The organism is Janthinobacterium tructae (assembly GCF_006517255.1).
Taxonomy (GTDB): domain Bacteria; phylum Pseudomonadota; class Gammaproteobacteria; order Burkholderiales; family Burkholderiaceae_D; genus Janthinobacterium; species Janthinobacterium tructae.
Map to the genome: position 1 here is coordinate 3,313,706 of NZ_CP041185.1, position 922,746 is coordinate 4,236,451.

The window sequence follows — 922,746 nt, forward strand, 5'->3', positions numbered from 1 at the left end:
ACCTGATCCTGCTTGAAGCGGGCGGCGATCCGGAGCAGCCGTCGCCGCTCATCGCGCGCCTGGTCGAACTGCTGTTCTTTTACCTGATCCGCCACGTGGCGCAGGGCGAGCAGGTGGCGGCGGGCCTGCTGTCGCTGCTGCACCAGCCCGCATTTTCGCCGCTGCTCGAACGCATGCTCGACGCCCCCGCCGACGACTGGTCGATCGAGAACATGGCCAAGGCGGCGTGCATGTCGCGCGCCAGCTTCTGCAAGCATTTCGCCAGCGCCAGCGGCCATTCGCCGGCCCAATTCCTGCTCCTGCTGCGCATGAAGATCGCGGCACGCCGGCTGCACGACGGCGTCTCCGTCGAACGCGCGGCCGAACTGGTGGGTTACCGCTCGCACGCCGCCTTTACACGCGCCTTCAAGCGGGTCACGGGCGAGCAACCGGGCGCCTACCGGCGCGACCAGAAATTGCGCCAGCTGGCCAGCTAAGAGCCTGCCGGAATCAAGGATCGCACAATCACAGACGAACGAGCACAAAAGGACGACGCTGACGTCTGTTGCGTGCGCGATATGGCCGATATAATGGCCGGGTGACTTACCAACTTAGCAAGGTACCCCATGTCCCGTCTGACGCTGCACACTCTCGATACCGCCCCGGCCGATAGCCGCCCCTTCGTGGAAAAGGCCATCGCCAACAATGGCTTCCTGCCCAACCTGATCGGCGTGCTGGCCAATGCCCCGCTGGCACTGGAAACCTACCTGACCGTCTCCGGCATCAATGCGCGCGCCAGCCTGACGTTAATGGAACGCGAAGTGGTGCAAATCACGGCCGCGCGCATCCACGGCTGCGATTTCTGCATCGCCGGCCATAGCGCCATCTCGCTGAAAAAAGCGGGCCAGACGCCCGACATCGTGCGCGCCCTGCAGCATGGCCAGCCGACCGGCGATACGAAGCTGGACGCCGTCGCCGCCTTCGCCACGGCCGTCATCGCCACGCGCGGCGCCGTCAGCGACGCCGAATATCAAGCCTTCCTGGCCGCCGGCTACAACGAACAGCAGGCGCTGGAAGTCGTGCTGGGGATCAGCCTGGCCACCCTGTGCAATTTTTCCAACAGCCTGGCCGGCACGCCCGTCAATCCGCAATTGACACCCTACCTGCCTGGCGCCGTCTGACATGGGCCACCTCAATCACTGGCTGCACATGCATGCCGACGAGCTCGACCAATCGTCGACACTGGCTGAAACTGTACTTCCCGCGCTGGCCGGCGACCAGCTGCTGGCCATCGGCGTGCCGCAGGAGCACGGCGGCGCGGGCGGCGACGTGCGCGACGCCATCGACGCCATCGCCTACGTCGCCGAGCAATCGGTAACGGCGGCCTTTGTTTTCTGGGGCCAGCGCTGCTTCATCGAATTCCTGCTGCAAAGCGAGAACCGCGCGCTGGCCGAGCGCCGTTTGCCCGGCCTGCTGGCTGGCACACAGGCCGGTGCCAGCGGCCTGTCGAACGCCATGAAATTCTTGTCCGGTATCGAGCAGCTGCAAATCACGGGCGTGCGCCAGGATGACGGCTTGCTGGTCGACGGCGGCCTGGCCTGGGTGACGAACTTGCGCAAGGCGGGCTTTGTCGCGGCCGCCGCCGTGGCGCCGAACGACGGCGCGCCACCCGCCATCGTCGCCTTCGACAGCGGCACGCCAGGCGTGCAGCGCAGCGACGACCTGGACCTGATCGCCCTGCGCGGCAGCAATACGGCCTCCGTCAAGCTGACGCAGGTGCACATCCCCGCTGCGGACATCATCAGCGACAATGCGCCAGCCTGGCTGCCGCAGGTACGCCCCTCGTTCCTCGGCATGCAGTGCGGCCTGTCGATCGGCCTGGCGCGCGCCAGCCTGGCAAAGGCGGCGCAGATCTCGGCCGGCTCGCGCAACGCGCTCACGCCGCGCATCGAAGCGCTGCAAGTCACCCTGGAGGCGGCTGTTGCCACCTTGCTGGCCGGCGTGCACGATGGCCGCTTCAAGACGCAGGCGCCGGCCATGTTCCGCCTGCGCATACAGCTGGCCGATGTGCTGCAGCAGGCGCTGATGCTGGAACTGCAGGCGATGGGCGGGCGCGCCTACCTGAACGCGGAGCAGCAGGGCTTTGCCCGCCGCTGGCGCGAATCGTCGTTCATCCCCATCGTCACCCCCAGCCTGACGCAATTGCAGGCAGCCTTGCAGCTGTTCGACAGCCAGCAGGCGGCCAAGGCGGGAGCGTCGGCATGATCGTTGCTGATTGGGCCTTGCAGGCACAGGACCTGAGCTACGCCTATCCGGGCACGGCACCCGTGTTCCAGCATGTCTCGCTGGGGGTGCGCAAGCGCGAAATCGTCTGCCTGCTGGGCGGCAGCGGCTGCGGCAAATCGAGCCTGCTGCGCGTGCTGGCCGGCTTGCAGCCGCCATCCACGGGAGCAATTCAATTCCTCGACGCCCCCATGCGCGAACCGGACCCGCGCAGCGCCCTCGTCTTTCAGCAGGCCAGCCTTTTGCCCTGGCTGAACGTCACGGGCAATGCCGGCTTCGGCCTGGACTTCAAGCACCAGCCGCAACTCACGCGCGAAGCGCACCAGGCGCGCGTGGCGCAAGCCATCGAAGCGGTGGGCTTGAAGGGCCGCGAAAAGCTGTATCCATCCGCGCTGTCGGGCGGCATGGCACAGCGCGTGGCGCTGGCCCGTGCGCTGGCGCGCGAACCGGAACTGCTGTTCGCCGATGAGCCGTTTTCCGCGCTCGACGCCATCACGCGCGCCGAGATGCAGTCACTGCTGGTCGACGTGGTGCACCGCTGGCATACGGCCGTGCTGCTCGTCACGCACGATATCGATGAAGCGATCCTGGTGGCCGACCGCATCTTGCTGATGGGCGGCAAGCCCGGCAACATCGTGCGCGAATGGCCCGTTGCCATCGCCCAGCCGCGCATCGGCCACAGCGCCGAGGTGATCGCCCTCAAGATGGACATCCTCGACGCCCTGCAGGCGCTGCAAAAGCAGGATCAAACGCCCGCCTTCGCCCCCAATTAATCGACCGGAACTTTCCCATGACATTCGAAGATCAAAACAAACCCCTGCATATCTGCGCCTCGTCCGATTGCGACTGCGGCCTGACGCGGCGCGACTTCCTGCGCATGTCGGCCCTGGCCACCGCCAGCGTCGCCTCGCCGCTGCTGTTCGCCGGTGACGCCTTGGCCCAGCAAGGTCCGAAAGGCGACGACCAGCCCGTGAAAATCGGCTACCTGCCGATCACCGACGCCACCCCGCTGCTCGTCGCCCACGCCCGCAAGCTGTTTGAAGCGGAAGGCTTGCAGGCGGAAACGCCGCGCCTGTTCCGCAGCTGGGCGCAGATCATCGAAGCCTTCGTCGCCGGCCAGGTCAACGTCATCCACCTGCTGTCGCCGGCCACGCTGTGGGTGCGCTACGGCGCCAAGTTCCCGGCCAAGGTCGTCGCCTGGAACCACGTCAACGGCTCCGCGCTGACGGTGGCCAACGAGATCAACAAGGTCTCCGATCTGGGCGGGCGCACGGTCGCCATCCCCTTCTGGTACTCGATCCACAACATCCTGCTGCAGCAAATCCTGTCCTCGAATGGCCTGACCCCGGTCACGCGCGCGCGCAACGCCACCATCAAATCGAATGAAGTCAACCTGATCGTGCTGGCGCCGGCTGAAATGGTCTCGGCCCTGGCCAGCAAGTCGATTGCCGGCTACATCGTGGCCGAGCCGTTCAATGCGGCGGCGGAAAACGCCGGCATCGGCAAGATCCTGCGCTTCTCGGGCGACGTGTGGAAAAACCATGCCTGCTGCGTCACCTTCCTGTCCGAGCGCGACATCAACACGCGTCCCGAATGGGCGCAGAAGGTGACCAACGCCATCGTCAAGGCGCAGCTGTGGACGCGCTCGAACCAGGTCGACACGGCCAAGCTGCTGTCGAACGTGGGCGAGCACCGCTACACGCCGCATCCGCTGCAGGTGCTGACCAAGGTGCTGGCCACCACCGATTACGCGAGCTACGAAAAGCAGGGCCTGATCGTGCACAAGAACTGGCAGCAGCGCCGCATCGACTTCCAGCCGTATCCGTTCGCCTCGTACACGGAAGAACTGGTGCGCGCGATCGGCCGCACCAAGGTCGAAGGCGATACGCGCTTCCTGGCCAATCTCGATCCAAAATTCGCCGCGCGCGACCTGGTCGATGACCGCTTCGTGCGCAAGGCCATCACGGCAGTCGGTGGCCCGGCCGCCTTCGGCTTGCCGGCCAACCTGCTGCGCAGCGAAACCGTGGCGGTCTGACGATGGCAAGCAAGTTGTTGACGAAGTTCGGCCTGCCCCTGGTGGGGCTGGCCTGTGCCTTGCTGTTGTGGTCCGTGGGTGTGACGGCGCTAGAGAAATCCACGCCGATCGCCACCGCCTTCGCGCCCTTGCCCACGGCGCTGGCGTTCCGGGAAATGCTGGGCGGTGCGGATATCTGGCTGCACGTGGTACTGAGCCTGCAAAGGGTGGCTGTCGGCCTGGGGCTGGCGATCATCATCGGCGTGCCGCTGGGCGTGCTGGTGGCCATGTCGAAAAGTTTTTCCGGCGCGGCCATGCCGCTGTTCCAGCTGCTGCGCATGATTTCGCCGCTGTCGTGGATGCCGATTGCCGTGATGGTGCTGGGCGTCGGTGACGCGCCCGTGTACTTCCTGCTGGCGTTTGCGGCCGTCTGGCCGATTTTGCTCAATACGGCGGCCGGCGTGGCGCGCCTCGATCCGAACTGGCTGCTGCTGGCGCGCAGCCTGTCGGCCACGCGCAGCGAGATCGTCTTCAAGGTGATTTTGCCGGGCATCACGGCCGATATTCTGACGGGCGTGCGCCTGGCCATCGGCATCATCTGGATCGTGCTGGTGCCGGCGGAAATGCTGGGCGTGTCGGCCGGCCTCGGCTACTTCATCCTCGACACGCGCGACCGCCTCGCGTATTCGGAGCTGATGGCCGCCATCGTGCTGATCGGGATTTTAGGGTTTATGCTCGACTACCTGGCCCGCGCCGCCCACGCGCGCTGGCTGCACGTCAAGAATTAAGCTGTTCCAGCGGCAGCGCAGCGGCCACCGCCGCCTGCGTTGCCGCCGCCAGCTCACGCCGGTGCGCGTCGGCCGTAGCAACGGAAGCCAGACAGGTCAGGCGCGCCGTAATCGGTGGGCCACTCAGAATCGCCACCATGCTTTGCGCAAAGCTCATCTCGCCGATGAAATCGACGGCGTGATGCAAGTCCCCCTTGTCATCCACATACACGAGCGCGAACGGCTGCACCGGCACTCGCGCATCGATGGCCGCCTCGAACAGGTTCGCGTGAAACGGCAGGATCTGTCCTTGCGCGGCGGTGGTGCCTTCGGGGAAAAACGCAATGCGCTCGCCCGCCGTCAATTTATCCACCAGGCCCTGGAAAATCAGGCGCAGGTCACGCTTGCTGCCGCGCGAAATGAAGATGGTGCCGGCGCGCCCCGCCAGCCAGCCGAGGATAGGCCAGGCGCGGATTTCCGCCTTGGCGACGAAACGGCAGGGATGGACGGCATTGATGACGAAGATGTCGAGCCACGAAACGTGGTTCGCCACCACCATCGCATGGTCGAGTGCCGGCACGCCGTCGGCCGGCAGCGCCACGTGCACGCCGCAGATGTCGAGCAGCTGCGTCGACCAGCGGCGGATGCGCCGGTTGCGCCCCTCCAGGTCCAGCCAGGGGAACAGCACGGCGCTCTTGGCCATGCCGCAGCCCAGGTGAATGGCGATGCGCGCGAGGCGGTAGGTAAGCAGAAGTTTCAAATGACACCAAGGTTGGAAGCAAATCCATACAGCCGCGTAGGTCGGCTTAGCTGCGCCGGTGAGGCGCTGCGTAAGCCGACAGGAGCCGCCATGGACTTGTCGGATTACGCGTACCGCTAATCCGACCTACGGCTCCGATACAAATAATTAGCGCTGAAACGCCACCTGTCCGGCCACGATGGTCGCCTTGACGATGCCGCTCAGCTCATAGCCGAGGAAAGGCGTGTGCTTGCCCTGGCTGGCCAGCGACGCCGACGACACGGTCCAGCGCGCGGCGGGATCGAAGACACAGATGTCGGCCGCTTCGCCCACGGCCAGGCTGCCGGCCGGAATACCGGCGACCCTGGCCGCATCCGACGTGACCTTGGCCACCGCGCGCGCCAGTGGACGCGCGCCCGCTTGCGGCTGCGCCAGCGCATAGTCGTCAGCCCATTTCAGGGCCAGCGACAGCAGCAGTTCCAGGCCCGTGGCGCCGGGCGAGGCTTCGCCGAAAGGCAGCAGTTTTTCATCGTCGTCGACGGGTGTGTGATCCGAGCACATGGCGTCGACCGTGCCGTCGAGCAGGCCGGCGCGGATCGCATCGCGGTCGCGCTGGCTGCGGAATGGCGGTGTGACGCGCGCGTTCGAATCGAAAAAGCCGATATCGGCATCCGTCAGGTGCACGTGGTGCACGCCCACGTCGCAGGTGACGGGCAAGCCTTCTGCCTTGGCCGCGCGGATCAGCTCCAGGCCCGCCGCCGACGAGATGCGGCACAGGTGCACGCGCGCGCGGCTGGCGCGCATCAATTCAAAGATCGTGTGCAGGGCGATGGTTTCGGACATCACGGGTACGCCCGACAGGCCCAGGCGCGAGGCCAGCGGGCCGCTGTGGGCGATGCCGCCGCGGCCGATATGCGGATCCTGCGGGCGCAGCCAGACGGTGTAGCCGAAGGTGTTCGCGTACTGCATCGCGCGCAGCAGCACGGTGGTGTCTTCGATCGGTTCCTCCGCCTGTGCGAAGCCGATGCAGCCCGCTTCCGTCAGTTCCGCCATTTCCGTCAGCGACTTGCCTTTCAAGCCCATGGTCAGCGCGCCCAGCGGGTGCACGTGGGCCTTGTTCTGCGTCTTGGCGCGGTATTTCAGCATCTCCACCAGGCCCGGCTCATCTAACACCGGGTCGGTGTCGGGCGGGCACACCAGGCTCGTGACGCCGCCTTGCAGGGCCGCCTGCAGTTCCGACTCCAGCGTCGCCTTGTATTCGTAGCCCGGCTCGCGCAGGCGCGCGGACAGGTCGACCAGGCCGGGGGCCACCACCAGGCCGGCCGCATCAAAGGTGGTATCGGCCTTGAAACCGGCCGGGGCGCTGCCCACGGCCAGCACTTTGCCATCGGCGATAAACAGGTCTTGCAAGCCATCGATGCCGTTGGCAGGGTCGATCAGGTGGCCGTTCTTGATATGTAGTGTCGTCATGCTCGCTTACTCGTCCTTGGGCTATCAGCCCTGATTACCAGCCAAAATACTCATCACCGCCATGCGCACGGCGATACCGAACGTCACCTGCGGCAGGATCACCGCCTGCGGACCGTCGGCCACGGCCGAATCGATTTCCACGCCGCGGTTCATCGGACCCGGATGCATGACGATGGCGTCCGGTTTCGCCAGCGCCAGGCGCTCGGGCGTCAGGCCATAGCTCTTGAAATACTCCTGCGCCGAGGGCAGCAACGCGCCGCTCATGCGTTCATTCTGCAGGCGCAGCATGATGATCACGTCCACGCCCTTGAGGCCTTCATCCATGTTGGTGAAGGTGCGCACGCCCATTTGCTCCAGGCCGCCCGGCAGCAACGTGTGCGGGCCGATGGCGCGCACTTCCGGCACGCCCAGGGTGGTCAGCGCGTGGATGTCGGAACGCGCCACGCGGCTGTGCAGGATGTCGCCCACGATGGCCACCGTCAGGTTGGTGAAATCCTTCTTGTAGTGGCGGATCGTGTACATGTCGAGCAAGCCCTGGGTCGGGTGCGCGTGGCGTCCGTCGCCCGCGTTGACGACGTGTACGTGCGGCTGCTTGGTGTCGATCAGGTGCTTGGCGATCAGGTAGGGCGCGCCCGACTGCGCGTGGCGCACGACGAACATGTCGGCATGCATGGCCGACAGGTTGTCGATGGTGTCGAGCAGGGACTCGCCCTTGCTGGCCGACGAGGCCTGGATATTGAGGTTGATGACATCGGCCGACAGGCGCTTCGAGGCGATCTCGAAGGTGGTGCGGGTGCGCGTGGAGTTTTCAAAGAACAGATTGAAAACGCTCTTGCCGCGCATCAGCGGCACCTTTTTCACATCGCGGTCGGAAATGCCGACGAACGAGGAAGCGGTATCGAGGATGTGGTTGACGATAGACTTCGGCAGGCCTTCAATCGTCAGCAGATGTTGCAGTTCGCCGTGTTTATTCAGTTGCGGATTAAGCATGGTGGGTATCTAGGGTGAGCGTGAATTTTCCATCGTCGGCTTGCTTCAGGACCAGGGCCTGGCCCGCCGGCACGGCAGTGAAGGCAGCCACGAAATCGGCGGCCACCGGCAGCTGGCGCTCGCCGCGGTCGACCAGGGCGGCCAGCATGATCTTGGCCGGACGGCCATAGTCGAACAATTCATTGATGGCCGCGCGCGTGGTGCGACCCGTGTACAGCACGTCGTCGACCAGCAGGATGGTGGCGCCAGCCACGTCGAAGGCGATCTGCGTCGGCTTGACGTCGGCATGCAGGCCTTTCTGGGCGAAGTCGTCACGGTAGAACGACACGTCGAGCACGCCCAGGCGATCGAGCAGGTTCAGGTCGCGCGCCAGGCGTTCGGCCAGCCAGGCGCCGCCCGAATGGATGCCGACGATGGCCACGTTGGGAATGCCCGCCAGGCCGCTCTGCACCTGCTGCAGCAAGACCGCGTACAGGGCCTCGGCGTCGAGTTGGGAAGGATTCGTAGGATGCGGCATAGAGTTCTTAATCATTCAGGGAGGGAGTCTAAGGTCAGATTAATAATTCGCGTCGAAATACTGTTGCAGGATGATGGCGGCGGCGCGGTCATCGATGACTTCGCCGCGTTTGGCGGCGATGACGGCCGAGGAATAACGTTCGTCGACCAGTTCCACCGGCAGGTTGAAGCGGCCATGCACCTGGTTGGCGAAACGGCGGCAACGCGCGCTCATCTCGTGTTCGGTGCCATCCGGATGGCTGGGCAAGCCCACCACGATGCGGCTCGCGCCCCACTCCTTGATCAGGCTATCGATGGCGGCAAACTTCGGCTCATTCGCCGTGGCCGTGATCACGCTGAGCGGCTTGGCCTGGCAAATCATGCTATTGCCGATGGCCACGCCGATGCGTTTCAAGCCGAAATCGAAGGCGAGGATGGTGTCGATGGCGTCACCGCTCATGCGTGTCCGGCTTCCGATGCCAGCATGAGAGGGTCGATACCGAGCAATTTGATGGCGGCCACGTAACGCTGCTCGATGGGGAAGTCGAACAGGATGTCGGCCGAGGCACCCACCGTCAGCCAGCCGTTGCGGCCGATCTCGTCTTCCAGCTGGCCAGGGCTCCAGCCCGAATAGCCGATCGACACCAGCATGCGCTCGGGACCATCGCCCTTGGCGACGGCTTCGAGCACGTCGATCGAGGTGGTAAACGCGATTTCATCGGTCACCGTCAGCGACGAGGAATAGTGCGCGCCCGGCGTATGCAGCACGAAGCCGCGGTCGTCCTGCACGGGGCCGCCGAACATGATCGGTTCATTGATGATGGGCGTGTCGCTGCCGGCCGCCAGTTTCAGATCGATGCGATCGAACAGCACTTCCATGGTCATGTCGGTGGGTTTGTTGATGACGACGCCCAGCACACCGTTTTCATTATGTTCACAAACGTACACGACCGTGCCGCCGAAGACCGGATCTTGCATGGCCGGCATCGCGATCAGGAAATGGTTAGCCAGATTCAAGGTGGAGGAACCGGTCGCGGCCGGCTCTCCCACACCCTGCATCAAACGATGTCCTGGTAGAGTCTGGTCGATTTTACTCTTTTTCATACGCGATGCTCTCTCTGTGGGCTTGCTGGCAAGTCTCGCTTACCCCGCTATCGTACGCCTGGCGCAAGCTGCCGCGAATGCTGGGCGGCGCGCACCATGATGCCAGGCGTTATTCTTGTTATGTTGTGAATTTATTATAATTTAGTCATCAATTCGCCTGGCCTTGCGACTACGCCACGCACGCTTTGCAACTTGCGTCATTTAAACATCACCCTGCATGCGGGCGCATGGCCATGCCAATTGTAAAATTGATTACACAATCGCTGTCGCACATAAGCCACCACGAACATACCCTGTAGTTTACACTGAATTGCCGCCGCAGCGACGCCAAAGGCACGACGTGAGCGGCCATAAAGCCCTGTTGGCGGCAAAAAATGGCCTATCTTTGACCCTGAACACGTAAAAATAATGACAATCAAGACTTCCCTGGTGTGGTTCCGGCGCGATCTGCGCGCATTTGACCATGCTGCATTGCATCACGCCCTGCGCCAGAGCCAGGCCGTGCATTGTGTCTTCGTCTACGACACCGCCATCCTGGCAACGCTGCCGCGCCGCGACCGGCGGGTCGATTTCATCCATGCCAGCGTGGCCGAACTGGCTGACGAGCTACGCCAGCTGGGCGGCGACCTGATCGTGCTGCACGCGGACGCCGCCGAAGCCATCCCGCGCCTGGCCGCCGAGCTGAACGCCGACGCCGTGTTTGCCAACCACGACTACGAAGCGCAAGCGATCGCCCGCGACCGCAGGGTAGCGGCCGCGCTCACGCACGAGACGCGCCTGTGGTTCAGTTTCAAGGACCAGGTGATCTTTGAAAAAGACGAGGTGCTGACGCTTTCGGCCAGGCCGTACACCGTCTACACGCCGTACAAGAATGCCTGGCTGAAGAAAATGCGCGCCGAACCGGGCTGCCTGGCGCCGCTCGATATCGAACCGCATGCGGCCAGCCTGGCGCCGCCGCGCAGCGGCACGCCGGCCCCGCTGCCCACCTTGGGCGAGCTGGGTTTCGAGGCCAGCAACCTGGCCGAACTGGCCATTCCCACCGGCATGTCGGGCGCCAGCACGCTGTTCGAGGATTTCCTGCCGCGCCTGGCCCGCTATGACGTGGCGCGCGATTTCCCTGCCCTGAAGGGGCCGTCCTACCTGTCCATGCATCTGCGCTTCGGCACCGTGTCGCTGCGCTACCTGGTGCGCAGCGTGGTCGACCTGATGGACCGGGGCGGTGGCGGCGACGGCGCGCCCGTGTGGCTGGCCGAACTGATCTGGCGCGATTTCTACGCCATGATTTTGTACCAGAACCCGCATGTGGAAGGCGGCGCCTTCAAGCCGGCCTACGACGCGATCGCCTGGGAAACAGGACCCGAGGCCGATGCCGCGTTTGCCGCCTGGTGCGAGGGGCGCACCGGCTATCCGCTGGTGGACGCGGCCATGGCACAGCTGAACCAGACGGGCTATATGCACAACCGCCTGCGCATGGTCACGGCCTGCTTTTTGATCAAGGATCTGGGCATCGACTGGCGCCGCGGCGAAGCGTATTTCGCGCTGCACCTGAATGACTTCGACCTGGCGTCGAACAACGGCGGCTGGCAATGGGCTTCGTCGTCCGGCTGCGACGCCCAGCCCTACTTCCGCATTTTCAACCCCATCACGCAGTCGGAAAAATTCGATGCGAACGGACGCTTCATCCGCCGCTACCTGCCGCAGCTGAAGGCGCTGGGCGACAAGGAAATCCACGCGCCCTGGCTGGTGCCGCGCATGCTGCTCGAGCAAAAAAACATCGTGCTGGGACGCGACTATCCTGAACCCATCGTGCAGCACGATGAGGCGCGCAAGGAGACCCTGGAGCGCTATGCGGTGGTGAAGGTGGTGGCGTAATCCGGCCGGTGGCGGCGCCAGTGGTGGTGTCGGGTTACGCGCTGCGCGCTAACCCGACCTACGCCACGCCACCGCCCAGCAAGCGCCCCACTTCCGCCAGCAATTCCTCTTCCTGGAACGGTTTGCCGAAATACGCATTCACGCCCAGCTCGAACGCGTGCGCGCGATGCTTGTCGGCGCTGCGCGAGGTGACCATGATGACGGGGATGGCACGTGTCTTGTCATCGCTGCGCACATTGCGCGTCAGGTCGAAACCATCCATGCGCGGCATTTCCACGTCGACCAGCAGCAGGGCCGGCATGGCCGCCGGTTCCAGCGCATGCAGCTGCTCCAGCGCATCGAGGCCATCCTTGGCCAGCAGCACCTGATAGCCTTCGCGCTCGAACAAACGCTGCATCACGCGGCGCACCGTCAGCGAATCGTCAACCACCATCACGCGCACGGCTGGCACGGCCAGTGCGCTGGAGGCGGCATGCTGTTCGCTGCTGGCCAGCGCGTATTGCGACAGCAGTTCCGGATGGTGTTCCAGGTGCTGCGCCAGCGCCACCGGATTGAGGATCAGCACGATGTCGCCCGTGCCCAGCACCGTGGCGCCAGCGATGCCCGGCATGCGCGCCAGTTGCGGGCCCACATGCTTGACCACGACTTCGCGGTTACCCACCACGTCATCGACCTGCAGCGCCAGCCTGTCATTGCCATTCCTCAGCAGCAGCACGGGCGCATGGCGCTGCGTGGCCTGCGCGGCCGGCGTCTCGCCCAGCATGGCCGACAGGTGGTGCAGCGCCAGCGACTGCCCGTGCGACTCGATGCGCCCGGCCGCCCGCACCTGCTGCAGCTGCTCGCCTTTCAGGTGCAGCACCTGCTCCACCAGCACCGATGGCAAGGCATACGTCTTGCCGTTCGCCGCCAGCAGCACCACTTGCGTGACGGCCAGGGTCAGCGGCAAGTGGATGGTGAAGCGCATGCCCAGTCCCGCCTGCGTCAGCGTTTCCACGCGTCCGCCGAGGGCCAGCGCTTCGGAGCGCACGATGTCCATGCCAAAACCGCGCCCTGCCAGTTCCGTCAGGCTGTCGGCGGTGGAAAAACCGGGCGTGAAAATCAGTTCGGCGGCCTGCGCGTCGGTCAAAGGCGCATCCGTCGCCACCAGGCCGGCGCCGTGCGCCTTGGCGCGGATGCGTTCCAGGTCCAGCCCCGCGCCGTCGTCGGAAAAAGCGATCGCCACTTCATTGCCTTGCTGGCTGACCTGCACCAGCAGCTCGCCCGTCTCGCTCTTGCCCGCAGCCAGGCGCGCCTCGCGCGGCTCGACGCCGTGCACGATGGCGTTGCGCAGCAGGTGTTCAAACGGTGCCGCCATGCGTTCGAGCACGCTGCGGTCGATTTCCACACCGCCACCGCGGATATCGAGGTTGACGCGCTTGTCGACTTCCTTGGCGCTTTGCCGCGCCACGCGGAACAGCCGTTCGGCGATGCTGGCAAACGGCACCATGCGGATCTGCATCAGGTCGCGCTGCAGCTCGCGCGTCAGGCGCGCCTGCAGCACCAGGTCGTCCGTCACCGCGTCGACACTGAGGCTGAGGTTTTCATGGAACGAGGCCACGTCGTTGACGCTTTCGGCCATCATGCGCGTGAGTTCCTGCAGGCGCGTAAAGCGATCGAATTCGAGCGGGTCGAATTCGCGCTCGCTGCCGACGGCCATGCGCGAGGCGATCTGCGATTCAGCCTGCATTTCCACTTCGCGCAGCTGGCGCCGCAGGCGCGCCAGGTTGTCGGAAAACTCGGATAGCGAAGCGCCCAGCACGCCGACTTCATTTTCCATTTTGGAGCGCGTGATCGACACTTCGCCGGCCTGGTTCACCAGGCGGTCGAGGATGTCGGCGCGCACGCGCACCAGCGCCGCCTTCGGTTCGGCGGCCGGCGTGTCTTCCATGCCCGGCAAGGGCAGCAAGGGCTGCTGCAGCTGTTCGAACAGGTGCAGCGCATGGTCGTAATGGGCCAGCAATTCCTCGAAGGCCTGCGGCGTGGCGGTGCCAGCGTGCAGCATGTTTTCGATATGCGTCTCGATTTCATGCGCATGCTGGCCCAGGCGCATGGCGCCGGCCATGCGCGCGCTGCCCTTGACCGTATGCAGGGTGCGCAGCAGCATCTGCGCCTGGCCGCTGTCATGCGGCTGCTGCTGCCAGCTGCGCAGCGCCTCGCCGATCTGCGGCAGCAGGTCGGCGCCCTCCTCCAGGAAGACGGACAATAAATCGAGGTCGAGTTCATCGCTGATGCCGGCGCTGGCCGCCAGCAGCGCAGCCGCATCGGCCGGCATGATGGCGGGCGCCGGCGCTTCCGGCGCCGCGTGTTCCGGCGGCGGTGCGTGCTCGAAACCGGCGTCGAACAGGTCGTCGCGGGCACCGCTGTCCTGCATGGGCGCCGGCACTTCAGCCGCAGCGGGCTGCAGCGCGTCGGCGACGATGCTCGCATACGCCGCCTCGAACAAGGTCTCGAGCTGCGGCAGAGGGACTTCGGCGAGTGGCTCGTCAGCTTGCGCCGGCGCGCCGACGATGCTGGCGTAGGCGGCCGCAAACAGGGCGTCGAGCCGCTCTTCCTGACTCTCGCCGGGCGGCGCCGTCAGGGCGCGCCACAGGGTGTTGAGCGCTTCGATCATGTCCGGCTGCGTTGGCGCCAGGTCGCCCAGCGCAAACGCCTGCAGCATTTGCCCGATGCGCTGCGTGGCTTGCTCCAGCACGTCGTGCTGTTCGGCGCGCAGGCCGGTCAGCGGCGGCACTACCGTTTCGATCACCGTTTCCAGCGCGTGCGCCAGGTCGCGCAGGGACTGGAAACCCACCGTGCCCGACGTTCCCGCCAGGGTATGCACGGCTTGCAGCGCCTCCGCGCTGACGGCACGCTGTTCATGGCGCCATTCGCCGAAGTCGCGCGTCAGCACGCGCAACAATTCATCCGTCTCGGCCAGGTAGATGTTGTACAAGGGGAGGCTGACGCGCAGGTCGCCGACGTGCTTGAGGTTATCGTCGGGCGCTTCATGGGCGGCGGGCGCCGTGGCGGACGGAAAGCCGATCACATTGCCGTTGCTGGCCAGCGGTGCGGCCGATGCCGGGCGAGGCTTGCGCAGTTCGAACGGACCGCCTTCGCGCACGCGCTCGGCCGCCGCCAGCAGCATGCCGGCCTCGCGCTCGCGCCCTGCGCCGCCTTCGAGTTCGGCCACCCATTCACTGAGCTGGTACCAGCCGTAATTCAGTAGGGTAAACAGATCATCGCTGACAGGGCGCGCTTCGGCCAGCCAGGTATTCATGACACGTTCGATGGCGTCGGCCGCCTCGGCAAACTGCGCCAGGCCGATCATGCGGCTGCTGCCTTTCAAGGTATGGAACCAGCGGCGCAGCATGGCCAGGTGGTCGCCGCTGGCGGCCTGCTCGCGCGGCAGGGCCAGCGTGGCATCGATAAAGGCCAGCACTTCGCGCGCTTCGGCAATGAAGATATCGAGCATCTCCGCGTCGACATCGGTCACTGCCGGTGCGGCATTCATGCCGGCAGGCGCTACGGGCGCCAGGGCCTGGTCGAGCAAGGGCACCGGTACGGCGCCGGCGGCGGCGACTTTTTCAAATGGCAGCGCGCGGAAGGTGCCGGCAGCGGCATCGAAATGGAAACGTCCGCTGGCCGCTTGCGCGTTGCGGCCCAGCATATCGACAAAAAATCCCAGCGCGCTGACATTTTGCGCGATTTCATCGAGCGCCCCGGCGTGCGCGTCCGCCTTGGCGTCCGCGTTGGCGTCGCCAGCGGCCAGCTGCCGCACCGCCGCATCGACCTGCAGCACGGCGGCGCGCGCGTCTTCCTGTCCCAGTCCGGCCAGCTGCTGCTGCAACTGTTCCAGCACGGGGGCAACGCCATCGAGGGCCCCCGCCACGCCACGCGAGGCATCCGCGTAATAAGCGTTGAGCACCTTTTCCACCTGGCGCAAGCCCGTCTTCATGTCTTCGGCCAGCGCGGCGACGGTCTGGCCCTGCTCGATCTGGCGCGACAGCTCGCCCGCCGTGACGGGCGGCGGCGCTTCGCCAGCGAGCAGCGCCTGCAGGCGCGCGGCGATGGTTTCCGCATTGCCGGCGAAATCGTCGGGCAGGCGGCGCACCTGCTCCAGTCCCGTGTCGGCAAACAGCAGCGCCATGCCGATTTCATTTTCCAGCGCCGCACTGCGCCCGCTGGCCACGGCTAGCCGCGCCACGGCCGCGCATTCGCGCAGCAGGCTGGCCAGGGCAGGCTGCCGCAGAATGTCGGTCTGCGCCGCCACCTGCTGCAAGGACTGTTGGAATGCGTCGCCCAGGGCGGGATCAAGGTCGGCTTGCGCCAGACGGCCCCAGCTGGCGCGCGCCTGCGCCAGGGCCGCGCGTGCACCTTGCAAGGCTTCCTGGTCGACCTGGCCGTAACGCCGCGCTTCCACGTCGGCGGGAACCATGCCTTCCAGGGCGAAGGCGGTACGCAGCTGGCGTGCCTCAGATGTGGGCTCGGCGGCGGCGGCAATGAAGTACAGGGCGTCGCGCAGCATCGCTTCGGGCAGGCTGGCCGTGCCCTGCGCCAGGCGGCGCAATTGCAGATTGATCAGGCCGAACAACTGTTTGACGTTGAGCGTGCCCATGCCCTCGCCGCTGGCCGCCAGTCCCGCAAACGCCTGCATGGCGAACCAGAAGGTTCGCGCCGGCGCTGCCTGCTGCGCGTCGGCCACCAGGGTCAAGGTGGCATGCAAGTCGCTGGCGTGCTGACGCCGCGCCGCATCATCCTGCGCTTTCAGAAAGGGCAGCAAAGACTTTTCAAAGCGCCCGCGCCAGGCCGGATAATCGGCTGCCGGCGGCGATTCCGCCAGCGCGATGGCATGCCCTTCCAGCATCGATGCAGGCGGAAAAAACAGGTCGGCCGGGTGGATGCGCTCGGCGCCCAGCATGGTTTGCAGGTCGCGGTAGTAGGGAAACAAACGCGTCGGCTGCGGCGGCGTGCCGGCCACCAGGTCTTCCAGGTATTCGGTCAGGGCCTGATACAGCCCGGCGACGATCTGCGCATGGTCGAGCGTATATTCCAGGCTGCCATCGCGAAAGCGCGCCAGCGCCTGTTCCGCGCCATCCGTCAGCAGGCTGGCGCCGGCCACGTCGACCATCACCAGCGCGCCATGCGCCTGATGCAGGTGCGAGCGTGCATGCTGCAGTGCCGTGGCGCGTTCCTCGCGCTGGCGGCCACCGGCTTCAAACAGCGCCGTTTTCGAGCGGCCCAGCGCTTCGCGGATTTCCACCATCACCCACGACAACGGCTCGCTGTCGAACGGCTTGGACTGCTGCGGACTATCAGGTGTGCTCATGCATGCCTCGGTAAAGAAATCGCCTGGACTGGCGCGGCGTTCAGGCGGCGACGCGGAAGCGCGACACCGAATTTTTCAGTTCCTGCGCCAGCATCGACAGCTTGTGGATCGACTGCGCTGTTTGCTGCGTGCCATCCTGGGTCTGCTCCGTCACGCTCAGGATATGCTGGATATTCAAAGCCACGCCGCTGGCCGAACCGGCCTGCGTGCCGGTGGCGAACGAGATGCCCTGGATCAGTTCAGCCAGGTGTTTCGACACCTGGCTGATGTCGTTCAAGGCAGCGCCGGCCGCGTCGGACAGGTGTGCGCCCTCGACCACGCCGTGCGTGGATTTTTCCATCGCGCGGGTAGCATCCTGGGTGTCGGCCTGGATGGTGCGCACCAGCGCGCCGATCTGCTTGGCGGCGGCAGCCGAGCGTTCGGCCAGGCGCTGCACTTCCTCGGCGACGACGGAAAAGCCGCGCCCCGCTTCGCCGGCCGATGCGGCCTGAATGGCGGCGTTCAGCGCCAGCACATTGGTTTGCTCGGTGATGTCGGAAATGAGCTCGGTGATTTCGCCGATTTCCTGCGACGATTCGCCCAGGCGCTTGATGCGCTTGGAGGTATCCTGGATCTGCTCGCGGATTTCATGCATGCCCTTGATGGCGTTTTCCACTGCCGTCGCCCCCTGCTGCGCCGCCGCCACCGACTGGCGTGCCACGTCGGCCGAGACACTGGCCGACTTCGACACGTCGGTAATCGCATTGGCCATCTTGACCACGGTGGCGCTGACGCCCTGGATTTCACGCGACTGCTGCTGCGAAGCGATCAGCAGCTTGCTGGAGATGCTTTGTGCCTGCGTCGAGGCGCGGTTGACCTGTTCGGCCGTCGCCGTCACCCTCCCCACCAGGCCGCGCAATTCCTCGACCGTGTAGTTGACGGAATCGGCGATGGCGCCCGTGATGTCTTCCGACACGGTGGCCTGCACCGTCAGGTCGCCGTCGGCGACCTTCTGCAATTCGTTCATCAGGCGCAGGATGGCCGCCTGGTTCTGCTCATTCCGGGCCTTCGCCTCTTCCTCTTTTTCCTGCGACTGCAGGCGCAGGATTTCCGCTTCCTGGCGCCGCCGCTCGGCGTCGCGCGTGCGGTTGACGGAGTCCTGCAGCAGCACGCGGCCGATACCGGCCGCCGCGATCAGGGTCAGCAACACGCCGCCGACCATCATCCAGAAGGCCATGCCCAGCGTTTCCTGGTTCACGTGGTACATCTGCTGCAGCAGCGTCAGACGCTGGCGCAGGTCTTCGTTTTCGTTGAAGATCAGCTGTTCGGCGCTTTTCGCCGAACTGAATTTATCCAGCCGGTCGAGTATCGACGAGACCAGCTTCTGGTAATTATCAAAACTGCCCTTCAGCGCGACGAGCCGGTCGCGCAGTTCGGCGTCGCGCGTGGGCGCCAATTGCAGCGCCACGCTGCCATTGAGCAGACCTTCGACGGCGGTGCGGAAATACGTCGTGTCGCGCCCCAGCGAAAATGCCGTTTCCGAGCTGATGCTGCCCGACGACAGGAACTCGCTGGCACTGCGGCTCATGCGCTGGCTCAGCATCATCAGACGGCCGACGACGGCCAGGTCGCGCGCATTGCCGCCGCGCTGCACCTTGAGCGCCGCGATTTCCTCGGTCTGCGCCAGCAGCGCCGGCGACAGCGCGTTCAATTGCTGCAAGGTCTTGTCGAATTCACCGAGCTCCGTTTTCAGGCGCAGGATGGTGCTGGCCGCGCGGTCGCTGCTGGCCCACTTCTTGCGCGCGTCGGCCACCGCCGCCAGCAGGGCGGAACGCGACTCGCCGATATCGCGGCCATGATACGTCCCGCCGCGCAGCATCAGGCGGAAATCCTGATTCAGTTCATTGCGGCTTTCCTCGAGCTGGCGGAAGGCTTCCGGATTGCCTTGCACGGCGTTCGGCGCGGCCTTGCCGATGCGCTGCGAATGCATCAGCGCATCGCTGGCCAGCTGCGTCTGCGCCGAGGCGATATTGCCGCTGCGCGTGTTGAGGCCGACGAACAGCAGGCTGGCGGCCAGGCTCATGGCCATCACCGTCGACAGGATGCTCAGCTGTTTTTGCAGCGGAAAGTGGCCGATCAGCGGCAGCTTCAAGTCGCTGACGGGTGCCTGGGCCAGCGACTTGCGCCGTCCCAGCGCGTCGCGCAGGCGCAGCGGCAGGTCGGCCGCCGCTGCCGGCTCGCCAGCAGCATGCTCCGCCTCGGGCATGCCGGCCGCCAGGATAGGGGAATGGGCGCCCATCAGCAAATGTCCTTGTGCTCGGCGAAGCCGCCAAAACCGGCATCGAGGAAGCGCTCCGCTTGCGCCAGCTGCGCCAGGTCCAGGCGCAGCCACTGCTGCCCTTCGCTGTCGCGCAGCGTTTGCGCCGCCCACGATGGGAGCACACCCTGCGCCGCATCCTGAACGCGCACCGATTGCAGCGTGCGCAACTGGCGCAAGCCCAGTACCCGCTCGACCAGCAAAGCGCAATTGAGGCCCAGCCGCGGAGAAAAGGTGATGATGCGGCAGTGACTGCCTGCCGCGCAAGCCGGTTCGCCCATGTAGCGGGCCAGGTCGACGACCCCCGTCAGGCGTCCGCGCATGGCCGCCAGGCCCAGGTACCAGTCCTGCGCCAGCGGCACGCCCTGGATCTGCACCCCGGCAGCGATGACGATTTCACCGAGCTGCGTCAGGTCAAGCAGGCACGGCCGGCCACCGAGCATCACGCCCAGTTCCCTGCGTGCCGCCAGCGCGCCGCTGCGCGCGGCCTGTATCCGCTCGATCAATTGCAGCTGATACTGGCGCAAGCGCCCGTGCCGCGCGCCCGTCTCGAAGGATGGCATGGCGGCAGCGGCAGGCGAAAAGACCGCGGTGGACACGCCGTTACCTGGCATCGTGCGCATTCTCAGGAAATCGCAGCGATCTTGGCCAGCAGCTCGGCTTCGACTACCGGCTTGACCAGATAATCGCGCGCGCCCTGGCGCAAGCCCCAGATGCGGTCCGTTTCCTGGCTCTTGCTGGAGCAGATAATCACCGGCACGTCCTGCAGTTCGGGATCGCGCGCAATCGCGCGCGTGATCTGGAAGCCATTCGCACCGGGCATCACCACGTCCATCAGGATCAGGTCGGGCCTGGCCTGCTTCAGTTGCGCCAGCGCGTCGGCGCCGTCCTGCGCCGTAAAGACGGCATAACCGGCACGCACCAGCATCTCGCTCAGGTAGTAGCGTTCTGTCGCCGAGTCATCGACGATCAGAATTGTGTGTATGGCCATCTGCTTCCTTGCTGCGTTGTCAATCAATAAATCACTACTCAAAATGCCTGGCCAGGTGCAGCCGCACGGCCTCCAGCAGCACCTCGCGCGCCAGCGGCTTGGCCAGGCAGGCGCTGGCGCCTGCCATGGCGCCGCGCGCGCGGTCGAACAAGCCCTCCCTTGACGACAGCATCAGCACCGGCGTGGCGTGATGCGCCGCACTGGCCTTGATCAGCGCGCAGGTGCGGTAGCCGTCCAGGCGCGGCATCACGATATCGCACACGATCAGCGCCGGCTGGCAATCGGCGATCTTGGCCAGGGCCTCAAAGCCGTTTTCCGCCACCACCACGCGATACCCTGCCTCGCGCAAGACCTTTTCGGCCGCGCTGCGGCTGGTGGCGCTGTCATCGATGACCAGTATCGTGGCGCTGGCGCACACGGCATCGGACGCTGCCTCGGGCAGGATGGGATACGACATGTAATTATTCGACAATCTTTCATACCATAGCACAGGCTGCCGCGATAGCTGCGTGCGGCGGCACCATCCCGGGGATCGGAATGAATTAAAGCGCCACCATCTCGAAATCATCCTTGCGCGCACCGCATTCAGGACAGGTCCAGTTCATCGGAACATCGGCCCAACGCGTGCCGGGAGCGATGTCTTCGTCGGGAAGGCCGGCCGCTTCATCATAAACCCAGCCGCAAATTAGACACATCCACGTTTGGAATTGCTGCGTTGTTTCGTTGCTACTCACGTTCTGCCACCCTTCAATCAAGTAAAATGCTGAATTAGGTATCTTAATCTACCCGCCGTGCAAAACCAAACTTCTCCCCTCATATTAAGCTTCGGCGTGTCCGATCCGGTCGGCGCGATCGGCATCCAGGCCGACCTGGCCACATTTTCAGCCTTCGGCTGCCATGGCCTGTCGGTCACCACGGGCCTCTTGATCAGCGATACGGCGCGCGTGGAAGACGTGCAGGCGGTCGACCCGGACTGGGTTTCCGACCAGGCGCGCGTGCTGCTGGAAGACATGTCCGTCTCGGCCATCAAGATCGGCGCCCTGGGCAGCGTGGAAAACGTCACTGCCATCGCCGAAATCGTCTCCGACTATCCGAACGTGCCACTGATCCTCGATCCCTTCATTTCGGCGCTGCCGGAACAGGGCATGGACGACGAAGACATCCTCACCGCCGTGCGCCAGTTGCTGATCCCGCAAACGACCCTGCTGGTGCTCTCGCCGGTGGAACTGGAGCGCCTGGCCGAGACCTGGCGCGACGCCGACCCGGACGACACGCTGCAAAACGATGTCGACTATCTGGTGGCGCTGGGCTGCGAATACGTGCTCGTCACGGGCATGCCGGCCGACGCCAGCAAGTCCGGCACGGGCGAAGGCAAGTTGCGCGCCAATACCCTGTTCGGCGAGGACGGCGTGGTGCGCCACGACGTATGGCAACACCTGCCGGGCATCTTCAACGGCGCCGGCAGCACCCTGTCGGCCGCGGCCACCGCCCTGCTGGCTCTGGCGCAAAACGAAGACGATGTGCCGCAGGTGGTCGTGGCGGCGCAGGAATTTACCACCGGCGCGCTGGCCCACGCGCAGCGCCACGGCATGGGCAAGCTGGTGCCGAACCGGCTGTTCCGGCAGCAGCCCCAGCGCGACGCCCAATAATTCTGTAGCAGACCAGACAGACGACACAGACAACGATCCACTTTCAAGGCACGATTATCATGACGACGACTTCACAGAACGACATCCTGTTTGCCCGCGCACAAAAAACCACGCCAGGCGGCGTCAATTCGCCCGTGCGCGCCTTCCGCTCCGTCGGCGGCACGCCGCGCTTCATCACGCGCGCCGAAGGCCCGTATTTCTGGGACGCGGACGGCAAGCGCTACATCGACTACATCGGCTCGTGGGGCCCAGCCATCGTCGGCCACGCCCATCCGGAAGTGGTCAAGGCGGTGCAGGATGCGGCCGCGCTGGGCCTGTCGTTCGGCGCGCCGACCGAAGGCGAAGTGCTGATGGCCGAGGAAATCACGCGCCTGGTGCCGTCGATCGAGCAGGTACGCCTGGTCTCGTCGGGCACGGAAGCGACCATGAGCGCCCTGCGCCTGGCGCGCGGCGCCACGGGACGCGACAAGATCGTCAAGTTCGAAGGCTGCTATCACGGCCACGCCGATTCGCTGCTGGTGAAAGCGGGCAGCGGCCTGCTCACCTTCGGCAACCCGACCTCGGCCGGCGTGCCGGAGGATTTCGTGAAACACACCCTGGTGCTCGACTATAACAACGTGGAGCAGCTGAAGGATGCCTTCGACAGCTTCGGCGCCGAGATCGCCTGCGTGATCGTCGAACCGGTGGCCGGCAACATGAACCTGGTCAAAGCCACGCCAGAATTCCTGCAGGCGATGCGCGAGCTGTGCACGCAGCACGGCGCCCTGCTCATTTTCGATGAAGTCATGTGCGGCTTGCGCGTGGCCCTGGGCGGCGCGCAGGCGCTGTACGGCATCAAGCCCGACCTCACGGCGCTGGGCAAGGTGATCGGCGGCGGCATGCCGGTAGCGGCCTTCGGCGGCAGCGCGGCGCTGATGCACCACATGGCGCCGCTGGGCGCCGTCTACCAGGCCGGTACGTTGTCCGGCAACCCGGTCGCCGTGGCGGCCGGCATGGCCACCTTGAAACTGATCCAGCAGCCGGGCTTCTACGAGCAGCTGGGCGCCACCGCCAAGCGCCTGGCCGAAGGCCTGACCGCCGCCGCCAAAGAAGCGGGCGTGGTCTTCTGCGCCGACTACATCGGCGGCATGTTCGGCATCTATTTCAGCGCCACGCCGCCAACCAGCTACGCGGAAATGATGGCGGGCGACCGCAGCAAGTTCAACGCCTTCTTCCACGCCATGCTGGACGAAGGCGTGTACTTCGCGCCCGCCGCCTTCGAGGCGGGCTTCGTCTCGGCGCAGCACGATGATGCCGTCATCGACGCCACCATCGCCGCTGCGCGCAAGGTGTTCACAAAACTCGCGTAAGCCTGCTATACGGTCGCGGTGTCCATCACCGCGGCCACCAGCGCCGGCAGCTTGGCCATGTCCTTGAACACGACATGCGCGCCGGCCGCCTTCAGGCGCGCTTCCTGGCCGGCGGCGATATGCCCGCCGCCGATGAATCCCAATACCGTCATGCCCGCCGCCACGGCGGCTGTCACACCCGTGACGCTGTCTTCCAGCACCAGGCACTGGCTTGGCGGCACGCCAAAGGCGGCCGCCGCCGCCAGATAGACGCCCGGATGCGGCTTGGCGTGACCGACCAGGTCCGGCGTAAACACGCGTTGATCAAACAACGGCGCCATGCCAGTGCGCTCAAGCGCCGACAGCACGCGCGCGCTGACGCTGTTCGAGGCCACGGCCTTGGGCAGCGCAATGGCGGCCAGCGCCTGGGCCACGCCCGGCACGGCGCGCAATTGCGCATCGCAGGCCGCATCGACGGCGTTGCCGATGGCCATGATCTCGTCGGCCGGCAATTGCGGCAGTCCCAGTTCCTTGTAGATATCCTGCATCAGCGGCACCAGGCGCTGGCCCAGACGCGGCTCGATCAAGCCTTGCAGGGTGATGCCCTGGGGCAGGTTCGGCAGGCGCGGCGCCAGCAATTCCAGCAGCGCTTGCAGGGCCACGGCTTCGCTGTCGATCAACACGCCATCGCAGTCGCTGATCAGATGGGTAAAGCGCAGTGGGGTGGTGACGGTATCAGGCATGGACTCTCCAGAAGACAACGGTGACGGGGAATGCGGCGGCCAGCCGGCCAAGGCAGGCATCGCAACGATCATAGGTGGAACAGGCGGACGCTACCACGCAGAAAACGTCTGAATGACGATACTTTTCTGCAAAAAGCAGACTACGGGGGAAAGAATGGGGCGCCAGGCAAGCGGCTACGCGCAAATACCAATTCAATACCACGCAATACCAATGATTATCGCTGATTTTTGAAATTGCTGCGCTCGCCTTGAAATCCGGGACGCGGGAGCGTCCCGGCGAGACGGTTATTTCAGCCAGCCACGGTGGCGGAAGTACAGGAACGGTGCGATGGCGCTGGTGATCATCAAGCCCCAGGCCCAAGGATAGCCGAACGACCATTCCAGTTCCGGCATCAGCTTGAAGTTCATGCCGTACACGCTGGCGATCAGCGTCGGCGGCAGGAAGGCCACGCTGGCCACCGAGAAGATCTTGATGATCTTGTTCTGGTTGATGTTGATGAAACCGACGGTGGCATCCATCAGGAAGTTGATCTTATCGAACAGGAAAGAGGTATGGCCGTCGAGCGATTCGATGTCGCGCAAAATCTGCCGTGCTTCCTCGAACTGCTCGGAATTGAGCAAGCGGCCGCGCATCAAAAAGCTCACGGCGCGGCGCGTATCCATCATGTTGCGGCGGATACGGCCATTCAAATCTTCCTCGTGGGCAATCGCGTTCAGCGCTTCGGCCGCGTGCGCATCGGTAAATTCCTTTTGCAGCACGCGCGTGCTGACTTCTTCCAGGTTCTGGTAGATGCCTTCGAGCACGTCGGCCGAATATTCGGCATCGGTGGCGTACAGGTCGAGCAGCACGTCCATGTAGTCGGCAATCGAGCCTGGCCGCGAGCGGGCGCGCATGCGCACCAGGCGGAACACGGGCAGGTCGTCCGTATGCATGGAAAACAGAATCTTGCGCGCCAGAATGAACGCCACGGTGATGACGCGCGAGGGACCGTCGTCTTCTTCACGCAGGAAGTCGGTGCGCAGATGCAAGTCGCCGTTTTCCGCTTCGTAATAGCGGGCCGACGCTTCAATATCCTTGACTTCGTCTTCGCCCGGCAGGGTGACGTTGTAGATGGCCTTGACCCAGGCCCGTTCATCATCGGTGGGGTCAGTCAGGTCGACCCACACAGGTTCGGCATTTTCGAGGTCTGCGCGGCTGTCGATCGGCACCTGGTTGAGCCGGCCATTCTGTAATACAAAGACATTGATCATGCGCGCTCTCAGCCGGATGTTGGGTTATCGTGATGTGCTGGCGCTGGCGCCAAAAATGAAAACAGCGCAAGTGTACCCGCAAAGGCCTTTTCACGACCACCCCCGGCACCGCTTTTTCACGGAAAAAGTGCGGCGTTGCACCAAGGGAGACGATTAAGATGCTGCGTCGCAATAGTGCTAATCAGGCAGCTTTGATTTTATGCAAATAAAGCCGGCTGCCATCAAGGCAATTCCGCCGCTCCCATGCGGCGCAGGATGACACTGGTACGCCGGTTCAGATAGCCCGTGTCGCGGTGACGGTCGTAAAAGCGGGGATTCGGCAGCATCACGGCCAGTTTCGCCGCCTGCGCCGCACTCAGGCCCGCCGCGCTGACGTGGTAATAGTGGCGCGCGGCCGCTTCGGCGCCGAAGATGCCCGTGCCAAATTCCACCACGTTCAAATAAATTTCAAAGATGCGCTGCTTCTCCATCAGGCTTTCCAGCATGTACGTGATGATCAGCTCCTGGCCCTTGCGCACATAGCTGCGCGAACCGGACAGGAACAGATTCTTCGCCAGCTGCTGCGTGATGGTCGAACCGCCCGCCACGACTTTCTGCTTCTTGCTGTTTTTTTCATAGGCCTTTTGCAAGGCTTCCCAGTCCACGCCTTCGTGCTCGGAGAAATTCGCATCTTCCGAAGCGATGATGGCCCGTTTCAGATTGTTCGAGATGCGGTTGTACGGCACCCACGTCTGCTTGATCGTGGCATTCGGATTCTTGTCCTGCAAGACAGACAACTGTTCGCGCATGAAGGCCGTGCTGGACGGGTTGTGGTCGACCCACCACCAGATTTGCAGGAAGAAATACAGTTGCACGACGATAAAGGCCAGGACAGGCACGATGAACAGCCACTTGATCCAGCCGTAGCGGCTGCCGCTACCACCGTTGCGCGCGCCCTTCTTGCCGCCGCTCACAGGCTGCCCCGCAATTGCGCCAGCAAAGCCTGCGTCTGCGGCCGCACGCCGCGCCACACATCAAACGCTTCGGCCGCCTGCTCCACCAGCATGCCCAGGCCGTCGCGCACCTGCGCGCCATGCTGGGCGGCAAAGTCCATGAAGACGGTGGGCTGGGCGCCGTACATCATGTCCAGCGCCAGCGTGCCACTGCCAAAAACACCGGGCGGCACGGGCGGCAAGTCGCCCGCCAGGCTGGCCGAAGTGGCATTGATAACGATATCGAAGACGCCGTCGGGCTGCGCGAAGCTGCCCGCGCGCAGCGGGGCAGCGTGACTCGCCGCATCGGCAAACTGCGCCACGAGCGCCTCGGCCGTGGCCACGGTGCGGTTGGCAATGAAGATTTCCTGCGGCCCCTGTTCCAGCAAGGGCAGCACCACGCCGCGCGCCGCGCCGCCCGCGCCCAGCAGCAGGACGCGCTTGCCGGCGATGGCCACGCCCGCGTTGCGCACGATGTCGGCCACCAGGCCCGCGCCATCGGTATTGTCACCAAGAATGGTGTCGCCATCGAAACGCAGGGTATTGACGGCGCCGGCGGCCCTGGCCCGCGGCGTCAGGACGGTGGCCAGCGCACACGCATCGAGTTTAAATGGCACCGTCACGTTCGCGCCCTTGCCGCCCTCGGCGGCAAACGTGCGGGCCGCCAGGGCAAAGCCATCGAGCGGCGCCAAGCGGCGTTCGTAGACGATGGGCTCACCCGTCTGCAGGGCAAACGCGGCGTGGATCAGGGGGGACTTGCTGTGGGCGATGGGATTGCCAAAGACGCAATATTGATCGGGATTCATTTCTTGCTTGTTCAATTGCTGCCGCCAGTCAGGTTAGCTTCCATTTTTTCTTCGCGCGTAAATTTGAAGCGGGTGATCACCACCCACAGGTCGTCCTTGTCACTCGACAACATATTCGGTGGAAAACGGCCGAACGGCGCCGCGCGGCGCACGATGGCCAGGGCCGCCGCATCGAGCACGGGGTTGCCCGAGCTTTTTTCCACGCGGGCGCCGCCTTCCTTCTGGTAAATCGTACCGTCCTGGAAGATAGGGATGTAGACGACCAGTTCGCCATATAGCTTGCGGCCATTCTTTTGCGGGAAATTCAGGGTGCCGATTTCCTCGATGCGCTTTTGCAGGGTCTTGTAATACATGGCATAGCCGACCTCCTGCGTGCTGGGCGTAATGAAAGTCTTGCGCGGACGTTTATTCTGGTCTTCCACGGTCTGGCTGATCTCGGCCGCCATGCGCGCGATGGCCTTGCTGCTTTCCATCAAGTCCGAACCGGACGCCAGCGGATTGGGCTTGTCCTTTTCCGTGACGGGCGCGGCGCTGTAGGGCGTCGGCCTGGCCGCCTGCGTCAGCAATTCCTGCTGTTTTTGTTCCAGTTCGGCAATGCGCCGGGCGCTGGCCTTGACGCTGTCGCCCTCTTCCACCTTGCGCATGTCGGGCAAGGGCGACTTGGCGCGGCCCTTGTCGGCCTGGCCACCGCCATCGAGGTTGGCTTGCGCCAGGGCATCGGCCTTCAGCGGTTTGTTCGCATGCTTGGCGTTGACCAGGATCACTTCCAGGCCGGGGTCGGTGGCGACGGCCCGCTGCGGCGCCGGGGCGACAAAATGCATCGCCAGCAAGGCGCCGTGCGCCAGCAGCGATACCGCCACGGCGATCATCAGGAAACGATACTCTCGGAAAGACTTCACGCGCAACCCAGTTCCTTACAACACAAGATACAAGATGGCTGAATTCTACGTCAAAGGGCGATGCCGGCAACAGTTTTCAGCATGATGGCTGGACGGGCGCCTTATTTGACCTCGGGTTCGCTGACCACGTCTTCGCTGGCCAGTTCCGCCACTTCCGCATCGGCGTCGCTGACCTGGTTCGCCGCTTCCGGCGAAGCTTCTTGCGCCACGTCGCCCGCGTCGGCACCGTCGTCGCCCGCTTCTTCCTCGTAGTCGAGCTCGGCATCGGCCGCCGCATCGGGCACGGCGGCGATTTCCAGCAGGCGCGCTTCAATGCTCAGGTCGACTTCATCCCAGCGCAGCAAGTCCAGTTTCACCTGGGCGCCGCGCGCCACCGATGGCATGCCCGGCAGCTTGATGACCAGCGGAATGTCGACCAGGCGCAAAATCTCGTCTTTCAAGACGACGGCATCGACCTGGCGCGCGTTTTCCTGGTGCAGCCAGCGCAAGCACCAGTAGCGTTCCATGTTCGACTGGAAATCACCATACGCGGCATACGCGGCGTCGAACGCCGAAACGATGGCGAACAGGTTCGCATCGCGCGGCTTGAATGGCGCCACCAAGGGCGCCGTCACGCCATGCTCGGCGCAGGCGATGATTTGCCACTGGTTCACCAGATCCGTGTAGCGGCGCAAAGGCGAGGTGCTCCACGCGTATTGATCCACGCCCAGGCCCTGGTGCGGCGCTGCATGGGTGACCATGCGCACCTGCATCTTTGCCGCCCAGCTATTGCCGCTGCCGCCGCCCTGGCTGCGGTAGATGCCCGGCACGCCATGGTCATGCAGCATCTTGCCCCAGGTACTGTTGGCAAAGATCATCAGTTCAGCGACAATCTTGTCCAGCGGCGCGCCACGCTTGCGGCGCGCCACGGTGACGATATCGTTTTCCACATAAAAGTTGAAATCGACGCGGTTATTCTGTTCCGGCTTCAGGCCGAACGCTTCGCGCTTCTTCATGCGGCCCTGCTCCAGCTGCTGCGCCCACTGCCACAGCACGGCAAAATCGGCCTTGTGCGGGTACTCGCCTTCGCCACTGGCCAGGGTTTCCTCGTTGACCAGATCGTCTAACTGGTTATGCCGCAAATTGCTGGCAATCGGCACCAGCTCGGCACGCGTCTGCGTGCTGATGACCGCCCAGTCGGCTTTCGGGTCCAGCGTGGCGTACAGCGACAGGGCCGGGCACGTCGTGCCTTCCGCCAGGGTAAACGCGTTGACGATTTCGTCCGGCAGCATGGTGATCTTGTCGCCTGGCATGTAGACGGTCGACATGCGCTGGCGCGCCATCTTGTCGATCACGTCTTCCGGGCGGATGCCCAGGCCCGGCGCGGCGATGTGTATACCCACTTTCACGGTGCCATCGGGCAGCGGCTGCACCGAGAAAGCATCGTCGATCTCGGTGGTGGTCACGTCGTCGATCGAGAAGGCGGCCACCTCGGCCAGCGGCAGCTTGGCCGTCACGGCGGGTACAGGCACGCTGGGGAAGCCGGCGCCCTTGGGGAAATTTTCAAAGAGGAATTTCGACAGGTGCAAGTCTTTCGGCGAAGCAATACCGCCGACGGCCAGCATCAGGCGCGGCGGCGTCGTGTGCAATTCCGTGCACGCCGCTTCGAGCGCCTTGTATTCGATGGTGTTCTTGTCCGGCTTGAACAGCAGTTGCAGCACCATCGTCTGCATCGAGGCGGGCAAGCGGTTCTGTTTCAGCTCTTCCACATAGCTTGCCTGCACCAGCGCCTGCTGCTTTTTCTTTTCGATGCCGGCCAGGGCCGCCTTCAGCGACGCTTCCGGTGCCGCCTTGTAGCGGCCACGGCCTTTCTTGTAGAAATACACGGGCGCCGAATGCAGGGCCAGGATCAGGCCGGCCGCTTCCGGCGGCAGCGGTGCGTGGCCGAAATACTCGGCGCCCAGCTCGGCAAAGCCGAACTCGTCTTCGCCCGCCACTTCCCACAGGAAATCGAGGTCGATCTCGGCGGCAATGCTCTTGGCCTGCTCCAGCAACTCGGCCGGGGCCGGCTTTTCATACTGCAGCAGCACATCCTTGACCTTGACCTTGGTGCGCTTGCCGCTGGCCATTTCCACTTGATACGCTTCACCCGCTTGCGACAGGACCGTGCCGACCTTGAAATCGCCGGATTCTTCAAAAAATAGATTCATTGTTATGCTTTGTTTATTAATGTGTCGGTTGTAACGGTGCGAGTGAGGGACGTCAACTCCAGCACCGCCGGCAAAAATACTTCGGTTACCAGCAGCAAGCCCTGGTGACGCTGATACAGGCAGCGGCGGGCAAAAAACAGCGCCGTATCGTCGACGCGCCGCCCTTCCCGTGCCAGCGCCGCCTGCACCCGCTGCACCAGCGGGTGGCCGGCACGCAAACGGGCAAATTCCAGTGCACCGCGCCGTACCATGCGGTCGCCAAACAGCGTCGTGCCCAGCGAACGCTCGCCCAGCGCGGAAAACAAGGGCCAGTCCGTGGCCGTCGCCTGCATGGGCACGACGGTATGGCCAAACACGGCCGGTTTGTCATCACAGCGCAACAGCACTTCGCGTTCCCATACCCGGCCCGCGCGGTGCAAACCAATGATGGCCGCCTCGTCGTTCAGGCAACGCGCCGTTTCCTGATGCAAACATTGCACGCGAAATGTCTGGCTATGCGCTTTCAGCTTGGCCGTCAGCGACCCACCGCCCGTGAGCCAGTGGCGCAGGGTGGGTGGCGCATTGACGGCGTTCACGTGCGCATGCCATTGCGCCTGGCGCAGCGAACCCGGCCTCACCGGGCGGCGTCCGCATCGATGCCGCAAAAGGCCAGCACGGGCGCCAGGTAGTCGGCAAATTCGCTGATGCCATGGTCGCTGCCGTCGATGACGCACTGCTGCGCCCCCTGATAATGCGCCAGCATGTCGCGGTAGTCGAGTACTTCATCACCGGTGGCGGCAATCAGGAAGTAACGTTGCGGCTCAGTAATTGTCGCTACGGCAAACGCACGCAGTTCGTCGATATACTCGCGCTTGAACTCGAATGGCTGGTCCGAATGGAACTCGGTCGTCACGCCCACATGCTGTTCCAGGTCGATCAGGGGAACAATCGCGGGATTGAGCAGCACGGCGCGGCAACCGAGCTGCTCGGCCAGCCAGGTGGCGTAATAGCCGCCCAAGGACGAGCCGATGATCGTCAGGTCGCCCGGCGCCACGTCCTTGACCAGCGACAAGGCCAATGCGATGGCCAGCTTGGGCGAAGCCGGCAATTGCGGGCACAGCCACTCTGCCTCGCGGCCCAGCGCCTGCATCTGCGCGGCCAGCAGGCGCGACTTCATCGACAGGGGCGACGAGCGGAATCCATGCAGGTACAGAATCATCGGCCCAGCGCCTCCAGCAACTTCTGGTGCACGCCGCCAAAGCCGCCGTTGCTCATGACCACGATCTGGTCGCCGGGACGGGCGGCGGCGGCCACGGCCGCCACCAGGGTATCGATGTCTTCATAGGCGCTGGCAATCTTGCCCAGCGGCGCCAGTGCGTCGCCCAGGCTCCAGCCCAGCGCGGCATGGCTGCCGTAACCGAAGACCAGGTCGGCATCCTTCAGGCTGCCCGGCAGCGCATCTTTCATGGCGCCCAGCTTCATGGTGTTCGAACGCGGTTCCAGCACGGCCAGGATGCGGCCGGCGTTACCAATCTTCTGGCGCAAGCCGCCCACGGTGGTCGCAATGGCCGTCGGGTGATGCGCGAAATCGTCGTACACGGTGATGGCGTTGACCACGCCGCGCACTTCCATGCGCCGCTTGACGCTCTCGAACGTGGCCAGCGAGGCGCAGGCCTGGGCCATCGGCACGCCCACATGGCGCGCGGCGGCGATGGCCGCCAGCGCATTGCTGCGGTTGTGCTTGCCCGTCAGGGCCCACGCCACATGGCCTTCCTGCTGGCCATTGAAATACACGTCGAAGCTGCCATCGGCCTGCTCTTGCAGTTGCCAATTGGCATCTTGGCCAAAACTTTCCTTTTCACTCCAGCAACCACGCGCCAGCACGCGCTGCAGCGACGCTTCGTCGCCGTTGAACACGAGGCGGCCGATGCCGGGCACCGTGCGCACCAGATGGTGGAATTGCGTCTCGATCGCGTGCAGATCGGGGAAGATGTCGGCGTGATCATATTCCAGGTTATTCATGATGGCCGTCTTCGCGTGGTAATGCACGAACTTGCTGCGCTTGTCGAAGAAGGCCGTATCGTATTCATCGGCTTCGATGACGAAGAAATCCGAATCGGCGCTCTTGCCGTCGATCTTGCCGCTGAGACGGGCGGAAATGCCAAAGTTCATCGGCACGCCACCGATCAGGAAGCCCGGCGCATAGCCCGCGTCTTCGAGTATCCAGGCCAGCATGGCCGAGGTGGTCGTCTTGCCATGCGTGCCGGCCACGGCCAGTACCCACTTGTTGCGCAAGATGTGTTCGCCGATCCACTGCGGGCCGGACACATACGGCAGGCTGCGGTTGAGGATTTCTTCCACCAGCGGGTTGCCGCGCGAGACGACATTGCCAATCACATACAAATCCGGGTTCAGCTTGGTTTGTTCGGGATCAAAGCCCTGGATCAGTTCGATTCCCTGCGATTCCAGCTGGGTGCTCATCGGCGGATACACGTTGGCATCGCAACCGGTGACTTTATGGCCGGCTTCCTTGGCCAGCACGGCCAGGCCGCCCATGAAGGTACCGCAAATGCCGAGAATATGAATATGCATGTGATCAGTGCGAAAGGTGCACGCTTAAGTAAGTAAAACGGTGAGGAAAAAAAGAGCAAGTGTGGGATTTTACCTGACGCCATGATTTTTTCCGCTTCGGAGTATCATCTCGCTCATGACGAACGATGCATTTGACGATAGCGCGCAGCTGCGCCAGGAAATCGCCGCCGCTGCCGCGCGCCTGGTGGCACAGGATGGCGCCGACTATGGCAGTGCCAAGCGCAAGGCGGCGCGGCAGGTTTTGGGCGACGCGCCCAGCCCGCCCAATGTACTGCCTGACAACGACATGATCGAGGAACAGGTGCGGCAATACAATGCCCTGTTCCTGGCCGACAGCCAGCCGGCACGCCTGTTCCAGCTGCGCACGATCGCGCTGCAAGTGATGGAAGCGTTGCAACAGTTTCACCCCCTGCTCAGCGGCCCCGTGCTCAACGGCACGGCCGGCCCCCACGACGAGATCTATTTGCAGCTGTTTGCCGAGAGCGCCAAGGAAATCCACATCTTCCTGCTGAATAAAAATGTCGTGCTCGACATGTCGGAAAGCCCGCATTTCAAGGGGGCGCGTTATGATGCGGTCGAGACAGCCAGTTTCTTGTGGAAAAACGAAGGCGTGCACGCAGCCATGTATGAGCTCGACGATATGCGCGGCGCACTGAAAGCCAAGGCGGACGGCAAGGTGCTGCGCACCGATATCGCAGGACTGCGCAGCCTGCTGGCAGCCAGCCTCGCCGATGGCGTGCCGGCTGCCGACTAACATTGATATAGATAAAGTTATGACAAAAAAGAATTGGATCGGCTGCGCCATCGTGGCGCTGATGTTTGGCGGCATGGGCGCCTACGTGGGCTTGAGCAAGGAAAAAGCGAAAGCAGCGGGACCGCTGACGACCACCATCGCGCCCGGCGCGACCGGTCCCGTCAACGAACTGTATGCACTGTCCCTGCCGGACGCGGCGGGCGCCACGCAAGCCTTGTCGCAATGGAAAGGCAAGAATTTGCTGGTGAATTTCTGGGCGCCGTGGTGTCCGCCTTGCGTGGAGGAAATGCCGGAGTTATCCGAAGTGCAAGGTCACTATGCGGCAAAAAACCTGCAAGTGATCGGTATCGGTATCGATTCGGCCAGCAATATTGCCACTTTTGCCAGCAAGGTCAAGATCGCCTATCCTGTGTATGTATCCGGTCTGAGCGGCACCGACCTGTCGCGTCATTTTGGCAATGCCACCGGCGGTTTGCCCTTTACGGTGCTGATCGGCGCCGATGGCGAAGTCAAAAAGACCTATCTGGGCCGCTTGAAATTTGATCAGTTGCGCGCCGATCTGGATAAATTGTAAATTCGGAGCGTGCTTTTTTCTCTTGCCAATGCGTATCTTTGGCGGCAAAATGCGGAACTTTCGCTAAAACGGTCTTCCATACATGGCAAAAAACCTCCTTCTGCTCAACGGTCCCAACCTGAATTTGCTGGGAACGCGCGAGCCAGAGGTCTACGGCGCCAGCACCTTGGCCGATATCGAGCAGGCAGCAATGGCGCAAGCCATGGCGGCGGGTGCCGACCTGATCTGCTTTCAAAGCAACCATGAAGGCGCACTGATCGACCGCATCCATGCCGCGCAAGCGGAAGGGATCGATGCCATCGTCATCAATCCGGGCGGCCTGACCCATACCAGCGTTGCCTTGCGCGATGCGCTGGCCGGGGTCGCCATCCCGTTCGTGGAAGTCCATATCTCGAATATTTATCAACGCGAAACGTTTCGACATCACTCATTTCTCAGCGCGATCGCGCAGGGGACGATCTGCGGGCTAGGTATCGATGGATATCGGCTTGCCATCGACTTTGCGCTTAAAAAACGTTAATCTACGCGATCTGCACGTATTTAGCGCGGCGATAGGTTCTGGACATCACCGCATCACTCATAAAACAAACTACATTCCTAGGGGTTTTACATGGATCTACGAAAACTCAAGACCTTGATCGACCTGGTCGCCGAATCGGACATCGCAGAGCTGGAAGTGACCGAAGGCGAAAGCAAGGTTCGCATCGTCAAATCGTCGGCCATGCCGCAAAACCAGATGGTCATGATGCAGCCGCAAGGCATGCAAGCCCACTACCAGCCAGCCGCGCCTGCACCAGCGGCCGCAGTCGTCGCCGCCGAGCCTACGGGCTATGTGGTCAAGTCGCCGATGGTTGGCACCTTCTACCGCTCCTCCGCTCCTGGCAGCGCCGCCTATGTTGAAGTGGGCGCTACCGTCAAGGAAGGTGATACCCTGTGCATCATCGAAGCGATGAAGCTGCTCAATGAAATCGACTCCGATAAAGCCGGTGTCGTGACCCAGATCCTGGTCGAAAACGGCCAGCCGGTCGAATTCGGTCAACCCTTGTTTGTGATCGGCTAAAACCCAGTCCACACGGCCGGCAACGGCCGTTTGCAGTTTTAGCCCCTCACACTTGTTGTTTCGCCGGCTCGCCGGCTCTCACAGACATACGCGAACCTACCATGTTTGAAAAAATCCTGATTGCCAACCGTGGTGAAATTGCCCTCCGTATTCAGCGCGCCTGCCGCGAAATGGGCATTAAGACGGTTGTAGTCCACTCCGAAGCCGACAAGGACGCAAAATACGTCAAGCTGGCCGACGAATCCGTTTGTATCGGCCCGGCACAGTCGGCCCTGAGCTACCTGAACATGCCCGCCATTATCAGCGCCGCTGAAGTGACGGATGCACAAGCGATTCACCCAGGCTATGGCTTCCTGTCGGAAAACGCCGACTTTGCCGAACGCGTCGAGAAATCGGGCTTCGTCTTCATCGGCCCGCGCTCCGAATCGATCCGTTTGATGGGCGACAAAGTGTCGGCCAAACAAACCATGATCAAGGCCGGCGTGCCTTGCGTGCCCGGCTCGGAAGGTGCATTGCCGGACGATCCGAAAGCGATCGTGCAAATTGCCCGCAAGGTCGGCTATCCGGTCATCATCAAGGCCGCCGGCGGCGGTGGCGGACGCGGCATGCGCGTGGTGCACACGGAAGCTGCCCTGATCAACGCCGTGTCGATGACCAAGACGGAAGCCGGCACGGCTTTCGGCAACCCTGAAGTGTATATGGAGAAGTACCTGGAAAATCCGCGCCACGTGGAAATCCAAATCCTTGCCGACGAACACAAGAACGCCGTCTGGCTGGGCGAGCGCGACTGCTCCATGCAGCGCCGCCACCAGAAAGTCATCGAAGAAGCACCAGCGCCGGGCATCCCGCGCAAACTCATCGAGAAAATCGGCGACCGTTGCGCCGAAGCCTGCCGCAAGATCGGCTACCGCGGCGCCGGCACGTTTGAATTCCTGTACGAAAACGGCGAGTTCTATTTCATTGAAATGAATACCCGCGTGCAAGTGGAACATCCGGTCACCGAGATGATCACCGGCATCGACATCGTGCAAGAGCAGATCCGCATCGCCGCTGGCGAAAAACTGCGTTTCCGCCAGCGCGACGTCCTGCTGTCGGGCCACGCCATCGAGTGCCGCATCAATGCCGAAGATCCGTTCAAGTTCACGCCATCACCAGGCAAGATCGTGTCGTGGCATGCGCCGGGCGGCCCGGGTATCCGCGTCGACTCGCACGCCTACGCCGGTTACTACGTGCCGCCGCATTACGACTCGATGATCGGCAAAGTGATCGCTTACGGCGCCACGCGCGAGCAAGCGATCCGCCGCATGCAGATCGCCCTGTCCGAAATGGTGGTCGAAGGCATCAACACGAATATCGCCCTGCACCGCGAACTGATGATCGACGCGCGCTTCATCGAAGGCGGCACCAACATTCACTATCTGGAACAGAAACTGGCCGACATGCCGGACCTGGGCAAGAACCTGAATGGCGGCAGCCCCAGCATCGCCAAGAAATCCGAAATCAAGGCGGACGCATGAGCTGGACAGAAATCGTCATCGAAATCGCCCGTGACAACGCCGAGGCCATGTCCGACGCATTGATGGAAGCGGGTGCCCTGTCGGTCTCGGTGGAAGACGCCGATGAAGGCACGGATGCCGAGCAGCCCCTGTTTGGCGAGCCCGGCATGGAACCGAAGGAAGCGGCGTGGGAACGCAGCCGCGTGGTGGCGCTGACCGACGTCGACGCCGACCAGGCCGCCATCGTGGCTACCGCCGCCGCCGCTGTGGGCATGGCAACGGTACCGGCGTTTACCATGCGCCCCGTGGAAGAGCAAGATTGGGTGCGCCTGACCCAGTCGCAATTCGCCCCGATTCACATCGGCAAGAATATCTGGGTCGTGCCCAGCTGGCACGAGGCACCGGATCCTGACGGCCTGATCCTGGAACTGGATCCGGGCCTGGCCTTCGGCACGGGCAGCCATCCAACCACGCGTTTGTGCATGGAGTGGCTGGAAGCCAATCCCGCCCCTGGCAAGAGCGTGCTCGACTACGGTTGCGGTTCCGGCATCCTGGCCATGGTGGCCAAGAAACTCGGTGCGCAAACAGTGGTCGGCGTCGATATCGACCCGCAAGCGATCGAATCGGCTGGCTTGAATGCCGAACGCAACCAGTGCGAGATCGAATATTTCTTGCCAGACACGTTTGCCACGTCGGCACACGCCACGGCCAAGTTTGACATCGTCGTCGCCAACATCCTGTCGAGCCCATTGAAACTGATGGCGCCGATGCTCTCTAGCAGAGTCGCCGAAGGCGGCGCGCTGATCCTGTCCGGCGTGCTGGCACGCCAGGCCGAAGAAGTGGCTGCCGCCTACGCGCCGTTCATCGAACTGGGTGTCTGGGCCGAGCAAGATGGCTGGGTGGCCCTGCATGGCCGCCTGGGCAGCACGCAAGCGCCTGCGCCCCGCGCGGAAGGTGCATAAGCACAGCAATGGCCCTCGCCACCAAATGCCCCCATTGCAACACGATATTTCGGGTCGCTGCTGACCAGTTGAAGTTACGTGGGGGCATCGTACGCTGTGGCACGTGCAGGGAAGTGTTTGACGGCAATGCCGCGCTGGTCGACCCAGCCGCGGCATCGCCGTTTTTAACGTCCGGCCCCGGCGCTGCCGTCCCGCTGTCGGCCACTGATCCGGCCGACCACAGCCTGCCGTCCGCCACGGACGATGAACCCATCTATTCTCTCGACTTCGACACCTCGTTCGACCCGTTCGGCATCTTGCCGCCAACGGCGCAGCTCAAGGAAGAAGACGGCGATGGCGAGCACATCGAGCTGGACCTCGACGTCAGCCTGCCCGACGAGGCGCTGGCTGACGCGCCTGTCGCCGCCCCTGTCATGGCACCGGCCGAAGCACCGGAAGCGCCGCTGCCCCAGCCGATGGCGCCGTTCAAGCGCCGCCAGGTCGATGACGTCCCCGCCTTCGCCACATATTTGCGCGACAGCCGCCGCGAACCGCGCCTGGAAGCCGAGGCCGCCCCGGCGCTGCCCGCCATCGACAAAGTCAGCCTGGACAAGCCCGCGTCCGCGCGCCGGGAACCGACGCTGGCCGACCACTCTTTCGAAGCGCTGCCTGCCACCCCTGTTGCGCTGGAGCCAGCCGAAGAGCAGGACGAAGCCGTCCTGCCGCCGGCCGACGACGAACCGGCCTTTGTGACCTTGGGCCGGCGGCGCGAACAGAGCGGCAAGGCCTTGCGCGCGGCCATGGCAGCCGGCTCGGTAGTGCTGTTGCTTTTGTTATTCCTGCAAGTGATGACCACCTTCCGCAATCCGCTGGCGGCGCAGTTTCCGCAGTGGAAGCCGACCCTGGTCGCGCTGTGCAAGCTCAGTGGTTGCCAGGTCGACTTGCCGGCGCAAATCGAGGCGCTGTCCATCGAACAGGGTGAATTGCAAACCCTCAAGGATCAAACCTTTTCCTACGTCTCGCTGCTGCGCAACCAGAGCCGCAGCGTGCAAGCCTGGCCCAGCATCGAACTGATACTCAACGATGCCAACGACAAGCCGCTCTTGCGCCGCGTGATCGCGCCGCGCGACTACCTGCCGGCCACTATCGATGTGAGCCAGGGCTTTGCGCCGCGCTCGGAACAAACCATCAAACTCTACTTTGCATTAGACCAGCTCAAGGCGTCTGGTTACCATATCGCCATCTTTTACCCTTAACCGACACTATCATGACTAAAACATCGCTGATCTGCGGCTCGCTCGCCACCGACACCATCATGCAATTCCCCGGCCGCTTCGGCGAATCGCTGCTGGCCGACCAGTTGCACAAGGTGAACGTGTCCTTCCTCGTGCCCACCATGCGCACGGAGTTCGGCGGTTGCTCGGGCAACATCGCCTACAGCCTGAAGATGCTGGGCGGCGACCCGCGCATCGTCGGCGTCATGGGCCAGGACAGCGCCGCCTACCTGGAACGCCTGCAAAAGCTGGGCATTTCCACCGCCAACATCCTGATCAAGGCCGACAGCTACAACGCGCAGTGCTTCGTCACGGCCGATGCGGACAATAACCAGATCAATGCCTTCCACCCGGGTGCCATGTCGTTTGCGCATGAAAACCCGATCGCCAATGCGGGTCCGGCCAAGGTTGCCATCATTTCGCCCGACGGCGACCAGGGCATGCTCAAGCACGCCGCCGACCTGGCCGAGCTGGGCATCCCCTTCATGTTCGATCCGGGTCAACAGTTGCCACGCTTCAATGGCGAACAATTGATCGACTTCATCAACAAAGCCACGTATGTGTCGGCCAACGACTATGAAATGGAAATGTTGATGGAACGTACGGGCTTGACCCTGCCGGACATCGCCAGCCGCCTGGACGCGCTGATCGTCACGCGTGGCGAAAAAGGGTCGGAAATCTATACGGACGGCAAGCGCATCGACATTCCCGTCGTGGCCGCCAAGGAAGTGCTGGACCCGACCGGTTGCGGCGACGCCTACCGTGCTGGCTTGCTGTTCGGCATCACCAACGACCTGGGCTGGGAAACCAGCGGCCGCCTGGCCAGCCTGCTGGGCGCGATTAAAATCGCCACGCAGGGCGCGCAAAACCATGTGTTTACGCCAGAAAGCATTGCCGAGCAGTTCGAAGCGGCGTTCGGCTACCGCTATTAATATGTAACCCGGTCGGCTTGCGCCCAAGCGCAAAGCCGACCTCCCCGCTTTACCTCAGCACAATAATCATCCCCACCAGCACTTGCGCGATCTGCAACAGGATCAGCGCCACCAGCAGCGACAAGTCCAGGCTGCCGACCAGCGGCACGACCTTGCGGATCGGACGCAGCAGCGGCTCGTTCAGGGCCCGTACAAACGGCGCCAGCGGCGCATGCGGGTTGACCCAGCTGAAGATGGCTTCGATGATCAGCAGGGCCATGAAACCGTAGAGTATCCATTGCAGGAAGCGTTGCAGCGACTTGAGCAGCACCACTTCGACGGGAGCGCCGGAAATAAACAGGACCGAACTGGCCAGCAGCACGATCAGGAAGGCGCCGATCAGGCTGGCCCAGTCATACCCGCCCACGCCCGGCACCACGCGGCGCAGGGGGCGCACCAGCCAGTCGGACAATTGAAACGTGAATTGCGCCACCGATGAAGGGGGCCGCACGCGCACCGCCTGCATCCAGAAGCGCAGCAGCAATACGCCGCCCAGCAAGGTGGCAATGGTATCAACGATCAATGTAAGGATAACGATCAGCACGACTAATTCTCCAAAAAAAAACCGCTGTGTGATTGAGTCACACAGCGGCGTGTTGCCTCATCCAGGCACCCGTATCGTCGGAATTACGATGGGCGGGTGCTGGTTGGGAATGGCCAGGCTGCAGCCGGTGCCAACACGGTTTTTGCTACAGGTGCGATAGGTGCCGATGGCTTGGCGACAGGCGCTGCCTTCTTCGGTGCGGCCTTTTTAGGCGCGGCCTTCTTGGCGGCTGGCTTGGCGACCACGGCGGCTGGTGCCGCTGGAGCTGCTGCTGCCACGACTGGCGCTGCGACTGGCTTGGAGGCAGGTTTCGCTGCGGCTTTCGCTGCTGGCTTGGCTGCTGGCTTCGCTGCTACCTTGGCCGCTGGCTTGGCTGCAGGTTTCGCTGCGACCTTGGCGGCAGGTTTCGCTGCTGCTTTGGCGACCGGTTTGGCGGCTACTTTGGCGGCTACTTTGGCTGCTGGCTTGGCGGCAACTTTCGCTACCGGCTTGGCTGCTACCTTGGCCGCTGGCTTGGCTGCCGCTTTGGCTGCCGGCTTCGCTGCTGCTTTGGCGGCTGGCTTGGCGACGACTTTTTTCGCTGCTGGCTTGGCTGCTGCTTTGGCGGCAGGTTTCGCTGCGGCTTTCGCTGCTGGCTTAGCTGCTGGCTTGGCTGCTGCTTTGGCTACCGGCTTGGCAACGGCTTTTTTCGCTACTGCCTTGACGGCTGGCTTGGCTGCCGCTTTTGCTGCGGGCTTGGCTGCTACCTTGGCCGCTGGCTTGGCTGCCGCTTTTGCTGCTGGCTTGGCTGCTGCTTTGGCGGCCGGCTTGGCTGCTGCCTTGGCGACGACTTTTTTCGCTGCAGGCTTGGCTGCTGCCTTGGCGACCGGTTTGGCGGCAGGTTTCGCTGCGGCTTTTTTCACTGCTGGCTTGGCTGCTGGTTTTGCTGCAGTTTTGGCTGCTGGCTTGGCAACGGCTTTTTTCGCCACTGGCTTGGCTGCTGCCTTGGCGGCAGGTTTCGCTGCCACTTTCGCGGCTGGCTTGGCTGCCGGCTTGGTTGCCGGCTTTGCTGCTGCCTTGGCCGCTGGTTTCGCTGCGGCTTTTGCTACTGGCTTGGCAGCCACTTTTGCTGCAGGCTTGGCTGCGGCTTTGGCGACTGGTTTCGCTGCGGCTTTGGCAGCTGGTTTAGCGGCAACCGTCTTGGCTGCGGCTGCCGGCTTCTTCGCGGCAGGAGCAGCCTTGACGGCTGGTTTCTTTACTTCTGATTTCTTAGCGGCTGTTGCCATTTGTCTCTCCTTCATCTGAGATGAGAAATTTAAGCTACAAGATTTAAACCCGTCCGACCCACCACAGGGATAGGCCAGGCGAATTATTCATCGGCACAAACGGTCGTTTGCGCTAATGAATTCGGCACCAGCTGAACTGCTGCAACTCCTCACGTTTGCAGCACTTCAGCCATCGTCGGTGCCACCCTGCTTTATCTCGCAGCTGGTGGCAAAGTCTGAATTCGGTCATTCGTTTTCGATGCCGTGCGTTTTTTCGCTCCTCGCATCGCGCTCGCCACAACACCCATGCGTCAAATAAAAAACCGCCATGCCTGAAAAAATTCGGGCACGGCGGCAGACGAAAACGGTGTGGTTTTGTGCATATCCGTGTAAATCTGTATCCCTGTTTTGCGAGCTTTTTTTGCTACCGCGCTGGTTAAAAAACCCCGCATTCTAACGCTCGCATTTGCAATCTCATAAAGTACACGAAAACCTTGTCAATGCGCAACCGGCACGACACGTTTTCGCCCGCTTTTTTGCACGTTACGCGTGCTATCGCACAATCGCGCGGCAAATGCCGCCGCCAGCGTCTCCTGAAATGATTTTTGGGGTCCGCCATGCGCCCCTTCGCGGCAGGCGAAAATCCCCGCGCAAGCCTCGTCGCATCGCGGAATAAAGCATGCATTTTTCCACCGCCATGCACGCGAAAAAAAAAGCGCCGTCACGAGGACGGCGCTTCCTGGCGTAGCCTGAAAAAGGACTATTCCCAGTTCAGCGCACCACCCGTTTGGTACTCGGTCACGCGCGTCTCGAAGAAGTTGCGTTCCTTCTTCATGTCGATCATTTCGCTCATCCACGGGAATGGATTTTCTTCCTGGGCGAACAGCGGCTCGAGGCCGATCTGCTGCGCGCGGCGGTTGGCGATGAAGCGCAGATAGCCCTTGAACATCGGTGCGTTCAGACCCAGCACGCCGCGTGGCATGGTGTCTTCCGCGTACGCGTATTCCAGCTCCACGGCTTGCATGAACAGCACTTTGATCTCTTCGCGGAATTCGGCCGTCCACAGCAGCGGATTTTCCATCTTGATCGTGTTGATCAAGTCGATGCCGAAGTTGCAGTGCATCGATTCATCGCGCAGGATGTACTGGTACTGCTCGGCGGCGCCCATCATCTTGTTCTGGCGGCCCAGCGCCAGGATCTGCGTGAAGCCGACGTAGAAGAACAGGCCTTCCATCAGGCAGGCAAACACGATCAGGGATTTCAGCAGCTTCTGGTCGTTTTCCACCGTGCCGGTAGTAAATGCCGGGTCGGTCAGCGTATTAATGAACGGGATCAGGAATTCATCCTTGTCGCGGATCGACTTGACTTCGTTGTAGGCGTTGAAGATCTCGCCTTCGTCCAGGCCCAGGGATTCCACGATGTACTGATAAGCGTGCGTGTGGATCGCTTCCTCGAACGCCTGGCGCAGCAGGTACTGGCGGCACTCGGGTGCCGTGATGTGGCGGTAGGTGCCCAGCACGATGTTGTTGGCGGCCAGCGAGTCGGCCGTCACGAAGAAGCCCAGGTTGCGCTTGACCAGGCGGCGCTCGTCGTCCGTCAGGCCGTTCGGATTTTTCCACAGCTCGATATCGCGCTGCATGTTCACTTCCTGCGGCATCCAGTGGTTGGCGCAGCCGGCCAGGTATTTGTCCCACGCCCACTTGTACTTGAACGGCACCAGCTGGTTGACGTCCGTCTTGCCGTTGATGATGCGCTTGTCGTCGGCATTCACGCGGCGCGCCACTTGCTCGGCGTTCGCTTCGGACGGCTCGGCACCGGCCGGCAGGTTCAATTCGGTATTTCCCAATGGCGCTTGCTGCGCCGGACGCGGCACAGCTGCCGACGTGGTTTCATCATCCCAGGACAACGACATAATCTTCTTCCTTTCCATGCCGGCGAGCCGGCGATCCGCAACAGGCCCGTTGTATCGGACAATGCGGACATTGATAACATTGAATCAGCCCGACCGTGCCGGGCTGACAACTAAAATCTTACTGGCAGGCTTCGCATTCTTCAAAGCCGTCATCCCCCGGACGCAGGTAGCAGGCTTCGCCATCGGCGTCGTCCGCTGCAGCTGCCACCACGGGTGCCACCACGGCGGCGGCAGCTGCCGCCACGATCGCTGCCTGTGCGCTCTGGGCGCTGGCAGACATGCCGCCATCGACTGCCACGGCGTTCAGGGCACCCGTCTTGGAGGTCGATTTCTCCATGTGGGTAGCGGCGATGGTACGCAGGTAGTAGGTGGTTTTCAGGCCACGCAGCCATGCCAGCTTGTAGGTCTCGTCGAGCTTCTTGCCCGATGCGCCAGCCATGTAGATGTTCAGCGACTGGGCCTGGTCGATCCACTTCTGGCGACGCGAAGCCGCTTCCACCAGCCAGCTTGGCGACACTTCAAAGGCGGTGGCGTAGATGTCGCGCAAGTCTTGCGGGATGCGGTCGATCTTCACCAGCGAACCGTCGAAGTACTTCAGGTCGGAGATCATGACTTCATCCCACAGGTCGCGCGCCTTCAGGTCGCGCACCAGGTAGCCGTTGATCTCGGTGAATTCTCCCGACAGGTTCGATTTCACATACAGGTTCTGGAACGTCGGCTCGATACAGGCCGATACGCCGATGATGTTCGAAATCGTCGCCGTCGGGGCGATCGCCACGCAGTTCGAGTTGCGCATGCCGAACTTGGCGATGCGTTCGCGCACCGGGGTCCAGTCCATGGCCGACGAGGAATCGACTTCCAGGTAGCCGCCGCGCTCTTCGGCCAACAGTTTGACCGAGTCCTGCGGCAAGATGCCACGATCCCACAGCGAACCGGCATACGATTCATAGCGGCCGCGTTCTTCGGCCAGTTCCGTCGACGCCAGGTAGGCGTAGTAGCACACCGCTTCCATCGAGGTGTCGGCGAAGCTGACGGCGGCGTCCGAAGCGAACGGGATGCGCATCATGTGCAGGCAGTCCTGGAAGCCCATCACGCCCATGCCGACCGGACGGTGGCGCATGTTCGAATTGCGCGCCTTCTCGACCGCGTAGTAATTGATGTCGATGACGTTGTCGAGCATGCGCATGGCGGTGCGCACGGTCTTGGCCAGCTTGACGTGATCGAGCTTGCCTTCCTTCATGTGCGCCGGCATGTTCACGGAACCGAGGTTGCAGACGGCGATTTCGTCAGGGCCCGTGTTCAGCGTGATTTCCGTGCACAGGTTCGAGCTGTGGACGACGCCGACGTGCGACTGCGGGCTGCGGATGTTGCAAGGATCCTTGAACGTGATCCATGGGTGGCCCGTTTCAAACAGCATCGACAGCATCTTGCGCCACAGGTCCAGCGCCGCGATCTTCTTGAACGAACGCATTTCGCCGGCGGCTGCCTTGGCTTCGTAGCCCAGGTAAGCCTTTTCAAAGGCCTTGCCGACCAGGTCGTGCAAGTCCGGCGTTTCGGATGGCGAGAACAGGGTCCACTCGCCTTTTTCCATGACGCGCTTCATGAACATGTCGGGAATCCAGTTCGCCGTGTTCATGTCGTGCGTGCGGCGGCGGTCGTCGCCCGTGTTCTTGCGCAGGTCGAGGAATTCCTCGATGTCCATGTGCCAGGTTTCCAGGTAGGCGCAGACGGCGCCCTTGCGCTTGCCGCCCTGGTTGACTGCCACGGCCGTGTCGTTGACCACTTTCAGGAACGGCACCACGCCTTGCGACTTGCCGTTGGTGCCCTTGATGTGGGCGCCCAGGGCGCGCACTGGCGTCCAGTCGTTACCCAGGCCGCCGGCGTACTTGGCCAGCAGCGCATTGTCCTTGATGGCGTCGTAGATGCCTTCAAGGTCGTCCGAGACGGTGCTCAGGTAGCACGACGACAGCTGCGAACGCAGGGTGCCGGAGTTGAACAGGGTCGGCGTCGAGCTCATGAAGTCGAACGAGGACAGCAGATTGTAGAACTCGATGGTGCGCGCTTCGCGGTCCGCTTCGTTCAGCGACAGGCCCATGGCCACGCGCATGTAGAACGCCTGCGGCATTTCGATGCGCACGTCATGGATGTGCAGGAAGTAGCGGTCATACAGCGTTTGCAGGCCGATGTAGCCGAATTGCAAGTCGCGGTCGGCAACGATGGCCTTGGCCAGGCGTTCCAGGTCGAAACTGGCAAGCACCGGGTTCAGCAGGTCGTTGGCGATGCCCTTGGCGATATATTGCGGGAAATACGTCAGGTATTCGGCAGCAGCGGCCGCTTGCGGCACTTCCTTGCCGAACACTTCCTTGCGCACCGTGTGCAGCAGGATGCGGGCCGTGACCTGGCTGTAGGCCGGATCTTTTTCCATCAGCGCGCGCGCCGCCAGGATGGCCGACTTGTGCAGCTCTTCGACGGGCACGCCGTCGTACAGGTTCTTCACCGTTTCAGCCAGGATGGCGTCGGCATCGACGTGCTTTTCCAGGCCGGCGCAGGCGGCGTTGATCAGGTCGCGCACTTCCTGCATGTCCAGCAGGCGGCGCACGCCGTTGTCAGTGACGTTCAGTTGCGGTGCGGTCACTTGCGCGGAAGCGCCCAGCGCCTCCTTCTGCAAACGGCGCTCTTCCATGTGCTTGGCACGGTACAGCACGTAGGCACGCGCCACATCGTGCTCGCCCGAACGCATCAGCGACAGTTCCACCTGGTCTTGCACGTCTTCGATATGGAAGGTGCCGCCACCCGGGTGACGGCGCACCAGCGCGGCGACGACGCCGTCGGTCAGTTGCTCCACCAGTTCGCGGACGCGTGCCGAAGCGGCGCCCTGGCCGCCGTTAACGGCCAAAAACGCCTTGGTCATGGCGATGGCGATCTTCGAAGGCTCAAATGCCACCACCGCGCCGTTGCGGCGGATGATGCGATAGTCGCCCAATGCCGCGCCGGTGCTCGCCACGCTATTGGCCGCGCCTGGCGCTGGCGATACTGGCGTTGGATGGATGGAAATATCTTGTGGTGATTGCATTGAAGCTCCCGTTGTCAGCTAAAGTCAGCCTGCAGTTTTGCTGCCGCGTGTGTTGTTGAATAGAACGCCCGATGGTCAGGGTTTCTTCAGGTATTTGTTGCTAGATAGTAAATGATATACAGCCGAAAATCAGACGGCCAACCTGTACAGCCCGGTTGGCGCGAAACACGATCAAGGGTGATGAAACGCCAGTTCCCGTTGCCATATCAACAAACAGGGTAGCTTTGGTAATAATTCTGAAAATGTCTGTGATGGCACTACATATAGTCTTTAAATCCAAATTATGTACTAATTGTAGTGCCCATCGAAAGGCGATGCAATAGTTTTCCGGCATCCGCCAGCGTAATTTTTTGTATTTTCATATACGATTTCGGTTGACTTTTCAGGGCACGGATGGAAAGCCCAATCCCCGCGTAGTAAGCGCTAACGCAGGCTGCCCACGCATAGTTTCCAGCCAGCATTTTTGATAAAAATGCCAGTCAAAAAACGGCCCCGGATCCGTCTTCCTTCCCGGCGCAATGTGCTCGTGGCCGCGCACCTGGGACAGCCCGTAGCGCACCACCAGTGCCGCCGTCAGCGCCGCCAGCACATGGTATTGCCGCTGCTGGAAGGGCACATCGTCCGCGCCTTCCATTTCGACACCGATAGAATAGCCATTGCACTGCGGGCGTCCTTCGAACATGGACGCGCCGGCATGCCAGGCACGTTGATCAGTAGAAACATATTGCAACAGCGCACCATCGCGCCGCACAAAAAAGTGCGCCGACACCTGCAAGCCACGCAGGTCGGCGAAAGAAGGATCGGCATTATAGTCTACCCGGCCGGTAAACAAGTCCGACACATGCGGTCCGCCAAAGTGGCCGCCCGGCAAGCTGATGTTATGGATCACCAGCAAATCGACTTGCGCACCGTCCGGGCGCGCATCGTGGTATGGCGAGTCATAGCGCAGCGCGCCGTCGCACCAGCCGTCTTCGTCTATCGTCCATGCTGTCATCAAGGTAGCGCTTCCTGTATCGTCAATTTCTGCATGCGGTAACGCAGCTGGCGCACGCTCAGGCCCAGCTGGCGCGCCGCCCGTGCGCGGTGATAGCGCGCCTGCACCAGCGCCTGCATGATCATGTCGCGCTCGGCCTGGCGTAAATACATGTCCAGCGGCAAGGCGGGCGGCACGCCATATGCCGCCATGCCGGGCAGGCACAGTTGCCGCTCAGGCAAGTCCGGCAATGCCGGCGGCGCCCGCAGCGGCATGGCGCCCGCCACTGACGGCAAGGCCAGCGCGTCGAGTGCAATCACGCCGCCGTCGGCAAAGGCCAGCGCCCGCTCCAGTATATTTTCCAGTTCGCGCACATTGCCGGGAAACGCATACGCGGCCAAAGCCGCCAGCACCGGCGGCGCCAGGCTCACGGCCTGGCGTGGCGCCAGACGCGCCAGGATCACCTCACATAATACCTGCAGATCGCCGCGCCGCTCGCGCAACGGCGGCAGCGCCAGCTCGATCACATGGAGGCGGTAAAACAGATCCTGGCGAAACGTGCCGGCGGCCACGCCGCGCGCCAGGCCATGCTGGCTGGCGCAGAGGATGCGCACGTCGACGGCCTCGTCAGTACTACCGCCCAGCTTGCGCACGCGCCGCTCCTGCAGCACGCGCAACAGCTTGACCTGCATGGCCAGCGGCAGATCGTCGACTTCATCGAGCAGCAAACTGCCGCCATGGGCCGCCTGGAACAATCCCTGGCGCTCATGCAGCGCGCCCGTATAGGCGCCCTGGCGGCAGCCGAAGAATTCGGCCTCCATCAACGCTTCGGGAATCGCGCCGCAGTTGACGGCAATAAAAGGGAAGCTGGCGCGCGCACCCTGCGCATGGATGGCGCGCGCCGCCAATTCCTTGCCCGTGCCCGATTCGCCGCGGATGGCCACCGGCGCACCACAGCGGGCGATGCGGCCGATCTGCGCACGCAGCGCCTGCATGGGCAGGGAGTTGCCGCTCAGTTGAGGCGCCGGTGGCATGCCGGCGGCGGTCACGGTATGCGGGCTGAGGCTGGGACTGGACATGGGACGCGCCTTTCTGCAATGGCGGCAACGAAGCGCCTGCTGCAGATGCTACGCCGGACGCAGGCCGGAGGACGTTACGATACGGATGAGCAACGCGAGCGAACTGCCGGCCTGCCCTTACAACGTGGCGTGCGCGTGGCTGCAGTAATCGTGGCCCTTGGCTTGCACGTTTTCCGAGGCCGGGTAGTACACGCCGCAATGGGCGCAGCACAGCATCAGCTCTGCATCCGGCAATTCCTGTGGCCGGCCCGGCGGCGCATACGGGTTCGGCTGCTGTTGCTGCTGCGCGCGGGCGCGTTGCTGCATGCCCCGGATCTTGCTGCGGATAGCAAACAGCACCAGGAACACCAGCGCCAGCCAGAATAAAACACGTGTCATGCGTATCCTCGGTGTAAAACCACTTCCAGTACAAAACGGCTGCCGACATAGGCCAGCAGCAAGGTGGCGAAACCGGCCAGGGTAAAGCTCAGAGCCGTCTTGCCGCGCCAGCCGCGAAAGCGGCGGCCTGCCAGCAGCGAGGCAAACAACAGCCACGACAACATGGTAAACACCGACTTGTGATCCCAGGTCAAGGCCTTGCCAAATAATTGTTCGGAAAACACGATGCCTGACAGCACGGTCAGGCTCAGCAGGATGAAGCCCAGACCGATCATGCGAAACAGCAACTTTTCCATCGTCAACAGGGCCGGCAACTGGTCCAGCGCACTGCCGATGAAGCCGCGGCTTTCGCTGCGCGTATGCAAACGCGATTCCTGCAGCGCCATGAGCACGGCGTGAAAGGCGGCAATCGTCAGGGTGCTGTAGGCGAGCACGGCCACGGCAATATGCCAGCCGAAGACGGCCGACTTGCCTTCCATGCTGACCTGGCTGCCAGGAAAGGCCCAGGCCAGGCCGATGGCGATGACGGCGCTGGGCATGACCATGCGGCGCAGTCCATCCAGACTGAAATTGCGGTTCTCTATCCAGTAAGCGCCCACCGATACCCACAGCGCGGCCGACAGCATGGCGGAAAAGCCGAAGCGCAAGGTGCCCGGCGCCATCAGGTCGAACCACAGGGTAGCGGCGTGCGCCAGCCAGGCGACGCCGGTCAGGCCGGCAATGAGCCGGGCACGGGACGAGGGAAGCACCGCGCACGCCGCGTACAACAGGGCGGCGATAAGAAAGAAATAGATCTGCATAGTTTAAGTTTACACCATAGCCGACAAGCGCGATTCAAGCGACAGCCCGGGTGACAGGCATTCCGCCGCCAGCCAATGCTGCAAGCCTGCCATGATATCGCGCCTGAGGCGTAACGGGGTAGCGCACCCTCAAGATTTCGGTATTCTTTCTACCGACACACTTTTTCCACGGCACAACCACGTTGCCATCCTGATTAGCCAGTCCTATAATTATGTCCACATAGCAATATTCATCCACCCTAAGGCCACCGCCCCCTCCATGCTTTCCTTCAGAAAAATTACCTGGACCTGTCTCCTGCTGGCCGCCTGCACTGTATTAAGCGGTTGTATGAAAGATGCGCCTTCCCAATCCACGTACGAGGAATATTTCCGTACCTCGATTCAAAGCTATGACCTGTACAAGGACTACTTCGAGATCGCGAAACTGGAAAAACTCAATGGCTGGAAAGAGAACGAACAGTACGAAATCAAGGGCTCGGCCATCCTGCGCGCCAAGGTGGGCTACCTGGAACTGCTGGCCGACGTGGCCGACAAGCTCGAGACGCAGGCGAAGACGGATGGTTCCGTGGGCATGACCATGGGTCTGGGCCTGATGGCGCGCGGCATGAGCGGCGAAAACAAGGTTTTCCGCGACTTCTGGGCGCAGCAGCAGGAAAAGAAAGCGATTCCCGCGCCGCTGCTGACCCGCCAGGCGGCGATGACGGCCGAGCGCTTCGAAAACCTGCTGCAATGGTCGGACCAGCTGGTGCAAGACAATTACGGCGCGATCATCAACCGCCAGCTCAAGAAAGGCGATGAACTGACGCGCATCTATACACTGAGCTTCCGGCAGACGGAAAAAGGCTGGATGGGCTTTAACGCCCGCTAAGGGCGCCGCACATAAAAAACCTCCGGACCATTGCTGGCACGGAGGTTTTTTGATGGTTTTACTGATTTACTTCACATTCAAGCTCTTTTTCGCCTGTTCCAGCAGGTCCGTCTTGACCCAGTCCTTGGCCACGGGCGGCTTCGTCATGCGGCCCACGCCCGTTTTCACCATCACATCGGTGGTCACCTGGATATGCTCGGGCGAGATGTCGTACGAATACGGCGAATTGCTGATTGCGTCGTCGAAGTCATCCTTCGTGATCTGGCCGCGGAACACGACTTCGCGCACATATTTTTCCGCCGTCGCCTTGTTGTCGATAAAGGTCTTGGTCGCTTCGACGAAGCAGCGCATGAATTTTTCCGCCACCGGGCGGCGTTCTTTGTAGAACTTTTCCGTCATCACCATGGTACGCACGGGTTCGCCAATCGGCGTGTCGTACGGTTTCAGGATTTCTGTACCAAAACCTTTGTTGATCGCCTGCGACGATTGCGGTTCCGACTGCATCATGGCGTCGATATTCTTGCCCATCAGCGCCTGGTTCAAGTCGGCGTAGGCCAGGAACACCAGTTGCACATCCTTGCCCTTGGTGTCGGAATACGTCAGGCCCGCTTGCGCCAGCTCGGCCAGCAGCAGCACTTCCTGGATGCCGCCGCGCGTCACGCCCACGCGCTTGCCCTTCAGATCCTTGACGCTGGCAATCTTTTGCCCGGCGCCCCCCACCAGGCGCGCGCCGCCCTTGGCAAAGCCGGCCACCACATAGATGGGCGCGCCGCCGGCGCGGCCGGAAATGGCCGCTTCGGACGCCGTCGCACCCACGTCCAGCTCGCCGGCGATAATCGCCTGCATCACGTCGAGGCCCTTGGCGAAGATATGCTCTTCGACCTTGATGCCGCACTTGGGCGCGATTTCCTTGATGTACGACACGGCGCCGTAGTGGGCGAATTTTAAATTACCCAGGCGCACGACCTCCTGTGCCTGGGCCTGGACGGCGCCCATGCCGAACGCCAGCATGAGGGCGGCGGCGATACCGGTCTTCAAGGTTGATTTCTTCTGCATCGGGTTCTCCTGTGGTGGTTGGTGTGTGCCCGCAAGGGCATAAAACACAGCTTTTTTAATTATGGGAAGATAGTACCGCGTGTTGGGGACAGGGCAACACTTTTTTGCCCCGGCAGGCCCGTGCTATTTAAAACGTGGCGCGCAGGGTTACGCTCGCATTGCGTGGCGCGCCGTACCAGTTGCCGCCGCCTGAGTAGCCCGTCTTTTCATAGTAGTGCTTGTCAAAGAGATTATTGACGTTCAGGGCCAGCGACCAGCGGGGATCGATGCGGTATTGCGCCAGCGCGCTCCAGACGGCATAGCCACCCTGCGTAAACTGGAAGTCCTGCACGGCGCCGGCGCGCGTGAGCACCGTGCCACTCGTGTAGCTGGCGCTCTGGATGGCGACGTTGCCACCCACCTTCCAGGCTGACCAGGCGCCAGGCAAGGTATACGCCGTCGACAGCTTGAACAGATGCTTGGGCGTGATGCTGCTGAAAGGCAAGCCCGTGCTGTCATTCTTGCTGTGGTTGAAAGTATAGCCGGCGGCGGCCTGCAAGCCGGGCAAGAGTTCGCCGCCCACTTCCATATCCGCGCCGCGGCTGGTCACCTTGCCTTGCGGCAGATAGCAGCAATTGCCCGCATACAGATCGGTTTCTTCCGGATAGCCGGGGTCCAGCACCGCCTCGCCATTGCGTTCGACATGGAACAGGCTGAAGGTGGCATTCAGGCGCCCGTCGAGCAGTTCACCCTTGAAGCCGCCTTCATAGCTCTTGCCCGTGATGGGCTTGAGCGAGGTGCCCGGCATCGGCCCCGCCTTGTACAGCGCCTGCGGCTTGAAGATGGCGGAATAGCTGGCATATGCCGACCACTGTGCATTGAGGTCGTAAATGATGCCGCCATACGGCGTGAGCTTGGTCGGCTCGCTGAAGCGGCTGTCCGAGTCGGGTGCCCACACGCCCGTGTCGCCATCGAGAGATGCCACGTATTGCTTGAATTTGTAACGGGCCAGGCGCGCGCCCAGCACCACGTGCAGCTGGTCGCTGGGATGCAGGCGCACGGTGCCATACGCGCCATACTGTTCCTGCTCCCATGGATGAAAACGGTACCAGACAGGGCCATTGTCGCCGCCGGACCATGGCGTGGCATCGGGATTGAAAGGATTGGCCGGCGTACTGCCGGCCCCCGTCTGCCGGGCCGAATCCCAGTAGCTCGTGACCTTCTGCCGGTCGGCTCCCAACAGCAACTCATGCGTGCGTCCCAGCAGCTTGAAATTGCCCGTCAGATTCAGGTCCAGCACATTCTGGTGATTCCAGGCATTGTTGCGCGTACCGGCCCACACCACGCCATCGCTGCCGCCAGGCTGCACGGCTCCGGTGGTAAACGTGCCGCGTCCCTTGGCGCTCTGCTCGACGTGGCTGGCATTCAGTTTCAGCTTCCAGCCAGTGGCAAAGCGGTGTTCAAGCTGGGCAAACAGCTCCGTGACCGCATTGTCGACATACCCCCAGGGCTGGCTCAGATTGGTCGAGCGCGGCAGCTGCAAATCCGTGCCATCGGCATAACGGGGCAGACCGGAACCACTGCCATTCGTATCGCGCTTGGCATGCGACCAGCCCACGGTCAACAGCGACCCCGTGGGCAGGTCCGCTTCCAGCACAGCGTACACGAGTGCCTTTTCCGTACGGAAGTGGCGCATGAAGGAGCCATCATTTTCATACATGGCCACCACCCGCCCGCGCAGCCGTCCATCGTCAGTGAGCGGGCCCGTGGCGTCGATATCGGCGCGATAATTGCTCCAGCTAGCCGCCGACAGCGCGGCCGCCAGTTGCCGCTGCTCCAGCGGTTTCTTGCGCGCCAGATTGATGATGCCGCCCGGATCACCGGCGCCGGACAGCAGGCCGGACGCGCCGCGCATCACCTCGACCCGGTCGTACATCGCCATATCCTGGATCGCCGTCGCGGTGTAGCTGCCGATATTGAAGGGCGCGCCGCCATCGATCTGCATGCTGTCGATCTGGAAGCCCCGCGAATAGAAATTGTAGGCGTGGCCGTTTACGCGCTGCAAGGTGATGCCCGGCGTCAGCGCCATGGCGCCACCGATATCCTTGACGTCCTGGTCATCGAGCTGCTGGCGCGTCACCACCGATACCGACTGGGGAATTTCGCGAAACGACTGGTCCGTCTTCGACGCGATGCTGGTGACGCGGCTCGTGTACGAACCCGTGCCTTCCGTGCTGCCATCGGCGGCGCGGCGCGCGCGCACGCGGATCGCGGCCAGGGTTTGCTCATCAGCGGCGCTGGCAGCGGCACCCGCCGATGTCGCGGCTGCGGGCGCCGCTTTTTGCAAGGTATAACTGCCGTCGCTGCGGCCGACGAGTTCCAGGCCGCTGCCGGCCAGCAGGCGCGCCAGCGCCTCGCGCGGCGTATAGCTGCCGCTCAGGGCCGGACTGCTCAGCCCCGCCGTCAGTGCCGGATCGAACGACAGGGCGATGCCCGTCTCGACGGCCAGGGTGGACAGGTTGCGCCCCAGGGGGCCAGCCGGCAGCGCGATACTGCGCGCGGCGGGCGCGTCCGGCGATGCGGCATGGGCGGGCGCCGCCATGGCCAGCACGGCCAGGTGGACGGCGAGAAAAACGATGGAACGGAGGGGAGCTGCAGGCATGACATTTCCTTTACATGGCAATGGGATCTTCTTCCCCTTGCCAGCCCGGCGCGAAAAAAGTGTCAGGTTCTTTCAACTATTTATTCAGGTGCATCCAGGGTGACCCAATAGCCGCCAAGGCGCGTGCGCGCCGCCACAGGATAGGTCGATACCAGCATCACCAGCGCCGCATCCGTGTCCGTGATGGGAAAGGCGCCCGAGACGCGCACGTCGGCCACGCGGGGATCGCAGCGCACGATGCCGGGCCGGTAGCGGCCCAGTTCCAGCGCAAAATCGTGCAAACGCATGGCGTCGGCCAGCAGCATGCCGCGCTGCCACGCCAGCGCGCCGCCGTCCAGCGCAGCGGGTTCGCCGATGGCCGCCGCCGTGAAGACCACCTGCCGTCCCGCTGGAATGATGTGCTGCGCACCGCTGCGCGCCTGCACGCGCACGCGGCTTTCCCGCACCGCCAGCAGGGTCCGGCCATCATCCTGGCGCACGGAAAACTGCGTGCCCAGCGCTTCGAGCCAGCCTTCGGCCGTGGCGACAAGGAAGGGACGGCGCTGCGCATCGGCGGCAGTGTGCACGGCGATTTCGCCGCGCCGCAGGGTCAGCAGGCGCTGCGCGCCATCGAATTGCACGTCCAGGGTAGTGGCCGTATTGAGGCTGATGCGGCTGCCGTCCGGCAGGGTGATATCGCGCCGCTCGCCAGTAGCCGTGCGGTAGTCGTGGCGCCAACCCTGCTGCTCCATCAGCAGCCAGGCGCCGGGCACCACCGCCAGCAAGGCGGCCAGTTTCAGCAGCGCGGCGCGGCGCGCCGAAGTGCGGTCCAATTCGCGCGAGCGGTCCAGCGCCGGCATGGCCAGCTCCGGCGGCAGGCCGCCCAGTTTTCCCAGCAGCGCTTCGGCACGCTGCCAGGCACGCGCATGTTCCGGGTCGCTGGCGCGCCAGCGTTCGCACGCGCGCCGCTGCTGCGCGCTGGCCGCGCCCGAGTGCAGCTGCATCAGCCAGTCGGCAGCCTGTTCGAGTACACGCGGGTCAATCGGACCACTGGCGCCCATGCTAGTTGTCATCGAGCTGCAGGCACGCCAGGAACGCCTGCTTCATATAGCGCTTCACGCTGGCCAGCGACACCTCCAGCCGCACGGCGATGGCGTCATAGGTCAGCCCTTCCAGCTGCGACAGCAAAAAGGCGCGCCGCACGCTGGCCGGCAGGGCATCGAGCATGGCGTCGACCTGGTGCAGGGTTTCCAGGATCAGCAATTGCTCTTCACACGATGGCGCTTGCGCTTCGGGCAGCAGGGCGATGGCGTCGAGATAGGCGCGTTCGAGCGCCTGGCGCTGGTACCAGTTGATCAGGATGCCGCGCGCCACCGTCGTCAGGTAGGCGCGCGGCTGGCTGATGGCGACGATGTCGCGCCCGGCCAGGATGCGCACGAAGGTATCGTGTGCCAGATCGGCCGCGTCAAAAGCATTGCCCAGCTTGTAGCGCAACCAGCCATGCAGCCAGCCGTGGTGCTGCTGGTAAAGCACCTGAGCGGCATGCGTGGGAGAAGAGTGGTCTTGCTGTAGGGCGAAGTCGGCGGCCGACATGGGCATCCTTTCCTGTCAGGCGCCTGGCACCAATGCAAATAAGAATTATTCTCATTTTAGCCGAAAGAACAACGCCGGCGCAATGCCTGGCCGCGATGGCAGGCATGGCGCCGGCGTTTTTACAACACCTACTGTCCCGCCAGCGCCACCACCGGATCGAGTCCCGACGCCTTGCGCGCCGGCATGAAGCCAAACACCAGCCCCGTCACCACGGCGCAGGCAAACGCGCCGGCGATGGCGCTCAGCGAAAAGATCACCGGCACGTCCCATACCAGCAGCAGGCCGGCCACCGTCACGCCGACCACGATGCCGGCCACGCCGCCCACCACCGACACCAGCACGGCTTCGGTGAGGAACTGGCGCAGGATGTCGCGCCGGCGCGCGCCCGTCGCCATGCGGATGCCGATTTCGCGCGTGCGCTCGCGCACCGTCATCAGCATCACGTTCATGACGCCGATGCCGCCCACCACCAGCGACACGGCAGCGATCAGGCTAAGCATCATGGTCATGTTGTCCTGCGTCCTGGCTTCGGCGGCGATCGACGCGGCCGCGTTGCTAATGCCATAGTCGCGGATGCGGTGGCGTTCGAACATGGTGGCGTCGACCGCCGCCTCCACCTCGGTCACGCGCTTGACGTCGTCCACCGCCATGACGGTGTAGGTCGGCTCGCGCTGGCCGAAGACGCGGATGCCGGCCGTGGAAAACGGCAGCAGCAGCACGTCGTCTTCATCCTTCTCGCCCGTCAGCGCGCCCTTCGCGCTCATCAAGCCGATCACCTGGAACGGCACATTGCCGATCAGGATGCTCTGCCCCACGGGATTGGCCACGTCGGGCATCAGTTTTTCCGCCAGGTGCGCGCCCAGCACGGCCACGGTGGCCATCTCGCGCTCGTCTTCTTCGGTAAAGAAGCCGCCCTTGGCCACCGGCCAGGTCTGGATCTGCGGCAGGGCCGGCCCCGTGCCGCGCACATACGTCTGCACGTCGAGGTTACCGTGGCGTATCACCTTGTTACCCGTGACATTCGGCAGCACGTGGGTGATGCCCGGCACATCCTTGAGCGCATCGAGATCGGCCAGGGTGATGCTGCGCCCGGGGATGCGCGAGCTTTCGCCGCGCGACGCCATGTACAGCAGGTTCGAGCCGAACGCGCCTAATTGGGCCATCACTTGCTGGCGCGTGCCCAGGCCGATGGCCAGCATGACGATCACGGAAGCGACGCCGATGACGATGCCGAGCAGGGTCAATCCCGTGCGGAAGCGGTTGATCCACAGCACGCGCCAGGCGGCGCGCGCCGCATCGAGCAATTCCGTGCCCAGCGACGCCCCCGTGTCATGGGCGGCACGCGACATGTCCAGCGGCGGCAGGGCCGTCGACGTGGAGGGAATGGCAATGGCGCCCGAGTCTGCGATGATTTCGCCATCGCTGATCTCGATCACGCGGCGCGCCTGGGCCGCCACCTTGCGGTCATGCGTAATGAGGATGATGGTGTGGCCCGCGTCGGCCAGTTCACCCAGCAGGGCCATGACTTCGGCGCCGCTGCTGCTATCTAAGGCCCCCGTCGGTTCATCGGCAAGGATGATGCGCCCGCCATTCATCAGGGCGCGCGCGATCGACACGCGCTGCTGCTGCCCGCCCGATAATTGATTCGGCCGGTGGTCGAGCCGCTCGCCGAGGCCCAGGCGCTTGAGCAGCGCTTCGGAGCGGGCGTGGCGGGCGGCCGCCGGCATGCCCGCGTACAGGGCCGGCACTTCCACGTTCTCGCGCGCCGATTCGGTGGCGATCAGGTGATAACCCTGGAAGACGAAGCCGAACGCCTCGCGCCGCAGCCACGCCAGTTCATCGGGATTCAGGCTGGCCACGTCCTGGCCGGCGAAGCGGTAGGTACCGTCGCTGGGACGGTCAAGGCATCCCAACAGATGCATCAGCGTCGATTTGCCGGAACCGGATGCGCCCACGATGGCGACGAATTCACCGGCGCCGATGGACAAGGTCAGGCCGCGCAGCACTTCCACGGCAGGCGCGCCATCATGGCCGCCATAGCGCTTGCGGATGCCGGCAAGTTCAATCAGTGGTGCCGGCTGGCCAGGTTCTCCGGCTTGCCCCAGCGACGCGGCCTCGCTCATGGCGCTCACAGCTGGAACCTGCTGGCGCCGCTGCTGGCCGGCTGCTCGCCCGTGACCAGCAATTCACCTTCGCGCAAGCCTTGCAGCACTTCCGCGCTGAGGCGGTTGCGCACGCCCACGGTGACGGCGCGCGTATCGACCTTGCCGTCGGCATCCATCACGCGGGCCGTGAACTGCCCCGGCCTGGCGCCTTCTTCCGTCGACGGTTTCAGGGCCGGCAAGGGCACGGCCAGCACATTGTTTGCCGCGGCCGTGACAAACACCACCTGCGCCGTCATCTGCGGCATCAGTTCGCCATCGGCGTTATCCACGTCGAACAGCACCGTATATAAAATCACCTTGCTGGTCGACGGCGCCAGGGCCGTGCCGGCGGCAGAACCACCGGGCACCGGCGGCGCCGGCAGCACTTGCCGCACCTTGCCGCTCCAGCGCCGCTGGTCGCCGCCCAGGGTGGTGAAGTACACGGGCATGTCCGGGCGTACGCGGCGCACGTCCGCTTCCGACACTTCCGTCCATACCGTCATGGCCGACAGATCGGCGATGCGCAGGATGTTTGGCGTCTGGTACGTAGCGTTCAGGGTCTGCCCTTCCTTGGCGTCCAGGCCCACCACCTTGCCGGCCATGGGCGCGTAGATGCGCGTATAGCCGAGGCGCGCTTCGTCCGCCTTCAGGCTGGCCTGGGTCTGGGCTATCTGCGCCTTCAGGTGGTCGATCTTGGCGCCGGCCGAGGCCAGCGTGGCTTCGGCCGTTTCCAGGTCGGCCAAAGGCGTCGAGTCGAACTTGGCCATCTGCTTCTGGCGCACGTGCTGCTGGCCCGCCAGGCGATGCTGCGCCTGCTGGTCTGCCAGCTGCGCGCGCAAGCCCGCCAGGGCGGCGCGGCCCGCGTCGACCGTGGCTTGCTGCACGCTGGGGTCGATCTCGGCCAGCAACTGGCCTTTTTCCACGGCGCTGCCCGGCTGCACGTGCAGGCGCGTGATCTGGCCCGACACCTGCGCGCCCACGTCGACATAGGTCTGCGGCTGCAGGGTGCCGATGGCCGTGACGCTGGCCTCGATATTGCCGCGCTTGACGGGCGCCGTGTCGAACACGGTGGCCGGGCCGCGCGTGGCCCACAGTGCACCGGCGCCCAACAGCGCCAGCAAGACCGCGCCGCCCAGGATGCGGGCGCGGCGGGAAGGCAGACGGGCCGCCATCAGGAAGCCGCCTTCCATACATTCAAAACATCAATCGGTGTCGCCGGGCGTGAAAAATGCATCAGTCTATCCTTGAAAATGGCGGTGCTCATCACCGCAGGAACGTCACAAGACCTGCCAGCGCGGCGACGGCTGCCAGCAGGGAACTACGAAACAGCAAGCGGGGGGCATACGGCAGCAGCAGGGCCACCAGCAGCGCTCCCGCACCGATGAATCCCAGCCAGGCGACCACGCCGACGGTAGCGCTCCAGCCGGCCACGCAAGGCCAGATGGCCAGCGCCAGCAGGATGGCGCCCGCCAGTTGCAGCGCGCGCCGCACGTTCGGCGCCGCGTCCCTGCCCCAGACCTGGCCATGGTGGCGGTCCATCGCCAGCGAGAGGCTGGCCATGCCCGCATACGACAGGCCCAGCGCGCACAGGATGGTGTTGATCATGACTGTCCTTCCGTATTGACTTGCAGGCTGGCCGCAGGCGCAGCGTTTTCTCTGGCGGCGGCTTTTTTAAGCGGCTTTTCCTTGCGCTTGCGGACTTTCCACGCGCCCCAGGCGGCCAGCAGGCCGAAGGCCATGCTGCCCAGCTCCACGCCGGCGCTTTCCCAGTCGCCGCGCGCGACTTGCGCCACCAGGTTGTCACCCGTGCTCAGGACATTGAGCACCGGCAGCAGCAGGCACAGCGCCGCCAGCAAGCCCAGTTGCTCGATCCACGCGCGCTTTTCCGCGCGCAGGCAGGCATGCACCAGCATCAAAAACCACACGCCGAAGAAGGCGCGCACTTCCCAGCCGGCGCGGTGCTCGAGGCCGACGGGGATCAGACGGTTGGCCCACAGGAAGCCCACGCAGGCGATCGACAGGCCGGCAATCGCCGCCACATTCAGGCAGGCGATGACGCGGTACACGCGCTGCGTATAGGCGCCGAACTCGCCGCCGGACTTCTGGCGGCGCTTGACCATGAACATGATCGCGCCCGTGCCCATCATGGCAGTGCCGGCCAGGCCGCAGAAGAAATACAGCCAGCGCATCGGCGTGCCGCCGAAACCCACCATGTGCAGGTTCGACATGACGGAGCGCGTCAGGCCCGCACCGCCCGTGTCCGACTCGCCCGGCAGGCGCACGGCCACCTGCTCGCCCGTGGCCAGCGCATAACAGGCCCTGCCCGTATTGGCGCTAATGCGCGTGAGCAGTTCCGTATCCTCGTTCCAGCCATACATGCACACGCGCATGGAAGCGTCATTCGGGTTGTCCAGCACCACGGCGCGGATTTCCTGGCCGATGGCCTGTTCGGCGCGCAGCGCGAACGATTCCAGCGCGGGAATAGCCAGCGGCTGGCCGATGCGCGCAGGTTTGCCCGCATCGTTCCAGTCGGCCAGGAAGGCCCGCTTGGGGTTGTCCATGCCGTATTGCGCCACCACGGGGGCCGGCACATAGTCATCGCTGAAAAATGCCAGGCCCGTGTAGGCGATCATGAACTGGAACGGTAACGTCAGCACGGCCACCGCGTTATGCGCGTCGAGCCACGAACGCTGGCCCTTGGCCGGGCGGAAGGTAAAGAAATCCTTGAAGATACGCTTGTGCGTGATGACGCCACTCACCAGCGCCACCAGCATGATCATGGTGGTGATGCCGACAATCCAGACGCCGATGCGTCCCGCGTGCAGCTCGTAGTGGAAATCGACAAAGTGGTGGCCGCCGATCGTGTCGCGCTGCGTTGCCTCGCGCGCATGGTTGACGATGGCGCCCGTCAGCGGATCGAGGTCCGCCGAGCCATAGCCGCCGCTGGGCTGGAACCAGTAGGCGGACAAGCCGTGGCCGGGACGCTGCACCGGCCAGATTTCCCACATGTCCGCCTTCGGGTGTTCTTTCGCCATGAAGTCGAGCGCCAGTTCCAGGCGGTGCGCGCGGTCCGTGACCTTCGGCAGCGGCGGATCGTTCGCATGCGCCGCCTCTTCCAGAGCGTGTTCGGGCGTCATCCAGTGGCCGATCGGGTCGTCGAAGACGGCCAGGGTGCCGGTCAGGAAAATGGCGAACAGCAGCCAGGAAATCCACAGGCCGCTCCACGTATGCAGCCAGGCCATGGCCTGGCGCAAGCCGCCCTGTTGCGGCGTTTTCACCACTTTGTCTACCTTGACGGCGTTCATGCGGCACCTCGCGACAGCAGCAGGCCAAGGCCGCCGCATAGAATCGCCGGCAGCAGCATGCCGAGCCAGGCGCGGCGCAGGTCTTGCACGGCAAAGACCCAAACCACGGCGCAGGTGTAGACGACAAAGGCGCTCAAGGTGGCCGTCAGCACGGCTTCGGCGCGCGACAGCGGCAGCACGGCCGACAGCAGCACGGCCACGCCGGACGTGAGGGCATAGCCGCCAAAGACGGCGGCGAGCACGCGCGAGAACAACAGCATATTGGCAGATTTCATCGTTGCGGCACCCCAGACAACGGCTGTTGCGCCGGGTGGCAGACCATATACATCAGATGCATCACACTGCGTCCTTCCATCAAAGTTGATTATGGCGGCGGCACGCAGCGGCATGAAACCGCGCAACGTGGCGCCTTGAATGGGTACTTGAAATTACGTCTCTCAACTACAGGTGCCGCGAGAATCGAAAACGGGCAGTCCGATTGAAAAATATTCTTATCGAGGCGGGCTACGCAGCCGGCTCCACCGTCACCCAGTAACGCGTGCGGCTGCGCACCTGCACCGGCAGCGAGTTGGGCAGCATGTTCAGGATGCGCTGCGTGTCGGCCAGCGGGAACACACCCGACAGGCGCAGCTGGGCCACTGCCGGCGCGCAGTCGATCACGCCCGGGCGGTAGCGGGCCAGGTCGGCCAGGAAGTCACCCAGGGTCACATCGTCGACGATCAGCTGCCCGCGCGACCAGGCATCGGCATACGCGTCGATGGCGTGCGGCGCGTCCGGCGCATGGCGGGAAAACGCCACGCCGCGCCCGGCCGCCAGCAGCAAGGGCGCGTCAGCGCTGTCGCGGGGGCGGATTTCAACGGCGCTTTCAAACACCTCCACGGTGCTGACGCCATCCTGCTGGCGCACGACGAAGCGCGTGCCCAGCGCGCGCACCAGGCCTTCGCGCGTAGCCACCACCAACGGCGCGGCGCTGCCGGCACCGTGGCCGCTGCTGACGAGGATTTCGCCGGCCAGCAGTTCGATCAGGCGGCGCTTGTCATCGAAACGCACGTTCACGGCCGATCCCGTATTCAGGCTGAGCACACTGCCATCGTCCAGCACCACCTCGCGCCGCTCGCCCGTGGCCGTGCGGTAGTCGGCACGCAGGGCACGCACGCCATCCCAGGTGCCCGTCTGCGCGGCCAGCATGCCGCCGCCAGCGGCCACGCCCAGCCATGCCAGCAACTGGCGCCGCTTGCCATTGACGGCTTGCTGTTGCGTGCCGGCCAGCGCCTGCGCGGCCGCACTGCGGTGCAAGCCGTTGAAGCGCCGCGACACCGCGTCGATATGCTGCCAGGCCCGTTCATGTTCCGGGTCGGCCCCGCGCCAGCGCTGCCAGGCGGCGTGCTCCGCTTCGCTGGCCTCGTCCGACATCAGCACGGTCAGCCACTCGGCGGCCTGCTGCTGCACTTCCTCGGCTATGGCCCCCAAGCCCGCGGGTTCTGCCAGCGTGCTCATGCCGGCAGGGAGAAAAACACCTGGCGGTTGGCACGCGTCAGGTATTGCTTGACCGAACTGGCCGACACGTTCAGGCGCACGGCGATCTCGGCATAACTGAGGCCTTCGAGCTGCGCCAGCAAAAACGCCGTGCGTACGGGACCCGGCAAGCCATCGAGGGCGGCATCGATTTCCTGCAAGGCTTCCAGCGCCAGCAGCCGTTCTTCCGGCGCGGGCGCCACCTCGGGCGGCAGGCAGGCCAGCGCCTGCAGATACGCGTCTTCCAGCACTTGCCGGCGGTAGCGGTGCGCCACCAGGCGCCGCGCGATGGTGGCGAGAAAAGGCCGCGCTTCGCGGATCTGCGGCGCCGTGCCATTGGTCAGCACGCTGACAAAGGTGTCTTGCGCCAGATCCGCCGCTTCGCCCGCATTGCCCAGCTTATGCCGCAGCCAGCCCTGCAGCCAGCCGTGATGACTGCTGTAGAGCGCGTGCAGGTCTTGTTGCTGGGCAAAATCGGCGGCCGACATGGCATCCCTTTCGGCTCAGGCGTGCGTCACCCGAGAATGTAAATAAGAATTATTCTCATTCTAACCGCGCAATGCCTTGGATGCAATCGCGGCGTTGGCAGAAATACCAACTAATTCAAAAGCCGGCCAACCGCCAGGCGCTGCAGCGCAGGACCGCCAGCCAACCGCGATAAGGTAAAATGACGGCCATCGTCCGGCTTTCGCCGCCCACTCCCAAGCTTTTCATTGCAGGTTCATCATGCTAGATAATCTCACCCAACGGCTTGCCAAAGTCGTCAAGACCATGCGCGGCGAGGCGCGCCTGACCGAAGCGAACACCGCCGACATGCTGCGCGAAGTGCGCCTGGCGCTGCTCGAAGCCGACGTCGCCCTGCCCGCCGTGCGCGAATTCATCGCCAAAGTCAAAGAAAAAGCCATGGGCGAGGATGTCATTTCCTCGCTCACGCCAGGCCAGGCCCTGGTCGGTGTGGTGCAGCGCGAGCTGGCCGCCCTGATGGGCGCCGACCTGGGACCGGAAGCGTCGCAGATCAGCTTTGCGCAGCAACCGCCCGCCATCATCCTGATGGCCGGTCTGCAGGGTGTGGGCAAGACCACCACCGTCGGCAAGCTGGCGAAGTACCTGAAAGAAGAAAAGAAGAAGAAAGTACTGACCGTTTCGGCCGACGTGTACCGCCCTGCCGCGATCGCCCAGCTGCAATCGGTCACCTCCCAGGTGGGTGCCGACTTCTTCCCGTCCGCCAGCACGGACAAGCCGGTCGATATCGCCCTGGCCGCGCTGGACTGGGCGAAAAAGCATTACCACGACGTGCTGATCATCGATACGGCAGGTCGCCTCGGTATCGACGAAGAGATGATGCGCGAAATCGCTGCCATCCACGGCGCCGTGAAACCGATCGAAACCCTGTTTGTCGTCGACGCCATGCTGGGCCAGGACGCCATCAATACGGCGAAAGCCTTCAACGATGCGCTGCCGCTGACCGGTATCGTGCTGACCAAGCTCGATGGCGATGCGCGCGGCGGTGCGGCCCTGTCGGTGCGCCACATCACGGGCAAGCCGATCAAGTTTGCCGGTGTCTCTGAAAAACTCGACGGCCTGGAAGCGTTCGACCCGACCCGCATGGCCAACCGCATCCTGGGCATGGGCGACATCCTCGCGCTGGTGGAAGAGGCGCGCAAGGGCGTCGACAGCAAGGCGGCAGCCGACCTGGCGCAAAAAATCAAGGTCGGCGGCAAGTTCGACATGAACGACTTCAAGGCGCAACTGGGCCAGATGAAGAAAATGGGCGGCATGGCCAACCTGATGGACAAGCTGCCAGCCCAGTTCCAGCAGGCGGCAGGCGGCAAGAACATGGATCAAGCCGATAAACAGGTGCGCCGCATGTGCGGCATCATCGACTCGATGACGCCGCAGGAACGCGCCAAGCCTGAACTGATCAAGGCCACGCGCAAGCGCCGCATCGCCGCCGGCGCCGGCGTGCAAGTGCAGGAAGTAAACCGCATGCTGACGCAATTCGAGCAAATGCAGACGATGATGAAGAAATTGTCGGGCGGCGGCATGATGAAGATGATGCGTTCCATGAAAGGCATGATGCCCGGCATGAGGTAAGGCTTCAAAATCCGCGATGAGGAAAGGCTTCAAAATCCGCTGCGCGGTGGTCCTTGCGGCCGGCGATGCTCACCGTACTAAAGTACGGTTGCGCTTCTCGGCCACACACCATCCGCTCGCTGTGATTTTGAAGGCCTTCGAGATGCCGCAGGATCATCGCTTTAAAACCCGAAAAACATCGTTCTAAATAATGCCGGATTGCATTTTCATGTGTCCGGCATCACTCTTCCCCTCCCCCCGCAGTGCCCCTCCCCGCATAGCCAGTAACCATGCCATTTACGGGCAAAAACGCCGTTCTGCGCCCCCAAGCGGTGCGCCCGGGCGACAGCATCGCCATTTCCCTGCCTTTTCCTCGTGAAAACGTGAAAAACACTTGCATACAAGGTAAATCCACACCAATATTAGCCGTGCGATTAATTGCGCAATTTCCCATGTGTTTGTTAAGGAGGCTCGAAGATGGCAACAGCCAAAAAAACCCCAGTAGCAGCGCCAGCCAAAGCAGCAGCAGCAGCCAAGCCTGCAGCCGCCAAAAAAGCAGCACCCGCAGCCAAAGCAGCAGCTAAACCAGCAGCGGTGAAGAAAGCGGCAGCACCGGCAACACCACGCAAGCCAAACGCAGCATTCATGAAAGCAATGACGCCATCGAAAGATCTGGCCGCCGTTGTTGGCGCAGCACCACTGCCGCGCACGGAAGTGACCAAAAAGGTATGGGATTACATCAAGAAACTCGATCTGCAAGATCCGGCCAACCGCCGCATGATCAATGCGGACGACAAGCTGAAAGCTGTTTTCGGCGGCAAAGCCCAAGTCTCCATGTTTGAAATGACGAAACTGATCTCCGATCATTTGAAATAATCAGATACGCGCCGGCCCAACACCGAGCGAGTGCCCCGCAGCTGATTCAGCGAGCGGGGCATTTTTTTTGGCTGCAAACGCCAACAATGTTGTCGGATTACGGTCTTGCAGACCTACGTCCGACCTATGTCCGACCTACCCTGCCGGCTTGAATTCCCACTGGCTCCACGCGGCCCGCACCGCATTCGGATACTCGGCCCGCCCCCGGCTGCCGTTATACCGCCCCAGCGCCAGGTACAAATCCCCGCGTTCCATATCCAGGTACATGCGCAGGATCGCGCAGCCATAGCGCAAATTCGTTTGCATGTGGAATAGCTTGCTGCGGTCATGGTCGCCGATGACGCCCGTCCAGAACGGCATCACCTGCATGTAGCCGCGTGCGCCAGCCAGCGAGACGGCATATTTGCGGTAGGCCGACTCCACCTGGATCAGGCCCAGCACCAGGGCCGGCTCCAGGCCAGCGCGGCGCGCTTCATACCAGACGGTTTCCAAAAATTCCGTGCGCAGCTGCGCGTCCGGCAGCTTGCGTTGCAGGCGTTGCGACATCTGCGCCAGCCATTGCTGGTAGCGCTGCAGTTCGATGGGGGTGGCAAATTTTGGTTGCGGCGGGCGTTCGTCGCGGATCGCGTGCGACAGGGCCAGGCGGACGGAGTCGGCCAGCGCCTCCTCTTTCTGGTTGCCGGCCTGCGCCGGGAAAGCGCAGGCCAGGCCGGCGGCCAGCGCGAGCGCGCCAGCCACCTTGCTTACGGATGGACGCTTCACTGCGCCATTTTGCCCTGGATGAAGGCGACGATCTCGTCCGGCGCCACACCAGTGGCTTCCGCGTCGCGGCGGCCCTGGTATTCCAGCTTGCCTTCTTTCAGGCCCCGTTCGCCGATGACGATGCGGTGCGGCACGCCAATCAGTTCCCAGTCAGCAAACATGGCGCCAGGGCGCAAGCCACGGTCGTCGACGATGACATCCACGCCAGCGCCTTGCAGGGCCGCGTACAGCTTCTCCGTCTCTTCCTTGACCAGTTCGCTGCGGTCCATGCCCATCGGGCACAGCACGACTTCAAACGGCGCGATCGAGGCGGGCCAGATGATGCCCTTGTCATCGAAGTTCTGTTCGATGGCGGCGCCCAGGATGCGCGTCACGCCGATACCGTAGCACCCCATCTGCAGCGGCGCAGGCTTGCCGTTCTCGTCGAGGAAGGTGGCTTTCATGCTTTCCGAGTACGCCGTACCCAGCTGGAACACGTGGCCCACTTCGATGCCGCGCTCGATGGCGAGTGCACCCTGGCCGTCCGGCGAAGCGTCGCCGGCGACGACATTGCGCAAGTCGGCCACGATGGCTGGCTCGGCCACGTCGCGCCCCCAGTTGGCGCCCGTGTAATGGAAACCGGCCTCATTCGCGCCGCAGACGAAGTCGCTCATGTGGGCGACCGTGCGGTCCGCCACCACGGTGACGGGTGCTTTCGTGCCGATCGGGCCCAGGTAGCCGGGAATCGTGCCGTAGACTTCCAGGATTTCCGCTTCCGTCGAGAAACGGTGACCGGCCAGGCCGGCAACCTTGCCCACCTTGATTTCGTTCAATTCATGGTCGCCGCGCAGCAGCAGCATGAAATGCTGTTGCGTGACTTTGTCATCCTTGCCCGTCGTATCCACCGTCAGGGCGATGGTTTTCACGGTCTGCGACAAAGCTATGCCCAGCAGGGCCGCCACGGTTTCGCACTTGACGGTGTCCGGCGTGGCCGTTTTCGTCAGCGCCTGAGCGGCGGCCGGGCGCTCGCCCGCTGGCGGCAGCGCTTCGGCCGCTTCCATGTTGGCGGCGTAGTCGGACGTCGGGCAGTACACGAGTGCGTCTTCACCCGTGTGGGCGATGACGTGGAATTCATGCGAACCGGAACCGCCGATGGCGCCGTTGTCGGCGGCCACGGCGCGGAATTTCAGGCCGAAACGGGTGAAGATGCGCGTGTAGGCGTCAAACATGACCTTGTACGACGCTTGCATGCCGGCCAGGTCGCGGTCGAACGAGTACGCGTCCTTCATGGTGAATTCGCGGCCGCGCATCAGGCCGAAGCGGGGACGGCGCTCGTCGCGGAACTTGGTCTGGATATGATAGAAGTTCAGCGGCAGCTGGCGATAGGACTTGATTTCCGTGCGCACGACGTCAGTGATGACTTCTTCCGATGTCGGCTGGATCGCGTATTCGCGGCCGTGACGGTCTTTCACGCGCATCAGTTCGTCGCCCATCTTGGTCCAGCGGCCCGTCTCCTGCCACAGTTCGGCCGGCTGCACGAGCGGCATCAGCAGTTCAATACCGGCGGCTTTGTTCATCTCGTCACGGATGATGGCTTCCACCTTGCGGATCACGCGCAAGCCCATCGGCATGTAGGTATAGATGCCGGAACCGAGGCGTTTGATCATGCCTGCACGCATCATCAATTGGTGGCTGACGATTTCCGCGTCAGAAGGTGCATCTTTAAGTGTGGAAATAAAAAAACGGGAGGCGCGCATAACGGTGAATTCTTTTTAAAAAGAGAGGGTTATAATCAACCTAATTTTAAAGGATTAGCTGGCTGATGCGTCCATACTTTACACAAATGCGCTCAATTGGTGCGATTCCGGCGCTTTTCGCACCCCGAAAAGGTCACCGGCTTGCGAAGTTGTGGGTAATTATGTAAAAAAAGGACGCTCGGTCGCAGAAAGTTTGAGGTGCATTATGCTCGACCGTGAAGGGTTTCGGCCCAACGTCGGCATCATCCTGCTAAACGCCCAGAACGAGGTGTGGTGGGGCAAGCGGGTGCGCGAGCACTCATGGCAGTTTCCACAAGGCGGTATCAAATATGGCGAAACACCGGAACAAGCCATGTTTCGCGAACTTGAAGAGGAAATCGGACTCAGACAGGAACACGTCAAAATTGTCGGCCGCACCCGCGACTGGCTGCGCTATGAAGTGCCAGACCACTTCATCAAGCGCGAGATTCGCGGCCATTACCGTGGCCAGAAGCAGATTTGGTTTCTGCTGAGAATGTGCGCGCGCGATAACGACGTCAATCTGCGCCTGACCGACCATCCCGAGTTCGACGCCTGGCGCTGGCATGAATATTGGGTCCCGCTCGATGTCGTCATTGAATTTAAACGCGATGTGTACCAGCGCGCCTTGCAGGAGCTGTCCCGCTTCCTGACCTGGCCCGTGCATGGCAACGCACAGCAAGCGCAGCGCCACACCTCGCGCTACCTGCGCCAACCCCATGCGCCGCGCCCGCAGGACGGTGCGGTACTGGCCAAGCCTTGCGACGGCATTGCCGCCGAAGGGTGTACACCGGAGCTGATCTTGCCGGGCAAGGGGTAGTCCGCCGCAATGAACGCACTTCCCACGCAAAAGGGGCAGCCTGACCAGGCTGCCCCTTTTTACATACCGGTAAGAAACTTTCTTTTAAAAATGCAGACAGTTTCGACACCTAACAAAACCGTAGCGAGCGGCAGTGATTTGTGGCTAAGAAGCGCAACCGTACTCTAGTACGGTGAGCATCGCAGGCCGCAAAGCGCGACGCGCAGTAGGTTTGGTTAGGTGTTAATCAGCGGCGGGAACGTCCAGGGTAATGGCTTTCAAGCCCAGGATATTGCTGCTGTAGTGGCGGATCTTGTTGGCCAGAGCCGGGTCATTGTTCAGCTTTTGACCGTACGACGGCACCATTTCCACCATCTTCGCTTGCCATTCCGGCGTCGCAAGGCGGCTCTTGAATGCCGTTTGCAGCACCTTGATCATGATCGGCGGCGCGGTCGAGGCGCCAGGCGAGGCGCCCAGCAGGGCAACGATGCTGCCATCGGCGGCGCCGACGACTTCCGTGCCGAACTGCAGCAAGCCGCCTTTGACCGGGTCATCCTTGACGATCTGCACGCGCTGGCCAGCGTTTTGCAAGGTCCAGTCTTCCATCTTGGCGTTCGGCAAGTATTCGCGCAGGGTCTTCAAGCGGTCTTCCGGCGTGTTCATGACTTGCTCGACCAGGTATTTGGTCAGCGGAATATTGTCGTAGCCGGCCTGCAGCATCGGTTTCACATTGCCCGTGCCGATCGAGGCAGGCAAGTCGATCCACGAACCGTTTTTCAGGAACTTGGTCGAGAAGGTGGCAAACGGGCCAAACAGCAGCGCTTTCTTGCCATCGATGATGCGCGTATCGAGATGCGGCACGGACATCGGCGGCGAACCGACGGATGCCTTGCCGTAGACCTTGGCCGCATGCGCCGCCACCAGTTCCGGATTGGTGGTGACCAGCCATTGGCCGCCCACCGGCACGCCGCCATAGCCCTTGGCTTCAGGAATGCCCGATTTCTCCAGCAGCGGCAGCGAACCGCCGCCGGCGCCGATGAAGACGAACTTGGCGCGCATGGTTTTTTCCTTGCCGGCGACCAGGTCTTTCACCGTCACGTTCCACACGCCATCGGCGCCGCGCTGGATGTCTTCCACCTGATGGCGCAGGTGCAGGACCATGCCATGGCTGTCCGTCAGGTAGCTCACCAGACCGCGCGTGAGGTTGCCGAAATTGACGTCGGTACCGATTTCCATACGCGTCGCGGCCACTTTCTGGCCCTGGTCGCGCCCTTGCATGACCAGCGGCGCCCATTGCGCGATCTGCGCCGGGTCTTCCGAGAACAGCATGCCCTTAAACAGGTTTTCCTTTTGCAGCGCGGCGTAGCGCTTCTTCAAAAAGGCAATATTGTCGTCACCCCACACAAAGGCCATGTGCGGCACATTGTTGATGAAGGTTTGCGGCGCGCCCAGGTGCTTGTTGGCCACCTGATAAGCCCAGAATTGCTTGGAAATTTCGAATTGCTCGTTGATGGCAACGGCTTTCTTGGTCTCGATGCTGCCATCGGCCGCTTCCGGCGTGTAGTTCAGTTCGGCAAACGCCGAGTGGCCCGTGCCTGCGTTGTTCATCGCGTCCGAGCTTTCGGCGGCGACAGAATCGAGACGCTCGACCATTTCCATCGTCAGCGAAGGATCGAGTTCCTTGAGCATGCTGCCCAGGGTGGCGCTCATGGTGCCGGCGCCGATCAGCAGCACATCGACCGGTTTTTCGGACGAAGCCGGAGGGGTCTTGTCACATGCCGCCAGGATCAGGCACGACATCAAAAGTAATAGCGATTTACGCATACGTAACTCCATTTTTGGATACTGAAGGATGATTCTTGCGCACCACCGTGGCGGCACCATCGCTGTATGAAATGAAAACAGTTGGCCAACCGGAACGCCAGGGCGGCCGGACAGCGCAATGTCGATGGTGATAGGCATGCTGCCGCGCTCCGGGATATCCCGAGAGCAGGATCTGGTGGCAAAGGTGCGGGCAATGGACAGCGCGGACTACGTTGTCGGCTGAAAAACCGGCAATGAAATCGCCGTCATGTCCAGAGCAAATATCAAGAGCGGCGATTTTATCACCGTTATTTGGCACCGCCAGCCTGCGGCGGTAGTGGATAATACTTACTGCAGGGTATTAAATTGCGGTGACTATCGGGTCACGCAAGCGGGCGCCAGACGGCAAAAAGGGCATCCCCGATGCCCTTTGCGTATCTACGCGGTACAATGCCGGCTGCCCTTTAGCCATAGTCCTTCAGCCATGTTCAACCCCTCTTCCGACGATGTGCGCCGCTTCTTTTGCGACACTTTGCGCAAGCACCGCGCCCATGAGATCCTCACGCCGATGGAAGCCATCGCGCTCGACTGGATCCTCGAACATCCCGAGTATGAAAACGAGCTCTCCGATGTGGAAGCGGCACTGGCGCGCGACTATTCCGTCGAAGGGGGACAAGCCAATCCTTTCCTGCACCTGTCCATGCATCTGTCGATCACGGAGCAGGTGCAGGTGGACCAGCCGCGCGGCATTCGCCCGGCCGTGCAGCAACTCACGCAGCGCCTCGATTCGGCCCATGCAGCCCAGCACGAAGTGATGGAATGCCTGGGCCAGATGATCTGGGCTTCGCAGCGCTCGGGCTTGCCGCCGGACACGGACGCGTATATCGACTGCGTGCGCAGACGTTAACCGGGCTACACCGCCTGTGGCTGCAGTACAGCTGCCTTCGGCGCCTTGCCCATCAACCCCAGCACCACCTGCAGCGCCATGGCGACGGCGCCGACGATGAACACCACGTCGCCGAAGGTGCGTACCCAGCGCAGGTTCTGCAACAGCGGCTGCTGCATGAATGCCTCGCTGCGCGCATACCACAGACCTTCCGTCACGCTGGCATGGAACTGGATGATGCCAATCGGCAGCAAGCTGGTAAAGAGCATCAGCACCAGGCCCGCGTTCAAGCCCCAGAACGCCGTCTTCATCAACGCCGGGCTGAAGCGGTAATCGGGCCGCAAATAGCGCAGCACCAGCAAGGTAAAGCCCAGCGCCAGGAAGCCGTACACGCCGAACAGCGCCGCATGCGCATGCGTCGCGGTGGTGTTGAGTCCCTGGATGTAATACAGCGCCACGGGCGGGTTGATCATGAAGCCGAAGACACCGGCGCCCAGCATGTTCCAGAAGGCGACGGCGACAAAGCACATCATCGGCCAGCGCAACTGCTCCATCCACGGCGCGCGCGCTTTCAGGCGCCAGTTCTCCCAGGCCTCGTGGCCCAGCACGATCAGCGGCACCACTTCGAGCGCGCTGAAGCTCGCGCCGATGGCCATCACGGGCGTGGTGGTGCCGGAAAAGTACAGATGGTGGAAGGTGCCGGGTATGCCGCCCAGCATGAACAGCGAGGCCGACGCCAGGCTGGCCGTCGTGGCCATGCGCACCGACACCAGGCCCAGGGTCGAGAAGATGAAGGCCAGCGCCGTGGTGGCGAACACTTCAAAGAAGCCTTCCACCCACAGGTGCACCACCCACCAGCGCCAGTACTCCATCACCGACAGGTGCGTGCGTTCGCCGTAGAACAGGCCGGCGCCATAGAACAGGCCGATGGCGCCCACGGATGCGGTCAGCAGCGCCAGCAGGTTCCTGTCGCCGCCCGGCTGGCGCAGGGCTGGCACGACGCCGCGCAGCATCAGCACGAGCCACAGCAAGATACCGACAAACTTGCCGATCTGCCACAAACGTCCCAGGTCCACATATTCATAGCCCTGGTGGCCCAGCCAGAAATTCCACTCGGGCGGCATCACTTGCGCAATGGCCAGGTAGTTGCCGATAAACGAGCCGACGACGACAGCGACCAGGGCCCAGAACAGCACGTCGACGCCCAGGCGCTGCCACTTGGGATCCTTGCCGCCATTGATCAGGGGTGCCAGGAACAGACCGGCGGCCAGGAAGCCCGTGGCGATCCAGAACAGCGCGGCCTGGATATGCCAGGTGCGCGTGAGCGCATACGGGAACCAGCGCGACACGTCGATGCCGTAGAACTGCTGCCCTTCCACCGTGTAGTGCGCCGTGAAGCCGCCGATGAAGACCTGGAAGATGAACAGCGCCACCACCAGGAACAGATATTTTCCCAGTCCCCGCTGCGAGGGCGTGAGCGCAAACGTCGTCAAAGGATCGCGCGCGCCGGGCGTCGGCAGCGCTTCGTCATGGTCGCGCAAAAAGGCCCAGCCCCAGACGAGGAAGCCCACGCCGGCCAACAGCACCACCACGCTGGCGACCGACCAGACGAGGTTTTCGCCGCTGGGCTGGTTGCCGATCAGCGGTTCATGCGGCCAGTTGTTCGTATAGGTCACTTTCTGGCCCGGACGTTCGGTAGCGGCGGCCCACGCCGTCCAGAAGAAGAACTGCGTCATCTGCGCGCGCCGCTCGGCGCTGGGCAGGGTGTTTTCCTTCATGGCGAAATGCTCGCGGCTGGCGTGCAGCGCAGGCGCGTCGGAGAACAGCTGGTCGTAATAGTGCGCCGTGTTGGCGATGGCTTGCACGCGGCGCGCCGACAGGCGCAGCACTTGCGCATCATCGGTACGGTTGCCGCGGTACTCCATCTTGAGCGCTTCGCGCAGCGCCGCCTGCGCGGGGCCGTCGAGCGCCGCGTAAGCCTTGCCATGCTGCTCGTGCGCGGCCAGTTCCAGCCAGGCCGTCAGTTCACGGTGCAGCCAGTCGGCCGTCCAGTCGGGCGCCTGGTAGGCGCCGTGGCCCCAGATGGAGCCCAGCTGCATGCCGCCCACCGATTGCCAGGCCGTCTGGCCGTCGAGGATGCCCTCGCGGTCGAACAGTTGCCGGCCATCTTGCGCCAGCACTTGCGCGGGAATGGGCGGCGCCTGCCGGTAGACTTCCGTGCCGTAGTAGCCGAGCAGCGAAAACGTCACGATCAGCACACCGATCAGGGTGAACCAGAGTTTTTTATAGGGACCCATGGGTCTTTCCTTTTGTCAGTGCACCACGGCCGGCGCAAAGCGCTCGAACAGGATATTGTTTTCAGTATGGATGTGCGCCATCAGGTCGGCACGGAAGGTGCGCAAGCCCGTGTACAGCGCGCGCCAGGTGGTGCAGGCGCCAGCCGGCGCGGTGATATCGTTCGTCATCGCCTCCATCGCGCGCAGAGCCACGCCATGGTCATCGTGCTCCATGCGCATCACGTTGATGGGCGCGCCGGCCCGCGGGCCCTGGCCGCGCACGATCATCGGGAACAGCACATCTTCTTCCTTGCGCATATGGCTTTCCAGCTCCTGCGCCATGGCCGACAGGTGTTCCGCCAGCCCGTGCGGACAGTCGGCGCGGTCGCCATGTACCTGCTCGACCTTGCGCGCCAGGCGTATCAGCTCGGGCAACTGCTCGCGGTGCACGGAGTGATAGCGCGCCAGGATGTGTTCCACCAGTTCGGTGGCCGGGGCGTCCTGCCAGTCACGCTCGCCGCTGGTATCTGCGCGCTCTGCCAGCAGCCGCAGTTCCTCGACGATGGGCGCCGTGTCCACGCCGGCCGCAGCGGCCGCCGCGCGCAGGGTCTTGTTGCCGCCGCAGCAGAAATCCAGGCGGTGCGCATCGAACAGGCGCGTGGCGCCAGGGATGCGGCGGGCCAGCTGGCCCAGGGATAACTCGATCATTTCCATAACAGTTCCTTGAGGATGAATAGGTAGATTTAATGTACGGCGCCCGCGTGGTAGACGCCGGGCACGGGTTCGCCAGTCACTTCCAGCACGCCCACGGCGCCCTTGCCGGCGCGCGACAAGGCATGGTCGACCAGCAGATAGCTGCCCGGGTGCTGCACCTTGAGTTCGACGATGGTCGCGCCGCCCGGTGCCACCAGGGTGGTTTGCACGTCGTGTTTCGGGCTGCTGATCGAGCCTTCGCTATACACCTTGTCGAAGATCTCGCCGATGATGTGGAAGGACGAAATCTTGTTCGGGCCGCCCACGCCGAAATAGATGCGCACCGTCTCGCCGACTTTCGCCTGCAATTTATGCGTCTTGCTCAGGGCGCCCACTTCGCCATTGAAGACGTAGTAGTCGGGCAGCTCATTGGCCATTTTTTCCAGGTTCGCTTCCTGATGCACGGGAGCGCCATGCGGACGTCCCGTATACATCTCGCCCTGCATCACGTAATACTCGCGGTCCACCTTCGACAAGCCGCCTTCCGGTTCGACCAGGATCATGCCGTACATGCCGGCCGCGATATGCTGCGGCACCAGCGGCGTGGCGCAGTGGTAGACGAACAGCCCCGGATTGAGCGCCTTGAAGGTGACGGTTTTTTCCTGCCCCGGCGCGACCTGCGTGTGCTGTCCGCCGCCATGGCCGCCCGTCACGGCGTGCAAATCGATCGAGTGGATCATCTTGCTGTCCTTGGCGTTGAACAGGGTCAGTTCCACCGTGTCGCCCACCTTCGCGCGCAGCATCGGGCCAGGCACTTGCCGGTTGAAGGTCCAGTACGTAAAAGTGGTGCCGTCATCGAGCTTGCCCGGCAATTCCACCGTCTCCATGCGGTACTTGAGCAACTGCGGCGCGCGCGCGCCGACGGCGACGGGAACCTGCGCCGGGTTGGCCGCCACGCTGACGGCCGACGGATCGGGGCCGCGCATCGGCGACGGCGCGGGTGTGTACAGGGCCAGCGCGGCGGCCTGGCTGGACTCGCTGCCAGTGCTGCCGGCGGCGGCAGCCTTCGGTGCCCCGGCTTCGGCCAGCGACGTGCCGGCGACTTCCAGCTTGCCTTCCATGCCGATCTGGCGGTGGCCGGGAATCGAGCAGTAATAGGTGAACGTGCCGGCGCGCGTGACCTTGAAGCGCACGCTGGTGCTGCCGCTATTGGCGCTGAATTTGGCGGATGCCACGTTGAGCTCCGGGATCAGCAGGTCGTGCTCGGCGCCTTCGCCGCTTTTCAGCACCAGTTCGACCGTATCGCCCACCTTGGCCGCCAGCACCGGGTTGACCTGGCCCTTGGCGTCGATGAAGACCATCTTGCCGTCGACGATATTGGTTTGCAGTTCATAGCGCTTGAGCGTCGCAGCGGCGGAGGATTGGCTGGCAGCGGCAGCGCTGGCCGGCAGGCTCGCCTGGGCTTGCACGGACAGGGGCATGGCCAGGACACAGACGGCGGCGGCAATGGCGCGGAGGGAGGGAGTCGTTTTCATCAAGCTTTCCTTGGTCTTGTATGCCGGTTCGGCACACTTATCTAGGCAATCCGTGTGCCAGGAAAAACTTGTTTTAAATCAACGATTTGAAAAATGCAGGGTCGGTATGACCCTGTTTAAGCAGGGTTCGTTGTACCCTGCATGGTACTTATGACCACCACTGCCATCCACCTGCTGTTACTCACCGACCTAGTCGCCGACCTGCCCGTGGCCGTGCGCCTGCAGCGCCTGGTGGGCAGCCTGCGCGCCCACTTCGGCTGCGAGGCCGTGGCCTTGCTCAAGCTCGATGGCGAACACCTGCGCCCCGTGGCGATGGCCGGCCTGGCCAGCGACGCGCTAGGGCGCCGCTTCGCCGTCGCCGACCACCCGCGCCTGGCCGCCATCCTGCAGCGGCGCGGCGTGCTGTGCTTCCATCACGACAGCTCCCTGCCCGATCCCTACGATGGCCTGATCGCCGAACGGGCCGGCGAGCCGCTGCCCGTGCACGACTGCATGGGCATGGCGCTGGACCTGGAAGGCGAACGCTGGGGCGTGATCACGCTCGATGCGCTGCAGGTGGGTACCTTCGACGCGCGCGCGCAGCGCGACCTGGGCGAGCTGGCCTGCGCCATCGAGGCGGCCGTGCGCGTGACCCGCCTGGAAACGGAAATCCGCGCCCTGCGCCTGTCGGGCGGCGCCATGCAGGCCGACGCGCAAGCGCCGCGCGAGGAACACGACTTCGTCGGCCAGAGCGGCGCCATCATGCAGCTGCTGCACGAATTGCAGGTGGTGGCCGAATCGGATCTTCCCGTGCTGCTGCTGGGAGAGACGGGCGTGGGCAAGGAACTGTGCGCGCACCGCCTGCACCGGCTGTCGCGCCGCGCCGGCAAGCCGCTGATCCACGTCAATTGCGCGGCCTTGCCCGAGTCCCTGGCCGAAAGCGAATTATTCGGCCATGTGCGCGGTGCGTTTTCCGGCGCCGTCAGCGACCGGCCTGGCCGTTTCGAAGCGGCCGAGGGGGGCACGCTGTTTCTCGATGAAGTGGGAGAATTGCCGCTGTCGATACAGGCCAAGCTGCTGCGCACCCTGCAAAATGGCGAAATCCAGCGCCTGGGCGCGGACCGGCCTCGCCGGGTCAACGTGCGTGTGATCGCCGCCACCAACCGCAGCTTGCGCGAGCATGTGCGAGACGGCACGTTCCGCGCCGACCTGTATCACCGTTTATCCGTGTATCCCGTGCCGATTCCGCCGCTGCGCGAGCGGGGCAACGACGTGCTGCTGCTGGCCGGCGGTTTCCTGGAACTGAACCGCGCGCGCCTGGGCCTGCGCAGCCTGCGCCTGTCCGCCGCGGCGGAAAACGCGCTGTGCCACTACCGCTGGCCGGGCAACGTGCGCGAACTCGAACATGTGATCAGCCGGGCCGCGCTGAAAGCGGTGATCCGCGGCGCGAACCGCAAGGACATCGTGACCCTGGAAACGGATATGCTCGACCTCGATGCGCTGGAAGCGCCGGCCGGCACGGATGCGCAGCCGCCAGTGCCAGTCGCGTGCGGCACGCCGGCGGCGCCGCAGCTGTCGATGCATCAGATCGTGGAAGCGAGCCAGCGCCAGGCCATCCGCCAAGCGCTGGCCCTGCATCAGGATAACTGGGCCGCTGCCGCGCGTCAGTTAGGGCTGGACGCCAGCAATTTGCATAAGCTGGCGCGCCGGGTGGGACTGAAAGCCTGAGCCGGGCTAAAGCTCAGCGGTGAATCACCAGGGTGGTCGGCAGGCTGTGCAGGTAGGCGGCCAGGTCCTTGATATCCTGGTTGCTCAGCGGTTTCACCTGGCCCGTCATGATGGCGTTGCTGCGGCCATTGGCCTTGTCGCCCCGTTTATACGCCGTCAAGGCGTGTTCCAGGTAATCCTTGTGCTGGCCCGCCAGTTTCGGGTACGAGGGGTCGATGGGCGAACCGTAATCCTTGCCGTGGCAGGTGGCGCAGCTGTATTTTTCGGCCAGGGCCTTGCCCGTATTGATATTGCCGGCGGCGCTGGCGCCGAACGAGACGGTGGCGCAAACGAGGGCGGCGAGTAGTGTTTTCATCTGGCTGATCCTCAGTTCGGCTTGGCTTGTTGCGCATAATACGCGGCGACATCGGCGATATCCTGGTCCGACAGGCTGCTGGCGATGCCCTTCATGCTGGGGTGCTTGCGATCGCCCTTCTTGTAGGCTTGCAGCGCATTTTCGATATATTTTGCCGGCTGGCCGCCGATCATCGGCACCTGGAACACTTCGGGGAAGGTCGCCTTGTAACCGGGAATGCCGTGGCAACCGATACACATTTCCACCTTGGCAGTCGCTGCCTTGGCGTTTCCTACAATGTCAGCCGCTGTGACGGCATTTGCTATGCCGGCAAGCACGAGAAGTGCAAATATTTTTTTCATAGTGGCAATGTGAACAAAGGTAATCGGAGAAACGCCAGAGCTGGTTTTTTTTGATCTTATGTGTTGACAATTAAGGTTGACAATTAATCTGCTGCTTGCCGATTCTAGCCAAGATATTCTTGCAAGTCCACCTATAAAACCCGCATTGTAGGCAGGCGGGCACAGCCCGTCCGCGTGGCGGTGCGCCACAGTTCTGTTTATACTCTCCATTTCCCCACTTTGGCAGACCGCTCATGCAAGCACAGCACTCCCAGCAAGGCCAACGCTTCGAAGGTTCCGACAGCTATGTCGCCACCGCCGACCTGAAACTGGCCGTGAACGCGGCGCTGACCCTGCAGCGCCCGCTGCTGATCAAGGGCGAACCGGGCACGGGCAAGACCATGCTGGCCGAGGAAGTGGCGGCCGCGCTGAACATGCCGCTGATGCAATGGCATATCAAATCGACCACCAAAGCGCAGCAGGGCTTGTACGAGTACGACGCCGTGTCGCGCCTGCGCGATTCGCAGCTGGGCGACGAGCGCGTGCGCGACATCCAGAACTACATCGTCAAGGGCGTGCTGTGGCAGGCGTTCACGGCGCCCGAACCGGTGGTGCTGCTGATCGATGAAATCGACAAGGCTGACATCGAATTCCCGAACGACCTGCTGCGCGAACTCGACCGCATGGAATTCTATGTGTATGAAACGCGCGAAATGGTCACGGCGCGCCATCGTCCGCTGGTCATCATCACCTCGAACAACGAGAAGGAATTGCCGGATGCCTTCTTGCGCCGCTGCTTCTTCCATTACATCAAATTCCCGGACAAGGACACGATGGAGCAGATCGTCGCGGTCCACTACCCGCACCTGAAACAGGAATTGCTGGCCCAGGCGCTGCAAACCTTCTATGAAGTGCGCGACGTGCCGGGCCTGAAGAAAAAACCGTCGACCTCGGAATTTCTCGACTGGCTCAAGCTCCTGCTGGCCGAAGACATCCCGGCCGAGGCGCTGCGCAGCAAGGACAATAAAGCCGTGGTGCCGCCGCTGCACGGCGCGCTGCTGAAAAACGAGCAGGACGTGCACCTGTTCGAGCGCCTGATGTTCATGTCGCGTACCAACCGCTAGGGAGCGCCGGTGAACGACATCAGCCCGGACATGGTCTTCGTGCCCCTGGAACTGCACGGCATCCGCCTCGAAGCGCTGGCGCCGCACCACGCGCAAGGCCTGCGCGCGGCGGCCACGGATGGCGAGCTGTGGAATCTGCGCGTCACCTCCGTGCCCGAGCCGGAGCAGGTCGACCAGTATATTTTCAAGGGCATCGAAATGCGCCCTTCACGCTTCGCCTTTGCCGTCATCGACGTGGCCAGCGGCGAGGTGCTCGGCACCACCAGCTACCACGACGTGCTGCCAGCCATTGGCCGCCTGGAAATCGGCTACACCTGGTATGCGCAGCGCTGCCAGCGCAGCCACGTCAACACCACCTGCAAATTGCTGCTGCTGGCGCACGCCTTCGACACCCTCGGCTGCGCGCTGGTGGGTCTGCGCACCGATAATTTCAACTACGCCTCGCAGGCGGCCATCGAGCGCCTGGGCGCGAAAAAGGATGGCGTGCTGCGCCACCATGCGCTGCGCCGCGATGGCACCGTGCGCGACACCGTCATGTACAGCATCACGCGCGGCGAATGGCCCGAAATTGCCGCCCATCTGCGCTACAAGCTGGCGCAGCGCCCCATCGCCGCACTGCCTCCCGCAGGAGGTGAAGGGACCGAGGCAGGGACAAAGGAAGCGCCATGCTGATCGATTTCTTCTTCACGCTCAAGGATGCGAAAATTCCCGTCTCGATCAAGGAATTTCTGACGCTGCTTGAAGCGCTGCAAAAGAACGTCATCGGCGCCTCGATGGACGATTTCTATTATCTGTCGCGCCTGACCCTGGTCAAGGATGAAGCCCATTTCGACAAGTTCGACCGCGCGTTTGCGCAGTACTTCAAGGGCGTCAATGCGGCCTTCGAGACGAACGCGGCGATTCCGCTCGACTGGCTGCTGAAACGCATGCAGCGCGAACTGTCCGAAGAGCAGAAGGCGCAGCTGGAAAAATTCGGCTACGACAAGCTGATGGACCGCCTCAATGAACTGCTGAAGGAGCAGAAGGAGCGCCACGAGGGCGGCAGCAAGTGGATCGGCACGGGCGGCACCTCACCGTTCGGCAATGGCGGCACGAATCCGGAAGGCATCCGCATCGGCGGCAAGGGCGGCAACCGCACGGCCGTCAAGGTCTGGGAAGCGCGCAGCTACAAGGATTACGACACCGAGCGCGAACTGGGCACGCGCAATATCAAGGTGGCCTTGCGTCGCCTGCGCAAGTTCGCGCGCGAAGGCGCGGAAGACGAACTGGCGCTCGACGCCACCATCGCCGCCACGGCGAATAACGCGGGCTACCTCGACATCCGTATGCGGCCCGAGCGCAAGAACCGCATCAAGGTGCTGATGCTGTTCGATGTGGGCGGCAGCATGGACGACCATATCGAGCGCACCGAGGAGTTGTTTTCGGCGGCGAAGACGGAATTCAAGAACATGGAATTCTTTTACTTCCATAACTGCGTCTACGACACCTTGTGGAAGAACAACCGGCGCCGCAACGCCGAGCGCTTCTCCACCTGGGACGTGCTGCGCAAATACCCGCCCGACACCAAGCTGATTTTCGTCGGCGACGCCACCATGAGCCCCTATGAAATCCTGCAGCCGGGCGGCAGCGTCGAATACAACAACGAGGAAGCGGGATCGACGTGGCTGGCGCGCTTTACCCAGGCGTTCCCGAAATTCATCTGGCTCAATCCCGAGGCGGAGGGATTGTGGCAGTACCGCCAGTCGATCGGCGTGATGCGGCAATTGATGAACAACCGCATGTTCCCCCTGTCGATCGACGGGCTGGAACGGGGCATGCGTCTGCTCAGTAAATAAAAGCACGCAACAAAAAGTCCATGGCGGCATGCCGCCGCCATGTCGTACACTGCGGTATAAAACTACCGTGCGGAGCATCTCCGCTGCGGGCGGGTACCATACGCTGACACCAGCCCTGCCCCATCCTGCTGCATCCTGTGCGCGGCCGCCATGGCCGCGACACTGTTCGATTGCGCACATCGTGCGCGCCTTCTGCTCCGGTAGAATCGGCGTATCGCTCTGCGCAAACCATGCACCATCGCTGCACCACGACCTCGCCGCGCCAGCCTCCGTGCTGCCGGCCGGTGCCAGCGCCATTTTCAAAGGAATGAGCATGCAAAGTCTGATCTCGATCGCCGCCGACCTGTCCTGGCCGTTCGCCATTACCCTGGCCTGGGTGGTGGGCGAATTCGGTCACCGCTGGACGGGCCTGCCGCGCATCAGTTTTTACGGCGTGATCGGTTTCGTCCTGGCGCAGACGCAGGTAGGCGTGCTGCCGCAGACGGACGCCGGCCCCATGCTGGTGCTGGCCGACGTGGCCTTCGGCCTGATCCTGTTCGAGGTGGGCTACCGCATCAACCTGCGCTGGCTGAAGAACAACCCGTGGATCGCCGTCACGGGCCTGGTCGAATCGCTACTGACCTTTGCCGTCGTCTACTTCATCGGCATCGAATTCGGCAGCACCTCGATGACGGCGCTGCTGCTGGCGTCCTTGGCCATGTCAACTTCGCCGGCCACCATCATGCGCGTCATCAACGAGGAACGCAGCTCGGGCCAGGTGACGGAACGCATCGTCCACCTCACCGCCCTCAATTGCGTGCTGGCCGTCTTCACGTTCAACATCATCGTCGGCTTCTGGATGTTCCAGAGCTCCACCGACCTGATCGAGGCGAGCAGCAGCAGCGCCGCCGTGCTGGCCGCCTCCGTGGCCGCCGGCACCGTCTTTGGCATCGTCGTGCCGGCCATGCTGCGCCGCCTGGGCAATATGGCGCAGGACGCCACCGTGGCGTTTGCGCTGTCGGTGATGCTGCTCGTCGCCCTGACCTACACCACCAGCCTGTCGCCGCTCCTGGCCACCCTGACGTTCGGCCTGGTGGCACGCCACCGCCGTGTGGCCTTCAGCCAGGCGCAGCGCAATTTCGGCGCATTGGGCGAGCTGCTGACGGTGCTGCTGTTCGTGTATGCCGCCTCGACCCTGGAATGGGCCAGCGTGACGGCCGGCGCGGGCCTGGCCCTGGCCGTCGTCGGCGGGCGATTGCTGACGAAAGTCGCCGGCGTCGCTGCGTTCTCGCATGTCAGCGGCATTTCCTGGCGCAAGGGCGTGCTGACGGGCGTGGCGCTGACGCCCGTCTCCGTCTTCATCATCCTGCTGCTCGAGCACGCGCGCCAGCACGGCGTGAACTTCGGCGACGAATTGAACGCCCTGGCCGCCATCACCCTGGGCCTGGAACTGATCGGCCCCGTGCTGGTGCAGCGCGTGCTGATGCTGGCCAAAGAAACCCACGAAATCAAGGAGCGCTAAATGCCGCTGGAACCCTTTGGCCAATCGGCCGCGCTGACCTTCGGCGTCGAACTCGAACTGCAACTGGTGAACCTGTCGGACTACGACTTGACGGCCGCCAGTCCCGACCTGCTGCATCTGCTGAATAAAAAACCGTTCCCCGGCAACGTCACGCCGGAAATCACCGAGAGCATGATCGAGATTAACTCCAGCGTGCACACGCATCACGGCCCCCTGCTGGAACAGTTGCAGGAAATCCGCGACACCTTGATCACGGCCGGCGACAAGCTCAATATCGGCATCGCCGGCGGCGGCACGCATCCGTTCCAGCAATGGTCGTCGCAAAAGATCTTTTCCAAGCCACGCTTCCAGGAGATTTCGGAACTGTACGGCTACCTGGCCAAGCAATTCACCATCTTCGGCCAGCACGTGCACATCGGCTGCGCTTCGGGCGACGACGCCATGTTTCTGCTGCATTCGCTGAACCGCTACATCCCCCACTTCATCGCCCTGTCGGCTTCTTCGCCCTACGTGCAGGGACGCGACACCCTGTTCGATTCGGCCCGCCTGAACTCCGTGTTCGCGTTTCCCATGAGCGGGCGCGCGCCGTTTACGCTGAGCTGGGAGCAGTTCTCCAACGAGTATTTTGCCAAGATGGAGAACACCGGCATCATCAAGAGCATGAAGGACTTTTACTGGGATATCCGTCCCAAGCCGGAATTCGGCACCATCGAACTGCGCGTGTGCGACACGCCGCTGACGGTGGAGCGGGCCGCCGCGCTGGCCGCCTACCTGCAGGCGCTGTGCCGCTACCTGCTCGAACGCAAGGAGGTGCCGCCGGTGGAAGACGATTACCTCGTGTATAACTACAACCGCTTCCAGGCTTGCCGCTTCGGCCTCGATGGCGCCATCACGCATCCGAAAACCTACGAAACGATGTCGCTGCGTGAAGACATCATGACCACCCTGCGCAAGATGGAGCCGCACGCCGAGGCGCTGGGCAGCACGCCGGCCCTGAAACACCTGTCGGACGTGGCCAAGCAATGGAGCGATGCGCAATACCTGCGCAAGCAGCACAGCCTGCAGGGCAGCGCCGAGGGCATGGTCGATTCGGCGATCCGCTGTTTTCGCGGCGAGCCGATGAACTATTGACGCTGCTCTGCCTGGTAACGTAGGTCGGATTAGCGGCGGCACGCCGCGTAATCCGACAGCACCACCGGCCGGGCCAACAATGTTGCCGGATTACGGTCCTTCGGACCTCGGCGGCCCCACCTAATCCGACCTACCGCCCCTCAACCCAAAAAACCACACCCCGCCTCTCCCGTCATTTACAGCCCCCACCCCCGCTTGTTACAATAAGTGAGAATGATTCTTATTATTGTTTAAAAATACCAGCCCATCCGGGCCGGCCATGCAAGGGGAACGCGATGCCGCTGGCAGAGCCGCTACAACGCCAGGACATCGCGACACTGTATGCCGACCACCACGGGTGGCTGCAAGGCTGGCTGCGTAAAAAACTCGGCAGCACGGCCTGCGCGGCCGATGTGGCGCAGGACACCTTCATGCGCCTGCTCGACCGCGAGGAAGCCGTCGCCGCGCGCGAACCGCGCGCCTTTCTGGCTACCGTGGCGCAGCGCGTGCTGTTCAACCATTACCGTCGCCAGAAGCTGGAACAGGCTTACCTCGATGCGCTGGCGCAGCTGCCGCCCCTGCATGCGCCATCACCGGAAGAACGCGCGCTGCTGCTGGCCACCGTGTTTGAACTGGACCGCATGCTCGACGGCTTGCCGCCCCCAGTGAAGCGGGCTTTCCTGCTGCGCCAGCTCGACGAGCTGCCGCAGGAAGACATCGCGCGCCGGCTCGGCATCTCGCTGGCGACAGTAAAACGCCATCTGCAGCGGGCCGGCAGCGCCACGCAGGCGTGGCAGCAGCTGCAAACGCAGCACGAGCATCTGCCGCCCGCGGCGCACGCGAGCCTGCTGCGCGCCTGCGTGCAAGCCAACGCGCCGCGCCGCCATGCCGTCAAGACCCTGGCCCTGCTGATGGGCTGCGGCGCCTCGCTGTATGCGTTCGAACGCCGCAGCCCATGGCGCGGCTGGATGGCAGATTACCGCACGGCTGTCAACCAGCGCCGCGTCGTAACCCTCGCTGACGGCACCCGGCTCACGCTCAACACCAGCAGCGCCGTGAATGTCGTTTACGACGGCGCACAACGCCGCATTCAACTGCTGGCCGGTGAAATCTTCATCGCCACCGGCAAAGATGCGGCGCAACGACCGTTCTTCGTCGATACGCCACATGGCAGCCTGCAGGCGCTGGGCACGCGTTTCACGGTGCGCCTGCACGAGCAATACGCCAGCGCCGGCGTGCTCGAAGGCGCCGTCGCCGTGCTGGCCGGCGATGGCGCACAGCGCCTGGTGCTGCATCCAGGCGAGGGCGCGCATTTCGACGGCACGGGCTTGCACCGCCAGGCGCTGGCACCGTATGGCGGCGCCTGGCTCGACGGCATGTTGGTGGCGCGCGACATGCGCCTGGCCGATTTCCTCGCCGAGCTGTCGCGCTACAGCGACCATCCGCTGGGCTGCGCGCCGGCCATCGCCGGCTTGCGCGTGTCCGGTTCCTACCCGCTGGCCGATGTGGGCGCCATCCTCGACGCCGTCAGCGCCAGCCTGCAACTGCGGCGTAATACCGTCACGCGCTTCTGGGGCCATCAGGTGGTGCGCATCGAACTGGCGGCGCGCTGAAAAATATTTTCCGCAAAGTGAGCTGTTTCGCCGTGCTCGCGTGACTTGGTAGACAGGCAGTCTCCATCTTGCGCATCCACGAAAGGTTACATTCCATGCATCACGCTTCGCGTTCCCTCCTTACCCGCACCGTCCTGGCCTGCGCCCTGTCGCAGATCGGCATGGCCCTGGCCCTGGCCCTGCCGGCATCAGCCCTGGCACAAAGCCAGCAAGTACGCGTCTATGGCATTCCGGCCGGCGCGCTCGGTGACGTGCTGACGCGCTTCGGCAGCGACAGCGCCATTTTATTGTCGTTCTCCAGCGAGTCCACGCAAGGCTTGCGCAGCGCCGGCCTGCAAGGCAGCTATGGCGTACAAGACGGTTTCCGCGTGCTGCTGGCCGGCAGCGGCCTGCAAGCCGTGCCGCAATCGAATGGCGGCTACCTGCTGCAAAAGATCCCCGCCAGCGCCAGCGCACCCACGACGGACAGCCGTGGCGTGGCCGTCATGAGCGGCGTCACCGTGGTGGCGGCGGCCGAGCGCAACGCCGCCACCAGCGGCACGGGCAGCTATACGGGCGGCCCTGCCAGCGGCGCCACGGGACTGGCCCTGACGCAGCGCGAAACGCCGCAGTCGCTGACCATCGTCACGCGCCAGCAGATGGATGACCAGAACAGCAACGCCGTTTCCGACGTCATGAAAAACGTCAATGGCGTGAGCGTGCAAAACTATGACAGCGACCGCTGGAGCTTCCAGGCGCGCGGCTTTGCCGTCACCAATTTCCAGTACGACGGCGTGTCGGCCATCTATGACGGCGTCTACGACTGGGGCACGACCAACAGCGACATGGCCATCTATGACCGCATCGAAGTGCTGAAGGGCGCGACGGGGCTGATGAGCGGCTCGGGCGACCCGTCGGCCACCGTCAACATGGTGCGCAAGCGCCCCACCGCCCACTTCGAGGGCTCGGCCACCGTGGGCGCGGGATCGTGGGACAACTACAGAGGCGAAGCCGATATCTCCGGCCCCCTGAACGACAGCCGCACGCTGCGCGGCCGCCTGGTGGGCGCCTACCAGGACAAACACTCCTACCTGGACCGCTACACGCAGCAAAAATCCGTCGCCTACGGCATCATCGAGGCGGACCTGACACAAGTCACCCTGCTGACGGCCGGCTTCACGCACCAGGATTACAAGCCACGCGGCTCGACCTGGACGGGCTTCCCTGTGCTGCTTTCCGACGGCACCCGCACGGATTTCCCCACCGCGTGGAATCCGGCCACGGACTGGAGCCGGCGCGACATGCAGAACACCACGCTGTTCTCGTCGCTCGAACACAGCTTCGCCAACGCGTGGAAATTGACATTGAGCGCCAACCAGCTGCGCAGCAAGCATGACAGCGTGCTCGGTTCGGCCAGCGGCGGCAATCCCAACCCTGTCACAGGCGCAGGCGCGTTTTTCTTCATGGGCAAATACAAGGGCGACCGCCGCCAGACCACCGTCAACGTGGACGCCAGCGGGCCATTCACGGCCTTCGGCCGCCGGCATGAAGCGATGCTCGGCTACTCCACCTCAACGGCCAAGCAGGACGGCCCCGTCTACGAATCGATCTATCCAACCCTCGATGGCAGCTATTTCGACTGGCGCGGCCAGTATGCGGAACCGGCCTTCAAGCGCCTGGGGAACGACAACGACAGCACGCGCCAGAGCGGCCTGTATGGCGCCGTGCGCCTGCATCCCATCGATGCGCTGTCCGTCATCGTCGGCGCGCGCGTCAGCAACTACAAGCAGGAGCAGGACCGCAGCTTCTTCGACCCCAAGAGCGCGCGCATCACCTCGCGCATCAAGGAAAATAACGTCATCACGCCGTATGCGGGCGTCGTGTATGACCTCGACAAAACGTACTCCGTGTTCGGCAGCTACACCAGCATCTTCGCGCCGCAGAGCAACCGCGACGTGAACCGCAACTTTCTGTCGCCCGTGCGCGGCAAGGGTGTTGAAGCAGGCGTGAAGGCAGAATATTTGGAGGGCAAGGTCAATGCCAGCGCGTCCCTGTTCCAGATCCGTCAAAGCAACGTGGCCAGCTCTGTGGGCGAAGTCAACGGCGAAGAAGCGTATACAGCCATCGACGGCGTCACCAGCCGCGGCGTGGAAATGGAAGTGACGGGCGAAGTGATGAAGGATGTGAAGCTGAGCGCCGGCTACACCTACACCCACGTGCGCGACGCGGATGGCAAGGATGTCTTTTCCACCATGCTGCAAACCACGCAGCCTGCCCACCTGCTGCGCGTGCAAGGCACGTGGCGCCTGCCGGCCAGCCTGGACAAGCTGACCGTCGGTGGCGGCATCAACTGGCAAAGCAGCTACTACGGCAATATCTGGAACCCCTCCATCGTGGACAATTCCCGCATCAAGCAGGGTAGCTACGCGCTGCTCAACCTGATGGCCCGCTACGAGATCAGCAAGAACGTCACGGCCAGTCTCAACGTGAACAACCTGCTGGACAAGAAATACTTCACGGGACTGGGCCTGTTCCAGACGGGCTTTTACGGCGAACCGCGCAATGTGATGTTCACCGTACGTACGAAGTTTTAACGCGAAGTTCTAACTAAGCGCCGTACAGCGCCAGCGCCCAGGCTGGCGGGCGCAATTCCAGCGCCAGCGGCAGGTAAGCGGGATCGAAGCGCGCCGCCAGCAGATACACATTGGCGGCGCCCTTGGTCTCCCAATTCCCCGTAAAGCCCTTTTCACCGGCCGCCACGCGTTTGCGGTCGAAGGGCACGGCGCTTTTCGCGAACTCCTCGTGCGTCTTTCGGCCCTGCGCATACGGCGCCAGCCAGGCCAGTGCCTCGGCCAGGCGCCGCGCTTCCGGCGCACCATACCAGTCGTCGCCATGCGCCTGCGCCATCAGGGCTGTCGTCAGCAGCGGCTCCAGGCTGTAGGTGGTGTAATGCAGGGCGTCGCGCTGCTCGAAGTCGAAGGGCACGCCGCCGGCGCCGATATTGCGCGGCACGTGCGCCAGGAAGCGCTCCTTCGCGCGCGCGATCAGCAAGGCGTCGCCCGTGACATACGCGGCGGCCGTGCCGATCTTGATGCGATGGCTATGCCAGTTGTTGCGCGCCGTGGAAGGGCCGCCCACCTTGATGGGATCGCTCAGATACCCCTGCGCCAGGGTGCGGCAAAACGCCTGCACCTGTTCGCGCTCGACGCCGTTCAAGCGCTCCTGTATCAGGTCAAAGCCGATCAGCAGGCTGGCCAACTCCGTCTCGTCGACGGGACTGAACGATGGCTGATAAGTACCGCTCCAGGCCAGCAGCAACTGGCGCGCTGCCTCGAAATGCGCCATCTCGCCCGATAATCTCCAGGCCAGCGCCTGCAGGCGCACCTGGCGCCAGTCCTCCTGCGCCTGCTGGCTGGTCTCGCGTCCGCCTTCTCCCTTCAGCAAACCGCCCGTGCGCACTTCGGCCATCAGGTGCACGGGCCGCGCCGCATCCTTGCGCGCCGCCTTGAGCACCTGCTCGGCAATGGCCTGCGCCACCCGCGCCTTGAGCGCGCGCGCGCGCGCGGCGGACGTCAGCGCAAACGGCAGCGCCCCCTCATGCGGGCGCGGCGCGGCGCGCAAGCCTGTCAGGGGCAGCGCCAGCAGGCTGGCCAGCACAATGCGCCGGCGGATCAGATGCGTACTCAAAACCGCGTCTCCCGCGCCGCGCGCAAAAAGTTATCGAGGATGGGCGTGCAATCGAGCAGTTCGACGCCGCCCGCCGAATGGAATTCCGGGTGCCACTGCAAGCCCATGACGAAGCGCGCACGCTGGTAGCGGATGGCTTCGACAATATTGTCGCCCTGCGAATACGCTTCCACGGTGATATCGCGCCCCAGCTCCTTGACCGACTGGTGGTGGATGGAATTGACGAGCGCCTCGCCTGCCTTCGGGAACATGCCCGCCAGCGACGAGCCTTTCGGGAAGACGATGGTGTGGCGGTGGCGGTCATACAGGTCGTTGACGTGGGAAGTCGCGCCCTCCACGTCCGAAGCGATGTCCTGGTACAGGGTGCCGCCAAAGCCCACGTTGATCAGTTGGCAGCCGCGGCATATGCCCAGCACGGGTTTGCCCGCGTCGACGAATTCGTGCAGCAGTTCCAGTTCGTACAGGTCGCGCGCGCGGTCGCCGCTCCATTCCGGCCGCGTGGCCGCCTCGGAATACGTCTGCGGCGAGACGTCGGCGCCGCCCTGCAGCACCAGGCCGTCCAGGTGGCGCGCATAGTGGCGCAAGGTAATATTGCTCGGATGCAGCTGGCCACTGGTATTGACGGTCGGGATCATGAACACCAGCACATCGCGCGACATGACCCACTGCGCGATCGACTCTTCCAAGTATTGCAGGTTCTTGCTGCGCAGGCCAGTGGCACCCGGCTCCGGATGGAAAATACGCGCCGAGATGCCGATGCGCAGGGTGCGCCGCATGAAATCGCGGCTGGCCTTGTCGCGCATGGAGCGGTAGCGCGACGAGATCACGCGCCAGGCCAGCGCCAGCGGCGTATCGTTGTCCTTCAGGTAGCGGGGGGCCGCATCGCGCGCACGGTGCTCATCATCTGGCGCCCGGCGGCCCACGCGGTCAGGCCTTGACGGCGCTGGCGCTGCGGGATCGGTGGAAGGGGGATGCTGGGGATCTTTTTCGTCTGACATGGCAAGGCTGACTGAAAGCGGGGACGCTTTCAATATAAACCCCTGCCTCCCAAAGCACGATTCAATTTTGTAACAAAAGCACAGGCGCGGCGCATCCACGCAACACGCCGGCAATAAAACTGCATACAGTCCGTTTACGCCGACGGCCCCGCTTTTTAGAGAATCTTTACGCTCCCGCTGCTAATCTTGAACGTACCTCAACCACCGCTGCAAAGCCACCATGGAACCCCATTCACGCCTGCAAACGCATCAAGCACATCAAGCACTGCCCCACCGCCATCCCCGCCTGCCCACTTTCCTCATGCATATCACGGTCGACAAGTCCTGCCTGGCCGAGCTGCGCCAGTTGGTCGTCAGGACGTGCGGCGGCATGCTGTCGTTCATGCGCGTCGAGGCGGTCGACCACGCCGAACGCATGAAGGTCTGGCTGTGCGTGACGGAGCCGGCGCTGCGCCTGACCATGGATGCCGTCATGCGCCTGCTGCCGGCGGCGGAATTTGGCCGTATCAGCCAGGGGAAATCGCTATGAACCAGTATGCCTGTGAGCAGGCGATGTCCTCATCGCGCATCACCGCGCACTTCCAGGGTATCTGGGTGCCGATGGTCACGCCATTCCGTGACGGCGAGATCGACTTCGACGCCGCCCAGCAGCTGGCCAGCGAGCTGGCCACCAGCGGCGTCGATGGCCTGGTGGTGTGCGGCACCACGGGCGAAGCGGCCATGCTGAGCGCCGCGGAACACACCATGCTGCTCGATAGCGTGCTCGAAGCCATCGGTCCCCGCTTCCCCGTCGTGATGGGGATCGGCGGCAGCGATACGCGCAGCGTCGTCGCCACGGTACAGCGCTATCACGACCATCCGCTGGCCGGCCTGCTGATCTCGGCACCGTCCTATGTACGCCCTTCGCAGGACGGCATCGTGCGCCACTTCGAGGCCATCGCCGCCGCCACCGACCAGTCCATCGTGCTGTACAACGTGCCGGCACGTACGGGCGTCAATCTCGAACCGCAGACAGCGGCGCTGCTGGCGCGCGACTCGCACTTCGTCGCCATCAAGGAAGCGGGCGGCAAGCTGCAACAACTGGGCGAACTGCTGCTCGACACGCGCCTCGATGTGCTGTGCGGCGACGATGCGCTGCTGCTGGCCAGCCTTTCCATGGGCGGCCACGGCGCCATGTCGGCCGCCGCCCAGGTACGCCCCGACCTGTATGCGCAGCTGTACCACCTGGTCAGGCAGGGCCGCCACGGCGCCGCCGGCGCCCTGTTCAAGGTCATGCTGCCCGTCATCCGCCTGCTGTTTGCCGAACCCAATCCTGGCCCGGTGAAGGCGGCACTGGCCATGCAGGGCAAGGTGCGCGACGAGCTGCGCCTGCCGATGACGCCGATGTCGTCCGCCGGCCAGCACAAGCTGGCCGAAGCACTCGAGCCCCTGATGGAACTGCCCGTATGGACCGCCAGCGACAGGGACGCGCCGCGTGAAGGCTGTCTGCTGCAGCTGGTCTCCGCTTCCAACATCATGCCAGCCGTGCGCCAAGATGATCATCGCCATCACGGATGAACGCGGGGGGATGGAGAAATCCATCCTGGCCGGGCGCCTGGCCGCCTCGCGTGCACTGGCCGGACGCAAAGTATTGCTGCTCGATGCCGATCCACGCCAGGGCGCCATGGAGCAGGCCAGGAATATGCACGATGAGGCCAGGCATGGCAGCCTGACGCAGCCGCGCCTGATGGCGCGCGCCATCAGCGCCAAGGGCTTGCAGCCGGAGCTGGAACACCTGGTGAACTGCTACCACGACATCGTCATCGACAGCGAAGGCCGCGACTCCATGGGCAGCCGTTCGGCCCTGATCGCCGCGCGCGTACTGGTGGTGCCGCTCGACGGCGTCGTGGACGGCGACGCGCAGGCTGGCCTGGCGCGCCGCATCGCGCACGCGCGCAGCGTCAATCCGGACCTGCGCGTCCTGCTGGCAACGGACACACAAGCGGCCCCCGCCCATGCCCTGGCCGCACAGATTCCGGCCGCCCGCGTGGTCAGCCTGGGACAGCTGTATTGCGCCGTTTTTAACCTGCAAGCATAAAACTCGGCACGCAAAAAAAGGCGGCGCATGCGCCGCCTCTTCTCTCATCTCCGTTAATTAAAACGTTTTGCTGACCGTCAGCAGCAGCGCCGTCTTGCCCATGAATTTGCCATTCACTGGCGACGCATAGGCCGACTTGCCCGCGTTCGTGCCGATCACGGCAAGCGCGCCCGTCACCACGCCGAAATCGCGCGTGACGCCCACTTTCCAGTCCGTGTAGCTAGCCGCATCATTGTTGTTGACCTTCTGGTGGCCCGCGTGCAGGTTGCCGGTCCAGCCGTTCGTCAGGTCGATATTCGCGCCGATGTCCAGGTAAGCGCTGTTCTTGCTGTTGACGATACCGAACAGGTTGGAGACGGCGTGCGAATACTTGATATAGGCGGGGCCATACGACAGCTGGCCGTAGACTTCCTGCGTGTCCGCATTGGCCAGGCCGTCGATATGCTTCAAGCCGTTGTCCGCATACACATACGCCAGTACGCCCACGTCGTAGCCGATATCGCTGGTCAGCTGGCCGCGCTTGCCCGCATACAGGTCCACTTCCACATCGCCGCTGCCGCCCGCATCCTTGGTCCACTTGATGGTGGAAGCCCAGGCGCCCGCATACAGACCGGTCGGATTGTTGACGTAGTCGACGCCGCCCTGCAGCGCAGGTTTCAAGCGCGTCTGCGAAATGCCGCGATAACGGTAGTCGGACACGCCGGCCACGTTGAAGCTGACTTCGTTGTCGGGCTTGGCCTCTTCCGCGTGGGCCAGGCTGCCCGTAAAGGCGGTCGCGACGGCAAGTGCAAGTAGCATTTTATTCATGGTTTTTTCTTCTTCATGGGTGGTATGGGCCTTTGCCAACATGGCGCAGCTGGCCCGCCGCTGCAAAAATTTTCGGTAAAGCGTCCCCCCGGCGCGCGCGGCGCCCGTTTTCCAACAGGGGATTCAAAGGTGTTAGAGCGGCAGCAGCAGCCGGTAGCCGACGGCCGTTTCCGTCAGCAGATACTGCGGCTGGGCCGGATCGGCTTCCAGCTTCTGGCGCAGATGCCCCATGTAGATGCGCAGGTAATGGCCGTTTTCGCTATTCGACGGCCCCCACACTTCGCGCAGCAGCTGCGGATTGGTGACCACCCTGCCCGCGTTCTTCACCAGCACCGAGAGCAAGCGAAATTCCGTCGGCGTCATGTGCACCAGTTGCTTGTTGCGCGTCACCAGGCGGTCCTTCAGGTCAACCCGCACGTCGCCGAACTGCACCACGCCATCGTCGCTGGCGGCGGGCTGGCGCTGGCGGCGCAAGGTGGCGCGCACGCGGGCCAGCAGTTCGCCCACGCCGAACGGCTTGGTCAGATAATCGTCGGCTCCCGCGTCCAGCGCGCGTATCTTGTCCTCTTCGTCGACCCGCGCCGACAGCACGATGATGGGCACGGCCGACCATTTGCGGATGTCGGCGATGAAGTCGATGCCGTCGCCGTCGGGCAGGCCCAGGTCCAGCACGATCAGGTCGGGCCGGCGCGTGCCCGCATCGATCAGGCCGCGCTGCATGGTGGCGGACTCGAAAATCTGCCAGCCCTCGTCTTCCAGCGCGGCGCGCACGAAGCGGCGGATTTGCGGTTCATCCTCGACCAGCAAGGCGGTGGCGGAAGGTTCGTTCATGATGGTTTTCCTGTTTCATAGTCGTTGGCGTCATCGAGCTCGATCTCTGGCGGCGCAGGCGGCGTGCCCAGCGGCAGGCTGAAGACGATGGCAGCGCCCTGTCCCGGCGTGTGCGGCTGCGCGTGGATGGTGCCGCCGTGGGCTTCGACGATGGCGCGGCAAATGGCCAGCCCCAGTCCGACGCCCGGTTTGTTCGATTCGCGTTCGCCGCGCGTGAATTTTTCAAAGATGGCTTCTTCGCGGCCGGGCGGCAGGCCCGGGCCATCGTCAAACACCCTCACCTGCAGGAACTGGCCGTGCACCCCGGCCGCGACCGTGATGGTGCTGCCGGGCGGCGTGTACTTGGCCGCGTTTTCCAGCAGGTTGCACAGCACGCGCTCGATCAGCACGGCGTCGTAGCGCACCAGCGGCAAATCCGGCGCCAGCTGCGTCTGCACGGCATGCTGCTGCAATTGCGGGCCGCTGGCGCGCAGCGCGCTGCCCACCACTTCTTCCAGCGCCTGCCATTGCAGGTTCAGGCGCACCTGCCCGCTTTCGATGCGCGCCATGTCCAGCAAGTTCGCCACCAGGGCGCTCATGCGCACGGTTTCGGACTGCAGCGAGCGCGCCATGTCCAGCTGCGCGGGCGACAAGGCTGGCCGCGACAGGGCCAGTGACTCGGCCAGTCCCACCAGCGACGTCAATGGCGTGCGCAAGTCGTGCGACAGGGCCGCCAGCAGCGAATTGCGCAGCCGCTCGGACTCCATCTGCAGCAGCGCGCCCTGGGCCACGTCGATATAGTGCACGCGTTCGAGGGCGATGGCCGCCAGGGCGGCAAAGGTATCGAGGTGCTGGCGCTGTTCCGGCACCAGCAGCCAGCGCCCGTGCGTTGGTGCCTCCAGCGGCAACAGCGCCAGCACGCCCCGCGTGCGCATCGGCGCGATCAGCGGCAGGTAGAAAATAGGCGAAGCCGGCAAGGTATCTGTGCCCGTCCCCGCCGCCTGCGCATGGTCGAAGGCCCACTGCGCGATGCCCATGTCCAGCGGCTCGCCGCCGTTCGGCGTCTGCAAGCTGCCTTCATCATCAGGTAAAAGCAAGGTGGCGCGCGCGCGGAAAGCCCGCTCGATAGCGCTTTTCGTGATGTCGAAAATCTGCTCCGTCTGCAGCACCCCGGACAATTCACGCGAAAACTCGTACAGGGCGCGGGCACGCGCTTCACGGTGCGATGCCACGCGCGCCTGGAAGCGCAGGCCGGCCGTCAGGTGGCCCGTGATCAGGCCTACGGCCAGCATCACGCCAAAGGTGATCACGTACTGAAAATCGCCCACGGCAAACGAAAAACGCGGCGGCACAAAGATGAAATCGAAGCAGGCCACGCCCACCAGGCTGGCCAGCGCCGCCGGTCCGCGCCCCAGGCGCACGGCCACCAGCACCACCGTCAACAACGACAGCATGGCGATATTGGCCAGATCCAGGTAGGGTTGCAGGGGCACCGAGGCGAGGGCCGTGCCAAGGCTGGCACCGGCGGCCAGCAGGTAACGCCAATGGCGCGATGGCCTGCGCGGCGCCGGCGCATCGTCGCCCGCCGCGCGCCGCAGCGCCGCATCGGCTGCTGGCAAGCCAACCTCGATCAAATCGATATCGGGCGCCAGACTGGCCATGCGCACGGACGGCGGCGCCTGCCACAGGCGCGCCAGTACATTGGCTCGGCCACGGCCACGGCCCACGATGACTTTCGAGATATTCGCATTGCGCGCATATTCGACGACGGCGCCGGCGATGTCGGCCGACGGCACAATGGCCGTGCGCGCGCCCAGGTCCTGCGCCAGTTTCAGCGTTTTCAGGATGCGTTCACGCTCGCGCGCCGGCAGGTGCTGCAGGCGCGGCGTTTCCACGTACAGCGCGTGCCATTCGGCATTCAGCTGGCTGGCCAGGCGCGCCGTGCTGCGGATCACGTGTTCGCCCCCCGCGTGCGGCCCCACGCAGGCCAGCAGCGCGGCGCCCGTCTTCCACACGGGATTGATGGATTTCTCGACGCGGTAAGCCTGCACGTCGTCCTGCACCCGGTCCGCCGTGCGGCGTAAGGCCAGTTCGCGCAAGGCGATCAGGTTACCCTTGCGGAAAAAATGCTGGGACGCACGCTCGGCCTGCTGCGGCTGGTATACCTTGCCCTGCTTCAGGCGGCGCAGCAGTTCGTCGGCCGGGATATCGACCAGCACCACTTCATCGGCGCGGTCGAACACCGTGTCGGGCAGAGTTTCGGCCACGCGCACGCCGGTAATCCCCCCCACCACATCATTGAGGCTTTCCAGGTGCTGCACATTCACGGTCGACAGCACATCGATGCCGGCCGCCAGCAATTCCTCGACGTCCTGCCAGCGCTTCGGATGGCGCGAACCGGCCACGTTCGAATGGGCCAGTTCATCCATCAGTATCAGCGACGGCGCGCGGCGCAGGGCTTCGTCCAGGTCAAACTCGAACAAGGTCTTGCCCCGGTACTCGATGGCCTTCAGGGGAAGCACAGGCAAGCCGTCAAGCTGGGCCGCCGTATCCTGGCGCCCATGCGTCTCCACCACGCCCACCAGCAAGTCCTGGCCATCGGCCAGCAGTTTGCGGGCGGCGGCCAGCATCGCATAGGTCTTGCCGACACCGGCCGAGGCGCCGAAATAAATGCGCAGCCGGCCGCGCGCGGCTTTCTTTTCCTGCGCCTGCACTTGCGCCAGCAGGGCATCAGGGTCGGGGCGTTGGCTGTCGTTGGGGAGCATGTTGTATTTTAATCTACTTGCGTAATGCTATCTTGTTATTTTGCCGTGGCGTCAAGCGGCGACGTCACCACGTAGGTCGGATTAGCGGGGCCGCCGAGGCGCGCAAGCGCGTAATCCGACAACATCGTTGGCCTGGCTGGTGGTGGTGTCGGCTTACGCTGCGCTAAGCCGACCTACGCCGATCCAGGCCAACGTTTGCTGGCCTGCGTACCGTTGCCAGCTTACTTTGCCATGGCATCAAGCGCCAGATTCAGTTCCAGCACATTCACGCGTGGTTCGCCGAAAAAGCCGATATATGCGGTTTTCTGCACCTTGGCGATGGCGTTTTCCACCTGCGCCAGCGGCACTGCGCGCACGCGGGCCACGCGCGGCGCCTGGTACAGGGCGGCCGCCAGGCTGATTTCCGGGTCCAGGCCGCTGCTCGACGCCGTCACCAGGTCGACGGGAATGGCGCGCGTATTGCCGGGATCAGCTTCCTTCAGGGCGGCGATGCGCGCCTTGACGGCGTCCACCAGGGCGGGATTGGTCGGCCCCTGGTTCGAGCCGCCCGAGCCGGCGCCGTTATTGGCCATCGGCGCGGTGGCCGATGGCCGGCCCCAGAAATACTTGGGCGAGGTGAAGGACTGGCCGATCAGCATCGAGCCGACGGGCTTGCCACCACGCTCGACGATGCTGCCGTTGACTTCATCGTTGAAAGCCAGCTGTCCGATACCGGCCGTGGCAAACGGATAAACGACGCCGCAGATCACGGTCAGCGCGGCAAACAGGACCAGGGCGGGACGTACGATAGTGCTCATGATGGTTCCTTTAGACTAAATTGAGTGCGGACAGCAGCATGTCGATCAGCTTGATCCCGATGAAGGGCAAAATGATGCCGCCCAGGCCGTAGATCAGCAGATTGCGGCGCAACAGGCTGGCCGCGCCGATGGCCCGGTATTGCACGCCTTTTAACGCCAGCGGGATCAGCACGACGATGATCAAGGCATTGAAGATCACGGCCGACATGATGGCCGACGCGGGGCTGGCCAGGTGCATGATGTCGAGCGCCTTCAACTGCGGATAGGTACCCACGAACGCCGCCGGGATGATGGCGAAGTACTTGGCGATATCGTTCGAAATCGAGAACGTCGTCAGCGAACCGCGCGTCATCAGCATCTGCTTGCCGATTTCAACGATTTCCAGCAGCTTGGTCGGATTCGAATCCAGGTCGACCATATTGCCCGCCTCTTTCGCCGCCTGCGTGCCCGAGTTCATGGCCACGGCCACGTCGGCCTGCGCCAGCGCAGGGGCATCGTTGGTGCCGTCGCCCGTCATCGCCACCAGGCGGCCTTCGGACTGGTAGCTGCGAATCAGCTTGAGCTTGTCCTCCGGCGTCGCTTCGGCAAGAAAATCGTCCACGCCCGCCTCGGCGGCAATCGCCGCAGCCGTCAGCTTGTTGTCGCCCGTGATCATCACGGTCTTGATGCCCATGCGGCGCAGTTCCGCAAAACGCTCCTTGATGCCGCCCTTGACGATATCCTTCAGTTCCACGACACCCATGACGCGGCCGTCGTCGACCACCACCAGCGGCGTGCTGCCACGGCGCGCGATATCGTCGACGGCGCGCGACACCTCGAGCGGATACGGCTGGCCCAGCGCTTCCACGTACTTTTTCATGGAATCGGCCGCGCCCTTGCGCAACTGGCGCACTTGCTGCTCGCCCGGGATATCCACGCCACTCATGCGCGTTTGCGCCGTGAAGGGCACGAAGGTGGCGTGCAGGCTGGCCATCTCGCGTTCGCGGATGTTGAACTTCTGCTTGGCCAGCACGACGATGCTGCGCCCTTCCGGCGTTTCATCGGCCAGCGAGGCCAGTTGCGCCGCGTCGGCCAGCTGCTGCTCCGTCACGCCGGGGGCCGGCACAAAGGTCGAGGCCTGGCGGTTGCCCAGGGTGATGGTGCCCGTTTTATCGAGCAGCAGCACGTCCACGTCGCCGGCCGCTTCCACGGCGCGGCCCGAGGTGGCGATTACATTGGCCTGCATCATGCGGCTCATGCCGGCCACGCCGATGGCGGACAACAAACCGCCGATGGTGGTCGGAATCAAACACACGAGCAGTGCGATCAGCACGGTGATGGTGACCGGCGTGCCGCTGCCGGCCGCCGCCACGGAAAACAGCGAGTACGGCAGCAAGGTCACGGTGACGATCAGGAAGACGATCGACAGCGCCACGAGCAGGATCGTCAGGGCGATCTCGTTCGGCGTCTTTTGGCGCTTGGCGCCCTCGACCATGGCGATCATGCGGTCGATGAAGGCTTCGCCGGGGTTGACGGACACGCGCACCAGCAACCAGTCCGACAGCACGCGGGTACCGCCCGTCACGGCCGAAAAGTCGCCGCCCGATTCGCGGATGACGGGCGCCGATTCGCCCGTGATGGCGCTTTCATCGACGGAGGCCACGCCGGCCGTCACTTCGCCGTCGGCGGGAATCACGTCACCCGCCTCGACCAGCACCGTCATGCCCTTGCGCAGGTCGGTCGCTGGCGTAGGCAGCCAGGAGGTGCCGTACTTCGGCGTTTGCATTTTCTTTGCCATCACCGTCTGCTTGAGGGCGCGCAGCGAGGCCGCCTGGGCCTTGCTGCGGCCTTCGGCCAGCGCTTCGGCGAAGTTCGCAAACAGCACGGTAAACCACAGCCACACGGCGACGGCGATGATGAAGCCGAACGGCGCTTCACCCTGGCCGTTCAGGGCCTGGATGGCCAGCAGGGTCGTGATGATGCTGCCGACATAGACGACGAACATCACGGGGCTGCGCCACTGCGTGCGGGGGTCAAGTTTTTTGAACGCATCGACGATGGCAGGGCCAATCAATGCGGAATCGAACAAGGTCAGGCTTGTGCGTGACATGGTAGCCTCTTATTTTGTAAAAAGTTGCAGGTGTTCGACGATCGGGCCCAGGGCCAGCGCGGGAACGTAATTGAGCACGCCGACCAGCACCACCACGCCGATCAGCAAGCCGATGAACATGGGGCCGTGCGTAGGCATGGTGCCGGCGTTGGCCGACAGGCGCTGCTTGGCCGCCAGCGAACCGGCCACTGCCAGCACGGGCACGATCACGCCGAAACGGCCGAACCACATGGCGATCGCCAGCATCACGTTGTAGAACGGCGTGTTGGCGGACAGGCCGGCAAACGCGCTGCCGTTGTTGTTGGCCGCCGAGGTGAAGGCATACAGGATCTCCGAGAAGCCGTGCGCGCCCGGATTGGCCACGCCGATCTTGCCCGGTTCGACCATCACGGCGATCGCCGTACCCGTCAATACCAGGGCTGGCGTGACCAGGATGGCCAGCGACACCATCTTCATTTCATAGGCCTGGATTTTCTTGCCCAGGTATTCAGGCGTGCGGCCTATCATCAGGCCGGCGATGAAGACGGCCAGGATGGCGAACATCAGCATGCCGTACAGGCCAGTGCCCACGCCGCCGAAAATCACTTCGCCGAATTGCATCAGCAGCAGCGGCACCATGCCGCCCAGGGGCATGTAGGAGTCGTGCATGGAATTGACTGCACCGCACGATGCCCCCGTCGTCACTGCCGCGAACAAGGTCGAGGAGCTGATGCCGAAGCGCGTTTCCTTGCCTTCCATATTGCCGCCCGATTGCAGGCTGCTGGCCTGCTGGTCCACGCCCAAGGCTTGCAAGGCGGGATAGGCTTGCTGCTCGGCGCTCATCACGCCAACCGTCATGACGACGAAGATCAGGGTCATCGCGGCCAGCACGGCCCAGCCCTGGCGCAGGTCGCCCACCATGCGGCCAAAGGTGAAGCACAGACCGGCGGGAATGATGAAAATAGCCAGCATCTGCAGGAAGTTCGACAGCACGGTCGGATTCTCGTACGGATGCGAGGAATTGGCATTGAAGAAACCGCCGCCATTCGTGCCCAGCAGCTTGATCGATTCCTGCGAAGCGACGGGGCCCATGGCGATCGTCTGCGTGGTTGCCACTTGCGCTTCCATCACAGGTTTGCCGGCCGTATCGAGCACGGGCTGACCATCGGCCGTCATTTTCGACGTTTCATACGCCACGTGGTCGAGCAGGGTCACTTCCTTGTAGGCGGAAAAATTCTGGATCATGCCTTCGCCCATGAAGACGACGGACAGGGCCAGCGACAGCGGCAACAGGATGTACAGCGTGGAGCGCACCAGGTCGACCCAGAAGTTGCCGATCGATTTGCCCGAGCGCGAGGCGAAGCCGCGCACCAGCGCGAAGATCACGGCGATGCCGGTGGCCGCCGAAAAGAAGTTCTGGCATGCCAGACCCAGCATCTGGGTCAGGTAGCTCATGGTCTGCTCGCCGCCGTAGCCCTGCCAGTTGGTATTGGCGACGAAGCTGACGGTGGTATTGAACGATGAATCGGGGCTGACGGCGCCCAGGCCCTGTGGATTGAGGGGCAAGAAACCCTGCAGGCGCTGCAGGCCGTACACGAAGACGGCGCCCACGGTATTGAAGACGATCAGGGCGATGGCGTAGCTTTTCCAGCCCATGGCCTTGTCGGCAGGCAGACCGGACCAGCGGTACAGCAGGTTTTCAAATTTTTGCAGCCAGCCCAGGCCGCGCACGGGGCCGTCGCCGGCCACCCTGGCCATGTACAGACCCAGCGGATAGCCGGCGGCCAGCAGTACGGCCAGGAAGGCCACCAGCAGCAATATCGATTGCGTCGTCATCACAGTTCCTCCGCTTTCAGCAGCGCCACCAGCAGGTACACGAGCAGGCCAGCCGAGACCACGGCGCCCAGCACATAAAACGCGTTCATTTGACGCTCCCTAATTTGTCGCAGGCGACGGCAAAGCCGGCCGCCACGACGAAAAAAACGGCAATCAAGCCGAGATACACGATATCCATTCCCACCCTCATTCAGGTTTGTTTTGATAGTGAGCAGATTAGCCAAAAGGGTCTAAAAAATTTGTAAAGACTGGAGAGGTGCTTGTAAACAAGATGTAAAAACGGCGGCTTTGCCGCATAAAATCCTTCACAATGGGCGCCAAACCACGCGCACGGCGCACTGTTGTTGCCCTGGAGTAGCGCTATTGCTCGCTGGACAAGATAGAATGCGCGAGCGTCCGCACAAGGACGCCAAGCCTGCCGCACTGCCCTCTGCCAGTGACGCTGGACGGAATATACTGTATATTCATACAGTTATCGCCGCCGTTGTCACTGCGCCCCGCAGTGCCCCGGCCTGGCGTTCCAACCACTGTCTTTACTTAGCTTGAACACGTATGGCCACTAAAAAACCAGCATCCGACTACAGCGAATCATCCATCCGTGTCCTGAAAGGACTGGAACCCGTCAAGCAGCGCCCGGGGATGTACACCCGCACTGAAAATCCGCTGCACATCATTCAGGAAGTGATCGACAATGCCTCCGACGAGGCGCTGGGCGGTCATTGCACGCATATCGCCGTCACGCAAAATACGGATGGCAGCATCACCGTCGAAGACAATGGCCGCGGCATTCCCGTCGGCATCCACCCTGAAGAAGGCGTGCCGACGGTGGAAATCGTGTTTACACGGCTGCACGCGGGCGGCAAGTTCGACAAGGGTTCGGGCGGCGCCTACGCGTTCTCGGGCGGCTTGCACGGCGTCGGCGTGTCCGTCACCAATGCGCTGTCGACGCGCCTGGAAATCACCGTCTGGCGCAAGGAAAGCGATGGCAACGGCCTGCATCACATGGTGTTTGCGAATGGCGACGTGATCGAGCCCCTGAGTTCCCGCCCCGCCCCGCGCGACGGCAAGAAGTCGGGCACGCGCGTCACCGCCTGGCCCGACGCGAAGTATTTTGATTCGCCGAATATCTCGCAAACCGAGCTGCAGCGCCTGCTGCGCTCGAAAGCCGTGCTGCTGCCCGGCGTCACCGTCACCTTGACCAACGCGAAAACGGGCGACACGCAAACCTGGCAGTACGCGGAAGGCTTGCGCGGCTACCTGACCGAATCGCTGGCGCAGGTATCGAATGGCGAAACCCTGATTCCCCTGTTCGAAGGCGCGCAGTACGCAGGCCCGGACTCGGAAGGTTTTGCCGAAGGCGAAGGCGCGGCCTGGGTGGTGGCGTGGACGGAAGAAGGCGCCATCGTGCGCGAATCGTATGTCAACCTGATTCCCACCTCGAATGGCGGCACGCACGAATCGGGCTTGCGCGACGGCCTGTTTGGCGCCGTGAAAAACTTCGTCGAAATGCACTCGCTGCTGCCGAAAGGCGTCAAATTGCTGCCGGAAGACGTGTTTGCGCGCGCCTCGTTCGTGCTGTCGGCCAAGGTGCTGGACCCGCAATTCCAGGGCCAGATCAAGGAACGCCTGAACTCGCGCGACGCCGTGCGCCTGGTCTCGACCTTCACCAAGCCACCGCTGGAACTGTGGCTGAACCAGCACGTCGACTACGGCAAGAAGCTGGCCGATCTGGTGATCAAGCAGGCGCAGTCGCGTCAGCGCTCGCTGCAAAAAGTGGAAAAGAAAAAATCCTCGGGCGTGGCCGTCCTGCCGGGCAAGCTGACCGACTGCGAATCGTCGGACATCACGCGCAATGAACTGTTCCTCGTCGAGGGCGACTCGGCGGGTGGTTCGGCCAAGATGGGCCGCGACAAGGAATTCCAGGCGATTTTGCCCCTGCGCGGCAAGGTTCTGAACTCGTGGGAAACAGACCGCGACCGCCTGTTTGCGAATAACGAGATCCACGACATCGCGGTCGCCATCGGCGTCGATCCGCACGGCGTGAACGACTCGCCCGACCTGTCCGGCCTGCGCTACGGCAAGATCTGCATCCTCTCGGATGCGGACGTGGACGGCTCGCACATCCAGGTACTGCTGCTGACGCTGTTCTTCAAGCATTTCCCGGCCCTGATCAACAAAGGCCACATCTGCATCGCCCGCCCGCCCCTGTACCGCGTGGACGCGCCGGCGCGCGGCAAGAAGCCGATGCAGAAAATCTATGCGCTCGACGACGGCGAACTGGTCGCCATCGAGGACAAGCTGCGCAAGGAAGGCGTGAAACAGGGCGCCTGGTCGATCTCGCGCTTCAAGGGCCTGGGCGAGATGAACGCCGAGCAGCTGTGGGAAACGACGATGAACCCGGACACGCGCCGTTTGCTGCCCGTGACCCTGGGCGAAATCGACCACATGACTTCCGCCGCGCGCTTCAACATGTTGATGGGCAAAGGCGAAGCGGCCGGACGCCGCGCCTGGATCGAGGAACACGGCAATGAGGCGGAGGCGGATATCTGATGATCATCGGCATCGACCTGGGCACCACCAACAGCCTGGTCGCCATCTGGCGCGACGGCAAGGCTGCCATCATCCCGAATGCACTGGGCGAGCACCTGACGCCGTCGTGCGTCAGCATCGATGACGACGGCACCGTGCTGGTGGGCCGCGCCGCGCGCGAGCGCCTGCAGACGCACCCGCAGCTGACGGCCGCCGTCTTCAAGCGCTACATGGGTAGCGAAAAGAAAATCACCCTCGGCACGCAGCAATTCCGTCCGGAAGAGCTGTCGTCGATGGTGCTGCGCGCGCTGAAGGAAGATGCCGAAGCCTTTTTGGGCCACAAGGTCGAGGAAGCCATCATCACCGTGCCCGCGTATTTCAGCGATGCGCAGCGCAAGGCCACGCGCATCGCCGGCCAGCTGGCCGGCTTGCGCGTGGAGCGCCTGCTGAACGAGCCGACGGCCGCCGCGCTGGCCTACGGCATCCGCGACAAGGAACAGGAAAGCAAATTCCTCGTCTTCGACCTGGGTGGCGGCACGTTTGACGTGTCAATCCTGGAACTGTTCGAAGGCGTGATGGAAGTACGCGCCTCGGCCGGCGACAATTTTCTGGGCGGCGAAGACTTCGTCACGGTGCTGGTCGACGCCTTTTTGGACGGCAGCGGCTTGCGCGACGCGGCCGGCAGCCGTTTGTTCGACCCGCGCCAGCAGCAGCTGCTGCGCGATGAAGCCGAACGCGTCAAGCGCCTGCTGTCGGAGCAGCCATCCGTGCGCATGGCCACGCGCTACCAGGACAAGGAATACAGCTGGGAGATCAGCGAAGACAGACTGGCGCAGTTGTGCGAACCGCTGCTGGCACGCCTGCGCCTGCCCGTGGAACGGGCGCTGCGCGACGCCACCATCCGCGCCGCGGAACTCGATGAAGTGGTGCTGGCCGGCGGCGCCACGCGCATGCCGCTGGTACGCAAACTTGTCTCGCGCATGTTCGGCCGCTTCCCCGCCATTCACCTGGACCCGGACGAAGCCGTGGCGCTGGGCGCCGCCGTGCAGGCGGGCCTGAAGATGCGCGATGCGGCCCTCGACGAAGTGGTCATGACGGACGTGGCACCGTATTCGTTGGGTATTTCGATTTCGCGCCAGGTCGGCGCAAACCAGTATGAAGGCGGGCATTACCTGCCCATCATCGAGCGCAACTCCGTGGTGCCCGTCTCGCGCACGGAAAACATCACCACCATCTACGACAACCAGAAGGAAATCAACGTGGCGATCTTCCAGGGCGAGTCGCGCCTGGTAGCCGACAACGTCTTCCTCGGCAAGATCAGCTTCCCGATCCCCGCAAAAAAAGCGGGCGAGATCGGCATCGACGTGCGCTTCACCTACGACGTCAGCGGCGTGCTGGAAGCGGAAGTGACGGTGCTGGCCACGCAGGAACGCCACAAGATGATCATCAGCGACAACGCGGGCGTGATGACGCCGGAACAGATCGAGCAGCGCTTTGCGGAATTGGCCGACCTGAAGATCCACCCGCGCGAGCAGATGGAAAACCGCACCCTGGTCACGCGCGCCGACCGCCTGTACGAACAGTCGCTGGGCGACGTGCGCCAGTACCTGGCGGCGCACACGGCGAACTTCCAGGCCGCGCTGGAAACGCAGGACCCGAACACCATCCGCAAGGCGCGCCAGGCGCTCGACGAGGTGTTGCGCCAGGTCGAGAGCGAGAGCTTCCTGTAAATGGACGGCGGCATGCACAACGGACAGCGCAGCCTGTGGGATATCCTGGGTACGGAGCCTTCCGGCGACGAGCGCGCCCTCAAGCGCGCGTACGCGAAGCGCCTGAAGGTGACGCGTCCCGAAGACGATCCGGCCGCCTTCCAGGAGCTGCGCGAAGCGTATGAGTACGCGCTGCGCCATGCACACCAATTTTCCGCGGAGTTGCAGGAGCAGGGACAGGCTGAGGAAACGGCTGAAGCGCAGCCTGCCTCGCTAACGGCAGATATGGCAAAGGCCGAAACGCCGTCCGCAGAAGCCGCCGAATTATGGGGCGTCATCGACGACGCCGCGCAGGACGCGCCTGCGGAACTGTGGGGCGTCATTGCTCAGGAACAGATGCCGCCACCCGAATTGTGGGGCGTGGTTGCCATTGACCCGGTGCAGGAAGCGGCCAACCTTTGGCAAGGCTGCCTGGCGCTGACGCGGCACGCGAATGCCAGCGACGTGCTGGCCGGCATTCTGCAGGACGACGCCATGCTGAACCTCGACGTGCGCGAGGAATTCGAGCTGTGCGCGCTGCGCTATTGCGCCAGCGCCGGCTATGACCTGGCGCTGCGCCAGGCCCTGTTCGAGCAGCTGGGCTGGGACCACGACTTTTCCTACCTGGCGCGCAGCCATGCGGACCTGGTGCGCGGCGCCGTGCAGCGCTACCGGGCGGACCGTTCGTTCGCCCATTTCAGCGACAACCGCGACAGCTATCCGGGCCTGGACTGCATCATGTCGCAGCAGGCACCAAGCGCCTACGCGCGCCAGCTGTTCGACCAAAAATTCACGCTGCAATTGCGCGAACTGCTGCAGGCGATACGCTGGCAGCACGGCGAGATGCTGGCCTATAAACTCGATGCCGACCTGTTCGAGCAATGGGAACAGGCGGTCTTTTCCAAGCGCTACTTCAAGCAGACGGCGCTGGCTTCGTGCGGCTTGGGTTTCGTGCTGCATTTCATGCTCTCGGGCGTGATCAGCGTAGCAGGCTTGGAACTGAGCAACGCGGGCGGCTATGCCAGCCTGATCGGTTTTCAGGTGCTGGCATTCCTGCTGTTGGCCATGAACGCATGGCAAAAGCCGGCGCCGGCATATGCGTGGATGGCCTCCTTGCGAGAGGAACTGCACGCCTGCCTGCCAGCGCTGCGCAGGCACCCCGGTCTCGGGCAATTGGGCTGGATCATGCCGTTCCTGTGCCTGGCGCTGCTGCTATTCATACCTGCGCCTGCTGCTCCACTGCGCATCACCACCTCGTTAGGACTGTGCATCACGGCGCTGCTGGCCGCGAAAGCCAACTACGCACTGCTGCGCGGACGCCTGCTGGCTTGCATCCTGATCGCCTTTACGGCAACCATGGTTTTCACGCTGGACAGGACCGATACCGGCCTGGCACTGAGCGATGGCATCATGCTGCTTTTCTGCATGCAGGTACTGGCACTGCGCTCGATGACGGGACTGTATGTCGATAGCGGCGGACCAGCGCATCTCCTGCCGCGCCTGCGCGCTGTCTGGATGATCGGTTGCACCATCGCGTTCCTGGCCATACATCTGCATGCAGCGCCAGCGCATGTGCTAGGTGCCGTGCTGTTTGTCTGGTCCTGCATCGGCATGCTGTTTGCTCCTTTCGAGCTGAACTGGCGCGCAGCCTGGCCAATTGCCATCGCGCCCGCAGCCGCCACCTTCTTGCTCGCCAGTCAGCTCGGTGGCCCGCCAGGCCAGGCCATCGTCAAGCTGAGTGCCGTACTGGCGCTGTCTGTCCTGTATTTCACCGTGCGTCATCTTTATCTGCAGCAGCGCAGATCCGCACAAGCAACCGGGCTGTCATAATCGGCCCCATGAATTCAAACGCAACTACTTCATACTGAAACAAGCGCCATGTCCACACAAACCAATTTATTTGACGATGCCCAGCCTGATCCGACCCTGCCGGATGAACCGGTATTCGACGGCGAAGCGCTGACCCTGTCCACCTTTGCCGAGCGCGCCTATCTCGATTACGCCATCTCCGTCGTCAAGGGCCGCGCCCTGCCCGACGTGTGCGACGGCCAGAAACCCGTGCAGCGCCGCATCCTGTATGCGATGAATGAGCTGGGTCTCAACTCCACAGCGAAGCCGCGCAAATCGGCGGCCGTGGTCGGCGACGTGCTCGGTAAATTGCATCCGCACGGCGACCAGTCCGTGTACGACGCGCTGGTGCGCATGGCGCAGGATTTTTCCTTGCGCTACCCGCTGATCGATGGCCAGGGCAACTTCGGCTCGCGCGATGGCGATGGCGCGGCGGCCATGCGTTACACGGAAGCGCGTCTGACGCCGATCGCCAAGCTGCTGATGGATGAAATCGGCATGGGCACGGTGGATTTCCAGCCCAACTACGACGGTTCGACGGAAGAACCGAAGCTGCTGCCAGCGCGCCTGCCGATGGTGCTGCTGAACGGCGCCTCCGGCATCGCCGTGGGCCTGGCGACGGAAATCCCGTCGCACAACCTGGCGGAGGTGGCGAAAGCGGCCGTCGCCATGATCCGCGATCCGAAGATGACGCACGCCGAGCTGATGGCCATCATTCCCGGCCCGGACTTCCCCGGTGGCGGCCAGATCATCACGCCGCCCTCGCAGATCGCCGACATGTATGCGAGCGGGCGTGGCAGCATGAAGGTGCGCGCGCGCTGGAAGATCGAAGAGCTGGCGCGCGGCCAATGGCAAGCCGTGGTAACGGAACTGCCGCCGGGTACCTCGTCGCAAAAGGTGCTGGAAGAAATCGAGGAACTGACGAATCCGAAGATCAAGCTGGGCAAGAAGGCGCTGTCGCCGGACCAGGTGGCCCTGAAGGCGCTGATCCTCAATTCGCTCGACACCATCCGCGACGAATCGGGCCGCGCCGCGCCCGTGCGCCTGGTGTTCGAGCCGAAGTCGAAGAACCAGGACCAGACGGAATTCATGCTGATGCTGCTGGCGCACACCTCGCTGGAATCGTCGACCTCGATCAATCTGGTGATGATAGGCGGCGATGGCCGTCCGCGCCAGAAAGGGCTGGGCGACATCCTGCGCGAGTGGATCGATTTCCGCTTCGAGACCGTCACGCGCCGCACCGGCTACAAACTGGGCAAGGTCAAGGACCGCATCCATATCCTGGAAGGACGCGAAGCGATCCTGCTCAATATCGACAAGGTGATCCAGATCATCCGTAATTCGGATGAACCGAAAACGGCCCTGATCGAGGCATTCAAGCTGTCCGAACGCCAGGCCGACGACATCCTGGAAATCCGCTTGCGTCAGCTGGCGCGCCTGGAAACGATCAAGATTCAGCAGGAGCTGGCCGAGCTGCGCAAGGAAGAAAAGTCGCTGCAAGACCTGCTCGATAACCCGGGCTCGATGAAGCGCGCCATCATCCGCGAAATCGAAGCGGACGCCAAGCAGTTCGGCGACGCGCGCCGCACCCTGATCGAGGAAGCGCAAAAAGCCGTGGCAGAACAGAAGGTGGTCGATGAACCGGTCACCGTCATCATTTCGGAAAAAGGCTGGGTGCGCGCGCGCACCGGCATCGGCCACGATGCGGCGCAATTCACGTTCAAGGCGGGCGACACCCTGCATGGCGCCTTCGAATGCCGCACGGTCGATACCTTGCTGGGCTTTGGCAACAACGGCAAGATTTACTCGGTTCCCGTCTCGGCGCTGCCCAACGCGCGCGGCGACGGCGTACCGATCACGACCTTGTGCGACCTGAGCGGCGGCACACCGGGCAACGCCGTGCGCATCCTGCACTACTTTGCGGGCAATGGCGCCACCAGCTTGCTGCTGGCGACGAGCGCCGGCTACGGCTTCATCGCCAAGGCGGGCGACATGAGCAGCCGCCTGAAAGGCGGCAAGGCCTTCATCACTCTGGACGATGGCGACGTACCGCTGGCACCGAAAGTCATCCCGGAGGCGGCCAGCGCCCTGGCCTGCCTGACGGAAGGCGCGCGCCTGCTGGTGTTCGGCCTCGATGAAATGAAAACCCTGACCAAGGGCGGCACCGGTGTCAAGCTGATCGACCTCGATGCCAAGGACAAACTGCTGGCCGTGCAGCCGATCACGCAGCGCGGCGTGGTGGTCTCGGGCATCGGCCGGGCCGCGAAACCGCAAGATGCGTCGCTCGGCGCCACCGCCCTGGCCGAGCATTTCGGCAAGCGCGCGAAGAAGGGCAAGGCACTGGCTGCCAAGCTGAAACCGGTCTCGATGGCGGCCATCGGCTAAGCACCATCGATTCATACGAAAAGACAGGTTCGCCTGTCTTTTTTTTCGCCTGGCGCATCTAAGTAACCCCCCATAAATTATTGTGTTTTCTGACTTCCATAACCGGCGCTGTGCGGTGTTGCCCGCAGCTAGCAGTGCTCGCACTGCGTCGCTGCAGGCGCCTTGCACAGCATCCGGTTCTGTTCGTCATAAATTCACAATAATTTCCCGAGCATTACTTAACGGCAGCAGAGAAAAATAATTTTACAAATACGTCACCCGCTCCCGTTATCCCTGCAGGCACGCCACCGGCATGCCGCCCACGGACAGGAGAAACAGGATGACAAACAACGTTGCAGACAGGCTCCCATGCAGCGCCTGACCCCGGCCGAGCGGCTGGTAGCGGCCAGGGCGGCCGAAGGCTTGCCGTATAAAAGCATCGCCAGGGAACTGGGCAAGTCGCCGGCCACCGTGCGCAACCAGCTGCATGCGATTTACCAGAAACTCGATGTAGGCAACCGCACGGCGCTCGCGTACAAACTGCGCGGCAAGCCTTAACGCCGCGCCAGGCGCAGCACGTCGGGCGTCGCCTCGACGATATCGATCACGTCCTGTGCCCCGCTGACATCACCGAGCGCATAGCGGCCCATGCCCAGGGGCACCAGCCGGGTAACAGGAGTGGCGCGGGGACGGTCATCGGGGCCGGGCGCCATGGATGTCAACGTCGCCTCTCCGCCTTCCAGGCTCCCTGTTCCAGCGCCAAACTCCAGCACCTTGCGCCCCTTGCGGCTGGGAGGAAAGGCGAATGTAGCCGTGGGCCGGTACACCTCGATACCGTCTGCATCCTCTTCGAAGGAATGCGTCCAGCTACCGCTGGGCAGTGCCGTTGTCATGCCGTGCATGCCGCCTCCCGTTGATCACTTTGACGTCAGAAGCACGATACCACGCCATCCAGGCTTTCATAGCCACTCACGGAGGGCGACCAGGCCGTACCGTTCCACGCCTTGTGGAACAGGGCGCCATTTGTGCCCGTGACAAACACGTCGAGGCGGTTGGCCGCCCAGGCCGTGGCGCGTGGACGCGAGGTACACGCGCCGCCCAGCTTGTCAAAGCCCGTCAAGGAAGGCGACCAGGCAGATCCGTTCCAGGCCTTGTGGTACAGGACACTATCGGTGCCGATGACGAACAGGTCAAGCCGGTTGGCCGCCCACGACACGGCTTCCACCTCGCCCTCGCAGATGCCGCCCAGGCGTTCGAAGCCATCGATGGACGGCCCCCATTTCTCGCCATCCCACCACTTGTGGTTCAGCGCGCCATCGGTGCCCGTGACAAACACATCGAGCCGGTTCGGTCCCCACGCCACGGCCTTCGGCGACGAAGTGCAGATGCCGCCCAGGCGCTCATAGCCCGTCAGCGATGGCCCCCAGGCCGTGCCGTTCCACCACTTGTGGTACAACGCATGGTCGGAACCGATGACGAACACGTCCAGGCGGTTCGGTCCCCACGCCACCGCTTCCGGCTGGCCCAGGCAGATGCCGCCCATGGCTTCATAGCCCGTCAAGGATGGTCCCCAGGCAGACCCGTTCCACCACTTGTGATACAGGCCGCGGTCCGTGCCGACGACAAACACGTCGAGACGGTTCGGCCCCCAGGCCACGGCGCGCGGGTCGCCCACGCACAAGCCGCCCATCGCCTCATAACCGGTCAGGGACGGCCACCACGCCGTGCCATTCCACCATTTGTGGAACAAGCCGCTGTCGGTGCCCGTGACGAACACATCGAGCCGGTTCGGCGCCCACGAGACCACCTGCGGCGCACTGGTACAAATGCCGCCCTGACCTTCGTAGCCGGTGACCGATGGCGCCCAGGCCGAGCCATTCCAGGCCTTGTGATACAGCGCGCGGTCCGTGCCCAGCACGAAGACGTCGAGGCGATTCGCGCCCCAGGCCACGACGGGCGAGGAACTCTGGCGCGGCGTGGCGCCCGTGCCGCCCGTCCCCGTACCGATGCTGGCACGCGGACCATCGAGGCAGGCCTGCATGCGCGCCACCTGGCCCGCCGTGAACATGAACATGGCGGGATCGTCGACATAATCCATGTAGTTCATGAACATGTCGCCATTCGGTCCGTTGCTGCAGGAGACATGCGGGAACGAAGGCTGGCCCGTGTTCGGCCCGCCCTGGTTCGGCGTATCGGCGACATTGTCCGTGCCCGAGCAGCCCGTGCCGTCATCACCCCATATATGGTTCAGGTTCAGCCAGTGGCCGATTTCATGCGTGGCCGTACGTCCCAGGTGGAACGGTGGCGCCGCCGTGCCGCTCGTGCCGAAGGCCGATTGCAGGATCACCACGCCGTCGGTGGCGGCCGGGCCGCCGGGGAACTGCGCGTAGCCCAGCAAGCCGCCACCGAGCTGGCACACCCAGATATTGAGGTAGGTATCGGCAGGCCAGGCATTCATGCCGCCCGTCGCCTGCGATTTGACGGCATCATCGGCGCCAAACGAGGCCACCGCCGTCTGGCGCCGCTCGATGCCGCTGCTCGCCGCACCGTTCGGATCGATCGTGGCCAGCGCGAACTCCACGCGCGCATCGGACGTCAGCGGCAGGAACGGCGCCGGCGTGCTGTTCACATCCGGGTTGACGCGCCGGAAATCGCGGTTCAGCACGTCGATCTGGCTGGCGATCTGCGCATCCGAAATATTCTGCGCGGCCGTATTCCACACCACGTGCACCACCACCGGTATCTGCGTCACGCCGGAACGGCCGGCAATGCCGCTGTCACCCTCATAGAGTCCGGCCAGGTTTTCGATATCGGCGCGCACGTTCGCATAGGAGGGATCTTCGCTCAGCAGGCGGCGATGCACGTCCATCGTGGCGCAGGTGCGCGTCTGTGGCGTACCGCCGCCCTGCCCCCCATCACCACCGCCGCCACCACTACCGCCGCCCATGCCGCCGCCACCGGCAGCGCCGCCACGTCCCATGCCGCCGCCATCGCCCACGTGCATGCAACTGGCGCCCGCCATGCCCTGCGATGCCTGCTGCATGCCGCCACCCGGCATGGCGCTGGCATCCGCTGCGGCGGCGCCCTGGGTGAGCGCCGCCTGGTCGGCATACGACATGCCCAGGCGGGTCCCGGACATGGCATCGTCGCTGCCTGCCGCGCCAGCGTCGGCCCGTACGTCGCCCTCGACCGGCATCGCCTGCATGGAAGACATGGCAGGCATGCCTTCCGCCGAACCGGTGGCCGGTGATTTTTTCGTTTTAGCGGTGCTCATGATGTCTCCCTTCGTCTGTTTGCCAGTTCACTATGGCACGGCGAAAGGAGGAGCATTTGCGCCAGATCAAGACTGGCAAGCGGTGGCTAAGAAAAGTGGCAGACGAAAAAAAGACAGCCGAAGCTGTCTTTGGGGCTTGCAGGCCGTGGCCCGCAAACGGGGAATTACTTGGCAGCGGCGGCCTTGACTTCAGCGTCGGCCTTGGCCTTGGCTTCTGCCGTCTTGGTGGCGGCGATGGCTTTATCGGCGTTCGCTTCCACTTTTTCCTTGGCGACCTTGGCGTTGGCTTTCACGGCCGTCTTGGTGGCTTTCGCATCGGCTTTGGCATCGGTTTTATCGGCCTTGGCTTCCGCTTTCAGCTTGTCTTCCGCATCGGCGCTGACGACTTTGTCGTGGGCCTTGGCCTTGGTTTTATTGGCCTTGTGATGGGCGTCGGCTTTCTTGTCGTCAGCCTTCATTTCAGCCTTGGCGACGTTGGCGTCAGCCTTGGCATCGACTTTGGCTTCCGAAGCGGCAGCCTTGTTGACGTCTTTTTGCGCGGAAGCCTGGGCTTTCACGACAGCTTCGGTAGCCGGCGCGGTTTGAGCGAAGGCGGCGGTAGCAAACAGGGTGGCGATCAGTGCGGCGAGTAATTTGTTCATGATGAGACCTTTCAATATGGTTTAATTTTATTCTTACTAAAGGTGGGCAAAATGTTCAAAATTTGCCAGGCATCGCGCTGTTTCTGCATGTAGCGCAATGGCATGACTTCATAGTAAAGATAACTGGCAAACCACACAGTGCGGTAGCGCACTCAAGGGAAAATATGTGCAATTCGGCAAATTTCCCCTTGAGCGCGGTCTGACGCTTCAGATCCTCATGCGCCCACGGCCAGCGCCGCATGACGGGCAGCGACCCATTCCTCATTGGCTGGCTCCACGCCCACCACGATGCGGCTGGCATCGCTGGAAATGCGGCTGGTGTTGCGCGCATTGGCCTGCGCATCGAGCACGGGGCCGATGAAACCGAGCTCGGCGCAGATGCGCTGGCGCAGTTCGGCGCTATGCTCGCCGATACCGGCCGTAAATACCAGCATGTCCAGCCCACCCAGCACGGCCGTCAGGGCGCCGATTTCGCGCACGATGCGGCGGATATACAGGGCCAGCGCGGCGCGGATGCGCTCGCCCGTGGCATCTTGCCGGTCCTGCTGCGCCAGCAGCACCGGCGGATCGGCCGACACGCCCGACACGCCCAGCAAGCCCGACTCGTGGTACAGCACATGCGCCACTTTTTCCAGCGACAGTTTTTCAATCTCCATCAGATAGATCACGGCGCCCGGATCGAGCGAACCGCATCGCGTGCCCATCATCAGGCCATCGAGCGCGGAAAAGCCCATGGTCGTGGCCACGCTGTGCAAATTCTCCATGGCGCACAGGCTGGCGCCGCTGCCCAGGTGGGCGACGATGACCTTGCCGCGCGCGACAGGGCCAAAGCGCTGCTCCAGCACCAGCGACTGGTATTCGTACGACAGGCCATGGAAGCCGTAGCGGCGCAAGCCCCGCTCCCAGGCATCGTAAGGCAGGGCCAGCATCTGCTCGACCTGCGGCACCGTGTGGTGGAAGGCCGTGTCGAAGCACGCCACCTGGGCGATGTCGGGCCGCGATTCGAGCAGCACCTCGATCGCCTCCAGCGCGAACGGCTGGTGCAGCGGCGCCAGCGGCACAAAACTTTTCAGGTCCGCCAGCACCTTGGCATCGATGCGCACGGGGGCGAAATACTTGCTGCCGCCATGCACCACGCGATGCGCCACGGCGCGCAGCGGGCGCCCGGCCAGCTGCGCCACGACTTGCGCCCGGATGTATTCAAGGGCCGCGTGATGCGGCAGCTCCGCATCGAGCTGCAAGGCGACTGCCGGCAGGCCGCCGGCGCGGTAAGTGGCGTTTTCACGGCCGATGCCTTCGACCTTGCCGCCCCATTGCGCCTGCTGCGGCAGCACGCCGCCGGCTTGCTCGAACAGGGCGAACTTGATGCTCGACGAGCCGCAATTGAGCACCAGGATCAGGGCGCCGTCGGCGTATTCGTCAGCATGTTGGACGGATGCGTTCATGGAGGCGTGCTCCGGTAATGATTGGCCAGCATCACGGCGATGGCGCACGAGGCGATCCGGCTGGCGCGCGAATCGGCGCGGCTGGTCAGAATGACGGGGATCTTCGCGCCCAGCACGATGCCGGCGCTGTCCGCGTCGCCCATGTATTCAAGCTGCTTGGCCAGCATGTTGCCGCTTTCCAGGTCGGGCACCAGCAAAATATCGGCGCGGCCCGCCACTTCCGAGACGATGCCCTTGACGGTGGCGGCGGCAATCGACACGGCGTTGTCGAAGGCCAGCGGGCCATCGAGAATCGCCCCGGTGATCTGCCCGCGGTCAGCCATCTTGCACAGCGCGGCCGCGTCCAAGGTGGCCGGCATGTCCGCATTCACCGTTTCCACGGCGGCCAGGATGGCCACGCGCGGGCAGGCCACGCCGATCACATGCGCCAGGTCGATGGCGTTGCGCACGATGTCGGCCTTCATGGCCAGGTTCGGCGCGATATTGATGGCCGCATCCGTGATGATGAAAGGACGCGGATAGGCAGGCGTCTGCATCAGGAAGCAGTGGCTGATGCGGCGCTTGGTGCGCAGGCCGGCGCTGGCGGCCAGCACGGCCGACATCAGTTCATCCGTGTGCAGGCTGCCCTTCATCAGCGCCTCGACTTCGCCCTTGCCTGCCAGCTCGGCGCCGCGCGCGGCGGCCGCATGGCTATGCTCGACGTCCTCGATGGCGATGCCGGCCAGACTCAGGCCAGCTTCCAGGGCCACAGCTTCCAGACGCGCGCGCGGCGCCACCAGCACGGGCGTGATCAGGCCGGCCGCATGGGCGTCGAGCGCACCCGACAGACTCAGTTCATCGCACGGGTGGATCACGGCCACCTTGATCGGACCCAGCGTGCGCGCATGCTCCAGCAGGCGCCGCGTGCCGTCGCCGTTATGCAGGCGAACTTCAGGCAAGGTAGCGCGCACTCTTTCGATCTGTTCGGCGGGCGCGATCACCTGCGCTTCGCCGTCGAGCACCACGGCGCCATGCTGGTTGACGCAGCGGCAGGCCAGGGTCACGTGTCGGTTGCGCGGCTCGCGCGCGGTGACGGTAACGCTGATGGCCAGCGTATCGCCGACGCGCACGGGCTGCAGGAAACGCAGGGTCTGGCCCGTGTAGACGGTGCCGGCGCCGGGCAGGCGCGTGCCCAGCACGGCCGAAATGAGGGCCGCGCCCCACATGCCGTGCGCGATGACGCCCTGGTAGCGGCTGGAAGCGGCAAATTCGGCATCCAGGTGCTGCGGATTGTCATCGCCCGACATCACCGCGAACAGGGCGATATCGTCCATGCTCAGGGTGCGCGTGATGCTGGCGGTGTCGCCGATGGCGATCTGGTCGAAGGTGCGGTTACGCACGATATGCAAATCATCGTCTTGGGTGGTAGTCATCATGGCCTTCTAGGCAGAGGTAGTGTTCTTGGCAGGTTTGGCCTGGACAGCAGGCTGGGACGCAGTTTGAGATGCATGCGCGGCCGGTGGCAGCGCCTTCGCGTGCGCCTTGATCGCTCGTTCGAATACCTCCAGCATTTGCTGCAGGCTCGCTTCCTCGTCCGGCGTCGGCGCTTCGGGCACTTGCAGCACTTGCTGCAGCCATTCGCCCAGCGCGCCGATGGCATCCGGTTCGGCACGCGACAGCAAGGTCGGCAAGGCGGCGATGGCGGCATCGAAATCATGCAGCATCAAACGCGCCTGCTGGCGCACGATGCCGCGGAATTCTTCCATGCTGAAGCCCTGCGTGTACTGCGGCTTGACCAATTTGAGGGCCAGGTTGACCCTGCGCTCGTCGGCGATCATGCGGAAGCGGTAGATGTAGAACAGTGCGCGCACGGCTGCTTCCACCAGGCCCCCATGCTGCATGTCCTCGTCCATCTTGCGCGTTTCGCAACGCACGTATTCGCAATGCTCGGGCGAGATGCCGGGATGCGGGCGCGGCGGCGAGGTGTCGCCGATGGCTTGTCCCGTCAGCGCCTGCACCAGGGGTGAACCGTACACCAGGTCGAAGGTCGTTTCCTGCACCGTATCGCGCCAGTCGCGCCAGCTGTTCAAGCCGGCCGTGATGGCGTCGGAGAAGGCCTCCTGCATGGCCAGCAACGGGTTGTCCGGCGCCACCGGCTGACGGTGAGCGCGCACTTTTTCCGCCTCCTTGGCCACCAGCTTGGCCAGCGGATTGTGGTCCGTCCAGCGCTCGTACGAGACGCGCAGCGGATGCGTGAGCTGCAGGAAGCGCGCCGACTGCGGCGTGACCATGGCGCGCACCCACGGCTGCGCAAACGTGCGGTACAACGCCAGGTTCACTTCGGACACGCGCGCGGCGGCGGCGAACTTGCGGTCATTTTCCACGCTTGGCTGCACGATGGCGCGCACATCCTCGATGCCGCGGTGTTCGACCTGCAGCACGTAGTCGCCGCTGGCCAGGTCCGCGTTCGGCGTATCGGGCGTCTTGTCGACGATCCGCGCTTCGTAAATGCCGGCCGGCAGCAGATTGATCAGGTCGATATTGCTGGCGAATTTCTGGTGTTCCTTGTGGCCTACCTTGGCCGAGACGAAAATGCCCAGGTGGCCGATGCTGTCATGTACGGCATACACGATGGTCTGGTCGTGCAGCAGCACATCGTTGTCGTCGCGGTACAGGTCCGTGATCCAGCCCAGCGCCTGTGGCGGCGGCGTGATGTTGTCGCCGTTCGAGCAGAACACGACGATGGGCGAACGGATATTGCGCAAGTCCAGGCGCACGCCGTCGGAGGTGATCAACTCCGCCGTGGCCAGGCGGTTGCCGATAAACAGATTGTCGACGATGTACTGCATCTCGACGTCGTTGAGGAACACGTGGCCGCCCCAGTATTTTTCAAATTCCAGGTAACGGGGCGCTTCCGTATCGATGTTCGCGTACAGGTTGTACTGCTTGCTCCACAGGGTGTTGGCCGGGTTCAGCTTTTCGAAATTCTGCACCAGGCTGGCGCCGTCGAAACGGCCCTTGCCCAGGTCGCCGGCCAGCGCCGTGGCCCAGCTGCCGCCCATCAGGCCGCCCGCGTAGCGCATGGGGTTCCGGCCATGCCAGCCGGCCCAGTACGACACGGGCGCGCCGGCCACGATGATGGGGCCGAACAATTCCGGGCGCATGGCCGCCGTCATGAGGATTTGCCAGCCCGCCTGGCAATTGCCGATGACGACGGGCTTGCCCTCGCTGAGCGGATGCAGGGCGATGACTTTTTCCAGGAAGGACGCCTCGGCGTGCATCACGTCTTCCACCGTCTGTCCCGGCACGGGATCGGGCAGGAAGCCGATGAAGTAGCAAGGATGGCCGGCGCGCAGGGCCACGCCGATTTCGCTCTCGGCCTTGAAGCCGCCGATGCCGGGACCGTGGCCGGCGCGCGGATCGACGACGACGAACGGCCGCTTCGATGGGTCAGGCTCGGGCGCATCGGGCGTCAAAATGCGCGCCAGGCCATAGTTGACGGGGCGCGCCAGCTCCAGGCCGGACATCACCAGTTCGGCGGGGAAGTCCAGCACGTTCGGCACTTCCTCGGCCAGGTGCTCCTGGTACTGGTTGCCGCGCCGGCGCATCACGTCCGCGTACAGCACGATGCGCTGCCAAGAGTCGCGCGCATAGTCGCCCAGCATGCCCAGCGACGGCACGCCGCCGGTGGAGAAAAATGGAGCAGTTTCGATCTTCATGGCTATCCTTTTCATGCAAACAAACGCCGGACCATTCCGGCGCGGGGGCTAAGCCATCTGGCTGATGGTCTTGCGAAAGCGCGCCAGCGCGAAGGTAAACAAGGCCGTACCGATGGCCAGCAGGGCCAGGAACGGTTTCCACACCACGTCGATGCCGGCGCCCCGGTACAGAATCGCCTGGCTCAATTCGACGAAATGCGTGGTCGGGGCGATCAGCATGATGTTCTGCACCAGCTCGGGCATGCTCTCGCGTGGCGTGCTGCCGCCCGACAGCATCTGCAGCGGCAGCAGCACGAGGATCAACAGCATGCCGAACTGCGGCATGCTGCGCGCCACGGTGGCCAGGAAAATGCCCATCGAGGTGGTGGCAAACAGGTGCAAGGCTGCGCCGCACAAAAACAGCGCGATCGAGCCTTCGATGGGCACATGCAGCATGCCGCGCACCACCAGGTTCAGCGACAGGGCGGCGGCCAGCAGCACCACCAGGCCCATCGACCAGACCTTGCCCAGCATGATCTCGGCCGGCGTCACGGGCATCACCAGCAAGTGCTCGATGGTGCCGTGTTCGCGCTCGCGGATCAGCGCCGCCCCCGTCAAAATGATCGACAGCATCGTCACCTGGTTGATGAGTTCCATCAGCGAGCCAAACCACGCCTGGCTCAGCGAGGGATTGAAGCGCGCACGCATCACCAGCTCCACCGGCGAGACCGTCGTGCCGCGATAGCGCTTGGCGAATTCCGATATTTCGCCGGCGACGATCTGCTGGATGTAGCCGCTGCCGCTGAAGGCCTGGCTCATGCGCGTGGCGTCCACGTTCAGCTGCAGCTCCGCCTGGCGCCCGCCGAGCACGTCCGCCTGCAGCTTGGGCGGGATCGTCAGCACGAAGGTGTACTGGCCCGCGTCCAGGCCCGCATCGACCTGGCTCTGGTTGATCATGGCCGGCGGCGTGAACTGCGGCGGGAAGAAGGCCGAGGCGATGCGCCCGGACAGCGGCGAACCATCCTCGTCGACGATGGCGATCGACGCCATGTGCAGGGTTTCCGGCTTGGCCGTGGCGGCCACGTAGATGGCCAAAGTGAAGGTGTAGAGGATCAGGATCAGCATCATCGGATCGCGGATCAGGCTCCAGATTTCCTTCACGCCCAGGCGGTAGATATTTTCAAGATGCCGCATATCAGCTCTCCTGTTTCTTCAGCAGCGCCACCGTCACGCCGAGGATCACGGGGATCGCCACGATCAGGGGCCAGAACGAGGCGTGCAGGTCGCCAAAGCCCAGCGCCTTGTTGAACACGCCGCGGCTGATATTGAGCATGTGCGTGGCCGGGTACATCAGGCCGATCGCCTTGCCCACGCCTTCCATCGACGAGACGGGATTGAGCAGGCCGGAAAACTGGATGGCCGGGATCATGGTGCCGATCATGGTCACGAACAGGGCCGCGATCTGGCTGCGCGTAAACGTCGAAGCGAACAGGCCGATGCCGGTGGCGCAGATATTGAAGATGAACGTGGCGCCGATCAAGGTCAGCAGACTGCCCTTGATCGGCACGCCAAAGGCGGTGACCGCCAGCAGCGCCATGAGAGCGAAGTTGAACATGGCCAGCACGACGTACGGCACCTGCTTGCCGAGCAAGAATTCCAGGCGCGTGACGGGCGTCACGTACAGGTTGATGATGGAGCCCAGTTCCTTTTCACGCACCACGGACAGCGCCGCCAGCATGGCCGGCAGCATCAGCAGCAGCAGGGGAATCACGGCCGGCACCATGGCCGGCAGGCTTTTCACGTCGGGGTTGTAGCGGTAGCGCGTCTGAATGGCGACGGGATTGCTCATCGTGATGCCATAGCGGTGCAGGGCCTGGTCGGCCAGCCACAGTTGATGCATGCCCTGCACGTAGCCCTGCACGGTTTCGGCGCGCATCGGCATGGCGCCGTCGATCCAGGCGCCCACCTGGGCTGGCGCGCCGCGCTGCACGTCGCGCGCAAAGCCGGGCGGAATCTCGATGGCCAGCGACAGTTCGCCGCTGCGCATGCGCTTGTCGATATCGGCATAGTCGCGCAACGGCGCGCGCTCGACGAAGTAGCGCGAACCGGCCAGGTTGTTCGTGTAATTCTGGCTCAGGGTAGTCTGGTCGTGGTCGAGCACCGCGTAGCTCAAGTCTTCGACGTCGAGGCTGATGCCGAAGCCGATGACGAACAACAGCAGCACCGAGCCGCCCAGCGCCAGCGTCAGGCGCACGGGATCGCGGCGCAATTCCAGCGTTTCGCGCCACATGTAGCTGAGCATGCGCCCCAGACTGAAGCGGCTGCGCTGCTGCTTCTGCGGTGGTGCCGGTGCCGCTTCCTGCTGCGCGGACGCCAGCGTTTCCGCCACTGTCGCCGCTGCCGTGCCGCCGCCCGCCTCTTCCAGGTAGGCGATGAAGGCCGCCTCCAGCGATGGCGCGCCCTTCTTGCGTACCAGTTCGGCCGGCGCATCGCTGACCAGGACTTTACCGGCATGCATCAGCGAGATGCGGTCGCAGCGCTCGGCCTCGTTCATGAAGTGGGTGGAAATGAAAATGGTAACGCGGTCGCGCCGCGCCAGTTCGATCATCAGGCGCCAGAAATTGTCGCGCGCGATCGGGTCGACGCCGGACGTGGGCTCGTCGAGGATCAGCATTTCCGGCTTGTGCACCATGGCCACGGCCAGCGACAAACGCTGGCGTATGCCCAGCGGCAGGCTGTCGGGCAGGTCATCCATCACCTCGCGCAAGTCGAAGCGCTGCGCCATTTCGTCGATGCGGGCAGCGATTTGCGCTTCCGGCACGTGGAACAGGCGCGCATGCAGCACCAGGTTCTGGCGCACCGTCAGTTCGCTGTACAGCGAGAATGCCTGCGACATGTAGCCGACCCTGCGGCGCGTGTCGATATCGTTGGAATCGACTTCCTTGCCGAACAGCCAGGCCTTGCCTTGCGTCGCCGGCAGCAGGCCCGTGAGCATCTTCATGGTGGTCGACTTGCCGCAGCCGTTCGAGCCGAGAAAACCGAAAATTTCGCCGCGACCGATGCGGAAATTCACATGGTCGACGGCCGTGAAATCGCCGAAGCGCATGGTCAGGTCTTGCGCCTCGATGGCGACGTCCTGCGCACTGGCAGCGTCCAGCGGCGTAATCACCACAGGCTGATGGCCCGCGCGCTTGGCTTCCGGCAGCAGCTTGATGAAGGCCGCCTCCAGGTTGTCGCTTTGCGTGCGCGCCAGCAGTTCGGCCGGCGTGCCCGTATCGAGCACCTTGCCGTCATCCATGGCCACCAGCCAGTCGAAGCGCTGCGCCTCGTCCATGTAGGCGGTGGCGACCATCACGCTCATTTGCGGGCGCTGCACGCGAATGCCGGCGATCAGGTCCCAGAACTGGGCCCGCGCCAGCGGATCGACGCCGGTGGTCGGTTCATCGAGAATGAGCAGGTCGGGATCGTGGATCAGCGCGCAGCACAGACCCAGTTTCTGCTTCATGCCGCCCGACAGCTTGCCCGCCGGGCGTGCCAGGAAGGGATGCAAGCCCGTGCTGCGGGTCAGCTGGTCGATGCGGCGCCGGCGTTCGGCGGCATCGTGGCCGAACAGGCGCGCGAAAAACTGCAGGTTTTCCTCGACCGACAGGGTCGGATACAGATTCTTGCCCAGGCCTTGCGGCATGTAAGCGATGCGCGGACAGACATCGTCGCGATGGCGCGCGTCGCGCATGTCGCCGCCCAGCGCCATCACGCTGCCCTGTTGCACGACACGCGCGCCGGCCACCAGCGACAGCAGGCTCGATTTGCCCACGCCATCGGGCCCGATCAAGCCGACCATGCGGCCGGCCGGCACATCGAGGTCGATGGCGTCGAGCGCCACCGTCTTGCCGTAATGCTGGCTGACGCCCTTGATGCTGACGACAAATGGGGTCACGTCCATGGTCACTGCGGAACCTTGCTCGTCAGTTCAGCCGGCCATGCCTGCTTTGCATCGAGACGCACCCAGGCCACGCCGGGCAAGCCCACCTTGACCAGCGCCAGGTGCTTTTGCAGCAGCTCGCGGCTGATCTGCGCTTTCACGCGGAACATCAGCTTCTGGCGCTCGCTGGCCGTTTCCACCGTCTTCGGCGTGAACTGCGCGCTGGCAGCGACAAACGAGATCGTCGCCGGAATCACGTAATTGGGCGCCGCATCGAGGATGATGCGCACTTCGCCGCCCATCGCCACCTTGCCGGCCGCCGTCTCGGGCAGGAAGAAGGTCATGTAGACGTCCGACAGGTCGACCAGATTGAGCACCTTGCCGCCACCGGCCAGCACTTCGCCCTGCTGCGCCACCAGGTATTGCACGCGGCCGTCGCGCGGCGCCGCCAGCTGGCCATCGGCCAGGTCGGCGTCGATGCGCGCGGTAGTCGCTTCGGCGGCCGTCACGGCCGAACGCGAACCGACCACTTGCGCTTTTGCCGCGTCGATGGCCGCCTGCGCCGCCGTGACCTGCGCCTTGGCCGCATTCAGGGCTGCGGCAACGCTGCGCACGCGGGCGCGGTCATCGTCGAGTTCCTGCACCGAGGAAGCGCCCTCTTTCGACAGGGTTTCCGAGCGGGCCAGGCGGCGCTTGGCCGCATCGAGTTCGCTTTCACGCTGCGCCACCAGGGCCAGCGCGGCCGCCTTGTCGCTCTCGCGCACGGCCACCTGCGCCTGCGCACCGACCACCGCGTCGGAGGCCTGCTGCTGGCGCGCGCGCGCCTCGTCGCGCTGCGCCGTCAGCGAATCGACCTGCATGGTGGCCAGCGGCTGGCCCGCCTTGACGAAGTCGCCCTCGCGCACGAGGATCTCCTTGACCCGCCCCGCCAGCTTGGTGGCGACGTCGATTTCGGTCGCTTCGATGCGGCCATTGCCGCTGACAAAACCCTCGCCGGGGCCGGTAGGACGCATTTTTTGCCAGGCCACATAGCCCAGCACGAGAACGGCCACGACCAGCGCGGCGGGAATGAGTTTTTTCTTCAGTTGAGCATTCATGGTATCGGGGCGATCAAATTAGTGGGTGGAAGCGGCGGCGGCGACAGGTGCGCCGCCGCCCAGGGCCGCATACAGGCTGACCTGGCTGGAGAGCAGCGCGCGGCGCGTCTGCACCAGTTGCTGCTCGACCGTCAGCAGGTCGCGCTGCGCATCGAGCACTTCCAGGTAGGGCGCGGCGCCATTGTCATAGCGCAGCTTGGCCAGGCGCGCGCGTTCGCTCTGCGCGGCCAGGGTGGTCTTGCCTATGTCGACCTGCAGCGCCAGCCAGCGCCGGTTCGACAACGCGTCGGCCACTTCGCGAAACGCGCCCTGCACGCTCTTTTCATAATTGGCCACGGCCACGTCGCGGCGTACCTCGGCCAGGTCCATGTTGGCGCGGATGCGGCCCGCGTCAAAGATCGGCAGCACCAGGCGCGGCGCGAAATTCCAGGCGCCGCTGCCAGAATCGAACAGGCCGCTCAATTCCGCGCTGGCCGTGCCGTAGGCGGCCGTCAGCGAAATGGTCGGGAAGAAGGCGGCGCGCGCGGCGCCGATATTGGCTTGCGCGGCGCGCAGCTGATGCTCGGCCGCCATCAGGTCGGGACGCTGCGTGAGTAAAGCCGAGGGCAGGCCCGCATGCAGCTGCTGCAGCACGCTGGCGTCGTCGAAGCGGCGCGTGTCCGGCGTCAGGTCGACCGGGCCGCCCACCAGCTGGGCCAGCGCATGCGCCTGCACGGCGCGCGCCTGCTCCAGCTGCGCCGACAGCGAGAGGGCCTGGCTGAGCAGGGTTTCCACCTGCGTCAGGTCCAGCTTGGAAATCGACCCGACCTCGAAGCGACGCGTAAAGATGCGCAGCGACTCGGCGCGGCTGTCGACCGTGGCGCGCGCCAGCGCCACGCGTTCATCGAGTTCGCGCAAGCCCAGGTAGCCATTGGCAACCTGCGCCACCAGAGCCACGCCGACGGCGCGGCGCGCCTCGTCGCTGGCCAGCAGGGTTTGCAGCGCGCTGTCCTTCAGGCTGCGCACGCGGCCCCAGAAATCGAGCTCCCAGGCGCTCACGTTCAAGCCCGTTTGATACTGCGCGCTCGTCATGGGACGGCCCGTCACGCTCAGGTCACCGGGCACGCGCGCACGGCTGCCGGAGGCGCCCAGCGCAATGGTGGGGAATTGTTCCGCGCGCTGGATGCCATACGCGGCGCGCGCCTCTTCCACGCGCAGGGCGGCGATGCGAATATCGCGGTTGCTGGCCAGCGCCTGCGCAATCAGCGCCTGCAGGCGCGCGTCCGCAAAGTAGGCTTGCCAGCCGATGTCCGCCGCGTGCGCGCCGGCGGGATCGGTTTCCGGATACTGCGCCCCCACGGGCAGCGGCGGTGGCGCATACGGCGGCGCCATCGAGGCGCAGCCGGCCAGGGCCAGCGTGGCGGCCAGTCCAGTGGCCAGCGCGGCCCTCCTGGCGCACGCAGATAAAGCGGGAACAGGCATGATCATCTTCTTCCAGTCAATTCAGAATGTTGTAGCCGCCGTCGACATACAAGGTGCCGCCGGTGATGGCGCGCGCGCCGTCGCCGGCGAGGAAGGCGCACAGCGCGCCCACGTCCTCGATGGTGGCCAGGCAGCGCATGGGCGAGCGTTCGATGGCGTCGGCCATCAGGCGGTCGAAATGGGCAATGCCGGAAGCGGCCCGCGTCTCCAGGGGCCCCGGCGAGATGGCATTGACGCGGATGCCTTGCGGACCCAGTTCGGCCGCCAGGTAGCGCACCGATGCTTCCAGCGCCGCCTTCACGGGACCCATCAGGCCATAGTCGGCGATGACTTCCTCGGCGCCCAGGTAACTCATGGTCATCAGGCTGCCGCCGTCCGGCATCAGCGGTTCGGCCAGCTTCGCCATGCGCATGAAGGAGTGGCAGGAGATATCCATCGCCTGCGCGAAGCCGTCAGCCGAACTGTCCGTGACGCGGCCATGCAAGTCCTGCTTGGGCGCGTAAGCGATGGAATGGACGACGAAATCGAGCCGCCCCCACTGCTGCTCGATCTGCGCAAACAGCGCTTCGAGCTGGCCCGGCACGGCCACGTCGAGCGGCGCCATGATGGCCGCCTGCACTTGCTGCGCCAGCGGTTCCACATGCGGACGCGCCTTGTCATTGAGCCAGGTCACGGCCAGTTCGGCGCCGGCCGCGCGCAATGCGCTGGCGCAGCCCCAGGCGATGCTTTGCGCGTTGGCGATGCCGACCACCAGCCCGCGTTTTCCCTGCAATGGCAGGAATGGCGGCACAGACGCCGTCATGGTTTATTCGGACGCAAGGCGGGCCAGGGCGTGGCCGCGTTCACGCATCGCACCGCGCCAGCGCGCATGGCGGCGGCGCAAGTGGCCAGGGTGACGCCGCCGGCGCGCGCATACGGCAAGGCAATGGGAGTGTGGGGGTGTAAGGTACTGCACGCGTCAGGCGCGGGGATCTGCATCTTCATGAATCGGGCTTCCGTCACTGAAATTCGAGGCCAGCACCAGTGCATTCTCGGGGAACTGGTACGGGGCGAAAATTACTCTACAGCATTTAGATACGTGATTCGCGATGAGTCCGGTCCGCATGCATAATGCTTTTGAGCTAGGTCAACTATAAGTGCGATTGCGGCAATGCAGCATTGATGTAAATCAAATTTTACCTCAATATTATCTAAATGAAATATTTTTCAAGCAAGCGTGCGGACATGTTTATTTGATAATTATGCTGGGCTGGCAGGAAGGAAAGGGACTTTGCCGGCGCAGATGGGCATTATTTGAAAAACAAGCAGCGTTGGGCGGCGGCGGATGGCAGGCGCTGGGGGAGAGATGGAATGGGGGCCATGCTATTGCATTGCAACATGGCCCGCCATGCCTTGCGGAACTGCGCTGAACGGCCTTATTGGCGCGGCGCCGCGGGACGCGAATACAGGTCGATGATGGTGCTGATGCCATCCTGGCATACGGAGCAGAAAGTCTCGCTGCGGTCGAACATGATGCACTGCATCTCGGGCCGGTAGTAGCCGGACGACTCGTAGTTCGCGCCTTCGAAGGCGCCCACCGCATGGCGCTGCGGCGCCTTCGAGAACAGCTGCTGCGTGTACGCCAGGTCGGCCTTGAACAAGTCGCTCATCTCGCTTTCCGGGCGGTTGGCCGCGCGCAGGGCGGCGCGCTGCTTCTGGTATTCGCGCGCATGGCTGTCGTACGCTTCCTTCGGCCATGGCGTGGGCAGCGGCGTGCCGGCCTTGACGTGGTTCTGCCATTTCAGCCTGGCCGGATCGCGCAGGGCGGTGGCGTTCGGCTCCCACGGTTCCTGCCGTTCGCCATTCGACTGATAGGCCACGGGCGAAGTGTAGTACTCGTCGGCCAGGCCGGCGAAATGGTGGCCGAATTCATGCACGAACAGGTAATTGGCCCAGTCATTATTCGCCGCCGCCGTGCTGAACTGGCCGAAGATGCCGCCGCCGCCGTAGGTATCGTTATTCACGAGGATTTCGATGAACTCATACGGCGCATACTGCGCCAGGTCGCGCAGGGCGCGGTTGTCCGTCGTCAGCACATAGCGCTCGCTGCCGAAAATATCGTAGCGCGTACCCAGCGGCGACGCATGGTGCACGCCCGTCGATGGACGCGACACGCCCGATTCCTGCGTCGGCGCGGCCATGGCCCACACATTGAAGTCATTGGCCCGTTCGCGGAACGGCGACACCGTAAACAGGTGTTCGGCCAATTTGCGCGCCGTCGCTTCGAACTTGCCCATTTCGGCGGCCGTATAGCCGTCGCCCATGATCAGCAGGTCGACCTTTTCGGACGACGGACCGCTGATGCGGATCGGTATCGGCTTGACGGGTGCCGGCGGCTGCTTGCGGATCACGTCCTGCGCTGCCGGGTCGACATCGGTACTCCACACAACGGAAAACAGGCCGCGCTCGTCGCGCTTGAGGATGCGCACGCGCACGGGGTGCTCGGGCTGCGGGAAACGCACGGATTCCTGGAACGCGCGCGTGGTGGTTTTCGCTTCGTCGGTACTGGCCCATTCACCGAAAATGGTGGAGAAGCCGCGCGAATACAGCACCTTGCCCGACTGGATATCGACCACTTCCAGCAGGTTGTTGCCACGGTTGCTGTCATCGATGGGGCGCGCCAGGTTGCCCGGCCATGGCAAGGGCTCGACCAGCACGCGCTCGACCGCATAATGTTCGCCCAGCGCATTGCCGCTGTGCTGGTAATCGAGGCGCATGGTGGCCGGCTGGGTGGCACTGGCAGCCTGCGCGGCTGGGACGATGCCAGCGGCCAGCGCCAGCGCACAGAGGAAGGATCGAATCGGAGTCTGCTGCATCTCATTCCTGACACGGTAGAAAAACGGGTAAAAGAAGCGGTTTTCCAAACAAACAGCGGCGCCAGCGGCGGGCATGGAAAAATCCGGTGCGGCACATTGTAGCGACAGGAATACGCACTGCAAAGCACCCATTTCACGCACCAGCTTGACCGCGCCACGCAATCGCTCTATATTAGATTGACTAGTCAATTAATTAAAAGGATAGCCAACCGCCATGCGCACCATCGATCCCGGCAAACACGCGGCCCGTCGCGACGCCATTCTCGCCGCCGCGCGCAGCTGCTTCGCGCGCAAGGGCTTTCACCAGACCAGCACCGCCGCCATCTGCGCGCAAGCAGGCATGAGTCCCGGCAACCTGTTTCACTACTTCCCCACCAAGCAAGCCATCATCGCCGCCATCGTCGACCAGGAAGGCAGCGAGACGGCCACCTATTTCGCCGGCGTGCAAGGCAGCGCTGATGCGTACGGGGCCCTGCTCGATTTCATGGACCTGGTGCTGGCGCTGGCGGCCGACGGGGATTTTGCGGGGCTGGCGCTGGACATTTCCGCCGAAGCGATGCGCGATCCAGATATCGCGGCCAGGGTGGCGCGCAACGATGCCATGCTGCGCGCCGGCGTGCAGGCGCTGCTGGAAAGCGCTGCGGCGCGAGGCCAGGTCGACGCCGCGCTCGACCCCGCGCAAACGGCCGGCTGGATCGCTGCGCTGATCGACGGCATCTTCAACCGGGTCGCCGTCGATCCCGCTTACGCACCGCCGGCGCAGCGCGCCAGCCTGCACCTGTTATTGGCGCGCTTCCTGCGCCCTGCCCTGGCATGAGCGCCGTCATGCAAACCCCACCCACGCGCATCGCCGACGTCGACGCCCTGCGCGGCTGCGCGCTGTTCGGCATTTTGGTCGTCAATATCGGCGCCTTCGCCACGCCGTGGTTCGGCCTGGGCTTGACCGATCCCGCCTTTCACGGCGGCGTGGACCGCGCCACGCATTTTCTCGTCGCCCTGCTGTTCGAGACCAAGTTCTATCTGCTGTTTTCCTTCCTGTTCGGCTACAGCTTCACCTTGCAGATGCAGGCGGCGGCGCGCGCCGGTGCGCCGTTCGTGCCGCGCATGCTGCGCCGGCAAGCTGGCCTGTGGCTGATCGGAGCCCTGCATGCCGTGTTGCTGTTTCATGGCGACATACTCACCACCTACGCCGTGCTGGGCATCGTGCTGCTGGCGCTGCACCGTTGCGGCGAACGCCAGGCACTGTCCCTGGCCTTGATGCTCGTCACCGTCTGCGTGGGGTTCTGGGGATGGATGGCCTGGCTGCAAAGCCTGCAGCCGGCGGGCGACGCGGCGGACAACGCCGTGGCGATGGCGCAGAAGGCGGCAAGCGCGCTGGCCGCCTACCGCGCCACCCCGGCCACCGTCATCAGTCAGCATTTGCGCGAACTGAGTGACATCTGGATCGTCCTGCTGCTGGTGCAGGCACCGTGCGCACTGGCCATGTTCCTGTGCGGCCTGGCCGCCGGCAAGCGCGAGATGCTGCTGCACGCCAGCGCATACCTGCCGCTGCGCCGCCGCCTGCTGTGGGCCGGGGCGCTGGTGGGCCTGCCCGGCGCTGCCTTCTACGCGTGGACGTCCGTGTACGCGCAAAGCCAGGCATGGCAGGTGGCGGGACTGGCCGTGGGACTGGCGAGTGCGCCGCTGCTGGCGGGGGCTTACCTGGCGCTGGCGCTGGCCCTGTTCGAGCGCCTGCGCGACGGCACGCTGTTTGCGCTGCTGGCCGATACGGGCCGCATGGCCCTGTCGAACTACCTGCTGCAGTCGGCCATCTGTGCCTGGCTGTTCCTCGCGTATGGCGCGCGGCTGATGGGCAGCGTCTCGCCGCTCGGTGCGCTGGCGCTGGCTGTCATCATCTTTTGCGTGCAGCTGCCACTGAGTCGCTGGTGGCTGCGCGGCCACGCGTATGGCCCCGTCGAATGGCTGCTCAGGGCATTGACGATCGCCGCGTGGCCCCGCTGGCGGCGATCGCGCGCCGCCTATTTGTAGCGGTACAGGGGCTGGCGCAGCTGGATCGGACGGATATCGAGACGCAGCTTCAGCACCGAATACGCTTCCGCCTCGGTCGAACTGTAGCCGACGCTGTTGACCGTTTTACTGAAGCGGAACTCGAAGCCCAGGTCCGGGTACGGGTCGCGCGGGTTGCCGAAGGCGATGCCGATGGCTTCCTGCTGGGCGTTGTCGATCAGGTTGCCCATCAGGTCGAGCACGGCGTTATTGCCGAGGATATCGTTGGTAAACACGGGTTCGCGCATGTCGGGCTGGTTCGGATCGAGCTTGTTGTCGGCCTTGTCCGGCGAAGGCGTAAACACGCGCGTGACGAGGTTGAATTTGTCGCCCCGGTCCAGATAGCTGATGGCGGCGTTGCTGATATTGAAATTTTTCACGCCACGGTCGCTGATGGCGCCCGACAGGTCGATCAGCAAGGCGCCGCTGTAACCAATGACTTCCACGTCGCGCATGGCGTCGACCACCATGGCGCTGTTTTCATCGATACCCAGTCCCAGGTGATAGCCTTTTTTCAGCATCACGGGAATCATGCGCGCAAAACGCCCGCGTACCAGCAGATGCTGGTCCACGAAGACATCGCTGCCGATGAAGCCCAGCCCCGGCGCAATCTCGCGCCCGTCCGTAACGCCCATCTTGAGCATGTCGAGCACGGGCTTGGCATCGTAGAACATGGTGGTGCTCATGATGGCGGCGCCGGCGCTGGATCCGGCGATCACGCCGCCGTTGCGGTAGACCGACCAGATGGCTTCCAGCGCGGCCGTGCGGCTGCCGTCCGGGCGCAGCAAGGCTTGCGTGATGCGGCCCTGGTCGCCGCCGGCAAAATAGATGCCGCTGGCCGACTTGATCTGCGTGACGATGGCCGGATCTTCGGCCGCCTTGCGGTAATCGCGATTGGGCAGCTTGACGGCCAGCGGCACGAAAAAGGCATCGGCGCCATATTGATTGAGTTTTTGGATGATGCTTTCACCCGATTTTTCCGGATTCATCGCGGCCGAGGCCAGCACGGCGATCCGCGCGCCAGGCCCGCCCGACAACTTGACGATGCGCTGCCAGACTTCGGCATTGTCGGCGCGCAGGCCGCCGCCGATGATGACGAGGGTGCCCTGCGGGGCGCTGCCGATGGCACTGCCGCCGGGCGCCGCCACGGCATGGAAGCTGCACAATGCCAGCGCGAGCAACAGCGCGGCGCGGAAGATGTGATACAGGCTTGAAGATGATTTCATGGTGCCTCTCGAATACATGAAAAGGGGCACGCGCCCGGCGCGCGCCCTTACTGCCAAAACTGCTGCTTGCAACCCAACGCCATCGGACTACGATACTACCCGCTGCGTGTGACAGCCGTATTGCGGTATCTCCTGCTTTGCCGCCTTATTTGAAGCTGTAATTGGCGCTGGCATAGAAGCGCCGGCCGCGCGGGTCCGAATAAGTAGGATCATAGCCGGACAGGAAGTAGTACGCCTGGTTCGAGTACGGCGGGCTGGTATTGAACAGATTCTGTATGCCTGCGCGCAGCTTGAACTGCTTGCTGACCGCATACGCGCCCGACATGTCCCACAGCGTGTAGGCCTTCACCCGGTTCGGTTTGACGACGCTGCCGTCGTCCGTGTTGATGGCCGAGTTCTGGTCAGCATAGCCGCTCGAATAGGTGTTCGACAGGCTGGCCGAATACGGGCCGTTATCCCAGTCCAGCGTGATCGTATGGCGCCAGCGCTGCACCACGCCGTCCGTGACAAATTTATTCAAGTTACTGATAAAAACGTCTCCAGGGCTGGTCTGGATTTTCGAGTCGAGCACATACGTGCCGCTCAGGTGTCCGCCAAAACGCCCCCACGCCGTTTTCACGCCATGCAGGTCGGCCGTGATATCGATGCCCGCAGCTTTTTGCGCGCCGCGGTTTTCCTTGCGCAGCTCGATGTAGCGGATTTCATTGTCTTCGTCGCGGTGCACCAGGTTGCCGTACTTGCCCAGGTTGGACAGGATGATGTCGTCGCCGATTTCGCTGATCAGGTCCGTGCGCTTGATGTTCCAGTAGTCGGCACTGAAGGTCCAGTGCTGGCTCGGTTCGAGCACCAGGCCGGCCGTGAACTGGCGGCTGCGTTCGGGTTTCAGCTTGTCGTTGCTGTAGCGGCGCGTACGCCAGTTGTCGGCGCAAATCGAGTAGTCGTTGTCCTCGGCTTCGCAGTACACGGGATCGGGCAGGGTCGCCGTCTGGCTGTAGACGGTGGGACGGTGCAGGTCCGACATCGACGGCGCACGGAAGCCCTTGCCGGCCGAGGCGCGCAGCAGCACCTGCTTGCTGGGCATGTAGGTCAGGCCGATTTTAGGACTCAAGGCGCCGCCCACCTGCTGGTAATGGTCATAGCGGCCCGAGAGCTGCGCCTGCCACTGCTTGGTAAATGGCAGCAGCAGTTCGCTGTAGATGGCTTGCACATTGCGGCTGTCGCTGGTGGCCACACCCCCTTCGGGCGCTTCGTCATTGGTGATGTTACCACTCATCAACAATGCGGATGGCCGGAAGTCCGTGCGCTCGCGCCGCACTTCGCCGCCCACGGCCAGCGCCAGGTCGCCGCCGCCCAGTGCCATCAGCGCACGCGACACCTTGAAATCGAGCGAGTCCATGACACCGCGCGCATGCCGCACTTCGTCGTTGACCTGGATGCTCTCGAGCAGCGCCTTGCCCGCCGCGCTGGACGGGCCGAATGGATTGATGGTGCCATCCGTGATGCCCTTTTGTAGCTGGTCGGCCAGGAGGTAGCCGTGCGTGTCCTTGTCCCTGACCACATTGACGCTGTGATTCAAGCCCACGTCGTAATCCCAGCCGCCCACGGTGCCTGTAGCGCCCACCACGTAACGCTGGCTTTCGCTGGTCAATTCGCTGGTGCGCATGCCCGCTTCGTTCAGGCGGATGCGCAGGGCCAGCGTGTCAGTCAGCCCGGCGGCGTTCAGCTGCGGCACCATGCTGGCGTCGATTTCGCCATCGGGCCGCGCTGTCGATCCCACGTAATAGCTGCGCGAACGGCTCAACGCCACCTCGGCATACAATTGGTGATCATTGTTCAATTTGAGGACGCCGCGCGTCAGCAGGTTCTGCTTGTCCGTCTTCGGATACAGCTCGGTGTCGCCCATGTAATTATAGGTACACGCATCGACGCCGCCCGTGCCGGCCGGCAGGTACACATTGGCCGGGCCGCTGCAGCCTGGAATCGACAGGTTAATCAGGCGATTCGTGATCGGTTTCCCATTGAGCAGGAAGCCCTGTTCCTGCAGGTAGTCGCGCTGGTCGCTGGAGAGGCGGATATTCGCCGGACTGGTATAGCTGGACAACAAATGACCAAGGCGTTCCGCCACGTGCAGGTTCGGAATGAACTTGCGCTGCGAAGTGCTCAGGCGGTCGGTTTTTTGCAGGTCGACCACGGCAAAGATATTGTAGCCATCCTCCCCCAAGTCGCCCGTGCCGGCCGTGATGCTGGCCGTGCGCTTGCCGGCACCGCCTTCCTGCGTGCCGCTGCCGTAGACATTCAGCTCCACGCCCTGGTAATCCTTGCGCGTAATAAAATTGATCACGCCGCCGATGGCGTCCGTGCCGTACAGGGCCGAAGCACCGTCGAGCAATACTTCCACGCGCTGCAGGGCGGCGGCGGGAATGTTATTCAGGTCCACGCCCGCATCGTCGCCGGGCGAGGCAAAGTTCGCCATGCGCCGGCCATTGAGCAGCACCAGGGTCGATGAGGTGCCCACGCCGCGCAGGTTGGCGCTGTTGAAGCCGCGCTGGTCGCCGCCCACATTGATGCTGACGCCATCGGTCAGGCCGCCCACGTTGGCCGACACGCGCGCCATCAGCTCGGCCGCCGTCGTCACGCCCGCCTTTTCGATCTCGGCGCGCGTGATGACCTGCACCGGCAGCGCCGTCTCCGATTCCAGGCGCTTGATGGCCGAACCCGTGATTTCCACGCGCTGCATTTTTTTCGGCGCCGGCTCGCCATCCCGCGCCTGCTCCTGTTCCTGCGCCAGCGCGCCGCTGGCCAGCATGCCCAGCGCCGCCGACACGCTCAAGGCGCCCAGCGCCAGGCGCACGCCTTGCGCCAGCAGCGACTCGCGTGGCAATACGGAACGGCCGTTCTGTCTTTTCATGTGCATTGCATCTCTCCCCAATGGTGTATGTCTGATTTTTATCATGATTTTTGTACTGCCTTGCGCTGCCTGGATACTGCTTTCCGGGGCCCTGGCACGCCATGCTCGCCGCCGTACAGATAGGCGGCGATGACTTCGCTCAGACGGGCCGCTTTTTCAACGTTCTTCTTGTTCGACACCATCAGCGCCACGGCCAGCGCCTCGATCATGGCCAGCGCCGTGCTGGCGCTGCTGGGCAGGACGGGATGCGTGCTTTGCGCATACAGCGCGTGATCGGCCAGTTCGGCCAGGGGGGACGCGGGAGAGTCGGTGAGCGCCACGATACAGGCGCCGCGATCGCGCGCAAAGCTGGCCAGGCCGATGCAGTCGAGCGTATAGCGGGGAAACGAGATCACCACCAGCACATCGTGCGCCGCCAGGTTGACCAGATGCCCGGCCGCCACTTCCGAACCGCCGATGCCCACCACTTCCACCACATGCGGGCAAAACGGCTGCAGATGCTGCACCAGCATGCCCGCCAGATTGGCCGACAGGCCAAAACCCATCACATACACGACCTTGGCGCGCGTCAGGCGCCGCACCACGGTCTGCATGGCGGGCGGCGACAAGGCATCGGACGTGGCGGCGATATTCGCGGCCGCATACTCCAGGCTTTCCGTGATCGGTGACGTGGCGCGCGCACGCCGTTGTATCGTACGGCGCAATTTGTCGACTGGCTGCAACAGCGATTGCAGGGTTTCGGCCATGGCGCTGCGCATGGCCGAATAATTCTTTTGCCCTATGTCGCGTGCGAAGCGGCTGATGGTCGCCGTCGAGACCTGGCAACTGTCAGCCAGCTCCTCGATGCCCAGCGCAGTCACGCGCATCTGGTTGCGCAGCAGGTAATCGGCGATCTGCCGCTGCGAGGCCGAGCCGCTGGCCAGCACGTGCATCAGCGTTTGCCCCAGCGTCGATTGCGCAAAGGCTGCATCGGGCGACGACAGGGTGGCGGCCACTGGCGGGCGCAAGCTGTTACGGGCAGGGCTGGCGGATGATTTCATATCACTGGCGGCCTGTGTTCTTGTGGATGACGGATGACGGATAAAAAGACGAAAACGGGTCGCTGGAACCTACTTTACTCATATCAAAAAGAAAACTCAACAAATATTTGTAAAAGAATTTTCATTGATTTACTTAGTGAAAATAATGCTACATAATCGACCGAAATCCATCAACCGCGCCCCGTTTTGGGGCGAATTTACCATGCAAGTACAACAGCATCCCATCTCCAGTGCGCACGCCAGCGTAGCGTGCCAGTTGAGCAGCTTTCACTTTGGCACGGCAGCGGCAGGCAGCCGCAGCGGCAAGAAAGTGTATATCCAGGCGGCGCTGCATGCGGACGAGGTGCCGGGCATGCTGGTGTCGCAGTTCCTGCGCCGCGAACTGCTGGCGCTGGAAGCGGCGGGCAAGGTGCACGGTGAAATCATCCTGGTGCCTGCCGCCAACCCGATCGGCCTGGCGCAAGCCATCCATGGCGCGCCGTTTGGCCGCTTCGACCTGACCACTGGCATCAACTTCAACCGCGCCTACCGCCACGTAGCCGATGAACTGAAAACCACGCTCGATGGCAAGCTGGGGCAGGATGCGCAAGCCAACGTGGCGCTGATACGCCAGCATGCGTGCGACGCCGTCGCCGCCTGGCGGCCGTCCACGGATGCGGAGACGCTGAAAAAAACCTTGCTGGGCATGGCCATCGATGCCGACATCGTGCTCGACCTGCATTGCGATAACGAGGCGGCCCTGCATATCTATACGGGCACGCCGCTGGCGGCGCAGATCGCCCCCCTGTCCGCGCTCCTGGGTGCGCGCGCCGTGCTGCTGGAACTGGCGGCCGGCGAAGAGCCGTTCGACGAAGCCTGCAGCCGCCTGTGGTGGGACCTGGACGCACACTTCCAGGGCCGCTATCCGATTCCCGCCGCCTGCCTGTCGACCACCGTCGAATTGCGCGGCGAAGTGGAAGTGAGCTACGCCCTGGCAGAGCGCGACGCCACCGCCCTGCTGCGCTTTCTTGCCATCGAGGGCGTGCTGGAGATCGCCGGCGCCGGCGACGACCTGCCCGCTCAGCAATGCCAGCCCACGCCGCTGGCCGGCGTGGAGCCTATCCTCGCGCCGCATCACGGCGTACTGGTGTATCTGCGCGAAATGGGCGAGGTGCTGGCCGCCGGCGATGCGCTGGCCGACCTGATCGATCCGGTCAGCGGCGAGACGACGACCTTGCGCTGCAGCGTCGCCGGTGTCTTCTTTGCACGCAGCGCCCACCGCCATGTCTTGCGCGGCATGAACGTCGGCAAGGTCGCCGGCGCCATCGCCTTCCGCGGCGGCAGCCTGCTGAGCCAATAAATGTCACCCATGAAAAAATTCAAGCTCCCCAATACCTTCGTCCTGCTGTGCGGCATCCTGGCCATGATCGCGCTGGCGACCTGGCTGGTACCGGGCGGAAAATTCGATACGCAACTGGTGAACGGCAAACAGCTGATCATTCCCGGCACGTTTCACTACGTCGACAACAAGCCGCAGGGACTGGCCGCGCTGATGATGGCGCCCATCAAGGGCTTCGTCGACGCCAGCCTGATCATCGGCTTCATCCTGATCGTCGGCGGCGCCTTCGCCGTGCTGCAAAAAACCGAAGCCTTCGATTCGCTGATCAAGGCCATCGCCAAAGCGCACACCAGTTCGCGCTTCGTGCGCGCCGCCATCATCCCCGTCTTCTTCACCATGTTCTCGCTGGGCGGCGCCACCTTCGGCATGAACGAGGAAGCCATTCCCTTCATCCTGATCTTCGTGCCGCTGGCGCTGGCGCTGGGCTACGACACCATCACGGGCGTGTCGATTCCCTTCATCGGCTCGCAGGTGGGCTTTTCCGCCGCCTTTTTAAATCCATTCAACGTCGGCATCGCGCAGGGCATCGCCGGCGTGCCGATCTTTTCCGGCATCGGCTACCGCCTGATCGTGTGGGCCATCGCCACGGCCGTCAGCATCGTATTTTTGATGTGGTATGCGGCGCGCATCAAGCGCCATCCGGAAAAAAGCCCGACCTACCTGCTCGACATCGAAAAACGCAGCGAGCATTCGATGGACCTCGACAGCTTTGCCGGCATGACCCGCACGCACCGCGCGGTGCTGTGGATTTTCATGGCAACCTTGCTGACGATGGTCGTCGGCGTCGTCAAGTACGACTGGTTCATCGATGAAATCGCCGCCCTGTTCCTGGTCATGGCCATCGTCGTCGGCCTGGTCGGCCGGCTCGACATGGACAGCCTGGTGGCATCCTTCGTGCAAGGCGCGCGCGACATGGTCAGCGTGGCACTCGTCATCGCGCTGGCACGCGGCACCATGATCCTGGCGCGCGATGCGCAGATCATCGACACCATGCTGCATGCGCTCACGCCCCTGGTGGCGTCGTCAAGCCCCGTCTTTGCCGCGCAAAAGATGTTCTTCATGCAGTCGGTAATCAACTTCTTCATCCATTCCGGCAGTGGCCAGGCCGCGCTGACCATGCCCATCATGGCGCCGTTGGCCGACCTGGTGGGCGTGACGCGCCAGACGGCCATCCTGGCCTTCCAGTTCGGCGAATTCACCACGCCGATGATTCCCACCTCCGGCATCACCGTCGGCGTGCTGGCACTGGCGCGCGTGCCGTGGATTACCTGGGCCAAGTGGATGATCCCGCTGCAGCTGATCTATCTGGTGCTCGCGCTGCTGCTGCTGATTCCACCCTGCCTGATGCACTGGCAGTAAGCCAGTCAGCGCTGGTAGATGTCCGGCACATAACGCTCCATCAGCGTTTCCGGGCGCAGCGGCGCCGTGAAACCGTAGCGCGCGTACAGCGTATGCGCCGTGCCGGTGGCGAGCATGAAGCGGCGCAAGCCCTGCAAGTCGGGATGTGCCATCACGGCGTCCATCAGGCGCTTGCCGTAGCCACGGCCGCGGTACTCTTGCAGCACATACACGTCGACCAGATAGGCAAACGTGGCGTAGTCGCTGACCACGCGGGCGAACGCCACCTGACGGCCGTCAAGCCTGCCGCCAAAGCATAGAGAATGGTCGATGGCGCGCCGTACGGTAGCCAGCGGGATGCCGATGGCCCATGTCGATTGCGTGCTGAGAAAATGGTGGATGGCTGGAACGTCGAGTTCCGCCTTGTCGGTGCTGATCATCAAATGTGACATCGCGCAGGCCCTGCTAGCGTTGAAAAACACGATCATCGGCCTTTTTGCTGCGGCTGTCACCAGGGCTGGATAGAACCGGGGGCGCCACCCGTTCTGCCTGTCCGTGATGCGGTGTTGCTGTTTGCTGCGGATGCTGCTTGTACTGCCGGCAATGCCATCACTGCGCTTACAGGGCGGCTTTTTCTTCCGCGCTCAGACGCTTGGCGCTGACATACACGGTGTGCATGGTGGCTTGATCGGCGCTGGCGGCGATGGGGGCGGGCGCGGCGCGCAATTTCGGCACGGCGGCGGTGGCCAGGCTGGTGGCGGCGGCGATGGCGATGATGGCAACGAAGATGGCTTCCATGTTTTTAGCGATGTTCATGATGGTGTCCTTTGAGTGGCTGGTTGTGTGTTGCGATGATTGAACTGTAGGCCGATCCCCCCTGAACTGCCATCGGATTGCGACCAAACGCACGATTCGCGGGACAGAATACAAAAAGCCCGGATGGAACGCACAACAGCGTCCGCCGCGTGGCATTTGACGCGTGCCAGCCCCATTCCCGGCCATTTCAGCGCCCTGCAAGCCCCTAAAAGCCCTACCGCAGGCCAACCTTGTTTATAATCGCCCTACACTAAAGGACTTCTTTCATGACTGATCAATTCTCCAAAAAGGGCGAAGCCTGGTCGGCCCGGTTTTCCGAACCGGTCTCGGACCTCGTCAAGCGCTACACAGCTTCTGTATTTTTTGACAAGCGCCTGGCGCTGTTCGACATCGAAGGTTCGCTGGCCCATGCGGAAATGCTGCATGCGCAAGCCATCATCAGCCCGGCCGACTACGCGGAAATCGTGCGCGGCATGGCGCAAATCTCGCAGGAAATCACCGCCGGCCAGTTCGAATGGCTGCTGGACCTGGAAGATGTCCACCTGAATATCGAAAAACGCCTGACCGAACTGGTAGGCGATGCGGGCAAGCGATTGCACACCGGCCGTTCGCGCAACGACCAGGTGGCCACCGACATCCGCCTGTACGTGCGTTCCGCCATCGACGACATCACCGCCCTGCTGGCGACGTTCCGCAGCGCGCTGACGGACCTGGCCGAGCAGCATGCCGACACCATCATGCCGGGCTTTACCCACATGCAGGTGGCCCAGCCGATCACCTTCGGCCATCACATGCTGGCGTATGTCGAAATGTTCGGCCGCGATGCCGAGCGCATGGCCGACTGCCGCAAGCGCGTCAATCGCCTGCCGCTGGGCGCCGCCGCCCTGGCCGGCACCACCTTCCCCATCGACCGCCTGCGCGTGGCAAAAACGCTGGGCTTCGACGACGTGTGCCACAACTCGCTCGACGCCGTGTCGGACCGTGATTTCGCCATCGAATTTTGCGCCGCTGCCGCCGTGCTGATGATGCACGTATCGCGCATGGCCGAGGAACTGGTGATCTGGATGAGCCCTCGCATCGGCTTCATCGACATCGCCGACCGCTTCTGCACCGGCTCGTCGATCATGCCGCAAAAGAAAAACCCGGACGTGCCCGAGCTCGCCCGTGGCAAGACGGGCCGCGTGTATGGCCACCTGATCGGCCTCTTGACCCTGATGAAAGGCCAGCCGCTGGCCTACAACAAGGATAACCAGGAAGACAAGGAACCGCTGTTCGACACCGTCGACACCGTCATCGACACCTTGCGCATCTTCGCCGACATGGCCGGCGGCATCACGGTGAAACCGGAAGCGATGCGCGCGGCTGCCCTGCAGGGTTATGCCACGGCGACCGACCTGGCCGACTACCTGGTCAAGAAGGGCCTGCCGTTCCGCGACGCCCATGAAGCGGTGGCCCTGGCCGTGCGCGCCTGCGTCGATGCCGGTTGCGACCTGGCGGACCTGACGCTGGAGCAGTTGCGCGCGTTTTCCCCGCTGACGGGTGAAGACGTGTTTGAAGTGCTGACCCTGGAAGGCTCCGTCGCCGCGCGCGACCACGTGGGCGGCACCGCGCCGCGCCAGGTGCGCGCCGCGATCGCCCGCGTGCGCACGCAACTGGAAAAATAAACCGCGCTTGCGCACCCAAGCGCCCCGCTGCATCGCTGCAGCGGGGCGTTTTTCATTGCGCGACGATTGTCGACAATCCGGAAAAGGCAGCGCCCGGGCTCAAGCCGAAAGGCGCGAACTGATATCATGCCCGCATTCCATATTCAGCATCGAGCAAAGGAGCAGGCATGAGCATAGGTGGCACTTCCATCGAACAGGCATTGGCATCGCTGTCGGACATGACGGGCGGCATGGTTGCCATCGGCAAGGACGAACATGCGCAACGCATCGCCAGGGCGCAGGACTGCATGCGCGAGCAGGGCATCGCCGCGATCTACCTGAACGCGGGCGCCAACCTCACCTATTTCACGGGTACCAAATGGTATGCCAGCGAACGCATGGTGGGCGCCATCCTGCCGGCCTGCGGCGAGATCGAATATATCGCCCCCGCCTTCGAGGAAAGCACCTTGACGGGCTTCATGCTCATCGAGGGCAAGGTCAATTGCTGGGAAGAGCATGAAAGCCCGTACCAGCTGTTCGTCGACGTGCTGGCGCGCATGGGGATTGCCCAGGATGCGGCTGCGCCGCCGCGCGTGGGTATCTGCGAAAGCGCCGCCTTCTTCATCTATGACGGCATCCGGCCGCTGGCTCCCGGCTACGCGCTGGAAAACGCACGCGCCGTCACGGCGTACTGCCGCAGCCGCAAGTCACTGGCGGAAATCGCCCTGATCCAGCGCGTGATGGACATGACCCTGGCCGTGCACGTGGCCACGGCCAGCATGCTGGTCGAAGGCATCACGACGGTGGAAGTGGAAGAATTCATCCAGCGCGCGCACCGCAAGGTGGGGGCGCCCCGCTCGTATTTTTGCATCGTGCTGTTCGGCGAAGCAACCGCCTATCCGCATGGCGTGAACTACGTGCAGACCCTGAAGGCGGGCGACACGGTGCTGATCGACACGGGTTGCCAGGTGATGAACTACATCTCCGACATCACGCGCACTTATGTGTTTGGTACGATCAGCGCGCGCCAGCGCAGCGTGTGGAACAGCGAAAAGGCGGCGCAGGCTGCGGCTTTCGCGGCCGCCCAGTTGGGCGTACCCTGCGGCGACGTGGACCGCGCCGCGCGCGTATCCCTGGAGGCAGACGGCTTTGGCCCCGGCTACAAGCTGCCGGGCCTGCCGCACCGCACCGGCCACGGCATCGGCCTCGATATCCACGAATGGCCTTACCTGGTGGGAAACGACACGACGCCGCTCGACGTGGGCATGTGCTTCTCGAACGAGCCGATGATCTGCATTCCCGGCGAATTCGGCATCCGCCACGAAGACCATTTCTACATGACGCAAGACGGTCCGCGCTGGTTCACGCAACCGGCGCACAGCATTGACGATCCGTTCGGGCTGCACGCCTAGGCAGCTTACCTCAACGCCAGCCGCCGTGGCGCCGGCATGGGGCTGATTGCCGGCGCGCCGTCCTGCGCCAGTTTGAACACGGCCAGCGCCACGCCCAGTTGCACGGCCTGCTCCTGCAGCGATTCGGCGGCCGCCGAGGCCTCTTCCACCAGCGCGGAGTTTTGCTGCGTCATCTGGTCCATGCTGCCGATGGCCACGCCGATATCGCCGATGCCGGCGCTCTGCGCCTGGCTGGCGGCGCTGATTTCGGCCATGATGTCGGCCACCTTTTTCACCGAGTCGACGATCTGGCCCATGGTCAGCCCCGCCTCGTCGACCAGCTTCGAGCCGACATTCACCCTGTCCACCGAATCGCCGATCAATTGCTTGATCTCGCGCGCCGCAGCCGCGCTGCGCTGCGCCAGGTTGCGCACTTCGGATGCCACCACGGCAAAGCCGCGTCCCTGCTCGCCCGCGCGCGCCGCTTCCACGGCCGCATTCAAGGCCAGGATATTCGTCTGGAAGGCGATGCCGTCGATCACGCCGATGATGTCGACAATGCGTTTCGATGAGTCGTTGATCTCGCCCATGGTGGTGACCACCTGGCTGACCACTTGCCCGCCTTTCACGGCGACAGAAGACGCCGACACCACCAGTGCATGCGCCTGGCCCGCATTGGCTGCGTTGTCGCGCACGGTGCTTGTAAGGCTATCCATGCTGCGCGCCGTCTGATCCAGGCTGCCCGCCTGCGATTCCGTGCGCGCGGCCAGGTCCGCATTGCCTTGCGCGATTTCCGCGCTGGCCACCTGGATGGTTTCGGCCGATGCCTTGATGCCGGACACCATGCCGGCCAGCCGGCCGCGCATCTCCTTCAGCGCCGCCAGCAAACTGGCCTGGTCGCCCGCTTCGGTGGCGATCTCCATCGAGAGGTCGCCATCGGCCACGGCGCGCGCGATCTGGCGCGCATATTCCGGTTCGCCGCCCAGCTGCTGCCAGATGGCGCGCACGACAAAGTGCGACACGGCCGCCAGGCAAACAATGACGGCCAGCGCCACGGCGATGCTGGTATTGAGGGCATGACGCACATTCGCCGCGCTGCGCTCGATGCCCTGCTTGAATTGCGCTTGCGCCTGTTCGTTGGTCTTGGCCAGGTCCGTATTGAGCACCGCCAGCGCGCCCTGCATGCGCGACACGGTCGCTTGCGGGTCGCCCTCTTCCATTTCCAGCATGATGCGCGCCGCACTCATGGCCGGCGCATAGTAGGCGTCAAACTCCTTTGCCAGTTGCATGCCGTGCTCGCGCTGGCCGGGAATGGCGGCAAAGGCGGCCAGCTTGGCGCGCAGCTTGACGGCCTGGCCATCGACTTGCCCGATGCGCTCCTTGTCGCCTTCGCTGACGGCGTCGCGCAAGCCATCGCCGACGGCGGCCAGGTCCAGCGTCAGCGACTTGGCCATGTCGAGCACGGGATAGTCGGCGCTTTCGGTGGCGTGAATGGAATTGAGCGCGGCCGTAGACAGGTAGGCACTGACGGCCAGTCCCAGGCCGAAGATCACGGCCGAGACGACGGGCAGCGCCCATATCTTGCGTTTGATGCTCATTGCTGTCTCCTGATTCTGATGAATTATCGGGCCGCCGCATGGCGCGCGGCCCGAGCCGGCCTTAAGGCGCCGTCAGCACTACTTTGACGCTGGCGTCGACGGCACTCTTTTCGATGTAGCCGATGGCTTTCGGATCGGCGGCCACGGCCTTTTTCACGTCGGCGCTATTGGCCACCTCTTTCGGCAAGGTCGCCTTGCCCGTGAAGACCAGCTTGGACCACAGGGCCTTCGCCTGCGACGGTTCCTTGTCCGTCACCTTCTTGTAGAACTCGGCGCGCACGGTGGAGCCTTCAGGCTGGTCGATCGGCGTCATGGCCGTCGATTTACCGAGGAAGAACTGCGCCACCTGTTCATTCGTCATCGCGCCAGCGGCGCTTTTGGGATTGACCACCACGACCACTTCGGCCATGGCGGGAACGCTCATCGACAAGGCCAGCAAGGCAGCCATATGCAAAATAAATGGTTTCATGCGGCGCTCCTTAGAAAACGAAATCGATGGCGGCAGCCACCACCGTGACGGGGCCGCTGAAACCCGGCTTGGCTTGCACGAACAGGCCCTGGCCATTCTTCGGCTTGATGCGGTCGATCTGCACCTTCAAGGCGGCCGAACGGTGGAAGTCCCAGCGCACGCCGATGCTGTCCGTCGATTGCTCCAGCTGGTTGCGCGTGTTGGCCATGGTATTGACGCCGGCCGACAGTGCGCGCAGGGTCGGCGTGCAGGCGGCTGGATAACCGGCCGGGCAGGCAGCCGGCACGGTGTTATTCACGCGATCATCGGCCTTCAGGCTGGCATGGCTGTAGTACGGCAAAAAGGCGCCGATGCGGTAGCCGCCCATCACGTACCACGAGGTGCTGTCGCTGATATAGCTGTCCGTCTTGCGCTTGGCATACTCGGACTGCACCAGGACATTGTTCCAGTCCAGGCCCAGGCCCACGGACGTGAAGGACGCCTTCTTGTCCTTGACTTCCAGCGCATCAGCCAGGGCGCCCAGCTGGGCGATCCGGTAGCCGCTGCCGGCTGCGCGCAAGCTGCCCATCAAGGTATTCAAGCTGGGCGAATCATTGATCGTCAGCTTGGTCTCGGCACGGCCGAAACGCACGGTGACGGGACCATGTTCGGCCACCATGTTCAGCGCAACGATGGACTTGCCTTCCACATGCACGGTCGAATCGGGTCCCGTTGCCAGGGTGGCCTTGGTGCGGCCCAGCGCCAGCTGCGTGGTGATGCTGGTGTCGCCCAAGCTGAACTGGTAAGTGCCATCGATGCCATCGATGCTGTTGAGGGGCACCTGCGAATACATTTCGCCCGGTGGGCGCAGCATGGTGTTGGCATAGCCCACGTTACGGTAATCGGAAATCATGAAGACGGGCAGACCCATGCGGCCAACGCGCACGCTGAAGCTGTCCGACACCTTGGCCTTGGCGAAGGCCCATGCCAGCTCGGCGCCGAAATCATCTTCGCCGTCCTTGCGCGCCAGGCCTTGCACGGTGGCCGACAACCAGGGATTGACGGTGACATTGGCCTGCAATCCCAGGTTCGAATCGACGCCCGTACGGGCTGTCCGAGCGGCGCCGGCAGCCTGGTTCGGACGCGCGAACTGCGCCTTGTCGGTATCGGCCACAGTCAGCGCGGCCGTGCCGAAACCGCTGATCTTGACGGTCGGGCCGCTGGCGGCATCTTCAGCGTAGGCATGGCTGATGGCCAGGGGCATGGCCAGCAGGAAAATCAGGACGTGTTTATTCATAGTAATTAAATACCCGTAGCGGTGAACGTTAATCGTGGAGTTGGGCTCGAGGTCGATGGTTCACCGGCCATAACAGGCCGGGTCCTTTTTTGCGCCGCCGTCGCCTTGCATGGCGTGAATGACGGTGTGACCAGTGAGTAGAACCATGCTACAGAGAAAAAGTCTGCTTTGAAAAGTTTTCCTAAGGCAATTACCGATTTTGCCATTTTTCATGGAAAAAACATGGTTTCTAGAGGATTTTATCTAATGAGCAGACGGGAAAAACCACACTTTCGGTATACTTTTCATACACTTATGGATAATTCAAGACAAAAATAACTCGGATAAAAAAAGCGCCACCCGCGCAAAGATCGCGGATGGCGCCGGTCGATGCCGTGCTGCGAAAACGCTTACTCGCGCTTCGACACCAGGGTCAGAATGTCGTAGCTGGCTACCAGTTCCTCGTTCTGGTTGGTCACCTGCACGTCCCACGCCACCACGCCCTGGCCCACGCCAAAGACGTCCTTGCGGTTACGGTCGACCTTGCGCTTGCAGGTCAGGCGCGCGCGGATGGTGTCGCCGATGGCGACGGGGGCGACGAAACGCAGGTTGTCCAGGCCATAGTTGGCCAGCACTGGACCGACGCCAGGCGAGACGAACAGGCCGGCGGCGGCCGACAGCACGAAGTAGCCGTGGGCGATGCGCTTGCCGAACTGCGACTCTTTCGCCGCGATTTCATCGAAGTGCATGTAGAAGAAATCGCCCGAGATGCCGCCAAAGGCGACGATGTCCGCTTCGCTGACAGTGCGGCGGTGCGTGAGCAGCGAATCGCCCGTCTTCAGGTCCTCGAAGTGCTTGCGGAACGGATGGATCGGGCTTTCGTTGACATCCGCGCCGCGCACGTATTCGCCCGTGATCGCCGCCAGCATGGTCGGCGAACCTTGCACAGCCGCCCGTTGCAGGTAGTGGCGCACGGCGCGCACGCCGCCCAGCTCCTCGCCGCCGCCCGCGCGGCCAGGGCCGCCGTGCTTCAGTTGCGGCAGGGGCGAGCCATGGCCCGTCGAATCGACGGAGGCCACGCGCTCGAGCACATGCACGCGGCCATGCGTGGCCGCCACTTGCGGCACCACGCGCGCGGCGATCTTCGGATCGCGCGTCACCAGAGTGCTCACCAGGCTGCCCTTGCCGCGCGCGGCCAGGGCCAGCGCTTCATCGATATCCTTGTAGCCCATCATGGTGCTGACGGGGCCGAACGCTTCCACGTCATGCACGGCGTCGTTGCCGAAGGCGTCGCGGCACAGCAGCAGGGTCGGCGAGAAGAAGCTGCCATCCTGTGCCCCATCACCCAGGGGACTGAAACCGTCGGCCGCGCCGAACACCACCTCGTTACCCTGCGACAGGGTGGCAACCCGCTCCGCCACATCGCTTTGCTGTTCCTTCGATGCCAGCGCGCCCATGCGCACGCCTTCGATGGACGGGTCGCCCACCACCACCTTGGCCAGGCGCTCGCGCAAGCGCGTGCCGACGGCATCCATCAGGTGCTCGGGTACGATGATGCGGCGAATCGCCGTGCACTTCTGGCCCGACTTGCCCGTCATTTCGCGCACCACTTCCTTGACGAACAGATCGAACTCCACATCGTCGGGCGTGACGTCCGGCGCCAGGATGGCGCAGTTGAGCGAATCGGCTTCGCCGTTGAAGGGTACGGACTGGGCGATCAGGTTCGGATTGGTGCGCAGCTTGGCGGCCGTGGCGGCCGAGCCTGTAAACGTGACGAAATCCTGGCCATTCAAACGGTCCAGCAAGTCGCCCGTGGAACCGATCACCAGTTGCAAACTGCCAGCCGGCAGCAAGCCCGATTCATGCATCATGCGCACGACCGCCTGCGTCAGGTAGCTCGTCGCCGTGGCCGGCTTGGCGATGCATGGCATGGCCGCCAGGAAGCTTGGCGCAAATTTTTCCAGCAGACCCCAGATGGGGAAATTGAATGCGTTGATGTGCACGGCCAGGCCGCCGCGCGGCACCAGGATGTGCGTGCCGGCGAAGCCGCCTTTTTTACCCAGCGCGATGGCCGGGCCTTCGTGCAGCACGTTCGACGACGGCAGCTCGTTGCTGCCCATGCTGGCGTAGGCGAACAGGGTGCCGGTGCCGCCTTCGATATCGACCCAGCTATCGGCGCGCGTGGCACCCGACAGGTGCGAGATCGCATACAGCTCTTCCTTGCGCTCGACCAGGTACAGGGCCAACGCCTTGAGGCGCGCGGCGCGCTGCTGGAAGTCCAGCGCCATCAGGCCCGGCACGCCCGTCTTGCGCGCATACGTGACGGCCTCGTCGAAGTCGATCTTCTCGGCATGCGTGTGATAGATGACGCGGTTGTTCAAGGCGCTATGCAGGGGCACGGCGGCGCTTTCGCCCAGCCAGCGGCCGGCGATCAGGCTTTGCAGGGTAGATATGTGAGCCATGTGGTTTCTCCGTAAAACGAGGGTGTTGGTGACGTTGGTGTGGTGTCGGATTACGCGGGGTGCTGCCCCGCTAATCCGACCTACGCCCATATTGTTTATTGCGCTGCGGCGTTCTTGTGCAAGTGCAGCGGCAAGGCGGATTCAAAATTGAGACGCTGGCGGTTCGCCTCGACTTGCGTCAGGGCGTCCACTTCGCGCATCGTCTGCATCGAGCGCACGGCCAGTTCGTGGTACTGGCCCGTGCCCGAGCTTTTCCATTTGATTTCATCGTCGGTGAGCGACCGTATCACCTTGGCGGGCGTGCCCACCACCATGCTGCGCGGCGCGACGATCATGCCCGCCTTGACGAAACTCATGGCCGCGACGATGGATTCCTCGCCGATGATGGCGTTGTCCATCACCACAGCGTTCATGCCAACCAGCGCATTGCGGCCGATGCGGCAGCCATGCAGCACGGCGCCATGGCCGATATGGCCGTCGACTTCGACCACCGTGTCGCAGCCGGGGAAACCGTGCATGACGCAGGTATCCTGCAGATTGGCGCCCTCTTCCAGGATCAATCGGCCGAAGTCGCCGCGGATCGAGGCCAGCGGACCGATATAGCAGCGCGGGCCGACGATCACGTCGCCGATCAAGACTGCGCTCGGATGCACATAGGCGCTGGGGTGGACGACGGGGGTGACGCCGTTGATTTCGTAGACTTTGACCATACAGACTCCTTACATGCCCAGATAGGCGCTTTGTACCTGCTCGTTATGCAGCAATTCGGGACCGGGGCCGGACAGCGTAATGGCGCCCGTCTCGATCACATAGCCCACGTCCGCGATCGACAGGGCGGCGTGCGCGTTCTGCTCGACGAGGAAGATGGTGATGCCCTGGTCGCGCAGCTCGGCGACGATGCGGAAGATTTCCGCGATCAGGAGCGGCGCCAGGCCCATGCTGGGCTCATCGAGCAGCAGCAGTTGCGGACGGCCCATCAGCGCGCGCGCCATGGCCAGCATCTGCTGCTGTCCACCGGACAAGGTCCCGGCCAGCAGCAGGCGCTTTTCCTTCAGGATGGGGAACAGCCCATACATGCGCTCCATGTCGCCGGCCACGTCCTGCGCGGGGCGCGTAAAGGCGCCCAGGCGCAGATTGTCTTCCACCGTCATGGGGCCGAACACCTGGCGCCCTTCCGGCACCTGGCAAATACCGGCGCGCACGCGCCTGTCGGCGCTCATGCGGCTGACGTCCTGGCCGGCGAAGGCGATGCTGCCCGCGCTGATCGGCTGCACGCCGGAGATCGCCCGCAGCAGGGTCGTCTTGCCGGCGCCATTCGCGCCCACCAGTGCCACCAGTTGCCCCTGCCGTACCTGCAGGTCGATGCCGTGCAGGGCCTGGATGCGGCCGTAATGGCTGGTCAGGCCAGCGATATCGAGCACCAGCGGAGTTTGAGGTTTTTCCATCTTCATCATGCCGCCACTCCCAGATACGCGGCCACTACGTCGGGGTTGGCGCGCACTTCGGCGGCGGTTCCCTCGGCCAGCTTCTTGCCATAGTCGAGCACCAGGATATGGTCCGACAGATTCATCACCAGTTTCATGTCATGCTCGACCAGCACCACCGTCACGCCCGATTGCGCCACCTTGCGTATCAAGGCTTCGATTTCGCCCGTCTCGGTATGGTTCAGACCCGCCGCCGGCTCATCGAGCAGCAGCACCTTCGGTTTGGCCGCCAGCGCACGCGCGATTTCCAGGCGTTTCAAGGCGCCATACGACATCTGCCCCGCCTCGTCGTCGATATGCCGACCCACGCCGACAAACTCCATCAGGCCCGCCGCCTCGTCGCGGCAGGCCGCGTCGGCACGGCGCACGGACGGCAAACGCAGCATGGAGGCGAACAGGTTCTGGTTCAGGCGCAGGTGCGCACCCACCATCACGTTATCGATGGCCGTCATGTTCATGCACACCTGCAGGTTCTGGAAGGTGCGGCTCATGCCACGCCGCGCCAGCGCATCGGGCGGCATGGCGGCCACGTTTTCGCCATTGAGCAAAATCTCGCCCCGGGTCGGCGTGTACACACCGGTGATCAGATTGAACAGAGTCGTCTTGCCGGCACCGTTCGGCCCGATCACGGAGTGGATATTGCCTTCCTTGACGGTGAAGCTCACGTCCTGCACCGCATGCACGCCGCCGAAGCTCTTGCTCAGATTGTTAATCGTCAGCATCTCACACCTCCTGTGCCGGTGGTTTATTTGATGCGGCGGGCGCCTTGGGCACCCCTGCCCGCTTGCGCGAACGGCTGGCCAGGCTCGGTACGAGACCCTTGGGCATGAAGATCATGGTCGCCATCAGGATCACGCCGAACACCACCGTTTCCCAGCCTTCAAAACTGGACAACAGTTGCGGCAGGATCGTCAGCAGGGCCGCACCGATGATGGAGCCGAAGATCGATGCCATGCCGCCCACCACCACCATCGTTACCAGCTCGATCGAGTGGAAGAAGCCGGCCAGGTTGGGGGTGATAAAACCGATGTAATGGGCGCTGATGCTGCCCGCGATACTGGCAATGACGGCCGACAGCACGAACACGCGCACCTTGAAGCGGGTCGTATCGACGCCGACCACGCGGGCCGCCACTTCCGAACCGTGGATCGCCTGCAGCGCGCGGCCGACGGGCGAATCGATCAGGTTCAGCGCCAGCCAGGTGACGAGCAACAGCAGCACGGCGCACACCAGGTACCACGATTTTTCACCGGCGATTTCCAGTCCGGCGACACTGAAGGTAGACACGCCGATGCCATCGGGGCCGCCCGTCCATTGCGTCTCGTTGTTGATGACGATGGAAATGATGATGCCCAGGCCCAGGGTGGCCATGGCCAGGGTATGGCCCTTGAGCTTCAACACGGGGCGGGCCAGCAGCAGCGCCAGCAAACCCGTGGCGACGGCGCCGGCGGCCAGGGCAGCGAGCGGCGGCCAGTTGTAGTGCGTGGTCAGCACGGCCGACGCATAGGCGCCCAGGCCATAGAAACCCGCGTGGCCCAGGCTGATCTGGCCCGTGTAGCCCATCAACAGGTTCAGGCCGATGACGACGATGGCGTTCAGGGCGATGCGGATCGCCACGTCATAGTAGAACGCATTGCTGAGGAACAGCGGCAGGATGGCCAGCACCAGGGCCAGCACCAGCAAGCCGCCGTGGCGCGAGCGTGTGAAAAAGTTGGTCATACACGCTCCGAATTTTTAGCGCCAAACAAGCCTTGCGGCAGGAAGAACAGGATCAACAAGATCAGCACGAAAGGCACGGCGTCCTTGTAGGCCGAGGAGATGTAGCCGGCCGTCATGGCTTCGGCGATGCCCAGGATCAGGCCACCGGCAATCGCACCGGCGCCGCCACCGAGGCCACCGAGTACGGCGGCGACAAAACCTTTCAGCCCCAGCATGATGCCCGCGTCATACGAGGTATACGTGATCGGCGCGACGAGAATGCCGCCCGCCGCGCCCAGCAGGGCCGACAGGCCGAACGAAAACAGCAGCACCTTGCGCGTGTTGATGCCCACCAGTTGCGCGGCCAGCTTGTTGTGCGAGGTGGCCAGCATGGCCTTGCCCATCAGGGTGCGGCCGAAGAACCAGCCCAGCACCAGCACGATGACGACCGTCACGCCCAGCACCCACAGGCTTTGCGGCAGCAGGCTGGCGCCCAAAAACTCGATCGGCGCGTCGCCGGAAAACGCTGGCAGTGTATGCGTATCCTTGCCCAGCCAGATTTGCACCAGGCCGCGCAGCACCAGCGAGGCGCCGATGGTGATGATCAACAGGGTAATGACCTGCGCATTTTGCGCCGGTTCGATCACGGTTTTTTCCATCAGCAGGCCAACCAGACCCGTGGCGATAACGGCCAGGATGATGGCCAGCGGCAGCGGCACGCCGGCGGCCGACATCACGGCGGCCAGCATCCCGCCCAGCATGATGAATTCGCCCTGGGCGAAGTTGATCACGCCGCTGGTGTTGTAGATGATGGTAAAGCCCAGCGCCGCCAGTGCGTAGGCGGAACCGACCGTCATCCCGGAATACAGAAATTGTAGAAATTGAGCGACTTCCATGGTGTCTCCATTATGTTCGGCTGCGCGCGGACCGCCTTCGAGGGCAGCCCGCGCAGATACTTCTGGCTTACATTATTTCGACAATTGCCATTCGCCGTTCTTCACTTCCACCATGCGGAACGCCGACAGATCCAGGCCCATGTGGTCTTTGGCCGACATGTTGAAGACACCGGTGGTGCCGACAAAACCCTTGGTCTGCTCCAGTGCCGTGCGCACTTTTTCGCGGTCCGTTCCCCCGGCGCGCTTGATGGCGTCGACCGACAGGTTCAGGGCATCGAGTGCATAGCCGCCAAAAGTCGACGGATCGATCTTGTAGCGCTCCTTATACGTCTTGTCATAGCCGACGACGATGGCCTTCTGCGCGTCGCTGTCCGGCAGCATGGCGCCGATCAGGAGGGCTGGCGTCGGCAAGCGCACGCCTTCGGCGGCCTTGCCCGACAGCTTCAGATACTCGTCCGACGCCACGCCGTGCGACTGGTACAGCGGCAGCGCGGCCATGCCCAGCTGGCCGTAGTTCTTGGTCACCACGGCCGGACCCTGGCCCAGGCCGAAGACGAATACGGCTTGCACGCCGGCCGTGTTCTTGATGCGGGTCAGCTGCGCCGTGATGTCCGTGTCTTTCGGGCCGTAGGTTTCATCAGCCACCAGGGTGATGCCATATTTCGAGGCGACGATCTGCGATTCCTTGCGGCCCGAGGCGCCGAAGCCGCTCGTTTCCGACAGCAGGCCCACCTTGCTGATGCCACGCTTCTTCATGTCCTCGAACACCTTCTCGGCCGCCATGCGATCCGTATGCGGCGTCTTGAACACCCATTTCTTCACGGGATCGATGATCACCACGGCGCCTGCCAGCGAAATGAACGGCATGCTGGCACGCTCCACCAGCGGCGCCATCGCCATCGTCGCGCCGGTGGTGGTGCCGCCGATCAGAACGTCGACCTTGTCCGACTCGATCAGGCGCTTGGTAAAACCGTTGGCCTTGGCCGCATCGCTGCCGTCATCGTAGTGCACCAGTTCCAGCTTGCGCCCCAGCACGCCGCCGGCCGCATTGATTTTCTCGATATACAGCTGCAGGGTTTTCAGTTCAGGGTCGCCCAGGAAGGCGGCAGGTCCCGTGACGGACAGCACGGAACCGATCTTGATGTTATCGGCCGCATACGCGCCCGCGGCGGACATGGCCAGCACGCCGGCGATCAGGGTTTTCTTGAAGATATTGGCAATCATTGTGGTCTCCACCAGGTTGGCACTACGGTCAATGTATGGTTGGCGCTTTTTTACCAGCCTGCGCCTTTTTTTACTTTTTTATACGCGTTCAATTACTACAGCAATACCCTGCCCCACGCCGATGCACATGGTGCACAGCGCATAGCGCCCGCCCGTGCGTTCCAGCTGGTTCAGGGCCGCCATCACCAGGCGCGCACCCGATGCGCCCAGCGGATGGCCGATGGCAATCGCGCCGCCATTCGGGTTCACGTGGGCCGCATCGTCCGCCAGGCCAAGGTCGCGCGTGACGGCCAGCGCCTGCGCCGCAAACGCTTCATTGAGCTCGATGACATCCATCTGCTCGATGGTGAGTCCTGTCTGCGCCAGCACCTTGCGCGAGGCGGGCGACGGGCCAAAACCCATGATGCGCGGCGCCAGACCGGCCGTGGCCATGCCCAGCACTTTTGCGCGCGGCGTCAATTTGTATTTATCCACGGCGGCGGCGGACGCCAGCAGGATGGCGCAGGCGCCGTCGTTCAAACCCGAGGCATTGCCAGCCGTGACCGTGCCATCCGGCTTGACCACGCCCTTGAGCTTTGCCAGCATGTCCAGCGAGGTATCGGGACGCGGATGCTCATCCATCGTCACCATCTTCGGCTCGCCTTTTTTCTGCGGCACGGCGACGGGCACGATTTCGCGATCGAAGACGCCAGCGGCGTTAGCGGCCGCCCAGCGCTGCTGGCTGCGCAAGGCCAGACCATCCTGGTCGGCGCGGCTGATGCCAAATTCCACGGCCACGTTTTCCGCCGTTTCCGGCATGGTGTCGATGCCGTACTGCGTTTTCATCTTGCCATTGACGAAGCGCCAGCCCAGGGTCGTGTCTTCGATTTTCGCCGCGCGCGAGAATGCGCCGTCAGCCTTGCCCATCACGAAAGGCGCGCGCGTCATGCTTTCCACGCCACCGGCAATGATCAGCTCCGCCTCACCCGCCTTGATGGAACGGGCCGCCATGCCGACGGCGTCCAGACTGGAGCCGCACAGACGGTTGATGGTATTGGCCGGTACTGCTGCCGGCAAACCGGCCAGCAGCGCAGCCATGCGGCCCACGTTGCGGTTGTCTTCGCCCGCCTGGTTGGCGCAGCCGTAGAACACGTCGTCGATGGCGGACCAGTCGACGGTAGGATTGCGGGCGATCAGCGCGGCAATCGGCAGCGCGCCCAGGTCGTCGGCGCGCACGCTGGAGAGTGCCCCGCCATAGCGGCCAAATGGCGTGCGCACGGCATCACAGATAAAAGCGTCGTTCATGTTTGGTTCCTTGTTCTGGCTATCAGGGGAAAAGCTTCGGGCGCTGGTCGACCACGCGGCGGGCCTTGCCCGTCAGGGTGCGTTCGATGCCGGCGGCGGCCACCAGGCGCACGCGCGTGCTCACGCCCACATGCGTCTTGATGCGGTGTTCCAGCTCGCGCGCCAGGCCATCGGTCTCGCTGGCCGAGATGGTGGCGGTGAGATCGATACGCAGCTCGGCGATCACTTCGAGCTTGTCGAGGTGGCCGTCGCGCGTGACCACCAGCTGGTATTGCGGCGCCAGCTTCGGCATCTTCAAAATCAGCTCTTCGATCTGGGTGGGGAAGACGTTCACGCCGCGGATGATCAGCATGTCGTCCGAGCGGCCCGTGATCTTGCCGATGCGGCGCATCGAGCGCGAGGTGGGCGGCAGCAAGCGGGTCAGGTCGCGCGTGCGGTAGCGGATGACGGGCAGCGCCTCCTTCGACAGCGAGGTGAAGACCAGTTCACCCTCCTCGCCATCCGGCAGCACTTCGCCCGTTTCCGGATCGATGATCTCGGGGTAGAAATGATCTTCCCAGATGACGGGTCCGTCCTTGCTTTCGATGCATTCCGACGCCACGCCAGGCCCCATTACTTCGGACAGGCCATAGATGTCGACGGCGTCGATGCCGGCGCGCGCTTCGATTTCCGCACGCATGGCGTCCGTCCACGGCTCGGCGCCGAAGATGCCCACCTTCAGCGACGATTCAGCCGGATCGAGACCCTGGCGCGTGAACTCCTCGATGATGTTGAGCATGTACGACGGCGTGACCATGATGATCGATGGCTTGAAATCCTGGATCAATTGCACCTGCTTTTCCGTCTGGCCGCCCGACATCGGGATGACGGTGCAGCCCAGGCGTTCGGCACCGTAATGCGCGCCCAGGCCGCCCGTGAACAGGCCGTAGCCGTAGGAGATATGCACCATGTCGCCCGCGCGGCCGCCGCCGGCACGGATCGAGCGCGCCACCACGTTGGCCCAGGTATCGATGTCGTTCTGCGTGTAGCCAACCACCGTTGCCTTGCCCGTGGTGCCGCTCGACGCGTGGATGCGCACCACTTGCTCGCGCGGCACGGCAAACAGGCCAAACGGATAATTGTCGCGCAAGACTTTTTTATCGGTGAACGGGAATTTCGACAGATCGGACAGCGACTTCAGGTCGTCCGGATGCACGCCCGCTTCGTCAAAAGCGGCGCGGTAATGGGGCACGTTGTCATACGCGTGCTTGAGCGTCCATTTCATGCGTTCGAGCTGCAGCGCCTGCAGTTCATCCTTGCTGGCGCGCTCGATCGGTTCGAGGTCATTGGGGGAAGGCGTACGTTGGACCATCATTGTCTCCTGTTTAATTCCTTAACTATTCAATCGGTATTGGCAGTTCAAGCCTGCTCTTATCACTTCAATTGCTGATGACTTCGCCCGCCACGCGGATCGACTTGCCGCGAAAGAGCGCGACGGCGCGGCCATCCTGGTTGCTGACCTTGACGTCGTAGACGCCGCTCTTGCCGGCCAGCGCCTGTTCGACGGCATGCGCCGTGAGCACGTCGCCTTCGCGGCCCGGCGCCAGATAATCGATGGTGCAGCCGGCGCCCACGGTATTCATGTTGTAGCTGTTGCAGGCAAACGCGAAGGCGCTGTCGGCCAGGGCAAAGATAAAGCCGCCGTGGCAGGTCTGGTGGCCGTTGAGCATATCTGGGCGCACCGTCATCGTCATGCGCGCATGGCCGGGTCCCACCTCGGCCAGGGCGATGCCCATGGCAGCGGTGGCGTTATCGCGCGACAGCATGGAAGCGGCGGCCGCTTCGGCCAATGCCTGTGCCGTCATGTTGTGGTCCTTATTTGACATATCATTCGGCATGAAACGTCGCTCCAGTGGCAAGTTTGCGGCGCAGCAGCGGCGAGACACGGTAGCGGTCTTCGCCATAGCCTTGCGCCAGGTGGTGCAGCACGGTCACGATGTGCTGCACGCCCACCGCATCGGCCCAGGCCAGCGGTCCGCGCGGATAATTGACGCCCTTCTGCATGGCGATATCGACGGCAGCCACCGTGCACACACCCTGGTTGACGGCGTCGGCTGCCTCGTTGGCCAGCATGGCGACCGTGCGCATGACGGCCAGGCCAGGCACGTCGTCCAGGCGCGTGACGATGAAACCGGCCGCCTGGAACAGGCCCACGACGGCCGCGTAGGCGGCATCGCTGCACTGATCGGCACGGGCCACGGCAATGCGTTTGGCTCCGGCGTAATCGAGCGCCAGGTCGAACAGCACCGTGTCCGGATGCTGGTTGTCGTGCGCGCGCTGGGTGGCGCTGCGTCCGTCCGTGAGATAAATCGCGGCGCCGTTGCAATGCAGGGCCGGCGCTTCGTCCATCGCCTGGCCTTCGTGCGTGACGCGGCGGCTGACGGTGATGCTGGCCTGCTCCAGGCGCTGCACCAGGCTGCGAATGACGCCGCTGTGGCCACGGCCATCGCCGCCGATGGCAGCCGACAGGGCAACGAATTCCGGGGTCGCTTGCGCGCTTTCCGCCTGCGCCACGGGGGCCGGTGCACCTTCGCCGTACAGGTAAAAGCCACGGCCCGATTTGCGGCCGAGGAAACCGGCGTTGACCATTTCCTGCTGCAGCACGGACGGCGTGAAACGGGGGTCATTGAAATAAGCGCCGAACACGGATTGGGTGACGGAGAAATTCACGTCGTGGCCGATCAGGTCCATCAACTCGAATGGGCCCATGCGGAAACCGCCCGCTTCGCGCAGCACGCAATCGATGGTGGCGGCATCACCCGCCTGTTCGTTCAACAGACGCCAGCCTTCCGCGTAAAACGGACGGGCGACACGGTTGACGATGAAGCCGGGCGTCGATTTCGCATGCACGGGGCTCTTGCCCCAGGCGATAGACGTGTCATACACGGTGGCGGCGACTTGCTCGCTGGTGGCCAGACCACTGATCACTTCGACCAGCGCCATCAGGGGCACGGGATTAAAGAAGTGCATGCCGACCAGGCGTTCCGGGCGGCGCAACTTGGCGGCGATGGCCGTCACGGAAATCGACGACGTGTTCGTCGCCAGGATACAGTCGTCGCTGACCAGCGCTTCGAGTTCGGCGAACAGGCCGCGCTTGACGTCGAGATTTTCCACGATGGCTTCCACCACCAGGGCGCAATCGCTCACGTCGGCCAGGCTGCCGGCCGCCTGCAGGCGCGCCGTGGCGGCCGCCGCTTCGTCAGCCGTCATGCGGCCCTTTTCAGCCAGCTTCGCATACATCTTGCCGATATCGAGCAAGGCCTTGCTGACGGCTTCCGCGCGCGTGTCGTACAGTTTGACTGTGTAGCCGGCAGCCGCGGCCACCTGTGCGATGCCGGCGCCCATGGCGCCGCTGCCGATGACGGCGACGATACTGTTGTTTGCCAATGCGCTCATATCAGTGTCCCTTGAATTGCGGTGCGCGCTTTTCCATGAAGGCGGCCACGCCTTCGCGGTAATCGTCGCTGTGACCGAGTTCGCTCATCATGCGCGCTTCCAGCGCCAGCTGCTGCGGCAGGGTATTGGCGCCACTTAGAGCCAGCGCCTGCTTGGTGTACGCCAGTCCCTTGGTCGGCGCGCTGGCAAAATGCACGGCCAGCTTGCGCGTTTCTTCCGCCAGTTGGGCATCCTCCACGCACTTCCAGATCAGGCCCCAGTCTTCGGCTTTTTCGGCCGTCAGTTTTTCACCGAGCATGGCCAGGCCCATGGCGCGCGCCGATCCGATCAGGCGTGGCAGGAAGAAGGTACCGCCCGTGTCCGGGATCAGGCCCAGCTTGCAGAACACTTCGACGAAGCTGGCCGACTTGCCGGCGATGACGATGTCGCAGGCCAGCGCCAGATTGGCGCCCGCGCCGGCGGCCACGCCATTGACGGCACAAATCACGGGCATCGGCAGTGCTTTCAAGGCCAGCACCAGCGGTGCATAGTTCTTTTCCACCGACTCGCCCAGGTCCACGCCCTGCGAGCCTGGTTCGACGGCGCGGTCGGACAGATCCTGTCCAGCGCAAAAGCCGCGCCCCGCGCCCGTCAGCACGAACACGCGCACGGCGCTGTCGGCGTTCACTTTCGCAAGCGCATCGCGCACTTCCTCGTGCATGGCTTGCGTAAAACTATTGAGCTTGTCGGGACGGTTCAGGGTGAGCGTCGCGATACCCTGCTCGATGGTAAAGAGGATGTTTTGGTAGGTCATGGCGTCTCGTTTTTTTAATGGATACGGCAGGGCACTTGCCCTGCGCCGGCTTTATTCAGCCTGGTCGAAATCGACCACGACCTTGTCGGTCAGCGGAAAACTCTGGCAGCTGAGGACGAAGCCGCGCGCCACTTCGTAGTCTTCCAGCGCATAGTTGACGTCCATTTCGACCTTGCCGTCGAGGATCTTGCAGCGGCAGGTCGAGCACACGCCACCCTTGCACGAGTAGCGCATGTCCAGCCCGGCGCGCAGGCCCGCGTCGAGAATCGATTCCTTGTCCTTGTCCATCGTGAAGGTGGTGTGGTTGCCATCCAGGATGACGGTCACTTCCGTTTCCTGCACGGCGCCCGCGTCGAATTGCGCGCGCGGCTTATGAAGGTTTTTCGGGATGCTGGCGGCGAACAGTTCGATCTTGATATTCTGCTTGGGCATGCCGGCCGCCTGCAGGGCGGCGGAGACGCCCAGCATCATGTCTTCCGGGCCGCAGATGAAGGCGTTGTCATAATCTTCTACCTTGATCCAGTGCTGCAGGAACTGCTCGCATTTTTCCTGCGTGATGCGGCCGTTGAACAGTTCGATATCCTGCTGCTCGCGGCTCATCACGTACACCAGGTTCAAACGCTCCAGGTACACGTCCTTCAAGTCCGTCAATTCTTCCTTGAAGATGACGGACGACGAGGCGCGGTTGCCGTAAAACAGAGTGAAGCGGCTCAATGGTTCCGTCAGCAAGGTCGTCTTGATGATGGAGAGGATGGGCGTGATGCCGCTGCCGGCCGCAAACGCCAGGTAGTGCTTGCGGTTGACGCAGTCGAGCGGCACGTTGAAGTGGCCCATGGGCGGCATCACCTCGATGGTGGCGCCGGCCTTGAGCGTATCGTTCGCCCAGGTAGAGAAAGCGCCGCCCGGCGTGCGCTTGATGGCCACGCGCAGGGTGCCGTCCTGCACCGCCGAACAGATGGAATACGAGCGGCGCACGTCTTCCGCATTGATATTGGCGCGCAGGGTCAGGTGCTGGCCCTGCTGGAAGCGGAACTGCTGCTGCAGTTCCGCTGGCACGTCGAACGTGACGGCGATGGTGTCGCGCGTTTCATTGCGTACGTTCGATACGCACAGCGGATAAAATTTACTCATGCTTCATCTCCAGTTTCTTCGGAACGTGTGCCTGATTTTTTTAGTGGCACTTGAAGTAATCAAACGGTTCGCGGCAAGCCAGGCATTTGTACAGGGCCTTGCACGGCGTGGAGCCGAACTGGCTGGTCAGCTGCGTATGCGTGGAACCGCAGTTCGGGCAGATCACCTCCAGCGTCGGCATGGGCTGGCGCTTGACGCCACCGGCTGTTGCGCTACGAAGGCCGCTGATGTCGATCACCTGCTGCTGCGGTGGGGCGATGCCATAGCCTTTCAGCTTGGCCTTGCCCGCTTCGCTCATCCAGTCCGTGGTCCAGGCGGGTGCCAGCTGGTTCACCAGCGTCACCTTGGCCACGCCATGGCTGCGCAAGGCATCCGTGACGGCATCGGCGATCACCTGCATGGCCGGGCAGCCCGAATACGTGGGCGTGATCGTCACGATGCACTCTTCGCTGCTGACCACATCGACGGCGCGCACGATACCCAGGTCCACCACCGAAATGACGGGAATTTCCGGGTCCGGCACGTCGCCCAGCCAGGCCCAGACCTGGGCCGCGTCCAGCGCTGCCGTGGGCGTGTTCATTACCACTCCGCCCCGGGATAGGCGCGCTGCAGGAACTGCATCTCGGCCAGGATGAATCCCAGGTGTTCCGTGTGCGTGCCCTGCTTGCCGCCCTTTTGCATCCAGGCGTCGGGCGCCGGCATGCTCAAGGTGGCTTCGGCAAAGATCTCGGCCACGTGTTCGAGGAAGGCCTGGCGCAACACGTCCGATGGCGGCGCGATGCCGGCGGCAAGCATGGTCTGGTCGACGGCGTCGTACGTGAACATCTCGCCCGTGTACATCCACAGCTTGTCGGCGGCCGCCTGCGTCTTGGCATGGCTGTCCGCCGTGCCGTCGCCGAGACGCACGATCAGGTCGCCGCTGCGGCGCAAGTGATACGTCACTTCCTTGACCGACTTCTGCGCCACTTCGACGATGCGTGGATCGCTGCATTTCGCCAGTTCCAGCAGCTGGAAGTAGTGCCAGGTGTCGAAGAAGAACTGGCGCATCATGGTGTCGGCGTAATTGCCGTTCGGCTGCTCCAGCAGCAAGCAATTCTTGAAGTCGTGGGCGTCGCGCAAAAAGGCGATGTCGTCCTCGTCGCGGCCAGCGTTTTCCAGTTCGGCCGCATAGCTGAACCACAAACGCGTCTGGCCCAGGAGGTCGAGCGCCACGTTGGTCAGCGCCATGTCTTCTTCCAGCGCGGGACCCTTGCCGCACAGCTGTGACAGCTGCTGGCTGAGGATCAGGGCGTTGTCGCCCAGGCGCAAAAGGTAATCGAACTTTTGTTGAGTGAGCTTGTCATCCATTGCAGGCGCTCCCATCACAGGTTCTTGACTTCTTCCGGCATCGGGAAGAAGGTGGGATGGCGGTACACTTTGCTGTTCGACGGTTCGAACAGGGCGCCCTTGTCGCCAGGGCTGCTGGCGACGATATCGGCCGCGCGCACCACCCAGATACTCACGCCTTCATTGCGGCGCGTGTAGACGTCGCGCGCATGGTTGACCGCCATGGTGGCGTCGGAGGCGTGCAGGCTGCCCACATGCTTGTGCGCCAGGCCGTGCTGGCTGCGGATGAAAACTTCCCACAATGGCCATTCTTTGCTCATGTTGCTCTCCCCTATCTGTCTTGTGTATTTACGCTGCCGCTTTGACTGCGGCTTGTTTATCTGCATACGCGAGCAAGGCATCGCGGAACCATACGCCGTCTTCATACGCCTTGACCCGCGTTTGCAGGCGCTCGCGGTTGCACGGACCATTGCCCTTCAACACATTGTTGAACTCGGACCAGTCGATCTCGCCGAATTCATAGTGGCCCGTTTCCGCATTGAACTTCAAGTCGGGATCGGGCACGGTCAAGCCCAGGTACTCGATTTGCGGCACGGTCTGGTCAACCATGCGCTGGCGCAATTCGTCATTCGAGAACAGCTTGATGCGCCATTGTGCCGACTGGGCGCTGTTGACGGAGGCGGCGTCGGACGGGCCGAACATCATCAGGGACGGCCACCACCAGCGGTTCAGCGCATCCTGCGCCATGGCTTTCTGCTCTGGCGTACCCTTGCACAGCGACATCATGATGTCGTAGCCCTGGCGTGCATGGAATGATTCTTCCTTGCAGACGCGGATCATGGCGCGTGCATACGGGCCATACGAGCAGCGGCACAGGGGAATCTGGTTGATGATGGCGGAGCCGTCAACCAGCCAGCCGATGGCGCCCATGTCGGCCCACGACAGGGTGGGATAGTTAAAGATGCTGGAATACTTGGCTTTACCCGAGTGCAAGGCAGCGAGCAGATCGTCGCGCGACACGCCCAGGGTCTCGGCAGCGCTGTACAGGTACAAGCCGTGACCGGCTTCGTCCTGGATCTTCGCCAGCAGGATGGACTTGCGTTTCAAGGTCGGTGCGCGCGTGACCCAGTTGCCTTCGGGCAATTGACCGACGATTTCCGAATGCGCATGCTGCGAAATCTGGCGGATCAGGGTCTTGCGGTAAGCGTCCGGCATCCAGTCCTTGGCCTCGATCTTGATGCCTTCGTCGATGCGCGCCTGAAAAGCGCGCTCTTCCTGGCCCATGTCGTCGATGGAACGGACGTTCTTGAGGCCGGTTTCAACCATTTGTGCGTACATGATCTGTCTCCCATGTCTTTGATTTTGCGCAGCAACGCGGTGCGATCTACAGATAATACGATACAAAAAACTATTTGCATACACTTGATGTGAGTCATTTTAAAAATTCGTATCTTGTGCGGCTTTTTTGTGCGTATGATATTGCTGATGAGAAAACATTGCGAAGTGCCACCAGCGCTTCCGGCAAATTATTGACGCGCTACCCGCGCAGCCAAGTAAACTGCTGCTTTTATTGAATCGACCGCAACACGGCCAGACCGGAACCACATGAAGAACACCCGCTGCACGGCATGGATAGCCGATTTCCTGGAAAGCGACCCACCGCGCTCAAAGTCCCTGGTGATGACGATTTTCGGCGACGCCATCGTGCCGCGCGGCGGTGCCATCTGGCTGGGCAGCCTGATCGAACTGCTGGCACCGTTTGGCGTGAATGACCGCTTGCTGCGCACCAGCGTGTTCCGCCTGGCCCAGGAGGGCTGGCTCAGCTCGCAACGCGACGGCCGCCGCAGTGCCTATACGATACGCCCGGAGGCGCTGGCCCGCTTCGAGCGCGCGTATCGCCGCATCTATGCGCCACTGGTCGTGCACTGGGATGGCAGCTGGACCCTGGTGATCGGGCCGGCCGGCAGCATCGGCGCCGCCGAGCGGGGGGCGCTGCGCAAGGAATTATTGTGGGCTGGCTATGGCTTGATCTCTCCCGGCATCTTTGGCCATCCGGCCAGCAATGCGGAGGCGCTGGAAGACATCCTGGTGCGCAACGAGGTACAGGGCAAGTTGTATGTCTGCCACACTACAGAGTTGCCGGATGTCAGCACACGCCCGCTGCGCGACATGGTGGGCGAATGCTGGGACTTGTCGGAAGTGATGGCCGGCTACGAAAAATTCATCGCCAGCTTCCAGCCCCTGCTGACCTTGCTACAAGAAGCGCCCGTGTTCGATGCCGAGCAAGCCTTCGTCATCCGCTCGCTGCTGACGCACGCCTACCGCCGCGTGCAGTTGCACGACCCGCAGTTACCCGTCGAACTGCTGCCCGAACCGTGGCCCGGCACGCAGGCGTATGCGCTGGCGCGCGACCTGTACCGCATCACCCATGCGGCGGCCGAGGACCATATCCTGGCCACCCTGCGGCGCGAGGATGAGCAGGCGCCCGACGTCGAGCCATGGTTTTTTGAACGTTTTGGCGGCCTGAACACCTGACAAAACGTCCATGGCGGCGTTGCAGGGCCTGGGCGTACGTTCGTACTGCCTGCGGCCCCGCGCCTTGCCCTGAACATTTTTCAGGCGTTCAGCAATCAGTTACTGTCTGCTCACTGTTTTGCCGCCACCTGCTTCGCCCCAGCCAGCAAATCCTGCCCCAGCTTTTCCAGCGCATTGGCCTGCACCAGCATGGTATCGAGAATGGCGGCATTGAAGGTAAATTCGGCCGGCGTCGTATAGCCGGGAAAACGCAGAATGCGCAGCAATTCCTGCAAGGTGGTGCCCTTGCCCAGGTGCGCCAGGGCGTCGCTGAGGGCGCTGACTTTCTTTTCCAGTTCGCGTATGTGCTTGCCGTTGTCGTCCATGATGCTCTCCCGTGTCGGAGCTTCCACGTTAGCAAAGCATCTCCCGCGTCGTTTGCGCCAGCACAAAGGCGCGGCTAAAACGGGTATCATCGCGCCATTGCACACGATGCAAAACCCATATGTTTTTATCAGGAACACTCATGACCATTAAAATCAGCCAGCAATTCGACGCCGGCGCGATCGAGGTGCTGCGCGCCGACGATGCCCAATCCATCGAGCTGAACATCCGCAAGGATTCCCACGCCGACATCACGCAGTGGTTTTATTTCCGCCTGCAAGGCGCGCAAGGCGAGGCGTGCACGATCCGCTTCATGAATGCAGGCAAGTCGGCCTACCCGGACGGCTGGAAAGACTACCAGGCTGTCGCCAGCTATGACCGCGAAACCTGGTTCCGCGTGCCAACCAGCTTCGACGGCACGGTGATGACGATCAACCATACGCCGGAAGAAGAAAGCGTGTACTACGCCTACTTCGAACCGTACCCATGGGATCGCCATCTGGCCCTGATCGACAGCGCGCAAGCGTCGCCGCTGGTGCGCCTGATCGACTTGGGCAGCACGGTGGAAGGACGCGACATGAATCTGCTGGTGGTCGGTGACGCCGATGCCGAGAAAAAAGTCTGGGTCATCGCGCGCCAGCATCCCGGTGAAACGATGGCGGAATGGTTTGTCGAGGGCATGCTCGAAGCCTTGCTGGACCAGGCCAACCCGTTTGCCCGCCAGTGCCTGCAAGACGCTGTCTTCTACGTGGTGCCAAACATGAACCCGGACGGTTCCGTGCATGGCAACCTGCGCACCAACGCGGCCGGCGCCAACCTGAACCGTGAATGGATGACGCCGACCATGGAACGCAGCCCGGAAGTATTCCTGGTGAAACAGAAAATGCATGAAATCGGCTGCGACCTGTTCCTCGACGTCCATGGCGACGAAGGTCTGCCTTATGTGTTCGTGGCCGGCAGCGATGCGCTGGAAAATTTCACGCCGGCACAAAAGGCCGAGCAAGACCGCTTCATCGCCGACTTCAAGGTGGCCAGCCCCGATTTCCAGGATGAGCACGGCTATGAAGACGGCCCGTTCACGCCGGAGGTACTGACCATGGGTTCGCCTCATATCACGCATGCCTTCGGCTGCCTGGCACTGACCTTGGAACTGCCGTTCAAGGACAATGCCAACGATCCCGACCCACAAACGGGCTGGAGCGGCGCCCGCAGCGCTGCCCTGGGCGCGGCCGTACTGCAGCCTATCCTGTCCACCTTGCGCGCCTGAGCATCAGGGCCGGACCGGCCCGCGTGAGCCCCATGCCCCGCACGCCGGGGCATTTTTTATGCCCGCACGGCAAGCGTTGCTGGACGAGCGATTTTTTTTCAGAATATCTTGCTTAGCAGAAATTAACGTCCTACACTAAACAACAGAATCGGGCCGTGCCACGCTGCGCGGCCCAGCAAGAATACCGCCGGCCAGGCCCGCACGACCTCGCCGGCGATCCGGAATGCGAATGCGAATGCACGACATTGCCCTTGGTATCACGGCCCCATACCTGCCGAGCTAGCTCTCAGTAAGAAAAACGACCGCATCGGCATCGTGCCGCAGCGCATCTGGCTCTCTGCCTGGTGCGTGTACACATGCTGCCGGGCGCTTCCCGCATGTCGCCGAGGATGGATTACCTATGTCCAAGCTTAAAATCAGTACCCGCCTGGCCTTGAGTTTCGGCCTGATCATTGTCCTGCTTGCCATGGTGGCATTTGTTTCCGTGAGCCGCATCCGCAACATCAATGCATCGACGGATAAAATCCTCAATGACCGCTATGTCAAGGTCATGCTGTCGAATACCATCCAGTCCGAGATCAATATCCAGGCCCGCCTGCTGGGCAATGCCATCATCGGCGCCAACGATCCAGACGAGGTCAGTAGTGCCGTGACCAAGATTCAGGCATCGGTAAAAAAGAATACGGAACTGCTGGCGCGCCTGAAAACCATGATCAACACGCCCAAGGGCCAGGAACTGTTCCAGGCCGTGACGACCAGCCGCGAAAGCTTTACCAGGACGCGCGATGCGAATATCAAACTGTTGCAAGAGGGGAAAGCTGAAACGGCCGGCATCTTCCTGCTGACGCAGCTGCGTTATCCTCAAGAAAAAGTCTTGACGGCGCTGGCGGCCATGGCCGGCTTCCAGGAATCGCTGATGGCAGCCGAAGGCAAGCAAGCCCTCGCCGACGGGCGTCTGGCCATCATCCTGACCCTGTCCCTGTCTATCGCCGCGACGCTCATTGCCATCGTCCTGGCCGTTCTGATCAGCCGCTCCATCAGCCGGCCCATAGGCGAAGCTGTCAAAGTGGCGCAACGCGTGGCATCCGGCGACCTGTCGGGCAGCATCGACGCGCGCGGCACCGATGAAACGGGCCTGCTGCTGCGTGCCCTGAAAGAAATGAACGACAATCTGCAAGGCATCGTGGCCCGCGTGCGTCATGGCACGGATGCCATCGCCCATGGTTCGCGTGAAATCGCCTCCGGCAATATGGACTTGTCCTCGCGGACGGAACAACAAGCCAGCTCGCTGGAAGAAACGGCATCGTCGATGGAAGAACTGACGTCGACCGTCAAGCAAAATGGCGAAAACGCACGCCAGGCCAATCAGATGGCGCAATCGGCCTCCAGCGTGGCCAGCAAGGGCGGCCAGGTGGTGGCGGAAGTCATCACGACCATGGATACGATCAATGCCTCGTCGAAGAAAATCGTCGACATCATCGGCGTCATCGACGGCATTGCCTTCCAGACCAATATCCTGGCTCTGAATGCGGCCGTGGAAGCGGCCAGGGCGGGCGAACAGGGCCGCGGCTTTGCCGTGGTGGCCACGGAGGTGCGCAACCTGGCTCACCGCTCCGCCGCCGCCGCCAAGGAAATCAAGATCCTCATCGACGACTCCGTGCAGCAGGTCAATCTCGGCAGCAACCTGGTGAACCAGGCCGGTAGCACCATGCAAGAGATCGTCAGCAGCGTGCGGCGCGTCACGGACATCATGGCCGAGATCACGTCCGCCAGCAACGAGCAGGAAGCGGGGATTGAACAGATCAACCAGGCCATCACGGAAATGGATGCCGTGACACAGCAAAATGCCGCCCTCGTGGAAGAAGCGGCAGCCGCGTCCGAAGCGTTGCAGGATCAGGCCGGCATCCTGGCCGAAGCCGTCAGCGTGTTCAAGCTCGACGGCACGCAAGCGCTGCCACCGGTTACGGTTCCAGCCATCCGCGCGCCTGCGAAACCTGCCGCCGCACCACGCGTCACGGCCAAGGCCGCTGCCACACCCGCCAGGAAAGCAGACAAGGTGGTCGCACAGGCCGCAGTCGCCGAGACCGAGTGGGAAGAGTACTGAGGCACCCCCTGCCGCAAGGCATCGAGCAGCTTGCAGCGGGCGCACGCCACAGGCCTGCGCCTCAGCCGCCCGCCACCACCATGCTCTCGATGAGGATGGAACCGGTCTCTTTGGTACCGCGGCGCAGCACGTCGGCGCCCACGGCGACGATGTTGCGCAGCATGTCTTTCATGTTGCCGGCGATGGTGATTTCTTCCACCGGGTACTGGATCACGCCGTTTTCTACCCAGAAACCGGAGGCGCCGCGCGAATAGTCGCCCGTCACGTAATTGGTTCCTTGCCCCATCAGTTCCGTCACCAGCAAGCCCGTGCCCAGCTTTTTCAGCATGGCAACGAAATCATCGGTGGCGGCCGTCTGGCTGGACGTCAGGTACAGATTGTGCGAGCCGCCCGCGTTGCCCGTCGTCTGCATGCCCAGCTTGCGGGCCGTGTAAGTCGACAGGAAATAGCCTTGCACCACGCCATCCTTGACGACGTCGCGGCTGACGGTTTTCACGCCTTCTTCGTCGAACGGCGCGGAACCGACGCCGCCGATCACGTGCGGATCTTCAAAGATCTGCACGTGCGACGGCAGCACTTGCGTACCCAGGGAATCGTTCAGGAACGTGGACTTGCGGTACAGGGCGCCACCCGAGGTCGCTTGCACATAGGTACCCAGCAAACCGGCCGCCAGCGGCGCCTCGAACAGCACCGGACAGGTGCGCGTGCCCAGCTTGCGCGCGTTCAGGCGCGACAGGGCGCGTTCGGCGGCGTAGCGGCCGATGACTTCCGGACTCGACATTTTGGCGGCGTCGCGCACGGACGAATACCAGTCGTCGCGCTGCATCTTCGCGCCCTTGCCGGCGATGGGCGCCACGGACAGGGTGTGGCGAGAGAATGGGTAGCCGCCGATGAAGCCGCGCGAATTGGCGGAAACAAAGTGCGATTGCTGCACGTGCACGCCCGCGCCTTCGCTGTTCGTGATGCGCGGGTCGACGGCAAACGCGGCCGCTTCGGCCCGCTGGGCCAGCACGACGGCTTCCTCGGCGGAAATCAGCCAGGGATAGAACAGTTGCAAGTCGCGGGGGGACATTTCCAGCATGTCCGCGTCGGCCAGGCCCGCGCAATCGTCCTCGGCCGTGAAACGGGCGATGTTGTAGGCGGCGTCCACCGTGGCGCGCAGGGCCGATGGCGAGAAATCGGAAGTGCTGGCATTGCCGCGCTTCTTGCCGACAAACACGGTCACCCCCATGCCCTTGTCCTTGTTTTGCTCGATCGTCTCGATCTTGCCTTTTCGTACAGAAACGGACAGGCCACCGCCCTCGCTGACTTCAACGGCTGCGTCGGTGCCGCCCGCTTCCCGCGCAAAAGACAACACATCACGGGCCAGTTGCTGCAATTGCTCTTGACTATGGGTAAATACGGAGTCGTTCATGCGCTGTTTTCTTCGGAAAGCCGCTAAAAAGGGTATCATAGCAGTCGTTTACAGTTTACAGGTGCGGCCTACGCGGCCAATCCCGCCTTATCATGCCAAATCCAAACCGGGGAGCTTGCGGCTTCCAATCCACCGAATTCGAACAGGAATATGAACGTCCGTCGAAGTCGGAACTCAAGCGCCAGATGACCGTCCTGCAAAAGCTGGGCGAAGAACTCGTCAATGAAGCACGCGACCGCGTCAAGCGCGTCCCGATGCCGGAAGACGTGCGCGACGCCATTCTCGAATGCCAGCAAATCAAGGATCACGAAGGCCGCCGCCGCCAGCTGCAGTACGTGGGCAAGAAAATGCGCACCCTGGATGAAGAAGAAGTTGCCGCCATCCAACGCACCATCGATAGCTGGAAAGGCTTGTCGAAAGCCGACACGGCCAATATGCACGCGATGGAACGCCGCCGCGACAAACTCTTGACGGACGACAAGGCGCTGACCGTCTTGCTGTCGGAAAACCCGGAACTGGACGTGCAGCATCTGCGCACCCTGATCCGCAATGCCCGCAAGGAGCAGGCCGAGAACAAGCCGCCAAAAGCCTACCGTGAAATCTTCCAGATCTTGAAAGAGATCGCCAAGAAGAAAAACGGCGGCAAGAAAGATGCCGACGAAGATGACGTTGAAGGCGAAGACGACGAGTAAAAAACTGGGGTCAGACCCGGCGGGTCTGCCCCCGAAAGTAGCTAAAAACCGGGATCAGCCCGGTTTTTTTACGACATAGACAGGTGCCGCATGACCACGATAGAAGACGAATTGATTATCGGCCTCGTGTCGATCTCGGACCGCGCCAGCGGCGGCGTGTATGAAGACCTGGGCATCCCTGCGCTGGAAAGCTGGCTGTCCGCCGCCATCCGCACGCCGTTTCGCCTGGAAAAACGCCTGATCCCGGACGAGCGCTCGCAGATTGAAAACACCCTGATCGACATGGTCGATCTGAGCCACTGCCATTTGATCCTGACGACGGGCGGCACGGGCCCGGCGCGGCGCGATGTGACGCCGGACGCCACGCTCAGCGTCGGGACCAAGGAAATGCCCGGTTTCGGCGAACAGATGCGCCAGATCAGCCTGCAATTCGTGCCGACGGCGATTTTGTCGCGCCAGGTCGCCGTGATCCGCGAGACGCCCGAGCGCGCTTGCCTGATCATGAACTTGCCGGGCCAGCCGAAAGCCATCAAGGAAACACTGGAAGGCTTGAAAGATGCCGATGGCGTGCAACTGGTCAACGGCATCTTTGCCGCCGTACCATATTGCATCGATCTCATCGGCGGTCCCTACATGGAAACCGACCCGGCCATCTGCAAGGCATTCCGTCCCAAATCGGCGCTGCGTCCGGCACAACCCCTACCTGAGGAAAATACATGAGCACCTTGCTGGAAACCATACAACTCGACAGCGCACCGAACCCCACCGTTTCCATCATCTGGATGCACGGCCTGGGCGCCGACGGCAACGACTTCGTGCCCCTGGTGAAGGAACTCGACCTGCGCGGCTGCCCCGCCATCCGCTTCATTTTCCCCAGCGCCGGCACCATGCCCGTCACCATCAACAACGGCTACGTGATGCGCGCCTGGTACGACATCCGCGAAAATGACCTGGTGCGCCGCGAAGATGAAAGCGGCTTGCGCGCCTCGCAAGCCCAAATTGAGGCGCTGATCGCGCGCGAAAAGGCGCGCGGCATTCCCGCCAGCCGCATCATCCTGGCTGGCTTCTCGCAAGGCTGCGCCATGACCCTGCAAACGGGCTTGCGCCATGCGGAACCGCTGGCCGGCCTGATGTGCCTGTCCGGCTACCTGCCGCTGGCCGACAAGACGGCAGCCGAGCGCACGCCGGCCAGCCTGGACACACCGATCTTCATGGCGCACGGCACGGCCGACCCCGTGGTGCCGATCGCTCGCGCCCAGCAGTCGCGCGACTTGCTCACCGGCATGGGTTACAAGGTGGAATGGCACGAGTACATGATGCAGCACTCGCTGTGCCAGGAAGAGATCGACGCCATCGGCGCGTGGCTGAAAAAAGTACTGGCTTGAAATAAAACAGGCGCGGTGTGCGCCGCGCCTGCTGTCATACGGAACGCCGGGAACGATCAGTTCGCCGGCGTTTTTGCATTCCATATTTTCAACATATCGGGCGACGCTTCCGAGCGGATGCCGTTGTCCGTCAGCACCGATTCCGTCGCTGCCAGCATGTCCTTGCGCGGCACGACCACCATTTCCGCATCGCGCTGCTGGAAGCGGAACGTCAGCAGCTCATCGGTCTGGTCGCGCAGCAAGGCCACCAGGTGCGCCAGGCTGCGCACGCGCACGCCATTGACGGAATCGACGACCGAGAAGAACCGGGTACTGTAGCCATTCATCAGCTTGTGCGGGAAGAACGGGGCGGCGATCACCACCAGTTCTTCGCGCTCGCTATCGGGCGCATCGCCGCGCCGCGTGGCCAGCGGGTTGCCGGCAAAACTCATGCCGCCCAACATTGCCGGGTTGCTATTTGGCGCGGCCATGAATTCCGTGCTGGCGCGCGAAAACACCATCGGGCCGAAAATGAAATAGGATGGGTAATTGCCCTGCAGGCCGGCAATGAGCATCGGATGCGCCGCCGAGACGGGCACCTTGATTTTCAGGGGCGCGCCCTGGCGCACCACCGTCAACGGCAATTCGCCATCTTTCGCCAGCTGCTGCACCCGGTACTGGAAGCGCACGCGGCTGTTGGCATTCAGCTTGACCATGCCCTGGTTGTCGATAGGAAAATCGCCGATATGCGTGATGACGTCCCACTCCTTGAGCGGATAGGCGGCATCCTTGCTGGCTGGCGTCATCACGACGGCGCCCTCGACGCCCTTGGCCAGCTTCAGGTAGGTGCGCAGCGCGGGATTTTCCAGCGTTTGCGTCACGTCGCGCATGGCCGGCTTGCCCTGGGGCGCGCCACTTTCCTGGTCGCGCAGGAATAGCTCGATTTCCTCGTTGGGGATGATGTAGCCGATGTTTTGCGCATTGAGCATGCCGGCAAAGGCCAGGCCGATCATCTTCTCGCCCGCAATCACGGGGCCGCCGCTATTGCCCGGGTTGATGGCCGCATCGGTCTGGATGCGCAAGCCGGACACGGGGAAGTTGTAGCGCACGAATTCGATGCGCGAGACGATGCCCTTGGTGATCGATAGCGAGGTGCCGCCCGTCGGATAGCCATACGCCAGCACGGCATCGCGCACGTCTGGCAAGACATTGGCGCGCGGCACCGCTTTATGGCTGGCGAAAAAACTGTCATCGTCGATCTTCAGCAAGGCCAGGTCCATGCCGCGCGAGATGGCCAGCACGGTCGCCGGTATCTTGTCGCCCGCGCCATTGGCCTGGATCTGCACCTGGCTGGCATAGCCGACCACGTGCGCATTGGTGAGGATGCGGCGGCCTTCGATGACGACGCCGGAACCCGTCACCTCTTGCGGCGCGGCCTTGCTCCATGGTTTATAGGGGTCCGGTCCGCGCAGGGTGGAAAACACCTTGACGACGGAATTTTCCAGGGCGGAAGCGCTGGGGCTAGCGCTAGCGGCGGTCTCGGCGGCCAGCGCGCGCACCATCATCAAGGGGGAAAAAGAAAGGGCCAGCACCAGGAAGGCGCGGCCCATCAGGGTGAAGCACGGACGAGTTTTCATTGAGCTTGTTGGCAATGGAAGGGAAGCAAAATTATATATTGAATAATTTCAACTTCATTACACTTTGTCCATCTTTGCCGAAGAACTCCTCTAAACTCCTCTCATCAGGCGGGCAAGGGCGCCACGCCCAAGGCCGGCACGGCCGTCTGCGCCCCGTTCATGACCATGGCCAGGAAAGTGTAGTAGCCATTGATGCCCATCAAGTCGACCACGCCGTGCTCGCCGAACAGCGCCAGCGCGCGCGCATACGTGGCATCGTTGACGCGCTTGTTCTGCTGCAACTCGATGCAAAAGTCATGCACGGCTTGCTCATCGTCCTTCAGGACAAGCGGTGCGCGCCGCGCCGCGATGGCGTCCACGGCCGCCTGCGCGATGCCGTTCTGCACGGCCAGCGGTGCGTGGATGGCCCACTCGACCTGCTGGTCCCACTGGCGCGCCGTCACCAGGATCGCCAGTTCCGACAGGCGCGTGCCGATGGCGCTGCGGTAGCGCAAGTATTCTCCCATGCGCTGCGCCGTTTCCATCAGCTCCGGGCTGCGGATCAGCGGAACGAAGGGGCCGTACAGGGCGCCGCGCGGACCATCGATGATGGCTTGCGCGGCAGCACGCTGCTGGGCGTCGAGCCGCTCCAGCGGCAGCGCGGGCAAACGGTCGATATCGCCCCCTGCCATCAGGCAGTCCAGGCGACCACGTCCTGCTGCTGTTCACCGAGGCCGGGGATGCCCAGGCGCATGCTGTCGCCTTTTTTGAGGAAACGCTGCGGCTTGCGGCCCTGGCCCACGCCCGGTGGCGTGCCCGTGGCGATGACGTCGCCCGGTTCCAGGGTCATGAATTGCGACAGGTAGCTGACGATCTGCGCCACCGTGAAGATCATGGTTTGCGTGTTGCCGGTCTGCATGCGCTTGCCATTGACTTCCAGGTACAGGTCCAGGTCTTGCTCGTCGATGACTTCATCGCGCGTCACCAGCCACGGGCCGATGGGGCCGAAGGTGTCGCAGCCCTTGCCTTTATCCCATTGACCGCCCCGTTCCAGCTGGAACGAGCGCTCGGAAATATCGTTGACGACGCAATAGCCGGCCACGTATTTCAGCGCGTCCTCTTCGCTCACGTACTGTGCGCGCGTGCCGATGACGACGCCCAGCTCCACTTCCCAGTCCGTCTTTTTCGAGCCTTTCGGCAACACGACATTGTCGTCCGGGCCATTCAGGCAAGTGATCGCCTTCATGAAGACGATGGGTTCGGCGGGAATCGGCATGCCCGATTCGGCCGCGTGGTCCGCGTAATTGAGGCCGATGCCGATGAATTTGCCGACTTTCGCCAGCGGCACGCCGAAGCGGGGATTGCCGCGCACCAGGGGCAGCGTCTTTTCGTCGAGCTTGGCCAGCTTGCGCAGGGCCTTGTCGGACAGTTGTGCGCCGTCAATATCGGCAATCACGCCGGACAGGTCGCGCAGTTTGCCTTCTTCATCGATCAGGCCCGGTTTTTCCTTGCCTGGACGTCCATAACGAACGAGTTTCATAGTCTTCCTTGGAGTTGATCATTGCCGCTGTGCAGGCCGCCATTTTACCGGATGGCCCGGCGCGCCTGTAGCGGTGAACGAAAAACATCGCAAGTCCCGGCAGTTGCAAGGCCGCCAGCACGCCAAACGCCACCTGGTACGCTTGCGGCGGGTACTGCTGCAAGCTGTTCAGGGGCCAGCAGCCGAGGATCAGGCCAAAGCCCGCCTGCACCAGAAAGGCGCCCGTGAAAATGAGCAGATTCAAACAGGTGGCCGCCCTGCCCGTCAGGCTGGCTGGCATGCTTTGCGCGACGATCGCATACTCGAGGCCCGTCACCGTGCCCAGCATGGCAAACAGCACGGACAGCATGGGCAGGCTGGGCACGACGTTACACGCCATTGCCACTTGCACGGCAACAAACAGGATGATGCCGGCGGCCGCCACTTGCATGGGGGCAATGCCGCGCCGCCCCGCCCACTCCGTCAGCATGCCCATGCCGATGGCGCCGAAGATGACGGCCGCCATGCCCAGGTACAGCAGATACGCGACATTGTCATCGGACAAGCCACCCACGTCGGCCAGCCAGCGCCCCACCCACAAGCCCTGCACGCCAAAGAACACCGTGTGCGGCAGCAAGATCAGCGCGATGGTGCGGCGAAAGCCGGGATCGCGATACACGCGCCAGACACTGACCTTGCTCACCGGGTGCGCCGTGGCGGGTGCGGGCATGGCCGGCGACAGCAGGCGGATCAGCACGCCGATGGCCAGCGCCGCCAGCGCCAGGCCCAGGAACACGCCGCGCCAGTCCGTGTAGTGCAGGGCCAGCTTGACGGGCATGGTGGCCGTGGCCGCGCCCAGGCCGCCCACGGCGATCAGGTAGCCATGCACGGAAGGCAGGCGCGCGGGCACAATGGCGCACGAGATCGCTTTCACGGCGGCCATGAAACAGCCGCCCAGGCCTGCCCCCATCAGCGCGCGCGCCCACATCAGCTCGGCAAAGCTGTGGCCCCGGCTGAACAGCCACACACCCAGGGCCGCCAGCGCCAGCAGCCACAGTTGCACCGTGCGGGGGCCGTAACGGTCGAGCGCCATGCCGATCGGCAGTTGCACCAGCGCAAAGGCGAGAAAAAAGGCGCTGGTCAGCAGGCCCAGCTGCGCTGGCGTCAGGACGATGGCGCCCAGCAATTCCGCCGTCAGCACGGCATTCACGCCGCGCAGCAGGCACGACAGGTAATGCCCGAGCGCGAACGGCAGGAACACCAGGCAAAACACGGCTACGCCGGAACGCGAAGAGGCGCCGGCGCCGTGCATGCTCAGGCGGCCTGTGCCAGGCGGATGATTTTATGCGGCACCTGCGGCACAGGTTCATCCGTTTCAAAGAAAAATTTATCGTGGCCGAATGCGGGCTTTAAATCGTCCATCCACGTCGCTTCCGCATCGAACTGCGCATAAAACGGCCGGCGCACCCAGTCCGGGTTGCGCGCCTGCAAAAATTGCAGGGCAAACAGTTTTTCGCCATTGATGGTGACGATGCCATCGATGACGATCTTGCCGGGGAACGCGCTCATGGAGGGCCCGCGCACCGTGCGCGACAGGCCGGACACCCTCTGGTAGGCGGCCTGGAAGATTTCATGTGCCTTCGCCAAGGGCAACTCGAAATAGCCGCGCGGCCCCGTGTCCCGTTCGACAAACATGTAATACGGAATCGCTCCCAGGCGCGTGCCCGTCTGCCACAGCTCGGCCCAGCTAGCCGGGTCTTCATTGATGTGGCGGATCAGCGGCCCCTGCATGCGCAAGGTGGCGCCCGTGGAGACGATGCGTTTCACCGCTTGCTGCGCGATATCCTGGCGCAACTCGACGGCATGGCTGTAATGGCCCATCACGGCCAGGTTCTTGCCCGCCTTGACGATGCGCTCGAACAGGCGCAACAAATCGTCCGCATCGCGGTCCGAGACAAAACGCTGCGGCCAATACGCCACCGCCTTGGTGCCGATGCGGATATTCTGGATGTGTTCCAGGCCCGGCGCCAGCAGCGGCTCCAGGTGGGCGGCCAGTTGCCGCGTGTTCATGATCATCGGGTCGCCGCCCGTGATCAGTACATCCGTCACTTCCGGATGCAATTTCAGGTAGGAGGCCAGCTCATGCGACTCGCGCGCATCGAACTTCATGTCATCCATGCCGACGAACTGGGGCCAGCGGAAGCAGAAGGTGCAATACGCGTGGCACGTCTGGCCCGCGCTGGGGAAAAACAGCACCGTCTGCACATATTTATGCTGCAAGCCGCGCACGGGTGCATCGTTGACTTTCGGCACGTTATGCGTCATCTGCCCGGCCGGATGGGGATTCATGCCCAAGCGCAAGCCATGCACATAGGCATCGATGGCCGCCTTGTCACGCTGCACCAGCACCAGGTCGCGCAAGTGCGCGTACTGCTCGGGCGGCAACATGTCGCGATGGGGAAAGACGAGGCGGTAGATGGGGTCGTCAGGAATATTGTTCCAGTCGATCAGCTGGTCAAGCACATAGGCATTGGTGCGAAACGGCAAGACGTGCGACACCACTTGCACGGCTACACGTTGCTCTTCCGGCAGCCATTCCCACTGCCGCGCCTGATGAATGGTTTGCCGCGTATACGGCTTGAACTTGGGTGAAAACGGCTCGGTAATGAGTGCGGACACGATAGTCTCCTTGCCAATAAATAGCGATAACTTTCATGAAATTGACCCTATATCGGCCAATTCCAGCCTCTTTCCCCCACGGGCCATGCCAGCTCGGCACGCTGTGAAAGTCATCATAATTCTTGCCATCTGGAACCAAATTGCTACACATCAACAAGCATTCCGATACGTTGTTCGCTGCCTACAAGCAACACCTTAGTTTGTTCCATCGCAATTTGATGGGACCGTCGACGACGTAAATTACGGCTTGGCAATACATCCCTCGATTCTCACAAGGAGCTGTCATGAAACGCTTATTCACGGGTAGCCTGCTGTGCCTGGCATTTGCCGGCGGCAGCGTCAATGCCGCCGTCGAACCAACGGAAAAAGACGCCATCGCCATGGCCGAACGGGGCGCCGCTTTCATGAAGGCGCATGGCAAGGAAGAAATGATGAAGAAAATCACGGCGAAAGACCCCGACTTCGTGCAGGGCTCGCTGTATGTGGATATGCGTGACATCAAGACGGGCATCGTACTGGCCCACCCCATCAATCCTTCCATCGTGGGCAAGGATTTGACGGACGTGCCTGATGCGAATGGCAAGAAATATCGCCGTGAAATCATTGAGCTGGCGCAAAAGCAGGGCAAGGGCTGGGTCGACTACCAGTACAAGAATCCCAGCAGCGGCAAGATCGAGCCGAAGACCACGTACATCCTGCGCGTCAACGACGTGGTGCTGGAAGCGGGGATCTACAAAAAATAAGGCAGCGGCGGCGTACACGCACGCTGTGCGCCGCCTACGGTTGGAACAGCCATAGCCAGGAGTCAAGCATGCTCAATCAATTACGCATCGGACCAAAATTATTGCTGGCGCCCGCCCTGGTCTTGCTGCTGCTGATACTCAGCTCGAGCGGCGCCTGGTATGGCATGGTGCGGCAAAATGCCTCGCTGGAAAACATGGTACGCGTGCGCATCACGCATCTGAAAGCGGCCGCCGACATACTCGGCGAGGCCAAGCACGTACACGGCAATATGTACCAGTTGCTGTCGTGGACGAATGGCAGCTTCGCCAAGGCTCGCCTCGATACACTGGAGCAACAGATCAAGGCGCGTCACGCGGCCATCGGCACCCAGCTGGCCACGCTGCGCGCCACGGCCACGGGCGCCGAACGCAACCTGGTCGATGCCGCCATCACGGCCCTGGCCGGCTATCGCAAGGCCGTGCTGGAAACCATGGAAATGGCGCAGATGGACCAGTCGATCGCCACCAATTCCATGCTCAAGGCAGAAACGCAATTCGGCCAGTTCAATACGCAGCTGGCGCAGTTGTCGGCCCTGGAAACGACGCTCAGCAGCCAGGCCCATGCGACGGCCAGCGCCGAGTTTCGCAGCCTGGGCTGGAGCCTGCTGCTGACCGTCATGCTCTCCATCCTGGCCTCCATCGTGGTGACCATGCTGGTGCGGCGCGCCATGCTGGTGGAAATCCGCGGCATCGCCGACGCCGTGCAAGACCTGGCGGCGGGCAAGCTGATCGCCGGTGCGCCCAAGCAAGGCAATGACGAGATCGCCGCCACCTCGCGCGTGCTGGACCAGACCATCGCCCACCTGAACCAGACCTTGCGCACCATCATGGACGCCGTGCAATCGATCGACACGGCGTCGCGCGAAATTGCCACCGGCAATCTGGATCTGTCGGCGCGCACGGAAATGCAAGCCAGTTCGCTGGAAGAAACGTCGAGCGCCATGGAAGCGCTGACGCAAGCCGTCAATGACAACGCCGACAACGCCCAGCTGGCCTGCGAGCTGGCCGGGCAAGCGTCCACCCTGGCCGTGCAAGGCGGTGCATCGATGCAGCAGGCGGTGGCGACGATGGCGACGATACGCGCCAATTCGCGCCAGATCGTGGATATTATCGGCGTGATCGATGGTATTTCCTTTCAGACCAATATCCTCGCGCTGAACGCCGCAGTGGAAGCGGCGCGTGCGGGCGAGCAAGGCCGCGGCTTTGCCGTGGTGGCGTCCGAAGTGCGCACCCTGGCGCAACGCTCGGCGCAGGCGGCCAGGGAAATCAAGACCCTGATCGCCACCTCGGTCACTACCATCGATGGCGGCAGCGTGGCCGTGCAGCAAGCGGGCGACAGCATGGGTGCCATCGTGGCCTCGGTGCAGCAAGTCAATGCCATCATCCAGCGCGTCAAAGAGGCCAGCGCCGAGCAGGCCTCGGGCATCACGGAAGTGAACCAGGCCGTCACGCAAATGGATGACGTCACCCAGCAAAATGCGGCCCTGGTGGAACAGGCAGCGGCAGCGGCGGCCAGTTTGCAGGACCAGGCCGTCAAATTGTCGGCGGCCGTAGCCGTGTTCACGCTGGACGAGCGCCCGGCAGCGCCAGCCAGCCACACCGATGAGGAGGCATTCCAGCATCCGGCCAGTGCTCAGCAGGACCGGCGCGCACTGCACAGCCCGCTGCGCGGCAAGTCTGCCCAGCGCGGCGCAAGCACGACGCCACAGCGCCGGCGCAGCTAAGCGGCTGGCGCGCGCATGGGCTTGCTTAAATATGGCGAACCGGCCAGCACGAAGCGCCACGGCGTGTCCATCGCCCTGGAAATGCCGATGCGCGGCCCCGCCTGCACCATCACCTCTTCCTCACGGGCCAACAGCGTGAACGGTGGCGCATCGAGCGCCAGGCGATTCTGAAGGTGGCTCACGCCTAGCGCCTGGCATACCTTGCCAGGCCCCGAACACAGCTGCCGCAGTTCCTCGACGCCGCGCCGCTCGCGCATGGCATCGATGCCCGCCAGCGGCTCGATGGCGCGAATCAGCACGCCCGCCCCATGGCCCGCTTCGCGGCAGACAAAATTCAAACACCAGTGGATGCCATAGGAACGGTAGACATAGGCGTGCGCGGGCGGGCCGAACATGGCCGCATTGCGCGGCGTCATGCCGCCATACGTGTGCGAAGCGGGGTCCAGCCGGTCATACGCTTCCGTTTCCACGATGCGCCCGCCCACGCCGTCGACCAGCACGGTCACGCCGATCAGCTGGCGCGCCACGCTGCTGGAATCGTCCGCAAAATCGATACCGGCCAGGAGTTTTTTCATGCGGCAATTGTACTGCCGCGCTTCCCAGCGCACGTCTTGCCCCATCTTAAAAACAAGTAAAGCTTAATTTTTTGGTCACGGCGACCGGGATGGACAGCGTCGTAAAATGCGGAAAATAGCGTCGGAACAAGGTCAAAATGGGGATTTTTTCCAGAATATATTGTCGAGATGAACTATTGCCACGCATAAACAGCGATAATCGTCGGACACTGCGCCAGACGCTCATGAAGCGGGCAGCGGGCAGCGTGCGACAGAATAAGCACCGGACACAAAAATGATGATGAAGGCGTGATGATGAGAGCGGCAACGCAAAAGCAGGTAGTGCAGGAAGATCCGGTTGACGCCTTGATGCGTTCCATCCGTATCCCGCCGCGCCCCAGCCTGCTGGTCGACTTGCAGCGCGAACTGGCAGAACAGGACCCGTCGCCGCGGCGCATCGCGCGCATCATCGCCGACGATGTCGGCATGTCCGGCGCCCTGCTGAAACTGGCCAACTCGCCCTTCTATGGCGCCGCGCGCAAGGCCAAATCGGTCGAACAAGGCATCAACTTTCTCGGCATCAACCAGTGCAGCGCCATGATGACGGGCTTGCTGGCGCGCCAGGCGCTGGAAGCGGAAGGCGTGGAACTGACCAACTTCTGGGATGTATCGGCCAAGCGTGCGCGCGCCCTGGTATTTACCTCGCGCAAGCTGCGCATCGCCCCGCCCGACATCGCCCACACCTTCGGCCTGTTCTGCGATATCGGCGTGCCCTTGCTGATGAACCGCTTCCCCGACTACGTCAAGACGTACGCAGCGGCGGCCAACGATGCCCACAATTGCTTTACCCGCCTGGAAGACGCGCGCCACCAGACCAACCACGCGGCCATCGGCTGCTTGCTGGCGCGCAACTGGGGCCTGTCCTCCGATGTCTCCTGGGCGATTTTGCACCACCACGACTACACGGTGCTGGCCGACCCGTCCACGGACGACGCCATCCGCTCGCTCGTCGCCCTGTCGCTGCTGGCCGAAAAGGGCATTCAGCGCTACCATGGCAACAGTACCTCGCTGGAGTGGGACAAGGGCGGCGACCTTGCCTGTCAACATCTCGGCCTGTCGCAGGAAGAAGCCGCCGACCTGCTCGACGAGCTGCACGAGATGTTCGATACCGACCATTGAGGTATCAGGCGGCCGCGTCCGCCTGTATGATCTGTCCCGGCGCCTGGCCAAGCCCTGGCGCCCGTTTCCGTTTGCCTGACCCGTATTTCTTAACCTGTTGATCGCCATGCCCAAAAATAAGCGCCCTGTTCCCCGTAAATCCGCCAACACGCCTGAAGACAAGGATGAGTCCGTCACCCGCATGCTGTGCACGATGGCCCTGAACCTGGCGGAGCAGGAAGACAGCGAATCGCAGGGCACGGTGCTGGCCGAGCAAGCCGTCGAGTTCGGCCGCCTGATCCGCAAGGCCTTGAATCAAAAGAAGGATGAAATCCTGTACGACGCCGTCGAGCGCGCCAAGTACGAAGACGTGGGTGCCTACCAGTATTTGCGCAGCCATATCGAGGAAGCGGCCTCGATTTCCGTGATCCGCCGCGAAAATGCCCCGGCCATGGAAATCAACGCCTTTGTCGTACCGCTGCTGGTGCAAAGCACGGGCGGCCTGAAGGAGGCGGACAGCTTCCAGGACCAGGACGCTTTCGAAGCGTTGGTGAAGAGTTTCCAACAGGCAGAACTGGAAAGCGCCAAGGCCAAGGTGGTCTTGATGAGCCATGCCTACGACCTCGATGAAATCGACCGCATCACCTATAGCCACCTGCATGAGATGGTGCGCGATGCGTACTCGTCGATGACGGACAAGAAAATCGTCGCCACGCCGGGCCTGGAAAGCAGCATCGTCGGCTGGAGCGAAACGGCGTTCGGCCCGCAAGACACGGCCATCGAACTGCGCTTCCTGCTGGGCTTTGCCCTCAAGCGCGTGGACGACCCGTTCTATGCGGAACCGAAGGATGAAGCGGCACTCGACGCCTGGTTCGACGCGCGCCTGACCCGCTACCAGCAGTGGACGACGGAAGTGGGCGACCTGGTGAAACGCTGCCTGGCGCCGGTCGGCAGTTCGCTGGAAGTGAGCTTCCTCTACCAGGATCTGTTCCACGGTGGCAAGGAACAAGGCATGAGCGAGTATGCGATGCTGCAGATGATGTCCGGCATCAACCATGCATTGGCGGAAAACAACGTGGATGCCGCGGAGGTTTCGGTGGTCGTCGGCCCGGCCGATGAGCACGGCGAAATGCTGTTGCGCGTCAATGTCAGCACGGCGGGCGGCGAGCTGCTGCACAGCGCCGACAAGCCGCTCGACCTGGCTGCCGACCTGCAGGACGAAGTCGACGACATCTGCGATGCACTGGCCACCATCGGCGTGACGCAATTGTCCGTGGCGCTGAAATTCGATGCCAAGGGACAACCGCTGGAAGCGCAGCCGTACGCACCGGCGTAACACCGGCGACGTAATCAGCGCGCGGCCAGCTCCTGTTGGCCACGCAGCGACAGCCACGCCTGCAATTTCTGCGCATATGCCAAGGTGTAGGCCGGGCTGCTCGACGGCAAGCTGACGATGCGGTAGCGCTGCGCATGCTCGCCCAGCACCTTGATGCCCAGCTTCGCCGCCGTGCCGCCATTGAAGGCGATCGTCTGCAACTGCGGCAGGCTGGCGGCCAGGGCCACAAGGTCATTGTCGTCGCGGGCGCGGATATTGCTGTCCAGGCTGCCTGTGCGCTGCGCCTGCGCCACCACGTCCCACAAGCCCACGCCGTGCGCCAGCAAGGTTGCCAGACGCTCTACATAGGGCAGGCTCTTCAGCTCCACGCCCAGCACCTCGCCCAGCAGCATCCAGAATTTGTTTTGCGGATGCGCATAGTACTGGCTGTGCGCCAGCGATTTTTCGCCGGGCAGGCTGCCCAGTATCAGCAAGCGCGTATTGGCGTCGACGACGGGATCGAAACAGCGCTTGCGCGCATCTGCGGCATGGTCTGGCAAGAAGGCTGGGCTATTCAACTGAGATATCCGGAAGGGAAGGCGAAAGGCCATTTTACCCGGCCACGCGACGGTGTAGAATTCCCGGATAACCTTCGCTCTACAAGAGACTGCCCATGCGCACCATCGACACCCTGCTGGCCCAGTATGGCGAAAGCCATCGCAACCACGTCAATGAATGGGTGCACATCGTGTGCGTGCCCTTGATCGTTTTCAGTCTGCTGGGGCTGCTGTGGAGCGCGCATCCCAGCGTGGCGCTGCTCGCCAGTATTCTCGCCTTATACTATTATTACAAGCTGTCGCGTCCGTTTGCGGCGGGCATGCTGGCGATGCTGGCCAGCATGCTGGGCCTGCTGCTGCTCATGCCGGCGCTGACCATCCTGCCCGTCTCGCTGGCGCTGTTCGTGCTGGCCTGGATAGGCCAGTTCATCGGCCACCAGATCGAAGGCAAGAAACCGTCGTTTCTCGACGATGTGCGCTTTTTGCTCGTGGGTCCGCTGTTCGTGCTGGGATTTTTATACCGGCGCCTGCGGCTGGCGTATTGAGCAGCAGGTGGCCCCTTGGTCACGCGGAACCGGTAACAGATTTTTACTATTCGCAACTAGTTATCTGAGGCGAGTGTCCTTATGATAAGTCAGCATCTTTACTGCCGGTCGACGCAATCGGCAACTAACTTTTGTCCAAGGGAGTCCTACATGAAAGCACCAATTATTGCCGTGGCATTGCTCGCCACCCTGGCCGGCTGCGCCGTACAACCGAACTCGGCGAATGTGTACAACGCGCGCCAGGCGCAGAATGAACAATCGGTTCGCCTGGGTACGGTTGAATCCGTGCGCCAGGTAACCATCGACAAGGGCGAAACGGGCACGGGCGTGCTGGCTGGTGCGGCACTGGGCGGCGTGGCCGGTTCCGCAGTCGGCGGCGGCAAGGGCGCCATCGCGGCCAGCATCCTCGGCGCGGTTGCCGGCGGCATGGCCGGCAAGAGCATCGAAGCGAATGCCTCGAACAAGCCCGGCCTGGAAATCACCGTGCGCCTGGACAATGGCGACATGCGCGCCATCGTGCAGGACGCGGACGAACTGTTCCGCCCGGGCGAGCGCGTGCGCCTGCTGTCCGATGGCCGCAAGACCCGCGTCACGCACTGATCTGCTTGCCGGCACATGCGCTCAGCCGAATGCGCCGGCAGCGAGCAAGGCAGAAGGGTGCAGCCAGATGGCAATCACAGCGGTCACGACGACATACACAAGCACGCTCCAGACTTTGATCTGCAGTGAGGCTGGCATGGCGGTCCTCCTTCCAAGATGTAATTCAGAAAATATTTACTTAATAATAAAGTAAATATTTTCATAAATTCAACATTTTCCAGAAGCACTGCGCTGGCTCAATGCCCGGGTGTCTCCTGACCGCTCTGTGAGCAAGCTCGGCCAAGACTCGCCATCCCCGCGCGATGCCCGTATACTTGCGCGATGTCCTCTCCTCTCCTGTTCATCATTGCCTGCCTGATCTGGGGCTCCACCTTCTGGGCCATCACCTTGCAGCTGGGCGATGTCGCCCCCGCCGTTTCCGTGGTCTACCGCTTCGGCCTCGCGTCCGCTACCCTGTTTGCCTGGTGCGCCTTGCGCGGCGACCGCTTGCGCCTGCCCTGGCGCGCGCAAAAATGGATGCTGCTGCAAGGCCTGGCCTCGTTTGCCCTCAGCTATGTGTGCACCTACAGCTCGGAGCAATACCTGGTCTCGGCCCTCGTCAGCGTGCTGTTTGCGCTGATGGTGTTCTGGACGCCATTGCTCAACCGCATCGCCTTCGGCACGCCGATTACCTGGAGCACCTGCTGCGCGGCGTTTGTCGCCATCTGCGGCATCGTGCTGCTGTTTTACCAGTCCATCGGCGCGGCGCTGCACGATATTCTCGGCGGCGGCAAGGGGCACTTCCTGCTCGGTTTCATGCTGGCCCTGGTGGCCACCATTTCCAGCACGGCCGGCAATGCCCTCGTCATGAAAGTGCGCGAACATTCGGGCAACGTGATGCTGACCATGGCCTGGACCATGCTGTGGGGCACCTTGATGGTGGCCGCCTGGGCCATCGCCACGGGCCAGTCATGGCAGTTGCCCGCGCGCCCCAGTTACTGGATGGGATTGGTGTACCTGGCCATTTTCGGCTCGGTGATCGCCTTCAGTGCGTATTTCACTTTAATCGCCCGCATCGGCACGCAAAAGACCGTGTACATCGGCGTCGTCACGCCCGTCATTTCCGTGCTGCTGTCGGTGCAATTCGAACATTACCGGCCCGCCCCCATCGAATGGGTGGGGATGCTGCTATGCCTGTCCAGCGTAGCCTGGGCCCTGACCTCGGGCGCACGCAAGACAGCTGCCGTCGCCTCCCTTTCCACCACTCCATCAGCAAAGGCAACATGAGCACCTCTTCCTCCCTCGCCATCCGTCCCGCCCAGGAAACCGACGTGGCCGCCATCTTCGGCATGATCCATGAACTGGCCGTGTTTGAAAAACTTGAACACATGATGATCGCCAAAGAATCCATGCTGCACGACAGCCTGTTCGGCAAGCACCCCGCGTGCGAAGCGCTGGTCGGCGAGGAGGATGGCGAGGTGGTGACGTTCGCCCTGTTCTTCCATAATTTTTCCACCTTCCTGTGCCGCAAGGGACTGTACCTGGAAGACCTGTATGTGAAGCAATCGGTGCGCGGCAAGGGCTATGGCAAGCAGATGCTGGTGGCCCTGGCGCAACTGGCCGTCGAACGCGATTGCGGCCGCTTCGAATGGTCGGTACTGGACTGGAATGAAAACGCGATCAACTTCTACAAGGGCATGGGCGCGGACGTGATGCCGGACTGGCGCATCTGCCGCGTGGCTGGTGATGCCTTGACGCAATTGTCGGCGGGCACTCCGAAAGCGGCCTGATTGGGGGGGAACTGTAGCGAGCGGATGCGATTTGTGGCCGAGAAGCGGAACTGTACGCAAGTACGGGGCCGCCGAGGCAGTGAGCCTCGCAGAGCGCAAGGCGCGCCGCGCAGTAAGTTCCAAAAAAATCCCCGCGGGCTAGCGGCACCGCGGGGCAGAACCCATTGTCAAGTGGGAGGGGGAGAATGCAATCAACGGTTATCAATATAAACGCTACGACTTGCCACCGCGTCGACCTTTACATTTGCTTACCGGGCCTTACATTTGACTTAAATCCACTAAGCAAGTGTCGCTTGGATGACACTGATTATTTCCGTGGTTCAATCAACGTGCCATGCAAGCCGATATGTTGTTGCGCAACCCCATTGCCACCCTGCGCATTTGTATAGATTTGGTACACTGTCAGGCAGGCGATGCAGCCAGCAACCACGGCAAAAATGACCATGCGACGCTCCTTGAGTTTTTTGTAGGTATCAGGGAAAACAGAGCCTGCGGCCGATGATGGCCAGGCAGGGAAGATTCAGTGTGGCATCTTCTGCTGGTGGGGCATTGCGCAATATCAAACGCGTCAACGTGACGGCGCGCTGGCGTTTGATGCGACGCAAAATGGCGGCAATGCGCTCACACACAATGAACGAATCAATGAACGAATCGCATACGGGAGCCACATCATGAATGTCTCTGCCAAACCGCTCGTCATGAAAATCTACCGCGCCTACCTGCGTTCCCGCCTGGAACGCTACACGCGCGACTTGCAAGCCATCGCCGAACAGCGAGAGAACGACTTCCAGGCCGAACGCATCCTGCACCAGGCCGTCGTCTCGGTGCGCTCGAAACTGCACTCGCTGTAAGCGTGATGCCGTCAGCGCTGCCGGCCGGCCACGGCCCAGCGCTCCACCAGCTCGAACAAGCCTTGCGTCAGCAGGGCCAGCACGGCGGCGGGAATCGCGCCGGCCAGCAGCATGTCGTTGTCGTTCAGCGCCAGGCCGATGGTGATGCGTTCACCATAGCCGCCCGCGCCGATGAAGGCGGCGATGGTGGCCGTGCCCACGCTCATCACGGCCGCCGTTTTCACGCCAGCCAGCATGACGGGCAAGGCCAGCGGCAAGTCCACGTGCAGCAGGCGGTCGCGCCGGTTCAAGCCCAGCGCCAGCGCCGCCATACGCAAGCCTTGCGGCACCTGCAAGATGCCCGTGCAGGTGTTGCGCACGATGGGCAGCAAGGCATACACGAATAGCGCCACCAGGGCCGGCACGGTGCCGATCATGCCCAGCACCGGGATCAAGATCGCCAGCAGGGCCAGCGAGGGCACCGTCTGCAGCACGCCGACGAAGGCCAGCACCGTTTGTCGCAGCGGCGCCGAAAACGCCGCCAGCACGCCCAGCGGAATGCCGATCAGGCACGCCAGCGCCACCGACAGCAGCACCAGGGTCAGGTGCTGGCGCGTCAGGGTCCACAAATCGTCGCCGATGATTTTATCGAGCAGCTTGCTGCGCGCGGCGGCCGGTTTGGCTGACTGCGTGCCGGAGGCCAGCCACTGGCGCGCCACGTCGGAAAAAGTCTTGCCATCGATTTCCACGGCCGCATTCATGGCGATCATGTCACTTTCGCTGATGCGCCCCTGCAGCCCTTCCAGCGCCAGCCAGGCGGCGGGAAAACGCGGCGGCACGTCGAGCCGGTACAGGAGCATGGCGTCGTAGCGGGGAAAATACTGCTGCGTGTCGGCCAGCACGCGCAAGCCGTACTGGCGGATCTTCGCATCCGTCGAATAGATGTCGATCACGTCCACCTGGCGCTGCGCCAGCGCTTCATAGGCGATGCCGTGATCGAGTCCGCGCGGGCGCTGCGGCAAGCCATAGCGCGCGGCCAGCCCCGGCCAGCCATCGACGCGGCCGATGAATTCATGCGACAGGCCGAATGTCAGGGCCGGGTGCTGCGCCAGCTGTCCCAGGCTCGTGATGGATTTTTCATCCCCGCGCATGGCCAGCGCATACGTATTGTTAAAGCCCAGCGGCACGGCCACGCCCAGCCCCAGCGCCGCCAGTTCGCGCCGCATCTGTTCCAGATCAATGGCTTTGTCGTGCTTGAGGATTTCGCTGGCGATGGTGCCCATGTATTCGGCATACACGTCGATGCTGCCCGCCTGCAGCGCGGCGAGCACGATGGCCGTATTGCCCAGTCCCTGGCGGTGCTCCGTCCTGACGTACGGCGCGGCGCTCTGCTTGACGATTTCACCGAGAATATACGATTCCGTAAAACGCTTCGAGCCCACCTTCAGGGTGCCGCCATCCATGGCAAGGGAGGACATGGGCGCGGCGGCGAAGACTAACAAGAACAGCAAGTAAAACGGCAAATAAGCAGCACGCACGCGGCGCTCCGGGACGAGTGATCAGTCCGGCAAGCTTACCACCGGCGCGCGCCAGACACCGCCGTGCACCACGCCCGCGCAAGGGTTCAGGCCCAGCGCATACGCCAGGTCGGCCGGGCGCGCGATGCGCCACAGGGCGAAATCGGCGCGCTTGCCCACTACCAGGCTGCCCGTTTCATGCTGCAGGCCCAGCGCACGCGCCGCATGGCAGGTAGCACCGGCCAGCGCTTCCTGCGGCGTCAGGCGCCACAGCGTGCACGCCATATTCATCGCCAGCAGCAAGGACGTCATGGGCGAGGTGCCCGGATTGCAATCGGTGGAAACGGCCATCGGCACGCCGGCCGCGCGCAAAGCGATGACAGGAGGTTGCCGTACTTCGCGCAAAAAATAATACGCGCCCGGCAGCAGCACGGCCACCGTGCCATGCTGCGCCATGGCGGCGATGCCCTCTTCCGACAAGAACTCCAGATGGTCGGCCGAAAGGCCGCCGTAACTGGCCACCAGGGCCGCGCCACCCAGGTCCGACAGCTGCTCCGCATGCAGTTTCACGGGCAGGTTCAAGGCATGCGCCGCCGCGAACACCAATTCGGTTTGCGCCGGCGTAAAGCCGATGCGCTCGCAGAACGCGTCGACGGCGTCGACCAGGCCATCGCTGGCGAGCCGGGGCAGCATCTGTGCGCACAGCAGCTCGATATACGCATCGGCACGCCCCGCATACTCGGGCGGCAGCGCATGCGCGCCGAGGAAGGTGGTGCGCACGGATACGGGCAGCTGTTCGCCTATCCTGCGCGCCACGCGCAGCATCTTCGCTTCGCTGTCCGTATCCAGGCCATAGCCGGACTTGATCTCCAGGGTGGTCACACCCTCGGCCAGCAGCGCCAGCACGCGGGGCAGGCTTTGCCGCAGCAACTCGTCGTCGCTGGCCGCGCGCGTGGCGCGCACGGTAGACATGATGCCGCCGCCGGCGCGGCTGATGTCTTCATAGCTGGCGCCATTCAGGCGCGCCTCGAATTCGTCGCTGCGGTTGCCCGCGTGGACGATATGCGTATGGCAGTCGATCAGGCCGGGCGTCAGCCAGCAGCCCTGGCCATCCTGCAGCACCGCGCTGCTGGCCGGCAGCTCGTCGCCGGGGCCGAACCAGGCGATGCGGCCATCCTTGACGGCGATGGCCGCGTCCAGCAGCTCGCCATAACCGTGCTCCATGGTGGCCAGGTGGACGTTGTGGATGACCATATCCCAGTCTTGCATCGTTTTCACTCCCTAGGTAAACAGGTCGACGCATAACACGGCCGTGCGTTGCAAGGCGTCGAGCCGCCATTCCTGCGCATCGTCAGCGTCCAGCAGCAAGGCGTCGTAGCGGGCCAGCACGAACTGCTGCTCGCCACCGCGCGCCAGCACGGCACCCTCGCCGGCGACGAACAGCAAGGTCGCCGCGCTGCGCCGCGCCAGCCTGCCCGGCGCCGTGATTTTTTCCAGCTGGTGGCGGCAGCGGTCGCGCCGCGTCATCACATTGAAATCCGTCGTCGCCCCCTTGACTTGCGCGGACACGACCGCCTCGCCGGGAAACCACAGCATCGGTTGCGCCGCGCTCAAGGTCACCTTGCGCGTGCCATCGAGCGTCAATTGCACGCTGTCGCCATCGAGCAGCATCAGGCTGCGGTCGATGCCGGGAAAGCTGGAAAACGGCCCGCTGGCCGTGATCGTCGCCAGGCTGATACGCCAGTCGAATTCCATCAGGCTGGCACCCGCTGGCGAAATGGCGATTTCCATCGTGCTGCCGCCGCCGTTTTTCCATGGCGCGGCACGCAGGCATTCCTGCGGGATGAAGGTCGCCATCAGAGCGCCCTCAGTTGCGCCAGGGTGCGCTTGTAGGCGGTGGCGATGGCGTCCTGCGCCACATGGCGCCCATCGCGCACCTGCCACTGGCCACCGCACAGCACATCGCGCACCAAGTTGTCGTTGCCGCAGAAAAGTACGCTGCCCAGCATATTCTCGATGGCCACGCCGCACAGGTTCACGTGCACCTCGTCGAGCACCAGCAAGTCGGCGCGGCAGCCCGGCGCCAGGGCACCGAGCTTGCGTCCGGACGCCTGCGCGCCGCCGCGCAAGGCCGCCTGCCACAGGTAGTCGCCCACATGGCGCTGGTCAGGCGTGGCGGCCACATTGCGCTGCTGGCGCTGCAAACGCTGGCCATATTCAAGCCAGCGCAATTCCTCGACAGGCGACTGCGATACGTGGCTGTCGCTGCCGACGCCGAAACGCCCGCCGGCGGCGATGAATTCGGCCAGCGGGAACAGGCCATCGCCCAGGTTCGCCTCCGTCGTCGGGCACAAGCCCGCCACGGCGCCGCTGGCGGCCATCAGCGCCACCTCGTCGGGCTGCACATGCGTGGCATGCACCAGGCACCAGCGCGCATCGACATCGACCTGGTCGTACAAGTACTGCACCGGGCGCCGGCCGCTGTAGTCAACACATTGGCGCACTTCGCCCTGCTGCTCGGCGACGTGGATGTGGATGGGGCGCCCTGCCGGCAGCGCATGCGCCACTGCGCGGATCTGCACCACACTGGCCGCGCGCAGCGAGTGCGGCGCGAATCCCACCTCCACCTGCCCGCCGCGCTGCGGCGCCAGCGCCTCGACGATGCGCAGTACATCATCCGCATCGGTGCGGAAGCGCCCCTGCTCGGGTTTGAGGGGTTGTTCGCCGAAGCCCGCATGGCTGTACAGCACGGGCAGCATGGTCATGCCGATGCCGCTGATGCTCGCCGCGGCCAGCACCCGTTCCGCCGTTTCCGCGGGACGCGCATACAGCGCGCCGGCCGCATCGCGCTGCAGATAATGGAATTCGCACACGGCCGTGTAGCCATGACGCAGGCATTCGGCAAACAGCTGTGCGGCGATTGCCTCAATCTGCTCCGGCGTGATGTGGCGCGCGAAGCGGTACATCAGGTCGCGCCAGGTCCAGAAACTGTCCGGCCCGTCCCCGGCGACTTCCGTCATGCCGCCCAGCGCCCGCTGGAACGCATGCGAATGCAGGTTGACCATGCCGGGCAAGACATATTCGGCCACTTCCACGCCGGCAGGCGCTACGGCATTGTCCGTCACCGCCATCAAATCGCCGGCCGCGTCCCATTCCAGCAGCACGTCGCGGCGCCAGCCCTGCGGCAGCAGCGCATGGCGCGCGAACAGACAGCCGCTCAACGCGCCACCCATGCCACGGCCGCTTCCATCATCTGGCGCAGCAGCGGCTGCACCCGCGCCGCCAGATCGGGACGATAGCCAAACGGCATCGCTTCATCCATGTACAGGCACTGGCACATCTCCAGCTGGATCGCATGCACGCGGCTGGCCGGCTGGCCGTAATGGCGCGTGATATGGCCGCCCTTGAAGCGGCCGTTCAGCGCCACGGTAAATGCATCCTGAGCGCGCGCGATATCGACCACGGCGGACGTCAGGCCGCTCTCGCAACTGGCGCCATCGGCCGTGCCGAAGTTCAGGTCGGGCAGCTTGCCCTCAAAAAAACGCGGCACGTGGGAAGCGATGGAGTGGGCATCCCACAGCACCACGGCGCCATGCACGCGCAGCAGGCGGTCCAGTTCCCCGCGCAGCTGCGCATGATACGGCGCCCAGTAGCGCTGCAACCGGCGCTGTACGTCGGCCGCATCGGGTTCGCGGCCGGCCAGGTACAGCGGCTCGCGATGAAAGGTATCGTTGGGCAGCAAGCCCGTCGTATCCTGGCCCGGATACAGATTCGTGTCTTCCTGCGGGCGGTTCAAGTCGATGGTGTAGCGCGACCAGCGCGCCGACAGCACGGATGCGTCCATCTCCTGCAAAAAGCCATACAGCTCGCGCAAATGCCAGTCCGTGTCGGCCTTGATCAAAGCCTGCGGCGTCATGCGCGCGGCGATATCATCGGGTATGTCGGTGCCCACGTGGGGCATCGACACCAGCAGCGGGATGCTGCCTTCGTTGAAGCGGAAATCCATGCTTGTCTCCTTGCGCCCGCTCAGGCGTACAGCGGGGCGAACAAATTCTTGCACGTGCTGCTCAACTCACCGTGCAGCACCATCTGCTTGGCCGCTTCGATATCGGGCGCGAAGAAGCGGTCGGCGTCGAAGAACGGCACCTTCTGGCGCAGCTGGTGATGCACGTGTTCCAGGTGCGGCGAGGTTTTCAGCGGACGGTGGAAATCGATGCCCTGCGCGGCGGCCAGCAGCTCGATGCCGACGATGACGGCCGTGTTGTGCGCCATGTCGTCCAGGCGGCGCCCGGCGAACGTGGCCATGCTCACATGGTCTTCCTGGTTGGCCGACGTCGGCAGGCTGTCGACGCTGGCCGGATGCGCGAGCGACTTGTTTTCCGACGCCAGCGCGGCGGCCGTCACGTGGGCGATCATGAAGCCGGAATTGACGCCCGGATCGCGCACGAGGAACGGTGGCAAGCCGGAAAGCGTGGCGTCGATCAGCAGCGCGATGCGGCGCTCGGCCAGCGCGCCGATTTCGGCGATCGCCAGCGCCAGGGTGTCGGCCGCAAAGGCGACAGGTTCGGCGTGGAAGTTCCCGCCGGAGACGATTTCCGCCTGTCCGCCGGGACCGTCCTGGAAGATCAGCGGATTGTCCGTGACGGCATTGGCTTCGATCAGCAGGGTGCGGCCCACATTGCCGATCAGGTCCAGGCAGGCACCCATGACTTGCGGCTGGCAGCGCAGGCTGTACGGATCCTGCACGCGCTCGTCGCCTTCCAGGTGCGAGGCACGAATCGCGCTGTTGGCCACCAGTTGGCGGTACATCTGCGCCGCCAGGATTTGTCCCGGCTGTCCGCGCACGGCGTGCACGCGCGCGTCGAATGGCGCATCGCTGCCCTTGGCCGCGTCGAGCGACAGCGCGCCCGTGACCATGGCCGCTTCCAGCAGGCGCTCGGCCATGAACAGGCCATGCAGCGTCAGCGCGTTCGACACCTGCGTGCCGTTGATCAGCGCCAGGCCCTCTTTTGCCGCCAGCACGACGGGCGCGATGCCCGCCTGCGCCAGCGCCTCGGGAGCCGGCATCAATACGCCGTTGACGCGCACGTCGCCCACGCCCAGCATGGCCAGGGTCATGTGCGACAGCGGCGCCAGGTCGCCCGAGGCGCCGACGGAACCCTTGGCGGGAATGGCCGGCATGATGCCAGCGTTGTACAGGGCGATCAGGGTATCGACGATCAACGGGCGCACGCCGGAATAGCCGCGCGCCAGGCTGCCGATCTTCATTAGCATGATCAGGCGCACGACGGCGTCCGACAGCAGTTCACCCGTGCCGACGGAATGCGACAGGATCAGGTTGCGCTGCAATTGCTCCAGCTTTTCATCGGGAATGCGCGTCTTGGCGAGCAGGCCGAAGCCCGTGTTGATGCCGTAGGCCGCATCGCCCTTGGCGACGATGGCCTGCACGGCCGCAGCCGCCGCCTCGATGACGGGATAGGCCTCGGCGGCGAGAATCAGTTTCGCGGGTGCGGCCCAGACGGCGCGCAGGTCGGCCAGGGTCATCGCGCCCGGTTTCAGGGTCCAACTTTTGGCATGCTGTGTCATAGTCATTCGCATCAAGGTCTCAAGGAAGCATGGGAAGAATCAGGCCGTTGCGCTTGGCGCAGGCGGCCGCTGTTTCGTAGCCGGCATCGGCATGGCGCATCACGCCCGAGCCGCTGTCGTTGACCAGCACGCGCGCCAGGCGTTTCGCCGCCGCTTCGCTGCCATCGGCCACGATGACCATGCCCGCATGCTGAGAATACCCCATTCCCACGCCGCCGCCATGGTGCAGCGAGACCCAGGTGGCGCCGCCGGCCGTGTTCAGCATGGCGTTCAGCAGCGGCCAGTCGGAAACGGCGTCGGTGCCGTCCTTCATGCTTTCCGTCTCGCGGTTCGGGCTGGCGACGGACCCCGTATCGAGGTGGTCGCGGCCGATGACGATGGGCGCCTTCAGTTCGCCCGTGCGCACCATCTCGTTGAAGGCCAGGCCCGCGATGTGGCGCTCGCCCAGTCCCAGCCAGCAGATGCGCGCCGGCAGGCCCTGGAAGGCGATGCGCTCGCGCGCCATGTCCAGCCAGTGGTGCACCTGCGTGTGGTGCGGGAACAGCTGCTTGATCTTTGCATCCGTTTTATAGATGTCTTCCGGGTCGCCCGACAGGGCCACCCAGCGGAACGGCCCCCGTCCTTCGCAAAATTGCGGGCGGATGTAAGCGGGTACGAAACCGGGGAAGTCGAAGGCGTTCTGCACGCCCTGGTCGAACGCCACCTGGCGGATGTTGTTGCCGTAATCGACAGTATGCACGCCCATGGCGTGGAAATCGAGCATGGCTTGCACGTGGGCGGCGCAGGAATCGGCGGCCGCCACCGTCAGGCGCGCGTGGCGCTGCGGGTCCTGCTGCGCCGCCTTCCAGTCCGACACGCTCCAGCCGCGTGGCAGATAGCCGTTGACCAGGTCATGCGCGGAGGTCTGGTCCGTCACCAGGTCCGGCAGCATGCCGCCCGCCTTGGCGCGGCGCACCAGTTCCGGCAGCACTTCGGCCGCGTTGCCCAGCAGGCCGATGGAAATGGCTTCCTTGCGTTCGGTGTGGTATTTGACTAGTTCAAGGGCTTCGTCCAGGCTGGCCGCCTGCTTGTCCAGGTAGCGCGTGCGCAAGCGGAAGTCGATGCTGCTTTGCTGGCATTCGATATTGAGCGACACGGCGCCCGCCATGGTGGCGGCCAGCGGCTGCGCGCCGCCCATGCCGCCCAGGCCCGCCGTCAAAATCCAGCGCCCGCCCCAGTCGCCGCCAAAGTGCTGGCGGCCCGCTTCGGCGAAGGTTTCATACGTGCCCTGCACGATGCCCTGCGTGCCGATGTAGATCCAGCTGCCGGCCGTCATCTGGCCGTACATGAACAGGCCTTGCCGATCGAGTTCATTGAAGTGTTCCCAGTTGGCCCATTTCGGCACCAGGTTGGAGTTGGCGATCAGTACGCGCGGCGCATCCGCGTGGGTCTGGAACACGCCCACCGGCTTGCCGGACTGGATCAGCAAGGTCTGGTCGTCTTCCAGTTCGCGCAGCGAGGCGAGGATCTGGTCGAAACAGGCCCAGTTGCGGGCGGCGCGGCCGATGCCGCCGTAGACGACTAGGTGCTGCGGATTTTCCGCCACTTCCGGGTCCAGGTTGTTTTGCAACATGCGGTAGGCCGCCTCGGCCTGCCAACTCTTGCAAGCCATGACCGTGCCGCGCGGGGCGCGGATGGTACGGCTGGCATCAAAGCGTGGATCGGTGTCCATTGTGCTGTTCATGCTGTCTCCTCGTAGGGTGCGAGCGGGCGTATCTAGCCCGATACGTGGCCCGCTCTGGTACTCCCAGCATAGGTTGTCTATACAACCAAGTCAACAGGTTTTCTTTGGGGTCAGACCCGACGGGTCTGACCCCAACCCTCATTTTTTCTCGAACACGCGCTTGCCCGCCACCCACGTCTGCAGCACCTGCGTCTTGCCAATCGCCGTCGGCGCCACCTTGAACAGGTCCTGGTCGACGACGATGAAGTCTGCCCATTTTCCCGCTTCCAGGGTGCCGATCACCTTGTCCTGGTGCGCCGCCCAGGCCGCGTCGAGCGTAAAGCAGCGCAGCGCCTCGGTCACCGTCATCGCTTGCTGCGGATACCAGCCGCCGGCCGGGAATCCTTCGCTGTTTTGCCGCGTGACGGCCGCGTGGATGCCCTCGAACGGATTCGGCGACTCGATGGGAAAATCCGAACCGCAGGCGATGCGCGAACCTTGTGCAAGGAAGGTGCGCCACGCATACGCGCCCTTGATGCGCTCGTGCCCCACGCGCTGCTCCGCCATGTTCTGGTCGGACGTGGCGTGCGTCGGCTGCATCGACGGCACGATGCCGAGCCTCTTGAAGCGGGGGATGTCGCTCAACTGCACCACTTGCGCATGCTCCATGCGGTGGCGCAAGCCCACGCTGCGGTATTGCGCGGTCAAGGCCTGGTAACCGTCGAGGATCTGATGATTGCCTGCGTCGCCGATGGCGTGCACGTTCACCTGATAGCCGGCGCGCATGGCTTTTTCCATCTTCGCGCGCATGGCGTCATCTTTGAAAAACAGCAGGCCGCGGGTAGAAGGATCGTCGCTGTACGGCGCCAGCAGGGCCGCGCCGCGGCTGCCCAGGGCGCCGTCGGACAGCAGTTTCACAGCGCGCAAGGCGTACATGTCACGCGCATAGCTATTCAAGGGTCCATTTCTTGACAGCGCGTCGAAGTCTTCCGTGGTGTCGGCAATCATGCCGTACACGCGCACCGTCAGCTTGCCGTGGTCCGCGTAATCGCGGAACAATCGGTCCTGCATCTGGCCGATGCCCGCATCGTGCACGCTGGTCAGGCCCACTTGCGACAGCTGCGCCAGCGCGCCATCGAGGGCGGCGCGGTTTTCCACGTCGCCGGGCTTGGGCAACACGGCGTCCATCAAGTCCATGGCGTTATCGACCAGTACACCGGTGGCATTGCCGTCCGCATCGCGTTCGATCTTGCCGCCCGCCGGATCTGGCGTGGCGCGCGTGATGCCGGCAAGCGCCAGCGCCCGGCTGTTGGCCCAGCCCGCGTGGCCATCGACCCGGCGCAGCCACACGGGCCGCGCGCTTTCCGCCGCATCGAGTTCTGCGGCCGTGGGAAAGCGGCCCAGTTTCCAGATTTCCTGGTTCCAGCCATTGCCGACGACCCAGCTGCGTTCCGGATGCGCACGGGCGAAGTCGCCCACGGCCTGCACGGCGGCCGGCAGCGACGACGAACCATACAGCATCACGCCGCTGGCGATCGTCCCCAGGCCGAACACGTGGCCATGCGCGTCGATCAGGCCCGGCAACACGGTCTTGCCCTGCACGTCGACATAGGTGGCGCCCTTGGCCGCCTTGCGTTTCACCTGCGCGGCGCTGCCGACGGCGAGCAGCTTGCCAGCGTCGTCAAACGCCAGCGCCGTGAAGCGGACTACCTTGCCGTGCGCGTCGAGCGTGTAGCCGTTGGCGTTGTCGATGACGGTATCGGCGTGGGCGTGGGCCAAGGTGCCCATACAGGCGAGAACAAGCAGGGTGCGGCGCATTGGCAGGGTCGGCATTTCCATCTCCAGGTCTGTTAAGTCAATGAACGAAAAGACGAGTGTATAGAAATTGGCAAAATGGTCAATCAGCTAGCAGATGGTTGCCGCAGCATCAGCCAGTAATCGCAGCCCGTGACGCCTTCCGCGTAACGCCCCACCACCACGAAGCCCAGGCGGCCATAGAACGGCAGGCTGCGCTCGTTGTACGTCTCCAGGAAGCATGCGGCACGTGCAGCATCGACGGCCGCCAGGCCAGGCCCCAGCACGGACGCGCCCAGCCCCTGCCCTTGTGCGTCGGGGGCGATGCCGGCGATCGACAGATACCACGCATCCTGCAGACCATGCGGCGCCAGTGCGTGCTCCATGTTCTCGACGATGGCCGTAAAGTGTGCAAAGCCGCGCTCCCCCAGCAGCATGCGCAAGGCGTCTTCGCGCTGCGCGTACGCGGCCTGGCGCAGGGCCGCCGGCGTATCCGTGGTCCAGATCGCGGCGCCATTGCCGGCCTCATCGGCCAGGTCGACGCGGCCTGCCTGCCGGCCTTCGGCCAGCGCCAGCGCAAAATACGCTTCCAGCATGGCCAGCCGCGCCGCCTCGTTCTCGCCGCACGCCACCGTGACAGTGCGGTAAAACGGGTCGCCGATCAGGGCGGCGGCCAGGCTGCGGGCGGTGCGGGAGGCTTCGGTGTGGGATGGGCGGGACATGGTTCTCTTTCTGTTCATTGTATCTTTTCATTGCGACGCCCGGCATCTTAGCGCAAGCGCGCAGACCTTGCGCCCAGTCAATACCTGCATGACGGCGCTGGCCTACGCTGGCGTTTTATCGCGGAGCCCCTATGGCCAGGCACCATGTCATCAGCACCACCGCATGCGACGTGTTCTTCAAGCTCGTGGCCCACCAGAAGAAAAGCCTGGGCGCGCACTTCGACAGCATGATCGTCACCTTCAGCGCCGACGGCCGGCCCGTGCTGGGCGCCACCCTGCGCAACGCGACAAGCGGCTGCGAGCTGCACCGCCTGGCCGGCCAGCCCGACGAATGCTGGTGCTGCGGCTACGACGAGCAGCTGGAATTCGTCTCGCCCGCCAATGTACCGCTAGCGCACGCCGACTACCGGCTCACCTTGAGCAATGGGGAAACGTGGACGGGGACGACGGATGCGAAGGGACGCACGGGGCGCGTGGCCAGCAAGCAAGAAGAACAAATAACGATGGTGGAGTTTTTCCCACAAGAAGACAGCCTTCCCTGCTGCTCCGCTGCACCTGCCCCTGTGGCGCCAACGGCGATCATACTTGAGCTACAAGACGTAAAAACAACCGACAAGGATATCGATACATCAGTAAAACAGGTAAAAATCGATAGCATGGCTCGCCCACTTACCCAGGGTGAAATAGACATGGCATGGATGATCTTTGAAGATGCCGTCGACTATAGCAAAGTCAAAATTCACAAGAGGCCTTATCTATGGCTGTTCCAACCAAAAAACACTGCCATGACACCCAATGGGGAAATGTATTTTCATGAGTCGAGATTTCTGGACGATTTTTCCAGTGCAGATAACACCGAGCGTCATTGGTTCATTCATGAAATGGTCCATGTTTGGCAATATCAACTCAAATATCCGGTCGCAATGCGTGGAGCATTCAGAATAGGACTGGACTACAAGTACGTATTGTCATCCAAAAGAAAGTTGGCCGACTACAACATGGAGGCACAAGGAGACTTGGTAGCCGATTACTACGCGTTGAAATACTTAAAGGATTCCTCCGCAATGCGCCAGGAAAAATATGCCAATGACCAAGCACTTTATGAACAGGTACTCATTGATTTTTTCACCGACAGAAAAAGTGAAAAGAATTTACCTGGCGGCAACATCGAGCGCACTCCTCTCGTCGATATACCTTGATGCGGGTGCAACATCACGCATCGCCGATGCTGAAATCAGTTCAGTGAATGGCACCCCCTGCTTCACAATCTCGCAGACGGAAGAAAAACGTAACGGTCAGCCACTTCTGGGAGCACTCAGTATTTCAGACTTGTCAGTAAAACCGGCTACAAAAGTGTGGAGCTTTGTGATGAGCGGAGGAAGAAAAGTTCCGCTTTCATCAAAAATCTGTCTTCTCTATGGCGACATTCCACAGGGCGCAAATGGCATGCCAGCCCCTGAACTGCAAACAGGACGGGTTTACAGCATCTTCTTGAATGGGCGTCCAGATGATCCTTCCGACCCGACTTATGGCTATAGAGGGAAATTCTGTATCGTTGCCACGTCCACTGGTGAACGAAAAATCATCGCCATTGGCAGCGACACGCCAGCATGGAAACAGGATAGTTGCACGGAACATTCGCTCATCAGATAGTGCAAGGATCGCCATGCCATATCGCCACACACTGCTATTCCTGCTTGCGACGCTGACGAGTGTCGATGCCTCGGCGTGGTCGCGCATCGCTGAAGCCCACGTTAGCTCTGTCAACGGCATACCCTGCTTTTCAATTACAAAAAAGGAAGAGTCGCGCAATGGCCTGCCATTTCTTGGCGCACTCATGGTTTCAGACATGTCCGTGCAACCGGTAAAAGTAGTATGGGGATTCTCCCTGCCGCCAGACATGGCGTTAGCCATCCGTGCCAGCACATGCATCCGCTATGGAAGCATGCCTACCGGCGCGACGGGCATACGCGTTGAAAAACTGATACCCGGGCATTTCTATAGCGTATTACTGAATGGCAGCCCCAAAGATCCGTCCGATCCAACCTATGGTTACCAAGGAAAATTCTGCGTGGTGGCGACGGAGGACGGAGCTCAGAAAGTCATTCCTATTGACAGCGACATGCAGGAGTGGCGAACTGAAATCTGCCCAGCCCATCCCTCCCTCCCATAGTCCGACGCTATTTATCTTCCTCCCCCCGCTGCGCCGGCGCCCTGAACCATTCCTCCGGCGGCACCACATGCGACTCTTTCGGGTCATCGATGTAGTGTGGCGAAGTGATCTGCACATCGAATTCGTTGAAGACGTCGATGATGTTCTGGTGCAAGCGGTTCAGCACTTCGGCGCGCTGGCGGGGGACTTCGGCGCTGGCGTAGGCGACCAGGCGGTATTGCACATAATAGTCTTGCAGGGCCAGCTGCATCACGTAGGGTTTTGGCGTGGTCGACAGTTCCGTCGTGCGCGACGCGGCCAGTTCCAGCATGGCGTGTACCTGCCGCCACGGCGTGGCGTAGCCGATGGTGACGGTGGAGTCGAGCACGAAGCCGCCGCCCGGCTGGGCGCGTGAATAGTTTTTCGTCGTTTGCGACATGACCCAGGCGTTCGGCAAGGCCACTTCCTCGCCCAGGCCCGTGCGCAGGCGCGTCTCGAACATGCCCACGTCGACCACCGTGCCTTCGCTGTCGCCCACGCGCACATATTCGCCCTTGCGCAGGGCGCGCGTGTACATCAGGATCAAGCCGCTGGCGCCCTGGCCGACGATGCTCGACGCGCCGATCGACACCATCAGGCCCACCAGCACGGAGAGTCCCTGGAAGGCGGCCGTGTGCGAACCGGGCAGATACGGATAGGCCATGGCCAGCGCGAACAGCCAGATCACCACGCTGGCGATGCGGCGCGTCGGCAGGGCCGTGTCCTTGTCGAGCCAGCCGATCTGCAATTCGCCGCTTTCCACGCGCTTGAACAGCGAGGCGGCGGTGGCGGCGATCAGGCGCGCGATGGCGAAGATCACGCACACCAGCACCAGCCCCGGCAAGGCGCCGATGATGGCGTGCAAGACGTCGGCCGCCACGTCGAACAGATAGCCGCTCAGGCTTTCGCCCCAGGAGCGCGTGTAGGGCAGGCGGCCCAGCACGAAGGCGGCCCACAGATAGGTGGCCATCAGGCGCAAGCCCCACAGCACGGCGCTGAGCAGCTGATACGCGAAGGCGATGTAGTGCTCGGCATCGAGCACGCGCACGTTTTTCAGGCGTACGTCGCGCAGGCGCGAGGCCAGCAGGATACCGCTGCGGCGCTTGGCCCAGCGGTAAAAGCGCGTCAATCCGATCCACACCAGCCAGAACACCAGGGTGGCGGCCGCGCACACGGCGGCGGCGATCGCCAGGTAGCGCCAGCTGCTCTGCTCGCGATAGTCAAACACGGCCTTGCGCAATTCCTCGGCTGCCGTTTTCGCCACGCTTTCCGTCGTGTCGCCGGCCAGCTGGTTGACGTCGCCTGGCACGACGACGAACAGCTGCACGCCGTCGAGCAGCACCTGCGTGCCTTCTGGAATCATGCGCGTGCTCGCCAGCAAGGGACCGTTTTTCGCCAGCACGCCTTCCAGGCGGCGCTGCGCGCCGATGGCGCGTTCATCGGGCGGATAACCGGCCAGCGCGGCGCGGAAGACAAACACGTTGCGGTTGGCAAACATCAGCGGCGCCGTCCTGGCCGCAGCAAGCTGCGACGGCGTCACGGCGGATGCGGCCTCCGCAACGAACGCGGGCACGCCATCGTCCGCATGGGCTGCGGGCAACAGGAACATGGTCAACAGGCACAACAGGCGGAGCAGCGCGGACATGGCAGAAATGAAAGAGTGGCAAGAATAGCCATCATGCCATGTAATCCCGGAAACTCAAGCGCCGCAGCTACCGTTCAGCTCGCATCGTGAAAAATGATGCCCAGGGTGTGGCGCACGCCCGCCCGCAGACGCGACACGCCATGGCGCATGTTGACGCGGTAACTGCCGCGCGTGCCGTTGACGGGGCGCTGCGCCACGGGAAAGAGCACGGCGTCGCCCTGCGCCAGCGGCACGACCTCGGCGCGCGACTGCATGCGCGGGCGCTGCTCCGTCAGCACGAACTCGCCGCCCGTGAAATCGTCCTGCGGGCGCGACAGCAGCACGGCGAGTTGCAGCGGAAACACGTGCTCGCCATACAGGTCCTGGTGCAGGCAGTTGTAATCGCCTTCGCGGTAGCGCAAGAGCAAGGGCGTGGGCCGCGTCTGCCCGGCCGCATGGCAGCGCGCCAGGAAATCGGCGTGACTGGGCGGAAAGCGCGTCTCCAGGCCCATGCTGGCATGCCAGCGGTTGGCGATCTCCGCCAGGGGCCCGTACAACTGGTCGCGCAAGGCGGCCACCACATCCGGCAGCGGATACGCCCAATACTGATACTCGCCCTGGCCAAAGCCGTGGCGCTGCATCACCACACGGCTGCGAAAATGCGACGCCTCGTCGTACTGCGCCGCCAGCGCGGCGCAGGCGGTCGCATCGAGCAAGCCGGGCACGACGGCGCAGCCATGGGCATTGAGCGCATCCTCGATCTGACGCCAGTCCAGCGCCCTCACCGCTCGCCCTCGCGCTCGAGCAGCGCCTGCTTGCGTTCCACGCCCCAGCGGTAGCCGGACAAGGCGCCATCGTTGCGCACCACCCGGTGGCAGGGGATGGCGACGGCCAGCGCATTCGCCGCGCAGGCGCCCGCCACGGCCCGCGCGCCGTGCGGGGCGCCGATGCGCCGCGCCAGCTCGGCATAGCTGACGGTGCTGCCGGCGGGAATGTCGCGCAAGGCTTGCCACACGCGCTGCTGGAACACGGTGCCGCGCACGTCGAGCGGCAAGTCCAGACCGATAGCGGGCGCTTCGACCAGGCCGACCACCTGCGCCACCGTCTGTTCATAGTCCGCTTCCGCGCCGCGCAGCTCGGCCTGCGGAAAGCGGTCCTGCAAGTCGCGCAGCAGCACTTCCGGGTCGTCATCGATCAAAATGGCGCAAATGCCCTTGTCCGTGCTGGCCACCAGGATGGCGCCCAGCGAACAGGCGCCGATGGCGAAGCGGATCACGGCGCCGCTGCCGCCAGCGCGAAACGCGCCCGGCGTCATGCCCAGCAAGCCCGGCGTGGCGGCGTACAGGCGGCCGCTGGAATTGAAGCCGGCCGCATATAACGTTTCCGTGACGTTCGCCGCGCCCTGCAAGCCGGCCTTCAGGCGCTCGCCGCGCCGCGCCGCCGCGTACGCTTTCGGCGTGATGCCCGTGTGCGCCTTGAAGACGCGGTGAAAGTGAAAGCGGCTCATGCCGGCGGCACTGGCAAGGCTGTCCAGGTCAGGCAGCTCGTCGCTGGCGTCGATCAAACGGCAGATGTCGGCCACCATGGCCGCCTGGCGCTGGGCCAGCGGCGGCAAGTTCGGTTTGCAGCGCAGGCAGGGGCGAAAGCCGGCCGCCTCCGCCTGCTCGCAGCTGGCGTGGAAAGCCACGTTGCGGCGCAAGGCGGGGCGCGCGGCGCAGGAAGGACGGCAATACACGCCCGTCGTGCGCACCGAGTAATAAAAGACGCCGTCGGCGTCGGGCGCGCGCCGTTGCAGGGCATCCCAGCGCTCATCATCGGTGGTGTAAGAGTGATCCATGTCGGACTCCGTGCTTGTCATTGGCAAGTAGCCAGCATAGCCAGCGCTGGCCGGCGCCACACTCCGGCGCTTGCTTTTGAATTCAAAAAAGGCTGGCGGCGGGCAGCGTGCTCGGTGCTAAAATCGGCCATCGCGCCTCCAGCCGGCGGCGCGCCCTGCCCGCGCCCCGGAGAAACCGCATTGGACGATCATACTACCCAGGAAAATACGCCCATTTTCCAGCGCATCAAGGATTTTCTGCTGGCGGGCATCGCCGCCGGACGCTGGAAGGAAGGCGACGTGATTCCCTCCGAACAAGCCCTGGTAAAACAATTCGGCGTCTCGCGCATGACGGTCAACCGCGCCGTGCGCGAACTGACCAGCGAACAAATCCTGACGCGGCGCCAGGGTTCCGGCACCTATGTGGCGCAGCAAAAATACCAGGCGACCTTGTTGGAAATCAAAAATATCGCCGATGAAGTGCGCGCGCGCGGGCATATCCACCGCAGCAGCTTGCAATTACTCGAGCGCACCAAGGCCTCGGATTTGCTGGCCAAGCACTTCGGCTTGCCGCCGGAACACCCGCTGTTTCATTCGCTGATCGTGCATTTTGAAAACGGCGTGCCGATCCAGGTGGAAGACCGCTGGGTCAACCCCGAGTGCGCGCCCGACTACATGACGCAGGATTTTTCCAGCATCACGCCGAACGAATACCTGATGGCCGCCGCGCCCCTGCAAGGCGCCACCTACAGCATCGAAGCGCTGTCGGCGCCGCGCGACATCGCCGAAATGCTGGCCATCGACACCAAACAGCCATGCCTGGTGCTGCGCCGCCAGACGCGCTCGGGCGGCAAGATCGCCTCGATCGCCACCATGTGGCATCCGGGACACCGCTATCAGTTCGCCGGAAGCTTCGCCTAAGGCTATCGCCGCAATTGAATAGCACGATTTCGCGCCAACTTTCTCACGAATTCTCACCAAATCGCAAAAAAAACAGCCATTCCGGGGCAAAAAAAATCCCGTTTTGGCCGTTTCTGAACTTAACTACTGCGACTAAATATTCGATGCTATAGTTGCCGCCAGAAAGCGCCGCAGGCGTTTATTTGGGCGCGCATCATGCCCTGTCAGCCCAGTTCAATCATGCCCCAGAAAGGGATGCACTTGTCGTATTGCAGCCACACGAGTTTCAGCGCACCGCGCCGACGGCGCCCTGCGCTGCGTCGGCTCGCTCGCATGATACTGGCTGCAGGCATGGCATTCTCGCTGCCGGTGCAGGCGGCGGTACACGGCATGGCGCCGACACTGCTGTGGCCGTACGCTACCGCCAGCGCCACCGCCCTGGCGGGACTGGCTTGCTGGCATGCCTGGCGGCTGCGGCAACAACTGCGCCACCGGCTCCTGCCCGCACATGCCCTGAGCGAACAGGATGCGGGGCAAGCCTTGCGCGGCGCGGCCCTGACTGGCTGGACCTGGCGGCGCCAGTCCGACCGCTTGCAGTTTGCGCCCCAGTACCAGGACGTGCTGGGCGACAAGAGTGCCAGGCTCGACCATACACTGGCCGACTGGCTGGCCGAAGTGCACCGCGACGACCGCGCGCGCCTGAGTCTTGCATTTCGACAACATCTGGATGGCCAGGCGCACGGCACCTTCAATTGCGAATTCCGTTTGCGCCACAGCGACGGCCACTGGCGCTGGCTGCTGGCGCGCGGCGCCGTGCTGGCACGTGCCTCGGACGGGGCCGCCACCCACGCCAGCGGCATCGTCTGCGATATCAGCGAACGCAAGCAGGACGAGCAATCACGCATGCGTTCGATGCTGGAAGCGGCGCCCGAAGCCATGCTGGTAGCCGACGTCGAGGGCAAGGTGCATTACGCGAATCAGATCGGCGCGCGCTGTTTCGGCTATCCGCTGGCCGAATTGACGGGCATGTCACTGGAACAACTGGTGCCAGAAAGCACGGCCAACCACTCCGTGAGCGACCCGCAAGCGCGGCACAGCCTGCCGGGCCGGGTGATGATGGCGCGCCGCCGCGACGGCACGCACTTCCCCGCCAAGGTCAGCCTGTCGCCGCTGAGCATGGCCGGGCAAGTGTTTTCCATCGTTTCGCTGCGCGACATGACGCAGCGCCAGCGCGCCGAAGAAGCCTTGCACGCCAGTTCGGAACGCTACCGCCTGATCGTGCAAACGGCGGCCGAAGGCATCTGGATGACGGATGCGGACGGCAAAACCACCTTCGTCAACCCGAAGATGGCGCACATGCTGGGCTATACGGTGCAGGAAATGCTGGGTCGTCCCATGCTCGACTTCATGGATCGCGACAGCCAGTTGCTGATGCAGCGGCGCCTGGCCAGCCACGGCAGCTTCGCCAGCCAGCCGGACCAGGTCGACTTCCGCTTCTTCCGCAAGGACTTGTCCAGCCTGTGGGGCTTGCTGTCGAGCACCAGTATTCAATCGGACAATGGCGAGCCGGGCGGCACGCTGGCGATGATTACCGACATCACGGAACGGCGCCAGGCGTCGATCGCGCTGTCCAATTCCAGCCAGCGCATGGCCTCCGTGTTCGGCGCCGTGACGAATGGCCTGGTGGTGCAGGACAGCCACGGCCACATTTTGGAAAGCAACGCCGCCGCCGAGCGCATGCTGGCGGCCAGTCCGGCCGGCAATAGCCTGTGGCAAGCCATCCACGAAGACGGTTCCGCCTTCGACCAGCGCAGCCATCCCGTGCACATCACGCTGTCGACGGGTGTCGCCATGCGCGACGTGCTGATGGGCGTGCAGCAGCCTGACGGCAGCCTGTCGTGGCTGTCCGTAAATACCGAGGCCATCCGCGATGAATACGGCAAGGTGGGCATGGTGGTGGCCAGCCTGACGGACATCACGTATCACAAGCGCAGCGAGAGCGCCTTGCGCGAACTCAATGAACACTTGGAAGAGCGCGTGGCGCAGCGCACGGAGCAGCTGGACCAGGCCAAGCAGGTGGCCGAAGAGGCCAGCCTGGCGAAGGGCCAATTTCTGGCCAACATGAGCCATGAAATCCGCACGCCGATGAATGGCGTGATCGGCATGGCGTATCTGGCCCTCAAAACAGACCTGGAACCGCGCCAGCGCGATTACCTGGAAAAAATCCGCTTCGCCGGCGAGCATTTGCTGGGCATCATCGACGATATCCTCGACATCTCGAAAATCGAGGCGGGCAAGCTGGAAATCGAGCGCGTCAACTTCAGTTTCGACCACGTGGTGCAAACCCTGATGACGGTGGTGGCACCGCGCGCCGCCAGCAAGAACCTGGAACTGCTGTTCGAGATCGACCCGCAATTGCCGGCCGTGCTGGTGGGCGACCCGCTGCGCCTGGGGCAAGTACTGATCAACTACGCCAATAACGCCATCAAGTTCAGCGAACAGGGCAGCATTACCGTGAAAGTGCGCAAGGTGGTGGCGGACGCCAGGCACTGCCTGGTACGCTTCGAAGTATGCGACCACGGCATCGGCCTGTCGCAGGATGAAATGAGCAAGCTGTTCCAGTCCTTCCAGCAAGCCGACACCTCCACCACGCGCGAATATGGCGGCACGGGCCTGGGCCTGGCCATCTGCAAGCAGCTGGCCCAGCTGATGGGTGGCGACGTGGGCGTCGACAGCCGCCCCGGCGCCGGCAGCACGTTCTGGTTCACGGCCAATCTGGGCATTTCCGACCAGGCGGCGCCAGCCATGCTCGACAGCATGGCGCAGACGGCAGCGGCCATGCGCGCCAGCGCCGACGCCGCCCTGGTCTTGCGCACGCTCAAGCATGCGCGCATCCTGCTGGTGGAAGACAACACCTTCAACCAGCAAGTGGCGCTGGAATTGCTGGAAGAAGCGGGCGCCTCCGTCTGCCTGGCCAACAATGGCGAAGAGGCGCTTGACCTGCTGCGCCAGACGCAGTTCGACTGCGTGCTGATGGACGTGCAGATGCCGTTGATGGATGGCTTGCAAGCGACGCGCCACATCCGCGCCGACCCGCAGCTGGCGCATCTGCGCGTGCTGGCCATGACGGCCACGGCCACCAGTGAAGACCGCGTGCGCTGCCTGGAGGCGGGCATGGACGATTTCATTTCCAAACCGATCCAGCCGGCCATGATGTACCAGACCATCGCCAGCTGGCTGCCGGCGCGCGAGACACCGCCGCCGCCGCCCGCGCGCAGCCGCGCCGCGCCCGCCTTCAAGACCACCCTGGCCGGCGACCCGCAAGTGATCGACCTGTCCATCCTGGCCAAGTTGCTGGGTTACAACCCGGAAAAAGTGCGCAAATTTGCCTTCAAGTTCCTGCAGACGACGCAGGATGGCTTTGGCGACATCGATGCGGCCCTGGCGCGCGGTGACGTGCGCCAGGTACGCGAACTGGGGCACCGCATCAAGTCGTCGGCGCGCACCGTGGGGGCCCTGGGGCTGGCAGAACTGTGCCACAACCTGGAAACCCTGGCGCCGGGCGAACCGGCCGACGAGGCTGAGCGGGCACAACGCATCGTGGCGCGCCTGTGGCCCCTGCTGGAACTGATTACCGAACAAATCATGAATAACACCAGCTTTGCCAATGACGATTAGCTACCGCCAAATCACCTTACGGCAAGGTATCGGCATCGACAACGATGCAGCATATCAATAGAAAGACAGGACGATGAATACTGTATCAAACCAAGCAAGCCGGGAACACAATGAAGCAGGTCTGGCGCCGTTGCGCGTGCTGCTGCTGGACGATGATGTCTTCATGCTCGACGTGCTCAGCGACATGCTCGAACAAATGGGCCCATTCGACATCCGCTGCGAGTCGCACAGCGAACAGGCGCTGTCGGCCCTGAAGCAGCACCAGCCCGACCTGCTGATCTGCGACCTGTCCATGCCCGACATCGACGGCATCGAATTTCTGCGCATGGCGGCTGACAATGGCTTCCGCGGCGGCGTAGTGTTGCTGTCGGGCCTGCATTCGGCCGTGCGCCTGGCAGCCGAACGCCTGGCCGTGGCCAATGGCCTGCATATATTAGGCACCTTCCGCAAGCCGATGGAAAGCGCGGAATTGCAGCTCATGGTGAACTTGCAACTGCAGCATACGGCCCGCCTGGCCAGCGTACAGGCCTGAGCGCGGAGGAGAACCGGAGGGCGGGCATGGCGCTGCGGGCCAGCAGGCATGCGGCTTTGCCGCCCTGCCGGCACGCGCGGTGGCGATATGCCTCAAGTTTTTCTGCAATAATCGCCACGCTTTGAAAAAATGGGTTATTATTTCAGCCATCCCCGCCTGCATACCTCTGGTCGCACCATCCAAGAATATTGAATTTGTGCCCATTGCCCCCATCTGCTAGCTGCATTCCAGGAAGCATGGATGGCGAACCAGCGTATGGTTAATCCCAGGCATTATTGATCCCACCCTCATTTGAGGAAAATATGAGCGAAAATATCAAACACATTAGCGATGCATCTTTTGAAGCAGACGTCCTGAAATCCGACTTGCCCGTCCTGGTGGACTTCTGGGCTGAGTGGTGCGGTCCCTGCAAGGCCATCGCCCCGATCCTGGAAGAAGTGGCCAAGGAATACGCCGGCCGCATCGTGATCGCCAAGATGGACGTGGACGCCAACCAGGCGGTGCCTGCCAAGTTCGGCATCCGCGGCATCCCGACCCTGATCCTGTTCAAGGATGGTGTCGCTGCTGCGCAAAAAGTGGGCGCCATGGCCAAGGGCCAGTTGACCGCTTTCGTCGACAGCAACATTTAATGTATGATAGGCAGCGCTGCGCCCGCAGCGCCGCCTGACTGGAACCACCGGGAAGCGGCTTTGCCATCATTCGTGCACAGCCTCCCCCAATAATTAATCAACGCCACGCAGTCCCCTCCCCTACCTTTACATCCCGTCTCGGGACACTCAACACATATGCATTTATCCGAACTAAAGGCCCTACACGTATCCGCCCTGCTTGAGATGGCGATCGGTCTTGACATTGACAACGCAGCCCGCTTGCGCAAACAGGAGCTGATGTTCGCTATCCTGAAAAAACGCGCCAAGTCCGGCGAACAGATTTTTGGCGACGGCGCCCTGGAAGTGCTGCCAGACGGCTTCGGCTTCCTGCGCTCGCCTGACGCCAGCTACATGGCGTCCACCGACGACATTTACATCTCCCCCTCGCAAATCCGCCGCTTCAATCTGCACACCGGCGATTCGATCGAGGGCGAGGTACGGACCCCGAAAGATGGCGAACGCTATTTCGCATTGGTCAAAGTCGACAAGGTCAACGGCGAATCGCCGGAGATGTCGAAACACCGCATCCTGTTTGAAAACCTGACGCCGCTGCACCCGAACGAGCCGCTGCGCCTGGAACGTGAAATGAATGGCCAGGAAAACATCACCGGCCGTATCATCGACCTGATCGCCCCGATCGGCAAAGGCCAGCGCGGCTTGCTGGTGGCATCGCCGAAGTCCGGCAAATCGGTGATCCTGCAGCACATCGCGCATGCGATCACGGCCAATCACCCGGATATCACGCTGATCGTGCTGCTGATCGACGAACGTCCGGAAGAAGTGACCGAAATGCAACGCTCCGTGCGCGGCGAAGTCGTCGCCTCGACCTTCGACGAGCCGGCCACGCGCCACGTGCAAGTAGCCGAGATGGTGCTGGAAAAAGCCAAGCGTCTGGTCGAAATGAAAAAAGACGTGGTCATCCTGCTCGACTCGATCACCCGTCTGGCCCGTGCCTACAACACCGTCATCCCTGCCTCGGGCAAGGTCCTGACCGGTGGTGTCGACGCCAACGCGCTGCAACGTCCAAAACGCTTCTTTGGCGCCGCGCGCAATATCGAAGAAGGCGGCTCGCTGACCATCATCGCCACGGCGCTGATCGAAACGGGTTCGCGCATGGATGACGTGATCTTTGAAGAATTCAAGGGTACCGGCAATATGGAAGTGCATCTGGAACGCCGTCTGGCTGAAAAACGCGTCTATCCGGCAATTAACCTGAACAAATCGGGTACCCGCCGCGAAGAACTGCTGATCAAGCCGAACGAACTGCAAAAAATCTGGATCCTGCGCAAGTTGCTGTACTCGATGGACGAGATCGAGGCGATGGAGTTCATTCTGGACAAGATGAAGGCGACCAAAAACAACGCCGAGTTCTTCGACATGATGCGCCGAGGGGGGTAAACCTACTGCGCGTCCCGCTCTACGGCCTGTGTTGCTCGCTGTACCTTCGTACAGCTGCGCTACTCGGCCGTATATCGGGCCTGCTCGCTACGGTTTCCCTCCCCTCGGTGGCACATATCAATGTACTACCGGCCCAAGCCGCTCAATGAGCGGCTTTTTTATTGCCTGCGCCCAGAAAGCGCTATATAATCGACGGTTGCATTATTTTAAACCCTGGCAAGTGATCGGCAATCGGGTCAAGAAGCAAGACGACCGACGAAGTGCTGTTTGGCTACCTACTTAGAGAGAATCCCATGAAAGTCGATACCCATCCAGAATACCGCGAAGTTGTTTTCCACGATCTGTCGTGCGATTTCAAATTCGTTACCCGCTCGACCATCCAAACCCGCGAAAAAATCACCCACGACGGTAAAGAATACCCACTGGTGAAGATCGAGGTTTCGGCTGAATCGCACCCATTCTTCACGGGCAAGCACAAAATCGTCGATACCGCTGGTCGCGTCGAGAAGTTCCGTCAGAAGTTCGGTACCGTTGGTTCGAAAACCGCAGTCGCAGCAGGCTGATTTTTGCCGCTTGGCGGCAAAAAAGGGCAGCTTCGGCTCCCAGAGAAAAGGCAGCCACGGCTGCCTTTTTTGTCTTTGGCCGCTTTACTTTATACTCGCGCATACCCGACGCCATTCGTCGCCTCTTGCCACTATTCTAATACCGATTATCGATGAAGCCAGTCCGCCTTCCCGCCGCTGCCACACTCGCGCTGCCACGATGGGCCTTGTTTGCGCTTGGCCTGCTGTACATCCTGCCTGGCCTGATCGGCCGCGAACCGTGGAAGAACGATGATGCCGCCAGTTTCGGCATCATGTGGACCATGGCACATGGCGGCCTGAACGACTGGCTGTGGCCCAACGTGGCCGGCTTGTCCTGGCCCGAGGAAGGCCCGCTGGCCTTCTGGCTGGGCGCCATTTTCATCAAACTGTTCGGCTGGATCGACGGCGACGTCTTCGGCGCACGCATGTCGACCATCGGCATCTTCGTCGTCAGCACCCTGTCCGTCTGGTACACCGCCTTCAACCTGGGCCGCCGCAATGACGCCCAGCCCCTGCGCCTGGCCTTCGGCGGCCAGCCGGAGCCGGACGATTTCGGCCGCACCCTGGCCGATGCCGCCGTACTGATCTACCTGGGCTGCCTGGGCTTGTTGCAGCACAGCCACGACATCACGGCCGAAGCGCTGCATGTGTCGCTGATGGCCTATATGCTGTACCGCGCCGTGCGCTATGTGGAAGGTGCGTCCATGCGCAATGCCGCCCTGCTGGGCCTGGCGCTGGGCGGCCTGACCCTCACGCGCGGCTGGATCACGCCGGCGGCGCTGAGCATCGCCCTGCTGCTGTGCACCGTCTTCCTGCGCCTGCCGCTGCTGCGCAGCGTGCGCCACCTGGCGCTGGCCGTGCTCGTGGCCATCGCACTGACCCTGGTCTGGCTGTTGCCGGGCGAACTGCTGCAACCATACGGCCATTCGCCGCTGCAGGCATGGATAGAGTGGAATGGCCGCCAGTTAAGCGCCCCGAGCCTGAAAAGCCTGCAATATTTCTTGCGTGTCGGCATCTGGTTCTTCTGGCCCGCCTGGCCATTCGCCGCCTGGGCCGTGTATGCCTGGCGCCGCCAGCACCACGTGCTGCACATCGTCGTGCCGCTGACCTTTGTCGCCATGCTGGCCCTCCTGGGCCTGTGCCACCCCGATCCCGAACCGAGCCAGCTGTTGCCCCTGCTGCCGCCGCTGGCCGTGATGGCCGCGTTTGGCCTGCTGACCATGAAACGGGGTGCCATCAACGCCATCGACTGGTTCTCCGTGATGGTGCTGACCATCTGCGCCCTCGTACTGTGGCTGTTCTGGTTCGCCATCCTGACGGGCTGGCCGCCGCAACAGGCCCACAATGCACTGAAACTCGTGCCGGGATTCAAGCCCGAGCTGGAACTGCTGGCCTTCTTCGTGGCCGCCGGCGTCACGGCCGGCTGGATCGCGCTGGTACACTGGCGCATCTCGCGCCAGCCTGCCGTGCTGTGGCGCGCCGTGGTGCTGTCGTCCGGCGGCCTGATCCTGATCTGGGTCCTGATCATGACCTTGTTCCTGCCGCCGCTGAACTACAGCAAGAGCTACGCCAGCGTGGCGCACCAGATTTCCGTCCACCTGCCGCCAGGCAGCAAGTGCATCAACAGCAACGTTGGCGCCGCCCAGCGCGCCTCGTTCGCCTACTACGGCCACCTGCCGTTTGCCAGCGTGGAGCAGCAGCAATGCGATGTGTTCTTGTTACAAGACAGCATCAAGGTCCCTGACAGCAAGGAACAGCTGCCCGAGCATCACGGCGCGGACTGGATCAAGCTATGGGAGGGCCGCCGCCCCACCGACAATGTGGAGCGCTTCCGCCTGTACCAGCGCGTCAGGTAAGACACGAAAAAAACCGGGCATGTCCCGGTTTTTTCTTGCCCGCCAGGCCAGCCTCGAGCATAGATAAAATGTTGCCTTTAAGTATAGTCAATTAGCTAAAATGAACGACAATTGCTTTTTACATTATAATGTTGGCCAGCGCGATGGCGGTGTACTTGCTTTCCCGCCCTTCCGTCCCTATTACTAGAGAATATTTATGACATTTTTTGCCTCACGCACCTTGTCGCTCATCAGCGCCGCCGTGTTCGCTTTTTCCTGCAGCGCCTCGGCCCAGGCGACCGTGATTGACCTCGGCGTCGCCAACGGCTACTCGGCCTTCATCTTCGGCAACATCGGCAGCAGCAACGCCAGCGGCTTTACCAGCGTCGGCGGCAGCCTGGCCGCTGGCGGCAGTATCTACCTGGACGGCTACAGCGTCGGCACGAACAAGAAGCCGGGCAGCGCCGCCAACACGCTGGTTGCCGGTAGCAACCTGAACATCGGCGGCGGCAGCATCAACGGCAAAGCCGTCTACGGCGTGAGCAATGCCAACGGCAGCGTGACAGCGCCATCGTGGTACCCAACGGGTACCTTCAGCAAGGGCAATGCCTCCACCCTGGACTTTGCAGCTGCCCAGCAGCAACTGACCACCCTGTCGGGCGATGTGGCCAAGCTGCAATCGAACGGTACCGTGATCTCGCAAGACGGCAACATGACCCTGGTAGGCAATGTCAACGCCGACGTGAATATTTTCAATATCGATGCGTCGAACCTGCATAACCTGACGTTGAACCTGTCCTCGCTGAAAAGCACGGCCAGCATCATCATCAACGGCACGGCCGCCGAGATCATCATGAGCGGCGGCTTCGACAATTTCGCCAGTTTCGCCGATCGTACGCTGTTCAACTTCGCCAACGCCACCACCACCAGCCTGCAGAGCGCCGGTATCAACGGCAGCATCCTGGCGCCGAACAGCGCGTTCTCGGGTTCGGGCGACATGAATGGCACCCTGATCGCCAAATCGGTCAGCTCGATCAATTATGGCCACGTCTCGATGAACGGCTCCGGCTTTAACACGGTCAACGTCTCGGCCGTGCCGGAACCAGGCACCTGGGCCATGCTGCTGGCCGGCCTGGGCTTGCTGGCCTTCATGCGCCGCCGCACGCCAGCGCGCGCACCGCAAGCGCAACTGGCCTGAGCTTCACGCTGCAGCCATCAAAAAAAACACCGGGCCGCGCGAGCGCCCCGGTGTTTTTTTATGTGCTGGCGAACGGATTACTCCGCACTCAGCCCCAGATCCGTGGCAACTTGCTGGCGCAACAAATATTTCTGGATCTTGCCCGTCACCGTCATGGGAAATTCCTCGACGAAGCGCACATAGCGGGGAATCTTGTAATAAGCGATCTGCCCGTCGCAAAAGGCGCGGATATCCTCGCTGGTGGCCTGCGTGCCAGGCCGCAGAATGATGCAGGCGCATAACTCTTCGCCATACTTGGCGTCCGGCACGCCCACGCATTGCACGTCGAGCACGCTCGGGTGGCGGTACAGGAATTCCTCCACCTCGCGCGGATAGATGTTTTCACCGCCACGGATGACCATGTCTTTCGAGCGGCCGACGATGCTGCAAAAACCGTTCTCATCGATGACGGCCAGGTCGCCCGTATGCATCCAGCGCGCCGTGTCGATGGCCTCATTTGTTTTTTCAGGGTCGCCCCAGTAGCCCTGCATCACGGAATAACCGCGCGTGAGCAATTCGCCCTTCTCGCCGCGCGGCACGATCCGCCCTTCCGCATCGACTATTTTCACTTCCAGGTGCGGATGGACGCGGCCGATGGACGACACGCGCATTTCGCGCGGGTCTTCGATCGCCGTCTGGAAGCTCACGGGCGACGTTTCCGTCATGCCATACGCGATGGTAATTTCCGCCATGTGCATCAGTTCGATAACCCTCGCCATGACTTCCATCGGGCACGGCGAGCCGGCCATGATGCCGGTGCGTAAATTCGACAGATCGTATTGCTTGAAGTCAGGATGATCGAGGATGGCGATGAACATGGTCGGCACGCCATGCAGTCCCGTGCAGCGCTCGGCTTGCACCGTTTCCAGCACCGCCTTCGGATCGAAACCTTCGCCCGGGAACACCATGGCCGCGCCATGCGTGACGCAAGCCAGGTTACCCAGCACCATGCCGAAACAGTGGTACAGGGGCACGGGAATGCACAAGCGGTCGCGTTCCGTCAGGCGCATGGCCTCGCCGATGAAAAAACCGTTGTTCAGGATATTGTGGTGCGTCAGCGTGGCGCCCTTCGGCGCGCCCGTGGTGCCGGACGTGAACTGAATGTTCACGGCGTCGTCGAACTGCAAGGTAGCGCTCACTTCGGCCAGGCGCGCCATGTCGGCGTCCGTGATGCCGTCCATCACCGCATCGAAGTTATGCATGCCTGGCGTGGCGGCAGCGCCCAGGCGGATGACGTGGCGCAATTGCGGCAGGCGGGGCGATTGCAGGACGCCCGCGCGCGAACGGGCGATCTCCGGCACCACGTCCTGCACGATGGCCAGGTAATCGCTGGACTTGAAGCTGGGCGACAGGATCAGCGCGCTGCATTGCACCTTGTCGAGCACGTATTCGAGTTCCGAACGCCGGTAGGCGGGGTTGATGTTGACCATGATCAAACCGGCTTTCGCCGTGGCAAACTGGGTCAGCACCCATTCGGCACAGTTTTGCGACCAGATGCCGATCCGGTCGCCCGGCTGCAAGCCCAGCTTCAGCAAGCCGGCGGCCAGCCGGTGCACGCGCTGCTGGAATTCGGCATACGTCCAGCGCACGTTCTGGTGCGCCACGATCAGGGCATCGTGCTGGCCGTAGCGGGCGGCGACGCCGTCCAGGTAAGCGCCTATCGTTTCGCCGATCAACGGCGTCTCGTGGGCGCCATGTACATAACTCATTGCTTGCATGCTGTCTCCAGGGTGTGTGGCGCGACGCGCTCTTGTTATCGTCTTCGATGCTGAAAATTATAGCCGCAACCGCCCCCGCCCGGCACCGGCTTGCTGTAATGTGCAGGCCAGCACACCAGACACTCACTGCACCATGACAGGCAACGCGCAGCAACCGCCCGAACAGGGCTTTATTTTGACCCGCCACTGGCGCGACACGCCCGCCGGCACGGAAGTCGATTTCTGGCTGGCAACAGACGCCGGGCCACGCCACGTGCGCCTGCCCGTGCAGACGGCTGTCGCCTTCCTTCCCATGGAGCAGCGCGAGCAGGCGGAAGTGTTCCTGCGCGGCGAGCGCCATGCCGAGTTGCGGCCCCTGTCGCTGTGCGATTTTCACCAGCGCCCCGTGCTGGGCTTATATTGCAAGCAATACCGGCATTTGCTGAAGCTGGAAAAGCAGTTGCGCGCCCACGGCGTCGACGTGTACGAAGCCGACATCCGCCCGCCCGAGCGCTACCTGATGGAGCGTTTCATTACGGCGCCGGTAAGCGTCAAAGGAGAAACAGGGCAGGAAGTGCAGCTGAGGCCGTCGCCTGGCTACCGCCCCACATTAAAACTGGCATCGCTCGATATCGAGACGACGGCCCATGGCGAGCTGTATTCGCTGGCCCTGGAAGGCTGCGGCCAGCGCCAGGTCTACATGCTGGGGCCGCCAAACGGTGGCGATGAAGTCCTCGACTTCGACCTCGAATACTGTGACACGCGCGCACAAATCCTCGAACGCCTGAACACCTGGATGGAAGAGCACGATCCCGACGCCATCATCGGCTGGAACCTGGTGCAGTTCGACTTGCGCGTGCTCAAGGAACATGCCGAGCGCTATCAAATTCCCTTGCGGCTGGGACGCGGCGGCGCCGTGATGGAGTGGCGCGAACATGGCGGCAAGCAGGAACACTATTTTGCTGCGGCGGCGGGACGCCTGATCATCGACGGCATCGAAGCATTAAAATCGGCGACGTGGAATTTCTCCTCGTTCAGCCTGGAAAACGTGGCGCAAACGCTGTTGGGCGAAGGCAAGTCCATCGACAATCCCTACCAGCGCATGGCCGAGATCGACCGGCGTTTCCGTGAGGATAAACCGGCGCTGGCGCGCTACAACCTCAAGGATTGCGAACTGGTCACGCGCATCTTCGCGAAAACCGAGTTGCTGACGTTTTTGCTGGAACGGGCCAGCGTGACGGGCCTGGCGGCCGACCGCAGCGGCGGCTCCGTGGCCGCCTTCGAACATTTGTACTTGCCGCTGATGCACCGCCAGGGGTATGTGGCGCCCAACCTGGGCGATATCTCGGGCGACAACAGCCCGGGCGGCTTCGTCATGGATTCCCAGTCGGGCCTGTACGACTCCGTGCTGGTGCTCGACTACAAAAGCCTGTACCCGTCCATCATCCGCACCTTCCTGATCGATCCCGTGGGACTGGTGGTGGGCACCAGCGGCGACGAAGCCGATACCGTGCCCGGCTACCGGGGTGCGCAATTTTCGCGTATGAAACATTGCCTGCCCACCATCGTGGAACAAGTGTGGCAAGGGCGCGAGACGGCCAAGCGCGAGCGCAACGCCCCGCTGTCGCAAGCGTTAAAAATCATCATGAATGCGTTTTATGGCGTGCTGGGGTCGAGTGGCTGCCGTTTTTTCGATCCGCGCCTGGCCTCGTCGATCACCCTGCGCGGCCACGACATCATGCACCGCACGCGTGAGCTGATTACCGAACAGGGGTATCAAGTGATCTATGGCGACACGGATTCCACGTTTGTGTGGCTGAAAACGGCGCATACGGATGAAGAGGCGGGCAAGATCGGCCGCGCCCTGGTGAAGCACGTCAACGCCTGGTGGGAGCGGCATCTGCGCGAGGAATTCGGCCTGGAGAATGCGCTGGAGCTGGAATTCGAGACGCATTACCGGCGTTTCCTGATGCCCACCATCCGCGGCTCGGAAGAAGGCAGCAAGAAGCGCTATGCGGGCCTGGTGGGCAAGCCGGACGGCAGCGAACAGATGGTCTACAAGGGCCTGGAAACGGTGCGCAGCGACTGGACACCGCTGGCACAGCAATTTCAGCAAGAGTTATACCGGCGCATCTTCCAGCGCGCCGCCTACCAGGACTATGTGCGCGACTACGTGGCGCGCACCGTGCGCGGCGAATGCGATGCTTTATTGGTCTACCGCAAGCGATTGCGCCGCCCCCTCGGCGATTACCAGCGCAATGTGCCGCCCCATGTGCGCGCGGCGCGCACGGCCGACGCCTACAATCTGGCGCAGGGCCGGCCGCTGCAATACCAGAACGGCGGCTGGATCAGTTATGTCATCACGGTGGCAGGGCCGGAACCGCTGGAAACGCAGCGCTCGCCCATCGACTACCATCACTACCTGACGCGCCAGCTGCAGCCGGTGGCCGATGCGATCCTGCCTTTCCTGGGCGACGACTTTTCGCGCCTCGTGTCGGGGCAGCAGGATTTGTTTTAGGTCAATTTTACTGACCGGCATGGCCAAGCTGAGGTAATATCGGCGCCTGCCAGGCCAGTCCGCAGGCGCTGTGCGCCGGGGCAGCGTAAAATACGCCATGGCGAAAGAATAAGAGCTGCATGAAGAAGATGCCATTCCAGACGAGAATCGTTCGCAACATGATTTTCCCATCTGAAATGGCGCATCATTTAACACTATGTTGAACCAGCGGGCAGTAGCACCAGTCATCTGCCCTGCTAATTTTTGAATGAATTGACACCATGACCGAGATCACGTCCTTAAGAGACATCCCGCAAAAAAATATCTTCCGCAAGGGCGACACCTTTGTGCTGTTCGGCGAGCTGTTCGGCCGCGGCTATGTGAATGGCTTGCTGGACGAAGCACGCAAGGCGGGCATGAATATCGTCGGCATGACGGTCGGCCGCCGCGATGAAAACATGGCGCTGCGCCCATTGAACGCGGAAGAGCTGGCCGAAGCCGAAGCCAACCTGGGCGGCCGCATCATCAATGTGCCGCTGATGGCCGGTTTCGACCTCGACGCGCCAGCCGGCGAACCGACGCCGACGGCCCTGCTGGCCGACATGACCCTGAAAAGCTGGCAAGAAGACAAGCTGGACTGGGCGCAGATCGAACGCTGCCGCGAAGCCGGCATCGCCCGCTTCAGCGCTTCCGTGGCGAAAGCCATGGCTGAACTCGATAGCCTGATTCCGGACGGCAGCAATGTGTATTTCGCCCACACCATGGCGGGCGGCATTCCGAAAGTCAAAGTCTTCCTGGCCATCGCCAACCGCATCTACAAAGGCCGCGGCGAACGATTCATGTCCTCGCGTGCCCTGCTCGACAGCGATCTGGGCAAGCTGATCCTGATGAACTTCGACGAAGTCACGGCCAACACCCTGCAGCACCTGATCGACGGCAGCGCCGCCATCCGCGCGCGCATCGAGCAAACAGGCGGCCAGGTGCGCTACAGCGCCTACGGCTACCACGGCACCGAGATCTTGATCGACGGCAAATACCAGTGGCAAACATATAGCAACTACACGCAAGGCCTGGCCAAGATGCGCCTGGAAAACGTGGCCAAGGCCGCGTGGGAAAAAGGCATCAAGGCCACCGTCTTCAACTGCCCGGAAATCCGCACGAATTCGTCCGACATTTTTGTCGGCGTGGAACTGTCGCTGTTCCCCCTGCTTGACGCGCTGAAAAAAGAAGGCGGCGGCGCCTGGGCCGAAGAGCAATGGAAAATCTGCCAGGGCTTGCTGGAAGACGGCGTCTCGCTGCAAGATTTGCTCGACCGTATCGCCACCTACAACGGCGACGCCACCAGCGTGCAGTTCCGCAACTTCGCCGCCTGGCCGATGGACAACACGCCAGAACTGGCCGACGTCATGATCGGTACCTCGGACGACATCACCAAGCTGCACAAGGACCGCAAGGAACTGATCACAGACCACCTGAGCTCGCTGGTTCTGGAAGGCACGGGCCCGCTGATGTTCCACGCCATGTCGGAGCCGCTGGCACCTGTCGTCTGGCTCAACCACGACATCATCGCGCGCCAGCTGAACTCGGTTCACAACTGAGCTTGATGTAGCGTAAGGCAAGCTGCACCACACCGACGGCCCGGCTCATCCCCGGGCCGTCGGCGTTTCTGCGCATGCTTTATGCGCGCACGATCGACACGCCGCCATCGGCCAGCAGCGCCGTGCCGGTGGTGAAGCTCGACGCATCGGACGCCAGGTACAGCGCCGAGCTGGCGATCTCGTCCGGCGTAGCCAGGCGTTTCAAGGCATGCAAGCCCGCCACGAAGGCCTGCGCCTCGGGCGTATTCGCCACTGCCCGTCCCAAGGGCGTATCGGTGCCGCCCGGCAGCAGGGCATTCACGCGGATGCCCGCCGCGCCATACTCGGCCGCCAGGGCCTTCGTCAAGCCGATCACGCCCGCCTTGCTGGCGGCATACGCCGCCATGCCGGCCATGCCCAGCGTATGGCCAACAAACGTGGAGGTGAAGATCAGCGAGCCGCCGCCGCGCGCCACCATCGCAGGCAGCTGGTACTTGGCCGCCAGGAAGGCACTGGTGAGATTGGTATCGACCGCCGCTTGCCAGTCTTCCAGTGCAATCTCCGGCGTGGGCCCCATGGGACCCAGGGTGCCCGCATTATTAAAAGCGATATCGAGGCCGCCAAAGCGTTGCAGCGCCAGCGCCACGGCCCCTTGCGCGCACGCCTCGTCGCCCACATCGCCGGCGCAGGCCACGACCTGCGCGCCGCCGTCCGCCAGCTGCGCCACCAGCGCATCGAGTTCCTTCCGCCGCCGCGCCACCAGCACCAGTTGCGCGCCATGGCGAGCGAACAGGCGCGCCGCCGCACGGCCGATGCCCGAGCTGGCGCCCGTGATGATGGCGACCTTGTTTTCCAGTTGTTGCATGGGGTATCCCTCCAGGTAGTGAAGGGACACGATAGGACGGCTGGCCAGCCGCGGCACTCCGCTTCTTGCGCTGGAATCGGTGTCTTCAACGATTATTAATGCTGGTGTAAAACACACGCCAAGCATAAAACTTGCCAGATTGTGACAAATCAGTGATAATGCGTCTCGCGTTGCCGGGATGGCGGAATAGGTAGACGCACGGGACTCAAAATCCCGCGCTGGAAACAGCGTGCCGGTTCGATTCCGGCTCCCGGCACCACCAGACACATCGAAAAAGTACCGATAAAGCCATTAAATCCAATAAAATCAAGGATTTAGTGGCTTTTTTCTTGTCCGTTCATTCCGAACACCCGCGATTATTCCCGATAGCGCTGCAGCGATGCCGCCATGAACCGCCTGCCGCTGCTGCCCTAGCCGCAGCGGGGAATTGCGGCCGCATCACTGAACAGCGGCCGACGATTCCTTGCCATCATCAGTAGCTCATTTCCAGTCCGGCCACCCTGACAACGAAGAAGGTGACGATCCCCAAGGCCAGGAGCGATAGCATGAAGACTGCGACCACCTTGCCGCTGGCGCGCAGCACCGCGCGGTTCTGCTTCGCCTTATCCTGATCCTTCTTCCCTTGATCGTAATGCCACTTGATGGCGAAGAACATGCCCGTGCCGAGCACGAGAGCCTTGAAGGTAACTAAGACTATGGGGGTCCAATCGATCATTTTGAGTCTTTCCAGTCTATTACTTGACACTATCTATCGTGAGGAGCACTACCTCAAAATGCTGCTTCAGCAGCTTCTGTTCAAACCATCGCCCAGACATCCTGTTTGACTCTTTCATTATATCCACCTATGAAATAACAATGGCATCGGGCGCAGTGATTGGCCGAATGCGGATGAGAGAGGAGAAAACCTCAGCGACTGCCATGCAAGGATGCTGCTGTACGTTCTGAAGCATACTACTTCAAAACAATTTCCATACATTGAGACAAAATGTCCCAGTTGAAAACCATGCAAGATGATCATTTTTGCTATCTGCTTGCCGTGATTGGCCGGGAACAAAGGGCCACGTTTTGTGCAGATTGCGGATGCGTTGCAGGCGGCGCGGAAGACGGCCTGCATGTATGGCTCGATTTGCCGGCGTACTGGCACTCCTCACCGCTTGCGAGTGCAGCCGCTAGCTCCGGCATCGCAGTCACACCATGGCTTCGCGATAGAGCAGGCTTTCAAGCCGGTCGTGAGCGCAGTTTGCCTGCCAGCTTGAGACCTTCATGGAAATTCCGGCTCATTAGGAAAAGTTGTACCAGGCCGGCCGACAGTTCGAGTACCTGAACCACATAAAACAGCGTATCAAACTCGGCAACGGCAGACTTGCTGTAAAGATATAGTGCTGACGGTAGCATCACCAACAGCCCGTTGATCCCGATGAAGCGCATACGCTTCTTCTTTTGTTCCACTAACCGGCCCTTGCGTGTCTTGCCCAGCGCGAAGCCTGAGCTGCCCGTTAGCCCCATCGCGCAAACAAGTATGGCCAAACCATAGACCGCAATGGCATGTTTGACCGCAACGACCGCAGTTTGATCTAGAAACAGCTCAGATACCAAGGTGGATGTCCAGAAAGTGGCGATGGTCAGCATGGCCGTCGTACCAGCGATTGCATGGATAACAGGTTTCACGGTTAGGCTCCTTGTTTGGGAAGTGGTTCATTCAGGCGGGTATAAAGAGTGTTCAGCAGCCGTACCGCACTCTCAAGCTCGGGAAGTTCCAGCCCCTCAGCCAATGCGTTGACCCACGTGGCCTGAAGCGCCATCGCCTTATCAAAAGCTTGCCTTCCTTCCTCTGTCAAAGCATGGAGTGGCGAGCGTGCATGACGTGGATTTTGGTGAATATCGAACAAGCCTTCGTCGAGCATCCGGTTGAGTTGTTTCTGAACACCTTGTCGTGTGATGCCCATCGCCTCAGCAATCTGCGGGGTGGTCAACGGCTTACCGGCGAGCGCGACCGCGCCCAGTATCTGCCAGCGCGCACTAGTGAGTTGGAGTGGGGCAACCAGATGGTCCCCATTTTCCAGGAGACGGGCGTTGACGCGAAATATGGTGATCATGATGTCGCTGAGGACGGCTGCTTCGATTCCGTGATGAGAAGACAAGGCAATTGCTCCTTGGTGGCATTGGTTAGCGGATAAGATGGTAACCAGTTTCCAATATTGACAACTAGCTGTCAATATATTTCTCAGCACGCTCTTCTGGCGTGGACGCCTGCAGGCGGGTCTTCAATGGCTGTCTCATCTGCTTGCGCGGCGCACCGAGTCGTTCAGCGCTGCTGCGGTTTACCTGTCCAGGCAACACGGTGCTTCATCCGGGAGTTCTGGCAATGCGATCGCACACTGATTTGCTGCCGCAGTGTTTATTTATCATGAGATCAGGCGCGAAAGTGAAGAGACGGGAAGAAAGCTACGTCAGCCGTGCAGCACAACGTCCGCTCTGGCGGCGCAAGCGGGCACAGCAGCAGGGAAGCTACCGCCTTCAACTAGCCAAACGGCCGCACGCCAAACAGCACGCCGTGCAGCCAGAACGCCAGCAGCAGCCACAGCGCGCCCCCGGCGCCGATGGCGATCACGGTGCCGGGCATGGTGCCACCCTGGTAGCGGGTGCCGGCCGCGCGGTCGCGCCGCACGGCGGCATACAGATCCACTGACGACCAGGCGAGGAAGCCGCCGAACAGCAGCACGTCGGCCACGCTGCCGTTGGCCAGCAGATGCGCCACGGCCCAGAGTTGCGTGCCCAGCAGCATGGGGTGGTGCACCCAGGTCTTGATGCGGTTGCGCGGTACATTGGCCGCCGCCAATAAAATCAGCGAGAACAGCATCAGCAGGCCGCTGGCGTGGCGCAAGCCCATGGGCGGCGCCCACAGCACCTGTGGCTGCTGGCGCGCCAGGGCGTAGCCCCAGATGATCAGACCCAGCCCGACAAACGCCACGAGCGAATACAGCCCCTTCCAGCGCTTTTCGCCGAGGCGCGCCAGTTGGGCGCTGCGCCAGCCGTCGGCGACGATACGCACCGAGTGCAAGCCCAGGAATAACAGCAAACCGAGTATCAGCACCGTCATCGTCTTCCCTCCCAGTCAATACTAAGTAACCCCCAATAAATTATTGTGATTTCTGACTTCCATAACTGGCGCTCTGCAAGGTGGCCGACGAGGCTTGCCCGCTGCTAGCAGTGCTCGCACTGCTAGCAGCGGGCGCCTTGCATAGCATCCGGTTCTGTTCGTCATAATTTCACAATAATTTCCTGAGGATTACTTAGCTAGCGAGCATAGACGACGCCATGGCCGGCGTCGTCCGCGCAGATCAACGTTCCTCGCGATAGTAGTCGCAGCCCTCGAACGTGGTGCGCAGCGCCTGCTGCAGCTGGGCGTAGCGCTCCGGCGTCAAATTGAAACGCACGTCGATCTGGCCGTCGTCATCCATCTGCATGGCTGCCTCGGCATCCATCTGCACGGACAGGCGGTTCGGATGCAAAATCACGGCGTGCATGTGACCATACCAGGCAAATTCCTGGCCGCAATATTCAATATAGGGTTCGTCCATGCCCATGGCGACGTCCTGCTCGTCATACTCGTCTGCGCGCTGCAGCATCAGGTAGACGGGCGCGCCTTTGCCGGCCGGTGCTGCCAGGGTGGTGATCAGGGCGTCGTCTTCATTCATAACGGACAACTCGGTGGCGGTAAATCCTGCGGACATGGCGTGCTTTCAACAAATAGGGGGATGACGCCACCATAGCGCAAAAGCGGTGCAAACAACATGGCGCGCGGCGAATAAAGCGTGCCGCCTATAATGGTCATTCCATCCATATTGCACAGGAGAGCGCCTTGACCGCAGCATCGCCCTACACCATTCGCCTGGCCATCCCCGCCATCGCCACCTACCAGTTGCTGCGCGTTGCCGCCGGCCTGAGCGCGAAAAGCACGGAGGCGGCGGCCAAGGGCTTGCCCAACTCCCTGTTTGCCGTGCAAGTGCTGCTGGGCGACGAAGTGGTGGGCATGGGCCGCATCATCGGCGATGGCGGCTGCTTCTTCCAGGTGGTCGATATCGCCGTGCTGCCGGCCCACCAGGGCAAAGGCCTGGGCAAGCTGATCATGCGCGAAATCCGCCAGTTCATCGACAGCGACGTGCCGGAAAGCGCATATGTCAGCCTGATCGCCGATGGCCAGGCGCAAGACCTGTACGCGCAATTCGGCTTCAGGCACACGGCGCCCGCCTCCGTCGGCATGGCGCTGAAACGCTAGGCGCCCGATGCCTGCCTGGCTGCTGAGTAGCATGGCGCTGGCGCTGCTGTTGAGCGCCGCCGCCTGGCGCGCCGAGCGCACGCTGCAGCGGCGCGGGCACGCGACGCGCTGGCTGTGGCTGGCGGCCATCGCCGCGTCCGCCATCGTGCCGCTGGCGTGGCTGCCAGGCGTGCTGGCAGCCATGCCGGCGGAACAGGCGCAGCTGAAGCTGGGCTGGTTTGTCTTATCCAGCGGCATGCTGCTGCTATTGGCGCTACGCAGCGTCTGGCTGCTGTCGCACCAGCGCCGCTGGCAGAAAACATCGTTACTGGGCACGCCCGTGTACTTGAGCGGCGGCATCGGCCCTTGCGTGGCGGGGCTGCTGCGACCGCGCATCGTGATGCCCGTCTGGCTGCAACTGATTCCTCCCCGGCAACAGGCGCTGCTGCTGGCGCACGCACAATGCCGGCTGGCCGCACGCGACCCGCAGCTGCTGGCCCTGGCCTACGCCTTGATCGTGCTCATGCCGTGGAACCTGCCCCTGTGGTGGCAGCTGCACCGGCTGCGCTTTGCCATCGAAGTCGATAGCGACGCGCGCATGCTGGCGCAAGGCCACGCGTTGCGCGACTATGCCACGGTGCTGCGTCGGCACGGCCAGTATTACTCGGGCTTGACGGGCGCCGCACCCATCGTGCTGGGCGACCCGCGCGCACTGCGCCGGCGCCGCCATCTGATGGCCAGATTTACCGGGAAGCCGGCGGCGAACTTGCTATAGTAGCGGCAACGCCGCGCGGCGCGCCCGCGTTCCCGGCTCCCCCCTTAGAAATCAGAGAGATACCATGCTTTACCTGCTTGCCATCGTGATCGTCATCGCCCTGCTGTACTACGTCTTCAGCGGCCGCACGCCCGTCAAACCGCTGCACAAGCCGCTCGTTTCGGTACGCCAGTACGTGCCGGCGATTCCCGCAGGCGCACCGGCGCACCACTGGAACGACGAGGGGCGCTTTGCGTCGGAAGTGGAAAACGAAGCGATGTACCAGAGCGCCATCGCCAAACTGGCCGGCGAACACGGTCCCGGCAACGCGGAAGAAAAATGCCTGGCCCTGCTCGTCTGCGACGATGCCAATCCGTTCCAGGACAAGGCCATCGCCGTCTTCATCGATGGCCAGCTGGTCGGCTACCTGTCGCACAACGACGCCCTGCGCCTGCGCCGCAACCTGGGCCGCATGGACCTGGTCGGACAGCTGACCTCGTGCGACGCCGTCATCCGTGGCGGCGGCCTGTGGAACGGCAAGCGCCTGTCGTATGCCGTCTGGCTGGACTTGCAGCCCTACAATTAAGTGAACTCCCGCCACGGCCAGCGTTGTTGCGTCACACAAAGAAGTGCCGACACGATGCTGCCGACGCCGATGCAGACCACTGGGAGGGCAAGGAGTTCAAGACCATTATCGCTGGCTGCACGGCGAGCATATTGATGCATATCAAGCAGATTGGCACTTTCTGGCGATAACCTTGCAGAAGGCCATCGCCTGTCTCTTTTTGACCCATATCAAGTCCAGCAAAAAAAAACCGCCGTCCGGCACGGCAATGCTGGACTTGCCCGTGTTGTCGTTCTAGCCTTGTTGTCATCCTGACTAGCGAATGACACCATGGCTTACAAATCCATCCTCGTCCACGCCGACCTGTCGCGCCATGCGCCGCAGCGCATCGCCATCGCGGCGCGGCTGGCGCACGCGCACCAGGCGCACCTGATCGGCGCGGCGATGACGGGCCTGTCGCGCTTTACCCTGGAAAACAACCGCGGCATGCGCGGCGGCGCCGTCGCGGCGCAGATCAACGCCCTGCACGGGCAGGCGGAACAGGCGCTCGACCAGTTCGAAACGCTGGCGCGCCAGGCCGGCGCCGTCTCGCTCGAACGGCGCCTGATCGAAGACGATGAAGATGGCGGCATGGCCATCAGCGCCCGCTACAGCGACTTGACGGTGCTCAGCCAGCACGACGCCAGCGAAGCGCTGCCCGGCGCCATGAGCGACCTGGTGCCGTACGTGATGCTGAACGCGGCCCGCCCCGTGCTGATCGTGCCGCGCGGCGGCCAGTTTGCGGAAGTCAACAACACCGTGGTGGTGGCCTGGGATGGCAGCATGGAAGCGACGCGCGCCATCGGCCACGCCCTGCCGCTCTTGCGCGCGGCGCGCCTGGTGGTGCTGGCCCTGCTGCACCCGCCGGCCGGCCATGCGCAGCCGGCCCGCCATCCGGGCGCCGACATCGCCGCCTACCTGAGCCGCCATGGCGTGCCCGTGGAAGTGCGTCCCGCCATCGCCACGGGCGACATCGGCGCGGCGCTGCTGGCCATGGCCGCCGAAGTGCGTGCAAACCTGCTGGTAATGGGCGGCTACGGCCACGCCCGCTTCCGCGAAATCCTGCTGGGCGGCGTCACGGAAACCGTGCTGCGCCAGATGACCTTACCGGTGCTGATGGCGCACTGACGTAAAAAAGCCGCGCCACCCTGGCGGATGGCGCGGCTTTTACCGAAGAACAGCTAGCGCTTAGACTTTACGCTGCGCCACCGCGTCTACCACGCACAAGGCCGTCATGTTGACGATGCGGCGCACGGTGGCCGATGGCGTCAGGATGTGCACGGGCTTGGCGCAGCCGAGCAGGATCGGGCCCACGGCGATGCCGTTGCCGGCGGCCGTTTTCACCAGGTTGTAGGCGATGTTGGCCGATTCGATATTCGGCATGACCAGCAGGTTGGCATCGTGCTTCAGAGCCGAGTTTGGCATGATTTTTTGACGCAGCTTGCTGTCGAGGGCCGTATCGCCGTGCATTTCGCCGTCGATTTCCAGGTCCGGCGCGCGTTCCTTGATGATGGCCAGCGCGGCGCGCATCTTTTGCGCCGAGGCGCTGTCGCTGGAACCGAAGTTCGAATGCGACAGCAGGGCCGCGCGCGGCGACAGGCCGAAGCGGGTCATCTCTTCGGCGGCCATGATGGTGATCTCGGCCAACTGCCCGGCATCCGGGTTTTCGTTGACGTGCGTGTCGACCATCACCAGTTGGCGCTCCGGCATGATCAAGACGTTCATGGCCGCGTAGACATTGCTGCCGGCGCGCTTGCCCAGCACCTGGTCGATGTATTTCAGGTGCAGCTGGGTGGTGCCGAAGGTACCGCAGATCATGCCGTCGGCGTCGCCCTTGTGGATCATCATCGAACCGATCAGGGTATGGCGGCGGCGCATTTCCAGCTTCGCGTATTCCTCGGTGACGCCCTTGCGGCTGGTCATCGCGTAATACGTGTTCCAGTAATCGCGATAGCGCTCGTCGAAGTCCGGGTTGATGACGTCGAAATCGACGCCTTGCTTGAGACGCAGGCCAAACTTCTGGATGCGCGCTTCGAGCACGGGTGGACGGCCCACCAGGATAGGACGCGCCAGTTTTTCATCGACGACCACTTGCACGGCACGCAGCACGCGCTCTTCTTCGCCTTCGGCGTAGACGATGCGTTTAAGTTCGACCGGCGTGGATTTGGCCATCAGGAACAGCGGCTTCATGAAAGTGCCGCTGCGGTAGACGAATTGCTGCAGACTGTCCGCGTACGCTTGCAAGTCCTTGATCGGACGCGTGGCGACGCCCGATTCCTCGGCCGCCTTGGCGACGGCCGGGGCGATCTTGATCAGGAGGCGCGGGTCGAACGGCATCGGGATCAGGTATTCAGGACCGAACGACAGGTTGCTGATGCCGTAGGTGGTGGCGACGATGTCCGACTGCTCGGCATGCGCCAGGTCGGCGATCGCGTGCACCACGGCGATCTCCATTTCGCGCGTGATCGTCGTCGCGCCGCAATCGAGGGCGCCACGGAAGATGTACGGAAAGCACAGCACGTTGTTGACCTGGTTCGGATAGTCCGAACGGCCCGTGGCGATGATGGCGTCGCTGCGCACGGCCTTGACTTCTTCCGGCAGGATTTCCGGATTCGGATTGGCCAGCGCCAGGATCAGCGGGTTCGGCGCCATCTTGCGCACCATGTCCTGTTTCAGCACGCCGCCGGCGGACACGCCAAGGAAAATGTCGGCATCGGGGATGACTTCGCCCAGGGTGCGCAGCGGCGTGTCTTGCGCGAAGCGTTCCTTGTCCGGGTCCATCAGTTCCGTGCGGCCCTTGTAGACGACGCCGGCCAGGTCGGTGACGTAGATGTTTTTCAGCGGGAAGCCCAGGTCGACGATCAGGTCCAGGCAGGCCAGCGCTGCGGCGCCCGCACCCGACACGACCAGCTTGCAGTCCTCGATTTTCTTGCCGACGGCTTTCAGGCCGTTCAGGATAGCCGCGCCGACGATGATGGCGGTGCCATGCTGGTCGTCATGGAAGACGGGAATCTTCATGCGGTCGCGCAGCTGGCGCTCGATGTAAAAGCACTCGGGCGCCTTGATGTCTTCCAGGTTCACGCCGCCGAAGGTCGGTTCCAGCGAGGCGATGATGTCGACCAGCTTGTCCGGGTCCATCTCGTTGATTTCGATGTCGAAGACGTCGATGCCGGCGAATTTCTTGAACAGCACGCCCTTGCCTTCCATCACCGGCTTGGCGGCCAGCGGGCCGATATTGCCCAGTCCCAGCACGGCCGTGCCGTTGGTGATGACGGCCACCAGATTGCCGCGCGCCGTATATTTATAGGCATTCGCCGGATCGATGACGATTTCTTCGCACGGTGCCGCCACGCCTGGCGAGTAGGCCAGCGCCAGGTCGCGCTGGTTGGTCAGTTGTTTGGTGGGCGTCACGCTGATTTTGCCGGGGCGCGGGCACTCGTGATATTCGAGTGCGGCCAAGCGCAATTGTTGACGCAATTCTTCTTTTTTATCAGATGACGAATCCATGCTGTGCAGCCTTCCTGTTTGGTCGATCGGGTGTTCCGGATTTTATCAGACCGATTCTTTCAATTAGCTAGGTATTTTCCGCTAGCCACAGTCTGATATCACGAAAACGCATAACCTAGCATTGTAAGGCCGTGCGGCGGCACAAACGTGCTGAGCAGGAAAAACTATCGAATTTTAGATTTCAATTAGTTTTCATGATAGACCGCCGGGGGCGCGCCACAGCGGCAAGGCCTCGACGGCGCGCTCGAGATCGTCCATCTCATCCGCGCCCAAGGTGGTGTCGAACGGTGCGGACAGGATGCTGCGCATCAGCGCCAGGCGCGTCGTGGCTTGCTCCTCGTCGATGAAGCGCGTGGTCTCCGCGCAATACTGCGCGCGGCGCAAGGCGTCGGCGCCGTCATCGTCGCCGTCGGGATAATAATGGCGGCCGATGTGATGCAGCGACTGCAGCAGGAATTCGATCTCGCGCAGGATGCGCAGCGCATCCTCGCCGGACAGCACGATGCGGCGGTTGGCGGGCAACAGGGACGACGGCATGGCCCGCTTATTCGAAATTGTCATCGCTGAGGAATGCATAGCCGTCATCGATCAGCATGTGCAGATAGGCGTCGAAGCTGTCGGCAATGACCTGGTAGTTGTCGGGATCGTGCAGGAAGCGCACCACCTGCCCGACCGTGCCCGACGCCGCGGGCGTGAAATCGACATACAGCCGCGAGGAGCCGCCATTGTTCATGCAATGCGAAAAACACAGGCGCTGGCCCTGCTTGATACCCGCGTCGATGCGGGCGTCGACGATGCCGGGATCTTCTTCCAGGTAATGACCATAGATCTCGGCGATGCTGCGCTGGTTCGCCTGTCCATCCTTGAGGATGCGTTCGACCGAACTCAGGTAATACGGATATTCGAACACGTCCGAACCCAGCATGTACACCAGCACCCTGCCGCCCGCATAGTCCTGATAATAGGTGCCGTTATACTGGCCCAGCAGGCGCAGCAGGCTGTCCGGGCACAGCGGATAAGCCTGGCGCAAGCTGTCCAGTTGCGCCGCGCTGGCGCCGCTGGCCAGCGCCAGCTCCGCCAGCGGCTCCGGCGGCATTGCCTGGCGCAATCCTTCTAAATAGTGGTCGACGAGGTTCATCGCCGAAATATATCAGCTGGCCGGATACGCCATGCGCACGCTAGCGCGACTGGGCCAGCCGCGCCCCCGGCGCGAAGCGCACGGCGATCAGCAACAGCAGCACCACGCCGCCCGCCATCACCATCCATGCCTGGGCCAGGCTGGACGAGTGCTGGCGGATCAGGCCGGCAATGAAGGGCATGCTGCTGGCGATGATGTAGCCGCCGCCCTGCACAAAGCCCAGCAGGGCGCCGGCGCCGGCCGGGTCCGCCACATGGTCCATGCTGACGATCAGCGACAACGGGAAAAGGGAACCGATGCCGCAGCCCAGCAGGATCACGGCGGGCAGCGCCAGGTGCGCCGGCGCCACGATCAGGCAGGCCAGGCCACCCAGCACGGACAACAAAACGGCCAGCAGCAGGATGCGGCGGTCGGGGAAGCGGTGGATGATGCTGGAAATCAGCAGTCCCGCCAGCACTTCCACCAGAGTCAGGGCACCGAGCAGCAAGCCGCTGTCGGCCGCGCTCCAGCCCAGTTCCGTGTAAAACGGCGGCAGCCAGGCCAGCACCAGCGTGTAGGCGCCCGTGCCGATACCGAAAAACACCATCAGCAGCCAGGCACGGCCACTGCCCACGGGCAGACTGGCGCCCGCCCCGCTGGCCATGTCCACGCGCGTAGCGGCAGCGCGGCGCCACAGCAGGGCGGCGGCCACGGCAGGCAGCGCCCACAAGGCCAGCAGCGCGTTCCAGCCCCAGCTTTGCGCCAGCGGCGAAGCGGACGCGGCGGCAATGGCCGCGCCGCCCATGATGCCGGTCGTATAAAACCCCATCAACTGGCCCGCCCGCGCGGGGAAATGGCGCTTGATGAAGGCTGGCAGCAAGGCTTGCACCAGTGCGATGCCCAGGCCGCCCAGGGCTGCCGTGGCGATCAGGCCGCCGCTGCCATGCAAGGGCCAGCGCAGCGCGCAGGCGGCAGCGATGATGGCGATGCCCAGCGAGATGCCACGCGCCACGCCCAGGCGGCGCTGCAGCTGCGCGCCCGCCAGCGCGCACACGCCCATGGCGAACACGGGCACGGTGGTCAGCAAGCCCGCGTCGGCATTGCTGATGCCCGTGCTGGCCTGGATGCTGTCGAGCAAGGGGCCGATGGCGGCCAGGATGGGCCGCAAGTTCAAGCCCAGCAGGATGATGGCGGCCACCAGCAGGGCCGAGGAAGCGGAAGAAGAAGGGGAAGCGGCAGGTCGTGCGGAAGGCATGGGATAGTCCTTGCCTCGCTGGGAGGCACATGGTTTAATGCGTCATCAACTATGACTCGATGAAAAGTATCTTAACATAAAGATAGAAATCTATCTTGAGGTCGAGATAAATGCATACCCCATGACAACTACCCCGCAAGAACACACGCGCGCGCAATTTGCCGCAGCACAATGGCAGCGCGAATTGCCGCAGATGGATACGCATGCCATGCAACTGGTGGGCCAGCTGGGCACGGTGGCGCAGCTGATGGCGCGCGACTGGCTTAACCCGCTGTTTGCCGAACATGGCTTGCAACCGGGCGAATTCGACGTGCTGGCGACCTTGCGCCGCTCGGGCGCGCCCTATGCGCTGACGCCGACGGCCTTGTACGAGGCGGCCATGCTGTCCTCGGGCGGCATGACCAACCGCATCGACCGGCTGGAAGCGGCAGGCCTGATCGAACGCCAGAAGCACCCGACAGACCGGCGCGGCGTGCTGGTGGCCCTGACGCCGAAGGGATTGGCACTGATTGACAAGCTGGTGCTGCTGCACGTGGAGAACGAACGCGCCATGCTGTCGGCGCTGAGCGCGGACGAGCAGCGCCAGCTCGACGAATTGCTGGCCAAGCTGCTGCAGGGCATGGCGCAGGCGAAGAAGGGCTAAGTAACCCCCAATAAATTATTGTGATTTCTGACTTCCATAACCAGCGCTCTGCGGCGTTGCCCGCTGCTAGCAGTGCTCGCACTGCGTCGCAGTGGGCGCCTTGCATAGCATCCGGTTCTGTTCGTCATAAATTCACAATAATTTCCTGAGGATTACTTAGGCGAGCAGCTGCGCCAGCTCGCGCAGCGCCGCATTGCCGCGCCGTGCCAGGCGCTGCAGTTCGGCAGGGTCGCGGCTGTCGTACAGGGCCTGGACATGGCCCACGCTGGCCGCGTGCAAGTCGATATCGCTGTCGCGGTCCGCCAGCTGGGCGTCGGCCACGTGCCCCTCGACCAGGGTCAGATAGTAATGGCGCGGCTTGCCGCGCAAGTTGGCGGCAAACTGCAGCACCAGGCCGCTGTCGAACAGCAGGGCGCCGCTGCGTCCTCCCTGTTCCAGCAGCACGCGAAACGCCGGCAAGGGCTGCCGCGCCGCGCGCAGGAAACCGGCAAGGTGCACCTGATAACCGAGGTCCAGACCATTCGCGCCCAGCTGACCGCGCTGCAGATACGCCTTGAACGACGCCTGCACCTGCCGCTTGCCCCTGCGGAACAGGCGCTCGTCCTCGTACAGGCACAGCTGGCCGCCGTCGCTGATGGCATCGAAACCCCACGCCACCAGTTCCTGCGCCTCGAAGGAGGCCAGGCCGACGGCTTGCGGGTCGCGCAGCCAGCCATGGTCGAGCCAGGATTGCAGCAGGTCGTGAATATCGGGAATGGGCATGGCAGATTGCTCGGCAGTGGAAAAGACCCGTATTGTAGGCCAGCCTATAATAGCCGGGCCACACCATCACTCAACGCACAGACTACGCCATGGCCCCACACGACGCGCTTTCCGAATTCGACCTGATCAAACACTATTTCGTGCGCCAGCGCCCCGGCCGCGCCACCCTGGGCATCGGCGACGATTGCGCGCTGATGACGCCAAGTGCCGGCAAGCAGATCGCCATCTCCTCGGACATGCTGGTCGAGGACCGGCATTTCTTTGCCGGCGCCGACGCCCGCATGCTCGGTCATAAAAGCCTGGCCGTAAACCTGTCCGACCTGGCCGCCATGGGCGCGCGCCCCGTGGCATTTACTTTGGCGCTGGCGCTGCCGCAAGCCGAGCGCAGTTGGCTGGCCGGCTTTGCCGAAGGCCTGTTTGCGCTGGCCGACGCGTTTCATTGCGAACTGATCGGCGGCGACACTACCAAGGGGCCTTTGAATATCTGCATCACCGTATTCGGCGAACTGGCGCCGGGCCAGGCCCTGCGCCGCAGCGCTGCCGTGGCGGGCGACGATATCTGGGTCAGCGGCACGCTGGGCGACGCGCGCCTGGCGCTGGCCGGCTACCGCGGGGAACAGGAACTGGCGCCAGCCGAACTGCTGACGGCCGCCGCGCGCATGCACACGCCCACGCCACGCGTGTCGCTCGGTTGCGCCCTGGCCGAGCAAGGCCTGGCGCATGCGGCCATCGACATTTCGGATGGCCTGGTGGGAGACCTCGGTCACATCCTGAAAGCGTCGCGAATGGGCGCCACCCTCGACGTCGACGCCCTGCCGGCCGGCCCCGTGCTGGCGCAGCAGGAAACCAGCCTGCGCCGCCGCTACACGGCCGCCGGCGGCGACGATTATGAGCTGTGCTTCACGGCGCCCACCTCGGCGCGCGAGGCCATCGCCGCGCTGGCGGCCAGCTGCGGCACACCCGTCACGCGCGTGGGTCGCATCGAGGCCCAATCAGGCTTGCGGCTGGTCGATGCGGCCGGCTTGCCGCTGGATCTGGCCTTGAGTTCTTTCGACCACTTCAGCGAATAAACAAGCGCTAGCGCGCCGCCGCCCGCGCCAGCCCCGGCTGGTTCACCATCCAGTAGTGCTGGAAGGCCAGGCGGATGTTGTCGCGCAGCTGGGTGTCGTCCCACGGCTTCGTATAAAAACGGTAGATGGCGCCCCGGTTGATCGAGTCGAGCACCGCTTCGAGGCCCGTGTAGCCGGACAGGATGATGCGGATGGTTTCCGGGTACAGCTCTTTGACTTTGCTGAGGAATTCCGTGCCGCTCATGCTGGGCATGCGCTGGTCGCAGACGATCACGTGCACGCGGTGCAGGGCCAGCATTTCAAACCCTTCGGCCGGCGTGCTGGCCGTGAGGATCTGGTAGCCCTCGGGGCGGAACAGGCGGTGCAGCGAGGACAGCACGTTGACGTCGTCGTCGACGATGAGCAGGGTTTGCGCCGGCTGGGCAGCGGGATCGTGACCGGGCGGCAGGCCGGCGCCGGCGGCGATCATCTGCCCCAGTTCCAGCGCCGGCAGGGCGCGGCTGAAATAAAAGCCCTGGATCTCGTCGCAGCGGTTACGCCGCAGGTATTCGAGCTGCGGGCGCGACTCCACGCCCTCGGCCACCACGCTCAGTTTCAGACTGTGCGCCATGCTGACGATGGCCAGCGCGATGGCCGCGTCGTTCGGGTTGCTGGTAATGTTGCGCACGAAGGCGATGTCGATTTTCAGCTTGTCGATGGGGAAACGCTGCAAATACGCGAGGCTCGAGTAACCGGTGCCGAAATCGTCGATGGCCACCTTGACGCCGATTTTCTTCAATTTGCCCAGCACGACGATGGTGCGCTCGGCGTTCGACATCAGCGCCGTTTCCGTCAGCTCCAGTTCCAGCAGTTCCGGCGCCACGCCGTACTGCGCCAGCGCGCGCGTCACTTCGCCTTCCAGGTCGCCTTCGGCAAACTGGCGGCTCGACACATTCACGGCCACGTGCACGGGCCCCACCTCGCTGTCGCGCCACTCGGCGATCTGGCGGCAGGCGGCCTGGATCACCCAGGTGCCCACGCGCACGATCAGGCCCGTGTCTTCCAGCACCGGCACGAATTCGGCCGGCGCCACCAGGCCGTAGCCGGGACGGCGCCAGCGCAGCAGCGCTTCCACGCCGCTGATGCGGCCCGTGCGCAAGTCCACCTTCGGCTGGTAGTAGAGGATGAACTGCTCGTGTTCGAGCGCATGGCGCAACGCCAGTTCCAGGTCCAGGCGCGCCAGCACCTGCACATTCATGCCGGCCGTGAAAAAGCGGTAGCCGTCGCGCCCCGCCTGCTTGGCGCCGCCCATGGCCGTATTCGCGTATTTGATCAGCGTTTCCGGGTCGGTGGCGTCGTCCGGATACATGGCGATGCCGATGCTGGCCGTCAGGGTGGCCGCGTGGCCGCGCAAGTCGAACGGCGCGCGCAAGGCTTCGCGCACCTGGTTCGCTACCGCCACGGCTTCCTGCTGGTTGCGGCTCATGGTCAATATGAGCGCGAATTCGTCGTTGCCCAGGCGCCCCACCGTGTCGCGCAGGCGCACGCATTCGACCAGGCGGTTGCTGAACTGGCGCAGCAGCTCGTCGCCCAGCGCCGCGCCCAGGGTATCGTTGATGCTTTTGAAGCGGTCGAGCGCGATGAACAGCACCACGATGCGCCAGCTTTTCTCTTGCGCCAGTTCGACGGCCTGGGCCAGCGTCTGGTAGAACAGGCTGCGGTTCGGCAGCCCCGTCAAGCCATCGTAATGGGCCAGGTGCTTCAGGCGCTCCTGCGCCTGGCGCCGCTCGCTGATGTCGCGCGCCACGGCGATCAGCAGCAGGCCACCCGTGACCGCAGCGCCCGGATAGCCGCCCGCCACGGGCGCCTGCGCATACCAGTGCCAGCCCAGTTCCACAGGCACCGGGCTCAGGTCGCGCCGCAGCAGTTCGCATTCCGTCACTTCCGTGGCCAGGTGGGCCGCGCCGCCCGGCAGCGCGGCCAGAGGCGGGGCCGGCGGCGACGGCAGCAGGGTGCCGGGCGCCAGCGCCAGCAGTTCGGCGCGCGCATAGCCGAGCAGGCGGCATGCGCCGTCGTTGACGTCGACCAGGGTCATGCCCAGCACGTCGACGAGGAAGATGGCGTCGGTGGCGGCGTCCATGGCGCCGCGAAAGCGCTGCAGTTCGGCCGTGCGCTGGCCCACCGTGCGTTCGAGCAAGGTGTTGTAGTGACGCGCGGCGCGGTGCAGCAACCGCACTTCGAGCATGTTGCGGATGCGCGTGAGCACTTCGAGCGCGTCGAAGGGCTTGCTGATGAAATCGCGCGCGCCCGCTTCCAGCGCCGCCATCTTGGCGTCCGGGTCGGCGGCGATCACCAGCACGGGCAGGTAGCCTTCCAGTTCCAGCGGACGCAAGGCATCCATAACCTCGTAGCCGCTCATGCCGGGCATCACCAGGTCGAGGATGATCAGGTCAAACTGGTGGCGCTGGTGCAGGCCGGCCACGGCGCGCGCGTCGAGGGTGCTGCTGATGGCCGAGTAGCCGCCGCTGCCCAGCAAGTGCTCGAGCAGGCGCAAATTGACGTCCTGGTCGTCGACGATGAGAATTTTCGCTGCATAGATATCGGCCTGGCTGATCATGGCGCGCCTGCTCCCTTTTGCCGGCGCTGCTGCGCCACATAGGCCAGCGTGCTGTTGATCGCCTCGGTAAATTCATCGAGGTTGATCGGCTTGGTCAGATAGCGATAAAAGCCCAGCGCCATGCTGCGCTCGACGTCGCCCGGCATGGCGTTGGCCGTCAGGGCGATGACGGGGATGTGCGCCGTGCGCGGATCGGCGCGCAGCAGTTTCAGCGCGTCCGTGCCGTTCACATGCGGCAGGTTGATATCCATCAAGATCAGCTGCGGCAAATGCGTGCGCGCCATCTCCACGCCCAGGCGGCCATCCGTGGCCGTCAGCAGCTGCAATTGCGGGCAGTAGCGCACGATTTCCTCGACCAGGGTCAGGTTGGCGGGATTGTCTTCCACATATAGCAAGGTCACGGGGGCGCTGTTATCGAGCAGCGCGCCGGCCAGGTCCGGCCGCGGCAAGGACGGAGCGGCGGGAATGGGCACGGCGTCGACCACGCGCAGCTCGATCCAGAAAATGCTGCCCTCGCCGGGCGCGCTGGAGACGCCGATGTTGCCATCCATCAATTCCACCAGGCGCTTGGTGACCACCAGGCCGATGCCGCTGCCTTCTTCCGTGCCGCCCTCCTGCCCCAGCCGGTTGAAGGGCTGAAACAGCAGCGCCAGCTGTTCGGCATCGAGCCCCACGCCCGTGTCGCGCACGCTGATGCGCACGCGTCCGCCCGCGTGCGGCGCGCACTCGATGGCCACCTGCCCCTGCTCGCGGTTGTACTTGAGCGCATTCGACAGCAGGTTCAACAGAATTTGCTTGAGGCGCGTGCGGTCGGCCAGCACATTGAGGGGGCAGGCATCGGGGAAGGCCATGCCGATGCCGCGCTGGCTGGCGAGCGGCGCGATCATGTCGCGGCATTCCTGCAAGATGGCGTCCAGGCCCACCGGTTCCAGTGACAGGCTGACCGTGCCCGACTCCACCTTTGCCAGGTCGAGGATTTCATTGATCAAGGTCAACAAATGGCGCCCCGATTTGAGGATATGGCCGGCGAATTCCTTCTTTTGCTCCAGGGTCGACGGCAGGCGGTCGGAACTGAGGATTTGCGCGAAGCCCAGGATGGCGTTCAGCGGCGTGCGCAATTCATGGCTCATCGACGACAGGAAGGCCGACTTGGCATAGTTGGCGCTGCGCGCCTCTTCCATCGCCATGGCCAGTTCGCCATTCGTCATTTCCAGCTGCATCGTGCGCTCGTGCACGCGCACTTCCAGTTCCTGGTTCAGGCGCATGACTTCCTGCTGCGCCTCGGTGCGCTGCTCGCCTTCGCGCGCCAGTTCGCCGTTCGAGCGTTCCAGCGCGTGCGTGCGCAGCTCGATCTCGGCCAGCATCTTGTTGAAGGAATCGACCAGCTGCGCCACTTCGTCGTCGCTGAGCTTGCGCGCGCGGCGCGAGTAGTCGCCCGTCTCGATCACTTCGCGCGCCACATCGGCGATATCGAGGATGGGCTGCGTGATGACGAAATCGAGGCGGCGCAGCAGCAGCAAGGCCACCAGCAGCGCCAGCACCGTCACGCCCAGCGCGATGGCCAGATAATCGGCCGTGCGGCCGGCCAGCTCATAATCGGCGCGCAGATACACGGTGCCCAGCAGCTCGCCATTGTCGACGATGGGCTTGAACAATTCCACCGAGCTGCCGGCGATGCTGACACCTTCCTTGCCCACCTTCGCCGGCAGCGCGCCCACGCGCTCATTTGCGCGGTAGCTGGCAAACAGGCTGCCATCGGCCTTGTACAGGGCGCCGGCCGTCACGCGCGGGCGGATGCGCATCAGGTTGAGGTTTTCCAGCGCCAGGCGTTCGTCGTCGAAGGCCAGCGCGGCCGAACTCATGTGCCCCAGCAGCTCGGCCTGGGTACTGATATCGGCCACCAGGTTGCGGTGATAGGCGCGCAAGTCGTAGACGACGATGGTGCCCAGCGAAATGACGAGCGCCACCAGGGTGGTCAGCAAGACCACCGACATCAGCTTGTGGCGGATGGAACGCAGTCGCAGCATGGTCAGGCGCCCCCCGTCTGCACGCGATAGGCGGCCAGCAGCATGCGCGCGCTGATGCGGATATGCGCCTGCGCCACGGGTTTCAGGGCCACGTCGAAGCGCACCTTGTCTTCGGCCATCACAAAATTGATCATGCTGCCCATCGCGTAGACCTCATCCGAATCGGACACCGTCAACAACGCCAGGCCACGGCTGGCGGCCAGCATTTCCTGCAGCGCCGTTTTTTCCAGTGCGCCCAGGTACAGCACGTGCAGCCCGGCCAGCGCTTCGCCGCGGCGCACTTTTTTTACTTGCACGGCGCGGCCGTTGACGCTGTGCCCTGCCACGCTCTGTTCGAGCTGCTCGGCCAGCGCATCGGCGCCCGCCACGCCGATCACCAGCGGGGAGTCGGGCCGGACAAAACTGCCGTCGGGCCACTCGACATAACCGGCAAACTTGTACAGATACCCTGCCTTGACCTGGCGTTCCAGCTCGCCCGGCACCTGCGCCCGCGCCTCGGCACACAGCACGCCCAGGAGCAGCAATAGCCAGCCCAAGCGCAGGGAGCGGCGGCCGGCGCCGCGCACGGGGCGGCGCAGGGGGCCAGGATGACGCCACCAGGACCAGTTCAGAATTGCCATGACTACCGAGTAAAGAGAATGCATACGAAGGCGCGGCACCATGCCGCTTGCCGGTTCGGGCGATGCGCACCAGGGTGGCGCAGCGACAGAGCGCCTGCCGGCCCAAAGTGGTAGCAAATGTATAAAAGAGTGTACGCATTTTCGCTGTTACCGGGGAAAGTTTCTTTTACCGTTGAGCATGCTACAGTCTCGCCACCCTTACCACCGCATGCAGGAGTCCTCCATGAGCAACGCACTCGCCCCCCTCTCCACCGCCGTCGGCCTGGCCTTGCAGGCGAAGGGCCTGCTGCTGGCCACGGCCGAATCATGCACGGGCGGCGGCGTGGCCCAGGCCGTCACCGACATCAGCGGGTCGAGCGCCTGGTTCGAACGGGGCTTCGTCACCTATTCCAACGGGGCCAAAAGCAGCATGCTGGGCGTGCCCGCCGAGCTGATCGCCGCACACGGCGCCGTCAGCGAGGAAGTGGCCGCCGCCATGGCGCAGGGAACGCTGGCGCACAGCGAGGCCCAGGTGGCCGTCTCGACCACCGGCATCGCCGGCCCCACGGGCGGCGTGCCCGGCAAGCCCGTCGGCACCGTCTGCTTCGGCTGGGCCATGGACGGTCGCGTGCAGACGCAGCGGCTGGTGTTTGCGGGCGACCGGCAAGCCGTGCGCGAGCAGGCCGTGGCGCACGCCCTGCGGGAACTGCTGCGCTTTATCCAGTAGCGTCGGCGATGCAGGCGCGGTCGCGGCCCGCCTGCTTGGCCGCATACAGGGCGCTGTCGGCGCGCAGCAGCAAGTCGTGGCGGCCGGCGCCGTGGCGCGGGTATTCGGCGATGCCGGCCGAAAAGGTGCAGCCGGTCAAGCTGTGTGGCGCCTGCCGGATCAGCAACTGGCGATAGCGCGCGGCGATATCGTCGATCTTGTGCGCGGCGATGACACTGTCGGCTTCGCGCAACAGCAAGCAGAATTCCTCGCCGCCATAGCGGCACACCATGTCGCTGCCGCGCAGCTGGCTCTCCACCAGGCGCGCGAACTGGATCAGCACTTCATCGCCAAAGTTGTGCCCGTAGGTGTCGTTGACGCGCTTGAAGAAATCCAGGTCGATGATGGCAATGGCCACGGGCGCATCCGCATCGGCCGCGTGCAGGATGGCATTGAGGCAGGTTTCAAAATGGCGGCGGTTGTACAGGCCCGTCAGGTGGTCGCGCATGGCCTGTTCCTTCAGGCTGTCCTGCAGCGAATTGACGTGCAGGATCTGGTGCGCCAGTTCGCGGTTCAGGTGCTCGAGCTTGACGTTTTCCGTCTCGCGCGCCGCCTGCAGCTCCAGCGCCTTGTCGCGCTCGGCTTTCAGGCTGTGCATTTCTTTTTCCAGGTTGCGCATCAGGCTGCGCGAGGCGCGCGCCGACTTGCTGCTGGCCTCGTAGGCGGCCTGGTATTGCTGCAGGAAGCCGTACGCCGCCTGCCATTCGCCCAGCTGGGCATTGATCTCGGCCAATCCCCGCAAAATCTGCTGCTGGTGAAACGGATTGCGCGTCCAGCTCAGCAGGCTGTGCGCCTGTGCCAGCGAGGCCAGCGCCTGCGCCGTCTGGCCCGCGTGCAGGTCCAGCTTGCCGCGCACCAGCCACGCATGCATCTGCTCTTCCAGGTCCTGGCCGCGGCGCGCATACTCTTCGGCGCGCAGCAGCAGTTGCAGCGCGCTGGCAGGCTGCCGCAGCAAGATGGCGGCGTGCGCGGCAACGCAGAATAAAAAGGCGCGGACGGCCAGGTCTTCTTCCGGCCACTCGTAAAACGGTTCCACCAGCGCCAGCGCCTCGGCCGGCTTGCCCGTAGCCAATAAACACATGGCCAGGTTGGCCGAGACGATGGTTTGCTGGTATTTGAGCTTTTGCGTGCCGATGATCTCGAGCGCCTCGACCAGCAGGGGGATGGCGTCTTCATCGTTGCCCAGGTCATGCTGCGACGACGCCAGGTTCGACAGGCTGTTGACCCGGTGCGCGGGGCTGCCGAAACGTTCGGCGATGTCCAGCGCCAGCAAAAAATTGCGCGGGCCGTCTTGCGTATCGCCACGGTTCAGGGCATCGACGCCCAGGCGCGCATACAGCATGAACTTGTGCAGCGAGTCGGGTATCTGCGCGGCCTGGCTGCGCGCTTGCAGGAAATGCTGCTCGGCATCGGCAAAGTCGCCGCGCCGGCTCGCATACGCGCCCTGCAGGGCAGCCACTTCCATGCCCCCTTCCAGGTCGCCGCTGTGCTGGAAATACACGCGCAGGCGCTCGCACGACGGTTCGGCCTCGCCAGCGTAATACGCCAGCCAGCAATGATTCAGTTCCGCATACGCGCCGCCGCGCGCATACTGTTGTCGTTGCGCCGCCGCCAGCGCCATCTGCGTCAGCCGGCGCGCCTGGCGGCGGTTGCCGACCAGGCAAGACAGGGCTTGCTGATTCAAACGGTCAATGTCGGCTTTATCGAGACTGGAGATCGGCACTGCGTCCTCGTTCACACTCTGGGGGTGGATTTTTCACACAAAACTTGCTCTATATCAATGGTATCCTGATTAACATCATAACCAGATTCGCTGTCCCGCATGGCATATTCGCAAACGATTGTGGTAAAAATGCCAGTCGTGGCCTGGCCAGGCGCCCGCGCCGCTGTCACGAATCTTTGATTGTCACTGACGCAACAACTTGGAGTAGTCGCAATGCAAAACACGGTACATTTCATCCTGCAGGGCAAGGGCGGCATCGGCAAGACCCTGGTATCGACCCTGCTGGCCCAATGGATAGGCGGCAAGGACGACACGCCCTTGCGCTGCTATGACACCGATCAGGAAAACGCCACGTTCTCGCGCTACAAGGCGATGCAGGTCAAGCACGTGCCCGTGATGACGGATGCGCGCAACATCGACCCGAAACGCTTTGACGCGCTGATGATCGACATCCTCGAAACAGACGGCAACTGCGTGATCGACAATGGCGCGAATACCTTTTCGCCGCTGATGGGCTATCTGCTGGAAAACGATTGTTTCTCGCTGCTGGAAGAATCGGGCCGCAAGGTGTACATCCACACCATCGTCGGCGGCGGCGACACCTTGCACGATACGGCCACGGGTTTTGTCGCCACGGCGCAAGCGACGAAAGTGCCGCTGGTACTGTGGCAAAACGAACACTTCGGCCTGCTGCAATCGGCGTCCGGCAAGCAGTTTATCGAATCGCAGTCGTATGCCGACAACCGCGCGCGCGTCAAGGGCAGCATCACCTTGAGCCAGCGCAATCCCGACACCTTTGGCGCGGATGTCAAGAAAATGAATACGGCACGCCTGACGATGCAGGAAGTGATGCAGAACGACAAGTTCAACATCATGGAAAAACAGCGCATCAAGGTTGTCTACCGCGACATCTTCGAACAACTCGACAAGGTGCAATGGTAGATGGACCAGCACAAACTGCGCAGCCATGTGTTCGACAAGACGGGCATCAAGATCGACGTCGATGACCCGATATTCGCCCTGGTGGCGCTGAACGAAGCGGTGCTGGCGGAAACCGTCGAGCGCCAGCTGGCCCTGCTGGACGCCGCCACGCAGGCGCTGGCGGCGCAAGCGCGCGCGGCGGGCGGCTTGCCTGAGCTGCCGCCCGCGTCCTTGGCCAGCCTGGCCAGCCCTGCCGATAATGCGGCGGCGCCAGCCGCCGGCTTTACGCCGCGCGAATGGCGTTTGCTGGGCGCGGCCGCCATCGTCTCCGTCGCCTGCGCGCTGCTGGTGCTGGGCGGCGCGGCCCTGCTTTATAAACTGTAGCACCGAGCGTAGCACTGTCGCGCTGCGCCAGCCACGAGCGAAGCGCAGCGTCTTCCCCCCACCCTAGCCTGGAAGCATGCATGAAACCGATCAAATTGCTGGCCATACCCGCCCTGTTGCTGTCGCTGTACGGCGTCCCCCTGAGCCTCGCCCACGCCGCCGCTGCGGCAGTCGCGACTGCAGCCACGAGCGTGCCAAATGTTGCGTACGAAAAATACACGCTGCCGAATGGCCTCGACGTGATCCTCGTGGAAGACCATAAATTGCCCGTCACGGCTGTCAATGTCTGGTATCACGTGGGTCCGGCCAATGAAGCGCCCGGCCTGACGGGCTTTGCGCACTTGTTCGAGCACATGATGTTTGCCGCCACCAAGCACGTGCCGCGCGGCATGGCCGACCAGTTGCTGGAAGGGGCGGGCGCCACCGATTCGAACGGCAGCACGGATTTCGACCGCACCAATTATTTCGACACGGTGCCGTCGAACCAGCTGGAACTGGCCCTGTGGGCCCATTCCGACCGCATGGGCTACCTGCTCGACGTGCTCGACCAGACGGCGCTGACGAACCAGCAGGACGTGGTGCGCAACGAACGCCGCCAGAGCGTGGAAAACGCACCGTATGGCATCGTGCAGGAAGCCCTGTACCACCAGCTGTTCCCGAAGACCCACCCGTATTACGCCAGCGTCATCGGTTCGCATGCGGACATCCAGAACGCCAAACTGGCCGACATCAAGGAATTCTTTACCAAATACTATGGTCCCAGCAATGCCAGCCTGGTGATCGCCGGCGACATCGACAAGGCGAAAACCAAGCAACTGGTCAACAAATACTTCGGCAGCTTCAAGAGCGGCCCCGCCGTACCGAAACCCGATGTGGTGACGCCGCCCATCACGCAGGAACGCCGCATCGTGGTGCAGGACCGGGTCGAGTTGCCGCGCGTCTTCATGGCCTGGCTGACGCCGTCCGCCTACGCCAAGGATGACGCGGAACTGTCGATGGCCGCGCACATCCTGGCCGGCGGCAAGTCCAGCCGCCTGTATAAATCGCTGGTGTACGACAAGCAGATCGCGCAGGACGTGGGCGCGAACCAGAGCTCGAACGCCCTCACCTCGGTGTTCAGCGTGGACGTGACGGCCCGCCCCGGCCACCAGCCCGAGGAAATCGAGCAAGCCATGCAGGCGGAGCTGGAGCAATTGCGCGCCAAGGGGCCCAGCGAGAAGGAAATCGAGCGAGCCCGCAACAGCATCGAGACGAGCATGCTGAGCCAGGTGGAAAAAGTGGGCGGCAACGCCAACCTGATGAACCAGTACAACCAGTACCTGGGCGACCCCGGCTACCTGGGCAAGGATATCGAACGCTACCGCCAGGTGACGGCGGCCGGCGTGCAGCGCGCCGTCGACACCTACCTGACAAACCAGGCGCGCGTGGTCGTGTACGGCGTGCCGGGCACGCCGGACCTGGGAGCGGAAGTGCCGACGCCGGCGCCGGGCAAGGTCAAGGCGGCACCGGGCACGGCCATCAATGCGGACGAGCCGTGGCGTAACAAGGTGCCGGCCGCCGGTCCCGCGCCGAAGATCGTGCTGCCGCAAGCGACGTCCTTCACGCTGAGCAATGGCTTGACCGTGATCCACAATTACAACCCGGCCGTGCCGCTGATTTCCAGCCAGCTGGTGGTGAAAAGCGGTTCGGGCGCCAATCCGCTGGCGCAGCCGGGCTTATCCAGCTTTACGGCACAACTGCTGCAGGAAGGCACGGCCACGCGCAGCGCGCCGCAGATCGCCGACGACGTGGCGCAGCTCGGTGCTTTCCTGGGCACGGGTTCCGGCGCGGATGCCTCGTTCGCCCAGCTGACGTCGCTGAAAACCACCTTCCCGCAAGCGCTCGACGTACTGGCCGACGTGGTGCAGCACCCGCAATTCCCTGCGGCGGAAGTGGAGCGCCAGCGCGCCAGCCGCATCGGCGAACTGGCGCAGCAGCGCGAAAACGCGGGGGCCGTGGCGGCCCGCGTGGAAGCGGCCGCCCTGTATGGCCCGCAACATCCGTACGGCACTATCCAGCTGGGCACGGAAGCGGCCCTGAAAGCCACCAGCCGCGCCGACCTGCAGGCGTTCTGGCAGCAGCATTACGTGCCCAACAATGCGGCCCTGATCGTCTCGGGCGACATCGGCGCTGCGCAATTGAAGGCGCTGGCCGAAGCCAAGTTCGGCAGCTGGAAGGCCGGTACGGTGGCGCCTTCCGTGACGGCGGCGCCGGCCACGACGAAAGCCAGGCTGATCCTCGTCGACAAGCCGGGCGCGCCGCAGACGGCCGTACGCCTGTCGACCATCGCCGTGGCCCGCACGACGCCCGATTATGCGCCGCTGCAAGTAATGAATGCGGCGCTGGGCGGCTTGTTTACGAGCCGGCTGAGCAATAATCTGCGCGAAGAAAAGGGGTACACGTATGGCGTGCGCTCGCAATTCCAGTACCGCAGCCAGCCAGGCCCATTCTCGATTGCCGCCGGCGTGCGCACCGATGTGACGGGGCCGGCCGTGTCGGAAACCTTCAAGGAAATCCGTGCCATGATCGCCAAGCCGTTAACGGCCAAGGAATTGTCGAATGCGCGCAATTCGCAGGTGCTGTCGCTGCCGGGCCAGTTCGAGACGAATGCCAGCATCAGCGCCAGCATGGCCAACGTGTATATCTACGGCCTGGGCCTCGACTACTACGCCACCCTGCCGCAGCGCTTTGCGGGCGTGACGGACAAGCAGGTGCAACAGGTGGCGAAGAAATACCTGCAGCCGGAAAAGCTGATCGTCATCGGCGTGGGTGACAAGGCGAAGATCGCCCCGCAATTGTCCAAGCTGAAACTGGCGCCCGTGGAATTGCGCGATGCCGAAGGTAACCTCAAGGAGGGTAACGCCAAGTAAGACTAGCGGCGCTTGAACAGCGCCAGCTTGTCGATGAACGCCGCCACGGCCACACCGGCCGTGTAGGCGATCAAGTCGGCCCAGCCGAAGGTGGAACCGAGCACCAGGTGCCCCAGCGGATGCGCGCGCAGCGCGACGAGCCAGGGCGCCTGGACCAGCTGGCCGAATTCCACGGCAAAGCAGATCAGCAAGGACCACAAAGCCAGCTGCCACGTGCGCATGCGCGTGGCGATGGCGCCCAGTGCAAAGACGATCATCATGGCCCACAGGGCGTCGCCCGGATATTTGCCAAGCGCGGCGGGAAGAAATTGGGGATAAGCGCGCGAGGCTAGGCCCAGCGCGATGACAGCCACGGTTGCGCCCACCTGCAGCAGGCGGCGGCGTTCAGGTTTTACCAGGAACATATTTCCATTCAAAGACACAATTCGGGCCGAACCATTGCGGCCCGTCCGATATTGTACTGCGCCTGCCCTGCCTGCCTGGCGCCTATTTCGCTATGACAAGTTCAAGCGGGGCCACCTGCGCAGCCCCGCCGGACGGATAGGTTCTCAGTCGCCCAAGCCCGCATACAGCGCCGTGCTCAGGTAGCGCTCGCCAAACGACGGGATGATGGTGACGATGGTCTTGCCTGCGTTTTCCGGGCGGCGCGCCACTTGCAGGGCGGCCCACAGGGCGGCACCCGACGAGATGCCGACCAATAAACCTTCATCGCTGGCGGCCATGCGCGCCGTGGCGAACGCATCGTCGTTCTTCACGCAGATGATTTCGTCGTAGATGGCCGTGTTCAAAATCTGCGGCACGAAACCGGCGCCGATGCCCTGGATCGGGTGCGGACCCTTGGTGCCTTTCGACAGCATCGGCGACGCTTCCGGTTCCACGGCAATCACTTGCAGACCGGGCTTGCGTTCCTTCAACACTTCGCCGATGCCGGTGATCGTGCCGCCCGTTCCCACGCCGGCGACGACGATATCGACTTGTCCATCCGTATCGCGCCAGATTTCCTCGGCTGTCGTGGCGCGGTGGATGGCGGGATTGGCCGGATTGTTAAATTGCTGCAGCATCAGGTAGTGCGGCTCGGCCGCCACCATTTCCTCGGCCTTGCGGATGGCGCCCAGCATGCCTTCGCTGCCCGGCGTGAGCACCAGCTCGGCGCCGTAGGCGCGCAGCAGGATGCGCCGTTCGCGGCTCATGGTGTCGGGCATGACCAGGGTGCAACGGTAGCCGCGCGCGGCGCAGACCATGGCCAGCGCGATGCCCGTGTTGCCACTGGTAGGCTCGACGATGATGGTATCGGCATGGATCTTGCCAGCGGCTTCGGCCGCAACGATCATGGACAGGCCGATGCGGTCCTTGACGCTGTGCGCGGGATTGTAGAATTCGAGTTTGGCCAGGATGGTGGCCACACTGCCGGCGGCGATGCGGTTGATGCGCACCAGGGGAGTGTTGCCGATCAGTTCAGTGACGTCGTTGGCGATGTTCATGGGAGTCTCCACAGCAATTACAGAAGAATCCAGTCTACCGCTTTTTCACGGCAGCGCACGTGGTGCGCTGCCGAAACTGAACAATTACTTCACGTCCAGCAATTCCACGTCGAAGATCAGTGCCGAGTTCGGCGGAATGTCGCCATTGCCGGCGCCGCGCGGGCCGTAGGCCAGTTCGCCTGGAATGATCAGGGTGCGCTTGCCGCCCACTTTCATGCCGGCTACGCCCTGGTCCCAGCCCTTGATGACCATGCCCTTGCCGAGCGGGAAGTCAAACGGGCCACGGCCCACGGAGCTGTCGAACTTCTTGCCGCGCGAATCTTTCGCCAGGGGACGGTACAGCCAGCCCGTGTAGTGCACGGTGACGTTATTGCCGGCGGACGCTTCCTTGCCGGTGCCAACCTTGTTGTCGATCACGATCAGTTTATCGGCGACAGGGCCGGGACTCAGCGAGACGGCGGAGGCGGGAACAGGCGCTGGCGCCTGTGCCTGCGCCAGCGACGCGGCGACGGAGCAGATCAGGGCAAACAAAACGGAGCTACGCGTCATGATGTATTCTTTCAGTGAGTTTCGGTGAGATCTCTGCCAATGCGAGTGGGCAGGGAAGGCCAATGATAGCAAACCGCTGCAACGATAGGAAAAACTTGTCGCTCGATACATACGCTCCCCGCCTGTTTTACGCGCTATGGCCCGATGCGGCCACGCGCACGGCCCTGCTCGCCTGGCAGGCGCGCTTGCAAGGCAAGCCCGTGCGCGCCGAGAAACTGCACCTGACCCTGGCCTTCCTGGGCCAGCGCCCGGCCAGCGAGCTGCCGGCCCTGCAAGATATCCTGGCGCACACACCGGCGCATCCCATCCCCTTGCTGTTCGATCACGCCAGCCACTTTGCGCAACTGGCGCTGACCTGGGCCGCGCTGGCGCAGCCCTCGCCCGCCCTGCTGGACTTGCGCACGGCCTGCATGCACGGCCTGGCGCAACAGGGACTCGCGCCCCGCTTCGAGCACGACCGCTTTACGCCGCACGTGACCCTGGCGCGCCAGGCGCCGCCGCCGGCCAGCCAGGACTTTGCACCCATCGCCTGGCAGGCGGACGAACTGGTGCTGGTGGAATCGCTGAAAAGCAGCGGCGAGTACCGCATCCTGGCCAGCCGCAAGCGGATTCAAACAGCGTGACTCAGGCGGCGTCCGGCACTGGCACTGGCACTGGCACTGCGGCAACTTTATCCTGGCGCAAGCTTTTCAGCGCATGGGCGGCCGCCACCATGCCGAAGCTGGCCGTCACCACCACGCTGGAACCGAAACCGGCACAGTTCAGGCCCGTGACACCGGCGGGCGCGCTGCCATCAATGGCGCATGCTTCGGCGCTCTCGGGCGTGCTCAGCGGCTCCATGGAAAACACGGCGTCAACATTGAATTTGTTTTTCACGCCACGGGGAAACCCATATTCGGTGCGCAACAGTTTGCGTACGCGCTTGAGCAGCGGTTCCTGCTCCGTTTTCGACAAATCGCGCACGGCGATCAGGGTCGGGTCCGTCTGCCCGCCAGCGCTGCCGATGGTCAGCATGGGAATGTTGCGCGCACGGCAATACGCGATCACGGCCGCCTTGGCCTTGGCATTGTCGATGGCGTCGACCAGGTAGTCGAAATCGCGCCCGCCCAGCAATTGCTCCAGATTATCGGGGGCAATAAAATCCTCGATCTGCGTGACCTGGCACAAGGGGTTGATCAGCTCGATACGTTCAGCCAGGGCCGTGATCTTGGCCTTGCCGATGGTGTCGCTCATGGCCTGGATCTGGCGATTGATATTCGATTCGGCAACATTGTCGAGGTCGATCAGGGTCAGGCGGCCGATGGCGCTGCGCGCCAGCGCTTCGACGATCCAGGAACCGACGCCGCCCACGCCGATGACACACACATGGGCGGCGCGGAAACGTTGCAACGCGGGGGCGCCGTACAGGCGGGCAATGCCGCCGAAACGCCGGTCAAAATCGATCTCGGTCAAGTCCATGGAAATTAGTTCATTGGTGGAGGTATGCATGGCGCCATTTTAACGGACACTGCGCTGGCAGATATTCTAAAATAGCCGAATTGACACAGCGACAAGCTGCACTGTCGCCATGCCCCCACACCGCCCACCACGAGAACTCGCCATGACCTCTCCCCTGTTCGACTCCGTTCCCGGCTTTGACCAGCCCATCGCCGTGCTCAAGCATTGCCACGACAAGATCCGCAAGCAGCTGACGACCTTGCAAAACCTGCTGGGCCACCTGGGACAGAACGGCAACACGCCGGAAGCGCAGCAGGCGGCAAAGGCGGTGTTGCAATATTTCAATAAAGCCGCCCATCTGCACCATGATGATGAAGAGCAAGACCTGATGCCCATGCTGCAGGCGACGGCCACGGGCGAGGACGCGGCCCTGCTGGCCACCCTGGTGCCGGAAATCCTGGCCGACCACCAGCGCATGGACCAGGCCTGGCTGACACTGCGCCCGGAACTGGACGCCATCGCCGCCGGTACGGACTCGCAGCTGTCGCATGATGGCGTGCGCGACTATATCGCCGCCTACCAGGCCCACATGGCCAAGGAAGAAGGACAACTGGCACCGATGGCCAAGCGCCTGTTCAGCGCGCAGCAGATGGAGCAGCTGGGCACGGCCATGCAGCGCCGCCGCGGCATCGCGCCCGATGCGCCGGAAGCGCCCGCAGTGCCGGACGCGGCCGCCGTGCTGGCAGCCATGCGCACCGATTACGTGCAATCGAGTCTGAGCGAGACGGATGTGCTGGCAGATCCCATCGCCATGTTCCAGAAATGGTTTGCCGAAGCCGTCAAGGCCCAGGTGATGGAGCCGAACGCGATGGACTTGTCCACCGTCACTCCTGATGGCAAGCCCAGCTCGCGCATCGTGCTGATCAAGCAGTTCGACGAGCGTGGCTTTACCTGGTACACGAATTACCACAGCGACAAGGGCCAGCAGCTCGATCACAATCCCAACGCCGCCCTGCTGTTCTTCTGGCGCGAGCTGGAGCGGCAAGTGCGCATCGAAGGCACGGTGGTGAAAACCACGGCGGCCGAGAGCGACGAGTATTTCAATGTGCGCCCCCTGCAAAGCCGCTTGTCGGCGATTGCCTCGCAGCAAAGCGCGCCCATCGATAGCCGGGCCACGCTGGAAAGCCATTACGAAGCGGTGGCCGCCGCCCTCGGCGACGCCCAGCCGCCGCGCCCGGCCCACTGGGGTGGCTACCGTCTGCAGCCGGAGCGCATCGAATTCTGGCAGGGACGCCGTTCGCGCTTCCACGACCGCATCGTGTTTACGCGCGGTGCCGACGGGCAATGGAGCATGCAACGCTTGCAACCCTGAGCAAGCTGGTCAAGGCGGCGCAAAGCAAGCTGGTCAATATAGGTGTAGGCTATGAGGATAGAAGTTACTAAATGACATTGTTTCTCAATTTGCGGCCCCAGCAGGGGGCGCTGCATTGGAGGCCATTTTGTTTGTACAAAACCAACTCAAGTCCTGGATCGCCAGTATCCGCAGCAAGACCGCCTTGCCGCTGCGCATAGAATTGTGGAACGGCCAGCATGTCGACCTGTCCAGCGAGGCGCCCAGAGTCACGATCCGCCTGCCGACCGTCGCCTCGGCCCGCTATCTGCTGAACCCCTCGCTGGCCAATCTGGGCTCGGCCTACGTGGAAGGCAATATCGAGGTCAAGGGCACGGCGATGGACATGATTGCCATCTGCAATGCCCTGGCCCGCAATACCTTGAAGCCGGAAGGCAAGCTGGCCCGCATCGTGCGCAGCTTTACGCACGACAAGAGCAAAGATGCCGAAGCCATCCGCTACCACTACGACGTGTCGAACGCGTTCTATGAACAGTTTCTCGACCCCGCTCTCGTGTATTCCTGTGCCTATTTCGAACATGGCGATGAAACGCTGGCGCAGGCGCAAGTCAAGAAGATCGACCATATCCTGAAGAAAATCCAGCTGCAGCCGGGCCAGACCCTGCTCGACATCGGCTGCGGCTGGGGCGCGCTCGTCATCCGTGCCGCGCAGCAGTATGGCGCCCGCTGCGTGGGCGTGACCCTGTCGGAAAACCAGTACGCGCTGGCGCGCGAGCGCGTGGCGGCGGCCGGACTGTCACACCTGATCGAGATCCGCCTGCAAGACTACCGCGACGTGACGGGGCAGTTCGACCGCATCACCAGCGTGGGCATGTTCGAGCACGTGGGGTTGAAACATTTACCCGACTACTTTTCCATCATCCACAAGCTGCTGGCGCCGGACGGCATGGCGATGAACCACGGCATCACCTCGACCGACCCGGAGAATGGCGAAACGCCGTATGGCGGCGGCGAATTCATCGAAAAATATGTGTTTCCGCACGGCGAGCTGGCGCACATCGGCAATGTACTGAAAACCATGCAGCAAGGGGGACTGGAAGTGCTGGACGTGGAAAACCTGCGACGCCACTATGCGCGCACCTGCGCCCTGTGGACGGAGAACTTCGAAGCCAACGCCGAGCAAATTCGTCCGCTGGCGGGCGAGCGGCGCTTCCGCATCTGGCACGTCTACCTGGCCGGCTGCGCCTATGCCTTCGAGCAAGATTTGATCAGCCTGTACCAGATCGTCTGCGTGAAGGCAGGCCGGCGCTCTTCCACGCTACCCTGGTCGCGCAACTACATGTATGCGCACGATGCCAGACCCGCACCGGCGCTCACGCCCTGACAGGCGCGCGCAGCGCCGAGGGCTGCCTCACTTCAGACGCCCCGCATACATGGCGCGGAATTTCTCCACCTTGGGCGCGACGACCAGCGCGCAATAGCCCTGCAAGGGGTGCCGTGCGACATAATTCTGGTGGTAATCCTCGGCCAGGTAAAAGGTGGCTGCCGGCGCCAGCTGCGTGACGATGGGCGCATCCCACACGCCGGCCATCTCGGCCAGCACCTTGCACGCCACGCTTTCCTGTTCGGCCGACTGGTAATAGATGACGGAGCGAAATTGCGTGCCGACATCGTTGCCCTGCCGGTTCAGTGTGGTGGGGTCGTGCAGCGTGAAAAAGATTTCCAGCAAGTCGTGGTAGGCGATGACAGCGGGATCGAATTCCAGGCGCACCACTTCCGCGTGGCCCGTGTCGCCCGTGCACACCTGTTCATACGTGGGATCGGGCACGCTGCCGCCCGTGTAGCCGGATGTGACGCGCGTTACGCCGCGCACCTCTTCATACACGGCAGCAAGGCACCAGAAACAGCCGCCGCCGAATACCGCCACTTCCATCTGTTGATTCATGATGTCCTCCCGCAATGCTGCTACGACTTATCATTTCACTACTGTAACGCAAAGTGCTGTGGCCTGCAGTGCCGCTTGAAAAGGCGCGTGGCGCATCGCACATCAGCGTACGCCGGCCACGATTGCGCTGGCGCGGCCGATTTTTGGCATAATGTCAGCAAATAGACAGGTCAACCATGAACACACGCTCCCCCCGCGCGCCAGCGCAAGAATTCGATACGACACATTTCCGTCAGGCATTGTCGCAATTTGCCACCGGCGTGACGGTCATCACCACGCGCCTGGCCGACGGCAGTTTCCGCGGGTTGACGGCCAGTTCCTTCAATTCCGTCTCGCTGTCGCCGCCCTTGGTGCTGTGGAGCCTCGGTTCCGTGGCGAACAGCATGCCCATTTTCAGCGGCAACTCGCATTACGTCATCAATGTGCTGGGCGCCGAGCAGGCGGAACTGGCGCAGCGCTTCGCGCGACGCACGCCGAATCCCTTCGACGACGTCGAATACGAATTGTCGCGCACGGGCCAGCCCATCCTGAAAGGCGCGTCGGCCTGGTTCGAATGCCATAACCGCAGCCGCTATCCGGAAGGCGACCACGTCATTTTCGTGGGCGAAGTGGAGCAATGCGCATTTGCCGCGCAGCCGCCCTTGATCTTCCACAATGGAAAGTTCAATACACCGCCAGCCTGAGCGGGACAAAAAAAAATCCGCCGAGGCGGATTTTTTATTTTACAGCGTAAAGTTGTACCCGATGCTGATACTCACGGCAACCGGGTCGAGCTTGATGTCCTGCGTCTGCCCCGTCGAGAATTTCGCCTTGGTTTTCAGGTAAGTCTTGACCACGGCCACGTCAGCAAACCAGCGCTCGTTGATGGCCACGGTGCTGCCGACCACCAGGCTGCCCGTCAGCTTGTTGTCCATGCGGTAGGTGACTGGTTTTCCACCCGGATCCAGCAAGGCCGTCATCTGGCCCGAGCCTTTTTCTTTCTGGAAGTAGGCATACGTCAAGCCTGCGCCCACGTAAGGGCGGATCATCGCATTGGGCTGGAAGAAACGATACTGGACGAAGGCCGTTGGCGGCAAGGCTTCGGCCGTCCCCAGCTTGCCCGTGCCCTTGATCGAACCGTCGCCCATCAGGTCGTGCTTGTAGGGCACGCCCAGGATCATTTCAGCGGAAATATTGTCCGTAATCATGTAGGCAAAGGTCAGGATGGGCTTGGTATCGGCCTTGACGTCGGCTTTCGTACCCGGCAGTGCAGGTGCGGAAATGTCGCCACTGTCCACGTGCGGCGTGATCTTGTTGAGGCCAACCTTGGCCATCCAGGTACCGGCACTTTGCGCCGAGGCGCCCGTCGCCACGGTCATCGCGGCAACTGCGGCCAGTACGCGCACGGCGGTATTCAAATGATTCTTCATCTTGTCTCCTGATTCAGTATGTGCGGAGTGTTCCGCTATCGAGTCTTGTCGCTGCCGGCACCGGCCGCGCCTCCCAGGCACAGCCGGTGCGGCCATCCCTTACAGCCAGCCCCGCACGACCATGTCCTTGGCCACATAACGGGCCAGCAGCAGGTTGTTGAACGGCGTAGGATGCACATCGTCGGCATACGAGTAGTGGCTGACATCGCCCGCTTTCAGGTTCGTGCCGTTGCACACCAGCGAGCTGCCCAGGATATTGCCTGGCGCGGTCAGGTCGCATGCCGTCTCGCTGACATTGGTCAAGCCATACGGGCCGGGATTGACACCCTGGTCATGGCTGACGGCAAACACGTCGACCAGCAAGACTTTCGCATTGCTGCTCAGGCCGCCGCTCAGTTCACCATTGAAGGCGCTGACCATGGCGTTGATGAGCGCCTTGGTATTGGCATCCTTGCTCAGGCCCGATGGCGTACCGGCCACGTCCGGCAGGTTGTTGACCACCACATAATTGGCGCCTTTGGCAATGATCTGGTCCTTGACCAGCGCTACCAGTTCGGTACCCGCTTGTTTCATGGAGGCAACCAGCAACGGACCCTGGGCCGCAGCGTAATCGGCACCGGCCTTGGCGCCGGCAGCATTGCCCGTCACCGTCGCATCGGCTTGTGCTTTGGTGACCAGCGGACCATACACGGCAGGCGAAGCGGCCGCTGTATTGCCGGCAATCACGGCAGCTTGCACGGCGGCGCCGACGATGGTCGTCGAGGTGGCGCCTGGCGCCGCGCTGGCCGTCTTGACGGCGGCGCCGATGGCAGCCGCTGCCGTGGCAGGGTTGGTGGCGCCGGCCGCCAGAGCCATGGTCAGATTGGTGGCGAAAGCCTGGGCGCCTGCGGTCGCACCCGCCGCCTTGCCAGCGGCGGTCGCACCCGCCTGCAATGCACCCAGCTGGTACAGCACGTCGTTACCGCCAGCCATCACGAACACGGCTTCCGTGCCGCTGAACTTGCCACCGGACACGGCCAGGTGGTTCGCGATCTGCGTCACCACGGGCACGGTCAGGGCACCGAGTTCGCTGCCGGTCGCCTGGTTGTTCGGGCCAACCGGATTGGTCACGCGCGAGCCGCCCATGGCGTAGCCGTAGCAACCGGCATGCTTGACGCGCGGCACGGCCAAGCCCTTCAAGGCATTGCCTTCCAGGCCAGTCTCGGCGGCGCATGGTGCGGCCAGGCCGAATTGCGCGGCCAGGTGCTCGGTCCAGTTCTTGCCCGTCAGTTCAGGATTGATCTTGGTATTGTCGCCATTGATGGTGAACTTGCCGCCACCTTTCGCCAGCACCGTGCCGACGGCATACGAACCGACATCGGACAGGCTGTCGCCGAACGACACCTGCGCCGTGTATTTGACTTTCAAGGTTTGATCACCGCCACTGGCGCCGCCGCAACCTGCCAGGACAGCCGCAGCCAGCACGGCCAGCGCGAATTTTGTTTGATGCATTTTGTCTCCTCGGTCTTTTTTCTGGTTTCTAAACGAACGGGCGTGCTATTCGCTACCCAACTAATATGCCATCGTTCCTCGGGCTTGTATAGAAAATATGCTTTAAAAATCAACGAAATAACAACACCGCCGGCGCCCTGTCACGAGCGGGTGATCGCATGAATTATGGAGGATATAAGATGTTTCGGGGCAAGCATCGCTATTGCGCTGCATCAAGAAAAAGCCCCTTGCGGGGCTTTTCATTATGCGGATAGAAACTGCTGCAAGATACCACTTGAGCCGAACGCGGCGCGCCGCAAACGGTCATTCACGCCCAGCCACTCGGGGCCGGTAGGCGGTGCTTCGACGAGTATCAGCTCGGCGCCGACCTGGTCCATCGTGCGCAGCGAGGCATACAGCGCGTGTGCGTAATTTTCCGGGCTGGCCGCCAGGCGCACGCTGGCGCTGGCCGGCGGCAAGTCCGAGTAATGGATCAGGGCCACGCGACGCCCGTCGTTGAGCAGGCGGTTCAAGGTGGCGCACACGTCGTCGCTGTGCTGCATCGCAACAGGCGTGTGCGGTGCGTAGTGCGATTCCAGCGTGCCCGAGGCGCGCGGCGCGGCCGCGTCCGCCACGGCCGGTGCGCGGCCAATCACGGCGGCGATCTGTTCGCTGCTGATATGGCCGGGACGCAACAGCACGGGACCGTGCGTGGCCAGGCGCGACAGGTCGACGATGGTCGACTCGATACCGACCTCGCTCTGGCCGCCATCGAGGATCTGGCCCAGCAGGCCGCTGTCCAGTTCCGCCGCGAATTCATCGCGCACATGCTGCGCCGTGGTGGGGCTGACGTTGCCAAATTTGTTCGCCGACGGCGCCGCCAGGCCGCCCTTGCCACCCTTGAAGGTGCGCAGCAATGCGATAGCCACCGGATGCGATGGGCAGCGTAAGCCCACCGTATCCTGGCCGCCGGAAACGGCGTCAGGAATATGCGCGGCGCGCTTGACGATCAGGGTCAGCGGACCGGGCCAGAAAGCGGCCACCAGTTGCTGCGCCTCGGGCGGAAGATCATCGGACCAGTGTGCCAGGTCGGCATCGGGCGCCACGTGCACGATCACGGGGTGGTCCGAGGGCCGCCCCTTGGCTTCATAGATGCGCGCCACGGCGGCCGGGTTTTCCGCATCGGCGCCCAGTCCGTACACGGTTTCCGTCGGAAAAGCGACGAGGCCGCCCGCTTCCAGCACGGCGGCGGCCGCTGCCAGGTCTTGTGCGGGCACGCTCACGGCGCGATTCCCAGGATCAGGCAAGCGTCGCGCAGGCGCTGCTGCGCCTCTGGCAAGGTGGCCGCGATGAAGGTCAGGTGGCCCATCTTGCGGCCACGGCGCGGATCGTCCTTGCCGTACAGATGCAGGCAGGCGCCCGGCAGCGCCAGCACCTGATCCCAGGCCGGTTCGATGGCGGCATCACTGCCGTCGGCAAACCAGGCGTCGCCCAAGATATTGAGCATCACGGCCGGCGAATGCTGGCGCACGTCGCCCAGCGGCAGGCGCGCCATGGCGCGCACCTGCTGCGCGAACTGGCTGGTGACGCAGGCATCCATCGTGTAATGGCCGCTGTTGTGCGGACGCGGCGCCATTTCATTGACCACCAGGCTGCCATCTTCCAGCACGAAAAATTCGATGCACAGCACGCCGACATAACCGAGTTCGGCAACCATGGCTTGCGCCGCGCGCTGCGCCCTGGCGGCGCAGTCGTCCGACACGTTCGGGCCCGGCACGGTGGTGGTAAACAGCACGCCGTCGCGGTGCACGTTTTCGGCGATCGGATACACGACCGATTCGCCGTCCACGCCGCGCGCCGTCAGCACGGACACTTCATACGCCAGCGGCAGCATTTTTTCCAGCAAGCAAGTTACTTCGCCCATTTCCGCGAACGCGACGCGCACTTCGTCGCGCGTGCGCACGCGGAACTGGCCCTTGCCGTCATAGCCCATGCGCACGGTTTTCAAAATGCCCGGCAGCAAGTCGTCGGCGATGGCATCGATGTCAAGCTGCGTGGCGATGACCGTATGCGGCGCCGGCAGCACGCCGGATTTGGCCGCACAGTCGACAAAGAAACGCTTTTCCGCGATGCGGTCCTGCGCCACCGACACGCCGTGGGCGTTGGGGGCGACAAACACGCGTTCGGCCAGGCGCGACAGGCTGTCGGCCGGCACGTTTTCAAATTCCGTGGTGACGGCCAGGCATTGCGCCGCCAGGGCGTCAAGCCCGGCTGCATCGCTGTAGCCGGCATTGACCAGCCGCTGTGCCACCTGCCCCGCAGGGCAGGCGTCCGATGGCTCCAGTACGGCCACCTGATAGCCCATGCTCTGGGCGGCCTGGGCAAACATGCGGCCGAGCTGGCCGCCGCCCATCACGCCCAGCCACGCCGGTGGGTTGGCGGCGGGCAGCAAGGGGGAAGTCGATTTACTATTCATTATTTTTCAAACACATTAGTCAGGCAAGACCATGGCCTTGGCGGCGGCCGTTTGCGTGGTACGGAAGGCTTCGAGCTGGTCGGCCAGGGCGTCGTCATTGGCGGCAAGCATCGCCACCGCCGTCAGCGCCGCATTCGCCGCGCCCGCTTCGCCGATGGCGAAGGTGGCGACCGGTACGCCCTTGGGCATTTGCAGGATGGACAGCATGGAATCTTCGCCGCGCAAGTATTTCGACGGCACGGGCACGCCCAGCACGGGCACGATGGTCATCGCCGCCACCATGCCAGGCAGGTGGGCCGCGCCGCCGGCGCCGGCGATGATGGCGCGCAAGCCGCGCGCGCGCGCGCTTTTCGCGTACGCATACATCTCGTCGGGCATGCGGTGCGCGGAAATGACTTGCGCTTCGTACGGCACGCCAAACTGTTTCAGGATGGCAACCGCGTTCTGCATCACTTCCCAGTCCGAGGACGAGCCCATGATGACGCCGACCAGCGGCTTATTCTGCTCGCTCATCTCAGGCCTTCAGCTTCTCGCCCGTCAGGCGTTCGATGGCTTCGAAGTACTTGGCCTGGGTTTTTTCGATGACGTCGGCCGGCAGCGCTGGCGCCGGTGCGGTCTTGCCCCAGGTCAGTGTTTCCAGGTAGTCGCGCACGAATTGCTTGTCGAACGACGGTGGCGAGATGCCGGGCTGGTAGGAATCAGCGGGCCAGAAGCGCGACGAATCGGCCGTCAGCACTTCATCCATCAGATGCATCACGCCATTGTCGTCGAGGCCGAATTCGAACTTGGTGTCGGCGATGATGATGCCGCGCGTGGCGGCGTATTCGGCGGCCGTCTTGTACAGGGCAATGGCCACGTCGCGCATCTTGGCAGCCAGATCCGCGCCGATGCGCTCTTCCATTTCCGCAAAGCTGATGTTTTCGTCATGCTCGCCCAGCTCGGCCTTGGCCGCCGGGGTGAAGATCGGTTCCGGCAGTTTTTCCGCCTGTTGCAGGCCGGCTGGCAACTTGATGCCGCAGATGCTGCCTGTATCTTGATAGTCTTTCCAGCCCGAACCGATGATGTAGCCGCGCACGACCGCCTCGACCATGATGGGTTTCAAGCGCTTGGCCACCACGGCGCGGCCCTTGACCTGCTCCACTTCATCGGGCGCCACCACCGATTCCGGCGCCACGCCAGTCAGGTGATTCGGCACGATATGGCCCAGTTTCTCGAACCAGAAGTCACTCATCTGGTTGAGGACCTTGCCCTTGCCGGGGATAGGCTCGTTCATGACGACATCGAAGGCCGACAGGCGGTCCGTAGTGACGATCAGGATCTTGTCGTCGCCGACGGCGTAGTTGTCGCGGACCTTGCCGTGGCCCAGCAATGGCAGGGAGTGGATGGAAGTCTGATAGAGGCTGTTCATAGCGGGGGGAATAGTTGGATGAAACGAAACCGGCAGGCAGGGAAGGCGCCCGCCGGTCGAGAAAATCGGGCACGGAGATGCAGCTTCCGGCCCGTTCCAGACAGAATTTTACTTCACAATTTGCGACAGCTCGCCGGCCTTGTAGCGTTCGGCCATTTTTTCCATCGTGATGACCTTGATTTTCGACGCCTGGCCTTCGCAGCCGAATGCCTGCATGCGGGCGCGCACGATTTGCTCTGCAGCAAGACGGGCTGGCTTGAGGTAGTCGCGCGGGTCGAATTTCGACGGGTTTTCAAACAGGTACTTGCGGATCGCGGCCGTCATGGCCAGGCGGATATCGGTGTCGATGTTGATCTTGCGCACGCCGTGACGGATGCCTTCCTGGATTTCTTCCACTGGCACGCCGTAGGTTTCCTTCATGTCGCCGCCGAATTCGCGGATGATGGCCAGCAATTCCTGCGGTACCGACGAGGAACCGTGCATCACCAGATGGGTGTTCGGGATGCGCGCGTGGATTTCCTTGATGCGGTCGATGGCCAGGATGTCGCCCGTCGGCTTGCGCGTGAATTTATACGCGCCGTGCGAGGTGCCGATGGCAATCGCCAGGGCGTCGCACTGGGTGCGCTGCACGAAGTCGGCCGCTTGCGCCACGTCCGTCAGCAGTTGCTCGCGGGTCATGGTGCCGTCGGCGCCGTGTCCGTCTTCCTTGTCGCCCTTCATGGTTTCCAGCGAACCGAGCACGCCCAGTTCCGCTTCCACCGTCACGCCGATGGCGTGCGAGAATTTCACCACTTCGCGCGATACTTCCACGTTGTATTCGTAGGAAGCAACCGACTTGCCGTCCGCTTCCAGCGAACCGTCCATCATCACGGATGTGAAACCCGAGCGGATGGCGGCCATGCAGACGGCCGGCGACTGGCCGTGATCCTGGTGCATGACGACGGGAATGTGCGGATACGCTTCGACGGCGGCGTCGATCAGGTGACGCAGGAAGGCTTCACCGGCGTACTTGCGCGCGCCAGCGGACGCTTGCATGATCACCGGGCTGTTGAGCGCATCGGCGGCAGCCATGATGGCTTGCACTTGCTCCAGGTTGTTGACGTTGAAAGCAGGAATGCCATAACCGTTTTCGGCGGCATGGTCCAGCAGTTGACGCATGGATACGAGAGACATGGTAATACTCCAGATAACAATAGAAACCGTTGCGGCGCTTCGCGGTGGTCAATAACCGCGCCAGCGCCTGAATTCTTGGACCTTAGTCGAATTCGCCTACCTTCACAATCTTCAAGGCATTCGTGCCACCCACCTGCCCCATCGGCTCGCCCCAGGTGACGACGATCATGTCGCCCTTCCTGACGATGCCCTGCGCCACCAGCAGCTCTTCCGCCTGCTTCAGCACTTGCGCGCTGGGGGCGTTCTGCATCAGATGATACGCCCGAACATTGCGGTACAGCGCGGCTTTGCGCAAAGTGGTGACACTGGGCGTGAGCGCGTAGATCGGCGTGTCGATGCTGTGGCGGCTCATCCACAAGGCGGTGGAACCGGATTCCGTCAGCGCCACGATGGCTTTCACGCGCAAATGGTGGGCCGTAAACAGCGCGCCATACGCGATCGACTGGTCGATGCGGGTAAATGTGACGTTGAGGAAATCGGCATCAAGCTTGTTGTATTCGGACTGTTCCGCTTCGACGCAGATGGCGGCCATCATTTCCACCGTCTCGATCGGGTATTTGCCCGAGGCCGTTTCGGCCGACGTCATGACGGCATCCGTGCCATCGAGCACGGCATTGGCCACGTCGGACACTTCCGCGCGCGTGGGCACGGCGTTGACGATCATCGATTCCATCATCTGCGTGGCAGTAATGGCCAGCTTGTTCGACGCGCGCGCCATCTTGATCATGCGCTTCTGCAAGGCCGGCACGGCCGCATTGCCCACTTCCACGGCCAGATCGCCGCGCGCCACCATGATGCCGTCGGAGGCGTCGAGGATTTCCTGCAAGGCAGGAATGGCTTCCGCCCGTTCGATCTTGGCGATCATCATCGGCTTGTGGTGGTACGCTTCGCCCGCGATATTGGCCAGCTGGCGCGCCATTTCCATGTCGGTCGCGCATTTCGGGAAGGAAATGGCCAGATAGTCGGCCTGGAAACTCATGGCCGTCTTGATATCTTCCATATCCTTGGCCGTCAGCGCGGGCGCGGACAGGCCGCCACCCTGGCGATTGATGCCCTTGTTGTTCGACAACTCGCCGCCAATCTTGACGGTGGTGTGGATTTCGCTGCCGTGGATGCGCTCGACGATCAGCACGATGAGGCCGTCGTTCAGCAGCAGCACGTCGCCCTTGTGCAAGTCGCGCGGCAGGGCCTTGTAGTCGAGGCCGACCCGCTCCTGGTTGCCCAGTTCACCGTTTTCGCCCCACTTGGCGTCGAGAATGAAGCGCTCGCCCGCTTCCAGCTGAATGCGCGTGTTTTCAAACTTGCCAACACGAATCTTCGGCCCTTGCATGTCGGCCATGATGGCCACTTCGCGACCGCACTCCGCTGCCGCCAGGCGCACCAGCGCGGCGCGGTCGATATGGTCTTGCGCCTTGCCGTGGGAAAAATTCAAGCGCACCACGTCGACGCCCGCGCGTATCATTTTGACCAGGATATCGAAGTCAGTGGAGGCGGGGCCGATTGTTGCTACGATTTTTGTACCACGTGGCATAGGAGTCCTTGTGCGCGAGCGAAGGTGAGCAAGACCTGGCGGCTGAACCGCCCGGCAAGGTAAAAGCGCAGCGATCAGGCTGCGCTTGGTACTGAACTGCTGACTGCTGCTGAATTAAGCAGCACGCTGCATCAGGATTTCAACGGCGGGTAGAGTCTTGCCTTCCAGGAATTCCAGGAAAGCGCCGCCGCCCGTCGAGATATAGCTGATTTTATCGGTAATGTCGTATTTGGCAATCGCCGCCAGGGTGTCGCCACCACCGGCAATCGAGAAAGCTTTCGACTCGGCAATGGCCAGCGCCAGGGTCTTGGTGCCGTGACCGAACTGGTCGAATTCGAACACGCCGACCGGGCCGTTCCACACGATGGTGCCGGCAGCGGCGATCTGCTGCGCCAGCAGGGCCGCCGTTTTCGGGCCGATATCGAGGATCATGTCGTCGTCCGCCACGTCGGCCACGTCCTTGACGGTAGCGGCGGCCGTAGGCGAAAACTCCTTGGCACACACGACATCGACGGGAATCGGTACTTGCGCGCCGCGCTTGGCCATGATCTCGATGATGGCCTTGGCTTCTTCGACGAGTTCCGCTTCCACCAGCGACTTGCCGACGTTCAAGCCAACGGCTTTCATGAAGGTGTTGGCAATGCCGCCGCCAACGATCAGATTATCGACCTTGTCGGACAGGGCTTTCAGGATGGTCAGCTTGCTCGATACTTTCGAACCGGCAACGATGGCCAGCAATGGACGGGCTGGCGCGTGCAAGGCTTTGCCCAGCGCATCGAGTTCGGCGGCCAGCAGCGGGCCGGCACAGGCGACAGGGGCGAACTTGGCGATGCCGTGCGTGGACGCCTCGGCGCGATGGGCCGTGCCGAACGCATCATTGACGTAGATATCGCACAGCTTGGCCATTTTTTGCGCCAGTTCATCGCTGTTTTTCTTTTCGCCCTTGTTGACGCGCACGTTTTCCAGCAGGACGACCTGGCCGGCAGCCAGGTTTTCCAGCCCGGCGCCGTCGATCCAGTTTTGTTTCAGTGCCACTTCCTGGCCCAGCAGTTCGGACAAGCGTGCCGCCACGGGTGCCAGGCTGTCGGCCGGCTTGAACTCGCCTTCCGTCGGACGACCCAGGTGCGACGTCACCATGACGGCAGCGCCAGCGTCCAGGGCGGCGCGGATGGCCGGGACCGAAGCGCGGATGCGGGTATCTTCGGTGATCTTGCCACTGTCATCTTGCGGGACGTTCAGGTCGGCGCGGATAAACACGCGCTTGCCTTGCAGTGCATTTTGGGCGATCAAATCTTGCAGACGGATGAAGTTGAGAACAGCTGACATGGCGATCCAGATGACGAGTGGAAGGAAGTGCGCTATTTTACCGCAATGACCAGAGCAAATCCCCGATTTGTCCTGCTTTACTGAAAAACATGCAACAGTCGCAAGCCCGTGAAAACCAGCATGCCAAACACGATGGTTTGCAACATATTGCGGCGGATCACGAAAAAGAGCGTGGCGGCAATACCTGACAAGAGTTTCAAATTCGACAATTCGAAGTACACTTGCTGCCCCTCCATCAGCATGTCGGGCGCGATGATGGCCGCCAGCGCGCAGGCCGGCGCAAAGCGCAGCATCTCGTTGATCCTGCGCGGAATACTGATGTGATGGCCGACCAGCCAGAAGGTGCTGCGCGTGGCGGCCGTGGCCACCACCAGCACGGCGATGGCGATCCACACATCGGCCCTGCCCCAATCGATGCCGTCAAACATGGCGTTTGTTCCATTTCTCGGTCAATTCTTCCACGGCCATGGCACTGACCATGCCCACCACGACGGCCACCAGCAAACCCAGCTTGTATGGCAAGCCAAACGCCAGCACGGCCACCGTGCCCGCCACCAGCACGCCGCACAGGGCGGCGCGGCTGAGGATCAGCGGCACCGTCACGCACAGGATCGCCAGGGTACCGGCAAAACCCAGCCCCCATTCGGCCGGCACGACGGCGCCCAGCACGATGCCGATGAAGGAACCGATCTGCCAGGCCAGCCAGTTGGGGTAAATCAGCCCCTTGAGGAAGGGCAGCTTGGCCGGGTCCGGCGTTTCATGGGGATAGCGCTGCAGGAACAGGCCCACGGTGATATCGCCCGCCACATAGCCGAGCGCAAAGCGCTGGCGCCACGGCAGATGGGAAAAATGCGGGGCCAGCAACACGGAAAAGATGACAAAACGCAAATTAACGACGAGCGCCGTGGCGAAGATCACCCACACAGGCGCCTGCGCGGCCAGCAGCGGCAGCGAGGCCAGCTGGGCCGAACCGGCAAAGACAAACAGGGTCATCGCCCCCGCCTGCACTACCGTCAGACCGCTTTTCACCATGGCCACGCCCACCACCATACCCCAGGCGGCAATGCCCAGCAGGGTGGGCGCGCCCAGGTTCAGGCCAGCGCGCCAGGCGTCTTTCAGCAGGGCGTCTTCCTTGGCGGCCGGGACGGCGTTCACGCGGGTGTGCATGCGCGCCCCCGGCAGGCTGAGTGTGGTAACTGCACAACAATGGTGCATGGCGACAAGGGCGGCAACGGTGATACCGGCAAGGCAAATCCAGTCAGTGTGGCGCTGCAGCTGCCATCTTTCCGCAAAAAAAACGCGTCGCAGCCGCAGATGATCGAGCCGCCATTTTAGCCATGATTTTTGCTGTCTGCCTGAATCCGTTAAAATCGTGCTTTTGGCAGCAGCCGACTTCCTTCCATACAGCCTCACGGAGCATGACAAGATGACAAAAACCACCCAGCCAGCGGTCGAACTCGACGGTAAAGACTTGCCAGCCCACTGCCCTAACCCGGCCATGCCGCTGTGGTCGTCGCATCCGCGCGTGTTTCTGGAATTCAACAAAGACGGTATCGCCAAGTGCCCCTACTGCGGCACGGCGTATACCCTGAAGGAAGGCGCCAGCGCCGGCCATCATTAAACTGCCCAGCGGCGCGCCCCCAGCGCGCCGTTTTTATTTGCACCAGCCAGGAGTCGTCATGAAACGTCTGAAAGAACTCAATGGCAGCGCCGCCGAAGTCGAGGCGGCTTTCTACGATGCCTTGCACCGCGCCGACCTCGAAGCGCTGATGGCGCTGTGGGCCGACGATGAAGAAATCGTCTGCATCCACCCGGGCGGCGCCCGCCTGATCGGCCATGCCGCCATCCGCGCCTCGTGGGAAACCATTCTGGCGGCCGGCGGCCTGCACATCGTACCGGCGCAGCTGCACGAAACGCACAATTTGATGAGTTCGGTGCACACGGTGATCGAAGGCATCACCGCCGAAGAAGGCGGCCCGGCGCATCTGCTGGCGACAAATGTATATGTCAAGACGCCGCGCGGCTGGCGCATCGTGCTGCACCACGCCTCCGTCGCCCCCGGCGGCGCGCCGGCCGACGCCACGGGAACGCAGATCCTGCACTGATGTCCTTGCTTCTTTCCTATACCGCCCCGCTGTGGCTGCCCGGCGGCCACGCGCAGACGATTTATCCTGCCGTGTGCCTCGCCAAGCCGGCCGTGGCCTTCCGCCGCGAACGCTGGCAAGCGCCCGATGGCGACTTCGTCGATGTCGACCTGGTCGACGGCCAGCCGGGCCAGCCTTTCGTGGTGCTGTTCCACGGCCTGGAAGGCTCGTCGAACAGCCATTACGCGCGCGCCCTGATGAGCGAAGTGGCGGCGCGCGGCTGGTCGGGCGCCGTGCCGCATTTTCGCGGCTGCTCGGGCGAAGCCAACCTGGCGCCGCGTTTCTACCATTCAGGCGATGCGCAGGAAGTGGACTGGATCGTGCAGCGCCTGCGCCCGCGCGCCACGGGCAAGTTTTACGCGGCCGGCGTGTCGCTGGGCGGCAACGCCCTGCTGTGCTGGCTGGGCCAGTCGCAGCACCAGGCCGATTTCATCGATGCGGCTGCGGCCGTGTCCGCACCGCTGGACCTGGCGCAAGGGGGCAAGGCACTGTCGTCCGGCGCCAACCGGCTCTACACGCGCATGTTTTTGAACACGCTCAAACCCAAGTGCCTGGCCAAGCTGGAACAGTTTCCCGGCCTGTTTGCGCGCGACGCCATGCTGGCCGCGCGCGACTTGCACGCCTTCGACAATGTCGTCACGGCGCCGCTGCACGGCTACCGCGACGCCGACGATTACTGGCACCGCGCCAGCGCCAAGCACGTCTTGCAGGACATCACCGTGCCGACTCTGGTGCTCAATGCGCAGAACGACCCTTTCCTGCCCGGGCGCTTCCTGCCGCGCAGCGCCGCGCCGCAAGTCACACTCGAGTATCCGCGCCACGGCGGCCATGTCGGCTTTGCCGCTGGCAAGTTGCCGGGAAGCACACGCTGGCTGCCGCAGCGCCTGATCCATTTTTTTGAAGGCGGCAACACGGCGCCCTCTTCCCCGCGAAGCTGTCAGGCTGGCGGTGCACGCACTCACACGGAAAACGCTACACATGGATGAACTCGTCAAACAGGCGCTGGCCAAATGGCCGAACGTGCCGCACTGCTACGGCTGGCTGGGCCTGGACGCGCGCGGCCACTGGCGCATGCGCGACCAGCAGGCGCAACAGCAACAACTGCCCGGAGACAAGATCGCCCATGCAGCGCTGTTGGGATTTATCAACCGCAATTACGACCATGACGACCGGGGCTGCTGGTTTTTCCAGAATGGCCCGCAGCGCGTCTACCTGAACCTGGAAGCGACGCCGTACATCGCCCGCAGCGATCCGCAGCACGGTTTTATCTTGCAGACAGGCGTGCCGCTGGCGGCCATCGAGGCGGCGTATCTGTGCGACAACGGCGCGCTGATCTTGCGCAACGATCATATTGTCGCGCAGGTCGACGACCGCGACATGGCGCACGTGCTGCCAGCGCTGCGCGTCGACGGACAGGCGGCCGGCGACGAGGCCCTGCTGGCCTGGCTGGAGAATGGGCAGGGCAACTTGATGCTATTGCATGACGGCAAGGAGATTGCCGTGCAGCCGCTGGCCTATGCCAGCGTACCGCAGACCTTCGGCTTCCAGCGCGCGCCGCAAGCCGAGTAAGGCTTAACCCTTCTGATCTTTCAGCTGTTCGCGGCGCTTTTCCTGCAGTTCGCGCTCGCGCGCATCGATCACGGCCTGGTCATAAAAGGTCGCGTCCGTCGACTTGCGGGCGATGGTCAGCTGGTCCAGCGCGGCCATGGTGGCGCCCTGCAGCACGTAGGATTCGGCCAGCGCCATGTGCTGCAAGGTCATCTTGCCCTGGTCCGCATAGGATTTCGCCAATAAATCATACAGTTCCGGCTCCTCCTTGTAGAGCTGCACCTGGTCGCGCAGATACAAGGTGGCCTGCTCCAGCTTGCCGGCAGCCATCAGCGCTTCCGCATACTGATGCGCAATGCCGCGCGACAGGGGAAACTGCTGACGCGCCGCATCGGCCGCCGTCAAAGCTTGCTGCGCCACTTCCTTCTTCTGCGCCGGCATCAGCAGCACTTCCAGCCCCATCGCCGCCAGCAGCGAGTTCGGCGCCTGCGTGCCGCCCGAGGTAAACACATTCGGCCCGGCCGGCTTGTGCAGGGCGGCATTGGCGGCATCGAGTTCCTTCTGCGCCTCGGCTGGCTTGCCCTGCTTGACGGCGACAAAGGACAAGCCGTAATGGGCTGCCACCACCTGGAAGCGGCTTTGCTGTTCCAGCTGCGTCTTGAAGACGGCCTTGGCATTCAACAGGCCTTGCACGCTTGCATCCTGCAGCACGCGGGCGCGCGCGCGGGCCAGGTGGAAACTCAGGCTGTCCGGACGCTGCTTGTAGGGCTGCTCGCGGATGCGCGCCTGGATGTCGGCGATGCGTTCCGTCGTCAGCGGGTGGGTCTGCAGATAGGCCGGCATCAGGTCGCTGTACGAGCGGCTGGCCGCCTGCATGCGGCCGAAGAAGGCCACCATGCCGGTGGTGTCGAAACCGGCTTCCCCCATGATCTGGAAACCGATGCGGTCGGCCTCGCGTTCGGCGTCGCGGCCGAAGTTGAGCTGGCGCTGGATGGCCAGGCCCTGGCCGGCGGCAAACACGCCCAGCGCCACATCGCCGCCCGCGCGCGACGCGAGCGCCGCCAACAACATGGCCGCCAGCGGCATCAGGGCATCCTGGCGCTGCTGGCCCAGCATGCGCGCGATGTGGCGCTGCGCCACGTGGCCGATCTCGTGCGACAGCACGGATGCCAGTTCCGCCTCCGTTTGCGCCGCCAGCACCAGCGCCGAATGCACGCCGATGAAGCCGCCGGGCAAGGCAAACGCGTTCAACTGGGGATCGCGCACGGCAAAGAAGAAATAGTCGTAATTCGTTTCACCGCGCACGCTGGGGCGCGCCGCCACGAGGGCGTTGCCGAAAGTCTTCAGGTATTCCAGCAGCGGGGCATCGTCGAGGTAATCGCGGTCGCCGCGGATGCCGCGCATGATCTCCTCGCCGATCTTGCGCTCCATCGCCGGCGACAGGTCTTCGCGCGAGGTATCGCCCAGATTCGGCAGGTTCGGCGCTGGCGGCACGGCCAGCGGCGTCCAGCTGCCGGCCGGCTTGGCCACCGTGCTGGCGGCCGGCGCCGCAGACGTATAGGTTTGCGCCAGCGCAAACGGCGCCGCCAGCCACAATGCAGCCAGCATGGATGCGCGCCGGGAGCGGCGCGACCATGCCGCAGCGGTGTTTTCACGGACGATCGGAAGGGGAGTTTTTGAATTCACGGGTGCTATCATACCTTGTTAGCGGCGCCCATTCCCACGCGTGCCGCGCCCCACTCCTCACCTATTCTGACGCCATGACAACAGCAGACAAGCAAGCCCCCGCCGGGGAACTGACCCATTTCGACGCCACGGGCCAGGCCCATATGGTCGATGTGGGCAGCAAGGAAGACACGCGCCGCAGCGCCGTGGCCGCCGGCACCATCCGCATGCAGCCCGCCACCCTGGCATTGATCATTTCCGGCAATGCGAAAAAGGGCGACGTGCTGGGCATCGCCCGCATCGCCGCCATCATGGGCGCCAAGCGCACCAGCGACCTGATTCCCCTGTGCCACCCGCTGGCCCTCACCCGCGTCACCGTCGACTTCGAAGTGGATGAAGCAGCCAACAGCGTGCACTGCCGCGCCCAGGTCGACACCACAGGCAAGACGGGCGTGGAAATGGAGGCGCTCACTTCCGTGCAGATCGGCTTGCTGACGATTTATGACATGTGCAAGGCCGTCGACCGGGGCATGGTCATGACCAACGTGCGCGTGCTGGAAAAACATGGCGGCAAGTCGGGCGACTGGCACGCCGAGGTGTAACTATGCTGCCTGGCGCGCCAGCCGGCCCAGGACGCGGCGCACGTCGCACAGCAGCCAGACGGCACTGGCCAGGCACAGCACGATGATGACCACGGACAGGGGCAAGTGGAATTGTTCCATCCCTGCCAGCGCAAAGCCGGCATGGATCAGACACGTTCCCACGCCCAGCGCGGCACACACACAAGCGTACAGGACCGCCCGCGGGGTGGCCAGCAGCACGTGCCGGTAACCGACGAGCACCAGGGTAATCGCCGCCAGGTTAAACACCAGGAAACCCTGCACGCCGCCCGGCACATGAAACATCTCCCACTCTTTCCAGTAGGCAGCGTCGATTTGATGCAGGATCAGGAACAACATGGTCCAGAAGTAGCTGCGTGGCATAAGATTTACATTCGTCAATATTGACGCAATTGTAAAGCCAGAGCCGTGCGCCGGCACGCGCACAGGGCATTTTTCTATGCGAATATGAATTTCATTGATATAAGTGCTTTTTCAGCAAGAAATCATGCATACTGCGATTCGACAATTTCAAGATGAGCATCGCATGACTAGCAACAAGCCCGCCGCGGAAAACAAGCTCCAGGACTTCGAATTCGAGGCGATGAATCTGCAGGTGGGGGGACGCATCCAGTTCATCACGCATCGCACCATCAAACCCATCCAGCATTTCTCGACCCTGATCGGCTACGTGAAGGACGAGTACCTGATCGTCAAGATCCCCATGGAAAACGGTGCGTCCATCGTGCTCAACGAGGGCGACAAGCTGACCATCCGCGTGTTTTCCGGCGTCACCGTGTGTTCGTTTGCGTGCAGCGTGCTGCGCATCTTCGGCCGCCCCCTCAATTATGTGCACCTGAGCTTTCCCGACGCCATCCAGGGCACCAGCCTGCGCACGGCGATGCGTGTGAAGGTGGACATTCCGGCGCAGCTGAGCTACCGCGACGTGGCGGCCGTGCCCGTGTTCATCGTCAACCTCAGCGTCTCGGGGGCGCTGATCGAGGCGCCCAGCATGCTCACGCCGGACGACGAGGGCGTCGCGCTCAGCTTTACCCTGCTGGTGCAGCCGAACAAGCATCAGATGCGCGTCAATACGCGCGCGCGCATCCAGAACGTCAGCGTGGGCAAGCCGTCGAATGGCAATGCGGCCGAGGTCGCCGAAATCTATACATATGGCGTGCAATTCATCGACCTCGAACCGACCCACTACACCCTGCTGCAAAACCTCACCTATGAAGCGCTGATTGCGGACCGGCAAAAAATCGTCTGACATGGGCGCGACAGGCGCCGCTCACTGCGTCGCCACCACCTTGGGAATATTGCTGCGGGTAATCACCTCCTTGGCCACAGGATTCGTCACGCTGGTGCTGTTAAACCAGGTCAGGCTGCTGGTGCCGAGCTGCAACTCCATGTTCACCGTCTGGCCGCCCAAGCCGCTGCCCAGGTCGCCCGCCAGGGTCAGCTCGATATCGCCCTTGTCGACCTTGGCACTGGCCACTTCGCGCGTGGCACTGAACACGGGGATGGCGCTGGGCACGGCCTCGGTGGGCGTGCTGCAGGCGGTAGCCGCTCCGCCATTTTCCTGCACGCACAGGGCCACGGCTGTCTTCAGCGGTGCGGCCGCCGCCAGCACGTTGCCGACCTTGGCCCGCATCGTATAGTCGCCGTACTGGGGAATGGCCACGGCCGCCAGGATGCCGGCGATGGCCACCACGATCATCAGTTCTATCAGGGTAAATCCGCTCTGCGCGCGCATCGTCTCCTCCCATGGTGCATTGCTCACGGCTGGTACGGTGCAAGCGCCATGCCAGCGGCGCGCCCGGGCAGAGGCGGCAACCGTGGAAAGAAAAGCGACACTTTTGGGCAGGTTCGGACCAGTTGCGTCGGCCCGGGCCGGAAAGCGGCCTGTCTTGCGGACAAAAAAAAAGGAGCCGAAGCTCCTTTTTTGTACTGCGTGAACCAGGCTGAAATTACAGCATGGCTTTCAGCAGACGCGCCATTTCCGACGGGTTTTTGGTTACGGTGATGCCGCAAGCTTCCATGATTTCCAGCTTGGCTTGTGCCGTATCGGCACCGCCCGAGATCAGCGCGCCGGCGTGGCCCATGCGCTTGCCTGGAGGAGCGGTCACGCCAGCGATGAAGCCGACGACCGGTTTTTTCATGTTGTCTTTGATCCAATACGCCGCGTTGGCTTCGTCCGGACCGCCGATTTCGCCGATCATGATGACCGCGTCGGTATCTGGATCGTCATTGAACATCTTCATGATGTCGATGTGCTTCAGACCGTTGATCGGGTCGCCGCCGATGCCGACTGCCGACGATTGGCCCAGGCCCAGTGCGGTCAATTGACCGACTGCTTCATAGGTCAGGGTACCCGAACGCGATACCACGCCGATGCGGCCCTTTTTATGGATGTGACCTGGCATGATGCCGATCTTGATTTCGTCTGGCGTGATCAGGCCTGGGCAGTTAGGGCCCAGCAGCAGCGTTTTGCTGCCCGACTTGGCCATGCGGTCTTTCAAGGCCATCATGTCACGGACAGGAATGCCTTCGGTGATGCAAATAGCCAGATCCATTTCAGCTTCGACAGCTTCCCAGATCGCCGCTGCCGCGCCTGCTGGCGGCACGTAGATCACGGAAACGTTGGCGCCGGTTTCTTGTTTCGCTTCGGTGACGCTAGCGAAAATAGGAATGCCTTCGAAGTCTTCGCCGGCTTTCTTCGGGTTCACGCCTGCCACGAAGGCAGCTTTGCCGTTCGCGTAGTCGCGGCAACCGCGGGTGTGGAACTGACCGGTCTTGCCGGTGATCCCTTGGGTTACGACTTTGGTATCTTTATTGATCAGAATGGACATGTTGATTCCTTAATTAAGCTTGACCGGCAGCAGCGGCAACGACGCTCTTGGCTGCATCTTCCATGGTGTCGGCTGCGATGATAGGCAGACCGGAATCGGCCAGCATCTTTTTGCCCAGATCTTCGTTGGTGCCCTTCATGCGCACCACCAGCGGAACGTTCAGCGAAACGGCTTTCACCGCGGCGATGACGCCTTCGGCGATCACGTCGCAACGCATGATGCCGCCGAAAATGTTCACCAGGATGGCTTTCAGGCCTGGGTTTTTCAGCATGATCTTGAACGCTTCGGTCACTTTTTCTGCCGTGGCGCCGCCGCCGACGTCGAGGAAGTTGGCTGGCTCGCCGCCGAACAGTTTGATCGTGTCCATGGTGGCCATGGCCAGGCCGGCGCCGTTCACCAGGCAACCGATGTTGCCGTCGAGCGAGATGTAGGCCAGGTCGAATTTCGACGCTTCGATTTCAGCTGGATCTTCTTCGTCCAGATCGCGCAGGGCGACGATTTCCGGATGACGGAACAGGGCGTTCGGATCAAAGTTGAACTTGGCGTCCAGGGCGATGACTTTGCCGCTGCCGGTGACGATCAGCGGATTGATTTCGGCCAGCGAGCAGTCGGTTTCCCAGTAGGCTTTGTACAGGCCTTGCAGGTTGACGCGGGCGTCGACGATGGAACCGGCAGGCACGCCGATTTTGGCGGCGATGTCGTCTGCCTGGGCATCGGTCAGGCCGACGCTAGGCTCGATGGTGACGTGGTGGATCTTCTCAGGGTGGCTCTCGGCCACTTCTTCGATGTCCATGCCGCCTTCGGACGAAGCCATCAGGACGATTTTCTGGGTCACGCGGTCGGTGACCAGCGAAACGTACAGTTCTTGTTTGATGTCGGCGCCTTCTTCCACCAGCAGGCGGTTGACTTTCTGGCCTTCGGCGCTGGTCTGGTGCGTGATCAGCTGCATGCCCATGATCTGGTCAGCGTATTCTTTGACCTGTTCGATCGATTTTGCCACTTTCACGCCGCCGCCCTTGCCGCGGCCACCTGCGTGGATCTGCGCCTTGACGACCCATACCGGGCCGCCCAGGGTTTCCGCGGCCTTGACTGCCTCGTCGACGGACATGCACGGAATACCGCGTGGTACCGTCACTCCGAATTGCCGGAGGATTTCTTTGGCTTGATACTCATGGATTTTCATGCTGGCTTCCCTTCTGATACTGATTTGTAAAAATACGGTTAGTGGTGCAAAAAAACAGGAAATACAGCGCCGGGGTCACGCTTTGGCTACCCAGCGCGGGTAGTACTGTGCAACTGCCCCGCCATCGGTGCGCAAGGCGTGACACTTGTCGAGTTGAAACGGCTTTTCATGCGACAAATCAGCATTCTCACCGTCACGGGTCGACCAGACATCGCCGGCAAATGCCTGAACCGTCGCAGTCGGCAAGACTTGCGCCAGTTCGGTCAAATGGGTACAGCCAGCGATTCCCGCCAGGCGCTGTTTCAAGTCGCGGCGGAAATTCTTCAATAAATTCAAACCGATCAGCGCACTGTAAGCGGGGCCGATGGTATCGCAAAAACCGGGATAGGGCACGGCATCGGAGGCGGCTTCGGCCTCGACGATGGTCAGTTCGCGATCGACGGTAATACGTAAATGGAGGTCATGCAGGGGAGTGCCGGCGGGACGGGGGCCGGAGGCCAGGGTCGCGTCATAGCTTTTGATATCAGTGATACGGGCGTCAATATCCCACAGGCCGTCGTCGCGCACATACGCTTGGACGTCGATAACGCGGGAGTGCCGTAGGGCGCGCCGGGATACGGGAGTTGACAGGGGCATAAGACCGATGCCGCTTGCGCGGCCAAAATTTAGTAAGCAGCCATGTGCCTAAAGCACGCCGTTCGCAGCTTCTACGAACAGCAACCGCACCTGCGGCGCCGCAAAAACCCTAAAAGTGTAGCACATTGCGCGCAGGTTGCGCCGCAACATAATTTTTCATTGCATCGTTAAAAACATTTCAAATTATAAATAGAAAACAGTGATTTTCATGAAGCCATTCACGAAACAAATGATTGATATCATAAAAATCACTACCATCGTCATGCCGCGAGGTGTTTCGGCCTCAGCATCAATCGGCCACGCCCAGCGCCTGCAGGATGGGCAGCACGGTGACGCGGAAGCTTTCCGCCTGCACGGCCAGTTCGGCCAGGTTGTCTTCTTCCGTCGTCAGCACCGTGCCATTGCGCACCATGGTTTGCTGCAGTGCGCGCAAAGCCTGCCAGGCAAATGCCGCCCAGGCGTCGGCCTCCTGATGCCCTTCCAGCCTGGCCAGCAGGAACAACTGTTGCAGATGCAACACACCGACGCCACCGCCCGTCACCGGGCTGGCCAGCGCGGCCAGGTCGGTGCGGCCCAGGGCCTTTCCCAGCAGATGCCGGTTCAGCCTGGCCGTGGCCGGCCGTGCCAGCGCGATCGCGGCGTCATCCTGCACCGGCGAGATGCAAGCTTTATGCGCCAGCACCAGCAGCATCTGCAGCAGGCTGCCCAGGTCAGCCAGACCGGCGGGCAAACGCTGTTGCAGTTCGGCTATGGTATGCGGCTTGCCGTCACCGAGCAGCTCCAGCAGGGGGCCATACACGACCGGGTCCAGGTCGGCCTCGCCCAAGGCGCCCGTCACCTTCATGGTGATCTGCTCGACCGGCGCCACCAGCAGGATGCGTACGGCGCGCAGTGCGGCCGCCTGTTCATGGGCGCTCAGATTGCGGCGGCCCTTGACCCAGTAATCCTGGCGAAACTGCCGGTTCAGCAGAAAATCGGCGGTGTTTTCGCGGAAAGTGGCATCCGGAATCTGCGCCAGGAAAGCCAGGTGTTCGGGCGAGAAATTGAGGGGAGCAACATGATCGGAGTAGGCGGCCGAACCGGCAAACTCGAGCTTGACCCCGGCCAGCACCGGCTTGATGGCCGAAAACGATACCGGTTGCCAGTAATGATTGAAGTATTCGTGGGACAGGTAATTCGGATCCTGCTCGCTGAGCTGTTGCAGCCGCAGGGCGATGCTGGGATTGGCCAGCAGGTAGCGCGGCTTGATCTCCATCATGCGGTTGACGAACAATAGCGCGCTGCCCACGCGCGTCAGGGAATCCTGCCCCGGCGCGCTCAGCACGCGGCTGTGCTGCTCCATCAGGTCGCGGATCGGCGCCATCGCCGCCCAGCCCGCTTGCGTGTTGTAGCTGATATACAGCACGCCGCCCGGCTTGAGCTTGCGCGCCAGGAAGTCGCTGATATGCGCCTGGTTTTCCGGCGAGATCCAGCTCCAGATACCGTGCAGGGCGATGAAATCGAAGTCCGGCAGGTCGCTGCGGGCGCAAAAATCCTGGAACGATTGCTCCGACAGCACGGCGCCATTGCCGGATACCTCGGCCAGTTCCTGCGCAAAGGCGGTCTGGGCCGGATTGAAATCGGTGCCATACCAGCGTGTGCCGGACGCTGCGGCATGGATATTGACGGTCATGCCCTGGCCAAAGCCGAGTTCGCATGCGGTGCTGACCTTCGGCGGCTGTATGCCCCAGCTCAGCAGCAACAACTGTATGCGCAAGGGGTTCAATTCCGTGTAATAGCCGTAGGTGTATGCGGTTTCGGCCGTGTAGCCGGCATGCCAATTGCTCATCAGGTGTCCCGTATATCAAGTAAATAAGCTGGGACGCAACATGCGCAGCAGCAATTGGGCAGAATAACTGATCCTTGCTGTCAAGTTAACCAATATTACTCGTCGTCGGGCTCCAGGCCTTTCAAGGCCACCTGCACGGCGCGCTGCGAAAAGCCGCGCTGCATCAGGAAGCGCACCTGCTTGTTGCGTTGCTCCGCATCCTGCGCCACTACACCGAATTTGCGGCGCCACACTTCGCAGGCGCGCGCGGTCTCGCCTTCGGCCAGGCCCGCCTTGAGTTCCTGCAGCGCTTCACCGCCTATGCCATGGCTTTGCAATTCCGCCATGATGCGGCTATTGCCGAAACGGGCCGAGCGGCGGTGGATCAGCGATTCGGAAAAGCGCTCCTGCGACAGCCAGTTGGCTTGCTCCAGGCTGTCGAGCAAGGCTTCCACATCATCGCCTTCCTGCGCATGCCGCTGCAGCTTGCGCCGCAATTCCATGCGGCTATGCTCACGCATCGACAGAAAGCGGAGCGCCCTGCCCTTCAGGCTTAGTTGTACTGCAGCCATACACCCACCTTGTCTCTCATTCCACGATCACAGCACCCAAACACAATCGCCGCCCGGCGCAACAGCGCGGGACGGCGATCAGGGTCCAACCTTGCGGCAAGCCACGCGTAGGTCGGATTAGGCCCCTTGGGCCGTAATCCGACAACATTGTTGGCGTCTGATCCGACAACATTGCTGGCGTCTGATCCGACAACATTGTTGACGTCTGTGGTGTTGTCGGATTACGCGCGGCTTTGCCGCGCTAATACGACCTACTCTGGCTTGGCTTCCGCCTTGGCAGCCTTGTCGGCGGCTTTATCCGCTTTTTCCGGCTTTTCAGCAGCCAGCGGGGGCAGTTCACGCACGCCCAGCGAAGCGCGGACCTTGTTTTCGATCTCGCGGGCCAGCGCCGGACGCTCTTGCAGGAAGGCGCGGGCGTTGTCCTTGCCCTGGCCGATGCGTTCGCCGTTGTAGCTGTACCACGAACCGGATTTTTCCACGATCTTGGCATCCGAGCCCAGGTCCAGGATTTCGCCTTCGCGCGAGGTGCCGGCGCCGTACAGGATGTCGAAGTGCGCTTCCTTGAACGGTGGCGCGATCTTGTTCTTGACGACCTTGACCTTGGTTTCGTTGCCGATCACTTCATCGCCGGACTTGATCGAGCCGGTGCGGCGGATATCGAGGCGCACGGAGGCGTAGAATTTCAGCGCATTGCCGCCGGTGGTGGTTTCAGGACTGCCGAACATCACGCCGATCTTCATGCGGATCTGGTTGATGAAGATGACCAGGGTATTCGTGCGGTTGATGGAACCGGTCAATTTACGCAGGGCTTGCGACATCAGGCGCGCTTGCAAGCCTGGCAGCGAGTCGCCCATGTCGCCTTCGATCTCGGCGCGTGGCGTCAGTGCGGCCACGGAGTCGATGACGACCAGGTCGACGCTGCCCGAACGCACGAGGGCGTCGCAGATTTCCAGTGCCTGCTCGCCCGTGTCCGGTTGCGAGATCAGCAATTCGTGCAGGTTCACGCCCAGCTTTTGCGCGTAACCGACGTCGAGCGCGTGCTCGGCATCGATAAAGGCGCAGGTGCCGCCGAGTTTTTGCATTTCAGCAATGGTTTGCAGGGTCAGCGTGGTTTTACCCGACGATTCAGGACCGTAGATTTCCACCACGCGGCCGCGCGGCAAGCCGCCTACGCCCAGCGCGATATCGAGGCCGAGCGAACCGGTCGACACGACTTGCACTTCTTCGATCACCGCGCTGGCATCCATGCGCATGACCGAACCTTTGCCAAACTGCTTCTCGATCTGCGCCAGTGCGGCGGCGAGCGCCTTGGCTTTTTCCGATGCGGGTACTACAGCTTTTTTATCGTCCATATGTTCTTTCAGCCGTTCTACAGTTGCGGACTCAGTGGAATCCGGCAGCCTGCGATAGCGCCAGTGGGTTAAATTCTTTACACAGACAGTACTGTATAAAAAAACAGTGATCAATGCAAGCGGAACGTGGATTTGTTTTGAAACAGATCAATACAAGCCTGTTTTTCACAAAAACTATCCACCTTGCGGGAAATGAAACACAATACAGACTTCAGATGTCCTGATGTTGCAAGCATAGGAAGTGCACCATGCGTATTTTACTTGCCGAAGATGACAGCGTGCTGGCCGATGGCCTGACCCGCTCGCTGCGCCAGTCCGGTTATGCCATCGACTACGTCAAGACCGGCCAGGAAGCCGATACGGCCCTGTCCACCCAGGAATTCGACCTGCTGATCCTCGACCTGGGCCTGCCGAAGATGTCCGGCCTGGAGGTGCTGCGTCGCCTGCGCGCGCGCGCTTCGCTGCTGCCGGTGCTGATCCTGACGGCCGCCGACTCCATCGAACAACGCGTGAATGGCCTCGACCTGGGTGCCGATGATTATATGGCCAAGCCGTTCGCCCTGTCGGAACTGGAGGCAAGAGTGCGCGCCCTGACGCGCCGCGGCGCCGGCGGCGGCGCCACCGTCATCAAGCACGGCCCCCTCAGCTACGACCAGGTGGGGCGCAGCGCCTACATCAACGACCAGATGCTCGACCTGTCGGCGCGCGAACTGGGCTTGCTGGAAATCCTGCTGGGTCGCACCGGCCGCCTCGTCTCGAAAGAGCAGCTGGTCGACCACCTGTGCGAATGGGGCGAAGAAGTGTCGAACAACGCCATCGAGGTGTATGTGCACCGCCTGCGCAAAAAAATCGAGGTGGGCGGCGTGCGCATCGCCACCGTGCGCGGCCTCGGCTATTGCCTGGAAAAATACTCGGAAGCGGCGCGCCTGAACGCCGAAGCGGGCGAAGCGGCAGGCCCGGCCAGCGGCCCCGCCACCAAGTGAAGGCGCGCGAAGCGCCAGCGGACGAGGTGGACGACGACGACTGGTTCGAGCCGCCCACCACGGAGCAGGATGACACCATCGAGCATTCGCTGTTTGGCGAAATCCTCGACTGGATGCTGGCGCCCTTGCTGCTGCTGTGGCCGATGAGCATCGCCATCACCTACCTGGTGGCCAAGGGCATCGCCAATCAACCGTTCGACCATGCGCTGGAAGACAGCGTGACGGTGCTGACGCAGCAGGTCAAGCAGGCCGACGGCGCACTGCTGCGCCGCGTGCCGGACAAGAACCGCAGCGGCCGCGACTTCCTGCGCGCCGACGATGTCGACACCCTGTATTACCTGGTGGTGGGCGGGCGCGGCGAATACCTCGACGGCGACCGCGACTTGCCGCCGCCGCAAGACCCCGACAAATACCGCAGCGGCATGGTGCTGTTTCGCAATGACACCATCCACGGCACGCCCGTGCGCGTGGCGTTTACCTATCTCGACATGCCGTCCGGCAGCGACGACGAACCGCGCCGCACGCTGGTGCAAGTGGCGGAGACGCTGGAAAAGCGCGCCCAGCTGGCCAATGAAATCATCAAGGGCGTGATCTTGCCGCAGTTCATCATCCTGCCCGTGATCCTGGCCCTGGTCTGGTTTGCCCTGGCGCGCGGCCTGTCGCCGCTGGCACAATTGCAGGAGCGCATACGCGCCCGGCCGCCCGACGACCTCTCCCCCATCGAATCGGGCCAGGTGCCCGAGGAAATCACGCCACTGGTCGGTTCGCTCAACGAGATGCTGGCGCGGCTATCGCTGTCGATCGACATGCAGAAACGCTTCATCGCCGATGCCGCACACCAGATGAAAACGCCGCTGGCCGGCATGCGCATGCAATCCGAGCTGGCCCTGCGCCAGACCGACCACGACGAAATTCACCGCTCGCTGCTGCAGCTGGCGAAAAGTTCGGAAGCGGCCACGCGCCTGGTGAACCAACTGCTGGCCCTGGCGCGCGCGGAAAACCAGCCGCAGGCGGGCACGGCGTTCGAGCCGATCGAGCTGAGCGAACTGGCGCGCGGCGTGGTGCAGGACTGGGTGCAAGCGTCGTTTGCCCAGCATATCGACCTGGGCTTCGAGCAGCCCGCGTATTCGATCATGATTTCCGGCAATGCCATGATGCTGCGTGAACTGCTGAGTAATCTGATCGACAATGCCCTGCGCTACACGCCGGCTGGCGGCAGCGTCACGGTACGCGTGCGCAGCACCCTGGAACTGGCCATCCTGGAAGTGGAGGATACGGGCCCCGGCATACCGCAGGCCGAGCGGGCGCACGTGTTCGAACGCTTTTACCGCATTCTCGGCAGCAATGTCGATGGCAGCGGCCTGGGCCTGGCCATCGTGCGCGAGATTGCCCAGCAGCATGGCGCCGAAGTCGATATTTTTAACAATCCGCGCGCGCAGTCGCCGAAGCTGCCGGGCACCCTGCTGCGCCTGAGCATCGCCCTGCTGTTGCCGGACGCGCCAGAAGAGGATGACATCACGTATGGATAAGCCCAGCCTTCCCACGGCGCCGCTGCGGCCGGCGCGCACGCCCAGCCCCGAGCTGCAGGCGCGCCTCGACGTGCACTGGCACAAGACACGGCGCCTGACGGCCATCTTGCTGCTGATCTGGCTGCTGACGGGCTTCCTGACCGTGTTTTATGCGCGTGAACTGTTGCACCTGAACCTGTTCGGCTGGCCGCTGCCCTTTTATATGGCGGCCCAGGGCGCCTCGCTGGTGTATCTGGCCATCATCGCCTTCTATGCCTGGCGCATGCGACGCCTGGACCGGGATTTTCATGCCGAGGAGCAAACATGAGCGGCCAGCGCAGCTTCTTTGCGCGGCTGTGCCGCTACTACCTGCTGTTTACCGCCGGTTTCGCCGCCTTCCTGCTGGCCCTGTCGGTGCTGGAACAGGAAGGCATGCCGCGCGCCTGGATCGGCTACCTGTTCATGCTGGTCACCATTACCCTGTACGCCACCATCGGCGTCATCAGCCGCACCTCGAACGTCACCGAATACTATGTGGCGGGGCGCCGGGTGCCGGCCATGTTCAACGGCATGGCCACGGCCGCCGACTGGATTTCGGCCGCCAGCTTCATCAGCCTGGCCGGCGGCCTGTACCTGAACGGCTTCGACGGCCTGGCCTTCATCATGGGCTGGACCGGTGGTTACTGCCTGGTGGCGCTATTGATCGCGCCCTATCTGCGCAAGTTCAGCCAGTACACGATTCCCGACTTCCTCGCCGCCCGCTACGGCAGCGGCACCGACAAACGCGGCGCCAGCGTGCGCGTGGTGGCCGTGGCCGCCACCATCATCGTCTCGTTTACGTATGTGGTGGCGCAGATCTACGCCGTCGGCCTGATCGCCTCGCGCTTCACGGGCGTGGATTTTTCCGTCGGTATCTTCCTGGGCCTGGCCAGCATCCTCGTTTGCTCCTTTCTGGGCGGCATGCGCGCCATCACCTGGACGCAGGTAGCGCAGTACATCATCATCCTGGTCGCCTTTCTGATTCCCGCCATGTGGCTGTCGGTCAAGCATGCGGACAATCCCGTGCCGCAGATCGCCTACGGCAAGGTGCTGCCGCAACTGAGCGCGCGCGAACACGTGCTGGAAACGGACCCGAAGGAAAACGAAGTGCGGGCCATCTTCCGCCAGCGCGCGCAAAGCTACCAGGCGCGCATCGCCGGCTTGCCCGGTTCCTGGGAGCAAGGCCGGCTGGCGGCCCAGCGCCAGCTCGATCATTTACGCCAGCGCAATACCTCGCTGTTCGATATCCGCAACGCGGAGCGCTACCTGATCGCCTATCCGAAAAGCCCGGACGAGGCACGCGTGCTGTGGCAGGCGGCGCAGGCGCAAAACCAGAAACGCGCCGAACCCATCATTCCGCACGCGCAGCCGTTTCCCGCCGCCGATCGCGAGCAATCCGACATCAAGCGCAACAATTTCCTGGCCCTCGTGTTTTGCATGATGCTGGGCACGGCCGCCCTGCCGCATATCCTGATGCGATCCTACACCACGCCCTCCGTGCACGAAACGCGCGTCTCCGTCTTCTGGGCCCTGTTTTTCATCCTGTTGATCTATCTCACGATTCCTGCGCTGGCCGTGCTGGTCAAGTACGATATTTACTCGGCACTGGTCGGCACGCAATACACGAACCTGCCCACCTGGGTGTCGTACTGGGCCAATGTGGACAAGCTCAGTCCCCTGATCAGCATCGTCGACGTCAACCGCGACGGCATCGTGCAACTGGCGGAAATTTCCATCGATGCCGACGTGCTGGTGCTGGCCACGCCCGAGATCGCCGGCCTGCCCTACGTGATTTCCGGCCTGGTGGCGGCAGGCGGCCTGGCCGCCGCCCTGTCGACGGCCGACGGCCTGCTGCTGGCCATTTCAAATGCCCTGTCACACGATATCTATTACAAGGTGGTCGATCCCAGCGCCTCGACGCAAAAGCGCGTGACGATTTCCAAATTGCTGCTGCTGGCCGTGGCTTTCATCGCCGCCTATGCGGCTTCGCAAAAGCCGGCGGACATTTTGTCGCTGGTGGGCGTGGCGTTTTCCCTGGCCGCCTCGACCCTGTTCCCGCCGCTGGTGCTGGGCGTCTTCTGGCAGCGCGCCAATTACCAGGGGGCGCTGGCCGGCATGCTGGCCGGCTTTGGCGTGTGCCTGTATTACATGCTGCACACCAGCACCATGCTCGGCGGCACCCCGGACGGCCAATGGCTGCATATCGCGCCCATCTCGGCCGGCATCTTCGGCGTGCCCGCCGGCCTGGCCGCCGCCGTGCTGGTCAGCTGGCTGACACCGGCGCCGGGGCGCCGCAGCACGGGGCTGGTGGAACATATCCGGGCGCCGGAATGACGGCACCATGCAGCGCACGCGTCACAACAATGCTCGTTGACTCATATTAATTTAATGATAATATGTTGCCTTAAGATAATTCTCAAAAGGGAAACATGTTTACCAGGTATTTTTATGTGGTGCTATGCATTTCCTTGAACGCGCTGCTCACTGCGCCATCCGCCTCGGCGTTCGATGCGGCGCCCGCGCCAGCTGCGATGCAGACGGCAGCGAGCGCATTGATTCCCATTGAGAATTTTTTTGAAAGCAGCGCCTTCAGCGGTGCCATCATCTCGCCCGACGGCCACCGCCTGGCCGTGCGCGTTGCCCTCCCCGGGCAGCGCGTGCGCCTGGCCGTGCTGGAACTGGCAAGCATGCAAGTGAAGGTGGTGGCCTTTTTCAGTGATGCCGACGTGAATACGTTTCGTTGGGTGAATGATCAACGCCTCGTCTTCGACCTGGCGGACCGGCAACTGGCGCAGGGCGCGCTGCGTTACGGTCCCGGCCTGTACGCCGTCAACGCCGATGGCAGCAACTACCGGCAACTGGTCACGCGCACCGACTCCCGGCAAAACAAGCGCGCCATATTGATGCTTCCCTGGAATACATTCCTGGTTGAAAGTATCGGCGACCAGCAATCGGACGACGTGTTTGTCTCACAACGCGAATTTACGCGCCCAGGCGACATCAATGACTTGGCGTTGCTGCGCCTCAATACCAGAACTGGCATCGCCACAACCATCGCGCAGCCGCCCGGCACGCGCAACTGGCTGTTCGACAAGCAAGGCCAGCTGCGCATCGCACAGGTGCGCAATGGCGCGCAGGAAGAGATCCATTATCGCGACGGCAACGATGCGCCATGGCGTACGCTGACCCGCTTCGATGCCTATGGTGAAAGCAGGGACGCCTTCATACCCGCCTTCTTCGCCCCGGATGGCACCTTGTACGTGCATGCCCGGCAAGGCCGCGACAAGCTGGCCTTGTACCGCTACGACCTGGACCAGAACCGCATCGACGACGCGCCCCTGGCCGCATCGCCCGACTTCGACGTGCAGGCCGAAATGCTGGGTGGCACTGGCCGCCTGCTAGGCCTGCGCTATGAAACCGATGCGCAAACCACGCTTTGGTTCGACGAGAAAATGCAAGCCATGCAAAAGCAGGTGAATGCCCTGCTGCCCATGAGCATCAACAGCCTGTCCACCGGCTGGCGTTCAGCCACGCCTTACATCCTCGTGCGCAGCGTTTCCGACACCATGCCGATCCAGTATCACCTGTTCAATAGCGAGACGGGCAGCTTGAGCGTGCTGGGCAGCGCCCGTCCCGCCATCGTGCCGTCACAGATGGCCAACAAGGAATTGCGCCACTACAAGGCCCGCGATGGTCTCGACATTCCCGCCTGGCTGACCCTTCCCAGGGGCGCAGCAAAAATGCGCCCCATGGTGGTGCTCGTGCATGGCGGCCCGTGGGTGCGCGGCAGCTGGAACTGGACTGCCGAGAGCCAGTTCCTGGCCTCGCGCGGCTATGTGGTGCTGGAACCCGAGTACCGGGGCAGCATGGGCTATGGCCAGCATCACTTCAAGGCCGGCTGGAAACAATGGGGCTTGAAAATGCAGGACGATATCGCCGATGGCGCGCGCTGGGCGATTGCCGAAGGCATCGCCGACCCGCGCCGCATCTGCATCGCTGGCGCCAGCTATGGCGGCTATGCCACCCTGATGGGCCTGGTCAACGATCCGGAGCTGTACCGCTGCGGCATCGACTGGCTCGGCGTCACCGATATCGAACTGCTGCAAAACGGCAGCTGGGGCGGCCATTCGGACGTCTCCGAGCACTACCGCCAGTACGGCATGCCCGTGCTGATCGGCGACGCCGTCAAGGATGCCGCCCAGTTCATGGCCACCTCCCCTCTGCAGCAAGCGGCGCGCATCACCCAGCCGCTGCTGCTGGCCTATGGCAGCGCCGACCAGCGCGTGCCGCTGCCCCACGGGCGCAAGTTCTACGATGCCGTGCGCAAGAGCAATGCGCAGGTGGAATGGGTGGAATACGCCACGGAAGGCCACGGCTGGGCCTTGCCGGCCACCCGCTACGACTTCTGGAGCCGGGTAGAGAAGTTTTTACTCAAGCATATCGCCCCCCCCTGATCCCCAACTTCCCAGATGACCTGCACACAATTCCTGCGCGCCGCCCTCGCGGCCATCCTCCTCGTCGCCATGAACGCGGGCGCGCAAACCGCGCCCCCGCCGCTGGCCGCCTTCTTTGCCAACCCCGAATTCAGCGGCGCCATACTCTCGCCCGAGGCACGCTACCTGGCCGTGACAGTCAATGGCGCCAACCAGCGCGACCGCCTGGCCATCATCAACCTGCTCGATAACAGCATCAAGGTCGTGGCGCAGTTCAGCGACGTCGACGTGGGCGACGTCGAATGGGTCAACGAAGAGCGCTTGATACTCAATACGCGCGACCGCCAGACGGCGCCCGGCGAGCAGCGTTTCGGGCCGGGCCTGTTTGCCGTCAACCGGGACGGCAGCAACTTTCGCCAGCTGGCCGCCCGCAGCGCCATGCCCGATGCCTCCACCTCGACCTATAAACTGTTGCCCTGGCATACCTACCTGACGGGGCAGCGCGGTGCGCAGGATTCCCAGGCCGTGTATGTGCGCAGCACCGTGTACGCCTCGACGGGCGAAGTCGACTATGAAGGCTTGCGGCAACTCGATACGCTCACGGGCCGCAGCACGAGCGTCAGGCCGCCGGGCAAGGTGCACCGCTGGCTGCTCGACCAGCATGGCGAACCACGCCTGGCCGTGACGCGGGAGCGCAATATTGAAAGCGTCATGTACCGGGAACCGGACGGCGGCGCCTGGCGCACGCTGGCGCAGTTCGACGCCTACCTCAGCGGCCCCGATGCCTTCACCCCGCTCGCCTTCGGCCCGGACGGCGCCCTGTACGTGAGCGCCCGCAGGGGTAGCGATACGCTATCCGTGCATGCCTACGACCTGGCCAGCAGCCGCATCACACCCACGCCCATCATCTCGCTCGACGGCTATGACTTCAGCGGCGATCTGATCGTCCGGCAAGGCAAGTTGCTGGGCGTGCGCCACCTGAGCGATGCGCGCGCCACGCGCTGGTTCGACCCGGCCATGGCAGCGACCCAGGCGCGCATCGACGCCCTGCTGCCAGCGACCATCAACCTGGTCTCGCTGGCGGCCCGCCCCGCCACGCCCTTCATGCTGGTGACCTCGTATTCCGACCGGCAGCCGGGCAAATTCTCGGTGTTCAATAGCGACACTGGCACGCTGAGCATCATCGGCGAGACGCAGCCGCTCATTCAGCCGGTGCAGATGAGCGAGCAGCAACTGGTACGCTACAAGGCGCGCGATGGCCTGTCCATTCCAGCCTGGCTCACCGTGCCCGCCACGACTTCCGGCAAGCAGCTGCCGCTGGTCGTGCTCGTGCATGGCGGCCCGTATATCCGCGGCAGCTCCTGGCAATGGAATGCCGAAGTGCAATTTCTTGCCTCGCGTGGCTATGCCGTGCTGCAACCGGAATTTCGCGGCAGCACAGGCTTTGGCGCCAAGCATTTTCGGGCCGGCTGGAAACAATGGGGCTTGAAGATGCAGGACGATCTTGCCGATGGCGCGCGCTGGGCCATCGCCGAAGGGATCGCCGATCCGCGCCGCATCTGCATCGCCGGCGCCAGCTATGGCGGCTATGCTGCTTTGATGGGCCTGGTCAACGATCCCGACCTGTTCCGCTGTGCCGTCGACTGGGTGGGCGTGACCGACATTAACCTGCTGTATAGCGGCCACTGGAGCTTCAAGTCCGACCTCGGCGATGACTGGAAACAGTACGGCATGCCCGAGCTGATTGGCGACCGGACGGCCAACGCGGCCCAGTTCCTGGCCACCTCGCCCATCGCCCAGGCGGCGCGCATCACCCAGCCCCTGCTGCTGGCATACGGCACCGCCGACCGGCGGGTGCCGCTGTACCACGGCAAGCAATTTTATGCGGCCGTCAAACAGCACAACCGCGATGTCGAATGGGTGGTCTACGACGAGGAAGGCCATGGCTGGACGCTGCCGCAGAACCGCATCGACTTCTGGGGCCGGGTGGAACAATTCCTCGACAGAACTATCGGAAAAGACAGCGCCCCGGCAAAAAAGGAGTAGGCTGGAGGGCCGCGCCATTTACGAGGAAATCCCATGCCGTCTGGAAAAATTCTTGTTGCCCAGGGAGGCGGCCCCACCGCCGTCATCAACCAGTCGCTGGTGGGCGTGGTGCTCGAATCGCGGCGCTTTCAACATGTCACGCGCGTGTATGGCGCGCTGCACGGCGTGCGCGGCATCATCAATGAAGACTTCGTCGATCTGACGCAGGAAACCAGCCACAACCTGGAACTGGTGGCCGCCACGCCGTCTTCTGCCCTCGGCTCCACGCGCGACAAGCCCGATATTGCCTACTGCCAGCAAATCTTCGAAGTGCTGCGCGCGCACGAAATCGAACATTTCTTTTACATCGGCGGCAACGACTCGTCCGACACCGTACGCATCGTCAGCGAGGAAGCGCACAAGGCCGGCTATCCGCTGCGCTGCATCCACATCCCGAAAACCATCGACAACGACCTGGTCGGCAGCGACCACACGCCCGGCTTTCCCTCGGCCGCGCGCTTCGTCGCGCAGGCGTTCGCTGGCGCCAACCTCGATAACGCCGCCTTGCCCGGCGTCTACGTGGGCGTGGTGATGGGCCGCCACGCGGGCTTTTTGACGGCCGCCTCGGCGCTGGGCAAGAAGTTCCCCGACGATGGCCCGCACCTGATCTATCTGCCGGAAAGAGTCTTCGTGCTGGAGAATTTTCTTGCCGACGTGAAAGCCACGTATGAAAAATACGGCCGCTGCGTGATCGCCGTCTCGGAAGGCATCCACGATGCCGCGGGCGAACCGATCGCCAGCCTGCTGGCGCAACAGGTGGGCAATGAAGTGGAACGCGATGCGCATGGCAATGTGCAATTGTCGGGCACGGGCGCGCTGGCCGACCTGCTGTGCGACGAAATCAAGGCCAAACTGGGCATCAAGCGCGTGCGCGGCGATACCTTCGGCTATCTGCAACGCTCCTTCATCGGCTGCGTCTCCGACATCGATCAACGCGAAGCGCGCGAAGTGGGAGAAAAGGCGGTGCAGTTCGCCATGTGGGGCGACCGTGACGGTTCCGTCGCCATCAAGCGCACGGGCTTTTATTCCGTCGACTACGAGCTGCTGCCACTGACCGAGGTGGCAGGCAAGACGCGCACCATGGAAGACGAATTCATCAGCGCCAGCGGCACCGACGTGACCGATGCTTTCCGGCTGTATCTGCGCCCGCTGCTGGGTTCAAGCATGCCCGATGCGTTCCGCCTGCGCGCGGCGAAAGTAGCGAAGGTGCTGAAACCCTAGCTGGACTCGGCCAGCAGCAGCGGCCGCAGTTTCACGGCCGCTTCCTTGAGCTGTGGCACGTGCTGCAGCAGTTGCTCCACGGATTTGCGCGCCACGGGCGCGTGGCAGGCGACGGCCGCCACGATGCGCCCGTCGGCGGCGCAGATGGGCACGGCCACGGCCACCATGCCGTGCACGAATTCCTCGTCGTCGATACCGATGCCCAGGCGGGCGATGCGCACGATCTCGCGTTCCAGCAGCGCGGGGTCGGTGATGCTTTTCGGCGTGCGCGCCTGCAAGGTCAGCATGGCCAGCAGCTCGCGCCGCTCCAGCAAGGTCATGTGCGCCAGGAATAATTTTCCACTCGCCGTGCAATGCATGGGCGCGCGCGTGCCCAGCACCAGGTGCAGGCGCAGCGGCTCCTGCGTTTCCACCCGGTCCACATACACGATCGCGTTGCCCTCGGGAATGGCCAGGTTGCAGGTCTCGCCCGTGGCCGCCACCAGGCTGCCCAGGATGCTGCGGCTCACGCGGATCAGGGCATTGTTGCGCAAGGTCGCCAGCGCCAGGTTGGTGGACGCCGCACCGGGTACATAGCCGCGTCCCACGGGCGTGCGCAACACATAGCCGTGCTGTTCCAGCGTATCGAGCAGGCGCATCATGCTGGCTTTCGGCACCTGCATGCGCGCCGCCAGCTGCGACAGGGTCAATGGCTGGCTGGCGCTGGCCAGGTGCTCGATCAGGCGCAGCACGCGCAGGCCGCGCGCCTCGTCGCCATGGCTGGCCGCCGCGCTCGCAGCCACCACGCCGCCCGCCGAACTGTCTTCTTCGGCCTCGGCTGGCCGTTTTTGAAACGCATCCTGCATGTTCTGTTTCACCTCTCGCGTATGCGGTGGTTTCCGCTTGTCCCGGCGCTGCTCGTCTTTTATAAATGGAACCAGATGTTCCAAAACATCAAATAAAAGACCAGTGTATCGCAAAAATCGTCCGCAAAGGCAAGCGATACCGCAAACGCAGGAGACCAGGGCAATGTCACAAACACACTACGATTACATCGTCGTCGGCGCCGGTTCGGCCGGCTGCGTGCTGGCCAACCGCCTGTCGCACGACAACAACAACCAGGTATTGCTGCTGGAAGCGGGCGGCAAGGACAACAATCCCTGGATACACGTGCCGGTCGGCTATTTCAAGACCATGCACGACCCCAAGCTGGACTGGTGCTACCGCACGGAAGCGGACGCCGGCATCGCCGGGCGCCAGCTGCAATGGCCGCGCGGCAAGGTGCTGGGCGGCTCCAGCTCGCTCAACGGTTTGCTGTATGTGCGCGGCCAGAAAGAAGATTACGACCGTTGGGCCGAACTGGGCAATGCAGGCTGGAGCTACGCCGAGGTGCTGCCCTACTTTAAAAAATCGGAAGACCAGGAACGCGGTGCCAGCGACTACCACGGCGTGGGCGGTCCATTAAAGGTGTCGGACCTGCGCCTGCGCCGCCCCATCGCCGAACATTTTATTGCCGGCGCCACGGAAAGCGGCATCCCCTTCAATGCCGATTACAACGGCGCCACACAGGAGGGCGTGGGCTACTTCCAGCAGACGGCCAGCAAGGGCTTGCGCTGGAGCACGGCGAAAGCCTTTTTGCGCCCGGCCCGCAAGCGCAGCAACCTGCGCGTGGAAGTGCGCGCGCAGATCACGCGCGTACTGTTCGAGGGCAAGCGCGCCGTCGGCATCGAGTACCGGCAAGATGGCCAGCTGCGCCAGGCGCGCGCCAGCGGCGAAGTGATTCTCTGCGCGGGTGCCATCGGCTCGCCGCACATCCTGCAATGCTCGGGCGTGGGGCCGCGTGCCCTGTTGGAAGAGGTGGGCGTGCCTCTCGTGCACGACTTGCCCGGCGTGGGGCAGAACCTGCAAGACCATTTGCAAATCCGCCTGGTCTTCAAGACACGGCTGAAAACCCTGAACGATGAAGTCAACAGCCTGTGGGGCAAGCTGTGGGTGGGCATGCAATATGTGTTTTCCCGCTCCGGACCGTTGACCTTGGCGGCCAGCCAGGTGACGGTGTTTACCAAATCCTCGCCCGAGGTGGAGCGGCCCGACATCCAGTTCCACATGCAGCCGCTGAGCGCCGACAAGCCGGGCGAAGGCGCGCATCCGTTTTCCGCGTTTACCTCGTCCGTGTGCCAGCTGCGTCCGCACAGCCGTGGCCACGTCTCGATCAAGTCCGCCGATCCCCTCGCCTACCCGGGCATTTATCCGAATTACCTGTCCGACCCGCGCGACCAGCAGACGGCGATTGCCGCCCTGCGCGTGGCCCGAAAAATCGCCGCCGCCCCGTCGCTGGCGCCGCACATCATTTCCGAGTTCGTGCCCGGCCCGCAATTCGAGACGGACGCGCAGCTGCTGGACGCGGCGCGCCGTTTCAGCCAGTCGATCTACCACCCCAGTGGTACCTGCAAGATGGGCCACGACGCCATGGCCGTCGTCGATGAGCGCCTGCGCGTGCACGGCATGCAGAACCTGCGCGTGGTCGACGCGTCGATCATGCCGGAAATCGTCTCGGGCAACACGAATGCGCCCACCATCATGATCGCCGAAAAAGCCGCCGACATGATCCTGGCGGATGCCGTGCGCCTGCCCAAGGCCGCGTAGCCAGCGCCCCGTCCACTTCCACCGACAAGGAGGATGCCAGCGGCGGGCAGACGGCCCCGCCCCCAATGACTCGGCAAGCAGCCTAGCATCAAAAAAATACATAATCGATATCGATTGGAGACTAGATATTATGGATAACAATCCGAACCATCCGAAAAAGGCCAAAGAGCTACGGAAAGTCGTGATGGCCAGCGTGATCGGCGCCACCATCGAGTGGTACGACTTCTTTTTATACGGCGTCGTCGCCGGCATCGTGTTCAGCAAGCTGTATTTCCCGGGCGGCGATCCGCTCGTCTCGACCATGCTGGCCTACGGCACCTTCGCCGTGGGCTTCTTGTCGCGCCCCATCGGCGGCGTGATCTTCGGCCATTTCGGCGACAAGATCGGCCGCAAGAGCATGCTGGTGATGACCCTGATGATCATGGGTGTCTCCACCTTCCTGATCGGCGTGCTGCCGACCTACGACCACATCGGCTACTGGGCGCCCGGCCTGCTGCTGTTCCTGCGCGTGCTGCAGGGCATCGGCCTCGGTGGCGAATGGGGCGGCGCCGTGCTGATGGCGTATGAATATGCGCCGCCGAAAGAGCGCGGCTTCTATGCCAGCCTGCCGCAGATCGGCCTGGCCATCGGCCTGTGCCTCGCTTCCGGCGTGGTGGCGATCCTGTCGTACAGCCTGACGGACGCGCAATTCTTGTCGTGGGGCTGGCGCGTTGCCTTCATTTTATCTGCGGCCCTGGTCTTCATCGGCATGTGGATACGCCTGAACGTGATGGAAACGCCGGAATTTCAGGCGGTGAAAGAGAAGAACGCGGAGACGCAGATTCCGTTTTTCGACCTGCTGAAGCGCTATCCGGGCAATGTATTGAAAGGCATGGGCGCGCGCTATATCGACGGTGTGTTCTTCAATATCTTCGGCGTGTTTTCCATCACCTATCTGACCAACACCATCAAGATCGCCCGCACGGAAGCGCTGATGGGCGTGATGGCGTCGGCCGTCGTGATGTGCTTCTGCATCCCCTTCTTCGGCCGCCTGTCGGACCGCATCGGCCGCAGCAAGGTGTTCTTCTGGGGTTCGCTGATCACGGGCGTGTCGTCGATTCCCGCCTTCTGGATCATGCTGCGTCACGCCGACAATCCGCTGCTGCTGTGGTGTTCCGTGATCATCCCGCTGGGCGTGCTGTATTCGGCCGTGTACGGCCCGGAAGCGGCCCTGTTCTGCGACCTGTTCGACGCCAAGGTGCGCTACACGGGCATCTCCTTCGTGTACCAGTTCTCCGGCATCTTCGCCAGCGGCCTGACTCCCATCATCGCCACCTACCTGCTGAAAACGGGCAATGGCGAGCCGTGGCACATCGTCGGCTACATCCTGTTCGCCTCCCTCGTCTCGGCCGTCAGCGTGGCCATGATCGGCAAGGGCGGCTCGCAGCCCGATGGCCGCATGAAGACGGCGCACGCAAGGTAAGACATCGCGGCGTAAAAAAAGGCAGGCCTCTTGCGAGCGCCTGCCTTGTTTGTTCAAGCTAAAGCTTAGATGACAATGGTCTGGTGCTCATCACCCACGCGCGCGCGGATGGTGCCGATGCGCGAGACGGTTTCGCCGGCCGCTTGCAATTGCGCGATGGCGGCGTCCGCGTTTTCCTGCGAAACGATGACGGTCATGCCGATGCCGCAGTTGAAGACGCGGTGCATTTCAGCGTCAGCCACGCCGCCATGCTGTTGCAGCCACGTGAACAGCGGCGGCATGGTCCATGCCTTCGAGTCCAGTTCAGCCACCAGGCCAGGCTGCAGCACGCGCGGGATGTTTTCCACCAGGCCGCCACCGGTGATGTGCACCATGCCTTTGACTTCCATGGCGTCCATCAGTGCCAGCAGCGGCTTGACGTAGATGCGCGTCGGCTGCATCAGCACGTCGGCGAGTTTACGGCCGTGGAAGTCGCCTTCCAGGTCCGGTTTTGCCACTTCGATGATCTTGCGCACCAGCGAGTAACCGTTCGAGTGCACGCCCGACGAGGCCAGGCCCAGCACCACGTCGCCCGGGGCGATCTTGGTGCCGTCGATGATTTTCGATTTTTCCACGGCGCCGACGGCAAAACCTGCCAGGTCGTATTCGCCGGCCGGGTACATGCTCGGCATTTCCGCCGTTTCGCCGCCGATCAGCGCGCAACCCGCTTGTTCGCAACCCTGGGCGATGCCCTTGATGACGTCGGTGGCAATCGCCACGTCCAGCTTGCCGCAAGCGAAATAGTCGAGGAAGAACAGCGGTTCGGCGCCTTGCACCAGGATATCGTTGACGCTCATGGCGACCAGGTCGATGCCGACCGTGTCATGGCGGTTCAGTTCGAACGCCAGGCGCAATTTGGTGCCGACGCCGTCGGTGCCCGAGACCAGCACCGGTTCCTTGTACTTCTTGCTGATTTCGAACATGGCGCCAAAACCGCCCAGGCCGCCCATCACGCCTTCGCGCAGGGTGCGCTTGGCAAACGGCTTGATTGCTTCGACTAAAGCGTCGCCTGCGTCGATATCGACGCCAGCGTCACGGTAGGAAAGGGAAACATTAGAAGTCTGGTTCATGGTGTGGTGGCAGCGGAGGCGGTAAAATAGAAGGCGGATACCCGCCGGCACGCGCGCGCAAGCATGTTTTTCAACATCGTGCGGCAGGACGCCAGCGGGTGAATTCGGTCGATCAAGTCGCTATTTTATCAAACTGCCCCGCCATTTCGTAATTAACTGCCTTTTTTTAACGCAACAGCACAAACTACATGCCATTCGCCATCACCGCCGAGCAGAAGCAAACAGCATTTTGGATCGCGGTCTGGCTGGCATTCTTGCTGCTGCTCGTCAGCCTGGGCCCCATCCTGACGCCCTTCCTGGCCGCCGCCATCCTCGCCTACGTGCTCAATCCGGGCGTGGACCGCTTGCAACGCCTGCATTACAAGCGCTTTTACGTGCCCCGTCCGCTGGCCGTGCTGGTCGTCGTGGTGTTGTTTTTCCTCGCCATCACGGCGCTGGTGCTGATCGTCGTGCCGGTATTGCAAAAGGAAATTCCCCTGCTGCAAGCGCAGATCCCGCAGTTTCTCAGCAAGGCCAACGAGCTGCTGGCGCCGAAACTGCGCGACCTGGGCATCCGCGTACGCCTCGACGGCACGGGCATCAAACGCATGCTGAGCCAGCAGATGGCCACCAGTGGCGATGAAATCTGGAGCACCGTGCTGGCCTCGGCCCGCATCGGCGGTACGGCCGTGCTGGGCTGGCTGGCCACCGTGGTGCTGATCCCGGTCGTGTTGTTCTATCTGTTGCTGGACTGGCATCCGATGCTGGCGCGCATCGCCGCTGCCGTGCCGCGCCGCTGGGTGGGCCGCACGGTGGGCATGGCGCAGGAAGTCGACACCCTGCTGGCGCAATACCTGCGCGGCCAGTTGCTCGTCATGCTGGTGCTGGCCACGTATTACTCGGCGGCGCTGGCCATCGCCGGTTTTGAAGTGGCATTGCCTGTCGGCATCATTACGGGCTTGCTGGTGTTCATCCCCTACCTGGGCTTCGGCCTGGGGCTGATGCTGGCCCTGATCGCCGCCCTGCTGCAGTTTGCCGACTGGAGCGGCGTGATCGCCGTCGCCGTCATCTACGGCTGCGGCCAGGTCATCGAAGGCTTTTTCCTCACGCCGCGCCTGGTGGGCGAACGCATCGGTCTGAACCCGCTGGCCGTGATCTTTGCTTTATTGGCATTCGGACAACTGTTCGGTTTCGTCGGCGTTTTGCTCGCTTTACCCGCTTCTGCCATCCTGATGGTCGCTTTTAAGCATCTAAGACGCCACTACCTGTCCAGCACCTTCTATAATGCGTGACAAGGTGACTGACACAAGCTGCTGCGCGTCGCACTTTGCGGCCGGTGATGCTCACCGTACTACAGTACGGTTGCGCTTCTCGGCCACAAATCGCTGCCGCTCGCTACGCTTCTGTCAGGCACTCGATACGACTACAATGTTAAATTAATAAAAATCCAACAACAGCGACGACGACGCACAAGCAGTAATGAAAAACAGGACAAGGCGTACGCCATGAAACAACTGGTGCTCGATTTAGGCACAGACCAGGCGCACAGCCTCGATACCTTCGAGGTGGGACAGAATGCCGAAGTGGCGCAGCTGATGCGACAGTTCGCCGCGCGCACGTCGCGCGAACATTTTGCCTACCTGTGGGGCGAACTGGCCGCCGGCAAGAGCCATCTGCTCAAGGCCCTGGCCAGCACCGAGCGCGCGCGCTATATTTCGCCGTTCTCGATCGAGTCCGAATTCGTGTATTCGCCCGACGTCGACCTGTACCTGCTCGACGACTGCGAAAAGCTCTCGCCGCTGGCGCAGATCGATGCCTTTGCCCTGTTCAATGAAATCCGCGCCAACAAGGCCTATATGGTGTGCAGTGGCGCCGTGCCGCCGGCCGTGCTGCCCGTGCGCGAAGACTTGCGCACGCGCATGGGCTGGGGCCTGATCTATCAAATCCACGGCTTGACCGACGATGAAAAAATCGCCGCCCTGACCCAGGCGGCCACCACCCGCGGCTTGACCTTGTCGCCGGGCGTGTTACCCTATCTGCTGTCCCATTTCCGGCGCGACATGCGTTCGCTGTCGACGATGCTGGACTCTCTCGACCTCTACTCCCTTGAAACCCAACGCCCGATCACCTTGCCATTGTTGCGCGAGTTGCTGCAGGCGGAAGCGAAAGAATGATGAATCTGGCCCTGTTTGACCTCGACCACACCCTGCTGCCCATCGACTCGGATCACGAGTGGGGCGAATTCCTGGTACGCATCGGTGCCGTGGACGCCGCCGAATTCACCCGTCGCAACGACGAATTTTTCGCGCAGTACCAGGCCGGCACCCTGGACCCGGTGGAATACCTGGAATTCTCGCTCGGCACGCTGGCGCAGTTTCCGCGCGAACGCCTGGAAGCGCTGCACCGGCAATTCATGGCCGAAGTGGTCTTGCCGTCGATCCGCCCCGAAGTCGTGGCCCTGCTCAAGCAGCACCAGGACGCGGGCGATTTGCTGGCCATCGTCACGGCCACCAACCATTTCATCACCAAGCCCATCGCCGATGCGCTGGGCGTCGAGCATCTGCTGGCCGCCATGCCCGAATATGACGCGCAAGGCAACGTCACGGGCAAGCTGCTGGGCACGCCGACCCTGGGCGCGGGCAAGCTGACCCACACCCACGCCTGGCTGGAAAAGATGGGCAAGGAACTGGGGCAGTTCGAGCGCAGCTATTTTTACAGCGATTCACACAACGACATTCCCTTGCTGTCGGTCGTGACCCACCCTGTCGCGACCAATCCCAACACCGCTTTGAGCGCACACGCATCCCTCCACGGCTGGCCATCACTCCACTTATTCAATGATTAAAAAATTCATCCGCAAGATCCTCGGCGTTAAAAAAGAGGCAGCGCGCGACACCACGGCACCCATCGTGCTCGGTCCCGCGCAACACGGAATCGACCCGAAACTGGTGTCGTCGAATGCCATCCGCGTCACCAGCAGCCTGCAGGAAGCCGGTTTTGAGGCCTTTGTCGTCGGCGGCGCCGTGCGCGACCTGCTGCTGGGCGTCAAACCCAAAGACTTCGACATCGCCACCAACGCCACGCCGGAACAGGTCAAGCGATTGTTCCGCCGCGCCTTCATCATCGGCAAGCGCTTCCAGATCGTGCACGTGATGTTCGGCCAGGATTTGCTGGAAGTGACGACCTTCCGCGGCGCCGGCGCCGACTCCGCACCGAAGGATGAACATGGCCGCGTCCTGCGCGACAATACCTTCGGCTTGCAGCACGAAGATGCGCTGCGCCGCGACTTCACCATCAACGCCATGTACTACAACCCGGCCACGCAGGAAGTACTCGATTACCACGGCGGCGTGGAAGATATCCGCGCCAAGACCCTGCGCATGATCGGCAAGCCCGAAGAGCGCTACCGCGAAGATCCCGTGCGCATGCTGCGCGTGGTGCGCTTTGCCGCCAAGCTGAAATTCACCATCGAGCCGCATACGGCCGCGCCGATTCCCATCATGGCGCCGCTGATCAACAATGTGCCGGCGCCGCGCGTGTTCGACGAGATGCTGAAACTGCTGATGAGCGGCCACGCACTGGCCTGCCTGCAGCAGTTGCGCAAGGAAGGCTTGCATCATGGCTTGCTGCCGCTGCTCGACGTGGTGCTGGAGCAGCCGCTGGGCGCGAAATTCGTCACCCTGGCGCTGGACGCCACGGATCAACGCATCGCCGCCGGCAAGACCGTCTCGCCAGGCTTCCTGTTTGCCTCGCTGCTGTGGCACCAGGTGCTGGAAAAATGGACGGCCTACCGCGCCGCCGGCGAGTCAACCATCCCCGCGCTGCACCTGGCAGCCGACGACGTGCTCGACTCGCAAACGGAAAAACTGGCCCTGCAGCGCAAGATCGGTTCGGACATGCGCGACATCTGGTCGATGCAGCCGCGCTTCGAGCGCCGCGTCGGCAAGGCGCCGCATAAACTGCTGGAACACCTGCGCTTCCGCGCCGGCTACGACTTCCTGCTGCTGCGCTGCGCCTCGGGCGAGATCGACATGGAGATCGGCGAGTGGTGGACAGCCTTTTATGAGGGTGACGAGGAAACGCGCGAAGCGCTGCTCGTCAGCGCGAATGCCGCGCCGGGCGCCGTCAAGAAGAAGCGCCCGCCACGCCGCAGCACGCGCAGCAAGACGAGTACAGGCGGCTCGACCACCGGCGGCAGCAGCGACGAATAATGGTCGTCACTGCTTACATCGGCATCGGTGCCAACCTGGGCGACGCGCGCGCGAACGTACAGGATGCGATTGCGCGCCTGGCGCGCCTGCCCGGCGCATCCCTCGTGGACGCCTCGTCCAGCTACCGCACGGCGCCCATAGCTTCCAGCGGTGACGACTACATCAACGCCGTGGCGCGCATCACGACCACCCTGCCGGCCGAAGAGCTGCTGCTGGCGCTGCACGCCATCGAGGCGGCGCACGGGCGCGAGCGGCCCTACCGCAACGCCCCGCGCACCCTGGACCTGGATTTGCTGCTGTACGGCGATGAACGCATCGCCAGCGCCAGCCTGACGGTGCCGCATCCACGCATCACCGAGCGCGCCTTCGTGCTGGTGCCGCTGCTCGAACTGGCTCCCGCCGTCGTCGTGCCCGGCCTCGGGCTGGCGCAGGACTACCTGGCAAGCGTCGCTGACCAGGCCATCAGCCAACTCTGAGCGCCACGCGGCATTGCTCTACAATGCCGCCCCTGCACGCCGCCATATAAAGTACTACACTAACGGCGTCGCAATAGCATCACCCCCCTTTCACTCTAGAGAATACCTATGTCCGCTTATTTGCAAGGAACAGATCTGGCCGCAAAAGACAAGGCCGCCACACCGGCGCCGGCGCCATCCAAGCCTGTCGCCAACAAGGCCGTGACCATCCACACCCTGGCCACGCTGCGCGCCGCCCGCGAAAAGATCACCATGCTGACCTGCTATGACGCCAGCTTCGCGTCGCTGATGGACCGCTGCGGCGTGGAGATCCTGCTGATCGGCGATTCGCTCGGCATGGTCTGCAACGGCCACAACTCCACCCTGCCCGTCACCGTGGCCGAACTGGCTTACCACACGGCTTCCGTGGCGCGCGGCGCCAGGTCGGCCATGATCATGTCCGACCTGCCGTTCGGCGCGTATGGCACGCCCGAAACAGCGTATGCCAACGCCGTCATCCTGATGCAGGCAGGCGCGCACATGATCAAGATCGAAGGCGGCGCCTGGCTGGCCGAGACCGTCCGTTTCCTCACGCAGCGCGGCATCCCCATCTGCGCCCACATCGGCCTGACGCCGCAATCGGTGCATCAGCTGGGCGGCTACAAGGTGCAGGGCAAGAGCACGGAAAGCGCCACTGAGCTGAAGAACGACGCGCTGGCGCTGCAAAACGCGGGCGCCGCCATCGTGCTGATGGAAGCCATGCCGTCGCAGCTGGGCAAGGAAGTGACCGACATGCTGACCATCCCCACCATCGGCATCGGCGCCGGTCCCGACTGCTCGGGCCAGGTGCTCGTCATGCACGACATGCTGGGCGTGTTCCCAGGCCGCAAGGCGCGCTTCGTGCGCAACTTCATGGAAGGCGCGGCCAGCATCGACGACGCCGTCACCGGCTATGTCAAGGCCGTCAAGGATGGCAGCTTCCCGGCGCTGGAACACTGCTTCTGATCTTCTGATCTAACCTATTCAGGCGATATCGCCCCGGCACTCGCCGGGGCGATTTTTTTTTCGCGCAGCGTTTCTGTGCGTACAAACGCCACCTCCAGTCCAAAGAACTGCCCGATACGGTTCAGCGTCTGAATGGTCGGATTGCCTTTGCCGCTCTCGATCTCCTTGATGGTTTTCAGGCTGACCCCTCGGTGTTCCGCAAATTGGGCCTGCGTCAGGCGCGAGATGGCGCGCATTTCCTTGACGGCGTGCTGCAGCGTGACGGCGCCTGCTTCAATGGCTGCGTAAAGCACTACCCTGCGCTGCCGCAACTCTTCCTTGTCAACGGTCTTTTTCGTACGCGCCATGTCAGTGCTCTCCCAATGCCTTGAGCTGTTCGATCTGCCCGGCGATATGTGGCCGGAGGAAAGCAATGATGTCATCATCCACGCCGGCCTCCTGCATATGCTGTTCCAGCGCAACCAGGTGCCGGGAAAATCCGTATAGCGCGAGGCGGATCTGCTGGCGCTCCACGTCCTGCATGCCGATCGTGGCCAGTATCGTCGTCCAGTCATGCAGCTCGTTTTTGGTATCCGGGTGATACCAGCGCGCCGCGCGTGGTATGCCATCCGGGTCCAGGTACATCGGCGCAAAATCGAACAGCGGAGTGAGGCGCACCTCGGCACCAATTTGCTGCACCGCCGTATTGCGTGCGTGATTGTCGGTATTGCGCATGGCCAGGTTCAAGATATCGCGTTTGAGAAATTCGATGGTTTCCGCAGTCTTGTCGCTGACGACGGCGCGCAGCGCCTGCAATAGGTCGAACTGGCTGGGCGTGGCTTCAAAGCCAACAATACCTGCCAGCGAAGCGGCGCTTTCCTGATGCAGCCGCAGCACTTTTCCATCCCGGATGCGGCGGTCAAAACGGGGAATGAACAAGGTATCGTCCTGGTAGCGCAGCCGGCCTTCGGTGCGCAAGCCCACCGCGCGTGCCACAGTCATGTATGCGGCTTCATTTCTCAATACCTTGGCGTCGCTGGCGGTCTTTCCGCGCGGACGCTTGACGATGAAATGGGCAGCCGCGTCCTGGTCCGCCAGGGCGCCATCGGCATGCCAGAGACCGGCATGGTCCGTGGTCAGCAGATATTTCGGCGCCGCTCCTTGCACCCCCAGACTGCCGGCGGCCAGCATGCCATGCATCAGCATGCGCTCATTGAAGGCATCGCCGCGGCCTATGATCTCGTCCAGTGAAAAGCCGGTCAGCGGCTTGCCCTTGTCATGGCGATGCATATGTTGTGCGTAGTACTGCACGGCCTCGGCGATGCGCACGCGCCCGACGGGATTGAATGCGCCAGCACACGCCAGCGGAAAATCGGCAGCAGGACCATCGGCCAGTTGCAGCTGCCCAAGCAGATATTGCCGTCCGCTTCCCTGGGGAATCAGGTCAAAGAGAAAGGCTGGCCATTGCGCCAGCTTCTGCATCTCTGCCGTGACGGGAAAACGCAGCGAGACAGGTCCGCTCTCAAGCTTGAAGAAGGCATAATCGAGGTCATACTCGAACAGGGCAGCGGTGCGCGGATTGCCGCCTGCAGGCTCAAGCAAAGTCAGCGATGCGCAATCGTGCCACGCATCATCATGAAAAATTTGAAAATGGCATTGCATGGCGGCTCCACTGGATCTTATAGTAGCTAATTGTGTTTAGTTTATCCCTAAATTAGCACTTATACGATCCAAATTTTAACAAGTGTAGCGCCATGAAAAATTTAATGGCACCTAAAAGAACTATTTCAAGCTATCAACACCCTTAATTAGCCCTTTTAAGTACCCTTATAGAAATTACCCCACCTGTATCCACGTCGTCTTCAGCTCCGTGTACTTGTCCAGCGCGTGCAATGACTTGTCGCGCCCGTTGCCCGACTGCTTGTAGCCGCCGAACGGCACGGTAATGTCGTCGCCGTCGTACTGGTTGACGTGCACGGTGCCCGCGCGCAGGGCGCGCGCCGTCTGGATGGCCTTGGTGATGTCGGAGGTCCACACGGCAGCCTGCAAGCCGTACGGCGTGGCGTTGGCCTGTTGGATGGCGTCGGCGATATCCGTAAAGCCCAGCACGGACAGCACGGGGCCGAAGATCTCTTCGCGCGCGATCGTCATGCCGGCCTCCACGCCGCCAAACACGGTCGGCTGCACGTAATAGCCACCCGTATCAAGACGCACGGCCTCGCCGCCACCGAGCAGCTGCGCGCCTTCGTTCTTGCCCGCCGCGATATAGCCCATGACCGTATTCATCTGCGTGGCGTCGACAATCGCCCCCATGACGGTGGCGTCGTCGAGCGGATCGCCAGGCTGGAAGCGGGGCAGCATGGCCAGCGCCTTGGCCAGGAATTCTTCCTTGATCGATTCTTCCACGAACAGGCGCGATGGCGCGTTGCAGCTTTCGCCCTGGTTGAAGAAGATGGAACCGACGGCCGCCGCCACGGCCTTGTCGAGGTCCGGGCAATCGGCGCAGACGATGTTGGCGGACTTGCCGCCCAGTTCCGTCCACGCCCGCTTCAGGTTCGACTGGCCCGCCATCTGCACGATCAATTTCCCTGTGCGCGTGGAGCCCGTAAAGCCGATGCAATCGACATCCATGTGCAGCGCCAGCGCGGCGCCGGCCTCATGGCCGTAGCCTGGCAGCACGTTGAAGACGCCCGCCGGCACGCCCGCCTCCACCGCGATGTCGGCCAGGCGCAGCGCCGTCAGCGGCGATTTTTCCGACGGTTTCAATATCACGCTGTTGCCGGCCGCGAGGGCCGGCGCGATCTTCCAGGCGGCCATGATCATCGGGTAATTCCACGGCACGATGGCGGCGACGACGCCGACCGGTTCGCGCGTGATCAGGGCCAGGCTGTTGGCAGGGGTCGGGGCGATTTCATCGTAGACCTTGTCGATCGCCTCGCCATACCAGCGCAGGCAATTGGCCGTGGCGCCCACGTCCACGCTCTGGCTGTACTTGATCGGTTTGCCCATGTCCAGCGTTTCCAGCAGGGCCAGCTCGGGACCGTATTGCTGCACCAGGTCGGCGAACTTGATCAATATCCGCTTGCGCTGCGCGGGCGACTTGCCTGCCCAGCGGCGATCCTCGAAGGCGGCGCGCGCGGCCAGCACGGCCGCGTCCACGTCGCCGCCATCGCAGCGGGCCACCTGCCCCAGCAGGCGCCCGTCGATGGGCGACAGATTGTCGAAAGTCTGGCCTGACCTCGCTCCGACCCGCTCGCCGTTGAGGAAGGCGCGTCCATCGATCGCGAGCGCTGCGGCCCGTGCATGCCAGCTGGTGTTTCCCGTCATGGTCATCTCCTGTGTCAGTGTAAGAGCAGCTTACTCCTGGTCTGCCAGATAGGCCGCAGACAGTTGCTTGCGGCGCTGCCGGTCGGCGCGCGCCAGCAGCACGGCATACACGATCACGGCGAGCGTCACCACCAGAATCGTCAGCGCGGCGATGGCATTCACACGCGGATCGAGCCCCAGGCGCGCGCGCGAGAAGATCACCAGCGGCATGGTCGTCGAACCGGGGCCGGACAAAAAGGCCGACAGCACCACATCGTCGAGCGACAGGGTAAACGTCAGCAGCCAGGCTGAGGCCAGCGCCTGCGTGATGTTCGGCAGGGTCACGAGGAAGAATACCTGGTGCGCGCGGCAGCCCAGGTCCATCGCCGCTTCGGACAGCGATTTACTCATCTCCTGCAGGCGCGACTGCACCACCACGGCCGCATACGCCATGCCCAGCAGGGTGTGACCGAACCACATCGTCAGCACGCCCCGCTCGGGAAAGCCAAAGACCTTTTGCATGGACACCAGCATCAGCAGCAAGGAGAGGCCGATGATCACTTCCGGCATCACCAAGGGCGCGCTGACCATGGACGAGAACAAGGTGCGGCCGCGGAAGCGCTGGTAATTGGTCAGCGCAAAGGCGGCGAAGGTGCCGAGAATGACGGAAGACGTGGCCGACATGAAGGCGATCTTCAGCGACAGACCGAAACCCGAGATGATCTGCGTATCGCTCATCAACTCGCTGTACCAGCGCAGCGAAAAGCCGCTCCACACCATGTCCTGGCGCGAGCTGTTGAACGAAAAGACAATCAGCACGATGATGGGCAGGTAGAGGAACAGATAGCCGAGCGAAAGCCAGCCGCGCCCGAACCAGCGCTGCAGGAAATTACGTCCGTTCATGTGCGCTCCTCCGCGTCCTGGTCCGTCTTGTATTTGTTAAAAATAGCCATCGGCACGAGGATCAGCAAGACCACCAGCACCGTCACCGAAGACGCCATGGCCCAGTCGTTATTCGTGAAATACTCATCCCACAGCACGCGGCCGATCATCAGCGTTTCCGGGCCACCCAGCAGTTCGGGAATCACGTATTCACCCACGGACGGGATGAACACCAGCATGGCGCCGGCGATGATGCCCGATTTCGACAGCGGCACGGTGATGCGCCAGAACGCCTGCAAAGGCGTGGCGCCCAGGTCGGCCGCCGCTTCCAGGTAGCGCACGTCCATTTTCACCAGATTCGCATACAGGGGCAAAATCATGAACGGCAGGTAGGCGTACACCATGCCGACCACCAGCGAGAATGAGGTATTCATCATGTGCAGCGGTTCCTGCACGATGCCCAGGGCGATCAGCAGGTCGTTGAGCAAGCCATGGTTGGCCAGAATGCCCTTCCACGCATACACGCGCAGCAGGAAGGAGGTCCAGAACGGCAGCATCACCAGCAGCATCAGCACGGGCCGGATCGACGGTCTGGCGCGCGCCATGAAGTAGGCGAACGGGTAGCCGACGAACAGACAGATGGCCGTGGTAATCGCCGCGTACTTGATGGAACTGAGGTAGGTGAGCAGGTACAGTTCATCGGCGGCGATAAACAGGTAATTGGCGATTTTCACCTTCAGCACGACGATGCCATCGACGTACGACAGCAAGCCGCCGAACGGGCTGCCCGCCGTGTCCATGTCGGACAGGCTGATGCGCAGCACGATCAGAAAGGGCACCAGAAAGGCGGCAGCGAGGAACAGCGACGGCACGGCGATGACGGCGTTGCGCCCGGTGACCCAACGCAGGGTAACCAGGCTGCGCAGCGATTGCAGGAGGGAAGTCATCACGGGCCTCAGCTGGTCAACACGACGATGTCGGCGCCATCCCACCACACCCACACGCGCTGTTCGCGCTCCAGGCGCGCGGCGTCGTGGCGGGCCGCGTTGGTGCGCGAGACTTTCACCACCGTGCCGCTGTCGAGGCGCACGTGGTAGCTGGTTTCATTGCCAAAATACGCCATGGCGACGATCACGCCCTGCGCGCAGTTATAACCGTGTTCGGCCGGCGACGCCCGTTCTTCCAAAGCGGGCGGCGCGATCTGGATGCCGATTTTTTCGGGGCGTACGGCCACCGAGACATCCATGCCCAGGTTACCCGTGATGCCATGCGAAACATAGTGCTCGCCATCGGGCGTGGCGATCACCACGTGATCGGGCTCGTCTTGCGTGATGCGCCCGTCGAACAGATTGACGCTGCCGATGAAATCGGCGACGAAGCGGCAGTTCGGCGTTTCATAGATTTCGCCCGGTGCGCCCACCTGCAGGATGCGCCCTTCGCTCATGACGGCGATGCGCGTGGCCATGCTCATGGCCTCGTCCTGGTCGTGCGTGACCATCACGCAGGTGACGCCCACCTGCTCGATGATGTTGACCAGTTCCATCTGCGTGCGTTCGCGCAGTTTTTTATCCAGCGCGCCCAGCGGCTCGTCGAGCAGCAGCAACTGCGGCCGCTTGGCCAGGCTGCGCGCCAGCGCCACGCGCTGCTGCTGCCCACCCGACAGCTGGTGCGGCTTGCGCTTCGCGTATTGGCCCAGCTGCACCAGCGCCAGCATCTGTTCGACCCGCGCCGCCACTTCCACTTTCGGCAAGCCGTCGCGGCGCAGGCCGAAGGCGATGTTGTCCCACACGGACAGGTGCGGGAACAGCGCATACGACTGGAACATCATGTTGATGGGACGCTGGTGCGGTGGCACATCGATGATGCTGTTGCCCGCCAGCGCGATGCGGCCCGAGGTCGGCGTCTCGAAGCCAGCCAGCATGCGCAGCAGGGTCGACTTGCCGCAACCTGAACTACCGAGCAGGGCGAAGATCTCGCCCTGGTTGATCGTCACGGAAATATCATTGACGGCGCGCACGCCATCGAATTCCTTGACCAGCTGATCAATCAGTAAGAAAGGCGCTGGGGCGTCGCTGGCCGACGCGGCAGGTGTTGCTATCGTCATGTGGGTGCTTTGGGTAAGAGGGTGTCAAAAGGAAAAACTGGCCGCTACAGGAGCGGCCAAGATGGAAGTTTAGCGGAACTGCCGCGATTCTGGTCCAAAAAAACTTGAGTTAGCGTCTATTTGGGTGAAAAACTGACACCAACCCAAGAGCAAACCCCGGGGTCGTACCCTGAGGGTACGCCCCCGGCCCTTGCGTTTGGGTTCAGCCAGAACCTACACCCAGCCCTTCGCTTTCACATCCGCATACGTCTTGTCCAGGCACACGCGTATCAACGCCACCATTTCATCGATCTGCGCGCGCATCATGACCAGGGGTGGGGCGACGATCATGCGCTCGCCCACGGCGCGCATGATAACGCCGTTGTCGAACATGTGGCCGCGGCAAATCATGCCCACGCCCTGGTCCTCGTCGAACAGCTCGTTCTCGTGCACGGTGGCGCCCTTCTTGCGCACCAGGTTCAGGCCCGCGACCAGGCCGCAGCTGTCCGCGTAGCCCACCAGCGGATGCTCGCCCAGGCTGGCGAAGCACTGCTGCAGGTACGGTCCCGTATCCTCGGCCACCTTCGCTACCAGCTGCTCGTCCTCGATGATGCGGATATTTTCCAGTGCGGCCGCGCAGGCCACGGGGTGTCCGGAATACGTGAAACCATGCGTGAATTCGCCGCCCTGCTCGATCAGCACCTTGGCCACCCGATCCCCCACCAGCACGCCGCCCAGCGGCACATAGCCCGAGGTGACGCCCTTGGCAAACGTGATCAGGTCGGGCTTGATGCCGAACAGTTCGGAGCCGAACCAGCGCCCCAGGCGGCCGAAGCCGCAGATGACTTCATCGGCGATCAGCAAAATGCCGTACTTGTCGCAGATGCGCTGAATCTCGGGCCAGTAGGTACTTGGAGGGATGATGACGCCGCCCGCGCCCTGCACCGGCTCGCCGATGAAGGCGGCCACCTTGTCGGCGCCGATCTCGAGGATTTTGTCTTCCAGCCAGCCCGCCGCCTTCAAACCGAAGGCTTCCGGTGTCAAGCCATGCCCCGCTTCCAGGTAATTGGGCTGGCCGATATGCGCGATGCCGGGAATGGGCAAGCCGCCCTGCGCATGCATGCCGTCCATTCCGCCCAGCGACGCTCCCGCCACCGTGCTGCCGTGATACGCGTTGTGGCGGCTGATGACGGTATGGCGTTCCTGGTAGCCGAGGATATCCCAGTAGCGGCGCACCATGCGCAGGTTCGTGTCGTTACCCTCGGAGCCGGAGCTGGTGAAAAACACGTGCTGGAACTGCGGCGGCGATATTTGCGCCAGCTTGGCCGCCAGCTGCGCGGCCGGCACATTGGTCGTGCCAAAGAAGCTGTTATAGAACGGCAGCGTTTCCATCTGCCGGTAGACGGCTTGCGAGATCGAGGTGCGGCCATAGCCCACATTGACGCACCACAGGCCCGACATGCCGTCGACGATTTTCTTGCCCTGGCTATCCCACAGGTAGACGCCATCGCCGCGCACGATCACCCTGGCGCCCTTGCTTGCCAGGTCCTGGAAATCGGTGAATGGATGCAGGTAATGGGCCGTATCCATTTTCTGGATGGCGGCCGTGTCGTAGACCTGCGGCGCCGCATTCCTTTGCGCCACGGAGGAGACAAAAGCGGCGCTCGGCGCCAGCGGATTGTTTGTTGTACTCATTGCGATCCTTTCTTAAACGTGGAGCAGAAGATGTTCGCGCTCCCACGGGCTGATGACGGTCATGAATTCCTGGTGCTCCAGGTCCTTGATGGCCGCATACACGTCGATGAAGCGCTCGCCCAGCACCGTGCGCAGCTTGTCTTCCGCGCGCAGCAGTTGCAGGGCTTCGGGCAAGCCTTGCGGCAGCTCGAACTTCATGTCGTAGGCGCTGCCCACCATCATCGGCGTCGCTTCCAGCTGCTCCGTCATGCCGAGGTAGCCGCAGGCCAGTGTGACGGCCAGCGCCAGATAGGGATTCGCATCGGCGCCGATGATGCGGTTTTCCACGCGGCGGTCCTGCACGCCCGATTCGGGCACGCGGAAACCCACGGTGCGGTTGTCCAGTCCCCACTGGATGTTGATGGGCGCGGCCGTATGGCGCACGATGCGGCGGTAGGAATTCACGTAGGGCGCGACGATGGCCATGGCCGATGGCATGTAGCGCTGCAGCCCCGCGATGTAATGCTTGAAGATGGGCGCGGCCGAACCATCGTCGTTGCTGAAGATATTCAAGCCCGTCTTCGCGTCGACGACGCTCTGGTGCACATGCATGGCGGACCCCGGCTCGCCGGCCATGGGCTTGGCCATGAAGGTCGCGTACATATCGTGCTTCAAGGCCGCTTCGCGCAGCGTGCGCTTGAAGAAGAAGACCTTGTCGGCCAGGCCCAGCGGGTCGCCGTGCAGGAAGTTGATTTCCATCTGCCCGGCGCCGATTTCGTGGATCAGGGTGTCGACGTCCAGGTTCATCAGTTCGCAGTAATCGTAGATATCCTCGAACAGCGGGTCGAATTCATTGACGGCGTCGATGCTGTACACCTGGCGGCTGGTCTCGGCCCGGCCGCTGCGGCCGATGGGCGGCTTCAGCGGCAAGTCGGGGTCCGTGTTTTTCGCCGTCAGGTAGAACTCCAGCTCCGGCGCCACCACGGGCTTCCAGCCCTTGTCCGCATACAGTTTCAGCACGCGCCGCAGCACAGATCTGGGAGCAAAATCGACCAGCGCGCCATCGGAAAAATAGCAGTCGTGGATGACTTGCGCGGTGGGATCTGTAGCCCATGGCACCATGGTGATGGTGGTGGGATCGGCTTTCAAGATCATGTCGCGGTCGGTGCTGGAAATGGCGCGGTCATAGCCGCCATCGTCGACCGGGTAATTGCCCGTCACGGTCATGCCCAGCACCGCCTCCGGGATGCGCATGCCGCGCTCCTGGGTGAATTTCCCGCGCGGCAGGATCTTCCCGCGCGCCACACCCGTCAAGTCGGGGACCAGGCATTCGATTTCCGTGACGCGCTTTTCATTGAGCCACAAATCCATATCCGTATAGGTGAAATTTTCGCGTATTGCCATGTTTCCCTCTCGCTGGTATTGCGCTTTTCCTGATCAAGCGCCGCATGGTGGTGCTGCGGCGCACCTGTCATCCTGCCTTTCTGTGCTGCTGTTCCTGGTAATCGCGACAAGCCTGGCCAAAGGCGCCGAACAGGCGCATCGACTGCGGATTGTCTTCCACCTGCCATTCCGGGTGCCATTGCACGGCCAGCGTAAAACCGGCGGCGCTGGCCACCGTATAGGCTTCCACCAGGCCGTCGTCGGCCAGGGCTTCCACCAGCAAGCCATCGGCCAGCCGGGCGATGCCCTGGCCATGCAGGGAATTGACCATCATTTCGCTCTCGCCGCCCAGCAGCCGTGACAGCAGGCCGTCCGGCATCAACTTGATGCGGTGCGCGGGCGCGTACTGGCGCGCCAGGGGATCGAGCACATTCTCCCGATGCTCCATCATGCCCGGCACCGCATGCACGGCCTGGTGCAGGCCGCCGCCCAGGGCCACATTGACTTCCTGGAAGCCGCGGCAGATGGCGAGCAAGGGCAGCTGGCGCGCCAGCGCGGCGCGGATCAGGGGCAAGGTGGTGGCGTCGCGCGCAGGGTCTTGCGGCAGGTCGGGGTGGAGGATGTCTTCGCCATACAGGCGAGCGTCGACGTTCGAGGCGGAACCGGTCAGCATGACGCCATCGGCAATCTGCAGCGCCGCGTCCAGGTCGGCATCCAGGCCCAAGGCGGGCAACAGCAGCGGCATGCAACCGGCGCCGCGCAGCACGGCGTGCAGGTATTTGTCCTGCGCCATGTGCCAGGCGTGGCTGCCGAGCTGGCGCTGGCAGGCGGGGACGAGAACGATGGGACGGCGCATAGAGTGCTACCTCGCTGGCGTGACGATCCAATGACAGCGCCATGACAGCGCTGCCGCTCGCTACACTGTACAGCAGAGCCGGTGGAGGCGACCACACTGATGGGCGTGGCCAGCGGCGGCACACATCGCCTACACTACGGCTTTGCAGTATTGCCTTTACTAAAATCATCATATGCCCGTCCGGCGCCAAACACCAGCGCCACCGGCAAAGTCCCCTTACTTTCCCATGCACCCATACCGCTTTCCAGCCTGCCGAAACTCCTTTTCCACCCTGCGGGGGCAATCATGAAGCACATGCCATGGCGTGACTTCTTTGCCCTCGTGGTCAGCATCGGCGTGGTCGGCCTGGGCCTGGGCGCGACCATGCCGCTCACCGCCTTGACCCTGCACCAGCGCGGCGTGGGCACGGACATCATCGGCATGATCACGGCCGTCAGCGCGCTCGGCATCCTGGCCGCCTCGCCATTCGTCTCGCGCTGGGTGGGACGCTTCGGCGCGCGCGCCACCATGCTGGGCGCCGTGTGGGTGGCGTCGCTGGCGACGATCGCCATGCAGTTCACCGACCACCTGCTGGCGTGGAGCGTGCTGCGTTTCCTGTTCGGCGGCGCCATGGGCGTGCTGTTTACCATCGGCGAGGCGTGGGTCAACCGCCTGGCGCCCGACAATTCGCGCGGACGCGTGGTGGCCATGTACACCACCAGTTTTACCTTCTTCCAGCTGATCGGCCCAGCCCTCGTGGCGCTGTTCAACGACAAGATCAGCTGGAGCTTCGCCGCCTGCGGCCTGCTGTTTTTACTGGCCGTGCCGGGCCTGATGCTGATCTCGAACAGCGGCCCGGAACGCAAACCGGAAGAACACGGCGTGAAGTGGACCTTGATCCTGCCGCGCATGCCGATGATCGTGCTGGGCGCCGCCTTCTTTGCCCTGTTCGACACGCTGGCATTGAGCCTGTTGCCGCTGTATGCGATGGAGCACGGCATCGGCACGGACCTGGCCCTGCTGTCGGCCACCGTGGTGCTGGTGGGCGACACGGGCCTGCAATTCGCGCTGGGATGGATGGCTGACCGCTTCGGCCGCGCCAAAGTCCACGCGGCCTGCGGCGTGGCCGTGTGCCTGCTGCTGCCGCTGCTGCCGTTCGCCGTCGGCACGCCGTGGCTGTGGTGGACCTTGCTGCTGTTGCTGGGCGCGGCGGCGGGCGGCATCTACATGCTGGCGCTGGTGGCCTGCGGCGAGCGCTTTACGGGACTGTCGCTGACCAGCGCCAGCGCCATCGTCAACGCTACCTGGGGCGTGACCAGCGGCGGCGGCCCCCTGCTGACGGGCGTGCTGATGCAATCGGTCGGCGTGAACGCCCTGCCGGCCGTGATGTGGGTGTGCTGCGCCATTTTCGTCGGCAGCGCAGCGTGGGAACGCAGGAAGGGGATCGTGTAACGCGCTACTTTTTTTCCAGCCGCTGTCGCAGCTCCTCGGCCACCGGATAGTCGGGATACGCCTGCCGGAACGCGGCCCACTCCTCCTGCGCCAGCGCCGTTTCGCCCGCTTTTAACAAGGCGTCGATCTTCACCAGCCACACGGAAGCGTCAAGCTTTGCCGGCGGTGGCAGCGGCGCCGACTTTACCGCGACGGGAGCGGGCATGGCCAGCGCGCGCTGCACCGGTGCCTGGCGCTGCAGGCTAAATTCGGCCTGCATGGCGGCTTGCCGCTCCATCGCCTCCCGCATTGCCGGGGGAGGTGGCGGGGCCGGTGGCGCAGGCGCGGGTACGGATGATGGCGCCGGCTCGGCTTGCGCCGGCGGCCTCGGTGCCGCCCTGGCCATGGCGCGCGGTGCTGGCGGTAGTGGCGCAAACTCAGTCGCAGGTGCAGTCGCCGGTGCAATGACCGGTGCGGCTGCCTGCATCACCTCCTGCGTGACCGGTTCCCCGACTACGGGAAATTGCGCCGGCTTCGAGCCGAACCAGTCGACGCCGATCAGGTTGACCGTCAGCAGCACGGCCGCCGCCAGTCCCAGCGGAATACGCCAGCGCTGCAGGTAGTCGGGCGCCTTCTTGACGGGCAAGGTACGCAGCACGCCATCGGCGCTGTCGTTCGCCGCTGCCGGCTGGTGCAAGGCTTTTTCCGCGTCGGCCAGAATGGCCGCATCAAGCGCGCTGGAAGGCGCGGGCTGCGGCAGGCTGGCCAGCAGCGCCTTCAATTCCTCGTCATTCGGTTCGTCGTGATCTTGATCGTGCGTATTCATGCCTGTCCTCCCCCGCTGTCCAAGCCCGCGCGCAACTTCTGCATGGCGTAGCGCAGCCGGCTCTTGACGGTTTCCGCTTCCGCCCCCGTCACCACGGCGATATCCTGGATGCTCATGCTGCTGAACTGCTGCAGCACCAGCGCTTCCTTTTGTTCCACCGGCAGCGCCGCGATGGCCGCATGCAGCAGCGCATGCTGCTGTTTCTGCTCCAGCGATTGCGGCGGCGATACACCCTCGTCGGCCGGCTCGCCTGCTTCCCCTTGTTCCTGCCCTTCCCGCTGGCGCAGGAGGTCGATCAGGCGGTTGCGCGCGATCTGGTACAGATAGGTGCGGAAAGCCGCCTGCGGCTGGTAGCCCGTGCGCGCCGCATGCAGGCTGGCCCACGCATCCTGCACGATCTCGTCGACCCACGCGCGGCGCGGCGCGCGCCATGCCACGAAGCGGTACAGACCCTGGCTATGGCGCCGGTACAATTCGCGAAACGACGGCAGGTCGCCGGCGCTGTAGCGCAGCATCAGTTCTTCATCCGTGGCAGTGAGTAATGTATCGGGCATGCGAAGCAGTGTAGCCGAACTGCGCGGCAGCGACAATTTCCCTACGCCTTCAGCGTACAGTGGACGCAATGGGCGCATAGCTGATGCGGCGTACTTCACGGATCTGTCCATCCCTGAGCGCCCCTTCCACCACTTCATAGCCGAGCAGGGCGAAGACCCGTCCCTGCAGGAACAGCGGGCGCGCATTGCCATACCAGTCCACGCAGGACGCGCGGCAGCCATCGTCCGGTGCTGGACCGGGACGCGCGGCCAGCGCACCGAGTTCCGTCAATGTCAAACCACTGTTGCGCAGGTACAGGACGGAGGCGGCCGGCCGGCTCGATCCTGGCCGCTCGTCCGCGCCCAGGATGGGCAGGCCGATCACGCCCTCGCTGGCCGTGTGCGGCTTGTAGAAAAAGCCGTGGCTGCGCGACTCGCCCTGCGCCGCATCGGCGCGGATGTAGCGCGTGGCAATCGCCGCCTGCGCCCCCAGGCGGATGCTGCTGAAGTGCAGATCCTTGCCCTGCGCACCGATCACCACGGCATCATTACCCAGCGCTTCGATGCGCTCCACGCCGTGCGGCAGGGACAAGGCTTGCACGCTGGCCGCATCGGCCCAGCGCACGGCATACAGGGGCTGGCGCGGCCAGGCCTGATCCGCCTTGCGGCGTCCGGGATTGCCCGGATTGCCGTACAACAGATACGGCCCTACATAGCGGTTCTGCAGAGCGTAGCCGCCGCCACCGGGCAGCGGCTGGTAGCTGCTGGCGGGCGCGCTGTCGCGGCCATCGGAAAACGACGTCAATGGCACGCGCAGCAGGGCCATGTCGCCGCGCCCGCGCGCGCCATCCCACATCGCGTCGCCCTGGCCTTCGGCGCGCAGCAGCACGTTCAGGTGGCCGTCATCGCTTTCCAGGAACGAGAACTGGTCGACGGGCGCGCCCGCCACCTTCAATGCGCTGGGCGCCGTGCCATCGAGGGGAATGCGGAACACGCCCGAGTCGCTGCCGCGCCGTGTGGTCCACACGAAAACGGATTCGCCCGACACATAAAACACGCGGCCCTGCGGCCCCATCACGGCGGTCGCTTCGCAGCGCATGTCGCGCTGCGCCAGGTCGCACACGGTGACCGTGTGCAGGGTCAGACCAAAACCCGGTTCGGGCTCTTCATCGGTGCGGTAAATGCGCGTGGCCGGCGCGATGCGCTTGAAATCGGACGGCACGGCGTCGGGGCGCCAGCGGCGCAGCGCGGGAAAGCCGCCAAACGGATCGCCGCGGCGCAAGTTCAGCGACAAGGGCGAATAGAACACCAGTTTGCTGCCGATCAGGCGGCTGGCGTAATTGCGCGAGGAGTAATAATCGTTGGAGCGCAAATGATACGTGGCGCGGTAGGCCAGCTTGCCGTTCGCATCGATGTCGAACAGGCCGATTTCCGTGCCACCACGGCTGTAACTGTAGCCGATCACCACCAGCGTATCGCCGTCGAGCAGCATCTCGTCATACCAGCTGCCCGATGGGTCGCTGCCCGGCGCGTACGCATCGAGCGAGGACACCGGCTGCAAGGCATTGCCCCCCACCTGCACGGTGAACAGCTTGCCGCGCCGCAGCATCACCAGGTGCTTGCCATGCACTTTGACGATGCCGCCTTCGTCCACGCCCGCCGTCTGCACATTGGTGACCGATTCCGCAGCTTCTGCTGATGGTGCGGGGGCAGCCTTGGCCACCATCGGCGCGGGAGGGGCCGGCGCCGCCGCCACGTACTGCGCTGAATATGCATACTGCGCCGTGGCGCGCTGCAGTTTCTGCTGCTCCTTCTGCAGTGCCGCCTGGCGCGCCTGCAACTGCTTCAGGTAGCTGCTCAAGGCTTGCTCGCTGGCGAACGGGGCCAGGGTTTTCCTTGGGGCCGTGTCGGCGGCATGGCTGCCTGCCGACAGCAACAGGGACAGTATCAATGTGATCTTGAGGGCGCTGGACATCGCTTCTTCTCCGGTTGGCTGGGGTGTCAAGCATGAAACGCAGCGGCAGGGAAAAAGGGGTTAAATACGCGTGAAAATAATGACGACGTTGCTGCCCTATTCAAAACCGCGTATGCGGTCGCCGTTGAAATTCGGCAGGCGCCACTCGAAATGCAGGGCCAGGAAGCGGAACAGGAAACCGGCGCCGATGGATGCCAGCTGCGCCACCGCGCTGTCGACCTTGAAGTGCAGCAGGCCGACATACAGGGCGCCCGTGAAAAGGGCCACGGTGGCATACACTTCGCGCTGCAGCACCAGCGGAATCTGGTTGCACAGGATATCGCGCAGCAGACCGCCGAAGACGCCCGTGATCATCCCCGCCAGCACCACGATGGCCGGATGCATCTTGGCCGACATGGCGATGTCGCAGCCGATCACGCAAAACGCCACCAGGCCCAGTCCGTCGACCAGCAGGAAAATGGCGCGCAGATGGTGCAGGTAGCGCGCGACAAAGGCCGTGACCACAGCCGCGCCGATGGTAAACAGCAGGTATTCAGGATGCGCGATCCAGCCCAGCGGATAGTGCCCCAGCAGTACGTCGCGCACGGTGCCGCCACCGAGCGCCGTGACGGTGCCGATCATGCAGATGCCGAACAAATCCATGCCGCGCCGCATGCCCATGATGGCGCCGGACATCGCTTCGGCGACAATCGCCACCAGGTAAATCGTATATAACAGCATGCTCTTACTCTTCCGAAAATGATTTGAGAATTTGTTCGCGTTCGCGCGCTTCGCTCAGGGCGCGCGCTTCATTCGTACCCGTGCTGGAGCCGCCATTGCCAGCGCCAGCGTCACCGTGCGCCATGCGCGTGTCCGCACCACCGCTGCCGCAGCCGACACTGCTGTGGATAAAGGCAAAGTTATCCTTCAGGCAGTCGCCGGCCAGGTATTCGGCATACACGTAATCGCCATCGAGCAGGGCCAGGCCTGGCGGCTCGGCCAGCACCTGTTCGCGCCGGCCTTGTACGGCCACCTGCATGTAGTCGCGCCAGACGGGCAGCGCCAACGTCCCCCCTGTGGCATTGCCCAGGCTTTTCGGCTGGTCGTAGCCGAGCCAGACGACGGACACCAGGCCCGAGGAGTAGCCGGCGAACCAGGCGTCATAGGCATTATTCGACGTGCCCGTCTTGCCGGCCGCGTCGCCGCGCCCCAGCGCCAGCGCGCCGCGTCCCGTGCCGCTCTTGACGACGTCGCGCAGCATGCTGTCCATGACGTAGGCATTGCGCGTGGAGATGACTTGCGTACCGGCTGCAGGCGCGCCCTTGGCGCGTGGCGCCGCATCGCTGAACAGCACTTCGCCGCTGCGGCTGCGCACTTCCTTGATCAGTTTCGGCGGCATCTGCATGCCGCCGTTGGCGAACACCGCATACGATTGCGCCAGCTGCAGCGGCGTGACGGCGCCCGCGCCCAGCGCCAGCGGCAGCGAGACGGGATTGCGCGCGCCCTCGAAGCCGAAGCGCGTGGCGTAGTGCTGCACGTAGCCGGGACCGGCCGCCTGCATCAGGCTCACGGCCACCAGGTTTTTCGAGCGCACGAGGCCGCGCCGCACGCTGATGAAACCTTCATAGTTGTTGCCGTAATTGCGCGGACGCCACTGCCGCGCGCCCGTTTCCTGCGGCAGCAGCAAACGCTGCGTATCGTCCACGGCCGTACCGGGAAAATATCCCTTTTCCAGCGCCGCCGAATATACGAAGGGCTTGAAGCTGGAGCCGGGCTGGCGGTAGGCCTGCATGGCGTGGTTGTAGTGATTGCGGTAAAAATCAAAGCCGCCCGCCATGGCGACGATTTCGCCGCTGTGCGCCTCGACGGAAATGAGCGCGCCTTCCATCTCGGGCAGCTGGCTCACCAGCCAGCGTTTTTTCGCCGCGTCGTGCACCACGCGGATCACGCTGCCCGCGACGATGGCGCGCTTGCCATCCCACTGCAGCTTGCCACCCAGGCGCGCATCCGAGGCGGTGAGCACGATCTCGTCGCCATTGCGCAGCTGCGCCGTCAACTGGCGCTTGCCGGCAGTATCTACCTTGCGCACCAGCGCGGCGCGCAATTCTCCGCTATCCGGATAGGCGGCCAGCTGGCGCGCCACGCTGTCTGCGGAAGGGGCCAGGCGCGCTTCCGGGCCACGGTAGCCGCGCCGCGCCTGCGCGTTTAACAGCCCATCGCGCAGCGACTTGTCGGCTGCGATTTGCGGCGCCATGCGGATGGTGGTCGTCACGTCCAGGCCCATGCTGTAGGCGCCTTCGGGATAGCTTTGCAAGATCAATTGACGCGCTTCCTCGACCGCATACGCGGCCGCGTGCACGGAGCTGTTGCGGTCCTTGTTCAGGGCCAGTTTTTCCGCTACGGCGGTGTCATATTCGGCTGGCGTGATGTAGCCGAGTTCGCGCATGCGCTGCAGGATGTAGTGCTGGCGCACGGTGGCGCGCTGCGGATTGGCGACGGGGTTATAGGCCGACGGCGCTTTCGGCAAGCCGGCCAGCATGGCCGCTTCGGCGATGCTCACTTGCGCCAGCGGCTTGTCGAAATAGATGTTCGAGGCGGCGGAAAAGCCGTAGGAGCGCTCGCCCAGGTAAATCTGGTTCATGTACAGCTCCAGCAGCTTGTCCTTGCCGTAGTGCTGTTCCAGCTTGTAGGCGAGCAGCATCTCCGTCAGCTTGCGCTGTATGGTCTTGTCGCGCGACAGGAAAAAGTCGCGCGCCACCTGCATGGTGATGGTGCTGGCGCCCTGTACGTGGTGGCCGGTGACGATGTTGGCCAGGGTGGCGCGCGTCAAGCCATAAAAGTCGACGGCGCCGTGTTCATAAAAGCGCGCATCCTCGATGGCCAGCAAGGCCTGGCGCATGCGCAGCGGGATCTCCTTCAGCGGCAGGAATTCGCGGCGCTCTTCGCCGTATTCGGCCAGCAGCTCGCCTTCGCTGGAGAAAATGCGCAGCGGCAGCGCGGGCTTGTACTGGGCCAGGTGCTCGACGGCCGGCAAGTCCTGCCATGCCTGGCGCAGCCACCAGCCGCCCGCCAGCGCGGCGGCCATGCCCAGGCCCAGGGTCAGTCCCAGGCCGAATTTCAGATTGCGCGCCAGCTTCGACTGGGGCTTGCGGGTGCTGCTGCCGTTCGCTTGTGCTTCCATGGTGGTATTCCCTTGCTGCCAGGAGGCCGCGCTGCATACGCGTACGCGGCACTCCATCAAAGACGCATTGTGCACTGCAACACACCTATCCTTATCAAAAGTAAGTATTATTTAGTATTGATAAATTTTTCTTATGTTAGGCGCGCACCATGGATCTGAATCCCAAGCACACGGAAGCGTTCCGCGCCGTCGTCGAAACGGGCAGCTTCGAGCAGGCGGCGCTGCGGCTGCACCTGACGTCGCCGGCCATTTCGCAGCGCGTGCGGGCGCTGGAAAGCCAGCTGGGCAATGCCTTGATCGTGCGCAGCCGTCCCGCGCGCGCCACGCGCATGGGCCAGCGCCTGATGCAGTACCTGAAGCGCGCCAAGCTGCTGGAAGCGGACTTGCAGGCGGAAATGGCGGTGCAGCAGGACGCCCCGCTGACCCTGGTGCTGGCGCTGAACGCCGATTCGATGGGTACCTGGTTCTTCCCGGCCCTGTCGGAAGTGCTGATACGCGAGCGCGTGCTGCTGGACCTGACCGTGGAAGACCAGGACCATACCTACACCTTGCTGGAAACGGGCATGGCCATCGGCTGCATCAGCACGGAAGCCAAGCCCATGCGCGGCTGCACGGCCGAGCCGCTGGGCGTGATGCGCTACTGGCTGGTGGCCACGCCCGCGTTCCGCCAGCAGTGGTTTGCGCACGGCCTGACGCGCAAGGCGGCGCGCACGGCGCCCGTGGTCGCCTACACGCGCAAGGACACCTTGCAATCGTCGTTCCTGCAAGAGGCGCTGGGCCTGCCCGAGGGCGCTTACCCCTGCCATTACGTACCGGGCGCCACCTCGCACTTCAACGCCATCCGCTACGGCCTCGGCTACGGCATGGTGCCGGAGTTGCTGCTCAAGGCGAACACGGATGGCGAGCTGGTGGAAATGCTCACGCCCAAGACCCCGGCCGACGTGGCCCTGTACTGGCACACGTGGAAGGTGCAGTCGCCGCGCATGGAGCAGCTGTCGCGGCAAATCATCGCGGCGGCGCGCAGCATGCTGAAATGATTATTGTGAGATAACTACCGCTGCATGCCCCAGCGCTTCAAGGTGACGCGTTCCAGGCTGCGAAAGCCAAGGTTTTCCACGCTTAAACCGATGACGATGACGGCCGCCAGGCCGGCGAACACCTTGTCCGTGTACAGCTCATTGCGGTTTTGGAAAATGTACCAGCCCAGGCCGCCCTGTCCCGAGGTGGTGCCGAATACCAGCTCGGCGGCGATCAGGGTACGCCAGGCAAACGCCCAGCCGATTTTCAAGCCCGAGACGATGGAGGGCAAGGCGCCCGGCACGAGGATGTGCAGCACCAGGCGCAAGCCGTTCAGCCCGTAATTGCGGCCCGCCATGCGCAGGGTTTCCGGCACGCCCTGGAAGCCCGCATAGGTGTTCAGGGCCAGCGGCCACATCACGGAATGGACGATGACAAAGATCAAACTGGCGCGGCCCAGGCCGAACCACAGCAGGGCCAGCGGCAGCAGGGCAATCGCCGGCAAGGGATTCAACATGGCCGTCAGGGTTTCCAGCAGGTCGCGTCCGAGGCGGCTGGACACGGCCAGCAGGGTCAGCACGAAGGCGGCCAGCACGCCCACCGCATAGCCTTGCAGCAAGACGACCAGGGAGGCGGCCGTGCGCGTCAGCAATTCACCACTGGCGATGCCGCCGATAAACGCCTGCGCCGTCTGCAGAAAACTGGGCAACAATAAATCGTTCTGCGTCCAGCGCGCCGCGCCCTCCCACAGCAGGGCCAGGCTGAGCAAAATCAAGGCCTTGCGCCACAACGCGTGCTGGCTCCAGCGCTGCCAGCGCGACAGTGGCTGCTCGACGGTGACGCCGGCCGGCGGCGGTGCCGCATACACGACTTCCTGGCGGATGGGCGGCTCCAGCAACACGTTCATACGGCCTCCCGCTGCGTGCTCGCTGCCTGCGGGGCAGCAGTCGTTTCTTCATCGAACAGCAAGCCGTGGATGCGGCTGCTGGCAGCCTGGAATTCCGCGCTGCCCGCGCTGTGCAAGCCAAATTGATGGCTATTGAGTTCGGCGCGCACGCGGCCCGGATGGGGCGACAGCAGCAGGATGCGGTTGCCCACGACCAAGGCTTCCTCGATCGAATGCGTGACGAAGACGAGGGTAAAACGCAACTCTTCCCACAAACGGCTCAGCTCTTCCTGCATCTTGCGCCGTGTCAAGGCATCGAGCGCGGCAAACGGCTCGTCCATCAGCAGCACTTCCGGCTGCATGGCCAGCGCGCGCGCGATAGCCACGCGCTGCTTCATGCCGCCCGACAAGGTATGCGGATGGGCATCTTCAAAGCCGGCCAGGCCCACCTTGGCGATCCAGTGATGGGCGCGCTCGCGCGCCGCCTGCTTGTCGAGACGCTTGCTGGCCAGCAAGGGGAACATGACGTTTTCCAGCACCGTCTTCCACGGTGGCAACTGGTCGAATTCCTGGAACACGACCACCCGGTCCGGTCCCGGTTGATGAATCGGCTGGCCATGCATGGCGATGCTGCCCGCGCGCGGCGCAATGAAGCCGGCCACGGCTTTCAGCAATGACGACTTGCCGCAGCCGGACGGTCCCAGCAGCACGAAACGGTCGCCGCGGAACACGTCGAAACTGACATCATGCGTGGCGCGTACGGTGCGCTGCTCCGTGCGGTATTCCAGGCTGACATGTTTGACGCTGAGCAATGGCGCCACTGTGACCGCAGGACGTACCAGGTGAAAAGCGGGTGCGTTCATCTCAGCCTCCTTGCGTGATGGCCGGGTCGTCAAAGAAATAATCGCGCCAGCTGTCGGGCAGGTTGCGGATGGCATTCACGCGGTGCAGGAATTGCGCCAGGCCATAGGTGTTTTGCGGCGCGATCTTGAATTGCACTTGCGGATTGGCAAAGATTTTCAAGAGCAGATTGCGGTCCACCTTGCTTTTGTTCACCTTGATATAGATGTCGGCCGCGCCTTGCGGGTTGCTGCTCGCATACTGCGCCGCTTCCGCCAGGGCGGCGATGAAGGCGCGGTACGTCTTGGGATTGTCCTTGCGGTATTTTTCTGTTGCATACAGCAGGGTCGACGAGCTGGGCCCGCCTTGCACATCGTAGGAATTGAGGAGGATGTGGGCGTTCGGGTTTTGCGCCAGTTCCTGCTCCTGGAACGGTGAATTGCCGAAGTGACCAGTCAACTCCGTGCCGCCGGCGATGATGGCCGCGGCCGCATCCGGGTGCGGCAGGGTTTGCGTGATTTTATCGAGTCGGGCAAATTCCTTGTCGCCCCACTGTTTTGCCACGGCCATCTGCAAGATGCGCGCCTGCACCGAGACGGACACGGCAGGCAAGGCGATGCGGTCCTTGTCCGTCAAGTCCGCCAGGGTTTTCACCTTCGGATTATTGCTGATCAAATAGTAGGGGAAATTGCCGAGCGAAGCCACGCCGCGCACATTCTGCCTTCCCCTGGTGCGGTCCCAGATGGTCAGCAGCGGCCCCAGGCCGGCCCCCGCGATATCGATATTGCCCGACAACAAGGCGTCGTTGATGGCGGGGCCGCCAGACAGGGTGATCCACTCGACCTTCACGTCGACGCCCTGCTGCTTGGCATGCTTTTCGATCAGCTTTTGTTCCTGCGCAATATTGAGCAGCAAGAAGGTAATGCCATGCTGGCCCGCGATGCGGATCTGGCCTTCGGCCCGGGCCATGGGCATGGCCATGCCTGTCAAACACAGCATGGCGATGGTGGCGAGCAGGCGGCGGGAAAAGGTGAAGATCGGCAACATGGACACTCCTTGGGTCAGGCTTACAGGAAAAAATCAGTACGGCGCATCGCCTTCGATGGTGGTTCGGTAGAGTTTGCGGCGCTGCTCGGGCGGACACCCCGTCGCCAGGTGCATCAGGGAGCGGTTGTCCCAGAACACCAGGTCGTACGGCTGCCAGCGGTGCACATACAGATGCTCGGGGCGCACGCTATGGGCAAACAGTTCATCGAGCAGGGCGCGGCTTTCATCCTCGGGCAGGCCGATGATGCGCGTGGTGAAGTGTTCGCTGACAAACAGGGCGCGGCGCCCCGTTTCCGGATGCACGCGCACTACGGGGTGGGTCACGGGTGTGACTTCATCGATCTGCGCCTGCGTCAGTGCGGGACGCCAGGGATTGCGGCGGCGCAATTCCTCATACTGGCTCAGGTAACTGTGTTCGGCACGGGCGCCGCGCACGGCGTGGCGCAGCGCGGCCGGCAAGCTTTCCCAGGCCAGGTGCATGTTGGCAAACACGGTATCGCCGCCCTCGTCCGGCAACTCTTGCGCGTGCAGCATGGAGCCGAGGCTGGGTACTTCCATGTACGACAAATCGGAATGCCAGAAATGGCCCGCGTCGCCCAGGCCGATGGGCTGGCCATCCTCGACGATGTTCGAGATGATCAGCACTTCCGGCTGCGTGGGCAGCTGGAACTGGCGCAGCACGTGAATTTGCAACGGGCCGAAGCGGCGGCTGAAATCGACCTGCTGCTGCGGCGTGATGTGCTGCTCGCGGAACACCAGCACGTGATGGTCGAGATGGGCGTGGTGCAGGCGCTGGAAGTCGCCCAGCGACAACGGCTGCGCCAGGTCCAGTCCCAGCACTTGCGCGCCGAGCGGCGCATCGAACGTTTCGATACGGAAATGACTAGCGGAATGCGCGGGTTTCAGGACGGCCGACATGATGGCTTCATCAGTGAACAAGGGAAGTCCACTGTATGCCTGCTCGTCCATCCTGCAAACGAAGCATTTCTGCTATGGATATGCGCGGCGCGTTGCGCCAGGCTGCAACAGTGGCTGTCACGCAATGGCACAGCAGTATCGGCCGTGCCCGGGAGGGGTGCTAGCACGCAATTTGCTTGACTACCAATTTTCAACGCCTACACAGGAACGCCATGCCCATTCTCGCCCTCTTGTTCGCCTTGCTGTTCCCCATTCCCACCCATGCGCAGGATAGCCAGGGTGAAAGTGATCTCAGCTACAAAGCCTATGTGCACAGCGACAAGCGCATCAAGTGCTTGTACGGCTATGCGGCCGACAAGACGGGCGACCATGCGGCCGCCGTCGCCATCTTTGAAGATTGCATCCGGCGCTGGAACGATGTGTATTCGATGATTTGGCTGGCCCAGCTGTATGAAACGGGCATCGGCGTGACCAAGGACCTGGAGCAGGCGACGGCGCTGATGCGGCGTGGTGCCCATACGAACGATGACGCCGCCTATGCGCGGCTGGCGCGCTATCACTATGGCGTGGCACTGGCCGAAGGCCGGGGTACGCCGCAGGATATTGCCCAGGCCAAGACCTGGCTGCGCCGGGCGGCGCAAGAAGGCGTGCCGGAGGCGGCCGATTATCTGGGCCGCCTGGAGGGCGCGGCACCTTAGCGCCGCGCCAGCATTGCTTGCTTACGCCGTTGCTTCGTAGCGGGCCAGGCGGGTCGCCATGCGCGGCGCCAGCTCGTGGCCGGCCGTCACCGTCACTTCCAGATCGTTCAGCAAGCCATCCTTCAAGCCATAGACCCAGCCATGGACGCTGAGTTCCTGGCCCCGTTCCCACGCATCTTGCACGATGGTGGTCTGGCATACATTCAAAACCTGCTCCACCACGTTCAGTTCGCACAGGCGATCGCCGCGCTGGCGGCTCGTCAGCACGTCGCCCAGATAGCGTTCGTGCTTCTGGCCCACGTCCTGCACGTGACGCAACCAGTTGTCGACCAGGCCGATGCGCGTGCCCGTCATGGCCGCATGCACACCCTTGCAGCCGTAATGGCCGACGATGATGACATGTTTGACTTTCAGCACGTCCACGGCAAATTGCAGGACGGACAGGCAGTTCAGGTCGGAATGCACGACCACGTTGGCAATGTTTCGGTGCACAAACACGTCGCCAGGCGCCATGCCCAGCAGTTCGTTGGCGGGCACGCGGCTGTCGGAGCAGCCGATCCACAGGTATTCGGGCGACGTTTGCGCTTCCAGGTTCTTGAAGAAGTTCGGGTCGTTCGCCACCATCGAGTCGGCCCAGCGGCGGTTACGCTGCAGCAGTTCCGCCAGGGCCATGCCATTTTTCGGTTCGGTCATATCGCTCCCATTGTGTAAGTACGACTGAAGGCTGCAGATCGCGCCCATAGGCCGGCGATGTGCGCACATTGCTCAGTCGTAGTGAAAAAAACGCCGGGATGTGTGAGCATCCCGGCGCATGGTATTACGTGTGCTTACTCAAAGAAGTCCTTGACCTTGTCTTTCCAGGTCTTGCTTTGCGGACTGTGCTTGGCACCGCCCTCGGTGGTCGACTTTTCAAAGTCGCGCAGCAGGTCTTTCTGTTTTTCCGTCAGTTTCACCGGTGTTTCGATGGCCACGTGGCAGAACAGGTCGCCCGCGTAACCGGAGCGCACGCCCTTGATGCCCTTGCCTTTCAGGCGGAAGGTCTTGCCCGACTGGGTGCCCTCAGGAATCGTGAACGACACTTTACCGTTCAGGGTAGGCACTTCGATTTCGCCGCCCAGGGCCGCCTTGGTGAACGAGATCGGCATTTCGCAATGCAGGTCGTCGCCTTCGCGCTGGAACACGGCGTGCGGCTTGATGTGGATTTCCACATACAGGTCGCCCGACGGACCGCCATTCGTGCCCGGTTCGCCGTTGCCGGACGAACGGATACGCATGCCGTTGTCGATACCGACTGGAATTTTGACTTCCAGGGTCTTGTTGCGCTTGATGCGACCGGCGCCGCCGCATGGCGTGCAGGGGTCGGTGATGACCTTGCCGCTGCCATGGCATTTCGGGCAGGTTTGCTGGATGCTGAAGAAACCTTGCTGCATGCGCACCTGGCCGTGGCCACCGCAAGTACCGCAGGTGGTTGGCGACGTGCCCGGCTTGGCGCCGCTGCCGTGGCAGGTGTCGCACTTGTCCCAGCTCGGCACGCGGATGGTCGTGTCGAAGCCGTGCGCAGCTTGCTCCAGTGTAATTTCCAGGTTGTAGCGCAAGTCGGCGCCACGGTACACCTGTGGACCGGCATTGCGGCTGCGTCCACCGCCACCGCCAAAGATGTCGCCGAAGATATCGCCGAAGCTGTCGGCAAAGCCGCCAGCACCGCCACCGAAGCCGCCACCGCCGCCCATGTTCGGGTCCACGCCGGCGTGACCATAACGGTCATACGCTTCGCGCTTTTCCGGATTGGTCAGCATTTCGTAGGCTTCTTTGACTTCCTTAAACTTTTCTTCCGATTCCTTGCTATCCGGATTGCGGTCCGGATGGTATTTCATCGCCAGTTTACGGTAAGACTTTTTGATCTCTTCTTCCGAAGCATTTTTTGCGACACCGAGTGTCTCGTAAAAATCACGCTTTGCCATGTTGTCGGCACCTTGCAGTCTATCTACTGATGTAAAAATTACACGAAAAAGCCGAGTCGAGTGCTGCACTGGGCAACGACTCGGCTCGGCCGGTCTTCGCGGCTAATCCCGCGATGTAGCGTTCAGCCCGGCTGCCCCCAGTGCATGGGAGCGCAAGACATTACTTGCTGTCTTTGACTTCTTTGAAGTCAGCGTCAACAACGTCGTCTTGCTTGGCGCCTGCGTCCGATGCGCCAGCAGCTTGCTGTGCACCTTCCGCGCCGCCGGCAGCTTGCTGCGCTTGCATGTCGGCATACATTTTTTCGCCCAGTTTCTGCGATGCGCTCGACAGTGCAGCCACCTTGGCGTCGATCTCAGCCTTGTCACCCGCCTTGATGCTTGCTTCCAGGTCGGTGATCGCCGCTTCGATCTTCTCTTTCTCGCCCGCATCGAGCTTGTCGCCGTATTCGGTCAAGGATTTCCGGGTCGAGTGTACCAGAGCATCGGCCTGGTTGCGCGACTCGGCCAATTCTTTGACCTTCTTGTCTTCTTCAGCGTTCAACTCGGCGTCTTTCACCATCTTCTGGATTTCAGCCTCGGTCAAGCCGGAATTGGCCTTGATCGTGATCTTGTTTTCCTTGCCGGTGGCCTTGTCTTTCGCGCCGACATGCAAGATGCCGTTGGCGTCGATGTCGAAGGTCACTTCGATCTGCGGCGTACCGCGCGCCGATGGTGGAATGCCTTCCAGATTGAATTCACCCAGGCCTTTGTTGCCGGCGGCGATTTCGCGCTCACCCTGGAAGACCTTGATGGTCACCGCAGGCTGATTGTCGTCGGCCGTCGAGAATACCTGGCTGAACTTGGTCGGAATCGTCGTGTTTTTGTGGATCATCTTCGTCATCACGCCGCCCAGGGTTTCGATACCCAGGGACAGAGGGGTGACGTCCAGCAACAGCAAATCTTTGCGTTCGCCCGACAGGACCGAACCTTGAATCGCTGCGCCCACGGCCACGGCTTCGTCCGGATTCACGTCTTTGCGTGGATCTTTGCCGAAGAATTCCTTCACTTTTTCCTGTACCTTCGGCATACGCGTCATGCCGCCGACCAGGATGATGTCATCGATGTCCGACACTTTCACGCCAGCATCTTTGATAGCGATGCGGCATGGTTCCATCGTCGCGATGATCAGTTCTTCCACCAGCGACTCCAGCTTGGCGCGGGTCATCTTCAGGTTCAGGTGGACCGGCGCGCCATTGGCCATGGCGATGTACGGCTCGTTGATCTCGGTTTGCTGCGACGACGACAATTCGATCTTCGCGCGCTCGGCCGAAGCCTTGATGCGCTGCAGAGCGATCGGATCTTTTTTCAGATCGATGCCGTTGATCTTCTTGAACTCATCGATGATGTAATCGATGATGCGCTGGTCGAAGTCTTCGCCGCCCAGGAAGGTGTCGCCGTTGGTCGACAGCACTTCAAATTGTTTCTCGCCATCAACATCTGCGATTTCGATGATGGACACGTCGAACGTGCCGCCACCCAAGTCATACACTGCGATTTTACGGTCGCCTTTTTCGGTCTTGTCCAGGCCGAACGCCAGCGCTGCCGCGGTTGGCTCGTTGATGATGCGCTTGACGTCCAGACCAGCGATACGGCCGGCATCCTTGGTGGCTTGACGCTGCGAGTCGTTGAAGTACGCAGGTACGGTGATGACCGCTTCGGTGACTTCTTCACCGAGGTAGTCTTCTGCCGTTTTCTTCATCTTGCGCAGCACTTCAGCGGAAATTTGTGGCGGCGCCAGTTTTTTGTCGCGTACGCCGATCCATGCATCGCCGTTGTCGGCTTTCATGATTTGGTACGGCATCAGCGCGATGTCTTTTTGCACTTCTTTTTCGTCGAACTTGCGACCGATCAGACGCTTGACTGCGTACAGCGTGTTTTTCGGATTGGTCACGGCCTGGCGTTTCGCCGGCGCGCCGACGAGAATTTCGCCATCTTCTTGATAAGCAATAATCGACGGCGTCGTGCGTGCGCCTTCAGCGTTTTCGATTACCTTTGGTTGACCGTTTTCCATGATGGAAACGCAGGAATTCGTGGTTCCCAGATCGATACCGATAATTCTACCCATGATTTTTTTCCTTTTATTTGCTAGATTTCAGATGGTTCTTATATGTGGCAAAGCGGCATGGTTTCAAGGCTTGCTTGATGCCGCCCTCTGATTATTTTGCTTGCGCGGTCGTTACAATGGCTGGACGCAGCAGGCGGTCCGCAATCATATAGCCCTTTTGCAGGACGGATACGATGGTATTGGCTTCCTGCTCCGCTGGCACCACGGCAACAGCCTGGTGTTTCATCGGATCGAGCTTTTCACCCTGCACCGGCAACACTTCCACCAGGCGGTTGCGCTCGAACGCGGCGTTCAGTTGCTTCAGGGTCATCTCGACGCCTTCTTTCAGCGATTCGATGGTCGGTGCTTCCACCGTCAGCGCCGTTTCCAGGCTGTCTTTCACCGGCACCATGGCTTCGGCAAAGCTTTCCACTGCGAATTTATGCGCTTTAGCAACATCTTCCTGCGCACGGCGGCGAATATTTTCGCCATCGGCCTTGGCGCGCATGAAGGCATCATGCATCTCTGCAAGACGCGCTTCGGTACTCGCCAACTGTTCTTCCAAAGTAGGCTCTGCGGGAGCCGCGGCGTCCGCTTGCGGATTAGGTACAGCTTGGTTTTCCTGATCTTGCATCTAGAAAGCTCCTACAATCAATGACTTAAATGAGTTAGTCTAACTATCTTTACAACACTAACGGGCAGATGGGGCTATATCCTATTGTTTCAAGGGGTATGCATGGCAAAACCAGATTTACATCGATCCATGTTACAGCTATTTACAAAACGCTACCCATTTCGGCCAGCGATCCGTGCGCGCCCCCTTGATTTTCCAGGCTTCCCACGGTAAAGCGGGCATTCTACCAGCCGCGCCGCCGCCGTCGCCACTGGCGACGTTACTATCTGGATGGTACTTTTGTCGCGCCAGACATGACAAAGCCGCGCAAGCGCGGCCCCTGATTGTCACAAAAATTAATATTCCTTAATTCGCCGCGCCCAGCGCCAGCGCCGCCTCGCGCGCCTGCTCGCCCGCTTTCCTGTCCACCTCGCGCTGCGGCGCCGTCTTCATCGTCGGCCAGCCGATCATGTGTTGTTCGGCAATTTCCGCCATGCCCGCGATCCAGGCTGGTGTTTCGTTCAAGCAAGCAATGTAATGAAACTGCTGACCGCCGGCCGTTTCAAAATCATGTTTGGCTTCCATGGCAATCTCTTCCAGCGTTTCCAGGCAATCGCTGGTAAAGCCCGGACACAGCAGGTCGATACGCTTGACGCCCTGTTGCGCCAGCGCCACCAGGGTAGGGGCCGTGTACGGCTGCAGCCATTCGGCCTTGCCGAAGCGCGACTGGAAAGTCACCACGTATTGCTCTTTACTTAACTTTAACTTTTCCGCCAGCAAGCGCGCCGTTTTCAGGCATTGGCAGTGGTAGGGGTCGCCCAGCAGCAAGGTGCGCTTGGGCACACCATGAAAACTCATCACCAGTTTTTCCGGACGGCCATGCGCTTCCCAGTGGTTCAGTACGGAATCGCGCAGGGCGTCGATATACGTGTCGTGCTCGTGATATTGCTTGATAAAACGCAACTCCGGCACATTGCGCACCGTGGCGTAATGGGCAAACACGGCGTCGTAGATGGAACCTGTCGTCGTGCCCGAGTATTGCGGATAGGCTGGCAAGATGGCGATGCGCTCGCAGCCTTCGCTTTTCAGCCTGGCCAGTACTTCGGGCAGGGAAGGCGAGCCGTAACGCATGGCCATGGCCACCGTCACGCCGTCATGCCCCCGCTCGGCCAGCGCGCCGGCCAGCAATTTCGCCTGCTTTTGCGTATGCACTTTCAGGGGCGAACCCTCGCGCGTCCAGATCGATGCATATTTCTTGGCCGACTGGCCAGAGCGGAATGGCAAGATGATCAGGTTCAAAATGAACCACCAGACCAGGCGGGGAATCTCCACCACGCGCGGGTCAGACAAAAATTGCTTCAGGTAGCGCCGCACGGCCGACGAGGTCGGCGCATCGGGCGTGCCCAGGTTGACCAGCACCACGGCGCTGCGGTCGATGCTGCCATGCGTGTACGACGGTTCTGTTTGAAATGACATGAAAGCTCTTCGAAGACGTTGGATGGATTAGCCGACCATTATAGTTACATTGCATCAACATCGGGAAAGATGGATGTTGATGCAATTCACCCATAGCAAAGGCTGGGGTCAGTCACTGCGTGATCGCAATGCGCTCCACTGGAACGCATTGCCCCGGCGGGTCTGACCCCGGTCTGCCCCAAGCCATGAATCAAATCGCCAGCAACTCGCGCGCATGCTTGCGCGTGGTGGCCGTGATTTCCAGGCCGCCCAGCATGCGCGCCACTTCTTCCACGCGGGCCTTGGCATCGAGCATGTCGATGCGCGACGCCGTCTTGCCATTGTCCAGGGTGCTTTTTGCCACCTGAAAATGCTGGTTCGCCTGGCTGGCCACTTGCGGCAAATGGGTCACGCACAGTACCTGGCGTCCCTGCCCCAGGCGTTTCAGCAGCCGCCCCACGACTTCGGCGACGGCGCCGCCGATGCCGCTGTCGACTTCGTCAAAGATCAGGGTCGGCGTGGTGGTGGCGTGCGAGGTGATGACGGAAATGGCCAGCGCAATGCGCGCCAGTTCGCCGCCGGACGCCACCTTGGCCAGCGAACGGGGCGCCGTGCCCGCATGGCCGGCGACGAGGAATTCCACTTGCTCGAGCCCGTGGGCAGCCGGTGCGCACGGATGCAGTGCGATCTCGAAGCTGCCGCCCGTCATGCTCAGTTCCTGCATGGCACGCGTGACGGCGTGCCCCAGCTCCAGGGCGGCGGCGCGGCGCGTGTTTGATAAGCGCTCGGCCACGCTGCGGTACTCGGCCTCGATCTTCGCTTCCTGGCGCAGCAAGCCTTCGATATCGGAAGCGTCGGCCAGGTGCTGCAGCTTTTCCGACAGCTTGGCGTGTTCCTCGGGTAGCTCTTCGGGTGTGACGCGGAATTTGCGGGCCGTGCTATGCATGGCTTCCATGCGCGCGTCGAGCTGGTGCAGGCGTTCCGGGTCCAGTTCCACGCGGTCCAGGTAGTTGTTCAGCGCGTACACGGATTCCTGCAGCTGGATGCGCGACGATTCAATCAGGTCGACGATCGGCTGCAATTCCGCATCGACGGACACCAGCTTGCCCAGCTTCTGGTTCAGGGCCGACAGTTGCGACACGATCGGGTGGTCTTCCGACTCGGAAATGAGGGACAGGGCTTCCTGCGCCCCTTCCAGCAGGCTGGCCGCGTGCGACAGGCGGCTGTGCTCGTTCGTGATGTCCGTCCACTCGCCGGGCTTGGCGGCCAGTTTTTCCAGTTCGCCCACTTGCCATTCCAGGCGTTCGCGCTCGTACAGCACGTTGGCGGCGTTGGTTTCGAATTCTTCGCGCTGGCGCACGAGGGCGCGCCAGCGCTTGTGCAGCGCCGCCACCTGCCGCGCATCCTGCTCCACGCCCGCTTCGCGCGCCGTCGCCTGGCCGTCGAGCAGGGCGCGCTGCGCCTCGCTTTTCAGCAAGGACTGGTGCGCGTGCTGGCCGTGGATATCGACCAGCATGTCGCCCAGTTCGCGCAACTGCGCGGCCGTGGCGGGGATGCCGTTGATGTACGCCTTCGAGCGGCCCGCATTGTCGATCACGCGGCGCAGCAGGGCGCCGCCATCGTCATTGGAAAATTCGTTGGCGACCAGCCAGGCCTGCGCCACCTCGCTGACGGAAAAATCGGCCGTGATGTCTGCCTTGGCCGCGCCTTCGCGCACCACGCTGGCGTCGCCACGCCCGCCCAGGGCCAGGGTCAGCGCATCGATGAGGATGGACTTGCCTGCGCCCGTCTCACCCGTCAGCACGCTGAAGCCGGCGGAAAATTCCAGTTCAATGGTATCGACAATGACAAAATCGCGAATGGACAGGGTATGGAGCATGGCTTCTGTGGTTAGGCGGCGCACCGCGGGTTAGCGTGGAGAAAATGTTAGCTGAGCTTGCCCTCGCCCGACGGGTACTCATTCCAGTGCAGTTTTTCACGCAGGGTGTTGTAGTAACTCCACCCTTCCGGATGCAGGAAGGTAATCGTGTGCGGCGAACGGCGGATGAGGATGCGGTCTTGCTGCACCAGGCTGGCAAAGGTCTGCATGTCGAAATTGACGCTGATATCGCGCCCGCGCACGATTTCCACCACGATCTGGCTGGAATCGGGCAGGACGATGGGCCGGTTCGACAGCGCATGCGGGGCAATCGGCACGAGCACGATGCCGCCCAGGGTCGGATGCAGCAAGGGGCCGCCGGCCGACAGCGAGTACGCGGTCGAGCCCGTGGGCGTGGAAATGATCAAGCCGTCCGAACGCTGGTTGTACATGAAGTGGCCGTCGACTTCGACGCGCAATTCGGCCATGCCGGCACCGCCGCCGCGCGAGACGACGACATCGTTGACGGCCATGCCCACGTGAATCGACTCGCCATCGCGCAGCACGCTGCCTTCGAGCAAGGTGCGGCGTTCGGCCTTGAAGCGGCCGCCGAGAATTTGCGCCAGTACGGGCAGCATGCGCTCGAGCGGGATATCGGTCATGAAGCCCAGGCGTCCCTGATTGATACCGATCAAGGGAACATCGAATGGCGCCAGCTGGCGCGCAATGCCCAGCATGGTGCCGTCGCCGCCCATGACGATGGCGCAATCGGCGGCGGCGCCGATCTCGGCCGGCGACATGGCGCGCACGCCGGGAAACGCCAGGTTCAGATGCACGGCCGTCTCCGCCTCGAAGACCACCGTGTGGCCCAGCACTTGCAGGAAATCGACGATGCTTTTGACGGGCTCGGCAATGCCATCCGTATTCTGGCGCACGACCAGGGCGATGGTCTTGGCGCCCAGGTTGAAGCGCTCGCCCGGGGCTGGCAAGGTCGCGGCTGGCTGTTCGGCGTGTGTATCGACGGGCATAAGAATCTCGGTAGTGAATTCGGTGGCAAACCGCCCCAGGCTGTCGCGTCGCACGCCGTCATTGCATGATACTGTATATATGCACAGTATAGTGCGCCTGTCGTGTGCCTGCAAGGGGCGTTCTTGGTGTTGCACGCAGTGTAGCGCAGAAAAAGAATCGCCCATACGTGCGCCAGCGCTCCCAGCACGGACAAATCCGCTTGCAGGCGGCCTGGCGCGGCAGGACACTGGTAGCACTTTACTGTCAGGAGGCCATATGGTTAGCCAGCATAGCGAACGCAAGATCAATACCGATGAAAAGGTCCAGAATGACGGCGTCGACCGCCTGCCGCACGAGCGCGACGAATCGCCCGATGCGCAAGACGTGCGCCCGCGCAAAATCATGCAACAGGCGGCCAGCGACCTGGAACGCGGGCTGGTCGACACGGACCGCCACGCCCAGCCCGGCGTGGAAAAGGTCAAGCCGGCCGCGCCGCAGCAAGCCCGCCCCGATGCGCAACTGGAACCAAAGAAGGCGCGCTGAATCGCATCCTCACGCAATGCTATTGTTCCGGAGTACGCCATGCACCGCTACGTCTGTTCATTCCTGCTGGTCGCCGCCTGCAGCACTACCCTCGCCCACGCCCAGGCACCCGCCATGCCCGTGGGCTTTGGCCCGCAACCTGCCCTGCCCGCGCCAGACAAGCAATTCATCCCCACCGTCAACGTGGCGCCCGTGCAGCGCTGGACGGCCGCGCAGCGCCCCGTGGTCGCGCCCGGCCTGGCCATCCAGGCGTATGCGCGCGACCTCGACCATCCGCGCTGGTTGTACGTGCTGCCGAATGGCGACGTGCTGGTGGCGGAAACGAATGCCCCGTCCAAGCCCGATGACAGCAAGGGCATCAAGGGTGCCATCATGCAGATGCAAATGAAAAAGGCGGGTGCCGCCACGCCCAGCGCCAACCGCATCACCCTGCTGCGCGGCCTTGACGCGAATGGCGTGGCGCAATCGCGCAGCGTGTTCCTGCAAGGACTGAACTCGCCATTCGGCATGGCCCTGGTGGGCAAGGAGCTGTACATCGCCAACTCGGACGCGCTGCTGCGCTTTCCCTACAAGGAAGGCCAGACGGCCATCACGGCGCCGGGCGTGAAGGTGATGGATTTGCCGGGCGGCTCCATCAATCACCACTGGACCAAGAACGTCGTCGCCAGCGCCGACGGCAAGTTTTTATATGTTTCCGTCGGCTCGAACAGCAATGTGGGCGAGAACGGCATGGCGGCCGAAGATGGCCGTGCCGCCATCTGGCAATTCACGCGCACCACGGGCAAGGCACGCGTGTATGCCACCGGCTTGCGCAATCCGAATGGCATGGCCTGGCAACCCAAAACGGGCGCCCTGTGGACAGCCGTCAATGAACGCGACGAGCTGGGCAACGACCTGGTGCCGGACTACATGACCTCGGTCAAGGAAGGTGCCTTCTATGGCTGGCCCTACAGTTATTTCGGCCAGCACGTCGATGCGCGGGTCAAGCCGCCGCGCCCCGAACTGGTGGCCACCGCCATCGTACCCGACTATGCGCTGGGCGCGCACACGGCCTCGCTGGGACTGGCATTCTATGACGGCACCTTGCTACCCGAACGCTACCGGGGCGGCGCCTTCATCGGCCAGCACGGCTCATGGAACCGCAAGCCCTTCAGCGGCTACAAAGTCATCCATGTGCCCTTCGCCAACGGCGTGCCCAGCGGCCCGCCACAGGATGTCGTCAGCGGCTTCCTGGACGAGAACGGCAAGGCGCAGGGACGCCCCGTCGGCGTGGCCGTCGACAAGGCGGGCGCGCTGCTGGTGGCGGACGACGTGGGCAATGTCATCTGGCGCGTGACGCCGGCCCGTTGAACCTCCATCTGCCACAGTGTGACGCAACGAACGGAAGCGCAAAGGCAGGGCGCGCATGATGGACGTTCGAACCACGCAAGGAGTACATCATGAAAAAAACAGGATCAGCCGTCTGGAGTGGCGGCCTTAAAGATGGCAAAGGGTTTATTTCCACCGAAAGCGGCGCGCTCGACAATGTGGCATACGGCTTCAACACGCGCTTCGAAGACGGTCCCGGCAGCAATCCGGAAGAACTGATCGGCGCCGCCCATGCCGCCTGCTTCACCATGGCCCTGTCCGGCCAGCTGGGCGAGGCGGGCTTGCGCGCCACGGCCCTGAAAACCACGGCCGATGTCAGCCTGGAAAAAATCGATGGCAGCTATGCCATCACGGCCGTGCATCTGACCCTGGTGGCGACCATTCCCGGCGCCACCGACACAGCGTTCCAGGATGCGGCGCTGCGCGCCAAGCTCGGCTGCCCCGTGTCCAAATTGCTGGCCACGGAAATCACCCTGGACGCCCGTCTGGAGTAAATCCACAGGCACCAAGGTCACCGTCCGCGGCTGTCCTGCACCAGGGCGGCCGGGGCGGTCTCGGCAAGAAAGCCATAAACCGCATAAAATCCTGCCACTCCCCTATCACCCTCAAGGATTTACGATGCGTATTTTGCACACCATGTTACGGGTCGGCGACCTGCAGCGCTCCATCGATTTTTACACCAAGGTCCTGGGCATGAAGTTGCTGCGCACCAGCGACAATCCCGAATACCAGTACACGCTGGCCTTCGTCGGCTATGGCTCGAACCCCGACCACGCGGAACTGGAGCTGACGTATAACTATGGCACCACCAGCTACGAGCTGGGCACGGCGTATGGCCACATCGCCATCTCGGCCGACGACATCGTCGCCGCCTGCGATGCGGCACGCGCGAATGGCGGCAACGTCACGCGCGAACCGGGCCCCGTCAAGGGCGGCAACACGGTCATCGCCTTCATCACCGACCCGGACGGCTACAAGATCGAATTGATCGAGCGCAAGTTCGACGGCCAGGGCGGCGGCCTGTAATTGCTCAGCCTGGCCCGGCGGCCGTTGCAACGGCCGCGCGCAGCCAGGCGATGCCCGCATCACCGTCCGTGCGGCGGTGCCGTATCGCTTCAAACGCAAACGGCGCGATGGCAAACGGCGCAGAATGCTGCGCCAGCCCTTGCGCCGCGCTGCCGCGCAAGGCGCGCTGCGCCACCGTCAAAATCATGTCCGTCCCCATCACAACATCCGGTGCAACCGTCCAGTACGGCACGCGCACGGCGATGCGGCGCGCCTGGCCCAGCTGGGCCAGCGATGCGTCCACTTCGGCCGCCATGCCGCCCTCGCCGGATGCCACCAGCACGTGCGGGCGCGCCAGATAGGTGTCCAGGCTCAAGGTTTCGCCCGGCGCCAGGCTGGCCGGGTCCAGCGCGCACACGAACGTTTCCTCGAAGAGGGTTTCTCTATGTAACTGCTCGGGCAGTTGCGGGAACACGCCCAGCGCCAGGTCGATCTCGCCATCCAGCACGCCAGCGATCACGGCAGGACGGCTGGCGTAGCTGACGGCCAGGTCGATGCCGGGCGCTTCCACGCGCAAGTGGCGCAACAAACGCGGCAAGAGCAACGCCGCGCCGTAATCCGACATGGCCAGACGAAACACGCGCTGCGCCGTGGCCGCCTCGAAAACGGCGCCGCCCAGCACGGAGCGTACGCTTTGCAGGGCCTCGGCCAGCGGCCGCGCCAATGCCAGTGCGCGCGCCGTCGGCTGGAAGCCGCCCTTGCCGCGCAGCAGCAGCGGATCGTCGAGCAGATGGCGCAGGCGCGCCAGCGCATGGCTGACGGCAGGCTGGCTCATGTGCAAGCGTTCGGCCGCGCGCGACAGGTGGCGCTCGCTGAGCAGCGCTTCCAGGATCACCAGCAAATTCAAGTCGACGGACCGCAGATTATTCATTTGATGCATAGTTGAATGGCAAATTACGAATTGGATTTAATCATCACAGCATAATACGATGACGCCATCAACTCAACTGTGGGAGTCACCGATGCATGGATGGATTACCGTATTTGCCCCGCTGGCCATGCTGGCCGGCGCCGTCGTCCCCTTCCAGGCGGGCGCGAATGCCGCGCTGGGCCGCAACCTGGGCCACCCGTTGTGGGCCACGCTCGCCTCGCTGGCCGTCAGCGCCGTACTCGCCTCGCTGGTGATGCTGCTCTGGCGCGTGCCGGCACCCGATCTCCAGCTCGCCGTGCGCGGGCCAGGCTGGTCCTGGCTGGGCGGCGCGGCCGGCGTGTTTTATATTACGGCCGCGCTGATGCTGGCGCCGCGCATGGGGTCCGGCCCCTTCATGGCTGCCGTCATCGGCGGACAAATGCTGGCCGCGCTGGCCATCGACCGCTACGGCTTGCTGGGCTTTGCCGTCAAACATATTTCTCCGCTGCACTGGGCCGGCGCGGGCCTGGTGGTGGCCGGGGTCGTGCTCACGCAAATAGCCAACAGCCGCGCCATGTGACAACACCTCAAGACGAAAAAAAACCAGCGCCGTTGCCGGTGCTGGTTTTCATTCAGAGCAAAATCCCGCTTACTTGTCGAGCAAGGCGTTGACGGGCATCAAATCCGTTTCCTTCAGGGTGCCGGCCGCGGCTTTCAGGCGCAAGCCGTTCATGATGGTGTCGTAGCGCGCCTTCGACAGGTCTTTTTGCGTCGAGAACAATTGTTTCTGTGCATTCAACACGTCGATATTGATGCGCACGCCCACCTGGTAACCGAGCTGGTTCGACTCCAGCGCCGATTTGCTCGACACTTCCGCCGCTTCCAGCGCCTTGACTTGCGCCAGGCCGCTGTTGACGCCCAGGAAAGCCTGGCGCGCACCCTGCGATGCCGTGCGGCGTGCCGTTTCCAGGTCGTTGCGGGCCTTGTTTTCCAGCGCGATCGATTCGCGCACCTTGCTGGTGACGGCAAAACCGCTGAAGATCGGGATGCTCCACTGCACGCCGATGGCGTTATTGTTGTTGCCGTTGCCATTGCCGCCACCGGATGTGTAGCTATGGCCAGCGTTGGCGATCAGGTCCAGGGTCGGGTAGTGGCCGGCGCGGTTGCGGCCAATGTCGCGCTTGGCCGATTCCACATTGAACTGCGCCGTGACGACGCCGTAGTTCTGCTCTTCGGCGGACGCCACCCACGGCTCGACGGCAGCCGGTTCGGGCGCGCTGATGACCACGCCCGTGCGCATCGGCGCCAGCGACGTTGGCGCTTCGCCGATGATGGTTTGCAAGGCGCTGCGCTTGTTGGCCAGGTCATTGATGGCGGCAAATTCCTGCGCCACCACCAGGTCGTAGGCCGCTTGCGCTTCGTGCGTGTCGGTGATCGTTTGCGTGCCGACTTCGAAGTTGCGCTTGGCCGATGCCAGCTGCTCCGTCGTGGCCACTTTTTGCGCCTGCGTGGCGCCCAGGTTGTCTTGCGCGCTGAGCACGTCGAAATACGCCTGCGCCACGCGCGTGATCAGGTCTTGCTGGACTTGCGCAAATTGCGCTTCAGCAATCGCTTGCGCCAGCTTGCTTTGCTGGTAGGTTTCCCAACGGTCCCAGCGGAACAGCGGTTGCGCCAGGGTCAGGTTGTAGCTGTTTGTGCGCACGTTGACGGACGGCGAGGTGATCTTGTTGCCGCCATTGTTCTGGACGATTTGCTCCTGATTGCCGCGCGTATTGCTGCCCGACGCGGAGATTTGCGGCAGCAAGCCAGCCATCCCCTGCGGAACCCGCTCCATCCCGGCCGACAGCGCCGCGCGCGCACTGGCGTACTGCGCGTCATTGGCCAGCGCCTGCTGGTACACCTGGATGAGATCGGCCGCCTGCGCTTGCAGCGTGCATGTCATCGAGACAAAGGCGCTGGTCATCAGCACGGCGATAAGGGGTTTCCGCATTGCATTTCTCCGTTGGAGTCGTCAAAAGTTGATGGAATCAAAAATCTGCTACCGCTTGCCTTGCGCCCGCCGGATGAGCGGGGTACAGGCCTCCGCAGGCATGCAGGAAAACATGCCTGGGTGCATCTACTGCAAAATAACTTAGTATGTAGGCATTGCGCTGTCGACTTGCAGCGCCCAGGCATGCACGCCGCCCGTCAAATTACTGATCTTGCCAAAACCATTGCGCTCCAGGAAGGCCGCCACCTGCATGCTGCGCATGCCGTGATGGCAGATGCAGACGATCTCGGCGTCTTCATCGAGGTCATCGATGCGCGCAGGAATCGAGTTCATCTGCATCAGGGTGGCACCGTCGAGGTGGCACAGGTCGAACTCCCACTGTTCCCGCACGTCCAGCAACAACGGGCGCGGACGGGAAGGGTCAGCCAGCCAGGCGGCCAGCTGCGGTGCACTCAAATGCTCCATCGAATCGGTCGCCTCAGAACTGGAAATGCGACGGTGCCACCGCTTGCAGCGGCGTGACATTGGTTTCAAACAGCTTGCGCGTGTCGTAAGCCTTGTCCGAGCTGCGCGTGATCAGGTGCGCCGACATGATCGGCGCTTCGCCGATGATAGCCAGGATGCGGCCGCCGACTTTCACTTGTTGCAACAGTGCTTCCGGCAACACGGCCAGGGAGCCGGACACGACGATCACGTCGTACGGTGCGCCCTTGCTCCAGCCCTGAGCGCCGTCGCCCAGTTCCACGGTGACGTTCGTCACGCCGTTGGCGGCCAGGTTCTGCTCGGCCAGGGTTTTCAATTGGGGAACGATTTCCACGCTCGTCACATGACGCGCCTTGTGCGCCAGCAAAGCGGCCATATAGCCGCTACCGGTGCCGATCTCCAGCACATTTTCATGCTTCTTGACGGCTACGTCTTGCAAAATGCGCGCTTCCAGCTTCGGCGTCAACATGCATTCGCCGCCGCCCAGTGGAATTTCCGTATCGACGAAGGCCAGGTTTTTATAGGCGGCCGGCACGAAATCTTCACGCTTGACCACGTTCAACAGCTCCAGCACGTCGATATCCAATACATCCCATGGACGGATCTGCTGTTCGATCATATTGAAGCGGGCTTGTTCGATATTCATCTTTGGACTCGGTAAGTGAAGTAATAATCCGCCATTTTATCGTTGAACTGGCTGAAAGCACATGTTAACCATAAAGGCGGGGAATGGAGGAAATTTGCGACGATCTGCAGATTTGGGGGGGCGAACCTTGGATAGGGGCAACTGAACGGTTGTAGCCAGGCCCGGAGGATCAGCTTTTTCCGGGCCCCTCCACCTGCAGGCTGCGCACGCTCATGTCGATGAACGCATCCATGTAGGCGAGCGGATCGATATTCTTGACCTCGCACGGCAGGTAGGAGTGCGTCCACATCATCAGCATGGTGACGGGCGCGCTGAGGATGGTGCTGACCAGCACGGCATCGACCTGGCGAAATTCGCCCCGCTGCATGCCCCGTTCCAGCAGGCTGACGATCAGCGCATTGCCGCGCGTGACGACTTCTTCGTTGTAAAACTGCGCCAGTTCCGGGAAATTGTTCGCTTCGGCCAGCATCAGCTTGGTCAAGCCGGCCAGTTTGGTGGCGCCGAATTCTTCCCACCACTGCATCATCACCTTGCGCAACAACTCGGCGCTGCTACTGTCCGAAGCGGCCATGCTGTCTTCCGCCTCGCCGATCGACTGCACGATATTGTCGCGCACCACGGCCTTGAACAGCTCTTGCTTGTTCTCAAAGTACAGGTACAGGGTGCCTTTCGACACGCCGGCCCGTTTGGCCACATCCTCCAGGCGCGTCGATGCGAAGCCCCGTTCGACAAACAGGTCGAGGGCGGCGGCGAGCAATTCCTGCGGGCGGGCATCCTTGCGCCGCTCCCAGCGGGGCTTGGTATCAATCGGGGCTTGCATGTATCTTTCCAAGTAACTTACTTTTGAGTCATTAATAGTAGACCTGTCTACCGCCAAGGTCAAGCGCAGGCCGCCAGGCCCATCCTGCTGCCAGACGAGGAGCGCAGAAGTACACTCACACGTATACATATAAGTATCCGCACCTCGCCTGCTGGCTGACTTGCACGCTCGCCATTGTAACGCGTCGCTGTTGCAAGGCGTCCATCGGCCGGGAGTGTCCGACGCTGATGCCATGCCGCCAGCCCGTCTCAATCGCGCAAGGCTTGCGCCGGCGCCATGCGCATGGCCAACCAGGTGTGCCGCACGGTGGCCAGTAGCGCCACCAGCATGGCCAGCAGCAATGCCACCGCCAGCGGCCAGGCGCCCACCGGCGCGCGTTCGACAAAGCCGGCCAGGTAGCGCGCGATGCCCAGGGCCGCCAGCGGCAGGCCCAATACGGCACCGGCGGCCAGCAGCAGCATGAACTCGCGCCCCACCAGGCGGGCGATGGCGGCGCGGCCAGCGCCATGCAACTTGCGCAGCACAATTTCACGGCTGCGGCGCTGCACGCTGTAGGCCGACAGCACGTAAATGCCGAAGGCGGCGAGCAGCATGGCGATCAGGCTGGCCAGGCCGAGCATGCGCGCCAGGCGCAGATCCTCGGCATACATCTGTGCCAACAGGCTTTGCGCCGTGCGCAGTTCCAGCATCCGCTGCGGAAAATAGCGCCGCCACAGCGGCTCGATACGCGCATGCGCCGCTGCCACATCATCATTGCTGCGCAAGGACAGTGCGCCGCCGTGGCGCAAATCGAACAGCATCGGCTGGGCCGCCTGGCGCATGTCCTGGAAACGGATCGGCGGCGCGATGCCGATAATCACCTGCCCGTCCGGCATCGCCTGCCCCACAGCAGCCTGCGGCGTGGGATAACCCAGCGCCAGCGCCGCCGCCGCATTGAGCACCACCACCTGGCTGCCGATCCGGTCCTGCGCCACATCGAACAATCGCCCGTGCAAGGGCACGATGCGGTGCAGCGCAAACCAGCCCGGCGTCATGGGTTTGTATTCGAGGCGCACGTCGCGCCCATCGCGCGTCCTGACGCTGCCGACGACCTTACTGCCATCGCGCCCGACCGCTTCCGCGATGCCCGCCACGCCGGCGATGCCGGGCAGGCGCGCCAGCGCCTCTTCGAAGGCGCGCGCCTGCGGGCTGTCTTCGCTCCCGGGCGGCAAATCCAGCACCAGCAAGCCATCCGGCGTGAAGCCGGGCGAGGCGTGGCTGCCATACCAGGATTGCCAGCCGACCGCCAGGGTCGCGGCGCACAGCGCCATGGCGGCGCCGAACTGCAATACCGTCAGCACGCGGCGCAGCCACAGGCCAGTCGCTGTTTCGCTGTTGCCGCGGCCCGCCAGCGCGGGACCGGGCCGCACGTGCAGCGCACACCAGGCGGGATAGGCGCCCGCACACAAGCCCGTGAGCACGCCAAACAGCAAGGCGCCGGCGCAGCGCCAGGCGGTGAACATATCGTCCAGCGGCCGCTGTACCAGCTCGGCGAAGAGCGGCAGCGCCAGCCAGGCCAGCAGCAAGCCCGCGGCGGCGGCCAGCAGCGCCGTCAGCACCGACTCGGCCAGGAACTGCTGCACCAGGCGCGCCGCACCGGCGCCGAGCAGCTTGCGCACGCCGATCTCGCGCTGGCGGCGCAAGGTGCGCACCGTGGACAGATTCACGTAATTGATGACGGCCAGGGCAAGTATCAGCAGCGCCAGCACGGCCAGTCCCACCACGCTGGCGCGCTGCCCGTGACGCGCCGCCGCGCGGCTGTGGTACAGGTCCGCATCGAAGTAAGCCTGCGCCAGCGGCAGCAGCGCGATGTCGGTGACGTTGCGCCCCGCGAGCGCGCGGCCCATGGATGCGCCGCGCACCTGCCGGTCTTGCGGCGAGTCGTTGACGGCCTGCTGCAGCAGCGCCGCAAGCGCGCCGGGGTCTGCGCCGGGGCGCAGCTGCAGGTAGATGGCGCCGCGCCCCGTGCCGGAAAAAGCGACCTCGCGCTGCGCTGCCGGCCAGGCACTGCTGAGCGTGCCCACCAGTACTTCATACGGCACGCTGGTGTTGCGCTGATGGTCAGGCAGGATGGCGCGCACCTTCAGCGTGACGCCGCCGATCTGCAGCAGCTGGCCCAGCGCGGATGCGTCGGCAAACAGCTTGCGCGCCGCCGTCTGCGTCAGCGCCACGGCATCGGGCTGCGCCAGCGCCGAACGCAGATCGCCCTGCAGCGCCGTGATGCCGAACAGGCTGGCGAAATCCGCATCGACTGCTTGCACGTTCAGCGCATACGGGCGCTCGCCGCGCTGCACGGTTAAATCAAGTTCCTTGACGATGCTCGCCATGCCGACCGCGCCGCTGCGCTGCGCCACGTCGCGCAGCGACAGATAGGCAAAGTTCTGCCACTCGGGGCGGATGAACAGATTGATGCGCTGCTTGACCAGCAGCACGCGCTCACGCTGCGGCACCTGGCTATCGTAGCCCAGGCTGTAGCCGACAAAGCCCAGCAGCAGGAAGCAGGCGGCGAAACCCACCGCCAGGCCCAGGATGACGGCCGCCGAGGCGCCCCGCTGCTGCGCCAGCAGGCGCCAGCCGATGCGGAAATCGGCCGCCTTCATGCGGCTTGCAAGGCGTCGACCATGACGCGACCATCCAGCAAGTGCAGGGTACGTGACGCCTGCGCCGCATGGTCGGGCGAGTGCGTCACCATCACCACCGTCGTGCCCTCCGCATTGATGCTGCGCAGCAGGCGCATGACTTCATTGCCGTGCGCCGTATCGAGGTTGCCCGTCGGCTCATCGGCCAGCAAGACGGCCGGCCCGGCCACCAGCGCGCGCGCGATCGCCACGCGCTGCTGCTGGCCGCCCGACAGCTGCGACGGCCGGTGTCCGGCGCGGTGCGCCACACCCAGCTTGTCGAGCATGGCGGCCACGCGCTGGCGCCGTTCGCGCGCCGGCGTGCCGTTGTACTCGAGCGCCAGCTCCACGTTCTCGAATACGCTCAGTTCCTCGATCAGGTTGAAGCTCTGGAAGATGAAGCCGATGCGCCCGCGGCGCAGCGCATTGAGCTTTGCCTCGCTCCATCCTGCCACATTCTGGCCCTCGAACCAGTATTCGCCATGGCTGGGAATATCGAGCAATCCCAGCAGACCCAGCAGGGTAGATTTACCGCAGCCCGAGGGGCCAGTGATGGCCACATATTCGCCCGCCTCGATCTCGAGGTCGATGCGATCCAGGGCCTTGGTCTGGATATCGCCTGACTGATGCATCTTGCTGACGCCGACTAGTTTGAGCATGGGTGCTACCTTTATGGAGGATGAGGGGAATTTACCGGCTTATGTGCAATCTGGGGGAATTTCCATAGGCAGCGTAGGCCGACAGGATCACGCGCTCGCCTGCCTGCAGCCCTTGCAGCACTTCGAGCTGGCTGTTGTTGCGCCGGCCGATACGCACTGCGCGCCGCTGCGCCTGGCCGCCGGACGCATCGAGCACGTAGACCCAGGCGCCGCCGCTGTCGTTGATGAAGGCGCCGTTCGGCAGCAGCAGCGCGGCAGCCGGCTCGCCCAGAGTGATCTGCGCATCGAGGCTTTGCCCGGGATTGAGCACGGGCGGCTGGCCGTGCGTGAACACCAGTTCCACAGTGAAGCGGCCCTCCTTGATCTGCGGATAAATCGTCTGCACGCTCAATGCGTAATTTTGCCCAGCCTGGACGATGCTGGCCTGCCGTCCCGCCGCCATGCGGTTCAGGTAAAACTCGTCCACCCTGGCCGACAGCTTATAGCGCACAGGGTCGTCGATGCGGCCCACATTCTTGCCCGTCGCGATAGACTCGCCCACCTGCAGCCGGAAGTCCGTCAGCCGGCCGGCGGACGGCGCGCGCACGGCCAGGGCGTCGACCGTGGCACCGACCAGCAGCAAGCCCGAACTGAGGCCGGCGATGGACGCGCCAAGCTGGCTGGCCGCATCGCGGCGCACCAGCGACTCCGCCTGCGCCGCCTGCTGTTCCTGCGCCAGCGCGCGCTGCTGCTGCAGCAGCGTGTCGGCCGATTCCTCCAGCGCCACGCTGGAAATGAAGCCCTGCGCCGCCAGCCTGACATTGCGCGCATGCTGCTTGCCACCCTGCTGCAGCGCGAACGCCAGATCATCCAGGCGGCGTTGATGCTCGCTGGTGCTGGCCTGCTGCGCCACGCGCAAATTGGACAAGTTGAAAATCTGCTGCGCATGTTCAGCCTTGCGGGCCAGCAGTTCCAGGTTGCGCTGCGGATTGGAGATACGGAACAGCAGCTGGCCCTTGCTCACCAGTGCGCCATCACTGGCAAGCACCTCTTCGATGCGGCCCGACTCGACCGAATCGAGGAGCACGGAATGCAGCGGTTCGGCGCTGGCGCGCACCACCACTTCATCGAGAAAAATACCGCGCGCCACGGCGCCGATGCGCAATTCGGCGACAGGCACCTGCAAGCCGCGTGGCATGGCCCACCAGCCCGCCGCGGCAAGCGCGGCCAGCAACAGCATGCCCGCCAGGCTGGCAACGACAAGTTTGCGCCGGCTGCGCGGCACGCGCGTATCCATGGCGGCGCCGCTGGACGGCAAATGGGGCATGGCAGATTGAGGAGCATGCATATTTATTTTCACGTCTTTCGAACAAAGTTTCTTCGCATATCAGCAAGCAGCGTGCCAGCAACGGGCGCCACGCGGACATGCGCCCCGCAGCCGTTCGCCAAGCATGCTGGCGCGACGCGGTGTCCCGCAGTGTCCATTTCCGGACAGCGGCTGTTCGCAAGCGCACAGCGCCGGCAAACAGGCATGCCCACAGCGGCCGCCACGACGCCAGCACGGCTGCTAGAATGCGCCACCGACCGACGCTCACTATGCTCTCCATGGCCAACACCGCAGCCCACGTCCTGATCCTCGACGACGATATCGATGTCGCCTGCGCCGCACAGCTGCTGCTGCGGCGGCGCTATCGCGACGGCAAAGTCGATACGCTGTGCGACCCTGCAGGACTGCCCGCGCTGCTGGCCCGGGCGGTGCCGGACGTGGTGCTGCTCGACCTCAATTTCCAGCCCGGCCAGACCGATGGCGCACAAGGCTTGGCCTTGCTCGACCTGCTGCGCGCGCTGCCACGGCCGCCTTGCGTGATCGCCATGACGGCCTATGCCGATGTGCCGCTGGCGGTGGCGGCGCTGCAGCGCGGCGCCAGCGACTTCATCACCAAGCCCTGGGACAACGCGCGCCTGGCCGCCGCCGTCGAACATGCGCTGGCGCGCCGCGCCGACACGGCCGCCACAGCCACTGCCGCGCCGGACCTGATGGGCAACTCTCCGGCCATGCGCGAGCTGCGCGCGATGGTCGCCAGCGTCGGCCCCACGGAGGCGAATGTGATGGTGCTCGGTGAAAACGGCGTCGGCAAGGAACTCGTGGCGCGCGCCCTGCACAAGGCCTCGCGCCGCGCCGCCGGTCCCATGCTGGCGGTGGACATGGGCGCCGTGCCGGAGGCAACCTTTGAAAGCGAATTGTTCGGCCACCGCAAAGGCGCATTCACCGATGCCAAACATGAACGCGCGGGGCGCTTCCAGACGGCGCGCGGCGGCTCGCTCTTTCTCGATGAAATCGGCAACCTGCCGCTGGCGGCGCAAGCCAAGCTGTTGACGGCGCTGGAACGGCGCGAAGTGACGCCGCTGGGCGCGGACCGTCCGGAAGCGATCGACGTGCGCATCCTCAGCGCCACCAATATCGATGAAGCGCGGCTGTTCGATCCGGCCGTGTTCCGGCCCGACCTGCTGTTCCGCCTGAATACCATCGTGCTGCGCGTGCCGCCGCTGCGCGCGCGCCGCGACGATATCGCCATGCTGTTGCGGCACTACCTGGCGCACTACGAAAGCCAGTACCAGCGCCGCGCGCGCGCGCCTGCAGCGGAGGCGCTCGATTACCTGCAACAGCATGACTGGCCGGGCAATGTGCGCGCGCTGCGCCATGCCTGCGAACGTGCCGTGATCCTGGGGGACGAGGCGCACTACACGCGCAGTGACTTCGGCCTGTTTGACAGCCACGCCCAGGCGGCAGCGGTGCCCACGACACCCGCCCACGCACGCCAGACACTCGGCGCGCTGGAACGCGACGCCATCCATCGCACGCTGGAACAGGTCGACGGCAATATCAGCCATGCGGCCAAGGCCCTGGGCATCAGCCGCGCCGCGCTGTACCGCAAGCTGAACAAACATGGCATCTGAGCGCAGCCTCAAGACGACGGCCAGCGCCAGCATCGCCGCCATGCTGGCGCTCTCCGGCGCCGCCGGGTATTTTTTCGCACTGGCGTCGCCGCGCCTGAGCGTGCTGTGCCTGCTGCTAGCCATGCCGCCGGCGTGGCTGCTGTGCCGCTGCCTGAACCGCCTGGCGCCGCGGGTGTCGCGCCAGGAGTCGACAATGACAGCGGCCATGGCGGCGGCAGCGTCGCCAACGCCCGATGAAGAATCGCTGAGGGCGCTCGAAGCCTGTCTTGAACACGCGCCCATTGCCCTGTTCCGTATCCAGAGCGGCGCCGTGGAACACAAGGTGACGCCACTCAACGCCAGCGCCCGGCGCCAGCTGGCGCCCGGGCATGCGAGCGAGCCGCAGCGGTGGCAGCAACTGCTGGCGGCGCAGCCTCCCGGCCAGCGCCGGCTGCTCAGTTTTGACACGGAACGGGGCGTCGAACGGGCGCTGGTGGCCGTGGCGGCGCTGACCTTGCAAGGCGCGCCGCAGCACCTGGCCGCGCTGATGCCGGTGGAAAGCGAACTGGAAGCCGAGGCGCTCAATGCCTGGCGCGAACTGGTACAAGTGCTGACGCATGAAATCATGAATTCGCTCACGCCCGTCGCCTCGCTGTCGCGCACGGCCTGCGACCTGCTGGCGGACGTGCACCCCCTGCTGCCGCACGACATCCATGCCGACCTGGCGACAGCGCTCGACGCCATCGCGCGCCGCGCCGCCAGCCTGGCCGATTTCGTGGCCAGCTACCGCAGCCTGTCCAGCGTGCCCGCGCCGCAGCCGGAAACCGTGCGCCTCGAACACCTGTTCCAGCGCCTGGAAGCGCTGCTGGCACCGGCCTGGCAGGCGCGCGGCGGCACGGCGGCATTTTCCGTCGAACCGGCATCGCTGGAAGTGCGGATCGATGCAGGCCAGCTGGAACAGGCGCTGATCAATCTGCTCACAAATGCCGCCGAGGCCACACACGATATTACCGCGCCGCGCGTGACGGTCAGCGCCCGCCTGAGCCGGGGCGCGCGTCTGCGCATCGAAGTGCGCGATAACGGCCATGGCGTGCCCGATACGCTGGCCGCGCACATTTTCATGCCGTTTTTCTCGACCAGGAAACAGGGGCGCGGCATCGGCCTGGCGCTGGTGCGCCACCTGGCCCACGCCAACGGCGGCACCTTGCGCCATGCGCGCCCGGTCGGTGCCGGCGCCTGTTTCCTGCTCAGCTTTTAAGCCGGACGGCACCGCATCAGGTACACGCGCCTGCAGTTCACGCCGCGTTTTACGCGGTTCATCGCATTTCCCTTCCAGCCAGCATGCCGTTTTGTTATCTTCTCATCGACAGCACGGCAGCCGCGGCGCGGCAGCCGGCTTTTTTCTTGTCCTGAACTATCATAAAGGAAACACCATGCGTACCTTGCTGGCCCTGTGCTGTGCCGTTACCCTTGGCGGTTGCGCCATCGTCATCAACCCCAACGATGGCGAAGTGCGCTATGCCGACGCGGGTACCATCCAGGGCAACGAGCAAGTGAGCCGCGACGTGCGCCAGGTCAGCACCATCAACACGCTCGACATCGACAGCATGAAGCGCATCGATATGAAAATCGATGTGCGCGTCGGGCCGGCGACCTCGCTGGTGATCGAAGCGGACAGCGATCTGCAGCCGCGCATTCATAGCGAAGTGAGCGGCAATACCCTGCGCATCTGGGGTGATACGAACATTCGCAGCAGCAATGGTATCCACGTCATCTACACGACGCCGCAATTGAAGAAGATCCGCATTTCCGGCTCTGGCCGCCTGGTGGCCAGCGGTTTCGATGGCGAAGATTTCAGCCTGGAGCAGCGCGGTTCGATGAAGAGCGAATTGTCGGGCACGGTGGGGCGCTTCGACGTGGCCAACAATGGCTCGGGCAGCATCAACGCGGCGGCCCTCGTCAGCGGCAACACGGATGCGGTGCAGAACGGTTCGGGCAACATCCAGCTGGGCAGCCTGCGCGGTGAACGCATCAACGTGGCCCTTAACGGCTCGGGCAGCATCAGCGCCAGCGGCGCCGTACAGCGCCTCGACGCCAACGTGAATGGCTCGGGCGATATCAACCTGGCCGCCCTGCGCAGCGACGTTGCCTATCTGGCGAGCAACGGTTCCGGCGACATCGATGTCACCGTCCAGAATGAAGTCAATGCCCGCGCCAGCGGTTCCGGCCGCATCACCGTGCATGGCGATCCGGCCCGCCGCACCCTGTCGGGCAAGCGCGTCAGCATCGTGCGCTAATCGCGCTCTGGCGAAGCACGCGGGCCGGCTTGCTATACTGTCGGCCCCTGCCCCTTTTCACTCATCGCCATGCCGTCCCGCGCCGTTTCCCTGGCATGCCGCCCATCCTGCGGCGCCTGCTGCACCGCTCCGTCCATCACCAGCCCAATTCCCGGCATGCCGGATGGAAAACCTGCGGGCGTGCGCTGCATACAGCTGGCCGACGACAACCGCTGCAAGATCTTTGGCCAGCCGCAGCGGCCCGCCTTTTGCGGCGGCTTGCAGCCGTCCGAGGACATGTGCGGCAGCAGCCGCGAACACGCAGTGCGCTGGCTGGCCGAGCTGGAACGGCTGACGGCACCCTGAGCGCCAGCAACGCTTTAGTCTGCGGCGCTTGTCCGCACCGCGGCCCGCTCTTCGTCACGCAGGCGCTTGTATTCCATCAGCATGGAAACCACCAGATAGGCCAGCAGCACGAGCAGGGAAGCGCGCATGTCGCTCCATTCCAAGGTGCCGTGGCGCTTCCAATGCAGTGCATTAAAAACGATCAGCATACCCAGGACACCCCACCCACTGCGGCGCATCACGCGGCCCAGCAAGGTTGCCATTAACAATTTACTGGAGAACATGGTTTCCTTTAATTTGTTCCATTTTTCCAACTGTACGCACTTCATATCCCTACGGCAATACCAGCACGCGCACAAAAGTCACCTTGACTCGATTTGCACGTTTGCGTATATTCATGCACATTCCTGCACGTTTTAAAAATAGACCCATGTCCGCGACCCTGCTCCTCAAACAACGCCATGCGCTGATCCAGCAACAATTGCACGCTGACGGCCGCGTGCTGGCGCTGGACCTGGCGCGCCAGCTCGACGTGTCCGAAGATACGATACGGCGCGACCTGCGCGAGATGGCGGCAGCCGGCCTGTGCCAGCGCGTGTATGGCGGTGCCCTGCCGCTGGCGCCCGATGGCGGCACCCTGACCCAGCGCAAGCAGGAAGCGCCGGAACGCAAGGCGCGCCTGGCGCAGGCCGCCGTGTCCCTCGTGCGCACCGGCCAGGTGCTGTTCCTCGATGCGGGATCGACCAACCTGGCCATCGCCAGCGTCTTGCCAGAGTTGGCGCTCACTGTCATCACGAATGCGCCCTCGATTGCCATGGCGCTCATGGAGCGCCCGGAAATCGAGCTGATCATGGCTGGCGGCCGGGTCGACCGCCGCGCGGGTGCCAGCCTGGGACCGCAGGCGCTGCGCACCGTCGAGCGCATGCATCCCGACCTGTGTTTCCTCGGTGCCTGCGGCGCCGACGTGGACGCGGGCGTGACAGCGTTCAACTACGACGAGGCAGAATTCAAGCGCAGCATCGCCGGCGCCAGCAAGGCCGTCGTCGTCGCCGTCACCAGCGACAAGCTGGGCACGGCCGCCCCCTTCGGCGTGCTGGCCACGGGCTTGCTGCAGCACCTGGTGCTCGAAGCCGATGCCGACGCGGCCCATGTGGCCGCCTTTCAACGGCTGGGCGTGCAAGTGCTGCGCGCCCACGCCTGATGTTATCCACCCGACTCTTGAAAAGCTCTCCCATGCATCTCACCGGTACCATGCAGCAACGCGCCACGCGCCTGGTTTTCTTCGCCGCCGGCCTCGGCATGGCCGCCTGGGCACCGCTGGTTCCCTACGCCAAGTCGCGCCTGGGCCTCGACGAGGCCACCCTCGGCATTTTGCTGCTGTGCCTGGGTGCCGGCTCGCTGTGCGCCATGCCGTTTACGGGCATGCTGTCAAGCCGCTTCGGCTGCCGCAAGGTCATCGTCGGCGCCGGCCTGTTGTTGATCGCCATCCTGCCCGGCCTGGCGCTGGCCGCCACGCCGCTGCAACTGGGCCTGGTGCTGCTGGTATTCGGCGCGGCCATGGGCACGTTCGACGTGGCCATCAACATCCAGGCCGTGATCATCGAAAAGGCCAACGGCGGCGCCATGATGTCGGGCTTTCATGCGCTGTTCAGCGTGGGCGGCTTCGCCGGCGCGGCCTGCATGGCCCTGCTGCTGTGGCTGGGCCTGACACCGGCCTGGTCCTGCGTGGTGGTGATGCTGCTGCTGTGCGGCGTGCTGGGCGCGGCGCAAGGCCATCTGCTGCCGACGGCGTCCGCCTCGGGCGAAAAGACGCCGCTGTTCGTCATGCCGCATGGCGCCGTCATTTTCATCGGCCTGCTGTGCTTTATCGTCTTCCTGGCCGAAGGCGCGATTCTCGACTGGAGCGCCCTGTTCCTCACCACCACGCGCGGCGTGGAGGAAGCCAAGGGCGGCCTCGGCTACGCCGCCTTCGCCATCGCCATGACCTTGGGCCGTTTCACCGGTGACAAGGTGGTCAGCCGCTTTGGCGGCAAGCGGGTGCTTACTTTTGGCGGCTTGTGCGCAGCGGCCGGCTTCTTCCTGGCCGTGCTGGCGCCGCACGCCAGCCTGGCCATGGCCGGCTTCGTGCTGATCGGCCTGGGTGCGGCGAACATCGTGCCCATCCTGTTCACGGCCGCCGGCAACCAGCGCGCCATGCCGGCCAGCCTGGCGGTGGCGGCCATCACCACCATCGGCTATGCCGGCATCCTGGCCGGCCCCGCCGTCATCGGTTTCGTGGCCCACGCCACCAGCCTGAATATCGCCTTCGCCATGCTGGGTGCCGCCCTGCTGCTGGTGGCGGCCAGCGCACGCCTGGTGGCGCCGGCAAAACAGGCATCCTGATCCTCCCTCTTGCCTGGTGGACGGCGCTAAAAAAGCACCGTCCGTCAGCGCCCAAATAAGGTCGGCAAGCCTCTGTCGTGGTAAGCTTCGACCCCGCGCGCATTGCTGGCGCCACGCGCTCACCCCATCCTGTCACTTATACCCGTACTTATACCTTTTATACATCTATGGATCTCATTCTTGCGTTAAAAGCCATCATCATGGGGCTGGTCGAAGGTTTTACCGAATTCTTGCCGATTTCGTCCACCGGACATCTGATCCTGGCCGGCAGCCTGCTCGACTTTACCAAGGATGTCTCGAAAGAAGTCATGGATGTCTTCGAAATCGCCATTCAGGCCGGCGCCATCCTGGCCGTGTGCTGGGAATACCGCCAGCGCATCGGCAGTGTGCTGTCCACCTTCAGCACCGAGGTCAAATCGCGCAAGTTCGTGCTGAACGTGGCCATCGCCTTCATCCCGCTGGCCGTCATCGGACTGGCCATCGGCAAGATGATCAAGCACGCGCTGTTCAAGCCCGTGCCCGTCGCCATGGCCTTCATCATCGGCGGCATCATCATCCTGCTGGTGGAGCGCCGCGCGCGCATCAATCCCGTCACCGTGCGCGTCAACTCGGTCGATGAAATGACCGCGCTCGACGCCTTGAAAGTGGGTTGCGCGCAGGCGTTTGCGCTGATTCCCGGCACCAGCCGTTCCGGCTCGACCATCATCGGCGGCATGCTGCTGGGCCTGTCGCGCAAGACGGCTACCGAATTCTCGTTCTTCCTGGCCATCCCGACGTTGCTGGCCGCCACCGCCTATTCTCTGTACAAAGCGCGCGACATCCTGTCGGCCACCGACGTGCCCCTGTTCGGCCTGGGCACCGTGGCCGCCTTCATCTCCGCCTTCCTGTGCGTGCGCTGGCTGCTGCGTTACATCAGCTCGCACGACTTCACGTTTTTTGCCTGGTACCGCATTGTGTTTGGCTTGCTGGTCCTGGCCAGCGCCCACTACGGCTGGGTTGTTTGGGCAGAATAAGGCACTATGAATCAAGATCTTAACCAGCGCGCGCTGCACCTGCTGCAAACCGTTTTCGGCTATCCGGCCTTCCGCGGCCAGCAAGCCGACATCGTCGACCACGTCAGCCATGGCGGCGACGCGCTGGTGCTGATGCCCACGGGCGGCGGCAAGTCGCTGTGCTACCAGATTCCCGCGCTGCTGCGCGATGGCGTGGGCGTCGTCGTCTCGCCGCTGATCGCGCTGATGCAGGACCAGGTGGACGCTTTGGCCGAAGTCGGCGTGCGCGCCGCCTTCCTCAATTCCACGCAAACCTACGAAGAAGCGAGCCGCATCGAGCGCCTGGTGCGCACGGGCGGCATCGACGTCGTCTACGTGGCGCCCGAGCGCCTGATGACGCAGCGTTGCCTGGACCTGTTCCAGGCGTCGAAGATCTCCCTGTTCGCCATCGACGAGGCGCATTGCGTGGCCCAGTGGGGCCATGACTTCCGTCCCGAATACATCAAGCTGTCGGTGCTGCACGAGCAGTTCCCGGACGTGCCGCGCATCGCGCTCACGGCCACTGCCGACCCGCAGACGCGCGCCGAAATCGCCATGCGTTTGCAGCTGGAAGACGCGCGCCAGTTCGTCTCGTCCTTCGACCGTCCGAACATCCGCTACCAGATCGTGGAAAAGGCGAATGGCCGCAAGCAGCTGCTCGACTTCATCAACACGGAACACACGGGCGACTGCGGCATCGTCTACTGCCTGTCGCGCAAGAAGGTCGAAGAGACGGCGGAATTTTTGAACCAGAGCGGCATCCGCGCCCTGCCGTATCACGCCGGCATGGAGTACGCCAAGCGCAGCGCCAACCAGGCGCGCTTCCTGCGCGAAGAAAACATCGTCATGGTCGCCACCATCGCCTTCGGCATGGGCATCGACAAGCCCGACGTGCGCTTCGTGGCGCATCTGGATCTGCCGAAAAGCATCGAGGGCTATTACCAGGAAACAGGCCGCGCTGGCCGCGACGGCATGGCCGCCAATGCCTGGATGGCGTACGGCTTGCAGGACGTGGTGCTGCAGCGGCGCATGATCGACGAATCGGAAGCGGACGACACTTTCAAGCGCGTGCTGGGCGTGAAACTCGACGCCATGCTGGGCCTGTGCGAAACCCTCAGCTGCCGCCGCATGCGCTTGCTCGAATACTTCGGCGAACCGGCTTCGCCGTGCGGCAATTGCGACACCTGCCTGGTGCCGCCCGTGTCGTTCGACGGCACCGTGCCCGTGCAAAAACTGCTGTCGGCCATCTACCGCGTCGACCAGCGCTTCGCCGGCGGCCACGTGATCGACGTACTGCGCGGCGTGGAATCGGAACGCATCAAGACCTGGCACCACGATTCCTTGTCCGTCTTCGGCATCGGCTCGGACCTGGGCGAAGCGGAATGGAAAGCGATCCTGCGCCAGGCCATCGCGCTGGGCCTCGTCTCGGTCGACCATGAACAATACAGCTCGCTGAAACTGACGGACGCTTCGCGCCCCGTGCTCAAGGGCGGCCAGAAGGTGCAGCTGCGCCAGTACCAGAAACCGGTCAAAACCAGCAAGCGCAGCACCAGCGTGGCGAAAGGCTATGTCGAGACGGACCTGTCGACCAGCGAGCAAGCGATCTTCGACAAGCTGCGCTGGTGGCGCGTGGAGACGGCGCGCACGCACAATGTGCCGGCCTACGTCATCTTCGTCGACGCCACCCTGCGCGAAATCGCCAAGGCCAAGCCTACCTCGCTGGAGCAGATGCGCGGCGTGAGCGGCGTGGGCGAGAAAAAACTGGCCTCGTACGGCGACGAAATCGTCGCCATGATCCTGGAGATGATGTGATGGAAGCACTCTCGTCCGACCTGATCTATCAGGCCGTGAAAATCCTCGGCGCCCAGCCGGACGCCGACGACGCGGTGGAAGCGCAAGTCCGTGCCCTGGTCGGCGACGACCTTACCGTGCGCCGCCTGGCCGACGTGGTGCCGGAAGCCTTCGGCCTGGTGCTGGCGTCGCACCTTCCCGGCACCGAAAACATGACCTTGCCCGACACCTTCTGCGCCCAAGACGAGGATAGCGAGTGGGTGGAATTCCCCCTGCGCCGCGAACCGATCTTTGTCGTCGCCCTGGACATCGCCCAGCACACCTTCCACAACGGCCCGCGCGCGCTGATGCAAAACCTGGCCGACCGCAGCTCCCTGCTGTCGGCCATCAACAAGGGCTTGAACGCGGGCGGCTCGCTCGACGGCACGACCCTGGGCCCGCCGTCCTTCTTCGGCCTGCCCGCCGCGCTGTACCAGGCGGCGGCATCGCCCGATACGCCCTGACCACTTTACTTTGCCCCTGCCCTTGATAACGGAACGCTGCCGCGATGGAAACCAAATGGCTGGAAGACTTCATCTCGCTCGCTGAAACGCATAATTTCAGCCGTTCCGCGGCGCTGCGCCACGTCACCCAGCCGGCCTTCTCGCGGCGCATCCAGTCGCTGGAAAACTGGCTCGGCATCGACCTGGTCGACCGCACCTCCTACCCCACGCGCCTGACGCCGGCCGGCGCCGTGTTTTACGAGCAGGCGCTGGAAATGCTGGGGCAGATCAACGGCGTGCGCGCACTGTTGCGCGGCAAGCGGGCGGCCACGCAGACGAGCGTCGACTTCGCCGTGCCGCATACCCTGTCGCTGACCTTCATGCCGAAGTGGCTGACGGCGCTGGAAGCGGGTTTTGCACCGATCAACAGCCGTTTGATGGCACTGAACGTGCACGACGCCGTGCTGCAGCTGGTCGACGGCGGCTGCGACCTGCTGCTGTGCTATCACCATCCGCGCCAGCCGGTGCAGCTGGACCCGGGCCGCTACGACATGCTGGTGATGGGCCGCGAAACCGTGCGCGCGTATGCGCGCTGCGGCCAGGACAAGGTGCCGGACTTCGTCCTGCCCGGCAGCGCCAAGGAGCCGCTGCCCTTCCTCTCCTACACCAGCAATGCCTACCTGGGACGCATGGTGGAACTGCTGGTGGCCGATGCCAAGGCCCCCCTGTTCCTGGAAACCTGCTACGAAACGGACATGGCAGAAGGCCTCAAAATGATGGCGCTGGAAGGGCGCGGCATCGCCTTCCTGCCCGAATCGGCAGTCATGCGCGACGTCAAATACAAGCACCTGGCGCGCGCCGACGGCGGTGCGCCGGGCTGGGAAATCGAGCTGGAAATCCGTTTGTACCGCGAACGCCCTTCAGGCCAGCGTCCCGGCAAGCAGATCGTCGAAAGCCTGTGGCAGTACCTGGTGCAGGCGCAGGAAAACGCCGCGCGCGGCGGAAAAAAACGCCGGCGCGCGGCTGTCACCGCAATGCCATCCTGATCTCCTAACTATGCAATAAATGCATAACCGGATGCGCACAAAGCATTGGCCGGGGCATGAGGCTATCGCCTACGATGCGGTTCCGCTGCGCGCAGCTGCATCTCGGCTGTGCCTCTAACGTATTCGTATTGTCCAGGAGCTTATCAAGCATGACCAGCAAGCACGCACTTCCTTCCTACCTCAATCCTGAAGACCTGGGCCCATGGGGCGTCTACCTCGAGCAGATCGACCGCGTTACGCCGTACCTGGGCAACCTGTCGCGCTGGGTGGAAACGCTGAAGCGCCCTAAGCGCATCCTGACGGTCGACGTGCCTATCGAGCGCGATGACGGCAGCATTGCCCACTACGAAGGCTACCGCGTGCAGCACAATCTGTCGCGCGGCCCAGGTAAAGGCGGCGTGCGCTTCCACCAGGACGTGACCTTGTCGGAAGTGATGGCGCTGTCGGCCTGGATGACGGTCAAGAATGCAGCGGTCAACGTGCCATACGGCGGCGCCAAAGGCGGTATCCGTGTCGATCCGAAGACCCTGTCGCGCAACGAGCTGCAACGCCTGACGCGCCGCTACACGAGCGAGATCAGCATGATCATCGGACCGAACAAGGATATCCCGGCGCCGGACGTCAACACGAATGAACAAGTCATGGCGTGGATGATGGACAGCTACGCCATGATCGGCGGCAACATGTCGACCGGCGTGGTGACGGGCAAACCGATCTCGCTGGGCGGCAGCCTGGGTCGCCGCGATGCCACGGGCCGCGGCGTGTTCGTCGTCGGTTGCGATGCGGCCGCCAAGGTCGGCATGTCGCTCGAAGGCGCGAAAGTCATCGTGCAAGGTTTCGGTAACGTGGGCGGCGTCGCCGCACGCATGTTCGCGGAAGCCGGTTCGAAAATCGTCGCGGTACAAGACCACAAGACCACCGTGGTGCATGCCGGCGGCTTGAACATCCCGCAATTGCTGGCACACGTGGCCGAAGTGGGCAGCGTCGAAGGCTTCCCGGGCGCCGAGGCATTCGTGCCACGCGAAGATTTCTGGGGCATCGATTGCGACATCCTGATCCCGGCCGCGCTGGAACAGCAGATCACGGCTGAGCGCGCACAAGTCATCCGCGCCAAGATCATCCTGGAAGGCGCCAATGGCCCGACCCTGCCAGCAGCGGACGACATCCTGACCGACCGCGGCGTATTGATCGTGCCGGACGTGCTGGCCAATGCCGGCGGCGTGACCGTCAGCTACTTCGAGTGGGCACAGAACTTCTCGAGCTTCTTCTGGACCGAAGAAGAAATCAACAGCCGCCTGACCCGCATCATGCGCGAAGCGTTCGACGCGGTATGGCAAGTGTCGCAAGAGAAGAAAGTGTCGATGCGTACCGCCACCTTCATCCTGGCGTGCACGCGCGTCCTGCAAGCTCGCGAAGTGCGCGGCCTGTACCCATAATGGCTGCCTGAGAAAATGCCTGGGGCGTGCCTGTTGCGTCCTAGGCTTTTCCTAGACATAACCGGCCACCATATCCAGAGCATTGTTGCTCAACAATGCTCTGTTGAGGCACCATTGCCGATTCCAGCACAACAAACTGCCGGTGCCTTTCGCCAGTGATCCAGGCCACACTCATTCTCGCTGTGAGCTGCGCAATGCAAGCTTTACGCTCACGTCATGTATCTCGCCAGTCTGCCATTTTTTCCTCATCCATACGATACAGTGCGGCGACCTCCGGGCAAAGCAAGGCTGCCCCTGCGCATTCCACCAGTCGTTTATACTCAACACCTCATGCTACTTTCACACAGGCTCGATATTACGAATCAATCTAAAGACACCCTTGAAATATGAACCTGCCGTCAGCCTAATGATACAGGTCAACTAAGCCGAATAAGTAACGCTAGTCAAAATGAAAAAAAAAGAATAAGAATGAGATATCTAAAAATTTGTCATGTAACTACGGAGTTCCATCAGGAGCCATAACTGGGTTGATCAAGAATGCAACAAATAGGATAGCAATATGATTTTAGTGACCGGTGGAGCCGGCTTCATCGGTTCCAATTTTGTAAACGACTGGCTGGCGCTCAACGATGAGTTCATCGTCAACTTTGACAAACTTACTTACGCTGGCAATCTCAGCAATCTAGCCAGCCTTGAACACGATCCGCGGCATCTCTTTGTGCGCGGAGATATCCTTGATACCGCTCACCTAACCTGCTTGCTGGCAGAGCATCAGCCACGCGCCATCGTGCACTTTGCTGCCGAAAGTCATGTTGAACGCTCGATCCATAGCTCTGGCGAGTTCATCTCGACTAACGTCAACGGCACCTTCAGCCTGCTGGAAGCCGCACGCACCTATTGGTCCGGCCTGACGGGCGATGCCAAAGAGGACTTTCGTTTCCTGCATATCTCAGCTGATGAGGTATACGGTAGCCTGCAGCCGCAGGATCCCCCCTTTACCGAAGAGACGCCCTACGCGCCAAATAGTCCATATTCGGCGTCGAAAGCTGCATCCGACCATCTGGTACGCGCCTATTTCCATACTTATGCCCTGCCCGTGCTGACCACGAATTGTTCAAACAATTATGGCCCCTTCCACTTTCCGGAAAAACTGATTCCCTTGATCATCAGCAATGCCCGTGCCGGCAAGGCCCTGCCTGTTTATGGCGATTGCCTGCAAGTACGCGATTGGCTATATGTAGGCGACCACTGCTCGGCGATCCGCCGCGTGCTGGAAGCGGGCACGCCGGGTGAGGTATATAACGTCGGGGGATGGAATGAAATGACCAATCTGGAGGTCGTGCAGACCTTGTGCGATATTCTCGACACCCTCGATCCCAAGGCCATCGGCAGCTATCGGGAACAAATCAGCTATGTACTGGATCGCCCTGGCCACGACCGCCGCTACGTCATTGATGCACACAAGATCGAACGCGAACTGGGCTGGAAACCAACCGAAACATTCGACACGGGCATCCGCAAGACCATCCGATGGTACCTCGATAATCAGGCTTGGGTACGCGCTGTCCAGTCAGGTGATTACCTGGCCTGGGTACAGAAAAACTAGGCGGAACGCAATGACTCCAAGGAAACCATAGCATGACCTCCCCGCTTGAACGCAAAGGCATCATCCTCGCCGGTGGCTCAGGAACACGCCCGTACCCTGTGACCATGTCAATATCGAAGCAATTGCTGCCGGTGTATGACAAGCCGATGATTTACTATCCACTGACCACCCTGATGCTGGCGGGCATACGCGACATCTTGATCATTTCTCCCCCTCAAGATACTCCACGTTTTATGGAATTACTGGGTGATGGCAGCCAATGGGGCATCCAATTAAGCTATGCCGTGCAGGCTACGCCGGACGGATTGGCACAGGCGTTCATCATCGGTCGCGCATTTCTTGGCGATGCCCCATCGGCACTAATTCTCGGAGATAACATCTATTACGGCACTAACTTTGAAGCACAGTTACGCCTCGCCTCGACACGCACCAGCGGCTCGACCGTTTTTGCCTACCATGTGCAATCGCCGGAACGCTACGGCGTAGTCGAATTCGATGCCCAGCGACGCGCCGTCAGCATCGAGGAAAAGCCGCTCAGTCCAAAATCGAACTATGCCGTGACAGGTCTGTATTTTTACGATCATCAGGTGTGCGATATTGCCGCGTGCATCGTGCCATCAGCGCGCGGCGAGCTGGAAATTACTGACGTCAATCGTATTTATCTTGAACGAAATCAATTGAACGTCGAGATCATGTGTCGCGGCATGGCTTGGCTTGATACCGGCACGCATGAATCGTTGCTGGAGGCGGGACAATTTATCTCCACTATCGAAAAACGCCAAGGCTTGAAAGTGGCCTGTCCGGAGGAAATCGCCTATCGCAAAGCTTACATTGACGCGGAAAAACTGGGAAGCCTGGCCCAGCCCTTGAAAAAGAACGCCTATGGACAATACTTGCTGCGCTTACTCGACGAAACCGTTTTCTAACGTGCCATTTGCTCACCACTTAGCTGAAACAATGTCATGAAAATCCAGGCCACTGCCATACCGGACGTCCTGATCATCGAACCAATGGTGTTCAGTGACGAGCGTGGTTTTTTCTATGAAAGTTACAACCAGAAACGCTTTACAGAGCTCACCGGCATCAGTCGTACATTCGTGCAGGACAACCATTCTAAATCTACCAAAGGCGTCTTGCGCGGCCTGCATTACCAGATCCAGCACTCGCAAGGCAAGCTGGTGCATTGCACTGCAGGGACGGTATTCGATGTCAGTGTCGATTTGCGCAAAAGTTCGCCCAGCTTCGGTCAGTGGGTCGGTGTCGAGTTATCGGCTGCCAACAAGCGTCATGTATGGATACCAGAGGGCTTTGCCCACGGCTATCTAGTTACCAGCGACAGCGCCGAATTCCTCTACAAGACGGCAGATTATTGGACGCCGGAGTTTGAACGCTGCATCTTGTGGAATGATCCGCAAATCGGCATTGACTGGCCGCTTGATGGTGAACCTCTGCTGTCGAACAAAGACAGGCTTGGGTCATTGCTGGCCAACGCCGATGTCTTTACTTGAATGCCCCCAAGGCTGCATCTGCAGTCATCATTTGAATGAGAACATCGCATGAGCCGCATCTTAATTTCCGGAAAAACCGGCCAGGTCGGCTACGAGCTTGAACGTAGTTTGCAAGGTTTGGGGGAAATCTTCGCGCTGGACCGCAAGCAAATGGATCTGACCGATCTCGACCAGGTGCGCGATGTGATTCGCCGTGTCAAGCCGACCCTGATCGTCAACACGGCCGCCTACACGGCCGTAGACCAGGCCGAAAGCGAGCCGGTAATTGCGCTGCGCATCAATGGCGAAGCCCCGGCCGTAATGGCAGAGGAAGCTGGCAAGTTGGGAGCCGCACTAATACATTACAGCACCGACTATGTATTCGATGGGTCAAAAAAGGGGCCATACGAGGAAACCGACCCGCCGTGCCCGATCAACGTTTACGGGATCAGCAAATTAGCTGGCGAAACAGCGATCCAGGCAGCAGGTATTCCTCACCTGATCCTGCGCACCAGCTGGGTCTACAGTGCGCATGGCAAAAACTTCCTGTTGACCATGCGCCGCTTGGCAGAGGAGCGCGAGGAACTGGCCATCGTATCGGACCAATACGGCGCGCCGACCTGGAGCCGCACGGTCGCCGATACCACGGCCCACATCCTGTCACAGTACTTGGCTGCGGCAGATCCGCAAAGATGGTGGCATGAACACTCGGGGCTGTATCATCTGACTGCGCAAGGCCTAACCACTTGGTTTGGCCTTGCCGATGCGATCATGGCGCACCCGTCGATTACAAAAAAACCCCGTTTGCGAGCGATACTGGCAAAAGACTACCCCATGCCGGCACAACGTCCCGCCAATTCGCAACTGTCGTCACGACGCTTGCTCGACACGTTCTGCGGCTTGCCGCAGTGGCAAGATGCCTTACTGTTGTGCCAAGACTCAATGCTGGACTGAAAATGCAGCGATCATTGCTATTCCTTTCACCTGGACACCTGCAACCGAAGTCGCGAAACCGCCTCTATCCTCTGGCCGCGTAGCCTTGCGGGTTCTGGTGCTGCCAGCGCCAGTGGTCGCGGCACATGTCGTCGATGTTTTTCTGCGCTTGCCAGCCCAGCAATTGCTTTGCCTTGTCGGCCGAGGCGTAGCAGCTGGCGATGTCGCCGGGGCGGCGCGGCACGATCTGGTACGGCACGGCGCGGCCGCTGGCGGCCTCGAAGGCACGCACGGTATCGAGCACGCTGTAGCCGTGGCCGGTGCCCAGGTTGACGGTAAAGCCACCCTCGGTGGAAAACAGGCGGTGTAACGCCGCCACATGGCCCAGCGCCAGGTCGACCACGTGGATATAGTCGCGCACGCCCGTGCCATCGGGCGTAGCGTAGTCGTTGCCGAAGACGGCCAGGCGCTCGCGGCGGCCCACTGCCACCTGGGCGATGAAAGGCATCAGGTTGTTCGGAATGCCGGCCGGGTCTTCACCGATCAAGCCGCTGGCATGCGCACCGACCGGGTTGAAATAGCGCAACACGCCGACTTGCCATTGAGCATCGGCATGCACGACATCGGCCAGTATCTGCTCGACCATCAGCTTCGAGCGGCCGTAGGGGTTGGTCACGGACAGGCGCGACGATTCCAGGATCGGCAAGGCTTCCGGGTCGCCGTACACGGTGGCAGACGAGCTGAACACAAAACGCTTCACGTTCGCCGCTGCCAGCACTTCCAGCAGCGCCACAGTGCCCGATACATTGTTATCCATATACATCAACGGCTGCGCCACGGATTCGCCCACCGCCTTCAATCCTGCGAAATGGATCACCGCATCGATGGCGTGCTCGCGCAAGACGGTGGCCATGGCCGTACGATCGCGCACGTCAGCCTCGTAGAAGGGCACGCTTTTACCGGCAATTCGCTCCACGCGCGCCATGGCTTCACGCGAACTATTGCACAGATTATCCACCGCAACGACTTCAAAGCCGGCAGCGAGCAATTCGACGCACGTATGCGAGCCGATGAAACCGGATGCGCCGGTGACGAGTATTTTCTTGGACATAATATCAATCAATGCAAAAAAGATAATATTAGCGCAATTCCCCCAACCTTGCCTAGAGCGCACGCTGGCGCGCACGAGAACAAGCCTGCGGCGTCGCCGCGGCAGGCTTGTTCTCGTGCAAACGGCACAGGTGGGCAAACCGCCAAAGAGAATTTATTTCTTGATGAAGACCAGATCCCACACGCCATGGCCCAGCTTCAAGCCACGGTTTTCAAACTTGGTCAGCGGACGGTACGCCGGCTGCGGCGCGTAAGCATCGGCGCTATTGTGCAACTGCGGCTCGGCGCCCAACACATCGAGCATTTGCACCGCGTAATCTTCCCAATCGGTGGCGCAATGCAGATAGCCACCCGGCGCCAGGCGATCAGTCAATTGCTTGACGAACGGCGACTGGATCAGGCGGCGCTTATTGTGGCGCGCCTTGTGCCATGGATCGGGGAAGAAAACGTGGATGCCGGCAAGCGAATTGGCAGGAATCATGTGCGTCAGCACTTCCACGGCATCGTGCTGCAACAGGCGCAGATTCGTCAGCGACTCTTCGCCGATCAGTTTCAACAGACTGCCGACACCAGGCGTATGCACTTCGACGCCGATAAAATCCTTCTCCGGCATGGCCTTGGCGATATGCGCCGTCGTCGCCCCCATGCCAAAACCGATTTCCAGGATGACCGGTGCCTTGCGGCCGAACACCTGTTCGAAGTCCATCGGTTCCTTGGCGAAAGGCACCAGGAACTGCGGCCCCAAGGTCTCAAGCGCGCGCGCCTGCGCGACAGACAGCCGTCCCGCGCGGGTCACGAAGCTGCGGATGCGGTGTTCGGTCGGATCGTACATCATCGGCCGCGCCGGGCCGTTTGCTGGGGTATCAGAAGACATGGGAATGAAGAAATAAGTGGCCGCGCCGCATAAAGCCAGGCGCCAGCGAAAAATGGAGCGGGTGAAGGGAATCGAACCCTCGTCGTAAGCTTGGGAAGCTTCTGCTCTACCATTGAGCTACACCCGCGAAGCCTGCATTTTACGCGGGATGACAAGGACTTGGCAAACTTGTGCGGCGCCTTCGAATTCATCGGGAATTCTCACGGAAAATAATAATAAAATAATATATCCGCATCGGCACATCAGCGTTTTTGTTGATAGAGAACAACGTCGCAGCCAGCCTGGCACGGTGAATCACCTGATATATGGCTAAAATAAAAGAAATTATTGTCGTCGCGAGCGGTGTGGCGCAGACTAGCGGGAGAAATGTTGCTACAATCGCGTGACAGTTTAGCATTCCCGCTGTTCAACCTAAAAGGATATCCCATGAAGAAAATTCTGATCGCTTCGGCAATCCTGTGCTTCGCTTCCGCACAAGCTATGGCTCAAACGACGGCCCCAGTTGGTGGCGCACCTGTTCCAGCAGCAGCGGCACCAGCTGCTGGTGCTGCTGCTGGCGCTGCTGTTGGCGGCACCGTTGCCGGCCTGAGCACGAGCGCCCTGATCGCTATCGGCGCAGCCGTAGCTGTCGTAGCCGGCGCAGCAAGCTCGGATTCGACCACGACACACCACGGTACCACGACGCATCATTAATTCCTGGCTGCCCAGGCAGCGACAGGCAGGCCCAAACACCAGCTTGTTCTCAAGCCCGGCGTAAAGGTCTGATGCGCGGAAGGTCGCACCATCCGTGATGCGCAACTTCCACAATAGGAGCCCTTTTTCATTTCATTGAAAAACGGGCTTTTATTTTTTGAACGAATTTCAACATTCTGCTTCAACGCTACTCTCAAAGTAACCAGATATTGCATTCCAGCTTACACCTTCGGTATTTATACTCATCTTCGAGAAGAATTTGCGTGCCATGCTCGTCAAACACTTCGTACAACTGAACTCCGATGAAAAATCAGCCTTTCTTCAAACGCATGGGATTTGCCTTGCAAGGCATTGCAGCGGCTTTTCGTATGGAATCGAGCGTTCGCCTGCAGTCCATTGCCACCCTCATGGTGGTGATCGTGCTGGCCTGGTATAAACCCGCCATGATCTGGTGGGCGTTGTTGTTACTCAATTGCGGCCTGGTATTGGCCGCAGAACTGTTCAACACGGCGCTTGAGCAAATGATCGATCACTTGCATCCGAGCCTGCATCCCAGCATCAAGATCGCCAAGGATTGCGCCGCTGGCTCTGTACTCATCCTCAGTGCCAGTGCCGCGTGCGTGTTTATTGCTTTTTTGATCGAAGTGAAGGGAATCTAAGAACGCGTTAACGCTCTCACCGAGTGGCCGGATAATGACGGGATGAGAATTCCCTACACCAGCGACATTGATCGAGAGAAATTAGAAGAAAGCCTGCCGCAGCATGTGCGCCCAGTCGGCATCGTACACACCGGTGCAACTGGTGCGTTTGAGTTCGCGGCCTATCTTACTGGCTGAACGGCAAAGACGGTGTTTAACAATGGATCGAATGGAGCACAGGTCAGCGCGCATGGTCATGACGGCGCGCTGCTGGGTAGTCAAATGTTTGTAGACTCTCGCCATGGCGGCACATTACAGCAAAGGTGTTACACGTGGTTCTTGAGAACACCCAGCTTCATAGACTATCACGCTGTCAAGCAGCGTCATAGTCCGGAATACAGAAATATTGCTATGGTGAAACTTCATTTTCCTTGTCAATTTGCAGGCGCTTGCGGCATCGTTCATTCCATATCAGGTCTTCGATACCACATTGCGGCGTGTATTCTTTGACTGCAGCCAATAACAATTCCCTCACAGTTTCAAAATTGAACTGATTACAGGCTTTGTCGAGGTCAGACAGGAGCACTTGAAGCTCTGGCCAAGGGAGCTCGGATTCTTGTGCCCGCATGATCAGCGGGTGTTCTGTGCCTTCGACGTTGTCGCCAATCAATAACTCTTCATAGAGTTTTTCACCTGGACGCAAGCCGACATGCTCTATGTCTATGCCATCCGGAGCCGATTTGCTCTTTATTTCCAGGCCACTCAAGTGAATCATGCGTTCGGCCAAAGCCATGATCTTGACCGGTTCGCCCATGTCCAGCACAAAGACATCACCTCCTTCTCCCATGGCGCCCGCTTGCAAGACCAGTTGAGCCGCTTCTGGAATGGTCATGAAATAACGGGTGATTTCGGGATGTGTCAGCGTAATGGGGCCTCCAGCTTCGATTTGCTTGCGGAACAGCGGGACCACCGAGCCTGACGAACCGAGCACATTACCAAATCGCACCATGCAAAAACGGGTACGCGAGTGTTCTCGCGAGAAGGCCTGCAGAATCAACTCGGCCAGCCTTTTGGTCGTGCCCATTACGTTGGTTGGACGTACGGCCTTGTCGGTGGAGATGAGCACAAAACACTTGACGCCTGCCGTCACGGCTGCTTGTGCAATACTGAGCGTACCAAATACGTTGTTGCGCACGCCCTCGATGGGATTATGCTCAACCAAAGGCACATGTTTGTAGGCGGCTGCATGGTATAACGTTTCCACATTGAACGTGGTCAGAATACGTTTGCATTTTTCAGTATCGAGCACCGTTCCCAGGAATGGCATAAGTTCAACATCGAGATGATGCGTGCTATTGATTCCTTTTAATTCCTGCTTGATGGAGTACAGGGCAAATTCCGACATCTCGAGCAGGATTAAGCGTGACGGCTGCAGCTTGATGATCTGGCGACATAATTCAGATCCAATCGAACCGCCTGCACCAGTCACCATCACCGATTTTCCAGTAATGCAACTTGATATCAGGCCCAAGTCTGGTGTCACTTGGTCGCGTCCCAACAAATCCTCGATTTCAATATCACGCACGTCCTGCATGCGCAATTCCCCGTTGACCAGGCTTTCTACTGGTGGCGCGACTTTTACCTTGACCTTGTAATTTTCAACAATATCCAGAATATGACGTTGCTTTCCTTTGCTGATTGATGGCATCGCAAGTAGGATTTCACTGATCCGCTTTTTTTCGATAACGGATTGCAAGTCTGCAGCAGGGTAAACTTTGATTCCCGAAATGGTTGTGCCTTGGAGTTCTTTCATGTCATCAATAAAGGCAACAGGCCGATATTCATGGCCGGCACGCAGCGCACTGGCTAACTGCGTGCCTGATTTTCCCGCACCATAAATAGCCACGCGGATGACAGTATTTTTTTTGCTCGGTTGTAATAGAATGCCGCGCGCAAAGAAACGACTGGCTACAACATAGGTGATTGCACTGACCCAATAGATGCCAAAGACGCCGCGAGAGTAACCTTCCATGTGCGAAGCGAAAGCGCTCAACAGAACCAGGAGCGCGACTGATGCAGTAACGCCAAAAATTACCATATAGACAATTTTTTGGTCGATAAAGCGGATAACTGCGCGGTACAGTCCCAGACGCATAAATATGGGAATCGATACAAACGGGGTTGCAATGATCAGCCAAAGATAATGCAAGAACAGTGCCGTATTGACAGCATCATATCTTAACAAGATGGATAAACAAAAAGTGAGCGGCAAAAAGACAAAGTCAAATGTCGCGGCAACCATTTTTTTCTGAAAACGGGAAAAACCAAGAAATAATTTCATTTTTATTGTAATTACTGAAGCAATTGACCTGACAATAATGTTTTTAAATAAATTTCGATGAATAAAAGTACTAATTTTTTACCATTAGATATTTTATTAATTTAATTTTTTGATAAATTTCAAATTCTCAATAAAATTAATGCGTAATGCCATCCCTACGCAGCACTTTTAAAAAAGTAAGAAATATTATTTTTACGTCTAAAAGTAAAGATTGACGCTGCATATATTCAGCATCCAGTTTTACTTTCGTAGGAATAGGCAGCTCATCTCTACCATTGACTTGCGCCCAACCCGTCAGACCAGGCAAAATTTTATCTACGCCATTTTGAGTGCGCAATTCGATCAAATCCTGTTGATTAAACAATGCAGGTCGAGGACCGACAAAGCTCATGTTGCCACAAATAATACTCCATAGTTGCGGTAATTCATCCAGACTACTTTTTCGCAGGAAATTACCCACTGGCGTCAAATGAGAATGAGCATCTGCCAACAGGTGGGTCGCTACTGCTGGTGTGCCGACACGCATGCTACGAAATTTTGGCATTTTGAAAATTTTATTGTAGCGACCCACGCGATCCGACCAGTACAACACCGGCCCTGGCGAAGTAACACGTACTAACAGTGCCACTATTACGATAGGGATGAGTAAGATTAGTGATGCTATCAACACTAATACGAAGTCAAACAGTCTTTTCATTGTCATTTCCTTTGGCTGTTTTTTCTAAACCTTGATCCAATGTAAGTGGCGGCTGCCACCCTAATATTCGACGCGTTTTTTCGATATCAACCTGCAGGGAACCACACAGGCGCTGTGCCACGTCTTGCTTGCCAAGCATTCCTGCCGCCAGTTTCAACAAGCTGGCGGGAACTGGCACGAGTCTTGCCGGACACCCCATGGCGCGTCCCATCCGTTGCAATAATTCGGTGGTGGACGTGTCCTGCCCATCAGAAACCAGAAAGGTCTGTCCGGCTGCGCCAGGATGGCGTACACAGGTGATGAGCAGATCCACAATATTGTCGAGTGCCACCAAACTGCGCTGATTATGGATCGCCCCTAGGGGCAGGGGCAGGCTGCGCCCCAGCCACCGCATCATTACGGCAAAGTTGGCCCTTACGCCAGGTCCGTATATCAGGGGCGGGCGAATAATGCATACTTCCATGCCCGTCCGCGTCTCCAGAGCGCGTAAGCCTTGTTCCGCTTCCATCTTCGATATTCCATACGCGTCGACCGGAGCGGGAACATCATCTGCGGCAAACGCTGTGCCAGGAACAGTCACTTCACCATTAACCTTGATGGAACTGACAAAAACAAACCTACGCACCCCCGCCGCTGCCGCCTGACGCGCGAGGGCCAACGTTCCTTGCACGTTCACACGGCGAAATTCTTCAAGCGGATCTGCTGCTGTATCGTCCATGATATGAACTCGGGCAGCGCTGTGCACTACTTCGGTAACGCCATAAAGGGCCGCAGTCCAATCGGTATCTACAGCTAAATCACTCACTACTACCTTTTCCACGCCAAAGGGCACGACCGCATCGGCATGACGTACTGCTGCTCGCACGGAGTTGCTGCCTTCCTGCACTAGTCTTGTCAAAACAGATGAGCCGACAAAGCCGGTGCCACCGGTAACCAAAATCATTTTTTTCCTTTAATTATTTTTTTGAAAAGTATGCGAACTGCTTCGTGGATTACAGCCGGAGTTAGTGCTTAAGCGTGCGACTGTCCGCCAAGGACATCTGCATAATATTGCCGCATTGCTTCAACGATGACATCTTGGGAAAAATCCTGATAGGCGCGGCGCTGTGCGGCCTCTCCCATTTGTTTACGTAATGTTTCATCCGTATACAAGCGCAGCATCGCGTCCTGTATTTGACCTAGATTCGTAGTTTCATGAAAGAGACCGGTGACGTCGCCCTTGACAGCGTCGGTCAAGCCATAGATATGAGAAACGATTGCGGGTAATCCAACACCCGCAGCTTGTATTGTTGCCGAACTGAAACCTTCAAGCGCACTGGGTAGGCAAAACACATCGGATGCCGACATATAGTGTTCAGGCTTGTTGGTGTAATTGACGCGGTGAACCTTGTGAGCACAGTCAGCCCAGTCCCTTTCCAGTTGCGGCGTCAATCCATCCTCATCTGGTCCAACAATTAATAGTTGGGCGTTTGGCATTTCCTCTTCAATGGTAGCAAACGCTCTGGTCAGATTTTGTATACCTTTTACGTGTGTCAAACGCGCTAGAAACAGGAATACTACAGCATTTGCGCCGATGTTCAATTCCGAACGCACTGTCTGGCGGGCCAATCGATCAAACTTAAAACGCTGCATATCTACGCCACTGATCGATCCTTGACCAAGTACCTTGATCTTTGCTGGTTTGACGACGTTCTCTTGGATAAGAAAATCTCGTTGCGACGGGCTGTCGGCCAGAAGATGAGTAGCGCAGGCTGCAACCACCCGATCCATCCACTTCAGGATAATCCTTGCAACCCCAGTCTTGGCAAACCACACTTGGCCCGTGAAAATGTGTATTCGCACGGGTATGCGCGCCAGCCAGGCACCCAGCATGGCCAGCAAACCTGCCTTCGGCATCAGCGAATGCACACAGTCATAACGCTGCTGCCGGAAAATTCGTATCAGCGCGATTAGCGCACACACGTCGGCAACAATACTAATCTTTCGTTCGATCGAAATTGACTTGAAGCTGACACGGGTATTGAGCATGCTTTTCAGTTCGCGGCCATCACCGCTGCATAACAGAGTTATGTCGTAAAATTCAGACAATCGCTCTACATGCTCACGCATAAATACTTGAAGCGGGATAGGCACGGTTGAGACAATACAAATCTTTTTTCTGATCATTCTTCCATCCACTCTATATTTTTACCAGTATTGCAGCGCGGCGCGCTAACCGCTCAAATCAATTAGGCCAAACGCGCGCTGGAATCGGCAATAAGGCGTGGAATACTTGCGGTAATTGGCTCCAAAGGGAAAAATCCCAATGTCTTACCAATCAGGTCCGATGAGTAATGGGTCCTGCGTGTTAAAGCATTGATACGCGCAGTCGTTAGCGGAAGTTTTAGCCACGGTGGAGTGAGCTTCACCAATAGGCGTAATATCCTCTCCGGCAATACCAATTTTGGTGGCGCTACTTGCATGGCATGTGCAAGCGCGTCAACGACTTCGCCTAAGGGGCAATCATTCGCCACAATGAATACTTTTCCGAGCGCGCGGGTATCGTAGGCACATTTCACCAATGCACGCACTACATCTTGCACATGGACATAATTACCCATCGCTTCTTGGCGCCCAATACGAAAAAATATACCGCGCTTGATCATACGTGCCATAGCATGGAATGATTGATTTGGCATTGTAGTGCCAATAACAATCGTCGGGCGAATGATTGTAAAGCTAAATAGCGGTTCAATCAAAGCAAATTCATGTACCAGTTGATCGGAAGCAGTTTTGCTGACCTCATATATACCTTTCGGTTGCTCTGCACTGGATTCCGTGATGGTGCGTCCGGATTGGGCTCCTTCACCGTCAAGTCCATATGCACCGACGCTGCTTAATTGTACCCAATGAACAGGTTTGCCATATTTCTTGATCGATGCATGTACGGCATTTAATAAGTTCTGGGTACCATTAACGTGTAACTGCTGCATTAGACGCTCGTCTTTAATTTCGCCAGCACAATGAAAAACCACATCGGATCCGTCAACGAAAACGTCTAGGGCTATTCCTTCATGTAGAAGGTCTCCCTTGATATTGCATATTCCGTGCTTAGCGGGCAACTCTTTCCGTGTCAGGATAGAAATGTCGTGATTCAATAAAATCAGTTCCTCAAGTAGAAACTTTCCAATGAATCCAGATACACTGGTGATAGATATTTTCATTGGCATAATGCTTATATGAGTTCGGAAATGTTTAATAGTGGAGTTTACATGATGGACGTAGAAGTATAGCGAACCATCTTACTTATCCAGCACGCTCCGCTTCTCGCTTTCAGAAGCCAGCATATTTTTTTCCAGCAATATGGCAGCCATCTTTTTCTGATAAATTATGGCACCAGCAATAAACACCGAAATATAACTATATATTCGCAGTCGCACTGCGGTTCCAAGATTGTCGTTCCCCATCAACCAAATAGTTGAATATGATATAAAAAATACCACAAGATAGTTAATGAAAGGTGTTGAGTATTTTCTATTTCTTATTAGGTAAGTGAATACAATGATAAACGGAAAACTTTCAATCAAAAAAACTCCAATAGCTACCGCATTGGGGAAGTATAAGCCAAACATCTGGAAAATAAAGCTTTTAAAAAAATCAGGAATAAATGACGCAAAAGAGTCAAAGCGGATACCTATATTAGAACCTCCATCCATATCATCAAAACTACCACGATATGAGAAAATTGGATCAAGTAATCCAATTAGAAATAAAATATTTAGCGTGAAAAAAAATAAAATCAAACAAAAAGAAAGCGAGATTTTCCTGAAGTTAAAATAATTAAATCCAATAAATGAAATGAAAAATCCAAAGCCCAAATATGGTCTAAAAAGGTATAGAAAAAAACTAATTCCGATAATCAACAAGACGTACCATATTTTCAAAGAAAAATTTTTGCTTTTAATAAATGCCCTGACTGTCAATAATCCAAGTAAGAATATTAGTACCATGAATACGTCACGGTAAATATCAAAAGTATAGAAAAATAGCGTTGGATAAATAGCAATCGCTGCTGCCACGCCCCAATAAATTCGTTTTCGCGCTGGGCTATCTTTGTATATTGAAAGATTTGCAGCAAGTAGAGGTATTATTATTACTCCCAAAAATGCCAGGAAATAACTCACACCTTCCCGTGAATACATTCCCTGGTCATTCAAGAAGCGTAGAATGACAGGCCAAATGTTTGGAATTTCGCTATCCTGTCCTTGCGCATAAGTATCATAATATTCCGAGTCATTCCCGCCTCCAAAAAAAATTGTTGGGAATAACGAAAAATATACAAAAATGGAAATTTTCGCCAATGTGGTGGCGATGAATAGAAGTCGATATTTCACTAGGATAGTCCTTCATTAATCACAAATTCCAGAAAATACTCCAGCCAGAATGTGATTAATATTATGCTGATTATTTTTTGCGGCATTCGCAATGTTAGTTCACTATGTCGAAGTCAGATAATGTTAATATTATCTAATTGCATTAATACCGCGCACTGAATAATTTGTTTTCATTAAAACGACCGAGTGCAAAGCAAGAGGCGATGCGGAGTAAATATTCTGGCATATTTAAATGGATATCTCGCATTACTAAAAATGCATTAGCTCTCAAAAATGATAAATATAAGTCAACGGATTTTTCAATTGAAAAATCGGATGCCCGTAAATTGGATTTTTCAGAAAGGTCAGCGTAGCCAGATGCATCAAGCGCTGCAATATCTTTTATGCACGTAACGAAATTTTCCAGTGGAAATGAGAGCCCTTTTTTATGGTAGCTGTAGCATGGTGACGACGGTCATTGGAATCATCATGGAATAAGCAACAAAATGACGTGTCTTTTGTGCATCCAATTTTGGCAACAGACGCCGTCAGCTGAATTTGAGGCCAAAACGATACCAAGGTAACAGCAGGAATAACGTACAGCTAGGCATCCAGATCAAACCATACATTGCGCCCCGCATTCCATATAATGCCCATCCGACCACTACGCCGGTGGCACCGACTAGAACACTGGTTGAATTGATAATTGCGAACGCTTTTACCCGTTGGTGGCCGTTCAATATACCCATTAAAAGATTTGTCAGTGCAATTGTAAACTGTGCAGCGACCAATACCCTTACCACAGTTGCATAGTTATCTGTATTAAATAGCCAACGAGATATTTCTGAAGCGCCAACCAGTAAACCCAAAAAAAGCATTAAATAAAATACAAGCGTTATCATGCTAGCAGCCCTTAAATAGCCGTTTAGCTGCACTTCCTCTTTATTAAACTCGGCAACATATTTGATAATTCCAGTATTAATTCCACCACCAGCCAATATCGTTATCATCGACATCAAGCTCATGAACTGGCCTAGTTGACCAAGTCCTTCTGTACCTAAATAAATGGCAACTATTTTTACTATCCGGAGTCCTGCTATCAGTTTTCTTAAAATCGACGCCGCAAAAAGTATACCGACTTTCAGAAAACACATGCCTAAGAATAAAAAGAAAGTATGGTTTTTGAAATGTAATCTATCTGATCATCACGAAGTTCCGGGAACAACGGTAGACGAAGCAGACAATCGGTATATCGATCACTATTTGGCAAGGCACGATTTCCATGCGATTTGGCGAAATACGGACTGCTGTGCAGCGATAAATAGTGGAATACCGCTGAGATGCCAGCCTTTTTCAGTGCTTCAATCAGACGAGTACGTTCATCCAGACTACGACATATCAAGTAGAACATGTGCGCATTATTAGTTGCATAGTCAGGGATTACCGGCGTGTTGAACCATCCTGCTGCCGCGCCTTCTTTCAAGTTGACTTGATAGCGTGACCATACCCGGCGCCGCTCTGCCTGAATGGTTTCTATCGATTCAATTTGGGCATATAAAAAAGCCGCCAGCAAATCAGATGGGAGGAAAGAGGAGCCAACATCAACCCAGCCGTATTTATCGACTTCTCCGCGGAAAAAGGAGGAACGATTTGTGCCTTTTTCTCGAATTATTTCAGCTCTCAAATCGTGTTTTGGATTATTGACGACCAGCAATCCACCTTCACCACACATGATGTTTTTTGTTTCATGGAAAGAGAAGGCTGACATGTCGCCGAGGGTACCCAATGGCCTTCCATTGTGAAAGGAATCGATGGCCTGTGCTGCATCCTCCACGATAGCGATGCCATGTGTGGCAGAAAGAGATAGAATACGATCCATATCGCAAGCGACACCAGCATAGTGAACAACGACAATTACCTTAGTGCGAGGCGTAATCAGTTGCTCAATTTCATCCGGTGAAATATTGGGCTGATCGGCCTGACTGTCTGCAAACACCAGTGTTGCACCGCGCAGGGCAAATGCGTTTGCAGTAGAGACAAACGTATAGGACGGTAAAATAACCTCATCACCAGGCTGGATATTCAGCAATATCGCTGACATTTCCAATGCATCTGTGCATGAGGTGGTCAGTAACGATTTACGCATACCAAGCTTATTCTCAAATAATGCTTGGCATTTTTTTGTAAATTCACCGTCGCCGGATATTTTTCTATTTTCCAGGACTTGTTGAATGTTTTCTAATTCTTTGCCGGTAAGAAAAGGCCGATTGAAAGGAATCATTAATTGGACCATTTGTGAAATGTGTAAAGACTCTGAAGAGGTTCGAAGCCTTGGCGGCACCATACTTTTTGTGGTGCGACATCGTTTATTTGTGTAGGGACCAGTAACTCATTCGTTTTTTTGGTTAATAGCCAAATTCTTTGCTAGTGAAACCAAAGTTGAATAGAAACCATTTTTCTTATGTTCTGGATCTACGCTATTTAATATTATTTCGCAACTCATTTCACGAATTTTTTTACACTTGAAAAACCGACAATCTCATTGTCACTACAGATTAAAAAAATTTGATCAGCGAGTGCCCCTCCATGACAGGAGTTAGATGCCCAGGATTAATATACCAGATCAGCATCTTTTTATCTAAAAATGGATCCGTGTGGTAGTGGCCCGCAAAGTTTGTCAAGCACTTTGTAGCCAAAATACCAAGTGCCGGCGCATCATTACTTGTAGCGATACGTCACGTGTAGTCAATTGGAAGTTGGATAATATTCTTGGTCATTTTCTTGTTTTGAAAATAGACAAGAGTATCTGTTAAAAAAATACTTCTTTTTCTAACTTCTGAACTGTCGAAATTTCAACGGTTGGACAGCGTACAATCAGCACATCCAAGCCAATATTTTTGCAATCTATGATCACACGATTTACATCCGTCTTGCCATCAATGGGAGATTTTGCAATTTTTTCAAAGCGTTATGTATCTAATTCTGATAATTTAATACCCACAAATTCATCTAATGTAATTTCAAAAAAGTGTCAGTCGCATATACTAGCCTTTTAGCTTTTATGCTTGATAGTCAGTAGAGCAGTAGAGCAGTAGAGTAATGATTGTTGCTGATATTATTTTTATAGTTACACATTAAATTAGAAATCTCTCATAAATAAAATCGGATTTCTTTAATCACGTATTTGATGTGGCTGTGAAAATTGAATATCAAAAAACGAGTTAATTTTTTATTGCAAAATAAAACTATCAACTGTGAATTTCATTAGTAATTTTTCTTTTCGTTCAATAAACTCAATAAATATTTCCCGTAGGCATTTTTCTTTAATGGTTTGGCTAAATTTTCCAATGCGGCTTCATTGATATATGATTTACGATAAGCAATTTCTTCTGGACATGCAACTTTCAAGCCCTGACGATTTTCAATGGTCGCGATAAACTGACTGGCTTCCAGCAAAGAATCATGTGTCCCCGTATCTAGCCATGCCATACCACGTCCCATTAACTCGACAGTTAGTTGTTTTTGTTCAAGATAATGACGATTCACATCAGTAATTTCCAATTCGCCGCGAGGAGATGGTTTAATATCGGCTGCAATGTCGCAAATCTGGTTGTCATAGAAATACAGACCGGTTACCGCATAGTTGGATTTTGGCGTAATCGGTTTTTCTTCAATGCTGACAGCTGTACGATTCGCATCGAATTCCACCACGCCGTAACGCTCCGGATCGTTTACATGATAAGCAAATACCGTTGCGCCACTGCTTTGCTCCGAAGCGTTGCGCAACTTGGATTCCAGGTCGGTACCATAAAAAATATTGTCACCTAAAATTAATGCCGATGGAGAATCGCCGAGAAATTCACGGCCAATAATAAATGCCTGTGCAAGACCATCCGGACTAGGTTGCACTGCATAGGTGAGACTAATGCCCCATTGGCTACCATCGCCAAGCAATTCACGAAAACGTGGCGTATCCTGCGGTGTCGAAATGATCAGAATCTCACGAATACCGGCCAGCATCAGCGTGGTTAGCGGGTAATAGATCATCGGTTTGTCGTACACAGGTAACAACTGTTTAGACACAGAAATAGTGACGGGATACAAGCGTGTGCCAGAGCCACCTGCAAGAATAATGCCTTTACGTTGTTTCACCTGTGTCATCAAACTGCTTCCTGAGCGTTGCGTTGATCATAATTTTTTTCCAGCCAATGCGCATAGTCTCCCGACTGTACGTTACGCACCCATTCCTGATTGTCGAGATACCACTGTACAGTTTTCTGGATACCGCTTTCAAACGTTTCCGCCGGTTTCCAACCCAGTTCGCGCTCGATCTTACGCGCATCGATTGCATAGCGGCGATCATGGCCAGGCCGATCAGCGACATAGGTGACTTGCGTGCGATAGCTTGTGCCGTCCTCTTTTGGCGACAGGCGATCGAGAATATCGCATAGTGTGTGAACCACATCCAGATTAGCTTTTTCGTTCCAGCCACCGATGTTGTAGGTTTCACCAATGCGACCATCTGCGAGCACGCGGCGGATTGCCGAGCAGTGATCGCTAACATACAGCCAGTCCCGTATCTGCTGGCCGTCGCCGTAAATAGGCAACGGTTTACCGGCGCGCGCATTGGCGATGACCAACGGAATTAATTTTTCCGGGAAGTGATATGAACCATAATTATTTGAGCAATTAGTCGTCAGGGTTGGCATGCCATAGGTATGATGGTAGGCGCGTACCAGATGGTCTGATGCTGCTTTACTAGCGGAATAAGGACTGTTAGGCGTGTATGGTGTTGTTTCGGTAAACGCCGCATCATTCGGGCCCAGCGTACCGTAGACTTCATCTGTCGATACATGCAGGAAGCGAAATGCTGCCTGCTCCTCTATTGGCAGCGCAGACCAATAGCCGCGTGCGGCTTCCAGTAGGCTGAACGTACCATTGATATTGGTGGACACGAATTCGCCTGGGCCGTGGATGGAACGGTCGACATGGCTCTCTGCTGCGAAATGCACGATGGCGCGAGGACGGTGACTGGCGAGCAGTGACGCAACCAGGGCTGTGTCACAGATGTCGCCCTTGATAAAAATGTGCCGTTTGTCCTGGTTTAATGTCACCAGATTATTCATATTGCCCGCATAGGTCAACTTATCGAGATTGATGATCGGCTCATCGGTCTGCGCAAGCCAGTCAAGTACAAAATTTGAACCAATAAAACCCGCGCCGCCGGTGACTAAAATCATTTGAATACCCTAAGCATTTAAAAATATGGTAAGTTTTTTATTTTAATTGAAAACGACTAAATGCGCTATGGAAGCGCGTGTGAATCCTACGAAAAGGGATGCGAAGAATCTTTTTTCTGCACAAATTAATGCAATTATTTCATTATCTCTTTAGCAAAAACAAGCTCAACTTGGCTTTGATATGCACAAATTATTGTCAAAATAACACTTATACAGTTTCCATTTGGCAATATATTAACTAATGCTTTTGTCGGTAATTTCCTTCGTTCTATCCTAGCAGATTTAGGTGGCGCTACCCAAAACAACTTCCGCTGATAGTGAGGCCGTCCTGATGATGGGATTAGGATACTGCTGGCCAGAGCCAATGCGGGCAAGACGCCCATACACATATTCCGGCGCCAGTTGCTGTCGCGGCGTAACAACGGCGCGGCACACGAAGCACTGTACGGTTTCCGTCGGCTCCCGCTTCGGGTTCAGCGCCGTGCGGTGGTCGAAGACGAGGCGGTCGCCTGTGTAGTGTAAGCGATCCATAAACTCCAGCCTTGCCAGCGGACTTGGAGGGCGGCATGATGCGGGCATTGAGGTGAATGCCTCGCAAACCAAGCAATGTCGTTTAGCTTCTCTTCGCTGCCGTGGGGATAGAGGTGAAGGCGGTGCAGTGACGAAGTTCATGGCGGCGAGCATGACGTAGTTGTCAGTTGCTTCGGGGGCGATGTCGGCTAGCCATCTGTTGAGTTCGTCGGTGACAAAGGCGAGCAGGTTTTTTTCTGGATGGGCTGTGAGGTATTGCGTCATTGCGCGTTGGCGTTGTGCTGGGCTCAGGTCTTCGCCGAATCAAACCATGGCGACATAACGCCTTAATTGCTAGTCTAGGTCGGCCTCGCTGATCAGCGACCAAGGTAACCCCGACAGTTTCATCGACTGGAAGCAGATCAACAGCAGGTCCAGCACAACTTCGACCAGTGAGACGCCCATGTGCTCGAGCGTCAGCGCGGAGCCGAACAAATTGGCTATGTCACCGTCAGATGTGGAAATGCTCCCAGGGTTGCCTTCAATAATGTTTCTGGTGAACGGATGCGCCCGGCGTCGAGTATCCAGCGCCATCCCAGGTAGTTCGGCAGGTAACGCGTCGCCACGCCGTGAAAGGGCCGTAGCCACTCCCGCAGGCGGCGATGATACGCATTGACGTTCTGCACATGGGCCGCGCCCCGCACGCGGATGCCGGCGCGCAAGTTGACGGCCTGGTGGCTGATACCCGCCTCCCTGGCGAAGGCCCGGTAGGCGGCATGGCCATCGGTCACCAGCAAAACATCCTTGTCGATGACGGGCAACAAACAATGGTGTAACTGCGCCTTCGTCAGCGCCCCTTTGCCCGTGACAAAATCGAGGGTTTGTCCCGTGCGGTCGCGCGCCACCAGGATACAGACCTGTTCATTGGAAATGCCGCGTTGGCGGGCATGGCCGCCCCGGCGGCGGGCTCGACGCGTCATTCGCCTGGATCCCTTTTCCGATTCCAGCAGATATAACTCGTCGGCCTCGGCGATGCCATGCAGGCCATGCGGCCGGTCCGTCTTGGCGACCGTTAAAAAACGGTGGCGCCAGCGAAAGGTGGTATTGCGGTGCACACCCAGCTGCTGAGCGGCTTGGCGCACCGAGGCGGAGTCGAGCAGACAATCGGCATACGCGAGCCATAGCGCCTTGTGGCGCAAGCGGGCCAGCGGCGTGCCCGTCAAGGCATTGAAGGTACGCCCGCACGGCACGCAGCGGTAGCGTTGCAAGCCGTGTGCATGGCCATGCCGGTGCAGCTGAGGCGAGTGGCAGGCGGGACAGGCCAATCGCGGCTGCGCCACACTTTCCAGCAGAGCGACAGTCGCGTCGTGTGGGGCATTGCCACGCAGCAGGGCCATTCCAGCCTGCCGCTGGCGTCGGTTCAACTGCGCAAATTGCGCGATAAAGCTGATCCATTCGGCTGCCTGCATGATCTGCTCCTTGTCAGGTGAGTATGCAGAGTCAGACAGCACTGTCAAAGGAAGATTCCGGCATTTACCCTACTTACCGATGACAGAGCCAACAAATTTGGCTGAGTGTAGAACAATTCGTCGGCCAGAAGCTCTTTTTGGTCCATGCGCATGGGGAGCATTGTTTGAGTGACATCGGTCAGCGTCTCAAGGGAGATGCGGCTCATTGCAGGACGCCAGTCGTTGCGCCGTTCTGGCTGTCGTTTATCGTGCTCATATTCCAGGGTAACAGCGGCAGCGAAGGCGATATCCACGATCATGTCAGGAAGATAAAGGTTAGTGGCTGAATTCGCAGCGACACTGGCCGCCAGTGCCGCGACACCTTCTCAGCCTGAAAAAACCTGTCGCAAATTAGGTATCTCGTTCTGGGGATACCTGATCGACCGCATCTAGTGCAGCGACCAGATTCCATCCTTTCCGCACATCATCGGGCAGCGCATCGCCGGATAGAGGCAGGGCGGCCGACGCTCGCCCGACTTATTTAGGTGCCATAAAAACTTCGTCTAGCCATTTGAAAAATAAGGGTACATTCGCACATCGGCTAGTGAACTTCAATTTAGTACTTGGCTTGCCAGGTCACGCTGATTTCCTTGGGCCCCGGATTAATCGAAAGGCCAGACTTGCTCTGGTCACGCTGCGCATTCCACAGCCAGCTACCCACGGCATAACCAAGGATGCCGCCAGCGACGGTATCGGACACCCAGTGCTTGCGTCCGGCAACACGGCCTGCTGAAGCGAGCGCCGCCACGCTGTACAGCCACGGGGCATCGTATTCTTGAGCAAACGGCGTCACCGCCGCAAAGGCGATTGCGGAATGGCCCGAGGGGAAGGAGGCATCCGAACGGGCCTTGCCGCCTACGCTGGACCAGGGACCTTGCTCTGCACCGGGGCGGGCACGTCCAACCGCATATTTCCCCACCAGCGCCAAGCCTGTCGACGCCGCCACCGACTGCATGGAAATGAGACCGATATTCTGCATGCGCTCGTCACCCAGGGCGAAAGCGGCACCAGCCGCCCCCACCAGCGCGAAAGGCATGACTTTCCCAAACTTGTCCCAATTACGCAGGTAGGTCGAGTCTTGATGTTTCTTGACGAAGCGGTCAACGGGCTTGTCAGCAAGCGCGGAGGCCACCACAACGCCACCGATCAAGGCAGTGGCCTTGACCCACTCGGCCGGTTCCGGCATGGCGGACGAAGATTGCTCCAGGCGCGCGCGCATGGCTGGCCACGGACTGACAAAGGGCCGAACCGGAGGATTGACGGCTGGCAAGTTTTGCTCATCTGGCCGTTCGGCAAAGTTGCCCAAGCCATCGTAGCTATGCATGTCTGCACGCGGACGCTCGATCATGTCGTACAGATCGCCAGGCGATCCCACCATCTGGCCCACGTCGCGCGTCCAAGGGGAAATGGCAAAGCCGGCCGTCGACTGCGTATCCATCGGCAACATGCTGTTCAGCGGTACCGACAGGAAAATGCCGCGATCCTGGTAAGGCTTGGATGGCGTACCAGGATTAGTGATGTCGTTGCCGTTCGTATGCGTGTACCAAGCGCCCACTTCGATGCCGGACTGGAAACGGCGCTTGAATTCCATGCGCACGCCTGTGTCTTTCGCCAGGAAACGACCCGCGCGCGCCGTCACGGTGATGTCGTGCGGCAAGCGGTAATGCAGGGAGCCTATTGCCGTGACCGTCTTGTAGTCGCGGCCGTCAAACAGCCCTTTATAACCGCGCTGCTGCAATGCATCGACGGCCAGATCGGCTGCCCAGCGGCTGTCTTTCGGCAAATACAGCACTTGCCCACCAACGCCACGGAACATGTCTTCATACAAACCGGCGGACAGGCGGGTGTACACGCGCTCGGCTGGATTGTCATATTTGTTCAGCAAGATGCGGCTGAGCGAGAAACGGCCACCGCGCAGGTATTCCGCGACATCGCTGCGCACATGCGGCAAGTTGCTGTTCGATGCCTGCTTGACGCCAGAGACGGTTTCCAGCAATTGCAGGCTGGCGGCACTATTCAGATACAGGCCATCGCCCAGGCGCCGGTCATAATTGGCCACCGCAGAGATTGAGTAGCGGAAGGCGCCACTCGGGTCGTTGAAGAAGAAGCCCACTTTGGGCGCGATCTTGAAACGGTTCGCTTCCCGGTCCAGCGATTTGATCTGCACCACGTCGCCATCGACGCCCACGCCGACCGCCAGCTTACCATCATTTTTCACAGCATTGGTCGCCTTGACGACCGCCGGCACAGGCATATCAGCGGCTTGGTCACTGGCCCCTGCCGTCATGGCTGGCGCTGCAACTGTCGCCACCGCTGGCGCAACAGCCGGCACGGCAACGGCGACAGGCTTGACCGGAGCAGGCTGATCCAGGAACTCCTGCAACCAGCCCTGCTGCTCATCACGAATAACGTCGCTTCTTCCCGGATAACGCAGCAGCATGACGTCAAGGAAAGCCTGGCGATCGATCTTGCCTGCCAAATAGTCGTTCAGTTTCGGCAAGTCAAAGAATTCGTAAGTGGCGATCGGCTGGTCCAGCTTGGTGTAGGTGATGCGCAGCGTCGACACACCCTTCGGCACGAAGGCTACGGCCGTGCGCGCGGCGCGGCCAACAGCCCGCCCCATGTTGGAAATGCGGCTGTTGGTCAGGCTCAGGCTGAGGGTATTACCCTCTTGCTCGACACGGATATTCTTGTAGTCCTGCTTGACCAGGGCATTGACCAGATCGGCGCCATGGCCGGCGTCGCGATGCCATTCTTCCCTGCTGGGCAGCGGCGGTGGATTCTTGTCATCGACAAAATAAGCCGGTTCGTACACCTTGGGGATGAACTCGCGTTCGCCAAACGGAATACTGACAAAGGCATTGATGCTGAACTGATCACGGCTGCGCGCAGCCTGCAGGGCAAGCCAGCCCCAGCGATATTCCAGCCCCAACGACGCACCCTTGCTGCGCTTGCCGGCCTGCGTCAGACTTGCACTGAAATCATTCTTGTAATTGATTGCATCATATTCGGCCACCATGGACCAGCGCGGCAATGCCGTTGGGGTCCAGCGCGCGCCGGCAAATATGCCGTCCGGGCGCTTGCGGGCATACCCGAGGCTCGCCTCGATATTTTTGCTTGCACCGAAGGTCTTGGTGGCAACGACATATTGGCCCTTGAACAATTCTGTACCGAACAAGTCCGTCATGCCGACCGCGACCGAGGGCAGCCAATCCGTTTCGCTCCACAGGCGCAATTTCCCGTCGACGACTTTATCCTTGTAGCGGCCATAGCCGCTGCCATACTCGCCCGGCACACTACTAAAACCGGGAATACCGGCAATCGAGACATAACGTCCCGTCATTTGCAGAAAAGGCAGGATATTCGACGTGACCCACAATTGGCCGTACGGACTGTCGTAGCTATAACCAACACTGAAAGTACCGTCGGCTTCCACCACGGCACTGGGCATGTTGATATAGCCAGACTGCCCCCCATGATTGGGCGTGGCAGCAATAGCGCAGGGTGCGCCAAGGATCAGACATCCACACCAGGTAGTTTTAATTGATTTTCTGAGTACGTTTAACAAATCCGGCTACCTAAAATATCCTGCACCTAGAATTTCTGACTATCTATTCAGAAAATCAACGAGCCTGATGAAAACTGAAGAAAAAAAAAGCCAACCGTGGGGCATCAATCAATGCCGCGCTTCGGTTCGCCACTAAAAATGGGCATTTCTTTGGCAGCTAAAATCTCATCAGAGTGCCTTCAAAAATTCATGCAGCCGGATTTTAACTTTGTTTTCTTATGGTAAATACTTAACTTGTTTCCCACCCGGGACAATCGCGCTGCAAAGGCCTTTGAAGCGCAATTGCCCTGCACACACGTCCGATTGCATTGACGAGTGTAACGTTCCGTGCCGGCATGAGATGCCAGCATGAACAGGAAGACTTACTGCTTGTACGCCTGGCGCAACGCAGCCCAACGCGCGAGATTTCCGACATCGCTACGCATGCGCAAGTAGCTGTCACGCAGTAGCGCAATGATTGCGGCCAGCACGATGCCGCCGAATAGCCCGCCGAGCAAAAGGCGTCCGCTCTGCGGCCCAGATTTCTTCTCAGGCACGACGGCAGCATCTAGTAGTTGGATAACCGAGGAATCTTTTGATTCATCAATTTTTGCCAGCTCGTATTGCTTGGCCATCATTTCGAACATAGTTTCGTAATACTTCACCTCACGCAGGCTACGGATATATTCCACGCCGACTTCCGGAATTTTTCTGGTCGCCATCATTGCATCACCCTGCGACGATTCCTGCCCTTTTTTCAGTTTGCCCAATTGCGCATTCAAACCACGTACCTCTTCCTGCAAACGTATATACTCGGGATTATTCGCAGTCGCAAATGAGCGCATAGCGCTTAACTGGACTTCTTTCGCGCCGATCATGCCCTGCAATTGTGCTTCGTTGGCAATGATACTTTTGACTTGCGCGTCGAGTTGCAGCATGCCCGTCGTTTCCTGCATCTTGCGCATAGTCACTTCAGCTTCGGCAAGTTGATTCTTAACCGTCTTGAGCTGACCTTCAAAATAAAGTCGCCGGCGCGCTGCTTCCGTCACGGCAAGAGTACGTGTCAGGCGTACCAGTTGCTCGACATAGGCATTGGCAAGTTGCGCAGCAAAACGCGGATCGCTGTCTTCAACAGCGATCCGTATCATGCCATCCTTGCCGCTAATAAACGTGGCTTTCTTCAGCAACTCCTTGCGAACGTCGTCCATAGTAGTTTCATCATACCGCTCCTGCAATTTGAACTGAGTGATCAGTTGATCGCTGATGGTGCGGCTTTGCAGCATACCAACATAAATATCATTAGGATTTTTTAAACCTCCCAGTCCGCCAGCGGCAGCCGACAAACCACCAAGTTGAGACAACATCATGCTGGCGGCCGAAGTCGCTTGCTGCGGAGGCAAAATGGCGGCAGTACTGACAAAGAAAGGTTTCATCAGAAAAGCGGCCGCGATAGCGGCGATCATGGTGAGGATAGGTATGACCACCATGATTTTTCGCTGGCGCGCAAAAATAGCGAGTACATCGATCAGATTGAACGATTCTGTATCGTCACCGTTCCCAGCATGTGGCAATACAGTTGCAACTTTATCGTGCATAATTTTCTTTCAAATAAGCGCAGTTCGACGAGCGAACTGCACCATACAAAATGTTTAGTTTTTGAGAACCTTCAAACCGGCGGCGCCCAAACCAAATTGATAAAAGATCGCCGTCCATTCCTTCAATTCCTGCATGAAGGAGCCGCGTACGATTTTCTCGGGCACCACGACAATGTCGCCTGGATTCAAGGCTGCACCACCCAATCCGGAAAACCAGCCGGTGTTGCGGCCGCTTTGCGCCGTGCCATCAGCACGGACCACATACATCTCAGACTTGTCCGCACCGTCAGTCACACCGCCAGCCAAATCCACATAGTTGCGGACCGTGCGCTTTGGCCGGTATACAAATGTGTTTTGCTGGAATACCGAGCCAAGCACGTCAATCGTATTTGGGCGACGCGGAATGTACACGCTGTCGCCATCGCGCAGCGGCACATCTGGCAAATTCTTCACTTGCGCATCACCGTCTGGCAATTCGAGTACGATGCGACCAGTCGCCTTTACAGTACGCAGCTTTTGCACGATACGGCGCTGCTGTTCTGCTTCCATCGCCACTTTGCTGGCGTTTTCCTTGTCAGTCGTAATGCTCAACCGCTGAGTAGCCGCCGAATCAAGCTCGCGCTCGAAACGGTCGGCAATTTCATCAAGCTTGGACTGCTGCGCGGCGCGAATCGAATCACGCCTCAATTCTGTGGCGTAGATATATCCATTCTCCGTAACACCTCCAATGCGGCTTATCAATTCGCGCAGCGTTTCTCCTTTATTTAGTTTAACAACACCAGTCTGCTTGACTTCGCCGGAAACGCGTACGTATTCGGTCTGAAGCTGCGACTGCACAGGAATCGCGCCAGGCGAAAATACGCGCAAGATGTCGGTCGATGCCACAGGCACTGCTGCCAGCGCGCTGCTGCCGCCATCCTTATCTACAGTCACATCGAGGATGGATTGGAAACGGTTGTTGATGCTTTTCTCGACGATGACTTGTTTGCTTGAAGCTGCAGAATCAAAACCACCGGCCCAGGACGTGACGTCTTGCAAGGTGGCTGAACCCTTCAATTCGAAAATGGCGGGGCGTTTCACGTTACCGGTCAACGCGACCAGCGGACCGACTTCGGGGATATAAATCACATCGCCATCACGCAAGGTCAAGTCATGCGATTTGTCGCCCTTGAGTAACATGTCATAGACATCGAAAGTGGCAACCGTTTGTCCAGCGCGCTTGAGTTGGATATTACGCATGCTACCACTAGCATCCGGCCCACCGGAAGTAAACAAGGCATTGAGGAGGCTGCTCATGGCGCTGAGCGTGTACGTACCGGGACGTACTGCATGGCCGACCACATAGACTTGCAAAGAATGCGTCTGCGCAATGCTGGCGCTCAACTCAAAATTGGTGAAGAATTTCCCTACTGCTTTTTTCAGATAACCCTGTAGATCACCATACCGTACGCCGCTGACTTTGACGGAACCCACGCGTGGGATATAGATAGAGCCGCTACGGTCGACCGTAGTGCTAATATCGATATCGACCATGCCCCAGCCACGGATCTGCAACTCGTCACCTGTGCCAATCAGATAATCCTGGTTGGCCTGCGCACCTTCGAATGGGGCAAAGGTACTGGGCACATCGCCGAACAAATCGGCACCAAACACTTGCAGAGGCTGCCCAGTAACGCCGGTGACAAATGCAGCAAAACCGGCTGTGTCCGCGCGCGCCACGCTGGCAGGGCGCGCTGGCCGGAGCACTGGCTGTGTTACACGCTGCTCATTGCGAGAGTTCTTGATGCTCGGCAACGGGCTGCTCTGTATGGTACGGCCAGCATCAGCTTCATCCTGCTGTGCCATGGCAAGCGGTGAAACCATCCCCAATGCACATGCGGATAATATCAATTGTCTAACAAGTGGTCGTGTTATGTGAAAATATTTTTTCATGCTGTTTTTTATCTGAATTAATCATTGAATAATGCATGCGCCTACAAACGCAAGCTCAAATTTAGTACCTTTTTTAACAACCAACACTCAATTCTTTGGAGCCGGAATTGGTCGTCAGGCACGAACCACTCTTCGCGCTGAGATTGCCACAGCCAACTGCCGATCGCATAGCCGAGAATACCGCCGGCACCGTATCGGACACCCAGTGTTTGCGGTCGCCCGCGCGACCTGCCGAACCGAGGACGGCTACACCATGCAACCACGGCGCGTCATACTCCTTGGCAAATGGGGTTACTGCAACCAAGGCAATTGAAACATGCTCAGAAGGGAAGCGGCCGTCTGAACGTTTTTCTGCATTGCCGAAGCTATCCCAGGCACTCTTTCCGTCACCAGGGCGTGCGCGGGCTATCATATGCTTGCTGACACAGGTGACACCAATCTCCTTACGGATCAAGTGAGTCGTTCTGGCAAAGCTATGCAGGGCTTGGCTCATTGTGCGCTCTGAATTCGCTGGAAAAGTAGTGCACTCAAAACGTGTCGAGACTTAAAGAAGGGTCAGCTACGAATGGGGGCATAATTACACGAATCTAAAAATGTAACCGACACTGAAGGCACCATCGGACTCAACAACAGCGCGTGGCATATTGATGTAAGCGGACTGCCCGCTATGATTTGGTGTTGCGGCCATGGCGCACGAAGCGCCTATCCGCAGGTAAGCACAGCAAGAATAATTAATGAAATTTCGGAATACGCGTAACAAATCCAAGCACCTAAAAAGCCTGCGCTTGCACTTCCCGCACAAAAGGGAAAATGTCAATACGGAGGGGGGACAAAACCACAAAACGAGCAAAAAAGCCGGAACAGATGGAGATCCCTGCGATGGCGTTTGAATTCGAACTCATCTCATTATTTAACTGAAAAAATTATTACAGTTTGAATATTACACCTAGAATTTTAACATTATTTGCTACAAGGAGGCTAAAAATTGCTTTAAAAACAATGCCAAAAAGCAGCAAATCCAGGTTCATCAACCGGCCCATCTCGTTCTGTGCTGGCTGTACACTAATATCAGGCAAATAGAAAAACATAATGAAAATGAATTCCATTAATGCAATTCATGGCAATAACACCACTTCTTTTTGCCCGTCATCGCAACGCTTTTTTGATTTCATCTATTATTTCAAACTGCCAAATACCTTGCCGATAATCTTGCTGCCATACGCAAGCGGATTACTGCGGATGGCTTTCTCTTCCTCGCCTATCATCAGATACAGGCCGTCAAGCGCCCGGTCCGTAACATAGCCTTCCACCGTCGACTGCTGCTGCGGTACCAGTCCCGTCTTGCCGATCTGGCTCATGGTGCTGTTGTATTTGCTGGCCAGGCCGGAACGGTCGGTCACGGATTTCACGATGGGCAGGAATTTGACGGCCAGCGGCGCCGAGGTCTTCTGGCGGAAGAAATCCGTGACAGAAGTATCGCCACCGGACAGGATATTCTTCGCATCGGTCACGCTCATCGACTTGACCGCATCGAGCAGCAAGGGCTTGGCCATGGGCACGGCCGATTCTGCGGCACGGTTCATCGCCACCACCAGATCGTCCAGTTGCTGGCCGCGGCCCGTCATTTTCAGCAAAGGCTGGGCTTGCTCCAGGATGCCGGGCAGCTTGATTTTGACCTTGTCGTTGTTCAGGAAACCATTCTCGACACCCAGTTTCGATACGGCGGCAGCGGAACCGGCTTGCAGCGCCGCTTTCAAACCATTGCTGGCATCCTGGTTGCTGAGGGCATCGAGGGGACTGGCGGCGCCTGCGCCGGACGACAGCAGCGCCAGCGCGCACAGGATGGCAGCCGGACGGCCAGGGAAAGGGTTCAGGCGCATGGTTTTCCTTTTCTAAAGACTATACAGACCACCTTATTCTGGAACATTAGCACATCAAAACTGCAAATACTGCAGCAATTTGTTGTGTCTGGGGAAAACAAGGAGGTCCGCAGATGGCGGAGGGAAAGGACTATACAGCACCTGCTGTTGTATCCGCGCACGCTAACGCGGATGGTATAACTCAGCCGGCTATCGCCGCCAGATGTTCGCGCACCCGCGCCAGATCTGTCTCGCGCATGCGCGCCGCTGTCTGGCGCAAGGATTTTTCCGCACCGGCCACGCCGGCGGCGGCGGCCATCGACAGCCAGATATACGCCTGCTGCAAATCGAGCGGGCCGCCCTGGCCGCTGGCCGCCATCAAGCCCAGGTTCATTTGTGCCCGTGCATGGCCCTGGCGCGCGGCCAGCGCGTACCAGTCCCAGGCGGCAGCATAATCCTGCGGCACATCCTGACCATTGTCGTGCCGCAGGCCCAGCGCAAACTGGGCCAGGCTGTGGCCCTGCGCGGCGGCGCGGCAGTAACAGGCGCAGGCCTGCTGGCTGTCGGGCGCCGGGCCATCGTCGCGGTCGTGCAAGACGCCCTGCATGTATTGCGCCGGCGCGTAGTCCTGCTCGGCGGCGCGGCGGTACCACTCCAGCGCCAGCGACAGATCCTGCGGTACGCCCTGGCCATGTTCATAGCGCAGGCCAAGGTCGAATTGCGCCCGCACATGTCCCTGGTCGGCCGCCTTGCGGTACCAGAAGATGGCTTCCTGCGCATCGGCAGGCATGCCCTGTCCATGCTCATACAGGAGTCCCAGCTGATACTGCGCGGCAGGAAAACCCTGCCCGGCCGCCTGGCGGTAGAACACCTGCGCGCGGGTATAGTCCTGCGCGCCATGTTCATGGTGCAGGCCCAGGTTGTGCTGGGCCGCCGCGTGGCCCTGCCCTGCCGCCTTCACGTACCACGCCAGCGCCGCCTGTTTATCGCAGGGCACGCCCTGGCCATTGTCGTAGATCAGGCCCAGGTTGAACTGCGAACTGGCGTGGCCCTGCTCGGCCGCGCGCCGGTACCAGCTGATCGCCTGCCTGCTGTCCTGCGGCAGCACGTCGCCGTTTTCATAGCGCAGCGCCAGGTTGAACTGGGCCGGCGCATAGCCCTGCTCGGCCGCCTTGCGCATCCAGGCAGTCGCCTGCTGGCGGTCCTGCCGCACGCCCTGGCCATTGTCGTAGCGCAGGCCCAGGTTGAACTGCGCGCGCGCATAACCCTGTTCGGCCGCCTTGCGATACCAATTGATGGCTTGCACGAAATCCTGCGGCACGCCCTTGCCATTGTCATACATCATGCCCAGATTGTTTTGCGCGCCCGCGTCGCCCTGCTCGGCCGCGCGGCTGAACCACAGCATGGCTTGCCCGCTATCTTGCGCCAGTCCCTGGCCCTTGGCATACAGCCAGCCCAGGTTGTACTGCGCCGCCGCGTAACCCTGCTCGGCCGCCTGCTGGTACCAGTGCGCGGCCTGCACAAAATCCTGCGCCACGCCCTGTCCCTTCTGGCACATCACGCCCAGGTTGTATTGCGCGTGCTCGAGTCCCTGCGCGGCAGCCAGGCCATACCAGTGCAGCGCCAGCGCATAGCTTTGCTCGATACCCTGGCCGTTGAAATACATGAAGCCCAGGCCGTGCTGCGCATGCGCATTGCCCTTCTCGGCCAGCCCTTTCAGGCGCAGGTAATCAGCTGTGTAATGAGCAGCAGTATAATGAGCAGCCGTGGAGCGGGGAGCGGCAGGCGGCATGGGTCAGGCCTCGATGGCCAGCGTCTGCGACAGCGCGGGGGCGGCATCGACGATCAGGCGGTTCTGCTCCTGCAGCACGCCGATGAAGCTGCCCAGCGAAATGGGCCGGTGGTACAGATAGCCCTGCATCGTGGTGCAACCCTTGTCCTGCAGATAGCGCGCCTGGCCTTCTGTTTCCACGCCTTCGGCGATCAGGTGCAGGCCCAGCCCGCGCGCAATCGAGATGATGGCCAGGATCACGGGATAGTGTCCGTGCTCGTCGTGGATTTCCTTCACAAACGACTGGTCGATCTTGATGGTGTGGATGGGGAAGCGGTGCAGGTACGACAGCGAGGAATAGCCGGTACCGAAATCGTCGATGGCGACCGAGACGCCCAGCTGGCACAGCTTGTTCAACTGCTCGATCGCATATTGCGGATTGCGGATGCAGATGTTTTCCGTGATTTCCACTTCGATCTTTTCCGGCGCGATGCCATAGCGCGTCAGCGCGCCGCGCATCTTTTCGAAAAAGTCGCCCCGGTCCAGGTATTGCGGCGACAGATTCAGCGACAGGCGCACGGCTTCGCCGCCGGCCGCGTTCCACTGCACCAGGTCGCGGCACAGGGCGCCCAGCATCCAGTCCGAGATCGGCAGCATCAAGCCGTTTTCCTCGGCAAACGGCAGGAATTCGCCGGCCGTCAGCAAGCCCCGCTGCGGGTGGTTCCAGCGCATCAGGCCTTCGGCGCCGACGATGCGGCCCGTCATCACGTCCACCTGCGGCTGGTAATACATCTCCAGCTGGTTCAGCTCCAGCGCCTTGCGCAGGCTCTGCTCGAGCGCGATCTTCTGGTGCGACACATCGAGCATGGACTCGTGATAAAAACTGTGGCCGTTCTTGCCCAGCGCCTTGACCTGGTACATGGCGATGTCGGCATGGCGCAGCAGCTCGTCGATGGTCTCGCCGTCACCCGGATAGATGGCGATGCCGATGGAGGCCGAAATATGCACCTGGTTGCCATCGAGGTCGAAGGGCTGGTGCAGGCATTCGAGGAATTTGTCGGCGATCAGGCGCGCATCCTGGCGGTCGCGCAGTTCCGGCAGCACGATGGTGAATTCATCGCCGCCCTGGCGCGCCAGCGTATCGCCGCGGCGCAAACAATCCTTCAGGCGCAGCGCCACCTGCTGCAGCAACTCGTCACCCTTCACGTGGCCCAGGGTATCGTTGACCAGTTTAAAACGATCGAGGTCGATGAACATCACGGCCAGCTCCGTCAGCTTGCGCCGCGCCTGGATCACGGCCAGGCCCAGGCGGTCCTTGAACAGCATGCGGTTCGGCAAGTCCGTCAGGATGTCGTGGTAAGCCTGGTAGGAGATGACTTCCTCGGCCCGTTTGCGGTCGGTGATGTCGCGCGCCACGCCATACGTGCCGAAATATTCCTGCTTCCTGGCGTCGTGATCGAGGCCGTGCATGCCGATCGAATTGAGCGGAATCGTCATCAGCGTGTTGTTGAAGGTACGGTCGCTGCCACTGCCGCTATGGCACTTCAGGCGCAGTTCCACATTGCGCGAGGCGCGCTCGTCGAGGCGGCGCTCATTGAAGGCATAGCGCGCCCGCTCCTGGTCTTCGTCGTGCACGAGGATCGAATAATGGCTGCCGATCAGCTCTTCGCGGTTAAAGCCCAGCAACTGGTGCACCCGATCGTTGATGAAGGTGATGCGGCCTTCGTGGTTCAGGGTATAGATGATATCGGGCGAGCTGTCGACCAGGTAGCGGTACATCTTTTCCGAGTTTTCCAGCTGCAGCGCGATGCGCTCGTTTTCCAGCGCCAGCTTGCGCTTTTGCAGCGCGTTCTCCACCGTCTTGAGCAGCTCCTCGCGACTGTAAGGTTTGCGCAGATAATCGTATGCGCCGCGCTTCAGGGCACCGATGGCCGCCTCGATGCCGACGTCGCCGCTCATGACGATCACGTCGCCCTCGATGCCGCGCCGGTTGATGTGGTCCATGATTTCATGGCCGCTCATGTCGGGCAGGCGCAAATCGAGCAGGATCAGGTCGAAGCGCAGTTTCGACAACTGCGCCAGCGCCTCGCTGCCGCAGGTGGCCGTGTACAGCTGGTAGCCGCGGTCCTTCAGCAATTCGTGCAGGGAAGCGAGCAGGCGGGGCTCGTCATCGACCAGCAGAATGCGCGGGCTGTTTTCCAGGTCAAATGGAATGGCGGAGGAGTTCATGGACGTTACGAAGACAGGGCGGTATTGCCGGGCGCGGGCAGCGCGGCTGCAGCGCTCGCTGGCAAGGGAATGGGCAGCAGAATTTCAAACGAGGTGCCGGACTTGCTGCTGCGGCAGCCGATCACGCCATGCAGGCGCGTGACCAGGTCATGTACGATGGACAAGCCCAGGCCGTGATGCGCCCCTTCCTTGTTGCTGCGCACGGGCGAGAACAGATTCGCCAGCACCTCGGCGGACAAACCGGCGCCATTATCGCTGACGCACAGTTCCAGATACAGGCGGCGGTCGCGGTTGACGTGGCCACGGTTCGCCACTTCGATGCGCCCGCCATCGGGCAGGGCTTCGACGGCATTTTTCAGCAGGTTGAGCAGGATTTGCTTGAGCATGTCGGCATCGGCCTCCACCTCGCATGGCGCGTCCTGCATGCGCGTGACCACCTCGATCTTCGGTGGCAGGAAGTCGGTGGCGCGGAACAATCGCAGCACATCGTCGACCACGCGCGCGCAATCGGTCACGCCACCGGCCGCCACCGGCTGCAAATCGGCCAGGCCGCCGATCAACTGCCCGACCCTGTCGATCTCTTCGTTCAGGATAGCCATCTCGCTGCTGACCGGCTGCTGTTTCTCCAGCTTGTGATCGAGCACGCTCAGATAGTTCTTGATGATGGATAGCGGGTTATTCACTTCATGCACGACGCGGCGCGAGGCGGCGCGGTATTCCTCGGTCACGTGATCGAGCTGGCGCCGTGCCAGCCCGCGCGCATTGACGGCCGTTTCCAGCGCCATGGCGGCCTGGTTGGCATACGCGCGCAGGAAACCCTCGCGCTTCTGGCAAGCGGCAATCTGCCACGCCGCCACGCCGCCGATCAGCACCCCAAGGCTGCGCTGGCCCGCCACCAAAGGCACGCAGACCAGGCTATCGGTACCAAGAATGCGGAACATCTGCTCCTCGACGATGCCCAGCGCCGGCATGTCGCGTTTCAAGAACGCCTGCTTGCCCTCCAGCGCCGCGGCGGCCAGGGGCCCGCCCTTGGCCAGCGGGATCGAGAAGCCGGCCAGGCGCTGCTGATGTTCACCCGCCGCCACCCCCACCAGCGCATGGCCGGTGGGGTTTTGCAGCAGGATGATGGCGGTGTCGAAATCGAACAGGATGCGCGCCGAGCGCGTGATGGCCTCCAAAAGGCTGCTCTCGCCCTGCTGCCGGGCAAAGGTCTGGCCCACTTCGGATACCAGCACCATGTTGCGCACTTCGTCGGACAGGCGCTGCTGCACCGGATCGACGGATGGCGGCGCATACGCGGGCGGGGTGGCGATATCGTCCGCGCCGGCCAGGTCGATGCCCAGGTGCTGCGCCGTCTGCTCCACCTGGCGCGCGACGCTGCCGGCCAGGTTTTCCAGTACCTCCAGCTCCAGCGCGCAAAATTGCGCCGCCTGCGTAATCGATTCCACATCGTCGGCATGGCAGCACAGCAGGTGCGCCAGGCGCACGATGCGAATCAAGGGATGACTGGCCTCCAGGCGCGCCAGCGGTTCATGGTGATACAGCACGCTGTCGGCCAGGAAGGAATCGAGCTGCCAGCGCTCGATCAGCCAGGCGCCCGCTTCGGCATGCGTGATCTGCAGGGTGCGCTGTTCCACCGCGCACAGGGCGGCATCGTCGCGCGCCGTGAAATTGAACGCGTATTCCTTCGGCGCCGTGGCCAGCAAGGCCAGGCGGCCCACGTTGTGCAGCAATCCCGCCAGGTACGCTTCCTCGACGTGCGGATAGGCCATGGCCTTGGCCAGCGCGCGCGCCATGACGGCGACCGACAGCGAGCTTTTCCAGAAGGCGCGCAAATCCGTGCTGCCGGAATGGGGAAAGCTGTTGAAGGTCTGGAAGACGGATTCGCTGATGACCAGGGTCTTGATCATGTCCGTGCCCAGGGACACGAGCGACTGTTCCAGACTGACGACCTTGCCCTGGCGATGGTAGGCCGAGCTGTTGGCCACGCCGAGGATCTTGCTGCTCATGCCCGCATCCTTGGCGATCAGGGCGGCCAGCTCCGGCATGCCAGCATCGTCGGCCTGCAGGTGGGCGATCAGTTTGATGAGAATCTGCGGCATGGCCGGCAGGCGGGCAATCAGCAGGCGATTGCGAATATCTTGATCAGATTGTTGCATCGTATCAGGCATTGCCGGTTCGAAAAGGATGAGCGCTCAGCAGCGAAGCGCGGCCACGTCCAGAGGAATCCTCCACTCCTGTAACCCAAAAACAAACTGCCTGAGAGGATGCCGGGGAAAAAGTCATCTTATCATAGCATCCTGCATTAATTGCAATATAGAAAATTAAGTTGAAAAAAATCCAGCGTTCTGCCGTGGAAACTTATGCCTTGAAGGAACCCAGCAAACGCTGGCGGAAGCGCCGCGAGATCAGCCACAGCGCCAGCGCCAGGGCTGTAAATGCCAGCTGGCCCGAGGCCAGCCACAGCACGGAACCGGACAGCAGCGGCGAGATCACGCCGGCCACCACGGCACCGAGCAAGGTGCTGGCGAACGACTGGCACGAGGCGACCGTGCCGCGGATATGCGGGAACAGGTCCAGCGCCAGCAGGGTCGCGCCCGGCCCCACCAGCGACATGCCGAAGGTGTAGAAGAACAGCGGCAGCACCGACCAGGGCAGCGATGGCGGCAGGAACAGGTGGTACACGACATTGACGCTCGCAGCGCACAGAAGGAAAGCAAAGCCGATGCCGATCTGGCGCGCGAACGTGACCTTGCCGGCGATGCGGTTGGCCGCCAGGGCGCCCATGAAAATCCCGCTCACGCAGGGAATGAACAGCCAGGCGAATTGCGATGGACCCAGGCCCAGCTGCTTAGGCAGCATTTCCGGCGCGGCCGTGATGAACAGGAACAGGCCCGCGAAATTGAGGGCGACGATGCCGGCCTTGATGTGGAACAGGGGCGAGCGCAGGATCTGGCCATAGCTCGACGCCAGGAAACGGGGATTGAAGGGCTGGCGCTTTTCCATCGGCAGGGTTTCAGGCAGGCGCCAGTAGCAGAACGCCAGCAGCACCACCGTGTAAAAGGCGAGGAACAGGAAGATCGAGCGCCAGTCGAACCAGATGACGATCCAGCCGCCGAGGATGGGCGCCACTGCCGGGGCGATGGAAAAGATCATCGTCACCAGCGACAGCAAACGCGCCGCCGCCGCATCGGCATACAGGTCGCGGATGATGGCGCGGCTGATCACCACGCCGGCACCGGCCGAGACACCCTGCAGGATGCGGAAGAACCATAAATAATGCACCGTGTGCGCCGAAGCGCAGCCGAGCGAGCCGATGGCAAACATCAGCAGCGATACCAGCACCACGTTGCGCCGCCCAAAGGTGTCCGAGATCGCGCCATGCCACAGCACCATGCCGGCAAAGGCCAGCATGTAGAACGTCAGCGACTGCTGCACTTCCAGCGGCGACGCCTGCAGCGAACCCTGGATCGCGCCAAAGGCGGGCAGATAGGTGTCGATCGACAAAGGCCCCAGCATCGACAGGCCCGCCAGCAGCATGGCCAGCGCACTGCGGCTCAGCGGCGCCATGTGGCTCGGGGTGGGAGGCGGAACGGGCGTGACCGGGTCGGGCGGCACACTCGCCGGAGGGATGGGAAACATGGCGGATCCAGGGTGACACATCCGGCTTTCTCAGCTGCCAAAATATCTGAGAAAACCGTAGCGAGCGGAAGTGAATTGTGGCCGAGAGCGCAACCGTACTTTAGTACGGTGAGCACCGCAGGCCGCAAGTCACAACGCGCAGTAGGTTTAATCAGATATTTTTAGGTTTTGCTTCTTCGCGGCGGTTGTAACCTGCCACCATATCAAAGCGGAACAGACGGCATTCCAGCGCGCCGTTGAAGAAAGGCGTCTTGCGCGCTTCCTTCAACCGCAGCAGCTTGGGCAAGCCCAGGTCGGCCGTGAAGAGGAACACGGTCCACCCGGCGAAGCGCTGCTTCAGGGTTGTGCCCATGGCCGAATAGAAGGAGGTCGACAATTCATCTTCCGGGATGGTGCTGTCGCCGCGCACGCCGATACGCTCGCCGTACGGCGGATTGGTCAGCATGATGCCCGGCACGTCGCTTGGCGGCTTGACTTCCTGCGCCTCGATCTGTTTCAAGGGCACGTCGAAACGCACGCCAGCGCAACGCAGGTTATGGCGTGTCATGGCCACCATATCGCCCGAGATGTCGCTGCCGAAAATGGTCGGTTCGGCTGGCAGCGGATTGACCTTGATGGCGTTTTTCATGGCATTCCACGGCGCCGGATCGAAGTCGTGGAAATTTTCAAAGGCGAACTGGCGCGTGGCACCAGGTGGAATACCCTGCAACATCTGCGCCGCTTCGGCCAGGATGGTGCCGGAACCGCACATCGGGTCGAACAGCACCATGCCCGGCTTCCAGCCCGACACGCGCAGCAGACCGGCGGCCAGGTTTTCGCGCAGCGGCGCGTCGCCCGTCTCTTCGCGCCAGCCGCGCTTGAACAGGGCTTCGCCCGAAGTGTCGAGGTAGACGGTAAATGTGTGCGCGTCGAGGAAGCCGACGATGCGCATGTCCGGCGTCTTGGTGTTGACCGATGGGCGCTCGTTGAACTGGTCGCGGAAGCGGTCGCAGATCGCATCCTTGATTTTCAATGTCGTGAATTCCAGGCTGCGCAGCGGCGACTTCACGGCCGTGACGTCGACGCGAATCGTGTGGTGCACGCCGAACCAGTCTTCCCAGGCTTGCGCCAGTGTCAGGTCATAGATATCGTTTTCCGTCTTGTAGCCGGAATGGGCCATGCGCATCAGCACGCGCGAAGCGATGCGCGAATGCAGATTGATGCGGTAGGAGTCCAGCAGGTCGCCCGAGCAATGTACGCCGCCCGGTACCTGGTTGTGGACCTTCATGGTCGAACTATCCTGGGCGATCTCGCCCAGTTCCTCGGCCAGCGCCGCTTCCATGCCGCGCGGGCATGGGCAAAAATATGAAGCCATAATGAGGATACCTTTTATCCGTTGAAAAACAATTAACTAAAAATTTCAAAACTTGTCGGATTACGCGCGCAGCGCTAATCCGACCTACATCCAATATCTTGCACAGGTCGGCGCAGGTCGGCGTAGGTCGGCTTAGCCCGTCAGGGCGTAAGCCGACATGCCGCACACTGCGCTAATCCGACCTACAACGTCTCCAGCGCGCGCTCGACAAAATCGAGGCGGTCCTGGCCCCAGAACCCTTCACCATCGACGATGTACCACGGCGAGCCGAAGACGCTGGCGGCCGTTGCCGCATCCGTATTGGCATCGTATTCGGCCTGCACACTGGCCGTTTCCGACGTTTTCAGCAACTGGCGGCCTTCGAAGCCCGCATCGACGGCGATCTGCACCAGTGTCTCTTCATCGCCGATATTGCGCTCTTCGGCCCACAGGCCGCGCATGATGGCGTGCGCCAGGTTCAGCGAGGCTTCCACGCCGTGCGCCAGGCGCGTGGCGATGATCAGCTTGGCCGAGGCTTCCGGCGACACGGGGAAGAACTTTGGCTGCAAGGTCAATGGCACTTGCAAAAAGGCCGACCAGCGCGCCAGTTCGGCCAGGCGATACGCCTGGCGCTGCGGTGCGCGCTTGGCCAGCGGCAGGCCGCCCGACACGCTGAAAACCTTGCCCAGGTCGAAAGGGCGCACGTCGATCTGTGCGCCCGTCTTTGCGGCGATGGCCATCAGGCGCGCGTGACCCAGGTAGGTCCATGGCGAGTGAGGCGCGAAGAAATACTGCACGACTTTGTTCTGGCTTGCACTCATCTCGATTCCCTTAGAAAGGCTTGACCACGACCAGCACCACGACGGCCAGCAGCATCACCACCGGCACTTCATTAAACCAGCGGAACCAGGTGTGGCTGCGCTTGTTGAGACCTTTTTCAAACTTGCGCAGAATGGCACCGCAGGCGTGATGGTAGCCGAGCAGCAGCACCACGAACGTCAGCTTGGCGTGCATCCAGCCCGGTATCTTCACGCGGCCTTCGCCCCCACCGTACAACATCCACATCAAGGCCAGTCCCAGCACCATCGCCGGCAGCGCCAGCAGGGACATGAAGCGGTACAGCTTGCGCGCCATCAGCAACAGTCGCTCGGTGGCCACCGTTTCCGTCTCCATCGCCAGGTTCACGAAAATACGCGGCAAATAAAACAGGCCGGCAAACCAGGACATGACGAAGATGATATGGAAGGCTTTGGTCCAGAGAAAGAGCATGGGGTTCCCAGTGTCAGAGGTGGAGAAAAATGCGAGCGCGGGCCGCCTTGTGGGCAACCCGCGAAAGAGACTATTTACGGACTTCGCCGTGACCAAAGACCACGTACTTGAGCGATGTCAGGCCTTCCAGTCCCACCGGGCCACGCGCGTGCAGCTTGTCGTTCGAGATACCGATCTCGGCGCCCAGGCCATACTCGAAGCCATCGGCAAAACGCGTCGACGCGTTCACCATCACCGAGGCGGAATCGACCTCGCGCAGGAAGCGCAGCGCATCGCTGTAGTCTTCCGTAATGATGGACTCCGTGTGCTTGGACGAATACCGGTTGATGTGGTCCATCGCTTCATCGATACCGTCGACGACCCTGATCGACAGGATCGCCGCCAGGTACTCGGTGGACCAGTCTTCCTCGGTGGCGGGCACCAGGTGCGGATAAGCGGCGGCGGCCAGGATCGCATGGCTTTCCGGATCGGCACGCAGTTCGACCTGCTTGGTCAGGTACAGTTCGGCCAGCTGCGGCAGCACGGTTGCGGCAATGGCGCGCGACACCAGCAGGGTTTCCATGGTGTTGCAGGTGCCGTAGCGGTGGCACTTCGCGTTGAAGCCGATATCGATCGCCTTCCTGATATCGGCCTTGGCGTCGATATACACATGGCAGATGCCATCGAGGTGCTTGATCATCGGCACGGTGGCCTCGGCCATCAGGCGCGCGATCAATCCCTTGCCGCCACGCGGCACGATGACGTCGACGAATTGCGGCATGGTGATGAGGGCGCCGACGGCTGCACGGTCGGTGGTGTCGATCACTTGCACGGCATCGGCCGGCAGACCTGCTCCCAGCAAGCCCTCGGCCACCAGCTTGGCCAGCGCGCGGTTGCAATGAATCGCTTCCGAGCCGCCGCGCAAAATCGTCGCGTTGCCGCTCTTGATGCACAGGCCGGCCGCGTCCACCGTCACGTTCGGACGCGCTTCATAGATGATGCCGATGACGCCCAGCGGCACGCGCATCTGGCCCACCTGGATGCCCGTCGGACGGAATTTCATGTTCGAGATCTCGCCGATCGGGTCGGCCAGCGCGACGATTTGCGTCAAGCCTTCGACCATGGTGGCAATGGCGGCGTCGGACAGGGTCAGACGGTCCAGCATGGCCGGGGCCAGGCCGGCAGCAGCAGCCGCATCGAGGTCGCGCTGGTTGGCCGCGCGCAGCAGGTCGGCGTCGCGCACGATGGCGGCGGCGATCAGGGTCAAGGCACGGTTGCGCGTGGCGCTGTCGGCACGCGCCATGGCGCGCGAAGCGGCGCGCGCGCGCGTGCCCACGTCCTGCATATATTCTGTGATGTCCATGCTCGTATCCATATAGTTAAAAACTAGCCTCGGGCGATCTTCAGGCCCAGCTGCAGCATGGCATCCCAGGCATCGCCCGCGTAGCCCTTGGCGCGCAAGCCCTTGATCATCTTGTCCACCTGCGCCGCCTGCTGCAGCGCCGCTTCCAGCACGGGCAGCGAGATGCGCCGCAGGGCCGGTTCCATCATCCGCTCGCGCGGTCCCCAGATGCGGTATTCCTTCAGCAGCGCGCCCAATGGGCGCCCTTGTGCCATGCCGGCCTTCAATTTTAACAGCGTGCGGATTTCCTCGGAGACGGCCCATAACACCAGCGGCAGCGCCTCGCCCTCGCCTTTCAAGCCTTCGAGCATGCGCACCAGGCGCGCCGGATCGCCGGCCAGCATGGCTTCGGACAGCTTGAAGACATCGTAGCGGGCCACGTTCAGCACCGCGTCCTGCACTTGCTCATACGTCAGCTTGCCCGCCGCGTGCAGCAAACCCAGTTTCTGGATCTCCTGGTGCGCCGCCAGCAAATTGCCCTCCACCCGTTCGGCGATGAAGTCGATGCTGGCGCGCTCCGCGCTCTGGCCCTGCGCGGCCAGGCGCTGGGATATCCAGGCCGGCAACTGCGCCCGTTCCACATTCGGAATCTCGATATACACGGCCGCCTGCTGCAGGCTGGCGACCCAGGCCGCCTTCTGCGTGGCCCAGTCCAGCTTGGGCAAGGTGATCAGGGTCAGGTTGTCGGGACTGAGGTTTTTCGCATAGCTTTGCAGCGCCGCCCCGCCATCCTTGCCCGGCTTGCCGGTGGGGATGCGCAGCTCGATCAGTTTCTTATCGCCGAACAGCGACAGCTCCTGGTTCGCCGCCAGCAGTTCGCCCCACTTGAAGCTGCGCTCCACCGTCAGTACGTCGCGTTCGGAAAACCCTTGCGCGCGCGCCGCGCGGCGGATCTTGTCGGCCGCTTCCAGCGCCAGCAAGTGTTCGTCGCTGGTGATCACATACAGCTGCGCCAGCGGCTTGGCCACATGCCCGTCGAGCGCGTCTATCCGCAATTGCATGGCGTCCCCGTTACTGCTGCGGGGCTGCCGGCGCGACCGGTGTCACGGGCGCCACCGACATGGCCGGCAGCACCGGCTTGATGGCGGCCAGGCGGCGCATGATCTGCTGCACCAGGTCGTTGCGCATGTCGCGGTACAGCGCTGCCTCCTCGGTTTCCTTGGCCAGTACCTGCGACTCGTCGAAGGTAATCGGACGCACCAGGCTGATGGTCGTCGGAGCCAGCAACTGGTTGCCGGCCTTGTCCAGGACGCGGAAATTGATCGAATAGCCAAGTTGATACTCTTGTACGCGACCATTTTTGTTCAGCGACAAAATGGTCTTGGTACGATTCCTCTCCGGGTCGCTGAGCACTTCAAGGACAGCGTCGGCGCCATCCTTGGTGCCCACCACCTCGGTGCTGCCGATGGCGCGGATATAGCGCTTCAGGCCGATCGCCAGCGGCGATGTCTCGGGCAAGCCGATGTACATCGTCGCGAACGGCAGCATGAAACTGCCATTCGAACCGCGCAAATGAAAGCCGCAGGCCGACAACAGAACAGTCAGACCCAACGCCAGCGCGGCACGGCGGCCCAACAGCGATACTTGAGAGGAAGTCGTCATGATTACACCACGATGCTGATTAACTTGCCTGGCACGACGATGATCTTCTTCGGCGTGGTTTCGACGTACTTTTGCACACTTTCGCACGCCAGCGCGGCCGCTTCGATGCTGGCCTTGTCCGCATCCTTGGACACCGTGATCGAGCCGCGCAGCTTGCCGTTCACCTGGATCATCATCTCGATCTCGGACTGCTCCAGCGCTTGCGGGTCGACCTGCGGCCAGGCGACGTTCAGCAGGTCGCCGTGCACGCCGGCGTAGCCCAGTTCCTGCCACAGCACGTGGGTGATGTGCGGCGCGACAGGATTGAGCAGGCGCAGGAAGATGGAGAAGCCTTCGGCGATCAGGGCCTTCGACTGCGCGCTATCGTCCAGCTTGGCCGATTCCAGGGTATTGAGCATCTTCATGCAGGCCGACACCACGGTGTTGTACTGGATGCGCTTCAAGTCGTAATCGGCTTGCTGCAGCAGCTTGTGCAATTCGCGGCGCAGGTTTTTCTGCGCGTCGCCCGTGGCCGGTGCGGCGCCGCCAGCCAGTGCGGCTTGAATCGTGGCCGACTGGGCGTAGCCGAAGTTCCACACGCGGCGCAGGAAGCGGTTCGCGCCTTCGACGCCGCTGCCCGACCATTCCAGCGTCTGTTCCGGCGGCGAGGCGAACATGGTAAACAGACGGGCCGTGTCGGCGCCGTACTGCTCGATCTGCGCTTGCGGGTCGATGCCGTTGTTCTTCGACTTCGACATTTTTTCCGTGCCGCCGATTTCCACCGGCTGGCCATCGGCCACCAGGATGGCGCTTTGCGGACGGCCCTTGTCATCGAGCGACAGGCGCACGTCGTCCGGGTTGAACCAGGTGGTCTTGCCCACCGCGTCCTTGCGGAAGTACGTTTCGTTGAGCACCATGCCTTGCGTCAGCAGATTGACGAACGGCTCGTCGAACTTGACCAGGCCGAAGTCGCGCATGATCTTGGTCCAGAAGCGCGCGTACAGCAAGTGCATGACGGCGTGTTCGATGCCGCCGATGTACTGGTCCATCGGCATCCAGTAATCATTGCGCGCGTCGACCATGGCGTCGTTCGAGCCTGGCGAGGTATAGCGCATGTAATACCACGACGAATCGACGAAGGTATCCATGGTGTCCGTCTCGCGGCGCGCCGGCTTGCCGCACTGCGGGCAATCGCACTGCAGGAAGGCTTCGTACTTGTTCAGCGGATTGCCCGTGCCGTCCGGCACGCAGTCTTCCGGCAGCACCACCGGCAGATCTTTTTCCGGCACCGGCACCACGCCGCAATCGGCGCAATGGATCATCGGGATCGGCGTGCCCCAGTAGCGCTGGCGCGAAATGCCCCAGTCGCGCAGGCGGAAGGTGGTTTTCTTTTCGCCCAGGCCAAGTTCTGCCAGGTCGGCGGCCACCGCATCGACGGCGGAAGCGAAATGCAGGCCGTCGTATTTGCCGGAGGCGACACAGACGCCGTCCTTGCTGCCATACGATTCCTGCCACGCATCGGTCGAAAATTCCTGACCCTTGACTTCGATCACTTGCTTGATCGGCAGATTGTATTTCTTGGCGAAGCCGAAATCGCGTTCGTCATGCGCCGGCACGCCCATCACGGCGCCATCGCCGTAAGTCATCAGCACGTAATTGCCGACCCATACTTCCACTTGCGCGCCCGTCAGCGGATGGGTGACGAACAGGCCGGTCGGCATGCCCTTCTTCTCCATCGTCGCCATGTCCGCTTCGATCACGGAGCCGAGTTTACATTCGGCGTTGAAGGCGGCCAGCGCGGGATTGCTTTGCGCGGCGTGGAGGGCCAGCGGGTGCTCGGCGGCCACGGCGCAGAAGGTCACGCCCATGACGGTGTCGGGGCGGGTGGTAAATACGTACAGCTTGCCGTCGCCGATCAGGGCACCTTCGGCATCCTTGATGGCATGCGGGAAGGCGAAGCGCACGCCCGTCGACTTGCCGATCCAGTTGGTCTGCATGGTGCGCACGCGCTCGGGCCAGCCCGGCAGCTTGTCGTCCACATACGCCAGCAATTCTTCCGCGTAGTCGGTGATGCGCGCGTAGTACATGGGGATTTCGCGCTTTTCGATCAGCGCGCCGGAACGCCAGCCGCGGCCATCAACGACTTGCTCGTTGGCCAGCACGGTCTGGTCGATCGGGTCCCAGTTCACGGTGCCGGTCTTTTTGTAGATGATGCCTTTTTCCAGCATCTTCAGGAACATCCACTGGTTCCATTTGTAGTATTCGGGCTTGCAGGCGGTCATTTCGCGCGACCAGTCGATGGCCAGGCCCATCGATTCCATCTGCTGCTTCATGTGGGCGATGTTCGAATACGTCCATTGCGCGGGCGGCACGTTGTTGGCCATGGCCGCGTTTTCCGCCGGCATGCCGAACGCATCCCAGCCCATCGGCATGAGCACGTTGTAGCCGTTCATGCGCAGGTAGCGGTACATCACGTCATTGATCGTATAGTTGCGCACGTGACCCATGTGCAGCTTGCCCGAAGGGTAAGGCAGCATCGAGCAGGCAAAATACTTGCCTTTTGGGAAACGCGGGTCGTGTTCGACGGCTTTGTAGGCATCGATCGCCTTCCAGTGCGATTGGGCGGCTTGTTCGACGTCGGCGGGACTATATTTATCTTGCATGATGTGCGGCCAATAGTGGATATGAACCGAGCATTATACTGGTTGTCGCCGCCCGATAGCGCGGCGCGCTGGCGGCCCGGGCCGGCATTTTTTGGCCGGCGCACAATTATGCTGTGTAATATATGGGCAATCTTGTTCTTTGCATCAAAGCCGGCCATGATCGTCTACCAGGAATATCTGCCCATTCCCGCCCTGCGGCCCTGGCTGGACTGCGTCTGGACCTGCCGCGTGCAGACGGGCGCCACACCCGTCACGCACCAGGTCTTGCCCGACAATTGCATCGACATCCTGTGCCAGGACCAGCAGGATGCCAGCTTTGCCGTGGGCATGATGACGGCGCCGATCGCCGTCGTCAGCCACGGCCTCGTGCAGACGGTGGCGGCCCGCTTCAGGCCGGGCGCGGCGGCGCGCTTCTTCCAGCTGCCCTTGTGCGAACTGAGCGATGGCCGCACGGGCTTGCAACAGCTGTGGGGCCGCGAGCTGGCGGCACGCCTGGGTGACGCGCTGTGGAGCGAGCCCTTGTCGAATGCGCAAAGAGTTTCCATTTTGCAAGATTATCTGCTGCTACGCCTGCGCACCGCGCCGCCACGGCGCCAGCCCGGTGCGGCCGAACATGCCATCGCCGCCATCGAACGCGCATCCGGCCAGGTGCGCGTGGACGGACTGGCCGCGCAACTGGGCGTGTCGCGCCAGCACCTGGCGCTGCAATTTCGCCAGCACGTCGGCATCAGCCCAAAATTGTTTGCCCGTATCTGCCGTTTTCGCGCCGCCAGCGCCGGCATGCAACGCCTGGCGGGGCAGCCGGACTGGGCGCAAGTCGCCTTGCAATTCGGTTATTTCGACCAGTCGCACCTGATCCACGACTTCCAGGATTTCGCCCGCAGTTCGCCCGAGGCGTGGTTCATGCGCCGCCACCATTGAAACCTTCCATTTTTACAATCACGCGCCGCGCGCCGGTGGCATGATGGCGTTATTCTTCATTCACCAGGAGCAGAACATGATCAAGGGCTTACGCACCGTCACCTATCCCGTCCCCGACCTGGACAAGGCCAAAGCCTGGTACAGCCAGGTATTTAACACGGCGCCGTATTTCGACCAGCCGTTTTATGTGGGTTTTGCCATCGGCGGCTTCGAACTTGGGCTGCTGCCGGGCGGCGAGCCAGGCACGCAAGGCAGCGTGACGTACTGGGGCGTGGACGGCATCGAGCAGGAAGTCGAGCGCATCGTTGCGCTGGGCGGCACCCTGCACCATCCGATCACGGACGTGGGCGACGGCATCCGCACGGTGGAATTGCTCGACCCGTTCGGCAACCAGATCGGCCTGATCGACAATCCCCATTTCGAAACCGGCAAAGTCGTTTAAGCCGCTTCGTCCTGCAGCCAGGCGCGCAATTGCTGCAAGGCCGTTTTTTCATGCGCCGTTTCGGGCGTGATCAGGTAATACGCCCGCTGGCCGCGCAGTGGGCGCTCGCAGACGATGCGCAGCTCGCCACGCGCCAGTTCCGCTTCGACCAGCATGCGCGGCAGCAGGACTGCCCCCTGCCCTTGCACGGCCGCCATGGCCAGCATGGAAAACAGTTCGTAGCGGGCGCCATAGTGTGCCCCATCGCGTCCCTCTCCCTCGACCTGCATGGCATCAAACCACTGGCGCCAGGCGCCCGGGCGCGTACTTTGTTGCAGCAAGGTCAGCTCAAGCAAATCCTGCGGTTGCCAGGCGCTGCGCGCCGCCAGCAGGCGCGGGCTGGCAACGGGCACGATTTCTTCGTGCATGAGCAAAGTGGCGCGCGTGCCGGGCCAGCGCGCCAGCTGCTCGGGCGTGCCCGCGTACAGCGCGCCGTCGTATTCCGTATCGGCAAACATGAACGGTTTCGTGTACGCGTCGATATGCACCACGATGTCGGGGTGCCGCCCTGCCAGCGAGCCCAGGCGCGGCATCAGCCAGCGCGTGGCAAACGTGGGCACGGAAGCGAGCTGCAATGCCCCGCCGCCACCCTGGCGCGCCATCGTATCGAGCGTGTCGCGCTCCAGGCCATCGAGGCGCGCCGCGATCTGGCGCGCATAGGCGGCGCCGGCGCTGGTCAGCAACACGCCATGGCGCGTGCGCTGGAATAGTTGCACGCCAAGAAAACTTTCCAGTGATGAAATCTGGCGCGACACGGCGCTTTGTGTCAGCGACAGTTCGCGCGCCGCGTGCGTGTAGCTCTGGTGGCGCGCGGCCGCCTCGAAACAATTGAGCGCCTGTAGCATCGGGATTTTGCGTGACATCGGGTATCCGGCCGGTAAAAGACCCCTAGTATGCCGCAAGATATGCGTAGCACGCATGTCTGGGTGCGAAAAAATCGTTTGCGCAAGGCTAGGCAAAAACCTACCATGAGCCATATTCAATCTTGCGCCGATCACCGGCGCTCACCTGCGAGGCCTGTGATGAGCAAAACCGTATTCGACTGGAATTCCCCCCTGCTGCTGGAAGAACAACTGACGGGCGACGAACGTGCCGTGCTGGAAGCGGCCCGCGACTATTGCCAGGGCAGCCTGGTGCCGCGCGTCCTCGAATCGTTCCGCCATGGCCACACGGACGCGGCCATCTTCCGCGAAATGGGAGAATTGGGCTTGCTGGGCACGACCATCCCCGAAGAATACGGCGGCGCCGGCCTGAACTACGTCTGCTACGGCCTGGCAGCGCGCGAAGTCGAGCGTGTCGATTCCGGCTACCGCTCGATGATGAGCGTGCAATCGTCGCTGGTGATGGTGCCTATCCATGCCTTCGGCAACGAAGAAACGAAACAGAAATACCTGCCGAAACTGGCGACGGGCGAATTCATCGGTTGCTTCGGCCTGACGGAACCGAACCACGGCTCCGATCCGGGCAGCATGGTCACCCGTGCGCGCAAGGTGCCGGGCGGCTACAGCCTGTCCGGCGCCAAGATGTGGATCACCAACAGCCCGATTGCCGACGTGTTCGTCGTCTGGGCCAAGGACGATGAAGGCGCGATCCGCGGCTTCGTGCTGGAAAAAGGCTGGAAGGGTTTGTCGGCGCCGGAAATCCACGGCAAGGTCGGCTTGCGCACCAGCATCACCGGTGAAATCGTCATGGATGAAGTATTTTGCCCGGAAGAAAACGCCTTCCCCGACGTACGCGGCTTGAAGGGTCCATTTACCTGCCTGAACAGCGCCCGCTACGGCATCGCCTGGGGCGCGCTGGGCGCGGCGGAAGACTGCTATCTGAAGGCACGCCAGTACACGATGGACCGCCAGCAATTCGGCCGTCCGCTGGCCGCGAACCAGCTGGTGCAAAAGAAACTGGCCGATATGCTGACGGAAATCACCATGGGCTTGCAAGGCTGTTTGCGCCTGGGCCGCATGAAGGATGAGGGTTCGCCCGCCGTGGAAATCACCTCGATCATGAAACGCAACAGCTGCGGCAAGGCGCTCGATATCGCCCGCGTGGCGCGCGACATGATGGGCGGCAACGGCATTTCCGACGAGTTCGGCGTCATCCGCCACCTGGTCAACCTGGAAGTGGTCAACACCTATGAAGGCACGCACGATGTGCACGCGCTGATCATCGGCCGCGCCATCACCGGCATCGCCGCCTTCAGCAACTGATGGACGCCTTGGCTTCCACCTTGCGGCCCGCACCGCTGACCGGCTTGCGCGTGCTGGACCTGTCGCGCGTGCTGGCCGGCCCGTGGGCCGGGCAAATGCTGGCCGACCTCGGTGCCGACGTGGTCAAGGTTGAACAGCCGGGCCGCGGCGACGACACGCGCTCCTGGGGTCCGCCCTACCTGAAAGACGAGGACGGCCGCGACACGGCCGAGGCCGCCTACTTCCAGTGCGCCAACCGCAACAAGCGCTCCTTGTGCATCGACCTGGCCGCCCCTGAGGGCCAGGCGCTGGTGCGCCAGCTGGCGGCTGAAGCGGACGTGCTGCTGGAAAATTTCAAAGTGAACGGCTTGCAGCAATATGGTTTGGACGCGGCCAGCTTGCTGGCACTCAACCCGCGCCTCGTGTACTGCTCCATCACGGGCTTCGGTCAGGATGGGCCGTATGCGGCGCGCGCCGGCTATGACTTTTTGATCCAGGGCATGGGCGGCTTGATGAGCATCACGGGCGTGCCCGATAACCAGCCGGGCGCCGGGCCGCAAAAAGTGGGCGTGGCGCAAACGGACATCCTGACGGGCCTGTACGCCACCATCGCCGTGCAGGCGGCGCTGGCCGAACGCGAGCGCTCGGGCCTGGGCCAGCATATCGACCTGGCCTTGCTCGACGTGCAAGTGGCGGCGCTGGGCAACCAGGCAGCCAATTACTTGTGTGGGGGCAAAGTGCCGCAACGCATGGGCAATGCGCATCCGAACATCGTGCCGTATCAAGACTTTCCCACGGCCGATGGCGACATGATTCTGGCGATCGGCAACGATGGGCAATTCTCGCGCTTTTGCGCCGTCGCCGGCCACCCGGAATGGGCGCAGGATGAACGCTTCGCCACCAATCCGCAACGCGTGGCAAACCGGGCGATTCTGATTCCCTTGATGCGCCAGACCACGGTCATGCGCACGACGGCCGAGTGGATCAGCGCCTTCGAGGCGCAAGCCGTGCCGTGCGGTCCCGTCAACCGCATCGACCAGGTGTTTGCCGACCCGCAAGTGGTGGCGCGTGGCTTGAAAGTGGAGATGCCGCATCCGACGGCGGGGACTGTTGCGCTGGTGGCCAATCCCGTGCGCCTGTCCGCCTCGCCGGTGCAATACCGCTTGCCGCCGCCGATGCTGGGGCAGCATACGCAGGAAGTGCTGCAGCAGTGGCTGGGATTGGAGAGTGCGGAGATTGACGGCTTGCGCGAGCGCAAGGTGGTGTAAATGTTGGTCGTCTGGACGTAGGTCGGATTAGCGCTTGCGCGCAATCCGACTTGCACAGCCAACAATGTTGTCGGATTACGGCCCGCAGGGCCTAATCCGACCTACGATTCTATTCACTTGAGTACCAGTTTCAACGCCGGTTTTTCGCCGTAATCTTCATAGCGCTCATTGATGCCGGCGATACAGAACGTGATTTCTTCCAGCAAGTCCGGTACTTGCGCCTTCATCGCTTCCGCATCCTGCACGACGATGTCGAGCACTTCGTTCGGTTTCAAACGGAACTGCGTCATGTTTTCGTCGTCGCGCAGATAGCTGAGGCAATCGACCCAGGCATCCATGCTGTTGCCGTAGAACGCGGGGAAACCGAAGGCTGGCACGCATTGCGCGTGGAAGCTCGCTTCGTCGGTGATGTCTTTTCCATTCAGGATGGCAGTGGCCATGATCTTCCTCAGTTCTTCAGCGACAGCACATCCTGCATGTCGAACAGGCCGGTCGGCTTGTCGGCCAGGAAACGCGCGGCGCGCAGGGCGCCGTGGGCGTAGGTGACGCGGCTGCTCGACTTATGGCTGATCTCGATGCGCTCGCCGATGCCGGCAAACAGCACCGTATGGTCGCCGACGATATCGCCGCCGCGGATGGTGGCAAAGCCGATGGTCGACGGATCGCGTTCGCCCGTCACGCCTTCGCGGCCGTACACGGCGCATTCCTTCAAGTCGCGGCCCAGGGCGCCGGCCACCACTTCACCCATTTGCAGGGCGGTGCCCGATGGCGCGTCGACCTTGTGGCGGTGATGCGCTTCGATGATTTCAATGTCGTAGCCTTCAGACAGGCTTTTCGCCGCCAGTTCCAGCAACTTCATGGTGACATTCACGCCCACGCTCATGTTCGGCGCGAACATGATGGCCGTCTTTTCGGCGGCGGCGGCAATGGCCGCCTTGCCCGCGTCATCGAAACCGGTGGTGCCGATGATCATCTTGATGCCATGCTCGGCGCAATACGCCAGGTGCTGCAAGGTGCCTTCGGGACGCGTGAAATCGATCAGGTAATCGGCGCCGGCCAGGCCGGTGGCCAGATCGGACTCGATCAGCACGCCGGCCGGCTTGCCCAGGAAAGCGGCGGCGTCCTGGCCGACGGACGGTGAACCAGCGCGGTCGAGCGCACCGGCCAGCACGGCGTCGGGGGCGTTGCTGACGGCTTCGATCAGGATATGGCCCATGCGGCCACTGGCGCCAGCGATGGCGATTTTCAGTTCAGTCATTTTATTCTCTTACAACAGCTTATTTGGTGGGTTCGGCAGCAGGTGCAGGCTCGGCGGCAGGCGCCGTTGCAGGTGCAACGTCAGGCTTGCTCACAGGAATGGCAGGAGCGGCATCGGCCGGCACGGGCACGGCGCTCGGCGCCACGGGCGACGGCACGGCGGCGGCAGGCACATCGGCCTTGGCGACCTTGGCGAACGGCGACGGACCGGCGATGCGGTCGATGTATTCTTTCTCGGTCGGCAAGTTGCCGCCTTCGAAACGTTCAACCTTGCCATCCTTGCCGAAGTACACAACCACGCGGCTGCTGGTGGTTTCGCCACTGCCCCGGGCCAGGCGGAATGGATAATCCCAGCGGTCGGCATGGAAAATGTCGGTCAGCAACGAGGTGCCGAGGACGAAACGCACCTGGTCGCGCGTCATGCCCACTTTCAACTGAGCCAGCATCTCTTCGGAGACAAAGTTGCCTTGTTGAATGTCAGGACGATACGGCGAGAAAAACCACATGAATTTTTGCAACGGCGTAATGGTGGTCGTTTGTGCGCCCTGTTCAGGAACCACTTCCTTGCCTTCTTTTTGGCTGGCTGCTGGCTTTTCGCCAAGGATGCCACGGCTGGCGCAGCCGGACATGGCCAGCGCGACACAGACCATGCCTGCCACGACTGGTGCTCGAAATGAAATACGGTGCCAGAGAGATGGCAATACAGCCGGTGTTACGCGCATAAATGACCTCAATTGGATGAACAAAACGCCAGGAGTGACCGGCCTGCCAAAAAATGCATATTTTGGCACTCCCCGACAAAACGCTATATGATAAAGCACCTGACCCACATACGAGCAACAAACATGAGTAACAATCCTAGTGATCTCAAGGCAAGCGGCCTGAAAGCCACCTTGCCACGCCTGAAGATACTCGATATCTTCCAGAGTAGCCCGGTACGCCACCTGACAGCAGAAGACGTCTATAAAATTCTGCTGGCCGACAATATGGATGTCGGTTTGGCAACTGTCTACCGTGTCCTGACGCAGTTTGAACAGGCAGGCTTGCTGAACCGCAACCATTTTGAAACCGGCAAGGCAATTTTCGAACTCAACGAAGGTTCCCACCACGACCATCTGGTGTGCCTCGACTGTGGCCGGGTCGAAGAATTCTTCGACGAAGAGATCGAAATCCGCCAGCAAAAAGTGGCTGAAGAGCGCGGCTTCAAGATCGCCGAACACGCCTTGGCCATCTACGGCAACTGCATCAAGACGGCTTGCCCGCATAAAACCGCCTGACCCACGCTTGCCGCTCCCACGGGGCGGCTGGCAGTACGATTAATGATGGCTGAGTGCGCTCGACAGTAATTTAGCCGTGATATCGACGATCGGAATGACGCGCTCGTAGGCCATGCGCGTCGGTCCGATCACCCCCAACGTTCCCACGATCTTGCCGTTGACTTCATACGGCGCCGTCACCACGCTCATCTCATCCATCGGCACCAGGTTCGATTCGCCGCCGATGAAAATCTGCACGCCCGTCGCCTTGCTCGACACGTCGAGCAACTGCATCAAGCCCGTTTTTTGCTCGAACATGTCGAACATCTGACGCAGCGAATGCATATTCGATGACAGATCGCTCACGCTGAGCAAGTTGCGTTCGCCGGAAATCACCATGTCGTCGCTATGGTCGGCCATCGCTTCGCTGCCCGCTTCCACGGCCGCCTGCATCAGGCTGCCCATGTCATCGCGCAGCTGGCGCAGTTCGCCCTGCAGGCGCACGCGCACGGCGTCGAATGACAGGCCGCCATAATTCTGATTGATATAGTTGGCCGATTGCACCAGTTGCGCTGGCGTATAGTCGGCCTCCGTCAGCAATAAACGGTTCTGCACGTCGCCGCCCGGGGCGACGATGACGAGCAGGATGCGCTTTTCGGACAGGCGCAGGAATTCGATTTGCTGGAATACGGATTCGCGGCGCGGACTGAGCACGACGCCGGCAAACTGCGACAGCGACGACAGCATCTGCGCCGCGTTGGCGATGGTTTTTTGCGGCTGCGGCGTCTGCAGGCGCATGCGCGACTCCACCAGGTGCTCGTCCAGATGCCGGACGGTCAGCAAGGTGTCGACAAAAATGCGGTAGCCGCGCGGCGTGGGGATGCGTCCGGCCGAGGTGTGCGGACTGGACACATAACCGAGCTCTTCCAGATCGGCCATGATGTTGCGGATCGTGGCCGGTGACAGGTCCAGGCCGGAAATTTTCGACAAGGCGCGCGAACCGACCGGCAGGCCGTCGGCGATATATCGCTCGACCAGGGCTTTCAGCAGTGTTTGGGCACGTGTATCGAGTTGCATGGTGTCTCAGGTAAGCAAATATTCTTTAAACAAGCACATTGTTAATCAAGCGGCAACAACAGCGGCCGAACGTGCAGTAACAGCACCTATTATGCACGTTCGCCCGCCCTGCGGCGATCAATCTTCCAGTTGCCCCTGCAGCCACAGCAGCAACTCGTCAAAGTTGCCGCAGATGGCGTCGGGCTGCACCCCGGCGGCCAGATGGGCATCGCTGCCCTTGCGGTTCATCCAGACGGCACGCATGCCCGCCCCCTGCGCTCCCGTCACGTCGAAATACAGGTCGTCGCCCACATACACGGCTTCATGCGGCGCCACGTCCAGCGCCGCGCAGGCGGCCAGGAAGATGCTGGCGTCGGGCTTGGCCACGCCAAACTCGCTGGCGGCGATGGACACCTTGAAATGCTGCGCCAAACCGATAATTTCAAGGTCTGCATTGCCATTCGAGATGGAGCCGAGCAGCATGCGCTGGCGCATCCAGGCCAGGCCAGGCAAGACGTCGTCATACGGCTGGACGCGGTTGCGCGCGGCCAGGAAGTGCACGATGGCCCCGTCGACCAGGGCGGGATCCTCGCCGGCAGCTTCGAAGGCCGACAGCAGGCCGGCGCGGCGCAACTCGATCAAATTGCCATGGAAATGCGGTTGCGCATTGAGCATGGCCAGGCGGTGCTGGCGCAGCACCTCGATGGAAAACTGCTGCGCCACCCTGGGCGCATGCGTGGCCAGCCAGTCGTGCAGCAGGGTTTCGGCAGCGGCAATCACGGGCGCGATGGGCCACAAGGTATCGTCGAGATCGAACAGGATGGCCTTGGGCGGCACGGCGGGTTTGACAGGGGAAAGGGACATGGGACTCACGGTGGATGCCGCGCCACGATGCGCAGGCTGCATGTATTGTCGCACCGATCGCCGCAGCCGGCATGGCTGCGTCCCCGTGAAATGGGGCCGGGCCAGCGCTTCCCGGCGAAAAATTGTTACAGGGTGATACAAGGCAAGATCATTCAGCTTGCCAGATAGACTAAAATAGGCGCCATTCCAATGCGGCGCCAGCGTCCGCGTTGCGCTACCCAACCTGATTCGTTTTGGAGAATGTATGAAAAATTTGTACCTGCGCTCGATGCTGGCGGCGGCTTGTGCCGTCACACTGGCAGCTTGCGGCGGCAGCGGCGGCAACCTGTATCTGAGTGGCCAAGTGTCCAATCTGGCAAAAGACGGCCTGATTTTGCTGAATGATGGCGAACGTTTGTCCGTGCCTGCAGGTCAGACCTCCTTTGTTTTCACCAAGCTGGTCAAGACCGATGACCGCTACGACATCAGCATCGCGCAGCAGCCAAAGGGCGCCGTGTGCACGATTACCAACGGTGTCGGCAAGGCAACGAGCTATTCCGCGAGCACGGCCCTGGTGAGCTGCGAGACCAATACCTACCCGCTGAAAGGCACGATCACGGGCCTGACTGCTGATGGCTTGCGCCTGGTGATGGGGCCCAACGGCACCAGCCCACTGGCTGGCACCAACTCCTACACATTCGAAAAAGTAGCTGACGGCGCCCTGTACGGTATTACCGTACTGACTCAGCCGACGGGCCTGAGATGCCGCTTCCAGGGCTCCACCAGTGCCGACGGCAGCGATACGGCCGGCACGATGGGCTCTGCCGCCACGACCGCGGCCACTCTCGACTGCACGCCGCAGTAATCCTTGCGATCCGTCACCTAATTTTTTGGAGAAATACATGAAGTTATCCTGCCTGCGCCCACTCGCCGCGCTGCTGCTGACCCTGGGACTGGCCGCGTGCGGTGGCAAGGCCTCGTATGATGTCAGCGGCACCGTCAGCAACTTGAACAACAATGGCCTGATCCTGGCCAACGGCGGGGAGGAGCTGCCGATTGCCGCCGGCCAGACCTCGTTTACTTTTAAAAACCGCATCGACTATGGCAGCAGCTACAACATCACCGTCAAGCAACAACCGGCCCATATGACTTGCACCATCAGTAATGGCTCAGGTTCGGCTGGCCATTACATCAACATCAGCGCCGCTGTTTCTTGTTCACAAAACGTCTATAGCGTGGGCGGCACGATTTCCGGCCTGACGGTAGAAGGCTTGCAGCTGATTAACGGCACTGTAACCACCACGGTGGCCAAGGATGCCACGAGCTTTACCATGGTCGGCGATGTCGCCTACGGTTACACCTATGGCGTCAGCGTCACCGCCCAGCCCAAGGGTCTGAAGTGCGAGGTACAGCCGGGCACAGGCAGCGGCACCATGGGCGAAGCGAAGGTGACGACGGTGAAGATCGCCTGCAATCCGGTCTGAGTTGCAGGAACGGTAGCCGCCATGCGGCTACCGGCAAGAGATATCACCAGAATCTATAGTTGATATTCCAAAGATAAATTGGAGTTATATGTGGCGATGCAGCATAATGCATCTGTCTCCTCCAACTCTTCCAAGAATTGGATTTAGCCCGCTTTTACCAGCGGGCTTTTTTTTGCCCAAAATTTCTCAGGCGGCAGGCGTTTGCAAACCAGGTTGCAGCATGTGCACGATGCTGGAAAAATCCTGCTGCGCATAACCGGCTTGCGCATGCATCTGGTACAGCTGGCGCACCAGGCCACCCAGTGGCGTGGGCGCGTTTGCCGACAAAGCCGACTGCTGCGCCAGGCCCAGGTCTTTCAGCATCAGCGCCGTGCCGAAGCCGCCCGTGTAATTGCGCGACGCGGGCGTACCGTCCGTGACACCGGGCCACGGGTTGTACACTTCCAGGGTCCAGTTGCGGCCCGAACTCTTGGCCATGATATCGGACAGCACTTTCGGATCGAGGCCATGCGCCACGCCCAGGTTCAGCGCTTCGGCCGTACCGGCCATCAGAATCCCCAGCAGCATGTTGTTGCAAATCTTCGCCACCTGGCCCGCGCCCGCCTCGCCCGCATGGAAGATGTTCTTGCCCATCTTTTCCAGCAAGGGACGCGCCTGCTGCAAGGCCGCCGCGCTGCCACCGACGATGAAGGTCAGGGTGCCGGCCGCCGCGCCCGCTGTGCCACCCGAGACGGGCGCATCGAGCATGGCAAAGCCACGCTCGCTGGCCGCCTGCGCCACCTGGCGTGCCACGTCGGCCGCGATGGTGCTGCAATCGATGAACAGGGCGCCAGGCTTGGCCGAGTCGAGCACGCCGCCGGCGCCCAGGTACAGTTCCTGCACGTGCTTGTTGGCTGGCAGCATGGTGATGACGGCGTCGGCCGTCTGCACGGCTGCGCTGGCGGATGCGGCCGCCGTGGCGCCGGCTTCAACCAGCGACGCCACTGCGGCCGGTGCCAGGTCGAACACGGACACGTGGAAGCCGGCAGCCACCAGATTGCGGGCCATCGGCGCACCCATGTTGCCCAAGCCGATAAAAGCGATATGTTGCATTTTAAGAGTCTCCTGTAGCGCCTAAAAAAGCCCATGGCGTTGTTGCCTTGCCTAGTCGTACTGGTCGTACTGCCTTCGGCAAGGCGCCGAGCCCTGAGCATTTTTATGCACTACTTAAATGTTTAAATGGGTAGGTCGGCCAGCGGATGCTGTGTCCACGGCGCGGCAAAATATTCGTCCAGATACGCCGAACTTACGTCGGCCAGGCTGGCCGGCTGCCATTGCGGTGCATTGTCCTTGTCTATCAGCAAGGCGCGCACGCCTTCGCTGAAGTCCGCGTGGGCGCAGCATTGCACGGCAACAATGAGTTCCAGCTGGAACACTTGCGCCAGACTCATGTGAAGAGTGCGTTCGCGCATGGCCCACACCAGGGCGGCCGAGCTGGGCGCACCCTTGCCCAGTGTATGGGCCGCCTTTTGCAGCCAGGCCGAGTCGCCGTCATAGGCGGCAATGGCGGCCACCACTTCGGGCAAGGTGGGCGCTTGCGTCAGCGCGGCGATGGCGTCGAAGTTGGCGCGCACTTCGGAGACGGGCAGCATGGGCGTGGGCGCCGAGAAGCCGCGCAGCAAACGGCTCAGCTGCTGGTGGTTCGCCAGCGGGCTGGCTTGCCATTGCGCCAGCGCCAGCGCGTCGAGCACCATGGCGCGCTCTTCCTGGCGCAGGAAATAATCACCGAGGCCCGCAAACAGGGCATCGGCCGCGTTCATCGGTGCGCCCGTCAAGCCCAGGAACAGGCCGCTGCGTCCCGGCATGCGGCCCAGGAACCAGCTGCCGCCCACGTCGGGGAACAGGCCAATCGTGATTTCCGGCATGGCGATGCGCGTGCTTTCCGTCACCACGCGATGGCTGGCGCCCGCCATCAGGCCCAGACCGCCACCCATGACGATGCCGCCGCCCCACACCAGCAGCGGCTTTGCATACGTATGAATGCGGTGGTCGAGCCGGTATTCCTCGGCAAAGAAGGCCAGCGCCTGCGGGTTCGGTACGACGCCCGGCTGCTCGACCACGGCCGAACGCAAGCTGCGCACGTCGCCGCCGGCACAGAAGGCCTTGTCGGTCGACGACTGCAGCACCACGCAGGCGATGGCGTCGTCAGCGGCCCAGCGCACCAGGGCGCCATCGATGGCGCGGATCATGTCCAGGGTCAAGGCATGCAGCGACTTTGGCGCGTCGAGCGTGATGACGCCCAGCTTCATGCCGCCGGGACAGTCGCGTTCTTCCAGTTTCACTGTTTCAAGCAAGGTTTCAGCCACAGTAGTTTCAGCCATTCTTCCACTCCGCCGGACGTTTTTCCAGGAACGCCTGCACGCCCTCTTTCTGGTCTTGCGTATCAAACAAGCCGAGGAACAGGGTGCGCTCATCGGGCAGGGAATTGACCAGCGGATGGCTGCGCGCGCCCTGGATCAGGGTCTTGCACGCCGTCACGCTGCTGGGGCTCTGGCGCGCCACCTTGGCGGCCAGCGCCAGCGCCGTGGCGGCAGCCTTGCCGGTTGGCACGACTTCCTCGACCAGGCCGATGGCCAGGGCCTTGGCCGCGTCGACGCGCTCGCCGCACAAAATCATGCGCTTGGCCCAGCCTTCGCCCACCAGCCACGGCAAGTGCTGTGTGCCGCCCGCGCACGGCAGCAGGCCGACGGACGCTTCCGGCAAGGCCATCTGCGCATGTTCTTCGGCGATGCGGATGTCGCAAGCGAGCGCGCATTCGAGTCCGCCGCCCATGGCATAGCCATTGATGGCGGCGATGCTGACGCCGCGAAACGCGGACAGCGCCTCGAACGCCTCGCCAAACGCGGCGGCCATGGCAAACGCCGTGTCCTTGTTGCCGTCGGCAAACACTTTCAGATCGGCACCCGCCGAGAAGAACTTGGCGCCGCCGCCCGTGATCACGAGAGCGTACACGTCCGGATCGGCATTCAGGTCGGCCACCAGTTGCGTCAGCGCGTTCAGGCTGGCCAGGGTCCACGTGTGGGCGGGCGGGTTGTCGAGGGTCACCAGGGCCGTGTGGCCACGGCGTTCCAGCAACAGATTGGTATACACTTTAGTCATCGTAAGGTCTCCGTGGCGCCATCTTTCAAAATCGCTCGCGCGACGATCAGGCGCATGATTTCATTCGTTCCTTCCAGGATTTGATGCACGCGCGTGTCGCGCACGTGGCGCTCAAGCGGGTATTCGCGGATGTAGCCGTAGCCGCCGTGCAATTGCAGCGCATCGTTGGCGACATTAAAACCCACATCCGTGGCGAAACGTTTGGCCATGGCGCAATACGCGGTGGCGTCCGGGCTTTCCTGGTCCAGTTTCCAGGCCGCCAGGCGTACCATCTGGCGCGCCGCCACCAGTTCCGTCAGCATATCGGCCAGCTTGAATTGCAAGGCCTGGAACTGCGCCAGTTCGCGGCCGAACTGCGTGCGCTCCTTCATGTACGCCTGCGCGCGCGTCAGGGCCGCCTGCGCCGTGCCCACCGAGCACACGGCGATGTTGATGCGCCCGCCATCGATGCCCTTCATGGCAATGGCAAAGCCTTCGCCTTCCGCGCCCAACAAGTTGCCAACAGGCACTTTCACCTGGTCGAAACTGATGATGCGCGTGGGCTGGCTGTTCCAGCCCATCTTTTCTTCTTTCTTGCCATACACGATGCCGGGCAAGTTCGCCGGCACGGCAAACGCGGAAATGCCGGCCGCGCCCTCGCCGCCAGTTCTCGCCATGACGATCAGCATGTCCGTCTGGCCCGCGCCGGAGATAAACGCTTTCGTACCGTCGAGCACATAAAAGTCGCCATCCCTGACGGCCTTGGTGCGCAAGGAGGCCGCGTCGGAACCCGACTGAGGTTCCGTCAGGCAATAGCTGGCCAGCTTCTGGCCAGCGGCCAGGGCCGGCACCCACTCGTCGCACAGGGTTTCCTGGCCCCAGCGCGACAGCATCCAGGTAGCCATGTTGTGGATGGTGATGTAAGCCGTGGTCGAGGTGCAGCCGCCCGCCAGCTCCTCGAAGACGATGGCCGCATCCTGGCGCGACAGGCCCAGGCCGCCCCAGCGCTGCGGCGTGTACAGGCCGCAAAAGCCCATCTCGCCTGCCTTGGCAATCGTTTCCACGGGGAAGATCGATTCCGCATCCCAATGGGCCGCGTGCGGCGCCAGTTCGCCTTCGGCAAACGCGCGCGCCGCCTGCTGGAACTCGCGCTGCTCGTCGCTCAGTTCAAAGTCCATGCCAGCTCCTTACTTGAGGCTGATGGTGGTGTTGACCTTGCCCACCGAGGCCGCATCCGTGAACCAGCGCTGGGTAATCGTCTGCGTCTGCGTGTAGAACAGCACGACTTGCTTGCCGAACGGACCCAGGTCGCCCAGCTTGGAGCCGCGCGACCCCGTAAAGCTGAACAGGGGAACGGGCACGGGGATGGGCACGTTGATGCCGACCTGGCCCACGTCGATTTCTTCCTGGAAATAGCGCGCGGCCGCGCCGCTTTGCGTGAACAGCGCCGTGCCGTTGCCGTTCGGATTCGCGTTCACCAGGGCAATCGCTTCGTCGAGCGTGTCGACTTCGACGACGATCAATACCGGGCCAAAGATTTCCTGGTCATACACGACCATGCCGGGTTTCACGCCGGAGAGAATCGTCGGGCCGACGAAGTTACCGTTCGGATAGCCATCAACCTTGACGTCGCGCCCGTCAAGGGTCAGGACGGCGCCCTGTTCGATGCCCTTGGCGACCAAACTGTGCACGCGTTCCTTCGCCGCGCACGAGATGACGGGACCGAGGTCCGGATTGTCCTTGCCCGCACCGACCGTCAGGGTTTGCGCCTTGGCAGACAGTTCCGGCAGCCACTCGCGCGCTGCGCCCACCAGCACGGCCACGGAGGCGGCCATGCAGCGCTGGCCGGCCGCGCCGAAACCTGCGCCCAGCAGCTGGTTCAGGGTCTGTTCTTTATTGGCGTCCGGCAAGACGACAGCATGGTTCTTGGCGCCCATCATGCATTGCGCGCGCTTGCCGTTCAGGCTGGCGCGCTGGTACACATGCGTGCCCACTTTGCTCGATCCCACGAACGAGATCGCCTTGATATCCGGATGGTCGCACAGGGCGTTGACCACGTCTTCGCCGCCGTGAATGACGTTCAGCACGCCGGCCGGAATGCCCGCCTGCAAGGCCAGGCGCACGAGTTTTTCCGTCACCAGCGGGTCTTGCTCCGATGGCTTCAGCACGAAGGTATTGCCGCAGGCAATTGCCATCGGGAACATCCACAGGGGGATCATGGCGGGGAAGTTGAACGGGGTAATGCCGGCGCACACGCCCAGCGGCTGCATCACGCTGTAGGTATCGACGCCACCGGCCACGTTTTGCGCGTATTCGCCCATCTGCAGGGTGCCGATATTGGCGGCATGCTCGACCACTTCCAGGCCGCGGAACACATCGCCTTCCGCGTCGAGCAGGGTCTTGCCCTGTTCCATCGTCAAGGTGGCGGCCAGGTCGGCCATGTTTTCGCGGATCAGTTGCTGCAATTTGAGGAAAATGCGTGCACGGGCGCCGATCGGCGTCTTGCGCCAGGTTTTGAAGGCGCGCTGGGCCGAGGCGATGGCGGCGTTGACTTCGTCCGGCGTGGCAAACGGCACACGCGCCAGCACTTCCTGTGTGGCCGGGTTGACGACATCGCGCCAGACGGTGGTTTGGGATTCAACCCACTCGCCGTTGATCAACAGTGGAACGGTCGGAATAGTAGTTTGCGTGGTCACTCGGTGTCTCCTGGTGTGGGTATAGGTCTGTTTGCATTATTCGCACAATCGCCGCCGCAAACAAGGCGTGAAAATGCGAGATAATGCAAAGCTGAATCTGTTAATCTGCAAATATTGTAAATTTGCAGATTCCACAAACCGGGGAAGAGGAAGCGCGATGGCAAAGGTTTTCATGGGCGTGCGCCTGCAGCGGCTGCGCGAAGAACGGCGCATGACGCAGGTGGCGCTGGCCAAGTCCCTGGGCATCTCGCCCAGCTATCTGAACCAGATGGAGCGCAACCAGCGCCCGCTGACGGTGCCGATTCTGTTGCGCATCGGCACGGTACTGGGGGTCGATCCGCAAATTTTCTCCGAACACGACAGCGCCAGCCTGGTGGCCGACGTGCGCGACGTGTTCGGCGAATTACCCGACGCGCCGCCCACCTCGATGGCCGAACTCAAAATGCTGGTGGAAAACATGCCGGAACTGGCCCGTTCCATCCTGCTGCTGCAGCGGCGCTACCGCGTGATGGCGGAACGGGCTGACACGTTGGCCGCGCGCCTCGACGACGGCAGCCGCGGCGCCAGCTCGGCGGCGCCCTCCACGGACGAGGAAGTGCGCGAATATCTGAACCGGCGGCAAAACTATATCGATGAACTGGACCGGGCGGCGGAGCTGGTGGCCGGCGAACTCGATCCGCAGCTGCGCGCGCTCGACGCGCTGCAAAGCCGCTTGCTGGAGCGCCACGGCATCCAGGTGCAACTGTCCGATGGCGACGCGGGCATGGTGCGCAAACACCGCTTTGACGCCCAGCAACACATCCTGTGGCTGCCCGACACCTTGACGGGCGGCCAGCGCGCCTTCCAGATGGCGGCGCAAATCAGCCTGCTCGAACACAGCGAGCTGATCGACGCGCTGGTGCTGGCGGCGGGACTCTCCGGCGCGGCGGCGCAAACGAGCGCGCGCCTGGCATTCTCGAATTACTTTGCCGGCGCCCTGCTGATGCCCTACCAGCGCTTTTTGCAGGCGGCGGAAACGCGCGCCTACGATATCGAACGCCTGGCGCACCAGTTCGGCGTGGGTTTCGAAGCCGTGTGCCACCGTTTGAGCACCATGCAGCGCCCCGAGGCGGCGGGATTGCCCTTCTTCTTCGTGCGCGTCGACCGCGCGGGCAATGTCTCAAAGCGCCAGTCGGCCACGGACTTTCACTTTTCGCGGGTGGGCGGCACCTGCCCGCTGTGGATCGTCTACGACGCCTTCAGCCATCCGGGCCAGGTACTCACGCAAGTGGCCAGCATGCCGGACGGCTGCACATACTTATGGATCGCGCGCCAGGTGAGTACGGCCTCGCCAGGCTTCCGCGCGCCGGGCAAGACCTTTGCCGTGGCGCTGGGCTGCGACATCTCGCAGGCGCACCGGCTGATTTACTCGAAGGGGCTCGATTTGCACGACCCTTCCAGCGCCACACCCATCGGCACGGGCTGCAAGGTGTGCGAGCGCCAAAGCTGTCCGCAGCGGGCGTTTCCCTCGCTGCTGGCGCCACCACCGGCATCAGCCTGATTTACTCGGCGACTCTTGCGCGCAGCGCGTCGAATTCACGCGCGAACTCCACGCGCCAGTCGCGTCGCGTGGACTCGGCTATCCAGGCCGTATCGAGGCCATTCAACATGAAGCCGCGCATGTCATCGAGGCCGAAACCGAATTCACGCATCATCATCCAGGCGCCTGTCGGCGTCACATGGTGCAGGGTCGGGTCGTCCGTGTTCGGATGCAGTTTCAGGCCCAGCTTGGCCATGGCGCGGATCGGGTGATCGAGCGCCCAGCGTTCGGGCGCCAGCGTGCGCAGATAATACGAATTGGTCGGCACGACCGTAAACACCAGGCCACGCTGCACGCAGCGCTGCGCCAGTTCCGGGTTGTCGACAATCGTGTAGCCATGGTCGACCCGGTCCACCTGCAGCTGCTCGATGGCCGTCGCCACGTTCATCCACGGCATGCCGAATTCACCCGCATGCGCCGTGCATTTGAAGCCCGCCTCGCGCGCGGCGCGGTAGGCTTCGATGAAGAGTTCCGGCGGGCGGTCGTTTTCGCGGTAGTCGATGCCGATGCCGATCACTTCCGGCGCGCGGTGCGCCTTCATCCATTCCACCATCTGCACGGCTTCGGCGGGAGCGGCTTCGCGGTCGATGCTGGGGATCAGACGGCCGATCACGCCAAAATCACGCTGCGCGTCGCGGATGGCGGCCACGATGGCGTCTTGCGCCGCGTCATAGCGGATGCCCGACACGCGCACGGTGCCGGTCGGGTTCCAGAAGAACTCCGCGTAGCGCACGCCATGGCCATGCACGTCTTCCAGGTATTCGTAGGCGAGGCAATACAGGTCGGTCGGCGAAACGATCAGGTGCGCGTCGAGCGCGCGCAGCACGCGCAGCACACCCACCGGTTTGTCGCCGCGCGTATAGAACGCGTCGATTTCCTCGGGGCTGACGACATTGCCCGTCTTCGCGGCCAGCGCGCGGAAAGTCGATTGGCGCACCGTGCCAAACAGGTGGCAATGCAGCTCCACTTTCGGCATGGCGCGTACAAACTGTTCGATGCTCAGGGGGGAATTAGACATGAAGCTCGTTTCGTAGTGAAGTGGGTCAGACGAGAATGGCGGCCAGGCGGCGCATCAGGCGCTCGATGGCGGCCGGGCCATCGGCCAGCATCGCCACTTGCGTGTTGATGGGCGCGCGGCGCGGCACGCGGAATTCGCACACCGTCATGCCGCGCGTCAGTTCGCCCGTCAATTCGATGGCCACGTGGGCGCTCTGGAACTGGAACAGTTGCGGCGCTTCCAGGTACAGGGCCACCACCGGGTCGTACATGGGCATGGGTACGGAACCGTCGGCACTGCGGATGCGCACATACGCTTCCAGGTAGCCGGCCAGACGCTGCGCGCGCGGCGTGCCGATGGCGCGCAGGCGTGCCACTTCCGCGTTCGTCACCAGCAGCTGGCGGCACAGATTCAAGCCGAACATGCGCAGCGCAATGCCGGACTTGAACACCTGAGCAGCCGCTTCCGGGTCCGCATAGATATTGAATTCGGCCGCCGCCGTGTGGTTGCCCTGGTCGGTCGAGCCGCCCATCAGGATGATTTCGACGATTTTTTCGGCAATGTCGGGCGCCTTGGCCAGCGCGGTTGCAATATTGGTCATCGGCGCGATCGCCATGATGGTGATCTGGCCAGGGTGGGCGCGCACGGCGGCGATCAGCGCGTCGACGGCGTGGCCGGCGGCGTCAACGGCAGCGCCCGGTGGCAGGATGTCGCCCGTCGTCGGCATGCCGCTGTCGCCGAGGATGCGCTGCGCCGTTTCGATCACGCCGGCCAGCGGCTGCTCGCAGCCGCGATAAATCGGCACCGTCAAACCGTCATGCGCCTTGATGCGCAAGGCATTGTCGTAGGTGATGTCGACGGGCGCATTGCCCGCCACCACGCTCACGCCCAGCCACTCGATATCGGGATTGCTGCCCAAGAGCAACATCGTCAGCCAGTCGTCGAAACCGGGATCGGTGTCGAGCCAGATCTTTTTCAAGGATTGGGTCATGCTGTGTTCCATTCAGAAATCACGCGCCCAGCCACAGGGCGCTGTCGGACGGCAGCACGAAGGACACGGCCGTGCCTTCGCGCCAGGTGGCGCCACCGGCCGCGCAAATACCCTTGACCTGGCCCAGCGGCGTTTGCAGCAGGTACTCGACGGTGTCGCCGAGGAAGCCGCGTGCCAGCACAGTGCCCGGGTATTGACCCGCTGCGTCGTCGGCCGCGCAGACGCGCACCTTGTCCGGACGCCAGCCCAGCACCGTGGTGCCGGCAGCGACGGGGGAGGTGTAAGGCAGGCTGGCGCCCGCGTGGCGCAGCGCGCCGTCGCGGTAGTCGAACAGGTTTTCAAAACCCATGAAGTTGGCGACGAAACGCGTCGACGGCGTATTGAAGACGGCTTCCGGCGTGGCCAGCTGCTCGATGCGCCCGCCGTTCATGACGACGATGCGGTCGGATAGCGCCAGCGCTTCTTCCTGGTCATGCGTCACGTACAGCATGGTGATGCCCAGTTCGCGCTGGATGCGGCGCAGCTCGGCGCGCATCTGCACGCGCAGCTTGGCGTCCAGGTTCGACAGCGGTTCGTCGAGTAGCAGCAGGGCCGGTTCGACGACGATGGCGCGCGCCAGCGCCACGCGCTGCTGCTGGCCGCCGGACATCTGCGCCGGCAAGCGCGTTTCAAAGCCCGTCAGGCCGACGGCGGCGATCACCGCTTCCACTTTCGTTTTCAGCAGGGCCGGCGCGACCTTGCGCAGGCGCAAACCGAAGGCGATGTTGTCGTATACATTCAGGTGCGGGAACAGCGCGTACGACTGGAAGACCATGCCGATATTGCGCTTGTTCGGCGCCAGCTTGCCGATCTCGCGGCCATCGAGCACGATGCGGCCCGACTGCAGCGGCATCAGGCCGGCGATGGCGCGCATGGTGGTGGTCTTGCCGCAGCCGCTGGGGCCCAGCAGGGAAATCAGTTCGCCCTGCTCGACGTGCAAGTCCAGGTCTTTCACGGACGTCGTGTTCTTGGCGTAGCCGAGGTTCAGCTTGTGCAGTTCCAGATAACTCATCGTGTGTTGCCTCTTACATGTATTTAGAAATGCCCAGCACCTTCTCGGTCACCATCACGAAGGCCATGGTGAACAAGACCAGCAAGGTCGACAGGGCAGCGATCGACGGGTCGAAGCTGTTTTCCATATGCCCCAGCATCTCGATGGGCAAGGTGCTGATGCCCGGTCCCGTCAGGAACAGCGAGACGGGCACCTGGTTGAACGAGGTGACGAAGGCGAGGAAGAAGGCGGCGATCACGGCGTTGCGGATATTCGGCAGCACGATCATGAAGAAGGCGCGCAGGCGCGAGGCGCCCAGCGTTATGGCGGCATCCTCGATATCCACGCGCAGATTGACCAGGCTGGCGTACACCACGCGCACCGAGTACGGAATCAACAGCGCAATGTGACCGATCAAGAGGCCCACATACACGGGCGCGTTGATGGTCAGCACCAGATGGTGCAGCAAGCCCAGGCCGACGAGGATGGCGGGAATGATCAGCGGCGACGTCAGGATCTGTCGGATAACGCCGATGCCCGGTGGCGGCATGCGCGAAAACGCATACGCGACGGGAATGCCCAGCAGCAGCGCGATGACGGTGGCGATCAGGCCGATTTCCAGGCTGGTCTGGAAGGCGCGGCGGAACTCGGGCGCCGCCCACACTTCCAGAATCCAGCGCAGCGAGTACGACTCGGGCGGGAAGGCCAGCGTTTCACCGCCGGAAAAACCGGCCAGCACGACGATGGCGAAAGGCCCCAGCAGGAACAAAAACACCAGCCACAGGACGGCGCGCGAAAACAGGCTTTCTTTCATACGGAGCTCCGGCTCGAGGAAATACGTTTAAGGCCGGCATTCACCAGCAGGGTCATGCAGACGAGGATGACGGCGATCACATTCGCGGCACCGAAATCGCTCTCCACGCTGACCTTCTGGTACAGCAGCGTTTCCAGCATCAGCACCTTGGTGCCGCCCAGGAGGGCCGGCGTCACATAGGCCGTCACGCAGCCCGTAAACACCAGCGTGCCGCCAACGACCAGGCCTTCCTGCGTCAGCGGCAGGGTGACCTTGCAAAACACTTGCCAGGGATTGGCGCCCAGGGTGGCGGCAGCCGGTTCCACGTCGCGCGGCAGGTTTTCCAGCGCACCGGCCAGCGACATCAGCATCAGCGGCAGCAGCAGTTGCAGCAGGCCGACAAACACGGCGAACTCGCTGAACAGCAAACGCAGGGGCTCGTCCGTGAAACCCATGTTGACCAGCGCCGCGTTGAGGGCGCCATTGCGCCCCAGCAAGACGATCCAGGCATAGGTACGCGCAATCGGCGAGACCATCAGCGGCAGAATCATCATGCCCACCACCAGCCCGCGCCACTTCGGCGACACGCGCGCCACGGCTTGCGCGGCAGGGTAGCCGAGGAGGATGGCCGCCAGGGTCACCAGCGCGGCGATGCGCAGGGTGCGCCAGAAGATGGTGCGGTTGAATTCCTGCGAGAAGAAGTCAATGAAACGATCGACGCCCCACTGCATGCCGTCGCCGACGCGGAAGGCGTCGACCAGCAAGGCCAGCACGGGCAGCAGGAAGCAGACGACGATAAAGATCAGCGCCGGCAGGACCAGCAGCAGTCCCAGACGCTTTTTTGGATCAGCAAACATGGTGTTTTCTCCTCGTCACCACTATTTGCTCATGGCCTTGTTCCACTGCGTCATCCAGTTGCTGCGCTGCTTGAGGATGGTTTCAGGTTTGACGAACTTCAGCGAACTGATTTGATCGGCGCCATAGGTATTGAATTGCGCGGCGGCCACCGACAGGCGCACGTCCTTGTTGACGGGCGAGTCGACCAGATTGGTCGCCAGCTGCGTCTGCACTTCCTTGGACAGCCAGAAATCCATCAGCTGGTAGGCCAGGTCCGCATTCTTCGAACCGGCCACGATGCCCATCACGTTCATGCCGGCCGCCTGGCCTTCGGCCGGGATGCTCCACTTCAGGGGCAGGCCCGTCTTGAGCATTTGCGACCAGGTAAAGCGCGCCACGGGCGCGGCCCAGATCTCATCCTGGGCGAACAATGCCGCCAGTTGCGCGCTGTTTTTCGAGAACGTGACGACGTTGCCCTTCATGCCGACGATCTTGGCAAAACCGGTGGCGTAGTCATCCGTCTTGCCGCCCCAGGCCGCATCGGCCATTCGCAGCATCAGCGGGCCCTGCGTGGTGCTCACGTCGGGGAAGGCCACGCGGCCTTTCAGTTCGGGGCGCCACAGGTCCTTCCACGACGTCAGCGGGGCGATCTTGTCGCTGCGGTACACCAGGCCCACCGAGTACAGGGTGTAGCCGACGGCGTAGTTGCCGCCGATGGGGTTTTTCGCCACGTCGTACAGGGCTTTGTAATTGCTCAGTTTGGCGTAATCCATGGGCTGGATGACACCCTTTTGCGCCGCTTCCAGCATGCCGGAATCGGACAGCAGCACCAGGTCGATTACCGGATTCTTGGCGTGCACCACCAGCTTGGCGATGCGGTCCGCGTTATTCCCCGTTTCCACCTTGATATCGCACCCGCATTTGGCCTTGAACGGCTCGTACACATACTTCATGAACAAGGGCTGGGCAATCGGATAGGCCGAAATGACCAGCTCGCGTTTTTCCGCGTGGGCGGCGTTGGCCAGCAAGCCTAGGCTCAACGCCAACATGAGGTGCTTTTTCAAGATGCTTCCTTTCAGGGGACGGCGCTGCGGGACAGCGCCTGTAAAGATGAATCAGACTCAGAAATAATGTCGCATGCCGACGATCAGGACACTTTGCGTCTTGCCTGCCGAGGCGCCAAAGCCGAACACGCGGGCGAACGTCGCATCGCCGGCCGCTTTCTGGTAGCTCCAGGTGATGGCGACATCGGTGCGCTTGGACAGGAAGTAATCGGCCTGGAAGTTGACCTGATGCCATTTCGGCGTCTTGTTGATCACGTCATATTTTCCGGTAGTAAAGAAATACGACGCACCCAGGTTCAGCGCTTCCGTCAGCTTGTGGTTCACGTTCAGATCCACGTTTTGCAGGGTCAGATTGCTTTGGTCCAGGTAGTGGTAGCGCACGTTGGTGTACAGCGCGCCAAACTTGGTCCTGCCCACATTATAAAAGCCTCCCGTGCCGGCGATGGCCTGGCTGTCCACGCCTGCGCCCTTGACGGCGCTCTTGTTGAAGATCAACAGCGAGCTGCCATAGTCGTTGCCGATGGCGCCATTCGGCGCATCGGGGCTGTTCGGGTGGTCCATCCTGGTGTAGGCGACAGCCCAGCTGAAGGCATCGACCTTATAGCCGGCGCCCATGCTGTAGACGCGGTTGCGGTTGGAGTCTGCCGGGTTCTCGCTGAAACCGTACAAACCCGTGAACGACAGGTTGCTGATGTTCGGGCTGACATACTTGACGGCATTTTGCACGCGCAAGTTGTTGTAGCCATTGTCGTTGTCGCCGATGTGCACGCCGTTACTGGCGATGACCACCGGGCCCAGCAGGTCCTTGACGGCTTCATACTGGCGGCCCAGGGTCAGGGTGCCCTTGTCATTGCTCGACAGGCCCACGTACGACTGGCGGCCGAACAAACGGCCGCTCTGCGACGCCGTACCCGTCATCACATTAAAACCGTTTTCCAGCACGAAGACGGCCTTGGTGCCGTCGCCCAGGTCTTCCTGGCCGCGGAAGCCGATGCGGGGATTCTGATTCGTGCCGCTCAGCGCATGCGTGCGGCTGCCGTTACCCTCATCCGACACATGGCCGATACCGGCCGACAGCAAGCCATACACTTGCACGCTGCTTTGCGCCTGCGCCGCGCCCTGCGCCGCCAGCAAGCCACCCACCACCATCGTTCCCGTCATCCATTTGTTCATCGCCGCCACCCTAAAAAGAATACACCCTGAGTTTTTTGGAATTATTGTATTGATGCGTCCCTTGCCTGACGCGCCGCCGCACGTGCCGGCGCCGCATTCCAGGCGCTTCTCCTGAAAATTGTTGCTTTCGAGACAAGTAAAGACCAGTCCAGAATATGGTAAATTGCGGGATAAGAAAATTTGTTTATTTTTATAAATCCATTACTTTTTCTAATAAGCAACGCCCATGCATGAACTGAGCAAGAAGATTTCCTTACGACATTTGCAAGCGTTTGCCACGCTAGCCCGGGTAAACAGCTTCAGCAAGGCTGCACAGGAATTGTGCGTGACCCAGCCGGCCCTCAGCGCCTCGATCAAGCTGCTGGAAAATCAGCTGGGAAAAAAGTTGTTTAACCGCACAACCCACCAGCTGGAACTGACGCGCGAAGGCAAGCTGGCGCTCGATTACGCCACGCATTTATTGAATACGGCGAGCAACACTTTTGCCGATATCCAGCGCGCCATCGGCAGCGGCCGCCACCGCATCCGCATCGGCGCGATCCCGTCGGCCATGGCGATGACGGCCGTGGTGGTGGCGCGCTACAGCGAGCGGCATGGCGATGAAGTGGAAATCGTCCTGTCGGACATGCCCAACGATGGCTTGCTGCATGCGCTGCATTCGGGCCAGCTGGACTTTTGCGTGGGTATCGAGGTGCCCGGTTCCGTCTCGCTGGAAAGCGTGGGCCTGTTCGAAGACGAGCTGGTGCTGGTGACGGCGGGACGCCATGCGCTGGCGCCGCTCAAGGAAGTGCGCTGGGAACAACTGGCGGGGCAGGAAATCGTCGTGTTTACCAAGGGCAGCATCTGGGAATTCGCCTCCAGCGCGCTGCGCCAGCATGGCTTGAGCCCGTCGAGCCTGTACCAGATGATCCACAGCGAATCGCTGTATGGCGTGGTGCGCGCCGGCATCGCCGTCGGCATCATGCCCAGCCTGTACACGACTTTTCTCAACGACGAGGATCTGCACGTGGCGCCGCTGCGCCAGCCCACCTGCAAGCGCAAGATCGCCTTGATGCGGCGCAATGAAATCAGCCGCAACCACCATGTGGACGACTGTTTTTCAGCGTTGCGGCAGGATCTGCAACAGGTCGACCAATGGTTTTAAGTTAAACCAAGGGCTTAGGCGGGTGCCTTCAGCAAATTCGCCAAAGCAACATACTGCTCCAGCCCCACGGTTTCCGGGCGCTTGGTCGGATCGATGCCGGCCGCCTTGATCTGCTCTTCCGTAAACATCCCGGCCAGGCAGTTGCGGATCACCTTGCGGCGCTGCGAGAAGGCCTTCATGACGACCGCTTCCAGGGTCGCCTGGTCGCACGCCAGGCGCTCGGCCACGGGGATCATGCGCACGATGGCCGATTCCACCTTCGGCGGCGGATCAAAGGCCGTCGGCGGCACGATGAACATCAAGGTCATGTCGTAGCGCCATTGCAGCATCACGGACAGGCGGCCAAACGCCTTGCTGCCAGGCTCGGCCACCATGCGTTCGACGACTTCCTTTTGCAGCATGAAATGCTGGTCTTTCACCAGCGGTGCGAAGTCCGCCAGGTGGAACAGCAGTGGACTGGAAATGTTGTACGGCAAGTTGCCCACGATGCGCAACTTCTGGCCGGCCGGCACGGGAATTTGCGCAAAATCGAATTTCAGCGCGTCGCCCGAGTGGATCGTCAGCTTGGCCGGATTGAAGGTCTTCTCCAGGCGCACGATCAGGTCGCGGTCCAGTTCCACCACATGCATGTGCTTCAGGTGGCGCAGCAACTGCTCCGTCATGGCGCCCAGGCCGGGGCCGATCTCGACCATGGCGTCGTCCGGCTGCGGCGCGATGGCGGCCGTGATGTCGTCGAGGACGAAGCGGTCGTGCAGGAAGTTCTGGCCAAAGCGTTTGCGGGCAACGTGTTTCATAATGTGTTTTCTATCAATGCGGTAAAGCCGGCACAGGCCGGCGGGATCGTTGAGCAGGCAGCGTCGGGTTACGCCTTGCGGCTAACCCGACCTACGCTCTGGTCGGAGTGCTGGCGCGCAGCATGTCGAGCGCCGTTTGCAGCGCTTGCTCCATGCTGTGGCAATCGGCCAGCCCCAGCCCTTGCGCGGCCAGGTCCAGCGCCGTGCCATGGTCGACCGAGGTGCGGATCAGCGGCAAGCCCAGCGTGATATTGATGCCGCGCCCGAAAGTCGCGTATTTCAGCACGGGCAAGCCCTGGTCGTGGTACATGGCCAGCACGCAATCGGCGTCGGCCAGGTATTTGTGCTGGAACAGGGTATCGGCCGGGTACGGTCCGCGCGCATCGATGCCGCGCGCTTGCGCCGCGGCAATCGCCGGGGCGATCACATCGATTTCCTCGCGTCCCAGGTAACCGCCCTCGCCCGCATGCGGGTTCAGGCCGGTCACCAGGATACGCGGCGTGGCAATGCCGAATTTCTGTTGCAAGTCCGCCTGAATGATATCGAAGGTGACGGCCAGGCTGTCCAGGGTGATGGCGGCGGACACGTCCTTCAAGGGCAAATGCGTGGTGGCCAGCGCCACGCGCAGGGTCGGTTCGCCATGGCCCGGTTCGCCGGCCAGCATCATCACCACTTGCGGTGTGTTGGTTTTTTCTGCCAGGTATTCCGTGTGACCGCTAAACGCCACGCCGGCGTCGTTGATCGTGCTCTTTTGCAAGGGCGCCGTGACCATGGCGCCAAACCAGCCGGCGGCGACACCTTCCACGGCCGCGTCCAGGGTCGCCAGCACGGAGCGCCCGTTTTCCTTGTCGAGTACGCCAGGAATGACATTGTTGACAGTCGGGATATCGATCACGGCCAGGCGGCCGGGGCCGAAATGCGGCAGGCCGTTGTTGCGCACGGCTTGCAGCGACAGCGCCGCCAGGCGGATCTCCGGATCGATCAGGCTGGCCGTCAGCGCCAGGAAGGCGGCGTCACCCAGCAGGATGCAGTTGACTTCATTGCGCATGGCCCAGGCCGCGCGTATGGAGATTTCCGGGCCGACACCGGCCGGTTCGCCACAGGTAATGGCGATGGCCGGGCGGCGTGATACAGGCAAGTTACTCATGCGCAAATAGTCGGCAGCATTACTGGTCGTCCGCGCGGAATTCGACGTAGGCACGGTCGCGTACTTCGCGCGCCCAGTTTTCCGTCGCTTCTTCCAGTTTGCGTTCGCGCAAGGCGTTACGTGCGGCGCTGCGCTGCTTCTCTTTCGAGACGTCGTCGCTCTTGCGTTCCAGCACTTCGATCAGGTGGAAGCCAAAGCTCGATTCGATCGGCTCGCTCACTTGGCCCGGTTTCAGTGCATTCATCGCCGTTTCAAATTCCGGCACGGTGTCGCCTGGATACAGCCAGCCCAGGTCGCCTCCCTTGGCGGCCGAACCGTCGTTCGAGAACAAGCGGGCCAGGTCTTCGAACTTGGCCGCCTTGTTATCGAGACGCTCTTTCAATTCCGACAATTTGCGCTTGGCTTCGGCAGCCGACAGGGTCGGTGTAATTTTCAGCAAGATATGGCGCGCATGCGTCTGCTGCACGGCAGCGACAGCTTGTGCTTCGGCCGCGCTGCGGCGGTCCACCAGCTTCAGGATGTGGAAACCGGTATTGCTCTTGATGATGGGCGTGATCTGGCCCGGCTTCAACTTCAGCAACTGTTCCGTGAACAAAGGCGGCAAACGGTCGCTATTGCGCCAGCCGATATCGCCGCCGCTCAGCGCATCGCTGGCGTCGGAATAGGTGGCGGCCATCTTGGCAAAATCGCCGCCCGTACGCAACTGGCGGCTGACTTCTTCGGCGCGCGCGCGGCGCGCGGCGATCTGTTCAGGGCTGGAGTTTTCCGGAATGCGCACGAGAATCTGCGCCAGGTTCAGCTCCACCTGTTCGCTGGCCGCCGCTTTTTCCGCTTCCAGGAAGTTATCCACTTCGGAATCGGAAATCTGGATCTTGGCGTCGACTTCATGCTCGCGCAAGCGCTGCATGATGATTTCATCGCGGATTTCTTCGCGGAAAGTCGCAAACGGCGTGCCTTCTTTTTCCATCTGGTTGCGCAGTTCTTGCACCGTCATCTTTTGCTGTTCAGCAATACGGCCAATCGCGCGGTCCAGGGTCAGGTCATCCACGCGCACGCCCATTTCCTTGGCCAGCTGCATTTGTGCGCGCTCAACGATCATACGTTCCAGCAATTGGCGACGCAGGTCGGCCGGATCGGGCACGGGAATATTCTGTGCCTTCATGCGTTGCTCGACGCTCTTGATGCGGGCCGCCACTTCATTGCGCGTAATCACATCGTCATTGACGACGACGGCGATGGAGTCGATGCTCTGGCCACTGCTCGAGGCCGGTGGGGTAAAGCCCTTGACCGGTGCTGGGGCAGCGGCAGCGGGCTTGCTCGCAGGCGCAGGCGCAGCCTGTTGCGCCCAGACACTACTGGTCGTGGCGCCGGAAATGGCGCACAACAAAACCGTTGCAATTTTGAGTTGGTGCATACTGGCATTACGCATAATGTGTAGAGCGCTCATGAGTTCAGGTGAATAAAAAAACCGGTTTGTGCCAGCGCCGGGGACACCAGCGACGGCAACGGTGCCTATCTTAACGGAGTGGCTGGCTCAGTGCCTGGTAGCCAGGGATGGTTTTGGTAAATGTTTCCAGTCCATTCGCGCCCAGACCCAGGCCATTCGACAAGCCCGTCAATTCCAGCTGGAAGAAGATCGGCGTCGAAACAGTATTGGACGTCGTCACGAAACGCTGCGCGCCCATGCGGAACACCCAGCAGTCGCCCTTGTATTCCAGACCGACCAGGCTTTCCAGCATGCTGCGATTCTTCAAGGAGTAACTGATGCGGCCCACGCCATACAGGCGGTCCGTCAACGGCCATTGGGTCGATACTTCCGCATTGCGCCAACCAGCATCTCCACGCTGGAAACGGTTGCTGAAATTCAATACTTTCTTGGCACCAGGCTGATATTGCAAGGTGTAGTTGTAGTTCATCAACTGGCGATCGCTGGGATTGTACTGCACCAGGCTGTCGACGGTCCAAGTCTCCGACACGCGGCCCGTTGCCGCCAGCAGGATATCCGAACGCGACTGGTTGACGGGCGTGGTCGAATTGAGCTGCACGCGCTGGTCGGCAAAATAGAAACGCTGGCCGAAGGTCAGGCGCATGCGCTCCGTGCCGTCCGACTGCAGGAAGCGCGAGACGACGGCGGCCGTGACCTGGTTGGCGTCGCCGATGCGGTCACTGCCGACAAAACGGTTTTCCGTGAAGATCTGCGTCAGGTTGAAGGTGCCGTCGGCCGTATCGAATTTCGGAAACTGCGACTGGTCGCGGTACGGCGTGTAGACGTAGAACAGGCGCGGCTCCAGGGTTTGCGTGCCGCCCTTGGCGCCAAACAGATTCGAGTCGCGTTCAAACACCAGGCCGCTGTCGACCGAGAAGGTGGGCACGGCGCGCGTAAACGAGGTCGTCGTAAACTGCAGCGCCTTGGTCCTGGCGTCATTATCCAGCTGATACGCACTGGCATTGAGCATCAGCTTGGGCGTGATGAAGTAGCCAGGGCGCATGATGGGGAAACTCACTTGCGGCACGGCCACCAGGCGCGATCCTTGCACCAGGGTCGGGTGGGAGAAGCGCGTCGCTTCCGCGTCGAAGGTCCAGTCGAAGCCGCCCCAGACGTCGTATTTGCCAGCGTGGAAGTTCACCGCCGGCAAGCGGTCATACGGGCGCGGCACGGTCACGTTGGGATCGGGATCCTGCAGCACCTGGTAATTCTGCACGCGCGCCGTCAGGCTCCAGTCCTCGGTGCGGTAATCGGTGCGCAATTCGCGCAGCAACTGGCGCTCGGTGGCGGTGGCGACGGTTTTCGAAAAATCGTTCGGGTAATTATTGTCCGATGCGTCGCGCAGATCCCAGCTGTAACTCCAGCCCTTGGCCAGCGCCTGCTCATGCTTGGACTTGATCATGTAGCGGTTGGTCTTGGTTTGCTTGTCATTAGGCAAGAACTCAACCGACGTTTCGCCGCTGTACAAGCCGGCATCCGTCTCGCCCATGTAGCGGCCCGTCGCACCGAGCTGGATGCCGCGCCGCTGTATGTAGCGCGGGAACAGCGTCAGGTCGCGGTTCGGCGCGATGTTCAGGTAATACGGCATCAGCAGCTCGAAACCGTTCTTCGAGGCAAAGCCCGGCGTGGGCGCCAGCCAGCCCGAGCGGCGCGCGCCCGACAGCGAAAACGAGATGCCCGGCGTGCCCAGGATCGGCACATCCTTGAAATAGATGATGGTCTTGCTGCCCGTACCCACGTCGCGGCCCGTATCGAGGTTCAAGGTGCTCGATTTCAGGTACCAGTCCGGATTCGGCCCTTCGCAGGTACTGTACGTACCGTCGATGACAGTGGCTTCGTCGGGGTTGATGAAGTCGACGCGCTCGGCCTTGCCCCGGCCGCCGCCCACTTCGAAGCGATACGTCGGGTTGAGCAGGAAACCCTTGCCGGTCTCCATGTTCAGTTTCAGGACGTCACCCGTGTAGTAATCGCCGAAACGCCACATCTTGATATGGCCCTCGGCGTCGAACTGATCTTCAACTTGTTTGTAACAAGCTGTATCGGCCGTCATTTTTGTGGTTTTTCCGCGCTCAATCACGACATTTTTATCGAGATTGATCTCCCTTTCGGGTCGTCCGTTCATGCTGTCCGCCGTCATGACGGTGGGCGCGTCGGGATCTTCCACATGAACCGGACGCGGTGCTTTCTGGGCGTGAACAGGCACCGTCGTGGCGGCGACGAGCGCGCTGATGGCGAAAGCCCAGCGCTGCGAAGGGGGGGAGGCCGAAAACCAGCTCATGAATTGGAAGGGGCAAGCACCATTGAGAGGCGATTTTTTGATTTGAATCCCTTATTATATGGGAATCTGTGCGACACGCCTTAAAGCTCGGGTAGCTAGCCCCGGTCGCAACGTGGCAGTAACGGCTAGCAGCGCAGGAACTGCGCAGGCAAATCCCTGGTTTACCAGTGATAAAACAGTCAGGGGCTCCCCGGAGTACCCATTCTTGGCAAGACAAGACACGCTACGAGAAGGTGCCTTGTCAGTCTTATACGCCCGCCGAATCACCGGCGAGTCGCTATTCCTTTGCCTGTTTTGTTTACATAAAACATTGAAACTGTAGTTTATTTGCAAAGCTTGTAGATATTTTACATTTGCTTACAATTTTCTATATTTCAACAGTTCTCTGCAAGACTCGGTTGTCTCTCAGCTGAGTCATACCCGAGTGAAACTCTTCGATATCTTGCCATGCTTCAGTGTTGCAACTGCTGCCATGACCGGATGTACGACCATCTGTCACCTACTTGAGTGTGCGTCGCCGGTAACGGCGGGGTGCAAAGGCCTCAGGGACAACGTACCCCCATTCTTTTCCGGCAGCCCGGCGTGCGAACGCCTGGCTGGAGACTGCGAGCAGCGATGCGGTCCAGGGGCCAGGTGTTCGTTTGCTCGCAGAATTGACCCACTCTGTTTGACCCGCCTTCCACTGCCTGGCAAACGCTGCCACGCGGTCGTATGACCCTGCATAGCCCAGCTCTTTCAGGTCCTCATGGATCTGCCTCAAATTGCGCCGCTGCTTACGCGGCTTGGTCGTCTCGGCCTTGAGCCACCCGGATAGCTGCACCGAGTATTTGTCTAATCCGCTAACTGATCGCCGCTCCGCATAGGAGGGCTCAGTGGTTTCCGATCGCAGATAGCGTCGGACGGTATTGCGAGAGATATCCAGTCGCCTGGCGATTTCTCGTATTGGGATCTGGTCACGAAGGTGCCAGCGTCGAACGATACCGAGTAGAGCCACGTTGATCACTCCGATCTCCTGCCGATAAGACAGGTGGAATTGTGCTACTAACGTGGGTCATATTCCGTTGCAAATTCGTGGGGAAAGTGGGGCAATTTTCAGTGCAACTTAACAATCACAGCCCTGTCGTCGCCAAAGAGGCGTTTTCGACGATGGAGTCGCTGCTGTACTGGCGGCTTCGTCGCTGGGCCATGCGCAGGCATCCGAAGAAAACCGACAATTGGATACGCGACCGATACTGGCGCCCAACGGAGAGTGGAAATCGGATGTTTGCAGCGGACGTTGTCACAAAGAATGGCAATAAGGCCATGAAGGAACTGTACTCGTTACCAGGTACAGCGATTCTGCGTCACACGAAGATCAAGGGCGGCTATCACCCCTACGATCCGCAATGGGAACTGTACGGCGAAACCCTTCGGCAGGAACGCATGTTGAAAAACATGTCTTACCGGCGCGAGTGGGCCAAGCTCTACCTCGACCAACGTGGCTTGTGCGCTCTGTGTGGATATGAGATGAACATGGAAACCGGATGGCATGACCACCACATGGAACACCGTGTGGCAGGTGGTTCCGACGCCCTTGGAAATCGCGTATTATTGCACCCAAATTGCCATATAAATGTGCACGCAAACGATTTACACGTTGCGAAGCCGGTCCCTGCATAGGGACTTTTATTATGCTTGAGCCGTGTGCGGTGAAAATCGCACGCACGGTTCTTAGGGGGGAGAGCTTCCAGCAATGGGGTTCTCCTACCCTCCGCATCATCAACCCGATTCCACAGGCCGCTTAATGTCATTCTCTTCCAATTCCTCCACCGCGCCGGCCCAGGCCGACGCTCGCCTGACCCTGTTGAAAGCCTGGTTGACCTCGCTTAACCTCGTCGCGCCCGATTCCGCCCGCCCCGCTTCCAGCGATGCCAGTTTCCGCCGCTACTACCGTCTCGATATGCTGCCAGGCAATACAACATTGCCAGGAAGTACACTGATTGCCATGGATGCGCCGCCCGAGCGCGAAAACGTGGCCGCCTTTGTCAAGGTGGCCGGCTTGCTGAAAGGTGCCGGCGTGTCCGTGCCCGAGATCATCGCGCAAGACCTGGACAACGGCTTCCTGCTGCTCTCCGACCTGGGCACGACCACCTACCTCGACGCATTGAACCACGACAACGCCAGCGTGCTGTACGCCGAAGCGCTGGAATCGTTGATGAAAATCCAGCTGGCCAGCCAGCCGGACGTACTGCCCGAATTCGACCGCGCTTTCATCCTGCGTGAAATGAATCTGTTCCCGGAATGGTTTATCGGCAAGCATCTGGGCGCCACCTTGACGGATGTGCAACAAACTCAGCTGGACAAGGTCTTCGAAGCCATCGCCGCAAATATCTTGTCGCAACAACAAGTATTCATGCACCGCGACTACCATTCGCGCAATTTGATGCACATCAACGATGGTTCGATTCCAAATCCCGGCATCCTCGATTTTCAGGACGCCGTTTTCGGTCCCGTCACCTATGACATCGCCTCGCTGCTGCGCGACGCCTACATCCAGTGGGATGAAGAACTGGTGCTCGACTGGGTAATCCGCTACTGGCAGCGCGCCAAGCAGCTGGGCTTGCCAGTCAATCCCGACATCGACGCCTTCTACCGCGATTTCGAATTCACGGCCCTGCAGCGCCACCTGAAAATCCTCGGCCTGTTCGCACGCCTGAATTACCGCGATGGCAAGGATCTGTACATGGGCGACCTGCCAACCGTGCTCGACTACGTGCGCAAGACCGCCAACCGCTACACGGAACTCAAGCCGCTGGTGCGTTTGCTCGATGCGCTGGAAAACAAGGTCCCGCAAGTCGGCTACACTTTTTAATCAGCGCACCTGATCCGTCCGCAGCGGGGCCACGGCCCCGCCTTTCACTTATTGCACAGAGAACGAGTTCCACCATGAAAGCCATGATCTTTGCCGCAGGCCGCGGTGAACGGATGCGTCCGCTTACCGATACCTGTCCCAAACCGCTGCTGAAAGTGCGCGGCCGCCCGCTGATCGTCTGGCATGTGCTGAACCTGGTGCGCGCCGGCATCACGGACATCGTCATCAACCACTCCCACCTGGGCCACCTGATCGAGGAAACCCTGGGCGACGGCAGCGCGTACGGCGCGCGCATCGCGTATTCGCCGGAAAGCACGCCGCTGGAAACGGCGGGCGGCATCGCCCAGGCGCGCCACTTGCTGGGCGATGAACCATTTCTCGCCATTTCCGGCGACATCTATTGCCCCTACTTTGACTTCAAGCAAGTACTCGACGTGCTGGCCGACAAAGACGTGCTGGGCACGCCGTACCCGGCCGACCAGCGCGACATCGCCTGGACTTACCTGGTGCCCAATCCCGACTTCCATCCGAACGGCGACTTCGGCCTGACCTTGTTCGCGATCAACAATACGGACGACACCAAGTGGACCTTCGCCAATATCGGCGTATACCGTCCCGAAATGTTCGACGGCATCACGCCGGGCAGCCACGCCAGACTGGGTGACCTGCTGCGCAGCTACGCGGACCAGGGCCGCGTGGGCGGCGAAATCTATCCGGGCGAATGGACGAATGTGGGCACGCCACAGCAGCTCGACGCGCTCAATGGCGTCACGGCCAAGGCCAGCGCAACATGATGGCCAATTACGCGGCACGGCGCGCGGCGCTGCTGGCGCAGATGCTGCCGGGCAGCGTGGCCATCCTCGCCACGGCGCCCGAAGTGCCGCGCAACAGCGATTGCGATTATCCGTATCGTCACGACAGCTATTTTTACTACCTCAGCGGTTTCACGGAACCCGACAGCGCCGTGGCGCTGGTGGCCGCCAGCGCCACGGCGCCCGCGCGCACCATCCTGTTTTGCCGCGCCAAGAATACCGAGCGCGAAATCTGGGACGGCTTCCGGCAGGGCCCGGAGGCGGCGCGCGCCAGCTTCGGTTTTGACAGCGCCTTCCCCATCGAGGAACTCGACGTGGAGATGACGCGCCTGCTGGCCGACTCTCCTGCCATTTACTATGCGCTGGGCGGCAGCCTCGATGCACAAGTCAAGGTCTGGCGGCACAACATACGGCAAAAAGCCCGCAGCGGCGTCACGGCGCCCGCCATTGCGCATGACATCAATGACATGCTCGACGCCATGCGCCTGCTGAAAGACACGGAAGAACAAAACCTGATGCGCCGCGCGGCCGCCATTTCCAGCGCCGCCCACGTGCGCGCCATGCGCGCCACGCGGCCCGGCATGCATGAATACGCGCTGGAAGCGGAGCTGCTGTACGAATTTCGCCGCAGCGGCGCGCAGTTTCCCGCGTATTCCTCCATCGTGGCGGGAGGCGACAACGCCTGCATCCTGCATTACAGCGCCAACAACGCGGTACTACAGGACGGCGAACTGGTGCTGATCGACGCCGGCTGCGAACTCGATGGCTACGCCTCCGACATCACGCGCACGTATCCTGTCAACGGCCGCTTCAGCGGCCCGCAACAGGCGCTGTATGAACTGGTGCTGGCCGCGCAGCAGGCAGCGCTGGACATGGTGCGCCCCGGCTTGCCGCACAGCGCCATCCACGAGGCGGCCGTGCAGGTGCTGGCGCAGGGCATGCTGGACCTGGGTTTGCTGGACCGGCAAAAATGCGGCAGTGTGCAGGACGTCGTCGCCGACAAGGCTTATATGCCCTTCTACATGCACGGCACCAGCCACTGGCTGGGCATGGATGTGCACGACGTGGGCGCCTACCGCGACACGGGCGCGCCCGGCAAGCCGTGGCGCGCTTTGGCACCGGGCATGGTGCTGACGGTGGAACCGGGCATCTATGTGCGCCCCGGCGCGGGCGTGCCGGAGCAGTTCTGGCATACCGGCATCCGCATCGAAGACGATGTGCTGGTCACGCCACAAGGCCATGAAGTCTTCAGCACGGCGCCCAAGAGCGTCGCTGAAATCGAACAACTGATGTCACAGGATTAACGCCGCCGCATGCATACACCGTCCACTTTCGATCTCGCCATCTGCGGCGCCGGCCCCGTCGGCATGGCGCTGGCCGCCCTGCTGGTGCAGCGGGGCAGCCGCGCCGCCGGCATCGCCCTGCTCGACGCCAAGTCGCTCGAACAAGCCAGGCGCGACCCGCGCACCATCGCCCTGTCGCACGGCAGCCGCCAGATTCTCGAGGAAGCGGGCGCCTGGCCCGTGGCAGCGACCCCGATTCATCAGATTCACGTTTCGCGACGCGGCCAGTTCGGGCGCAGCCTGATGGACCGCAGCGAGCATGGCGTCGAGGCGCTCGGTTATGTGGCGCGTTACGGCGCCGTCGTCAGCGCGCTGGCCGACGTGTGCGAGCGCCTGGGCGTGGCCAGCTTGCGCCCGGCGCTGGTGACGGGCACTGAGGAAGACGCCGACAGCGTCAGCGTGCAGATCGACCAGGCGGGCGCCGCATCGAGCTTGCGCGCCAGCCTGCTGGTACAGGCCGAGGGCGGCCTGTTCGGCCAGCAGCCGGAGCGCGCCGTCAGCCGCGATTATGGCCAAAGCGCCATTATTGCCCATGTGCGCGCAAGCACCCCCATCGCCCACCGCGCCTACGAGCGCTTCACCGACGAAGGCCCGCTGGCCCTGCTGCCGCAGGACGACGGCTACGCGCTGGTGTGGTGCGTGCCGCCCACGCGCGCCGAACAGTTGCTGGCCCTGGACGACGCAGCCTTCCTGGCCCGCCTGGGCGCCGCCTTCGGCAGCCGCCTGGGACGCTTTACCCACACGACGGGCCGCCTGGCCTATCCACTGGGTCTGAACGCGCAGGCGGGCGGCACGGCGCGCACGGTCGCCATCGGCAATGCGGCGCAAACCCTGCACCCGGTGGCAGGGCAAGGTCTGAACCTGGGCTTGCGCGACGCCGCCGTGCTGGCCCGCGTGCTGGCGCAGGACAGCAGCCCGGCCGGCCTGGAACACTATGCGCAATTGCGCCAGGCCGACCGGGGACTGACCGTGCGCGTCACCGACACCATGGCGCGCATTTTCACGGGCAGCGCCCCTGCGCAAGGCTTGCTGGGACTGTCGCTGGGCTTGCTGGACGTTTTCAGCCCGGCGCGCAGAAGCTTGGCGGAACTGATGATGTACGGCCGCCGCTGAATCTTGGCAATAAAAAAAGAACACGGGCGAAAAAGAAACAGCGAGCATCTCCGGCATGGAGTAAACGGCCTGCGGATGCGACAATGCCTGTCACCTGGCTTTCGGCGACCGTTCCATGACAGATACTTTGCCCGCAGCACCGCCTGCCGCTCTTCCCGAAGTACTTTTTTTCCGTCTGCTGGAAGATGCCCTCGACGCCGTCATCATCATCGACGAGCAGTGCCGCATCCGCTATATCAATGGCGCCATGCAGGCGCTGTCGGGCTATGCCAGCGGAGAGTTGCTGGGCCAGACACTGAACGGCCTGCTGCCCGACGCCGTCGGCGCGCAGCATGACAACCTCGTGCTCAACTACATCCGCAGCTCACGCAGCTCCAGCGTGCTGGGCAAGATACGCGAATTTGCCATTCGCCACCGCGACGCGCAAATGATCCCCATCGAAATGAAGGCGCTGGACCTGGGCGTGGTCGACGGCATGCGCTATTTCGGCGCCTTTTTGCTCGATGTGCGCGAACGGCGCGAACTGGCGGCAAAAAACGCCAGCCTGCTGGCGCAGCTGGAACAGCAGGCGCTGTACGATGCGCTGACGTCGCTGCCCAACCGGCGCGCCTATGAAGCGCAGGCCGAGCAGGCGATGGCGCGCGCGGCGCGCAGCGGCGCCGCCCTGAGCGTGGGCGTGGCCGACCTCGACCACTTTAAAAAGATCAACGACCGCTACGGCCACGCCGTGGGCGACGCCGTACTGCGCACGGTGGCGCAGGCGCTGCGCGACACGGGACGCATCACCGACGTGGCGGCGCGCCTCGGTGGCGAGGAATTCGGCCTGCTCTTCCCGGACGCCAGCCTGCAGCAGGCCTACCAGGTAGCGGAACGCATCCGCGCAGCCGTGGCAGCGGCGGTCACCGTGCTGCCCGACGGCAGCCCGTTGCACGTCACCATCAGCATCGGCGTGGCGTCGCTGGTGCAAGGCGCCAGCCTGGACGCGGCCATATCGGATGCCGACAAGGCCCTGTACGCGGCCAAGCGTCAGGGACGCAATAAAGTCGTCGCGGCAGCGGCCGGCCAATAAAAACGGCCCGCGCAAGGCGGGCCGTCCGGTCGCTGCAAGCGGCATTTATTCGATCGCTTTCAGCATATCCTCGATCACCTTCTTGGCGTCGCCAAACACCATCATCGTGTTCGGCTGGTAGAACAGTTCATTGTCCAGGCCCGCATAGCCGGAAGCCATCGAGCGCTTGTTGACGATGATGCTCTTGGCCTTGTAGGCTTCCAGGATAGGCATGCCGGCGATCGGCGATGTCGGATCTTTCGCCGCCGGGTTGACCACGTCGTTCGCGCCCAGCACCAGCACCACGTCCGTCTGGCCGAATTCGCCGTTGATGTCTTCCATTTCGAAGACCTGGTCGTATGGTACTTCCGCCTCGGCCAGCAGCACATTCATGTGGCCCGGCATGCGCCCTGCCACCGGGTGGATCGCATACTTGACGGTGATGCCCTTGTGCGTGAGTTTTTCCACCAGTTCCTTGAGCGAGTGCTGCGCGCGCGCCACGGCCAGGCCGTAGCCGGGCACGATGATGACGGTTTCCGCATTGCTCATGATGAAGGCGGCGTCGTCGGCCGAACCCGATTTCACGGGACGCTGTTCCTGCGCGCCAGCCACGCCTGCCGCCGGCGCAGCGCCGCCGAAGCCACCGAGGATGACGTTGAAGAACGAGCGGTTCATGGCCTTGCACATGATGTACGACAGGATCGCGCCGGAAGAACCGACCAATGACCCCGCGATGATCAGCATCGAGTTATTCAGCGAAAAGCCGATGCCGGCCGCGGCCCAGCCGGAGTAACTGTTGAGCATCGACACCACCACCGGCATGTCGGCGCCACCGATGGGAATGATGATCAGCACGCCCAGCGCAAAGGCGATGAGGGTCATGATGACGAATGGCATCCAGGCCGGCTCCACCCCGTCGGCGAAACAGAACGCCAGGCCCAGGCCGACCATCACCAGCGCCAGCACCAGGTTGAGCATGTGCTGGCCCTTGAAGCTGACGGGTGCGCCCTGGAACAGGCGGAACTTGTATTTGCCCGACAGCTTGCCGAAAGCGATCACCGAGCCGGAGAAAGTGATGGCGCCGACAAAGGTGCCGATGAACAGCTCGAAACGGTTACCGATGGGCAGCGCCTCGCCGTGCTTGGCGATATTGAAGGCCCACGGTTCCGACACGGCCGCCACGGCGATGCACACGGCCGCCAGGCCGATCAGCGAATGCATGGCCGCCACCAGTTCCGGCATCTTCGTCATTTCCACGGTTTTTGCCAGGTAGGCGCCGATGGCGCCGCCCGTGACGATGCCGATGATGACGAGGGTCAGGCCCATGCCGCCCGTTTGCTGCTCTTTCAGTTTCAGGATCAGCGCCACGGTGGTGACGGCGGCAATCGCCATGCCGCTCATGCCGAAGGCATTGCCGCGGCGCGCCGTCGAGGGCGACGACAGGCCTTTCAAGGCCTGGATGAAGCACACCGAGGCGATCAGGTACATCATCGTCACCAGATTCATGGTGACGAAGCTCATGGCGTGACTCATTCTTTTGCTCCTTGCTTGGCCTTCGGTTCTTTTTTGCGGAACATCTCGAGCATGCGCTGCGTGACGAGGAAGCCGCCAAACACGTTGACGGCGGCCAGCGCCACGGCCAGCGTGCCGGCCACCTGCGCCAGCGGGCCATCGGTCAGGCCGGCCGCCAGCATGGCGCCGACGATGATGATGGCGGAAATGGCATTGGTAACGGCCATCAGCGGCGTGTGCAGCGCCGGCGTGACAGTCCAGACGACGTGGTAGCCGACATAAATGGCCAGCACGAAGATGATCAGGTTGGTGATGGTGTGACTGATTTCCATGATGTTGTTCTCTCCGGCGCCGCGTTATTTACGTAAGATTTCACTACCTGCGCACACCAGGCTGGCCTTGATGATTTCATCCTCGCGGTCGATCAGCAACTGGTCGTCCTTGTCGATGATGAGCTTTAAGAAGTCCAGCACGTTGCGCGCATACAGGGCAGAAGCATCGGCCGCCACCAGGGTCGCCAGGTTCGGCTCGCCCACGATGTAGACGCCGTGCTTGATGACCGTCTTGCCCAGTTCTGACAGGGGGCAGTTGCCGCCCTGCTCGACGGCCAGGTCGACGATGACGGAACCGGGCTTCATGGCTTTCACCGTTTCTTCGGAGATCAGCACGGGCGCGGCGCGGCCGGGGATCAGGGCGGTGGTGATGATGATGTCGGCCAGTTTCGCCCGTTCATGCACCAGTTCGGCCTGGCGGCGCATCCAGTCGGCCGGCATGGCGCGCGCATAGCCGCCCGAGCCCTTGGCGATTTCCTTTTCTTCCTCGGTCAGGAAAGGCACGTCGAGGAACTTGGCGCCCAGCGACTCCACTTGTTCCTTGACGGGCGGGCGCACGTCGGAGGCCTCGATGACGGCGCCCAGGCGCTTGGCCGTGGCGATCGCCTGCAAGCCCGCCACGCCCACGCCCATGATCAGTACGCGGGCCGCCTTGACGGTGCCGGCCGCCGTCATCAGCATGGGCATGAAGCGCTGGTAGGTATTGGCCGCCACCAGCACCGCCTTGTAGCCGGCGATATTCGCCTGCGACGACAGCACGTCCATCGACTGCGCGCGCGTGATGCGCGGCACGGCTTCCAGCGCGAAGGCGGACAGGCCGGCCATCGCCATGGCGGCGATATTGTCGGCGTCAAACGGGTTCAACATGCCGATCAGCACCGTGCCGCTGGCCATCAGGGCCCGTTCCCCGGCGTCCGGTGCGCGCACCTTGAGCACGATGGCGCAGCCATAGGCTTCCTGGGCGGTGCCGATCTGCGCGCCGACGGCGGCATACGCCTCGTCGGGAATCGACGCTTGCAAGCCCGCTCCCGCCTGCACGATGATCTGATGCTTGGCTGCCAGCTTCTTGACTGTCTCGGGCGTGGCTGCCACCCGCGTTTCACCAGGCCGTGTTTCGGCCGGTATGCCTATCCTCATGATGCCTCCGCTAATTGATAAACTGACTAGAATCTAACACGGAAAGCAGCGCGTTAAACGTTTGTGAACCAGCAACTTCTAGTTGTACGACACTAATTTCATCAGCATCCCCCGATTCGTTTCACCATGCGGCGCGGCGACCATATTGTGGAAATGTGTGTCAATCTCACCACAGTCGAGCCTGCGTGCGCGCTTGTTTTGACCACAGGGAAAGCCTATATTAGCGGGCGTTTCCTGCCATCTTGCCGACTAAGCCCCCATGCTAGTGCGCGCTCCGGGAAAGACGTAAGTACCTCCCACCGCTATTTGCTAAAACGTTGTCATTTATCAATATGTCCGCGCAACAGAAGGCCGGGTTCAAACCGCGCGCGCAGAACAAGATAAAATGTCGGCTCTTTCAAGGATGGAATCATGCCGAGAATCTGGAAACCCTCTGTCACCGTTGCCGCCATCGTCGAGCGCGACGGCCTGTTTTTACTGATTGAAGAAGAAACCAGCGAAGGCATCAAGCTCAACCAGCCGGCCGGTCATCTCGACCCGTTCGAGTCGCTGGAACAGGCGGTGATCCGCGAAACGCTGGAAGAAGCGGCCTACGATTTCATCCCCACGGCACTGGTCGGCATGTACATGTCGCGCTATCAGTCATTGCGCACGGGCGAGGACGTGACCTATTTGCGCTTCACCTTTTGCGGCACGGCCGGCGCCGAGCATGACCGCCCGCTGGACGAAGGCATCATCCGTACCCTGTGGATGACGCGCGACGAGCTGGCGGCATGCCAGGAGCGCCACCGCAGCCCTCTGGTGCTGCAGTGCGTGGACGAATACCTGGCTGGCCGGCGCGCGCCGCTGGCCCTGCTGCACACGCATGCGTCCGTTTTTAATAGTGCATAGACCCGCGCATAGCAATCATTTAAAAGTAACTGGAAAGCAAGATGAGCAAGAAGAAAGTCGTTATCGGCATGTCCGGCGGGGTCGATTCCTCGGTCGCGGCATGGATGCTGAAGGAACAAGGCTATGAAGTCATCGGCCTGTTCATGAAAAACTGGGAAGATGACGACGATTCGGAATACTGCTCCACGCGCCAGGACTGGATCGACGCGGCCAGCGTGGCCGACGTCATCGGCGTTGATATCGAAGCCGTCAATTTCGCCTCCGAATACAAGGACCGCGTGTTCGCCGATTTTTTACGCGAATACCAGGCCGGCCGCACGCCGAACCCGGACGTGCTGTGCAACGCTGAAATCAAGTTCAAGGCCTTCCTCGACCACGCCATGACCCTGGGCGCCGACCTGATCGCCACCGGCCACTACGCGCGCGTGCGCCAGGCGCCGACGGACGCTGGACGCTATGAACTGCTGAAAGCCGTCGATGCCAGCAAGGACCAAAGCTACTTCCTGCACCGTTTGAACCAGGCGCAGTTGTCGAAAACCCTGTTTCCGCTCGGTGAAATCCCGAAGACGCAAGTGCGCAAGATCGCCGAACAGCTGGCGCTGCCGAACGCGCAGAAGAAGGATTCGACGGGCATCTGTTTTATCGGCGAACGCCCGTTCCGCGAATTTTTGAACCGCTATCTGTCGTACCAGCCCGGCCCCATGAAAACGGCCGACGGCAAGACGGTAGGCGAACACGTGGGCCTGAGTTTTTATACGCTGGGCCAGCGCAAGGGCATCGGCATCGGCGGCGTGAAGTCGTACCAGAATGCCGATGGCAGCAGCGACGCCTGGTATGTGGCGCGCAAGGATATCGCCAATAACACCCTGTGGGTGGTGCAGGGCCATGACCATCCGTGGCTGCTGTCGCCCGCCTTGACGGCGGACCAGGCCAGCTGGGTCGCGGGCGTGGCGCCGCAGGCGGGCGCCCTGTCCGCCAAGACGCGCTACCGCCAGGCCGATGTGGCTTGCCAGCTGCTGCCGGAGGGGAATGAACACTTCAGCCTGGCGTTTGACCAGGCGCAATGGGCCGTCACGCCGGGCCAGTCAGCCGTGCTGTATGACGGCGATGTCTGCCTGGGCGGCGGGATTATCGCCAGCGCGACGGGCCTGGCAGGCGTCTAAGTATTGCCCTGCGCAGCGGCGGCCAGTGCCTGTTGCTGCTTGCGCACCATGGCAATGACCGTGTTGCGCACGGTTTTCAGGACCGTGTCGGCCATGAAGGGTTTGACGATGAAGCCCGACACGCCCATCGCATGGGCCGCCTGCAGCGAGGCGGCGTCGATGCCGCCCGAGACCATGAAAATGAGCGTCTTCGGGTACTGGGCGCGGATGGTTTGCACCACATTGCTGCCGTCTTCCACCTGCTCGCGCGCGATGCACACGAAATGCGGATGGTGCTTGACCAGCAGCGCCAGTCCCAGCGCGCTGGTATGCGTCTGCCCGCAGACATCGTAGCCGCCATCGGTCAGGACCGTGTTCAGCAGGCCGCGCGCCACGGCGCTGCTATCGATCAGGACTGTTTTTAACATCATGATTGCTTCCCTTGCTTGATTTATTCCGCGTTCTGGCTGGAAGAGCTCTATTTTTCCCACACGAGCTTGTTCCAGGTCACGCCCAACGTGACATCCGTTTTGAGCGCAACTAACTTTCTTGAAAGATACAGTATTTCCCGCTCTTTTCGCAGGCTTTCGCCCAGCGCACCGGGCAAAATCCCCGCGCCGGCCATCACGGCGTCGATATTGCCGTAACCGCGCAACAGTTTCGCCCCCGTTTTCAGGCCGATCTTCGACACCCCGGGGATGCTGTCGGTGACGTCGCCCATCAGCGCCAGCAAGTCGGGCAGCAGTTCCGGCGGCACGCCGAACTTTTTCTCGACCCAGGCGCGGTCGTGCCAGATGCCCTTGAAATGGTCCCACACCAGCGCGCCGTGCGCGATCAGGCCATGTAAATCCTTGTCGGTGGTGGCGATGACGGCCGCGCCGCGCCCCTCGTGCAGCCAGCGCATGACGGCCGTGCCGATCACGTCGTCGGCCTCGACCTCGGGAATGCTGACCACGTGCATGCCGAAGCTGGCCAGGGTGGCGTAAAAGCCGGGCAAGGCGTCGCGCAGCACCTGCGGCATGGGCTGGCGCCCCTCGCGGTAACCGGCATACAGGGCGTGGCGCCAGGTCGGGCCGCCAAAGTCGAAGGCCGGCAGGATGTGCGTCGGCTCGTGGTCATTGATGAGCGTGCGGAACGACGACAGCGCGTGGCGCAGCGCGATCTCCGCCTTCAGGTCGGAATCGGGTTCAGGACTGGCTTCGTAGACGCGGCGTACGATATTCAAGCCGTCGATAGCGAGGAGTCTGGCCATGCGGTAAGTGGATACTGGTTGAATCGGGCATTTTACCGTATGGCGCCGGGGATATTCCCAGCATATTCCCCTTGGCAGGATTCACGCGGCCTCACAGCACCGAACAAAACCGTAGCGAGCGGAAGGGAGATGTGGCCGAGAAGCGCAACCGTACTCTAGTACGGTGAGCATCGCAGGCCATATATGCCGACGCGCAGTAGGTTTGGTTTGGTGCTCTCATTTGGCGAAATCGTAGGGGCCGCCTTTTTCCAGGGCACGCTGATACGCCGGGCGCGCGTGGATGCGCTGCAGGAACGCCGTCAGCTTCGGCAGGCGCTCGTCGAGTCCGCCGCGCATGGCGGCCGCTTCCAGCGGAAAGCTCATCTGGATGTCGGCCGCCGTGAATTCATTACCGGCAAACCATTTGGTGTTCTCCAGTTCCGCTTCCATATAGGCCAGCTGGCTGTGGATATTCGGCAGGATGAAGCTGTTCTTGACCTTGCTGGCGATGCCGCGCGCGATCGGCTTGACGAAAAACGGCATGGGCGACGATTCGACCTTGTCGAACACCAGCTTCATCAGCAGCGGCGGCATGGCCGAACCTTCCGCGAAATGCAGCCAGTAAGTCCAGCGCAGCTTCTGCGGCGTGCCCGCTGCCGGTATCAATCGGCCATTGCCGTAGCGCTCGATCAGGTACTCGATGATGGCGCCCGATTCAGCGATCGTGTGGGCGCCATCGGTGATCACGGGCGACTTGCCCAGGGGATGGACGGCTTTCAGCGAAGCGGGTGCCAGCATGGTTTTCGGGTCGCGCTGGTAGCGCTTGACCTCGTAGTCGAGGCCCAGTTCCTCGAGTAGCCAGAGCACGCGCTGCGAGCGCGAATTGTTCAGATGGTGGACGACGATCATGGTGTTTCCCGTTAGGCGATGGTTGGGTTCCAGTATAGCCGGGACGGGAAAATCGCGGCGGCAGGGGCGGCACACCAAAAGAAATTGCCAAAAACAGCATTTTCAATTGATAACTTTTCAATCTTGCCTTATCTTGTTTTGTTTCCAATAAGTAAGGAAACCCCTGTGGATTTCGACGCAAACAACACTACTCCCAGGCAAGAAGCCATCACCTTCAGCGCCACCGGCAGCGAATACTTCCGTATCTGGATCGTCAACCTGCTGCTGAGCATCGTCACTCTGGGCATTTATTCCGCCTGGGCCAAGGTGCGCCGCAACCGCTATTTCTATTCCAGCACCCACCTGGCCGGCAGCAGCTTCGAATACCATGGCAATGCCGTGGCCATCCTGAAAGGCCGCATCGCGGCCGTGGTATTGATCGGCGGCTACAACATCGCCTTCCAGATCTCGCCCATCGTCGGCCTGATCATGCTCGTACTGATGATGGCCGTGCTGCCATGGCTGGTCTGGAAAAGCCTGCAATTCAAGCTGTACAACACCAGCTACCGCGGCATCCGCTTCGGCTTTGACGGCAGCGCCAGGGAAGCCTACAAATACTTCCTGTGGCTGCCCATCCTGAACACCTTCACGGCTGGCCTGATGACGCCGTTCCTGCACCAGCGCCTGAAGCGCTTCCAGCACACGCAGAGCCGCTTCGGCAGCAGCAATTTCAGCTTCGACGCCACGGTTGGCAGCTTCTACAAAACCTATTTGCTGTTCTTCGCCCTGCTGCTGGCCGGTTTCCTGGTGCTGATCTTTGTCGTCTTCGCCAGCGTCTTCGCCGCCTTCGCCACCAGTGCCAATGACGCCACCAAGGCCGGCAGCATCTTTGGCGCCGTGGCCGCCCTGTATGCGTGGGCGTTTATCGTGCTGCCGCTGTTCCTGACCATGATCCAGAACCTGATCTGGAACCACACGCGCCTGCAGCAGCACCAGTTCCAGTCGCAGCTGACCTGGGGCCGCACCACCTTCATCATGCTGACCAACCTGCTCGGTATCGTCGTCACCCTGGGCCTGTTTTCGCCATTCGCCCACGTGCGCTGGCTGAAGTACCGCCTGGAAGCGACGTCCATGCTGGTGCACGGCAGCCTGGACGCCTTTGTCGCCGCCACCGGAGAGCAGGTATCGGCCACGGGCGAAGGCATGGTCGACCTGCTGGACTTCGACCTGTCGCTGTAAGATGCAAAACGACAGCCCGACAGCGAATGCGCCGCTGGCCGCGCGCTATTTCGACGGCCAGACCTCGCGCCTGTACCACGTGACGCTCAGCGTGCGCGATGGCCAGGCCGTGCTGGCCGGCGACATCGAGCGCAGCTGCCCGCTGGGCGAGCTGCACGTGTCCGAACGCAGCAGCCACGCCGTGCGCAAGGTCAGCTTTCCCGACGGCGCCTACCTGGAGATCGCCGACCAGGCGGCCTTCAACGCCATGCTGCATGACACGGGCCACCGCGACGGCTGGGTGGTGCGGCTGCAGCAGAGCTGGCGCGGCGCCCTGCTGGCCACGGTCGCCACGGTGCTGGCCCTATGGCTCAGCTATCAGTACCTGCTGCCCGTGGTGGCGAAGGGGCTCGCGTATGCGATTCCCCAGTCCGTCGAGCGGCAGCTGGGCCAGGGCGTGCTCGATTTCCTCGACAGCCACGTGTTTGAAGCGAGCAAACTCGACGGTGCGCGCCAGCAAGCCTTGCGCAGCCAGTTCGCCCGCCTGGCCACGCCCGGCGACAGCACGCCCGAGCACCGCATCGTGTTCCGCAAGAGCAAGATCGGTCCGAACGCGTTTGCCCTGCCTTCCGGCGACATCGTGCTGACCGATGAAATGGTGGCACTGATGCCGGACGACGCCGCCATCATGGGTGTGCTGGCGCATGAACTGGGCCATCTGCAGCAGCGCCACCTGACGCGGCGCCTGATCCAGACGTCGGCCGTGGGCGCCGGCGCGGCGCTGCTGTTCGGCGACGTGTCGACCGTGGTGGCAACCTTGCCGCCACTGCTGCTGGACTTGAAGTATTCGCGCGATGTCGAGCGCGAGGCGGACGACTACGCGATCGCCATGCTGCGCCAGAACGGCATCGCGCTGGAACACCTGGCGCAAGTGTTTGTCGCCCTGGGCAAGCTGGACCAGGGCACGCCGTACTTGTCTAGCCATCCGGCCAGCACTGAACGCATCGCACGCATTAGAGCAGCACAGCGCTAAGCACCTCACGCGGCGTCCACCGGGCGCCGCGTTCTTTCCCACCAGCACGTTCCGTGAATCGAAGGTAGACTCGGCAATATCAGTCTGACTTCACCGGAGTGCCCATGCATCTAGTACCATTTCGCTACCTGACCTTCATTGCGACGGCCGCCATCTTTGTCCTGTCCCTGTTTTACTACGATCATTACTGGCTGCCCGTGCTGGCCGGTGCCTTGACCCTGGTCGGCATCAGCGACCTGCTGCAGACCAAGCGCGCCCTGCGCCGCAACTACCCCATCCTCGCGCATTTTCGCTTCTTTTTTGAGAGCATCCGCCCCGAAATCCGCCAGTATTTCCTGGAAAGCGACAGCGAGGCGACGCCGTTCTCGCGCAGCCAGCGCAGCATCGTCTACCAGCGCGCCAAGGAGCAGACGGACAAGCGCCCGTTCGGCACCCAGCTCGACGTGTACCAGGCGGGCTATGAATGGATCAACCACTCCATCGCCCCCGCCAAGGTGACGGGCCACGATTTCCGCATCGAGATCGGCAACCACCCGGACTGCCCCCGCACCAAGCCGTATTCGGCCAGCGTCTTCAATATCTCGGCGATGAGCTTTGGCGCCCTGTCGGCCAACGCCATCCTGGCCCTGAACGGCGGCGCGCGCAGCGGCGGCTTCATGCACGACACGGGCGAAGGCAGCATCAGCCCCTATCACCGCGAAAACGGCGGCGACCTGGTGTGGGAAATCGGCTCCGGCTATTTCGGCTGCCGCAACCAGGACGGCACGTTTTCGGAAGAACGCTTCATCGCCAACGCCAGCTCGGAGCAGGTGAAAATGATCGAGCTGAAAATGTCGCAGGGCGCGAAACCCGGCCACGGCGGCGTGCTGCCCGGCCCGAAAGTCACCATCGAAATCGCCACCACGCGCGGCGTGATGGTGGGCGAGGATTGCGTCTCGCCGGCGGCGCACAGCGCCTTTTCCACACCACTGGAAATGCTGCACTTTATCGACCGCCTGCGCACCCTGTCGGGCGGCAAGCCGACGGGCTTCAAGCTGGCCATCGGCCATCCGTGGGAGTTTTTCGCCATCGTCAAGGCCATGCTGGCCACGGGCATCACGCCCGACTTCATCGTCGTCGATGGCAGCGAAGGGGGCACGGGCGCGGCACCGCTGGAATTTACGGACCATGTGGGCACGCCGCTGCAGGAAGCGCTGGTGCTGGTGCATAACACCCTGGTGGGCGCCAACCTGCGCGCGAAGATCAAGATCGGCTGCTCGGGCAAGATCATCACGGCCTTCGACATCGCCCGCCTGCTGGCGCTGGGCGCCGACTGGTGCAATTCGGCGCGCGGCTTCATGTTCGCGCTGGGCTGCATCCAGTCGCAAAGCTGCCACACGGACCGCTGCCCCACGGGCGTGGCCACGCAAGACCCGCAGCGCCAGCGGGCGCTGGTGGTGTCCGACAAGATCGCCCGCGTGGCGCACTTCCACCAGAACACCATGAAGGCGCTGGCCGAACTGATCGCCGCCGCCGGCCTGGCGCACCCGCAGGAACTGCGCCCGCATCACCTGGTGCGCCGCATCTCGCCCAACCAGGTGAAACTGGCCTCGGCCCTGCTTCCCTTCCTGGAAGCGGGCCAGCTGCTCGACCCGAGCCAGCTGCCGCAGCTGCCGCCCGTGTTCGGCCTGTACTGGCCCAAGGCTCAGGCGGTATCATTCCAGCGCCTCGATTGATACGGCGTTTGCGCAAGCGGAGCAATACCACTTAATAACCACTTGCGCAAATACCCAAATCCAATACAATACCAAAACAAGTACAAAACGCAGGCAGCTTTTCCGGTGAACGCCACGACGCGCCACCACGGTGCCAGAATACGTATGTCGTCGTCACAATCAATACCGGAGGAGTTGCAGCATGGAGCAGGGTTTGCGCGAAAAAGTAGGACAGTTGTTCATGGTGGGCTTCGACGCCCTGCAGGCGGACGAGCATATCAAGACCTTGATACGCGAAAAGAAGGTGGGCGGCGTGATCCTGTTCCGCCGCAATGTACACACGCCTGCGCAAGTGTCCGCGCTGTGCCGCGAACTGCAGGAAATCAATGCGGAAGTGTCCGACATTCCACTGCTGATCTCCATCGATCAGGAAGGCGGCATGGTGATGCGCATCGAGCAGGGCGTCACGCCGATTCCCGCGGCGATGGCCTTCCAGGCGGCCGGCTCGGTGGAAGACTGCGAGCGCATGAACCAGATCAGCGGTGATGAAATGCGCCAGGTGGGCATCAACCTGCTGCTCGCGCCCGTGCTGGATGTGAACAACAACCGCAACAACCCCGTCATCGGCGTGCGCGCGTATGGCGAGGATGCCGCCACCGTCATAGCCTACGGCATGGCCGCCATGCGCGGCCAGCGCGCCAGCGGCATGGCCGTGACCGCCAAGCACTTCCCCGGCCACGGCGACACGGCCATCGACACGCATTACGCGATGGCCCTGGTGCCGCACGACAAGGAGCGCCTGCGCGCCGTGGAACTGGCGCCCTTCCGCGCGGCCATTGCCGGCGGCGTCGACGCCATCATGACGGCGCACGTGGTCTTCCCCGCCTTCGAAGCCGACACCAGCGTGCCGGCCACCCTATCGAAGGGCGTGCTGACGGACCTGCTGCGCGGTGAAATGCAATACCAGGGCGTGGTCATTACCGACTGCCTGGAAATGGCGGCCATCGCCGACGGCATCGGCATCGCCAAGGGCGCCATCGCCACCTTGCAGGCGGGCGCCGACATCGTCCTCATCTCGCACCGCGAAGCGCAGCAGACGGCGGCCATCGACGCCGTCATCGCCGCCGTGGAGCGCGGCGACATTGCGCTCTCGCGCATCGACGCGGCTTGCGCGCGCGTGGCTGAACTCAAGCGCAACCGCGCCGTGCGCGACTGGCGCACACGCCCGGTTACCCCGCCGGCGCTGATGCAGCCGGCCGCCATGGCCCTGTCGCAGCTGCTGCAAAAGGCCGCCTTGCGCGTGCAGGGCGCATACCGCGCGCTCGACGCCAGCCTGCCCGTGACCCTGCTGACGGTGGAAGTGCGTTCGCGCAGCGAGATCGACGAAGTGGCGCTGGGCCGCAACAAGGAAGCGCGCAGCTCCATGCTGCCGGCGCTCCTGGCGGCAGGCCTGGACGTGCGCGAATATGCGCTATCGGCCGAAGCGCTGGACGAAGAGGTCAACGAGGCCATCGCCTTTGCGCAAGGCGCGCAGCAGATCGTGCTGCAAACGTATAACGCCATGTTCGTCGAGGGCCAGCGCCGCCTGGTCGAGGCCCTGCCGCAGGATAAACTGTGGCTGGTAGCGGGCCGTTTGCCGTATGACCTGGACCTGGCGCCCCACGCGCAAGGCCGCCTGGCCGCCTTCGGCTGCCGCCCGGCCGCGCTGGTGCCGGTCGTGGAAAAACTGGCTGGCCAGGCGTAAAGCCACGCCGCCCTCCTGTACCTGCCGGGCATTGCCCGGCATTTTTTATGCCGCGCCGCAATCGAAGCGCACGCCCGTCATCTGCTCACTGAGCGCCCATAGCCGGCGTGCCTGCGCGGGATCGACGGCCCAGCGCCGCACGCCCGGCCCCGTGCTGTCGTCCTCCACCAGGGTGGCGATATCGCAATCCTCGCAATACACGCCACCGATACCATCGAGCTGCGCGCTGGTGGTGCACCAGACGGCCGTGGCGGCACCCTGCGCCACATTCTTGAAGCCCGATTGCGGGGGCGGATTCACCTGGCCTGCGTCGTCCAGCGCGCCCACGCGGCGCATGTCATCGAGGTCGAGGTGGCGCAGCAGCGGCGTCAGGATGGCGCCCGGATGCAGCGAGTAGGCGCGCACGCCGTGCGCTGCGGCGCGCCGGTCCAGCTCCACGGCAAACAAGGCATTGGCGCTTTTCGACTGCGCATACGCGCGCCATTTGTCGTACGGCTGGCGCAGGAAATGCGGGTCATCCAGGTCGACGCCGCCCTGCCGGTGTCCCAGCGACGACACGCACACCACGCGCGCGCCTTGCGCCTGCCGCAAAGCTGGCCACAGGCGTGCCGTCAGCTGGAAATGCCCCAGGTGATTCGTCGCGAATTGCGCCTCGTAGCCGCGCGCATCGCGCAGCAGGGGCGTGGCCATGATGCCGGCGCCGTTGAGCAGCATGTGCAGGGCGCGGCCGGAGGCAAGAAAGGCGGCGGCAAAGGCGTCGATCGATTGCGGATCGAGCAGGTCGAGCGCGGCGACCTCCACGCCGGCCATGCCATCCAGGGCCGCCTGCGCCTGATGCGGGTCGCGCGCCGGCACCAGTACACGGGCGCCGGCGCCGGCCAGCACGCGCACCGTTTCCAGCCCCAGGCCCGAGGCGCCGCCCGTGACGATGGCATGCACGCCGGACAGGTCGCGCCCGGCCAGCGCCTCGGTGGCGGTCGTGGTGGCGTCGAAGCCGGAATGCAGGGGAGTTTGAAAGGTAGTGGTATGGGTCATGATGGCTGCTTGGACGTGATGGATAGAAACCCATTGTGCGCGCCGAAATCTGGACTGTGAATGGCGTAAAATCTTTAATACTGTCGCTATCGTCCAGAATTGAACCCCGCCATGGATTTACTCTCCGATGTACTCTCGCTGCTTGATACGCGCAGTTCCTACTTTGCCGGCCTGAAGGCGGGCGGTGACTGGGCCATCGACTTTCCGCCGCCGGACGGCATCAAGTTCAACGCTGTGATCGAAGGCGGCTGCTGGCTGACGGTCGCCGGCATCGACGCTCCCGTGCAACTGCAGACGGGCGACTGCTTCCTGCTGGCGCCGGGGCGTGCGTTCACCCTGGCCAGCACACCCGGCTTGCCGGCCGCACCGGCGCTCGACGTGTACCGGCACGCGCAGCACGGCGTGGCCCACCACGGCGCGCCGCAGCACGATTTTTTCCTGATCGGCGGACGCTTCAGCTTTGGCGACGAAGCGGCCATCCTGCTCGACTGCCTGCCGCCGCTGCTGCAGGTGCGCGGCGACACGGACCAGGCCAGCGTGCTGCATTGGGCCCTGCAACGGCTGGCGCAGGAATTGCAGGCGACGGCGCCCGGCGCGGCGCTGATGACGCGCCACCTGGGCCACATGATGCTGCTGCAGATGCTGCGCCAGTATCTGGCAGCGCAAGCCTCGCACCCGGCTGGCTGGCTGTTCGCGCTGGCCGATCCCCGCCTGCGCGCGGCCATCGAGGCGATGCATGCGCAGCCGGCGCAGCGCTGGACCTTGGCGCAGCTGGCCGCCGTCGCGGGCCAGTCGCGCTCCGCCTTTGCCCTGCATTTCAAGACCAGGGTGGGCGTGGCGCCGCTCGACTACCTGCTGCGCTGGCGCATGCGCCTGGCCACGCGGCGCCTGAAGGACAGCGGCGCGCCCATCGCCGCGATCGCGCAGGCGCTGGGCTACGATTCCGACAGCGCCTTCAGCCATGCCTTCAAACGCGTCATGGCCTGCTCGCCGCGCCAGTACCGGCTGCGCCACGCGGGTGCGCAGGCCTAAAAAAACCCGCATCTGCGGGTTTTGACAATACAGGGTCAGGGTGCCGGCACAGGCGGCAGGGCCGCCACCGCCAGCAAGGCAAACGGCCCAAGGAACAGGCCGATACCAAACCACACGCCGCCATTGCGCCCACGCCGGCTGGCCAGCAGCCAGGAGGCGATCGCAAACAAAAACATGAAGATCAACAGTATCGCCATTGCCACTCCTTGCCATGCGGAAAGCCCAGTGTAGCCCACGGGCACGCCCGTGGCCAGACGTACATCAAGTCTTAGCGCTGTACCTGCATCAGGATCACGCGCTTGCTGCTGCCGTCGGCCGGCGGCGTGGCGGACGGTGGCGGCGGGCTGTCGCAGGAGCCGCAGGAACCGCAGCCGCTGCCGCAGCCCGGCGCCACCTTGAAGAAGACTGACATTTTTGCCTCATCGAGGCCGCAGCGCACCAGGCCACGCACGATGGCGCGGCGCACGCCCGCCGGCAGGTACTTGGTCGAAAAATGCAGCAGCGCGGCTGCGACGATCAGGGCGACGATGAGGGTTTGCCACATGCTTTTCTCCTAAGCGCCCAGCATCAGGGCGACGCGATACGTGATGAACGAGGCGGCATACGCCAGCGCGAACATGTAGCCGGCCATCAGCAGCGGATAGCGCCAGCCGCCCGTCTCGCGCTTCACCACGGAGAGGGTCGACAGGCACTGCGGCGCGAACACATACCAGGCCAGCAAGGACAGCGCGGTGGCCATCGACCATGAATGGGCGATCAGCGGCTCGAGCGTGGTGGCCAGCGCGTCGCCCGTTTGCGACAGCGCATACACGGTGCCCAGGGCGCCGACAGCCACTTCACGCGCCGCCATGCCGGGCACCAGCGCGATGCAGATCTGCCAGTTGAAACCGATGGGCGCGAAGATCACTTCCAGGCCGCGGCCCAGGATGCCCGCCAGGCTGTAATAGATCGGCGGATGGATCGCGTTGTCCGGCGCGCCGGGGAAGGTGCTGAGGAACCACAGGATGATCATCAGGCTCAGGATGATGGTACCGACGCGCGTCAGGAAGATCTTCGCGCGCTCCCACAGGCTGACGGCCAGGTTGCGCAGGTGCGGCCAGTGGTAGGCCGGCAGCTCCAGCATCAGCGGCTGGTTGCCGCGCACGCCCATGCCGCGCTTCATGACCCAGGCCACGGCCATGGCCGAGATGATGCCGGCAAAGTACAGCACGAACAGCACCAGGCCTTGCAGGCTCAGATAGCCCCACACCTCGCGCTGCGGGATGAAGGCGGCGATGATCAGCGCATACACGGGCAAACGCGCCGAACACGTCATCAGCGGCGCGATCATGATGGTGACCAGGCGGTCGCGCGGGTTCTGGATGGTGCGCGCCGCCATCACGCCGGGAATGGCGCAGGCAAAGCTCGACAGCAGCGGGATGAAGGCGCGGCCCGACAGGCCCACACCGCCCATCAGGCGGTCCAGCAAAAAGGCCGCGCGCGGCAGATAGCCGCAGTCTTCCAGGCTCAGGATAAAGAAGAACAGGATCAGGATTTGCGGCAGGAATACCAGCACGCTGCCGACGCCGCCGATGATGCCTTCCACCAGCAAGCTCTTCAGATGACCATCGGGCATGTTCGCCGTCAGCAGGGCACCCAGGTGGCCCACGCCATCGGTGATCATTTCCATCGGCGTGGCTGCCCAGGCAAACACGGCCTGGAAGATCAGGAACATCAGCACGGCCAGGATGAGGGGCCCGAACACGGGGTGCAGCACCACGTCGTCGATTTTTTCCGTCAGGTTGCCCGTGTCGCTGCTGTCGTTGCTGACGGCGGCCAGGATGCGCCGCACTTCGCGCTGGGTTTCTTCGACGCTGACGGCATCGATGGCCGCCAGCGGTTTCGCTTCCACGACCGGCAGGGGCAGCATGGCGTCGATGGCGTTCAACAGGGCTTTTTCGCCATCGTGCTGCACCGCGACCGTTTCCACCACGGGCATGCCCAGTTCCTGCGCCAGCCTGGCCGTATCGATCAGCATGCCGCGCTTGCGCGCCACGTCCGTCATGTTCAGCGCCAGCAGCATGGGCAAGCCCAGGCGTTTGACTTCCAGCACCAGGCGCAAGTTCAGGCGTAAATTGGTGGCGTCAACGACGCAGATGATGGCGTCCGGGCGCGGCTCGCCGCGGCGCATGCCGCCCACCACGTCGCGCGTGATGGCTTCATCGGGCGTGGTGGCTGACAGGCTGTAGGCGCCGGGCAAATCGAGCAGGCGCACGGGCGTGCCGGCGGGCGAAGTGAAATGGCCTTCCTTGCGCTCGATGGTCACGCCGGCGTAGTTCGCCACTTTCTGGCGCGCGCCCGTCAAACGGTTGAACAGGGCGGTCTTGCCGCAGTTCGGATTGCCCAGCAAGGCAATTTGTGGCTGATGCGGTGCTTTGTGCACGCCCGCATCGACGATAGTTTCGACAGCACCCATGGTTATTCCGGTTGAAGCAGCGGTTGAATCGTGATCAGCGCCGCTTCGAAGCGGCGCAGTGCGAACGTGGCATTGCCGACCTTGATGGCCAGCGGGTCGCCGCCGGGAATACCGCGCTTGAGCATGCGGATATGTTCGCCAGGAACGAATCCCAGCTCCATCAAGCGGCGGGCGAGGTCAACGCCATCTTCCGTCTGTCCTGCCGTGTGGGGCGTGATATGCAACACCGTGCCGCTCTGGCCGACTGCCAGCGCGTCGAGCGTCATCAAGGGTGGAACTAGAGTCATGAGCAAATTCCGTTCAAATTAAGAACACCGGGACAAACTGCTGCGCGCGGCGCATGTCCTGGGTGTTGTGAGGCAAAACGCAACTGTTGCGCATTACCGACAAGCGGCCTTTCCAATTGTCCGGACGGCGACCGTCCGAGACAATACCAGCATTATAAACATGAATGCGAATTGTTTTTATTTAGCCCGGAGAGTGGCCCCTGTCAAGGGCTACGCCATGCGCACGCAGGCCATATCCACGCGCCGCGCCCAGCCGCGAGGCGCCGCACACTTGATCAAAATCGCTTGCATTGTCCCCCGCTTTGCGCGACAATGAAACGTAATGATAATGATTCTCATTAAAACACTAGCAACAATGCTTCCGAGCACTAGTGTCTGTTCATCCTCCAGCCAGAAGGTGTATCAATGATTGTATGTGTCTGCAACAACATATCTGATCGTGAAATCCGTCAAGCCGTCGATCTTGGCCTGTCCAGCATGGCCGAACTGCGCCGCGACCTGGGCGTGGCCACCTGCTGCGGCAAATGCCATACCTGCGCGCGGGAGGTGCTGAACGATCACCTGAGCGCCACCGTAGTGCTGCAAGAAACCGTATTGATGCGAGCTGTACTGACAAACTAAAGAAAGCGATGAACGCCATGACGATGATGCCCCCGCCCGTAACGGTGCAGGCCGTGCAACAAGTTGCCGACTTCGACAAGAAGCGCAACAAGTTCGGGCCGCTGATGGCCATCGTCGTCCTGCATCTCGCCGGCTTTTACGCCATCCAGAGTGGCCTGTTGAGCCGCGTCGTCACGGCGGCCATGCCGACCATCACCACCATCAGCATCATCGCCCCGCCGGCGCCACCCAAGCCGCCGGCACCGTCGGTGCCAAAAACCGTGGAACTGAGTGCTCCCGTGCCGCGCGCCGTGATCCCGCCACTGCCGCTGATCGCCGTGGCGCCGAGCGAACCGACGATCACGCCGCCGCAGCCGACGCGCGCCGAAGCAGCCCCCGTGGCCACCGCCGCGCCGACTGCGCCAGCCGCACCATCGCCGACGCCACCTGCGCCGTCCACGCCGCGCACCGTCAGCAGCGTCGAATACATCAAGGCGCCGCAACTGATCTACCCGAATCTGTCGCGCCGACTGGGCGAAAGTGGCACCGTGGTGTTGCGCATCCTGATCAATGAAAAGGGTTTGCCGGAGCAAATCCTGATCCAGAAATCGACCGGCTACAGCAACCTCGATGAAGCGGGCCGCCAGGCGGCGCAGCGCGCACTGTTCAAGCCGATGATCGAAAACGGCAAGCCTGTCCCCGTCTACGTTTTAGTACCGCTGACCTTCCAACTGAGCTAGCCTTCCGGCGGCCTTCGCGCCGCTGCCAGCCCGCAAGCACCGCACCCTGTGCCCTGCTTGCTTTTTTGCGCCCTGTTTTCTGTACCAGTCAAGCAACTGCTTGTTTCAGTCTGCCAGCCTACATCCCCGGGCCAGGCAGACTTTTTTTTGCCAGTGCTGCACGCAGTATCGTAAGTCGGATTAGCGCGGCCAAAGGCCACGCGTAATCCGACACCGCCACGATCACATCTCCGCCCACATCCGCAGCAGGTTGTGATAATGCCCCGTCAGACCCACCGTCGCCGGCGAATCGCCGTGCTCGCCGCGCACGCTCTGGATGTTCTGATCGAGCTCGAACAGCATGGTGCGCTTCCAGTCTTCGCGCACCATGCTTTGCGTCCACAGGAAGGAACAGATACGCTCGCCGCTGGTGACGGGCAGCACCTGATGCACGCTGCTCGACGGATACACGATCACGTCGCCCGCCGGCAGTTTTACCTCATGCGTGCCATAGGCATCGACCACCACCAGCTCGCCGCCTTCGTATTCATCCGGCTCGCTCAGGAACACGGTCGAGGAGACGTCGGCGCGCATCGACTGCATGCCGTTTTTCGGCGTGCGGATGGCGCCGTCGATATGCAGGCCATAGTGTTCGCCGCCCGCATAGCTGTTGAAGAACGGCGGCAGGATGCGCAGCGGCAGCACGGCGGCAAAGAACAGCGGATTGGCCATCAGCGCGCGGCTGACGATCTCGCCCAGCTCCAGCGCCAGCGGCGAACCTTCGGCCAGCTGGCGGTTGCGCTTGACTTGCGCCCCTTGCGCCCCGACGCTGGCGCGCCCGTCGACCCAGTCCGTTTGCGCCAGGCGCTGGCGAAACTGCGTCACCTGCTCCGGCGTCAGCACGCCGGGTATATGCAGCATCATCTTGCTATCCTTTTCAGTAAAAATCGCTGCCTGATTATCGCATCGCCGGCAGCGGCCAAGAAGACACAAAAGCAAGAACGGCCCAACATTTCCCGCCTTTTCAGCGCAACCAAATAGCAGCATGAACACGAATGAGAATGGCCTGCATTTTCCTTAACAAATAAAAAACGGGAAAATATGACAATCCATTTGAGAATGGGTTTTATTCGCACGATATTTACGTTAAAAAGACGGAAAGACACCGTTTCGCAGCAAAAAACGCCCATATTTTGCGCTATCATGCGGGCATAGCGAAACCGGCAACCTGCGCGCCACCAGGCAGCCCTGCGCCACCCGGCAGTGAACGCCAGCAGCCTGCGGTTTCATCATCGAACGCGACACAGAACAAAGGAATTCCCATGAAGGGCGATAAAGAAGTCATCCGCATGCTCAACGCACAGCTCACCAACGAACTGTCGGCCATCAACCAGTACTTCCTGCATGCGCGCATGTACAAGCACTGGGGCCTGGAAAAGCTGGGCAAGAAGGAATACGAAGAATCGATCGGCGAAATGAAACACGCCGACAAGCTGATCGACCGCATCCTGATGCTCGATGGCCTGCCTAACCTGCAAGCGCTGCACAAGCTGCTGATCGGCGAGAACACGCCGGAAATGCTGGAATGCGACTTGAAGCTGGAGCGCGCCGCGCACGCCACCGTCAAGGAAGGCATCGCCATCAGCGAAAAAGCGGGCGACTACGTTTCGCGCGACCTGTTCCTGATGATCCTGGAAGACACGGAAGAGCATATCGACTGGCTCGAAACGCAGATCGACCTGATCGCCAAGGTCGGTATTCAAAATTATCTGCAAAGCCAGATGGCGATTGAAGAGTAATCGTTTCGCAGCATCGAAAAAAACCGGCAATTGCCGGTTTTTTTACGTCCGTCCTCAAGTCTTTGTGGCCTGCGGTGGGCGCAGCTTGACGAACAGTACCGCCACCGCCGCGCACAGCAACAAGGCGCCGGCCAGCCGGATGACGTTCTCCGGATTGCCGCCCAGCCAGCTGCGGTAATACAGCGGCAAGGTGAAGATCTGGATGATCATCGGGATGACGATGAACATGTTGAAGATGCCCATGTACACGCCCGTGCGCGCGGGCGGAATGCAGCCGGCCAGCATGATGTAGGGATTGCCCATGATGCTGGCCCAGGCCAGGCCCACGCCCAGCATGGGCAGCAACAGCAGCACCGGGCTGTGGATCAGCGGGATGCTCAGCATGCCCACGCCGGCCGCGCACAGGCACAGGCTGTGCATGCGCTTGGGTCCGAAACGGCGCGTGAACGGCACCAGCGCAAAGGCGGCGACAAAGGCGACGAAATTGTAGAAGGCGCCCACCTGCCCGTTCAGCAGGCCCGCGTCGCGAAAGCCTTGCGACGCGGGGTCCGTCGTGTGGAACAGGGTCGCCGCCAGCGACAGCGCAATGTACTGCCAGTAGCAGAACATGGCGTACCACTGGAACAGGTTGACGAGGGCCAGCTGCTTCATCGTCGGCGGCATCTCGCGCAGGGCCGCGCCGATATCGGCCAGCGTGTGGCGCCAGCCCGGCGGGCGGCTGCGGATGGCCGCCAGCTCGGTCGCCGTGAGCGGGTTTTCCGGCGTCGTCTTCAGGGTCCACAGCACCGAGGCGAGGGAAAACACGGCACCGATCAGGAAGGCGGCGATGACGATGTGCGGAATATGGCTGCCATTGACGGCATCCTTGTTCATGCCCAGCATGACCAGCAGCGATGGCGTCAGGTAGGCCAGCGTTTGTCCCAACCCCGTAAACGCACTTTGCGTGAGAAAGCCCAGCGAATGCTGCTTCTTGTCGAGCTTGTCGCTGACGAAGGCGCGGTACGGCTCCATCGTCACGTTGTTCGCCGCGTCGAGTATCCACAGCAGGCTGGCGGCCATCCACAGGGTGGGACTGAAGGGCATGGCCAGCAGGCCCAGGCTGCAAAGGATGGCGCCGATCAGGAAGTACGGCGTGCGGCGGCCCCAGCGCGTCACCGTGCGGTCGCTCATGGCGCCGATCAGCGGTTGCACGAGCAACCCCGTCATGGGACCGGCCAGCCACAAATATGGCAGGCTCGCCTCGTCGGCGCCCAGGTATTTGTAGATGGGACTCATGCTGCTTTGCTGCAGTCCAAAGCTGAACTGGATGCCGAAAAAACCGACATTCATGTTGACGATCTGCCAGAACGACAGATGCGGACGGTGCGTGCTGGCGTCGCTCATGCTGGTTCCCGTTTTTGCTCTTGTTCCCGCTCCAGCCACAGCATATGCCAGGGCTGCAAGCCTACCGTGCCGGCCAGCACGCTGCCATCGAGGCTGTTGCGCCACTCGCCTGCGGGCAAAGTGAAACGCTGGCTGGCGCCGCTGAAATTGCTCAGGTTGAGAAACGCGTCGCCGCGCAGCAGCGCCAGCACGGCCGGCGTATCGGCGGGCAGCACGCTGCGCGGCGCAGCAGCGGCCAATGCCGGCAAGCGCCCGCGCGCGTCGATCAGCTGGCGCAGCCCCAGGTACAGCCTGCCGCTGGCGCTCACGCCATCGTGGCGCCATGCCAGCAGGCTGTCGTCAAATGCGGGGCGCTGCAGCCAGCGGCTGTCCATCGCCCGGTCGGCGCGCTGCGTGTAGCTGTAATCGTTGGTCATGCCCAGTTCATCGCCCATGTACAGCACCGGCAAGGCGCCAAAGCTCAAGGCCAGGCCATGCAGCAGCAGCAGGCGGCGCAACGCGTATTCCTGCTCCTGCACCGTGGTGGCGCTTTCCAGGCCGGCCAGCGAGGCTGCCATGCCGTTGCTGCCATGCGCCTTGTCGGCACTGCTGCTCTGGAAGGCCGCGCCGCGCGCATAGCTGCCGCTGCCGGGCGTGCCGGCAAAGAAGCGGGCAATGCGCGCCAGGCGCGCCGGCCCGTCCGCGCCCGCTTCATTGAGCAGCACGTTCCAGCCGATATCGTCGTGGCAGCGCACATAACTGAGCCAGCTTGCGGCCGGCGGCAGCGGCGGCGTGGCGGCGATCACCTGCTGCAGCAAGTCCGTGCTTTCCTCGGCCAGCGCGCCCCAGCCGGCGGCCATCAGGCTGCTGTGATAGGCGATATGGCATTCGGGCGCGGCATCGCTGCCAAAGTAGGCGGGCAGCTTGGGTGTGGGCACGATGGCTTCGGCCTTGAGCAATACGCCCGGCGCGACGATGGCGGCAATCGCCCGCAAGGCTTGCAGCAGGCTGTGGGCTTCGGGCTGGTTCATGCAGTCGGTGCCTTCACGCTTCCACAGGAAGGCCGTCGAATCGAGGCGGAACACCTCGATGCCCTTGTTGGCCAGGCCCAGCATGGCGCCGGCCATGGCCGCGAAGACGGCCGGATTGGCGTAGTTCAAATCCCACTGGTATGGGTAAAACGTGGTCCAGACCCAGCGCTGGAGCTCCGGCACGAAGGTGAAATTGCCCGGCGCCGCCTGCGGGAAAACCTGGCCCACGGTCTGCTCGTAGCGGTCCGGCTGCACGCGGTCGGGATAGGTGTGGAAAAAATCGCGCAGCAGCGGATCGCCCGCCTTGGCGTCCAGCGCCCATGCATGGTCGTCGGCCACGTGGTTGAGGATCAGGTCCGAGCACAGGCTGATGCCGGCCGCGCGCAGCTGCGCCGTCAACGCCAGCAAGTCGGCATTGCTGCCCAGTGCGGGGTCGACTTCCTCGAAGCTGGCGACGGCAAAGCCGCCATCGCTTTCGCCGGCGCGCGCACGCAAAAACGGCAGCAAATGCAGATACGTCACGCCCAGTTCGCGCAGGTGGGCAATGCGCGCGGCCACTCCCTGCAAATTGGCGCCGAAGCGCTGCACGTAGGCACTGTAGCCCAGCATGGACTGGCTGGCAAACCAGTCCGGCCGCGCTTCGCGCTGCGCATCCTGCCGCCGCAGTTCGGGCGCGCGCGCCGCGTACAGCCGCCCCACGCTTTCCATCAGGTCGCCCAGCCAGGGCAGGAAGTCCGGCCGCTGGCCATACAGGCTGCCCAGGCGGTCGAGCAAGACCGCCTCCTGGCGCGCATAGCGGCGCGCCGCATCGTCGCGCAAGTGCGTGGGGAGCGGCGCCAGCAGGCGCGCCAAGGGGCTGCGTATCGACATCATGAATCCTATCCTTGCTTAAAATGCGTATTTCAGACTGACCTTGACGGCGCGCCCCGTGATCGAGCGGGCCGCATGGCCATCGCCCTCGACTTCCGTATAGCCGATCTTGTTGAGCAGATTGTTCGCCGTCAGCGCCACCTGCATTTGCGGCGTCAGCTGGTAATTGACGAAGGCATTGAGCACCTGGTAGGCGGGCAAGGTGATCGTGTGCGCATCGTCGCCCCACGACTTGCCCGTGCCGACCAGGCTCGCGCCGAAGGTGGCCGGTCCCCATTCATAGGTGGGCGCGAGCTGGTACACGACACGCGCCTGGCGCCGCGGCGTGTTGCCGATCAGCGCCACGTCGGCCGCCGCCGTGCCCGTGATCTCGGCATCTGTGAATGTCAGGCCGCCATTGATGCGGAAGTCGCCGGCGCTGTAGGCCGCTTCCAGCTCCACGCCCTTGGCTTCATAGCTGTTGGCCGTGCGCAGCTGGGTGGTCGCCTCGTAATTGCTTTCCTTGGTCTTGGCCTGGAACACGGTGACGAAGGTGCTCAGGGGACCTCGCCGCCATTTCACGCCCCCTTCAAGCTGGCGCACGGTGTTCATCGCCACCGGCACGCTGCCATCCAGAGGCGTACCGAACAGGATGCGGTCGGCATTGAACGCCACGCCTTCGCTGACGCGGGCAAACACGGCCAGGTTCGCTTGCAGCTTGTAGTTCGCGCCCAGCGAGTACGAAGTGTGGCCCAGGGTGTAATCGACCTGCTGTACCGTCGATGGCAGATACGCTTGCGCGCCGGTGGCGATATTGGCCGTGCCGCTGGCGTGCTGGCGGTCGCGCCGCAGGCCGCCGTCGAGGTTCAGCGCGCCGCTTTCCCAGGCCAGGTTCAGGTAGGGCGACGTCGTGCGGTATTCCATGTCGACGGCGCGCGAGCAGCAGGCGCCGAAGGCCGGGCCGATGAAGCCTGGCGTGCTGCTGGCCGTCTGCAGCAGCGCCGGCTGGTCGCCCGTGGCCTGCATCAGGTATTCATTGAAGTTCCAGGTCAGGCCCAGCTTTTGCTGCGACAGATACAGGCCGGCCGTGGTGGTCAGCTTGCCGCTGTCCAGAACAAACGTCTTGGCCAGCTTGGTGTCGCTCAGGGTATTGCTGGCGTCGTCGATCGAGGTATTGAACACCACGGCGGAAAACGCGCGGCCGGTGTAGGGCTTGCCCTGATTCGGGCCGCTGGCAAACACATAGCTGCCGTCGCTGCCGTTATTCGATGGGAACACGCCCGTGAAACGGCCCGCATTGTCGGCGTAGCGGAAGTTTTCGCTCACGCTCCAGCCCTGCCCCAGCTTGAACGATGCTTCCAGTCCCACGGTATCGCTTTTGACGTGCAAGCCGTCGTTGACGCGGGTGGCCACGCGCTGGTTATCCTTGTTCAGCACCATGTCGGGCACCCAGTACGGCGAATAGAAACTGGCCTTGCGCGGGTCGATGCCGGCGATTTCCGTGATGCGGCCATTGCGCACGCTGACCGGTACCGGCAGGGCCGTGGGCGACTGGTCGTCGAGGTGCTTGAACGACAGGCGCACGAAGCCGCTGTCGAATTCATGCGTGATATTGCCGCGGATCTGGCCGCCCTTTTCGCTGTTGACGCCACTGTGGCGGATGCCTTCGCCCGTGCGCCAGGAGCCGCCGATGAAGAAGCGCGTGCGCTCCGAGATCGGTGCGCCATAATCAAAATCGACCCTTGTCTGGTCGTAGCCCAGGCCACGGCTGATGGCCACGCTGCCACCCTGCTCCTTGCCATTCTTGCTGATGAAATTGATGATGCCGCCCGGCGAATTGGTGGCCAGGGTGGAGGCCGAACCGCCGCGCACTACTTCCAGGTGGTCCAGGGTGGAATCGATCTTGACGAAGCTGTCGGGCGTGGTGAAGTTGAAGTCGCCGAACTGCAGCACCGGCAAGCCATCTTCCTGGATCTGCACATAGCGCGCGCCGCCGGCGGAAATGGGCAAGCCGCGCACGGTGATGTTGGCATTGCCTTCGCCGCCCGAGGACTCGGCCCGCAAGCCCGGCACCGAGCGCAGGACTTCGGCGGCGCTGGTGGGCGCGTTGTGCAGGATGGTGTCGAGTTCCATGCTGCTGACGGAATTGCTCGATTTCATTTTGGATGTGCCGCCGGTGGTGCCCGTGACCACGATGCGTTCCAGGTTCAGGCCATCGGCGGGAGCGGCGCTGGCGGTGTCGCCGGTCGATTGTGCCTGGGCGGCACCCAATTGCAGCATGGCCAGGGCGACGGCTGCGGCCATGCAGCCGCGTTGAGCAGTACGTGTCTTCATCTTGTCTCCAGTGTTGTATGCCGATACATCGAGGTATCCGCTTGTTATGAGTCCTGGCCGCTGCATGCCGTGGCGCGCTGGCTGAGCCGGTACGTCATTATTCAACGAATAAGAATTTATTGCAATCGATTGCAATCGAGCACTGCAACATGAAAATATTGTTGTTTTTAAGAGATTGCTACGGGCAAAATAGCTGGAAAAATGCGATGAATGAGGCGATAACAGGGCTTTTCATGCTGCGCTGCAGCATGAAAATAAACGGGAAAATTTGAAATTATTGCAATCGGTTGCAACCACTGACAATGGCGCTTCAGCTGCCCGAGGCGCGTACGATCAGCTCGGTTGGCAATTGCTGGGATGGCGCTGCTGCGCCGTCGACCAGCGCCAGCAGCGAGGCCACCAGCGCGCGCCCGGCGGCGCGGATCGGCTGGCGCACGGTGGTCAGCGGCGGGTGGAAATACGCGGCCAGTTCGATATCGTCGTAACCGACCACGGCCACCTGCTCCGGCACGGCCACGCCGCGCGCGCGCAGGGCGCTGATGGCGCTCATGGCCAGCAAGTCGCTGCAGGCAAAGATGGCATCGAACGGCAGGTGGCGGTCCAGCAGTTCCTGCACGTCCGTCGCGCCGCCCTGCGGCAGGAAGGAGCCGGCCACGTACAGCTGCGGGTCGGGCACCAGACCTTGCGCGCCCAGCGCCTGCGCATAACCCTGGTGGCGCTGCGCCACTTCGGGCAGCTTGGCGTCGCCAAAGAAGGCGATGCGCGTGCGCCCCGCCGCCAGCAAGTGTTCCGTGGCCAGCCTGCCGCCGGCGACGTTGTCGCCGCCGACGGTGCAATACAGCTGTTGCGGCAATTGCGCGCCCCACACCACGATGGGCACCTGGCGCGCGGCCAGCTGGTTCAGTTGTTCATGGTGGCGCCACTGGCCGATCAGGATGATGCCGATCACGCGGCCGCTATCGAAAGACTGAGCGGCCGCATCGAGCGTTTCGGCATCCACGCGCGAAATGAGCATGTCGAAGCCCTGCTCCGTCAGCGCATCGGCCAGGCTGCCCAGCATGCTGAGGAAAAAAGGATCGGACAGGTGCTGGCGCGTGGCCGCGTCATACGGCACCACCACGCCGACCGTGCGGTTCTGTTTCAGGCGCAGGTTTTGCGCGCCGATATTGATGGAATACTTGAGCGAACGGGCCAGCGCGATGACGCGCGCGCGCGTCTCTTCGTTGACCAGCGAACTGCCGCTCAACGCGCGCGACACGGTGGACGTCGACACACCGGCCAGGCGCGCGATATCGGCCATCTGCAGGCGTTGCTGCGCCTTCGAATCAGTACCGGTCATCGTACGCTCACTGCGGCACGGTATCCTTGAACGATGGCCGCTCGGACAATTTATCGAACAGGCGCGCCAGCGCGGGATGGTCCGCGCGCCAGTCGATTTCCGGGAAGCGGAAGCTGAGCCAGCCCAGCGCGCAGCCCACGGCCACGTCGGCCAGCGTGTAATTCTTGCCGGCGCAATACGCGCTCTCGCCCAGGCGTGCTTCCAGCGCGGCCAGACCCAGCGTGATTTTGTCGAGCTGGCGCGCGATCCAGGCCGCGCTTTGCTGCTCGGGCGGGCGCTGCGTGCGCTCCAGGCGCACCAGCACGCCCGCGTCGAGAATGCCGTCGGCCAGCGCTTCCCAGTTCTTGATATCGGCCCGCTCGCGGCCATTGCCGCCGGCCGGCAGCAGTTTACAGACGGGCGTGAGCGTGTCGAGGTATTCGACGATGACTTTCGAATCGATGAGCGTGCTGCCATCCTCCATCACCAGGCAGGGCACCTTGCCCAGGGGATTGGCCTGGGCGATGCGGGTTTCCGGCACCCACACGTTTTCCAGCTCAAAGACATAGTCGAGCTTTTTTTCCGCCAGCACGATACGGGCTTTGCGGACATACGGGCTGGCGAGGGAGCCGATCAGTTTCATAGGTACTTTAAGGTAAAGGAGCAGCAATCAGTATAGCATCGGCGGCAGCGGCGTTTGGCAGCACGCACCCGGCGCTCCCCGCAGTGTGGCAGGCATGCCGCATCGGGGCCGGATTCGGCCAGATTGCGGTGCGCCGGAGCCCGACGGGCGGCTGGCCAGCGGCCAGCGGTGGTAAAATCGCCCTTTACTGTGGCGCCGTCAGTGTTGCTGTATTGCAATAGCCCTGCCCTCCCCGCGCGCCACACGCCAACCGTTTCTTTAACTTGCGTCCGCTCTCATGACTTCTACTACTCCGTATTCCACGCTGTCGGCCCTGTCTCCGCTCGATGGCCGCTACGCCAGCAAGACCGATCTGCTGCGCCCGATCCTGTCCGAAGCCGGTTTCATGCACCACCGCGTGAAAGTGGAAATCTCCTGGCTACAAGCGCTGTCGCAAGCCGGTTTCGCTGAAATCAAGCCGTTCTCGGCGGAAGCGAGCGCCCTGCTCGACAAGATGGCAGCCGATTTCTCGGAAGCCGACGCGGCCCGCATCAAGGCCATCGAAGCGGTCACCAACCATGACGTCAAGGCAGTCGAGTACTGGCTGAAGGAACAAGTGGCGGACGTGCCGGAACTGGTGGCGGCGTCGGAATTCATCCATTTCGCCTGCACCTCGGAAGATATCAACAACACCTCGCACGGCATGATGCTCAAAGCCGCGCGCGATGGCGTGATGCTGCCGGCCCTGCAAGGCCTGGTGACCAGGCTGACGCAGATCGCGCACGACAACGCGGACGTGCCGATGCTGTCGCGCACGCACGGCCAGACGGCCAGCCCGACCACCCTGGGCAAGGAATTCGCCAACGTCGTGGCCCGCTTGCAGCGCGCCGTGAAACGCATCGAGCAAGTGGAAATCCTCGGCAAGATGAATGGCGCCGTCGGCAACTACAACGCCCATTTGTCCGCCTACCCCGGCTTCGACTGGCCGGCATTCTCGCAAGCCGTCATCGAACAGCGCCTGGGCCTGGTCTTCAACCCGTACACCATCCAGATCGAGCCGCACGATTACATGGCCGAACTGTTCGACGCCTTCGCGCGCGCCAACACGATCTTGCTGGACCTGAACCGCGACATCTGGACGTACGTCTCGCTGGGCTACTTCAAGCAAAAACTGAAAGCGGGCGAAATCGGTTCGTCGACCATGCCGCACAAGGTCAACCCGATCGACTTCGAGAACTCGGAAGGCAACCTGGGCCTGGCCAACGCCGTGCTGAAACACCTGTCGGAAAAACTGCCCGTCTCGCGCATGCAGCGCGACCTGACCGATTCGACCGTGCTGCGCAATATCGGCGTGGGCCTGGGCTACACCCTGCTGGCCTATGACAGCTGCCTGCGCGGCCTGAACAAGCTGGAAGTGAACCACGCGCGCCTGGCGCAAGACCTGGACGCCACCTGGGAAGTGCTGGCCGAGCCTGTACAAACCGTGATGCGCCGCTATGGCATCGAAAACCCGTACGAGCAGCTGAAAGAGCTGACGCGCGGCAAGGGCATCTCGAAAGAAGCGCTGCAAACCTTCGTCAATGGCCTGGCCATCCCGCAGGATGCCAAGGACGTGCTGCTGACCATGACGCCAGGTAACTACATCGGTATCGCGGCGCAATTGGCCAAGGCAATCTAAGCGACCATCGCACCCCGGATCAGGCAGATCCACTCCCGCGGGGCGGCCAGCATACAAATGCTGCCCGCCCCGCGGTTTTTCCGGTAATCTTTCTTGTAGAATCGGCAGCACACTGCGCAATTTGCTTTTCTTTGGTATATTAGGCCGAATTAGTCCTAATGCGTACTACATTCAAGAAAGCCGCCGATGCAACGCTACACCACCACCGCCATCATCCTGCACTGGCTGACCGCCCTGCTGATCATCAGCGCCTTCGTCATGGGCCTGGTCATGACGGACATTCCCGGCCTGACGCCCACCAAACTCAAATATTTCTCCTGGCACAAGTGGCTCGGTGTGACCGTGCTGGCCATCGCCGCCATCCGCCTGCTGTGGCGCAAGGCCAACGTGCCGCCGCCGCACCCGGCCAGCATGGTTGCCTGGCAAAAGAAGGCGGCCGACGCCATGCACGTGCTGCTGTACATCCTGATTTTCGCCGTGCCCATTTCCGGCTACCTGTACACCCTGGCAGCCGGCGTGCCGGTGGTCTATCTGGGCCTGTTCCAGTTGCCCGTCATCATGGCGCCGAACCCGGAACTTAAGCCGCTCTTAAAAGAAATTCATTATGTTCTGAACATGACAATGGCTGCCGCCGTGGCCGCCCATGTGCTGGCGGCGCTGAAACACCAGTTCATCGACCGCGATGGCGTGCTGAAACGTATGCTGCCTTAACGTCCCCTTGCTCACTGAAACACAGGAAAAAACAAGATGAAAACCACCCAACGCCTCGTCCTCGCTTCCCTGCTGGGCCTGTCCGTGGCCGCCACCGCCGCCACCCTGCTGAAAGTCGATCCCGCCAAGACCAGCGTGTCGGCCGTGTTCAAGCAAATGAACGTGCCCGTGGAAGCGAAGTTCAAGAAATTCACTATCGCCATCGATTACAACCCGGCCACGCCGGACGCCTCGAAGGCGTCGGTGGAAATCGACACGGCCAGCATCGATATCGGCGACCCCGAGTACAACAAGGAAGTGGCGAAGAAAGAATGGTTCAATTCTGCCCAGTTCCCGAAAGCCACCTTTGTCTCAAGCAGCATCAAGGCCGCCGGCGCGGGCAAACTGACGGTAAGCGGCAAGCTGAGCATCAAAGGCAAGACCACCGACGTGACCTTCCCCCTGACGGTGAAAGCCGACGGCGGCAAATATGCGTTTGACGGCGCCCTGCCGATCAAGCGCCTGACCTACAACATCGGCGAAGGCGAGTGGAAAGACACGAGCATGGTTGCCGACGAGGTCACCATCAAATTCCACGTCGCAGCGCAATAGCAACCCCACAACCTGTTCAACTATAGGATCTGCATGAAATTTTCGCACTTGATGATCGCCGTGCTGGCAGCCGCCAGCGCGGGTTCGGCCATGGCCGCGACCGACACCTACAACCTCGACCCGACGCACACCTTCCCCAGCTTTGAAGCCGATCACATGGGCATGTCTGTCTGGCGCGGCAAGTTCAACAAGACAAAGGGAACCGTGACCCTGGACCGTGCCGCCAAAACGGGCAGCCTGGACCTGGTCATCGATGCCGATTCGATCGATTTCGGCCTCGACGCCATGAACACGCACGCGAAAAAAGCGGACATGTTCAATGTGGAAAAATTCCCGGCAATCACCTACAAGAGCAAGTCGTTCAAGTTCAACGGCGATCAGCTGGTGGAAGTCGATGGCGAACTGACCCTGCTGGGCGTGACCAAGCCCGTCAAATTGAACGTGAGCAAATTCAAGTGCATCATGCACCCGCGCTACAAGCGTGAAGTATGCGGCGCCGATGCCAGCGCGGAATTCAAGCGCAGCGACTTTGGCCTGAACTACGGCATGCCGGCATTCTCGCCGGAAGTCAAGCTGGCCATCCAGGTCGAAGCGATCAAGGCCGACTAAACACGGCCTTGCCGCATGACAAGCCCGCCTCGCTGCCCGCAGCCAGGCGGGCTTTTGCATGCACGACGCAAATCCGCTGGACTTTTCTATCGTGCGGCATCAGTATCACCTGGCATGATGTTTTTCTAACATGACACCCCCACTCACCCATCGCGCGGAGGACTGCATGAATTTCATTATCTGGATCGTTATTGGCGGCGTCATCGGCTGGCTGGCCAGCATGGTCATGAAAACCGATGCGCAACAGGGCATCTTCCTCAATATCGTCGTCGGCATCGTGGGCGCCTTTCTCGGTGGCTGGCTGCTGGCGCCGCTGTTCGGCACGGGCACCATCAATAGCGACAATTTCAGCCTGTCTTCACTGCTGGTCTCGTTCCTGGGCGCCGTGATCCTGCTGGGCATCGTGAACCTTTTGCGCCGCGGCAAAATCCGCTAGACCGGCAACACGCCATCGTTCACCACATGTCCGGGCCGCGCAAGCTCCCGGACATTTCCTTGCCGCCAAGACAAGTATGGAAAAATACCACAGCCACCGTACGGAAAAATGCGCGCTGGCAGCCGATTTTCTGCCCCATTCCAGCACAAATAATGCAATTTAAATAATTCGACGTCAACATGCCACCCGGAAAATGTGATTGACTAGTGCGAGTTCGATACGGATACTCTAGGTCGCCCGCTGAGAAAAACACTGGGTACACGTTGGTTCCGACTTCCCACCATGTAAAAAGACTAGAACTCGAATGAAAAAATCTTTAATCGCGCTCGCCATCCTGAGCAATTTCGCACACGCCGACGAAGGCATGTGGATGCCCCAACAGCTGCCACAAGTAGCCAAGGAACTGAAAGCGGCCGGACTGAAACTCGATCCGACCACCCTGACCAAACTGACCGAGTTCCCGATGGGCGCCATCGTCAGCCTGGGCGGTTGCTCGGCCTCGTTCGTCTCGCCGCAAGGCCTGGTTGCCACCAACCACCATTGCGTCTACAACAGCGTGGCGGTCAATTCGACCAAGGAACGCGATTTGCTGGCCAACGGCTTCCTGGCCAAGACCTTCGCTGAAGAATTGCCGGCCGCCCCGGGCAGCCGCATCTTCGTCACCTCGGCCGTGACGAATGTCAGCGACAAGATCATCACTGCCGACGTGGCCAAGCTGCAAGGCAAGGCACGCATCGACGCGATCGAAAAAAACCAGAAAAAACTGGTCGCCGAATGCGAAAAAGAAGCCGGCTTCCGCTGCACCGTGTCGGCCTACTACGGCGGCCTGGAGTTCTACCTGATCAAGCAACTGGAAATCCGCGACGTGCGCCTGGTACACGCGCCTCCAGCGGGCGTAGGCAAATTCGGCGGCGACACCGACAACTGGATGTGGCCACGCCACACGGGCGACTACGGTTTCTACCGCGCCTATGTCAGCCGCGATGGCAAGGCTGCCGACTTCAGCAAGGACAACGTGCCTTACCAGCCAAAACACGTGCTGAAACTGGCCAAGGATGGCTTGAAAGAAGGCGATTTCGTGATGGTCCTGGGCTACCCTGGCCGCACCAACCGTCACCGCCTGCCATCGGAAGTGGCCTACACGTTTGACTGGAACTACCCGGCCTTCGTGAAAGCCTCGGGCGAAACCCTGGCCATCATCGCGCGCGAAACCAAGGACAACAAGGATGTCGCGCTGAAATACGCGGGTCAGGTCGCTGGCGTGAACAATTACTACAAGAACCGCCAAGGCATGCTCGATTCCTACGCCGGCAGCGACTTCCTGGCGCGCAAGACGACGGAACACGACGCCCTGAAAACCTGGGTCAATGCCACGCCAGCACGCAAGGCGGAATTTGCCGGCGACATCGAGCAGGTGGAAAAGCTGATCGCCGAGCGCGACGCCGACACCAAGCGCGACTTCTTCCTCAGCTACGCACAGCCGCGCCTGCTCAACACGGCACGCAGCCTGTACCGCCTTGCGAACGAAAGCACCAAGGCCGATACGGAACGCAAGTCCGGCTACCAGACGCGCGATTTGCCGCGCCTGACCTCGGGCGTCACGTCGGTCGAGCGCACCTACGACGAAAAAGTCGACAAGGCGCTGGTACTGAACAGCCTGACCAAGTACGCCGCGCAACCGGCAGCACAACGCCGCGCCAGCTTTGACGCCGCCATCGGCATCAAGGACGGCATGTCGCCGGCCGAGCTGTCCGCCGCCCTGGACAAACTGTATGCGAACAGCAAGCTGGCCGACAAGGAAGAACGCGCAGCATGGCTGAAACGCACGCCAGCCGAATTCCAGGCCAGCAAGGACAGCTTCATCCAGGCAGCCGTCGCCATGTATCCGGATTCGCTGAAAAACGAAGCGGAAGACGAAGAACTGGCAGGCAAGATCCAGCAAGCCTACGCCAACTACATGAAAGCAAAAATTGCCTTCATGAAGAGCAAAGGACTGGCCGTCTACCCTGACGCCAACAGCACCTTGCGCGTCACGTTCGGCAAAGTTGCCGGCCGTGACCATGGCGCCGACGGCACCACCTGGACCGCTTTCACCACCGTCAATGGCGTCGCCGCCAAAGCCACGGGCGAAGGCGAGTTCAATGCACCAGCGAAACAACTGGCCGCCATCAAAGCCAAGGACTTCGGTAAATTCGTCGATCCCAAGCTGAAAACCGTGCCGGTCGACTACCTGGCCACCCTGGACATCACCGGCGGCAACTCCGGTTCGGCTGCCCTGAACGCCAAAGGCGAATTCATCGGCCTGGCATTCGACGGCACGCTGGACTCGATCATTTCCGATTGGGACTACAACAAGGCCAACACCCGTTCGATCCAGGTCGACCTGCGCTACATGCTGTGGAACATGAAACACATCGACCACGCCGACAACCTGCTGAAAGAAATGGGCGCTGAATAACAAAAAGCCATAACCCGGCAACGGGTGATATAGCCTGAGCCACTCCTGCGGGAGTGGCTTTTTTTCGCCTAGCGTTTTACTTTGCCAAAGCGAAAAGGCACAGCTTGCTCCGCGCCAAACACTGGCCCACGGCCACTTCCCAGCGGCAGCATGACCCGCCGGCCATCCTGCAGCAGCAAGGCCAGGTCGGCGCCGGGAAAGCGCTGCGCCAGCAGCCGATACGCCGGCCGGGCGATGCCCGTGGCGGGAATCACGATGCGATAATCGGCCTCGCCAAAATCGAGCAGCAGCGCGGGAGCCTCAGATCCCGGCAGCGCCGTGATGCGCAAGCGCGTGCGTCCCTTGACGAGCTCGAAGACTGACCACAGGGGCAAGCTGCGCCGCATGGCGCCGATCTGCAGCTGCGGCGCCTGGCCCGCGTCCGCCGACGTCAGCAAGACATCGGGCCGTTCCTCCGATACTGCCCCATCGACGGCCAGCAGCCAGCCCCGGTAGCGTATCAGCGCGCCTCGTCCGGCGGCCGTCACGGCCCCGCCCTGCGCCACGGGTTCGTTGCTTGCCGGCAAGTGCAACGGCGCCGCCTGTGCCGCCAGGGATATCCACCACACCAGTGCCGCCATCGCTGCCGCATTCGCCGTCTTCAGCATGCCGCCTCCCCTTGCCCGTGAAACGTATTCATAGCACAAGTACTCCAGCAAGCCCCTGCGGCGCATCAAGGCAGGAGCGCCGGTGCTACAATTGGCCCCTAGCGGGCGTACTTACCCAGCGCGCCTTCCCCCTCCCAGACTCAGACCGCTATGCCACCAGACTTGCGCACGACCTACGAACTCGGTAACCACAACCAGACCACGACCTGGCTGGAATGCATCACCTTCTACAAGGATCTCGCCGCACGCTATCCACACGTGCTGCATTTCGAACAGATCGGCCTGTCCGACTCGGGCGTGCCCATCCACGCTGGCGTCGTCAGCGCGGACGGCGTGTTCGACCGCGAGCAAATCAAGCGCGCAGGGCGCACCGTTTTCTTCAACAACAACGGCATCCACCCGGGCGAACCGGAAGGCATCGACGCCTGCATGGCCATCGTGCGCGACCTCTGCACGGATTCTGCACGCCTGGCGGCGCTGGGCAGCACCGTGCTGCTGTTCATTCCGATCTACAACGTCGATGGCAGCCTGAACCGCGCCAACACCTCGCGCGTGAACCAGGATGGCCCGGAGCAATTCGGTTTCCGCGGCAATAGCCGCCACCTGGACCTGAACCGCGATTTCATCAAGTGCGACAGCCTGAACGCGCAAGTGTTCAACCGCCTGCTAGCCAGCTGGGACCCGGACGTGATGGTCGACACACATACGTCGAACGGCGCCGACTACCCGTACACGATGACCCTGATCCACACGCAGACGGATAAGCTGGGCAATGGCCTGGGTCCCTTCCTGCAAGACACCATGCTGCCGCACATCTTTGCGGCCATGGAAAGCGCTGGCTGGCCCACCTGCCCGTATGTGAATCCCGTCAAGGATAGCCCGGACCACGGCATCGCCGAATTCCTCGAAGTGCCGCGTTTCTCGACCGGTTTTGCGGCCCTGCATCACGTCATCGGTTTCATGCCGGAAACGCATATGCTCAAACCGTTTGCCGACCGCTACGCTTCCATGCGTGCCCTGCTCGACATCACGATGGCGTTTACCATCGAACATGGCGAGACAATCCGCCAATTGCGCGCGCAAGCCAAGGCGGCGGGCCGCACGCAGGCGGAATGGCCGATCCACTGGACCATGAACGAAGAGCAAGCGTCGACCTTCCCCTTCAAGGGCTACGCGGCGCAATACACGCCGAGTATCCTGGGCGACTACCAGCGCCTGTCCTACGACCGTTCGCAGCCGTGGGAGCGCGATATCGCCTACTACAACCGCTTCGATGCGGACGTCACCGTGGCCGCGCCGAAAGCCTATGTGGTGCCGCAAGCCTGGCGCGAAGTCATCGAGCGCCTGCGCTGGAACGGCGTGGAAATGAGCCGCATCACCGCCGAACAGACGCTAACGGCACGCTATTACCACATCGCATCCGTCGGCACGCGCGCCACCGCCTATGAAGGCCATATGTTCCACGATACGGTGGAAGTGGAAGCGCGCTCGGGCCAGTTCACCGTGCAGGCGGGCGACTATGTAGTGTCCCTGGAGCAGGACAACGCGCGCTACGCAGTGGAAACGCTGGAACCGCAGGCGCACGACAGTTTCTTCCGCTGGGGCTTCTTCAACAGCGTGCTGGAGAAGAAAGAAGCGTTTTCCGATTACGTGTTCGAAGACATGGCATCCGAACTGCTGCGCGACGAACCGGCGCTGGCGGCCAAGTTTGCCGAGTGGAAAGCAGCCAACCCGGCCCTGCTGAGCAACCAGGAAGCCGTGCTCGATTTCATCTTTGAGCACTGCCAGCGCTTTGCCGAACCGGAATGGCGGCGCTACCCGGTCATTGCCCTGATGTAAATCCGGGCTGCAGCAACTGCAACATCCTGGCGCCGCATCGGAGATCCCGGTGCGGCGCCTCTTTCTGTGCCCTGCCCACAAGGTAATCCCATGCACTACGCACTGAACCTGCGCACCTTTATTTACAGCCATTATTTCTACCTGGGCTTGCGCGTGGCCGTCGGCCTGGTGGGCCTGGCCTTGCTGGTCCAGGAAATCAGCGACAGTGCCACCGCCATGACGGTATGCATCGGCGCCCTGTGCACGACCCTGATGGACATGCCCAGCCCGCTGCGCCACAAGTTCAACGAAATGCTGGCTTCCGTGCTGCTGTGCAGCGCCGTCACCTTATTAATCAGCCTGTGCGGGCCCGTGCAGTGGCTGTTGATGACGGTACTCGTGCTGGTGAGTTTTCTCGCCAGCATGATGGTGGTGTACGGCAAGAAATCCATGCCCTTGCAGCTGGCCGCCCTGTTCATCATGACCATGTCGATGGAGCATCAGATGACGTGGCAGCAATCATTTCACCACGCGGGCCTGTTCATGCTCGGTGGCCTCATCTATCTGGCCTATGCCATGGCCATCGCCTGGGTCTTGCGCCACCGCATCAAACAGCAAGTGCTGGCCGAAGCCCTGTTCGAGTTAGCCGCCTACATCGACATCAAGGCCGATTTCTACGACACGCGTTTCAATTTGACGGAGCAATTCAACAAGCTGGTGCGCCATCAAAGCATTTTGGCCGACCGCCAGCAAGCGTCGCGCGATTTGATCTTGCGCAGCCACAAGAACAGCAAGGATGCCATCGTGGTGCAGGTGCACGTGTGCATGCTCGATTTATACGAGCTGATTCTTTCCACGCACACCGATTACGCGCTGCTGCGCCAGCACCTGGCCGACTCCGACGTGCTCAAATCCTTGCACGACCTCGCTTACAAGGCGGCGCGCGATATCGAAGCCGTGGCGTATGCCGTCACGCGCAAGCGCGCCTCGTATGCGCAGATCAGCTATGACAAGGAATGGGCCGATATTGAAGCGGAAATTGCCCGCCTGCACGCACAAGGCGACGCTGCGCAGGAAGCGCTGGCCACCCTGCGCGCGCAGCGCAACAAGATCCGCGCGATTCTGAAGATGATAGTTGAGCTGCACCTGGCCACGCAAAAAGTCTACGCCAACGTGCCGTTCTGGAGCGGCGCGGACATGGCGCCGTTCTTGTCGCAGCAGAAATACGAACTCAAAACCCTGCTGTCGAATCTGCGCCTGGACTCGCCCGTGTTCCGCTTCGCCCTGCGCGTGTCGATGGCCATCTCGGTGGGATTGCTGATCGGCCACTGGCTGCCGTATGCGGCGCACAGCTACTGGATCGTGCTGACCATCGTCATCATCCTGCGCCCCACCTTCAGCATGACGCGCCAGCGCCGCGCCGACCGCATCATCGGCACCATCATCGGCTGCGTGGTCACGGCCATCGTGATCCGCTTCGTGCACAGCAATATCGTGCTGATGGCCATTTTATTTCTCTCCATCGTGGCCACGCCCACCTTCATCTATTTGCGCTACCGCTACACGGCCATCGCCGTCAGCCTGATGATCTTGCTGCAAATGCACCTGGTGGCGCCCAGTAATCCGAACCTCGTCAGCGAACGCCTGATCGACACGCTGATCGGCGCGGCGGTGGCCACCGTGTTCAGCTTTGTGCTGGCCAACTGGGAGTACCAGAGCCTGCCACGCCTGGTGCGCCAGGTGCTCAACGTGAACCTCAGCTATATGCAGGCCAGCTTCGCGCTGCTGCAGGGAAAATGTTTCGATGATTTCGCCTACCGCATCGAGCGCAAGCGCCTGATGGACAGCCTGGCCGCGCTCAGCTCGGCACTCGTGCGCATGCTCGATGAACCGGCCAGCAAGCAGCGGGCCGTGGAAGACATCAACCTGTTCATCGTGCAAAATTACCTGCTGGTGGCCCATGTGGCGGCACTGCGTTCGATCCTGGGCCGGCATGCCAGCCAGCTGCCTGTCGCGCCCGTCAACGCCCTGCTTGGACACAGCCATACGCAAGTGTGCCTGACCCTGTCACGCGCGCTGGAGCAACTCGACGACAAGGCCGCCATCTGCGCCCCGCTGGCTACCCCTGCCGCGCCGCCTGTCAGCGACGTAGCCTGGTCGGGCTGGCCGCTGGTCAAGCGACGCATCCGGTTGTTGCAGGAAGATGCGGACAAGATCGTGGTACATAGCGCGGCGATCGTGCATATCGTCTCACCGCGCTAAACCGCAGCGATTTATTTCAGATAGCGTTCAAACCAGCCGATGGTGCGCTGCTGCAAGTCGCGCTGGTGTTCGGGCTTGCGGAAGGAATGGCCTTCGCCGTCGTAGATGAACAGGCTGGACGGCACGCCCATGGCGCGCAAGCCGTGCCAGAATTCCAGCGACTGGGCGGCCGGCGTTTCCACGTCGCGCTCGCCCACGTAGATCAGGGTCGGTGTCTTGGCCGCCTTGATCGATTCGATGGGCGAGGCACGGCGGTAAACCTCGGGCTTGTCATACGCGGACGCGCCGAAGAAGGGGATCATCCACTGGTTGATGCCGTTCTGACCGTAATAACTGATCCAGTTCGATACGCCCGCGCCCGCCACGGCGGCCTTGAAGCGGTCGCTGTGCGTGACGCCCCACATGGTCATGAAGCCGCCATACGAATGGCCGATCAGGCCCAGGCGCTGGCCGTCGACGGGCGCCACTTTTTCCACCGCATCGATACCGGCCAGGATGTCGCGCCAGTCGCCGCCGCCAAAGTCGGCCATGTTGGCGCGCGTAAACGCCTGGCCCTGGCCAAAGCTGCCGCGCGGATTCGGCAGGAAGACGAAATAGCCTTTTTGCGTCAATTCCTCGATCACGGTGCTCGCTGCCACATAACGGGGCGAGGCGGCAGCGCCCGGGCCGCCATGCACGTTGACGATCATCGGGTAGCGCTTGCCGGCCTCCACCGACAACGGTCCCAGCAACCAGCCCTGCACCTTGTATTGCTCGTTGTTCCAGCCCACGTTCTGCACCGTCAGCTGCGGCGCAAAGCCGTCATTGTCGCGCGTGATCTTTTTCAGCTGGCCCACCGGTCCCGCCACCAGGTAGCTGGCGTGCGTAAAATCTTCCTGTGCGGCAGCGGCTTGCCGCCCATCGGCGCTGAACGACAGACGGCCATCGCTGCCGCTACTGCTGATCTCACCGAGCAGCACCGGCTGGGCCGGACCGCTTTGCGCATCGACAGGCACCAGCGCCAGCTGCGAATCGATCAGCGCAGTCGCCAGCAAGCCGGCGCCGCGCCAGACGACGCCATTGAAGGTACCGCGATAGTCTTGCGTAAGATTGCGCGGCGTGCCGCCGGCCAGCGGCACGGTGTAGATATCGCCGCCGATGGAGCCGAAATCGCTCATCAGGCCACCGATGAAGGCCACCGTCTTGCCATCCGGCGAGACGGAAGGCAGGTTCAGCTGCATGGCCGGTGATGCGATCACGCGCAGGGCGCCCGTGGCCGCATCGATATGGCTGAGCTTGGCGACCCACCAGTTGCTGTCGCCATTGCCTTGCGCGCTGGTGGCGACAAAGCCGCGGCCATCGGGCGTCCAGCTGTATTCATACACATAGGTGTCGCTTGGTGACAGCAAACGCGGTTCGCCGCCGCTCACCGCCACCACCGCGATGCGCTGGGCATCGTCTTCGCTGCCCACTTCGCCCACCTGCCGCACGCCCGCCTCCACGGCGCCGGCCAGCTTGCGCGCGCCCACCGTGGCGAGCAGGGCCAGCTGCTTGCCGTCCGGCGACCAGCGCGCCGTACCGGCCACGCCCTTGATACTGGTCAACACGCGCACCGGCGCCTGCGACAGGGTGGCCAGGTACAGCTGCGCCGTGCCCGCCTTGGCGTCGTAGCCGACGAAAGCCAGCTGCCTGCCGTCCGGCGACCAGCTGGGCTTGTCGTAAGAACACACGCTGCATGGATCGAATTGCTGCACGATGGCGCCGTTGGCGGCGTCGCGCACGACGATGACTGCATGCGGGCGCTGCGGCTGCGGCTGTTCCGCCGCCTTGCTCGATTCAATGGCGGCGATGTGCTGGCCATTGGCCGACAGGGCCACGGCGCGGTAATCGCGCAATGCCGGCTCGGTGGCAGGGGCGGCCTGCGCCACGCTCACCAGAAGGCCGCTAGCCAGCAGGCCGCAGGCGGCCAGATCAGTTATTTTCATCATGTAAATTCCGGTTAGAAATAAAAAAAACCGCCGGCAAGCGCGGCGGTTTTGGATGGAACAGGCTGCATTAGCGGGCCTTCTTGCCCAGGTGCGAATGCCGCATGCTGTACAGGAAGTAAATGGCCACCGTGACCGCCATCCACACGCTGAATACGACAAACGTCGTATGCGGCAAATCGCGCATGATGTACAGGCAAGCCAGGATGCTCAGGCCGGGAATCACATACGGGCCGAACGGCACGCTGAAGCCTTCGATGCGGTTGGCGCCCTGCTTGTGGCGCAGCACGGGCACGGCAACCGAGACGACCATGAAAGCGGTCAGGGTGCCGATGCTGACCATGTCCCACAAATAAGTGGCATCGATGGAGCCGGCCACCACGGCCACCACCAGGCAGACGATGATGGTATTGCTGACCGGTACCAGGGTGCGCGGGTGGATCTTCTGGAACGACTTGGGGATCAGGCCGTCGCGGCTGACGGCAAACAGGATGCGCGTCTGGCCGTAAATCGTCACCAGGGTCACGCTGAAGACGGAAATGACGGCGCCGGCCGACAGCACGAGCGCGGGCCAGGTCTTGCCCGTGACGTTTTGCAGGATCACCGCCAGGCCCGCTTCCTGGCCTTCGAACAATTTCGCCTGTTGCGCGCCCAGGGCGGCCACGGCCACCAGCAAATAAAACACGGTGACGATGAGCAAGGCGCCAAGGATGCCACGCGGCACATTGCGCGTGGGATTTTTCACTTCGTCGCCTGCGGTGGCCACCGTATCGAGGCCGATGAAGGAGAAGAACACGGTACCGGCCGCGGCGGTGACACCCGTCATGCCGGCAAAGCCCTTGCTATTGTCAGTATTAAAGAAGGGGAAGAAATTGTCGGCATTGAATCCGGAAAACGCGATAACGACAAAAAACACCAGGATCGCCAGCTTGATGATGACCATGATGGCATTCATCAGGGCCGATTCCTTGGCGCCGCGCAGCAGCAAGAAGCCGCACATGCAGATCAAAAAGATCGGCGGCAGGTTGATGTGGCCGGCATGAAACTCCATGCCATGCGGGCCGGAAACGATCATCGGCGTGCGCAGCATCTCGGGAATGTGCCAGCCGAAGGCATTTTCCAGGAAATTGTTCAGGTAGGACGACCAGCCGATGGCCACGGCACTGCCCGCCAATCCGTATTCGAGCAGCAAGCAGGCGGCCATGATGAAGGCAAGAAACTCACCCACGGTGGCGTAGGCAAACGAATACGAGGAGCCGGAAGCGGGGATGCGGAACGACAGCTCCGCGTAACACAAGGCCGTCAAACCGGCCGTGATGGCGGCGATCAGGAAAGACAGGACGACCGAAGGGCCCGCCTTGGGGACGGCTTCGACCATGGTAAAGAAAATACCCGTGCCGATGGTGGCGCCGACGCCGATCATGGTGAGGGAAAACAGGCCGATGGACCGGCTCAAGCCGCTGCTGCTGAGGCCTTCACCATATTCGACCGTGGTATCGATCGGCTTGGTGCGGCAAAGTTTCTGGACCAGGGTTTGGCTCACTAGACTTCCTTTATGAGGCATACGTATTTTCGTACGACGGGTAAAAACACTTGAAACGACGCTCCGGCCCTACCTGGCAAAAAACCGGAAAGATCGCGTCCATTTTCAAAACTAAGCGATTATAGGGCTTTCATCGGCTCAGCTAAACAGAACTTTGATGCAAGGAAACAACGCCAGGCGTGCGCCGGCAAAGCCACGGGAGTGCTGGCGAAGAAGAAATTGCTTATATGAAAGAAAAAGCGCGCCGCTGCAGGAGCAGGGGCGCGCTTTTGACTCAGCTCAACTATGCTGGCTTACTTCTTGACGTGTGGCGCATCGGCCGGTGGCCAGCCTGCTTCGTAGCCTTGCGGCACGTCGTCGCGGCGGTCTTTCGGCGCCAGACCCAGCACGTAGTACAGCACCGTCAGCAGGATCAGCCAGGCTGGTCCGACCATCAGGGCGATGCGCGTATCGGGGAAATACGCCATCAAGCCGATCACCAGCGCCAGGAAGGCCAGCGAAATCCAGGAACCGTAGGGCGCGAACGGCATGCGGAAGGCCAGGTTCTTGATTTCCAGCGGCGTCAAGGTCTTGCGGAACTGGATCTGCGTGACCAGGATCACGCCCCAGGTCCAGACGGCGCCGAAGGTGGAAATCGAGGTGACCCAGATGAACACTTTTTCCGGCACCAGGTAGTTCAGCAGCACGCCCAGCAACAGCGCGAAGACGGACACCAGGATGGCGCGGCGCGGCACGCCGCTGGCCGTGGTTTCCGCAAACGCCTTCGGCGCCTGGCCTTGCAGCGCCAGGTTGTACAGCATGCGACCGGTGCTGAAGATGCCGCCATTGCACGACGACAAGGCCGCCGTCAGCACGACGAAGTTGATGATGCCGGCGGCCGTCTTGATACCCAGGCGTTCGAACGTCATCACGAAGGGGCTGCCGGTGGTGCCGATTTCATTCCATGGGTAGATCGACAGGATGACGAACAGCGCGCCGACATAGAAAATCAGGATGCGCCAGAACACCGAATTGATGGCGTCGGGAATCGATTTCTTCGGGTTCGCCGCTTCGCCGGCCGTCAGGCCGATCATTTCCACGCCCAGATAGGCAAACATCACCATCTGCAGCGACATCAGCACGCCTTGCGCGCCATTCGGGAAGAAACCGCCATGCGTCCACAGGTTCGAGATGCCGACGGCCACGCCGCCGTTGCCCAGACCGAAGACGATCATGCCCGTGCCGCCGACGATCATCAGGATGATGGTGACCACCTTGATCAGGGCAAACCAGAACTCGAACTCGCCGTAAGCTTTCACGGCCAGCAGGTTGATCGCGCCCATGGAGCCCAAGGCCGCCAGGGCCCAGATCCAGCGCGGCACGTCGGGGAACCAGATGCCCATGTAGATGGCGACGGCGGTAATTTCCGCCACGCACGTGACGAGCCACAGGAACCAATAGTTCCAGCCCGTCAGATAGCCTTGCAGGGGGCCCAGGTAATCCTGGGCATAGCGGCTGAAAGAACCGGCCACGGGATTGTGCACGGCCATTTCGCCCAGCGCCCGCATGATCATGAAGATGACCGCGCCACCGATGATATACGACAGCATGATGCCGGGACCGGCCATCTTGATGGCGTTGCCGGAACCCAAAAACAGGCCCACGCCAATCGCGGCGCCCAGCGCCATCAGGCGGATTTGCCGCTCGCCCAGGCCGCGGTGCAAGCCTTGTTCACTCGTTTTCATTACGTGTCTCCGTTTTTTTCTTGAATACACCGATCCCTCGCCCCAATGGCGGTTCCGCTCTTGCTGGAAAGGAGGAAACGGCGCGCCGGCGACAAGCGCCGGCATGCTCAGATGATCAGGCCAGTTCGGCGATCAGTTCGATCTCGACGCAAGCACCCAGCGGGATTTGCGCCACGCCGAAGGCGGAGCGGGCATGCTTGCCGCTGTCGCCGAAGACTTCGACGAACAGTTCCGAGGCGCCATTGGTCACCAGGTGCTGTTCCGTGAAGGTGGAGGTGGAATTGACCAGGCTCATGACCTTGACGATGCGTTTGACCTTGTTCAAGTCGCCGCCACAGGCGTCTTGCAAGGTGGCGATCAGTTCGATGGCGATGCCGCGCGCAGCGATCTTGCCTTCTTCCGTGGTGACGTCCTTGCCCAGTTGACCGACCCAGACCTTGCCATCCTTCTTGGCCAGGTGGCCGGACAGGAAGACCGTGTTGCCCGTGCGGGCATGCATCACGTAGGCGGCAGCTGGTGCGGCAACGACTGGCAGTTCAATGTTGAGGGCTTTGAGTTTTTCGTAAAACGACATGCTATTTCTCCAAGAAAACAATATAAGCGAAACCAAAATTCATGCACGGCAGGGCATGGAGGATGACGCCCTGGCAGCGCGGCAGTGACCGACAACAGTGCCAGATTAAACGTCATCATATTGGTGAACGAGCAGTTTTAGTTCACAAATAGGCCCGGTTATTCAGTGGATTATACCGACAATCAAACAAAATTCAGCATTGGTTCATGAAGCATGCTCTACAGGCATCGAGCGTGACTTTTTTCATTAAATTGTTACTTTTGCAATGTCAAGCCCTCCGGGTCAAGGTTTATCGCCTGCAAAAATGCCTGGTCGTGCGAAACCACAAGTAACGCCCCCTGATATTGCAGCAGCATCTGCTCCAGCGCCTGCAGGCTGGCCAGGTCCAGATGATTGTCGGGTTCATCGAGCAATAGCAGTTGCGGCGGCGCCTGCGCATACAGTTCGGCCGCCAGCGCCACCTTCATGCGCTCGCCGCCGCTGAGCAAACGGCTGGGCATGGTGGCGCGCGCACCGGCAATGCCCAGCAGCGCCAGCCGCGTGCGCAGCTCGCCTTCCGGCACAATGCTGTTGCGTTCCTGCAAGCGCTGCACGGCGCTCCGCTCGCCTTCCTCCAGGCACGCATGCTGGTCCAGCCAGGCCACCTGCGCATGGCAGCGCAGCGCGCCGCTGGCCGGTGTCAGATGGCCGGCGATCACGCGCAGCAGGGTCGACTTGCCGCTGCCATTGTCGCCCGTCACGGCCATGCGGCGCGGCCCGCTGAGCAGCAAGTTGATCGCGTGCGCCTGGCCATGCGGCAAGACCACATCGCGCAGTTCCAGCAGCAATTTCCCATTCGGCACCAGGCTCTCGGGCGCCAGCAGCAGCCGTTCGACCTCGGGCGCGCAGCGGGCGCTGGCGTCCATTACGCGTTGCTGGCGCGCCTGCTGCGCCTCTTGCGCGCGCAGGCGCAGCTTGCCCTGGCTATCCTGGCTTTTCTCCTTTTTCGCGTCGAGCAGCAGCTTGCTTTGATTGCCTTCGCGGCCCTCGCGCTCACCGCGCGTCACCCGTTTATGTTGCCGTTCTGCCTGCTGCTGCGCCTCGCGCTGTTCACGTCTGGCACCGGCCTTTTCCGCTTGCAGGGCGGCAACGTAGCCGGCCTGCTCCAGTTCCCGCTGCTGCGCATACCAGGCGTAATTGCCGCCATAGCTGCGCAAGCCCTGCGGCGACAGCTCGACGATGGCATCGACGTGCGCCAGCAAGGCGCGGTCATGGCTGATCAACAGCAAGCCGCCGGGCCAGCGCGCCATCTGCGCCACCAGGCGGGCGCGCTGCCGCACATCGAGATGGTTGCTCGGCTCATCGAGCACCAGCCAGTCCGCCTGCGACAGCCAGGCGCCTTGCAAGGCAATGCGCTGGCGTTCGCCACCGCTGAGGCGACTCGTCGGCGTGTCGGCCTCGACGTGGCGCAAATCGAGCGCATCGAGCGCCTGGCGCAGGCGGGCGTGGGCATCCCAGCGCTCGCCCACCAGGGCGTAGTCGGCCTCGTCGATGCTGCCGGCGGCGATGCGCGCCAGCGCGGCCAGCACCTCCTGCATGCCGGCGAGCGCCGCCACGGTGGGGTAGCGTTGCGGATCGAGCTCCTGCGCCACGTAATGCACGCTGCTGTCGCAGCGCACGGCGCCCGAAGTCGGCTGCGCCTGGCCCGCCAGCAGGCGCGCGAGAACGCTCTTGCCCACGCCGTTATCGCCGACGAGGCCGATACGTTGCGGGGCAAAGGCAAATTGCAAATCGGAAAACAGAGTGCGGCCATCGGGCAGCACAAAGGAAAGACGGTCGAGTTGTAGTAATGCGGGCATGGATACTCCTTGAGCAAGGCTGGCGAACCCGCGCGGCGCAATGCTGCGCTGGCGGGAAGGGCGAGGCCGTGCACAGCACGGCAGTATCAATGGCGCATGTCGAAGCGTCCTGGAGAAATGGGGAAGAAGCGACAGTGTAGCAGAGCAAGCTTGTCAGCGCTGGCCCAGGGTCGTGTCGCCGAACAGGTTCTTGAATTCGCGCGGCTGCGAGCGCCAGTACTGCGGCGGCGCCTGCACCTGTGCACCCAACTGGGCCGCCGCATGCCAGGGCCAGCGCGGGTCGAACAGGATGGCGCGCGCCAGCGCCACCATGTCGGACTGGCCGTTGGCGATGATATCTTCCGCCTGCTGCGCCTCCGTGATCAAGCCGACGCTGATGGTGGGCAAGCCGCTATCGCGCTTGATGCGTTCGGCAAACGCCACCTGGTAGCCCGGTCCCACGGGAATCTGCTGCTGCGGCGAAATACCGCCGCTGGAGACGTGGATGAAATCGGCGCCCAGTTGCTTGAGTTCCTGCGCGAAACGCACGCTTTGCTCGATTTCCCAGCCGCCCTCGACCCAGTCAGTGGCGGAAAGGCGCACGCCCACGGCCATGCTGGCGGGCACGGCGGCGCGCACGGCTTCATAGACTTCCAGCGGAAAGCGCATGCGGTTATCCAGGCTACCGCCATAGGCATCGGTGCGGTGATTCGACAGGGGTGACAGGAACTGGTGCAGCAGATAGCCGTGCGCCGCGTGCAGTTCGATGCCCTCGATACCGAGCGCATGCACGCGCTGGGCGGCCGCGACAAAGGCGCCCTTGATTTGCATCAAACCCATCTCGTCGAGGGCGATCGGCACGGTTTCGCCGGGCGCATGGGCGATGGCGGACGGCGCCACCGTTTGCCAGCCGCCGTCGGACAGGTGCACGCAGGCGCCGCCCTGCCATGGCGCGCGGCTCGATGCCTTGCGTCCCGCGTGGCCCAGTTGCACCACCAATGGAATCGGCGCGTGGCGGCGGATCGCCTGCACCACGCTGGCCAGCGCTGCCTGATTCGCGTCCGACCACAGGCCCAGGTCATCGGCCGAGATGCGTCCCTCGGGCGAGACGGCCGTCGCTTCCGTCATCAGCAAGCCCGCGCCGGACAGGGCCAGGTGGCCCAGGTGGATCATGTGCCAGTCGGTGGCGTTGCCGTTGTCGGCCGAGTACTGGCACATGGGCGCAATGGCGATGCGGTTGGCCACCTGCAGCGGCCCCAGTGCATACGGCGTGAATAGCTGGCTCATGGCGGACTTTCGGAAAGGGGGAAGCACCGATTCTACTGCGCTTTGGACAGCAGGGCTTACACCTGCTTACGTTTGATACAGCGCAAGGGCTAGCCTTGGGCAGGCGCGGCCGCTAATCTGGACACATCAATAACACCCGCAATACCACCCAGGAGAACACATGAACACGACGACTACCGCCAGCCGCATCCACCCCTTGATGGCCGGCGCCGCCATTTCCGTGACCGTCCTGTGCCTGGTGGGCGCGGCGTCCATCGCCGGCATCCTGCCCAATTCGCGGGCGAATGTGCCGGCCGCAGCGGCCGTACCTGCCGACGTGGCGGCCCTGGCAGCGCCTGTGGCCGCACCGGTGGCCGCGCCCGTCGTCGCGCAGGCTGCCCCGGCACCAGCCCCGGCGCCCGTCGTGCACAAGCGCGTCGTACACCACACGCAAGTGGCGCAAGCGCGTCCTGCCTACAATGACAACAATGATAGCTACCGCGACACAGCCTACCGCGAACCCGCACGCCAGCAGCAGCCAGTGCCTGCGCCGGCACAACCGAACTACGTGGGCATCGGCACGGGTGCCGTTATCGGCGGCTTGATCGGCAATCAGGTCGGTGGCGGCCGCGGCAAGGCGCTGGCGACGGTGGCCGGCGTGATCGGCGGCGGCATGCTGGGCAATGCGGTGCAGAACCAGGTGCAACAGCCACAACGTTAATCGTACGGTCCCAGATAATCGAGCTTGCCCACGGCCACGCCATTGTTTCTCAGAATAGCGTGGACCATGGAAACGTGAAAATAGAAGTTCGGCAAGGCAAAGCTGAGCAGGTAATTGTCGCCCGAGAATTTCTTGCCCTCGTCAGTCCAGTTCAGCACCACTTCCTTCTGCGCGCTGCCCGCCATCTGGCCCGCGTTCACGCTGTCGATGTAGGCGATGGTGTTGGCGATGCGTTCCTGTAACTGCTCGAACGACGCTTCGTTATCCTCGAACTTCGGCGCCGGCACGCCGCTCAGGCGCTCGACCGACATCTTCGACGTATCGCTGGCGCGCTGCACCTGCGCCGTCAAGTCCAGCATGTCGGGCGCCAGCTGCGCGCCCAGTAAAATCTCGGGCACGATGCCATCTTCCTCGACATGGGCTTGCGCTTTTTCCAGCAGGGCCGAGACGACCCGCAAGCCGCGGATGAAGACGGGAATGGTTGCCTGATACATGGATACCGACATGACGAACTCCTGATAGTAAACGATGAGCCAGTGTACCCGAGCTGCTATCTTCCGGCAGCACGCGCAATGTCACTCCTGTGCGTCAACGCACCGAACGGCCCAGTTGCTTTTACTTGTCGAGGTTGACCTTGCCGTCCGGCGTATGGCCGGGCTGTTCAACCGGTTCCTGCGGCAGTACTGGCTGCGGCTTTTCCTTGCGCTTGCCAGTGAAAAATTTGACGATGGCCGCGCCGCCGCCCACCACGGCCAGGAGCAGCACTTTCTTGAAGGCCAGCAGCAGCGCCAGCAACTTGCCGAACAGGCCCAGCTTGCTGGCCACGCCACCGGCCACCAGCGCCGCCAGGCCGTATTCGGCCACCTTGTCCGTCTTGCTGTCGAAATCCGTGTAGCGGTTACCCTCGGTAAATTCCGTGAACGCCGTCACTTGCTGCATTTCTTTCTTGATCGCTTCGATCTGTTGCATGCTGGCGATCGCATTCAGGTTCAGCACGCCTTCGCGGCCCAGCACGCGCACGTTATAGTTCAGCGAGTGCTCGCCGCCATCGACCATCAAGTCCTTGGCCCAGTACAGCTTGTGCGTATCCTTGGCATAGCTGGGTTTTTCCGCCCAGCCCATCAGATGGATGCCGGGATAGCCCTGCTTCTTGCGCTCCGCATTGTTTTCCAGCACGGACGCCTGCATATCCTTGAGCAACTCGTCGTACTTGATGCTGTCCGCATCGTCATCCTTGATATGGCCTTCCTTTTCATACGTGACGATGACGCCCCAGCTATCGCGCTCGAGCACGCTGGTCTTGGCGGGCACGATCATGCCCAGCGATACCATGCCCGGTGGATTGCCCCAGGCATCGACCAGCACCCGCTCGGCGTCCGTCGGCGACAAATAGCGGAAGTTGGCGGGCAAATCCAGAGTGGCGATGCCGCCTGGCAAAGTGATCTTGCCGCGTTGCAGGTGCAGCTGGGCAAGGAATTGCTCGGCCGTCATTTCCGGTGCGGCTGCCTTCTCTTCGGCAGGGGCGGCAGCCGTCAGGCCGGAGAGGGTCAGGCATAGCAAGGCTGTCAGCAGGCGTTTCAACATGATCGGTCCAAAAAATTGCAAAGGGTAAATATTTTAAATCAATTGATTGCTTAATGGATAATTATTTCCGTGCAGCATTTTTCCCATGAAAAAAGCGCCAGGCGGGTTTCCCCGGCTGGCGCCTGACGCTGTGTGACGGCTGGACGATCAGGAGGTACGCACCACCATCAAGCCCGCGCGCAAGCCCACCCGCACGTCCGGGTTGGGGAACACCACCAGCTCTTCCGCGTGCTGCACCGTGTAGACGTGGTCGCCATCGCTGGCGATCACCGCGTGTTGCGGCAGCGACGTAAAATTCTGCGTGCTGCGATCAAACGCCATGCGGAATTCGTCGCTGTGCTTGATGATTTCCTGCGCCACCTTGAACACGTGCGGTTGCACCTTGACGGGCTGCGCAGGCAGCCCACGCAGCAAGCCGTCCAGCGCGCGCGACACGTCGTCGAACAGCGACAAATCGTTCTGCCCCAGGGTGCCCACGCGGCCCAGCTCCACCGTGCTGGCGGCCGCGCCGAAATGCTCGGCCGAATAATAGCTGTAGGTGCCGGCCGACTGCGGGTTCATGATGATGGCGCCGATGGCCGCCTGGCCCAGCCAGGCTATCAGCTGCGCCTTGGCGTCGTCGGCCACCAGGTCCGGCACGATGGCAAACGTGGGGTACACGGAAGGCCGGATGGCCGTGTGCAAATCCAGGTGCCAGCGCACAGGGCCCGCCGCTTCAAAGAACGCTGTTGTCGCAGTGATCATTTCATCGGCGCGCGCGCTTTCCGCCGCTTGCGCCAAACTCCCCCGCACGGGGCGGAACATGCGATTCAGGTCGGCGTCGATGAAACGCTTGCCGGCCCGGATCGCATCGACATTGCCCACGCAAACGAGCAGGTCGACGGCCAGCTTTGACGCATCGCGCGACAGCGCGTCGAGCAGATGCGCCAGCACTTCGATCGGCCCCGTCTCGTCGCCATGCACGCCCACCGAGACGGCCACGCTGGCGCGCCCCGCATCGGCCCGCGGCTTGACGACTTGCAGCATGCCCGGCGCCGGCAAGGCCACCGTGAAACCGGCGTTGGCGAACAGCTGCGCCACGCCGCTGAAATCGGCCTGCGCCAGCGCCTGCACGGCTGGCGGCAAGCCGCCAGCACCCGGTCCAACTTGTCGTACTTCTTGCGTCATTACACCGCCGCTTCCGCTGTGGATTCCGCCGTGATTTTATTCACGGCTTCCGACAAGGTCCACACGTCCAGCATGGCTTGCTCCAGTTCCGTCGCCGCCACATACGCCGACAGGCCCAGCGCGCCCGTCACCGCATCGACGGCCTGGCCCGCATTGCCTTGCCCGGCACGCGCCAGTACCTGCGTCAGCAGGCGCTGTTGCGTGCGGCGCAGCGCTTGCTGCGCGTAGTTGCGCAACTGCTCCTGCGACTTGCCTTGCGCGGCCAGCTTCAGGCCACGTTCCAGCGTGTCGATGCCCGCCTGGCTGCGCAGGGCCAGGCCCACTTGCAAAAAGGCCGCCAGGTCCATCGCCGCAGGACGCGGCACGGACAGGGCCGGGAACAGGAAGCCGGCGACGACTTCCAGCGCATCGACCGCATCCCACGCCTGCACGAAGGCCGGCGTCAGGCCCGGCACCAGCGCCGCTTCGGACTTGATGCCGACGGCTTGCAGCAGTTCGCGCTTCGATTCCGCACCAAACAAACGCGTCAGTTCAGCCAGGCCGGCGCCACGCAATTGCTCGGCCGGCACGGACAAGACGCCGGCGATCATCGTTTGCTGCAGCACGCGCGTTTGCGCGTCGACCTTGATCGACACGGCACGCGGAATCGTCAAGGCATCCGCATCGAGCGCGTCGAAGACGGGCGCCAGATTCAGCGCCACCCAGGCCTGACCCCATGCCAGAATCACGGCCGACTCGTCCACGCCGTGTTCTGCCGCCAGGTTGCGGATCATCAGCGGGCCGCAGCGGTTGATCACTTCATTGGCCAGCACGGTGGCCAGGATGGCGTTGGCCAGCGGATGGTCCAGCGCCGAACGGGTTTCCACCAGCAGCGATGGGAAGTACGGTTTCAACACCGGTTCGGCCCAGGTTTCATCCGTCAACGGCAGCGCGGACAGGATGCGCTTGAAGCGGTTCTTCACGTTGGCGATCACCACCGCCAGTTCCGGCGTGGTAAGACCGCGGCCATCGCTCTTGCGGCGTGCCAGTTCGGCCACCGAAGGCAGTTGCTCCAGCTCGCGCGACAGGGCGCCCTCTTCTTCCAGGCTGGCGATCAGCGCGGCATAGCCATCCTGCACGGCGCTCTCGCTTTGCGCCTGCAACTCGCGCACCAGCAAATGCGTCTGCTGCGTGTTGTCGCGCAAGACCAGGCGCTCGACGTCGTCCGTCATCGCATACAGCTCGCGATTGCGTTCGGCTTCCGTCAGCTTGCCCGCATTGACTTCCACGTCCAGCCAGATTTTCACGTTCACTTCATGGTCCGAGCAATCCACGCCGGCCGAATTGTCGATCGCATCGGTGAAGATGCGCCCACCCGCCAGCGCGAACTCGATGCGCCCTGCCTGCGTCGCACCCAGGTTGCCACCTTCGGCCACCACTTTCACGCGCAGCTCATTACCGCTGACGCGGATATGGTCGTTGGCGCGGTCCTTTACCTGGGCGTGCGTCTCGGTCGATGCCTTGATATAGGTGCCGATGCCGCCGTTGTAGAACAGGTCCACCGGGGATTTCAAGATGCGGTGCATCAGTTCTTCCGGCGCCAGCGAGGTTTCTGCGATATCGAGCGCGGCGCGGATCTGCGGCGACAGCTCGATCGTGCGGGCGGAGCGCGGATACACGCCGCCGCCGGCCGAGATCAATTCCTTGTTGTAGTCGTCCCACGAGGAGCGCGGCAAGGCGAAGAGGCGCGCGCGCTCGTCGAACGAGACGGAGACGTCCGGTGTCGGGTCGAGGAAGATGTGGCGATGGTCGAATGCGGCCACCAGTTTCAGCTGGCGCGACAGCAGCACGCCATTACCGAACACGTCGCCCGACATGTCGCCCACGCCGACCATGGTGATCGGGGTGGTATTGAGGTCGTGGTCCATTTCATAGAAGTGGCGCTTCACGGCTTCGAATGCGCCCTTGGCGGTGATGCCCAGTTTCTTGTGGTCGTAGCCATTCGAGCCGCCCGAGGCGAACGCGTCGCCGAGCCAGAAACCGCGCTGCACGGCGATGCCGTTGGCGATGTCCGAGAACGTGGCCGTGCCCTTGTCGGCGGCGACCACCAGGTAAGGATCGGCTTCATCGAAGCAGACGGTGTCGACCGGCGGCACGATATTGCCCAGCGAACGGTTGTCCGTCACTTCCAGCAGGCTGGAAATGAACAGGCGGTACACGGCTTCGCCTTCGGCCGCGATGGTTTCACGCACGGCGTCCTTCGGCATCATCTTGCAGACAAAACCGCCCTTCGCGCCAGCCGGCACGATCACGGCATTTTTCACCATCTGCGCCTTCACCAGACCCAGCACTTCGGTGCGGTAGTCTTCCATGCGGTCGGACCAGCGCAAGCCGCCACGGGCGACGGGGCCGCCGCGCAGGTGCACGCCTTCAAAGCGGCGCGAGAAGACAAAAATCTCGCGGTAAGGACGCGGTTCCGGCACCAGCGCCAGGCTGCTGGTATCGAACTTGAAGATGATCTTGTCGCCTTGTTGATTATTCTGGAAGTAGCTGGTGCGCAGGGTGGCGGCCATCAGGTCGGCCAGCGCGCCGAGGATTTCCTCGGTATCGGCATGGTTCACGGATGGCAGGCCGGCCTTGATGGCGGCGATGCTTTCCAGGGCGGCCGCGTGCTGCGCGTCGGACAGCGAGGGATCGAAGCGCTGCAGGAAGGCGTCGACCAGGGCCTTCACATGGGCCGGCTGCTTGCGCAGGCTTTCGGCGATGTAGCGCACCGAGAAGCGGCTGCCCGTCTGGCGCCAGTAGCTGGTGTAGGCGCGCACCAGCTGCACTTCGCGCGTCGACAGGCCGCCTTCGATGACCAGGCCATTCAGGCGGCCATCTTCGGCCGTGTCGTTGAACAGGGCGGCAAACAGTTCCTGCGCCACGGCGACGACGGATGGCTGCGCCAGTTTCGCCGCGCTGGCGGCATCGACCGTCAGGCTGGTGACGAAATAGCGCGTGCCGTCCGGTGGCGAAATCGAGAAAGCCTGCTCGCGGTCGATGGCCACGCCAGCATTGTGCAGGGCCGGCAGGATGGCCGACAGCGGCGGCACCTTGTTGGCCGAATGCAGGCGGATGGTGGTGACGGCACCCGTCTCGATGCGTACGGCCACATGCGATGGATCGGTGTTGCGCAGGATGGTGTCGAGATCGCGGAAGGCGACGGCCGGCGCCGTGGCGGCAACGTAGTCGAGCGGCAAGGTGGCGCAGAGTTTGCGCAGGCTGGTGCGCAGGGCCACGTCGGGCACGGCGTCGGCCACGGCGGCAAAGCCGTTATGCCAGCCATCGAGCACGCCAAGGAGCGGCTGTTCGATATCCGTTTCCAGGTCCAGCGGGTAACGGGCGGCATGCGCGATCAGGTAGACGCGCGCCAGCGGGCCGTCGGCCACCAGGGTCTGCGTGCTCACATGCGTGGCGCCGGAACTGGCTTGCAGGGCCTTTGCCAGGCTCGATGCCACGCTGGCGCTGTAGCGCTCGCGCGGCAGGTAGACCAGCACGTTCAGGTGGCGCGCATACACGTCGCGGCGCGCAAAGACCTTGGTGCGCGGCTGCTTGTACAGCGAAACGACGGCGCCGCACACTTGCGCCAGCCAGTCGAGGTCCGCTTCCAGCGCTTCGGTGCGCGGCAGCGATTCGAGGATTTCGCGGAATTTCTCGGCGCGGAAGCCTTGCTGGCGCACGCCGGCCAGGCTCAGTACCTTGGCCACGCGGCCGCGCGCAAACGGCAGCGCTGCCAGCGGGGTGGAATTGCCGGCACGGGTAAACAGGCCGACAAAGCAATGCTCGCCCAGGATCGCGCCTTGCGCATCCATGTCGCGCACGCCGATGAAATCGAGCTGCTGGTCGCGGTGCAAAGTGCCTGCCACGTCGGCCTTGACGATGGACAGCGCCGAGTCGCGCTTGGCCAGGGTGTCGAAATCGCCGGGAATATTCGCCAGGCAGGTGCTGTAGACGGGGTGGGCCGTATCCTGCAGCACGCCGATGCGGCTCGGGATGTCGCGTTCGAGTTCGCGCACGCCCGGCTTGACGCGGTAATAGGCGTAGCCGAACACTTCAAAGCCGCCGCTGCGGGCCCATTCCAGGAAGGCGGCGACTTCCGCGCCTTCTTCGCCATGCTGGGCGGCAGCCACGGCGACTGCGGCCAGGCGCTCGCCCATGGCGGCGGCATCGCGGCGCACGGTGGCGGCGTCACGCGCGACCATCTCCAGGGCGGCGACCAGCGCGGCCAGGGCTTCCGGCGCCAGCTCTTCGTCGAGCAGCACCAGCACATACGATTCGAGCGGGTCGCCCGGCTGGCGCACCGCTTCGACACTGCCGTCAGCGGCGCGGCGCACCGGCAGCACGGTGTTCATCACGCCGCGCACGGCCAGGTGCTGGCGGCGCATGGCCATGACGATGGAGTCGACCAGGTAAGGCATGTCTTCGTTCAGGATCAGCAAGGCGCTCGCCATGCCGCCACGGCCATCGGCATAACGCAGGGTGGCGATTTGGCAGCCGCTGCCGGTGCGCTTGGCCGCTTGCGTAAAGCCGTCGACCAGCACGGGCGCCAGGCTGTCGGGCGCGATATCGGCCAGGTCTTCGGCGTCGAGCGAGTCCAGCCATGCCTGCACCAGTTGTACGACCGGCGCTGCTGCCTTGTTCGCATTGCCAGCCGCGTTAATCAGCTCCAGCGTTTGTGTGCGCAAATCTTGTGGCGTGTGATTCATCTTGCATCTCCATTACGGTAATGTGAATGTCCAACGCTGTCGTTCGGGCTTGTGGCTGGGCGGCAGCGGTGTCAAGAGACGGGGGTCGCCCGTCCAATTCTGTGTTGCGGATAGTCTGTCTCGGATTTTTTCTGTGCTTTTTCTATCGCCTACAAGTCGTACAATCCTGGTAAGTTGAGGATGATCGTCAATTCTTCAAGCGCCGCATGCACTTCCAGCGCCAGCTGCGGGTCGGCCAGGTCGCCCGGCTCCAGGTGGTCGCGGTAGTGTTTTTCCACCCACTGCACCAGCCGATGGTACAGCGTTTCCGTCATGATCACGCCCTGGTGCATGGCGCGCGCTTCGGTTTCCGTCAGGGCCACGCGCAAACGCAGGCAGGCGGGCCCGCCGCCGTTGCGCATGCTCTGGCGCAGGTCGAAATGAATCAGTTCATCGATGGGTCCACCGCTGGCCACCAGGCCATCCAGATAGCGCGACACGGCGCGGTTTTCCTGGCACTCCTGCGGTATCACCAGCGCCATCTTGCCACCCTCTTTCGTCAGCAACTGGCTGTTGAACAGATAGCTGGTCACCGCATCCTGGATCGGCACCTGGCCCGTGTCCACGCGCAGTGCCTGCAAGTCGGCATCCGTGGCGGCGACGGCGCGGCGCAGCTGCGACAGGCTTTCCCCTTCATTGGCAAACGCCTGCTCGTGATAGAACAGCACATTGCCATTGCCGACGGCGATGACGTCGTTGTGGAACACACCCTGGTCGATCACCTCGGGATTCTGCTGCACGTACACGGTGCGTTTTGCATCGAGGCCATGCAGGCGCGCCACGGCTTGCGACGCTTCCAGGGTCTGGCGCGCCGGATAACGCTTCGGCGACGGCGCGGAAGGATCGAACTCCACCCGGCCATACACGAACAACTCCACCGATGGTGCGCCGTGGTACGCGCCCAAACGCGTGTGGTTGGCCGCGCCCTCGTCGCCAAAGGCGGGCGTCGACGGCAGCGCGTCATGCACGGCGAAGTGTTTTTCGTCGCCGAAGATGGCGCGCAGGCTGCGCGCCGACTGCGCGTGCTCGAAGGCGCGGTGCAGCTTGTTATTCAGGTTGGCGGCCGTGAAATGCACGCGGCCGTCCTGCGTGTCCGCCGAAGGGCTGACCGTGGCGGCATTCGCCGTCCACATGGGCGAGGCCGAATAGGCGCAGGCCAGAATCACAGGGGATTCCTTGTAGGCGCGCGCCAGCACTTCGGCGTCCGTGCCCGTGAAGCCGATACTGCGCAGCAGGCGGAAATTGGGGCGGTTCTGCGGCGGCAGCAAGGCTTGTGCAAAACCGCGCGCGGCCAGGGCACGCATCTTGGCCAGGCCCTGCAAGGCGGCCTGCTTCGGATTCGAAGCGCTTTTCACATTGCTGAACGAGGCCACGTTGCCGAACGACAGGCCGGCATAGTTATGCGATGGCCCGACCAGGCCGTCAAAATTGTATTCGCGCGTGCTGTGCATGGGAACTCCTTAAAAATTCAGGCCGGGCGACAGCTTGGCCGGCATTTCCAGCGCGCTGTTTTCGATCGAGGCGACCGGATAGGCGCAGTAATCGGCCGCGTAATAGGCGCTCGGACGGTGGTTGCCCGACTTGCCGATGCCGCCAAACGGCGCCGTGCTGGCCGCGCCCGTGGTCGGGCGGTTCCAGTTGATGATGCCGGCGCGCGCGCGCGTTTGAAACAGCTGCCACAGCGCCGCATCATCGGACAAGAGCGCGGCGGCCAGGCCGAATTCGGTGGCGTTGGCAACCTTCAGGGCCGCGTTGAAATCGGCCACGCGGATCACTTGCAGCAGTGGGCCGAACCATTCCTCGTCGGGGATGCCGACAGCGTTGGTAACGTCGACGATGCCGGCCGTCACAAAACCCGCCGCGGGGTTTAACTGGCGCATCTGCAGCAGGGTGGTACCGCCCTTGGCAACCATGTCCGCCTGCGCCTGTACCAGGCGCGCGGCCACGGCGCTCGATACGACAGGGCCCATGAAAGGCTGCGGCTGCGCATCGGACGCGCCGATGCCCAGTTTCGCCGCCACTTCCACCAGGCGCGCCACAAACGCTGCGCCGGCGGCGTTGTCCTGCACCACCAGGCGGCGTGCGCAGGTGCAGCGCTGGCCGGCCGACACAAAAGCGGAGAAGATCGCGTGGTGCACGGCGGCGTCGACATCCTTCACATCCCACACCACCAAGGCGCTATTGCCGCCCATTTCCAGCGCCAGCATCTTGCCCGGCTGGCCGCCGAACTGGCGGTGCAGGCTGATGCCCGTCTGGCAGGAACCCGTAAACAATACGCCGTCGAGCAAGGCATTCGCGCCCAGCGCCACGCCCGTGTCACGCCCGCCGTTGACCAGGTTGACGACGCCATTGGGCAAGCCAGCCTGCTGCCACAGCTGCACGGTTTTGATGGCCGTGCGCGGCGCATATTCGCTGGGCTTGAAGACGATGGTGTTACCGGCGATCAGGGCCGGCACGATGTGGCCGTTGGGCAGGTGGCCAGGAAAATTGTACGGACCGAAGACGCCGAACACGCCATGCGGGCGGTGGCGCAGCACGGCGTCGCCATCAGCGATCTTGCTTTGCGTGATGCCCGTGCGCGCGTGGTAGGACTGCACCGAGATATCGATCTTGTTGGCCATGGTGGCCACTTCCGTGCGCGACTCCCACAAAGGTTTACCCACTTCTTCCGAGATCAGCAGCGCCAGCGCTTCCGCATGCTCCTTCAGCAGTTCGCGAAAGCGCACGCAGATGGCAATGCGTTCTTCGACGGGCGTATCTGCCCACGCGTCAAAGGCGGCGCGGGCGGCCTGGCACGCCTGTTCGACTTCGCTCTCCGTCGCTTCCAGGCTGGCCCAGGTTTGCTTGCCGTTCGATGGGTCGATGGTAAGCAGTTCACGGCCCGTGCCTGGCAGCCAGGCGCCGTTGATGAAGTTCGATTGCATGGTATTCACATTAGACATGGGGATGCTTCCTCGGGTTGAGTGACAAGGTGCGCACGGTGTCGCCGTGATGGCAACGCAGCAGGTGCAATTCATCGTCATCGAGCGCGATCTTGCCGCTGTGCGGATTGGCGCTGGTAACGATCATGCGGAAATCTTTCAGGTCGGTGTTCGACACCAGGTAAGGCTCGGCCTGGGCGGCGTCGCCGCAGACTTCAGGTGCCGCCTCTGCGTCGAGTATGGCCGGCATGCTGTCGCGCATGGCGCGCAGTTCGGACACGCGCGCCTGCAGCACGGGACCGGCGTCGAAAATGTCGACATAGCCTTCGAAGTGCAAACCTTCCTGTTCCAGCAGGCGGCGTGCAGGCGCCGTGCTCAGATGCACCTTGCCGATGACTTCCTGCGCCTCGTCGGGCAGGTAGGCCACGTACATGGGCTGGCGCGGCATCAGTTCGGCGATGAAGGATTTCTTGCCCAGGCTCGTCAAGTCATCGACGTGGTGGAAATCCATCTTGAAGAAGTGGCGGCCCAGGCCTTCATAGAACGGCGAGCTGCCGTCCGGCGCCTGGTAGCCGCGCATTTCGGCGATCAGCTTTTCCGTGAACAGGTGCGGGAACTGGGCGATGAAGAGGAAGCGGCTTTTCGACAGCAGTTTGCCGTTGTTGCCGCTGCGGTAATCGGGGTGCAAAAACAGCGAGCACAGTTCCGTGCTGCCCGTCAGGTCGTTCGACAGGTACAGGGTTTCCATGCGCGTAAACACGTCGAGCTCGCGGCTGGAATGGACCAGGGTGCCGATGCGGTAGTTATAGAACGGTTCTTCCAGGCCCACGGCGCCCTTGATGGCGCACACGCCGGCCAGGCGGCCCGTATCCGTATCCTCCATGACGAACATGTAGTCGCGCTTTTCGGGCGCGATGGTTTCGGCGAACGAGGCGCAGGCAATGGCCAGGCGGTCGCCCAGCATTTTCATGTCCGGCTTGAGGGTGGTCATGCCGGTGCCGACCTGGCTGGCCAAGCCGTACAGGGCGTCCAGGTCAGAAGCGTTGATGGCGCGTACTACTAGCATAATGTTCTCTCGGTTAAATGCGCACGCAAATGACGCTGTCGCCTTCGGCCACGGCCAGCGCTTCGAGCAGCTCGGGCGGCAAGCCGACGGTGTCCTGCGCTTCGAGCGCATCGCAGGTAAAGGTGACGGCGCGGAAGTTGCGCTCCGCGCCCGAAGCGACCGCGTAATGCACTTTCAGGCCCGTGCGGCTGGGCGTGACGCCTGCGACGACGCGGCGCGTGAGCGAGCCCGTAAACGAGCGCAGCGCATGCTTGTGCGCTTGCAGGATCGGACCGCCATCGAAGATGTCGATGTAGTCGTCGGCTTCAAAGCCTTCTTCCGTCAGCAAATTGAAAGCCAGTTCGCCGCTCGGGTGGATCTGGCCCATGGCCGCCTGCGCGTCGCCTGGAAGCAGCGGCACGTACACGGGGTAGTGCGGCATCAGTTCGACGATCAGGGTGCGGTTGCGCGCGCCGCCGATGACTTTTTCGGCATCGAGGAAATCCATCTGGAAGAACTTGCGGCCCAGCGCATCCCAGAACGGCGACTGGCCGTTGGCGTCCGTGATGCCGGCCAGCGGCACGAAGAAGCGGTCGCCGAAACGGTGCGGCGCCAGTACGGCAAACAGCAGCCGCGCGCGCGACAGCAAGGCCGCTTCCAGGCCCGCCTGCTCCATATTGCGCACGTAAAAGCCGGACAGCTGCGAATACGCCGTCAGCTCCGAACACAGGGTCAGCGCATGCACGCTATGACTGATGTTCAGGTCGCGCGAGACTTGCTGGATGACGTCGTTGCGAAAGGAAAAATAGGTGCCGTTCGAGCCGGCCGAGGCGAAGATGGCGGCGGTACCAACGATGCTCTTGTCGAGCAGGGATTCAAGCACGAAGAGATACGACTCTTCGCTGGGGATGTCGACATGGGCGGCAAACGAGGCGATGGAGCGCTCGACGGAGGCGGCGATTTTTTCGCGCGTCTTCGGCAGGGTATGGACACCCGGCATGGTTACCGCGGCCAGCGCTTCGAGGGCTGCGATATCCGCAATTTCTACCGGACGGACAACATACATGGGTACTCCTTCAATGCTGACGATACTTGGGCTGAATACCCGGGTAGAACCAAGCCGGCCCGCAGCAAAGCGGCGGGCCGGTGATCAAACAGGGAGCGAGGCTAGCCTCAGGCTTTCAGCATGCCGTCGATGGCGGCGCGCAGCAGACGGCCCGCTTCGGCAATCTGTTCGTCCGAGACGATCAGGGCCGGCGCCAGGCGCACCACGTCCATGCCGGCGATCAGCACCATCAAGCCTTGCGCTTCGGCCGCCTTCTGGATGTCTTTCGCGCGGCCCTTCCAGGCATCGCTGACTACCAGGCCCAGCAGCAAACCGCTGCCGCGCACGATGGAGAACACTTGCGGGTAATCCGTGATCAAGCCTTGCAGCATGGCGATGGTGCTGACGCTCGCCTCCTTCACACGCGCCAGGAACGCTGGCGTGTTGATGGTTTCGAGTACGCTCAAGGCCACGGTAGCGGCCAGCGGGTTGCCGCCGTAGGTGGTGCCGTGGGTACCGACGGCCAGGGTTTGCGCCAGTTCGTTGGTGGTCAGCATGGCGCCTATCGGGTAGCCATTGCCCAGGGCCTTGGCTGCCGTCAGGATGTCCGGCGTGACGCCATAGCCCATGTAGGCAAACAACGCGCCAGTGCGGCCCATGCCACACTGGACTTCGTCGAAAATCAACAGGGCGCCCGTCTTGTCGCACAGGGCGCGCAACTCTTTGAGGAATTCAGGATTGCCCGGCACCACGCCGCCTTCGCCTTGTACCGGCTCGACGATCACGGCGCACACGTCATCGCCGATGGCGGCGCGCGCCGCTTCGATGTCGTTGTAGGCAATGTGGTCGATCGATGGTGGCAGCGGCTCGAAGCCTTCCGTATACTTGGCCTGGCCGCCGACGGAGACGGTAAACAAGGTGCGGCCGTGGAAGGAGCTGAAGCACGAGATGATGCGCGACTTGTGCGCGCCGAATTTGGTGTGCGCATACTTGCGCGCCAGTTTCAGGGCCGCTTCGTTGGCTTCCGCGCCCGAGTTGCAGAAGAAGGCGCGGTCAGCGAAAGTCGCTTCCGTCAGGGCCAGCGCCAGGCGCAGCACAGGCTCGTTGGTGTAGCCGTTGCCCAAATGCCACAAATTATTGATTTGCTTGGTCAGCACGTCGACCAGCACAGGATGGCAGTGGCCCAGGCTGTTGACGGCGATGCCGGAGGTGAAATCGAGGTAATGCTTGCCGGTCTGGTCCCACAGATCCAGTCCGGAACCGCGCACAGGCACCATGGCTGCAGGGGCGTAGGTAGGAACGAGGACCTGGTCAAAGGTATCCCGGGTGACTGGACGAGCCGTTACGGTCGAATCAAGCTTGGCATTCATAGCATTTCCCCATCAATATGTTAGGTACTCCGCAGCTACGACAGCTACGTGTGTACTGCATTATAAAAAGCGGGATGCTAAAACTCTTTTGAATCTGCGACAAGGATTTTCACAATTCATCACAGCTGCCTTGACACCGGCTAGGCCGGCGGCATGAGCTTTCTTTGCCGCTCTTCGCGCGGCGTATTGCCAAACAGGGTGCCAAAGGCGGTGGAAAAGTGCGAACCGGAGGAAAAGCCGCACATCAGGCCTACTTGCACGATGGAATAATGTGTATCGAGCAATAGTTGCCGTGAGCGCTGCAGGCGCAGCTCCAGATAGTAGCGCGACGGCAAGCTGCCCAGGTATTGCTTGAACAGCCGTTCCAGCTGGCGCCGCGACAGGCCCACCAGGCTGGCGATGTCATCGGTCGACAGCGGCTCCTCGATATTGGCTTCCATCAAGGTGACGGCTTCGGACAATTTCGGCTGCAGCACGCCGAAACGCGCTTGCAAGGCCACGCGCTGGCGTTCTTCCTTGCCGCGTACCTTGTCCACGCACAACGCTTCCTTGACGAGCGCCTGCACGTCGGCGCCAAAGATGGTCTCGATCAGGGTCAGCGAAAAATCGATGCTGGCCGCGCCGCCGCAGCAGGTAATGTGGGGGCCGTCGATGTCGAACAGGTGCGGCGTCAGGATGGCGCGTTCGGCCTTCGCTTCCGCATCGGCGTACAGTGCCCAGGGCAAGGCGATGCGCACGCCATCCATGACGCCCGCATCGGCCAGCCACAGCACGGCCGCGCCCACGCCACCCCAGAATGGCGCCGAACGGCAGCGCTCGATCACGGCCCGGCACAGCTCGGCGCGCAGCGGCGCCTGCGTTTCATCGGCCACCAGCAGCGCGATATGCCAGTTGCCGCCCTGCTGGGCCACTTGCTCGGGCGTGCGCACGTCCAGTTGCAGCGCGTCCGGCCCCAGCGCCCGCGCGCACAGGCGCAGCGGTTGCACCAGGCCCGCCCAGGTAATCGACTCGGCATCGCCGGCATGGACCAACAGCAGGCGCAGCGGTTTGTCGAGGCCGATACGGGAAAGATTAGCGAAAGACATCGGCGGGGCGGACCAGGGGCAAGGGCTGAGTTGCCCACATGATACCGGACTTCCGCCCCAGCGAACCCTTCACGCAATAACGCCGCTGCCCCGGCGGAAAAAAGCGGGATGGAAGGATATAATCACACCCCATGGGTGAACGATATTTAAAAAGTATCCGGCTGCTGGCCGAATGCATGCAAGGCTTCGAGCGGTTTTCAGGCGACTTCGTGCGCCAGTACGGCTTGACGCATGCGCAATTCGACATCATTGCCACGCTCGGCAACACCTGCGGCATGTCCTACAAGGAACTGGGCCAGAAAACCCTGATTACCAAGGGCACCTTGACGGGCGTGGTGGACCGGCTGGAGCAAAAGGGGCTGGTAGTACGCGAACGTTGCAACAAAGACAAGCGCTCCTACTTCGTGCGCTTGAGCTGCGAGGGTGAACAGGTGTTCCATGACGTGTTCCCCAAGCTGACAAAGCAGGGACAGCGCTTGTTTGACGGCTATACCGAAGACGATTTCATGCGTTTGGAAACCACCCTGGCAAGCCTGAAACACGCCATCGCCAACGGCCACAGTTGATAATTCACCAAGCACAGACATTCAAACAAGACAAAGGAAACCAAGTTGAAAACCACACTGCTCGACGGCAAAAAGCCCGCTCATTTCGATAAACACATCATCGGCAACCTGCTGCTCAACGCCAGCACGCCGGAACTGGTACGCCAGGAAAAACTGATCATCGGCGTGCGCAACGAAGACGGCGAAATCTACCGCCTGATCGGCGCCACCAAGCACAACAGCTTCATGAATGCCGTCGAGGAACTCTTCGACCTGGGCTTGACGGATGAGCTGGAAGACAGCGATGAACTGGTTGAAGGCTGTGACGCGATATTTAGTGAATCTGACTGATAGCGCTCGCATAATCCAAAAAGGGCATGCCGCTGATCCAGTGGCCTGCCCTTTTTCCGTTTACGGGGGTTTACTTGCTTTTTACTCGCTTGTTTGCGAAAAGATCACGGTTAAAAAGTTCCGTACGGAAATATTGCGAGTATAATTTTTTCAATGAACAGACTCGACGCCTTTAAAAGCATCGCCGCACAAGCCGCTCGTGGCGAGCTGACCTTTCCTGCCAATGTGAACGCTTCGCTCAAGCTGCAAGAGGCGCTGGCCGATCCCGACTGCCATATCGAGGCCGCTGCCAAGCTGGTGCAAGCCGACCCGCTGCTGGCCGCGCGCACGGTGGCCATCGCCAATTCGGTGGCGTTCAACCGTTCCGGCAACGAAATCACCAGCGTGCGCAATGCCGTGCAACGGCTCGGCGTGCGTACCCTGCAGTCGGTGGTAGCGTCGCTGATCGTGCGCCAGCTGGGCAGCACCATTACCGATCCCGTGCTGCAGGCGAAGGCCAAGCAGCTGTGGGAACATACGGCCCACGTGGCGGCCCTGTCGCAGGTACTGGCTCGCCGCGTCACCAGGGTGGACCCCGATACGGCCCTGTTTGCCGGCATCATGCATGAAGTGGGCGGCTTTTATCTGCTGTCACGCGCAGCCGAATTCCCCGGCATCCTCGACGGCGAACCGGAGGACTGGGTCGAACATGGCGAACAAGCCATCGGCCATGGCGTATTGACCAAACTGAAGGTGCCGGAAGCGGTGATGGGCGCCATCGCTGCGCTGTGGGAAGGCTTGCGCGCCATCCCGCCCGAATCGCTGGGCGACACCTTGCTGCTGGCGAATGACCTGGCGCCGGTCTCGTCACCCCTCAACGAAAGCCCGGCCGCCATCGCCGTGCGGGCCGCCCGCGCCGCCGGCAGCATCGATTGCGTGATCGGCGATGCGACCCTGTCGAGCATCATGGAAGAATCGGACGATGAAGTGCAGTCGCTGCTGAAGGTGCTCGTGCATTAATCCTGTTTTACCGGCACCGGCGGCATGATCGACACGCCTGGCGCCGGCTTTGGCACGTCGACGAGCAGCACATGCTTGTCCATGGCCTGCGTTCCCTGCTTCTGCTGGGCGACTTGCGTGGCGACCGCCCGGGTACTCAAGAGTGGCTTCGGATGGCGTGGCATGAACATGGCGTACCTGCTTGCAGTGGGAGACGCCGCATATGTGCAGCGACGATCCAATTATCAAGCTCCGGACAAAAAAAACCCGCTCGAAAGCGGGTAAAGTCCAAAGCTAGGGATGTCCTGAAAGAGACAGCCCTATCTTATGTGGTGCGCCGCGTCGGCTCCGTGCGCTGGCACACTTAGCGGGCACATTATCCCGGCAACAGCTCCACGTCCGTTTCCTGCCAGGCGCGCAGCTGCCGCACGCGGGCAAACCAGGCCTCGATGTGCTGGTACTGCGCCAGCGGCAGCCGCACGGCCTCGCTATACATCAGCGGCGCGGCCACGGCGAAATCGGCCAGGGTCACAGCGTCTCCGCACAGCCAGTCGCGCCCCGCCAGATGCGCGTCCAGCACCACGGCGCACTCATGCAGATCGCGCTCGCCGCGCGCCTCTTCCAGCGGGTCCGCCGGACCATTGCCCGTCATGCCCTTCCAGGCGCGTTCCCAGGCCAGCACGCTGATGGCCGGCGCGAAATGCTGCGCGGCCCAGAACAGCCAGCGGTTGACGTCGGCGCGGGCTTTCGGCGCCAGCGGATAAATCGTCTGGCCCGGCACCTGTTCGGCCAGGTATTGCATGATGGCGCACGATTCCCACAGCAGGAAATCGCCATCAGCCAGCACGGGCACCTTGCCGTTCGGGTTCAGTTCGCCCAGGCGGCGGCGGTCGTCCGCATTCATCAGGTCGACTTCGGCCAGTTCCAGAGACAGGCCGAGGTGGATCGCCGTCATCAGGGCACGGCGGGCATTCGAAGACATGGGGTGGTGGTACAGGCGCATGGTGCGTAACTCCGGTGAGTGAGGAAGCCACCATCGTAGAACCAGTCACTGACAGTTTTTGTCAGGAGCGCATCTCAGGATTCCGGATCAATCTCATGCGCCTTGCGCCAGGTATCCAACAGCACATGGCGCCGCGTGGGATAGCGCTGCTCGTGCCGCTGCACGTCGGCGATGCGGTCGATGCGGAAATGACGGTAATCGCCACGCAGCTCGCACCAGGCGGCGAGCAGGCGCTTGCCTTCAAAAAAGGCCAGGGCAAACGGCCACACCGTGCGCGAGGTGGCGCTGCCATGCTCATCCTGATAGGCGAGCGTGAGCTTCTGTTCGTAACGGATGGCCTCGCGCACCGGCTGCACGTAGCGCTCGGCCGGCTGCGTGCCATCGGCGGGACGACCCAGCGGCACCCACAAGCTGGTCTCGGCCATGCTGTCGCGCAGGTCGCGCGGTGAGGCGGCGGCGATCTTCGCCAGGGCATTGCTGGCCGCCTGCGCCAGGCCCGCATCGCCCTGCCGGCGCACCCAGCGCGCGCCCAGCACCAGTGCTTCCAGTTCATCGGGGCCGAACATCAGCGGCGGCAGAAAGGCGCCACGGCGCAGCACATAGCCGATGCCGGCCTCGCCCTGCAGGGGCGCACCCAGTTCGGCCAGGGTCTGGATATCGCGGTAAATCGTGCGCTCCGATACCCCCAGCTGCTGCGCCAACTGGGCCGCCGTGACGGGCACGCGTTTGGCGCGCATGGCGTCCATCAGCAGGAACAAACGGCCGCTGCGGCTCATGGACAAGCCTGCAAAGCCTGGTCGCCCATCACCAGGGCCGACAGGGCCGGCACGTACAGATAGCCGTCGGGCGCCAGGCGCGCCGCGCGCGTCCCCTCTTGCACGCCGGCGATGCCGTAGCAGCGCTGCAGCCGTGCTGCCCCCGGCCACCAGTGGACGGCCGCCTCCTGGTCGGGAAAGCGCTGGCGCACGCCATCGGCCTGCGCCGCCACCTGCCGGAAATCGCGGTAGAAGGCGGGGGCGATGCCCAGCTCCGCGGCAAACGCCGCTTCCAGCGCCGCCATCTGCGCCAGTTGCACGGCCAGCGCCGCTGTTTCACGCTCCAGCTCATCGGCCGGTACGCCCGCCTCGATCAGGCTGCGGCGCATGTGCTGCGGGCCTTCCTGCGCGCGCAGAAAGGCCGACTCCTGCAGTGCCAGCACGGCGGCGTCTGGAATGCTTGTATGTTGTGCGGCCGGGAAAACGTACAGGGCGCAGCTGCCGGCACACACGGTGTCGATGGCGAGGCTCCATTGCCGCTGGCGCAGGTAGCGCCCCAGCAGCATGGCCGCCTGCGGGTCGCCGCCATCGCTATTGATGCGCAGCACGGTGGTCCCTGGCGTGGCCAGCTGCCGCAGCTGGTCCACGTCGCCCTCGGCGATGGCGCCGCGCAGGGCAATGGTATCGCCCGCTACGCGACTCAATTCCGCAGCACTGGCCAGCGTGCCGAGGCCCGCCATGAGGCCCATCACTATCAAACGCTTCATCGTCATCCGTTACAAAAAAAAACGACCACCGCGCGGGTGATCGTTCTTGAATTCGTCATGCAACAAACTGCGCTTACACCACGGCGCCGTCGGTTTCGTCTTTTTCCTTGACCGGCTTGATCAAGTCTTCGCGCTTGACGCCCAGCCACATGGCGATCGAGGCCGCGACGAACACGGACGAGTAAATACCGAAGCAGATACCGATGGTCAGCGCCAGTGCGAAGTGGTGCAGGGTCTGGCCGCCGAAGACCAGCATCGACAGCACCATCATCTGGGTCGAACCGTGGGTGATGATGGTACGCGAAATGGTGCTGGTGATCGCGCTGTCGATCACTTCATGCACGGTCGCCTTGCGCTGCTTGCGGAAGTTTTCGCGGATACGGTCAAAGATCACCACCGATTCGTTGACCGAGTAACCGAGCACCGCCAGGATCGCCGCCAGCACCGTCAGCGAGAATTCCCACTGGAAGAAGGCAAAGAAGCCCAGGATGATGACCACGTCATGCAAGTTGGCGATAATCGCCGAGACGGCGTATTTCCATTCGAAGCGCACGGCCAGGTAGGCCATCACGCCCAGGATCACCATCACCAGCGCGTTCAAGCCGTTCTGCGTCAGTTCCTCGCCCACTTGCGGGCCGACGAATTCCACTTTCTGCAGCACCAGCGCTTCGTTGCCGGCAGCGTCCACGCAGGCAGTCTTGATGACGTGCTCGCCCTTTTCAGTAACGGTATCGATGCCCTTGGTCGTGCCCTGCTCGACCTTGCACAGGGTTTCGAACACGCGCTGCGAGGTATTCGCGGCAGTCACGCCCTTTTCCACCGGCAGGCGGATCATCACGTCGCGCGCCGTATCGAAGCTGGTCACGCCCGGCTCTTCATAGCCGAGGCCAATCAGGGTGCCGCGTATGCCTTCAAGGTTGGCCGCTTTCGGGTATTTGACCTCCATCACGGTGCCGCCCTTGAATTCCACGGACAGGTGCAAGCCCTTGTGGAACAGGAAGAAGACGGCGGCAATGAAGGTCACGGCCGAAATCACGTTGAAAATCAACGCATGGCGCATGAAGGGAATATCTTTTTTGATCCGGAAAAATTCCATGAAATCCTCTGAGTTCTGTTCTGTGCATCCGGCGGCTGGGCCGCCGGACGCGATCGCTGTTGTCGCTATTGGGTGAGTCCGGGCCGCCGCTTATTTGCTCGTGCCCGGTACCCACACCGTGCCGATCGACAAGGTCGTCAGCTTTTTCTTGCGGCCATACCAGAGGTTGACCACGCCGCGCGACACGAACACGGAGGAGAACATCGACGTCAGGATGCCCAGGCAATGCACGACGGCAAAGCCGCGCACGGGACCGCTGCCGAAGGCCAGCAATGCCAGGCCGACGATCAGGGTGGTCACGTTCGAGTCGAGAATCGTGGCCCATGCACGGTCGAAGCCGGCGGCGATCGCCGCTTGTGGCGTACTGCCGGCACGCAGCTCTTCACGGATACGTTCATTGATCAGCACGTTGGCGTCAATCGCCATGCCCAGCGCCAGCGCGATCGCGGCGATACCGGGCAAGGTCAACGTCACCTGGATCATCGACAGCAAGCCGACCAGCAACAGCAGGTTGGTGGCCAGGGCCAGCACGCTGAAGGCGCCGAACAGCATGTAGTAGGCGATCATGAAGATGGCGATGGCGATGAAGCCATACAGAGTCGAGTGGAAGCCCTTGGCGATGTTTTCCGCGCCCAGTTGCGGTCCGATCGTGCGTTCCTCGATGACGGTCATCGGTGCGGACAGGGCGCCCGAGCGCAGCAGCAGCGCCAGTTCATTCGCGTTTTCCGCGCCGCCCATGCCGGTGATCTGGAAGCGCGAACCGAGTTCCTGCTGAATGGTCGCGACCGACAGCACTTCCGGCTTGCCCTTTTCAAACAGCACGATGGCCATGCGCTTGCCCACGCGTTCGCGCGTCGCTTCGCGCATCTTGCGGCCGCCGTCGCCGTTCAGGTCGATAGACACGGCCGCTTGCTGGTTCTGGTCGAAGCTGGCCGTCGCGCTGGAGATATAGTCGCCCGTCAGGATCACGTCTTTCGACAGCACGACAGGCACACCCTTGCCAACGGTAAACAATTCCGAGTTGAACGGGATGGCGCTCGACAGTTCCGTGCCAGGCACGATGCCTTCGTCGACCAGGCGCACTTCCAGCGTCGCCGTGCGGCCGATGATGGCTTTCGCGCGGGCCACGTCCTGTACGCCGGGCAGTTGCACCACGATACGGTCAGGACCTTGCTGCTGGATCAGCGGCTCTGCCACACCCAGCTCATTGACGCGCTTGGACAGGGTGGAGATATTCTGTTTCACGCCTTCGTCGATGGTGGCTTTCAGGGCCGCCGGCTTCAGGGTGATGTTCAGTTTCAAATCGCTGCCTTCGCCCGCATCGGCGAACGCCAGTTCCGTCATCTGGTCGGACAGCACATTCTTGGCCTTCAGGCGCGTATCGGCGTCGCGGAAGCTGATCTGCACGCTGTCGCCCACGCGCTCGATGCCGGCGTGGCGGATATTCTTGTCGCGCAACACGCTACGCGCGGCGGACTGGACGCCCTGGACTTTCTTGTTCAGTACGGCTTTCGCATCGACCTGCATCAGGAAGTGCACGCCGCCGCGCAAGTCCAGGCCCAGGAACATGGGCAAGGCATGCAATTTTTGCATCCACAATGGGGTATTGGCTTGCAGGTTGACCGTCACGATGTACGCAGGGTCGCTGGCATCCGTATTCAGGTCCTTTTCCAGCACCAGTTTTGCCTTGAACTGGGTATCGGGATCGGCGAAACGCACGCGCACGGAGGCGAGGTTGCCAGCGCCATCCATGGTGACACCTTCCGACTTGACGTTTTCTTTCGTCAATATTTCCGCGACTTGCGTCATCAGCTCGCCCGTCACTTTGACGGTCGACTTGCCGCTGGTTACTTGCAGCGCCGGTGATTCACCGAAATAATTGGGCGCCGTATAGAGTGCGCCCAGCAATAAGGCGACGACGATGATGATGTATTTCCAGGCAGGATAGCGATTCATATTGATTCAGCGTTCAGTGTTGAGCGTCGGAGGCGTCGCGAGGGGCGGCGGATAGCCGCCCCGGTCATCATTGCCTAGGCAATGACAGCGAGGAATTACAGCGCCTTCAGGGTGCCTTTAGGCAGCAAGGTGGTGATGGAGCTCTTTTGCACCGTGATTTCGGTGCCGGTCGCCACTTCGATGGTGACGTAAGCGTCCACTACCTTGACAACACGGCCCAGCATGCCGCCAGCGGTGACGACTTCGTCACCCTTGGCCAGCGCGTCCATCATCGCCCGTTGTTCTTTGGCGCGTTTTTGCTGTGGACGGATCATCAGGAAATACATGACCACGAACATCAATACCAGCGGCAGGAAGCTGGTCAGGTTGCCGCCGAAGCCGAGGGCGTCGGTTGGGGCTTGCGCATAAGCGTTGGAAATGAAAAACACGGTGACTCCAGTTCTAATCAGTTTGAAAAAATAGCGCTGTATTCTAGCATTGGCTATACGTCGTAACCCGAATTGCAGGCATGGCAACTTTAAGTGGGGCTAAAAAGGCATTATGCAATGCTTTATCGCCCCAGTCCAAGCACCAATACACAAAACTTCCAGCCCTGCTGCTGCCAGGGCTCAAGCTAAGCTTTTCTTAAGTTCCACGTGCGCGTTCCGCATGGAATTGCAGGGTAAACGCGTGGAAACGGTCTTCGTCCAGCGCTTCACGCATCTGGCGCATCAAGTCCAGGTAGTAATGCAGGTTGTGGATGGTGTTCAGGCGCGCGCCGAGGATTTCCTTGGAACGGTGCAAATGGTGCAGGTAGGCGCGCGAAAAGTTGCGGCAGGCGTAGCAGCTGCAGGTTTCGTCGAGCGGTGCCTGGTCTTCCTTGTACTTGGCGTTCTTGATCTTGATGTCGCCAAAACGGGTGAACAGCCAGCCATTGCGGGCGTTACGCGTCGGCATGACGCAATCGAACATGTCGATACCGTTCGACACGCCGGCCACCAGGTCTTCCGGCGTACCCACGCCCATCAGGTAATGCGGCTTGTTGGCCGGCAGGCGCGGGCCCACGTGGGCCAGCATGCGCATCATGTCTTCCTTCGGCTCGCCGACGGACAGGCCGCCGATGGCGATGCCGGGGAAATCGATCTCTTCGAGCTTGGCCAGCGACTCGTCGCGCAGCATTTCGAACATGCCGCCCTGCACGATGCCGAACAGCGCGTTCGGGTTCTCGCCGCGGTGGAACTCATCCTTCGAGCGCTGCGCCCAGCGCAAGGACATGCGCATCGACTTGGCCGCTTCCTCGATGGTGGCCGGACGGCCTTCTATCTCGTACGGCGTGCATTCGTCGAACTGCATGACGATGTCGGAATTGAGGACGCGCTGCACCTGCATCGACACTTCCGGCGAGAGGAACAGTTTATCGCCGTTGATGGGCGAATTGAAATGCACGCCCTCTTCCGTGATCTTGCGCATGGCGCCCAGCGAAAACACCTGGAATCCGCCCGAATCGGTCAAGATCGGCTTGTTCCAGCCCATGAAACCGTGCAAACCGCCGAATTTCTCCATGACGGTGTTGCCAGGACGCAACCACAAATGGAACGTGTTACCCAGGATGATCTGTGCATCGATCTCGTTCAGTTCCAGCGGCGACATGGCCTTGACGGTACCGTAAGTACCCACTGGCATGAAGATCGGCGTCTGCACGACGCCATGGTTGAGTTTCAAGGTGCCGCGGCGTGCCTTGGTCAGGCCGCTCGTGTCGGTCTTGAGTAGTGTAAATTCCAGCATGGTCAGTCTTTCACGGGAGTATCAAGGTTCAGTGCAGCGCGCGATTGCGTGGTCAGCAGCATCGCATCGCCATAGCTGAAGAAACGGTAGTTCTGCGCGATCGCATGCGCGTAGGCATGGCGGATCGGTTCATAGCCGGCAAAGGCCGACACCAGCATCAGCAGGGTCGACTTCGGCAAATGGAAGTTGGTGATCAGCCGCGTCACCGTTTTGAAAGCATAGCCGGGCGTGATGAACAGGGCCGTATCGGCGCTGCCCGCCACCAGTTGGCCGCTTTGCGAGGCCGACTCCAGCGCGCGCAAGCTGGTCGTGCCGACGGCGACCACGTCGCGCCCGGCAAGCTGGGCGGCGCGCACGGCGTCCACGGTGTCCTGCGGCATGGTGTACCACTCGGTGTGCATCTTGTGTTCGGCCAGTACTTCCGTGCGCACGGGCTGGAAGGTGCCGGCGCCCACGTGCAGGGTCACATAGGCAAAGTTGACGCCCTTGGCCTTCAACTGGTCGAGCAGGGCCTGGTCGAAATGCAGGCCCGCCGTGGGCGCGGCGACAGCGCCGGGCACCTTGTTGAAGACGGTCTGGTAGCGCGTTTCATCGAACTCGTCGGCATCGTGCTCGATGTAGGGCGGCAGCGGCAAGCGGCCATGCGCCTCGATCAGCTCGAACACGTCGGCCTCGAAATGCAGGGTAAAGAATTCGCCGGCACGCTGTCCCACCGTCACGTCGAAGGCGTCGGCCAGGCGGATGCGGCAGCCGGGCGGCGGCGACTTCGAGGCGCGCACCTGGGCCAGCACGGTGCGGTCGTCGAGCACGCGCTCGACGAGCGCCTCAATCTTGCCGCCGCTTTCCTTCACGCCAAAGAAGCGCGCTTTCAGCACGCGCGTATCGTTCATCACCAGCAGGTCGCCCGCGGCTAGTTGTCCGACGATATCGGCAAAGCTGCGGTCGACCAGGGTGTCGCCGTCCAGATGCAACAGGCGCGAGGCACTGCGCTCGGCCAACGGAGTTTGCGCAATGTTTTCTTGCGGCAAATTAAAATCGAAATCGGAAAGCGAATACATGCGTTTTGCTTCAAAAGTACATCAAAAATGATTAGGAGTGCGCAATGGAACATCTGGCACTATACTGTGCGCCTATACAGGCATTACAATAATCCGCCGCAACAATTTACAACTGCGGTACGCACAGGGTGTGCCGGACAACCCTCTATTTTACGCTAGCGGCACAAAAATCTCCGATATGTCCGAACCCAAGCCCGATCTTCCTCCCACAGCCAAGCCTGCCGCGAAGCCGAAAACCGCCAAAAAAGTGGTCAGCACGGAAAGCCGGCTGGCCAAACTGGGCTTGCGCACGGATATGGACCTGGTGCTGCACCTGCCAATGCGCTACGAGGACGAGACCCGTGTCTACACGATACGCGATGCCTGCCTGCGCGGCGGCGAGTCGTGGCAAGTGGAAGGCGTCGTCACCAAATGCGAAGTCAATTTCAAGCCGCGCAAGCAATTGCTGGTGACGATCGCCGATGAAACGGGCAATTTGCTGCTGCGTTTCATGAATTTCTACGGCAGCCAGGTCAAGCAGCTGGCCGAAGGCACGCGGGTACGTGCGCGTGCCGAACTCAAACACGGCTTTTTCGGCGCCGAGATGGTGCACCCGACGTATAAAGTGGTCAACGAGGGCGCGCCGCTGCCTACGGCGCTGACGCCCGTGTATCCGTCCGGCGAAGGCTTGTCGCAGCACGTGCTGCGGCGCGAGATCGCCGACGCCATGCGCCGCATCGACTGGCACGATACCTTGCCTGACGAGCTGTTGCATCAGATGCAGCTGTCACCGTTCCGCGCCGCCGTGCACCTGCTGCACTATCCGCCGCAGGACATCGATGAAAGCGCGCTGATGGACCGCTCGCATCCGGCCTGGGTACGCATGAAATTCGATGAGCTGCTGGCGCAGCAGCTGTCGCTGAAACGCGCCCAGCGCGCGCGCCGCTCGAAAGGCGCGGCGTCCTTGCCCATCGTCGGCAAACTCTCGGCATCCTTTGCCGCCGCCCTGCCCTTCAAGCTGACGGGCGCGCAGGCGCGCGTGCTCGGGGAAATCCGCGCCGACCTGCACCAGCCGTATCCGATGCAGCGCTTGCTGCAAGGCGACGTCGGCAGCGGCAAGACGGTCGTCGCCGCCTTGTCCGCCACGCAGGCGATCGACAGCGGCTACCAGGCCGCGCTGATGGCGCCCACCGAGATCCTGGCCGAGCAGCACTTCCGCAAGATCGCCGCCTGGATGGAACCGCTGGGCGTGAAGGTGGCCTGGCTGACGGGCAGCCTGAAGAAAAAAGAAAAGACGGCCGCGCTGGCCCTGATCGAATCGGGCGAAGCGCAGCTGGTGATCGGCACGCATGCGCTGATCCAGGACAATGTGCTGTTTGCCAAACTGGGCCTGGTGATCGTCGACGAGCAGCACCGCTTCGGCGTGGGCCAGCGCCTGACCCTGCGCAACAAGGGCGACAGCGCGGCCGTGCCGCACCAGCTGATGATGTCGGCCACGCCGATCCCGCGCACCCTGGCAATGACGTATTACGCCGACCTGGAAGTGTCGGTGATCGACGAGCTGCCGCCCGGACGCAGCCCCATCGTCACGCGCGCCATCGACCAGAACCGGCGCGACGAAGTCATCGCCCGCGTGTATGCGGCCGCGCTGGAAGGCCGGCAAGTGTACTGGGTCTGTCCCCTGATCGAGGAATCGGAAGCGCTGCAGCTGCAGACGGCCACCGACACTTACATGATGCTCGCCGAAGCCCTGCCCGCGCTGCAGGTGGGCCTCGTGCATGGCCGCCTGAAGCCGGCGGAAAAACAGGCAGTGATGGATGCCTTCATCGCCGGCCATATCCACGTGCTGGTGGCCACCACCGTCATCGAGGTGGGCGTCGACGTGCCGAACGCCTCGCTGATGGTGATCGAGCACGCCGAGCGTTTTGGTTTGTCGCAGCTGCACCAGCTGCGTGGCCGCGTGGGGCGCGGCACGGCGGCCAGCGTCTGCCTGCTGCTGTACCAGGGCCCCCTGGGCGGCGTGGCGCGCCAGCGCCTGATGACCATGCGCGAGACGACGGACGGTTTTGAAATCGCCCGCCGCGACCTGGAAATCCGCGGCCCCGGAGAATTCCTTGGCGCGCGCCAGTCCGGCCAGGCCATGCTGCGCTTCGCCGACCTGGAAACGGATCAATGGCTGGTAGATCAGGCGCGCGACGTGGCGCACGACCTGCTGCACGCCACCACTGCGGCGGCGGCCGCCACCGTGGAAGCGCATCTGGCGCGCTGGCTGGGTGGGAAAGAAGAATTTTTGAAGGTGTAAATCTGGTATTGCTTGCCTCAGGGTGTTGTCGGATTACGCGATAGACGTGGCGGCAAGTCGGGTAGGTCGGATTAGCGTAGCGTAATCCGACTTCTGACGTAATCCGACAACATTGTTAGCGCTCCTCACTCCCGTCCAACACCCTCAATCGCCACACCGTCCCCGCCCCAATCCTCTGCACACAAGCCGTGCTTTACATACCGGTGAAAACTGGAATACGGCCAATCGATAACTTTACCCACCAAACCATGTTTGACAGGGTTGTAATGGATGTAATCGACATGGTTGGCGAAGTCGCGCTCGTCGCGCAAGACATGCTCCCAATACCGCTGCTGCCAGACATTTTTAAGATTGCGGTGCTTGCTGAACCATGTCTTGATCAAGCGCCAGCGCGTCATGAAATCGGCATCGCCTTCAGGCAAGGTCCAGATGCAGTGCAGGTGATCGGGCAGGATGACGATAGCGTCGATAGCGAATGGCCTTTTATGGCGCACGGCGCGAAAAGCATCGCGCAGCACGTCCACGGCAGTGGCGGTAGCAAAAACGGGCCGGCGACGGGCAGTCACCACCGTGAAGAAAAAGCTGCCGCCTTGCTGGAATGCGCGTCGGTATCGCATGATTTCAGGGTATTGTCGGATTACGGCCTGCGGCCCAGACGCCGTCGGTATTGTTTATTCTCGGGTGATGTCGGATTACGGCCTGCGGCCTAATCCGACCTACGCAAATACGCTGACGGTAGGTCGGGTAGGTCGGATTAGCGTAGCGTAATCCGACTTCCAGCGTAATCCGACTTTTCGCAAACTACCTTGCGCCCGCGCAGCCTACATGCACATCCAGAAGCGGTTCGCCAGGTCGAGCATGAAGTCGGGCCGCAGATAGGCCAGGAAGACGATGGCCAGCAGTGCGGCGCCAGCCAGGCGCCACAGCCACATGCGCCAGCTGCCCATTACGCGGCCACCGCCACGCGCTTGACGGCGCGCTCGTCGATGGGCAGGTTGATCAGCGCGGCCAGCAAGCCCAGGCCGATGGTGATCATCCAGACGATGTGGTAACTGCCCTGGTGCTCGTACAGATAGCCGCCCAGCCACGCGCCCAGGAAACTGCCCACCTGGTGCGAGAAGAACACCATCCCGGCCAGCATCGACAAGTGCTTCACGCCGAAGATGCCGGCGATGATACCGTTCGTCAGCGGCACCGTCGACAGCCACAGCACGCCCATGCCGGCGGCAAACAGGTACACCGACCACGCCGACAAGGGCGCCAGCAGGAACACGGTGATAACCACGGCGCGCGTCACGTAGATGGCCGACAGCAGATAGCGCTTGGCGATCTTGCCACCGAGTTTGCCCGCGTAATAGGAGCCGACGATATTGAACAGGCCGATCAGCGCCAGCGCCGTGACGGCGATGTTCGGATTCATCAGGCCCTGGTCCTTCAGGTAGGCCGGCAAATGCACGCCGATGAAGACCAGCTGGAAACCGCAGACAAAATACCCTGCCAGCAGCAGCCAGAACGAGCGGCTGGCAATGGCTTCGCTGAAGGCCGCGCCAACGCTTTGCTGCGGACCGCTGGCGTGCGAGACGGGTGGCTCGCGCAAATAAAAGGCCATCGGGATCATCGCCAGCAGCACCAGCGCGGCCAGCACATAAAAGGCGTTTTGCCAGCCCACGGCGGAAATCAGCTGCTGCTCCACCGGCATCATCAGGAACTGGCCGAACGAGCCGGCCGCCGACGAAATGCCGAAGGCCCACGAGCGCTGCTCGGGCGGCGCGCTGCGCCCGATGATGCCGCTGATGGCGCCAAAGGCCGTGCAGGCCAGCGCCAGGCCGATGAAAATGCCGGAACCGGCGACGAACAGGGCCGGTTGCGTCACGAGCGCCATCCACACCAGGCCCGCCATGTAGCTGATGGCGCCGACAATGACGACGCGCATGGTGCCGAAACGGTCGGCCGCCATGCCGGCGAACGGACCGAAGACGCCCCACATCAGGTTTTGCATGGCCAGCGCCAGCGAATACGTTTCGCGCGTCCAGCCATTCGCTTGCGAGATCGGCTGCATCCAGAAGCCCAGCCCATGGCGCACGCCCATCGCCAGGGTCAGGACGACGCCGCTGGCGATGAGGACGGTTTTCAGGCTGGGGCGCGATGAGGGCAATGTCATGGGGTTCCTGTTCACGCCTGGTCGGCGCTGAGGTCGGAGCGATACACCAGACCGATCTGGTCACGCATGGTGTCAAGGTTATGCATCAGGGCCACGCTGTCGGCGTGCGGCATGACGGAACTTTCGAGCAGGCCGGCGCGGATGCAGCGCATCGCTTCGATCGCTTCATGCGCGTAGCCGTTGCCCAGATGCGGCGCGGCGATCACGCGGCGCGCGCCATCCATCGTTTCGACGATCAGGTGATCGGGCTTGTAAAAACGGTTGGGCAGGCGAATCCGCCCCAGGCTGCCGGAAATGCTCATTTCCGTCGGCGTTTGCGCGCGCAGGCTGCAGGCGCAGGACGAGGTGCCACCGCCCGCGTGCAGCAGAGAAAACACGACCTGCTCATCGACGCCGGTGGTGCCCATTTCAGCGAGCGCCTGCACCTGCGAAACCGGGCCGAGGAAAAACGCCGCCATCGACAGCGGATAGATGCCCACGTCGAGCAGCGCGCCGCCACCCAGTTCGGGATTGAACATGCGGTGCTCGGGCGGGAAATTGGCGACAAAGCCGATATCGGCCTGCACTTGCTGCAGCACGCCGATTTCGCCGCTGGCGATGATGCGCTGCGCTTCCTGCACGGCCGGCAGGAAACGGCTCCACATGGCTTCCATCAAAAACAGCTTTTTATCGCGTGCCAGGTCGACCACGGCCTGCGCTTCGCGCGCGTTCATGGTGAACGGCTTTTCGCACACGACGTGCTTGCCTGCGGCCAGGCACAGCAAGGCGTTTTCCGCATGCAAGGTATGCGGCGTGGCGATGTAGATCACGTCCACGCCGGGGTCCATGACCAGCGCCTGGTAGGACCCGTGGCAACGTTCGATGCCGAATTCGGCGCCAAAGGCCTGTGCGCCGGCATCGCTGCGCGAAGCGACCGCCACCAGTTGCGCGCCGGGCGCATCGCGCAAGCCCTGGGCCATCGCGCGGGCGATCTTGCCGGTGCCGAGGATGCCCCAGCGGACGGTGTTCTCCATGCTCTACTCTCTTTCTGCGCCAGCTGCCTTGCGCTTCGGGCGGAACACCGCCGCGTCATTGTAAAAATCGTCGTCCTGCCCCTCGCACCAGCCGGGCAAACCGAGTACGGGTAGCGGCGTGAAGTCGGCTGTCGTCAAGCCATCACGGGCCAGGTCTTGCGCCACGCGCTCGTCGAGCCAGGTGCGGCGTGCCGCATCATCGAGTGCGAAGTAGGCGTCGCCGGCAAAGATCACGCGCGTGTGCGCCGTGATGGCCTTGCGTGGCGCCACCAGTTTTTCCATCAGCGCGTGGCCGAACAGCCAGACCTCGGCGTCGCCGCCCGTACCAAATTTCTCGCGCTGCGCAATGAAGGCGCTGCGCCAGTCGTGTCCGCGCAAGGCCGCTTCCAGCGCGCGTCCGGCATCGCTGTCGCGCAACACCAGCAAGGCGGAATTCTCATCGAAAATCGTCGCGCCGTCGCGTGCCGGACCGCGCGATTTGCCGACGCCGGACAGGGCGATCTGCGCCGCCTGCAGCGCGTTCAGCTGCCGCTTGATGCGGGGGAAAGTGAGCCACACGAGCGCGTTGAAAAAATCGTGCAGATTGTCGCGCGTGGGCACGCCGCCCGTCGCGCCGATGAACTCTTCATAGGCCACGCCTTCGGGCAAGTCCGCTTGCGGCACGAAGGCCAGCGGCAAGCCGGTGGGATTGCGCAAGTCCAGCGCGCGCGCCCGGGCGTTCAGCGCCACAATCACCGTGTCGCGCTGCAGGTCCAGCCGCCGTCGCGCCGGCAGCACCGTGGCAAACCAGGGGCGGGTCCAGTCTATCGATGGCAGCATGGAGCGCTTAGACCATTTTCCAGTTGATCTGCTCGCCCGCGTTGAGCGGAATCACATGGCTGTCGCCCAGCGGCAGCGAGGCTGGCAAAATCCAGCTTTCGCGCTTCAGGGTGATGCTGTCCGTGTTGCGCGGCACGCCGTAGAAGGCCGGGCCATGGAAGCTGGCGAACGCTTCCAGTTTATCCAGCGCGCCGGCCCGTTCGAACGCTTCGGCATACATTTCCATCGCGTGCAGGGCCGTGTAGCAACCGGCGCAGCCGCAGGCCATTTCCTTGGCGCCTTGCGCGTGCGGCGCCGAGTCCGTGCCGAGGAAGAAGCGCTCGTCGCCGCTGGCGGCGGCCGTCATCAGTGCCAGGCGGTGCTCTTCGCGCTTGAGGATGGGCAGGCAGTAGTAATGCGGACGGATGCCCCCCTTGAAAATCTCGTTGCGGTTGTACAGCAGATGATGCGCCGTGATGGTGGCGGCGATCGGGCCTTCCGCTTCGGCCACGTACTGCGCCGCATCCTTGGTGGTGATGTGTTCGAACACCACGGACAGGGCCGGGAAGGCGCTGCGCAGCGGACGCATCACGCGCTCGATGAAGACGGCTTCGCGGTCGAAGATGTCGATTTCCGGGTCCGTCACTTCGCCGTGCACGAGGAAGGGCATGCCCACTTCCTGCATCACTTCGAGCACCTTGTAGCAATTCTTCAAATCCGTCACACCCAGGTCGGAATTCGTCGTCGCGCCGGCCGGATACAGCTTCACAGCCTGCACGATGCCGCTGTCCTGCGCGCGGCGGATTTCGTCGGGCGAGGTGTTGTTCGTCAGGTACAGCACCATCAGCGGATCGAAGTTCACGCCTTCCGGCACGGCGGCCAGGATGCGCTCGCGGTAGGCGCTGGCGTCCGCCGTGGTGGTGACGGGCGGTTTCAGGTTCGGCATGACGATGGCGCGGCCGAACTGGCGCGCGCTGTGCGGCAGCACGCTGGCCATGACGGCGCCATCGCGCAGGTGCAGATGCCAGTCGTCAGGACGGGTGATGGTGATGGAGGATGGAACGGCGGCTGGGGTGTGATCGAGTGTGGACATGGCGGCTGCTCTCAGGCGGTCATTGCGAATAACGCCATTTTACCAGCCGCGGGGCAGCCTCGCAGTCAATGGATGCCTGCGCCTGCTGCCTGCCTGACAACAAAACGGCCGGTATCAACCGGCCGTTTTTACTAAAAGAGAACGCAGAAGATCAGGACTTGGCCGGCGCCGTCTCCTGCTGCGCCACCCAGGCGCGAATATCGGCCAGCATCCGGTCCAGCGCGGCGCGGTCGTACACGTGGCCACGGCTGACCACCAGGCGGATTTGGCGCGTGGCTTTGATGTCCTGCAGCGGGTTCGCGTCGAGCACCAGCAAATCGGCCGCCTTGCCGGCCGCCACGCTGCCGTAGCGCTCCAGCTTGCCCAGGAAGCGGGGACCGTTGATGACAGCCGACTGCAAGGCTTGCTGCGGCGTCAGGCCGTACTGCACGTACAGGCCGATTTCATCGTGCAGGGCCTGGCCCGGATAGTCGAAGGAATTCAAAAAGCCCGCATCGGTGCCGGCGATGATGCTCACGCCCTGCTGCTGCAAAATCGGCAGCAGCTTTGCCGATTGCTCGAACTGCGCATGGCGCTGGGCGATCGCTTCCGGGCCATCCTTCGCGGCGCGCTGCACGCGCCAGTCGTAGGTGGCGCGCAAGCCCTTGCCGATGTATTGCAGGGCGGGATCGTGCGTGTGGTCTTCGCGGTCCAGGTACGCTGTCACGCGCGAACCCCACAGGGTCGGCACGATGGCCGTGCCGCGTGCGGCCAGATAGCTGAAGGCCTTGCGCGCCGTCGGTTCGTCGTAGCTTTGCAAGCTCTCGCGCATGGCCTCCTTGGCCGTCATCGCGCCGGCGGCCACCTTGGCCGTCAGCTCCTGTTCACGCGGCGTGGTGGTGCGCAGCAGGTACGATTGATGTTCGATCGTGCCCAGGCCCGCATCGGCCATCTGCCCCAATGTCAACTGCACGGGGATATGGCCCGAAGTGCGCATGCCCCGCTCGCGTGCCTGGCGCAGCGCTTCCAGGTACAGCTCCGGTTTCAGGGTGTTTTCCGTGATCTTCACGAAGTCCACGTGCTGCGCCTGCAGGCCATCCAACGCGCGCGTGACTTCCTGCGGCGTGCCCACTTCGATGGTGCCCTTCCATAGCGGCTTGAGGCCTTCGAGCTTGGCGCCGGAAGTAAAAATCGTCGGGCCTTGCAGCTGGCCCGCGTTGATTTGCTGGCGCCATGCCAGCACCGTGTCGGGCAAGTCGCCCGAGCAGTCGCGCACCGTGGTGATGCCGTGCGCCAGGTACAAGGGCAGCAGCTGCTTGTTCTCGTCGATCAGCTCGGGGCCGCCGCCAAAATGCACGTGCGTATCCCACAGGCCCGGCATCAGGTATTTGCCAGGCAGGCGGATGGTCTGTTTCGGCGCGTAGCTGCGCAGCTGCGCGTCATCGACGACGGCGACGATGCTGTCGCCCTTGAGCAGCACGGTCTTGCCCTTGACGGTGCTACCGGCGGCAACGTCGATCAGGGTGGCGTCGCGCAGGGCGATGTCGACGGCGATCCTGTCGGTCGCGTGGGCATGGGCGAGCAGGCCCAGCGCCAACATGGCACCGGCTATTTGTTTCATGTCAGGCATTCGCACTCAACTTCAAAGTGATGAACAATTAATGGATGATCTTGGCCAGGAAATCGCGCGCGCGGTCCGAGCGCGTGGTGTTGAAGAAGTCATCCTTGCTGCAATCCTCGATGATCTTGCCCTGGTCCATGAAGACGATGCGGTTGGCCACGCGCTTGGCAAAGCCCATTTCATGCGTGACGACCATCATCGTCATGCCTTCCTGCGCCAGTCCCACCATCACGTCGAGTACCTCGTTGATCATTTCCGGATCGAGCGCCGAAGTGGGCTCGTCGAACAGCATGGCGATCGGGTCCATCGACAGCGCACGGGCGATCGCCACGCGCTGCTGCTGGCCGCCCGACAGCTGGCCGGGGAATTTATCCTGCTGCGACAGCAGGCCCACGCGGTCCAGGTATTTCAAGCCCTTGGCATTGGCTTCGTCGGCGCTGCGACCGAGCACCTTGATCTGGCCGATGGTCAGGTTTTCACGGATGGACAGGTGCGGAAACAGCTCGAAATTCTGGAACACCATGCCGATGCGCGCGCGCAGTTTCGACAAATTCGTCTTCGGGTCGTTGACGCTGATGCCGTCGACAATGATCTGCCCCTGCTGTATCGGTTCGAGGCCGTTGACGGTCTTGATCAGGGTCGATTTGCCGGAGCCGGACGGGCCGCAAATGACCATCACGTCGCCCTTGGCGACCTTGGTGGTGCAGTCGGTCAGTACCTGGAACTGGCCATACCATTTGCTGACGTTATTGAGTTCGATCATCTTGTTCTTTCTTTTACGGTTAGCGAATGATGGCGACGCGTTTCTGCAGGCGTTTTACCAGGAACGACAAGGCGTAGCACAGCACGAAATACACGACGGCGACAAACACATACATTTCCACCAGGCGGCCGTCGCGCTGCGCGATTTTCGAGGCGGCGCCGACGAAATCGGGGATCGACAACACGTACACGAGCGACACGTCCTGGAACAGCACGATGGTCTGCGTCAGCAGCACGGGGATCATGTTGCGGAAGGCTTGCGGCAGCACGATGCTGCCCATGGTCTGCCGGTAATTCATGCCCAGCGCCTGCCCGGCCCACACCTGGCCGCGGGGAATCGACTGTATGCCACTGCGCATGATCTCGCAATAGTAGGCCGCCTCGAACATGATGAAGGTGATCAGCGCGGAAGAAAATGCGCCCACTTTGACGGGTTCGTTCGCGCCGATGATCCAGGCGGCGATGTACGGCACCAGGAAGTAGAACCAGAAGATCACCAGCACCAGCGGGATCGAGCGTATCAGGTTGACGTAGCTCGATGCCACGCCCGAGATGAGGCGGTTGCTGGACAGGCGCATCAGCGCCAGCAGCGTGCCCAGCACGATGCCGCCCACCATGGCCAGCGCCGTCAGTTTCAGGGTGAAGACCATGCCTGTCTGGAACAGGTAAACCCACGAGCGGGAGATGACATCGAAATCGAAGTTACCTAACATGTCAGTGTCCTCCCGTCTTGGCGCCGGCGACGATGAAGCCCGGGATGGCGACCTTTTTCTCGATCAGGTGCATCAGCACCACCACCAGCAGATTGACGACGACATAAATGATGGTGGCAGCCGAAAACGCCTCGAACACCTGGAAGGAGAACTCCTGGATGGCGCGCGCGCTGGCCGTCAGTTCGATCAGGCCGATGGTCAGTGCCACGGAGCTGTTCTTGATGATGTTCAAAAATTCGCTGGTCAGCGGCGGCATGATGACGCGTGCGGCCATCGGCAGCAAGATGAAACGGTAGGTTTGCGGCAGGGTCAGGCCCAGCGCCGTGCCGGCCAGTTTCTGCCCGCGCGGCAGCGCCTCGATACCCGTCGTGACCTGCACGGCCACGCGCGAGGAAGTAAAGAATCCCAGGCACAGCACAGCCGTGATGAACGGCGCGTTCGGCAGCGACTTGACCCAGGCGCCCAGGTCCGGCGGCAGCAATTCCGGCATGACGAAATACCAGAGGAACATCTGCACCAGCAGCGGCACATTGCGGAACAATTCGACATACGCATTGGCCACGCCCACCAGCCATTTGTTCGGCAGGGTACGGACGGTGCCGATCACCAGGCCCAGGATCAAGGCCATGATCCAGGCCGCACCGGCCGTGGCCAGGGTCCACACCAGGCCGGACCACAGGGTATCCATATACGTGCCCACGCCATCAGGGGACATCTCCCAGAAGATGCGCCAATTCCAGTTGTAATTCATGATCATCCTTCCCATGCAGCTCGAGGAAAGCGGCCAGCCGCCTACCCCGCAAATAAAACCGGGAGGCTTGCGCCCCCCGATTTGTTACGCACTCTTGTTATTTTTTCCGTTTGTCCGAAGTCTTCTGCGCCTCAGGCACGGCCGCGTAGGCGGCCGGGTCACCGGAGTCGGTCGGATTCGCAAACACGGCCTTCAATTGCGCCGGCATGGGGAATTTCAGGTTGATGTTTTTCGGCGGGATCGGCGAGGTAAACCATTTTGCATAAATACGGTTGATGTCGTCGCTCTTGTACAGGCGGATCAGCGCTTCGTCGACCACTTTCTTGAAGGCTGGATCGCCCTTGCGCAGCATGATGCCGTACGGCTCGACCGACAGCGCTTCCTTGGTGATTTCGTAGTCGTTCGGGTTTTTCGAGTTGGCCACTTGCGACGCCAGCAGGATGTCGTCGTTGGCTTCGGCCACCGCACGCCCCGTTTCCAGCATCAGGAACGATTCAGGATGATCCTTGCCGACGGCAATCGTCATGCCCAGGTTTTTTTCCTTGTTCAAAATCGTCATCTGCTTGATGGTCGACGTACCGGCCGTGGCCACCAGGGTCTTGCCGCGCAAGTCTTCCAGCGTCTTGATGTTCGAGGTTTTTTTCGACAGCACGCGGTTGCCGATGACAAACATGGTGGGCGCGAATGCCACCTGCTGCTGGCGCTCCAGGTTGTTCGTGGTCGAGCCGCATTCGAGGTCGATGGTGCCGTTGGCCATCAGCGGGATGCGGTTGGCCGAGGTGACGGGACTCATCACCACTTTCAGTTCGGTCAGGCCCAGGTGCTTTTGCAGGGCCGTGACGACTTTCATGCACAGGTCGATCGAATAACCCTGGTATTGCTGCTTGTCATCGAGATAGGAGAAGGGAACGGAGCCGTCGCGCACGCCGAGGGTGACGGAACCGGCTTTCTTGATCTTGGCCAAGGTGCCGGTCAATTCCTGAGCCTGGACTGGCGACATGCTGCTGATGACGCCGACGCTGAGCAGCGTGGCGATAATTTTGGTCAATTTCATAAATTCTCCTGGACGGACAAACCGGATACAAAGCCGGACGAAACAACTGTGGTGCAAACGCCACCAATGGAATTAATTTTATTTCATTTTCAGCGCCGAACCAGCCGTTTTCTGCGATTGCCGTCAAATAGGCGCTATACGCGCGCCGGAATCAGCGCGGCTGTAGCATTTTTCCTACTGATTGTCCCCCGCCGATTTATTTTGCCGGTGCCAACCCCGCCAGCGCGTCGTCCTCTTCCGCCTCATCGTCCCGATTCGCCTGCTGGCGTTGCCACATTTGCGCATACAAACCGTCAAGCACCAGCAATTGCGGATGCGTGCCCCGCTCGACGATGCGGCCATGGTCGAGCACCAGGATTTGCTGGGCGTCGGCCACCGTCGACAGCCGGTGCGCAATCACCAGGGTGGTGCGGTTTTTGGCGATTTCCTTCAGTTGCGACTGGATCGCCTGTTCGGCCTTGGAGTCGAGCGCCGACGTCGCTTCGTCGAAGATCAGGATGGCCGGGTCCTTCAGCAAAGTACGGGCAATCGCCACGCGCTGCTTTTCGCCGCCCGACAGCTTCAAGCCCCGCTCGCCCACCATGGAGTTGTAGCCATCTGGCAAGCTTTCAATAAAATCATGGATCGATGCCGCTTTCGCCGCCGCCACGATGGCGTCCTTGCTGGCGCCCGGCTTGCCGTAGGCGATGTTGTATTCGATGGTGTCGTTGAACAGCACCGTGTCCTGCGGCACGATGCCGATGGCGGCGCGCAGGGAATCCTGGGTGATACTGCGCAAATCCTGGCCATCGATGGTGATGCTGCCGCCATCGACTTCGTAAAAGCGGAACAGCAAGCGCGACAGGGTCGACTTGCCCGAGCCGCTGTGGCCCACCACGGCCGTCGTGGTGCCGGCCGGAATCTGGAAATCCACGTCGAACAGGATTTGCCGCTTGGCTTCATAGCTGAAATTCACATGCGCAAAGCGCACTGCCGCGCCCCGCGTGACAAGCGGACTTGCGTCCGGCGTATCGGCGATTTCGCGGTTCTCGTTCAGCAACGAAAACAGGCGTTCCATGTCGGCCAGGCTTTGCTTGATTTCGCGGTAGATGACGCCGAGGAAATTGAGCGGGATGTACAGCTGGATCATGAAGGCATTCACCAGCACCAGGTCGCCCAGGGTCATGCTGCCGTTGATCACACCCACCGTGGCGCGCCACAGGATCAAGGTGACGGCCGTGGCGATGATCAAGGACTGGCCCGTATTGAGCAGGGACAAGGAAGTCTGCGATTTCACGGCCGCCGATTCATAACGCTGCAAGCCCTCGTCGTAGCGCTTCGCCTCGTAATCCTCGTTGCCGAAATATTTCACGGTTTCATAGTTGATCAGCGAATCGATGGCCTTGGTGTTCGCCTTCGAGTCGAGGTCGTTCATGGTGCGGCGGAAATGCGTGCGCCAGTTCGTCACCAAGACGGTAAACGCGATGTAGGACACCAGCGCCACCGCCGTGATCACGGTAAACCAGATGTCGTAATGCAAGACCAGATAGCCGAGCACGAGGGTGATTTCCACCAGCGTCGGCAAGATGTTGAACAAGGTATAGGAAATGAGCGAGCCGACGCTGCGCGTGCCCCGTTCGATATCGCGCGTCATGCCGCCCGTCTGGCGATTCAGGTGAAAGCGCAAGGACAAGGCATGCAGGTGCCGGAACACTTGCAGGGCGATGGTGCGCACGGCCCGCTGCGTCACCCTGGCGAACAGGAATTCGCGCAATTCCGTAAACAAGGTGGTCGACAGGCGCAGCAAGCCATACGCCACCAGCAAGCCGACCGGCAATACCAGCAGCGCTTGCGGATTCGCCGCCGTGATCGTCATGGCGTCGACGAGTTTTTTCAGGATCAGGGGCACGCCCACGTTGGCCAGCTTGGCACCCACCAGGCATAGCAGCGCCAGCAATACTCTCCATTTGTAGACCCATAGATACGGCAGCAAGGTCTTGATGGTGGCGAAATCGCTGTGGCTGGCGGAGGCTGGCGAGCGGGGCGGAGGGGGAGTCTGGGAACGGCGCATGGCGAAGGTCGGCTTTTTATGGTTCAATCGGGGCAATTGTAGCCTTTCATGAGAATAAAAGATGAGCACCTCCCCCGACCGTCCTGATAACTGCCTCGCCTCCGGCCTGCCCGCCGGAAAAATGCCGGAATTGCGCATGATGCCCGCGCCGTCCGACGCCAATGTGTACGGCGACGTGTTCGGCGGCTGGATCATGGCGCAAGTCGATATCGCCGGTTCCCTGCCGGCCACGCGGCGCGCCAACGGCCGCGTCGCCACCATCGCCGTCAATTCCTTCGTCTTCAAAAACCCCGTCTTCGTCGGTGATCTTCTCTCCTTCTACGCCGAAATCGTCAAGGTGGGCAATACTTCGATCACCGTCAATGTCGAGGTGTATGCCGAGCGCAACCGCCTGCAGGCGTGCATTGTGAAAGTCACGGAAGCCACTCTGATCTACGTGGCGACGGACTCCGACCGCAAGCCGCGCAAGGTGCCGCCGATCGAGACCTTATTGTCGCAATAATCCTACGTTTTATTTTCAGACGGCATGGATAGCCAGCGCCGCATCTTCCTGCAGAGGGCTGCGCGCATCGTCTCGCTGGCCGCCGCCGGCAGTGTGCTGTCCGGCTCCAGCGCGAGCGCCGCCACGCGCCTGAACGGCAACGGCTATCCGTTTGCGCTCGGCGTCGCCTCCGGCTCGCCCTTGCCGGACGCCGTCGTGCTGTGGACGCGCATCTGTTACGACCCGCTGCAGGCAGCCGCCACGCCCGCCATCGCCCTGAACGTGCGCTGGGAAGTGGCCGAAGACGAGGCTTTCCGGCGCATCGCCGCCAAGGGCCAGACCACGGCCACGCCCGCCCTGGCGCACAGCGTGCATGTGGACGTGGCGGGCCTGGCGCCCGGGCGCTGGTACTGGTACCGTTTTATCTTTGGCGACGCCGTCAGTCCCGTGGGCCGCACGCGCACGGCGCCCGAGCCCGGCTCCATGCCTGCCTCGCTGAAACTGGCCGTCGCTTCGTGCCAGCACTGGGAATTCGGCGCATATGCGGCGCACCGGCACATCGCGGCGGCCGCGCCCGACCTGGTGGCCTTTCTCGGTGATTACATTTATGAGTGGGGACCGTACCAGCTGCAGCACCCGAGCCGGGCCATGCGCACGCACGAAAGCTTTAGCCTGGACGAGTACCGCGCCCGCTATGCGCAATACAAGAGCGACCAGGATTTGCAGGGCGCCCACCTGGCCGCGCCGTGGATTGTCACCTGGGATGACCATGAAGTGGCCAACGATTACGGCAACGACCGCGACGAATTGCTCACACCCACCTTTTTGCAGCGCCGCGCGGCCGCCTACCAGGCATTTTATGAACACATGCCGCTGCGGCTGCTGCCGCTGGGGCGACGCGGCTTTGTCGACATGCGCATCTACCAGCGCTATGACTGGGGCCGGCTGGCGCGCTTCCACGTACTCGATGACCGGCAATACCGCGCCTATCACGCGTGCGCCAGGCCGGGCCGCGGCGGCTCCAATTCCGTCACCACGCGCAACTGCCCCGACTTGCGCAAACCCGGCCGCAGCATGCTGGGCGAGGAGCAGCAGCGCTGGCTGCAAACCGGTCTCGATACGTCTCCGGCGCGCTGGAATATCCTGGCCCAGCAAACGCTGATGGCGCAAGCTAGCCAGGTGCCCATCCTGCGCCCCGGCGACGAGCGCATCTGGACCGATGGCTGGGATGGCTATCCGCTGGCGCGCCAGCACCTGCTCGACGCCTTGCGCAGCAGCAAGGCCAGCAACCCGCTGGTGCTGTCGGGCGACGTGCACACGTTTTATGCGACGGAACTGAGCCGCAACGCCATGCGCCCCACCGGCAAGGATAATCCCGTGCTGGCCACCGAGTTTTGCGGCACCTCGATCACGTCGAGCTCCCGCCCGCAGGCGCGCACCGAGCAGTATGTGGCGATGAACCCGCACATCCGCTACGGACGCAGCGACAAGCGCGGCTATATGTTGATGGAAATCACGCCAGAGAAAACGACGACCCTGTTCCAGGGCCTGGAGAATGTGCGCGACAGCGCATCGGGCATCGCGACACTGGCCCGCTTTACCGTCCGGGACGGCAAGGCGGGCTTGCAGAGTTAACGCCTAGGCGACCTTCTTTTCGTCGCGCAATTGACGGCGCAAGATCTTGCCGACGTTAGTTTTCGGCAATTCATCGCGGAACTCGATGTATTTCGGTTTCTTGTAGGCCGTCAATTCATGCTTGCAATGCTCGCGGATCTGTTCCACCGTCAGGTTCGGATCCTTGCGCACGACAAACACTTTCACGGCTTCGCCCGCGTTGGCGTCCGGCACGCCGATACACGCGCATTCGAGCACGCCCGGACACGATGAAACCACGTCTTCCACTTCATTCGGATACACGTTGAAGCCGGAGACGATGATCATGTCTTTCTTGCGGTCCACGATCTTCACGTAGCCGCGCTCGTCCATGACGCCCACGTCGCCCGTCTTGAAGTAGCCGTCGGCCGTCATCGACTTGGCCGTTTCGTCCGGACGCTGCCAGTAGCCGGCCATCACTTGCGGGCCGCGCACGGCGATTTCGCCCGGTTCACCCAGCGGCACTTCCACGCCATCATCGTTCAAGATCGCCACTTCCGTCGAGGGGAATGGCAAGCCGATGGTACCCGTGAATTCCGTGATGTCGACGCGGTTGCCCGTCACCACGGGCGATGTTTCCGACATGCCATAGCCTTCGATCAGCGGACAGCCCGTCAGTTTCAGCCAGCGTTCGGCCACGTTGCGCTGCAGGGCCATGCCGCCGCCATTGCACACCTTGTAGCTGGAGAAATCGAGCTTGGCAAACTCGGCATTGTTCAGCAGCGCGTTGTACAGGGTATTGACGGCCGGAAAGACGACGATCTTGTGCTTGGCCAATTCCTTGACGAAACCGGGAATGTCGCGCGGGTTGGGGATCAGCACGCTCATGCCGCCCAGGCGCATGCCCATCAGGGCGCTGACCGTCAGCGAATAGATGTGATACAGGGGCAAGGCGCACATGAAGCCCATCGAGGTGGCGCGCATTTCAGGCGTCATCACGGGCGACATCCACGCCTCGTTTTGCAATACGTTGGCGATCACATTACGGTGCAACAACATCGCGCCTTTTGAGACGCCCGTCGTGCCACCCGTGTATTGCAGGAAGACGATATCGTCATGCCCCTGCTGCACCGGCTGCAAGGTCAGGCGCGCACCTTCGGCCAGCATCTTGTTGAAACTGATGGCGCCCGGCAAGGAAAACGCGGGCACCATTTTCTTGATCTTGCGCACGACGAAGTTGACGATGGTGCCTTTCAGTCCGCCCAGCAAGTCGCCCATGGTGGCCACGATCACATGCTTGACCTGGGTATGCGGCAACACCTGCTCCACCGTGGTGGCGAAGTTTTCCAGCACGATGATCGCTTCGCTGCCCGAATCGATCAGCTGGTGCTGCAATTCACGCGGCGTGTACAGCGGGTTGACGTTCACCACCGTATAGCCGGCGCGCAAAATCGCCGCCATGGCCACCGGATATTGCAGCACGTTCGGCAGCATGATCGCCACGCGCGCACCCCGTTGCAGGCCCTTGCTTTGCAGCCAGGCCCCCATCTGCCGCGACAGCTGGTCGAGCTCGCGGTAGGTCATGAATTTATCCATGCACACGAAAGCGTTACGGTCCGCATATTTCTGGAACGACTCTTCCAGCAAATGTGTTACGGAACGGTATTGCGTGCAATCTATCTCTGCGGGAACGCTGTCCGGGTATGACTTCAACCAAATCTTGTCCATCTCGCCTCATCTTTATCTGTAAAAGGGATGCGCCTCCTGGCGCATCCACATTGTTTATGCTGCTATCTTTTTCTCGTCACGCAGGGCGCGACGCAAAATCTTGCCGACGTTGGTTTTCGGCAGTTCATCGCGGAACTCGATGTATTTCGGCCGCTTGTAGCCCGTGAATTGTTCCTTGCAATACGCGGCCAGCACGGCCTGGGTCAGGTTCGGGTCCTTGCGTACCACAAACACTTTCACGGCTTCACCCGAATGCTCATCGGGCACGCCCACGCAGGCGCACTCGAGCACGCCCGGATGGGCTGCGATAACGGCTTCGACTTCGTTCGGATACACGTTGAAGCCGGAGACGAGAATCATGTCTTTCTTGCGGTCCACGATTTTCACGTAGCCGCGTTCGTCCATGATGCCCACGTCGCCCGACTTGAAATAGCCGTCGGCCGTCATGACCTTGGTCGTTTCATCGGGACGGTTCCAGTAGCCCGTCATCACTTGCGGGCCACGGATGGCGATCTCGCCCGTCTGCCCCAGCGGCACTTCCTTGCCATCATCGTCGAGAATCGCGATCTCGGTCGACGGAATCGGCAAGCCGATGGTGCCGGAAAACACCGTGCTGTCGGCGCGGTTGCAGGTGGCGACGGGCGACGTTTCCGACAGGCCATAACCCTCGATGATGGACACACCCGTCGCTTGCAGCCACTTGTCATTGACGGCTTGCTGCACCGCCATGCCGCCGCCATTGGCGATCTTCAAGCCCGAGAAGTCGAGCCTGGCAAAGTCGGGGTGATTCACCAGCGCGTTATACAGCGTATTGACCGCTGGCAGCAGGTTGAACTTGTACTTGCCCAGTTCCTTGATCAGGCCCGGGATATCGCGCGGATTCGGGATCAGGATATTCAGGGCGCCCACGCGCGTGCCCCACATCGCACACGCCGTCAGGGCAAAGATATGGTACAGCGGCAAGGCGCAAACGATGATCAGCTGCTCGCGGCTATTCGGATCGAGCGCCGCGCCCGACCACGCTTCGCTCTGCAGCACATTGGCGATCACGTTGCGGTGGCTCAAGGTCGCACCTTTTGACACGCCCGTCGTGCCACCCGTGTATTGCAGGAAAGCAGGGTCGTTGATGCTCAGCTCGACGGGCGTGAGTTTCATGCGGCTGCCCAGCGCCAGCGCCTGCTTGAAACGCATGGCGTTCGGCAAGGAATACGCGGGCACCATCTTCTTGACGTTGCGCACGACAAAATTGACGAGCATGCCCTTCAAACCGCCCAGCATCTCGCCCATGCTGGCGACGACGATGTGCTTGACGGCCGTCTTGCTCAACACTTGTTCGAGTGTATGGGCGAAGTTTTCCAGCACGATGATCGCTTCGCTGCCCGAATCATTGAGCTGGTGCTCGAGTTCGCGCGGCGTGTACAGCGGGTTGACGTTGACCACCGTGTAACCGGCACGCAGCACGGCGGCGATCGCCACCGGATACTGCAGCACGTTCGGCATCATCAGGGCGACCCGGGCGCCCTTCTTCAGGCCACGGCTTTGCAGCCAGGCACCGAGCTGGCGCGAATAAGTATCGAGTTCGGCATAGGTGAGAAATTTGTCCATGCAGACATAGGCATTGCGGTCCGCATATTTTTGAAATGCCTCTTCCAGCAAATGCACCAGCGAACGATATTGATCAGGATCGATGTCGGCGGGAACGCCGGGAGGGTATGACTTCAGCCAAATTTTTTCCATCCTGTGCCTCTTGTCTCGAATAATCGTGGGGGAGCCGGCGCAGCCTGCCGGCGCGGATCATTGCTGCGGATTCTGTCGTCCTGCAGTCAGTTTGAGCATTCTGACGAGCAATTGCTCTATGCTACTTATGCGATGCTATCGGGCGCCGCGCTTCCATGCAAGCGCTTTCAACAGTATTCGAGCAGCAACTCTAGGGGCATTTTGTGCTGCACTGCAGCATGATAAATACACTGTTACCGAATCGCTTGCCTCGCCGTACGGGACAATCTTTACGGGTCAGGGGCTGGACAATTGTTCCAGCGCATGCCTGCGCTCAGGCTTCTTGATCTGGGCCATTGTGTGCACTGCAGCATAAAAAGCACGAAAGTTCTTTTTTTCTTCCAGCAATTTTTTGAAGGCAGGCAAAAATTCATTGTAGGTCGACACGGAAGCGAGGTGCGCATTGCTCAATGGCTGCTCGAACCAGCGGTCGTAAGCGGCAAAACCGCCCCAGTCTTGCTTCAATACCTGATACGCTTCTTGCAATGCCGCAAACACCTGCGCCTTGCGCGCGCGCTTGTCCGCCTCGCTGGCGTCGCTCGCATACACGGTCTCCAGCTTGCCCCGGTATGTCAGCAGCAAGGACAGAAAATCCTGGCGCCGCGCCGCATACTGGGCGTATGACGCGCGCATGGCGTCATTGCCCTCGCGCGCCAGCCAGCGCTGCACACCCGCCTCTTCCACGGCACTGGCAAACGATTCGTTGAAGGCAGAATCGCCGGGCACGTATACCACCTGGTGCGCCAGTTCATGGAAAATCAGGCGCGCCAGTTCCGCATCGTTGTAGTTGATAAAGGTCGACAGCAGGGGATCATCGAACCAGCCCAGGGTGGAATACGCGGGCACGCCGCCCACCTGCACGTCGTAATGCTGGGCGCGCAACTCGTCGGCATACGCGAGCGCTTCGTCCTTGCTGTAATAGCCACGATAGCTGACGCAGCCGGCGATGGGAAAACACCATTGCAGCGGCTGCAGCGACAGTTCCGGCGTGGCCACCACGTTCCACAGCACAAACGGGCGCCGCAGGGACGCGTAGTTCTTGTAGCTGCCATTGTCGGGCAAGTCCAGCTCGCTGACGGCAAAGCGGCGAATTTGCTGCGCCCTGGCCAGGCGCACTTTCAGGCGCGGCTCGGTGGCCGGGTCCTCGAGCCAGTCACCGACGGGCCGCGCGCCCGACCACAAGGCATATTGCCCCTGCGCCGCTTGCGTGTAGTAGCGCAGCTGCGTGCAGCCGCCCAGTAGCAGACACAGCGTGCCGACAAGCAAGCAGGCCGGCCAGCGCAGCATGTCAGCCAACCTTTTCCACTTCGACCAGCGTATCGTAGAAGGTCGGCGCGCGGCCCATGTCCGTCAGGCGCTGGCTGGTCACTTCATTGGCGTTCTTGCCATCGCTGGCGAGTTTCTTCCACCACACGGACAAGCCCACCACCAGGCCTTTTCTCGCCTTGTCCGTGACCCTGGCCTTGGCAACAAAGCTGCCACGGTCATTGAAGATGCGCACCATGTCGCCAGCGGCGATGCCGCGGGCGGCGCCATCATCGGGATGGATATCAAGGTGCGGCTCGCCTTCGGCCGCGCGCAGGCTTTTCACGTTGACGAACGTGGAATTGAGGAAATTGCGCGCCGGCGGGGAAATCATGGCCAGCGGGAAACGCGCCGCCAATGCGGGATTGCTGGCCAACGATTCGTGCGGCGCAATATACGTCGGCAAGGGATCGAGTCCCGCCTGCGCCATGGCGCTGGAATAAAACTCGCACTTGCCCGATGGTGTGGGGAAACCACCCTCGGCAAATGGCGCCTCTGGCATGGCCAGCTTTTGCCAGCCTGTGCGTTTCAGCGATTCCCAGTCGAAATGCACGGCGCGCGCATCCGTCGCATCGAAGGCCTTGGCCGCCAGCGCATCGTCGCTTTCCTGGAAGCACGGATCATCAAAGCCCATGTGTTGGGCCAGCAAGCGGAAGATTTCCGTATTCGCCTTCGCTTCGCCCAGCGGCGCCACGGCCGCATTGTTCGCCATCATGTATAAATGGCCGTAGGTGGAGTGCGCATCGATGTGTTCCAGCTGCGTGGTGGCGGGCAGCACGATGTCGGCGTAATCGACGGTGTCCGTCTGGAAATGTTCGAGCACGACCGTAAACAAGTCTTCACGGGCAAAGCCCTGCGCCACTTTCGAGGAATCGGGCGCCACGGCCAGGGGATTCGAGTTGTAGACGATCACGGCTTCCACTTGCGGGCCGAACTCGGGCGAACTGGTTTTCAGCAGATCGTCGCCGATGGTGCTCATGTTGATGGTGCGCGGCGTGCCTTTCAGTAAATCCGGGCGCTGCAGGGCCTTGCGGTTGACGGGGAAGGAACCCGAGCTCGACAGCTGCATGCCGCCGGCTGGATGGCGCCAGGCGCCCGTCAGGGCCGGCAGGCAGGCGATATTGCGCACCGCCATGCCGCCGCCATGCACGCGCTGCACGCCGTAGTTGGTACGGATGGCGGCGCCCTCGCCAGAACGGCACGCCTCACCGTACAGGCGCGCCAGTTCCACCACTTCCGTCGTGGTGATGCCGCACACCTCGGCCACGCGTTCGGGCGGCCATGCCATGGCGCGCTGTTTGAGTTCCGCATAGCCCACGGTGTAGCGGTCGATATAGTCCTGGTCAAGCAGGTTTTCCTTGATCAGGACATGCATCAAGCCCAGCGCCAGAGCCGCATCGGTGCCGGGCAACAAGGCGATATGCTGGTGGCATTTTTCGGCCGTGAGCGAGCGATACGGGTCGATGGCGATCAGGGTGGCGCCATTGCGCTTGGCTTCCTGGGCACGCATCCAGAAATGCAGGTTCGAGGCAATCGGGTTGCCGCCCCAGATGATGATCAATTTTGCGTTCTGGAATTGTTCCAGGTCAGTGCCGATGCTGGCGCCCACCGTATAGCGGTAGCCCGTGGCACCGGCCGAGGCGCAGATGGTGCGGTCCAGCAGGGAAGCACCGAGCTGGTTGAAAAAGCGCGACGACATCGACTCGCCCTGCACCAGGCCCATGGTACCGCAGTAGCTGTAAGGCAAGATCGCCTGCGGATCGCGCGCGGCGATCGGTTTCAAGCGGGCCGCGATGGTCTGCAATGCTTCTTCCCAGCTGATGCGCTCGAACTTTCCCTCCCCCTTCTTGCCCACGCGGCGCAGCGGATGCAGCAGCCGGTCCGCATGGTAGGTGCGTTCCGTGAAGCGCGACACCTTGGTGCACAGCACACCCGCCGTGGTCGGGTGATCAGGATCGCCCTTGACGGCTGTTGCCACGCCATCGGTCACGGTGACCAGGAGGGCGCAGGTATCGGGGCAGTCGAGCGGGCAGGCGGCGCGCACTTGGGTGGTGGTCATGGTGCAATCCAAAAACGTTGGGGGAAGGCGATACTGTAAACCATTCCGCGTGCTTGCTGTTGGCGCCATGGCAAGCTGGTCCGTGCGCTGGATTTACCCGGCAAACAAGGGCTACAATGCACCATTAGCCGCGTCTGTTTTTGATCAATCAGCCGCGGTGCGGCGCGCCATACATTGCTGCGTGCCAGCATCCACAGGAGAGTCCCATGAAACTAGTTGATCCGATCTTGGCGTTTCAATCCGAGCTGCAAGGTATCCGCCGCGACCTGCATGCGCACCCCGAACTGTGCTACGAAGAACAACGCACCTCGGACGTGGTCGCCGCCAAACTGACGGAATGGGGCATTCCCGTGGTACGCGGCCTGGGCCGCACCGGCGTGGTCGGCATCATCCAGCATGGCACCTCGACACGCGCCATCGGCCTGCGCGCCGACATGGATGCCTTGCCGATGCAGGAAATGAATACTTTCGAGCATGCTTCACGCCACCCGGGCAAGATGCACGCCTGCGGCCATGACGGCCACACGGCCATGCTGCTCGGTGCCGCCCATTACCTGGCGCAACACCGCAACTTCGATGGCACGGTCTACCTTGTCTTCCAGCCAGCCGAAGAGGGCGGCGCCGGCGCGCGCGAAATGATCGAAGATGGCTTGTTTACCCGCTTTCCCATGGATGCCATCTACGGCATGCACAACTGGCCGGGCGCCGAAACAGGCACGCTGAGCGTGGTGGAAGGGCCGATGATGGCGTCGAGCAATGAATTCCACGTCACCGTCAAAGGCAAGGGCGCGCACGCGGCGCAGCCCCACAAGGGCATCGACCCCGTGATGGTGGCCGTGCAAATCGCCCAAAGCTGGCAAACCGTCATCACGCGCAACAAGAGCCCGCTAGATACGGCCGTGCTGTCCATCACGCAAATCCATGCGGGCAGCGCCACCAATGTCATTCCCGACGATGCCAGCCTGGTCGGCACCGTGCGCACATTCACCACGCCCGTGCTGGACCTGATCGAAGAGCGCATGCGCGAGATCGCCGTGCACACGGCCGCCGCCTTTGGCGCAGAAGTCGAGTTCCACTTCAAGCGCAACTATCCGCCGCTGGTCAACCACGCGAAAGAAACGGCGTTTGCCGTCGAGGTGATGAAAAGCGTGGTGGGGGCCGACAAGGTCAACGCGAATGTCGAACCGACGATGGGCGCGGAAGATTTTGCTTTTTTCCTGCAAGAAAAAGCCGGCTGCTACATCTTCATCGGCAATGGCGATGGCGAGCACCGCGATGGCGGTCACGGCCTGGGGCCATGCGTTCTGCACAATGGCAGCTACGACTTCAACGACCATCTGCTGCCCATCGGCGCCAGTTTCTGGGTCAAGCTGGCCGAAGCGAGCCTGCCCGTCGCTTAACTGAGCTTGTCCGGGCCGTCACCGAGGCGCTGGCCCGGATTCAACGCTTCCAGGGCCAGCAAGGCAGCAGCATGGTCGGCTGTCGGGTACGTTTCGGCAATGGTTTCATAGCGCTGCGTCACCAGTTGTGTCACCGGCAAGGTGACGTGCGCCGCTTCGGCCGCCGCGAGGATATTGTGCATATCCTTGATCTGACTCTTCACCTGGCCACCGGCAACAAAATTGCGCTCCAACATGCGCTGGCCATGTATTTCCAAAATCTTGCTCTCAGCAAAACCGCCGCGGATGGCTGCCCGTACGGCGCTTGCATCGGCGCCCGCCGCCTGGGCCAGCAACAGCGCTTCGGCCACGATATTCAGGGTCGCGCCGACGATCAGCTGATTGCACAGCTTGGCCACCTGGCCACTGCCGGGCGGGCCCACCAAAGTCGGACGGCCCATGGCCGCCAGAATCGCCTCAACCCGCGCGTAATCACTGGTGCTGGCGCCAGCCATGATGGCCAGGGTACCCGCCTGCGCCCCCGCGACGCCGCCCGACACAGGCGCATCGATGAAGGCATGGCCTGCCGCCTGCAAAGTGGCATGAAATTGCCGGGCTTCTGATTGTTGGGTGGAACTCATATCGATCCACAGCGCACCTGCGGGCAGGGCCGGCAGCGCCTCTTGCAACACCTGCGCCACGATGGGACCGGCTTCCAGCATCGAGATAACCACGTCCGCGCCACTGACCGCCTCAGCTATGGAAACGGCCGGCTGCGCCCCTGCCGCACGCAGCACTTGGGCCTTGCTGTGCGTGCGATTCCAAATTGTGACAGAATATCCAGCGCGTAGCAGGCACCGGACCATCGGATCCCCCATCAGACCGATACCGAGAAATGCGATTTTTGTAGAGAATGTCAATTGAACCCCTGAGATCAACAAGTGGCGAGAGCGGCATCAAAGCAAGGTGCCTGTACAACAATAGCCTATCGGCCAATTTTACGATGAAAGCCTCTATGTTTTTCAAGAAGAATCTCCTCAAATCCATCGCCGCCGTTGCCGCGCTGATGGCGGCCAACGCCGGCTTTGCCGCCGACGACAAACTGATCGACTCCGTCTACGGCGAATATGCCAAGGGCGTGAAGGTACAAATGGTACGCGCTGGCGTGACCTCGAACTGGGATAAGGCCTGGTTTGTATCGAATGGCACGCAGCTGAGCGGTTACTGGGATGCCAGCATCGGCGGTTGGGATGGCAAGAGCTATCGCAACGTCCCTGGCCAGCATCAAAAACTGTGGGATCTGGGCTTTACTCCCGTGTTCCGCTTTGAAAACACAAACAAGCTGGGTTTCTATGCAGAAGGCGGTATTGGCGTACACATGCTGTCCAAGCTGTACGACAACGACGATAACCGTCTGTCGACCCACTTCCAGTTTGGCGACCATATCGGCGTCGGCTATATCTTCAATAACAAATGGGAAGTCGCTGCAAAGATCCAGCATTTCTCGAACGGCGGCTACAAGAAGCCTAACAGCGGCGTCAATTTCATGAACGTCAAAGTCGCTTATCACTTTTAATGGGCTTGATAAATGACAAAGGCAGCGCGTAGCGCTGCTTTTTTTGTCTGTTGCATTGGCAGTTGATGAACAGCCGCGGTCAGTCACTTCGTGATCGGGATGTGCCCCACTGGGGCGCATCCCCCCGCCGCGCACGTTGGCGATGACTCTTGCGTTGGTGCTATGGAGGCTCCGGCCGCAGGTTGGCGCAGGTTGGCGTAGGTCGGCGTAGGTCGGCTTAGCGCAACGCGCGTAAGCCGACAGGCACCACCAGCACCAGCAGCAAACAAAACCACCAGACGAAAAAAAACCCGGCCATTTCTGATCGGGTTTTTCTCAAGGAGAAACAGCCGGGGGCTGTTTCACCAAATAACAAGCCTGACGATAACCTACTTTCACACTGGTTGCAGCACTATCATCGGCGCAAAGTTGTTTCACGGTCCTGTTCGGGATGGGAAGGGGTGGGACCAACTTGCTATGGTCATCAGGCATAACTTGTACTGGCATTTGTCCTCGATGGAGCGACAAAGCCTGAATCTGGAAGAAGCAAAGATTGGGTAATGAATAGTAGTATCAACAAACGCACAACGTTGTACCGTCTTATCCTCTGTACCTGCTAAGGTTATAGGGACAAGCCGTACGGGCAATTAGTACTGGTTAGCTTAATGCATTACTGCACTTCCACACCCAGCCTATCAACGTCCTGGTCTCGAACGACCCTTCAAAGAGCTCAAGGCTCTGGGAAATCTCATCTCAAGGCAAGTTTCCCGCTTAGATGCTTTCAGCGGTTATCTCTTCCGTATTTAGCTACCCGGCAATGCCACTGGCGTGACAACCGGTACACCAGAGATACGTCCACTCCGGTCCTCTCGTACTAGGAGCAGCCCCCTTCAAATTTCCAACGCCCACGGCAGATAGGGACCAAACTGTCTCACGACGTTTTAAACCCAGCTCACGTACCACTTTAAATGGCGAACAGCCATACCCTTGGGACCGGCTACAGCCCCAGGATGTGATGAGCCGACATCGAGGTGCCAAACTCCCCCGTCGATATGAACTCTTGGGAGGAATCAGCCTGTTATCCCCAGAGTACCTTTTATCCGTTGAGCGATGGCCCTTCCATACAGAACCACCGGATCACTATGTCCTACTTTCGTACCTGCTCGACTTGTCAGTCTCGCAGTTAAGCACGCTTATGCCATTGCACTATCAACACGATGTCCGACCGTATCTAGCGTACCTTCGAACTCCTCCGTTACACTTTAGGAGGAGACCGCCCCAGTCAAACTGCCTACCATGCACTGTCCCCGATCCGGATAACGGACCAAGGTTAGAACCTCAAACAAACCAGGGTGGTATTTCAAGGTTGGCTCCACGAGAACTAGCGTCCCCGCTTCAAAGCCTCCCACCTATCCTACACAGATTGGTTCAAAGTCCAATGCAAAGCTACAGTAAAGGTTCATGGGGTCTTTCCGTCTAGCCGCGGGTAGATTGCATCATCACAAACATTTCAACTTCGCTGAGTCTCGGGAGGAGACAGTGTGGCCATCGTTACGCCATTCGTGCAGGTCGGAACTTACCCGACAAGGAATTTCGCTACCTTAGGACCGTTATAGTTACGGCCGCCGTTTACTGGGACTTCAATCAAGAGCTTGCACCCCATCATTTAATCTTCCAGCACCGGGCAGGCGTCACACCCTATACGTCCACTTTCGTGTTTGCAGAGTGCTGTGTTTTTATTAAACAGTCGCAGCCACCAGTTTATTGCAACCCTTTCACCCTCATGGAGTAAACCAATCAAGCTACTGGGGCGTACCTTTTCCCGAAGTTACGGTACCAATTTGCCGAGTTCCTTCTCCCGAGTTCTCTCAAGCGCCTTAGAATACTCATCTCGCCCACCTGTGTCGGTTTGCGGTACGGTCTCGTATGACTGAAGCTTAGAGGCTTTTCTTGGAACCACTTCCGATTGCTTCGTGAACAAGTTCACTCGTCTCAACCCCTTGAATTACGCACCCGGATTTGCCTAAGTGCCTTCTATGAGCCAAAAACCAACTATTCCAACAGTTGGACAACCTTCCGCGATCCGTCCCCCCATCGCATCATACGACGGTGCAGGAATATTAACCTGCTTCCCATCAGCTACGCATCTCTGCCTCGCCTTAGGGGCCGACTCACCCTGCTCCGATGAACGTTGAACAGGAAACCTTGGGCTTACGGCGTGGAGGCTTTTCACCCCCATTATCGCTACTCATGTCAGCATTCGCACTTCTGATACCTCCAGCATCCTTTACAAGACACCTTCGCAGGCTTACAGAACGCTCTCCTACCATATCCAATAAAGGATATCCGCAGCTTCGGTGACTGGCTTAGCCCCGTTACATCTTCCGCGCAGGACGACTCGATCAGTGAGCTATTACGCTTTCTTTAAATGATGGCTGCTTCTAAGCCAACATCCTGACTGTTTTAGCCTTCCCACTTCGTTTTCCACTTAGCCAATCTTTGGGACCTTAGCTGGCGGTCTGGGTTGTTTCCCTCTTGACGCCGGACGTTAGCACCCGACGTCTGTCTCCCAAGCTCGCACTCATCGGTATTCGGAGTTTGCAATGGTTTGGTAAGTCGCAATGACCCCCTAGCCATAACAGTGCTCTACCCCCGATGGTGATACTTGAGGCACTACCTAAATAGTTTTCGGAGAGAACCAGCTATTTCCAAGTTTGTTTAGCCTTTCACCCCTACCCACAGCTCATCCCCTAATTTTTCAACATTAGTGGGTTCGGACCTCCAGGGCGTGTTACCGCACCTTCATCCTGGCCATGAGTAGATCACTTGGTTTCGGGTCTACACCCAGCGACTGATCGCCCTATTCGGACTCGATTTCTCTACGGCTTCCCTATGCGGTTAACCTTGCCACTGAATGTAAGTCGCTGACCCATTATACAAAAGGTACGCAGTCACGGAACAAGTCCGCTCCTACTGTTTGTATGCACACGGTTTCAGGATCTATTTCACTCCCCTTCCGGGGTTCTTTTCGCCTTTCCCTCACGGTACTGGTTCACTATCGGTCGATTACGAGTATTTAGCCTTGGAGGATGGTCCCCCCATATTCAGACAGGATGTCACGTGTCCCGCCCTACTTGTCGTACGCTTAGTACCACCGGTCCGATTTCACATACGGGGCTATCACCCACTATGGCTCCTATTTCCAGAGGATTCTGTTATCGGTCCGACTATCACGTACAGGCTCTTCCCATTTCGCTCGCCGCTACTTTGGGAATCTCGGTTGATTTCTTTTCCTGCAGCTACTTAGATGTTTCAGTTCGCCGCGTTCGCCTTGCATACCTATGTATTCAGTATGCAATACCCTAAAAGGGTGGGTTGCCCCATTCGGAAATCTGCGGATCAAAGTGTGTTTGCTCACTCCCCGCAGCTTATCGCAAGCTACTACGTCCTTCATCGCCTGTAATCGCCAAGGCATCCACCATGTGCACTTATTCGCTTGTCCCTATAACGTTAGCCTCTCATCATTTGCATGATGAAAGAGCGCTACAGGGATAAGAAAGTACAACGTTGTTGCTTGTTTGTTGATACATACAATCATTACCCATCGATTCGCTTTTTACGGCAAACCGATCAATAAATAATCTTTACTTCTTCCAGATTGTTAAAGAACATACAGCACTTGATCTCGAAAAGACCAAACCTAAATCCCGGTGCATGATCAGCACTGATTTACGTTTGAACTTTTGGTGGAGGATGACGGGATCGAACCGACGACCCCCTGCTTGCAAAGCAGGTGCTCTCCCAGCTGAGCTAATCCCCCTAGGGTATTTCCAGACTACAGAAACTGGTAGGGCTGGTTGGACTCGAACCAACGACCCCCGCGTTATCAACACGGTGCTCTAACCAGCTGAGCTACAGCCCCAAATGCTGTTCTTTATATTAACAGCCGATAAGTGTGAACATTTGATGCGTGAATCATTACTGATTCAGTGCAAACTCTAGAAAGGAGGTGATCCAGCCGCACCTTCCGATACGGCTACCTTGTTACGACTTCACCCCAGTCACGAATCCTACCGTGGTAAGCGCCCTCCTTGCGGTTAAGCTACCTACTTCTGGTAAAACCCGCTCCCATGGTGTGACGGGCGGTGTGTACAAGACCCGGGAACGTATTCACCGCGACATGCTGATCCGCGATTACTAGCGATTCCAACTTCATGCAGTCGAGTTGCAGACTACAATCCGGACTACGATACACTTTCTGCGATTAGCTCCCCCTCGCGGGTTGGCGGCGCTCTGTATGTACCATTGTATGACGTGTGAAGCCCTACCCATAAGGGCCATGAGGACTTGACGTCATCCCCACCTTCCTCCGGTTTGTCACCGGCAGTCTCATTAGAGTGCCCTTTCGTAGCAACTAATGACAAGGGTTGCGCTCGTTGCGGGACTTAACCCAACATCTCACGACACGAGCTGACGACAGCCATGCAGCACCTGTGTACTGGTTCTCTTTCGAGCACTCCTCAATCTCTCGAGGATTCCAGCCATGTCAAGGGTAGGTAAGGTTTTTCGCGTTGCATCGAATTAATCCACATCATCCACCGCTTGTGCGGGTCCCCGTCAATTCCTTTGAGTTTTAATCTTGCGACCGTACTCCCCAGGCGGTCTACTTCACGCGTTAGCTGCGTTACCAAGTCAATTAAGACCCGACAACTAGTAGACATCGTTTAGGGCGTGGACTACCAGGGTATCTAATCCTGTTTGCTCCCCACGCTTTCGTGCATGAGCGTCAATCTTGACCCAGGGGGCTGCCTTCGCCATCGGTGTTCCTCCACATATCTACGCATTTCACTGCTACACGTGGAATTCTACCCCCCTCTGCCAGATTCTAGCCTTGCAGTCTCCAATGCAATTCCCAGGTTGAGCCCGGGGATTTCACATCAGACTTACAAAACCGCCTGCGCACGCTTTACGCCCAGTAATTCCGATTAACGCTTGCACCCTACGTATTACCGCGGCTGCTGGCACGTAGTTAGCCGGTGCTTATTCTTCAGGTACCGTCATTAGCAAGAGATATTAGCTCTCACCGTTTCTTCCCTGACAAAAGAGCTTTACAACCCGAAGGCCTTCTTCACTCACGCGGCATTGCTGGATCAGGCTTTCGCCCATTGTCCAAAATTCCCCACTGCTGCCTCCCGTAGGAGTCTGGACCGTGTCTCAGTTCCAGTGTGGCTGGTCGTCCTCTCAGACCAGCTACTGATCGATGCCTTGGTAGGCTTTTACCCTACCAACTAGCTAATCAGATATCGGCCGCTCCACGAGCATGAGGTCTTGCGATCCCCCACTTTCATCCTTAGATCGTATGCGGTATTAGCGTAACTTTCGCTACGTTATCCCCCACTCTAGGGTACGTTCCGATATATTACTCACCCGTTCGCCACTCGCCACCAGAGCAAGCTCCGTGCTGCCGTTCGACTTGCATGTGTAAGGCATGCCGCCAGCGTTCAATCTGAGCCAGGATCAAACTCTTCAGTTTAATCTCTGTTACTTTGCCATTTTATTGGCACCGTCTTGCGACGGGTCGCTCACTCAAAAAACTGACAGGCCACTACTTGCGTAGCGCCTATTTCATTATTTCTTGTGAACATTTGATATTTTAAGTTAGACGCCAATCCGAAGATTGGCGCTGCACTTACATCAAATGCCCACACTTATCGACTGTTAATTGTTAAAGAACGGTATTCGGTACTGCTTTCGCGCTATCGACAAAGCGTTGTGTTTGTCAGCTGCGAAGAAGAAAGAGTATGGAGCATTTCGCTAAATCCGTCAAGCTTCTTTTTTACTACCCTCACCGTTTCAAGTGATCCCGTTGTTTCGCAAACTGCAGCGTCTCATTGGGGAGGCGAACTATAGCAAAGCTATACGCAGGCAGCAAGGTTTATTCTAAGAAAGTGTGAAATTTAATGGTGCGATGCGATATCGCCATCAAATTGACCAGGTAATACTATCGTGGACGCCCTGGTGCCCATTGACGCTGACATATTAACGGGCTGATCCACACGCAACTGCACCAGCTCGGCGCCGGCCTGGTGACTGCAGGAGCATCAATACGAAGATTAATACTGGCTGACGACTGCAATTTTTGTAATGCCTGGAGAATAAACCACCAGACGAAAAAAAACCCGACCATTTCTGATCGGGTTTTTCTCTTACTGCGAATAACAAGCCTGACGATAACCTACTTTCACACTGGTTGCAGCACTATCATCGGCGCAAAGTTGTTTCACGGTCCTGTTCGGGATGGGAAGGGGTGGGACCAACTTGCTATGGTCATCAGGCATAACTTGTACTGGCATTTGTCCTCAGTTGAGCGACAAAGCCTGAATCTGGAAGAAGCAAAGATTGGGGTAATGAATAGTAGTATCAACAAACGCACAACGTTGTACCGTCTTATCCTCTGTACCTGCTAAGGTTATAGGGACAAGCCGTACGGGCAATTAGTACTGGTTAGCTTAATGCATTACTGCACTTCCACACCCAGCCTATCAACGTCCTGGTCTCGAACGACCCTTTAAAGAGCTCAAGGCTCTGGGAAATCTCATCTCAAGGCAAGTTTCCCGCTTAGATGCTTTCAGCGGTTATCTCTTCCGTATTTAGCTACCCGGCAATGCCACTGGCGTGACAACCGGTACACCAGAGATACGTCCACTCCGGTCCTCTCGTACTAGGAGCAGCCCCCTTCAAATTTCCAACGCCCACGGCAGATAGGGACCAAACTGTCTCACGACGTTTTAAACCCAGCTCACGTACCACTTTAAATGGCGAACAGCCATACCCTTGGGACCGGCTACAGCCCCAGGATGTGATGAGCCGACATCGAGGTGCCAAACTCCCCCGTCGATATGAACTCTTGGGAGGAATCAGCCTGTTATCCCCAGAGTACCTTTTATCCGTTGAGCGATGGCCCTTCCATACAGAACCACCGGATCACTATGTCCTACTTTCGTACCTGCTCGACTTGTCAGTCTCGCAGTTAAGCACGCTTATGCCATTGCACTATCAACACGATGTCCGACCGTATCTAGCGTACCTTCGAACTCCTCCGTTACACTTTAGGAGGAGACCGCCCCAGTCAAACTGCCTACCATGCACTGTCCCCGATCCGGATAACGGACCAAGGTTAGAACCTCAAACAAACCAGGGTGGTATTTCAAGGTTGGCTCCACGAGAACTAGCGTCCCCGCTTCAAAGCCTCCCACCTATCCTACACAGATTGGTTCAAAGTCCAATGCAAAGCTACAGTAAAGGTTCATGGGGTCTTTCCGTCTAGCCGCGGGTAGATTGCATCATCACAAACATTTCAACTTCGCTGAGTCTCGGGAGGAGACAGTGTGGCCATCGTTACGCCATTCGTGCAGGTCGGAACTTACCCGACAAGGAATTTCGCTACCTTAGGACCGTTATAGTTACGGCCGCCGTTTACTGGGACTTCAATCAAGAGCTTGCACCCCATCATTTAATCTTCCAGCACCGGGCAGGCGTCACACCCTATACGTCCACTTTCGTGTTTGCAGAGTGCTGTGTTTTTATTAAACAGTCGCAGCCACCAGTTTATTGCAACCCTTTCACCCTCATGGAGTAAACCAATCAAGCTACCGGGGCGTACCTTTTCCCGAAGTTACGGTACCAATTTGCCGAGTTCCTTCTCCCGAGTTCTCTCAAGCGCCTTAGAATACTCATCTCGCCCACCTGTGTCGGTTTGCGGTACGGTCTCGTATGACTGAAGCTTAGAGGCTTTTCTTGGAACCACTTCCGATTGCTTCGTGAACAAGTTCACTCGTCTCAACCCCTTGAATTACGCGCCCGGATTTGCCTAAGCGCCTTCTATGAGCCAAAAACCAACTATTCCAACAGTTGGACAACCTTCCGCGATCCGTCCCCCATCGCATCATACGACGGTGCAGGAATATTAACCTGCTTCCCATCAGCTACGCATCTCTGCCTCGCCTTAGGGGCCGACTCACCCTGCTCCGATGAACGTTGAACAGGAAACCTTGGGCTTACGGCGTGGAGGCTTTTCACCCCCATTATCGCTACTCATGTCAGCATTCGCACTTCTGATACCTCCAGCATCCTTTACAAGACACCTTCGCAGGCTTACAGAACGCTCTCCTACCATATCCAATAAAGGATATCCGCAGCTTCGGTGACTGGCTTAGCCCCGTTACATCTTCCGCGCAGGACGACTCGATCAGTGAGCTATTACGCTTTCTTTAAATGATGGCTGCTTCTAAGCCAACATCCTGACTGTTTTAGCCTTCCCACTTCGTTTTCCACTTAGCCAATCTTTGGGACCTTAGCTGGCGGTCTGGGTTGTTTCCCTCTTGACGCCGGACGTTAGCACCCGACGTCTGTCTCCCAAGCTCGCACTCATCGGTATTCGGAGTTTGCAATGGTTTGGTAAGTCGCAATGACCCCCTAGCCATAACAGTGCTCTACCCCCGATGGTGATACTTGAGGCACTACCTAAATAGTTTTCGGAGAGAACCAGCTATTTCCAAGTTTGTTTAGCCTTTCACCCCTACCCACAGCTCATCCCCTAATTTTTCAACATTAGTGGGTTCGGACCTCCAGGGCGTGTTACCGCACCTTCATCCTGGCCATGAGTAGATCACTTGGTTTCGGGTCTACACCCAGCGACTGATCGCCCTATTCGGACTCGATTTCTCTACGGCTTCCCTATATGGTTAACCTTGCCACTGAATGTAAGTCGCTGACCCATTATACAAAAGGTACGCAGTCACGGAACAAGTCCGCTCCTACTGTTTGTATGCACACGGTTTCAGGATCTATTTCACTCCCCTTCCGGGGTTCTTTTCGCCTTTCCCTCACGGTACTGGTTCACTATCGGTCGATTACGAGTATTTAGCCTTGGAGGATGGTCCCCCCATATTCAGACAGGATGTCACGTGTCCCGCCCTACTTGTCGTACGCTTAGTATCACCGGTCTGATTTCGAATACGGGACTATCACCCGCTACGGTTCCTATTTCCAGAGGATTCTTCTATCAGTCCGACTATCACGTACAGGCTCTTCCCATTTCGCTCGCCGCTACTTTGGGAATCTCGGTTGATTTCTTTTCCTGCAGCTACTTAGATGTTTCAGTTCGCCGCGTTCGCCTTGCATACCTATGTATTCAGTATGCAATACCCTAAAAGGGTGGGTTGCCCCATTCGGAAATCTGCGGATCAAAGTGTGTTTGCTCACTCCCCGCAGCTTATCGCAAGCTACTACGTCCTTCATCGCCTGTAATCGCCAAGGCATCCACCATGTGCACTTATTCGCTTGTCCCTATAACGTTAGCCTCTGATCACTAGGTGTCCAAAGAGCGCTACAGGGATAAGAAAGTACAACGTTGTTGCTTGTTTGTTGATACATACAATCATTACCCATCAAGTCGCCTCATGCATTGCTGCACGCATAGACTTGATCAATAAATAATCTTTACTTCTTCCAGATTGTTAAAGAACGAAACAGCTTTGATCGCTAAAAGATCAAACCTAAACCTGACGGCTTACGTTTGCACTTTCAAAGTATTGGTGGAGGATGACGGGATCGAACCGACGACCCCCTGCTTGCAAAGCAGGTGCTCTCCCAGCTGAGCTAATCCCCCTGAGATTTTACTAATTAGCTGGTAGGGCTGGTTGGACTCGAACCAACGACCCCCGCGTTATCAACACGGTGCTCTAACCAGCTGAGCTACAGCCCCAACGCGGAACTACTACGACTACTGTTTCTTCTTAATTAAACAGCCGATAAGTGTGAACATTTGATGCGTGAATCATTACTGATTCGTGCAAACTCTAGAAAGGAGGTGATCCAGCCGCACCTTCCGATACGGCTACCTTGTTACGACTTCACCCCAGTCACGAATCCTACCGTGGTAAGCGCCCTCCTTGCGGTTAAGCTACCTACTTCTGGTAAAACCCGCTCCCATGGTGTGACGGGCGGTGTGTACAAGACCCGGGAACGTATTCACCGCGACATGCTGATCCGCGATTACTAGCGATTCCAACTTCATGCAGTCGAGTTGCAGACTACAATCCGGACTACGATACACTTTCTGCGATTAGCTCCCCCTCGCGGGTTGGCGGCGCTCTGTATGTACCATTGTATGACGTGTGAAGCCCTACCCATAAGGGCCATGAGGACTTGACGTCATCCCCACCTTCCTCCGGTTTGTCACCGGCAGTCTCATTAGAGTGCCCTTTCGTAGCAACTAATGACAAGGGTTGCGCTCGTTGCGGGACTTAACCCAACATCTCACGACACGAGCTGACGACAGCCATGCAGCACCTGTGTACTGGTTCTCTTTCGAGCACTCCCTGATCTCTCAAGGATTCCAGCCATGTCAAGGGTAGGTAAGGTTTTTCGCGTTGCATCGAATTAATCCACATCATCCACCGCTTGTGCGGGTCCCCGTCAATTCCTTTGAGTTTTAATCTTGCGACCGTACTCCCCAGGCGGTCTACTTCACGCGTTAGCTGCGTTACCAAGTCAATTAAGACCCGACAACTAGTAGACATCGTTTAGGGCGTGGACTACCAGGGTATCTAATCCTGTTTGCTCCCCACGCTTTCGTGCATGAGCGTCAATCTTGACCCAGGGGGCTGCCTTCGCCATCGGTGTTCCTCCACATATCTACGCATTTCACTGCTACACGTGGAATTCTACCCCCCTCTGCCAGATTCTAGCCTTGCAGTCTCCAATGCAATTCCCAGGTTGAGCCCGGGGATTTCACATCAGACTTACAAAACCGCCTGCGCACGCTTTACGCCCAGTAATTCCGATTAACGCTTGCACCCTACGTATTACCGCGGCTGCTGGCACGTAGTTAGCCGGTGCTTATTCTTCAGGTACCGTCATTAGCAAGAGATATTAGCTCTCACCGTTTCTTCCCTGACAAAAGAGCTTTACAACCCGAAGGCCTTCTTCACTCACGCGGCATTGCTGGATCAGGCTTTCGCCCATTGTCCAAAATTCCCCACTGCTGCCTCCCGTAGGAGTCTGGACCGTGTCTCAGTTCCAGTGTGGCTGGTCGTCCTCTCAGACCAGCTACTGATCGATGCCTTGGTAGGCTTTTACCCTACCAACTAGCTAATCAGATATCGGCCGCTCCACGAGCATGAGGTCTTGCGATCCCCCACTTTCATCCTTAGATCGTATGCGGTATTAGCGTAACTTTCGCTACGTTATCCCCCACTCTAGGGTACGTTCCGATATATTACTCACCCGTTCGCCACTCGCCACCAGAGCAAGCTCCGTGCTGCCGTTCGACTTGCATGTGTAAGGCATGCCGCCAGCGTTCAATCTGAGCCAGGATCAAACTCTTCAGTTTAATCTCTGTTACTTTGCCCTTTTACAGGCACCGTCATTTCTGACGGGTCGCTCACTCAAAAAACTGACAGGCCACTACTTGCGTAGCGCCTATTTCATTATTTCTTGTGAACATTTGATATTTTAAGTTAGACGCCAATCCGAAGATTGGCGCTGCACTTACATCAAATGCTCACACTTATCGACTGTTAATTGTTAAAGAACGGTATTCGGTACTGCTTATTTGCTACTTTCGCGCTATCGACAAAGCGTTGTGTTTGTCAGCTGCGAAGAAGGAAGAGTATGAAGCTTTTTCAGCATTTCGTCAACCTTCTTTTTTACCCACTTCACTCAGCATTTGCATGCATCGTTCAGCGAGGGGGCGAATTATAGCCGTGCCCCGTGCACCCTGCAAGGGCTATTTGCGGCCATTTTTATGGCAAGACAAACGATTTCACCAGGGTCAGCTCGCCGGCGGCCCGCATCGGCACCTGGAAGCTCTGCAGCTTTTCACGTGGCGTGCCTTCATTGGTGATGATCGATATGCGGGCGACGGTCAGCATGGAGGTGTTCTCGCCGCTGCCGTAGTAATTGACATAGGCGTGATAGTTGCCCTTCAAGGGCGCCGCGCTGGAAAAGATTTCCGGGCCATAGCCAGTAGTCACGTCCACATCCAGCGCGCCGCCATCTTTCAATACGCGATTGCCATACCAGGCGTGGCCACCGTCCGGCGTGACCACATGCAGATCGAGGTCGGTGCCGGCACTGTCCCAGGACAGCACGATACGCAAGCGCGCCTGCGTCTTGCCCTGGTAGCTGTCGACAAACTGGGTGCGTGCGCGGCTCCTGCCATCGGGCGAACGCACTTCCACGCTGTTCGAGCCGCTGCCGAAGCCATACGGTCGCCCATAGCTGCCGTCTTCGCCCACTTCCATCGGCATCGCCACGCCGTTGACCACCAGGGTGGCGGGCTTGCCCTTGATCGCGCCGGCAATACGCCCCCTTATCTGCGCCGTCTCGGCCTGGCCCGGCTGCAGGTTGACCGACGCGGCGGGGTAATTGACCGCCTGCGTGTATTCCTCAGTTGCACCGGCCGAATTGCGCCAGCCGCTCCTGGGAGCGTCGATGGTGACCTGGGCCTGCGCCCAGATTGGCAATAGCATCAGGGGAATCGAGCAACGGATATAAAAACTCACAGGGCCTCCAGGTTAAGGTCGACGAGCCGGCGGGCCAGCCGCTCGACATATTCTTCGTCCTGGCCGCGCGGATGACGGCGCAGGCCAAGGTGTAAGTATTCATGGGCCAAGGTGATGCGGTCTTCGCGCGTGGCAAGCGGCCGCATGAAGATGCGGTTACGCGACTGCTCCGAATACGGCGCGCCGCTGGACAGGGCACAGACCAGCGGCGCTTGCGGCGGCGCTTCGTAACCGGCCTCGCGCAGCAGCACGCGCTGCCAGCGCGGCACGGAGCGCGCCAGCCAATCCTCGTTCTGCGCCAAGCGCCGACAACGCGCGCCGGTATTGCCAAAGGTGCTCAGCGCGCCGCCGGGATAGGCCATCGCCAGCAATTCATCATAGTGCTTGCCTTGTCTGGCCTGGCGCACCGCCTCGCTCCACGCCATCGTGCCCTCGGATGGCAAGGTACTGTGATAGCGCACGGTGACGCCATCGACGATCAGCTGGTCGGTCCAGCGAGCAATGTCCAGCGCCGCGGGCGTGGCGGGGCTGGGGCTGACGCGCTGGGTTGCGCTGCTGTCGGCGATCTGCTGGCAGCCCGCCACAGTCACCGCATTCTGCTGCAGATACGTGCGCGCGGCGATTGCCAGCGCCTTGGCCGCTTCCGGTTCGCCAGTATTCGCTTCGCGGTCAAGCACGCGCGCCACATATTCATTGACGCCGAAGCGGCCGCGCAATTGCGGACGGCCGCCCTTCTCCTGCAACAGCATCAACTCACCGTTACTGCGCAAGGCGAGGTTCTGGCCATTCTCGAATTGCACATGGTAGCGGCCATTGAGCGGGCCAGCTGCGGCCATGCCACGCTCGCCGCGCACGGCACGGATCGGATAGCGCTTGAAGTAATCGACCACCACGCAGCCGCCATCGTCGGGCGCCCCCATTTTCGGCAAGCTGGCGGCCAGCCTGGGCGCCCACTGCTCAAAGACATTGCTGCTGCCGCCCGCGCCGCCAAACCAGATCGGCGTGCCGTCAGCCAGCCAGCCGGCCGCGCCGCCGATTCGTTTGTCTGCCCGGTGCTGCTCATGCCAGGAATACGTCTTCACGCGCAACTGGCTGCCGAACCAGCGCGCCGTCCCGGCCCCGCGCCCGTCCAGCACCACACGCAGCAGCGCAGCCTCGGCGTCCACGCGGCTGGCGGCCGGTATGCTGTCCAGCGCGCGCAGCAGGCTGTCCAGGCGCACCATGCGCTTTGGTGCCAGCTGCTCGGGATTGGCCAGCCAGGCAAAGTCGCCTGCCGGTGCGCTACCCAGGCGGCCGGTCCAGTACTGGCGCCATGACGCCGGCGCAATCATCAGGCGTTTCGGCGAAAAAAATGGACCACAGGACTGCGCCAGCGCCGCGTCGTGGCCTATGCTCTGACCCGCATCGCAGCAATACACTTCTTCCGGATCGCGGCCGCCGCAGCGGTAGTCCGGCATCGCCACCTTGTTATCGCTCGCGTATACATACACGAACAGCTTCCACAGGCTGGCCAGCGGCACTTGCCGCGTGCCGTCAAACGGCGGCGAGAGTGGCAGCGTGGCGCCGCCCTGGCGCAGCTGCCGCACTTCCATCTTGCCATCCTTCCACCAGGCGACATCCAGCGATTTTGACGATGACTGCGACCAGGCAGGTGCGGCCAGCAGCAGGGTCGCCATCAATGCAGGAAGGGCTGCGCGCATCACTCGACCTTCAGAGCGCGCATGGTCTTGCCGCCGCCTTCGAACGCTTTCTGCTCGGGCTGGTACATGCGGTAAAAGCGCGCCGGCGGCAGCACGTAACTGCCCTTTTGCGCGAAGCGCAGCAAATGGCGCACCGTCACGTCGCCGGCCAAAGGCTCGATCGGCACGGCATAGCCGTCGCGGCGCTCCGTGTGGCGTGCACGTTCCAGCGCAGCCGGCTTGTCGCCCGCCATGACCATGCCCCAGGTGGTCGATTCGACCATGGCGCCTGGCGGCAGCGCCACCTCCAGCAAGCCAAAGCGGTGCTTCGCGCCCGGTGCCGCTTTCAAGGTGATTTCATCGAGGTACAACGCGTCCGTACTGAGCGCCTCGCCCGGCTTGAGCAGTTCTGTCGTATAGCCTCCCTTGCCCGCCTTCAAGCGCAGGATGCGACGTTCGACGGCGACCGGCAAGGTCTGCGCTTCGGCCGCGTGACTGTCGTACTGCAGCACGGCCACCGTGCCCGCAGGCGCAGGCGCAGCGAGACGCAGTTTGTCAGGCAAGACCTTGGCGTCATGCCAGCGCCAGAGCGGCTGGCCACTGCGGCTTTCGCGCTTTTGCCAGGCGCCGTCCAGCGCCACGGCAGGTCCCTTGCCGAACGATGCGCCACCCAGCTTCTTTTGCACCCACAGCAACGTCATCGCGCGGTCGAGGGTCGGCATTTCGGCGCGCACGCCGGCCAGCACCGCATCGGCCTGCGATGGGGGCACTTCGCCAGACAGCATCAACAAGGCCTGCGCCACCGGCGCTTTCGATTCGCGCAAGACTTGCCAGGCGCTGGCCACTTGCAGCTGCAGCCCATGCGGCAAGGCGATGCCATTCTGGCTGGCGACCAGCGCCACCAGGCCCAGCGCCATCGCCTGCGCTTCGCGGTCAGAGGCGCCGCCCAGCAGCAGGCTGCCGCTGTCGCCTGCCAGGCGCGGCTTGCCGCCCAGGACGGCGATGGCGCTGTCGTCCACCAGGCCGGCAGCCAGTGTCTGCGTGGGCAGGCCCATCTCGCGCGCCATCCACAGCACCAGCGCGCGGTCGCCCATCGCATCCTTCAAGCCATGTTCGCTGTAGACGGCCAGCAGCTTGTTCCAGTGCTCGGGCGGCAACTCGATGTGCAGCGCGCGCGCCGCGTACCAGTCCGCGTAATAGGCGTAGGCCGTCATCAAGGCATTGCCGGCCGTGGCGTTACCCCACCAGCCGAAGACGGCGTTCGGACCAGCCATGGAGACCAGGCGCAGGCGCTGCGCCGTGAGTAGCGTTTGCAGGCGTTCGCTTGCCGCGCCGGTATCCGGCCCCAGGCTTTGCGTGGCCAGCGCCAGCGGAATCAAGCGGCTCGCCGTCTGTTCCACGCAACCATACGGATAGTCGATCAGGTCGTCGGCAATGCGCGCGAACTGGCTGGCCGCGCCCTGCGCGAACGAGACGCGGATATTGCGCGCGTCCGCCGGCAGCTTGAGTGGAGTCTCACCAGTGGCGCCATCGAGCGGCAGCACCAGCGAGCGCGGGCTGCTCCAGGCGGCGGGCAAGGTTTGCATGGCCGTCTCTAACGCGTCGAGCAGTTTTCCGTTCTGTTTTACTTCCAGGCGCAGAGGTCCGGCCCCTGGGGCGAGCGGGAATTCGACATAGTTTACGCCCGGTTTGGCGGACAGTTTTTCCGTCTTCGGCTGCGCCCCGCCGGAGAGGAGCACGTCGAGCGCCTGCTCCTTGCCCGTCTGGTTGAACACGGCCACCGAGGCACGCGGCGCATCGCCGGCACGCATCCAGTCGGGCGCCGTCCACTTGGCATAGAAGTTCTTGTCCGACCGCAGATAGGCAGTGCGCTGGCCGACGCGACCTTGGCTATCCATCGCGCGGCCGGTGATCCTCCAGCGGGTCAGCGCGTCGGGCATGGTAAAGCTCACGCGTGCGTTGCCATTCGCATCGGTTTTCAGCGATGGCGCCCAGTAAGCCGTGTCGATATTGTCGCGGCGCGGACGTTCCAGCACCTTGACGCCGCGCTCGTTGTAGTTGTGGCGCGCGGGCGCACCGGCTGTACGGCCCTGCGCCATGTCGTAGCTGATGAAGGACAGGCTGGCCGTGGTGCGCACGTTATTGCGGCGCGGATGGTAGAAGAAGTCGCCGATGTCCGGCGCGATTTCCGGCTGCAGCACATAGATCATTTCATCGACCACGCCCAGCGCCACCAGCGTGCTCAATGGCTTGCCATCGAGGGTGGCCTTCACATCCAGCGTCACCTTCTCGCCCGGCTGGTAGACTTCCTTGTCACTCTTGAACTGCAACGCGATGCGTGGCTCGATCACTTGCAGGCCGGCGTTCTCGAAGACGAAGTCGCCATTGCGCGTGTACGCCACCGAGAACGTCATGTTCGGGCCATGCTCTTCTTTTACCGGGATGCGCACTCTCCACTGCCGCGGCGCCACCTGCTTCGCCTGATACCAATCAGCTGCGCCAGCCATCAAGCCATGGTGTTCCACCTTGTCGCGCTCGAGCGTCAACAGCGCCTGGTCGACCTTGTCCGAGAAGGTGATCAAGGCCTCGGCCATGTCGCCCGGACGATAGCGCGCGCGGTCCAGCACGATCTCGATGCTGCCCGGCGTCGTCTGCACGCCATCGCCGGCGACCCAGTGGCTGGCGGCGGCCAGCAGGTTGCCGCGCTCGTCGCGCAGCGCCAGCTGATACGAGCCCGAGGCCGGAAATGTCACATCCCAGCCCTTGGCGTTGGGATCGAACGCGCCCTCGGTCTTGCTCTGTTTTTCCAGCTGCACCATCTGCCAGCGCACGGGCCTGGCCGCGCCCTGGCCGTCGGCCAGCAAGTCGAAATGCACGACCTGGCCCGGATCGGAAAACTGGCGCGTGGCCTTCAACTGGTAGCTGCTGCTCGAGCGTTCTATCATCAGCTCGCGCGTCGCCTTGACGCGGTAGGCCGCGCCATCGGTCGCCAGCACGGTCAAGATGTAGCGCGAGGGATCGGCGGCGGGCGGCAAGGTGAAGTCCACATTGCCGCTGCCATCGCTCGTCACTTCCTCGGTTTTCAGGGACACCGGGAACAGGCCGCTGTAACGCAGCTCCCCCTCGACCATGGTGTTTTGCTGGCCGCGCAGCGACAGGGTCATCTTCGCGTTTTTCACCGGTTTGCCATCAGGGTAGCGCAGCGCGATGCTGCCCTTGACCATCTCGCCCGTCTTGAATTCCGGCTTCGATGGCTGGACGTTGATTTCAAAGTGCGGCTTGATGTATTCGGCCACGCGGAAGGCCGCGCCATATACGCCATCCTTGTAATTGAAGCGCAGTTCATAGCCGCCGGCGGTGGCTTCCGTGGGCAGACGGAAGCGCGTGTCGGCGCCCGTGTCACCGGACAGCTGCAGCGTTTGCGTCAGCAGCGGTGTGCCGTTCGGATTGAGCACGGTGAGACTGACAGGCGCGCTGGCCGCGGCCTGCGATGCGCGCGCCGACGTGAATTCACGGCCCAGGAACTTGACATTGACCTCGTCGCCGGGCCGGTACAGGGGCCGGTCGGTCACCGCATAAATCTTGGTGTTATAGATTTCACTGTCATAGTAAAAATTCTCGGACACGAACACGCCGCCGGCGCGGTCCTGGCCCAGCACATACGTATGTTCGGGACTGCCGCGCTCGAGCGACGCGACGCCATCAAAGCCGGTGACCGCCGACTGCAGCACGCCGGTGCCGTCGGTCCACGCCACGCTGGCGCCGGCCACGGCGGCGCTGTTGTCGCGCCGCGCCGTCCAGACCAGCATCTGGCCGGACGATACCTTGGTGACCGCCACCGTATCCGACACGAACACCAGGGTAGTGGCGCGGTGTTCGCCAATGATCGCTTCGACCAGGTACAAGCCCGGCTTGCGTTTGCCCAGCGGGATCATCACGTTGCCGGCGCCGGCGACGATGAAGTCGCTGCTCGATCCATCGAGCTTGACGCCTTTCGGCGGCGCGATGGCCTTGGCTTGCCAGATCGGATAGCGGAAGCTGTCGACCAGCTCCATGCCCTTGATCGGCTTGTATTGCGGATGGTTGGCGAGCACGGTCGGCCGGCGGATCGCATCATTCGTGGCCAGCTGCGGCTGTTCCTTGGTGACCGCGCGGCGCGCCTCGCCGGAAAACAGCTTGCGCCAGGCCAGGCGCGACTGCTTCCACCAGCTATCCCACAGAAAGCTCAAGGTGTTGGCCAGGCCTTCACCCTGGTAATTTCCTTCGACCTGGATGCGATGCAGATTGCGCTGTTTTTTCAGGAACTCCATCGGTTCGGGCACGCGGTAGATGACGATGTCGGCGCCGGAATACGCTTCCAGGTTCATGCGCCCCATGTCGCGGCCCGGCACTTCCAGGCGCACGCGCGCTTCATCAAGACTGCCGTAACTGACGTCCGACAGCAGGAAGAAGGGTTCGCCCTTGAAGGTGGCGTAGTTGCTCGGTTCGCGTTCCTGTGCGGAGGCGCCGCCAATGAGCACCAGCGCCAGCAAGCTGGCAAAGAACAGCTTCATGACAAAAATCGGCTTCATGACAAAAACGCCAGCCGGAACACACCGGCGAAATTCGGATTGTTGACCACAGGTTGCCACCGCGTGTCCTTCCAGCTCGTGAGTTCTTTGATATCGACGGTCCGCAGACCATTGTCGTCGGGGGTGACGGTGCCGGTGTGGTAAGCGATGCGCGCCCCCATCCAGACCATCAGGTGCTGTTCGTCGCCCTGGTCGAAAAACAGCAGGTCGCCGGGCAGCGCCTGGCTGATCTCGCGGGCGATGAAACGGCTGTTGTGCTGCACCAGCGCCAGCGCCGTGACGAAGTGGCCGATGCTGCCGCCCGTCTGTATCCAGCGGTTGCGCAAGGCGGCCTGGGTCGCGTCCAGTTCCAGCTCGGGCGGCAGGCGCCGGTCGCTGGCAATACCGTTCGCATGCAGCCACTTCGCGTCATGCACGCTCAATGCCTCGTTGACGGCAAAGCGCACCAGGCCGGCGCAATCGCGGTGCGTCCAGCGCGGCGACGGCCCCCGTTCGATCTGCGCGTTGACGATGCGCAGCATCCAGGCCTGGAAGGCGCGGCTCTGCGCCTGCGACAGCTGCACTTGCGGCTCGGCCGCCGCGCGCAGGGCCCAGGCGGGTGCGGCGACAGCAGCGACGCACACCGCCAGCGCAGCGCGCCGTCCATGCGACACCGTCATCGCGCCGCCTCCTGCCATTCCAGCGTTTCCCACGAGGTGCCGCTGGCTGGCTGCCGCTTGAGCACCATGCGCAGCGGCGGATATCTTTTCAAGGCGTCCAGGCGCGGCACCAGGTGTTCGTTGGCGGCTGCGCGCAGCACCGGTTCATTATTCGCCGGCAGGGTATCGAAGGCTTCCAGCTGGATCAGCCAGGCCAGCGATGCCGGCGCGATCAGGCCGATGGTGCGGGAAGCGTCAGGCAGCAGGTCGCTGGCGGCCGGCGCCTGCTTGCGGCGCACGGCCAGCACCTGGTCGACCAGCTTGCCGTCGGCCGAGAAGACAACCGTATTGCCGGCCACGGCCAGCGCCGGCGTGGACTGACCCAGCGCCGTGGCGACGCTGCGCTCCCAACGAATGGCGCCATCCTTGCCGGTGGTCTTGCGCACGGGGTCCTTGCCGCCGATGGCCGCCTCGAACAGGCTGCCATATACAGCGTCATCACCGGCCTGCGCACTGCGCGTGACCACAAACACCGGCGTATGCAGGCGCGAAGTGCCGTACCAGCACGCGGCGGCGGGTCCTTGCAAGTGCCCGGCCAGCGGCACCACCGGCTCCGATGTCTTGCTGCCCAGGCGCTTGAGCACGGGCTGCAGCGCGGTCCAGTCGACCGGCACGCTGAAGCAGGCGCTCGGGTTATGCGGCAGCACGGACCACAGGGCGCTGCTGTCATAAGCACCGTTTTTCAGTTTATCGGCATTGAGCAGCACCTTCGATTGCCAGGCGCCGTGTTGAAAATCGAAACGCAGCGCCTCTAACGCGCCAAAGAAGGGCTGGTAGCCGAACGACAGGAAATCCGCCTTGACGGCGATGCTGTGGCCCTCGGGCGCGGCGGTATCGAGATGGAATTGCGCATGAAAGACGTTCTGTTTGGCCGCCTCCGGCGCCAGCAGGCTGGCCACGGTTTTCTCGGCCGTGCCATCGCCATGCTTGCCGTCGCCGCCGCCATACAGCATGCCGGGATGGGACAGGATGACCAGGCGCTGGCCATGTGCGGCAAACAGCAAGGTGCGCTGCCAGGCATAATTGAGCGCGTAGACGGGCACGCTGTCGCCAGCGACGCGCAAGCTGCCGGCCACGCGCATTTGCGTATCCTTCAAGGCGATCTTGCCCGCTTCTTCCAGCAAACGCGTCAACTGGCTGCGCGACACGGCGATGGCGAAATGCTTGAGCGAACCGTCGGCGTCGCGCCACAAGGCCACCTCCGCCGGCTGGTCCAGCACCATGCGCAGCAGCTGGTCGCCCCAGCCCAGTTCATGTTCGTAGGCGATGCGGCGCAGGCTGCCCTTGAGCCCCAGCCGGTCTTCGCTCTGCTCGTAATAGAACAGGAAATCCTCGCGCAGCACGTCGCGCGCCAGCGGCACCGTCAGCAGGTCGCGCGGCAAGGTCGACAGGCTTTTCGTGCGGACCAGCGCGTCGGGCCTGGATAAATCCAGCTTCAGGCCGTTGACCGGCCCCATCGCGCCCCAGCCAAACGCGCGGTAGCCGACCAGTGCAGCCGCCACCAGCGCCACGCCAGCAAGTGAGCCGAACAGGACCTTGTTATTGCGTACTTTTTTCACCAGCACCGTGTATCCCCTGTTGCCCTGCCGAAGCATTGCCAAGTTAGTAATTATTGACAAATGGTAACATGGCATTTGTAGCCGCAGCGCACCGGTGACGCGACAGCGTAAAATAGCGGTTTCGCCGTTTCCATCGCCGCCATGACCATCCTGCTCTCCACCCTGAACGCCCGCTACACCCACGCTTCGCTGGGATTGCGCTATTTGCTGGCCAATATGGGCCCGCTGCAAGCGCAGACGCGGCTGCAGGAATTCGTCATCGGCACCAAGACAACGGAACTGGTCGAGCGCATCCTGGCGAACAAGCCGCGCATCATCGGTTTTGGCGTATATATATGGAACGTCGAGGAAACCACCAAGCTGGTAGCCATGCTCAAGCGCGTGGCGCCCGAGGTCATCATCGTGCTGGGCGGGCCGGAAGTGTCGCACGAGGCAGGTGAGCAAGAGATCGTCAAGCTGGCCGACTACCTGATCACGGGCTGGGGCGACGTCACCTTCCCCAAGCTGTGCGGCGAGATCCTCAACGGGCCGAAGCCGCTGATGAAGATCCATGCCGGCGTGCAGGCGCCGCTGGCGGAACTGCAACTGCCCTACTCCTTGTATACAGATGACGATATCCGCCACCGCACGATTTACGTGGAAGCGTCGCGCGGCTGCCCGTTCAAGTGCGAATTTTGCCTGTCGGCGCTGGACAAGACGGCCTGGCCCTTCGCGCTGGAGAACTTCCTGGCCGAGATGGAGTCGCTGCATGCGCGCGGCGCCCGCCTGTTCAAGTTCGTCGACCGCACCTTCAACCTGAACATCAAGACCAGTTTGAAGATCATGCAGTTCTTTCTGGACAAGATCGCGGCCAATCCGGACGATCCCATCTATGCCCACTTCGAGCTGGTGCCCGACCATCTGCCCGATGCCTTGAAAGAAGGCATCAGCAAGTTCCCGCCCGGCGCACTGCAGTTCGAGATCGGCATCCAGAGTTTCAATCCGGACGTGCAAGCGCTGGTCAGCCGCAAGCAGGACAATCAAAAGGCAGCCGACAACATCCGCTGGCTGTGCGAAGAATCGAACGCCCACCTGCACGTGGACTTGATCGCCGGCTTGCCGGGCGAAGATGAAGCGAGCTTTGCGGCCGGCTTCAACAAGCTGGTGGCCTTGAAACCGCATGAAATCCAGTTCGGTATCCTGAAACGCCTGCGCGGCACGCCCATCATCCGCCATACGGAAAATTACGGCATGGTGTTCGACCCGCACCCGCCGTACACCATCCTGGCGAATAAACAGCTCGATTTCATGAGCATGCAGCGCCTGGTGCGCTTCGCCCGCTACTGGGACCTGGTCGCCAACTCGGGCCGCTTCGCCAATACGGTGCAATGGATGCTGGGCGAATCGCCGTTTGAAAACTTCATGGACTTTTCGAACTGGCTGTACGCCCATACGGACGCCACCCACCGCATCGCCATGGAGCGCCTGGCCAAGCTGGTGGCGCAATGGCTGCAGACGCGCGGCATGAGCACGGTCGAGGCCAATGCCCTCGTGGCCAGCGACTATGCGGGCGGCGCGCAAGCGGCCAACCACGCCAAAACCAGCGACCAGCCGAAGGCGCACCTGGAGGCGGCAATACCGCAGCGGCAGGCGCGCCATCTGGCCTCCTGAAAGCGTGACGATTGAACATCGGTGGCGGTCTGCGCCATTCTCCCTTAAACTGGCACGATGCCGACTGTACAATCGCCGAAACTGACCCTCTCCCAGACCAGCTCCCAACAGGGAGCCCTTGTCACTGCCAGCGGCACCTGGCAGGTGCACGCCCTCGCGCATGACAATGCCATCAAGGCCATCGACGCCCAGCTCAAGCCCTTGCAGGGCGACACCAAGGCGCAATGGGACCTGTCGGCCATCGACAGCATGGACCATATCGGCGCCCAGCTGTTCTGGAATGCCTGGGGCAAGCAGCGTCCCGCGCAGCTGACCCTGGCGCCGTCGCAGGAAGAGTTTTTCCGGCGCATCGAAGAGACGGGCCCCCTGGAGACGCCGCCTTCGCGCGCCAACCGCCTCACGCCCGTGATGAAGCTGGGCATGGCCATCCTGCTGTTTTTCGAACATTTGAAGGGGTTTATTGCCCTTGTCGGCCAGGTGACGCAGGATATCGGCCGCTTTGCGCGCCACCCGATGCGCGGCCCATGGCGTGAAATTTCCGCCAATATCTTCCATGCGGGCTTCCAGGCGCTAGGCATCACGGCCCTGGTCGGCTTTCTGATCGGCGTGGTGCTGTCCTATCTGTCGGCGCAGCAGCTGCGCGCCTTTGGCGGCGACATTTATCTGGTCAACCTGCTGGGCATGAGCGTCATCCGCGAACTGGGGCCCTTATTGGCGGCCATCCTGGTGGCTGGCCGCTCGGGTTCGTCCATCACGGCCCAGCTGGGCGTGATGCGCGTCACGGAAGAGCTCGATGCCATGCTGGTGATGGGCATTTCGCACGGTTTCCGCCTGATCATGCCGAAAGTGCTGGCCCTGGCCATTTCCATGCCCCTGCTCGTCATCTGGACGGATACGGCCGCGCTGATCGGCGGCATGGTCGCGGCCAAGGTGGAATTGAATCTGTCGGCGCGCTACTTCATCCAGAAGCTGCCGGACGCCGTGCCGCTGGCCAACTACATGATCGGCCTGGGCAAGGGCGTGATTTTCGGCATGCTGATCGCCCTTGTCTCCTGCCACTTCGGCCTGCGCATCAAGGCCAATACGGAAAGCCTGGGGCACGGCACCACCACCGCCGTCGTCACGGCCATCACCGTGGTGATCCTGGCCGACGCCGTGTTCGCTATCGTCTTCAATGGAGTGGGCTACTGATGGCGGACGACACCGATATCGCTTGTGGCACGGGCAAGGACGGCCAGTTCAACCTGCATGGCAGCGCGCCCGTGGTGGAAATCACCAATCTGTGGACCAAGTTCGGCCGCACCGTCGTGCACCAGGACTTGAACCTGGAAATCGAACGGGGTGAAATCCTTTCCATCGTGGGCGGCTCCGGCACGGGCAAGACGGTGCTGCTGCGCCAGATGCTGGGCCTGGAACATCCGGCGCGGGGCTGCGTCAAAGTCTTTGGCGAAGATATCAACAAGGCAAGTTCCGACCAGTTGCAGCAATTGCGCAACCACTGGGGCATGCTGTTCCAGCAAGGCGCCCTGTATTCGGCCCTGACCGTGTTCGACAACGTGGCGCAGCCGATGCGCGAATTGCACGTGCTGCCCGAGGCGCTGGTGCACGACGCGGTATTATTAAAGATGAACATGGTGGGACTGGGCCCGGAACATGCGCTGAAAATGCCGTCGGACTTGTCGGGCGGCATGATCAAACGCGTGGCCCTGGCGCGCGCCCTGGCGCTGGAACCGAAGCTGCTGTTCCTCGACGAACCGACGGCGGGCCTGGACCCGGATCTGTCGGAAAGTTTTGTCGCCCTGATCCAGTCGCTGCACCGGGAACTGGGCTTGACGGTGGTGATGGTCACGCATGACCTCGACACCCTGTTTGCCCTGTCCACGCGCATCGCCGTGCTGGCGGAAAAACACGTGATCGCCATCGGCCCCACGCGCGAGGTCATCGAAGTGGATCACCCGTTCATCAAGCAATTTTTCCTCGGCGACCGCGGCAAGCGCGCGCTGGCCGTCCTCGATGAAAAACAGGCGGCGGCAGGCAAGGCGGCGCAGCCAGGCGACGATGCCGGCACAGACAAGAAAGCGGAGAAGTAATGGAAAACAGATCACATGCCCTGATGACGGGATTTTTTACACTCACCCTGCTGGTGGCGGCCATTCTGTTCGGCGTCTGGTTCAACCGTGACCGCGTGGAACGGGTGCCGTACCTGCTCGCCACCACCCTGTCCGTGCCGGGTCTGAACCCGCAGGCGACCGTGCGCTACCGGGGCCTGGAAGTGGGCAAGGTCGACGCCATCGATTTCGACACGCAAAAGGCGGGGCAAATCCTCGTGCACATCAGCGTGGCGCCCGATACCCCCGTCACCAACACGACATTTGCCAGCCTCGGTTACCAGGGTGTGACGGGCATCGCCTATATTCAGCTCGACGACGAGCACGTGGGTTCGAAACTGCTGGGCACCAGCAAGGACAAGCCTTCGCTGATCCCCTTGCGCGCCGGCTTGCTCGACCAGCTGGAAAAGCGCGGCAAGCGCATCCTCGACCAGGCAGAGCAGATCACCAACAAGGTGAATAATCTGCTCAGCCCCGACAACCAGGCCGCCATGCTGGGCGCCTTCAATGAAGTGGGCAAGGCAGCCAAGGCCTTTGGCGCCATTCCGCAGCAGCTGGAACCGACCCTGACGCAATTGCCGCAACTGACGGAACAAACACGCCAAACCTTGACGGCCGTCAGCACGGCCAGCAAGAACGTGTCGGATTTGACGGCCACGTGGAAAAAGCTGGGCAACGACATCCAGGCACCAGGCGGCGTGCTCGACAAGGTCAATGGCACGGTCGACCGGGTCGGCAATTCGGTGGAAACGGTGGCCAATGGCGTATCGCTGGAAGTGCTGCCGCAGGTCATCGAGCTGAGCGGCGAGGCGCGCTCCTCGATGCGCGCCCTGAAAACCACCATGAGCACGCTCAATGAACAGCCGCAGAGCATCTTGTTCGGCGCCCCAGACATCCCGCCCGGCCCGGGCGAGCCCGGTTTTTCGGCACCGGGCAAATAAGGAGAACACCGCATGCCTATCCCACGCAAACTCAGCGCACTGATCCTGGCCGCCGCATTCCTGCTGGGCGGCTGCGCCAGCCGCGGCCCCGTGCCCACGTTTTACGATTTCGGCCCGGCAGCGCCGCAGGCGGCAGCACCAGCGGCGGCGCCAGCCGTGCCCGTGCTGGTGATCGCCGACGCCAACGGTCCTTCGTGGCTCGACAGCCAGCGCATGTATTACCGGCTGCTGTATGCCGACGCGCAGCAATCGCGCCCGTACGCCTACAACCGCTGGAACACGCCGCCGCTGCAACTGCTGAGCCAGCGCCTGAAAACGCGCGTGGCGCAGAGCGGCGTGAAAGTGCTGTCGACCACGGACGCGGCCGCCGGCATGCCCCTGCTGCGCATCGATGTCGATGATTTTTCGCAAAACTTTGATACGCAGACGCAGAGCAGCGGCCATGTGTCGCTGCGCGCCTCGCTGTTCCGCGGCCACCGCCTGATCGACCAGAAAACCTTCAGCCGCAGCGGACCGGCCGGCAGCGCCGATGCGCAGGGCGGCGCACAGGCGCTGGCGGCGGCCTCGGACGCCATCGCCGCCGACCTGCTGGCATGGCTGGGCACACTGAACCTGCCGAAAGAGTGACCGCAGCACGATGACCGACCCCGCAGCCTCCGCCAGCCCGCCCGCGCCACTGCCGCCCGCACGCTCGTCGCCCGTATCGCGCGCGACCCTGCTCGCCTACGTCTTCCTGATCGTCTACGCCAGCTGGTTCCCGTTCACGGGTTGGCACAGCAATGGCCTGTCGCCGCTGACTTTCCTGGAAAACACGCGCATGCCCCGTTACTGGACGGGCTTTGACGTGGGCATCAACGTCGTCGGCTACATTCCGCTGGGTGCGCTGATCGTGTATTCGCTGTTTCCAAGGATTACTGGTTTCTTTGCCGTCGTAATCGCCAGCCTGTGCGGTATGTTAATTTCCGGCAGCATGGAGGCCGTGCAAACCTATTTGCCCAGCCGCGTATCGTCGAATCTCGACTTTTATACGAACTCGGCCGGCTGCCTGATCGGTTCCATCATCGGCGCCCTGACGGCGCGCAAGCTGCTCGACCATAGCCATCTCTACCGGCTGCGCCAGCGCTGGTTTGCCCAGCACGCCAGCCAGGGACTGGTACTGGTGGCGCTGTGGCCGCTGGCGCAAATCTATCCGCAAGGCTACCTGTTCGGCCTGGGCCAGCTGCTGCCCATCCTGTCGGACTGGGCCTCCAGTCTGATGGGTATGGAGATCGACCTGGCCGCGTATCTGCGTCCCGATATGATATTAACTGTCGAGCAATACTGGCTATCAGAAACCATCATCACGGCCTGTGGCATGACAGGCGCCGTGCTCACTTTGCTATGCCTGCTGCGCCGCGCCGCGCCGCGTGCCGCGCTGATGCTGATCCTCATCGCCGCCGCCTTGATCGTGCGTTCGATGGCCAGCGCGCTGCTGTTTTCACCCGAAAACGCCTTCGTCTGGATCACGCCGGGTGCCCAGGGCGGCTTTTTGATCGGCCTGATCATGCTGGGCGGCCTGGCGTTCGCGCCGCATGTGGCGCAGCGCCGCATCGCGGCCGCCACCTTGCTGCTGAGCCTGGTGATGGTGAATACGACGCCGATCAACCCGTACTTCATGTCCACCTTGCAAGGCTGGGTACAAGGCAAGTTCCTGAACTTCAATGGCGCGGCGCAATTTTTGGCCTTGCTGTGGCCCTTCATGGCCCTGTGGTTCCTGTGCCTGCCCTCGCATCGTTTGAACCGGCAGGACGATGTACAGCGCCAGCGTCGCGAAGACCACCCATAAGCGTTATCATGACGCATTGATGATTCAGCAGGAGCATAGTATGAGCGACGCACCGTATTTTGAACGCCACGTTTTTTTCTGCATGAACAAACGTGAAGACGGCCGCAACAGTTGCGGCGACCATGGCGCGGAAGCGGCGCAAAAGCATTGCAAGCGCCGCATCAAGGAACTCGACATGAATGGCGCGGGCAAGATCCGCATCAACCAGGCCGGCTGCATGGACCGCTGCGAAGAAGGCCCATTGCTGGTCATCTACCCGGAAGCGACCTGGTACACCTATGTCGATACCAGCGATATCGACGAGATCATCGATACCCACCTGGTGGGCGGCAAGATCGTCGAACGCCTGAAAATCTAAGCCGCATATTTAATCTTAATTTAAGCCTACGCCACCAGTATGAGCATCATGAACAGAAACTCGGAAAAATTTACCCTCGCCGGCCATGCAGGCAGCATGGAAGGCTTGCTCGATTTCCCGGCAGACACCCCGCGCGGCATCGCCCTCGTTGCCCATCCGCACCCGCTGTACGGCGGCACGATGGATAACAAGGTCACGCAAACCCTGGCGCGCGCGTTTGTCGCCCTCGGCTACGTGGTGGCGCGCATCAACTTCCGCGGCGTGGGCGCCTCCGAAGGCGTGCATGACCATGGCGTGGGCGAGACGGACGACATGCAATTGCTGTATGAACACATGCGCGGCCTGTATCCGGGCTTGCCCGTGGCCTTGTCCGGCTTCTCGTTCGGTACCTTCGTGCAATCGAAACTGCAGGAACGCCTGGCCGCCGTCGGCACGCCCGTCGAGCGCCTGGCGCTGATCGGCAGCGCGGCCGGCAAATGGGCCATGGCCGACATTCCCGCCGACAGCATTTTGATCCACGGCGAACTGGACGACACGATTCCCCTGTCCGCCGTCTTCGACTGGGCCCGTCCACAAGACATTCCCGTGATCGTGATCCCCGGCGCCGACCACTTTTTCCACCGCAAGCTCAACCACATCAAGAACCTCGTGATTGCGCTGTGGCATGGTGACAAACCCGCAATAGCAGCAGATGATCATTGAAGTGTGGGCTTACTACCGCCTCCACGGCTATAATTGATCCGTTTTTTCCACGCGGCCATGTAAAGTAGCAACAACATGGCCCTCAGCCTTCATCTTTTTCGCAGACCAGCCTCCATGAAAAAACTCTTAGCGGCACTGGCCTCCAGTGTACTTTTCCTATCCGCCGCCTTCGCCCAGAGCGTTCCAGCCCCGACCATCGCCGCCAAGTCCTGGCTGTTGCTTGATGCCACCAGTGGCCAGATCATTGCTTCGCAAGATCCGGACGCGCGCATCGAACCGGCATCGTTGACCAAGATCATGACGGCTTACCTGACGTTTGCCGCCATCCGCGAAAAGAAACTGGCGCTGGACCAAAAAGTGAACGTCTCCGTGCGCGCCTGGAAAGTCGATTCGAGCAGCTCGAAGATGTTCATCGACCCGGCCACGCCCGTGTCGATCGACGACTTGCTGCATGGCCTGATGATTCAATCGGGTAACGACGCCGCCGTGGCGCTGGCTGAAGCCGTTGCCGGCGATGAAGGCACGTTCGTCGTGCTGATGAACCGCGAAGCGCAACGCATGGGCCTGAAAAACACGCGTTTTGCCAATCCGCATGGCTTGCCTAGCCCCGATAACTATTCCACCGCACAAGACTTGTCCGTGCTGGCCAAGCGCGTGATCGCCGACTATCCGGAATTCTACAAAATCGATTCCGTGAAAAGCTTTACGTACAACAAGATCACCCAGCCTAACCGCAACCGCCTGCTGTGGCTGGACCCAACCGTCGATGGCATGAAGACGGGCCACACGGAAGCGGCCGGCTATTGCATGATCGCTTCGGCCCGCCGTCCGGGCGGCACCGGCGAGCGCCGCCTGATTTCCGTGGTGCTGGGCACCACCTCCGACCAGGCCCGTACGCAGGAAAGCCAGAAGCTGCTGAACTGGGGCTTCCAGAACTTCGATACGGTCAAGCTGTACTCGAAAGGCCAGGCCGTGGCCACGCCGGAAGTGTGGAAGGGCTCGAAAGGCACCGTGAAAATCGGTTTTGCCCGCGACGTGCTCGTCACCGTGCCAAAAGGCATGGCTGCCAAGATGAAACCTGTGCTGGAACGCAAGGACCCGCTGGTCGCGCCTCTGGCCGAAAACGCCCCTGTCGGCAAACTGAAAATGATGGTCGACGACAAGGTTCTGCTGGAACTGCCTGTCGTGGCGCTGGAAACCATCAACCAAGCCACGATCTTCGGCCGCGCCTGGGATTCGATGCGTCTGTGGATGAAGTAATTCGTTCTCGTACGCCATAAAAAATGCCCGCAGATGCTGCGGGCATTTTTTTCGTCTGTCTCGCCGCCGCTTTCTCCACAGCATGCTGTAGCGTAGCTGGCTATAATCGTAGGGTATCCCTTCACACCACCATCAGAAAGCCAGCCCATGAGCCATGTATTTCCCGCCAGCCTGCAAGCACCGCGCAGCCGTTTGAGTGCCAACGGCCCCGAACTGTCGCGCATCGTCGCCGGCATGTGGCGCATCGGCGAGTGGAATATGTCGGCGCAGCAGCGCCTGGCCTTCATCGAGCAATGCCTGGCGCTGGGCGTCTCGAGTTTCGACCATGCCGATATCTATGGCGATTACAGCGCCGAAGGGCTATTTGGCGAAGCGCTGGCCCTGCAGCCGGGCTTGCGCGACAAGATGGAGCTGGTCAGCAAATGCGGCATCAAGCTGCTCTCGCCGCACCGTCCCGGCCATGCCATCCAGCATTACGACACGAGCGCGGCGCACATCACCAGCTCCGTGGAACAGACCTTGCGCCAGCTGCACACGGACCGCCTGGACTTGCTGCTGATCCACCGTCCCGACCCGCTGATGGATTTCGACGAGATCGCCGGCGCCTTCACGCAATTGAAAGCGGCGGGCAAGGTGCTGCACTTTGGCGTATCGAATTTCAGCCGCCACCAGTTCGAGTGCCTGCACCGGCGTTTCCCGCTGGTCACGAACCAGGTGGAATGCTCGCCGCTGCACGTGGCGCCCCTGTTCGACGAAACCTTCGACGGCTTGCAAGACATGGGAGTGGCGCCGATGATCTGGTCGCCGCTGGCCGGCGGCCGGCTGTTCCAGGGTGGCGATGCGAATGTGGAGAACTTGCGCAATGTCATCAAGCAGATCGCCGACCAGCTGCAGCGCCCGTTTGCCAGTGTGGTGTTTGCCTGGATCATGCAATTGCCTTGCCGCCCCCTGCCGCTGACGGGCACGGGACGCATCGAAGCCGTCGGCGTGGCAGTGGAAGGCACGCAGTTCACACTCAGCCGCAGCGACTGGTTCGCCATCCTGCGCGCCGCACGCGGGCACGAGGTGGCTTAGTCTATTTCATCCGGGTCGTTGAAAACCTGGGGAAGCGCAATACCGCGCCAGCCCAGATACCACGCCAGGTTCAGCGCCAGGGTGGCGGCAATATAGACGGCGAAGAACAGCGCAAAGAAACTGGTCTTCAGCCACACCAGCAGGGCGATGGCGACGATCAGCACCAGCAGCGCGGCCAGGCTTTTCTTTTGCTTGGAGCTGGGGAAACGCAAGGTCGACACCATCAGGCTGCCCACGCCGACGAGCAGCAGCATCAGCAGATAGCTGTGCAGCATGGAATCGATGGGCGCCGGCCAGGCCACCACCACTGCCGCCACGCAGGCGGCACCGGCCGTGATCGGCATGCCGACAAAATACAGCGGATCGGTACGCCCCACGTTCACGTTGAAGCGCGCCAGGCGCATGGCACCGCAGGCGACGAAGAAGAAGCTGGCCATGCCGCCAAAGCGCAGCAGCAGCGGATCGTGCACGCCCATCTGCACAAAACCATAGCAGTACAACAAGACTGCAGGGGCACAGCCGAAATTCATCACGTCGGCGATGGAATCGAGCTGCACGCCGAACTGCGAACTGGTGTTTGTCAGGCGCGCCACATAGCCGTCGAGCGCGTCGAACACACCAGCCAGCACCAGCAGCGCTGCCGCCAGGCGGTAGGCATCCGCGTCGCCCACCGGGGCGTTATCGACGGAAATGACGATGCTGGCAAAGCCGCAGGCTATCGACAGCAAAGTCACCATGCTGGGCAAGGCGTATTTGGCGCGCTGCAGGCGCGACTTGGGCAAGGTGTTCAAATTATGGGCAATCAAAGTAGCGGGAATGAGGCAATGCAGCGGCAAACGCTGCGCTGCGCTCATTCTACCCTGCGCAGCTGCGGGAGCGTCCGCGCACGAGCTTGCGACATATCTTTTCATGGATGCTCTACGGCAGATCAAAATGCCTTAGAATCGTTTCACCGGGCAGCACGCCTGCCCCCACCTCTGTCCGCCCACCTATACAGGAGTCAACTTGATTGTCTCGTCACTGCGTTGGAAACGCTGGATACCCGCCCTGCTGAGCGCAGCCCTGTTGAGCGCCTGTGGCGGAGGCAGCAGCGACAGCAGCAATGTTGCACAAAACACCTCGACCCCGGCCGGGCTGCTAGTACAGGAACCGGGCGCTCCCGCCCTCAGCAACAATATTGCCACCGATGGTTTCAACTGGTTCAACTACCGGCGCAGCCAGATCGGCCTGTCGCCACTGGCGCGCAACGGCTTGATCGACAGCGCTGCCCTGGGCCATTCCAGCTATCTGAATCTCAACAATACGGTGGCGCACGAACAGGTGCTGGGCAAGCCCGGCTTTACCGGCGTCACACTGGGCGATCGGCTGGCCAAGGCCGGCTACGTCGTCACGTCGCTGCAGGGCGAAGTCATCGCCGGCGCCAGCAACACGTCCGGTTTTTACCTGGCCGAAGAACTGGTCACGGCCATCTATCACCGCTTCGTCATTTTCGAGCCGCTCTTCAGGGAAGGTGGCGCGGGTGCGGCTGTCAGTGGCGCCGGCTACGCGTATTTCACCACCGACCTGGCAAGCAACCGCAACTATGGCCCCGGGCTGCCGGCGGCGCAAATCGTCACCTATCCCTTCAGCGGGCAGCTGAAGGTAGCCGCCAGTTTTTCCAGCGATAACGAAACGCCCGATCCCGTGCCGAACCAGGATGTGGTCGGCTACCCGATCAGTGTGCATGCCAACTACGGCACGCCAGTCAGCGTGACGGCGTTCAGCGTGCGCCAGCGCGGCGCCGGCGCGGACCTGGCGGTGCGCCTGCTCACCAGCGGCAACGATGCGCATACGCCGGTCTCGGCCGCATCCATCATTCCGCTGGCGCCCCTGAGCGCGAACACCAGCTATGACGTGAGTTTCATCGGCAAAGTCAATGGCGCGGACATCACGCGCAGCTGGTCATTCAGCACGCGCTAGCGTGGCAAGCGGGCGCGGTGTTGAGCACGACAGGATGTAAAATAGTACTTTCTGCTTTACGACAGTGACAAGTTTTGGGGCTCTCTGCACAGCATGCTGAAACCACACGCCACTTGCGATGATGATGCCGCCGTAGCGGCATCCGACATGGTCCGTATTCTCGATGTCGAGAACGGACTGGGCCGCATCATGGGCGACCGCATCCTGTACCTGAAAATCCTGCGCCGCTTCCTGCATGACCACGGCACCACGCCGTGCCAGATCCGCGCCGAATTCGATACCGGCAACTATGCTTCCGCGCGCCTGAAGGCGCATACCCTGAAAGGCGCCGCCGGCATGATCGGTGCACGCCACGTGCACGGCCTGGCGACAACCCTGGAGTCGGCACTGCGTGCACAGGCGCCCGACCTGGCCCAACAGATGCTGCAGCTGGAACTGGCGCAGGATCAATTGCTCGGCGCAGTCAGCAGCATGCTGGGCACGCCGGAGACCACCCACACGGCGGCGCAAGACGTGGCGCCCGACCCGGCCGCGCCCGCCATCCAGCTGCTGCTGGCGCGCCTGGCCAGCCATCTGCGCGAAGGCGATGGCGCGGCCATCGACATCCTGGAAAACTCGGCCAGCCTGCTGGCCGCCAGCCTCGGTGTGCACGTCTACCAGGAAGTGGCGGCCGCTGCGCATGAGTTCGACTTTGACGGCGCGCTGGCGGCGCTGCTGCGGCGTCGCTAACGCTCAGCCCACTACCGCTCAGCTGCTGTACTGCGCCTCTTCCGCATACGCCACGCCACAACTCTTGCAACAGAAACGGCGCACGGCATCAAGCGGCTTGTCGGAGTACCAGCAATTCACACCCTATGGCGGCGCCGCTAGCGCTCAGCCCGCTACCACTCAGCTGTTGTACTGCGCCTCTTCCGCATACGCCACGCCACAACTCTTGCAACAGAAACGGCGCACGGCATCGAGTGGCTTGTCGCAATACCAGCACGCGCCTTTCGGCGGCAAGGAGGCGATCAATTCCGGCATGGCGGGCAGTGGTCGTGCCACTACCTCATCCTCGCATTCCACGACATCCGGCTGTTTGCTGTCCATGGCGCTTCCTTTCCTAGCGGCACTTCAAGGCCGCTCAGCAAGATTACGTCAGCGCAGTTTGGACTTCATGACATTTCTCAACGGCGCAGATGCTAGCCTTGCTTCCGATAGCTGCGCACCGCGTCATTAGCCTGTTCGTCTATAATTTTTTGCCACTTCGGCTGTCCCACATACTTGGTGGACAGCCGTTTCCACTGCTTCTGCGCCTGGCCGCACGATTGCTCGACGGCTTGCGTGATTTCGCGCTGGCGCGCCTTGTCGTGCTCATCCCATTCGCCTGCAAAATGCTCGCACATCTCGGCGTTCTCGACGAACCGGGCCACGTCGCGCGGCGGTTTTTCCTGGGCGCCAGCCAGCATAGGCAGGCAGGCCAGCATGAAAGCGAGCACAAGCTTCATCAACCTCTCCTTACTTGCCGATGCAGAAACGGCTGAAGATCACGCCCAGCAAATCGTCAGGTGAAAATTCGCCCGTGATGCTCGACAGCTGCACCTGCGCCAGGCGCAGCTCTTCGGCGAACAGGTCCAGCGACTGGTCATCCTGCGCCGCGTGCGCGGCGGCGATGTCCAGGTGCTTGCCGGCCGACTTGAGCGCGATCAAATGGCGTTCGCGCGCCAGGTACAGCGATTCGCCCGTCTGCTGCCAGCCCGCGATGCGCAACAGCTCGGCGCGCAGCAAGTCGATGCCGATGTGCTCGTGCGCCGACAGATACACGTGCGTGGCATCCGGCAAGGCATCCACGCCGGGCTTGTGGCCAGAGAGATCAATCTTGTTCCAGACGCGCACCACGGGCACGCCTTCGGGGAAGGCGGCGACGATGCTTTCATCGGCCAGGGTGGGGCCATGGTCGGCATCCAACAGGTGCAGGATGACGTCGGCCTTGCCGATTTCGCCCCAGGTGCGCTCGATGCCGATGCGCTCGACGGCATCGATGGTGTCGCCCGCGCTGCGGATGCCGGCCGTGTCGATGATGTTGAGCGGAATGCCCTCGATCTGGATGGTTTCGCTGACCTTGTCGCGCGTGGTGCCGGCGATCGGCGTGACAATCGCCACATCGGCGCCCGCCAGCGCGTTCAGCAAGGATGACTTGCCCACGTTCGGCTGGCCGGCCAGCACGACATTGAGACCTTCGCGCAGCAGTGCGCCCTGCGCCGCCTGCGCAAACACTTTATTCAGCGCTTCGATGACGGCCTTCAATTGGCCGCGCGCGTTCGATTTTTCCAGGAAATCGATTTCCTCTTCCGGGAAATCCAGGGTCGCCTCGACCAGCATCCGTAAACCCGTCACCTGCTCCACCAGCGCGTGGATCGTTTTCGAGAACGCGCCCGACAGCGATTGCGAGGCAGACTTGGCGGCCGCTTCCGTGGACGCGTCGATCAGGTCGGCCACGGCTTCGGCTTGCGCCAGATCCAGCTTGTCATTCAAAAAGGCGCGGCGCGTGAATTCGCCCGGCTCGGCCAGGCGCAAGCCGTTGTCCTTGCCCGCTTCGAGCACGCGCGCCAGCAGCAGCTGCAACACGATGGGGCCGCCATGGCCCTGCAATTCCAGCACGTCTTCGCCCGTGTACGAATGCGGGCCCTTGAAGTGGATGACAATGCCCTGGTCGATGATGCTGCCATCGGCTTCCGTGAATGGTAAATAGGTGGCGTGGCGCGGTTTGAGTTGCTGCGCGCCGAACAGGGCCGTCATCAAAGGAACGAGGTTTTTGCCGGAGGCGCGTACCACGCCGATGCCGCCGCGCCCTGGGGCGGTGGCGATGGCGGCGATAGGGGAAGAGTCGAGTTTCATGGGGATATTGTAATAGGTACGGCAAGGGAAGGTGCAGCAACGTAGGTCGGCTTAGCGCGCAGCGCGTAAGCCGACGCAGCAGACGCTGGCGATAGTGTCGGATTACGCGTGGCCTTGCCACGCTAATCCGACCTACAAGAATTAAAAAGCCCGCACTAGGCGGGCTTTTACTTCGCTCCCCCTGCTTACACAGTGGACGGCGCGTATTTCTTGGTGATCACCCATTGCTGGCCGATCGACAGGACGTTGTTGACGACCCAGTAGAGTACCAGGCCCGACGGGAAGAAGAAGAACATCACCGAGAATGCCAGCGGCATGAACAGCATCATCTTCGCTTGCATCGGATCGGCTGGGGCCGGGTTCAGCTTGGTCGTGATGTACATCGAGATCGCGTACAGCACGGGCAGGATGCACCATGGGTCATGCTGGGCCAGGTCGGTGATCCAGCCTATCCATGGCGCACCGCGGATTTCCACGGATGCGTTCAATACCCAGTACAGGGCGATAAAGACGGGCATCTGGATCAGGATCGGCAGGCAGCCGCCCAGCGGATTGATCTTTTCCGTCTTGTACAGCTCCATCGTGGCCTGGTTCATCTTTTGCGGATCGCCTTTGTAGCGCTCGCGGATCGCTTGCATCTTCGGCGTGACCAGTTTCATCTTGGCCATGCTGCGGTAGCCGGCGGCCGACAGGGGGAAGAACGCCAGCTTGATCAGGATCGTGAAGGCGATGATGGTCCAGCCCCAGTTACCCAGCACGCTGTGGATGTGTTCCATGACCCAGAAGATCGGCTTGGCGATGATGGTCAGCCAGCCGTAATCCTTGACCAGTTCCAGGCCAGGCGATACCGATTCCAGCAGATGCGCGATTTGCGGACCCGAGTACAGCTTGCTGTCCATGCTGGCCGTGGCGCCTGGCGCCAGGGTAGGCAATGGCAACACGTTGCCGATGGCGTACAGATTGGTGCCGACCTTCTTGGTGAAGATGTCGCGCTTGACGTTCTCTGGCGGAACGAAAGCCGACACGAAGAAGTGTTGCGAAATCGCAAACCAGCCGCCATTCGCCGTGGCCGGATGCAGGCCCTTCATGGCGTTGTCGTTGCCCTTCTTCTCGTCTTCCAAGGCGGCTTTTTCGATCTTCTCGAACGTCAGCTTCTGGTACTTGTCTTGCGGCGTGTACAGGGTCGGACCCGTGAAGCTGCTGTTGAAGAACGAGTCGCCGACCGGCTTGTTGCCATCATGCGTCAGTTGCAGATACAGCTGCGGCGTGACAGGCGCCGCGCCCACGTTGGCCACGTCGTGGCGCACGTCGATGACGTAGTCGCCGCGCTTGAACGTAAACGTCTTGGTCAGCTTGACGCCGCCTTCGACCGCTTCCATCACCAGTTGCACTTGCTTGCCGTCACCGATGGTGCGCACGCCAGGCTGCACGGTGAAACCGCTCGCATGGGTAGGGAACGGACCGCCGACCAGGCCCGATTGCGCCAGGTAGGTGTGGTTCGCGCCTTCGTCGAACAGCACTTCGTTTTGCTTGCCTTCGTCAGGCTGGCACCATTTGAACAGGCCGAAGCAGCCGCCGAACCAGCCCGGATTGCCCGCGCCCTTGAACTTCAGCAATTCCAGACGCTTGACCTGGCCGCCCAGGGTGTCGATGTCGACCTTGATGACGTCGGTAGTGATGGTAATCACTTCGCGCTTGAACGCGGCGGGATCGACAGCCTCACCCGGCAGGGCAGGCACGCCTGCCGCAGCCGAGGCAGCCAGGGCATCTGTCTTGGCAGGGGTCGCAGGCGCCTTGGCGGTTTGTTCCGTGTTCGCGGAGAACATCGACGGCTTGCCGTTCGAGATCATCCATTCGTTCCAGAGAATTACCAGCGAGACGGAAAACACGATCCACAGGATGGTACGTTTATTGATATCCATTAGGGTATTTGTCAGGAGTGGTTGCAACCGCAAGCGGTCGTTGAAGATTGTTTGCAATCGGCCGGCGGCACCGGGTCGACGCCCCCTTCATTCCAGGGGTGGCAACGGCACAGCCGCTTGGCAGCCAGCAGGCTGCCCTTGGCAGTACCGTGCACGCGCAGCGCTTCCATCGCGTAATGCGAACAGCTCGGATAGAAACGGCAATTCTGTCCCAGCATGGGGCTGATCAGCAACTGATAAGCGCGCAGCAGGAACAGCAGCAGGGTTTTCATGGCGCGGACGGTGGTGGCGCAGCAACAGAACGGGCCTGGGCGGCGATTTGCGCCGCGAACAGGCGGCCCAATTCTTCACGCAGCTCGGCTTTGAGCTTGGTCGTGGTGGCCGGGCCATCCTTGCTGTTGACGGCGCGCGACAAACGCACCACGCAGTCGACCGGCGGCATCGCACTGTTGCGAAACAGCTCGCGCGTGACGCGCTTGATCGTGTTGCGGGTCGCCGCGCGTGGCGCGAAACGCTTCGCCACAACGACGCCCAGCCGCGCATGCGGCAATTGATTGTGTCGGGTGTACAGCACAAAATGCGCTGTTTTTTGCGAAGGGCGCAAACGAAAAACGGATGAAAATTCATCCGTTTTAACGATACGCCGAACGCGCGCGAAGTCGTGTGAACCTTCGCGTTGATTGCCGACTGGAGTACAGCTAGCCACGCGATCAGCTGTCAACGACAAGCCTATACGGCCAGACGTTTGCGGCCCTTTGCGCGACGTGCGTTGAGCACATCACGGCCACCACGGGTAGCCATACGAGCGCGGAAGCCGTGCGTACGCTTGCGGCGAACGACGGAAGGTTGGTAAGTACGTTTCATGTTGGTCTCGCTAAAAACAAAAAAAATGCAAAATCGGGTCTGACGTCCCGTCAGTTTTTGGTGCCAATGACAATCGCGCACTTATGCCAAGGCACAAGCTGGCCAATCTCATCGCCCGCTTAATCCACGCTTAGTCCATATTGTCGTTCCAAATGAATAAACACGGAATACGGGCGGGGAACCCTGAATTATTCAGCATATGCCCCCCTCTTGTCAAGGATTGCCGTGATCGCCCGGAAATTTTCGCGCCGGAGGTCATCCGCCGGCACGCCCCCGCCACAGGCCGCGCCAGCACTGCCTGCATCGGGATAACCGGGGGATAAGTCACCTCTTATACACACGGCGCCCCACCCCGCCACAGAAAAATAACAGCCGTGCCTGTGGATAACTTTGGCAGTCGGGAGTAGAATAGCGCGTTACGTGTGGCGAGCCCTCGCGCGACGCCGGCCTTGCAACACGGTGAACGCAGGGCAGAATCGATACGCCCTCCCACACCTTTTCACATAGACATACATGGATAATTTCTGGCAGGCCTGTTCCGCGCAGTTGGAACTGGAGCTGACACCGCAACAATTCAGTGCGTGGATCAAACCGCTTATCCCTCTCGATTACGAAGAGGGCAAGCTGCGCATTGCTGCGCCCAATCGCTTCAAGCTCGATTGGGTCAAGACCCAGTTCGCCAGCCGCATCACTGCGCTGGCCATACAGTACTTCGAAGCGCCCACGGAAGTGCAGTTCGTGCTCGACCCGCGCCTGGCCCTGCCGAAGAAGCCCGTCACCGCCAGCACCCCGGCCAGCGATCCGAATGGCGGCGCGCCCAGCGCGCGCGCCGCGGAACCGCAGCCCAGCGTGCCGGAACTGAGCATCGGCGCGGCGCCGCGCCGCGAGCAGAGCCGCATCAACACCGACCTGACCTTCGACAGCTTCGTGACCGGCAAGGCCAACCAGCTGGCGCGCGCCGCCGCCATCCAGGTGGCGAACAATCCGGGCGTGTCATATAACCCGCTGTTCTTCTACGGCGGCGTCGGCCTGGGCAAGACCCACTTGATCCATGCCATCGGCAACCAGGTGATGGCCGACAATCCGGGGGCGAAGATCCGCTACATCCACGCAGAACAGTACGTTCGCGACGTAGTGACCGCTTACCAGCGCAAGGGTTTCGACGATTTCAAGCATTACTATCACTCGCTCGACATGCTGCTGATCGATGATATCCAGTTCTTTGGCGGCAAGAGCCGCACGCAGGAAGAGTTTTTCTATGCGTTCGAGGCATTAATTGCCGCAAAGAAACAGATCATCATCACCTCGGATACCTATCCGAAGGAAATCACGGGCATGGACGACCGCCTGATTTCGCGCTTCGACTCGGGCCTGACGGTGGCCATCGAACCGCCGGAACTGGAAATGCGCGTGGCGATCTTGCTGAAAAAAGCCAAGCAGGAAGGCGTGACCTTCTCCGACGACGTGGCTTTCTTTGTCGCCAAGCACTTGCGCTCGAACGTGCGCGAGCTCGAAGGCGCGCTGCGCAAAATTCTGGCGTACTCGCGTTTCCATGGCAAGGACATCACGATTGATATCGTCAAGGAAGCCTTGAAGGACTTGCTGTCGGTGCAGAACCGCCAGATTTCCGTGGAAAACATCCAGAAAACGGTGGCCGACTTCTTCAATATCAAGGTCGCCGACATGTATTCCAAGCGCCGACCCGCGAATATCGCCCGGCCGCGCCAGATCGCCATGTACCTGGCCAAGGAATTGACACAGAAGAGCCTGCCGGAAATCGGCGAGCTGTTCGGCGGCCGCGACCACACCACGGTGCTGCATGCCGTGCGCAAGATCGCGCTGGACCGCACCAAGAACCCGGAATGCAACCACGAATTGCATGTACTGGAGCAAACGTTGAAGGGCTAAGCACCATTTGGCAAGACTGGCTCAAAACGTGCTTTACCCTTATCATCTGGGAGGGCGCCGCAGCCGGTCTGTCGGGGCTCCCTATGGCAACAATTGTTAAATTAATACGTTAAACATCGTACTGTTCAACCTATACATTGAGGATAAATATGCAATTGGTCAAAACCACCCGAGATACCCTTCTCCGGCCACTGCAGATCGTGAGCGGTATTGTCGAGCGTCGGCACACTATGCCGATTCTGGCCAATATCCTCATCCGCAAAGACGGTGAAAATGTCTCCTTCCTGTCGACCGACACCGAAGTGCAGATCACCACGCACGCGGAAATCGGTTCCGGTGCGGACGTGACCGGCACCACCGTGGCCGCGCGCAAGCTGCTGGACATTTTGCGCGCCCTGCCCGAATCGGGCGACGTCACGATGACCCTGCTGAACAAGCGCCTGACCGTGCAAACGGGCAAGTCGCGCTTCGCCCTGCAAACCCTGGCAGCGGAAGAGTTTCCAACCGTGCAACAGGCGGAAAGCTACAACGCCAGCGTCACCCTGCCGCAGAAAACGCTGAAGCACCTGTTCAACATGGTGCATTTCTCGATGGCGCAGCAAGACATCCGCTATTACCTGAACGGCTTGCTGCTGGTTTTGGATGGCAATAATGTCATCGCCGTGGCCACCGACGGCCACCGCCTGGCGTTTTGCCAGGTCGCCACCGAGCAGACGTTCGCGCGCCAGGAAGTGATTATTCCGCGCAAGACCATCATCGAACTGCAGCGCCTGCTGGAAGAGAACGATGAGCCGGTGCAGCTGGACATCGCCGCCAATCAGGTGAAACTGACCTTTGCCGACATCGAGCTGATCTCGAAGCTGGTGGAAGGCAAGTTCCCCGACTACACGCGCGTGATTCCAAAAGGCTACAAAAACGACTTCACCATCGGCCGCGATGAACTGCTGCGCTCGCTGCAACGTGCCGCCATCATGACCAGCGACAAGTTCAAGGGCGTGCGCTGCATCATCACCCCGGGCAGCATGAAGATCAGCTCGACCAATGCGGACCAGGAAGAAGCCGTCGAAGAGCTGGAAATCGACTACGGCGGCGACTCCGTCGACATCGGCTTCAACGTGACGTATCTGCTGGACGTGCTGAACAACCTGAAATGCGAATACGTCAACATCGCGCTGGGCGACTCGAACTCGTCCGCACTCATCTCCATCCCTGACAATGCGGACTTCAAGTACGTTGTCATGCCGATGCGGATCTAAAGACCGCAGCCGTGACGTAGGTCGGATTAGCGCAGCGTAATCCGACATGCTGAGCGCCGTCTGTCGGGTTACGCCGTTCCGGCTAACCCGACCTACGGTCATCAGCCAGCAGCCCCGAATCAATCAGCAATCGTTATTTGAGAAAGCAGTCCATGTCCGAGAATCCACAAGACACCCCGATCCAGGCCAAAACGGAAGAATACGGCGCCTCCTCCATCCAGATCCTGGAAGGCCTGGAAGCCGTGCGCAAACGCCCGGGCATGTACATTGGCGACACCTCGGACGGCACCGGCTTGCACCATCTGGTATTCGAAGTGCTGGACAACTCCATCGATGAATCGCTGGCCGGCCACTGCACGGATATCCACGTCACCATCCACAGCGACAATTCGATCTCGATCACCGACAATGGCCGCGGCGTGCCGACCGGCCTGAAAATGGACGACAAGCACGATCCGAAGCGTTCGGCGGCGGAAATCGTCATGACCGAACTGCACGCGGGCGGCAAGTTCGACCAGAACTCGTATAAAGTTTCGGGCGGCTTGCACGGCGTGGGCGTGTCTTGCGTCAATGGCCTGTCGAAATTGCTGAAACTGACCATCCGCCGCGATGGCAAAGTGCATCACATGGAATTCGTGCGCGGCGTGCCGCAAGACCGCCAGATCGTCATGGTGGGCGACATCGCCACCTCGCCGATCAAGGTCATCGGCGAGACGGACAAGCGCGGTACCGACGTGCATTTCTGGGCCGATGAAGAGATTTTCACGCATGTCGAATTCCACTACGAAATCCTGGCCAAGCGCATCCGCGAACTGTCCTTCCTGAACAATGGCGTCAAGATCAAATTGTCCGACCAGCGCACGGGCAAGGAAGAAATCTTCGCCTTCGAAGGCGGCACGCGCGGCTTCGTCGAATACATCAACAAGGCCAAATCGGTCTTGCACCCGACCATTTTCCAGGCCACGGGCGAGCGCCTGTCGGACCAGGGCACGAACATCTCGGTCGACGTGTCGATGCAGTGGAACGATGCCTACAATGAACAGGTGCTGTGCTTTACGAATAACATCCCGCAACGCGACGGCGGCACCCACCTGACGGGCTTGCGTGCGGCCATGACGCGCGTGATCAACAAATACATCGATGAACACGAGTTCGCCAAAAAGGCGAAAGTGGAAATCAGCGGCGACGACATGCGCGAAGGCCTGACCTGCGTCTTGTCGGTCAAAGTACCGGAACCGAAATTCTCGTCGCAGACGAAAGACAAGCTGGTATCGTCCGAAGTGCGCGGCCCCGTCGAAGAGATCGTCGCCAAGACCCTGGCCGATTACCTGCAAGAAAAACCGAACGACGCCAAGATCATTTGCGGCAAGATCGTCGAAGCGGCACGCGCCCGTGAAGCGGCGCGCAAGGCCCGTGACTTGACGCGCCGCAAAGGCATCATGGATGGCCTGGGCCTGTCGGCCAAGCTGGCCGACTGCCAGGAAAAAGACCCGGCCCTGTGCGAACTGTACATCGTCGAGGGTGACTCGGCAGGTGGCTCGGCAAAACAGGGGCGCGACCGCAAGTTCCAGGCGATTCTGCCGCTGCGCGGTAAAGTGCTGAACGTGGAAAAAGCCCGTTTCGAGAAAATGCTGTCGTCCGAGCAGATCACCACCCTGATCGCCACCCTCGGCACCTCGATCGGACCGGACGAATTCAACGTCGAAAAGCTGCGCTACCACCGCATCATCATCATGACCGATGCGGACGTCGACGGCGCCCACATCCGTACCCTGCTGCTGACCCTGTTCTACCGCCAGATGCCGCAACTGGTCGAACGCGGCCACATCTACATCGCGCAACCGCCGCTGTACAAAGTGAAATCGGGCCGCGACGAGCGCTATCTGAAAGATGACGCCGAAGAAGCGAGCTACATGATGACGGTGGCGCTGAACACGGCCGTGCTGGTGCCGCGCACCGGCGCGGAAGGCATTTCCGGCGAGACGCTGACGGAACTGGTGCGCAAGTTCAACCTGTCGAACACCATCATGACGCGTCTGACGCGCGTCATCGACCGCGCTGCCCTGACGGCCATCATGACGGGCGTGCAGCTGGACCTGTCGACGCTGGACCTGGCGGAAACCTCCGCCCTGGCCCTGCAGACGGCCATCAACGACAGCGCCGTGCGCGTGCACGTGCGTTCCGACGATTTGTCGGAAAAACACATGCTGCGCGTCGAGCGCATGCACCACGGCAACATCAAAGTGACGGCCATCGACGCCGACTTCGTGCAAGGCCCGGACTACGCCGTGCTGGCCAACGGCGCCGCCACCTTCGAAGGCCTGATCGGCGAAGGCGCCTTCGTGCGCCGCGGCGAAGGCGAGCGCATGAAGGAAATCGCCGTGGTCGACTTCCACCAAGCCATGCAATGGCTGCGCGACGAAGCCGAACGCACCGTCTCGAAACAGCGCTACAAAGGTCTGGGCGAAATGAACCCGGACCAGCTGTGGGAAACCACGATGGACCCGACCGTGCGCCGCTTGTTGAAAGTGCAGATCGAAGACGCCATTGCGGCGGATCAGATCTTCACGACGTTGATGGGTGACGATGTGGAACCACGCCGTGCGTTCATTGAAAACAACGCGTTGCGCGCGGGAAATATTGACGTGTAAGCGTCACGCTGCATCAAATGAAAAAGCCAGGCTTCTCAGCCTGGCTTTTTTGCATCTTGCAGCGCTATTTCAATCCTTAGCAGTACGGGCGCGGCGGGGTTTGGCCGTTTCAGCCGCGCGGCTGGTGGCAAGACGCGCCAGCAATTCCGATGCCGGCTCGTCGGCAGGATCTTGCGGTACCAGTTCACCGCGGAAGGCTTTGGCCAGCAGGGCTGGCGTCAGGCGATCTACGGCGGTGCAAGCGGTGGCAAGGCGGGCTTCCAGCCTGTCCGCAAAGGCAAAAAGTGTTTCGACTCGACGAATTAATTCTCTTTGTTCATCAATTTTTGGCAAGGGGATTGGCAATGAATTGCATGCTGTTTTATTTAAATATGAAACTGTCGTAGAAGTGGAATTTTCATCGTAATATTTTTTATTAGCTCGTATGGCATAAGCTAAAAATTCCGGCAGCACATATTTATTTGGCAAAAAAGCATGAAGTTGCTGATTAATTACTGCCGCTTCATCAAGAACTGCTGAAAGACCAAGTCTACCAATGCAAGTCATTACAACGCCATTAACAGGAATTATCTTCGCAGAGAATTCTCTTACTTCATCTTCAGTTAAACCATTTTTAACATTTTCATAATTTATAAATATTTTATTATCATCAAAGTGCTGCGTCAACAGCCAATGAAAATTCCCGCTAAACGATTTAGGCTTATTTCGATTCGGAACAATACAGGCACAAATGGAACCAATCCGCACCATTGGCCAAGCGCAATTATTCGTGATTACGACGTTTTCTTCCTCTTTTGTTATTTTATATGTGCGATGATCTATTTTCCCAAAATTTCCTGCTGTTATTCTATCAAAGAATAATTCCTCAACAACACTATTTACGTCAACTGGAGTTTGCGGATATTTGATTCGCCAATCGCACGTCAGGTTACCCGAAATGGCGCTGACAAGTACCGACTGCCGAAACCGTTCGAGAGTACTCTGGGCACTAGTCAGACGCTTTCGGCATGTATCGATTTGCGCTAACATCGTATCGAGCTTATCGGCGATTCGTTTTTGCTCTGCAACCGGTGGCATCATTATCATCAGCCCATATGCATCTCCTCGATTAAATCCTGGAATGGCAGTTGATTTATTTAACTTCCCTAGATTTAGTTGCCTCAATTTGAAATACCAATATCGAGGATTTTTTGATGGGAATTTATCAACAAAATATGTAGTATCAATCGGTGAACATGGAATTTTAGAAAAATTTACTTCTCCAACACTACCTTTACGACCAACGATAATTGTTTCTCCTGTCGTCAACGCAGGTTTGTGGTATCCGACTATGCCGTTTGACCCAAAAACTGGAAAGCCTGCGCCAGACCGGACTCGATCAGGGAGTGCTTTTCCATATTTGAGTTCAATTACCTCCCCTAGAGTCGTGCATGCCCAACCTTTTGGCAAGCCACTCATTCCCCCACCTCTTCACCCAGTTCCGCCAAAATCGCCTGCAAATCCGCAAACGCCAGTTCCAGTTCATCCATTGCTTCCTGCGCCAGCACCTCCGGTTCCGGCAAATCCGCTGCATCCTCGGCGCTATCGTCCTTGAGCCATGCAATATCCAAGCTATCGTTACGCTCGGCAATCGCGGCACGGCTAAAGCTGCGGAAGCGCCCGCTCTCTCCCTGATCCGTCCGCGCGGCGATGGCATGCGGGTCGGCGCCATAGGCGGCTTGGAAGTCGGTGAAGTGGGCGCGGGTAAATGGCGTGCGCTTGCCGAATTTCGGCATGTTGGCGCGCATGTCGTAGATCCAGACATTCTTGGTGCTGCCCACGTTGTTGTTGCTGATCTTGGTAAAGAACAACACATTGGTCTTCACGCCCTGCGCATAGAAAATGCCGGTCGGCAGGCGCAAGATCGTGTGCAGGTTGCACTTGTCCATCAGGTCGCGCCGGATATCGGCGCCTACGCCGCTTTCGAACAAGACATTGTCGGGCAAGACGACTGCGGCGCGGCCGCCATCCTTCAAGCCACGGTAGATATGCTGCAAGAAGGCCAGTTGCTTGTTACCGGTTGAAAAGCTCAAGTCCTCGCGCGTGGGGGCGCCGCCGCCCTTGGCCGTGCCGAAGGGCGGATTGCTAAGAATGACGTCGACTTTCGGCAAGCTCGTGCCTGCGCTGCCCAAGGTATTGCCAAGGTGGACCACGCCTTCGTCATCGCCTTCCATGCCATGCAACAGGCAATTCATCAGGGCCAGGCGGCGCGTGCCTGACACCAGTTCCATGCCCACGTAGGCCTTGTTGCGCTGGAAGTCGCGCTGCTTTTCCGTCAAATCATATAAATCATCGGTCTGGCTGCGGATATACGCGTCAGCCGCGATCAGGAAGCCGGCCGTGCCGGCTGCAGGGTCCTGGATGGTTTCACCAGCCTTGGGCTTGATCAAATGGATGATGCTGTCGATCAAGGGGCGCGGCGTAAAGTATTGGCCGGCGCCGGATTTGGTTTCACTGGCATTTTTTTCCAGCAATCCCTCGTACAGGTCGCCCAGGCCATCGCGCTTGGCGCTGAACCAGTCGATGCCATCCAGGCTCTTGATCAGCTGCTCCAGGTGACGCGGCTCCTTGAGCCGGGTCTGTGCATCGGCATAGATGGCCGAGATCAAAGGATCGGTACTGACGCTCAAATCAAGCAGGGTCTTGCGGTAGTGATTGAGCAGATTCAGGCCCGACAAGCCCGACAGCGCTTGCCAGCGCGCATATTCCGGCAATTTATGCTGCTGCAAGATGCCACTTTCCGTGGTTTCATGCTCCATCTTGATAAACAGCAACAGCACCAGTTCCGTCACGTAATCGGAATAATTGATGCCATCGTCGCGCAGCACGTCGCAGAGGTTCCAGAGTTTCTGGACAATATCGTTGTTGTTCATTAGCTTGTTTCCTGATTCAAAATGTTGATGTAAGCACCGTAGGCATACACGCGGTTACGTTTTTGGCCGGTCACTTCCTGCACCATGCCAAGCGTACCTGCCATGGCATCGAGTGCCTTGCCCACCGTCGCGGCGGTCAAGCCGGTGGTCTTGCTCAGGGCGGCAATATTCAAGATGGGGTGCGCAAACAGCGCATCGAGAATTTGCCTGGCCGACCCGGCCAAGCGACCCAGTTCCGCCAGCCGTGCCTTGTCTTGCGCCAGCAGTTGCGTCAGCGCCTGGGCCGTGCTGACGGCCTGATTGGCAGTGGCGGCGATGGCATCGGCAAAGAACAGCAGCCATGCTTCCCAGTTGCCGCTGATGCGCACCTGTTGCAGCAAGCTGTAGTAGGTTTCACGATGTTGTTTGAAAAACACGGAAAGATACAGCAGCGGTTCCTGCAGGATACGGGCGTCAACCAGTATCAGCGGTATCAGCATGCGGCCGAGGCGACCATTGCCATCCAGGAAGGGATGGATGGTTTCAAATTGCACATGAGATAGTGCCGCCTTGATGATGGCGGCAGTGGGCTGCGGCACGTCGTTGATGAAGTTTTCCAGTGCCACCCAGCAGTCAGCGAGCTGGTTGGCGGGCGGCGGCACAAACGTTGCCTCATCGGCGCGATGGCCACCGATCCACACCTGATTGCGACGAAATTCGCCAGGGCTGCGCTGCACGCCCCTGCCCGACGTCATCAACACTTGATGTACTTCCGTCAGCAATCGAAAACTGATGGGCTGCCCTTGCCGTATCCGTTCCACGCCCAGCGACATTGCCTTGACGTAGCAGGAAACCTCTTGCACATCATCGAGCGGCACGCCAGGCTGCCCTTCTATCTCATACAGCATGAGGTCGCTGAGCGACGATTGCGTGCCCTCAATTTGCGAAGACATGACGGCTTCCTTGCGCACGTAGCTGTACAGAAACAGCTGTGCATCGGGCAAGAGCGTGCTGATGGCATCGAGTCGTCCCAGTGCGATCAAGGCTTCGTCCAGCCTGCTTTGCAGCTTGCCGTTCAAGTCCAATGCCGGCGTGGGTGGCAGTGGCAAGGGCACAAAGGCCTGGCACGCCACACCACCGGCAATGGTCGATGTGTAGGTCCCAGTGAGTCCACGTTGCATAGGTTCGCTGAAGTTAAAATGAATGGAGACGTTATTTTAACTTAAAGGTAAAAATGAAATAGTGAAATCCTTATTTTATGTTGGCGCTGTCAAGCCGCCTTCGGCCACAGCACTTCCCCAAAGGTTTGCAGCACTTGCTCCAACTTGCCATCCAACATCGCGTTAAGACGCTTGGCGCCGCCGTCCGCACTGAAACGGGTATTGACGAATTGCTGATCCAGGATGACTTCATGCTTGAGTTGGCTTGCCAGGCGATCGAGCCAACGGCGCTGCACGGCCGTCCAGGCGTGCAGGCTATAAATGCCTTGCATGGCATTGTCCACCCGTTGCTGGAAGGGCAGCAAGGCTTCGCCCAGTGCCGCCTGGCGGATATGGCCGATGATGCTGGCGGCGATATCCTGATTGGTCTTGCTGCGCCAGGCAGTTTGCAGCATGGCCTCGGTATAGCTGTGCTGATCGAGCAATAAGCGCACTTCCTTCAACTGTTCGCGTGTCAGGTCCTTGGGCCGATTGACGACCACAGACAAGGCTGCCGATTGATTGATCTGCTGGCGGATAAAATCATTAAAGCTCTGCAGGTAATCCTCAGGCTTGCTGTACGCACCATAGTTTTGCAATCGCTGCATGAGCTGATCTTCATGCCTGGCGATGATGGGCATGTAGTCACTACCAATCAGTTGTTTTATTTCAGAAATTTGCTGCAAAAAATTGCCATGCATACGGACAAAATCAGCAGCACCATTGGGTCCCAACGCATGCAAATGCCGGTGCAAGGTCGCGGGCTCGACACCCCATTGCTGCTCCATCTGATCGAGACGCTCCTGGATGGCCGGATCTTTTTCTGCTTTCTTGGCCGCCTTGCGCAACACACGCATGACTTTCTGGCTGAATGCGGCCAGCACATCATGCGCGTGCGTTTGGCCAGCCTCGCTACCGTCACTGACGAAACTGGCAGGATTACTCAGCTCGTCTGCCAGTTGCTCCAGCGTGATATTCGGATCTTTCACCAGCGGCTTCATGGTGCTGACATCCTGCAGTGCCGCATAGATATCAACGGGGTCATAAATCTTGAAAACCGTCTTGCCAATGTCATCACAACGCCGCGTGGCACGTCCGATCATCTGCTCATACAAGATACGCGAACGCACACGCCGCATGAAGACCAGATGGCAGATCTTCGGCACATCGATCCCAGTCGTCAGCAAGTCCACCGTAATGGCGATATTCGGGTAACGCTCATTCTTGTAAAACTTGATCAGTTGACCAACCTTGTCCGATGCTCCGGTGATCTTGCACACGGCCGCTTCGTTGTAGTCCTCCTTGTACAGTTCAAGGAAAGCGGCATCAAGCAAACGCTTGACCATATCGGCATGCAAATCAGTGGCGCAAAAAATCATCGTCTTTTCTTCGCCCAAGGGATCGATTTCTTGCGCAAGCTGCTGGCAGATGACTTTATTGAAATTTTCTGTGATGACCCGCTTATTGAAGTTCTCCACGCCAAAACTGAGCTCATCATCCAGCTCTGCCACTTCGATCTCGCCAGTAGCCAGATTAATGGCATCGACGGCTGCGCCTTTGTCGAAAGTGATGCCATTTCGCGTCAACAACGTCTCGTAACGAATTGGCGGCTCGTGGTCGATCAGCCAATCGTCGGCTACTGCTTCACGATAGGAATACGTGAACACGGGTTTGCCAAAAATCTCCGTCGTATGCTTGGCCGGTGTAGCGGTCAAACCGATTTTGACGGCATCAAAATAATCGAGCGCGCGCCTGTATGAAGAAATATACTGATTCTGGTCACGCACGGCCAGTTCTCCATCAGTCATTTCCTGGTCCAGGGTATAGCCGCGGTGAGCTTCATCGACGATGATGCAATCAAATTCATCAATACCAGGTGCGTTATCCGATTGCAGAATCCGCCGCACCATGGCCTGAACCGTGGCAACCTGAATACGCGTCTCCGCTTCGGCCGCCATGTCGCCCAATTCTGCGATGTTATACAGTTTGGATAGCGGCATGTTTTGCTCAAGCAACGCTTCATTGAATGCTTCGGTCGCCTGTTCGCCGAGCGCCGTACGGTCCACTAAAAACAAAATACGCCGGAAGCGCTCTGCTTTCAGAAATCGGTACATCAGGCCGATAATGGTGCGCGTCTTTCCAGTACCCGTCGCCATTGCCAACAAGCACTGACGTTGATTTGCCTCAAGAGCCAATTCAACAGCCTTGATGGCATTTTCCTGATAATCGCGCAAGCCAAGATAACTGAATCCTTCATGCTGCAAGACCGCCTGTGCATTTTCCCGACTGCGCGCCAATTGGTCCAGCAAGCCATCCGGCGTGTGGAATGCCAACAAGGAACGCGATACATTCGATGGTGCACGCACATCGCGAAACCAGGTGCCACTTTGCTCGGCGAGTTGGGACAGGAAAGGGCGACCGTTGCAGGAGTAGACGAACGGCACAACAAATGGCATGCCCATCCCGTCATCCCATGGGCCAGAGCGGCCCTCGATTTCCCAGGCCGGCTTGTGATTTGATTCCAATTGAAAACCGCGCGCATAGCGTTGTGCCTGTGGTATTTTCCCAGCCACATTGATATTTTCACGCTTGGCCTCGACAACGGCAATCGGCGTCAAGCCGGCAAATAAAATATAGTCCGCGGACTGCTTTCCTGCTGCTGGCCATTCTGCAATGGCCTTATTTTTGCCTTTTTCCGGCCGGGCACCAAGTGCATAGCTTAACAGTTGCGTATCTGCTTCCCAGCCAGCCTCAGTCAATTGCTGATCGATCAAAATACGCGTCACCTCTTCATTGGGTGAAAACTGATTCGTCGCAATTTGAGTACGTTTTTTCAGCTGTTTAAGCTGCTCACGTTCCTGGCTGCCGATTTGCTGCTGCAAGGCTTCAAGCTGAATGGCAAATTGCGCGCGTGCTTGCTTCAGTTCGGCCTCATGCTCGAGCGCCAACGCTTCAAACGCGCGTGCCTCCGCATCCATCTGCAATGCCAGTACCGAATACTGTTCACGCTCCTGCGCCATCAGCGCCGCAAGTTGCTGATTGTTTTCCAGCGCCTGCGTGGTACTGCCAAGTTCTGCCTTCAGCTGCTGAATTTGCATTTGAAGTTCCCGCAGCTCGGCACTAGGATCTTGCGGTGAAATAAACGGACCAGCCTTGAAATTCTCGCCTTGCTTGCTGACAGATTGGTGATACCACACGGCAAGAGAGCGGGCGACCTTCAAGCCATCCATGGCATCTCTATGACGTGTCTGAAATTGATGCGTGGCTTTGTTACCTTCGATACGCAACGTATGAAAAAGGGTACGAATCTCCGGAGCCAGCTGCATATCCCGCTGCAGCTTAAATAACAGGTCAGCCTGAGTTGTTTCACTGCTGAAATCGATGCCGAAACGAACAGCCAAATCCTGTGCCAATGCTTCCGCCAACTGACGCAATTTGATTAATGTCGTATTGGGGTCGCTTGAGAAGGTTTGTTCTGCGGTATAGCCCAATTGCGCAAATAGAGGAGAATGTTCCGCCAGAAAACTGAAATTACTCGTTCGTGTCATATTTACGCTTTCATCACAATAAGACAACTTTAACCTAAACAGAACGTATTCGAAACCTTACCAGGCAAAGCTGCTACCTGCATTGGCAGATCACAAAGAATTACTTTCCCCCTGGATGCGTCGGTCCGAAGCGCCGCAGCATTGCTTTTCATCCCGTCACACTCGACACACTGTGGCGGCTGCAGGACACTGGCCGCCAATTTCCTCGCCTGGATCACCAATCCCCCCAAGAAACCAGTACACTAGTTCCTGAGCGCAACTACTTTTGTACGCGCGCCATGTCGCCTGCCGTTGCCGGGAGGCTTCCCTGCCGCAAGGCGTGTTGTCTGCCTGGACAAATGCAATGTTCACTTCGCGCAGCCTGTCTCCTGCCTTCTATTACCTGTTCTTTTCAGGAGAACGGGAGCAGCAGCAGCGCTTTTTCAAGGAACTGCATTTCATTTCGATAGCGATCCTGACGTTTGGCCTGGCTTGCTGGCTGGTCACGTTCAGCCTGACCCTGTCGCGCGCTTCGCTCGACCATGCGCAGGCGGCGCTGGGCGTGGCGGGCATGCTGGTGGGGCTGCTGCTGACCGTCTATGCCAGGTCGCTGCAGGCCATCATCGTCAGCGGCACCATCAGCGTGCTGTGCATCGCTTTCGGCTTTCGCGTGCTGATACTGGGCACGGAAGACCCCGCTTTTTGGGTGTTGCCACTGGGCGTGATGATCACCTTGACGACGGCCCCCATCTTCAGCGGCATCGCGTACTACCTGGGCGTCTCGCTGGGCGTGTGGGCCATCGTGGGGCTGGGGCAGTTTCCCGTGCATGCGGGGCGTATCGACCAGCATTGGCCCGTGCTGGCCGTGACCATCAGCGTGATCATCGGCCTGGCGCTGAATATCTATTTCCTTGTCTTGCGCATCCATAACTACCGCTCCCAGCGCGAACTGGCGACGATGGCCTACAAGGATGGCTTGACCGGGCTCAACAATCGACGCATGTTTACACAAAGCGCCCGCATCCTGCAGCGTACGGCGCACACACCCGCGTTTTTCCTGATGATCGACATCGATGACTTCAAGCAAATCAACGACGTGTACGGCCATGAGGTGGGTGACGAGGTGTTGAAGAAGATCGCCGACGTCATCGCGGGGCTGTGTGGCGAGCACCTGTGCGGCCGCCTGGGCGGCGAGGAATTCGCCGTGATTTACCTGGGCGAAAAGAACGCGGCCTGCGCCTTTGCCGCGCAACTGGTCGACAGCGTCGAGGCGGCTTTCGTGCCGGAACGCAAGGTGTCCGTCAGCATCGGCATGGCGGAAATGCTCAAGGAAGCGGACTTGTCGCACAGCTACCGGCGTGCCGATGAATCCTTGTACCAGGCCAAGAAAAGCGGCAAGAACCGCTACGTGCTCAACGCCGCCTGAACATCGCCGTTGGGCGTGGCGTCGAGCAGCGCCAGCAAGGCTTGCGGTGAAATTTTCCATGGGTCGCGCTGCTCGGGGTCCACCTCGTACCAGCTGTCCCGGGCGCCGATCTTGAGGATGGTCAAGGGGATGTCCTTGCTCTCAAAGAAGGCCAGCATGCGGCGGATCAAACGGCTCACCTTGGCGTGCTCGTCCGTGTACAAGGAGCAGGTATAGAAACAGCCCTTCTCTCCCATGCGCAATCTCCTGGCCGCGCCGAGACGCGATTGGAGCACGTACTTGTGCAGGAACTCGGTCACGACCTCATCGTCGACGGGAATACGGCAGGAAATGGTGATCTTGGCCATGGCAACGGGGGACAGTGATTCAATAGCCGAGCTTAGCAGAAAGAGTTTCATTCCTGGAATGCTAAGATCGCGGCGCGCGCATGCCGGCAAGCGGATCGGCATGGCGTCTCGACAAGGATTGCCATTGAACACCCCAGGAATATTCACTCTGCGCATGCTGTCGCTGTGCGCTGCCCTGTGCCTGCCGCTTTCCAGCATGGCGCAAGCCATTTCTGCCGAAGACGCCGCCTTCGTGGCCGCCACCGTGCCCGTCTCCGTGCCATCGCCGCCGCTCAGCCTGAGCGCACATCCAGAGATCCGCGCCGACGTCTTCAGGCTGCTCGGCTATGCGCGCGGCAGCTATACGCAGGACAACCCCCTGATCGCGCGCCAGGTGCTCGACAGCATGCAGTCACTGGACAACATCACGCGCACCCTGCTGCCCGACGGGCGCTCGGTGCTGGCCTCCATCGATGCCGGCACGCGCGGAGCATGGCGCGCCGCCATGCTGTTCGACCCGCAACACAAACTGTTGGCGCTCGGCCTCGTCAATGGCCATTGTGCCCCCGCCTGCCTGCCGTCCACGCATGCCGTGCTGACACTGTTCCTGCCACCAGGTGCAGAGGACGAGATGGCCGCGCCGCTGCTGGTGTGGGCGCGGCAGCGGCCACCGATGCTGGCACAGGCTGCGCCGGAGCAGCGGCAAAGCATTGCTGCGGTGGAATACATTACCACCCGCCCCGGCCAGCCCGGCTGGGAACAGGGCGACTTGCCGCCCGGCTTTCCCCTCAGCCTGCTGCACCTGCTGCTGCCGAACGCGGAACTGAACAGCAGTTCCAGCGGCGACGAGCCCATGCCCGATGCCAGCATCACCCTGCGCAGCTATGCCGATTTCCATTGGGTGCTCAACACCTACGCCAAACTGGCCAAGGGCGCGCAAGTGCAGGGACATGATGACAAGGTGGTCTTCAGCGGCAGCGATGCCAGCGGCCGCTATACGGTGACCTTGCGCGAACCGGACAAGGAAAACGGCGTGTTGATCACCGTGGCCAGCTGGCAGACAAAATAAGCGTAAGCGCAGGGAAAACATTGCCATTACGCACAGGAGCATGGCATTTTGGCATTTTGCGGTATGATTTCCGGCCGTGCGGCGCGGCCCGCTCCCTGCCTTGCCCACACTGCCCTTCAAGCCAGCCACGCTTGCGTAGCATCCTGCCCTAAGGAGTCATATGTTCGGTTTTAACTTGCGCGTCGCCAAGATGGTGTGGACGGCTTTCCTCATCGCCTTCCTGCTCTTCCTCACCTACAAGGTCTCGTCGACCCTGATCGTGGTGGTGTTCGCCGTTTTCTTCAGCTATCTCGTGTATCCACTGATCGGGCTGCTGGAGCGCCATGGGCCGAAGCGCCTGCCGCGCACGGCCAATATCGGCATCGTCTTCCTGGTGGTGATCTTGCTGGTGGCGATACTGGGCTCCATCTTCGGGGCGCGCATCGAGGAAGAGGCGATCAAGCTCAGCGATCAATTGCCAACTCTGCTTAAAGGCAATAATTTTGCGGAGCGCATCCCCTTGCCGGAATTCATGGAACCCTTGCGCGCGCGCCTGCTGTCATTCATGCAGACACAGCTGAGCAGCGGTACGGGGCAAGCCATGCCGCTGGCGAAAGAACTGGGCCTGACCGTCATGCATGCGGCCAGCAACCTGATCTATCTGGTGCTGGTGCCCGTGCTGAGCTTTTTGCTGATCAAGGAAGGCCCGGACATGCGCGATGGCTTGCTGTCCCTGCTGAACCGGCCGAACAAGAAGCTCTGGGGCGCCATCATCGATGACCTCGACATCTTGCTGTCGCGCTATGTGCGCGCCCTGCTGCTGTTGTCGATCGCCACTTTTGTGTCCTACAGCATCGCCTTTTCCCTGATGGGCGTGCCGTACAGCCTGCTGCTGGCGGGCGCCGCCGCCTTGCTGGAATTCATCCCGTTTGCCGGTCCGCTGGCGGCCGCCATCATCGCTGTGGTCGTGGCCGGTTTCAGCGGCTACGATCACGTATTCTGGCTGATCGGCTTTATCGCTGCCTACCGTTTGTTCCAGGATTACGTGGTCAACCCGTACCTGATGAGCGAAGGCGTGGAAGTGAGCCCGCTGATGGTGATCGTCGGCTTGCTGGCCGGCGACCAGTTGGGGGGCGTGGTGGGCATCTTCCTGTCCGTGCCCGTGATGGCGGCCATCAAGATCGTCTTCGTGCGTGCGCGGGCGGCGCTGCAGGCGCGCCATGATGCGCATGAGAAAGCAGAACAGGCGGCAGAGGAAGCGCGCGCCCAGGCCTTGGCCGAGGCGGCGCTGCTGCAGGAACAGGGCAGCAAGGTGGCCCTGGAAGCGCTGTAATTTAAGCCGTCACTTAGAACTCTTCCCACTCGCCGCTGTTGTCGGCGGCCGGTTTCGCTGGACGCGGCTTGGCGGCGGCAACCGATACCGGCGCCAGGCGCACTGCCGGGCGTTTCAAGGCCGTGCTGGCGGCGGCCACGACAGGCTTGCGCAAGGCAGGCTTGGCCGCTGCCGGGCCGCTGTGGGCGGCGTCGAGTTTGAAGATGCTGACCATTTCGGCCAGCGCCGCCGCCTGCTCCTGCATCGCTTCCGAAGCGGCTGCCGCCTCTTCCACCAGTGCCGCATTTTGTTGCGTCACGGTATCCATTTCCGCCACCGCTTGATTGATCTGGCCGATGCCCAGCTCCTGCTCGTGGCCGGCGGCGCTGATTTCACCCATGATGTCCGTCACGCGGCGGATGCTGGCCACGATTTCGTCCATCGTCGTGCCCGTCTGGCTGACCAGCGCGCTGCCGGCACCCACATTCAGCACCGACGCTTCGATGAGCATCTTGATATCCTTGGCGGCGGAAGCCGAGCGGTGCGCCAGGTTGCGCACTTCCGTGGCGACGACGGCAAAGCCACGGCCTTGCTCGCCCGCGCGCGCCGCTTCCACGGCCGCATTCAGGGCCAGGATGTTGGTCTGGAAAGCGATGCCATCGATCACGCCGATAATGTCGGCGATCTTTTTCGACGATTCGCTGATGGAGCCCATGGTATCGACCACTTGCGCCACCAGCGCGCCGCCCTTGACGGCCACGTCCGAAGCGGAGACGGCCAGCTGGTTCGCCTGGCGCGCATTGTCGGAATTCTGCTTGACGGTCGAGGTCAGCTCTTCCAGCGAGGACGCTGTTTCTTCCAGGCTGGACGCTTGCTGCTCGGTGCGGCTGGACAGGTCCAGGTTGCCAGAGGCGATTTCATTGCTGGCCGTGGCGATGGCGCCGCTGCCGTCGCGCACGCCGCGCACGGTGGTCGACAGGCGCTCCTGCATTTTCTGCAAGCCCGTCAGCAGGGCGCCCATCTCGTCGTGGCGCGTGATGACGATGTCATTGGCCAGATTGCCGTCCGAAATGGCACCGAAATGGCGCAGGGCCTGGTCCAGCGGGCCAAAGATGGCGCGCAGCAGCAAGATGCTGGAAATAATCGTCAGCAAAGCGCCCACTACCATGCCGATGATGGCCATGGTCACCTGGGTTTGGTAGCTGGACTGGCTCTCCGCATACATCCTGGCAGCCGAGGTGGCCTGGTATTGCGTCAGGGTTTCTGCCGCCTGGTCCAGGGTACGGTAGAGGGCCGACAAGCCTGTCATCATCAGCTTGTCCGCCTGCTCGATATTGTTTTCGCGCAAAGCCTTGTTCATGGCCAGCATGCCATTGCTGATATAGTCGTTGCGCTTCTTGTCCATGTCGTCGGACAGGCTCTTTTCTTCCGCACTTTGCGGCAAGCCCAGGTACACCTTCCAGGACTTGTCCGACGCCTCCAGGAATTGCTCTGAGCGCACCAGGATATCCTTGGCATCGGCAGCATCCGGGTGCACCATCACGCGGTCCATCGTGAAGCGGGCGCGGCCCAGGGCGATTTGCGATTCGCCGATCGCTTGCGTCGACGCCAGCTGGTTGCTGTACACCTCGTTGAGGCTGTTGTTGGCCGATTTCAGGCTGATGATGCTCATCACGCCCAGCAAGGCGATCAGCACGCCCAGCACACTCATGGTGGCAATCAGGCGCATTTTTATTGTTATATTCGACAGCATGCAATTTTCCTTGGTAAGGGCGCAACCATGCTTGCGTATGCCGGACGGATAGCAGCAAGCGCCAGATGGGCGAGGCAATTCTTCATTGTTCAGGACAAAATTCGGTCGATGGAGCGTGAGTGGCGGCTGGGGGGAAGGCGGCCCGCTCATCATCGTCAGGAGTGAAATACAGGGCAACAGGGTTGAGGTTTCCTGTACTTTTAATTTCCTGATCGCAAGATACAGGGAAAGATTAGCTGTAGCAATATGCAGCCGGAATTTTCACGCTTTGTAACAAGCGGATGATGTTTTTTGCGCAGAACTGGCATGCCGCAATCGTGCGCGGTCGCGCCGGCATGCCAGGTATGTTAATCAGCAAGTTAATACATGGTTTCTTCGATGAGCTGGCCATCGTCGCGGAAAGACTGAAACCTGCCCGTTTTATTGCCCATGTTGTAGGCGCCGATCTGCTTCGGTTTGCCGTTCTGGAAATGTTCGATGTTGACGCCATGCAGCACGCCCTTGTGCCAGTTGCGGTGAAATTGCGGCACTTCGCCATCGGGATAAAACAGGGTTTCCGCACCATCGCGCTTGCCGTCGGCAAAGCTGCCCTGGTAACGCCGCTTGCCATCCGGATAAAAACTTTCCATCGTGCCATCGAGCACACCCAGGCGGTAATGCTCGACCAGTTCCAGCTGGCCGCTGGCCGCATACTGCTCCAGCTTGCCATCGGGCTTGCCATCGAGCATGGTCAGCACTTGCCGGCCACCGTCCGGCGTCGCCTTCTTCCACGGCCCCTGTTTCACGTCATCGACGTAGTTGCCGCCACCGCCAGGTTCGACCCACTGGCCCTGCTTCTTGCCATTTACATAGTTACCCTGCCATTGCACCACGCCATCGATGCGGCGCTCGCTGGGACCGTTCAAACGGTCTTTCACAAAATGGTCGTAACCGGTGAAGCTGTGCATGTCCGCTGCGCGCCATTCGGCCACGCCCGGGCTCACTTCCCAACGGCCCGTGCGCTGGCCCCGCTGCATCATGCCCGTGGTCGTTTCATCGCCGCTTGCATACGTCCATGGCCCCTCGGCCTTGTCATCGACAAAGGCGCCAGACGAGCGGATGGTGTTCGGCTCCTCGAAGTGCCATACACCGGTGCGCTTGCCCTGCGCATACGGGCCACGGGCAAACACGCTGCCCACGCAGCAATTCACGTCGTATTCGATAAATACGCCATCCTGGCTGGCGGCAAAGCGCTGCGGCTGCGTTTCCCAGGTGATCCACTTGACGTGGTAACTGGGCGCGCGCCCACTTTCCCAGCCCTTGCCCAGCAGATACGTGACGGTCAGAAAATGGCCCTCCTTTTCCTGGAAGGTTTTTTTATAGGCAAACGCGGGCGCGTCGGCAGGTTTGCCCGGCAGTAACTCGCCGTCGATATTGAAATAGCCGACCAGGGTGCCATGGCCATGCTCGATGGCGTCGAATTCGGCCACGCCCGTGGGTGCGTAAGCGATGCTGTAATCGATCAGTTGCAAAGATGCCAGCGCCGCGCGCACCTGCGCCCCGTCCATGGTTGTCGCGCCGCGCACGATGGCGTCCAGCGCGGGCTGCAAAGTGGTCACCTTGAACATCTTGCCGCCGCTGCGCTCGTAACGGTAGGCCTGCAAGCCATAGGCATTAGCACTGCGGCTGAGCACCAAGGTGGTTTCGCCTTCGCTGTCGAGGTCCAGCTGGAACACGGCTTCGATGCTGGCCTTGCCATACTGGTCCAGGTTCATGCGTTTTTCGCTGCCTTCGTTGCACTGGCAGTAGTAGCCGTTGACCTCGCCATTTTCGCGCAGGAAAGCCAGCACCACGCCGCCGTCGCGGCGCTCGATGGCAGTGGCGGTGGCCATGGGCTGGCCTGTATAAAAACGCGGCGCCGCCTGCGCTGGCGCCAGGGCGCCCAGCGCCAGCAGCGCCGCCATCGTGCTCATCCCAAATGTTTTCCGCATGCCAACTCCACTGCCCAAAAACGCCATTATGCATGGCCATTCAGGCAGTGCCGGACACCGCAGGACGGTAGCGGCCAAACAACGGTCGCTGCACCGTCTGCGCCAGCAGCACGCCCAGCAGCGAGATGCCGCCGCCGACCAGGTGATACATATGCATGCTTTCGTGCAGCCAGACGATGGCCAGCAAGGCCGTCAGCAAAGGCAGCAGGTTGACGTAGATGCTGCAGCGGTTCGGCCCCAGCAGTTTCACGCCTTCGATCCACAGGTAGGACAGCACGATGGACGAGCCGATGCCCGCATAGCCGATCAATGGCAAGGTGGTAGCGTCCAGCCTGGCGCTGCCAGGTGGCAGCAGCAGGAACAACGGCAGCATGCACGCCAGGGCCGCCAGCGCCTGGCAATAAATGGCTTGCCAGGCGGGAATGGACAGACGCCAGCGGCGCAGCAGCACGCCATACAAAGCGAAGATCAGGCAGGCCAGCAGCATCAGCGCGTCACCCGCATGCACGCCTTGCTGCAACAGAGCCAGTATATCGCCGCGCCCTACCAGGTAGAGCAAGCCGCCAAACGACAGCACGCCGCCGGTCGCCATGCCCAGCGTCAGGCGCTCGCCCAGCAGCAACACGCTGAGCAGGGCCGTCATCAGCGGTGCCAGCGCCGTGACGATGGCCATGTTCGTCGCCGTCGTCGATTCGGCAGCGCGGTAGGACAGACTCTGGAACAGCGCCATCGACATCACGCCGCACAGGGCCAGCTGCCACCACTGGCGCCGGATGGCGGCGCGGTTGCGCCACAGGGGGCGGGCGATAAACGGCGTCATCACCAGCAAGACCAGCACCAGGCGATAAAAAGTGATGGCCGTGGGGGCGATGCTGGATGCGGCCAGCTTCGAGACGACGACGTTGCCGGCCCACAGCAGCATGGCCAGAAACGGATACAGATAGGCGCGCACAGGCATGCGAGGCTCCATAAATAATTGCGGGAGGAACCATCATGCCGCAGGCGCGCCGCGCCTTCTCGCGCTAAGATGTCTGTACCTATCGTAAAACTGACCCTGTTTTTATGGATTGCACCTCTCCCGCCTTTCAGGAATTGCTGCCCGTCACAGCGCGCGCCATGGCGCTGGCCGTCGACTATGCGCATGGCCACGTGATTTCCGTGCACCGCCACACGCATGCACAGTTGCTGTATGCCATCGAGGGCGTGATGACCATCGAAGCGCAGGGCGGGCGCTGGGTGGTGCCGCCCACGCGCGGCGTGTGGCTGCAGCCCGGCATCGCGCACCAGGTGCGCATGAGCGGCGCGGTGAAAATGCGCACCGTCTTCATCGATTGCGCCAGCTCACCGCTGTTGCCGCGCCACAGTTGCGTGCTCGACATCAGCCCCCTGCTGCGGCAACTGATCGTGGCGGCCGTCGATATCGCGCCCCATTTCACGCAAGGCAGCCGCGACTGGCATCTGCTGCAATTGCTGTTGCACGAGCTAAACAGCCTGCCGGTGCTGCCCCTGTATCTGCCCTTACCCGTGGATGCGCGCCTGCGCGGCATTTGCACGCGGCTGATGGCACAACCGGGAGAGCAAGTGACGGTAGCGCACTGGGCGCAGGAACTGTCCATCACCGAGCGCAGCCTGCACCGGCTGTTCCAGAAGCAGACGGGCATGCGCTTTGGCCAGTGGCGCCAGCAGGCGCGCTTGCTGCGGGCATTGGAACAATTGGCGCACGGCAGCAAGGTCATCGACGTGGCCATGGAGAATGGCTACACGAGCCAAAGCGCGTTTACGGCCATGTTCAAGAAGCATTTCGGCACCACGCCGACGGCGTTTTACCAGGCAAAAGTCATCGCGGCGTAAAAAAAAATGCTGCTGTGCATCAATAATCATGGGCGAGAGCCGCCGCTCTTGTTATCATCGCAAGCCTTATCGCACCGCGCCCATCCTGGCAGCGGTGTTGACCTCCATCACACCACCATGACACAGAATTTCTTCCAGACTTTTATCCTGCTCTTGCTCGTCACCGACCCATTCGGCAACGTTTCCCTGTTCGTCAATGCCCTGAAACGGGTACCGGTCGAGCGGCGCTGGAAAGTCGTGGTGCGCGAGTGCATGATCGCCTTCGGCATATTGCTGCTGTTCATGTTCTTCGGCCGCCATTTCCTGAACGCCTTGCAGTTGTCGGAAGTGGCGCTGCGCATCGGCGGCGGCGTGATTTTGTTCCTGATCGCCATGCGCATGGTGTTCCCACAACCCAACGCGGGCAATAGCGACCACGAAATGGGCGGCGAACCGTTCATCGTGCCGCTGGCCATCCCTGCGCTGGCCGGCCCGTCGGCCCTGGCCACCGTGCTGCTGTTTTCCTCGCATGAAGTCAATGAAGTGATCGCCCACGTGGCGGGCTTGACGGCCGTGGCCGTCGTCTGGCTGGCCGTGTTCCTGTGCGCCGAACGCTTGCAGCGGGCGCTCGGTCCACGGGTCATGACAGCGTTCGAGCGCCTGATGGGCTTGATCCTGACGGCGATGGCCATTGAAATGTTGCTGGCCGGCATACGCGCATTTTTGAAGTCTGTATAAAATAGTCTTTCATTCATTCACGGAGGTTTGTCCATGAGCCGTTGCGCCCACATTTGCCTGATGGCCGATTACAACCAGTGGATGAATGCCAAGGTCTACGCGGCGGCGGCCAGCCTGGCGCCCGGCGAGCTGCAGCGCGAGCGGGGCGCCTTTTTCGGCTCCCTGCTGGCCACCCTGAACCACGTGATGGTGGGCGACACCCTGTGGCTGCAGCGCTATGCCAAACATCCGGCCGGCTTCCCCCTGCTCGACCCCATCCGCGCCATCACGCCGCCCGCCTCGCTCACGCAGCCCCTGTTCGCGGCCGAGGATTTTGCCGCCATGCACGCGCACCGGCTGTGGCTGGACCAGCTCATCATCGACTGGGCCGCCTCCATCACGGAAAACGACCTCGACCATTTGCTGGACTATCGCAACAGCAAGGGGCCGAACCGGCGCGAATTCTTCAGCCTGCTCATGCATTTCTTTAACCACCAGACGCACCACCGGGGCCAGGCCAGCACCCTGCTGTCGCAAGCGGGCGTGGACATCGGCGACACGGATCTACTGTTTCGCATCCCCAACCATATTGCCGACTGAAGACGGGCGGTACAGCCACGCCTTGAGCAAGATCAAGGCCAGCGCCAAGGCACCGAACAGCGCGCCGCACGCCAGCGCCCCCCGCATGCCATAGGACTCGATGGCCATGCCGCCGGCCAGCGCGCCCAGCGTCACGCCCAGGTTGATGGCGGCGATATACACGCCGATGGCGAACGCGGGCGCCTCACGCGCTTCGCTGCTGAGCCACACTTGCGTCACGATCAGCCCGCTCGTATGCGCCGCGCCCCAGAACAGCAGCAGCACGCCCAGCGCCGCCCAGCCGATACCGCCGCCCGCATACCGGTACAGTAGCCAGTACGCCAGCCCCAGCAGCACAGGCTGCAGCGCCACCGTGCGCAGCACATGCGTGCCCAGCTGGCGCCCCGCGAACAGATTGCCGGCCACGCCACCTACGCCAAACACCACCAGCGCCAGCCCCGTCTGGCGCGCCGACAAGCCCGCCACCTGCTGCAGATACGCGGCCGCATACGCATACACGGCAAACATGGCGGCAAACACCAGCACGGCGGCGGCAATGGTGAACCACAGGGCGGGTTTGCGCAGCACGGCCAATTGACGGCCATATGCCATCGGCGCCTCCTGCGGCGTGTCCGGCAGGAACAGGTATAGCCCCAGCGCGGCCAGCGCATTGACCAGGGCGCAAGCGAGGAACGATGCCTCATAGCCATACTGCGCGGCGATCCAGGTGGTGAGCGGGATGCCCAGCACCATGCCCATGCTGGTGCCCGTGAATGCATGCGCGCCGGCCCGCGCCGCCTCCCGTGGCGGGTACAGGGCGGCGGCCGCCACCATGGCCAGCGAGAAATACACGGGGTGGAACAGGGCCGGCACCACGCGCAACGCCAGCAGCAGCCCGAAGCGCGGTGCATACGCCGAGGCCACGCTGGCCAGCGCGAACACCAGCAGCGAGACGATCAGCACCGGTTTGCGGCGCCAGCGCGTGGCCAGCAGCACGAGGAAGGGACCGCCCACGGCGATCACGAGGGCGAACAGGCTCACCAATGAACCCGCCTGCGCCGCCGTCACGCCATAGCGCTGCATAATCATCGGCAAGATGCCCACCACGCCAAACTCGATGCAATACACGCCGAACAGGCCCAGCGCGAGGAAGACGATGGGCTTCATTGCCCTTGCTCCACGCCATACACCGCCTGGCACAGTTCCGTCACGAACGGTCCCGCCATGCCTTCCAGCGCCGTATTCGTAAACGCCACCACCGACAGTTCTTGCACCGGGTCGACAAACCACGAATGCCCATACGTGCCGCCCATGCGCCACGTACCCGCCGCTTCCGGCGTGGCGGCCAGTTGCGGATCGGTCAATACCGTAAAACCCAGGCCGAAGCCACGGCCCGGCCAGAACGGCAAGTCAAAGCCTCCCGTCTGGCTTTCGCCCATCTGGCGCACCAGCGCAGGCGGCAACAGCGGTGCGCCGCCCTGGCGCAAGGTTTCCAGCAGGCGCATGAAATCAAGAGCGGAACCGACCATGCCGGCGCCGCCCGATGGATAAGCGTGCGCATCGCGGGCGCGCGCCGGCGACAATGTAAAGCCAGCCATGCCATCGAGAAACGGCAGATGGTCTTCGCCTTCGTCCAGCAAACGGCGCGGCTGCAATTCTCCCGCTGCGCGGTCCGCATACGCGACGGCCAGGCGCTCCGGCTGCGTGCTGATAAAACCCGTGTCGCGCATGGCCAGCGGCGCCGTCACCAGCAGTGCCACGGCGTGCGCCAGCGGCAAACCCGTCACCGCTTCGATCACCGCGCCCAGCACGTCGGTGGCGATCGAATACGCCCAGCGCTCACCCGGCGCATACGCGAGCGGCACGGTGGCCAGGCGGCGCAGGTTGTCTTCCAGAGAAGTACGGGACGCATCCATGCCGTCGGACACGCCCGCCTGCGCATACGCGCCGCCCGGCGGCTGGAAGAAGCCATAGTCGAGCCCTGCCGTATGCGTGAGCAAATGCCGCACGGTGATCGCCGCCACGCTGCCATCCGGCTGGCGCGGCGCAAAATACGGCAGCCAGTGCGCCACCAGGTCGTCCAGCCGCAGGCGCTGCTGCCCCACCAGCGCCAGCGCGGCAGTCGAGACGATGGGTTTGCTGACGGAGGCCAGGCGAAACACGGCGTCATCAACCATGGGCGTGCCTGCCTCGCGGTCCAGGTAGCCGGCCGCGCGGCGATAGATTTCCTGGCCACGCTGGCGCACCAGCACCACGGCGCCCACCAGGCGCTGCTGCCGCAAGACGGCATCGAGCAAGGGATCGATGCGGGCGGACAAGGCCGCGGCAGAGAAGTTGTACATCATGGGTATGCCTTTCAAATGATCAGGCTGCCAAGGTAAGGCAGGCGCGATCAAAGAAAAACAGGCTATAGTTTCTGTCTGTGCGGACGTTGGCATCCGCAATCAATGGTGACAAGGGACGACATGGATAACCTGGCGGGATTCACGGCCTTCGTGCAGGCGGCCGAAACGCGCAGTTTTGTCGCGGCGGGCAGGGTGCTCGGTATTTCCGCCTCGGCCATCGGCAAGAGCATTGCGCGGCTGGAAGAGCGGCTGGGCGTGCGCCTGTTTCACCGCAGCACGCGCAGCATCGCACTGACCAGCGAAGGCACGGTGTTTCTCGAACGCTGCCGGCGCATCCTGGGCGAGATCGAAGCGGCTGAGCTGGAGTTATCGAACAGCAAGAGCGCACCGCAAGGCAGGCTGCGCGTCAGCCTGCCGCAGGTGGGCAGCTTGCTCAATCCCGTGCTGGCGGCCTTTGCGCGCGCCTATCCGCAAGTGGAACTCGATCTCGATTTCAGCGACCGCCGGGTCGACGTGATCGAAGAAGGCTACGACGCCGTCGTGCGCGCGGGAGAGAGCGCCGACAGCCGCCTGATGAGCCGCCAGCTGGGCCAGTTCCAGCTGCAGCTGGTGGCAGCGCCCGCCTATCTGGCGCGGCACGGCACACCAGTCTTGCCCGCCGAGCTGACGCAGCATACTTGCCTGCTGTACAAATTTCCCAGCAGCGGCAAGATCGAAGCCTGGCCCCTGCCCGAGTGGCCGGCCCTGCACGCGGCGGGCTTGCCGGCGCTACTGAACTGCAACAATGTGGAAACCCTGCTGCACTTTGCCGAAAGCGGCCTGGGCATCGCCGCCCTGCCCGACTTTGCCGTGCGCGCCGCGCTGGCCGCGGGCCGCTTGCAGCTGGTGCTGGACGCGCACCGCCAGCACGACGGCGCCTTTCGCATCCTGTGGCCCAGCAGCCGCCACCTGACGCCGAAACTGCGCGCCTTCATCGATTTCCTGGCCATCCACGTGTTTCCCCAGCGCTGATGTTTCCCGCTGACGCCGTGCTCGTTGTTTCCACACGACAACTTATTTAATTTACTACCATTTTTTAAATTTTTCGGGGACTTGATACAAGTTTTTGTATTGCAGTGCGAAATTTTGAGGAACAATTACAGACTCGCCGCCGGTACGTATAAACCCGTAGTCCAGGCTCGTCGACGTTTTCCCTCACTTCCGCACTACGAAAGCAATCATGTCACTCACACAATTCAAAATCGGCACCCGTCTCGGAATCGGGTTTGCTGTCGTCCTCGGTCTGCTGGTGGCCGTCTTGCTCGTCGGCCTGTACTCCATGGGCCAACTGAGCGCACGCACCCACGACATCGTGGCCGACAAGAACGTCAAGATGGCCGCAGCCAACACCATGAGCGACAACGTGCGCAACATTACCCTGGCGATCACCAGCGTGGTGGTGGCGCCGACGGAAGCGCTGGTCCAGGCGGAACTGGCGAAAATCGGCGAAGCGCGCAAGAAATACGGCGCCGCCAAGGAAACCTTGCAAAAGAAAATCTCGACGGACAAGGAAACGGCGCTGATGGCCGAGCTGGACGCTGCCCTGAAATCGGGCGCACCGCTGAACAACAAGGTCATCGAGCTGCGCAATGCGGGCCAGACGGAAGAGGCGATCGCCTTTTTGACGCAGCAGGCGGCACCGAGCCTGAAGATCGTGCTGGGCGCGCTCGACAGCCTGGTGGCCTATGAAGCGCAGCAGGCGGCGCAGGCGGCGACGGATGCCGAAACGCTGAGCGCCAGCGCGCGCGCCTACATGATTATCCTGGGCAGCGTGGCCGTGCTGCTGGGCGCTTTTGTTGCCTGGATCATCACGCGTTCGATCACCCACCCCATCAATGCGGCAGTGGCCGTGGCCGAAACCGTGGCGTCCGGCGACTTGTCGTCGCACATCGTCGTCAATTCCAGCGATGAAACGGGGCGCCTGCTGGGCGCCCTGAAAGCCATGAACGACAGTTTATTGGGCGTGGTGGCGCAAGTGCGCCATGGCACGGACGCGATCTCCACGGCGTCGAGCGAAATTGCCGCCGGCAACCTCGACCTGTCGTCCCGCACGGAAGAGCAAGCCAGTTCGCTGGAAGAAACGGCGTCGGCCATGGAAGAACTGACGTCCACCGTGAAACAGAACGCAGACAATGCGCGCCAGGCGAACCAGCTGGCGAAAAGCGCGTCGGAAGTGGCCGTGCGCGGCGGCAGCATCGTCTCGCAAGTGGTCGACACCATGGGCACCATCAACGAATCGTCGAAGAAAATCGTCGACATCATCGGCGTCATCGACGGCATCGCCTTCCAGACCAACATTCTTGCCTTGAACGCGGCCGTGGAAGCGGCGCGCGCAGGCGAGCAGGGCCGTGGCTTCGCCGTGGTGGCAACAGAGGTGCGCAATCTGGCACACCGCTCGGCCTCGGCCGCCAAGGAAATCAAGGAACTGATCGCCGCCTCGGTGGCCAACGTGGACACGGGTTCGCGCCTCGTCAATGAAGCGGGCCAGACCATGGGCGACATCGTCGACAGCATCGTGCGCGTGACCGACATCATGGGAGAAATCACCTCCGCCACGCACGAGCAGACCATCGGCATCGAGCAGATCAACATGGCCATTGCCCAGATGGATGAAGTGACGCAGCAAAACGCGGCCCTGGTGGAAGAAGCGGCAGCCGCCTCGCAAAGCATGCAGGAACAGGCGGGCGAACTGGCGCACGTGGTGGGCTTCTTCAAGACAGGCAACCATGTCGCCAGCGCAGCCAGGCCGACGCCTGTGCGCGCCACGCCGGCAGCGCCAGCCATCGCACGCCCCGCAGCCAAGCCCGCACCCGTGCGCAAAGCCGTGGCGGCCGCACCGGCACGCCGCGGCAATGCTGGCGCCGAAAGCGAATGGGAAGAGTTTTAAGTAATAGCAGCAAGCCCCAGACGTGTAAGCCAGGCAGGAAGTTGCTGCCTGGCTTTTTTTCGTCCGCAATCGCCACTTTTTTTGCGGCAAAGCCCGCGCAATAGGCGAAAGTGCAAAACACGCGGCGCGCATACCCTTTACAATCCTCGCTCGCTTTACAAAATATTGGTCATCATGAATCAGGCAGAACAGCAGCGCCTCCTGGCTATCCTGGAGTATTGGCACAAGATCGAATTCTTTATCCCGTTTGACCTGAATCAAATCACGGACGTTGAAGACCAGTCCACCGTGCGTCTCCTGCACCGCGAACAGCTGGCGCAATTGCCGCTGCAGTTCGCCACGCAATGGCAAGTGCCTTCCGACCGCGAGATCGACGGCTTTTCGCTATTTCTCGGCGTGTTCGACAAGGCCGAAATCAACAAGGCTTGTCCGCCGGCCAACGGCCCGGAAAACATCGCCGACACAGAAAAAACAGAGCTGCTGGGACGCTCGTGCTTTGCCCGCCTGTCTCTCAATGCGCTGGGCGAGCCGCAGTTCGATCCCGTGTCCGTGTCGACGCTACCGTGGGCGCTGGGTCGCGCGCGCACGCCGGACTGGTCGGGCCTGAGCCTGGACGCCTTCAGCGACAGCCAGCTGGTGCTGCAAGACAGCTTGCGCAATTTCGCGGCAAGCCGCGCCCCGCAACAAGTGACGGACGAGGCGGGCAATGTCTCATCGCCCCTGTCCGGCATGGAAATCGCGGCCCTGGCCGACCTGCTGCGCGACTGGGCCGGTTTCCACCCGTCCGCCGGCCAGCCGCTGGCCGTGCTCGAATTGCGCACGCGCAAGAAACGCGTCACCGTGGCGGAAGGCGACCTGGCTGAGGCCAGCCAGAACCGCAGCCTGGACTTCGGCGACGCGGTGGAACCATCGATCGATATCCTCAACAGTTTTTATCTCGATGACCTGGAACAGATCATCCGCGCCGTGCGCGGCGGCAAGCTGCCCGCCACCGTCGCCGCCTACCTGACGCCGCTGGCGCAGGATGAGCGCATCGACCTGTACAGCCCGGCCGGACGCCAGGCGCTGGCCGCCATGCTCAATCCGGGCAATATGAACCGCGGGCACTGGCTGGAAGACGCCAGCTATGCCATGAGCCTGATGCAGCAGTTCGCCATCCATGGCGCGCGCACGGGCTTGAGCGAGCGCGGCATCTTTTCCGTCAACGGCCCGCCCGGCACGGGCAAGACGACCTTGTTGCGCGAATTATTCGCCGACAACATCGTGCGCCGCGCCAGCGTGCTGTCCTGCCTGGACCGCGCCGGCGATGCCTTCATCGGCAAGGTGGCCGTGGCCTTCGAAGGCGTGCGCGACCCCATCACCATCGCCCGCTTGCGGCCCGAACTGACGGGCTTTGAAATGGTCGTCGCCTCGTCGAACAATGCGGCGGTGGAAAACATTTCCGGTGATTTACCTAAGCCCAAGCAGCTGGGCAAGGAATGGGCGCGCACGCGTTACTTTGAAAGCGTGGCGCGCCGGGTCGTGGCCGACGGCAATGGCGCCAACCGCGCCCTGGCCGAACCAGAGGCGCCATGGGGCTTGATGTCCTGCGCGCTGGGCAATAGCGCGAACCGCCGCCGCTTCGTCAGCAATTTCTATGACGACGACTGGGACAAAACCACGGCGCGCAAGACGCCGAACGCACAGAATATCCGCCAATGGCTGGCCAGCTACCAGGGCGTCAGCTTCGCCCAGGCGGCGCGCGAGTTTCGCGAGACGGAACACGTGGTGGAAAAGGCCCTGGCCGAACACGCCCAATATGCAGCCCTGTGGCAAGCCGTGGGCACTTGCACGGAAGCCGACTTCATTGAGGCCAGCCAGCAGGCGCTGATCGCTGCGGAGCAAGAGATGGATGCGGCGAATGGGGCCCTGTCCGGCGCGCTGGCGCAGCAAGACACCCTGCTCGCCAGCAAGAAGGAATTGCTGGAAGAGGAACGCCTGGTGGCGCTGACGCAACCCGGCTTTTTCGCCCGCCTGTTCCGCACGGCCCCGGCGCGTGCCTTCAAGGACGCCGTCATCGCCAATGCCGAGGCGCAGCGCCAGGCCGCGCGCGACGTGTCCGCCATCAAGCTGCTGCTGAAGGGCGAGCTGGAACCGCGCTGCGAGCGCGCCCGCAACAGCCTGCACATCGCCCTGCGCACGGCGCAGTCGCGCCAGCGCGAATGGGATGACAGCACGGAACTGCTGCGCCGCGCGCGCATGCGTTTCCCCACCATCATCGCCCCGGCCACCCTGGACGAGCTGGACGGCGACGCGCTGCAAATTGGCGGCCTGTGGCATGAACCGGCGCTGGCGCGCCTGCGCTCGCGCCTGTTCGCCAAGGCCCTGGCCCTGCACGAAGCGTGGCTGGCGGAAGTGGCGAAGAAGGGCGGTCCCGGCTTTGGCGGCAACTTGCTGGCCGTATCGAAATTGCTGAAAAACAAGCGCGCCTACGACCAGTCGCACATCGCCATGGTCTGGCACAGCCTGTTCATGGTGGTGCCTGTCGTGTCGACCACGTTCGCCTCGTTCGCGCGCCAGTTCCAGGGCATGGGTCCGGAATCGCTGGGCTGGCTGTTCATCGATGAAGCGGGCCAGGCCGTGCCGCAGGCGGCGCTGGGCAGCCTGTGGCGCGCAAAACGTGCTGTCGTCGTGGGCGACCCGCTGCAGATCGAACCCGTGTTCACAGTGCCTGGCCGCCTCGTGCAAACTTTGTCCGCCCTGTCGCCGCATACGCAGGATGGCAGTTACGCGCCGACAAGCGTTTCCGTGCAGACACTGGCCGACAAGGCCAACCGTTATGGCGCGCATGTCGGCGCCGGCAGCGCCCAGCCGCTGTGGATAGGCAGCCCCTTGCGCGTGCACCGCCGCTGCGTGGAGCCGATGTTTTCGCTGGCCAATAGCATTGCCTATGAAGACAAGATGGTCTACGGGCTAACAGACCGCACGCCGCCGGCCGGCGCGCGCGGCCTGACGCGGGGACCCAGCCGCTGGATCGACGCTCTTGGTCCCGTCAGCTACAAGCAGGTGGTGCCCGTGCAGCTCGATTTCGTGCTGGAAGTGCTGCTGAAACTGTATCGCCGCGACGGCAAGCTGCCCGACATGTATGTCATTACGCCGTTCAAGGCCGTGCGCAACGAATTGCGCTCGCGCATCATCGACCTGGACTGGGACCGCTGCCTCGGTTACGGCAAGGCACCGACGGCGCGCGAATTGCGTCAATGGAGTAACCAGATGGTCGGCACCGTGCACACCTTCCAGGGCAAGGAACAAAGCGTGGTGATGCTGGTCCTGGGCGCCGACGACAGCACGGCCGGCGCCGCGCAATGGGCGGCGGCCACGCCGAACCTGCTCAACGTGGCCCTGACGCGCGCGCAACACTATGTGTACGTCGTCGGCAACCCCTTGCTGTGGGGACAGTTGCCGCACTTTGCACCCGCCTGCGCGCAATTGCCGCATACGGGCATGCATGAGTTTTTGGTGGAAATGGGGTAGAACACCTGATCAAACCTACTGCGCGTCGGTATAGGTGGTCTGCGATGCTCACTGTGCGTAAAGCACAGTTCCGCTTCTCAACCACCTCTCCCTTCCGCTCGCTACGGTTTTATCAGGTATTCTCAGCGGGGAAAACAAGAGTAAACGTCGTGGCAGCCGCGTCGGATGCGACTGTCGCGCTGCCGCCGTGCAATTGCAGGATGGCCGTGACGATGGCCAGCCCTAATCCTGTGGAAGCGGCCGAGTCGCTGCGGGCCGGGTCGGCGCGGTAAAAACGCTCGAACAGGTGGGGCAAATGGCGCGCGGGGATGGCCGTCCCCAGATTGGTGACGCTGAGTTCCATGCCCGCGCCCGTTTGATGCGAACGCAATATGATCGTGCTGCCCGGCGCCGCATGGCGGATCGCATTCGACAGCAAATTGCCCAGCGCGCGGCGCAGCAGTTGCGGCTCGGCCGTCACATTGCCGCTGCCGTGACAGGCCAGCGCCAGCTCGCGCTCTTCGGCCAGGCCTTCAAAGAAATCGGCCAGGCGCAAAAACTCGTCCTGCACGGGCAAGGTCTGCTTGACGAGCACCATTTCATCCTGCTGCGCGCGCGCCAGAAACAGCATGCTGTCGATCATGCGCGACAGCCGTTCCAGCTCTTCCACATTCGACGACACCAGCTGTTCATACTCTTGCGCACTACGGGGGCGGGCCAGCATGACCTGGCTTTGCCCCAGCAGATTGGTGACGGGCGTGCGAAATTCATGCGCCAGGTCGGCGGAAAACTGCGACAGTCGCGCATAGCCTTCCTGCAGCCGTGCCAGCATGGCGTTCAAGGCCTGGATCAGGGGCAGCAATTCCGTGGGCGCATCACGCGCCTCCAGTTGCTGGCCCAGCTTGCCGGGCCGCACCAGGGCCGCATGGGCGGCAATATTGCGCAGCGGACGCAATCCCCGCAGCAGCATCACGCTGGCCAGCAAGGCCGCCACCAGCGCGCTGATGGCAACCGACACGACGATCTGCCAACGGTAGGCGGCAAACATGGCCGTGCGGTCGCCGTAGACGCGGGCCACGGAAATGTCGGCCATCTGCGCCGGGTCGCCGATGCGCGCGCTCGCCGCCACCACCCTGGCCGGATAGCCGTCGCGGCTGGTCCAGCTGGCGATATCGTTGGCCGTGACGGGCGCATCGACGGCCACGGGAACAGCATGCGCCACCGTCTCGCCATGCGGATTGACATCGATCAAACGCGTGCCATCGGCGCGCACGATGCGCACCAGGGAATTCTCTTGCCCGCTCATGGTGTCGCGAAAATACTGGGGCCGCTCGCGGATGATGTCGAGGGTGCCCGCATTGCCCAGCAGTTGCTGGATCTGCCGCAATTTTCCCAGCAACAAAATGTCGTCGCGGCGCTCGATTTCCGCGACGAATGAACGGTATAAATGCATGCCCAGCCCGGCCGACACGAGCGCCACGATCAGCACGAAGACGAGCGTGACGCGCAGGGTCAGCGAGCGGCGCAGTTGCCCCAGCTTCATGCTGCGGCGCCGTTGTCGGGATTGGATGGCGCGCGCAATTCGCAGACATAGCCCATGCCCCGCAAGGTGTGGATCAGCTTGGGTTCGAACGGGTCGTCGAGCTTGCTGCGCAGGCGGCGGATGGCCGCGTCGATGACGTTGGTGTCGCTCTCAAAATTGATGTCCCACACTTGCGAGGCGATGATGGAACGTGACAGCACCTCGCCCTGGCGCCGCGCCAGTAAATGCAGCAAGCCGAATTCCTTGGCCGTCAGGGTGATGCGCTGCCCTTGCCGGCTGACCTTGCGTTTCATCACGTCGATTTCCATGTCGCCGATGCGGATCACGTCATCTTCACGCGGTGGCCCGCGCCGCAGCAGGGTGCGGATGCGCGCCACCAGTTCGGCAAACGCGAACGGTTTCACCAGGTAATCGTCGGCGCCCAGTTCCAGCCCTTTCACCCGGTCCTGCACTTCGTCGCGCGCGGTCAGGAAGATCACGGGCACGTCCGCGCCGCCTTCCTGCAGCCGCAGCGCGCGCAGCACTTGCCAGCCGTCCATGATGGGCAGCATGACGTCGAGCACGATCAAGTCGGGCGCGTCCGAACTCGCCATGTGCAGGCCGTCGCGACCATTGCGCGCCAGGCTCACCGTGAAGCCGGACTCGGCCAGGCCACGCAGCAAATAGTCGCCCGTCTTCGGTTCGTCTTCAATCACGAGGATGCGCATGGCCGCTTTCTAAGGGGAAGATAAAACCATTTTACGCTCGGAGACGGGGCGCGCGGATGATAAAAATGTCATGCGGCGATCATCTTCTCGTAGGGCAACACTGGCCATACTGGCGTCACTTTATTCAACGGACCGCCCCATGAAAACCCTGTTACTCGGCAGTACCCTGCTGTGCCTGCTGGCCAGCCCCGCCCACGCCCAGCTGCGCAAGGTCGATGAGCTTTCTCTGGCAGCGGCCAACAAGCTGGCCGATGCAGCCATGGCCGCTTGCCAGGCGCAAGGACGGCACATCGTCGTCACCGTACTGGACCGTGGCGGCAATGTCGTGACCGTGCGGCGCGCCGATGGCGTCGGCCCGCACAACACGGAGGCCAGCCGGCGCAAGGCCTACACGGCCCTGTCGACGAAAAACGATACCCAGGCACTGGCCGTGGCCGCGCGCGGCAATCCCGACATGGCCAATTTGACGACACTGCCGGAACTGTTGCTGCTGGGCGGCGGCCTGCCCTTGCGAGCCAGGGGCGAAGTGGTCGGCGCCATCGGCGTCGCCGGCGGCGGTGGCGCCCTGCAAGACCGGGCCTGCGCCCATGCCGCCCTGGCGGCCATTCCAGAACTCGATTCCCCCACCCTTTGAAAGAGACAATGATGACCTACCTGAAGAAAATCACCGCCACCCTGGCCTTCGCCAGCCTGTCCGGCATGGCCCTGGCCGCCGCCAATCCCTTGAGCGTGCACATCCTCGACCTGCAGAGCGGCCAGCCGACGGCGGGCGTGACGGTCACCCTGGAGCAAAAGAAGGACAATGACTGGAAACAATTAAGCAGTGGCGTGACGAATGCGCAGGGGCGCATCGCGGCCATGTATCCGCTCGATGCCCCCATGCAGGCGGGCGACTACCGCATCGTGTTTAAAACAGGCGAACACTATGCGCGCCTGAAACAGGAAACCTTCTTCCCGGAAATTCCCGTGCAATTCCACGTGGAAAAGACTGACCAGCACTATCACATTCCCCTGCTGCTCAGCCCTTTCGGCTTTTCCACGTATCGGGGTAACTGAGTGGGAACGGCAACTTAGCCCAGCGTTTTCGCCGTCTGTCCGAACAGCACGCTTTTCGCATCGCCGCTGACGGTGGGCTGCACGTTGATTTCGGCCGCACGCGCATACGCGCGCACGGTGGCGGGACGGGCGGCAATGGCCGCGAACCAGCGCGCCAGGTGCGGAAAATCTTCCAGCTTCTGGCGCTGGCGCGCGTGCGGCACGATCCACGGATAAATCGCCATGTCGGCGATGGAATACGTGTCGCCGGCAACGAATTCGCGGTCGGCCAGGCGCTTGTTCAGCACGCCGTACAGGCGATTCGTTTCATTGACGTAACGCGTGATGGCGTACTCGATGGGCTCGGGCGCATATTGCACGAAATGGTGATTTTGCCCGGCCATGGGGCCAAGCCCGCCCATTTGCCAGAACAGCCATTGCATGACTTCGGCGCGGCCGCGCACGTCCGCCGGCAGGAACTGCCCGCTTTTCTCGGCCAGGTATTGCAAAATCGCCCCCGACTCGAACAGGGACAGGGGCGCGCCGCCATCTTCCGGAGCCTGGTCGACGATGGCGGGGATGCGGTTGTTGGGCGCGATGGCAAGAAACTCGGGCTTGAACTGCTCGCCCTTGCCGATGTGTACGGGAATGATGTTGTAGGGGATGCCCGCTTCTTCCAGGAACATCGTCACCTTGTGCCCGTTGGGCGTGGTCCAGTAATACAGGTCGATCATCGTCGTCTTTCAGCTCGTTGGCATGGGGAGGGCGTAACTATTGTCGCGCCGCAACTGGTGTGCATGGATATAATGCCACGTAAGCGAAAAACAAGACGGCACCCAGGCGGCGCAAGCTTTCACTCGCCCCGTCACGCAGACATCCCGACATTCCAGAGCACAAACAAAGAAAGCCGACCATGCGCAAACTCCTGATCGTCATGCTGTCCGTCCTGCTGTCAGGCTGTGTCCAGGACTTCGCCATCTATATGTTCGATGGGCAAGAACATTCCCTGACCGTGCGCCGCCAGCAACGTTATTTTTGGCAAGATAGCGTGGAAGTGCAGCTGATGGCCACCAATTTGCCGCAATGCCAGCGCCTGCATATCCTGTCCACCGATGCACCCGCCGACATCAAGGTGGAGCTGTTTGCGGCCGGTGATGGCCTGTGGAATATCCGCATGGGCAAGCAGTTGTGGCAGGCGGAAACGACGACCTGCAATGAGCTGACGGAAATGGAAAACGACCCGAAAGCCGACCTGGGCCAACCGGTCGGGCAATTCGTGGTCGTCGATGACAAGCTGGAATTCGAGCCGGCACCGCAAGCGGCGGCGCCAGCCCAGTAAATCAGCGCGCCGCCAGGCTGCGCAGCGGCTTTTTCGCCACCGCACGTGGCGCGCCAGCGGCCGCCAGGCGCGACGCCGTCGCCGGCTCCTGTGCCGACAGCTTGAAGCGCGTCACCAGCTGCGCCAGCACGGCCGCCTGATCCTGCATGCTGGCCGCCGCTGCCGCCGCCTCTTCCACCAGTGCCGCATTTTGCTGCGTCACGCTATCCATCTCCGTGATCGCCTGGTTGACGTGGCCGATGCCCGTGCTTTGCTCGTGCGAGGCGGCCGTGATGTCGGCCATGATGTCGGTCACGCGCGACACGCTGGCCACCACCTGATCCATGGTCGTGCCCGCCTGTGCGACGAGGGCGCTGCCGGCCGCGATGCTGTCGACGGAAGCGCCGATGAGTTCCTTGATTTCCTTCGCCGCGCCCGCCGAGCGCTGCGCCAGGTTGCGCACTTCCGACGCCACCACGGCAAAGCCGCGGCCCTGCTCGCCGGCACGCGCCGCTTCCACGGCCGCGTTCAAGGCCAGGATATTCGTCTGGAAGGCGATGCCATCGATGACGCCGATGATGTCGACGATCTTGCGCGACGAAGCGTTGATGGTGTCCATGGTGCCGATCACTTGCGCCACCACCGCGCCGCCCTGGCGCGCCACGGCCGAGGCGGACTGCGCCAGTTCATTCGCCTGCACGGCATTGCCCGCATTTTGCGTCACGGTGGAGGTCAATTCCTCCATCGAGGCCGCTGTTTCTTCCAGCGAACTGGCCTGCATTTCCGTGCGCGCCGACAAGTCCATATTGCCGCTGGCAATCTCGCTCGATGCCGTGGCAATCGTTTCGGCGCTGTGGCGGATTTCGCTGATCGCGTCGACCAGGTTGGCCTGCATGGTTTTCATCGCATACAGCACGCTGTGGCGGTCGTTGGCATGCGTGCGCACGGCGCCGCTCAAGTCGTTATTCGCGATCTGGGCGGCCACGTCGGCCGCGTATTCGGGATCGCCGCCCAGCGCATGGCGCAGGCTGCGGTTGATCGCCACGACGACGGCGGCCAGCAAGCCGCACACCAGCAGCAGTACGCCCAGCGAGGTGATCAGCGACTGGCGGAAGGCCGCGTCGATATCGTCCATGTACACGCCCACCACGATGGTCCAGCTCCACGGCTTGTAGGCCACCACGCGGCTCATCTTCGGTTCGGCGTTCTTCTGGCCGGGACGGGGGAAATAATAGTGGACGAAGCCCTTGCCCGCATCGCTCTTGCCGACGGCAACGATGTCGCGGTACAGATAGGTGCCGTTGGCATCTTTAAAATCGGCCATGTTCTTGCCGTTGGTTTGCGGCGCGGCGGGATTCATCACGACAACGGCATCGAGGTTGATGATGGACAAATATCCGGTCTCGCCAAAGCGCATGCTCTTGATGACGGCAATGGCCTGCTTTTGCGCTTCTTCCTGCGTCAGGGCGCCGCTGGCGGCCAGGTCGCCGAACATCTTGACGGCGCCCAGGCCCAGATCGGCGGCATTGCTCAGGTCGGCGCTGCGCTCTTCGATGCGGATTTTGCGAATTTCCAGGGCGTTATAGACAAAAATAACGGTGATGCACAACAGGCTGCAAATCAGGGGGATCCATAACTTCTGCTGGAACGTCAATTTCTTCATGCTGTGTCTCCAACTCTCTATAGTGCGGCGAAGGGGCGTGGCCCGCTTCCAGCTCTGCAGGCCAGGAATGCGGCGGCGACGGTGCTCTGGCGGCACCGTTCAGACGTTTCCAGCATACGCTCGAACGACCGATACTTACAATGCTGGGAAGCAATGTTTTTTACACAGTGTTGTTAATGGGCTGCGACAATTGATGAGAATTGATGCTGCATTGCGGCAAAAATGCATGCAGATAGGCGGAGGCAAGGCAGGCGGGGGTGACGTGCGTGTGTCAAAATGCACACCGGCCGATACACGACGCACTACGACGAATCACGAAAGAACAGCATGACCAAGAATGAAGCCATGAAACGCATCAACGACCGCCTGGGCAAACCCACCCTGACGGACAAGAACACGCATTTTGCCAGCGTCGCCAGCTATGGCACGGACGAAGGCTGGTGGCTGAAGATCCCCTTCCTGACCTTCAAGCAGGAATTGCACTTCATCCTCAACAATGAGAAAACAAAAAGCTTCCAGCACCTGAAAATCGGCGCCAACCAGATCCTCAGCCCCGGCATGAGGTTCCGCAGCACGGGCGGCGCCGCCGACGCCTTCATGTCGGCCTCGGCGCCGAAACGCCTGGTCGACTTGCTCGACGGCGGCAGCAAGTACAACTTCACCAAACATTTTATTAACGATTATCGTTACTGATGCGCGGCCGTGCCGCCGTCGCCTGGCGGCAGCCGCGGCGGTAGCCACGCCCTGAGCAAATGCTGCGCGATGTCGAGCGCGTCGTCGCGGCTGGTACCGAAATGCAGGGGATAGCCCCAGAACTGGCCGAACATGACGGCGAAGGCCTTGCCGGCCAGGCGCTTCGCGGCGCTCGCTTCGACCAGCACCATGCCCTGGATATACGCGCGCAGGGCGGCCTTGTGCCGCTTCATCCACAGTACGGCGCGCTTGCGCTCTTCCTGCGGATGCGCATGCCCCTCTTCGTCCAGGCCCTCTTCGCTGAGGATGACAAACGCCTGCTGGCGCGCCAGCAAGTCCTCGAACTGGGCGAACAAGGCATCGTCGGGGCCGCTGGAGGCGCTGTCGCGGCGCATCCAGACGAGGGGGAAATCGGTGATATCGAGTTGCATGGGAGACTCCTTCAAGGGGTTGCCGTTCCTCCTGGCCTTCATCAGAACACAAGCGGCGGCGGTTACCGTTGAAGCGGGGCTGCGGATGCCCATACGATAGCGTTGGCGGCATTGCGCGTCATTGCATAAAATGGCCACAATATTATTCAATCCAGCCAAAATATTCTCATGCCCCATCCCCTCCTGCCCAGCATGCTGATGGCCCATCTGGGCCTGGACGTCGGCGCCTCCATCATCGATTTCGACGTCGATGGCGTGCTGCGTCCCTTGTTGGCCGTGGGCCTGGCCAGCGTGCCCGAGGATGCGGAACAGGCGCCGCACCAGCACCGCAAGGGGCAGCTGCTGTATGCCACGCGGGGTGTGATTCATTGCGAGGTGGAAAGCGGCGTGTGGATCGTGCCGCCCCAGTGCGCCGTGTGGATACCGGGCGGCCTGATGCATGCCGCGCAGGGCGTGGGCGAAGCGCAATGTTATTGCCTGTTTGTCGAACCGACCATGGCACCGGTCCTGCCCGCCGTCTGTTGCACCGTGGCCGTCTCGCCCTTGCTGCGCGAACTGATCGCCAAGGCGGCCTGTTTTCCCACCCTGAGCGCGCTGCACGGCGCGCAGGAACGCCTGGTGGCCACCCTGCTCGATGAGTTGGCCACGGCGCCGGTGGAAGACTTGCATTTGCCGATACCGCGCGATGCGCGCCTGCGCCGCCTGGCCGCCCTGCTGCTGGCGCAACCGGCAGATAAAAGCACCCTGGCCGAATGGGCCAGGCGCATCGGCATGAGCGAGCGCAGCATGACCCGCCAGTCAATGGAGGAAATGGGCATGAGCGTAGGCCGCTGGCGCCGGCAATTGCACGTCATCCTTGCCTTGCAAGGGCTGGCGCAAGGGCACAGCGTGAAAGCCGTGGCGCTCGAACTCGGTTATGAAAATACCAGCGGTTTTGTCACCATGTTCCGCAAGGCGGTGGGCAAGCCACCAGCGCGTTATCTGGCGCAACGGGAATCCGGAAGAATATAAAAAAAAAGGCGGCATCAGCCGCCTTCGTCCTGCATCGCCGCCTAAATAATCAAACTTCGCGCGCCAGGGCCAAAAACTCCGTGCGCAGCGCCAGGTTCGGCTGCATCTCGCCCAGCATCGCCGAGGTGATGGTTTCTTCGCCCGGCGTGCGGATGCCGCGGCTTTCCATGCACAGGTGGCGGCAGCGTACGACCACGCCCACCGATTTCGGTTCCAGCACTTCCATCAGGGCATTGGCGATCTGCATCGTCATGCGTTCCTGCACTTGCAGGCGCTTGGAGAAGCAATCGACCAGGCGCGTCAGTTTCGACAGGCCAACGATCTTGCCGTTGGGTACATAACCGATGGTGGCCTTGCCAAAGAACGGCGCCAGATGGTGTTCGCAATGGCTGTAGACGGGGATACCGCGCACGACGATCAGCTCGTTATACTGTTCCGCGCCATCTTCAAAGGCTTTCAGCAAGTCCACCGGGTCCTGGCCATAGCCGGACGTCCAATGCTTCCACGCCTTGGCCACGCGCGCCGGCGTTTCCAGCAAGCCAGGACGCTGCGGGTCTTCGCCAAAGCTGCTGATCAGCCGGCGCCAGTCGTTTTCGGAGAATTCTTCTTGAGACATGCTAAACCACCCTAAAATTTACAATTGCCGCCAGTATATAGAAAATGCGGCAAGCTGCCCGGGCAGCCCCCGCTTTACGCCACTGCCGGCGGGCGGTGCGCCCGTACCAGCAACGCCGAAATCGACACGCTGGAACTCGCTTCCGGCCAGGCATCGCCGGGACCGAACCAGCGCGCCTCGGCGATCTCGTTCTCGTCCAGACGGATCTCGCCATCGAGGTAATCGGCCGTAAACGCGATCATCAGCGAATGGGGAAACGGCCAGGACTGGCTCATAAAGTACTGCAAGTTATGCACGCGCAAGCCCACCTCTTCCATCACTTCGCGGTGCACGGCTTCCTCGATCGATTCGCCCGCTTCCAGGAAACCGGCCAGCGGACTGAAGCGCTGCGATGGCGAATTTTTATGCATGGCCAGCAGCACCTGCTCGCCCTTGCGGATGAGCACCATCATGGCGGGCGAAATGCGCGGGTACGCGAGCATGCCGCAGGCGGCGCACGTAAAGCAGCGTTCGCCGCGCGTGCGCTGCATGGGCGTGGCACACACGCCGCAATGGCGGTGCGTGCGCGCCCATTCGGCCAGCTGCACGGCACGGCTGGCCAGGCCCAGGAAGTCATCGTCGATGGCGTTGAACAGCGAACGCATGCCGTGATACGCCAAGCCGCTATCGGCGGGCAACAACTCCGCATCCGTCCAGACCGTCTGGCAATAGCGGCCCTGCCACCAGCCCACGGGCTGGGCGCGGCTCAGGTCGATATCGAGCGCGGCCGCCTCGGCGGCAGTGGGCAGGGTCAGCCCGGGCATACGCAACAGCAGGCGCCCGCGGTGAAAGACGAATGTCAGCGTCTCGGTGGCGGCCGGGGCCGGTTCGGGCGTGTCGATCAGGGGGACGAAGGCAGGGGGAGTGTGCAGCATGTGCTGGGAAGAAATTTGTAAAGGTTGCTCATCATACTCCCGCTGCCAAACGCTTGCGCGCATAGCAGCGCCCGGGCTGCAAAGCAAGCATTCATGAGCCATGCGCGTGTTTTTTTTGCGCTAAGTCCAATCCGTTGCGTAAACGATACTGATAACGATTCTCATTTACGAAATAGCGCCCAGTTATTACAATACCGCCTATTCCGTCTCCATCGCCAGCCACTTGCCCGCGTGCCCAAGCACTGCGGCGCAGAGCCAGCCAGGAACCACTACCCTGACCTTATCGAGAGAGCAAGATGGCAATCAAGAGCCGCAAACACGCCCCAACCCGTTTCAACCAGCACATCGGCGCCGCCCTGGCCGTGATGCTGCTGCCCGTCGCCGCCCAGGCGGCCGACCCCGCCGGCCAAAGTGCCCCGGCATCGCAGCAAACCCTGAACGAAATCAAGGTCGTGGGCTCCAAGGAAAATGACTTCAAGGCCGAAAAAGCCTCGTCGCCGAAATACACGGAAGATCTCGTCAACACGGCGCAAACCATCGTCGTGATCAAGAAGGAATTGATCGAACAGCAAGGCGCGCTGACCCTGACGGACGCGCTGCGCAACACGCCTGGCGTCGGTACCTTCTTCCTCGGTGAAAACGGCAACACGAACACAGGCGACGCGGTCTACATGCGCGGCTTCGATGCCTCGGGCAGCATCTATGTCGATGGCGTGCGCGACGTGGGCTCCATCTCGCGCGACGTCTTCAACATCGAACAGATCGACGTGCTGAAAGGCCCGGCGGGCACCGACAGCGGCCGCGGTTCGCCCACCGGTTCGATCAACCTGGTCAGCAAGACGGCCACCATGGAAAACAAGTTCAATTCGCTGCTGACGGCCGGCAGCGGCAAGCAGAAACGCGCTACGGCCGACTGGAACCGCATCATCGACGCCGATTCCGGCACGGCTTTCCGCCTGAACCTGATGACGCAAGACAGCGGCAATCCGGCGCGCGACGAAGTCAAGAACAAGCGCTGGGCCTTCGCGCCTACCGTCACTTTCGGCATCGGCAAGCCGACGCGCATCACGGCCAGCTACCTGCACGTGGATCAAAATAACGTGCCCGACGGCTTCGTACCCACCATCGGCCTGCCCGGCTACAGCACGCCGGACAGTATCACGCCGACGAACAAGGTCATCCGCACCTTCCTGAATAGCGCCGCCAAGGTCGATCCAAAGAATTTCTACGGTTCCACCGCGGACCACGACAAGGTCAAGGCCGATATGGCTACCTTGCGCATCGATCATGATTTCTTGCCCAACGTGCAGATTCAGAACACCACGCGCTACGGCAAGACCAAGCAGGACTACCTGCTGACGGCCTTCATGGGCAGCACCGCCAACCTGAAGACGCCGGTGGCCACCGATTCGTCGACCTGGACCCTGGCGCGCTCGCTGCGCACCGTCAAGGATCAGGAAAACACGATTCTGACCAACCAGACCGTGGTCAGCGCGCAATTCGATACGGGCGTGCTCAAGCACTCCGTCGTGGCCGGCGCCGAATTCACCAGCGAAAAGCAGACCAACTACAGCTATGTGCCTGCCAGCCTGGGCACCATGCCGGACGCCAATCTGTACCATCCGAACCCGCGCGCCCCCGTCACCGGCTACCAGCCCGTGCGCAGCGGCGCCTACAGCCAAGGCGAAGTCAACACGCAAAGCGCCTATGTCTTCGACACCATCAAGTTCGGCGACAAATGGATCTTCAACGGCGGCGTGCGCTTCGACCATTTCAACACCAGCTATGACTCCGTCACCCTGCAAACGGCCGTCGCCGCAGGCCAGGTGCAAAAACTGCCGGTAGGCACGCCTATTCCTGTTCACATCACCCTGAACGACACCTTCGCCAACGGCAAGATCTCGGCCCTGTACAAGCCAACGCCGGACAGCAGCGTGTATGCGCTGTGGGCCACCTCGAAGGCGCCGCCGGGCACCAACTTCACGCTGAGCACGGGCGCCAGCAGCGCGCAAAATCCGATGTATGATCCGCAGGAAACCACCACCAAGGAAATCGGCACCAAGTGGGATTTCCTGAAACAAAAACTGTCGCTGTCGGCCGCCGTCTACCAGACGGACGTGAAAAATGAAGTAGAGCAAGATCCCGTCGACCTGATCTACTATCAGAATGGCAAGAAACGCGTGCAGGGCATCGAAATCGGCATGGTGGGCGAGATCATGCCGAACTGGCTGGTCAGCGCCGGCTACACACGCATGAATACCAAGGTCGAGTCGGGCAAGGTCGTCACGGCCAGCGGCATCAATAACCTCAGCTACACGCCGAAACAGGCGTTCACGGGCTGGACCTCGTACACCCTGCCGTTTGGCCTGAAGATCGGCGGCGGCGCACGTTACGTGGGTGAAATGCTGCGCGGCACCGATGGCGCCGTCGGCACGCCGGCCCGCGTGGATGCCTACTGGGTCTTCGACGCCATGGCAACGTATACCGTCAACAAAAACCTCGACTTGCAGTTGAACGCCTACAACCTGGCCGACAAGACCTATGTGGCGGCCATCAACAAGTCCGGCTTCCGCTACACGCCAGGCCAGCCCCGTTCCTTCAGCCTGACGGCGAATATCAAGTTCTAACATCTAGAGAACACGCATCGCGTCACATCAAGCCCCTCTTCGGAGGGCTAATGAGATGGTCACCCTCCACCCTATAAGTTACTAAACTTATAGGGTGTTTTCATTTCTGAAGGAGACCATCATGGAAAGCGTCATGCTCATCGGCATCGATCTCGGCAAAAACAGCTTTCATGTCCACGGACAGGATCGCCAAGGTAAAACACTGCTGCACAAGAAGTTCAGCCGCCCACAACTGATCGCGTTTCTCGCCACTTTTCATCCCTGCACCATCGTCATGGAGGCCTGCGCCGGGGCGCACTTCATAGCCCGGCAACTGGCCGGCTTTGGCCATGAGGCCAAGCTGATCTCGCCGCAGTTCGTGCGCCCCTTCGTCAAGAGCAATAAGAACGACTTCGCCGGATAGATTTAAGCAAGCCTACTCACATCATACAAAATCAGCTTGCAAAAAGGAGGGTGACCATAGAATTTTTATTGTCCTGATAATCTTGTCTTTTTGCCGCACCACCGCCCTGCCGCAACTAGCGTATGAAAAGTCATACAGCGATGGCCCGTCACGTCCAATATTTCGCGCAAGCACGCCAAATTGCGACATCTAAGCAACAAAAAAGCTTCCTTAAATCAACAACTTAAGAAGTTAGGCCGCAAATTCCCATTTCAGGCATATCCTTTGCTATGTACAGGTTTTGCTGCAAATAATCGCTGGCACGCAAGGGCTTGTTTTTGAGAAATACTGACTCCAAGCTTGAGTTGCTCGCTATCAATAATCCGCTCACAGCGGCGTTTCACCGGAGGAGTCATAATGAAAAAGAAACGGCCATTAACCCTGTACATCCTGATTGCCATGATCCTCGGCATTGCCGTCGGTTATGGATGCAACACCGCCTTCCCTGATGCCAAGCTCAGCGCTCAGATCGCTGGCAATATTTCCATCGTCACCGACGTCTTCCTGCGCCTGATCAAGATGATCATTGCGCTGCTGGTGTTCTCCACCCTGACGGTCGGCATCGCCCACATGGGCGACGGCAAGACAGCCGGCCGCATCGGCCTGAAAGCCATGTGCTGGTTCGTCGTCGCCTCGCTGGTCTCGCTGGCGCTGGGCATGGTGCTGTCGAACCTGATGCAGCTCGGTACCAACCTGGGCTTGCCATTGCCGGACGTACACGCTTCAACGAATTTGAAAACGGCCGCCTTCACCTTGAAAGATTTCTTCACGCACCTGGTGCCGAAGTCGCCGATCGAGGCCATGGCCAACAATGAAATCCTGCAAGTGCTGGTGTTCTCGATCTTCTTCGGCGGCGCACTGGCCGGCCTGGGCGAATCGGGCAAGACCCTGACGGCCGTCGTCGACCAGCTGGCACAAGTCATGCTGCGCATCACCGGCACCATCATGAACCTGGCTCCGCTGGCCGTGTTCGCCGCCATGGCCTCCGTCATCACCACCCACGGCCTGGGCGTGCTGGTCACGTTCGCCAAGTTCATGGGCGGCTTCTACGTGGGCCTGTTGTGCCTGTGGGCACTGCTGATCGGCGCCGGCTTTGTCGTCATCGGCCCGCGCATCTTCAAGCTCGTCGGCCTGATCCGCGAACCATTCCTGCTGGCATTCTCGACGGCCAGCTCGGAAGCGGCGTATCCAAAACTGCTGACGGCGCTCGACCAGTTCGGCGTGGACCGCAAGATTTCCAGTTTTGTGTTGCCAATGGGCTACTCCTTCAACCTCGACGGCTCGATGATGTACTGCACCTTCGCCGTGCTGTTCATTGCACAAGCCTACGGTATCGACCTGTCGATCGGCACGCAGATCACCATGCTGCTGCTGCTGATGCTGACCTCGAAAGGCATGGCCGGCGTGCCGCGCGCCTCGCTGGTGGTGATTGCCGCCACCCTGAACCAGTTCAATATCCCGGAAGCGGGCTTGCTGCTGCTGATGGGCGTCGACCAATTCCTCGACATGGGTCGCTCGGCCACCAACGCGGTCGGCAATGCCGTCGCCACGGCCGTCGTCGCCAAGTGGGAAGGTGGCCTGGCCACCGAGGAAGAAGCCGCTGCGGCCAACGCCGCCAACCAGAACACGGAAAGCCATTGGGGCGAAGCTGACCACGCTAGCAAAGCCTGATAGCGCCATGGCCCGCCACAAGCGGGCCATTTATTTGTTGTCCATGTTGAGTAACAAGCAGTCAGGTAGTGCGATCAGTAGTCATTCCAACTTATTAGAGAGATTTTCATGAAAAAAGTCCTGTTTACCCTGCTGGCCCTTGGCGCAGCTTCCGGCGGCGCATTGGCGCAATCGAGCGTGACCATGTATGGCGTGGCTGACGCCGGCCTGGTGTTCGACAAGGATGCGGCCGGCGACCGCCTGAACCGCGTCGCCTCCGGCATCGCCTCGGGCTCGCGCATCGGCTTCAAAGGCAAGGAAGACCTCGGTGCTGGCCTGGCCGCCATTTTCGTGCTGGAAAGCGGTTTCAACATCGATACCGGCACCTCGGGCCAGGGCGGCCGCCTGTTCGGCCGCCAGGCATACGTCGGCCTGACCGGCAGCGCCGGCGCCGTCACCTTGGGCCGCCAATATACGCCGTACTACTTGGCCCTGCGCGACGTGGCCGATCCGTTTGTCATCGGCCTGGCCGGCACGGCATCGAACATTATGGCGACGAATTATCGCATCGACAACATGGTGCAATACAGCACGCCGACCTGGAGCAAGCTGTCGGCCGACCTGGCGTATGGCTTTGGCGAAGTGGCCGGCGACAATGCGAAAAACCGCAGCATGGGCGGCGCCGTGCACTACATCGACGGCCCGCTGAACGTGACCCTGACGCACCACCGCCAGGAAAATTTGGTGGCGAAGCAAACGCGCAACACCCTGCTGGCCACGCGCTACGACTTTGGCGTGCTGCAAGGCAACTTCGGCTACGCCGACAACCGCGCCTTCGACGACAGCAAGAGCAACGACATCCTCGTTGGCTTCAGCGCCCCGTTCGGCGCCACCAAGCTGGTCGCGTCCTACATCCGCCACAACGACAAGAGCAATGCCAACCGTGACGCCCAGCAGTGGGCCATCGGCGCCTTCTATGCGCTGTCCAAGCGCAGCGACCTGTACACAGGTTACGGCCACATCAGCAACAAGAACGGCGCTACCTACAAGGTTGGCAATGCCACCGACGATGGCACCGGTAACAGCGGTTTCAACCTGGGCATGCGCCACACGTTCTAAGGACATCGAGCTGTCCGTGACATAAAAGCGTGAGCCGCCGGATGCATATCCGGCGGCTTTTTCTTTTTACGCAATATTTAAATGCGATACTGTGGGTTCTTGCAAGTTGGCAGCTGATTTTATGAATAGCAGTAACAAACCCTCCCTTTCCTGGCGTCAGCGCCTGGCGCAACGCTCGGGCCGCGAAACGCTGGCTTGGGGCGTGGTGCTGGCAGCGTGTCTGACGACCGTCTGGCTCGTATATTTCTGGACGGAGCGCATCGCCATCGGCAAGCTGCAGGCGAGTGGCGCGCAGCGCCTCGAGGTGTATGTCAGCAGCCTGGAAAACGCGCTGGAGAAATACGATTTCCTGCCCAAGACGCTGGAACTGAACCGCGACGTGATCCGCCTGCTGCAGCACCCGGAAGATCCCGTGCTGGTCGATACGGTCAACCATTACCTGGAGCAGATGAATGCCCAGGCGAAATCGTCGACCATTTTCATCAGCAACCTCGACGGCAACACGCGGGCCGCCAGCAATTGGCAGCAGCCCGACAGCTTTATTGGCGACAATATCTCGTTCCGCCCCTACGCGCAGGACGCCCTGCGGGGCACGCCGGGGCGTTTTTATGGCGTCGGCACGACGCGGCTCGAGCCCGGCTACTTCTTTGCCCATGGCATCTACCAGAATGGCCACATGCTGGGCCTGGCAACGGTCAAGGTGAACCTGGAAACCCTGGAAAAACGCTGGGTGCAAGGCGCGGACAAGGTCATGCTGGCCGATGAGCACGGCGTGATCTTTCTCAGTTCCATGGCGGACTGGAAATACAAGACCCTGGCGCCGCTGTCGCCCGCCATCGTCGAAGAACTCAACCGCACGCGCCAGTATTACTCGAAGCAGCTCGAAGCCATCCCCTTCGTCTCGGACCGCCAGCTGGGCAATGGCGCGCGCGTGATCAGCGTGCGCGAGCAGGAACATGCCGACACGCCACCAAAGATCAGCTCCAGCGTCATGACACAGATCAAGCTCAAGTCACCGCAAGGCTGGACTTTTATCTACCTGTCCGACCTGGCGCAGGCAAAAGCCAGCGCGCGCGCGGCAGCCGCCTTCTCTTGCGTGCTGCTGGGTTTTTTCATGCTGCTGTTCTTTTACCTGCGCCAGCGCCGCGCAGCCGTGGCGCAAAAATTGCGCGCCCGCGAAGATTTGCAACATGCCTACGACAACCTGGAAGCCATGGTCGAGGAACGCACCTCGGAACTCAATGCCATGACGCAAAGCCTGAGCCAGGAAATCGAGGTGCGCAGCAAGGCCGAGCAAAAACTCCACATCACGCAAAACGAATTGTTCCAGGCCGGCAAGATGGCCGTGCTGGGGCAAATGTCGGCCAGCATCACGCATGAACTCAACCAGCCGCTGACGGCGCTGCGCACCATGTCCGACAATGCCGTCATCCTGCTCGAGCGCGGACGGCTCGACGATGCGCGGCGCAACCTGGCGAAGATCTCGCAAATTGCGGCCAGGATGGGGACCATTACGGGTCAGTTGAAGATTTTTGCGCGCAAGTCGACCACCAGCCTGACCTCCGTCTCGATCCCCACGGCGATCAGCAATGCCCTGTTCCTGGTCGAGCGCCGGCTGCAGGTTGAAAATGTGCGTTTCACCCTGCAACTGCCGCCTGAAGACATCTTCGCCATGTGCGAAAGCAACCGCCTGGAACAGGTGCTGGTGAACCTGTACGCCAACGCGCTCGACGCCATGAACGGCAGCGAAGTGCGCAGCCTGCGCGTGTCCGTCGCATGCACGCCCGAGCATGTGCTGATCCATGTGGCCGACACGGGACCGGGCCTGTCGACGGAAGTGTACGAACACCTGTTCGAACCGTTCTTCACGACCAAGCCGCAAGGACTGGGACTGGGCCTGGGCCTGGCCATTTCCGAACAGATCACGCGCCAGTTCGGCGGCGTGCTGCGCGCCGAAAACGCCCCCGGCGGCGGCGCCATCTTCACCATCGAACTACAGATTGCAACGCAGGAGGAAAAACATGTTTGACGGCTTGAAGGTCTTGCTGGTCGAAGACGACCCCACCGTACGCGAAGGCAGCGAGCAGGCACTGCAACTGGCTGGCCTGGACGTGCTGGCCTTCCACTCGGCCGAGCTGGCCTATAAACTGCTCACGCCCGATTTCCCCGGCATCGTGGTCAGCGACGTGCGCCTGCCGGGCATGAGCGGCCTGGAATTGCTGCAAGCGGTCAAGACGCTCGATGCCAACCTGCCCGTGATCCTCGTCACCGGCCACGGCGACATCACCATGGCCGTGCACGCCATGCGCACGGGCGCCTATGATTTCATCGAAAAGCCGTATTCGTCCGAACAACTGGTCGACGTCATCCTGCGCGCGCTGGAAACGCGGCGACTCACGCTGGAAGTGCACAGCCTGCGCCGCCAGCTCGAGGACGGCGGCGGCATCGAATCGCGCCTGCTGGGAAATTCCGTGGCGATGCGCGACATACGGCGCTTGATACTCGACGTAGCAGACGAACCGGCCGACGTACTGATCTATGGCGACACGGGCACGGGCAAGGAAATGGTGGCCCGCTGCCTGCACGACTTCAGCCACCGCCGCAAGCACAACTTCGTTGCCGTCAACTGCGGCGCGATTCCCGAAAGCATATTTGAAAGCGAAGTCTTCGGCCACGAACCGGGCGCATTCACGGGCGCGGCCAAGCGGCAGGTGGGCAAGATCGAGCACGCGGACCACGGCACTTTTTTCCTCGACGAAATCGAAAGCCTGCCCCTGTCCCTGCAAGTGAAATTGCTGCGCGTGCTGCAGGAACGCTATATCGAACGGCTCGGCTCCAACGTGCCCACGCCCGTCGACGTGCGCGTCATCGCGGCGGCCAAGCTGGACCTGGAAGACTTGTCGCAGCAGCAGAAATTCCGCAGCGACCTGTACTACCGCCTGAATCTGATCGTGCTGCATTTACCGCCCTTGCGCGAACGGCGCGAAGACATTCCCATCCTGTTCGAGCACTTCGTGCTGGCCGCCGCCGCCCGCTACAACCGCACCGCGCCCGTGGTCTCCAGCGCACAGATGCGCAACCTGATGGCCCATTCCTGGCCCGGCAATGTGCGAGAACTGCGCAATATCGCCGACCGCTTCGTGCTCGGTATCGCCGGCGGCGCTTCCAGCCTGCTGGCGGGCAATCAGGCCAGCCCCCTGTCGCTGGCGGAGCAGGTGAACGGCTTCGAACGCGCACTGATCGAACAGGAACTACGCGCATATTCCGGCAACGTCAGCGAAGTAAGCACGGTACTCGGCTTGCCGAAACAGACCTTGTATCACAAGATGCAAAAGTACAACCTGGTGGCCGAAGAGTTCAGGTAAGCACGCCGACACGGCCCGTGCGCAGTGGCACGACCCAGTCGGGCCGGCCATTCGCCAGCGCCAGCCGCGCCGCCTGCTCCCAGTCATATTCCACGGCGTGCAACTGCGCCGTCCAGGCGCCGTCCATCGCCTGTTCGGCAATCGCATAGCGCGCATGCGGCGTGCCGTTCTGCATCACGTGCGGATAAGCATGATCGTCGTCGTAGGCTTGCAAGCCGACGCTGCCCGGGTTGACGATCAGCCGCCCATCGGCCAGGCGCACCTGGCGCGGCATGTGCGTGTGGCCGCACAGGATCAGGGCCGCGTCGGCCGCGCCCGCGCGTTCGGCCACCTCCACCGGCGTGGCGGCGCGGCTGCCCTGCGGCGTGACGCTGTCGAGAAAATACACGAGGTCGCTTGTCGGGGTGCCGTGCACCAGCAGCACATCGTGGCGCAAGCGCAAGGTGGCGGGCAGCGCATTGATCCACGCGAGTTGCTCGGGCAGCAGTTGCGCGCGCGCAAAAGCGTCGGACACGCCCATGCGGGCCGGGTCGCCCAGCAGCTGGCGCTCGTGGTTGCCGCGGATGGTGGGCAAGTCGAGCCCCATCAGGCGCGCCGCCGTGGCGCGCGGCTGCAGATGGCCCGAGACGATATCGCCCAGGTTGACGGTCACGTCGACCCCACGCCGGGCGATATCGGCCAGCACGGCCTCAAGCGCATCGAGGTTGCCGTGGATATCGGAAATGGCGGCGATTTTCATGCGGTGTCTCCTCTTCTTGCACACCATTCTGCCCGCGTCCTGCGTTGCAGGCAATGCCGGTATGAATACTAGCTGTTACACACGGTAGGACAAATCCGACGGCCACTTGCGCCGTGCGGCTACGTAATTTAAAAGTAACAATTGCTACCATTTCCTCATTGCACTGTTGCCCAGCGTGGGCCGCCCAAGCATCGCGACAGTTTCACTTTATTCTGAGGAGTAGTCCTATGGTTGTTACGTCCGTCCCCGCCCGCCTGTCCCCACCTCGTCCGCACCACCTCGCCTTGCGCGGTGCCATGATGCTGGGTGTGCTGGGCATGGCCACGGCGGCCGCCACGGCGCGGGCCGAGCCATCGCCCACGCTGGACCGTGTCAGCATCTCGGTCGGGGCATTTTCCGCCGATCCGCGCATCAATATCGGCGCCGACACGCAGTTTGGCCGCATCGACGCCCCCGAATCAAAGCCCAGCCATACCACCATCCCGCGCATCAAGGCCGATGTGCTGATCGGCGACCGCCACGGCCTGGCTTTCGACTACTACCGCTACGACAAATCCTACACGCCAAGCCTGACGGGCGAAACCATCATCAATGGCCAGCCCGTCACCGGCACGGCCACGGCGAATGCGGATCTGAAGCTGGACCTGGCCAAGCTGGCCTATAAATGGTGGTTGGGCAGCGGCAACGACACCTTCGGCATCGGCCTGGGCGCCGCCTACTACCACGCCGGCCTGAACGGCACGGCCACCGGCGTCGTCAATGGCGAAACGGCCACGGCGCGCGATTCCATCAGCGAGCATGCATTCGCGCCGCTGCTGGAAGTGGGCTGGCGCCACGCCTTCACGCCGGACTTGCGCATGTATGCGGAAGCGTCGGGCATCAAGAAAAACGGCGGACGCATCAATGGCCACATCTACGGCGGCAATATCGGCGTGGAATGGTTTCCGTTCAAGAACATCGGCTTCGTGGCCGATTATGGCATCTCGAAAATCAAGCTGCACCGCGACAGCGAACGCGATGCCGACCTGAACATTCGCCTGACGGGACCGTCAGCGTATGTGAAAGTGCGCTTCTAAACGAGCTCAGGCCGCCGATTTCAGCAAGGTCAGCTGGAACTGCGGCAAGTCCGGATCGTCGTAGGCCTCGACCCTGGCAAACGGCAGGCGCGCAAACGCCTGCTGCCAGAAGGCGCAGGCAGCGGCATCGGCGCGAAACATCGCCACCAGCCACGTCTGCTCGCTGTCCAGCAGCACCCTGCGCACCACTTCCAGCGCCACGCCCCGGCGCCGGTATTGCTTCAAAATAAAAAAGTCGCTGAACTCCTGCACCGCCAACCCGCCCGCCATGCCAGGCTCCGTGATGAAAAAGCCGGCCAGTTCACCATCGACCTCGATCCAGCTGGCCGTGTGGCCAGCTGCGTGCACATACGACGCCAGCCCCGCATCGCACACGTCGTAGCGGCCATCGGCCAGCAGCGCTTCACCGCTCCAGGCGGCATTGTCATAACAGTACAGTTGAAACAGCCGCGCCAGTGCCGCCTCTTCGCCCGGGGCAATGGCGCGCAAGGCGATGATCTTGTCTATGGCATGCATGAAAAGCTTTCCTCCACTGTGGTGTCGAACCAGTGCGCGATCTTATCACCGTCACTCATCCCCGCCTGGGGCATTTCATGCCCGTTTTTCCACCTCCGGTCGCAAAAAGATTACTTTTTTCCAATTGCTTATATATTATTTCCTTTAAGTAACATCCGCCATCGCGGTTGACAGAAAACAAGGGCGATCCCCTTGCACAGACCGGCAGACAGGTATCTGCCGGCTTTTTAGACCCAAGCTCTGGAGAGTGCTGCACATGCTATCGATCAAACAGCTGAACAAAACGTATGCCAATGGCGTCAAGGCCATCAATGATGTCAGCCTGGAGATTCCCAACGGAATGTTCGGCTTGCTGGGGCCGAATGGCGCAGGGAAGTCCTCGCTGATGCGCACCATTGCCACCTTGCAAGATCCCGACAGCGGCAGCATCCATTTCGATGGCATCGACGTGCTCAAGGACAAGGCTGGCTTGCGCCGCCAGCTCGGCTATCTGCCGCAGGATTTCGGCGTCTATCCGAAGGTCAGCGCGGAAACCTTGCTCAACCACTTTGCCGTCTTGAAAGGGTTGACGGAAAAGGGCCCGCGCAAGGAAGCCGTGGAAGCCTTGCTGCAGCAAACCAATCTGTGGGAAGCGCGCAAGCGCAACCTGGGCACGTATTCGGGCGGCATGCGCCAGCGCTTCGGCATCGCCCAGGCCCTGCTGGGCGCACCGCGCCTGGTGATCGTCGATGAGCCCACTGCCGGCCTGGACCCGGACGAACGCAACCGCTTCCTGAACCTGCTGGCGAAGATCGGCGAGCAAGTGGTGGTGATTCTGTCGACGCACATCGTCGACGATGTAACGGACTTGTGCCCGCGCATGGCCATGATCGTCAAGGGACAGGTACTGGTGCAGGGCGAGCCGCAGGCGGCCATCGATACCCTGCACGGCAAGGTCTGGCGCCGCAGTGTCACGACGGACGAACTGGCGCAGTACCAGCAAACCTTGAACGTGCTGTCGACGCGCCTGGTGGGCGGCAAGCCGCAAATCAACGTATATGCCGACAGCCAGCCCGACAGCGGCTTCATGCAGATCGCCGCGGATCTGGAAGACGTGTATTTCCTGCACGTGCGCAACGCTGCCCGCCACGGCGCCGCCGCTCCCGCTGCCGCACCGGCCACCTCAGCCGCCGTGGCAGCGTAAGGGGCCGCCATGTGGAAGGAATTTTTCAAGTTTGACCTCGTCTACCAGCTGAAACAGCCGCTGCTGTGGGTCTTTGCCGTCATCATGGCCCTGATGGCCTTTGGCGCCACCACCAGCGACTCGGTGCAGATCGGTGGCGCCATCGGCAACATCAACCGCAACGCTCCCACCGTGGTGGCGCAGATGCTGGGCATCTTCAGCCTGCTGGCGATGTTTCTCGTCACCGTCTTCATCGCCGGCGCCGTGCTGCGCGACAGCGAAGTGGGCATGGCCGACATGCTGTTCGCCACGCCCATGCGCAAGTGGGACTATCTGTTCGGCCGCTTCGCCGCCGGCTTTGCCGCCTGCCTGGTGATCTTCGTCGCCATTGCCCTGGCCACCATGCTCGGCCCCGTCATGCCCTGGGTCGATGCACAACGCGTGGGCGCGTTCTCGCTGCATACGTATGCCTGGAGCTTCGCCGTCATCGTCATCCCCAACCTGCTCTTCATCGGCGCCCTGCTGATGCTGCTGGCGGCCACCACGCGTTCGATGATGCTCGTGTACGTGGGCGTGCTGGGCTTTTTCGTGCTGTGGGCCGTGGCCGGCGTGTTTACGCGCGACATCAACAACGAATGGATCGCCGTGCTGCTCGACCCGTTCGGCGTGCGCGCCTTTGGCCGCATGACGCGCTACTTCACGGCCGCCGAGTCGAATGCCAGCCTGCCGCCACTGTCCGGTTTCCTGCTGGCCAACCGCTTGCTGTGGCTGGGCATCACCGTCGTGCTGTTTGCCGCCACCGTGATCCTGTTCAAACCGCAGCGCACGGGTACGGGCAAGCGCCTGTTCGGCAAGCACAAGGCGCCAGCGGCCGCGCCGGCCGTCACCGCGCCGCTGCACCTGCCGCGCAGCATTCCTACCTTTACCCCGGCAACGGCCTGGCGCCAGTGGTGGCAGATCCTGCGCTTCGATGCCGCCGGCGTCTTCAAGAGCGTGCCCTTCCTCGTCATGCTGCTGTTTGGCGTCATCAACCTGATCGCCGGCTCCAGCGTGGGCAAGAACATGTATGGCACGGCCGTGTATCCGATGACCCATTTGATGCTGCAAAGCATCAACAACAGCTTCAGCTTCCTGTTGATCATCATCGTCACCTTTTATGCCGGTGAGCTGATCTTCAAGGAGCGCCAGGTCAAGATCGCTGACGTCAGCGATGCCATGCCCGTGCCCGGCTGGGTGCCCCTGCTGGCCAAATGCACGGCCCTGGTCGGCGTCATCGCCGGCTACCTGCTGGTGGGCGTCATCACCGCCATCGGTTTCCAGCTCGTCAAGGGCGGCGCGCCCGTGGAACTGGGCCTGTACCTGAAAGGCACCCTGCTCGGTTCCCTCTTCTTCGTGCTGATGGGATTGTGCGCCCTCACCCTGCAAGTGCTGTCGAATAACAAGTTCATCGGCTACCTGCTGGTGATCCTGCTGATGGTGGCGCAAGCCGTGCTGGGCATGCTGCACCTGGAACACAACCTGTACGCCTTCGGCGGCACGCCGGCCATCAAGTATTCGGACATGAATGGCTATGGCCACTTCCTGACGGGCTGGGTCTGGTTCTCTCTGTACTGGAGCCTGTTTACCGTGGCACTCGTCATGCTGGCCCGTGCGTTCTGGGTGCGCGGCTTGTCCGCCGACTGGCGCGCGCGCGTGCGCCTGGCCCGCCAGCGCCTGCAAGGCCGCGCCGGTGCCGCCCTGGCCGTAGTCGTGCTGTGCTGGGCAGGCACGGGCGGCTGGATCTTCTACAACACGAACGTGCTGAACAAGTACGAGACGTCGGACATCGGCATGGACAAGCAGGCCCGCTACGAGAAATTGTACAAACAATACAAGGACTTGCCGCAGCTGAAGATCACCGACGTCCAGGCCGATGTGGATATTTATCCTGAGCAACGCAAGGTGTTGATCAAGGGCCACTACGTGCTGCAAAACAAGACGCAGCAGCCGCTCGATACCCTGCGCATCCAGCTCAACCCGGACCTGGAAACGCACTGGTTGAACTTGCCTGAGCACAAGGTCGTGCTCGATGACAAGGAACTCGGCTTCAGCATCCTCAAGCTGGCCCAGCCCCTGGCGCCGGGCGCCACCCTGCCGCTGGACTTCACGGTGGCCGTCACGCACCAGGGTTTCACCAACGACGGCGCGCCGGACCAGGTCAACCTGAACGGCAGCTTCTTCAACAACCAGGCCTTTTTCCCCCACTTCGGCTATGCGAAGGAAATGGAGTTGACGAACCGCAATGAGCGCCGCAAACGCGGCCTGGGCGAACCGCAGCGCATGGCCAAGCTGGAAGACAAGTCCGCCTACGGCAACACCGTCTTTGGCAATGAAGCGGACTGGATCAATTTCGACACCACCGTCTCCACCAGCGGCGAGCAGATCGCGCTGGCTCCTGGTTACCTGCAGGCAAGCTGGGAAAAGGATGGCCGCCGCTATTACCGCTACAAGATGGACCAGCCGATGATGCCGTTCTTTGCCTACCTGTCGGCCCGCTGGGAGGTAAAGAAAGGCGACTGGCATGGCGTACCGATCGAAATTTACTTTGATAAAAAGCATGGCTACAACACGGATCGCATGATTACCTCCGTGCAAAAGTCGCTCGACTATTACACCACCCAGTTCACGCCCTACCAGCACAAGCAGGTGCGCATCCTGGAGTTTCCTGGCTACCAGAGCTTCGCGCAGTCGTTTGCCAATACGATTCCGTATTCGGAAGGCATCGGCTTCATCGCCGACCTGCGCGACAAGGATGACATCGACTACGTGTTCTACGTCACGGCGCATGAAATGGCACACCAGTGGTGGGGCCACCAGGTGATCGGCGCCAACGTGCAGGGCGCCACCATGCTGATGGAATCGCTGTCGCAGTACTCGGCGCTGATGGTGATGGAAAAGGAATATGGCCGCGAAAAAATGCGCCGCTTCCTGCGCTATGAACTGGACCGCTATCTGAGCGGGCGCGGCGGAGAAGCCATCGAGGAACAGCCGCTGGCGCGCGTGGAAGGACAGCAATACATCCACTACAACAAAGGCAGCCTGGTGTTCTACCGCCTGCGCGACGAGCTCGGCGAGGAAGCCCTGAACCGTGCCCTGAAACGCTATCTGCAGGACAAGGGCTATCAGCAGGCGCCGTTCACCACCACCCTGGAACTGCTGGCCTACATCCGCGCCGAAGCGCCGCAGGACAAGCAGGCGCTGATCACGGACCTGTTCGAGAAGATCGTCTTCTACGACAACCGCGTGACGCAAGCGTCGGCCGTACAGCGCAAGGATGGCCAGTGGGATGTCACCATGCAGCTGCACCTGGCCAAGCTGGAGTCCGACGGCAAGGGCAAGGAAAGCGCGCGCGCCTATGACGAGCCGGTGGAAATCGCCATCTTCGCGCGCGCCCCTGGCGCCAAAGAAAAAGATGAAAAAGTCCTCTTCACGGACAAGCGCAAGGTGTCGGGCAGCGACCCGGTGATCACCATCACCGTGAAGGACAAACCGTTCGAAGTAGGTGTTGATCCTTACAACAAGATGATCGACCGCGTCCCGCGCGATAACCGCAAGGAAATCACGTTCAATTAAGGCTTGCTTGAACCAACGCAAACAGGCCACGCCGTCACCGACAGCGTGGCCTGTTTTTTATGCCGTCAGTGTTTTAACGGTACACGAGACCACCATCGATCAGCGGCGCCTGGCCCGTCATGTAGTCCGAGTCCGGCCCCGCCAGGAAGGAAACCAGCCCCGCCACGTCTTCCGGCGTCTCGGCACGTCCCAGCGCGATGCCGTCCACGTATTTCTTGTACGTCGCACCCAGTTCGGCGCCAGTCAGTTCGGCCATGCGCTTGTCGATCTCGACCCACATGTCGGTACCGACAACGCCGGGGCAATACGCGTTGACGGTAATGCCGTCGGCCGCCAGTTCCTTGGCCGCCGCCTGCGTCAGCGCGCGCACGGCAAACTTGGTGGCCGAATACACGCCCAGCAGGGCAAAGCCGTCATGCCCGGCGATGGAACAGGCATTGATGATCTTGCCCTTCTGCTGGCGTTTCTTGAACGTCTTGGCAGCTGCCTGGATGCCCCACAGCGTCCCTTGCACATTGATGCGCATGATGCGGTCGACTTCTTCCGGCGTGACGTCGAGCAAGGGCTGCACTTGCGCGATGCCGGCATTGTTGACGATGATGTCGAAGCCGCCCAATTCTTGTTCCGCAAACGCCACGGCGGCGCTCACCTGATCGAGCTGTGACACGTCGGCAATGAAGGTGACGGCGCGGCGCCCCAGCGCGCGCACTTCGGCGGCCGCCGCGTCCAGCTTGTCCTGGTTCAAATCCACCAGCGCGATATCGGCGCCATCATTGGCCAGGCGCAAGGCGATGGCCTTGCCGATACCTTGCGCGGCACCCGTGACCAGCGCGACTTTTCCGGAAATACCCATTTGCGTTCCTTTCAGTATAGGGAAAAAGAGCAGCAAAAAACCGGTCCGGCGCAGCAGCGCCTGCGGCCGGTTCCGCAGCGTAGAGACGCTTCAGCCTACCTGAAATTGAAATTTTTCCGCAACTTGAAACGTGCGCAGCCAAAAAAAGTACCTGGATCAAGAAAGGGGGAAAAACCATCCTCGAACTGGCCATGCGCGCGCTGCCGTACAGGCGCCTGGCAGCCGCTGGCGTAAGATGAATGGCCTCATCATCACCTGCTTATTCATCCACGTTCAAAGGAGTGCCATATGCTGCGTCGTCCACTACCCCTCCGCGCCAGCCTGCTGCTGGCGGCCCTGGTTTTCACCACGCCCGCCTGGAGCGCCGATCCGGTCCACAAGGAAACCGTCGAGTTGACGGCAAGCAAGAACGCGCACAGCGTGAAAGGCAAGATCAAGGGCTACGCCACGGCCGAATACACGCTCACTGGCAAGGCCGGCCAGACCCTCAGCGTCAAGCTCAAGACCAATCAGCCATCGAATTACTTCAACATCCGCCAGCCAGGCCAGGACGAAGCCCTGTTCATCGGCTCGACCAGTGGCAACAGTTACCAGGCGAAACTGCCGGCCGATGGCGAGTACACAGTGCAGGTATATTTGATGCGCAACGCGGCGCGCAGGAATGCGGTGGCCAGCTACAGCCTGGAGATGCGGCTGCACGATTGAGGTTTGCGTAATTCAGCATGCGCACCTGCCCTCCAGGCCAGCGGCATTGAATTTTTTCGCCTGCCGATGATCTTATCCATTGCTGGTTTTTCTGACTGACTCAATGGAGGAGATATGCAACAAGCCAATTTCATTGCCATCGTCCTGGCACTCAGCTGCAGCCTGGCAGGAGCGCAAACGCCCGAACGCATGGCAAAGCTCACCGCGAGCAACGTGTTATGGAAGGAAGCAACCATCGAAGGCAACGCCATGCATGCCTGCCAGCCGCTGAAAGGGGACACGGTTGCCATCCTTGATATCAAGAATGATCCACCAGGAAGCACAGCCGAAGCTCTTGCCCATGTACGCGTGATGAGCGGGCACTGCCGGGGCCAGATGGGCTGGATCGGGATGGCGCGCCTGGAAGCGCTTGCAAGGTAAGCGTTACTCTCTCCATAACGCAAAAAGCCTGTTTTCCTCTCGGAAAACAGGCTTCAGGCAACAAAAAACGACCTTGACCGAATTAGAACGGAATATCGTCATCCATATCCGAGAAGTTCGGTGCTGGCTTCGGTGCCGGGCGTGGTGCCGGTGCCGGGGCTGGACGCGGAGCGGGTGCCTGGCGCGGGGCCGGGGCGTCGTAGCCGCCACCACCACCGCCGCCGCCGTAGCTGTCATCGCCACCGCCGGCGTCGCCGCCCATGCCGGAGCGACCGCCCAGCATTTGCATCTGTTCCGCGATGATGTCGGTTGCGTACTTCTCGACGCCGTCCTTGTCCGTGTATTTACGCGTTTGCAGACGGCCTTCGACGTAGACGGACGAACCTTTTTTCAGGTATTGGCCGACGATTTCCGCCAGGCGGCCGAAGAACGAGATACGGTGCCACTCTGTCAATTCTTTTTGTTCGCCCGTATTGCGGTCCTTCGATTTGTACGAAGTGGCCACGGCGATGTTGGCGATCGCGTCGCCGCTAGGCATGTAGCGGATTTCCGGGTCACGGCCCAGATTGCCGACGATGATGACTTTGTTGACTGATGCCATGAATAACTCCTGATGAACTGCAGCGGGAGGCGGTGTCCCGCGCGTTAGTTTAGTGTACTAAACGAGGATTATAAGCGACCACGCGGCGCAAAGCACACGCTTTCTGGCGGATGCCCTCTCCCGTGCGGCAGCACGTTTTTTTCACGGCAGGTGAAAACAAGAAACTTGAATACTGGTATTATATACAGTGTTTAAACGTCTGCACGCATCTGTATCAAACTTTGTCGGGGCACGTTCGCCTGGCGGCGCAATCCGCCCATGGACGCCTCAGGCATGCAGAGCAAAACCCGGCTATAGTTACAGGTTGACCCGTTGTGGCTCCTCATCTGCACCCAGGCACAATGCGCCGGCCGCACCACTCACTGAAAGCAAGGCAATCACATGGAACAGATCCGCATTCGCGGCGCTCGCACGCATAACCTCAAGAATATCAATCTCGATTTGCCGCGCAATAAGCTGATCGTGATTACCGGCCTGTCCGGCTCCGGCAAGTCTTCGCTGGCCTTCGACACCCTGTACGCGGAAGGCCAGCGCCGCTATGTCGAGTCGCTGTCCGCCTACGCGCGCCAGTTCCTGCAATTGATGGAAAAGCCGGACGTCGACCTGATCGAGGGCTTATCACCGGCCATCTCCATCGAACAGAAGGCAACGTCGCATAACCCACGCTCAACGGTGGGTACCGTGACGGAAATCCACGATTATTTGCGCCTGCTGTACGCGCGCGTCGGCACGCCTTACTGCCCCGACCACCCGGAAAACGCGCTGGCCGCCCAGTCCGTGTCGCAAATGGTCGATGCCGTGCTGGCCATGCCGGAAGACACCAAGCTGATGATACTCGCGCCCGTCGTCGCGAATCGCAAGGGCGAACATGTCGACCTGTTCGAGCAGATGCAGGCGCAGGGCTTCGTGCGCTTTCGCGTACAGAGCGGCACGCATGCGGCCAAGATCTATGAAGTCGATGACCTGCCGAAATTGAAGAAGACGGAAAAACACACGATCGACGTCGTCATCGACCGGGTCAAGGTGAACCAGGAAATCAAGCAGCGCCTGGCGGAAAGTTTCGAGACGGCCCTGCGCCTGGCCGATGGCCGCGCCATTGCCTACGAAATGGATACCGCGCAGGAACACGTGTACTCCAACAAGTTCGCCTGCAATGTGTGTGGCTATTCCCTGCAGGAACTGGAACCGCGTTTGTTCTCGTTCAACAACCCCATGGGCGCCTGCCCCGAATGCGACGGCCTGGGACACATCGAATTCTTTGACCCGAAACGCATCGTCGCGTTCCCGAACCTGTCGCTGGCATCGGGCGCCGTCAAGGGCTGGGACCGCCGCAACCAGTTTTATTTCCAGATGCTGTCGAACCTGGCCGCCTACTATGAATTCGACCTGGACATGCCGTTCGAGCAGCTGGCACTGAATGCCCAGCAAGCCGTGCTGTACGGTTCCGGCAAGCAAGTGATTCCGTTTACCTATGTCAACGAACGGGGCCGCACCGTCATCAAGGAACACACGTTCGAAGGCGTGGTCAACAATCTGCAGCGCCGCTACCGCGAGACGGATTCGATGGCCGTCAAGGAAGAACTGGCCAAGTTCATCAATGAAAAATGCTGCCCCTCGTGCGATGGCGCGCGCCTGCGCGTGGAAGCGCGCTTCGTCAAGGTCGGCACGGGCAAGCAGCAGCGCGCCATCTATGAAGTGGCGGGAAAACCGCTGCGCGAGACGCTGGAATTTTTTGAAAAGCTGAAACTGACGGGCGCCAAGAAGGAAATCGCCGACCGCGTCGTGAAAGAAATCATTTCGCGCCTGAAGTTCCTCAACAATGTGGGCCTCGACTACCTGTCGCTGGACCGCAGCGCCGACACGCTGTCGGGCGGTGAAGCACAGCGCATCCGCCTGGCGTCGCAAATCGGCTCCGGTTTGACGGGCGTCATGTATGTGCTCGACGAACCGTCGATCGGCTTGCATCAGCGCGATAATGACCGTTTGATCGAAACGCTGAAACACTTGCGCGACATCGGCAACAGCGTGCTGGTGGTCGAGCACGATGAAGACGCCATCCGCACGGCCGACTACATCGTCGACATGGGCATCGGCGCGGGCGTACACGGCGGCGAGATCATCGCCGAAGGCACCCTGCAAGACATTCTCAAGAACAAGAAATCGCTGACGGCGCAATACCTGAACGGCAAGCTGAAAATTGCCGTGCCAGCCAAGCGCCACGCCAGCAATCCGGAAAAGCAATTGGTCATTACTGGCGCGACGGGCAACAACCTGAAAAAAGTGTCGCTGAGCTTGCCAGTGGGCTTGATGACGTGCGTGACGGGCGTCTCCGGCTCGGGCAAATCGTCGCTGGTCAACGATACCCTGTACCCGGCGCTGTCGCGCCATTTATATGGTTCGCAGACGGAGCCGGCGCCGCACGAATCGATCAGCGGCCTGGAGCACTTCGACAAGGTCATTTCCGTCGACCAGGCGCCGATCGGCCGCACGCCGCGCTCGAACCCCGCCACCTACACGGGCTTGTTTACGCCGATTCGCGATCTGTTCGCCACCGTGCCAACCGCCAAGGAACGCGGCTACAGCGCGGGCCGCTTCTCGTTCAACGTGAAAGGCGGGCGCTGCGAAGCATGCCAGGGCGATGGCGTGATCAAGGTCGAGATGCACTTCCTGCCCGACGTCTACGTGCCGTGCGACGTGTGCCACGGCAAGCGCTACAACCGCGAAACGCTGGAAGTGCACTACAAGGGCAAGAACATCACGGAAGTGCTGGGCATGACGGTGGAAGAGGCGCATGAGTTCTTCAAGCCCGTGCCCTTGATCGCGCGCAAGCTGCAAACCCTGCTCGACGTGGGCCTCGGCTACATCAAGCTGGGCCAGAGCGCCACCACCCTGTCCGGCGGCGAGGCGCAGCGCGTCAAACTGTCGCTGGAATTGTCCAAGCGCGACACGGGACGCACCCTGTACATCCTCGATGAACCGACCACGGGCTTGCACTTCCACGACATCGACTTGCTGCTGAAAGTCATCCACCGCCTGCGCGACCAGGGCAACACTTTGGTGATCATCGAGCACAACCTGGACGTCATCAAGACGGCCGACTGGCTGGTCGACCTGGGCCCGGAAGGCGGTGCCGGTGGCGGGCAGATCATTGCCACGGGCACGCCCGAAGACGTGGCGCTGAACCCGGCCAGCGTGACGGGGAAATACCTGGGGCCACTGTTGAAGCAATAAGCAGCAGCACTTAAAAAATGGCGCGGATTGCCTCAGCATCCGCGCCGTTTTTTTATGCCGGGTCTACGGCAATGCCGGCAGGGTCACGTTCTTGTCCTTGGCTACTTCCGCAACTTTCATTTCCATATAGCTCCAGACCTTTTCCAGCGCATCGTAAAAGACTACGGCCTCATCAAGTACACGGGGAGCAAGCAAACACATGCCGCGCGCCTTCTGTGCTGGGTGGTCGTTCATGGTGGCGTCCCAAAACTGCACCGTCAGCACCTGAATCTTCCATCGCTCGGTCGCCTTCTTCCTGCCAGCCTCCACAGCCTTCCCACTCTCATCCGTCCACATATTCGTAAAGAACGTCACGGAGTCGTCATCCGACCACACACCGCTTTGTTTCAAGGCAGCCACCATGCCGTCCAGGTTTTTTTGATGTCCGGCCTGCTGCTCCCTGAGGCGCTCGACATTGTTCTTCATGCCGGCAGAAAATGTATGGTCATATTGCTTGGCATAGTCCGCACTTTCACAATCCTGGCGATGCTCGGCATGGGCGCGGCTACCGAGCAGGCAGGCGGCCACGGTGCTAAGGATGATGATCGTTTTTTTCATGTTTTGAATAGGCATGACAACAAATAATTTCCACAGGACAATTATTGTACCTGCCATAAAAAACGGCGCGGATTGCTCATGCAATCCGCGCCGTTTCTCTTTTTGCTAGCACCCCAGTCATTGCCGGCGTGTCATTTATCGCACGCCAGTCTTTGCCGGCGTGTTTCTCCCCCACTACTAACGCTTACTCAGCCAAACGCTTTTCCAGCGCAGCCTTGTGATCTGTCAATTCTTGCGGCAGATGATACGCGAGTTTTTCAAACAGCTCCGTATGCAATTTCAATTCGTCCCGCCACGCCGCCTTGTCGATCGAAGTGATGGTGTCGAACTGTTCTTGCGTGAATGGCAAGCCATCCCAGTTCAGGTCGCCATACTGCGGCGTCGTGCCGAACAGGTTTTCCACGCCGCCCGCCGTGCCTTCGATACGCTCGAGCATCCACTTCAGCACGCGCATATTGTCGCCAAAGCCAGGCCAGACGAACTTGCCTGCCTCGTCCGTGCGGAACCAGTTGACGCAGTAGATCTTCGGCAGGGCCGCCGGGTTCACTTTACCCACCTTGACGCCCATGTCCAGCCAGTGCTGGAAGTAATCGCTCATGTTATAGCCGATAAACGGCAACATGGCAAATGGATCGCGGCGCACGACGCCCATCTGGCCCACGGCGGCGGCCGTCGTTTCGGAACCCATGGTGGCAGCCATGTAGACGCCTTCGACCCAGTTGCGCGCTTCGGTGACCAGCGGCACGGTGGTCGAGCGGCGGCCGCCGAAGATGAAGGCCGAGATCGGCACGCCGGCCGGATCGTCCCAGGCGGCGTCGATCACGGGGTTTTGTGTGGCAGCAACTGTGAAGCGCGCGTTCGGGTGCGCCGCCTTGGTGCCGGACGCTGGCGTCCAGTCCTTGCCCTGCCAGTCGATCAGGTGGCTTGGCGCTTCTTTCGTCAAGCCTTCCCACCAGACGTCGCCGTCGTCCGTCAGCGCCACGTTGGTGAAGATCGTGTTGTCGCGCATGGACGCCATGCAGTTGTAATTGGTTTTTTCGTTGGTGCCCGGCGCCACGCCAAAATAACCGGCTTCCGGGTTAATGGCATATAAACGGCCATCGGCACCGGGCTTGATCCAGGCGATATCGTCGCCGATGGTGGTCACTTTCCAGCCGTTAAAACTTGCCGGCGGGATCAGCATGGCGAAGTTGGTCTTGCCGCAGGCCGATGGGAACGCTGCCGCGACGTAATGCTTCTTGCCTTCCGGCGATTCCACGCCGAGGATCAGCATGTGTTCGGCCAGCCAGCCCGGGTTGTTGTCGGACGCTTGCGCTTCCTGGTAGCCCATGTTCGAGGCGATGCGCAGGGCGAAGCATTTCTTGCCCAGCAAGGCGTTGCCGCCGTAGCCGGAGCCGAAAGACCAGATTTCACGCGTTTCCGGGAAATGCACGATGTATTTGGTGCTGTTGCACGGCCATTTCACGTCTTGCTGGCCGGCAGCCAGCGGCGCGCCCACGCTGTGCACGCACGGCACGAAGGCGCCATCGGTGCCCAGCACGTCGTACACGGCACGGCCCATGCGGGTCATGACCTTCATGTTCACGGCGACATACGGCGAATCGGACAGTTCCACGCCGATGTGCGCGATGGGCGAGCCCAGCGGGCCCATCGAGAAGGGCACGACGTACATGGTACGGCCGCGCATGCAGCCGTCGAACAGGCCGTTCAGGGTGTGGCGCATTTCGCCAGGCTCGGTCCAGTTATTCGTCGGGCCGGCCGCTTCTTTCGTTGCCGAGCAGATATACGTGCGGTCTTCGACGCGGGCCACGTCGCTCGGGTCCGAGCAGGCCAGATAGGAATTCGGGCGCTTTTCGGCATTCAGTTTTTTCATGGTGCCGCTGGCAACCATTTCGGCACACAGGCGCTCGTACTCTTCCTGCGAACCATCGCACCAGTAAATACGCTCCGGCTTGGTCAGCGCGGCAATGTCGGCCACCCAGTTGATCAGTTTCTGTTGTTTAATATAAGCTGGGACGTTGAGTGCGGCGACGCCACCCATGACGGGCTGATTCATATTACCTCCAATACCAATAAAAGAAATTCTGGTCATTCCGGCAAGACAGGCAGCATCGTTGAGAGGTGGCTGCGGCTCACTGCGGGCGGCGTCTTCACGCGGGCAGGGCTCTGGTGTTGTCGTTTACCTGGATCATGCGCCCAGGCTGCGGGAACGGTTTGCGCTATAACTATACTCAGGAAGCTTCAAAAGTGCCGGCGATTGTACACCCGCCAATCAGCTATTCTCGCAAAAATGTAGGAGAATAGCTTGACTAATGTAGTAGGCTATTCAGCATTTCCCGTATCCTGTTATTTCCCTACCAAATCCTCACTAAAATCGGCCATCCACCATGAAAATTGCCATACTCGATGATTACCAGGATGCCGTGCGCGGCCTCGATTGTTTCCCATTGCTCGATGGCCACGAGGTCAAAGTGTTCAGCAATACGGCGCGGGGACTGGGCCAGCTGGCCATCCGCCTGGCGCCGTTCGACGTGCTGGTGCTGATCCGCGAACGCAGCAGTTTCAACCGCGCCTTGCTGTCGAAACTGCCGAACCTGAAACTGATTTCGCAAACGGGCAAGGTCAGCGGCCACATCGATGTGGCGTCCGCCACGGAGCTGGGTATCGCCATCGCGGAAGGTATCGGCTCGCCCACGGCGCCGGCCGAACTGACGTGGGCGCTGATCATGGCGGCGCAGCGCAAGATCGTGCCGTATGCGCAACATCTGCAGGAAGGACTGTGGCAAACGTCATCGATCGAGCCGGCGCGCAACACGCTCGGCACGGTATTGAAAGGGCGCACCCTGGCGATCTGGGGCTACGGCAAGATCGGTCAATTGATCGCCGGCTATGGCCGCGCCTTCGGCATGACCATTCTCGTGTGGGGCAGCGAAGCGAGCCGCGCGGCGGCCGTGGCCGCTGGCGACACGGCGGCGGTGTCGCGCGCAGCGTTCTTTGAACAAGCCGACGTATTGAGCTTGCACCTGCGCCTGTCCGAGACGACGCGCGGCCTGGTAACAGCCGAGGACCTGGCGCGCATGAAGCCAAACTCGCTTTTCGTCAACACCAGCCGCGCCGAACTGGTGGCCGAGGGCGCGCTGGAAGCCGCGCTGCAGCAGGGGCGCCCGGGCGCGGCCGCGCTGGACGTATTCACGGACGAGCCGCTGCCGCCAGGCGCGCCATTGCTGCTGCTGCCGAACGTGCTGGCCACGCCACACCTGGGCTACGTCGAGCGTGACAGCTATGAACTGTACTTCCGCTACGCCTTGCAAAACATCGTCGATTTTGCGCAGCATCAATGCACGCGCCTGCTCAATCCCGAGGTGTTGCAGCATGCGCGGCAAGCCCCTCAGGAGCGTTGAAACCCCTTGATGAGGTCAGGTTCGCCCGTGATGCGGATGGCGGGCGCGGGCAGCGCGTGCCGGCCGCGCCACAGGCCGGCCCAGCCGGGTGGCCAGGCGATGTCCGGCCCGGCATACGGCGCCACGCCGGCGCGCACGGCGACCACCGGCACGGGCGGCATGTCCTGCAAGGGCTCGCCCGGAGTGCGCTGCATGTCCAGGCTGTACATGTAGTTGGGTAATAGCGCATCGCAGACGCGGCCAAACCACGCGCTATGGTCGTCGTCGCGCCCCAGCGCCTGCGCCAGGCCTTGCGGATCGAAACGCGCCAGGGCATCGATCAGCTCGCCGGTGGTGGCGCCGGGCGTATCGCCCCAGCCCATCACGGGGTTGACGTTGTAATCGGCGCCCGAACCGTACCAGCCTTCGCGCCAGGGTCGCTGCATCCAGTCGCGCGGCCCGGTAAACAAATGCCAGCGCCAGTGCAGGCCGGACGGCTTGGGCCAGGAATACAGATACAGTTTTTGATAGCCGGCCTGGTGCAGCTCGCGCACCATGGCCATCAGACGCGCATGCGGCATGCGGTCGGGCGGCGCGCGGCGAAACAAAATCGCTTCGCCATCGGCAAACTGCACATCGTCGGTCGACAGGTTCAGGTCCAGGGTGCGCGCTTCGCTGCCGAAACGGGCGGCGATCCAGCCCGTCAGCAAATTGACGGACGTGATGACGCCATAGCCGCGGTGGCGGTGAAAAATGACGGTGCCGGGAGCGAGCGCTTTCATACGGAGTCGGGGTGGCAGGCAAACAAAGAAACCAGTGTACTCACAGATGGCCAAATTTTCCAGATGCGATCTGCAACGGCCCGCAACGGACCCGCCATTCACGCAAGGCACACAATCCACGCTATCATGCGCGTCATTCTCCACTGACATCGTGACCACATCATGACTTTGCGCATACTCGCCACCGGCGGCACTTTCGACAAACACTACAACGAATTGAACGGTACCCTGGGCTTTTCCGACAGTCATTTGCCGGCAGCGATAGCCCGCGCGCGCATGACGGCACCCGTGGCCCTGGAGCAACTGCCGCTGCTCGATTCGCTCGACATGCAGGATGCGGACCGCCAGCGCGTGCTGGCCTCGTGCCGCGCGGCACAGGAGAAAGCCATCGTCATCATCCACGGCACCGACACCATGCGCGAGACGGCGCAAGTGCTGGGCGCGGCTAACCTGCAGCAAACGGTGATTTTGACGGGCGCCATGATTCCCTACGAAATCGACAACTCCGATGCCCTGTTCAACCTGGGCTTTGCCTGCGGCGTGGCGCAAACCTTGCCAGCGGGCGTGTACGTGGCCATGAATGGCCAGATCTTCGCCTGGGACAATGTGCAAAAGAACCGCGCCGCCGGCGTGTTCCAGCCCTTGTAAGCCGATGCCGGGACAGGGCTAAAAGCACAGGCGAAAAAAAGGAGCCGAAGCTCCTTTTTCGTACCGACATGACTGCGTTTATGCAGTCGCTTCGCCGCCCAATGCTTCGACCACGTCGGCCATCAGCTTGGAGAGCTCGCCCGTCATCAGCATCAGGTCGCCGTCGAAACGCTCGTCGTCGTTCTTCGTGCTCGATTCCGTTTCCTTGATCACGTCCAGCGGCTTGACGCTCTTGATGGCCAGGGACTCCGTCAGCACGAACGAGATCTTGTCGTTCCACGTCATGGCCAGGCGCGTGCACTGCTTGCCGGCCGCGATGTGGCGGCGCACGTCGTCCGCTTCCAGCGTGTGGCGCACGTAGCGCACGGTGGCCTTGCTTTCGCCCGTGGCGCGCAATTCCGTGTCCATGTCGACTGTGAAGCCGGCAGGCGCATCGTCGGCCTGCAGCCATTCCGTCATCACCGCCACCGGCGAGCGCTGCACGCGCAAGCTTTCCAGCGGCAGTTTATCCACGGCTTTGAGCAACAGCTTGATGACTTCATCGGCTTTTGCCGGGCTGGCCGCATCGACCACCAGCCAGCCATTGACGGGGTCGATCCACGTCCAGACATTGCTGCGGATGCTGAAGGCGCGCGGCAGCAACTCGTCGGCCACGCGTTCCTTCAATTCTTTCATGGCCTTTTTACCGGGCGCAAAGCCTTGCGCTTCTTCCATCTCGGCAGCGCGGGCCTTGGCCACCTGGTTGATGACGGTCGCTGGCAACAGTTTCTTTTCCGTGCCCAGCAAGATCAACATTTGCTTGTTGACCACGTGCACCAGACCACCGTTCGGGCGCGGCGTATCCCAGCCCTGGCGCATCAGATCCATGCTGGTCGCCGGCGTAAATTTGTTCGAGGACAAGGCCTCTTCCAGTTGTTCTGGCGTGTAAGCCCACGGTGCGGGCAGGCGGTAAATCTGAAGATTCTTGAACCACATAGTTTTTGTCTTCCGTTTGTTTCAGTAGTGCCAGGGGAACGCCATTCTACACTTTCGACGTGAAAATACCGTCAAAAGCGCGGTCCGGCGCGGTATGTATATTGTAGGAAACGCCGCTAGAGCCTTGGAAACAGCTCCGCCTGGGCCGGTATCTGCCGCGTCACGACGGCCGGATCGGACAAGGTCGAGATGCGTACGCCCAGCAGGCGGATTTTCTTGTCAAATGGCACGCGCCGCAGACAATCGCGGCTGGCGCGCAGGATGGCGGCGGCGTCCGCCGTGGCGCTGGGCAAGGTGATGTCGCGCGTGACGGTGCTGAAATCCTCGAAGCGCAGCTTGATGCCCACCGTGCGCCCCGCCAGCGATTGTTTGTCCAGGTCGCCCGCCACGCGCGTGCACAGGCTTTCCAGCTTTTCCGACAGGGTGGCGCGGTCGCGCACCACCTGCAAATCGCGCTCGAATGTCGTTTCGCGGCTGACGGACTTGGTTTCCCGGCTCGTCTGCACGGGCCGCTCGTCGATGCCCAGCGCCGCCTGGCGCAGCCAGCCCGTGTACAGGTCGCCGAACTGCGTGCGCAGCATGGTCAGATCGGCCCGCGCCAGCTCGCCGATGCTATTGACACCCAGCGCTTCCAGCTTGGCCGTGGCCTTCGGGCCGATGCCGTTGATCTTTTTTGCCGGCAAAGGCCAGACCCGCGTTTCGACATCCTCGGGCGACAAGATGGTGAGCCCGTCGGGCTTTTCCAGGTCGGAACAGATTTTTGCCAACAATTTGTTGGGCGCCAGGCCGACCGAGCACGACAGGCCCGTCGCCTCGAACACGGCCGCCTTCAGGCGCGCCGCCATGGCCGGCGCCTGCTCGCCGTATTCCGTCAGGTCGACATAGATTTCATCGATGCCCACGTTCTGGATGATGGGGCACAACTGGGCCACGGCTTGCTTGAAGCGCGCCGAATACTCGCGGTAAGCCTCGAAGTCGGCGGGCAGCAGGATGCTGTCGGGCGCCAGCTTGGCCGCCTTCATGATGCCCATGGCGGAAAACACGCCAAACTTGCGCGCCGCGTAGGTGGAGGTGGTGACGACGCCGCGCCCCACGTAGTCGCGCATGCGCGCAAACTGCCGCGTGCCGTCACTCTGCAGCACCGGTTGCTGCAAGCGCCCGCCGCCGATGACGACAGCTTCGCCGCGCAATTCGGGATATTTCAGCAGTTCCACGGAGGCAAAGAAGGCATCCATGTCCAGGTGGGCTATCCAGCGGCGGGCGGGTGGCTCGGGAAGTGGGGAGGCAGATGTGGTCAAGGACACCTCGCGGCAGAATACTGTAGTTATATACAGTATCGCTGGAAATGCCCGTGGATGCAAGTTGAAACGCACGCATTGGTGGTGCCTGGCAGTTGCTTTTCTCAATGGCAAGATTACAATCCTGACACAACTATTCAAAGGAGTCGCCTTGTCCATTACCCATCACGCTGCGCGCCGCCGCTCCGCCTGGTTATCCATCCTGCCGGCCCTGCTGTTGTCCACCCTGGCGCCATCCGCGCTGGCCGACACCACCACCGTTGCCACGCCCACCGCGCCGGTCGCCGCCAAGACAGCCTGGCAGGAAACGCGCCACGGCACGCTCGTCACGGACGACTACCGCTGGCTGCAAAAGAAGACCGATCCTGCCGTGATCGATTACCTGAATGCGGAAAACGCCTACACGGCGGCCGTCACGGCCCCGATCCAGCCGCTGGCCGACAAGGTGACTGCGGAGATCAAGGGCCGCATGCAGGAAGTGGATCTGTCCGTGCCTGCGCGCCAGGGTAACTTTTACTATTACACGCGCACGGAAGCGGGCAAGCAATACCCGCTGCATTGCCGCCGCCCTGTCGGCGCTGGCGGCGCCTACGATGCGCAGGCAGCTGAGGAAATCCTGCTGGACCAGAATCAATTGGCCGAAGGCCACAAATTCTTTGCCGTGCGCGCGTTTGCCATCAGCCCGAATGAGCAATTGCTGGCCTATACCACCGACACGACGGGTTTCCGCCAGTACGAGCTGCATGTCAAGGATTTGAAAACGGGCAAGTTGCTGGGCGATACCATGCCTAGAGTCACGTCGCTGGCCTGGGCGGCGGACAATGCCACGCTGATGCTGACGCAGGAAGACGCCACCACCAAGCGCGCGGACCGCTTGTTCCGCCTGGCCCTGGGCGGCACGCCGCAGCAGGTCTACCACGAGCCGGTGGAACAATTCGCCATCGGCGTGAGCCGCACGCGCGATCAGCGCTACTTTGTGCTCACCGCGCGCAGCACGGATACCAGCGAAGTGCTGCTGTTGCCAACGAACAAGCCGGAAGGCCATTTCCAGAGCGTGCTGAAACGCGAAAAAGGCCATCGCTACAGCGTCGAACACCGCGACGGCCAGCTGTATATTCTGACCAACAAAGAGGCGAAGAATTTTCGCGTCGTCAGCGCGCCATTGTCTGCGCCGCAGCCGAAACACTGGAAACCCGTCGTGCCGCACAACAAGGATGCCGTGATCCAGTCCATCGACGTGTTCCAGGGCTACCTGGTGGTGATGGAAAAGGCGCGTGCGCTGAACCGCGCGCGCATCTTTGATTTTGCGCACAAGAATTGGAAGACGGTGCAGTTCGACGACCCCGTCTACCTGGCCACGGCGGCCGGCACGCCCGAATTTACCGCCACGCAATTTCGCATGTCCTACCAGTCGCCCGTCACGCCGCCCACCGTCATCGACGTCAGCATGCAGGACGGCAAGCGCACGGTGCTGAAACAGCAGGAAATCGTCGGCGGCTTTGACGGCAGCCGCTACACCACGCAGCGCCTGTGGGTGACCGCGCGCGATGGCGTGCAAGTGCCGCTGTGGATCGTCTACAAGAAGGGCGTCAAGCTCGACGGTTCTGCGCCGCTGCTGCTGTACTCGTATGGCTCGTATGGCATTTCCACGGAAGCCAGTTTTGCCATCAGCCGCATCAGCCTGCTGGAGCGGGGCGTCATCTATGCGCAGGCGCATATTCGCGGCGGCACGGACATGGGCGAAGCCTGGCATGAAGACGGCATGCTGATGAAGAAGAAAAACACCTTCAATGACTTCATCGACAGCGCCGACTACCTGGTGCGCGAAAAATGGACCAGCCCGAACCGCCTGATCATCCAGGGCGGCAGCGCCGGCGGCCTCCTGATGGGCGCCGTCGTCAACATGCGCCCTGAGCTGTTCCACGCCGTGCACGCGGCCGTACCGTTCGTCGACGTGATGAACACCATGATGGACGCCAGCCTGCCCCTGACGACGGGCGAATACCTGGAATGGGGCGACCCGAACCAGAAAGCGGCCTACGACTACATGCTCAGCTACTCGCCCTACGACAACATTGCGCGCAAGAATTACCCGGCCATGCTGGTGACGACGGGCCTGAACGACAGCCAGGTCATGTACTGGGAACCGGCCAAGTATGTGGCCAAGCTGCGCGCGCATAAAACGGACGGCAATGCGCTGCTGCTGAAAACGAATATGGGCGCCGGCCACGGCGGTGCTTCGGGCCGCTACAACGCCATCGCCGAGAATGCCTTCAATATGGCGTGGATGCTGTCGCAGTGGGGTATTACCCAATAATGTAAAAAAAGCGCTTGCAGAAGGATTTTAGCCATCCTATAATAGCGCCTCTTCCAGACGTGGTGACAAACGTCGGGATGGTTTTCTGAGACAAGCAACGGGTGCTTAGCTCAGTTGGTAGAGCGGCGCCCTTACAAGGCGTAGGTCGGGAGTTCGAGCCTCTCAGCACCCACCAAATCAGAAAACTGTCCAGTGCTTCATGGATCAGCAATACAGATCATACGAGCTTGGAGTGGTAGTTCAGTTGGTTAGAATACCGGCCTGTCACGTCGGGGGTCGCGGGTTCGAGTCCCGTCCGCTCCGCCAATAAAAGAAAAGCCCTTTGGTTCTCTGAACCGAAGGGCTTTTCCCATTTCAGCAGCCAAAAACACGTCATTACTCCCTTGCTTGAACATTTTTGCACTTTTCAGCAAAAAAACTGCTTTTCCCCCTCAAGAATAGTTGCACAAGCACGAAAGCGCCCCCTATAATAGTGCCTCTTCCAGACGTGGTGACAAACGTCGGGATAGTTTTCTGGGTATGCGGGTGCTTAGCTCAGTTGGTAGAGCGGCGCCCTTACAAGGCGTAGGTCGGGAGTTCGAGCCTCTCAGCACCCACCACCAATACAGAAAATTATCCAGTGCTTCATGGATCAGCAACACAGATCATACGAGCTTGGAGTGGTAGTTCAGTTGGTTAGAATACCGGCCTGTCACGTCGGGGGTCGCGGGTTCGAGTCCCGTCCGCTCCGCCAATAAAAGAAAAGCCCTTTGGTTCTCTGAACCGAAGGGCTTTTCCCATTTCCGGCCCGAAAAATGCACTAGAATCAGCGCTCCTCCTGACTCTGCCGCTCCTGCCTGATGCGCCTGCCACACAGTCTTTCCCCCTACCTCGTCCTGCGCTTGCGCCTGGCACATCATGCGTTGCTGCAATTTGCCGCCAGCCTGGCCAGTTCCATGGAAATCCTCGTGTTCCTGGCCGGTCCCGTCTTGCTGGGCCTGCTCAGCGTCATCGCCCTGCCCGGCTTTCTTGCCGTGAGCCGGCCCTGGCCTGCCGCCTTGGGTCTGCTGGGCGCGCAAGCTTTGCTGACCTGCCTGCCCGCCTGGCTGCTGCGCAAGCGCCTGTTGCCGGCGAATATAGCCGCCTGGCTGCGCCAGCTGCCCTTGCCGACGCGTGTGCGCTGGCAAGCCGATATCGCCGTGGCCGGTTTGCTGATGCTGCCGCTGGGCCTCGCCTATGCCGTCTCGGCCAGCATCTGGCTGGCGCAGTCGCCGTCGTGGCTGCGCCCGGTTGTCGTGCCCGGCATCGCCGCCACCGTCGCCACCTGGCTGCTGGCCTGGCTGCTGACAACACTCATCGTGGCACAACGCCTGCGCGCGCCACGCCCGGCACACAGGGCGCGCGCGCCAACGATGAGCACCTATGTACCGCAACGGCCCCGCTGGCGCAGCGTGTTCCTGTGGCGCCAGTTGTTCTGGCTGCCGTTCTGGCGCAATGACAATATGATCGGCATCCAGCAAAGCGTGCTGCTGGTCACGGCTGGCGCCAGCATGCTGGCCTGGCTGCTGCGCGCCCCCCTGGTGCCAGCACCGCTACTCGGTTTGTTGGCCAGCGCCAGCCTGGTCATTGTGACGGACCGTGGCGACAAGGCCGTGCGCGAGCAGATTGCCGTGCTGCGTCCATCGCTGAACGCCTGGCCCCTGGCCAGCACGGCCTTGATGCGCCTGGCTTGCGCCGCCAGCCTGCTGCCGCCGTTTGCCGTGTTGCTGGCGGGCGCGGTCTTGTTGTACTGCATCGATCCCGCCGCCTTGCAGCAGCGCGTGACCTCGGTCTACGCCCTCACGGCCAGCGTGGCCCTGCTGGCCATCGTCGGCCTGCCCCGCCTGACGGCGCGGGGTAGAGTCGTCCTCGTCGTCCTGTCCATCCTTGCCTTGAGCGCCATCGGAAGCGAATTATGGAATTGAACCTGCCTACTCCCGTGCTACACATCGAGCACCTCGATTTTCACTTCCCCACGCACAGCGTCTTCCAGGGCTGCAATCTGCAATTCGGCCCCGGCATCAGCTGGCTGCGCGGTGCGAACGGGGCCGGCAAGACAACCTTGCTGAAACTGGCGGGCGGCGCCCTGCTGCCCGCGCGCGGCGCCATCCGCCTCGATGACGTCGACAGTGGCCGCATGCCGCTGGCCTACCGTGCCCAGGCATTCTATTGCGGCGGCGACGCGCCCGCCCTGCCCTGGCTGCAAGTGCATGAATTTCTCGACCTGCACCTGGCCCTGTACCCTGGCAGCGACCAGTCGCTGCTGAACGACGAGTTAAGCGCGTTTGCCCTGACGTCCACCTTGCAGCAAAGCATCACCGCCCTCTCGCTGGGCCAGCACAAAAAACTGCAACTGGCCCTGGCTCTGGCCTTGCCCGTGCGCCTGCTGCTGATCGATGAACCGTTCAATGGCCTCGATGCATCCGCCATGGCGTACTTGCGCCAGCGCCTGTCCGACCCGTCCCGCCTGGCGCGCCAGTGCATCGTGCTGACCAGCCACCTGGTGCCGGACGTACCGCTGGCGGCGACGGTGGAAATATAGACAGCAAATACAACTTTGCAAATCGACCAAGAAACGCTTACGATGCCGTGCTGCAAAAACCGGCGATCCCGGTGCAGCTACGACAACAACACGGCACGGTTATTCACTGCGCCGGGCTTATTCTTGGAGATTACTATGTTGAACACCCACCGCAGCGCCGTGGCGATTTTGTGCGCCGCCCTTGCCGCCTTTGCCACCTCGGCCATTGCCGCCGGTCCCACGGGCACGCCCGCCGACTATGGCAGCAGCGCCCCGCACGCCGCCGCCCAGCGCAGCATCGAGCTGCAGGCCGACACCCGCCACATCAACGTCACGCGCGGCGAAACCGTCACCATCGCGCGCGCCGGCCAGCGTTTTACCTGGCACGTGCAAACTTTTAACCATCAAACGACATTCGCCCTGAGCGAGATCGCGCCGCAGGACATGCCCGTCGATGGCGTGCAGGTGTATGTCGCCGCCAACCCGCTGTACACGGGCAGCTAAGTTTCCTCTACACGTAAAAAAACCGGAAGCGCCTTGCGGTGCTTCCGGTTTTTTTTGTGGCTGGACAGCTTACGCCGTCAGTGCTTCCTTGACTGCGGACTCTTCAACCACTTCCTCGTCATCCGAGCGGATCAGGTGGTCAAAGGCGGACAGGGCTGCCTTGGCGCCTTCGCCGGTGGCGATGATGATCTGCTTGTACGGCACCGTGGTGACGTCGCCGGCCGCAAATACGCCTGGGATCGAGGTCTGGCCGCGGGCATCGACTTCGATTTCGCCGTGGCGCGACAGTGCCACTGTCCCCTTCAGCCACTCCGTGTTCGGCACCAGGCCGATTTGCACGAAAACGCCTTCCAGCTCGACCTTTTTCGACTCGCCGCTGACCCGGTCCGTGTAGCTGAGGCCATTGACGATCTTGCCGTCGCCGTGGATCTCGGTGGTTTGCGCCGAGGTGATCACGGTCACGTTAGGCAGGCTGTGCAGCTTGCGTTGCAGCACCGCATCGGCACGCAATTCCGCGCCGAACTCGATCAGGGTCACGTGCTTTACCAGGCCGGCCAGGTCGATCGCCGCTTCCACACCCGAGTTGCCGCCGCCGATCACGGCCACGCGCTTGCCCTTGAACAAGGGGCCATCGCAGTGCGGGCAGTAAGCGACACCGTGGTTGCGGTATTCCTTCTCGCCCGGCACATTGATTTCGCGCCAGCGGGCACCGGTGGCCAGGATGACGGTCTTGGCTTTCAGGATGGCGCCATTCGCCGTTTCAATCTCGATCAGCTTGCCTGGGGTCAGCTTGCTGGCGCGCTGGGTGTTCATGATATCGACGTCATAGGTCTTGACGTGCTGTTCCAGCGCCATGGCAAACTTCGGACCATCGGTTTCCTTGACGGAAATGAAATTCTCGATGGCCATGGTGTCGAGGGTCTGGCCGCCGAAACGCTCGGCCAGCACGCCCGTCTTGATGCCTTTGCGGGCCGCATAGATGGCCGCTGCCGCGCCGGCAGGACCGCCGCCGACGATCAGTACATCAAAGACATCTTTTTTCGACAACGCTGCCGCCTGGCGTGCGCCGGCGTTGGTGTCGAGCTTGGCGAGGATTTCCTCGACATTCGTGCGTCCCTGGCCGAAGTGCTCGCCATTCAGGAACATCATCGGCACGGCCATGATCTGGCGCTCTTCCACTTCTTTCGGGAACACGCCGCCATCGATGGTGGTGACCTTGATGCGCGGGTTGATCACCGCCATGGCATTCAATGCCTGCACCACTTCCGGGCAGTTATGGCAGGAGAGCGAAATAAACGTTTCAAACTCGTAATCGCCGTCGAGGTTGCGGATCTGCTCGATCACGGCGTCGTCGAACTTGATGGTGTGGCCGCCCACTTGCAGCAGCGCCAGCACGAGCGAGGTAAATTCGTGGCCCAGTGGCACACCGGCGAAACGCACGCCGATATCGGAGCCGGTACGGTTGATGCTGAACGACGGCGCCCGTACGCCAGCGTCAAGGCGCTCGACCAGCGTGATCTTGTCGCTCAACAGGACTATCTCCTGGAGCAATTCCTTCATCTCGCGGGCTTTTGCGCTGTCATCGAGAGAAGCGACCAGCTCAAGCGGATACACCACTTTTTCCAGGTAGGATTTCAGTTGGGTTTTGAGGGTTGCATCTAACATGATTTTTTCTTCCTTTACAAATATTTAGGCGAATGCCGGGCCGGACGCCCGGTCCGGCATCGCGGTAACTACTTGTTTGCTACGTGGTGCATCGAAACTTAGATCTTGCCAACCAGGTCCAGCGATGGGGTCAGCGTTGCTGCGCCTTCCGTCCATTTGGCTGGGCAAACTTCGCCTGGGTGAGCGGCAACGTATTGAGCTGCCTTGACTTTGCGCAACAGTTCCGATGCGTCACGGCCGATGCCGTTGTCATGCACTTCCAGCACTTTGATGAAGCCGTCCGGATTGATGACGAAGGTACCGCGCAGTGCCATGCCTTCTTCTTCGATCATGACTTCGAAATTGCGCGACAGGGTACCGGTTGGGTCACCGATCAGTGCGTATTGCACTTTTTTGATCGCGTCCGAGGTGTCGTGCCATGCTTTGTGCGCGAAATGCGAGTCGGTCGAGATGCCGTAGACATCGACGCCCAGCTTCTGGAACTCGGCGTGGTGATCGGCCAGGTCTTCCAGTTCGGTTGGGCAAACGAAGGTGAAGTCGGCTGGGTAGAACACGAATACCGACCACTTGCCTTTCAGCGACGCTTCCGTCAGGTCGACGAATTTGCCATTGTGGAATGCGGTTGCCTTGAATGGTTTAACTTGGGTATTGATGAGCGACATAATCATTTCCTCTCGTGTGGTGAATCAGTAAGACTCTAGTGTAAGGGGTTTTATCCCATATGCAAAATTGATTATCACAATAGTTTCAATTAGTTTTAGCTATCGCGACACCATGAGAACTCCATGATAGGCAGTTCCCACGGGATTGGATAGCGGTGACAGTGGATACCCCTGCCGCCGCCAGGTGTTTAGTTCTTGAGTTCTTCCGGTACCTTGCCGCCGTTTTCCGCCAGCTTGATCATCACCTGGCGGTGCAGCCAGATATTCATGCTGGCCGAATCATTGGTGTCGCCCGTGAAGTGCAGCTCTTGCGCCAGTTCCTTGCGCGAAGCCAGGCTGCTGTCGAGTTGAAGCAATTTCATCAGGTCGACGATGGACGTGCGCCAATTGAGTGTTTCCGCGTTCTTGCCGGCCAGGTCGACCAACACCACTTCCACGTCCACCACTGGCACGGCAACCGCTGGTGCAGCGGCGGCTGCCGGTGCCGCTGGCGCGTCGGTAGCGGCCGCTGGCGTGGCTGCCGGAGCAGCGTCGGACGAATGGTGGAAGATTTTGTTATAAATATTGCTGAAAATGCCCATGAGGTCACCTCGAGTTGAGTGAATGGAAGAAGGTTTGCCTGCGCGCCCGGTTCATGACGCGAACCGGTGACAGCTGGAGCCGGGCGCAGGCGCCAGCCTGTCGAGTATAAGCCCGTTCAGGCCGGAGGCCCTGTCCCGCAGGGCAGTGGACATCTGGTGGCAGGGCGCGCCGGTTTCAAGGGTGCAAGGGCCGCCGGGCGTGCAGCAGCGCATCGAATGCTTCGATGGCCAGCGGCGGCGCAAACAGCTCGCCTTGCGCAAAATCGCAGCCGATTTCCAGCAGCCGCGCGCGCTGCTCTTCGGTCTCCACCCCTTCGGCGATGACTTGCAAGCCCAGCTTGTGCGCCATGGTGACGATGGCTTCGCACAACACCAGTTCGCTGGCACCGGGCGCCAGCTTGCGCACCAGCACGCCGTCGAGCTTCAGGTAGTCGATACTGCACTGCTGCAATTGCGTCAGCGAGGCGGGGCCGCTGCCGAAGTTGTCCAGGGCGATCTGCAAGCCTGCCTCGCGCAAGTGCTGCAGCCGCGGCGCCATGCCGCTGCCGGCGCCCAGCAGCGCATCTTCGCGCATGTCGAGCACGATAGCCGAAGCCGGCACATCGAGCGCCATCAGCTGGCGCAGCCAGGTGCCGGGCGCCTCGACTTCACGCTGCAGCTCCAGCGGCGACTGGTTCAGGCACAGTTGCAGCCCCGGCAAACCGATGGCCTGGCCCTGCGCGCGCCAGCGCAGCAGTTGCGCGGCCGCCGTGCGCAGCACCCAGTCGCCGATGTCGACGATCAAGCCGCTGCTCTCGGCCAGCGCCAGGAAATCCGGCGGGCACACGATGCCCCGCTGCGGATGGTGCCAGCGCAGCAAGGCTTCCACCTTGGCAATATTGCCGCTGTGCAGTTCGACGATGGGCTGGTAATACAGCTGCATCTGCTGTTCGCGCAAGGCCGTGCGCAAGTCCGCCCCCATGCGCATGCGGTTGACGGCCGCCACCTGCATCGCGGGCGTAAAATAACTGTAGCGGTTGCGCCCCGCGCCTTTCGACACATACATGGCCTGGTCCGCATGCTTGAGCAGGTCCTCGATCGTGCCCGCGTCGTCCGGATACAGGGTGATGCCGATCGAGGCCGAAACGAAGGCCTGCTCCTGTCCCAGCAGGAACGGCGCCAGCAAGCCGTCGAGTATCTGCCGCGCGATGCGGTCAACTTGCTGCAGATCATCGAGGTCGGACAGGATCACCGTGAATTCATCGCCGCCCAGGCGCGCCACCGTATCCGTTTCGCGCACGCCCACGCGGATGCGCCGCGCCGCTTCGATCAGCAAGATATCGCCCTGGTGGTGACCGAGGGTGTCGTTGACTTCCTTGAAATGGTCGAGGTCGATGAACAGGATGGCCACGCGGCTCGTATCGCGCCGTCCCTGAGCCAGCGCCTGGCGCAGGCGCTCGTGGAACATGCGGCGGTTCGGCAATTGCGTCAAGGTATCGAAATTGGCTTGCTGCCAGATCAGCGCTTCCGTTTGCCGCTTGTCCGTCACATCTTCCAGCATGCACAGGTGGTGCGGGCCGCCGTGGCACGCCGTGGCGATGGCCGTCACCGAGGCATCGACCCACACCACGTCGCCATCGGGACGCACGATGCGCTTGGCGTGGCGGAAGCCCGGCATGCGCCGCGCCAGCAACTGCGCCACGTGTGCCTGCTCACCCGCCACGTCATCGGGATGACTGATCTCCATCCAGTTCGAGCGCTTCATATGCTCCAGGCTGCGCCCGGCGATGGCCAGATAGCGCGGATTGATATCCAGAAACTGTCCGCTCACGGTATCGATCAGGGCGATGCCCATCGGTGCTTCCTCGAACATGGTGCGAAAGCGCAATTCCCCTTGCCGGATGGTTTCTTCCGTGCGGCGGCGCTCGCGCGCCAGGTTGCTGAAGTGAAAGGCAGCCGACACGGCCAGCAAGCTGCCCGCCACACCCAGCGACAGATACAACCAGCCCAGGTCGGCGCCTGGCACGGGGTGATACAGGAAGCCCTGGTAGGCGCGGCTGTCCGTGGCATTGCGCGGCAGCACGCCCATGGCGGCATAGGTGTCGGCGATATGCTGCCAGCGCTGGGGATTCATGTAGCCAAGTTCCACCAGCACGGGCTGCAGCAGCACTTCCATCTGCTGCGCCTCGTACAGCAGATGCGCCGGGTCGTGGCGCTGGCTGTATTTGGCATGGATCAGATGCGCCATTTCCTCGCGGTGCGCCATCGCGTATTGCCAGCCGCGCAGGCTGGCCGCGCGGAACGCTTTGACGCGCTCGGGATGGCGGCGCAGTTCGTACTCGCTGGTAAACAGGTTGTCGCCATAGAAATCGATGCCGGCCGTGCGCGGCGTAAACTGGTAGTAGGGAAAGCCCGCCCGGTCCAGGTAATCCGCTTCGTTGGTGGAATACGCGGCAATGGCGTCGACCTTGCCATCGATTAAATCCTCGATCCGGTAGCTGGGCGGCAGGTGCCGCATCTGTTCCGGCGCGACGCCCATTTTCTGCAGAAACAGCGAGATTTCATCGGATGCGGCTGCCACATCGGTGGCCGCACCGATCATCACCGGCGCCCCCACCAGCCGGTGCACGTCCGGTGCGCCGCCATGCTGGCGCATCAGCAGCACGCTGGGCGAATGCTGGAACACCACGGCCAGCACCACCACGGGCTTGCCGGCCATACGGCTGAGCAACAAGGTACTGTTACCCACGCCGTAGTCGGCCTGGCCCGTCAGCACGGCCGCCTCGGCAAGCGGCACGCCGCTGCCTTCGACCAGTTTGACTTCCAGCCCCGCCTCGCGGTAATAACCTTGCTCGATGGCCGCGTAATAGCCGGCAAACTGGAACTGGTGCGTGAAATTGAGCTGCAGGGAGATAGCTTCCAGCGCGCGGGCGGGCGTGGTCAGGCACAGCAGCAGAATGAAACAGCAGCGGAAAGCGTCGAATGCTTTCATCGGCATGGCAGGACACCACTGGAAACTGCCGAGCTGGCAGGGTACGACTATTGTAGCCGCCCCCTTTTGCGGATGGATAATTATTTCACTAAGAACAATAACGTTGATGTTTTTGGCAAACAATCTGACGTTCGTTTGCGCTAGAACACGACGCCTGCCACCAAAATGATGTTGGCATACGGACTGCACTCACCCGTACGCACGATGGCGCGCGCGCCCTTGCTCAATTGCTTGAACTCCTCGTGCGTCACCTGGCGCGCATCGGGCACAGCCAGGGCCGCCACCTGCGCCGCCATGGCCGGATTGTGCTGCGGCAACTCGCTGGCGAGCAAATGGTATTCCACTTGCATTTCAGTCAATACCGCATTGACGGTATCGATGAAGCCGGGGATGCCGCGCGTCAGGGCCAGGTCGATCAGGGGCACGCCCGGCTGCGAGGGCAAGCCCGCGTCGCCGATGACGAGCATGTCGCCATGACCGAGCGATGCAATCATTTGCGACAACGCAATATTAAGCAGCGGTGTTTTTTTCATGGTCTCAGAACAGCTCGTGCAAGTGGGGAATCGAGGTTTGCGCACCGGGCTTGGTGACGCTCCAGGCGGCTGCGCGCTGGCCTTGCTGGATCGCTTCGGCCTCGTCCATGCCGGACGCCAGGCCGGCGACAAAGCCGCCGATAAAGGTGTCGCCGGCGGCCGTCGTATCGACGGCTTGCACCACCTCGGCCGGGAAGGTGAAATCGCCGCCATACAGGGCCGCGTGCACGCCCTTGGAGCCGAGCGTGATGATGACGTTGTCGCTGCCCAGCTTTTGCAGCGCGGCCGCCAGCGCCTGGACGTCCGCGCCGTCCGGGCTGACGCCGGCCAGCATGGCCGCTTCGATTTCATTCGGAATCAGGTAGTCGACCAGTTCCAGCACGCCTGCCGGCAAGCTGGCGGCCGGGGCCGGGTTCAGCACCACCGTCTTGCCCAGCGAACGGGCCAGTTTAATGGCGTGCACGACGGTGGCCATCGGCGTTTCCAGCTGCAGCACGACAATATCGGCCTGCTCGATCAGCTCTTTTGCCGCGTCGATATGCGCGGGGCTCAATAAATCGTTGGCGCCGCCGGCAATCACGATGCTGTTCTGGCCGTTGTCGTCGACCAGGATGGAAGCGATGCCGGACGCGACACCGGGCAAGGTGGTGATGTGGCTGTCGATGATGCCGTCGCCCACCAGCGCCGCGCGCAAGGTCGCGCCGAAGGCGTCGTCGCCCACGCAGCCGATCATGGCCACTTGCTGGCCACCGGCGGCTACTTTGCCGCTCAGGCGCGCGCAGGCCACGGCCTGGTTGGCGCCCTTGCCGCCAGGAATGGTTCGAAACGCGCCGCCCGTCAGGGTTTCGCCGGGGAGGGGCATGCGCGGCACGCGCAAGACCAGGTCCATATTGATGCTGCCGATAACCACGATCATGATGTCATTCCCATCAGTTCAGTTGCAGGTGAAGAAGTAGGTGCGGAAGAAGGTACAGTGGCGGCCACGCTGGAGCCGCGCACGTGCAGCTCGGGTGCGATGCTGCGCTGCTGGCGCGGCAAGGCGGGGTCGGCGATGCGCGCCAGCAGGCAGGCGGCCGTGATATGGCCCAGCTCGCGCGTGTTTTGCGCCACGCTGCTCAAGGCAGGATGCACGAAGCTGGCCAGGTCGATATCGTCGAAGCCGACGACGGCCAGTTCGGCCGGCACGGCAATGCCCCGCTCGGCGGCGGCGCGCAAGGCGCCAAAGGCCATCAAATCATTGCAGCAGAACAAGGCGTCGGGGCGCTGGCCTGGCGGCAGCGCCAGCAAATCCAGCGCGGCCGCATAACCGCCCGCGCTCGTAAAATCGCCATGCACGCACAGGGCGTCGGCCAGGACCACGCCCGCGTCCGCCATGGCGCTGCGCGCACCGGCTATGCGCTCGTTGGAAATGCGCACTTCGCGGGGACCGGCGATGCAAGCAAGGCGCCGGCGTCCCAGGCCCAGCAAATGGCACGCGGCCAGGGCACCGCCGGCGCGGTTGTCGACGGCCACCGCATCGATGGACAGGTCGCTGGGCGCGCGGTCGAGCAGCACGGCCGGCACCTTCATCTTGCGCAGCAATTCGCCATCGCTGTCGGCCAGCGCGGACAGGATCAGGCCGTCGCAGCGTTTGGTCAAGAGCACGTTCAGGTAGTCGCGCTGCTTGACGGGGTCGTCATCGGAATTGCACAAAATCACGCTGTAGCCGGCCGCGTAGCAGCTATCCTCGATGCCGCGCGCCACTTCCGAAAAATACGGATTCGTATTATTCGGAATGATCAGGCCGATGGTGCCCGTGCTGCGGCTGCGCAGGGAGCGCGCCAGCGCGCTGGGCACGTAATGCAACTGCTCCGCCGCCGCCAGCACGGCGCGGCGCGCCGCGTCGCTGACGGGGCGGGTATTGTTGAGGACGTGCGACACGGTGGTAAACGACACCCCCGCCGCCTGCGCCACTTGTTTGATCGTTGCCATGGGCCAGTATTATGAACGCTCGCCGCGGCGGCGGTAAGTGTCGAGCACCACGGCGGCGACGATCACCAGGCCCGTGACGATGCGTTTCACGGGTTCCGACACGCCCACTTGCGCCAGGCCCGCTTCCAGCACGGAAATGATCAACACGCCGATAAACGTGCTGATGACGGAACCGCGTCCGCCCATCAGGCTCGTGCCGCCGATCACGACGGCGGCGATCACTTGCAATTCCATGCCCACGCCGCCGTTCGGGTCGGCCGCTTCCAGGCGCGAGACCTGGAACAGCGCGCCCACGCCAGCCAGAAAGCCCATCAGGGCAAACACCAGCACTTTTGACGGTTTCGTATTGATGCCGGACAAACGCACGGCTTCTTCATTCGTGCCGATGCCGATCCAGTGGCGTCCCAGCACCGTGCGCGTGAGCACCAGGTGGCCGATGACAACAATCGCGATGGCGGCGATGAAGGCCGGCGACAGGCCAAAGGCGATCGGCGAGCTGATGCCGTCCACGGCGCTGCCGATGTATTCCGTGCGCGAGTTCGTCACTTGATACGCCATGCCGCGCGCCATTTCCAGCACGCCCAAGGAGACGATGAACGAGGGAATGCGCCAGCCGACGGAAATCAGGCCGGTCGTCGCGCCGCACAGGGCGGCGACGAACATGCCCAGCAGGGCCGCGCTCCACACGGGCCAGCCCCAGTGCACGACAGCGAGCGACAGCACGGAAGCGGCCAGCGCCATGACGGAGCCGACGGACAAATCGATGCCGCCGATGATCAATACAAAGGTCATGCCGACGGCCATCACCACCAGGGTCGGGATGTTGTTCGACAGGGTACTCAAGGTCGCCAGAGTAAAGAAGTTTTCGCTGGCAAACGAGAACAGCACGCACATGGCGAGCAGGGCGCCGATCAGGCCCGCATAGTTTTTCAGGTCGGCCAGGCTGCGCTGCAGATACGAAGGAGAGGAATGGGTGGTCATGGGAATCTTTCCGGCGGATCAGGCCGCAGCTGGAGTGGAAGTGGGGGTCAAATAGCCGGAGAAAGCGGCTGACAGCAGCGCGTCCTGGCTCCAGGCGCCGCGCTCGAAGGTCTCGACGATGCTGCCGGCGCTCATGACGGCGATGCGGTCGCAGATCAGCATCAGCTCGCGCAAGTCGCTCGAGACGATGACGAGACCCTTGCCCTGGCGCGCCTGTTCGGCCAGCACCTGATAAATATCAAACTTGGCGCCGATATCGATGCCGCGCGTGGGTTCGTCGAACAGCATCACGGGGCAGTCGCGATACAGCCAGCGGGCGATCACCACCTTTTGCTGGTTCCCGCCGGACAATTCGGCCACCGTTTGCGCGCTGTTGCGCGAGCGGATGCCCAGGCGCTGAATGTAATCGTCGGCCACCGTCGCTTCGGCCGCATCGTTGAGCCAACCGGCGCCACTGACGGTGTCGAGCGAGGCCAGGGTCGTGTTGACGGCGATGGACTGGCGCAGCAACAAGCCTTGTCCCTTGCGGTCTTCCGTGATCATGGCGATGCCGGCTTTCACGGCGGCCTGCGGCGAGTGCAAGGCGGCGGGTACCTCGCTGTCGCCGAGGAACACGTCACCGGCGTCGGCGCGGTCGGCGCCGAAGATCAGGCGCAGCAATTCCGTGCGGCCCGAGCCGATCAGGCCGGCGATACCGAGGATTTCGCCGGCGCGCAAGTCGAACGAAGTCGGGTTGACCACCTTGCCGCGCGCCAGTCCGCGCACGCGCAGCAGCGGCGCGCCGATAGTGCGGCCGCTCAGGTCGACGGCGTCATCGGCCGAACGGCCCACCATCAGGCTGACCAGGTCGGCGGCGGAGTGGCCGGCGATATCGTCATCGCACACGAGCTGGCCGTCGCGCAGCACGGCGATGCGGTCGGCTACGCGCTTGAGTTCTTCCAGGCGGTGGGAAATATAGATGATGCACACGCCTTCGGCTTTCAGGCGCTCGATTTGCAGAAACAGCAATTCCACCTCGCGGTGCGTCAGCATGGCCGTCGGCTCATCGAGCACCAGCAGGCGGCAGGAACCAATTAAATTGCGCGCGATTTCGATCATTTGCTGGTGGCCGATGCCCAGCTCGCCAACCAGGGTCCACGGGTCGAGTCCGCCCAGGCCCACTTGCTCCATCTGTTCGCGCGCGTCGCGCTCCAGACGGCTGCGGTCGATGAAGCCGAAACGCTGCGGCAAATTTTTCAGGTACAGGTTTTCCGCGATCGACAGGGTGGGAATCAAATTGAGTTCCTGCATCACCATGCGGATGCCCAGCGCCTCGGCGGCGCCGCGCGAGGCGGGCTGGTAAGGCTTGCCGTCGAGCAGCATCGTGCCCGTCGTGGCTTGCTCCAGGCCGCAGATGATCTTCGACAAGGTGCTCTTGCCCGCGCCGTTCTCGCCCGTCAGCGCCAGCACCTGGCCAGCGGCGAAGCGCAAGCCCACGCCGCCCAGCACGGGGCCGACATAGGACTTGCCGATGTTGTCCAGGGTCAATAGAGGGGTGGCGGCTGATGGCGCCGGGGGTATGTCGGTAGGCATGATAAAACTCCGCGGTAGTGGCGGCGGGGCCAGCGGCGCCTGCTCGATGAGCAAGCGGGCGCCGGCCCCGGCGGGATCAAACGATCAGGACTTGGCGCCCTTGGCGACCAGTTCGACCTTGGTTTCGATGACGCCACCGAGCTCGGCCTGTTTCTTCTTCTGTGCCAGCGCTTTCAGCACGGTCTCGATGCCGAACACGGCTTGCTGCGAACCGAACTGGTCGGCGGTGGCCAGCACGCGGCCATCGGCCAGCATCGGCTTGATGGCGTTGATGTTGTCGTAGCCGACGACGAGCACTTTGCCCGTCTTGCCGGCCGCCTTGATGGCGGAAATGGCGCCGATGGCCATGTTGTCGTTACCGCACAGCAAGGCCTTGATATTCGGGTTGGCGTTCAGCATGGCGGCGGCCACCGTGTTGGCAGGGGCGATTTCCCACTGGCCCGACTGCACGCTGACGACTTTCGCACCGGCCGCGTTCATGGCGTCCTGGAAACCCAGGGTACGCTGCTGCGCGTTGTAGGTAGTCGACACGCCTTCGATGATGCCGACGGGATCGCCCTTCTTGATCTGCTTGGCCAGATAGTCGCCGACGACCTTGGCGCCCTTGCGGTTGTCCGGACCGACGAACGGCACGGTGATGCCCTTCTCTTTCAGGGCGCCCTCGTCGAGCTTGTTGTCGATATTGACGACGATGATGCCCGCGTCGATGGCCTTTTTCAGCACCGGCACCAGCGCTTTCGAGTCGGCCGGCGCGATCACCAGCGCGTTGACGCGCGAGACGATCATTTGCTCGACCAGCTTAATCTGGCTAGACGTATCCGTTTCATCCTTGATGCCGTTCGACAGCAAGTCGTACTTGGCGGCATTCGCCTTCTGGTGCGCCTTGGCGCCATTTTCCATGGTCAGGAAAAATTCATTGGCAAGCGACTTCATCACCAGCGCCACCTTCGGTTTGGCAGGTGTCTGCGCCATCGCCGGCACGGCGGGCAAGGCACACACCAGGACAGCGGCGGCAATCATTTTCAGGCGAATACGGGATGTCATGAGCGTCTCCAGAGTTGTTGGTCAAGCATGTGTAGAGCATGCTTTTATGGAATTTCGTTGCGCGCAAACGTTTGCGCGAAGCGAATAGTGCCTCAATGCCCTATTACAGTGCAAGCAAAACAGTATGTGCGGTGCAGCAAAAAGGGAGCGCCCAGAGGGGGACGGGCAGGCTGATGCGATCAGCCTGCCGAGGGGAAATGCGCGTCAGTCAGGACTTTGTTGCGGGACGGGCGCTGGCCCACTGCACCGCCAGCACGCTAGCCAGCACCAGCAGCAAGCCCAGCATCGACCAGCCCGTCATGGCCTGGCCCAGCAGGGCCCAACCCAGCACCACGGCCATCAGGGGACTGAGCAGTCCCAGCGAAGACACGGCCACGGGCGACAGCCTGGCGATGCCGCGAAACCACAGCGCATACGCCAGCAGGGCACCGGCCAGGCACAGGTAGGCGTAGGCCAACACTTGCTGCAGGGACAAGGCCGGCAACGGTGCATCGGCCAGCCAGGCGACGGGCGCCAGCATCAGGCCGCCGAGCAACAATTGCCAGCCCGTCAGCGCCAGCACGGGCAAGTCCGGCTTCCAGCGCCGCGTCAGATACGTGCCGGCCGCCATGCAGGCCGTGCCGCCCAGCGCGGCGGCGATGCCGATGGGTTCCCACACCGTGCGCGGCGACAACAACAAGACGCCCATGCCAGCCACGCCCAGCACGCTGGCCCCCAAGGCCAGGCGGGCTGGGCGGCGTCCTTCCACGCCCCAGGCCAGGCCCATCACCAGCAGCGGCTGGATGGCCCCCACCACGGCCGCTAGGCCACCCGGCAAGCGGTAGGCGGCGACGAACAGCAGCGCCTGGAACACGCCGATATTGAGCGCGGAAAGAATCAGCACGCGGCCCCAGTCGCGCCGCGCGGGCAGGCGCCGCATCAGCAGCAGCAACAGCAAGCCAGCCGGCAACACGCGGATCAGGGCTGCCGTGAAGGGCCGGTCCGGCGGCAGCAGTTCGGACGTGACGATATACGTGGAACCCCAGATCAGGGGCGCCAGCGCCGTGAGCAGAATGTCGCCCCAGGCGGGACGGGCAGAAGAAGAGCTCATGTAACTATCTCGACATTAAGATAAAAGTCCAGTGTGGACGCGTACTATCTTGATGTCAAGATAAATTGACAGGCGCGCCGCTGCCTGGCGGGCGTAAAAAAACCCGGCATGGCCGGGCTTCTGGAATGATGCAAGGCGGCACGCTGCGCCACCCGCCGGATGCTTAATCGCGCACGCGCTGCAGCACCGTGATCGGCATGCCGCCGATGCTGAGCGTAGCCGTGTTGTTGCTATTGCTCAGGCTGATTTGCATGGCCATGCCGCCTGCGCCTTCCGGCGCGAACGTCACGACATTGCCCTCGGTGGTAAAGGTGCCTTTGCTTGCCTTGGCATTCTCGATGACGCTGTCACGCGTAAACTCCAGCACACCGCCCATCGGTGCCTTCCACTTGCCCACCAGCGGGTGGCCGCCAAAGCTGAACAGGCCTTTCAGTTTGTCCAGCATGCCCGGTCCCTGGGTGGCCGACGCATTGCCCAAGGCCCCTGCCATGGCCATGCTCATGGCGGCCTGCTGCAGTTGCGCGCGGTCGGTGACTTGCCATTGCTTGTCGACCAGCGCCAGCGGCAATTCCACTTCCAGGTCACCGTGCGGCAAGCGTTGCAGGATCAGTGCCCGGTCCGCCGATTTGGCCAGCCACGTCGCCTCATCGGTCAAGGCCAGCTTGGCAGTGGCCATTGCTACCTGCTGACCGCCTATCTCGCGCACCTGCTCGTAGCCGCTGACCTTGGCCACTTTCACGCCCTTGGCCACGCACAGCTTGTCGCCGCGCAAGGCTGCCTTGCCCGGGGCGGCCAGCGCGTAGACAAATTGCGATTGCGCAAGCCAGCCACCGCTGCTCTGCTCGACGGGAGCGGCGTACAGCCCGCTACGCACGAGGATATCGAGCCATTGCCGCGTGGAACTGTCGTACGAGGCCACGCGGATTTCTTCCTTCTGGTACGGCAAGTTGGTCAAGCAGAGCAACTTGTCGCGCGCCGCCTCGTCGGCCGTCAGGTGGGCATCGATGGCGCGGCTGAAACTGCTGGCCGAGGCCGCTTCGGGCGCCAGCAGCCACGCCAGGGCGCCGCCAGCCACGATGACTACCGCCAGCACGCCGCCGGCAATCATGACGTGGCGCCGCTGTACGCCGGCCCCGGCCGGACTGGCCGGCGCCGGCGCTGCCGCGGCAGGCAAGGTATTGCCGCATTCATCGCAAAAGCGCGCCCCCGGGGCATAGGCCGTGCCGCATTTGGTGCAGAAGTGAGCCATGGTGTGCCTTACTTGAGTTTGTGCGCGCATTCGCCGCAGAACACGTCATCGGACGCGACCGGTGCCTTGCAGCTCGGGCATTGCAGGCTGTCTGCCGGCGCAGCGGCTGGAGCGGCTGGTGCCGTCGCCTGCTCGGCGAGGGCGCGCGCACGTTCACGCGCTTCCTCGGCCTTTTTCTTGACCACCGCCAGGCCGTCGTTCAGGCTCGCTTCCGAGGCGCTGAAATCGACATTGCGCGTGGCGTTCAGGTAAATGATGCACACGCCCTTGGTGAAGATCAGGCCAGGCACAACGGCTGCGGCCGCCATCAGCAAGCCGCCGCCCAGGCCGGCAGCGATGATATAGCCGGAACCGCTGCCGCCACCCAGGCCCGAGGCCAGCGCGTACATATTCATCTGGCCGCCCAGACCCAGGATGCCGGCCGACATGCCCGTGGTCAGCGACACGCCCGTGCCCAGCACACCAAAGATCAGCAGCGCGGTAAACGACGTGATCAGGAACAGCAGCACTTCCAGCAGGATCACCGACACCAGCTTGGTGCGCACGATCAGGTTCAGGCGGGCAATGATCTGGAACACGCTGGCGCCCGACCAGGCGGCAGGGCCGGCCAGTGGCAGCATCACGTAGAACAGCGCAAACACCAGCACGCCCAGCACGATGGCCGACAAGGGGAAGACCACCGCGTACAGCACGGGGCCCAGCACGGGGATTTTGCAGACGAACAAGATGATGGCGATGACGATCATGGCCGCCAGCACGATCAAAAATTCCAGGAAGACGACCGCGATCAGGCGGTGGCTGGTGTACAGCGAGACGAGCACGGCATCAACCAGGCTCAAGCCAGGCTGGCCCTGCGCATCGCGCATCAGCAGGATGCCCACGGCGTTGGAACCGTAGAACATCACCAGAAAGGCCATCAAGCCGCCCAGGAAGGCCAGCACGACACTGCTCATGCTGCCGGCGAGCATCGTCAGCACGCCGCCGACGAGCACCGCGCCGATGAAGGTCAGGGCCAGCAGGGCAATCGCGCGGAAATTCTTGATGGCATCGGTCGCTTCGATCAGCGATCCCACGGCGGAGGAAAAGGGAAACGGTTTATGTGCTTCTGTGGAAATGGTCATGTCTAGCCTGGAAGGGGGAAATCGGGATGGGACGGCCTGCCTGGCCGCCCCGTGGTATTGCAGTGTCAGTACGCCAGCGCCAGTTGCAGCTCGCTCGCAGGCGCCTGGCGCTGGACGATCTGCAGTTTGACGTCCTGGCCGCCGACACGCTTGCTATTCAGGTACAAGGCGGTACGCACGGGATAAATGCCCTGCGGCACGCCTTCGGGCATGGGAATCGAGAAACCGCCCTTGTAGGCGCCGCTGCCGTTATTGCTGCTGACCACCTTGCGCACAGTTTTGATCAGGTCGCCATTTGGCTTGTACAGGCTCAATTCTTCTTCCACCAGCGGGTTCGGATCGCGCGTGCCGGCTGCCACTTCGATATACGAATTGGTCTGCGCCTTCTGGCCCGGACGTACGGAGGATGGCGTAAAGGCCGTCTCATACTTCACCAGCGTCGACTGCTCGGGCAGCTTGCCCTTGTTGGCCACCTTATAGTCGGCCTGCACCTGCTGCGCCGTCTTGACTTGCTGGCTTTGATAATTCAAAGCCACGCAGGCGAGTGCGCCCAGGCTGGCGCCCAGGGCCGCGCCGCGCACGGTATTCGTGCCACCGCCCAGCAAGCCGCCCACGACAGCGCCGATGCCGGCCAGCATGGCCGTATTGCATTCACCGCTGGCCGCTTCCGTGCCTGCGGTGGTGGTGCCGGTGGCGCCAGGGCCACCCGGCGCGGCGCAACCGGCCAGCATCGAGGACACAACCAGCAGCGCTACCATGGGCTTGGCAATTTGTTTCAAGTTTTTCACGTTATTCTCCGGGAGGAACAAAATAGGGGGAAGGCAAGCAGCGCGGCTTACTCGATCTGGATTTGCGACAGCGCCTTGTCTTGCGCGTCTTTCGCCTTGCGCTTGATGTCGAGCGCGTAGCGGTTGCCCTTGTCCATGCGCAACACGGCATTCGCGTTGGCAATGGCACAGTCGTATTTGCGCTGGCTCATGCAGTGGCTCGCTTCCGACAGGCTCTCCGTGATCACGCTTTCCAGGCCGTCAGCCTTGTTGGCGGGGGCGGCTGGCGGTGCGGCCTTGACGGGCTTGGCGGGCTTTTCCACGACCGGGGCAGGTGCAGGGGCTGGCGCTGGTGCAGGCTCGGGCGCGGGCGCAGGGGCGGCAACCGGTGCTGGCGCCGGGGCGGGCACCGCTGGCGTCACGGCAGGCTCGGCCGCCGTGGCGCCATCGAGCGCAGGGTCGCTGATGGCCAGCGGCTTCTCGGCAGCAGGCGCAGGTTCCGGCGGCACAGGTGGCACGGGTGCCGGCTGCGACGCTGGCGGCTTGCTTGACAGGAAATAATACCCGCCTGCACCGCCCAGCAGCACTACCGCTGCGACGACTGCGGCAATCAGCTTGAGGGGAAGGCCACGCGGTCGCTTGTCGTCTGGCGCTTTGGGCACGCTGGCGGGTGCGGCAGCAAGTTCTGGTGCGGGCGCGTGGACAGGTGCGGGTGCGGGTGCGGGTGCGGGTGCGGGTGCGGGTGCGGGTGCGGCTTCAGGCTGGCGCTTTTCCAGCACGGGCGGCGGCGCCGGTGCCGCGACAGGTTCCGCCACTGGCGCCGGGGCAGGTTCCGCCACTGGCGCCGGGGCAGGTTCAGGCATGGGCTCGATGGCGGGCGTAATGACCGGTTCCGGCAGAGGCGGCGGCGCCGTTGCGGCAACGGGCGCTACGGCAAAGCTGAACGCGCATTTGGGGCAGAATCTGGCATCGGCCTTGCAATCATGGCCGCACTGGCCACAGGATTTGCCTGGCACCTGGGCGGCAACAATCGTGGCAACGGCAAACGTCGTGCCGCACGAAGAACAGAATTTTGCACCCGGTTTATTCTCGGCCTGGCAGGAAAGGCATTTCAATTGGCATCTCTTTTCATATCAACGCTGACGCCGTACGCCCGCATCGCTTGCCAGAATGGCAGCTTTGTTGCCGTACGGCTAAATATGCAACGAGTATATTTTCAAACAGCAAGTTGCCACAAGAGAAAATTGCCTTTTGCTCTATTCAAATTTTAAATATTGGTAAAAATCCTGCCGCCAAGGAGATCTCGCGCACCACCTTGGTGCACGGAAAGCAAAAAACCCGGCAACGCAGTGTGCGTTGCCGGGTTTTCAGGCGATGCCCGAAGGCCGAAGGCCTAAGGCAGCTTACTTGCGCCCGCCGCGTGCTGGCGCGGCATGGCCGCCCTTGGCCGGTGGCTTGCTGCCACGGCCCATCGGCACGGCGGCCGGCTTGGCCTTCGTCTTGATGGTCGACAAGATCGAGGGCCGTACCTTCGACTCGGCAGCCGATGCTTTCGGCGCCGCTGCCGTGCCGCCCAGGGCGATGCGGTTCTTGCCCGGCGTGACCTTGAACTTGTCCGGCGTGCCGGCACCATGCGTCTGGCGGCTGCGTTCGCCTGCGGCCAGGCCGCCCGACTCGGACGAGGTCCAGGCAGGAATCAAGTGCTTGTCGCCATTGCCGATCAAATCGCCACGGCCCATGTTGACCAGCGCTTCGCGCAAAATCGGCCAGTTGGCCGGGTCCTGGTAGCGCAGGAAAGCCTTGTGCGTGCGGCGGATCTTGCCGCTGCGCGCCGTTTCCACCACTTCCGAGTCAGCCGTGACCTTACGCAAAGGATTCTTGCGTGTGTGATACATGGTCGTGGCCATGGCCATCGGCGTGGGCATGAAGGTTTGCACCTGGTCCAGCTTGAAATTGTTTTTCTTCAGCCACAGGGCCAAATTGAGCATGTCCAGGTCCGTCGTGCCCGGATGGGCGGCAATGAAGTACGGGATCAAATACTGCTTCTTGCCCGCTTCCAGCGAGAAACGGTCGAACATTTCCTTGAACTCGTCATACGCACCGATGCCGGGCTTCATCATCTTCGACAAAGTGCCCTCTTCCGTGTGCTCGGGCGCAATTTTCAAGAGGCCGCCGACGTGGTGCGTCACCAACTCTTTGACGTATTCGGGCGAACGCACGGCCAGGTCGTAGCGCAAGCCCGAGCTGATCAGCACTTTCTTGATGCCGGGAATGGCGCGCGCCTTGCGATACAGGGAAATGAGCTTGCTGTGGTCCGTGCCCAGGTTGACGCAGATCGATGGGTACACGCAGGACAGGCGGCGGCACGACACTTCGATCTCTTTGTCCTTGCAAGCGAGGCGGTACATATTCGCCGTCGGACCACCCATATCGGAAATGGTACCCGTAAAGCCTTTGGTTTTATCGCGGATATGCTCGATTTCGCGCAGGATCGACGGTTCCGAACGGCTCTGGATAATGCGGCCTTCATGCTCGGTGATCGAACAGAAGGTGCAGCCGCCGAAGCAGCCGCGCATGATGTTGACGGAAAAACGGATCATTTCCCAGGCGGGAATGTGCGCCTTGCCATAGCTCGGGTGCGGCGCGCGCGCGTAATTCATGTCATACACGCCATCCATCTCGTCCATGGCCAGCGGCAGCGGCGGCGGATTGAGCCACACGTCGCGTTCGCCGTGCGCCTGCACCATGGCGCGCGCATTGCCGGGATTCGATTCCAGGTGGAACACGCGCGAGGCATGCGCATACATCACCGGGTCATCCTTGACGACGTCGTAGGCGGGCAGACGCACGACCGTCTTGTCGTGCTTTTCCTTGGCCATGGCCAGGCGCTCTTCGCGGCTCATGATGCGGATCGGCTTGATGACTTCGGCCGATTTCGAGGCATTTTCCGTGGCGCAGGCGGTCTTGTCTTCCTGCACCATCTCATACGGGCTGTAGTGCGGATCGACCTTGCCGGGCACGTCGACGCGGGTGGAATTGTGCACGCCCCAGTCGTCGCCGGGCAGCCAGCCGGCCGGCACCATGAAGGCCGTGCCGCGCAAGTCGCGGATATCCTTGATGGCTTCGCCGGCAGCCAGACGGTGCGTCAGGTCGACCAGCGCCCGTTCGGCATTGCCGAAAATCAGCAGATCGGCCTTGGAATCGGGCAAGACAGAACGGCGGACCTTGTCCGACCAGTAATCGTAATGGGCGATGCGGCGCAGCGACGCTTCGATGCTGCCGATGACCACCGGCACGTCGGGATACGCTTCGCGCGCGCGCTGGGCGTACACGGTGACGGCGCGGTCCGGGCGTTTATTCGGTTCGGCATTCGCCGTGTAGGCATCGTCGGAGCGGATCTTGCGGTCGGCCGTGTACTGGTTGACCATGGAATCCATGTTGCCGGCCGTAATGCCGTAATACAAACGCGGCTTGCCGAGGATGCGGAAGGCGTCGGCGGACAGCCAGTCGGGCTGGCTGATGATGCCGACGCGGTAGCCTTGCGCTTCGAGCAGGCGGCCAACCAGGGCCATGCCGAAACTCGGATGGTCGATGTAGGCGTCGCCCGTGACGAGGATGACGTCGCACTGGTCCCAGCCCAGCGCGTCCATCTCGGCACGCGACATCGGCAGGAAAGGCGCCACGGCAGCGCGGGCAGACCGCTTGGGAACGGTCGCGAATAAATTGGTAGGGGAGCTCATAGGGTACGGATTGTACCGGAATTGGCCATTTCCAACCTGGCGGCCTGATTTTTACTGTTGGATTTCAGTACAAAAAACGTTTATTTTTCAATCACTTGGGAAATTCCCATCGAGAAATTGTGACTGAGGAGCAGTTTTTATCATTGCATCAACATCGTCTCGGCGCCTCTCAAAACCGTAGCGAGCAAGCTCAATGCCGGGTTGAGTAGCGGAGAACCGTACGAAGGTACGGTGAGCAACGGATGCCCGGCAGTGGGCTGCGCAGTAGGTTTTCAGAGGTGCATCAGATACCCATATTGGCTAGAATCTCACCCAACTCCCGCAGCGCCGGCTCCAGTTTCGGATGCTTGACGGCGAACTTGGCCGACAATTCCTGGCTGCGCTCGGCCAGGCCATAGGTGGTCGACTCTTCTTCCTGTTCCTGCGCGGCGCGCTTTTCCATCAGCAACTTGATGTCAACATCGAGTTTTTGCAGCAAACCATGCAGCTCTTCATCGACGGGGCCGCTGGTTGCTAGTGTCGAATGCAGTTGTTGCAGCGATTCCTTGAGTTTGCTATCCATGTTTTTTCCTGTCAGTCCGTAAATTGCGTGTCCAGGAACAATTGTTCCACCTTGCTCCTGGCCCACGGGGTCTTGCGCAAAAACTTCAGGCTCGACTTGATGCTGGGATCGCTGATGAAGCAATTGATATCGATGTGCTTGGCCAAGCCGTCCCAACCGTAGTGGGCGTGCAGGCGCGTCACGATACCTTCCAGGGTAATGCCATTCAAATCTTGCTGACTCATATACTCTTTCGACTGCCTACTTATTTACATCTTACTCAATTCTACGCCGTCGGCACAGAAAGCTTGCGTGCGCCATGTCAACGCAACGCAAGCTTCTGATGAGGACGGATTACTTGGCGTTCAAGCCGCGGCGTTCCAGCAATGGTTCCACTGTAGCATCGCGACCACGGAAGTCACGGAACAGTTGCAGCGCATCGACGCTGCCGCCGCGCGACAGCAATTTGCTGCGGAACCAGTCGCCATTCTTGCGCGTCAGGCCGCCGTTTTCCTTGAACCAGTTGACCGATTCCGCGTCCAGCTTTTCCGACCACAGGTAGGCGTAATAGGCCGCCGAGTAGCCGCCCGAGAAGCTGTGCGAGAAGTAGCTGGTGCGGTAGCGCGGCGGTACGGGCGCGTAGTCGACGCCCGCGTCTTTCAGCGATGCCGCTTCAAAGGCCAGCACGTCGGTCGGAATCTGCGCTGGCGCCAGTTGGTGCCAGCGCTGGTCCAGCAGGGCCGCCGACAGGTATTCGGTGGTCATGAAGCCCTGGTTGAATTTCTTCGCCGCCGTGACTTTATCGAGCAATTCCTGCGGCATGGCCGCGCCGCTCTGGTAGTGCTTGGCGTAATTTTGCAGCACTTCCGGCCAGACGGCCCACATTTCATTGACTTGCGATGGATACTCGACGAAGTCGCTCGGCACGCTGGTGCCGGCAAAGCGCGGGTATTTCACGTTCGAAAACATGCCGTGCAGCGCATGGCCGAATTCGTGGAACATGGTCGTCACTTCATCGAACGTCAGCAAGGTCGGCTGACCGGCCGGCGGCTTCGGAATATTCAACTGGTTGGCGACCACGGGATGCGTGCCCATCAACATTGACTGCGACACGTATTCATTCATCCACGCGCCGCCATGCTTGTTGCCGCGCGCATAGAAGTCGGCGATGAACAGGGCCAGCGGCTTGCCGTTGGCGTCCAGCACGTCGTACACGCGCACGTCCGGGTTGTATACCGGTAGATCAGTACGCTGTTTGAAGCTGATGCCATACAGTTTATTGGCGGCAAAGAAGACGCCATTGTTCAGCACGCTGTTGAGTTCCAGGTACGGCTTCAGCTCGTTTTCATCAAAATTGAAACGCTGCTTGCGCAGCTTGTCCGTGTAGATGGCCCAGTCGGCCGCCGCTACCTGGAAGCCGCCCTTTTCCGCATCGACCACTTGCTGCAGGTCGGCCGCTTCGCGGCGCGCGTTGGCGACGGCCGGTTTGGCCAGTTCCGACAGCAGGGTGTTGACGGCGGTTGTCGTCTTGGCCGTCTGGTCTTCCAGCGAATACGCGGCGTAATTGGCGTAACCGAGCAAGGTGGCCCGTTCGGCGCGCAGTTTGGCCAGCTTCAGCACGATGGCGCGGTTGTCGAACTCGCCGCCCTGGCTGCCCCGGTTCAGCGACGCATCCATCAAACGCTGGCGTGTCTTGCGATCCGTCAATACGGCCAATGGCGGCTGGCCGCTGGTGTTGACCAGGGCGATGAGGAACTTGCCCGTCAAGCCGCGTTCCTTGGCGGCAGCGGCGGCCGTATCGATATCGCTGTCCGTCATGCCTGCCAGTTCGGCGCGCGTGTCGACGACGATGCTCTTGGCATTCGTTTCCTTCAGCACGTTTTGTGCGAAGGCCGTTTCCAGGCCCGCCTGCTCGGCGTTGTAGGCTTTCAATTTTTCCTTGTCCGCATCGGACAGCTTGGCGCCGGCGCGCACGAAATCCGTGTGATAACGTTCCAGCAGACGCAAGGATTCGGCATCGAGGCCCAGCTTGTCGCGCTTGGCGTACAGGGTGTCGATGCGGGCAAACAGTTTCGGATTCAGGGTGATCGCGTCGCCATGCGCGGCCAGCTTGGGCGACACATCCACTTCCACCGCTTCCAGCACGGCATTGGTATTGGTCGAGGTCATGTTGCTGAAGATGCTTTGCACGCGGTGCAGCAGCTGCCCAGTGCGCTCGAGGGCCACGATGGTGTTTTCAAACGTGGGCGCCTGACGGTTGTTGGCAATCGCGTTGACTTCGGCCAGCTGACGTTTCATGCCTTCGGCAAACGCCGGCGCGTAGTGCGCATCCTTGATCAGACCGAACTGCGGCATCTGGAATGGCAGCGGGCTGACTTTCAACAGGGGATTCTGGGCGCTGATGGCGGCGGCAGGTGCAGCGGCGGCGGCCAGGGCGGATGGAGCGGCGTGGGCCAGCATGACGCTGGCGGCGATGACGAGCAGTTGTGGACGGATCATGACATCTTTCAGGAAGCGCGGGGAAGAACCGCGATCGCGTCGCGGGCCAGTGGCAGATCATAGCAGCCTGTCACACAGGCGTCATCCAACATGGGTGATCCTGTGGTGCATCGAGCAAAATGCGCGGTTTACCACGGTTTGCAATCAACATCGCCAAATAAAAAAGGCTGCCAATCGCCAGGCAGCCTTTTTCATTGACCCGGCTTTGACGCCGGAATGACGCGGTTTACTTGGCGACTTATTTGCCGTTCAGGCCACGGCGTTGCAGCAGCGGCTCGATCTTCGCATCGCGGCCGCGGAAGTTGCGGTAGATGTCGAGCGCATCGGCGCTGCCGCCGCGTGACAGCAACTTGGCTCTGAACCAGTCGCCGTTCTTGCGCGTCAAACCGCCGTTTTCCTTGAACCACTCGACCGTATCGGCATCGAGCTTTTCCGACCACAGATACGCGTAGTAGCCGGCCGAATAGCCGCCCGCGAACGCGTGCGAGAAATACGTGGTGCGGTAGCGTGGCGGCGCCGGCGCGAAATCGACGCCGGCCTGCGTCAAGGCGGTTTTTTCAAACGCCAGCACGTCGGTGGGGATCTGTGCCGGGGTCAGCTGGTGCCAGCGCTGGTCCAGCAGGGCCGATGCCAGGTATTCCGTGGTTTTATAGCCCTGGTTGAAATTGTCGGCCGCCGTCACTTTGGCCAGCAGCTCGGCCGGGATGGCCGCGCCCGTCTGGTAGTGCTTGGCGTAGTTTTGCAGCACTTCCGGCCACAGCGCCCACATTTCATTGACTTGCGACGGGTATTCGACGAAGTCGCGCGGCACGCTGGTGCCGGCGAAACGCGGGTATTTCACGTTCGAAAACATGCCGTGCAGCGCATGGCCGAATTCGTGGAACATGGTGTTGACTTCGTCAAACGTCATCAGGGTCGGCTGGCCCGCTTCCGGCTTTGGAATGTTGAGGTTATTCGCAATCACCGGCTTGCGGTTCAGCAAGCCCGACTGACCCACGTAGGCATTCGCCCAGGCGCCGCCGCGCTTGTTGCTGCGCGCGTAAGGGTCCAGCGTAAAGATGGCCAGCTGCGTGCCGTCTTCATTGAAGACGTCGTACACCAGCATGTCGGCCGTGTAGACGGGCAAGTCGGTGCGCTGCTTGAAAGTGAGGCCGTACAACTTGCCAGCGGCAAAGAACACGCCCTTGGTCAGCACGCTGTGCATTTCAAAGTACGGTTTCAGCTGATTTTCATCGAAGTTGTAGCGTTCGGCGCGTACCTTGTCGCTATAGAAGGCCCAGTCGGCAGCGCCCACCTTGAAGCCGCCTTTGCCTGCATCGATGACCTTCTGGATATCGTCCGCTTCACGCCGCGCATTGACGACGGCCGGCTTCGCCAGCTCGCCCAGCAGCGCGTTCACGGCGGTGGTGTCGTGCGCCGTCTGGTCTTCCAGCGAATACGCCGCGTAGTTCGGGTAGCCCATCAGCGCGGCACGTTCGGCGCGCAGTTTTGCCAGTTCCAGCACTTCGGCGGTATTGTCAAACTCGCCGCCACGGCTGCCGCGCGCTTGCGAGGCGGCCATGATGCGTTCGCGCACGGCGCGGTTGGTCAGCAGCGACAGCGGCGCCTGGCCCGTCGTGTTGACGAGGGCGATCACGTATTTGCCGTCCAGGCCGCGTTTCTTGGCCAGGCCGGCGGCCACTTCGATGGCGGCCGGCGACAGGCCGTCGAGTTCTTCGCGCGTATCGACGACGACAGCCGAGGCGTTCAATTCCTTCAGTACATTTTGCGCGAACTTGGTCGACAGGGCCGCCAGCTGGCCGTTGTAGGCGCGCAGCTTTTGCTTGTCCGCCGCCGACAGCTTGGCGCCCGCGCGTACAAAATCGGTGTGATAGCGTTCCAGCAAACGCTTCGATTCCGCATCGAGGCCCAGCTTGTCGCGCTTGGCGTACAGGCTGTCGATGCGCTTGAACAACTTGTCGTTGAGCATGACCGCGTCGCTGTGGGCCGCCATTTTCGGCGCCAGTTCGCGCTCCAGGCCCTGGATCGTCTCATTCGTGTTCGAGCCGGACATCACGGAAAACACGGTGCGCACGCGGCTCAGCAGCTGGCCCGAACGTTCCATGGCGACGATGGTGTTGTCGAACGTGGCCGCTTTCGGGTTATTCGCAATCGCGTTGATTTCCGCCAGGTTGGCGGCCATGCCTGCCGTAAAGGCGGGGGCGTAGTCGGCGTCCTGCACCTTGTCGAACGGCGGATAGTGAAATGGCAGGCTGCTCGCTTGCGCAAACGGATTCGAGGCAGGCAAGGCGGCGGCCGCGGTAACGGCAGTGGTGGGCGCGGTGGTGGCGGCAAAAGCGGCGGCGGCTGGTGCCAGCATCAGGCTGGCGGCGATGACGAGCATTGTTGGACGGGTCATGTCTTCTTTCAAGAAACGCAAGAGAGCCGCGATTGTGTCGCGGGCCAGCCTGAAATAATAACAGCCTGACACACTTGCGTCACCCGCAACTACTGATGGTAGCGATACGCCCATACATGAAAGGTTTTCACGCCCGACTCTCCAGACATGCACGCCAATACGGCAGCTCCTCTGCCTCCCCATGAGAAATATCAATGCTCAGCTGACCTGTATGGCATATAGTATCCATTCGGCAACCGGAGAATCCATGAGCTTTGAGCACCGCAAGACACGCGCCCTGGAACTGTTGAGCAACACGGGCATGGCCCGCAGCCACTATGCGCCGCCGCTGATACGCCTGTTGTGGAAGGCCGGCGTGCCCGTTCCGCCGCCGCATTTCCAGTCCTTCCTGCGTGCCGCGCTCGGCATGGGACTCTGGTTCGGCATGTTCTGGGGCCTGATCATGTGGATTTTTTTCTGGTCGCGGCCCGATGCCGCCACCCCATTATCGCCCTTGGCGGCGCTAGTGGCGGCCTGCGCGGCAGGCAGCCTGTTTGGCATCGCCATGGCCAGCGTCTATGCCCGCGACCGGCGCAAGCACCAGTTGCCGGCATGGACCGCGCTGGACGAGCAGCGGTAACCAGGCAATTTCCTTGATTAATAATGCGGCGGGCGCTCGTTCACCAGTCCGCCATTCGCCTGCTGCGCCCCGTCGCGCACGTGCTCGCCCAGCTTGTGCAGCATCGCTTCCAATTGATCGATGCGCTTGCCCTGCTGGTACACCATCTGGTTCAGCGACTCGACCAGGTCTTCCTGCTGCGCCAGCTTGATTTCGATATCGACGAAACGTATTTCCATCTGTTCTGCATTGTCCATGGTGCTCTCGGTGATTCCTGACTGAAAGCGGCATTCTACCGCCGCAGCGGCGTGCGCCAGCACAAACCTCGTCCATTCCCCATCGGTCAGGTGGCCATTTCTGCCTATTCTTCCCTGATGGCTGAATCAAACCGCTTGAGGAATGAGAACAAACGATTACACTGGACGTATCCACCTTGCCTGACCTGATCGACACGCGCAAGACGGCCGAATACCGGCGCTGGGAAGACTCCCTGCATGACGTGGCGGTGGCCGCCATCGATGCGCGCATCAAGCATTTGCAGCACGGTGGCGACTGGCGGCCAGTAGGCGAAGGCGTGTGCGAGCTGCGCTTTTTACAGACGGGACCTGGCTGGCGCGTGTATTTTCACGAAACGAATCGGGGCACCCTGATCTTGATGCTGTTGGGTGGAAACAAATCGAGCCAGCAACGCGACATCAGGCAGGCGCAAGCGATCCTCAGGGACTTGAAAGCCCGGCAGGCGGCCCTGAAGAGAGGGCGGCGGCATCCACAGGAGCACGAAAGAAATGAACCAGGACATCCATCACGACACCTTCGACCTCGACGACCTGGAAGCCTTAGGCCTGAGCAAATTTGACCCGACGCAACACCTGACCAGCAAGGCCGCCGTGGCCGCCTACATGAGCGAAATCGTCGCCACCGGCAACGCCGAACTGTTCCAGTCGGCCATGAACGACGTGGTGCGTGCCTACGGCATGGGCAAGGTGGCGGCCCGGGCCGACATCACGCGCGAAGGTGCATATAAAGCCTTGCGCGAAGGTAGCAAACCGCGCTTCGAAACCATTTTGAAGATGCTCGATGCGCTGGGCATGCAGCTGGCCATCGTGCCAAAAACCACGCCGGACGGCGCCGTGGAAGCCTGAACGCCGCTTACACTTTCGGCGTGGCCAGCAAGGCCTTCATACGCGCCAGACGTTCTTTCGGCGAAATGATTTCCGACTCCGTCGGCACGGCGTCGCCCACGTCAAGTTGCATTTCCTTGATGAAACGCGACGGGTCGCAATGAACTTGCTCGCCCGCCCGCTTGCGCTTCTTGCACCAGGTGACGTGCAAGGTGCGCTGGGCGCGCGTGATGCCCACATACATCAGGCGGCGCTCTTCCTGGATGCGTGCGGCGATGGTTTCGGCCGGTGCATCGGGGTCGCCCTTGTGCGGCAAAATGCCCTCTTCCACACCGACCAGAAACACGTGCGGGAATTCCAGACCCTTTGACGCGTGCAGGGTGGACATGCGCACGGCATCCTGCTCTTCGTCCTTGCCTTCGAGCATGGTCATCAGGGCCACCATCTGCGTCAATTCCAGCACGTTCTTTTCTTCGCCGTCGCGGTCCTTGCCGCCCCGGCCCCGTTCCTTCAGCCAATTGACGAATTCCAGCACGTTCTGCCACTTGCTTTGCGCTTGCCGTTCCTCGAAGGCATCGTACAAATACGATTCGTAGTGGATTTCCTTCATCATGTCGTCCAGCACTTCGGCCGCGTTGTCGCCGCTGCCGGCCGCGCCGGGACGGCTGGCGCGCGATTCGAGGTCGTTGATGAAGTTGCAGAAGTCGCGTAGCGGCCCCAGTTGGCGGTCCGTCAGCTTGGCCTCGATACCGCCTTTAAAGACGGCCTGGAACAGCGAGCACTGCCACTGCCCCGAAAACGCGCCCAGCACTTCCAGCGTCGACTGGCCCACGCCACGGCGCGGCGTCGTCACGGCGCGGATGAAAGCCGGGTCGTCGTCTTCGTTCGCCAGCAAACGCAGATAGCTGATGATGTCCTTGATCTCGGCCTTGTCGAAGAAGCTCTGGCCACCGGAGATCGTGTACGGAATGCGCTCCTTGCGCAGACACTGCTCGATGATGCGCGCCTGGTGATTGCCCCGGTACAAAATCGCATAATCTGAAAACTTGTTCTTGCGTTCAAAATGGTCAGCCGAAATCATAATGGCGACCTGCTCCGCCTCCTGCTCGTCCGTCTGCATGCCCAGCACCTTGATCGGCTCGCCCAGGCCATGTTCCGACCACAGCGACTTTTCAAACAGTTTCGGATTGTTGCCGATGACGGCATTGGCCGCGTTCAGCACGCGCATGGTGGAGCGGTAATTCTGCTCCAGTTTGATGACGCGCAAGTCGGGGAAATCCGTCTCCAGCGTCTTCAGGTTTTCCACGGTGGCGCCGCGCCAGGCATAAATGGCCTGGTCGTCGTCGCCCACGGCCGTAAACATCGGCTTCTTGCCGATGCCCGTCACCATCAGTTTCACCAGTTCGTACTGGCAGGTATTCGTATCCTGGTATTCATCGACGAGCAGGTAGCGCAGGCGGCGCTGCCACTTGTCGCGCACGGGACCGTTGTTGCGGAACAGTTCCACCGGCAAGCGGATCAGATCGTCGAAATCGACGGCCTGGTAGGCGGAGAGCGTCGCCACATAGCTGCGGTAAATGCGCGCCGCGTTCGCTTCGTCCTCATCCTTGGCTTGCGCCAGCGCCATGTCCGGGTCGATCAGGCCGTTTTTCCACAAAGACATGGCATTTTGGATGCCGCGTATCACCTGTTTATCGGTGGTAATGGCAAGGTCTTGCACGAGGGAAAAACAGTCGTCGCTGTCCATGATGGAAAAGCGGTCTTTCAGTCCGACGCCATTGGCTTCCTGGCGCAGGATTTTCACGCCCAGCGAGTGGAAAGTCGACACCGTCAGCTGCTTGGCCTGGCGTGGTTGCTTCAACAGTTTGGCGATGCGCTCCTGCATTTCCAGCGCCGCCTTGTTGGTAAAAGTCAGCGCGGCGATGGTGCGCGGGTCATAGCCCCGGTCTTCGATCAGATGGGCGATCTTTTGCGTGATCACGCGCGTCTTGCCCGAACCGGCGCCCGCCAGCACCAGGCAAGGGCCGTCGAGGTAGGTAACCGCTTCGCTTTGGGGCGCATTCAGACCGAACTGTGGTGCTTTGGACATCAAGGTATTTCCGCAGGGAACAGCAGCCCATTGTAACAGCGTCGCGCGCCCCATTTGCACGGCAAGATCTGCATGAAAAACAGGCAATGGCATTGATATCTCGCCCTGTGCCGCCATCTTGGCCCATGCCATGCGTGCGGCGATGTCAGCGCTGGAGTACCATTCCGCCTATATCGCGCGTGCGCGCCCACTTATCGAATGACAGTCCCATGAAATTTGAACATCTGATTGAAATCAACGATCCGCTCAACCCGCTGATCGACACCTTGAGCCTGGAACAAGTCTGGCGCGGCCTGGTCTTGCGCGCCGAGTCGCCCAGGCTGTTCGTGCCGCACCTGGACGAGTGCCAGATCAGCGAGCGCAGCGACGCCGGTTTCGCGCGCAGCCTGCGCTATGGCGAGCTGGTCATCAACGACAGGGTGGTGCTGATCCCGCAACTGCAGGTGCGCTACGAAGTGCCGGCGCAACAGGATATCAGCGCGTCTTCGCTGGTGATGACCATCGAGATGCCCGATGAAGCGAGCCTGTGGGTGCGCTTCCAGTATGACGACGGCCACGACGCGGCCACCGATGCGGCCAACGCCCTGTACGACGACTTCCGCCGCTCCGCCTACAAGGAGTCCGACATCGATACGGTGCGCATCATGCGCGAGCTGGCGCTCGAAGGGCGGCTGGATGCGGGTCTGCTGAATTAACCTCCCGCGCTAAATTCGTGCGCTGCTGCCCCACAGCTGGTCGGGGCGAAACTGCAGCCCCGCCTGCTCCGCGCTCAGCACTTCGCGGATGGCGTGCAGGTCCACGCGCGTGTCGCGGCGCAGCGGCACGTCCAGGCGCGCGCCGCGCGGGCCGATCAGCGATTGCACGTGGGGCGTGGTGGCATTCAAGCCCTTGCGCGTGACGACGCCGATTTCCCCGTTCAGCAGTCTGACGAAGGTGCCGACCGGGTAGATGCCCAGCTCGCGCACCAGCAGCGAGGCCAGCGGCGCATCCAGCGTGGCCTTGTCGGCCATCAGCATTTCACGCAGGGCCACGTTCGGCAGCAGGGGCTGGCGATAGCTGCGCCTTGACACGCGCGCGCAATAGCGGTCGGCCAGCATGATCAGGCGCGCGCCGATACCGATCGCCTCGCCTTGCGTGCCCAGCGGATAGCCGCTGCCATCGATATTTTCATGGTGCTGCAGCACGGCCTGCAGCCAAACGGCGTCCGTCACGCCGGCAGCACGCAGCAAGTCGACACCCGCTTGCGGATGGGCGCGCAAATAGGCGCGTTCCTGCGCATCCAGCGGGCCCGCCTTGTGCTGGAAATCCGCATGGCGTTCCAGCATGCCCACATTCATGCTCAGCGCCGCCAGCAGCACGCTGCGGATCACACCATCATCGAGTTTCAGGGCGCGCACCAGCAAGGCCGTGATGACGGCCGTGTCGACGCTGTGGCGCACGGCAAAGTCGCCTGCGCCCTGGTTGTGCAGGATGCAGGCCAGCGCGACGTCGGCGTCCAGTACCACCGCCTCTTCCACCAGTTGCGCCAGCGGCGCCAGGGACGCGTGGCTGCCCGCCTGCCCGGCCGCGATGGCCGGCAAGACGAGGGCCAGGCCCGCCGTGACAAGGTTCAGCATGCGCAGGGCCGACGGCGCTTCCGTGGCAGTGCGCGGCACATCGGCACTGGTATCGGCGATGACGCCGCGCGCCAGCAGCAATGCGATCTGGTTCTCGCTGCTGATGACGTGGCCCAGCCTGGCCAGCAAGCTGCCCGTCTCGTCATGCACGTCCCAGGGCAGAGCCACGCCCAAGGCGAGTTCTCCCGCATAAATGCGCCGAATTTTCACATCGTCTCCGTCATCGCTAGCCGCCACCCTTTTTATCATCGGGAAGTCGTGGGCATGAACCAATTGAAATGTTTTTTGCTTTTAATCAATATTCCAATATGGCAACGATGATCGCGCAATCATGTGCGCTTGTCTACAAAATTGTGTAAATATCAAAATTGCATCAGACGCCAGGCGAGCAATCGGCGCAGCCGGGCACATGTTCCGGGTCTTTTTCCAGGTGCAGCGCCAGCTCGCGCAAGGCCGTGCGCACGCCTTCCTCGATGACGGGGTGGTAAAACGGCATGTCGAGCATGGCCGGCACCGTCAGCTGTGCCTGGCATGCCCAGGCCAGCAAATGGCTCAGGTGTTCCGCCCGTGGACCGATCAGCTCGGCGCCGAGAAAGCGCTTGCTGCCGAACTCCGCATACACGCGCAGCAAGCCCTGGTTTTGCAGCATCACGCGGCTGCGGCCCTGGTTGCCGAACGACACGGCACCGACGGCAAAGCGGCCCGCGTGGCTCAAGCACAGTTGCTGGTAGGTGGCGCCCAAGGTGGCGATCTGCGGCTCCGTGAAGGCGATCGCCAGCGGCGTGCGGCGCAAGCCAGGTTTGACGTCAGGAAAGCGCGCTGCATTCTCCCCGGCGATGCGACCCTCGTCGGCCGCTTCGGGCAGCAGCGGCATGGCATTGTCGGCATCGCCGGCGATGAAGATGGCACTCTTGCCGCACTGCATGGTGTGCCGGTCATGCAGAGGAATGCCGTGGCGGTCGAGTTCGATTTGCGCCGTGTCCAGGCCGATCTGGTCCACGTTCGGACGGCGGCCGATGGCGGCCAGCAGATACTCGAACTGCTCGGTTTTTTCCGTGCCCGCGCCATCGCGGCTGGTCAGCACGATGCCGCTGCCATCCGGTGTTTTTTCCACGTGCGCCACCGTGGTCTGGAAGCGAATGTCGAGTTCGCGCGCCAGCACGGCGCCCGCCTCGCGCAGCACCAGCGGGTCCGTCAGCTGCGCGACTTTATTGCCGCGCGCAAACAGGGTCACGCGCACGCCCAGGCGGGCCAGCGCCTGGCCCAGCTCCAGCCCGATGACGCCGCTGCCGACCACGGCGACCGATTGCGGCAAGTCCGTCCATTCGAACACGGCGTCACTGGTGATGACTCTGTCGCCCGCCGCCTGCCACTCGGGCGGCACGATGGGCGTGGAACCGGTGGCAATCACCACGCTGGCAGCCTCGACGAGGGTGTGTTCATCCACCTGCAATGTGCCGGGGGACATAAAACGCGCATGGCCGCGCAGTTTTTCTTCCTCGGGGATGGCGTTGACGCCGTCGAGCACGAAACCGACAAAGCGGTCGCGCTCGCTGCGCACCCGGCTCATCACTTGCTGGCCATCGATGCGCACGGGGCCAGGATGCACGCCAAAAGCGGGCGCGGCAGCCACCGCATGGGCCGCCTCGGCCGCCGCGATCAAGAGTTTGCTGGGCATGCAGCCCACGCGCGCGCAGGTCGTGCCGTACGGCCCGCTTTCGATCATCAGCACGCGCTTGCCCTGCATGCGCGCCGCCTTGTGCGCCGTCATGCCGGCCGTGCCGCTGCCGATCACGGCCACATCCACTTGTATCGTCTTCATGGTGCTGTCCATCCCACTGAGGTTGCTCACAGCGTTCGATACTACCCGTTTGCCGAAAATAAGGTTTTACTTTGCTGCAATATATGTATTAGTATAACTAATCATTTTTAAAATTTATAAGCTGAGCTAATGGGATCACTCGATTATCGCGCGCTGGCCGTGCTGGACGCCGTGGCCAGCCACGGCAGTTTCGACAAGGCCGCCCTGGCGCTGGGCATCACCCAGTCGGCCGTCTCGCAGCGCATCAAAGCGCTGGAAGACGCCAGCGGGCGCCTGCTGATCATCCGTGGCCAGCCAGCCGTGCCGACGGGCCTGGGCCAGCGCCTGATCGTGCATCACCGCAACGTCAAGCTGATGGAAGCGTCGCTCGACATCGACCTGGGCAACAGCGTCAGCATGCCGGAAATCGCCATCGCCATCGATGCCGACAGCCTGGCCACCTGGTTCCCCGACACTTTATACGCCCTGCTAGCGCCGCCGCGCTGCCAGCTCGACGTGCGCCTGGCCGACAGCGACAGCGCCTTGCAGATGGTGCGCGACGGCTCCGTGTTTGGCTGCGTGGCGGCCGAGTCCGGCACAGCACTGGACGCGGCGGCGGCCACCAGCGTCACGCCGCTGGGCATGCTGCGCTATGTCTGCGTGGCCACGCCCGTGTTTGCGGGCCACTGGTTCGGCGATGGTTTCAGTGCCGAGGCGGTGCAGCTGGCGCCGGCCGTGGTGGGCCAGCACGGCTTGCTGGCACGTTTCCTTGCTGAAAAATTGAGCATGCGTGAACCGTTTCCGCACCACACCTTACCGGTGGAAACGGCGCGCCGCGGCTGCGTCCTGGATGGCCTGGCCTACGGCCTGATGCCGCAGCGCCTGGCCGCGCCAGCGCTGGCGACGGAGCGCCTCGTGGATCTGCTGCCGGGCAGCACGCTGGACGTACCGCTGAGCTGGCATGCCTGGACCCTGGACACGCCATTTACCAAGCTGCTGTCCGAGCAGATCGTCAAGTCGGCGCGCGACTATCTGAACTAATTCAGTGAATTAACTTAAATATCGAGCGGGTCCACTTCCAGCGACCATTTCACGCGCGACTTCATGGCGCGCAGCTCACTTAACCATTCTTTTAAAAACGCCTGCAGGGCCGGCCGCGAGGGCGATTCCAGCAGCAGCTGGGCGCGGTCCACGTTGTAGACGCGCGTCATGCTCATGGGAATTGGGTCATTGATGGTCACTTGCGGGTGCGCCATGCACTCCTTGGCCGCCTGCAGGAACTCGATGGCCGTGGCCAGCTCGGGCGCCTCGGCGCGCAGCAGGGCCTGGAACAGATACGGCGGCAACGCCGCCTGCGCCCGCTCTTCCAGCAGGGTGGTGGCGAAATGGTCGTAATCGTGGTTGACGACGGCGTCATACAGCGGATGGCGCGCATAGCGCGTCTGGATCAGCACCTCACTGACGCTGCCCCCTTCCGTCTGCGCGGCCCGCCCGGCGCGGCCCGCCACCTGCATGAGCTGGGCGAACAGGCGTTCGCTGGCCCGGTAATCCTGTGAAAACAGGGCCGTGTCCGGATTCAAAATGCCGACCAAGGTCAGCTTTTTGAAATCGTGGCCCTTGGCCACCATCTGCGTGCCGATCAGAATATCCACTTCGCCCCGGTGCACGGTGTCGAATGCTTCCTGCGCGCTGCCCTTCTTGCGCGTGGAATCGGCATCGATGCGCAAGATGCGCGCCTCTGGAAACAATTGCTGCAAACCTTCTTCCACCCGCTGCGTGCCGCGTCCCAGCGGCTGCAAATCGACGTTGCCGCAGGTGGGGCAATGGCGGGGAATGCGCAATTCCAGGCTGCAATGGTGGCAGCGCAGCCGGTGTTCGGGCTTGTGCAGCACCATGAACGAGGTGCAGCGCGTGCAATTGCTGATCCAGCCGCACGATTCACAACAGATCACGGGCGAATAGCCGCGCCGGTTCAAAAACAGCAGCGACTGCTCACCGCGCTCCATGCGCAGTTTCAAGGCGGCCACCAGATGCGAGGTCAGGCCATCTTTCGGCTTGTCGCGCTCCATGTCGAGGATCTTGACGCGCGGCAACACCGCATTCTTGACAGCCCGCTCGCGCAGTTCCAGCTTGCGGTAGCGCCCCGTCTGCGCGTGGTGCCAGCTTTCCAGCGAGGGCGTGGCCGAGCCCAGCACGATGGGAATCTGCAATTGCCAGGCGCGCCACACGGCCAGGTCGCGCGCCGAATAGCGCAAGCCTTCCTGCTGCTTGTAGGACGGGTCGTGCTCCTCGTCGATGACGATTAGTTTTAATTTCGGCAAGGACGCCAGGATAGCCAGCCGCGTGCCGAGCACGATGCGCGCCTGGCCCTGGTGGGCGGCCAGCCAGTGCAGCATGCGCTCGCCTTCGGACAGGCTGCTGTGCAGGGTGGCTAGCATGACGCCGGGAAAGCGCGCGCGGATATTGCCTTCCAGTTGGGGCGTCAGGTTAATTTCCGGCACCAGGATCAGGATTTGCGCATCGTCCTCGCGCGCCAGCACCTGGGCGCAGGCTTGCAGATACACTTCCGTCTTGCCGCTGCCCGTCACGCCGTACAGCAAGGTCGGCTTGAAACCCCGGGCGCCGCCGATGGCATCGGCCGCTTCCTGCTGGGCGGCATTCAGGGCCGGCATGTTCAGCGGCGTGCCATCGTGCGCATCGGCCAGCTTGGCCAGCTTCTTGATGGCGCGGTCCAGTGCCACGGTGGTGAGCACGCGCAGATTCTTCGGTAAGCCCGGCAGCGCCACCTCGCCCAGCGGACGCTGGTAGTAATCGGCGGCGAAGGCGGCCAGCGCCAGCCACTGCTCCGACAGCGGCGCCAGCTGGCTGCGCACGGCCAGCACGTCCTTCAATTTTGCGGCGGGCACGTCGGTACTGTCGGACACGCCGACGATCAGCCCCATCACCTCGCGCCGGCCGAACGGCACCAGCGCCAGTTGCCCCACTTGCGGCAGCGGCACGTCCGCGCCGGCGTCCGCATCCGCCGCCGCGTTCCAGCGATAGTCGAACAGGGCGTTCAGGGGCGTGTCGAGCGCGATTTTCAGGATGCACGACGTCAAAATGCACTGCGACATGGGGTTTGGCCTATCTAAATAAAAACCGCGCGGCAGGGTCAATCGCGCGGCGGGAGGTCAGGCATCAAGCCAGCGGGCCATGATACTTGTTTCGTCCGTCAAACGCCTAACAGCAGGCAGCACAGCGTGTCATCATGCCTGAAGAAAATTCTGTGGATAACTTTGTGGACAAAGCAAAATTAACTTTCATAAAAATGTGGACAGAAAATTTTGATCGCCGTCAAGAGGGGCACGCAAGAAAAATTAAGTATTTAAAATCAATGACTTAAAAATTGATCCCCGGAAGGCGATAAATCCGTGGGGCATTTCCGCCGCTGTGCATAACTGAACCATTTCTGATTTTTTTGTACAGGAATAAGCACCGTTTTGATGCATGCCCTGCGCAAAAATCTCCACCATATGCGGCAAAGTTGACAATTGCCGGGCAAGCGTTCGGTTTTACCCGCAGGGCGGCGAAACATTGTTGAATGATCATGCAGTGCAACATGCACTTCAGGTGAAACCTGAACATCGACGCTAAGTATCGGATAACAAAATACTTTTCAATTTTATCCACAGAATCTGTTGATAACTTTGTGGACAATGAAGGAATAAGGCTGGCGAACGGAAGAATAACCTTATCAATTGCAACAAAGTCCGCCAGGCAAGGCATTTTTTATTTCTTAATAATCAAGTACTTGCAGAGCATCCCCGGGCATGGCTTTTCAACTGCCTCTTATTTCCGCAGCAAAAAAAATTGTGCATAAGTCGGTATTTCTTGCTAAGACGCAGCAAAGAAAAAGGCAGGCTTTCGCTGGAAAGCCTGCCTCTCTACCCCTGTGCCAGGGGAATGCGCTTGTTTACTGGCCGCTGCGCATGGCACGGCTCATGCTGTGCACGGCTTCCACCATGGCTGCCACCGATTCCGGCGGCGTGAACTGGGAAATACCATGGCCCAGGTTGAACACGTGACCCGTGCCTGCCGATGGCGCGCCAAAAGCGTTAAGCACTTTCGCCACTTCGGCGCGGATCTGCTCCGGGCTGGCGAACAGGATGGCCGGGTCGAGGTTGCCCTGCAAGCCCACTTTATGGCCGACCAGCTGGCGCGCGCGCGTCAGGTTGACGGTCCAGTCCAGGCCCACGGCATCGGCGCCGATGTCGGCGATCTGCTCGATCCACTGGCCGCCGCCCTTGGTAAACACGATGGCGGGAATCTTCACGCCATCCTTGTCGCGTTTCAGCTGCGCCACCACTTGCTGCATGTAGGCCAGCGAGAATTCCTGGTAGGCGCCATCGGCCAGCGCACCGCCCCAGGAATCGAAAATCATCACGGCTTGCGCGCCGGCATCAATTTGCGCGTTCAGGTACTGCGCCACGGACGTGGCATTGATGGCCAGGATGTGGTGCATCAGGTCCGGGCGGTTGTACAGCATCTTCTTGATGGTATGGAACTCTTTCGAGCCGCCGCCTTCCACCATGTAGCACGCCAGGGTCCACGGGCTGCCGGAAAAACCGATCAGCGGCACGCGGCCATTGAGTTCCGTGCGGATTTGCGTGACGGCCTTGAAAACGTAGTCGAGCGACTCCAGGTCCGGCACTTGCAAGGCCTTCACATCCTGCTCCGTGCGCAGCGGACGCTCGAACTTCGGACCTTCGCCATCGGCGAAATACAGGCCCAGGCCCATCGCGTCAGGCACCGTCAGGATGTCGGAAAACAGGATGGCCGCGTCGAGCGGGAAGCGCTCCAGAGGCTGCAAGGTCACTTCGGTGGCGTAATCGGGATTCTTTGCCAGGCCCAGGAAGGAGCCGGCCCGCTCGCGCGTGGCGCGGTATTCGGGCAGGTAGCGGCCCGCCTGGCGCATCAGCCAGACAGGGGTGTGCTCGGTCGGCTGGCGCAACAGGGCGCGCAGGAAAGTATCATTCTGGAGCGGAGCAAATTGTGGCATGGCAGGCAATCGAGCTTGGAGAAGCGGTATTATCGCATCCAATCGCCAGCAAATCATTGATTCAGGTGCCGCTTTGCAGCATTTGCCACGCACAGCGATGACTTTCGTTGTGCCGGCCCTTCCTTTATGATGATGCACGCCGCCGCGCTGCCTGACGCCGCCTGGAGGCCCCCCCCCTTTCCACCACGACACGGAGCCCGCATGACCTCGACCGCATCCAGCACCCCTTATGGCATCTGGCCATCGCCGATCAGCGCGGCCATCGTCGCCGCTGGCGCCTCGCCGCTGACGCAGCTGGCCCTGGGCGGGGCGGATGGCGCCGACGTGTTCTGGCTGGCCGGGCGCGCCAGCGAGGCGGGCCGCAACACCCTGCTGCGCCAGCGCGGCGCGCGGGTCGATGAACTCACGCCGGCGCCCTTCAATGTGCGCACCCGCGTGCATGAATACGGCGGCGGCGCGTATGCCGTGGCCGGCGATACCGTGTATTTTTCGCATTTCGCCGACAATTGCCTGTACCGCGTGACCGGCGACGCCGCGCCGGAAGCGTTGACCACGGGTGGCAACACGCGCCACGCGGACTTCGTCGTCGATGCGGCCCGTGCCCGCCTGATCGCCGTGCGCGAGCAGCATCCGACAGAAGGGCACGCGCATCCGGAAAACTGCCTGGCCGCCGTCGGCTTCGACGGACACGCTACGGTGCTGGCGCGCGGCCACGACTTTTATGCGGCGCCGCGTTTGTCGCCGGATGGCAGCCAGCTGGCCTGGATCAGCTGGGACCACCCGCGCCTGCCGTGGCAAGGCACGGAACTGTGGCTGGCCGACGTGCACGCGGACGGCAGCCTGGGGTCGCCACGCCTGATCGCCGGCGGCGCGCGCGAGTCGATTTGCCAGCCGGAATGGTCGCCGAACGGCTTGCTGCACTTCGTTTCCGACAGCAGCGGCTGGTGGAATTTATACCGCCTGCATGGCGCCGACATCGAGGCGCTGTGCCCGATGGAAGCGGAATTTGCCACGCCGCACTGGACCTTCGGCGCCAGCATGTACGGTTTTCTGTCCGACGACGAGATCGTCTGCACGTATATCCAGGCCGGTATCAGCTACCTGGCGCAATTGAATGTGGCCGAGGCGAAACTGGAGCCGATTCCCCACCCGTACCAGGAAATCCGCGAACTGCGCGTGGGCTCCGGCTTCGTCGCGTTGCTCGGCGGCAGCCCCACCATCGCGCTGGAACTGGCGCGCATCGACCTGTCGAACCACGAACTGGAAGTGCTGGCGCAATCGATCGCGCAATTGCCCGCGCTGGCTTACCTGTCCGTGCCGCGCAGCTTGAGCTTTTCTAGCAGCAACGGCCGCACGGCCTACGCCTTCTTTTATGCGCCCACCAATGGCGACGTGCAGGCGCCCGCAGGCACATTACCGCCCGTCATCGTCATCAGCCATGGCGGCCCCACCAGCATGGCCAGCAATACCTTGAAACTGGCGACGCAGTACTGGACCAGCCGCGGCATCGGCGTGCTCGACGTCAACTATGGCGGCAGCAGCGGTTTCGGCCGCGAATACCGCGACGCGCTGCGCGGGCAGTGGGGCATCGTCGACGTGGAAGACTGCATCGCCGGCGCCCGTTACCTGGCCGCCAACGGCCTGGCCGACCCCGAACGCCTGATCGTGCGCGGCGGCAGCGCGGGCGGCCTGACGACCCTGTGCGCGCTGACCTTCCACGATGTCTTCAAGGCCGGCGCCAGTTACTACGGCGTGTCCGACCTGAAGGGCCTGGACGACGATTCGCACAAGTTCGAATCGCGCTATACAGATTATCTGATCGCCCCCCAGCCGCAGGCCGAAGCGCTGTACCGCGAGCGCTCGCCCATCCACCACACGGATAAGCTGTCGCGCCCGATGATCTTCTTCCAGGGCCTCGATGACAAGGTGGTGCCGCCACAGCAGTCGCAACAGATGGTCGACGCCCTGCAGGCGCGCGGCGTACCCGTCGCGTATGTGCCACTGGAAGGCGAGGGACACGGCTTCCGCAGGGCGGAAAACATCGTGCGCACCTTGGAGGCGGAACTGTATTTCTACCAGCGCGTGTTCGGCCTGCCCGTGGCGGCCGGCGAGCCGCCCGTGCAGATTGCCAATTTGCCCGCATGACCGATCCGCATCTCGACCAGCTCCTGCTTGACGAATTCGCTGCCCTGGAGCAGCACGAACGGATGATCCTGGCCCTGCTGGCCATTGCGGGCGAGCCGGTGGGCAAGCATGCCGTGTATGAACACTTGCAGCGCGCCAATATCGTCGAGCCGGACGGCACGCCGTTTGCCCTGCTCACCGTCACGGGCATGCTGCAGCATTTGACGCGGCACGCGCTGGCGTCCGAGGTGGTGGGACGCGGCTATGCCTGCGAAGCCAAGCTGCGCTGGCCCGCCATGCGCGCGGCCATCGAACACCTGGCGTTCCGCGACCTATGCCAGGCCATCGAAACCATCAACCCCGTGCGCCGCAACTGGGATGGCTATGTGGAATTGCGCAGCTACCGGCAAGGCGTGGCGCGCCTGCGCATCGCCCTCTTGCGCAACGACGAAGTGCGCCAGGTGGCGGCCATCCTGGCCGCCTGCATGGCCTGCTATGAAGCGCAGCAGCTGCATCCGCTGATCGAGATTTTCGGCCGCCCGTTCGAGCCGGAGATGCTGTCTTTCGTCATGCCGCAACTGCAGGATGACATCCTCGCCGTGCTGCTGGGCAACGCCCCGCGCGAGCCGGCCACGGCGCACGCCATCCGCAGCTACGCGCGCGCGCACCACGCGCGCCAGGTGGCGGCCGGCGACCATATCGGCGCCGCCCTGCCGCTGGCCCTGGCCGAGGATGCCCTGCTGTGCGGCGAACTCGACGCCGCCGCGCGCTACCTGGCAGGCCAGCAGGGGCCGCAGGCGCTGTTTGTCGACAGCAGCATCGCCCTGTTGCGCGGAGAACACGCGCACGCCGTGGCGGGCTTTGACACGGCCCTGAAAGGACTGCGCAAGGAGGCGGGCAAGCGCAAGCTGTGCTTTACGGGCATCGGCGGCCACCTGTACGTGCTGGCCCTGCTGCGCGGCAACGACGCCAAGCTGCTGAAAAGCGCGGAAACCTATCTCGATATCGCGCTGCATGCGCAGCCGAACCACGACAGCATCGTCTACCAGCAGTTGAATACCTTGCGCCTGGTGCGTGCCGGCGTCATGCTGGCGGAAAGCATCCCCACGCGCAGCTGGGAAACGGGACTGCAGGCGCAGCTGTTCCAGGCCTTGCTGTACTACTGGCTGGCGCTGCCGCAATTGAGCGAACGCAAGGATCAATTGCGCCTGCTGGTGCAGCAAGCCGACGCAGCCGGCTACGACCTGATCGCCGCGCAGGCGGCCGGCTTGCTGGGCTTGCTGGGCGAGCCGCAGCAGGAGCGCTATGCCACGTCCAAGCGTGCGCAGCATGGCTTGACGGACATGACGCCGTGGTTCGAGCGCCAGGAAGCGTGGCAGCGCCAGCTGAGCGCGCTGATCAACCTGCAGCAGAACGCACCTGCCGAAGCCATCGGCAGCGTCTCGCGCCTGGTGTGGCTGGTGGCGTTCGACCCGCGTTTCGGCCTGACGGCCGTGGAAGTGCGCGAGCAGAAACGCGACGCGCGCGGTGGCTGGAGCAAGGGCCGCGCCATGGGCCTCAAACGCCTGGCAGAGGAAGCGGGCGACATCGATTTCCTCACGCCGCAAGACGCCCGCGCGGCAGGCAGCATCGCACCGTTCAAACAATATTATTCGTCGGCACCGCGCTATGAAATCGAGCTGGACAAGGCCGCTATCTTGCTGGTGGGCCACCCGCTGGTGTTCTGGCTCGACCATCCTGACACGCGCGTGGAACTGATCGCCGGCGCGCCCGAGCTGCTGATCAAGTCGCACGAGGGGCAGCTGTGGCTGGGCATGCAGCCGCCATTACCCGACAACGGCGGCAGCGTCGTGGTGCAGCGCGAAACGCCGACGCGCCTGCGCGTGGTGCACATCCTCGACGAGCACCGGCGCATCGGCGCCATCGTGGGCCTGGGACTGTCCGTACCGCTGCATGCGGAAAAACAGGTGATGCAGGCGATCGGCGCCATTTCATCGATGGTCACCGTGCAATCGGATATCGGCGGTGGCGCCGGCGACGCGGAAGTCATCACGGCCGACCACCGCCTGCACGTGCACCTGCTGCCGTATCAGCAAGGTTTGAAAATGCAGATTTTAGTGCGCCCCCTGCTCGACAACGGCGCCTATTACGCGCCCGGCAGCGGTGCCGAAAGCGTGTTTGCCGACGTGGCGGGCCGGGCCGTGCAAGCGCGGCGCGACCTGAACGGGGAACGCGAAGCGCAGCGCCAGCTGATCGGAAAATGCCTGGTGCTGGAAGAGGCGGAAGAGGAACACGGCGAGTGGCTGCTGGGCCAGCCTGCGCTGGGCCTGCAACTGCTGGTGGAGCTGCAGGCGCTCGATCCCGCTGGCATCGTTCTGGCGTGGCCCGAAGGCGAAACCATGCGCGTGTCGAAACGCATCGACAGCGGCCAGATGCGCTTGAATATCAAGAGCGAAAAAGACTGGTTTGCCGCCAGCGGCGAAGTGCAGATCGATGAAGACAAGGTGATGGATTTGCGCGCCCTGCTCGACTTGATGCAGAACAATAAAAGCCGCTTCGTGGCCCTGGGCGACAACCAGTTCCTGGCCCTCAGCGACGAATTGCACCGCCGCCTTTCCGAGCTGGCCGCATATGGCGAAGCGCATGCCGATGGCGTGCACATCCACCCGCTGGCCGCCTTCGCGCTGGAAGAACTGGCCAACGATGCGGGCGGCGTAAAAGCCGACAAACTCTGGCGCGAACACTTGCTGCGCCTGCGCGCCCTCGACGACTATCAGCCGCAGCTGCCCAGCACCCTGCAGGCGGACTTGCGCGACTACCAGCTGGCCGGCTACGCATGGCTGGCGCGCCTGGCGCACTGGGGCGTGGGCGCCTGCCTGGCCGACGACATGGGACTCGGCAAGACCTTGCAGGCGCTGGCGCTGATCCTGGCGCGCGCGCCCAACGGCCCCACCCTGGTGGTGGCGCCCACGTCCGTGTGCATGAACTGGATCAGCGAAGCGCAGCGTTTTGCGCCCACCTTGAAGGTCAAGCTGTTCGGCAGCGGTGACCGGGCCGACATGCTCGATACCTTGCAACCGTTCGACGTGGTGGTGGCCAGCTATGGCTTGCTGCAGCAGGAAGCGACCCTGTTTGCCGGCGTACGCTGGCATACCATCGTGCTCGACGAAGCGCAGGCGATCAAGAATGGCGCCACCAAGCGCTCGCAAGCCGTGATGGCCTTGCAAGGGGACTTCCGCATGCTGGCCAGCGGCACGCCGCTGGAAAACCACCTGGGTGAATTGTGGAATCTGTTCCGCTTCATCAACCCCGGTTTGCTGGGCACTCTCGACCAGTTTAATTTGCGCTTCGCCGGGCCGATTGAGAAAGATCAGGACAAGCGGGCGGCGGCCGGCGCGCGCTTGCGGCTGCGCCGTCTGATCGCACCGTTCATCTTGCGCCGCACGAAGACGCAAGTGCTGTCGGAGTTGCCGTCGCGCACGGAAATCGTGCTGGAAGTGGAATTGTCGCCGCAGGAAACGGCGCTGTACGAATCGTTGCGCCGCGAAGCGCTGGAAAAGCTGGCCATGGTAGAAGGGCCGGCGTCGAAGAAAGCCATCCAGATCCTGGCCGAAATCATGAAGCTGCGCCGCGCCTGCTGCAATCCGCAACTGGTGGCGCCGGAACTGGGCCTGGCCAGCAGCAAGCTGGCGGCCTTCGCCGAGCTGCTGTCGGGCTTGCTGGAAAACCGCCACAAGGTGCTCGTCTTCAGCCAGTTCGTCGACCATCTGACCCTGATCCGCCAGCACCTGGAACAGCATGGCGTCAGCTATCAGTATCTCGACGGCAGCACGCCCATGCAGGAGCGCAAGCGCCGCGTCGATGCCTTCCAGGCGGGCGAAGGCGATGTTTTCCTGATCAGCCTGAAAGCGGGCGGCATGGGCATCAACCTGACGGCGGCCGATTACGTGATCCACATGGATCCGTGGTGGAATCCGGCCGTGGAAGACCAGGCCTCGGACCGCGCCCACCGCATGGGGCAATTGCGTCCCGTCACGATTTACCGCCTGGTGGCGAAACACACGATCGAGGAAGGCATCGTCGAATTGCACCAGCATAAGCGCGACCTGGCCGACAGTCTGTTGGAAGGCAGCGACGCGGCCGCGCGCATGTCGGCCAGCGACATGCTGGGCATGCTGCAGGAGGGGTTGAAGCAATGAGATTGAAAAAATGCGCGGCGCCACCGCGTTCCATGCGATGATCGTTTTTCCCTGTTTCTATCCCACGCCATGACCGACTTTATCGCCACCAGCGCCGGCCAGCGCGCCACCTTTTTGTGCGGCAAATCCTGGACCGCCTATGTCAGCACCTTCGTCATTGCCGTGCTGCTGTTCTTTGCCGCCCTGCCGCTGGCCTTCAAGTACAACGCGCGCGCCGCCTTCGTCGTGCTGATCGGCTCGGCCCTGATCGTCGGCTACCGCCTGCTGACCATCCGCAGCTATCAGCTGTACTACGATGAGGCGGGCGTGTGGCTGGCGTCCGGCATCTTGCCGTGGAAAAAGAAACTCATGGGCGTCAAATGGCGCGACATGGATGAAGCCGTCTACGAAACCAATTTCTGGAGCTGGCTGTTCCAGTCCTACACGGTGCGCGTCAGCCAGCGCTACACGCAAGACATCGAAATCCACGCCACCGGCATGGCGCGCGGCAAGGATGCCGTGGCGGCCATCAATGCGCGTCAGCAGGAGATGCTGCAAGGCAGCGCCATCGTCGTCTAGCGGGGCTGGCTGGCTTGGCAAAAAACTGCGCAAGCGCGGCAATTAATGCTAATCTTTGGCCGCCCTGGCAAGCAAAGCCAACCTTTCAATAGTTGTTTGTTACTTATATTATCAGTTTATTATTTTCCGATGATAACAAACAGCAAAATATTCAAGAGATGAACTATGCTAATAAAAAATAAAGTTGCGCTCGCCGCATTGATGCTGGCCTTTACCCTGACACCGGCCAGCGCCGCCAAGAAGCCGCAGAAGAACGGCAAGGCCAGTACCAGCAGCAGCAAGAAAAAAACCGTCGCCAAGAAAGCGGCCGTTGTCAGTGCCGCCACGGCAGCCACGGTCGCCGCCGTCGCCAGCGAGAACAGCAGCGACCGCTCCATGAATAACCTGAGCGGCCAGTTCCTCACGGCCCTGTGGCGCATGGACCCGGAAAGCGCGATTTCGGTCGGCAAGTACGATGGCGCCGCCAACCTGAGCATTCCCGACGCGGCCAGCCGCCAGAAGCAACTGGCCTTCATCGAAGAATGGCTGGGCAAGTTCGGCAAGCTGAATGCCAGCAAAATGTCGGACAAGCAACGTACCGACCTGGCCTTGCTGACGAATAAACTGCAATCGGACCGCTGGTATCTGACCACCTTCCGCGAATTCGAATGGAATCCCGCCCAGTACAACGTGGCCGGCTCCATCGACTTCATCCTGAACACGGAATACGCGGCGCAGCCGCAGCGCCTGCGCACCTTGCTCAAGCGCATCGCCAGCGTGCCGCAATACTATGCGGCCGCGCGCGCCAGCATCGTCAACCCCACGCGCGAACACACGCAACTGGCCATCGCCCAGAGCGCCGGCGTGCTCAGCGTGCTTGACGATCTGAACAAGACGGCACAGGCGTCCATCCTGACGCCGCTCGAAAAACAGCTGTACCACACGCGCATCGCCGCGGCCCGCTCGGCCGTGCAAGGATATGCCGCCTGGCTGACGGAGCAGGATGCCGCGCTGGCGCAGAACGGCAACGCGCGCTCCTTCCGCATCGGCAAAGATTTGTACGAACAGAAATTTGCCTACGATATCCAGGCCAGCGTGAGCGCCGAGCAGATGTACCAGAAAGCCCTGGCCGCGCGCGAAAAGTTGCTTGAGCACATGGATAGCCTGTCCGACGAGCTGTGGGTGAAAACCATGGGCGCCACGGCCAAGCCGGCGGACCGCACGGCAAAGATCGGCATGGTGATCGACAAGCTGTCCAGCAATCACGTGGCGCCCGCCGATTTCGTGCCGGAAATCCGCCGCCAGATCCCCGAGTTGCAGGAATGGGTGACCAGCCACAACCTGCTGACGATGGACCCGAAAAAGCCCCTGGTCGTGCGTGAAACGCCCGCTTACCAGCGCGGCGTGGCTGGCGCCAGCATCGAGGCGCCCGGCCCCTACCGTCCGCAGGACCGCACCTATTACAACGTGACGCCGCTCGATGGCGAAACGGCGGAACAGGCGGAAAGCAGCTTGCGCGAGTACAACCACTGGATCTTGCAGATCCTGAACATCCACGAAGCCATCCCTGGCCACTACACGCAACTCGTGTATGCCAACAAGTCGCCGTCGCTGGTCAAGTCCATCTTCGGCAACGGCGCCATGATCGAAGGCTGGGCCGTGTATGGCGAACGCATGATGCTTGAATCGGGCTATGGCAACAATGCGCCGGAAATGTGGCTGATGTATTCGAAGTGGAACTTGCGCAGCGTCACCAACACCATCCTTGACTACAGCGTGCACGTGCAGGGCATGACGCAGGAGCAGGCGCTGGACCTGCTGACGCGCCAGGCCTTCCAGACCAAGCGTGAAGCGACGGAAAAATGGCGCCGCGTGCAGCTGAGCTCGGTTCAGCTGACCAGCTATTTCAGCGGCTACAGCGAAATCATGGACTTGCGCGAACAGCGCAAGCAAGCGCTGGGCAGCAAATTCGTGCTGAAGGATTTCCACGAGCAATTCCTCAGCTACGGCAGCGCCCCCGTGAAAGTCATCAAGGAACTGATGAATTAACTGGCGCTCGCCATCGGCTTGCAAAGGGCGCTGCGGCGCCCTTTTTGCATCCGTTTGCGCCGTCGCAAACCGCCAGCGCCCCTGCCCATTAAGCTGACGGGAAGGCAGGCGCCACCGCACTCCTCACTGGCAATTGCCGATTTTTCTGCTAGGGTGATAGTCAGGAGCGTCCATGCATATGCCCATCCAGTTCGACACCCTCGATTACGCCAAACGCCTCGCCTCGGCCGGCGTGCCCACGCAGCAAGCGGAAGCGCATGCGGCAGCCCTGGGTGATGTGCTCGGCTCAGCCGTGGTCGTGCATGGCGAACTGGCGGCGCTGGCACGCAATCTGCTGGGGGAAATCAAGCTGGTGGCGCAAAGAGTCGACACCAGGGTGGGGGCCCTTGATGTGAAAATAGATGCGCAGGAACAGAAACTCGACAGCAGAATAGATACACTGGAACAGAAACTTGATAGCCGAATAGATACACTGGAACAAAAACTTGATAGCCGAATAGATGCACTGGAGCAGAAGTTCGATAGCAGAATAGATGCACTTGAACAGCAATTCGATGCCAGATTCGATCACTCCGAGCAAAAATTCGATGCGCGCCTGGAACGCCTGGACTTGCGCCATGGCGCGGACATGAAACACGTGTACTGGATGATGAGCACCCTGATCCTGCTCAACCTGGGCATCCTCAGCAAATTGATGCTGCAGTAAGCACTCACCTACCCCCTCTGGCAATAAAAAAGCCGCTGCTTCCGAAAGAGGTCAGCGGCTTTTGCTTACGAGTATGGTACAGCGTCTAGGACGCTTCTTCCGGCGCCTGGGTGGCCCTGACGAAGATGGGCGCCACCAGCAGGCCCAGCTCGAACAACAGGCACATGGGGATGGCCAGCGAGAACTGGCTGACCACGTCCGGCGGCGTGACGATGGCGGCTATCACGAAGGCGCCGACGATGATGTAGGGACGCACTTCCTTGAGTTTCGCGATAGTAACCAAGCCCATGCGCACGAGGATCACCACCACCACGGGCACTTCGAACGTCGCGCCAAAGGCCAGGCACATCGACATGACGAAATCGAGGTAGTTTTCGATATCGGGCGTCACCGCGATCGACGATGGCGAAAAGTCGCTGATGAAGTGGAAGACGCGGCCAAACACAAAGAAGTAGCAGAAGGCCACGCCGGCCATGAACAGCAGGGACGAGGAAATGACCAGCGGCGCGATCAGGCGCTTTTCATGCGTGTACAGGCCGGGCGCGATAAACGCCCACATCTGGTATAGCACCCAGGGCAAGGCGACGATGAAGGCGATCACCAGCGTCACTTTCATCGGCACCAGGAACGGCGAAATCACGCCGGTGGCGATCATTTTCGAGCCGGCCGGCAGCGAGGCGATCATCGGCGCGGCAATAAAATCGTAGATCTGCGAGGGGCCGGGCCAATAGAACAGCACGGCGCAGACGACGGCGATGCCGATCGAGGCCTTGACCAGGCGGTTGCGCAGCTCGACCAGATGCGAGATAAAGGTTTCTTCCACCGGGGATTTGCTACTCATGAGTAAAAGGAGGAGGAACTGGCGCGCGGACGGAAGCGCGCCACGCGGGCGGCCGCCGACTGCACGTGCTGCTTGCCGCCATGGCGCTGCTTGTACCAGCCAGGGATGGCGGAATTGCGCACCAGCTTCTTGCGGCGGAATTCGCGCGCCTTGCGGGCCAGGTCGTCATTGGTGGCGCGCAGCATGGCTTCATGCGCATCGTGGTGTCCATCATACGAGCTGGAATCGCCGCGCCAGGCGTTTTCCACCTCGGCCAGGTTGCCGGAGATCGAGTTTTCCACGCCATGCATGGATTTCTCCACGCTTTGCTTGACGGAATGGGCTGCATCCTGCACTTCCTTCTGCAGGTTTTTCAGCTCTTCCATTTCAATTTCGCGCGAGACTTCGGATTTCACCTGGTTCAGGTAGCGTTGCGCGCGGCCATACAGGGTACCGGCCATGCGCGCCACTCTCGGCAACTTTTCAGGGCCGATGACTATCAATGCAACCACGCCGATGATGGCGATTTTAGAGAGACCGAGATCGATCATAAGCGGACAAGGGCTGTTACCGGACGAGGCAAGCGCCCCGCCACGCTATCAGAACTTGCTTTTCTCTTTCGTCTCGACGTCGATGGTGCTTTTGTCGGCCACTTGCGATGGCGCAGCAGGAGGGGTGTTGGCTGCCGGGGCGTCATCGTCGCCCTTGACGCCATCCTTGAAGCCTTTGACGGCCTTGCCGATATCACCGCCGATGTTGCCCAGTTTCTTGGTGCCGAAGACCAGCATCACAATGACCAGAACGATCACCCAGTGCCAAATACTCAATGAACCCATCACATTCTCCTTGCGGGACGGTGCCCGAATAGCGTCGACCAATGCCGGTAGTATACACGCGAACCCGGCGTACGGCGAAATCAGTGCTGGCCACGCCAGGGGCGGGGGCCGCCGTACACATGCATGTGCAGGTGATACACCTCTTGCCCGCCGTTCGGGCCGCTGTTGATCATGGTCTTGAAGCCGCCGACGGGTGTGCCATCGGCCTCATACGTGACAGCGCAGCCGAACTCGGCAGCGAGTTTCGGCGCCAGGCGCAGCAGCTTGCCCAGCATGTCCGTATGGCTATCGTCGCAGTCGGACAGGCTGGCCACGTGGCGCTTCGGAATCAGCAACAGATGTACGGGGGCGGCCGGGTTGATGTCCTTGAAGGCCAGCAAGTCCTCGTCTTCATACACGATGGACGAAGGAATTTGTTTTGCAGCAATCTTGCAGAAAATACAGTTATCCACGCACGCTCCAGTAGGTCAGTGTTTGTCTGTTTCGCTGGCGTCGCGCAATTCATCCTTGCGTGCCGCCTTTTCTTCCAGGCCGGACAGGCCTTCACGGCGCGCCAGCTCGTCGAGCACCTGCTGCGGCGTCAGGTCGAACTGCGCCAGCATCACCAGCGAGTGAAACCACAGGTCGGCGCATTCGTACAGGACCTTCGACGGGTCGTTGTCGCGGCGCGCATCCTTGGCGGCCATCACCGTTTCCGTGGCCTCTTCGCCGATTTTTTTCAAAATGGCATCGTCACCTTTGGCAAACAGGCGCGCGACATAGGAGGTGGCGGGGTCACCGCCATTGGCCAGCTTGCGCGATTCGATCACGGCGGCCAGGCGCTTTAAAGTTTCACTCATTTGCTCTTGCTTTCCGCGTAAATCGTCTCAGGGTCTTTCAGCACGGGATCGGTGATTTGCCATTCGCCCGTTTTTTCGTCGCCTTCGAATTTCTGGAAGAAACACGAATGACGGCCCGTATGGCAGGCGATGCCGCCGGCCTGCTCGATCTTCAGCAAGACCACGTCTTCATCGCAATCGAGGCGGATTTCCAGCACTTTTTGCGTGTGGCCCGATTCTTCGCCCTTGTGCCACAGTTTTTTGCGGGAACGGCTCCAGTACACGGCTTCGCCCAGTTCCACCGTGCGCGCCAGCGCGTCGCGGTTCATCCAGGCGAACATCAGCACGTCATTGCTGCCCGCTTCCTGCGCGATCACGGGCACCAGGCCGTGCTCGTCCCATCTGACCTTTTTCAGCCACTTGGCATTGCTTGCTACGATGGTTCCGTTTTGCATGTTCTATATCCTGGGTACTATTTTGTTTACGCCAGACGCATGGGAATGCCCTGCTGCGCCATGAAACGCTTGGCTTCCTGTACCGTGTGCTGGCCATAGTGGAAGATGCTGGCGGCCAGCACGGCATCCGCGCGGCCCACCTTGATGCCGTCGACCAGGTCTTGCAAGCCGCCCACACCGCCCGAGGCGATGACGGGGATGCTGACGGCGTCGGACACGCCGCGCGTCAGGCCCAGGTCAAAGCCCACCTTCGTGCCATCGCGGTCCATGCTGGTGAGCAAGATTTCACCAGCGCCCAGGCTTTCCATCTTTTTGGCCCATGCAAAGGCGTCCAGGCCCGTGGCGGTGCGCCCGCCATGGGTAAACACTTCCCACTTGCCGGGCGACACCTGCTTGGCGTCGATGGCGACGACGATGCATTGCGAGCCGTGCTTTTGCGATGCCTCAAATACCAGCTGGGGATTCGTCACGGCCGAGGTGTTGATGCTGACCTTGTCGGCGCCCGCGTTGAGCAGCCGGCGCACGTCTTCCACCACGCGCACGCCGCCGCCCACGGTCAGCGGAATGAACACTTGCGAGGCGACGGCTTCGATGATGTCGAAGATCAGGCCGCGGTTGTCGCTGGACGCGGTAATGTCGAGGAAAGTGATTTCATCGGCGCCCTGCTCGTCATAACGGCGGGCAATTTCCACCGGGTCGCCGGCGTCGCGCAATTGCGTGAAGTTGACGCCTTTGACGACGCGGCCATTGGTCACGTCGAGGCAGGGGATGATACGTTTTGCAAGCATGATGGGTTCCAGATTGTCGCCAGGCCAGGGCACGCGCAGGCGCACCCCGGCCGGGCTGGCTTAAACGGCGGCGTCGGTCAGTTCGTCGGCGCGTTCTTGCGCCTGCGCCAGGTCGATCGTGCCTTCATAGATGGAACGGCCGCAGATCACGCCTTCGATACCTTCGGCCTGGACCGCGCACAGCGCTTCCACGTCGCCAATATTGTGCAGGCCGCCCGAGGCGATGACGGGGATCTTGACCGCTTGCGCCAGCTTGACGGTGGCTTCTATGTTAATGCCGCCCATCATGCCGTCGCGGCCGATGTCCGTGTAGATGATCGACTCGACGCCGTAGGCTTCGAATTTTTTCGCCAGGTCGATCACTTCGTGGCCCGACATCTTGCTCCAGCCATCCGTTGCCACTTTGCCATCCTTGGCATCGAGGCCGACGATGATATGGCCCGGGAAGGCGCCGCAGGCGTCGTGCAGGAAGCCGGGGCTTTTCACGGCCGCCGTGCCAATGATGACGTAGGTGATGCCGGCGTCGAGATAGCGCTCGATGGTGTCGAGGTCACGGATACCGCCGCCCAGCTGCACGGGGATTTCCTCGATATCGTTTTCCAGTGCGAAATCCTGCACCGCCTTCAGGATGGCTTTGACGGCGCCTTCGTTCTTCGGCTTGCCGGCAAACGCGCCGTTCAGGTCGACCAGGTGCAGCCGGCGCGCGCCTTGCATCAGCCAATGGCGGGCCATCTCGGCCGGGTCTTCGGAAAATACGGTGGCAAGTTCCATATCGCCTTGTTTCAGGCGTACGCAGTGACCGTCTTTCAGGTCGATGGCGGGAATTAGCAGCATGGTCAGTGTGGTTTAAAGTGAGTGAAGAAGCGAAAAAAAGCTGAAAGGGTCACGTAGCTCACATCAAGGTTGCCAGTGAACAAAGTTCTTGTACAGCTGCAAGCCAGCGGCAGCACTTTTTTCAGGATGAAACTGTGTCGCGAAAATATTATCACGCGCGACGGCGCAAGCGAACGGCGCGCCATAGACAGTCTCGCCCACCGTGTGCGCCGCTTCTTGAGGTTGAGCAAAATAGCTGTGCACAAAGTAAAAATACGCGTTGTCGGCAATGCCATCCCACATCGCATGGGACGCCGTTTGCCGCACTTGGTTCCAGCCCATTTGCGGCACCTTGAAGCGCGAACCGTCTTCCTGCACCTGGCCGTCGAGCTGGAAGCGCACGACTTTGCCTGGCAACAAGCCCAGACCGGCCGCATCGCCCTCTTCGCTGCCGTCGAACAGCATTTGCTCGCCGATGCACACGCCCAGCACGGGCTTGCTGTCGGCGGCGCGCAGCAGCGCCTCCAATACGCCCGATTCGCGCAGGCTGCGCATGCAGTCGGGCATGGCACCCTGGCCCGGCAAGACGATGCGGTCGGCGCTGTCGATATCGGCAGCTACGCCGGAAATGCGCACGTCGGCTTCCGGCGCCACGGCACGCAGCGCCTGCGCCACCGAGCGCAAGTTGCCCATGCCGTAATCCACCACCACAATTTTATTCATGTTTGATCTCGGAATCTACAGTGGTTCGCGGGCGCTTACAGGCTGCCCTTGGTCGATGGAATGATGCCGGCCGCGCGCTCGTCGAGCTCGGCAGCCATGCGCAGCGCGCGGCCAAAGGCCTTGAACACGGTTTCGCACTGATGGTGGGCATTCGTGCCGCGCAGGTTGTCGATATGCAAGGTCACGCCCGCATGGTTGACGAAGCCGCGGAAAAATTCCAGCGTCAGGTCGACGTCGAAGCCGGCGATCATGGCACGCGTAAACGGGATGTGGTATTCGATGCCCGGGCGGCCCGAGAAATCGAGCACCACACGCGACAGCGCCTCGTCCAGCGGCACATACGCATGGCCGTAGCGGCGGATGCCCTTCTTGTCGCCGATGGCCTTGGCCACGGCCATGCCCAGGGTGATGCCCACGTCTTCCACCGTATGGTGGTTGTCGATATGCACGTCGCCCGTCGCTTCGATATCGAGGTCGATCAAGCCGTGGCGGGCGATCTGGTCCAGCATATGGTCGAGGAAGGGCACGCCGGTATTGAGCTTTTGCTGGCCCGTGCCGTCCAGGTTGAGGGCGACGCGAACTTGCGTCTCATTGGTGTTGCGCGTGATTTCTGCGGTGCGGTTCATGGGAGGCTCTGGCGATAGGCTAAACGAGGGATGCCTTGAAGGCATCGTAAAAAAGGGAATTCTCTTCCGGGGTGCTGACGCTGATGCGCAGGCAATTGGCCAGCGCAGCATGCATTTTACTCATATTTTTAATTAAAACCCTGCGGGCAAGCAGTTTTGCACAAACATCGTCGGAATCAGCCACACGAATCAGAAGAAAATTTGCCTTCGAGGGAAACACCGTCACGCCCGGCAACGCCGCCAGGCGCAGCGCCAGGTCGTCGCGCGCGCTGTTGAGCAGATCCGCCTGCGCATTGAGCACGTCGAGGTGCTCGAGTGCGAATTCGGCCGCCGCCTGCGTCAGCACATTCACATTGTACGGCGGGCGCACTTTTTCAAACTGCGCCAGCAGGGCCGGCGCGGCCGACATATAGCCGAGACGTATGCCGGCCAGGCCCAGTTTCGACACGGTGCGCATCACCACCAGGTTCTCGAATTCGGGCAGGCGGCCCATGAAGCTGTGCTGCGCGAACGGCTCGTAGGCTTCATCGACGACGGCGATGCCCGAGTCGCCGAGGGCGGCGAGGATGCGTTCGATGTCGGCGCTGGCAAACAGGTTGCCCGTCGGGTTGTTCGGATACGCGAGGAAGACCAGCGCCGGGCGGTGCTGTTCAATCGCCGCCAGCATGGCCGGCATGTCCAGGCTGAAGTCCGGGTTCAACGGCACGCCGACGAAATCCATGCCGGCAAACTGCGCCGAACGCGCATACATGACGAAGGCCGGCACTGGCGCCAGCAGCACGGCGCGCTGGCCCGGCTCCTGGCGGGCGCAAGCCATGGCCAGGATGGAAATGAGTTCATCGGAGCCGTTGCCCAGCATGACGTCGTAGCCGGCTGGCACGCCCAGATTGGCGCAGATGGCCGCCTGCAGGCTGGCGTACGACGGCGGATAGCGGTTCAGCGCCACACCGGCCAGGCGCGCGCCCAGTGCCTCGCGCAGCTGCTGCGGCAGCAGATACGGGTTTTCCATCGCATCGAGTTTGATGTAACCGCTGGCATCGGCTACCTGGTAGCTGTTGACGGCGCGCACATCGGAGCGCACGGTGTTGCTGATTAACTGATCGAGGAAAGACATGCTGCAAACACTCCTGATGAAATTAAATGGAGACTAAATGACGACGTCTTCCGGCACGCCGGCGCTGCGCGCCTTGCGGGCCGGCGTTTTTTTCACTGCGGGCGGCTTTTTCAAGGCAGCCGGTTTTTTGGCAGCCGCCGGCTTCTTCACTGCCGCCTTGGCAGCCTTCGGTGCGGGAGCGGCCGGTGCGGCCAGCTCCTGCGCCAGTGCCGCCAGGCGCTGTTCGATGATGGCGCAGTAATCGGGGTTCAACTCAAAGCCGACGAAATCGCGCCCGCAGCGTTTCGCCGCCAGCGCCGTGGTGCCGCTGCCCATGAACAGGTCGAGCACCACGCCGCCGGGCGGGCACGAAGCCTTGAGCATGCGCTCGATGATTTCGAGCGGCTTTTGCGTCGGGTGGTCGGCCCGTTCCGGGTGTTCCTTGTGCAGGCGCGAGACGCTCCACAAGTCTTTCGGGTTGTAGCCCACTTCCAGCCATTTGGCGCCGATGAAAATCGAGCGCGAACGGGCTTTCTTGGTGGCCGCGTCGTAGGCGATGCGCACCGCGTCAAGGTCGAAGTAGTAATCCTTGCGCTTGACGAAGAAGCCGATGGTGTCGTGCACCGATGAAAAGCTGCGCACGCTGCCGCCCATGGACGGCACGCGGCGATCCCAGATGATTTCATTCATCATCGCCATGCGCTGTTTCAGCATGACGAAGATCTCCGGCGAATAGCGCCAGGTCAGAAAGATATACAGGCTGCCGTTGGCTTTCAGCTTGGGCAGCGCCGCATCGATCCACGCCTCCGTCCAGCGCAGGTAGTCGGCCACCGACTGCTGGTCCGAGGCGTTGCCGTAATCCTTGCCCAAGTTGTACGGCGGATCCGTCAGGATCAGGTCCACCGAGCCATCGGGAATGCGCGCCAGCCCCGCCAGCGCATCTTCGCAATAGACCCGGTTGACCCAGTCCGGCCGCTCCGCCAACTTCGTCATGGCTGCGGCTTCAAACGCAGTTCGGCGCTGCGCGCGTGGGCTTGCAAGCCTTCGCCATACGCCAGCGTGGCGGCGACACGGCCCAGGGTTTGCGCGCCCGCTTCACTGACGTGAATGATGGACGAGCGCTTCTGGAAGTCGTACACGCCCAGCGGCGACGAAAAGCGCGCCGTGCGCGAGGTTGGCAGCACGTGATTGGGACCGCAGCAATAGTCGCCCAGCGATTCGGACGAAAAGCGGCCCAGGAACATGGCGCCCGCGTGGCGGATCTGCTCGGCCCACTGCTGCGGGTTTTCCGCCGAGATTTCCAGGTGTTCCGCCGCAATGCTGTTGGCGATCTCGCACGCTTCTTGCATGCCGCGCACCTTGATCAGCGCGCCCCTGTCTTGCAGCGAAGTGCTGATGGTGGCCTGGCGCGGCATCGTCGGCAGCAGTCTGGCGATGCTCTCTTCGACTTGCGCGATGTAGCCGGCGTCGGGGCACAGCAAAATGGCTTGCGCCAGCTCGTCGTGCTCGGCCTGCGAAAACAGGTCCATGGCGACCCAGTCCGGGTCCGTCGTGCCGTCGCACAGCACCAGGATTTCCGACGGTCCGGCGATCATGTCGATGCCGACGATGCCGAACACGCGACGCTTGGCGGCGGCCACATAGGCGTTGCCGGGGCCGACGATTTTATCCACGGCGGCGATCGTCTGCGTGCCGTAGGCCAGCGCGCCGACCGCTTGCGCGCCGCCGATGGTGATCACGCGCGTCACGCCGGCGATTGCGGCGGCGGCCAGCACCATCTGGTTTTTCACGCCATCGGGCGTCGGCACCACCATGATGATTTCCCCCACGCCCGCCACATGCGCGGGAATGGCGTTCATCAGCACGGACGACGGATACGCTGCCTTGCCGCCCGGGACGTAGATGCCGACCCGGTCCAGCGGCGTGATCTTCTGGCCCAGCACCGTGCCATCGGGCTCGGTGTAGCTAAAACCGCGCAATTCCTCGCGCTGGCGTTCGTGGAAGGCGCGGATGCGCTGCGCGGCGATCTGCAGCGCTTCGCGCTGGGCCGACGGCAAGCCATTCAGGGCCGCCTGCAATTCGGCCTGCGAAATATCAAAGGCCGCCATTTCCGCCGCGCCGCCATGCGGGATGCGGTCGAAACGGTTGGTGTATTCCAGGACGGCGGCATCGCCGCGCGTTTTCACGTCGGCCAGGATTTTCGCCACCGACGTTTCAATCGCTGCATCGGTGCCCGCCTCGAACGCCAGCAGCGTATCGAGCGATTGTTGGAAACCATCCTGGCTTGAATCGAGCTTGCGTATCTGTATCGGCATAATCGGCTTTCTGCTACTGAAGGTGTCTAGGCTTGCGAAGCGCGTTCAAACGCCTCGATAATCGGCTGCAAGCGCTCGCGCTTGAGCTTGAGCGCAGCCTGGTTGACCACCAGGCGCGACGAAATTTCCATGATGTGCTCGACTTCGACGAGGTTGTTCGCGCGCAGGGTGCTGCCCGTGCTGACCAGGTCGACGATGGCGTCGGACAGGCCCACCAAAGGCGCCAGCTCCATCGAGCCATACAGCTTGATCAGGTCGACGTGCACGCCCTTGGCGGCGAAATGCTCGCGCGCCGTGTGCACGAACTTGGTGGCCACGCGCAATCGCGCGCCCTGGTGCACGGCCTTTTCATAGTCAAAGCCGGCCTGCACCGCCACCGACATGCGGCAGGCGGCGATATTCAGGTCGATCGGCTGGTACAGGCCTTCGCCGCCGTGTTCCAGCAGCACGTCCTTGCCCGCCACGCCGAAATCGGCCGCGCCGTACTGCACGTAGGTCGGCACGTCGCTGGCGCGCACGATGATGACGCGCACGTTCGGATCGTTGGTGGCCAAAATCAGCTTGCGCGAGGTCTCCGGGTTTTCCAGCACCTTGATGCCGGCCGCTTCCAGCAGCGGCATGGTGTCCTCAAAAATGCGGCCTTTTGACAGCGCCAGAATCAGCTGGGAGCTGTCACCGTTGTTCGATCCGTTCATGCTCGTTCCTTTTCTTGTTTTTACTTGATGCGCACGATGTTCGCGCCGACGGCGGACAGCTTCACTTCCATGCGGTCGTAGCCGCGGTCGAGGTGATAGATGCGGTCGATCAGGGTTTCGCCATCGGCCGCCAGGGCCGCGATCACCAGCGAGGCCGAGGCGCGCAGGTCGGTCGCCATCACGGGTGCGCCGCGCAACTGCTTGACGCCGGCGATGATGGCCGTGTTGCCCTCGATGGTGATGTCGGCGCCCAGGCGGTTCATTTCCTGCACGTGCATGAAGCGGTTCTCGAAAATCGTCTCGGTAACGCGGCTGGCGCCGTTGGCGATGGTGTTGACGGCCATGAACTGCGCCTGCATGTCGGTCGGGAAGCCCGGGTATTCGGTGGTGCGGAAGCTGACGGGGTTCGGACGGGCCGACATCTCGGCGCGGATCCAGTCGGCGCCGAAGGTCATCGTCAGGCCCATGGCGCGCAGCTTGTCGAGCGCCGCGTCGAGGATATCGGTGCGTACATTGCGCAGCGTGATATCGCCGCCGGTGGCCGCCACGGCGCACAGGAAGGTGCCCGTTTCGATACGGTCGGCGATCACCGCGTGCGAGGCGCCGTGCAAGGCGTCGACGCCCTGGATCACCAGGCGGCTGGTGCCGATGCCGTCGATCTTCGCGCCCATGGCCACCAGCAGGTGCGCCAGGTCGGTGACTTCCGGTTCGCAGGCGGCGTTTTCCAGGATGGTTTCGCCTTCGGCCAGGGTCGCTGCCATCAGCAGGTTCTCGGTGCCGGTGACGGTGATCATGTCGGTGACGATGCGCGCGCCTTTCAGCTTGGCGCACTTGGCGTAGATGTAGCCCGCCTCGATGCGGATCTCGGCGCCCAGCGCTTCCAGGCCCTTGATGTGCTGGTCGACCGGACGCGAACCGATGGCGCAGCCGCCCGGCAGCGAGACCTTGGCTTCGCCGAAGCGCGCCAGCATGGGGCCCAGTACCAGGATCGAGGCGCGCATGGTTTTCACCAGTTCATACGGCGCTTCCAGGGTGGTGATGGCGCTGCCGTTCAAGACCACGCGGTCGCCGTCCTGTTGCACTTTCAGGCCCGTCTGGCCCAGCAGTTTGAGCATGGTGGCCACGTCGTGCAAGTGCGGCACATTCGTCAGGTCCAGGTCGCCCGCAGTCAGGAGACCCGCGCACAGGATCGGCAGGGCGGCGTTTTTCGCACCGGAGATGGCGATGTCGCCGTTCAGGCGGTTGCCGCCGTTGATGAGGAGTTTGTCCATGTGCTTATCCTTGGAATTCTTCAGGTGTCAGGGTTTTCATCGACAGCGCGTGGATTTCCTCGCGCATGCGGTCGCCCAGCGCCGCGTAGACGATCTGGTGGCGGGCGATCAAACGCTTGCCGGCAAACGCGGGCGAAACGATCACGGCCTGGAAGTGCTGGCCATCGCCCTCCACTTCGAGGTGCGTGCATTCGAGGCCGGCCGACAGGTAGCCGTGGATCAGTTCTGGAGTGGTGGTCACGATAAGTCCTTGATATTGAATAAGGTAGTAATGGGATGTGTCGCAATTAATGACGCAAACGATAGCCGCTTTTCAGCAGGCGGATCGAGGCCAGCGCCAGGATCACGAGGAAACCGGCGACGATGGAAAGACTGAGCCACGGGCTGACGTCGGACACGCCGAAGAAGCCGTAGCGGAAGCCGTCGATCATGTAAAAGAAGGGGTTCAAATGCGATACCGTCTGCCAGAACGGCGGCAGTGAGTGGATCGAATAGAACACGCCCGACAAAAAGGTGGCCGGCATGATCAGGAAGTTCTGGAAGGCGGCCAGCTGGTCGAATTTCTCGGCCCAGATGCCGGCGATCAGACCCATGGTGCCCAGCATGGCGGCGCCGAGAAACGCGAAGATGACGATCCACAGCGGTGCGACAAACGACAGGTCGGCGAACCAGCAAGTGATGGCAAACACGCCAAAGCCCACGGCCAGGCCGCGCGCGACGGAAGCGAGTACATACGCCGAGAAGATTTCCCAGTGCGACAGGGGCGTGAGCAGCACGAACACCAGGTTGCCCGTGATCTTGGACTGGATCAGCGAGGACGAGGAATTGGCGAACGCGTTTTGCAGCACGCTCATCATCACCAGGCCGGGAATCAGAAAGGCCGTGTAGCTGACGCCGGGGCTCGGCTCCACGCGGCCATCCAACACATGGCCGAACACCAGCAGGTACAGCATCGACGTGAGCACGGGCGCGGCCACGGTTTGCGTCGCCACTTTCCAGAAGCGCAGTGTCTCTTTGTAGACGAGGGTGCGAAATCCTGTCGAAATCATACGGTACCTTTATCCATGATCTGCAAGAAGATATCTTCCAGGTCAGCTTGTTGCAATTGCATTTCATCGATTTCGACGCCCGCTTCACGCAGGCGGGCGAGGATTTTCTCGACTTCGCTGTATTCGTTGACGCGCAGGCTGAACTTGTTCGGCGCCTGCTGTTCTTCCGGGTGCAGCACCAGGTGCTGCAGGTCGGCCGGCAGGCTGCCGTTTTTGAGGTGCACCCGCAACTGCGAGCCGGCGATGCGGCGGATCAGGGCCGACATGGTATCGAGCGCCACCACCTTGCCGGTTTTCAGCATGGCGACGCGCTGGCACATGGCTTGCGCCTCTTCCAGGTAGTGGGTGGTCAGCACGACCGTGTGGCCACCTTCGCGGTTCAGGCGCGAGATGAACTTCCACAGGGTCTGGCGCAGTTCCACGTCGACGCCGGCCGTCGGCTCATCGAGCACGATGACGGGCGGCTTGTGCACCAGCGCTTGCGCCACGAGTACGCGGCGCTTCATGCCGCCGGACAGCGCGCGCATATTCGTGTCGGCCTTGCCGGTCAGGTCGAGGTTTTCCATGACCTCGTCGATCCACTTGTCGTTGTTCGGCAGGCCGAAATAGCCGGACTGCAGACGCAGGGTTTCGCGCACGGTGAAAAACGGGTCGAACACCAGCTCCTGCGGCACCACGCCCAGGTTGCGGCGCGCATTGCGGAAGTCCTTGACCACATCGTGGCCATGGATCTTGACGGTGCCCGCGTCGGGGCGTATCAGGCCGGCGATGATGGAAATGAGGGTGGTCTTGCCGGCGCCATTCGGGCCGAGCAGGCCGAAAAATTCGCCTTCCTCGATGGCCAGCGACACGCCGCCCAGCGCCTTGAGCGATTTATAGCTCTTTTCTACATTCGTGATTTGAATTGCGGTCATGTGCTTGTTTCAAGTGTAATGCGTCTGGTGTGATGCGCCAGTTGCCGGGGACATCCAGGCCGGCTGGCCGGTGCAGGGCGCCCCCTTCAGACGAGGGCGGCGCAACAGTCAATTATAGTTGGAAAATTCGTGGAACACTTGGAGATCAATCCGGCGGCGCTGCTGGCCTGCCGGCTTGAAAGCTACTGCTGATGCGGGGAGTGGGACAGGATCAATGATGATGCAGGTCGGACGGGCTGCGTTCGGCGTGGCCGTCGGCGCTACCGCAGTCGTCGGCCGTCAGCGTGCTCGAGACGAGCGAGCAGACGCCATACAGCTTGGTGAGGTTTTTCAGGTTGTTCGGCAGGTTTTTCAGCTCCAGCACGCCGCCCGCATCCTGCGCGGCGCGCTGCCACGTCAGCATGACGGAAACGGCGGCCGAATCGACAGCCTTGATGTTGCGCAAGTCGAACTTGGTCTGACCCGAGCGGATGGCATCCAGCCCCTGCTCCAATGCCACAGTGGCATTGTGCACGGTCAGGGAAGTCAGGGATTGCAAGGTATCGAGAGAGTCGGGCATGGCGTCGGGCTGCGCTGGTCTGGAGCTGGTTCAGGAGCTATATGATAGCCGATTATTTGGCTTTGGCAGCGGGACGGCTGGCCAGAGCCTTGTTTTTTGCCTGCAAGGTCTTGATCAGGCCATCGATGCCGCCCTTGCTGATCTCGCTGGCGAAGCTGCTTTTATACGTTTCCACCAGCCACGCGCCCAGCACGTTGATGTCATAGATCTTCCAGCCGGACGGGGTTTTCGCCACGCGGTAGTTCAGGAGCATGGGTTCGCCGCGCGCCACGTTGACCTGCGAGCGCACTTCCACTTCCGTGTCGCTCGGGTCGGCGCGCAGCGGCTTGAATTCCACGGTTTCGTTCTTGATCTGCGACAGGGCGCCCGAATACGTATAGATCAGCAAGGTGCGAAATTCCGCGGACAGCTGCTTTTGCTGGTCCGGCGTGGCGTCGCGCCAGAAGCGGCCGGCGGCCAGGGACGTCATGCGCTGGAAATCCACATACGGCAAGATCTTGCTTTCCACCAATTCGGTGACGCGCTTGATATCGCCCGCCTGGATCGCCTTGTCGGCCTTGGCCGTCTCGATCACGTCCTGGCTGATGCGTTTGACCAACACATCCGGCGCTTCCGTCGCGGGGGCGGCCTGAGCGGCGGTGGCAAAGGCGATGGTCGCCATCGCCAGCAGTTGTTTCATCAATTTCATGGTTCTACCTTTCATGGTGTTGCTATGCACCGGCTGGCGTTGATCGCAGCCGTGGTGTTTCTGTACCGGAGTTTACTCCTGGGGCCTGGCCTCGGAAGCCACGGTATTGCTACCAGATGTTACGAGGTCCGCTGGCGCGACGTCGGCCGCAGCGGTCGCTGGTGGGGCTTCCACAGGGGCCGCCTGGGGTTTCGCATCGTACTCCGGCGCATAATCGCTGCTGTCGTTTTTTGGCACTTTGCGGTCGCGGCGGTCCGTATCGCCATCGAAAACCTTGCTTTCGCGCGCCTGCAGGAAGCCGTCGCGGATGAATTCATAGCGGTCCAGCGCGGCCGCTTCCATCAGGTTGGTCGCGTCGAGCAGCGCGGCGCGCTTGTCGACGATGCGCGTCACCGTACCGATATTGCGCACATTGACCGGATCCTTGTAGCGCCATGGGTCGCCCGTCATATCGAGCGGCAGGGCCACCGTGTCGCGCACGGTCGATGGGCCCAGCAGCGGCAGCATCACGTACGGACCTGGCTGGATGCCATACCAGCCCAGGGTCTGGCCAAAGTCTTCGTTATGCTTCGGAATGCCCGCCTGCGAAGCGATGTCGATCAGGCCGAGAATACCGAAGGTCGAGTTCATGCTGACGCGCACGACGTCTTGCAAGCCCGCTTCACCCTTGCCTTGCAGCAAATTGTTCACGGCGCTCCACACATCGGACAAGTTGCCGAAGAAGTTGCCCACGCCCGTTTGCACGAACGATGGCGTGACTTTCTTGTAGGCCGTGGCGACCGGCTTCAGGGCCACCTGGTCGACGGTGTCGTTGAACTTGAACATGGCGCGGTTATACCCTTCCAGCGGGTCGCGCGGATTGGTGCCGGTGGCGCAAGCGCTCACGCTGGCGGCGATGGCCAGGGCCAGGCCGATACGCGCCAGGCTGCCTTGGGATTGTTTGGTCGACTCGCTCATTTGCTGTCCTTTCCTTCCGCTGCCTTGCTGTAGATGAACTGATTGATCAGGTCTTCCAGCACTGTGGCCGATTGAGTACGGGCAATCTTGTCGCCCTCTGCCAGGTTCGTCAGATCGCCGCCTGCTTCCAGGCCGATATACTGCTCACCCAGCAAACCGGCCGTCAAAATCTTGGCCGAGCTGTCTTTCGGAAATTTGTAGCCATCTTCGATGTCGAGTTTCACCAGCGCCTGGTACGTCTTGTCGTCAAAGCGGATCTCTGCCACGCGACCCACCACCACGCCAGCGCCCTTGACAGGCGCCTGCGGCTTGAGACCGCCAATATTGTCGAACTTGGCACTAATGGTATACGTCTTGCTGAAAGACAGCGAGCTCATATTGCCGGCCTTGAGCGCCAGAAACATCAATGCCGCCACACCCAGCAAGACGAACAAGCCGACCCAGACATCTATAGATTTACGTTGCATAAACAATCCTAAATAATTTTTACTTGCTGCCGCCTGCGTAACATCCTGCCCAGGCCAGCTGTTGTTCGCTGATCGGCAATTACTTGCTAAACATCAACGCCGTCATCATGAAATCGAGCCACCACACCATCAACGACGAAATCACCACCGTGCGCGTGGTAGCGCCGGAGACGTCTTCCGGTGTCGGCTGTGCCTGATACCCCTGGAACAGCGCGATGAATGTCACCGCGATACCGAAGACCATGCTTTTGACATAGGTACCATTGCCGATATCTTTCCAGACATTCACACCGCCCTGCATCTGCGACCAGAACGAGCCTTCATCGACGCCGATCAGCACGACGCCCACCAGGTAACTGCCGATGACGCCGACGGCCGTGAAGATGCCGCCCAGGATAGGCATGGCGATCACGCCGGCCCAGAAACGGGGCGCCAGCACGCGCTGGATCGGATTGACGGCCATCATTTCCATGGCCGACAATTGCTCGCCCGCCTTCATCAGGCCGATTTCCGCCGTCAGCGAGGTACCGGCGCGGCCGGCGAACAACAGCGCCGTGACGACCGGGCCCAGTTCACGCATCAAGGACAACGCCACCAACTGCCCCAGCGACTGCGTCGCGCCAAAGGTGCTCAGCGTGTAATAACCTTGCAAACCCAGCACCATGCCGACGAACAGGCCGGACACGGCGATGATCAGCACCGAGCGGCTGCCGATGTAAAACAATTGCTCGATGAGCAAGTGTGGACGGCGCCACAGGCCACCCGAGGAGGCGATGATGAGGAAGAACGAACGCACGGCAAAGCCGAGGTCTTGTACCGACCGCCGCAACCATGCTCCGATCGCCGCCAGGAAACGCGCGATCATCGGCCTGCCCCCGCGTGCAAGCCCAGGTCGTCGGCCAGCGACTTGCCCGGATAGTGGAACGGTACGGGGCCATCGGCCTCGGCATTGACGAACTGCTTGACGTACGGATGCGTCGACACGGCCATCTGGGCCGGCGTGCCGTGCGCCACGATCTTGCCCGATGATAGAAAATACACATAATCAGCGATGGCGAAACACTCCTTCACGTCGTGCGATACCAGGATAGACGTGGAACCCAGCGCATCGTTCAGATTGCGGATCAAATTGGCCGTCACGCCCATGGAAATCGGGTCGAGGCCGGCGAACGGCTCGTCGTACATGATCAGTTCGGGGTCGAGCGCGATCGCACGCGCCAGCGCGACGCGGCGGCCCATGCCGCCCGAAATCTCGGCCGGCTTCAATTGCGCCGCATTGCGCAGCCCCACGGCGTGCAGCTTCATCAGCACCAGGGTGCGGATCAGCTCTTCATTGAGATCCGTGTGTTCGCGCAGGGGGAACGCCACGTTCTCGAACGCCGTCAAGTCCGTAAACAGGGCGCCGTGCTGGAACAGCATGCCCATCTTGCGGCGCATTTGATATAACTCGTCGGTTTTGAGCGTATGCACGATCTGGCCGTCGATATTCACGGAGCCGGAACTGGGGCGCAACTGCCCGCCGATCAGGCGCAATACGGTCGTCTTGCCACTGCCGGAGCCACCCATGACGGCCACAACTTTTCCACGTGGGAAATCCATTTGAAGGCCCGATAAAATCGAACGTTCTCCATAGGCAAAGTGTAAATCACGGATCTCAACAAGATTTGGCACGACGAAGCTCACTATTTTAATGGCGTATTGTAGTGCAGAAACGCCAACCTCTGCTGAGACACCCCCTCGCACGGCCCGGGACAGGGGGAGAATACAACACTAATGAATCGAAAGTCAGATATTTTATTGTAAAAAGCGCGAGCCTGCACGTGCGCCGCCACAACAAACGGCGGCATGAGTAAAAGAACAAGGGCCACGACGCATCGCGCGCCGTGGCCCTGGCTTGATCCAGCTCAAATCTTAGCGTGGCAGCAGCGATGCCCCCATCAGGAACTCATCGACGGCGCGCGCGCACTGGCGCCCTTCGCGGATGGCCCAGACCACCAGCGACTGGCCACGGCGCATGTCGCCGGCGGCAAACACCTTGGCCACCGACGTCTGGTAGCAACCGGTGCCGTCCGTGCTGGCCTTGACGTTGCCGCGCGCATCCGTATCGACACCGAACGCTTGCAGAACCTGTTGCACAGGGGAAACAAAACCCATGGCCAGGAAAACCAGGTCAGCCTTCATCTCGAATTCCGAGTTCGGCACTTCGCTCATCTTGCCGTCTTTCCACTCCACGCGGCAAGCGATCAGCTTTTCCACCTTGCCGCCCTTGCCTTCGAAACGCTTGGTGGCCACGGCCCAGTCGCGCTCGCAGCCTTCCTCGTGCGAGGACGAGGTGCGCAGCTTGGTCGGCCAGTACGGCCAGACCAGCGGCTTGTTTTCCTGTTCCGGCGGCTGCGGCATCAGTTCGAACTGGGCCACCGAGGCGGCGCCATGGCGGTTCGAGGTGCCCACGCAGTCGGACCCCGTGTCGCCGCCGCCGATCACCACCACATGCTTGCCCGTCGCCTTGATCTGGTCCTTGAGCTTGTCACCCGCGTTGACCTTGTTTTGCAGCGGCAGGAAATCCATGGCGAAGTGCACGCCTTTCAGTTCGCGGCCGGGCACGGGCAAATCGCGCGGCTGCTCGGCGCCGCCGGCCATGATGACGGCGTCAAATTCTTTTTCCAGGTCTTCCGGGAAAATGGTTTCCTTGGCCCAGTTGTTCACATGGGCAGGGAAATCCTTGCCGACCAGTACGCTGGTGCGGAAGACCACGCCTTCGGCTTCCATCTGTTTCACGCGCAAGTCGATGTGCGATTTTTCCATCTTGAAGTCAGGAATGCCATAACGCAACAAACCACCGACACGGTCGCTCTTTTCAAACACGGTGACGGCATGGCCGGCGCGCGCCAGCTGCTGCGCCGCCGCCAGGCCGGCAGGGCCGGAACCGACGATAGCCACTTTCTTGCCCGTGCTGAAAGGGGCCGGCTGCGGCGTGACCCAGCCGTGTTCCCAGCCCATGTCGATGATTTTATGTTCGATCGACTTGATGCCGACCGGATCTTCGTGAATGCCCAGGGTGCAAGCCGATTCGCACGGCGCCGGGCAGATGCGGCCCGTAAATTCCGGGAAGTTGTTGGTCGAATGCAAGATGTCGAGCGCTTCGCGGTAAGCGCCACGGTACACCAGGTCATTCCAGTCAGGAATGATGTTATTCACGGGGCAACCCGTGGTGCAGAAGGGAATGCCGCAATCCATGCAGCGCGCGCCTTGCACGGTGGCTTGCGCATCCGACAGGTGCAGCACGAATTCCTTGTAGTTCTTCAGGCGCGCGGCAGGCTCCAGATAGTGCTCGTCCTGGCGCTTGAATTCCATGAAGCCGGTAATTTTACCCACGATAGTTCCTTTGTATTTTTAGCTGGCGGGAGCGGCGCGGCCGCTCCCTTCACATTCATCTCGGCTGGCTCAGGCGGCGACGGCTTGCACGTCCATGGCGGCATCGGCAGCCATTTCAATCAGCGCGCGCTTGTATTCGTTCGGGAAGACTTTCACGAACTTACCGCGCGCCGCAGCCCAATCGTCGAGCAGGACGCGGGCGCGGGTGCTGCCCGTGTGCTTGAAGTGACGCTCGATCAGGCGCTTGAGGATGACCTCATCGGCTTCCGGCACGCCGTCGCGGTGCTGCGTATGCCAGGCGTCGCGGTCGAGATGCTGTTCCGCTGCCGACACGACCTTGTCCAGGCTGACCATGGCCGTGTTGCATTTGGTGGCAAAGTCGCCGGCCGGGTCATACACATAGGCGATGCCGCCCGACATGCCGGCCGCGAAGTTGCGCCCCGTGTTGCCCAGCACCACGACGGTGCCGCCCGTCATGTATTCGCAGCCATGGTCGCCCAGACCCTCGACCACCGTGGTGGCGCCCGAGTTGCGCACGGCAAAGCGTTCACCGGCCACGCCATTGAAGAAGGCTTCGCCGGCAATGGCGCCGTACAGCACCGTGTTGCCGATGATGATGTTATCCACGGCCCAGCCACGGAATTCCGTATTCGGCCGCACGATGATGCGTCCGCCCGACAAGCCTTTACCGACGTAATCGTTGCCCTCGCCCACCAGGTCGATCGTGATGCCGTGCGCCAGGAAGGCGCAGGCCGACTGGCCCGCCGTGCCTTGCAACTGGATGTGGATGGTGTCGTCCGGCAAGCCGGCGTGGCCATATTTCTTCGCCACTTCGCCGGACAGCATGGTGCCCACCGTGCGGTTGACGTTGCGCACCGGCGAGATGAAGGAGACGCGTTCGCCCTTCTCCAGCGCCGCGCGCGCTTGCGCGATCAGCTTGTGGTCCAGTGCTTTCTCCAGCGCATGGTCCTGGAACTCCACGTGGCGGCAGGCTTGGCCGCTTGGTGTTTCCGGCTTGTAGAAGATGGCCGAGAAGTCCAGGCCTTGCGCCTTCCAGTGCGAAATCGCCTTCGATTTATCGAGCAAATCGACGCGGCCGATCAATTCGTCATACGTGCGGATACCCAGCTGCGCCATCAATTGACGGGCTTCTTCGGCAACGAAGAAGAAGTAATTGACGACATACTCGGGCTTGCCGGAGAACTTGGCGCGCAGCACCGGGTCTTGCGTGGCCACGCCCACCGGGCACGTATTCAAATGGCATTTACGCATCATGATGCAGCCTTCGACCACCAGCGGTGCCGTGGCGAAACCGATTTCGTCGGCGCCCAGCAGGGCGGCGATGACCACGTCGCGGCCCGTTTTCATCTGGCCGTCGGCCTGCACGCGAATGCGGCTGCGCAAGCCATTCAAGACCAGCGTTTGTTGCGTTTCGGCCAGACCCAGCTCCCATGGCGTACCCGCATGCTTCACGGACGACAATGGCGAGGCGCCCGTGCCGCCGTCGTGGCCGGCGACGACGACATGGTCGGCTTTGGCCTTGGTGACGCCGGCGGCGACCGTGCCGATACCGACTTCCGACACCAGTTTCACGGAAATCGAAGCACGCGGATTGGCATTTTTCAAGTCATGGATCAGCTGCGCCAGATCTTCGATCGAATAGATGTCATGGTGCGGCGGCGGCGAAATCAGGCCCACGCCCGGCACGGAGAAGCGCAGGCTGGCGATGTATTCCGACACTTTATGGCCTGGCAACTGGCCGCCTTCGCCCGGTTTCGCGCCTTGCGCCATCTTGATCTGGATCTGGTCGGCCGAGTTCAGGTAGGCTGCCGTGACGCCGAAACGTCCCGACGCCACCTGCTTGATGCGCGAGCGCATGGAATCGCCTTCCTGCAGGGGAATATCGACGACGATCTGCTCGGCGCCCACGATGGACGCCATGGTGTCGCCCTGGCGGATCGGGATGCCCTTCAATTCCTGCGTATAGCGGTTCGGATCTTCGCCGCCCTCGCCCGTGTTCGACTTGCCGCCGATGCGGTTCATGGCCACGGCCAGGGTCGCGTGCGCTTCCGTGCTGATCGAGCCGAGCGACATCGCGCCGGTAGCAAAACGCTTGACGATTTCCTTGGCCGGTTCCACTTCGTCGAGCGGTATCGCCTTGGTCGGATCGAGCTTGAATTCGAACAGGCCGCGCAGGGTCAGGTGGCGACGGCTCTGGTCGTTGATGATTTGCGCGTACTCTTTATAGCTGGAGAAATTGTTGCTGCGCGTCGAATGCTGCAACTTCGCAATCGCATCCGGCGTCCACATGTGGTCTTCGCCACGCACGCGGAACGCATATTCGCCACCTGCGTCGAGCTTATCCATCAGCACGGGATCGTTGCCGAAGGCCAGCGCGTGCAGGCGCAGCGCTTCTTCCGCCACTTCAAACACGCCGATGCCTTCCACGTTCGACGCCGTGCCCTTGAAGTATTTGTCCACCAGCGACTTGTTCAAGCCGATGGCTTCGAAGATTTGCGCGCCGCAGTACGACATATACGTCGAAATGCCCATCTTCGACATGACCTTCATCAAGCCTTTACCCACCGCCTTGGTGTAGTTGTAGATGGCTTTCTCGGCCGACAAATCGCCAGGCAAGCCGTGCGCCATCTCGGCCAGGGTTTCCATGGCCAGGTACGGGTGGACGGCTTCTGCGCCATAGCCAGCGAGCAGGGCGAAGTGGTGCGTTTCGCGGGCCGAGCCCGTTTCCACGACGAGGCCGGTGGAGGCGCGCAAGCCCTTGCTCACCAGGTGCTGGTGCACGGTCGAGGTGGCCAGCAGCGCAGGGATCGCCACCTGGTCGGCGCAAATGGCGCGGTCCGAGACGATCAGGATGTTGTGGCCGGATTTGACGGCATCGACGGCTTCCGCGCACAGCGACGCAAGGCACGCTTCCACGCCTTCCTTGCCCCAGGCCAGCGGGTAGCAGATGTCCAGCTCGTATGACTTGAACTTGCCGCCCGTGTGGGCGCTGATGTTGCGCAGCCGCGCCATGTCGTCAAAGCCCAGCACGGGCTGCGCCACTTCCAGGCGCATCGGCGGGTTGACGTTGTTGGTATCGAGCAAGTTCGGTTTCGGGCCGATGAACGACACCAGCGACATCACCATCGCTTCGCGGATCGGGTCGATCGGCGGATTCGTCACTTGCGCGAACAGTTGCTTGAAGTAGTTATACAGCGGCTTCAATTTGTTCGACATGACGGCCAGCGGCGAGTCATTGCCCATCGACCCCGTCGCCTCTTCGCCGGCCACGGCCATCGGTGCCATGAGGAATTTCAAGTCTTCCTGCGTATAGCCGAACGCCTGCTGGCGATCGAGCAACGATGGCTGCTCTTTTTCGCCCTGGGCGCGGTCGTGTTTCGCCTGGCCTTCGGCCAGCTTGATCTCGTCGAGCTTGATGCGCACCGAGTTGATCCACGCTTTATATGGCTTGGCGTTGGCGTAGGTGTTTTTCAGTTCCTGGTCGTCGATGATGCGGCCCGCTTCCAGGTCGATCAGGAACATTTTACCAGGCTGCAAGCGCCATTTCTGGATGATTTTCGATTCCGGGATCGGCAGCACACCCGATTCCGACGCCATCACCACCAGGTCGTCGTCCGTGACGATATAACGGGCCGGACGCAAGCCATTGCGGTCCAGCGTGCCGCCGATATGGCGGCCATCCGTAAACGCCATGGCGGCGGGGCCATCCCACGGTTCCATCATGGCCGCGTGGTATTCATAGAAGGCGCGGCGGTTGTCGTCCATCGTCGTGTGGTTTTCCCACGCTTCCGGAATCATCATCATCATCGCCTGGGCGATCGGATAACCGGCCATCAACAGCAGTTCCAGCGCATTGTCGAAGCACGCCGTGTCGGACTGGCCTTCATAGATCAGCGGAAAGAGTTTCTGCAGGTCGTCGCCCAGCACGGCCGACTTCATCACGCCTTCGCGCGCGCGCATCCAGTTGAAGTTGCCTTTGACGGTGTTGATCTCGCCATTGTGCGCGATCAAACGGTAGGGGTGGGCCAGCGGCCATTCGGGGAAGGTATTCGTCGAGAAACGCTGGTGCACCAGGGCCAGGGCCGAGATGCAGCGCGCATCCTGCAAGTCCTTGTAATACACGCCCACCTGGTCGGCCAGCAGCAAGCCTTTATACACAATCGTGCGCGCCGACATCGACGGCACGAAGAATTCCTTGCCGTGCAGCAGCTTCAACGCCTGGATGGCGTGGCCCGACGATTTGCGGATCACATACAGTTTGCGCTCGAGCGCATCGGTGACCATGATGTCCGGGCCGCGGCCGATGAAGATCTGTCGGATGACCGGTTCCTTGGCGCGCACGGTGGGCGACATCGGCATATCCGTATCGATGGGCACGTTGCGCCAGCCCAGCACGACTTGTCCCTCGATGCGCACGGCGCGTTCGATTTCCTGTTCGCAAGCGATGCGCGACGCGTGTTCCTTCGGCAAGAAGACCATGCCCACGCCGTATTCGCCAGGCGGCGGCAATTCCACGCCCTGCTTGGCCATTTCTTCGCGGTAGTACTGGTCGGGAATCTGAATCAGGATGCCGGCGCCATCGCCCATCAGCGCATCGGCGCCCACGGCGCCCCGGTGATCGAGGTTTTTCAGAATCAGCAAACCCTGTTCGACGATCGAATGGGTCTTGTTGCCCTTGATATGGGCGACGAAACCGACGCCGCAGGCATCGTGTTCATTGGCTGGGTCGTACAGGCCTTGCGCTTTCATGGGCTTCTCCGCTGCATATGAGTATCGAAAACCTAGAGTAGTGCAACGCAACAAAAAACTCAACTACAACAATTAGGGTCGGAGTCGAATTAAATTTGATTCTGCCGCTCTAAAAATTTAATAGGGACGCAGTCGAACCAATTTCAATAAAACATCAGAAAGAAACCACTTTTGTTTTAAATGCGAATGCTTTTCAATTGGCACCCGTTGCGGCCGCGATTTTGCGGGGACGGCCCCGCTTGGCAGGCAGCACTTGCCGCTGCATTTTCTGCTCCAGCGCCTGTTTGAAAGCGTCCGAGCCCAGCGGCCAGCCCTTCAATACAGCCTGTTCCAGGGTGTTTACCTGGCTGCTGCCCAGGCCTTGCTCGAACAGGCGCAGATAGGCGGCCTCGCGGTCGAACGGCGTATTGCCCAGCGCCCAGTACAGCGCGTGGTCGGTGATGAGGGGATCGGGACGCACACCCGCATGGTGGGCATAGCTGGACCACGCATGGTCCAGCGCCTGGGCCGCCAGGCCCGTTTGCACGGGCACGCACTCCAGGTAGCGGCAGCAAGTCAGGAAGAAATTGTCGGCATCGATGACGGAGGTTTTGTAGCGTCCCTGCCACAAAGCACCTTCGCGGCCGTATTTCTGATTGAAATACGGCACGTAATAGCGTCCCAGCCACTGCATCAGCTGCCCCAGGCCCGTCGCGTCGGCTGGCGTAGCCAGTAAATGTAGCTGATCAGGCAATAAAACATAGGCGTGAATGGCCACCTTGAACATTTTCGCGCCCGTTTTCAGCCAGGACAGGCATTGCGCGTAGTCAGCCGTGTCCTGGAACACCAGCTGGCGGTTGCTGCCGCGCTGGATCACGTAATGGGGCAATGCGGGAATGATGAGACGGGGTAAACGGGCCATGGCAGAGTCGGTAAATATAGGCTAAGGCCTTGATTTTACACACTCTGGCGCGCCAGACACGACTCTGACCCTGTTTTATTGAAAATATCGGGAAAAGCGATGGACTCTGTCCCTTTTATGCTGCGGCCCGCTTGCGGGTGGTGCACTAGGGACTATCAGGACAGATTAAAACTGGCCGACAGGCTGTAGCCTTCGCCATACGCGCTGCGCAGCGGCAAGTCCTGGCCCAGGCCCGTCTTGGCTTTCTTGCGCAGGCGGTACACGAGCATGTCGACCCGGCGGCCCGCATCGGGATCTTCGCCGCCCATGCCGGCCACAATGACATCGCGCGGCACGGGGCGGGTGTTGATGGTGAGCAAGTGCAGGAAGTTGAATTCTTTTTCCGTCAGGGCGATGACGGCGCCCATCAGCTCAAGTTGGCGCGCGCTCACTTTCAAGGTCCACTTGCCCGGCTCAGGCACGGGATCTTGCGGGCCGACGCGGCGGTCGAGCGCCTCGATGTGGGCGGCCAGTTCGGGAAACTTGATCGGCTTGGTCAGATAGTGGTCGGCACCCAGGCGCAAGCCCAGGATGCGGCTGTCGAAAGCGACACGCCCCGTCAGCACCAGCACGCCAATTTGCGGATACAGCTGGCGCATGCGGGGGATGACGTTGAAGCCGTCCTCGTCAGGCAAGCCCAGGTCCAGCACCACCACGCCGACATTGCCATGGCTCAACGCCGTCCACATCCCGCCAGCGGAACTGGTGATATGGACTTCATGTTCGAGCTCAACGAGAAACTCCGCCATGTCTTCGGCGTAGTCCAGATTGTCTTCGACGATCAGTATTTTCGTCATTGCAACGCCATTCTTCCGTTAGTGAGCTACCGTGGGCAAACCATGCCATTCACTTCTGCACCATGATGGACGGCACAATAGGTTTACGTCAAGGAATTATCACGGTTGCCTTCAGCGGAAGCAAGGCTTTTCCTTGTCTAGACAGGAAGCGGCAGCCAAATGCGGAAAAGCGCCCCGCCTTCGGGCAGATTATGCCCCTGCAAACTCCCCCCATGCACGTCCACTACGGCGCGCGCCATGTACAGGCCCAGGCCCGCACCGGGATGCGTGGCATGGCTTCCACGGCTGCCTTTTTCGAACAGCTGCGCCAGTTCTTCTTCCCGCAAGCCTGGCCCCGCATCGCGCACGCACAGTGCCACACCGCCCTCGGGCACCAGCCTGGCCGACACGGTGATGCTGCTCGCAGGCGGGCTGAATTTGACGGCATTGTCCAGCAGGATTTTCAGGCACAGAGCCATGCCGGGCACGTCGCAGCGCAGTCTGGCCGGCAAGTCCTCGTCCAGTTCCAGCTGCACGCGGTGGCTGGCGGGCACGGTGGCGGCCGCCTGCTGCAGCAAGGCCAGCGGCGCGATGCCGTCGGCGGCCCGCTCGCGGCCCAGCGCCGCCATGCGTTCGGGCGACAGATAGTCGTCGATCATGGCTAACAAACGGTCGACGGCCGTCTGGATTTTCACATAGCGCTTGCGCGTGGCCTCGTCGGCGTCTTTCGACGTCGAGACGAGGCGCTGGATGGCGCCGTCGATGGTGGCCAGCGGCGTGCGGAACTCATGCGACAGCATCGAGGCGAAGCGCTTTTGCTCCTTTTCCCGTTCCGCTTCCTGCGCCTGGATCTCGCTGACATCGCGCAGCGTGCCCACGACGGTTTCGCCCCGCCCCGGTACGGCGGGCACGATGGTCGAGCTGATTTCCAGCGCCAGTAGATGCCCGTCGGCATGCGGCAGTTCCACTTCGCGCAGCAGGGACAAGCGGCTGGCGTCGCCAGCGCGCCAGCGCTGCAAGCGGGCCGGCAGGTCTTGCGCCAGGCGCGCCGCGTGGCTCTGCAAGGCGGGCAAGTCATGGCCCGTCAGGCGCTGCGCGGCGGGGCTGATGTAGAGTAATTCGAGGGTGGTGGCGTCGAGCAGGAAGGCCGCGTCGCGGCCGTGTTCGGCCAGCAGGCGGAACTGCGCTTCGCCCGCCCGCGCGCGCAGCAGGGCGCGGCGCAACTGAACGAAACGCAGCGCCATCAGGATGGCGCCGGCAAGCAGCAGGATGAGAAAGGGCAGCATGCTTTATACCTGGCGAGAAAGAAGCGCCAAGTATAAGCGTGCGGCAGCGTTAATCTTCGAGTGGGGCGAAAATCTGCTGCAAGTCTTCCTGCGTGAGGGCCATCTTCTGCGCTTCACCTTCGGCCAGGATCGATTGCGCCAGCTCCGATTTCTTTTGCTGCAGCAACTGGATTTTTTCTTCCAGCGTGCCCTTCGCGATCAATTTATAGACGAACACGGGCTTGTCCTGGCCGATGCGCCAGGCGCGGTCCGTGGCCTGGTTTTCCGCCGCCGGATTCCACCACGGATCGTAGTGGATGACCGTGTCGGCGGCTGTCAGGTTCAGGCCCACGCCGCCCGCCTTCAGGCTGATCAGGAAGATGGGCACGGCGCCCTGCTGGAAGGCCGCCACTTGCGCGCCCCGGTCCTTCGTCTCGCCCGTCAGCAAGGCATAGGGAATGTCGCGCGATTCGAGCTCTTCCTCGATCAATTCCAGCATGCTGGTAAATTGCGAGAAGACGAGGATCTTGCGCCCTTCGTCGAGCAAGTCTTCCACCATCTGCATCAGGTCGAGCAGCTTGGCCGAACCGGCCGACTGCTTCTTCGCCGGCAAGGATTTCACCAGGCGCGGGTCGCAGCAGACCTGGCGCAGTTTCAGCAGCGCTTCGAGGATGACGATCTGGCTGCGCGCCACGCCCTTCTTGTCGATTTCTTCGCGTACTTTTTGATCCATCGCCAGACGCACGGTTTCATACAGGTCGCGCTGCGGCCCCGTCAGCTCCACCTTGCGCACCATTTCCGTCTTCGGCGGCAGTTCCTTGGCCACATTGTCCTTCGTGCGGCGCAGCAGGAACGGTTTGATACGGCGGTTCAGCAGCATGCGGCGCAGCGGATCGTCCTGGCGCTCGATCGGATGGCGGAACTGGGTGTTGAACGTCTTCTCGTCGCCCAGCAAGCCCGGCAGCAGGAAGTGGAATTGCGACCACAGTTCGCCCAGGTGGTTTTCCAGCGGCGTGCCGGACAGGCACAGGCGGTGGCGCGCGCGCAGCAGGCCCGCGCTTTGCGCCGCCTTGCTGCGCGTATTCTTGATGTAGTGCGATTCGTCGAGGATGACCAGGTGGAAATCATGCTCGCGCAAGGTTTCCTCGTCGCGCGGCAACAGCGCATAGGTAGTCAGCACCAGGTCGCATTGGTCGATCTGGTCGAATTGCTGGGCGCGGTCCTTGCCCTGCAGCAGCAACACTTTCAGGCTGGGCGCAAACTTGGCCGCCTCGTCCTGCCAGTTGCCCATCAAACTCGTCGGTGCAATCACGAGCGCCGGATGCGTGAGGCGTCCCGCTTCCTTTTCCACCAGGATATGCGCCAGGGTTTGCACGGTCTTGCCGAGGCCCATGTCATCGGCCAAAATACCGGCCAGGTCATGGTCGCGCAGGAATTGCATCCACGCCAGGCCATCGGCCTGGTAATCGCGCAGGGTGGCCTGCAGCCCGGCTGGCGCCGCCACTTTTTGCACGGAACCAAACTGGCTCAGCTTGCGGCCCATGGCGCGCAATTGCTCGCCGCCCGTCCAGCGCAGTTCCAGCCCCCGCGCCAGCTCTTCCAGGCGCGCCGCATCGAGGGTCGACATGCGCACCGCATGTTTGATCTTGTCGCTGAAGTACAGTTCCCCCAGCGTGTTGAGGATGGGGCGCACCCGGCCCCACGGCAGCGCGACGCGCGTGCCGTCCGGCAAGGTCGCCAGCATCTGGTCAGCGTCGGCATGCGCTTCGATGACTTTCGGGTTGAAATCGTTGGGCGCGTTGCGGATCAGCTGCACCAGCACGGGCAGCAGCGGCACTCTTTCGTGATTCACGACGATGCCCAGTTCCAGCTCGAACCAGGCGTTGCCGCTGTCCGGGTCCTGGTCGTCGATCTCCGCGTACCAGTCACCGGCTTCGCTCACGTCGTAGCGGTACTTGGCCGTCTTTTCCACGATCCAGCCCTGCTTGCGCAAGGCGTCGATGCCGGACTCGGCAAAACGCAGCCATTCCGCCTGGGAAGGCAGTTGCAAGGCACCCTTCAAGCCGCTCAAGGGGGCCGAGCCCGGCTTCTTGAATTGCAGCTCGGCCAGGGTGGCCAGCGCGCGCGCTTCATCGAGCGTATTTCTCTGGATAATTTCCGTCACCTCGCCCACTTGCCGCACCACGCGCTGCGACGGGTCGAACGCGACGCGCTCGCCGTCGTAGTCGTAGGACAGCACGGCGAAATCGCTCCAGCGCTGCGCGCTGCCATCGGCCAGCAGAGCGCTGTCGAGCAGCAAGACCGGTTGCGCCGGCACGTCCTTGCGCAAGCGCTGCGGCAACGGTTGCGGCAGCGGCATCAAATGCTGCAAGCCTTGCGCCAGCAGCAGTTGCGACACGCGGACCTTGTCGTTCGCATTCAAGGGCGGCGCCTGTGCCACCAGCGCCTGCAGATCGGCGAGGGAAATGTCGGAGCCGCCCTGATTCAGTTCCAGCACGCCGCACGACAGATTGTCGATGTACCACGGCGGATCGGTGGGCAGCATGTAGTCGATCTGGTCGGCGCCATGGTGCTTCGCACCTTCCGGCGGGTCCACTTGCCAGCCCAGGCGCATGGTCTTGCCTTCGTCGCGCCAGAACAGGCGCGCGGGACGCACGGGACCTTCCTTCAACGGGTACACGAGGCCATTGCCGACGTCTGCCCAGGAATTGGCCCACAACAGTTTATCTTGCTCGGCCAGCATTTTCAGCAGGGCCGCGCCCACCTTGCCCTTCGGCTCCGTGGCGCTGCCCGTCTGCGAATTCTGCCCGCTGCGCATGGCCACGAAGAAACGCACGAGGTCTTCGTCGGCCGGTGTCAAAAACGTGGGCGGCGCCGACAACAGGGAAAAGATTTCGCTGATGGGAGAAGCGGCCGCCACGTCGCCATTCGGCCGCAGCCGCGCCTTGTACAGACACAGGGCCACGTGGCGGCCACCGCTGGTGGGCGCCAGCACGTAGATCAATCGATGCTGGTTGAGTTTGGGGTCTGGTTCGGCAATGCTCAGCACGGCCTTCGGATGGGCGGCAGCCTCCACCCGCTGCAGCCAGGTGGCCACGGCATACGGCAAAGGCGCTCCCGGCGCGCTGGCCGGGGCAACTGGGGTTTCACTGGTTTCGTCGCGGGTAAAATCCATGGGGCGCATTTTTGTGTAAAGGTCGTATCCAAATCGGCAACAGGCAATATTATCCGCCATACAGGCGTTGCTGGCTTGATTCACACACGCTCTTTGAACAGTTTTAATGCGCGATGCCTAAAAAATAAGTATTTAATACGACACTTGGGACCCGCAAGCGGCAAAAGTGGCCCGTCACCGGCCATCTTTGCCGCCCGTGGACGGCTCTTGTCAGGCCGGCACAGTTTCTTCTTCCGCCACACTGGCGGCCTCGACTACCGGTGCCGTGCTCGTATCGGCTGGCGTAAAGTTGCGCAAAAACAAGAAGAACTGGCCCATCATCTGCGTCCACAGTTGCAGATTGATATTCAGGTATTCGCGGCTGACGCCACCGGCGACCAGCACATCCATTTCCAGCACGACGAAATCGCCATGCTGGGCCACGCGGGCAAAACGCTTGCTGCGGTGCCATTCGGCCAGCAAGCCGGCCGGCAAATCGCCGCCCTGCACGCGCAGCGGGCAGCTCAGGGTCAGGTCCGCATACTGGCCAGGCGCCGTTTCATTGCCCCACAGCACTTGAAAGCCGATGCCATGGCTGGCACTGTGCAGGCGCACGACGCCGTCGTGTTCGATGCTCGTCACGGCGCAGCCGGCCGCCTTGATGGCCTCGGCCGTTTGTTCCGCATTCAGGGTGGTCAGCAAGTTGGTGTTGGTGTGTTCCATCGTCATTCCATTCATTTCAAGAAAATAAAACTATTGGGGGGCTGCTGCGGGCGCGGCCGGCGTTTCCGTCTGACGCGCATCAAAGCGACCCTGGTACAACTGGTCGCCATACTGCTGGGCGATTTGCTCGAGCTTGACGCGGCTTTGCGCGGCGAATGGCTGGCGCGCTTGCATGACGTCCAGCACATTGAGGCCCTCATACGCTTGCAGGATTTCCTGCCCGGCCGCATACAGCTGGGCATTCTTGCTTTCGCAGCGCGCCAGGGCGCCGCGCTGCGACGCCACTTCGCCGTCGAGGCGCGCACGCTCCGCTTCGATCTGCTTGCCCGTGGCGGCCAGCTGCTCGCTGGCCTGGCGCAATTGCGCCAGGTTGGCCGTTGCCTCTTGCGCGGCGGCGGCGCTGCGCTGTTGCTGCTCGCCCAGTTTTTCCCGTTGCGCGCGCTCCTGCGCCAGCTGCGACTGGCTGCGGGCCAGCTCCCTTTTCAAGCCATCGCTGGCAGGCGCAGCGGCAGCAGCGGGCGCGGCCTTGGCGGCAGGCCCGCCCTTGGCTTTCAGCACTTCCAGCTCGCCACGCGTCTGCTGCAATTGCGCCGTGACATTGCGCAATTCGGCACGCAGGCGCTCTTCCATGCTTTGCCCCTTCTGTCCCTGCGCCTGGGCGGTGCTGGCGGCCAGTAAGCTCAACAGCAATAAAGGCAGGCGCATTTTGTTGGATATCAACATCATGGCTCCTTAAAAACGCGCGTTCAATTCGATTTGCAGGGTGTCGATCGACAGCGCCGAACCGAACACTTCGCGGCTCGACGTCCAGCGGCCGTTCAACCACGTATTCTTGTCGAGCGCATACGCGCCGCCCAAGTAATACCCGCGCGCATTCGTGCCGCCCAGGTGGAAGGTGGAATCGTTGTAGGCGTCAGGCAAGGCGTCCGGTTCGATGCGCTTGTAGCCGAGCAGCACGTTCCAGTCGCCGCGCGCTTGCGTGTTCGCCTTGCCCAGGGTCGCCTGCAGCATGTAGGCATTGCCGCCGCTCCTGAAATCGGCTTGCGAGACGCCGCCCGTGCCGCCGAAGTTGTTCATGATGCCGCCCTTGGCGCGCGCCCACATTTCACTCTTGTCGTAGGCCATGTTGCGCACATAATCGCCTTCGATGCGCAAGTCCTTGCCGCCGGCCACCTTGCTGTCCCAGCGCGCATTGATATTGGCCAGGCGGAATTTCGACGCCAGCCCCACGAATTGCGGCTGCGGCGTATTCGCCGGGTCGAGCGGGTTCAGCGCGATATTGCGCAGCAGCATCAAGCTATTGCCCTTTTGCATGCTTGATGGACGCGACCAGTCCGTGCTGCAGCCATCGGCACCCGCGTACAGCGCACACGGCTGCGAATATTCGCCGCTGATGTTGCGGAAGTTGTAGTAGGCCAGCGCGCCGCGCAACTGATGGTCGCTATTGATTTTCCACGAGGCACCCACCTGCGCACCAAGCAGCCATTTGTTTTCGCTGGACATTTTTGCCTGGCTGCGGCTAGGCGCATTGTCGGACGAATACTCGAGCGGAATCAGGCCCAGCGTGCCGAACACGGTAACGTCCTTGTTCGCGCCCACCGGCTGCTGCAGCTTGGCGGCGATGCCGTCAAAATTGAGTTCGCTGGAAAACAGTTCATCGCCGGACACGAACGGGTTATCGAAGCGGCCCGCCGTCAGTTTCAGCCAGGAAGCGGGCTGGTACGACAGCCAGGCCTGGTCCAGCCAGATGTTTTTCTTGCCCAGGCCGCCACCCAGGGTTTGCGTGGTGGACACGGGGCTGTCGTCATTGCCGCTGGCCAGGCGGATGCCCGCTTGCGTGCTGTCGGAAATGTCGGCCAGGATACCCAGGCGGGCACGCGCACGCAGCAAATGCTTGCGGTCTTCGCGCGTGTTGAGCAGCGCCGGCAGTGCCAGGTTGGTGTTCGAATTGACGTCGTAGCCGCTGCCGCTGTTGAGCGAGCGCCAGTCGATCTCGATATTGCTGTTGGCCATGTCGTAGTAGCGCGATTCGTAACGCGCGCGCACATCGCCTTCGACGCGGATGCGCTTGGTCCAGGCCGGCGTTTCATTCGGCGCCGCCCAGCCGCCCGCCTTCGCTTCGGCCATGACCTGGCCCTTGATCTCGTCGCGGATCTGCTCGCGTACGGTTTGTGAAAGATACGGCACGCGCACGTCGCCTGGCTGTACCTGCGCCAGGGCGGCCGGTGCCGCGGCCGGACGCGCTTGCGCCGCGGCCAGCGCTTCGCTCTGCGCCTGCGCCAGCAGCGCTTCGCCGGCATCCTTGTTCAGGGCGCCGCTCTGGATCAGGCCACGGATCAGTTTGACCATGGTGCTGTCGGCCGGTGCTGCGGCCTGGGCTTGCACTGCGCCGGCCGCCATGCTCAGGGCCAGGGCAGCGAACGCCAGCGGAAGGCGACGCAGGCGCTGTGGGGAAGAAAATATGAGGTTCATCGCTTCTTTCGGTAAAAATTAATATGAATGTCGTAAAGAACGCCTGAAAAAACCGCCGCGAGCGGCAGTGAATTGTGGCTGAGAAGCGCAGCTGTGCGCATGCACAGTGAGCATCGCAGGCCGCAAATCACAACGCGCAGCAGGTTTGGTCGGGTGTTCACGGCCGGCGGCCTTTAATGGATACACGAGCCGGGAAACGCAGGGACGCCGGCGGCCGCTCATCGGCGCGGAATTCGCGCACCATGGCCAGCACCTGCTCATCCGTCTGCGCATTGCCCGTGCCTTGCACAAGGTGGACCTTCGACGTCCGGCCTTCCGCATCGAGCCACAGGTCGACGCGGATGTCGGCGAATGCCAGCTGGCGCGTGCGCGGGTCGCGGGCGAACGCCATCTGCAAGGCATTGGCCACATAGCGGCCATACGATCCCGCACCGAGGCCGCCGCCACCGCCGCTGCCGCTCATGCCGCCGCCGCGTCCGGCCTGGATGCCGAAGGCGTCGCTGCCGGCCTGCGCCGCGCCGTCGATGGTGACCGGGTCGCCCTTGTCCGGCGACGGACTTTCCGGCGCGTCATCCATGGGCTTGTCGGCCGGCGTCGGTTCCGGCTCCGACACTTCCGGCACCACCTTGTCGGGCGTCGGTTCCGGCAGTTTTTCCGGTTCCGGCGGCGGCGGTGGCGGCGGTGGCAGCATCAGCATCGGCGGCGCCGCCACTTCGCGCTTGGTGGCCGCCGTGTCGGACAGCAAATACCAGACCAGCGCGGCCAGACCAGCGGCCAGCAGCGCGCCGCCGGCCACGCCGCCCCAGCGGCGCCACCACTGCGCCGCGCCCGACGCTTCCGAGGCGGCCGTCTTCATCATGTCGTCACGCTTCACCTTGCGCTCCTCATGCCGGCTTGCCGGTCACCAGGCCCACCTGGTTCAGGTCGATGCGGCGCAGCAAGTCGAGCACTTCAACCACTTTCGCGTACTGCACGGCGGCATCGCCGCGCACGATCACGGGAAAGTCGGGCGTCAAGGCCTTTTCCGTGCGCAAACGCTCTTCCAGCTCGGGCAGGGTGACGGGATAGGCATCGAGGAAGACCTGGCCCGCGTTGTCGATGGTGATGGCCTTGGTCTTCGGTTTTTCCAGCGCCATGGCCGAACTGGCCTTGGGCAGGTCGACCTTGATGCCGGGAATGCTGGCGTTGCTGGTCAAAATGAAGATCACCAGCACCACCAGCAGCACGTCGACGAAGGGCGTGATGTTGATGCCGCCGCTACGCTTGCGGGGGGTAAACTTGGCGGAGGTGGCCATGGTTATATGCCCCTCACGCCTGTTGCAGCGCGGGACGCATCTGCCGTCCATCGCCCTGCTCTTCAGCCAGGCGCGTGGCGAATTCGTCGACGAAGACAGCCATATCGGCGACGATGGCGTCGGAACGCGAGGACAGCCAGTTGTAGCCGAACAGCGCGGGAATCGCCACGCCCAGGCCGGCAGCCGTACACAGCAATGCTGCGGCCATGCCCGGCGCCACCGAGTTGATGTCCACGGCGCCGGCCATGGCCGCCACGACGAACACCAGCATGATGCCGATCACGGTGCCGAACAGGCCGACATACGGCGCGCCTTCGATGGTGGTCGAGAGCCAGATCATGCGTTTCGACATGCGTTCGCTTTCGCGCACCATCACGCCATCCATGGCGGCGCGGATGGCGCCGATGGTGGCGTTCGAGACGGCGTTCAGGTCGTAGCCACGGTCGTGGCGGCGGCGCATCTCGTCGATGGCCACGTCATACAAACGCCACAGCGAAGAATCGGTCTTCACGGAGGCGCTCAGCTTGCCGTTGCGCGCCAGGTGATCGAGCGGCGCGCCGGCCGCTTCGTGGAAGGCTTGCATGAATTGCGCGTTGGCGCGCGCGATGGCGCCATAGCTGCGGCCCTTGCCGATCATGATGATCCACGACAAGGCCATCATCAGGCCCAGCAAGCCGACGACGATCCAGGCGTCGAGCGGCATGGCGGCGATGATGAAGCCGAAATGGCTTTTGCCGGCCTGCTGTTCATCGGCGCCAAACACGGCCAGGCGCGATTCGGAACCTTGCGAAACGGCATCGGCCAGCAGCAGCGCATCGGGACGGGCCGTGCGCGACAGGCGCAGCTCGTCGATGGCGCCCGTGAAGTTGGCCAGGGTAGCGGCACCAGAGGCGACCGGCGGCGTATCGGCGCCCACCGAGGCGGCAGTCGTAAAGGCTGGCAGGGCGGTAGCCAGCGAGACGGCTGGGCGGCCGCCCACATACAGGGCCACGTTGGCTTTGTCGGCCTTCACTGCCAGGTGCGACCATTGCGCGGCCTGGATCGGTTGGCCCGGCTTGCTGCGCTGGCCATTCACCTGCACGAACGGCACGCCCTGGTCTATACCGATCAGCAATTCATTGGCGCCGTCGCGGCGTGCATACAGCACTTGCTGCGCGCCCAGGCTGTCCGGGCGTACCCAGGCCGAGAAGGTAAATGGCGCAGCGGCGGCCAGCGCCAGCGAAGGCGAGGCGGGCAGCATCAGGGGCGCGCTGCCCAGGCGGGCACCGGCACCGATGACGGAACCGTCGAGCGCCGGCACGGCCGTCTGGGCATGGTTGCCGTAGGCGGTGCTGTCGCGCGAGGGCACGCCCGGTTCGGCGAAGTGGTACACCAGGCTGTAGTCGGGGTCGAAGGTGCGCTGGCCGTTGCCGGACGCGGGCGCCTTCGGATTGCCGTAGTACATCCACAATTTTTGCGGCGTACCGGCCGTCAGCGCCGGCACGTCGACCCAGATCAGGGCGATGCCCAGCAGCGGGTTGAATTGCTCGATCTGGTGGTTCAGCACCGTTTTATCGTCGCCCGCCACGAAGCGCAGGTCGGCGCCGCTGTCGCTGACGCCTTCGAAGTTGAAATTACCCGAATGCAAGCGCAGCAGCACGGGAATGCGGCCGGGATCGCCGCCCACGGCGCCGGCCTTCGGGCCGGCATCGACGGTGACGGGTTTGCGGTAAGCCCAGTCGGGCTGCCACCAGGCGTGCGCCAGGCCGGGAACGAGCGTACCCAGGATCGTGAGCAAGAAAAGAAGACGTTGCATGACAGTAATTCTCCGAAGAAAAGTCTAAAAAAGTACAGTGCTGTTGAGCTGGCCCGTCAGTAGCTGGCCGACAGGTTGAAATTGATGCGGCGCACGTGTTTGTGCGTGCGCGGGCCATCGCGCAGCGGATACGAAAAGTCGATGCGGCCATTCAGGTAGCGCAGGAACTGGAAGCTGCTGCCCACGCCCACGGAGGCCAGGCCGAACAGGTCTTTCTGCTCGATCATCGGATCGCGCAGGCGCAGGCGCGCGCCATCGGCAAAGGCAAACAAGCGCCAGTTTTCCAGGCGGCTGAAATACGTCAGCTGGGGCGTGCGCCATTCGAGCGTGCCGGACACGCCGTAGTCGCCCGTCGCTTCGGCCGACAGGTAGCCGCGCACGGAATTGGCGCCGCCGGCGGCCATCTGTTCGCCCGACACCAGCGCCGCATCGGCCAGCTGGCCCGCCAGCTTGCCGTACAGCTGCGCGCCGCTGCCCAGGGTATAGGTGGCGTTGGCGTCGCCCTTCAGGACGAGGAAGCTGGGTGTAGCCTTGTAGCGCTTGTTGTCGTAGGCGGCGCTGTCGCTGCCATAGCCGAACGAGGCGCGCGTGCCGGCCACCAGCGACAGGCCCAGGCCATACGTCGCCGTCTCCGTCTGCGCAAAGCCGTTATACGACACGCTCAGGGGCACGTACTTGAGCGGAATATTGCTGCCCGTGCCATTGAGTTTCAAGGCTTCCTGGTTATCCTTGAAATCGATACCGGCAGAAAAGCTGTGCCACCAGATGCCGCTGTTGGGCACCGTGTAGTTGACTTTCATGCCCAGCGCGTGGCCCTTGCCCAGCACGCTGGTGCCGCCCGTGCTGGCGACGTTGCTGTTCGACTGGTAGCCGGTCGCTTCCACGCTCCAGCCCTGCGTGCCGATCGGTGCCACGTACGAGGCGGACCACACCTTGGTCTGGTTCAGGTCGCCCGGCGTGCCGAAAAAGCTGAGGGTGGCGCTATGCCCCATCTGCCACAGGTTGTCGTGACCCAGCGACATACTGGTACGCAATTTCTTCGTATCGGCGCTGTAATCGTTGTTCAGGCCGACGCTGGCGCGCCATGGGCTGCTGTCGTCCACTTTCAAGTCCACGTCCATGGTGCCGGGCAGGCTGCCCTGCTTGACCAGCGGCATCACCTGACGCTTGGGACCACGGTTCAGGGCCGTCAGTTCCACTTGCGCCTGGGTAAAGTCAGGCACCTTGCCCTCCATCAGTGCCGGCACTTGCTGGCGCACGTCGAGCGGCGAGTTGTACTGCGCACCGACCACGCGCAAGCGGCCCACCTTGGTTTCACTGACCTGCAGCACCACCACGCCCTGCTCCACCTGCTGCTCGGGCAAGTCGACATAGACGGACTGGTAGCCCCGCGCCTGATAGGCGGCGACCAAGGCGTCGCGTGCCCCTTCCACATCCTTCAGGGTGCGGCCCGGTCCCAGGAAGGGCGTGACGGCCTCTTCGATGGCACGCGCATCGAGCACGGTATTGCCGCGCACCAGGTATTCCTCGATCGTCACTTGCCGTTCCGGCGCGGCCACGGGGGCGGCCGCCGGGACGGCGTCCTGGGCGCGCGCCATGCCGGGCAGCGCCAGCATGGCCAGGCACAGCAGGCTCAAGGCGGTCGCGGGCGCCTGCGGCGCGCCGTTACCTCGTTTCTTCATCTCACGCATATTCCATTCACCTCAAAATCAAACGGTTGCCCTACCCGGTATCGCGGCGCCGAACGCTATGCTCGGCAAGACAGTACCTAGACGAACGCCGCACGCACGAACTGACGTTTGTCATCAAATGTTCATAAAACTCCGGCCACGACGCTGGCGCCGCAGCCGGAATGGCCTGCCGTCAAGCGCGTACAGCGGTCACGGCTGCAAGCCGCGACGCTCGTTCGGCGTGAGCGCCTGCAACTGCGGCGCCGTCAACGGTCCCGCACCCAGCACCTGCACCACGCCGGCCGGCTGGTAGCTGGACGCCTGCGGCTCACCGCCCTGGTGCTTGCCGACACCGCCCTCGTCCGCCTGCTCGTTGCCAAAGCCCAGCACCTTCACGGTGAACAGCGAAGGCTGCGCCTGGCGCGTGGCGGCCCGTTCGCGCTGCAGCACGTCCTGCGCCGCCGTCACGGCTTGCGAGGCGGCCGCGCTGGCATTGCTGAGCGCACCCACGTTCACTGCGGCAATGACCGGCATGCCCGTCGACTTGCCCTGCACCTGGATGTTTTCCGCATTCACCACCTGCAGCGCGGCCAGGTTGACGTTGCCCGAAACGCGGATGCCCGCCTCGCCGGCGTCGATGCTGCCCAGCGGGGCGATCAGGTCGATGTCGCCAGGCGGCACCTCCGGGATCGGGTTCAGGGTGGCGATGCCGGCGCCCGTGCTCGGCGTGCTCGGCGAGAGGCTGACCAGGCCGATGCTGTCGTAGGTGCGGCGCTGCGGCGTGTAGACGACGGTGGACTTGGTGCCGCGGCCCGCATTGATGTCGCCCGTGGCCGACCAGGCCAGGATGTTGCCGCCGAACGTGGTGAAGATGCGGCTCTGGCCCAGCAGGATGCTGTCTTGCGCATACATCTGAATCTCGCCTTCCCCCTGCGTCAGCACGCCCGAGCCTTCGCCCGGCGCATAGCCGCCATCGACGCCGATCAGCGCGCGCCCGCCCGGCACCGTGATGCCGATATCGCCGCCAAAATCCGTGTGGATGCCCGCATCGTTGACGATCACGTGCGGCACGTCCATCGATGGACGCCCCGCCTCGGCCCACTCCTGCGGGCTCAGGTAGCGCACGCCCGCCAGCGGCCGCTTGGTGTAAATGCCCCCGTAGTCATCGACCGTATACAGCGCGCTGCTGAACATCGTCAGGTCGCCCTGGTAATCGATCTTCTTGCCCGCCTTGTCCTGCGATGGGAACAGGGTGGCGATGGCCTCCCGGCCGCGCAGGTAGCTGCCGCGGCGCATGCCGTCCGGATCGCTGTATTCGCGCCCGGCCGCCTTCAGCTCGGCAAAGTAGACATTGCTCAGGTACACCTGCTGCTGTTCCTTCGGCAAGGCGGCAAAGAAGCTGCGCGCATCGGTGGCCGGGTCATAGCGGATGCCCAGGCCGCTGTCGCCGCCAAAGCGCGTCGTCAGCCAGTTCACCAGGTGCAACTGACTGACCAGTGCATATTCGCGCGCCAGGTCGCGCCGCACGCCGCCCGTCTGCTGGCCGGCCTTTTCCAGGTCCGCCTGCTTCGTGCCGAGGAAGGCGGAAGCCCCCGCTTCGTCGCCTTTGTAGCCGAACTGGCCGCGCAGCCAGTCGGCCAGGGTCAGCTTGCCTCCGTAGACGTACACGGCGCTGCCGGCCTGGTCGGCCAGTGGCTGGCCTGGGTCGGCCAGCTTGGCCGGGTCCAGGTAGCGCGCCGCGAAGGCCGCATAGTCGGGACCATTGCGGCCCACGCCGGCGGCCACGCTGATGCCGGCACCGTTGCCGCGTTCGCCGGTACTGACGATGGAACCGAGGCTGCGCAATTCCGCCTTGTCGGCCATGTACAGGTCGCGCCCGGCGCTCACATTGAGCTGGCCCGGTCCCGCCACATAGAAGGTGCTGTAGCGGATATCGCGCCCGGCGCTGACGACGGAAACGTCGGCGGCATTACGGTGTACGAACAAGTTGCCGCGCGCGGACGAGCTGCCGAAGACGATCGGCTTTTCCGGCAGTTCAGGACTGTTGGCAAAGGGCTGGCCGGTCCATCCCGCCGCGCCGTCCGGCACGTTCTCGACAGTGCCGAGCGGCGTGCCGGAATTGACGATGTCGCGCCCGGCCCGCACGGCCACGGCCCCACTGCCCTCGTACCACAGGCCCAGTGCGCCGCTGACGCCTTTCAGGTTGCCCCGGTACACGATACCGCCCGTGCGCAAGCCCACGATGTCGCCGCTGTTGGCATAGAAGTGCGCGGGCACCTGGCCCGCCGGCACATAATCGGAGACCGTCGGCGGGGTCATGCTGAACAGCGGATACGTCTGCTGCGCACCGCTGGCGCCGTTGCTGGTCGCCCCCAGCAATTTCAGCGCTGAAGGCGCCAGCGCCTCCTGGCTGACGTTATGCAGCGGCAAGTGGCCGAACCACACCGGCTCCGAGGCGCCGACGAAACCGGGATTGAACGGGCTCGGCAAGAGTCGCGGATCGGCGCCCGACTGCGTGATCGGATAGCCGGCCGCATGGATGGAGTCGGCGGCCAGCATTTCCAGCTGGCCCGTGCCCGTCCTGACAAATTGGGGCGCCACCGGCGACGGCGCCAGGATCACGCCGTTTTGCGGCATGTCGACCTTGCCGCCATCACCCAGCCTACCCAGGCTGGCATTGCCGTAGTACAAGCTGCCGCTGGCGGCCACGGCGCGCAGCACGGACGGCATGACGAAGCGCCCGTCCGACGGCGCGTGGTTGTCGCCGGCCGTCGCGTTGATCCAGGACGAGGTGGGCGTCAGGTTGCCGCCCGCGCTGAACAGGTCGATGGCCGTGGCCGGCGTCCACAGCGAGAACCAGCTCCAGCCCTCGCCCTTGCGCTCCACGCCCTGGTAGTTGAACGGCGTGCCGTTGGTCAGCTGCTTCACGCGGCCCGCATCGGTCGTGCCGCCCAGCACCAGGTCGCCGCGCGCATCGATGCGCACGCCGCTGTCGCCCGGCACCAGGATAGGCCCGCCGCTGGCGATCGCCGTGCCCGCCGTGTAGGTTTCATACGGCCGCGATTCCTTCGGATCGGCGCGGTCGAAGCGCAATTCGATGCCGCCCACGGCGCCCGCCTCCAGGCGCAGCGCGCCGCGCAGGTTGGTCAGCGTGCTGTTCAGGCCAGGCACCTGGCGTTCGAAACGCGTGTTCGGGTTCGGCCGGTCGCTGTTACTGTCGAAGCTGCGCACCTCGGCCACAGGGTTCAGCCCGCCGCCGATGCGGATATCGAGATCGCCGCCGCCCGTCAGCAGCAGCTTGCCGTCCGGCGTCACCCTGCCCGTGCTGCCCACGGCCACATTCAGGCCCTGGCTGCGCGGCGCGAACTCGCCGCCCGGATCGGCGCGAGAGGCCAGCATGCCGGCGTCGCCGCCCGCCTGCAGCAGCAGATTGCCGCCACCCAGGGTGCCGATGCCCGTAAAACCCGACAGGAAAGGCATGCCCGAATACAGGTCCGGCCCTTCGGTGCCCGGAACATAGGTACCGAAGTTGATCCACCATGCCGTCGGCACGCCGCCACCGGTGCTGCCGCTGCCCTGGCGCCACAGCCAGGTGCCGATGTCGCTGGTGTCCTGCTGTGGACGCAGCCAGCCGATCGCGTCTTCGCGCCGGCTGATGGAAGCGGCCAGCGTATCGCCCTTGACGTCGCCTTGGGCGCGCAGCAGCAGGTTGCCGCCATGCTCGGGATACCAGGCCCGGTACAGGCTCTGGCTGCCGCCGTCGACGAACGGGATGAAAGCATCGCCGTCCGTCCCCAGCAGCTGGCCCTTGACGGTCCGCGCGCGCGGCAGATTGAACAGGTCCTTGCCGCCCACCAGCGGCGAGGCCGACTGCGTGCCCGCCGTGTAGACGCCATACAGCGTATGCATGTCGAAGTCGCCCGCGGCGAGCAAATCGAGGTCGCCCGCGCCCGTGCGCAGCACGCTGAACAGGGCCTGGCGCGCCGGCGCGGTCACGTGCACGTATTGAGGCGCCGTGCCATCGGCAATCTTGACCACGATTGCGCCATATTCATTGAAGCCAAGCAGCACTTCTTCACTGGCAAAGTTGGCCAGGTCGATCGGCATGCCAGGTATCTCGCCAAGCAGGCCGGCATCGTCGCCCCATACATACTGTGCGGGTAAGCCGGTGCCTGGAACCAGCTCGCGGGCATTGGCCATGCCGTAATGCGCATCGGCCAGCATCAGATGGGCGTCCTTCGCATGCGGGCGCAGCGCGCGCGTGTCCGCCGCCGCCGTATCGGCGCCGCCCACCAGTCGCAGCGACCACGCTTGCGAACCCTGGGCCAGCATGGGCGCCAGCGCCAGGTTGCGGCCCTGGCTGCCGCTGCCATCCGCGCTGCGCAGCGACACCATGGTGACGTCGCCCGGCAGCCTGACCACGGTGCCGGCGGGCAGCACGCTGCCCTTGTCCAGCGCCAGCGCCGAGGCCAGCACCACGCCGTTGACAAAGTTGACGCTATCGCCCGTGTCCATGGGCTTGCCTTCCGGGAAGGGCAAGGCGACATTCGCCGGCCACACCATGGCCGCCACCCTGGCCGCGCCGGGCAGGCGCAGGCCGGGATCGAGCTGCATGCCGCTCGACAAGGTCAGCGCCTTCGGCAAGACGCTGCCGGCCGGGTACAGCACGCTGCCATCGGCATTGCGCACGGCGCCGCCCAGCACGCTGCCAGCTGGCAAGTTCAACTCGTCCGTCAAGGTGGCCTGCGCCGCCAGCAAGGTGCCGCCGCGCAACTGCATGGCTTTCATCGGTACGGCGAAATTGACGCTCGTGCCCGATTTGAAATACGTGTCTTCCGCCAGGGTCACCAGGCCCGCTTGCGGCACGACGACCTCGCCGCCCCACGGCAAGCGGCCCTTTACCAGTTGCCAGCCCTTGTCGTCCGACGTGACCGGCAAGCTGCGAGTATCGAAGCCATCCGTGATACTGCCAAAGACGCTGAGCTTGCCACCGGCGCGCAGCACCAGCGCGCCCGCCTCGCCCGAACCGTACACGCCGCTCAGGCGCGCCAGCGGATTGACGCCGTCATAACGGTGGCCGGACAGGTCGATGTCGCCATCGATATGCAGGTCGCCGCCCGGCGTGGCACTGACGATCTCGACGCCGGGGCGCAGATGGAAGGCGTTGGCGTCACCGCGCAAGCCGCGCAGTTTGCTGTTCATCAAGTTGCCGTTCGCCAGCGCATTGACCATGAAGGCCTGGCTGTCCCCGTGCTTGCCATCCAGGTAAGCCTGGGTGATGCTCTGATAGCTGCGGCCATCCGCATCCTTGCCCGTGCCGGCGGGCGCATCCTTGTATTGCCAGAAGGCGTTGACGTTGATGTTGCGCGCGCCGGCAATGTTCAGTGTGCCAGCCGCATCGATGTCGATATCGTCGCCCGTGGCGCCGCCCAGGCGGCGCGCGTTCAGGTCGATGCTGCCATAGTTGCCGCCCTTGTCTCCGCTGCGCAGGTCCATCCGCGCGCCATTTTCCAGGGTCAGGCGGCCTCCAGGCGACGCCAGTTCGATCACGGCGCGGTTCGGCGCCTCGATCACCTGGCCATAGCTGTCCGTGCGCAGCAGCGTGCCATGCGCGTCGAGCACGGCGCCGGACTGGATGGTGACGCCGTCGCGGCCGGCCAGGCGGATGCTGCCCACCTGCTCGCCGCTGGCGTCGATGCGCCCGTTCACCGTCAGGTTGCCGCCGTCGACGGACACGCTCACTTCGCGCGCCTTGAGCTCGTCGCCGATGGTCAAATTACCCTGCTTGAGCTGGAAGCTGCGGCTGCCGAATACCTTACCCGTGTTCAGGCGCTGGTTCAGGCCGGCAAAGTCGCCGAGATGCTGGGCGCGGATCTCCACGCCGCCAGCCGCGTAGGCTACCTGCGTGCCGCCCGCGTCATAGCTGCCGCTGGCGCCGCCCAGCAGAGTTCCGCGCAAGTCGGCCGTGCCCGCCGCCTCGCCCGTGGCGATCACGGCCAGCTTGCCGGCACGGTTGTTCACGGCCGACAGGTCGATCACGGAGGCGGCCGCCTGGTGCACATCGCCTTCGCGGCTATCGAGGATCACGTCGCCACCCCAGCTGTACTTGCTGGTGTCGTAGAAATCGATCTTGCGGCCCGCCAGGTCCAGCTTGGCCCTGTCGCCCAGCAACACATCGCGCTCGGCCGACAGGGTCAATTTTCCGCTCGGCAAGACCACCGACGTATCCACGCTGACGCTGTTGCCGCTCAGCGCCACTTCGGCGCCCAGGGCGCCGGCCAGCACTGCATTCGTCGGCGTGGCGGCGGCTGCGCCTGCCGGCGCGCTCACCTTCAGCTCGCCGCCCGCCGTGATGCGGTTGACGGAGCCGGCCGCGCCCGTCAGCAGCGGCGTATTGATCAGCACATTGCCACCGCTGTAGCGGTAGCCGTTGATGGCCGTATCCCAGGCGCCCTGCGACTGGTAGACGGACAGGCTGCCCTTGTTGTTGGCGGTGACTTGCTCGCTGGCATTCAGTGCCACCTGGCCGAAGCCCAGTATCAAACGGTCCAGCTTATGGATGGTGTCGGGACGGCGGTCCGGCGTGAAACCGAACTCGATGCGCCTGGCATCGACCTGCAGGCGGCCGCTGCCCGTGCCGGGGCCAGCCGCGACGACGGCGCCGGGCGCATTCGTCGCGCCCTGCCACACCAGGGTGTCAGTATGGATGCGCGCCAGCGCGTCCGTGCCGCCATAACCGTAGATGGCGGGCGTATTGAGCACCAGGCGCGACAGCGAGGACTTGCCCGTGGTCGCGTCGATGGTCGACAGCTGCGCAGAGTCATAGAAGTTGAAGGAGTTGCGCGCCGTCAAGCCCAGGCTTTCCAGCGCCGGTGCGCCCGTGCTGGTGTCGCCGCGCAGCAGGCGGTCGAGCACGCCCTGGTTCAGCGCCAGGCCGTCCGGCAGGGCGCCGCGGACACTGGCGTCCGCCAGCGCAGCTTCGCTGCCGATATTGATCGCCCCCATCGCCAGCACCAGGTTGCGCGTGCCGTAGCGCACGTTGTCGCGCAGGGTAAAGGCGCGCTCCGTCACGGCGGCGATGGTGCCTTCCGAATACAACGAGGTCGTGCCGCCGCAGGCGCCTATCGTCTTCGCGCACGCGCCGATGTCGATGATGCCGGGACCATCCGAATCGGACGGCGTACGCACGGCCGGCAGCATGTCCAGCCAGCCGTTCGAAACGGCCAGCACACTGCCCATCGGCTGGTACACATAGCCATCGCGCGAATCCCAGGCCGCCTTGCCGCGGCCCAGCGTATTGATGCCCGATCCCTGCTCGAGAAAGATGCCATCGGTGGTTTTCGTGGTCACCAGGAACACCTCGGCCGCCTTCAGCACGGCGCCGTCGCGCAGCACGATGCCGCCCGCAGATTCGTTGATGGCGGCGATATTGGCGCGCTGGTTGCTGCCCGTACCGATATCGCTGTAGGTGACGCGCGGCAAGCCGCCGATGCCCAGGCGCTGGGCGCCAAAGGCGTTGATCTGCGAAGCGTGCACGGAGACGCCATCGAAGTTTGCCAGCGGCGCCGTGCCGTCGGCCAGCACCTCGTAGCGGGTCGACGCATGGCGCCCCGTGCCCAGCAGCAGGGAACCGCCAAAGCCACCCTCGGCCGGCGCGTACAGGGCGCTGCCATCCATCATCAATGGCGTGTGGTTCTCCTCGACGCTGTGCAGGGACGGGGCGATCAGCTGTACGCGCACGGCCTTGGCGTCGCGTTCCAGCATGGCGCGCGGCACGCCGTCGCGCGTGGCCTGCGCCATGGCAAAGGCGGCATAGCCCGTTTCATTGTATTGCGAATAGCTGCGCAGCACGTCGGCCGGCGTCAGGATGGCCTGCCCGGGCACGGCGTCGCGGATGGCCGTGCCGGCGATGCCCGTCTGCGCCGCCGTGGCATACGAACCATTGCGCATGGCCACCGTGCTGCCCGCCTCGACGGCGCCGGCCAGGCTATTCAATTCCACGCGGAAGGCGCCCGGCAGCAAGGCGAAATGCGATGGCAGCAGGGTGTAGGTGCCGGCAGCAAGGCCGGGCACGCCAGCGGCTATGGTGATCTGGCGCCCCACGGCCGGCTTGCCCGCGCCTTGCTCTGCCATCAACGGCGCCACGTCCGGCTGCACGCCGGGAATGATGGCGTAGACGGGATTGGTATTCAGGCCAGGCAAGGTAAAACCGCCATTCGGCTTCATCTGCACCAGCGGATTGAGGCGCGCATCGGTGGAGCCGCCGCGCCCGGCCAGGAAGGCCGCGCCCGTCAAGGTGCCGCCGCCCGACAGGTCGAGCACGGCGCCGGCTTGCACATCGACGGCGGCGCCCGTCAAGGCGATCTCGGGGCCATTGCCCACGCCATTGAAGACGACATCGTTGCCGTCATACAGGTAGCTGAGGCCATCGAGCGTGCCGCCGTATGGCATCGTCAAGCCTTTCGCGCTGACCGACGTCAGGCTGCCCGGCAACAGCTTGACATGGCCCGTGTAGGCTTCATAGCCTTCGGCGCCCAGGGTGATCTGGCCCAGCGGCGCGCGCAGCACGCCATGCTGCTTGATGGTGGGCGCAATCAGGTTCAGGCTGCCAAACACGGAAAACGGCTGGTTCGGCGTGGCGCTGCCGGCGCTGCGCTCGATATTCAGCGTGCGCAAGGGATCGAGCGTGACGCGGATATTGCCGAACTCGTCGACCCGGCTGCTCTGGCCCACGGTGACCATGCCACTGTCGCCCGTGGCAGGATAAATCTGCGCGGCGGCCAGGGTGGCATTGCCCGGCTGATACAGGGCGGCGTTGTTCGACATGCGCAAGTCGCCGCGGCTGTTCAGGGTCAGTTGCTCGAAGGCATAGCGTTCGACGGCCAGCGGCTTGCCGCTGCTCTGCACGATCTCGCCGCGCGTGCCCATATTGACCTCGCCCGCGAGATCGAGCATGCCCGCATCGATCTGCAGCAGGGAGCCGTCGGCCACCAGCGGCACGCCCAGCATGCCGCGCCCCTTGCCCGAGTTTTTCGAGCCTTTCACGGCATTGGGCACGATGTAATTATCCTTCTGTCCGCGCACGGCCGTACCCAGGCGCACATACGGCGCCGCCAGGTGCACCTGGCTGGCAAGACTTTGCAACTTGTCCCGGCCGGCCGCATCCGACTGCATTTGCTGCTCCAGCCCCAGCGAACTGGCGCTCAGGCGCAGGCTCTGGCCCAGCGTCAGCTTGACGTCGCCATCCATGCTGAGCATGCCGTTGACATGCATGGCCAGGTTATCGAAGCCGCCGGCCTGCACGCGGTCGGCACCCAGGCGCGCACTGCCGTAGCGCAAGGCGTCATCGTGCTGGCCCGCGCGCAGGTCGGCCGGCAAGACGCTGTCGCCCTGCACCTGGGCCAGCACGAATTCGCGCGGCACCCGCACCACATTGTCGACGGTGGCGCCTTGCAGCGTCTGGCGGTCCACCTGGCCGTAATTGGGCGTGTCCAGCGCCATCGCCAAGGTGCCGCCTGCCGCCCCAGCGCCACCGGCCGCCGCGCGCATGGTGCCGTCGGCAAAGATGCCGTTGTAGGAACTGAGCGCAATCAAACCGCCGCTGCCGGCCACGTTGACGGCGCCCTGGTTCGGCAAGTCCAGCGTGGCTTGCGCGCCGCTGGCGTCGAGCAGTGCGCCCGGGCGCACCACGACAAAGGCATCGGCCGCATCGACGCTGGCGGCATCGGCCTTGTAGCGGGCGCCGATTTCGATGCTGCCGCCCTTGTCGGCGCGGCCATAGCGGCCACCGCGCATGTCGGTGGCCACAGTGGCGCGGCCGGCGACGTCGAGCACGGCGTGTTCGCCGATCCAGATCGAGGTGGCTTGCCCCTTGCCGTTCGGCACATCCATATCGCTGCCCGTGCCAAAGCTGCCCGGCAGGATGGCGATCTTGCCGCCCCAGGCGTCGAGCCGGCCATCGATACTCATCTGGCCATTGCCTGTCAGGCTGATCTGACGGCCCGGATCGACCGTGACGACGGCGCCCTCTGCCACCACCAGTCCCCCCTTCACGTTCGGACTGCCGGCCGACAGCGTCAGGTCGGCGCCGGCGCGCTGCGTCAGGCGGCCCTTGCGCGCATCTTCCTGATACAGCTCTGGCGTCCACACTTCCAGCGCGGCGCCAGGATCGGTGCCGCCCGCTACCGTGTGGCCGGTGGCGGGATTGAAGCGCAGCACGGGCATCCGCACATCGATCTGCGCATCCTTGACCACCACGACGCCGTCGCGGCCCGTGACAGCGTAATCGGCAAAGCCGCTCTGGAACAGGCTGGCGCCCAGCGCCGGCATGGGCTGCACGGCAACGTCGCGTCCCAGCATGGTGCCAGTCGGCAGCAGCACGCCGCGCGGCGTGCGCACGTCGTCGGCGGCGATGCTGCCGGCCGCATACCGGGTCGTCAGCGGCAGGATGGGCAAGCCGTTCGGAAAAACCGCCGCCGAGACCACGAATCCCGCATTGAGACCGTTGATGGCCGTTACCACGCTGCCGGCGGGCGCGATGGAACCACCCTGGACATACCTCGTGCCATCGATGAAGAAGTTCGCGCCCTGCGGTACCAGCAAGTCGGCCCCCAGCACCAGCGGTTTCAGCGTCGACACATCCGCCGTCACGGGCTTGGCCAGGGTCTGGCCCGGCTTGATCAGGCTGGTGATGATGGCGAAATCAAAGGGAACCTTCTCGCCCTTGGCAATCAAAAATTCATCGCTCAGGCGCAGGCCGACGGGGGCGCTGCTGCCCGCTGGCAGCACATCGCCTTCGAGCAGTTTGCCGCCGATGCTGACAGCCGTGCCGCTATCGATCACGAGGCGCCCGCCGCCCTTCACGCCATGGCCGCGCAACTCGCCGTCGAGCTTGAGCAAGGCGCCGGTGGAAGCTTTTTCGCGCGGCAAGTCGACCGCCAGGGTGATGTCGCCGCCACGGCCGCCCTGCAGGCTGCTGTTGCTCATCAGGGCGGCGCCGGACGAGACGTCGATGACGCTGCCGCCAGCCAGCTCGATGCCGCCGGAGCTCTTCAGGGTCACCTTGCCGCCATGGATATACGGCAAACCGGCGACGGCGCCCGGATCGAGTTCCAGGTTGCTCCACAGGCCGCGCGCATCGAGGCGCACGCCGGGCGCCACGCGCACGCCGGCCGGGCCCGTGGGACGCCCTTCCGGCGACACGGGCGCATCGAGCCACACGGCGCCCATGTTCGCCAGATAGCGCGACACCATGTTGCCGGCGGCGATGCTGCCGCTGCGCGCGCTCACATTGGCCTTGATCGCGACATCGGTGGCGTGCAGGGCGATGTCGCCGCCATCGGCCACGCGCACATCCGCATTGACGTCGAGCTTGTCGTAGGCATAGATATTCAGTGCGCCCAGCTCCAGTCCGTTGAGCCAGTCCGCGTCGAGCTGCAAGGCTTTGCTGCGCGCGGCCGGCAAGGCATCGCCCAGCAGCTGGCCATCGGCGATGCCGGCCACCTTGCCGATTTGCACGTTCTCCAGCACGGCTTGCGGGCTGTCGCGCAGCTGGCCCGCCTTCGTATCGAAGACGGGCGTCATTTTTCCGACGATCAATTGACCGGCGCGCGCTGCCGACGTCTGCGCCTGCTTGTAGCTGTCCATGCCGTCATCGCGCTTGCGCTGCTGGCGCTCGCCCTGGAACGCGGAGGTATCGATATCGCCTTCCAGCACGGCCGCGCCCGTGGAAACGATCAGGCGGCCCGCATCGCGGCCCACCGTATAGCCGTTTTCCAGGCGCTCGCGCGGGCCGATCAAGGCATTCGCATGGGTTTCCGTCGTGTTCGCGCCCCAGCGCGCATGCGTGCTTTCATAGCCGCGGTACAAGCCCGTGTACAGGTTGTCGCCGGGGGCCGTGCTCAGCTTGAACATCGCGCCATAGGCCCCCTTCAGCCACGTCTGCTTGACCATGCCCGTCTGCACGTCCAGCGAACCGCCGGCGATGTTGATGCGCGAACCGGCCTGCGTCACCACTTCGCCGCCGCCAAAGCCGACGGTGCCGCCCTGGGCCGCCCACTCGCCGATGCCGTGGCCACTGGTGTTGAGGTAGCCGCTCACTTCCAGCAAGCCGCCGGCCGTGTACCAGCGGTCCGTGGCGTAGCCATTCGTGCCGGCCGGTACCAGCACCAGGTCGCGCCGGTCGACCCACACATCGCTGTTGTTGAGATACTTGGCATCGCGGCTGCCGGGCGCGTCGCGCTGCTCGTTGCCTTGCACGTTGATCAGCACATTGTTGCTGCTCATGTCGACCTTCACGCCGACGGCACCGGAGACGTCGATGGCGGCGTCGCGCGCCACGTGGCTGCGGCGGGCCGCATCGACCAGCACCTGGCCGCCCGTGGCCAGGGTCAGCGAGTCGCCCTCGAACTCCACGTTGCCGGCGGAAACGATGCGCACCAGCGACTGGTCGCGCCGGTCCTGCGGCGTGTCCGTTCCTTTGCCCGTGTCTTTCAGCAAGGTATCGCGCTGTACGTCCAGCGCCGTGGCGCCGTTGTCATCGATGACAACGGCGCTGACGCTGCCGCGCGCCAGGGTGACGCCGGCGTTCTCGCCTGCCGCCGCCAGGTGGATGCTGCCACGGCCATTGACGGTCGTACTCGACAACAGCACGCCATCCTGGCGCACGCTATTGCCGCTCAGCGTGATGTCGCCTGTCGCCGCCTGGATCACGCCGTTGTTGACGACGGCACCGGCGCCGCTGCCGGCCACGCGCAGCATCTCGACTTCATTGCCGCGCGTGCTAGAAAACTGGTTCTTGTCCGACCCCTGGCCCGGGCGTACGACGATGGCGTCGCCGGCCGCCAGGGTGGTCTGGCCATTCGGCGTGGTGATGGCGCCCGCGTTGTCAACGCTGCGGCCGGCCAGCAGCACATAGCCGCCGCCCTCGGTCACCGTCTGCGGCTTGCGCGTGTCAATGCGCGCGCCGGCGGCGACGACGACATCGGCCTCGGCCTTGCCGTGCGTGTAGGTATTCTGGCCCAGCAGCAAGTCATTCGCGAAGGTCGGCACGGCGCCCGTGCCCTGCGCCTTGCCGTACAGGCCGCTATTGAACTGGCTGTCGCTCATGCCCATGGCGGCGGCAGCCAGATTGCGCGTATCGACCTGGCTGCTGCCCGTAAACACGATGCCGTTGCGATTGACGATCATCACCGTGCCGTCGGCCTTGATCTGGCCCTGGATCTGGCTGGGGCGCGCCAGCGGATCATTCACGCGGTTCAATACGGACCAGTGCGATTTCTGGTCGAATTGCAGGGTAGTGTTCTTGCCGACGTTAAAGCTTTCCCAGTTCAGGATCGCCTTGTCATCCGTCTGCACCACCTTCACGACGGTCTTGCCGTCAGCCTGGGTTTGCACGGGCCCTTGGGCATTGAGCCAGCCGGCCGTCAGGCTGTTGCTGTCGACCTGCAAGCCGCCCTTGACCAGGCCGTCGGGGGCGCCGCCCGCCGCCAGCGCCGCCTGGCGCGCGGCCGCCTGCGCCGCCTGCTCGGCGGCGATGCCGCGCGCGGCCAGCAGCAAGTTGTTCAGCGATTGCTGCAGCTTGCCTTCGGCCTTTTGCTGCTGCAGCAAAGGATTGTTCAGCGAGGTTGCCGGCTGGCCATTCGGCAAGCGTCCCGTGGCCGCAGCCGTGCCCTGCTGCGCACCCTTGCCGGCGAACCAGGCGCCGCTGAACGGCTGCTGCGCCTGTGCGCCACCGGCCTGCAGCAGCATGGCGATGGCCAGCGCCAGCGGTTTCAAGCGCACCGGGCGCCCGGTCCGGTTGCCCGCCATGGCGGAGGAGGATGCGTGTTTCGTGACCGACTTGCTTCGCTGCATGGCGACATTCCCTTTTCATGTTCCGTTGCTGACCGATATCGCGAAAGGGCACGCGGCACGCACGGGGCGGGCGGCAGGCACTGATTCGCGGCTTCCAGCAGCATTGACAGGGAACAAGGTCCGGGACTGCAAAAGGTCATGAAAATGTCATAATTGGCGCGCCGCCTTGGCGCCCCGCCATGGAGCTCAGCCAAACAGCACGATGCCGCCCGGCAGCCGCGTCACACGCGCGCCATACGCATCCTGGATCAGGGCGATCACGTCGTCGAGGCGGTCGAGCGAAAAGCTCGCTTGCACGCGGGTTTGTTTCAAGGCGTCGCCATTGAGGATCAGCTTGCCGGGACGGTAGCGGTTCACCTCGTCCACCACCTCGGCCAAGGTGCTTTGCTTGAACACCAGCAAGCGCTGGCGCCACGCGCTGACGTCGCCTTTGGCCACCGCGCGCGCGATGCCGAAATGCTCGGGCCGGTAGCGCAGCTGCTGGCCCGCCGCCAGCTCCGCATCGTTGCCGGCCTGCGCCACGCGCAGGCGGCCCGCCAGACACGTCACGCACACTTCCTGGCCGAACAGGCGGATATTGAAGCGCGCGCTGCCGGCCGACACCGTGCCGTCGCCGGCCTGCACGCGCACCCGCGCCGCGCCGCGCAGGCCGGCCTGGAATTCCGCCTCGCCCGCCAGCAGCACCAGCGCCGCGGCGCCGTCCTGCACGGGCGCCGCATCGAGGCGCGTCTGCGTATTCATCTGCACCAGCACGCCGCCGTCGAGCGCCACTTCGCGCTGCTCGCCCGTGCCCGTGGCGTAATCGGCGCCCAGGCCCGCCACGGCCGGCCACAGGTCCGTCGGTGGACGCAGCACCAGCAAGCCCAGCGAGGCGGCCACGGCGCCACCGATCCAGGCGCGCCGCGCCGTGTTCACGGGCCGCTGCGCCCGCTTGACGGCGCGCGCGGCCGGCGCCATCGCACCCCACACGGCGCGTGCCTCGGCAAACGCGTTGGCATGCTTGCGGCTGCGCGCGCACCAGTGGCGAAACACTTGCGCATCGCGCTCGCTGACCTGGCCCGAGGCCAGGCGCACGACCCACGCCTGCGCTTCCTTCTGGATGACACTCATGTCGTCTTCCGCTTGTTCAATCATGATGTTTAGACGTTTTTCCCGCGCCGGGACCGAAGCGCTGAATGAAATCGCGCCCCATGCGCTCACAACAATGTTCCAGGCCGGCGCGCAATTCTTTCTCTACCGTGCGGGCGGAAATGCCGAAGCGCTCGGCGATATCGCGGTGCGGCAACTGGTCGACGCGGGCGGCGATGACGATGGCGCGCCGGCGTTTCGGCAACTCCTGCAAGGCCCGTTCCAGTTCTTCCAGCTCGGCGCGCGCGCTGAAGGTGCGGGCCGGGTCGGCCAATTCATCGGCCATCTCGTACAGCTCATCGATATCGGGCAGGCTGAGCAGGCGCGCATTATCGCGGCGTTGATCTTCCGCAATATTGATGGCGATGCGCATCAGATACGCGGACGGGTAGCTGATCGCTTCGGGCGCGTTCATCCGTTCCACCCGCAGATACGTTTCATGCAGCGCGTCATTGGCCAGGTCTTCCGAGCCCAGGCGGCGCTGCAGGTGGCGGCGAAACTGTCCGTAGCGTTCCAGGAACAGCTTGCGCAAGGTGGTTTTGAGTAATTCCGACATGCTCAGGGCGCCACGGCCAGCTGCAGATACGGCGCGCAATCGGCGTCCGGGTCGGGCCGCGGCGTCAACAGGATCGTCAGCGGCTGCGGCAAGCCCGCCGGCGGCGCACCATCCATCAGCAGGCTGCGCAGGCGCTGCAGCACGGCGCGGTCGCGCTGCGCCACGCCGCTCGGTTCCAGCACGTGCACGGCGCGCACCTTGCCCCGCTCGTCGAGCCACAGCTGGAAGGCCAGCCGGTAGCGGCCGAAGGCGTCCGGATGCAGCCGGCACAGGGCGCGCGTGAGCGAGCGCTGCAGGATGGCCGCATAGCCCTGCAACGGTGGCGTGGCGGGGGCCGCTTCGGCGGGCGCGGGCGCCGGTGCCACGGGAGCGTCGGCCAGCGCCAGCAGGGTGAAGGCATTGCTGCCGCTGAAGCGCGCGCCCAGCTGCGTGCCGGCCAGCAAGCGCTGCAGCGCCTCGGCCGGCGTGTAGTCGCCGCGCACGGGCGCGGCCACTCTGCCCGCCGCCAGCTGGCTGCTGACGAGCACGGAATACCCGGTCACTTCGCCAAACGCCACCAGGGCCGCATCGAGCGGCTGGGCGGGCAAGTCGAAGCGCACGATGGCCTGCGTGCCGGCGTCATTGCCGGACGCACTGGCAGCCGGTCGCACAAATGTCATCAATGTCATCAGCAAGCAGGCGGACAGGGCCAGGGCGTTGCCTGTTGCGGTGCGGCGGTGGATTCGTGTCATTGTCCAGGGAAATCAACGAGAGCCTGCTCATGAAGTGTCTTGACTGTGCCAGTTCAAGCAGAATGGCAGGATGGTAGCTTCATAAAATGACAACTGCATGACATTGGTCACAAAGCGACCGGGCTGGCGTGTCATCGCTGCGACATATGACTTTGCTATGCTGAGCGCTTCTCCACCGCTCCGGGAGCCGCCATGGCACGCCTGTTATCGCTATTGCTGTTGGCCTGTGCCGCCCTGGCCGCGCAGGCGGACGAGCACACCGTCGTCGTGAAAGCCGCCGCGCCGGAGAAGGGCTGCGCGGAGGTGGAAGTGAACGGCAAGCGCGCGCCATCGATGTCTTGCTTGAGTGAAAAATTATTACCCAACAGCAACACCGTGAACCGGCCGCCGCCCACCCTGTCCGGCGCGGAAGCGACCGTGCAGCGTCCGTCGAACCAGCTGGGCCTGTACAACCGCGCCGCCCTCGAACACCGCATGGGCAATGCCTTTGGCAAATCCGTCACGCCGCAGAGGCCGCCAGCTCCAGCGCCCGCCAGCCCGCTGCTGCCGGCCCGCTGACGCTGTTGTCAACGCACAGTCCATTTGCGCTGTCAAGATTGCGCAATCGCGCCGATTGCGTATCATTCCAGGCTTGATCGCTCTGGAAACAACCATGCTGCCCACTATCGAACAACGCCTTGCCCTTGAACTTGCCGCCAAACCGGTGCAGGTTGCCGCCGCCATCGAACTGCTCGACGAAGGCGCCACCGTGCCCTTCATCGCCCGTTACCGCAAGGAAGCGACCGGCGGCCTCGACGATATCCAGCTGCGCCTGCTCGAAGAGCGCCTGCGCTACCTGCGCGAACTGGAAGAGCGGCGCGCCGCCATCGTGGCCTCGATCACGGAACAGAACAAGATGACGCCCGAGCTGCTCGACGCCGTCATGCACGCGGAAGACAAGACGCGCCTGGAAGATTTGTACCTGCCCTACAAGCAGAAGCGCCGCACGAAGGCGCAGATCGCCATCGAAGCGGGCTTGATGCCGCTGGCCGACTGTTTGCTGGACAATCCCGAACTGACGCCGGAAATGGAAGCGGGCAAGTTCCTGCGCGACGCGTTTACCAGTGCCGACGGGAATAATCCTGGCGTGGCGGACACCAAGGCAGCCCTCGACGGCGCGCGCCAGATCCTGATGGAGCGTTTCGCCGAAGACGCAACCTTGCTGCAAACCTTGCGCGAATACGTGCAGGAACACGGCATCGTCGAATCGAAAGTGGTGGAAGGCAAGCAGGACGAAGGCGAAAAATTCGCCGATTATTTCGACTACTCGGAAACCATTTCGACAGTGCCATCGCACCGCGCGCTGGCGCTGCTGCGCGGCCGCCGCGAAGGTATTCTCGACGTCACCCTGCGCCTGGACACGGAAGCGGAAAAACCGAAATGGGATGCGCCGCACAATCCGTGCGAAGGCCGCATCGCCGTCCGCTTCGGCATCAAGCAACAAGGCCGTCCGGCCGACAAGTGGCTGGCCGACACCGCGCGCTGGACCTGGCGCGTGAAAAGCTTCATGCATCTGGAAACGGAACTGATGGGCGCGCTGCGTGAACGCTCGGAACTGGACGCCATCAATGTCTTCGCCACCAATCTGAAAGCGCTGCTGCTGGCCGCGCCGGCCGGCCAGCGCGCCACCATGGGCCTCGATCCCGGCTTGCGCACGGGCGTCAAGGTCGCCGTGGTCGACGCCACCGGTAAAGTCGTCGACACGGCCGTGATCTACCCGCACCAGCCGAAAAACGACTGGGATGGCTCCTTGCACACGCTGGGCCGCCTGGCCGCCAAGCACAATGTGTCGCTCATTTCGATCGGCAACGGTACCGCTTCGCGCGAGACCGATAAACTGGCACAGGACCTGATCAAGCAGCACCCGGAAGCGAAGATGACGAAGATCGTCGTCTCGGAAGCGGGCGCGTCCGTATATTCGGCGTCCGAATTCGCCTCCAAGGAATTGCCGGACATGGATGTGTCCTTGCGCGGCGCCGTGTCGATCGCGCGCCGCCTGCAAGACCCGCTGGCCGAACTGGTCAAGATTGATCCGAAATCGATCGGCGTGGGCCAGTACCAGCACGATGTGAGCCAAAGCCAGCTGGCCCGCTCGCTCGATGCCGTGGTGGAAGATTGCGTGAACGCCGTCGGCGTGGATGTGAATACGGCCTCGGCACCGCTGCTGGCGCGCGTCTCCGGCCTGTCGGCCAGCGTGGCGCAAAGCATCGTCAGCTACCGCGACATGAAGGGCGCCTTTACTTCGCGCGCGGCCTTGAAGGCCGTGCCGCGCCTGGGCGACAAAACGTTTGAACAGGCGGCCGGCTTCCTGCGCGTGATGGGTGGCGACAATCCGCTGGACGCTTCGGCCGTCCACCCGGAATCGTACCCGCTGGTGGAAAAGATCCTGGCCGACATCAAGAAGGATATCCAGGCCGTCATCGGCGAGACCGCCTTGCTGAAAACCCTCAGCCCGGCAAAATACGCCGATGAAACGTTTGGCGTGCCGACCATTACCGATATTTTGAAGGAACTGGAAAAACCGGGCCGCGACCCGCGTCCGGAGTTCACCACCGCTACCTTCAAGGAAGGCGTGGAAGAAATCCGCGACTTGCGCCCGGACATGATTTTAGAAGGCGTGGTCACCAACGTGGCCGCCTTTGGCGCCTTCGTCGATATCGGCGTACACCAGGATGGCCTGGTGCACATTTCCGCCCTGTCGAACACGTTTGTGAAAGACCCGCACACGGTGGTCAAGGCGGGACAAGTGGTACGCGTGAAAGTGCTGGAAGTCGATGAAAAGCGCAAACGCATCGCGCTGACCATGCGCCTGACGGACAGCGCGCCACAGGCGGGCAGCAAGCCCGAGCAAAAGGGCGACCGCAACGACCGCCGCGGCCTGGCGCAGCACCAGTCACAGTCGCGCAACGCGCCCGAGCCGGCCGGCAGCATGGCCGCCGCGTTCGCCAAGCTGCGCGGTTAAGCGCCATGCCGGCTTGCCGGCGTGGCTGACTTGCCCGATTTATGACTTGAGCGCATACCCGTGCCGTCGTTTTCTTATAAAATGACGGCATCTATTTATTTCCCCATCAGAGGCAGCTATGAGCGACGTACAAACCTGGATCAAAGAAACCGTGACGAGCACGCCGGTCGTGCTGTTCATGAAAGGCACCGCCCAATTTCCGCAGTGCGGCTTTTCCGGCCGCGCCATCCAGATCCTGAAGGCCTGCGGCGTGGAAAACATCGCTACCGTCAACGTGCTGGACGACCCGGAAGTACGCCAGGGCATCAAGGATTATTCGAACTGGCCGACCATTCCGCAGCTGTATGTGAAAGGCGAGTTCATCGGTGGTTCCGACATCATGAATGAAATGTTTGAATCGGGCGAATTGAAATCCCTGATCGATGCCTGATAGCCAGCTTGCGCGGCCGCGCCGTATCGTCGTGGCCATCACGGGCGCCACGGGCGCCGTGTATGGCTTGCGGCTGCTGCAATTGCTGGTCGCCACTCCCGGCGTCGAGACGCATCTGGTCTTGTCGGATGCGGCCGTACTGACCCTGCACCAGGAAACGGGCGTGGGGCGCAAGGACATCGAAGCGCAGGCGCACGTCGTGCACAAGCTGCGCGATATCGGCGCGTCGATCGCCAGCGGTTCGTTTCAATCGGATGGCATGGTCGTCGCGCCGTGCTCGATGAAGACGCTGGCGGCCGTGGCGCATGGCTTGTCGGATAACTTGATTACGCGGGCCGCCGATGTGGTGCTCAAGGAGCGCCGGCGCCTGATTCTGATGGTGCGCGAAACGCCGTTCAACCTGGCGCACCTGCGCAATATGACGGCCGTGACCGAAATGGGCGGCATCATCTTCCCGCCATTACCGAGCTTTTATCACCACCCGCACAGCATCGCGGAGATGGTCGACCACACGGTGGCGCGCGTCATCGACCTGCTCGGCATCGAGCACGCCCTGGCGCCGCGGTGGAATGGTTTGAAAACCCCAGAGCCATCAACAACAAACTGAAAAACTACTGAAAACTACGCACGTCACGATGCCTGACAAAAGCGTAGCGAGCGGAAGGAAGAGGTGGTCGAGAAGCGCAACCGTGCTCTAGCACGGTGAGCATCGCAGACCGCCTATGCCGACGCGCAGTAGCTTTGGTCAGGCATCCACCACTAGCGTTTTTCGAACTGCAGGGCACTGGCCTGCTTCAAATCCCTGGCCTCTTCAACCATCCTGCGGTGGGCGATCCGTTTGCGCATGACTTCCGCATGTTGCGCGGCAGTCATGGGAGGCACGGTCATCAAGTCCTTCAGCTGCGCGGTATTGCTGTAGTTACTTTTCATAAGACGGCTCAAATGCTCGGCTCCGTAGTGGATGAACTGGCTGCTTCTGCTGTGATTATGCGCTGGTATTGGCCGCCGCGCCGCTGCGTACGGGATTATTGTCAAATAATTCCGCTGCAGCGCAACATGCGAGGTCTTATTGTGCGGCAAAATCATGTCTCCAGTATGACGCTGCGCAAATAAAAGGACAGGGAAAGCACCGCCTGCGAAAAGCGGACGGCGCCGACCGGGGAGGGCCTGAATGCTTACTTTTGGTAGTTGACTCTGACCAGCATGCGAATAAATTCACGCGCGATTTGACGATGATGTTCATCTAATCTTTGCAAATCGGCAATTAATTTCACATCGGCGGACTCAAAACGCGATAAAGCGCTGCCCGCTTCGCCATTCGGCGTGGCGCTTTCCGGGCCGCCAAACCGCAACCATTCCGCCGGAACGCCCAACCATTGGGCAATCATGCGCAATTTCTCTTGCGTGGGAATTGCTTCACCTACTAACCATTTCCTAGCTGCATGCACGGTAATCGGGCGTCCGTCGAAACGGATATTGAATTCCCGGGCCAGTCTGGTCGGGCTGTCTGGAGAGTAATGGGCGTTTTTGAGAGCCAACTGAAGTCGTTGGCTGAAGCTTTCGCGTTCGTTAGAAGAATTCATAGGTGTACTATTTCATGTTGTAACATGAAAGTCAGTTTCTTGAATGACCATACAGATTGTTACATTTGAAAAGAGTATAAATTAACAATTAACACTCCAGCCAGGCTTTTCAGGTGCAAAAGTGGCCCAAATTTTCTCTTGTGATTCTGTGTGGCTTCGGTTCAAATTCGCGGCTGGCCTTGATTTTCGCGCTGCAGCACGATTCAAAGCCTCGGTTTGGCATTACAACGTACGGTATCGGATAATGCCCTGCTCTACCGATACACGCAATGCCCATGTCATACAATTTCTTGTAGACAAAGTTTTCAGAAGGGCCATTTTGTTTTCAATATGGAAACAGCCAGCACAACGTGCTCATAGTAAAACGTTGTTTTTTGATCGTTCCTGCTGCCCCAAAAATTTTACTGCCATCGCAGCGAAAAGAATGTCGCCGTTATGCCAGGAAAGCTCTTTTTGGTGTCATCTTGGCCACCAACTCTCGATCTTAAGCGTGTTTGCGCAAGAAGAATCAATTTATTTTCAGTAACTGTTGTCTTATTCGCCAAATTCCCCTGCCCACAGGCGTTTTTTTCTTTGTTGCAGCACGGGCAGGGCACGCTACAATAGTATTGACGTTGACGTAAACGGCACTTTGCCACCCGCCTGCCCCGCAGCACCCATCCAGCTACCGATCACCCATGCAACCGACACCGCCCGCAGCAATGACGACCTATACCATTACCGAACTGGCGCGGGAATTCGACATCACGGCACGCGCCATCCGTTTCTATGAAGACCAGGGCTTGCTCAGCCCGAAGCGCGAAGGCGCAGGCGGACGCAGCCGCGTCTACACGCCGCGCGACCGCACCCGCTTGAAGCTGACCCTGCGCGGCAAGCGCCTGGGCCTGGCCCTGTCGGAAATCAAGAGCCTGGTCGACATGTATGAATCGCCGAAGGACACGCGCGCGCAGATGGACCGCTTCCTGGGCGTGCTGGCGCAGCACCGGCAGACGCTGGAGCAGCAGCGCATCGATATCGAAATGGCGCTGGCGGAAATCAGCGCGCATGAGGACGCGTGCGCGCGCATGCTGGCGGACTTGAACAGGGATAAGGTGCCGACAAGCTGAGTCGCCACGCGGCAGGCGCTGGCCGCACACGCATCGCTTTACGCGCATCACTTTACGTTTACGTAAACGTCACAACTGAGTATCATAGCTTCACTGACCCGGCACCCATGACCGCCACACTTATAACGACGAGGACGACATGCTCCATCTCCCAGGCTTGACCTTTGACCACGGCGACGACATCGCCTCCCTGCGCGAAGCAATCCAACAATTTGCCGCCGCCGAAATCGCGCCGCGCGCGGCCGAAATCGACCGCACCGACCAGTTCCCCATGGACCTGTGGCGCAAGATGGGCGACATGGGCTTGCTCGGCATCACCGTCAGCGAAGAATACGGCGGCGCCGGCATGGGCTATCTGGCGCACATCATCGCCATGGAAGAAATCTCGCGTGCCTCGGCCTCCGTCGGCCTGTCCTACGGCGCCCACTCGAACCTGTGCGTGAACCAGATCAAGCGCAACGGCACGGCCGAGCAAAAAGCCAAATACCTGCCAAAACTGATCACGGGCGAGCATATCGGTGCGCTGGCCATGTCGGAGCCGAACGCGGGCTCGGACGTCGTCAGCATGAAACTGCGCGCCGACTTCAAGGGCGACCGCTGGGTCTTGAACGGCACCAAGATGTGGATCACCAACGGTCCCGACGCGGACGTGCTGGTGGTGTACGCGAAAAACGACCTGGACGCGGGCGCGCGCGGCATGACGGCGTTCCTGATCGAAAAGAATTTCAAGGGCTTTTCCATCGCGCAAAAGCTCGACAAGCTGGGCATGCGCGGCTCGCACACGGGCGAACTGGTATTCCAGGATTGCGAAGTGCCGGCCGAAAACGTGCTGGGCGGCCTGGGCAAGGGCGTCAATGTGCTGATGTCGGGCCTCGATTTCGAGCGCACCGTGCTGTCCGGCGGACCGCTGGGCATCATGCAGGCCTGCATGGATCTGGTCGTGCCTTACGTACATGACCGCAAGCAATTCGGCCAGGCCATCGGCGAATTCCAATTGATGCAAGGCAAACTGGCCGACATGTACTCGACCATGATGGCGTGCAAGGCCTATGTGTATGCCGTGGGCCAGGCTTGCGACCGCGCCACCACGCCGGAAGCCGTGCGCCAGTTGCGCAAGGATGCGGCCGGCGCCATTCTGTATAGTGCGGAGAAGGCGACCTGGATGGCGGGCGAAGCGATCCAGGCCCTGGGCGGCAACGGCTACATCAACGAGTATCCGGCCGGCCGCCTGTGGCGCGATGCCAAGCTGTACGAAATCGGCGCCGGGACCAGCGAAATCCGCCGCATGCTGATCGGCCGCGAATTGTTTGCGGAAACCAAGTAAGCACGGGCGCGCGGTTATCGACTGGGTGATGAGCCATTCATGCGAGCACAACTATGACGCAAATTGCCTTCCCCAAATTGCTCTCTTCCCAGATTGCATTCGATATCGCGCGCACCATCCGCGACGGCTTTGACAAGCATTACCGTCTGTTCCGTGAAACGAGCCAGCACGCCAAGCGGTATTTCGAGCAAGGCGCCTGGAGCGCGGCCCAGACGGCGGCCCGCGAACGCATCGACTTTTATGACAAGCGCGTGCAGGAATGCGTGCAGATGCTCGAAGATGAGTACGAAGAGTCGGAGTTGAGCGACGAAGTGTGGCGCGAACTCAAGCTGCACTACATCGGCATGCTGACGGAGCACAAGCAGCCGGAACTGGCGGAAACCTTCTTCAATTCCGTCTGCTGCAACATCCTGCACCGCACGTATTTCAATAACGACTATATTTTCGTGCGTCCCGTGGTTTCCACGGAATACATCGAAACACAAGACCCGGCGCCCACCTACCGCGTGTACTACCCGGGCAAGGATGGCTTGCGCCACACCCTGACGCGCATGCTGAGGAACTTTCAGCTGGACTGCGCATTTGCCGACCTGGAGCGTGACGTGGCCCAAGTGGAAGCACGCCTGCAGCAGCTGTTCGGCAGCGACAGGCTGGAGCCGAACCACCAGCTCCAGGTCTTGACCAGTTTGTTCTACCGCAACAAAGGCGCCTACCTGGTCGGCAAGGGCATCAACGGCAACCGCGAATACCCGTTTGTCGTGCCGATCCTGCACAACCGCCACGGCAAGCTGGTGCTCGATACGGTGCTGTTCGAGCAGCAGCAGATCGCCGTGCTGTTTTCATTTACGCGTGCGTATTTCCTGGTCGATATGGAAGTGCCGTCGGCCTATGTGCAATTCTTGCGCAGTTTGCTGCCGCGCAAACCGCGCAGCGAAATTTATACGATACTGGGCCTGCAAAAACAGGGCAAGACGCTGTTTTACCGCGACTACCTGCAGCACTTGAAACACTCATCGGACCACTTCGAAAGCGCGCCCGGCATCCGCGGCCTGGTGATGCTGGTGTTTGCCCTGCCGTCGTTTCCGTATGTCTTCAAGGTGATCAAGGATTTTTTCCCGCCGCCCAAGGAAACCACGCGCGCCCAAGTCCAGCAAAAGTATTTGCTGGTGAAACACCACGACCGCGTAGGCCGCATGGCCGACACGCTCGAGTATTCCAACGTGGCCTTTCCCCGCGCCCGCTTTTCTGCGGAACTGCTGGCCGAACTGAAACAGTTCGCTCCCTCGCTGATCGAAGAAGACCAGGAGCAGATCATCATCCGCCATCTGTACATCGAGCGGCGCATGGTACCGCTGAACATGTGGCTGAGCAATGCCGAGAAGGAAGGCCGCGATGACCTGGTGGAGCACGCCATCATCGAGTATGGCAACGCCATCAAGGAGCTGGTCGCAGCGAATATTTTCCCCGGCGACATGCTGTATAAAAACTTTGGCGTGACACGTCATCAGCGTGTCGTTTTTTACGATTATGATGAAATCGAGTACATCACCGATTGCCAGTTCCGCGTCATTCCCCAGGCGCGCACGGAGGAGGAAGAAATGTCGGCCGAACCGTGGTATCCCATCGGCAAGCACGATGTGTTTCCCGAACAATTCGGCACTTTCCTGCTGGGCAATCCGCGCATCCGCAAGTATTTCATGCAGCACCATGCCGACCTGCTGACGGCGCAATACTGGCAGGCGCGCAAGCAGCGCATCGAAGACGGCCATATCGAGGACGTCTTCCCGTATCCGCAGCACCTGCGTTTTTGTAAGCAATCATCATCCTCAACCCAACCGGAGATCCAACATGCATGATCCAGTCGTAATCGTCGGTGCCGCGCGCACCCCCATGGGCGCCTTCCAGGGCGATTTTTCCAACGTCACCGCCAGCGACCTGGGCGCCGTGGCCATCCGCGCCGCCGTCGAACGCTCCGGCGTGGCGCCGGACGCCGTGGAACACGTGTTTTTCGGCAATTGCCTGATGGCCGGCCAAGGCCAGGCGCCCGCGCGCCAAGCCTTGCGCAAGGCGGGCTTGCCCGATTCCACGGGCGCCGTAACCCTGTCGAAAATGTGCGGCTCGGCCATGCAGACGACCATGTTCGCGCATGACACCTTGCTCGCCGGCAGCGCCGACGTCGTGGTGGCGGGCGGCATGGAATCGATGACCAACGCCCCCTACCTGGTGCCGAAGGCGCGCGGCGGCTACCGCATCGGCCACGGCATGATCTATGACCACATGATGATGGATGGCCTGGAAGACGCCTACAGCCGCGATGAAAAGGGTAATGCCCGCTCGATGGGCACGTTTGCCGAAGAGTGCGCCAGCCAGTACAGCTTCACGCGCGAAGCGCAGGATGCGTTTGCCATCGAATCGGTGAAACGCGCGCAAGCGGCCACCAAGGATGGCAGTTTCGAATGGGAAATCGTGCCCGTGACCGTCTCCGGCCGCGGCGGCGACACCATCGTCAGCATCGATGAAGGTCCGCAAAAGGCCCGCCTGGAAAAAATCCCGACCTTGAAAGCGGCGTTCAAGAAGGACGGCACCATCACGGCCGCCTCGTCTTCGTCGATCAACGATGGCGCGGCCGCCCTGGTGCTGATGCGCGAATCGACGGCGAAAAAACTCGGTTGCACCGTCATCGCCAAGATCCACGGCCACGCCACGCACGCGCAGGCGCCGAACGAATTCACCACGGCCCCCATCGGCGCCATCAAGAAGCTGTACGCGAAAACAGGCTGGAGCAGCAGCAAGGTGGACTTGTTCGAGATCAATGAAGCGTTCGCCGCCGTGCCGATGGCCGCCATGCACGACCTCGACATTCCACACAGCAAGATCAACATCCACGGCGGCGCGTGCGCGCTGGGCCACCCGATCGGCGCCTCGGGCGCGCGCATCATCGTCACCCTGCTGGGCGCCCTGAAGAAAACCGGCGGCAAGCGCGGCGTGGCGGCCCTGTGCATCGGCGGCGGCGAAGCGACGGCGATGGCGATCGAACTGGTATAAGCTGATCTGTTGACGACAGGCGCGCATGGTTGTTGGTTGCGCGCCTTTTCATTTGACTTTCCAGGGAGAAGAAATATGCCTACCGCATTGATCATCGGCGCCTCGCGCGGCATCGGCCACGCAATCGTCCGTCAGTACCGCCACGATGGCTGGCGTGTCATCGCCACGGCGCGCACGCCGGACGCTTGCGATGCCCTGCGAGAACTTGGTGCGGAAGCGCATCAGCTCGACGTGACGGATGTGGAAGGCTGCGCCGCCCTGGGCTGGAAGCTCGACGATGAAAAGCTCGACGTAGCCATCCTCAACGCGGGCGTGTATGGCCCCCGTCACGACGGTTTCCCCACGCAAGAAGATTTCGATGCCGTCATGCACACGAACGTGCTGGCGGCCATGCGGCTGCTGCCGATCCTGGCGCCGCTGGTGGCCAATGCCAAAGGGAAACTGGCCGTGCTGTCCTCGCACATGGGCTCCCTGAGCGAACGGGGCAACCCCAGCGGTTCGCTGTACCGCGCCAGCAAGGCCGCCTTGAATTCCGTGCTGATCGACACGGCCCTCGTGCATGGCCCGCAAGGCGTCAGTTGCGTCGCCTTCCACCCGGGCTGGGTGCGCACGGACATGGGCGGCGCCGGCGCCGATATTTCCCCGGAAGAAAGCGCAGCCGGCATCCGCGCCACGCTGGCCAGCCTGCCGGCCACGGACAAGGCCGTGTTCCGCAATTACGATGGCAAGCCCATCGGCTGGTAATTCCCGCATCCACTATAAAAATATACGAGACGACGTCCATGATACTCAATGAAGAACAATCGATGATCCAGGAAGCGCTGCGCAGTTTTTCGCGCGAGCGCCTGGCGCCCAATGCGGCCCGCTGGGACAAGGAACATCATTTCCCCAAGGAAGAATTGCAGGAACTGGCCGCGCTGGGCGCCTTTGGCGTGGCCGTGCCGGAAGCGCTCGGTGGCGCCGGCCTCGACTACGTGTCCTTGGCCCTGGTGCTGGAAGAAATCGCTGCCGGTGATGGCGGCACGTCGACCATCATTTCCGTGAATAATTGCCCCGTATGCAGCATCGCCATGATGTACGCCAACGATGCGCAAAAGGAGCAGTGGCTGCGCCCGCTGGCGCAAGGCGCCATGCTGGGGGCGTTTTGCCTGACGGAACCGCACACGGGCAGCGATGCGTCGGCCCTGCGTACCACGGCCACCCGCGATGGCAGCGAGTACGTCATCAACGGCACGAAACAATTCATTACCAGCGGCAAGTATGCGGACGTGGCCATCGTCATGGCCGTCACCGACAAGGCGGCCGGCAAGCGCGGCATCAGCGCCTTCTGGGTGCCGACGAATACACCCGGCTACATCGTGGCGGGTCTGGAACAGAAAATGGGCCAGCATTCATCGGACACGGCACAGATCCTGTTCGACAACTGCCGCATCCCGGCGGAAAATTTAATAGGCGAAGAAGGACAAGGCTACAAGATCGCCCTGTCCGGCCTGGAAGGCGGACGCATCGGCATCGCTTCACAAGCCGTGGGCATGGCGCGCGCCGCGTATGAAGCGGCCCTGCAGTACGCACGCGAGCGCGAAAGTTTCGGCAAACCCATTTATGAACACCAGGCCGTGCAATTCCGCCTGGCCGACATGGCCACGCAAATCGAAGCGGCGCGCCAGCTGATCCGCCACGCGGCGGCCATGAAGGATGCGGGCTTGCCGTGTTTAAAAGAAGCGGCCATGGCCAAGCTGTTTGCGTCGGAAATGGCGGAAAAAGTCTGCTCGGACGCCATCCAGGTGCACGGCGGCTATGGTTATGTCTCCGATTTCCCCGTCGAGCGCATCTACCGCGACGTGCGCGTATGCCAGATTTACGAGGGCACCAGCGATATCCAGAAAATCCTGATCGCCCGGGCCTTGTAAAAGTATTTGGAAGTAACAGTCTCGGCGCTTTTAGAAACCGTAGCGAGCAAGCCCGATATCGGATTGAGTAACGCAGCCGTACTTCGGTACGGCGAGTAACGCCGATTCGAGAGCGGGCTGCGCAGTAGGTTTATAAACGCGCCAGCTACAGACGAAAAAAAAGCCCGCTAGCGCGGGCTTCGTTCCAATGTATTACCAATGCTTTAATCGTGTCATGGACGCCAGTGCTATCTGCAAAGTGCCTCCTGATTTTCGGACTCCCATGCTATCTGCATGGTGACTCCAAGGTGTAAATCGACCATCGTATCCGGAATTACAAAATCCACTCTTCGCTCTGTCACGCCATCGACATTACACCTGTCGGTCGCCGCGCTGAAACTGGATGGTGAGATGATTTGCTGCCAAATCTCAATCACTGAACGGAGTATAGCACAGCCTTTTGTGCGATGCAACAACCTTTTTAAATCAAGTCCTTAGCGCCAGCGGCTTGTCCTCTTCGCCACCACGCGCCACTCTTTCGTATTCGGAAATCACTTGCGCGCCCAGCAGCAGCAGGGTGGCGCCGATTTCCAGGCTGAACATCACGACGATGGCCGTCGTCATCGAGCCATACACGACATTCACCTGCGACAAGGTGGAAAAATACCAGACCAGCACATGGCGGGCGATTTCCCACAGCAGGGCCGCCGTCACGCCGCCGATCAGCGCATGCGTAATCGATAATCTTCCGACCGGCATGACCAGGTAAATCGAGCTGAGCACAAGGATTTCGCCGCCCAGCCCCAGCAGATACAGCAGCACGCCGGACACGCCTTCCAGGCCCCAGTCGTGGCGCAAGAAGCGCACGCTTTCCTCGCCCATCACCTGCAAGCCGCCCGCCACCAGGGTGATCAGCAAAATACCGATGCCCAGGCACAGGATGTAGCAGTACGGCAGCACGGCGGAAATGAGGAAATGGCGGCGGCGGATGGCCACGCGGTGAATAAAGATCACGCTCATGGCATTTTCCAGCACGGTAAACGCCAGCGAGCTGAAAAACAGCATGGTCAGCAGCAACAGCCAGCCGATCACGCCCCGGTTGTCGAGAAAGTGTGCAATCTCGCCCACGATGGCCTTCGATTGTCCCGGTACCAGCCATTCCAGGTAATGGCCGATTGTTTGCAGCAATTCATCCTGCGCGATCACGTGCGACAGGGCCACCACCACCAGCATCAGCAGGGGCACGATGGACAGCAGCGAGTAATACGCGACGGCGCCCGCCAGCAGCAAGCCCTGGTTGGCGCGAAAACCCTTCAGCACCTGCAGCACGAAGGCCAGCGGATGGCTGAGGATGTAGGTACTGGCGTGGCGGTTGATCATGTCGGGTGCGGTGAGGAAGACGGCGCGGCCTCGTGCCACGCCTTATCACACTAGCATACTGACAATCGCCCTGCTGCACCGTGCGCTAGCAGACGGCCGGCTCCAGCAAGGTCAAGGTTTGCCGGTCCGCATCCAGGGTCGCCAATATGCCCATCGGTAGCGTGAACTGGTGGCGGATGTGGCCAAACGAGTAGCCGCTGACGGCCGGTACGCGTAAAGGCTGCAAATGCTGGTCCACGGTAGCATCGAGGCTCAGCGCAGTGTCGCCCTCGGCCGCCTCGCAATGCTCGAAAATGCCCAGCATCAAGGCCGCCGCTTTGTTGAAGCCCACGGACAGGTCGAGCTGGCATAACATCCTGTCGATGCGATACGGCACTTCATTGATTTCTTCGAGGAAAAGGATGTGCTCGCGGAAATCAGCCGCATACGGCGTGCCGGCCAGCGCGCTGACCATGCACAGGTTGCCGCCCGTCAAGCGTCCCGTCGCCTGGCCGCCATGCACGGTGCGGATGGCGAAATTCGGCTGCGTCTGCGCGCGGCGGTGATTCTCCAGCGCCATCGGGATCGTGTAGCTGTCTTGCGGCGTCATCAGCACGTTACGCAGCTGCGTCACCGTGTACTCGGAAAACGTGGACGAGGCCACGGGGCCGTGGAAGGTCACCAGGCCCGTCTGGCGGCCGATGGCCAGGTGCAGGGCCGTGATGTCGGAATAGCCGATCAGCACTTTCGGGTTGGCGCGGATCAAGGCGTAGTCGAGCAGCGCCAGCAGCGAAATGCAGCCGGAGCCGCCGCGGATGGCCCACACCGCCTTGACTTCCGGGTCGCGGAATGCCGCGTGCAGATCGTCGAGACGCTGCTGCACCGTGCCCGCATAGTTGCCGTGCACGGCGCGGATGTTGGCGCCCAGGCTGGCGCGCAAACCCAGCGATTCGATATTGCGCTGAGCCTTGGCGATGGCGTCCTCATCCGTAAAGCCGCCCGGTGCGATGATGGCGACCAGGTCGCCTTCGCGCAGGCGCGCCGGTTTGATCAATGCGTGTTGCTGTTGCATGCGTTTGCCCTTCCCTTGCGCCGCCGCCCATGCCGGTGTGCCTGCCGCCCCCAAGGTGGCGGCCAGTAAGCCGCCGAAGCGGCGCCGGCTGAAATTGGTCTGACTGGACATGCGGCCCTTTCCTGGAATAAAAACGGCGACGCCAGGCGCCGCCGCACGAGGTTAGCACGCCAGCGGGATCGCCGCCGGCAGCGCTGCCTTACATGAACTTGTACTTCAGCTGGAATGACAGCGAACGGCCGCGCGGGTCGGCCACGCGCGGATCCCAGCCGGCGCCCACCACTTCATCCACGTTGTGTGCGGTGAAAGGCGGATCGCGGTCGAACAGGTTCTGGATGCCCACGGTAATCGTCGTATTTTTAAAGCCCGTGTACGTGCCCGACAAGTTATACGTGGTGTAGCTGGACACGTCCGGCTTGAAGCCCGGTGGCGGCGCGCCTTTGCCATTATTCGGTACCTGGTCTTTGTAGCCCGACGAAAAACTCTGGATCAGCAAGCCGCTCCAGTCGCCGCGCGACACGCCGAAGCTGGCATTGTGTTTCCAGCGCAAGTACAGATCGCGTGTATAAAACTTGCCGACCAGTTCCTGGTATTCCTGGCCTTGATATTCCGCAAACTTGAAGCTGTCCATATACGTGCCGTCCAGGGTCGCCGTCCATTTCGCGTCCGCGATCTTGCCTTCGCCGCGCAAGCCCACGTCGAGGCCACGCACGCGGCTGCCTGCCGCATTGATCCAGCCCGCCTGCACGTACTCGATGGTGCCGTCCGGATTGCGGTGGATGTACTGGTTCAGCGCCTGGTAGTTGGCCAGCACGATTTGCGGCGTGCGGTTCAGGATGCGGTCCTTGGTATTGATGGCCCAGTAGTCGAACGAGGCCGAATATCCCTTGAATGGCTCGATGACAAAACCGACGCTGCCCTGCTTCGACGTTTCCGGCTTCAGGTTCGTATTACCACCCGTCTTGTAGTCGAGGCGGTCGATGGCACAGTATTCGGGCACGCCCGGATGCTTGGCACAGCCTTCCTGGTCGACCACGCCGTTCGGCAATTCCTGGCTCAGCGAACCGGAATACAGCTGCTGGAAGCTTGGCGCGAGGAAACCCTTGCTGGCCGAACCGCGGAACAGCAGGAAGTCGGTCGGCTGGTAGCGGAAGGCCACTTTCGGATTCGTCGTCGCGCCCACCAGGCTGTAATCGTCGCGGCGGATGGCCAGCTGCATTTCCAGGTCCTTCGTGACCGGCACCAGCAACTCGGCATACACGGCCTTGACGGTACGGCTGGCATCTTTTAATGCGGCATTGCCCGGCGCCAGCAGGATCTGGGTGGCGTCGACGTCTTGCCCGAAGCTATAACCTTCGCGGCGCAAGTCAAAGCCGGCCGCCATGGCCAGCGCACCGGCCGGCAGCTGGAACAGTTCGCCCGAAACGGAACCGTCGATCTGCGTCAGGGTCGTCTTGCCGTGCTGGAAGTCGCCACGGAACTTGGTCGATTCGATCAATTGCTTGGCCGCTTCCGTCTGGCTCTGGCCGGCGCCCACCCACGGATTGATGATGCCCGTGGCCAGGGCCGCGTACAGCTTGTCCGTGTAGGAATAACCATCCGTCAGCTTGGTCTTGGTGCTGCTCTCGGCGCGCGAAATACCGGCCTTGTAATCCCACTTGCCGAAGTTGCCTTCAAAGCCCACCAGCACGCGGGCATTGTCGGTGGTGTTTTCCTGCGTGCGGTTGCCCACGTCATTCGCGCGCCATTTATAGGAAATCGGCTTGGTCTTGTCGAAGGTAGGGATATAGGCCGAGAGGTCCTGGTAATACGCGCCGCCGACCGGATACAAATTCTTGTTGGCGACGGTCGCCTGCACCTGCATCGGCGTCAAAATGGCCGTGGCCTTGGTGCGCGAACCGAGTACTTCGACAAACATGCGGTGGTCGGGCGCCAGCTGGAAGGTGCCGCGCGACAGCAGATTGGCCCGTTCAACAGGGAATTGCAGCACATAGTCGGCGCCATAGTCGTACGCGCAGGAATACTTGGTGCGCAGCGGTGAGGTCACGTCTTTCCACAGCGCCGTCTGGTACTGCGACATGCCGGCGATGCTGTCGCACTTGCCCTGGAAGCTCAGCGGATTGGCTTGCAGGTATTTATTCGCATCGCCAGGCAGCTGGAACGAGGCGCCCAGCGCCGTGCCGGCACCCGCCATCTGGTTGGCAAACGGCGTGCCCGTGGTATCGGGCGACAGGCCGCGGCCCGGCTGGTAGCCATTCACGAAGGAGCGGTCGCTGCCGTTCAGGCGCTCGGCCTTGTCGACGGTCAGGCTGGCCATGATGTTGTAGCGGTCTGATTCCAGCGAACCCGTGCCGGCCAGGAGGGAAGCGCGGCGCGTGGCGCCGCCGCCCGCTTGCGTGTCGTTGGTGGAGACGGACGCTTCCACGCCGCTGTAATTAGTTTTCAGAATGAAATTGATCACGCCGCCGATAGCGTCCGTGCCGTAGATGGCCGAGGCACCATCCTTGAGGATTTCCACGCGCGAGATTGCACCGAGCGGTATCGAGTTCAGGTCGACCGACTTGCCGCTGGCGCCGTGCGTGGCGATGCGGCGGCCGTTCAACAGCACCAGCGTGCTCGACGGTCCCAGGCCGCGCAGCGAGGCGAACGAGGCGCCGCCACTGACGCGGTCGGCATCGGCACCAAACACGTTATTGCCCGAAGTCATGTTATCGGCGCCCGTGCCGTTGGCCGACAGGGTGCGCACCAGTTGCTCGGTCGACGTGATGCCCTGTTTTTCGATCTGGTCAAACGTGATGACTTGCACTGGCAGCGCGCCTTCCTTGGCCACGCGCTTGATGCTGCTGCCAGTCACTTCGACCCGTTGCATCGCTGGCGCCGCTGCTTCCTGTGCCATCACCGGCCCCACCACCCCCATCAATGCCACCAACTGCGCTAGCTTCTTCAATTTCACAGGTCTTCTCCTTGTTGGGCAATCGAAACTTGAGTTATCAAGTCAGGCTGTTTTTTCACGTCGCAGATGTCTGTCTCGCAGTACATTTTTTTATGACATTTGCGCATGACTTTATTTGTTTTCATTTTCAGAGTAGCGCGATGCATCCGCAGCCAGCCAATGAAAAATGCTTTCCTAACCATAACTTTTTGGAATGAATGCCCTTTTCAGTGACGTGGTCACTTGCCTGCGGGGCGGCCCTTGGCGGGATCGACGTCCAGATAGCGCCAGGACGTGAATTCCACGGGGTGGCGCCTGTAGTTTTTTAGCCACGGTTGCTGCAGGTCGGCAGAGATGGGATGCGTCAGCAACACCCACGGCGTGTAAGCGTGGATCAGCTGAAACAGGTCGAAGTACAGACTGCGTCGGCGCGGCGTATCGGATAGCAGGCGCGCCTCCTCATAGCGTTTATTGTAATCGGGCAAGTTGAAGCGGGCATAGTTGGCGCGGCCAACGTTGCCGCCATACAACAATTGCATAAAGTTATCGCCATCGGGGAAGTCGGCGATCCAGTTGGTCTCGAACATCTGCACCTTGCCCAGGCGCGACGCCTTGATAATTTCCGTCTTCTTGTCGCTCTTGAACTCCACACGCAGACCGATGGCATTCAGGTTGCGGCGCCACAATTCATCGCGCAGCCGTCCCACCGTGCTCGGCTCCGTGTGCATGGTCAGCAGCAAAGACGTGCCATCGGGCTGGGTGCGGAAACCATCGACGCCCACCTTGTAGCCAAAACGGTCCAGCAGGGCGCGCGCTAGCGCCGGATCGTAGCCGACGGGGCTACGGTAAGCCTTGTCGTAACCAAGCACATTCGGCGGCAGCGGCGACTGCGCCGGCAAGGCCAGACCCTTTTTCAGCAGCCCGATGTCTTCGCGGCTGTTGTAGCTGAGGGCGATGGCGCGCCGCAGGGCCAGCTTGTCCTTGCTCGTGCCACCCAGCACGGGGTCGTCCATGTTCATCCACATGTAATACGTCTGCAGCACGGGAAAGCGCGTCAGTTGCAAGCCCTTGGCGGCCAGCGCCGGTTTCAGGGCGCCGTTTTCCAGCACCATGTCCGTCATCGATTCCGGCACTTGCTCCAGGTAATCGAATTCACCTTTCAGGAAACCCAGCATGCGCGATTGATATTCCTCGACGATGCGCACCTCGATGCGCTCGACCAGCGGTAATTGCTTGCCTTCCAGCGCAGTGGCGATGGCGCGCGCGTCGACCGGCAAGGCAGCCAGCGCCTTGGCCTCGGTATGGAACACGGTGGCACGGAAAGTCGGATTGGCCTGCAGCACGATCTTGTCGCTGCGTTTCCACTCCTTCACCAGGAACGGCCCCGTGCCCACGGGGTGATTACCGATCTGCCCTGCCGCCGGGTACGCTTCGGCCACCTCGCGCGCCACCACAGCTGTCGCCGGCATGGCCAGGTAAAACAGGAAGTTCGGGTCGATGGCGTTGAGGCGGATGCGCAAGGTGTATTTGTCCAGCGCCTGCAAGCCGGCGATCGGCGTGTCGTAGCTGAATTTGGCTTTCAGGGCCGCATCGCCCACCAGCTTATCTTCCAGCAAGAACAGCCACGGCGACTTCAGGCTGGGGTCATACAGCCGCGTCAGGCTGTACACATAATCCTGCGCCGTCACTTCGCGCGGCTGGCCCTTGAAGGCGGGATCGGGCGTGAAGAAAATACCGGGCTGCAAGTGAAAGGTATAGGTGCGTCCGCCATCTTCCAAGCTTGGCATGCCGCGTGTCGTGTTGCCCTGCAGCTGCACCGGCCGCGCCAGGTAGTCATAGCGCAGCAGCGGGTCAAAGATGTTTTCCATCAAGTTCAGGCTGGCCAGGTCCGACGCCACGGCCGGGTCCAGGCCCGTCTCGCTGGTGCTCAAAAACAAGTGCAAGGTCTTGTTCGCGCGGGCATCGGTGGCGGCGTGGGCCGGTACAGCGAACAGCGTCAACAGGGCCAGGCCGGCGGCGCAGGCGGTTTTGCGTAAAAACATCATCAGTGATCCAGTGCAGACAGGGGTAACGAACAACGATAAGCGACAGGCATCCCCCACACTACGCGGGCAAGCGACGAGGCGCCAATGAAAACAGGCTGCCAGCTTATAACTTTTTGGCATGCGATTGCTGCATTCTTTCATCAACTCGTATCGGGCTGCCCCTATACTTTGTTTGCAGACATTTTTCACTCCCGACACACAGAACTGATCGCATATGGCACTTAATTACATCTGGTCCGGCTTTTTCCTCGTTGGCTTCCTGGCCGCAGTGCTGCAGTGGCTGTTTCTCGGCGATACCGATATCTTCAAGCGCATCATCGACGGCACGTTCGAGACGGCGCGCATGGGCGTGATGGATATCGCCCTGCCGCTGGCGGGCGTGATGACCTTGTGGCTGGGCATCATGAACATCGGTGAAAAGGCGGGCATCGTCGGCTGGCTGGCGAAAGTGATCGCTCCCTTCTTTTCGCGCATCTTCCCGGAAATTCCGAAAGACCACCCGGCCACGGGCCACATGGTGATGAATTTCTCGGCCAACCTGCTGGGCCTGGACAATGCGGCCACGCCGTTCGGCTTGAAAGCCATGGAAAGCCTGCAGACCTTGAACCCGAACAAGGAAGAGGCGACGAATGCGCAAATCATGTTTTTGGTGCTGCACACCTCGGGCCTGACCCTGATTCCGCTGGCCATCATGGCGCAGCGCTCGATTCTCGGCGCAGCCGACCCGTCCGACATCTTTATCCCCTGCATGATCGCCACCTATGTGGCCACTGTGGTCGGCATCATCACGGTGTCCATCAAGCAACGCATCAACCTGCTCAACCGCGTCGTGCTGGGCTGGATGGGCGGCATGACGAGCGCCATCGTCGCCATGATCTGGTACTTCACACAATACCTGACGAAACAGGAAATCGAACTGGTCTCGAAAGTGGTCAGCAACCTGGTATTGATCAGCGTCATTGCCATCTTCATCATCGGCGCCCTGCGCAAGAAGGTGAACGTGTATGACGCCTTCATCGAGGGGGCGAAGGGCGGCATCCAGACCTCGATTACCGTGATTCCCTACCTGGTCGGCATGCTGGTGGCCATCAGCGTGATCCGCAACGCGGGCGTGTTCAATTTCCTGATGAGCGGCATGAACTGGTTCTTCGCCAACCTGGGCATCAATACGGACTTCGTGCCGGCCTTGCCGACGGCCATGATGAAGCCGCTCAGCGGTTCAGGCTCGAAAGCCATGATGATCGACGCCATGAACACCTACGGCGTCGACTCGTTCGTCGGGCGCCTGGCCTGCGTCTTCCAGGGCTCGGCCGACACCACCTTCTATATCGTGGCCCTGTACTTCGGCTCGGTGGGCATCCGCAAGACGCGCTATGCGATCACGGCCGGCCTCATCGCCGATTTCGCTGGCGTGGTCACGGCCGTCTTTGTCGCCTACGTCTTTTTCCACTAAGGAGCACCATGTTACGTCCTGTTCTGATGGCTGCGCTGTTGGCGGGTCTTGGCCTGTCGACTGCCCACGCGCAATTGCCCGAATCCGTCAGCCTGCTGCTGCGCAGCGCGAATATTCCCGAAGACGCCATGGGCGCCATCGTCTTGCGCGGCAACGCCACCGTGCTGTCGCATGGCGCCGAACGCAGCATGCAGCCCGCGTCCACCATGAAACTGGTGACAACGGCCGTGGGCCTGGAGCAATTGGGCCCCATCTTCCGCGGCCGCACGGAATTGCGCACCAGCGCCGACGTCATCAATGGCGTACTGAAAGGCGACCTGATCCTGCGCGGCGGCGCCGACACGGATTTCAACGCGGACGTGCTGGCACACATGCTGCAAACCCTGCGCAACCAGGGTATCGTCAAAATCAAGGGCGACCTGATCCTCGACCGCCAGCTGTTCCAGCCGGCCCGGCCCGATATCGGTACGCCGCCCTTCGATGAGTCGGCCGAGTTCCGCTACAACGTCATTCCCGATGCCTTGTTGCTGAACACCAATTTGCTCGATATCAACATGAACTCGACGGACCGGCAATTGAGCATCCTGATGCAGCCGCCGCTGGAGAACGTCAGCATCACCAGCGACATGAAACTGGTCAAGGGCAGCTGTGCCCGGTGGGAAGACGGTTGGCGCCCGCCTGAATACCGGCGCGATGCGAGCGGCAAGCTGCAGGTGATCTTGCACGGCACCTTCCCGCAAAATTGCAGCAAGGCCACCAGCATCAATGTACTCGATCGCAACGATTATGCAGACCGCTTGTTCCGTGCAACATGGAAACGCCTGGGCGGCACGATCACGGGCACGGTACGCGAAGCGCCATTGACGGGCTTGCCGCCGACGGCCGAGCCGGTCGGCACGCGCATGCTGGCCGACCATGTGGCGCGTGCCTTGCCGGAAGTGCTGCGCGATATCAACAAGACCTCCGATAACACCCTGGCCCGCACCTTGTTCCTGAGCCTGGGCAGCTTGCAGAGCGATGGCTGGCTGGGCAGCCGCCCCGTTGCCATGGCGGCGCCGGAAGATACAGCCAATCGGGCGCGACTGGTGATCCAGGAATGGTTCCAGCGGCACTATATCGACACCCAGGGCATGCTGATCGACAACGGATCCGGCTTGTCGCGCACGGGGCGCATTGCGCCAGCACAACTGGCAGGCGTGCTGCAAGCGATGCAGCAAAGTCCGTGGGCGCCCGAGTTCCAGTCGAGCCTGCCCATCGTCGCACTGGACGGCACCATGCGCAAGCGCCTGCTGAACAGCCCGGCCGCCGCGCGCGCCCGCATCAAGACGGGCACATTGAAGAATGTGGTGGCCATCGCCGGCTATGTACCTGACGCCAACAACCAGCTATGCGTGGTGGTCGCCATGATCAATAGCGACCTGGTGGGCAATGGCAATGGCCGCGCCGCCGTCGATGCGCTGATCGAGTGGGTCGCAAGGAGCGGCGCCACGCCGGTGGTTGCCGGTCAATAAAAGGGACGCAAAGACAGAAAGGCAGCGCGTAGCGCTGCTTTTTTTTCGTCTGATGAACAGCCGCGGTCAGTCACTTCGTGATCGGGATGTGCCCCACTGGAGCGCATCCCCCCGCCGCGCACGTTGGCGATGACTCTTGCGTTGGCGCTATGGAGGCTCCGGCCGCAGGTCGGCGCAGGTTGGCGTAGGTCGGCGTAGGTCGGCTTAGCGCAACGCGCGTAAGCCGACATCCACCACCAGCGCCAAACAAAACCACCAGACGAAAAAAAACCCGGCCATTACTGGTCGGGTTTTTCTCTACTGCGAATAACAAGCCTGACGATAACCTACTTTCACACTGGTTGCAGCACTATCATCGGCGCAAAGTTGTTTCACGGTCCTGTTCGGGATGGGAAGGGGTGGGACCAACTTGCTATGGTCATCAGGCATAACTTGTACTGGCATTTGTCCTCAGTGGAGCGACAAAGCCTGAATCTGGAAGAAGTAAAGATTGGGGTAATGAATAGTAGTATCAACAAACGCACAACGTTGTACCGTCTTATCCTCTGTACCTGCTAAGGTTATAGGGACAAGCCGTACGGGCAATTAGTACTGGTTAGCTTAATGCATTACTGCACTTCCACACCCAGCCTATCAACGTCCTGGTCTCGAACGACCCTTCAAAGAGCTCAAGGCTCTGGGAAATCTCATCTCAAGGCAAGTTTCCCGCTTAGATGCTTTCAGCGGTTATCTCTTCCGTATTTAGCTACCCGGCAATGCCACTGGCGTGACAACCGGTACACCAGAGATACGTCCACTCCGGTCCTCTCGTACTAGGAGCAGCCCCCTTCAAATTTCCAACGCCCACGGCAGATAGGGACCAAACTGTCTCACGACGTTTTAAACCCAGCTCACGTACCACTTTAAATGGCGAACAGCCATACCCTTGGGACCGGCTACAGCCCCAGGATGTGATGAGCCGACATCGAGGTGCCAAACTCCCCCGTCGATATGAACTCTTGGGAGGAATCAGCCTGTTATCCCCAGAGTACCTTTTATCCGTTGAGCGATGGCCCTTCCATACAGAACCACCGGATCACTATGTCCTACTTTCGTACCTGCTCGACTTGTCAGTCTCGCAGTTAAGCACGCTTATGCCATTGCACTATCAACACGATGTCCGACCGTATCTAGCGTACCTTCGAACTCCTCCGTTACACTTTAGGAGGAGACCGCCCCAGTCAAACTGCCTACCATGCACTGTCCCCGATCCGGATAACGGACCAAGGTTAGAACCTCAAACAAACCAGGGTGGTATTTCAAGGTTGGCTCCACGAGAACTAGCGTCCCCGCTTCAAAGCCTCCCACCTATCCTACACAGATTGGTTCAAAGTCCAATGCAAAGCTACAGTAAAGGTTCATGGGGTCTTTCCGTCTAGCCGCGGGTAGATTGCATCATCACAAACATTTCAACTTCGCTGAGTCTCGGGAGGAGACAGTGTGGCCATCGTTACGCCATTCGTGCAGGTCGGAACTTACCCGACAAGGAATTTCGCTACCTTAGGACCGTTATAGTTACGGCCGCCGTTTACTGGGACTTCAATCAAGAGCTTGCACCCCATCATTTAATCTTCCAGCACCGGGCAGGCGTCACACCCTATACGTCCACTTTCGTGTTTGCAGAGTGCTGTGTTTTTATTAAACAGTCGCAGCCACCAGTTTATTGCAACCCTTTCACCCTCATGGAGTAAACCAATCAAGCTACCGGGGCGTACCTTTTCCCGAAGTTACGGTACCAATTTGCCGAGTTCCTTCTCCCGAGTTCTCTCAAGCGCCTTAGAATACTCATCTCGCCCACCTGTGTCGGTTTGCGGTACGGTCTCGTATGACTGAAGCTTAGAGGCTTTTCTTGGAACCACTTCCGATTGCTTCGTGAACAAGTTCACTCGTCTCAACCCCTTGAATTACGCACCCGGATTTGCCTAAGTGCCTTCTATGAGCCAAAAACCAACTATTCCAACAGTTGGACAACCTTCCGCGATCCGTCCCCCCATCGCATCATACGACGGTGCAGGAATATTAACCTGCTTCCCATCAGCTACGCATCTCTGCCTCGCCTTAGGGGCCGACTCACCCTGCTCCGATGAACGTTGAACAGGAAACCTTGGGCTTACGGCGTGGGGGCTTTTCACCCCCATTATCGCTACTCATGTCAGCATTCGCACTTCTGATACCTCCAGCATCCTTTACAAGACACCTTCGCAGGCTTACAGAACGCTCTCCTACCATATCCAATAAAGGATATCCGCAGCTTCGGTGACTGGCTTAGCCCCGTTACATCTTCCGCGCAGGACGACTCGATCAGTGAGCTATTACGCTTTCTTTAAATGATGGCTGCTTCTAAGCCAACATCCTGACTGTTTTAGCCTTCCCACTTCGTTTTCCACTTAGCCAATCTTTGGGACCTTAGCTGGCGGTCTGGGTTGTTTCCCTCTTGACGCCGGACGTTAGCACCCGACGTCTGTCTCCCAAGCTCGCACTCATCGGTATTCGGAGTTTGCAATGGTTTGGTAAGTCGCAATGACCCCCTAGCCATAACAGTGCTCTACCCCCGATGGTGATACTTGAGGCACTACCTAAATAGTTTTCGGAGAGAACCAGCTATTTCCAAGTTTGTTTAGCCTTTCACCCCTACCCACAGCTCATCCCCTAATTTTTCAACATTAGTGGGTTCGGACCTCCAGGGCGTGTTACCGCACCTTCATCCTGGCCATGAGTAGATCACTTGGTTTCGGGTCTACACCCAGCGACTGATCGCCCTATTCGGACTCGATTTCTCTACGGCTTCCCTATTCGGTTAACCTTGCCACTGAATGTAAGTCGCTGACCCATTATACAAAAGGTACGCAGTCACGGAACAAGTCCGCTCCTACTGTTTGTATGCACACGGTTTCAGGATCTATTTCACTCCCCTTCCGGGGTTCTTTTCGCCTTTCCCTCACGGTACTGGTTCACTATCGGTCGATTACGAGTATTTAGCCTTGGAGGATGGTCCCCCCATATTCAGACAGGATGTCACGTGTCCCGCCCTACTTGTCGTACGCTTAGTATCACCGGTCCGATTTCACATACGGGGCTATCACCCACTATGGCTCCTATTTCCAGAGGATTCTGTTATCGGTCCGACTATCACGTACAGGCTCTTCCCATTTCGCTCGCCGCTACTTTGGGAATCTCGGTTGATTTCTTTTCCTGCAGCTACTTAGATGTTTCAGTTCGCCGCGTTCGCCTTGCATACCTATGTATTCAGTATGCAATACCCTAAAAGGGTGGGTTGCCCCATTCGGAAATCTGCGGATCAAAGTGTGTTTGCTCACTCCCCGCAGCTTATCGCAAGCTACTACGTCCTTCATCGCCTGTAATCGCCAAGGCATCCACCATGTGCACTTATTCGCTTGTCCCTATAACGTTAGCCTCTGATCACTAGGTGACCAAAGAGCGCTACAGGGATAAGAAAGTACAACGTTGTTGCTTGTTTGTTGATACATACAATCATTACCCATCGATTTGCTTTTTACGGCAAACCGATCAATAAATAATCTTTACTTCTTCCAGATTGTTAAAGAACGAAACAGCTTTGATCGCTAAAAGATCAAATCTAAACCCAGCACCAAGGTGGCGTGGCTTACATTTGCACTTTCGAGTAAAACGTGGTGGAGGATGACGGGATCGAACCGACGACCCCCTGCTTGCAAAGCAGGTGCTCTCCCAGCTGAGCTAATCCCCCTGAGATTTTACTAATTAGCTGGTAGGGCTGGTTGGACTCGAACCAACGACCCCCGCGTTATCAACACGGTGCTCTAACCAGCTGAGCTACAGCCCCAACGCGGTGCTACTACGACTACTGTTTCTTCTTAATTAAACAGCCGATAAGTGTGAACATTTGATGCGTGAATCAGTTACCTGATTCGTGCAAACTCTAGAAAGGAGGTGATCCAGCCGCACCTTCCGATACGGCTACCTTGTTACGACTTCACCCCAGTCACGAATCCTACCGTGGTAAGCGCCCTCCTTACGGTTAAGCTACCTACTTCTGGTAAAACCCGCTCCCATGGTGTGACGGGCGGTGTGTACAAGACCCGGGAACGTATTCACCGCGACATGCTGATCCGCGATTACTAGCGATTCCAACTTCATGCAGTCGAGTTGCAGACTACAATCCGGACTACGATACACTTTCTGCGATTAGCTCCCCCTCGCGGGTTGGCGGCGCTCTGTATGTACCATTGTATGACGTGTGAAGCCCTACCCATAAGGGCCATGAGGACTTGACGTCATCCCCACCTTCCTCCGGTTTGTCACCGGCAGTCTCATTAGAGTGCCCTTTCGTAGCAACTAATGACAAGGGTTGCGCTCGTTGCGGGACTTAACCCAACATCTCACGACACGAGCTGACGACAGCCATGCAGCACCTGTGTACTGGTTCTCTTTCGAGCACTCCCTGATCTCTCAAGGATTCCAGCCATGTCAAGGGTAGGTAAGGTTTTTCGCGTTGCATCGAATTAATCCACATCATCCACCGCTTGTGCGGGTCCCCGTCAATTCCTTTGAGTTTTAATCTTGCGACCGTACTCCCCAGGCGGTCTACTTCACGCGTTAGCTGCGTTACCAAGTCAATTAAGACCCGACAACTAGTAGACATCGTTTAGGGCGTGGACTACCAGGGTATCTAATCCTGTTTGCTCCCCACGCTTTCGTGCATGAGCGTCAATCTTGACCCAGGGGGCTGCCTTCGCCATCGGTGTTCCTCCACATATCTACGCATTTCACTGCTACACGTGGAATTCTACCCCCCTCTGCCAGATTCTAGCCTTGCAGTCTCCAATGCAATTCCCAGGTTGAGCCCGGGGATTTCACATCAGACTTACAAAACCGCCTGCGCACGCTTTACGCCCAGTAATTCCGATTAACGCTTGCACCCTACGTATTACCGCGGCTGCTGGCACGTAGTTAGCCGGTGCTTATTCTTCAGGTACCGTCATTAGCAAGAGATATTAGCTCTCACCGTTTCTTCCCTGACAAAAGAGCTTTACAACCCGAAGGCCTTCTTCACTCACGCGGCATTGCTGGATCAGGCTTTCGCCCATTGTCCAAAATTCCCCACTGCTGCCTCCCGTAGGAGTCTGGACCGTGTCTCAGTTCCAGTGTGGCTGGTCGTCCTCTCAGACCAGCTACTGATCGATGCCTTGGTAGGCTTTTACCCTACCAACTAGCTAATCAGATATCGGCCGCTCCACGAGCATGAGGTCTTGCGATCCCCCACTTTCATCCTTAGATCGTATGCGGTATTAGCGTAACTTTCGCTACGTTATCCCCCACTCTAGGGTACGTTCCGATATATTACTCACCCGTTCGCCACTCGCCACCAGAGCAAGCTCCGTGCTGCCGTTCGACTTGCATGTGTAAGGCATGCCGCCAGCGTTCAATCTGAGCCAGGATCAAACTCTTCAGTTTAATCTCTGTTACTTTGCCATTTTATTGGCACCGTCTTGCGACGGGTCGCTCACTCAAAAAACTGACAGGCCACTACTTGCGTAGCGCCTATTTCATTATTTCTTGTGAACATTTGATATTTTAAGTTAGACGTCAATCCGAAGATTGGCGCTGCACTTACATCAAATGCTCACACTTATCGACTGTTAATTGTTAAAGAACGGTATTCGGTACTGCTTATTTGCTACTTTCGCGCTATCAACAAAGCGTTGTGTTTGTCAGCTGCGAAGAAGGAAGAGTATGAAGCTTTTTCAGCATTTCGTCAACCTTCTTTTTTACTACCCTCACCGTTTCCAGCGATCCCGTTGTTTCGCAAACTGCTGCGTCTCATTGGGGAGGCGAACTATAGCAAAGCCGTCCACGGGCGGCAAGCTTTATTTCAGCAATTCGGCAACCGCCATGCCCACCTCGGTCGTACTGGCGCCCCCGCCCATGTCCGGCGTACGCGGACCATGCTCGAGCACCTGCTCGATGGCGCCCAAAATCGCGTCATGTGCGGCCGTGTAATTGGCATCGCCATTACCGAGGAAATCGAGCATCATCGCGCCCGACCAGATCATCCCGATCGGGTTGGCGATATTCCGGCCATAGATATCGGGGGCGGAACCGTGTACTGGCTCAAATACTGACGGGAAAGTGCGTTGCGGATTGATATTGGCCGACGGCGCGATGGCAATCGTTCCCGTGCACGCGGGGCCCAGGTCAGACAGGATATCGCCAAACAGATTCGACGCCACCACTACGTCGAAGCGCTCAGGGCTCAATACAAAGCGGGCCGCCAGAATGTCGATATGGTATTTATCCCATTGCACATCGGGGAACGCTGGCGCCATCACTTCGACCCGCTCATCCCAGAATGGCATGCTGATCGCGATGCCATTCGATTTGGTCGCCGAGGTCAGGTGTTTCTTGGGCCGGCTTTGCGCCAGCTCAAATGCATACTTGAGGATGCGGTCGACGCCCTTGCGCGTAAACACGGATTCCTGCAGCACCGTTTCGCGCTCTGTCCCCTCGAACATGCGCCCGCCCACGGAGGAATATTCTCCTTCCGTATTTTCACGCACCACATAAAAGTCGATATCACCCGGCTTCTTGTTCGCCAGCGGACACGGCACGCCCGGCATCAGCCGCACGGGACGCAAGTTGACGTATTCGTCGAACTCGCGCCGGAATTTGAGTAACGAACCCCACAGCGAGATATGGTCAGGCACCTTGTCCGGCCAACCCACGGCGCCAAAATAGATGGCGTCGAAATCCTTGAGTTGGGCAAACCAGTCCGAGGGCATCATCTGGCCATGTTCCAGGTAATAGTCGCAATTCGCCCATGCCATGGTCGTAAACTGCAGGTCGATATTGAAGCGGCGCGCGGCGGCCTCGACAACACGCAGCCCTTCCGGCATGACTTCATTGCCGATGCCGTCGCCGGCGATGACTGCGATTCTGTGTGTGGGCATGAACTTCTCCTGTCGATAGATGGATGCCTTGATGATACTGACGCCGCATCAGAATACAATCAGGAAATGCATAATCCCAATATCCACATTGCATGGCATGGGATGTGGAAAACAGGCTGCCGATGCAGGGGCGGTGACCGCTTCGCGGCTGTCGAACTCGGCCAAGGTCAGGGGCTGCGTGCAATTTCTGCAGCAGTGGCTGCAGGCCCATGCCTGACAGGTTGATGAACTACACCAGGCGCGCCACAGCCGGATACAGACGCGCCAGCGTATCGGAGGTGATGGCGGCAATCACGGGGGTGACGCGCTCGGCGGCTTGCTCAGGCGATTTTTCACGGCGCAGATCTTTCCACAACTCAAGTAAAGCCGCGTCATGACGGGCGACCGCTTGCTCGACCTCATCTTGCCAGAAGGCCGGCGCTTCGCTTTCCACAAAGTTGCCGCGGCCGCGGCCAAAGTGCGCCACCGCCAGGTAACGCAGCACACCCGCTACCACCAGGGTACGCAGGAAGGCATCCGTAAATTGCATGGTGGGCTCGTTGCGGTCCGTGCCGGAATTAAAACCCCAGGCTGCGCCTGCAAACGTCAGTGCACCGACCACGCCGCCGAGCAAGGCGCCCGTGCCCAGGGTCAGGCCGCCGGAAATCAGGTCAGCCGACAAGCCCGTCGCCGCACCGGAAATCATGGCGCCCAATAACCCCGCCTGCGCCTTGTCGATCGGCGCGCGCACGGCGAAATTTTCCCGTATCCGGCTATTGATCTTATGCGCATCGGTAGGATCGAGTTTGTGCAAGATCAATAGTTCACGCGTCGTTTCGCCGCTGTGCGTATTGAGCCGCGCCACCAGATTGGCCATCGCCTTTTCTTGCCTTTGCTGTTCAGCATTCTTGCCGATACCCACGACTTGCAAGGCCGATTTCAACAAGCCCTTGGACACGGGCTCGATGGCTTCGCGATCTTGGGCTGCCACCGCCAGCTGCGTGGCCAGCAAGCGCATGGCCTGCTGGAAACGTGCCGTATTCTGCGTTTGCCAGGCAGCAAACAGACGTGCATAGCCGGCTTGCTGCGACTGTGGCAACAACTTGCCCACGGCTTCGTAAAACACACGTTCATGCACCCAGCAGCGAGCAAAGGCATCGAGCGCCAGTACGTCGCGCACGATGGGATATTGCTGTAAATGCTCGCGCCAGCGCGCCTGCTCGCTGTGCTCCTCATTGCCCGGACGCGGCGGCCCCATCTGATTGAGCAAGACCACCACCGGCTTGCCCAGCCATTCGAGAATTTTCATTTCCGCCGGCAAGTAACCAGCATCCCTGGGGTTTTCCGAAGAATTCACCAGGTATAGCACCACGTCGGCCGCGTCCTTGGCCGTGCGCAACGCTTGCTGACTGAGCCAGAACGGACGGTCGCGATAACGGTCCAGCACTTCGCGCAGGAACCAGCCGATGGGATTACCCGACTGCCCGAGACGCTTGAGCAGGCGCACGGAGTCGCCAAAGCCAGGCGTGTCCCACAATTGCAAGGCATCGCCCTGCGGCGTGGCCAGCAAGGTGTGCGATTCCGCAAACACGGTCACGTGCGCGGCGTCGCGCACTTCGCCGATATCCACGCCCACCAGGGTGCGCGCCAACGTCGTCTTGCCATTATTCGTATGCGAAATCAGCGCAAACTGAATCTGCACCGCTTCATCCTGGACATCTTTATTCACATTCACACTCATGCTGCGGCCGATACTTTCAAGCCGACACCGGCGTCGAGCGGGTGCAAGGCGGGATTGAGCAAATTGACCAGGGTGGCCGTGGTTTGATGGAACTGGCAGAAATGTTGCCACAATGAAACTCTCTCCGCCAGACGCGCGCCGTTATCCGCCTGCTCGCCAGCGTGCTCCAAATAGCTGGACTCGTCGATCAGGACGGCGATGCCGCGTGTCGACGATTGCACCAGGTAATCGAGGAAGGCGCCGTGATTTTCCTTTTCAGGCGTCGCCGTCAGGTTGAACAGCACGGCCGTGATATTGACTTGCGGATCATTCAAGTCGGTACCGCGCAAGACCTCCTGCGGCTCTTCGCCATACGACGTCGATGGACGCAGCATCATGCGCCCCTGCTCGCCAAACAGCATGATGGACAACTGGCCCAGGCCCTTGTGGCGCGCCTCATCGACAGTAAAGCTGTACGGCAAGACGCGCAGCATGCCGCCCGTGGCCACACCGATGCTTTCATTGAGCTTGCGGAAATACGGTTGATCGAGATCCAGCGGAAAGTGCTTGGCCAGGCGCGCGGCGCGCCAATTGTTGACCAGGGCCAGGATCAGGCGGGGGACGACGACCAGCAGAAAAATCGTTGCCGCATACAAATGCACCCAGCGCGCGCCACCTTCCACGGTCGTCGTTTGCGGGAAACGCAGCGCTTCGATTTCCGCCAGCGAAAAACCTTGCAAATGAAACAGGGCAATCGCTGGCGCAAACAGGGTCGAAAGCAGGCTGTGCACCTGGCTGGCACTCAAAAAGGTGCTTTCCCAGCCGGCCGCGTATTGCGACAGGAAACCGCGCGCATACAGCGAGGCGACGGCGCCGATGGCAAACATGGCGGCGCTCAAATGAATGGTACGGCTCAGGCGCGCGGCCGTCAGCTTGGCGCTCAGGTGCGCCCATTCCCCCATGAAACTGAGCAAGCCCGAGGACAGGGCATGCGGCAGTTTGCGCGGCAAGGCCAGGCGGCCCACGCTCAGGTGGCGTACTAATCCAGCTTTTGGCCAGCCCAGGGAGTGCGAGGGGATGCATAGCCAGATCAGCAAGCTCAGGTAGACCAGCACATTCCAGGCGATGATCAGCAGCAAGGGCGCCGACAGCAGGTCGACGCGGTGCGGATCGGTGATGCGGTCGAGCCCGGCACCCAGCAGCAGGGCCAGCAATGGCAAGGTCAGCGCCAGGGTTTTCATGCCGTTGCGACGCTTCGCAAACGCAGCGAAGGCGGGGGTGCGCTCGGTGATGCGTTTGAGGATCAGCTCGGAGCGCTGTTGCAGGAAATCGTCACCAGTGACTTCGGCCTGCTTGCCCGAGGCTTGCCACTGCGCAAGCTCACGCGCGCTGCGGCTGGCATACATGCGGTCATCCTCGCTGAGGACTTCTTTTTTCTGATCGGCCGTTTCGATAGCACGGACCAATACCACTTCTCTCGCAATCTGCTCGTTCATGGTGCTCCTGTTTTTGTATGAAACGACAACTAGACAGGCAGATTGTGACGTACTTTTGTGTTTCAGGCCAACGCGTCCTCGGCCCGGAACAAATGATGCAGCAGATATATCAGGAAAGCAGCGATCCAGGCAGACCACAAGGTGTGCGTGAAAAATTGCGTACCTTGCAACTGCTGCTGCCAGCCTGCCGCCAAACCGCACAGCAGCATGATCGCTGCCAGCAGAAGCGCCATGCGTGGCCGTGCTGGCAGGCAGAACAATGGTAAGGCCAGCATCCACCAGGCAGTGTTTGCCTGGGTCGCCGGCAGGCAAGCCATGGCAGACGCACTGGCGGGTAATGTATCCAGCATGCGCGCGTAAGGTTCCAGTCCGCCATAGCGCAGCAAATCCGTGGGGCAAGGCACATCGCTGAAGGTAGAGAGCAAATAGATGCTTGGCGGCACCAAGACGGCCGACAGGGCCACGACACGCAAGGCACTGCGGCGTGATGCAAGCCAGGCCAGCGGACGCAAGGTATCCCAGAGGGCCAGGCCGATCACGGCGGCGCCAAGCAAGGTCATGCCAAACTGAAAACTGCCCACCAGCGCGCTGTCAGCGCCGGCAAATTGCCCACGCGTCCCATCAAACATACTGTCGGCGATCATGAGGTCGAGGTTGCTGTAATTGCCGATCCAGAGGATCAGCATGGCTGACAGCATCAGGAAGCTATCAATGCCTTTGGGAGTTTTGACGAGTTTAAGCTTGGCCAGCATGGGTGCACACATTACTTGATGAGATGAAAGGGACTGGCGGCACAGGACTGCAGCCATGGAAGTCATCGTACAGTGTCAATATGAAGAGAACATGACGCTGCCCGCCGTGCACAACACGGACGGGGCAAGACGCGCTTCCAGAATCACCTTACAAGTATCGGCATGAATTACGCGTCAACAGGGCGTTAAGTTTTCGTTAAGTGCTCGCAAAAAGCCGGCTTAGATGAAATCAATCCGCAGCATGGTGCCGCCAGCGGGGCGGACATTGAACGCCAGGTCCGCGCCCAGATACAGGCAGATGCGTTGAACCAGGCCCAACCCCAGACCTGTGCCGGATGAACCACTCAGATTGGCCGGTACGGGTTGATGCAGAAGCCGCGCGCGCGCTGCTTCGGGCAAGCCCGGCCCCGTATCCTCGACGATCAGCGCGCGTCCGGCCAGGCGCACGATCACTTCTCCCTGCAAGGTGTACTGGCAGGCATTGCGCACCAGGTTGCCAATCGCGGCGGCCAGCAATTCACGCGGAGCGTTGACCAGAAAGTCCTCGCCATCCGCGAACACCAGGGTAAGCGGTTTGCCTGCCGTATATGATTGACAGCGCAGGCATTCCTGGCGAGCCAGTTCCGCCACGGAGAGTGACGTGCACTCCAGCAATTCCGGCGCGCGCGCCAGGCGCAGCAGCACCGTCACGGAGTCGCTCGCTTCGTGCGCAGCCCGGTAGATCCGTTCGGAGGCGGAGCGCACCAGCGGGTCATCGCCGCCGTGTTCCATCAGGATTTCCGCCGCCCCCGTGATCACGGTCAGCGGCGTGCGCAATTCATGACTGACATCGCCCGTAAAAAAGCGTTCACGGTCAAGAACTTCGGTCAACTCCGCCGTACGTTCGGCAAAAGCGCGTGCCAATATCCCCAATTCATCGGCACTGTCCTGCAGTGGCAACGCCGCCTGTCCGGCCTTGACGGCCTGCGTCAGCGACATGATTGGCGTGATCAAGCGATTGGCGATGAAGGCGCCCAGCAGCGAAGCGCAAATCAGGAAACCGATAAAAGCGAGGGCAAACATGCTGTACACCACCAGCTCGATCTTTTCATACTCGGTGGCATGATCGATGACGACGAATTCCCCATGCACATCGCTGCCGACCAGCACGTGCAAATCGACACCGTCGACGGTTTTCTCGTGCATGCCGGGCGCCAGGCCACGCAAGGGCAACGGCGTATCTTCAGCGTGATGAAAGCTCAAGCCGGCTGGCATTTCGACAGACAAGCCGGCCGCATGCCTGGGTGAGGCCCAGGCCGCCACTTCTTTCAGGCGCTCGTCGACCAGGCGCACTTCGATGCCCTCGACAGCGATGGCGGCAATAATGGCAAAAAAGATGCTCGCCACAAGAGCAAACAGCAGGTAGGCAACGATGATGCGTCGCTTCAACGATTTAAACGGGCGCATCGCTACTCAATAATTTATAGCCGATGCCGGGAATGGTGCGCAGCATGGGAAAGGCATACGGTTTGTCGAGCACTTGCCGCAGCGCATGGATGTGCGTGCGCAGGGCATCGCTGTCGGGCCGGTCATCGCCCCAGACCTCATGCTCGAGCAGCTCGCGTGGCACCAGCTTGGGCGCTTCGTTCATCAGGCATTTCAGGATGATGTAACCGGTCCTAGTCAAGGTCAGGGTCTGGCCCGCGCGTCGGACTTCGAATTTTTCCGTGTCGAAACGCAGCTCACCCACAGCCAGCACGGCGGCCGCCGTCGTTTGCCCGCGCGCGCGGCGCAGCAAGGCTTTCAGCCGGATTTCCAGCTCCAGCAGCGAGAATGGCTTGACCAGGTAATCATCCGCGCCACTATCAAAACCGGCGACCTTGTCTTGCAGGGTATCGCGCGCCGTCAGCATCAGCACTGGCGTGCTATTACGCAATTCACTGCGCAGTTTCTGGCACAGTTCCAGTCCCGTCAGGCCGGGCAGCATGACGTCGAGCACGATCACATCGTATTCATGCTGGGCCAGCAAGGCCAGGCCGGCATAGCCATTCATGGCCGAATCGAGCACATGGCCCTTCGGTTCCAGATAGGCGTAGAGATTGGCAAGAATATCGGGGTTGTCTTCAATGATCAGAATGCGCATACCGCCATTGTAGGTCGGATTAGGCCGCAAGCCGTCATCCGACAGCACCACCAGCGCCAAACAAAACCGCCAGACGAAAAAAAACCCGGCCATTGCTAGTCGGGTTTTTCTCTACTGCGAATAACAAGCCTGACGATAACCTACTTTCACACTGGTTGCAGCACTATCATCGGCGCAAAGTTGTTTCACGGTCCTGTTCGGGATGGGAAGGGGTGGGACCAACTTGCTATGGTCATCAGGCATAACTTGTACTGGCATTTGTCCTCAGTTGAGCCACAAAGCCTGAATCTGGAAGAAGCAAAGATTGGGTAATGAATAGTAGTATCAACACACACGCAACGTTGTACCGTCTTATCCTCTGTACCTGCTAAGGTTATAGGGACAAGCCGTACGGGCAATTAGTACTGGTTAGCTTAATGCATTACTGCACTTCCACACCCAGCCTATCAACGTCCTGGTCTCGAACGACCCTTCAAAGAGCTCAAGGCTCTGGGAAATCTCATCTCAAGGCAAGTTTCCCGCTTAGATGCTTTCAGCGGTTATCTCTTCCGTATTTAGCTACCCGGCAATGCCACTGGCGTGACAACCGGTACACCAGAGATACGTCCACTCCGGTCCTCTCGTACTAGGAGCAGCCCCCTTCAAATTTCCAACGCCCACGGCAGATAGGGACCAAACTGTCTCACGACGTTTTAAACCCAGCTCACGTACCACTTTAAATGGCGAACAGCCATACCCTTGGGACCGGCTACAGCCCCAGGATGTGATGAGCCGACATCGAGGTGCCAAACTCCCCCGTCGATATGAACTCTTGGGAGGAATCAGCCTGTTATCCCCAGAGTACCTTTTATCCGTTGAGCGATGGCCCTTCCATACAGAACCACCGGATCACTATGTCCTACTTTCGTACCTGCTCGACTTGTCAGTCTCGCAGTTAAGCACGCTTATGCCATTGCACTATCAACACGATGTCCGACCGTATCTAGCGTACCTTCGAACTCCTCCGTTACACTTTAGGAGGAGACCGCCCCAGTCAAACTGCCTACCATGCACTGTCCCCGATCCGGATAACGGACCAAGGTTAGAACCTCAAACAAACCAGGGTGGTATTTCAAGGTTGGCTCCACGAGAACTAGCGTCCCCGCTTCAAAGCCTCCCACCTATCCTACACAGATTGGTTCAAAGTCCAATGCAAAGCTACAGTAAAGGTTCATGGGGTCTTTCCGTCTAGCCGCGGGTAGATTGCATCATCACAAACATTTCAACTTCGCTGAGTCTCGGGAGGAGACAGTGTGGCCATCGTTACGCCATTCGTGCAGGTCGGAACTTACCCGACAAGGAATTTCGCTACCTTAGGACCGTTATAGTTACGGCCGCCGTTTACTGGGACTTCAATCAAGAGCTTGCACCCCATCATTTAATCTTCCAGCACCGGGCAGGCGTCACACCCTATACGTCCACTTTCGTGTTTGCAGAGTGCTGTGTTTTTATTAAACAGTCGCAGCCACCAGTTTATTGCAACCCTTTCACCCTCATGGAGTAAACCAATCAAGCTACCGGGGCGTACCTTTTCCCGAAGTTACGGTACCAATTTGCCGAGTTCCTTCTCCCGAGTTCTCTCAAGCGCCTTAGAATACTCATCTCGCCCACCTGTGTCGGTTTGCGGTACGGTCTCGTATGACTGAAGCTTAGAGGCTTTTCTTGGAACCACTTCCGATTGCTTCGTGCACAAGTGCACTCGTCTCAACCCCTTGAATTCCGCACCCGGATTTGCCTAAGTGCCTTCTATGAGCCAAAAACCAACTATTCCAACAGTTGGACAACCTTCCGCGATCCGTCCCCCATCGCATCATACGACGGTGCAGGAATATTAACCTGCTTCCCATCAGCTACGCATCTCTGCCTCGCCTTAGGGGCCGACTCACCCTGCTCCGATGAACGTTGAACAGGAAACCTTGGGCTTACGGCGTGGAGGCTTTTCACCCCCATTATCGCTACTCATGTCAGCATTCGCACTTCTGATACCTCCAGCATCCTTTACAAGACACCTTCGCAGGCTTACAGAACGCTCTCCTACCATATATATCTGTGATAAATCACAGAACAATATCCGCAGCTTCGGTGACTGGCTTAGCCCCGTTACATCTTCCGCGCAGGACGACTCGATCAGTGAGCTATTACGCTTTCTTTAAATGATGGCTGCTTCTAAGCCAACATCCTGACTGTTTTAGCCTTCCCACTTCGTTTTCCACTTAGCCAATCTTTGGGACCTTAGCTGGCGGTCTGGGTTGTTTCCCTCTTGACGCCGGACGTTAGCACCCGACGTCTGTCTCCCAAGCTCGCACTCATCGGTATTCGGAGTTTGCAATGGTTTGGTAAGTCGCAATGACCCCTAGCCATAACAGTGCTCTACCCCGATGGTGATACTTGAGGCACTACCTAAATAGTTTTCGGAGAGAACCAGCTATTTCCAAGTTTGTTTAGCCTTTCACCCCTACCCACAGCTCATCCCCTAATTTTTCAACATTAGTGGGTTCGGACCTCCAGGGCGTGTTACCGCACCTTCATCCTGGCCATGAGTAGATCACTTGGTTTCGGGTCTACACCCAGCGACTGATCGCCCTATTCGGACTCGATTTCTCTACGGCTTCCCTATTCGGTTAACCTTGCCACTGAATGTAAGTCGCTGACCCATTATACAAAAGGTACGCAGTCACGGAACAAGTCCGCTCCTACTGTTTGTATGCACACGGTTTCAGGATCTATTTCACTCCCCTTCCGGGGTTCTTTTCGCCTTTCCCTCACGGTACTGGTTCACTATCGGTCGATTACGAGTATTTAGCCTTGGAGGATGGTCCCCCATATTCAGACAGGATGTCACGTGTCCCGCCCTACTTGTCGTACGCTTAGTATCACCGGTCTGATTTCGAATACGGGACTATCACCCGCTACGGTTCCTATTTCCAGAGGATTCTTCTATCAGTCCGACTATCACGTACAGGCTCTTCCCATTTCGCTCGCCGCTACTTTGGGAATCTCGGTTGATTTCTTTTCCTGCAGCTACTTAGATGTTTCAGTTCGCCGCGTTCGCCTTGCATACCTATGTATTCAGTATGCAATACCCTAAAAGGGTGGGTTGCCCCATTCGGAAATCTGCGGATCAAAGTGTGTTTGCTCACTCCCCGCAGCTTATCGCAAGCTACTACGTCCTTCATCGCCTGTAATCGCCAAGGCATCCACCATGTGCACTTATTCGCTTGTCCCTATAACGTTAGCCTCTCATCATTTGCATAATGAAAGAGCGCTACAGGGATAAGAAAGTACAACGTTGTTGCTTGTTTGTTGATACATACAATCATTACCCATCAAGTCGCCTCATGCATTGCTGCACGCATAGACTTGATCAATAAATAATCTTTACTTCTTCCAGATTGTTAAAGAACGAAACAGCTTTGATCGCTAAAAGATCAAATCTAAACCCAGCACCAAGGTGGCGTGGCTTACATTTGCACTTTCGAGTAAAACGTGGTGGAGGATGACGGGATCGAACCGACGACCCCCTGCTTGCAAAGCAGGTGCTCTCCCAGCTGAGCTAATCCCCCTGAGATTTTACTAATTAGCTGGTAGGGCTGGTTGGACTCGAACCAACGACCCCCGCGTTATCAACACGGTGCTCTAACCAGCTGAGCTACAGCCCCAACGCGGAACTACTACGACTACTGTTTCTTCTTAATTAAACAGCCGATAAGTGTGAACATTTGATGTGTGAATCAGTTACCTGATTCGTGCAAACTCTAGAAAGGAGGTGATCCAGCCGCACCTTCCGATACGGCTACCTTGTTACGACTTCACCCCAGTCACGAATCCTACCGTGGTAAGCGCCCTCCTTACGGTTAAGCTACCTACTTCTGGTAAAACCCGCTCCCATGGTGTGACGGGCGGTGTGTACAAGACCCGGGAACGTATTCACCGCGACATGCTGATCCGCGATTACTAGCGATTCCAACTTCATGCAGTCGAGTTGCAGACTACAATCCGGACTACGATACACTTTCTGCGATTAGCTCCCCCTCGCGGGTTGGCGGCGCTCTGTATGTACCATTGTATGACGTGTGAAGCCCTACCCATAAGGGCCATGAGGACTTGACGTCATCCCCACCTTCCTCCGGTTTGTCACCGGCAGTCTCATTAGAGTGCCCTTTCGTAGCAACTAATGACAAGGGTTGCGCTCGTTGCGGGACTTAACCCAACATCTCACGACACGAGCTGACGACAGCCATGCAGCACCTGTGTACTGGTTCTCTTTCGAGCACTCCCTGATCTCTCAAGGATTCCAGCCATGTCAAGGGTAGGTAAGGTTTTTCGCGTTGCATCGAATTAATCCACATCATCCACCGCTTGTGCGGGTCCCCGTCAATTCCTTTGAGTTTTAATCTTGCGACCGTACTCCCCAGGCGGTCTACTTCACGCGTTAGCTGCGTTACCAAGTCAATTAAGACCCGACAACTAGTAGACATCGTTTAGGGCGTGGACTACCAGGGTATCTAATCCTGTTTGCTCCCCACGCTTTCGTGCATGAGCGTCAATCTTGACCCAGGGGGCTGCCTTCGCCATCGGTGTTCCTCCACATATCTACGCATTTCACTGCTACACGTGGAATTCTACCCCCCTCTGCCAGATTCTAGCCTTGCAGTCTCCAATGCAATTCCCAGGTTGAGCCCGGGGATTTCACATCAGACTTACAAAACCGCCTGCGCACGCTTTACGCCCAGTAATTCCGATTAACGCTTGCACCCTACGTATTACCGCGGCTGCTGGCACGTAGTTAGCCGGTGCTTATTCTTCAGGTACCGTCATTAGCAAGAGATATTAGCTCTCACCGTTTCTTCCCTGACAAAAGAGCTTTACAACCCGAAGGCCTTCTTCACTCACGCGGCATTGCTGGATCAGGCTTTCGCCCATTGTCCAAAATTCCCCACTGCTGCCTCCCGTAGGAGTCTGGACCGTGTCTCAGTTCCAGTGTGGCTGGTCGTCCTCTCAGACCAGCTACTGATCGATGCCTTGGTAGGCTTTTACCCTACCAACTAGCTAATCAGATATCGGCCGCTCCACGAGCATGAGGTCTTGCGATCCCCCACTTTCATCCTTAGATCGTATGCGGTATTAGCGTAACTTTCGCTACGTTATCCCCCACTCTAGGGTACGTTCCGATATATTACTCACCCGTTCGCCACTCGCCACCAGAGCAAGCTCCGTGCTGCCGTTCGACTTGCATGTGTAAGGCATGCCGCCAGCGTTCAATCTGAGCCAGGATCAAACTCTTCAGTTTAATCTCTGTTACTTTGCCATTTTATTGGCACCGTCTTGCGACGGGTCGCTCACTCAAAAAACTGACAGGCCACTACTTGCGTAGCGCCTATTTCATTATTTCTTGTGAACATTTGATATTTTAAGTTAGACGCCAATCCGAAGATTGACGCTGCACTTACATCAAATGCCCACACTTATCGACTGTTAATTGTTAAAGAACTGTATTCGGTACTGCTTATTTGCTACTTTCGCGCTATCGACAAAGCGTTGTGTTTGTCAGCTGCGAAGAAGGAAGATTATGAAGCATTTCACTACATCCGTCAACTCCTTCTTTTCCTGCTCATCGCCGTTTCCGGTGATCCTCAAGTGCCGCAGTAACTGCGTCTCATTGGGGAGGCGAACTATAGCAAAGCGCCCCGCCAGTAGCAAGGCTTTTCCGGGGTATTTGCGGCCAACTGCTACAATTTCGCCCCCTCAGCGCAAATTCGCGTCCCACCATAGAAGATTCACCATGAAACAACAAGCTCAAGGATCAGGCCTGACCCTGAAACGAGCTGGCTTTACCACTGGCTTCGGCGTACTCGCCGCCACCCTCGGTTCCGCAGTCGGTCTCGGCAACATCTGGAAGTTCCCCTACCTGACGGGCGCCAATGGCGGCGCCGGCTTCCTGCTCATCTATTTACTCGCCACCTTATTAGTAGGCCTGCCCGTGATGATCGCGGAAATCACCCTGGGCCGCCGCGCCAAGGTTAATCCGATCTCCACCATGGAACAACTGGCGCCCAAGGGCAAACCCTGGTGGCTGGTCGGCGTCATCGGCATGATCGCCGCCTTCCTGATCGTCGCGTTTTACTCGGAAGTGGTGGGCTGGGTGTTTGCGTATATCGCCAAGGCCATCGATGGCTCCATCCTCAGCAGCGACAAGCTGGTGACGGAAGCGGCCTTCGCTTCACTGATCAGCAATCCCCTGCAGTCGCTGTTCTGGCAATGGGGCGTGCTGCTGTTTATCGGTGGCATACTGATGCTGGGCGTGACCAAGGGCATCGAGGCGATCGCCAAGAAACTCATGCCGCTGCTGTTCCTGTTACTACTGCTGCTATGTGCGGTCAGCCTGTCACTCGATAAAGCAGGTGAAGGCCTGGCCTTTTTGTTTCGTCCTGATTTTTCCAAGCTGACGGCTTCCGTCGTGCTGACGGCCATGGGCTTGGCTTTCTTTAAATTGTCCGTCGGCATGGGCACGATGATGACCTATGGCAGCTATTTCCGCGACGACCAGAATATCCCCGTGACCACGCTGCGCGTCATGGCGGCCGACCTCGGCGTATCGATGCTGGCCGGCATCGCCATCTTCCCTGCCGTGTTCACGTTTGGTTTCGCCCCCAGCGCGGGACCGTCGCTGGTGTTCATCACCATCCCGGCCGTGTTCTCGCAAATCCCGATGGGACAAGCGCTGATGGTGGTGTTCTTTATCCTGGCCGCCGTGGCCGCCACAGGCGCGATGCTGTCGCTGATGGAAGTACCGGTGGTGATTTTCCATGAGCGCTTCGGCTGGACGCGCACCAAGGCCACCGTAGTGACCATGCTGCTGCTGGCCGTGCTCGGTTCCGTATGCGCCCTGAGCAACAGCACCCTGGCGGACTTCAAGCTGTTTAATTTGAATATGTTTGACCTGTTCGACTTCGTCTCATCGAATATCTTCCTGCCCGTGGGCGGCATCGCGATTGCCTTGTTTACAGGCTGGGCCTGGGGCAAACAGCATTTCATCGAGGCGATCAGCAATCACGGCCAGTTGCAGAATAGAACTCTGGCGCATGTGCTGCTGTTCCTGCTGCGCTTTGTCTCGCCTGTATTGATCCTGATCGTGATGCTGAAAGGATTAAAGGTCTTCTAATCAGAGTACCCGGGTGTAGGTCTGGCGTACCAGCACCCGGTCGCCGCAATCGAAATGCCACCATTCGCTGTTGATGCCGAAGAAACCCGCCTGGAACATGGCGTCGCGCAACAAACGGCGATGCGCCACGTGTTCCTCGGTAATTTCTCCCTTTTCCAGCAAGGACAGCTCCAGCACAGGGTGTGAGCGCTCACTTAAATCATCAAAGCCCGTGCCCATGTCCAGTTCCCGGCCGTCCGGGCCGACGATGGTAATGTCGAGCGCCATGCCAAATGAGTGAATCGAGCCGCGCGACGGTTCGGCGATATAGCCCAGCAACTCGGTTCCCTGCAACGCATCCCACAGTTGCTGCTGCACCCGCTGCGGACGCAGGGCATCGAGTACCAAGAGATGATGATCGGGGCGATGCGCGGCCAGCCAGGCCACGGCCTGCTCCAGTGCCGTGGCCGCATCGCGGTGCAGCCAGGCGCAATCGATGGGGCTGTATAAGTCGCGGCCGACGAAATTGTCGGGCGTGGCATAGCGCAAGTCGACGGCGATGCCGGCGATGGTGCTCAGGTGGCGAAATTGCGGATCGCTGCCGACCGCTTCCAATTGCAAACTTGCAACAGACATCATGCTCCTCTTTCCAGACAATTACGCGCCGCCACGCCGATGCTGTCTGCCAGGCGCCGCGCGCCATGCGACAGCGGCGAGTGGCTCGCCGTCAATAAATACAGTTGGATCGGGATGGTAGGTGCCCAAGGCCGGCGCTGCAGGCGCTCGGGCGAACCGGAAGCAGCCGTAAACGGGTCGACCACGGCCATGCCGGCGCCCGCTTCCACCAGGGAGCGGGCAATTTGATAGGTTTGCACCACGGTAGAAAAGACGGGGTGGATGTCCTGCGCCTCGCAGGCGGCCACCACCAGTTCGCCCAGCGGATCGTTGTCCGCATGGCCGATCAGCTCGCCATTCAGGCCATGCGCCGTCAACGGTGTGCCGCAATCGGCCGCATGCCAGGTGCCGGCCGGGGCGATCACCGTCATGACACCCTGCGCGATCGGTTCGGCCACGATGCCCGGATGGCGCGGGTCTTGCAGCGACACGGCCAGGTCTGCTTCACCGAGGCGCAGGGTATTGACGATCTCGCCCGTATGGTGGGTCGCCAGCTGGCAACGCGTGTGGGGAAAGTCGCGCCGCCACTCCGTCATGGCGAACGGCAAGACGCTGATGGCGAGCGTCGGCGTGGAGACCAGGCGGATGGTTTCCACCGCATGGCCCTTCAGGCTGGCCGCCAGACGGCGAATGCCCAATAAATCGCGGTTGAGCTTTTCCGTCTCGACAAACAAACGGTGCGCCTCCGGTTTCGGGTACAGCTTGCCCCGCACGCGCTCGAATAACGGCATGCCCAGTTGCAACTCGCAATGCTGCAAGACCTTGGTCACGGCCGGTTGCGAGATATGCAGCACCTGGGCGGCGCCGCTGATGGTGCCGACTTGCATAATGGCGTGAAACACTTCGATATGACGCAGCCGCATGAGCTATTCCTTTACCTTGCCGTGGCCACCTGGGCCGTCAACGTTTAGCATATAAGAAAAAGTCATGGGCTGGAACGGCCATGCTACTTTGTTGCAACAGCAGGTGTTGCAACCGCTGGGGCCGGCGTCGTCAGCACTTCCAGCAGGGCCGCCGTTTCGCCATCGGGCGTGCCGTCAAACAATGTGTTGCGGTATTTCATCTGGAAGGCGATCAGCACATTGCGCGTAGCTTCATCGAAGATGCCCGTATTCGGCGTTGCATAGCCGTGCTGGGCCAGCTTTTTCTGGAACCAGACGGCGTCCGGCACTTGCTGCTCAAAAATAAGGCGCTGCGCGGCCACACGGTTCGCGTCCGGCCAGACGATCAGGCCCGCATCGGCCAACTGGCGCCATGGGAACAGGGGGCCCGGATCCTGCTTGCGCTGCGGGGCGATCTCGTTATGGCCCAGGATGTTTTCCGGCGCGATGTTGTAGCGGGCCTGGATATCTTTCAGCAGCGGAATCAGCTCATCGATCTGTGCCTGCGGAAACGGATACCAGAGGCGGCCTTCCGGCGTGTCCTTGTAGCCGGGGTTGACGATCTCGATGCCGATCGAGCTGACATTCAACTGTGTATAAGTCTTCCAGTTACTCACACCCGCGTGATTGGCCTGGCGCGATTCGTCGACCAAGACGTAAAACTTCGGCTTGTCCGTGTCGGTCAGCAAATAATGGCTGCTGACGACTTGTTCCGTCAGGATCTTGATCGAGCGGGGCAAGTCGCTGACCGTGTAATGGATGACGATGAATTTCACGCGCGGGCTCTGGCTGCGCGCCGTCAAGCTATGGTCGAGGTGCGGCGCGGGCGTGCTACAGGCGGAGAGCAGGGCCACCAGCAGGGCGAGGGCGATTTTTTTCATGAAAGATCCATGTTCGGGTTAATAAAATAGTCAGTCTTTGCCGGCATACAAGCTGGCCGTCCTGGCTGCCAGCTTGGCCGCGGCCTCATGCGAGCGGGCAACTTTTTGCTCCATCTGCAACGATACAGGCAAAGCGGCGCGCATGGCAGTGGCGATAGCCGGGTGCAACTGCGCCGCGCGCCCCGCCAGCACCACGGGACGGGGGCCGTAGCGCGCCGTCAGGGCCAGCGCCAGACGCGCAAGTTCCTGTCCCGCACGCTGCAAGATGTCCAGCGCCAGCGGGTCGGCATCCGCACTGGCGGCCACGGCCAGCGCCAGCCGGCCGATGGCGCCCCGGTCCTGGCCATACATGAAGGCGCGCGACAGCGACCAATCGCTACCGCCGATATGCGCGAAAACGGCCTCGGCCATGGGCGAGCCTTGCCAGCTGCCGGGCGCCTCGTCTTCGCGGCGCCAGATGTGGCGCAAGGCTTCGCGGGCGATCCAGTAGCCGCCGCCGCCATCGTCAAGCAGCACGCCGCGCCCGCCCGCCCGGTGAAACACGCCATCCGCATCGATCCAGGCGGCGATCGAGCCCGTGCCAGCGTAGACCAGATAACCCTGGCCTGGTTCAAAACTGTCGCGGTAGGCGATGTCGATATCGTTGCCCACGCGGACGTGGGCGGCGTCCAGCGCCAGCAGGGTGGCCAGCGTTTGCGCCAGCACAGCGTCGTCGCCGCCAAATCCCGTCAAGCCCGCCACCACGGCACGCGGCCGGCCGACAGCCAGCACGACCTGGCATAGCCTGGCAAACGCGGCGTGCACGGCTGCGCGGCCCGCGTCGCTGCTCATTTGCAAGGCAGACAAGCCTTCCACGGCGCCGTCGGCCACGATGACGCCATCCGCAGTGGCCAGGGCCCAGCGCGTCTGCGTGCCGCCCGCGTCGATGCCCAGGCCCAGCACGGGCACCGCATTATTGGCTGTAGGGAAGGAAATCATGGCAAGAGTGTAAAGCCAAGCTGGGCTTGCAGGCATGAAAGCTTGCGCATGTTTCATGCCTGCAGGTTATGGACTACCGTTGAACGGTCAACAATTACTTGGCGGCGGCCGTAAACGGTGCGCGCACGGTGACGCGGGGGCTTTCATTGCCGAGACGGTCCACCGCGCTGACCACCACCGCATTGACTTTACCGGTGGCATCGTCGACCAGGGTCAGCTCGCCCTGCATGCCCGTGACCACGCTAAAGCGCCAGTCTTCGCCGTAGCGGGCCCAGACCGCGTACTGCGCCACGGCTTTGCCGCCGCCCGACGTCAATTTGACGTTCAGGCTGGTGGAATCGCGGCGCAAGGCCAGCACGGGCGTACCCGGCGCTTCCTTGCCCAGCCACGGCGTGGCGGGAATCAGGGCAGGGCTTTGGTAGACGGTCGCCTTGAGTTGCTCGCTGACACCCTTGCGATTCTGCATCAAGGGCACCATGCTGAAATGCACCTGGCCATTCGCGCCGGGGCGCGTGCGCGTCACTTCGATCTGCTTGATGATCTCTTGCGGCGTGAAGGACTTGGCGGAATTGTCGATGCGGCTTGTATATAAACCCGGCCACACGTGGCGGCCATACGGATTTTGCGCCAGCCAGTAGTCGAGCAGCACACCAAACGCTTGCGGCGCCTGCGCCACGGGCCAGTACAGCTGCGGCGACAGATAATCGAGCCAGCCCTTGGCCAGCCACAGTTCCGCATCCGCATACAATTTGTCGTACTGGCTGAAACCGACGATGCCGGCAGGGCGGCGGTCGGGACGGCCGATGCCGAACGGGCTGATGCCGAAGCGCACCCAGCTCTTTTCGCGGTGGATGCCGGTATACAAGGATTCGATCAGCTGGTTGACGTTCTGGCGACGCCAGGAAGGGCGGTCCAGTTGGCCACCGGCCAGCAGATATTGCTGCCAGGAAGGCTCATCGGGAAACGGCAGTTCGCGCTTGGCGGCGCCATTACCCGCGTCCAGCGCGGCCGTCTCGGCTCCCGCACCGGCGCCAGGCGCGTCGATCGGATACGGATAAAAGTAATCGTCGATGTGCACGCCATCGATATCGTAGCGGCGCACCACGTCGAGCACCACGTCCGTCGTGTGCTTCGAGGCGGCGGCATCGCCCGGATCCATCCACAGGTAGCGGCCGTATTGCTTGACGGACGCCGGGTTGGTGGAGGCGAAACTGTCGCGCGCCAGCGGCGACTTGGCCGTCGCGTGACGGGCACGATAAGGGTTGAACCAGGCGTGCAATTCCAGGCCGCGCGCATGCGCCTGGGTTACCCAGAAAGCCAGCGGGTCATACATGGGCAATGGCGGCTGGCCTTGCTTGCCGGTCAGGTATTCCGACCATGGCTCCAGTTGCGACGGGTAAATCGTGTCGGCGCTAGGGCGCACCTGTAACACAATCGCGTTCAGATTCAAGGACTTGGCGCGGTCGAGGATGGCAATTGCCTCGGCTTGCTGCTTGGCCACCGGCAAATTACTGCGACTGGGCCAGTCGATATTGGCGACCGTCGAGACCCAGGCGGCGCGGAATTCGCGCGGCGCCGGCGGCGGCACTTCGCCCGTGATGTGCTGCACGGGCGGCACAGCCGGCAAGCCCGCGTCGCCCGGCGTCACTGCTGAGGGCATTTTGGTGCTGGTACAGCTGCTGAGCAATGTGGCGGTGGCCAGCGCGGCCAGCACGCCAGCCGTGGCGCCCAGGCGTTTTTTCAAAGTAGACAACAAAACAATTCCTTGCAGTGGTGAAGCGCAGGTGTATCGGTGCGGGCATTTTACTGTGCGCCCGCCATCCTTGCGGGCGCACGGTTCAAAAGAATCAGGCCTCGGCCTTCCTGCCGAATTCGGGATCGATCTTGACCAGCGCGGCCATGATGAAAGCAGGAATGGTGGCGATGCAGACCCAGATGAAGAAGTGCTGGTAGCCAAGCATTTGCTGTATCCAGCCGCTGGCCATGCCCGGCAGCATCATGCCCAGGGCCATGAAACCCGTGCAGATGGCGTAATGGGCCGTTTTATGCGCGCCATCGGACACCATGATCATGTACAACATGTAGGAAGCGAAACCGAAGCCATAGCCAAATTGCTCCAACGCAATACCACCGGCGATCACATAGATGCTGCTGGGCAAGGCGCTGGCCAGGTAAACGAAGACCAAATCGGGCAAGTGCACGGACAGCACCATGATCCACAGGCAGCGTTTCAAGCCGAAGCGGGAAATGATGAATCCGCCCAGCAAGCCGCCGAGGGTCAGGGCGATCACGCCGATGGTGCCGTAGACCAAGCCCACCTGTTCCGTGCTGAGGCCCAGGCCGCCCTTGGCGACGGGGTCGAGCAGGAAGGGCGCGGCCAGTTTGAGCAGTTGCGCTTCACCGAGGCGGAACAGCAGCAAAAAGCCCAGGATGACGAAAATATCCTTCTTCTTGAAGAAGGCGGCAAAGGTGGCGATGAACTCTTGCAGCGGAGAAACACCGGCATCCTGGATGCTGGGACGGTCCTCTTTCGGTTTCGGCAAGACAAAATAGTGGTACAGGAACAGGGCGATGAACAGGCCCGCCAGAATCGCGAACACGACCGACCATGCCAGCTGCACATTGCCCGTCGCATGCGTCAGATAGCCGGCCAGAAACACCAGGCCGCCCTGGCCGGCGATCATCGCCAGGCGGTAAAAGGTGCTGCGCACGCCGACAAAGGCCGCCTGCTGGTGCTCTTCCAGGCCCAGCATATAAAAGCCGTCGGCGGCGATATCATGCGTGGCGGAACTGAAGGCCATCAGCCAGAAGATGGCCAGGCTGATCTGGAAAAAATGCGGCAGCGACGTGGTCAGGGCCACCAGCGCCAGCGCGGCGCCGATCACCAGCTGCAAGCCGACGATCCAGAAGCGCTTGGTGCGGTACATATCGATGAAGGGCGACCACAGGGGCTTGATGACCCATGGCAAGTACAGCCAGCTCGTATACAGAGCGATATCCGTATTGGAAAAACCGTAGTTCTTGTACATGATCACGGACAAGGTCATGACCACTACATAGGGGATGCCCTGGCCGAAATACAGGGAAGGGATCCACAGCCACGGCTTATTCGTGCGCGCCGGGGCGGCTTGTTTCACTAGCTCCATACATCCTTCTTGGTCTCCCAGACAGAAGAATGCCGCGCCATCGGATCACGCCGCCAGTGCCGCCCGCACACTGCCGTCCGCGCCGGCCAACAATGCCTGTGCCTGGTTTGTGTTGATTTTTTTGATCAAGGCAACTATCGCCACCTTGACGTGATAGTGGCATTGCTCCAGCACGGCCCTGGCCTGCATTTCGCTGGCACCGGTGGCATGCATGGTCAGACGCACCGCCCGCCAGATCAGCTTGGCGTTGGTCGGCTTCAAGTCTACCATCAAGTTTCCGTAAGTTTTGTGCAAACCCACCATCAGGGCGCTGGAAATCGTGTTCAGGGTGATTTTTTGCGCCGTGCCCGCTTTCAGACGCGTGCTGCCGGAAATGACTTCCGTGCCCGTGTCGAGCACGATGCCGCATTGCGCCTCGTGCGCCAAGGGGGCATCCACATTGTTGGCGATGCCGATCGTCAAGGCGCCTGCCGTGCGCGCGGCCAGCAGCGCTCCCAGCACATACGGCGTGGCGCCGGAGGCGGCCAGCAGGATCACCACATCGTTGACCTGCGGTTGCAGGGCCAGCAAATCCCGCTCGCCTTGCTGTACATCATCTTCCGCCCCTTCGACGGCCACAAACATGGCGCCAACGCCGCCGGCGAGGATGGCGACAGCCCGCTCGGGCGGCCAGGAAAACGTGGGATTGAGTTCCACGCTGTCGAGTACGCCCAGGCGTCCCGAGGTGCCGGCCCCCACATACAGCAAGCGTCCGCCGGCCGCGATGCGGGGCAGGGCGGCCGTGATGGCGGCAGCAATGTCGGACGAGGCCAGCCGCACGGCCTCGACGGCCCGGAACTGGTCATCGACCAGCGCCGCCACCAGTTGCTCCACGGGATACAGGTCCAGATCCGGATGCCGCCGGCTCGGGGTTTCAGTTTTCAACATGATTTCAGAACATAGTTGAACGTGAAACCAGTTTAATACCGATGTGCAAGATCAGCCATGAAAGCTTGGTGTGCAGGCATAACGGGAGTTTATGGCTGGCGCAGGAACGTGGCGTACTACTGCTACTTCGATACGCTCGCGTTTGTGTCTATACTTCCGTTCGACGCCAACATCCACGACACGCCCCATGATCGCTCGCCAATTGCTGTTCCTGTTTAGCGCCCTTGGCGCCATCAACGGCATTTTCCTGGCCGTCTATTTTTTCAGCCGTCGGCCCCGCTGCCTCGCCGACTGTATGCTCGGTGCATTGCTGCTTGCCGTCGGGGTGCGCACCGCCAAATCCGCCTTCCTCTACTTCAACCCGGCGATCGCCATCGAATTCCGACAGCTGGGCCTGTCGGCCTGCCTGCTGATCGGTCCCCTGACCTATCTCTATGTGCGCTCTTTCCTGGCCGGGCGCGCACAACTGCCTGCCGGACCACAATGGCGCTGGCATCTCGGCTTGTCCTTCCTGCTGATAGGCATGGGCGTTGCCTTTCCGTATTCCGCGTATCGTGCTGTGTGGGACCTGTCGAGTCATGCCATTCACGTGTTCTGGCTAGGCTACCTGCTGGCAACTGCCAAGTTGCTCTGGCAAAGCCGCCATGCATGGCTGAACGACGGACAGCGGATGGCCACCAGCAGTGTGCTACTGCTGAGCGTCTTTGCAGGCAGCTGTGTCATGCTGGCGGCATACGCGAGCACGCCGTTCACGTCGTATATTGTCGGCGCCTTGTCGTTCACCTTCTCGCTGCATGTCGCGGTCATGGTCTTTCTGCTGAGAAAGGAAACCTCGACGCTTGCCGAGCCGAAGCAGAAGTACCAGCATAGCCGCCTGACGCACGAAGATGGGCTTGCCGTGCTCGCTGCGCTGGAACAACAGATGAGCGGGCAGAAATCCTATCTGAATCCGAACCTGACCCTGGCCCAACTGGCCAAGCGGGCGGGATGCACGCAGGCGCAGGTGTCGCAAGTACTGAATGACAAGCTGAGCAAGAGCTTCAACACCTACGTCAACGAATATCGTATCGCCGAAGCGAAACAGCTATTGACGGACGAGCCGCAACTGAACATGGATATCGTTGCCGAGCGCTGCGGGTTCAATTCCAGTTCCACCTTCTACTCGACCTTCAAGAAAGTTGCTGGGCAGACTCCCGCCAGCTTCCGCACCCAATCTGGCCAGGCGGCCAGGGCTGTTTCCGCGTAAAACCGCTCCGGAATCGCCATTCCGGAGTCTGAAATCCTGTTTGGCGACATCCATTCCCCTGCATTTCGATAACTTATCGACCACCAGCGACCTGAAATAGTCGTTGCTCCGATAAACGCAGTTCTACATGCAGGGTAAATCCATGATTCAATTTTTAATGCGCACGCTACTCGCCTGTTGCTTGCTCAGCAGCGCCGCCACCGGCACCGCCGCCACCGCAGACCAGGACGAAAATGCCATCCGGGAGACCGTACGCTTGTATCTGCATGGCACCAGCTTCAACGTACCGGACGAGATCAACCAGGCCTTCCATGCCTCCGCCCGCCTTTACCTGGACGGCAAAAACGATGCGGAATGGGAGTTGAGCGGTCTGGAATACGCCAAACTCTTTTCCCAAGAGAAAAAAGGGCAATTCAATGGGCGCCATGGGCGACTGATCAAGGTGGAGGTGAGCGGCAAGGTGGCCAGCGCCAAGGCCGAGATCCACATTCCCCGGCAAGGCGTGCGTTATGTGGATGTATTTCTGTTGAAAAAGATCGCCGGCAACTGGAAGATCATCAGCAAGTCGGCCGATCGCGAGCCGGCAGCCCCGCGCCAGGCACGCAAGGTGCTGCTGGTCGTGTCGAATGTGCACCAATATCCGGGCACAAAGGTTAACGCAGGCAATAATTTTCCCGAGCTGGCGTATACCTACGACGCCTTTCGCAAAGCAGGGTACGCGGTCGACTTCGTCAGTCCCGACGGTGGCGCCATTCCCCTGGAAATGATCATCACGTCGGATGAGTTGCTCAAGAAGCATCTGTACGACAGTGACTTCATGTGGGCACTGGCCCATACCAAACCCGTCGCCGAGGTCAGGGCAGACGAGTATGCGGGCATGGCTTTCGTCGGCGGCGGCGCGGCCATCGTCGGCGTCCCGGACAACCAGCCGCTGCAGGACATCGCTGTACGCATCTATGAACAACAAGGTGGGGTGATCGCAGCCATCTGCCATGGCACCGAGGGCATCAAGAACCTGAAGCTCAGTGACGGTACTTTCCTGATCCAGGGCAAGGTGCTCACCTCGTTCCCCGATGCGTTTCTCAACAAGGAATCACCGGTATACAAGGCCTATCCCTTTTCGGCGGAAGCCAGCATCAAGCGCCATGGCGGCATATTCAGACACGGCGCCAACGGCAAGAGTCACGTCGAAGTCGATGGCCGGCTGGTGACCGGCATGAGCTGGGAGTCGTCCGTCGGCGTGGCCGAATCCATGATCCGCCTGATCGAGCAGTAGATAGCAGTAGATTTATGGCGCGCGGCGCATTTCCGCCACAAAATCGTAATGATCGCTGCGGCAATACGAATGCGTCAGTTCCACCGCTTCGCCCGACTCCAGGTAGGCGATGCGCGTGATGAACAGTACGGCCTGGCCATCGGGGATACCCAGTTGCTTGGCCAGCACGTCCGTCGCATTCATGGCGCGGATGTGCTGCAAGGCACGCACGGGGGCCTTCTTGATGCTGTTCAAGTATTCGTACAGCGAATCGCCCACGGCAGCCGGGTCCGGCACCACACTGAAGGGCAGCACGCTCACTTCATACGCCATCACCACGTCGTCGGCCAGGCGCAAGCGCTCCAGGCGCGCCACTTTCGTGTTCTGCGCCAGGCCCAGGCTCAGCTGTTCATCGCTGCTGGCGATGACGACTTCGCGCTTGAGCCAGCGCGAGCCGGGGCGGTAGCCGCGCTGCTGCAGCTGCTCGGAAAAGCTCGACAGGTTTGACAGCGGCTGCTCGATGCGCGGGGCAATGTAGTTGCCCGAACCACGACGGCGCACGACAAGGCCTTGCTCGACGAGCTGGTCGATGGCCTTGCGGGCAGTCACGCGCGATACGTCAAGCAGTTCGGACAGGGTACGTTCAGAGGGCAGGGCCTGGTCTACCTGGTAGCGGCCGTTGCGTACGTCATCGCTCAGCTTGCGGGCGATCTGCATATATAAAGGCGAATTGTCATTTAAATCGACCTTGAGTTCTACGCTGGTCTGGCTCATACAGTTCTCCTTGTCCTCCTAGTGTAATAGCGATGGCGCTTGCGCGTAGCCCATCCACCCATGAATAAATGGAAAATGGCCATAAATAACGGTTATACACTTAAAAAAACAATGTTTTACCGTACGTATAGCTTTGCATTATAGATAAATAAGCAATTTTCATTGGCGTAGTCAAGCATCCCACCCTATGCTGCCAAGACCTCCATTCACCATGACACAGGGAAAGCATGATCAACAAAATGACGGGTTTGCTGGGCTTGCTGCTGCTGGGCACGACCTGGACGGCGCTGGCCACCCCGCCCGGCAGCGGCACTGAGCCACGCGTGCCACAGGCACAGCAGCGTGCGCTCGATGCGACGCTGGCCGCCATCGTCGATGACCCGGCCCACCCGCTGGCCAGCCTGTCCGTGCTGGCCATTCGCCATGGCAAGGTGTCGTATCAGCAGCAATTTGGCTATCGGCACATCGGCGCCACGCCGGCGGACAGCTTGCCCGTGACGCCGGCCACGCTGTTTCGCATCGCCTCGGTATCGAAGATGATGACCACAGTGGGCCTGATGCGGCTGGTCGAGCAGGGCAAGCTGAGCCTGGATCAGGACGTGGGCATTTATCTGGGATTTTCCCTGCGCAACCCGCATTTCCCCCAGCAAGCCGTGACCTTGCGCAGCTTGCTCAGCCACACTTCTTCGCTGCGCGACGCGGGCGGCTATGCCTGGGGCCCCGAACGCAGCTTGCGCGACGTGTTTACAGCCGGTGGCGACGCGATGTGGGATACGGCTGCGGCGCCCGGCAGTTACTTTACATATTCCAACCTGAACTGGGGAGTCATCGGCACCGTGATGGAAAAGGTCACGGGCGAGCGCTTCGACTTGCTGATGCGGCGTCTGCTGCTCGATCCCCTCGATGTGCGCGGCGGCTACCACCCGGCGGCATTCCCGGCGGAGGACGTGGCGAACACGGCCACCCTGTACCGCAAGCGCACCTTGGAGACGGAAACCTGGCAGCCGCACGGCCCCTGGATCGCCCAGGCCGATGATGTTCACCAGCGCCCGCCCGCCGGCATCGAGCGTTATGTGATCGGCAGCAACGCCACCGTCTTCAGCCCCACGGGCGGCTTGCGCATTTCCGCTGCTGACTTGGGCAAGATCATGCAAATGCTGCTCGACGGTGGCCGCTACCAACATCAGCAGTTGTTGCAGCCGGCCAGCATCGCCCTGATGTTTGCCCGGCAATGGCAGCTGGCGCCCGATGGCGGCAATGGCGACAGCGAGCGGGGCCTGTACCGCGCCTGGGGACTGGGCAACCAGCAATTCGATGCGCTGGCGGGGCAGGGCAATGGCTTGGTCGAGGGCGCCAGTTTCACGGTCGTGGGCCACCTGGGCGACGCGTATGGCCTCGTCTCCGCCTTCGTGCTCGATTTCAAGAACAGGAATGGCATGGTGATGCTGGTGGGCGGCACGGGCAGCGATCCCGCGCAGTATCCCGGCACGTATTCCGCCATGGGGCGCAGCGAGGAGTTGATCCTCACGGCGCTCTACCGTGGTGCGATTGCCAACAATCAATCCCTGCCTTGAAATGGTGCATTCCTGAAAGTTATGGCTGCACCATGATGTTTCATTGGCTCCCTGAACGGCCAGCCTCTAAGCTCTTCCCGAATGCTCCCGCACCATGGGAGCGCAACGCAGCGAGGCAACATGCAGCAACACGTCATCATCATCGGCGGCGGCGTCGTCGGTCTGACATCGGCCTGGTGGCTGGCCGAGGCCGGCTACAAGGTCACTGTCCTGGAACGCAATGAACAAGTGGCGATCGCCGCCAGCTACCGCAATGGCGGCCAGCTCAGCTATCGCTATGTGGCACCGCTGGCGGACGCGGGCGTCCCCCTGAAAGCCCTGCAATGGCTGCTGCAGAAAGATGGCCCGCTGCGCTTCCGGCCCGAGGCCGACTGGCGCCAGTGGCGCTGGATGGCCAGTTTCTTGCGTAATTGCAACAGCGCCAGCAATGCCCGCACGACGGCCAAGCTGCTGCAACTGGGAGAATTAAGCCGCGCCGGCATGGCGCAGCTGGAACTGAGCGTGCCGCCCGAGGCGTATGCCTGGCGCGATGCGGGCAAACTCATCGTCTACCGCTCGCCCGCCATCTTCCAGCGGGCCGTGGCGCGGCCCGAATCGGAAGAGGCGCGCCTCGTCTTGTCGCCACAGGAAGCCGTGCAGCGCGAACCGGCGCTGGCCGCCTTGCAAGGCTCCCTGGCGGGCGGCATCTTTACCGAGGGCGAGGCGGTGGCCGATTGCCACGCTTTTTGCCTGGCGCTGGAAGCGCGCCTGCTGCAGCACCCGAATTGTTCTCTCCTGCTGAAAGGCGAGGCGCGCCGTCTCGTCACGCACAAGGGCAGGATCACGGGCGTCGACACCAGCCTGGGCCTGTTACAGGCGGACCACTATGTGCTGGCGGCCGGCATCCAGAGCCGCGACCTGGCCGCCACGGCGGGCATTTATTTGCCGCTGTACCCTTTGAAGGGCTACAGCCTGACGGCGCCCATCCGCGCACAGGACAAGGCGCCCGAGATCAGCATCACGGATTTTGAGCGCAAGGTGCTGTATGCGCGCATCAAAGGCGACCTGCGCGTGGCCGCCATGGTCGACATGGTGGGCGCCGACAACAGCATCGATTGGAACCGCATCGCCGGCCTGACACGGCTGGCGCGCGAAGCCATGCCGCACGGCGCCGATTACGACCAGGCCACGGCCTGGGCTGGCCTGCGCCCCGCCACGCCGAACAGCGCGCCGCTGGTGGGCGCCAGTACTTACGCCAACCTGTGGCTCAACGTGGGCCACGGCCCGCTGGGTTTTACGTTTGCCGCCGGCACGGCGCGCATCCTCGCCGATCTCATGGCCGGCAAGGCGCCGCCGTTCGCGCTGGACTTCCTCAGCCCGAAAAAGTAGCAGGCCAAGGCGGCGCGCACGCGCCGCTGCCGATATGGCGGATAATTGCGGAACTTTCCTGTTCCCTCTTTTCTGTTCCATATCGCTACCGCATGCCCACACCCTCGACATCTGCCGCCTGCCCCTGTGGCGGCGCCTCCTACGCCAGCTGCTGCGGCCCGTATATCGCGGGCGACGCCTTGCCGCCCACGGCTGCATCCCTGATGCGTTCGCGCTACACGGCGTTCACCTTGCGCGATGAGCCCTACCTGCGCGCCACCTGGCACGCCAGCACCCGTCCCACCGACGCTTTATTTGCCGAAGAAGAAAAAGTCCACTGGCTGGGACTTGAGGTAAAATCTGCTTTACGTTTACGTCAACGTAAAGCAATATCAGCAGATCAAGCCGAAGAGATACACCGCGACAGCGTGGAATTCGTGGCCCGCTACAAGGTCAACGGCCGCGCGCACCGCCTGCATGAAGTGAGCCGCTTCGTGCGCGAGGCTGGTGACGGTGGCATGCGCTGGTTTTATCTCGACGGCAGTTTTCCCGAATAGCGCGACCCGAGAGACCGGGCGATCATAAAAAGGAACAGCAATGCCGCACATCGAAAGCAAACTCAATCCGCGCAGTGAAGATTTCAAGGCCAATGCCGCGGCCATGCAAGCCATCGTCGACGATCTGCGCGACAAGGTCGAGAAAATCGCGGCCGGCGGCGGCGAAGCGGCAGCCGCCAAGCACCTGGCGCGCGGAAAACTGCTGCCGCGCGACCGCGTGCAGATGCTGCTCGATCCCGGCACGCCCTTCCTCGAGTTTTCCCAGATGGCGGCCTATGCCATGTACCAGGACGCCAAGGGCGTCGATGCGGCGCCTTCCGCCGGCATCATCACCGGCATCGGCCGCGTCTCGGGCCAGGAATGCGTCATCGTCTGCAACGACGCCACCGTCAAGGGCGGCACGTATTACCCGATGACGGTGAAAAAGCATTTGCGCGCCCAGGAAATCGCCGACCAGAACAACCTGCCCTGCATCTACCTGGTCGACTCGGGCGGCGCCAACCTGCCGAACCAGGACGACGTCTTCCCCGACCGCGACCATTTCGGCCGCATCTTCTACAACCAGGCGAATTTGTCGGCCAAGGGCATCCCGCAGATCGCCGTCGTGATGGGTTCTTGCACGGCGGGCGGCGCGTATGTGCCGGCCATGAGCGATGAATCGATCATCGTCAAGGAGCAGGGCACGATTTTCCTCGGCGGCCCGCCGCTGGTGAAAGCGGCGACGGGTGAAGTGGTGACGGCCGAAGACCTGGGCGGCGGCGACGTGCACACGCGCTTGTCCGGCGTGGTCGACCACCTCGCGCAAAACGATCTGCATGCGCTGTCGCTGGCGCGCACCATCGTCTCGAACCTGAACCGCACCAAGCCGCAGCAGATGGCCTTGCGTGCATCCGTCGAACCGGCATACCCGACGCAGGAACTGTATGGCGTGATCCCCGTCGATACGCGCAAACCGTTCGACGTGAGGGAGGTGATCGCGCGCATCGTCGACGGCAGCGATTTCGACGAATTCAAGGCGCGCTACGGCACCACCCTGATCTGCGGCTTCGCGCATATCTATGGCGTAAAAGTCGGCATCATCGCCAATAACGGTATCTTGTTCTCCGAATCAGCGCTGAAAGGCACGCATTTCATCGAATTGTGCTGCCAGCGCAAGATCCCGCTCGTGTTCCTGCAAAATATCACCGGCTTCATGGTGGGGCGCAAGTACGAAAACGAGGGCATCGCCCGCAATGGCGCCAAGATGGTGACGGCCGTGGCCACGGCCGCCGTGCCGAAATTCACGGTCATCATCGGCGGCAGCTTCGGAGCCGGCAATTACGGCATGTGCGGCCGCGCGTTCTCTCCGCGCTTCATGTGGATGTGGCCGAATGCGCGCATTTCCGTCATGGGCGGCGACCAGGCCGCGTCCGTGCTGGCGACCGTCAAACGCGACGGCATCGAGAGCAAGGGCGGGCAGTGGAGCGCGGACGAGGAAGCGGCCTTCAAGCAGCCGATCAAGGATCAATACGAACACCAGGGCCACCCATACTACGCCACCGCGCGCCTGTGGGACGATGGCGTGATCGACCCGGCCGACACGCGCATGGTGCTGGGCCTGGGCCTGTCGGCCGCCTTGAACGCGGAAATCCCGGACACGAAGTTCGGCGTATTCCGCATGTAAGCGGCATTGAGGGAGAAGATCATGGAATTTGAAACCTTAAAGCTGGTCATCGAGGGCAATGTCGCCACCGTGACCCTGAATCGCCCCGATGTGCGCAATGCCTTCAACGAGACGACGATCGCCGAACTGGCACGCGCCTTCGAGGGGCTGGGACGCAGCGACATGGTGCGCGCCATCGTGCTGGCCGCGAATGGCGCGGCCTTTTGCGCCGGTGCGGACTTGAACTGGATGAAGAAGATGGCCGGCTACACGCATGCCGAAAACCAGGCCGACGCACTGCAACTGGCGCAGATGCTGCGCACGATTTACCTGTGTCCCAAGCCCGTGGTGGCGAAGATCCAGGGCGACTGCTATGCGGGCGGCATGGGCCTCGTCGCCGCATGCGATATCATTCTGGTTGCGGAAGACGTGCATTTCTGCCTGAGCGAAGTGCGGCTGGGACTGATCCCGGCCACTATTTCACCGTATGTCATCAAGGCCATGGGCGAAAACGCGGCACGCCGCTATTTCCTGACCGCGGAGCGATTCTCTGCACAGGAAGCGCTGCGCATCGGCTTTGCCCACGAGGTAGTCGAGGCAAGCGCGCTGGACGCGAAAACCTTTGAAGTGCTCAAAGCGCTGACGGGCAACAGCCCGCACGCCGTGGCGCAAGCGAAAACGCTGGTGCGCGAGATCGTTGGCCAGCCGGTCGATGACGCGCTGCTGGCGGACACCGCCGAGCGCATCGCGCAGATCCGCGCCTCGGAGCAGGGCCGCGAAGGCGTGCAATCGTTCCTCGACAAGCGCAAGCCGAGTTGGCTCATGGGCTAGCAATATCATTGGAGCAGTTTTGAAAGCAGAAAAACAATCGGGCTGGGTCGAACGCAGTCTGCGCAGCGTGTGGCACCCTTGCACACAGATGCAGCATCACGCGAGTGGCAACAACAGCGTTCCGCTCATCCCCGTCAGCCATGGCCGCGGCGCCTGGCTGTATGACCACGAAGGCCGACGCTACCTGGACGCCATCAGCTCCTGGTGGGTGAACCTGTTCGGCCACGCCAATCCGCGCATCAATGCGGAACTCAAGGACCAGCTGGACCGCCTGGAACACGCGATGCTGGCCGGTTTCACGCATGCACCGGTGGTCGAACTGTCGGAAAAGCTGTCGGCATTGACGGGCGGCGTGCTTGGCCACAGCTTTTACGCGTCCGACGGCGCCTCGGCCGTGGAAATCGCCCTGAAAATGAGTTTTCACGCGTGGCGCAACAGCGGCAAGAGTGAAAAACAGGAATTCGTCTGCCTGAAAGGCAGCTACCACGGCGAAACCATCGGCGCGCTGGCCGTCACGGATGTCGCCCTGTTCAAGGATGCCTACGGCCCCCTGCTGCGCGCCTCGCAGACGGTGATGTCGCCCGACTTCCGCCAGGCGTTTGAGGGCGAATCTGCCGAAGACGTGGCGCGCCGCGCGGCGGCCGACGTGGAACAGCTGTTCCAGCAGAAGGCAGACAAGATCGCCGCCATCATCATCGAGCCGCTGGTGCAATGCGCCACCGGCATGGCCATGCACGACCCCTTGTACCTGTCGCTGGTGCGCGCCCTGTGCGACCGCTATCAGGTCCATTTGATACTCGACGAAATCGCCGTCGGCTGCGGCCGCACGGGCACTTTCTTTGCGTGCGAACAGGCCGGCATCTGGCCCGACTTCGTGTGTCTGTCCAAGGGAATCAGCGGCGGCTATCTGCCCCTGTCCCTGGTGATGACGCGCGAAGACATCTACCAGGCGTTCTACAGCACCGATGTGCGCCGCGGCTTCTTGCATTCGCACTCGTACACGGGCAACCCGCTGGCCTGCCGCGCCGCGCTGGCGACCCTGGCCATCTTCGAGGAAGACGATGTGCTGGTGGCCAACCGCGCGCGCGCCGCCAAGATTACGCGCGCCCTGGCGCCGCTGGCGCAGCATGAGCGCGTAAAACACTTCCGCCAGCAGGGCATGATCTGGGCCTTCGATGCCGTCGATGCGGCGCCCGATTTTTCGCGCCGCTTCTTCAGCACGGCGCTGGAACACGAACTGCTGATGCGCCCCATCGGTTCGACCGTCTACCTGATGCCGCCGTATATCCTCGACGACGAGGAAATCGCGGGCCTGGGCCAACAGACGCTGGCCGTCTTCAACACAGTGATCGGGGCCTGAGATGGAACTGATCGCACGATTACAACAGCAGCTGCAAGGGCTGGAAGAGCGCAGCCTGATCCGCCGCCGCCGCACCGTCGACACGCCGTGCGCGCCGCGCCTGACGGTGGACGGGCGCGACATGCTGGCCTTTTGCAGCAATGACTACCTGGGCCTGGCGTCGCATCCGCGCATCGTCGCCGCGCTGAAAGAAGGCGCCGACCTGTATGGCGCCGGTAGCGGCGCTTCTCACCTGATCAGTGGCCACAGCCGCGCCCACGCGCAGCTGGAAGAACGGCTGGCCGCTTTCGTCGGCGCCAACCTGGAACAGGCGCGCGCCCTGTATTTTTGCACGGGTTACATGGCTAATTTAGCTGTGCTGACCGCACTGGCGGCGGGCGACGCGGAGACCGAGATCTTCTCGGAAGCGCTGAACCACGCCTCGCTGATCGACGGCACGCGCCTGGCCCGCGTCAAGACGCGCGTGTATCCGCATGCGGACCTCGATGCCCTGGCGGCCCTGCTGGCGGCCAGCACGGCGCAGACAAAGATTGTCGTCACCGACAGCGTCTTCAGCATGGATGGCGACCTGGCGCCGCTGCCCGCGCTTCTGGCCCTGTGCGAGCGCTATGGCGCCTGGCTGGTGGTCGACGATGCGCATGGCTTCGGCGCGCTGGGCGAGAATGGCCGCGGCGCGCTGGAACACTTCGACCTGCATTCGCCGCACCTGGTCTACGTGGGCACCTTGGGCAAATCGGCCGGCGTGGGTGGCGCTTTTGTTTGCGCGCACGAAGCAGTGATCGAAACGCTGATCCAGAAGGCGCGCCCCTACATCTTCACCACGGCCGCCGCGCCCGCGCTCGCGCATGCGCTCCTGGCCAGCCTGGACATCATCGCCGGTGAGGAAGGAAAACAACGTCGCAGGCACCTGGCGGCGCTGGTGGCGCAATGGAACGAGGGCTTGCAACTGCAACACTGGCAAGCCTTGCCATCACTGTCCGCCATCCAGCCCGTCATCATCGGCGACAACGCGGACATGCTGGCCGTCGCCGCTCAACTGTACCAGCAGGGACTGTGGGTCGGCGCCATCCGCCCGCCCACCGTGCCAGCGGGATCGGCGCGCCTGCGCGTGACCCTGTCGGCCGGCCACACGGCGCAGGAAGTGGCGCAACTGATCAATGCAATCAACACCCTGGAAAGGACACGCCATGAGCCTTGATGACCCTATCGTGGCGGCAGTGCTGGCGGACCTGGCGCCGGCCGTGCAGCCGGCTCCGGCCATTGCCGGCCTGCCATCGCGCTTTGCCTGTTTCGTCACCGGCACGGACACGGAAATCGGCAAGACCTTGACCTCGTCGGCCCTGCTGCACGCGCTGGTGGCGCGCGGCGTGCGCGCCTGCGGCATGAAGCCCGTCGCCGCCGGCGCCGAGATGCGCGACGGCGAGCTGCATAATGAAGACGCCGACAGCCTGATCGCCGCCGGCAACGTCACCATGCTGCGCAGCCTGACCACGCCCTACATGCTGAAGGAAGCGGCAGCGCCGCACATCGCCGCCGACCTCGAAGGCGTCAGTATCGAGTCGGTGCCGATTTTGGCCGCCTACCTGGAAATCGCAGCCGCCTCGGACGCCGTCGTGGTCGAAGGCGTGGGCGGTTTCCGCGTGCCGCTGTCGCCCGGCTTTGATTCGGCCGACCTGGCGCAGCAGCTCGATCTTCCCGTGATCCTCGTGGTCGGCATGCGTCTGGGTTGCATCAGCCAGGCCTTGCTGACGCTGGAAGCGATCGAAGCGCGCGGCCTGACGGTGATCGGCTGGGTCGCCAACACCCTGGAAGTGGAAATGCGCTTCCTCGACGAAAATATCGATGCGCTGATCGAGCGCATCCCGGCGCCGCTGCTGGGCAGGGTGCCGCGCCTGGCGCAGCCGAGCGCGCAAGCGGCGGCGGCGTATCTCGATTTCACCGGCTTGCCCAACTGGCCGGCGCAGCATCCCAACACTTAAACGTATTCAAAAGAGAAGCGAAGGAATCACATGTCTCACGTCCAAGAAGCAGCAAAAACCGTCGAACTGCACCGCCCTGCGGCGCGCATCACCGTGCCGGAAGCGGCCACCTGGCCCGTCGCCGATGTACTGGCCCTGTTCGACCTGCCATTCAATGACCTGATGTTCAAGGCCCAGCAAACCCACCGCATCAACTTCCCCGATGGCGACGTGGAACTGGCGACCCTGTTATCGATCAAGACGGGCGGCTGCGAAGAAGACTGCGGCTACTGTCCGCAAGCGGCCCGCTATGACACGGGCGTGGAAGCGAAAAAAATCCTCGACATCGACACGGTGCTCGACGCGGCGCGCCAGGCGAAAGCCAATGGCGCCACGCGCTTCTGCATGGGCGCCGCCTGGCGCAGCCCGAAAGAGCGCGACATGGAAAAAGTCGAAGAGATGGTGACCAAGGTAAAAGCGCTGGGCCTGGAAACCTGCGCCACTTTGGGCATGCTGGAAGAGGGACAAGCGGACCGCCTGAAAAACGCGGGCCTGGACTTCTACAACCATAACCTCGATACGGCGCCCGAGTTCTACGACAACGTCATCTCCACGCGCGAATACCAGGACCGTCTGGACACTTTGGGCCGCGTGCGCGAAGCAGGCTTGAAAGTGTGCTGCGGCGGCATCGTCGGCATGGGCGAAACGCGTCTGCAGCGCGCGGGCCTGATCGCCCAGCTGGCCAATTTGAATCCGTATCCGGAATCGGTGCCCGTCAATCACCTGGTGCAGGTGGAAGGCACGCCTTTGTTCGGCCTGGAAGCGCTCGATCCATTTGAATTCGTGCGCACGATCGCCGTTGCCCGCATCACCATGCCGAAGGCGCGCGTGCGTTTGTCCGCGGGCCGCCGCCAGATGGGCGAAGCCGTGCAAGCGATGTGCTTCCTGGCTGGCGCCAACTCCATCTTCTACGGCGACAAGCTGCTCACCACCGACAACCCGGAAGCGGAAGACGACCGCGTCTTGCTCGGCAAACTGGGCCTGCAGACGCGCGGCGCGATGCTGGACTCGGTGCAGAAAGAGAAGTGCGGCTGCTGATGACAGCCTTGTCGGGTTACGCCGTGCCGGCTAACCCGACCTACGATATCCAGCCTCACCATGCGTAGGTCGGTTTAGCGCGTAGCGCGTAAACCGACAAACCAGCAGACAACGTCCACCAAGAGACAGCTGCCCCTTTTTGAGAGAATAGAGAGAGACCATGTTCACTAAAATCCTGATCGCCAACCGCGGCGAAATCGCTTGCCGTGTCGCCGCTACCGCCCGCCGCATGGGCATACAGACCGTCGCCGTGTATTCGGAAGCGGACGCCAACGCCAAGCACGTCGCCGTGTGCGACGAAGCGGTGCTGATCGGCCCCGCGCCGGCCAAGGAAAGCTATTTGTGCGGCGACAAGATCATCGCCGTGGCGCTGGCGACAGGCGCGCAGGCGATTCACCCCGGCTATGGCTTCCTGTCCGAAAACGCCGACTTCGCCGATGCCTGCCAGGCTGCAGGCCTGGTCTTCATCGGCCCGCCGGCATCCGCCATGCGCGCCATGGGCTCGAAATCGGCCGCCAAGTCGCTGATGGAAAAAGCCAATGTGCCGCTGGTGCCCGGCTACCACGGCGAGGAACAGGATGCGGACTTCCTGCACGGCCAGGCCGACAAGATCGGCTACCCCGTGCTGCTGAAGGCGTCCGCTGGCGGCGGCGGCAAGGGCATGCGCGTCATCGAGAACAGCGCCGACTTCAAGGCCGCACTGGCCTCGTGCAAGCGCGAAGCGATCAGCTCTTTCGGCGACGACAAGGTACTGGCCGAAAAATACCTGTCGCGCCCGCGCCATATCGAAATCCAGGTGTTTGCCGACACGCTCGGCAACTGCATCTACCTGTTCGAGCGCGATTGCTCGGTGCAGCGCCGCCATCAAAAGGTGCTGGAAGAGGCGCCGGCGCCGGGCATGCCGGCTGAGCGCCGTGCCGCCATGGGCGAGGCGGCCGTCGCCGCCGCCAAGGCTGTCGGCTACGTGGGCGCGGGCACGGTCGAATTCATCGCCAACCAGGATGGCTCGTTTTACTTCATGGAGATGAACACGCGCCTGCAGGTGGAACACCCGGTGACGGAAATGATCACCGGCACCGACCTGGTGGAATGGCAGTTGCGCGTCGCCTTTGGCGAGCCGCTGCCGAAAAAACAGAGCGAACTGACGATCCACGGCCACGCCATCGAGGCGCGCATCTATGCGGAAAATCCGGAGAAGGGCTTCCTGCCGTCGATCGGCACCCTGCGTCACATGCAGTCGCCATCGGCCGTCACGTTCGAGCTCGGTGGCACGCTGGTTCCGGCCGCCGTGCGCATCGATTCGGGCGTGCGCGAGGGCGACGCCATCTCTCCCTTCTACGACCCGATGATCGCCAAGCTGATCGTCTGGGGCGCGGATCGCCGCGAAGCGCTGGCGCGCATGGCGCAGGCGCTGTCGGAATACCAGATCGTCGGCCTGGCCAGCAATATCGCCTTCTTGAAACGCCTGGTCGAAGGCCAGGCCTTTGCCAGCGCGGACCTCGACACGGGTTTGATCGAGCGCAATCAGGCGTCGCTGTTCCCCGCCCTGCAGGCGGCGCCCGACACGGCCCTGGCGCTGGCGGCAGTCAGCCTGCTGACGCAAGAAAAAACCGCGTCCGAAGCGCAGTCGAGCAACCCCGCCGACCCGTGGGGCAATGCACTGGGCTGGCGCCTGAACAGCACCCTGGGCCGCAACCTGTCGTTCGCCGATGAATTCGCACTGGCCGGCGACAGCAAGGCCTATGCCGCGCGCATCGCCTACAAGACCGATGGCTGGCTGTTCAACGGCCAGACTCTCACCTTGACGGCGCGCAAAGGCAACGAGCTGCACATCAAGCTCGGTGAGCGTGCCGTGCACGGCACGGTGCTGCGCGACGGCGAGCAGTTCCACGTATTCACCGGCGGCTTGCACCACACCCTGCACTACAACTACCCGATGGCGCATGCGGGCGAAACGGAAGCGGAAGGCGGGCGCCTAACGGCACCGATGCCGGGCAAGGTCGTCGCCGTGCTGGTGAACAAGGGCCAGGATGTCAAGAAGGGCGAGCCTCTGGTCATCATGGAAGCGATGAAGATGGAACACACGATCGCCGCGCCGCACGACGGCCTGGTGGAAGACGTGCTGTATGCGGTCGGCGACCAGGTGGCCGACGGCGCGCCGCTGCTGGCCTTCAAGGCTGCCGCATAGAGGTAAGCATATGCGCATCCTGTTACAACGCTCGGACGGCAAGGAAGCGGCGTGGATCGCCGATTTTAAAACCTTGCTGCCCGAAGCGGAAATTGTCTTCTGGCGCGAACGCGCCACGTTCGCGCCGTGCGACTACGCCGTCGTATGGCAGCCGCCCGCCGCCATGCTGCCCGCATTAAGCGAAGTCAAAGCCATCTTCAACACGGGCGCGGGCGTCGACGCGCTCCTGAAATTTGGCGAGGCGCTGCCCGCGCACGTGCCGCTGGTACGCCTCGATGACGCGGGCATGGGCGTGCAGATGGCCGAGTATGTGAGCCACGCCGTGCTGCGCCACTTCCGCCGCTTCGACGACTACGAAGCGCAGGGCCGCGCCGGCATCTGGCAGCCGCTGCCCGCGTTCGACAAGATGGATTTCCCCGTCGGCGTGCTGGGCATGGGCGTGCTGGGCACGCGCGTGCTGCAAGCGCTGGCGCAGTTCGAATTTCCGCTGCGCGGCTGGAGCCGCAGCCAGAAGCACATCGATGGCGTGCAGTGTTTTGCGGGCGGAGAGGGGCTCGATGCCTTCTTGCGCGGCACGCGCCTGCTGGTGTGCATGCTGCCGCTCACGCCGGACACGCACAACCTGCTCGACCGCGCCCGCCTGTCGATGCTGCTGCCGGGCGCCTACGTCATCAACGTGGCGCGCGGCGCGCATCTCGCCGAACCTGATTTATTGACGCTGATCCGCTCCGGGCATATCGCCGGGGCGACGCTCGACGTGTTCCGCAACGAGCCGCTGCCGCAGCAGCACCCGTTCTGGCAAGAACCCCGCATCACCATCACGCCGCATATTTCGGCGGCCACCCTGCGCCGCGAAAGCGTGGCGCAGATCGCCGCCAAGATGCGCCGCCTGCACGCCGGAGACTCTGTCGCCGGCATCGTCAACCGTTTGCAAGGATATTGAGATGAGCAATCAACCGCATTTGCCGAAACAGGTCAAGATCGTCGAAGTGGGTCCGCGCGACGGCCTGCAAAACGAAAAGGACACCATCAGCGCCGCCGTCAAGATCGAGCTGGTCGACCGCCTGACCCTGGCCGGCTTCGCCAATATCGAGGCGGCGTCGTTCGTCTCGCCGAAATGGGTGCCGCAGATGGCCACCAGCGCGGAAGTGATGGAAAAGATCGCGCGCCGCCCTGGCACGATGTATTCGGCGCTGACGCCGAACATGCAGGGTTTCGAAGCGGCGCTGGCGGCGAAGGCCGATGAAGTGGTGATCTTCGGCTCCGCCTCCGAGGCCTTCTCGCAAAAGAACATCAACTGCTCGATCGCCGAATCGATCGCCCGCTTCGAAGGCGTGGCGAAGGCGGCCAAGGAACACGGCCTGCGCCTGCGCGGCAGCATCAGCTGCGCCTTCGGCTGCCCCTACCAGGGAGAAGTGCCGCTGGACGCCGTGGCCGACGTGGTGGGCCGCATGCGCGACCTCGGTTGCGACGAAATCGATATCGCCGACACCATCGGCGTGGCCACACCGCGCAAAACGCAGGCGGTGATGCAGCGCGCCATCGCGGCCTTCCACGTGGGTGGCCTGTCCGGCCACTTCCACGACACCTACGGCCAGGCGCTGGCGAATATCTACGCCAGCCTGGAAACGGGTATCGCGATCTATCACTCGTCTGTCTCGGGCCTGGGCGGCTGCCCGTACGCCAAGGGCGCCACCGGCAACGTGGCCACCGAGGACGTGCTGTACATGATGCAGGGGCTGGGCATCGCCACCGGCATCGACCTGGACCTGGTGGTGGACGCGGGGCAGTTCATCTCGCAGCAGCTGGGCCGCAAGGGATCGAGCCGGGCGGGCAACGCCATCGCGGCGAAACGCGCCGCTGTTTGAGGTAGGTCGGATTAGCGCGCAAGCGCGTAATCCGACGCCACCAGGGACATGGCCAACAATGTTGTCGGGTTACGCGCTGCGCGCTAACCCGACCGACCCGACCGACCCCGAACGTACCTGAACCGTACAGACGAAAAAAAACCCAAGAGTCGAAACTCTTGGGTTTTTTTCTACAAATTTGGTCGGAGTACAAGGATTCGAACCTTGGACCCCCTGGTCCCAAACCAGGTGCGCTACCGGGCTGCGCCACACTCCGAAGACCAAGATAATACAGGCCGTATCGACTTCGGTCAAGGGTCAGGTGAAACTCTGTGTAAATTATTTACGCGCAGCACTGGAAGCCCTGTATTTTCAGCATGCATGAAATATGCGACACTCGGTTTGCAAGTTTTCCCGATCAGACATGAAGGCGACGACGGCAATGGATTTCAGTATTGGAAGAAACGGCGGAAGCGGCGGTGGCCAGCCCTTGCCGCATCGCCGCAGCATCGCGCTGGGCATAGCCGTATCCTTGCTGCTGCATGGCGCCTTGATCTATCTGTGGCGCCACGTGCAGCCGTCTGTGCCGCCGGACACGGCCCCGCGCGTGGAATCGATCGCCGTGTGGATACGTCCGCTGGCCACCAAGCCTCCCCCGCCGCCTGTCGAGGTCATCAAGCCGAAGCGCGAAGCAAAACCCGTCAGCAAGCCGAAACTCGCCGCTGCCCGCGAAACGCCGGCAGTGGCCACGGCGCCAGCGGCCAGCCCGCAAGCCATCACGGTGGTGCCGGCCTCACCGGCCACGCCGGCGGCCAGTGCCGATACCTTCACGCAAGAGACGCCAAAGTTCGACATGGAAGCGGCCAGGAAGACGGCGCGCAAGATGGCCGGCGAGCGCGACCCATCCAAGGTGGGCACGGCCGTGGGGCAAATCCCCGACAAGCCGCTGCAAACGGAAACCCAGCTGGCGCGCGACATCGCGCAAGGCAAGCGCGGCGATTGCCGCACCGCCTATGCGGGCGCAGGCTTGCTGGCGCCCGTGCTGATGTTGCTCGACAAGAAGGATAGCGGCTGCAAGTGGTGAGAGCCGGCTTGACTATACCCATATTGGGTACTAACATACCCAATATGGGTACTTTCGCAGATACATTGTTTTCCAAGACACAGCAACGCGTGCTGGCCTTGCTCTTTGGCCAGGCGCAACGCTCTTTCTATGCGAATGAAATTATCGCCTTCGCGGCCATCGGCTCGGGCGCCGTGCAACGCGAACTGGCCAAGCTGGTGAAATCGGCCCTGGTGACCGTCAAAAAAGTGGGCAACCAGAAGCATTACCAGGCCAACCGCAATGCGCCGATATTCGACGAGCTACGCAGCATCGTGCTGAAAACCTTTGGCGTCGCCGATGTGCTGCGCGTCGCGCTGCAACCGTACTGGCAAGAAATAGACCTGGTCTTTGTGTACGGTTCCATGGCCAAGGGCACGGAACACGCACACAGCGACATCGATCTGATGGTCATCGGCAGCATGGCATCGAACACCCAGTTGCTGGCAGCCTTGCAGCCAGCGCAGCAGCAGCTGGGGCGCAGCATCAACCCGACCTTGTACACGCCAGAAGAATGGCGGCAAAGAATAGACGACGGCAAGTCGTTCGTCGTGCGCATCCTCGAACAGCCAAAGATTTTTGTCAAAGGCTCCAACGATGACCTCATCGAGCTCACAGGCGCTGGCGAACCTGGCGCGCATCGGCCAGCTCAAGGCTGAGCCAGCGGACGCACGCGAACGCGCGGGCTTGCTGCGCTCGGCCACCTTGCGCCTGCGCGATGCCAGGCAATTGATACTGTCGCTGGAGAGCCGCTTCGACCTGGCGTATAACGCGGCGCATGCGGCCGCCTTGTCTGCGCTGCGTCAACATGGTTATCGCAGCGACAACCGCTATCTCGTCTTTCAAAGCCTGGAGCACACGCTGGATTTTACGCCGCAGCAATGGCTGCTATTCAATCAGGCGCACCGGAAGCGTAATCTGGCCGAATACGAAGGCGATCTTGATGTCACCGAGGGCTTTGTCGACGAGTTGATCGCGCATGTGGAACAGTTACTCGTAGCGGCCAGGGCACTGGATGTCCAACCGCCATCCTGATCCCTTATTCCTGCCCCTTCAACTGCAGCGCCCGTTCATACAGGGCGTTTTTTTTGCGGCCCGTGATTTGCGCCGTCAGGTTCGCCGCCTGCTTGACGCTGCATTCGGCCAGCAGGATGTTGAGGATGCGTTCCGCTTCCACGTCTTCCGCGTCCTGCGCCTCCGTCGCGCCCTCCAGCAGCACGACGAATTCTCCCTTTTCGCGGTGCGCGTCGGCACGGATCCAGCTTTCCGCTTCGGACAGGGGACAGCGGTGGATTTCCTCGAACATTTTCGTCAGTTCGCGCGCGAACACCACCTGGCGCGTGGGCTCGAACGCTTCCACCAGGGCCGTGGCGCAATCGAGGATGCGGTGCGGCGCCTCATAGAACACCATCGTCGCCGTCACGCCGCGCAGGCTGTGCAGCATGTTTTCGCGCTGCTTGGCCTTCGCCGGCAGGAAGCCGACGAAGTAAAACTGGTCATTCAACAAGCCGCTGGCGGAAATGGCGGTGATCGCCGCCGACGGACCGGGCAGGGGCAGCACGCGCAAGCCGGCCGCACGCACGGCGTCGACGATGCGCGCGCCCGGGTCGGACACGGCGGGCGTGCCCGCGTCGGAGACGAGGGCGATGCGCTCGCCGGCATGCAGGCGGGCGATCAGCGTCTGCGCCACTTCGCGCTCGTTATGTTGATGCGCCGCAATTAACGGCTTGTTCAGGCCAAAGCGCGTCAGCAGGTGCGCCGTGTTGCGCGTATCTTCACAGGCGACGGCGTCGGCAATGCTCAGCAAATGCAGCGCGCGCAGACTGATATCGGTCACATTGCCGATCGGCGTGGCCACTATATACAATGTTGCGATAGGATAGACCTGGTGCGCCGCCTCTGTCATGATGGGCAGGCTGGCGATGGAACTGATTTCTTGTACGGTCATTTTGGAGGTTAAATGCTTGCTAATAGTGTGAAGTTACTGCTTGTTTGTGCCGCGACCGGCATGCTGAGCGCTTGCAGCACGCCTTGCGACGCGCCCGGGCAATTGTGCGCGCCTATTGAATCTAACACAAGGGCGCTGCCGCCACCGAAGCCGCTGCCACCGCCCGTGCCGCGCAAGCCGCCCGCGCCCGAACCGGTGACGTTTGCCGTGGCCGTGCCCGATATTACCGCGTACGACGGCAACGGCGCGCCGCTGGCGCCCATCACCACCAAGCCGGCGACAGGCACGCCGCAGGACATGCCGGCCGCCACGGCGCCGGCGCCGTCCGACGGCAAGGTCCACCACATCGGCCTGCTGCTGCCGCTGCGCTCGGCTTCCCTGGGCCCGGCCGCCGAACTGCTGCGCGCCGGCTTCATGGCTGCGTACGAGCGCGACCGCAGCGGCTTTGAAGTGACGGTGATCGACACGGGCGACGGCAGCAGCGACGTGCTGAACAAGTTTGCGCAAGCGCAAGAGGAACAGGATGTCGTCGTGGGGCCTTTGTCGCGCTCGGCCGTGACGGCCGTGGCGAACAGCGACCTGGTACGCAAGCCGACGATCGCCCTGAACCACCCGGACAACCGCGGCGAGGCGCGCCTGCCGGCCAAGCTGCTGGTCATGGGCCTGTCGATCGAGGCGGAAGCGCGCCAGGTCGCCGCCTGGGCCGCCAGCGAACAACCGGGCGCCAGCGCGCTGATCCTGTCGGCCGGTTCGCCCTCGCAGCGCCGCATCAGCGCCGCCTTCAAGCAGGAATGGCTGCGCCAGGGCGGCAAGGTCGATGTGATGGACTTGACGGCCACGAACGGCTACCTGAGCGATGCGGAACTGGTGCAGCTGCGCGCACGCCTGGCCGCGACGCCGCCGGGCCTGCTGTTTGTCGCACTTGACGCCGACCAGGCGCGCCAGCTGCGCGTGGCCATCGGCAGCGATCTGCCCCTGTATGGCACCTCATCCCTGAATCCCGGCGCCGGGCGCGGCGCCAGCGGCCCCGAGCTCGACGGCGCGCGGCTGCTGGACTTGCCATGGCAAGTCCAGCGCGACCATCCGCAAGTGATGGTGTATCCGCAGCCGCCGCAGCCTGCCGAGCGCCGCCTGACGGCCGACATGGAGCGCCTGTATGCGCTGGGCATCGATGCCTTCCGCGTGGCGCGCGAAGTGGCGTTGCGCCCGAACGCGCCGTTCACGCTCGATGGCGTGACGGGCCGTCTGGCCGTGCGCTTTGACGATGATCAAAGCGTGTTCGAACGCACGGAACAAGCCGCCAGCTACCAGCAGGGCGTGCTGGGCACCTGGCCGCCGGCCACGCCGGCCACGCCACCGGTACAGTAAGGACATGCGCCATGCCGCCCTTCGCTTTCTGGAACAAACGGGAACGGGGACGGCAGGGAGAAGACGATGCGCTCGCGTATCTGCTGCTGCAAGGCCTGGTGCTGCTGCAACGCAATTATCTGTGCAAGGGCGGCGAACTGGACCTGATCATGCGCGATGGCGCCTGCATCGTTTTCGTCGAAGTGCGGCTACGCAGCAGTGCAGCCTACGGCGGCGCCCTGGCCAGCATCACGCCGGCCAAGCAGCGGCGCATGGTGGTGGCCGCGCACACCTGGCTGCAGGGGCAAAAGGCCTTGCCGCCGTGCCGCTTCGACGCGCTGGCCATCGATGGCGGGCACATCAGCTGGCTGCAGAACATCCTCGATATGTAAGCATTTTTAACAGTGCTTGTTCGCCATGCCGCGCGCCTGCACTATAATCGGCAGACTATGAATAATCAACGCATCCTCTCGCACTTCCACGAAAGTGCCGAACTCAAGATCCAGGCCGCTACCGTACTGGCGCCACCCATTGCACAGGCGATCGACCTGATGTTTTATGCATTGTCCAACGGCAACAAGATCCTCGCCTGCGGCAACGGCGGTTCCGCCGCCGACTGCCAGCATTTCGCAGCCGAGCTGGTGGGACGCTTCGAACGCGAGCGCTTTCCGCTGCCGGCCCTGGCGCTGACGACGGATACCTCGATCCTGACGGCCGTGGCCAACGACTACAGCTACCGCGAGATTTTCTCGAAGCAGGTGCAGGCCTTCGGCCAGGCCGGCGACATCCTGCTGGCCATCTCCACGTCGGGCAATTCGGCCAACGTGCTGGCCGCCGTGGAAGCGGCGCTCGAGCGCGAAATGCGCGTCGTGGCGCTGACGGGCAAGGACGGCGGGGCCATCGGCAAGATGCTGACGGACGCCGACGTGCATATCTGCGTGCCGGCCGAGCGCACCGCGCGCATCCAGGAAGTCCATCTGACCACCATACATTGCATCTGCGACGGCATCGACGTCGCGCTATTCGGAGGAGACGTGAATGACTAAATTCGGTACTGGCCCAGGCTGGAAACGCGTACAACGCCCATTGGCTACCGCATTGCTGTGCGGCGCCATGCTCACCTCGCTCACCGGCTGCATCGAACTGATGGTCGGCGGCGCAGTGATGGGCGGCGTTGCCGCAGCGGACCGCCGCACCCTGGGCGCGCAGACCGAAGACAAGTCGATCGCCCTGAAAGGCGAATCGCGCATTCCCTCCATCGTCGGCGATGTTGGCCACGTGAATGTCACCAGCTTCAACCGCCGCGTCCTGCTGACAGGCGAAGTGCGCGATGAGGCGATGAAAAATGCCGTCGAACGCGAAGTACGCAATATCGAGGGCGTGGAATCGGTGGCCAATGAACTGATCATCGCCGGCCCGGCCAGCTACACCTCGCGCTCGAACGACGCGCTGATCACGGCCAAGGTCAAGGCCAGCCTGGTCGACATGAAAACCATCTCGGCCGCCTCGTTCAAGGTCGTCACGGAAAACGGCACCGTCTTCCTGATGGGCCGCGTTACCCAGCGCGAAGGCACGGTCGCGGCCGACGTGGCGCGCGGCGTGGGCGGCGTGCAGAAAGTGGTCAAGCTGTTCGACTACATTTCGGAAGCGGAATTGAAACAATTGCAGCCCGATCCACCGCAGCAGCGCACGACGAGCACGGTCAGCGATACGGTCCAGCAATAAAGTCCTCCCCCATCCGGCCTACGGCGCCTGAGTGATGATGCGACTATAATGGCCGCATCGTTGCTCAACATTAGTGAAACTTTTCCATGTCAACTTCGCCCTCCGCAAGCAAGTCCTGGATCAAGCCAGCCCTGATCGCCGTCTTCGTGGCGGGCGTGGCGGCAGCCGGCTATCTGTCGTTGAATGACAAGCAAAGCGCGCCGGACGTGACCTTCCACGGTATCCATGGCGAGAAAATCACCTCAAACAGCCTGCGCGGCAAGGTGGTGATGGTCAATTTCTGGGCCACCTCGTGCACCACCTGCGTGGCAGAAATGCCGGAGATGGTCGACACCTACAACAAGTACAAGGGGCAGGGCCTGGAATTCGTGGCCGTGGCCATGAAATACGATCCGGCCAACTACGTGCTCAATTTCGCCGAAACGCGCCAGCTGCCGTTCAAGGTGGCGCTCGACGTGACGGGCGAGGCGGCCAAGGCCTATGGCGACGTGGCCCTCACGCCCACCACCTTCGTGCTCGACAAGCAGGGCAAGATCCTCAAGCGCTACGTAGGCAAGCCCGAGTTTGCCGAACTGCATAAACTCCTGGAAAAGGCCATCGGCGGCTGATTCAGTCCCCAGCACCGCACAAAACCCTGTTGCCAGGTGTTGCCAAGCTGTTATAACCTTCCTTCCGTGATCCCATTCACCTTGTGAAGGCCAGCCGTGCCCCTCGCCGCTCAATCGCTCGACCCGCAGCAACTGAAAGCCTGGCTGCTTGCCGCCGGCAACAAGGACGCCGCGGCGTTCCGCCAGCTATATAACTGCACCGCATCGAAACTGTTTGGCTACACCCTGCGTATATTGCATAAGCAAGAGCTCGCTGAAGAAGCCTTGCAAGAGGGGTTCGTCGCCATCTGGAACAATGCCGCCACTTACCAGAGCCATCTGGCCGCGCCGATGACCTGGATGGCCACCATCGTGCGCAACAAGGCGTTCGATGTGCTGCGGCGCAGCGACGATAGCGTGGAAATCGATGCAGACCAGTTTGATAGCGAAGTCATGAATGCACTGCGAGACCCCCAGGCCACGCCGATCGAATCGCTGCAAATGAGCGGTGACGCCAAGGCGCTGGCGTTTTGCATGTCGGCCCTGGAAGGGCTGCACCGGCAGGTGGTCGCCCTGGCGTTCTATCACGACCTGTCGCACAGCGAAGTGGCGCAGCAGATGTCGCTGCCGATCGGCACTGTGAAGACCTGGATACGCCGCAGCCTGGAACGGCTGCGCACGTGCCTGGCGAAACGGGAGGCATCATGAATATCCGCGGCAATGACACACTGCGCCAGAAACTGGCGTCCGAATACGTGCTGGGCACCTTGAAAGGGGGCGCGCGGCGGCGTTTCGAAGGCTGGCTGCACAACGATGCCGATCTGCGCCATATCACGGCCGAATGGCGCCAGCGCCTGGAACCGATGGCGGAATTCGCCACGCCCGCGGCGCCGCCCAAGCGCGTCTGGCAGCAGATCGAGCAGCGATTGCACCTGAAGCCGCAGGGCGGCTGGTCGCTATGGCGCGATGCGCTGTCGTTCTGGCGTGGTCTGGGCCTGGCCTCGAGCGCCATCGCCGCCTTGCTGGTGATCGTCGTGGCCACGCGCATGCTGGACGCGCCGCAAATCAGCTATGTCGCCAGCCTGACGGACGAGAAAGCGCAAACGGCCCTGCTGCTGACGGCCGACAGCCGCCACGGCGCGCTCGAGGTGCGCATGGTAGGCAACGCGCCCGTGCCTGCTGATCGCGACCTGGAACTGTGGGCCGTGCCGAAGAGCGGCCCCCCCCGTTCGCTGGGTCTGCTGGCAGACAAGGGGAGTGTGAAACTGGCCCTGTCGCAGCGCGCCATCGGCAGCGACGTGGCCTTGCTGGCCGTCACCCTGGAGCCGAAAGGCGGTTCGCCGAATCCGAACGGACCGACGGGACCGGTTTTGTATAAAGGTAACTGGGTCAGGCTATAAGGAAATGTCGGGTTACGCAGCGCTGCTGCTAACCCGACCTGCCGGCCTATTTCGGATACAGAATCATCTGCGTGCAGCGGAACAGGGCAATCGTCTTGCCCGTTTCCTTGTTTTTCACCACGGCATCCCACACTTGCGTGTTGCGGCCCTTGTGCTCAACTTTCGCCGTGCAGGTGAGCGTGCCTTCGCGGACCGTGCCCAGGTGGTTCGATTTGAGCTCGATGGTGGTGAAGTTGTTCGCGCCTTCGGGCAGGTTGACGATGCAGCCGTAGCCGGACGCCGTATCGGCCAGGGTCACCACGCTGCCCGCGTGCAGATAGCCGTTCGGCGCCAGCAGGTGCGACAGCACGGGCAATTCCGCCGTCAGCTGGCCATCGCCCACGGCCGTGATGACGATGCCGAGGTGGCCGGGCAGGCGGCCGGTGCCGCGTTCATTCAACATTGCTACGGTAATGTCGGGATGGCTCATGCGGGTCCTTGTGCGGGTGAATCCGGACAGTGGCTACGCCGGAAAATACTATGATGATAGCAACTTTCCCCGCATCGGTTTGACGGCCGCTTATTTCCGGCCGCGCCGCCGTTTCCACCACACCAAACTGCCCGTCAGCAGGAACAGCAGCGGCATCAAGCCAAATACCGTAATGAAGGCGCGCCCGGCCACGCCAAACGCCTGCCCCGAATGCAGGGGGAATTGCCAGCCCAGGAAGACATCCCCTGCCGGCGCCCGCAAGGGATCGCGTATGCGCAAGGGCAAGCCGCTGCGCGCGTCCAGGGTGATGCGCGTGGCACCGTCGCCGTGGGCGATTTCGCCAGGCTGGCGCACGCGCACGTCATACGGCTGGTCCTGTTTCGCTGGCAGCACGATGCGCGACACGCGCGCCTGCGGATACAGCCGCTGCGCGGCGGCCATGGCCTGGCCCGCATCGAGCAGGGCGCCATCCTGCGCTACATTTTTCAATTTTGCCGTGTCCGGCACCGTCGATACCAGCGCCACCAGGGGCACGATCAATTGCGGCAAATTGAAATAGATGCCGGAAAAGGCGAGCACGGCCAGCACGGGCGCGGCAAAGAAACCGGCCGCCTTGTGCAAGGTGTAATGAAAGCGGGGCCAGGAACCGCCATGCGACACCGTCAGGGCACGCTTGATCGCCGTCCACTGCAGGCGCGGCCACCACAGGTAGATGCCGCTCAGCGCCATCAGCAGCAGCATCACGCCGGAAATTCCAGTGATGGTCTTGCCCACCTCCCCCGACAATAAATAGCGGTGCAAATGAAACATGCCCGACATCAGCAGTGGCCGCGTGAGGCCGAAACGGCCCCACTCGCGCTCGCCTTTGACTTGCAGGGTGTAGGGGTCGACCATCACCTGGCGCACGATGGCCTGGCTGAAGGAGGAAGGCTTGCCGGCCTGGCGGTACGACGCCACATACACGTCGCGCGCATCGGCGGGCGGATTGAGCTGGCTCGGCTTGCCGTAGGCGGGGTCGGCCGTGAGCCCATCCACCACCGCCTGCAGCGTGCGCGGCGTCACCTGGAAGGCCTGGCCAGGCGCGGGCGTGCTCGCCTGCAACAAATTCGGATTCAGATACGCGTCGAGCTCCGGCATCCAGGCGATGGCGGACCCCGTCAAGCCCAGCAGGACGAACAGGGCGCCGAACCACAGCCCCGCATACAGATGCAGTTTGCTGAGCAAGCACTTGAGCGAGCGTTGGGACATGGAAACTTTGGGGAAATTTTGGGCTGCGGAACGATAGCATGAAAGCCGCGCAGTGAAAATCATGCGCTACAAGAAAGGGCAAACCAGACAACACGCTCATGGCAAGGCCGGATTCGGGTAAAAGCGAGCGTTTTGGCACCATCAGCGAGCGCATCGGCCTCGCGGGTACAGCTTGCACGGCATACACTTTCCCCTATACTTATCGAAAGGAAAATTATGACTATCTCCCGCTTCCTCGCCGTCACGCTGGGCCTGGCTCTGCATTTGGGCACCCACGCCGCCGATTTCACCCTCACCAGCGCCGACATCGCCCCTGGCCAGACCCTGGCAAGCACGCAAGTATTCCAGGGTTTCGGCTGCACGGGCGGCAACCTGGCGCCGCAATTGTCGTGGCACGGCGCGCCAGCCGGCACCAAAAGCTACGCCATCACCGTGTACGACCCGGACGCGCCCACGGGCAGCGGCTGGTGGCACTGGAGCGTGTTCAATATCCCAACCAGCACCACGTCCCTGGCTGCGGGAACGACCACGTCCACCTTGCCCACCGGCGCCGTGCAAGGACGCAACGATTACGGCGACAGCGCCTACGGCGGCGCCTGCCCACCACCGGGCGACCAGCCGCACCGCTACCAGCTCACGGTGTGGGCCTTGAGCGTGGACAAGCTGCCGCTGGACCAGCACACCAGCGGCGCCATGCTCGGCTACATGCTCAACGCCAACGCGCTGGGCAAGGCGCAGCTGACAGGACTGTATGGCCGATGACATGGAAGCGGTGGCCCTGAGCGAGCTGCGCATCGCCCACGGCACCATCGAGGCGCGCCGCGCGCAAACCCTGCGCCGCGTGCCCGTCTTCCAGAGCGCCCTGTGCCGCGTGCGGCACGGAACCAAGCTGCTGGAATGGGGCGCCCGCCAGGCCCGCGCCGGCACGCACGACGTGGTGCTGATGCCGGCGGGACAGGAACTGGGCGTGGCCAACCTGCCCGGCGCGCAAGGCTACCGGGCCGAAGTGCTGAGTTTTTCGCCGGCCCTGATCGCCCGTTTCCGCGCGCGCCATGGCGGCCTCGTCGATACCCAGCTGCGCCAGGCGGCCACGGCCAGCCTGTGCGTGCCGCTCGACGTGCACGCGGCACTGGCCTGGGACCAGCTGACGGCCAGCCTGGCTGCCGACGCGCCGCCACCACTGCTGGCGCACCAGGCGGAAGGCTTGCTGCTGGCCCTGGCCTTGGGCGGCCATTGCGGCCCGCTGCTGCTGGACCGCCGCGATCCGCTGGCCGCGCGCGTGCAGCAAGTGCTGCTGCTGGACCCGGGCGCTGACTGGAGCGTGGCCAGGGTTGCCAGTCATCTGCATCTGGGTGCGTCCACCCTGCGCCGCCAGCTGGCCCTGGAACAGCGACACTTCCGCGCCATCCTGGAAGACGTGCGCCTGGGACTGGCCTTGCAGGAATTGCAATCTGGCATCTTACCCATCGGCGACATCGCGGCCGCCTGCGGCTACGCCTCGCCATCGCGCTTCGCGGCCCGTTTCCGCCAGCACTACGGCCTGTCGCCGCGCGACTTGCGCGCCACCCTGTAAGCGCGCTCTGGCGCAAATCACGCAACAAGCGCTGACAGCGGGGCGATTTTCTTGCTACTATGCGCCCATGTCTTCCCGCCAGCCATCCCGCAAGCCTTACCCGGCGTCCGCCCTCGCGCGCGCGCCGTGGCAGCTGTGCGTGGCCCTGTTCAGTGCGCTGGCCCTCGTGTTCCTGCTGTCGACGGCCGCCTCGCACCTGCACAAGACGACGCTCGACGCGGAAGAGTGCGCGCTGTGCGCCACGGTCATCGACAAGGTGGCCGACATCGCCGTGCCGCCGGCCATCACCGAGCCGCCCGCCCAGTTATTGCCGTACCGCTTGCTGGCCATCGCGCCCGCTACCCTGGCGCCCATCGCCGCCCTCGTCCTGCCGCCCGTGCGCGGCCCGCCTGCCGCCTCACTGTAGTTCCCACGCCGTTTTTCCTTTTTCAGGCTGCCCCTTGTCGCGCTTGCATGCGCGCCGGGCCGCCTGGCGTTGACTATTTTCGAGGTTTACCATGCAACACACTCCACGTCTGAGCGCGCTGTCGCTCGCCCTTGCCAGCCTGTTCAGCTTTTCCGCCCATGCCGCCGAGCCTGCCGAGGCCAATACCGATGCTGTCCCGCAAGACATGCAGAAGGTCGAAGTCACCTCCGCCCATTTGAAAAGCGCGCGCATCGAACTGTCGCCGAAAGTCGGCACCACCATCTACAGCATCGACAGCCACATGGTCGACATGCTGGGCCAGGGCGACAACACGCCCTTCAATGAGGTGCTGCTGCGCCTGCCGGGCGTGTCGCAGGATTCGAAGGGCTCCGGCGCCCTGCACGTGCGCGATGACCATGCCAACGTGCAATACCGCATCAATGGCGTGCAACTGCCGGAAAGCATCAGCGGCTTTGGCCAGTCGATCGACACGCGTTTGATCGACAAGACCGATTTCATGACGGGCGCCTTGCCGGCCCAGTTCGGCCTGCGCACGGCGGGCATCGTCGATATTGAAACAAAAGAGGGCGGACTGACGCCCGGCGGGCGCATCGGCATCATGCTCGGCAGCCACGACCATGTGGAACCGAGTGCCGAATTTTTCGGCAGCGTGGGCAAGTTCAATTACTACCTGTCCGGCAGCTACCTGGGCAATGCCCTGGGCGTGGAGAATCCGCAAGCCACGCGCAGCGCCCTGCACGACAAGACGCGCCAGAACAAATCGTTCGGCAACCTGTCGTATTTTCTTGATGACAACACGCGCCTGGGCGCCATGTTCGGCACCTACAACGGCCGCTTCCAGATCCCCAACAACCCGAACCAGGCGCCAGGCTTTTCCCTTGACGGCCACAGCGATGCGCAGGCGGGCACGTCCACGTTACCGTCGTCGCAGCTGAATGAAAACCAGCGCGAAGTGAACCGTTTTCTGGTGCTGTCGCTGCAAAAAAGCCTGGGCGACATCAATTACCAGGTGTCGGCATTCCACCAGTATTCGGAACTGCACTTCACGCCCGACGCCATCGGCGACCTGATCTACAACGGCGTGGCTTCCGACTCGCGCCGCGCCAACAGCGCTTCCGGCGCGCAATTCGACATCAGCTACAAGTTGCACCAGGACCACACCGTGCGGGCGGGCCTGGCCTACACGCGCCAGAAGACCACCAGCGACAACACGGTGGCCGTCTTCCCGAGTATTGACGGCGCGCAAGCCTCCACCACACCGATCAGCATTGCCGACAACAGCGGCAAGACGGGCACCCTGGCCAGTGTGTACCTGCAGGATGAATGGCATATCAGCAAACCCTTGACCCTGAACTACGGCGCCCGCTTCGACAAGGTTGCGGCCTACACGAGCGAGCAGCAATGGAGCCCGCGCGTCAACCTGGCTTACCAGATCGCGCCGGGCACGGCCCTGCACGCCGGCTATTCGCGCTACTTCACGCCGCCACCGCAGGAACTGGCGGCGCAAGCCAGCATCAACCTGTACGCCAACACGACGAATGCGCCGGAAATCGGCCAGTCCGACAACGTCAAGGCCGAACGCACGCACTACTATGACGTGGGCATCAGCCACCAGGTGAATGCGAAACTGACCGTGACGGCCGATGTGTACTATAAAAAGATCAACAACCTGCTGGACGAAGGCCAGTTCGGCCAGGCATTGATACTGACGCCATTCAACTATGCGGACGGCTACGCCAAGGGCCTGGAATTGTCCGCCATCTACAGCGAGAAAAACTGGGGCCTGTTCCTCAACGCCAGCACGCAAAAGGCCCAGGGCCGCAACATCAATTCGGGGCAAGCCCTGTTTGGCGCCGATGAGTTGAACACCATCAGCTCCCACTATGTCTACCTCGATCATGACCAGAAATACACGCTGTCCGGTGGCGGCCATTATCACTTTGGCGATTCGCAAGTGAGCGCTGACTTCCTGTACGGCAGCGGCCTGCGCATGACGCCGGACGGCGGCGCCCCGAATTCCGGCCACTTGCCCAGTTACTTCACCGTCAACACGGCGCTCACGCACACGTGGAAGAATACGCCCGTGGGCAAGGTGGAAGGACGCCTGGCCCTGATCAACCTGTTCGACAAGTCGTACTTGCTGCGCGACGGTTCCGGCGTGGGCGTGGGGGCGCCGCAGTATGGCGCCCGCCGCAGCATCTACGCCGGCCTGTCCACCAGTTTTTAACACCTGACAGTACCTACTGCGCGGCGTGGGGCGCGGCCTCCGATGCTCGCTGTGCTAAAGCACAGCTGCGCTTCTCGGCCACGCCGCACATCCGCTCGCTACGGTTCTGTCCAGGTGTTGTAAGTCGCGCGAAGACAGCGGCAGGGAGCAACGCCTGCCGCTGTCGGTTGCCGTCAGGAATCAGCCATCGCCCCAGGCGATGGGCGTCTGGCCATGCGCCTGCAAATACGCGTTGGCCTGGCTGAACGGCTTGCTGCCAAAGAAACCTTTGCTGGCCGACAAGGGCGACGGGTGCGGCGCCGCCAGCACCAGGTGCCGGCCGGGGTCGATCAGGCTGCGCTTGGCTTGCGCATAGCCGCCCCACAGGAGGAACACGAGGTGCTCGCGCTCGGCGGACAGGTGGGCAATCGCGCTATCCGTCAGCTTTTCCCAGCCCTTGGCCGCATGCGAGCCGGCCGTCCCGGCGCGCACCGTCAGCACGCTGTTGAGCAGGAACACGCCTTGCCGCGCCCAGTCGGACAAATCCGCGCGCGCGCGCTCGACGCCCACATCCGTGGCTAATTCCTTGAAAATGTTTTGCAAGCTCGGTTGCGGCGGATGGCCTTCCGGCACGGAAAAACACAAGCCCATGGCCGCGCCGGGCGTGTGATATGGGTCTTGCCCCAGGATCACGACTTTCACCTGCTCGAACGGCGTCAGGTCGAATGCCCGAAAAATGGTTTTACCGGGAGGACAACACGGCCCCGCCGCATATTCCGCCTTGACGAAGGCCGTCAGGCGTTCCCAGTAGGGCTGGGCGAATTCCCCTTCCAGCCGCGCCTTCCACGATGCCTCGATGCGTACGTCCATGGCTCCCCCGTCAAGCATGTTTTTAAAACATCATTGATCAGTATAGCCGCGTCACGTCCGCTACCGCGTTACGGTACGGCTGGGCAATGCCTATTTGTCGTCGTAATAATAACGGCAGGCCGCCACGTAGATACAGCCCGCGTCGGGTAAATACACGAGCCGGTGCTGGCGGTCGATGCGGCGCGACCAGACACCCTTCAGATCGCCCTTCAGCGGTTCCGGCTTGCCCGTGCCCTTGAATGGATCGGCCAGGCATTCATCGAGCAAGTCATTGATTTTTTGCAGGATTTTCAGATCGTTCTCTTGCCAGAACAAATAGTCTTCCCAGGCATGATCGGTCCAGGCCAGCACGGCGGCGCGCGCCTGCTGCTTGTTTTCAGTCTTCCGGTTTTTCATGCCGCGCCAATGCTCGTGGCTGCGCCTTGCCCGCCCTGATCTGCGCCACGGACGCCATCAGGCGGCTGGCATTCTTTGCCGTGCCCAGCAAATACAGGGTTTCCTCGATGCTGTTGTAGTCCGACAAGGACAGCATCACCACGTGTTCGCCATTCACGCGCGTGATCACGGTGGGCGTGTGGTCGTTGCAGACGTCGTCCATCACGCTTTTCAGGCCCGCGCGCGCCTCGCTGAAAGTCAGGATATTCATGCCGTGCCATCGCTCCCTTGGAAGTACATGCCAGCAATTGTACAGGATGTTGTACATCACCTCAATCAGGCAAAAAAAACCGCCCGGCTAAAGCGGACGGTTTTTGATACGGCGCAAAGGGCTTAGAAATTCAGCGCCGATTCCACGCCGGCGCTGTGCGCCTGTTCATCCGCATGGTACGAGCTGCGCACCATGGCGCCCACGGCGGCGTGGGTGAAGCCCATTTTATACGCTTCTTCTTCGAACATTTTGAAGACGTCCGGGTGCACGTAGCGGCGCACGGGCAAGTGGCTGTTCGATGGCGCCAGGTATTGGCCGATGGTCAGCATGTCGATGTCGTGCTCGCGCATGTCGCGCATGACTTGCAGGATTTCCTCGTCCGTCTCGCCCAGGCCCACCATGATGCCGGACTTGGTTTTCACGTCCGGGTACATGGCTTTAAAGTCTTTCAGCAGCTTCAGCGAGTGCATATAGTCGGAGCCGGGACGCGCTTCCTTGTACAGGCGCGGCGCCGTTTCCAGGTTGTGGTTCATGACGTCAGGCAAGCCATCCTTGAACAGGTCCAACGCTTTTTCCAGGCGGCCACGGAAGTCGGGCACCAGCACTTCGATGCGGGTGTTTGGCGACAGGGCGCGCGTTTGCTGGATGCACTCGACGAAATGGCCGGCGCCGCCGTCGCGCAAGTCATCGCGGTCGACGGAGGTGATGACGACGTAGTTCAGGCGCAGCTTGGCGATGGTTTTCGACAAGTTCGATGGCTCTTCCTTGTCCAGCGGGTCCGGGCGGCCATGGCCCACGTCGCAGAACGGGCAGCGGCGCGTGCACTTGTCGCCCATGATCATGAAGGTGGCCGTGCCCTTGCCAAAACATTCGCCGATGTTCGGGCAGCTGGCTTCCTCGCACACCGTCACGAGCTTGTTTTCGCGCAGGATATCCTTGATTTCATAGAAACGGGTCGATGCCGATGCGGCCTTGACGCGGATCCAGTCCGGCTTTTTCAGGCGCTCGACTTGCTCGATCGGAATGATCTTGATCGGGATGCGCGACGTCTTGCTGGCGCCTTTTTGCTTTTCGCTCGGGTTGTACGCGGGAGTGGCGGTCGCGGCGGGGGCGGTGCTGGAAATGGTCTCAGAAGTCATGGCTGCAAGCCCTTGAGGGGCAAAGTTTGGTTTGTTTGCTCAGGCATCCGTTGCCTGAGGCGCGCCTGCGGCGCTGTTTACTTCGCTTACATCGAGTAATACGGTCAATTCATGGGCCAGGGCCCGCTGCACGTCTGTCAGCGGCGCCACCACGCCCATGCTGCGCATGTCCACCGTCTTCAGGCCGGAATAGCCGCAGGGGTTAATCCAGGAAAACGGCGCCAGGTCCATCGCCACGTTGAGCGATACGCCATGGTAGGTGCAGCCGTTGCCGCGCACTTTCAATCCCAGCGCGGCGATCTTCGCACCCTTGCTTGGCCCGCCGGCGATATAGATGCCAGGCGCGCCATCGATGCGTTCGCCAGCGAGATTATACGCCGCCAGCACGTTGATGATGGCTTGCTCGATTTTATGCACGAACTGGCGCGCATACAGCTTGCCGCCCGGCTTGTTGCGGCGCAAGTCCATCAACAGATAAATCACCACCTGGCCGGGGCCGTGGAAGGTCACTTCGCCGCCCCGGTCCGTCTGCACCACGGGCACATTCTCGGCGCCGGCCAGCAAATGGCCACGGTCGGCCGCCAGGCCCAAAGTAAATACGGGCGGATGCTCGACGATCCACAGTTCGTCGCGCGTGTCCGTCGTGCGCGCGTCGGTAAAGGCGCGCATGGCGGCAAAGGTCGGCTCGTAATCGACGCGGCCCAGCTCGCGGATCAGCGCCGTTTCGGTGCGGGTGGTGGTCATGACAGATTCTGTAATCAGCTGCCGGCGCCCTGCGGACGCTGCGGCGAAGCCGTGATTATAAGCCAGGCCGCCGTTTCATTCCGGGGCAGACTCTGGCAACAACAGCAATCTGCCCAATTTTTGTGCAGCGTGGCGCACCTGGGCCAGACTCAGCGCCGTGTAACCGAGCAGCACGGCCGGCGCCAGCCTGGCGCTATGGCAAAAGTCGCCGAGCGGCTGCAGTGCCAGCCCCTCCTGCGCGGCGCGCGCGCAAAACGCCCGTTCGTCAGCATCCGGCGCCAGCCACAGCACGCAATGAAAGCCCGCCTGCTGGCCTGAAATCGTGTAGCGGCCAGGGGCGACCTGTTCCAGGCAAGCCAGCAGCAGATCGCGCCGCTCCTTGTAGGCCAGGCGCGCCAGGCGCAAATGACGCACGAAAGCGCCTTCCTCCATCCAGGCAGCCAGCGCCAGCTGCTGCGTCACACCCACGGCGCGGCCCGTCAACTGCACGATGCGCAGCAGTGGCGGTCGCAAGGGGGGCGGCAGCACCATGAAGCCCACGCGCAGGCCGGCAAACAGGGTCTTGTTGAAACTGCCACAGTAGATCACGCGCTGATACTGGTCGAGCGCCTTCAGGGCCGCCAGCGGGGCGCTGTGGTAATTGAATTCGCTGTCGTAATCGTCTTCCACCACCCAGGCGCCGCTGTCGTTCGCCCATTCCAGCAGGGCCAGGCGGCGCGTGACGGACATGGTCACGCCCAGCGGCGACTGGTGCGCCGGCGTTACATACGCGAGGCGGGCATCGGTGTGCGCGGCCAGGGCGGTGCAATCGATGCCCTCGGCGTCGACGGCAATGTCCACCGGCACGGCGCCCGCCAGGGCGAACAGGGCGCGCGCGGCCGGGTACCCCGGTTCTTCCAGGCAAACCTTGTCGCCATCGCGCACGATGCCGCGCGCCAGCAAGTCGATCGCGTGGCGGATGCCAGTGGTGACAACGATGTCTTGCGGGTCGCAGCGGATGCCGCGGTACTTGGCGAGGAAGTCGGCGATCTGCTGGCGCAGCTGGGGCAAGCCGGCCGGATCGGCGCTGCACAGCTGCTCCGGCGTGGCAGCCGCCAGCGCCCGCGTGGCGCACTTGGACCAGGCAGGTATGGGAAACAGGCTGGCGTCGGCGCGCCGCGCCACAAACGGCAAACCGTCGCGCACGCCCGTGTCCGGGGCGGGCGCAGGCACGACGGACGGTGCGGCCGGGGTGGCATCGGCGAAACCTGCCATCAAAAAACGTTCCGGTACCACGGCGCACACGCGCGTGCCGGAGCCGGGCACGCGCGTCACATAGGCTTCCGCGTGCAGGCGGTCGAACACGGTTTCGATGGTGCCGCGTGATAACTCCCAGCGCTCGGCCAGGGTGCGGCTGGACGGCAGCCGGCTACCCGCCGGCAGCATCTTCGTCAGGATGGCCGAGCGCAGCGCTTCATACGCGCCATCCTGCTTGTTGACGCCCGCCTTGGCTAGCCAGCTGGTGGGACGCGGCAAGTCCAGGGCGTGCGGTGATTTTCCTCGCGGCATGATGATCGTCCAAGTGGTCCAATGAATTTTCTGATGACTGGCACTTCGCATTACACCACAACCATCCTACTCTCACCGTTCCGGTGCGCCAACGGGGCGCACGTTTGCAAGGATCGTATAAAACAATGCAGAAACAACTCGCTGTATGGGCCTGGGGCGGTATCGTGCTGCTGCTGGTCTGCCTGTCGCGCATCAGCATCGACATCTATTTACCTTCGCTGCCAGCCATGGCCGATGCCCTGCATGCCAGCGATGCCCAGTTGCAACTGACCCTGAGCCTGTTCATGGCCGGCTCGGCCGCCTCGATGCTCGCTTGCGGGCCGCTGGCCGACCGTTACGGACGCCGTCCCGTGCTGCTGGCCGGCACGGGCATTTTTGTGCTCGCCAGCATCGTCTGCACCTTCACCAGCGACGTGCACGTGCTGATCGCCGCGCGCGTACTGCAGGCCTTCGGCGGCTGCAGCGGCACCATCATCGGCAGGGTCATGGTGCGCGACCGGTTTGACGCCGCCACGCAGGCGCGCATGCTGGGGAAAATATCGATGGTGATGGGCCTGTCGCCGATCCTGGCGCCGTTGGCCGGCAGCGTGCTCGACGCGGCCTTCGGCTGGCGCGCCGTGTTTGGCGTGCTGTGCCTGCTGGGCGCACTGTCACTGGGCCTGATCGCCGCGTATGTGCCGGAAACCAGGCCGGCTGACGCCGTCCCCCAAGGCAATACCCTGGCCCTGTACCGCCGCCTGCTGGGCGACGCGTATTTCCTGCGCTATGCGCTGGCCATCGGCTGTGTATATTGCACGTATTTCCCCTTCATCGCAGAATCGTCCGTGCTATTGCAAAGGGGCATGCATCTGTCGCCGCACGCGTATGCGCTGGTGTTCGCGCTGACGGTCAGCGGCTATATCGCGGGGTCGAGCCTGTTCCGCGCCCTGGGGCCGCGCCTGGGCGCCGACCACATGCTGGGCGTGGCGGTGCTGATCAATCTGGCGGGGACGGTCAGCCTGTTGCTGGCGGGTACGTTGGCGCCGCAGCACGTGGCGTCGCTGGTGGCGCCGATGCTGCTGGTGATGGTATCGGTGGGCATGGCAATCCCCGCCTGCCAGCTGGCCGTGCTGCAGCCATATGGCACCCAGGCGGGCAGCGCCTCGGGTCTGTTCTTCTTCGTGCAGATGGCCATCACGGCCGCCTGCGGCGCCGTCATCGCCGCCATCACGGATGGCAGCGAAAAGCCCCTGCTGTGGGTGACGGCAGCGGCCAGTGGCGCCTTTGCCGCCGTCTGGCTGCTCACGAAGAGCCGGGCCAGCGTGGCGGCAGCCAGTCTTACATGACGATCTTGACCATCGGGTGGCCCGACAGTGCCATGTACAGGGCGTCGAGCTGCTCGCGGCTGATGGCGCGCACGGTGACGGTCAGGCCCGTGTAATTGCCCTTGCCCGACGGACGCTCTTCCATGCGGCCCTCGTGGAAGGTCGGATCATGGCTGATGACCAGTTCCAGCATGGTCGGCGCGAAATCGACGTGCGTCGGACCCATGATCTTGATGGGAAAGTCGCTCGGGTATTCGATCAGCGATTCGCTGGGAGGAATGATATGTTCGGTGGGAGGGGTCGTTTGCATGGGAAATCCTATCAGTGCCGGTCAGGACAGGCGGCGCCGCGCATAGCGCGCAGCGGCTGCATAAAGACGTATTGTAGCCAACTTTGGGGTCGCCTGCGCCGTTGCCATGGCGCCAGGGGCGCGGAAAAAAAAAGCCAGCTTTGTAAGCTGGCGAAAACTATTTCGTTTGGACAAAATAGCCGGAAAAGTCGCTGCCATGACGTGGAGGAAAAGCAGTGGTCGTACTGTAAGCAAACTACGCCGGCTTTACCTGCGGTATGTGACGAACTGCGCCTTTTGCGGCCTGAACGTCGATACGGCGCGACAGGCGGCACGACCGTCAGCGCTCCGCTTCCTGCTGCAGCCGGCTGTTGCGGCCGGGATTGCCGCGCTCATTGCCTCTGTCATTACTGCGTTCACGTGGCGGCCCGCTGCGTTCGCTGACGGGACGCGGCTGCGGCCGCTCGGCGCGCGGCCGTTCTTCGCCACGCCACCCGGGGCGGCCCACCTGGTCTTGCACGGGCGGCAAGGCTGGCACCGCCGGCATCAGGGGCTGGGCCGGTATCGGCGGTATTGGCGGCTGCTGCGGCTGGGCCGGCACGGGCGGCCGGTTCGGCGGCATGGGACGCGGCGCCAGGTGCGTCTGGCCATCGTCCGTCTGCAGGCGGCCGGGACGGTTGACCCAGTCGCGCCGGACACCGTTGTCGCCGCGCGGCGCATCAACGGGACGCTGCCAGTTGCCCGCAGGCGCAGGCGCCGTGCTCAAGGGCAAGCTTTGCATGACGGGCGGTGGCATGCTGGTGCGGTTGCGGCGCGGCACATCGACCGTGCGCGATCCGCCAAAACGCTCGCCGGGCAGCATCGTCATGCCCTCGCGCCGTTCGCGTTCGCCCGCCACGGGGCGACGCCCCTCGGCCACGCGGTTGATACGGCGTTCATAGTCCGCGCTGGCGCGGTAGCCGGGCACATAGCGCTCATGCGGCGACAGGGGAAACCAGCCGACGCCGGGACGCTGCTCATGGTTTGTCCCGTGATGGCCGCCGACCCAGCCCACCAGGGCCGGTGCCCACGGCACGCGGCCGCGCTCGCGCCCCGGCGCCCAGCCCCAACGCTGGCCCAGCAGCACCCAGCGGCCATAATGCGAGGGCGCGTAGCCCCACGGTGCATTGTCGACCCAGGTCCAGCCCCATGGCGCGATCCACGTCCAGCGCCCGTCGCTGTACGGCGCCCAGCCGGCCGGCACCGCGCTGGGCAGCCACAGCGGACCATATTGCGCATCGTCCTGCCAGGCACCGTAGCGGTCCAGCTCTTCATAGCCGGTGGTATCGTCCGTGACATAGCGCAAGGCCGGCGCGGCGGAGGACAAGGCTTCGGGCCAGTTGTCGAAAGCGATCCGCTGCAAGGCACCCGTGCGCAACTCCTCGTCCGTCAATTCCGCGCGCTTGCCGGCACGCAAGGTCACGCTGCCCGTCGCGCCATCCACGTCGGCCACCCCGTCGAGCACGCTGACGACGCTGGTGCCGGGCTGGCGCCCCGCCTCGATGCGCACCCAGCCCGGCTGGGTCAGGATCACGCGGGCCTGGGCGGTGGTCAGCTCGAAGCCGCGCAGCGCATCGGGATTGCGCACGCGCACGCTGACCGTGCCATAGCCGAGGTGTAGCTTGAAACTGTCGTCATCGAGCTCGCTCACTTCCAGCTCGGAATCGCCATCGAGGCGCACGGCGGCCGCGCCCACGCGAAATTCCGCCAGCGCGCCGCGCATGGTGCTCAGGCGGTTATCCGTCGTGACGGGCCAGTTCAGCAGGGCGTTTTGCGCCTCGCCATCGCCGGCGCGCACCAGCACCTGCCCTTCGACGGTGGAAATGCGCCCCACGCGGGCAGGCGGGTCCTGCGCCAGGGCGAAGGTGCATGCCGACGACAGCAGCATGGCGCACATGGTGTTCAAGAGGGGGAGAGACAGGATAGGACGCATGGCAGCGCTCCAGGCAAGACGTACAAGGATGATTGCTATCGATTACATCCGCATCGTGCGGGCATCGCAAGCGGGCTTACAAATGTTTGCATGTTGATTGGACTCAGGATGCCGCCTGGCCACCCCGCTTGACGAAGAACAATGCCGTGCCGACGGCCATCAGCAAGCCGCCAAAGAAGCGGTTCTGCTTCTTCACGGCCTTGGCATCGCGGAAAAAGCGCTGCATCGACGATGCCAGGAAAGCGTAGCCGTGCATGACGATCTGATCGATCGTGCACATGGTGACGGCCAGGATCAGCAATTGCGGCAGCAGCGGCGCCGTGGGGCTGATGAATTGCGGCAACACCGCCACCATGAAGATGATGCCTTTCGGATTCGTCACGTTGGTCAGAAAACCCGTCAGCACGCGCCGGCGCATGGACGGCACCACCGCGTCGGCATGCAGGTCGCCCGTCACCGCCACCCTGGCGCGCCACTGCGACAGGCCCAGGTAGATCAGATACAAGGCGCCCACCGTCTTGACGATATTGAACGCCACTTCGGACGCCAGCAGCAAGGAACCCACGCCGGCGCCGGCGATGCCCAGCACCACCAGCAGCCCCAGCTGCAGGCCGAGGATGGTGGCGCTGGCCTTTCTGACCCCGTAGGACAGGCCGTGCGACATCGACAGCACGGCGCCCGAGCCGGGCGAAACGGCAATGATGGAGGCGGCGATGACAAAGGTGATCCAGGTGGCAAAGTGCATGCGGTATCCAAAAATGCTGACAAGGAGCAATTTTAACCCGGCCCGTGCGGCCCTGCCGGCCCTGCCTGAGGTAAGATCGCAAGGATGCCTTACCCACGTCACCCCTTGCCGTACAACCAAGAATAACATCATGAAAAACAACACTTTCCTCGCTCCAATATTTCCTGTCACCACTGCGGGAGCGCGCTGAGATGGCCGGCTCCAGCCTGCTGGCCCTGCTCGACGACATCGCCAGCATCCTCGACGACGTTTCCCTGATGACCAAGGTAGCCGCCAAGAAGACGGCCGGCGTGCTCGGCGACGACCTGGCCCTGAACGCGCAGCAAGTGGCCGGCGTGCGCGCCGAGCGCGAATTGCCCGTCGTGTGGGCCGTCGCCGTCGGCTCGCTGAAGAACAAGGCCATCCTCGTGCCCGCCGCGCTGGCCATCAGCGCGTTTGCGCCGTGGGCCATCACGCCGCTCTTGATGGTGGGCGGCGCCTACCTGTGCTTCGAGGGCTTTGAAAAGATCGCGCATAAATACCTGCACCCGGATGACAGCCACAAGGCCGAGCTGGCACAGGCGCTGCGCGACCCGCAGGTCGACCTGGTGGCGCTGGAAAAGGACAAGATCAAGGGCGCCATCCGCACCGACTTCATTTTGTCGGCGGAAATCATCGTCATCGCCCTCGGTACGGTGGCCGCGGCCACCTTCGCCGAGCAGGTGGCCGTCGTCGTCGGCATCGCCCTCATCATGACGGTGGGCGTGTATGGCCTGGTGGCCGGCATCGTCAAGCTCGATGACGCGGGCTTTTATCTGGCCGCGCGCAAGGGAGCGGGCGCGCTGATGAACGGCGTGCGCGCATTTGGCCGCATGCTGGTGTCGGCGGCGCCGAAACTGATGAAATTCCTGTCCGTGGTGGGCACGCTGGCGATGTTCATGGTGGGCGGCGGTATTTTGACGCACGGCTGGCCGTGGGCCAGCACCATGCTGCACCACGCGGAAGTAACGGTGGCCGGCGTGGCCGGCATCGGCCCCGTGCTGGCCGCCGTCACCCCCAGCCTGATCAACGCGGTGGCCGGCCTCATCGCCGGTGGCCTGGTGCTGGCCGGCGTCACGGCCGTGTCGGCTTTATTACGCATGATCAAGCCAAACAAATAAGCCTTCTGGTCTGATGGGGCGGCAGGCGCATCCGTGCCGGCCGTCCCGGCCATGCCGGCGGCGCCTGCCTGCCCATGGAGACCCTATGCAGCCTTCCCCCATCCAACGCCGCAGCAGCGCCTTCATTGCTGCCTCCTGGGCGGCACCGCTGATCGGCGCCATCACCTATTTGACCGGCCTGTGGAATGCCACCCTGCAAAACAGCGAAAAGGGCTTTTATGCCATGGCATTCCTGCTCAGCCTGTTTGCCGCCGTGGCCGTGCAAAAGAATGTGCGTGACATGGCACGCGCCGCACCCGCTACTTCTGCCGAGGCGCCGGGAACTTAAACAGCAGCGGCGCATCTATTCTGTATCCATGTCGGGAGAGGATGATGGGCGACCAGCAGAAACGTCTACAGATGGCACTGGAAGCTGCGCACATGGCCATCTGGGATTCGCGCATCGTCGCTGGCCAGGTCATCGACGGCACGGTCATCTGGTCGGCCAGGGGTGCCGCCTTGCTGGGCCTGGAAGAACATGCGCTGACGCAGCCGTTCCGCAGCTTTCTCGACAGCGTGCATGCCAGCGACCGCGACAAGGTGATCAAAGTGCTGCAAGACGGCGTGCGCCGGCGCGGCGGCTACGCCCTGCAATACCGGGTCATCTGGCCCGACGGCAGCGAACACTGGCTGGCGGCCAAGGCGCAGGTCTTCGTGGATGGCGCCGGGCATCCCGAGCGCACCCTGGGCATCATCTGGGATGTCACCGAGCACATACTGCGCGAACTCATGATCGCCGAGCGCAAGGAACTGGCCGAAGTGACGCTCAGCTCCATCGGCGACGGCGTCATCACCACCGATCCGCAGGGCAAGACGCGCTACCTGAACCGCGTGGCCGAGCAATTGACGGGCTGGAGCAGCGACATGGCACAGGGCCTGGACATCGGACTGACCTTGCCGCTGGCCGATGAACGCACAGGCGAAGCACGCGAGCACGTGGCCATGCGCTGCCTGCAACAGCGCCAGGCCATCGGTATTTCCCCACGTTCGCAGCTGATCACGCGCGAAGGCCGGCGCATCGCCATTGAAGAGTCCGCCGCGCCCATCTGGTCGCGCGACGGTGAGATCCTCGGCGCCGTCGTCGTGTTTCGCGACGTCAGCCACGAACGCAAGCTGAGCCAGCAATTGTCGTGGCAAGCCACGCACGATGCCCTGACGGGCCTGATCAACCGGCGCGAATTCGAACACCTGGTGGCGGGCGCACTGCATACGGCCAAAGAAAGCGGCCACACGCATGCGCTGCTGTACCTCGACCTGGACCAGTTCAAGGTCATCAACGACACCTGCGGCCATGGCGCCGGCGACGTGCTGCTGCAACTGCTGGCCAAGATGCTGCAGGGGAAGATGCGCGACAGCGACATCCTGGCGCGCCTCGGCGGCGACGAGCTGGGCGTGCTGCTGCCACACTGTCCGCTCGAGCATGCGCGCCTGATCGGCGAACAGCTGCGTCAAGCCATCCACGAATTCCCCTTCGCCTGGGACGAACGCAGCTTCGAGCTGGGCGTGAGCATCGGCATCGCGGAAATCAACCAGGACAGCAAATCCATGAGCGAGCTGCTGAGCGCCGCCGACCAGGCGTGCTACCTGGCCAAGGAGCAGGGCCGCAACCGCATCCATGTCTACCAGGAGTCGGACGTCATGCTGGCGCAGCGGCATGGCGAAATGCTGTGGATTTCACGCCTGAACGAAGCGTTCACGCACGACTACTTCCGCCTGTACGCCATGCCCATCGTGCACCTGCGCGACAGCCCGGAACAACATGATGAAGTGCTGATCCGCATCCGCAACGGCAAGGGCGACCTGATCTTGCCCGGCGCCTTCATTCCTGCAGCCGAACGCTACGACATGATGCTGTCCATCGACCGCTGGGTCATCCGCGCCGTCTGCCAGCATATCCAGAGCGTGCGCGACAGCCTGCCGCCCTTGGCCGCGCTGGCGGAAAGCCGGCGCCGGGCACCGGCGCTGTATTCCGTCAACCTGTCGGGCATGTCGCTGGCCGACCCCGGCCTGCACGACTACATCACGGCGCAGTTCGTGCAGTACGCGATTGCGCCCGAACAAATCTGCTTTGAAATCACGGAAACGGCCGTCATCGCCAACCTGCCAAAAGCGCAAGTGTTCATGCGCCAGCTCAAGGCCATGGGTTGCCGCTTCTCGCTCGACGACTTCGGCAGCGGCTTTTCCTCGTTCGGCTACCTGCGGGCACTGCCCGTCGACTATTTAAAGATCGACGGCATCTTCGTGCGCGGCATCGCCACCAATGCCATCAACCGCGCCATGGTCAAGGCCATCAATGAAGTAGGCCACGTCATGGGCTTGAAAACGGTGGCCGAATACGTGGAAAACGCGGAAACCCTGGCCATCATCCGCGAACTGGGCGTCGACTACGCGCAAGGCTACGCCGTGGGCGGCTTGCGGCCCCTGACGGCGGGCGTGGATTAGCCTCCACCGGCAACCAGTAGCTTTAAAACAATGCCGCATTGCTATCCCTAAATGCGTGCAAGCACGACCAATCTGGAGGATTTTGATCTACATCAATAAATTTGCGCAGGCGACTCCTTACACTGATCTCCATTCTTGCAATCGTGCAAGTCTTACTCACAAATTAGCTCTTTAACTGATCAGGAAGCCGCGACCATGCGCCAAAATTTGCCAGTGACTAACCGTGAAGTTCTCGTCTTGGACGATCAGGCCATCGTGTCGAAAACGGATATGAACGGCAATATCGTGTATGTGAATCCGTACTTCAGCCAGGTCAGCGGCTTCAGCGAGGCAGAGCTGATCGGTTCGCCGCAAAATATCGTGCGCCACCCGGACATGCCGGCCGAAGCGTTTGCCGACATGTGGACCTCGATCCAGGCCGGCACGCCGTGGACGGGCCTGGTCAAGAACCGTTGCAAGAACGGCGACTTTTACTGGGTGCGCGCCAACGTCACGCCCATCCGCGAAGCAGGCAAGACCATCGGCTACATGTCGGTGCGCGTGAAGGCTGACAAGGATCAGGTCAAGGCGACCGAGGAAGCCTACGCGGCCATCCGCAACAAGGAAGGCGGCAACATTGTCATCAAGAACGGGCAAATCGTGCGCCCGGGCCTGGCGCACCTGCTGCACAACCTGACGCACATGTCGCTCAACCTGCGCATCTGGGCCGCCACCTCCATCGTCAACTGTCTGCAACTGCTGGTGTGCGTCATCAGCCTGTTCGCCAGCGGCGGCAAGATCACCAATTACGCCATCTTCGGCGCCACCCTGTTCGGCTTCCTGATCAACGTTTTCCTCTGGTACACCTTGCGCATGTCCGTGCTCAAGCCGCTGGGCAAGGCCCTGAACGGCGCGCGGGCAATTGCCGCCGGCGACCTGTCGGGCAGTTTCGAAACGGACAGCACGGATGAAATGGGCCAATTGCTGCGCGCGCTGCAACAGATGAACAGCAACCTGATCGCCACCATCCGCGACGTGCGTATCAACGTGGAAACCATGGCCGTGGCCACCAAGCAAATCGCCGCCGGCAATATGGACCTCTCGGGCCGCACGGAATCGCAGGCGGCCAGCCTGGAAGAGACGGCCTCGAGCATCGAGGAATTCTCGTCGACGGTGAAACAGAACGCGGACAACTCGGTGCAGGCGAACGAGCTGGCCGTGGCCGCCTCGAAAGTGGCGGTGCAGGGTGGCGAGATCGTTTCCGAAGTGATCACCACCATGGACGACATCAACACCTCGTCGAAGAAAATTGTCGACATCATCGGCCTGATCGAAGGCATCGCCTTCCAGACGAATATCCTGGCCCTGAACGCGGCCGTGGAAGCGGCCCGCGCCGGCGAACAGGGCCGGGGCTTTGCCGTGGTGGCGGGTGAAGTGCGCAACCTGGCGCAGCGCTCGTCCGTGGCAGCCAAGGACATCAAGCAACTGATTGAGATTTCCGTCGGCAAGGTGGGCGCCGGCATGCTGCAGGTGAACCGCGCCGGCGCCACGATGGAGCAGGTGGTCAGTTCCGTCAAGCAAGTCACCGCCATCATGCAGGAAATTTCCATCGCCTCGCGCGAACAGAGCATCGGCGTCGACCAGGTCAACCAGGCCATCGCCCACATGGACCAGGTGACGCAGCAGAACGCGGCCCTGGTGGAGGAAGCCGCCGCCGCCGCCACGCGCCTGGCGGAAGAAGCGGCCAGCCTGTCGCAAGCCGTGAGCCTGTTCAATTTCGGCAAGATGCCGCCACCGCGCCGCGTCGCCATGCCTGGCGGCAAGGGAGGCGCCGCGAACACGGGCAAACCCGCCGCTCTGAAACGCCTGGCCGCTTAACACCTTTCAAGACCTTATACACATCATGCCTACACTACTCAGCAGTGCTTCCGCCGACCTGGACGCCGTCGTCGAATTCGACCCGGTCATCATCGGCAAGATGAGCCAGTCCGGCCCCCGCTACACCTCATATCCGACCGCCGACCGTTTCAGTGCCGACTTCGGCTACGGCAACTTCCTCGAAGCGCTGGCCGCGCTGCGCATGCGCGGCGGGCGCCGTCCGCTGTCGCTGTACGTGCACGTGCCGTTCTGCGACACCCTGTGCTACTACTGCGCCTGCAACAAGATCATCACCAAAGACCGCAGCAAGGCCGCCACCTATCTCAGCTATCTGAAACAGGAAATCGCCATGCAGGGCAAGCTGTTTGCCGGCATGAACCAGATCGAGCAGCTGCATTTCGGCGGCGGCACGCCGACCTACCTGAGCGAAAAGCAGATGGATGAGCTGATGTTGCATTTGCGTCAGCATTTCGAGTTCGCTTCCGATGAAGACGGCGAGTATTCGATCGAAATCGACCCGCGCACCGTGTCGCGCGAACGCGTGTTTTCGCTGCGCGCACAAGGCTTTAACCGCATCAGCCTGGGCGTGCAGGATTTCGATGCCGACGTGCAAAAAGCCGTCAACCGCATCCAACCGGAAGCGGAAACGGTGGCCATCATGCAGGCCGCGCGCGACGCCGGTTTCCGCTCGGTCAGCATCGACCTGATCTACGGTTTGCCCAAGCAAAACCTGGAGACCATGACGGAAACCTTGCGCAAGGTGATCAGCGCCAGCCCCGACCGCATCGCCCTGTACCACTACGCGCACATGCCGCACCTGTTCAAGCCACAGCGCCGCATCCTCGACGCCGACATGCCCGACAGCGCCACCAAGCTGGCCATGCTGGGCCTGTGCATCGCGCGCCTGACGGCCGCCGGCTATGTCTACATCGGCATGGACCATTTCGCCAAGCCGACGGACGACCTGGCCGTGGCGCAGCGCCAGGGCCGCTTGCACCGCAACTTCCAGGGTTATTCGACGCGCGCGGAAGCCGATCTGATCGCCTGCGGCGTGTCGGCCATCAGTTCCGTCGGCGCCGTCTACAGCCAGAATGAAAAGACGCTGGACGCCTACTACGAAAAGCTCGACGAAGGCGTGCTGCCGATCGCGCGCGGCATCAAGCTCGATACCGATGATTTGTTGCGCCGTATCATCATCCAGATGTTGATGTGCAATTTCGAACTGTCGATCGCCACCATCGAGCAAGCCCACCCCGTCAAATTCCGCAGCTATTTCGCCGCCGAGCTGGAAAAGCTGCGCGAACTGGCCCGTGACGGCTTGCTCGTCATCGAGGAAGACTGGCTGACGGTGACGCCGAAAGGGCGCTTGCTGATCCGCAATATCTGCATGGTCTTCGACCGCTACCTGACGCAAGCCCGCGCCAACGCGGCGCCGGATGCGGTGCAACCGCTGCGCTACTCGAAAACGGTGTAACGCCGCCCGATGAACGCCCTCAGCCTCGTGCCCATGTTCATGGTCGGCCTGGCCGGCAGCGTGCACTGCATCGGCATGTGCGGCGGCATCGTGGGTGCCCTGTCGATCAGCGGCGGTGCACCGGCGGCGCCCACGCGCCCCGTGATTGCCATCGCCGTGGCGCGCCCCGCATTGCAGACAAGCTTGCAATCGAACGTGCTGCGCGTGCTGGCCTACAACGGCGGGCGCATCGCCAGCTACATGCTGGCTGGCGCACTGGCCGGCAGCCTGGCGGGCGCGGGCATGCTGCACATGGCTTCCCTGCAAGTGGCCGGCTACTGGCTGGCCAACCTGATGCTCGTCGCCCTGGGCCTGTACCTGATGGATGCCTGGCGCGGCCTGGCGCATCTGGAAGCGGCCGGCAATATCGTCTGGCGCCGCGTGCGCCCTTTGTTGAAACCCCTGATGCCGATGGATACGCCGCTAAAAGCGCTGGCCGTGGGCGGCCTGTGGGGCTGGGTGCCGTGCGGCATGGTCTACAGCGCCCTGCTGACGGCCATGCTGCAAGGTTCGGCCCTGCAAGGCGCCGCCGCCATGGCCGCCTTCGGCCTGGGCACGCTGCCCATGCTGCTGGGCATGGGCTTGCTGGGCACGCGCCTGCGCGCGCAGATGCAGCGCCGTCCCGTGCGCATCGCCAGCGGCTTGCTGGTGCTGGGCTTTGGCTTGCTGGGCCTGCTGCGCGCCGCGAATGGCGTGTCGCTGGGCTGGCTCGACGCCCTGTGCGTCACTGGCCATCCATGAAAAGATGCATGAAAACAAACCTATGAATGCTGTGTTACAACCGTCCGCCTGCTTCCATTGCGGCTTGCCCGTGCCCAGCGGTTCCAACTGGCACGTCACCATCGACGAACTGCCGCGCGCCATGTGCTGCCCCGGCTGCGAAGCGGTGGCGCAAACCATCGTCGACATCGGCCAGAGCGCGTATTACCGCGACCGCGACGAATACGCCGTCAACGCATTTGATGCCACCCTGATGCCGCCCGAATTGCGTTTGTACAGCAATGACGACGCGCAATTCGCGCGCGACGCCAGCAGCTGCGAAGCGACCTTGTCCGTCGAAGGCATCCGCTGCGCCGCCTGCGTCTGGCTGATCGAACGCCAGCTGACGCGCCTGCCCGGCGTGCAGGCGGCCAGCCTGAACGTCGCCACCGAGCGCCTGTACGTGCGCTGGAGCCGCGCCGAATGTGAACCGGGCGACATCCTGCAAGCCGTGCGGCAAGTCGGCTACACGGCGTATCCGTATGATGCCGTGCGCCATGGCGAGCGCCTGCAAAAGGCCAGCAAGACCCTGGGCCGCCAGCTGTTCGTGGCGGGCCTGTCGATGATGCAGGTGATGATGTACGTGGCGCCCGCCTACCTGGCCGCCGAGGACGGCACACTGGACGACAGTATGGCCAGCCTGATGCGCTGGGCCAGCCTGCTGCTCACCTTACCGGCCATCTGCTATTCCGCCATGCCGTTTTTCCAGGGCGCCTGGGCCAGCCTGCGCGCACGCACGCTGGGCATGGACGTGCCCGTGGCGCTGGGCATCCTGGCGGCCTTCTTCGGCAGCGTGGTGGCGACCTTTACGGGCCGCGGCGAGGTGTATTACGACTCGGCCACGATGTTCATCTTCCTGCTGCTGTGCAGCCGCTATTACGAGCTGCAGGCGCGCCGCAAGGCAGCCTCGGCGCTGGAGCGCTTGCAGCACGCCTTGCCCGCCTCCGCGTCGCTGATGGCGGGCTTTCCCGACCACCGCGCCACCATCCTGGTGCCGGCCGGCAGCCTGGCAGTGGGCGACATCATTTTAGTCAAACCGGGCGAGGCAATCGCCGCCGACAGCGTCATCATCGAAGGCACGAGCGCGCTCGATTTATCGCTGCTGACGGGTGAGAGCGCGGCCCAGCGGCGCAAGACGGGCGAGCAGGTGCCGGGCGGGGCCATCAACGCCAGCGCGGCATTGATCCTGCGCGTCTTGAAACCGGCGCGCGAAAGCACCTTGTCCGATTTATTGAAACTGATCGAGCGGGCCGGCAGCGGCAAGCCGCAGATCGCGCAGTGGGCCGATAAAGTGGCCGCCTGGTTCGTGCTGGGCCTGCTGCTGTTTGCCGTCGCCGTGTTCGCCTTCTGGAGCTGGCACGATGCGTCGCGGGCCTGGCCCGTGGCCATCGCCGTGCTGGTCGTGTCGTGCCCGTGTGCGCTGTCTCTCGCCACGCCGACGGCGCTGGCGGCCGCCACCGACAGCCTGCTGCGGCGCGGCGTGCTGATCGTCCAGCCGCATGTGCTGGAAACCTTGCACCGCGCCACCCATATCGTCTTCGACAAGACGGGCACCCTGACCCTGGGCCGGCCCGTGCTGCAACAGATCGAGGGACTCGGCAGCATGACGGAGGACGCCTGCCTGCAGGTGGCCGCCGCGCTGGAAGCGGGCAGCGCCCATCCGCTGGCACAGGCGATCCTGGCCGCCGCCGAAGTGTTGCCAGGACAGCAGCCGCGCGCGCATGCGGAACAATTGCAGGAAGTGCAGGGCCAGGGACTCGAAGGCGTGATCAATGGCGTACGCTACCGCCTGGGCAATGCGGCCTTTGTCGCCGCCATCGCCGGGCCGCCGCTGGGCGACACGGCCGTCGGCATGCAAGGCATGACGCCGCTGTACCTGGGCACGCAGGGGCGCTGGCTCACGCGTTTCCTGCTCAGCGATGCGCTGCGCCCGGAAGCGCGTGAAGTGGTCGCGTATTTCCAGCGGCGCGGCAAGCAAGTCGTGCTGCTGAGTGGCGACCAGGAAGCGCTGACGCAAAGCGTGGCGACGCAGCTGGGCATCAACACGGCGTGCGGCGAATGCCTGCCCGATGAAAAACTCGATTTCGTGCAGCAATTACAAGCGACGGGCGCCGTCGTGGCGATGGTCGGCGACGGCATCAACGACGCCGCCGTGCTGAGCGGCGCCGACGTCTCGTTCGCCATGGGGTCCGGCGCCGCGCTGGCGCAGGCGCATGCGGACACGGTGCTGCTGTCGAGCCAATTGGTTTCCGTGCTCGACACGGCGAAAACGGCGGCGCGCAGCATGCGCATCATCCGCGAAAACCTGGGCTGGGCCACCCTGTACAATCTGACGGCCATCCCGGCCGCCGCGCTGGGTTACCTCAACCCCTGGCTGTCCGGCGTCGGCATGGCTGCCAGCTCGGCGGTCGTCATCGCCAACGCCCTGCGCTTGCGGAAAGCCTGAACATGGAAGCACTGTACCTCCTCATCCCCTTAAGCGTCGTGGTCGTCTTCATCGCGCTGTGGGTGTATTTCACGGCCTCGGACAGCGGCCAGTTCGACGACCTCGTCGGACCGGGCCTGCGCGTGCTGCAGGACGACGATACGCCGCCGCCGGAAGCGGCCGCCCCTCCGGCCACTCAACGCGAATAGCCTTGCGACCCCGGCCGCGCATCGAAGCGCCGGCCCCACCACGGCAAGAACACGGTATTGCCGCCGCGCGCGCGGAACCACGGCTGTTCGTGGTCGATGGGCCGCACGACGGCCGGCGGCGCCACCACCACGGCAGTCACACTCTCGCTGTCGCTGCTGCCCGCCACCAGCACGGGCCGGCCCACGTGGTTCGCATAAGCGATGGCCAGCGCCACGTTGGTCAGCGCCGTGCCGGCGCCCGTCTCGCCCAGCAAGGCCGTCATGTCGAAGATCTGACGGTTGAAATCGAAGTCGGGCAATTGCTGCGTCAGGCATTGCGCCAGCGGACCAATGCGCTCCGACGAGAACGGATAGACGGCACCCGCATCGTGGATGACGTAGCCGATGGCGTCGTCGTTCAATTGCGCATTGCGGGCGGCAGCGTCGATGCCAGCGCTCCACGCCTGCACGGCGCGCGGGGACTGTCCCTTGTCGGCGGTGAAATCGGCGACCTTGCGCGTAGCGGGAAAGCCCAGCCAGGCCAGCGGCGCGCGATCCGTCTTGTAGCCGGGGCCGGCCAGCACCAGCAAGACCATGTTTTCATTGATCTGCTCATCCTTGGGCGGATAACTGGGCGCATCCCAGTTCATCACCCACACGGTCTTGTCGGGGTTGGCCTGCAGGTAGGCCAGGCCCGCCGCCAAGGACGTGAAGCCCGCATTGGCGCCGCCCATGGTGACGCGCACGTCGGGCGGCGTGGCTGTGGTCCAGGAGTCGGGGAAGGAGGGGTTGCCGATGCTGAAGGCGCGCCTGATTGTATCCTGCACATATTTTCCGGCTTCTATGGGATCGAGACGTCCCGCAGGCAGCGCGTATTCAACGTGGATGCCAGCCAGTTCGCGGCGCGTGGATTTGTCGGTCAGCGAGTGCGCATTGTAAAAATACTCTTTGCAGGAAAAGTAGATATCCCGGAAAAGATAAATCAACTCGGTAATGTATTTGTGATGGTAGCCTTTAAAGGTTTCTGTCCCATCATTACCATAGGCAATCATGCCTATCGATTGCACCTTGCCAAAACGCACGGGGTTCTCTTTCACTTTGCTATCGTCCTTGTTTGGCTTCGCCAGGCCCAGTGTCCACAACAGTTGCCATTCAGTCGGATAGTCGCGCCGCTGCAGGGGATTGAGCCACTGCACGCCCACGACTTGCGCCATGTACGGTTGCTCGGGCGCAGCAGGGATGACGGCGGCAACCAGTGCCGCGACTGGCGTCTTGCTGGCGCAGGCTGACGTTAAAAAAAGCACGGCAAGCGCCAGCAATGCCGGCATCAACAATAGTCGTTTCATCAGCAATCCTTCTTCAAGAGGAACGTCGACTGGCGGGGCCTGCAATACCGACCAAAGTGCAATACCAGACGCAAGACTGAAAACAAAGATGCTCCAGCCCACCCTGCGCGGAAGAGTAGCAATCAAGTTGTACATCAGGATGTCTCCGGGCGCTTGTACATGCGCTCATCCACAATTTCAGAAGGCATGCGCCCTGTGCTGCCATCACTTTTAACCCACTCCAATAACGGCTTTTTCTTAAACAAACCAAGCTTGAAATACTCAAGAAAAATTCTGTTTGGATTACCCCTTTTTTCCAGCTCCTTCAACAATCGCCAATCCGCAATCACTCTCAATTCCCGCATCGCCTCCTCGCTGATATGACACACCCCAATCGCCACGTCATACGCCAGCGCCTTTTCCGCGTGCCAGGGATTGGTCAGGATGGTGGAGTGGTCGGTGGCATGCGTGTCGCAGGTCGCCACCAGTTGCCCCTGGATTTCCTGCTTGCGCCATTCCAAATATTCCGGCGTGGCGGTGGACAGGTCGTCTTCCATCATCGCCTTGCCGTCATTGCCGTCCAGCTTCTCGCGGCGGGCCTTCATGCGCAGGCGGGCATGGTCTTCGTAGCGCAGTGCCGCCTCGGTATCGCGGTCGCCCTGCGGCGTGCCGCCCACGCTTGTATCGGCATACGGCTCGCCTTTCTGACGTGCCTTGCCCGCATGGCGGTGCGTGCCAGGCGGATCGAGATTCTGGTCGAACTGCGGGCTGGGTACGCCAAAGCGCACGGCCTGCGGTGTAAACACTTCCGGCAAGGCGGGCGCCGTCACGGGGATGCGCCAGTCGTCGGGCGGCACGGCATTGATGGGGGTCTTCAGCATCTTCATGAGGGCCGACATGGCGGAGGCCGTGCGCACGCTCGCCGCCTTGCCGGTCGCGCTGATGCTGGCGCGCACGCCCTTGTCTGGATCGTATTTGGAGATCGGCGAATGAGGATGCCAGAAATCGGCGCTGCCCCGCGCGGGCTGGCGATAGTGATTGCTCCAATAGTCATAATCGCCATGCTGGCCAACGGGAAAGCCTTGCGCAAACACCCGCTGGGTAAACACACCGTCGCCGCGCGTGGCCTTGATCTGTTCGGCGCTGAGACCCAACCAGCCGCGCGCACGATGTCGAAAAATGCCGCCAGGGTCTGGCGGCGCGCCTTGCCGCTTTGCCGGCCCACATTGCCATCGACATCCCTGACTTGCCCCTGCAGCCAGCCTTCGGTGTCGTTTCTGCGCAACAGGCTGTACGGAGGGTTGCACAAGACATGAGTATCGGCCACGCAACGGCCACTTTTGCCTGCCGCATCCCGCACGTCGGGCATCTTGTTACCCAGAAACGCGGCAGCGATGCCCACCATATTGCCCTGGCTGTGACACACCAGCGTGATGGGCACGTCGGCCTGCTGCCGGCGGATGGCCGCCACCAGGTGCGCCAGGCGCAGCGCGGCCAGCACGAAGTAGGGGCGCGGCGGGCAGGCATACACGATGCGGTCGTTGACGGGATTCAGATGCTCGATATGGATGAACAGGAAGAGGGCATCGGACAAGCCCTCGCCCCACAGGTCCGGCAGCGAGGAGCAGCCATTGGCGAACGGGCCGCCGCCCCAGTAAGCGTGTTCGTTCAGGTAGACCGAATCGCCATACTGCTGCAATTCCTTGTCGCTGGCCTTGTAGCCCCAGCGGAACTGGATCACGGGCGAGAAATGCGCTTGCGGCACGATGAAGGTGCTGGCCGTATAGTCGGGATCGACATAGCCGTCATCGCTCAGTTCGCTTCGATAGCGCAGCGGCGTCAATTGTCCGGCCTCGGGCGTGGCGTGGCACAGGTGCTCGTTGCAGCGCTTCATGCGCGTGTTCAGGCCCTTGCACAGGCCTGCTTCGGCCGCGCGGTACCACTCGCCGTCGGAATTGACGCCATGCACGAAGATGACGATGCCCGGCGACGGCATTTGCTGCAGGCAGTCGAGCAGGCTGTAGCTGAACAGGGACGTTCCGTTGAACTTTCCCACAACCAACTTAATATCTTCACCATCCGCTGGCGCGCTATCGGCATGACTCATGGCTAGCCCTCATCATGACTGGACCGTCCACTGTAAACCGTTGCTAATCTACATGTTTTAAGCTATATCAAGCCAGCGCTTGCAGGGATCTTGCATGGCTTTTTTTACCCAAATCACAATTTATTTCGATGTCAGTTAGCTATGCTTATTTCATCCGGGGAATTTTGATCCACATCAAAGTTTTTTCGCAGTCAAACACTTACTCTCTGGCCACCATCATAAATAGTAATTCCAGGGAGAGTCTTTGTGGATCAATCGCTGAACTATAACTACAAGATCGTGAAGCAATTCGCGGTCGCTACTGTGGTATGGGGCATCATCGGCATGCTGGTTGGCGTTATCATCGCCGCTCAGTTGGCCTGGCCTGCCCTGAACCTCGACATACCATGGCTGACATACGGACGCTTGCGTCCGCTGCACACGAATGCGGTAATTTTCGCCTTCGGCATCTGCGGCCTGTTCGCCACCTCGTACTACGTTGTACAACGCACCTGCCAGGTGCGCCTGTTTTCCGACAAACTGGCCGCCTTCACCTTCTGGGGCTGGCAAGCAGTGATCCTGTGCGCCGTCGTCACCCTGCCCATGGGCCTGACGCGCGGCAAGGAATACGCCGAACTGGAATGGCCTATCTCCATCCTCATCGCCGTCGTCTGGATCGCCTACGCCATCGTGTTCTTCGGCACACTGATCAAGCGCAAGGTCAAGCATATCTACGTGGCCAACTGGTTCTTCGGCGCCTACATCCTGGCCGTGACGATTTTGCACGTGGTCAATGGCGCCGTCATGCCAGCCTCGTTCACCAAGTCGTATTCCGCCTATGCGGGCGTACAGGACGCCATGATCCAGTGGTGGTACGGCCATAACGCGGTGGGTTTCATCCTGACCGCCGGCTACCTGGGCATGGTCTACTACTTCATCCCGAAACAGGCCGAGCGCCCCGTGTACTCGTACCGCCTGTCCATCGTCCACTTCTGGGCGCTGATCTTCACCTACATGTGGGCGGGCCCGCATCACCTGCACTACACGGCATTGCCTGACTGGACACAATCAATCGGTATGGTCTTCTCGCTGGTCCTGCTGGCACCAAGCTGGGGCGGCATGATCAACGGCATCATGACCCTGTCGGGCGCCTGGCACAAGCTGCGCACCGATCCGATCCTGAAATTCATGATCGTCTCGCTGTCGTTCTACGGTATCGCCACCTTCGAAGGTCCGATGATGTCGATCAAGACCATCAACTCGCTGTCGCACTACACCGACTGGACCGTTGCCCACGTGCATGCGGGCGCTCTGGGCTGGGTGGGCTTCATCACCATGGGTTCGATCTACTATCTGCTGCCACGCCTGGCGGGCCGCACGCAGATGCACAGCACGCGTCTGGTCGACGTGCACTTCTGGGTGGCCACCATCGGCATCGTGCTGTACATCGCCGCAATGTGGATCGCCGGCGTGATGCAGGGCCTGATGTGGCGTGCGGTCAATCCGGACGGCACCCTGACCTACACCTTTGTCGAGAGCGTGAAAGCAACATATCCGTACTACGTGGTGCGCGTGGCCGGTGGCCTGCTGTACCTGTCGGGTATGTGCATCATGGGCTACAACACCTGGATGACCTTGCGCGGCAGCAAACTCCCCGTCGCCCGCATTCCGGAACTGAACGCGGCGCACGCCTGATAGGAGCAAAAGCAAATGAAATTTTCACATGCATGGATTGAGAGAAACCCCTGGCTGCTGATCGCCCTGGTCACGGTAGTGATCAGCATCGGCGGCGCCGTCGAGATCATTCCCCTGTTCTTCCAGAAGAGCACGACGGAACCGGTCGCCGGCCTGAAGCCGTATTCGCCGCTGCGCCTGGCGGGCCGCGACATTTACGTGCGCGAAGGCTGCTACAACTGCCACTCGCAGATGGTACGTCCGCTGCGCGCGGAAACGGAACGCTATGGCCACTATTCGGTCGCTGGCGAGTTCGTGTATGACCGTCCGTTCCAGTGGGGTTCCAAGCGCACGGGGCCGGATCTGGCCCGCGTGGGCGCCCGCTACAGCGATGAATGGCACCGCACGCACTTGAACAACCCGCGCGACGTGGTGCCCGAGTCGAACATGCCGGCCTACCCATGGCTGGCGAAGACCAAGCTGGTGCCTGACGACATCATGCCGAAGATGCGCGCCCTGCAACGCCTGGGCCAGCCGTACAGCGATGCGGAAATCACCGCCGGCCCGGCGCAGCTGCAGGACAAGACGGAAGAAGACGCCCTGGTCGCCTATCTGCAAGGCCTCGGTACATTAATCAAAACAAGGAATTAGCATGGCAATCGAGAACCTGTTTGACAGCGCCAGCAGCGTCATGACGGTGGTTTCCTTTACGACGTTCGTAGGCATCCTGTGGTGGACGTTCAGCCGCAGCAATAGCGACTTCGACGCGGCGGCACGCCTGCCGTTCGACGACGAGGCGCTCGACTACGCGGCCGATGCCGCACCGGCACAAGGGGAGCGCAACCATGGCTGACTTTACCAATGGCTTCTGGAATATCTACATCGTCGTACTGTCCCTGCTGGGCATCATCGGCTGCGGCGTGCTGCTGTACTCGCAGTCGAAAATCAAAGTGGTCGAAGGCGCGCCTGCCGACGGCACCACGGGCCACGTCTGGGACGAGGACTTGAAGGAACTCAATACGCCGATGCCGCGCTGGTGGATGTGGTTGTTCTACATCACCATCGTCTTCGCCCTGGCGTATCTGTTCCTGTACCCGGGCCTGGGCAATTATGCCGGCAGCCTGGGCTGGAAATCGACGGGCCAGTATGAGGAAGAGCTGAAGAAGGCGGAAGCCGACTACGGTCCCCTGTTCAACAAGTACCTGAGCCAGGACTTGAAGACGGTGGCCGCCGATCCGCAGGCGCATGCCATCGGCCAGCGTTTGTTCCTGACCTACTGCGCGCAATGCCACGGTTCGGATGCACGCGGCAACAAGGGTTTCCCCAACCTGACCGACAAGGACTGGCTGTATGGCGGTGAACCCGACATCATCAAGACCACCATCATGCATGGCCGCAATGGGCAGATGCCACCGATGGGCGCCGCCCTGGGCTCCGAAAAGGATGTCGAGAACGTGGCCCATTATGTGCTGAGCCTGTCCGGTTCCACCTCGGACCCCGTCAAATCCGTGCTGGGCAAAGCCAAGTTCGGTGCCTGCATGGCCTGTCATGGCGCCGATGCGAAGGGCAATCAGATGCTCGGTTCGCCTAACCTGACGGACAAGATCTGGCTGTACGGCGGCAGTGCCGATACCATCATGGAAACCGTACGCAAGGGACGCAACAACACCATGCCGGCCTTCAGCGATTTCCTCGGCGAGTCCAAGGTCCACGTGCTGTCGGCCTATGTCTGGAGCCTGTCGAATCCCCAGACGTCCGTGAAATGATGTAATGGAACCTCAAGTCATCAAGATGTATGCGGCCCGCGAGCAGATCTACCCTCGCGAGGCCAAAGGACGCTACGCTACCTGGCGATGGGTATGCGTATGGCTTACTCAGCTGGCGTTCTACGGCTTGCCGTGGTTGACCTGGAATGGCAGGCAAGCCCTGCTGTTCGATTTGACCACGCGCAAGTTCTACATTTTCGGCGTCGTGCTGTGGCCCCAGGATTTCATCTATCTGGCGGCCCTGCTGATCATCTGTGCGTATTTGTTGTTCCTCGTCACGGCCATCGCCGGGCGGGTGTGGTGCGGGTTCTCTTGCCCGCAAACGGTATACACGGAAATCTTCCTGTGGGTCGAACGCCGCATCGAGGGTACGCGCAGCGCGCGCATGGCCCTCGACAAGCAGGGACCGTCCGTGCGCAAGGCCTTCAAGAAGACGGCCAAGCACCTGGCATGGGGCGCCATCGCCCTGTGGACGGGCTTTACCTTTGTCGGCTATTTCACGCCGATCAAGGAACTGGCGCGCGAGGTGACCACCCTCAATTTCGGTCCCTGGGAATGGTTCTGGGTCTTGTTCTACAGCCTGGCAACCTACGGCAACGCGGGCTGGCTGCGCGAGCAGGTGTGCAAATACATGTGCCCCTACGCGCGCTTCCAGAGCGCCATGTTCGACCAGGACACCCTGATCATCACTTACGATGCCAAGCGCGGCGAACCGCGTGGCGCCATCAGCAAGAAGGCTGGCAACAACGACAAGCTGGGCGATTGCATCGACTGCACCCTGTGCGTGCAAGTATGTCCGACCGGCATCGATATCCGCAACGGCCTGCAGTATGAATGCATCGGCTGCGCCGCCTGCGTCGATGCCTGCAATACCGTGATGGACAAGGTCGACCGGCCGCGGGGACTGGTACGCTACAGTACCGACCATGCGATGGAAAACAACTTCAATTCGAAGCAGATCCGCCAGCGCGCCATGCGCCCGCGCGTGCTGATCTACACTTCCATCCTGGCCCTGATCATCATTGCCGTGTGTACCTCGCTGGCCCTGCGCACGCCCCTGAAAATGGACGTGATCCGCGACCGCGGTTCGATGGGACGCGAAGTGGAAGACGGCATGATCGAAAACGTCTACCGCTTGCAGATCATGAATACCTCGGAGCAAACCCAGCACTTTAAAATCAGCGCTTCCGGCTTGCCCGGCCTGACCTTGCTGACGCGCGAAGAGGTGACCTTGCAGCCGACGGAAACGCTGGGTTGGCCGATCCGCCTGCGCGTGCCGCACGGCGTGGGAGAAAAGGGTTCGAACAAGATTGCGATCGAATTGCACTCGCTGGACGACCCGTCGCTGCATGTGCGTGAAAGCGCGGTATTCATCGTGCCGCGTTAACAAGGAAAGGCGGACGGGGACCGGGTGCCCTCGCCGCCGCCATGAAGTTGCAGGAAGGCCAGTCCCCGCATGGGGATTGGCCGATTAAACAGGAGAAATATCATGTCCGACAGTCTCAAGCTGCAAGCCCCCGTTGCCCCGTGGTACAAGCATCGCTGGCCATGGCTGCTGATGATCGGTCCCGGCCTGTCCGTGGTCGTCGGCAGCTGCATGGCGTATATCGCGTTTACGCAGCCCGATGCCTTGGTGGTGGGTGATTATTACAAGCAGGGCAAGGCGATCAACCAGGACTTGCGGCGCGATACGATCGCCAGCGACCTGGCGATGGATACCAGCCTGTCCTATGATGTGGCGTCAGCGCGCCTGAGTGGTTCAGTGCACAGCTTCGGCAAGGCTTACCAGGGTCCGTTGCAGCTGCATCTGGCGCATGCGACCCTGCCGGAAAAGGATATCAAGCTGCTGGTGCAGCCCGATGCGGCCGGCAATTTCTCCGTGGCGCTGCCGATGCTCGAGCGCAGCCGCTGGCAAGTACTGGTGGAAAACGACAAACGCGAGTGGCGCCTGTCCGGCATCTGGACCTGGCCGCTGCAGCGCAGCATCGCGCTGCATGCCGATGAAGAGCTGTAAGCCTTATTTGCAGACGTCCGTGCCGGCCGTGATAGCTTTTAACTTGGCCGGCTGCAAGATCTCGATCTCGCGGTTGGAGACGCGCAGCCAGCCTTCCTTCTTGAATTTCGACAATAAACGGCTGACGCTCTCGATGGTCAGCCCCAGGTAATTGCCGATTTCCTCGCGCGACATGCGCAGCTGAAATTTGCTGGCCGAATAGCCACGCGCTTCATAGCGCGAGGCCAGGTTGACGATAAAGGCGGCAAAACGCTGGGTCGCCTGCATATTGCCCAGCAACAGCATGACGCTTTGCTCGCGCGTGATTTCCTGGCTCATCATGCGATGGAAATGGCGCAGCAGGGTCGGCATATTGCCCAGCAATTGTTCCAGGCTGGAAAAAGGAATTTCACACACTTCGCTGTCTTCCAGCGCCACCGCATTACAGTGGTGGCGGTCGGCGCTGATGGCGTCCATGCCCAGCAGTTCGCCAGCCATCTGGAAACCCGTCACCTGCTCTTCACCGCCCGGATTGATCTGGTACGTCTTGAAGTGCCCCAGGCGGATCGCGTACAGATTCTGGAACGAGTCGCCGATGCGGAACAGCGAGGCACCGCGCACGATCTTGCGGCGGCGGCCGATGATCTGGTCCAGCCTGTCCATGTCGCCCACATCGAGGCCCATCGGCAGGCACAATTGATGCATGCTGCAGGTCGAGCATCGCGCACGCAACGCTTCCACGGTCACTGTGGGCATGGTGGGAGTGAGTAGCGCTTCAGTCATGTCGGTACCTTTTAGAAAATGCAATAACGAGTTTACTGCATACAGGGTTGCCGTGTGCCAATTTCACCGCATTTCCGCTGAATAAACGACGTTCTGACTTTAATTATATGGCAACATCGTTAAAAGCCCATGTGGGAAAGGCAATTTGCGCGGCGCCGCTTGCCAAGTTGATGTATTGATAGGAAAATTCCCGACAGCATTAGCTGCCGCCTGTACCACCCGGTACTGAAAAGGAAATCATGAAGCCTCTCGGCATCAAAGCAAAAGTCGCGCTGGTCACCAGCCTGACCTCGGTCGCCATGATCGCGCTGGTCACCATGATACAGGTGCAGCACATGCGCGCCGACTTCACCCGAGTACTGCTGAGCCAGCAATCTGCCCTGATCACCCGCACCGCTGCCGAGCTCGACGACAAGCTGGGCATGCTGCTGCAGATCGTCACCCTGACGGCCAGGCAGCAGCCGCCGGAACTGATCGCCCGGCCCGCCCAGTTGCGCGAATACTATGCGCGCCGCTCGATGCTGATACTGTTCGACGACGTGCTGGTGCTCGATGCGCAAGGCGCCATCGTGGCCGACATGCCGGAAGTGGCGGGGCGCGCCGGCATCAACGTCGCCGAGCGCGAGTATTTCCAGACCGTCCTGCGCACGCGCCAGCCCATGATCACCGAACCGATGCTGGGCAAGTCGAGCGGCATGCCCATCGTGCAGATGGTGGCGCCCGTGCTCACCGCCGATGGCCAGGTGGCCGGCGTGGTGATCGGTGTGCTGCGCCTGTACAAGGATAACCTGCTGGGACGCCTGCGTTCGGAAAAGATCGGCAAGAGCGGCTATTACTTCGTCCTCACGCGCGGCGCCGTGCCACGCTACGTGCTGCACCCCGAGACCAGCCGCTTGCTGCAGCCGCGCCAGCCGAACGCCAACCTGACCACCACGCAATTGCTGAAGCAAGATGGCGAAGGCAGCATGGTCAGCACCAACAGCCGCGGCATCACGGCCGTCAACAGCTTCAAACGCCTGAAATCGGTGAACTGGCTGCTGGCCGCCTCGCTGCCTCTCGACGATGCATTCGAACCGTTCGATGGCGTGCTGTACCGGCTGGTGCTGTGGAGCGTCCTCGCTTCGCTGCTGGCCGCGTTTATTCTGGGCTGGGTCACCGTGCGCCTGCTATCGCCGCTGGTGCGCCTGCGCGACACGCTGCAAGCCATGCGCACCAGCGGCAGCCGTTTCACGCCCGTGCCGGTGCGGCAGCGCGACGAGATCGGCGAACTGACGGAAGCGTTCAACGGCCTGATGAGCGAACGCGACCGCCTGCAGCAGGAACTCGAAGCGCGCGCGGCGGAGCTGGAGCAGGAGCGCGACCGGGCCGAGGCGGCCAACCGCGCGAAGAGCGATTTCGTGGCCAACATGAGCCATGAAATCCGCACGCCCCTCAACGCCGTGCTGGGCATGGTGTATTTGCTGGGCAATACCAGACTCGATACGGAACAGCGCAAGTATCTGACCATGGTGCGCGTGGCGGGCCAGTCGCTGCTGGGCATCCTCAACGACGTGCTCGACTATTCGAAGATCGAGGCGCGCCGCATGGAATTGTCGCCCGTCGAATTCGACCTCGACGAGGTGATGAACACGCTGGCCACGACGATGACCATGAATGCGGGTGAAAAAGAGCTGGAACTGGCCATCGCCGTCGAGCCCGACGTGCCGCGGCGCCTGATGGGCGACGCCCAGCGCCTGCAGCAGATCCTCGTCAACCTGGCCGGCAACGCCATCAAATTTACCGAGAGCGGCGAAGTGGTGGTGGCCGTCAGCCTGGCCGAAAGCCAACAAGACCGCGCCTGGCTGCGCTTCGAAGTGCGCGACACGGGCATCGGCATGACGGAACTGCAGCAACAGCAACTGTTTGCCGCCTTTTCACAGGGCGACCAGAGCATCACGCGGCGCTTCGGCGGCACGGGCCTGGGCCTGGCCATCAGCAAGCAGCTGATCCACATGATGGGCGGTGATATCGCCGTGGCCAGCAGCGAAGGCAAGGGTAGCCGCTTCTGGTTCAGCGTGCCGTTTGAGATGCTGGCGCAGCCGCCCGAAACGCGGCGCACGCCGGCCCTGGGCCAGCTGCGCCTGCTGGTGGCCGACGATAACCGCACCACGCGCGAACTGATCGTCAAGCTGATCGAGGCCTGGGGCTGGCTGGCCGACGAAGTGGACTCCGGCTTTGCCGCCATCGAACTGTACCGCGAACGCCTGGCGCAGCAACAACCGTACGACGTGGTGCTGGCCGACTGGCACATGCCCGTCATGGACGGCCTAGCCACGGCCAAGGCCATCCGCCAGGCGGCCAGCGGCCAGCGCCAGCCCATCGTGGTGATGGTCAACGCCTTCGCGCGCAACCACCTGGAAGAAATCTCCAGCGCGGCCGAGGCCGATGTCGTGCTGATGAAGCCGATCACGGGTTCGAGCCTGTTCGATGCCCTGCACCAGGCGCTGATCGCCAAGAACGACGGCGGTGAACAGCGCATCTTGCACCAGCCACTGGGCACGGAACTGGCAGGCGTGCATTTCCTGCTGGTGGAAGACAATCATTTGAACCAGGCCGTGGCGCGCGGCATCCTCGAGCACATGGGCGCCACCCTGGACGTGGTGGGCGACGGTTTGCAAGCGGTGGAGCGGCTGCGCACGGAAGCGCTGCGCTACGATATCGTGCTGATGGACATGCAAATGCCCGTCATGGACGGCTTCAGCGCCACCCATATCATCCGCACGGAACTGCGCTTGAACTTGCCCGTGATCGCCATGACGGCCGGCGTGCTGGCGTCCGAGCGCGAGCGCTGCATGACGGCCGGCATCAGCGATTTCATCGCCAAGCCCGTGGTGGTGGAAGAGATGATGGCAGTCATCCTGCGCCACCTGCCGAAGCGCCCGCCCGTGCAGACGGCCGAGCCGGCGCCCGTCGCCGACGAGGAAGTGTTTTCCATGGCGCCGCTGATGCGCGTGATGGGCCGCGATGCGAAAGGGCGCGGCGTGCTGCGGCGCATGGTGGAAGACGCGCTGAACAAGGGCATGACGCCCGTGCGCGACGCCGAAACCGCGTTGCAAACGGGGCGCCACAGCGACGTGGCGCGCATCCTGCACGGCGTGCGCGGCTCCGTCGGCACCCTGGGCACGAAACGCCTGATCCGCGCCGCGTTTGCCACCGAGGAAGCCATCGACGCGGGCCGCCTGGACGAGGTGCCAAGCCTGCTGGCGCAGACGGCGCAGGAACTCGAGCAGGCGCTGGCGGCGGCGGCGAATTGGTTGTCGAGGCTGAAAGATTAAAAGAGTAGGTCGGATTAGCGGGGGCCGCCGAGGTGCGGCACGCCGCGTAATCCGACAACATTGTTGGCGGATCATGTCGGATTACGCGCTTGCGCGCTAATCCGACCTACGCAATTTACGCCGGCACGCCCAGAATCACGCTGGACGCTTTAAAAATTGCCGTCACGCTGCTGCCGATGGCGATGCCCAGGTCGGTGCTGCTCTGGTTGGTGATGATGGCGGCAATCGTGCCGCCGCGCGGCAAGTCCAGCACCACTTCCGTGTTGACGGCGCCCGTCTGCACGCGCGTCACAAGCCCGGCCAATTGGTTGCGCGCCGAAAAGCGCGCCCCTGCGCTGTCCGCCACGAGGATGATCGACGACGCCTTGATCAGCGCAAACGCTTCCGCGCCCGGCACCAGGCCCAGGCTTGCGCTGCTGCCCTGCGTGACGATGGCAACGATGTGCTGGCCGCCTGGCAATGCCAGGGTCACTTCATCGTTGACGGCACCTTGTTTCAGTTCGGCCACCTTGCCCAGGAATTGATTGCGTGCCGTGGTTTTCATGGCCATTCTCCGTATGAGTAAAAGATCGTCGGCGATGCCTTCGGCCTGGCTGCCCAATTGGCGCAGGTAGCGGGCATGCTCGCGCTCGATGATGCGGAAATTGTCGACCAGCTGGCGTCCCCGTTGCGTCAGCCGCGTGCCGCCGCCGCCCTTGCCGCCCGTCAAGCGCTCAACCAGCGGCTCGCCAGCCAGGTTGTTCATCGCGTCGATGGCGTCCCAGGCCGCCTTGTAGCTCATCTTCACAAGCTTGGCCGCCTGCGTGATGGAGCCGCATTCGGCGATGGCGCCCAGCAATTCCACCCTGCCGGCACCACCCAGGTTTTCTCCGCCCACCGTCATCCATACCGAGCCTTGCAGGCCGATTTCCGCTGCCGCCGATTTATCCAATCCGTTCACCCAATGCCATGTGTTCTTCCCTGTTATCGATCTGTCCGTCACGCAAGTACAGCACATGCTCACCCAGGATGCGCGCATCTTCCGGATCATGGGTGATCAGGATCATGGGCACGTCCAGGCGCTGCTGCCACTGGCTCAGTTCCAGGCGCATTTTGACACGCAGGGCCGGATCGAGGGCGGCAAACGGCTCGTCGAGCAGCAGCGCGTTTGGCTCGGCCACGAGTGCCCTCGCCAGCGCCACCCTTTGGCGCTGGCCACCGGACAACTCGTCGGGATACTGGTGCGCCAATTCCTGCAAGTGGAAGGCGGCTAGCCAATGCTCGACCTTCTGCAATTTTTCGCGCGCGCGCGGATTGAACCAGCCGCGGCTCAGGCCGAAGCCCACGTTCTGGCGCACCGTCAGGTGCGGGAACAGCGCGTAATCCTGGAACAGGTAAGCGACATTGCGCTGCTGCGGCGGCAAATTGATGCCGGCGGCCGAATCGAACAAGGTACGGCCATTCAGGCGGATATGGCCGGCGTCCGGTGTAAACAGTCCGGCAATGGCTTTCAAGGTCATGCTCTTGCCGGCGCCGGAGGGGCCATACATGGCGATGCGCTGGCTGTTCGAGGTGCATTGCACCTGCATGTCGAAGCGGCGTTTGCCGGAGCGCAAGGTGGCGCGAATGTCGAGGTCGAGTTGCATGGGCATCATCATAGGCCTCATTTGTGCGCGATGCGCCCGGGCGCCAGGCGGCCAGCCGACAGCAGCACCACGATGCAGACAAAGGAGATAATCACGACCAGCGTATTGGCCACGTCGTCCTGGCCCGCCTGCACGGCTTCATACACGGCCACCGACAGGGTCTGCGTCTTGCCGGGGATGCTGCCGGCCACCATCAGGGTGGCGCCGAATTCGCCCAGCGCACGCACAAAACCCAGCAGCACGCCAGCGAGGATGCCGCGCCAGGCCAGCGGCAAAGTCACGCGGAAAAAGATGGCCATTTCCGAGATGCCCAGCACGCGGGCCGCCTGCTCCAGTTGCCCGTCGACGGCCTCGAAGGCGGCGCGCGCCGGCTTGAAGACGAGGGGAAAAGCCACCACCGTGGAAGCGATGACGGCGCCCTGCCAGGTGAAGATGAGGTTGATGCCGAAGTTGTCCTGCAGCCAGATGCCCAGGGTGCCGCGCCGGCCCAGCAACACCAGCAGGTAATAGCCGAGCACGGTGGGCGGCATCACCATCGGCAGGGTCAACAGGGCGTCGAGCAGCTCACGCCCGGGAAAACGCGTGCGCGCCAGCAGATAGCCCGTGCCGATGCCGAGCAACAGATTGAGCGCCGTGGCCCAGGCCGCTACTTTGAGCGACAGGGCCAGCGCGGTCCAGGCGATATCCATGTGCAGTCGTTTTACTTTATGGCTTTTTAAACCCGTATTTGGCCAGGATGGCTTGCGCCGGCGCCGTCTGCAGGTAGCTGACGAAGCGCTTCGCTTCGGCCGCATTGCCGCTGCCCTTGATGGTGGCGATCGGATACAGCACGGGCGAGGCCAAAGGCACCTCCAGCACCACGTTGACCTTGTCTTTCATGATGGCCGCGTCGGTGGCGTAGACAAAGCCCGCATCGACTTCGCCGCGCGCCACATAGTCGAGCGACTGGCGCACGTTCTGCGTGCCGATGGCTTTCGGCTGCACGGCGTCCCACAACTGCGCCTTCTTCAGCGCGCCTTCGGAGTAACGGCCGACGGGCACGCTGGCCGGGTTGGCGATGGCCACGCGGGTCACGCCCTTGTGCGTCAGGTCGCTCAAGCTCTTGATGCCCAGCTTGCTATCGTGCGGCACGATCAGCACCAGGCTGTTGCTGACGAAATCCTGGCGGTCGGCCGGCAGCACCAGACCCTGCTTTTGCGCAGCATCCATGGTTTCCTGGTCGGCCGAAGCAAACACGTCCACGGGCGCGCCCTTGACGATCTGCTGCAGCAGCACGCCCGAAGCGGCGAAGTTCAAGGACACCTTGCTGCCCGGATATTGCGCCTCATAGCCTTGCGCCGCATCCTTGAACGCATTCGTCAGGCTGGCCGCGGCCGACACCACCACTTCGCCGGCAAAGGCGGAGGTGGCGGCAGTAGCGAGGAGGGCGGTGCCGAGGAGCTTGGCGAGGGAAGTGAGGCGCATGATCGTATCCTTGATGAGAAGAGAACCAGGCCCGTAATATACACTGATATATAACGTTCTGCCATGGTGCAAGTCAAGACAGCGCAAGGCGCATTCCCTGATATACTGTATATAAACACAGTATATCGAGGCGCACCATGGAATTGACGGACAAGCTGGAAATCCTGGCCGACGCGGCCAAGTACGACGCGTCCTGCGCCAGCAGCGGTGCGCCCAGGCGCGACTCCATCGGCAAGGACGGCTTTGGCGCCACTACGGGCATGGGCATCTGTCACAGCTACACGCCGGACGGGCGCTGCGTCTCGCTGCTGAAAATCCTGCTGACCAATTACTGCCTGTACGATTGCCAGTACTGCGTCAACCGGCGCAGCTCGAACGTGCCGCGCGCGCGGTTTACCGTGGCCGAAGTGGTCAAGCTGACGAGCGACTTTTACCTGCGTAATTACATCGACGGTCTGTTCCTCAGTTCCGGCATCATCCGGTCGGCCGACTACACGATGGAGCAGCTGGTGCAGGTGGCGCGCGAGTTGCGCGAGGTACACCAGTTCCGCGGCTATATCCATCTGAAAACCATCCCCGACGCCGACCCGGCCCTGATCGCGCAGGCGGGCCGCTACGCCGACAGGCTCAGCGTGAATATCGAACTGCCGACGCAGGACAGCGTGCAAAAACTGGCGCCGGAAAAAAGCGTGCACACGATCAAGCTGGCCATGGGCGCCATCCGCCGCAAGCTCGATGAGAAAGCGGAAGAACCGCGCTCGCCCCGTTTCGCGCCGGCCGGGCAAAGCACGCAGATGATCGTCGGCGCCGACGCCAGCGACGACCAGCAGATCCTCTCCACGGCAGAGACCCTGTACGGCAGCTACAAGCTCAAGCGCGTGTACTACTCGGCCTTCAGCCCCATCCCGGACAGCCCGAAAAGCGTGCCGCTGGCGCCGCCGCCGATGCTGCGCGAACACCGGCTGTACCAGGCCGATTTCTTGCTGCGCAGCTATGGTTTCCAGGCCAGCGAATTGCTGCCCGCCAGCGGTGGCAACCTGGCGCTCGATATCGATCCGAAACTGGCTTGGGCGCTCGCGCACCGCGAACATTTTCCGCTGGACTTGAACCGCGCCGCGCAGCACATGATCGCGCGCGTGCCCGGCATCGGCCTGCGCAACGCGCAGCGCATCGTCGACCTGCGCCGGCTGCGGCAGGTGCGCTACGCCGACCTGTCGCGCTTGCGCTGCAGCATGAAGAAAATCGCCCCCTTCATCATCACGGCCGATTACTTTCCCGCGCGCGACACCACCGCCTCGGAGCACCTGCGCCGCGCCATGGCCGATGCGCCGCAGCAGCTGAATCTGTGGCCGGAACTGCAGGCAGCATGAAAGAAGTCAATGAGCGCGTGGTGCGGCTGGCGCAATCGTTCGACGCATGGCGCGCGGCGGCGCGCGAACTGATCGCGCGTGGCGTGCCACCTGCGGACGTGGCCTGGCAGTCGCAAGCGGGCGATGGCGACCTGTTTTCCTCCACGCCGGATGCCACGGATACCAGCGCGCCGCCGCTGCGCCTGCCCCGTCCCCTGGTGGAACTGCTGGAAAACGCCGCCTGTTTCAACGTGCATGACCGCTGGGCCTTCTTGTATCAGGTACTCTGGCGCTGGCAGCAGGGCCAGCACGACGTGCTCTCGCCGGCCGACGCCGACGGCGCGCGCCTGCACGCCATGGCCAAGGCCGTCCGGCGAGAAGAGCACGACATGCATGCGTACGTGCGCTTCCGCGAACGCAGCGAGGCCGAGGGCGCACCCCGCTTCGTCGCCTGGTTCGAACCCGTGCACGAGGTGCTGCCGCAGGTGGCGCGCCACTTCGCGCGCCGCATGGGATCGACCAGCTGGATGATCGCCACGCCGACGGCCAGCATGCTGTGGGACGGTCAGACCTTGCACGCGGGGCCGGCCCTGCTGCGCGGCGCGGCCGAGATCGACGATGCGGGCGAAGCGCTGTGGCTGACCTACTACCGCAGCATCTTCAACCCCGCGCGCGTGAATGCCGACTTGCTGCACAGCCACATCCCTTCACGCTTCTGGAAAAACCTGCCCGAAGGCGCCATCGTGCCCGCCATGCTCAGCGGCGCGGCCAACGGCGAGCGGCGCACGGGCCAGACGGCCACTGTCGGCCAGCGCAGCGGCGCGGCCATGATTCCGATTTCGGCCGAGCGCGCCCAGCCCGCGCGCGACGCGCCCACGACGCTGGACCAGTGCCGCCGCTGCGAATTGTGGCAGCACGCCACGCAAGCCGTACCCGGAGTGGGTCCGCAAACCGCCCGCATCATGCTCGTCGGCGAACAACCGGGCGACCAGGAAGACCTGGCGGGCCTGCCGTTTGTCGGCCCGGCCGGCGCACTGCTGGAGCAGGCACTGCGGGAAGCGGGCGTGGCGCGCGACAGCCTCTATCTGACCAACGCCGTCAAGCATTTCAAGTGGGAACCACGCGGCAAGCGCCGCCTGCACAAGACGCCCGCGCAGCGTGAAATCCTCGCCTGCCATGGCTGGCTGGAAGAAGAGATCGAGCGGGTCCAACCACAGGTGATCGTCGCGCTGGGCAGCACGGCATTGAAATCAATAATGCAAGATGGCGCGGCGAGCATGACGCCGCTGCTCGGCACGCCGGCGCAGCACGATGGACGCTGGGTGGTCAGCGTGTATCACCCGGCGTATGTGCTGCGCGCGCTAGACGAGGCGAGCCGGCGGCAGGCGTATCGCGTGATCGTCGAGGGCTTGCAGCACGCGTTGACGCTATTGCAGGACTAGCATTATCGCGTCGTCGCCGGCACTTCCCGCTCCTCATCGCGCCGCGCATAGCGCTGCGCAATCACGGCGCAGATCATCAGCTGAATCTGGTGGAACAGCATCAGCGGCAAAATCACCATGCCCAGCGAGTGGGTGGCAAACAGCACCTTGGCCATCGGTACGCCGCTGGCCAGGCTTTTCTTCGAACCGCAAAAGACGATGGCGATCTCGTCTTCCTTGTTAAAACCCAGGCGGCGGCTGATGAACGTCATCAGGCCCAGGACCAGCGCCAGCAGCAAGATGCTGAACACGCCCAGCGCCACCAGCGTTTCCACCGAGATCGTGTGCCACAGGCCTTCGCTGACGGCTTCGCTGAAGGCCGTGTAGACCACCAGCAAGATCGAGCCCTGGTCGACGTATTTCAAGGTGGCTTTATGGCGGTCGACCCAGCGGCCGATCCAGCGGCGCAGGAACTGGCCGGCCAGGAAGGGCAGCAGCAGCTGCATGACGATGGACAGCACGGCGTCCACCGACGACTTGCTTGCCCCGCCTTTCGCCACCAGCAAGCCGACCAGGATGGGAGCAAGAAAAATGCCGATGAAATTCGAGGCCGAGGCGCTGCAGATGGCGGCCGGTACATTGCCGCGCGCCATGGCTGTCAAGGCGATCGACGACTGCACGGTCGATGGCAGGGCGCACAGGAACAGGATGCCCACGTACAGCTCGGGCGTGAGAAAAGTCAGCGCCAGCGGCCGCAGGGCCAGGCCCAGCAGGGGAAACAAAATGAACGTGCTGGCCAGCACCAGCAAATGCAGGCGCCAGTGCATGACGCCGGCCACCACGGCTTCGCGCGACAACTTGGCACCATGCAGGAAGAACAGGGCGCCGATGGCGACGGTGGTGACGTGACCGAAGACCACGGCCGTCGTGCCCGTGCAAGGCAGGAAACTGGCCAGCGCCACGGTGACGAGCAGGGCGATGGTGAAATTATCGGGTTTCAGATTGCGCAGCAGGGCAGCGGGGGAAAAAGAAGACATGCGGTAGCCTGGTAGCGGCCCAGCCTTGCAACACTGCGCCATGGATGACAAAAAGCGCCGGAAACGGCGCCAGTGCCGGCTATTCTAACCCTATTGCCTGGCTACCTGCCTGTCAGCGGACGTGGCTTGTGGACACAATGGCACAAAAAAATGCCCTGTCCGCAGACAGGGCAACCCGGAGTAAAGTACAGCGCGAGGGCGATTAACCGGCGGCTTTGACTTTCAGCTCGTTCTTGATTTCTTTCACGCCGCTCACGGAAGCGACGATCTGCACGACGCGGTCACCCGCTTCGGCGCTCGGTACATCGCCCGACAGGACGACGACACCTTGCTGGGTTGCTACCTTGACTGGCAGGGTAGCGGCTTGCGCATCGGCGCTCAGGGCTGCCTTGGCCGAGGAAGTGATGGTTTCATCAGGGACGGCAGCGGCGGCGTTGGCGGCCACGACAGTCTTAGCAGGAGCTTGTGCTTTTGGTGCGGAGTCAGCGGCATGCGAAGCGGTGATCGAGGCGCCCGACAGTACGATAGCGGCGACCAGGGTATTGAACAGTTTCGATGTTTGCATGGTAGTTCCTCTCAATGAAGTTAAAAGCTTCTTACTTGGCTATAGCAATAAACAGCAACACGTTGAAGCGTCACATCTACCCATACAGCAAGCACCGTGCCAGCTTTTAATTTCCCTTAAAAATCAATTACTTACATGCAGACTCGATTTTTTCAGCCCGTTTCCGCCGGATCCGCCCCGAAAAACCGGCTTTTTTGTCGCCTGACAGCGACAGATTGTGGCAACAATATCAATGTTTTAATATAAGTCTTTGATTAATAACACTTTATTTTTGTCGCTATTCAGCGACAGGGTCGCCATCCCCCCGGAACAGGGCCGGCGTCAGCTCGTATTTCTGCAATAAACGGTAGAACTCCGTGCGGTTGCGGTCGGCCAGGCGGGCCGCATCGGCCACGTTGCCATCCGTCAGGCGCAGCAGCTGAATCAGGTAGTCGCGCTCGAAACGCTGCTTGGCTTCGTTGTAGCTGAGCGCTTCCAGCGACGGCACGCGCAGCGCGCGCTGCACCAGACTCAGGGGCACCAGCGGCGCCGTGGCCAGCGCGCACACTTGCTCGACCACATTGACCAGCTGGCGCACGTTACCGGGCCATGGCGCCGCCACCAGGGCCGTGAGGGCGTCGGGCGCGAAACCGTTCAGGGGTTTCTGGTACTTGGCCGCCAGTTTCTGCAGGAAATGGTTCGCCAGCAGGGAGATGTCTTCGCGGCGCTCGGCCAGCGGCGGTAAGGTCAATGTCACGACGTTGAGGCGGTAATACAGGTCTTCACGGAATTGCCCTTCCGCCATGGCCACGTCCAGGTCACGGTGCGTGGCGGACAAGAGCCGCACATCGACCGGACGCGTCTGGTCGGCACCGACAGGGCGCACGGCCCGCTCCTGCAACACACGCAGCAGTTTGACCTGCAGCGGCAGCGGCATGTCGCCGATCTCATCTAAAAACAGGGTGCCGCCATCGGCCGCCAGGAACAGGCCTTCGCGGTTGCCGACGGCGCCCGTAAACGAGCCTTTGACGTGGCCGAACAGTTCCGATTCCAGCAACTGCTCGGGAATGGCGCCGCAGTTGACGGCGATGAACGGCGCCTTGGCGCGGCGGCTGGCGTTGTGCAGCGCGCGCGCCAGCAATTCCTTGCCCGTGCCGCTGGGGCCACGGATCAAAATACTGGCGTCGGACCCCGCCACCAGCTTGGCTTCGGCCAGCAACTCGGCCATCTGCGCGCTGCGGCTGATCAGCTCGGCACGCCAGCTCTCGTCGCCGGACGCGGGCGCCGGCATGACGGTAGACAAGTTGATGGCATACGCCACTTTTTCCATCAAGAGCTTGCCGTCGAACGGTTTCGTCAGATACGCAAACGCGCCGCGCGCCGTCGCTTCGACGGCATCGGGAATGGTGCCGTGGGCTGTGAGCAAAATGACGGGCAGGGCCGCGTGCTGGCGGCGGATTTCATCGAACAGGGCCAGGCCGTCGCGGCCCGGCAATTGCACGTCGGTAATGACCAGGGCCGGCAATTCCACGGCCAGGCGCGCCAGCGCCGCTTCCGCGCTGCCCACGGCCGTCACGCGATAATTACCCGCCTTCAAGCGGATGGTCAGCAGGCGCAGCAGGTCGGGATCGTCGTCGACCAATAAGATATGGGCCTGCTCGCTCATTTCGGCGCTCCCGCGGCAGGGCGCACGGACAGGCTGCGCTCGATGTTTTTCAGCGCCTCGAGTTTTTCATTGAGCAAGTCGTTGCGGCGCTGGGCGTCGCGCAGCTGCGCATTGAGCTTGTCGATACTCTCGTCCTGGCGGCGCAGTTCCGCATACTGGCTGCTGAGCAATTGCACCAGCGGCGCCAGCAGTTGCGCGTCCTTGCCCGTGGCCGTGGCCAGCGGTTCCAACAAGGCTTGCGCGCGTGCCAGGTCGCCGGGGCCGCGCAAGGTCGCTTGCAGCATGGCGCGGCGAATGGTGTTGGACGGCGCGTGATCGGCCTTCGCCAGGTCCAGCTGTGCTTTCACCAGTTCCGACGGCGTCATCAGGCGCAAGGCGCTCTGATACGCGAGCAGTTCGGTCAGCTGGGGGTCCATCACCACCACCACGCGCGGCGGCGTTTGCACCAGCACGGGCGTCTGGGTGGAAGGCTTGGCGGCGCAAGCGCCCAATAGCAGCGCGCAGGCGGCCATGCCGGCCAGGGAAGTTCTCGTCATCATAAGGGCAGTTCTATCCGAAAATGCGCGCCAGCCTGGCGCGGTAAAAGAGTGACGCTGCCATCGTGGGCGGCGATATATTCGCGCACGATGGACAGGCCGATGCCATTGCCGTTGCGCGCGCCGGCCGCCTGGCGCACTCCCTGGTAAAACGGTTCAAAAATACGCGCGGCATCCTCGGGCGCCACGCCGGAACCCTCGTCGATGCAGTCGATACACGCGCGGCGGCCTTCGCTGGACAAGCTGAACCGCACGGTGCCGCCTTCCGGACTGAAGCGCACGGCATTCGACAGCAGGTTCGCCAGCACTGTTGCCAGCTTGTCGCGGTCGGCCTGCACGATCAGCGATTCGCCCTGCACCTCGACGGTCAAACTGCGCGCCAGCCATTGCAGGCGCTGCCCGGCCACCACATCTTGCAGCAAGACCAGCAAGTCGACCTTGCTGTGCGCCAGATGCTGGGCGTCAAAGGCGGCAGTATTGTAGCGCAGCAAGTCTTCAATCTGGTTTTGCAAGGAGGCCGTGTTTTGCTGCAGGATGCCGGCGATTTCGCGCTGGCCATCGCTGAGCTTGCCGGCCACCTCGTCCTCCAGCAAGGCAACGCCCTCGCGCAGGGCCGCCAGCGGCGTTTTTAACTCATGCGAAATATGGCGCAGGAAGCGTTCCTTGTCGGCATCGAGGTCCGCCAGGCGCTGGCGCAGCCAGTCGAGCTGCTGACCCAGGCGGCGCGTATCGGCCGGGCCGCCGACGACGATGCGCTGGTCGTAGCGTTTCTCGCCCAGGCGCCCGATGGCCGACTCGATGCGGCGCAGCGGGCGCGACAATAGAAAACCGAAGCAGGTCGCCAGCACGGCCGCCAGCAGCACGGCGCCGCCCACCAGCACGCCCAGCACGCGGCGCTGGCGCTCCAGCTCGGCCAGCAGGGCGTCGTTGCGGCTGCCGATTTCCGTCTTGCTTTCGCGCGCCAGGCTGTCATTGATCTGCGTCATGCGGGCAAACGCGCGATACACGACGGCGTGGCCATCGCGCTTGCGGCGCTTACCTGCTTGCAAGACTTCCCACGCCGACTGCGCCTGCGCCGTCCACTCGTCGGCCAGCTGCGAGGCAAACTCGGGCGTGGCCCGGTTCAGCACTTGCAGCGCCGCCGTCGCTTCGTCGCGGGCCGCCGCATAGCGCTCGCGGAACACGGGATCATCGAGCACAAGGAACTGGCGCGCGCTGCGCTCCATGGCCAGGGTGCGCTCGGACAAACGCTGCGACTGTTCCGTCAAGGCAATCGCCTGCGCAGCCGTCTCGCGCCCCAGCCGCGCCAGGTGTTCCAGGGTCAGCAGGGCTTGCACGGAGGTGGCCGTCAAAATGCCCGTCGTCAAAATGAAGGCGGCAAATAACAGTTGGCGAAAGGACAGTCTGGACAAGGTAAGCGCCTTCGGTTCAGTCAGCAAGAGGGAAAAGGCGCATGGTACGCTAAGCTTTCATTCGCAGACGCCACCCACCCGGAAATGGCTAATTTTGCAATACTGTCGCTTTTCCAGCCGCCAGCAAGGCCTTGGCGGCGGCGCACGAATACTCCTAGTACAATAGGGAAAACTTCACGCAGGCATCAAAGTGACACCCCGCCCTGGCGGCCAGTCCTGGCATTCCGCCACTTTGCCCCCACATGTGATGCAGCCCCACCGACTATCCGTTTCACCTACTGAAAAGATCCCATACCGCATGAGCACATTTGAAAAAGTCAGCAGCAACTTCATTCCAGTCTTGCAGGCAACCATCGAGCAATATGTCGAGCCAGCAACGGGCATGCGCCATATCCACATGCATACCGAGCAGGCTGAGATGGTGTTCCTGGTGGCCTTTCCCACTGTGCCCGAAGTGAGCGACGGGCGCGCCCACATCCTCGAACACCTGGCGCTGTGCGGCTCGTCACGCTACCCGGTGCGCGACCCGTTCTTCTCGATGCTGCGCCGCTCGACGGCCACCTTCATGAATGCGATGACCTATCCGGACCGCACCGTGTACCCGTTCGCCAGTACCGACCGCAAGGATTTCTTCAACCTGCTCGACGTGTACCTGGACGCAGCCTTCTTCCCGAACCTCGATTACCTGAACTTCCGCCAGGAAGGCTGGCGCCACGCGTTCGAAGGCGACAAGCTGGTGTACCAGGGCATCGTCTTCAATGAAATGAAGGGCGCCTTCAACAGCCCCATGCGCGCACTCGACAGCGGCATCGCCAGCACCTTGCTCAAGGGCACGACGTATGAAGTGGAATCGGGCGGCGATCCGCTGGTGATCCCGGAACTCACGCATGCCATGCTGAAAGAATTCCACGCCAGCCATTACCACCCGTCACAAGCCGTGATCATGACCGCCGGCAATATCGAAGCGTCGGCCGTGCAGGAACAAGTGGCCGAGCGCGTGCTGTCCAAACTCAGCGGTTTCTCCGAACGCCGCCTGCCGCAGCTGGCCCCCGCGTGGAGCGCGCCGCAGGAAAATATCGTCAAGATTCCGTCGCAGGAAGCGCGCGACGATGAATTCGGCCTGCAATTCGCCTGGCTGATGGGCGAGTCGAGCGACCCCATCGCCTATTACCACGCGCATCTGCTGTCGCACGGCTTGCTCGGTGAATCGTCGGCGCCCGTCATGCGCGCCATGGAATCGGCCGGCTATGGCCGCCCATCGGACATGAATGGCCGCGACGCGGGCATCCGCCAGATGGTGTTCCACATCGGCATGGAAGGGTTGACGCAGGAACAGATCGCCGATGCGCACCAGCGCATCTGGACGGCCCTGGAAGAGACGGCGGAAGAGGGCATTCCCGCCGCCGTGCTGCACGCGGCTTTGCGCGATATCAAATACAGCCAGCGTGAAATCAGCAGCGGCCGCATGCCTTACGGCCTGGGCCGCTTGCTGCACGCCTTGCCGCTTGCCATGTATGGCGGCGACGTGATGGACGCGTTCGACAATGCAGCCATCCTGGAAACGCTGGAACAGCAGATCGAAGATCCGGAATTCTTCAAGCAACTGGTGCGCGAACTGATCGCCAATCCGACCCGTCTGACGACGCACGTGGTGCCCGACAGCGCCTACTTCACGGACCGTGCCGCCCAGGAAGACGCCAAGCTGGCGGCCCTGCAGGCGCGCCTGACGGATGTCGAGCGCGAGCACATTGTCGCCGAGTCCGCCGCGCTGGAAGCGCATCAGCAGCTGCCATCGAATTCGGAAGTGCTGCCGCGCATCCGCCCCGGTGACGTCAGCGCCGCGCCGCGCCCGGCCCTGCCGATTCCCCCGGCGATCGACGGCGCCGTGGCGTTTTCCATCGCCTCGAACGGCATCAGCTATGCCAACGTGCTGTACGACGTGTCGAGCCTGCCGGAAGCATCGTGGCCATGGCTGCGCCTGTACACGGACCTGGCGCCGGAACTGGGCGTGGGCGACATGTCGTTCGACGACGCCAGCGCCTGGCGCCAGAGCATGGTGCCTTCGTTCCACATCGGCCTGGAAGCGATTCCCCGCCCGCAGCAAGCGATGCGCGTGGAACTGTCGTTCTCGGCCAGCGGCTTGCGCGAAGAACACGCGGCGATTGCCGCCGTGCTGTCGGCGTGGATCGCCAAGCCCCGTTTCGATGAAGAGGAGCGTCTGGCTTTCCTGATCGAAAGTCTGGTGCAGGACAAGTTGAGCAGCCTGGCCGAATCGGGCAACCGCTACGCCATGCTGGCCTCGGCAGCACCGCTGTCACCCACGCGCCGCTTCGACGACATCGTCGGCGGCCCGGCCGCACTGCCGTTCTACCGCCGCTTGCAGCAGCTGAGCAAAACCTCGGCAGGCTTGCAGGAAATCGCGCGCGAGCTCGACACCCTGCATGCGCACATCATCGCCCAGCAGCCGACCGTGCTGTGCGCCGGCCTGGAGCACGATGGCATCGCCCTGGCCCGCTTGCTGGAATTGCCGGCAGCCGGCACGGACGTGGCCACGCCAAGCGACACGCCAGCACCTGCCGCCTTGCCGCTGGCCAACACGGCTCTGCATGCGACGAGCCAGATCAACCATTGCTTCGTTTCCTGGGCCGTGCCGGGCGTGCACAATCCGGACGCTGCCGCCCTGGCCGTGGCCGCCGAACTGATGACGAATCAGGTGCTGCATACGGCGCTGCGCGAGAAAGGCGGCGCGTATGGCGGCAGCGCCAGCTACGCGGCCGGCGCCGGCACGTTCACCCTGAGTTCCTACCGCGATCCGCGCCTGGCCGGCACGTTCGCCGACTTCGGCACGACGCTCGATCAAATCCTCGACGGCGATTTCTCGCAAGAGCAGGTGGAAGAAGCCATCATCTGCGTCATCAAGGGCCTCGACAAGCCGCACTCGCCGTACGCGGAAGCGCTGACGGCGTGGAACATGCAGCAGCGTGGCACGACGGAAGCCGTGCGCCAGCAGTTCCGCACCGGCGTGCTGACTTGCACCCTGGCGCAGATCAAGGACGTCACGCGCACCTGGCTGAAAAACGGCCAACCGAGCCGCGCCGCGTTTGCGGGCAACACGACGCAAGACCTGGCAGGGCTGGAAGTGGTTGATCTGTTGGCGCTGGCTTCTTAAGCTGAGCAGACGGATCGTGTCGGATTACGCGGCGTGCCGCCGCTAATCCGACCTACGCTGCTATTGGGGTACAGAATTAGGTTCCATGTACATCAACTCCCATTGATGCCCATCCAGATCCTGGAAACTGTGGCCATACATGAAGCCGAAATCCATCGGCTCCTTGTAGATGCTGCCGCCCGCCTGGACGGCTTTTGCCACCAGCGCATCGACTTCGCCGCGGCTCTCGGCCGACAAACACACGAGCACTTCCGTCGCCACCGTGGTATCGCACAGCTGCTTGGGCGTGAACTGCTTGAATTTGTCGTGCGTCAACAGCATCACGAAGATGTCGTCGGCGACGATCATGCACGTCGCCGTTTCATCCGTGAAATGGGCATTGAAACTGAAGCCCAGGGCCGTGAAAAACGCCACGGAACGTTCCAGCGACTGGACGGGCAGATTGACAAAGATTTTGCGGGCCATCATGTCTCCTTGTAGGTCGAATGAGTACATCGTGCCCGCCGATTCTACACCGTCTTTTTACCCGCCCGCGCGTCCCACGGTCTTCGGCGCGTAGCCGAAATAACGGCTGAACGCGGCGCTGAAATTGGCTGGATAGCGATAACCGGTTTGCCAGCCCGCCTGCGCCACCTGACACCCATTTTCCAGCAGTAACTTTGCCCGCTGCATGCGCAGCGCCAGCAGGGTGCGCTGCGGGCTGTCGTTGTAGCGGTAGCGCCACCCCTGCTTGAGTTTGAACAGGCTCAGGCCCGCTTGCGCGCACAGGTAGTCGAGCGTGAGTTCCTGCGCCATCTGTTCCTGCATCAGCGCGTAGGCGCGCTCCAGTCTGGCGATATCCGCGTCGGACCAGCGCGGCACGGGCACGGGCGCCGGCCGCAGTGTCCGCAACTGCTCCGCCAGCAAGCTGAGCACGCCGATATGCACAGCCAGCGGGTCTGTCGCGCGCAGCAGCGAGCGCGCGTGCAGGGCGGCAGTGGGTGTGGTGGCCGCATGCGCCAGCTGGCGCGCGCCACCGTTGGGCAGCAGGGATGCCAATCCTTCCGGCCAGTAGCGCGCCAGCGCCTCTTCGCCGACCAGCACGCGCAATTGCGCCGCACGGTGATGCGCCTCGAAACGGCGCTCGCCGCTGACGTGGTGAAACGCCGTCACCGTCGTATGCCCTCCCCGGAAATGCAATTGCCCGCCATCGCGCGTGGTGTAGCCGGACGCGCCTTCCAGGCCGATGGTAATGACCAGGCCGCCCGCATCGTCATGCTGCGACTGCTCGACGAGCGCACGGCGCGGGCGGTAATCGGAATGCACGAGCAGCAAGCCCTGCTCGACCTGACGCTGGTCGGCGCGGCACTCTTTCAACCCCGGGTCCAGCTGGCGCCGCGTCCAGCCAGCCGCTTCCCTGTCCTGTTCCCTCATCGCTCCTCCCTGTCCCTGCGCACCGTCGCGCATACGAAATGCGCCGTCTCGCATACAAATGCAAATGATAACTATTCTCATTGTTGCATAAAATGAGCGTCATGCCCACCTTTGCAGGAGCCTTGTCCAGATGACGCCTTTTCTTCCCCGCTATCCCTTGCGGCCCCATTACTTCCTGCCTGCCTTGCTGTTTTCGCTGCACTGCGCCGCGCGGGCCGATGAGAGTGCCATGCCGATGGTAAGCGTGAGCGCCAGCAAGCAGGCGCAATTGCTCGACCGGGTGCCAGCGAGCGTGACGGTGCTCGACGATGAGGCCCTGCGCGCGGCTGGCGCGCGGGGGCTGGAAGACGTGGGCCCGCTGACGCCGGGGCTGTCCTTCCAGCCCTTCGGCCAGGCTGGCGTGCTGTCGCCCGTGATGCGCGGCATGACGGCGAATTTCTTTTCCTTTTCCAGCGCCACCCTGCTGCTCAACGATGGCGTACCCGTGCTGATGGCGCAGGGTTTCGACGACAACCTGCTGGGCATCGACAGGATAGAAGTGCTGCGCGGCCCGCAGGGCACCTTGTACGGTCGCAATGCGGAAGCGGGGGTGATCAATATTTACTCGAAACTACCCGGCAATGTGCCGCGCAGCAGCGTGGAAGTGGAGGCGGGCAGCCGCAACCGACGTGCCTTGCGCGCCGACCTTGGCCGCGCCTTGATCGCCGACCGCCTGTATGCCAGCATCAGCGGCGAAAAACGCCGCCAGGATGGGTTTATCGCGAATCGCAACACGGGCCGCAAGGAGGATGGACGCGACAGCGAAAACCTCAAGCTGGCGCTGCGCTGGACGCCCGATGCGCTGACGGACGCCATCGTGCGCTACCGGCATTTTTCCTACGACGATGGCGCCGCGCTCTGGGCCGCTCCCACGGCCGCGCGCGCCACGGTGCAATCGGGCACGCCCAGCTGGAACCACATGCGCGGCAGCAGCGTCTCGCTCGATGTGACGCGGCAACTGGCGCACGGCATCAAGCTGCGCGCCATCACGGCGCGCAGCGATGTGTTCGACAAGGCGCAGCAGGATACGGATTTCCGCCCGGCCGACCTGCTGCACATCGCGCGCGACCACCATTTCCGCACCACCTCGCAGGAGGTGCGCCTGGAGGGGCGGCTGGGCACGGCGCAATGGCTGGCGGGCCTGTATGGCGACCGCGACGACCATGACTTGCTGAACGAACAGAAACTGCCCATGGGCCTGAGCCGCAGCGCAGCCAAACTGGGCGGTAATTCAACGGCGGCATTCACCGACTGGAACGTGCCCCTGGGCGGCGCCTGGATCCTCAACGGCGGCGCGCGCTACGAGCGCGACAAAGTGCGCTACAGCACGCCTGCGGGCGTGCGCCAGGACAGCGCCTGGAGTCGGCTGACGCCCAAGCTGGCCGTGCAATATCAAGCGGCACCGGCGCTGCTGCTGTATGCCGGCGCCAGCGAGGGCTTTCGCGCGGGCGGCTACAACGTCTTCGCGCCCTCGTCGCGTTACACCGCGTTCTCTCCGGAAACCGTGCGCGCGCTGGAACTGGGCGCGAAAGGCTGGCTTGCCGGCAAACGCCTGCGCTACGCGGCTGCCTTCTACCGCATGCAGGTAGACGACATGCAGGTGCAGCAAATGCCCAGCCCCGGCCTGGTCTACCTGACGAACGCGGCCAGCGCCCGCTCCACGGGCGCCGAAGCGGAGCTCGATTACCTGCTCGGCGGCGGCTGGCAATTGCAGGCGGCACTGGCACTCAACCGCACGCGCTTCGGGCACTTCCGCGATGGCGCCAACAACTATGACGGACAACATAACCCGTTCGCGCCCGACCGCAGCGGCCAGGTCGCCTTGCGCTACGACGCGGGCAGCGGCTGGCATGCACAGGCTGCGCTCAGCGGCACGGGCGCCATCTTCCTCGATGCGGCCAACCGCTACCGACGCAACGGCTATGGCTTGCTCAATCTGAATGCCGGCTACCGCACGGGCGCCTGGGATGTGAGCGTCTATGTCAGCAACCTGGCCGATCGCCGCTACGACGCGGTGGGCTACCAGAACGGCATCGTCAGCGTCGTCAGCCCGCCCCGCGAAGCGGGCCTGCGCCTGCGCTGGTCACGCTGATCCACCTGCATTTTTTGAAAGGAAATCATATGGCATTCAATACCCCCCATGCACTGCAACCCTACTGGGACCTGGCTGTGGCGCCGGTCCAGGCGGACGCGCTGGCCGCCGCCCTGGAACTGGACATTTTCGATGTGCTGACCACGCCGCACACGCACACGCAGCTGGCCCGGACATTGTCGCTGCATGCGCCGCATACGGCGCTGTTGCTGGAACTGCTATGGAGCATGCATGTGCTCGAACGCGACGAGGCCCCAGGCTTGGGCGACAGCAAATCGAGCTACCGCTGCACGGCGACGAGCTTGCACTATTTTTGCCGTGCCTCCGTGGCCTTTTGTGGCGATGCCTGGCTGTACCGGCTGCACGCGCTGCGCCATTTCGCCACGCAGCTGAGCACGCTCGTGCGCGAGGGCGGCAAGGCTTCGCCTTCCCCCGGCAACATCGCCAATGGCGTCAACTGGGCCGCCGCCGCGCAACAGCAAATCGGCCAGGAACAGCGCGCCGTCACCATGCGCGCCGCGCTGTCCGTGATGGAGCGCATCGCGCCGTTTGCGGGACGCGACACGGCGCTGCGCCTGCTGGACCTGGGCGGCGGTCCCGGCTGGGTTGCCATTGCGCTGGCGCAAGCCCATCCCGGCCTGCAGGGTAGCGTCTTCGACTGGCCGGAAACCGTGGCCGTAGCCGCCGCCAATATCGCCCATGCCGGACTGTCGGCGCGCCTCGATACCATCGGCGGCGACCTGGCTGCCGACGATATCGGCAGCGGCTACGACATGCTGTGGTGCTCGTCCGTGCTGCACTTCGTGCCGGACATGCCGGCGGCCCTGCGCAAGATGCACGCGGCCCTGCAACCGGGCGGCGTGCTGGTGTGCGTGCAGGCGGAAATCGCCCCGACGCCGGACGATGCGGCCAGGGTGCTGCCCTACTATTTGCCCATGCGTATGCTGGGACGCGCCGTCACCCGGCAAGGGGAACTGGCACGGCACTTGCGCGACGCCGGCTTTACCCGCATCGAGCAATACCAGGCCAGCGACTTCCCCATGGCGCCCGTGCAAGTGCTGATCGCCCGCAAGGATGGACGGTGAAGCCGGCGCTGCGCATCACGCTGCTGCACGCGCTGTTCGGCTGGCTCAACCTTTCTCTGACGGCGCCCAGCATCTATCTGTGGCTGGGCTTGCCATTGATCATGCGCCAACATGGCTGGTCCGGCATGGATATCGGCCTGTTCCAGCTGGCAGGCTTGCCGGCACTGTTCAAGTTCGCGCTGGCCTTGCCTGTCGAACGCCGGCGCGGCGCGGCCGATGCCAGCACGCAGCGCTACCGGCCCTGGGCGATTGCGCTATGCCTGTTGCTGGCGGCGGTGATGCTGCTCATGGGACGGCGCGAACTGCTGCACAGCCGCAATGAACTGTTCGCGCTGGCGTGCGCCGTCGCCTTGCTGACCACCTGGGCTGATATCCCCGTCAATGCGCTGGCCATCCGCGTGCTGCCCGAAGCGCAGCGCCTGCGCGCGGGCGGCATCCGTTCGGCGGCCCTGTCGCTGGGCGCCATCGTGGGCGGCGGCATCATGCTGTTGCTGCAAACGCGCTGGGGCTGGCGCGCGCCATTCTGGCTGATGGCAGCGGGGATTGGCATGGGCGCGGCGGGACTGCTCCTGCTGGGGAAAACCGCGCGCACGGCGCATGCCGGCGATGCCACAGCGCACCGGGGCGCCGACTGGCGCGGCTATTTTGCGCAGCCGGCCGCGCCGCGCTGGAATGCCTTGCTGCTGTTGTGCTTTCCCTTCATCGGCAGTGCCTGGTTTTACCTGAAGCCACTGCTGCTCGACCATGGTTTCGCTGCCCAGCAAGTGGCACTGATCGCCGGTGTCGGCGGCGGCAGCGTGGCGGCGCTGGCCAGCCTGCTGGCCGTGCGCGTGACGCGCCGCATCGGCGTCGCCAAGGCCTTGCCCGCCGTGACGCTCTTGAGCCTGCTTGCCTTGCTGGCCCTGGCGCTGGCCGTGCTGCTGCGCCCGCCGCCGGCAGGCTTCATCGCCGCCGCCCTGCTGGTGGCGCTGGCCATGGGCGCGGCGGCCAGCCTGGCATTCGGCCTGATGATGTACTTCGCGCGGCCCGGCCATAGCGCCGCCGATTACGGCGTGCAGGCAAGCCTGTTCGCGGCGGGGCGCCTGCTGGTGCCGCTGGCGGCCGGCGCCCTCCTCGACCAGATCGGCTATGGCGGCATGCTGCTGGCGCTGGCCGTGGCGATGGCGGGCGTGACCGCGCTGGCCTTCGACAGCCGCGCGCTGATCGCCCGGCAAGCGGCCAGTTGACCCTGCCCCGGCGCATCGCCACGGCATCGCAGACGCGGCGCCAACGGCGCGCCTGCCGCCCGCGCTGGGGCCGGCAAATGCCGGCGTCCCGCGGCGCCGGATCATCGCATCACTGTTCGACAAAAAAACCGTCAGTTTCCGGTGATGCAATCTTCAAGCGGCCCGTTCCAACACAGTAAAAAGGATGGGCATTGACGCCTGTCAATCCAAAAACACAGGTCTCGCCACCAATGAATTCGTCGATTACGGCAGCAATCACAGCGCTATTGGGGGCAGCTTGCTGCAAGTCCTTGAACCACGCGTCGGCATACTCCCCTGCAGGAATCTGGCCCACATGCGCATAGCTGCCCAGGGAAGCATGATCAGCCGCATAAATAAAGCATTTGTCGTAGCCAGCGGCGATTGACGCCAGCAGCATTTGCCGGTAACAGCGTTCGGTGCCGACCGCAGTCATATTGGCTGGCCCCCATGTATTTTTATCGGTGCTACCTGTCATATTGAACTCGGTATTCCATACGGGGCCGGTCCATCCAACCCTGGCGACAGCCCACTTCACGCGATTGCCGGTCAAGGTCAGGTCGCCGATGATAGTGTTGTTCGGGTAAGCAGCATCGGCTGCCGGGTTGCCGTAACCGGCCTTATCCAGCAAAGCCTTGTCCACCGTCTTGCTGTCAGGTGGAGCACCCGGCCCACCGCGCCGGGAAAACGACCCATAATTGTGGTGAGCCAGGACATCGATGTAATCTTTGCCGGTCTTGCCAGCACCGTCCCCCCGGTTCCCCACAGTGACCGGATGCTGGGCACTGGCATTCAAGAAAGCCGCGGCAAGAGACGCTTCCCCTCCCTGAAACGGCGGACTGCATACCAGGATCGCCAAGCCCTTCTCGGCGACCAGATCCTTGGCGAAGCGACACAATACCGCCAGGTTATTTATAAAACCGGTACTGTAGGTGCTGGCATTGCTCGCAAAATAATCTTGCGAATCAAAATAACTAATCGGAATATTAGTTGCCGCAAAATAGTCCGGCCCAGCTTCATTCGCTACTTCCAGCGCACCCAAGGTATCGCCATACACGCTGGCGACATCGAGCAAGGCGCCAAGGAAATTTTTAATACGCACGTAATAAGCAGTGGAATTCGCCGATAAAAACTCGCCAGTGGACAAGCCTTGCTCTACGAACATTCCGGCTTGCCCATCTTTCGCCTCCACATACGTCATGCTGTTCAAACTCAAGTTCAGCAGTACGCGCACACCCTTGGCACGGGCACTGCCTAGCAAAAGCTGTAATTTGGAAAAATCATAGGAGCCGTCCGGCCTGAGCATGCCTGTGTAAAATTTCTGGCCAGTCTTTTTCCCATATTGGCTGTTGGGGCGACTGCCAATATTTGCGGTGAGGCCTGCCGACGTAAAAATTCCCTCGAATATGCGGCCGTGGATATTCGGATCAAAGGCACGGACCCAGCCTATACGTCCATCGTATTCCGTATGCCAGCGAGAAGGATTATTGGAATAAAAAAAACCGGGCTTGGCGGGATTCACCGAGGGATCGTAGGGCCAGCGAATGTAATGGATACCAAAATCGTCTTTGCTGAGTTCACGGCGGGCAGAAATGGCTGCAGGCGCCGGTATATTTCGAATCGTTTCCACCGGGCCATCCGGTTGCTGCGCCACTACCACGACAGCACGTTCACTGTCATAAGAAAAACATATGGATGCAGTGCCTGTCTGTCCCACATAACAGTTCATCCAGCTTAACTCGGCTGGCGGAGTCAGGCCCGCCAAAGAATTGCCTTCTGCAAAGTTTGCCGCCAGGGCACGCGTTTTGCGTACGATGTCATGCAAATGTGCTGCCACGTTCGTGTTCAAATTGAAATACACGTCTTTCGCGCCATCAACACTAACGCCAGCGCTGCTGAAATACTGACCTGCAGCCATAATGCCCAGTTGTCGAGGATCCATTGCATTGTTTGTGAAAAACATTTTCGCGATATCGAATCCGCCAGAACCGGCAGCATCAGGACCAACGATGACGTCGCCGCCAATGGCAGCGTACGTCCCGCTCGCCATGGCAGGGCCACTCATGCCATACACCGTCGCCAGGCGATTATCTGGCGGCATGGCGACCAACGGCGCCCACAAGATGGATAGCGAGCCCGCATGAACCTGCGCGCTAATTTCCTGTCCATTGTTAACGGCAAGTATTTGCTCCGTGCCAGCGATAGCATTTCTGCGTAAAAAGATCCAGACCCAGCGTCCCGTTTTGGCAAATGCGGAATACTCGGAGTTCGCCCCCTGACGTGCGGCAATCACTTCGGAAGACTGTCCGACAAACTTGGGCATGAGAAGGCGAATACAACCGGGATTCGCGAACGACGGCCCTTCATAGCCCAACCATAGAGGTGGTCCCGCCGCATTCGCCACCGTCAGAAGACGCAGCGGCTTCGGACCAGGCGCTCCATCCTGTATTCTGACCAAGATACCCAAAGTCCAGGCGGAACCCGACAAATCCACCGCAGGCAGCGTGACCGTGGACCCCATCGCCGATAGTCGCAAGGTTTGCTGCAGTAGCGAAATATAGACATCGGTATTGCTCAATCCATCACCATTGCTCACGTCAACAACGCCCGCGCTTGCGCCATTGTTCGGCATCTGCAAAGTCAGGGTTGCCGCTGCACCCGCGATCGACTGCAGCACCTGCGCACCGCCGCCAAGCCGGAATACATTGGTCACCGCAGTATTGGCGCCAACGGACCTGCCCGACGGATTGGCGGCGTGGGCAGGCGAAAAGAATCTGCCAGGCGACACGGCCCCCATCGTCAGCGTTGCTACACCTATTCCTGTTTTGAACAGAAAATGCCGTCGGGATGGTCGATACATAGGGAAATACCTGCATGACAACTAACTGGTTTAGCGCAGCCGGATGGATAGCACATCAAAAAATATTACCATAATTAATTGCATTTATTGCACTTTTCAATGGTGATATTTCCAATGCCAACAGTAAGGCAGGTCCGATACTGACGCCAACCGCCGCCGCCCCCAGCGCCCCATCGCCCCATCGCCCCATCGCCTATGCGATCGGGCAGCCGGCCGACGTGGATGTCAATGAAATCGTGCTGCGCCCCGCAGCGCTGGCGTTTTAAGCGGCATCCTGTTGCAGCGACTCGATGATCAGGCCGGCCAGGCGCTCGACGGGCGGCCTGGGCACGGTTGATGCATGCAGCAATTCCAGCGACAACGGGGGCAGGGCGGGCAAGCCCGCGTTCACATGGTCGAGCGCGCGCACGGACGAGGGCAGGCCGTACGCCGTGCGCACCGTCACGCCCAGCCCGGCGGCGGCCGCCGCCCACAGGCCCGCAAGGCTGGGACTGGTAAACGCCGTGCGCCAGGCGATCCCTGCTCCATCGAGCGCCTGCGTGGCGCAGCGCTGGAACAGGCAGTCGCGGTCAAACGTAATCAAGGGTAACGGTTCGCCCGACTCGGGGCGCCAGGCCAGGCTGGACGAGGCGATCCAGCGCATGGCCGGTTCGGCAATCTGTTGGCGCTGCGGCAGCGGATACTGCGCCACGTCGGCGATGCAGGCGCCGCCCCACAGCAGGACCAGATCCAGCTGGCCCATGGCCAGGCCTTGCATCAAGGCCGTGTTGCGCGCCACGTGCGCCTCGATGCGCACTTTCGGATGCGCGCGCGCAAAGCGCCCCAGCACCTCGGGCAGCAGCGCCTCGCCAAAATCCTCCTGCAAGCCCAGCCTGATCCAGCCTTCCAGTTCAGCACCGCGCAGGGCGACGGCCGCCTCGTCGTTCAGTTCCAGCAGGCGGCGCGCATAGCCGAGCAGGACTTCGCCGGACGGCGTCAGCGCCAGCCCCCGGCCATCCTTGCGGAACAGCGGCATGCCCGCCTGCTCCTCGAGTTTTTTCAGCTGCGCACTGACGGCCGAGGTGGAGCGGCCCACCTTGTCGGCCGCGCGGGCAAAGCTGCCCAGCTCGATGCCGGCCACATAGCTGCGCAAGAAGGCGATGTCGAAATTCAGCAGGCTCATGGGGCAAATGCAATCGTCCGATTTTATGGGATGGTGTAACGTAAATTATCTGATATTCAGAATGATCGTACTGCGCAACACTCTCAGGGTCAACCACTTTTCCCCTATATGCCATGAGTACCAGCTGCCCTGCCGTTTCCCTTCCTGTCACCGCGCCCGCGCTGGGCGATGCCCACCGCTGGAAGGTACTGGCCGTCGGCGTGGCCGCCAATGCCAGTTTTTCCGCCGCCGCCAACGGCATGCCCACCACGGCCATCTGGCTGCGCAGCGGCTATCACCTGAGCAATATGCAACTGGGGGTGGCGCTGGGCGCCATGGGCCTGGGCGTGGCCCTGACCGAATTGCCATGGGGCATGGCCACCGACCGCTGGGGCGACCGCCCCGTGCTGCTGACGGGCTTGCTGGGTACCATGCTGGCGCTGTTGACCTTGCTGCTGTGGATCACGCCGTCTGACGGCTCCGTGCCGCCGTTATGGGCGCTGGCGGCCGGGCTGGCGCTGGTGGGCGTGCTGGGCGGCAGCGTGAATGGCGCCAGCGGCCGCGCCGTGATGCGCTGGTTCGGCGCCGGCGAACGGGGTTTCGCCATGAGTATCCGCCAGACGGCCGTGCCGCTCGGTGGCGGCCTCGGCGCCCTCGTCCTGCCCAGCCTGGCATCGTCCTATGGCTTCATGCCCGTGTTTGGCGCCCTGGCGCTCATATGCGGCCTGTCGGCGTTTTTTACGTGGCGCTGGATGCATGAGCCAGATTTCTCTGCAGAGGCCGCCACGGGGCCGCAAAACGCGTCCACGGGCGTGTCTGAGGTGATGCCACCGCAACCTTTACGCAATCGCAAAGTCTGGCGCATGGTGGCCGCCATCGGCTTGCTGTGCGTGCCCCAATTTGCCGTGCTCAGTTACGCCACCGTGTTCCTGCACGACCATGGCCACCTGGGCCTCGCGGCCATCACGGCCGTAATGGTGGCCCTGCAGGCGGGCGCCATGGTGATGCGCATCTGGAGCGGACGCCACACGGACCGCCACGCGAACCGGCCCGCCTACTTGCGCGGCTCGGCCCTGGTGGCGCTGGCTGCGTTCATTTTGCTCGGATGCATCGCCTGGACGGAGGTGCCGGGCTGGCTGCTGATGGCCGCCGTGGTGGTTGCCGGCATCGCCGTGTCCGCCTGGCATGGCGTGGCCTACACGGAGCTGGCGACGGAAGCGGGCGGCGCCAATGCGGGCACGGCCCTGGGCATGGCGAATACGGCCGTCTACGTGGGGCTGTTCCTCACGCCGATCGCCATCCCGCACCTGCTGGCGGCCAGCAACTGGCCCGTCGTGTGGTGGCTGGCGGGGCTGGTGGCGCTGCTGACCTGGCCGCTGTTTCCGAAAGACTAGGGCAGCACCCTGATCCGATACACGCAGCGCATGGCGTTCGCCAGCACATGCTGCTCGCGCACGATGCTGGCGCCCGGCCCCACCACTTCCTGGAACAGCTGCAATTCGGAGCGGCAAAAGCCCTGGCAAGTGCGCGCGGCGGCGCAGATGGGGCAATGGTCTTCGATCAGCAGCCAGTCCTTGCCGTCCGCTTCCACGCGGGCCATATAACCCTCCTCATCGCGCACGGCGGCCAGCTGCTGCAGCCGCGTGGGCAAGTCCGGCGCCGAGCATGCCAAGGCATATGCGCCGCGGCTTTCCTCTTCCCGCTGCGTGATGAGTTTATCCAGCCCCGCCTCGCCGAACAGCTGGCGCACCGAGCCGATCAGCTTGATCGTCAGCTGCGCATGCGTGTCGGGAAAGCGCGCATTGCCCGCTTCCGTCAAGACCCAGTTCTGGCGCGGCCGCCCGGCGCCCGCCTGCGCTTCCTGGCGTCCTTCGATCAGACCCGCCGCCACCAGCTTTTGCACTTGCTGGCGCGCCGCCTCGCCCGTCATGTCCAGGGTCTTGGCCAGGGTCGCCGTGGAGACGGGTCCCTTGGTCTTGATGAAATACAGGATGCGCTCCGTGGTTTGCGGCGCTTCGCTATTATCCAAACGTTTACTTGTGTAATTCATTTCGCTCAACTATCATGGGGCCAGTTAACCAACTAATTGCTTGCATAATAGGCCGGTAGCTCCCCGCTGTCGAGGAGTTTCCACGTCCGCTTGCCGGCAAGACACTCTTTGGACGGGAATCCCATGCAGCTGCAACACTCGATCTGGCTGTTTCACGCCATCCTCGCTACCGGCCTGGCCATCTGGCTAAGCCTGGCCGCCATCAACAACTTGCACGCCTTCCACGGCGCCGTCTGGGCCATCGGCAACACCATGCGCATGGACCCGCTGCGCCAGGACCCGACCATCCAGACGCCGCTGCTGCGCCGCGCCCTCACCTCACTGACCCTGCACCGGCTATCGCTGGGCGTGGTGCTGGCGCTGCAACTTGCCGCCGCCAGCGCCGCCTGGACGGGCGTGACGCTGTTTCTCGGCGGCGGCCTGCCCGCTGGCTTGCCTTGGCTGAACCTGGCCCTGTGCGCCATGGCCGCCTTTTTGCTGCTGATGCACCTGGGCGGCCTGTGGTTCGGCTACTGGATCGCGCAGGAAGGCTTGCAGACGACGCACCTGGTGCTGCTGCTGTGGACCCTGGGTTTGTTCTTCCTCTTCAACGCGCAGCGGACCTGATCAGCCTCCGCTGCGCCTCTTCTTTGTCTTTTTGTACTGCCGTAAAGGACTACATCATGAATACGAAACTCGTCGGCGCTTCCGCGCTGGCCATCGCCCTGGCCGTCGCGGGCGCCGCGCTGTACCCGCGCGCTGCTTCCCAAGCCGCTACGCATGCGGCCGATGCCGCCACCCCGGCCACCAAGGTGGCGCTGGTGCCCGTCGTGCTGGGCACGCAGGAACGCTACTTCGCTGGCGTGGGCGAGCTGGAAGCGGCGTGCCAGGTGCAGGTGGCGGCCGAAACGGGCGGACGCATCACGCAGATCCGCTTCGAATCGGGCCAGCAGGTGGCAGCTGGCGCCGTGCTGGTACAGCTGAATGACGCCCAAGAACAGGCAATGCTGCTGCGCCAGCGCGCGCAACTGAAAAACGCGGAAAGCAGCCATGCCCGCACGGTGCAGATGGTGAAGGAAAAGGCGGCCACGCAGGAGCAGCTCGACAGCGCCCTGGCCGCGCGCGACGCGGCCCTGGGCGACGTGCGCCAGACGGAGGCGCTGATCGCGCAAAAAACCATCCGCGCGCCATTCGCGGGGCAGCTGGGCATCCGCAAGGTGCACGCGGGCCAGTACCTGAACGCGGCCGATACGGTAGCCAGCCTGATCGATACGAAGTCGCTGCTGGTGAACTTCGCCCTCGATGAACAGAGCAGCGCGAAACTGGCGCCGGGCCAGGCCGTGCAAGTGCTGGTGGACGCCTATCCCGGCGACGTTTTTACGGCGAAGATCAACGCCATCGACCCGCTGATCGCCCGTTCGCGCATGGTGCAGGTGCAGGCGGCGCTGACCAATCCGCGCGGCGCCCTGAAGGCGGGTATGTACGCCAACGTGCGCGTGGCCCGTGAAGCGGGCCATCAGCTGACGGTGCCGGAAACGGCGGTGACCTACAGCGCGTATGGCGACACGGTGTTTGTGGCGCAGCAAGAGGGAAAACAGCCGCTTACCGTCAAGCGCGTGGGCGTCAAACTGGGCGAGCGGGCAGGGGGCCGCGTGGCCATTCTGGACGGCTTGCGCGAAGGGCAGCGCGTGGTCGCTTCGGGCCAGCTGAAATTGGCCGACGGCATGGCCGTGCAAGCCGTGGCCAACACCCTGGACGAGGCCAAGCGCGCCGCGCCCAAGGCCGGTTCGTAAGGGAAGGCCATCACCATGACATTTACCGATTTATTCGTACGCCGCCCCGTGCTGGCGCTGGTGATCAGCACCTTGATTCTGATGCTGGGCGTGATCGCCATCAAGCAGCTGCCGATCCGCCAATACCCGATGCTCGAATCGTCCACCATCACCGTCACCACCAACTATCCGGGCGCCTCGGCGGAACTGATGCAGGGTTTTGTCACGCAGCCGATTGCGCAAGCCGTATCGTCGGTGGAAGGCATCGACTACCTGACCTCGTCCTCGGTGCAGGGCAGCAGCACGGTCACCGTGCGCATGGAACTGAACCGCGATTCCACGCAGGCCTTGACGGAAGTCATGGCCAAGGTCAACCAGGTGCGCTACAAGCTGCCCGAAGGCGCTTTTGACCCCGTCATCGAGCGCTCGGCCGGCGACTCGTCGGCCGTCGCCTATGTCGGCTTTGCCAGCGAGAGCGTCCCGGCGCCAGCGCTGACCGATTACTTGGCGCGCGTGGTGCAGCCGATGTTCGCCACCATCGACGGCGTGGCCAAAGTCGACGTATATGGAGGCCAGCAGCTGGCCATGCGTCTGTGGATCGACCCGGAAAAATTGGCGGCGCGCGGCCTGACTGCCGCCGACGTGGCCGACGCCGTGCGGCGCAATAACTACCAGGCGGCGCCCGGCAAAATCAAAGGACAATTCGTCGTCTCGAACATCAGCGTCAATACGGATCTGACCAGCGTGGCGGAGTTCCGCGACATGGTCATCACCAAGGGCGGCGATGCAAAAGACAGCGCCGCACTCGTGCGTTTGAAGGACGTGGGCACGGTGGAACTGGGCGCGGCCGCCACGGAAACGAGCGGCATCATGGACGGCGTGCCGGCCGTGTATCTGGGCCTGTCACCCACGCCGGGCGGCAACCCGCTGGTGATCGTCGACGGCATCAAGAAACTGCTGCCCGAGATCCAGAAAACCCTGCCGCCGGGCGTAAAAGTCGAGCTGGCGTTCGAGACGGCGCGCTTCATCCAGTCGTCCATCGACGAGGTGGCGCACACCCTGCTCGAAGCATTGCTGATCGTCGTCATCGTCATCTATTTGTGCATGGGTTCCTTGCGCTCCGTGCTGATTCCCGTCGTGACGATCCCCTTGTCGATGCTGGGTGCGGCGGCGTTGATGCTGGCCTTCGGCTTCAGCATCAATCTACTGACCTTGCTGGCGATGGTGCTGGCCGTGGGTCTGGTGGTCGATGACGCCATCGTCGTGGTGGAAAACGTGCACCGGCATATCGAGGAAGGCAAGACGCCCGTGGCGGCCGCGCTGGTGGGCGCGCGCGAAGTGGCCGGGCCCGTGATCGCCATGACGATCACGCTGGCGGCCGTGTATGCGCCGATCGGCATGATGGGGGGACTCACGGGCGCGCTGTTCAAGGAATTCGCGCTGACCCTGGCCGGCGCCGTGGTGGTGTCGGGCGTGGTGGCGCTGACCTTGTCTCCCGTGATGAGCTCTCTGCTGCTGCAGCCGAAACAATCGGAAGGGCGCATGGCGCGCGCCGCCGAGCACTTCTTCGAAGGCCTCACCAGCCGCTATGCGCGCCTGCTGGACCGCTCCCTGCACCACCGCTGGCTGAGCGCCGGTTTCGCCGCGCTGGTGATGGTGAGTTTGCCGTTTTTGTACCTGCTGCCGCAGCGCGAACTGGCGCCGGCGGAAGACCAGGCCAGCGTGCTGACGGCGATCAAGGCGCCGCAGCATGCCAACCTCGATTACGTCGAGCGTTTTTCGTACAAGCTCGATACCATCTACAAAAATATCCCCGAAACGGCGTCGCGCTGGATCATCAACGGCGGCGAAGGCCCGGCGTCCAGCATCGGCGGCATCAACCTCACGCCGTGGGCCGAACGCTCGCGCAATGCGGCTGTCATCCAGGCCGAACTGCAGCATGCCGTGGGCGACGTGGAAGGCACCAGCATCTTCGCCTTCCAGCTGGCGCCCTTGCCCGGATCGAGCGGCGGCTTGCCCGTGCAGATGGTGCTGCGCAGCGCGCAGGATTACGCCACCCTGTTCCGCACCATGGAAGACGTCAAGCAGCGCGCGCGCGCAAGCGGCCTGTTCGCCGTCGTCGACAGCGACCTCGATTACAACAACCCCGTGGTGAAAGTGCGCGTCGACCGCTCCAAGGCCAACAGCCTGGGCATCCGCATGCAGGACATCGGAGAATCGCTGGCCGTGCTGGTGGGCGAGAATTATTTGAACCGCTTCGGCATGGATGGCCGCGCCTATGACGTCATCGCACAAAGCCCGCGCGAACAGCGGCTCACGGCGCAAGCCCTGACGCAGCAGTACGTGCGCGCCGACGATGGCAGCCTGCTGCCCCTGTCCGCCGTGGTCTCGGTGAGCGAACAAATCGAGCCGAACATGCTGACGCAATTCAACCAGCAAAATGCGGCTACCTTCCAGGGCGTGCCGGCGCCGGGAGTGACCCTGGGCGACGCCGTGACCTTCCTCGATGGCGTGGCAAAAACGCTGCCACCGGGCTTCAGCTACGACTGGCAATCGGATGCGCGCCAGTTCGCCACGGAAGGCAATGCGCTGCTGCTGGCCTTCCTGGCGGCCGTCGTCGTGATTTATCTCGTGCTGGCGGCCCAGTACGAAAGCCTGACGGACCCACTGATCATCCTGATCACGGTGCCCCTGTCGATTTGCGGCGCGCTGATCCCGCTGGCGCTGGGCTACGCCACCGTCAACATCTACACGCAGATCGGCCTGGTGACCCTGATCGGTTTGATCAGCAAGCACGGCATTTTGATGGTGGAGTTTGCCAACGAATTGCAGGTGCATGAAGGGCTGGACCGCCTCAGCGCCATCCGCAAGGCGGCGCAGATCCGCTTGCGCCCCATCTTGATGACGACGGCGGCCATGGTGGTGGGCCTGGTGCCGCTGCTGTTCGCTTCCGGCGCGGGCGCCAACAGCCGCTTCGGCCTGGGCGTGGTGATCGTCTCGGGCATGTTGATCGGCACCTTCTTCACGCTGTTCGTGCTGCCCACCGTGTACACCTTTCTGGCCCGGCGCCATACGGCCGACCATGCCACGCCACGCGCCCGCGAGCTGTCGCATGCGCTGAAGGAATCCCTATGAAAAATTACCGCTATCTTGTTTCCCTTTTGTCCGTGCTGGCCGGCTGCGCCGTCGGTCCCGCCTATGTCACGCCGGGCACGCCCGACGTCCACCTGGCCAGTCCGCAGCAAGCGCAATTCGCGCCAGGTCAAACGGCGACCAGTGACGCCCCCTGGTGGACGTACTTCGACGATGCGCGCCTGTCGCAACTGATCGCCAGCGCACTCGAACACAACCTCGATATCGCGCAGGCGCAGGCCAACCTGCTGGCCGCGCGCGCCATCTTCGACGAGCGCCGCCTCGATGAACTGCCTGCCGTCACCAGCCAGGCGGGATGGCAACGCAGCGTGCAGCAAAACACAGCCGATAGCCGCGCCGCCAGCACGAATACGCGTGCGGGTTTCGATGCGCAATGGGAGATCGACCTGTTCGGCCGCCTGGCGCATATCACCCGCTCGGCCCAGGCGCGCGCCGAGGCGGCGCAGGCGGACTTGCGGCAAGTGCAGCTGACGATTGCCGCCGAGGTGGCGCGCAATTACTACGAGGCGCTCGGCTACCAGCAAAACCTGGCGCTGACGCAGGCGCAGGTGCAAAGCTGGCGCGATACGGTGGCCCTGACCGACGCACGCATCCGCGCCGGCAGCGGCTTGCCGGAAGAGCGCCACAACGCGCTGGCCAACCTGACGCGCAGCGAGGCGGCCATTCCCCGCTTGCAGGCGCTCTTGCGGCAGGCGCAGTACCGGCTCGATGTGCTGAGCGGCCAAGCGCCAGGCGCCATTGCGCTGGCCACCACGCCGCGGCAGCAGGCGCCGCTGGCGGGCCAGCTGCCGCTGGGCGACGTCAACCAGCTGATCAAGCAGCGGCCCGACGTGGTGCGCGCCGAACGCCTGCTGGCCGCCTCCAGCGAAGATGTGGGCGCCGCCACGGCGGACCTGTATCCGCGCCTGAGCCTCGGCGGTTTCCTGGGCTTCTTTGCGCTGCGCGGCAGCGGCGTATTCGACGGCGGCGCGCGCGCCTTCGAGGTGGCGCCTACCGTCAGCTATCCTGCCTTCCGCCTGGGCAACGTGCGGGCACGCTTGCGCGGTAGGCAAGCCGAGGCGCACGGCGCGCTGGCGCGCTTTGCGCAGGCCCTGTTAATCGCGCAGGAAGACGTGGAAAACGCCGTCACGCAGCTGGCGGAAAACCAGACGCGTTTAGCCTCCTTGTTGCAGTCGGCGCGCCACGGCAATGCGGCCCTCGGCATCGCCAGCACGCGTTATCAGGGAGGTGCCGGCAGCTACCAGGCGGTGCTGGAAAACCAGCGCGCCTTGTTCGATATCCGGCGCGAAGCGCTGCTGGCGGAAACGGCGTCCTACATCGATGCGATTGCCCTGTACAAGGCACTGGGATGGGGGCAAACTATGTAGCATTTTTTTGCTCACGAGGAGATGCGATGTTCACGCAAGGCAGCTGGCTCAATCCACCGGAAAACTGGTCCGCCGAAGGCGCGCAATTGCGCGTGACGACGGATGAAAAAACCGATTTCTGGCGCAAGACCTCGTATGGTTTTATCCGCGACAGCGGCCACTTTTTCGGAGAGGAAATCGCCGGCGATTTCACGGCGCAGCTGCACGTGGCGGCGCAGTATTCCGCGCTGTATGACCAGGCCGGCATGATGGTGCGCGTCGACGCACAAAACTGGATCAAATGCGGTGTCGAATTTTCCGATGGCCAGCTGTTATTGAGCAGCGTATTGACCCTGGACAAATCGGATTGGGCCGTCAGCACCGCCCCCGCCATGCCGGACGGTTTCTGGCTGCGCGTGACGGTGGCGCAAGGCGTGATACGGGTGCAGTACTCGACCGATGGCCAGCGCTGGCCGCTGCTGCGCCTGGCGCCGTTTCCCGCGGCATCGCGCTACCTGGTCGGCCCCATGTGCTGCACGCCGGAACGTGGTGGCCTGGAAGTGGTTTTCTCGCAGTTTTCCATCGCGCCGGCGCAGCAAAAAGACTTGCATGATTTGAGTTAAATTAAACCACCCACGTTTCGTGCAGATGGCGCCACAGCAGGGCGCCAGTGGGTGTTTTGTCATACACGACGGTCGACAGGCGCTCGGTGTGTTCTCCACCCGGCAGCGACTGGCATTCGCGGTAGGACACGGTGGCGCCGGCCGCGCTTTCCTGGATTAAAACGAGGTCGGAAAGTCGCATCTGCAAACCCGGACGGCTACCGCCAGCGGCGCGGAAAAACGCCGTCAATCCGGCGTGATCGAGCTGCTTGCCACCGGGTGCCACCATCGTGAAAGCGGGTGAAAAATGCGCCAGCAATTGGGCGCAATATTCTGGTGTCGCCGCCTCGCCGGAAAGCCAGTCGCGGATCAGCGCGTGCGTGGATAAAACTTCGTCAAAACAGGGGTTCGTTGCGTTCATTTTTTCGCTACTCCATGGTGATGTAAAAGGTCGAGAACGGCGCGGTTATCGATGCGCGCGCACAGCACCAAAGGCAGTACGCACGAGGCGGCGGCGAGGGCAAAACACCAGTGAAAAACCTGCACCGCGCGCGCGTGCTGGGCGGGGTCGTCCAGCGTCGATATTCCGTGCGCCGCCAGCAAGCCATTCAGCAGTACGCTTAGCAGCGCCACGCCGAGGCAAAAGCCCAGCTGGCGGTTGATATTCCACACGGCGCTGGCCTGGCTCAATTGCCCGTCCGGCGTGCGCAAAAACGCCGTGCTTTGCGCCGTGCTGCTGCACAAACCGCCGCCAAAACCCATCACTGCATACGCGCTGGCCAGCCAGAATACCTGGCCCGCCGCATCCACGCGCAGCAGCATCAGCATGCCCGCCGCCTGCAGCAGGGCGCCCGCGATAAACAGCGGCTGCGGACCCACGTGGCGATAGCTTTTGCCGGTCAGCGAAATGGCGCCAAATGAGGCCAGCGCCCATGGCAGCATCAGCGCGCCCGCCGTCGATGCCTGCATGCCCAGCACGCCCTGCAGGTACAGCATGGCCAGCAGGCTCACGCCCATGAAGACGCCCGGCACCAGCAGATACATGAGCATGGAGACGCGCAGCAGCGGTTCGGCGGCCAGGCGCAGGTTCAGCAGCGGCGTGGCTTTGCGCAAGGCGCCGCGCACATAGCCCCACGCACAGGCGGCGCCCAGCGCCAGCACGCTGGCGCCGGCCGGCAACTGGCCCGGCGTGCCCAGCATGGTCAGGCCCAGCAACAGCAAAAGGATGGCTGTGCTACCCGCCACAAGGCCGCCCGTGTCGAGCCGGGGCACTTGCGCGCGCGGTGGGTCGGGGCGCAGCCAGCAGGCGGCCAGCAGCAGCGCCAGCGCGGCGAATGGCACGTTCAGGTAGAAAATCGCGCGCCAGGAAAGACTATCGACGATGACGCCGCCCAGCGCGGGCGACAGGGCGGGCGCCAGCAAGCCCACCAGCATGATGACGGAGGACAGGCCGGGGCGCTCGGCAGGTTTGTATAACTGGTAGGTCATGCTTTGGCCCAGCGGAATGAGCAAGCCGCCACCCAAGCCCTGCACGCAGCGCCAGGCAATCAGCGCCTCGATCGAGGGCGCCAGGCCGGCGCCGATGCTGGCGCATAAAAAAGTTAGCAACGATGCCATAAACACGGTTTTGCTGCCATAATAGGCAGCAAGCCAGGCGCTGGCGGGGATGACGATGGTCAGGCCGAGAATGTAGCCGGTGCTGATCCAGGCCAGCTGCGCCACCGAAGCGTGCAGGGCATGGCCGATGTCGGGGTAGGCGACGCTGGTGATGAACATGTTGATCAGGTCAACGAAAAACCCCAGCAGATAGATGGCCGCGACCTTTTTGCGATAGTCCATGGTGCTCCGAATGGCAAACGGCCAGCTTAAGCGCCCATCGTCATTTGCGTAACGGGCCAGCCCCGATTACACTGTCAAAGAAATTTTGACAAACCTCTACAACCCGCATGCCTCCTCATTCTTATTTATGATCAGTCTTGACCGCTTGGGTATTTTCATCGCCATCGTCGACGCCGGCTCGCTGACGGCGGCCGCCGCCGTGCTGGGCCAGAGCAAGGCCGTCGTCAGTTTTAATTTGAAACAGCTGGAGGCGGAGCTGGGCGTGTCGCTGCTCACGCGCAGTACGCGCAGCCTGGCGCTGACCGACGTGGGACGGCGCTTTTACGAAGATTGCCAGCGCGTGCTGAGCGAAGCGCACGGCGCCATCGAAACGGCGCGCCAGGGCCAGCAGGGCTTGCGCGGCACCCTGCGCCTGACCACCACCGTCGAATACGGCAGCCGCACGGTGATCCCCGCGCTGATCGCCTTTGCCGCCGCCCATCCGCAGCTGCAGATCCAGCATTCCTCGTCGTCCTCGCATGAAGACCTGATCTCGGGTCGCTACGACCTGGCCATCCGCATGGGTTCACTCAACGATTCGAGCTACCGCGCCGCGCTGATCGAGCCATATGCGATCTGGCCCGTCGCCTCGCCCGCCTACCTGGCCAGCCTGCCCGCCAGGGACATCGCCAGCTTGCCCGACTTGCAGCGCGCGCGCTGGCTGGCGCACAGCCGCCTGGCCTCGCCGCTGCGCTGGGAGGTGCAGACGCCCGACGGCGCCGCCGCCTTCGCCGCGCAGGACGACGCCGCCATCCATTCCGACTCCGCCTCGGCCCTGCTGGGCTTTGCCCTGGGCGGCTGCGGCGTGGCCCTGCTGCCGCAGTGGCTGGTGGAAGCGGATGTGCGCGCGGGACGTTTGCGCCGCCTGCTGCCCGAGGTCGTTTTCCCGCAGCAGGGCGTGTATGCCGTGTATCCGAACACCCAGCATATTGCGGAAAAGGTGCGCGCCTTTATCGATTTTTTGCGCGCGTTCGTCGGTACGCCCGCCTGAGGTTTCACGTGGCGCCACGGCCCACATGTCACGTCGTTAATACTTGATCAGCACAACGATTTCCAAGGGGCAAACGAGCGCCCCTTTCGCTGGACACGGCCTACACTGGAAGGACGTTGTTCACCGAATGGAGACCATCATGGCACATACATTGGCAGCAGTTTTCGCCCTGCGCGACATGGCCGAGCGCGCCCGGCACGACCTGATCACGGCTGGCTTCCCCGGCGCCAGCATCCGCCTGCACGATGCGGGCAATGAAGATATGTCCACCACGGAAAACATCCGCCGTGACGACAGCGACAGCCTGCTCGACAGCGTCAAGCATTTCTTTACGGACCTGTTTGGCAGCCACGCCGACCGCCACATCTATGCGGAAGCCGTGCGGCGCGGGCATGTCGTGCTGACACTGGAAGGGGCGAGCGACGCCGATATCCAGCGCGCCACCGACCTCGTCGAGCGCTACGCGCCGCTCGACATCGATGCGCACGCCGACCACTGGCGCGCTGGCGGCTGGCAAGGCGCGCCGCAGAACGACAGCGCGATGCGCCAGGGCGCCAGCATGCAGTCCAGCGCGCCATCGCAGCAAGGCACGTCCGCCGGCAACCTGAACGAGGCGGCAAGGTCGCAGCAATTTGCGGGCGGCATGGCGTCGCCGCCGCCGCCTTCCGGCACGGGCACCAACGTGCGCCGCTATCCCGGCGCCGAGAACCTGCCCGGCACCAGCGACGACGACGAGCAGTACTACCGCAGCCACTGGAGCGTCACCTATGTCGCCACCGGCGCGCGCTTCGACGACTACGATCCCGCCTACCGCTATGGCCATTCAATGGCGGGCAGCGACAGCTACCGGGGGCAAAGCTGGGAGCAGGTCGAGCCTGAACTGCGCAGCAACTGGGAACACACGTATCCGCAGTCGGCGTGGGACGACTTCAAGGCGGCCGTCAAGCATGGCTGGGAGCGCGTGACGTCCTGAGCGCCGGAGGGCGCTGCGGGCCTCCCCGGTCCTTCAGCGCCCCTCGTGCGTCAATTGCAGGAAGTGGTTCAGGATATGAAAGTGGTCTTCGAAGAATTGCTCTTCCATGGTCGGCAGCGAGGCCACGGGTACCCACTGCGCCAGCGCCGCATCATCGGCCGCCGTCACTTCCGGCAACTGGCGCGTCTTCAAGTCAAAATAATGCGCATGCGTGATGGTGCGCCCGCGCTGGCTGCGGTCCGGGTGGTCGAACACGGCCACGCCGACCAGCGCCTCGACGAGGGTGGGCGCCAGCACGCCCAGCTGGGTTTCTTCCGCCAGTTCGCGCAGGGCGCCCTGCAGCAGGCGTTCGCGCGGCTCCAGAAAGCCGCCGGGCAAGGCCCACAAACCCTTGCCCGGATAGCCGCCACGGCGCACCAGTAAAACGTGGCCGCCCGTCTGCACCAATGCATCCACGGTGCAAAAGATGGGCGCATACGGCGCCGTGCGCCAGCGCGCCTTGTACGCTTCGATGGCGCGGTATTCCTGCACCAGCGGCGCGTACCACGGCAGCAAGGTCCACGCTTTGACATACTGGCCGATGGCCGCCGGCAGCAGCTGCGCCACGGCGCTCAGCGACACATCCACGTCTTCAGCCTCGAACAGCACGTTGCGGATCGCCGTCGCGCCGATGGGCGCGCCCGCATCGATCTCCAGGTTCAGCAGCTGCCAGTGCGGGAAGTGGTGCAGGTAGTAACTGGTGGCGTCCTTGAAGCAGGCCACCAGGGTCACACGTTGCGCTGCGGGCAAGGCGCCCGCCACAGCGCGCCGCACGGCGTCGGCCCACAGGCCATCGTCGTAGTAATCACGCACGGCCACATAATGCACGCGCGCGCGCTGCGCCTCGGGTAACGTCGCGGCGATCATGGCCGCCCGTTCCTGCCACGTAAACGGGTTCTTCGGGCTGCGCGCATGGAAGGCGGAACCGAGCACCACCACCACCTGGGCAGCGGTCGTCAACGCCGTTTGCAGCAAGCCGGCATGGCCATTGTGAAAAGGCTGGAAGCGGCCGATCAGGATGGCCGCATCGGCGGGATAGGATAAGGTCATGCGTCGTCTCCGGTAGGGTAGTGGGCGGCGATCGGCAATTGGCGCCCGCTGCCAAAGGCGCGCGAACGCACGCGGATGATGGGTGCCGCCTGGCGCCGCTTATACTCGTTGCGGGCGACCATGCCGAGGATGCGCGTCACGAGGGCCCGTCCCTCGTCCGTCTCGCGCAGCTGGTCGACCAGGGTCAGTGCTTGCGCGCTTTCCTGCGCCGGCAAACGCCGTCCCTCGATATGCCACTTCAAAATTTCATCGAGCACGGGGTAGGGCGGCAAGCTGTCCGTGTCGCGCTGCCCCGGCGCCAGTTCAGCCGACGGGGGTTTATCCAGCACGGCCACAGGAATCAGTTCGCGCCCGGCGCTGGCGTTGATGTGACGCGACAGGGCGAACACCTCGGTTTTATACAGGTCGCCGATCAGCCCCAATCCCCCATTCGTGTCGCCGTACAGGGTGCAGTAGCCCACCGAGATTTCGCTCTTGTTGCCGGTGGTGAGCAGCAGGGCGCCAAATGCATTCGAGTACTCCATCAGGATCGTGCCGCGCACCCGCGCCTGCAGGTTTTCCAGCGGCAGTCCCTGCAACTTGCCGTCGAAGGCTTGAGCGTAGCCGGCCTCGTACTGCGCCACGATGTCGCGTATCGGATGCGTGGTCAGGGAGATGCCCAGATTGGCGCACAGGGCGACGGAATCGGTGACGGAGCCGGCGCTGGAAAACACGGACGGCATGGTGATGGCCACGACATTGGGCGCGCCGAGCGCCTCGACGGCCAGGGCCAGGGTCAGCGCCGAATCGATGCCGCCCGAACAGCCGACCACCACTTTTTGAAAGCGGCAGCGGCGCGCGTAGTCGCGCAAACCGAGCACGATCTGGCGCCGCGCAAACTCCACGGCAGAGATGCCGTCCGGGTCCGGTACGGGAAACGCCGCGCCATCGGTACGGCTAAAGCGGCCAGCGGCAAAGCGCAGCAATTGAAAATCTTCGACGAAGCGGGCCGCCTCGAATTGCACGCCCAGGGTAGGTGACATGGCGAACGAGGCGCCGTCGAACACGAGCTGGTCCTGGCCGCCCACCTGGTTGACGAACAGCAGGGGCAAGTTGACGCGTGCGCAGGCGGCGCCAAACACGACGTGGCGCTGCGCGCGCTTGCCGATGTCGGACGGGCTGGCGTTGATGCTGACGACCAGGTCCGGTCGCGCCGCATGCAGGGCCTCGAAAGGGTTGATGGCGTAGGCGCGGCCATCGTCGTTCCAGCCATCCTCGCAAATCATGAAGCCGACTTTACAGCCGGCGATAGCGAGGGTGCAGGCGCCGGGCGGTCCCGGCTCGAAATGGCGGCCCTCGTCGAAGATGCCGTACGTGGGCAGCAGCTGCTTGTAGTATTCGGCCACGATCTGCCCGTCACGGATGGCCAGCAGGGCGTTATACAGCGGCTTGCCGACGCCGGGGTTGGGCCGCGCGGTGCCGATGACGGTGACCAGCCCCGGCCAGCGCGTGGACGCTTCCAGCAACTTGTTCAGCGCCTGCTGCATGGCGCGCAGGAAGGCGGCGTCCTCGAACAGGTCGCCCGGGTAATATGCGCACAGCGACAGTTCGGGACACACCAGCAGATCGGCGCCATCGCTGCTGGCGCGCTGCATGCGCGCGGTGATGGCGGCGACATTGGCGTCGAAGTCGCCCACGGTGGGATTCATCTGGGCGAGGGCGATGGTCAGCATGGTGATCCTTCAGATAGTTACGCGTGAAACCACTATCCTGCCTGAAAACGTTTCTGAGAGTACTGATGCAATCGTGCAAGCCTGCCGATCCAGCCCCTACAAAGTCTTGAGCCAGGCCCGCAAGCGCGTGCGCGCATTCGCATACGGCGACGAGGTATTGAACTGGATCATGCGCCCCATCGTGTAATGCGTGTACCAGGGCTGGCCATACAATTGCGCATCGTCATGCGCGTCGATCAGCGCCAGCAACTGGTTTTTCGCCTGCTCCAGGCGCTGCAGCAAGTCGTCCATGTCCAGTGCAGCATAGTCCGCATAGAAGCGCTGCGCCAGGGCACCCAGAGCGTTCCACGTGAAACCTTCGGCGGGAAAGGCGATGTCCTCGATGCGTTTGCCGTCGCGCAGCTGCGCGTGCCAGTGCAAAACCAGCTCGTTCCACCCCACCAGATACGCGAGCAGATCGCACACGCTCATGCGCGTGCCCTTCACTTGCCCCTCCAGTACGGGATCGCGCGCCAAGGCCGGTGGCACGCGCGCCAGCTCCTGCGCCAGCTTGGCGTACGTGGTGTTGATGGCGTCGACGAGTTCCTGCTTGCTGTTCGGGATCGCCATCACGCCGCCTTCACGACAGGCAAGCCGGCCGCCTGCCAGTCGTCGTAACCGCTGCCGAGACGGCGCGCATGCAAGCCGTGCTGGCGCAAGGCCGCCACGGCCTGCACGGACAGCACGCAATACGGGCCGCGGCAGTAGGCGGCAATTTCTGCGTTCGCGGGCAATTCGCCGAGGCGGCGCTGCAAGTCATCAAAGGGAATATTGATCGCACCGGGCAAGTGGCCGGCGGCAAATTCCTGCGCGGGACGCACGTCGAGCACGGTGATGCTGGCTTCCTGCAAGCGCGACAGCAACTCCTCGCCCGTGATCGCTTCCACGTGGTCGCCCCGGCTCAGCGCCTGCAATTCGCTGCGTTGATGCTGCGCATACAGCGCCAGCGCATCGAGCAACTGCATGACAGGGCCGCTACCGAGCCGGTACAGCACGCGCTTGCCGTCGCGGCGTGCCTGCACGAAGCCGGCGCGCCGCAGCTGCTGCAAATGCTGCGAGGTATTCGCCACGGACAGGCCCGTCAACGCCACCAGCTGCTCCACCGCAAATTCGCCCTGCGCGATCTGCTCGAGCAGGTGCAGACGCGGCGCGCTGCCTAAAATATGGGCAAATCCGGCGGAACCGGTGAGCAATTCGATATCAGCATTTTTCATTGACACGATGCTAGCACCCTTATAACATTCAAGCAATCAATTGAATGTTATAAGGTGACAGCGATGCAAATACTCTGGCTCGACGCGCTGGCGATCGGCGTGGGCGCGACGGCGGTGATGGATGTGTGGGCGGTGGCCTTGAAACGCTTCTGGTGCATCCCCTCGCTGAACCTGGCGATGGTGGGACGCTGGCTGGGCCATCTGCCACGCGGCACGGTGACGCATGCCAACATCGCCCAGGCGGCGCCCGTGCGCGATGAAGCCATCCTGGGCTGGACCGCCCATTACGTGATCGGCGTGCTGTTTGCGGCCGTGCTGCTGGCGCTGGCGGGACAGGAGTGGGTGCAAGGGCCGACGTTCGCGCCGGCCCTGCTGGCGGGCCTGGTGAGCGTGGCCGCGCCGTTTTGCATCTTGCAGCCGGGCATGGGCGCCGGCGTCGCCGCCAGCAAGACGCCGCATCCGACTGCCGCCCGCCTGCGCAGCCTGATGGCACACACGGCGTTCGGCATCGGCCTGTACCTGGCGGCGCTGCTGTGGTCGACCGTGCGCTGACTAACTCGTCAGCGGCGGTACGGGTGCGGGCGCCACTGTCGGTGCAGGTACCGCCGCCGAGATGGCCGGCGTCTCCGGCTGCGCCTGCACGGTGCTCAGCACCATCGTGCTGGGCTTGGCAATCGCGATATGCGCCTCGTCCAGGCGCTTGAGCAGCTCGAACAGCAGGGCACTGCGGATGCCCGACGTCAGGCGCGGCGACGAGGCATAGCCGGTGGCGTTGAACAGCAACAGGCCATTGTCGATACCGTCGAGCTGCACGCTGGGCGCCGGCGTGTCGAGCACGTCGGGATTGTCGACAAAGGTGGACAGGATCAGCGCGCGCGCCGCTTGCGCATCCGTCCCCAGCGGCAGCGGCAGCTTGACCTGCACCAGACCCAGCGGATTGGCCAGGGTGACGTTGCGCACCGTCTTGGTGATGAATTCCGAGTTCGGCACGATCACCGTGGAACGGTCGCCCAGCTGAATTTCCGTGGCGCGCACATTGATGCGGCGAATGTCGCCCTCCACGCCACCGAGCGAGACCCAGTCGCCCACTTTCACAGGACGCTCGGCCAATAAAATCAGGCCGGACACAAAGTTCTGCACCACCGCCTGCAAGCCGAAACCGATACCCACCGACAAGGCCGACGCCACCCACGCGATGCGTTCCAGGCCGATACCGGCCGCCGACAGGGCCAGCGCCACGGCCAGCACCCCACCGATATAGCCAAACAGGGTGATGAACGACACTTGCATGCCCGTATCGAGATTGGTAGTCGGCAAATAACTGTTTTGCAGCCAGCGCTTGAACAGGCCCAGCGCCACAAAGCCCACCACCAGCACCAGCAGGGCCTGGATCAGCGCGGCAGGGCGGATCGCCACCTCGCCGATGGCCAAGCCATCCTGCAGCTTGCCGACCCGCTGGAACAGCTCGCCCGGACCTTCACCGAACGGCGCCAGCAGCAGCATCAGGGCCAGCAGCACGACGATGGCGCGGCCGATGCCCGACAGCAGCACGGCCGCCTGGTCGCGTGCCTTGGGCGTGGCCAGCACGGGATTGACGACGTCCGGCGGCGGCGGCGTGGAGGCCAGCAGCATGCAGATATCATCGACCAGCACCGTCAGCAGATAGGTGCTGCCCACCACCACGATGACCCAGGCGATTTGCTTGGCAATAAAACTGCCGAAGGCCACATAGCCGACCAGCAAACTGATGACGCTCGACGCCAGCGCCAGCCACAGCAGCACCGTGACGCAACGCAGCCACAGCGGCGTGACCAGGGTGGCGGGATCGGCCTGGCGCAACAAGCGCCAGCTGCGCTCGGCGCGCATCAAGCCATAGGCGATGGTCGTGCTCATCACCAGGGCGACGATGCAATTGACGGCCACGGCCGTCGACAGGCCCGCATTGATGACGATGGTGACCCGTTCCGTGGCCCATACGAGCACCACGATGAAGGCAAACGTCGATGGAAAATGGCGCAAGCGATGCGCCAGCGCGTCGGGCAGGGGCAGCAAGCGCCACGACACGCGCCAGGGCGACAGCAGTGCGTGGCCCAGGCCCGCCGTAAAACCGGCAAAACAGATGATGCCGATCAAGCTGCTGAGGAAAGTCGAGGTTTTTTCAGACAGGCCGCCCTCCCAGCGCAAGCCCATGGCCAGCAATTCGGCCACCAGGCCCGGCGTGGCCGCCGCCAGCACCAGCACGGCCAGCGCATGCAAGGAGCGGCGCAAGCGGCCATGCGGCACGCGCGTGGCCGTGATCACCAGCAGATAGCGCGACACCCAGACGCTGGCGCCAATCACGGCCACGATACCGGCCAGCAAGCCGCCCCAGGCCGACCACGGCGTGGCGCGTGCGGCGTTGGCCAGCTCCAGCTCCAGCGCCCGCAGGCGTTGCAGATTCTGCGGCAATTCGGCATGCAGCTGTTTCCAGAAGGAACCGGCCAGGATGGACGCCGTGCGCTCGCCCAGGCGCGCCTGCAGCTGCGCGCGGCGCGCCGTCGACACCTGCTCGGACGCCTGCGTCGCTTCCACGGCCAGCAAGCGCGCCAGCTTCACCTGCGCATCGAGCGCGCTGCTGGTGCGGTCCAGCTGGCTGCGCTGCGCCGCCACGTCAGGGGCCTCTTTCGCGCCCGCCGCCGGCTTGCCCAGCTCGGCCAGCCGCGCCTGCACGCTGGCGAGCGTGGGCGCGAGCGCATCGGCCACCTTGTCCGCCTCGGCGCTGGCCGCCAGCGCATCGGCACGCATCTGCGACAGAGTCGCGTCATCGAGATCGGCATCGCCATCGAGCGCCTTCTGGATGGTCGTGATCTGCTTGCGCAAGCCATCGAGGCGCTGGTCGGCCGTGGCGGCATCGTCGACGGGCTGCGACCAGGCCGGTGGCGCGGCCAGCGAGCACGCCAGCAGCAGGGTCAATAGCAGCGGCAATAGCCAGCCACGCCAGGGCTGGCGCGGGGAAGAAAAATGGGGGGTACGGAATGAAATCATGCGGTCCTATCGGCCAGGTCAATACGGGTGAAAGCGAGACAGCATCGCGCCAGCAGGCGCAGCGGCTGCAGCGGCCGGCACAGGGGCGATGGATATTACGGGAGTAAGCTTAACTGTACGGCAAACAGCGACAGCCTAGCGCACTCCAGCGATAGATGGCGGAAATTTTCGTGCGGCAAGAAACTGAGGAATATAGATGAACATAAAATTGTATTTATAACGGTTAAGTTCAATTTTATGTTTATATATCATGAAACAATAACAAACATATTCTTTCAATTAAGGACTACAATGTAAAAAATATGTTCACTTCCTTATCATGACAAAACGTGCCCGCCCGGAAGACGCCATGCCGACGCTCGTCAACGAGCGGCTCAGGATATGGGGCCAGTGCGTGCGCAAGCAGCGGGTGCAGCAAAACATCACGGCACGCGACCTGTGTGCCCGCCTCGACATTTCGCATCCCACCCTGCAGCGCATGGAACGGGGCGAAGCGTCCGTCAACGTAGGCTTGTTCCTGGCCGCCTTCCACGTACTCGGTATCCTCGCCATCACGGCGCCTGAACCCGACGTGGCGCTGTGGCAAATGGACAGCCCCAACATCCGCAGCCGCCCCGCCTTGAACGAGGGCGACGATGGCTACTTCTAGCCGTCCCTTGTTTGTCTATCTGCAGCGGCCCGACAACGGCGTGTGGGTAGTGGTGGGCCGCTATGTGCTCGATACGCAGACCGGCATCGGTAGCTTTCTGTACGCGCCCAGCTATGCCGATGCAGGCTTGTCCTGGAGCATCGATCCCGTCAATCTGCCTTTCATTCCCGGCATGGAACACCTGGCGCGCCGCTATGGCGGCCTGCATGACGTGCTGCGCGACGCGAGTCCGGATTCCTGGGGGCAGATGCTGATACGCCGAGAACACCAGCTGGAAGAAAAAGCCACGGCGATCCAGTTCTTGCGCCTGTCCGGCGACGGCGACCGCTGGGGTGCGCTGGCCGTGGGCGATACGTCCAAACCGAACATCGCCAAGCTGACCAGCCCCAGGCTACATCAGCTTGACGCGCTGGTGCAGGAACTGTTGGCCATCGCGGACAGCCGGCCGCCACTCAATGCGCCCTTGCGCAAGCGCCTGTTCGCGACCCCGAGCATGGGCGGCGCACGGCCGAAGGCCACGGTACAGGACGGTGAAGATTACTGGCTGGTGAAACCGGGACTGATGACCGATACGGTCGACCTGGCACTGCTGGAACATGCAACGATGCAATGGGGCAAGGCGGCCGGCCTGCGTTTCGCCGACACGCGCCACCATGCATTGACGGCCGAACGCAGCGTCGTGCGCATCCTGCGTTACGACCGGCGCGGCGCGCAACGCGTCATGACGGTCAGTGCCGCTTCGCTGCTGCAAGTGCAATATCCGCCGGTGGACGCGGCCGACAGCGATGGCACCAGCTATCCCCGCCTGGCCGAGGAGCTCCGGCGCATCGGCGCGCCACCGGAAGACGCCATCGAGCTGTTCGGCCGCATGGTCTTCAACGGCGTCGTCGGCAACAACGACGACCATCCGCGCAACCACGCCGTGCTGTTCGACCTGGATGCACAGCGCTGGCGCCTCTCGCCCGCGTTCGATGTCGTGCCGGATACGGAAGACGACCCGCAAACGCTGGTCATGCAAGTGAGCGCCGGCCGCCGCGACATCACCCGCGACGCCATGCTGCGCGATCACACCCGTTTCGGCTTCGCCACGCGCCAGCAGGCGGAGGAGTATCTCGATGCCTTGCTGGTGCGCATCGCGGACGCTTTTGCGCAAGTGGCGCCGCTGCTGAACGC

At 62.1% G+C, this 922,746-nt stretch carries 780 protein-coding genes, 15 tRNA genes, 12 rRNA genes and 5 pseudogenes (2 of these 812 only partly in view); 314 read left to right on the plus strand and 498 right to left on the minus strand.

The annotated features are described in order from the left end of the window. The 6 genes from FJQ89_RS14500 to FJQ89_RS14525 form a co-directional block, all read left to right on the plus strand. On the plus strand, positions 1-476 hold the 3' portion of the coding sequence (locus FJQ89_RS14500) for an AraC family transcriptional regulator (protein ID WP_141170688.1). Its footprint begins 445 nt before the window's first position; 476 of the gene's 921 nt are visible here — the last part of the coding sequence; its start codon lies off the left edge, out of view; it ends in the stop codon at positions 474-476. 129 nt (positions 477-605) lie between these two features. Further along, positions 606-1,160 (plus strand): carboxymuconolactone decarboxylase family protein, encoded by a 555-nt coding sequence (locus tag FJQ89_RS14505; RefSeq protein ID WP_141170689.1) that lies wholly within the window; start codon positions 606-608, stop codon positions 1,158-1,160. A gap of 1 nt (position 1,161) precedes the next feature. Beyond that, positions 1,162-2,244 (plus strand): acyl-CoA dehydrogenase family protein, encoded by a 1,083-nt coding sequence (locus FJQ89_RS14510; RefSeq protein WP_141170690.1) that lies wholly within the window; start codon positions 1,162-1,164, stop codon positions 2,242-2,244. Then, positions 2,241-3,035, plus strand: a complete 795-nt coding sequence (locus tag FJQ89_RS14515; RefSeq protein ID WP_141170691.1) for an ABC transporter ATP-binding protein — start codon at positions 2,241-2,243, stop codon at positions 3,033-3,035. The genes FJQ89_RS14510 and FJQ89_RS14515 overlap by 4 nt, the downstream gene beginning before the upstream one ends. Positions 3,036-3,052: 17 nt before the next feature. Then, complete coding sequence (locus tag FJQ89_RS14520; protein WP_141170692.1) at positions 3,053-4,297, plus strand: ABC transporter substrate-binding protein; 1,245 nt, start codon at positions 3,053-3,055, stop codon at positions 4,295-4,297. Positions 4,298-4,299: 2 nt separating this feature from the next. Continuing rightward, positions 4,300-5,064, plus strand: a complete 765-nt coding sequence (locus FJQ89_RS14525; protein ID WP_205704495.1) for an ABC transporter permease — start codon at positions 4,300-4,302, stop codon at positions 5,062-5,064. Here FJQ89_RS14525 and FJQ89_RS14530 read toward each other — a convergent pair. The 6 genes from FJQ89_RS14530 to FJQ89_RS14555 all read right to left on the minus strand — a co-directional run bounded on the left by FJQ89_RS14530 (position 5,054) and on the right by FJQ89_RS14555 (position 9,796). Continuing rightward, a complete protein-coding gene (locus tag FJQ89_RS14530; protein ID WP_141170693.1) occupies positions 5,054-5,803 on the minus strand; it encodes a lysophospholipid acyltransferase family protein in 750 nt (249 codons plus the stop codon). The two genes, FJQ89_RS14525 and FJQ89_RS14530, sit on opposite strands and share 11 nt — an antisense overlap. Positions 5,804-5,950: 147 nt before the next feature. After that, on the minus strand, positions 5,951-7,252 hold the full coding sequence (locus tag FJQ89_RS14535; RefSeq protein WP_141170694.1) for a dihydroorotase: 1,302 nt from the start codon (positions 7,250-7,252) through the stop codon (positions 5,951-5,953). A gap of 24 nt (positions 7,253-7,276) precedes the next feature. Continuing rightward, positions 7,277-8,242 carry an aspartate carbamoyltransferase catalytic subunit gene (locus FJQ89_RS14540; RefSeq protein ID WP_034746695.1) on the minus strand — a complete coding sequence of 322 codons (966 nt, stop codon included), beginning with the start codon at positions 8,240-8,242 and terminating at the stop codon, positions 7,277-7,279. Beyond that, on the minus strand, positions 8,235-8,759 hold the full coding sequence (gene pyrR / locus FJQ89_RS14545; protein ID WP_071075539.1) for a bifunctional pyr operon transcriptional regulator/uracil phosphoribosyltransferase PyrR: 525 nt from the start codon (positions 8,757-8,759) through the stop codon (positions 8,235-8,237). The genes FJQ89_RS14540 and pyrR overlap by 8 nt, the downstream gene beginning before the upstream one ends. Positions 8,760-8,798: 39 nt before the next feature. Next, on the minus strand, positions 8,799-9,197 hold the full coding sequence (gene ruvX / locus FJQ89_RS14550) for a Holliday junction resolvase RuvX (protein ID WP_232730726.1): 399 nt from the start codon (positions 9,195-9,197) through the stop codon (positions 8,799-8,801). After that, positions 9,194-9,796 carry a YqgE/AlgH family protein gene (locus tag FJQ89_RS14555; RefSeq protein WP_099762174.1) on the minus strand — a complete coding sequence of 201 codons (603 nt, stop codon included), beginning with the start codon at positions 9,794-9,796 and terminating at the stop codon, positions 9,194-9,196. The genes ruvX and FJQ89_RS14555 overlap by 4 nt, the downstream gene beginning before the upstream one ends. Before the next feature lie 453 nt (positions 9,797-10,249). Here FJQ89_RS14555 and FJQ89_RS14560 point away from each other — a divergent pair, with 453 nt between their 5' ends. After that, positions 10,250-11,713 carry a cryptochrome/photolyase family protein gene (locus tag FJQ89_RS14560; protein ID WP_141170695.1) on the plus strand — a complete coding sequence of 488 codons (1,464 nt, stop codon included), beginning with the start codon at positions 10,250-10,252 and terminating at the stop codon, positions 11,711-11,713. Between the two features lie 58 nt (positions 11,714-11,771). Here the strand turns inward: FJQ89_RS14560 and FJQ89_RS14565 are convergent, their stop codons facing one another. The 6 genes from FJQ89_RS14565 to FJQ89_RS14590 form a co-directional block, all read right to left on the minus strand. Continuing rightward, positions 11,772-17,057 (minus strand): Hpt domain-containing protein, encoded by a 5,286-nt coding sequence (locus tag FJQ89_RS14565; RefSeq protein WP_141170696.1) that lies wholly within the window; start codon positions 17,055-17,057, stop codon positions 11,772-11,774. Positions 17,058-17,097: 40 nt separating this feature from the next. Further along, a complete protein-coding gene (locus tag FJQ89_RS14570; protein WP_141170697.1) occupies positions 17,098-19,335 on the minus strand; it encodes a methyl-accepting chemotaxis protein in 2,238 nt (745 codons plus the stop codon). Continuing rightward, positions 19,335-19,952, minus strand: a complete 618-nt coding sequence (locus tag FJQ89_RS14575) for a chemotaxis protein CheW (protein ID WP_341474463.1) — start codon at positions 19,950-19,952, stop codon at positions 19,335-19,337. The genes FJQ89_RS14570 and FJQ89_RS14575 overlap by 1 nt, the downstream gene beginning before the upstream one ends. Positions 19,953-19,978: 26 nt before the next feature. Next, positions 19,979-20,344, minus strand: coding sequence for a response regulator transcription factor (locus FJQ89_RS14580; RefSeq protein WP_071075535.1), 366 nt, complete (start codon positions 20,342-20,344; stop codon positions 19,979-19,981). 34 nt (positions 20,345-20,378) lie between these two features. Then, positions 20,379-20,801: a response regulator gene (locus FJQ89_RS14585; RefSeq protein WP_141170699.1), complete on the minus strand. Its 423-nt coding sequence runs from the start codon at positions 20,799-20,801 to the stop codon at positions 20,379-20,381. An 85-nt stretch (positions 20,802-20,886) separates the two neighbouring features. Next, a complete protein-coding gene (locus tag FJQ89_RS14590) occupies positions 20,887-21,039 on the minus strand; it encodes a rubredoxin (RefSeq protein ID WP_010401308.1) in 153 nt (50 codons plus the stop codon). A 96-nt stretch (positions 21,040-21,135) separates the two neighbouring features. Here FJQ89_RS14590 and thiD point away from each other — a divergent pair, with 96 nt between their 5' ends. Together thiD and hemL are read left to right on the plus strand one after the other, a co-directional pair. Beyond that, complete coding sequence (thiD, locus tag FJQ89_RS14595; RefSeq protein ID WP_141170700.1) at positions 21,136-21,993, plus strand: bifunctional hydroxymethylpyrimidine kinase/phosphomethylpyrimidine kinase; 858 nt, start codon at positions 21,136-21,138, stop codon at positions 21,991-21,993. A 59-nt stretch (positions 21,994-22,052) separates the two neighbouring features. Then, positions 22,053-23,342 carry a glutamate-1-semialdehyde 2,1-aminomutase gene (hemL, locus tag FJQ89_RS14600; RefSeq protein WP_141170701.1) on the plus strand — a complete coding sequence of 430 codons (1,290 nt, stop codon included), beginning with the start codon at positions 22,053-22,055 and terminating at the stop codon, positions 23,340-23,342. Between the two features lie 5 nt (positions 23,343-23,347). On the opposite strand, the gene FJQ89_RS14605 is transcribed toward hemL, so the two are convergent. From FJQ89_RS14605 to mpl, 9 genes are all read right to left on the minus strand, one after another. Continuing rightward, positions 23,348-24,064, minus strand: coding sequence for an HAD family hydrolase (locus FJQ89_RS14605; RefSeq protein ID WP_141170702.1), 717 nt, complete (start codon positions 24,062-24,064; stop codon positions 23,348-23,350). 285 nt (positions 24,065-24,349) lie between these two features. Then, on the minus strand, positions 24,350-25,315 hold the full coding sequence (gene corA, locus FJQ89_RS14610) for a magnesium/cobalt transporter CorA (protein WP_034746658.1): 966 nt from the start codon (positions 25,313-25,315) through the stop codon (positions 24,350-24,352). Between the two features lie 221 nt (positions 25,316-25,536). After that, the gene (mtgA, locus tag FJQ89_RS14615) at positions 25,537-26,283 is read right to left on the minus strand and encodes a monofunctional biosynthetic peptidoglycan transglycosylase (RefSeq protein ID WP_423245216.1); all 747 of its coding nucleotides are present in this window, start codon (positions 26,281-26,283) and stop codon (positions 25,537-25,539) included. Then, a complete protein-coding gene (gene aroE / locus FJQ89_RS14620) occupies positions 26,265-27,092 on the minus strand; it encodes a shikimate dehydrogenase (protein WP_141170704.1) in 828 nt (275 codons plus the stop codon). Before aroE ends, mtgA begins: the two co-directional genes overlap by 19 nt. An 11-nt stretch (positions 27,093-27,103) precedes the next feature. Next, the gene (locus tag FJQ89_RS14625) at positions 27,104-27,961 is read right to left on the minus strand and encodes an energy transducer TonB family protein (RefSeq protein WP_141172808.1); all 858 of its coding nucleotides are present in this window, start codon (positions 27,959-27,961) and stop codon (positions 27,104-27,106) included. Positions 27,962-28,092: 131 nt separating this feature from the next. Further along, the gene (locus FJQ89_RS14630) at positions 28,093-30,180 is read right to left on the minus strand and encodes a ribonuclease catalytic domain-containing protein (RefSeq protein ID WP_141170705.1); all 2,088 of its coding nucleotides are present in this window, start codon (positions 30,178-30,180) and stop codon (positions 28,093-28,095) included. A gap of 2 nt (positions 30,181-30,182) precedes the next feature. Further along, complete coding sequence (locus tag FJQ89_RS14635) at positions 30,183-30,797, minus strand: chorismate--pyruvate lyase family protein (RefSeq protein ID WP_141170706.1); 615 nt, start codon at positions 30,795-30,797, stop codon at positions 30,183-30,185. Beyond that, on the minus strand, positions 30,794-31,378 hold the full coding sequence (locus FJQ89_RS14640; RefSeq protein WP_141170707.1) for a YqiA/YcfP family alpha/beta fold hydrolase: 585 nt from the start codon (positions 31,376-31,378) through the stop codon (positions 30,794-30,796). Before FJQ89_RS14640 ends, FJQ89_RS14635 begins: the two co-directional genes overlap by 4 nt. Further along, positions 31,375-32,751, minus strand: a complete 1,377-nt coding sequence (gene mpl / locus FJQ89_RS14645; protein WP_141170708.1) for a UDP-N-acetylmuramate:L-alanyl-gamma-D-glutamyl-meso-diaminopimelate ligase — start codon at positions 32,749-32,751, stop codon at positions 31,375-31,377. Before mpl ends, FJQ89_RS14640 begins: the two co-directional genes overlap by 4 nt. A 115-nt stretch (positions 32,752-32,866) precedes the next feature. Here mpl and FJQ89_RS14650 point away from each other — a divergent pair, with 115 nt between their 5' ends. The 8 genes from FJQ89_RS14650 to FJQ89_RS14685 all read left to right on the plus strand — a co-directional run bounded on the left by FJQ89_RS14650 (position 32,867) and on the right by FJQ89_RS14685 (position 39,782). Continuing rightward, the gene (locus FJQ89_RS14650; RefSeq protein WP_141170709.1) at positions 32,867-33,505 is read left to right on the plus strand and encodes a hypothetical protein; all 639 of its coding nucleotides are present in this window, start codon (positions 32,867-32,869) and stop codon (positions 33,503-33,505) included. Positions 33,506-33,524: 19 nt separating this feature from the next. Beyond that, a complete protein-coding gene (locus FJQ89_RS14655; RefSeq protein WP_071075523.1) occupies positions 33,525-34,079 on the plus strand; it encodes a TlpA family protein disulfide reductase in 555 nt (184 codons plus the stop codon). An 82-nt stretch (positions 34,080-34,161) separates the two neighbouring features. Further along, complete coding sequence (aroQ, locus tag FJQ89_RS14660) at positions 34,162-34,599, plus strand: type II 3-dehydroquinate dehydratase (RefSeq protein ID WP_141170710.1); 438 nt, start codon at positions 34,162-34,164, stop codon at positions 34,597-34,599. A gap of 90 nt (positions 34,600-34,689) precedes the next feature. Then, positions 34,690-35,139, plus strand: a complete 450-nt coding sequence (accB, locus tag FJQ89_RS14665) for an acetyl-CoA carboxylase biotin carboxyl carrier protein (RefSeq protein WP_141170711.1) — start codon at positions 34,690-34,692, stop codon at positions 35,137-35,139. 101 nt (positions 35,140-35,240) lie between these two features. Then, a complete protein-coding gene (gene accC / locus FJQ89_RS14670) occupies positions 35,241-36,656 on the plus strand; it encodes an acetyl-CoA carboxylase biotin carboxylase subunit (RefSeq protein ID WP_096237830.1) in 1,416 nt (471 codons plus the stop codon). Then, on the plus strand, positions 36,653-37,597 hold the full coding sequence (gene prmA / locus FJQ89_RS14675) for a 50S ribosomal protein L11 methyltransferase (protein ID WP_141170712.1): 945 nt from the start codon (positions 36,653-36,655) through the stop codon (positions 37,595-37,597). The genes accC and prmA overlap by 4 nt, the downstream gene beginning before the upstream one ends. 8 nt (positions 37,598-37,605) lie before the next feature. Next, entirely contained in the window at positions 37,606-38,832 is a 1,227-nt protein-coding gene (locus FJQ89_RS14680) for a DUF3426 domain-containing protein (RefSeq protein ID WP_141172809.1), read from the plus strand. Positions 38,833-38,843: 11 nt separating this feature from the next. Further along, positions 38,844-39,782, plus strand: coding sequence for a carbohydrate kinase family protein (locus FJQ89_RS14685; protein WP_071075517.1), 939 nt, complete (start codon positions 38,844-38,846; stop codon positions 39,780-39,782). Positions 39,783-39,831: 49 nt separating this feature from the next. Here the strand turns inward: FJQ89_RS14685 and FJQ89_RS14690 are convergent, their stop codons facing one another. Then, positions 39,832-40,365, minus strand: coding sequence for a YggT family protein (locus FJQ89_RS14690; RefSeq protein ID WP_227742044.1), 534 nt, complete (start codon positions 40,363-40,365; stop codon positions 39,832-39,834). 83 nt (positions 40,366-40,448) lie between these two features. Then, a complete protein-coding gene (locus FJQ89_RS14695; protein ID WP_205704496.1) occupies positions 40,449-41,267 on the minus strand; it encodes a hypothetical protein in 819 nt (272 codons plus the stop codon). Between FJQ89_RS14695 and FJQ89_RS28220 the strand changes: the two genes are divergently transcribed. Continuing rightward, positions 41,236-41,649 carry a hypothetical protein gene (locus tag FJQ89_RS28220; protein ID WP_205704497.1) on the plus strand — a complete coding sequence of 138 codons (414 nt, stop codon included), beginning with the start codon at positions 41,236-41,238 and terminating at the stop codon, positions 41,647-41,649. The genes FJQ89_RS14695 and FJQ89_RS28220 overlap by 32 nt on opposite strands. 720 nt (positions 41,650-42,369) lie before the next feature. Here the strand turns inward: FJQ89_RS28220 and FJQ89_RS14700 are convergent. The 6 genes from FJQ89_RS14700 to FJQ89_RS14725 all read right to left on the minus strand — a co-directional run bounded on the left by FJQ89_RS14700 (position 42,370) and on the right by FJQ89_RS14725 (position 49,824). Next, complete coding sequence (locus FJQ89_RS14700; protein ID WP_141170714.1) at positions 42,370-43,521, minus strand: ribonucleotide-diphosphate reductase subunit beta; 1,152 nt, start codon at positions 43,519-43,521, stop codon at positions 42,370-42,372. Positions 43,522-43,639: 118 nt separating this feature from the next. Then, entirely contained in the window at positions 43,640-46,594 is a 2,955-nt protein-coding gene (locus FJQ89_RS14705; protein WP_141170715.1) for a ribonucleoside-diphosphate reductase subunit alpha, read from the minus strand. Positions 46,595-46,976: 382 nt separating this feature from the next. Next, on the minus strand, positions 46,977-47,588 hold the full coding sequence (ampD, locus tag FJQ89_RS14710) for a 1,6-anhydro-N-acetylmuramyl-L-alanine amidase AmpD (RefSeq protein WP_141172810.1): 612 nt from the start codon (positions 47,586-47,588) through the stop codon (positions 46,977-46,979). Then, positions 47,588-48,646: a sigma 54-interacting transcriptional regulator gene (locus FJQ89_RS14715; protein WP_141170716.1), complete on the minus strand. Its 1,059-nt coding sequence runs from the start codon at positions 48,644-48,646 to the stop codon at positions 47,588-47,590. The genes ampD and FJQ89_RS14715 overlap by 1 nt, the downstream gene beginning before the upstream one ends. 117 nt (positions 48,647-48,763) lie before the next feature. Next, positions 48,764-49,024: a PP0621 family protein gene (locus FJQ89_RS14720; RefSeq protein WP_071075508.1), complete on the minus strand. Its 261-nt coding sequence runs from the start codon at positions 49,022-49,024 to the stop codon at positions 48,764-48,766. Next, on the minus strand, positions 49,021-49,824 hold the full coding sequence (locus FJQ89_RS14725; protein WP_071075507.1) for a cytochrome C assembly family protein: 804 nt from the start codon (positions 49,822-49,824) through the stop codon (positions 49,021-49,023). Before FJQ89_RS14725 ends, FJQ89_RS14720 begins: the two co-directional genes overlap by 4 nt. Positions 49,825-50,152: 328 nt before the next feature. Between FJQ89_RS14725 and FJQ89_RS14730 the strand changes: the two genes are divergently transcribed. Further along, positions 50,153-50,692 carry a hypothetical protein gene (locus tag FJQ89_RS14730; protein ID WP_141170717.1) on the plus strand — a complete coding sequence of 180 codons (540 nt, stop codon included), beginning with the start codon at positions 50,153-50,155 and terminating at the stop codon, positions 50,690-50,692. A gap of 66 nt (positions 50,693-50,758) precedes the next feature. On the opposite strand, the gene FJQ89_RS14735 is transcribed toward FJQ89_RS14730, so the two are convergent. The 11 genes from FJQ89_RS14735 to FJQ89_RS14785 all read right to left on the minus strand — a co-directional run bounded on the left by FJQ89_RS14735 (position 50,759) and on the right by FJQ89_RS14785 (position 63,413). Then, positions 50,759-51,748, minus strand: coding sequence for an ABC transporter substrate-binding protein (locus FJQ89_RS14735; protein WP_423245163.1), 990 nt, complete (start codon positions 51,746-51,748; stop codon positions 50,759-50,761). Between the two features lie 127 nt (positions 51,749-51,875). Continuing rightward, positions 51,876-54,389, minus strand: a complete 2,514-nt coding sequence (locus FJQ89_RS14740; protein WP_141170718.1) for a TonB-dependent siderophore receptor — start codon at positions 54,387-54,389, stop codon at positions 51,876-51,878. An 80-nt stretch (positions 54,390-54,469) separates the two neighbouring features. Continuing rightward, positions 54,470-55,441: a FecR domain-containing protein gene (locus tag FJQ89_RS14745; protein WP_243136062.1), complete on the minus strand. Its 972-nt coding sequence runs from the start codon at positions 55,439-55,441 to the stop codon at positions 54,470-54,472. Then, positions 55,431-55,961: a sigma-70 family RNA polymerase sigma factor gene (locus FJQ89_RS14750; RefSeq protein ID WP_141170719.1), complete on the minus strand. Its 531-nt coding sequence runs from the start codon at positions 55,959-55,961 to the stop codon at positions 55,431-55,433. The genes FJQ89_RS14745 and FJQ89_RS14750 overlap by 11 nt, the downstream gene beginning before the upstream one ends. Before the next feature lie 128 nt (positions 55,962-56,089). Then, on the minus strand, positions 56,090-58,084 hold the full coding sequence (locus FJQ89_RS14755; RefSeq protein WP_141170720.1) for a MacB family efflux pump subunit: 1,995 nt from the start codon (positions 58,082-58,084) through the stop codon (positions 56,090-56,092). Between the two features lie 5 nt (positions 58,085-58,089). Next, a complete protein-coding gene (locus FJQ89_RS14760) occupies positions 58,090-59,295 on the minus strand; it encodes an efflux RND transporter periplasmic adaptor subunit (RefSeq protein ID WP_423245164.1) in 1,206 nt (401 codons plus the stop codon). Between the two features lie 73 nt (positions 59,296-59,368). Beyond that, positions 59,369-59,710 (minus strand): DUF3325 domain-containing protein, encoded by a 342-nt coding sequence (locus FJQ89_RS14765; protein ID WP_096237848.1) that lies wholly within the window; start codon positions 59,708-59,710, stop codon positions 59,369-59,371. Continuing rightward, positions 59,707-61,410, minus strand: coding sequence for a PepSY-associated TM helix domain-containing protein (locus FJQ89_RS14770; protein WP_141170721.1), 1,704 nt, complete (start codon positions 61,408-61,410; stop codon positions 59,707-59,709). Before FJQ89_RS14770 ends, FJQ89_RS14765 begins: the two co-directional genes overlap by 4 nt. Continuing rightward, entirely contained in the window at positions 61,407-61,685 is a 279-nt protein-coding gene (locus FJQ89_RS14775) for a hypothetical protein (protein ID WP_099762135.1), read from the minus strand. The genes FJQ89_RS14770 and FJQ89_RS14775 overlap by 4 nt, the downstream gene beginning before the upstream one ends. Before the next feature lie 229 nt (positions 61,686-61,914). Beyond that, positions 61,915-62,880: a FecR domain-containing protein gene (locus FJQ89_RS14780; protein ID WP_243136063.1), complete on the minus strand. Its 966-nt coding sequence runs from the start codon at positions 62,878-62,880 to the stop codon at positions 61,915-61,917. 23 nt (positions 62,881-62,903) lie between these two features. Then, the gene (locus tag FJQ89_RS14785; RefSeq protein WP_141170722.1) at positions 62,904-63,413 is read right to left on the minus strand and encodes a sigma-70 family RNA polymerase sigma factor; all 510 of its coding nucleotides are present in this window, start codon (positions 63,411-63,413) and stop codon (positions 62,904-62,906) included. Positions 63,414-63,651: 238 nt separating this feature from the next. On the opposite strand from FJQ89_RS14785, the gene ffh reads away from it, so the two are divergent. Together ffh and FJQ89_RS14795 are read left to right on the plus strand one after the other, a co-directional pair. Next, positions 63,652-65,019, plus strand: a complete 1,368-nt coding sequence (gene ffh / locus FJQ89_RS14790; RefSeq protein ID WP_071075497.1) for a signal recognition particle protein — start codon at positions 63,652-63,654, stop codon at positions 65,017-65,019. 456 nt (positions 65,020-65,475) lie between these two features. Continuing rightward, positions 65,476-65,874 carry an SWIB/MDM2 domain-containing protein gene (locus FJQ89_RS14795; protein ID WP_141170723.1) on the plus strand — a complete coding sequence of 133 codons (399 nt, stop codon included), beginning with the start codon at positions 65,476-65,478 and terminating at the stop codon, positions 65,872-65,874. A 135-nt stretch (positions 65,875-66,009) separates the two neighbouring features. On the opposite strand, the gene FJQ89_RS14800 is transcribed toward FJQ89_RS14795, so the two are convergent. Together FJQ89_RS14800 and FJQ89_RS14805 are read right to left on the minus strand one after the other, a co-directional pair. After that, on the minus strand, positions 66,010-66,636 hold the full coding sequence (locus tag FJQ89_RS14800) for a lytic transglycosylase domain-containing protein (protein ID WP_141170724.1): 627 nt from the start codon (positions 66,634-66,636) through the stop codon (positions 66,010-66,012). Beyond that, a complete protein-coding gene (locus FJQ89_RS14805) occupies positions 66,633-68,372 on the minus strand; it encodes a proline--tRNA ligase (protein ID WP_141170725.1) in 1,740 nt (579 codons plus the stop codon). Before FJQ89_RS14805 ends, FJQ89_RS14800 begins: the two co-directional genes overlap by 4 nt. 205 nt (positions 68,373-68,577) lie before the next feature. On the opposite strand from FJQ89_RS14805, the gene FJQ89_RS14810 reads away from it, so the two are divergent. Next, positions 68,578-69,210: an RNA pyrophosphohydrolase gene (locus tag FJQ89_RS14810; protein ID WP_096237857.1), complete on the plus strand. Its 633-nt coding sequence runs from the start codon at positions 68,578-68,580 to the stop codon at positions 69,208-69,210. A 222-nt stretch (positions 69,211-69,432) separates the two neighbouring features. On the opposite strand, the gene mqo is transcribed toward FJQ89_RS14810, so the two are convergent. Beyond that, positions 69,433-71,013: a malate dehydrogenase (quinone) gene (gene mqo / locus FJQ89_RS14815; protein ID WP_423245165.1), complete on the minus strand. Its 1,581-nt coding sequence runs from the start codon at positions 71,011-71,013 to the stop codon at positions 69,433-69,435. A gap of 463 nt (positions 71,014-71,476) precedes the next feature. Between mqo and FJQ89_RS14820 the strand changes: the two genes are divergently transcribed. Next, complete coding sequence (locus tag FJQ89_RS14820; RefSeq protein ID WP_070218599.1) at positions 71,477-71,899, plus strand: DUF1841 family protein; 423 nt, start codon at positions 71,477-71,479, stop codon at positions 71,897-71,899. Between the two features lie 5 nt (positions 71,900-71,904). On the opposite strand, the gene FJQ89_RS14825 is transcribed toward FJQ89_RS14820, so the two are convergent. From FJQ89_RS14825 to nirK, 3 genes are read right to left on the minus strand one after another with little or no spacing between them, the layout of a single operon-like run. Beyond that, positions 71,905-74,175, minus strand: a complete 2,271-nt coding sequence (locus FJQ89_RS14825) for a nitric-oxide reductase large subunit (RefSeq protein WP_141170726.1) — start codon at positions 74,173-74,175, stop codon at positions 71,905-71,907. Between the two features lie 15 nt (positions 74,176-74,190). Continuing rightward, the gene (ytfE, locus tag FJQ89_RS14830; RefSeq protein WP_141170727.1) at positions 74,191-74,868 is read right to left on the minus strand and encodes an iron-sulfur cluster repair protein YtfE; all 678 of its coding nucleotides are present in this window, start codon (positions 74,866-74,868) and stop codon (positions 74,191-74,193) included. 29 nt (positions 74,869-74,897) lie between these two features. Further along, the gene (gene nirK, locus FJQ89_RS14835; RefSeq protein WP_141170728.1) at positions 74,898-76,382 is read right to left on the minus strand and encodes a copper-containing nitrite reductase; all 1,485 of its coding nucleotides are present in this window, start codon (positions 76,380-76,382) and stop codon (positions 74,898-74,900) included. Between the two features lie 150 nt (positions 76,383-76,532). Between nirK and norR the strand changes: the two genes are divergently transcribed. Continuing rightward, positions 76,533-78,089, plus strand: a complete 1,557-nt coding sequence (gene norR / locus FJQ89_RS14840; protein WP_141170729.1) for a nitric oxide reductase transcriptional regulator NorR — start codon at positions 76,533-76,535, stop codon at positions 78,087-78,089. A gap of 13 nt (positions 78,090-78,102) precedes the next feature. On the opposite strand, the gene FJQ89_RS14845 is transcribed toward norR, so the two are convergent. Together FJQ89_RS14845 and FJQ89_RS14850 are read right to left on the minus strand one after the other, a co-directional pair. After that, entirely contained in the window at positions 78,103-78,444 is a 342-nt protein-coding gene (locus tag FJQ89_RS14845; protein ID WP_141170730.1) for a c-type cytochrome, read from the minus strand. A gap of 11 nt (positions 78,445-78,455) precedes the next feature. After that, positions 78,456-78,785: a c-type cytochrome gene (locus FJQ89_RS14850; RefSeq protein WP_092796428.1), complete on the minus strand. Its 330-nt coding sequence runs from the start codon at positions 78,783-78,785 to the stop codon at positions 78,456-78,458. 233 nt (positions 78,786-79,018) lie between these two features. On the opposite strand from FJQ89_RS14850, the gene FJQ89_RS14855 reads away from it, so the two are divergent. The 8 genes and pseudogenes from FJQ89_RS14855 to FJQ89_RS14885 all read left to right on the plus strand — a co-directional run bounded on the left by FJQ89_RS14855 (position 79,019) and on the right by FJQ89_RS14885 (position 88,520). Then, positions 79,019-79,888, plus strand: coding sequence for an AAA family ATPase (locus FJQ89_RS14855; RefSeq protein ID WP_071075484.1), 870 nt, complete (start codon positions 79,019-79,021; stop codon positions 79,886-79,888). 30 nt (positions 79,889-79,918) lie between these two features. After that, a complete protein-coding gene (locus tag FJQ89_RS14860) occupies positions 79,919-80,560 on the plus strand; it encodes a GNAT family N-acetyltransferase (protein ID WP_141172816.1) in 642 nt (213 codons plus the stop codon). Beyond that, entirely contained in the window at positions 80,554-81,723 is a 1,170-nt protein-coding gene (locus FJQ89_RS14865) for a vWA domain-containing protein (RefSeq protein ID WP_141170731.1), read from the plus strand. Before FJQ89_RS14860 ends, FJQ89_RS14865 begins: the two co-directional genes overlap by 7 nt. Positions 81,724-82,036: 313 nt before the next feature. Continuing rightward, the gene (locus tag FJQ89_RS14870) at positions 82,037-83,224 is read left to right on the plus strand and encodes a cation:proton antiporter (protein ID WP_071075481.1); all 1,188 of its coding nucleotides are present in this window, start codon (positions 82,037-82,039) and stop codon (positions 83,222-83,224) included. Continuing rightward, on the plus strand, positions 83,225-84,355 hold the full coding sequence (locus FJQ89_RS14875) for a YbdK family carboxylate-amine ligase (RefSeq protein WP_071075480.1): 1,131 nt from the start codon (positions 83,225-83,227) through the stop codon (positions 84,353-84,355). A 275-nt stretch (positions 84,356-84,630) separates the two neighbouring features. Then, a pseudogene (locus FJQ89_RS28460) lies at positions 84,631-85,113 on the plus strand (sigma-70 family RNA polymerase sigma factor); the annotation flags it as partial. A gap of 189 nt (positions 85,114-85,302) precedes the next feature. After that, on the plus strand, positions 85,303-85,947 hold the full coding sequence (locus tag FJQ89_RS28465) for a FecR family protein (RefSeq protein ID WP_243136572.1): 645 nt from the start codon (positions 85,303-85,305) through the stop codon (positions 85,945-85,947). A 95-nt stretch (positions 85,948-86,042) separates the two neighbouring features. Beyond that, positions 86,043-88,520: a TonB-dependent siderophore receptor gene (locus FJQ89_RS14885; protein ID WP_141170733.1), complete on the plus strand. Its 2,478-nt coding sequence runs from the start codon at positions 86,043-86,045 to the stop codon at positions 88,518-88,520. Between the two features lie 13 nt (positions 88,521-88,533). Here the strand turns inward: FJQ89_RS14885 and FJQ89_RS14890 are convergent, their stop codons facing one another. Both FJQ89_RS14890 and FJQ89_RS14895 read right to left on the minus strand, forming a co-directional pair. Then, positions 88,534-89,613: an alginate lyase family protein gene (locus tag FJQ89_RS14890; RefSeq protein ID WP_141170734.1), complete on the minus strand. Its 1,080-nt coding sequence runs from the start codon at positions 89,611-89,613 to the stop codon at positions 88,534-88,536. After that, positions 89,610-90,611, minus strand: coding sequence for a gamma-glutamyl-gamma-aminobutyrate hydrolase family protein (locus tag FJQ89_RS14895; RefSeq protein WP_205704498.1), 1,002 nt, complete (start codon positions 90,609-90,611; stop codon positions 89,610-89,612). The genes FJQ89_RS14890 and FJQ89_RS14895 overlap by 4 nt, the downstream gene beginning before the upstream one ends. A 220-nt stretch (positions 90,612-90,831) precedes the next feature. Between FJQ89_RS14895 and FJQ89_RS14900 the strand changes: the two genes are divergently transcribed. From FJQ89_RS14900 to FJQ89_RS14910, 3 genes are read left to right on the plus strand one after another with little or no spacing between them, the layout of a single operon-like run. Continuing rightward, a complete protein-coding gene (locus FJQ89_RS14900) occupies positions 90,832-91,140 on the plus strand; it encodes a hypothetical protein (protein WP_243136064.1) in 309 nt (102 codons plus the stop codon). Between the two features lie 23 nt (positions 91,141-91,163). Further along, complete coding sequence (dapA, locus tag FJQ89_RS14905) at positions 91,164-92,168, plus strand: 4-hydroxy-tetrahydrodipicolinate synthase (protein ID WP_243136065.1); 1,005 nt, start codon at positions 91,164-91,166, stop codon at positions 92,166-92,168. Further along, positions 92,146-92,688 (plus strand): ParA family protein, encoded by a 543-nt coding sequence (locus FJQ89_RS14910; protein WP_141170735.1) that lies wholly within the window; start codon positions 92,146-92,148, stop codon positions 92,686-92,688. The genes dapA and FJQ89_RS14910 overlap by 23 nt, the downstream gene beginning before the upstream one ends. Before the next feature lie 57 nt (positions 92,689-92,745). Here the strand turns inward: FJQ89_RS14910 and FJQ89_RS14915 are convergent, their stop codons facing one another. The 7 genes from FJQ89_RS14915 to kdpF all read right to left on the minus strand — a co-directional run bounded on the left by FJQ89_RS14915 (position 92,746) and on the right by kdpF (position 101,860). After that, positions 92,746-93,495: a TorF family putative porin gene (locus FJQ89_RS14915; RefSeq protein ID WP_141170736.1), complete on the minus strand. Its 750-nt coding sequence runs from the start codon at positions 93,493-93,495 to the stop codon at positions 92,746-92,748. Positions 93,496-93,627: 132 nt separating this feature from the next. Continuing rightward, on the minus strand, positions 93,628-94,326 hold the full coding sequence (gene kdpE / locus FJQ89_RS14920; RefSeq protein ID WP_071075474.1) for a two-component system response regulator KdpE: 699 nt from the start codon (positions 94,324-94,326) through the stop codon (positions 93,628-93,630). Beyond that, positions 94,323-97,070, minus strand: coding sequence for a DUF4118 domain-containing protein (locus FJQ89_RS14925; RefSeq protein WP_141170737.1), 2,748 nt, complete (start codon positions 97,068-97,070; stop codon positions 94,323-94,325). The genes kdpE and FJQ89_RS14925 overlap by 4 nt, the downstream gene beginning before the upstream one ends. A 221-nt stretch (positions 97,071-97,291) precedes the next feature. Next, a complete protein-coding gene (gene kdpC, locus FJQ89_RS14930) occupies positions 97,292-97,867 on the minus strand; it encodes a potassium-transporting ATPase subunit KdpC (protein WP_071075472.1) in 576 nt (191 codons plus the stop codon). A gap of 10 nt (positions 97,868-97,877) precedes the next feature. Next, complete coding sequence (gene kdpB, locus FJQ89_RS14935) at positions 97,878-99,956, minus strand: potassium-transporting ATPase subunit KdpB (protein WP_141170738.1); 2,079 nt, start codon at positions 99,954-99,956, stop codon at positions 97,878-97,880. Between the two features lie 9 nt (positions 99,957-99,965). Beyond that, the gene (gene kdpA, locus FJQ89_RS14940; RefSeq protein WP_141170739.1) at positions 99,966-101,771 is read right to left on the minus strand and encodes a potassium-transporting ATPase subunit KdpA; all 1,806 of its coding nucleotides are present in this window, start codon (positions 101,769-101,771) and stop codon (positions 99,966-99,968) included. After that, positions 101,771-101,860: a K(+)-transporting ATPase subunit F gene (gene kdpF, locus FJQ89_RS14945; RefSeq protein ID WP_034746483.1), complete on the minus strand. Its 90-nt coding sequence runs from the start codon at positions 101,858-101,860 to the stop codon at positions 101,771-101,773. The genes kdpA and kdpF overlap by 1 nt, the downstream gene beginning before the upstream one ends. 463 nt (positions 101,861-102,323) lie before the next feature. On the opposite strand from kdpF, the gene FJQ89_RS14950 reads away from it, so the two are divergent. From FJQ89_RS14950 to FJQ89_RS14970, 5 genes are all read left to right on the plus strand, one after another. Next, positions 102,324-104,321 (plus strand): DNA topoisomerase IV subunit B, encoded by a 1,998-nt coding sequence (locus FJQ89_RS14950; protein WP_141170740.1) that lies wholly within the window; start codon positions 102,324-102,326, stop codon positions 104,319-104,321. Further along, positions 104,321-106,030: a molecular chaperone HscC gene (locus tag FJQ89_RS14955; RefSeq protein WP_141170741.1), complete on the plus strand. Its 1,710-nt coding sequence runs from the start codon at positions 104,321-104,323 to the stop codon at positions 106,028-106,030. The genes FJQ89_RS14950 and FJQ89_RS14955 overlap by 1 nt, the downstream gene beginning before the upstream one ends. Before the next feature lie 12 nt (positions 106,031-106,042). Next, the gene (locus tag FJQ89_RS14960; protein ID WP_141170742.1) at positions 106,043-107,878 is read left to right on the plus strand and encodes a J domain-containing protein; all 1,836 of its coding nucleotides are present in this window, start codon (positions 106,043-106,045) and stop codon (positions 107,876-107,878) included. Positions 107,879-107,926: 48 nt separating this feature from the next. Beyond that, positions 107,927-110,281, plus strand: coding sequence for a DNA topoisomerase IV subunit A (gene parC / locus FJQ89_RS14965; RefSeq protein ID WP_141170743.1), 2,355 nt, complete (start codon positions 107,927-107,929; stop codon positions 110,279-110,281). 348 nt (positions 110,282-110,629) lie between these two features. Beyond that, positions 110,630-110,818, plus strand: a complete 189-nt coding sequence (locus tag FJQ89_RS14970) for a helix-turn-helix domain-containing protein (protein ID WP_141170744.1) — start codon at positions 110,630-110,632, stop codon at positions 110,816-110,818. Here the strand turns inward: FJQ89_RS14970 and FJQ89_RS14975 are convergent. The 12 genes from FJQ89_RS14975 to FJQ89_RS15030 all read right to left on the minus strand — a co-directional run bounded on the left by FJQ89_RS14975 (position 110,815) and on the right by FJQ89_RS15030 (position 126,761). After that, positions 110,815-111,162, minus strand: coding sequence for a hypothetical protein (locus FJQ89_RS14975; RefSeq protein ID WP_141170745.1), 348 nt, complete (start codon positions 111,160-111,162; stop codon positions 110,815-110,817). The genes FJQ89_RS14970 and FJQ89_RS14975 overlap by 4 nt on opposite strands. Before the next feature lie 26 nt (positions 111,163-111,188). Beyond that, the gene (locus FJQ89_RS14980; RefSeq protein WP_279239593.1) at positions 111,189-113,534 is read right to left on the minus strand and encodes a DUF8189 domain-containing protein; all 2,346 of its coding nucleotides are present in this window, start codon (positions 113,532-113,534) and stop codon (positions 111,189-111,191) included. A gap of 164 nt (positions 113,535-113,698) precedes the next feature. Continuing rightward, on the minus strand, positions 113,699-114,175 hold the full coding sequence (locus FJQ89_RS14985; protein WP_141170746.1) for a hypothetical protein: 477 nt from the start codon (positions 114,173-114,175) through the stop codon (positions 113,699-113,701). Positions 114,176-114,390: 215 nt separating this feature from the next. Continuing rightward, positions 114,391-115,620 (minus strand): acetate/propionate family kinase, encoded by a 1,230-nt coding sequence (locus tag FJQ89_RS14990; RefSeq protein WP_141170747.1) that lies wholly within the window; start codon positions 115,618-115,620, stop codon positions 114,391-114,393. Beyond that, positions 115,617-117,032 carry a bifunctional enoyl-CoA hydratase/phosphate acetyltransferase gene (locus FJQ89_RS14995; protein ID WP_141172819.1) on the minus strand — a complete coding sequence of 472 codons (1,416 nt, stop codon included), beginning with the start codon at positions 117,030-117,032 and terminating at the stop codon, positions 115,617-115,619. The genes FJQ89_RS14990 and FJQ89_RS14995 overlap by 4 nt, the downstream gene beginning before the upstream one ends. A 9-nt stretch (positions 117,033-117,041) precedes the next feature. Beyond that, on the minus strand, positions 117,042-119,318 hold the full coding sequence (locus FJQ89_RS15000; protein WP_141170748.1) for a DUF3141 domain-containing protein: 2,277 nt from the start codon (positions 119,316-119,318) through the stop codon (positions 117,042-117,044). Positions 119,319-119,366: 48 nt separating this feature from the next. Next, positions 119,367-120,491: an ABC transporter permease gene (locus tag FJQ89_RS15005; protein WP_141170749.1), complete on the minus strand. Its 1,125-nt coding sequence runs from the start codon at positions 120,489-120,491 to the stop codon at positions 119,367-119,369. Between the two features lies 1 nt (position 120,492). After that, entirely contained in the window at positions 120,493-123,240 is a 2,748-nt protein-coding gene (gene rbbA, locus FJQ89_RS15010; RefSeq protein WP_141170750.1) for a ribosome-associated ATPase/putative transporter RbbA, read from the minus strand. Between the two features lie 2 nt (positions 123,241-123,242). After that, the gene (locus tag FJQ89_RS15015; RefSeq protein ID WP_141170751.1) at positions 123,243-124,316 is read right to left on the minus strand and encodes an HlyD family secretion protein; all 1,074 of its coding nucleotides are present in this window, start codon (positions 124,314-124,316) and stop codon (positions 123,243-123,245) included. A gap of 18 nt (positions 124,317-124,334) precedes the next feature. Further along, positions 124,335-125,783, minus strand: coding sequence for an efflux transporter outer membrane subunit (locus FJQ89_RS15020; RefSeq protein ID WP_141170752.1), 1,449 nt, complete (start codon positions 125,781-125,783; stop codon positions 124,335-124,337). 10 nt (positions 125,784-125,793) lie between these two features. Further along, positions 125,794-126,579, minus strand: a complete 786-nt coding sequence (gene fabI, locus FJQ89_RS15025) for an enoyl-ACP reductase FabI (protein ID WP_141170753.1) — start codon at positions 126,577-126,579, stop codon at positions 125,794-125,796. Beyond that, positions 126,576-126,761, minus strand: coding sequence for a hypothetical protein (locus FJQ89_RS15030; protein ID WP_141170754.1), 186 nt, complete (start codon positions 126,759-126,761; stop codon positions 126,576-126,578). The genes fabI and FJQ89_RS15030 overlap by 4 nt, the downstream gene beginning before the upstream one ends. 152 nt (positions 126,762-126,913) lie before the next feature. Between FJQ89_RS15030 and FJQ89_RS15035 the strand changes: the two genes are divergently transcribed. Further along, the gene (locus FJQ89_RS15035) at positions 126,914-127,186 is read left to right on the plus strand and encodes a hypothetical protein (protein WP_141170755.1); all 273 of its coding nucleotides are present in this window, start codon (positions 126,914-126,916) and stop codon (positions 127,184-127,186) included. A gap of 6 nt (positions 127,187-127,192) precedes the next feature. Here FJQ89_RS15035 and FJQ89_RS15040 read toward each other — a convergent pair whose 3' ends face one another. Beyond that, positions 127,193-128,632, minus strand: a complete 1,440-nt coding sequence (locus FJQ89_RS15040) for an IgA Peptidase M64 (protein ID WP_141170756.1) — start codon at positions 128,630-128,632, stop codon at positions 127,193-127,195. 214 nt (positions 128,633-128,846) lie between these two features. Here FJQ89_RS15040 and FJQ89_RS15045 point away from each other — a divergent pair, with 214 nt between their 5' ends. Next, complete coding sequence (locus FJQ89_RS15045; protein WP_141170757.1) at positions 128,847-129,449, plus strand: TetR/AcrR family transcriptional regulator; 603 nt, start codon at positions 128,847-128,849, stop codon at positions 129,447-129,449. 8 nt (positions 129,450-129,457) lie between these two features. Beyond that, a complete protein-coding gene (locus FJQ89_RS15050; protein WP_205704499.1) occupies positions 129,458-130,660 on the plus strand; it encodes a DUF418 domain-containing protein in 1,203 nt (400 codons plus the stop codon). On the opposite strand, the gene FJQ89_RS15055 is transcribed toward FJQ89_RS15050, so the two are convergent. The 3 genes from FJQ89_RS15055 to FJQ89_RS15065 all read right to left on the minus strand — a co-directional run bounded on the left by FJQ89_RS15055 (position 130,651) and on the right by FJQ89_RS15065 (position 135,852). Then, positions 130,651-131,904 carry a cyanophycinase gene (locus FJQ89_RS15055; protein ID WP_141170759.1) on the minus strand — a complete coding sequence of 418 codons (1,254 nt, stop codon included), beginning with the start codon at positions 131,902-131,904 and terminating at the stop codon, positions 130,651-130,653. The genes FJQ89_RS15050 and FJQ89_RS15055 overlap by 10 nt on opposite strands. A 145-nt stretch (positions 131,905-132,049) precedes the next feature. After that, a complete protein-coding gene (locus FJQ89_RS15060) occupies positions 132,050-134,818 on the minus strand; it encodes a TonB-dependent receptor (protein WP_141170760.1) in 2,769 nt (922 codons plus the stop codon). A gap of 35 nt (positions 134,819-134,853) precedes the next feature. Then, the gene (locus tag FJQ89_RS15065) at positions 134,854-135,852 is read right to left on the minus strand and encodes a MurR/RpiR family transcriptional regulator (RefSeq protein WP_141170761.1); all 999 of its coding nucleotides are present in this window, start codon (positions 135,850-135,852) and stop codon (positions 134,854-134,856) included. Between the two features lie 202 nt (positions 135,853-136,054). Between FJQ89_RS15065 and FJQ89_RS15070 the strand changes: the two genes are divergently transcribed. Continuing rightward, on the plus strand, positions 136,055-137,191 hold the full coding sequence (locus FJQ89_RS15070; protein ID WP_141170762.1) for a succinylglutamate desuccinylase/aspartoacylase family protein: 1,137 nt from the start codon (positions 136,055-136,057) through the stop codon (positions 137,189-137,191). 9 nt (positions 137,192-137,200) lie between these two features. Continuing rightward, on the plus strand, positions 137,201-138,589 hold the full coding sequence (locus tag FJQ89_RS15075) for a YfcC family protein (protein WP_096237894.1): 1,389 nt from the start codon (positions 137,201-137,203) through the stop codon (positions 138,587-138,589). Between the two features lie 5 nt (positions 138,590-138,594). Here the strand turns inward: FJQ89_RS15075 and FJQ89_RS15080 are convergent, their stop codons facing one another. Both FJQ89_RS15080 and FJQ89_RS15085 read right to left on the minus strand, forming a co-directional pair. Beyond that, positions 138,595-139,020, minus strand: a complete 426-nt coding sequence (locus FJQ89_RS15080) for a GNAT family N-acetyltransferase (protein WP_141170764.1) — start codon at positions 139,018-139,020, stop codon at positions 138,595-138,597. Positions 139,021-139,186: 166 nt separating this feature from the next. Further along, a complete protein-coding gene (locus FJQ89_RS15085) occupies positions 139,187-139,384 on the minus strand; it encodes a hypothetical protein (RefSeq protein ID WP_096237896.1) in 198 nt (65 codons plus the stop codon). A 266-nt stretch (positions 139,385-139,650) separates the two neighbouring features. Between FJQ89_RS15085 and argH the strand changes: the two genes are divergently transcribed. Together argH and FJQ89_RS15095 are read left to right on the plus strand one after the other, a co-directional pair. Further along, a complete protein-coding gene (argH, locus tag FJQ89_RS15090; protein WP_141170765.1) occupies positions 139,651-141,048 on the plus strand; it encodes an argininosuccinate lyase in 1,398 nt (465 codons plus the stop codon). 167 nt (positions 141,049-141,215) lie between these two features. Next, positions 141,216-142,439: a M24 family metallopeptidase gene (locus FJQ89_RS15095; RefSeq protein WP_141170766.1), complete on the plus strand. Its 1,224-nt coding sequence runs from the start codon at positions 141,216-141,218 to the stop codon at positions 142,437-142,439. Positions 142,440-142,444: 5 nt separating this feature from the next. Here the strand turns inward: FJQ89_RS15095 and FJQ89_RS15100 are convergent, their stop codons facing one another. From FJQ89_RS15100 to paaA, 20 genes are all read right to left on the minus strand, one after another. Next, positions 142,445-144,016 carry a methyl-accepting chemotaxis protein gene (locus FJQ89_RS15100; RefSeq protein ID WP_141170767.1) on the minus strand — a complete coding sequence of 524 codons (1,572 nt, stop codon included), beginning with the start codon at positions 144,014-144,016 and terminating at the stop codon, positions 142,445-142,447. 61 nt (positions 144,017-144,077) lie between these two features. After that, complete coding sequence (locus FJQ89_RS15105; RefSeq protein ID WP_141170768.1) at positions 144,078-144,485, minus strand: type 2 periplasmic-binding domain-containing protein; 408 nt, start codon at positions 144,483-144,485, stop codon at positions 144,078-144,080. Positions 144,486-144,495: 10 nt separating this feature from the next. Further along, a complete protein-coding gene (locus FJQ89_RS15110; protein ID WP_141170769.1) occupies positions 144,496-145,761 on the minus strand; it encodes a hypothetical protein in 1,266 nt (421 codons plus the stop codon). Positions 145,762-146,150: 389 nt separating this feature from the next. Then, positions 146,151-148,202, minus strand: coding sequence for a phenylacetic acid degradation bifunctional protein PaaZ (gene paaZ, locus FJQ89_RS15115; protein ID WP_141170770.1), 2,052 nt, complete (start codon positions 148,200-148,202; stop codon positions 146,151-146,153). A 95-nt stretch (positions 148,203-148,297) separates the two neighbouring features. Continuing rightward, complete coding sequence (paaY, locus tag FJQ89_RS15120) at positions 148,298-148,912, minus strand: phenylacetic acid degradation protein PaaY (RefSeq protein WP_141170771.1); 615 nt, start codon at positions 148,910-148,912, stop codon at positions 148,298-148,300. Positions 148,913-148,921: 9 nt separating this feature from the next. Beyond that, entirely contained in the window at positions 148,922-149,653 is a 732-nt protein-coding gene (locus FJQ89_RS15125) for an ABC transporter ATP-binding protein (protein WP_141172820.1), read from the minus strand. After that, positions 149,653-150,408 carry an ABC transporter ATP-binding protein gene (locus FJQ89_RS15130; protein WP_086137156.1) on the minus strand — a complete coding sequence of 252 codons (756 nt, stop codon included), beginning with the start codon at positions 150,406-150,408 and terminating at the stop codon, positions 149,653-149,655. Before FJQ89_RS15130 ends, FJQ89_RS15125 begins: the two co-directional genes overlap by 1 nt. Before the next feature lies 1 nt (position 150,409). Beyond that, complete coding sequence (locus FJQ89_RS15135) at positions 150,410-151,405, minus strand: branched-chain amino acid ABC transporter permease (protein ID WP_141170772.1); 996 nt, start codon at positions 151,403-151,405, stop codon at positions 150,410-150,412. Next, positions 151,402-152,280, minus strand: coding sequence for a branched-chain amino acid ABC transporter permease (locus FJQ89_RS15140; protein WP_010401459.1), 879 nt, complete (start codon positions 152,278-152,280; stop codon positions 151,402-151,404). The genes FJQ89_RS15135 and FJQ89_RS15140 overlap by 4 nt, the downstream gene beginning before the upstream one ends. 72 nt (positions 152,281-152,352) lie before the next feature. Beyond that, a complete protein-coding gene (locus FJQ89_RS15145) occupies positions 152,353-153,504 on the minus strand; it encodes an ABC transporter substrate-binding protein (RefSeq protein ID WP_101482846.1) in 1,152 nt (383 codons plus the stop codon). 78 nt (positions 153,505-153,582) lie between these two features. Then, positions 153,583-154,788: a 3-oxoadipyl-CoA thiolase gene (pcaF, locus tag FJQ89_RS15150; protein ID WP_141170773.1), complete on the minus strand. Its 1,206-nt coding sequence runs from the start codon at positions 154,786-154,788 to the stop codon at positions 153,583-153,585. Between the two features lie 22 nt (positions 154,789-154,810). Beyond that, positions 154,811-156,139: a phenylacetate--CoA ligase PaaK gene (gene paaK, locus FJQ89_RS15155; RefSeq protein ID WP_141172821.1), complete on the minus strand. Its 1,329-nt coding sequence runs from the start codon at positions 156,137-156,139 to the stop codon at positions 154,811-154,813. Between the two features lie 67 nt (positions 156,140-156,206). Then, on the minus strand, positions 156,207-156,632 hold the full coding sequence (gene paaI / locus FJQ89_RS15160; protein ID WP_423245166.1) for a hydroxyphenylacetyl-CoA thioesterase PaaI: 426 nt from the start codon (positions 156,630-156,632) through the stop codon (positions 156,207-156,209). A gap of 22 nt (positions 156,633-156,654) precedes the next feature. Then, complete coding sequence (gene paaH / locus FJQ89_RS15165; RefSeq protein ID WP_141170774.1) at positions 156,655-158,223, minus strand: 3-hydroxyacyl-CoA dehydrogenase PaaH; 1,569 nt, start codon at positions 158,221-158,223, stop codon at positions 156,655-156,657. A 1-nt stretch (position 158,224) separates the two neighbouring features. After that, positions 158,225-159,016 carry a 2-(1,2-epoxy-1,2-dihydrophenyl)acetyl-CoA isomerase PaaG gene (gene paaG / locus FJQ89_RS15170; RefSeq protein WP_141170775.1) on the minus strand — a complete coding sequence of 264 codons (792 nt, stop codon included), beginning with the start codon at positions 159,014-159,016 and terminating at the stop codon, positions 158,225-158,227. 51 nt (positions 159,017-159,067) lie between these two features. Further along, positions 159,068-160,147, minus strand: coding sequence for a 1,2-phenylacetyl-CoA epoxidase subunit PaaE (paaE, locus tag FJQ89_RS15175; RefSeq protein WP_141170776.1), 1,080 nt, complete (start codon positions 160,145-160,147; stop codon positions 159,068-159,070). 40 nt (positions 160,148-160,187) lie between these two features. After that, complete coding sequence (gene paaD, locus FJQ89_RS15180; RefSeq protein ID WP_141170777.1) at positions 160,188-160,727, minus strand: 1,2-phenylacetyl-CoA epoxidase subunit PaaD; 540 nt, start codon at positions 160,725-160,727, stop codon at positions 160,188-160,190. Further along, complete coding sequence (gene paaC / locus FJQ89_RS15185; protein WP_141172822.1) at positions 160,727-161,494, minus strand: 1,2-phenylacetyl-CoA epoxidase subunit PaaC; 768 nt, start codon at positions 161,492-161,494, stop codon at positions 160,727-160,729. Before paaC ends, paaD begins: the two co-directional genes overlap by 1 nt. A 14-nt stretch (positions 161,495-161,508) precedes the next feature. Further along, the gene (gene paaB, locus FJQ89_RS15190) at positions 161,509-161,793 is read right to left on the minus strand and encodes a 1,2-phenylacetyl-CoA epoxidase subunit PaaB (protein ID WP_034746356.1); all 285 of its coding nucleotides are present in this window, start codon (positions 161,791-161,793) and stop codon (positions 161,509-161,511) included. Positions 161,794-161,821: 28 nt separating this feature from the next. Then, the gene (gene paaA, locus FJQ89_RS15195; RefSeq protein ID WP_141170778.1) at positions 161,822-162,811 is read right to left on the minus strand and encodes a 1,2-phenylacetyl-CoA epoxidase subunit PaaA; all 990 of its coding nucleotides are present in this window, start codon (positions 162,809-162,811) and stop codon (positions 161,822-161,824) included. A 267-nt stretch (positions 162,812-163,078) separates the two neighbouring features. On the opposite strand from paaA, the gene paaX reads away from it, so the two are divergent. Beyond that, a complete protein-coding gene (paaX, locus tag FJQ89_RS15200; RefSeq protein WP_141170779.1) occupies positions 163,079-164,008 on the plus strand; it encodes a phenylacetic acid degradation operon negative regulatory protein PaaX in 930 nt (309 codons plus the stop codon). A 110-nt stretch (positions 164,009-164,118) separates the two neighbouring features. On the opposite strand, the gene FJQ89_RS15205 is transcribed toward paaX, so the two are convergent. Next, positions 164,119-164,373, minus strand: coding sequence for a hypothetical protein (locus FJQ89_RS15205; RefSeq protein ID WP_141170780.1), 255 nt, complete (start codon positions 164,371-164,373; stop codon positions 164,119-164,121). A gap of 140 nt (positions 164,374-164,513) precedes the next feature. Here FJQ89_RS15205 and FJQ89_RS15210 point away from each other — a divergent pair, with 140 nt between their 5' ends. Together FJQ89_RS15210 and FJQ89_RS28615 are read left to right on the plus strand one after the other, a co-directional pair. Continuing rightward, the gene (locus tag FJQ89_RS15210; RefSeq protein WP_141170781.1) at positions 164,514-165,638 is read left to right on the plus strand and encodes a M14 family metallopeptidase; all 1,125 of its coding nucleotides are present in this window, start codon (positions 164,514-164,516) and stop codon (positions 165,636-165,638) included. Positions 165,639-166,038: 400 nt separating this feature from the next. Next, positions 166,039-167,742 (plus strand): methyl-accepting chemotaxis protein, encoded by a 1,704-nt coding sequence (locus tag FJQ89_RS28615; RefSeq protein ID WP_141170782.1) that lies wholly within the window; start codon positions 166,039-166,041, stop codon positions 167,740-167,742. Between the two features lie 61 nt (positions 167,743-167,803). On the opposite strand, the gene pmbA is transcribed toward FJQ89_RS28615, so the two are convergent. Continuing rightward, positions 167,804-169,156 (minus strand): metalloprotease PmbA, encoded by a 1,353-nt coding sequence (gene pmbA / locus FJQ89_RS15220; RefSeq protein ID WP_141170783.1) that lies wholly within the window; start codon positions 169,154-169,156, stop codon positions 167,804-167,806. A 92-nt stretch (positions 169,157-169,248) separates the two neighbouring features. Here pmbA and yjgA point away from each other — a divergent pair, with 92 nt between their 5' ends. The 3 genes from yjgA to FJQ89_RS15235 all read left to right on the plus strand — a co-directional run bounded on the left by yjgA (position 169,249) and on the right by FJQ89_RS15235 (position 171,233). Further along, on the plus strand, positions 169,249-169,848 hold the full coding sequence (yjgA, locus tag FJQ89_RS15225) for a ribosome biogenesis factor YjgA (protein ID WP_034746337.1): 600 nt from the start codon (positions 169,249-169,251) through the stop codon (positions 169,846-169,848). A 90-nt stretch (positions 169,849-169,938) separates the two neighbouring features. Next, a complete protein-coding gene (mog, locus tag FJQ89_RS15230) occupies positions 169,939-170,568 on the plus strand; it encodes a molybdopterin adenylyltransferase (RefSeq protein WP_141170784.1) in 630 nt (209 codons plus the stop codon). Then, positions 170,565-171,233 carry an alpha/beta hydrolase gene (locus tag FJQ89_RS15235; RefSeq protein ID WP_141170785.1) on the plus strand — a complete coding sequence of 223 codons (669 nt, stop codon included), beginning with the start codon at positions 170,565-170,567 and terminating at the stop codon, positions 171,231-171,233. The genes mog and FJQ89_RS15235 overlap by 4 nt, the downstream gene beginning before the upstream one ends. 56 nt (positions 171,234-171,289) lie before the next feature. Here the strand turns inward: FJQ89_RS15235 and FJQ89_RS15240 are convergent, their stop codons facing one another. The 5 genes from FJQ89_RS15240 to FJQ89_RS15260 form a co-directional block, all read right to left on the minus strand. Beyond that, entirely contained in the window at positions 171,290-172,849 is a 1,560-nt protein-coding gene (locus tag FJQ89_RS15240; protein ID WP_243136066.1) for a S1C family serine protease, read from the minus strand. 104 nt (positions 172,850-172,953) lie between these two features. Continuing rightward, positions 172,954-173,520: a carboxymuconolactone decarboxylase family protein gene (locus tag FJQ89_RS15245; RefSeq protein ID WP_141170786.1), complete on the minus strand. Its 567-nt coding sequence runs from the start codon at positions 173,518-173,520 to the stop codon at positions 172,954-172,956. Next, the gene (locus FJQ89_RS15250) at positions 173,520-174,368 is read right to left on the minus strand and encodes a fumarylacetoacetate hydrolase family protein (protein WP_096237933.1); all 849 of its coding nucleotides are present in this window, start codon (positions 174,366-174,368) and stop codon (positions 173,520-173,522) included. Before FJQ89_RS15250 ends, FJQ89_RS15245 begins: the two co-directional genes overlap by 1 nt. Then, on the minus strand, positions 174,313-175,659 hold the full coding sequence (locus FJQ89_RS15255) for an MFS transporter (protein ID WP_168208458.1): 1,347 nt from the start codon (positions 175,657-175,659) through the stop codon (positions 174,313-174,315). Before FJQ89_RS15255 ends, FJQ89_RS15250 begins: the two co-directional genes overlap by 56 nt. Before the next feature lie 2 nt (positions 175,660-175,661). After that, positions 175,662-177,026 (minus strand): KamA family radical SAM protein, encoded by a 1,365-nt coding sequence (locus FJQ89_RS15260; protein WP_168208459.1) that lies wholly within the window; start codon positions 177,024-177,026, stop codon positions 175,662-175,664. Positions 177,027-177,310: 284 nt separating this feature from the next. Here FJQ89_RS15260 and FJQ89_RS15265 point away from each other — a divergent pair, with 284 nt between their 5' ends. Then, positions 177,311-177,769 carry a cache domain-containing protein gene (locus FJQ89_RS15265; RefSeq protein WP_141170788.1) on the plus strand — a complete coding sequence of 153 codons (459 nt, stop codon included), beginning with the start codon at positions 177,311-177,313 and terminating at the stop codon, positions 177,767-177,769. 68 nt (positions 177,770-177,837) lie between these two features. Continuing rightward, positions 177,838-179,532: a methyl-accepting chemotaxis protein gene (locus tag FJQ89_RS15270; protein WP_141170789.1), complete on the plus strand. Its 1,695-nt coding sequence runs from the start codon at positions 177,838-177,840 to the stop codon at positions 179,530-179,532. On the opposite strand, the gene FJQ89_RS15275 is transcribed toward FJQ89_RS15270, so the two are convergent. Then, positions 179,529-180,107, minus strand: a complete 579-nt coding sequence (locus FJQ89_RS15275; protein WP_141170790.1) for a DNA-3-methyladenine glycosylase — start codon at positions 180,105-180,107, stop codon at positions 179,529-179,531. The genes FJQ89_RS15270 and FJQ89_RS15275 overlap by 4 nt on opposite strands. 291 nt (positions 180,108-180,398) lie before the next feature. On the opposite strand from FJQ89_RS15275, the gene FJQ89_RS15280 reads away from it, so the two are divergent. Both FJQ89_RS15280 and FJQ89_RS15285 read left to right on the plus strand, forming a co-directional pair. After that, on the plus strand, positions 180,399-181,265 hold the full coding sequence (locus FJQ89_RS15280) for an HDOD domain-containing protein (protein WP_141170791.1): 867 nt from the start codon (positions 180,399-180,401) through the stop codon (positions 181,263-181,265). Positions 181,266-181,371: 106 nt separating this feature from the next. Then, positions 181,372-182,580 (plus strand): hypothetical protein, encoded by a 1,209-nt coding sequence (locus FJQ89_RS15285; protein WP_141170792.1) that lies wholly within the window; start codon positions 181,372-181,374, stop codon positions 182,578-182,580. A gap of 14 nt (positions 182,581-182,594) precedes the next feature. On the opposite strand, the gene FJQ89_RS15290 is transcribed toward FJQ89_RS15285, so the two are convergent. Beyond that, complete coding sequence (locus FJQ89_RS15290; protein WP_141170793.1) at positions 182,595-183,137, minus strand: DNA-deoxyinosine glycosylase; 543 nt, start codon at positions 183,135-183,137, stop codon at positions 182,595-182,597. Between the two features lie 95 nt (positions 183,138-183,232). Between FJQ89_RS15290 and FJQ89_RS15295 the strand changes: the two genes are divergently transcribed. From FJQ89_RS15295 to FJQ89_RS15310, 4 genes are all read left to right on the plus strand, one after another. Next, entirely contained in the window at positions 183,233-183,661 is a 429-nt protein-coding gene (locus FJQ89_RS15295) for an Mpo1 family 2-hydroxy fatty acid dioxygenase (RefSeq protein WP_141170794.1), read from the plus strand. 150 nt (positions 183,662-183,811) lie between these two features. Then, complete coding sequence (locus FJQ89_RS15300; RefSeq protein WP_141170795.1) at positions 183,812-184,261, plus strand: outer membrane lipoprotein; 450 nt, start codon at positions 183,812-183,814, stop codon at positions 184,259-184,261. A gap of 321 nt (positions 184,262-184,582) precedes the next feature. Continuing rightward, on the plus strand, positions 184,583-185,527 hold the full coding sequence (locus FJQ89_RS15305; RefSeq protein ID WP_141170796.1) for a DMT family transporter: 945 nt from the start codon (positions 184,583-184,585) through the stop codon (positions 185,525-185,527). Next, entirely contained in the window at positions 185,524-186,030 is a 507-nt protein-coding gene (locus tag FJQ89_RS15310; RefSeq protein WP_141170797.1) for a GNAT family N-acetyltransferase, read from the plus strand. The genes FJQ89_RS15305 and FJQ89_RS15310 overlap by 4 nt, the downstream gene beginning before the upstream one ends. 307 nt (positions 186,031-186,337) lie before the next feature. Here the strand turns inward: FJQ89_RS15310 and FJQ89_RS28070 are convergent, their stop codons facing one another. Next, the gene (locus FJQ89_RS28070) at positions 186,338-186,475 is read right to left on the minus strand and encodes a hypothetical protein (RefSeq protein ID WP_168208460.1); all 138 of its coding nucleotides are present in this window, start codon (positions 186,473-186,475) and stop codon (positions 186,338-186,340) included. 226 nt (positions 186,476-186,701) lie between these two features. Between FJQ89_RS28070 and FJQ89_RS15315 the strand changes: the two genes are divergently transcribed. After that, a complete protein-coding gene (locus FJQ89_RS15315) occupies positions 186,702-186,881 on the plus strand; it encodes a hypothetical protein (RefSeq protein ID WP_034746290.1) in 180 nt (59 codons plus the stop codon). A gap of 11 nt (positions 186,882-186,892) precedes the next feature. On the opposite strand, the gene FJQ89_RS15320 is transcribed toward FJQ89_RS15315, so the two are convergent. The 9 genes from FJQ89_RS15320 to FJQ89_RS15360 form a co-directional block, all read right to left on the minus strand. Then, positions 186,893-188,338 carry a glycine betaine ABC transporter substrate-binding protein gene (locus FJQ89_RS15320; RefSeq protein ID WP_168208576.1) on the minus strand — a complete coding sequence of 482 codons (1,446 nt, stop codon included), beginning with the start codon at positions 188,336-188,338 and terminating at the stop codon, positions 186,893-186,895. Between the two features lie 81 nt (positions 188,339-188,419). Beyond that, positions 188,420-189,646 (minus strand): imidazolonepropionase, encoded by a 1,227-nt coding sequence (gene hutI, locus FJQ89_RS15325; protein ID WP_141170798.1) that lies wholly within the window; start codon positions 189,644-189,646, stop codon positions 188,420-188,422. Positions 189,647-189,658: 12 nt separating this feature from the next. Then, positions 189,659-190,234 (minus strand): HutD/Ves family protein, encoded by a 576-nt coding sequence (locus tag FJQ89_RS15330; protein WP_141170799.1) that lies wholly within the window; start codon positions 190,232-190,234, stop codon positions 189,659-189,661. Continuing rightward, complete coding sequence (locus FJQ89_RS15335) at positions 190,234-191,610, minus strand: formimidoylglutamate deiminase (protein ID WP_141170800.1); 1,377 nt, start codon at positions 191,608-191,610, stop codon at positions 190,234-190,236. Before FJQ89_RS15335 ends, FJQ89_RS15330 begins: the two co-directional genes overlap by 1 nt. Continuing rightward, positions 191,595-192,383 carry an N-formylglutamate deformylase gene (gene hutG, locus FJQ89_RS15340; RefSeq protein WP_141170801.1) on the minus strand — a complete coding sequence of 263 codons (789 nt, stop codon included), beginning with the start codon at positions 192,381-192,383 and terminating at the stop codon, positions 191,595-191,597. The genes FJQ89_RS15335 and hutG overlap by 16 nt, the downstream gene beginning before the upstream one ends. A 20-nt stretch (positions 192,384-192,403) precedes the next feature. Continuing rightward, entirely contained in the window at positions 192,404-193,963 is a 1,560-nt protein-coding gene (gene hutH / locus FJQ89_RS15345; protein ID WP_141170802.1) for a histidine ammonia-lyase, read from the minus strand. A gap of 19 nt (positions 193,964-193,982) precedes the next feature. Next, positions 193,983-195,686 (minus strand): urocanate hydratase, encoded by a 1,704-nt coding sequence (gene hutU / locus FJQ89_RS15350; RefSeq protein WP_141170803.1) that lies wholly within the window; start codon positions 195,684-195,686, stop codon positions 193,983-193,985. Positions 195,687-195,824: 138 nt separating this feature from the next. Beyond that, a complete protein-coding gene (locus tag FJQ89_RS15355) occupies positions 195,825-197,498 on the minus strand; it encodes an amidohydrolase (RefSeq protein ID WP_141170804.1) in 1,674 nt (557 codons plus the stop codon). Between the two features lie 68 nt (positions 197,499-197,566). Further along, entirely contained in the window at positions 197,567-198,181 is a 615-nt protein-coding gene (locus FJQ89_RS15360) for an N-acetyltransferase (protein WP_141170805.1), read from the minus strand. 131 nt (positions 198,182-198,312) lie between these two features. Between FJQ89_RS15360 and FJQ89_RS15365 the strand changes: the two genes are divergently transcribed. From FJQ89_RS15365 to FJQ89_RS15375, 3 genes are read left to right on the plus strand one after another with little or no spacing between them, the layout of a single operon-like run. After that, positions 198,313-199,380, plus strand: coding sequence for a hypothetical protein (locus FJQ89_RS15365; protein WP_141170806.1), 1,068 nt, complete (start codon positions 198,313-198,315; stop codon positions 199,378-199,380). After that, positions 199,322-199,834, plus strand: a complete 513-nt coding sequence (locus FJQ89_RS15370) for a hypothetical protein (RefSeq protein WP_141170807.1) — start codon at positions 199,322-199,324, stop codon at positions 199,832-199,834. The genes FJQ89_RS15365 and FJQ89_RS15370 overlap by 59 nt, the downstream gene beginning before the upstream one ends. Positions 199,835-199,847: 13 nt before the next feature. Further along, positions 199,848-200,354 (plus strand): hypothetical protein, encoded by a 507-nt coding sequence (locus FJQ89_RS15375; RefSeq protein ID WP_141170808.1) that lies wholly within the window; start codon positions 199,848-199,850, stop codon positions 200,352-200,354. A 7-nt stretch (positions 200,355-200,361) separates the two neighbouring features. Here FJQ89_RS15375 and FJQ89_RS15380 read toward each other — a convergent pair whose 3' ends face one another. From FJQ89_RS15380 to ada, 3 genes are all read right to left on the minus strand, one after another. Then, complete coding sequence (locus FJQ89_RS15380; RefSeq protein ID WP_141170809.1) at positions 200,362-202,017, minus strand: mechanosensitive ion channel family protein; 1,656 nt, start codon at positions 202,015-202,017, stop codon at positions 200,362-200,364. Between the two features lie 74 nt (positions 202,018-202,091). After that, positions 202,092-202,781, minus strand: coding sequence for a 2OG-Fe(II) oxygenase (locus FJQ89_RS15385; RefSeq protein WP_141170810.1), 690 nt, complete (start codon positions 202,779-202,781; stop codon positions 202,092-202,094). Then, positions 202,778-203,833, minus strand: a complete 1,056-nt coding sequence (gene ada, locus FJQ89_RS15390) for a bifunctional DNA-binding transcriptional regulator/O6-methylguanine-DNA methyltransferase Ada (RefSeq protein ID WP_141170811.1) — start codon at positions 203,831-203,833, stop codon at positions 202,778-202,780. The genes FJQ89_RS15385 and ada overlap by 4 nt, the downstream gene beginning before the upstream one ends. 180 nt (positions 203,834-204,013) lie before the next feature. On the opposite strand from ada, the gene hutC reads away from it, so the two are divergent. From hutC to FJQ89_RS15430, 8 genes are all read left to right on the plus strand, one after another. Next, positions 204,014-204,733 (plus strand): histidine utilization repressor, encoded by a 720-nt coding sequence (gene hutC, locus FJQ89_RS15395; RefSeq protein ID WP_141170812.1) that lies wholly within the window; start codon positions 204,014-204,016, stop codon positions 204,731-204,733. Positions 204,734-205,063: 330 nt separating this feature from the next. Then, the gene (locus tag FJQ89_RS15400; protein WP_141170813.1) at positions 205,064-208,390 is read left to right on the plus strand and encodes a PAS domain S-box protein; all 3,327 of its coding nucleotides are present in this window, start codon (positions 205,064-205,066) and stop codon (positions 208,388-208,390) included. 73 nt (positions 208,391-208,463) lie between these two features. Then, positions 208,464-208,922: a response regulator gene (locus tag FJQ89_RS15405; RefSeq protein WP_141170814.1), complete on the plus strand. Its 459-nt coding sequence runs from the start codon at positions 208,464-208,466 to the stop codon at positions 208,920-208,922. 302 nt (positions 208,923-209,224) lie between these two features. Next, positions 209,225-209,551 carry a thioredoxin TrxA gene (gene trxA / locus FJQ89_RS15410; protein WP_071075390.1) on the plus strand — a complete coding sequence of 109 codons (327 nt, stop codon included), beginning with the start codon at positions 209,225-209,227 and terminating at the stop codon, positions 209,549-209,551. Positions 209,552-209,707: 156 nt separating this feature from the next. Further along, complete coding sequence (rho, locus tag FJQ89_RS15415) at positions 209,708-210,970, plus strand: transcription termination factor Rho (protein ID WP_034746249.1); 1,263 nt, start codon at positions 209,708-209,710, stop codon at positions 210,968-210,970. Between the two features lie 293 nt (positions 210,971-211,263). Beyond that, positions 211,264-211,533: a type B 50S ribosomal protein L31 gene (locus FJQ89_RS15420; protein ID WP_010401544.1), complete on the plus strand. Its 270-nt coding sequence runs from the start codon at positions 211,264-211,266 to the stop codon at positions 211,531-211,533. Positions 211,534-211,685: 152 nt separating this feature from the next. Continuing rightward, complete coding sequence (locus FJQ89_RS15425) at positions 211,686-213,410, plus strand: ArnT family glycosyltransferase (protein WP_141170815.1); 1,725 nt, start codon at positions 211,686-211,688, stop codon at positions 213,408-213,410. A gap of 196 nt (positions 213,411-213,606) precedes the next feature. Beyond that, the gene (locus FJQ89_RS15430) at positions 213,607-214,587 is read left to right on the plus strand and encodes a choice-of-anchor A family protein (protein WP_141170816.1); all 981 of its coding nucleotides are present in this window, start codon (positions 213,607-213,609) and stop codon (positions 214,585-214,587) included. A gap of 77 nt (positions 214,588-214,664) precedes the next feature. Here FJQ89_RS15430 and FJQ89_RS15435 read toward each other — a convergent pair whose 3' ends face one another. Continuing rightward, entirely contained in the window at positions 214,665-216,344 is a 1,680-nt protein-coding gene (locus FJQ89_RS15435) for an AMP-binding protein (RefSeq protein WP_141170817.1), read from the minus strand. A gap of 133 nt (positions 216,345-216,477) precedes the next feature. On the opposite strand from FJQ89_RS15435, the gene FJQ89_RS15440 reads away from it, so the two are divergent. Beyond that, positions 216,478-218,841 (plus strand): DNA polymerase II, encoded by a 2,364-nt coding sequence (locus tag FJQ89_RS15440; RefSeq protein ID WP_141170818.1) that lies wholly within the window; start codon positions 216,478-216,480, stop codon positions 218,839-218,841. 7 nt (positions 218,842-218,848) lie between these two features. Here the strand turns inward: FJQ89_RS15440 and FJQ89_RS28075 are convergent, their stop codons facing one another. After that, on the minus strand, positions 218,849-219,001 hold the full coding sequence (locus tag FJQ89_RS28075; RefSeq protein ID WP_165829550.1) for a hypothetical protein: 153 nt from the start codon (positions 218,999-219,001) through the stop codon (positions 218,849-218,851). A 100-nt stretch (positions 219,002-219,101) separates the two neighbouring features. On the opposite strand from FJQ89_RS28075, the gene FJQ89_RS15445 reads away from it, so the two are divergent. After that, positions 219,102-220,418, plus strand: coding sequence for an enoyl ACP reductase FabMG family protein (locus tag FJQ89_RS15445; RefSeq protein ID WP_141170819.1), 1,317 nt, complete (start codon positions 219,102-219,104; stop codon positions 220,416-220,418). 79 nt (positions 220,419-220,497) lie between these two features. Here FJQ89_RS15445 and FJQ89_RS15450 read toward each other — a convergent pair whose 3' ends face one another. After that, positions 220,498-221,262, minus strand: coding sequence for an SDR family oxidoreductase (locus tag FJQ89_RS15450; protein WP_141170820.1), 765 nt, complete (start codon positions 221,260-221,262; stop codon positions 220,498-220,500). Between the two features lie 172 nt (positions 221,263-221,434). Between FJQ89_RS15450 and FJQ89_RS15455 the strand changes: the two genes are divergently transcribed. Further along, positions 221,435-221,521 (plus strand) — tRNA-Leu (locus FJQ89_RS15455). A gap of 213 nt (positions 221,522-221,734) precedes the next feature. Here the strand turns inward: FJQ89_RS15455 and FJQ89_RS15460 are convergent. From FJQ89_RS15460 to FJQ89_RS15485, 5 genes are all read right to left on the minus strand, one after another. Continuing rightward, on the minus strand, positions 221,735-221,977 hold the full coding sequence (locus FJQ89_RS15460) for a hypothetical protein (protein ID WP_099762029.1): 243 nt from the start codon (positions 221,975-221,977) through the stop codon (positions 221,735-221,737). A 503-nt stretch (positions 221,978-222,480) separates the two neighbouring features. Beyond that, positions 222,481-222,930: a hypothetical protein gene (locus tag FJQ89_RS15470; protein ID WP_243136067.1), complete on the minus strand. Its 450-nt coding sequence runs from the start codon at positions 222,928-222,930 to the stop codon at positions 222,481-222,483. 2 nt (positions 222,931-222,932) lie between these two features. Further along, entirely contained in the window at positions 222,933-223,403 is a 471-nt protein-coding gene (locus FJQ89_RS15475; RefSeq protein WP_205704500.1) for a MarR family winged helix-turn-helix transcriptional regulator, read from the minus strand. A gap of 380 nt (positions 223,404-223,783) precedes the next feature. Continuing rightward, positions 223,784-224,362 carry an NnrU family protein gene (locus FJQ89_RS15480; protein WP_141170822.1) on the minus strand — a complete coding sequence of 193 codons (579 nt, stop codon included), beginning with the start codon at positions 224,360-224,362 and terminating at the stop codon, positions 223,784-223,786. 241 nt (positions 224,363-224,603) lie between these two features. Then, positions 224,604-224,996: an Imm10 family immunity protein gene (locus tag FJQ89_RS15485; RefSeq protein WP_141170823.1), complete on the minus strand. Its 393-nt coding sequence runs from the start codon at positions 224,994-224,996 to the stop codon at positions 224,604-224,606. Between the two features lie 128 nt (positions 224,997-225,124). Between FJQ89_RS15485 and FJQ89_RS15490 the strand changes: the two genes are divergently transcribed. The 4 genes from FJQ89_RS15490 (at position 225,125) to FJQ89_RS15505 (ending at position 228,006) form a co-directional block, all read left to right on the plus strand. Next, positions 225,125-225,541, plus strand: coding sequence for a GNAT family N-acetyltransferase (locus FJQ89_RS15490; protein WP_168208462.1), 417 nt, complete (start codon positions 225,125-225,127; stop codon positions 225,539-225,541). Positions 225,542-225,548: 7 nt separating this feature from the next. Beyond that, on the plus strand, positions 225,549-226,295 hold the full coding sequence (locus FJQ89_RS15495; protein WP_141170824.1) for a M56 family metallopeptidase: 747 nt from the start codon (positions 225,549-225,551) through the stop codon (positions 226,293-226,295). Positions 226,296-226,359: 64 nt separating this feature from the next. Continuing rightward, positions 226,360-226,860, plus strand: a complete 501-nt coding sequence (locus tag FJQ89_RS15500; RefSeq protein WP_141170825.1) for a hypothetical protein — start codon at positions 226,360-226,362, stop codon at positions 226,858-226,860. A gap of 309 nt (positions 226,861-227,169) precedes the next feature. Beyond that, positions 227,170-228,006 carry a universal stress protein gene (locus tag FJQ89_RS15505; RefSeq protein WP_141170826.1) on the plus strand — a complete coding sequence of 279 codons (837 nt, stop codon included), beginning with the start codon at positions 227,170-227,172 and terminating at the stop codon, positions 228,004-228,006. 60 nt (positions 228,007-228,066) lie between these two features. Here the strand turns inward: FJQ89_RS15505 and FJQ89_RS15510 are convergent, their stop codons facing one another. The 4 genes from FJQ89_RS15510 to FJQ89_RS15525 all read right to left on the minus strand — a co-directional run bounded on the left by FJQ89_RS15510 (position 228,067) and on the right by FJQ89_RS15525 (position 232,757). Next, positions 228,067-230,385, minus strand: a complete 2,319-nt coding sequence (locus tag FJQ89_RS15510) for an NADP-dependent malic enzyme (RefSeq protein ID WP_141170827.1) — start codon at positions 230,383-230,385, stop codon at positions 228,067-228,069. 192 nt (positions 230,386-230,577) lie between these two features. Next, entirely contained in the window at positions 230,578-230,946 is a 369-nt protein-coding gene (locus FJQ89_RS15515) for a hypothetical protein (protein WP_205704679.1), read from the minus strand. Then, positions 230,930-231,523: an SMI1/KNR4 family protein gene (locus tag FJQ89_RS15520; protein WP_141170828.1), complete on the minus strand. Its 594-nt coding sequence runs from the start codon at positions 231,521-231,523 to the stop codon at positions 230,930-230,932. Before FJQ89_RS15520 ends, FJQ89_RS15515 begins: the two co-directional genes overlap by 17 nt. Before the next feature lie 40 nt (positions 231,524-231,563). After that, complete coding sequence (locus FJQ89_RS15525; RefSeq protein WP_141170829.1) at positions 231,564-232,757, minus strand: MFS transporter; 1,194 nt, start codon at positions 232,755-232,757, stop codon at positions 231,564-231,566. 121 nt (positions 232,758-232,878) lie between these two features. Between FJQ89_RS15525 and FJQ89_RS15530 the strand changes: the two genes are divergently transcribed. Then, a complete protein-coding gene (locus FJQ89_RS15530; RefSeq protein ID WP_141170830.1) occupies positions 232,879-233,400 on the plus strand; it encodes a MarR family winged helix-turn-helix transcriptional regulator in 522 nt (173 codons plus the stop codon). A gap of 156 nt (positions 233,401-233,556) precedes the next feature. On the opposite strand, the gene FJQ89_RS15535 is transcribed toward FJQ89_RS15530, so the two are convergent. Then, the gene (locus tag FJQ89_RS15535; RefSeq protein ID WP_141170831.1) at positions 233,557-234,162 is read right to left on the minus strand and encodes a hypothetical protein; all 606 of its coding nucleotides are present in this window, start codon (positions 234,160-234,162) and stop codon (positions 233,557-233,559) included. A gap of 89 nt (positions 234,163-234,251) precedes the next feature. Between FJQ89_RS15535 and thiL the strand changes: the two genes are divergently transcribed. Then, positions 234,252-235,232 (plus strand): thiamine-phosphate kinase, encoded by a 981-nt coding sequence (gene thiL / locus FJQ89_RS15540; protein WP_141170832.1) that lies wholly within the window; start codon positions 234,252-234,254, stop codon positions 235,230-235,232. Between the two features lie 7 nt (positions 235,233-235,239). Here thiL and FJQ89_RS15545 read toward each other — a convergent pair whose 3' ends face one another. From FJQ89_RS15545 to FJQ89_RS15555, 3 genes are read right to left on the minus strand one after another with little or no spacing between them, the layout of a single operon-like run. Then, positions 235,240-237,828, minus strand: a complete 2,589-nt coding sequence (locus tag FJQ89_RS15545; protein WP_141170833.1) for an EAL domain-containing protein — start codon at positions 237,826-237,828, stop codon at positions 235,240-235,242. Then, positions 237,825-239,855 (minus strand): sensor histidine kinase, YfiR-like protein-associated, encoded by a 2,031-nt coding sequence (locus FJQ89_RS15550; protein WP_141170834.1) that lies wholly within the window; start codon positions 239,853-239,855, stop codon positions 237,825-237,827. The genes FJQ89_RS15545 and FJQ89_RS15550 overlap by 4 nt, the downstream gene beginning before the upstream one ends. A 2-nt stretch (positions 239,856-239,857) precedes the next feature. Continuing rightward, the gene (locus FJQ89_RS15555) at positions 239,858-240,475 is read right to left on the minus strand and encodes a TOL_0243 family YfiR-like periplasmic protein (protein ID WP_168208463.1); all 618 of its coding nucleotides are present in this window, start codon (positions 240,473-240,475) and stop codon (positions 239,858-239,860) included. Between the two features lie 223 nt (positions 240,476-240,698). Between FJQ89_RS15555 and FJQ89_RS15560 the strand changes: the two genes are divergently transcribed. Next, on the plus strand, positions 240,699-241,181 hold the full coding sequence (locus FJQ89_RS15560) for a CinA family protein (protein ID WP_141170836.1): 483 nt from the start codon (positions 240,699-240,701) through the stop codon (positions 241,179-241,181). On the opposite strand, the gene FJQ89_RS15565 is transcribed toward FJQ89_RS15560, so the two are convergent. Beyond that, on the minus strand, positions 241,171-242,943 hold the full coding sequence (locus FJQ89_RS15565; protein ID WP_243136068.1) for a GGDEF domain-containing protein: 1,773 nt from the start codon (positions 242,941-242,943) through the stop codon (positions 241,171-241,173). The genes FJQ89_RS15560 and FJQ89_RS15565 overlap by 11 nt on opposite strands. A gap of 213 nt (positions 242,944-243,156) precedes the next feature. Between FJQ89_RS15565 and FJQ89_RS15570 the strand changes: the two genes are divergently transcribed. The 3 genes from FJQ89_RS15570 to FJQ89_RS15580 all read left to right on the plus strand — a co-directional run bounded on the left by FJQ89_RS15570 (position 243,157) and on the right by FJQ89_RS15580 (position 247,157). Next, positions 243,157-243,885 (plus strand): P-loop NTPase family protein, encoded by a 729-nt coding sequence (locus FJQ89_RS15570; RefSeq protein ID WP_100874591.1) that lies wholly within the window; start codon positions 243,157-243,159, stop codon positions 243,883-243,885. Next, positions 243,886-244,248: a hypothetical protein gene (locus tag FJQ89_RS15575; RefSeq protein ID WP_180287855.1), complete on the plus strand. Its 363-nt coding sequence runs from the start codon at positions 243,886-243,888 to the stop codon at positions 244,246-244,248. An 80-nt stretch (positions 244,249-244,328) separates the two neighbouring features. After that, complete coding sequence (locus FJQ89_RS15580) at positions 244,329-247,157, plus strand: M16 family metallopeptidase (protein ID WP_141170838.1); 2,829 nt, start codon at positions 244,329-244,331, stop codon at positions 247,155-247,157. Positions 247,158-247,159: 2 nt separating this feature from the next. Here FJQ89_RS15580 and FJQ89_RS15585 read toward each other — a convergent pair whose 3' ends face one another. The 3 genes from FJQ89_RS15585 to FJQ89_RS15595 form a co-directional block, all read right to left on the minus strand. After that, the gene (locus tag FJQ89_RS15585; RefSeq protein ID WP_141170839.1) at positions 247,160-247,561 is read right to left on the minus strand and encodes a ribosomal maturation YjgA family protein; all 402 of its coding nucleotides are present in this window, start codon (positions 247,559-247,561) and stop codon (positions 247,160-247,162) included. A 144-nt stretch (positions 247,562-247,705) separates the two neighbouring features. Then, entirely contained in the window at positions 247,706-248,638 is a 933-nt protein-coding gene (gene cysK, locus FJQ89_RS15590; protein ID WP_141170840.1) for a cysteine synthase A, read from the minus strand. Positions 248,639-248,722: 84 nt separating this feature from the next. Then, positions 248,723-249,187, minus strand: a complete 465-nt coding sequence (locus tag FJQ89_RS15595) for an FKBP-type peptidyl-prolyl cis-trans isomerase (protein ID WP_096237983.1) — start codon at positions 249,185-249,187, stop codon at positions 248,723-248,725. A 95-nt stretch (positions 249,188-249,282) separates the two neighbouring features. Between FJQ89_RS15595 and thpR the strand changes: the two genes are divergently transcribed. Then, a complete protein-coding gene (gene thpR / locus FJQ89_RS15600; protein ID WP_168208464.1) occupies positions 249,283-249,810 on the plus strand; it encodes an RNA 2',3'-cyclic phosphodiesterase in 528 nt (175 codons plus the stop codon). 1 nt (position 249,811) lies between these two features. Here the strand turns inward: thpR and FJQ89_RS15605 are convergent, their stop codons facing one another. After that, positions 249,812-250,675 carry a tRNA threonylcarbamoyladenosine dehydratase gene (locus FJQ89_RS15605; protein WP_243136069.1) on the minus strand — a complete coding sequence of 288 codons (864 nt, stop codon included), beginning with the start codon at positions 250,673-250,675 and terminating at the stop codon, positions 249,812-249,814. A 112-nt stretch (positions 250,676-250,787) separates the two neighbouring features. On the opposite strand from FJQ89_RS15605, the gene pdxH reads away from it, so the two are divergent. Together pdxH and FJQ89_RS15615 are read left to right on the plus strand one after the other, a co-directional pair. Further along, positions 250,788-251,996: a pyridoxamine 5'-phosphate oxidase gene (pdxH, locus tag FJQ89_RS15610; RefSeq protein ID WP_141170842.1), complete on the plus strand. Its 1,209-nt coding sequence runs from the start codon at positions 250,788-250,790 to the stop codon at positions 251,994-251,996. A 127-nt stretch (positions 251,997-252,123) separates the two neighbouring features. Continuing rightward, positions 252,124-253,359 (plus strand): SAM-dependent methyltransferase, encoded by a 1,236-nt coding sequence (locus tag FJQ89_RS15615; RefSeq protein ID WP_141170843.1) that lies wholly within the window; start codon positions 252,124-252,126, stop codon positions 253,357-253,359. 27 nt (positions 253,360-253,386) lie between these two features. On the opposite strand, the gene msrA is transcribed toward FJQ89_RS15615, so the two are convergent. After that, positions 253,387-253,920 carry a peptide-methionine (S)-S-oxide reductase MsrA gene (gene msrA, locus FJQ89_RS15620; protein WP_243136070.1) on the minus strand — a complete coding sequence of 178 codons (534 nt, stop codon included), beginning with the start codon at positions 253,918-253,920 and terminating at the stop codon, positions 253,387-253,389. A gap of 176 nt (positions 253,921-254,096) precedes the next feature. Here msrA and FJQ89_RS15625 point away from each other — a divergent pair, with 176 nt between their 5' ends. Then, positions 254,097-254,603: a flavin reductase family protein gene (locus tag FJQ89_RS15625; RefSeq protein ID WP_096237985.1), complete on the plus strand. Its 507-nt coding sequence runs from the start codon at positions 254,097-254,099 to the stop codon at positions 254,601-254,603. Between the two features lie 39 nt (positions 254,604-254,642). On the opposite strand, the gene FJQ89_RS15630 is transcribed toward FJQ89_RS15625, so the two are convergent. From FJQ89_RS15630 to FJQ89_RS15680, 11 genes are all read right to left on the minus strand, one after another. Next, on the minus strand, positions 254,643-255,329 hold the full coding sequence (locus tag FJQ89_RS15630) for an OmpW/AlkL family protein (RefSeq protein WP_205704501.1): 687 nt from the start codon (positions 255,327-255,329) through the stop codon (positions 254,643-254,645). A gap of 99 nt (positions 255,330-255,428) precedes the next feature. Further along, the gene (locus tag FJQ89_RS15635; RefSeq protein ID WP_141170844.1) at positions 255,429-256,820 is read right to left on the minus strand and encodes an SGNH/GDSL hydrolase family protein; all 1,392 of its coding nucleotides are present in this window, start codon (positions 256,818-256,820) and stop codon (positions 255,429-255,431) included. A gap of 242 nt (positions 256,821-257,062) precedes the next feature. Then, positions 257,063-258,082 (minus strand): L-threonylcarbamoyladenylate synthase, encoded by a 1,020-nt coding sequence (locus FJQ89_RS15640; protein WP_141170845.1) that lies wholly within the window; start codon positions 258,080-258,082, stop codon positions 257,063-257,065. Further along, positions 258,079-259,275, minus strand: coding sequence for a 5-(carboxyamino)imidazole ribonucleotide synthase (locus FJQ89_RS15645; RefSeq protein ID WP_141170846.1), 1,197 nt, complete (start codon positions 259,273-259,275; stop codon positions 258,079-258,081). The genes FJQ89_RS15640 and FJQ89_RS15645 overlap by 4 nt, the downstream gene beginning before the upstream one ends. A gap of 15 nt (positions 259,276-259,290) precedes the next feature. Beyond that, entirely contained in the window at positions 259,291-259,788 is a 498-nt protein-coding gene (purE, locus tag FJQ89_RS15650; protein ID WP_071075344.1) for a 5-(carboxyamino)imidazole ribonucleotide mutase, read from the minus strand. A 1-nt stretch (position 259,789) separates the two neighbouring features. Continuing rightward, positions 259,790-260,683 carry a phosphoribosylaminoimidazolesuccinocarboxamide synthase gene (locus FJQ89_RS15655; RefSeq protein WP_141170847.1) on the minus strand — a complete coding sequence of 298 codons (894 nt, stop codon included), beginning with the start codon at positions 260,681-260,683 and terminating at the stop codon, positions 259,790-259,792. A gap of 108 nt (positions 260,684-260,791) precedes the next feature. Further along, positions 260,792-261,856, minus strand: coding sequence for a class II fructose-bisphosphate aldolase (gene fba / locus FJQ89_RS15660; RefSeq protein WP_071075342.1), 1,065 nt, complete (start codon positions 261,854-261,856; stop codon positions 260,792-260,794). Positions 261,857-261,938: 82 nt separating this feature from the next. Then, positions 261,939-263,387 carry a pyruvate kinase gene (gene pyk / locus FJQ89_RS15665; RefSeq protein WP_141170848.1) on the minus strand — a complete coding sequence of 483 codons (1,449 nt, stop codon included), beginning with the start codon at positions 263,385-263,387 and terminating at the stop codon, positions 261,939-261,941. Between the two features lie 114 nt (positions 263,388-263,501). Continuing rightward, the gene (locus FJQ89_RS15670) at positions 263,502-264,713 is read right to left on the minus strand and encodes a phosphoglycerate kinase (protein WP_141170849.1); all 1,212 of its coding nucleotides are present in this window, start codon (positions 264,711-264,713) and stop codon (positions 263,502-263,504) included. Between the two features lie 77 nt (positions 264,714-264,790). Beyond that, positions 264,791-265,141 carry an AzlD domain-containing protein gene (locus FJQ89_RS15675; protein ID WP_141170850.1) on the minus strand — a complete coding sequence of 117 codons (351 nt, stop codon included), beginning with the start codon at positions 265,139-265,141 and terminating at the stop codon, positions 264,791-264,793. Next, positions 265,134-265,880 (minus strand): AzlC family ABC transporter permease, encoded by a 747-nt coding sequence (locus tag FJQ89_RS15680; protein WP_168208465.1) that lies wholly within the window; start codon positions 265,878-265,880, stop codon positions 265,134-265,136. Before FJQ89_RS15680 ends, FJQ89_RS15675 begins: the two co-directional genes overlap by 8 nt. A gap of 259 nt (positions 265,881-266,139) precedes the next feature. Here FJQ89_RS15680 and FJQ89_RS15685 point away from each other — a divergent pair, with 259 nt between their 5' ends. The 4 genes from FJQ89_RS15685 to FJQ89_RS15700 are packed head-to-tail and all read left to right on the plus strand — an operon-like array spanning position 266,140 to position 268,426. Further along, positions 266,140-266,334 (plus strand): zinc-finger domain-containing protein, encoded by a 195-nt coding sequence (locus FJQ89_RS15685; RefSeq protein WP_070220739.1) that lies wholly within the window; start codon positions 266,140-266,142, stop codon positions 266,332-266,334. A gap of 58 nt (positions 266,335-266,392) precedes the next feature. Beyond that, the gene (locus FJQ89_RS15690; RefSeq protein WP_141170851.1) at positions 266,393-266,818 is read left to right on the plus strand and encodes a YybH family protein; all 426 of its coding nucleotides are present in this window, start codon (positions 266,393-266,395) and stop codon (positions 266,816-266,818) included. Next, a complete protein-coding gene (locus FJQ89_RS15695; protein WP_141170852.1) occupies positions 266,818-267,843 on the plus strand; it encodes a YheT family hydrolase in 1,026 nt (341 codons plus the stop codon). Before FJQ89_RS15690 ends, FJQ89_RS15695 begins: the two co-directional genes overlap by 1 nt. After that, positions 267,836-268,426, plus strand: coding sequence for a DUF2946 family protein (locus tag FJQ89_RS15700; protein ID WP_141170853.1), 591 nt, complete (start codon positions 267,836-267,838; stop codon positions 268,424-268,426). Before FJQ89_RS15695 ends, FJQ89_RS15700 begins: the two co-directional genes overlap by 8 nt. 3 nt (positions 268,427-268,429) lie before the next feature. On the opposite strand, the gene FJQ89_RS15705 is transcribed toward FJQ89_RS15700, so the two are convergent. Further along, complete coding sequence (locus tag FJQ89_RS15705; protein WP_141170854.1) at positions 268,430-270,013, minus strand: M48 family metalloprotease; 1,584 nt, start codon at positions 270,011-270,013, stop codon at positions 268,430-268,432. A 152-nt stretch (positions 270,014-270,165) separates the two neighbouring features. Between FJQ89_RS15705 and moaC the strand changes: the two genes are divergently transcribed. Further along, the gene (moaC, locus tag FJQ89_RS15710; protein WP_034746095.1) at positions 270,166-270,672 is read left to right on the plus strand and encodes a cyclic pyranopterin monophosphate synthase MoaC; all 507 of its coding nucleotides are present in this window, start codon (positions 270,166-270,168) and stop codon (positions 270,670-270,672) included. Here moaC and FJQ89_RS15715 read toward each other — a convergent pair whose 3' ends face one another. Then, positions 270,673-271,053 carry a DUF6713 family protein gene (locus FJQ89_RS15715; RefSeq protein WP_141170855.1) on the minus strand — a complete coding sequence of 127 codons (381 nt, stop codon included), beginning with the start codon at positions 271,051-271,053 and terminating at the stop codon, positions 270,673-270,675. A gap of 163 nt (positions 271,054-271,216) precedes the next feature. Between FJQ89_RS15715 and FJQ89_RS15720 the strand changes: the two genes are divergently transcribed. Continuing rightward, the gene (locus FJQ89_RS15720; protein WP_071075331.1) at positions 271,217-271,939 is read left to right on the plus strand and encodes a flagellar brake protein; all 723 of its coding nucleotides are present in this window, start codon (positions 271,217-271,219) and stop codon (positions 271,937-271,939) included. A 21-nt stretch (positions 271,940-271,960) separates the two neighbouring features. Here FJQ89_RS15720 and FJQ89_RS15725 read toward each other — a convergent pair whose 3' ends face one another. The 7 genes from FJQ89_RS15725 to recA all read right to left on the minus strand — a co-directional run bounded on the left by FJQ89_RS15725 (position 271,961) and on the right by recA (position 279,071). Next, complete coding sequence (locus tag FJQ89_RS15725) at positions 271,961-272,425, minus strand: pilin (protein WP_141170856.1); 465 nt, start codon at positions 272,423-272,425, stop codon at positions 271,961-271,963. A 214-nt stretch (positions 272,426-272,639) separates the two neighbouring features. Next, positions 272,640-273,521 carry a succinate--CoA ligase subunit alpha gene (gene sucD / locus FJQ89_RS15730; RefSeq protein ID WP_071075329.1) on the minus strand — a complete coding sequence of 294 codons (882 nt, stop codon included), beginning with the start codon at positions 273,519-273,521 and terminating at the stop codon, positions 272,640-272,642. Positions 273,522-273,534: 13 nt separating this feature from the next. Further along, the gene (gene sucC, locus FJQ89_RS15735; RefSeq protein WP_071075328.1) at positions 273,535-274,704 is read right to left on the minus strand and encodes an ADP-forming succinate--CoA ligase subunit beta; all 1,170 of its coding nucleotides are present in this window, start codon (positions 274,702-274,704) and stop codon (positions 273,535-273,537) included. A 75-nt stretch (positions 274,705-274,779) separates the two neighbouring features. Then, a complete protein-coding gene (locus tag FJQ89_RS15740) occupies positions 274,780-275,271 on the minus strand; it encodes a DUF2889 domain-containing protein (RefSeq protein ID WP_423245167.1) in 492 nt (163 codons plus the stop codon). Positions 275,272-275,629: 358 nt separating this feature from the next. Further along, positions 275,630-277,168 (minus strand): class I SAM-dependent methyltransferase, encoded by a 1,539-nt coding sequence (locus FJQ89_RS15745; protein WP_141170857.1) that lies wholly within the window; start codon positions 277,166-277,168, stop codon positions 275,630-275,632. Positions 277,169-277,263: 95 nt separating this feature from the next. Further along, entirely contained in the window at positions 277,264-277,719 is a 456-nt protein-coding gene (gene recX / locus FJQ89_RS15750; protein WP_071075325.1) for a recombination regulator RecX, read from the minus strand. Between the two features lie 251 nt (positions 277,720-277,970). Continuing rightward, positions 277,971-279,071 carry a recombinase RecA gene (gene recA, locus FJQ89_RS15755; protein WP_071075324.1) on the minus strand — a complete coding sequence of 367 codons (1,101 nt, stop codon included), beginning with the start codon at positions 279,069-279,071 and terminating at the stop codon, positions 277,971-277,973. A gap of 248 nt (positions 279,072-279,319) precedes the next feature. Here recA and FJQ89_RS15760 point away from each other — a divergent pair, with 248 nt between their 5' ends. The 7 genes from FJQ89_RS15760 to FJQ89_RS15790 all read left to right on the plus strand — a co-directional run bounded on the left by FJQ89_RS15760 (position 279,320) and on the right by FJQ89_RS15790 (position 289,340). After that, positions 279,320-280,054: a response regulator gene (locus FJQ89_RS15760; protein WP_141170858.1), complete on the plus strand. Its 735-nt coding sequence runs from the start codon at positions 279,320-279,322 to the stop codon at positions 280,052-280,054. Further along, positions 280,051-281,583, plus strand: a complete 1,533-nt coding sequence (locus tag FJQ89_RS15765; RefSeq protein ID WP_243136071.1) for a sensor histidine kinase — start codon at positions 280,051-280,053, stop codon at positions 281,581-281,583. The genes FJQ89_RS15760 and FJQ89_RS15765 overlap by 4 nt, the downstream gene beginning before the upstream one ends. Then, on the plus strand, positions 281,576-281,890 hold the full coding sequence (locus FJQ89_RS15770) for a DUF4212 domain-containing protein (protein ID WP_141170859.1): 315 nt from the start codon (positions 281,576-281,578) through the stop codon (positions 281,888-281,890). Before FJQ89_RS15765 ends, FJQ89_RS15770 begins: the two co-directional genes overlap by 8 nt. Further along, a complete protein-coding gene (locus tag FJQ89_RS15775) occupies positions 281,887-283,935 on the plus strand; it encodes a sodium:solute symporter family protein (RefSeq protein WP_141170860.1) in 2,049 nt (682 codons plus the stop codon). Before FJQ89_RS15770 ends, FJQ89_RS15775 begins: the two co-directional genes overlap by 4 nt. A 95-nt stretch (positions 283,936-284,030) precedes the next feature. Further along, positions 284,031-286,055 (plus strand): alpha/beta hydrolase family protein, encoded by a 2,025-nt coding sequence (locus FJQ89_RS15780; RefSeq protein WP_243136072.1) that lies wholly within the window; start codon positions 284,031-284,033, stop codon positions 286,053-286,055. Positions 286,056-286,070: 15 nt separating this feature from the next. Beyond that, entirely contained in the window at positions 286,071-288,080 is a 2,010-nt protein-coding gene (locus FJQ89_RS15785; RefSeq protein WP_141170861.1) for an alpha/beta hydrolase family protein, read from the plus strand. 33 nt (positions 288,081-288,113) lie between these two features. Next, positions 288,114-289,340, plus strand: coding sequence for a 6-phosphofructokinase (locus FJQ89_RS15790; RefSeq protein ID WP_141170862.1), 1,227 nt, complete (start codon positions 288,114-288,116; stop codon positions 289,338-289,340). Here FJQ89_RS15790 and FJQ89_RS15795 read toward each other — a convergent pair. Continuing rightward, entirely contained in the window at positions 289,337-290,197 is an 861-nt protein-coding gene (locus FJQ89_RS15795; RefSeq protein WP_243136073.1) for an IclR family transcriptional regulator, read from the minus strand. The two genes, FJQ89_RS15790 and FJQ89_RS15795, sit on opposite strands and share 4 nt — an antisense overlap. 151 nt (positions 290,198-290,348) lie before the next feature. Here FJQ89_RS15795 and FJQ89_RS15800 point away from each other — a divergent pair, with 151 nt between their 5' ends. Together FJQ89_RS15800 and FJQ89_RS15805 are read left to right on the plus strand one after the other, a co-directional pair. Further along, entirely contained in the window at positions 290,349-291,965 is a 1,617-nt protein-coding gene (locus tag FJQ89_RS15800) for a GMC family oxidoreductase (protein ID WP_141170863.1), read from the plus strand. A gap of 130 nt (positions 291,966-292,095) precedes the next feature. Beyond that, positions 292,096-293,427 (plus strand): MFS transporter, encoded by a 1,332-nt coding sequence (locus FJQ89_RS15805; RefSeq protein WP_141170864.1) that lies wholly within the window; start codon positions 292,096-292,098, stop codon positions 293,425-293,427. Between the two features lie 65 nt (positions 293,428-293,492). Here FJQ89_RS15805 and purM read toward each other — a convergent pair whose 3' ends face one another. After that, positions 293,493-294,536, minus strand: a complete 1,044-nt coding sequence (gene purM / locus FJQ89_RS15810; protein ID WP_034788683.1) for a phosphoribosylformylglycinamidine cyclo-ligase — start codon at positions 294,534-294,536, stop codon at positions 293,493-293,495. Between the two features lie 188 nt (positions 294,537-294,724). Between purM and FJQ89_RS15815 the strand changes: the two genes are divergently transcribed. The 6 genes from FJQ89_RS15815 (at position 294,725) to panB (ending at position 300,186) form a co-directional block, all read left to right on the plus strand. Continuing rightward, a complete protein-coding gene (locus FJQ89_RS15815; protein ID WP_141170865.1) occupies positions 294,725-295,807 on the plus strand; it encodes an AI-2E family transporter in 1,083 nt (360 codons plus the stop codon). A gap of 213 nt (positions 295,808-296,020) precedes the next feature. Then, positions 296,021-296,689, plus strand: coding sequence for a DnaA regulatory inactivator Hda (gene hda, locus FJQ89_RS15820; RefSeq protein WP_034788687.1), 669 nt, complete (start codon positions 296,021-296,023; stop codon positions 296,687-296,689). Continuing rightward, complete coding sequence (locus FJQ89_RS15825; protein WP_141172837.1) at positions 296,689-297,360, plus strand: histidinol-phosphatase; 672 nt, start codon at positions 296,689-296,691, stop codon at positions 297,358-297,360. The genes hda and FJQ89_RS15825 overlap by 1 nt, the downstream gene beginning before the upstream one ends. Next, positions 297,353-298,726 carry a polynucleotide adenylyltransferase PcnB gene (gene pcnB / locus FJQ89_RS15830; RefSeq protein ID WP_141170866.1) on the plus strand — a complete coding sequence of 458 codons (1,374 nt, stop codon included), beginning with the start codon at positions 297,353-297,355 and terminating at the stop codon, positions 298,724-298,726. Before FJQ89_RS15825 ends, pcnB begins: the two co-directional genes overlap by 8 nt. Beyond that, on the plus strand, positions 298,726-299,202 hold the full coding sequence (gene folK / locus FJQ89_RS15835; RefSeq protein ID WP_141170867.1) for a 2-amino-4-hydroxy-6-hydroxymethyldihydropteridine diphosphokinase: 477 nt from the start codon (positions 298,726-298,728) through the stop codon (positions 299,200-299,202). Before pcnB ends, folK begins: the two co-directional genes overlap by 1 nt. A 108-nt stretch (positions 299,203-299,310) precedes the next feature. After that, positions 299,311-300,186 (plus strand): 3-methyl-2-oxobutanoate hydroxymethyltransferase, encoded by an 876-nt coding sequence (gene panB, locus FJQ89_RS15840; RefSeq protein ID WP_243136074.1) that lies wholly within the window; start codon positions 299,311-299,313, stop codon positions 300,184-300,186. Between the two features lie 14 nt (positions 300,187-300,200). On the opposite strand, the gene FJQ89_RS15845 is transcribed toward panB, so the two are convergent. Continuing rightward, the gene (locus FJQ89_RS15845) at positions 300,201-300,533 is read right to left on the minus strand and encodes a helix-turn-helix transcriptional regulator (protein ID WP_141170868.1); all 333 of its coding nucleotides are present in this window, start codon (positions 300,531-300,533) and stop codon (positions 300,201-300,203) included. Position 300,534: 1 nt separating this feature from the next. After that, positions 300,535-301,494 carry a type II toxin-antitoxin system HipA family toxin gene (locus tag FJQ89_RS15850; RefSeq protein WP_243136075.1) on the minus strand — a complete coding sequence of 320 codons (960 nt, stop codon included), beginning with the start codon at positions 301,492-301,494 and terminating at the stop codon, positions 300,535-300,537. Here FJQ89_RS15850 and FJQ89_RS28480 point away from each other — a divergent pair. Continuing rightward, positions 301,456-301,857, plus strand: coding sequence for a hypothetical protein (locus tag FJQ89_RS28480; protein WP_243136076.1), 402 nt, complete (start codon positions 301,456-301,458; stop codon positions 301,855-301,857). The genes FJQ89_RS15850 and FJQ89_RS28480 overlap by 39 nt on opposite strands. Positions 301,858-302,001: 144 nt before the next feature. On the opposite strand, the gene FJQ89_RS15855 is transcribed toward FJQ89_RS28480, so the two are convergent. The 7 genes from FJQ89_RS15855 to FJQ89_RS15885 all read right to left on the minus strand — a co-directional run bounded on the left by FJQ89_RS15855 (position 302,002) and on the right by FJQ89_RS15885 (position 310,349). Continuing rightward, a complete protein-coding gene (locus FJQ89_RS15855; RefSeq protein WP_141170870.1) occupies positions 302,002-303,492 on the minus strand; it encodes an aldehyde dehydrogenase in 1,491 nt (496 codons plus the stop codon). 30 nt (positions 303,493-303,522) lie between these two features. Next, complete coding sequence (locus FJQ89_RS15860) at positions 303,523-304,374, minus strand: ABC transporter permease (RefSeq protein ID WP_141170871.1); 852 nt, start codon at positions 304,372-304,374, stop codon at positions 303,523-303,525. Then, a complete protein-coding gene (locus tag FJQ89_RS15865; protein WP_141172839.1) occupies positions 304,371-305,300 on the minus strand; it encodes an ABC transporter permease subunit in 930 nt (309 codons plus the stop codon). The genes FJQ89_RS15860 and FJQ89_RS15865 overlap by 4 nt, the downstream gene beginning before the upstream one ends. 8 nt (positions 305,301-305,308) lie before the next feature. Further along, entirely contained in the window at positions 305,309-306,457 is a 1,149-nt protein-coding gene (locus FJQ89_RS15870; protein ID WP_141170872.1) for an ABC transporter ATP-binding protein, read from the minus strand. Between the two features lie 213 nt (positions 306,458-306,670). After that, complete coding sequence (locus FJQ89_RS15875; protein WP_141170873.1) at positions 306,671-308,131, minus strand: aspartate aminotransferase family protein; 1,461 nt, start codon at positions 308,129-308,131, stop codon at positions 306,671-306,673. Between the two features lie 12 nt (positions 308,132-308,143). After that, positions 308,144-309,514 (minus strand): glutamine synthetase family protein, encoded by a 1,371-nt coding sequence (locus FJQ89_RS15880; RefSeq protein WP_071075305.1) that lies wholly within the window; start codon positions 309,512-309,514, stop codon positions 308,144-308,146. A gap of 67 nt (positions 309,515-309,581) precedes the next feature. Next, on the minus strand, positions 309,582-310,349 hold the full coding sequence (locus FJQ89_RS15885; protein ID WP_141170874.1) for a gamma-glutamyl-gamma-aminobutyrate hydrolase family protein: 768 nt from the start codon (positions 310,347-310,349) through the stop codon (positions 309,582-309,584). A 285-nt stretch (positions 310,350-310,634) separates the two neighbouring features. Here FJQ89_RS15885 and FJQ89_RS15890 point away from each other — a divergent pair, with 285 nt between their 5' ends. Continuing rightward, on the plus strand, positions 310,635-311,780 hold the full coding sequence (locus FJQ89_RS15890) for an MFS transporter (protein ID WP_141170875.1): 1,146 nt from the start codon (positions 310,635-310,637) through the stop codon (positions 311,778-311,780). A gap of 4 nt (positions 311,781-311,784) precedes the next feature. On the opposite strand, the gene FJQ89_RS15895 is transcribed toward FJQ89_RS15890, so the two are convergent. The 5 genes from FJQ89_RS15895 to FJQ89_RS15915 form a co-directional block, all read right to left on the minus strand. Beyond that, complete coding sequence (locus tag FJQ89_RS15895; protein WP_141170876.1) at positions 311,785-312,585, minus strand: hypothetical protein; 801 nt, start codon at positions 312,583-312,585, stop codon at positions 311,785-311,787. Then, positions 312,582-313,139: a sigma-70 family RNA polymerase sigma factor gene (locus tag FJQ89_RS15900; protein ID WP_243136077.1), complete on the minus strand. Its 558-nt coding sequence runs from the start codon at positions 313,137-313,139 to the stop codon at positions 312,582-312,584. Before FJQ89_RS15900 ends, FJQ89_RS15895 begins: the two co-directional genes overlap by 4 nt. Before the next feature lie 49 nt (positions 313,140-313,188). After that, positions 313,189-315,093: a beta-propeller domain-containing protein gene (locus FJQ89_RS15905; protein WP_141170877.1), complete on the minus strand. Its 1,905-nt coding sequence runs from the start codon at positions 315,091-315,093 to the stop codon at positions 313,189-313,191. A 96-nt stretch (positions 315,094-315,189) separates the two neighbouring features. Then, positions 315,190-315,813, minus strand: coding sequence for a trimeric intracellular cation channel family protein (locus tag FJQ89_RS15910; protein ID WP_099761968.1), 624 nt, complete (start codon positions 315,811-315,813; stop codon positions 315,190-315,192). A gap of 4 nt (positions 315,814-315,817) precedes the next feature. After that, entirely contained in the window at positions 315,818-318,253 is a 2,436-nt protein-coding gene (locus FJQ89_RS15915) for a penicillin-binding protein 1A (RefSeq protein WP_141170878.1), read from the minus strand. A gap of 149 nt (positions 318,254-318,402) precedes the next feature. Here FJQ89_RS15915 and FJQ89_RS15920 point away from each other — a divergent pair, with 149 nt between their 5' ends. Further along, on the plus strand, positions 318,403-319,290 hold the full coding sequence (locus FJQ89_RS15920; protein WP_141170879.1) for an HTH-type transcriptional regulator ArgP: 888 nt from the start codon (positions 318,403-318,405) through the stop codon (positions 319,288-319,290). A 14-nt stretch (positions 319,291-319,304) separates the two neighbouring features. On the opposite strand, the gene FJQ89_RS15925 is transcribed toward FJQ89_RS15920, so the two are convergent. The 4 genes from FJQ89_RS15925 to FJQ89_RS15940 are packed head-to-tail and all read right to left on the minus strand — an operon-like array spanning position 319,305 to position 322,961. Continuing rightward, positions 319,305-320,177 carry an ABC transporter permease gene (locus FJQ89_RS15925; protein WP_141170880.1) on the minus strand — a complete coding sequence of 291 codons (873 nt, stop codon included), beginning with the start codon at positions 320,175-320,177 and terminating at the stop codon, positions 319,305-319,307. Further along, complete coding sequence (locus FJQ89_RS15930; protein WP_141170881.1) at positions 320,174-321,019, minus strand: ABC transporter ATP-binding protein; 846 nt, start codon at positions 321,017-321,019, stop codon at positions 320,174-320,176. Before FJQ89_RS15930 ends, FJQ89_RS15925 begins: the two co-directional genes overlap by 4 nt. 1 nt (position 321,020) lies before the next feature. Beyond that, positions 321,021-322,043 (minus strand): ABC transporter substrate-binding protein, encoded by a 1,023-nt coding sequence (locus FJQ89_RS15935; protein ID WP_141170882.1) that lies wholly within the window; start codon positions 322,041-322,043, stop codon positions 321,021-321,023. Between the two features lie 33 nt (positions 322,044-322,076). Next, complete coding sequence (locus FJQ89_RS15940; RefSeq protein WP_141172841.1) at positions 322,077-322,961, minus strand: TauD/TfdA dioxygenase family protein; 885 nt, start codon at positions 322,959-322,961, stop codon at positions 322,077-322,079. A gap of 212 nt (positions 322,962-323,173) precedes the next feature. Between FJQ89_RS15940 and FJQ89_RS15945 the strand changes: the two genes are divergently transcribed. After that, complete coding sequence (locus FJQ89_RS15945; protein ID WP_141170883.1) at positions 323,174-323,659, plus strand: tetratricopeptide repeat protein; 486 nt, start codon at positions 323,174-323,176, stop codon at positions 323,657-323,659. Positions 323,660-323,680: 21 nt separating this feature from the next. Here FJQ89_RS15945 and can read toward each other — a convergent pair whose 3' ends face one another. The 7 genes from can to FJQ89_RS15980 all read right to left on the minus strand — a co-directional run bounded on the left by can (position 323,681) and on the right by FJQ89_RS15980 (position 332,657). After that, positions 323,681-324,352, minus strand: coding sequence for a carbonate dehydratase (can, locus tag FJQ89_RS15950; RefSeq protein ID WP_141170884.1), 672 nt, complete (start codon positions 324,350-324,352; stop codon positions 323,681-323,683). Positions 324,353-324,486: 134 nt separating this feature from the next. Next, a complete protein-coding gene (gene dnaJ / locus FJQ89_RS15955; protein ID WP_071075292.1) occupies positions 324,487-325,620 on the minus strand; it encodes a molecular chaperone DnaJ in 1,134 nt (377 codons plus the stop codon). 160 nt (positions 325,621-325,780) lie between these two features. Continuing rightward, positions 325,781-327,724, minus strand: coding sequence for a molecular chaperone DnaK (gene dnaK, locus FJQ89_RS15960; protein WP_141170885.1), 1,944 nt, complete (start codon positions 327,722-327,724; stop codon positions 325,781-325,783). A 91-nt stretch (positions 327,725-327,815) separates the two neighbouring features. Continuing rightward, positions 327,816-328,337, minus strand: a complete 522-nt coding sequence (gene grpE / locus FJQ89_RS15965) for a nucleotide exchange factor GrpE (protein ID WP_071075290.1) — start codon at positions 328,335-328,337, stop codon at positions 327,816-327,818. Positions 328,338-328,682: 345 nt separating this feature from the next. Continuing rightward, positions 328,683-329,792 carry a ferrochelatase gene (hemH, locus tag FJQ89_RS15970; RefSeq protein ID WP_141170886.1) on the minus strand — a complete coding sequence of 370 codons (1,110 nt, stop codon included), beginning with the start codon at positions 329,790-329,792 and terminating at the stop codon, positions 328,683-328,685. Positions 329,793-329,982: 190 nt separating this feature from the next. Next, positions 329,983-331,650, minus strand: coding sequence for a DNA repair protein RecN (recN, locus tag FJQ89_RS15975; protein ID WP_141170887.1), 1,668 nt, complete (start codon positions 331,648-331,650; stop codon positions 329,983-329,985). 47 nt (positions 331,651-331,697) lie between these two features. Further along, complete coding sequence (locus FJQ89_RS15980) at positions 331,698-332,657, minus strand: NAD kinase (protein WP_243136078.1); 960 nt, start codon at positions 332,655-332,657, stop codon at positions 331,698-331,700. Between the two features lie 256 nt (positions 332,658-332,913). Here FJQ89_RS15980 and FJQ89_RS15985 point away from each other — a divergent pair, with 256 nt between their 5' ends. From FJQ89_RS15985 to gloA, 4 genes are all read left to right on the plus strand, one after another. Beyond that, positions 332,914-333,180, plus strand: coding sequence for a hypothetical protein (locus tag FJQ89_RS15985; RefSeq protein ID WP_096238034.1), 267 nt, complete (start codon positions 332,914-332,916; stop codon positions 333,178-333,180). A gap of 39 nt (positions 333,181-333,219) precedes the next feature. Then, entirely contained in the window at positions 333,220-334,530 is a 1,311-nt protein-coding gene (locus FJQ89_RS15990) for a PQQ-dependent sugar dehydrogenase (RefSeq protein WP_141170888.1), read from the plus strand. Positions 334,531-334,619: 89 nt separating this feature from the next. After that, on the plus strand, positions 334,620-335,042 hold the full coding sequence (locus FJQ89_RS15995; RefSeq protein WP_141170889.1) for an OsmC family protein: 423 nt from the start codon (positions 334,620-334,622) through the stop codon (positions 335,040-335,042). Between the two features lie 124 nt (positions 335,043-335,166). Further along, positions 335,167-335,574, plus strand: coding sequence for a lactoylglutathione lyase (gene gloA / locus FJQ89_RS16000; RefSeq protein ID WP_010401713.1), 408 nt, complete (start codon positions 335,167-335,169; stop codon positions 335,572-335,574). A 4-nt stretch (positions 335,575-335,578) separates the two neighbouring features. Here the strand turns inward: gloA and FJQ89_RS16005 are convergent, their stop codons facing one another. Then, on the minus strand, positions 335,579-336,484 hold the full coding sequence (locus FJQ89_RS16005; protein WP_141170890.1) for a LysR substrate-binding domain-containing protein: 906 nt from the start codon (positions 336,482-336,484) through the stop codon (positions 335,579-335,581). Positions 336,485-336,542: 58 nt separating this feature from the next. Here FJQ89_RS16005 and FJQ89_RS16010 point away from each other — a divergent pair, with 58 nt between their 5' ends. After that, on the plus strand, positions 336,543-337,043 hold the full coding sequence (locus FJQ89_RS16010) for a DMT family transporter (RefSeq protein WP_141170891.1): 501 nt from the start codon (positions 336,543-336,545) through the stop codon (positions 337,041-337,043). A 69-nt stretch (positions 337,044-337,112) separates the two neighbouring features. Here FJQ89_RS16010 and FJQ89_RS16015 read toward each other — a convergent pair whose 3' ends face one another. From FJQ89_RS16015 to FJQ89_RS16045, 7 genes are all read right to left on the minus strand, one after another. Continuing rightward, positions 337,113-338,453 carry a TolC family outer membrane protein gene (locus tag FJQ89_RS16015; protein ID WP_141170892.1) on the minus strand — a complete coding sequence of 447 codons (1,341 nt, stop codon included), beginning with the start codon at positions 338,451-338,453 and terminating at the stop codon, positions 337,113-337,115. A 141-nt stretch (positions 338,454-338,594) separates the two neighbouring features. Continuing rightward, a complete protein-coding gene (locus tag FJQ89_RS16020; RefSeq protein WP_035822603.1) occupies positions 338,595-338,918 on the minus strand; it encodes a rhodanese-like domain-containing protein in 324 nt (107 codons plus the stop codon). A gap of 13 nt (positions 338,919-338,931) precedes the next feature. Further along, on the minus strand, positions 338,932-339,582 hold the full coding sequence (locus FJQ89_RS16025; protein WP_071075281.1) for a protein-L-isoaspartate O-methyltransferase family protein: 651 nt from the start codon (positions 339,580-339,582) through the stop codon (positions 338,932-338,934). Positions 339,583-339,751: 169 nt separating this feature from the next. Next, entirely contained in the window at positions 339,752-340,402 is a 651-nt protein-coding gene (locus tag FJQ89_RS16030) for a TetR/AcrR family transcriptional regulator (RefSeq protein WP_141170893.1), read from the minus strand. 248 nt (positions 340,403-340,650) lie between these two features. Then, positions 340,651-343,041 (minus strand): ABC transporter permease, encoded by a 2,391-nt coding sequence (locus tag FJQ89_RS16035; protein WP_141170894.1) that lies wholly within the window; start codon positions 343,039-343,041, stop codon positions 340,651-340,653. Beyond that, the gene (locus FJQ89_RS16040) at positions 343,038-343,718 is read right to left on the minus strand and encodes an ABC transporter ATP-binding protein (RefSeq protein ID WP_141170895.1); all 681 of its coding nucleotides are present in this window, start codon (positions 343,716-343,718) and stop codon (positions 343,038-343,040) included. Before FJQ89_RS16040 ends, FJQ89_RS16035 begins: the two co-directional genes overlap by 4 nt. 31 nt (positions 343,719-343,749) lie before the next feature. Then, positions 343,750-345,045, minus strand: coding sequence for an efflux RND transporter periplasmic adaptor subunit (locus FJQ89_RS16045; RefSeq protein WP_243136079.1), 1,296 nt, complete (start codon positions 345,043-345,045; stop codon positions 343,750-343,752). A 257-nt stretch (positions 345,046-345,302) separates the two neighbouring features. On the opposite strand from FJQ89_RS16045, the gene FJQ89_RS16050 reads away from it, so the two are divergent. The 4 genes from FJQ89_RS16050 (at position 345,303) to FJQ89_RS16065 (ending at position 349,276) form a co-directional block, all read left to right on the plus strand. Further along, positions 345,303-346,655: a sigma-54-dependent transcriptional regulator gene (locus tag FJQ89_RS16050; protein WP_141170896.1), complete on the plus strand. Its 1,353-nt coding sequence runs from the start codon at positions 345,303-345,305 to the stop codon at positions 346,653-346,655. Beyond that, positions 346,645-347,892, plus strand: a complete 1,248-nt coding sequence (locus FJQ89_RS16055; protein ID WP_141170897.1) for a sensor histidine kinase — start codon at positions 346,645-346,647, stop codon at positions 347,890-347,892. Before FJQ89_RS16050 ends, FJQ89_RS16055 begins: the two co-directional genes overlap by 11 nt. Positions 347,893-348,067: 175 nt before the next feature. Next, the gene (locus FJQ89_RS16060; RefSeq protein ID WP_168208466.1) at positions 348,068-348,931 is read left to right on the plus strand and encodes a head GIN domain-containing protein; all 864 of its coding nucleotides are present in this window, start codon (positions 348,068-348,070) and stop codon (positions 348,929-348,931) included. 69 nt (positions 348,932-349,000) lie between these two features. Then, the gene (locus FJQ89_RS16065) at positions 349,001-349,276 is read left to right on the plus strand and encodes a YkgJ family cysteine cluster protein (RefSeq protein ID WP_141170899.1); all 276 of its coding nucleotides are present in this window, start codon (positions 349,001-349,003) and stop codon (positions 349,274-349,276) included. 14 nt (positions 349,277-349,290) lie between these two features. Here FJQ89_RS16065 and FJQ89_RS16070 read toward each other — a convergent pair whose 3' ends face one another. Beyond that, entirely contained in the window at positions 349,291-349,539 is a 249-nt protein-coding gene (locus FJQ89_RS16070) for a hypothetical protein (RefSeq protein ID WP_141170900.1), read from the minus strand. A 146-nt stretch (positions 349,540-349,685) separates the two neighbouring features. Here FJQ89_RS16070 and FJQ89_RS16075 point away from each other — a divergent pair, with 146 nt between their 5' ends. From FJQ89_RS16075 to rfbD, 11 genes are all read left to right on the plus strand, one after another. Then, positions 349,686-350,456: a DeoR/GlpR family DNA-binding transcription regulator gene (locus tag FJQ89_RS16075; protein WP_141170901.1), complete on the plus strand. Its 771-nt coding sequence runs from the start codon at positions 349,686-349,688 to the stop codon at positions 350,454-350,456. 32 nt (positions 350,457-350,488) lie between these two features. Then, entirely contained in the window at positions 350,489-351,637 is a 1,149-nt protein-coding gene (locus FJQ89_RS16080) for an MFS transporter (protein WP_141170902.1), read from the plus strand. A 167-nt stretch (positions 351,638-351,804) separates the two neighbouring features. After that, a complete protein-coding gene (locus FJQ89_RS16085; RefSeq protein ID WP_141170903.1) occupies positions 351,805-352,650 on the plus strand; it encodes an undecaprenyl-diphosphate phosphatase in 846 nt (281 codons plus the stop codon). A gap of 6 nt (positions 352,651-352,656) precedes the next feature. Continuing rightward, a complete protein-coding gene (recQ, locus tag FJQ89_RS16090) occupies positions 352,657-354,480 on the plus strand; it encodes a DNA helicase RecQ (protein ID WP_141170904.1) in 1,824 nt (607 codons plus the stop codon). Beyond that, entirely contained in the window at positions 354,480-354,962 is a 483-nt protein-coding gene (locus FJQ89_RS16095; RefSeq protein ID WP_141170905.1) for a hypothetical protein, read from the plus strand. Before recQ ends, FJQ89_RS16095 begins: the two co-directional genes overlap by 1 nt. Before the next feature lie 44 nt (positions 354,963-355,006). Then, entirely contained in the window at positions 355,007-355,987 is a 981-nt protein-coding gene (locus tag FJQ89_RS16100; RefSeq protein WP_141170906.1) for a LysR family transcriptional regulator, read from the plus strand. A 149-nt stretch (positions 355,988-356,136) separates the two neighbouring features. After that, positions 356,137-357,423 carry a Glu/Leu/Phe/Val family dehydrogenase gene (locus FJQ89_RS16105; RefSeq protein ID WP_071075270.1) on the plus strand — a complete coding sequence of 429 codons (1,287 nt, stop codon included), beginning with the start codon at positions 356,137-356,139 and terminating at the stop codon, positions 357,421-357,423. Positions 357,424-357,982: 559 nt separating this feature from the next. Then, positions 357,983-359,029: a dTDP-glucose 4,6-dehydratase gene (rfbB, locus tag FJQ89_RS16110; protein WP_141170907.1), complete on the plus strand. Its 1,047-nt coding sequence runs from the start codon at positions 357,983-357,985 to the stop codon at positions 359,027-359,029. A 32-nt stretch (positions 359,030-359,061) separates the two neighbouring features. Continuing rightward, positions 359,062-359,955 carry a glucose-1-phosphate thymidylyltransferase RfbA gene (gene rfbA / locus FJQ89_RS16115; RefSeq protein ID WP_141170908.1) on the plus strand — a complete coding sequence of 298 codons (894 nt, stop codon included), beginning with the start codon at positions 359,062-359,064 and terminating at the stop codon, positions 359,953-359,955. 36 nt (positions 359,956-359,991) lie between these two features. Beyond that, positions 359,992-360,537 (plus strand): dTDP-4-dehydrorhamnose 3,5-epimerase, encoded by a 546-nt coding sequence (gene rfbC / locus FJQ89_RS16120; protein WP_141170909.1) that lies wholly within the window; start codon positions 359,992-359,994, stop codon positions 360,535-360,537. 48 nt (positions 360,538-360,585) lie between these two features. Further along, a complete protein-coding gene (gene rfbD, locus FJQ89_RS16125) occupies positions 360,586-361,470 on the plus strand; it encodes a dTDP-4-dehydrorhamnose reductase (RefSeq protein ID WP_141170910.1) in 885 nt (294 codons plus the stop codon). A 64-nt stretch (positions 361,471-361,534) separates the two neighbouring features. Here rfbD and galE read toward each other — a convergent pair whose 3' ends face one another. The 3 genes from galE to FJQ89_RS16140 form a co-directional block, all read right to left on the minus strand. Continuing rightward, the gene (gene galE, locus FJQ89_RS16130) at positions 361,535-362,560 is read right to left on the minus strand and encodes a UDP-glucose 4-epimerase GalE (protein ID WP_141170911.1); all 1,026 of its coding nucleotides are present in this window, start codon (positions 362,558-362,560) and stop codon (positions 361,535-361,537) included. A 153-nt stretch (positions 362,561-362,713) separates the two neighbouring features. Beyond that, a complete protein-coding gene (gene trmB / locus FJQ89_RS16135) occupies positions 362,714-363,394 on the minus strand; it encodes a tRNA (guanosine(46)-N7)-methyltransferase TrmB (protein ID WP_141172843.1) in 681 nt (226 codons plus the stop codon). Positions 363,395-363,486: 92 nt separating this feature from the next. After that, a tRNA-Gly gene (locus tag FJQ89_RS16140) sits at positions 363,487-363,560 on the minus strand. Positions 363,561-363,859: 299 nt separating this feature from the next. On the opposite strand from FJQ89_RS16140, the gene FJQ89_RS16145 reads away from it, so the two are divergent. Both FJQ89_RS16145 and FJQ89_RS16150 read left to right on the plus strand, forming a co-directional pair. Then, positions 363,860-364,126, plus strand: a complete 267-nt coding sequence (locus FJQ89_RS16145) for a hypothetical protein (RefSeq protein WP_141170912.1) — start codon at positions 363,860-363,862, stop codon at positions 364,124-364,126. A gap of 302 nt (positions 364,127-364,428) precedes the next feature. Further along, complete coding sequence (locus FJQ89_RS16150) at positions 364,429-364,785, plus strand: diacylglycerol kinase (RefSeq protein WP_141170913.1); 357 nt, start codon at positions 364,429-364,431, stop codon at positions 364,783-364,785. Between the two features lie 105 nt (positions 364,786-364,890). Here the strand turns inward: FJQ89_RS16150 and FJQ89_RS28730 are convergent. The 31 genes and pseudogenes from FJQ89_RS28730 to leuS all read right to left on the minus strand — a co-directional run. Beyond that, positions 364,891-365,067: pseudogene (locus FJQ89_RS28730) on the minus strand (IS30 family transposase); the annotation flags it as partial. A gap of 106 nt (positions 365,068-365,173) precedes the next feature. Further along, positions 365,174-367,105, minus strand: coding sequence for a polysaccharide biosynthesis protein (locus FJQ89_RS16160; RefSeq protein ID WP_141170914.1), 1,932 nt, complete (start codon positions 367,103-367,105; stop codon positions 365,174-365,176). Between the two features lie 136 nt (positions 367,106-367,241). Next, complete coding sequence (locus FJQ89_RS16165; protein WP_141170915.1) at positions 367,242-367,802, minus strand: sugar transferase; 561 nt, start codon at positions 367,800-367,802, stop codon at positions 367,242-367,244. Further along, positions 367,786-368,745, minus strand: a complete 960-nt coding sequence (locus FJQ89_RS16170) for a UDP-glucose 4-epimerase family protein (protein WP_141170916.1) — start codon at positions 368,743-368,745, stop codon at positions 367,786-367,788. The genes FJQ89_RS16165 and FJQ89_RS16170 overlap by 17 nt, the downstream gene beginning before the upstream one ends. Before the next feature lie 68 nt (positions 368,746-368,813). After that, entirely contained in the window at positions 368,814-369,968 is a 1,155-nt protein-coding gene (locus FJQ89_RS16175) for a glycosyltransferase (protein WP_141170917.1), read from the minus strand. A 62-nt stretch (positions 369,969-370,030) separates the two neighbouring features. Next, the gene (locus FJQ89_RS16180) at positions 370,031-371,005 is read right to left on the minus strand and encodes an NAD-dependent epimerase/dehydratase family protein (RefSeq protein ID WP_168208467.1); all 975 of its coding nucleotides are present in this window, start codon (positions 371,003-371,005) and stop codon (positions 370,031-370,033) included. Between the two features lie 78 nt (positions 371,006-371,083). Then, positions 371,084-372,175 carry a hypothetical protein gene (locus tag FJQ89_RS16185; RefSeq protein WP_141170919.1) on the minus strand — a complete coding sequence of 364 codons (1,092 nt, stop codon included), beginning with the start codon at positions 372,173-372,175 and terminating at the stop codon, positions 371,084-371,086. A 527-nt stretch (positions 372,176-372,702) separates the two neighbouring features. Further along, on the minus strand, positions 372,703-373,308 hold the full coding sequence (locus tag FJQ89_RS16190) for an oligosaccharide flippase family protein (protein WP_141170920.1): 606 nt from the start codon (positions 373,306-373,308) through the stop codon (positions 372,703-372,705). Positions 373,309-373,310: 2 nt separating this feature from the next. Next, positions 373,311-374,435 carry a dTDP-4-amino-4,6-dideoxygalactose transaminase gene (gene rffA / locus FJQ89_RS16195; RefSeq protein ID WP_141170921.1) on the minus strand — a complete coding sequence of 375 codons (1,125 nt, stop codon included), beginning with the start codon at positions 374,433-374,435 and terminating at the stop codon, positions 373,311-373,313. Between the two features lie 983 nt (positions 374,436-375,418). Further along, the gene (gene rfbA, locus FJQ89_RS16200) at positions 375,419-376,315 is read right to left on the minus strand and encodes a glucose-1-phosphate thymidylyltransferase RfbA (RefSeq protein ID WP_141170922.1); all 897 of its coding nucleotides are present in this window, start codon (positions 376,313-376,315) and stop codon (positions 375,419-375,421) included. Next, the gene (rfbB, locus tag FJQ89_RS16205) at positions 376,315-377,394 is read right to left on the minus strand and encodes a dTDP-glucose 4,6-dehydratase (protein ID WP_141170923.1); all 1,080 of its coding nucleotides are present in this window, start codon (positions 377,392-377,394) and stop codon (positions 376,315-376,317) included. Before rfbB (FJQ89_RS16205) ends, rfbA (FJQ89_RS16200) begins: the two co-directional genes overlap by 1 nt. Before the next feature lie 282 nt (positions 377,395-377,676). Then, the gene (locus FJQ89_RS28750; RefSeq protein WP_243136080.1) at positions 377,677-378,189 is read right to left on the minus strand and encodes a hypothetical protein; all 513 of its coding nucleotides are present in this window, start codon (positions 378,187-378,189) and stop codon (positions 377,677-377,679) included. 215 nt (positions 378,190-378,404) lie between these two features. Continuing rightward, complete coding sequence (locus FJQ89_RS16215; protein WP_141170924.1) at positions 378,405-379,373, minus strand: IS1595 family transposase; 969 nt, start codon at positions 379,371-379,373, stop codon at positions 378,405-378,407. A gap of 44 nt (positions 379,374-379,417) precedes the next feature. Beyond that, entirely contained in the window at positions 379,418-379,666 is a 249-nt protein-coding gene (locus FJQ89_RS16220; RefSeq protein ID WP_141170925.1) for a hypothetical protein, read from the minus strand. A gap of 302 nt (positions 379,667-379,968) precedes the next feature. Beyond that, the gene (locus FJQ89_RS28735; RefSeq protein ID WP_423245217.1) at positions 379,969-380,448 is read right to left on the minus strand and encodes a phosphatase PAP2 family protein; all 480 of its coding nucleotides are present in this window, start codon (positions 380,446-380,448) and stop codon (positions 379,969-379,971) included. 363 nt (positions 380,449-380,811) lie between these two features. Further along, positions 380,812-382,863 (minus strand): annotated as a pseudogene (locus FJQ89_RS16225) (YjbH domain-containing protein); the annotation flags it as partial. A 479-nt stretch (positions 382,864-383,342) separates the two neighbouring features. Continuing rightward, positions 383,343-384,554: a GumC family protein gene (locus FJQ89_RS16230; protein WP_141170927.1), complete on the minus strand. Its 1,212-nt coding sequence runs from the start codon at positions 384,552-384,554 to the stop codon at positions 383,343-383,345. Positions 384,555-384,608: 54 nt separating this feature from the next. Further along, on the minus strand, positions 384,609-386,486 hold the full coding sequence (locus tag FJQ89_RS16235; protein WP_205704502.1) for an SLBB domain-containing protein: 1,878 nt from the start codon (positions 386,484-386,486) through the stop codon (positions 384,609-384,611). 73 nt (positions 386,487-386,559) lie between these two features. After that, complete coding sequence (locus FJQ89_RS16240; protein WP_141170928.1) at positions 386,560-386,979, minus strand: phosphatase PAP2 family protein; 420 nt, start codon at positions 386,977-386,979, stop codon at positions 386,560-386,562. 682 nt (positions 386,980-387,661) lie between these two features. Continuing rightward, the gene (locus FJQ89_RS16245; protein WP_141170929.1) at positions 387,662-388,366 is read right to left on the minus strand and encodes a DUF4197 domain-containing protein; all 705 of its coding nucleotides are present in this window, start codon (positions 388,364-388,366) and stop codon (positions 387,662-387,664) included. Between the two features lie 181 nt (positions 388,367-388,547). After that, on the minus strand, positions 388,548-390,137 hold the full coding sequence (locus tag FJQ89_RS16250) for an SEL1-like repeat protein (RefSeq protein ID WP_141170930.1): 1,590 nt from the start codon (positions 390,135-390,137) through the stop codon (positions 388,548-388,550). A gap of 3 nt (positions 390,138-390,140) precedes the next feature. After that, positions 390,141-392,345, minus strand: a complete 2,205-nt coding sequence (locus FJQ89_RS16255) for an EAL domain-containing response regulator (protein WP_141170931.1) — start codon at positions 392,343-392,345, stop codon at positions 390,141-390,143. A 5-nt stretch (positions 392,346-392,350) separates the two neighbouring features. Beyond that, complete coding sequence (locus tag FJQ89_RS16260) at positions 392,351-394,504, minus strand: HDOD domain-containing protein (protein WP_243136081.1); 2,154 nt, start codon at positions 394,502-394,504, stop codon at positions 392,351-392,353. 202 nt (positions 394,505-394,706) lie between these two features. Beyond that, positions 394,707-395,987, minus strand: coding sequence for a multidrug effflux MFS transporter (locus FJQ89_RS16265; protein WP_205704503.1), 1,281 nt, complete (start codon positions 395,985-395,987; stop codon positions 394,707-394,709). Positions 395,988-396,138: 151 nt separating this feature from the next. After that, on the minus strand, positions 396,139-397,308 hold the full coding sequence (locus tag FJQ89_RS16270; RefSeq protein WP_141172846.1) for a THUMP domain-containing class I SAM-dependent RNA methyltransferase: 1,170 nt from the start codon (positions 397,306-397,308) through the stop codon (positions 396,139-396,141). 215 nt (positions 397,309-397,523) lie between these two features. Continuing rightward, a complete protein-coding gene (locus tag FJQ89_RS16275) occupies positions 397,524-398,141 on the minus strand; it encodes a 2-hydroxychromene-2-carboxylate isomerase (RefSeq protein WP_141170933.1) in 618 nt (205 codons plus the stop codon). 10 nt (positions 398,142-398,151) lie between these two features. Beyond that, a complete protein-coding gene (locus tag FJQ89_RS16280; RefSeq protein WP_141170934.1) occupies positions 398,152-398,589 on the minus strand; it encodes a CopD family protein in 438 nt (145 codons plus the stop codon). 70 nt (positions 398,590-398,659) lie between these two features. Beyond that, a complete protein-coding gene (locus FJQ89_RS16285; protein WP_141170935.1) occupies positions 398,660-399,931 on the minus strand; it encodes a glutamate-5-semialdehyde dehydrogenase in 1,272 nt (423 codons plus the stop codon). 23 nt (positions 399,932-399,954) lie between these two features. Next, a complete protein-coding gene (holA, locus tag FJQ89_RS16290) occupies positions 399,955-400,971 on the minus strand; it encodes a DNA polymerase III subunit delta (RefSeq protein ID WP_071075254.1) in 1,017 nt (338 codons plus the stop codon). A 10-nt stretch (positions 400,972-400,981) separates the two neighbouring features. Then, positions 400,982-401,572, minus strand: coding sequence for an LPS-assembly lipoprotein LptE (locus FJQ89_RS16295; protein ID WP_141170936.1), 591 nt, complete (start codon positions 401,570-401,572; stop codon positions 400,982-400,984). Positions 401,573-401,574: 2 nt separating this feature from the next. Continuing rightward, on the minus strand, positions 401,575-404,214 hold the full coding sequence (gene leuS, locus FJQ89_RS16300; protein WP_141170937.1) for a leucine--tRNA ligase: 2,640 nt from the start codon (positions 404,212-404,214) through the stop codon (positions 401,575-401,577). 132 nt (positions 404,215-404,346) lie between these two features. Here leuS and FJQ89_RS16305 point away from each other — a divergent pair, with 132 nt between their 5' ends. Together FJQ89_RS16305 and FJQ89_RS16310 are read left to right on the plus strand one after the other, a co-directional pair. Further along, complete coding sequence (locus tag FJQ89_RS16305) at positions 404,347-405,135, plus strand: AraC family transcriptional regulator (RefSeq protein WP_243136082.1); 789 nt, start codon at positions 404,347-404,349, stop codon at positions 405,133-405,135. A 76-nt stretch (positions 405,136-405,211) separates the two neighbouring features. Continuing rightward, positions 405,212-405,577, plus strand: coding sequence for a VOC family protein (locus tag FJQ89_RS16310; RefSeq protein ID WP_141170938.1), 366 nt, complete (start codon positions 405,212-405,214; stop codon positions 405,575-405,577). Here FJQ89_RS16310 and FJQ89_RS16315 read toward each other — a convergent pair. Further along, a complete protein-coding gene (locus FJQ89_RS16315; RefSeq protein WP_168208469.1) occupies positions 405,574-406,479 on the minus strand; it encodes a LysR substrate-binding domain-containing protein in 906 nt (301 codons plus the stop codon). The two genes, FJQ89_RS16310 and FJQ89_RS16315, sit on opposite strands and share 4 nt — an antisense overlap. Positions 406,480-406,638: 159 nt before the next feature. Here FJQ89_RS16315 and FJQ89_RS16320 point away from each other — a divergent pair, with 159 nt between their 5' ends. Both FJQ89_RS16320 and FJQ89_RS16325 read left to right on the plus strand, forming a co-directional pair. After that, complete coding sequence (locus FJQ89_RS16320; protein WP_141170939.1) at positions 406,639-407,820, plus strand: acyl-CoA dehydrogenase; 1,182 nt, start codon at positions 406,639-406,641, stop codon at positions 407,818-407,820. Beyond that, entirely contained in the window at positions 407,820-409,067 is a 1,248-nt protein-coding gene (locus tag FJQ89_RS16325) for a CaiB/BaiF CoA transferase family protein (RefSeq protein ID WP_141170940.1), read from the plus strand. The genes FJQ89_RS16320 and FJQ89_RS16325 overlap by 1 nt, the downstream gene beginning before the upstream one ends. A 113-nt stretch (positions 409,068-409,180) precedes the next feature. On the opposite strand, the gene FJQ89_RS16330 is transcribed toward FJQ89_RS16325, so the two are convergent. From FJQ89_RS16330 to FJQ89_RS16340, 3 genes are read right to left on the minus strand one after another with little or no spacing between them, the layout of a single operon-like run. Then, positions 409,181-409,507, minus strand: a complete 327-nt coding sequence (locus tag FJQ89_RS16330) for a barstar family protein (protein WP_099761924.1) — start codon at positions 409,505-409,507, stop codon at positions 409,181-409,183. A gap of 8 nt (positions 409,508-409,515) precedes the next feature. Next, positions 409,516-410,325 carry a 4-hydroxy-tetrahydrodipicolinate reductase gene (dapB, locus tag FJQ89_RS16335; RefSeq protein WP_092711959.1) on the minus strand — a complete coding sequence of 270 codons (810 nt, stop codon included), beginning with the start codon at positions 410,323-410,325 and terminating at the stop codon, positions 409,516-409,518. Positions 410,326-410,344: 19 nt separating this feature from the next. After that, on the minus strand, positions 410,345-410,974 hold the full coding sequence (locus FJQ89_RS16340) for an outer membrane protein assembly factor BamE (RefSeq protein ID WP_141172849.1): 630 nt from the start codon (positions 410,972-410,974) through the stop codon (positions 410,345-410,347). 195 nt (positions 410,975-411,169) lie between these two features. Here FJQ89_RS16340 and fur point away from each other — a divergent pair, with 195 nt between their 5' ends. Continuing rightward, the gene (fur, locus tag FJQ89_RS16345) at positions 411,170-411,601 is read left to right on the plus strand and encodes a ferric iron uptake transcriptional regulator (RefSeq protein WP_099761922.1); all 432 of its coding nucleotides are present in this window, start codon (positions 411,170-411,172) and stop codon (positions 411,599-411,601) included. 39 nt (positions 411,602-411,640) lie between these two features. Here fur and hrcA read toward each other — a convergent pair whose 3' ends face one another. Both hrcA and FJQ89_RS16355 read right to left on the minus strand, forming a co-directional pair. Beyond that, positions 411,641-412,657 carry a heat-inducible transcriptional repressor HrcA gene (gene hrcA / locus FJQ89_RS16350; protein ID WP_034745713.1) on the minus strand — a complete coding sequence of 339 codons (1,017 nt, stop codon included), beginning with the start codon at positions 412,655-412,657 and terminating at the stop codon, positions 411,641-411,643. 117 nt (positions 412,658-412,774) lie between these two features. Then, positions 412,775-413,500, minus strand: a complete 726-nt coding sequence (locus tag FJQ89_RS16355; protein WP_168208470.1) for an HAD family hydrolase — start codon at positions 413,498-413,500, stop codon at positions 412,775-412,777. A gap of 244 nt (positions 413,501-413,744) precedes the next feature. Between FJQ89_RS16355 and FJQ89_RS16360 the strand changes: the two genes are divergently transcribed. Further along, positions 413,745-414,344, plus strand: coding sequence for a hypothetical protein (locus tag FJQ89_RS16360; protein ID WP_141170941.1), 600 nt, complete (start codon positions 413,745-413,747; stop codon positions 414,342-414,344). Between the two features lie 37 nt (positions 414,345-414,381). After that, positions 414,382-414,963 carry a hypothetical protein gene (locus FJQ89_RS16365; protein ID WP_141170942.1) on the plus strand — a complete coding sequence of 194 codons (582 nt, stop codon included), beginning with the start codon at positions 414,382-414,384 and terminating at the stop codon, positions 414,961-414,963. 186 nt (positions 414,964-415,149) lie between these two features. Here FJQ89_RS16365 and mmsB read toward each other — a convergent pair whose 3' ends face one another. From mmsB to FJQ89_RS16390, 5 genes are all read right to left on the minus strand, one after another. Next, positions 415,150-416,055 carry a 3-hydroxyisobutyrate dehydrogenase gene (gene mmsB, locus FJQ89_RS16370; RefSeq protein WP_141170943.1) on the minus strand — a complete coding sequence of 302 codons (906 nt, stop codon included), beginning with the start codon at positions 416,053-416,055 and terminating at the stop codon, positions 415,150-415,152. Positions 416,056-416,177: 122 nt separating this feature from the next. Then, a complete protein-coding gene (locus FJQ89_RS16375) occupies positions 416,178-417,323 on the minus strand; it encodes an enoyl-CoA hydratase/isomerase family protein (RefSeq protein ID WP_141170944.1) in 1,146 nt (381 codons plus the stop codon). Further along, the gene (locus FJQ89_RS16380) at positions 417,316-418,101 is read right to left on the minus strand and encodes an enoyl-CoA hydratase (protein ID WP_099761916.1); all 786 of its coding nucleotides are present in this window, start codon (positions 418,099-418,101) and stop codon (positions 417,316-417,318) included. The genes FJQ89_RS16375 and FJQ89_RS16380 overlap by 8 nt, the downstream gene beginning before the upstream one ends. Then, positions 418,098-419,258: an acyl-CoA dehydrogenase family protein gene (locus tag FJQ89_RS16385; RefSeq protein WP_141170945.1), complete on the minus strand. Its 1,161-nt coding sequence runs from the start codon at positions 419,256-419,258 to the stop codon at positions 418,098-418,100. Before FJQ89_RS16385 ends, FJQ89_RS16380 begins: the two co-directional genes overlap by 4 nt. Before the next feature lie 9 nt (positions 419,259-419,267). Continuing rightward, complete coding sequence (locus tag FJQ89_RS16390) at positions 419,268-420,776, minus strand: CoA-acylating methylmalonate-semialdehyde dehydrogenase (RefSeq protein WP_141170946.1); 1,509 nt, start codon at positions 420,774-420,776, stop codon at positions 419,268-419,270. A gap of 157 nt (positions 420,777-420,933) precedes the next feature. On the opposite strand from FJQ89_RS16390, the gene FJQ89_RS16395 reads away from it, so the two are divergent. Then, on the plus strand, positions 420,934-422,316 hold the full coding sequence (locus tag FJQ89_RS16395; RefSeq protein WP_141170947.1) for a short-chain fatty acyl-CoA regulator family protein: 1,383 nt from the start codon (positions 420,934-420,936) through the stop codon (positions 422,314-422,316). 1 nt (position 422,317) lies between these two features. On the opposite strand, the gene FJQ89_RS16400 is transcribed toward FJQ89_RS16395, so the two are convergent. Genes FJQ89_RS16400 through FJQ89_RS16430 form a run of 7 tightly spaced genes read right to left on the minus strand, consistent with a single transcriptional unit; the run spans position 422,318 to position 429,240 of the window. Further along, positions 422,318-423,373 carry an adenosine deaminase family protein gene (locus FJQ89_RS16400; RefSeq protein WP_141170948.1) on the minus strand — a complete coding sequence of 352 codons (1,056 nt, stop codon included), beginning with the start codon at positions 423,371-423,373 and terminating at the stop codon, positions 422,318-422,320. Between the two features lie 25 nt (positions 423,374-423,398). Further along, positions 423,399-424,343: a nucleoside hydrolase gene (locus FJQ89_RS16405; protein ID WP_243136083.1), complete on the minus strand. Its 945-nt coding sequence runs from the start codon at positions 424,341-424,343 to the stop codon at positions 423,399-423,401. A 19-nt stretch (positions 424,344-424,362) separates the two neighbouring features. Continuing rightward, positions 424,363-425,394, minus strand: a complete 1,032-nt coding sequence (locus tag FJQ89_RS16410; RefSeq protein ID WP_141170949.1) for an ABC transporter ATP-binding protein — start codon at positions 425,392-425,394, stop codon at positions 424,363-424,365. Between the two features lie 13 nt (positions 425,395-425,407). Beyond that, complete coding sequence (locus FJQ89_RS16415; protein WP_071075235.1) at positions 425,408-426,187, minus strand: ABC transporter permease; 780 nt, start codon at positions 426,185-426,187, stop codon at positions 425,408-425,410. Next, positions 426,184-427,023, minus strand: a complete 840-nt coding sequence (locus tag FJQ89_RS16420) for an ABC transporter permease (protein ID WP_141170950.1) — start codon at positions 427,021-427,023, stop codon at positions 426,184-426,186. Before FJQ89_RS16420 ends, FJQ89_RS16415 begins: the two co-directional genes overlap by 4 nt. 21 nt (positions 427,024-427,044) lie before the next feature. Beyond that, on the minus strand, positions 427,045-428,067 hold the full coding sequence (locus tag FJQ89_RS16425) for an ABC transporter substrate-binding protein (protein ID WP_243136084.1): 1,023 nt from the start codon (positions 428,065-428,067) through the stop codon (positions 427,045-427,047). A 57-nt stretch (positions 428,068-428,124) separates the two neighbouring features. After that, complete coding sequence (locus FJQ89_RS16430; RefSeq protein ID WP_243136085.1) at positions 428,125-429,240, minus strand: porin; 1,116 nt, start codon at positions 429,238-429,240, stop codon at positions 428,125-428,127. 226 nt (positions 429,241-429,466) lie between these two features. Between FJQ89_RS16430 and FJQ89_RS16435 the strand changes: the two genes are divergently transcribed. Beyond that, a complete protein-coding gene (locus tag FJQ89_RS16435) occupies positions 429,467-430,384 on the plus strand; it encodes a LysR family transcriptional regulator (RefSeq protein ID WP_100874724.1) in 918 nt (305 codons plus the stop codon). A 14-nt stretch (positions 430,385-430,398) separates the two neighbouring features. On the opposite strand, the gene rsmA is transcribed toward FJQ89_RS16435, so the two are convergent. The 5 genes from rsmA to FJQ89_RS28740 form a co-directional block, all read right to left on the minus strand. Further along, positions 430,399-431,178: a 16S rRNA (adenine(1518)-N(6)/adenine(1519)-N(6))-dimethyltransferase RsmA gene (rsmA, locus tag FJQ89_RS16440; RefSeq protein ID WP_141170951.1), complete on the minus strand. Its 780-nt coding sequence runs from the start codon at positions 431,176-431,178 to the stop codon at positions 430,399-430,401. A 91-nt stretch (positions 431,179-431,269) separates the two neighbouring features. Further along, positions 431,270-432,325: a 4-hydroxythreonine-4-phosphate dehydrogenase PdxA gene (pdxA, locus tag FJQ89_RS16445; protein WP_141170952.1), complete on the minus strand. Its 1,056-nt coding sequence runs from the start codon at positions 432,323-432,325 to the stop codon at positions 431,270-431,272. Between the two features lie 19 nt (positions 432,326-432,344). Next, entirely contained in the window at positions 432,345-433,739 is a 1,395-nt protein-coding gene (locus tag FJQ89_RS16450; RefSeq protein WP_243136087.1) for a peptidylprolyl isomerase, read from the minus strand. A 103-nt stretch (positions 433,740-433,842) separates the two neighbouring features. Then, positions 433,843-436,089, minus strand: coding sequence for an LPS-assembly protein LptD (locus tag FJQ89_RS16455; protein WP_141170954.1), 2,247 nt, complete (start codon positions 436,087-436,089; stop codon positions 433,843-433,845). Between the two features lie 499 nt (positions 436,090-436,588). Further along, positions 436,589-437,092 (minus strand): helix-turn-helix domain-containing protein, encoded by a 504-nt coding sequence (locus FJQ89_RS28740; RefSeq protein ID WP_423245168.1) that lies wholly within the window; start codon positions 437,090-437,092, stop codon positions 436,589-436,591. Between the two features lie 92 nt (positions 437,093-437,184). Here FJQ89_RS28740 and FJQ89_RS16465 point away from each other — a divergent pair, with 92 nt between their 5' ends. The 6 genes from FJQ89_RS16465 (at position 437,185) to FJQ89_RS16490 (ending at position 443,277) form a co-directional block, all read left to right on the plus strand. Next, entirely contained in the window at positions 437,185-437,748 is a 564-nt protein-coding gene (locus FJQ89_RS16465; protein WP_243136088.1) for a group II intron maturase-specific domain-containing protein, read from the plus strand. 124 nt (positions 437,749-437,872) lie between these two features. Further along, on the plus strand, positions 437,873-438,940 hold the full coding sequence (locus FJQ89_RS16470; RefSeq protein WP_141170955.1) for an aminoglycoside phosphotransferase family protein: 1,068 nt from the start codon (positions 437,873-437,875) through the stop codon (positions 438,938-438,940). A gap of 74 nt (positions 438,941-439,014) precedes the next feature. Then, positions 439,015-439,734, plus strand: coding sequence for an N-acetylmuramate alpha-1-phosphate uridylyltransferase MurU (murU, locus tag FJQ89_RS16475; protein WP_141170956.1), 720 nt, complete (start codon positions 439,015-439,017; stop codon positions 439,732-439,734). Next, positions 439,734-441,056 (plus strand): Xaa-Pro aminopeptidase, encoded by a 1,323-nt coding sequence (gene pepP / locus FJQ89_RS16480; protein ID WP_168208579.1) that lies wholly within the window; start codon positions 439,734-439,736, stop codon positions 441,054-441,056. The genes murU and pepP overlap by 1 nt, the downstream gene beginning before the upstream one ends. Positions 441,057-441,065: 9 nt before the next feature. Beyond that, positions 441,066-442,208: a UbiH/UbiF/VisC/COQ6 family ubiquinone biosynthesis hydroxylase gene (locus FJQ89_RS16485; RefSeq protein ID WP_141170958.1), complete on the plus strand. Its 1,143-nt coding sequence runs from the start codon at positions 441,066-441,068 to the stop codon at positions 442,206-442,208. A gap of 115 nt (positions 442,209-442,323) precedes the next feature. Continuing rightward, positions 442,324-443,277, plus strand: coding sequence for a GGDEF domain-containing protein (locus FJQ89_RS16490; protein WP_141170959.1), 954 nt, complete (start codon positions 442,324-442,326; stop codon positions 443,275-443,277). A gap of 45 nt (positions 443,278-443,322) precedes the next feature. Here FJQ89_RS16490 and FJQ89_RS16495 read toward each other — a convergent pair whose 3' ends face one another. The 3 genes from FJQ89_RS16495 to FJQ89_RS16505 are packed head-to-tail and all read right to left on the minus strand — an operon-like array spanning position 443,323 to position 446,237. Beyond that, a complete protein-coding gene (locus FJQ89_RS16495) occupies positions 443,323-444,777 on the minus strand; it encodes an NAD(P)(+) transhydrogenase (Re/Si-specific) subunit beta (RefSeq protein ID WP_141172855.1) in 1,455 nt (484 codons plus the stop codon). Between the two features lie 8 nt (positions 444,778-444,785). Next, a complete protein-coding gene (locus tag FJQ89_RS16500; protein ID WP_034745644.1) occupies positions 444,786-445,100 on the minus strand; it encodes an NAD(P) transhydrogenase subunit alpha part 2 in 315 nt (104 codons plus the stop codon). A gap of 24 nt (positions 445,101-445,124) precedes the next feature. After that, entirely contained in the window at positions 445,125-446,237 is a 1,113-nt protein-coding gene (locus tag FJQ89_RS16505; RefSeq protein WP_141170960.1) for a Re/Si-specific NAD(P)(+) transhydrogenase subunit alpha, read from the minus strand. Positions 446,238-446,648: 411 nt separating this feature from the next. Here FJQ89_RS16505 and FJQ89_RS16510 point away from each other — a divergent pair, with 411 nt between their 5' ends. Together FJQ89_RS16510 and mnmA are read left to right on the plus strand one after the other, a co-directional pair. Beyond that, on the plus strand, positions 446,649-447,128 hold the full coding sequence (locus FJQ89_RS16510; protein WP_010401817.1) for an NUDIX hydrolase: 480 nt from the start codon (positions 446,649-446,651) through the stop codon (positions 447,126-447,128). Between the two features lie 41 nt (positions 447,129-447,169). Beyond that, positions 447,170-448,291 (plus strand): tRNA 2-thiouridine(34) synthase MnmA, encoded by a 1,122-nt coding sequence (gene mnmA / locus FJQ89_RS16515; protein ID WP_141170961.1) that lies wholly within the window; start codon positions 447,170-447,172, stop codon positions 448,289-448,291. On the opposite strand, the gene FJQ89_RS16520 is transcribed toward mnmA, so the two are convergent. The 3 genes from FJQ89_RS16520 to FJQ89_RS16530 form a co-directional block, all read right to left on the minus strand. Then, entirely contained in the window at positions 448,288-448,698 is a 411-nt protein-coding gene (locus FJQ89_RS16520) for a response regulator (RefSeq protein WP_071075977.1), read from the minus strand. The two genes, mnmA and FJQ89_RS16520, sit on opposite strands and share 4 nt — an antisense overlap. A gap of 50 nt (positions 448,699-448,748) precedes the next feature. Further along, positions 448,749-449,522 carry a 5'-3' exonuclease gene (locus FJQ89_RS16525; protein ID WP_071075219.1) on the minus strand — a complete coding sequence of 258 codons (774 nt, stop codon included), beginning with the start codon at positions 449,520-449,522 and terminating at the stop codon, positions 448,749-448,751. Positions 449,523-449,738: 216 nt separating this feature from the next. Further along, the gene (locus FJQ89_RS16530) at positions 449,739-450,410 is read right to left on the minus strand and encodes a glutathione S-transferase family protein (RefSeq protein ID WP_141170962.1); all 672 of its coding nucleotides are present in this window, start codon (positions 450,408-450,410) and stop codon (positions 449,739-449,741) included. Positions 450,411-450,575: 165 nt separating this feature from the next. On the opposite strand from FJQ89_RS16530, the gene FJQ89_RS16535 reads away from it, so the two are divergent. The 4 genes from FJQ89_RS16535 to nagZ all read left to right on the plus strand — a co-directional run bounded on the left by FJQ89_RS16535 (position 450,576) and on the right by nagZ (position 456,078). After that, positions 450,576-451,628, plus strand: a complete 1,053-nt coding sequence (locus FJQ89_RS16535; RefSeq protein WP_243136089.1) for a YjgN family protein — start codon at positions 450,576-450,578, stop codon at positions 451,626-451,628. Between the two features lies 1 nt (position 451,629). Continuing rightward, positions 451,630-452,640, plus strand: a complete 1,011-nt coding sequence (locus tag FJQ89_RS16540) for a M48 family metallopeptidase (RefSeq protein ID WP_141170964.1) — start codon at positions 451,630-451,632, stop codon at positions 452,638-452,640. A 104-nt stretch (positions 452,641-452,744) separates the two neighbouring features. Beyond that, positions 452,745-454,355 (plus strand): FMN-binding glutamate synthase family protein, encoded by a 1,611-nt coding sequence (locus tag FJQ89_RS16545; RefSeq protein WP_141170965.1) that lies wholly within the window; start codon positions 452,745-452,747, stop codon positions 454,353-454,355. Between the two features lie 181 nt (positions 454,356-454,536). Continuing rightward, positions 454,537-456,078: a beta-N-acetylhexosaminidase gene (gene nagZ, locus FJQ89_RS16550; protein WP_141170966.1), complete on the plus strand. Its 1,542-nt coding sequence runs from the start codon at positions 454,537-454,539 to the stop codon at positions 456,076-456,078. A 45-nt stretch (positions 456,079-456,123) separates the two neighbouring features. On the opposite strand, the gene FJQ89_RS16555 is transcribed toward nagZ, so the two are convergent. Beyond that, complete coding sequence (locus FJQ89_RS16555; RefSeq protein ID WP_141170967.1) at positions 456,124-457,113, minus strand: oxidoreductase; 990 nt, start codon at positions 457,111-457,113, stop codon at positions 456,124-456,126. A gap of 111 nt (positions 457,114-457,224) precedes the next feature. Between FJQ89_RS16555 and FJQ89_RS16560 the strand changes: the two genes are divergently transcribed. Continuing rightward, positions 457,225-458,145 carry an AraC family transcriptional regulator gene (locus tag FJQ89_RS16560; protein WP_141170968.1) on the plus strand — a complete coding sequence of 307 codons (921 nt, stop codon included), beginning with the start codon at positions 457,225-457,227 and terminating at the stop codon, positions 458,143-458,145. A 35-nt stretch (positions 458,146-458,180) separates the two neighbouring features. Here the strand turns inward: FJQ89_RS16560 and FJQ89_RS28080 are convergent, their stop codons facing one another. From FJQ89_RS28080 to FJQ89_RS16575, 4 genes are all read right to left on the minus strand, one after another. Continuing rightward, positions 458,181-458,342, minus strand: a complete 162-nt coding sequence (locus FJQ89_RS28080) for a hypothetical protein (protein WP_168208471.1) — start codon at positions 458,340-458,342, stop codon at positions 458,181-458,183. A gap of 71 nt (positions 458,343-458,413) precedes the next feature. After that, on the minus strand, positions 458,414-458,689 hold the full coding sequence (locus FJQ89_RS16565; RefSeq protein WP_141170969.1) for a hypothetical protein: 276 nt from the start codon (positions 458,687-458,689) through the stop codon (positions 458,414-458,416). Positions 458,690-458,698: 9 nt separating this feature from the next. Then, positions 458,699-460,600: a ferrous iron transporter B gene (gene feoB / locus FJQ89_RS16570; protein ID WP_141170970.1), complete on the minus strand. Its 1,902-nt coding sequence runs from the start codon at positions 460,598-460,600 to the stop codon at positions 458,699-458,701. Positions 460,601-460,602: 2 nt separating this feature from the next. Then, positions 460,603-460,887: a FeoA family protein gene (locus tag FJQ89_RS16575; RefSeq protein WP_071075209.1), complete on the minus strand. Its 285-nt coding sequence runs from the start codon at positions 460,885-460,887 to the stop codon at positions 460,603-460,605. A gap of 405 nt (positions 460,888-461,292) precedes the next feature. Here FJQ89_RS16575 and FJQ89_RS16580 point away from each other — a divergent pair, with 405 nt between their 5' ends. Continuing rightward, complete coding sequence (locus FJQ89_RS16580; RefSeq protein WP_071075208.1) at positions 461,293-461,508, plus strand: (2Fe-2S)-binding protein; 216 nt, start codon at positions 461,293-461,295, stop codon at positions 461,506-461,508. Between the two features lie 17 nt (positions 461,509-461,525). Next, positions 461,526-462,227 carry an energy transducer TonB gene (locus FJQ89_RS16585; RefSeq protein ID WP_141170971.1) on the plus strand — a complete coding sequence of 234 codons (702 nt, stop codon included), beginning with the start codon at positions 461,526-461,528 and terminating at the stop codon, positions 462,225-462,227. Between the two features lie 222 nt (positions 462,228-462,449). Here the strand turns inward: FJQ89_RS16585 and FJQ89_RS16590 are convergent, their stop codons facing one another. Continuing rightward, complete coding sequence (locus FJQ89_RS16590; protein WP_141170972.1) at positions 462,450-463,130, minus strand: Fe2+-dependent dioxygenase; 681 nt, start codon at positions 463,128-463,130, stop codon at positions 462,450-462,452. A gap of 398 nt (positions 463,131-463,528) precedes the next feature. Here FJQ89_RS16590 and bfr point away from each other — a divergent pair, with 398 nt between their 5' ends. Then, positions 463,529-464,005, plus strand: a complete 477-nt coding sequence (gene bfr / locus FJQ89_RS16595; RefSeq protein WP_034745609.1) for a bacterioferritin — start codon at positions 463,529-463,531, stop codon at positions 464,003-464,005. Between the two features lie 54 nt (positions 464,006-464,059). Here the strand turns inward: bfr and FJQ89_RS16600 are convergent, their stop codons facing one another. From FJQ89_RS16600 to FJQ89_RS16620, 5 genes are all read right to left on the minus strand, one after another. Beyond that, positions 464,060-465,388, minus strand: a complete 1,329-nt coding sequence (locus FJQ89_RS16600) for an MFS transporter (RefSeq protein ID WP_141170973.1) — start codon at positions 465,386-465,388, stop codon at positions 464,060-464,062. Next, on the minus strand, positions 465,385-467,271 hold the full coding sequence (locus FJQ89_RS16605) for an alpha-amylase family glycosyl hydrolase (RefSeq protein WP_243136090.1): 1,887 nt from the start codon (positions 467,269-467,271) through the stop codon (positions 465,385-465,387). The genes FJQ89_RS16600 and FJQ89_RS16605 overlap by 4 nt, the downstream gene beginning before the upstream one ends. Positions 467,272-467,286: 15 nt before the next feature. Further along, the gene (locus tag FJQ89_RS16610) at positions 467,287-469,581 is read right to left on the minus strand and encodes a TonB-dependent receptor (protein WP_141170974.1); all 2,295 of its coding nucleotides are present in this window, start codon (positions 469,579-469,581) and stop codon (positions 467,287-467,289) included. Positions 469,582-469,891: 310 nt separating this feature from the next. Then, complete coding sequence (locus FJQ89_RS16615; protein ID WP_141170975.1) at positions 469,892-470,920, minus strand: LacI family DNA-binding transcriptional regulator; 1,029 nt, start codon at positions 470,918-470,920, stop codon at positions 469,892-469,894. Positions 470,921-470,927: 7 nt separating this feature from the next. Continuing rightward, on the minus strand, positions 470,928-471,542 hold the full coding sequence (locus FJQ89_RS16620) for a glutathione S-transferase N-terminal domain-containing protein (protein WP_141170976.1): 615 nt from the start codon (positions 471,540-471,542) through the stop codon (positions 470,928-470,930). Positions 471,543-471,819: 277 nt separating this feature from the next. Between FJQ89_RS16620 and purB the strand changes: the two genes are divergently transcribed. The 6 genes from purB to FJQ89_RS16650 all read left to right on the plus strand — a co-directional run bounded on the left by purB (position 471,820) and on the right by FJQ89_RS16650 (position 478,004). Next, positions 471,820-473,199 carry an adenylosuccinate lyase gene (purB, locus tag FJQ89_RS16625; RefSeq protein WP_141170977.1) on the plus strand — a complete coding sequence of 460 codons (1,380 nt, stop codon included), beginning with the start codon at positions 471,820-471,822 and terminating at the stop codon, positions 473,197-473,199. A 186-nt stretch (positions 473,200-473,385) separates the two neighbouring features. Further along, positions 473,386-473,910 carry a cytochrome b gene (locus FJQ89_RS16630; protein ID WP_070311507.1) on the plus strand — a complete coding sequence of 175 codons (525 nt, stop codon included), beginning with the start codon at positions 473,386-473,388 and terminating at the stop codon, positions 473,908-473,910. Between the two features lie 36 nt (positions 473,911-473,946). Further along, complete coding sequence (locus FJQ89_RS16635) at positions 473,947-474,501, plus strand: YceI family protein (protein ID WP_141170978.1); 555 nt, start codon at positions 473,947-473,949, stop codon at positions 474,499-474,501. 33 nt (positions 474,502-474,534) lie between these two features. Beyond that, the gene (locus FJQ89_RS16640; protein WP_141170979.1) at positions 474,535-475,110 is read left to right on the plus strand and encodes a YceI family protein; all 576 of its coding nucleotides are present in this window, start codon (positions 474,535-474,537) and stop codon (positions 475,108-475,110) included. Between the two features lie 166 nt (positions 475,111-475,276). After that, a complete protein-coding gene (locus FJQ89_RS16645; RefSeq protein ID WP_071075198.1) occupies positions 475,277-475,546 on the plus strand; it encodes a GlsB/YeaQ/YmgE family stress response membrane protein in 270 nt (89 codons plus the stop codon). 304 nt (positions 475,547-475,850) lie between these two features. Further along, entirely contained in the window at positions 475,851-478,004 is a 2,154-nt protein-coding gene (locus FJQ89_RS16650) for a S46 family peptidase (protein ID WP_141170980.1), read from the plus strand. A gap of 68 nt (positions 478,005-478,072) precedes the next feature. On the opposite strand, the gene FJQ89_RS16655 is transcribed toward FJQ89_RS16650, so the two are convergent. Beyond that, on the minus strand, positions 478,073-478,651 hold the full coding sequence (locus FJQ89_RS16655; RefSeq protein ID WP_141170981.1) for a hypothetical protein: 579 nt from the start codon (positions 478,649-478,651) through the stop codon (positions 478,073-478,075). Positions 478,652-478,801: 150 nt separating this feature from the next. On the opposite strand from FJQ89_RS16655, the gene FJQ89_RS16660 reads away from it, so the two are divergent. Continuing rightward, on the plus strand, positions 478,802-480,490 hold the full coding sequence (locus FJQ89_RS16660) for a M14 family zinc carboxypeptidase (protein ID WP_141170982.1): 1,689 nt from the start codon (positions 478,802-478,804) through the stop codon (positions 480,488-480,490). 90 nt (positions 480,491-480,580) lie between these two features. Then, a complete protein-coding gene (locus FJQ89_RS16665) occupies positions 480,581-482,731 on the plus strand; it encodes an FUSC family protein (RefSeq protein WP_141170983.1) in 2,151 nt (716 codons plus the stop codon). An 11-nt stretch (positions 482,732-482,742) separates the two neighbouring features. Here the strand turns inward: FJQ89_RS16665 and FJQ89_RS16670 are convergent, their stop codons facing one another. The 6 genes from FJQ89_RS16670 to FJQ89_RS16695 all read right to left on the minus strand — a co-directional run bounded on the left by FJQ89_RS16670 (position 482,743) and on the right by FJQ89_RS16695 (position 491,640). Further along, on the minus strand, positions 482,743-484,698 hold the full coding sequence (locus tag FJQ89_RS16670; protein ID WP_243136091.1) for a S9 family peptidase: 1,956 nt from the start codon (positions 484,696-484,698) through the stop codon (positions 482,743-482,745). A 67-nt stretch (positions 484,699-484,765) separates the two neighbouring features. Beyond that, positions 484,766-486,238, minus strand: a complete 1,473-nt coding sequence (locus FJQ89_RS16675; RefSeq protein ID WP_081344397.1) for an amino acid permease — start codon at positions 486,236-486,238, stop codon at positions 484,766-484,768. Positions 486,239-486,531: 293 nt separating this feature from the next. Then, positions 486,532-487,962, minus strand: coding sequence for an amino acid permease (locus FJQ89_RS16680; protein ID WP_141170984.1), 1,431 nt, complete (start codon positions 487,960-487,962; stop codon positions 486,532-486,534). Between the two features lie 115 nt (positions 487,963-488,077). Beyond that, positions 488,078-488,536 carry a RidA family protein gene (locus FJQ89_RS16685; protein WP_070254760.1) on the minus strand — a complete coding sequence of 153 codons (459 nt, stop codon included), beginning with the start codon at positions 488,534-488,536 and terminating at the stop codon, positions 488,078-488,080. A 254-nt stretch (positions 488,537-488,790) separates the two neighbouring features. After that, the gene (locus tag FJQ89_RS16690; RefSeq protein WP_141170985.1) at positions 488,791-490,374 is read right to left on the minus strand and encodes an ABC-F family ATP-binding cassette domain-containing protein; all 1,584 of its coding nucleotides are present in this window, start codon (positions 490,372-490,374) and stop codon (positions 488,791-488,793) included. A gap of 153 nt (positions 490,375-490,527) precedes the next feature. Further along, a complete protein-coding gene (locus FJQ89_RS16695) occupies positions 490,528-491,640 on the minus strand; it encodes an NADH:flavin oxidoreductase/NADH oxidase (protein ID WP_141170986.1) in 1,113 nt (370 codons plus the stop codon). A gap of 160 nt (positions 491,641-491,800) precedes the next feature. Here FJQ89_RS16695 and FJQ89_RS16700 point away from each other — a divergent pair, with 160 nt between their 5' ends. Next, positions 491,801-492,340 carry a glycine zipper 2TM domain-containing protein gene (locus tag FJQ89_RS16700; RefSeq protein ID WP_141170987.1) on the plus strand — a complete coding sequence of 180 codons (540 nt, stop codon included), beginning with the start codon at positions 491,801-491,803 and terminating at the stop codon, positions 492,338-492,340. Here FJQ89_RS16700 and FJQ89_RS16705 read toward each other — a convergent pair. The 10 genes from FJQ89_RS16705 to FJQ89_RS16750 form a co-directional block, all read right to left on the minus strand. Further along, positions 492,337-492,846 carry a DUF1993 domain-containing protein gene (locus FJQ89_RS16705; RefSeq protein ID WP_086138669.1) on the minus strand — a complete coding sequence of 170 codons (510 nt, stop codon included), beginning with the start codon at positions 492,844-492,846 and terminating at the stop codon, positions 492,337-492,339. The genes FJQ89_RS16700 and FJQ89_RS16705 overlap by 4 nt on opposite strands. A gap of 109 nt (positions 492,847-492,955) precedes the next feature. After that, positions 492,956-493,924 (minus strand): DUF2167 domain-containing protein, encoded by a 969-nt coding sequence (locus FJQ89_RS16710; protein WP_168208472.1) that lies wholly within the window; start codon positions 493,922-493,924, stop codon positions 492,956-492,958. Between the two features lie 147 nt (positions 493,925-494,071). Continuing rightward, complete coding sequence (locus tag FJQ89_RS16715) at positions 494,072-495,091, minus strand: succinylglutamate desuccinylase (protein ID WP_141170988.1); 1,020 nt, start codon at positions 495,089-495,091, stop codon at positions 494,072-494,074. Next, on the minus strand, positions 495,091-499,818 hold the full coding sequence (locus FJQ89_RS16720) for an NAD-glutamate dehydrogenase domain-containing protein (RefSeq protein ID WP_141170989.1): 4,728 nt from the start codon (positions 499,816-499,818) through the stop codon (positions 495,091-495,093). Before FJQ89_RS16720 ends, FJQ89_RS16715 begins: the two co-directional genes overlap by 1 nt. 149 nt (positions 499,819-499,967) lie before the next feature. Beyond that, complete coding sequence (astB, locus tag FJQ89_RS16725; RefSeq protein ID WP_141170990.1) at positions 499,968-501,308, minus strand: N-succinylarginine dihydrolase; 1,341 nt, start codon at positions 501,306-501,308, stop codon at positions 499,968-499,970. Between the two features lie 9 nt (positions 501,309-501,317). Further along, positions 501,318-502,799, minus strand: coding sequence for a succinylglutamate-semialdehyde dehydrogenase (gene astD, locus FJQ89_RS16730; protein ID WP_141170991.1), 1,482 nt, complete (start codon positions 502,797-502,799; stop codon positions 501,318-501,320). Beyond that, positions 502,792-503,844, minus strand: a complete 1,053-nt coding sequence (astA, locus tag FJQ89_RS16735; RefSeq protein ID WP_141170992.1) for an arginine N-succinyltransferase — start codon at positions 503,842-503,844, stop codon at positions 502,792-502,794. Before astA ends, astD begins: the two co-directional genes overlap by 8 nt. Positions 503,845-503,857: 13 nt before the next feature. Next, complete coding sequence (locus FJQ89_RS16740; protein ID WP_141170993.1) at positions 503,858-504,889, minus strand: arginine N-succinyltransferase; 1,032 nt, start codon at positions 504,887-504,889, stop codon at positions 503,858-503,860. A gap of 107 nt (positions 504,890-504,996) precedes the next feature. Continuing rightward, on the minus strand, positions 504,997-506,238 hold the full coding sequence (astC, locus tag FJQ89_RS16745; protein WP_141170994.1) for an acetylornithine/succinylornithine family transaminase: 1,242 nt from the start codon (positions 506,236-506,238) through the stop codon (positions 504,997-504,999). Positions 506,239-506,378: 140 nt separating this feature from the next. Then, on the minus strand, positions 506,379-507,323 hold the full coding sequence (locus FJQ89_RS16750; RefSeq protein ID WP_071075181.1) for a GlxA family transcriptional regulator: 945 nt from the start codon (positions 507,321-507,323) through the stop codon (positions 506,379-506,381). A gap of 131 nt (positions 507,324-507,454) precedes the next feature. Between FJQ89_RS16750 and FJQ89_RS16755 the strand changes: the two genes are divergently transcribed. The 3 genes from FJQ89_RS16755 to FJQ89_RS16765 all read left to right on the plus strand — a co-directional run bounded on the left by FJQ89_RS16755 (position 507,455) and on the right by FJQ89_RS16765 (position 509,218). Next, positions 507,455-507,889 (plus strand): MarR family winged helix-turn-helix transcriptional regulator, encoded by a 435-nt coding sequence (locus tag FJQ89_RS16755; RefSeq protein WP_165829557.1) that lies wholly within the window; start codon positions 507,455-507,457, stop codon positions 507,887-507,889. Between the two features lie 45 nt (positions 507,890-507,934). Next, a complete protein-coding gene (locus FJQ89_RS16760; RefSeq protein ID WP_071075179.1) occupies positions 507,935-508,219 on the plus strand; it encodes a hypothetical protein in 285 nt (94 codons plus the stop codon). A 153-nt stretch (positions 508,220-508,372) separates the two neighbouring features. Further along, positions 508,373-509,218: an HDOD domain-containing protein gene (locus tag FJQ89_RS16765; RefSeq protein WP_099761863.1), complete on the plus strand. Its 846-nt coding sequence runs from the start codon at positions 508,373-508,375 to the stop codon at positions 509,216-509,218. Here the strand turns inward: FJQ89_RS16765 and FJQ89_RS28085 are convergent. The 9 genes from FJQ89_RS28085 to queA form a co-directional block, all read right to left on the minus strand. Beyond that, positions 509,215-509,358: a hypothetical protein gene (locus tag FJQ89_RS28085; protein ID WP_168208473.1), complete on the minus strand. Its 144-nt coding sequence runs from the start codon at positions 509,356-509,358 to the stop codon at positions 509,215-509,217. The two genes, FJQ89_RS16765 and FJQ89_RS28085, sit on opposite strands and share 4 nt — an antisense overlap. A 215-nt stretch (positions 509,359-509,573) precedes the next feature. Continuing rightward, positions 509,574-510,179 carry a glutathione S-transferase family protein gene (locus tag FJQ89_RS16770; RefSeq protein ID WP_243136092.1) on the minus strand — a complete coding sequence of 202 codons (606 nt, stop codon included), beginning with the start codon at positions 510,177-510,179 and terminating at the stop codon, positions 509,574-509,576. Between the two features lie 95 nt (positions 510,180-510,274). After that, the gene (locus FJQ89_RS16775) at positions 510,275-510,976 is read right to left on the minus strand and encodes a helix-turn-helix transcriptional regulator (protein WP_168208474.1); all 702 of its coding nucleotides are present in this window, start codon (positions 510,974-510,976) and stop codon (positions 510,275-510,277) included. Then, entirely contained in the window at positions 510,973-511,722 is a 750-nt protein-coding gene (locus FJQ89_RS16780; RefSeq protein WP_141170996.1) for a hypothetical protein, read from the minus strand. The genes FJQ89_RS16775 and FJQ89_RS16780 overlap by 4 nt, the downstream gene beginning before the upstream one ends. Before the next feature lie 73 nt (positions 511,723-511,795). After that, positions 511,796-512,818, minus strand: coding sequence for a protein translocase subunit SecF (secF, locus tag FJQ89_RS16785; RefSeq protein WP_141170997.1), 1,023 nt, complete (start codon positions 512,816-512,818; stop codon positions 511,796-511,798). 90 nt (positions 512,819-512,908) lie between these two features. Further along, complete coding sequence (secD, locus tag FJQ89_RS16790; RefSeq protein ID WP_141170998.1) at positions 512,909-514,774, minus strand: protein translocase subunit SecD; 1,866 nt, start codon at positions 514,772-514,774, stop codon at positions 512,909-512,911. Between the two features lie 95 nt (positions 514,775-514,869). Next, positions 514,870-515,202: a preprotein translocase subunit YajC gene (yajC, locus tag FJQ89_RS16795; RefSeq protein ID WP_099761858.1), complete on the minus strand. Its 333-nt coding sequence runs from the start codon at positions 515,200-515,202 to the stop codon at positions 514,870-514,872. A 196-nt stretch (positions 515,203-515,398) separates the two neighbouring features. Next, the gene (gene tgt / locus FJQ89_RS16800) at positions 515,399-516,538 is read right to left on the minus strand and encodes a tRNA guanosine(34) transglycosylase Tgt (protein WP_071075171.1); all 1,140 of its coding nucleotides are present in this window, start codon (positions 516,536-516,538) and stop codon (positions 515,399-515,401) included. 2 nt (positions 516,539-516,540) lie between these two features. Beyond that, entirely contained in the window at positions 516,541-517,596 is a 1,056-nt protein-coding gene (gene queA, locus FJQ89_RS16805) for a tRNA preQ1(34) S-adenosylmethionine ribosyltransferase-isomerase QueA (RefSeq protein WP_141170999.1), read from the minus strand. Positions 517,597-517,774: 178 nt separating this feature from the next. Between queA and recG the strand changes: the two genes are divergently transcribed. Then, positions 517,775-519,877, plus strand: coding sequence for an ATP-dependent DNA helicase RecG (gene recG / locus FJQ89_RS16810; RefSeq protein ID WP_141171000.1), 2,103 nt, complete (start codon positions 517,775-517,777; stop codon positions 519,875-519,877). A gap of 125 nt (positions 519,878-520,002) precedes the next feature. On the opposite strand, the gene FJQ89_RS16815 is transcribed toward recG, so the two are convergent. From FJQ89_RS16815 to FJQ89_RS16865, 12 genes are all read right to left on the minus strand, one after another. Continuing rightward, positions 520,003-520,494 (minus strand): REP-associated tyrosine transposase, encoded by a 492-nt coding sequence (locus FJQ89_RS16815; protein ID WP_141171001.1) that lies wholly within the window; start codon positions 520,492-520,494, stop codon positions 520,003-520,005. Positions 520,495-520,698: 204 nt separating this feature from the next. Beyond that, positions 520,699-520,824: a hypothetical protein gene (locus FJQ89_RS28620; protein WP_279239594.1), complete on the minus strand. Its 126-nt coding sequence runs from the start codon at positions 520,822-520,824 to the stop codon at positions 520,699-520,701. Beyond that, the gene (locus FJQ89_RS16820) at positions 520,824-522,038 is read right to left on the minus strand and encodes an MFS transporter (RefSeq protein ID WP_141171002.1); all 1,215 of its coding nucleotides are present in this window, start codon (positions 522,036-522,038) and stop codon (positions 520,824-520,826) included. Before FJQ89_RS16820 ends, FJQ89_RS28620 begins: the two co-directional genes overlap by 1 nt. Before the next feature lie 11 nt (positions 522,039-522,049). Further along, positions 522,050-523,051 (minus strand): Gfo/Idh/MocA family protein, encoded by a 1,002-nt coding sequence (locus tag FJQ89_RS16825; protein ID WP_141171003.1) that lies wholly within the window; start codon positions 523,049-523,051, stop codon positions 522,050-522,052. Positions 523,052-523,054: 3 nt separating this feature from the next. Continuing rightward, on the minus strand, positions 523,055-523,870 hold the full coding sequence (locus tag FJQ89_RS16830; RefSeq protein WP_141171004.1) for a DUF3025 domain-containing protein: 816 nt from the start codon (positions 523,868-523,870) through the stop codon (positions 523,055-523,057). A 7-nt stretch (positions 523,871-523,877) separates the two neighbouring features. Further along, a complete protein-coding gene (gene pyrC / locus FJQ89_RS16835) occupies positions 523,878-524,942 on the minus strand; it encodes a dihydroorotase (protein WP_141171005.1) in 1,065 nt (354 codons plus the stop codon). Between the two features lie 151 nt (positions 524,943-525,093). After that, a complete protein-coding gene (locus FJQ89_RS16840) occupies positions 525,094-526,542 on the minus strand; it encodes an amidohydrolase family protein (RefSeq protein WP_243136093.1) in 1,449 nt (482 codons plus the stop codon). Between the two features lie 37 nt (positions 526,543-526,579). Beyond that, positions 526,580-527,305, minus strand: a complete 726-nt coding sequence (locus tag FJQ89_RS16845; RefSeq protein WP_099376217.1) for an amino acid ABC transporter ATP-binding protein — start codon at positions 527,303-527,305, stop codon at positions 526,580-526,582. Positions 527,306-527,324: 19 nt separating this feature from the next. Then, the gene (locus FJQ89_RS16850) at positions 527,325-528,017 is read right to left on the minus strand and encodes an amino acid ABC transporter permease (protein ID WP_141171007.1); all 693 of its coding nucleotides are present in this window, start codon (positions 528,015-528,017) and stop codon (positions 527,325-527,327) included. A 1-nt stretch (position 528,018) separates the two neighbouring features. Beyond that, the gene (locus FJQ89_RS16855; RefSeq protein WP_096238712.1) at positions 528,019-528,768 is read right to left on the minus strand and encodes an amino acid ABC transporter permease; all 750 of its coding nucleotides are present in this window, start codon (positions 528,766-528,768) and stop codon (positions 528,019-528,021) included. A gap of 97 nt (positions 528,769-528,865) precedes the next feature. Next, entirely contained in the window at positions 528,866-529,822 is a 957-nt protein-coding gene (locus tag FJQ89_RS16860; RefSeq protein ID WP_099761844.1) for an amino acid ABC transporter substrate-binding protein, read from the minus strand. A gap of 196 nt (positions 529,823-530,018) precedes the next feature. Further along, positions 530,019-531,872 (minus strand): ABCB family ABC transporter ATP-binding protein/permease, encoded by a 1,854-nt coding sequence (locus FJQ89_RS16865; RefSeq protein WP_141171008.1) that lies wholly within the window; start codon positions 531,870-531,872, stop codon positions 530,019-530,021. Between the two features lie 136 nt (positions 531,873-532,008). Here FJQ89_RS16865 and FJQ89_RS16870 point away from each other — a divergent pair, with 136 nt between their 5' ends. Together FJQ89_RS16870 and FJQ89_RS16875 are read left to right on the plus strand one after the other, a co-directional pair. Next, complete coding sequence (locus FJQ89_RS16870; RefSeq protein ID WP_226938791.1) at positions 532,009-532,374, plus strand: acyl-CoA thioesterase; 366 nt, start codon at positions 532,009-532,011, stop codon at positions 532,372-532,374. A gap of 24 nt (positions 532,375-532,398) precedes the next feature. Further along, a complete protein-coding gene (locus tag FJQ89_RS16875; protein WP_141171009.1) occupies positions 532,399-533,988 on the plus strand; it encodes an alkaline phosphatase D family protein in 1,590 nt (529 codons plus the stop codon). Positions 533,989-533,991: 3 nt separating this feature from the next. Here the strand turns inward: FJQ89_RS16875 and FJQ89_RS16880 are convergent, their stop codons facing one another. The 4 genes from FJQ89_RS16880 to FJQ89_RS16895 all read right to left on the minus strand — a co-directional run bounded on the left by FJQ89_RS16880 (position 533,992) and on the right by FJQ89_RS16895 (position 540,814). Further along, positions 533,992-535,674, minus strand: a complete 1,683-nt coding sequence (locus FJQ89_RS16880) for a long-chain-fatty-acid--CoA ligase (RefSeq protein WP_071075159.1) — start codon at positions 535,672-535,674, stop codon at positions 533,992-533,994. A gap of 54 nt (positions 535,675-535,728) precedes the next feature. Further along, positions 535,729-537,411, minus strand: a complete 1,683-nt coding sequence (locus FJQ89_RS16885) for a long-chain fatty acid--CoA ligase (RefSeq protein ID WP_141171010.1) — start codon at positions 537,409-537,411, stop codon at positions 535,729-535,731. Between the two features lie 276 nt (positions 537,412-537,687). Then, positions 537,688-538,737, minus strand: coding sequence for an aminopeptidase (locus tag FJQ89_RS16890; protein ID WP_141171011.1), 1,050 nt, complete (start codon positions 538,735-538,737; stop codon positions 537,688-537,690). Position 538,738: 1 nt separating this feature from the next. Further along, the gene (locus FJQ89_RS16895; protein WP_141171012.1) at positions 538,739-540,814 is read right to left on the minus strand and encodes a molybdopterin-containing oxidoreductase family protein; all 2,076 of its coding nucleotides are present in this window, start codon (positions 540,812-540,814) and stop codon (positions 538,739-538,741) included. Positions 540,815-541,020: 206 nt separating this feature from the next. Here FJQ89_RS16895 and FJQ89_RS16900 point away from each other — a divergent pair, with 206 nt between their 5' ends. After that, the gene (locus FJQ89_RS16900; RefSeq protein ID WP_141171013.1) at positions 541,021-542,214 is read left to right on the plus strand and encodes a M20 aminoacylase family protein; all 1,194 of its coding nucleotides are present in this window, start codon (positions 541,021-541,023) and stop codon (positions 542,212-542,214) included. Here the strand turns inward: FJQ89_RS16900 and FJQ89_RS16905 are convergent. Then, on the minus strand, positions 542,211-543,059 hold the full coding sequence (locus tag FJQ89_RS16905; RefSeq protein WP_243136094.1) for an NAD(P)-dependent oxidoreductase: 849 nt from the start codon (positions 543,057-543,059) through the stop codon (positions 542,211-542,213). The genes FJQ89_RS16900 and FJQ89_RS16905 overlap by 4 nt on opposite strands. A gap of 149 nt (positions 543,060-543,208) precedes the next feature. Between FJQ89_RS16905 and FJQ89_RS16910 the strand changes: the two genes are divergently transcribed. Beyond that, positions 543,209-543,769, plus strand: coding sequence for an acyloxyacyl hydrolase (locus FJQ89_RS16910; protein ID WP_141171014.1), 561 nt, complete (start codon positions 543,209-543,211; stop codon positions 543,767-543,769). 355 nt (positions 543,770-544,124) lie between these two features. On the opposite strand, the gene rrf (FJQ89_RS16915) is transcribed toward FJQ89_RS16910, so the two are convergent. The 15 genes from rrf (FJQ89_RS16915) to FJQ89_RS16985 all read right to left on the minus strand — a co-directional run bounded on the left by rrf (FJQ89_RS16915) (position 544,125) and on the right by FJQ89_RS16985 (position 564,824). Continuing rightward, positions 544,125-544,237: ribosomal RNA gene (gene rrf, locus FJQ89_RS16915) — 5S ribosomal RNA — on the minus strand. 137 nt (positions 544,238-544,374) lie between these two features. After that, positions 544,375-547,250 (minus strand): 23S ribosomal RNA (locus FJQ89_RS16920). 242 nt (positions 547,251-547,492) lie between these two features. Further along, positions 547,493-547,568 (minus strand) — tRNA-Ala (locus tag FJQ89_RS16925). A 25-nt stretch (positions 547,569-547,593) separates the two neighbouring features. After that, positions 547,594-547,670 (minus strand) — tRNA-Ile (locus tag FJQ89_RS16930). An 80-nt stretch (positions 547,671-547,750) separates the two neighbouring features. Continuing rightward, a 16S ribosomal RNA gene (locus tag FJQ89_RS16935) occupies positions 547,751-549,281 on the minus strand. A gap of 689 nt (positions 549,282-549,970) precedes the next feature. After that, positions 549,971-550,083: ribosomal RNA gene (rrf, locus tag FJQ89_RS16940) — 5S ribosomal RNA — on the minus strand. Between the two features lie 138 nt (positions 550,084-550,221). After that, a 23S ribosomal RNA gene (locus FJQ89_RS16945) occupies positions 550,222-553,096 on the minus strand. Between the two features lie 246 nt (positions 553,097-553,342). Further along, a tRNA-Ala gene (locus FJQ89_RS16950) sits at positions 553,343-553,418 on the minus strand. 19 nt (positions 553,419-553,437) lie between these two features. Beyond that, a tRNA-Ile gene (locus tag FJQ89_RS16955) sits at positions 553,438-553,514 on the minus strand. Positions 553,515-553,612: 98 nt separating this feature from the next. Then, a 16S ribosomal RNA gene (locus tag FJQ89_RS16960) occupies positions 553,613-555,143 on the minus strand. Together the 16S, 23S and 5S rRNA genes with 4 tRNA genes alongside form the textbook arrangement of a ribosomal RNA operon. A 412-nt stretch (positions 555,144-555,555) precedes the next feature. Continuing rightward, the gene (locus FJQ89_RS16965) at positions 555,556-556,284 is read right to left on the minus strand and encodes a YfaP family protein (RefSeq protein ID WP_141171015.1); all 729 of its coding nucleotides are present in this window, start codon (positions 556,282-556,284) and stop codon (positions 555,556-555,558) included. Between the two features lie 29 nt (positions 556,285-556,313). Continuing rightward, a complete protein-coding gene (locus FJQ89_RS16970) occupies positions 556,314-558,017 on the minus strand; it encodes a DUF2300 domain-containing protein (RefSeq protein ID WP_141171016.1) in 1,704 nt (567 codons plus the stop codon). Then, positions 558,017-562,567 (minus strand): alpha-2-macroglobulin family protein, encoded by a 4,551-nt coding sequence (locus FJQ89_RS16975; protein WP_243136095.1) that lies wholly within the window; start codon positions 562,565-562,567, stop codon positions 558,017-558,019. Before FJQ89_RS16975 ends, FJQ89_RS16970 begins: the two co-directional genes overlap by 1 nt. Continuing rightward, a complete protein-coding gene (locus FJQ89_RS16980; RefSeq protein ID WP_243136096.1) occupies positions 562,564-563,226 on the minus strand; it encodes a DUF1175 family protein in 663 nt (220 codons plus the stop codon). Before FJQ89_RS16980 ends, FJQ89_RS16975 begins: the two co-directional genes overlap by 4 nt. Then, on the minus strand, positions 563,223-564,824 hold the full coding sequence (locus FJQ89_RS16985; RefSeq protein ID WP_168208475.1) for a DUF2138 family protein: 1,602 nt from the start codon (positions 564,822-564,824) through the stop codon (positions 563,223-563,225). Before FJQ89_RS16985 ends, FJQ89_RS16980 begins: the two co-directional genes overlap by 4 nt. Positions 564,825-564,965: 141 nt before the next feature. Between FJQ89_RS16985 and FJQ89_RS16990 the strand changes: the two genes are divergently transcribed. The 10 genes from FJQ89_RS16990 (at position 564,966) to FJQ89_RS17035 (ending at position 574,742) form a co-directional block, all read left to right on the plus strand. After that, on the plus strand, positions 564,966-566,474 hold the full coding sequence (locus FJQ89_RS16990; protein WP_141171019.1) for a B12-binding domain-containing radical SAM protein: 1,509 nt from the start codon (positions 564,966-564,968) through the stop codon (positions 566,472-566,474). A 57-nt stretch (positions 566,475-566,531) separates the two neighbouring features. Continuing rightward, a complete protein-coding gene (locus tag FJQ89_RS16995; RefSeq protein ID WP_141171020.1) occupies positions 566,532-567,665 on the plus strand; it encodes an MlaE family ABC transporter permease in 1,134 nt (377 codons plus the stop codon). Continuing rightward, positions 567,665-568,564 carry an ABC transporter ATP-binding protein gene (locus FJQ89_RS17000; protein ID WP_141171021.1) on the plus strand — a complete coding sequence of 300 codons (900 nt, stop codon included), beginning with the start codon at positions 567,665-567,667 and terminating at the stop codon, positions 568,562-568,564. Before FJQ89_RS16995 ends, FJQ89_RS17000 begins: the two co-directional genes overlap by 1 nt. Continuing rightward, complete coding sequence (locus FJQ89_RS17005) at positions 568,564-569,523, plus strand: MlaD family protein (RefSeq protein ID WP_099761809.1); 960 nt, start codon at positions 568,564-568,566, stop codon at positions 569,521-569,523. The genes FJQ89_RS17000 and FJQ89_RS17005 overlap by 1 nt, the downstream gene beginning before the upstream one ends. A gap of 12 nt (positions 569,524-569,535) precedes the next feature. Beyond that, positions 569,536-570,150, plus strand: a complete 615-nt coding sequence (locus FJQ89_RS17010) for an ABC-type transport auxiliary lipoprotein family protein (protein WP_141171022.1) — start codon at positions 569,536-569,538, stop codon at positions 570,148-570,150. A 10-nt stretch (positions 570,151-570,160) separates the two neighbouring features. Then, entirely contained in the window at positions 570,161-571,348 is a 1,188-nt protein-coding gene (locus tag FJQ89_RS17015) for a VanZ family protein (RefSeq protein ID WP_141171023.1), read from the plus strand. Between the two features lie 40 nt (positions 571,349-571,388). Continuing rightward, positions 571,389-571,706: a (2Fe-2S) ferredoxin domain-containing protein gene (locus FJQ89_RS17020; RefSeq protein WP_034781335.1), complete on the plus strand. Its 318-nt coding sequence runs from the start codon at positions 571,389-571,391 to the stop codon at positions 571,704-571,706. A gap of 48 nt (positions 571,707-571,754) precedes the next feature. Beyond that, positions 571,755-572,408, plus strand: coding sequence for an alpha/beta hydrolase (locus FJQ89_RS17025; RefSeq protein ID WP_141171024.1), 654 nt, complete (start codon positions 571,755-571,757; stop codon positions 572,406-572,408). Between the two features lie 114 nt (positions 572,409-572,522). Continuing rightward, positions 572,523-573,668 (plus strand): D-alanyl-D-alanine carboxypeptidase family protein, encoded by a 1,146-nt coding sequence (locus tag FJQ89_RS17030; RefSeq protein ID WP_141171025.1) that lies wholly within the window; start codon positions 572,523-572,525, stop codon positions 573,666-573,668. Between the two features lie 147 nt (positions 573,669-573,815). Then, entirely contained in the window at positions 573,816-574,742 is a 927-nt protein-coding gene (locus tag FJQ89_RS17035; protein WP_141171026.1) for an aldo/keto reductase, read from the plus strand. Here FJQ89_RS17035 and pssA read toward each other — a convergent pair. Continuing rightward, complete coding sequence (pssA, locus tag FJQ89_RS17040) at positions 574,739-575,509, minus strand: CDP-diacylglycerol--serine O-phosphatidyltransferase (RefSeq protein WP_168208581.1); 771 nt, start codon at positions 575,507-575,509, stop codon at positions 574,739-574,741. The genes FJQ89_RS17035 and pssA overlap by 4 nt on opposite strands. A gap of 238 nt (positions 575,510-575,747) precedes the next feature. Here pssA and FJQ89_RS17045 point away from each other — a divergent pair, with 238 nt between their 5' ends. Together FJQ89_RS17045 and FJQ89_RS17050 are read left to right on the plus strand one after the other, a co-directional pair. Beyond that, the gene (locus FJQ89_RS17045; RefSeq protein WP_341474464.1) at positions 575,748-576,701 is read left to right on the plus strand and encodes a CAP domain-containing protein; all 954 of its coding nucleotides are present in this window, start codon (positions 575,748-575,750) and stop codon (positions 576,699-576,701) included. 93 nt (positions 576,702-576,794) lie between these two features. Further along, positions 576,795-577,430, plus strand: a complete 636-nt coding sequence (locus tag FJQ89_RS17050) for an Hpt domain-containing protein (protein ID WP_071075110.1) — start codon at positions 576,795-576,797, stop codon at positions 577,428-577,430. A 159-nt stretch (positions 577,431-577,589) separates the two neighbouring features. On the opposite strand, the gene FJQ89_RS17055 is transcribed toward FJQ89_RS17050, so the two are convergent. The 7 genes from FJQ89_RS17055 to rpmH form a co-directional block, all read right to left on the minus strand. Further along, positions 577,590-577,790 carry a hypothetical protein gene (locus FJQ89_RS17055; RefSeq protein WP_096238196.1) on the minus strand — a complete coding sequence of 67 codons (201 nt, stop codon included), beginning with the start codon at positions 577,788-577,790 and terminating at the stop codon, positions 577,590-577,592. A gap of 92 nt (positions 577,791-577,882) precedes the next feature. After that, positions 577,883-578,188, minus strand: a complete 306-nt coding sequence (locus tag FJQ89_RS17060; RefSeq protein WP_141171027.1) for a hypothetical protein — start codon at positions 578,186-578,188, stop codon at positions 577,883-577,885. A 10-nt stretch (positions 578,189-578,198) separates the two neighbouring features. Further along, complete coding sequence (mnmE, locus tag FJQ89_RS17065) at positions 578,199-579,578, minus strand: tRNA uridine-5-carboxymethylaminomethyl(34) synthesis GTPase MnmE (RefSeq protein WP_141171028.1); 1,380 nt, start codon at positions 579,576-579,578, stop codon at positions 578,199-578,201. 185 nt (positions 579,579-579,763) lie between these two features. Next, entirely contained in the window at positions 579,764-581,500 is a 1,737-nt protein-coding gene (yidC, locus tag FJQ89_RS17070) for a membrane protein insertase YidC (protein ID WP_141171029.1), read from the minus strand. 11 nt (positions 581,501-581,511) lie between these two features. Further along, positions 581,512-581,772 carry a membrane protein insertion efficiency factor YidD gene (gene yidD, locus FJQ89_RS17075; RefSeq protein ID WP_010401993.1) on the minus strand — a complete coding sequence of 87 codons (261 nt, stop codon included), beginning with the start codon at positions 581,770-581,772 and terminating at the stop codon, positions 581,512-581,514. Beyond that, on the minus strand, positions 581,769-582,206 hold the full coding sequence (gene rnpA / locus FJQ89_RS17080; RefSeq protein WP_096238200.1) for a ribonuclease P protein component: 438 nt from the start codon (positions 582,204-582,206) through the stop codon (positions 581,769-581,771). Before rnpA ends, yidD begins: the two co-directional genes overlap by 4 nt. A gap of 23 nt (positions 582,207-582,229) precedes the next feature. Continuing rightward, on the minus strand, positions 582,230-582,364 hold the full coding sequence (gene rpmH / locus FJQ89_RS17085) for a 50S ribosomal protein L34 (RefSeq protein WP_010401996.1): 135 nt from the start codon (positions 582,362-582,364) through the stop codon (positions 582,230-582,232). A gap of 513 nt (positions 582,365-582,877) precedes the next feature. On the opposite strand from rpmH, the gene dnaA reads away from it, so the two are divergent. The 3 genes from dnaA (at position 582,878) to gyrB (ending at position 588,179) form a co-directional block, all read left to right on the plus strand. Continuing rightward, positions 582,878-584,272 carry a chromosomal replication initiator protein DnaA gene (gene dnaA, locus FJQ89_RS17090; RefSeq protein ID WP_034781304.1) on the plus strand — a complete coding sequence of 465 codons (1,395 nt, stop codon included), beginning with the start codon at positions 582,878-582,880 and terminating at the stop codon, positions 584,270-584,272. 149 nt (positions 584,273-584,421) lie between these two features. Then, a complete protein-coding gene (gene dnaN, locus FJQ89_RS17095; RefSeq protein ID WP_034754341.1) occupies positions 584,422-585,528 on the plus strand; it encodes a DNA polymerase III subunit beta in 1,107 nt (368 codons plus the stop codon). A 152-nt stretch (positions 585,529-585,680) separates the two neighbouring features. Then, positions 585,681-588,179 carry a DNA topoisomerase (ATP-hydrolyzing) subunit B gene (gyrB, locus tag FJQ89_RS17100; protein ID WP_141171030.1) on the plus strand — a complete coding sequence of 833 codons (2,499 nt, stop codon included), beginning with the start codon at positions 585,681-585,683 and terminating at the stop codon, positions 588,177-588,179. Between the two features lie 69 nt (positions 588,180-588,248). Here the strand turns inward: gyrB and FJQ89_RS17105 are convergent, their stop codons facing one another. The 4 genes from FJQ89_RS17105 to hsdR all read right to left on the minus strand — a co-directional run bounded on the left by FJQ89_RS17105 (position 588,249) and on the right by hsdR (position 595,817). Beyond that, on the minus strand, positions 588,249-589,637 hold the full coding sequence (locus FJQ89_RS17105; RefSeq protein ID WP_141171031.1) for a restriction endonuclease subunit S: 1,389 nt from the start codon (positions 589,635-589,637) through the stop codon (positions 588,249-588,251). Continuing rightward, complete coding sequence (locus tag FJQ89_RS17110; protein WP_141171032.1) at positions 589,634-591,091, minus strand: class I SAM-dependent DNA methyltransferase; 1,458 nt, start codon at positions 591,089-591,091, stop codon at positions 589,634-589,636. The genes FJQ89_RS17105 and FJQ89_RS17110 overlap by 4 nt, the downstream gene beginning before the upstream one ends. After that, complete coding sequence (locus FJQ89_RS17115; protein WP_141171033.1) at positions 591,091-592,251, minus strand: Fic family protein; 1,161 nt, start codon at positions 592,249-592,251, stop codon at positions 591,091-591,093. The genes FJQ89_RS17110 and FJQ89_RS17115 overlap by 1 nt, the downstream gene beginning before the upstream one ends. 89 nt (positions 592,252-592,340) lie before the next feature. Next, positions 592,341-595,817, minus strand: a complete 3,477-nt coding sequence (hsdR, locus tag FJQ89_RS17120) for a type I restriction-modification system endonuclease (protein WP_141171034.1) — start codon at positions 595,815-595,817, stop codon at positions 592,341-592,343. 343 nt (positions 595,818-596,160) lie between these two features. Between hsdR and FJQ89_RS17125 the strand changes: the two genes are divergently transcribed. Further along, a complete protein-coding gene (locus FJQ89_RS17125) occupies positions 596,161-597,222 on the plus strand; it encodes a GGDEF domain-containing protein (RefSeq protein ID WP_141171035.1) in 1,062 nt (353 codons plus the stop codon). Here FJQ89_RS17125 and FJQ89_RS17130 read toward each other — a convergent pair. Next, on the minus strand, positions 597,201-597,569 hold the full coding sequence (locus FJQ89_RS17130; protein WP_141171036.1) for a hypothetical protein: 369 nt from the start codon (positions 597,567-597,569) through the stop codon (positions 597,201-597,203). The genes FJQ89_RS17125 and FJQ89_RS17130 overlap by 22 nt on opposite strands. A gap of 124 nt (positions 597,570-597,693) precedes the next feature. Here FJQ89_RS17130 and FJQ89_RS17135 point away from each other — a divergent pair, with 124 nt between their 5' ends. Together FJQ89_RS17135 and FJQ89_RS17140 are read left to right on the plus strand one after the other, a co-directional pair. Beyond that, positions 597,694-598,617: a hypothetical protein gene (locus tag FJQ89_RS17135; protein ID WP_141171037.1), complete on the plus strand. Its 924-nt coding sequence runs from the start codon at positions 597,694-597,696 to the stop codon at positions 598,615-598,617. A 160-nt stretch (positions 598,618-598,777) separates the two neighbouring features. Then, positions 598,778-599,929, plus strand: coding sequence for an AI-2E family transporter (locus tag FJQ89_RS17140; RefSeq protein ID WP_141171038.1), 1,152 nt, complete (start codon positions 598,778-598,780; stop codon positions 599,927-599,929). A gap of 13 nt (positions 599,930-599,942) precedes the next feature. On the opposite strand, the gene FJQ89_RS17145 is transcribed toward FJQ89_RS17140, so the two are convergent. The 3 genes from FJQ89_RS17145 to FJQ89_RS17155 form a co-directional block, all read right to left on the minus strand. Then, on the minus strand, positions 599,943-601,661 hold the full coding sequence (locus FJQ89_RS17145; protein WP_141171039.1) for a methyl-accepting chemotaxis protein: 1,719 nt from the start codon (positions 601,659-601,661) through the stop codon (positions 599,943-599,945). Positions 601,662-602,020: 359 nt separating this feature from the next. After that, positions 602,021-603,631: a toxin-antitoxin system YwqK family antitoxin gene (locus FJQ89_RS17150; protein WP_168208476.1), complete on the minus strand. Its 1,611-nt coding sequence runs from the start codon at positions 603,629-603,631 to the stop codon at positions 602,021-602,023. Between the two features lie 40 nt (positions 603,632-603,671). Continuing rightward, entirely contained in the window at positions 603,672-604,589 is a 918-nt protein-coding gene (locus FJQ89_RS17155; protein WP_141171041.1) for a DMT family transporter, read from the minus strand. A 104-nt stretch (positions 604,590-604,693) separates the two neighbouring features. Here FJQ89_RS17155 and FJQ89_RS17160 point away from each other — a divergent pair, with 104 nt between their 5' ends. The 3 genes from FJQ89_RS17160 to FJQ89_RS17170 all read left to right on the plus strand — a co-directional run bounded on the left by FJQ89_RS17160 (position 604,694) and on the right by FJQ89_RS17170 (position 606,778). After that, positions 604,694-605,482, plus strand: a complete 789-nt coding sequence (locus FJQ89_RS17160; RefSeq protein ID WP_141171042.1) for an AraC family transcriptional regulator — start codon at positions 604,694-604,696, stop codon at positions 605,480-605,482. A gap of 117 nt (positions 605,483-605,599) precedes the next feature. Further along, a complete protein-coding gene (locus tag FJQ89_RS17165) occupies positions 605,600-606,199 on the plus strand; it encodes a MarC family protein (protein WP_071075094.1) in 600 nt (199 codons plus the stop codon). A 33-nt stretch (positions 606,200-606,232) separates the two neighbouring features. Continuing rightward, positions 606,233-606,778 carry a DinB family protein gene (locus FJQ89_RS17170; protein WP_141171043.1) on the plus strand — a complete coding sequence of 182 codons (546 nt, stop codon included), beginning with the start codon at positions 606,233-606,235 and terminating at the stop codon, positions 606,776-606,778. Here the strand turns inward: FJQ89_RS17170 and FJQ89_RS17175 are convergent. Together FJQ89_RS17175 and FJQ89_RS17180 are read right to left on the minus strand one after the other, a co-directional pair. After that, the gene (locus FJQ89_RS17175) at positions 606,743-607,924 is read right to left on the minus strand and encodes an MFS transporter (protein ID WP_141171044.1); all 1,182 of its coding nucleotides are present in this window, start codon (positions 607,922-607,924) and stop codon (positions 606,743-606,745) included. The two genes, FJQ89_RS17170 and FJQ89_RS17175, sit on opposite strands and share 36 nt — an antisense overlap. Further along, positions 607,921-609,102, minus strand: a complete 1,182-nt coding sequence (locus FJQ89_RS17180; RefSeq protein ID WP_205704504.1) for a serine hydrolase domain-containing protein — start codon at positions 609,100-609,102, stop codon at positions 607,921-607,923. The genes FJQ89_RS17175 and FJQ89_RS17180 overlap by 4 nt, the downstream gene beginning before the upstream one ends. A gap of 120 nt (positions 609,103-609,222) precedes the next feature. On the opposite strand from FJQ89_RS17180, the gene FJQ89_RS17185 reads away from it, so the two are divergent. The 3 genes from FJQ89_RS17185 (at position 609,223) to FJQ89_RS17195 (ending at position 615,541) form a co-directional block, all read left to right on the plus strand. Then, a complete protein-coding gene (locus tag FJQ89_RS17185) occupies positions 609,223-610,113 on the plus strand; it encodes a LysR family transcriptional regulator (RefSeq protein ID WP_141171045.1) in 891 nt (296 codons plus the stop codon). Positions 610,114-610,321: 208 nt separating this feature from the next. Further along, complete coding sequence (locus FJQ89_RS17190) at positions 610,322-612,028, plus strand: methyl-accepting chemotaxis protein (RefSeq protein ID WP_141171046.1); 1,707 nt, start codon at positions 610,322-610,324, stop codon at positions 612,026-612,028. A gap of 174 nt (positions 612,029-612,202) precedes the next feature. Beyond that, positions 612,203-615,541: a DEAD/DEAH box helicase gene (locus FJQ89_RS17195; RefSeq protein ID WP_243136097.1), complete on the plus strand. Its 3,339-nt coding sequence runs from the start codon at positions 612,203-612,205 to the stop codon at positions 615,539-615,541. A gap of 112 nt (positions 615,542-615,653) precedes the next feature. Here FJQ89_RS17195 and FJQ89_RS17200 read toward each other — a convergent pair whose 3' ends face one another. Both FJQ89_RS17200 and FJQ89_RS17205 read right to left on the minus strand, forming a co-directional pair. After that, on the minus strand, positions 615,654-617,063 hold the full coding sequence (locus FJQ89_RS17200; RefSeq protein ID WP_141171048.1) for a heavy metal sensor histidine kinase: 1,410 nt from the start codon (positions 617,061-617,063) through the stop codon (positions 615,654-615,656). Then, on the minus strand, positions 617,060-617,770 hold the full coding sequence (locus tag FJQ89_RS17205; protein WP_141171049.1) for a heavy metal response regulator transcription factor: 711 nt from the start codon (positions 617,768-617,770) through the stop codon (positions 617,060-617,062). The genes FJQ89_RS17200 and FJQ89_RS17205 overlap by 4 nt, the downstream gene beginning before the upstream one ends. 139 nt (positions 617,771-617,909) lie before the next feature. Here FJQ89_RS17205 and FJQ89_RS17210 point away from each other — a divergent pair, with 139 nt between their 5' ends. Together FJQ89_RS17210 and uraH are read left to right on the plus strand one after the other, a co-directional pair. After that, on the plus strand, positions 617,910-618,404 hold the full coding sequence (locus FJQ89_RS17210; protein WP_141171050.1) for a GlcG/HbpS family heme-binding protein: 495 nt from the start codon (positions 617,910-617,912) through the stop codon (positions 618,402-618,404). An 8-nt stretch (positions 618,405-618,412) separates the two neighbouring features. Then, positions 618,413-618,826 (plus strand): hydroxyisourate hydrolase, encoded by a 414-nt coding sequence (uraH, locus tag FJQ89_RS17215; RefSeq protein WP_341474465.1) that lies wholly within the window; start codon positions 618,413-618,415, stop codon positions 618,824-618,826. Between the two features lie 14 nt (positions 618,827-618,840). On the opposite strand, the gene FJQ89_RS17220 is transcribed toward uraH, so the two are convergent. Continuing rightward, a complete protein-coding gene (locus FJQ89_RS17220) occupies positions 618,841-619,539 on the minus strand; it encodes a glutathione binding-like protein (RefSeq protein ID WP_071075070.1) in 699 nt (232 codons plus the stop codon). A gap of 179 nt (positions 619,540-619,718) precedes the next feature. Here FJQ89_RS17220 and FJQ89_RS17225 point away from each other — a divergent pair, with 179 nt between their 5' ends. After that, complete coding sequence (locus FJQ89_RS17225; RefSeq protein ID WP_141171051.1) at positions 619,719-620,144, plus strand: hypothetical protein; 426 nt, start codon at positions 619,719-619,721, stop codon at positions 620,142-620,144. 1 nt (position 620,145) lies between these two features. On the opposite strand, the gene FJQ89_RS17230 is transcribed toward FJQ89_RS17225, so the two are convergent. After that, positions 620,146-621,786: a methyl-accepting chemotaxis protein gene (locus FJQ89_RS17230; protein ID WP_141171052.1), complete on the minus strand. Its 1,641-nt coding sequence runs from the start codon at positions 621,784-621,786 to the stop codon at positions 620,146-620,148. A gap of 327 nt (positions 621,787-622,113) precedes the next feature. Between FJQ89_RS17230 and FJQ89_RS17235 the strand changes: the two genes are divergently transcribed. Further along, positions 622,114-622,479, plus strand: coding sequence for a hypothetical protein (locus FJQ89_RS17235; RefSeq protein WP_035822978.1), 366 nt, complete (start codon positions 622,114-622,116; stop codon positions 622,477-622,479). Here the strand turns inward: FJQ89_RS17235 and FJQ89_RS17240 are convergent. Further along, on the minus strand, positions 622,473-622,910 hold the full coding sequence (locus tag FJQ89_RS17240) for a hypothetical protein (RefSeq protein WP_141171053.1): 438 nt from the start codon (positions 622,908-622,910) through the stop codon (positions 622,473-622,475). The two genes, FJQ89_RS17235 and FJQ89_RS17240, sit on opposite strands and share 7 nt — an antisense overlap. A 168-nt stretch (positions 622,911-623,078) precedes the next feature. Between FJQ89_RS17240 and FJQ89_RS17245 the strand changes: the two genes are divergently transcribed. Further along, complete coding sequence (locus FJQ89_RS17245; RefSeq protein WP_243136098.1) at positions 623,079-623,921, plus strand: AraC family transcriptional regulator; 843 nt, start codon at positions 623,079-623,081, stop codon at positions 623,919-623,921. A 49-nt stretch (positions 623,922-623,970) separates the two neighbouring features. Here the strand turns inward: FJQ89_RS17245 and folE are convergent, their stop codons facing one another. After that, complete coding sequence (gene folE, locus FJQ89_RS17250) at positions 623,971-624,537, minus strand: GTP cyclohydrolase I FolE (RefSeq protein ID WP_035822985.1); 567 nt, start codon at positions 624,535-624,537, stop codon at positions 623,971-623,973. Between the two features lie 74 nt (positions 624,538-624,611). Beyond that, positions 624,612-625,451 (minus strand): NAD(+) diphosphatase, encoded by an 840-nt coding sequence (nudC, locus tag FJQ89_RS17255; RefSeq protein WP_141171054.1) that lies wholly within the window; start codon positions 625,449-625,451, stop codon positions 624,612-624,614. Between the two features lie 296 nt (positions 625,452-625,747). Here nudC and FJQ89_RS17260 point away from each other — a divergent pair, with 296 nt between their 5' ends. The 6 genes and pseudogenes from FJQ89_RS17260 to FJQ89_RS17285 all read left to right on the plus strand — a co-directional run bounded on the left by FJQ89_RS17260 (position 625,748) and on the right by FJQ89_RS17285 (position 634,654). After that, positions 625,748-628,078: a catecholate siderophore receptor Fiu gene (locus tag FJQ89_RS17260; RefSeq protein ID WP_141171055.1), complete on the plus strand. Its 2,331-nt coding sequence runs from the start codon at positions 625,748-625,750 to the stop codon at positions 628,076-628,078. A 121-nt stretch (positions 628,079-628,199) separates the two neighbouring features. Next, positions 628,200-628,472, plus strand: a pseudogene (locus tag FJQ89_RS17265) (IS110 family transposase); the annotation flags it as partial. A gap of 405 nt (positions 628,473-628,877) precedes the next feature. Further along, on the plus strand, positions 628,878-630,191 hold the full coding sequence (locus FJQ89_RS17270; RefSeq protein WP_141171056.1) for a dicarboxylate/amino acid:cation symporter: 1,314 nt from the start codon (positions 628,878-628,880) through the stop codon (positions 630,189-630,191). Positions 630,192-630,299: 108 nt separating this feature from the next. Continuing rightward, a complete protein-coding gene (locus FJQ89_RS17275; RefSeq protein ID WP_141171057.1) occupies positions 630,300-631,289 on the plus strand; it encodes a porin in 990 nt (329 codons plus the stop codon). Positions 631,290-631,410: 121 nt separating this feature from the next. Then, positions 631,411-633,318: a sensor histidine kinase gene (locus tag FJQ89_RS17280; protein ID WP_141171058.1), complete on the plus strand. Its 1,908-nt coding sequence runs from the start codon at positions 631,411-631,413 to the stop codon at positions 633,316-633,318. Then, positions 633,311-634,654 carry a sigma-54-dependent transcriptional regulator gene (locus FJQ89_RS17285; protein ID WP_141171059.1) on the plus strand — a complete coding sequence of 448 codons (1,344 nt, stop codon included), beginning with the start codon at positions 633,311-633,313 and terminating at the stop codon, positions 634,652-634,654. The genes FJQ89_RS17280 and FJQ89_RS17285 overlap by 8 nt, the downstream gene beginning before the upstream one ends. On the opposite strand, the gene FJQ89_RS17290 is transcribed toward FJQ89_RS17285, so the two are convergent. Then, positions 634,647-635,393: a metallophosphoesterase family protein gene (locus FJQ89_RS17290; protein WP_141171060.1), complete on the minus strand. Its 747-nt coding sequence runs from the start codon at positions 635,391-635,393 to the stop codon at positions 634,647-634,649. The two genes, FJQ89_RS17285 and FJQ89_RS17290, sit on opposite strands and share 8 nt — an antisense overlap. 227 nt (positions 635,394-635,620) lie before the next feature. On the opposite strand from FJQ89_RS17290, the gene FJQ89_RS17295 reads away from it, so the two are divergent. Further along, positions 635,621-636,469: a hypothetical protein gene (locus FJQ89_RS17295; RefSeq protein WP_141171061.1), complete on the plus strand. Its 849-nt coding sequence runs from the start codon at positions 635,621-635,623 to the stop codon at positions 636,467-636,469. 6 nt (positions 636,470-636,475) lie between these two features. On the opposite strand, the gene FJQ89_RS17300 is transcribed toward FJQ89_RS17295, so the two are convergent. Then, positions 636,476-636,985 carry a GNAT family N-acetyltransferase gene (locus tag FJQ89_RS17300; RefSeq protein ID WP_141171062.1) on the minus strand — a complete coding sequence of 170 codons (510 nt, stop codon included), beginning with the start codon at positions 636,983-636,985 and terminating at the stop codon, positions 636,476-636,478. Between the two features lie 256 nt (positions 636,986-637,241). On the opposite strand from FJQ89_RS17300, the gene FJQ89_RS17305 reads away from it, so the two are divergent. Then, entirely contained in the window at positions 637,242-638,168 is a 927-nt protein-coding gene (locus tag FJQ89_RS17305; protein WP_141171063.1) for an ABC transporter ATP-binding protein, read from the plus strand. Between the two features lie 9 nt (positions 638,169-638,177). After that, positions 638,178-641,759, plus strand: a complete 3,582-nt coding sequence (locus FJQ89_RS17310; RefSeq protein ID WP_141171064.1) for an ABC transporter permease/M1 family aminopeptidase — start codon at positions 638,178-638,180, stop codon at positions 641,757-641,759. A gap of 73 nt (positions 641,760-641,832) precedes the next feature. Here FJQ89_RS17310 and FJQ89_RS17315 read toward each other — a convergent pair whose 3' ends face one another. Then, positions 641,833-642,612 carry an acetoin reductase gene (locus FJQ89_RS17315; protein ID WP_141171065.1) on the minus strand — a complete coding sequence of 260 codons (780 nt, stop codon included), beginning with the start codon at positions 642,610-642,612 and terminating at the stop codon, positions 641,833-641,835. A gap of 288 nt (positions 642,613-642,900) precedes the next feature. On the opposite strand from FJQ89_RS17315, the gene FJQ89_RS17320 reads away from it, so the two are divergent. Together FJQ89_RS17320 and FJQ89_RS17325 are read left to right on the plus strand one after the other, a co-directional pair. Beyond that, positions 642,901-643,317, plus strand: coding sequence for a hypothetical protein (locus FJQ89_RS17320; protein ID WP_141171066.1), 417 nt, complete (start codon positions 642,901-642,903; stop codon positions 643,315-643,317). A 114-nt stretch (positions 643,318-643,431) separates the two neighbouring features. Further along, a complete protein-coding gene (locus FJQ89_RS17325; RefSeq protein ID WP_141171067.1) occupies positions 643,432-643,737 on the plus strand; it encodes a hypothetical protein in 306 nt (101 codons plus the stop codon). Between the two features lie 82 nt (positions 643,738-643,819). On the opposite strand, the gene ssb is transcribed toward FJQ89_RS17325, so the two are convergent. Then, entirely contained in the window at positions 643,820-644,338 is a 519-nt protein-coding gene (gene ssb / locus FJQ89_RS17330) for a single-stranded DNA-binding protein (protein ID WP_071075050.1), read from the minus strand. Between the two features lie 381 nt (positions 644,339-644,719). On the opposite strand from ssb, the gene uvrA reads away from it, so the two are divergent. Next, positions 644,720-647,569: an excinuclease ABC subunit UvrA gene (gene uvrA, locus FJQ89_RS17335; RefSeq protein WP_141171068.1), complete on the plus strand. Its 2,850-nt coding sequence runs from the start codon at positions 644,720-644,722 to the stop codon at positions 647,567-647,569. A gap of 63 nt (positions 647,570-647,632) precedes the next feature. On the opposite strand, the gene FJQ89_RS17340 is transcribed toward uvrA, so the two are convergent. Both FJQ89_RS17340 and FJQ89_RS17345 read right to left on the minus strand, forming a co-directional pair. After that, complete coding sequence (locus FJQ89_RS17340) at positions 647,633-648,250, minus strand: hypothetical protein (RefSeq protein ID WP_141171069.1); 618 nt, start codon at positions 648,248-648,250, stop codon at positions 647,633-647,635. A gap of 100 nt (positions 648,251-648,350) precedes the next feature. Next, positions 648,351-650,222, minus strand: coding sequence for a phosphoenolpyruvate carboxykinase (GTP) (locus tag FJQ89_RS17345; RefSeq protein ID WP_141171070.1), 1,872 nt, complete (start codon positions 650,220-650,222; stop codon positions 648,351-648,353). A 331-nt stretch (positions 650,223-650,553) separates the two neighbouring features. Here FJQ89_RS17345 and FJQ89_RS17350 point away from each other — a divergent pair, with 331 nt between their 5' ends. Beyond that, on the plus strand, positions 650,554-651,567 hold the full coding sequence (locus FJQ89_RS17350; protein WP_141171071.1) for a D-2-hydroxyacid dehydrogenase family protein: 1,014 nt from the start codon (positions 650,554-650,556) through the stop codon (positions 651,565-651,567). Here FJQ89_RS17350 and FJQ89_RS17355 read toward each other — a convergent pair. Then, positions 651,555-652,328 carry an L-asparaginase gene (locus tag FJQ89_RS17355; RefSeq protein WP_141171072.1) on the minus strand — a complete coding sequence of 258 codons (774 nt, stop codon included), beginning with the start codon at positions 652,326-652,328 and terminating at the stop codon, positions 651,555-651,557. The genes FJQ89_RS17350 and FJQ89_RS17355 overlap by 13 nt on opposite strands. A 162-nt stretch (positions 652,329-652,490) precedes the next feature. Between FJQ89_RS17355 and FJQ89_RS17360 the strand changes: the two genes are divergently transcribed. Further along, on the plus strand, positions 652,491-652,976 hold the full coding sequence (locus FJQ89_RS17360; RefSeq protein WP_034781194.1) for an asparaginase domain-containing protein: 486 nt from the start codon (positions 652,491-652,493) through the stop codon (positions 652,974-652,976). A 78-nt stretch (positions 652,977-653,054) separates the two neighbouring features. On the opposite strand, the gene FJQ89_RS17365 is transcribed toward FJQ89_RS17360, so the two are convergent. Together FJQ89_RS17365 and dinB are read right to left on the minus strand one after the other, a co-directional pair. Continuing rightward, entirely contained in the window at positions 653,055-653,951 is an 897-nt protein-coding gene (locus FJQ89_RS17365; RefSeq protein ID WP_099761624.1) for a recombination-associated protein RdgC, read from the minus strand. A gap of 116 nt (positions 653,952-654,067) precedes the next feature. Continuing rightward, on the minus strand, positions 654,068-655,186 hold the full coding sequence (gene dinB, locus FJQ89_RS17370) for a DNA polymerase IV (RefSeq protein ID WP_205704654.1): 1,119 nt from the start codon (positions 655,184-655,186) through the stop codon (positions 654,068-654,070). Between the two features lie 214 nt (positions 655,187-655,400). Between dinB and FJQ89_RS17375 the strand changes: the two genes are divergently transcribed. The 8 genes from FJQ89_RS17375 to FJQ89_RS17410 all read left to right on the plus strand — a co-directional run bounded on the left by FJQ89_RS17375 (position 655,401) and on the right by FJQ89_RS17410 (position 660,609). After that, complete coding sequence (locus FJQ89_RS17375; protein WP_141171074.1) at positions 655,401-657,566, plus strand: S9 family peptidase; 2,166 nt, start codon at positions 655,401-655,403, stop codon at positions 657,564-657,566. A 99-nt stretch (positions 657,567-657,665) separates the two neighbouring features. Next, positions 657,666-657,741, plus strand: a tRNA-Val gene (locus FJQ89_RS17380). 54 nt (positions 657,742-657,795) lie between these two features. Continuing rightward, positions 657,796-657,872: transfer RNA gene (locus tag FJQ89_RS17385), tRNA-Asp, on the plus strand. 217 nt (positions 657,873-658,089) lie between these two features. After that, positions 658,090-658,165 (plus strand) — tRNA-Val (locus tag FJQ89_RS17390). 57 nt (positions 658,166-658,222) lie between these two features. Beyond that, positions 658,223-658,299 (plus strand) — tRNA-Asp (locus tag FJQ89_RS17395). A 106-nt stretch (positions 658,300-658,405) separates the two neighbouring features. After that, the gene (locus tag FJQ89_RS17400; protein ID WP_243136099.1) at positions 658,406-659,509 is read left to right on the plus strand and encodes a hypothetical protein; all 1,104 of its coding nucleotides are present in this window, start codon (positions 658,406-658,408) and stop codon (positions 659,507-659,509) included. Next, a complete protein-coding gene (locus tag FJQ89_RS17405) occupies positions 659,500-660,126 on the plus strand; it encodes an ABC transporter ATP-binding protein (RefSeq protein WP_141171075.1) in 627 nt (208 codons plus the stop codon). The genes FJQ89_RS17400 and FJQ89_RS17405 overlap by 10 nt, the downstream gene beginning before the upstream one ends. Positions 660,127-660,261: 135 nt before the next feature. Further along, positions 660,262-660,609, plus strand: coding sequence for a CzcE family metal-binding protein (locus tag FJQ89_RS17410; protein ID WP_168208477.1), 348 nt, complete (start codon positions 660,262-660,264; stop codon positions 660,607-660,609). 69 nt (positions 660,610-660,678) lie between these two features. Here the strand turns inward: FJQ89_RS17410 and ahpF are convergent, their stop codons facing one another. The 21 genes and pseudogenes from ahpF to FJQ89_RS17510 form a co-directional block, all read right to left on the minus strand. Beyond that, entirely contained in the window at positions 660,679-662,274 is a 1,596-nt protein-coding gene (gene ahpF, locus FJQ89_RS17415) for an alkyl hydroperoxide reductase subunit F (RefSeq protein ID WP_141171077.1), read from the minus strand. A gap of 98 nt (positions 662,275-662,372) precedes the next feature. Then, positions 662,373-662,936: an alkyl hydroperoxide reductase subunit C gene (gene ahpC / locus FJQ89_RS17420; protein ID WP_034780873.1), complete on the minus strand. Its 564-nt coding sequence runs from the start codon at positions 662,934-662,936 to the stop codon at positions 662,373-662,375. A 188-nt stretch (positions 662,937-663,124) separates the two neighbouring features. Further along, positions 663,125-663,517, minus strand: coding sequence for a DUF3597 domain-containing protein (locus FJQ89_RS17425; protein WP_141171078.1), 393 nt, complete (start codon positions 663,515-663,517; stop codon positions 663,125-663,127). A 175-nt stretch (positions 663,518-663,692) separates the two neighbouring features. Further along, positions 663,693-666,494, minus strand: a complete 2,802-nt coding sequence (locus FJQ89_RS17430) for an EAL domain-containing protein (protein ID WP_243136100.1) — start codon at positions 666,492-666,494, stop codon at positions 663,693-663,695. A 134-nt stretch (positions 666,495-666,628) separates the two neighbouring features. Continuing rightward, entirely contained in the window at positions 666,629-667,021 is a 393-nt protein-coding gene (gene rbsD, locus FJQ89_RS17435; RefSeq protein ID WP_141171079.1) for a D-ribose pyranase, read from the minus strand. A gap of 4 nt (positions 667,022-667,025) precedes the next feature. Further along, a complete protein-coding gene (gene rbsK / locus FJQ89_RS17440) occupies positions 667,026-667,937 on the minus strand; it encodes a ribokinase (protein WP_141171080.1) in 912 nt (303 codons plus the stop codon). Further along, complete coding sequence (locus FJQ89_RS17445) at positions 667,934-668,992, minus strand: LacI family DNA-binding transcriptional regulator (protein ID WP_141171081.1); 1,059 nt, start codon at positions 668,990-668,992, stop codon at positions 667,934-667,936. Before FJQ89_RS17445 ends, rbsK begins: the two co-directional genes overlap by 4 nt. A gap of 9 nt (positions 668,993-669,001) precedes the next feature. Beyond that, positions 669,002-669,973 carry an ABC transporter permease gene (locus FJQ89_RS17450; protein ID WP_141171082.1) on the minus strand — a complete coding sequence of 324 codons (972 nt, stop codon included), beginning with the start codon at positions 669,971-669,973 and terminating at the stop codon, positions 669,002-669,004. 18 nt (positions 669,974-669,991) lie between these two features. Further along, on the minus strand, positions 669,992-671,545 hold the full coding sequence (locus tag FJQ89_RS17455; protein ID WP_141171083.1) for a sugar ABC transporter ATP-binding protein: 1,554 nt from the start codon (positions 671,543-671,545) through the stop codon (positions 669,992-669,994). 84 nt (positions 671,546-671,629) lie between these two features. Beyond that, complete coding sequence (locus tag FJQ89_RS17460; RefSeq protein ID WP_099761595.1) at positions 671,630-672,589, minus strand: sugar ABC transporter substrate-binding protein; 960 nt, start codon at positions 672,587-672,589, stop codon at positions 671,630-671,632. Positions 672,590-672,797: 208 nt separating this feature from the next. Further along, positions 672,798-673,679 (minus strand): EamA family transporter, encoded by an 882-nt coding sequence (locus FJQ89_RS17465; protein ID WP_141171084.1) that lies wholly within the window; start codon positions 673,677-673,679, stop codon positions 672,798-672,800. A gap of 163 nt (positions 673,680-673,842) precedes the next feature. Next, positions 673,843-674,928, minus strand: a complete 1,086-nt coding sequence (locus tag FJQ89_RS17470) for a zinc ribbon domain-containing protein (RefSeq protein ID WP_141171085.1) — start codon at positions 674,926-674,928, stop codon at positions 673,843-673,845. Positions 674,929-674,936: 8 nt separating this feature from the next. Beyond that, positions 674,937-676,049: a zinc ribbon domain-containing protein gene (locus FJQ89_RS17475; protein WP_141171086.1), complete on the minus strand. Its 1,113-nt coding sequence runs from the start codon at positions 676,047-676,049 to the stop codon at positions 674,937-674,939. A 65-nt stretch (positions 676,050-676,114) separates the two neighbouring features. Further along, positions 676,115-676,837 (minus strand): hypothetical protein, encoded by a 723-nt coding sequence (locus FJQ89_RS17480; protein WP_099761587.1) that lies wholly within the window; start codon positions 676,835-676,837, stop codon positions 676,115-676,117. 47 nt (positions 676,838-676,884) lie between these two features. After that, positions 676,885-677,679, minus strand: coding sequence for a hypothetical protein (locus FJQ89_RS17485; protein WP_243136101.1), 795 nt, complete (start codon positions 677,677-677,679; stop codon positions 676,885-676,887). 144 nt (positions 677,680-677,823) lie between these two features. Further along, positions 677,824-677,931: pseudogene (locus FJQ89_RS28745) on the minus strand (zinc-ribbon domain-containing protein); the annotation flags it as partial. Positions 677,932-678,219: 288 nt separating this feature from the next. Continuing rightward, a complete protein-coding gene (locus FJQ89_RS17490) occupies positions 678,220-680,481 on the minus strand; it encodes a YgiQ family radical SAM protein (RefSeq protein ID WP_218968380.1) in 2,262 nt (753 codons plus the stop codon). 358 nt (positions 680,482-680,839) lie between these two features. Beyond that, positions 680,840-681,118, minus strand: coding sequence for a DUF4404 family protein (locus FJQ89_RS17495; protein ID WP_099411273.1), 279 nt, complete (start codon positions 681,116-681,118; stop codon positions 680,840-680,842). A gap of 11 nt (positions 681,119-681,129) precedes the next feature. Further along, a complete protein-coding gene (locus FJQ89_RS17500; RefSeq protein WP_070219603.1) occupies positions 681,130-681,342 on the minus strand; it encodes a VF530 family protein in 213 nt (70 codons plus the stop codon). 109 nt (positions 681,343-681,451) lie between these two features. After that, positions 681,452-683,596 (minus strand): M3 family metallopeptidase, encoded by a 2,145-nt coding sequence (locus FJQ89_RS17505; protein WP_141171088.1) that lies wholly within the window; start codon positions 683,594-683,596, stop codon positions 681,452-681,454. Positions 683,597-683,834: 238 nt separating this feature from the next. Further along, the gene (locus tag FJQ89_RS17510; RefSeq protein ID WP_243136103.1) at positions 683,835-685,994 is read right to left on the minus strand and encodes a M3 family metallopeptidase; all 2,160 of its coding nucleotides are present in this window, start codon (positions 685,992-685,994) and stop codon (positions 683,835-683,837) included. A 247-nt stretch (positions 685,995-686,241) separates the two neighbouring features. On the opposite strand from FJQ89_RS17510, the gene FJQ89_RS17515 reads away from it, so the two are divergent. Continuing rightward, positions 686,242-686,613: a DUF6404 family protein gene (locus FJQ89_RS17515; protein WP_141171089.1), complete on the plus strand. Its 372-nt coding sequence runs from the start codon at positions 686,242-686,244 to the stop codon at positions 686,611-686,613. A gap of 17 nt (positions 686,614-686,630) precedes the next feature. On the opposite strand, the gene FJQ89_RS17520 is transcribed toward FJQ89_RS17515, so the two are convergent. Then, on the minus strand, positions 686,631-686,849 hold the full coding sequence (locus FJQ89_RS17520) for a SlyX family protein (protein ID WP_046683207.1): 219 nt from the start codon (positions 686,847-686,849) through the stop codon (positions 686,631-686,633). Positions 686,850-687,097: 248 nt separating this feature from the next. On the opposite strand from FJQ89_RS17520, the gene FJQ89_RS17525 reads away from it, so the two are divergent. Both FJQ89_RS17525 and FJQ89_RS17530 read left to right on the plus strand, forming a co-directional pair. Continuing rightward, positions 687,098-687,448, plus strand: a complete 351-nt coding sequence (locus FJQ89_RS17525; protein WP_243136579.1) for a type II toxin-antitoxin system RelE/ParE family toxin — start codon at positions 687,098-687,100, stop codon at positions 687,446-687,448. Then, a complete protein-coding gene (locus FJQ89_RS17530; protein WP_141171090.1) occupies positions 687,378-687,734 on the plus strand; it encodes an addiction module antidote protein in 357 nt (118 codons plus the stop codon). Before FJQ89_RS17525 ends, FJQ89_RS17530 begins: the two co-directional genes overlap by 71 nt. Before the next feature lie 7 nt (positions 687,735-687,741). Here FJQ89_RS17530 and FJQ89_RS17535 read toward each other — a convergent pair whose 3' ends face one another. Then, positions 687,742-689,802 carry a UvrD-helicase domain-containing protein gene (locus FJQ89_RS17535; RefSeq protein WP_101483210.1) on the minus strand — a complete coding sequence of 687 codons (2,061 nt, stop codon included), beginning with the start codon at positions 689,800-689,802 and terminating at the stop codon, positions 687,742-687,744. Positions 689,803-690,011: 209 nt separating this feature from the next. Between FJQ89_RS17535 and FJQ89_RS17540 the strand changes: the two genes are divergently transcribed. Next, positions 690,012-690,497, plus strand: a complete 486-nt coding sequence (locus tag FJQ89_RS17540) for an SRPBCC family protein (protein ID WP_071075013.1) — start codon at positions 690,012-690,014, stop codon at positions 690,495-690,497. A gap of 9 nt (positions 690,498-690,506) precedes the next feature. Here the strand turns inward: FJQ89_RS17540 and FJQ89_RS17545 are convergent, their stop codons facing one another. Further along, the gene (locus FJQ89_RS17545; RefSeq protein WP_243136104.1) at positions 690,507-691,628 is read right to left on the minus strand and encodes an HD-GYP domain-containing protein; all 1,122 of its coding nucleotides are present in this window, start codon (positions 691,626-691,628) and stop codon (positions 690,507-690,509) included. Positions 691,629-691,791: 163 nt separating this feature from the next. Further along, positions 691,792-693,240, minus strand: coding sequence for a dihydrolipoyl dehydrogenase (locus FJQ89_RS17550; RefSeq protein ID WP_141171091.1), 1,449 nt, complete (start codon positions 693,238-693,240; stop codon positions 691,792-691,794). Positions 693,241-693,369: 129 nt separating this feature from the next. On the opposite strand from FJQ89_RS17550, the gene FJQ89_RS17555 reads away from it, so the two are divergent. Then, a complete protein-coding gene (locus FJQ89_RS17555) occupies positions 693,370-694,260 on the plus strand; it encodes an ArgP/LysG family DNA-binding transcriptional regulator (RefSeq protein WP_141171092.1) in 891 nt (296 codons plus the stop codon). 14 nt (positions 694,261-694,274) lie between these two features. Here the strand turns inward: FJQ89_RS17555 and FJQ89_RS17560 are convergent, their stop codons facing one another. From FJQ89_RS17560 to hemE, 3 genes are all read right to left on the minus strand, one after another. Beyond that, positions 694,275-696,332 carry a primosomal protein N' gene (locus tag FJQ89_RS17560; protein WP_141171093.1) on the minus strand — a complete coding sequence of 686 codons (2,058 nt, stop codon included), beginning with the start codon at positions 696,330-696,332 and terminating at the stop codon, positions 694,275-694,277. Positions 696,333-696,597: 265 nt separating this feature from the next. Beyond that, positions 696,598-696,984: a hypothetical protein gene (locus FJQ89_RS17565; protein WP_141171094.1), complete on the minus strand. Its 387-nt coding sequence runs from the start codon at positions 696,982-696,984 to the stop codon at positions 696,598-696,600. A gap of 187 nt (positions 696,985-697,171) precedes the next feature. Further along, complete coding sequence (hemE, locus tag FJQ89_RS17570) at positions 697,172-698,257, minus strand: uroporphyrinogen decarboxylase (RefSeq protein ID WP_071075009.1); 1,086 nt, start codon at positions 698,255-698,257, stop codon at positions 697,172-697,174. Between the two features lie 201 nt (positions 698,258-698,458). On the opposite strand from hemE, the gene FJQ89_RS17575 reads away from it, so the two are divergent. From FJQ89_RS17575 to FJQ89_RS17595, 5 genes are all read left to right on the plus strand, one after another. Beyond that, positions 698,459-700,402 carry a dipeptidyl-peptidase 5 gene (locus FJQ89_RS17575; protein ID WP_141171095.1) on the plus strand — a complete coding sequence of 648 codons (1,944 nt, stop codon included), beginning with the start codon at positions 698,459-698,461 and terminating at the stop codon, positions 700,400-700,402. Further along, the gene (locus FJQ89_RS17580) at positions 700,399-704,580 is read left to right on the plus strand and encodes a DEAD/DEAH box helicase (protein ID WP_141171096.1); all 4,182 of its coding nucleotides are present in this window, start codon (positions 700,399-700,401) and stop codon (positions 704,578-704,580) included. Before FJQ89_RS17575 ends, FJQ89_RS17580 begins: the two co-directional genes overlap by 4 nt. 69 nt (positions 704,581-704,649) lie before the next feature. After that, complete coding sequence (locus tag FJQ89_RS17585; protein ID WP_141171097.1) at positions 704,650-705,138, plus strand: hypothetical protein; 489 nt, start codon at positions 704,650-704,652, stop codon at positions 705,136-705,138. 165 nt (positions 705,139-705,303) lie between these two features. Continuing rightward, the gene (locus FJQ89_RS17590; protein ID WP_141171098.1) at positions 705,304-707,166 is read left to right on the plus strand and encodes a DUF885 domain-containing protein; all 1,863 of its coding nucleotides are present in this window, start codon (positions 705,304-705,306) and stop codon (positions 707,164-707,166) included. A 172-nt stretch (positions 707,167-707,338) separates the two neighbouring features. After that, positions 707,339-707,872 (plus strand): hypothetical protein, encoded by a 534-nt coding sequence (locus FJQ89_RS17595; protein WP_141171099.1) that lies wholly within the window; start codon positions 707,339-707,341, stop codon positions 707,870-707,872. A gap of 85 nt (positions 707,873-707,957) precedes the next feature. On the opposite strand, the gene tatC is transcribed toward FJQ89_RS17595, so the two are convergent. The 41 genes from tatC to FJQ89_RS17800 form a co-directional block, all read right to left on the minus strand. Then, positions 707,958-708,713 carry a twin-arginine translocase subunit TatC gene (tatC, locus tag FJQ89_RS17600; protein WP_141171100.1) on the minus strand — a complete coding sequence of 252 codons (756 nt, stop codon included), beginning with the start codon at positions 708,711-708,713 and terminating at the stop codon, positions 707,958-707,960. After that, positions 708,710-709,243, minus strand: a complete 534-nt coding sequence (gene tatB / locus FJQ89_RS17605; protein ID WP_141171101.1) for a Sec-independent protein translocase protein TatB — start codon at positions 709,241-709,243, stop codon at positions 708,710-708,712. Before tatB ends, tatC begins: the two co-directional genes overlap by 4 nt. Before the next feature lie 48 nt (positions 709,244-709,291). Beyond that, the gene (tatA, locus tag FJQ89_RS17610; RefSeq protein WP_071075001.1) at positions 709,292-709,528 is read right to left on the minus strand and encodes a Sec-independent protein translocase subunit TatA; all 237 of its coding nucleotides are present in this window, start codon (positions 709,526-709,528) and stop codon (positions 709,292-709,294) included. An 80-nt stretch (positions 709,529-709,608) separates the two neighbouring features. After that, positions 709,609-709,980 carry a histidine triad nucleotide-binding protein gene (locus tag FJQ89_RS17615; RefSeq protein ID WP_141171102.1) on the minus strand — a complete coding sequence of 124 codons (372 nt, stop codon included), beginning with the start codon at positions 709,978-709,980 and terminating at the stop codon, positions 709,609-709,611. Positions 709,981-709,995: 15 nt separating this feature from the next. Beyond that, positions 709,996-710,367 (minus strand): phosphoribosyl-ATP diphosphatase, encoded by a 372-nt coding sequence (locus tag FJQ89_RS17620; RefSeq protein WP_141171103.1) that lies wholly within the window; start codon positions 710,365-710,367, stop codon positions 709,996-709,998. Beyond that, on the minus strand, positions 710,364-710,801 hold the full coding sequence (gene hisI, locus FJQ89_RS17625) for a phosphoribosyl-AMP cyclohydrolase (protein WP_071074999.1): 438 nt from the start codon (positions 710,799-710,801) through the stop codon (positions 710,364-710,366). The genes FJQ89_RS17620 and hisI overlap by 4 nt, the downstream gene beginning before the upstream one ends. Positions 710,802-710,827: 26 nt before the next feature. After that, positions 710,828-711,589, minus strand: a complete 762-nt coding sequence (gene hisF, locus FJQ89_RS17630; RefSeq protein ID WP_096232613.1) for an imidazole glycerol phosphate synthase subunit HisF — start codon at positions 711,587-711,589, stop codon at positions 710,828-710,830. A gap of 60 nt (positions 711,590-711,649) precedes the next feature. Further along, positions 711,650-712,423: a 1-(5-phosphoribosyl)-5-[(5-phosphoribosylamino)methylideneamino]imidazole-4-carboxamide isomerase gene (gene hisA / locus FJQ89_RS17635; RefSeq protein WP_141171104.1), complete on the minus strand. Its 774-nt coding sequence runs from the start codon at positions 712,421-712,423 to the stop codon at positions 711,650-711,652. A gap of 63 nt (positions 712,424-712,486) precedes the next feature. After that, positions 712,487-713,125 carry an imidazole glycerol phosphate synthase subunit HisH gene (hisH, locus tag FJQ89_RS17640; protein WP_141171105.1) on the minus strand — a complete coding sequence of 213 codons (639 nt, stop codon included), beginning with the start codon at positions 713,123-713,125 and terminating at the stop codon, positions 712,487-712,489. 35 nt (positions 713,126-713,160) lie between these two features. Then, on the minus strand, positions 713,161-713,751 hold the full coding sequence (hisB, locus tag FJQ89_RS17645) for an imidazoleglycerol-phosphate dehydratase HisB (RefSeq protein ID WP_010402123.1): 591 nt from the start codon (positions 713,749-713,751) through the stop codon (positions 713,161-713,163). 19 nt (positions 713,752-713,770) lie between these two features. Beyond that, on the minus strand, positions 713,771-714,865 hold the full coding sequence (gene hisC, locus FJQ89_RS17650; RefSeq protein ID WP_141171106.1) for a histidinol-phosphate transaminase: 1,095 nt from the start codon (positions 714,863-714,865) through the stop codon (positions 713,771-713,773). A 33-nt stretch (positions 714,866-714,898) separates the two neighbouring features. Then, complete coding sequence (locus FJQ89_RS17655) at positions 714,899-715,837, minus strand: DNA-methyltransferase (RefSeq protein WP_141171107.1); 939 nt, start codon at positions 715,835-715,837, stop codon at positions 714,899-714,901. Continuing rightward, positions 715,834-717,159: a histidinol dehydrogenase gene (hisD, locus tag FJQ89_RS17660; RefSeq protein WP_141171108.1), complete on the minus strand. Its 1,326-nt coding sequence runs from the start codon at positions 717,157-717,159 to the stop codon at positions 715,834-715,836. The genes FJQ89_RS17655 and hisD overlap by 4 nt, the downstream gene beginning before the upstream one ends. A gap of 26 nt (positions 717,160-717,185) precedes the next feature. Then, positions 717,186-717,854 carry an ATP phosphoribosyltransferase gene (hisG, locus tag FJQ89_RS17665; protein ID WP_034753828.1) on the minus strand — a complete coding sequence of 223 codons (669 nt, stop codon included), beginning with the start codon at positions 717,852-717,854 and terminating at the stop codon, positions 717,186-717,188. A gap of 20 nt (positions 717,855-717,874) precedes the next feature. Beyond that, on the minus strand, positions 717,875-719,125 hold the full coding sequence (gene murA, locus FJQ89_RS17670; protein WP_076569461.1) for a UDP-N-acetylglucosamine 1-carboxyvinyltransferase: 1,251 nt from the start codon (positions 719,123-719,125) through the stop codon (positions 717,875-717,877). Positions 719,126-719,129: 4 nt separating this feature from the next. Continuing rightward, positions 719,130-719,366, minus strand: coding sequence for a BolA family protein (locus tag FJQ89_RS17675; protein ID WP_010402134.1), 237 nt, complete (start codon positions 719,364-719,366; stop codon positions 719,130-719,132). Between the two features lie 46 nt (positions 719,367-719,412). Further along, the gene (locus FJQ89_RS17680) at positions 719,413-720,174 is read right to left on the minus strand and encodes an ABC transporter permease (protein WP_070290316.1); all 762 of its coding nucleotides are present in this window, start codon (positions 720,172-720,174) and stop codon (positions 719,413-719,415) included. Further along, on the minus strand, positions 720,171-721,088 hold the full coding sequence (locus FJQ89_RS17685; protein WP_141171109.1) for an ABC transporter ATP-binding protein: 918 nt from the start codon (positions 721,086-721,088) through the stop codon (positions 720,171-720,173). The genes FJQ89_RS17680 and FJQ89_RS17685 overlap by 4 nt, the downstream gene beginning before the upstream one ends. Before the next feature lie 211 nt (positions 721,089-721,299). After that, positions 721,300-721,647, minus strand: a complete 348-nt coding sequence (locus tag FJQ89_RS17690; protein WP_141171110.1) for an STAS domain-containing protein — start codon at positions 721,645-721,647, stop codon at positions 721,300-721,302. A gap of 52 nt (positions 721,648-721,699) precedes the next feature. After that, complete coding sequence (locus tag FJQ89_RS17695; RefSeq protein ID WP_141171111.1) at positions 721,700-722,335, minus strand: MlaC/ttg2D family ABC transporter substrate-binding protein; 636 nt, start codon at positions 722,333-722,335, stop codon at positions 721,700-721,702. Positions 722,336-722,407: 72 nt separating this feature from the next. Further along, positions 722,408-723,292 carry an MlaA family lipoprotein gene (locus FJQ89_RS17700; RefSeq protein WP_141171112.1) on the minus strand — a complete coding sequence of 295 codons (885 nt, stop codon included), beginning with the start codon at positions 723,290-723,292 and terminating at the stop codon, positions 722,408-722,410. After that, on the minus strand, positions 723,289-723,759 hold the full coding sequence (gene mlaD / locus FJQ89_RS17705) for an outer membrane lipid asymmetry maintenance protein MlaD (protein ID WP_071074988.1): 471 nt from the start codon (positions 723,757-723,759) through the stop codon (positions 723,289-723,291). Before mlaD ends, FJQ89_RS17700 begins: the two co-directional genes overlap by 4 nt. Before the next feature lie 79 nt (positions 723,760-723,838). Then, complete coding sequence (mlaE, locus tag FJQ89_RS17710; RefSeq protein ID WP_141171113.1) at positions 723,839-724,624, minus strand: lipid asymmetry maintenance ABC transporter permease subunit MlaE; 786 nt, start codon at positions 724,622-724,624, stop codon at positions 723,839-723,841. Further along, positions 724,621-725,430 (minus strand): ABC transporter ATP-binding protein, encoded by an 810-nt coding sequence (locus tag FJQ89_RS17715; RefSeq protein WP_099764359.1) that lies wholly within the window; start codon positions 725,428-725,430, stop codon positions 724,621-724,623. Before FJQ89_RS17715 ends, mlaE begins: the two co-directional genes overlap by 4 nt. Positions 725,431-725,670: 240 nt before the next feature. After that, on the minus strand, positions 725,671-727,134 hold the full coding sequence (locus tag FJQ89_RS17720) for a glutamate synthase subunit beta (RefSeq protein WP_141171114.1): 1,464 nt from the start codon (positions 727,132-727,134) through the stop codon (positions 725,671-725,673). 69 nt (positions 727,135-727,203) lie between these two features. Beyond that, the gene (locus tag FJQ89_RS17725; RefSeq protein ID WP_141171115.1) at positions 727,204-731,904 is read right to left on the minus strand and encodes a glutamate synthase-related protein; all 4,701 of its coding nucleotides are present in this window, start codon (positions 731,902-731,904) and stop codon (positions 727,204-727,206) included. 193 nt (positions 731,905-732,097) lie between these two features. Continuing rightward, complete coding sequence (locus FJQ89_RS17730) at positions 732,098-732,805, minus strand: transposase (RefSeq protein ID WP_141171116.1); 708 nt, start codon at positions 732,803-732,805, stop codon at positions 732,098-732,100. 155 nt (positions 732,806-732,960) lie between these two features. Beyond that, on the minus strand, positions 732,961-733,641 hold the full coding sequence (locus tag FJQ89_RS17735; RefSeq protein WP_034753797.1) for a response regulator transcription factor: 681 nt from the start codon (positions 733,639-733,641) through the stop codon (positions 732,961-732,963). Positions 733,642-733,778: 137 nt separating this feature from the next. Beyond that, positions 733,779-734,906, minus strand: coding sequence for a PAS domain-containing sensor histidine kinase (locus tag FJQ89_RS17740; RefSeq protein WP_141171117.1), 1,128 nt, complete (start codon positions 734,904-734,906; stop codon positions 733,779-733,781). Between the two features lie 49 nt (positions 734,907-734,955). Next, positions 734,956-738,060, minus strand: a complete 3,105-nt coding sequence (locus tag FJQ89_RS17745) for a DEAD/DEAH box helicase (RefSeq protein ID WP_141171118.1) — start codon at positions 738,058-738,060, stop codon at positions 734,956-734,958. Positions 738,061-738,270: 210 nt separating this feature from the next. After that, positions 738,271-738,762 (minus strand): YbjN domain-containing protein, encoded by a 492-nt coding sequence (locus tag FJQ89_RS17750; RefSeq protein ID WP_243136105.1) that lies wholly within the window; start codon positions 738,760-738,762, stop codon positions 738,271-738,273. Between the two features lie 30 nt (positions 738,763-738,792). After that, complete coding sequence (locus tag FJQ89_RS17755) at positions 738,793-739,488, minus strand: hypothetical protein (protein ID WP_141171120.1); 696 nt, start codon at positions 739,486-739,488, stop codon at positions 738,793-738,795. Between the two features lie 6 nt (positions 739,489-739,494). Then, a complete protein-coding gene (locus FJQ89_RS17760) occupies positions 739,495-741,234 on the minus strand; it encodes a putative porin (protein WP_205704505.1) in 1,740 nt (579 codons plus the stop codon). 157 nt (positions 741,235-741,391) lie between these two features. Further along, positions 741,392-742,108 carry a hypothetical protein gene (locus FJQ89_RS17765; RefSeq protein ID WP_243136609.1) on the minus strand — a complete coding sequence of 239 codons (717 nt, stop codon included), beginning with the start codon at positions 742,106-742,108 and terminating at the stop codon, positions 741,392-741,394. A 10-nt stretch (positions 742,109-742,118) separates the two neighbouring features. Continuing rightward, the gene (locus tag FJQ89_RS17770; protein WP_034753784.1) at positions 742,119-742,529 is read right to left on the minus strand and encodes an ExbD/TolR family protein; all 411 of its coding nucleotides are present in this window, start codon (positions 742,527-742,529) and stop codon (positions 742,119-742,121) included. Positions 742,530-742,542: 13 nt separating this feature from the next. Next, on the minus strand, positions 742,543-744,324 hold the full coding sequence (locus tag FJQ89_RS17775; protein ID WP_141171121.1) for a DUF2341 domain-containing protein: 1,782 nt from the start codon (positions 744,322-744,324) through the stop codon (positions 742,543-742,545). Positions 744,325-744,380: 56 nt separating this feature from the next. Next, positions 744,381-746,006, minus strand: coding sequence for a ShlB/FhaC/HecB family hemolysin secretion/activation protein (locus FJQ89_RS17780; protein WP_243136106.1), 1,626 nt, complete (start codon positions 746,004-746,006; stop codon positions 744,381-744,383). A 198-nt stretch (positions 746,007-746,204) separates the two neighbouring features. Continuing rightward, on the minus strand, positions 746,205-759,848 hold the full coding sequence (locus FJQ89_RS17785; protein WP_141171123.1) for a filamentous haemagglutinin family protein: 13,644 nt from the start codon (positions 759,846-759,848) through the stop codon (positions 746,205-746,207). A gap of 186 nt (positions 759,849-760,034) precedes the next feature. Then, the gene (locus FJQ89_RS17790; protein WP_141171124.1) at positions 760,035-760,982 is read right to left on the minus strand and encodes a FecR family protein; all 948 of its coding nucleotides are present in this window, start codon (positions 760,980-760,982) and stop codon (positions 760,035-760,037) included. Then, positions 760,975-761,532 (minus strand): RNA polymerase sigma factor, encoded by a 558-nt coding sequence (locus FJQ89_RS17795; protein ID WP_141171125.1) that lies wholly within the window; start codon positions 761,530-761,532, stop codon positions 760,975-760,977. The genes FJQ89_RS17790 and FJQ89_RS17795 overlap by 8 nt, the downstream gene beginning before the upstream one ends. A 2-nt stretch (positions 761,533-761,534) precedes the next feature. Beyond that, on the minus strand, positions 761,535-762,191 hold the full coding sequence (locus tag FJQ89_RS17800; protein ID WP_168208479.1) for a secretin and TonB N-terminal domain-containing protein: 657 nt from the start codon (positions 762,189-762,191) through the stop codon (positions 761,535-761,537). Between the two features lie 264 nt (positions 762,192-762,455). On the opposite strand from FJQ89_RS17800, the gene FJQ89_RS17805 reads away from it, so the two are divergent. The 4 genes from FJQ89_RS17805 (at position 762,456) to FJQ89_RS17820 (ending at position 766,301) form a co-directional block, all read left to right on the plus strand. Beyond that, on the plus strand, positions 762,456-762,821 hold the full coding sequence (locus tag FJQ89_RS17805) for a hypothetical protein (protein WP_141171127.1): 366 nt from the start codon (positions 762,456-762,458) through the stop codon (positions 762,819-762,821). A 94-nt stretch (positions 762,822-762,915) separates the two neighbouring features. Then, positions 762,916-765,264 (plus strand): Tex family protein, encoded by a 2,349-nt coding sequence (locus tag FJQ89_RS17810; RefSeq protein ID WP_141171128.1) that lies wholly within the window; start codon positions 762,916-762,918, stop codon positions 765,262-765,264. Between the two features lie 118 nt (positions 765,265-765,382). Continuing rightward, positions 765,383-765,694 (plus strand): Grx4 family monothiol glutaredoxin, encoded by a 312-nt coding sequence (gene grxD / locus FJQ89_RS17815; protein WP_116742780.1) that lies wholly within the window; start codon positions 765,383-765,385, stop codon positions 765,692-765,694. Then, positions 765,687-766,301 carry a UbiX family flavin prenyltransferase gene (locus tag FJQ89_RS17820; RefSeq protein WP_141171129.1) on the plus strand — a complete coding sequence of 205 codons (615 nt, stop codon included), beginning with the start codon at positions 765,687-765,689 and terminating at the stop codon, positions 766,299-766,301. Before grxD ends, FJQ89_RS17820 begins: the two co-directional genes overlap by 8 nt. A 152-nt stretch (positions 766,302-766,453) precedes the next feature. Here the strand turns inward: FJQ89_RS17820 and FJQ89_RS17825 are convergent, their stop codons facing one another. Both FJQ89_RS17825 and FJQ89_RS17830 read right to left on the minus strand, forming a co-directional pair. Further along, complete coding sequence (locus FJQ89_RS17825) at positions 766,454-766,780, minus strand: hypothetical protein (protein WP_141171130.1); 327 nt, start codon at positions 766,778-766,780, stop codon at positions 766,454-766,456. Positions 766,781-766,869: 89 nt separating this feature from the next. Further along, positions 766,870-767,277: a hypothetical protein gene (locus tag FJQ89_RS17830; RefSeq protein WP_034753756.1), complete on the minus strand. Its 408-nt coding sequence runs from the start codon at positions 767,275-767,277 to the stop codon at positions 766,870-766,872. A gap of 701 nt (positions 767,278-767,978) precedes the next feature. Between FJQ89_RS17830 and FJQ89_RS17835 the strand changes: the two genes are divergently transcribed. From FJQ89_RS17835 to FJQ89_RS17860, 6 genes are all read left to right on the plus strand, one after another. Then, on the plus strand, positions 767,979-768,383 hold the full coding sequence (locus tag FJQ89_RS17835; RefSeq protein WP_141172873.1) for a MerR family transcriptional regulator: 405 nt from the start codon (positions 767,979-767,981) through the stop codon (positions 768,381-768,383). Between the two features lie 139 nt (positions 768,384-768,522). Then, a complete protein-coding gene (locus FJQ89_RS17840) occupies positions 768,523-769,707 on the plus strand; it encodes an isovaleryl-CoA dehydrogenase (protein ID WP_141171131.1) in 1,185 nt (394 codons plus the stop codon). Positions 769,708-769,760: 53 nt separating this feature from the next. Then, on the plus strand, positions 769,761-771,563 hold the full coding sequence (gene aceK / locus FJQ89_RS17845) for a bifunctional isocitrate dehydrogenase kinase/phosphatase (RefSeq protein WP_141171132.1): 1,803 nt from the start codon (positions 769,761-769,763) through the stop codon (positions 771,561-771,563). Then, positions 771,556-772,752 carry an acetyl-CoA C-acyltransferase gene (locus tag FJQ89_RS17850; RefSeq protein WP_141171133.1) on the plus strand — a complete coding sequence of 399 codons (1,197 nt, stop codon included), beginning with the start codon at positions 771,556-771,558 and terminating at the stop codon, positions 772,750-772,752. The genes aceK and FJQ89_RS17850 overlap by 8 nt, the downstream gene beginning before the upstream one ends. Positions 772,753-772,827: 75 nt before the next feature. Next, the gene (locus FJQ89_RS17855) at positions 772,828-773,496 is read left to right on the plus strand and encodes an SDR family oxidoreductase (protein ID WP_141171134.1); all 669 of its coding nucleotides are present in this window, start codon (positions 772,828-772,830) and stop codon (positions 773,494-773,496) included. A gap of 38 nt (positions 773,497-773,534) precedes the next feature. Continuing rightward, positions 773,535-774,662, plus strand: coding sequence for an acyl-CoA dehydrogenase family protein (locus FJQ89_RS17860; RefSeq protein ID WP_141171135.1), 1,128 nt, complete (start codon positions 773,535-773,537; stop codon positions 774,660-774,662). A gap of 465 nt (positions 774,663-775,127) precedes the next feature. Here FJQ89_RS17860 and FJQ89_RS17865 read toward each other — a convergent pair whose 3' ends face one another. The 4 genes from FJQ89_RS17865 to FJQ89_RS17880 form a co-directional block, all read right to left on the minus strand. After that, positions 775,128-776,021 carry a YihY/virulence factor BrkB family protein gene (locus FJQ89_RS17865; RefSeq protein ID WP_071074951.1) on the minus strand — a complete coding sequence of 298 codons (894 nt, stop codon included), beginning with the start codon at positions 776,019-776,021 and terminating at the stop codon, positions 775,128-775,130. A gap of 85 nt (positions 776,022-776,106) precedes the next feature. Next, on the minus strand, positions 776,107-777,183 hold the full coding sequence (locus tag FJQ89_RS17870) for a S66 peptidase family protein (RefSeq protein WP_141171136.1): 1,077 nt from the start codon (positions 777,181-777,183) through the stop codon (positions 776,107-776,109). 88 nt (positions 777,184-777,271) lie between these two features. Next, positions 777,272-780,025 carry a TonB-dependent receptor gene (locus FJQ89_RS17875; protein ID WP_243136107.1) on the minus strand — a complete coding sequence of 918 codons (2,754 nt, stop codon included), beginning with the start codon at positions 780,023-780,025 and terminating at the stop codon, positions 777,272-777,274. Positions 780,026-780,243: 218 nt separating this feature from the next. Then, positions 780,244-782,049: an ABC transporter substrate-binding protein gene (locus FJQ89_RS17880; protein WP_168208480.1), complete on the minus strand. Its 1,806-nt coding sequence runs from the start codon at positions 782,047-782,049 to the stop codon at positions 780,244-780,246. Between the two features lie 214 nt (positions 782,050-782,263). Here FJQ89_RS17880 and FJQ89_RS17885 point away from each other — a divergent pair, with 214 nt between their 5' ends. Further along, positions 782,264-783,502 (plus strand): nucleoside recognition domain-containing protein, encoded by a 1,239-nt coding sequence (locus FJQ89_RS17885; protein WP_141171137.1) that lies wholly within the window; start codon positions 782,264-782,266, stop codon positions 783,500-783,502. A gap of 8 nt (positions 783,503-783,510) precedes the next feature. Continuing rightward, on the plus strand, positions 783,511-785,013 hold the full coding sequence (dacB, locus tag FJQ89_RS17890; protein WP_141171138.1) for a D-alanyl-D-alanine carboxypeptidase/D-alanyl-D-alanine endopeptidase: 1,503 nt from the start codon (positions 783,511-783,513) through the stop codon (positions 785,011-785,013). A 313-nt stretch (positions 785,014-785,326) separates the two neighbouring features. Here dacB and rrf (FJQ89_RS17895) read toward each other — a convergent pair. From rrf (FJQ89_RS17895) to FJQ89_RS17975, 16 genes are all read right to left on the minus strand, one after another. After that, positions 785,327-785,439: ribosomal RNA gene (gene rrf / locus FJQ89_RS17895) — 5S ribosomal RNA — on the minus strand. Positions 785,440-785,577: 138 nt separating this feature from the next. After that, positions 785,578-788,453, minus strand: a 23S ribosomal RNA gene (locus FJQ89_RS17900). Between the two features lie 250 nt (positions 788,454-788,703). After that, a tRNA-Ala gene (locus FJQ89_RS17905) sits at positions 788,704-788,779 on the minus strand. 19 nt (positions 788,780-788,798) lie between these two features. Continuing rightward, positions 788,799-788,875 (minus strand) — tRNA-Ile (locus FJQ89_RS17910). 100 nt (positions 788,876-788,975) lie between these two features. Further along, a 16S ribosomal RNA gene (locus FJQ89_RS17915) occupies positions 788,976-790,506 on the minus strand. Between the two features lie 413 nt (positions 790,507-790,919). After that, positions 790,920-791,999 carry a tartrate dehydrogenase gene (locus tag FJQ89_RS17920; RefSeq protein ID WP_141171139.1) on the minus strand — a complete coding sequence of 360 codons (1,080 nt, stop codon included), beginning with the start codon at positions 791,997-791,999 and terminating at the stop codon, positions 790,920-790,922. Positions 792,000-792,228: 229 nt separating this feature from the next. Next, complete coding sequence (locus FJQ89_RS17930) at positions 792,229-793,719, minus strand: DUF3482 domain-containing protein (RefSeq protein ID WP_141171140.1); 1,491 nt, start codon at positions 793,717-793,719, stop codon at positions 792,229-792,231. Beyond that, positions 793,716-795,194: a DUF2868 domain-containing protein gene (locus FJQ89_RS17935; protein WP_141171141.1), complete on the minus strand. Its 1,479-nt coding sequence runs from the start codon at positions 795,192-795,194 to the stop codon at positions 793,716-793,718. Before FJQ89_RS17935 ends, FJQ89_RS17930 begins: the two co-directional genes overlap by 4 nt. Positions 795,195-795,256: 62 nt before the next feature. Continuing rightward, a complete protein-coding gene (locus tag FJQ89_RS17940) occupies positions 795,257-795,946 on the minus strand; it encodes a phosphatase PAP2 family protein (RefSeq protein WP_141171142.1) in 690 nt (229 codons plus the stop codon). 219 nt (positions 795,947-796,165) lie between these two features. Continuing rightward, entirely contained in the window at positions 796,166-797,392 is a 1,227-nt protein-coding gene (locus FJQ89_RS17945; protein ID WP_141171143.1) for a sensor histidine kinase, read from the minus strand. Further along, complete coding sequence (locus FJQ89_RS17950; protein ID WP_141171144.1) at positions 797,379-798,068, minus strand: response regulator transcription factor; 690 nt, start codon at positions 798,066-798,068, stop codon at positions 797,379-797,381. The genes FJQ89_RS17945 and FJQ89_RS17950 overlap by 14 nt, the downstream gene beginning before the upstream one ends. A 127-nt stretch (positions 798,069-798,195) precedes the next feature. Then, positions 798,196-798,308, minus strand: a 5S ribosomal RNA gene (gene rrf / locus FJQ89_RS17955). Between the two features lie 137 nt (positions 798,309-798,445). Then, positions 798,446-801,331: ribosomal RNA gene (locus FJQ89_RS17960) — 23S ribosomal RNA — on the minus strand. A gap of 263 nt (positions 801,332-801,594) precedes the next feature. After that, a tRNA-Ala gene (locus FJQ89_RS17965) sits at positions 801,595-801,670 on the minus strand. 19 nt (positions 801,671-801,689) lie between these two features. After that, positions 801,690-801,766, minus strand: a tRNA-Ile gene (locus FJQ89_RS17970). Between the two features lie 100 nt (positions 801,767-801,866). Continuing rightward, a 16S ribosomal RNA gene (locus FJQ89_RS17975) occupies positions 801,867-803,397 on the minus strand. 492 nt (positions 803,398-803,889) lie between these two features. Here FJQ89_RS17975 and FJQ89_RS17980 point away from each other — a divergent pair. Continuing rightward, positions 803,890-805,269: a sodium-dependent transporter gene (locus FJQ89_RS17980; RefSeq protein WP_141171145.1), complete on the plus strand. Its 1,380-nt coding sequence runs from the start codon at positions 803,890-803,892 to the stop codon at positions 805,267-805,269. Here FJQ89_RS17980 and FJQ89_RS17985 read toward each other — a convergent pair whose 3' ends face one another. The 7 genes from FJQ89_RS17985 to FJQ89_RS18015 form a co-directional block, all read right to left on the minus strand. Then, complete coding sequence (locus FJQ89_RS17985) at positions 805,270-805,887, minus strand: M15 family metallopeptidase (RefSeq protein WP_243136108.1); 618 nt, start codon at positions 805,885-805,887, stop codon at positions 805,270-805,272. Further along, complete coding sequence (locus FJQ89_RS17990) at positions 805,884-806,786, minus strand: LysR family transcriptional regulator (RefSeq protein WP_141171146.1); 903 nt, start codon at positions 806,784-806,786, stop codon at positions 805,884-805,886. Before FJQ89_RS17990 ends, FJQ89_RS17985 begins: the two co-directional genes overlap by 4 nt. Before the next feature lie 83 nt (positions 806,787-806,869). Then, positions 806,870-807,685: an N-acetylmuramoyl-L-alanine amidase gene (locus tag FJQ89_RS17995; RefSeq protein ID WP_141171147.1), complete on the minus strand. Its 816-nt coding sequence runs from the start codon at positions 807,683-807,685 to the stop codon at positions 806,870-806,872. Positions 807,686-807,715: 30 nt separating this feature from the next. Next, positions 807,716-808,663: a BadF/BadG/BcrA/BcrD ATPase family protein gene (locus FJQ89_RS18000; protein ID WP_243136109.1), complete on the minus strand. Its 948-nt coding sequence runs from the start codon at positions 808,661-808,663 to the stop codon at positions 807,716-807,718. Between the two features lie 94 nt (positions 808,664-808,757). Beyond that, complete coding sequence (locus FJQ89_RS18005; protein ID WP_141171149.1) at positions 808,758-810,419, minus strand: glycoside hydrolase family 10-like protein; 1,662 nt, start codon at positions 810,417-810,419, stop codon at positions 808,758-808,760. 91 nt (positions 810,420-810,510) lie between these two features. Then, positions 810,511-811,809, minus strand: coding sequence for an MFS transporter (locus FJQ89_RS18010; RefSeq protein WP_141171150.1), 1,299 nt, complete (start codon positions 811,807-811,809; stop codon positions 810,511-810,513). Positions 811,810-811,854: 45 nt separating this feature from the next. After that, complete coding sequence (locus tag FJQ89_RS18015) at positions 811,855-812,736, minus strand: N-acetylmuramic acid 6-phosphate etherase (protein ID WP_141171151.1); 882 nt, start codon at positions 812,734-812,736, stop codon at positions 811,855-811,857. Between the two features lie 187 nt (positions 812,737-812,923). On the opposite strand from FJQ89_RS18015, the gene FJQ89_RS18020 reads away from it, so the two are divergent. Beyond that, the gene (locus FJQ89_RS18020) at positions 812,924-813,982 is read left to right on the plus strand and encodes a helix-turn-helix transcriptional regulator (protein WP_168208481.1); all 1,059 of its coding nucleotides are present in this window, start codon (positions 812,924-812,926) and stop codon (positions 813,980-813,982) included. Between the two features lie 127 nt (positions 813,983-814,109). Continuing rightward, a complete protein-coding gene (locus FJQ89_RS18025) occupies positions 814,110-815,258 on the plus strand; it encodes a nuclear transport factor 2 family protein (protein WP_141171153.1) in 1,149 nt (382 codons plus the stop codon). A gap of 12 nt (positions 815,259-815,270) precedes the next feature. Here FJQ89_RS18025 and FJQ89_RS18030 read toward each other — a convergent pair whose 3' ends face one another. Beyond that, positions 815,271-816,011, minus strand: a complete 741-nt coding sequence (locus tag FJQ89_RS18030) for a GntR family transcriptional regulator (protein WP_099761411.1) — start codon at positions 816,009-816,011, stop codon at positions 815,271-815,273. Positions 816,012-816,238: 227 nt separating this feature from the next. Between FJQ89_RS18030 and FJQ89_RS18035 the strand changes: the two genes are divergently transcribed. The 12 genes from FJQ89_RS18035 to FJQ89_RS18090 all read left to right on the plus strand — a co-directional run bounded on the left by FJQ89_RS18035 (position 816,239) and on the right by FJQ89_RS18090 (position 830,434). After that, the gene (locus tag FJQ89_RS18035) at positions 816,239-817,585 is read left to right on the plus strand and encodes a serine hydrolase domain-containing protein (RefSeq protein WP_243136110.1); all 1,347 of its coding nucleotides are present in this window, start codon (positions 816,239-816,241) and stop codon (positions 817,583-817,585) included. Positions 817,586-817,705: 120 nt separating this feature from the next. Further along, a complete protein-coding gene (locus FJQ89_RS18040) occupies positions 817,706-818,953 on the plus strand; it encodes a D-amino acid dehydrogenase (RefSeq protein ID WP_243136111.1) in 1,248 nt (415 codons plus the stop codon). Between the two features lie 92 nt (positions 818,954-819,045). Continuing rightward, positions 819,046-819,489, plus strand: coding sequence for a YchJ family protein (locus FJQ89_RS18045; protein ID WP_141171155.1), 444 nt, complete (start codon positions 819,046-819,048; stop codon positions 819,487-819,489). A 40-nt stretch (positions 819,490-819,529) separates the two neighbouring features. Continuing rightward, entirely contained in the window at positions 819,530-821,152 is a 1,623-nt protein-coding gene (locus FJQ89_RS18050) for a carboxyl transferase domain-containing protein (RefSeq protein ID WP_141171156.1), read from the plus strand. A gap of 21 nt (positions 821,153-821,173) precedes the next feature. Beyond that, positions 821,174-821,962, plus strand: a complete 789-nt coding sequence (locus FJQ89_RS18055) for an enoyl-CoA hydratase/isomerase family protein (RefSeq protein ID WP_141171157.1) — start codon at positions 821,174-821,176, stop codon at positions 821,960-821,962. 19 nt (positions 821,963-821,981) lie between these two features. Further along, complete coding sequence (gene bioA / locus FJQ89_RS18060) at positions 821,982-823,322, plus strand: adenosylmethionine--8-amino-7-oxononanoate transaminase (protein ID WP_243136112.1); 1,341 nt, start codon at positions 821,982-821,984, stop codon at positions 823,320-823,322. Position 823,323: 1 nt separating this feature from the next. Further along, positions 823,324-824,520: an 8-amino-7-oxononanoate synthase gene (gene bioF, locus FJQ89_RS18065; protein WP_141171159.1), complete on the plus strand. Its 1,197-nt coding sequence runs from the start codon at positions 823,324-823,326 to the stop codon at positions 824,518-824,520. After that, a complete protein-coding gene (gene bioD / locus FJQ89_RS18070) occupies positions 824,510-825,301 on the plus strand; it encodes a dethiobiotin synthase (RefSeq protein WP_141171160.1) in 792 nt (263 codons plus the stop codon). Before bioF ends, bioD begins: the two co-directional genes overlap by 11 nt. Positions 825,302-825,331: 30 nt before the next feature. Then, entirely contained in the window at positions 825,332-826,378 is a 1,047-nt protein-coding gene (gene bioB, locus FJQ89_RS18075; RefSeq protein ID WP_141171161.1) for a biotin synthase BioB, read from the plus strand. Positions 826,379-826,538: 160 nt separating this feature from the next. After that, the gene (locus FJQ89_RS18080; protein ID WP_141171162.1) at positions 826,539-828,566 is read left to right on the plus strand and encodes an acetyl/propionyl/methylcrotonyl-CoA carboxylase subunit alpha; all 2,028 of its coding nucleotides are present in this window, start codon (positions 826,539-826,541) and stop codon (positions 828,564-828,566) included. Between the two features lie 10 nt (positions 828,567-828,576). After that, the gene (locus tag FJQ89_RS18085; protein WP_141171163.1) at positions 828,577-829,509 is read left to right on the plus strand and encodes a 2-hydroxyacid dehydrogenase; all 933 of its coding nucleotides are present in this window, start codon (positions 828,577-828,579) and stop codon (positions 829,507-829,509) included. 1 nt (position 829,510) lies between these two features. Next, a complete protein-coding gene (locus FJQ89_RS18090; protein WP_141171164.1) occupies positions 829,511-830,434 on the plus strand; it encodes a hydroxymethylglutaryl-CoA lyase in 924 nt (307 codons plus the stop codon). Positions 830,435-830,613: 179 nt separating this feature from the next. Here FJQ89_RS18090 and FJQ89_RS18095 read toward each other — a convergent pair. Next, positions 830,614-830,690: transfer RNA gene (locus FJQ89_RS18095), tRNA-Pro, on the minus strand. A 165-nt stretch (positions 830,691-830,855) separates the two neighbouring features. On the opposite strand from FJQ89_RS18095, the gene FJQ89_RS18100 reads away from it, so the two are divergent. From FJQ89_RS18100 to FJQ89_RS18110, 3 genes are all read left to right on the plus strand, one after another. Next, entirely contained in the window at positions 830,856-831,497 is a 642-nt protein-coding gene (locus tag FJQ89_RS18100) for a hypothetical protein (RefSeq protein ID WP_141171165.1), read from the plus strand. Positions 831,498-831,562: 65 nt separating this feature from the next. Next, on the plus strand, positions 831,563-832,174 hold the full coding sequence (locus FJQ89_RS18105) for a nucleotidyltransferase domain-containing protein (protein ID WP_243136113.1): 612 nt from the start codon (positions 831,563-831,565) through the stop codon (positions 832,172-832,174). Next, positions 832,113-832,550, plus strand: a complete 438-nt coding sequence (locus FJQ89_RS18110) for a hypothetical protein (RefSeq protein ID WP_141171167.1) — start codon at positions 832,113-832,115, stop codon at positions 832,548-832,550. Before FJQ89_RS18105 ends, FJQ89_RS18110 begins: the two co-directional genes overlap by 62 nt. A gap of 4 nt (positions 832,551-832,554) precedes the next feature. Here FJQ89_RS18110 and rsmI read toward each other — a convergent pair whose 3' ends face one another. Beyond that, entirely contained in the window at positions 832,555-833,463 is a 909-nt protein-coding gene (gene rsmI / locus FJQ89_RS18115; protein ID WP_141171168.1) for a 16S rRNA (cytidine(1402)-2'-O)-methyltransferase, read from the minus strand. Positions 833,464-833,628: 165 nt separating this feature from the next. Between rsmI and FJQ89_RS18120 the strand changes: the two genes are divergently transcribed. From FJQ89_RS18120 to FJQ89_RS18150, 7 genes are all read left to right on the plus strand, one after another. Further along, positions 833,629-834,831, plus strand: coding sequence for a penicillin-binding protein activator (locus tag FJQ89_RS18120; protein ID WP_141171169.1), 1,203 nt, complete (start codon positions 833,629-833,631; stop codon positions 834,829-834,831). Between the two features lie 11 nt (positions 834,832-834,842). Continuing rightward, positions 834,843-835,202, plus strand: coding sequence for a YraN family protein (locus FJQ89_RS18125; RefSeq protein WP_141171170.1), 360 nt, complete (start codon positions 834,843-834,845; stop codon positions 835,200-835,202). A gap of 57 nt (positions 835,203-835,259) precedes the next feature. Then, entirely contained in the window at positions 835,260-835,856 is a 597-nt protein-coding gene (locus FJQ89_RS18130) for a phosphoheptose isomerase (RefSeq protein ID WP_141171171.1), read from the plus strand. Beyond that, on the plus strand, positions 835,849-836,535 hold the full coding sequence (locus FJQ89_RS18135; protein ID WP_141171172.1) for a BON domain-containing protein: 687 nt from the start codon (positions 835,849-835,851) through the stop codon (positions 836,533-836,535). The genes FJQ89_RS18130 and FJQ89_RS18135 overlap by 8 nt, the downstream gene beginning before the upstream one ends. 86 nt (positions 836,536-836,621) lie before the next feature. Continuing rightward, positions 836,622-837,143, plus strand: a complete 522-nt coding sequence (locus tag FJQ89_RS18140) for a peroxiredoxin family protein (protein WP_141171173.1) — start codon at positions 836,622-836,624, stop codon at positions 837,141-837,143. A gap of 96 nt (positions 837,144-837,239) precedes the next feature. Further along, positions 837,240-837,830: a sigma-70 family RNA polymerase sigma factor gene (locus FJQ89_RS18145; RefSeq protein WP_141171174.1), complete on the plus strand. Its 591-nt coding sequence runs from the start codon at positions 837,240-837,242 to the stop codon at positions 837,828-837,830. After that, entirely contained in the window at positions 837,827-838,522 is a 696-nt protein-coding gene (locus tag FJQ89_RS18150) for an anti-sigma factor (protein ID WP_141171175.1), read from the plus strand. Before FJQ89_RS18145 ends, FJQ89_RS18150 begins: the two co-directional genes overlap by 4 nt. 46 nt (positions 838,523-838,568) lie before the next feature. On the opposite strand, the gene FJQ89_RS18155 is transcribed toward FJQ89_RS18150, so the two are convergent. Both FJQ89_RS18155 and FJQ89_RS18160 read right to left on the minus strand, forming a co-directional pair. Continuing rightward, on the minus strand, positions 838,569-838,991 hold the full coding sequence (locus FJQ89_RS18155) for a PaaI family thioesterase (protein WP_141171176.1): 423 nt from the start codon (positions 838,989-838,991) through the stop codon (positions 838,569-838,571). Between the two features lie 90 nt (positions 838,992-839,081). Further along, positions 839,082-840,239, minus strand: coding sequence for a PepSY-associated TM helix domain-containing protein (locus FJQ89_RS18160; protein WP_141171177.1), 1,158 nt, complete (start codon positions 840,237-840,239; stop codon positions 839,082-839,084). A gap of 216 nt (positions 840,240-840,455) precedes the next feature. On the opposite strand from FJQ89_RS18160, the gene FJQ89_RS18165 reads away from it, so the two are divergent. The 4 genes from FJQ89_RS18165 to FJQ89_RS18180 all read left to right on the plus strand — a co-directional run bounded on the left by FJQ89_RS18165 (position 840,456) and on the right by FJQ89_RS18180 (position 844,466). Then, a complete protein-coding gene (locus FJQ89_RS18165) occupies positions 840,456-841,001 on the plus strand; it encodes a YbhB/YbcL family Raf kinase inhibitor-like protein (protein ID WP_141171178.1) in 546 nt (181 codons plus the stop codon). Next, a complete protein-coding gene (locus tag FJQ89_RS18170; protein WP_205704506.1) occupies positions 840,991-841,812 on the plus strand; it encodes a helix-turn-helix transcriptional regulator in 822 nt (273 codons plus the stop codon). Before FJQ89_RS18165 ends, FJQ89_RS18170 begins: the two co-directional genes overlap by 11 nt. Positions 841,813-841,879: 67 nt before the next feature. Then, positions 841,880-842,218 (plus strand): hypothetical protein, encoded by a 339-nt coding sequence (locus FJQ89_RS18175; RefSeq protein WP_141171179.1) that lies wholly within the window; start codon positions 841,880-841,882, stop codon positions 842,216-842,218. A gap of 91 nt (positions 842,219-842,309) precedes the next feature. Continuing rightward, a complete protein-coding gene (locus FJQ89_RS18180) occupies positions 842,310-844,466 on the plus strand; it encodes a TonB-dependent receptor (RefSeq protein ID WP_141171180.1) in 2,157 nt (718 codons plus the stop codon). A 180-nt stretch (positions 844,467-844,646) separates the two neighbouring features. Here the strand turns inward: FJQ89_RS18180 and ung are convergent, their stop codons facing one another. The 6 genes from ung to pdxR all read right to left on the minus strand — a co-directional run bounded on the left by ung (position 844,647) and on the right by pdxR (position 849,392). Then, a complete protein-coding gene (gene ung / locus FJQ89_RS18185; protein ID WP_141171181.1) occupies positions 844,647-845,315 on the minus strand; it encodes a uracil-DNA glycosylase in 669 nt (222 codons plus the stop codon). Positions 845,316-845,405: 90 nt separating this feature from the next. Further along, the gene (locus FJQ89_RS18190; RefSeq protein ID WP_141171182.1) at positions 845,406-845,711 is read right to left on the minus strand and encodes a Txe/YoeB family addiction module toxin; all 306 of its coding nucleotides are present in this window, start codon (positions 845,709-845,711) and stop codon (positions 845,406-845,408) included. Further along, positions 845,692-845,961 carry a type II toxin-antitoxin system Phd/YefM family antitoxin gene (locus tag FJQ89_RS18195; RefSeq protein WP_141171183.1) on the minus strand — a complete coding sequence of 90 codons (270 nt, stop codon included), beginning with the start codon at positions 845,959-845,961 and terminating at the stop codon, positions 845,692-845,694. The genes FJQ89_RS18190 and FJQ89_RS18195 overlap by 20 nt, the downstream gene beginning before the upstream one ends. A gap of 122 nt (positions 845,962-846,083) precedes the next feature. Then, the gene (lipA, locus tag FJQ89_RS18200) at positions 846,084-847,100 is read right to left on the minus strand and encodes a lipoyl synthase (protein WP_141171184.1); all 1,017 of its coding nucleotides are present in this window, start codon (positions 847,098-847,100) and stop codon (positions 846,084-846,086) included. Between the two features lie 39 nt (positions 847,101-847,139). Further along, a complete protein-coding gene (gene lipB / locus FJQ89_RS18205; protein WP_141171185.1) occupies positions 847,140-847,844 on the minus strand; it encodes a lipoyl(octanoyl) transferase LipB in 705 nt (234 codons plus the stop codon). Between the two features lie 75 nt (positions 847,845-847,919). Then, positions 847,920-849,392 (minus strand): MocR-like pyridoxine biosynthesis transcription factor PdxR, encoded by a 1,473-nt coding sequence (pdxR, locus tag FJQ89_RS18210; protein ID WP_141171186.1) that lies wholly within the window; start codon positions 849,390-849,392, stop codon positions 847,920-847,922. A gap of 125 nt (positions 849,393-849,517) precedes the next feature. On the opposite strand from pdxR, the gene FJQ89_RS18215 reads away from it, so the two are divergent. After that, positions 849,518-850,717, plus strand: a complete 1,200-nt coding sequence (locus FJQ89_RS18215; RefSeq protein WP_141171187.1) for a multidrug effflux MFS transporter — start codon at positions 849,518-849,520, stop codon at positions 850,715-850,717. Here FJQ89_RS18215 and FJQ89_RS18220 read toward each other — a convergent pair. From FJQ89_RS18220 to FJQ89_RS18230, 3 genes are all read right to left on the minus strand, one after another. Then, positions 850,710-851,006: a DUF493 family protein gene (locus FJQ89_RS18220; RefSeq protein WP_141171188.1), complete on the minus strand. Its 297-nt coding sequence runs from the start codon at positions 851,004-851,006 to the stop codon at positions 850,710-850,712. The two genes, FJQ89_RS18215 and FJQ89_RS18220, sit on opposite strands and share 8 nt — an antisense overlap. 319 nt (positions 851,007-851,325) lie before the next feature. Then, positions 851,326-852,957: a FecR domain-containing protein gene (locus FJQ89_RS18225; RefSeq protein WP_141171189.1), complete on the minus strand. Its 1,632-nt coding sequence runs from the start codon at positions 852,955-852,957 to the stop codon at positions 851,326-851,328. A gap of 103 nt (positions 852,958-853,060) precedes the next feature. Next, entirely contained in the window at positions 853,061-853,702 is a 642-nt protein-coding gene (locus FJQ89_RS18230) for a LysE family transporter (protein WP_141171190.1), read from the minus strand. A gap of 191 nt (positions 853,703-853,893) precedes the next feature. Here FJQ89_RS18230 and FJQ89_RS18235 point away from each other — a divergent pair, with 191 nt between their 5' ends. The 8 genes from FJQ89_RS18235 (at position 853,894) to ccoS (ending at position 864,085) form a co-directional block, all read left to right on the plus strand. Continuing rightward, positions 853,894-854,841, plus strand: a complete 948-nt coding sequence (locus FJQ89_RS18235) for a DUF808 domain-containing protein (RefSeq protein ID WP_141171191.1) — start codon at positions 853,894-853,896, stop codon at positions 854,839-854,841. Positions 854,842-854,926: 85 nt separating this feature from the next. Next, positions 854,927-855,169 carry a YiaA/YiaB family inner membrane protein gene (locus FJQ89_RS18240; protein ID WP_141171192.1) on the plus strand — a complete coding sequence of 81 codons (243 nt, stop codon included), beginning with the start codon at positions 854,927-854,929 and terminating at the stop codon, positions 855,167-855,169. Positions 855,170-855,240: 71 nt separating this feature from the next. Further along, positions 855,241-857,322 (plus strand): EAL domain-containing protein, encoded by a 2,082-nt coding sequence (locus tag FJQ89_RS18245; protein WP_243136114.1) that lies wholly within the window; start codon positions 855,241-855,243, stop codon positions 857,320-857,322. 195 nt (positions 857,323-857,517) lie between these two features. Then, positions 857,518-859,179, plus strand: coding sequence for a methyl-accepting chemotaxis protein (locus FJQ89_RS18250; protein ID WP_141171193.1), 1,662 nt, complete (start codon positions 857,518-857,520; stop codon positions 859,177-859,179). A 25-nt stretch (positions 859,180-859,204) separates the two neighbouring features. Then, entirely contained in the window at positions 859,205-860,653 is a 1,449-nt protein-coding gene (gene hemN / locus FJQ89_RS18255) for an oxygen-independent coproporphyrinogen III oxidase (RefSeq protein ID WP_141171194.1), read from the plus strand. 9 nt (positions 860,654-860,662) lie between these two features. Then, on the plus strand, positions 860,663-861,433 hold the full coding sequence (locus FJQ89_RS18260; protein WP_141171195.1) for a sulfite exporter TauE/SafE family protein: 771 nt from the start codon (positions 860,663-860,665) through the stop codon (positions 861,431-861,433). Between the two features lie 22 nt (positions 861,434-861,455). Then, complete coding sequence (locus tag FJQ89_RS18265) at positions 861,456-863,897, plus strand: heavy metal translocating P-type ATPase (protein WP_141171196.1); 2,442 nt, start codon at positions 861,456-861,458, stop codon at positions 863,895-863,897. 2 nt (positions 863,898-863,899) lie between these two features. Further along, positions 863,900-864,085 carry a cbb3-type cytochrome oxidase assembly protein CcoS gene (gene ccoS, locus FJQ89_RS18270; RefSeq protein WP_141171197.1) on the plus strand — a complete coding sequence of 62 codons (186 nt, stop codon included), beginning with the start codon at positions 863,900-863,902 and terminating at the stop codon, positions 864,083-864,085. On the opposite strand, the gene FJQ89_RS18275 is transcribed toward ccoS, so the two are convergent. From FJQ89_RS18275 to FJQ89_RS28500, 3 genes are all read right to left on the minus strand, one after another. Continuing rightward, positions 864,073-865,410 carry a hypothetical protein gene (locus FJQ89_RS18275; protein ID WP_341474466.1) on the minus strand — a complete coding sequence of 446 codons (1,338 nt, stop codon included), beginning with the start codon at positions 865,408-865,410 and terminating at the stop codon, positions 864,073-864,075. The two genes, ccoS and FJQ89_RS18275, sit on opposite strands and share 13 nt — an antisense overlap. Positions 865,411-865,544: 134 nt before the next feature. Next, a complete protein-coding gene (locus tag FJQ89_RS28495; RefSeq protein WP_243136115.1) occupies positions 865,545-866,288 on the minus strand; it encodes an effector protein Tle3 domain-containing protein in 744 nt (247 codons plus the stop codon). Beyond that, on the minus strand, positions 866,273-867,445 hold the full coding sequence (locus tag FJQ89_RS28500; protein ID WP_423245218.1) for a T6SS effector phospholipase Tle3 domain-containing protein: 1,173 nt from the start codon (positions 867,443-867,445) through the stop codon (positions 866,273-866,275). Before FJQ89_RS28500 ends, FJQ89_RS28495 begins: the two co-directional genes overlap by 16 nt. 297 nt (positions 867,446-867,742) lie before the next feature. Here FJQ89_RS28500 and ccoN point away from each other — a divergent pair, with 297 nt between their 5' ends. From ccoN to FJQ89_RS18310, 6 genes are all read left to right on the plus strand, one after another. Further along, a complete protein-coding gene (ccoN, locus tag FJQ89_RS18285) occupies positions 867,743-869,170 on the plus strand; it encodes a cytochrome-c oxidase, cbb3-type subunit I (RefSeq protein WP_141171198.1) in 1,428 nt (475 codons plus the stop codon). Between the two features lie 15 nt (positions 869,171-869,185). Then, positions 869,186-869,800, plus strand: a complete 615-nt coding sequence (gene ccoO, locus FJQ89_RS18290) for a cytochrome-c oxidase, cbb3-type subunit II (protein ID WP_071080090.1) — start codon at positions 869,186-869,188, stop codon at positions 869,798-869,800. A gap of 1 nt (position 869,801) precedes the next feature. Next, positions 869,802-870,002, plus strand: coding sequence for a cbb3-type cytochrome oxidase subunit 3 (locus tag FJQ89_RS18295; RefSeq protein ID WP_071080089.1), 201 nt, complete (start codon positions 869,802-869,804; stop codon positions 870,000-870,002). Next, positions 869,995-870,915 (plus strand): cytochrome-c oxidase, cbb3-type subunit III, encoded by a 921-nt coding sequence (gene ccoP, locus FJQ89_RS18300; RefSeq protein ID WP_141171199.1) that lies wholly within the window; start codon positions 869,995-869,997, stop codon positions 870,913-870,915. Before FJQ89_RS18295 ends, ccoP begins: the two co-directional genes overlap by 8 nt. Before the next feature lie 4 nt (positions 870,916-870,919). Beyond that, complete coding sequence (ccoG, locus tag FJQ89_RS18305) at positions 870,920-872,302, plus strand: cytochrome c oxidase accessory protein CcoG (RefSeq protein WP_141171200.1); 1,383 nt, start codon at positions 870,920-870,922, stop codon at positions 872,300-872,302. A gap of 102 nt (positions 872,303-872,404) precedes the next feature. Continuing rightward, entirely contained in the window at positions 872,405-872,929 is a 525-nt protein-coding gene (locus FJQ89_RS18310; protein WP_141171201.1) for a FixH family protein, read from the plus strand. Positions 872,930-872,932: 3 nt separating this feature from the next. On the opposite strand, the gene fnr is transcribed toward FJQ89_RS18310, so the two are convergent. Beyond that, on the minus strand, positions 872,933-873,691 hold the full coding sequence (fnr, locus tag FJQ89_RS18315) for a fumarate/nitrate reduction transcriptional regulator Fnr (RefSeq protein WP_071080086.1): 759 nt from the start codon (positions 873,689-873,691) through the stop codon (positions 872,933-872,935). A gap of 239 nt (positions 873,692-873,930) precedes the next feature. On the opposite strand from fnr, the gene FJQ89_RS18320 reads away from it, so the two are divergent. Further along, positions 873,931-877,005 carry a response regulator gene (locus FJQ89_RS18320; RefSeq protein WP_141171202.1) on the plus strand — a complete coding sequence of 1,025 codons (3,075 nt, stop codon included), beginning with the start codon at positions 873,931-873,933 and terminating at the stop codon, positions 877,003-877,005. A 115-nt stretch (positions 877,006-877,120) separates the two neighbouring features. Here the strand turns inward: FJQ89_RS18320 and FJQ89_RS18325 are convergent, their stop codons facing one another. The 4 genes from FJQ89_RS18325 to modA are packed head-to-tail and all read right to left on the minus strand — an operon-like array spanning position 877,121 to position 880,094. Then, a complete protein-coding gene (locus FJQ89_RS18325) occupies positions 877,121-877,888 on the minus strand; it encodes a TOBE domain-containing protein (protein ID WP_141172881.1) in 768 nt (255 codons plus the stop codon). Between the two features lie 40 nt (positions 877,889-877,928). Continuing rightward, the gene (locus FJQ89_RS18330) at positions 877,929-878,630 is read right to left on the minus strand and encodes a sulfate/molybdate ABC transporter ATP-binding protein (RefSeq protein WP_141172882.1); all 702 of its coding nucleotides are present in this window, start codon (positions 878,628-878,630) and stop codon (positions 877,929-877,931) included. A 17-nt stretch (positions 878,631-878,647) separates the two neighbouring features. After that, positions 878,648-879,319, minus strand: coding sequence for a molybdate ABC transporter permease subunit (modB, locus tag FJQ89_RS18335; RefSeq protein ID WP_141171203.1), 672 nt, complete (start codon positions 879,317-879,319; stop codon positions 878,648-878,650). A gap of 16 nt (positions 879,320-879,335) precedes the next feature. Next, positions 879,336-880,094 (minus strand): molybdate ABC transporter substrate-binding protein, encoded by a 759-nt coding sequence (gene modA / locus FJQ89_RS18340; RefSeq protein ID WP_141171204.1) that lies wholly within the window; start codon positions 880,092-880,094, stop codon positions 879,336-879,338. A gap of 137 nt (positions 880,095-880,231) precedes the next feature. Between modA and FJQ89_RS18345 the strand changes: the two genes are divergently transcribed. Further along, on the plus strand, positions 880,232-881,464 hold the full coding sequence (locus tag FJQ89_RS18345) for a putative DNA modification/repair radical SAM protein (protein WP_141171205.1): 1,233 nt from the start codon (positions 880,232-880,234) through the stop codon (positions 881,462-881,464). Then, on the plus strand, positions 881,461-882,885 hold the full coding sequence (locus FJQ89_RS18350; RefSeq protein ID WP_141171206.1) for a UdgX family uracil-DNA binding protein: 1,425 nt from the start codon (positions 881,461-881,463) through the stop codon (positions 882,883-882,885). Before FJQ89_RS18345 ends, FJQ89_RS18350 begins: the two co-directional genes overlap by 4 nt. Before the next feature lie 2 nt (positions 882,886-882,887). Here the strand turns inward: FJQ89_RS18350 and FJQ89_RS18355 are convergent, their stop codons facing one another. The 5 genes from FJQ89_RS18355 to FJQ89_RS18375 all read right to left on the minus strand — a co-directional run bounded on the left by FJQ89_RS18355 (position 882,888) and on the right by FJQ89_RS18375 (position 888,059). Continuing rightward, positions 882,888-883,901: a bile acid:sodium symporter family protein gene (locus FJQ89_RS18355; protein ID WP_141171207.1), complete on the minus strand. Its 1,014-nt coding sequence runs from the start codon at positions 883,899-883,901 to the stop codon at positions 882,888-882,890. A gap of 202 nt (positions 883,902-884,103) precedes the next feature. Next, entirely contained in the window at positions 884,104-884,466 is a 363-nt protein-coding gene (locus FJQ89_RS18360) for a BON domain-containing protein (RefSeq protein WP_141171208.1), read from the minus strand. A 277-nt stretch (positions 884,467-884,743) separates the two neighbouring features. Beyond that, a complete protein-coding gene (locus tag FJQ89_RS18365) occupies positions 884,744-886,111 on the minus strand; it encodes a sigma 54-interacting transcriptional regulator (RefSeq protein ID WP_141171209.1) in 1,368 nt (455 codons plus the stop codon). After that, positions 886,108-886,650 (minus strand): hypothetical protein, encoded by a 543-nt coding sequence (locus tag FJQ89_RS18370; RefSeq protein ID WP_243136118.1) that lies wholly within the window; start codon positions 886,648-886,650, stop codon positions 886,108-886,110. Before FJQ89_RS18370 ends, FJQ89_RS18365 begins: the two co-directional genes overlap by 4 nt. Further along, on the minus strand, positions 886,647-888,059 hold the full coding sequence (locus tag FJQ89_RS18375; RefSeq protein WP_141171210.1) for a sensor histidine kinase: 1,413 nt from the start codon (positions 888,057-888,059) through the stop codon (positions 886,647-886,649). Before FJQ89_RS18375 ends, FJQ89_RS18370 begins: the two co-directional genes overlap by 4 nt. Positions 888,060-888,357: 298 nt before the next feature. Here FJQ89_RS18375 and FJQ89_RS18380 point away from each other — a divergent pair, with 298 nt between their 5' ends. Beyond that, complete coding sequence (locus FJQ89_RS18380) at positions 888,358-891,228, plus strand: insulinase family protein (protein ID WP_141171211.1); 2,871 nt, start codon at positions 888,358-888,360, stop codon at positions 891,226-891,228. A gap of 60 nt (positions 891,229-891,288) precedes the next feature. Here FJQ89_RS18380 and FJQ89_RS18385 read toward each other — a convergent pair whose 3' ends face one another. Together FJQ89_RS18385 and FJQ89_RS18390 are read right to left on the minus strand one after the other, a co-directional pair. After that, complete coding sequence (locus FJQ89_RS18385) at positions 891,289-891,693, minus strand: VOC family protein (protein WP_141172884.1); 405 nt, start codon at positions 891,691-891,693, stop codon at positions 891,289-891,291. Positions 891,694-891,750: 57 nt separating this feature from the next. Then, a complete protein-coding gene (locus FJQ89_RS18390) occupies positions 891,751-892,641 on the minus strand; it encodes a helix-turn-helix domain-containing protein (RefSeq protein ID WP_141171212.1) in 891 nt (296 codons plus the stop codon). Between the two features lie 130 nt (positions 892,642-892,771). On the opposite strand from FJQ89_RS18390, the gene FJQ89_RS18395 reads away from it, so the two are divergent. Genes FJQ89_RS18395 through FJQ89_RS18405 form a run of 3 tightly spaced genes read left to right on the plus strand, consistent with a single transcriptional unit; the run spans position 892,772 to position 897,083 of the window. Next, complete coding sequence (locus FJQ89_RS18395) at positions 892,772-894,772, plus strand: TonB-dependent receptor (protein ID WP_141171213.1); 2,001 nt, start codon at positions 892,772-892,774, stop codon at positions 894,770-894,772. Between the two features lie 29 nt (positions 894,773-894,801). Beyond that, positions 894,802-895,857, plus strand: a complete 1,056-nt coding sequence (locus FJQ89_RS18400) for a class I SAM-dependent methyltransferase (protein WP_141171214.1) — start codon at positions 894,802-894,804, stop codon at positions 895,855-895,857. Then, on the plus strand, positions 895,854-897,083 hold the full coding sequence (locus FJQ89_RS18405; RefSeq protein WP_141171215.1) for an MFS transporter: 1,230 nt from the start codon (positions 895,854-895,856) through the stop codon (positions 897,081-897,083). Before FJQ89_RS18400 ends, FJQ89_RS18405 begins: the two co-directional genes overlap by 4 nt. A 109-nt stretch (positions 897,084-897,192) precedes the next feature. Here the strand turns inward: FJQ89_RS18405 and FJQ89_RS18410 are convergent, their stop codons facing one another. Continuing rightward, positions 897,193-899,961: a hypothetical protein gene (locus FJQ89_RS18410; RefSeq protein ID WP_141171216.1), complete on the minus strand. Its 2,769-nt coding sequence runs from the start codon at positions 899,959-899,961 to the stop codon at positions 897,193-897,195. Positions 899,962-900,223: 262 nt separating this feature from the next. Beyond that, positions 900,224-901,123 carry a LysR substrate-binding domain-containing protein gene (locus FJQ89_RS18420; RefSeq protein ID WP_141171217.1) on the minus strand — a complete coding sequence of 300 codons (900 nt, stop codon included), beginning with the start codon at positions 901,121-901,123 and terminating at the stop codon, positions 900,224-900,226. Positions 901,124-901,236: 113 nt separating this feature from the next. Here FJQ89_RS18420 and FJQ89_RS18425 point away from each other — a divergent pair, with 113 nt between their 5' ends. Then, a complete protein-coding gene (locus tag FJQ89_RS18425) occupies positions 901,237-902,496 on the plus strand; it encodes an MFS transporter (protein WP_141171218.1) in 1,260 nt (419 codons plus the stop codon). On the opposite strand, the gene FJQ89_RS18430 is transcribed toward FJQ89_RS18425, so the two are convergent. Next, positions 902,493-903,152 carry a helix-turn-helix transcriptional regulator gene (locus FJQ89_RS18430; protein ID WP_141171219.1) on the minus strand — a complete coding sequence of 220 codons (660 nt, stop codon included), beginning with the start codon at positions 903,150-903,152 and terminating at the stop codon, positions 902,493-902,495. The two genes, FJQ89_RS18425 and FJQ89_RS18430, sit on opposite strands and share 4 nt — an antisense overlap. Before the next feature lie 123 nt (positions 903,153-903,275). Between FJQ89_RS18430 and FJQ89_RS18435 the strand changes: the two genes are divergently transcribed. The 5 genes from FJQ89_RS18435 to FJQ89_RS18455 are packed head-to-tail and all read left to right on the plus strand — an operon-like array spanning position 903,276 to position 910,025. Continuing rightward, positions 903,276-903,758 carry a DUF2165 family protein gene (locus FJQ89_RS18435; protein ID WP_141171220.1) on the plus strand — a complete coding sequence of 161 codons (483 nt, stop codon included), beginning with the start codon at positions 903,276-903,278 and terminating at the stop codon, positions 903,756-903,758. Positions 903,759-903,814: 56 nt separating this feature from the next. Then, positions 903,815-904,924, plus strand: a complete 1,110-nt coding sequence (locus FJQ89_RS18440; RefSeq protein WP_141171221.1) for an efflux RND transporter periplasmic adaptor subunit — start codon at positions 903,815-903,817, stop codon at positions 904,922-904,924. Between the two features lie 15 nt (positions 904,925-904,939). After that, positions 904,940-908,038, plus strand: a complete 3,099-nt coding sequence (locus tag FJQ89_RS18445) for a MexW/MexI family multidrug efflux RND transporter permease subunit (RefSeq protein ID WP_141171222.1) — start codon at positions 904,940-904,942, stop codon at positions 908,036-908,038. Then, positions 908,035-909,423 (plus strand): efflux transporter outer membrane subunit, encoded by a 1,389-nt coding sequence (locus FJQ89_RS18450; protein WP_141171223.1) that lies wholly within the window; start codon positions 908,035-908,037, stop codon positions 909,421-909,423. Before FJQ89_RS18445 ends, FJQ89_RS18450 begins: the two co-directional genes overlap by 4 nt. Positions 909,424-909,449: 26 nt before the next feature. Beyond that, entirely contained in the window at positions 909,450-910,025 is a 576-nt protein-coding gene (locus FJQ89_RS18455) for a DUF1349 domain-containing protein (RefSeq protein WP_141171224.1), read from the plus strand. A gap of 1 nt (position 910,026) precedes the next feature. On the opposite strand, the gene FJQ89_RS18460 is transcribed toward FJQ89_RS18455, so the two are convergent. Together FJQ89_RS18460 and FJQ89_RS18465 are read right to left on the minus strand one after the other, a co-directional pair. Further along, positions 910,027-910,425, minus strand: coding sequence for a DUF4440 domain-containing protein (locus FJQ89_RS18460; protein WP_141171225.1), 399 nt, complete (start codon positions 910,423-910,425; stop codon positions 910,027-910,029). Beyond that, positions 910,422-911,843: an MFS transporter gene (locus FJQ89_RS18465; RefSeq protein ID WP_141171226.1), complete on the minus strand. Its 1,422-nt coding sequence runs from the start codon at positions 911,841-911,843 to the stop codon at positions 910,422-910,424. The genes FJQ89_RS18460 and FJQ89_RS18465 overlap by 4 nt, the downstream gene beginning before the upstream one ends. A 127-nt stretch (positions 911,844-911,970) precedes the next feature. On the opposite strand from FJQ89_RS18465, the gene FJQ89_RS18470 reads away from it, so the two are divergent. Next, positions 911,971-912,873 carry a LysR family transcriptional regulator gene (locus FJQ89_RS18470; protein ID WP_141171227.1) on the plus strand — a complete coding sequence of 301 codons (903 nt, stop codon included), beginning with the start codon at positions 911,971-911,973 and terminating at the stop codon, positions 912,871-912,873. 139 nt (positions 912,874-913,012) lie between these two features. After that, positions 913,013-913,846 (plus strand): hypothetical protein, encoded by an 834-nt coding sequence (locus tag FJQ89_RS18475; protein WP_141171228.1) that lies wholly within the window; start codon positions 913,013-913,015, stop codon positions 913,844-913,846. Between the two features lie 33 nt (positions 913,847-913,879). On the opposite strand, the gene FJQ89_RS18480 is transcribed toward FJQ89_RS18475, so the two are convergent. The 4 genes from FJQ89_RS18480 to FJQ89_RS18495 all read right to left on the minus strand — a co-directional run bounded on the left by FJQ89_RS18480 (position 913,880) and on the right by FJQ89_RS18495 (position 917,900). After that, positions 913,880-914,935 carry a bifunctional nicotinamide-nucleotide adenylyltransferase/Nudix hydroxylase gene (locus FJQ89_RS18480; protein WP_141171229.1) on the minus strand — a complete coding sequence of 352 codons (1,056 nt, stop codon included), beginning with the start codon at positions 914,933-914,935 and terminating at the stop codon, positions 913,880-913,882. Continuing rightward, entirely contained in the window at positions 914,932-916,647 is a 1,716-nt protein-coding gene (locus FJQ89_RS18485) for an NAD+ synthase (protein WP_141171230.1), read from the minus strand. Before FJQ89_RS18485 ends, FJQ89_RS18480 begins: the two co-directional genes overlap by 4 nt. Before the next feature lie 96 nt (positions 916,648-916,743). Further along, positions 916,744-917,256 (minus strand): ClbS/DfsB family four-helix bundle protein, encoded by a 513-nt coding sequence (locus tag FJQ89_RS18490; RefSeq protein WP_141171231.1) that lies wholly within the window; start codon positions 917,254-917,256, stop codon positions 916,744-916,746. Further along, a complete protein-coding gene (locus FJQ89_RS18495) occupies positions 917,256-917,900 on the minus strand; it encodes an ArsR/SmtB family transcription factor (protein WP_141171232.1) in 645 nt (214 codons plus the stop codon). Before FJQ89_RS18495 ends, FJQ89_RS18490 begins: the two co-directional genes overlap by 1 nt. A 63-nt stretch (positions 917,901-917,963) precedes the next feature. On the opposite strand from FJQ89_RS18495, the gene FJQ89_RS18500 reads away from it, so the two are divergent. After that, on the plus strand, positions 917,964-918,452 hold the full coding sequence (locus tag FJQ89_RS18500; RefSeq protein WP_141171233.1) for a DUF2938 domain-containing protein: 489 nt from the start codon (positions 917,964-917,966) through the stop codon (positions 918,450-918,452). Here the strand turns inward: FJQ89_RS18500 and FJQ89_RS18505 are convergent, their stop codons facing one another. Next, positions 918,453-920,924: a DUF3772 domain-containing protein gene (locus FJQ89_RS18505; protein WP_243136121.1), complete on the minus strand. Its 2,472-nt coding sequence runs from the start codon at positions 920,922-920,924 to the stop codon at positions 918,453-918,455. Between the two features lie 319 nt (positions 920,925-921,243). Between FJQ89_RS18505 and FJQ89_RS18510 the strand changes: the two genes are divergently transcribed. Continuing rightward, a complete protein-coding gene (locus FJQ89_RS18510) occupies positions 921,244-921,573 on the plus strand; it encodes a helix-turn-helix domain-containing protein (RefSeq protein WP_141171234.1) in 330 nt (109 codons plus the stop codon). Then, a protein-coding gene (locus FJQ89_RS18515) for a type II toxin-antitoxin system HipA family toxin (RefSeq protein ID WP_141171235.1) crosses the window boundary here: on the plus strand, positions 921,560-922,746 show its 5' portion. The gene runs 58 nt beyond the window's last position; 1,187 of the gene's 1,245 nt are visible here — the first part of the coding sequence; its start codon is at positions 921,560-921,562; the stop codon falls past the right edge of the window. The genes FJQ89_RS18510 and FJQ89_RS18515 overlap by 14 nt, the downstream gene beginning before the upstream one ends.

Bases quoted from the DNA above. Each gene is read 5' to 3' on its own strand.
- FJQ89_RS14505 (WP_141170689.1), top strand. From the start codon at position 606: ATGTCCCGTCTGACGCTGCACACTCTCGATACCGCCCCGGCCGATAGC.
- FJQ89_RS14510 (WP_141170690.1), top strand. From the start codon at position 1,162: ATGGGCCACCTCAATCACTGGCTGCACATGCATGCCGACGAGCTCGAC.
- FJQ89_RS14515 (WP_141170691.1), top strand. From the start codon at position 2,241: ATGATCGTTGCTGATTGGGCCTTGCAGGCACAGGACCTGAGCTACGCC.
- FJQ89_RS14520 (WP_141170692.1), top strand. From the start codon at position 3,053: ATGACATTCGAAGATCAAAACAAACCCCTGCATATCTGCGCCTCGTCC.
- FJQ89_RS14525 (WP_205704495.1), top strand. From the start codon at position 4,300: ATGGCAAGCAAGTTGTTGACGAAGTTCGGCCTGCCCCTGGTGGGGCTG.
- FJQ89_RS14535 (WP_141170694.1), bottom strand. From the start codon at position 7,252: ATGACGACACTACATATCAAGAACGGCCACCTGATCGACCCTGCCAAC.
- FJQ89_RS14540 (WP_034746695.1), bottom strand. From the start codon at position 8,242: ATGCTTAATCCGCAACTGAATAAACACGGCGAACTGCAACATCTGCTG.
- pyrR (WP_071075539.1), bottom strand. From the start codon at position 8,759: ATGCCGCATCCTACGAATCCTTCCCAACTCGACGCCGAGGCCCTGTAC.
- ruvX (WP_232730726.1), bottom strand. From the start codon at position 9,197: ATGAGCGGTGACGCCATCGACACCATCCTCGCCTTCGATTTCGGCTTG.
- FJQ89_RS14555 (WP_099762174.1), bottom strand. From the start codon at position 9,796: ATGCAGGGTGTGGGAGAGCCGGCCGCGACCGGTTCCTCCACCTTGAAT.
- FJQ89_RS14560 (WP_141170695.1), top strand. From the start codon at position 10,250: ATGACAATCAAGACTTCCCTGGTGTGGTTCCGGCGCGATCTGCGCGCA.
- FJQ89_RS14565 (WP_141170696.1), bottom strand. From the start codon at position 17,057: ATGAGCACACCTGATAGTCCGCAGCAGTCCAAGCCGTTCGACAGCGAG.
- FJQ89_RS14570 (WP_141170697.1), bottom strand. From the start codon at position 19,335: ATGGGCGCCCATTCCCCTATCCTGGCGGCCGGCATGCCCGAGGCGGAG.
- FJQ89_RS14580 (WP_071075535.1), bottom strand. From the start codon at position 20,344: ATGGCCATACACACAATTCTGATCGTCGATGACTCGGCGACAGAACGC.
- FJQ89_RS14585 (WP_141170699.1), bottom strand. From the start codon at position 20,801: ATGTCGTATCCCATCCTGCCCGAGGCAGCGTCCGATGCCGTGTGCGCC.
- FJQ89_RS14590 (WP_010401308.1), bottom strand. From the start codon at position 21,039: ATGTGTCTAATTTGCGGCTGGGTTTATGATGAAGCGGCCGGCCTTCCC.
- hemL (WP_141170701.1), top strand. From the start codon at position 22,053: ATGACGACGACTTCACAGAACGACATCCTGTTTGCCCGCGCACAAAAA.
- FJQ89_RS14605 (WP_141170702.1), bottom strand. From the start codon at position 24,064: ATGCCTGATACCGTCACCACCCCACTGCGCTTTACCCATCTGATCAGC.
- corA (WP_034746658.1), bottom strand. From the start codon at position 25,315: ATGATCAATGTCTTTGTATTACAGAATGGCCGGCTCAACCAGGTGCCG.
- aroE (WP_141170704.1), bottom strand. From the start codon at position 27,092: ATGAATCCCGATCAATATTGCGTCTTTGGCAATCCCATCGCCCACAGC.
- FJQ89_RS14625 (WP_141172808.1), bottom strand. From the start codon at position 27,961: ATGATCGCCGTGGCGGTATCGCTGCTGGCGCACGGCGCCTTGCTGGCG.
- FJQ89_RS14630 (WP_141170705.1), bottom strand. From the start codon at position 30,180: ATGAATCTATTTTTTGAAGAATCCGGCGATTTCAAGGTCGGCACGGTC.
- FJQ89_RS14640 (WP_141170707.1), bottom strand. From the start codon at position 31,378: ATGATTCTGTACCTGCATGGATTCCGCTCGTCGCCCCTGTCGATGAAG.
- mpl (WP_141170708.1), bottom strand. From the start codon at position 32,751: ATGCATATTCATATTCTCGGCATTTGCGGTACCTTCATGGGCGGCCTG.
- FJQ89_RS14650 (WP_141170709.1), top strand. From the start codon at position 32,867: ATGACGAACGATGCATTTGACGATAGCGCGCAGCTGCGCCAGGAAATC.
- FJQ89_RS14655 (WP_071075523.1), top strand. From the start codon at position 33,525: ATGACAAAAAAGAATTGGATCGGCTGCGCCATCGTGGCGCTGATGTTT.
- aroQ (WP_141170710.1), top strand. From the start codon at position 34,162: ATGGCAAAAAACCTCCTTCTGCTCAACGGTCCCAACCTGAATTTGCTG.
- accB (WP_141170711.1), top strand. From the start codon at position 34,690: ATGGATCTACGAAAACTCAAGACCTTGATCGACCTGGTCGCCGAATCG.
- accC (WP_096237830.1), top strand. From the start codon at position 35,241: ATGTTTGAAAAAATCCTGATTGCCAACCGTGGTGAAATTGCCCTCCGT.
- prmA (WP_141170712.1), top strand. From the start codon at position 36,653: ATGAGCTGGACAGAAATCGTCATCGAAATCGCCCGTGACAACGCCGAG.
- FJQ89_RS14680 (WP_141172809.1), top strand. From the start codon at position 37,606: ATGGCCCTCGCCACCAAATGCCCCCATTGCAACACGATATTTCGGGTC.
- FJQ89_RS14685 (WP_071075517.1), top strand. From the start codon at position 38,844: ATGACTAAAACATCGCTGATCTGCGGCTCGCTCGCCACCGACACCATC.
- FJQ89_RS14700 (WP_141170714.1), bottom strand. From the start codon at position 43,521: ATGTCGTTGTCCTGGGATGATGAAACCACGTCGGCAGCTGTGCCGCGT.
- FJQ89_RS14705 (WP_141170715.1), bottom strand. From the start codon at position 46,594: ATGCAATCACCACAAGATATTTCCATCCATCCAACGCCAGTATCGCCA.
- ampD (WP_141172810.1), bottom strand. From the start codon at position 47,588: ATGACAGCATGGACGATAGACGAAGACGGCTGGTGCGACGGCGCGCTG.
- FJQ89_RS14715 (WP_141170716.1), bottom strand. From the start codon at position 48,646: ATGTCCAGTCCCAGCCTCAGCCCGCATACCGTGACCGCCGCCGGCATG.
- FJQ89_RS14720 (WP_071075508.1), bottom strand. From the start codon at position 49,024: ATGACACGTGTTTTATTCTGGCTGGCGCTGGTGTTCCTGGTGCTGTTT.
- FJQ89_RS14725 (WP_071075507.1), bottom strand. From the start codon at position 49,824: ATGCAGATCTATTTCTTTCTTATCGCCGCCCTGTTGTACGCGGCGTGC.
- FJQ89_RS14730 (WP_141170717.1), top strand. From the start codon at position 50,153: ATGAAAGATGCGCCTTCCCAATCCACGTACGAGGAATATTTCCGTACC.
- FJQ89_RS14735 (WP_423245163.1), bottom strand. From the start codon at position 51,748: ATGCAGAAGAAATCAACCTTGAAGACCGGTATCGCCGCCGCCCTCATG.
- FJQ89_RS14740 (WP_141170718.1), bottom strand. From the start codon at position 54,389: ATGCCTGCAGCTCCCCTCCGTTCCATCGTTTTTCTCGCCGTCCACCTG.
- FJQ89_RS14745 (WP_243136062.1), bottom strand. From the start codon at position 55,441: ATGACAACTAGCATGGGCGCCAGTGGTCCGATTGACCCGCGTGTACTC.
- FJQ89_RS14750 (WP_141170719.1), bottom strand. From the start codon at position 55,961: ATGTCGGCCGCCGACTTCGCCCTACAGCAAGACCACTCTTCTCCCACG.
- FJQ89_RS14755 (WP_141170720.1), bottom strand. From the start codon at position 58,084: ATGAGCGAGGCCGCGTCGCTGGGGCAAGCCGGAGAACCTGGCCAGCCG.
- FJQ89_RS14760 (WP_423245164.1), bottom strand. From the start codon at position 59,295: ATGGAAGGCGGCTTCCTGATGGCGGCCCGTCTGCCTTCCCGCCGCGCC.
- FJQ89_RS14765 (WP_096237848.1), bottom strand. From the start codon at position 59,710: ATGATCAACACCATCCTGTGCGCGCTGGGCCTGTCGTATGCGGGCATG.
- FJQ89_RS14770 (WP_141170721.1), bottom strand. From the start codon at position 61,410: ATGAACGCCGTCAAGGTAGACAAAGTGGTGAAAACGCCGCAACAGGGC.
- FJQ89_RS14775 (WP_099762135.1), bottom strand. From the start codon at position 61,685: ATGAAATCTGCCAATATGCTGTTGTTCTCGCGCGTGCTCGCCGCCGTC.
- FJQ89_RS14785 (WP_141170722.1), bottom strand. From the start codon at position 63,413: ATGTCGGCCGCCGATTTTGCCCAGCAACAAGACCTGCACGCGCTCTAC.
- ffh (WP_071075497.1), top strand. From the start codon at position 63,652: ATGCTAGATAATCTCACCCAACGGCTTGCCAAAGTCGTCAAGACCATG.
- FJQ89_RS14795 (WP_141170723.1), top strand. From the start codon at position 65,476: ATGGCAACAGCCAAAAAAACCCCAGTAGCAGCGCCAGCCAAAGCAGCA.
- FJQ89_RS14805 (WP_141170725.1), bottom strand. From the start codon at position 68,372: ATGCGCGCCTCCCGTTTTTTTATTTCCACACTTAAAGATGCACCTTCT.
- FJQ89_RS14810 (WP_096237857.1), top strand. From the start codon at position 68,578: ATGCTCGACCGTGAAGGGTTTCGGCCCAACGTCGGCATCATCCTGCTA.
- mqo (WP_423245165.1), bottom strand. From the start codon at position 71,013: ATGCGTAAATCGCTATTACTTTTGATGTCGTGCCTGATCCTGGCGGCA.
- FJQ89_RS14820 (WP_070218599.1), top strand. From the start codon at position 71,477: ATGTTCAACCCCTCTTCCGACGATGTGCGCCGCTTCTTTTGCGACACT.
- FJQ89_RS14825 (WP_141170726.1), bottom strand. From the start codon at position 74,175: ATGGGTCCCTATAAAAAACTCTGGTTCACCCTGATCGGTGTGCTGATC.
- ytfE (WP_141170727.1), bottom strand. From the start codon at position 74,868: ATGGAAATGATCGAGTTATCCCTGGGCCAGCTGGCCCGCCGCATCCCT.
- nirK (WP_141170728.1), bottom strand. From the start codon at position 76,382: ATGAAAACGACTCCCTCCCTCCGCGCCATTGCCGCCGCCGTCTGTGTC.
- norR (WP_141170729.1), top strand. From the start codon at position 76,533: ATGACCACCACTGCCATCCACCTGCTGTTACTCACCGACCTAGTCGCC.
- FJQ89_RS14845 (WP_141170730.1), bottom strand. From the start codon at position 78,444: ATGAAAACACTACTCGCCGCCCTCGTTTGCGCCACCGTCTCGTTCGGC.
- FJQ89_RS14850 (WP_092796428.1), bottom strand. From the start codon at position 78,785: ATGAAAAAAATATTTGCACTTCTCGTGCTTGCCGGCATAGCAAATGCC.
- FJQ89_RS14855 (WP_071075484.1), top strand. From the start codon at position 79,019: ATGCAAGCACAGCACTCCCAGCAAGGCCAACGCTTCGAAGGTTCCGAC.
- FJQ89_RS14860 (WP_141172816.1), top strand. From the start codon at position 79,919: ATGGTCTTCGTGCCCCTGGAACTGCACGGCATCCGCCTCGAAGCGCTG.
- FJQ89_RS14865 (WP_141170731.1), top strand. From the start codon at position 80,554: ATGCTGATCGATTTCTTCTTCACGCTCAAGGATGCGAAAATTCCCGTC.
- FJQ89_RS14870 (WP_071075481.1), top strand. From the start codon at position 82,037: ATGCAAAGTCTGATCTCGATCGCCGCCGACCTGTCCTGGCCGTTCGCC.
- FJQ89_RS14875 (WP_071075480.1), top strand. From the start codon at position 83,225: ATGCCGCTGGAACCCTTTGGCCAATCGGCCGCGCTGACCTTCGGCGTC.
- FJQ89_RS28465 (WP_243136572.1), top strand. From the start codon at position 85,303: ATGGCAGATTACCGCACGGCTGTCAACCAGCGCCGCGTCGTAACCCTC.
- FJQ89_RS14885 (WP_141170733.1), top strand. From the start codon at position 86,043: ATGCATCACGCTTCGCGTTCCCTCCTTACCCGCACCGTCCTGGCCTGC.
- FJQ89_RS14895 (WP_205704498.1), bottom strand. From the start codon at position 90,611: ATGTCAGACGAAAAAGATCCCCAGCATCCCCCTTCCACCGATCCCGCA.
- FJQ89_RS14900 (WP_243136064.1), top strand. From the start codon at position 90,832: ATGGAACCCCATTCACGCCTGCAAACGCATCAAGCACATCAAGCACTG.
- dapA (WP_243136065.1), top strand. From the start codon at position 91,164: ATGTCCTCATCGCGCATCACCGCGCACTTCCAGGGTATCTGGGTGCCG.
- FJQ89_RS14910 (WP_141170735.1), top strand. From the start codon at position 92,146: ATGATCATCGCCATCACGGATGAACGCGGGGGGATGGAGAAATCCATC.
- FJQ89_RS14915 (WP_141170736.1), bottom strand. From the start codon at position 93,495: ATGAATAAAATGCTACTTGCACTTGCCGTCGCGACCGCCTTTACGGGC.
- kdpE (WP_071075474.1), bottom strand. From the start codon at position 94,326: ATGAACGAACCTTCCGCCACCGCCTTGCTGGTCGAGGATGAACCGCAA.
- FJQ89_RS14925 (WP_141170737.1), bottom strand. From the start codon at position 97,070: ATGCTCCCCAACGACAGCCAACGCCCCGACCCTGATGCCCTGCTGGCG.
- kdpC (WP_071075472.1), bottom strand. From the start codon at position 97,867: ATGAGCACTATCGTACGTCCCGCCCTGGTCCTGTTTGCCGCGCTGACC.
- kdpB (WP_141170738.1), bottom strand. From the start codon at position 99,956: ATGTCACGCACAAGCCTGACCTTGTTCGATTCCGCATTGATTGGCCCT.
- kdpA (WP_141170739.1), bottom strand. From the start codon at position 101,771: ATGACGACGCAATCGATATTGCTGCTGGTGGCCTTCCTGGCCGTACTG.
- kdpF (WP_034746483.1), bottom strand. From the start codon at position 101,860: ATGAACGCGTTTTATGTGCTGGGCGCCGTGGTCTCGGCTGGCCTGCTC.
- FJQ89_RS14950 (WP_141170740.1), top strand. From the start codon at position 102,324: ATGGCCACTAAAAAACCAGCATCCGACTACAGCGAATCATCCATCCGT.
- FJQ89_RS14955 (WP_141170741.1), top strand. From the start codon at position 104,321: ATGATCATCGGCATCGACCTGGGCACCACCAACAGCCTGGTCGCCATC.
- FJQ89_RS14960 (WP_141170742.1), top strand. From the start codon at position 106,043: ATGCACAACGGACAGCGCAGCCTGTGGGATATCCTGGGTACGGAGCCT.
- parC (WP_141170743.1), top strand. From the start codon at position 107,927: ATGTCCACACAAACCAATTTATTTGACGATGCCCAGCCTGATCCGACC.
- FJQ89_RS14970 (WP_141170744.1), top strand. From the start codon at position 110,630: ATGCAGCGCCTGACCCCGGCCGAGCGGCTGGTAGCGGCCAGGGCGGCC.
- FJQ89_RS14975 (WP_141170745.1), bottom strand. From the start codon at position 111,162: ATGCACGGCATGACAACGGCACTGCCCAGCGGTAGCTGGACGCATTCC.
- FJQ89_RS14980 (WP_279239593.1), bottom strand. From the start codon at position 113,534: ATGAGCACCGCTAAAACGAAAAAATCACCGGCCACCGGTTCGGCGGAA.
- FJQ89_RS14985 (WP_141170746.1), bottom strand. From the start codon at position 114,175: ATGAACAAATTACTCGCCGCACTGATCGCCACCCTGTTTGCTACCGCC.
- FJQ89_RS14990 (WP_141170747.1), bottom strand. From the start codon at position 115,620: ATGAACGCATCCGTCCAACATGCTGACGAATACGCCGACGGCGCCCTG.
- FJQ89_RS14995 (WP_141172819.1), bottom strand. From the start codon at position 117,032: ATGACTACCACCCAAGACGATGATTTGCATATCGTGCGTAACCGCACC.
- FJQ89_RS15000 (WP_141170748.1), bottom strand. From the start codon at position 119,318: ATGAAGATCGAAACTGCTCCATTTTTCTCCACCGGCGGCGTGCCGTCG.
- FJQ89_RS15005 (WP_141170749.1), bottom strand. From the start codon at position 120,491: ATGCGGCATCTTGAAAATATCTACCGCCTGGGCGTGAAGGAAATCTGG.
- rbbA (WP_141170750.1), bottom strand. From the start codon at position 123,240: ATGGACGTGACCCCATTTGTCGTCAGCATCAAGGGCGTCAGCCAGCAT.
- FJQ89_RS15015 (WP_141170751.1), bottom strand. From the start codon at position 124,316: ATGAATGCTCAACTGAAGAAAAAACTCATTCCCGCCGCGCTGGTCGTG.
- FJQ89_RS15020 (WP_141170752.1), bottom strand. From the start codon at position 125,783: ATGATCATGCCTGTTCCCGCTTTATCTGCGTGCGCCAGGAGGGCCGCG.
- fabI (WP_141170753.1), bottom strand. From the start codon at position 126,579: ATGACGGCGTCTGTGCCGCCATTCCTGCCATTGCAGGGAAAACGCGGG.
- FJQ89_RS15030 (WP_141170754.1), bottom strand. From the start codon at position 126,761: ATGAAGATGCAGATCCCCGCGCCTGACGCGTGCAGTACCTTACACCCC.
- FJQ89_RS15040 (WP_141170756.1), bottom strand. From the start codon at position 128,632: ATGCAGCAGACTCCGATTCGATCCTTCCTCTGTGCGCTGGCGCTGGCC.
- FJQ89_RS15045 (WP_141170757.1), top strand. From the start codon at position 128,847: ATGCGCACCATCGATCCCGGCAAACACGCGGCCCGTCGCGACGCCATT.
- FJQ89_RS15050 (WP_205704499.1), top strand. From the start codon at position 129,458: ATGCAAACCCCACCCACGCGCATCGCCGACGTCGACGCCCTGCGCGGC.
- FJQ89_RS15055 (WP_141170759.1), bottom strand. From the start codon at position 131,904: ATGAAATCATCTTCAAGCCTGTATCACATCTTCCGCGCCGCGCTGTTG.
- FJQ89_RS15060 (WP_141170760.1), bottom strand. From the start codon at position 134,818: ATGCACATGAAAAGACAGAACGGCCGTTCCGTATTGCCACGCGAGTCG.
- FJQ89_RS15065 (WP_141170761.1), bottom strand. From the start codon at position 135,852: ATGAAATCATCCGCCAGCCCTGCCCGTAACAGCTTGCGCCCGCCAGTG.
- FJQ89_RS15070 (WP_141170762.1), top strand. From the start codon at position 136,055: ATGCAAGTACAACAGCATCCCATCTCCAGTGCGCACGCCAGCGTAGCG.
- FJQ89_RS15075 (WP_096237894.1), top strand. From the start codon at position 137,201: ATGAAAAAATTCAAGCTCCCCAATACCTTCGTCCTGCTGTGCGGCATC.
- FJQ89_RS15080 (WP_141170764.1), bottom strand. From the start codon at position 139,020: ATGTCACATTTGATGATCAGCACCGACAAGGCGGAACTCGACGTTCCA.
- FJQ89_RS15085 (WP_096237896.1), bottom strand. From the start codon at position 139,384: ATGAACATCGCTAAAAACATGGAAGCCATCTTCGTTGCCATCATCGCC.
- argH (WP_141170765.1), top strand. From the start codon at position 139,651: ATGACTGATCAATTCTCCAAAAAGGGCGAAGCCTGGTCGGCCCGGTTT.
- FJQ89_RS15095 (WP_141170766.1), top strand. From the start codon at position 141,216: ATGAGCATAGGTGGCACTTCCATCGAACAGGCATTGGCATCGCTGTCG.
- FJQ89_RS15100 (WP_141170767.1), bottom strand. From the start codon at position 144,016: ATGAGCATCAAACGCAAGATATGGGCGCTGCCCGTCGTCTCGGCCGTG.
- FJQ89_RS15105 (WP_141170768.1), bottom strand. From the start codon at position 144,485: ATGAAACCATTTATTTTGCATATGGCTGCCTTGCTGGCCTTGTCGATG.
- FJQ89_RS15110 (WP_141170769.1), bottom strand. From the start codon at position 145,761: ATGAATAAACACGTCCTGATTTTCCTGCTGGCCATGCCCCTGGCCATC.
- paaZ (WP_141170770.1), bottom strand. From the start codon at position 148,202: ATGGCTCACATATCTACCCTGCAAAGCCTGATCGCCGGCCGCTGGCTG.
- paaY (WP_141170771.1), bottom strand. From the start codon at position 148,912: ATGGTCAAAGTCTACGAAATCAACGGCGTCACCCCCGTCGTCCACCCC.
- FJQ89_RS15125 (WP_141172820.1), bottom strand. From the start codon at position 149,653: ATGAAGATGGAAAAACCTCAAACTCCGCTGGTGCTCGATATCGCTGGC.
- FJQ89_RS15130 (WP_086137156.1), bottom strand. From the start codon at position 150,408: ATGCTGACGATTAACAATCTGAGCAAGAGCTTCGGCGGCGTGCATGCG.
- FJQ89_RS15135 (WP_141170772.1), bottom strand. From the start codon at position 151,405: ATGACCAACTTTTTCACACGCTCGCGCCACGGCGGCTTGCTGGTGCTG.
- FJQ89_RS15140 (WP_010401459.1), bottom strand. From the start codon at position 152,280: ATGGAAGTCGCTCAATTTCTACAATTTCTGTATTCCGGGATGACGGTC.
- FJQ89_RS15145 (WP_101482846.1), bottom strand. From the start codon at position 153,504: ATGATTGCCAATATCTTCAAGAAAACCCTGATCGCCGGCGTGCTGGCC.
- pcaF (WP_141170773.1), bottom strand. From the start codon at position 154,788: ATGAACGACGCTTTTATCTGTGATGCCGTGCGCACGCCATTTGGCCGC.
- paaK (WP_141172821.1), bottom strand. From the start codon at position 156,139: ATGGTCCAACGTACGCCTTCCCCCAATGACCTCGAACCGATCGAGCGC.
- paaI (WP_423245166.1), bottom strand. From the start codon at position 156,632: ATGACGGCACAGGCATTGGCCGAAGCGGCCGCCGCTTCCATGCTGTCG.
- paaH (WP_141170774.1), bottom strand. From the start codon at position 158,223: ATGAGCGCATTGGCAAACAACAGTATCGTCGCCGTCATCGGCAGCGGC.
- paaG (WP_141170775.1), bottom strand. From the start codon at position 159,016: ATGACCTACCAAAACATCCTCTTTACCATCGAGCAGGGTATCGCGACG.
- paaE (WP_141170776.1), bottom strand. From the start codon at position 160,147: ATGAGTAAATTTTATCCGCTGTGCGTATCGAACGTACGCAATGAAACG.
- paaD (WP_141170777.1), bottom strand. From the start codon at position 160,727: ATGAACACGCCCACGGCAGCGCTGGACGCGGCCCAGGTCTGGGCCTGG.
- paaC (WP_141172822.1), bottom strand. From the start codon at position 161,494: ATGGATGACAAGCTCACTCAACAAAAGTTCGATTACCTTTTGCGCCTG.
- paaB (WP_034746356.1), bottom strand. From the start codon at position 161,793: ATGAGCAAAGAATGGCCATTGTGGGAAGTTTTCATCCGCAGCCAGCAC.
- paaA (WP_141170778.1), bottom strand. From the start codon at position 162,811: ATGTACGCACAAATGGTTGAAACCGGCCTCAAGAACGTCCGTTCCATC.
- paaX (WP_141170779.1), top strand. From the start codon at position 163,079: ATGAAGAACACCCGCTGCACGGCATGGATAGCCGATTTCCTGGAAAGC.
- FJQ89_RS15205 (WP_141170780.1), bottom strand. From the start codon at position 164,373: ATGGACGACAACGGCAAGCACATACGCGAACTGGAAAAGAAAGTCAGC.
- FJQ89_RS15210 (WP_141170781.1), top strand. From the start codon at position 164,514: ATGACCATTAAAATCAGCCAGCAATTCGACGCCGGCGCGATCGAGGTG.
- FJQ89_RS28615 (WP_141170782.1), top strand. From the start codon at position 166,039: ATGTCCAAGCTTAAAATCAGTACCCGCCTGGCCTTGAGTTTCGGCCTG.
- pmbA (WP_141170783.1), bottom strand. From the start codon at position 169,156: ATGAACGACTCCGTATTTACCCATAGTCAAGAGCAATTGCAGCAACTG.
- yjgA (WP_034746337.1), top strand. From the start codon at position 169,249: ATGCCAAATCCAAACCGGGGAGCTTGCGGCTTCCAATCCACCGAATTC.
- mog (WP_141170784.1), top strand. From the start codon at position 169,939: ATGACCACGATAGAAGACGAATTGATTATCGGCCTCGTGTCGATCTCG.
- FJQ89_RS15235 (WP_141170785.1), top strand. From the start codon at position 170,565: ATGAGCACCTTGCTGGAAACCATACAACTCGACAGCGCACCGAACCCC.
- FJQ89_RS15240 (WP_243136066.1), bottom strand. From the start codon at position 172,849: ATGAAAACTCGTCCGTGCTTCACCCTGATGGGCCGCGCCTTCCTGGTG.
- FJQ89_RS15245 (WP_141170786.1), bottom strand. From the start codon at position 173,520: ATGGCAGGGGGCGATATCGACCGTTTGCCCGCGCTGCCGCTGGAGCGG.
- FJQ89_RS15250 (WP_096237933.1), bottom strand. From the start codon at position 174,368: ATGAAACTCGTTCGTTATGGACGTCCAGGCAAGGAAAAACCGGGCCTG.
- FJQ89_RS15255 (WP_168208458.1), bottom strand. From the start codon at position 175,659: ATGCACGGCGCCGGCGCCTCTTCGCGTTCCGGCGTAGCCGTGTTTTGC.
- FJQ89_RS15265 (WP_141170788.1), top strand. From the start codon at position 177,311: ATGAAACGCTTATTCACGGGTAGCCTGCTGTGCCTGGCATTTGCCGGC.
- FJQ89_RS15270 (WP_141170789.1), top strand. From the start codon at position 177,838: ATGCTCAATCAATTACGCATCGGACCAAAATTATTGCTGGCGCCCGCC.
- FJQ89_RS15275 (WP_141170790.1), bottom strand. From the start codon at position 180,107: ATGAAAAAACTCCTGGCCGGTATCGATTTTGCGGACGATTCCAGCAGC.
- FJQ89_RS15280 (WP_141170791.1), top strand. From the start codon at position 180,399: ATGATGAGAGCGGCAACGCAAAAGCAGGTAGTGCAGGAAGATCCGGTT.
- FJQ89_RS15285 (WP_141170792.1), top strand. From the start codon at position 181,372: ATGCCCAAAAATAAGCGCCCTGTTCCCCGTAAATCCGCCAACACGCCT.
- FJQ89_RS15295 (WP_141170794.1), top strand. From the start codon at position 183,233: ATGCGCACCATCGACACCCTGCTGGCCCAGTATGGCGAAAGCCATCGC.
- FJQ89_RS15300 (WP_141170795.1), top strand. From the start codon at position 183,812: ATGAAAGCACCAATTATTGCCGTGGCATTGCTCGCCACCCTGGCCGGC.
- FJQ89_RS15305 (WP_141170796.1), top strand. From the start codon at position 184,583: ATGTCCTCTCCTCTCCTGTTCATCATTGCCTGCCTGATCTGGGGCTCC.
- FJQ89_RS15310 (WP_141170797.1), top strand. From the start codon at position 185,524: ATGAGCACCTCTTCCTCCCTCGCCATCCGTCCCGCCCAGGAAACCGAC.
- FJQ89_RS28070 (WP_168208460.1), bottom strand. From the start codon at position 186,475: ATGGTCATTTTTGCCGTGGTTGCTGGCTGCATCGCCTGCCTGACAGTG.
- FJQ89_RS15315 (WP_034746290.1), top strand. From the start codon at position 186,702: ATGAATGTCTCTGCCAAACCGCTCGTCATGAAAATCTACCGCGCCTAC.
- FJQ89_RS15320 (WP_168208576.1), bottom strand. From the start codon at position 188,338: ATGTCCTCCCTTGCCATGGATGGCGGCACCCTGAAGGTGGGCTCGAAG.
- hutI (WP_141170798.1), bottom strand. From the start codon at position 189,646: ATGCAAGACTGGGATATGGTCATCCACAACGTCCACCTGGCCACCATG.
- FJQ89_RS15330 (WP_141170799.1), bottom strand. From the start codon at position 190,234: ATGGCGACCTTCATCCCGCAGGAATGCCTGCGTGCCGCGCCATGGAAA.
- FJQ89_RS15335 (WP_141170800.1), bottom strand. From the start codon at position 191,610: ATGGGTGGCGCGTTGAGCGGCTGTCTGTTCGCGCGCCATGCGCTGCTG.
- hutG (WP_141170801.1), bottom strand. From the start codon at position 192,383: ATGGATTTCCGCTTCAACGAAGGCAGCATCCCGCTGCTGGTGTCGATG.
- hutH (WP_141170802.1), bottom strand. From the start codon at position 193,963: ATGACACAGCATGCCAAAAGTTGGACCCTGAAACCGGGCGCGATGACC.
- hutU (WP_141170803.1), bottom strand. From the start codon at position 195,686: ATGAACAGCACAATGGACACCGATCCACGCTTTGATGCCAGCCGTACC.
- FJQ89_RS15355 (WP_141170804.1), bottom strand. From the start codon at position 197,498: ATGCCGACCCTGCCAATGCGCCGCACCCTGCTTGTTCTCGCCTGTATG.
- FJQ89_RS15360 (WP_141170805.1), bottom strand. From the start codon at position 198,181: ATGTCCCGCCCATCCCACACCGAAGCCTCCCGCACCGCCCGCAGCCTG.
- FJQ89_RS15365 (WP_141170806.1), top strand. From the start codon at position 198,313: ATGGCCAGGCACCATGTCATCAGCACCACCGCATGCGACGTGTTCTTC.
- FJQ89_RS15375 (WP_141170808.1), top strand. From the start codon at position 199,848: ATGCCATATCGCCACACACTGCTATTCCTGCTTGCGACGCTGACGAGT.
- FJQ89_RS15380 (WP_141170809.1), bottom strand. From the start codon at position 202,017: ATGTCCGCGCTGCTCCGCCTGTTGTGCCTGTTGACCATGTTCCTGTTG.
- ada (WP_141170811.1), bottom strand. From the start codon at position 203,833: ATGGATCACTCTTACACCACCGATGATGAGCGCTGGGATGCCCTGCAA.
- FJQ89_RS15400 (WP_141170813.1), top strand. From the start codon at position 205,064: ATGGCATTCTCGCTGCCGGTGCAGGCGGCGGTACACGGCATGGCGCCG.
- FJQ89_RS15405 (WP_141170814.1), top strand. From the start codon at position 208,464: ATGAATACTGTATCAAACCAAGCAAGCCGGGAACACAATGAAGCAGGT.
- trxA (WP_071075390.1), top strand. From the start codon at position 209,225: ATGAGCGAAAATATCAAACACATTAGCGATGCATCTTTTGAAGCAGAC.
- rho (WP_034746249.1), top strand. From the start codon at position 209,708: ATGCATTTATCCGAACTAAAGGCCCTACACGTATCCGCCCTGCTTGAG.
- FJQ89_RS15420 (WP_010401544.1), top strand. From the start codon at position 211,264: ATGAAAGTCGATACCCATCCAGAATACCGCGAAGTTGTTTTCCACGAT.
- FJQ89_RS15425 (WP_141170815.1), top strand. From the start codon at position 211,686: ATGAAGCCAGTCCGCCTTCCCGCCGCTGCCACACTCGCGCTGCCACGA.
- FJQ89_RS15430 (WP_141170816.1), top strand. From the start codon at position 213,607: ATGACATTTTTTGCCTCACGCACCTTGTCGCTCATCAGCGCCGCCGTG.
- FJQ89_RS15435 (WP_141170817.1), bottom strand. From the start codon at position 216,344: ATGCAAGCAATGAGTTATGTACATGGCGCCCACGAGACGCCGTTGATC.
- FJQ89_RS15440 (WP_141170818.1), top strand. From the start codon at position 216,478: ATGACAGGCAACGCGCAGCAACCGCCCGAACAGGGCTTTATTTTGACC.
- FJQ89_RS28075 (WP_165829550.1), bottom strand. From the start codon at position 219,001: ATGTTGCGAACGATTCTCGTCTGGAATGGCATCTTCTTCATGCAGCTC.
- FJQ89_RS15445 (WP_141170819.1), top strand. From the start codon at position 219,102: ATGACCGAGATCACGTCCTTAAGAGACATCCCGCAAAAAAATATCTTC.
- FJQ89_RS15450 (WP_141170820.1), bottom strand. From the start codon at position 221,262: ATGCAACAACTGGAAAACAAGGTCGCCATCATCACGGGCGCCAGCTCG.
- FJQ89_RS15460 (WP_099762029.1), bottom strand. From the start codon at position 221,977: ATGATCGATTGGACCCCCATAGTCTTAGTTACCTTCAAGGCTCTCGTG.
- FJQ89_RS15480 (WP_141170822.1), bottom strand. From the start codon at position 224,362: ATGACGGTGCTGATACTCGGTTTGCTGTTATTCCTGGGCTTGCACTCG.
- FJQ89_RS15485 (WP_141170823.1), bottom strand. From the start codon at position 224,996: ATGTCCGCAGGATTTACCGCCACCGAGTTGTCCGTTATGAATGAAGAC.
- FJQ89_RS15495 (WP_141170824.1), top strand. From the start codon at position 225,549: ATGCCTGCCTGGCTGCTGAGTAGCATGGCGCTGGCGCTGCTGTTGAGC.
- FJQ89_RS15500 (WP_141170825.1), top strand. From the start codon at position 226,360: ATGCTTTACCTGCTTGCCATCGTGATCGTCATCGCCCTGCTGTACTAC.
- FJQ89_RS15505 (WP_141170826.1), top strand. From the start codon at position 227,170: ATGGCTTACAAATCCATCCTCGTCCACGCCGACCTGTCGCGCCATGCG.
- FJQ89_RS15510 (WP_141170827.1), bottom strand. From the start codon at position 230,385: ATGGATTCGTCATCTGATAAAAAAGAAGAATTGCGTCAACAATTGCGC.
- FJQ89_RS15515 (WP_205704679.1), bottom strand. From the start codon at position 230,946: ATGACAATTTCGAATAAGCGGGCCATGCCGTCGTCCCTGTTGCCCGCC.
- FJQ89_RS15520 (WP_141170828.1), bottom strand. From the start codon at position 231,523: ATGAACCTCGTCGACCACTATTTAGAAGGATTGCGCCAGGCAATGCCG.
- FJQ89_RS15525 (WP_141170829.1), bottom strand. From the start codon at position 232,757: ATGCCTTCCGCACGACCTGCCGCTTCCCCTTCTTCTTCCGCTTCCTCG.
- FJQ89_RS15530 (WP_141170830.1), top strand. From the start codon at position 232,879: ATGACAACTACCCCGCAAGAACACACGCGCGCGCAATTTGCCGCAGCA.
- FJQ89_RS15535 (WP_141170831.1), bottom strand. From the start codon at position 234,162: ATGCCCATTCCCGATATTCACGACCTGCTGCAATCCTGGCTCGACCAT.
- thiL (WP_141170832.1), top strand. From the start codon at position 234,252: ATGGCCCCACACGACGCGCTTTCCGAATTCGACCTGATCAAACACTAT.
- FJQ89_RS15545 (WP_141170833.1), bottom strand. From the start codon at position 237,828: ATGATCAGCCAGGCCGATATCTATGCAGCGAAAATTCTCATCGTCGAC.
- FJQ89_RS15550 (WP_141170834.1), bottom strand. From the start codon at position 239,855: ATGCTGCGACTGCGTTCCATCCGCCACAAGCTGATGTCGGTGGTCTTG.
- FJQ89_RS15555 (WP_168208463.1), bottom strand. From the start codon at position 240,475: ATGGCAATTCTGAACTGGTCCTGGTGGCGTCATCCTGGCCCCCTGCGC.
- FJQ89_RS15560 (WP_141170836.1), top strand. From the start codon at position 240,699: ATGAGCAACGCACTCGCCCCCCTCTCCACCGCCGTCGGCCTGGCCTTG.
- FJQ89_RS15570 (WP_100874591.1), top strand. From the start codon at position 243,157: ATGCAAAACACGGTACATTTCATCCTGCAGGGCAAGGGCGGCATCGGC.
- FJQ89_RS15575 (WP_180287855.1), top strand. From the start codon at position 243,886: ATGGACCAGCACAAACTGCGCAGCCATGTGTTCGACAAGACGGGCATC.
- FJQ89_RS15580 (WP_141170838.1), top strand. From the start codon at position 244,329: ATGAAACCGATCAAATTGCTGGCCATACCCGCCCTGTTGCTGTCGCTG.
- FJQ89_RS15585 (WP_141170839.1), bottom strand. From the start codon at position 247,561: ATGTTCCTGGTAAAACCTGAACGCCGCCGCCTGCTGCAGGTGGGCGCA.
- cysK (WP_141170840.1), bottom strand. From the start codon at position 248,638: ATGAACATCGCCAACGACGTCACTGAACTGATCGGCAACACTCCCCTG.
- FJQ89_RS15595 (WP_096237983.1), bottom strand. From the start codon at position 249,187: ATGACGCGTAGCTCCGTTTTGTTTGCCCTGATCTGCTCCGTCGCCGCG.
- FJQ89_RS15605 (WP_243136069.1), bottom strand. From the start codon at position 250,675: ATGCATACCTCCACCAATGAACTAATTTCCATGGACTTGACCGAGATC.
- pdxH (WP_141170842.1), top strand. From the start codon at position 250,788: ATGACCTCTCCCCTGTTCGACTCCGTTCCCGGCTTTGACCAGCCCATC.
- msrA (WP_243136070.1), bottom strand. From the start codon at position 253,920: ATGAATCAACAGATGGAAGTGGCGGTATTCGGCGGCGGCTGTTTCTGG.
- FJQ89_RS15625 (WP_096237985.1), top strand. From the start codon at position 254,097: ATGAACACACGCTCCCCCCGCGCGCCAGCGCAAGAATTCGATACGACA.
- FJQ89_RS15630 (WP_205704501.1), bottom strand. From the start codon at position 255,329: ATGAAGAATCATTTGAATACCGCCGTGCGCGTACTGGCCGCAGTTGCC.
- FJQ89_RS15635 (WP_141170844.1), bottom strand. From the start codon at position 256,820: ATGCATCAAACAAAATTCGCGCTGGCCGTGCTGGCTGCGGCTGTCCTG.
- FJQ89_RS15645 (WP_141170846.1), bottom strand. From the start codon at position 259,275: ATGAATAGTAAATCGACTTCCCCCTTGCTGCCCGCCGCCAACCCACCG.
- purE (WP_071075344.1), bottom strand. From the start codon at position 259,788: ATGAGCGAGCAGAATAAGCCGCTGGTCGGCGTCATCATGGGCTCGTCC.
- FJQ89_RS15655 (WP_141170847.1), bottom strand. From the start codon at position 260,683: ATGAACAGCCTCTATCAGACTTCCATCCACTCCCTGCCATTGCTGGGC.
- fba (WP_071075342.1), bottom strand. From the start codon at position 261,856: ATGTCTCTCGTATCCATGCGTCAACTGCTGGACCATGCCGCCGAAAAC.
- pyk (WP_141170848.1), bottom strand. From the start codon at position 263,387: ATGCCACGTGGTACAAAAATCGTAGCAACAATCGGCCCCGCCTCCACT.
- FJQ89_RS15670 (WP_141170849.1), bottom strand. From the start codon at position 264,713: ATGTCAGCTGTTCTCAACTTCATCCGTCTGCAAGATTTGATCGCCCAA.
- FJQ89_RS15675 (WP_141170850.1), bottom strand. From the start codon at position 265,141: ATGTTTGACGGCATCGATTGGGGCAGGGCCGATGTGTGGATCGCCATC.
- FJQ89_RS15680 (WP_168208465.1), bottom strand. From the start codon at position 265,880: ATGCACACCCGCGTGAACGCCGTCCCGGCCGCCAAGGAAGACGCCCTG.
- FJQ89_RS15685 (WP_070220739.1), top strand. From the start codon at position 266,140: ATGACAAAAACCACCCAGCCAGCGGTCGAACTCGACGGTAAAGACTTG.
- FJQ89_RS15690 (WP_141170851.1), top strand. From the start codon at position 266,393: ATGAAACGTCTGAAAGAACTCAATGGCAGCGCCGCCGAAGTCGAGGCG.
- FJQ89_RS15695 (WP_141170852.1), top strand. From the start codon at position 266,818: ATGTCCTTGCTTCTTTCCTATACCGCCCCGCTGTGGCTGCCCGGCGGC.
- FJQ89_RS15700 (WP_141170853.1), top strand. From the start codon at position 267,836: ATGGATGAACTCGTCAAACAGGCGCTGGCCAAATGGCCGAACGTGCCG.
- FJQ89_RS15705 (WP_141170854.1), bottom strand. From the start codon at position 270,013: ATGCTGGCTGCATTGTGGCTGGCGGCGCCGTTTGCGCTGGCGCAAACC.
- moaC (WP_034746095.1), top strand. From the start codon at position 270,166: ATGACAACAGCAGACAAGCAAGCCCCCGCCGGGGAACTGACCCATTTC.
- FJQ89_RS15715 (WP_141170855.1), bottom strand. From the start codon at position 271,053: ATGCCACGCAGCTACTTCTGGACCATGTTGTTCCTGATCCTGCATCAA.
- FJQ89_RS15720 (WP_071075331.1), top strand. From the start codon at position 271,217: ATGACTAGCAACAAGCCCGCCGCGGAAAACAAGCTCCAGGACTTCGAA.
- FJQ89_RS15725 (WP_141170856.1), bottom strand. From the start codon at position 272,425: ATGCGCGCGCAGAGCGGATTTACCCTGATAGAACTGATGATCGTGGTG.
- sucD (WP_071075329.1), bottom strand. From the start codon at position 273,521: ATGTCCATTCTGATCAATAAAGATACCAAAGTCGTAACCCAAGGGATC.
- sucC (WP_071075328.1), bottom strand. From the start codon at position 274,704: ATGAAAATCCATGAGTATCAAGCCAAAGAAATCCTCCGGCAATTCGGA.
- FJQ89_RS15745 (WP_141170857.1), bottom strand. From the start codon at position 277,168: ATGAGCAATTGGCATGCCGGCTACACGGCCGAAACCGCATACACCTAC.
- recX (WP_071075325.1), bottom strand. From the start codon at position 277,719: ATGGCTGCAGTACAACTAAGCCTGAAGGGCAGGGCGCTCCGCTTTCTG.
- recA (WP_071075324.1), bottom strand. From the start codon at position 279,071: ATGGACGATAAAAAAGCTGTAGTACCCGCATCGGAAAAAGCCAAGGCG.
- FJQ89_RS15760 (WP_141170858.1), top strand. From the start codon at position 279,320: ATGCGTATTTTACTTGCCGAAGATGACAGCGTGCTGGCCGATGGCCTG.
- FJQ89_RS15770 (WP_141170859.1), top strand. From the start codon at position 281,576: ATGGATAAGCCCAGCCTTCCCACGGCGCCGCTGCGGCCGGCGCGCACG.
- FJQ89_RS15775 (WP_141170860.1), top strand. From the start codon at position 281,887: ATGAGCGGCCAGCGCAGCTTCTTTGCGCGGCTGTGCCGCTACTACCTG.
- FJQ89_RS15780 (WP_243136072.1), top strand. From the start codon at position 284,031: ATGTTTACCAGGTATTTTTATGTGGTGCTATGCATTTCCTTGAACGCG.
- FJQ89_RS15785 (WP_141170861.1), top strand. From the start codon at position 286,071: ATGACCTGCACACAATTCCTGCGCGCCGCCCTCGCGGCCATCCTCCTC.
- FJQ89_RS15790 (WP_141170862.1), top strand. From the start codon at position 288,114: ATGCCGTCTGGAAAAATTCTTGTTGCCCAGGGAGGCGGCCCCACCGCC.
- FJQ89_RS15800 (WP_141170863.1), top strand. From the start codon at position 290,349: ATGTCACAAACACACTACGATTACATCGTCGTCGGCGCCGGTTCGGCC.
- FJQ89_RS15805 (WP_141170864.1), top strand. From the start codon at position 292,096: ATGGATAACAATCCGAACCATCCGAAAAAGGCCAAAGAGCTACGGAAA.
- purM (WP_034788683.1), bottom strand. From the start codon at position 294,536: ATGAACCAGACTTCTAATGTTTCCCTTTCCTACCGTGACGCTGGCGTC.
- FJQ89_RS15815 (WP_141170865.1), top strand. From the start codon at position 294,725: ATGCCATTCGCCATCACCGCCGAGCAGAAGCAAACAGCATTTTGGATC.
- hda (WP_034788687.1), top strand. From the start codon at position 296,021: ATGAAACAACTGGTGCTCGATTTAGGCACAGACCAGGCGCACAGCCTC.
- FJQ89_RS15825 (WP_141172837.1), top strand. From the start codon at position 296,689: ATGAATCTGGCCCTGTTTGACCTCGACCACACCCTGCTGCCCATCGAC.
- pcnB (WP_141170866.1), top strand. From the start codon at position 297,353: ATGATTAAAAAATTCATCCGCAAGATCCTCGGCGTTAAAAAAGAGGCA.
- folK (WP_141170867.1), top strand. From the start codon at position 298,726: ATGGTCGTCACTGCTTACATCGGCATCGGTGCCAACCTGGGCGACGCG.
- panB (WP_243136074.1), top strand. From the start codon at position 299,311: ATGTCCGCTTATTTGCAAGGAACAGATCTGGCCGCAAAAGACAAGGCC.
- FJQ89_RS15845 (WP_141170868.1), bottom strand. From the start codon at position 300,533: ATGGCGCGTACGAAAAAGACCGTTGACAAGGAAGAGTTGCGGCAGCGC.
- FJQ89_RS28480 (WP_243136076.1), top strand. From the start codon at position 301,456: ATGTTGTGCGTAGTACTGCACGGCCTCGGCGATGCGCACGCGCCCGAC.
- FJQ89_RS15855 (WP_141170870.1), bottom strand. From the start codon at position 303,492: ATGACGGGAAACACCAGCTGGCATGCACGGGCCGCAGCGCTCGCGATC.
- FJQ89_RS15860 (WP_141170871.1), bottom strand. From the start codon at position 304,374: ATGAACGGACGTAATTTCCTGCAGCGCTGGTTCGGGCGCGGCTGGCTT.
- FJQ89_RS15865 (WP_141172839.1), bottom strand. From the start codon at position 305,300: ATGACTTCCCTCCTGCAATCGCTGCGCAGCCTGGTTACCCTGCGTTGG.
- FJQ89_RS15870 (WP_141170872.1), bottom strand. From the start codon at position 306,457: ATGACGATAGCAACACCTGCCGCGTCGGCCAGCGACGCCCCAGCGCCT.
- FJQ89_RS15875 (WP_141170873.1), bottom strand. From the start codon at position 308,131: ATGAGTACAACAAACAATCCGCTGGCGCCGAGCGCCGCTTTTGTCTCC.
- FJQ89_RS15880 (WP_071075305.1), bottom strand. From the start codon at position 309,514: ATGGCAATACGCGAAAATTTCACCTATACGGATATGGATTTGTGGCTC.
- FJQ89_RS15885 (WP_141170874.1), bottom strand. From the start codon at position 310,349: ATGCGCCGTCCCATCGTTCTCGTCCCCGCCTGCCAGCGCCAGCTCGGC.
- FJQ89_RS15890 (WP_141170875.1), top strand. From the start codon at position 310,635: ATGAAGCACATGCCATGGCGTGACTTCTTTGCCCTCGTGGTCAGCATC.
- FJQ89_RS15895 (WP_141170876.1), bottom strand. From the start codon at position 312,585: ATGAATACGCACGATCAAGATCACGACGAACCGAATGACGAGGAATTG.
- FJQ89_RS15900 (WP_243136077.1), bottom strand. From the start codon at position 313,139: ATGCCCGATACATTACTCACTGCCACGGATGAAGAACTGATGCTGCGC.
- FJQ89_RS15905 (WP_141170877.1), bottom strand. From the start codon at position 315,093: ATGTCCAGCGCCCTCAAGATCACATTGATACTGTCCCTGTTGCTGTCG.
- FJQ89_RS15910 (WP_099761968.1), bottom strand. From the start codon at position 315,813: ATGCTGTTATATACGATTTACCTGGTGGCGATTGTCGCCGAAGCGATG.
- FJQ89_RS15915 (WP_141170878.1), bottom strand. From the start codon at position 318,253: ATGGAAGCACAAGCGAACGGCAGCAGCACCCGCAAGCCCCAGTCGAAG.
- FJQ89_RS15920 (WP_141170879.1), top strand. From the start codon at position 318,403: ATGGATCTGAATCCCAAGCACACGGAAGCGTTCCGCGCCGTCGTCGAA.
- FJQ89_RS15925 (WP_141170880.1), bottom strand. From the start codon at position 320,177: ATGAACGTGTTGCTGGAGCCGCCCATCCGCCAGGAAGTCGTGTATGCG.
- FJQ89_RS15930 (WP_141170881.1), bottom strand. From the start codon at position 321,019: ATGAACGCACCCGCTTTTCACCTGGTACGTCCTGCGGTCACAGTGGCG.
- FJQ89_RS15935 (WP_141170882.1), bottom strand. From the start codon at position 322,043: ATGTTGCCGATCTTCACCTTTTCCCGCCGCCTGCTCGCCACCATCGCC.
- FJQ89_RS15940 (WP_141172841.1), bottom strand. From the start codon at position 322,961: ATGTCGGCCGTCCTGAAACCCGCGCATTCCGCTAGTCATTTCCGTATC.
- FJQ89_RS15945 (WP_141170883.1), top strand. From the start codon at position 323,174: ATGCCCATTCTCGCCCTCTTGTTCGCCTTGCTGTTCCCCATTCCCACC.
- can (WP_141170884.1), bottom strand. From the start codon at position 324,352: ATGACCGAACCGAAAAATGGCATGGCCCTGGCGGAACTGCTGCAGCGT.
- dnaJ (WP_071075292.1), bottom strand. From the start codon at position 325,620: ATGGCAAAGCGTGATTTTTACGAGACACTCGGTGTCGCAAAAAATGCT.
- dnaK (WP_141170885.1), bottom strand. From the start codon at position 327,724: ATGGGTAGAATTATCGGTATCGATCTGGGAACCACGAATTCCTGCGTT.
- grpE (WP_071075290.1), bottom strand. From the start codon at position 328,337: ATGCAAGATCAGGAAAACCAAGCTGTACCTAATCCGCAAGCGGACGCC.
- hemH (WP_141170886.1), bottom strand. From the start codon at position 329,792: ATGTCATTTCAAACAGAACCGTCGTACACGCATGGCAGCATCGACCGC.
- recN (WP_141170887.1), bottom strand. From the start codon at position 331,650: ATGCTCCATACCCTGTCCATTCGCGATTTTGTCATTGTCGATACCATT.
- FJQ89_RS15980 (WP_243136078.1), bottom strand. From the start codon at position 332,657: ATGCCCGTCGATACACACGCCGAACAGCCAGCCGCGACCTTGCCAGCC.
- FJQ89_RS15985 (WP_096238034.1), top strand. From the start codon at position 332,914: ATGGTTAGCCAGCATAGCGAACGCAAGATCAATACCGATGAAAAGGTC.
- FJQ89_RS15990 (WP_141170888.1), top strand. From the start codon at position 333,220: ATGCACCGCTACGTCTGTTCATTCCTGCTGGTCGCCGCCTGCAGCACT.
- FJQ89_RS15995 (WP_141170889.1), top strand. From the start codon at position 334,620: ATGAAAAAAACAGGATCAGCCGTCTGGAGTGGCGGCCTTAAAGATGGC.
- gloA (WP_010401713.1), top strand. From the start codon at position 335,167: ATGCGTATTTTGCACACCATGTTACGGGTCGGCGACCTGCAGCGCTCC.
- FJQ89_RS16005 (WP_141170890.1), bottom strand. From the start codon at position 336,484: ATGAATAATCTGCGGTCCGTCGACTTGAATTTGCTGGTGATCCTGGAA.
- FJQ89_RS16010 (WP_141170891.1), top strand. From the start codon at position 336,543: ATGACGCCATCAACTCAACTGTGGGAGTCACCGATGCATGGATGGATT.
- FJQ89_RS16015 (WP_141170892.1), bottom strand. From the start codon at position 338,453: ATGCGGAAACCCCTTATCGCCGTGCTGATGACCAGCGCCTTTGTCTCG.
- FJQ89_RS16020 (WP_035822603.1), bottom strand. From the start codon at position 338,918: ATGGAGCATTTGAGTGCACCGCAGCTGGCCGCCTGGCTGGCTGACCCT.
- FJQ89_RS16025 (WP_071075281.1), bottom strand. From the start codon at position 339,582: ATGAATATCGAACAAGCCCGCTTCAATATGATCGAACAGCAGATCCGT.
- FJQ89_RS16030 (WP_141170893.1), bottom strand. From the start codon at position 340,402: ATGCAAGCCCCGATTGATACCAAGCCCCGCTGGGAGCGGCGCAAGGAT.
- FJQ89_RS16035 (WP_141170894.1), bottom strand. From the start codon at position 343,041: ATGAAGGCGGCCGATTTCCGCATCGGCTGGCGCCTGCTGGCGCAGCAG.
- FJQ89_RS16040 (WP_141170895.1), bottom strand. From the start codon at position 343,718: ATGCTCAAACTAGTCGGCGTCAGCAAGATGCATCAGTCAGGCGATATC.
- FJQ89_RS16045 (WP_243136079.1), bottom strand. From the start codon at position 345,045: ATGCATGCTCCTCAATCTGCCATGCCCCATTTGCCGTCCAGCGGCGCC.
- FJQ89_RS16050 (WP_141170896.1), top strand. From the start codon at position 345,303: ATGGCCAACACCGCAGCCCACGTCCTGATCCTCGACGACGATATCGAT.
- FJQ89_RS16055 (WP_141170897.1), top strand. From the start codon at position 346,645: ATGGCATCTGAGCGCAGCCTCAAGACGACGGCCAGCGCCAGCATCGCC.
- FJQ89_RS16060 (WP_168208466.1), top strand. From the start codon at position 348,068: ATGCGTACCTTGCTGGCCCTGTGCTGTGCCGTTACCCTTGGCGGTTGC.
- FJQ89_RS16065 (WP_141170899.1), top strand. From the start codon at position 349,001: ATGCCGTCCCGCGCCGTTTCCCTGGCATGCCGCCCATCCTGCGGCGCC.
- FJQ89_RS16070 (WP_141170900.1), bottom strand. From the start codon at position 349,539: ATGTTCTCCAGTAAATTGTTAATGGCAACCTTGCTGGGCCGCGTGATG.
- FJQ89_RS16075 (WP_141170901.1), top strand. From the start codon at position 349,686: ATGTCCGCGACCCTGCTCCTCAAACAACGCCATGCGCTGATCCAGCAA.
- FJQ89_RS16080 (WP_141170902.1), top strand. From the start codon at position 350,489: ATGCATCTCACCGGTACCATGCAGCAACGCGCCACGCGCCTGGTTTTC.
- FJQ89_RS16085 (WP_141170903.1), top strand. From the start codon at position 351,805: ATGGATCTCATTCTTGCGTTAAAAGCCATCATCATGGGGCTGGTCGAA.
- recQ (WP_141170904.1), top strand. From the start codon at position 352,657: ATGAATCAAGATCTTAACCAGCGCGCGCTGCACCTGCTGCAAACCGTT.
- FJQ89_RS16095 (WP_141170905.1), top strand. From the start codon at position 354,480: ATGGAAGCACTCTCGTCCGACCTGATCTATCAGGCCGTGAAAATCCTC.
- FJQ89_RS16100 (WP_141170906.1), top strand. From the start codon at position 355,007: ATGGAAACCAAATGGCTGGAAGACTTCATCTCGCTCGCTGAAACGCAT.
- FJQ89_RS16105 (WP_071075270.1), top strand. From the start codon at position 356,137: ATGACCAGCAAGCACGCACTTCCTTCCTACCTCAATCCTGAAGACCTG.
- rfbB (WP_141170907.1), top strand. From the start codon at position 357,983: ATGATTTTAGTGACCGGTGGAGCCGGCTTCATCGGTTCCAATTTTGTA.
- rfbA (WP_141170908.1), top strand. From the start codon at position 359,062: ATGACCTCCCCGCTTGAACGCAAAGGCATCATCCTCGCCGGTGGCTCA.
- rfbC (WP_141170909.1), top strand. From the start codon at position 359,992: ATGAAAATCCAGGCCACTGCCATACCGGACGTCCTGATCATCGAACCA.
- rfbD (WP_141170910.1), top strand. From the start codon at position 360,586: ATGAGCCGCATCTTAATTTCCGGAAAAACCGGCCAGGTCGGCTACGAG.
- galE (WP_141170911.1), bottom strand. From the start codon at position 362,560: ATGTCCAAGAAAATACTCGTCACCGGCGCATCCGGTTTCATCGGCTCG.
- trmB (WP_141172843.1), bottom strand. From the start codon at position 363,394: ATGATGTACGATCCGACCGAACACCGCATCCGCAGCTTCGTGACCCGC.
- FJQ89_RS16145 (WP_141170912.1), top strand. From the start codon at position 363,860: ATGAAGAAAATTCTGATCGCTTCGGCAATCCTGTGCTTCGCTTCCGCA.
- FJQ89_RS16150 (WP_141170913.1), top strand. From the start codon at position 364,429: ATGAAAAATCAGCCTTTCTTCAAACGCATGGGATTTGCCTTGCAAGGC.
- FJQ89_RS16160 (WP_141170914.1), bottom strand. From the start codon at position 367,105: ATGAAATTATTTCTTGGTTTTTCCCGTTTTCAGAAAAAAATGGTTGCC.
- FJQ89_RS16165 (WP_141170915.1), bottom strand. From the start codon at position 367,802: ATGAAAAGACTGTTTGACTTCGTATTAGTGTTGATAGCATCACTAATC.
- FJQ89_RS16170 (WP_141170916.1), bottom strand. From the start codon at position 368,745: ATGATTTTGGTTACCGGTGGCACCGGCTTTGTCGGCTCATCTGTTTTG.
- FJQ89_RS16175 (WP_141170917.1), bottom strand. From the start codon at position 369,968: ATGATCAGAAAAAAGATTTGTATTGTCTCAACCGTGCCTATCCCGCTT.
- FJQ89_RS16180 (WP_168208467.1), bottom strand. From the start codon at position 371,005: ATGAAAATATCTATCACCAGTGTATCTGGATTCATTGGAAAGTTTCTA.
- FJQ89_RS16190 (WP_141170920.1), bottom strand. From the start codon at position 373,308: ATGTGTTTTCTGAAAGTCGGTATACTTTTTGCGGCGTCGATTTTAAGA.
- rffA (WP_141170921.1), bottom strand. From the start codon at position 374,435: ATGATTCCTTTCAATCGGCCTTTTCTTACCGGCAAAGAATTAGAAAAC.
- rfbA (WP_141170922.1), bottom strand. From the start codon at position 376,315: ATGACACAGGTGAAACAACGTAAAGGCATTATTCTTGCAGGTGGCTCT.
- rfbB (WP_141170923.1), bottom strand. From the start codon at position 377,394: ATGATTTTAGTCACCGGCGGCGCGGGTTTTATTGGTTCAAATTTTGTA.
- FJQ89_RS28750 (WP_243136080.1), bottom strand. From the start codon at position 378,189: ATGACGCAATACCTCACAGCCCATCCAGAAAAAAACCTGCTCGCCTTT.
- FJQ89_RS16215 (WP_141170924.1), bottom strand. From the start codon at position 379,373: ATGCAGGCAGCCGAATGGATCAGCTTTATCGCGCAATTTGCGCAGTTG.
- FJQ89_RS28735 (WP_423245217.1), bottom strand. From the start codon at position 380,448: ATGCCTTTCGCGCTGGTGGGGGCGGCTGGTGCCGCTTTCGCCCTGGGT.
- FJQ89_RS16230 (WP_141170927.1), bottom strand. From the start codon at position 384,554: ATGCACGATAAAGTTGCAACTGTATTGCCACATGCTGGGAACGGTGAC.
- FJQ89_RS16235 (WP_205704502.1), bottom strand. From the start codon at position 386,486: ATGAAAAAATATTTTCACATAACACGACCACTTGTTAGACAATTGATA.
- FJQ89_RS16240 (WP_141170928.1), bottom strand. From the start codon at position 386,979: ATGAGCCAAGCCCTGCATAGCTTTGCCAGAACGACTCACTTGATCCGT.
- FJQ89_RS16245 (WP_141170929.1), bottom strand. From the start codon at position 388,366: ATGCGCCTGAACCCTTTCCCTGGCCGTCCGGCTGCCATCCTGTGCGCG.
- FJQ89_RS16250 (WP_141170930.1), bottom strand. From the start codon at position 390,137: ATGCCGCCTGCCGCTCCCCGCTCCACGGCTGCTCATTATACTGCTGCT.
- FJQ89_RS16255 (WP_141170931.1), bottom strand. From the start codon at position 392,345: ATGAACTCCTCCGCCATTCCATTTGACCTGGAAAACAGCCCGCGCATT.
- FJQ89_RS16260 (WP_243136081.1), bottom strand. From the start codon at position 394,504: ATGCAACAATCTGATCAAGATATTCGCAATCGCCTGCTGATTGCCCGC.
- FJQ89_RS16265 (WP_205704503.1), bottom strand. From the start codon at position 395,987: ATGTTTCCCATCCCTCCGGCGAGTGTGCCGCCCGACCCGGTCACGCCC.
- FJQ89_RS16270 (WP_141172846.1), bottom strand. From the start codon at position 397,308: ATGGAAGCGGCGCTGGCCGAGGAACTGGGCGAGATCGCCCAGGATAGT.
- FJQ89_RS16275 (WP_141170933.1), bottom strand. From the start codon at position 398,141: ATGAGTGCAAGCCAGAACAAAGTCGTGCAGTATTTCTTCGCGCCTCAC.
- FJQ89_RS16280 (WP_141170934.1), bottom strand. From the start codon at position 398,589: ATGCTCTTTCTCTGGACCAAAGCCTTCCATATCATCTTCGTCATGTCC.
- FJQ89_RS16285 (WP_141170935.1), bottom strand. From the start codon at position 399,931: ATGGACATCACAGAATATATGCAGGACGTGGGCACGCGCGCGCGCGCC.
- holA (WP_071075254.1), bottom strand. From the start codon at position 400,971: ATGCAATTGCGGATAGACGCGCTCGACGGGCATGTGGCCAAGCCGCTG.
- FJQ89_RS16295 (WP_141170936.1), bottom strand. From the start codon at position 401,572: ATGACGACTTCCTCTCAAGTATCGCTGTTGGGCCGCCGTGCCGCGCTG.
- leuS (WP_141170937.1), bottom strand. From the start codon at position 404,214: ATGCAAGATAAATATAGTCCCGCCGACGTCGAACAAGCCGCCCAATCG.
- FJQ89_RS16310 (WP_141170938.1), top strand. From the start codon at position 405,212: ATGATCAAGGGCTTACGCACCGTCACCTATCCCGTCCCCGACCTGGAC.
- FJQ89_RS16315 (WP_168208469.1), bottom strand. From the start codon at position 406,479: ATGTCACGCAAAATCCCGATGCTACAGGCGCTCAATTGTTTCGAGGCG.
- FJQ89_RS16320 (WP_141170939.1), top strand. From the start codon at position 406,639: ATGAGCAAAACCGTATTCGACTGGAATTCCCCCCTGCTGCTGGAAGAA.
- FJQ89_RS16325 (WP_141170940.1), top strand. From the start codon at position 407,820: ATGGACGCCTTGGCTTCCACCTTGCGGCCCGCACCGCTGACCGGCTTG.
- FJQ89_RS16330 (WP_099761924.1), bottom strand. From the start codon at position 409,507: ATGGCCACTGCCATCCTGAATGGAAAAGACATCACCGACGAAGCGAGC.
- dapB (WP_092711959.1), bottom strand. From the start codon at position 410,325: ATGACTGAACTGAAAATCGCCATCGCTGGCGCCAGTGGCCGCATGGGC.
- FJQ89_RS16340 (WP_141172849.1), bottom strand. From the start codon at position 410,974: ATGGTCTGTGTCGCGCTGGCCATGTCCGGCTGCGCCAGCCGTGGCATC.
- fur (WP_099761922.1), top strand. From the start codon at position 411,170: ATGAGTAACAATCCTAGTGATCTCAAGGCAAGCGGCCTGAAAGCCACC.
- hrcA (WP_034745713.1), bottom strand. From the start codon at position 412,657: ATGCAACTCGATACACGTGCCCAAACACTGCTGAAAGCCCTGGTCGAG.
- FJQ89_RS16355 (WP_168208470.1), bottom strand. From the start codon at position 413,500: ATGTCCCTTTCCCCTGTCAAACCCGCCGTGCCGCCCAAGGCCATCCTG.
- FJQ89_RS16360 (WP_141170941.1), top strand. From the start codon at position 413,745: ATGAAAAATTTGTACCTGCGCTCGATGCTGGCGGCGGCTTGTGCCGTC.
- FJQ89_RS16365 (WP_141170942.1), top strand. From the start codon at position 414,382: ATGAAGTTATCCTGCCTGCGCCCACTCGCCGCGCTGCTGCTGACCCTG.
- mmsB (WP_141170943.1), bottom strand. From the start codon at position 416,055: ATGCAACATATCGCTTTTATCGGCTTGGGCAACATGGGTGCGCCGATG.
- FJQ89_RS16375 (WP_141170944.1), bottom strand. From the start codon at position 417,323: ATGGCTGAAACTACTGTGGCTGAAACCTTGCTTGAAACAGTGAAACTG.
- FJQ89_RS16380 (WP_099761916.1), bottom strand. From the start codon at position 418,101: ATGACTAAAGTGTATACCAATCTGTTGCTGGAACGCCGTGGCCACACG.
- FJQ89_RS16385 (WP_141170945.1), bottom strand. From the start codon at position 419,258: ATGGACTTTGAACTGAGCGACGAGCAGCGCGAGTTCCAGCAGGCGGCG.
- FJQ89_RS16395 (WP_141170947.1), top strand. From the start codon at position 420,934: ATGGCAAAGGTTTTCATGGGCGTGCGCCTGCAGCGGCTGCGCGAAGAA.
- FJQ89_RS16400 (WP_141170948.1), bottom strand. From the start codon at position 423,373: ATGTCTAATTCCCCCCTGAGCATCGAACAGTTTGTACGCGCCATGCCG.
- FJQ89_RS16405 (WP_243136083.1), bottom strand. From the start codon at position 424,343: ATGACCCAATCCTTGAAAAAGATCTGGCTCGACACCGATCCCGGTTTC.
- FJQ89_RS16410 (WP_141170949.1), bottom strand. From the start codon at position 425,394: ATGAGTTATCTGGAACTGCACAAGCTGAACCTCGGCTACGCCAAGAAC.
- FJQ89_RS16415 (WP_071075235.1), bottom strand. From the start codon at position 426,187: ATGAAAGAAAGCCTGTTTTCGCGCGCCGTCCTGTGGCTGGTGTTTTTG.
- FJQ89_RS16420 (WP_141170950.1), bottom strand. From the start codon at position 427,023: ATGTTTGCTGATCCAAAAAAGCGTCTGGGACTGCTGCTGGTCCTGCCG.
- FJQ89_RS16430 (WP_243136085.1), bottom strand. From the start codon at position 429,240: ATGAACAAATGGATGACGGGAACGATGGTGGTGGGTGGCTTGCTGGCG.
- FJQ89_RS16435 (WP_100874724.1), top strand. From the start codon at position 429,467: ATGCATGAACTGAGCAAGAAGATTTCCTTACGACATTTGCAAGCGTTT.
- rsmA (WP_141170951.1), bottom strand. From the start codon at position 431,178: ATGAAACACGTTGCCCGCAAACGCTTTGGCCAGAACTTCCTGCACGAC.
- pdxA (WP_141170952.1), bottom strand. From the start codon at position 432,325: ATGAGTAACTTGCCTGTATCACGCCGCCCGGCCATCGCCATTACCTGT.
- FJQ89_RS16450 (WP_243136087.1), bottom strand. From the start codon at position 433,739: ATGCACCAACTCAAAATTGCAACGGTTTTGTTGTGCGCCATTTCCGGC.
- FJQ89_RS16455 (WP_141170954.1), bottom strand. From the start codon at position 436,089: ATGAGCTGGTTTTCGGCCTCCCCCCCTTCGCAGCGCTGGGCTTTCGCC.
- FJQ89_RS16470 (WP_141170955.1), top strand. From the start codon at position 437,873: ATGTCATTCTCTTCCAATTCCTCCACCGCGCCGGCCCAGGCCGACGCT.
- murU (WP_141170956.1), top strand. From the start codon at position 439,015: ATGAAAGCCATGATCTTTGCCGCAGGCCGCGGTGAACGGATGCGTCCG.
- pepP (WP_168208579.1), top strand. From the start codon at position 439,734: ATGGCCAATTACGCGGCACGGCGCGCGGCGCTGCTGGCGCAGATGCTG.
- FJQ89_RS16485 (WP_141170958.1), top strand. From the start codon at position 441,066: ATGCATACACCGTCCACTTTCGATCTCGCCATCTGCGGCGCCGGCCCC.
- FJQ89_RS16490 (WP_141170959.1), top strand. From the start codon at position 442,324: ATGACAGATACTTTGCCCGCAGCACCGCCTGCCGCTCTTCCCGAAGTA.
- FJQ89_RS16495 (WP_141172855.1), bottom strand. From the start codon at position 444,777: ATGAGCTTCGTCACCATGAATCTGGTGACGATGATGTACCTGATCGCC.
- FJQ89_RS16500 (WP_034745644.1), bottom strand. From the start codon at position 445,100: ATGGAAATCAGTCACACCATCACCAACCTGATCATCTTCGTGCTGGCC.
- FJQ89_RS16505 (WP_141170960.1), bottom strand. From the start codon at position 446,237: ATGAGGATAGGCATACCGGCCGAAACACGGCCTGGTGAAACGCGGGTG.
- FJQ89_RS16510 (WP_010401817.1), top strand. From the start codon at position 446,649: ATGCCGAGAATCTGGAAACCCTCTGTCACCGTTGCCGCCATCGTCGAG.
- mnmA (WP_141170961.1), top strand. From the start codon at position 447,170: ATGAGCAAGAAGAAAGTCGTTATCGGCATGTCCGGCGGGGTCGATTCC.
- FJQ89_RS16520 (WP_071075977.1), bottom strand. From the start codon at position 448,698: ATGTTAAAAACAGTCCTGATCGATAGCAGCGCCGTGGCGCGCGGCCTG.
- FJQ89_RS16525 (WP_071075219.1), bottom strand. From the start codon at position 449,522: ATGGCCAGACTCCTCGCTATCGACGGCTTGAATATCGTACGCCGCGTC.
- FJQ89_RS16530 (WP_141170962.1), bottom strand. From the start codon at position 450,410: ATGATCGTCGTCCACCATCTGAACAATTCGCGCTCGCAGCGCGTGCTC.
- FJQ89_RS16540 (WP_141170964.1), top strand. From the start codon at position 451,630: ATGCAAAACGACAGCCCGACAGCGAATGCGCCGCTGGCCGCGCGCTAT.
- FJQ89_RS16545 (WP_141170965.1), top strand. From the start codon at position 452,745: ATGCATCTAGTACCATTTCGCTACCTGACCTTCATTGCGACGGCCGCC.
- nagZ (WP_141170966.1), top strand. From the start codon at position 454,537: ATGGAGCAGGGTTTGCGCGAAAAAGTAGGACAGTTGTTCATGGTGGGC.
- FJQ89_RS16555 (WP_141170967.1), bottom strand. From the start codon at position 457,113: ATGACCCATACCACTACCTTTCAAACTCCCCTGCATTCCGGCTTCGAC.
- FJQ89_RS16560 (WP_141170968.1), top strand. From the start codon at position 457,225: ATGGATTTACTCTCCGATGTACTCTCGCTGCTTGATACGCGCAGTTCC.
- FJQ89_RS28080 (WP_168208471.1), bottom strand. From the start codon at position 458,342: ATGGCGATACTGTTGATCTTCATGTTTTTGTTTGCGATCGCCTCCTGG.
- FJQ89_RS16565 (WP_141170969.1), bottom strand. From the start codon at position 458,689: ATGTGGCAAACCCTCATCGTCGCCCTGATCGTCGCAGCCGCGCTGCTG.
- feoB (WP_141170970.1), bottom strand. From the start codon at position 460,600: ATGGGTGCTGTCGAAACTATCGTCGATGCGGGCGTGCACAAAGCACCG.
- FJQ89_RS16575 (WP_071075209.1), bottom strand. From the start codon at position 460,887: ATGACTCTAGTTCCACCCTTGATGACGCTCGACGCGCTGGCAGTCGGC.
- FJQ89_RS16580 (WP_071075208.1), top strand. From the start codon at position 461,293: ATGATTGTATGTGTCTGCAACAACATATCTGATCGTGAAATCCGTCAA.
- FJQ89_RS16585 (WP_141170971.1), top strand. From the start codon at position 461,526: ATGACGATGATGCCCCCGCCCGTAACGGTGCAGGCCGTGCAACAAGTT.
- FJQ89_RS16590 (WP_141170972.1), bottom strand. From the start codon at position 463,130: ATGATGCTGCATATACCCGGCGTGCTGACGCCGGAGCAGGTGACGCAG.
- bfr (WP_034745609.1), top strand. From the start codon at position 463,529: ATGAAGGGCGATAAAGAAGTCATCCGCATGCTCAACGCACAGCTCACC.
- FJQ89_RS16600 (WP_141170973.1), bottom strand. From the start codon at position 465,388: ATGAGCGACGCCAGCACGCACCGTCCGCATCTGTCGTTCTGGCAGATC.
- FJQ89_RS16605 (WP_243136090.1), bottom strand. From the start codon at position 467,271: ATGATGTCGATACGCAGCCCCTTGGCGCGCCTGCTGGCGCCGCTCCCC.
- FJQ89_RS16610 (WP_141170974.1), bottom strand. From the start codon at position 469,581: ATGAAGACACGTACTGCTCAACGCGGCTGCATGGCCGCAGCCGTCGCC.
- FJQ89_RS16615 (WP_141170975.1), bottom strand. From the start codon at position 470,920: ATGACCGGTACTGATTCGAAGGCGCAGCAACGCCTGCAGATGGCCGAT.
- FJQ89_RS16620 (WP_141170976.1), bottom strand. From the start codon at position 471,542: ATGAAACTGATCGGCTCCCTCGCCAGCCCGTATGTCCGCAAAGCCCGT.
- purB (WP_141170977.1), top strand. From the start codon at position 471,820: ATGACTTCTACTACTCCGTATTCCACGCTGTCGGCCCTGTCTCCGCTC.
- FJQ89_RS16630 (WP_070311507.1), top strand. From the start codon at position 473,386: ATGCAACGCTACACCACCACCGCCATCATCCTGCACTGGCTGACCGCC.
- FJQ89_RS16635 (WP_141170978.1), top strand. From the start codon at position 473,947: ATGAAAACCACCCAACGCCTCGTCCTCGCTTCCCTGCTGGGCCTGTCC.
- FJQ89_RS16640 (WP_141170979.1), top strand. From the start codon at position 474,535: ATGAAATTTTCGCACTTGATGATCGCCGTGCTGGCAGCCGCCAGCGCG.
- FJQ89_RS16645 (WP_071075198.1), top strand. From the start codon at position 475,277: ATGAATTTCATTATCTGGATCGTTATTGGCGGCGTCATCGGCTGGCTG.
- FJQ89_RS16650 (WP_141170980.1), top strand. From the start codon at position 475,851: ATGAAAAAATCTTTAATCGCGCTCGCCATCCTGAGCAATTTCGCACAC.
- FJQ89_RS16655 (WP_141170981.1), bottom strand. From the start codon at position 478,651: ATGCTGAAGACGGCGAATGCGGCAGCGATGGCGGCACTGGTGTGGTGG.
- FJQ89_RS16660 (WP_141170982.1), top strand. From the start codon at position 478,802: ATGCCACCAGACTTGCGCACGACCTACGAACTCGGTAACCACAACCAG.
- FJQ89_RS16665 (WP_141170983.1), top strand. From the start codon at position 480,581: ATGCACTACGCACTGAACCTGCGCACCTTTATTTACAGCCATTATTTC.
- FJQ89_RS16670 (WP_243136091.1), bottom strand. From the start codon at position 484,698: ATGATGAAAATAACTGATCTGGCCGCCTGCGGCCTGCTGGCTAGCGGC.
- FJQ89_RS16680 (WP_141170984.1), bottom strand. From the start codon at position 487,962: ATGAAAACGAGTGAACAAGGCTTGCACCGCGGCCTGGGCGAGCGGCAA.
- FJQ89_RS16685 (WP_070254760.1), bottom strand. From the start codon at position 488,536: ATGTCGTTTTACGAAAAACTCAAAGCCCTCAACATTGAACTGCCAGTC.
- FJQ89_RS16690 (WP_141170985.1), bottom strand. From the start codon at position 490,374: ATGCCCGCATTACTACAACTCGACCGTCTTTCCTTTGTGCTGCCCGAT.
- FJQ89_RS16695 (WP_141170986.1), bottom strand. From the start codon at position 491,640: ATGAGCCAGCTATTCACGCCGTATGCACTGGGGCCGCTGCAGGTGGCC.
- FJQ89_RS16700 (WP_141170987.1), top strand. From the start codon at position 491,801: ATGAACACGACGACTACCGCCAGCCGCATCCACCCCTTGATGGCCGGC.
- FJQ89_RS16705 (WP_086138669.1), bottom strand. From the start codon at position 492,846: ATGTCGGTATCCATGTATCAGGCAACCATTCCCGTCTTCATCCGCGGC.
- FJQ89_RS16710 (WP_168208472.1), bottom strand. From the start codon at position 493,924: ATGTTGAAACGCCTGCTGACAGCCTTGCTATGCCTGACCCTCTCCGGC.
- FJQ89_RS16715 (WP_141170988.1), bottom strand. From the start codon at position 495,091: ATGACGCAAGAAGTACGACAAGTTGGACCGGGTGCTGGCGGCTTGCCG.
- FJQ89_RS16720 (WP_141170989.1), bottom strand. From the start codon at position 499,818: ATGAATCACACGCCACAAGATTTGCGCACACAAACGCTGGAGCTGATT.
- astB (WP_141170990.1), bottom strand. From the start codon at position 501,308: ATGCACAGCACGCGCGAATACAATTTTGACGGCCTGGTCGGGCCATCG.
- astD (WP_141170991.1), bottom strand. From the start codon at position 502,799: ATGTCTAATGTGAATACCATGCAATCGAACTTCATCAACGGCGCCTGG.
- astA (WP_141170992.1), bottom strand. From the start codon at position 503,844: ATGCTAGTAGTACGCGCCATCAACGCTTCTGACCTGGACGCCCTGTAC.
- FJQ89_RS16740 (WP_141170993.1), bottom strand. From the start codon at position 504,889: ATGTATGTTGTCCGTCCGGTAGAAATTGCGGATATCGCAGCCCTCGAA.
- astC (WP_141170994.1), bottom strand. From the start codon at position 506,238: ATGAATGCCAAGCTTGATTCGACCGTAACGGCTCGTCCAGTCACCCGG.
- FJQ89_RS16750 (WP_071075181.1), bottom strand. From the start codon at position 507,323: ATGTCTTTCGCTAATCTTTCCCGTATCGGCCTCGACAAACCGCTGCGC.
- FJQ89_RS16755 (WP_165829557.1), top strand. From the start codon at position 507,455: ATGGGTGAACGATATTTAAAAAGTATCCGGCTGCTGGCCGAATGCATG.
- FJQ89_RS16765 (WP_099761863.1), top strand. From the start codon at position 508,373: ATGAACAGACTCGACGCCTTTAAAAGCATCGCCGCACAAGCCGCTCGT.
- FJQ89_RS16770 (WP_243136092.1), bottom strand. From the start codon at position 510,179: ATGTCTTCGAATGCCCGCCGTGCCCTGATGACGGCGATCCACCTCGGC.
- FJQ89_RS16775 (WP_168208474.1), bottom strand. From the start codon at position 510,976: ATGAGCCGCAGCGGCCGTTTGTTCCTGCTGATGGACGCCATGCGCGCC.
- FJQ89_RS16780 (WP_141170996.1), bottom strand. From the start codon at position 511,722: ATGAAGCGTTTGATAGTGATGGGCCTCATGGCGGGCCTCGGCACGCTG.
- secF (WP_141170997.1), bottom strand. From the start codon at position 512,818: ATGGAATTTTTCCGGATCAAAAAAGATATTCCCTTCATGCGCCATGCG.
- secD (WP_141170998.1), bottom strand. From the start codon at position 514,774: ATGAATCGCTATCCTGCCTGGAAATACATCATCATCGTCGTCGCCTTA.
- tgt (WP_071075171.1), bottom strand. From the start codon at position 516,538: ATGCTGGAATTTACACTACTCAAGACCGACACGAGCGGCCTGACCAAG.
- queA (WP_141170999.1), bottom strand. From the start codon at position 517,596: ATGTATTCGCTTTCCGATTTCGATTTTAATTTGCCGCAAGAAAACATT.
- recG (WP_141171000.1), top strand. From the start codon at position 517,775: ATGTCCGAACCCAAGCCCGATCTTCCTCCCACAGCCAAGCCTGCCGCG.
- FJQ89_RS16815 (WP_141171001.1), bottom strand. From the start codon at position 520,494: ATGCGATACCGACGCGCATTCCAGCAAGGCGGCAGCTTTTTCTTCACG.
- FJQ89_RS28620 (WP_279239594.1), bottom strand. From the start codon at position 520,824: ATGGGCAGCTGGCGCATGTGGCTGTGGCGCCTGGCTGGCGCCGCACTG.
- FJQ89_RS16820 (WP_141171002.1), bottom strand. From the start codon at position 522,038: ATGACATTGCCCTCATCGCGCCCCAGCCTGAAAACCGTCCTCATCGCC.
- FJQ89_RS16825 (WP_141171003.1), bottom strand. From the start codon at position 523,051: ATGGAGAACACCGTCCGCTGGGGCATCCTCGGCACCGGCAAGATCGCC.
- FJQ89_RS16830 (WP_141171004.1), bottom strand. From the start codon at position 523,870: ATGCTGCCATCGATAGACTGGACCCGCCCCTGGTTTGCCACGGTGCTG.
- pyrC (WP_141171005.1), bottom strand. From the start codon at position 524,942: ATGTCCACACTCGATCACACCCCAGCCGCCGTTCCATCCTCCATCACC.
- FJQ89_RS16840 (WP_243136093.1), bottom strand. From the start codon at position 526,542: ATGAAACAAATAGCCGGTGCCATGTTGGCGCTGGGCCTGCTCGCCCAT.
- FJQ89_RS16845 (WP_099376217.1), bottom strand. From the start codon at position 527,305: ATGATCGAACTCAATAACGTCAGCAAATGGTATGGCCAGTTCCAGGTA.
- FJQ89_RS16850 (WP_141171007.1), bottom strand. From the start codon at position 528,017: ATGTTAGGTAACTTCGATTTCGATGTCATCTCCCGCTCGTGGGTTTAC.
- FJQ89_RS16855 (WP_096238712.1), bottom strand. From the start codon at position 528,768: ATGAATTACAACTGGAATTGGCGCATCTTCTGGGAGATGTCCCCTGAT.
- FJQ89_RS16860 (WP_099761844.1), bottom strand. From the start codon at position 529,822: ATGAAATTGACCAAAATTATCGCCACGCTGCTCAGCGTCGGCGTCATC.
- FJQ89_RS16865 (WP_141171008.1), bottom strand. From the start codon at position 531,872: ATGCGCCGTTCCCAGACTCCCCCTCCGCCCCGCTCGCCAGCCTCCGCC.
- FJQ89_RS16870 (WP_226938791.1), top strand. From the start codon at position 532,009: ATGATGCCCGCGCCGTCCGACGCCAATGTGTACGGCGACGTGTTCGGC.
- FJQ89_RS16875 (WP_141171009.1), top strand. From the start codon at position 532,399: ATGGATAGCCAGCGCCGCATCTTCCTGCAGAGGGCTGCGCGCATCGTC.
- FJQ89_RS16880 (WP_071075159.1), bottom strand. From the start codon at position 535,674: ATGGACAAGATTTGGTTGAAGTCATACCCGGACAGCGTTCCCGCAGAG.
- FJQ89_RS16885 (WP_141171010.1), bottom strand. From the start codon at position 537,411: ATGGAAAAAATTTGGCTGAAGTCATACCCTCCCGGCGTTCCCGCCGAC.
- FJQ89_RS16890 (WP_141171011.1), bottom strand. From the start codon at position 538,737: ATGCTGCGCTGGCCGGCCTGCTTGCTTGTCGGCACGCTGTGTCTGCTA.
- FJQ89_RS16895 (WP_141171012.1), bottom strand. From the start codon at position 540,814: ATGACCACCACCCAAGTGCGCGCCGCCTGCCCGCTCGACTGCCCCGAT.
- FJQ89_RS16900 (WP_141171013.1), top strand. From the start codon at position 541,021: ATGAAACTAGTTGATCCGATCTTGGCGTTTCAATCCGAGCTGCAAGGT.
- FJQ89_RS16905 (WP_243136094.1), bottom strand. From the start codon at position 543,059: ATGGTCCGGTGCCTGCTACGCGCTGGATATTCTGTCACAATTTGGAAT.
- FJQ89_RS16910 (WP_141171014.1), top strand. From the start codon at position 543,209: ATGTTTTTCAAGAAGAATCTCCTCAAATCCATCGCCGCCGTTGCCGCG.
- FJQ89_RS16965 (WP_141171015.1), bottom strand. From the start codon at position 556,284: ATGCTATTGCCAATCTGGGCGCAGGCCCAGGTCACCATCGACGCTCCC.
- FJQ89_RS16970 (WP_141171016.1), bottom strand. From the start codon at position 558,017: ATGCGCGCAGCCCTTCCTGCATTGATGGCGACCCTGCTGCTGGCCGCA.
- FJQ89_RS16975 (WP_243136095.1), bottom strand. From the start codon at position 562,567: ATGAAGCCGATTTTTGTCATGAAGCTGTTCTTTGCCAGCTTGCTGGCG.
- FJQ89_RS16980 (WP_243136096.1), bottom strand. From the start codon at position 563,226: ATGACGGTGTCGCATGGACGGCGCGCTGCGCTGGCGGTGTGCGTCGCT.
- FJQ89_RS16990 (WP_141171019.1), top strand. From the start codon at position 564,966: ATGACCATCCTGCTCTCCACCCTGAACGCCCGCTACACCCACGCTTCG.
- FJQ89_RS16995 (WP_141171020.1), top strand. From the start codon at position 566,532: ATGCCGACTGTACAATCGCCGAAACTGACCCTCTCCCAGACCAGCTCC.
- FJQ89_RS17000 (WP_141171021.1), top strand. From the start codon at position 567,665: ATGGCGGACGACACCGATATCGCTTGTGGCACGGGCAAGGACGGCCAG.
- FJQ89_RS17005 (WP_099761809.1), top strand. From the start codon at position 568,564: ATGGAAAACAGATCACATGCCCTGATGACGGGATTTTTTACACTCACC.
- FJQ89_RS17010 (WP_141171022.1), top strand. From the start codon at position 569,536: ATGCCTATCCCACGCAAACTCAGCGCACTGATCCTGGCCGCCGCATTC.
- FJQ89_RS17015 (WP_141171023.1), top strand. From the start codon at position 570,161: ATGACCGACCCCGCAGCCTCCGCCAGCCCGCCCGCGCCACTGCCGCCC.
- FJQ89_RS17020 (WP_034781335.1), top strand. From the start codon at position 571,389: ATGAGCGACGCACCGTATTTTGAACGCCACGTTTTTTTCTGCATGAAC.
- FJQ89_RS17025 (WP_141171024.1), top strand. From the start codon at position 571,755: ATGAACAGAAACTCGGAAAAATTTACCCTCGCCGGCCATGCAGGCAGC.
- FJQ89_RS17030 (WP_141171025.1), top strand. From the start codon at position 572,523: ATGAAAAAACTCTTAGCGGCACTGGCCTCCAGTGTACTTTTCCTATCC.
- FJQ89_RS17035 (WP_141171026.1), top strand. From the start codon at position 573,816: ATGAGCCATGTATTTCCCGCCAGCCTGCAAGCACCGCGCAGCCGTTTG.
- FJQ89_RS17050 (WP_071075110.1), top strand. From the start codon at position 576,795: ATGCTGAAACCACACGCCACTTGCGATGATGATGCCGCCGTAGCGGCA.
- FJQ89_RS17055 (WP_096238196.1), bottom strand. From the start codon at position 577,790: ATGGACAGCAAACAGCCGGATGTCGTGGAATGCGAGGATGAGGTAGTG.
- FJQ89_RS17060 (WP_141171027.1), bottom strand. From the start codon at position 578,188: ATGAAGCTTGTGCTCGCTTTCATGCTGGCCTGCCTGCCTATGCTGGCT.
- mnmE (WP_141171028.1), bottom strand. From the start codon at position 579,578: ATGAAACTCGACTCTTCCCCTATCGCCGCCATCGCCACCGCCCCAGGG.
- yidC (WP_141171029.1), bottom strand. From the start codon at position 581,500: ATGGATATCAATAAACGTACCATCCTGTGGATCGTGTTTTCCGTCTCG.
- yidD (WP_010401993.1), bottom strand. From the start codon at position 581,772: ATGAAAACCCTGCTGCTGTTCCTGCTGCGCGCTTATCAGTTGCTGATC.
- rpmH (WP_010401996.1), bottom strand. From the start codon at position 582,364: ATGAAACGTACTTACCAACCTTCCGTCGTTCGCCGCAAGCGTACGCAC.
- dnaA (WP_034781304.1), top strand. From the start codon at position 582,878: ATGGATAATTTCTGGCAGGCCTGTTCCGCGCAGTTGGAACTGGAGCTG.
- dnaN (WP_034754341.1), top strand. From the start codon at position 584,422: ATGCAATTGGTCAAAACCACCCGAGATACCCTTCTCCGGCCACTGCAG.
- gyrB (WP_141171030.1), top strand. From the start codon at position 585,681: ATGTCCGAGAATCCACAAGACACCCCGATCCAGGCCAAAACGGAAGAA.
- FJQ89_RS17105 (WP_141171031.1), bottom strand. From the start codon at position 589,637: ATGAGTGGCTTGCCAAAAGGTTGGGCATGCACGACTCTAGGGGAGGTA.
- FJQ89_RS17110 (WP_141171032.1), bottom strand. From the start codon at position 591,091: ATGAACAACAACGATATTGTCCAGAAACTCTGGAACCTCTGCGACGTG.
- FJQ89_RS17115 (WP_141171033.1), bottom strand. From the start codon at position 592,251: ATGCAACGTGGACTCACTGGGACCTACACATCGACCATTGCCGGTGGT.
- hsdR (WP_141171034.1), bottom strand. From the start codon at position 595,817: ATGACACGAACGAGTAATTTCAGTTTTCTGGCGGAACATTCTCCTCTA.
- FJQ89_RS17125 (WP_141171035.1), top strand. From the start codon at position 596,161: ATGTTCACTTCGCGCAGCCTGTCTCCTGCCTTCTATTACCTGTTCTTT.
- FJQ89_RS17130 (WP_141171036.1), bottom strand. From the start codon at position 597,569: ATGGCCAAGATCACCATTTCCTGCCGTATTCCCGTCGACGATGAGGTC.
- FJQ89_RS17140 (WP_141171038.1), top strand. From the start codon at position 598,778: ATGTTCGGTTTTAACTTGCGCGTCGCCAAGATGGTGTGGACGGCTTTC.
- FJQ89_RS17145 (WP_141171039.1), bottom strand. From the start codon at position 601,661: ATGCTGTCGAATATAACAATAAAAATGCGCCTGATTGCCACCATGAGT.
- FJQ89_RS17150 (WP_168208476.1), bottom strand. From the start codon at position 603,631: ATGCGGAAAACATTTGGGATGAGCACGATGGCGGCGCTGCTGGCGCTG.
- FJQ89_RS17155 (WP_141171041.1), bottom strand. From the start codon at position 604,589: ATGCCTGTGCGCGCCTATCTGTATCCGTTTCTGGCCATGCTGCTGTGG.
- FJQ89_RS17160 (WP_141171042.1), top strand. From the start codon at position 604,694: ATGGATTGCACCTCTCCCGCCTTTCAGGAATTGCTGCCCGTCACAGCG.
- FJQ89_RS17165 (WP_071075094.1), top strand. From the start codon at position 605,600: ATGACACAGAATTTCTTCCAGACTTTTATCCTGCTCTTGCTCGTCACC.
- FJQ89_RS17170 (WP_141171043.1), top strand. From the start codon at position 606,233: ATGAGCCGTTGCGCCCACATTTGCCTGATGGCCGATTACAACCAGTGG.
- FJQ89_RS17175 (WP_141171044.1), bottom strand. From the start codon at position 607,924: ATGAAGCCCATCGTCTTCCTCGCGCTGGGCCTGTTCGGCGTGTATTGC.
- FJQ89_RS17180 (WP_205704504.1), bottom strand. From the start codon at position 609,102: ATGATGTACAACTTCTCTGCCGCGGCCTTGTCCGCCCGCATCGATCCC.
- FJQ89_RS17185 (WP_141171045.1), top strand. From the start codon at position 609,223: ATGGATAACCTGGCGGGATTCACGGCCTTCGTGCAGGCGGCCGAAACG.
- FJQ89_RS17190 (WP_141171046.1), top strand. From the start codon at position 610,322: ATGTCACTCACACAATTCAAAATCGGCACCCGTCTCGGAATCGGGTTT.
- FJQ89_RS17195 (WP_243136097.1), top strand. From the start codon at position 612,203: ATGAATCAGGCAGAACAGCAGCGCCTCCTGGCTATCCTGGAGTATTGG.
- FJQ89_RS17200 (WP_141171048.1), bottom strand. From the start codon at position 617,063: ATGAAGCTGGGGCAACTGCGCCGCTCGCTGACCCTGCGCGTCACGCTC.
- FJQ89_RS17205 (WP_141171049.1), bottom strand. From the start codon at position 617,770: ATGCGCATCCTCGTGATTGAAGACGAACCGAAGACGGGCGACTATTTG.
- FJQ89_RS17210 (WP_141171050.1), top strand. From the start codon at position 617,910: ATGAAAACCCTGTTACTCGGCAGTACCCTGCTGTGCCTGCTGGCCAGC.
- uraH (WP_341474465.1), top strand. From the start codon at position 618,413: ATGATGACCTACCTGAAGAAAATCACCGCCACCCTGGCCTTCGCCAGC.
- FJQ89_RS17220 (WP_071075070.1), bottom strand. From the start codon at position 619,539: ATGATCGACCTGTATTACTGGACCACGCCCAACGGGCACAAGGTGACG.
- FJQ89_RS17225 (WP_141171051.1), top strand. From the start codon at position 619,719: ATGCGCAAACTCCTGATCGTCATGCTGTCCGTCCTGCTGTCAGGCTGT.
- FJQ89_RS17230 (WP_141171052.1), bottom strand. From the start codon at position 621,786: ATGAAGAAATTGACGTTCCAGCAGAAGTTATGGATCCCCCTGATTTGC.
- FJQ89_RS17235 (WP_035822978.1), top strand. From the start codon at position 622,114: ATGACCAAGAATGAAGCCATGAAACGCATCAACGACCGCCTGGGCAAA.
- FJQ89_RS17240 (WP_141171053.1), bottom strand. From the start codon at position 622,910: ATGCAACTCGATATCACCGATTTCCCCCTCGTCTGGATGCGCCGCGAC.
- FJQ89_RS17245 (WP_243136098.1), top strand. From the start codon at position 623,079: ATGCCCCATCCCCTCCTGCCCAGCATGCTGATGGCCCATCTGGGCCTG.
- folE (WP_035822985.1), bottom strand. From the start codon at position 624,537: ATGTCTCAAGAAGAATTCTCCGAAAACGACTGGCGCCGGCTGATCAGC.
- nudC (WP_141171054.1), bottom strand. From the start codon at position 625,451: ATGCTGCACACTCCCCCTGCCTTCGTCCCCCTGATCGACACGCCCGAA.
- FJQ89_RS17260 (WP_141171055.1), top strand. From the start codon at position 625,748: ATGGCAATCAAGAGCCGCAAACACGCCCCAACCCGTTTCAACCAGCAC.
- FJQ89_RS17270 (WP_141171056.1), top strand. From the start codon at position 628,878: ATGAAAAAGAAACGGCCATTAACCCTGTACATCCTGATTGCCATGATC.
- FJQ89_RS17275 (WP_141171057.1), top strand. From the start codon at position 630,300: ATGAAAAAAGTCCTGTTTACCCTGCTGGCCCTTGGCGCAGCTTCCGGC.
- FJQ89_RS17280 (WP_141171058.1), top strand. From the start codon at position 631,411: ATGAATAGCAGTAACAAACCCTCCCTTTCCTGGCGTCAGCGCCTGGCG.
- FJQ89_RS17285 (WP_141171059.1), top strand. From the start codon at position 633,311: ATGTTTGACGGCTTGAAGGTCTTGCTGGTCGAAGACGACCCCACCGTA.
- FJQ89_RS17290 (WP_141171060.1), bottom strand. From the start codon at position 635,393: ATGAAAATCGCCGCCATTTCCGATATCCACGGCAACCTCGATGCGCTT.
- FJQ89_RS17295 (WP_141171061.1), top strand. From the start codon at position 635,621: ATGGTTGTTACGTCCGTCCCCGCCCGCCTGTCCCCACCTCGTCCGCAC.
- FJQ89_RS17300 (WP_141171062.1), bottom strand. From the start codon at position 636,985: ATGCATGCCATAGACAAGATCATCGCCTTGCGCGCCATTGCCCCGGGC.
- FJQ89_RS17305 (WP_141171063.1), top strand. From the start codon at position 637,242: ATGCTATCGATCAAACAGCTGAACAAAACGTATGCCAATGGCGTCAAG.
- FJQ89_RS17310 (WP_141171064.1), top strand. From the start codon at position 638,178: ATGTGGAAGGAATTTTTCAAGTTTGACCTCGTCTACCAGCTGAAACAG.
- FJQ89_RS17315 (WP_141171065.1), bottom strand. From the start codon at position 642,612: ATGGGTATTTCCGGAAAAGTCGCGCTGGTCACGGGTGCCGCGCAAGGT.
- FJQ89_RS17320 (WP_141171066.1), top strand. From the start codon at position 642,901: ATGCTGCGTCGTCCACTACCCCTCCGCGCCAGCCTGCTGCTGGCGGCC.
- FJQ89_RS17325 (WP_141171067.1), top strand. From the start codon at position 643,432: ATGCAACAAGCCAATTTCATTGCCATCGTCCTGGCACTCAGCTGCAGC.
- ssb (WP_071075050.1), bottom strand. From the start codon at position 644,338: ATGGCATCAGTCAACAAAGTCATCATCGTCGGCAATCTGGGCCGTGAC.
- uvrA (WP_141171068.1), top strand. From the start codon at position 644,720: ATGGAACAGATCCGCATTCGCGGCGCTCGCACGCATAACCTCAAGAAT.
- FJQ89_RS17345 (WP_141171070.1), bottom strand. From the start codon at position 650,222: ATGAATCAGCCCGTCATGGGTGGCGTCGCCGCACTCAACGTCCCAGCT.
- FJQ89_RS17350 (WP_141171071.1), top strand. From the start codon at position 650,554: ATGAAAATTGCCATACTCGATGATTACCAGGATGCCGTGCGCGGCCTC.
- FJQ89_RS17355 (WP_141171072.1), bottom strand. From the start codon at position 652,328: ATGAAAGCGCTCGCTCCCGGCACCGTCATTTTTCACCGCCACCGCGGC.
- FJQ89_RS17360 (WP_034781194.1), top strand. From the start codon at position 652,491: ATGACTTTGCGCATACTCGCCACCGGCGGCACTTTCGACAAACACTAC.
- FJQ89_RS17365 (WP_099761624.1), bottom strand. From the start codon at position 653,951: ATGTGGTTCAAGAATCTTCAGATTTACCGCCTGCCCGCACCGTGGGCT.
- dinB (WP_205704654.1), bottom strand. From the start codon at position 655,186: ATGGATGCCTTCTTTGCCTCCGTGGAACTGCTGAAATATCCCGAATTG.
- FJQ89_RS17400 (WP_243136099.1), top strand. From the start codon at position 658,406: ATGCGCCTGCCACACAGTCTTTCCCCCTACCTCGTCCTGCGCTTGCGC.
- FJQ89_RS17405 (WP_141171075.1), top strand. From the start codon at position 659,500: ATGGAATTGAACCTGCCTACTCCCGTGCTACACATCGAGCACCTCGAT.
- FJQ89_RS17410 (WP_168208477.1), top strand. From the start codon at position 660,262: ATGTTGAACACCCACCGCAGCGCCGTGGCGATTTTGTGCGCCGCCCTT.
- ahpF (WP_141171077.1), bottom strand. From the start codon at position 662,274: ATGTTAGATGCAACCCTCAAAACCCAACTGAAATCCTACCTGGAAAAA.
- ahpC (WP_034780873.1), bottom strand. From the start codon at position 662,936: ATGTCGCTCATCAATACCCAAGTTAAACCATTCAAGGCAACCGCATTC.
- FJQ89_RS17425 (WP_141171078.1), bottom strand. From the start codon at position 663,517: ATGGGCATTTTCAGCAATATTTATAACAAAATCTTCCACCATTCGTCC.
- FJQ89_RS17430 (WP_243136100.1), bottom strand. From the start codon at position 666,494: ATGCCGATGAAAGCATTCGACGCTTTCCGCTGCTGTTTCATTCTGCTG.
- rbsD (WP_141171079.1), bottom strand. From the start codon at position 667,021: ATGAAAAAAACACCGCTGCTTAATATTGCGTTGTCGCAAATGATTGCA.
- rbsK (WP_141171080.1), bottom strand. From the start codon at position 667,937: ATGATCGTGGTTATCGGCAGCATCAATATGGACCTGGTCTTGCGCGTG.
- FJQ89_RS17445 (WP_141171081.1), bottom strand. From the start codon at position 668,992: ATGGCAACGATCAAACAAGTGGCGCAGGCGGCGGGGGTGTCGTTTACC.
- FJQ89_RS17450 (WP_141171082.1), bottom strand. From the start codon at position 669,973: ATGACCACCCATTCCTCTCCTTCGTATCTGCAGCGCAGCCTGGCCGAC.
- FJQ89_RS17455 (WP_141171083.1), bottom strand. From the start codon at position 671,545: ATGCCTACCGACATACCCCCGGCGCCATCAGCCGCCACCCCTCTATTG.
- FJQ89_RS17460 (WP_099761595.1), bottom strand. From the start codon at position 672,589: ATGACATCCCGTATTCGCCTGAAAATGATTGCCGCCGCTGTCCTGGTG.
- FJQ89_RS17465 (WP_141171084.1), bottom strand. From the start codon at position 673,679: ATGAGCTCTTCTTCTGCCCGTCCCGCCTGGGGCGACATTCTGCTCACG.
- FJQ89_RS17470 (WP_141171085.1), bottom strand. From the start codon at position 674,928: ATGGCTCACTTCTGCACCAAATGCGGCACGGCCTATGCCCCGGGGGCG.
- FJQ89_RS17475 (WP_141171086.1), bottom strand. From the start codon at position 676,049: ATGACCATTTCCACAGAAGCACATAAACCGTTTCCCTTTTCCTCCGCC.
- FJQ89_RS17485 (WP_243136101.1), bottom strand. From the start codon at position 677,679: ATGCCTGAACCTGCCCCGGCGCCAGTGGCGGAACCTGCCCCGGCGCCA.
- FJQ89_RS17490 (WP_218968380.1), bottom strand. From the start codon at position 680,481: ATGTCGCGTGCCGAGATGGACGCGCTGGGCTGGGACCAGTGCGACGTC.
- FJQ89_RS17495 (WP_099411273.1), bottom strand. From the start codon at position 681,118: ATGGATAGCAAACTCAAGGAATCGCTGCAACAACTGCATTCGACACTA.
- FJQ89_RS17500 (WP_070219603.1), bottom strand. From the start codon at position 681,342: ATGAGTCAGCAAGATTTGAATGGCATTACCCTGGAAGGTATCGTGACG.
- FJQ89_RS17505 (WP_141171088.1), bottom strand. From the start codon at position 683,596: ATGATCCGTCCACAACTGCTCGTCATCGCCGCCAGCGTCATGCTGGCC.
- FJQ89_RS17510 (WP_243136103.1), bottom strand. From the start codon at position 685,994: ATGACCCGTCCAACAATGCTCGTCATCGCCGCCAGCCTGATGCTGGCA.
- FJQ89_RS17515 (WP_141171089.1), top strand. From the start codon at position 686,242: ATGAGCTTTGAGCACCGCAAGACACGCGCCCTGGAACTGTTGAGCAAC.
- FJQ89_RS17520 (WP_046683207.1), bottom strand. From the start codon at position 686,849: ATGGACAATGCAGAACAGATGGAAATACGTTTCGTCGATATCGAAATC.
- FJQ89_RS17530 (WP_141171090.1), top strand. From the start codon at position 687,378: ATGAACCAGGACATCCATCACGACACCTTCGACCTCGACGACCTGGAA.
- FJQ89_RS17535 (WP_101483210.1), bottom strand. From the start codon at position 689,802: ATGTCCAAAGCACCACAGTTCGGTCTGAATGCGCCCCAAAGCGAAGCG.
- FJQ89_RS17540 (WP_071075013.1), top strand. From the start codon at position 690,012: ATGAAATTTGAACATCTGATTGAAATCAACGATCCGCTCAACCCGCTG.
- FJQ89_RS17550 (WP_141171091.1), bottom strand. From the start codon at position 693,240: ATGAAGACGATACAAGTGGATGTGGCCGTGATCGGCAGCGGCACGGCC.
- FJQ89_RS17555 (WP_141171092.1), top strand. From the start codon at position 693,370: ATGGGATCACTCGATTATCGCGCGCTGGCCGTGCTGGACGCCGTGGCC.
- FJQ89_RS17560 (WP_141171093.1), bottom strand. From the start codon at position 696,332: ATGTCGCAGTGCATTTTGACGTCGTGCATCCTGAAAATCGCGCTCGAC.
- FJQ89_RS17565 (WP_141171094.1), bottom strand. From the start codon at position 696,984: ATGCCTTGCCTGGCGGACTTTGTTGCAATTGATAAGGTTATTCTTCCG.
- hemE (WP_071075009.1), bottom strand. From the start codon at position 698,257: ATGCCACAATTTGCTCCGCTCCAGAATGATACTTTCCTGCGCGCCCTG.
- FJQ89_RS17575 (WP_141171095.1), top strand. From the start codon at position 698,459: ATGACCTCGACCGCATCCAGCACCCCTTATGGCATCTGGCCATCGCCG.
- FJQ89_RS17580 (WP_141171096.1), top strand. From the start codon at position 700,399: ATGACCGATCCGCATCTCGACCAGCTCCTGCTTGACGAATTCGCTGCC.
- FJQ89_RS17585 (WP_141171097.1), top strand. From the start codon at position 704,650: ATGACCGACTTTATCGCCACCAGCGCCGGCCAGCGCGCCACCTTTTTG.
- FJQ89_RS17590 (WP_141171098.1), top strand. From the start codon at position 705,304: ATGCTAATAAAAAATAAAGTTGCGCTCGCCGCATTGATGCTGGCCTTT.
- FJQ89_RS17595 (WP_141171099.1), top strand. From the start codon at position 707,339: ATGCATATGCCCATCCAGTTCGACACCCTCGATTACGCCAAACGCCTC.
- tatC (WP_141171100.1), bottom strand. From the start codon at position 708,713: ATGAGTAGCAAATCCCCGGTGGAAGAAACCTTTATCTCGCATCTGGTC.
- tatB (WP_141171101.1), bottom strand. From the start codon at position 709,243: ATGATCGATCTCGGTCTCTCTAAAATCGCCATCATCGGCGTGGTTGCA.
- tatA (WP_071075001.1), bottom strand. From the start codon at position 709,528: ATGGGTTCATTGAGTATTTGGCACTGGGTGATCGTTCTGGTCATTGTG.
- FJQ89_RS17620 (WP_141171103.1), bottom strand. From the start codon at position 710,367: ATGAGTGAAACTTTAAAGCGCCTGGCCGCCGTGATCGAATCGCGCAAG.
- hisI (WP_071074999.1), bottom strand. From the start codon at position 710,801: ATGCAAAACGGAACCATCGTAGCAAGCAATGCCAAGTGGCTGAAAAAG.
- hisF (WP_096232613.1), bottom strand. From the start codon at position 711,589: ATGCTTGCAAAACGTATCATCCCCTGCCTCGACGTGACCAATGGCCGC.
- hisA (WP_141171104.1), bottom strand. From the start codon at position 712,423: ATGCTGCTAATTCCCGCCATCGACCTGAAAGACGGTCACTGCGTACGC.
- hisH (WP_141171105.1), bottom strand. From the start codon at position 713,125: ATGAATAAAATTGTGGTGGTGGATTACGGCATGGGCAACTTGCGCTCG.
- hisB (WP_010402123.1), bottom strand. From the start codon at position 713,751: ATGAACCGCACCGCAGAAATCACGCGCAACACCAATGAGACGCAAGTT.
- hisC (WP_141171106.1), bottom strand. From the start codon at position 714,865: ATGTCTTTCCTCGATCAGTTAATCAGCAACACCGTGCGCTCCGATGTG.
- FJQ89_RS17655 (WP_141171107.1), bottom strand. From the start codon at position 715,837: ATGACGAAGTTGGCGGAGCGGCCGGACTGGGTCAACCGGGTCTATTGC.
- hisD (WP_141171108.1), bottom strand. From the start codon at position 717,159: ATGCCGATACAGATACGCAAGCTCGATTCAAGCCAGGATGGTTTCCAA.
- hisG (WP_034753828.1), bottom strand. From the start codon at position 717,854: ATGAACGGATCGAACAACGGTGACAGCTCCCAGCTGATTCTGGCGCTG.
- murA (WP_076569461.1), bottom strand. From the start codon at position 719,125: ATGGACAAACTCCTCATCAACGGCGGCAACCGCCTGAACGGCGACATC.
- FJQ89_RS17680 (WP_070290316.1), bottom strand. From the start codon at position 720,174: ATGATTTCGACAGGATTTCGCACCCTCGTCTACAAAGAGACACTGCGC.
- FJQ89_RS17685 (WP_141171109.1), bottom strand. From the start codon at position 721,088: ATGACCGCAATTCAAATCACGAATGTAGAAAAGAGCTATAAATCGCTC.
- FJQ89_RS17690 (WP_141171110.1), bottom strand. From the start codon at position 721,647: ATGCCCGACTCTCTCGATACCTTGCAATCCCTGACTTCCCTGACCGTG.
- FJQ89_RS17695 (WP_141171111.1), bottom strand. From the start codon at position 722,335: ATGAAATTGATGAAACAACTGCTGGCGATGGCGACCATCGCCTTTGCC.
- FJQ89_RS17700 (WP_141171112.1), bottom strand. From the start codon at position 723,292: ATGAGCGAGTCGACCAAACAATCCCAAGGCAGCCTGGCGCGTATCGGC.
- mlaD (WP_071074988.1), bottom strand. From the start codon at position 723,759: ATGCAACGTAAATCTATAGATGTCTGGGTCGGCTTGTTCGTCTTGCTG.
- mlaE (WP_141171113.1), bottom strand. From the start codon at position 724,624: ATGATCGCGCGTTTCCTGGCGGCGATCGGAGCATGGTTGCGGCGGTCG.
- FJQ89_RS17725 (WP_141171115.1), bottom strand. From the start codon at position 731,904: ATGAAAGCGCAAGGCCTGTACGACCCAGCCAATGAACACGATGCCTGC.
- FJQ89_RS17730 (WP_141171116.1), bottom strand. From the start codon at position 732,805: ATGGCCCGTTTACCCCGTCTCATCATTCCCGCATTGCCCCATTACGTG.
- FJQ89_RS17735 (WP_034753797.1), bottom strand. From the start codon at position 733,641: ATGACGAAAATACTGATCGTCGAAGACAATCTGGACTACGCCGAAGAC.
- FJQ89_RS17740 (WP_141171117.1), bottom strand. From the start codon at position 734,906: ATGCTGCCCTTTCTCATCCTGCTGCTTGCCGGCGCCATCCTGATGGCG.
- FJQ89_RS17745 (WP_141171118.1), bottom strand. From the start codon at position 738,060: ATGGATTTTACCCGCGACGAAACCAGTGAAACCCCAGTTGCCCCGGCC.
- FJQ89_RS17750 (WP_243136105.1), bottom strand. From the start codon at position 738,762: ATGGAACACACCAACACCAACTTGCTGACCACCCTGAATGCGGAACAA.
- FJQ89_RS17755 (WP_141171120.1), bottom strand. From the start codon at position 739,488: ATGATGTTGATATCCAACAAAATGCGCCTGCCTTTATTGCTGTTGAGC.
- FJQ89_RS17760 (WP_205704505.1), bottom strand. From the start codon at position 741,234: ATGAACCTCATATTTTCTTCCCCACAGCGCCTGCGTCGCCTTCCGCTG.
- FJQ89_RS17770 (WP_034753784.1), bottom strand. From the start codon at position 742,529: ATGGCCACCTCCGCCAAGTTTACCCCCCGCAAGCGTAGCGGCGGCATC.
- FJQ89_RS17775 (WP_141171121.1), bottom strand. From the start codon at position 744,324: ATGCAACGTCTTCTTTTCTTGCTCACGATCCTGGGTACGCTCGTTCCC.
- FJQ89_RS17780 (WP_243136106.1), bottom strand. From the start codon at position 746,006: ATGAAGAAACGAGGTAACGGCGCGCCGCAGGCGCCCGCGACCGCCTTG.
- FJQ89_RS17785 (WP_141171123.1), bottom strand. From the start codon at position 759,848: ATGCAGCGAAGCAAGTCGGTCACGAAACACGCATCCTCCTCCGCCATG.
- FJQ89_RS17790 (WP_141171124.1), bottom strand. From the start codon at position 760,982: ATGATTGAACAAGCGGAAGACGACATGAGTGTCATCCAGAAGGAAGCG.
- FJQ89_RS17795 (WP_141171125.1), bottom strand. From the start codon at position 761,532: ATGTCGGAATTACTCAAAACCACCTTGCGCAAGCTGTTCCTGGAACGC.
- FJQ89_RS17800 (WP_168208479.1), bottom strand. From the start codon at position 762,191: ATGACATTTGTGCGACCGGCTGCCAGTGCGTCCGGCAATGACGCCGGC.
- FJQ89_RS17805 (WP_141171127.1), top strand. From the start codon at position 762,456: ATGGCACGCCTGTTATCGCTATTGCTGTTGGCCTGTGCCGCCCTGGCC.
- FJQ89_RS17810 (WP_141171128.1), top strand. From the start codon at position 762,916: ATGCTGCCCACTATCGAACAACGCCTTGCCCTTGAACTTGCCGCCAAA.
- grxD (WP_116742780.1), top strand. From the start codon at position 765,383: ATGAGCGACGTACAAACCTGGATCAAAGAAACCGTGACGAGCACGCCG.
- FJQ89_RS17820 (WP_141171129.1), top strand. From the start codon at position 765,687: ATGCCTGATAGCCAGCTTGCGCGGCCGCGCCGTATCGTCGTGGCCATC.
- FJQ89_RS17825 (WP_141171130.1), bottom strand. From the start codon at position 766,780: ATGATTTTGCCGCACAATAAGACCTCGCATGTTGCGCTGCAGCGGAAT.
- FJQ89_RS17830 (WP_034753756.1), bottom strand. From the start codon at position 767,277: ATGAATTCTTCTAACGAACGCGAAAGCTTCAGCCAACGACTTCAGTTG.
- FJQ89_RS17835 (WP_141172873.1), top strand. From the start codon at position 767,979: ATGACGACCTATACCATTACCGAACTGGCGCGGGAATTCGACATCACG.
- FJQ89_RS17840 (WP_141171131.1), top strand. From the start codon at position 768,523: ATGCTCCATCTCCCAGGCTTGACCTTTGACCACGGCGACGACATCGCC.
- aceK (WP_141171132.1), top strand. From the start codon at position 769,761: ATGACGCAAATTGCCTTCCCCAAATTGCTCTCTTCCCAGATTGCATTC.
- FJQ89_RS17850 (WP_141171133.1), top strand. From the start codon at position 771,556: ATGCATGATCCAGTCGTAATCGTCGGTGCCGCGCGCACCCCCATGGGC.
- FJQ89_RS17855 (WP_141171134.1), top strand. From the start codon at position 772,828: ATGCCTACCGCATTGATCATCGGCGCCTCGCGCGGCATCGGCCACGCA.
- FJQ89_RS17860 (WP_141171135.1), top strand. From the start codon at position 773,535: ATGATACTCAATGAAGAACAATCGATGATCCAGGAAGCGCTGCGCAGT.
- FJQ89_RS17865 (WP_071074951.1), bottom strand. From the start codon at position 776,021: ATGATCAACCGCCACGCCAGTACCTACATCCTCAGCCATCCGCTGGCC.
- FJQ89_RS17870 (WP_141171136.1), bottom strand. From the start codon at position 777,183: ATGTCCAGTCAGACCAATTTCAGCCGGCGCCGCTTCGGCGGCTTACTG.
- FJQ89_RS17880 (WP_168208480.1), bottom strand. From the start codon at position 782,049: ATGATGTTTTTACGCAAAACCGCCTGCGCCGCCGGCCTGGCCCTGTTG.
- FJQ89_RS17885 (WP_141171137.1), top strand. From the start codon at position 782,264: ATGGCACTTAATTACATCTGGTCCGGCTTTTTCCTCGTTGGCTTCCTG.
- dacB (WP_141171138.1), top strand. From the start codon at position 783,511: ATGTTACGTCCTGTTCTGATGGCTGCGCTGTTGGCGGGTCTTGGCCTG.
- FJQ89_RS17920 (WP_141171139.1), bottom strand. From the start codon at position 791,999: ATGCCCACACACAGAATCGCAGTCATCGCCGGCGACGGCATCGGCAAT.
- FJQ89_RS17930 (WP_141171140.1), bottom strand. From the start codon at position 793,719: ATGAGTGTGAATGTGAATAAAGATGTCCAGGATGAAGCGGTGCAGATT.
- FJQ89_RS17935 (WP_141171141.1), bottom strand. From the start codon at position 795,194: ATGAACGAGCAGATTGCGAGAGAAGTGGTATTGGTCCGTGCTATCGAA.
- FJQ89_RS17940 (WP_141171142.1), bottom strand. From the start codon at position 795,946: ATGCTGGCCAAGCTTAAACTCGTCAAAACTCCCAAAGGCATTGATAGC.
- FJQ89_RS17945 (WP_141171143.1), bottom strand. From the start codon at position 797,392: ATGCGCCCGTTTAAATCGTTGAAGCGACGCATCATCGTTGCCTACCTG.
- FJQ89_RS17950 (WP_141171144.1), bottom strand. From the start codon at position 798,068: ATGCGCATTCTGATCATTGAAGACAACCCCGATATTCTTGCCAATCTC.
- FJQ89_RS17980 (WP_141171145.1), top strand. From the start codon at position 803,890: ATGAAACAACAAGCTCAAGGATCAGGCCTGACCCTGAAACGAGCTGGC.
- FJQ89_RS17985 (WP_243136108.1), bottom strand. From the start codon at position 805,887: ATGATGTCTGTTGCAAGTTTGCAATTGGAAGCGGTCGGCAGCGATCCG.
- FJQ89_RS17990 (WP_141171146.1), bottom strand. From the start codon at position 806,786: ATGCGGCTGCGTCATATCGAAGTGTTTCACGCCATTATGCAAGTCGGC.
- FJQ89_RS17995 (WP_141171147.1), bottom strand. From the start codon at position 807,685: ATGAAAAAAATCGCCCTCGCCCTGCTGGTGGCCCTGCTCTCCGCCTGT.
- FJQ89_RS18000 (WP_243136109.1), bottom strand. From the start codon at position 808,663: ATGATTTCCTTCCCTACAGCCAATAATGCGGTGCCCGTGCTGGGCCTG.
- FJQ89_RS18010 (WP_141171150.1), bottom strand. From the start codon at position 811,809: ATGGAGCTAGTGAAACAAGCCGCCCCGGCGCGCACGAATAAGCCGTGG.
- FJQ89_RS18015 (WP_141171151.1), bottom strand. From the start codon at position 812,736: ATGTTGAAAACTGAAACCCCGAGCCGGCGGCATCCGGATCTGGACCTG.
- FJQ89_RS18020 (WP_168208481.1), top strand. From the start codon at position 812,924: ATGATCGCTCGCCAATTGCTGTTCCTGTTTAGCGCCCTTGGCGCCATC.
- FJQ89_RS18025 (WP_141171153.1), top strand. From the start codon at position 814,110: ATGCAGGGTAAATCCATGATTCAATTTTTAATGCGCACGCTACTCGCC.
- FJQ89_RS18030 (WP_099761411.1), bottom strand. From the start codon at position 816,011: ATGAGCCAGACCAGCGTAGAACTCAAGGTCGATTTAAATGACAATTCG.
- FJQ89_RS18035 (WP_243136110.1), top strand. From the start codon at position 816,239: ATGATCAACAAAATGACGGGTTTGCTGGGCTTGCTGCTGCTGGGCACG.
- FJQ89_RS18040 (WP_243136111.1), top strand. From the start codon at position 817,706: ATGCAGCAACACGTCATCATCATCGGCGGCGGCGTCGTCGGTCTGACA.
- FJQ89_RS18045 (WP_141171155.1), top strand. From the start codon at position 819,046: ATGCCCACACCCTCGACATCTGCCGCCTGCCCCTGTGGCGGCGCCTCC.
- FJQ89_RS18050 (WP_141171156.1), top strand. From the start codon at position 819,530: ATGCCGCACATCGAAAGCAAACTCAATCCGCGCAGTGAAGATTTCAAG.
- FJQ89_RS18055 (WP_141171157.1), top strand. From the start codon at position 821,174: ATGGAATTTGAAACCTTAAAGCTGGTCATCGAGGGCAATGTCGCCACC.
- bioF (WP_141171159.1), top strand. From the start codon at position 823,324: ATGGAACTGATCGCACGATTACAACAGCAGCTGCAAGGGCTGGAAGAG.
- bioD (WP_141171160.1), top strand. From the start codon at position 824,510: ATGAGCCTTGATGACCCTATCGTGGCGGCAGTGCTGGCGGACCTGGCG.
- bioB (WP_141171161.1), top strand. From the start codon at position 825,332: ATGTCTCACGTCCAAGAAGCAGCAAAAACCGTCGAACTGCACCGCCCT.
- FJQ89_RS18080 (WP_141171162.1), top strand. From the start codon at position 826,539: ATGTTCACTAAAATCCTGATCGCCAACCGCGGCGAAATCGCTTGCCGT.
- FJQ89_RS18085 (WP_141171163.1), top strand. From the start codon at position 828,577: ATGCGCATCCTGTTACAACGCTCGGACGGCAAGGAAGCGGCGTGGATC.
- FJQ89_RS18090 (WP_141171164.1), top strand. From the start codon at position 829,511: ATGAGCAATCAACCGCATTTGCCGAAACAGGTCAAGATCGTCGAAGTG.
- FJQ89_RS18100 (WP_141171165.1), top strand. From the start codon at position 830,856: ATGGATTTCAGTATTGGAAGAAACGGCGGAAGCGGCGGTGGCCAGCCC.
- FJQ89_RS18110 (WP_141171167.1), top strand. From the start codon at position 832,113: ATGACCTCATCGAGCTCACAGGCGCTGGCGAACCTGGCGCGCATCGGC.
- rsmI (WP_141171168.1), bottom strand. From the start codon at position 833,463: ATGACCGTACAAGAAATCAGTTCCATCGCCAGCCTGCCCATCATGACA.
- FJQ89_RS18125 (WP_141171170.1), top strand. From the start codon at position 834,843: ATGCCGCCCTTCGCTTTCTGGAACAAACGGGAACGGGGACGGCAGGGA.
- FJQ89_RS18130 (WP_141171171.1), top strand. From the start codon at position 835,260: ATGAATAATCAACGCATCCTCTCGCACTTCCACGAAAGTGCCGAACTC.
- FJQ89_RS18135 (WP_141171172.1), top strand. From the start codon at position 835,849: ATGACTAAATTCGGTACTGGCCCAGGCTGGAAACGCGTACAACGCCCA.
- FJQ89_RS18140 (WP_141171173.1), top strand. From the start codon at position 836,622: ATGTCAACTTCGCCCTCCGCAAGCAAGTCCTGGATCAAGCCAGCCCTG.
- FJQ89_RS18150 (WP_141171175.1), top strand. From the start codon at position 837,827: ATGAATATCCGCGGCAATGACACACTGCGCCAGAAACTGGCGTCCGAA.
- FJQ89_RS18155 (WP_141171176.1), bottom strand. From the start codon at position 838,991: ATGAGCCATCCCGACATTACCGTAGCAATGTTGAATGAACGCGGCACC.
- FJQ89_RS18160 (WP_141171177.1), bottom strand. From the start codon at position 840,239: ATGTCCCAACGCTCGCTCAAGTGCTTGCTCAGCAAACTGCATCTGTAT.
- FJQ89_RS18165 (WP_141171178.1), top strand. From the start codon at position 840,456: ATGACTATCTCCCGCTTCCTCGCCGTCACGCTGGGCCTGGCTCTGCAT.
- FJQ89_RS18170 (WP_205704506.1), top strand. From the start codon at position 840,991: ATGGCCGATGACATGGAAGCGGTGGCCCTGAGCGAGCTGCGCATCGCC.
- FJQ89_RS18175 (WP_141171179.1), top strand. From the start codon at position 841,880: ATGTCTTCCCGCCAGCCATCCCGCAAGCCTTACCCGGCGTCCGCCCTC.
- FJQ89_RS18180 (WP_141171180.1), top strand. From the start codon at position 842,310: ATGCAACACACTCCACGTCTGAGCGCGCTGTCGCTCGCCCTTGCCAGC.
- ung (WP_141171181.1), bottom strand. From the start codon at position 845,315: ATGGACGTACGCATCGAGGCATCGTGGAAGGCGCGGCTGGAAGGGGAA.
- FJQ89_RS18190 (WP_141171182.1), bottom strand. From the start codon at position 845,711: ATGAAAAACCGGAAGACTGAAAACAAGCAGCAGGCGCGCGCCGCCGTG.
- FJQ89_RS18195 (WP_141171183.1), bottom strand. From the start codon at position 845,961: ATGAATATCCTGACTTTCAGCGAGGCGCGCGCGGGCCTGAAAAGCGTG.
- lipA (WP_141171184.1), bottom strand. From the start codon at position 847,100: ATGACTTCTGAGACCATTTCCAGCACCGCCCCCGCCGCGACCGCCACT.
- lipB (WP_141171185.1), bottom strand. From the start codon at position 847,844: ATGACCACCACCCGCACCGAAACGGCGCTGATCCGCGAGCTGGGCCGC.
- pdxR (WP_141171186.1), bottom strand. From the start codon at position 849,392: ATGCCGCGAGGAAAATCACCGCACGCCCTGGACTTGCCGCGTCCCACC.
- FJQ89_RS18215 (WP_141171187.1), top strand. From the start codon at position 849,518: ATGCAGAAACAACTCGCTGTATGGGCCTGGGGCGGTATCGTGCTGCTG.
- FJQ89_RS18220 (WP_141171188.1), bottom strand. From the start codon at position 851,006: ATGCAAACGACCCCTCCCACCGAACATATCATTCCTCCCAGCGAATCG.
- FJQ89_RS18225 (WP_141171189.1), bottom strand. From the start codon at position 852,957: ATGCGTCCTATCCTGTCTCTCCCCCTCTTGAACACCATGTGCGCCATG.
- FJQ89_RS18230 (WP_141171190.1), bottom strand. From the start codon at position 853,702: ATGCACTTTGCCACCTGGATCACCTTTGTCATCGCCGCCTCCATCATT.
- FJQ89_RS18235 (WP_141171191.1), top strand. From the start codon at position 853,894: ATGGCCGGCTCCAGCCTGCTGGCCCTGCTCGACGACATCGCCAGCATC.
- FJQ89_RS18240 (WP_141171192.1), top strand. From the start codon at position 854,927: ATGCAGCCTTCCCCCATCCAACGCCGCAGCAGCGCCTTCATTGCTGCC.
- FJQ89_RS18245 (WP_243136114.1), top strand. From the start codon at position 855,241: ATGGCACTGGAAGCTGCGCACATGGCCATCTGGGATTCGCGCATCGTC.
- FJQ89_RS18250 (WP_141171193.1), top strand. From the start codon at position 857,518: ATGCGCCAAAATTTGCCAGTGACTAACCGTGAAGTTCTCGTCTTGGAC.
- hemN (WP_141171194.1), top strand. From the start codon at position 859,205: ATGCCTACACTACTCAGCAGTGCTTCCGCCGACCTGGACGCCGTCGTC.
- FJQ89_RS18260 (WP_141171195.1), top strand. From the start codon at position 860,663: ATGAACGCCCTCAGCCTCGTGCCCATGTTCATGGTCGGCCTGGCCGGC.
- FJQ89_RS18265 (WP_141171196.1), top strand. From the start codon at position 861,456: ATGAATGCTGTGTTACAACCGTCCGCCTGCTTCCATTGCGGCTTGCCC.
- ccoS (WP_141171197.1), top strand. From the start codon at position 863,900: ATGGAAGCACTGTACCTCCTCATCCCCTTAAGCGTCGTGGTCGTCTTC.
- FJQ89_RS18275 (WP_341474466.1), bottom strand. From the start codon at position 865,410: ATGAAACGACTATTGTTGATGCCGGCATTGCTGGCGCTTGCCGTGCTT.
- FJQ89_RS28495 (WP_243136115.1), bottom strand. From the start codon at position 866,288: ATGTCGGCCCTCATGAAGATGCTGAAGACCCCCATCAATGCCGTGCCG.
- ccoO (WP_071080090.1), top strand. From the start codon at position 869,186: ATGAAATTTTCACATGCATGGATTGAGAGAAACCCCTGGCTGCTGATC.
- FJQ89_RS18295 (WP_071080089.1), top strand. From the start codon at position 869,802: ATGGCAATCGAGAACCTGTTTGACAGCGCCAGCAGCGTCATGACGGTG.
- ccoP (WP_141171199.1), top strand. From the start codon at position 869,995: ATGGCTGACTTTACCAATGGCTTCTGGAATATCTACATCGTCGTACTG.
- ccoG (WP_141171200.1), top strand. From the start codon at position 870,920: ATGGAACCTCAAGTCATCAAGATGTATGCGGCCCGCGAGCAGATCTAC.
- FJQ89_RS18310 (WP_141171201.1), top strand. From the start codon at position 872,405: ATGTCCGACAGTCTCAAGCTGCAAGCCCCCGTTGCCCCGTGGTACAAG.
- fnr (WP_071080086.1), bottom strand. From the start codon at position 873,691: ATGACTGAAGCGCTACTCACTCCCACCATGCCCACAGTGACCGTGGAA.
- FJQ89_RS18320 (WP_141171202.1), top strand. From the start codon at position 873,931: ATGAAGCCTCTCGGCATCAAAGCAAAAGTCGCGCTGGTCACCAGCCTG.
- FJQ89_RS18325 (WP_141172881.1), bottom strand. From the start codon at position 877,888: ATGACGGTGGGCGGAGAAAACCTGGGTGGTGCCGGCAGGGTGGAATTG.
- FJQ89_RS18330 (WP_141172882.1), bottom strand. From the start codon at position 878,630: ATGCAACTCGACCTCGACATTCGCGCCACCTTGCGCTCCGGCAAACGC.
- modB (WP_141171203.1), bottom strand. From the start codon at position 879,319: ATGGATATCGCCTGGACCGCGCTGGCCCTGTCGCTCAAAGTAGCGGCC.
- modA (WP_141171204.1), bottom strand. From the start codon at position 880,094: ATGCGCCTCACTTCCCTCGCCAAGCTCCTCGGCACCGCCCTCCTCGCT.
- FJQ89_RS18345 (WP_141171205.1), top strand. From the start codon at position 880,232: ATGGAATTGACGGACAAGCTGGAAATCCTGGCCGACGCGGCCAAGTAC.
- FJQ89_RS18350 (WP_141171206.1), top strand. From the start codon at position 881,461: ATGAAAGAAGTCAATGAGCGCGTGGTGCGGCTGGCGCAATCGTTCGAC.
- FJQ89_RS18355 (WP_141171207.1), bottom strand. From the start codon at position 883,901: ATGTCTTCTTTTTCCCCCGCTGCCCTGCTGCGCAATCTGAAACCCGAT.
- FJQ89_RS18360 (WP_141171208.1), bottom strand. From the start codon at position 884,466: ATGCAAACATCGAAACTGTTCAATACCCTGGTCGCCGCTATCGTACTG.
- FJQ89_RS18365 (WP_141171209.1), bottom strand. From the start codon at position 886,111: ATGAGCGAGCAGGCCCATATCTTATTGGTCGACGACGATCCCGACCTG.
- FJQ89_RS18370 (WP_243136118.1), bottom strand. From the start codon at position 886,650: ATGATGACGAGAACTTCCCTGGCCGGCATGGCCGCCTGCGCGCTGCTA.
- FJQ89_RS18380 (WP_141171211.1), top strand. From the start codon at position 888,358: ATGAGCACATTTGAAAAAGTCAGCAGCAACTTCATTCCAGTCTTGCAG.
- FJQ89_RS18385 (WP_141172884.1), bottom strand. From the start codon at position 891,693: ATGGCCCGCAAAATCTTTGTCAATCTGCCCGTCCAGTCGCTGGAACGT.
- FJQ89_RS18390 (WP_141171212.1), bottom strand. From the start codon at position 892,641: ATGAGGGAACAGGACAGGGAAGCGGCTGGCTGGACGCGGCGCCAGCTG.
- FJQ89_RS18395 (WP_141171213.1), top strand. From the start codon at position 892,772: ATGACGCCTTTTCTTCCCCGCTATCCCTTGCGGCCCCATTACTTCCTG.
- FJQ89_RS18400 (WP_141171214.1), top strand. From the start codon at position 894,802: ATGGCATTCAATACCCCCCATGCACTGCAACCCTACTGGGACCTGGCT.
- FJQ89_RS18410 (WP_141171216.1), bottom strand. From the start codon at position 899,961: ATGTATCGACCATCCCGACGGCATTTTCTGTTCAAAACAGGAATAGGT.
- FJQ89_RS18420 (WP_141171217.1), bottom strand. From the start codon at position 901,123: ATGAGCCTGCTGAATTTCGACATCGCCTTCTTGCGCAGCTATGTGGCC.
- FJQ89_RS18425 (WP_141171218.1), top strand. From the start codon at position 901,237: ATGAGTACCAGCTGCCCTGCCGTTTCCCTTCCTGTCACCGCGCCCGCG.
- FJQ89_RS18430 (WP_141171219.1), bottom strand. From the start codon at position 903,152: ATGAATTACACAAGTAAACGTTTGGATAATAGCGAAGCGCCGCAAACC.
- FJQ89_RS18435 (WP_141171220.1), top strand. From the start codon at position 903,276: ATGCAGCTGCAACACTCGATCTGGCTGTTTCACGCCATCCTCGCTACC.
- FJQ89_RS18440 (WP_141171221.1), top strand. From the start codon at position 903,815: ATGAATACGAAACTCGTCGGCGCTTCCGCGCTGGCCATCGCCCTGGCC.
- FJQ89_RS18445 (WP_141171222.1), top strand. From the start codon at position 904,940: ATGACATTTACCGATTTATTCGTACGCCGCCCCGTGCTGGCGCTGGTG.
- FJQ89_RS18450 (WP_141171223.1), top strand. From the start codon at position 908,035: ATGAAAAATTACCGCTATCTTGTTTCCCTTTTGTCCGTGCTGGCCGGC.
- FJQ89_RS18455 (WP_141171224.1), top strand. From the start codon at position 909,450: ATGTTCACGCAAGGCAGCTGGCTCAATCCACCGGAAAACTGGTCCGCC.
- FJQ89_RS18460 (WP_141171225.1), bottom strand. From the start codon at position 910,425: ATGAACGCAACGAACCCCTGTTTTGACGAAGTTTTATCCACGCACGCG.
- FJQ89_RS18465 (WP_141171226.1), bottom strand. From the start codon at position 911,843: ATGGACTATCGCAAAAAGGTCGCGGCCATCTATCTGCTGGGGTTTTTC.
- FJQ89_RS18470 (WP_141171227.1), top strand. From the start codon at position 911,971: ATGATCAGTCTTGACCGCTTGGGTATTTTCATCGCCATCGTCGACGCC.
- FJQ89_RS18475 (WP_141171228.1), top strand. From the start codon at position 913,013: ATGGCACATACATTGGCAGCAGTTTTCGCCCTGCGCGACATGGCCGAG.
- FJQ89_RS18480 (WP_141171229.1), bottom strand. From the start codon at position 914,935: ATGACCTTATCCTATCCCGCCGATGCGGCCATCCTGATCGGCCGCTTC.
- FJQ89_RS18485 (WP_141171230.1), bottom strand. From the start codon at position 916,647: ATGCTGACCATCGCCCTCGCCCAGATGAATCCCACCGTGGGCGACTTC.
- FJQ89_RS18490 (WP_141171231.1), bottom strand. From the start codon at position 917,256: ATGGCGATCCCGAACAGCAAGCAGGAACTCGTCGACGCCATCAACACC.
- FJQ89_RS18495 (WP_141171232.1), bottom strand. From the start codon at position 917,900: ATGAAAAATGCTGATATCGAATTGCTCACCGGTTCCGCCGGATTTGCC.
- FJQ89_RS18500 (WP_141171233.1), top strand. From the start codon at position 917,964: ATGCAAATACTCTGGCTCGACGCGCTGGCGATCGGCGTGGGCGCGACG.
- FJQ89_RS18505 (WP_243136121.1), bottom strand. From the start codon at position 920,924: ATGATTTCATTCCGTACCCCCCATTTTTCTTCCCCGCGCCAGCCCTGG.
- FJQ89_RS18510 (WP_141171234.1), top strand. From the start codon at position 921,244: ATGACAAAACGTGCCCGCCCGGAAGACGCCATGCCGACGCTCGTCAAC.